Raw genomic sequence first — 791,358 nt, forward strand, 5'->3', positions numbered from 1 at the left:
CGGAGGGCGCCTTCTTCCTTGCCGATGACTACGAGCCGCTGACGGCCGGCGGTGTCCACTTCATCACCACGCGGCTTGGCGAGCGCGCCAGCGCGTTCCCCTGCACCCCGCACCGGTTCCGGCATACGTTCGCGGTGAACGCGATCCGCGCCGGGACGGGACTGCTTCAGCTCCAGCAGATGCTCGGACATACCGACCTGACGATGGTGCGGCGGTATGTGAAGCTCGCCGAGGGCGACATCGCCGAGGCAGCACAGAAGCACAGCCCGTTTGACCACATGCGACTCACGTTGTAGGGCGGAGTAGGTGCTTGTCCGGCCTCCAAGCACCTCCGTTCAGCGGCACGGCGTGTTCCGCTGCCGGTTTTTGTGTTTCTCGCTTGTGATGATGAATCGGGAGACATTCAACGGCTCGCGAGCTTACATGTGGATGATGACTGGGCACCAAACGCGCCACATAGGCCTTTCCCACTTTTGTCCCTCATGTGTGGTATGATTTTGGGAAACGGGACGGATGTCCGTCGGCGGGAGTGCGGAGCACATCAGTGGAGCGGATTGAAAGGGGGACGTGTTGAACCTTGCGCCGAACATGTACCTACCGGCACAGGCGGAAAGCAAGCTCGAGCCCCTCGGGTTGACCGTGTCCGTACTCACTGAGTCGGCCCTCGAAGGGCTTCACGCAGCGCTAAGCTGCACAGATAATCATCCGAGGAATGCCCACGGGTTCTACCAGTGGGCGGAGACCGTACGGGCGCTCCGTGACCGCTTGTTGCCCCTGGGGTGGACTCGCCGGGACGAACAGGGCTTCCCCCTCGTGGTCAGCCCGTCGGGGGAGACGTCTCTCGCCGTCGCCAAAGGGGATGAGGGCACCGGCCTGCAACATCGAGTGCCCCAGACGACGTCGAAGAAAGGACCGAAGACCAGGAAGTTGGTGCAACGCAATGTGGTGCAGCTCCAGCTCTTTGCTGAGGAGTCCGTTGATCACTTCGACGAAGGGAGCCTCAAGCATCTAGGCTGGCTGCTCCTGGTTCATCGGGACTTTCACTGTCAGGAACTTCGTTTAGAGCTTTCCCTTCCGGAGGGCCTGAACGCAGACGGCCGGGTCAGCGAATGGAGAGAGCGCATCATCTTGCCCGCCGTCAGCTTCGACGGTGAGATCGGACCGCTGGACCTTGCGGAGATTCCAGCTGCACCAGAGGTGGAGGTGCCGATTGTACGCCGTACGTCGGGGGGCGGAGTATAACCCCACGAGGTTGACTCTTGCTCGCAAGCGACGCGGCCTCAGTATCAGCGCGCTGGCGGAACGGGTAGGTCTCAGTCGACGCAGCATCTTTAACTACGAACGAGGGCGATCCGTTCCCGGCGATCACACCTTGGCGACCATCGCACAGACGCTGGGCTTTCCGATCACGTTCTTCTTCGGTAACGACATTGAGGAGCTGTCGCCCGATGCCGTGAGTTTTCGGGCTATGTCCAAAATGACTGCTGCTCAGCGCGATATGGCGCTGGCCGAGGGGGCGCTCGCACTCCTCATCGACTCGTGGATCGACGAGCGCTTCGAACTGCCACCAGTGGATCTTCCTGACCTGAGTCATGAGACTGATCCCGAGACCGCGGCGATCGCGCTACGTCGGTACTGGGGTTGTGGGGAGTGGCCCATACGAAACATGGTCCATCTCCTTGAGTCGAAAGGAGTGAGGGTTTTTTCCCTGTCCGTTCAGTCAAGAGAAGTAGATGCATTCTCGATGTGGAAAGACTCTACACCCTACGTTTTCCTGAATACGCAGAAATCGGCCGAGAGGAGCCGCTTCGATGCCGCCCATGAACTGGGGCATCTGGTCCTCCACCAGCACGCCATCGGGAGAGGACGTTCCTTAGAGCAAGAGGCAAACGCCTTCGCGTCAGCCTTCCTGATGCCTCGAGCCAGCGTGCTGGCCTATGCCAGACGGACTTACACCGTAGCTACGTTGATCCAGCTTAAGAAGATCTGGGGCGTATCCGTAACGGCCCTCGCTCATCGTCTGCACGCGTTAGGTCTCTTGAGTGACTGGCAGTACCGCCGACTGTGGATGGACATCGCAGCGAAGCGGTACAACGTGAAGGAACCAGATCCTGCTCCGCGAGAGACTTCACAGGTATTCGAGAAGGTCTTCCGGGCTCTGGGTGAAGAGGGTATCACCAAGGCTCACGTCGCCGCAGACCTCGGTATTCCAGAAGAGGAGCTAGATCAGCTCGTCTTCGGGCTTGTGTTCACACAGGTTGGTGGTATGGCCCGCGTAATAGACTCAGGTACACGATCGAACAAGCATCATCTACGTGTGGTGAAGTAAGCAGACGGCCGGCCCCTTGGGCCAGCCGCTTCATCACGAACGGAAGGGGATACGCGGCACCGAGCGTCAGTCCGCTCGACTACGTGCGGTTCATGTTGTAGGAGCACCAGACCGGGTGGACAGCGCTGTCGCCAGGCAATAGACATGCAACGGGGAAACTCCGGTGCCGCGCCAGTGAACGAACTACGATGCGGTTCTACGAAGGATCGCGACCGATGGGTCACAGCGGCTCGGCGCTCGCGACGGCCCAGACCACGACCGTGGCGGTCAAGGCAACGAGCAGTGCCTCTCTGCCAAAGCAGAAGCCGATCAGCACCAGGGCGACCACGCCCGCGGGGATAGAGCTCCGTCGACTCACCTGCGGTACACTCCTTACGCGAGACCTCCCACGCGACGGTGCATGCTCTCCGCCGGAGGTCCGCCAATCCGTACAGCGGCCGCGGTCCGTTTGCACTGGCGCGGCCGCTGTCTCCATAGTACTCGCGAACGCGCCTGCGGGAAGCATCACATCCGCTTACAAGCGCTTCGTGGTTAGAGACTAGGTGGGATATCGCGTCGTTGGGGGAAGTTAGAGACGTGCGTCGTTACACTGAAGGGATAACGTTCTAGGACCTCGACCTCAGATCGCAGCCCCCCGCCGAATCCTCTGGGAGCGCGGAAAGAGACACCCCCGGCGTGATTGATCACACCGCTGAGTGTGATCGCTCACATCATCGGCGAACGCGCCGACGTGTTCCCCCGCAATCCCCTCCACTTCCGACATACTTCTGCATCCTGCGCTGGTGGAACGGCGTGGACACGCTGGGGCGCATCGGATTCGAGATTCTCGCGGGGTTCGTCCTCGTCGCCATCTTCGGCCGGTGGATCGTACCCTACGACCCCTACGCGATTGATGTTATGAACCAGTTCCAGGGGCCGTCCTGGGATCACCCGCTCGGCACGGATCGCTACGGGAGAGATCTCCTCAGCCGCGTCCTCTACGGCACGAGGATCTCGCTCTTCATCGCGCTGGTCTCGTTCGGGGTCGCGTTGGCTATCGGCGCGTCACTGGGCATCATCGCCGGCTACGCGGGTCGGACCACCGACCTTGCCTTGAGCCGGGTGATGGACATCCTTCTTGGCTTTCCGTCGCTGCTGCTCGCGATCGCCATCGCTGGTACCCTCGGCCCGGGGATTCGGAACGGGATCATCGCGATCACCGTCGTGTACATCCCCTTCTTCTTCCGGGTCGCCCGGGCGCCCGTACTAAGTGAGAAGGAGCGCGACTACGTCGAGGCAGCCCGAAGCCTGGGTGCCGCAGGTCCGCGCATCCTCGTGCGACACGTCGTGCCGAATGTCGTCGGGCCAATCATCGTGCAGGCGACGGTTACCCTGGCCTTCGCGCTGCTGACCGAAGCATCGCTCTCGTTCCTGGGGCTCGGTGCGCAGCCGCCGGACCCGGCCTGGGGAGCGATCCTCAACGAGGGCCGGCCGTTCGTCGAGCGCGCCCCGTGGATCTCGATCTTTCCCGGACTGGCAATCATGCTGGCCGTCTTCGGCTTCAATCTTGTAGGCGACGGGATCAGAGACGCGCTCGCTCCCCGGCATCGTGGCATGCGGTCCGGCCCCAGAGCGTGATGCGGGCGCGGCATGAGCGAGGAGCCTCACAGCGCACCTCCGGGTCGTCAGTTAGCTTCGGCCACGTCGACGGACGGGTAGAGGGTCAAGACTCTGCCATGACGTGCCGATCACGTTTGACCGGGACGTCCCGCGCTCTACAGGCCAGGTATCGGCCTGTTCATCGTTCACATCCGCGCGCCGCCGTTGATACCGAGCACCTGCCCGGTCATGAACTCTGACTCGTCCGAGGCGAGGTACACGGCGAGCCAGGCGATATCCTCGGGCTGGCCGATGCGCGGCCAGAGGACGGCCTTTCGGGATTGCTCTTGACCGCGGGCGCGCGACATCTCGGTGTCGATTAGACCCGGCGCGATCGCGTTGACGTTGATCCGATGCTGGGCGACCTCCTTCGCCAGCGACTTGGTCAGTCCGATGACGCCCGCCTTCGCCGCCGCGTACGGAATGCTGCCGGCCGTCCCCTCGACGCCGGTGATGGACGAGATATTGATGATGCTCCCTCGCCCTTGCTCGATCATCAAGGGAACGACGGCCTGGCAGCACAGGAAGACGCTCGTGAGGTCGACCTCGATCATCCGGTGCCACTCATCGAGCGACAGCTCCAGGAGTGTCTTGCCGATGCCACCGATGCCTGCGTTGTTCACCAGCACGTCGACGCCGCCGAAGGCCTCGCGCGCCTGCGCGACCAACTCGCGCACGGCGACTGGGTCCGACACGTCTGCCGTGACAGTTCGATACTGCTGGGGGTCGGGATCGAGCGCGGCGACCGCTTCTTCGAGCAGTGACGCGTTGATGTCGTTCAAGACCACCCGCGCACCTTCGCGAAGGAAGGCCGCCGCGATCGCTCGACCAATCCCGCGGCCCGCCCCCGTTACGATCGCCCGCTTGTTTGCTAACCTTGCTGTCACGTTGGCTCCTCACTCCTCTAGCAGGCCGGCCTGACATCACGCCTGCGCTTCTCCCGCCACGGTGCGCAGCGGGCTGCCTCGGCTAATCGCCGGTGGGCCGCAGGTGCGCTCGCCCGGCGCTGCTGCCACCATCAACGACCAGGGTAGTGCCAGTCACGAAGTCAGCCAGCGGGGATGCCAGCATCACCACCGCGTTGGCGATGTCCCGCGGCTCCCCCGGGCGTCCTCTGAGGATGGCGCTCTTGATCGCGGTCTTGTAGTGCTCGCTCAGATGCGCCCCGCCACACCGAAAGAAACGGGGATTTCGGGACGCAGGAGCACCGCAGCGGCGGCGAACGGCGGTCCGGGTATCGGCTGCGCTACTCTCCGTGGCGCGGACTGCGGACGCGATCACGCAGTGCCGGCGTCGCCGCGGTGCTGCCGCTGGAGCCGCACCTGTGCCCAGAAGAGATCCAGCAGCGTGTCGTGAGGCCCCGCCGGTCAACGTGGTCCGCAAGGTTGAAGCTGGCGAGCACGCTGGCCGGCCGCGCGGTGAGGAGCACCACCCGGGTGCCGATCCGCAGCGCCTCGTCGATGCGGTGGGTGACCAAGAGGATTGTCTTGCGGGTCTCCTTCCCGATCCCGACCAGCTCGTCCAGCGTGATTTGGCGGTTCTCCGGGTCGAGTGCACTGAAGGGCTCGTCCATCAGCAGGATCTCTGGCTCGACCGCCAGAACCCGCGCGATCGCGGCGCACTGCTGCATCCCACCGGAGAGGCGCGTCGGGTAGTAGTGCTCAAAGCCGGTGACCCCCACGAGTTGCAGCTAGCGCGCTGCAGTCTGCCGGGCCGCGGCGCGCGGCACGCCGCGCGCTGAGGCCGAGCACCACGTAGTCGAGGAGGGACTTCCACGGCAAGAGCCGGGGCTCCTGGAACACCACGCTGATGTAGTGGTCGTGGTTGCTGGAGAGCTCGACGGCCTGCCCGTTGAAGCGGATGTGTCTCTGGCTCGGGCTCTCGATCCCGGCGAGGACGCGCAGCAGCGTCGTCTTCCCGCAGCCGTTCGGGCCGAGCAGACAAACCAGCCCGGACTGCTGCACGGCGAGGGTCAGGTCCTGGATCACCGGGATCTGGTACGCCTTCGAGAGGTTCTGGATCTCGAGGGCGTTCGTTGTCGGCCGGGTGATGTCGATCGATGACCGTGGGGTAGCCACGGCTCTCCCCTCTCGTCGTGTGTCTCGGCTGCGGCTCCCCGGTACTCCAAGTGCGGCTTAACTCCCCCCGCACGCGGCCAGGAGGGTGCCGAGACCAGGGGAGGCCATGAGCGTCAGGAAGCTACGGCGCGAGATCATTGCGACTCCTTCCCCCTCGCACCGTCACCGAGAACGCCCGCACGTTGAAGTTCGAAACCGCAAGCTTCGAGAAAGAGTAGGGGAGCCGGGGGCGGCCACCGCCCCGGTGCTCCATCTTGCGTTGAACGTGGAGCGGGTGGACTCTACTTCGGCGTGGTCCAGGTCACGCCCTTGTCGGCGAGGTACTGGCGCAGGCCGTGGAGGTCGAGGGACAGCTCCCCGGCCATGATCTTGCCGCGCGTGACCTCTTCACGGGCAGTGCGAGCCGCGGCGGCTTCGGCGACCTGCGCGGCCGTCTCCCGCGGGACGACGACCACCCCATCGTCGTCGGCGACGACGATGTCACCGGGCCGGATGTGCACGCCGCAGCAGACCACGGGGACATTCACCCAGCCCGGCGTGGCCTTGACCGTGCCGGCCGCGGAGATGGCCGTCGACCAGATGGGGAGATCGAGCCGCCGCAGGTCTGCTACGTCGCGCACGCCGCCCTCGATGATGATTCCGGCGACACCCCGCACCTTGGCCTGCCGCGCCAGGAGTTCGCCGACCATGCCGCAGGTGGTCGGAGCGGTCGTCGTGATGACCAGCACGTCGCCCGGCTGGCAGACGTCGAGCGCCGCGTGGATCATCAGGTTGTCGCCGACGTGGTTCAGCGACGTGACCGGCGGCCCGCAGATCGACCAGCCCTCCTTGATCGGGCGCATGGCAACGTCGAGCAGGCCCTGCCGCCCCATCGCCTCGTGCACGGTGGCGACGCCGTGCCCGGCGAGTGCCTGGACCGCCGCCGGATCCGGCCGTTCGATCGTCGGGATGACACACGGTTTCATCGTTGCTCCACCTCCACGTTCCGCTACAGTCCGCCCACGAGCGCGGCAGGCGCGTCGCTCGCCCTGCCCGACCGGACGGTGAGTTCGCTGGACAGATCACGCATCGACATCGGCCAGTCGGGACAATACCGCCCGGCCCGGGGCGCAGTCAAATGCGCCGATGGTCTGGCTGGTGCGCGCCCGCTTGCCCGGGGCCGTCGAGGTCGCGTAGACTGCCCACACGACGTAGGTGAAGCGATGCAGGGGCAGCCGGATGCCGGTGGCACCGGTCGAGCACGGCATGGCCCCGGGTCTGGAAAGGAACGGTGAGCAGATGGCTGGATCCATGGCGGTCGTCAGCGCCCACGCGGCGGACTTCGTCTGGCGAGCCGGCGGCACCATCGCCAAGTACGTGCGGCACGGCTGGGACGTCAACGTGGTCATCATGTCGCTCGGGGTGCGGGGCGAGTCGGCCAGCCTCTGGCGCACCGAGGGCCAGACGTACGAAGAGGTCGCACGGATTCGCCGCGAGGAAGCGACGCGCGCCGCGGAGGTGCTCGGCTGCCGTCTCCACTTCTTCGACCTGGTCGACTACCCGATGGAGATCACCCCGGAGGTCATGGACCGCCTGGTCCGCTTCTTCCGCGAGGTCCGGCCCTCGATCATCCTCACCCACGGGCACAAGGACCCGTTCAACCCGGACCACCCGGTGGTGCACAAGGCGACGGTCGAAGCCCGGCTGCTGGCCGGAGCCGCCGGGGTCATGCCGGAGATCCCGCCGATCGCCCCGCCGCGCCTGTTCGGCTTCGAGCCACACCAGACCGAGATGAGCGAGTTCAAGCCGGAGATCCTGGTCGACATCACCGCCGACTTCGAGACCAAGCTCAAGGCCATGCAGTGCGTCCCAACCCAGACCTACCTCATCGAGTTCCACCGGCAACTCGCAGAGGCACGGGGCTACCACGCACGCCGCAACGGCCAGAGCCGCGACGTCAAGTACGCCGAGGCCTTCCAGAGCTACGTCCCCATCGTCACCGACATGCTTCCGTAGAACACGTTCGCCGACACCCAGCCGGCCCCGGTTGTTGCACCGGGGCCGGGCTGGAGCCCAGTCTACGCCTGAAGAACCCGCGCGAGCAGGCGTGCCGCCGCGCCGCGGGAAAGCTCATCATGGCAGAACTAGTTGCGGAACGAGCGCAGGCACTCGTAGCAACTGGTCTCCGCGCCACACGAGCACTCGCGAACGACCTCCAACGCCTCGACCAGCACCGGCCTCAGCGCCCGCCCGATCCGCCGCACATGCCCCGCCCCACCCGGCACGTCGTCGATATGCTGCGACGAGACCTGTGCTACATCGCGAGACAAAGCGCGTCGGGGGAGGCTCCGTATTGACCAGATACGCCGGCTCGGCTATCACCGGAGCGCGTCATCCGGCGAGCAGCAGGAAAAAGGAGTGGCGGCATGGTGAACCGTGTGCGGTATGAGAAGCGCACCTGGCCGGAGATCCAGGAGTTCGTGCGGCGGGACGCGGTGGTGGTGATCCCCACGGCGGCGGTGGAGGAGCACGGGCACCACCTGCCGCTCGACACCGATGTCCTGATCGCCTCACACATCGCGACCCAGGCGGCGTTGCGGGCGTCCCACCCTTGCCTGGTGATGCCCACCATCTGGATCGGCTACGAGGGCCACCACATGGACTTCCCGGGCACGATCGACGCCGACTGGGACCTGTTCATCCGCTACGGGCTGACGGTCACGCGCAGCCTGGCGCACCACGGGTTCCGCCGCATGATCGTGCTCAACGGGCACGGTAGCAACCGACCGCTGATCGAGGTTATCGCCCGGCAGACCGTCATCGAGCGACCCGACACGCTCTGCGCCGCCATTAGCTGGTGGGAGCTGAGCGATGCCCAGCGCGTCTTCAATGAGATGCGGGAGTCGGAGGTCACCAGCCACGCCTGCGAGCTGGAGACGTCGGCCTACCTCGCCATCGAGCCGGAATCGGTCCAGATGGACAAAGCGGTGCGCGACATGCACTACGACATGTCAACCCACGTCTGGAGCGACCTGATGGGCCGCAAACCGGACCCGGCGTTCAAGAACCCGGTGAAGATGATGGAAATTTGGAGCACGATGTCCGAAACCGGGACGCGCGGCGACCTGACGACGGCGACCGCCGAGAAGGGCCGTCTCGTGCTCGAGGCCGCCATCGCCGAGTTCGCCGCGCTCATCGACGAGCTCGGGTCCCGCCCGATCAAGGAGCCGCGGGATCACCACGAGCGCTAGGATGCCAGGTGAGCGTGCCTCCTCATGGCCGTACCCGGACGCGGGCGGCGAGGAAGTCGAGGAGGACGCGGAGTACGGCGAGGATGGGGACGGCGAAGATGGCACCGCGCAGGCCGTCGATCTCGCTGGCGGCGATGACGGAGAGCAGCACGATGATCGGGTGCACGCGGACCGCCTGCCCCTGGATCCGGGGCGTCAGCAGGTTACTCTCGACCTGCTGGATGGCGATGTAGAGCACGATGACCAGCACCCCGGTGGTCGGCGACTGGTAGAAGCCGAGCAATACCGCGGGGATGGCTCCGAGGAAGGCGCCGAGATAGGGGATGATCGCAGTGAGCGACACCCAGGCGCCGAGCAGCAGCGGGTAGGGGACCCCGAGGATCCAGAGCGCGATCCCGGAGAGTGCCCCCTGCACCAGCAGAGAGATGGTCAGGCCCCCAAGGTAGCGGGACAGAGAGGAGCCGAATTCGTCCCACAGCACCATGGCGTCGCGGCGGTAGTGCGACGGGGTCAGGCGCAGGTAGGCGGCCTTGACCCGCCGGCTGTCGATCACGAGGTAGATCGCGACGAAGATGATCCCGAACGTCTTCACGCCGAGGTCGAACACGCTGCTGGCCGCTCCGAGGATGTTGGCCAGGAGGCTCTCGGCAACCTGCGTGGCGCGTTCCAGCGCGCCCTGGCGCACGTCCTCGATCACGGCCTGGGTGTCGGGCGACACCAACCCTCGCTCCTGCAGCGCCACGATCACGTCGACCAGGAGCCGGTCGCCCGCGTCAGCCAGATCCGGGATCGAGTCGATCAGGCCGCTGAGCTGTTCGATCAGGATCGGGACGAGGATGAGCAGCACCAGGACCAGGGTCGCCACGAGCGACAGCATGGTCAGCAAGATGGCGACGGCTCGCGGCATCAGCCGCTCGAGGAGGCGCGTGGGGAACGAGAGGATGAGCGCCAGCAATGCGCCGCCCAGGCTGATGGTGAGGATGGTCGGCGCCGCCCGGACGAGCAGGACAAGGCCGACCATCAGAGACAGGATCAGGATGTTGCGAGTCCGCGGGGAGATGAAGATCGGCGTTGGCCGCATGGCGGCTTCCGGCCGCGCCGCGTGCTCCGGTTCCTGTGCCGCGACCCGTTCGTCGCCTGACCGCTGATCGTCATCCATCCTGTCGCCGCACCCTCACCTGGATAACCCATTCGGTTCGCCCGAGAAGGATACCCGGTGTTGCCGCTGCAGGCGACGGGCGCCGGGAGCCGAATGGCGCGGCGGAATGGCGCAGGGCGCCGCATGGGCTTGGTGTGCCGTCGAGCTGGCGGTCCGCAGCCTCACGCCTCGGGCTGCAGTCCCCAGACACGCGCAAGCTGCTCCACTGCCCGCAGCCGGTCTGCCTGGTTCGGCAGGAAGGTGGTCACCATGATCTCGTCGGCCTGGGACTCCTCCGCCAGCTCGCGCATCCGCCCGGCTACCGTCTCCGCATCACCGAAGATGACGTTCTGCAGCAGCGGCTGCGCCCGCTGGAGGTCGAGGGGCGACAGTTCGATACGCTGGGCTTCCTCAAAGGTCGGCATCCGTGAAGGGCGCCCCGCGGCAAGCGCAGCCATCCCGATCTCGACGATCTTGAGCAGTTCGCGGGCATGCTCGTTGGTCTCCCCGACCACCACGCCGACGGCCAGGATGGCATGCGGAGACTGCCGATACTCGGAGGGCTGGAAGCGCTCACGGTACATGCGCATGGCCGGGATCGCAGCGCCGAAGTTGATGTGCGCGGCGAAGGAGTAGGCCAGGCCGACCTCCGCGGCGAGCTGCGCGCTGAAGGCGCTCGACCCCAGGAGCCAGATGGGCGGCAGGCGCACGTCCGCCGGGGTGACCTCGATAGCGCGGAAAGGATGGTCCTCGGGGAAGCTCCGGCCGTCGAACGCCAGCAACTCGGCCAGGAGTTGGGGATATTGGTCGACCCGCAGCGCCTCCTCGGAACGGCGCAGCGCGAAGGCGGTCAGGGTGTCCGTGCCGGGTGCACGACCGAGGCCGAGGTCGATGCGTCCCGGATGCAGCGCCTCCAGGAGACGGAAGGCCTCTGCGACCCGGAGTGGGGCGTGGTTCGGCAGCATCACCCCGCCCGCACCGACGCGGATCGTGCGGGTATGGGCCGCCACGTGGGCGATCATGATCTCGGGCGAGCCGCTGGCGAGGCCAATCGTGTTGTGGTGCTCGGCGAACCAGTAGCGCGTGTAACCCAGTCGCTCGGCGACCTGCGCCAGTTCCACGGCGTTGCGCAACGCCGTCGCGGAGGTCGAGCCAGATTCGATCTGACAGAGATCAAGAAAAGACAGCGGTAGTGACATCGGGAATCCCTTGCTATGCGGGCGATGGCCGTCCGCGCGGCGCTGTCGCTCCTGAGTCTATCGCCCGCGCACGGGTCCGCCAACGCGCCTGGCCACCGCGAATCGAGAACCGAATCTATGCAGAAATGTATTGCTGCCAGTTCGCCTGGGTGCTATCGGTACCCAACGAACAGGACGACAGGATAGAGCTGGCTCGCTTCATGCGGTAATCCGGTCACCACCGGATCGGAGCCGGTTCAGCGAATCCGAAGGAGGCAGCGATGGTTGAGCGCCCCGACCTTCCTGAGGTCGAAGAGCAGATGGAGATGGCGTCCGCCGCAGCGGCGAGCGCGCTGGTTGATCCCGCCGCCGTGGAGTTGCTGGACGACGAGGACATCCACGACGAGGAGCTGGAGGAGCTGCTGATCCAGGAGATCACGATCGACGGGATGTGCGGCGTCTACTGAGGGTGCTGGCATGAGACGGACGGACCGGATCACGCTCGCGCCGACGGCCGCGCTCCGTCCTGAGCCCTTCGGCGCACTCGTCTACACCTACCACGAACGCCAACTCTTCTTCATCGAGCCGCGGCTGCTGCCGTTCCTGCAATCGGAAGGAACCGAGAGCGTCGGCGAGATCGCCGACCGCCTCGTCGCCGAGGGGAAGCTCGGGGCAGACGCCGTGCCGCGCATGCTGCTCCTGCTCGAGGGGCTGCGCCGCAAAGGAGTCATCGATGTCGTATGAGCTGCTCCGTCGCGGGCTGAGCGCGCCGATCTGCCTGACCTGGGAGATCACCTACGCCTGCAATCTCCAGTGCGTCCACTGCCTTTCCTCCTCCGGCCGGCGCGCGCCGGACGAGCTGACGACGGAGGAGGCGAAGCGGCTCATCGACGAGTGGGCGGAGATGAAGGTCTTCTACATCAACGTCGGAGGCGGGGAGCCCATGACGCGCCCCGACTTCTTCGAGTTGATGGAGTACGCGATCTCCCGCCGCATCGGGGTGAAGTTCAGCACCAACGGCACGCTCATTGACGACGCCGCGGCGGACTGGATCGCCCGCACCGACTACCTCGATGTGCAGATCAGTCTCGACGGGGTGACCGCCGAGATCAACGACCCGATCCGGGGCGAAGGGTCATACGCGCGGGCACGCCGAGCGATGGACCTCCTCGCCGCGCGCGGCTTCCCGTTCAAGATCAACACGGTGGTGACCCGGCGCAGCTTCGCGGACCTCGACGCGATGTACGACCTCGCCCAGCACTACGGCGCGCAACTCCGCGTGACCCGCCTGCGCCCCTCCGGCCGCGGCCGCGAGGTGTGGCACGCGCTGCGCTTGACTCGCGACCAGAGCCGCGCGCTTTATGACTGGCTCAAGGCGCACCCGGACGTGCTCACCGGCGACTCGTTCTTCCACCTCTCAGCGCTGGGCCAGCCGCTGGACGGCCTGAACATGTGCGGCGCCGGTCGGATTGTCTGCTGCGTCGACCCGCGCGGGGATGTCTACGCCTGCCCCTTCGCGCTGTCGGAGGAGTTCAAGGCGGGCAACGTGCGCGAGCGCTCCTTCGCCGAGATCTGGCGTGAGGCGCCGCTGTTCGCGCATCTGCGCGAGTGGGAGGTCGGCGGCACCTGCCAGCAGTGTGGCGCCTACGGGCGCTGCCACGGCGGCTGCATGGCGGTGAAGTACTTCACCGGCACGCCGCTGGACGATCCGGACCCCGAGTGCGTCTTCGCTCCCGAGACCGGGCCGACCGACATCGTCCTGCCGCTGACGCTCCAGCCACGCCCGATCCGCGTCCCGCGCGCCGCCCGCGCGGCTGCCGGCGACTAACTGCGGCAGTCAACCCTCGGAGACTATCCAGAAGCGCCGTATACCATGTTCGGGTGGGCGCTGGAACAGATGTCAACCTGAGCGGAGCCGTCCGCCGTGGTGCGGCGGGCAGCGGCTCCATCCGAGTCGAAGGATCTCCCGCTGCTGACCAGATCCGACGTGAGATCCTTCGACTTCGCCGTCGGCGGCTCTCGCCGCCGACGGCTCCGCCCCGGATGACATGACCACGAGGGATAACGCCGACATACCCACGCGGAGGACGGAACAGGCGGTGAGCACGGAGGAACGGCCAGGCGGCTCAGCGGAGGCACCAACCGCTCGCGATGCAGCCGCGGCGGTGCTGCGATGCCGGCTCGCGCCGGGAGTGCGCCTGGTCGAGCGCGCCAGCGGGTCGTGGGTCGCCCTGTCCGACCCGCTCCGGGTCTGGCGCGTCCGGCCGGCGGCCCTGCGGCTGCTGGCCGAGTGCCAGGCCGGGCAGACGGTGGCAGCCGCGGCAGCCGCGGCCGGACTGCGTCCCGCGACAGCGCTGCGCCTGCTCGAGCGGCTGGCCGAGCAGGGCGCGGTGTACTTCGAACCGCTCGGCGTGGACCCACCGACCGTCTCCGTGGTGATCCCGGTCCGGAACCGCCCGAAGGCGATCCTTGCATGCCTCGACGCGCTCGACCCGCTGGTCTATCCGCGCGACCGGCTCGAAGTGATCGTCGTCGACGACGCCTCAACCGACGAGACGCCGGACATCGTCGCGCGCTGGACAGGCAGCATCACCGTGCGGCTGATCCGGCTCCCCTCAAGGCAGGGGGCCTCAGCCTGCCGCAACCAGGGCGCCGCGGCGGCGCGAGGGGAGGTGCTGGCGTTCACCGACAGCGACTGCCTCCCCGCTCCCGGCTGGCTGCGCGATCTGACACCCGAGCTGGCCATCCCGGGCGTGGTAGCGGCCGGAGGCGCGGTGCTCCCGATCGCCGAGGACGGCTGGCTCCAACGCTACGAGGCAGTGCGCTCGCCGCTCTGGCAGGGTCCGGCGCGGGCAGTCGTTCGGCCGCGTGCCCCGGTGTCGTACCTGGCGACCTGCAACCTGCTGGTGCGGCGAGAGTGCTTCGAGGCGGCCGGTGGCTTCGCTGCCATCGAAACCGGGGAGGATGTCGATCTGATCTGGCGGCTGTGTGCCACGGGCGGGCGCGTGCACTATCGTCCCGACGGCGTGGTCCGGCACGACCATCGGGACCGGCTCTGGCCGTTCCTGCGGCGCCGCGCGGCTTACGCGGCGTCGGAAGCGGAACTGCTGCGACGACACCCAAACAACGTGCGCTACCTTGTGGTGCCGCTGACACTCACGGCCGGGCTGGCCGGAGCGCTAGCTGCGGCCGCGAGTAGAAGGGCGCGGCTGGCGCCGCTCGGAGTCGTGCCTCCTCTGGTTGACCTGGCACTCGCGGTTCGGCGGACCCGCCGGGAGGGCGTGCCGCTGGCGCCGGCGTCGGTCGCGCGGGCTGTGGTACGGGGCTACGGTGCGGCGCTCTACTGGGGCTCGGTGAACCTGAACCGCTACTACGCGATCCCGGCGCTGGCGCTTAGCCTCGCGGCAGGGCGCCGTGCTCCCGGACGCGGGCTGCGAGCGACCGTCGGGCTCGCGCTGATCGGCACGGCGGTGGCGGATTGGGTGAGGCTCCGGCCACGGCTCTCGCTGCCGCGCTTTGCCGCGGCGCATATGCTCGATGCCCTCGCCTACAACGTGGGGGTGCTGGTCGGTTGCGCGCGGCATCGCACGCTCGCGCCGCTGCGGCTTCAGATCGTCCCCAGTCGATCATCGGGCCACATGCCCCAGGAGCACAGCAGCCCGAAGGAATCACCCTCGCCCGGAAAAGCGGGGACGACGACTACGCCGCCAGGCAGGCGTTGATGGCGGCCGGAATGCCGCTGAGATCGGAGACGACGGCGCAGCGTCCGTCGCCGATGGCCGCAAGGCGCTGGCAGGCAGCGATCGACTCCGCACTCCGGCCGGTGGCCACGACGTGGAGCACCGGGAACGCAGCCGCGATCCGGGCGGCCGGCGGCCCGGCGGTCTGCACGCCGTCGCTGAAGAGGAGCCCAATCCGCTCCTGGGTATCGGCCCGCTCCAGTTCGTCCAGCCCCGCCTGCAGGCCGAGTCCGAGGTCGGTCAATCCTCGTCCGCCGAGCGAGAGGACCCGGTCGAGCAGGAGGTCGAGCGGGACGGACTCGTCGAGCCGCTTGAGGACGGCCGCATCGCGCCAGAAGGCGATGACCGCGAAGGGGTCCGAGGCAACTCGAACGGCGACGGCAGCCAACGCCAGGGCGGCCTGGAAGATCGCGGCGCCCTTCATCGAGCCGGAGATGTCGAGCATCAGGGCGTAGGCCCGGCGCCGTCGCCGCCGCTCGAGGACGAACAGGTCCTCGTCGGCCGGTCGCGGCGTGGTGAGCAGCCGCTCCAGCGATCGTTCCAGATCCAGATCTCCCGCCTCACCCCGATAGGGGACGCTGGTGAGCCGGCCACGGGTGCCGCGCCCGCCGATGTCGCGCCGAGCCTGCCGCACGATGACCTCGCGGGCCAGACGGCGGGCAAGGGACCGCAGGTCGGCGCGGTCGGCGAGATCGACCAGCTCGGCCAGCACGTCCAGCGGCTCCACCTCCGCGTCGGCCAGCGCCGCCTCCAGCACACCGCGGTCAACCGGATCGCGGAGCCGGTCCGCCAGGTGTGGGTGCCGCGCGGCGAACCCGTAGAAGGTTCGCTGGCCGGCGCGGCGGCGCGTCGCGGCCTGCTGGGCCTCATCCCCCAGGTAGACCCGACCCGGCTGCGTGCCGGAAGCCCTCGGGCTGCCGTCTGCCCGATCCGGCGCCACGGCACCGAGCCTGTCGGGGTCCACCTGGGTACCCTCGGGCCCGACGCCCTCATCGTGATCGGCGGCATCGGGCGCACCGGGCGGTGGGTCGGGGGTCTCCGCTAACGCCGCCAGAACCACCTCCGCGACGACATCGTCAGCGTCCCGCCGCGCCGACTCCCGCACCGCGACCTTGATCGCCAGCGCCGCCTGCGCCGCCGCCACTAGAGACCGCCGCGCCTCCGGGTCGTGGCCGGCGGCAGCGAGGCTGACACGCCGCAGTTCGGCCAGGCGCTCGCCGATCAGCACGAAGTCGATCGCACCGCGGACCGAGGCGCCCATCCGCAGGTCGGGGTGCTGGCGGGTTCGCCGGACGACCTCCACGGCGAACGCCACCAGCCACGGATCGCGACTGCCGGTGCGGCGGGCCACGATCTCCCGCTCCTCGGCGGCAGTCTGGTAGTCGAGCCGGACGCGGCAGAGCCGGTCGGCCACCGCACCGCTGAGCCGGCCGGTCCCGATGTTGTCGAACGGGTTCATGGCCGCTATGACCCGGAAGCCGGGGGCGGCCTGGACGGTTCCGACGCGCGGGATGGTGATCTCCCGCTCGGCCATGGCCGCCAGCAGGGTGTTCAGCGTGTCCTCCGGCACGCGGTTGAACTCCTCAATATAGAGGAAGCCACCGTCGCGCATCGCCAGGGGCAGCGGGCCGTGGACAAAGGTGTCGGCGGTGAAGTCGTCCTGGAGGACGCGCGAGGGAGCATGGTGGCCGACCAGCTTGGCGGGCGTCAGGTCGGCATTCCCCTCGACGAAGTGGAGCGGGATCTGGTCGGCCGCCGTGATCGCGCGGAGGATGGTCGACTTGCTGGTGCCTGGCGGGCCCTCCAGCAAGAGGTCGCGCCCAGCGGCCAGTGCGGCGAGGATGAGCTGCAGCTCATCCTCGCGCCCGACGATCTCCTGCGCGATCCTGGCATACAGCCGCTGGATGTCCATGGGGATGCCGATCACTCGACGCAGATCCAGTCGTCGCCCGCTCCACCCACACCGGCCCAGCTCGCACGGAGCCATGCAGAATGCCATGCCCCCGCGGTGATGGCGCTTGACCCAGTACCGTGCTACACCGCCGCTGTCGCCGCCACCCGTTCGCCGTCATCCTGAGCAGAGCCGGTCGGCGCGCCCGCGCCGGGCAGCGAAGCGAAGGATCTCTCCGGTGCGTGGCCGATCCGACGCGAGATCCTTCGCTGCGCCCAGGATGACAGGGACAAGACAACGGTGACCGTTCCATGTCCCACGGTATGGCGTCAAACGCCATAGCCGCGGCACGCTGCGAGCACAGCACACCAATCCGCGGACGGAGCGCTCCGGTTGTCCAGCGCCACCGGTCCGGTGGACCGATGGCGCGCGCCTACTGGTAGCGGATCACGCCACGGATATTGCGACCTTCGAGCATGTCCTGGTACCCCTCGTTGATCTGGTCGAGGGTATAGGTCTTGGTAATCAACTCATCCACCTTGAGCGTGCCGGTGCGGTAAAGCTCAAGGTAGCGCGGCAGGTCGGCCCGTGGGTTCGAGTTCCCGTACAGGCTACCGACGATCTCCTTCTGCATCAGAACCAGATCGAGCGGCGGGACGTCCATGCGGTCCACCCCCACCGGCGCCAGGCCGACGACGACGGTTCGCCCGGCCTTGCGCGTGGCCTTGTATGCCATGCCGATGTGCTCCGGCTGGACCACGTCGATCGTCACGATCGTCTTGTCGGCGCCGATGCCGTTGGTCAACTCCAGGATGCGGGCGACGGGATCTTCCCGGCTGTTGTTGATGGTGTGGGTCGCCCCCATTTCCTCGGCCATCTCCAGCTTGAAGTCGACCAGGTCGACCGCGATGACCTTGGCCGCGCCCTTGACCGCCGCGCCTTGCACCGCGTTGATGCCGACGCCGCCGATGCCGAAGATGGCCACCGTCTCACCCGGCTGGACATCGGCCCGGTTGATAGCAGCGCCGAAGCCGGTGGGCACGCCACAGCCGACCAGGCACACCTTGTCGAGCGGCAGATCCTTGGAGATCGGCACCACCGAGGCCACGGGACAGACGGTCCACTCGCTGAAGGTCGAGATCAGGCACATCTGGCCCAGCCCCTGGCCGTCCTTGTTCCGCATGCGATAGGTGCCGTCCAGTTGCTGACCCTGGAGGATCCCCGCGCCGAGGTCGCAGAGCATCGTCAGGCCGGAGGAGCACCAGCGGCAGCGGCCGCAACTCGGGATGAAGGTGAGGATCACGTGGTCGCCGGGTTTGACGGCGGTCACGCCCGGCCCGACCTTCTCGACCACCCCCGCTCCCTCATGCCCGGCGACGATGGGGTAGTTCACCGGGAGATCGCCGGTGACGAGGTGCCAGTCGGAGTGGCAGAGGCCGGAGGCCACAAGGTGGACCAACACCTCGCCCTCCTTGGGATCGTCGAGCTCGATCTCCTCAATCTGGAACGGCTGGTTAGTGCCGTACAGGACGGCCGCGCGAGTCTTCATGGCAGCCTCCCTCGCCTCCGACCCCATCTCCCGTAGGGGATGGTGGTCCCACTATCACGCTGATCGGTATGAGGGCAGTGTAGGAAGAACCTGGAAAAGCGTCAAGCCGCGTCCATCACGCGAAGCAGGCCAGCAGAAACCACACTCGGCGTCCTACGGACGCCGGCTTGGTGCCGTGGAAAAGCCGGCATCTCGCCGGTCCCCTCGTCCACGAGTGTGAGGAACGCGAGGCGGCAAGATGCCGGCGCTCATTGAGAGGTCGTGCGCAGTCAGCCGGTCAGGACGGCTCGGGCGCGATCCCGGCACGCTGGGCACGCTGCCGCGCCTGCTCGGGCGACAGGCCCCGGGTGAAATCCGGCGGGATGTACAACACGTCGGGGTCCAGGTCACGGACCGAAGCCCGCCCGATGCCGATGAGCGTCGTGTCGATCCCGTTGCGCAGGATGTCGAGGACGTTGCGCACCCCGGCCTCGCCGTTGGCCGCCAACCCCCAGAGGTAAGCACGCCCGATCATGACCGCCCGCGCACCCAGCGCGAGCGCCTTGACCACGTCGCTGCCGCGCCGGATCCCGCCGTCGAGCAGCACCTCGATCTGGTCGCCGACGGCCTCCACGATGGCAGGCAGCGCGCGGATCGACGCGGGCGTGCCGTCGAGAGTGTTGCCCCCATGGTTGGAGACGGAGATGGCATCAGCGCCGATCTCGACTGCGCGCCGGGCATCCTCGGGGAGCATGACGCCCTTGATGATGAACGGCCCGTCCCACTGCTTGCGCAGCCAAGCGATGTCCTCCCAGGTCGGGAGCGGCGTCTGCATCCAGGTCGCGTAGGCACCGAAGAAGGTAGGCGCGGGCTTTCCGGGCAGGGCGAGGTTCGGGACCGTCAGGTCCGGTAGCCCGCCGCGGCGGAGGAAGGACAGGGTCCAGCGCGGGTGGGTGATGCCCTGCGGGGCGTACCGCAGCAGCGCCTCCAGGTTGAGCCTCTCCGGAATCCACGGGCTCCCCCAGTCGCGCCGCGTGTCGAACGACCAGTCGAGCGTCACGATCAGACCCTTGGCGCCGGCCCGCTTGGCTCGGTCGAGGTAGTGGAGCATGTCGTCGCGGCTGCCCAGCCAGTAGATCTGGAAGAAGGTCCGCGGGTTGGCCGCCACGACCTCCTCGATCGGCTTGCTGGCAAACGAACTGAGGCCCATGATCGTGCCGGCCGCCGCCGACGCGCGTGCCACGGCCACCTCGGCGTCCGGGTGCACCGCCTGGACGCCGGTGGGCGAGATGATCACCGGGAAGGAGATCTCCTCGCCGAGCACGGTCGTGGTGAGGTCCCGCGTATTGGGGCGATCGGCCAGTTGCGGGCGAAGCCCCAACTCGGCGAAGGCAGTTACGTTATCGTTGAGCGTGATGCCCTGCTCGGAGCCGGCGATCAGCGCGTAGTAGACGGATCGCGGCAGGCGCTTTTTCGCGCGGCGCTGCGCCTCCGCGACGGACTCGAACCAACCACCCGTACTAGCCATGGCTCCCTACCTCCACTACCGGCGCGCCCGCCCTGCCGGTCACGCCGACAGGCAGTAGCTGACAGCAGCCGGGATGTCCTCCATGCGCTCGATGAAGACGCATCGGCCCCGCCCGCGAGCCGCCAGCTCCTGGCAGGCGCGGACGCGGCTGTCTTCGAGCGAGGTGCCGATCACATGGAGCCGCGGGTACTTCGCTGCCAGCGGCAGTGGGTCGTCGCCGAGATTGTGCATGCCGTCGGTGAAGATGATGCCGATCTTCTCCTGGGTCGCCGTCCGCTCCAGCTCACGCAGGCCGACTTCCAGCCCCAGCCGCAGGTTGGTCAGCCCGCGCGCGCGAACCGACAGGATCTCATCGACCAGCCGGGCCAGGGGCTTCTCCTGCGTGGCGCCCTTGAGCACGGCCGCGTCGCGCCAGAAAAGTGCCACGGCGTAGTCATCGTCCCGGATGTTGCGCGCCAGCGACGCGGCCGCCAGCGCGGCGTTCATCAACTTGGTGCCGCGCATCGAGCCGCTGACGTCGAGCAGGAGCACGTAGGTGCGCCGGGCGCGGACCCGCTCCAGCACCCAGAAGTCGTCGTACTCCGGGTACGGCTTGCCGGCGATTTCCTCGATGGTGCGGTCGAGGTCGAGGTCGTCGGAATTGAAGCGGTAGCGGACGGGCCGCAGCTTCCCCTTGCCGGCGTTGGTGGTCGGGTCGTGCCGCGCCAGCTTGATGACGATCTTGAGCGCCAACCGCCGGGTGAGATCTCGCAGGTCGTCGTCCGGCGCCTCCGGCCAGAGGTCCCCGAGCAGCGCGAGCGCCGCCCCCTCGTCCTGCTGGTACAGCTCACGGAAGGCCTCGTCGTCGAACTGGCCGTCCTCCCGCAGCACCAGCCGAGCGCCGGGATGATCGCGCAGGATATCGGCACGCGAGCGGGGGCTGCGCGCCCCGCGCTCGGCGGTGAGCATCGCGATCTCGTCCGGCCGGTAGATGCGCGGCGGCTGCTCGACCTTCCCCGCCTTGGGGAGGGAGTCCGGCTCGGGCGCCGGGCGCAGCGGGAGGACGATCGGCCCCGGACGCCGCGGCGGGCGTCGCTTGCGGCCGGTGGGCGCGACGATCGGGTTGTCGATCTCCAGGACATGCTTGCCCCGGGCGGCCTGCGGGATGAAGTAGAAGACGTTTTCCCACAGTTCCCGCACGATCGCCTCCGGCGTCCGCTCGGCCGTCTCGGCCAGCAGCATGCGGCCGGAAAGCGCCAGCAGCGCGGCGTCGAGCACGAGGTCCTTGGCCGCATTATCAGCATGCGTGAGATCCACCCCGCGGAGCGGCGCCAGGCGTTCGGCGACCAGCACCAGGTCGATCGCGCCGCGCACGGACGAGCCCATGCGGACCTCCGGGTGCGTGCGCGTGGCGCGGGTGAGGGCGACGGCGCCGTTGATGAGCCAGTCGTTGCCGCTCCCGGTCCGCAGGCGCACGACGGCCCGCTCTTCCTCCTCGCTCTGGTAGCCGATGGCGAGACGGCAGAGCCGGTCGTAGATCGACTGGCTGACTCGCAGGGTGCCCACGTTGTCGAAGGGATTCATTGCGGCGATGAGCCGGAACCCGGGCGCCGCCCGGACGAGGCCGTAGCGCGGCACGACGAAGCTGCGTTCGGCCAGCGGGCTCAGCAGGGTGTTCAGGGTGTCCTCCGGCACCCGGTTGAACTCCTCGATGTAGAGGAGCGCACCCCGCAGCATGGCCTCGGTGAGCGGACCGGGAACGAAGTCGTCCGGCCGGTACCCGTGCGCCAGCACCGCCGCCGGGTTGTGGAACCCGACGAGCTTGGCGGGCGTCAGATCGGCATTCCCCTCGACCATGATGAACGGCGCGCCGGAGGCGCGGGCGATGGCGCGCAGCAGGGTCGACTTGCTCGTGCCCGGTGGTCCTTCGAGGAGCAGATCGCGCCCCGCGTTGAGCGCCGCGACGATCTGCTCCAGCTCTCGCTGCCGTCCGACCACGTCCGCGCGCACCAACTCGCGGACCTCTTCGAACGCGACGCGCCCGTTGTCCTCACGGGGCCGTTGCACGCCTGTCACTCCCCGTCCTTGCTCCCACCGACCGCCTCCGGGACGATGCCGGCGACGATCTCGCGGATCACGTCCTCCGGCGTCCGCTCGGTCGTCTCGTGCAGGCTGATCTTGCTGGAGAGCGCCAGCGACGCGGCCTCCAGCAGCACGTCTTCAAACCTGGCGCCATCGCCGTTGAGCGGCGTTCCGCGGATCTCCGCCAACTGGTGGGCCACCAGCACCAGATCGATCGCGCCGCGGACGGAGGATCCAAGCCGCGCCTCCGGGTGTTCGCGGGTTGCGCGGGTGATCGCCACGGCGGCCTCGATCAGGCGGGTCGCATCGCTGCCGGTGCGCAGGGCGACGATCTGCCGCTCCTCCTCCTCGCTCTGATAGCCCATCGCGAGGCGGCAGAGCCGGTCGTAGATCGAGATGCTGATCCGCGCCGTGCCCACGTTGTCGAAGGGGTTCATCGCGGCCACGATCCGGAAGGTGGGGAGCGCCCGCAGCGTGCCGACGCGCGGGATGGTGATCTCCCGCTCCGCCATGGCGGTCAGCAGGGTGTTGAGCGTATCCTCCGGCACCCGGTTGAATTCCTCGATGTAGAGGAACCCGCCGCGCTGCATGGCGTCGGGGAGTGGCCCGGGCACGAAGTCCTCCGGCCGGTAGCCGTGGCGCACCACCTGGGCCGGGTTGTGGTAGCCGATCAGCTTGGCCGGCGTCAGATCGGCATTGCCCTCCACCAGCACCAGCGGGATATCGTAGTGGCGGGTGATCGTCCGCAGGATCGTGGACTTCCCGATCCCGGGCGGGCCTTCGAGCAGGAGGTCCCGCCCGGCGCTGATCGCGGCCAGGATGCTGGTGATCTCGCGCTCGCGGCCGACGACCTCCTCGCGCACCGCCTGATAGATCGCCTGCACCGTCGCTGTCATGCTCGGGCTTCCCCCGTTCATCGTCGGCGGACGGGACTCGCGCGGGGCACACCCGTGCGAGTCCCGTCCGCGCTACTGGATCGTGAAGCCGGCATCGACCGGCAGTGTGACGCCGGTGACGTAGCGGGCGTCATCCGATACCAGCCACAGGATGGCGTTGCTGATATCGACCGGCTCCAGCATCTCGACCGGCAGGAGGTTGGAAATCGCCGACGGGTTGTCCGCCAGCAACTGCGCCATGGCCTCGTTGACCACCATCGGGGTGTTGACGCCGGTCGGATGCACGGTGTTGACACGGATGTTGTGCGGCGCCAGCTCGATCGCCAGCGTACGCATCAACCCTACCACACCGTGCTTCGCCGCGACATAATGTCCGGTCCCGGCAAAGCCTTTCAGACCTGCGGTCGAGGACGTGATGACGATGCTCCCGCCGCGACCACCGGCGATCATGTGGGGGATGACCGCCTTGCAGCTCTGCCACACTCCGGTCAGATTGGTGTCGATCATGTCCCGCCACTGTTCGTCGGTCAGCTCCCAGGAGCCGCCGCTGGCGAAGCCCGCGATTCCGGCATTGGCGAGCAGGATGTCGATGCGGCCGAACTCGCTCATCGCGCGGTCGGCGACAGCCTGCATCTGGGCGCCATCCCGCACATCGGCCTGCACTGCCACACAGCGCCGGTCGAGGTCTTCGACCAGGCGGACCGTCTCCTCCATGTCCGCCGGGGTGGCCATCGGGTAGGGGACCGTGTCGATCTGCGCCGCGATGTCGCAGATGACGATGTCAGCGCCCTCGCGCGCCAGGGTTACGGCGTGCGAGCGCCCCTGTCCGCGGGCTCCACCAGTGATAACGGCGACTTTCCCGTCGAGTCTACCCATCGTGCGCCTCCCTTCAGCGCGGCACGTCGATCACGCAGCGTTGCTGGCGTTCATGCCCGCGGCCACCTCCACGGCAGTGCCGGTGATGTAGCGGGCGTCGTCCGAAATCAGGAAAAGGATTGCGTTGGAGATGTCCTCCGGCTCAACCCAGGGGATCGGCAGGACGTTCAGGCTGGAGAAGGCAGCCAATGCATCGTCGGCGGTCGGGTTTTCAAGGTCCGGACGGAACAGCTTGTAGGTCGCGTCGTTGTGGATCATGGGGGTATTGACCGTGGTCGGGCAGACGGCGTTGACCGTGATCCCGTACTGGGCCACCTCCATCGCCACCGACTTGACCAGCCCGATCACGCCCCACTTGGCGGCGACGTAGTGGGCAATGTTCGGCATCCCCACACGCCCAGCCATGGAGGCGGTCGCCACGATGCGCCCGGAGCGCCGCTCGATCATGTGCGGCAGCACAGCGCGGATCGAGTTGAACACCCCCGTGAGGTTGGTGTCGATCATGTCCCGCCACTGCTCGTCGGTCATGTCCACCACCGTGCTGGTGGAGGAGATCCCGGCGTTGGCGAGCAGGATGTCGACCTTGCCAAACTCGGAGAGCACCCGGTCGACAACCGCCTGCATCTGGGCACCGTCGCGCACGTCGGCCTGCACTGCCACACAGCGCCGGTCCAGATCCTCGACCAGGCGGACCGTCTCCTCCATGTCCGCCGGGGTGGCCATCGGGTAGGGGACCGTGTCGATCTGCGCCGCGATGTCGCAGATGACGATGTCAGCGCCCTCGCGCGCCAGGGTTACGGCGTGCGAGCGCCCTTGCCCGCGCGCCCCGCCGGTGATGACCGCGACTTTGCCATCGAGTTTGCCCATGACTGCACTCCTTACTTCAAGCTGGCACCGGCATCGACCGGGAGAGAGATGCCGGTGACGTAGCGCGACGCATCCGACGCCAACCAGAGGACGGCGGCGCTGATATCGTCCGGCTCCAGCCAGGGGACACCGAGCAGGTTCAGCGTCCGGAAGATCGGCGCGACATCCTCCCGCGTCGGATGCTCCAGGTCAGGTCGGAAGAGCCGGTACGTGGCCTCGTTCTGGATCATCCCGGTATCGACCGAGGTGGGGTGCACGGCATTAACCCGGATGCGGTACGGCGCCAGCTCCACCGCAAGCGCACGCGCCAGCCCGACGATCCCGTGCTTGGCCGCGACATAGTGCGCCATGTGCGCGTAGGGCCGGAGACCGGCGGTGGAACTGACGAGGATCAGCGAGCCGCCTGCGCCGCGCTCGATCATGCTCGGGATGACCGCCCGGCAGGTGATCCACGCGCCCTTCAGGTTCGTATCGACCACGGCGTCCCACTCGGCCTCGGTCAGCTCCCAGGCCCGGGCGTAGCTCCCGGCCCCCGCATTCGCGACGACGATGTCGATGTGGCCGAACGCCTCCAGGCCGGCGGCGATCGCGGCTTCCATCTGACGCGTGTCGCGCACATCCGCCACCTGGGTCAGGCAGCGCCGCCCATGCGACTCGACGAGCGCGGCCGTCTCACGCAGGTCATCCGGCGAGGCCAGGGGCCATGGCACCTCGGGGATCGACGCACAGCGATCCACCGCGATGATGTCGGCCCCCGCCGCGGCCAGGCGGGCCGCATGGGCCCGCCCCTGCCCGCGGGCAGCGCCGGTGATGAGAGCGACCTTGCCGTCGAGCGTGCCCATCGTCGCTCGATCCGCTAGACCACGTTGCTCGCGTTCTGGCCGGCGGCCACCGGCATGGCGTTACCGGTGATGTAGCGAGCGTCGTCCGAGACGAGGAACAGGATCGCGTTGGAGATGTCCTGCGGCTCGACCCACGGGATCGGGAGCGCATTAAGCGCCGCGAACGCCTTGGCCGCATCCTCCCTGGTCGGATTCTCCATATCCGGCAGGAAGAGCCGGTAGGCATGCTCGTTCTGGATCATGTCGGTGTCGACGCCCGTCGGGCAGACGGCGTTGACGGTGATCCCGTACTGGGCCACCTCCATCGCCACCGACTTGACCAGTCCGATGACGCCCCACTTGGCCGCGACGTAGTGCCCGATGTTCGGGAACCCCGCGCGCCCGGCCATGGAGGAGGTCGCCACGATGCGCCCGGAGCGCCGCTCGATCATGTGCGGCAGCACGGCGCGGATCGAGTTGAACACCCCCGTGAGGTTGGTGTCGATCATGTCGGCCCACATCTGGTCCGACATCTCGGCGATGGTGCCGAAGGAGAAGATGCCGGCGTTGGCCAGCAGGATGTCGATCTTGCCGAACTCGGAGAGCGCTCGGTCGACGACCGCTTTCATCTGAGCACCGTCGCGCACATCGGCCTGCACCGCCACGCAGCGACGGTCAAGATCCTCGACCAGGCTTACTGTCTCGTCGAGCTGCGCCTTCGTGCCCATGGGGTAGGGGACCGTGTCGATCTGGGCAGCGATGTCGCAGATCACGATGTCAGCCCCCTCACGCGCCAGGGTCAGAGCATGGGAGCGACCCTGCCCGCGGGCCCCGCCGGTGATCAACGCAACCCGTCCGTCAAGCTTGCCCATGGGATCCCTCCTGGTCGCTTAGCTGCCGTGACACATACGCCTCATTCGCCCCGTACAACGGCTGCCGGGGCAGTCATCGTGGGTGAGACCAGCGGCACCTCCTTTCCCGAGGTCGGGGGCACCCCCTCACCTCACCGCACGGTGTAGCCGCCATCGATCACCAAGGTCGCGCCAGTCACGTAGCGCGACTCATCCGAAGCCAGGTAGACCACCAGGTGGCCGATGTCCTCCGGCTCACCGATCGGCAACAGCGTCTCCTCCTCAAAGCGGCGGAGCGTTTCGTCCGCGATGGGAGCGGTCATCGGCGTTCGCACCAGCCCTGGGCAAATGGCGTTGCAGCGAATGCCGTCGCGTGCGTAGCCGGCGGCGATCGAGCGGGTCAGCGCCAAGACACCGCCCTTAGAGGCGGTGTAGGCATCGAGATCGGGCTCAGCGACGAGCGCGGCGATTGAGGCGTTGTTGATGATCGAGCCCCCGCCATTCGCGGTCATCGCCGGTATCGCGTACTTGCAGCAGAGGAACGTGCCCTTGAGGTTGACCGCCAGGACCGCATCCCAGACCGCCTCGTCGATCTCCGTCACGCGGTTGTCCCGGCCGACGAGGGCAACAGCGGCGTTGTTGAAGAGGACGTCGACGCGCCCGAACCGCTCCACCGTAGCCCGCACCATGGCTTCGACATCTGCCGCGCGGGAGACGTCGGTGCGGATACCGAGCGCTTCCCCGTCCGCGGCGCTGATCTCCTGGGCGACGGCATGGGCTGCGGTCTCGTTGTAGTCCGCGATCACGATCTTCGCGCCCTCGCGCGCCAGCGCGAGCGCGGCCGCGCGGCCGATCCCGGACCCACCGCCGGTCACGATCGCGACCTTGCCCGTTACGCGCCCGCCAGCCATGGCTCCCTCCCTGTTGACCGCTCCTGGGCTACTTCACCAGCCAGCCTCCATCGACCGCCAGACAGTGCCCGGTGATGTGCCGCGCGGAGTCGCTCACCAGCCAGAGCAGGGCCTCGGTGATCTCGCGCGGTTCCAGAACCTCCTCGAAGAGCTGATGGTGGAGAAAGACTCGGTGGATATCGGCGGGGGTCACGCCGAGTTCCTCGGCCAGCCCGTCGAGCATCGGCGAGGCGACCGCGCCCGGCAGGATGGCGTTGACCGTCACCCCGTACGGTGCCAGCTCAACGGCCATGGATCGGGTCAACCCGATGACCCCGTGTTTCGCAGCGCTGTAGTGGGCGAAGTGCGCCAGCCCCCGCGCGCCTGCCGTCGAGGAGATATTGACGATCCGGCCGCCCGGTCGCTTCAGCAGGTGCGGCGCCGCGTACTTGCTGACCAGCCAGACACTCTTCAAGTCGGTGTCGACAACGGCGTCCCATTGCTCCTCGGTCAGCTCCCAGAACGGACCGCTCCCGGCGATGGCGGCGTTGTTGACGACGATATCGAGCCGCCCGAAGGTCGCTACCGTCTCGGCCACCGCCGCCGCCACCTCGTCCGCCGACCGGACATCGGCGACCAGTCCCAGGGCAGGCCGGTCCAGGTCTTCGACCGCGGCAACGACCGCGTCAAGCTCGGCGCGCGTGCCTAACGGGTAGGTGGGAACCTCCAGATCGCGGCAGATATCCAGCGCGGCGATGGCGGCTCCCGCACGCGCCAAGGCGAGGCAGTGCTCGCGCCCCTGCCCCCGTGCCGCGCCTGTCACCAGGGCGACCTTGCCCTCGAGGTTCGGCGTAACCACCGGTACCCTCCGGCACTCTGCGGCATCCGCCGCCATCCCCCGGCGACGCAACTGCGTCTGATCCGTTTCGACGCGCCTCTGGAACTAACAAGAAATCGCTGCTACAGTATCGATAGCACTCATGACATGGAGCCGCAAATCGATTTTGTGGAGATCTCGCGTCGTTTGCGGTCAGAGAGAACCAGGAGGGAGCCGATGGCACGACGAGGCCGGCGACTCCTGACCGTAGGGGAAGCGTGCCAGTACCTCGGGGTCAGCCGCATGACGTTGCTGGCGGCCGAAGAGTCGGGGCTGCTGGCGCCGTCGCGGACACCGGGCGGGCATCGCCGCTACGACCCGGCGGAGCTCGACCGATTTCTGAACCGGGGACGCCCGTCGCCCGCCAGCGTCACAGTCGCCGATGGTCCGCCATCCAGGCAGAACGGACCGGTGCCGGTCACCGGGTCGTCACGCCTGCTCCTGCGCGAGGCAATCCGCCGGTTGACCCTCCTGCTCCGAGCGGACGCCGCCGGACTCTACCTCCTGGACGAGCGGCAGGAACTGGGGTGGTGCACCTCGTTCGGCATCCCCCAGTGGCGCACCGCGCAACTCGCCCAGAGCGCGCCGCCCCGGGCGGTGGTCCGCGCGCTGATGAAGCGTCAGTGCGAGCTATTCGAGTCGAGTTCTGAACGGTTCCCGCTGCCCACCGCTCGCGGCAGCGGGGCAGCCGTCCCGCTGGAGACCGGGGACGAGCCGCTGGGGGTGGTTGTGGTCACCGTGGGCCAGGACCGGCAACTGCTCCCGAGCGAGATCGAGATCATTGAGACCGCCGCCTTCTACATCGGCGTGCTGGTCCGTCAGCAGCGGCGCCTCGAGACCCTGGAGACCCGGCTCGCGTCGATCCACGACCTCACAGCCGGCACACACCCACCGGGAGTTCACGGCACGGTGTGAGCTCCCGGCGGGAGACGCCGGGTTCTGCGCAATTGCGTTGTCCTGCACCTGGATCGGCCCGGTCCTGACGCGCCGGTCAGGCCCACCGGCCGCGCTCCGCACTCAGTTGCTTCGCTCCTGCAAGACCAGGATGCCGATAGCGATGAGAAACGTCAGCGCCACGCCCACGATCGGGTCGATCACGCCCGCCGCTCCCCCTTCTCACGTCGAGTCCGGCCCACACACGACCTGACCGGCAGCGGGATGCTCCCCATTACCGAGCCATCGCCCGCCATGTCGGTCATCATTGATGGTAGTCCATCTCACCTGTCCAAATCGAGGCCCCAACCGCGCCAGGAGCCATCGACTGCGGCGCACATAGTGACGCCACGCCTGCACGGCGCAGCGGCAGGTGGCGGCGAGGCTTCCCGCGCTGTGGTTTGGGTCCGGGGGTTATTGGAGGTTGGCGAATTGCATGGGTGTCCGCAGTCGGCACGTGCCCGGGGGTTCACCCCCGGGCTGACAACGGAAGCCGGCTAGAGCCGGCTGGGGTGGCGATCGGCCGGGTCGTGGGTGGTGCGAGGATCCCCGCGCCGCAGCCCGTGCCCGGGGCTAAAGCCGCCGGGCTGATATGGGGTAAGCCCACTGAAGGGGCTGCGATGGCCACGCCTGGGCGGAGCCGGTCTGGCCTCCCATCGGATACAGCGTCCCCAGCCCCTTCAGTGGGCTTCGCCTCCTAGCCCGGCGGCTTGAGCCCCGGGCACAGGCCGAGACGCTGGACACCGTATCACCGGGATCTGAGCCTTCATCTCCCCAGCCGGCTTATGGTCTTTCACAACTGAATCGGACTATCGCTCCGTCGACCGCTGCGAGGTGCGACAGGACACAACCCACGCACGATTCTAAGCGCTCCGCAGGCATCGATGTGCCTAGGCGAGTATGGTCCGAGTTAGTTTGGAAACATCATCAGCCGGCTTTCCTTGTCAGCCCGGCGGCTTGAGCCCCGGGCACGCGACGAATGGCGGGCCCCCAACGCCGGCATGTGAACGCTTTTCCCCCGGCCGCTCTAGCTGACCATTTTCGGGATGATAGCCGACCGAGTCCCGGGCAGGGTGCCTGTCAATCGAGCTGGTACAACTCGCGCGCGTTGCCGGAGAGGATGAGCCCGGCGGCCTCCTGCGCCTCGGCTTCGGAGAGCATGTTGTCGGTCACAAGATCGGACAGGACCTGCCCGAGCGCCTGCTTGCCCAGCTTGGCGCTGGTGTAGTTGATTTCGGGCAGTGCGTAGCCGTCCGACCCGTAGACCACCTTGGAGATGGGGGCCATCTCCAGCACCTCGCTCAAGATGCGGCGTGCGGCGTGCCCGGCGAAGGGGATCCCCTCGCTGACGTCGCAGTAGACCCGCGGCAGCACGTTGGCCATGTAGGCCGCCTCGCCGTGGTAGGGGTAGCCGGTGTGCACCAGCAGCACCCGGCAGGCGCGGTAGGCCGGGAAACGCAGCAGCTCCATCAGGTAGGCCGGCCGGCAGTAGACGAGGTTGACTTCGAAGTCGCCCATACCGGTGTGAATCTGCATCGGCACGTCGTACTCGATGCACAGCTCCAGGGCCCGGCAGAGCAGGTGGTCCCGTAGCTTCTTCATGCTGCCGCCCCCCAGCCCCCGGCGGATAGCGTCCAGCGCCTGGTAGCCCTGGTCGGGGGTGCGGCTCAGGGGCGAGATATCCAGCCCGGTACGGTAGGCGATGATCGACTTGACCCCTTTGTAGCCCTTGTGCTGCAGCGCGTCGGCAATCGTGTCGTCGTAACGCTGGCGGAACTCCGCCCATGGCAGGTCCATCGCCAGCAGATCGACGATTAGCGGCTCGATCCGGAAGATGGGCACGACCTCGACCGGCAGCTCGGCCCGCACCGCTTCGATGTCGAGCATGGGCAGCGGGAAGCCGAAGTCGGCCACCAGCGTGGTGAGCCCGGCCTCGGCGTAGAGCCGGCGCACGTAGCTGGTGTAGTCCTCCTCCACGGCGCGGTTACGGTGGGCCAGGACCGTGTCGAGGTCGGGGGCGCAGCCGAAGAACGCCGCCAGGTCACGCAGCATACGCCGGAAGTAGAGCGTGTAGCGCTTGACACGTTGCAGCTCGGCATGCACCGCATCGGTGACCGCGACGCCGCCCTCCTCCAGGTACTGGCGCGAACCGCCACCGAAGGCGGTCAGGTCGGTGAACTGCTCGGCGTCTACCGGCCCCCGGTTCAGGAAGGGGTGGCAGTGGACGTCGACCACGGGGAGCTGTGTTAGATCCAACATGTCTACACGACCTCCAGATAGGTGTCTCGCTCCCACGGGTGGACGTGGACGTCGTACTGCGCCAGCTCGTGACGCTTGACCAGCAGGAAGTGACGCAGCGCCTCCTCGCCCACCGCGCCCGCGACCACCTCGTCCGCCTCCAGCGCCGCGAGCCCCTCCTCCAGCGAGCGGGGCAGAAAGCCGAGGTTCAAGCGCTCGATCTGCTGCAGCGTCAGGTGCCCGACGTCGCCATCGAACGGCTCGCCGGGGTCGATCTGATTGCGGATGCCGTCGAGCCCGGCGGCGAGCAGCCCGGCCAGGAACAGGTAGGGCTGGCAGGAGTTATCGCCGGAGCGGTACTCGATGTGCCGCCGCGTGCCGACGCCCGGGATGCGAATCACCGCCGAGCGGTTCCCGTAGCCCCAGTAGGGGTTGGCCGGGGCCCAGGAGCCGGGCTGCAGCCGCTTGTAGCTGTTGACAGTCGGGGAGCCGAGCCCGGTCAGAGCCGGGGCATGCCGCAGCAGCCCACCCATGAACCGGCGGCCCAGGTCGGAGAGCGAGGTATTGTCCGCGCTGGAGGGGGTCAGGTCCGTCTCCCCGGCGGCATCCCACAGGCTCAGGTGGACGTGGAGGCTGGAGCCGGCCCAGTCGGAATAGATCTTGGGCATGAACGACGCCACGTAGCCGTTGGAACGCGCCGCGTCGCGGATCACGTCTTTGAGCGTCAGGTAGTCGTCGACCGCCTTGATCGGCGGGCCGTGGTAGGTCGAGACCTCGTACTGCCCCGGCCCGTACTCCTTGCCGAACTGGGGGATCCGCAGCCCCATCAGCTCCAGGTCGTGCATGATCCGCTGGACCAGGTTGATCTCGGCCGCCAGCCCGTCCCGCGTCATCATGCGCGTGGGGTTCACCGGGTGGTACTCGCCATCCGGCCCTTTGTTCAGCAGGTAGAACTCCGGCTCGAAGGCGCACTGGACGCTGAACCCGGCCTGGGCCAGTTCGGCAACGGCCTTGTCCAGCCGTGTCCGCGGACAGCCCTCCCACACCGAGCCGTCGGTGGCCCGCATCCAGGCGTACATCCGCGCTGTCTTCGGGGCGACCGGCACCACGGCGTAGCTGCGCGGGTCCGGCACGGCCAGGAAGTCGCCGGTGTTGGCCAGCAGGGTGGCGCGCGGCGGCTGGTGGTCTCCGATGTCCATGTTGAGGTTGGCCAGCGCGAAGACCACGCCCTCGGTGAGCGCCGTCTCGAACGACGCGCGCGGCACCGTCTTGGCCATGCCCCGCCCGCTGTAGTCGTGGTACACCACCCAGAGGTGCTCGATCCCGTCCTGCTGCAGGCGCTCGAGCATGGCTGGAACGTCGGTCGTCGCTTCGGTGCTCACACCAGCCTCCCTCCGCGGTCGCCGATCGCCTGGATCAGCCGGGCGAGCAGCGCCGTGCGCGGCACAATGCTGCTGAGCAGGATGTACTCGTCCGGGCCGTGGTCCAGGCCGCCGATCGGTCCCAGCCCATCCAACCCCGGCGTGCCCTGGTGGCCCGCGAAGCTGATGTCCGACCCGCCGCCGGTGGCCGCCCCGCGCAGCGGGAATCCCAACTCCCTGGCGATGGCGATGGCCAGTTCTTCCAGGGCCGCCACCCCCGGCGTCCGCTCCATCGCCGGGCAGTCCGAGCCCGGCTCAAGCGCCATGGTCATAGTGACGCCGGGAACCCACTCCGTGTCGACCAGCGCCCGCAGCCGCCCGGCCAGGGCGTCGAGGTCGGCCGTGCTCCAGGCTCGCAGATCGAAGCGGACCGAGGCCCGGTCGACCACCACGCTCGGGTTGCCGCCGCCCCGGATCTCTCCGGGGTTGACGGTCAGGCCCCGCGCCAGGTCGTTCAACCCATCCGCCTGGACGATCAGGTGCGCCAGCGCGAGGACGGCACTGCGCCCCTTCTCAGGCTCGACCCCGGCGTGGGACGACTTGCCCCGCGCCTCGACCGTGTACCAGCGCACTGCCTTGCGCGCGGTCACGATGTCGCCGTTCTCCCGCGCCGCCTCCAGCGTCAGGATCGCGTCGTGCCTGGGCCCCTCCGCCATCAGCAGCGGGATCGAGTGCCGCTCGGCGATCTCTTCATCGGAGACGACGACGTAGCTGAGGGTGCCTACGTTGTCCCACCCCACGTGGTCAAGTGCCGCCACCGCGTACAGCCCGGTCAACAGCCCGGCCTTCATGTCGCAGGTGCCCGGCCCGAGGATCCGGTCGCCATCGATCGTCATCGGCCGCTCGGCGGTCGTGCCGCGGGGAAAGACGGTGTCGGCGTGGCCCAGCAGCATGATCCGGGCGCTTCCCTGGCCGTGGCGGCGGGCGACCAGGTCGTCCCCATGCCGCTCCTGCCGGTGGCGAGTCACAGTGAAGCCCAGCGACGCCAGCCGGTGCGCGAGCCAGTCATTGACCGCATCGACCCCCGCCTTGTCGTAGCTACCGGAGTCCTGATTGACGAGTAACTCCAGGTCGCGCAGGTAGTCCGGGAGGTGCTCGTGCAGGTAGGCGACGATCGGATCGCTCACCCCGGCCTCCTACCAGCCCGCAAAGCGGGCGACGGCCGCATCGCTGACCCGACCGGCCAGCACGTCGGCGAACGCCTGGTCGAGCAGCGCGACCCCCTCGTCAATCTCCTCCCGGCTGAGGATGAGCGGGGGTGTGATCTCCAGCACGTTCGACCAGTTGCCGGCGTAGTAGAGGATCAGGCCCAGTTCCCAGGCCCGGTAGACGATCTTGGCCGCGGCCGGCTGGTTCGGCGCCTTGCTGGCCCGGTCGGTAACCAGCTCGACCCCCTGGATCATGCCCAGGCCGCGGATGTCGCCAACGATGTCGTGCCGCCCGAGGGTCTCGACCAGCCGCTGGTGGAGGTACGCGCCGTTGGCGGCTGCCTGCGCGACGATCCCCTCACGCTCGATCACCTCCAGCGTGGCGAGCCCCGCGGCGCAGCACGTGGCGTTGCCCGACACCGTGAAGAGCGCCACCCCGGTACCGGCATCCAGAATCTCCTGCCGCCCGACGATGGCGCTGAGCGGCAGCCCACCACCCAGCGACTTGCCGAGCAGCACCAGATCGGCCGCGATGCCCCCGTGCTCGTAGGAGAACATCGTGCCGGTCCGCCCCAGCCCGACCTTGATGTCGTCGACCACCAGCAGGATGCCGTGGCGGTCGCACAGGGCGCGCAGCTTCGGCAGGAAGTCCGGCGGCGGGACGATGTCGCCCCCGTCGCTCTGCACCGTCTCGACGAAGATTGCACCGACATCGCCCGGCGGGCAGATCGTGGCGAAGAGATAGTCCTCCAGGAACCCGAGGCACTGGTCCGTCACCCGGCTGGCATCCCCGCCGAACGGATTGCGGTAGGGGTTCGGGTAGGGCACCTTGGTGACGTGGGCGCCGCCGACCACGTCGGCGAAGGCAGTGTGCCCCGAGAGCGCCATGGTGGCGTCGGTGGTGCCATGCCAGCTCCCGACGAACGAGATCAGGCGCGGCTTGCCGGTTGCCAGCCGGATCAGGCGCTGCGCCGCCTCGCTGGCATCCGACCCCGACAGGCCGAACCAGGCCTTCTTCGGGAAGTCGCCCGGCACAAGCCCCACGAGCTTCTCCGCCAGATCGAGCGCCGGCTGGTTGATGGCGGAGACCAGCCCAGCGAACATCGTCTTCTCGAGCTGAGCCGCGACCGCGCGGCGCACGTGCGGGTTGCTGTAGCCCAGGTGCGCCAGCGACCAGCTCGCGCCGAAGTCGAGGTAGGCGCGGCCCTCGATATCGTAGATGCGGGAGCCCTCGGCGCGGTCGATCACCAGCGGGTTGTAGCGGATCTTGATCGCGTCCGCGATCAGCCGCGCGTCGCGCTCGAACGCCGCCTGCACCGCGGTGCCGATCGCCTGCGGTTCCATGGTCATCCCTCACCACCCGGCACGTTCGGGCGTCGGCTCGACGGCGGCGGGGCGGTCGAGCTTCGGTCCGAACGGCCAGCGAATCTCCCTGCCCCGCGTCAGGCCGGACGGGCGCAGGATCAGCACCGCGATCATCGCCAGGGCGATGACAATCTCGGTGAAGCCGACAAGCTGGAACGGGATCACCTGGCCCAGCGCCGTCTGCGCCGCCCGCTGGAGGTTGAGCCAGTTCTCGACACTGCGCAGCGCCTCGGAGGTCAGGGAGACGGCCACGGCGCCGATGACCGCGCCGCTCACGCTGCCGCTCCCCCCGATGATGAGCATCGCCACGATGAGGAAGGTCTGGCGCAGGTAGAAGGAGTTGGGTGAGAAGGTAGTGATGAAGTGCGCCCACAAGCCCCCGGCCACGGCAGCGACGAAGACGCTGAAGACCCAGGCGACCCAGCGCACCCAGGCGCTGCTGATGCCGATGCTCCAGGCGGCCGCCTCGTCGTCGCGTGCCGCGCGCAGCTTCAGGCCGAGCGGCATCTCGCGGAACAGGAACGCCAGCGCCACGAAGAGAAGCATCCAGCCTGTGGCCGTCCAGAGACCCGTGTACTGGGGGATGCCGAAGACGGTGCGCGAGCCGCGGGTCAGTGCGTCCCACTGCAGCGCGACGCTGTGGACGATGATCAGCCAGGCAAACGAAGCGATAGTAAAGGAAGCATCACGCAGGCGGAGTAACGGCACTCCCAGCACCGCGCCCACCGCCGCGGCGACCAGCCCGGCGGCGATCAGCGCCGGGATGAAGGGCAGGTGCACCTGGTGCAGGAACCAGCTCTCGGGCATGTCGGGCAGCGTCAGCCGCTTCTCCTGCGAGCTCAGCGAGAACCAGATCGAGCCGTAGGCGCCAATGGCCATGAAGGCCACGTGGGCGAACGACATCAGGCCGGAGTTCCCGGTGAAGATCTGCAGCGCCACGACCAGGATCACGTTGATGAACATCACGGTGACGACGCGCTGGAACACGCGCCCGGCGAGGAGGTCTGTACCGGCCGCGATGGCGAGCAGCCCAACGACGAGCACGATGAGCGGAAATGCGCGTTCAACCCAGCGCGGTACGTGCAGCGCCCTGGCGTTCACCGGGCCTCCCTCGCGTAGGTGCCGCCGATCAGCCCCTGGGGCCGGATCAGGAGCAACACGATCACGATGCTGAAGGTAACGGCCTGCCGGTAGTCGAGCAGGCTCTGGGGCAGGACCGACTGCAGGCCGACCGTGAGGAAGCCCAGAAGGTAGCCGCCGAGGACCGCCCCCTTCAAACTCTCCATCCCGCCCACGACCGAGGCGATGAAGGCGATCAGGACCGGCTGGAGCCCGACCGCCGGCTCGACCAGCGAGGAGCGCCCCACCCAGAAGAGCGACACGATGCCGGCCATGAAGCCACTGATTGCAAAGGCCACGGCGATCACCCCGTTGGCGCGCACCCCGAGGAGCCGCGCCATGGTGAAGTCGTCCGCCGATGCGCGCAGCGCCATGCCCATGATCGTGCGGCGCAGAAAGACCGTGAGCACGCCGAGCAGGATCAGGCTGACCGCCAGGCTGATGAGATCGACCGCCTTGACCCGGAAGCCGCCGATGGTCAGGGTCTGCACGAAGAAGCCCGGCAGGCGGACGGCCTGCGGCCGGGGCGACACGGTCAGCAAGGCGATGTTCTGCAGCAGGGCGCTGATGGCGAACGAGGTGATGAGCATCGTGGTCGGGGAGGCATTGCGCACCGGGCGGAACCCGACCCGCTCCATCAGCACACTCGCCAGCACCGCCATCGCGACGCTCAGCGCCGCCACGAAGATCCAGGGCCAGACGGTCTTCCCCAGGATCAGCAGGGAGTAGCCACCGACCATCACCAGCTCGCCGTAGGCGAAGTTGATGAGCCGCAGGATGCCGTAGACGATGACGAGCCCGAGCGCCATCAGGGCATACAGCCCCCCGAGGGAGAGCGACGAGACGACGAACTGGACGATGTCATTCAACGTACACGCTCCTGTGCCGATCGCCGGCGCTAACCCGGCCCGGACTCGGGGCCGCGACCGTCGTGGCGCCCCAGGTAGGCACTCTCGATATCCGCGTGCTCGCGCAAGGTGCGAGGCGGTCCGGCGAACTCCACCCGGCCGGCGTTGAGCAAGTAGGCTCGATCCACCAGCGCCAGCGTCTTCTCCACGTTCTGCTCCACCAGGAGGATCGTCGTGCCGAGGTCGCGGAGTTCGCCGATGAGGGCAAAGACATCGTCGACCAGCTTGGGCGACAGCCCGAGCGACGGCTCATCGAGCATCATGAGCGCCGGACGTGCCATCAGCGCCCGCGCGATCGCCAGCATCTGCTGCTGCCCACCGGACAGGGTCCCGGCCGGTCGCCGCAGGCGCTCGCCCAGGATCGGGAAGAAGGCACACCAGCGCTCCATGTCGCGCTGGATCTCGGCCCGATCCTTCCGCACCGCCGCCCCCAGACGCAGGTTCTCCTCGACGGTCAAGCCGGGAAAGATCCGGCGTCCCTCAGGGACGAGGGCGATGCCCCGGCGCACGATTGCCTCGGGCGGCTGGCCCAGCAGCGACACGTCGCGGAAGCGGATCGCCCCCCGCCATGGGCGGACGATCCCGGCGACACTGCCCAGCGTGGTGCTCTTCCCGGCACCGTTCACGCCGATGAGGCCGACGATCTCCCCCTCGTCGACGTGCAGGGAAATGCCGTTGAGCGCATTGATCGCCCCATAGCGGACGTGGAGGTCCTCTACCGCCAGCATCTCAACCCGCCTCAGCCGAGGCGCCAAGGTACGCCTCGATGACCGCCGGCTCGCGGCGGACCTCGTCGGGCGTTCCCTCGGCAATCGTGCGCCCGTAGTTCAGCACGTGGATGCGGTCGCACAGCCGCATGATCAGACGCATGTCGTGGTCGACGATCAGGATGCCGCAGCCCAGGTCCCGGCGGATGGTCGAGAGCGTCGCCAGGAGCGTCTCGACCTCCGGCTCGGTAAGCCCGGCGCCCGGCTCGTCCAGGAGCAGGAACTCCGGCGCGGTCGCCAGCGCGCGAGCGATTTCGACGCGGCGCTCCTCGCCCTGCGGCAGCGCCGCGGCCGGCCAGGGCGCCAGGTGCGCGATGCCGACCCGCTCCAGGGCCTCCCAGGCACGCGCCGTCGCCTCCCGCCGCGGGATGCGGCCGGAGCTCAGGGCCGCGACCTCGACGTTCTCCAGCACGCTGAACTCGTGGAAGAGCCGCACCACCTGGAAGGTGCGGGCAAGCCCGACCCGAGCGATCCGGTGCGGCGCCCACCCGGTGATGTTGGTCCCATTGACCCAGACCTCCCCAGCCGTGATGTGCAGCATCCCGGTGAGGACGTTGATCAGCGTCGTCTTGCCGGAGCCGTTTGGCCCGATAAGCCCCAGGATCTCGCCGCGGTTGAAGGTCAGGCTGACGCCGTCGACCGCGCGCAGCGCGGCGAAGGTCTTGACCACCCCGATTGCGACCAACGATCCGGTCGCCCCGCGACCATCGGCTGGCGACGTCATGGGAACCCGCTCTCTAGCCGACCATGCCGCCCGGCCTCGCCATCACCGACGACGGCGGAGCCGGGCGACGCCGGGCCGCCTCGCCGCTACATCGGCGGGACGTACTCGGGCTTGATCTTCTTGACGAAGGTCGGCTCGCCGTTCTTGACCTCGAGGATGAAGGCCTCCTTGTCGGGGGCGTGACCGGATGCGGCATCGGACCACGTCAGGCTGCCGCTCAGGAGGTCGAAGGTCACTCCCTCCATCGCCTGGACGAGGGCCGGACCGTCGGTGGTCCCTGCACGCTCGATCGACTCCGCGATGATGTTGACCGTATCCCAGCCCATCACCGCGAAGGCCGTCTCCGGCGGTCCCCCGTACTCGGCCTCGTAGAGTTCGAGGAACTCGTCCATCGCCGGCCCGACACCGGGCCCCACGAAGCTGTGCGTCGAGATGAAGATGTTGTTGCCCGCGTCCGGACCGACCGCGGGGTAGAACTCGACCGTGTCCATGGCGTCGCCGCCCATGAGCGGCGTGTCGAAGCCGGCCGCGCGCAGCTCGCGCACCATCATGGCGTAGTCCGGCATGTTGGTAGAGAGCAGGATCACCTGCGGCGGCTCCGGCAGACCCTGGAGACGCTGGATCTGGGCGTCGATCTGCATGTCGCCCTGGAGATAGGTGTCCTCATTAACGATGGTGCACCCCATCTCCTCGAACGCGTCGACGAAGTACTCGCCCAGCGACTGGGTGTACTCCGTCGTGGTGTCAACGATCGTGGCGCCGGTCGTCCAGCCCATGTCCACGCACGCGAACTGGGCTGCCGCCGCCGACATCGTCTGGTTCCACATCGAGACGGTGAACTGCATGTCCCCGAGCGCCTCCGAGCCGTAGAGCGGGGACGACGCGCAGGTGGATAGACCGACGATCCCGGCGTCCTGCGCGGCGCGGCCGACGGGCGCACCGAAGTCGAAGTCGCAGGGAGCAATCAAGACCTCGGCGCCCTGCTCGATCAACTGGATCGCCGCGTTGCCGACCGTCGCCTGATCAGTCTTCCCATCCAGCTCAATCAACTGCAGCGGCCGGCCCAGCACGCCGCCCGCCTCGTTGATCTGCTTGACCGCGAGCCGGGCGCCCATCAGGGGCGGGGTGTCGTAGGCGGCCATCCAGCCGGTCAGGTGCACGGCCGCGCCGATGATGATCGGATCCTCGCCGCCGGCACCCGGCGACGCCGGGGCGGTTGCCGCCCCGGATCCTGCCCCGCCCGCCGGCTCGGTCGGCGTGACGGGTGCACCCTCTGTTCCGCCGCACGCGACCAGGACCAGGGCAAGGAGGCTGAAGAAGGTCAGTAGGCGCAAAGGCATGCGTGGCGTCACGGTATCGCTCCCCCCCATTGGACGGTGGGTACACCACAGAACCGGAACGCACGGCTGCCAGCCAACCCGGCCAGGCTCGTCCCGCGTGGGGGCACCCTTGGCGCCAGCCGCACGGCAGGCCGCGTCCTCCTTCGGTGGTCGTGAGCACCTCCTCCCACCGGCCCGGCGCCGCCAGCCTCACGCGCAGGCAGCGCACGGCGCGGCATGGGTCATGATGGAGCGGAACGCGCCGCATCGTGTGTCCACGAAACCACGGACCAGGGCTTGATGCCGGCCGTGGAGCGCAGCATTCCTGCACTGCTATCACGCCATATCATCATAGCTGGGGGCGAGATCGGGACACATTACAGACCCGTGTCCCTCTCATGATTCCGCAAACCGCAGTTCACGTGGAGGCTCTGCAAGCGACTATAGGGGCGGGCAGGGGCGGTGTCAAGACATAATGTTTCACACTCGCCACACAGCGGGTTCACGCCACCGCAGTGCGTTGAGGAGGATATCCCGCTGTGGTGGAGCTCGCACCTGGCTACCGACGTCCGTGCGGGGAACGGGGTGGTGCGAGGGTTCTCGCGCCGTGGTCTGGGCCCGGGGTGGGTAGTGCGAAGGTTCCCGTACCGCGGCATGTGCCCGGGACTAAAGCCGCCCGGCTGCCAAGGAAAGCCGGCTAAAGCCGGCTGGGATATGGGATAGATGAAGGCCGACATCCTGGCGTGGAGGGCCCGGCATGTGCCCGGGGATAAATCCCCGGGCGCTAACCAGTTCGCGGACGCGGTATTATGCGGGTGAACCTTTTCCCCGCGGCCCGCTTCTGCGGGCTTTCGTTGTCAGCCCGGCGGCTTCGGCCACGGGCATGGGTCGTCCGCACACGCCCTTTCAGTGGGGATGCGGGCGAGCCACAGAAGCCCTGGACGGTAGCCATTGCGTGAGGCGGAACGGGCAGCGCCGCACCGTCGCGAGCGGGTTTCGGAGGATCGTGCAGACCGAATGGGGGACAGGCCATGACCGTTGCGGTGGATATTCGGGTGCCTATGGGGTTGCCGCTCCCGGCCTTGATCGACTTCATCCGCGGCTGTGAGGAGGCCGGTTTCCACGGGGTGGGCCTCCATGACCACCACCACATCGGCCGCGATTGCTATGTGGTGCTGGGTATCGCCGCGGCCAGCACGTCGCGGCTGTCGCTCTACCCGGTCACGTCCAACACGGTCACCCGGCATCCGCTGGTGCTCGCGGCGCTGGCCAACTCGCTGGCGGAGGTCGCCCCCGGGCGTACCTGCATTACCCTCGGCCCCGGCTTCCTCTCGGTCGAGGCCGCCGGGGAGTCGCGCGCGGCGATCGACGACCTGCGCCGGGCCGTGCGCGCCATCCGGACGCTGCTTGCCGGGGAGACGACTGAGTTCAAGGGCGTGCCGGTGCGCCTGCGGAACCACCCGGGAGGGACCCTGCCCGTACTGCTGACCGCCTCCGGGCCGCGCCTGCTGGAACTCGCCGGGGAGGTCGCCGACGGCGCGGTGATGCTGGTGGGGCTCGACCCGCAGATGGTGGCCGCCGCCCGGCGCCACCTGGCAGCCGGAGCTGAGCGCGCCGGGCGCGACCCGAAGGAACTTCTGGAGGTCTTCATCACCCCGATCGCGGTCGGCGACCGGGCGGTGGTGTGTCAGTGGCCGCGGCAGTGGTTCCGTCCCGGGCAGCCGTGGCTCGCGTACCCGAGCCGCTCGAACCTCCACTGGCTGCGGTACGCCGGGGTCGACCTGTCGCCGGGACACGACCCGATGTCCATTTCCGAGGCGCAGGCCGAGGAGATCTGTGATCGGCTCGGGCTCTTCGGCCCGGCCGAGTACTGCGCCGAGCGGCTGCTGCGGGCGCGGGAAGAGGCCGGGGTCGAGCGCGTCTTCCTCTTCCCGGCCCACACCGCCGCGACGAGCTACGAGCTGCCCTGGGCCGAGGTGGAAGCGTTCCGCCGCGTGATCGGCCCCCGCCTGCGCGCCTGAGGGGGCGGTCCGTCGGCGGCACTGGCTGGCACGTCAGCCTCCGAACTCGAACCAAAGTCCCGGCTGGCGCCCTTTCCGCCTGGACTGTCGCCGTGTTACTGTTCCCGCAGCGCGCGTGGCACCGCTTCGGCGAGTAGTTCGCATGAGCAACGTCTCCGAGCGCACCAGGACGGTACACCAAGACGAATTGCCGCTCTCGCTCTTCATCGGCGACGTGACCATTGAGGTGCCGACCCCTGCCGGCATCACCAGCTTCGCTGTTGAGGTCGAAGAGCGGCTCACCGATCGAGGCAGGATCGTCGTCCGTATATCCGGCAGCGATGCGGACGACCTTACCCGCCTCACCGGTGCCACCGTGACCGCCGTCGTGTCTCGCACGCTGGCTGCACCGCTTGTCGCAACCGCCGTCGTCGATCGCGTGCTGCCCGGCGACCCCGTGCGTGTCGTCCTCCGACGCACCACACCCTGGCGGCCGAGGCAGCGCCGCGAGGCCGTGCGCCTTGACATCGTGATTCGGCCGCAATCCGTCGCTCGCATCACGCCGGACGGCGAGGAGCCCATCGATGCGCGGATCATCGATCTCAGCGCGACGGGCGTGCGACTCGAATCGGCTACCAGCCTCGATCGAGGCGAACGCCTGCACCTTGTCTTCTCCCTCCCCACCACGCCGACGCCCTTCGACACCGTCGTCGAGGTGATGCACTGCCAGGAGCGCCCCGACGGGCTCCAGCGCCCCTGGCAACTCGGCTGCCGATTCGTCGATCTCGACAAGCGGGTGAGCGAGGCGATCTTCCGCTTTATCTTCGAGGAGCAGCGCCGCCGGCTCCGGCGACGTCGCGACCACTAGGCCGGGCCCGCTCGACGACGGGGCAGACCCGGCATGCCGATCACCCCTTACCGGTAGCGAAGAGGTGGAACAAGCCACCGGGCTGCGTGTCGCCGGCCTTGACAGTCCTCGCTATCACCTGTAAGGCTATCCTGACACATGGCGGAGTCATTTGTCCCCTATGCGACGAGCGGGAAAGGGCTCCGGGTCGGCTGACCACATGGACGAGCGCGACCGCGACGAGCGGGAGGAGAGGGCAGCGTGAACGCCCCGGCACCGGGCGCATCATCCACCAGACAACGCCTCATGGCGGCACGCCGGCTGGGGGCGAAGCGCCGCATCGTCCCGCCGCTCCAGGTCGTGGTCACGCTCGGCGCCGCGGCCCTCTTTGGGCTGGCGTACCTGCTCTCAGACGAGTTCCGCGCCGAGGTTGGGGCGATCGCCGCCATCCTGGGGCGAGGCGATGCGGAGGGGCTGCGGCACTACATTCTCTCCTACGGCCTGTGGGCACCCGTTGCCTCCCTCGCCCTGATGGTCGTCCAGGCGCTGGTGGCGCCGGTACCGTCGTCGCTGGTGTCGTTCGCCAACGGGCTGGCCTTCGGCGTCGGCTGGGGCTGGGCGCTGAGCGTTGCTGGACATACGCTGGCGGCCGGCGTGTGCTTCTGGCTGATGCGGGCGCTCGGCCGGGGGCCCATCGAGGCTGTCGTGGGCCGCGGCTGGCTGGAGTCGGCCGACCGCTGGTTCGCCCGCTGGGGAACCGCCGCCATCCTGATCACGCGGCTGGTGCCCGGCGTCGCCTTCGACGCCGTCTCCTTCGCCGCCGGGCTGACCGGGATCCGGTTCGACCGGTTCCTGGCCGCGACGGCGATCGGGGTGGCCCCGCAGACCTTGCTCTACGCCTATCTGGGACACGCCGCTGTCCAGTTCATCTGGATCCCGCTGGCGATCACCGGGCTGGTCGTGGGCGGGTGTGCCCTGGCCGCCTGGTGGAAGCGAACGCGGCCCTGAAGGGCGACGCCGGCCCCACCGAAACGGTGAGGCCGGCGCCGGTCAAGGCCGGAAACCGATCGCGGGTCAGCGGACGGCGCGGGCCGCAGCGGCGACCAGGGCGACGGTCTGGTCGACAATTGCCTTGCGGTACTCTTCGAACACCGGGTCGGTGATCGCCGCCGAGTCCTCCGGGTAGATCAGCGATGCGATGTGCAGGTGGCCGCCGGGGAGGTCATGCCGGCCGAGCGCCAGCCGCAGGCGGTTCGAGCGGTACATGCTCTCGTTGGAGAGGTAATTGCCGCCACCGCCGGCGCAGGCGGCGTCGCCCGGCTGCGGACCGTCCGGGCGGGTGATGCAGGAGCCGACACCGGGGTTGCTCGGGTCCGGCCAGACGCGCACGCGCGTGTTGAGGAAGACGGGCCAGGGGCCAGTGCCGGCGTCGATCATGGCCTGATAGGGCAGCGTTGTCTCGATGAACCAGGTCGGCTCCGGGGTCTGCGGCCAGTTCGCGGCCAGCGGGATCATGCCCTGGCTGCTGACGTCGTTGTTGTCCAGGCTGCCGCCGCGCCAGTTGCCGGCCCACTGCTCGATGGCCATCTGGCGCGCCCCGCCCTGGCTGATCGTCATCATCAGATCGACCTGCCGTGGCCCCTCCATGAGGTGAGGGCCGAAGGCGTCCTCGACGATGCCCTCCTCGAAGGCACCCCACAGCACCGGGAAGATCACCGCCTGGACAAAGGCCGGGCCGCTGTCGGTCTTGATGAGCAGGCCGTCGAGCTGCAGCGCGCTGGCGCCGGAGGGGTTGGAGCGGCGCGGCTCCTGGTTCAGGGTGTAGGGATCGAAGCCGCTGACAAGTACGCGCTTGACCCCCGCGCCGGCCGGAAAGTCGACCGAGGTGATGCCTCGCGAGGTGTACTCGAGCAACTTGATCAACTCAGCACGCGCCTCGTCGCTGAGCGGGAAGGGCGGCGCCCACTGCCGCAGTGCCCGGGTCATGCTCAGGCGCGCCCAGTAGAGCGGCCGGTCGTCGTAGCGGTCGAGGTCGCCGTGGGCGGGGCCGCGCCCCTGAGCGCGGTCGACCGCCGCCCGCCACAGCGCCGTACCCTGCGTGCGGATCATGTTCTCGGCCTGCTGCAGGTTCGGCGCCCGGCAGAGGCTGGTGATGAACTGGTCCACGAAGCGATCGAACCCACTGCGGGCAAGGATCTGCTGCGAGGCGGGCTCCGTCCCGCCCTCCGGAATCGCCTCCAGGCGCGTCTCTTCAACCGTCACGGGCAAGCTCTCGTCGAAACACTGGGCTGCTACCGGCCCCGAAGGGGCAGCGACCGCAGTCGCCGCGAGGGAGAGTACCAGACTCATGACAATGAGGATAGTCCACACGGTCGCGCGGAATCGGGAATGCGCCATTGATCTCCCCTTCCCTCATCGTTGAAAACACGGTCGATCGGGGACGACGGCTACGCCGTGCCCGTAGGGGAATCCGTCCCTCCTTTCGCAATGGTCGCTGTGAGACGACACGCCGATCAGACCCTGCTGGCCTCAGAGGGCATGAGTTGGAAGCGTGTGAAGACAGCATAGGGGTTGACGGGATACCGTACAAGATCCTGGCTATTTGCCCAACCCAAATTACCTAGGAAGGCATAGCCTGAAGGTCCTGGCGACGGACCGGTGAGGCGGGGAAGCACTGCCGGGCCGGTGCGGCACCGCGTTGTTCGCGTCTTGACGGCTTTCGCGGCGCGGTGCTATTCTGGGACAGACCTAACAATTGACTGATACCTGCGCGTTCGGCACGCCTACTGTTTCCGTCACTCATCCAACCCTTGTGGTCCACGCTGCCGCGCCGCGTGGAGGGCTTCCGAGCCCCATCCGACCGTTTCCGGCGTGACCGGGTGCGCGGGTGGATCAGGTAGAGGAGCTCCAGCGTGGCATCATCGACGCAGTCGCTCGCGACACCCAGCGAGGCCCGGAAGGCGATCCGCTCCGGTCAGATGCGGGGCCATACGTCCGGGATCGCGCCGGGCTACGCGCAGGCAAATCTCGTGGTCCTGCCACGCGACCTCGCCTACGACTTCCTCGTTTTCTGCCATCGCAACCCCAAGCCGTGCCCGCTGCTCGACGTGACCGACCCCGGCTCCCCTGAGCCGGCCCGCGTCGCCCCCGGGGCCGACCTGCGAACCGATCTCCCGCGCTACCGGGTTTACCGGCACGGGGAGCTGGTCGAGGAACGAGACGACCTGCTCGACCTGTGGCGTGACGATCTCGTGGCCTTTCTCTTGGGCTGCTCATTCACCTTCGACGGCCTGCTGGTCGAGGCCGGGGTGCCGGTGCGGCACCTGGGCTGCGGCAGCAACGTGCCGATGTACCGGACGACCCAGGAGTGCATCCCGGCCGGGCCGTTCGCCGGGCCGCTCGTCGTCTCGATGCGGCCGATCCCGCCTGAGCACGTGGTACGCGCGGTGCAGGTGACCTCACGCTTCCCGTCGGTGCACGGCGCGCCGGTGCATATCGGTGACCCGGCGGTGCTCGGCATCACCGATCTGGCGCACCCGGACTGGGGAGACCCGCCGGTCATCGAGCCGGGCGACGTCCCCGTCTTCTGGGCGTGTGGGGTGACCCCGCAGGCAGTGGCGATGAACGCCCGGCCGGAACTGATGATCACCCACGCGCCCGGGCACATGTTCATCACCGACGTTCCCGTCGCGTCACTGGCGGTGCTCTAAGGCCAACACTACCAGGAGAAGATCCCGAGCGGTTCGATCGGTCCGGAAGACGATCTAGAGCGAGGAGGGACGATGGACCACGAGCGTGCAGCACAGGGGATCGGGGGTAAGGCGCTCGACGGGCGGCTCTCGCGGCGGCGACTGCTGCGCCTGCTTGCCGCCGGTGCGGCCGTGCCGGCTATGAGCCTGCTGGCGGCCTGCGGTGAGGCTTCGGTGAGCGACGACGGTGGCGGCGGCGGGAGCCAGCCGGCTCCGACTGCAACCACAGCCGACTCCGGCGCCTCTTCGAGTGGCAGCCCGGCTGCCTCGCCGAGCACTCAGGGCGGCACCACTCCGTCTGGCCCAATCCGCATCGGCGTGATCCTCCCGCTCAGCGGCGTGGCTGCCAGCGTCGGAGCCGATGAGAAGGCCGCGGTGGAACTCGCGGTGAAAATCGTCAACGAGGAGACACCCGATCTCCCCCTGCCGCTGGCAGCAACGGCCGGGCTGCCCAACCTGGGCGGAGCCACGGTCGAACTGGTCTTCGCCGACAGCCAGGGCAAGGCTGAGGTCGGCCAGTCGGAGGCCGAGCGGCTGATCAACCAGGAGAACGTTGTCGCCCTCTTCGGCTGCTACCAGAGCGCCGTCACCAAGACGGCCAGCGCCGTCGCCGAGCGGGCCGGCATCCCCTTCATGAACGGCGAATCGTCCTCCCCGGCGCTGACCGAGAGCGGCTACCAGTGGTTCTTCCGCACCTCGCCCCACGACGGCGATTTCTCCAAGGCCATCATGGCGTTCATCCGGGCCATGGCCGACGAGAAGGGTGCCGACGTCAGCACGGTGTCGCTGCTGTACGAGGACACCGACTTCGGCGTGAACAGCGCCAAGGCCCTCACCGACGAGGCCGAGGCACACGGGCTCCAGATCGTCGGTGAGGTGAAGTACAAGGCCAACACCACCGCGCTCACCAGTGAGGTGCAGGCCCTGCGCTCGCAGGGCGCCGACGTGCTGTGTCCGGCCTCCTACACAAACGACGCGATCCTCACCATCGAGACAGCGAGGCAGCAGGGGTACCTCCCGAAGATGATCGTGGCTCAGGACGCAGGCTACTCCGACCCGGCCTTCATCGAGGGAGTCGGCGCTGCCTTCGCCGAGGGCATCGCCACCCGCTCGGCCTTCTCGATCGATATCACCGAGATCAAGCCGGCCGCGGCCAAAGTCAACGAAATGTACCGGGAGATCGCGGGCAAGGACATGCACGACGTGCCGGCACGCGGCTTCACCGCCATGATGGTGCTGCTCGATGCGATCAACCGGGCCGGATCGACCGAGCCGGATGCGATCCGCGAGGCACTGGAGGCGACCGACCTGGGGCCGGACGACACGATCATGCCCTGGCAGGGGGTCCGGTTCGACGAGACGCACCAGAACATCCTGGGGGGCGGCATCATCGTGCAGATTCAGAACGGCGAGTACCGCACCGTGTATCCCTTCGACGTCGCCACGGTAGAACCGAGCTACCCCCTGCAGCCGTGGGATCAGCGCGGCGCATAGCAGCTTAGAGGCACGCCGGGGCGGGGTCTCCCGCCCCGGCCGATCCAACGGTTCCCAGCGGCGGAAGGACTCGAGTGGATACGACGCTTCTCCTGCAAGCGCTCACCAACGGCCTGCTGATCGGGATGGTCTACGCGCTCATCTCGGTCGGCCTGACGCTGATCTTCGGACTGATGGAGATCGTGAACTTCGCCCACGGCGAGTTCCTGATGCTGGCCATGTACGCGGCGTTCTGGGCCAGCGTGCTCCTCAGCCTCGACCCGATGGTCTCGCTCCCGCTGACCGTCGGCGGGTTGGGCCTGCTGGGGTTGGCGACCTACCGGGGCATCATTGCCCACATCCTGCACGCCCCGATGCTGGCGCAGATCTTCGCCACCTTCGGCCTGGGCCTGTTCCTGCGCGGCCTGGCGCAGTACCTCTGGACGCCCAACTTCCGCACCATCGAGCGGCCCTGGCTCGGCCAGATCTCGGGCGGCACGGTCAACATCGGCGGGGTATTCCTCGGCGTGCCACAGATCGCCGCCGCGATCCTGGCCGGGGTGGCATTCGTCGCGCTCTATCTGTTCATCACCCGGACGCGCGTGGGCCTGGCGCTCCAGGCCGTGGCGGAGGACAAGTCGACCGCCGGCCTGATGGGGATCGACAGCAACCGGATGTTCGCCCTCGGCTGGGTGCTGGGTGGCGCCTGCGTCGGGGTGGCCGGCGCCGTGCTCGCGAGCTTCTACCCGATCACCCCGACGGTCGGGATCCTCTTCGCCCTGATGGCCTACATCGTGGTGGCACTCGGCGGATTCGGCAGCGTCCCCGGAGCGTTGGTCGCAGGGCTGCTGGTTGGCCTGGTGCAGGAGGCGAGTCCGATCCTCTTCGGCGTACCGACCACGTACAAGTATGCGGTCGTCTTCGCGCTCTACCTGGTCGTCGTCCTGATCCGACCGCAGGGTCTGTTCGGCCGCTTCTGAGTCACGGGGAGGACGCAGGCATTCATGACCACCGCTACGGCCCGCCCGCTCAGGGCCATCCCACGCTCCTGGATCGCACTCGGCCTGCTCGCGCTCGCGCTGCTGGCCCTGCCGCTCGTGCTGCGCAGCGACTCGCGCCTGAACATCGCGATCCTGGTTCTGGTCTACGCGGCCCTGGCGCAGGCGTGGAACATCCTGGGCGGGTTCGCCGGGCAGATCTCCCTCGGCAACGCGGCCTTCTTCGGGATCGGCGCCTACACCTCGACGGTGCTGCTGTCGCGCTGGGAGGTCACGCCCTGGCTGGGCATGCTGGCCGGCGCGCTCGTGGCGGCCATCTTCGCCGTCATCATCGGCTACCCGGTGTTCCGCCTGGGCGGCCACTACTTCGCCATCGCCACCATCGCCCTGGCGGAGATCGTCTTGACCGTCTTCAACGACTGGGAGTGGGTCGGCGGCGCCACCGGGATGCTCATCCCCTTCGCGCGGGACATCGAGACCGGGCGCCCCACCAACTCGCTCTACTACCTCCAGTTCAACCTGGGGAAGGCGCCCTACTTCTACATCGCTCTGGCCCTGGTCGTCCTGGTCACGGTCGTGACGGTCATCATCGACCGCTCCAAACTCGGGTATTACCTGCGGGCGATCAAGAACGACCAGGACGCGGCGCGCGCGCTCGGCGTCCACGTCCTGCGCTACAAGCTCATCGCCATCGCCATCTCAGCCGCATTCAGCGCCGTGGTCGGCACCTTCTACGCCCAGTATCTCCTCTACATCGACCCGGAGACGACGATGCGCCTCGAGCTGTCGGTGCTCATCGCGCTGGTGGCCATCCTGGGCGGGGTCGGCACGGTCGCCGGGCCGCTCGTAGGCGCGGCGGTGCTCATCCCGGCCGCGGAGTTGACCCGGCAGCAACTCGGCGGCAGCGGCAACGCCATCGACCTCATCATGTATGGCGCCCTGATCGTCCTGATCTCGATCTTTCAGCCGAACGGCCTGATGGGTCTGGTGCGACGGCTGCGGCACCGCGGTGGCCCGCGCCCGACGGCGCCCCCCTCCGAAGTGCAGGCGCTTGCGCGGGAGGAGGCACCGCTGCTCGGCGGCTACGAGGAGGAGCGGGGCTGATGGCACTGCTGGAGATCGATGCCGTCACCAAGCGCTTCGGCGGCCTGCTCGCGAACCATGAGGTCACCTTCCAGGTCGATCGCGGCGAGATCGTCGGGCTGATCGGCCCCAACGGCGCCGGGAAGACCACGCTCTTCAACTGCATCTCCGGCTTCTTTCCGCCGACCAGCGGGACCGTGCGCTTCGACGGGACCGACGTGACCGGTTGGCCCGCCGAGCGCCTGGTGCACCGGGGAATGGTGCGAACCTTCCAGGTCGTGCGCACCTTCCCGGACCTGACCGTCCGCGAGAACGTCATGATCGGCGCCTTCGCGCGGACCAACAGTGCGTCCGCCGCCCGGAAGATCGCCGATGAGGTGCTGGAGTTCACTGGTCTCGCGCCACGCGCGGATGTCCTGGGGGCGAATCTCCCCATCGCGCAGAAGAAGCGGGTGGAGCTGGCCCGCGCGCTGGCGACCGGGCCCCAGCTCCTCATGCTCGACGAGGTGATGGCCGGGCTGACGCCGGCCGAACGCGTGCAGGCGATCGAGCTGATCCGCGCCATCCGAGAGCGGGGGATCACCGTGCTGCTGGTCGAGCACGTGATGGAGGTCGTCATGCCGATCTCCGACCGGGTGGTGGTGCTCGACTCGGGCAAGAAGATCGCCGAAGGACCGCCACAGGAGATCGCCGAGAATCCGGAAGTGATCGCGGCCTACCTCGGAGAGAAGTACCGGCCGCGCCAGGAGGAGGCAGGGGAGGGCTAATGCTCCTCGAGGTGCGCCACCTCGCCGCGTCGTACGACGGTGTGCCCGCGCTCCACGATGTGAGCTTCACCGTGGGCGAGGGTGAGGTCGTGACGATCATCGGCTCAAACGGCGCAGGCAAAACGACAACTATCCGCACCATCTCCGGCCAGCTCCGCCCCGACCGGGGCGAGATCCTCTTCCGCGGCACACGCATCGACGGGCTCCCCGCCCACCGGATCGCCGAGATGGGCATCGCCCACGTGCCGGAGGGACGCCGGCTGTTCAACCGGCTCACCGTGCTGCAGAATCTCCTGGTCGGCTCATTCACCCGCCGCGCCCGCGCCACGGAGGACGCGATGCTGGAGCGGGTATTCACGCTGTTCCCCCGGCTCAAGGAGCGGGCGAACCAGCGCGCAGGTACCCTCTCCGGCGGGGAACAGCAGATGCTCGCCATCGGGCGAGGCCTGATGCTGCAGCCGGTGATCCTGATGCTGGACGAGCCGTCGCTGGGGCTGGCGCCGATGCTGGTGGATGAGATCTTCAACACGATCCGCCAGATCGCCCGGGAGGGCATGACGATTTTGCTCGTCGAGCAGAACGTCCGCGAGTCGCTGGAGCTCTCGGACCGTGCCTACGTCCTCCAGACCGGGACGACCGTCGCGGAGGGGACCGGGGCCGAGTTGCTCGAATCCGAGATGGTACGCCGTGCCTACCTCGGACTCTAGTTGCCTCCCGATCCGCCCAGGAGTCCCGGATGCAAGGACAGGCTGGGGTCATGGGGCCCGGGAGCACGAGTCGCTGCGTTTGCCAGCATCATGCGCCGTCACCGCTCCGTCGGGCCGATGTCATCCTGAGCGGAGCCGGCCGCCGCGGGGCGGCGGGCAGCGCAGCGAAGGATCTTTCCGCTGAATGGTGGATCTGACGCGAGAACCTTCGACTCTGAGGGAGCCGCCGGGCCGGCTCTCACCGCCCCGGCTCCGCTCAGGATGACACGAAGTGGGGAGGGGTAAGGCCGCGTAGGCCGCACCACGGTGGTCGGAGCACTCGAGGAGTAGGGAATGGACCGGAGACTGCGTGTCGGTATCGATATCGGGGGAACCTTCACCGACCTGATCGTGGTCGATGACCGAACCGGCACCTTCTGGGTCGCGAAGACCTTGACCACCCCCGACGACCCGGCTGTCGGCGTGCGCCGCGCCCTGATCCAGGGACTGGAACTCGCCGGGTCGCCGGCCGAGCAGATCCAGGCCGTCATCCACGGCACGACGCTGGTCACCAACGCCATCATCGAGCGCAAGGGGGACAAGACCGCGCTGGTGACCACCAAGGGCTTCCGCGACGCCATCGAGATCGCCCGCGAGCACCGCTTCGACATGTACGACATCTTCATCGAGCGGCCGAAGCCGATCGCGCCCCGGCGTCTGCGCTTCGAGATCGACGAGCGGCTCCTGGCCGACGGCACCGTCTACCGCCCGGTTGACCCGGCCGAGGTCGAGGCGCTGGCCGAGCGCCTGCGGCGCGAAGGGGTCGAGGCGGTCGCGATCTGCTTCCTGCACAGCTACCGCAACCCGGAGCACGAGCGGCAGGTCGCCGCCATCCTGGCCGAGCGCCTGCCCGGCGTCCGCATCTCCCTCTCCTCTGAGGTGGTGGGCGAGATCCGGGAGTACGAGCGCACCTCGACCACGCTGGCCAACGTCTACGTGCAACGCATCGTCGAGGGTTACCTGGACCGCCTCCAGCGCAGCTTGACAGAACTTGGCTCACGGGCACGGCTGCTGATCATGCTCTCTTCGGGCGGCATCTGCACGGTCGAGACGGCCCGCCGCTTCCCGGTGCGGCTGATCGAGTCGGGCCCGGCGGCCGGGGCGCTCGCGGCGGCTTATACCGGACGTCTGGTGGGCACGCCGAACCTGTTGGCCTTCGACATGGGCGGCACGACCGCCAAGGTCTGCCTGATCGACAACGGCCGGCCTATGATCACGACCGAGTTCGAGGTCGATCGGGTCTACCGCTTCAAGAAGGGGAGCGGCCTGCCGATCAAGGCCTCGTCGATCGAGATGATCGAGATCGGCGCGGGCGGCGGGTCGATCGCCCACATCGACCAGTTCGGCCTTATCAAGGTCGGACCGGACAGCGCCGGCTCGCAGCCCGGCCCCGCCTGCTACGGCCTGGGCGGCACCCGCCCGACCGTCACCGACGCCGACCTGGTGCTCGGCTACCTCGACCCGGACTTCTTCCTCGGCGGCGAGATGCACATCAGCCGTGAGGCGGCCGAGGAGGCGATCGAGCGCGAGATCGCCCGGCCGCTCGGAATGTCGGTCATCGAGGCGGCCTGGTCGATCCACCAACTGGTGAACGAGAACATGGCGAGCGCCGCCCGCATCCACGCGGTCGAGCACGGCAAGGACGTGCGTGCTTACCCACTGTTCGCCTCCGGCGGCGCCGGGCCGGTGCACGCCTACCGGGTGGCCGAGATCCTGGGTGTCCGGCAGATCCTCTGCCCCTTCGCCGCGGGCGTCGGCTCCACGATCGGCTTCCTGGCGGCGCCGCTGGCCTTCGACTTTGTGCGCAGCGCCTACGCCCGGCTCGACCAGGTGGACTGGGACACGATCAACGCGCTGTACGCCGAGATGGAGGGCGAGGGCCGTACGCTGCTGGCCGCGTCGGGCGTCCCGGAGGATCAGGTGACCGTGACCCGCACGGCCGACATGCGCCTGCTCGGCCAGGCGCACGAGATCAGCGTGCCGATCCCCCTCGGTGTGCTTGGCCCGCAGAGCGAGGCGGAGGTGCTGCGCGCCTTCGAGACTGTCTACCGCGACCTCTACAAGCGCGCGCGGCCCGGCGTGCCGATCGAGATCATGAGCTGGCGGGTGCTGGTGTCCGGCCCGGAGCCCGAGCTGCGTCTGCGCCGGCAGGAGCAATCGGGCGGCGCACGCCAGAAGGGCGAGCGGCCGGTCTACTTCCCCGAGCTTGGCGGTTTCCACCCGACGCCGATCTACGACCGCTATCAACTCCGGCCCGGTGACTGCTTCGACGGCCCGGCCGTCGTCGAGGAGCGCGAGTCGACCGTCGTTGTCGGCCCTCGCGGCCACGCCACGGTCGATGAGCACCTGAACCTGGTGATCCGGTTGGAGTGAGCGGCCCTCACCCCCTGACCCCCTCTCCCAACTTTGGGAGAGGGGGCCTGAGACGACGAGACACTCCCCTCTCCCAGGGTTGGGAGAGGGGCCGGGGGTGAGGGCAGATAACGAATGAGGTTCCCATGGCGCACGCATCGATCGACCCGCTGACGCTCGAAGTCTTCTGGAGCCGGCTGATCGCCGTGGTCAATGAGCAGGCGACTTCGCTGATCTGGAGCGCCTTCAGCCCCTCGGTCGCCGAGGCCGGGGATATCTCCGCCTGCGCGTTCGACAGCCGCGGCTACATGATCGCCCAGGCGGTGACCGGGACGCCCGGCCACATCAACTCGATGGCCCGCTGCATCCAGCACTTCCTCGACGCCTACCCGCTGGAGACGCTGGAGCCGGGTGACGTCCTGATCACCAACGACCCCTGGAAGACCTCGGGCCACCTGCACGACGTCACCATCGTCACGCCCATCTTCCGCAACGGCCAGGTCGTCGCCTTCTTCGGCAACATCTGCCACCTGGCCGACATCGGCGGGCGTCCCTTCTCGGCCGACGCGCGAGAGCTCTTCGAGGAGGGGCTGTTCATCCCGATGACGAAGCTCTTCATGGCCGGCGAGCCCAACGAGGAGCTGCTCAAGATCATCCGCGCCAACGTCCGCGAGCCCGAGGCGGTCGTCGGCGACCTCTACGCCATGACCGCGGCCAACGATGTCGGTGGCGAGCGCCTGCTGGAGTTCATGGACGAGTTCGGCATGGAGCGCATCGAGCCGCTGGCCGACGAGGTCATCAACCGCTCGGAGCGCGCCATGCGCGACGCTATCGCGCGCATCCCGGACGGGGTCTACCGCCACCAGGTCACGATGGACGGCTATGACCAGCCGGTCACGCTGGCGGTCGCGATTTCGGTGCGCGGGAGCGAGATGTTCATCGACTACACCGGCACCTCGCCCGAGAGCGAGTACGGCATCAACGTGGTGATGAACTACACCGAGGCCTACACCACCTTCGGCATTAAGTGCGCCCTGGTGCCGGACGTGCCGAACAACGAGGGGAGCTTCCGCCCGGTCCACATCACCGCACCGGAGGGGAGCATCCTGAACTGCCGGCCACCTGCACCCGTGGCAGGACGCCACATCATCGGGCAATGGCTCCCCGGAGTCGTGCACGGCGCACTGGCTCAGGCGATGCCCGACCGAGTGCTGGCCGAAGGCTCGCTAAACCTGTGGAGCACCCAGTTCACCGGCGTCGACCGCGACGACCGCCCCTTCACCATGCTCTTCTTCAACTCGGGCGGCATGGGTGCTCGTCCGAATAAGGACGGACTCTCCAGCACCGCCTTCCCCTCCGGGGTGATGGGTACGCCGGCCGAGATCGTCGAGGCGCGCTCGCCCCTGATGATGGTCCGCCGCGAGTTCCGCACCGACTCCGGCGGCCCCGGCACCTACCGCGGCGGGCTGGGTCACTGGCTGGTGATCCGGGGCGTCAATGCGGGCAAGCCCTACCGCTTCTCACCCTTCTTCGACCGGACCAACAACCCGGCACGCGGCTACCAGGGCGGCAAGAACGGCGCACCCGGCGTCTACGAACTCAGCGACGGTCGGCGGCCGAACCCCAAGGCGACGATCTGGGTCGATCCCGACACCGACATCATCATGGGCCTCCCCGGCGGCGGGGGCTACGGCGACCCGCTAGACCGCGACCCGCAGGCCGTCCGCGACGACGTGCTCGACGAACTCGTCTCCCCCGAGCGCGCCCGCGAGGACTACGGCGTCGTCCTGACACCCGACCTCGAGATCGACTGGGAAGCCACCGACCGCCTCCGCTCCGAGCGGCGTGCGGGGTGAGGGCGATTCCCCCTCTCCCCTTGTGGGAGAGGGGGCTGGGGGTGAGGGGTAACCCCACCACCTCACCCTGTCCACCCGTACGCCCGACGGGCTGTTTCCTCGGTGATGTAACCGTTCTTGAGATCCCAGGCGACCTTCTCGCGGGGACGACGGCGGGGATCGCCGTAGCCGCCACCGCCGGGAGTGATGAGGCTGACCGTCTCCCCGGCCTTGACCAGGACGTTGGTTGCCTTGGAGTAGATCTCCCGCTCCTGGCCGTTGGGGCTGATGATGCGGAAGAGCCCTTTGCCGCCAGGGCCACCGCCGAAGAGGCCCCAGGGTGCGTGCTTGTGGCGCTCGTCGAGGAACGACATCACCACGTCGGTGTGCACCGTCATGTCGCGGCGACCCGAGCAGCCGCCGCGGAACTCGCCCACCCCGCCGGAGTCGGGGACCAGCTCGTAGCGCTGGATGGTGACCGGCAGCTCCAGCTCGATCATCTCCACCGGGATGTTGAGGAAGTTCGACGTGTTGGCAGCGCAGCAGTCGACGCCGTCCACCCCGAGGCGGCCGCCCATCCCGCCGCCCAGCACCTCGTAGAAGGCGAAGTGGCGCCCGCGCCGTTCGCTGTAGCCGCCCATGGTGTACGACGGGGTACAGCCGTAGCAGGCGGCCATCACCTGTTCCGGGCAGAGCTGGCTCAGCGCGCCGAAGAGGACGTCGGTGATGCGGTGGCAGATCACGTTGCGCGCCTGGCAGGCCGCGGGCAGCGTGGCGTTGACCAGCGAGCCCTCCGGCGCCACGATCTCGATCGGCCGGTAGCAGCCGTCGTTGATTGGGATGTCCGGCCCGGCGATCGCCTTGATCACGTAGTAGACGGCCGAGGTGGTGGGGCCGATCGGGGAGTTGGCCGCGCCCATCTGCTGCGGATCGGTGCCGGTGAAGTCGACAGTGATCCGGTCGCCCTGCTTGGTGACCGTCACCCGGATGCGGCACTCGTGCATCACTACCCCGGTGTCGTCGATCACGTCCTCGAAGGTCGCCTCGCCGTCGGGGATGCGCTCGCGCAGCCCGCGGCGCATGCGCTGCTCCGAGTAGTCGATCAACCCCTCCATCCCGGCCTCGACGGTTTCCAGGCCGTAGCGGTCGATCAGCTCCAGGATGCGGCACTCCGCGGTGCGGTTGGCAGCGATCTGCCCACGCAGGTCGCCGTAGGTCTTCTCCGGCTCGCGAACGTTGCGCAGGATCATCTTGAGGATGTTCTGGTCCATCTCCCCGCGTCGCATGATCTTGAGCGGGGGGATGCAGATGCCTTCCTGGTAGTTGTCGGTCACGTCGTTGCCGATGCTACCGGGCGAGCGGCCGCCGACATCCACCCAGTGGGCCAGACTGGCAGCGAAGGCCACGACGCGGCCCTCGACGAAGATCGGCATGAAGGTGATGACGTCCTGCAGGTGGTTCCCGCCGCGGTACGGGTCGTTGCCGATCAAGAGGTCTCCCGGCTCCAGCTCCGCGATCGGGTATTCCTGGAGCCAGTCGGTCAGGGCCAGCGGCAGCGAGTTCAGGTGCATCGGGATGTTCGCCGCCTGGGCGACCATCCGCGCCTGACCGTCGAACAGGCAGCAGGAGAAATCCATCGCCTCACGGACGATCGAAGAGTAGGCCGTGCGGCGCAGCGACACCGCCATCTCTTCGGCCGCGGCATGGAGGTTGGATCCCAGGATCTCCAGCGTCACCGGGTCGATCTGCCGCGCGGCGGCTCCGGACCGGGACCGGCCGGGTGACTCGGACGTGTGCCTCGCCATGACTGCCTCCCTCGCTGCTACGCTCCGACGGCAATGACGATATTCCCCAGGTCGTCGACCTCGGCACGCTGGCCGGGCAGGAGCACGGTCGTTGCGCCCGGCTCCTCGATGATGGCCGGGCCGGTCAGGACCACGCCGGCGTCCAGTTGGTCGCGGTCGAGCACCGGCGTCAGGACCGGGTCGCCGCTGCCGTCGAACCAGGCGGGGCGCTCGCCGATCCGGGCCGCGGCGCCGTCGCTGTCGGTCCGCTCCAGCCGGGGGAAAGCCGGCTTTGCGGTCGGCACCGTGGCGATGGCGCGGAAGTTCACCAGCTCGACCGGCTCCCCCGGCGCGCTGTGGCCGTAGCGCTCGGCGTGCGCCGCGTGGAACGCCTCCTCCAGCGCTCCCACGTCGGACGGTGCCAGCAGGCCGACCGGCACCGTCACATTCACCTCGTACGCCTGACCGACGTAGCGGGCGTCCACCGAGCGGCGGAACACGACCTGGCCGGGGTCGAAGCCATCGGCGACGAACTGCTCGGTCAACTGCGCTTCCAGGTCCACGTAGACCTGCCGGATGCCGTCGAGCGCCTCGGGTCGCAGCGGCGTAAGCTGGGTCCGCACCGCATCCCGGCTGAGGTCGGCCACCAGCAAGCCGAACGCCGAGAAGTTCCCCGGGTTCCGCGGCACAATCACGCGCGGGATGTCTAACTCTGCAGCCAGGGCCGCGGCGTGGACCGGCCCGGCGCCGCCGAAGGCCAGCAGGGCGAAGCGGCGGGGATCGAGCCCGCGCTCGACCGAGACGAGGCGGATCGCGCGCAGCATGTTGGCGTTGGCGATCCGGAAGATGCCATGCGCCGTCTCCAGTCGGGAGAGCCCAAGCTCGGCCGCCAGCCGGTCGACGGCCGCTTCAGCGGCCGCGCGGTCGAGCCGCATCCGTCCGCCCAGGAAGGCGTCCGTGCCGAGATAGCCAAGCACCAGGTTGGCGTCGGTAACCGTCGGCTGGGTGCCGCCGCGGCCGTAGCAAGCCGGGCCGGGATCGGCGCCCGCGCTCTGGGGCCCGACTTTGAGCCGGCCGCCCTCGTCGGCCCAGGCGATCGACCCGCCCCCGGCGCCGATCGTCGTGATGTCGAGCATCGCCGCGCGGATGACTTCCCCGGCCAGTTCGCTCTCGCTCGCCAGCGTCGGCTTGCCCTGGCGCAGCAGGGCGACGTCGGTGGAGGTGCCGCCCATGTCGAGCGTGATCAGGTCCGACACCCCGATCTCACGCCCCAGGGCCTCGGCGCCGATGACGCCTGCCGCCGGGCCGGAGAGGATCGTCGTGATCGGTCGGCTGCGCGCCGCCCGGCCGGTCTGCGCGGCCCCGCCGGAGTGCATGACGTGGAGCGCGGCCGAAACGCCCGTCTCCGCCAACCGGCGCTCCAGGTCGGTCAGGTAGCGCTCGATGATCGGGGCTACAAAGGCGTTGACGATGGTGGTGGAGGTGCGCTCGTACTCCCGGTACTCCGGGTTGACCTCGTGCGAGAGCGAGATCGATACACCGGGCAGCACCTCGCGGATGATGGCCGCGGCCTGCCGCTCGTGCTCCGGGTTCAGGTAGGAGTGAAGGAAGCAGACGGCGACCGACTCCACCCCCTCCTCGCCGAGCGCCGCGGCCGCGTCACGCACGCCGTCCGCGTCGAGCGACACGACCGCGACTCCGTCGACGTTGACACGCTCGCGCACCTCCTTGCGCAGGTAGCGCGGGACGAGCGGTGTCGGCTTGGTCCAGAAGATGTTGTAGAGGTCCTCGAAGGAGCGGTTCAGCCGGCGAATCTCATAGACATCGCGGAAGCCCTCGGTTGTGATGAGGCCGGTGCGGGCGCCCTTCCCTTCGAGCAGGGCGTTAGTGGCGACGGTCGTCCCATGGGCCAGGAACGCGACGTCCCCGGGCGAGGCGCCTAACTCCTCCAGCGCGGCCCGCACCCCGGCGATGAACGCCTCGGCCGGGTTCTGCGGGGTGCTCGGCACCTTGAGCGCGACGATCCTGCCGTCTGCCTCGCGGAACGCGATCACGTCGGTGAAGGTGCCGCCTGTGTCGATGCCAATGTGGACCCGCATTCAACCCTCCAACCTTCCCCGCAGGCCGGCACGCCAACGCCTCGCGGCACCGGCCGCGTCTCTTCGCGCCATCCGGGGAGCAGCGCAGGGCACATGGGATGGCGGGGCCGCGGATGATGCGACAGACGGCAGCGCCCCGGCCTAGGGCTCGCCCTACACGCGCACTTCCACGGCGATACTCGACACCCGCATTGTCGCACAGGATCGGGTTTTGGAAAGGGAAGACGATCAGTTTTCCCCACACTCAGCGAGGAAGGCATCGACAGCGGCTGCCGTCGGGAGCGACGGCTGGGCACCGGACGTGAGCGTCGCCAGAGCGCCCGCGGCGGCCGCCCGGCGCAGGGCCTCGGGCGCAGCCAGCCCGCTGCCCACGCCGACGGAGAAGGTGCCGACAAATGCGTCACCCGCACCGACGGCATCCCGCGAGGCGACCGGGAATGCCGGCTGGGGTACCACACCATCCGGCCCGGCCAGCACGGCGCCGCGCGCACCGAGCGTGACGATGACCTGCCGCGCCCCATACTCCCGGAGCCGTGCGGCGGCCACCTCAGCGCTCTCCCAATCGGTCGGCAAGACGCCGGTGAGGATCTCGGCCTCGGTCTCGTTCAAGATCAGGTACTCGCAGCACGCGAGAAGGTCGTCCGGGAGCGGCTGGGCGGGAGCTGTGTTGAGCACGACCCGCACCCCGGCCTCGGCAGCCAGCGCCGCTGCGTGCGCCACGACCTCCAGCGGCACCTCTAACTGCAGCAGGAGCACATCGGCGCCGGTGATCCGTTCAGCCGCAGCATCGACATCGTCCACCGTCACGGCAGCGTTCGCCCCCGGAGCCACAATGATGGTGTTCTGCCCGCTCGGATCCACCGCGATGAGCGCGACGCCCGTCGGCTCCTCAGGTGCGACCCGCAGGTGGGCGATGTCGATGCCCTCGGCCTCCAGCCCCGCGCGCAGGGTATCGCCGAACGCGTCCGCCCCGACCCGGCCCACAAAGCTGACCTGCCCGCCTGCGCGCGCGGCGGCCACTGCCTGGTTCGCACCCTTGCCGCCCGGGTGGGTGGCGAAGGGTCCGCCCAGCACCGTCTGCCCCGGCACCGGCAGCACCGGCGTCGCCACGACCAGGTCCATATTGACACTGCCCACGACGCAGATGCGCGGCCCGGCCATCCCCGCCTCCCGTCATCTCTCGCCTGCTCCCACGGGCATCAGGATAACACGGCTAGAGGAGCGCGGCCCGCACCCCCAGCCCCTCTCCCAACGTTGGGAGAGGGGAGCTACGTAAGGGGCCGTACGAGGACGCCCGCGGGGCTACGGCGGTGGTCTGTGCCCGGGGGTAAACCCCCGGGCACCCACCACGCCGCGGAGGATCTCCTACCGCCTAGCCAGGACGCTCACGACGACAGGCGATCGCCTCGCCGACGGCGGGGCGACACTTCACGGCATCCCTGCTACCGGAAGATCGCCTGCGGCAGGAAGGCGGACACCAGCCAGTTGGGAGCGTTCACCACCTCGCTGATGCGGAGGTCGACGGCCACGCTCGCCAGCATGTAGGCGTCCTCTCGGCTCAGCCCAGCCGTCTGCTGCAAGTGCTCGATCTGGTAGCGGATCGCCTTGCGCGCCGCCTCCCTGAGGTCGGACGCGAAGCCGGTGGTGACGAAGTAGCCCTTGGCGTCGGCCTCCGGCGTCGGCGGGCCGGGCAGGATGTAGCGCGGCTCGGCGATGGACTGATTGCGGTGGAGCTGGAAGCGCAGCGTGGCGGTCATCGCCGCCTCGATGGCGGTGCCGCACACCTCGCCGTCCCCCTGCGCCGCGTGCGTGTCGCCGACCGAAAAGAGCGCGCCCTCGACCCACACCGGGAGGAACAGGCGAGCGCCACGCGTCAGGTGCCGGATGTCCATGTTCCCACCGTTCTGGCGTGGGGGCACGATCGTGTGGAGGCCCGGCTCCGGCAGGGCGACGCCGATCGTGCCGGGGAACGGCTTGATCGGGATCTCGATCCCGGGCGCGAACTCCGCCTTGCCCTCGGAGAGATCCCAGATCTTCAGGACCGGCTCGGGGAACTCGTCGGCCAGGAGCCCGAAGCCGGGGATGATCGCGGTCCAGCCCCACTCGGCGCGGCCAAAGTCGAGGATCTCCACCTCTAGCACGTCGCCGGGTCGCGCCCCCTTGATGAAGATCGGGCCGGTGACCGGGTTGACGCGGGCGAAGTCGATCGCCGCGACGTCAGCGGCGGTGGAGTTACGGTTCAGTTGCCCGCCAGAGGCGTCGATGATCTCGAACTCGACGGTGCTGCCCGGCTCGACCTCCATCACCGGGTCGATCGAGTTATCCCAGCCGAAGTGGTGGTGCGCCGCGTGGATCGTGTGTTGATGCCCGGTCACTGCCGTGCTCCCTTCTCGTTCTCCAACCGGCCGTACCACGACAGAACTCGTGGATCGAGCATCGCCTGGGCGACATCGATGATGATACTGCTCATGACCATCAGGAAAACGGTGAATGGAACGGCGCCCAGGATCAGCCGACGCAGTACATACGCCACGCGACGGCAGTCAGGTCCCGTCGTGCCCGGCATCGTTCCTGTCTTGGCCACGCACGGTGACAGGATCGGGGCAGGGTGATACATAGGCGAGGAATCACCGGAACATCAGGTGGGTCAAGCGACAGTGTAGGGAGGGGATGCCGTGGCAGAGCAGGCAAGGGGCAGACTCGCGGGCAAGGTGGCCATCATCACGGGCGCCGGGTCGGGGATCGGGCGTGCCATGGCGCTCCTGTTCGCCCGTGAGGGCGCGACGGTCGTTGCGGCGGGCCGCACCCCGGCGTCGATCGAGGAAACCGTGGCGATGATCCGGGCCGAGACTGGGGGGGAGGCGCTCGCCGTCGCGGCCGACGTCGCCATCCCGGCCGATGTCGAGCGGATGGTGCGGGAGACGGTGGCGCGCTTCGGGCGCATCGACATCCTGTGCAACAACGCGGGGATCGGCAGCAGCAAGGACGTGGTCGCGGTCGAGCCGGACGAGTGGGACCGGGTCTTCGCCGTCAACGTGCGCGGTGTCTACCTGGGCTGCAAGTACGCGCTGCCGCACATGCTGGCCCAGGGCGGCGGGTCGATCATCAACACGGCGTCCGTGCTCGCCCTGGTCGGTGCTCCGGAGCGGGCGGCCTACTGCGCCAGCAAGGGGGCCGTGGTGGCGCTCACCCGGCAAATCGCGGTGGAGTACGCGGACCGGGGAATCCGCTGCAACTGCCTCTGCCCGACGACCGTCGACACGCCGTGGGTGGACCGGTTGCTGGCCGATGCCCCAGACCCGGTGGCGCGACGGCGGGCGCTGGAGGAGCGGCAGCCGATGGGTCGGCTCGCCACGGCTGAGGACGTGGCCGCCGCCGCGCTCTACCTCGCGTCGGACGATGCGGCGTTCGTCACCGGAACCGCGATGGTCATCGACGGTGGACTCTCCGCCCGCTAGCGCGCGAGCACAGGACACGGTGGCAGCGGGCCTGCATAGCGATTGGCACGAAGATGCGAAACCGATCGATCGCCTGTACCGGCCGCCGTGAGACCCTAGGCGGGACACCGTACGGCGCCGGCAATGGAGGGGATCACCGTGGTCCGCTGGCTGCACCACCGTCAGTTGACAACCGAGGGCGTCGTGGAGTGGTACGAGAATCTGGATTGCGGCCGCAGCCGCCGGCCGCGCCCGCAGTGGATCGCGCTCGGCGAGGAGTCGGTGACGAACCTGGCGCACTGCGCGCGGCTGGAGTTCCGCGGCGACTGGCTGAAGGACGACCCCGCGCGCCCGTTCGCGGTCCGTATCCACTATGATATGCAGGGCGAGCGAATTCAGACGTTCGATGGACCGAGCGTGCGCCGGCTCTACGGCCGGTTGCGCGAGTGGATCGTACCGGATCGACAGGCTCGCTGACCGCGCCCGCCCCCAGGGCCGGGCCACGACCGACGCGCCGGTGCGCCGGCGAGCACGAAGGGAAGACGCTGATGTCCGATACGGGATCTGCACGGCTGGATGCCACTGCCAACCACGTCGCGCTACGCGTGCGCGACCTCGACGCGGCGCTGCGATTCTACCGGGATCTGATCGGCCTGCCGGTCACCCGCACGGGGAAGACACCCGGCAACGAGGACTCGGTCTGGCTCCCAGGACTCCAGTTGATCCATGACCCGAACCTCTCTGCGGAGGCAGGCGGCCGGCTGGACCACCTGGCGCTCGGCGTCACGAATATCGAGGAAGTCTGCCAGCGGCTCGACGCCGCGGGGTGCGAAGTGGATACCCCCTTGCAGCACCGCACGGCTGAGCAGGTCGGCCGCCCGCTGACGATGGCGTTCTACCGCGACCCGGAGGGCAACCGCGTCGAACTGCTGCGCTACGACGACTAGGCCGGGCCGATCTCGTGCTCGGGGAAGGGCGACGGGGCACGCCAACGCGCGTCGCTACGCCGTCCACCACACGGGGCGGACCCGCCACGTCCGGCTGAGAGGGATTCATCCCAGGGGAGGGACGCAGGATGGTCGAGACGCCGACTGCCGTCGACCTGCGGCACAAGAGCCGCACGATCGTTGAAGGGCGCGACCGTGCCGGAGCGCGCGCCATGCTGCGGGCCACCGGTCTGACCGACGAGGACTTCCGCAAGCCGGTCATCGGCGTGGCGCACTCCTGGATCGAGACGATGCCCTGCAACCTCGGGTTGCGGCGCCTGGCGCAGCACGTCAAGCGCGGTATCCGCGACGCGGGCGGGGTGCCGATGGAGGTCAACACCGTCGCGATCAGCGACGGCGTGACGATGGGTACCCAGGGGATGAAGGCCTCGCTGATCAGCCGCGAGGTGATCGCCGACTCGATCGAGCTGGTCGGCCGGGGGCACATGTTCGATGCCATCGTCATCCTGGCGGCCTGCGACAAGACCCTGCCCGGCTCGGCCATGGCACTGATCCGGCTCGATATCCCGGGCTTCATCCTCTACGGCGGCACGATCGCCCCCGGACACTTCCAGGGCCGCGACGTAACGATCCAGGACGTCTACGAGGCGATCGGCGCCAACGCGGCCGGGAAGATGAGCGACGCCGACCTGCTCGAGCTGGAGCGGGTCGCCTGCCCGGGCGAGGGCGCCTGCGGCGGGCAGTACACCGCCAACACGATGGCCATGGCGATCGAGGCGCTGGGGCTCTCCCCGGTCGGATTCGGCTCCTGGCCGCAGGCCGACCCGGGCAAGAACGAGATCGCCTACCAGGCGGGGCGCCTGGTGGTCGAGCAACTCGAGCGAGGTCTGAAGCCCAGCGATATCCTGACCCGCGAGGCCTTCCTCAACGGCATCGCCCTGGCGGCCGGCACCGGCGGGTCGACCAACATCGTGCTCCACTTCCTGGCCATGGCGCGCGAGGCCGGCATCCCGCTCAGCATCGACGACTTCAACCCGGTGAGCGAGCGGACGCCGGTCATCGCCGACCTCAAGCCCTCCGGCAAGTACACGGCGGTCGATGTGCACCGGGCGGGCGGCACGCAGCTCATCATCAAGCGCCTAATCGAGGGCGGCTACATGGACGGCAGCCAGCTCACGCCGAGCGGGCGCACACTGGCCGAGGAAGTGGCGGACGCGACCGAGACGCCCGGCCAGCAGGTGATCCTGACGCCGGAAACCGCCAAGCAGCCCACCGGCGGGCTGGTGATCCTGAAGGGGAACCTTGCGCCCGAGGGTGCGGTGATCAAGGTAGCCGGAACCGAGCGCACCCGGCACGAGGGACCGGCGCGCGTCTTCGACTGCGAAGAGGACGCGATGGCGGCCGTCACCAGCCAGCAGATCCGACCGGGCGACGTGGTGGTCATTCGCTACGAGGGGCCGCGCGGCGGGCCGGGCATGCGCGAGATGCTCGGCGTGACCGCGGCGCTCGTAGGTGAGGGGCTGGGCGAGTCGGTCGCGCTGCTGACCGACGGACGCTTCAGCGGTGCCACGCGCGGCTTCATGGTCGGCCACGTCGCCCCAGAAGCGGCGGTCGGCGGGCCCATCGCCGCGCTTCGAGACGGAGATATCATCACCATCGACATCGCGGCGCGCACGCTCGACGTCACGCTGACCGACGAGGAGATCGCTGCTCGCATGGCCGAGTGGACGCCACCCCCGCCGCCGTCGGGGACCGGCGTTTTCGCCAAATACGCCGCGCTCGTCTCCTCAGCCTCCGAGGGCGCGATCATGCAGCCGCGCTGGTGAGAGACGTCACGCGTCATACGTCATACGTCATGCGTCACCCGTGTTGCGTGTTGCGTGTTCCGTAGTTCTCCCCTCTCCCCTGGTGGGATAGGGGTCAGGGGTGAGGGCCACTTTCAGTCGATGCGGTGTTAGGCGCCCGAGAGGCGCAGGGTGGCGCCGAGGAGGACGTTGACGCCGGCCTCGATATCCTCCGGGGTCGAGTACTCCTTCTCGGCGTGGCTCAGCCCGCCCTGGCTACGCACGAAGATCATCCCCGCCGGGCTCACGTCGGCCACGTACTTGGCATCGTGCCCGGCGCCCGACCAGAGCCGCTTGTTCGGCAGCCCGAGCGCGTCGATCGCCTCCTGCACCGCCTGCACTACCTCCGGCGCGAAGGGAGTCGCCTCGCTGGTCCAGAAGCGGTCGACCGTCGCCTCCACCTTGCCGGCCTCGGCGATCTCGGCCACCTGCTGGCGGAAGCGCTCGACCATCGCCTCCAGCGTCGCCGGGTCCGGATGCCGCAGGTCGACGCTGAAGACCACCCGGCCGGGGATGGTGTTGATGGTGTTCGGTTCGACTCGCACCCGGCCAACGGTGCCGACGGCCACGTCATCCTGCCCCCGGGCGAGTCGGTCGACGGCGTCGATGATGCGCGCAGCGGCCACCAGCGGGTCGCGGCGCAGGCGCATCGGCGACGGCCCGGCATGGTCGGACTGGCCGGTGACCGTCACCTCCATCCAGGTGATACCGACGATCCCCTCGACCGCACCGACGGGCACGCCCGCGTCCTCCAACACCGGTCCTTGCTCGATGTGGAGTTCCAGATAGGCCGCAGCGCGACCGGGGCGATTGGCCTCCTCGCCCAGGTAGCCGATGCGGCGCAGTTCGTCCTCGAAGCGCAGCCCGTCCGCGTCCTTACGGTCGTAGGCGTACTCGCGGGTGAAGCGTCCCGTGACCACGCCGGAGGCGAGCATGGCCGGCTCGAAACGGACGCCTTCCTCGTTGGTCCAGTTGATGACCTCGATCGGGTGACGGGTGACGATGCCGTGGTCGTTGAGCGTGCGCACCACCTCGAGAGCGCCAAGCACACCCAGCACCCCGTCGAAGCGGCCGCCCAGGCGCACACTGTCGCAGTGCGAACCGAGCTGGACGGGTGGGAGATCCTCACGCCCGTTGCGGCGGCCGACCATGTTGCCCAGGTCGTCGACGCGCACGCTCAACCCGGCCTCGGTCATCCACTGCCGGAGCAACTCACGCCCGGCACGATCCTCATCGCTCAGAGCCAGTCGCGTCACGCCACCACCCGGCGTCGCGCCGATCTCGGCCATGCGCTGCAAGCTCGCGTGCAGCCGATCACCCTGGATGCGGATATCACTCCAGTCCATCCGATCCCTCCCGCTCTCAGCGCGGCCGCTACTCCGGCCGCTCCGCCGACTCCGAGGCTGCTCCCTCGGGCCGCGCCTCACCATGACCCTTGGCGCCGTCGGCGCCGTTCGGCGTGATCATCGACCCGGCGACGATCTCGGCGATGTCCAGCACCTTGAACGACTCCTCGGCACCGACCCCGTGAATGCCGTCCTCGAACATTGTCATGCAGAAGGGGCAGGCCGCCGCCAGCAGCTCGGCCCCGGTGTCCATCGCCTCCCGCACGCGCGCCTGGTTGATGCGCGTGCCGCGCGTCTCCTCCATGAAGAGCCGGCCACCGCCCCCGCCGCAGCAGAAGGACGTGTTGCGGTTGCGCCGCATCTCGCGCAGCTCCAGCCCGGGCAGCGCGGCCAGGGCCTCGCGCGGGGCGTCGTACTCGCCGTTGTAGCGACCCAGGTAGCAGGGATCGTGGTAGGTGACCGCGCCGCGGGCCAGCGCCGAGTTCGGGTCGAGCGTGATCCGCCCCTCGGCGATGAGCTGGTTGATGAGCTGGCTGTGGTGGATCACCTCGTAGTTCCCACCGATCTGCGGAAACTCGTTCTTGATCGCGTTGAAGCAGTGCGGGCAGGCCGTCACCACCTTCTTGACGTTGTAGGTGTTGAGCGTCTCGACCGCCTGCATCGCCATCATCTGGGCCAGGTACTCGTTGCCGATGCGCCGCGCCGGGTCGCCGGTGCAGCTCTCCTCCTTGCCCAGGATGGCGAACTTGATCCCCGCCGCCTGGAGGATGCGCGCCAGGGCGACCGTCGTCCGCTGGTTGCGCGAGTCGAAGGAGCCGAGGCAGCCGACCCAGAAGAGGATCTCGACCTCCTCACCACGTGCCGCCACCTCGGCCATCTCCAGCACCGGCTGGTCGAGCCGTTTGGTCCAGGCGGCGCGCTGGTTGGGCGGGAACTGGTACGGGCTGCCGAGCCGCTCCAGGTTGGTGAAGACCGAAGTGACCTCTTCCGGGAACTCCCCCTGCTCCAGCACCAGGTGGCGGCGCATGCCGACGATGAGCGGCACGTGCTCGATGTAGACCGGACACTGCGCCATGCAGGCGCCGCAGGTGGTGCAGTCCCACAGCTCCGCCGGCGAGACGACGTCCGGGATCAGCGCCCGATCCGGCCCGGCGCCCCAGCGGTAGCGCGCGCTGTTCTCCCCCTGGCCCAGCTCGCCGGAGAAGATCCCACCCCGGTCGGCCATGTATCCGGCCAGCTCCAGCACGACGTCGCGCGGGCGCAGTGGCTTGCCGGTGTTGAAGGTGGGGCAGTACTCCAGGCAGCGGCCGCAGTGCATGCAGGCATCGACGTTGAGCAGTTGCGCCCAGGTGAAGTCCTCCAGCTTGCCGGCACCGAAGACCTCGGCCTCCTCGATGTTCTCAATCGGATCTAGCGCCCCGACCGGCTTGAGACGGCGGAAGAGGACGTTGGCGAAGCTGGTGAAGGGGTGGATCATCTTGCTGTAGGCGACATACGACAGGAAGACGAAGTTGGTCAGGAAGTGGATGTACCAGTTCGCCACGTGGACGGCGCGCAGCCAGCTCTCCGGCAGGGCGCTGAGGGTCAGCGCCATCGGGTAGGAGACGAACGACCAGGGGCCCCAGGGATCCTCGGTGACCGCCATGCGCAGCGCCTGGACGGCGAACCCCTGGACGCCGAGCACGACGAGGAAGGCGAGGATCACCACGTCGTCGCCGGTCGTCTCCAGCGTCGCCAGGCGTAGCACGTAGCGCCGGTAGAGCGCGGCCAGCGACCCGAGGATCAGCAGCAGCCCGGCCAGATTCATTACGGCCTTGTAGGCGAGGTAGAAGTCGCCCCGGTAGAAGCTCACCCCGAAGAGCGGCACGGTGACGTCGGCCTCGATCATGACGATGACGGTGCCGATGAAGAGGGTGACGAAGCCGACGAAGATCGCCAGGTGCATCAGCCCGCCGAAGCGGTTGCGGCGGCGCACGATCCGGCCGTGGAGGACGGTCATCAGGATCGCATGCCAGAGGCGGCGGCCGAGCTGGTCGAAGCGGTTCTCCGCCTGCCCCTGGCGCCACATGCGCACCCGCCGCGCCAGCCCGTAGGCCAGGAAGACGAAGGGGATCGCCATCAGCGTGTAGAGGAGGATCGGCCCCAGCGCGGTGATGTTCCACAGGATCTCGCGGGTCGGGATCATGCAGCCTCCTCTCCCGCCTCAGCGGGGGAGCCCGGCATGACCGGGCGCGCGGCACGCCGGATCGCACGCACCGCCAGCACGAAGCACCCGACCGACGCGATGAGCATCAGCAGCGCGATCAGCCCGCCCAGCAGCGCCATGCCGGCACGCCCCTCGCCCATCGCCGCCGGAAGCGCGACCAGCGCCGAGGCAAACGCCACCACGACCGGCGCCACCGACACCAGCGCGGCGATCATGCCGAGCGCCACGCGCCGATCCCGCAGCCAGCTCAGCCACTCCACACGCCGCGGCTGATCCAACCCGGCGAGGATCCCAAGCCCGATCCCGCCCAGGCTGATGAGCCCGGCACCGAAGACGCGCACCTCATGGACCCCACCCAGCTCGCTGAGGAGGATCAGCGCGATGCCGAGCAACACCGCGGCAGCCGAGGCGATCCGATAGCGTCCTCTCTGCATGGCGTCGTCCTTCGTCCTGCGTGGAGGCGGCCCTCACCCCCGGTCCCTCTCCCAATCCTGGGAGAGGGGAGTATCTCGTCGTCGTGTTCCCCCTCTCCCAACGTTGGGAGAGGGGTCAGGGGGTGAGGGCCATGCGTCACCACTACCGCCCCGCCAGCCGCTCGGTCAGCTTGGGCACGATGGTCAGCACATCGCCCACCACCCCGAGATCGGCAATCTCGAAGATGGCCGCGTCCGGATCCTGGTTGATCGCGATGACGTGCTTGCTCCCCTTCATCCCCGCCAGGTGCTGGATCGCCCCGGAGATACCACAGGCAATGTAGAGGTTCGGCTTGACCGTCTTGCCCGTCTGCCCAATCTGATAGCTGTAGGGCACCCAACCGGCATCCACCACCGCACGGCTGGCCCCCACGGCCCCGCCGAGCTGCCGGGCCAGCTCCTCCAGCAAGCGGAAGTTCTCCGCCTTGCCCAGCCCACGGCCGCCGGCCACGATCACTTCGGCCTCTTCCAGGTTCGGCCCCTCGGCCACCTGCGGCACCGTCTCGACCACTCTCACCCGGCACGACGCCGGGTCCAGCGCCGTCGCCACCGGCCGCACCTCGGCCTGCCCGCCCACCGGCTCGACCGGGTACGCCTTCGGCCGCACCTGCACCAGGTACGGCGCCGACCCCTCCAGGGTCACGCTCGCTTGATACGCACCGGCGTAGGGGACCGTCGCCGTCAGCCGCTCGCCCTCGAAGCGCACGCTGGTCGCGTTGGCGATCACCCCGGCCCCCAGCCGCCCGGCCAGACGCGCGAGCACATCGCGCGCGGTGAAGGTGCTGGGGAAGAGGAGCAGGTCGGGCGCCTCGGCCGCGATCAGCGCCGCCAGCGCTGCCACCTGCGGCTCAACGGCGTACTGCGTGTAGATGGCGTCGTCCCCATGGTAGACCACGGCCGCGCCATGCGCCCCCAGCGTGGCGATGACCTCCGCGCCGGCCGGTGCCAGCAGCACCGCGGCGGCCTCCCCCAACCCGCGTGCCGCGGTCAACAACTCGAGCGAGGGGCGCTGCGGGGCGCCATCCGTCAGCTCGGTCCAGACCCAGACCCGTCGTGTGGCCATCACGCCCTCCTACACCACCTGAATGCGCTCGAGGAACGCCACGATCGCCTCGACGCTGCTGCCCGCGCCGTCGTCGGTCACCATCTGCCCCTGCTTTTCCTCGCGGACCTCCTCGACCGCCAGGACACGCTCGGCAGCGCCCGCGGCGCCGACAGTCCCGGCCTCCAGCCCCAAGGCGGCCAGGTCCCGCTCGTCAATCGGCTTGCGCTTGGCGGCCATGACGCCCTTGAAGGAGGGGTAGCGCGGCTCGGCGATGCTGGCGGTGACGGTGAGCAGCGCCGGGAGCTGCGCCTGCAGCACCTGCGTGGCGCCCTCGATGTCGCGATGTACGGTGATCGTCTGACCCTCGACCGCGACCTGCCGGGCGAAGGTGAGCTGGGGTAGATCCAGAAACTCCGCGAGCATGCCGGGCACCATCCCGGTGTAAGCATCGGTGGCCTCGATGGCGCAGATCACCAAATCCGGCTGCTCGTCCCGGATCACCGCGGCCAGGGCGCGGGCCGTGGCTCGGGCATCCGACCCGGCCAGCGCCTCGTCGGTGATGAGGATGGCGCGGTCAGCCCCCATCGCCATGGCGCGCCGCAGCGCATCGGCTGCAGTTGGCGGGCCCATACTGATCACCACGACCTCACCGCCGTGCTCCTCCACCAGGCGCAGCGCCGTCTCGACCCCGTACTCATCGGCCGGGTCGAGGATCGACTGATCCGGGTTGCGCACCAGGCGGTGGGTGGCCGGATCCACCTGCATCGGCAGGTTCGGGTCCGGCACCTGCTTGACCGTCACACAGATCTTCATAGCTTTCGGCGGGTCCTTCCATATCTACCCGTACCCCCGCACCACGGGCGGTGGCCCAGGAGCTCACCAGCATGCCGCATCCGTGGGGGCCATAGTATGAAAGTGGACCGCGTGTTTCAACCGGGTCCCCTTGGGCAGTCAGGAAGCGGGCTAGCTCGCACGACCCAGCCCCCGGCCTCGATCAGGTACACTACGAGGGCTGCAGCGGCAGCGCGTTGGGTCCGCGTGTGGGGACAAGACGGGAGACGATGAAGACAGCACTGATCACCGGCATCACCGGGCAGGACGGGTCCTACCTCGCCGAGTTCCTCCTCGAAAAGGGCTATCGCGTCGTCGGCATGCAGCGGCGCACCAGCACCGAAACCGTCGGGCGCATCGCCCACTTGATGGACAAGATCGAGCTGGTCCAGGGCGACCTGCTCGACCAGCTCTCGCTGATCGACCTGATCCAGCGCTACCAGCCGGACGAGGTGTACAACCTGGCCGCGCAGTCGTTCGTGCCGACCTCCTGGCAGCAGCCGGTCCTGACCGGCGAGTTCACCGCTCTCGGCGTTACCCGGATGCTGGAGGCGATCCGGCTGGTGAAGCCCGATGCTCGCTTCTACCAGGCTAGCTCGTCGGAGATGTTCGGCAAGGTCCGCGAGGTGCCGCAGCGCGAGACGACCCCGTTCTACCCTCGCTCCCCCTATGGCGTGAGCAAGGTCTACGGGCACTGGATCACCGTGAACTACCGCGAGAGCTATAACCTCTTCGCCTGTTCAGGGATCCTCTTCAACCACGAGAGCCCCCGCCGCGGCCTGGAGTTCGTCACTCGCAAGGTGACCCACGGCGTCGCGCGGATCAAGCTGGGGCTCGCCAAGGAGCTGCGCCTGGGCAACCTTGACGCCCAGCGCGACTGGGGGTACGCGCCCGACTACGTCCGCGCCATGTGGCTCATGCTCCAGCAAGACGAGCCGGACGACTTTGTCGTCGCCACCGGGAAGACCCACACCGTCCGCCGGCTCTGCGAACTCGCCTTCGACGTCGTGGGGCTGAACTGGGAGGACTACGTCGTCGTCGATCCCAAGTTCCTCCGGCCGGCTGAAGTCGACCTCCTGGTCGGCGACGCTACCCGCGCCCGCACCATCCTCGGCTGGGAGCCGACCGTCAGCTTCGAGGAGATGGTGGAGATCATGGTCGACGCCGATCTCCGCATGCTCCGCGGCGACAGCGCCCCCGCCGGGATGATCGGCCCGATGCCCGTCCGCTGAACCGGAGACCGGCCGGCACCCGCCCGCTCCACCTTCGGAGCGCCGGCATCGCGCCCGAACCGGCACAGAGCACACCATACCAGCGCCGAATCACAACAGGCCCCGGCACGATGCCGGGGCCTGCGGGGTGTCATACCAGGTACGGGCGATGACCCATTTCCGTGTCATCCTTCGACACCGCTGGTCGGGCAGGGCCGAAGGATGACATAAGTTCAGGCGTCTCTCCGGAGTCGCAATCACTCCAGCAGCGCGTAGGCCGGGACAGTCAGGAAGTCGGTGAACGACTCGCTCAGGACCAACGAATCCAGGATCTCAGCCGCGTCGGCATAGCGTTGCGTGTCGCGCCCGCCAAGCTTCGCCAGTTCCTCATCCCGGATACGCTCGTAGCGTTCGGCGGTGAACTGCCCGCCACCGGCAGTGCGGGCACCGTGGTGGAGCCACTGCCAGAGCTGCGCTCGCGAGATCTCGGCCGTGGCTGCGTCCTCCATCAGGTTGAAGATCGCCGCGGCGCCAACGCCCTGCAGCCAGGAGTTGATGTACTGTAGCGCCACGCTCACATTGTTGCGGATGCCCTCCTCGGTGATCGTGCCACCCGGCACCTGGAATGCGAGCAGGTCCGCTGCCGTCACCTGCACATCCTCTCGCAGCCGGTCCTTCTGGTGGGGCCGATCGCCGAGAACCCGGTCGAACTCCGCCTGCGCCACCGGCACCAGGTCGGGGTGGGCCACCCAGGTGCCGTCAAACCCGTCGCCCGCCTCGCGCTCCTTGTCCTCCCGCACCTTGGCCAGCGCCACCTCGTTCACCTTCGGGTCGCGCCGGCTCGGGATGAACGCCGCCATGCCGCCAATGGCGTGGGCGCCGCGGCGGTGGCAGGTCCGCACCAGCAACTCGGTGTAGGTACGCATGAACGGCACCGTCATCGTCACCTGCGCCCGATCGGGGAGGATCGCGTCGGGTCGGTCGCGGAACGTCTTGATCACGCTGAAGATGTAGTCCCACCGCCCCGCGTTCAACCCAGATGCGTGCTCGCGGAGTTCGTAGAGGATCTCGTCCATCTCGAACGCGGCCCAGATCGTCTCGACCAGCACCGTCGCCCGGATCGTGCCCTGCGGAATAACGAGTGCGTCCTGCGCCGAGCGAAAGACGTCGTTCCAGAGGCGCGCCTCGAGATGACCCTGCAGCTTCGGCAGGTAGAAGTACGGCCCGCTCCCTCGCGCGATCAATTCGGCTGCGTTGTGGAAGAAGTAGAGGCCGAAATCGAACAGGCTGGCCGACACCGGCTGTCCGTCCACCTCGACATGCCGCTCCACCAGGTGCCAGCCGCGCGGCCGCACCACCAGCGTCGCCGTCTCGTCCCGCAGCTCATAGCGCCGCCCGTCGGGGTTTTCGAACGAAATCGTGCGCCGCACCGCGTCCCGCAGGTTGCGCTGCCCCTCCACGATGTTGGCCCAGGTCGGCGAGTTTGCGTCCTCGAAGTCGGCCATGAAGACCTTGGCGCCGGAGTTGAGCGCGTTGATGATCATCTTGCGGTCGACCGGCCCGGTAATCTCCACCCGCCGGTCGTTCAGGTCGGCCGGCGCAGGGGCGACGGACCACTCCCCCTCGCGCACGTCGCGCGTCTCCGGCAGGAAATCGAGCGTGCCCCCGGCCAGGATCTTCGCCTGTCGCTCCTGCCGCAGGCGCAGCAACTCCTCCCGCCGCGGGTTGAACTCCCTATGCAGCCGCTCGACAAAGGCCAGTGCCTCCGGCGTGAGGATCTCCGCGTACTCGCTCGTCATCGGCCCCACGACACGGATCCCGTTCGCCATCATGAGCCTCCCTCCGACGACGCTGAAACGACACCTCACGATGAGCCGAACACCGGGGGCGGCCGCGCTCCGCGCTCAGTCCATCGCGGTGAAGGTAATGTCCTGGGCGCCCTCCCAGACCACCAGCCGGCCGAGCTCCGGAAGCCGCTCCCGTCCCTCGACGATGGTCAGGAAGTGATTCCCCGCCAGTTGCCCCAGCTTGCTGGCAAAGCAGGTAGGACCGTAGGGTACCAGAATTTCCGTCTCGCTGTAGCCACCGGGGTAGAAGAGAATCTCGCCCGGAGCCGGATAGCTCGTCGCGTTCTCGAACCCGACGCCGAGCTGGAAGTCCCCGAGCGGCACCCAGGCCGACTCACCGCTCCACCGGGCCTGGATCAACTTGCTCTGGAACGGCAGCAGTTCTCGGAAGGCCGCGCACGTCTTCGGCGCGGCCTCCTCCTCCCACTGGGCCACAAACTCTAACGAACCGACCGTGATCCGGACGCGCCCCATCCTTCCATCCCCTCGCATTAACGGATCGGCGCCCGGTGCGCCAGCTCCCGGCTGCCACACCCCTCGCACGATCCAGACATCGACCTCTCAGGTCGCACCATCGTAGAGCCATGTCTGCCACGGGTCAAACGGTGAGGGAGCGACTGGAGTTCGCTCGGAGGTCATGGCTCCGGGGCGGGGCCGTGCACTCACGCACGTCCCACAGGTCGCCGCCTAAGCCATCCAGCAGTGGGGAGTCGGCGGACGTAGGCACCACCACCGCGAGCGCCTCGGTCGCCCGCGTCATCGCGACGTAAGCAGTGCGTCGCCACCGGTCGATGAGTTCCTGCCGCTCCTCAGGAACCTCCACATTCCTAAGCCCTGGCACGGCCCAGGTCATGCTGGTGACGGCAACGATGGGGAACTCTTGGCCCTTCGCGTTGGACCATGTCATGACTGGTACTTCCGACCGCGCGAAGTTGATCGAATCACCGCGCCTGACGAAGCGCGCGTCTAGACCAAGTCGGAGAAGCTCATCAGTAACGATCTCTGCTTCCCGATTGGTCGGAACGAGGACCGCGCAATCTTGTCGCTGAGCTCCAATGGTGTCCATCGCTTCTTCCAGCCACTCCACCAGAGCAGGGTATATGAGCTGAGGACTGCGGACTCGCAGTAGGGCCGGGAGGCGTTCTGTGCGCTGACGCCGGTGGCTCTCGATAAGGGTGCCGTCCGGTACACCGGCGCCACCGTGCTGGAGGTAGGCTGCCGCAGCGCGGTGGATACCCGGAGTTCCACGGTGCCCTCGCCGCAGCGTCCAGCCCTTGACCGATGAGGATAAGGTGGAGAGCACTTGTTGCCAGCGCATTCCACCCCAGTAGATCGACTGACCGGTATCGCCGACCAGCAGAACCCACTCCGGGGACCGGCACAAACTGAGAACCACCTGGAGACTCAAGGGATTCAGGTCCTGCACCTCGTCCACGAGCACAGCATCATACGCCTCGGGGGCCAGCCCCTCGCGCGCTGCCTGGAGTGCCTTCCGCCGTGCCAGTGCCCAGGTAGTTCGGCCTTCTTCAGCGAGCAAGCGATAAAACGTTTCACGGAGGCGCCAAACTGCCGCACGCTGCACCTGGGTCAGCCCGATCCCCCGGCCTTTTCGATCCGCGGTGAGGAACTTCTCCAATGACTCGATCCCCTGGTTCTCGATAATCACCTCGATCTCTTGCAAGAGATAGGCATTGCTCAGCTTAGCCAAGGCGCGGGCCTCCCGGCGCAGTTGCGCCGCCTCGGGCGATAGGAGTTGGGCGAACGCCTCCTGCCGAGCCCGCTCGAACAGCGTGCCCAACCACTCATCATCGGCGATCTGGAGATCGGGCTCTTGACAGCGAGCGAGTTTGATGACCAGTGAGTCGACGGTGCTCACTCTGACCCGGCCAGCATCTGGACCAAGCACGATCCGCAACTGATCCTCGGCCACTTTCGCCAGCGAGCGCGTGTAGGTCACGTAGAGGAGCCTGGGGAAGCGGATGCCACGTGCCCGCGCCGACTCGAGGAATGCCCTCGTCGCATACAGTGCGACCGTCGTCTTGCCGCTACCCGGACCACCGCGCACCACGAACGGTCCAGGACCGTTAGCGATCGCCTGGACGATCTCCTGCTGCTGCGGGTCCAGCCGCAAGCGCCATTGGAGCGGTGCCTGACCACGCTCCCACTCGATGAGGTCAAGTTCGCAGAGATCATCGATGATGTACGCGGGCGCATCGAGCGCAGCGTCCAGGCTCGGTGCGGAGTCATCGATCTCCTCATCTTCTTCATCTTCCGGCCAGAGTGCATCGATGACTGCTTCGATCACCTCCGGCGGCACCGTTGCGCCCAGCAGTTGTCCTTCCGTTCGACACTCGAGCAGGATCGCGCGCTGGTTAGGATCAGTGATCCCGATCCGGTCGAGAAGATCCGGTGTGATCGGGGGGGAGAGAAGGTCATCCGCATCGTCGGCAAGCGCATCATGGGGGCGTTCCGGCAACGGGGGCATATCGCCGGGATGTTGTTCCGGATGCGAGTCACCAGGCTCGGTACCCGACGTGACGTCGACGGCGTGGTGGATCGACTCCGCCCACACCGTATCGGAATGCGGCCCGATCACGCTGGCGAGTAGCAACTCCGAGCCATCGATCAGCCGGTAGGGCGCCTCAGCGTCAACCGGGAGCTCTCCTCGGTACACGTCGCGTCGGTGCCCGACCGTCAGCACCGTGACATCGTACCCTTCCCAGCGGTAGAGAACGCGATACGGATGCACTTTCAAGCGATACACGTCTTGATAGCCTTGATAACGAACCTTGGCCCTGCCGTCGGGCCGCGGATCAAGGCGTAGCTCTTCTATCCGTCGCAAGATGCGCTTCTTGTGATCCGGCGGTAGCTCTGCCAACTCGTAGAGAAACTGGGTTGTCAGCGAGAGAGTAGACGCCACACTCGCCATCGCCCACCTCCCGGGCGATCGGTCCGCGCCGAATTGCGAGCGTATTGCTCACTGCGCAATCGAAGTATCCAATCCCCCTGCGCATGATGTCAATGTAGTTGAATGGGCGTACGTACATGCGTGACAAGATGATAAACTGCGTGGATAAGATACCAATACGTCAGGGTTCCAGTAACGAAAGCCGCGCCTGCCAGGGTCGACAGGCGCGGCTTAAGCCGTTCGACGCGTGCTCAGACCTACGCCGGCGGCAGATCCAAATACACCGTCTTCGTCTGGGTGAAGAACTCCATGGCGGCGCGGCCTTGCTCGCGCGAGTAGGAGCTGGACCCCTTCATGCCGCCGAACGGCACGTGCGGCTCGGCCCCGGCGGTCTCAGAGTTCACATGCACGATGCCCGCCTCGACCGAGCGGATAAAGTGGAACGCCTTGCGGATGTCGCGCGTGATGATCGAGGCGCTCAGCCCGAAGTCGACACCGTTGGCGATCTCGATGGCCTCGTCCAGCGATCGGGCACGGATCACGCCGACCACCGGGCCGAAGATCTCCTCCTGGGCGATGCGCATGGTGGGTTCGACGTCGGCAAAGACCGTGGGCGCAACGAAGAAACCATGCTTGTGCTCAGGCCCGGTCAGCGGCTCACCGCCGGTCAGGAGCTTCGCCCCCTCCTGCTTGCCAATCTCGATGTAGCGCAGCACCGACTCCCGCCGCTCCTCGGAGACCAGCGGACCCATGTACGTCGCCGGGTCGATCCCGGGACCGACCGTGATCGACTTGGCGCGTTCCACCAGCGCCTCGGTGAACTCCTTCAGCAGCGGCTCGGCTACGATCACCCGGCTGGTGGCGGTGCACTTCTGCCCGGTCGAGCGCATGGCGCCGGAGGTGACGATCTCGACCGCCTGCGCCAGGTCGGCGTCCTCGGCGATGACCACCGGGTTCTTCCCGCCCAGTTCGAGCTGCACCTTGGCGCCGCGGGCGCTCGCGATCTGGTACAGGTGCCGACCAACAGCGTTGGAGCCGGTGAAGGTAATCGCGTTCACCTTCGGGTGACGGGCGAGGGCCTCACCGACCACCTGGCCTGGGCCGTGCACCAGGTTGAGCACGCCGGGTGGCAGCCCCGCCTCGGCGAAGACCTCGGTGATCAGGTGGGCCGTGAGCGGTGTCAACTCGGCCGGCTTGAACACCGCCGTGTTGCCGTAAGCCAGGCAGGGGGCCAGCTTCCAGATCGGGATCGCCACCGGGAAGTTCCAGGGGGTAATGACCCCGACGACGCCCACCGGGACCCGCTCAGTGTAGAGGAACGTGTCGGGGTTCGCACTGGCGTAGTTCTCCCCGATTGGCCGCAGCGGCTCCCCGGCGTAGAAGCGGAGGATCTGCACGCCGCGCAGTACCTCGCCCACGCCCTCGCCGATGGTCTTCCCCTCCTCGCGGGTCAGCACCTCGCCGATCTCCTGGGCGCGCCGCTCCAGGATCTCCGCCGCTTTGGTCAGGATGGCGCTGCGCTGGGGACCGGAGGTCCGCCGCCAGCCGGGCAACGCCTCCGCGGCCGCCTCGACGGCCCGCGCGACGTCCTCCTCGCTGGAGCGTGGGAACTCACCCAGCACCTCGCGGGTATCGGCCGGATTCTGGTTCGGCCGGAGTTCCGCCCCGCTGGGCATCACCCACTCACCGCCGATATAATTTCGATAGCGGGTCTCGCTCACCTGCGCGCTCATGCTCGTGTCTCCTTCGCTGCACCGGGGAACGCATCCCGGCCGCTCGCGGCCGGACGTGCCATGCTTGCCTCCGCGCTACCGATAGCATAGGGCACGATGCCGGGCAAGCAGCCTGCCCGGTGCGGTCGCCCGACGCTTCGCGCCCGACCCGCCTGGGGGAGGGGTGGGCTTGAAACCCACCCCATGCGAGCGCGGACAACCTGACAGAACATTCGGCGCGCACACCGGCCAGGCAGGGGAGGGCACCGGGTGGCAACCCCTAGGACCGGAGCTGTGCCGGGTCGAGCTTCGCCACGCGGTCGAAGACCAGCGCACTGGCGACGATGCCGTTCAGGAAGCACTCGACCGTGATGTTCTCGTTCGGCGAGTGGTTGTTCTCGTCGTAGTTCGCGTAGGTGGCCCAGATCACCGGCAGCCCCAGCGTCTCGGCGAAGAGATAGCTCGGGGCGGATGCGCCCAGCACCGGCTTGACCACCGGCTCAACCCCGTAGGCATCCGCGATCGCTGCCACGATGGCCTGCGACACCGGCAACTCCGGCGACGTCTTCTGCGGCGCGGAGCGGGAGAGGAGGCGGACCTCGACGTCAGGGGCATAGCGGCGCACGTGCCGGGCGACCTTGGCGAAGATGTCGTCGGGGTCCTGATCGGCGACCAGCCGCGCCTCCAGGCGTACCACGGCCTCCGACGGCAGCACGCCCTTGACGCCCGGGCCGGTGTAGCCGCACGCCATACCGCTGATCGTCAGGGTCGGCTGGAACATCAACTGCTCGTACCACGACAGGTCGGGCGGACCGGCGAAGGCGCTGATGCCCAGATCCCGCTTCACCTCCTCGGGATCGAACGGAATGCGCTCCAGCAGCTCCCGCTCGTAGGGGGTCGGAGGCACCACGCGGTCATAGAATCCCTCGATCGCCACCCGCTCGTCGGGGAGGCGCATCGTGTGCAGCAGCTCGACCAGCGTCCAGGCCGGGTTGGGCACCGGCCCGCCGAACTCGCCCGAGTGCAGGTCGCGATTGGCCCCGCGGGCGACGAGTTCGATGCCGACCACGCCTCGCACGCCGAAAAAGACCACCGGTCGCCCCGAGGGGTGCATCGGCCCGTCGGCCGCGTAGAACGCGTCCGCGCGGAGCAAGTCGGCATGCTCCCGCAGGAACGCCGGCAAGCTGGGGCTGAGGCTCTCTTCCTCGCCCTCGAAGATGAACTTGAGGTTGACCTTCGGCATCAGCCCCAGGTCCGCGAGGAGCTTGACCGCCAGCACGTGGGTGAGCAACTGGCCTTTGTTGTCGCCCGTGCCCCGGGCGTAGATCCGGCCGTCGCGGATCTCCGGCTCGAACGGCGGTGAGATCCAGGCCTCGTACGGCTCCGGCGGCTGCACATCGTAGTGCCCGTAGACCAGCAGGGTGTTGGTAGCTCCCTCGACCGGATACTCGCCGTAGACCACCGGATGGCCGGCAGTGGGGATCACCCGCGCCGCGATGCCGTGCTCCTCCATAATGTCGCGCAGCACCTCGGCACACTCGGCCACTCCCAGACCCTGGGCGCTGACCGACGGCTGCCGGAGCAGCCGGAAGAGCGTCTCGATCAGTGCCGGCTTGTGCGCCTCGATGCTCGCGCGGACTTGCTCGCTAAGTGACATAACATTCCCTCCGCCTCACCAGTCCCGGTGCGCCGCCCGTTCTCGGCGCCCCCGCCACGGTACCCGGCCATCCCGGCTTCGGCAAGCCGTTGCGTTGGGTTGGACGGCAGCCATAATTCTGTGTAAACGTGTCTGGCTGCCCGTGACGAAAGGAGCGCTTCGTGAGCGGGGCGCCGTACCCCGGCATCGGGCCTACCCGCACCATGTACGCAGCACTGCACGGAGAGCTGGAGCTGCACCCGTGGTGGGATCCGGCCACGGCGTCCGAAGACGCCTACAGCCTGTTCTACAAGCGCTCCAGTGCGATGGGCTGGCTCGAGAATCCCGGCTTCTGGGGCATGAACGACGCCGCGTTCGAACTCGACTCCGAGTCTCAGCCGCCACGCGTCGCCTGGTTCCAAGTTGGGTTGACAGAACCGATCCCCAAGGACCGTCCGTTGCCGGTGCACCCGTTCCTCGTCTGCATTGATGACGTCATTGGGCGCATCGGCACCCTGCGTCTTGAAGCGGTCCGCATCCTGCTGCCCGAATGGAGCTTCTCAGCGCCGTCATCTGGTATCCCGTCAGTGTCGGGCCTCGAGCCCGACTGGTTCGCGGACGGCGACCCGCGGCAGCGCTCAGCGATCCGGGTCACGCTCGACGGCGGCGAGGATCCATCCATCCAAGCGGCGGCGCCCGAGATGCTCCAGCGGATCCAATCGTCCTATCAAGACGTCTACCGCTGCGACTCGTTCTCCCTGGCCGAGGACGACGCCGTGTTGCTGCCCAACACACCCGTCGGCCTGTGGCGCGAGACGGAGCAGCATCTGGTCACGTTCTACGGCACGCTCGCTGAGTGGTCGCTCGACGCCCTCGGCTGGCTAGCCGCCTTCCTGGCCCATATCGCCTTTGTCCACGGCGTTAGCAGACCCCTCATGCTCACGGCAGCCCGCGAAGGGGAATGAAAGGCATCGGAGCAGCCCCGGAGTCCTTGCGGATAAGGAAGGTTATCCGCAATAATGTCCTTCCCCTCATGTCGGGCAGGACCGGTGCGATGTCTGGCGAAAGGATCCCCAGTGCCGCGGCTGGCGCCCGGGGCTGAAGCCGCCGGGCCGACACCCAGGCGAAACGGTGCCGACCATCCCGTTGGTGCCCGGGGGTGAACCCCCGGGCTGACTTGACTAGGGTAAGCCCACTAAAGGGGCTGTGATACTCAACATCCCGGCGTATCCGATTCAGCCTCCCATCGGGCACGGCGTCCTCAGCCCCTTCAGTGGGCTTCGCCGTGTCAGCCCAGGGGTTTACCCCCGGGCACGCGCCGCGCCGCTGGAACCCTCACACCACCCGCCGTAAAAGCCGACGGCAACAGCCAATAGTCCAAACCCGGCTCGCCACCACCACAGCCCGCATCAGCCCCCGGCTCGTGCCCGCCCCGGACATCCGCCTACGCCGCCGATGCACTTCAATCCATTCCTGCCCTGCCCTCTTCATCCGGCTAACCCCTTTATGTCTACCTCGATAGCCAGCTCACCCCAGACACCCCTACCCCCGCAACCGCTGCTCACACAGCAGCAGCGCCAGTACGCTCTGGCCGTCGGCGATGCGGCCGGTGCGGGCCAGGTGCAGGGCCTCCCCTACCGGCACGGGCAGGATCTCGATCCGCTCCGTTTGGAGAGCTCCGCCGGATCGTCGCCCCGGTACTGCGTAGTCGGTCGTGAACGCGGCGCTCTCTGCGGATCGAAGCCCAGCGGTCATCTGCTAGTGCTAGAATGAAACCTATCCACATACCGTACCCTTAGCGTCGCTGTAGCTATCGTGCTAGGAGGACGACATGGCATCCAGCGCGAATGGCACGCCCAGTATTACGTATCGCACCCCTGGGCGATCGGCGTCCCCGCTGCTGGGCGACTTCCCATGGTCTACGACGCCGCCACGTCGACGATCGCCGAGGGCAAAGTGCGCCAGGCCCAGGCGAAGGGGCTGCCCCTACCGCCTGGGTGTATTCTCGATCGGCATGGCGCGCCAAGCGATGTGCCCGGTGATCTGTACGACGGTGGGATGCTCCTGCCGCTGGGTGGATCCGTCGCGGGACACAAGGGATATGGATTTGCGCTAGCAGCGGCGCTCCTCGGCGGTTTGGCGATGAGCGCGGACGGTGCACAAGACCCCGATGCCCCTGCCAATCCGAACATCAGTGGTGTGTTGGTGCTTGTGCTTGATCCGGCGGCCTTTGGCAACACTGCACATTTCGCGGAACGGGCGGGAGCCGTCCTCGATGCCGCCACGCGGGTGACACCGGTCCCCGGCGTCGAACGCGTCCTCATCCCGGGTGAGCCTGAGGCACAGGCCCGGAGCGAGCGTCATCGGACCGGGATCCCGGTCCCGGAGCTCGTCTGGCGGGAACTAGAGCAGCTAGCAGCTCAGTTCGCGGTGGAGCTGCCGGAACACCGCGTGGAGTGACGTCCGTCGCCCCGTCACGAGCGCCTCATCGGCCTTCCGCTCCTCAGGCTCCGTCGGCTACGATGCGGGTGGCTTCGGTGGGGGTCATCGTGTGCATCGTATCGGAAAGGACGATTTGTGAGCGAGACACTCGGGGAGCGCCGGCTATCGGGCGACGTAGTCGACCCACTTCCACCAGGGCTCTACCCGGCGCGGATTCCGCTTGACGGGCGCTACGCACGGGTCGAGCCATTGCATCCGATCGACCACGCTCAGGAGTTGTGGGACGCGTCGCACGACGGACCGAAGGACGTGACCGATCGGATCTGGGATTACCTGCCGTATGGCCCGTTTCCCAGCTTCGACACGTTCCGTGCCTGGCTACGAACCTGCTCGGCAACGGCCGATCCGACCTTCTTCGCGATTCGCGACGGGCGGACCGGCAAAGCCGCGGGGATGGCCAGCTATCTGAACATTCGCCCCAGCGACGGGGTCATCGAGATCGGCCACATCTGGCTGGCACCCTCGCTACAGCGGAGCCGGGAGGCGACCGAGGCACTCTACCTCTTGATCCGCCATGCGATCGACGATCTCGGCTATCGCCGGGTGGAGTGGAAATGTAACGCGCTCAATGAGCCGTCACGCCGGGCAGCCGTCCGACTCGGCTTCGCCTATGAAGGGACCTTCTATCGGCACGTGATCGTCAAGGGGCGGAACCGTGACACCGCCTGGTTCTCGATCCTCGCCGAGGAGTGGTCCCCGATCCGGGCGAACTTCGAGGCCTGGCTGGCACCGGAGAATTTTGATGCGGACGGCCGGCAGATCCAGTCGCTCGGCGCCATGAACCGGGCACTGCGCGAGGGCCACCCCCGCTAAGGGCTGCCGAGTCCCCTTCAATTACGTTATGTCCGCTACCGTCGGGTGGGATAGCCCTGCCATCCCGGATGAGCTGCTACAGCGTCACACCGGCGTGGTCGCTGCCACGCCGATGGCATACCTCGCGGATTAGTCGAGGTAGCCTCGCTGCCGCAGCCGCTCTTCACACAGCAGCAGCGCCAGCGCGCTCTGGCCGTCGGCGATGCGGCCGGTGCGGGCCAGGTGCAGGGCCTCCCCTACCGGCACGGGCAGGATCTCGATCCGCTCCGTCGCCTCGTGCCGTGGCGTATGGCCGAGCTCCACTCCGAGTGCCAGGAACACGTGGCATTCCTGAGCGCTGTGCGTCACGCTCGGGTGGAACGAGCCGATCCGCTCGATCGTGGCACAGGTGCCACCGACCTCCTCCAGGAGTTCCTCTCGCGCCAGGTCCGCCAGCGGCACCCCCGGCCGGTCGTGCGTCCCTCCCGCCGGAACCTCCAGGCACCAGGCGTCCACCGGGTAGCGGTATTGGCGAATCAGCACCACCCGCCTGTCTCCCGTGACCGGCACCACGAACACGCCCGGCGGCTGGTCCAGGTACGTGTAGGTGATCTGCTCATCGCCGATGGCGATGTCATCCTGGCGCAGGCGAATCCACGGCGTCGTAAAGGGCCGGCGCGTCGCCACCGTCCGCCAGCCCAGCCCCCGCGCTACCGGCTTGTCGGTCGTCTCAGTCATAGCCCGTTTCGTCAACCGTCATGCGTCACCCGTACTGCGTATTGCGTACTGCGTCGTACGTGTTGCGTGTTCCGTGTTCGGTCCTACTCCCCTCTCCCACAAGGGGAGAGGGGCCGGGGGTGAGGGGGACGTATGACGCATGACGCATGACGTGTGACGCATCTCGCCTCACACCCTCACCCTTGCACCACGTACTCGCCGTCCTTCAGGAACACCTCGCCGTCGACCGTCACCTGCCCGCCCTGGCGCAGGTCACAGATCAGGTCCCAGTGGATCGCGCTCTGGTTGCGCGAGCCGCTGTCAGGGTACCCCGCGCCGAGCGCCATGTGGATCGTCCCGCCGATCTTCTCGTCGAAGAGGATGTTGCGGGTGAAGCGGTCGATCGCCCGGTTGGTGCCGAAGGCGAACTCGCCCAGGTAGCGCGCCCCCTCATCGGTGTTGAGCATCGCTTCGAGGAAGTCCTGGTTCTTCGCCGCGGTGGCCTTGACCACCCGGCCACGCTCGAACCAGAGGCGCACGTCCTCCACCTCGCGCCCTTGCACGATCGTGGCGTGGGTGAAGCGGATGTGCCCCTCCACCGAGTCCTCGACCGGTCCGACGAAGATCTCGCCGCTCGGGAAGTTGCGGTGGCCGTCGGAGTTGATCCAGGTCCGGCCGGAGATGCGCAGCCGCAGGTCGGTGTCCGGGCCGACGACATGGACCTCGTGCCGCGGCGTGAGCCAGTCGATCAGCCGCTGCTGGTATGCTGCCAGGTCGCGCCAGCGGGCCACCGGGTCTGGGTCGTCGAGGAACCCGGCGCGGACGACAAACTCCGTGTAGTCCCGGAGTGACATGTCGGCTTCCTGAGCCAGGGCGGCGGTCGGGAAGAGCGTCCCGCACCATTTCAGTTCCCCCTGAGCGGCACGCTCCAGGTGGCGCTCGCGGAGGCTGGCGCGGGCACGGGAGAAGACCTGTTGCCGCGCCGGGTCGATCCCCGCCAGCATCCGCGTGTTCTCCGGCGCGATCACCGAGAGCCGGGCGTCGGCCTCGAGGCTGGCGAATGCCTCCAGTGGCGAGATCGCCTGGAGCTGCGCATCGTTCCCCTCCCGCAGCAGGATCTCCTGTGCCTCGGGCAGATGGACGTCGAGGATGGGGAACGCCCCGAGCCGCAGCGCGTGCTGGTAGGCAGCCAGGAGCAGCGGCGCCGCCAGCGGGCTCCCGATCATGACCACGCGCTCCTCCGGCTGCAACTCCAGTGAGTACTCGGTCAGCACGCGCGCCAGGCGCTCGATTCGAGTCCCGTCCACCGGTACCCCCTTCCGTGGTCCCGTCGGCTCACCGCCCCCATTCACGCAGATCGCGGCCCGGCCCGCAACCGCGTCAGGTTCGCAACCCACGGCGGCAGGCATCGTTCGGTATCTCGGGTGACGCAAGAATAGGGCGCCGCACGCTGCGCCGCGTGCCCCGGATTGTCTATAATCCGCTGGACCCCGCCGCCAACCGAAGTCTGCTACCCAGCCGCGGGTCCGAAACCGGGGAGGTTACCGCACTGAGCCATCGTCTGTACCGCTCTGTGCTCGCCTGGCTCGTGGTCGCGCTCACGATCACGGCCTGCGGCGGGTTCGGGCGGCTCACGTCCACGTCCGAAGACCCGACCGCGTCGCCCGCCGTTGAGGTCGGGGATGCGCTGTCGGTAGAGGCCGCCGTCGCCGCGCTGGAGACGGATCGGGATCGGCTCGCCAACGGGCTGGTCGATCTGGTGGCGTATGTCAACGCCGCGCCGGGCAGCGCCGGGGTCGTCGCCGCGCAGGCCGGCTGCCCGGTCGCGCCGGAGGGGCTGGCCGTGCTGACCGACCGGCCGTTCCCGCGCGAGTTCTCCGTCGCCGGGGTAATGCTCCCCAACGAGGTGCCGGCCGCCATTCCTGCGCTGCGGTTGGTGGTCCCCTACTCGCTCGGCATCATCGATATCCCGTCGCGCGCTCGGCTGCGTGGGCACTTCTTCGATCCCGACTATGCCGGATGCCCCGGCGCCGATCGGTTGTTCGTCCTCGACGAGCTGGTGGAGCCGGTCACCGGTGTTCGGGTGATGCCCGTGGCGGAGTTGCCGGAGACGACCGACTGGCCTGAGTGGTCCGACGCCGGGCTGGGCCTCGGCATCCGGTACCCGGACGGGTGGACTGTTGAAGAGGCCCGGAACCAGGGGGCGATCGTCGAGGTGCGCTTCCAACCACCCAGCGCCGATGCGACCATGCGGCTGGCAGTGACGCCCGGGCAGACCGATGCCGGCATCGACGGGCCGCTGCCGGACGTGCTTCGCGGCGCACGGCACGCGCCCGCCCTCCTCGGCCCGGCGCGTGCCCGGCTCGTCGATGTCGTCGGACCGGCCAGGCCTGAAGGCAATGTCCGGGAGGTGCGCCTCGTCGCCAACTATCGGGGCAACACCGTCGTCGTCGCCGCCCACTTCACCGACGGCGCCGCGCTCAACCCGGCCTTGCTCACCGTCTTCTCGGCGATGGCCGCGAGCGTGCGTTTCGCGGAGCCGGTCGACCTCGCCGACCCGCTGGACCCCACGCTGACCGCGCGCGACGAGTTGGGTCCGGGGCCGTTCATCGGGGAAGCCACGGCCGCGGAGCGTGCCGTGATCGTGAGCGGGCTGCACGATGCGGTCGTCACCAACACGACGCTGGTGCCGGAGCGTGAAGCGCGCCTGGCCGTTCCCGGCTCGTGCCGGGAGTTCCCGGGGCAGCCGGAGGGTGTCTGGCTGGTGACGATCGAGGGCACGCACCCGAGCGGCCAGGCAGCACGCCTGCTCGTCTACCTCGACGCGGGCAGCGGGGAGCGGCTCTGTCAGACGGACGCCCCAGCCTCCTCGAACGACTAGACAGGGTCTTGACTCTGACGTAACGTCACCCTGTACCCTCCTTTGCGGAAAGGAGGCGAGCTTGGGTCACCATCTGGTTCGCACCGGTGAGCTCGCACGCATGACCTCCGTGTCGGTCCGCACGTTGCGGTTCTACGACAAGGTGGGTCTGCTCTCGCCCTCGGTACGGACCCCATCGGGGTACCGGCTCTATAGCGAGACGGATCTCGTGCGGCTGCAGCAGATCCTGGCGTTGAAGTATCTGGGCTTCTCGCTCGAGGAGATCAAGGCGTTCCTGGGCGCATCGCCCAGGAGCCTGCGCGAGGCCCTGGCGCAGCAGGGCGCCATGCTGCGTGAGCGGCGCGCGCACCTCGATACCATCATCAAGGCCATCGATCGGCTGCTGGAGGAGGACCGGTGCGAGTGGGAATCGTTAGTAGAAGTGATCCAGGCAATGCAGATGAGCCAGAACAAAGAGTGGCCGAAGAAGTACTTCACCGATGAGCAGCTCCGGGCCATGCAGGAGCTGAGCAAGAAGTCCTACTCGGAGGAGGCGCTCCAGCGTCTCCAGGCCCGTGGACCATGGACCGAGGAGGACCAGCGCCGCATCGACGAGCGCTACAACGCCCTCTACGCCGGCGTGCGGCGCCTCGTTGCCGAAGGCGGCGATCCCGGCAGCGATGAGGCGCAGGCCCTGGCCCGGGAGTCGATCGCCCTGATCGAGGAGTTCACGGGTGGCGATCCCGAGATCGCTGCGGGACTACAGCGGTGGTGGGAGACCTACCACAGCCTGCCGGCGGATCAGCGCCCCTTCGCGGACCCGCTGACCCCCGAGGAGCAGGAGTTCCTGGAGCGCGCCAAGGCGATCTACCGGGAGCGCCAGCAGGGCTAGTCCCTGCTGATCCCCGGCTCAGGGCATAAAGAAACCGCCTGGGACAGTGTCCCAGGCGGTTTCGTATTGTGGTAGCGGGGGCGGGATTCGAACCCGCGACCTTTGGGTTATGAGCCCAACGAGCTGCCACTGCTCCACCCCGCGCTGCAGGAAGTGGACGAACGAGATCCCGCGGTGCGGCCCCCGGCTGCGGAGGTCGGGCGTGCGCGCAGCGGCCTCGCCTCCCACGCGGTCGCCCGCGCAGTACTCTCCGGCGCTGGCGCCGGGCACGACCCGGTTCGGGATGGGACGGGGTGGAATCGGCGCCGCTCTCGGCCACGCGCACACCCGACCCCCCCAGCCACGACCGCTCACCGCGCGGTCCCGTTCTCGGTCCAAGCACCTGCTCGGCGATGCCCTCTGGGTCATGCCGGTGTCCACCCGCGGCGGACCACGAACCCAGAGCGGGATCCACCCTCGACCATGAGCACGGCTTCGCTCCGGTCCGTTACCGGCCGTCCACGTGCCGCCTCGCAACCGGGTGGTCTACCCGGGGTCTTACCCCCTTCCGGGGTGAGAAGGCTCATCTTGGGGCGGGCTTCCCACTTAGATGCTGTCAGCGGTTATCCCTGCCGCACGTGGCTACCCAGCAATGCCGGTTGCCCGACAACTGGCACACCAGCGGTGCGTCCAGCCCGGTCCTCTCGTACTAGGGCCAGCCCCCCGCAACCTTCTGACGCCCACGGCGGATAGAGACCGAACTGTCTCACGACGTTCTGAACCCAGCTCGCGTACCGCTTTCATGGGCGAACAGCCCAACCCTTGGGACCTCCTCCGGCCCCAGGATGCGACGAGCCGACATCGAGGTGCCAAACCGTGCCGTCGATGTGAACTCTTGGGCACGATCAGCCTGTTATCCCCGGGGTAGCTTTTATCCGTTAAGCCACGGCCCTACCACACGGTACCGTGGGATCACTACGTCCGCCTTTCGGCCCTGCTCGGCGGGTCAGCCTCGCAGTCAAGCACCCTTGCTGCCGTTGCACGCTCCGGCCGATTGCCATCCGGCCTGAGGGTACCTTTGAACGCCTCCGTTACCCTTTAGGAGGCGACCGCCCCAGTCAAACTCCCCACCAGCCACGGTCCCCCGCCCGGCTCACGGGTCGGGGTGAGTGCGTCGACCAGACCAGAGTGGTATTTCACCGTCGGCTCCCCCGAACCTGGCGGCCCGGGTTCTCCGCCTCCCACCTATCCTACACAAGCCTGGCCCACACACAATGGCAAGCTGGAGTAAAGCTCCACGGGGTCTTTTTGTCCTGCCGTGGGTCACCCGCATCTGCACGGGTCCTGCAATTTCACCGGGTCCCTCGTTGAGACAGCGCCCAGGTCGTTATGCCTTTCGTGCGGGTCGGAACTTACCCGACAAGGAATTTCGCTACCTTAGGACCGTTATAGTTACGGCCGCCGTTTACCGGGGCTTCCGTTCGGGGCTCGCACCCCTCCCGTTAACCTTCCGGCACTGGGCAGGCATCAGCCCCTATACGTCGGCTTTCGCCTTCGCAGAGACCTGTGTTTTTGGTAAACAGTCGCCTGGGCCGGTTCCCTGCGGCCCCCTCAGGCTCCGGACCGCGCAGGTCCTTCACCCTACACGGGGCGCCCCTTCTCCCGAAGTTACGGGGCCAGTTTGCCGAGTTCCTTAACGAGGGTTCTCCCGTCCACCTCGGTATGCTCTACCTGCCGACCTGTGTCGGTTTGCGGTACGGGCACGGTGCCACTGGCTAGAGGCTTTTCTCGGCAGTTCGGGCTCAACCCACTCGACGCACAACGCGCCTGACCATCACGCCTCAGGTCTAGCCCGGGGGATTTGCCTCCCAGGCCACCCTACACGCTTGGACGCGGGTTTCCCCACGCTGGGCCTACCCCCCTGCGTCCCCCCTTCGCTCATCACGTGACACCGTGGTACGGGAATGTTGACCCGTTGTCCATCGCCTACGGCTCTCGCCCTCGGCTTAGGCCCGACTCACCCGCAGCTGACAAGCATGGCTGCGGAACCCTGCGGCATTCGGTGGGGCGGATTCGCACCGCCCTCGCGCTACTCATACCGGCATTCTCACTCGTCGCCGCTCCAGCAGACCTCCCGGCCTACCTTCACCGCCGACGACGACGCTCCCCTACCGTCCGTCCACACGACGAACCCGCGGCTTCGGTGGTGGGCTTAGCCCCGGTGGATTGTCGGCGCCCGGGCACACTCGACCAGTGAGCTGTTACGCACTCTTTCAAGGATGGCTGCTTCTAAGCCAACCTCCTGGTTGTCTCCGCGCCCGCACTTCCTTGCCCACTGAGCCCACACTTGGGGACCTTAGCCGGCGGTCTGGGCTGTTCCCCTCTCGACGACGAAGCTTAGCCCCCGCCGTCTCACTCCCGCGAGTTCGCGCCACCGGCATTCGGAGTTTGGTTCGGGTTGGTAGGCGGTGAGCCCCCGCGCCGATCCAGTGCTCTACCTCCGATGGCCACCTCGCGAGGCTGGCCCAAAAACCATTTCGGGGAGAACCAGCTATCTCCCGGTTCGCTTGGCATGTCACCCCTACCCACAGCTCATCCGCGCCTTTTGCAACAGACGTCGGTGCGGCCCTCCACGCGCTCTTACCCGCGCTTCAGCCTGGCCATGGGTAGCTCACCGGGTTTCGGGTCGACCGCCCGCGACTCTCCGCGCCCTCTTCAGACTCGCTTTCGCTCCGGCTCCGGGTGTCCCTCCCTTAGCCTGGCCACGAACGGTCACTCGCCGGTTCATTCTCCAATAGGCACGCCATCAGGGAGCTCACGCCCCCCTCTGACCGTCTGGAGGCACACGGTTTCAGGCTCTCTTTCACTCCCCTCACCGGGGTGCTTTTCACCTGTCCCTCACGGTACTCGTCCACTATCGGTCGCGTGGGGTATTTAGCCTTGGGTGGTGGGCCACCCCGCTTCCCACGGGATTCCACGTGCCCCGCGGTACTCACGCACCCGGGCGGAGCCAGCCCCCCGTCGCCTACCGGGCTCTCACCGTCTCCGGCCGCCCCTTCCAGCAGCGTTCGGCTAAGGGACTGGTTGCTCACTCCGTGGCGGGTCTGCCGCCCCGCCCCCCGGGCCGTCCTACCCCCGACCAGCATCGGCGGCAGCCTGTACCACCGGCCGGGTTTGGGCTCCTCCCGGTTCGCTCGCCGCTACTACGGGAATGCTCTCTGCTCCTCGGGGTACTGAGATGTTTCAGTTCCCCCGGTACCCCCCCGCCGCCTATGCGTTCAGCGACGGGTGTCCCGGCATCACCCGGGACGGGTTGCCCCATTCGGACACCCTCGGATCACTGCCTGCCCGCGGCTCCCCGAGGCGTTTCGCCGCCTGGCCACGTCCTTCATCGGCCCCACGCGCCGAGGCATCCACCATGTGCCCTACTCGTGGATCTCCCCTCTGCATCCGCTCCATGCCCGCCACTCCCGGCGGACACCAGCACGACGCAAAGGCCATCAACCCACGCAGATGCTCGGACCTCTCCACTCCCTTGTTAAGGTGCCACGAACCGATGCGACTGCATCGGTCGCGACTGCTGGCGAGGCGCACCTCGCCAACTGAAGTGTAGTTCGTACGAGTCGAGCGACTCCGTCAGGTTAACGACCGGGCATCCGTCGTGCGGCTTGTCCAGGGGGTTGTCTGCCCTCCGCCGCAACTCCGCGGCCTCCACAGGCAGGGCCCTTCCTGCGCCACCACGCCGGTCGGGTGCGCTCTACGCCCACCCGGCGCCCCGGCCGGTTGACCTGGGATGGACGAGCCTGCGCTCGCCCCACTCCCTAGAAAGGAGGTGATCCAGCCGCAGCTTCCGCTACGGCTACCTTGTTACGACTTCGTCCCAATCACCAGCCCCACCCTCGACGGCTGCCTCCCGTATCGGGTTGGCCCACCGGCTTCAGGTGTTGCCGGCTTTCGTGACGTGACGGGCGGTGTGTACAAGGCCCGGGAACATATTCACCGCAGTATGGCTGACCTGCGGTTACTAGCAACTCCGCCTTCATGGGGGCGAGTTGCAGCCCCCAATCCGAACTGAGACCGGGTTTGAGGGATTGGCTCCGCGTTGCCGCTTGGCCGCCCGCTGTCCCGGCCATTGTAGCGTGTGTGTCGCCCAGGGCGTCAGGGCCATGCGGACTTGACGTCATCCCCCCCTTCCTCCGGGTTGTGCCCGGCAGTCTGGCTAGACACCACCGTAACTAGCCACGAGGGTTGCGCTCGTTGCGGGACTTAACCCAACATCTCACGACACGAGCTGACGACAGCCATGCAGCACCTGTCTCCCGGCTCCCCGAAGGGCACCCCCCGGTTTCCCAGGGGTTCCGGGGATGTCAAGCCCTGGTAAGGTTCTGCGCGTTGCGTCGAATTAAACCACACGCTCCGCTGCTTGTGCGGGCCCCCGTCAATTCCTTTGAGTTTTAGCCTTGCGGCCGTACTCCCCAGGCGGTGGACTTACTGCGTTAGCGCCGGCACGGAAGGGGTCAACACCTCCCACACCTAGTCCACAGCGTTTACTGCGCGGACTACCGGGGTATCTAATCCCGTTCGCTCCCCGCGCCTTCGCGCCTCAGCGTCAGGTCAGGGCCAGCTGGCCGCCTTCGCCACCGGTGTTCCTCCCGATCTCTACGCATTTCACCGCTACACCGGGAATTCCACCAGCCTCTCCCTGCCTCTAGCCACCCCGTCTCGCACGACCCTCCCCGGTTGAGCCGGGGGCTTTCACGTGCGACGCGGGCAGCCGCCTACGCGCCCTTTACGCCCAGTAACTCCGGACAACGCTCGCACCCTACGTCTTACCGCGGCTGCTGGCACGTAGTTAGCCGGTGCTTCTTCCGGGGGTACCGTCACTGCCTTCGTCCCCCCGAAAAGGAGTTTACACCCCGAAGGGCGTCATCCTCCACGCGGCGTCGCTCCGTCAGGCTTGCGCCCATTGCGGAAAATTCCTTGCTGCTGCCTCCCGTAGGAGTCGGGGCCGTGTCTCAGTCCCCGTGTGGCTGATCGTCCTCTCAGACCAGCTACCCGTCATCGCCACGGTAGGCCATTACCCCACCGTCTAGCTGATAGGCCGCAGGCCCCTCCCGGCACGGCTTCCGCCTTTGCTCGATCAGGTCACCCCCAACCGAGCCCATGGGGTATTAGCCACGGTTTCCCGCGGTTATCCCCCGCGCCGGGGCAGGTTACCCACGTGTTCCTCACCCGTCCGCCACGGTCGACCGCCAAAGCGGCTCCCGTACGACTTGCATGCATTAGGCACGCCGCCAGCGTTGTTCCTGAGCCAGGATCAAACTCTCCATCAAGATACGATCCCCATCATGGGGTTTCGTTTCCTTGATTCGCGATACCGGGGAGCACTCCGCCGCCTCGCAGCGACGGCCTCCATCGGAATCGCCGGAGTGCTCGCTGTACGAACTACACTTCAGTTGTCAAGGTGCATGCGGGCGTGAAAAACCCGCCGGCTGGCGGGCGGCACAGGATCCTCGCGCTGGTCGCGTCTCGGCTCCCTTTACGTGCCACACCTCCCGCACTCGCCTGATGAGTCTCCGGGCCGCGTTACCGCGTCCACCCAGAGCCTATGTATTATACTCATCGGAGTTGCCCTCGTCAAGGGCATTGCTCCTCCGGGGCTTGTGCCCCGCCGGCCTCGCGGCCGGGCTGGCTGCCCGCCAGCACGGGGAATATTACTCAGCCACTCCCGCAGCGTCAAGGGTGATCCACCACGATTTCCTGCCCAACCCCACCATCCCACCCGAACCACAGCCCCACGTACGAACGCACGGCACGACGATGCACGAGCACGCCGGCGCCGGCTACGCATCGCGGTAGAACCGCAGGTGGCGGATGCGCTCGGAGAAGATGTCGAAGCCCGACACATCGCCGCGGCCATCTCGGACGAAGACGATGTCGAAGAAGGCCCCGGCATTGAAGGCGTCATCCACGGTCGGATCGAGCACGAGATCCTCCATCCGCCGCCGCACGACCAGCCGCCCGTCGCGCACAACGAGGGTGTACCGGACGCGCAGGTCCGGAAAGACGTAGCTGCCCGCGTACGCAGCCAACGCCTCGACCGGAGGGGTGGTCGGTTCCACGACAGCGAAGACGGCCTCCCGGCCGTCCGCGGTGACCTCGCTGTAGCGCAGCACCCCATCTGGTCCCGGGCCGATGCGCGCTTCGCGGGGCGGCTGTCCGACGCGGAAGCGACCGCCGCCAAGCGGCGTCAGGTCGAGCTGCTCACCGAAGGCGCTACTGATGCGGAGCTGACCGTCTTCGAGGGTTATCGATCGGGTCAGCCCCGTGCGGACGTCGCGGTAGAGCCCGACCTCACGAAGTCGAGCAGTCCCTGACTGGTGTTACCCGCTTGCCGAGGTGCGACGAACAGGAAACGCCGCCCGGTGATCCCGGGCGGCGGTGTGGGAAGACGCGGCGGTAGCTACACCGCTCAGGTCTGCTCGGCTTCGGCAGCAGCGAGCTGATCGCGAAGCTGCTCGCGGAGTTGCTCGCGCAGCGCCGACTTGAGGAACTTGCCGGTCGAGGTGCGCGGGATCTCGGTGCCGAAGACGATGTAGTCCGGGAGCCACCACTTCGGGAACTGGTCAGCCAGGTGGGCCCGCAGTTCCTCCTCGGTCGCGGTCTGGCCCTCCTTGAGGACCACCACGGCCGCGGGCCGCTCCAGCCACTTCGGGTGCGGCACGGCCACGACAGCCGCCTCGGCCACAGCAGGGTGGGCCATCAGCGCGTTCTCCAGCGCCACCGAGCTAATCCACTCCCCGCCCGACTTGATCACGTCTTTCACCCGGTCGGTGATCTGGACGTAGCCCAGCGGGTCGATGGTCACGATGTCGCCGGTGCGGAACCAGCCGTCCTCGGTGAACTGGGTATCGCCCTCCGGATCGTTGTAGTAGGCGCGAGCGACCCACGGGCCACGGATCTCCAGCTCGCCCATGGTCTTTCCATCCCAGGGAACGAGGCCATGCTCCCCACGGGCGCGGATCTCGATCAGCGGCAGCGGACGGCCCTGCTTGGTCAGGTAGTAGTACTGCTCGTCCATCGGCGCGTCGAGTGCCTGGCTGGGAACGTAGGCCAGCGTCCCGACCGGGGTGGTTTCGGTCATGCCCCAGCCGTGGACGACGTGCAGGTTATGCCGTTCCCGGAAGCCGCGGATCATCCCCTCCGGCGCCGCCTGCCCACCGATGAGCATGGCCCGCATGCTGGAGAGGTCGTAGGCGCCGGGATTGCTGTCGAGCAACTGCAGCAGGCCCAACCAGATGGTCGGTACCCCGGCAGTGACCGTCACGCGCTCGGCCTGGAAGAGCTCAGCCAGGCTAACCGGGTCGAGGTGCGGACCGGGGAAGACCTGCTTGGCGCCGACCATGGTGCAGGTGAAGGGCAGGCCCCAGGCGTTGACATGGAACATCGGCACCACCGGCGTGACCACGTCCGTCTCGCGCAGGCTGATCGCGTCGGGGAAGAGGCAGCCGAAACAGTGCATCACGATTGCGCGGTGGGAGTAGACCACCCCCTTTGGCCGCCCCGTGGTGCCGGAGGTGTAGCACATGGCCGCTGCCTGGTTTTCGTCCAGGTTGGGCTCGCGGTACTCGCTCGGATCGGCCGATGCCAGCAGCTGCTCGTAGCCGATCGTCCCCTCATGCTCATTACCCTCGTTGGAGATGACGACAACGTGCTCGACGTTGAGCTGCGGGCGGATCTTCTGGAACAGCGGGAGCAGCGACTCGTCCACCAGGATGACGCGGTCCTCGGCGTGGTTGGCGACGTAGATCAAGTCCTGCGGGGGTAGCCGGAGGTTGAGGGTATGGAGCACGCCACCGAAGGCCGGGATGCCGAAGTACGCTTCGAGGTGCTGGTAGTGGTTCCAGGCCAGAGTGGCGACCCGATCACCCGGCTGGATGCCGAGCCGCTGCAGCGCCACCGCGAGTTGCTTGGCGCGCCGGATCATGTCGGCGTAGGTGTAGCGGTGGTAGCTCTTATCCGGCAGCCGGGAGACGATCTCCTTATCGCCGTACAGCGCTTCGGCCCGGCGCATGATGGCGGGCAGGACCAGAGGGTAGTTCATCATCAAGCCGTCCACGGTCATCCCTCCTTCTCAAGACCTACCCACGGGGACGAACTCGGGCGCTGCGCTTAGCCCGCGCGCGACGCCGCCGGCTGCGGGTAGCCGCCGGCCGCCAGAACGGCCGCTGCGACCTCACGCTGTACGCCGATGCGGTCGAACGGCTCTCGACGGGTTAGCCGCCGGGCGACCGACAGATACATGCTCAGGTCGTCTCCCTCGGCCACGCGCGGAAGCACGCCCGTCGCGGCTAGCAGCGCTTTGCCCAGCATCGCGTCGAGGTACAGGCGGGCCATGTCGCCCCAGAGAGGCAGCCCGGTCTTCCGGGCGCGAGCCACGCCCGACTCGGCGGCATAGGTGTCGATCAACAGGTCTCCGATGGTGAGCAGCACCTCCTGTTCCTCCTCGATCGCCGTGCCGAACTTCTGAACGGCCAGCCCGGCGATCATCAGCGCCAGCTTTTTGAGATTCGCGACCTGCGCCTCCTCTCGGGCCCACGGACCCTCCGGATCGTCGAAGTCCGGCTCCAGCAATTCCTCCTGGAGCCTTCCCGCCGCCTCCATCAGGGGCAGCTCACCCTTGAGCGCGCGGCGGAAGAGCATCTCGGGGATCAGCAGGCGGTTGATCTCGTTGGTCCCCTCGAAGATGCGCTGCACGCGCGAATCGCGGTAGGCACGCTCGATCGGAAAGTCCTGGAGGAAGCCGTAGCCGCCGTGAATCTGCACGCCCTCGTCGACGGCGTAGTCCATCGTCTCGGTGCCGAGCACCTTCAGGATCGAGCACTCGACGGCGTACTCCTGGATGCCGGCTAGGATGGCGTCGGTGCCGGTCTTGCCGGCGATGGCCTCGTCGATCAGGCCGACGGTGCGGTAGACGGCGCTCTCGGTGACGTAGGTGCGAGTGGCCATCTCGGCCAGCTTCTGCTGAATCGCGCCGAAGGAGGCGATCGGGCGACCGAACTGGCGGCGCTCCTTGGCGTAGGTGGCGGAGAGGGCCAGGGCGTGCTTGGCGGCGCCGACCCCACCCGCACCCAGCTTGTAGCGGCCGAAGTTCAGGATGTTGAAGGCGATGCGGTGCCCCTTGCCGATCTCCCCCAGGACGTTCTCCACCGGGACCTGAGCGTTCTCCAAGATCAACTGGCGGGTAGAGGAGGCCTTGATGCCCATCTTCTTCTCTTCGGGGCCGAGGCTGACGCCGGGGAAGTCGCGCTCGACCAGGAAGGCGGTGAAGTGCTCGCCGTCGACCTTGGCAAAGACGGTGAAGAGGTTGGCGAAGCCGGAGTTGGAGATGAACTGCTTGGTCCCGTTGAGCAGGTAGTGGCGGCCGTCCGCGGAGAGGGTGGCACGGGTCCGGGCACCGAGCGCGTCGGAGCCGGAGCCCGGCTCGCTCAGGGCGTAGGCGGCGATCCACTCACCGCTGGCCAGCTTGGGCAGATACTTCTTCTTCTGCTCCTCCGTGCCCCAGTAGACCAGCGGCAGGGTGCCGATGCCGGTGTGGGCACCGTAGGTCACGGCGAAACCGCCGGTCGGGGCCATCTCCTCGGTGATAACGGCGCCGACGACCTTGGGAAGATCGAGCCCGCCGTACTCCTCCGGAATCTCCGCCCCCAGCGGTCCCAGCTCGCCCAGCTTCTGAATCAGCGGGACGTTCAGCTCCAGTTCACCCTGATCCATGCGGTCGAGCACCGGGAGGACGTCGCGCTCGACGAACGTGCGGGTGATCTCGGCCAGGGTCTTGATGGTGTCGTCGAAGTCTTCCGGGCAATAGATCTCCTGCGGGCTCTCCAGTAGCCATCCGCCGCCGCGCCGCCACAGTGCCGTGTTTTCTGCCATGGCCATGCTCCCTCGTCATACGTCATGCGTCATGCGTCATGCGTCATCCTCCCCTCTCCCCTTGTGGGAGAGGGGCCGGGGGTGAGGGGGACGCATGACGTATGACGTATGACGCACTACCCATACACCTCGAACAACCCGGCGGCGCCCATACCGCCGCCGATGCACATGGTGACCATGCCGATGCCGCCACCCCGGCGGCGCAGTTCGTGGATCAGGCTGGTCGTCAGCTTGGCGCCGGTGGCGCCCAGCGGGTGCCCGAGGGCAATCGCCCCGCCGTTGACGTTCACGATGTCGGTGGGCAGATCCACCTCCTTGATGACCGCCAGCACCTGCGCCGCGAACGCCTCGTTGAACTCGATCAACTGGACGTCCTCGAGGCGCATCCCGGCCCGCGCCAGCACCTTCGGGATCGCCTTGGCCGGCGCGACGCCCATGATGTCGGGGTCGACGCCGGCGAGGGCAAACGTGATGAACCGCGCCAGCGGCTGGATGCCCAGCTCTTCGGCCCGCTCGCGCGCCATGAGGAGCACCGCAGCCGAGCCGTCGGAGTACGGGCTGGCGTTGCCGGCGGTGACGGTCCCACCCACTTTGAAGGCGGGGCGGAGCTTGGCCAGCTTCTCCAGCGAGGTGTCCGGGCGCACCGTCTCGTCGCGGCTGAACTCACAGGTTTCGACCGTCTTCTTGCGGCCGTTCCAGTGATAGCGCTCGACCGGGATCGGCACGATCTCCTCGGAGAAGCAACCGGCCTCCCAGGCCGCCGCGGCGCGCCGGTGGCTCCGCAGCGCCCACTCGTCCTGCTCCTCCCGACTGATCCCCCAGCGGGCGGCGACCCGCTCCGCGGTGAAGCCCATGCCGATGTAGGCCTCGTATAGCTCCGGGTGGATACGAGTGTGGTAGCCGGACATCGGCACCTGGCTCATCATCTCCACCCCGCCGGCCAGCACCACGTCGGCCATCCCGGTCATGATGGCCTGCGCTCCCATGGCGATCGTCTGGAGCCCGGAGGAGCAGAAGCGGTTGATCGTGGCCCCCGGCACGTCGACCGGGAAGCCGGCCCGCAGCAGGGCGTTCCGAGCGACGTTGAGGCCCTGCGACGCTTCGGGCATGGCGCAGCCCCAGAGCACGTCGTCGATGATGGCCGGGTCAACTCCAACCCGCTCGACGGCGGCCCGCATCACGGTCGCCGACAGGTCCACCGGGTGCACGTGGGCGAGCGACCCGTCTGCCTTGCCCCGGCCGATGGGGCTGCGCACCGCGCTGACGATGACTGCCTCGCGCATGATTCCTCCTTGATGTGGTCGACACGCGCGCTGGCGCCCGCACGCGGGCGGCATCAGTTGCGCAGCGGTTTGCCGGTCTTCAGCATGTGGGCGATGCGCTCCTGGGTCTTGCGCGTCCCCAGGAGCTTCAGGAACGCCTCGCGCTCGAGGTCCAGGATGTCCTGCTCGGTCACCTCCCGCGGCGGCCCGTCGCCGCCGCAGAGGACGTAGGCCAGGGCGTTGCCGATCTCGACATCGTGGTCGCTGATCTGCCCGGCCTCACGCATCGACCAGACGGCGTAGCGCAGATTCCCCAGCCCCTCCCGGCCCAGGGCGCGAATCGTCCCCGGCACGGGCGGCACGTAGTCGGGCGCGAGCGCCAGCACCGCGGCCTTGGCGTCCGCGATCAGCCGGTCGCGGTTCATCGTGATCCGGTCGCCCGGCCGGAGGAAGCCCATGCGGCGCGCTTCCAGCGCGCTGGTGCTGGTCTGTGCCATGCCGATCAGCATGAACGCGCGGCGCACCGCCTCGAACGGATCGGCCTCGACGTAGGGGGCCAGCTCCTGCGTAAAGCGGAAGAGCAGCTCCTTCGTGCCACCCCCGGCCGGAATCAGGCCCACCCCGACCTCGACGAGCCCGGTGTACAACTCGGCCGCGGCCTGGACATGGTCAGCGTGGAGCAGGAATTCGGCCCCGCCGCCAAGCGTCAGCCCGTGGGCCGCCACGACGACCGGGAAGGGTGCCGCGCGCAGGCTCATCGTCGCCCGCTGGAACTGGCGCACCGCGAGCTCCAGCTCGTCCCAGCCTCCCTCTCGGGCCAGCATCAGGATCAGCCCGAGGTTGGCCCCGGCCGAGAAGGCACGGGGATCCTCGTTGCCGATCACCAGCCCGGCGTAGCCCTCCTGCTCGACCAGCTTTATCCCGGCGTTGAGCATCCGCAGGATGCCCTCGCCGATGGCGTTCATCTTGGTGTGGAACTCGAGCAGCACCACGCCGTCGCCCAGGTCGATCAGCGAGGCGTCCTTCGAGGACTTCAGGACCTTCCCGGCGTCCTTCAACCCGCTCAGCGCGATCGTGCCCGAAATGCCCGGCACCGGCTGGTAGGTGCCGGAGAAGTCGAGGTAGTGGAGGGTGCCGTCCTCGCGACTGTAGAAGCCGCGTTCGCCCGCTTTCTGGAGCAGTTCCGGCTCGGACAACCCAAGCTCGGCGAAGCCGGCCCGCAGCGCCTCCGCGCCGATCATGTCCATCTGGCGGAACGGCCCGGCATCCCAGCCGAAGCCCCACTCCAGCGCCCGGTCCACCGCGACCAGGTCGTAGGCGACCTCGGGAGCGCGCTCCAGGGTGTAGTGAGCCGTGGTGAAGAAGAGCGTCCGCATGAAGTCGCCGTACTTGTCGGGCAGGGCCAGCACGCCGCGCAGCCGCTCCGGCAGCGGCAGATCCTTGATCTGCCCGATCGCCGGCAGGCGGAACTCCGCCCGCGGGTGGTACTCCCCGGTCTTCCAATCGAGAGTGAAGATGTCGCGTCCCTCGCGCCGGTAGAAGCCGATGCCGGACTTCTCCCCGAGCCGACCCTGCTCAACCAGCGCCTCCACCCAGCCGGGCAGCGAGAAGTCCTCGCCGGTCGCTTCACTGAGCTCGATCGCGACGTGGCGCAGCACATCGAGGCCCGAAAGGTCGGCAGTGCGGAAGGTCGCCGACCGGGGGCGGCCGATCAGCGGTCCGGTCAGGGCATCCACCTCGTCGATGGTGAGGTCAAACCGCTCCATCAGCCGGATCGCCTGGAGCAAGCCGTAGACGCCGATCCGGTTGCCGATGAAGCCGGGAACGTCACGGGCGAGGACCGTTCCCTTCCCCAGGATGCGGGAACCGAACGACTCGATTGCAGCCAGCACCTCAGGGTCCGTCTCGGACGTGGGGATCAGCTCCAGCAGGTGCAGGTAGCGCGGTGGGTTGAAGAAGTGGGTGCCGAGGAAGCGCCGCCGGAAGCGCTCGCTCCGCCCCTCCAGGAGCTGGTGCATCGGGATGCCGGATGTGTTGGAGGTGACGATGGTCGTCTCGGGCAGGACCTGCTCCAGCCGGGCATAGAGCGCTCGCTTCGGCTCGACCTGCTCGATGATCGCCTCGACCACCCAGTCGCAGCTCGCCAGCCGCTCCAGATGGTCCTCGGTGTTGCCGATCTCGATCAGCCGAGCGCGGTCCGGGTCCATGAAGGCCGCCGGGCGCGCCGCGAGCTGGCGTTCTAGCCCGCGCCTGGCCGGGCCGTCGCGGTCATCGTCGCCCGGGAGGTCGAGCAGCACGACCGGCACGCCGGCCGATGCCGCGAGCGCCGCGATGGCGCCGCCCATAGTGCCCGCGCCGACCACGCCCAACTTCCGTATGCGCATGGGGTCCCTCCCTGCTGGGTACGGAGGGGCAGCACGGGCGACGCGGCCCGTGCCGCCGACGTCGTCCCCGCTCTCGTGCGCGAAAGCTCCTCCCCACTCGGTGCCCTGAGCATAGCATGTTTCGCGGGGCGGGCGCGATAGCGTGTCGTCGGGAGACAAGCACCGGGCTGCGGGCCTGACCACCGCTCCTGGATCCGCCAGGATGACTGGACGCAGGTCGGGGCAGGATGGTGTCTACACGCCCCAGAGGACCCCGGTCGGGATTGCGATGACCGCTCGATGTCGAGCGGCCACCGCGGATAAGGCCAAGCGCAGACTCTACCGGAAGCTGTCATCCTGAACGAAGCGAGGGATCTCTCGTTGGAGTAGCCGCACATCCGACAGATCCTTCGCTCCGCTCAGGGTGACAGGATTGGCGAGGTGGACCACTTCCCATTGTGGACGGCACCAGCTTCGCCCAAGCCTGCCGGGGTGCGGAGTCGCCCCGACGCTCACGTCCGAGCACGGAGAGGCATCCTGGAGTGGGATTTGATATCGTGCTCCCGAACCAGCATCGGGCACGACGACAGCCAGGAGTCCCAGCCATGGACAGGAAGGACAGGCCATGCGCACACGCGTGACGGACATCTTCGGCATCCGGTATCCGATCGTGCAGGGCGGGCTGGCGCACCTGGCGTTCGCCGGACTGTGCGCGGCCGTGTCCAATGCCGGCGGACTGGGGCAGATCAGCGCGGCGACCATCCCCGGCGGACCGGACGGACTGCGGGCGGAGATCCGCAAGGTGCGCGAGTTGACCGACCGGCCGTTCGCGGTCAACATCGCCATCAGCGCCCATCGCGACTCGATGTCACTGGTGGAAGCGGCGCTGGCGGAGGATGTCCGCATCATGAGCTTCACCGCCGGCAACCCGGAACCGTACCTGCGCCGCCTGGAGGGGACCGGCGTCAAGACGCTGGTGCTCGTCGCCAGCGTGCGTCAGGCGCAGAAGGTGGAGCAACTAGGCGGCACGGCGGTGATCGCCGTCGGCTACGAAGGCGGCGGCCACCTCGGTCGGGACGATGTCGGCACGATGGTGCTGGTGCCCCGCATCCTAGAGTCGGTGTCGATCCCGGTGCTGGCCAGCGGCGGCATCGGCGACGGCCGCGGGCTGGCAGCGGCGCTGGCGATGGGGGCGGACGGCATCGAGATGGGCACCCGCTTCGTCGCCACTGCCGAGTGCATCGCCCACCCCAACTACAAGCAGGCACTGGTCGACGCGCGCGAGACCGACACCCTCATCATCGAGCGCTCGCTCGGCACCCCCGGACGCGTGCTGGCCGGGCCCGCGGCCGAGCGCATCCTGTCGCTGGAGCAGGAAGGCGCGCGGGACGAACTCATCCGCGCCATCTCCGGCGCCGAGAATCGACGCGCGGCGATCGATGGTGACATGGAAGGCGGGTGGGTCTGGGCCGGCCAGGTAGCCGGGCTGATCCACGACATTCCCACTGTACAGGAATTGCTTGACCGCATGGTTGCCGACGCCGCGCGACGCCTGCGCGCTGCGGCTGCTTCCTGCGCCGCCGTCTGACTTGACACTAAACGCTAGCGCAACTATCCTAGGGCAAGATCAATGACGGTTTTCTGATGCTCTTGATACTGCTCTTGTTCACCAGCGCGACGATGTAAGCGAGCCTTACCCATTACTGACGTGTACCGACACCGAGGAGGCTGGTGATCGTCGAGGCCCATTCATCCTGGTGATGCATCGGTGGCGCATGCCCAGGTCGGCTGCGCCTCGTGGCCCGGCGCCCAGTGATGGGGTGCCCGTGGAAAGGAGGTCCGGCTGACGGAGGACCTCACCGGGCGCGGTTTCCACTCATGTCGCGACTTGGTGGGGTGCCCATGAGTTGAGTGCGACGTTCATAGCTACCGTTCGGGGATGGTAGCGCGGAGTGTTCCGGTAGTGCGGAACCACGTTTCCCGTTGATCTGGTGGACGGACACATGCCCAACTCATCCCACGGCGCAGTGGGCTCGGGGGAGTCGCGTGGGGGACGCGACATCCCGGGCTAGAGCTGGGCATGGTAGAGGAGGAGATCTCATGGAAACAAAATCCCCGCAGCGTTTCTCCCTGGACGAAACACTCCAGGTGGGTGTCAGCCGGCGCACGCTCTTGCGCCGGGCGGCAGCACTCGGTGTGAGCATGCCGGTGGTCGGCGGGCTCCTGGCTGCCTGTGGCGGCGGCGATGACGAGGCCACCACCGCACCGCAGGCCACCCAGGCCGGTGGGGGCGGCGCGACCCCAGGTGCTACCGAAGCTCCCTCGGGTGACAGCACCCCAGCAACGACCCCGTCCAGCGAGGCCGGCGCCTTCGAGTACGAGGAGCCGCAGAACAAGGGCGGGCAGATCATTGAGGGCACCTTTGCTGACGCCAAGACGGTCAACCCGGTGCTCGTTAGCGACACCTCCTCCGGCCGCATCGCCGATCTGATCTTCAACGGGGTTATGACTCCCGACGTCGAGACAACCGAGCCGAAGGGCGAGCTGGCCGAGTCGTGGGAGATCTCGGACGACGGCCTCACTTATACCTTCACGCTCCGCAGTGGCGTCACCTTCCACGACGGCGAACCGCTCACCGCTGAGGACGTCAAGTTCACCTACGACCTGCTGATGAACCCGGCTTCCAACTCGCCGCGCACCGCCGAGCTGACCGAGCGGATCGAATCGATCGAAGTGACCGACGAGTCGACGGTCGTCTTCACGCTGAAGAACCCGACCGCGCCGTTCCTGGTCAGCAACATGGTCTACGGCATCGTGCCGCAGCACATCCTCCAGGATGTCGACCCGGCCCAGTTGGCGCAGCACGAGTTCTCCGTCGGCACCAAGGGCGTCACCATCGGGAGCGGTCCCTTCCAGTTCGAGGAATGGGTCAAGGACGACCACTTGACGCTGGTCAAGTACCCCGGCTACTGGGAGGGTGAGCCGAACATCGACCGCTACATCTATAAGGTCGTCCCCGACCAGACGGTCGCGGTGCAGCAGCTCAAGACCGGTGAGATCGACTTCGGGCCGATCAACGAGGCCAGCTACGAGGAGATGAAGGCCCAGGAGAACGTCAAGGTCTTCGAGTACGACACCTTCAGCTTCACCTTCTACGCCTACCAGCTCGACCCGGAGAAAACGACCCTCTTCCAGGACAAGCGGGTCCGCCAGGCCCTCTTCTACGCGCTCGACCGCGAGGCGATGATCGAGGCGATCCGCTTCGGCCTCGGCGAGGTTGCGCACGGCACCATGCCCTTGATCTCCTGGGCCTACAACCCGGACGGGCTTGAGATCAAGTACGAGTACGATCCGGAGAAGGCCAAGCAGCTCCTGGACGAGGCCGGCTGGGTGCCCGGTCCAGACGGCATCCGCGAGAAGGACGGCCAGCGCCTCGCCTTCAGCGTCTACACCAACGCCGGCAACCAGGTCCGCGAGCAGTACATCACCGTCTTCCAGCAGGCGTGGAAGGAAATCGGGGTCGAGTGCACCCCGAAGACCGAGGAGTGGAACGCATTCCTCGACCGGATCACCGGCAGCAAGGACTTCGAGATGTTCCTGGTCGGCTTCCAGTGGGACGTCGACCCGGATCAGACCACCATGTGGGCCACCGAGGCCTACGAGGGCGGGTTCAACATGAACAAGTACTCGAACCCGCAGGTCGATGAGCTCCTGAAGCAGGGTCTGCTCACGACCGACCAGGAGGAGCGCAAGCGCATCTACACCGAGATGCAGAACATCCTGCAAGATGAGCTGCCGAGCGCGGTGCTCGACTTCCCGAAGGCGATCGCCGGCGTGAACAAGCGGGTCCACAACCTGTGGCCCAACGCCGTCGATACGACCTTCAACGCGCACCAGTGGTGGGTTGACGCATAGGCACGGCTGTGTCCCGGGCGCAGCGGCGCGCCCGGGGTGCCCGTCGCCGGGAGGGCGTCTCCCCGAGTCAGCCTCGGGGAGACGCGCCCACCCCAAACCGGCGTGCGGGCTCCGCCACGAGTTGGGGAGAGCGTCATGGGACAATACGTCGTGCGCCGGGTGCTCCAGATCGTCCCGCTGGTGCTCGGCATCACGATCATCACCTTTGCGCTGGCAAACCTGGTACCCGGGAGCCCAATCTCCGACCTCGAGTTCAACCCGCAGGTGCGGCCCGAGGACCGGGAGCGCATCGCCAAGGCACTCGGCCTCGATCAGCCCTTGCACGTCCGTTATATCCAGTGGCTCTCGCACGTGGCGCGCGGTGATCTCGGCCTGTCGCTGATCACCTACCAGCCGGTCATGAAGACCATCATGGAGAAGCTGCCGAACACGCTGCTTCTCACGGTGACGGCACTGATTCTGTCGCTGCTTATCGCCATCCCGATCGGGGTCTACGGCGCCGTCAGGCGCAACTCTGCCTTCGACCAGGTGACAACCGTGGGGGCGGTGGCCGGCTTCGCCATGCCCACCTTCTGGCTGGGGCTGATGGTGATCCTCATCCTGGTGCGCATGAAGGGCGCAGGATTGCCCACCCTGCCCACCGGCGGGGTCTGCGAGCTGGGGAACTGCACCGTTCTCAGCCGCATCCAGCACCTCATCGCACCCGCCTTCGTCCTCGCATTCGTTCAGACCGCGAGTTGGACCCGCTACATCCGTTCCCAAATGATCGAAGTCCTGCGACAGGACTACATGCGCACCGCCGAGGCCAAGGGGCTCCGTGAGGTCGTCGTCGTCTTCCGACACGGCCTGCGCAACGCGATCTTGCCGCTGGTCACGCTGCTGGCGCTGGATCTCCCGACCCTCTTCAGCGGCTCGGTGATCGTCGAGCAAATCTTCACCTGGAACGGATTGGGTCGGCTGATCCTCGACTCGGTCAATAAGCGCGACTACACTGTCGTCATGGGCGTCACCCTGTTCGTGTCGGTCCTCACGGTGGTTGCGAACCTTCTGGCAGATATTGTGTACGGCGTGCTTGACCCACGCATTCGTTACGATTGACGCAAGACCGGTGGCCGGGCCCGCCGCCGTGCCCGGCCGATACGTTGTCGTGAGAGAGCTTTGGAGTTGAGCGATGGCAGAGGTTCGACCCGAAGGCTTCGCGGAGCGACGCCCAGCGGCTCCGGCCACCAGCCGGGTGGCGGATGATCTCAGCCGCGTCGGCCGTACCAAGCCCCGCAGCAACGCACAACAGGCATGGGCGCGCTTCCGGCGAAACCGCCTGGCCATGGCCTCAATCGTCGTGGTCCTGCTGGTGTTCGCCTTCGGGTTCGGCGCACCGCTTATCTCCCGCTACGTCACGCACGTCGGCTACGACACGCAGTCGCTGCTCGACAAGTTCAAGAAGCCGGGCGAAGACGGCTATATCCTCGGCACGGACAACCTGGGCCGGGACGTCCTCACCCGCCTCGCCTACGGCGCCCGCATGTCGATGATGGTCGCCATTCTGGCCGTCGCCAGCGCGCTCCTCCTCGGCGGCACGCTCGGGTCGCTGGCCGGCTACTACGGTCGGTGGATCGACTCAGTCATCATGCGCTTCGTCGACATCATGCTCTCGATCCCCTCGCTCTTCCTTCTCATCTTCATCAACACGCTCTTCACCGTCGGTGCCACCGCCCTCGCGTTTGTCATCGCCTCAGTGAGCTGGATGGGTCTCGCCCGGCTGATCCGCGGCGAGATTATGTCCATCAAGCGCCGCGACTACGTCGAAGCGGCGCGCGTGCTCGGCGCTCCAGACAGCCGGATCATCACCCGGCACATCCTGCCGAACGTGACGCCGATCGTCATCGTCTGGGCAACGCTGGCCCTGCCGGCCTTCATCCTGGTCGAAGCTGCCCTCAGCTTCCTCGGCCTCGGCGTGCAGGTGCCCGTCCCGAGCCTGGGCAATATGCTCAGCGACGCCATCACCTACATCTCCCACTCCTGGTCGCTGATCTTCATCCCCGGCTTCGTCATCTACATCACGGTGCTGGCGATCAACCTGTTCGGCAACGGCCTGCGCGACGCGCTCGACCCGCGCCTGGGCGAGAACTAGCGCATCCCCTACGCGCCGCCGGCCGCGGTACCGGACTCGTATGCCCTGCTGACCAGGGCAGGAAAGGTGGATGCGCATGTTCCGCAATCCCCAGGTGAACTTCTACGTCCGCGATGTCGAAGCAGCAGCGCGGTTCTACACCGAACTGTTCGGCTTCACCGAAACCTTTCGCACCCCCGCGACCGGCGCCCCGGAGCACGTCGAGCTCCGCCTGGACGGCTTCATCCTCGGCCTGGCCTCGATCGAATCGGCGCGGCGCGCGCACGACATCCCGGCGGACTCCGGCCCGCCACGGGCAGAGGTTTGCCTGTGGACCGACGACATCGACCGCACCTACACAAACCTCCTCACCAGGGGCGCCCGGCCGGTGAGCCCGCCGCACGACTTCCTCAACGGCCGCCTGCGCGCGGCCTGGGTCGCCGACCCGGACGACAACCCCATCCAGATCGTCGCCGAGCGCACTCCCGCGGCGCAGGAACAGTAGCCACCTCCTGCGCCCGCGGCAGCAACCCCGGCTGCGTCACCCGCCTTATCCCGCCGCCTCGACGCGGCTCCATTCGCGCTGCCCTGCGGCGGCGTGACCAGCAGCGCGGACGTCGGACATAGTTTCGCCCGACTCCAAGAGATGCGCGCATTGCCGCGCGCCTCCGGCACATCGTCCACCGAGACGCGCGATTGACAGGCCACGCCCCGCGCGCATAGGATGGAGACACGAAACGCACGACAGGTCATCCTTCCACCAGGCTCGCCCACGGGGCGGCGCGGCACCGGCCTTGATGCCGGGTGCCGGACTCGGGTCTACCCAGCACCGGGCAGCGGAGCGGTTTCCTGTCGATGCGACGACCTCCGGCAGCCACACGGGAGGGAGAGCCCATGTCCGTACTGATCAAAGGCGGGCGCATCATCACCGCCAGCGACGACTACGTCGGCGACATTTACATCGAGGATGAGCGCATCTCGCTCATCGGCCAGTCGCTCGACATGCCTGCGGACACGGTGATCGATGCAAGCGGGAAGTACGTCTTGCCCGGCTGCATCGACCCGCACACCCACATCGAGTTCCCCTTCGGCGGGACCACTACCTGCGACACCTGGACCTCGGCGACGGTCGCGGCGGCCTTCGGCGGCACGACGACCCTGGTCGACTTCTGCTGCCAGGTGCCGGGCCACTCACTCTTCAGCGCGCTGGAGGACTGGCACCGCAAGATGAGCGAGCGCAAGCCGGTGATCGACGTAGGCTTCCACATGGCGATCACCGACCTGTCCGACCCCGCACGCATGGAGGAACTGAAGCGAGTCGTACAGGACGAGGGCGTAACCAGCTACAAGCTCTTCATGGCCTACAAGGGCTCGGTCATGGTCGACGACACGACCCTCTTCAAGGTGATGCAGCAGGCACACGAGACCGGTGCCCTGGTCATGGTGCACGCCGAGAACGGCGACGTCATCGACGTCCTGGTACGCCAGGCGCTGGCGGCGGGACACACGAGCACCATCTGGCATGCCCGCACGCGCCCGCCGATCACCGAGGGAGAGGCGACGAACCGGGCCATCCAGCTCGCCCACCTGGCCGACGCGCCGCTCTACGTGGTCCACGTCTCCTGCAAGGAAGCGATCGACCCGGTTGCCGAGGCGCGGGCCAAGGGCTGGAAGGTCTGGGCTGAGACCTGCCCGCAGTACCTCTTCTTCGACGAGAGCGTGCTCGACCAGCCCAACTTCGAAGGCGGCAAGTGGATCTACACCCCGCCGCCGCGACCCAAGGAGCACCAGGAGCACCTGTGGCAAGCGCTGTCGACCGGCATCCTCTCGGTCGTCTCAACCGATCACTGCCCGTTCAACTTCAACGGCCAGAAGACGCTCGGCCGGGACGACTTCTCCAAGATCCCGAACGGCGGGCCGGGCATCGAGAATCGGCTGCACCTGATGCACGAGTTCGGCGTGCGGCAGGGCCGCTTCTCGATGAACCGCCTGGTGGAACTGCTGGCGACCAACCCGGCGAAGCTCTTCGGGCTCTACCCGAAGAAGGGCACCATCGCCGTCGGCTCCGACGCTGACCTCGTCGTCTTCGACCCGAACAAGCAACTGACCATCTCCGCCGCCACGCACCACTCGCTGATCGACTACAACCTGTACGAGGGCTACCAAGTGACCGGAGCGCCGGAGATCGTGATGGTGCGCGGCCGGACGATCGTCCAGGGTGATGAGCTGGTCGCGGGGCCGGGCGCGGGGACGTTCATCAAGCGAGCCCGCTTCGGCGAGGAGCTGACCGGCGCGACGGGAGGGGTAGCGGTATGACGCACGACGCGCAGACCCACCAGATCTACCAGCGAGCCGGCTTCGGCCAGGCAGTTCCCCGCGGACAGAACCCGGCAGTGCTCGTGGTCGATTTCTCCTGCGGCTTCACCGACCCTGCCTGCTCGCTCGGCTCGGACCTGACGGCAGAGGTCGAGGCAACCCGGCGACTCCTCGACGCCGCGCGGGCCAAGGGCTTCCTGGCGGTTTTCACCACCATCGGCTTCGAGCCGGGATTGACCGACGGCGCACTCTGGATCAAGAAAGCCCCCTCGCTGGCTGAACTCCAGCTCGGCGGGCGCTGGGTCGAGATCGACCCACGCCTGGCGCGCCGGGAGAGCGAGCCGGTGATCCTTAAGAAGGGGGCATCCGCTTTCTTCGGCACCAACCTGGCGTCGATCCTGATCGCCCAGGGCGTCGACACCGTGATCCTGTGCGGCGCGACGACCAGCGGCTGCATCCGCGCCACGGCGATCGACCTGCTGCAGTACGGGTTCCCAACCCTCGTGCCCCGCGAGTGCGTAGGCGACCGTGCCCCCGGACCGCACGAGGCGAACCTGTTCGACATCAACCAGAAGTACGCCGACGTCGTCTCGGTCGACGAAGCCATCGCGTACATCGAGTCCCTCCCCGCCCGCACCGCAGCCATGGCGCACTGAGCGGGGACGACGGGCCGCCAAACGATTTGGAGTGCGGCGGCCCGAGACGCCGCTTTGGTATGGCCGCTGGGTAGTGACACACGCCCGCGGCCGAATGATGCGAGGGGCGTCGCGGTACGGTCAGTGCCCAGGGATGAGTTGTGCGAGGATCCCCGCGCGGTGGTCTGTGCCCGGGGGTAAACCCCCGGGCTCACAACGACAGCCCGCTTTAGCGGGCTGAGGACGATGGTGAAGAAAACCGGTGTGGTGACAAGACCACGGCCCCCGGCACGTGCCCGGGGCTAGAGCGCCGGGCTGAATAATGGGTAAGCCCACTGAAGGGGCTGAAATGGCGAGATACAGGCGTATCCGGTTACGTCTCCCGCCGGACCCAGCGTCCCCTGCCCCTTCAGTGGGCTTCGCCGTGTTAGCCCGGGGGTTTACCCCCGGGCACTTACCGACCGGCGGACACCGTTTGATGCGGATCTGAGTCCGCCTGCTCCCCAGCCGGCTTTAGCCGGCTTTCCTTGTGAGCCCGGCGGCTTTAGCGCCGGGCACGCGCCACGACCCGAAGACCCTCACACCTCCCCCCTGGGCCGTGCCCAGCCCGCCACCCACGAGCATCCTGCATGCTACACTGCGTGGCAGAAGTGCCATGGGAACATCGGAGCCGTCCGGCAAGGGAGGCGCGGGTGGTTGGCGAACTGCCATTCATGAAGCTCAGCGGGGCGGGAAACGACTTCATCGTGCTGGCCGAGGAGGACGCAGCCGACCTTGATCTCAGTTGGCTAGCCCGCCGGCTCTGTACCCGTGCGCTGTCGCTCGGCGCCGACGGGATTATCGTCGTCGGCGCCGAGCGGTCCGACGCGGCGCGCATCCGCTTCTACAACCCGGATGGCTCTCTCGCCGAGATGTGCGGCAACGGCAGCCGCTGCGCCGCGCGCTACGCCGTAGAGCGAGGGCTTGTGCAGGGCCCCGAATTCCACCTGCTCACCGACTCCGGGGATCTGCCGGTCATGGCCCGCCCTGACGGGCGGTTTGAGGTGGTCATGCCGGAACCGGAGCAGGTCCGCTTCGATGCCATGACGGTCGAGGCGGGTGAGGAGCAATGGCCGCTCCACGCACTGTGGGTCGGCGTGCCCCACGCGGTCGTGTTCGTGCCGGACGTTGAGCGCCACTCTGACGAACACCTCACCGCGCTCGGACGGGCGCTGCGATACGACGACAAGCATTTCCCGGCCGGGACGAACGTCAACTTCGTCGAGGTGGCGCCAGATCGGCCGATCCGGCAGCGGACCTATGAGCGCGGCGTCGAGGCGTTGACCAAGGCCTGCGGCACCGGCGCCACCGCGACCGCGTTCGTCGTCCACACGCTGCTGGATCGCCCCTGGCCGGTGGACCTGGTGGTCGATGGCGGACGCCTGACGGTCGACCAGCGCGACGGTCGTCTGTGGCTGATCGGAGACGCGCGCATCATCGCACGGGGTACGCTGAGCCCCGAAGCGCTGGCCTGGTAGCGCACGGCGCCGGAACGGGAAACACGATGGCCGAGGACGCACTCCCACACTACTTCACCGTCGAGGAAGCCCGGGCACTGGTTCCCCGGCTGCGCGGGATCCTGACCGCGATCCAGGCCGAGAAGCAACAACTCGATCAAGAGGTGGTCGCCCTGCAACAGCTCACCCCAGCTATGCGCAGCAACGGGCATGGAGCCGAGGCCAACCGGCGCGAGGAACGGATCGCGGAGTTGGTCGCCGCGCTCCAGGAGAAGGTGCAGCAACTCATGGAGCAGGGCATCGAGGTGAAGGACCTGAACATGGGACTGGTGGACTTCCCGAGCCTGCGCGGCGGGCGGGTGGTCTACCTCTGCTGGCGCGTGGACGAGCCGACCGTTGCCTTCTGGCACGAGACAGACGCGGGCTACGCCGGCCGGCAGCCGTTGGAGGAGTAACCGGTCGGCGCCGGGCAGGGGGACAGGTCGAGCATGGAGAGTCACAGCGGGGTCGGGCGCCTGCTCGCCCCGGACGGGACCGAAATCGCAGCGGTGCGCTACACGTACGAGATCGACCGCCGCAATCGCGTCTGGCGCGGCACGGCCACGCGTTTGGACGGTGAGGGCGCGCTGGCGCAGCCGGCCGGGCCCGCCACGCTGGAGATCGAGGACGGCTCCCAGGCACCCGTCCACTACTTCCAGCGCCACACCCCAGAAGGCACCACCATCGTCTTCACCGGCCGCGGCGCCCCGCCCGGGGAGTAGCCAGCCGACCCCCTCCCGCCCTCGGGATTCGTTTGCATCCCTCCATGGTTATCCCCTATAGAAGAGCCCCGCCTGGCACGGCGTGACAACGGCGCTGAGCCAGTGACGGGTACCGCATGATCGGGCATGCCGCGCCAGCGACGTCAGGCCAACAGGGCGCCGCCGGGTGGCATCGATCCGGCGACAGGAAGGGGCGCAACGACGCGCCCACGCCTCGCTGCAGAGAGGGGACGCCGAACCGATGGAATGGCTTCGACCGGGTGAGCGCCAGGCACCCCGCATCGTGATCCTGGGCGGCGGCTTCGCCGGCGTCTACACCGCATTTGAGTTGCAGAAGCGCTTGCGCCGCACGCCGGCCGAGATCGCGATCGTCAACCGCGAGAACTTCTTCGTCTTCTACCCCCTCATCCCCGAGATCGTCTCCGGGGCGATCGAGACCGAGCACATTCTGAACCCGATCCGACTGCTGGTTCCCCGCGCAACGCTGTACGTCGGCGAGATCACCGGCATCGATCTGGCGGAGCAGCGGGTGGATATCCGCCACGGCCTTTACCGCCACCGGCAACAGCCGCGCTCGCTGTACTACGACCATCTGGTGCTGGCGCTGGGCGGCGTGCCCAACGTGGGGCTCGTCCCCGGTCTGGGTGAGTACGCCTTCGACGTGCAGCGGCTGAGCCACGCCTTCGCCCTGCGGAACCACCTGATCGACATCCTGGAGCAGGGGGACATCGAAACCGATCCGGTGGCCAAGGCCCGGCTGCTCACGGTGGTGGTCGTCGGCGGTGGCGCCAACGGGGTGGAGGTGGTGGCCGAAGTCACCGACCTGCTCTACGACGCCGCCAAGCACTACCGACACCTCAGCACGGACGACTTCCGGATCGTCCTGGTCCATGGCGGTGACCGCCTGATCCCCGATCTGCCGGAGAACCTGGGCCGGTTCGCTGAGCAGCAGTTGCGCTCCCGCGGCGTCGAGGTGATCCTCGGAAGGCGCGTCGCGTCGGTCGAGCCGACCGCGGTGCGGCTCGACGACGGCACGGTGATCGAGACGGAGACGGTGGTCGGCTCGGTCGGCGTCATGCCGAACCCCCTGGTGCGCGACCTGCCGCTACCGAAGGACGAGCGGGGTCGCCTGATCGTAGACGAGTACATGGCCGTCGAGGGCCAGGACAACGTCTGGGCACTCGGGGACAACGCGCGGGTACCGGACCCGACCACCGGGCAGCCCTACCCACAGACTGCGCAGCACGCGATCCGCGAGGCGCGAGTCCTGGCGCACAACGTGGCCGCACGGCTGCGTGGCCGGTCGCCCAAGCCGATCGCCTACCGCACGCTGGGGCAGATGGTGGCGCTGGGCCACCGCTCGGCGGTGGTAAACCTGCGGGGCTGGACCTTCTCCGGGTTCCCGGCCTGGTGGTTGTTCCGAACCTACTATCTGTCGCAGTTGCCGCGCTGGGAGAAGCGACTGCGGGTGACGCTCGACTGGACGCTCGACCTGCTGTTCCCGCCGACGCTCGTGCAACTCAAGGTCGGCCAGCCGGCCCCGATGGCCGATCGGCCCGCCCGCGAGGCAGTGCGCGCGGGCGACGGGGAGGGATAACGAAGGGGAACCGCCGAGCGCCCGCGGGCAGGTTTCACCGAGTATGACCGTCTAGGGAAGTGCCCGACGGGAGAATCTAGCTCATCCGGAATAGCACAACGCCGCCCCTCCCCGAGCCTGCGGGGAGGGGCGGTAGATGACGCATCCGTGAGGGCGCGGCTAGCGGGTGAAGCCCCAGACGATGTAGATGAGGGAGAGCACCAGGGACACCACCCCGGCGGCATAGCCGATCTTCTCCAGCCAGGGGTAGCCCTGCTCACGCACCAGCCGGGTGCCCGCGATGCTCCAGAACGCACCGAAGAGCCCCATAATCCCCAGCTCGATCATCAGGTAGCCCTGGGCCACCGCTCGCTCCTCTCGTCCGCCGTCCCCTGCCGGGGGTCACTCGCTGTCGCGCGTCGTCAGTTCACAAATTCACACTCAGAGGGGCGCGGCCATGGGCCGCGCTACACTGGCACCATAGCATGAACGAGCCGATCCGGCTACCCCGCCGGTCGACGTATCGAGGAGATGATACGGCAAGACGGCGCCGGATGGTAGCCGGGCGCGGCTCCTGCGAGCGCTTCCGTGTAGACTGACGGCGGCCGGGGCGCTGGCTCCGCGGCCCGACCGGCGGATGGGTAGCGATGCGAGGAGGTCGAGGCTCATGGCGCAGATGACGCGCGACGCGGTTCCCGAGAGCGAGCGGTGGGATCTGACACACCTGTTCCCGAGCGCCGAGGCGTGGGAAGCCGAGCGCCAGGCCGTCCAGGCGGCGCTGCCGGACATCGAGGCCTTTCGGGGCACGCTCGGCCAGAGCCCGCAGCAGTTGCTGGCGGCACTCTCTCTGGCGGACCAGATCGACGAGCGACTGGAGCGCCTGTTCGCCTACGCGATGCTGGAGCGGGACGAGGATACCCGCAACACGGCCGCGATCCAGCGCTACGAGCAGGTGATGGCGCTCGTGGTCGCCGCCGGGCGGGCGACGGCCTGGATCCAGCCCGAGTTGCTGACCCTCACCGACGAGCAACTCCGCGGCTTCCTCGACGCCGAGCCGGGCCTTGAGCCGTTCCGGCGGCTGATCGAGCGCACCATCCGCCAGCGTCCGCACGTGCGCAGCGCCGAGGTCGAAGAGGTCCTCGCCGAGACGGCGGAGATGGCGCAGACCGCCTCAAACGTCTTCACCTTCTTCGACAACGCCGACATCCGCTTCGGGACGGTCATCGACAGCGACGGCACCGAGATCGAGCTGACCAAAGCGCGCTACCTGCGCCTGCTCGAAAGCCGTGACCGCCGGGTCCGCCGCGACGCCTACGAGACGCTGCACGCACCCTACCACGCCCACCGGAACACACTCGGGGCGCTGCTGACCGCGAGCAACCAGCGCGACGCCTTCTTCGCCCGCGTGCGCCGTTACAACAGCGCGCTCGAAGCGGCACTGAAGCCGGAAAACATCCCGCTCGAGGTCTACACCAACTTGATCGACACGGTGCACCGCTACCTCCCGCTGCTCCACCGCTACGTGTCGCTGCGCAAGCGGGTCCTGGGCCTGGACGAGGTCCACATGTACGACCTCTACGTGCCCCTGGTGGAGATGCCGAAGCGGACCTTCGACTACCAGGAGGCGACCGACACCGTCGTGGCCGCCTTCGCGCCGCTCGGCGAGCGGTACGTCAATGCGGTGAGCGAGGGGCTGCGCTCCCGCTGGATCGACGTGCACGAGACACCGGGCAAGCGCTCCGGCGGGTACAACCTCGGGGTCTACGGGGTTCACCCCTACGTGCTACTCAACTGGGGCGGCACACTCAACGACGTCTTCACCCTGGCCCACGAGCTGGGCCACGCGATGCACTCGCACTTCTCGGCAGAGAACCAGCCGCACCCCACGTCGTCCTACACCATCTTCGTCGCCGAGGTGGCCTCCACCTTCAATGAGGCGCTCCTGAGGGCATACCTGCTCGAGCGCAGCACCGACCCGCGAGAGCGGGCCTACCTGGTGAACGACGCGCTGGAGGGGATTCGCACCACCATCTTCCGGCAGACGATGTTCGCCGAGTTCGAGCTGCTGACGCACCAAGTGGTCGAGGCGAATGAGGGGCTGACGCCGGAGCGGATGATGAACGAGTACACCCGCCTGGCGACGATGTACCACGGCCCCGACTTCGCGGCCGACGACCAGTTAGCAGTCGAGTGGTCGCGCGTGCCGCACTTCTACCGCGCGTTCTATGTCTACCAGTACGCCACGGGGCTGATCGCGGCCATGGCGCTCGCCTCAGCGGTGCTGTCCGGAGACGAGCAGGCGCGCGACCGGTACCTGGCCTTCCTGGCTGCCGGGTCGTCGAAGGACTCGCTCGATCTGCTGCGCGACGCCGGGGTCGACCTGACGACGGCGGCGCCCTACGACGCAGCCTTCGCGACGATGGAGGAATACCTCAACACGCTGGAGGAAGCGCTGAGCGAGACGCAGGCGTAGTGCGTACTGCGTAGTGCGTATCGATAGGAAGCGCGGCGGATCAGAGCTGGTCGCCGGCCAGTGGAAAGCGTAGGCCCAGGTCGCGGGCGAGACCGGCGCGGCCGGCCGGAGTCAACTCGACGAGGCGCTCGCCGGGGACGGGCACGATCCAGCCGCGCTCAATCAACCGGGCCAACAGTGCCGGCCCAAGAGCGCCGGCCAGGTGCGGCCGGCGCTCGGTCCAGTCCAGGCACCGACGAGCGAAGGAGCGACGCGCCCGGCGCGCTGCCACGAGGTCCACGCCGAAGTCCGCGAACCAGGCCTCCCCGGCGGGCGTGACCTGATGCTCCGCGCCGTGCTCCAGCAGCAGTCCTCGTTCGATCATCGCGCTCCGGATCGCCACCGCGGGGCGGCCGGCGAGGTGGTCGTAACAGGTGCGGGCAAAGCGCAGCCCCTCGACCTCCTCGAACTCCGACGCATCGCGATCCTCGGCTGGCTGCGGAAAGGCACCAAGCGTCTCGATCACGCGCGCGACCTCCGGGCCTGCCAGGCGGTAATAGCGGTGGCGGCCTTGGACCTCCACCGCGAGCAGCCCCCCATCCACGAGCCGTGCCAGATGGGCGCTGGCCGTCGACGGCGCGATGTCGGCCCGCGCCGCCAGCTCCGTGGCCGTCAGTGCACGGCCACCCATCAACTCCGCCAGCATCACCGCGCGGGCGGGTTCGGCAAACAGAGCACCGAGCTGTGCGAGACGCGAATGCGTAGCCATGCCGCCAGTATACCCACGCGTCGGCGCCGATACTTCGGTTCAGACCGAAGCATCTCCGCGGGATGAGGAGTACAGTCTAGGGAAGCAATGCAAGCGCCCGCCGCGGTGGCCGGTGCCCGACGGCGAGCCTGGCTCATAACACGTGATGACGAAGGCTCCTCGCGGTCGGCACGTGCCAGGGGGTAACCCCCCGGGCTGACAACGAGAAGCCGGCTGAAGCCGGCTGGGGACGAGGGCTCACCCCTCGATGCTACGGTGTCCACCATCACGGTGCGTGCCCGCATAGTCGGAACCGTATCGCCAGGGTCGGCGCCCTGCCACGTCCCAGCCCGCTTTAGCGGACTTTCGTTGTGAGCCCGGCGCCTTTAACGCTTGGTGTGAGTTAGCCGGGGCATGCTGTGCCCTCTTGACACAGGAAGGTGCCCACTTCCATACGGGAGATAGCTCGTATCCGTCTCCCACGAAAGGAGCACCCGATGGATGTGGACACCTTCCTGATTACAGTCTATGTCCTGGTCGACACCTTCTGCCAGACCCACCTGCCCCCGGAGCCCCACCGCCCCGGCCCCGCGCCGGCCCTGAGCCGCAGCGAGGTCTTGACCCTGGCCATCTTCGGGCAGTGGATGAGGTTCTCCAGTGAGCAGGACTTCTACCGCTACGCCGAGCGCCACCTGCGCCCCTACTTCCCGACCCTGCCCCACCGCAGCCAATACAACCGGCTGCTGCGGCGGCATCAGGTCGCCCTGGCCCAGTTCGCCCTCTACCTGGCAGACCAACTTGGCCGGGGGCCAGTGGCGGTGGATGTGCTCGATGTGGCGCCGGCTCCGGTGCGCAACGCCAAGCGCCGCGGGCGGGGCTGGCTGGCCGGCGAGGCCAACATCGGCTTCAGCTTGCGCCTGGGCTGGTTTGCCGGCTTCCGCGTGCTGACCGCCGTCAGCCTGGAGGGGGCGATCACCGGCTGGGGCGTGGCCCCGGCCAGCACCAATGAGCGGTCCCTCGCCGAGACCCTGATTGCCTGTCGGGCCCACCCCGATCCCCGCCTGCCCAGTGTCGGCACGCCGGTGGCGACCTATCTGGCGGATAGTGGCTTTGCCGGCGAGGACTACGAGGCGCACCTGGCGGCCACCTACGGGGTGACGCTGGTGGCCACCCCGCAGCGAGGCAGTCGGCGGCGCTGGCCCAAGGCGGTCCGCCGCTGGGCGGCCCGGCATCGCCAGATCGTGGAGACGGTCATCGGGCGGCTGCTGCACACCTTCGGGCTGGAGCGCGAGCGGCCGCACACGCTGGCGGGCTTCCAGGCGCGGCTGGCGGCCCGGGTGGCGCTGCACAATCTCTGCTGCTGGCTAAATCGGCAGCGGGGACGGCCGCTGCTGGCGGTGGCGAACCTGATCACCTGGTAGCCACGGCGCCCTAACTCACACCAAGCGTTTTAGCCCCGGGCCCTGACCACGGTGCGAGAACGGTCGCGCCACCCGTCCCGGGCCCAGACCACGGCACCGGGAACCCTCACACCACCCGTCCCGGGGGCGGATGGGCGGGTCCAATGGCGCGGGGCTCTCCGTCCCGTGGATGGTCCGTCGCACGCCGGCTGGGCCGGAAGGAGGTCAAGCATGTTCGTCGTGCTCTTCGAGGTGTGGCCCAAGCCGGAGCGCTGGGACGAGTACCTGGAGATCGCCCGGCTGCTGCGGCCGGAGCTGGAGCAGATCGAGGGCTTCATCGACAACGAGCGGTTCCGGCGCATCGGGGACGAGAGCGGGCTCCTCTCCCTCTCGACCTGGCGCGACGAGAAGGCGTTGATCCGCTGGCGGACCAACGCGCTGCACTACACGCGCGGCCAGGTGCCCGGGCGATTCGAGATCTTCGCCGACTACCGCTTGCGTGTCGGGGAGGTGATTGCCGACACGCACCCGCCCGCCGGGCTCGAACCCCGGCCGACGCGCCTCGATCTCACGGAGGTCGGCGTGGCCAAGGTCGTCACGATCACCGAGACGCTGTCCCCCGCGCCCGACGCCGCAACGACTTCCCCACCGCCGCCGGCGATGGGCGACCCCGTCGAACAAGCACGGTTCGAGAGCATCTACCAGCCCGGGAAGCACCTGCTCCTCATGTCCTGGCGGAATACTCCCCCGGAGACACCGGCGCTGCCGGAGGGCGTCCGTTACCGGCAGGTGCGTGTCATCCGCGAGTACGGGATGCGCGACCGCCGCGAGGCTCCGCAGTACTTCCCTCCGGTGGACTGAGCCTGTCGATCCGGCAGACATGGTGGAGGAGGTATGCCCCTGACGTAACAGGCACTTGATATGATTGCCTTGAAGCGTAGTCTGACCATATGATCGGGAACGTTCGCGCAATTTCGCCCCTGCCTGACCGGCATCGGGTGCGGGGTGCAGCCAGCGCCCAGCTTCGACCCCGACCATGAGATCTGGGCGGAGAACGCGCACCCCTTCGCCAGTAAGATCGCCTTCGCCGTCGGCACCTCGGGCAGCACCTTCAGCGACTACGGGATGACCTGGGACAACTCCGGCAAGAACGGGCACTACGCCCCGATCTCATGGTCGGGGTAGCCGTCCGCCCTAGCCCGAGGCCCGAAGCCCACCGCGGCGAGCGGCGGCGCGATCCTGATCCTCGCCGGGCTGTACCAGCTCTCCCCGCTCAAGCGTGCCTGCCTGGCCAAATGCCGCACCCCGCTGGCGTTCATTCTCCCCTCGTGGCGCGACGGCGCCCGAGGCGCATTCCGGATGGCAATTGAACACGGGAGCTACTGTCTCGGGTGCTGCTGGCTGTTGTTCGTGATCCTCTTCCCGCTCGGGATCATGAAGGTGGCGGTGATGGCGCTCGTCACGGTGCTGATCTTCGCCGAAAAGGCGCTGCCGATCGGACCGCGACTGGCGCAGGTCGCGGCCGTCGCCCTCATCGCCTACGGCGCCCTGGTGCTCGTCATGCCGGAGTTGCTGCCGACCGCCATGCCGGCCGGGATACCGGCCGCGATGTAGCGCCCCCTGAGTAGACCTCTCCCGCTCAAACGGCCCCTACCGGGGGGTTGTGCCCGGCTTGACGCCGACATGCAGGGCGACGGTCCGCATCATCAGGTACTGGTAGCGGACCGTCGCCAACCCGGCGCGCGTCATGATCGCGGCCAGTTCCTCGGCCGGAGGAAAGGCGCTGACGGAGGTGGGCAGGTAGCGGTAGGCATCGCGGTCGCCGCTGATGAGCCCGCCGATCAGGGGAACGAGGCGATCGAAGTACCAGCGGAAGAGGGTGCGCAGCACCGGCACGCGGAGCGGGGTCATCTCCAGGACCACCAACCGGCCGCCCGGCCGGAGCACGCGGGCCATCTCGACGACGGCGGCCTCGTAGTCGGGCATGTTCCGCAGGCCGAAGGCAACGGTGCAGGCGTCGAACGCGCCGTCCGGGAACGGGAGTGCCATCGCGTCAGCCTGGAGCAGACGAATCGACGCGCCGCGCCCGCGGATCTTGTCCGCGGCCAGTTCGAGCATCCCGCGGGAGAAGTCGGCGCCGACGACATGCGGGGCGCCCTGGCGCGCCAGCTCCAGTGCCAGGTCGGCGGTGCCGGTCGCCACGTCGAGCACCTGCCGGGCACCCCCGGCGACCGCCTCGCGGGCGGCCAGGCGCCGCCAGGCGACATCGCGCCCGAGGCTCATGAGCCGGTTCATCAAGTCGTAGCGCCGGACGATGCGATCGAACATCGCCCGGACCTCGGGCGGCTGCCGCAGCGCCCCACGTGCTCCGCGCCGTGGCGTCTCGGTTTCGGTCCCGGTCACGCCTCGCCTCCCCCTCATGCCTGCGCAGGTCCAGCACCGCGCGCCCGAACTGTGGCACGGAGACGATCCCCGCGGCAAGGCTTTCCGTCCAAGCAGTGGTCGCGACACGCTTTGGCGGGCGTGAGTCCGCCGCTCAGGCTGGGGCGTGATACCGAATGCAGGTGATTGCTTGTATTCGTGATGCTCCTATGTCAAGGGTTGGGGCTGGCGAGGTACGGCTGTCATCCTGAGCGGAACGAGGGATCTCATGTGGTGATGCTGAGCACCGGGGGCACGACCAACCGTTCGGTATCGGGGTGAGCCGGTCGATCGAGAGCTCGCGCGATATGTCGCCTGAAAGCGCCGAAGCGCGCCGCCGCTCTGGTTCACCACCGACCACACTGCCAAACTCAGCCACCGGCGGCGCGGTCCAGCTCGCGGGACGTCAGCGACGGTGCTGTGTACGCCTACGTCCGAGCGCGTTACCAGTAGCGCCGGCCGGCAGGAACCCGGGTTCCCGAGGACCCGTTCAGACCCGGCTCCCGGCCCCTGGTCACCGCCATCGCTCACGGGATATGTATCGTTGTAGCGGCCGGGACGAGCATCACCTCTCGGCCAGCCAGCTCCCCCGCGACGGTTCGCCCGCCTTCGGCACTACACCGCCATGGCGGCCTCGCGGCGCTCGGCTCGCTGCGCGGCCAGCGCGAGGGCGTGGTCCACGATGCGGCCCGGGATGTTCACGCCCGTGGTGTGGATGCTGTTGCGGAACTCCATCGTGGCGTTGACCTCGTTCACCAGGAGCCCACGGTCCGGGTCCTCGAACAGGTCGATCGCCAGCACCCCGCCGCCGACCGCGCGGGCGACTGCGCTGCACAGCTCGGCGATCTCCGGCGTGACCACGCAGTTGCTCGCCTCGGCACCCCGCGCGGTGTTGGTGATCCAGTGCCCGGAGCGGCGGTAGATGGCGCAGATCGTCTCGTCGCCGACGACGAAGGCGCGGATGTCCCGCCCCGGCTTGCGCACGTACTCCTGGATGTAGAAGGTGCCGTGGTGGAACGCCCCGAGAGACTCCTTGTGCTCCAGCAACGCCTCGGCCGCGGCACGGTTGTTGACCCTGGCCAGGAGCCGTCCCCAGGAGCCGACGGGCGGCTTGAGCACAACCGGGTAGCCCAGCGACTCGATCGCCTCCAACGCTGCCTCGGGCGTGTAGGCGACCAGCAGGCGCGGCTGCGGCAGCCCGGCGCAGGCGATCGCGGCCGAGGTGCGCAGCTTGTCGTTGCAGAGCGCCACTACCTCAGACCGGTTGAGCGTCGGGATGCCCCACCCTTCGGCGATCGCCAGGGTGTGCAGGGTCCGCTGCTGGCTGACGCTGCGCCCGATCACGACATCGTAGTCCCAGGGCTGGCCGGTGAGGTCGACCACAGCACGACGATCGTCGATACGGGCGACTTCGATGCCGCGGCGCGCGAACTCGGCGAAAAGCAGTCGCTCCTCAGCCCGCAGCGGGCCGTGGACGACCGCGACGCGTGGCGCCTGCGGCGCGTTGGGGATCGGTGAAGACATCGGTCCGTTCTCCTCTTCGGTCAGGTTCCGCTCCAAAGACGACAGACACGGGCAGCGCCGACGGTTTGCACCGCAGCGAGCGCCGGGCCTGTTTGGCTTTGGAGCCGGCGAGAACGGACCATGGTTTGAGGGCGTCCGAGGAGGACCCGGCGCGGCGCGCCGGCAGGAGAGCCACGGTGTTCCGGACGATGTTGTCCATGTGATCGCGCATCTCTGCCTCTCTCGGACGGGCCGGGACGCTCCCGGCATGGTACGAATACGAACTCGATCGACGGCGACACCGGCGAGGCGCGGGGAAACAAAAAACCGCCGCCCCGGCTGGGGACGAGCGGTGTCCGACTCGTGGTACCACCCCACTTCGCCGTGCCCTCGCGGGTCACGGCCTCAACCCGTGCCGATACCTCGACACGGCCGGTTCGCTAACGGGAACCGCTCCCGTCGCCGCCTACTAGGAGGGGCAGCGCCCGCTCCGTTGGGGGCGAGGCTCCGAGGGCTTCTTCGCCGGCATTCCCGATCCCGCTTCTCAGCGCCCGCGGTTCTCTGTCTCGTTCCTGCCGGTTACTCGTCCTCATCAACGCCGGTGCGCGCTCAGTTGTCCGCGGCAGACGGTAGCACAGGGGGCAGCGAGAATCAAGGGTGCTTCATGCGACCGCCATGCGTACGCTTCGTGGGTTGCTTGCTCTCACCGCCCGCAAGCTCTCGCGCCCCTACGAGGACCGACACCCCGCATCCTCACACAGCACTACAACCGGTGCGTGCACGGATGACCTCAGCGATCTCCAGAGCGATCTCATCTATGGTGTGCGCAGAGGAGGGAGTGCGCCGGGAAGAACACGGACACTTGAACGCACAGTACCGCGGAGGCCGTTCAGATCGACGGTAACGTACCAACGCCCCGACCGAGGGATCTGAAGGAGAACAGGCGAGCGCGTCACCAGACCACCAATGTACCGATGCCGTTGATGAGCCCGGTACCGACTGAAGTTGAGCGAGTCGAGAAGCCTGACATTTGCTGCACTGCCAGACAGGGTGACTTCGACGATCTCTCCTCGAGATCGGTGCCCGAGGTCGTAGTAGTTGAACCGCATAGACGCCAACCCCTTTCACGCCAGTCAACGTACGTACAGCTTACCAGAATGATACCACAACATGTAGTGTTATCAAGGATATGGGACAGCCATATCTTGTGACTCATAGTCACATCACCCAAACGACCAGGGTTGCTCTGAACATCATGTCCCACAGGTGCTGCAACAGCGGGATCGGCCCCGTCGCACTAGGGCAGCACGAAGAATGCTTCGTGGATCACGGGTTGCCTCTTGCTATGGGAGCTGTGCAGGGCTATCAGGGAGCGGTGCGATCTATGCAGTGCGCGAAACCACACGAAGAGGCGATCCCGGGCGGTCCCGTGAAGACCGCCCGGGATAACGCCCGCCTAGAAGCTGACCAGTGGGCTGCCGGTCAACTGTGAGACGGCGAAGTTGATGAAGAAGAAGCCGAAGAAGAGGACGTTGAGCATCAGGATCACGTAGGACCACCAGCGCATGCGGGCGGGGCCGGGCAGCTTGCTGTTCAGGTACATCAGCAAGAACGGGTAGATGAGCGCCCCCAGGTTCGCCATGTTGGCCGAGATCAGCACCAGCCCGACCGGCAGTGCCACGAAGAGGATGATGCCGATCACGACCGCCAGCACCGCCATGTACGGGTAGTAGAAGCGGCGCGGGTCGCCCGCAAGGAACTGGCGGAACCGCTCGCTGGTGCCGTAGAGTCCGTCGGCCACGTTGCGCACCAGGCCCTCGTAGATGCCGATCTGGGTGCTGAACAGGACGAAGAAGCCCATCAGCAGCGCCCAGTAGTAGAAGAATGAGCCGTAGTGGCGCGAGAGGACGTCGGCCGCGTAGGTCGGCATCGTCTCGCGGGTCGGCGCGGCCTCACCGGGCAGCCCGGCCAGGTGCGACACCAGCAACGTAGTTAGGAAGATGCCGATGAGCGCCCCGCCGAAGAAGACCACCCACTGGTCGAGCATCAGCAGGCGGAACCAGCGCTTCCAGCGCCGCTCGTTCTCCGGCGTGTCGGGGAAGGTCTTCCCGACTGGGGCGATTTCTTCCTGCCGGCCGCCGATCAGGCCGGAGATGAACCCGACCCGGTAGCCCATGCCGTAGCCGTGGTCGCGGTAGTAGTTCATCGCGTACCAGTTGAGGCCGGACGAGAGCGCGGTGTAGCCGACGATCCCGCCGATGACGGTCGCATCGACGCCGGACGGCGGTAGGGCGGGCGTGACCAGCCCCCGCAGGGCCGCGGCCCAGGTCGAGAAGGGCACGACAATCAGGTCCACGATGAGCAGGGTCACGACGATGAAGCCGACGATGACCCAGTTGACCAGCTCGAGCGTGCGGGCGATCTTGCGCCCAACGAGGGTGATCGCCAGCACCAGGAGCATCAGCCCGAAGGCCAGGAAGCGGGCGGTCGTGCGCTCGCTCGGGGTATCGACCAGATCGCCGGTGAAGAGCACATAGAGGCTCTCGCCTGCCCCGGCAGCCCAGCCGCCCCAGATGTTGGCCATGTAGAGGATCGCCAGTGAGATCGCCACCCAGAATATGGCGCCCGGAGCCACGCGCGCGAACCCCAGGATCGGCACCTCACCGGTGGCCATGATGTAGCGGCTGACCTCCATGTTGTAGAACGTCTGCAGGACAGCCGAGATCAGGATGATCCAACCAATGCCGACGAAACCGTAGGACGCCACGCCGAGGGGAGCCAGCAGCCACTCGCCACTACCGATCGAGATGCCGAGCGCGATCAGGCTCGGGCCGATGACATGGGTGATGGCCTGCTTCGGGCCGATGTGCGGAACTTTGAAGACCTCTTCCGGTTCAGGCAGGTCGTCAACGTCAAGCGGTGGCCTGGTATGGCCCAACGGATACCCCTTTGGGGAGGCAATGCTTGCCTCTTCGGCAATCGTCATACGCCACCTCCGGGTGATGTCAGAGCCATCAATCGAACGTCCCGGGAGTAGTCACATCCTGAGAACCGGGGTCAGAGGGATTGCCCCACGGCACACCGCAAGGGCACGGGGGAGGCCGACTGCGGTACGGCACCACCGCGTGAGCCACCGCAGGATCGGTCGCACGGGGTTGCCAGGGCACACGAAACTGGCGACCCCGAACCAGACGCGTCGTGGTCTCCACCATCGGCGCCACCGAACCCACTCATCGACAGGTGCGTAGCTGAATCCACTCTAGCACGCGCTCATGAACACCGCAACTCTGTGCATCCTGTCACATACGCGACGTACACGAATCTAACCGCGTGAACTGTCAGGTCCGGGGTCGCGCCGTTGCTACGGTTGGATAGGGTCGTAGACCACCTCGGTGACCGTGAGGTCGATGTAGGAGAAGTCCCCGTCCGGCAGCATCCAACTCGCTCGAGCCCGGACGGGGAGCATCAGGCCGCCGCGCTCGCCGTACTCCAGGGCCTCGGCCGACCAGGTCGTCAACTCCTGCCCCCCGTCGACGCTGCGGTAGCGTTGGGCGACGAAGCGGGTGAAGCGGCCCTCGTCGTCGAAGTGCATGGTCCCGCTGACGCGCTGACCGTGGTCGGTGAGCGTCACCCGGACCGACTGCGCATCCAGCGACTCGAAGGCGATCTGCTCCCCGAGGAACCCGGTGGGGAGCCAGATCAACTCGCTCAAGTAGCGCATGAGCGCGCCCTGGTCCATCTCCGGCCCGCCGGCATCGGCCACGGTGACGACCCCACCGGCCTTGATCAGCATGTGCCCCACGCCGTCCAGATACATGTCCCGGCCACGCGCGACAGGGAGCGGGCCAAGCCGCACGGTGCCGTCCCAGACGAACCCGGGTGGGCGCACCGAGAAATACTGCTGTGCGGTGAGGGGCATCCAGGGCTGGCCGGGGCTGAGCCGCATCCGTCCAGTCTGCTTCAGATGGACCGTGCCGGCCATCGGCTTGCCGACGATGCCGCTGTACGCGAGATAGCGCCGCACCGGCTCAGGGAGATCGCTCAGCATGGTGTCGGTGACCACCCCCGCCGGGACGGGCTCCGCGCGAGTCAGCAGCGCCGTGACGTCGCGGCGGACCATGCGCGTCATTCCGCGCTGGCCGAGCGTCACTGAGGCCGAACCAACAGCCAGCCCCACCACGACGGCGCCGGTTATCCATCTCAGGAGTGTTTTCATGGCGCGATCCTCCGCTCCGTCCTGGCAAATTCCTCCGGCGCCTCCCGACTGCGGCGCGACCGTGCGACCTGCCCCGCGCTCAGCCCGCACTGCCCGCGAGTAGGGGCAGCTCGGTGGCGATCTCCCGGGCCCAGGCACGGATCGCGTCCCAGTCCCGAAAATCGCCCTCCGGTGCCTTGACCATCCTCACGATGAGCCGCTCGCCGATGCCCAGTCCACGCATGTCCAGCTTGCCGGCAAAGATGCGGTGCCCGCGGGCCTGGGTCGCCTGGATCAGGTCGTCCAGGCCGGCAGGGTCGCCCGTCGGCTTCGGATCGTCGTGGCCCAGCGGCCCGCTGCAGAAGAGCCAGACCGGGATGGCCGCCAGCCGTGCGCGGTGTCGGGTGACGAACTGCCGGGCCTCAGGCAGCCACTTTCCCATGTAGACGGCACTGCCGAGGACTACCGCATCGTACGATTCCAGGCTGTCGACATCCTCCGCGGCACGCAGGTCGACGACGTCACCGGCGGCCCGCACCTCAGCGGCAATCACCTCGGCGATCTCGTACGTGCTGCCGTGCCGGCTCGCGACGGCGATCAAGACGCGCATGGTGGAACCTCCTGCCCCGTCGGCGCGCGGGCGATGGATTTGCCCGCCGCGCCGCGGCTGCCGTGCGCTCAAGACACGGGCCGCGCCCGGTGCGCGCCGGTCACGATGAGGTACAGCAGGGCACACTCCAGTACGATCTGGACACCCTTCGACACCAGCCCGCCAGCGGAGAAGAGCACCGCCGGCCGGTCCAGGTAGCTCGTGAGGAAGATGAGGATCACGATCGCGTTGATCACAGCGCCGACCACCCAGAGCCAGCGGCGCCGGATCAGGATCAGCAGCCCACCCAGCACGTAGCCGCCCGCGGCTGCGAAGATGATCCCGGCCGGGCGCTCGGACGCGGCAAGGTCGCCGACAGTCAGCACCTCCAGGCCGATCAGCACGTAGCACAGGGCAGCCACTAGAGCCATCCCCGCGGCAAGCCACAGAGCACGGTCGGCAGTCCCGGCCCGAGCGGCCCGCCCCTGTCGAAGAGCAACCATCGTGGACCTCCCAGTCCCAGCCGCACTCGCACGCGGCCCGTACAGGTCGAGCGTATCTGGAGGCGCATGACAGATGTGCGTGGGAAGCCACCCGGAAATTGCAGGGTTGCAACAGGGAGATGGCGGCACTTTACGCGGCAGGGCGCGAGCGTGGTCGCCAGTACCGGGGGACGGCCGCGGCCCGCTCCGACGCCCGAGCCTCCCGGGTTGTCATATGGCGCCGGTTGGAAGAACGCGACGGGAGCGGTGGCCTCGCCTCCGCTGCCGGTACCCCGCGCTGCGGTATCATGCGCGTAGTCTGGTCAAGCGCCCCGGGGGCGCGAGCCGCACGAGGAAACGGGGTGTTCCATGCCGGCACGCAGTAAGGAGTTCCAGCGGCGCCTGGACGCCGCTGTCCGCGATCCGAATCTCGCCGTCGCCCTGCGGCGCTCTCTCTCGACCTTCCGCGACCGCCGGGCTGGAGCCTTCGCCCCGCTCGACTTCCCCGCCATGCAGGCCGACCTGCGACGGCGCAAGGAGGACGCGATCGCGCGGCTGCCGGAGCTGATCGAGCAGTTCACCCGCGAGGCGGAGGCGGTCGGCGCGGTCGTCCACCTGGCCAAGACGCCGGAGGACGCCTGCCGCATCATCGCCGACATCGCGACCGAGCGCGGCGTGAAGCTGGCGGTCAAGAGCAAGTCGATGGCGACCGAGGAGATCCGCCTCAACCCGGCGCTGGAGGCGCGCGGTATCCGGGTCGTCGAGACGGACCTGGGCGAGTGGATCGTGCAACTGGCGGGCGACCACCCCTCCCACCTGATCGCCCCAGCGATCCACATCACGCGCGAGCAGGTCGCTGAACTCTTCTCGAAGGAGACGGGACAGGAAGTCTCGCCGGAGGTGCAGGCGCTGGTCGGTGTCGCACGGCAGCGACTGCGGCAGGCCTTCATCGACGCCGACATGGGCATCACCGGCGCCAACGCGGCCATCGCCGAAACCGGAACCATCGCCATCGTCACCAATGAGGGGAACGACCGGCTGGTCGCCACCCTCCCCCCGGTGCACGTCGCGGTCCTCGGGGTGGAGAAGATCGTGCCGACCATCGACGACGTGGCCGCCATGCTGAAGCTGCTGCCGCGCTCGGGCACGGCGCAGAAGATCACCAGTTATGTCTCCTTCATCACCGGCCCGAGCCGAACGGCGGACATCGAGCTGGTGACGGCCATGGGCGTGCACGGGCCGAAGGAGGTCCATATCGTCCTGCTGGACAACGGGCGGCTGGCGGCGCGCGAAGACCCGGAGCTGGTCGACACGCTCTACTGCATCCGGTGCGGCGCGTGCTCGAACGTCTGCCCGCCCTACCAGGTCGTGGGCGGTCACCTCTTCGGCCACATCTATACCGGGCCGATCGGCTTGCCGCTGACCGCGCTGCACCACGGCTTGGACGCCGCGGCCGACCCGCAGAGCCTCTGTGTCTCCTGCAATGCCTGCGAGCTGGTCTGCCCGGCGGGTATCCCGATCCCCCGGCTGATCCTGGAGGTGCGCAGCCGCGTCACGGAGTCAATGGGACTGCCCACGCCGAAGGAGCAGGTGATGGCGCGCTGGCAGCACCCCAAGCGGGGTGACCGTTGGGCGCGGGCAGCCGCGCGCGGGGCGGCGCTGGTGGCACGGGACGGCTATATCGAGCGCATCCCCTTCCAGGGGGAACTGACGCGGGACCGCCACCTGGTCGCCCCGGCACGCAAGCCGCTGCGCGACCGCGTCCGCCACCTGGCCGGGAACCGTGCACGTCAGCAACCGGCCCCGGAGCCCCGCTTTGCCGGCAGTCAGGCGGCCGGGCTGACGGTCGCCTATTTCCCGGGCTGCATGGTCGACCGGCTCATGCCGGAGATGGGCGAGGCCACCATCCAGGTGCTGGAAGCCTGCGGCTGCCGCGTCATCTTCCCGCCCGATCAGCACTGCTGCGGCCTGGTCGCGCTCAACATGGGCGACCGCCCGCGCGGGCGGGTCATGGCCGAGCAGACGGTTCGGGTGCTGGAGGAGGTCGAGGCCGACTGGATCGTGACCAACTCGACGAGCTGCTACGCAGCGATGGCGCAGGACTACCAGCACCTGTTCCGCGACGACCCGGAATGGCGAGAGCGGGCGGCACGACAGGCGGAGCGGCTGATCGACCTGACGACCTTCCTCGACCGTGTCGCACGGCTCGGCCCGCAGCAATGGACGGAGCCGGGACCGCGCGTCACCTACCACGATGCCTGCCAGTCGTACAACGCACTGGGCATCCGCGAGGCGCCGCGGCGGATCATCACCGAGGTGCTGGGTCTGGAGCTGGTCGAGATGCCCGAATCGAGCGTCTGCTGCGGGTTCGGCGGCTCTTTCTCGGTGGACTACCCGCAGGTGTCATCCGCCATCCTTGGGCGAAAGCTCGATAACGCGCTCTCGACCGACGCGCCGGTGGTCGTGGCCGACAACCCCGGCTGCCTGATGCAGATCCGTGGTGGCCTGCACGCCCGCCGCAGCCCGGTCCGCGCCCTGCACCTGGCGGAGTTGATCGCGGAGCGGCTGGGGATGTGATGCCCGTCCCGTGCCGGGCCTGCGGAGTGTTGCGAGTTCGACAGCCGTCCGCGTTTACGGACGCGGACGGCTGTCAGTACAATGACCTAGCATGGTAGCCTGGCGAGCGCGATCCGTCGCCGGTATGCTCCGCACGCCGGTGACCTGACTGCCTGCCAGGTGGAGGGAGGGGCGCGGCGTGGAGCCCGCCGCGTGGGACACTCAGCAAAGGAGAACGGGCCGCCATGGCGAGCAACGGCGATAGCCAGACAAAGTACCTGCTCTCGGAAGCGGAGATGCCGACTGCCTGGTACAACCTGCAGGCGGACCTGCCGAACCCGGCGCCGCCGCTGCACCCGGGCACGGGCCAGCCGATCGGGCCGGCTGATCTGGCGCCGCTCTTCCCGATGGCGCTGATCGAGCAGGAGGTCAGCACCGAGCGCTGGATCGAGATCCCGGAGGAGGTCCAGGCGGTTTATCGGCTCTGGCGGCCGACCCCGCTCTACCGGGCGCGCCGGCTGGAGAAGGCGCTCGGGACCCCCGCGCGGATCTTCTACAAGTACGAAGGCACGAGCCCGGCCGGGAGTCACAAGCCCAACACCGCCGTGGCCCAGGCGTACTACAACAAGCAAGAGGGCATCAAGCGGCTGACCACGGAGACCGGGGCCGGGCAGTGGGGCAGCGCGCTGGCGATGGCCTGCGCCTTCTTCGGCCTTGAGCTGAAGGTCTACATGGTCAAGGTCAGCTACGAGCAGAAGCCCTACCGCCGGGCGCTGATGGAAGCCTGGGGCGCCACCTGTGTCCCCAGCCCGAGCACCGACACCGAGTCGGGCCGGCGCATCCTCGCGGCCGATCCCAACTCGCGGGGGAGCCTGGGGATCGCGATCAGCGAGGCGGTGGAGGACGCCGCTTCCCGGGATGACACCCACTACTCGCTCGGCAGCGTGCTCAACCACGTGCTGCTGCACCAGACGGTGATCGGCCAGGAGGCGCAGAAGCAGCTCGCCATGGCCGACGCCGAGCCGGACATCATCATCGGCTGCGCCGGTGGCGGCTCGAACTTCGCCGGGCTGAGCTTCCCCTTCGTGCGCGAGAAGCTGCTGGGGAAGGAGATCCGGATCGTGGCGGTCGAGCCGGCCGCCTGCCCGACGCTGACCCGCGGCGTCTACGCCTACGACTTCGGCGACACCGGGCAGATGACGCCCCTGCTGAAGATGCACACGCTCGGCCACAGCTTCATGCCGGCAGCGATCCACGCCGGTGGGCTCCGCTACCACGGCATGGCGCCGTTGGTGAGCCTGCTCTACGAGCAGGGGTTGATCGAGGCGGTGGCCCTGCCGCAGACGAAGGTGTTCGAGGCGGCGGTGCAGTTCGCGCGGACCGAGGGGCTGGTCCCGGCGCCGGAGTCGGCCCACGCGGTGCGTGCGGCGATCGACGAGGCGCTGCGCTGCAAGGAGACCGGCGAGGCCAAGACGATCCTGTTCGGCCTGAGCGGCCACGGGAACTTCGACATGGCGGCCTACGAGGCCTATTTCGCGGGTCAACTGATGGACTACGCCCACCCCCAGGAGGAGATCGAAGCCGCGCTGGCCGGTCTGCCCGCGGTGGGGAACTAGTCCGCAAACTCCCCAGATACGAGCACTCGCGCCGGCTGACCGCCGTGTGGCGGTCAGCCGGCCGCACCCTGATCCCACGCCCATTCCGCCCTCCAACGACTAGTTCCTGTTCATTACGTAGCCACTAGACGTACTACTCAGACGACATGCCGTCGGTACGACAACCTGCTCAGCTACTAGACATTCCCGGAGCACCAAGCCGATTCGGCAATGATTGTCTTGACAGCGCAGCACAGCACTGCCTACAATCTCCGCGTCTGGCACAGGGCATCGTGACGCACACCACCGGGCCAAGGTCGGTACAGGTTAGTCCTTAAGCAGCGAGAAACGCAGCACAGCGGAGAACGCGGCGGTGACAACCGGGCATTCTGGCGGCGGTGCGTGGTTGCCCAACGCGCAGGCAGAGGAGGAGTCGGCCCCGGGGGCCAACGGGGGGTTTCCGGGCGTCCGGCGGGCGTCTGAGGAGGAGATGTGATGCAGAAGGGCTCCGAGGAACTTCGTCAGTTGTTGGCCGATGCACTGGCCGGGAAACAGAGCCGGCGCGAGATCCTGCGCCGGGCCGCGGCGATGGGGATCAGCGCTCCCGTCTTCGGCGCGCTCCTGGCTGCTTGCGGCGGTGGTGACGATACGTCGGATTCGGGCGGCTCCGGTGGCGGCAGCCAGACCACGCCGTCGACCGGGGGTGACACCACGCCGACGGCGTCGAGCGGTGACGGTGGCAGCTCGGGCGGCGATGGCGACATCCCCGAGGAAGTCGTCATCATGCAGGGCGTGGACGCCAACACGCTCGATCCGCTCCTGCGCAACGCCACGCCTGAGTTCAACATCAACGTCCACGTCTTCGACATGTTCACCAAGCGGAATCCGCAGACCCTGGAGGTCGAGCCGCACATCGTCACCGAGTGGAAGACGATCGACGACCTGACCTGGGAATTCAAGCTCGTCGAGGGCGCGACGTTCCACAACGGCGACCCGGTCAACGCCGACGCCGCGATCTACTCCTTCGAGCGCTGCGCCAAGGGCAAGATCGGGGAGCAGCCGGTCGTGCAGACCATTACCCGCCTCATCGGCTACGAGTCGGCCGAGAAGATCGACGACTACACCTTCCGGGTCAAGACCTCGAAGCCGGCGGCGATCTTCCCCGACCTGCTGACCTCCTTCGAGATCATCCCGCCGAGCGTGTACACCGACGCCGATGCGGACACCATCGCCAAGGTGCAGCGCGAGCCGGTCGGCTCCGGCCCGTACAAGCTGGTCGAGTGGGTCAAGGACGACCACATCACGCTGGAAGCCTACGAGAACTACTGGGGCCCGAAGCCCAAGGTCAAGCGGGTCATCTTCCGCCCGGTGCCCGAACTGTCGTCCCGGGTGGTGGCCCTGCAGAACGGCGAGGCCAACATCATCGTCAACGTGGCGCCCGATCTGGTGCCGCAGTTGGACGCGGGCGAGAACACTCGGGTGTCCCAGGTCACCGGCGGCCGCATCATCTTCATCGGTATCCGCTGCGACAAGCCGCCGTTTGACGATAAGCGCGTCCGCCAGGCGCTGAACTACGCGGTCGACTTCGACTCGATCCGAACCGCGCTCCTCAACGGCGCCGGCGAGCGGGCGGCGACGATCGTGAACCCGCCGCACCAGCACCCGGACCTCAAGCCCTACCCGTACGACCCGGAGCGGGCCCGCGCGCTCCTGCAGGAGGCTGGCGTCCCCGAGGGCTTCGAGGTGACGATGGACGCCCCGAACGGCCGCTACATCAAGGATGCGGAGATGGCCCAGGCCATCGCGCAGAACTTCCAGGATATCGGCCTGAATGTCAACCTCCGGGTCCTGGAGTGGTCGGTCTACGCCGGAGAGTTGCTGCCGTCGGGCAACCCCGACCCGCTCTTCTTCCTGGGTCTGGGCGCTCCGTTCAGCGGCGAGCAGGAGATCTTCTACGTCCACCCGGATTACTCGCTGAACTTCACCTACTGGCAGCATGACGAGTTCGTTGCCAAGTTCGCCGAGTTGAGCCAGACGATCGATTCGGACAAGCGGCAGCAACTCATGAACGAGCTGCAGGAGATCATTTACGACGAGTGCCCGTGGGTGCCGCTCTGGCACCAGGTGGACTTCTACGGGGTGACGAAGACCTTCCCGTGGGAGGCCCGGCCGGACGAGCGGATCTTCGTCGGCGACGTGGGCATCTAGCCAGCCTTCGGCGGAGAGTCCCGTGCCGCCGCACCGGCTTCGGCCGGTCTGGCGGCGCGGGCCATTCCAGGCTGCGACCGGGGTGTCGCACGATACGGGAAGTGAATCCCCATGGGACGTTTTATCATCCGACGTCTCCTCCAATCGATTCTCGTCGTCTTCGGCGTCACCTTGCTGGTCTTCGTGGTGCTGTTCAAGACCGGCGACCCGGTAATCCTGCTGGTGAGCCCCGACGCGACCAAGGAGGAGATCGAACAGGTCCGACGCGAACTGGGCTTCGACCGGCCCTGGTACGTGCAGTACGCCGACTTCATGACCGACGCGCTGCGGGGCGATTTCGGCATCTCGCTGCGCCAGAAGCAGCCGGTGTTCAAGCTCGTCGTGGAGCGCATCCCGGCAACACTCGAGCTTGCCATCGCAGCGTTCATCATCTCCATCGTTGTGGCGGTCCCGGTCGGCATCATCTCCGCCACCCAGCGCAACTCGATCTGGGACAACCTGAGCATGGGCTTCGCCCTCCTGGGCCAGTCGCTGCCGGTCTTCTTCCTCGGGGTGATGCTCATCTTCATCTTCGCCGGTCAACTCAAGGTGTTACCCAGCTACGGCCGTGGCGACGGAACGCTGGTGGGTGAACTCCGCCACCTGATCCTGCCCGCCGTGACGCTGGCGACCTTTACGCTGGCCCGCACCGCGCGACTGGTACGCTCCAGCCTGCTGGAGGTACTGGGCCTCGAATACGTCAAGACCGCGCGCGCCAAGGGATTGGCCGAGCGGGTCGTCATCCTGCGCCACGCATTGCAGAACGCGATGATCCCGGTCGTCACCGTGCTGGGCCTTGAGCTCGGCACGCTGCTGGGCGGCGCGGTGATCACCGAGACGGTATTCGCCTGGCCGGGAGTCGGCCGACTGGTCATCAACGCGATCCAACAGCGCGACTTCCCGGTGGTGGTCGGCGCGGTGACGCTGGTGGCCGTCATGTTTGTCGTGATCAACCTGGTGGTCGACGTGCTCTACGGCGTGATCGACCCACGGGTGCGCTACTCGTAGCGCGACCGCACGAGGCGGGGCGCTTGGGACTGGCAGCCCAAGGGACATGAGGGGTTTACGGGATGGCTAAGAGCGACGACGCAGTGGTCCAGGCCGGAAGCCGCGCGAGCGGCGGGGCGCTGACCGAGTTCGGGGCGGCACGGCCGACCCGGCGGCGAATGCCGCGTGCACTGCGCAGCCTGCTCCAGAACCGGCTAGCCGTCTTCGGCGCCCTGATGCTAGTGCTCGTCGTCATCGCGGCGATCGCGGCGCCGGTGCTCAGCGACCTGGACCCGCGCCGGGGCGAGATCCTGGCCAGCAAGAAGCCGCCGGCCTGGAGCAGCGGCGGTAGTTCGGAGTACCTGCTCGGCACCGACGCGCTCGGCCGCGACATCTACACCCGCATCCTCTACGGAGCACGCATCTCACTGGTCGTCGGTATCGTCGCGGTGCTGATCGCCGGAGCGATCGGCGTGACGCTGGGCCTGATTTCCGGCTACTACGGGGGCCGAATCGACGACATCATCATGCGCATCGCCGAGATCCAGCTCGCGGTGCCGTTCATCCTGTTCGCCATCGCCATCCTGGCGGTGTTAGGCCAGGGCCTGGACAAGATCATCATCACCCTCGGCGTGACCGGCTGGGTTACCTACGGCCGCGTCGTGCGCGGGCAGGTGTTGTCCTGGAAGCAAGCCGAGTTCGTCGAGGCGGCCCGCGCCATCGGCGCGCGCGACCTGGCGATCATGGTCAAGCACATCCTGCCCAACACCTTCGCCTCGATCATCGTCATCGCCAGCTTCGCCGTCGCCAGCACGATCCTGGCCGAGGCCTCCCTGTCGTTCCTCGGCCTCGGCGTGCCGCCGGATGTACCCACCTGGGGCGGGATGGTCGCCGCCGGGCGCGATTACATCCTCTCCGGCCAGTGGTGGATGTACACCTTCCCCGGCATCGCCATCATGCTGACGGTCCTGGGGATCAACACCGTCGGCGACTGGCTGCGCGACTACCTCGACCCACGGCTCAACGTCTAGCCGCCGTGGTCCTGCTCCGGGGCCATAGAGCCTAACCATTGAAATGAGGCGTATGCGGTCAGCCCGGGGGGTTATCCCCCGGGCTGATTACGCCAGGCGGTTGGGCGCGCGGCGCGGAAACGCCGGACGGCCACTCCGGATGCCGTCCGATGTCCGGGACGGTGATGTACGGATTTCGCGCCGTGGCACGTGCCCGGGGATGAACCCCCGGGCCGCGACGACGGGGCGAGAATCCCCACCAACCACGTCGGCGCCCTGCCTCCAAACATCCGCCGCACCCGTGGCGACCACCTTGCTGTCATCCCGGTGGCCGTGCTGGTCCGGGTGCGGTAGCGCGTTGCGCGGCGCGAGGGACGGCGTCGCGCACGGAGCCGGCGCGGGATCCACCATTTGGCGCACCGCACCTGACCGGTCGAGCCGGTCTGGACCTGATCCGAGGAACAGGTTGACACGCGGACACAAGCTGCTAGTATACGTACAGAACGCCTGTTCTGACCGTGGTGGTTGAGCAGCATCGTGCGGCCACACGCCCCACGCCACCGCACGACTGCCGACCGCACTAGCGCGCCGTGTTTGGAGCGACCTGCATGATGAACACGCACGCGGACGAGCGGGTGCGCACCATAGTCGACAACGTCTACCGCTCGGACGGGCGGCGCGTCTTCGCCACCCTCATCCGCCTGCTTGGCGACTTCGACCTCGCGGAAGATGCGCTACACGAAGCCTTCGCAGCGGCCGTGGAGCAGTGGCCGAGAGACGGCCTGCCGGCCAACCCCCGGGCCTGGCTGGTCTCCACCGGCCGGTTCAAAGCCATCGACGCCATGCGCCGCCGTGCCCGCTTCGACGCGTCACTGGCGGCCCTCGCTGAGCGTCTGGAGACGGTCGGCCGCGACCCCAGCGACTGGGACGACGACAACATCGAGGACGACCGGCTGCGACTGATCTTCACCTGCTGCCACCCCGCCCTGTCGCCCGAGGCGCAGGTAGCACTGACGCTGCGGGAGGTATGCGGGCTCACCACCGAGGAGATCGCGCACGCCTTCCTCACCACCCCCTCAACGCTCGCCCAGCGGATCGTGCGCGCCAAGCGGAAGATCCGCGACGCGCGCATCCCATATGTCGTGCCCTCGCGGGAAGAGCTGCCGGAGCGGCTCGATGCCGTCCTCCGCGTCATCTACCTGGTGTTCAACGAGGGGTACTCCGCCTCGTCGGGCCAGTCGCTCACCCGCGCCGACCTCTCGGGGGAGGCGATCCGCCTGGGGCGGCTGGTGTTCGAGCTCCTGCCGGAGCCGGAGGTGGCCGGTCTGCTCGCGCTGATGCTGCTGCAGGAGTCACGGCGCGCGGCACGGACCACGCCGACCGGCGACCTGATCCTGTTGGAAGACCAGGACCGCTCGCTCTGGAACCAGGAGCAGATCGCAGAGGGATTGGCGCTGGTAGATCGGGCGCTCGCGTCGCGCCGCTTCGGGCCGTACACCATTCAGGCCGCCATCGCCGCCGTCCACGCCCGCGCAGCCACACCCGACGCGACCGACTGGAACCAGATCGTCGGGTGGTATGACCTGCTGGCGCAGTTCGAGCCCTCGCCGGTCGTCGAGCTGAACCGAGCGGTGGCGGTGGCGATGCGAGACGGGCCGGAGGCAGGGCTGGCATTGATCGACGCCATCCTCGAGCGGGGCGACCTGACCGGTTACCATCTGGCCTACTCGGCACGCGCAGACCTGTGCCGCCGCCTGGGCCGGACAGCGGACGCCCGTGCCGCCTACGAGCAGGCCCTGGCCCTCACCCAGCAGGAACCCGAGCGGCGATTCCTGGAGCGGAGGCTACGCGAACTAGCCGGCTGAGACGGCACACGCGGGACTCGGCCGATTCCATCCGATCGGAGTCGATTTCGGCATCTGCCGAACGACGAGAGCGTGGGACGAGCCAGGCGCGGCGCTTGGAAACCGCCCCGGGAGCCTGGCCGGCATGCGGAAAGGGAGTCTGATGATTGCGTACGTTCATTCGGCCACCATCATCGTCAGCGATCAGGAAAAGGCGCTCGACTTCTACGTCAACACGCTCGGCTTCGAGAAGGTGTTCGACAATCAGCTCGACCCCAACATGCGCTTTGTCACGGTGGTCCCGCCGGGAGCGCAGACGCAGGTCGCGCTCGGGCTACCGTCCTGGTATGAGGATGGCCGCAAACCGGGTGGCTACACCGGTATCTCCCTGATCACCCGCGATATCGACGAGGCATACAAGACGCTGACCGAGCGCGGCGTGACCTTCACGAAGCCGCCTGAGATGATGCCCTGGGGACAGCGGGCGACCTGGTTCTCCGACCCCGACGGCAACCAATTCTTCCTGGTCGAGGAGTAGAGACCACGACAACGCCGGCCGGGGACTGGAGCGATTATCCGGTTCCCGGACTGTGAGGCATGCGATCCACGAGCGTAGACGGCGCACGGCGGTCAGCAAGATCAAGGCGATAGACGCCGCGTTTCTCATGTGACCGGCCCAGGCGGTCCGGGTGGTCCAGGCGCTGGCCCTGCTCGTGATCGGGAACTCGGACATTACCCGACCGGAGCACATGGCCGAGTTGTTCCGCCTGCTCGACGGCGTCTCCGGCGACAATGAGACACTGCCGACGGCCCACCTCGCAATCCTGCCCGGCACCTTACACATCTCGCCCATCTACCAGGTCGAGTGGCTCGCCTCGATGACCAACGCCTTCCTGGACGCGCCGATGCCCGAGAACGGACACAGGCGGTTCACGCCGGACCGAGGAGGCACAGCCTAACCATCGGGCATCGAGCTCCGCCCTCGAGGCTTGACCCCTTGACACTAGCACGATTGTTCTATACTGTACGTACAGGCGCCACCTGTCGAATCGGGTCCGGCTCGTTCGACTACGGTATGGGAGCAACAGCCGTGGTCAGTGGTATCGAGCGCTCAGGAAGGAGCCTTGGATGAGCGGAGTCCGTGTCCTTGTTGGGACACGCAAGGGAGCTTTCATTCTCACCGCGGACGGCAAACGTGATCGGTGGCAGGTTACCGGTCCCCTCTTTGGGGGCTGGGAGGTCTACCACATCAAAGGCTCACCCGCCGATCCGAACCGGATCTACGCCGCGCCGTCGCTGAGCTGGTTCGGCCAGCAGATCCAGCGCTCCGACGACGGCGGCGAGACGTGGGAGCCGGTCGGCAACGAGTTCGTCTACGACGGGGAGACCGGGACACACCAGTGGTACGACGGCACCCAGCATCCCTGGGAGTTCTCGCGGGTCTGGCACCTGGAGCCGTCGCTGACTGACCCCGACACGGTCTATGCCGGCGTGGAGGACGCCGCTCTGTTCCGCTCCACCGACGGCGGCCGGACCTGGCAGGAATTCCCCGGCCTGCGCTGCCACGATACCGGCCATCTCTGGCAACCCGGCGCCGGCGGCCTGTGCCTCCACACCATCCTGCTCGATCCCAGCAACCCCGAGCGTATTCTCGTGGCGATTTCGTCGGCGGGGGCCTTCCGGACCGACGACGGCGGCGGGACGTGGAAGCCGATCAACCGCGGCCTGCGCTCTGACTACATCCCCGATCCGGATGCCGAGGTCGGCCACTGCGTCCACCGGATTGCGATGCACCCGTCGCGGCCGAACGTGCTCTTCATGCAGAAGCACTGGGATGTGATGCGTAGCGACGATGCGGGCGAGTCGTGGCACGAAGTGAGCGGGAACCTCCCGAGCGACTTCGGCTTCCCGATCGAGGTCCACGCGCACGAGCCGGAGACGATCTACGTCGTCCCGATCACGAGCGACCATCAGCACTACCCGCCCGAGGGGAAGCTGCGGGTCTACCGAAGCCGCACCGGCGGGCATGAGTGGGAGCCCCTGACGAAGGGCCTGCCGCAGCAGAACTGCTACGTCAACGTGCTGCGCGATGCGATGGCCGTGGACCAGCTCGACCCCTGCGGCGTCTACTTCGGGACCACCGGCGGGCAGGTCTACGTGTCGGCCGACTCCGGCGACACCTGGATGCCGATCGTCGAGAACCTGCCGGCGGTCGTTTCGGTGGAAGTGCAGACCCTGCCATGATCCGTGTGGTGCTCCCGCCCCACTTGCAGATCCTGGCGCGGACGGGCCGCGAGGTGACGGTCGAGGTCGAGGGGCCGGTGACGCAGCGTGCGGTCCTCGACGCCCTGGAAGCCGCCTACCCGGTCCTGCGCGGCGCTATCCGCGACCACGTTACCAAGCGCCGCCGGCCCCTGGTGCGGTTCTTCGCGTGTGAGCAGGACCTGTCACACGACGATCCGGATGCGCCGCTCCCCGAGGCGGTGGCGTGCGGCGACGAGCCGTTCAGAATCGTCGGTGCCATCGCCGGCGGTTAGAGAAAGAAACGAGGGAGACCCGTGCGATACATGCTCCTCATCTACGGCAACGAGCAGGCGCTCAGCGACGACGAGCGGCAGGCCTGCTATCAGGAATCCACGGAGCTGGCACACCAGCTCGCGCGAGAAGGGCACTTCATCGCGACCGCGCCGCTGCATCCGACGTCCACGGCGACCAGCGTGCGCATCCGCGACGGCAAGCGGCTGGTGACCGACGGCCCGTTCGCCGAGACACACGAGCAACTGGGCGGCTTCTTCATGATCGAGGCCAACGACCTCGATGAGGCCATCGCCATCGCGGCGCGGATTCCGGGCGCGCGCTGGGGCACGGTCGAGATCCGACCCGTCATCGAGCTCCCCGGCCTGCCGGAGGAGAAGCGCTCGGCCGATCTCGACGCGCAGCCGACGCTGTAACCCATCGTCCTCGTGCCAGCACCACGAAAGGAGCTTCATCATGGCACATGGTGCGCGCGGCACAGGCGGAGACATTACGAGCGGGTACGCCCCCGTGAACGGCCTGCAGATGTACTACGAGATCCACGGCGCCGGGCAGCCGCTGGTCGTGCTGCACGGCGCCTACATGACGATCGAGCTCATGGGGGAGTACATCCCCGCGTTCGCGAGGACACGGCAGGTCATCGCGGTCGAACTCCAGGGGCACGGGCACACGGCGGACATCGACCGGCCGATCACGTACGAGTCCCTGGCGGACGACACGGCCGCGCTGCTGCGGTTTCTCGGGATCGACCAGGCCGATGTCTTCGGCTACAGCATGGGAGGCACCGCGGCCCTGCAGGTGGCGATCCGGCATCCGGCGCTGGTGCGCAAGCTGGTGTCCGTCTCGGGGTCCTTCAATACTGGCGGTCTCTACCACGAGGAGCTTGAAACCATCGAGCAGATGACGCCCGACTGGTTGGAGAGTACGCCCATGCGCGCGGCTTACGACCGCTCGTCGCCCCACCCGGAGGACTTCCCCACGCTGATGGCGAAGCTGAAGCAGTTGGATCTCACGCCGCAGGACTGGCCCGCCGAGGAGATCCAGGCGATCACCGCACCGACTATGATCGTCATCGGCGACTCCGACGGAACCCGTCCCGAGCACGCCGTGGAGATGTTCCGGCTACGGGGCGGCGGCGTGTTTGGCGACATCACCGGGCTCCCAGCAGCCCAACTCGTCGTCCTCCCCGGCACGATGCACCTGGGCATCCTCGACCGCGTCGGCTGGTTGGTGCCGATGGTCGAGGAGTTCCTCGACGCGCCCATGCCGGAGCAGGCGTGATCGACCAGGGGTCCGGCGCGCCCGGTGTCGATTTCGGACGTCCCCGAACGACTACCGAGCAAGGTGGCCCCTTCGCGCCACGGCCGGTAGAGGCGGCACCACGCCGAAGGCCGTGGCGGGCACGAGGGGACACGGCAGGCACCCGGGCGGACGCAGAGCCGCCCGGTGCGACGAGGATGCATGGTACGCCCACACGAGGGAGGATCACCATGGCGAGTCGCGGACCAGCGGCTGACCTGATGGTCGTGATCGACGACGCGCATCGGACCCCGGCGGCGTGGGAGGACACCCGCAGCACGCTGGAGGCGGCGCAGTGGTTCTGGCTGGCGACCGTGCGGCCGGACGGCCGACCGCACCTGGTACCCCTGCTCGCGATCTGGATGGACGATGCCCTGTACTTCGCCGCCAGCCCCAACTCGCGCAAGGGCCGGAACCTCGCCGACGATCCCCACTGCACCATCGCGACGCGGGAGCACGGCGTCGACCTCGTGATCGAAGGCGAAGCGGTGCGGGTGACGGACGAGGCTCGCCTCCACCGGCTCGCCGATGCATATGCGGACAAGTACGGATGGCAGGTCGAGGTGCGGGATGGCGCGCTCTACGGCGACGGGGCTCCCACTGCCGGCCCACCCCCGTACGCGGTCTACGCACTCACGCCGGCGACGGCCTTTGGGTTCCCGGCGGGCCAGCAGTTCCCGCCGACCCGATGGCGCTTCGCCAGCGGGAGCGACTAGCACGGGATCGCCTTACGAAGGGAGCACCCGATGGGACGCGTGTTTGCATCGATGTCCACGTCGATCGACGGCTACATCACCGGCCCGAACGATCGCCTCGAGATGCCCCTCGGAGAAGGCGGCGATCGGCTCCACGAGTGGCTCTACGATCTGGAAAGCTGGCGCAAGCCCCACGGCCTCGAAGGTGGGGAGGTCACCACAGACGGCGATCTGCTTGACGAGGCCATCCAGCGCACCGGCGCCGTGGTGATGGGCCGGCGCATGTTCGACTTCGCCGAGGGACCGTGGGGCGAAAACCCGCCCTTCCACGTGCCGGTCTTCGTGGTAACCCACCGCACGCGAGAGCCGCTGGTCAAAGAAGGCGGCACGACGTTCACCTTCGTTACCGACGGGATCGAGCCCGCCCTGGACCAGGCCCGCGCCGCCGCGGGCGACAAGGACGTGTCGATCGGCGGCGGAGCCAGCGTCATCCAGCAGTACCTGCGGGCCGGGCTCCTCGACGAGATCCACGTCACCCTGGTGCCGGTGCTGCTGGGGGGCGGGAAGCGGCTGTTCGACCATCTCGACGAGACGCCCATCGAGCTGGAGCGGACGCAGGTAGTCGCGTCGTCCGGCGTCACCCACCTCCAGTTCACCGTTGTGCGATGAGGGATATGCCGCCCCGGTCGCCCGCGCGGCGCCGGGGCGGATCGCTGTCACGAGAACTGTGTCGAGACACGAGGGAACCGAACGAATTGAGCGCGAAGACCGTGGCCCAGAAGCTCCTCATCAAGCCGGGGGCGACCGTCTGGTCGTCGCGCTCCGATCGGCTCCGGCTCATCGAGCCGCTGCCCGAGGGGGTGCGCACGGTGGGCGGGCTGGATGAGGCGACGACGGCGCTGATCTTCGCCGACGACGAAGCCTCGGTGCGGGCCATCCTCGCGGCGCACCAGGACCACCTGGCCAGCCCCGCGCACCTCTGTGTGGCCTTCCCCAAGGCGAACCGGACCGACATCAACCGCGACACGCTGTGGCCGATCCTGGCCGAAAACGGACTGCGCCCGATCACGCAGGTGGCGGTCGACGACGTCTGGTCGGCGCTCCGCTTCCGCCTGGGCAAGGAGGGCGAGGCGCAGTTCACAGGAGGGAACAAGTCCTGATGCACGCAGACGAGACGGCGGTCGACCTGCCGACCACGCTGGCCCAGCCGGCCCGACGCGCACTTCTGGGCGCCGGCTACACCCGGCTCGAGGATCTCACCCGGGTCACCGAGGACCAGCTTCTGCAACTCCATGGGATAGGCCCCAAGGCGCTGGCACAGCTCCGCGAGGCGCTGGCCGCCCGGGGCCTCGCATTCGCCGCCGATACCGACGACTAGCCGGTGGGGCCTCTTAATGAAGTTTGACGAATTGTCTTGGTACCCCGGAGCCGCCCCTGTCGCTCGTTCGCTGTCATCCTTCGCTGCGCCGGGGCCGGCTGGCCGCCGCCCCCGCTCCGCTCAGGATGACCGCAGGAGAGTCGCGGGCTGCTGGCGGGTTTACGGGGTTAGTTCGACAAAGGTCATAGACAGGCCCCACCGGCATCGCTGCCCGCACATGACGGAAGGAGCAACCAGTGACGCGTGTTCCCGCGCGGATCACCGCGGCGGTTGACCTGCTCCGGATCCACCCAGGTGACACCATCCTGGAGATCGGCTGCGGCAACGGAACGGCCGCTGCTCTGATCTGCGAGCGACTGGGCGACGGCCGGCTGGTCGCCATCGATCGGTCGGAGACACAGATCCGCCGGGCACGCGAGCGCAACCGTGCGCACCTCGCATCCGGCACCTTGACGCTGCATGTCATGGCGCTGGAGAGCGCCATCCTCCCCGAGGCGCCGTTCGACACCATCTTCGCCATCAACGTCAACTGCTTCTGGCTGCGCGCCGACGAACCGCTAGCCGCGGTCCGGCGTCTGCTCAAGCCCGACGGTATGTTTTATGTCTTCTATGAGCACCCAACAGCGGCCAAGATGCGCGACGTGGCGGCGGTCCTTCGGACCAACCTCGTCCGCGCGGGTCTGACGATCCGCGACGAGACGGCGACCGGCCCGGTCTACGCGCTGGCGAGCACCCTCACCGCCCACGAGTGCACTGATATGGCGGCCATCCCCGAAGCAACCCGCGAGCCGGATTTCCCGCGATCGGTCGCCCAACATGTCGATTTCAGCGCCCTCCGTTCGACCAATAGATGGAGGCAACGAGAGACGGCCCTGTGCCGCAGGTAGGGCCCCGCCAGTGTGGGGCGGGGCTACGAGAGAGGAATGGCAATGCGGTTCATGATCCTGGTTCGGGCCAACGATGAGACCGAAGGGGGAGTCCTCCCGACGGAAGAGGACATCGCCGCGATGACGAAGTTCAACGAGGCGATGGTGGATGCGGGCATCCTGCTGGCGGGAGAGGGACTCCACCCCAGCTCCAACAGTGCGCGCGTCCGGTTCTCCCGGGGGGAGACGACCGTCATCGACGGCCCCTTCCCGACCAAGGAGGTGATCGCAGGCTTCTGGATCATCCAGGTCGGGTCGAAGGAAGAGGCCATCGAGTGGGCCAAGCGCTGCCCCGCCCGGCCCGACGAGGAGATCGAGCTGGAGATCCGGCAGATCTACGACGCAGACGACTTCGGTGAGGCGCTCACGCCCGAGCTGCGCGCGGCCGAGGAGCGTATGATCCAGCGCATCGCTGAGCAGCACGGCTGATTCCCGGCGCCCATCAGCACCAAGTTTGCACCGGGTGACCAGCGACAGGCGGACGACCTCCGAGCAATTTACCCCGCCTGTCGCGGAACCCGGACAGAAACCGGTCAGTAGTGCGAGTCGTCGTGTTGGAGTCATGAAGGGAGAGGCCCATGAAGTTCACTCCGTACCTCAACTTCAACGGCACCTGCGCCGAGGCATTCCGGTTCTACGCCGAACTGCTCGGCGGTGAGATCGTCGAGTCCACGACCTTCGGGGAGACGCCGGCTGCGGCGCACGTCCCCGCCGACTTCCAGGACCGCGTCATGCACGCCGTGCTGGCGGTGGGCGATCAAACCATCTTCGGGTCCGACGCACCATCGGCGAACTACGCCAAGCCGCAGGGCGCCTACGTGGCACTCCAGGTCGATAGCCCGGCTGAGGCCGAACGGATCTATCAGGCACTGGCCGAGGGCGGCACGGTGGAGATGCCGCTCGCGGAGACCTTCTGGGCGGCCCGCTTCGGCATGCTGGTCGATCGCTACGGCACGCCCTGGATGATCAATTGCCCACCGCAACAGTAACGCTTCGGAGTCGAACGGTTCCGGCCGGCGTCGTCGCACGATTCGAACGCTCCGGCCGGAACCATGCAACGCATTGACGTGGGATCCGCGACGATGCGGCGAGAGGATCGCGACGATGCGACGCCTGATCATGTGGAACCTGGTCACCCTCGACGGCTACTTCGAAGGGCCGGAGAGCTGGTCGATCGACTGGCACGACGTCGCCTGGGGCGATGAGCTGGAACAGTTCTCGCTGGAACAACTGGCATCGGCGGACCTCATACTGTTCGGCCGCGTGACCTACGAGGGTATGGCCGCCTACTGGTCCAATGCCGAGGGCGCGGTGGCCGAGCAGATGAACAGCATCCCCAAAGTCGTCTTCTCGCGAACGCTCGAACAGGCCACCTGGAACAATACGCGACTGGTAAAGGACGAGGCTGAAAAAGAGGTCGCCCTCCTGAAGGAGCAGCCGGGCAAGGATATCCTCCTCTTTGGGAGCGCCAACCTGGCCTCGACGCTGATGCGGCACGGCCTGATCGATGAGTACCGCCTCGGCGTTGCGCCAATCGTGCTCGGCGGCGGAAACCCGCTCTTCAAGCCCAGCCCCGACCGGATGCAGATGACGCTCATTGAGGCCCGCCCCTTCTCGACCGGATGTGTCCTGCTGCGCTACCAGCCCGCGGCGACAGCCTAAGGGCACGGCCCCGGAAACAGCTTGCCCACACGCAGCCCCGCATGAACGGAGAGCGCGATGCGCACCGTGGTCTACGGGATGATGGTGACGATCGACGGCTTCATCGAGGGGCCGAACCACCAGCTCGATTGGCCCATCATCGACGACGAGCTGCACGAGTACGTCAACGAGCAGCAACGGTCCAAGGACACCTACGTGTTGGGGCGGCGGCTCTACGAAATGATGGAGGCGTTCTGGCCGACGGCGGACCAGGATCCCTCCGCTCCGCCGTACATCGTCGAGTTCGCCCGGATCTGGCGGGACACACCCAAGGTCGTCTTTTCCAAGACTCTCGATCAGGTCGGGCCGAACGCCCGGCTGGTCCGCGACGACGTCGTCGACGAGGTGGCACGGCTGAAGCAGCAGCCCGGCAAGGACATCGACGTCGGCGGCGCCTCGATCGCGGCATCCCTCATGCGGCACGACCTGATCGATGAGTACCACCTCTTCATCCACCCAGTCGTGCTGGGCGGCGGGACGCCCATGTTCCCGGCGCTCAGCGACCAGCGCCTGTTGCGGCTGATCGACATGCGCACGTTCCGATCCGGAGTCGTGTTCCTCCGCTACCAACCGGCTGATGCCGAGCACGTGAGGTAGCGGTCCATCTGATGAGGAGCCGGGCCGATGCAGACGGTACCTTCCAGCGACGGGACACCCATCGCGTTCGAGCGGTCGGGCAGTGGCCCGCCGGTCGTGCTGGTCGGCGGCGCACTGTCCACGCGCGCGGGCGGCGCCCCGTTGGCGGAGAGACTGGCGCCGCATTTCACCGTGATCTGCTACGACCGTCGCGGGCGCGGCGACAGCGGCGACACACCACCGTACGCGGTCGAGCGGGAGATCGAGGACCTCGCCGCGATCATCGACGCCGCCGGCGGCGCCGCGTTCGTGTTCGGCATGTCCTCCGGCGCGGGACTCTCCCTGCTAGCGGCGGCAAGCGGCCTCCCGATCACCAGGCTCGCTGTGTTCGAGCCACCGTACGCCGTGGACGATAGCCGGCCGCCGGTGCCGCCGGACTACCAGACACGGCTCGATGCGCTGCTGGCGGAGGGTCGCCGCGGCGACGCGGTCACATACTTCATGACCGAGGGAGTGGGCGTCCCGCCCGATCTCGTCGCGCAGATGCAACAGGCCCCGATGTGGCCGGGTATGGAGGCAGTCGCCCACACCCTGCCCTACGACCACGCCGTCATGGGAGACAATACGATCCCGACCGCTCGGTTCGCCTCGATCTCGATTCCGACGCTGGTGATGGATGGCGGCGCGAGTCCAGCCTGGATACGGCACACAGCCCAAGAACTCGCCGACACCATCCCGAACGCGCGGTACGTCACCCTGGAGAACCAGACGCACACTGTCGCACCGGACGCCATCGCCCCGGTGCTGGTGGAGTTCTTCACTCGCTGAGGTGGCCGGTCCACGGCGCGGCGAGCGGTGGAGAGGGACAGCCTATGGAGACCGGAGGACTGTCCGCGGCACGACGTGGGCGCATTCACGAGGTCATGGCACGGCATGTCGAACGCGGCGAGATCCTTCGCTCCGCTCAGGATGACAGTGGAGCGTCATGCGAGCGCGCCTACCCGCAAATGACATGTGTGCAACCGCCCACAACACCGACTGGAGGCAGCCCGGCATGTGCCGCAATATCACGAGGCTCTTCAACGTCGACCCACCGGTGACCGACGCCGAGATCCACGCCGCGTCGCTCCAGTTCGTCCGGAAGATCAGCGGATACAGAAAGCCCTCCAAGGAGAACGAAGCCGCCTTTGCCGCGGCGGTTGAGGAGATCGCGGCGGCCGCGCGCCGGCTTCTGGACTCGCTCGAAACGAGCCGCCCTCCCAGGAGCCGGCTGGAGATCGCGGAGCGCGCCGCGGCTCGCACTGGTCGCGACCGCTAACGCGCCGTCGGGTCGTACGGGACACCACGGGCGTCGCGACGGACGAAGGGGTCCTGGACCTCGGGGGCGACGAGCGGGCCGTACCGGTGCGGTCGCCGGAAGGCGTTGCCCCAGACCTCGCGCTGTCGCCAGGCCCGCAGGCGGTCCAGGTCGAACGGCGCCAGGTAGATCCCCTGGGCCTCCCCCGCCTCGACGATGAGCGTGTCGCGGAAGCGCTCCTCCTCGTCTAAGGCGATCGGGTCGAACGCCACCGAGTGGCCGTTCTGCTGGGGCGCGGCGTAGTTGGCCATCGCCACCCCGACCATGTTCTCGAAGGCGCGGGCGCGGAACTGCCCGATCCGGTTCGGCTCCAGCGGGCAGGCATTGGGCGTCAGGATGATCTCGGCGCCGTTGAGCATGAGCAGCCGCGCGCTCTCGGGGACTCCCGGTCGAAGCAGATCATGGCACCGACCCGCACCGGCCCGGCGGCGGTGTCGAGCGTGCAGACCGGGAAATCGTCACCGGGGGTCAGGGCGGCCTCCAGCCCGAAGTCACAGGTGTGGACCTTGGCGTAGGTCAGCACGATCTCGCCGTGGCGGTCGATGAGGGATACGGTGTTGCGCGGGGCGCCGGGCCACCGCTCCAGGTAGGTCAAAGCGATGGCCATGTCGAGCTCACGGGCGAGTTCCCGGAAGTGGACGACAAACGCGTCGTCGGGGCCGATCGCCTGCGCCTGCCACGCCGCGCGGGCCCGCGCCTGCTCCGGCGTCTCAGCCCCGACCTGATGGTAGTTCACGGCGCAACCCGGGTAGGGCGTGTAGCCGATGTTCCACATCTCGGGAAAGAGCGCGATGTCGGCGCCCATGGCGCGGGCGCGGCGGCAGAAGGCGTCGCCCTTGCGCAGGTTCGCGTCCTGGTCGGTACCGGAGGCGACCATCTGGAGCAGGGCGACGGTCAGAACAGGCATGGCCGCCTCCTCCGGGTCAGACGTCTGGTTAGAGCGTGATCACCTGGTCCGGCGGGTTGCCGGAGAGCGCGGCATAGAGGTCGGGGAAGCAACCGACCTGGACTCCCTCGACGGTGCCGCTCGGCCGGCAATCACCCGGCACGCCCTCGGCCAGTCCCCGCTCCAGCGCGCACTGGTCGCAGAGCATGAGCAGGATGTTCTGCTCCTTCGCGACCTTCGCCAGGCGCTCGCCGAGCGGGTCACCCTTGCGCAGGAGATAGGTGTTGTCGTCGAAGAAGAACATGCCGACGACGTCGGCGCCGTGCCGCCCCTCCTCCAACTGGGGCAGGATCATCTTGCCCAGCTTGTAGCTGGCGGTGTGGCCGGAGGTGCTGAAGACATAGGCAACCTTCATGGACCATCGCCCCCATCACTCGGTCTGCCGCGCTCCACGAGCGCGGGACCATCTCCGGCGGAATCCGTGCCGCCGGTTAGACGCGGGGCCAGGAGCCCCTGCCGCTATCGTACCGCAGGCGTGGCAAACAAGCGGCGCCAGCCGCCGCGCTTCGGGGAAAAGACCAGCGCCAGCAGGAAGAAGGCACTGGCGACCAGCACGATCGTCCCGCCCGAGGGAACATTCAGGTAATACGACAGATAAAACCCGATCAGCGCCGAGAGGGCGCCGAACCCAGCGCCGAGCGCCATCATGCGGCCGAAGCGGTTGGTCAGGAGGTAGGCGGTCGCGCTCGGGGTAACGAGCATCGCCACCACCAGGACGACCCCGACCGCCTGCACCGAGACGACGACCGTCACCGCCAGGAGCACGAGCAGCAACATCTGCAGCAGCCCGCCGGGCAACCCCGCGGCCTCGGCGACCACCGGGTCGAAGCTGACGAAGAGCAACTCCTTGAAGAGGGCGAGCACGACCAGCAGCACCAGCGCACCGAGCAGCGCGATCGCCACGAGGTCGGCCGCCTGCACGCCGAGGATGTCGCCGAACAGGTAGCTGAAGAGATCGACGGTGTAGGTCTGGATCCCGACGCTGGCGAGGACGATGCCCAGGGCGAAGACCCCGCTGAAGAGAATACCGATCGACGTGTCCGTGCTGATCCCTGCCCGGCGGCTGACAGCGCCGATGCCGAGCGCGGCCAGCACCGCGGCGACCAGCGCGCCCAGGTAGAAGGCGAAGCCGCCGATGAAGGCCACGACGATACCGGTGAAGGCGATGTGGGCCAGCGCATCGCCGATGAAGGCGAAGCCCTTCAGCACCACGAAGGTGCCGATCACGGCGCAGATGATGCCGATCAGGATGCCCGCGACGAGCCCCCGCTGGAGGAAGCCGTAGCTCAGCGGCTCGAGCAGCAGGTCAAGCAGTCCCATGATGGTCGGGGTCCTCCACCACGAAGGTCCGCTCGCCCACCCGCAGGAGGAGCAGGTGCGAGCGGAACGTCTCGTTCAACAACTCCTGGGTCAGAACCTCCTCGGGCGGTCCGTAGGCGACGACGCGCTGGTTGAGGAGGAGCACCTGATCGAAGCGCTGGGCCACACAGCTCAGGTCGTGCGAGGCGACCATCGCGGTAATCCCGCGCTGGCACAGCCGCTCCAGCAGCTCGAAGATCTGGTGCTGAGTAACGGCGTCCACGCCGCTGACCGGCTCGTCCAGGAGGAGGATGCTCGGCTCCTGCGCCAGGGCGCGGGCGAGGAAGACGCGTTGACGCTGCCCGCCCGACAGCTCGCCGATCTGCCGGTCGCGGTACTCCTGCATCCCGACCGCTTCGAGGGCCTCGGTCGCGATCTCGTGGTCGCGCGCGCGTGGCCGCCGGAGGAACCCGAGCCGCGGCGTGCGGCCCATCAAGACCACGTCGTGGACCGTGACCGGGAAGGACCAATCGACTGTCTCGGCCTGCGGCACGTAGGCGATGCGCGGGCCGGGCCGGCGCGGCGACCCCTCGATCAAGACGGTGCCGGACCATGGCCGGAGCAGCCCCAGGATCGCCTTGAACAGGGTCGACTTGCCGCCACCGTTCGGGCCGATGACACCCACCAACGAGCCGCGCTCGACCGTGAGCGTGACATCCTGCAGCACGGGGTTCTCACGGTAGCCCGTCGTCAGGTTCCGTACAACGATCGGGGCGGACGTGGCCGGCTCCGCCACGCCGTTGGCGATGGTCGATTGCACCGGCTGCCCCTTCAACGTAGCCCCTCCACGACGTGCTCGATATTGGTGCGCATCAGCTCCAGGTAGCCCCCACCCTCGGGTGGCGTCTCGCTGTAGAGCACCTGGGTGGTGATGCCCGCCTCCTGCGCGAGACGCTCGGCCAGTCTCGGGTTGAACTGCGGCTCGACGAAGAGCACCGGCACCTCCTGTGCCCGGATCTCATCCACGAGCCGCGCCAGATCGCGGGGCGATGGCTCCCGGCCCGGACTCGGCACGACCACCCCGACCAGCTCCAGCCCGTAGTGCGCCGCGAAGTACGGGAACGCGTCATGGTAGGTCACCAGCGTGCGCCGCTCGGGCGGAATGGTCGCGATCTGCTCCTGCGCCCACGCGTCGAACGCCTCGATCTCCGCGACGTAGCTATCGGCGTTCGTTCGGTAGTGATCAGCCCCGCCCGGGTCGTGCTCACTCAGCCGCTGCTCGATCTGACGCACGTAGGCGATGGCATACGTCGGGTCGAGCCACAGGTGTGGGTTCCCCTCCGGGTGCTCGTGGTCGTGGTCCTCTTCCTCGATCGTCGTCAAACCCTGTGCCAGCTCATAGACGGGGACCTGCTGGCCGCCGGCCGACTCGATCAGCCCGCGCAGCCACTCCTCCAGCCCGGCGCCGTTGATGAAGACCAGATCGGCATCGGCCACGGCCTTCGCGTCGGCCGGGGTCGGCTGATAGGTGTGCGGGTCAGCGCCCGGGGGCACGAGCGCGGTTACGTCGACCCGCTCACCCCCAACGGCCTCCACCATCGAGATGAAGACCGGCAGGCTGACGACGACACGGAGCGCGGCGTCCTCCCCGGCCGCACTCGACCGGTTCTCGGTCCGCCCGGGGCCGCAGGCAACGAGGAGGAGCGCGGCGAACAGCGCCACAACCACGGGCCACCTACCCCGGCGGTCAATCCACCGCATCCGCTCCATCCCGATTTCCGCTCTTCCTGCCCACCATGCGACCCGGTCGCCGCGCCGCTATTGATACTCGGTATCAATAGTACAAGGGATGTCAAGGACGCAGCGGGCCAAGCCGACCAGCCCGCGCCTCAGTCAGCGGCGTCTCGGCTCTGGCAATCGGCGCACACGCCGAAGAACTCCAGCCAGTGCCCCTCGATGCGGAACCGGGTGCGATCGGCCAGCTCGTCGGCGAGGGCAGCGACGTTGCAGCCCTGGAACTCGACGACCGTGCCGCAGGTGGAACAGACGAGGTGATGCCGGTGTCCTGGCTCGCGGAGGACGTACCCGTGGCTACCATCGGGGCGATGGACGCGACCGAGCAGGCGCAGGCCGACCAGCAGGTCGAGCGTGCGGAACACCGTGGCCCGCCCGGTGCTCGAACCCGCGGCGCGCAGTTCGTCGTAGACCTCGTCCGCGGAGAAGGGCATCTCGCGGGCGCAGATCGCCTCCACCACCTCGCGCCGCGGGCCGGTGATGCGCAGGCCAACGTCGCGTAGGCTCTCAAGAACGTGTGCCGCGTCCACCGTCGGTACTACCTCCATCCGCCCCCATTATACGGTGGGTGGAAAGAGATGCAGGCAGCGGACCGTCACGCGTCATGCGTCATCCGTGTTGCGTGTTGCGTGTTCCGTCTTTCTCCCCTTCCCCTTGTGGGCTCCGTCCGAGAGGGGCCAGGGGTAAGGGGGACGCATGACGAGTGACGCATGACAAGTGACGCATCCCCGCACGGCGCCGGCCACGAAGCGACCGGCTCAGATAACCCCCTCGATCGCCGCCGCGTCCGCGACGCTCAGCGCGCGGCCGGCCTGGAGCACCAACGTGTTCCCCGACGGATCCTGCACGACGACACGGTCGCCGGCCTGCCGGTGGGCGATCCCGGCCGCATCGATGCGCGCGACGACAGCCTGAAGCGCCTCGCGGCTAGGGAGGTCAACCGTGAAGTAGCGCAGGCGCACGAACTCATCCGGCGCCGGGCCGGCGCCGCGAGAGTGCCAGACGTTCATGCCGATGTGGTGGTGATAGCCGCCAGCCGACACGAAGAGCGCCATCGGCATGTGAGCCACGATGTCGAAGCCGAGGACGCCGTGGTAGAAGTCGGCCGACTGCCGGATGTCGCTCACCTGCAGGTGCATATGCCCCAGGCGGGTGCCCTCGGGCAGTCCCGACCACGGCCGCCCCTCCTCTTCGGCATCGCGCAGCAGCCCGCGAATATCGACCGGCAGGGTCGCCATCTGGACCTGGCCGTTCGACCACTGCCACTCCTCGCGCGGCCGGTCGCGGTACATCTCGATCCCATGCCCGTCCGGGTCTTCGAGGTAAAGCGCCTCGCTGACCAGATGATCCCCCTGGCCGGGCAAGGGGAAGCCCAGTTCAAGCCAGTTGCGCAGCCAGCGCCCCAGGTCGGCACGCGTCGGCAAGAGAATGGCGAAGTGGTAGAGGCCGGTGTAGCTGCGCGCGCCGCGGGGCCACGGCTCGGCACCCGGCTGCTCCCGCAGCAGCAGGATCGGCCGCCCCGCCACGCCGAGCGTCGCGGCACCATCGGATCGCTCGAGCACCGCCAGGCCGATCGCTGCCGTGTAGAACGTGAGCGAGCGCTCGAGATCGGCCACGGTGAGCGCGAGCAGGCCGACCTCCGTCCCGGGGTCGATCGTCGCGGTGGGATGATCGGGCGCGGTGGACGTCATGGTGTATCTCCTAGACGAAGCACGTAGCAGCCAGAGCCGGAACGCAACGGCGTGCTGAGAGTCTCGCACAACACGGGCCGGACCGCGCTCGGCGGTCCGGCACCACTCCCTAACACACACGGCTCCCGCCGCATTCCATACAAATCAGACAAATCGCGCACCGCGCACACCGCTCTGGCACCCGGCTTGCGTCCCGGCGGCCGAAAGCACCGGCGCTTCACCACGCGAAAGGAGATACCCGATGGAGCGGACCCACCTCGACCTGGGCAAACCGGTCGTCGCCGCCGACGGCAAGCGAGTCGGCACCGTCGACCGGCTGGTTCTCGACGCCAACTCCAAGGAGCTCCGGCAGTTCATCGTCCGCCAGGGCACACTCCTGACCAAGGACCGCATCATCGACCGCCCGGTGATCGACCGGATCGACCCGGACGGGACGGTTCACCTGAACGTGTCGTCCGAGATGGTCGATCAGTTCCCCGAGTTCTACGAGGCGAACTTCATCATCCCCCAGGAGGAGGACCTGACCTGGCTTCCACATGCCTGGGTGAGTGGGCAGCCGATCGAGGGGGCGATCCTCTACCCTGCCGGTGGCTCCTTCGGGCAAGGGTACGATCCGCACGCCGGGGTGATCGAGGCCGCCCCGCTCGACCCGCCGGTGGTCGAGACGGAGTCGAACCTGAGCACCGACACGGTGCTGATCGACGAGGGCACCAGCGTGGTGGACCGCAACGGGGACAAGATCGGCACGGTCGACGAGATCGTCTATGATGAGGACGGCAACGTCGTCGGCTTCGTGGTCAAGGCCGGGTTCATCTTCCACCACGACGTCCGGATCCCGGCCGACTGGGTTGAGTCGGTCACGACCGATAGCGTACAACTGACCGTGACCGCCGAGGAGGCGGAGCAGGCCGGCACGCACGAGTAGGAGGGATGCCGGGTGACGGTCCGGTCCGGCCGCCGGCGCGGCCAGCTCGCCGCGGACGCCCAGTCGGCGCCCAAGGCAGCATCCACCCCGAGGGCCGCACCTGACTCAACGCCCGCGCCGTCCCCGGTGTGGAGTGCGCTGACGCTACTGCCCAACCCGTTGCCGGAGATCGCCCTGGCCAACGTGGACACGAGTGTCCGCTTCCTGGGCCGGGAGATCAGCCTGCCCGTGCTCCTGCTCGCGTCGCAACCCAGCGAGGAGCTCGGGAAGTTGGCAGCGCTGGCCCAGTCGCGCAGGCTGCCGCTGAGCATCGGCGACGTTAGCGCGCTCGCGACCGATCCGGCGCTGCCCGCGTCGCTGCAGGGGCTACGCCTCCGCGCCCCCGACGCCATCCTCCTGGGCGAGATCCCCGCCACCGCGCTGGTGCCGCAGCCGGATCAAGCCGCCCACGACTTGGACCGCCTGGCAGAAGCGCCCCACCAGGCGGGGCTCAGCGGCCTGATCGTCCGGCTCGACTTCGACCAGGCCGTCCTCGCGGGCAATTCCACACCGGACGCCACCGGCGCGCTGGACGCGATCGCAGCACTGATCCGCCGGCTGCGCCTGCCGGTGCTCGTACGCTGTGCCTCAGGGCTCGCGCGCCACACAGCCCGCGGGCTGGTCGAGCGCGGCGTGGCGGGCCTGCTCGTGGCGGGCACCGGCCCCATCCCGACGGCCGCCGGTGGCGGCACCCCGGCCCCGGAGCAGCCCCAACCCCGCTCACTTGCCACGGTCTTCGCCGGGTGGGGCATCCCCACCGTCGCAGCGATCCGCATGCTCCGCTCCGTCGGCGCACCGGTCATCAGCGACGGAGCGGTCGAGACCGGCCTGGACGCAGCGAAGGCAATCGCGCTCGGCGCCGACCTCATCGCCCTGACCCCACCGGTGGACTCCAGCCTCTCCGGCGAGGACGCCCTGGCCGCCTGGCTGGACACCTTCACCGCCGAGATTCGAGCCGCGATGTTCCTGGCCGGCGCCCTCCGCATCGGCGGCCTCCGCCAGATCCCCTTCGTCGCCACCGGCGAAACCCGCGAGTGGCTCGAAGCCGCCGAATCCCTCTGGCGAACGGACGTGGGGGACTAGGCGTACCGCACGTCGCGCCCCCGAAGAAGGCACCCGGGGCCAAGGCCGCCGGACTTACGACGAAAGCCGGCTTTGGAGTGCGGCGGCCCGAGCCGCCGCTTTGGTATCGCGCGGCGTGATACCGCGCGCCCGCAGACGGATGATGCGTGCGGCGCCGCGGCGTAGTGGCACCCGTAGACTGGTAACGCAAGGGTTCCCACGCCGCGGGTAGGGCCCGGGGATTTACCCCCGGGCACGCTCCACGACCGCGCCATCTCACCACGGAACACGCAACACGCAACCGCCCCCTACGTCCCGCAGTGGCTGCCGTGCCCGTTGGGGTTGACGAGGTGCTGCGGCGGGACGTCGAGCGCCGGGTTGGCGTCGAAGAAGCCGAAGGGCTGGAGCAGGAAGCCGACGTACTGCACCGGCATCACCGGCCAGTCCTCCAGCCGCACCACGTGGTGCGAGCCGAGCGTGTACCAGACTACGACGTCGGTGTCGACGATTGGACGGTTCTGCGCCGTCCACGCCGGCAGGCCCGCACCGCCGGGGTGCTGGTTCGGATAGTCGCCCGCGGCGTACTTCTCCTCCGGCCGGTAGGGCGTGACCCAGACGTGCTTGGTCATGAATCCGGCCCGCTGCATCACGCTCGCCGTCGGGTGGGCCATGGGCAGCACGTTCCCGTGGGGCATCAGCCGATAGGCCACCGGCTCACCCACCTTGTTGAGCGAGTTGTGGTTCACGATCTTCCAGTAACGGGCCGACAGTGGATCGACCACCCGGTGGCCGTCCCCCTCGCGCTCCAACAGGACGGCGTGGGAGCGGAAGGCGTTGCCGTGCGGGTTGTCCGGCCCGAGTGGCTCGGGCGCGGAGTGGACCTCATAGACCGCGTTGACCGGACCGTCGACGTCGAAGTCGAGCCGGTAGTTGAAGAAGTGCTGGTGGATCGGGCCGTAGAGACCGTCGGGCGAGAGGAGCTGGCCGTAGGGCGACTTCTGGCCCGGCGGCAGCGCGGCGGTCGAGACCAAACCGGTCAGCTTCACCTCGTGCTGGATCGTGCCGTCCTGGTAGAAGTACCAGAAGAAGCCGTACTCGTAGTTGCCGACGGTGGCAATCCAGGAGATGACCAGCCGGCGGGAGCGTCGTACCTCGGCCGTCTCCAGCCGGAAGTCGTAGTGCTTCCAGAGGATGCCGTAGTCCTCCTCGTGGAGGCAGATCGCGTTCTTGATCACGACCGGGTTTCCGTCGGTGTCGGAGAGGACGGCGTCGAAGTAGCGGATCTCGCCCAGGCAGTCGCAGCCGAGCTCCAGCGAGTTGGCCAGCGCACCGATGTTGTACTCCCCGGCATCGAAGGCGTTCTTGCGCCACTGAGTCGGGGACGGATCGCCGTAGGGCACCACCATCTCGGACAGCGAGGCGCGATAGAGGATCGGCCGGACGCGGCCCTTGTCCTCGTAGCCGACGGTGTGCAGCACCAGGCCCTCACGCGCGGTGAAGCCGACGCGGAAGCGCCAGCGCTGCCAGCGCACCTCATGGCCGTCGATCACGAAGCTCGGCCCCTGCGCCTGGTGGATCTCCAGCGGCTTGAGGTCGGTCCGCAGCGGGCCGATGGCCTCCGGGCGGTACTCGCCGGGCGTCTTGGGGACGGGGATGACGCCGTAGTCCTCAACCCGCACGACCTGGTTGGCGTTCAGGTCGAACACGACCACGACGTTGTCGACCGGGTGGGCGTACCCGTTACCCTCTGGGTCGGGTCGCACCCAGACCAGCGCACGCAGCAGCCGCTGGCCGCGCTCCGACTCGTCGCCGTAGTAGCCGGCCGACCAGGGCTCGACCATGACCAGGTCGAGGTCGGTGATGCCGCGCTTGCGCATCGCTTCCTGGAAGTCCGGATGCTGCTTGACGACCGACTCGCAGGCGAGGAACTCATCGAAGATGATCGGCGGCTGAACATCCGGGACATGCTTCCAGGAGCGGACCTCGCCCGCGGTGATCGACACAACCGCCTCATAGGTGGCACGCTCGGCCTTATCGAGCACCACGATGAACGCCTCGCGGTCGATCGGGTCGCCCGGCTTGAAGGACTGGACGACGTCCTTGGACGGCTCGTGGAGCGTGATCGAGACGATCCGCGCGCTGTCGGTGAGCCCGCGCTGCTCGCGCACGATCTTGCCGGCGGCCGCGATCTCCTCCGGGCCAAGGGGATCCAGCGGATGGCTGACCTGAGAGCGGACCGAAACTGCCATGACGCAGACCTCCTCCCGTTGGTCTCGACGTCGCGCACGCCTCGCTGCCGGCCAACGGCGATCGCGCGGGCGTGGCGCAGGGTAGCCGACCGCCGGCGAGGCACGGAACGGGCGCCTCACCATCGGTCATACCTGCGGAAACCGGTGCTTGCGAGCACTGTACGGAGGGGCGCACAAGATGTCAAGCGAGCATGAGGGGGCGTGCCGCGTGCTTGGCGCCCGGGTGCAACGGATTCATTCGCCTCGCCACTCCCGGGCACGCCCATGCCCCAGTCGGCCGGCGAACGAGTTGCCGAGCACCACGCTCACGCTGGCCGCCATCGCCACCATGGCCCAGACCGGCGCGACGAGGCCGGTGATGGCGGCGATGACCCCGATGCCGTTGAAGGCGAGCGCCAGCCCGACGTTCGTGACGGTCAACTGGTAGCTGCGGCGCGCCAGCTCGCGCGCCTCCACGAGCGTCTCCAGACGCTCGCTTACGAGCACCACGTCGGCGGCCTCCAGGGTGACGTCGGTGCCGGCACCGATGGCGATGCCCACGTCCGCCTGCATCAGCGCGGGCGCATCGTTGATCCCGTCGCCCACCATCGCGACCCGCTGGCCCTGCGCCTGTAGCCGGCGGATCTCGGCTGCCTTGTCGCCGGGGAGCACCTCGGCCAGCACCTCGTCGATGCCCGCGGCCGCGGCGACCGCGCGCGCGGCGTGCCAGTTGTCCCCAGTGAGCAGGACCGGTTTCATGCCCAGCCGGCGGAGCCGCTCCACGGTCGCCCGCGCGTCGGGCTTCGCCCGATCGGCCAGGGCCAGCACGCCGGCGGCGCGGCCATCGACCGCGACCAGGACGGCGGTCTGCCCGCGGGCGTGGACCTGCTCGACGAGCGATGCAAGCGGGGCGAGGTTCACGTTCTCCTCGGCCAGGAAGCGCTCGGTTCCAACCAGGAGCCGGTGCCCCGCCACGGTGGCGGCGACGCCGCGCCCGGGCCAGGCGGCAAACTCGGTCGGCGTCTCGAGCGTGAGCCCTCGGGCGTGGGCCTCGGCCACGATCGCCCGGGCAAGCGGATGCTCGGAGAGCGTCTCGGCGCTCGCCGCCAGGTGTAGGAGCCGGTCGGTGGCCGCGAGTGGGCTGAGGCACGCGACGAGCTGGGGTTTGCCCTCGGTGAGCGTGCCGGTCTTATCGAAGACGATGGTGCGCACGCTGCGGAAGACGTGGAAGGCCTCGCCGGAGCGCATGAGAATGCCGCGTTCGGCGGCTTCGCCACTCGCCCGGATGATGGCCAGCGGCGTGGACATCCCCAGAGCGCAGGGGTAGCCCATGATGAGCACGCTCAGGGCTGCGAAGCCGCCGCGGAGCAGGTCGGGCGCGCCGGCGAGCAGCCAGGCGCCGACGGTCCAGATGAGCAAGCCGGCGGCGCTGGCGGCGAAGACGGCCGGCACGTAGACCACGAGCACCTGGTCGACGAGCCGCAGGATGCCGGGCTTGAGCGCCCGCGCCTCGGCGACCTGCCGGGCGACGGTCTGCAGGAAGCTCTCGGCACCGACGCGGCTGACCCGGATGATAAGGCTCCCCGCCTGGTTGAGCGAGCCGCCGATCACCTCGCTGCCGGGCAGCTTATCCACCGGGATGGGCTCGCCGGTCACGAGGCTCTCATCGACCGCCGAGGCGCCGTCGAGGACGACCCCATCCGCCGGGATGCGCTCGCCGGGGCGCACGCGCACGCGGTCGCCGACGGCAAGCTGGGCGACCGGGACGACCTCCTCACGGCCGTCCGCGGTGAGCCGGTGCGCGGTCTCCGGAGTGAGGGCCAGGAGACGACGCACCGACTGGGAGGCGCGGACGTGGACAAGCACGGATGCATAGCCGCCGATCAGATGGAAGGCCAGCACGAACACCGTGGCGCCGAAGAAGCCACCGGCGGGGACGGCCGGCACGACGAGACCGACGAGCCCACCGAGCAGCCCACCGAGCGCCGACGCCGTGACGAGCACGTCCTGATTCAGGATGCCGCGGCGGATCGACTGCCAGCCGTTGCGGACGATGATGAAGCGGGCCGGGCCGCCAGCGGTGAAGAGGGCGAGCGCCCCCATCGCCAGGGTCCGCTCGAGACTCGGGCCAAGCCAGACGGTGGTGAGCATCACGGCGGAGGCGGCGACCAGCAGGCCGATCGAGAGGACCGCCTTACGCCGGGCGACGGCCAGATCCCGCTCCTCCTCGGCGAAGCGCTCGGCCTGGTCTGGCTCCCGCACGGTGTAGCCGATGTCCTCCAGCGCCTCGGTGATGATCTCCGGGGTCACGCGCGCCGGGTCGTATTCGACCAGCGCCTCCTCATGGGCGATCGAGACCTGCACCGACTGCACGCCGTCCAGGCGTCCGATCGCGCGGCGGATGGACTCCGTGCAGAGGGAGCAGTGCATGCCGCCGACGCTCAGCAGCAGCTTCTGCTGCGCGGCACCCGGCGTGCCCCGCTCGACGTGCCCCCGACCGCCCGGCCGGGCCGGTGCGCGCGCGCTCATGCACCCCCCTCCCGCCGGGGCGGTCTCGAAGCCCGCCCGGGCCAGCCTCGCCCGGATCTGCTCGACCGAGACCTGCTCCGGGTCGAAGGCCACGCGGACCTGCTGTGTTTCCTGGCTGGCCTGGACGCTCGCGACGCCGGGCAGGCGCCGCAGGGCGTTGCCGATCCGCTGCTCGCACCCGGCGCAGTGGATCGGGGTTCGACCGCTGATGGCGAGGTGGATCGTCTGGGTCATCGCGTGATGCTCCTCCCGCGGAGACGGTGGGCCGGCGTCGCCGACCGGTCTCGCACTGCCATGGCGCGAGGGTACACCTTCCAGTCGACTGGAAGGTCAAGGGCCCGGCGCTCGCCTCCTCCTCAAGCGAGACGAGCGCCGGCGGGGGTCAGGCCGGTTGCTGACGGTCGAGGGCGGGCGGGCGCTCCCGACGCCGGGGACGTGCGGGCCGCGGCGCGGCGGTCAGGGGTGGTGTCTGGTCGCGCTGCGCCGGCTCATGGCGCTCGATGATGCCGCAGACGCAACTGTCGGTGGACATCGCGCCGGCCGCAGTATCGCGGAGTGTCAAGAGCTCCGCCCGGAATTCGGCCAGCGCCCGGAGCTGCTCGTCCACGGCGGCGAGCTTCCGGTCGAGCAGGGTGAGGACATGCTCACACGGCCGCCGCCCATCGCCGCGGACGGCGAGCACCTCACGGATCTCCTCGAGGGTGAGGCCGACCGCCCGCGCCTTGAGGATGAAGCGCAGGCGCTCTCGATCCGTGTCGCTGTACAGGCGGTAGCCCGCCGGCGTGCGGCGCGGAGCCGGGAGGAGCCCAATGGCTTCGTAGTAGCGCAGCGTCTTGGGATTGAGGCCGAGTTCGGCGGCCAGCTCGCCGATGCGCATCTTCCTGCCACCCTCCCCATCGGGCACTACCGGCCCATTCTACCCGACCAGATCGTCACGCAGCTCTGGCCCTCGATGTGCAAGGGCAGCGACGCGAGCCGGCCCTCGCCGGTTGACAACGGGTAGGGCGAGGCCTAATCTCCAACGGCGCGGCGCCACGGCGCCGGTGGCGCCGTCAGGATGGTCGAGCAGTGCGAGGCGAGCTCAGGCGTGAGCGATCCCGGACAACCCCGGTCAGGGACTCCACCCCGCTACACGCGCCGGCCCGGCGACCGGGTCGTGCGGCGCGCGGTGCTCCGGCCCGAAGCCGTCACGCTCGCCGCGCCCAAGGCGCGGCGCCGTCCCCGCCCGCCTGCGCTCGTTCCGGTGCTCGGCTTCGCCGGGGTGATCCTCGTCGGCGCGATCCTGCTCTCCCTCCCCATTGCCACCACGAGCGGCCGCTCGACACCCTTCATCGACGCCCTCTTCACCGCGACCTCGGCAGTCTCGGTGACGGGACTGGTGGTGGTCGACACCGGCACCCACTGGAACGCCTTCGGTCAGGCGGTCGTGCTCGCGCTCATCCAGATCGGCGGCCTCGGCTTCATGGCAACATCTACCCTGCTCCTGATGCTGGTGGGACGGCGCGCCACGCTGCGGGATCGCATGGCGCTGGGCCTGACGATGGGGACACCAGAACCGGGCGGAGCGATGCGGTTGTTGCGCCGTATCGCTCTGATGACCCTGATCATCGAATCCGTCGGGGTACTGCTGCTGTTTCTGCGCTTCACCCAAGAAATGCCGCCCGGGCGTGCCCTGTGGTGGGGGCTGTTCCACGGGATCTCGGCCTTCAACCAGGCAGGGTTCGACATCGTCGGCGGCTTCCAGAGCATGATCCCCTTCCAGCGCGACCCGTGGATTCTCCTGACCATGGCCGTGCTGATCACCCTCGGCGGAATCGGCTATACGCCGCTGGCCGACGTGCTCCGCTGCCGCACCTGGCGACGCCTGACCGTCGACACCAAGCTCGTCCTGAGCACCACGGCCGCGCTGCTGGCCGTCGGTATGGTCGGCTACCTGATCATGGAGTGGAACAACCCGGCGACGCTGGGCCACCTCCCCTGGGGGGATCGGCTGCTCAACGGGTACTTCCAGAGCGTCACGCCGCGCACGGCCGGCTTCAACGCCATCCCGATCGGCGAGATGCGGGACCAGAGCCTGGTGTTCACCATCGCCCTGATGTTCATCGGCGGGGCGTCCGGCTCGACCGCGGGCGGGGTCAAGGTCCAGACCTTCAGCCTCCTCTTCTTCGCCATCCTCGCCGCCATCAGCGGCCGGGAGTCGGTGGTCGCCTTCGGGCGCGAAATCCCGCCCCGGCAGATCTACCAGGCGCTCGCGGTCGTCCTCCTCGCCATCGCGGTGGTCTTCTTGGTCGCTCTGGGGCTGACGGTGTTCGAGCCCTTCGATGCCATCGATGTCGCCTTCGAGACGGTCTCCGGCTTCGGCACGGTGGGCCTCTCGACCGGGATCACTCCCCAGCTCGGCCCCGGCTCGCGACTGTTCCTGATCGCGATAATGTTCACCGGTCGCCTCGGACCGCTGACGCTGGCGCTGGCACTGGCGGCGCGGCCGACCCGGCGCGGCATCGGCTATGCGCGTGAGAACGTGAAGATCGGCTGAGAGGGGTGCCGTGGGACGACAAGTCTTGGTGATCGGGGTCGGTCGATTTGGTAGCGCGGTGGCGCGGGAGTTGGAGCGGCTCGGACACGAGGTGCTCGCGATCGATCGCGACGCGCGGGCGATCGAAGACATCGCGGACGACGTGACGCATGCGATCATCGCCGACGCGACCGACAAGGATGTCCTCAGGAAACTCGGCGCGCAGGACTTCGACGTCGCCGTGGTCGCCATCGGCACCGACGAGCGCTCCAGCATCCTGGCAACCACGTTGCTCAACCGGCTGGGGATCAAGCGGGTCGTCGCCAAGGCCCAGAATCCACTCCACGGCGAGATCCTGAAGATGGTCGGCGCCGACCGGGTCGTCTACCCCGAGTCGGAGACAGGCACCCGTTTGGCCCACAGCCTGACCATGCCACTCTCGGTCAGCGACTACTTCGACGTCGGCCCGGGCTACGGCCTGGCGAAACTCTCCGTCGCCTCCTTCGCCGGCAAGACCCTGGACGAGCTGCAGCTACGCAGCCGCTACGGCGTCACCCCCCTCTTCCTGCGCCGCGGCGACAAGGTCATCGTCAACCCCCACGGCAGCGAGCGGCTCACCGCCGAGGACGAACTCACCGTCGCCGGGAAAGACGAGCAGTTGGAGAAGCTGTTCTTGTAGCGTGCCGCGTGTTCCGTGTTGCGTATTCCGTGTTCCGTGACGGAGCGGCGCGGGCTTGGCGGGTCGCAATCAGCATAGTTACGGCGGCGCATTCCCGGGGTTGATTGCATCTGACAATCCGCGACGGGGCTACGGCGGTGGCACGTGCCCAGGGTTCGGGGTTGATGGCGTGGGGATCCCGCACCGTGGTATGTGCCCGGGCCTAAAGGCGCCGGGCTCACACGATAAGCCGGCTAAAGCCGGCTGGAAACGGTGGCGAGGGAAACGGGTGTGGTGAGAGGAACATCGGCGTCGGCGCGTGCCCGGGGGTAAACCCCCGGGCTGAGTAATGGGTAAGCCCACTGAAGGGGCTGTGATGGCGACATCCAGGCGTCTCCGGTTCGGCCGCGGGCTGGACACCGCATCCCCAGCCCCTTTAGTGGGCTTCGCCTTCTCAGCCCGGTGGCTTTAGCCCCGGGCACATGTCGGGCGGCGAGACCCGACGCCGAGATGTGAGTCCCGGTCCCCCAGCCCGCTTCAGCGGGCTTCGCGTTGTGAGCCCGGGGGTTTACCCCCGGGCCCATACCACAGTCCGGAGATCTCCACACCACCAATCCCACTCCTACAGCCCCTATGCAACACGAGGCCAGGCCCCGTCGCACCGCGGGAGTGGTCTGTTACGATAACAGGTACGCCCGGTGTTGCCGGGCGCGAGGGGTGTTACGCGGCCGGAGGAGGGACGGATGAAGATCGCACGCTTCGTTGAGGCTGGGCAGCCCCGGCTTGGCATCGTCGAGGACGGGGTCGTGTATCGCGCGGAGGGGAACCTCTTCGACCCCGGTGCATTGCGGCGGGGGGACGCGGTGGGGCCGCTGGAAGAACTAGAGCTGCTGACCCCGGTCCAGCCAGGGAAGATCGTCGCCGTGGGACTCAACTACGCGCTCCACGTGACGGAGAACGATCCGACCCGCCAGGTGCCGGATGAGCCGGTCCTCTTCATGAAGCCGACCAGCGCGCTCCTGCCTCACGGCGGGGTGATTCTCCTGCCGCCGGGCGACCGGATCGACTACGAAGCGGAGCTGTGCATTGTCATCGGCCGCCGCGCCAGCCGCGTGCCGGAGTCGCAGGCGCTCGACTACGTGCTGGGCTACACGTGTGGCAACGACGTCAGCCACCGGGACTATCAGCGCAAAGACGGCCAGTGGGTGCGCGCCAAGGGATTCGACACCTTCTGCCCGCTCGGCCCGGTGATCGCCACCGACCTCGACCCGAACGACCTCGCCATCCAGTCCCGGCTGAACGGCGAGGTGCGTCAGAACAGCCGCACCAGCAACATGATCTTCTCGCCCGCCTTCCTGGTCAGCTTCATCTCCAACGTTATGACGCTGGAGCCGGGCGACGTCATCATGACCGGAACCCCCGAAGGGGTCGGGCCGATGAAGCCGGGCGACACGATCGAGGTCGAGATCGAGGGCATCGGTACGCTGCGCAACACTACCCGCGCCCGGGACTAGTGCGGCGGCAGGCTGTGCGCAGGCCGAGCGTGGAACCGGGCGACGCTGGGGAGGGCGGACGCGCACGATGACCGACCGGTGGGACGGAGTCCTGGACGTGCTGGCACAGGCAGGGGCGCTCAAGCGGCTGGTCCGCCAGGGCTGGGTCGACCGCGGCGTCGAGGAGCCGGAGTCGGTCGCCGACCACAGCTACCGGGTGGCACTGCTGGTCCTTCTCCTCGCTGCGGACGATCCCGCGATCAACCTGACCCGAGCGCTGACGCTGGCGCTGGTCCACGACTTGCCGGAGGCCATCGCCGGGGACGCGACCCCGTTCGACCACGCTCTGGCCTCGCCCGACGCCGCGCCGGAGGAGATCTTCCGTCAGCCTCCCGTCTACTCAGAGGAGGCAGACCGGGCCAAGCGCGCAGCGGAGGAGGCGGCTATCCGGCAGATGACGGAGCGGCTGCCGCCGCGGCTGGCGGATCTCATCGTGGGCGCCTGGGAAGAATACGAAGCAGGCGCGACGCCCGAGGCCCGGCTGGTGCGCCAGGCAGACAAGCTGGAGACCTGGCTCCAGGCGCTTGAGTACCGTGCCGTCCAACCCGACCTGATCATCGAGTCGTTCCGGATCGGCACGCAGGAGGCGGTCACCGACCCGCGGCTGCGCGATCTCCTGGCAGCCATCCAGGCGCGGTTCTCGCACGAGTGACCGACCTCGCATCGAACACCCAGAGGGGAGGGGATCGTTACGGACACCGACACAGGCACCGAGACCCGAGACCAGCGAGAACGATCGGAGAAGACTCGGGAGCGGGCACGGAAGCAGCGCCGCCTGAGTGCGATCACTGGATTCGCCACCCGGCTAACGCTGGGTCGCACCACCCCGCTTCGGGGAGCTGGCGCGCTCGCCGTCCCCGTGTACCGCAACTTCTGGCTGGCCAGCATCGTCTCCAACATCGGCAGTTGGATGCAGTACGTGGCCCAGGGCTGGCTGATCCTGGAGCTGACCAACTCGGCCTTCTACCTCGGGTTGGTCGGCTTGATGCGAGCCGTCCCCGCGCTGTCGATCACTCTGTTCGGCGGGGTGCTGGCAGACCGGCTGGACCGCCGCCAGGTGCTTCTGGTCACACAAGCGGCCGCGGGAATTCTGGCACTGACCCTCGGCCTCCTCGACGCCTTCGGGGCCGTGGCCATCTGGCACATCCTCCTCATCGCCTTCCTCAGCGCCGTGGTCATGGCGATCGACAACCCGACGCGGCAGGCGCTGGTGCCGGATCTGGTCGGCAAGGAGAACATCGCCAGTGCGGTGGGGCTCAACTCGGCTGCCTGGAACGGGGCGGCGGTGGTCGGCCCGGCGCTCGCCGGCCTGCTCGTTGCAGCCATCGGCACGGCAGGGGCCTTCCTGCTCAACGGCGTGAGTTACCTGGCGGTCCTCGCGGTGGTGTACCGCATGCCGGCGCAGCCGCCGAAAGGCGACATGCGCGAGTCGATCCTGCAGAACCTCGTCGCCGGGCTGCGCTATATCCGGAGCGACCGTCGCATCTGGGGTCTGATGCTGGCGATCGGCGTGCCGACCTTCTTCGGCCGGCCGTACCTGCAGTTCATGCCCGTCTTCGCCCAGGATGTCCTACGGGTCGGCGCGGGCGGCTACGGCGCCCTGATGGCCGTCAACGGGATCGGCGCACTGATCGGCGCCATCGCCGTCGCCCCACTTGGGGGGACGAGGCGCAAGGGGTCGCTGCTGCTCGTGGTCACCGCGCTGTTCGGCGCCAGCCTGCTCCTGTTCACCGGCTCTCGGTGGCTGGTCACGTCGATCCCACTGCTGATGGTGATCGGTGCGACGCAGACGCTCAACATGGGCCTGACCAACACGCTGCTGCAGCTCACCGTGCCGGGCGACATGCGCGGCCGGGTGATGTCGGCCTACACGCTGATCCCGATGGGCCTCATGCCGCTGGGGCAGATGGTGACCGGGAGCGTCGGGGCGCGCATCACGGTGCCCCTGGCCGTCGCCATCGGCGCCGGGGTGGTCCTCGCCTTCTCTGTCGCCGCCAGCCGCCTCCTGCCGGCCGTGCGCAAGATGCCGTAGCGCACTAGTCGCCGGTCAGTTGGGCGAAATAGGCACGCACGCGCTCCAGATCCCAGCCGGCGCCCAGCGCGAACATCAGCGCGAGCCGCGCCTTCGGGCCGGAGAGGTCACCGCCCGAGATCACACCCAGCGCCTCGAGCGACTTACCGCCGCCTCGGCCGCCGTAGGTGAACGTCACCCGGCCGCCGGGGCAGCGGGAGACGACCACCACCGGGATGCCGGCTGCGAGCAAGTCGGCGATCGCGTCCTCCCACGGCTCGTACACGTTGCCGGTCCCCGAGGCCTCGACGACCACCCCGCGGGCCTGCCCCTGCAGCGCGGCACGCAGCAGCAGGTCTTCCATCCCAGCGGCCATCTTGATCAGGTAGACACCCGGGACAGGATCGACCAGCGGCAGCGGAGGCGGCGCCTGCGTCGGCTGCCGGCGCAGCCAGACGCCGCGGTCGTCGACGATCCCGAGCGGGCCGAGCCCGGGTGAGATGAAGGTGTCGAGCGCCGTGGTGTGGCTCTTGGTCACGTCGCGCGCCGCGTGGATCTCATTGTTCAAGACCACGACGGTGCCGAGCTGCCGCGCCGCCGGGTCGGCCGCGACCCGGACCGCTGCTACGAGGTTGCGCGGCCCGTCGAACCCCGGTTCGCTGGCATTCAGCATGGCGCCGGTGAAGACCACCGGCCCCTCCGAACCGAGCAGGAGACTGAGGGCGAAGGCCGACTCCTCCATCGTGTCGGTCCCGTGCGTGATCACGACGCCCGCCGTCTCCGGCTCGGCCAGCAGGTCACGAACCGTGCGCGCCAGCGCGGCCATCCGCGCGGGAGTCATGTTCCAACTGCCGACCAGGGAGAACTCGGTCACGCGGATCTCGGCGATCTCGGACAACACCGGAACCTGAGCCACCAGCTCGTCTGCCTTCACCACCGGCACAGCCGCGCCGCTCGCCGGGTCAATGCGGCTGGCGATCGTCCCTCCCGTGGTCACAATCTGGACAACCGGCATACTCGCTCCTGTCGATCTTCACTCCGTGTGCACGTCGCCGCGCGGACCTACCGCATCGGATTACTCCTCGCCAGCCTCCGCGCGCCCGCCCAACCGGCGGAACTGGCCGATCACCGTCGGAATGAAGAGCGCGGCCACGATCACAAAGGTGATCAGGATCGTCAGTGTCCCGAGCGCGTAGAGGTCCGGCTCGATGATCTGCACCGTCAGCATCGCCCAGAGTTGCAGCGGCAAGGTGTTGTCGGACGTCACCAGAACGCTGCGCTCGAATTCGTTCAGGGACAGGGTGAAGCCGAAGAGCGCGGCACTCAAGATTCCCGGCCAGATGATCGGCAGCACGACCTCGAAGAAGGTTCGGGACTCGCTGGCGCCGAGGTCGCGGGCCGACTCCTCCACGCGCGGGTCGAAGCGGTTGAGTACGGCAATCATCACCAGGAACGCGAAGGGCAGCGCCCACACCACATGCACTCCGAGGAGCGCCAGGTGGCCGGGCTGGAAGTTGAGGATGCGCCACCACAGGCTCATGCCGAGGCCGAGCAGGATGCCCGGCGTCATGAGGGCGAGCAGCACCATGGGGAGGAGCGCCGACGATCCTGGGAGTCGCCTCCGGTAGGCGAAGGCGATAACCACGCTGAAGACGGCGGCGATCACACCGGTCTCAACCGCCACCAGCAAGGAGCGCAGGATGGCCTCCTGTAGTTCGGAGGCGCGCACCTGGAACAATCGCGTCCACCAGTGGAACCCGAAGCCGCGCATGGGGAAGGTCATTCCCCCCTGCGGCCCCTGGAGGGAGAGGACCGCCATCACCAGGATCGGCCCGTAGAGGAACAGGAGGATGATAACGAAGTAGAGACCGAGGAACCGGTCGAACCAGCGGCCGCGCGCGCGCATCACAGGTCCTCCCCGATTGCCCCCCAGCGCAGGAGCAGCACGACGCCCAGAACCGTCACCAGGACGAGGATGCTGGCCGCCGCAGCCGCCTGGGGAAACTGCATGTATGTCACGAAGTTCTGGATCGACAGCCCGACGGAGGTAGAAGCGCCACCACCGATCAGCCGGACGGTCGCGAAGTCGCCCATGCTGAGGACGAAGACGAAGACGGCGCCGATCACGATGCCGGGCCGGGCCAGCGGCAGGAGGATCTCCCACAGGATGTTCCACCAGCGAGCGCCCATATCGCTTGCCGCCTCCAGCACCGCCGGCTCAATGGTCGACAGCGAGAAGAAGATCGGCGAGATCATGAAGAGCAAGTACAACTGGGCCATAGCCACCCGGACGGCGAAGTTGGAGAAGAGCAGGAAGTCGAGCGGCGCGGAGATGATGCCGAGCGAAAGCAGCGCCGAGTTGAGGACTCCCTCGCGCCCCATCATGGGGATCCAAGCGACTGCACGGATAAGGAAGCTGGTGAAAAAGGGAGCCAGTGCGATGATAAAGAGCGCGAAGCGGGATCGCAGGTTTGGCACGACGAGCGCAAGGTAGTAGGCGACCCAGAACCCGGCGAGGAAGGTCACGACGGTCGTGATGAGCGCGCTTAGCACGGTATTGACGAGTGTGCTGAAGAACGGACCGGACGTTAGCAGGAGCCGGTAGTTGTCGAGGGTGAACGACTGCTCGAAGCCGGACAGAGTCGGCTGGAAGAAGCTGACGACGAGCACCACCAGCACCGGCACGAACAGGAACACGAGCAGCCACAGCAGAGGCAGGCTCAACAGCAGTGCCCACGACAGATTGGCGGTCAGTCGCCGTCGGCCGAGCGCCGGCACCGGCGCGGCCTCAGGCAGTGAGTAGCTGGACATCAGCATCATCCCAATACAACACCAAGTCGGTTTCGTCCTCCCGGATGTGCTGCCAACTCGTGTCGCTCTCCGGGAGCTTGGCGATCAGCGACAGGCCGCTCGCGGTCTGGCAGTGCAGCTTGACGATGTCACCCAGGTACTCGATGAAGGTGGCCCGCGCCGCCACGCAATTGGGTGGAAGATCCATGGCGGCGGTCGCTTCCGGGCGCACGCGCACCGTGGCCGCCCGGATCGAAGCGTGGACGGGCTGATCGACCGTCAAGGGGTGCGGTACGCCACTGGTCCGCAGCCGCAGGCCATCACACACGACCTCGACAACGTCGCCATCTATGCTGAGAACACGCCCGGCCAGGATGTTGTTGTCCCCCATGAAGCTGGCGGTGAACAGGTTGCTGGGGCGGCGGTACACGTCCTGCGGCGAGCCGACCTGCTTGATCTGCCCGTTCTCCATGACCACGATCTGGTCGGCGATCGCCAACGCCTCTTCCTGGTTGTGCGTCACGTGAATGAAGGAGATCCGCAAGCGGCGCTGGAGCGTGCGGAGCTCGACCCGCATCCGGAGCTGGAGGAGCCGGTCCAGGTCTCCCAGTGGCTCGTCGAGCAGGAGCACCGTCGGCTGGGTAACCAGGGCACGCGCCAGCGCGACGCGCTGCTGCTGCCCTCCGGAGAGTTGCTTCGGGAACCGATCGCGCAGGTTGGAGAGGTCCATGAATTCCAGGGCCTCGGAAACCCGCTGCTCTCGCTCCGCCGGGGGAAGGCCTCGCATCTTCAAGCCGAACTCGACGTTCTCCGCCACCGTCTTATGCGGAAAGAGAGCGTAGTGCTGGAAGACGGTCGAGATGTCGCGCTGGGCAGCAGGGACGTCGTTGAGCCGCACTCCGTCGAGCAGGATATCGCCTGCGTCGGCCATCTCGTGGCCACCGATCATCCGCAGGAGGGTCGTCTTGCCGCAGCCGGATGGGCCGAGCAGGACGACGTAGCTGCCACCGGGAATTGTCAGATCGATGTGATCGACGGCCGTGGTCGCGCCGAAGCGCTTCGTGACGCCGCGGAGTACCACCGTCCCCCGCTGGCCGCCGGCCGCCACTCCCTCCTCCGAGGGACGCTCATCCTGAGCCAGGATCGCCACTGTTCCGTGCTCCTCACGCTCGCACGAGTTGCGCACCTAGGCTGGGAACCGCAGCCGGTGCGCCAGGTTCCCCCAGCGCACCGGCCAGCGCAGGTCCTACGAAGCCAGGAACTCGTTCCACTTGGTCACGAGGTACTGGTGCTCGTCCATGACCGAGTTCCACACGGCAATGTTGGATACCCGCGTCACGAGATCGCCACCGTCGCGAACCGAGCCCGCCTTGGCGACGACAGAGCCAAAGGGATCCAGGAGATCCTCGGCGGCCGGCTTGCCGTCGTACCAATAGTCCCAGTCAGCCTGGGAGAGGTGACGTTTCACATTCTCCGGGATGCAGAAGTAGTAGCCCTGCCGGGCAACGACTGCGCCAGCCCAGCCGTTGAGCCACCAGTTGAGGTACTCATAGCAAGCGTCGAGGACCTTGTCCGACGCGTTCTTGTTGAGCATCATCCCACCGTACCAGCCGCGATAGCCCTCCTTCGGGCTGGCGTAGACGACCGGTACGTCGCGCACCTGGAGCGCGGTCACGGCCGGCGACCACATGCTCTCAACGACCACTTCACCGCTGGCCATGAGGTTGACCGACTCGTCGAACGAGTTCCAGAAAGCACGGAACTGACCCGCCCGCTTCTGCTCGATCAAGATCTCCATGATTGTGTCGATCTCCTCGCGGGTCATGTTGCCGATGTTCTGGAAGGTGGCTAACCCAGCGGCCTGTGCGCCGAGGGCGAGGTCCATCAACCCGGTCGAGGGGTCACTGTAGAGCCCGATCTTCCCCTTGTACTTCGGATTGAATAGGATCGCCCAGGAATCGACGTCCTCTTCGTCGACCAGATCACTGCGGTAGCCGAACGAGTCGACATTGAAGGTCAGTGGGAGCATGGAGATCTGCTCGGTCGGGATGGAGCCGAGCGTGTTGTCGGGCTGAACGTAGAGGATGCGGTACGGCGCGTCGCCATCCCCCTCCTTGGCTTCCGGCGTCAGCTTCCCTTCTTTCGGCATCGGTGAGATCTTGTCCCACTCCTGGATGCGGTTGATATCGATGGGAGCGGCATTGCCGGATCCCCAGACGATCTTCACCGAGTTGAACCACTGGTCGTAGAGATCCCACGACTGGGGCTGGGTCGCTGCCTTCTGCTGCGCGGCAGGGCCATCGTTTACGTCGTATTCGAGCTTGATCCCGAGATCCTTCTCGGCCTGCTCGCGGATGGGCTCCAGCAGCGTCACCCCGGTGCCCACCACGCGGAGGGTGACGCCGGTGATGACAGCCGGGGCCGGAGAGCCCGAGGCTGTGGTCGGCTGGGCACCGCCCCCACCCGATCCGGTTTGGGTAGGCTGGCTCGCCTCAGACGAACCGCACGCGGCGAGGAGCGAGGCCCCGAGCGCTCCAGCGGTTAACTGTAGGAACGATCGACGCGAGAACCCCCGTTGCTTCATGTTCTTTCTCCTCAGCCCTGGTATCATCGAATCCGAGGACAACAGGCCTTAGTCTCACCGCGTGCGTGTCGCTACATCGTCGCTCCTTCCCGCGAGCTACGCAGACTGCGCCGCATTCTGGAAGGCGTGCAAGGATTCCTCGATCAGATCGATATCAAGGTCGCGCGTGATGACGACGATGCGGCTACGCCGGTCGTCGTCGGGCCACTCCCGCAGGTGGCGCGGCGCGTGGATGACGTGCTGCACGCCTTCAAGCACCAGCGGCCCACCCTCGCCGCCCACGTTCAGGAAGCCCTTCATCCGCAGGATGCGGCTGCCGTGGCGATGGAGCAGCATGGTGAGCCAGACGCCGAACATATGCCAGTCCAGGGGACGGTCGATCACGATGCAGCGGGACGCGACGGCGCCCATTCCATGAGCGACAACCGGCGCCGGTTCCGGTCCCGTGCCGTCAGCGCTGACCGCTTCCAGCGCCCCAAGCCCGGCCACGCCGGCAGCCAGCAACCGGTCGAAGTCGGTGCGACCGAACGCGCTGTCGAGCACCATCGCGCTCGGGTTGATCGCCGCCAGCGTGGCCCGCAGCTCGTCGACGACCTCCTCCTCGACGAGGTCCAGCTTCGTCAGGATGACCGCGTCGGCCGCGGCGATCTGGCGCACTGCTTCCCCGTAAGTTGCGAGATTCGTCTGTCCGCTGACCGCGTCGAGCGTGACCGCCAGGCGCTCGACCCGGAAGTGGTTGCGCACGACCGGGTCGGACACGATCGTGTGCACAATCGGCACCGGATCGGCCAGGCCGGTCGTCTCGATCACGACGCGGTCGAAGCGCGGGATGGCACCGCGGTCGCGCTTGCTCAGAAGCTCTCGCAGCGCGTGCGCGAGATCGCTACGCATGCTGCAGCAGATACAGCCGTGGTCGAGCAGGACCGTGCGCTCATCGGTCTTGCGGATCAGGTGGTGATCGATGCCAACCTCCCCAAACTCGTTGACGATGATCGCCACCTCTCCCGCCAGCGGGTGGCGCAGGAAACGACGGAGCAGGGTCGTCTTGCCACTCCCGAGGAAGCCGGAGACGATGAGGACCGGGATCCGGTTCTCGACACTCACAGGCGACAGGCCTCTCCAGGCTTACGCACCGCGCCGCAGGGCAGCCAGCAGGTTGGGATCGAGGGGGTCGAGCGGGGCCCCAAGCATGTCCTCGGCGGCCTCCCACACCTGGGCCAGGTCCGGCACGACGGCCGAATTCCCCTTCCGGTCGCGCACGATGTAGCTGCTCCCCTCCCAGTCCTGAAGGGTGATGCCCCAGGCCCGCAGCGCCGTGCTCGCCATGCGCGCCCGGCGCGCCCGATCCCGCAGCCGCTGCCCGCGCCGCGCCATGTGGACCTCCATGACGACGGTGCCATCAGGCTGATCCGGAATCTCGTCGGCACCGACTTCGGACCAGTGATCTTCGGTCCAGAGCACTCCACACAGGACACACACGTCGGGCCACTCCGTTCAACCGGGCGTGGCCGCCGGGTCCGCGTGCCCGGCGGCCACGCTCCTAATCTCTTTGGGATAAGGCAGTACGAACCTCGTGGTCTGCGACAGGGACGCTGCCCGACACCTGTGGAGTGGGCGAATGCCCGAGTCCCGTCCCACGTCGGGCGCGCCCCCGTGCGGACGACACGCTAGTCAGCGACCCACTCCTCGATGACGCTCTCCGGCCGGGCGCTGCCGGTGCGCGGGTAGCGCTGGGCGAAGTCGTCGGCGATCTCCTCGAAGGTCACCCAGCGGACTCCCGGATGCTGGTTGATGTAGGAGATCAGCCGCTCGTGCATCAGCAACACCTGCGGCCGGCCGCTGACGTCCGGGTGGATCGTCATGGCGAAGACGGCGTAGTCGTACTCCCGGTACACCCAGTCGAACTGGTCCCGCCACAGTTGCTCGATGTTGCGCGGGTTTTCGAACCCGTAGCTGTTGGGAGACTTCTTGACGAACATCATGGGCGGGAGATCGTCAAGGTACCAGTTGGCCGGGATCTCGATCAGGTCGGTCTCCTCGCCGCGCACCAGCGGCTTCATCCACGCCTCGGCCGGCTGGGAGTAGTCGATCTTGGTCCAGGAGTCCCCAACCCGGGCGTAGAACGGGTGGAAGTCGTTGTCCATGCGGCTGTGGTCGTACTTAATGCCGTGCTTCAAAAGGAGGCCGACCGTCGCCGGGCTCAACTCCCACCAGGGAGCCACGTAGCCGACCGGTCGCCGCCCGGAGAACTGCTCGATCAACTCGATACAGCGGACCAGGACCGCCTCTTCCTGCTCCGGCGTCATGGCGATCGGGTTCTCATGCGAGTAGCCGTGGAGGCCGATCTCGTGTCCCGCGTCCGCCACCATCTTCATCTGCTTGGGGAACGTCTCGATCGAGTGGCCAGGGATGAACCAGGTGGTCCGGATACCGTACTTGTGGAACAGCTTCAACAACCGGGGGCTACCGATCTCACCAGCGAACAGACCGCGCGTGATGTCGCAGGGTGAGTCCTCGCCGCCATAGGAGCCGAGCCAGCCGGCAACTGCATCCACGTCAACGCCGTAGGCGCAGAGGATCTCCTTCGCCACTGGAACCTCCTCGAACTACGTCACGTTCCGAGACACCAATACCCGCGCATCTGTGCACAATTGACAGAGACGCGGACCTATCCTGAGATTTGCGAGTATCTGCATCGTAGCATAGGCCCACACAAACGTCAACGCAGTCCTGGCTCCGTTTCCGCACCTCCGTCGTGAGAGGCGGCACCGATCCCAGTCACACAATGCCCGGTATTACCTCCATCCGCCATTCTTGGCGAACCCGGCGGCATCCCCTCTGTGTCCCTCCTTCCCATCGCGCTCGCCACGGATTGCACACAACCGCCATCCCCGAGCCCATCTCGCACGCTTCTCGGCCCGGATACAGCGCGCAAGCATCGCGCCTTCTGGTTGCCCTTGCCGGAAATCCGGTACAGAATGGAAGCATCATCGGGCAACAATCCACGGACTGGAGACGCACACGCACCACCCCTCCCCTCGCTACCGGCAACCCGGCCGACGACGGACGACGAAGGAGGTTCGCATGGACGGCCTGATGATGGACTTCCCGCTGATCCTCCCAACCATCCTGCGCCGCGCCGAGACGATCTTCGGGGACAGAGAGATCGTCAGCCGGCAGCCGGACCGCAGCCTCCACCGCTACACCTACGCCGATATGGCCCGGCGCGCGCGGCGGCTGGCTGCGGCGCTGACCGCACTCGGCCTGCGCCCCGGCGACCGGGTCGGCACCTTCTGCTGGAACCACCACCAGCACCTGGAGGCCTACTTCGGCATCCCGCTTTTCGGCGGTGTGCTCCACACCCTCAACCTCCGGCTACACCCCGACGACGTGGCTGCCATCATCACCCACGCCGAGGACCGCGCCATCCTGGTTGACGCCGTCCTGCTGCCGATCTTCGAGAAGATCTGGCCGAAGGTGGCCGTGGAGCACCTGATCGTCATCGGCGACGGCCCGCTGCCCGAGGGCGCGATCGCGTACGAGAACCTGCTGGCGTCAGCCGACCCGGAGGGGTTCGTCCCGCCGGAGATCCGCGAGCAGCAGGCCGCGGCGATGTGTTACTCCTCGGGCACGACCGGCCGGGCCAAGGGGGTGCTCTACTCCCACCGCGCCATCGTGCTCCACTCGCTGGTCAGCGCCACCGCCGACGCGGTCGGACTGCGCGAGGCGGACGCGGTCATGCCGGTCGTGCCGATGTTCCATGTCAATGCCTGGGGCCTGCCCTTCACCGGAACCCTGGTCGGAGCCAAGCAAGTGCTGCCCGGCCCCTTCCTCAACCCGCCCAGCTTGATCGACCTGATCGAACGCGAGCGGGTGACCATCACCGCCGGGGTGCCCACCGTCTGGCTCGGGGTGCTGCAGCACCTCGACCAGAATCCAGGCGCACACGACGTCTCCAGCCTGGCCCGCATGATCGTCGGCGGACAGGCAGCGCCGGAGGGGATGATCCGTGCCTACCAGGAGCGACACGGGATCGACGTGGTCCACGCCTGGGGCATGACCGAGATGAGCCCGCTGGGGACCATCACCTACGTACCGAGCAGCCGCCGCGATGCGCCGGCCGAGGAGCAGTACCGCTACCGCGCCAAACAGGGCCGGCCGCTCCCGCTGGTGGAGATCCGCGCCCGTGGCCCCGAGGGGCTGGTGCCTTGGGACGGGAAGACCATGGGCGAGCTGGAGGTACGCGGCCCGGCAGTCGCCCGCGCCTACTACAACAACCCGGAGGGCGACACCCAGTTCACCAACGACGGCTGGTTCCGCACCGGCGACATCGTGACCATCGACCCGCTGGGCTACATCGAGATCACCGACCGAACCAAAGACGTAATCAAGTCGGGCGGGGAATGGATCAGCTCCATCGCGCTGGAGAACGCGCTGATGGCCCACCCGGCCGTGGCCGAGGCGGCGGTGATCGCAGCAGCCCATCCGAAATGGCTGGAGCGGCCGGTAGCAGTGGTCGTGCTCAAGGAAGGGCACACCGCCACTGAGACGGAGTTGCTGGCCCACCTCGCACCGCACTTCGCCAAGTGGTGGCTGCCGGACGCCGTCCTGTTCGTCGACGAGATCCCACGCACCTCGACCGGCAAGTTCCTCAAGTCCGCCCTGCGCGAGCAGTACCGCGACGTGCTGCGAGCATCGGCCATACCCCCCGCGCCCGAGCACGCCGCCTCAGTCGAGACGAGCGAGGGGTGAGGTCCATCGCCCGGCGAAGCGGGCCGGCGGAACGATTTGGCGTGCGGCGGCCTGAGCCGCGGCTTTGGTAGCGCGCGGCATGATGCTGCGCTACGGTTGGTTTCGTACCGTCATCGGGACGCGAGATGGGTGACGCGAGGGGTGTCGCGCGGTGGCACGTGCCCGGGGGTAAACCCCCGGGCTCACAATGAAAGCCCGCTAAAGCGGGCTGGGGACATGGGGGCTCACATCCGGATGATAGGGTGTTCACCACCCGTCGCGTGCCCGGGGGTAGACTCCCGGGCTGAGAACGCGAAGCCCACTGAAGGGGCTAGAGACGCGGTCCCCGGTGGAAGACCGGACCGGATACGCCTGATGGTAGCCATCACAGCCCCTTCAGTGGGCTTACCCATCTATTTAGCCCGGCGGCTTTAGCCCCGGGCACGAACCGGGCGGCGGGAACCTTATCACCTGGGGGTCGATCCCGCTCTGCTCCAGTCGGCTTTAGCTGGCTTTCCGTTGTCAGCCCGGGGGTTTACCCCCGGGCCCCAACCACGCGCCTACGGCTCCTCTGTGCCCGGAGTTGCTGGGCCGGAGCGCACAATCCCGGCCTCCCGCAGGCGCTCAATCTCGTCGTCGGAGATGCCGATTTCGCGGAGGATCTCGTCGGTGTGCTCGGCGAAGAGCGGCGGCACCCGGTGCAGCCCCGCCGGCGTCTCACTGAACTTGACCGGAACCCCCAGCAGCCGCACCGTCCCCATCGTCGGGTGCGCGCGCTCGACCACCATCTCCCGGTGCCGCACCTGCGGGTGCTCCAGCGCCTGGTCAACCCGGTAGATCGGCCCGCAGGGGATCCCCGCCTCGTTGAAGATGCGCTCCCACTCGTCCGCGGTCCGCGCCTGCAGCTTCTCGCTGATCAGGTCCGCCAGCAGCAGGCGGTTCTCGTGGCGCGCCCCATTGGTGGCAAAGCGCGGATCGGTCAGCCACTCCTCGGTGCCGAGGATCTCGCACAGCTTCCGCCAGCGCTTCTCCCCGGTCGCTCCCAGCGTGAGGTAGCCGTCCTTGGCCCGGAAGACCCCGTACGGCGCGTTGATCGGGTGGTGGTTCCCGGCCGGCGGCGGGGTGCCGGCGCCATTGAGGTAACGCACCGCCTGGAACGACATCAGCCCGACCATGCACTCCAGCAGCGAGGTCTGGATGTGCTGACCGCGACCGGTGCGCTCCCGCGCCTGGAGCGCCGCCAGGACGCCGTAGGCGCCGAAGAGGCCGGTCACCAGGTCGGCGATGGGGATACCCACGCGCACCGGCTCGCCCCCCTCGAAGCCGGTGACGCTCATCAGCCCCGAGACGCCCTGGATGATCTGGTCCAGACCGGGGCGGTCGGCGTAGGGGCCGTCGGCCCCGAAGCCGGAGATCGAGCAGTAGATGATGCGCGGGTTGAGCGCCGAGACGCGCGCGTAGCCGATGTTGAGGGCGTCCATCACCCCCGGGCGGAAGTTCTCGATGACCACGTCGGCCTCCGCCGCCAGGCGGCGGAAGATCTCCTGCCCCTCCGGACGCTTGATGTCCAGCGCAAGCGAGCGCTTGTTGCGGTTGGCTGAGAGGAAGAAGGCGCTCTCGCCGTGGAAGAACGGTGGTCCCGAGGCCCGGCCGTCCTCGCCGCGATCCGGGTTCTCGATCTTGATCACATCGGCACCGAGGTCGCCGAGCCACATGGCGCAGGTCGGCCCCGCCTGGTGCCGCCCCAGGTCCAGTACACGCACCCCCGCCAGCGGCATCGGCTGAGATCGTTCCTGCTCCGGCACGTCAAACTCCTTCCACAGCCACCGTCACGCCCGAAATTGGCCTGGTGTGTTCCCGAGCCCCCGGCCCCGCATAGTCTATACCTGCCGGCGCCGCGTCACGTGCCCGAGGTTGCTTTGCTCGGTACAGACTCGCGTCGAGTCCGCCGGGGGCACGCGACGCTGCGTAGCACGAGAGGGCAACCGTCGATAACAGTCAGGTGTGGGGAAAACCTGGAGAACCGACAGAATCGGGCGTACCACGCGTCAGCCCACCCATGATGGAAACATTCGCTTCACTACTTGCGCATCGCTCACTTTACCAGCGACCAGAGACAGGCGTCAATACCGAGGATACGGTGACGCAACCTCAATCTTGGTGGTGGTCACGCCTCTCAGAGAAGCAAGGCCGCCGTGATCCCCGACCGATGGATACAGGCCGGACTTGACGCCCGCCAATGATTCCTCTACAGTGACAACAAGCGCGAGACAAATAACGGTGTACGAGCTATCACGCTATACCGAACATGTGTTAGCGGCAGCTACTAGCTTGCGCTGTCGCTGCTTGCTCAGTTCCCGTGAGTCGGCCGGGGTACCGACGAAGCGCGGACCGCCGGAGGTGTCAGCGGTGGGACACCGATTGGGGGATGCGGAGATGGAGCGTGATCGTAAACCGAGCGGGGGCGGCTGGAGGTTGCTGGTTGCCGTAACCCTGATAGCGTCGATAACGCTGGCGGCATGCGGCACGGCCGCCGGACAGGCCCGTGGCATTCCGGACGACTACCCCGACAAGGCCATCGAGCTTGTCGTCCCATACGCCCCAGGCGGCGGCTCGGACAACATGGCCCGGACCATCACAGCGATTCTCCAACGCGAGGGGATCTTCACCAAGACCATCAACGTGGTGAACCGCGAGGGAGGCAGCGGCACCGTCGGTCAGACGTACGTCGCCGGTAAGAAGGGCGACAACTACACGATCATGACGATGACCTCCGGCATCATCACCAACGAGTTCGTGCTCGATACGGACATCACCTACCGAGATTTCACCCCGATCGCGAGGCTGGCGCTCGACCAACTGCTCATCATCGTCCGGGCCGACTCACCCTTCCAGACGATCGAGGATCTGATCAATGCCGCGAAGGAGACGCCGGATGGCGTGAGTTGGGGTGGCACGGGCCTCGGCGGAGAGGACAGTCTGCTGCTGGCGCAGATCGAGAAGGAAGCCGACGTCCAGCTCAACTACATCAGCTTCGACAGCGGCGGCGAGGTCCAGGCGGCGTTGCTCGGCGGTCATATCGATGTCGCCTCGGCCAACCCCAACGAGGTGCTCGGGCAGATCGAGGCCGGTGAAATCCGCGCCCTGGCGGTCGCCGGCCCCGAACGGCTTGGCCAGCTTCCTGACGTACCGACCCTGAAGGAGAAGGGCATCAACGCGATCTACGAGCAGACGCGCGGGATCCTCGGGCCACCGGACATGGACCCTGCAGCGGTCGAGTTCTGGGCGGAGATCTTCCGCCAGCTCTCCGAATCGGAGGCCTGGCAGACCGAATTCATCGAGGCCAACATGCTGCGCTCCGGGTATCTGGGGCCTGAGGACTACCGGAAGGCGATGGACGAAGAGTCCGCAACCGTCAAGGAACTCATCGAGGAGATGGGTCTCGGATCGAATTAGGGGTAGCTCATGCGGCTGGCGGAATACATCGCAGCGATCGCGGTGGCGGCGCTGGGGATCGCTGCCATCGGCCTCGCGCGCCAACTGCCGTATCGCGCCGAATTCGGCGTCGGCCCCGGATTCTTCCCGCTGTGGCTGGGCGTGGTGCTGGTCATCCTCTCGGCGGTCCTGGTTCGGAGCATCTGGCAAGCGGACCGGCAGCCGGCGACCCCAAGTGAGCCGGCAACCGACGAGCCGGCCCCGAACCAGATCATCCCGGCAGCCGAGGCCCGCAAGCCGTGGCTGATCTTCCTGGTCAGCACGGCCGCGGTCGTGTTGCTCTTCTCCTACCTCGGGATGGTCATCTCCATGGGGTTGTTCATGCTGGTTACGGTGCGTTGGGTGGCCGGCCGGTCATGGCGCGCGAGTCTCGCGTACGCCGTCCTATCCCCGATCGCGTTCTACATTGCCTTCGGCGTCTTGCTCTCAGTGCCGCTCCCAGTGGGGCCGTTCGGATTCTAAGGACAGAGAGTAGGGCGGCGTGATTGATCTGCTCCAGAATCTGCTCCACGGCTTCGCGGTCGCGCTCACACCCACAAATCTGCTCTTCGCGCTGATCGGTGTGTTCGCCGGGACAGTCATCGGCGCCCTGCCCGGCATCGGCACCGTCGTCGGCGTGTCACTGCTGCTGCCGCTCACGTTCGGCATGGATCCGACCAGCGCCATCATCATGCTGGCCGGCATCTACTACGGCGCCCAGTACGGCGGCACGATCAGCTCCGTGCTGGCCAACATCCCCGGCGAGTCGGCAACCGTCGTGACGACCCTGGACGGGTATCAGATGGCACGCCAGGGCCGGGCGGCGAAGGCCTTGGGCATCGCGACCATCGGATCGTTCATCGCCGGGACATTCGGCGTGGTGATGGTGACCCTCCTCAGCCCGGTCCTGACCCGCGTCGCCCTCCAGTTCGGCCCTCCCGAGTACTTCGCCCTGATCCTGCTCGGCTTCACCGCGATCTCCGCCATCAGTGGCCGCTCGCCCGTCAAGGGACTGATCTCGGTGACCGCCGGGCTGCTCCTGGCCACCGTCGGCCTGGATGTCATGTCGGGTCGGCCACGCTTCACCTTTGGGCAGGACTGGATGCTCGACGGCTTCAGCTTCCTGGTCGTGGCCATCGGGCTCTTCGGCCTCGGTGAGATCCTCGAAGGGATGATGAAGCCGGGCGGGCACCCGGTGGTGCAGGCGCCGCCAAGCTGGCGCGATGCGCTGCCGTCGGCCGCCGACTGGGTCCGCTCGCGCTGGGCGATCGTGCGCGGCACCGTCGTCGGGTTCATCGTCGGCATTCTGCCAGGCGCCGGGTCGACGCTGGCGTCGTTCATTGCCTACAGCGTGGAGCGCAAGGCTTCGAAGCACGGCCACGAGTTCGGCAAGGGGGCCATCGAGGGCGTCGCCGCGCCCGAGTCCGCCAACAACGCCGCCTCGGCCGCCGCGATGATCCCGCTGCTCACCCTGGGCATCCCCGGATCAGGGACAACGGCGGTGCTGCTCGGCGGATTCCTCCTCTGGGGCCTTCGGCCCGGACCCCTCCTGTTCACCGAGCACCCGGACTTCGCCTGGGGCCTGATTGCCAGCATGTACATCGGCAACGTCATGCTGGTCCTGCTCAACATGTTCGCCATCCCGCTCTTCGCCAGTGCGCTTCGGGTGTCGTACCCGATTCAGGCATCCTTCATCGTGATGTTCGCCGTGGTCGGTGCCTACTCACTGGGGAACAACCCGATCGACGTGCTCTTCATGGGGATCTTCGGCCTGCTTGGGTTTATCATGAAGCGGCTCGACTTCCCGGCGGCCGGATTGATCCTGGGGTTGGTCCTCGGCCCGCTGGCAGAGCAGAACCTGCGTCGGTCACTCACGCTCTCGCACGGCGATTGGTCGATCTTTTTCACCCGCCCCATCTCCGGCGCGCTGATGGTCCTGGCCATCACGGCGCTGCTGTGGCCGGTCATACGCAGCCAGATCATCGAGCGCTGGCGCGGAGGAGTCGAGCCTGAGCCAGAGCCCGAGGCCGGACTCACCGACGGCGATTAGATCCGGCACAGGCTGACGACGTTCAGCGGTCCTTTGGATTGAGTAAGGGGGGCAGGTCGTTGTCGGGACCATTCGCGGGAGTGAGAGTCCTGGACCTTTCACGCATCCTCAGCGGACCCTACTGCACCATGGTGCTCGCCGACTTCGGCGCGGAGGTCATCAAGGTCGAGCGCCCCGGCGCCGGCGATGACACGCGACACTGGGGACCACCCTTCGTCGGGGGCGAAAGCGGCTACTTCCTCAGCATCAACCGCAACAAGAAGAGCATCACCGTCGACATGAGCACGCCGGAGGGGCGAGAGATCATCTACCGCCTCGCCCGCACCGCCGACGTGGCCATCGAGAACTTTCGGCCGGGCACGGCCGATCGCCTGGGCATCGGCTACGAGCGGCTGCGCCAGGAGAACCCCAGCATCATCTACTGCTCCATCTCCGGCTTCGGTCAGACCGGCCCCTACCGGGACCGGCCCGGCTACGATGCCCTGGCGCAGGCCATGAGCGGCATGATGGCGATCACCGGAGAGCCGGACGGCCCGCCGATGAAGCACGGGATGTCGATCGCTGACATCGGCGCCGGCATGTGGGCGGTCTTCGCGATCGCTGCGGCGCTTTACCACCGCGAGCGAACGGGAGAAGGCCAGGCCATCGACGTCTCGCTGCTCGACGCGCAGCTCTCCTGGCTGACCTACGCGGCCGGCAACTACTTCGCCTCCGGGAAAAACCCCGGTCGCTACGGCTCCGCCCATCCCAACATCGTCCCCTACCAGCCGTTCGCCACGGCCGACGGCTACATCATGCTGGCGGTCGGCAACGACCGGCTCTGGCAGCAGTTCTGCCAGGCGGCTGGCCGGCCTGAGCTTGCGGACCAGCCCGGTTTCCGGACGAACGCCGAGCGCGTGACGAATCGCGCGGACGTCGTCGCCACCGTCGGCGCGATCATGGCGCAGCGAACGACCGCGGAGTGGATGGAGCTGCTGGAGCGCGCCGGGGTGCCAGCCGGGCCGATCAACACCGTCGAGCAGATCCTGCATGACCCACACGTGCTCGCCCGAGAGATGGTCGTCACCCTCCAGCATCCGACCGCCGGTGAGGTCAAGACCGTGGGGATCCCGGCCAAGCTGTCGGACACGCCCGGAACGGTTCGCTCGGCGCCGCCGCTGCTCGGCCAGCACACGGACGAGGTCCTCGCGGAACTCGGCTACGACGCCGCCGCGATTGCCGACCTGCGCGAGCGCGGCATTGTCTAGCCACTGGGCCATGGCCGACTCGGGGAAGGAACGCGTCACTTCGCGGTCCCACCGGGAACACCGCGATAGCCACGAGCCGGGTCAAAGGAGAGGACAGGGAGCGATAGACGATGACGACCGACCCCGCAAACGAGATCCTGTTCGAGGTGGATGGCCCGGTCGCCACCATCACGTTCAACCGGCCCGAGGCCATGAACGCGATGACGTGGAACATGTACGACCGGCTGATCGAGTACTGCGACATGATCGACGAGGACGACCGTATCCGCGTCGTCCACCTCAAGGGCGCGGGCGACCGCGCCTTCGTCGCGGGCACCGATATCAGCCAGTTCCGCACCTTCGACGACCCGGAGGACGCCATTCAGTACGAAGTCCAGACCGACGAAGTCGGGAACCGGCTGGAGCGGGTCCGCAAGCCCGTCATTGCAGTGCTGCGCGGCTACTGTGTCGGCGGGGGCGCGGGGCTGGCGTTGGCTGCCGACTTCCGCTACGCCACGCCGGACCTGCGTTTCGGCATTCCGATCGCGCGCACCATCGGCAACTGCCTCTCGATGCGAAGCTACAGCCGGCTCGTGTCGTACGTCGGGCCGATCAAGGCCAAAGAGATGCTCATGCTTGCCCGGCTGCTGAACGCGGAGGAGGCGCTGCAGCTCGGCGTCGTGACCGAGGTGGTCCCGGCCGAGCAGTTGGAGACCCGAGTGGCCGAGGTGACCGAGCGGCTGCTCTCGCTCGCCCCCCGGACGCTGAGCGCGACCAAAGAGGGCATCCGCCGCATCGTCGAGCAGCAGGCGCTCGACACCCACGAAGGCGAAGACCTGATTATCTCGTGCTACATGAGCGAGGATTTCCGCAACGCAGTCCAGGCGTTCGTCGAGCGGCGCAAACCGGTCTGGACTGGGCGGTAGCGCGAAAGGAGCAGCGACCCTATGCCCGTTCGCCCCTTCCGCGGTAAGCACCCCGAGATCGATCCCAGTGCCTACGTTGCCGACGGCGCCCAGATCATCGGTGATGTCGCACTCGGCCCGCACGCGAGCATCTGGTTCAACGCGGTGCTCCGCGGCGACGCCGACCGGATCGAGATCGGGGCCGGGAGCAACATCCAGGACGGTGTGATCGTCCATGCCGACCCTGGCTTCCCCTGCCGGGTGGGGCGCGACGTGGTGGTCGGCCACGGTGCGATCCTCCACGGCTGCGAGATCGGTGACGAGTGCCTGATCGGGATGGGGGCGATCATCCTCAACGGCGCCCGGCTCGGGCCCGGCTGCGTCGTCGCGGCCGGAGCGCTGGTGCCGGAGGGGAAGGAGTTCCCGCCCCGCTCGCTACTGATGGGCGTACCGGCGACGGTCAAGCGCAGCGTCAGCGACGAGGACCTGGCCGCCACCCGAGCCGGTGCCGCCCACTATCGGGAACGCGCCACCCTCTACCGGGCGGAGTCGGGGGACACCGAGGGCCGGGGATGAATGCCGACACCTTGCGCATATCGCAACGTTCATGACGCGTGACGCCTCATCCTTGCTATGGCAGGAAATGTGCGCTAGGATAGCAATATCAGCCTCTCAAGAATAACGGCGGACAGGCGCACATCCCGCCTGGACCAAGGAGGCGTTACGATGTCGGAACGTCCCTGGCTAGCGCACTATCCGCCCGGCGTCCCGGCGACGCTGGAGTATCCCGAGGTCACGCTGGACCAGTTCATCGAGCAGTCGGTGGCCAAGCACGCCGATCTGACCGCGCTGCGCTTCGCCACGATCTCGATGACCTACCGTGAGCTGTGGGGCCGGGTGCTGCGCTGCGCCGCGGCCCTGGCGGAGCTGGGCATCGGCAAGGGGGATCGCGTCGCGCTCATGCTGCCGAACTGCCCCCAGTACGTCATCGCCTACTTCGGCACGCTGCGGGCAGGCGGGATCGTCGTGCAGGTCAGCCCGCTCAGCACCCCGCGCGAGCTGGTGCACCACCTCAGCACGTCGGGCGCGGAGACGATCGTCGTAGCCGATATGCTCTACCCGATGGTGCAGGCGGTGCTGCCCCAGGTGAACCTCAGGAACGTGCTGGTGACCCGGCTGCGGGGTGAGGTGACCCCGGGGCCGGAGGCCCGCGCCTTCGAGGAAGTGCTGATGTCCACGACCGGCGCGCCGCCGGATGTGCAGGTAACGCCCGATGACGTCGCGGTGCTCCAGTACACCGGCGGCACCACCGGCATCGCCAAGGGCGCCATGCTGACACACCGCAATCTGGTAGTGAACGTACTGCAGTCGGCCGCCCCCAACCCTGACTTTCCCAGCGGCGCCGACCTGCGGGTGCTGACGGTCCTGCCACTCTTCCACGTCTACGGCATGACGGTCTGCATGAACCTGGGGCTGGCCCGCGGCGGGGAGTTGATCCTGCTCCCGCGCTTCGAACCGGCCGAGGTGCTGGAAACGATCAAGGCGACCCAGCCGACCTCGTTCCCCGGCGTCCCGACGATGTACGTCGCGATCAACAGCGTCCCCAACGCCGAGGAGTACGGCGTCGGCTCGATCCGCTTCTGCAACTCGGGTGGGGCGCCGATGCCGCTCGAGGTGATGGAGGCCTTCGAGCAGCGCTTCGGCGCCACGATTATCGAGGGCTACGGGCTGTCCGAAACCTCCCCGGTCACGCACGTCAACCCGGCGACCGGGCTGCGCAAGCCGGGGACGATCGGCATCCCGGTGCCGGACACCGACGCCGAGATCGTCGATATCGACACCGGCACCCGCGTCCTCCCGCCCGGCGAGCCGGGCGAGCTGCGCATCCGCGGGCCGCAGGTGATGGCGGGCTACTGGGGCATGCCGGAGGAAACGGCGGACGCCATGCGCGACGGCTGGTTCTACACCGGCGACATCGCCACCATGGACGAGGACGGCTACTTCACCATCGTCGACCGCAAGAAGGACATGATTCTGGCGAGCGGCTTGAACGTCTACCCGCGCGAGGTCGAGGAGGTCCTCTACGAGCACCCGGCGGTGCTGGAGGCCGGCGTCATCGGCGTGCCCGACCCCTACCGGGGCGAGTCGGTGAAGGCCTACGTAGTCCTGAAGCCGGGGGCGAGCGCGACGGCGGAGGAGCTGGAAGCGTACTGCCGCGAGCATCTCTCCGCCTACAAGGTGCCGCATGCGTTCGAGTTCCGCGACACGCTGCCCAAGAGCGGGGTCGGCAAGGTGCTGCGCCGCGTGCTGGTTGAGGAGGAGCGCCAGCGCACGCCGGAGGAGACCGCCACAAGCGAGTAGCAACTCCAGACGGACGTAATGCACCGACACACCCGGCGTCGTCACCTGTCCGGTGGGTCAGGTGACAGCACCGGGTGTGTACGTATAATGCGAACAGATGAGCGATCCCCGGCAGGTTCGCACGGCCTCACCGCCGAGAGGAGAAAGCATGGCCCCGAGGATACGGGTCACGAGCCTTTTGGTTGACGACCAGGAGAAGGCCCACGCCTTCTACACCGAGAAGCTCGGCTTCATCACCAAGCAGGACCTCAAGATGGAGCAGGGCTGGTGGCTGACCGTCGCCTCGCCCGACGCGCCGGACGAGGTTGAGCTCTCGCTTGAGCCCAACAACAACCCCACCCTCGCGGGCGCGGCACAGGCGTACCAGCGAGCGCTGTTCGAGAACGGCATTCCGGCCACCGCCTTCGCCGTGGATGACATCCATGCGGAGGTCGAGCAGATGAAGGCGCGGGGCGTGCAGTTCACGATGGATCCGACCCCGATGGGGCCGGTCATCGTGGCGATGCTGGACGACACCTGCGGGAACCTGATCCAGCTCTTCCAGGTCACCGCGCAGCAGTAGCCCACGCCGCGCGCACCAGCGGACGCGCACCAGCATGGTACAGTTGAGACGCCGGGGCCACCGTGCCCTGGCGTTGGTTCGTCTGAGCAAGGACTTGCCGCTTGTGCGCGACATGGCACCTGCACGTTGGCTCCGCCGCGCTCACCGCCTCCGGCACCCGTTCCTCGCCCTCCTCGTCTTCACGCTCGCCACTCTGATCGCGCCCGCGGCCCTCGCCCACGGCGAACTGGACGTGGCGCGCAGCACACCGGGGCCGGGGTCGATCAATGGCGTGCCGCCGGAGGCGGTCGAGCTGTGGTTCACCGAGCCGCTGGAGGAAGCGCGCTCCTCGATCGAGGTCTACGACGCCGACCGCCAGCGGGTCGACAACGGCGATGTGCAGGTCGACCCGGCCGATCCCCAGCACATGCGCGTCACCCTGCCGCGCCTCCCCGACGGCACCTACACCGTCGCCTGGCGCTCAGCGTCGCTCGTCGACGGCCACGTGCTGCAGGGGACCTTCGAGTTCCGCGTCGGGCAGGCCCGGCTGCCGGCCGGAGCGGCGGCGACGGACGGGGAGCGCCCCGCCCCACAGGCGGTCGCGCTGCGCTGGCTCACGCTACTGGGACTCGCGGTGGCCGCCGGGTGGTGGCTGCTCGGCCTCCTCGGCGCGCGGCTCACCGCTCGTTCCCGCCGGCTGGCGCTGACGGGCGCGGCCGCGGCGCTCCTGGCCGACCTGGCGCTGGTCCCGATGACGGCCTACCTGCCGCCCGGCGATCTGCCGCGCCAGTCACTCGGCCAGGCTTTCGGCATCATGCCCACGCCGTGGCTGGCTCGCGTCGGGCTCGACGTGGCCGTCGTGGCGCTGCTCGGCCTGCTGGCGTTGCCCACCCTGCGGCGACGTTGGCGACCATTGCTCGCGCTGGGCGCCCTGCTGACGGCTGCCGCGGTGCTGACGCTCACCCTCACCAGTCACTCAGCAGCGCGCGAGTCCTACCGGCCGCTCGCGATCGCACTCAACGCCGCGCACCTGGAATCGATCGTCTTCTGGATCGGCGGGGTCGTACACCTGGCGGCCACCCCGCGCCTCTGGCGCGAGCAGAGCAGCCCGGCGCTCCGCCGCTTCTCCCGGCTGGCGCTGGTACTGGCACCGGTCGCCTTCCTCGCCGGTGCGGCGAACGCGGGCGTGCTCCTGCCGCTGAGTCGCCCGCCGTGGACCAGCCCCTACGGCCGGGTACTCCTCCTGAAGACCGGCATCGCGCTTGGGATCCTGGTGCTCGCCTGGTTCAACCGGCGACAGATCCAGACCGGTCTGCAGCGGCTGGTGGCGCTGCTCCGCTCGCTGCGGGGAGAGGCCGTGCTCGGCATGGGCGCGCTGCTCGCGGCAGCGGTGCTGGCCCTCACGGCCCCTCCGGCACCTGCCCAGATCGAGCCGCTCCACCTGCGGTTCGACCTCGACGACGAGCGCTATGCCCACCTGTTCATGTCGCACCCGGACACCGGGAACCGGGATCTGACGATCTGGCTCAGCGGCCCGGACGGTACCCCGCTCCCCGACGTCCAGCGCGCCTACGTCACGCTCCGCATGTTGGAGCGTCCGATCGATCCACCGCGGCTGCGCGCCGAGCGCCAGGAGGACGATCGCTGGCTAGTCCCCCGCGCGCCGTTCAGCGTGAAGGGCTGGTGGATGGCCGAGGTGGAGTTCGCCGGAGACGCCCCCGAACCGGAAGTGGCGACCTTCGTCTTCCTCCTCCCGGACCCGATCTTCATCGGTCCTGAACAGCGGGAGGAGAACGACCCGGCCGCCGAGGAGCTCTACCAGGCCGCGATCGACCGCCTGTCCCGGCTCACTTCGATGTCCAGCTTCGAGCGGCTGACGGACGGCTCCGGAAACAGCGTCACCACGGAGTTCGCCTTCGCCGCGCCGAACCGCCTCCGCTACGCCACAGCCGTCGGCGGGGAGTCGATCGCGATCGGGGACACGCAGTACTACCGCGACGGCAACGGAACCTGGACGGCGCAGCCACGAGCGCGCCCGGTCCGCTTCCCGCTGGCCCAGGTGAACTACTACACCAACCCGCAAGGGCTCACCCTCGGCCGGGAGATGGAGATCGACGGCGAAATCTGCCGGCTGGTGAGCTTCTACGCTCCCGCCGACAACACCCGCGGCGAGGTCTGGTACCTCTGGTGGGTAGGCACAGAAACGCACCACATCCGCCAGGAGGCGATGGTCGCCAACCACCACTACATGATCACCACCTATTCCGACTTCGACGCCCCGGTAACGATCGACGCGCCCGAGGTAGCGAGCCGGTGAGGCGTGGGGATTAGTGCGTAGTGCGTGTTCCGTGTTGCGTGATCCGTCATCAGCACGCGGAGTGGAGGCATAACGGAACACGCAGCACGGAACACGCAACACGCACTACTCAACACGTCACCGCCGCAGCAGGCGCATGCCGTTGGCGATGACGAGGAGCGAGGCGCCGACGTCGGCGAAGACGGCTTCCCAAAGGGTCGCAACGCCGCCGACCGCCAGCACGAGGAAGACCGCCTTGATGGCCAGCGCCAGCGTGATGTTCTGGAGGATCACCCGCTTGGCGGCGCGGGAGAGACGCATCGTGTCGGCGATCTTGCCCAGGTCGTCCCCCATCAGGGCGATGTCTGCCGTCTCCAGCGCGGCGTCGGTGCCAGCCGCACCCATCGCGATCCCGACCGTGGCCCGCGCCAGGGCCGGGGCGTCGTTGATGCCGTCGCCGACCATGCCGACCGCGCCGTAGCGCGAGAGCAGGTTCTCGACGGCGCGCACCTTCTGGTCCGGGAGCAGCTCCGCCTCGACTCCGTCAACCCCCAGTTGGCGCGCGATCCCGTCGGCCACGGCCTGCCGGTCACCGGTCAGCATGATCGTCTCGCGGATGCCTGCGTCCTTGATAGCGCGGATCGCGGCGGGCGCTTCCGGCCGCGGCGCGTCGGCCAGAGCGATGATGCCGGCCAGTCGCCCATCGACCCCAACCAGCACCGCCGTCTGCCCCGCCTCCTCCAGGCTCGCCAGGCGCTCCTCGACCTCCGGCGGCACCTCGCCGCCCAGCACCAGATCGCGCGAGCCGACGCGGACCGTTGTTCCGTCAACTCGCGCCTCGATTCCCCGCGCCGTGTGAGCGGTGACGTCGTGGACGGCCAGCCCGTCCGTCTCGATGCCCCGCGCCACAGCAGCCCGGCGGATGGCCGCGCCCAGCGGGTGCTCGGAGTAGCGCTCGGCGGCAGCGGCGACGCGGAGCAGGTCGGCCTCGTCGGCTCCGTCGAGCGGGATCACCGCGGTGACCTCGGGCTGGCCGACCGTGAGCGTGCCCGTCTTGTCGAAGGCCAGTGCCCGCAGCGACCCGGCAGCCTCCAGGTAGGCACCGCCCTTGATCAGGACGCCGCGCCGGGCAGCGGCGGCGATCGCCGACACGATGGTGACCGGTGTCGAGATGACGAGCGCACAGGGGCAGGCGACCACCAGCAGGACCAGCGCGCGGTAGAGCCACTCGGACCACCCGCCATCGAACAGGACGGGCGGGACCACCGCAAGCGCCGCGGCCAGCGCCACGACGGCGGGCGTGTAGTAGCTGGCAAAGACATCGATGAAGCGCTGGGTCGGCGCCCGCTGGGCCTGCGCGTCCTCCACCATGCGGATGATCCGGGCGATGGTCGAGTCGCCCGCGCGCCGCGTCACGCGCACGTCGAGCACCCCGGCGCCGTTGATGGTCCCGGCGAAGAGGTCGTCGCCCGGGGCCTTCCCGACCGGCACGCTCTCGCCCGTGATCGGCGCCTGGTCCACGGTCGACTCGCCGGCGAGGACCACGCCGTCTACCGGCACCCGCTCGCCCGGCCGCACAATGACCACCTCGCCGGGCGCGATCTCGTCGACCCGCACCCGCTGCTCGACGCCGTCCCGGCGCACCACGGCCTCAGCCGGGGTGAGCCGCATAAGGGAACGGATCGAACGGCGCGCACGGTCCATGGTGTAGCCCTCGAGTGCCTCGCCGAGGGAGAAGAGGACGACGACGGTGGCCGCTTCGAGCCACTCGCCGATGAAGGCCGCGCCGATGACCGCAATTGTCATCAGGGCGTTGATGTCGAGCCGGTGGGTGGCCCGCGCCGTCGCGACGGCCTTCCGCGCGATCGGCAGCCCGGCCACCAAAGCCGCCAGGGCGTAGAGGAGGGTCGACGCGAGCGACGGGGCACCGAGCAGCGCAAGCGCGGCGCCGGTGATGGTCGCCACAGCCCCGACGGCCAGCGGCAGATGCTCTTTCGCCAGCCAGGAGGGACGCTCCGGACGCGCCGCCGCAGGGTCGCCGCTCGTCACCCCGACGCGGTAGCCGAGGTCGGACACCCGCTTGGCGATAGCCTCCCGGCCGACCCGGTTCGCGTCATACTCGACGGCCATTCGTGCGCCGGCGAAGTTGATCGATACCCATTCGACGCCCGGCAAGCGGCTGATTCCGCGCTCGAGTGTCCGGGCGCAGTCGGCGCAGTCCATCCCCTCGATGGGGACGACCTCGTGGACGTAGCGTGCATTAAGCCGCTGGCCCTCACGGCGAGCCAGTGCCTCGATCGTGGCCAGCGGGATCAGGTCCGGATCGTAGTGCAGGATCACCCGGCCGCGCTGACCGGCGACGTGCACACCGTCGATCCCCTTGGTCGACTGGAGAACGGTGTACACCCGGTCGAGACACTGGTCGCAGGCGGCCGGCTCGGGCGGGAGCAGTTGGGACAGGTCGAGGCGCTGCGTCACGATCACCGCGCATCCTCCTCCCGGTGCCGCACGTGGTCGAGCGCCTGTGCCACGAGGGTCACGACGTGCTCGTCATCAAGGGCGTAATAGACTAGGCGCCCCTCCCGCCGCGAGCGCACCAGCCCGAGGTCGCGCAGCGCGCGCAGTTGGTGCGACACGGCCGACTGAGACAGCCCGATGGCGGCCGCGAGGTCCCCAACGCAGAGCTCCTGCACCTGGAGGGCGGCGATGATCCGGAAGCGGGTCGGGTCACCGAGAGCGGCGAACAGGGCAGTTGTCTGGTCGAGCGTTGCCGCGTCCGGCAGGTGTTGCCGGGCACGACGCACCGCGTCAACGTGCACGATTTGGCCGGCCGCCGGGGCCGGCTCCAGCTCCCGTAGCTGCTCATTGCGCCGTGGTCGTGCCATCTACCCTGTCCCCCAGCGTCCGCTCTCCGCAATCACATGAATAACTACACATATACTGGGGCGAGTGTAGCACACAGGCGCGGCGGAGGCAAGAGGGGGTTGGCCCTCACCCCCAACCCCCTCTCCCAAGGTTGGGAGAGGGGGCGTGTCTCATCATCGCGTTCCCCCTCTCCCCTTGTGGAAGAGGGGGTAAGGGGGTGAGGGGTATGCGCCTACACCCCGATCGCCGTGGCCGGGGTGAAGGGGAAGACGCCGCCATGCAGCTCGCCCGTCTCCTGGTCGATGAGAATGCCGTTCGGCCGGGCGAAGAAGCTTGCCGAGATCGTCTCATCGCGCGGCACGATCTGGTGGCCGCGCTCGGCCAGGGCGGCGCGCACCTCCTCCGGGAACCGGGTCGAGATCTCAAGCGCCGGCCCCTCAGTATGCAGGCGCGGCGCGGAGATCGCCGCCTGCATGCCGAGCCCGTAGTCGATCAGGTTCACCAGCACCTGGTAGATCGCCGACATGACCCGCCGGCCACCGGGGGAGCCGAGCGCGGCGAACGGCTTCCCGTCGCGCAGCACCACGACCGGCGTCGCGGCCGACATGACCCGCTTGCCCGGCCCGATCGAGGCGACCGCGCCCGGCTCCGGGTCGAACCAGGTGACCGCGTTGTTGAGCAGGATGCCGGTCCCCTCGATGACCACCCCGGAGCCGAAGATGCCGCCGAGCGTCGAGGTGAGCGCCACCATATTGCGGTCGCGGTCGATGACGGTGATGTGCGTCGTGTTCCCCTCGCCGGGCGCGCCGCTGCGCTCGACCGGGGACTTCCCGCCGCTGGGATCGAACGGCCAGGGGTCGCCGGGACCTTCCTCCGGCGTCGCCCGAGACGGGTCGATCGTGGCGCGGCGCACCGCTGCGTACTCCGGCGAGACGACGCCCTGGAGCGGCACCGGCATGAGTGCCGGGTCACCCAGGTGGCGCAGCCGGTCGACCATCGCTCGGCGCAGCGCCTCCGCGATCAGGTGCAGCGCGTCCGGCGTCTGGAACCCGGCTCCAGCCAGGTCGAACCCTTCGACGATCTTCAGCGCCTCAACGACGGTGGGGAACCCGCTGGACTCGAGCGCGCCGGCGATCTGGAAGCCGCGGTAGCTCGCGAGGTGCGGCGAGCGCTCGTAGGTGCGGTGTGCCGCGAGGTCCTCCTCGGTGATCAGACCACCGTTGCGCTTCATCTCCTCCGCGATCATCCGGGCGATCTCACCCCGGTAGATCACGTCGACGCCCTGTTCGGCGATGATGCTGAGCGTGCGGGCCAGGTCGGGCTGCACCAGACGGTCGCCCGGGCCGGAGATCGGCGGGGCTGGCGGCGCACCTGACGGCTTCAGATAGACGCGGCGTGTGGACGGGAAGCGCTGGAGCAGGTCCCAGTTCGCCGCGATCGACATGGCGATGTAGTGGTTGACCTCGAAGCCGTCGGCAGCCAGGCGGATGGCAGGCTGCACGACCTCGCGCCAGGGCAGGCGCCCGAAGCGCCGATGCGCCTCACCGACGAGGGCCGGCATGCCGGGCACCCCGGGCGCGAGCCACCCGGTGTTGTTGGCGTCGTCCTTGACCGCACGCCAGTTGTACATCCCGGCCCGCTGGTCGCCCGGCAGGAGTTCGAACATCTCCGGCCGAATCGCCGCCGGGAGGACGGTGCTGCCGTCGAGGCAGGTGATCTCACCGGTAGCACCGTCGCGGTACACCAGGAACGCGATGCCGCCCAGGCCGCTCATGTGCGGCTCGACGACCCCGATGGCGAAGGCCGTCGCCACCGCCGCGTCGATGGCGTTCCCGCCGCGGGCAAGTATTTCCGCGCCCGCCTCGGCCGCCAGCGGTTGCATCGCCGCGACCATCCCGTCGCGCGCAACCGCCTCGGTCTTGTCGATAATCCACTCGCTCCGTCGGCTCCGATTCGCCGCTGCACCCATCGCCACGCCCCTTTCATCACTGGTCATCACGGCACGCCTGCAGCGCCGTTTACTCTAACCGATCATGGAAGTGATGGAATGCATTTGAGGGCGGTGGATGCATACACCGTGGTCGGGACTCGGGCTCATTGATGTGAGGATCGCCGCGCCGAGGTAGGGGCCCAGACGGATGGTACAACGGTTCCCGCACCGTGGTCGGTGCCCGGGGGTTCACCCCCGGGCACCGACCTGGACGCTAGACACCGTACTAGCAGGGGTTGCCCCGGGCCCACACCAACCACGGCACGCGCGATCCTGCGGCGGGCATGACCCCGCCGTCAGGCTAGGGCAAGTCCGCGACGGAGTCGACGATCCGGGTAGGCTGGTAGGGGAACTTGGAGACCATCTCGCGCGTGGTCACGCCGGTGAGCACCAGCACCGTCTCCAGGCCGCTCTCGATCCCGATCAGGATGTCAGTGTCCATCCGATCGCCGATCATGATCGTATTCTCGGAGTGCTCCCCGAGGCGGCGCAGCGCCGTGCGGATCATCAATGGGTTCGGCTTGCCGATGAAGTACGGCACCGCGCCGATGGCGCGCTCGATCAACGCCGCGACCGCGCCGGTGGCCGGGACGATCCCCTCCTCGCTTGGTCCGGAGGGATCGGGGTTGGTGGCGATGAAGCGGGCGCCGCCCTGGATCAGCCGGATGGCACGGGTGATCCGTTCGAAGCTGTAGTCCTGGGTTTCACCCAACACGACGTAGTCGGGGGAACGGTCAGTGAAGGTATAGCCGATGTCTTCCAGCGCTTCGTAGAGCCCGTCTTCCCCAACGACATAGGCGGTGCCCCGGGGGTGTTGGCTGTTGAGGAACTGCGCGGTAGCCAGGGCCGAGGTGTGGATACGCTCCTCAGGGATCTCCAATCCCATGCGCCGGAGGCGGTGGGCCAGGATGGCTGGCGGGTACATCGAATTGTTGGTCATCACGAGGAACGGTCGTCCATCGGCGATGAGCCGCTCGATGAACTCGGGCGCCCCGGGGATAACCGTCCGGCCGCGCACCAGCACCCCGTCCATGTCGGTCAGAACGGCCTTCCGATCTTGCGCCATACGCCCTCCCGCCTCTCCCGGTGCGTACTGATCCCTCACAAAAGTGTAGCCGAATCCGAGCAACGGGCTTGCGCAGCGCCGGGCGCGATCCAGCTATGCCGGGTAACCGAAATGTAATTCTTTCTGTGGCCACATCGGTTGAAAATGGAAAGATGAGCAGGGAATCATAGGTGCAATACAGTCATGCGATGAAGGACGTGGCGATGCAGTTCGTCCTCCTTGACCCGAATCCGGACTCGGCTGCAGAGGTGCGATACGTACTGAGCGAAGCGGGGCACGACGTGGCGCTGGCGACAACCATCGACGAAGCGTGCCGGGCGGCGGTGCTCACCTCCCCCGACGCCGTGTTGGTCAGCACCACGGCCACGCAGATCGACGTGCGCCTGCTGCGCGACAAGCTCCAGCAACTGAACTATACCGGCCCAATCCTCAGGATCGAGCCGGGCATGGAGTAGGTTCTGCGGGAACGGGGTGGGGACGTGATGCTTGATGCGTCACGCGTCATACGTCATACGTCATGCGTCATCCGTCAGTCGCCGACTTCCACAGAGCACGCCCCTCTCCAGACACTGGGAGAGGGGCGTTGTCGTATCGAAATCCAATGAAGATGGGGAGAGCGGCGGCCGCGCCAGACCCGCGTGACAACACTGAGGATCCTTGACGGATGACGGGTGACGGATGACGTATGACGCCCCTACCGTTGGATGCGCTCGTAGATCAACTCCTGGGTACGGGCGGCGACCTCCTCAGGGTCGACCGGGATGCGGGCCACACCGGTCTCGACAGCGGCGCGGGCCACGGCCGCGGCGACAGCGGCGGGCACGTGCAGGTCCAGCGCACCAGGGATGACGAAGTCGCGACTCAACTCCTTGGGCGAGACCAGGTCCGCGATGGCGCGGGCGGCCGCCAGCTTCATCGCGTCGTTGATGTCGGTCGCGCGGGCGTCGAGCGCGCCGCGGAAGACACCGGGGAAGGCCAGCGAGTTGTTGACCTGGTTCGGGTAGTCGGAGCGCCCGGTCGCCACCACGAACGCCCCGGCCTCCTTGGCCTCGTCCGGCAGGATCTCCGGCTCCGGGTTGGCCAGGGCGAAGATGATCGGGTCCGGTGCCATGCTGCGGATCATCTCCTGCGTCAGCGCTCCGGCGACGGAGACGCCGATGAAGACGTCCGCCCCGACGAGCGCTTCGGTGAGCGTGCCGGTGATCTGCTCCTTGTTGGTCAGGCGGGCCAGTTCCTCCTTGACCCGGTTCAGATCCTGCCGCCCGCGATGGACGATGCCCCGCCGGTCGCAGAGGATGATGTCACCCACGCCGACGGTCAGCAGGAGGCGCGCGACCGCGACGCCCGCCGACCCGGCACCGTTGATGACGATCTTGACCTCTTCGAGCGGGGTACCACGCAGCGTGCAGGCATTGAGCAGCGCCGCCAGCACGATGATCGCCGTGCCGTGCTGGTCGTCGTGGAAGACCGGCAGATCGAGCCGCTCCTTGAGAGCCGCCTCGATCTCGAAGCAGCGCGGCGCGGAGATGTCCTCCAGGTTGATCCCGCCGAACGACGGCGCGATGGCGGTGACGATGTCGACGATGGCCTGCGGATCGCGCTCGGCCACGCAGATCGGGAAAGCCTCGACACCCGCCAGCGACTGGAACAGGACCGCCTTGCCCTCCATGACCGGGAGCGCGGCCTGCGGGCCGATGTCGCCCAAGCCCAGTACGGCGCTGCCGTCGGTCACGATCGCGACCAGGTTCTCCTTGACCGTCAGGTCGTAGACGACGCCGGGGTTGTCCTGCACCTCGGCGACCGGCGCCAGCGCGGCCGGGGGGACATACAGGAGCTTGAGGATGTGGTGATCCTTGATCGGGATCTTGCTCCGGATCTCCAGCACGCCGTTGTACCGCCGTCGTAGGTCGATCGCCTGCTCGCGGAGGGTACGCGGGCGCGGGGCCGAAGAAGGGGCCGCGGGCCGGGTCCGGGCGGTGGGCATGCCTTCGTAGACGTAGCGCAAGGTATTCTCAGCTACCTCTTCCGGCTCGACATCGTGGACGGCCTCGCCGGTCTCCTTCGCCGCACGCACCACAGCGGCAGCCAGCGTCGGCGCCACGCGGAAGTCAAAGATGCGGGGCACGATGTTGTCGGCGTGCAACTCATCGTCAGGCACGAGCCCGGCCAGCGCCTCGGCGGCATAGACCAGCGTCCGCAGCCGGATGTTGCGGGCGCCCGAGTCGAGCAACCCCCGGAACACGCCCGGGAAGACGAGCGAGATGTCCATCATGTTGGGGTGGTCGGAGCGACCGGTGCCGACCACGGCGGCCCCGGCGGCCTTGGCCTCCTGGGGCGAGATCTCCGGCGTCGGCAGCGCCATCGCGAAGACGATCGGGTCTCGCGCCATCTCGGCGATCATCTCCGGGGTGACGGCATCGCCGGTGGAGACCCCAATGAAGACATCGGCGCCACGCAGCATCTCGGCCAGGCTGCCGCGCCGGTGCTCCGGGTTCGACTCCTTGGCGACGTAGGCCTTGGCCCAGTTCATCCGGTAGGGCCGGTAGGGGTAGATGGCCCCCGCCCGGTCGCACACGACGAGGTCGCGCACGCCGACGCGGTGGAGCAGGCGGGCGATGCCGATGCCGGCCACGCCCGCCCCGCCGATGACCACCCGAATCTCATTCAGTTGCTTGCCAACCACCTTGAGCGCGTTCATCAGCGCCCCGAGCACGAGGATGGCGCTGCCGTGGTGCTGGTTGCTGAAGACCGGGATGTTGCTGCCCTTCTCCAGGTGGTCGGCGATGGTGAAGCTGTGCGGCGCGCTGATGTGGTCCAGGCAGATCGCGCCGAAGGTGGGCGTGAGGGCCAGGATGGTCTCGACGACTGACAACGGGTCCCGCTGGTCGAGGCAGATCGGGAAGGCGTCGATCCCGGCGAAGGTCTTGAAGAGGACGCTCTTGGCTTCCAGCAGCGGCAGCGCGGCCTCGGGCAACCCGGCAGCCAGACCGAAGAGATCCGACCCGTCAGTGACGATGGCCACGGTGTTGCCGCGCGAGGTCAACTCGAAGGAGCTGAGGGGGTCCTCGCTGATGACACGGCACGCCTCGGCCACGCCAGGGGTGTACACCAGGCTCAATACCGCGCGGTCGCGAATAGGTACTTTACTGGAAACCCCGATCAGTCCGCTGTGGCGGCGCCGATAGTTGAGCGCCTCGTCCTGTTGCTCAATGAGATACACGTGACCTGCCCAACATCGCTACGCGGGGTGTCGCCCGGCCAATGAAACGCCCGGCAGATTTTACATGGCGGCCACAGCCTGCACAATCAGGTTTCAGGCGCCGGATCGCACGTCGTCCAGGACTCGCGCAACACCCGCCGCAGTAACTTGCCACCCGCGTTACGCGGTAGCGGTTCGTGAGTAAATCGCATTCGCGACGGGATCTTATAGCCTGCCAGCCGCCCCCGACAGAAGGCGCGGAGGTCCTCGGCCGACAGTTCCGCTCCCGCTTCCAACCGTACCACGGCCGCCACGGTCTGGCCCCACTCGGGGTCGGGTAGGCCGAACACGCCCGCCTCCCGCACCGCGGGATGAGCCAACAGCACCGCCTCCACCTCGGACGGGTAGACGTTCTCCCCGCCGGTGACGATCAGGTCGTCGCGGCGATCGAGCACGTAGAGATAACCGTCTTCATCCAGGTAACCGGCATCGCCGGTGTGCAGCCAGCCGTCCACGATCGCCCGTGCCGTCGCCTCCGGCCGCCCATGGTAGCCGGCGGTCACGATCGGCCCGCGGACCAGGATCTCGCCGGCCTCGCCCGGCGCCGCCGGTCGCCCGTCCTTTTCGATGCGAACCTCGTTGGGGTAGAGCGGCTTGCCGGCCGAGCCGATCCGGCGAAGCGCGTCCTCTGGCGCCAGCGTCGCCACCTGCGACGCCGTCTCGGTCAGACCATAGGTCTGCATCACCGGAATGCCGCGCGCGGCGCACATCTCCAGCAGCGGCCGCGGGGCAGGCCCGCCGCCAAGCAGCAGGCAGCGCAGCCAGGGGGGATACGGCTTTTCGCCCCGTGCCGCGAGCATGCGCCACACCATCGTCGCCACGACCGAGGCGATCGTCACCCGCTCCTCGTCGATGGCGCGGTTGACCGCCTCGGCGTCGAACGTCTCATGGAGGACGACCGTCATGCCGTAGATCGCGCCACGGGTCAGGATCGACAGTCCGCCGACGTGGAACAGAGGCAGGCAGGCCAGCCAGCGGTCGTCGGCGTGCAGGCCCAGGTTGAGCGCTGAGCCGACGGCGCTCCACCAGAAGTTTCCGTAGGTGAGCAGCGCCCCCTTGGGCCGGCCGGTCGTGCCGGAGGTGTAGACGATGCTGTGGATCTCCTCCGGAGCGTGTCGATCGACCAGCGCCACGTCCGCCTCCGGGACTGTCTCCAGCGCGACGGCCCCCGGCGGCGCGTCCGGCACCGCGCCGACCGTCGCGAGCCGCGGCACCGGCACCGCCGCCGCCACACCTGCGGTGTGCGTGTCGCACACCAACAGCCGGGCGCCGGAGTCGGCCACCTGCCAGGCGACCTCGCCGGCCGTGAGCCGAATGTTGATCGGCACCAGCACCGCGCCGAGGCGGCCCAGGGCGTGGACGATCTCCACGACGGCCGGCCCGTTCCGCAGCAGGGTCGCGACCCGGTCCCCGGCGCCGACGCCGAGCGCCGCCAGCCGCCGGGCCATAGCGTCCACCCGCGCGTCCAGTTCCGCGAATGTCCAGGACTCCCCACCGGCCATCAGCGCCACCCGCTCCGGCGTGCTCCGGGCGCGGGACGCGAGCCAGTCGGGGAGGGGGTGGGTGGGTAGGAGTTGGGTCATAACGTAGTTCCGAGCTCCGTATTTCGTGTTCCGTGTTCCGTGTTTCGTGTTCCGTGTTTCGTGTTCCGTTAGAGATCATCCGCGTCGTACGGGGCTCGGTCCTCGTGGACGGCTCGTCCACGCTGGGCTGGGATGATCACGAGCAAGGAGCGGATTATCTGGGACATCAAGTCGACTCGGTGATGGATCACGTCGTGGTCAAGGACATGCCTGGCCTTGTAATACCAGTCTCGACTCTCTCGAGCGGAGCCTAGCGAATACTCGTAAAACCGAACACGGTCCCTGTCGGATCCGCGGCTGTACCCTTCAGCGATGTTCGCGCTGATCGACCCCAGGGATCGGTAGAGTTGCGTCGACAAGGCGAGCGTACGGCGGTCGCGCGTCAGTGCTGTCACGTCGCTCCAGCCGATATCCGCCGCGTACAGGCTGAGCCGATAAACCTCCATCCGCCATAGCGGATCAGCCACAATCGCCCGCGGCACCGATCGTTGCCATTCCTCAAATGGTACCGTGCCCACCTGCCTGCGATCGCCCACCCGTCGTACCTCCGTGCGCTCTACGGTGTCATCATCCCCGTGTTGCCTCTATGGCATGGCTAAGGGGTGCCGTGAGGTAGCCCACGCTTCTTTCACTCGGATTATCCCGCGTTCCGCCACACGCAACACGGAACACGCAACACGGAACTCGAATCACACCTCCACTCCCAATCCACCTCCGGCCGGGAGTGCCATCCTCCCCTGGTGAACCTCGAGCGGGCTGGCGAGAAGGTCGCTGGTGAGGAGGGAGCCGGTGGCCAGACCGCAGGCGGGGATGGGATCGGGCAGAGTGGCGGCCACGTGCAGGGCGAGCGCGGTGCCGACCCCGGCGTCGATGGTGCTGGTCACGATCGCACGCAGCCCGGCATCGGTCGCCTCCTCGATGATGTCCCGCGCCGCTCGGGGACCGCCCGCCACCATCGGCTTGACCACGACAGCATCGACCGCGTCGGCCTGGAGCAGCGCCCGCACAGCATCGAGTGTGGTGGCCGACTCATCGGCCGCGATCGGTACATCGACCGCCCGTCGTACCCGCGCGAGCCCGGCCACGTCACCCGGCGGGACGGGCTGCTCCACCAGATCCAGGTTGTAGGCGGCGAGTCGCCGCAGCAGGGCGATAGCCTCGTCGGGCGTCCAGGCGCCGTTGGCGTCAAGGCGTAGCGCGACGTCGGGGCCAACCGCCGAACGTACCGCCGCCACCCGCTCCACCTCGGCCGAGGGCGACCCGACGATACCGACCTTGAGCTTGACCGTGCGGAACCCGGCCTCGACGGCCTGCTTCGCGGCCGCGGCCGCGTCCTCCAGGCCGGGGACGCCGACGGTCGCGTTGACCGGCACCTCCGCCGCGTGGTTCGGCGCCAGCAGGGCCGCGAGGGGCACGCCCCGCGCGCGGCCGAGCACGTCGAGCGCGGCCGTCTCCAGCGCGCAGCGGACCGCGGCCACGCCGGGCCGATCGAGCGGCAGGGCAGCGCAGCGGTCGAGCAGTGCCTCCAGCGTTGCGCCGGTGAGCGCCGGTGTGAGGGCCTCCAGCAGGGCCGCCGCATCGGCAGCAGTGCCGCCACCGAACTCCGTCAGCGGCGCAGCCTCGCCCAGACCCTCGACCCCGGCATCCGTCGCCAGCCGGAGGATCAGGCCCTCGCGCGCTGTCGCACGGCCGTGCGCCGTGGCGAACCCGGCGGCGAAGGGGATGCGGTAGGGTGTGATCTCAAGCCGGGTGACCCTCACAGCAGCAGGCCCAGAGCAAGCAATGCGCCGAAGAGCAGGTGGAGCTGGCTCGTGCGCTTGAGTATCGGGTTCAGGGCGGTGCCGGTCGCGCCGCCGAGCGTGGTCCGGACCAGTGCAATACCCAACGGCAGCGAGAGCCACGACAGCAGCACCCAGGCGCTGGCGGCGCCGGTCAACCACAACAGCAGCGGGACGAGATAAGCGACAAAGGCGAAGAGGGCGTACTGGACCCGGCTCGCGCGGGCGCCGATCCGCACCGCCAGGGTGCGCTTCCCGGCGGCACGGTCGGTGTCGATGTCCCGCAGGTTGTTGATGACCAGGATGTTCGTCACCAGCAGCCCGACCGGCACCGAGACGGCGAGCGAGAGCGCGTCGACGGTGCCGGACTGGAGGTAGGCACTGCCGGTGACGGCGATCACGCCGAAGAAGATGAAGACGAAGAGGTCGCCCAGCCCGTGGTAGCCGAACGGCCAGGGGCCGCCGGTGTATGCCCACCCGCAGAGGATCGACAGCAGACCGATCACCAGGATCGGCCAGCCACCGACCATGACCAGGTAGAGGCCGACCAGGGCGGCAGCGCCGAAGGTCAGGATCGTCGCCCGCTTCATCTGCTCGGGCGTCACCAGCCCGCGCTGCGTGACCCGCACCGGGCCCAGCCGCTGAGCGGTGTCGGCGCCCCTGTGGAAGTCGGACAGGTCGTTGGCGTAATTGGTACCGATCTGGATCAGCACGGCGGCCACCAGCGCGGCCAGGAACGGGAGCGGGCGGAAGGCGCCGGCGGCCACCCCGGCCGCAGTTCCGACCAGCACCGGCGCGATCGCGGCCGGCAGCGTCGGCAACCGCGCGGCCATCACCCACACCTTGATCCGACTCGGCGGTGTCAGCGTCCCGCTCTGCTGCATCTGTGATCGGCCCTCACTCCTCAGCCCTCATTGCTCCCAGGGGCAGTCTCCCCTCCCCCCTTCCCTCCTCTCGGACGGAGCCCACGAGGGGAGAGGGGGAGAAGACAGGCCGGGCAAGGCTCCATGCGATGCCCGCGTGCCCGATCGCGCCGCCCTCACCCGCGTCAATCCTACGGAAAGCGTGGGAACTTGGAGAAGTCGGGCTTGCGCTTCTCGATGAAGGCGTCGCGTCCCTCCTTGGCCTCATCGGTCAGGTAGTAGAGCAGCGTCGCGTCGCCCGCGAGCTGCTGCAGTCCCGCCAGGCCGTCGGTGTCGGCGTTGAACGCCGCTTTGAGGAAGCGGATCGCCGTCGGGCTCTTCTCCAGGATCTCGCGCGCCCACTGCACCGCCTCCTCCTCCAGCCGCTCCAGCGGGACGACGGTGTTCACCAGGCCCATCTCGAGCGCTTCCTGGGCGGTGTACTGACGGCAGAGGTACCAGATCTCGCGCGCCTTCTTGTGCCCGACGACCCGGGCGAGATAGGTCGCACCATACCCGGCGTCGAAGCTGCCGACCTTGGGGCCGGTCTGGCCGAAGATTGCGTTGTCCGCGGCGATGGTCAGGTCGCAGAGCAGGTGGAGCACGTGGCCGCCGCCGATCGCATAGCCGGCCACGACCGCGATCACCGGCTTGGGCAGGAGCCGGATCTGCCGCTGGACATCGAGGATGTTGAGCCGCGGAATCCCCTGGTCATCGACGTAGCCACCATCGCCCCGGACCTTCTGATCACCGCCGGAGCAGAACGCCTTGTCCCCCTCGCCGGTCAGGAGCACCACCCCGATCGTCGGGTCCTCCCGCGCGTGGTGGAACGCATCGGACATCTCGAACACCGTCAGCGGCCGGAACGCGTTGCGGACCTCCGGCCGGTTGATGGTGATCTTGGCGATCCCCTCCCCCTCGGCCCGCTCGTAACGGATATCGGTGTACTGCTTGATCGGTACCCAGGTGACTCCGCTCATTGGACCTCCTCCCTCATGCGTCATGCGTCATACGTCATCCGTCCCCTCACCCCGGCTCCCTCTCGGACAGAGCCCACCAGGAGAGAGGAGAGCACGTCGTCACGATGTTCCCCCTCTCCCAACGTTGGGAGAGAGGGTCAGGGGGTGAGGGCCGCTCTCGCGGCTCACTTCCCCCGCTCCCACTCGTCAGCCAGGAGGGCATAGATCAACGTGTCGCGCAGCGCGCCGGACGGCGTAATGGCCTCGCTGCGCAGGCGGGCCTCCAGCCGGTACCCGGCGCGCTCGGCAACCCGGGCGCTGCGGGCATTGTTCGCGTCGCAGCGGATCTCGACTCGCCGCGCGCCGAGGGTTTCGAAGGCGAAGCGGGTGATGCCGCGCACCGCTTCGGTTACGTACCCCTGCCCCTCGTACCGGGTCCGCACCCAGTAGCCGATCTCCATCTTGGGCACCCGCCAGTCGATGCGGTGCAGGCCGCTGCTGCCCACGAAGGCGCCGGTCGTCTTCTCGTACAGATGCAACCGGAGCTCAGTGCGGGTCAGGAAGTCGGCCCGCGCCTGGCGGATGTTCGCTTCAGTGTCGTCCACGCTCGGCACCGGGTGGACCCACTCCATCCAGGGACGCAGCCGGTCGAGCGACTCCAGGATCGCGGCGTTCACCTCCGCGCCGTCGCCCGGCAACGGCGCCCGGATCAGCAGCCGCTCCGTCTCGAACTGCTCCGGAAAATCGCGCAGGATGGGTGGGATCATGAGATGCCTTCGCTTCCATCCACGGTAGGTTCGACCCGGACCAAACGCCTCCCCCGGCTCATCGCTCCAGGGAGAGACTCGCCAGCGGCAACTCCACCGCCTCGAGGCGCGACAGATCAGCGACCTGGCTGGCATGGTCGATATCGATGCCAACGAGCCGGCCCTCCGCGTCGAAGTCCAGCACAACGCCGGGCGCGACCTCGCGCGACTCTGCGCTGGGCCGCTCGGCCAGATCGATGTAGAGCGAGTCGGTCTCGGGGTAGTAATGGAACTTCACGGCTGGACCTCCTTGAAACCGCGATCGGGGAAGGCATTGTGCACGGTCTCGCCGTCCTCGAGCGTCACCACACGCAGATACTTCTAGAGCTCGGGCACCCAGATCCAATATCGAACTCGTCCGTCACCCTGCACCTCGCGGTGCGCCGGATTGCGCAGCGCCTCCTCACACCACTCACGCCGGATATAGGGCCGCTTCCGCAAGACCTGCTCTTCAAAATACCGCGTCGTCTTCACGTCCGAGCCGGTCGCTCCCTCTTCTCCACCAGGAACCCCAGCACCGCCTCGACAAACGCCTCAGGCTGCTCCAGGTGCGGGGCATGCCCGGCGTCGGGGATGATCCTGACCGTCGCCTGCGGCATGGCGCCCGCCATGGCGCGACTGATCTCCACGTATTTTCCGTCAAGCTCCCCGGCGATGAGCAACACCGGCACAGCGATCTCACCCAGGCGGTCGTGCACCGGCGCCATGGCCCCGGCGCCCATGCCGCGCAGGCTATTGGCGAGGCCGCGTGGGGTGTGGCTGAGACGCTGCGCTCGCAGGCGCGCCCGCGTCGCCTCCGGCAGCCGCTGCTGGCTGGCGAAGAGGGGCAATCGCTCCCAGGCATCGACGAAGGCTTGCAGCCCCTCACGCTCGATCCGGTCGGCCAGGGCCGCATCGCTTGCCACGCGGGCCGCGCGCTCATCCGGGTCGGCGATGCCCGGCGACGCACCCTCCAGCACCAGCGCGCTCACCCGCTCGGGCGCGGCCAGCGCCAGGTGCAGCGCCGTCCGCCCACCCATCGAATAGCCGAGCACGGCAGCGCGGTCGATGTCGAGCGCGTCGAGCAGCGCGACGAGATCCGCCACGCAGCGATCCATGGCGTACCGGGCCGGGTCGGCGGGCACGTCGGAACGGCCGTGCCCGATCAGGTCGGGCGCGACCGTGTGGAAGTGCGCCTGCAAGGCGGGCAGCAGCGGCTCCCACGTGGCCGCGCTGCCGGTGAAGCCGTGGAGCAGTAGCAGCGGGGGACCGTCGCCCCCGCGCTCGACGTGGAGACGGACGCCGTTGACCGCGATCAGGCCCACGCCGGCACCTCACCCGCCAGCGCGGCCGACACCGCGCGCCACATCTCGCGGTGGAGCGCCACGTTCCGCTCCCGGTCGGTCGGCACCTCGACGATGCTCAGACCCGACGCCGCGACGCCTTGCGCAACGGCCTCCCGGAAGGCGTCCCAGGTCGCGATCCGGGTGTACGCCGCACCGTAGAGGTCGGCCACGGGGCGGAAATCGAGGCCATGGGGCGTGCCGAAGAGCGCCTCGAAGTGCTCCGGATAGGCGGCCTGGGGCAGGAAGGAGAAGATCCCACCGCCGTCGTTGTTGAACAGGACGATGGTCGCGCTCAGGTCGTGCAGCTTCGCGGCCAGCAGGCCGTTCATGTCGTGGTAGAAGGAGATGTCGCCGATCGCCAGCACCAGCGGTCCGTCGCTGGCGGCCGCGGCGCCGAGCGCGCTGGAGATCACGCCGTCGATGCCGTTGGCGCCCCGGTTTGCCAGGAAACGGATCGCCCGCTGGCTCCGAGGGAAGAAGGTATCGAGGTCCCGCACCGGCATGCTGTTCCCGGCGAACAGGGTGCTCCCCTCCGGCAGCAGCGCGGCAAGTTCGGCGAAGACCTTACCCTCGAACAATTCGTCCATTCCGGCCAGCCGCTGCGCGATCGCGCCGCGAGCGGCGCGGTCGGCCTGCTGCCAGGTGGTGAGCCAGGTGGGTCGGCCCTCACCCCCCGACCCCCTCTCCCAATGCTGGGAGAGGGGGAGATCCGTAAGCGCGGAGCAGAGGTGGGTGGGCGAGGCGTGGACGACCTCGGCAGCGAGGAGTGCGGGATCCTCCCAGCCGTCGCCACCGTCGACCACGATGTGCCGCGCGGCCGGGTGGCGCTGCAGGTAGAGCAGCACCGGCTTGGATGTCGGCATGGCGCCGAAGCGCAGCACCAGATCGGGCGCCAGGCGCTCGACGAGCGCCGGGTCGCGCAGGAACGCATCGTAGGCGTCGAGCACGACATCGTCCACGTGCGGCCCACAGCGCACGTGCGATAGCGGGTCGGCCAACACCGGGAAGCCGAGCGCGCGAGCAAGCCCAACCACCGCCGGACCGAGGTCCGGGTCTGTCTGCGGCCCGCAGACGATCAATCCCCGCCGGGCGGCGGCCAGCTCCTTCGCCAGAGCCTGCACCGTCGCCGGGTCGGGCACGCGCGGGGCACGCGAGACCGTGATACCCGTCGCCACGCCCTCGGCGGGCGCATCCTCCTCCGGTGACAGCGGCATGAGCGGCTCGCGGAAGGGGAAGTTGAGGTGCACCGGGCCGGCCGGGTCAGCGAGCGCGGTGGCGGCGGCGCGTGCGGCGAGCATACGGGCGTATCGCAGCATGCCGGGCGTCGCCTCCGGCGGGGCCGCATCAACGAACCACTTCACGTTGCTGCCGAAGAGATGAATCTGATCGATGGCCTGCGGCGCGCCGACATCGCGCAGCTCGTGCGGGCGGTCGGCCGTCAGCAACAGCAGCGGCACCCGGGCATAGCGGGCCTCGACCACAGCGGGGAGGAAGTTCGCCGCCGCCGTTCCGGAAGAGCAAACGACCGCGACCGGCTCGCGCCGCGCCTTGGCCATGCCGAGCGCGAAGAAGGCGGCCGAGCGCTCGTCCAGGTGCAGCCAGAGGCGGATGTCCGGATGGCGCGCCAGCATCACCGCCAGCGGCGTGGAGCGGGAGCCGGGCGCGAAGACCACGTGGCGCACCCCCGCCCGGGCGAGCTCGTCCACGAAGGCACCGACGTAGGTGAACAAGACCTGCTCGTGCGTCACTCGGTCTCTGCCCCCTCGATCCCCAGCGCCGCGAGCATCGGCCGCAGCTTCACCGACGACTCGGCATACTCCCGCTCCGGGTCGGAGTCGCCCATGATGCCGCAGCCGGCGAACAGCGACGCCTCGGCCCCCTCGACCAGCGCCGAGCGCAGGGCCACGGCGAACTCACCCTGACCGGAAGCATCCATCCAGCCCACCGGCGCGGCGTACCAGCCGCGATCCAGTCCCTCGTGCTCCCGGATGTAGCGCAGCGCCTCCGCGCGGGGCGTCCCGCCCACCGCCGGGGTCGGGTGCAGGCGCGCGACCAGGTCCATCAGCGTCGCTCCGTCGCGCAGCCGTGCGGTGACCGGGGTGTAGAGGTGGTGCACGTTCCGGACGGAAAGGATCTCCGGCTCGTCCGGGGTCTCGACCTCGACGCACGGACCGTCGAGCGCCGTGCGGATCGCCCGGACGACGACCGCATGCTCGGCGCGGTCCTTGGCACTGGCGAGCAGCGCAGCGGCCAGCTCCCGGTCCTCCTCCGGGGTCGCCCCGCGCGGGATCGACCCGGCCAGGCTGGCGACACGGACTGTCCGGCCGTCCAGCCGCACCAGGCGCTCGGGCGTGGCGCCCAGGAAAACCCGCTCGCCCCGGGCCACGGCGAAGACGTAGCAGCTTGGATAGGCATCGCGCAGCCGCCGGAGCGCCGCCTCGACATCGAACGGCTCCTCAGCCTCGACCCGCACCTCCCGCGCGAGCACCACCTTCTCCAGATCGCCACGGCGAACCGCCGCTGCAGCCTGGGCGACGGCGGTGAGGAAACGGGGGACGGCCCTCACCCCCTGCCCCCCTCTCCCAACGTTGGGAGAGGGGGAATCCGGCGCCGACTGCGTGCTGGGCATTCCGTCGTGCTCAATGCTCCCCTCTCCCAAGGTTGGGAGAGGGGTCGGGGGTGAGGGGTGCCGATCCCCCACCACCACATTCACACGCCGCCAGCACTCGCCGCCCTGCAGAGTGAGCGTCTGGCGCGGGAGGATGAGGCGAGCGTCAGGGAAGCCGCACCAGCGGGGAGTGGATGGGCGCTCGGGATCGAAGGCGAAGCCGCCGATGACGGTCGGGCCGGGCCCGTCGCCAACGATCAGCGCCCCATCGAGGAGCGCGCGCCAGGCCGCGTCCGCCGCCGCGAAGCGCTCCGGACCGGTCGGCTCGATGACATGGGCGGCGCCGACCCCGACCAGGGCGAAGTCCGCGTCAGGTTGGAGCCAGAGGCAGCGGTCACTCGCCGTGGCCGCCTGAGCGAAGACATCGATCGGATCCTCCGCAGCGACCCGCTCGCTCCAGCTCACCAGGACCGGCGCGCCGCGCTCGGCGGCCAACCGGCGGGCCCGCGCCAGGAGCGGCGCCAGCACCTGCTCCGTGTCGATCCGCTCTGTCACATCGAGGGCCACGACACGTCTCCTTCAGGCCCCTCGGACGGCATGCCGACACTGCGGCGGAGCAGCGCTCTGAGGGTCGGGTAGTACGACTCCAGCGGGGGTGGGTCTGGGTCGAGCAGCCAGTCGGTGACGACCTCGTTGATGGCACCGAACCAGACCAGCCCCGCAACCCGTGTGTCGACCGGCGCGATGTCGCCGCGGCGGATCCCCTCGTCCAGGTGGCGAGCGATCAGGCCGGCGAACTCTCGGTGGATCTCCAGCATCTTGGTGTTGAACTCGCGCCCGGCCCCGAGCGCGTCGACGAGGAAGAGCCGGGCCAGCGAGCGGTGCCCGCTGAAGGTGTCGAGGACCACGCGCAGCGCGGCATCCATCTTCGCCAGCGAGTCCGTCTCGGCGGCGATGGCCGCTTCGGCGCGGGTCATCAGGAGCGCCGCCATGCGGTCGAGCAGCGAGAGGAAGATGGCCTGCTTGTTCGGGAAGTGGAAGTAGACCCCGCCCTTGGAGGTGCCGGACGCCGCGGCGATCTCGTCCATAGCGGCATCCCGGTAACCCCGCCGGGCGAATATGGCGAGCGCGGCCTCCAGGATGCGCTCGCGCCGGACCTCGCTGCGCGCCTGCTCTCGCGTCACACCCCGCTCCCCTCACCCGCGGCTCTCGGCGACAAAACCGACCGACGAGTCGGTCGGTTTTTCATCATAGCAGGGAGTGGGGGTGGGGGGAAGGGGGGAGGCGAGCGCGTCATGCGTCACACGTCATACGTCACTCGTCATGCGTCATGCGTGTTGCGTGTTCCGTGTTGCGTACGTCGTATTGCGTAGTCCGTGCTCGGTGTCCGTGGGCGATAAGGCAGCGGTGGTCCACGAAACACGGAACACGCAATACGCAACACGCATCACGTCTCACCCCCACACGATCCGCTCCAGCGTCCCATCGGGGTGGTACGACGCCACGCCGAGACGCGGGGGCTCGCGGCCGGCGGGGTCTCGCGTCAGGCCGTCGATGAGAAGGGGCAGCACCTGGGCCGTGTTGTCGATGACGTCGAGCCCGGCGATCTCGTCAGCCGTGACCCAGGCGAGATCGCCCTCATCGCTGGTGGGGAGCACCGGCTCGGCGAGGGTACCGGTGAAGTAGAGAAGGAGCGTCAGCGGTGCGCCGGGGCGGGCCTGGACGAGCACCCGCCGCAGGGTCAGGCCGGCGATCTGCTCCGGCGCGATGCCCGTCTCCTCCTGGACCTCCCGGAGCGCGGCGGCGTGCAGATCGGCAAGCTCCTCCGGCTCGACGCGCCCGCCGAGCCCGGTCCAGCGGCCGGGCGCGAAGCGCTTGGTGGCGGCGCGCCGGAGCAGCAGGTAGCGCCCACCGTACGCGAGCAGCACCATCGAGTAGACTTCAAGCGCAGGTGGCCGCGCGCGGTCCGCGGCGTCGTTCCCGGTTACCATGCTCGCGCCCCCTCACAGTCCATCGCCAGCTCCAGGCCCGCGTTGTTGACAAGCGTACAATATGTACGTACACTCGGGCTACGCAGCGACGGCCCCCCGTCCCGGCCGTGACCGGGTACCTCCAAGGTGGTGAGCACATGGCAGCACCGGCAGATCGGCAGCAGGCGTTCGAGACCCCGTTCCCGTTTCGGTCGACACCGCCGACCGTCCGGCTCATCGGGCAAGAGTCGGCGCACGACCCGTTCGCCCTCACCGTCGCCGCCGCCTGGACCTGCTACGGCGCGCGCCCGGCGCGGGTTGAGAACGTGCTCAAGCTGATGGACCCGTCGCTGGATGAGCCGGGCGACGAGGTGCGCCCGGCACGGCGTGAGCGTGCCCAGCGGCTTTACCCTGACCTCTTCGCGGCCGGCCACCACACCACCTTCCAGCACGCGAACTTCGTCTTCGTGCTCGACGGCGTCTCCCGGCTCGCGATCTGGTCCTTCTTCCACAGCCACCCGCACTACAACTCCGAGCAAGTCTCGCAGCGCTACCGCGAGGTCAGCGGCAAGACGATGGTGACGCCCGACCTGCCCGAGCCGCTGCTGGAGATCTACACGGCTGCCATCGAGCGGGCGCTGGAGGGCTACCGGCGGCTGGTCGACCTGCTGACACCCGACCTTACCGCCCGCTACGCCCGCGTCTTCCCCGCGCGCGCCAAGGCGCGGGATCCGGAGATGGCGGAGCGGGTCCACCGCGACGTGCAGCGTAAGGCGCAGGAAGTTGCCCGCTACGTGCTGCCGCTGGCGACCCCGGCACACCTCTACCATACCGTCAACGGGCTGACGCTGCTGCGCTACTACGTGCTGGCCAACCAGCTCGATGTCCCGGGCGAGGTCCGCTACATCGTGAATCGGATGGTCGAGGAGGTCTTGAAGGTCGATCCCAACTTCCTCGGCGCCCCCGGCCACCCGCTCGACCTGCGCCTGATCGCGACCGAGGACACCCCGGAGTACCAGGCGCTGGCCAACCTGCGGGCAAACCTCGACCAGACCGGCAACGAGGAATTCTTCCGCGAGTTCGACGCCGAGCTGGGCAACTACCACTCAAAGCTCGTCGCCTACAACCCGAACGCCGAGCGCCTGCTGGCCAACGCCGTCCGCACCGTGCTCGGCCGCAGCCGCGACGAGCTCTCCGACGCCGAGGCGATTGCGCTCGTGCTCGACCCGGCGCGCAACCACTACCACGGGCACTCGCTCTTCCTGGCGATGCACTCCAAGCTGATGCAGACGATGAACCACGTCCCCTTCACCTTCCAAAAGCGCATCAGCGGCGCCGAGGAAGCGCAGAACCAGCGGCACCGCGGCACGCTCTCCTCCAGCCCGGTGCTCTCAGCCCACCTGCGCCAGGAGCCGGACGTGATCGTGCCGTACGACGTGGCGCGGGTGCCGGAGGCGCTGGAGGAGTACCACGCCACGGTGCGCGCCCTCTGGGACGCCAAGAACCGGCTGCTCGACGCGGGCGTCCCGGTCGAGCAGGTGCTCTACCTACTGCCCAACAGCCACCACGTCCGCTTCTACGAGACGGGCACGCTGCTCACCTACTTCTGGAAGTGGGTCAAGCGGCTCTGCTACGACGCGCAGCGGGAGATCTTCGAGACGGCCCGGCAGGAGACAGAGCAGGTCAAGCAGGTGCTCCCCGAGATCGGCCGCTACGTCGCCCGGCCGCCCTGCATGCTGCGCCACGAGGCGGGCACCCGCCCCTTCTGCCCCGAGGGCGAGCGCTACTGCGGCATCCCCGTCTGGCGCAACTACGACTTCGCCCGCATCGCCGAGCGGCGGATCCTGTAGGCGTCGTGTGTGTTCCGTGATGCGTGTTGCGTGTCACGCGTGTTCCGTGATGCCTGTCGCGTGACCTTCTGGTGAGGCACAAGCGGTGTAATCGACCGGGGTCGAGCGCTTCCTCGCTCGACCCCGGTTTCATGCTCCAGCGCGGTGACCAATCCCCTGCACGCCGCCGTGTGTCACACAATGCTGGACGACCACGCCATTATGTCATCCTGAGCGAAGCGAAGGATCTCGCGTCAGAACCACCACCCAGTGGGGAGATCCTTCGACTCGGACGGAGTCGCCAGGCCCGGCTGATCGCCGCTCCCGGCTCCGCTCAGGATGACACGGCCTCAAACCAAGACTGCCACCACGGGTGCCCGGCGCTCGCTCGTCGGCGAGGGCCGCACTCCGGGACTGTTGTGGAGTCGATACTGTCAGAGATACAGCGGGGCTAGAACAGTGTGGATCGCCTGCGTATTGTGCGCCGGACTCGTCGTGGCGACCTCGTCACCCGCGATGCCGGCCGGAGGTGCTGTCGAGGTAGTCGATCACCTTCTGGTAATCGGCGGTGTCGATCATGCCGCTCTCGTGGTAGTACGTGATCATCATGCGCAGCCCGAGGATGGGCATGACCCGATAGCCGTGCTCGTGCAGCCGGGCGACGCCGCCCTGCTCCCGATCGATCAGGACGATCGCGTCGCGGACGATCAAGCCGGCCTTCTCCAGGGTCCGAGCGGTGGTGAGGATGCTGGTACCGCCGGTCATCAGGTCGTCGATCACCAGGACGGTCTGCCCCGGCACGACCCTCCCTTCGATCTCCGGGTGCGAGCCGTCGGGGCGCACATAGAGCAGCGGGGTATCGCTGACGAGCGCGTAGGCGGTAGCGATGTGCAGGCCGCCCATCGGCACGCCAGCCACCGCGCCGAAACTGGCCAGGCGGGGCTTGCGCCGGACCTGATCGGCCTGGATCTCCTGATGGATTAGCCGCGCGATTTGGCGCAGGACCGCGGGGTCGCTGATGAGCACGCGCGGGTTGATGTAGATCGGCGACCGGCCGGCGGTCGGTCCGAGGTCGAAGTCGCCAAACTGCACACCACCAAGGGCATAGAGCGCCTGGGCCAGATCGAGCTTGGATTCGGACCCGAAGAACACGCTGTCGTCGTCCTCCCGACGTGCGGCACGGCCGATCGGCACGATAGTGGGGAGACGATACCATAATCCCACACTGGTTGCGTACTGTTTCCTATCCCTCCACACACGCGCCCGGCCGGTGATAATGCCCGCCCGGCACGCACCGCCGCGCTCCTCACCACCGGCACCACCTACACCGTCGTGACTGCCGTCCCCAAGGCGATGCGGATCCCTCCCCACCCCGCGCACGAACTCGCCCCGGGCGCTATGATGAGCGTCGGGACAAACGGGGTTTAACGCCGCGGCGAGGGAGGGGGGAGATGGACTACCGGGAGGCGATCGCCTACATCATCGAGCGCTCCGGCTACGACCGGGGCTTCGTAGCCAACCCCTTCGACGCCGAGACGGTCGGCCTCCAACGCACCAAGTGGTTACTGGAAGCGCTCGGCAACCCCGAGGAGCGCTTCACCGCCGTGCACATCGCAGGCACCAAGGGGAAGGGCTCGACCGGGGCCTGCGTCGCCGCCATCCTGCGCGCCGCGGGAAAACGCACCGGCCTCTACTCCTCACCCCACCTCCACACCTTCCGCGAGCGGGTCCAGATCGACGGCGAGCCGATCACGCCTGAGGACTTCGCCGCCCTGACCGCCGAGCTTGCCGCGGTCAACAGCCGCCTGGCCGAGGCGCGGCCCGACTGGGGCGAGGCCACCGCCTTCGAGGTCTCCACCGCGCTCGCCTTCCTCGCCTTCGCTCGGGCTGGTGTTGAGGTCGGCGTGGTCGAGGTCGGACTCGGCGGGCGACTCGACGCCACCAACGTCGTCACCCCGGCCGTCGCCGTCATCACCCCGATCAGCTACGACCACACCGCCATCCTGGGCGACACCCTCGACGCGATCGCGACCGAGAAGGGGGGCATCATCAAGCCGGGCCGCCCGGTCGTCCTCGGCCCACAGCCGCCCGAAGCCCTGGCCACCCTGGAGCGGATCGCCGCCGAGCGCGGCAGCCCGGTCTACCGGGCCGGTCGCGACTGGCATGCGACCGGCACCGACACCGGCTTCGACCTGACCGGCCCGTGGGGGACCATCCGCGACCTGCGCGTCGCGCTGCGCGGGCGACACCAGGTGGAGAACGCAGCCACGGCCGTCGCCGCCTGCTGGCTACTGCGCGAGCAGGGCATCGACATCCCGGAGGACGCCATCCGCGCCGGGCTGGCAGCGGTCCACTGGCCCGGCCGCCTGGAAGTCGTGCGTGAGCAGCCCCTGGTCGTGGTCGACGGCGCGCACAACGTCGACGCCGCCGCCCGCCTCGCCGAGGCGCTGGTCGACACCTTCGGACAGCGCCGCCGCACGCTCGTCCTCGGCATTGCCCGGGACAAAGACATCCCGGCGATGCTGGAGATCCTCGCCCCGCTGGCGGACCGGATCATCGCCACTGCCTCCCACCACCCCCGGGCCGCCGATCCGGCCCAGGTCGCAGCCGCCGCCCGGGCGGCCGGCGGCGCCGGGCTCGCCGTCGAGGAGGCTCCCGACATCGCCACCGGGCTACACCGCGCACTGGATGCCGCCGCGCCGGAAGACCTGATCTGCGTCACCGGCTCCCTCTACGCCGTTTCCGAGGCCCGCGAGGCCCTCGGCCTCGCCCAGGCCGACGACTTCGAGCGCGAGCTGCTGTTCCGGTGAGGAGACGAATACCGCGAATCTCCAGACCGCTGGTGTGAAGAACCCCGCACGTGGCGCGTGCCCGGGGGTAAACCCCCGGGCTGACTAATAGAAGCCGGCTGAAGCCGGCTTTGGAGTGCGGCGGCAAAGCCGCCGCTTTGGTATGGCGCGGCGTGATGCCAGGCGCCCGCAGACGGATGGTGCGCGGGGCGCCGCGGCGTGGTTGGCACCCGTAGATGGGTGGCGCGAAGGTTCCTGCGCCGTGGTCCGGGCCGGGGGGTAATGCCGCCGGGCTGACAGGGGAAGCCCGGGGGTTTACCCCCGGGCACATGCCAGCGGACGGGGCCGGCACTGCTCCGTTCGGCGCCCACGCTCCGGATCGTGTCCTATGCCCGAAGCCTGCAAGATTCCGGCGCTCCCACGTCATTCCGCTTCCACCCCACCCAACCGTTGACGAGGCGGCACGGACTGGCCTATCCTCTGCAGCAGCGTGCGGTCATGACCGTCGATCGAGGAGGAAAGACCGTTGGAGAGTCCTGAACGCGCCTATGGCCGGGCCGCCGTCGCCTTGGTCGTCCTGTTGATGCTGAACTTCGTAGCGCTGTTCGGCCTCATGGCTCTCGGCCTCTCGCAGGGCTTCAAGATCACCTGGTAACGCGCCCCGCACTTTCCCCACAGGTGAGTACAGAACATACCCCGCCCGCCCGGCATTTTCGGGCGGGCATTGTCTGCTGATCTGGTTCACCGTTCCCTACTCCCATCTGCGTGACGCGTATCCGGCGACGGGCCGCCCCTTCCCGAAGGCGGGAGAGAGGTGCATACGTTCGCAGGACTTGACGCTCACGATCCATTGCGCATCCGGTCAACAGACCCTACACTCGTCGTGTAGAATGAACCGGCGGCGGTGGTCTTTCGCGGGAGGTGGAGCGTACGGTGAGTCAGCAGACGGTCGCGACACGGCAGGAGCCGGGAACCGAGGGGTTCCTCGACCGGTTCTTTCATCTCAAGGAGTTCGGGACAACCGTCCCGACGGAGGTGATGGCGGGCCTGACCACGTTCATGGTCATGGCCTATATCCTTTTCGTAAACCCGATCATCCTGGGCAATCCTGATCTTCCCGATCAATTCCCGATCCGTGCCACCGCGACCGCGACGGCGCTGGTGGCGGGCGTGATGACGATCATCATGGGCCTGGCGACGAACCGCGCCTACGCCATCGCGCCGGGGATGGGGCTCAACGCCATCGTTGCCTTCCAGCTCGTCGGCTCGATGGGGCTGACCATGCCCCAGGCAATGGGCGTGATCGTGGCCGAGGGTCTCGTCATCACGGCGCTGGTGCTGCTCGGCATCCGGCAGGCCGTGTTCAACGCCATCCCAACCGAGTTGAAGAAGGCTATCTCGGTCGGTATCGGGCTTTTCATCCTGTTCATCGGGCTGGTCAACGGCGGGATCGTCGTCGCCGACCCGGCGACCCTGGTGGCGCTGGGTGACCTGCGCGGGGCGCCGGTTTTCGTCACCGCCTTCGGTCTGGCCCTCACCATCGCGCTCATGGCGCGCAACGTCAGGGGCGCAATCCTGTGGGGCATCCTGGGCAGCACGGTGGCGGCGATCATTGCCAAGGCGGTCACCGGGACCGACGCGTTTGCGCCCGGCGTGGCTGAGTTGCCGAGCCAGTGGATCGCGACGCCCGACTTCGGCACGATCGGTCAGTTCTCCTTCGGCTTCATCGCCGAACTGGGCGTGCTCACCGCCATCCTGGTGGTCTTCGCGCTCATGCTCTCCGACTTCTTCGACACCATGGGCACCCTGATTGGGGTCGGCAGCCAGGCGGGCTACCTGAACGAGAAGGGTGAGCTGCCCCAGGCGCAGCGGGCGCTGGTCGTCGACTCGCTCGCGGCGGTCGCGGGCGGCGCGGCAGGGACCTCCTCCGCCACGACCTACATCGAGTCAGCGGCCGGGGTCGGCGTCGGTGGGCGCACGGGGCTGGTGGCAGTGGTCACCGGCATCCTCTTCCTGCTGGCGATGCCGCTGGCGCCGCTGGTCGAGGTCGTCCCGAGCCAGGCGACGGCGCCGGCGCTGATCATCGTCGGCTGGATGATGATGTCGGTGCTGAGCGAGCGCGAGACGCGCACGCAGGACGGCCGGACGATCGTCGGCCGGGCCATCGACTTCGCGAACCTCGAGGAGGGACTGCCGGTCGTCGCGACGATGGTGATGATGCCGCTGACCTACAACATCACCAACGGCATCGGCGCCGGCTTCATCACCTGGACGCTGATCAAGATCTTCAAGGGGAAGTTCCGCGAGGTGCACCCGGCGATGCACATCGCCAGCCTCGCCTTCCTCGTGTACTTCCTCCGCAGCTACCTCGGCGTTGAGGTCTAGCCAAACGCGGAGGCACGCCACACGCGCACGACGGGCGGCGGGGACGGGTTCTCCGCCGCCTGATCATTCCCGAGGCCGGCGCGCCAGGACATGGTGCGCCCCCGCACCGCCCCAGACCCCAGGAAGGACGGGTAGCCGACCATGGACCACGCCGACCACGTCCGCCTGCTGCGCGACGGGGTACCCACAGAGCCAGGGGTCTGGGCCGACCTCGGCTCCGGTACTGGCGCCTTCACCCTGGCGCTGGCCGACCTGCTCGGCCCCGGCGCGACGATCTACTCCGTCGACCGCGACGCCGACGCACTCCGCCGGCAGGAGCGCGCGATGCAGGCCCGCTTCCCGACCACGACGTTGCACCTCCTCGTGGCCGACTTCACCCGCCCGCTCCCGTTGCCGCAGCTCGACGGCATCGTCATGGCCAACTCGCTCCACTTCGTACGGGACAAGGAGCCGGTGCTGCGCCTGATCCGCGGCTACCTCCGACCCGGCGGACGCCTGCTCCTGGTCGAGTACGACACCGACCACGGCAACCGCTGGGTCCCCTACCCCCTCAGCTACGACACCTGGGAATTCCTCGCCGCCCGCGCCGGCTTCACCGCCACGCGCCTCCTCGCCGTCCACCCCAGCCGCTACTTCCACCGCATCTACTCCGCCGCCAGCGAGCGGGGGGAGGACAGCGCACGCCCCTCGTAGGAGCGGATTCGAGGCCCCGGCCCTGCCGCGCCTGCGCGGACGCCCGGGCCGTGGCATGGGCCAGCACGTGTGGTGGGAGGGTTTTCGCGCGGTGGCGTTTGCCCGGGGGTAAACCTCCGGGCTGACAACGAAAAGCCCGCTAAAGCGGGCTGAGGCGGACCAGGGCTTACACCGTGGCGTTGGGTGCCCGCCGTCCGGTCGGTGCCCGGGGATAAATCCCCGGGCTGACACGGCGAAGCCCACTGAAGGGGCTGGGGACGCAGCGCCCGGCGGGGTGCCGGATCGGATCCGTCTGGATATAGCCATCACAGCCCCTTTAGTGGGCTTACCCTGTATTCAGCCCGGCGGCTTGAGCCCCGGGCACGAACCGGGCGGCGGGACACCATGCAAGGGTGTGAGGACTGTCCCACCCCAGCCGGCTTCAGCCGGCTTTACTTGTCAGCCCGGTGGCTTCAGTCCCGGGCACAGACCGCGGTGTTGGACCCCTCCCCACCACCCCACCCCACACACCGACCTGCAATCACGCTTGCACCATGCCACCTTCTTCGCTATGATCGTTGCAGCATCAGACCGGATATACGGCGGGGGAGCGCGGCCCTGCCCGCGCGGGTGCGCCCAGTCCCGCGCGGGGAAGCGCGGAAGGAAGAGGGGGCTTCGGGACCGATGAGTACCCAACGGCAGATGCGCCTCATGTCGCCCACCGGGCATCTCGGCTTCACGCCGATCGAGCGCGGCAGCTTCGAGATCGGCCTCAGGCACGAGCCGGACGCCATCGTGGCCGACTCCGGGAGCTGCGACATCGGCCCCTACCCGCTCGGCTCGGACCAGGCCCACAGCCCGCGCGAGTGGCAGATGCACGACATCGAGCTGATCGTCCGCGGCGCCCGCGAGCTGGGGATCCCGGCCATCATCGGCTCGGCCTCCGACACCGGTACCGATCGGGGTGTGGATGACTACGTGGCGATGGTGCAGGAGGTGGTCGAGCGGGAGCGGCTCGGCCCGGTGCGCGTCGCCGCGATCTACTCCGAGATCGACCGCGAGTTTCTGCGCGGGCTGATCCGCGACGGGGTGGAGATCGCCGGGTTGAACGGCCGGCCGCCCCTGGACGAGGCGACGCTAGACCGCACCGACCGGATCGTGGGGGTGATGGGCGCCGAGCCAATCATCGACGCGCTGGATGCCGGGGCGGAGATCATCATCACCGGCCGGGCGTCGGACAGCGCCATCTTCGCGGCGCCTGCCCTGCGCGCGGGCTACCCGAAGGCGCTCGCCTACTGCCTGGGTAAACTCCTGGAGTGTGCTTCCTTCTGTGCCGAGCCCTACATGGGCAAGGAGACCGTCATCGGCACGATCACCGATGAGGACCTGGTGCTGGAGCCGATGCACCCGGGCCAGCGCTGCACGCCCGCGTCGGTCGCCGGGCACGCCATGTACGAGCGGATCGACCCGTTCACCGAAACGGTCGCGGCCGGGTCGCTCGACCTGCGGGAGATCCGGTATGAGGCAATCGACGAGCGGCGGACGCGCGTCACCGGCCCGCGGTTCATCGAGGCTCCGCGCCCGACGATCAAGCTGGAGGGTGCGGGCAAGGTCGGCGAGCGGGCGCTGGCGATCATGGGCATCCGCGACCCGATCACCCTCTCCTATCTGGACGAAGTGATCGCCTTCGCGCGGAAGAAGGTGGAGGAACGCTTCGGCCCGCCCGGCCAGCCCGGGGGCTACGAGCTCTTCTATCATGTCTTCGGCCGCAACGGCGTGATGGGCTACCTGGAGCCGACACCGGAGGTCGTCGGGCACGAGGTGGCCGTGGTTGTCGAAGCCGTGGCCCCGACCCGGGCGATGGCCGACGAGATCGCGGCGATGGGTTCACGCAACATGTTCTACGCCCGACTGCCGGTCGTGAAGGGCACCGCGGGCGGGGCGTCCTTCTTCTCCGATGAGGTGCTGGCGGCTCGGCCGGGCTACCAGTGGACGGTCGCCCACGTGCTGCCGGTCAACGACCCGCGTGAACTCTTCCGCACGCGACTGCTGACGGTGGGAGGGTAGGAGATCCGATGGCAGGAGAGACCGGCACCACGATGAAGCTGCGGGACATGGCGACGACGATCCGGAGCAAGAATGCCGGGGTCGACCACGTCACCTTCGACATCATCTTCCGGGAGCCGCGCTACTACGAGGCGGCGAAGCGGAGCGAGGCACTTACCCCGCAGCGCATCGCCGAGCTCTACCACATCCCGGTTGAGGACGTGGTCAGCTTCGCGGCCTTCGACCCGGCGCAGGCGATCAAGTTCACCATCCGGCGGCGACGCCCAGCCGGCAGTCCCGGCGAGCCCGATGCCTTCGGCTCGCAGATGTACCCGCCGCTCTTCGGCATCGAGATCGCGGTGAACGACGCCGATTGATCCACGGCCACAGCGTGGCTTCAGGAACGTCACCCCCAACAACCCACAAGCGGGAGGGAGCGCGCTCCCTCCCGCTTGTCGTATCGGACAATGCCGCGCCCGCGCTACTCCGCGACGACCGGGATTGTCTGGTAGGGGCTGGCGCACGGCAGGCCGTGGGCAATTTCCAGAAGGCGGTCTGCCGGGCGGAAGATGGTACAGGAGATCGTCTCTGAGGCGCGCTCCGGGGTGCGGTGGACGCAGATGGAGCCGACCGGGCCGTCGTGCCGCGCCATGAGAGCCCGCGCAAAGGCGGGATCGACCTGCCCGGCGGCCTCGGCGAGCGCGGTTTGGACGGCGGCATAGCGGCGGCGGGAGTGGTCGGCGGCGTCGGGCCAGGCCTCGATGTAGGCGTCCGCCAGCGCGGGAGAGACGAAGTGGTTGGTGGCCACCACGGCATCGCCCGCGCGACGCACGATGGCGCGCGTATGGTAGCCGCACTCGACGGTGGCGAGCGTGCCGTGAGCGTCGGCCAGGACGAGGTTGCCCGTGCCCTGCATCGGGACCGAGGCGAGGTACGCCAGCGCCGAGTCGACCGTCTCGTGTTCCTCCAGCACGTGGAGCATCAGGCTGTAGCGTGGCAGCCCGGGCCCCAGGTCGCGCGAGGGGACATGCGTGTCAGCGATCGCCAGACCGGCCGCGTTCATGCCGGAGCTGTAGACGCCGGGCGCGCCGGCGCTCGTCACCGCGCACCAGGGGATCCCCCGCTCGGGCCGGACGCGCAGGACGATCTGAAGTGACAGGTGATCGAGCCGGTAGTCGCGGTTCTTCACCAGGAGCGGGGTACCGTCCCGGGTCGCGGCGCCGCTGGCCGCCCAGGTAGTGCAGCCCTCCTCGGGGCCGGGGTGTCCGGCTCGGGCGAGATTGTGCAGGTAGGAGGCGGTCGCCGCGCCGAAGAGGACGTCCGGGTCGATGTCCATGCCTTCGGCCAGCCCGGCGATCTGCTCCAGCGTGGCCGGAGAGTGGCGCTCGAGAGCCGCGCGCAGTTCGGCGAGGCGCGCTCGGCGTGCCTCCGCCGGGAGCGGCACTTCAGCCTGGTGGCGTTCGGCGGCGGCGCGGATCATCGGCGCGAGCGACTGGACAGCCTGCCCGTGCTGGCGGCCGATCTCCCGGTGACTCCCGGCGACGTCGACGACGCGGATGGCGGCGCTCGCCGTGGCAGGCTCGCTCATCGGTTCCCTCCCGTGGTCGCCTCGGACGCGAAGAGGTGACAGGCGACGCCGTGGCCGTTCCGCTCCACCCAGCGCGGCACCTCGGTCTCGCAGATGCGGCCGATCTTGTAGGGGCAGCGGGTGTGGAAGCGGCAGCCGGACGGCGGGTTGGTCGGATCCGGCAAGTCGCCACGGAGGACGATTCGCTCGCGCGGTCGGCGCTCCAGTCGCGGGATGGCTGAGAGGAGCGCGCGGGTGTAGGGGTGCTGCGGATTCGCGTAGAGCTCGTCGGTGGGCGCCTGCTCGACGATCTTGCCGAGATACATCACCGCCACCCGGTCGCTGACGTGACGGACGACCGCCAGGTTGTGAGCCACAAAGAGGTACGAGAGCCCGTACTCCTCCTGCAGCTCCTCCAAGAGGTTCAGGATCTGCGCCTGAATCGACACGTCGAGCGAGGAAACTGGCTCGTCGGCGACGATGAAGCGCGGGCGGACGGCCAGGCTGCGGGCAATGCCGATGCGCTGCCGCTGGCCGCCGCTGAACTGGTGCGGGTAGGCGTCGAGGTGGCGCTCATTCAACCCCACCCGCCGCAACAGCGCCACGCTCTCGGCTTCCTGGGCGTAGTAGTCGCGCACACCCCGGCGCGCGAGCGGCACGGCCAGGATCTGGCGCACCGTCTTCCGCGGGTTGAGTGAGGCGTACGGGTTCTGGAAGACGATCTGCGCCTCCTGGCGGAAACGGGCCAGCCGCTCGCCGCTAGCGTTGTCGATGCGCTCTCCGTCGAAGTAGATCTCGCCGCTGGTCGGCTCATGCAGGCGCAGGAGGAGCCGACCCAGCGTCGTCTTGCCGCAGCCACTCTCGCCGACCAGGCCGAGTGTCTCTCCTCGACGGACCGCCAGATCGACCCCGGCGACCGCCTGAAGGACCGTCTCCTTCTCACGAGCGATGAGGCGAGCGACGATGCCGGGACGAGACACGAAGTGCTTAACAACGCCGCGCGCCTCGACCAGCGTGCGGTCGTGTGTTGCCGTCATGCTTCTCCCTCCCGCCGGTCGGCATCGAGCAGCAGGCAGCGCGCGTAGTGGCCGGGGCCGACCTCGACCCGGGGCGGCACCTGTGCCGTGCAGGCCGGGATCGCCCGGTGGCAGCGGGGCGCGAATGGGCAGGCGTTCTCCGGCAGCGCGGCGAGGTCCGGCACTTCACCCGGGATCGGCTCAAGTGGGGTACGCTCGCCTTCGAGCCGGGGGATCGAGCGCAGCAGCCCCTCGGTATAGGGGTGCCGCGGCCGGAAGAGCACCTCCTCGGTGGCACCGCTCTCGACGATGCGGCCAGCATACATAACCGCAATCCGGTCGCAGAACTCCGCCGCCACGGCGAGGTCGTGCGTGACCAGAATGATGCTCGTGCCGTGGTCGCGGTTGATCTGGCGCATCAGGTCCAGGATCTGCGCCTGGATGGTGACGTCGAGCGCGGTGGTCGGCTCGTCGGCCAGCAGGATGCGCGGTCGGCACGAGAGCGCGATGGCGATCAGCGCGCGCTGCTGCATGCCGCCGCTGAACTGATGGGGATAGTCGCGGTAGCGCAGCTCCGGCGCCGGGATGCCGACCTCGTGCATGACCCGCACGACCTCCTCGCGCTCAGCGCACAGTCGCTGGCGGTCGATCAGGTCGTGCGGCCAGCGGCGCTTGCGGTCGGGGTCGAGCCGGCCGTGGATACGCAGCGCCTCGCGGATCTGCTCCCCGACGGGGAACACCGGATTCAGCGTCGTCATCGGGTCCTGGAAGATCATGGCGATGTCGCCGCCGCGCAGCGCGCGCATGGCGCCCATCGGGAGGTCAAGCAGATTCTGACCACGGTAGCGGATCGCGCCCCGAGCAATGCGTCCCTGGCGCGGGATGAGCCGGAGGATCGACAGCAGGGTCATGCTCTTGCCGCTGCCGGACTCTCCGACGATGCCGAGGATCTCGCCCTCGTGGAGGCGGAGACTCACGCCGTCCACCGCGCGCACCGTGCCGCGCCGGGTCGCGAACTGGACCGCGAGGTCGTCGATCTCCAGGAGGGGTGTGCCGCTGGTCGGCGCCTGCCGGGTCGTCTGCATCGGGAATCTGCCTACCTCCCCGTGGCCCTATTGGGCCTTCAACCGTGGGTCGAGGATATCGCGCAGCCCCTCGCCCAGAAGGTTGATGCTCAGGACCAGGATCAAGATGGCCAGGCCTGGGAACGTTGCGACCCACCAGGCATCGAGCATATAGTCGCGCCCCTCGGCCACCATCGAGCCCCAGGCCGGGGTCGGCGGCTGGATGCCCAGCCCGAGGAAGGAGAGGGACGCCTCGGCGATGATGAAGGTGCCCATGCGGAGCGTGCCGACGACGATGACCGGGTTCATCACGTTCGGCAGCGTCTCGCGCAGGAGGATCGCCCAGCCGGGCTGGCCGAGGGCGCGGGCGGCCTCGACGTATTCCTTCGTCTTCTCCGCCAGCATCTCCCCGCGCACCAGGCGGAAGAACTCGACCCAGGACTTGAAGGTCAGCGCGAGGATGATGATCCAGAAGCCGGGTCCGAGGATCGTCATTACGCCGATGGCGAAGATGAGCATCGGGAAGGCGAGCAGGAAGTCGGCAATCCGGCTGACGACCGCGTCCAGCGGGCCACGGTAGTAGGCCGCGACCGCGCCGAGCAGCACCCCGACCACGGCCGAGAAGAGGGTCGTGAGTACGCCGATCGCGATCGAGACCCGCGCGCCGTAGATGATCCGGCTGAGGAGATCGCGCCCAACCGGGTCGCCGCCCAGGATGTACCCATCGCCGCCGAACCCGGCCGGCGCCGCCAGCCGCTGGGAGAGCTGGCTCTCGTCGATGCCGTGCGGCGCGATGGCGGGTGCGAAGATCGCGGCCAGGATGTAGATCAGGACGATCACGCCGCCGAGCAGCGCCGTCGGGTGGTGGAACAGCTCAACGGCAATGCCAGCCAGGCCACGCCCGGCGAGACGCAGACGGACCAGGGCCCGGCTCCGCAGGGCGGCAAATCGCCCCGGCGGCTTCGAGTACGTCGTCTCAGTGATCGTCGGCTGCGCCTTGCTGATCGGTCCACTCCCTCCCCGGACTAGAGCGCGATCTTCGGGTTCAGGTAGGTGTAGGCGATATCGACGGCCAGGTTGGCGAGCGCGAAGGTGCAGGCGTAGATGATGACGACCCCCTGCACCAGCGGGTAGTCCCGGGCGAAGATGGCGTCCACCACCAGACGGCCGATGCCCGGCCAGGAGAAAACGGTCTCGACGATCATGTTGCCGCCGAGCAGGGTGCCGACCTCCAGGCCGAGGATGGTCACGGTCGGGATCAGGGCATTGCGCAGCGCATGCTTCCCGACGACCACCAGCTCATGCAGCCCCTTGGCCCGCGCGAGGCGCACGTAGTCCTGGCTGAGCGCCTCCAGCATGCTGGAGCGAACGACCCGCGCCAGAAGCGCGGCCATGACCGCGCCGAGCGTCACCGAGGGGAGGACCAGATGCTTGAGGCTGTCGACGAGGGCCTTCCCGTCGCGCGTCAGGATGCTGTCGAGCACGTAGAGGCCGGTGACGTGTTCCGGCTCCAGACCGATCGTCGCCCGGCCGCCGACCGGGAGCCACTTCAGGTGCACGGCGAAGAGCATGATGAGCACGATCCCGAGCCAGAACCCGGGCATCGAGATGCCGACGAAGGCCCCGGCCATGCTCAGGCGGTCAACCGGCGAGTTGCGCCAGTAGGCGGAGAGGGTTCCGATCGGGAGCGCCACCGCCAGCGCGAAGAGAAGCGCGCCGAGGGCGAGCTCGATCGTCGCCGGGAAGCGGTCCATGATCAGGCCGGTGACCGGCTTGCGCTGCACGATCGACGTGCCGAGGTCCCCCTGCAGGACGCCGGAGAGATATGAACTGAGCTGGACATGGAGCGGCTGATCGAGCCGGTACTGTGCCTTGAGCAGGTCGATTTGCTCCTGGGAGACGTTGCCCTCCTGGCCCATGATGAGGTCGACCGGGTCCCCCGGCAGGTAGCGCATGAAGAAGAACACGAACACGGCGATGGCCAGCATCAACACGCCGGTCGCGATAAGTCGCTCCACGATCCGCGCCGCGCGCAACGCGTTCCGTCCTCTCCGCTACGCTGTGATCGCCGTGTTCCCAGGCGTGCGGGCGTCGCACGGAGCCTCGCCCGTCGCGCGTCCCCTCACCACGGGATGGACGGGCAGGGCGCCCGCACTCCCGTACTCCCGAAACTCTACCCCGGTAGGGGCAGGGCTTGTCACCCGCCCCTACCGGAGGATCAACGCGGCCGGGCATGCCGGCCACGGGCGCGCCCTAGCTCGCCAGCCACGTGTCGGCGAGCAGTTCGCGGCCGTCCGGACCGGGCTCCCAGTTCTGCAGCGCCGCGGACCCGGCCTCGACCTCGTTGGGCACCCAGAGGAAGACCCAGGGGGCATCCTCATACAGAATCTGCTGCACCCGCTTGTAGATCTCGGCCGCCTCTTCCTTGCTAGCCACAGCGCCCCGCTCCAGCAACTCGTCCAGCTCCGGGTTGCTGTACTGCGAGTAGTTGCCGCGGCCGCCGGTCATGAGCGTCGGGTTGATCAGGTCGACCGGGTGCCGGAAGGAGTTGCCCCACGAGCCGAGCAGCATCTGCCGCTCACCCTTGAGCGTCGCCTCCTGCAGCACCGGCCACTCCCAGATGCGGACGCTGGCGTCCAACCCAAGCTGGCGGTATTGCTGCACGATGATCTCAGCCACCGCCCGGTCCGGCTCCTGGGCGTCGAGCACGAACTGGAAGTTCGTCCCGACCCCAGCCTCTTCGAGCAACTGCTTGGCCTTGTCCGGGTCGTAGGGGTAGGGCTGCAGCGAGTCATCGTAGAACTGGCTGAAGGGCGGCACCGCGCCGGTCATGCGCACCGCCTCGCCGCCGAGCACCTCATCGATGATCGACTGGACATCCAGCCCATAGTTCATCGCCTGGCGCACCAGCTTGTTGTCGAACGGCGGCCGCGTCACATTCATGGCGAGCCAGGTGGTCCGCGTGCCTTCGTACGACTTCACTACGATGTTCGGGTCGGTGCGGAGCGACCGCGCACTGTCCACATTCAGGTTCTGGACGATGTGTACGTCGCCGGCCTTGAGCGAGGCGAGGCGCGACGACAACTCCGGAATCACCCGGAAGACCACACCGTCGGCCTTGGCCGGGCCGACCGGGGGCATGTCCGGCGAACCGCCGTAGTAATCGTCGTAGCGCTCCAGCACGATCCGGTCGCTGACGTCGCCTTCGACGAACTTGAACGGCCCGGCGCCGATCGGCTTGGCCGCCAGCCCCTCGCCGCCGACCTCCTCGACGTAGGCCTTCGGCACGATCTGGTTGTGGACCAGGCCCGCCAGCAGGATCGCCTCGGGCACCGCGCTCTCCAACACGATGCGCACGGTCTGGTCATCCGGCGCCGTGATCTCGGCGATCGGTGGGAGCAGGCTCTTGCGCGGCGAGGTTTCGCCGTCCATCATGCCGTCCATCGCCACGCGCTCCAGGGAGAAGCGCACGTCCTCGGCCGTGAGCGGGTCGCCGTTGTGGAACGTCACGCCCGAGCGGATCTTGAACTCCCACGTGGTGTCATCGATCTGCTCCCAGGACTCGGCGATCTCCGGGACGATCTCGCCGTCCTGCCGGCGGGTGACCAGGCCGTCGAACATGGCGCGGAGGACCGTCTCCGTCACCCGGTCCCGGTGGTTCGCCGGGTCAAGCGACTGGAGCGGCGCGGTGATCGCCACGGTGATGACCCCACCGCCCTCACCGGCCGGCTCAGGTGTCTCATCGGCCGCCGGGGTGCCGTCGCTCGCCTGGGTCGGGGTCGAGTCGGCCGCCCCCTGCTGCCCACTACCGCCCGAAGGCGTGGGCGTCGAGTCCCCACCGCCGCATGCCGCCAGCAGTGCGGACAAGGAGAGCCCGGCCGCGGAACCCGCGGCGAGACGAAGCAGGGCCCGGCGGCTCAGGTCCGTCCGGTACAGGCGATCCATGTTTCCCGTCACATTGGGATTCTCATTATCGGCCATCCACCATCTCCTCTCCTCCGGCGGCCGTACACGGCTCACCCGTTCTGCTCCGCTCCGTCCACCATCCCTTGCTCTCGGTAGAGGCGATCGACCTCGCGCAGCACGGCCAGAGCGCGCTCTGGCTCCCGGACCGCGATCTCGGCCAGCAAGAGGTTGACGACCGCTATGAGGCCAACCGGCGACAAGCTGTGCCCGACCCCGCGCGTGGCGGCGACCAGGACGTGGTCGGCGATGCGCGCCGGAGGCGATACGCTGCTGTCGGTCAGGGCCATCGTCGGCACCCCACGCTCGGCCGCGCCGGCCAGGGCCGCAACGGTGTCCCGCAGGTAGCGCCAGACGCTGACGCCGATCATGAGGTCGGTGGGTCGTAGATTGGCGAGGGTGATGGTCAAGGTGGAGCCGCCCTCGGTCAGCACGGTGGTGCGGATGCCCAGGCTGTTCAACCCGTGCCCCAGGAAGACGGCCACGGCGGCCGAGAAGCCCATGCCGACGACGATCACGTGGTCCGCGCGGCAGATCGCCTCCACCGCGGCCTCGATCGCCTCCGGCTGGGTCTGATTCAGCGTCTGGTTCAGGTTCTCGATGTCATTGGTGAAGACCTGCACCGGCAACTGCTGCCGGTCCATGGGCTGCTGCCGCTGCTGTTCGATACGCTGGACGAAGGTCAGGCGCTCCGGGATGCGGCCGCGGATCACCCCTTGCAACTCCGCGTAGCCGCTGAACCCGAGAGACTGCGCCAGGCGGACCACCGTGGCCGCGTCGACATCGACCGCCTTGCCCAGCTCGGCAGCGGACGCGAAAGCCGTGAAGGCCTCGTTGTCGGCGATGAAGCGCGCCACCTGCCGCTGTTTGGGGCTGAGCTGGTCGTAGCGCTCGGCAATCCGCCGCTGTAGCTCAGAAGGTACCATCGTTCCTCCAGCGCACACGTGGCGCCCACGGTTATGCAGCCTAGGTCTCAGCTTGACCTCAATCTAGCACAGACCCCGCCCTCGTGCAATACATGTCGCAGAAACCGCGCTCGTCGCTATGAGCGTTGCACGACGCGCCATCCCCGGCACACCGATGTCTTGCCGAATGTCGTGACCGCCTGCCCGACTCCCAGTCACTGTTGAAGTCCTCCTTGTTGCGCCGCTCGATAAGCAGAAACCCGCAAGGTGCCGGTACCCCGTGTGGCGTTTACAGCCCGGCGTCGCACGTGCGATAACGGCGCGGAGCCCGGTGGGGTGGCCGGGGCTGGTGGTAGTGCCGGGAGATCGAGCGGAGGAGCGCGCCGTGGCAGAACTGAGCCGTCTTGTGGTGGGGATTGATCTGGAGCCTGCCTATGTCGAGCGCATCCGCGAGGCGTTTCCGGACCTGGAGGTGGTCGTCTGCACCGAGCCGGCGGAGCTCCCGGCAGCGCTGGCAGGGGCACAGGGGCTAGTGACGTGGCGGGTTCCGCCGGAGGCGCTGGCTGCGGCGACGGCGCTGCGCTGGGTGCACTTCGCGGGCGCCGGGGTGGATGGCGTGCTGTCGCCCGCCTTGGTGGAGCGGAACCTGGTGGTGACCAACAACAGCGGGGTTGCCGCGCCGAACATCGCCGAGCACCTGCTGGCGATGATGCTGGCGTTCGCCAGGGGGCTGCCGGAGTTGATGCGCTATCAGGTGCGGCATGAGTGGCATCACCCGTCGCGGCGGTTCGAACTGGGCGGGCAGACGCTCGGGGTGGTTGGTCTCGGCGACATCGGCGCGGAGCTAGCGTGGCGCGCGGCAGCGCTGGGGATGCGGGTCATCGGGCTGCGCCGCCGGCCGGGGGAGCCGCCGCGGGGCGTCGAGCGGGTTTATCCCCCGGAGGCGCTGCACGAGCTGCTGGGCGAGTCGGACCACGTCGCCATCTGCCTGCCGCTGACACCGCGCACGCGTCACCTGTTCGGCCCGGCCGAGTTTCGCGCCATGCACCGGGATGCGTACCTCTATAACATCGGCCGCGGCGCGATCGTCGACCAGGAGGCGCTGATCGCCGCGCTGCAGGCGGGGGAGATCGCCGGGGCCGGCCTGGATGTGACCGACCCGGAGCCGCTGCCGCCCGATTCGCCCCTGTGGGATATGCCGAACGTGCTCATCACGAACCACACCTCGGGCGGCACGCCGCGCTACTGGGAGCGCGGCATCGAGGTGCTGCTGGACAACATCGGCCGGTTCCGGCGGGATGAGCCGCTGCGCAACGTGGTGGACCAGCGGGAAGGGTACTGACACGCGGCGCGGCCGGGTCAGGTACGATCGGGTCGGCTCGGAAAGCGTGTCGACGGGGCGGCGGCGACGCCGGGAGAGGCGCACGACCCGGCGGACGCCTTGGCCACGGTGGCGACATGTTCCACTACCTGCGCGCTGCCCTGCACTGGCGGCTTGTGCGCGCCGCGCTCTTCGCACTCCGGGGCGGTGCGAGCACGGTCGGATTTCTCGGCCGTGCCCCTGTCGGCCGCGCTGGCCGGGTTGCTGGTCGGGCTCATCGCCGGCTCCTGGTGGGCCCTGGCGCTGGGCTTGCCGGCCGCAGGCGGTGCCCGGCGTAGTGCGGGGGATCGAGGCTGGCCGCTTCCGGTGTCGGCATTGCCACCGGCTGGCCTACGCGAGCACGCGCGCCGACGCGGTGGATCGGCCCCGGCGCCGGGTGCAGCGGATCCGGATGAGGCTGGGGGGAACCGCCAACCTGCAGGCGCCCTTCCCCAGCAAGCCGCCGCGTATGCACCGGCGCACCTACTGGCGCCGGTACGACGAAGCGGCCGCGGCCGAAGCCGCCTACACCGCGGCCCTGCTGACCGTGCTCGAGCAGACCAGCGCCCGGATCGAGCGGGCGGCCGATCAGCCGCTCGAGTAACCCCATGCAATGCAATAATGAAGATTTGCGGCATGACCCAGCCAGGCTGATAGACATGCGCTGGGTTTTGTACTATGCTGTACTCACCGTCGTGCGGTGAGCCCACGCGAATTAAGAGCGCAAAGAGTCTGATAGCCAAGATTCAAGAGCCATCAAGAGCGTCAAGACACCCGCTTATGGTCGACTAGCTTCGCCCTGCTGTTCGCGTCGGGGGACCGTATCAGCTACGTGCTTCGGAAGGGGGGGATGGCTGTGCGACGAAGACGAATGCGAATGCTGGCGGTGGCGAGTGTGGTGATGCTCCTGCTCGTCGGTATGACTGGCCCCGCTCAGGCGGCGGACCCGGTTACGGTCGAAGAAGGCACCTCAGCGGCAGACACAACCCCCGTTGTTCCCCCAGGTGGGCACTTTGCTCCCTATGACCAATGGACAGTCTCTCCAGCCTGGACATCAGAGGTAATCACGGCCGGTGGTTGTCAGTATGCACAGGGTATTGATAACCCGCACATATCGGAAACCCGTGATGCCGTTTCCATCCACGGCTGGTGGGAGTATGTGGGTGGCACATGCCCGAGTAAGGCCAGGGTACAGGTGTTCTTGCAGGCCTATGCCTGTTATAGTTTCGTCTGCGATTGGGTCACGCTTACTGTCGGCCAGGGTGAATTCTATTCAGGGCCTGGCTCCGGCCGTTGGGCGAACGCAAGGTGGATCTGCAGCAACCAAGTGCAGTTCGTCGGGTGGCGCGGCTTCGTCGATGTCGATCTCATCGATCGGCCTGATCCGCCAGGAGTCTTTTTCTCTCCCATCATTAACCTTCGTTGCTATCCTTGATGCCGTACTGTTCGGCTGTTACAGCGGAACGTGAGGTTAGGTTGTGATCGAACGTTCAGGTTGGTCCCCGTATGACCCGAGGCTCGACCCAGACGCCGGAAATCCGGCCCACCAGGGTCGATCCGGGCGGGTGGTCCGCATGGGCGCTATCTGCGACTTTGCGACCGGGGCTCCAGATCCGGGACCGTCGCAGAGCTTCTCAATCCGGGAGTTCCTCGAGCTGGAGGATGGACGACTTGTCGTCACACGGGAGCTTGGCTTCAGCCTCAGTTCAGTCCGGGAGCTCGTGGAGCTAGAGGATGGGCGGCGGGTGGTCCTGGAGAATGCGGCCCCTATCCGCACTGGATTGACCCCAGACAAGATCCGACAGAACGCGCTGAACCTTGCCCTCGCTGATGACGACCTGCCCCAGGATGAGCACCCGTGGGAGTGGTTGGCCAGACGGGCGAGGGAGCAGGGTATTGACGTGACCGCGGACGAGTTGGGGGCGCTCCAATACGAGGTCTTTCTGACCAAACGATTACGCGAGTGGCTGGAGACGCCCTGAGACGGCCGAACTTCAGGCGCATGAGTGTCGATCGGTCACGCAGATCGGTCGCCTCTTCGCGACGCTGGCCCGGTGGTGATGGTGCCGCTCCGCGATCCGGCGATCAGTCTGCTCCATAGCGCCAGCGTGCGGGCCGTTGCCACCTTGCGGCGGCTCAGCCGCCATCCCACCGATATCCTCTCCTGATACCTATGTTGGCCCGTGGGCTGTGCTGCCCCTTTTCGTGCGCTACAGCCCCACAACGGCCGCGGCATTGTCGCGGAAGAGGCTCCCATCGCGGATGTAGCGCCGCACCATGCGCTCGCTGGTGTGCCTGGTCTGGCGCATGATGGCCCGCTCCGAGGCGCCGACGGCGGCCGCGCTGATGGCCAGGCCGGCCAGCAGGCGGTGGCCGGCGTAGTGCCGGGGATCGAGGCCGGCCGCTTCCGCCGCGCGCTTGACCACCAGGGCCACGGCCTGATCCGACAGGCGAACGGCCCCCACGCGCCCATGCCGATCGACCGGCCGGAAGAGCGGGCCGCTGGTGAGGCACGGCGCGCACCGGGCAGGTGTCGGGCTGCGCGCCGTAGGGGATCCCCACCGGCCGGCCCTGCCCCTCCTGGTCCGTCTTCGAGCGCCGCAGCCTCACCACCAGGCCGACGCCGGTGAAGGTGAGGTCGGCGACGTCGAGGCCGACCAGCTCGGAGCGGCGGAAGGCGCCGGCGAAGCCGAGCAACAGGAGCGCCCGATCGCGGAGGCCTCCGAGCGTGTCGGGCAGCGCCCCCACCATGGCGCGCACCGTCTCAGTCAGCGCCGGCGCCTTGCCGGCCGCGGCGGGCGCTCGCGCCGCAGCTACGGGGAGGCGACGCCAGCGGTGACGAGCTGGCCGTGGATGGCGCCGAGCAAGACGTCGAGGTCGAAGGGCTTCTCCAGCATCCCGTCCGCGGGCAGCAGGGCCGGGTCGAGGTGGAAGGTCGCGGCGGCCGACATGGCGATGATGCGGATGTCCCCGGTCGCCGGGTCGCTCTTGAGCAGGCGCGTGGCCGCGGCGCCGTCGAGCACAGGGAGCTGCAGGTCCATCAGCACGAGATCGGGGTGCGCCTCCTGGGCCAGGGTCACCCCGGTCTGACCATCGCCGGCGACGAGCATGTCATGGCCGGCCGCGCGCAGGGTCTCGACGAGGAACGACTGGATGGCCGGGTCGTCCTCCACGATCAGGATCCGCGCCACAACCTCCTCCTGCACACGCCATGACCGGCAGGGTCGGGCGGCACCGCGTGCGGCACGCGCGATGCCGGGCCCCACCGCTGAAGAAACGCGCGGGGTCCTGCCATGGTTGCAGCCGAGCGTGACGTCTCGGTGCTCCGAGACGACTGGTATACTGTGCCTCCCGCCTTCTGCCTGAACGAACCCTCATCGACGCGGCCGGCGAGGTGAGGGGGTGCTGTCAGCCACGCGCGATCAAATGAGGCGTACGACGCATGACGATCGACCGGGGCCGTCTAGCCTGCAGCCGTCGAGGGGGCACACCGATGCCGACCCGCCCGCTCACCTTTGCCGAGCACCTGGCCGACCTGCGGCGGCGCATCCGGTCGGGCGACTATGCGGCGGCAACCGGGCGCCTCCGCGGCTACTACAGCCGGGTCTACCTCATCGAGCAGGCGCCCCCGGAGCCGTCTTACGTCGTCTTCGCAGGGCCGTTCGACACGCTGGCCTACACCGTCCACCTCACCCCGGAAGCCGCCCGCGCCACCTTCGCGCGCGAGCGCGACCGGTACATCCGCTGGCTCGAGAGCCGCGTCGGGGGGTAAGGAGCGTTTCGCGTACTGCGTAGTGCGTATTGCGTAATCCGTAGGCAGGGGAGGGCGTGGGGCGGCACGCCCTGCTACCGCTCCCTTGAGATACAGCCGGTCGGACTCGCGAGCACCCCTACTCAATACGGAATACGCAATACGAAACACGCAACACGGCTCACGCGATCCGCAGCGTTCCCTCCAGCACCGGCACGGTCCCGCCGCCGACCTCGATCTCCTCTCCGCCGTCCGGCCGGGACCGAACCGTGATGTGGACGAAACTCTGGCGGCCGATCTTCGTCCCCTGCTCGCTGACAATGCGCACCTCGTCGGAGGAAGCGACCAGTCCGTGACGCACCAGATAGGCGCCGAGCGGTCCGCTCGCGGAGCCGGTCGCCGGGTCCTCGGCGATGCCGATGCCGTGCGCGGCAATCATGCGGGAGTAGACACGGTTGGGACCCGCCGCCGGGTTGGGCGCGAAGACGAACGTGCCGACCAGCTCCTCATCGCCAAACCAGGCGCTCAAGGCCGGAAGATCGACCACGACGCGATCGACCGTCGCCGGGTCCCGCAGCGGGATGTAGAGGAACGGCACACCGGTGGAGCCGACGCAGACCGGGACGTCCGGCAAGAGGTCCGCCTCGTCCAGGCCCAGGGCCGCGGCGAGTTGCGCCCGGCCCTCACGCGGTGGGCCGAAGGTCGCGGCCGGGTGGCGCATCCAGATGAACGTGGGGGCGTTCGGATCTCCCTCCAGCCGCACCGGCACCGGCCCGACCCTTTCCTCCAGCGCAAACTCGGTCGCACCGGCCGGCACGCGCCCGGACGTAGCCAGGACGTAGGCAGTACCGACCGTCGGGTGCCCGGCGAAGGGCAACTCGCGCCCCGGCGTGAAGATCCGCACGCGCGCGACGCAGTCGTCGCGCTCCGGCGGTAGGACGAAGGTCGTCTCGGACAGGTTCATCTCTCGGGCGATCGCCTGCATCTCGGCATCGCTCAGGCCGGTGCCGTCCAGAAAGACGGCCAGCGGGTTCCCACCGAACTGGCGGTCGGTGAAGACATCCACCTGGACGAAGGAATACGTGCGCGTCGCTCCCGCACTCATCGCTCACCCTCCCCGCGACCCACGGAGCCATGGTCCAGACCCACACATACACCCGCCTGCATACCACGCGCCCGCGCTCCTGTCACCCCGAACGCCCAACGCGGCACGGGCAGCGTCGGCGGGGTGGAAGAAGCCATCTCCCTCCGGCCCGCTCTCGGACGGAGGCCACCAGGGGAGAGGGGGGATAGCGCTATCCCGCCGCGGCGAGGTGGCGGAGGATGCGTTGGTCGCGGTCGAGGAAGCGGCCGAGGCCCTCGGCCAGGATGGTGTCAAGACGGGCATGGTCGAAGACGACCTCGGGCACGCGCCCGTAGCGCTCGATCGTCAGCACGGCGAAGGCCGGGCTCTGGATCAGGGCGCGCTCGCCGTAGCGGCGGCGGAACTCGTCGAGCGGCATGCGCCCGACCGCGGCCATCTCGCGCAGCAGCCGGGTCTGCTCGGCGGCCGTCGGACCCAGGTCCGCGGCGTTCGCGGGGGCGACCTGCGCCCAGCACTCCCGCAGTAACCCGGTCAACACGTGCCGACGCCGGGTCGCCTCCCGGTTGTCCGGCTCGCTCACCGTCATCGCCTGGGCCAGGCGCTCCTCCCAGCGCTCCGGCTGCCAGGGGAGGTCTGGCGCCAAATGGACGAGCCAGCGATCGGTCGGGACCGGGCGGTCGTTGATGAGGTAGATGGCGCTCAGGAGGTGGCGCAGCGCGAGGTTCAGCACGTGGTGCGCGGCCGGCGCGTCACCGCGGTACAGCCAGGCCGGGACGATCCGGTCCAGGATCTCCTCGGCGGCGCGCAGCTCGTCGAGCAGGTGACGGCGCCGCTCGATCTCGGGCGCGCCCGCCTTCTCCCGAAAGAGCTCGGCCAGCAGACCCTCCGGGTCGTAGAGAATCTCGGCCGCGGCGATCTGCCAGCGCTCGGCCGGTCCCCAGGGGCGCGCCATCTCCTCGGCGTAGTCGCGGTAGGTCAGGTCGAGCCGGAGGCCGTGGTAGAGCGACTCTCCCTCCGGCAGCGGGGCGGCCCCGAGCAGCCAGGTCTGGAGCGTCCGGTGGCGAAGGTAGACAGCGAGGTCGATGTCGCTGTAGCGGTCGGCCTGCCCCAGGGTCAGCCCTCCGGCGAGCGCCACCCCGACGACGCCCTCGAGCACCGCGAAGCGCCGGGCGAGTTCCCGCGCCCGCTCCAGGTACTCCGGTGCCAGATTGGGAGCCTGAGATCGCGCTTCGTTCTGCTCGTCCGGCACCGCGCTGCCCTCCTCGCCGATCGCCCGCCGCCGCGTCAATCCTACTCGACGGCCAGACGCCGGTGGGGCGATTCGGGCAGCACGGCGATGGGTCACGAACCGGTGGCGCGGTCGCGCTGCTGGTGTACGCGGGCCAGCTCGTCGGGCTGGTAGCCGCGGGTGGGTCGCAGGTGCCTGGGATTGGCCGGCTCGACGTGGACGGTCACATCGGTCGGCTCCCCCAACGCCTGCTCGACCCGTGCCGCCACGTCGCTGGCGATGTCGTGGGCCTCATCGACCCGGAGTGTGGGGTCCACCTGGATGTGCATATCCACCCAGATGAGCCCCTCGCCGCCGCGGCTCCGGATGTTGTGGACGCCCTCGACGCCGGGGACGGCACGTGCGGCACGCGCGATCTCGGGCGCCGGCACCGGCGCGACGTCGCTCAGCGAGAGCGCGGCATCACGGATGATCGTCCACGCCCCCCAGGCAATCACCAGGGCGATGAGGAGCGCGATGACGAGGTCGGCCTCGGGCAGGCCGAGCCGGATGGCGACCAGGCCGCCGATGACGGAGAGGGTGACGAAGACATCGGTTGCCGTGTGGCGCGCGTCGGCCAGCAGGATCGAGCTGCGCAGGCGGTGGCCGGCGCGCCGCTCCCAGGCAGCCACGAACAGATTGATCACGAGCGTGCCGAGCATGACGGCGAAGCTGAGGGCGGTGACGGTCGGCGCCGCGCCGGTCTGCCAGCGATGCCAGGCGCTCTGCAGGATCTCCTGCAGCGCCAGGAGCATGAACAGTGCGATCGCCAGCGACGTGAGCGTCTCAAACCGGCGGTGGCCGTAGGGGTGGTTCGGGTCCGGCGGACGCGAGGCGACGGCGATCGCGACCAGGCCGACGACGTTGGAGGCGCCGTCCATGAGCGAGTTGACGCCGTCTGCGGTCATGGCGAGGCTGCCGGTGAGCAGGCCGTAGCCCAGCTTGGCGCCGCCGACGAGCACGTTGAGCGCCAGCACGCCCAGCAGGGTGCGCTGGATGGCGCGCGTGCGCCCGCCGTGCCCGTGCTCGGGCAGCGGGGTGAGTGTGGTCGCTCGCTCTCGGTGCTCGTCCCGCGGCATTGATCCCTCGTCCATCGTCCTGCGGCGGGACGCGGTGTCCCGCCCCATCCCATGAACTGTAGCGCGGTACATACCACTTAGTCACGGAGCAAATCGCAGATTTGCCGCGGCAATACCTGACGTTGGCGGCATGTTCCACGCGACGTGTCGCGCAGACGGCGTGATTTCCCGAACCGACCCGTGCCGCGGCATTGATATGGAACTGATATGCCGGCCGCAAATGCGCGACACGGCATGCACGGCACCAGGTCTAGACTGCAAACGAGGGCAGACCGGCATGGCGCCCGGGCAGTCCGCAGTCGAGCAGAGAGGAACGGCATGGAAAAGCCAGGAACGGACCTCGAGCGGGCGTTGCGTACCTATCTGATCGGCGCGGTCATCGTCTGGGTCGGCCTGATCGCCGCCACGGCGATTCTGCTCCGTGGCAGCGATGAGTTCCCGATCATGCTGACGATCCTGGGCGGCGGCGCGGTCTGGTTCGTGGTGATCGTTCCGACCATGCTTCGCTCACGCTGAGGAGCACGCGATGTCCCGGCAGTGGGAGTTCTGCGCGCTCACGTCGCACGCGGCGATCGTGGACGACGAACACGACGAGCCGCACACCGCGGCTGGCCCCTTCCTCTACGAGCCGGCGGCGCCAGGCGTGGCGCCGCCCGCCGGCTCGCTCCCCGTTGCGCGTCGTCACTGGCGTGCCGCGCGAGCGGTGCGGGTCGGGACCAATGAATCGGCGAGATAGTGGCGGGTACATAGAAAGGATGTGCCACCATGGTTGAGCGCTGGAGACCACGCGCTGAGATCGAGCGCATGTTCGAGGAGATGGATCGCCTGCTGCCCATGCCGTTCCGGTGGGGGCGCACGCTGCCGAGGATGTTCACCATGCGCCACGGCGTCGACCTCTACGAAACCCCCGACCAACTGGTCATCAAGGCGCTGGTGCCTGGCGCTACCCCGGACGACATCGATATCTCGCTCGACCACCAGACCCTCACGATCCGGGCGCGCTACGGCTACACGCTGCCGGAGGACGAGGCGGAAGCGGTCACCTGGCACTTCCAGGAGATCGACAGCGGCCAGTTCACCGAGACGGTGACCTTGCCGGTGCCGGTCGAGCCGGAGCAGGTCACGGCGACGCTGCAGGACGGGATCCTCACCGTCACCCTGCGGAAGACCGCCGAAACCCGCGCCCGCCGCATCCCGGTCCGCACGACCGGTGCAGACTCCGATGGCGCTTCAGGAGCGTAAGCTCCCGACCGCCGGGGAACACGCCTGTGGCGCTAGATCAGGCCGAAGCCATAGGCGTCAAGGATCGCGGCAAGCAGTGACCGGTTAGCCGGGTCCGCAAGTCCCGGGAGGCGCGTCGCCTGCAGGAAGGGCGCGGCTCGGTCGAAGATGGCCGCGCAGGCTCGGGACGGGTCGTGGCGCGAGCGATAGAGGATGCCGTCCGGTTGTGACGGATGGGCCCAGAGCGCTCGCGCCCAGACCTGAGCAATCACGTAATCCCCGGAGCAGAGGCGTCCATCGGCACCGAGGCGCGCCAGACCTGGACCGGTTAGGTCAACCAGCCGTAACGGCTGCGACGCGTCGACCCGGGCAAGTTCACGTTCGGCGAGCGCGGCGAGCGTCACCACGCCCGCCGCGTTCGGCCCCTTGCCGAAGGTTTCGATGAAGGCGCAGTGAGGGTCCTCCCCCACATACAGCACCCCATAATTACCCTCCGGGTCGTCGAAGCGGAACACGGCGGATCGTCCGAAATGGAGCGGGTCGCGGCAGGCCCGGTGGAGCCGAAACCAGGGGCCAGTGGCGGTGACGATCGGGAGCTCCCGGCTGGGGAGATCGGGCGGTGGCAGCGGATGGGGACCGGGCGCTGGCTTACGCGGCACCCTGCTCACCATAGACCTCGGCCGCGCGCCGGACTGCCGCCACGTCGCCACGGCGCAGGACGGCGAGCGGCGTCTCCCCCTGCAGCCGCACATCCGGAGTAAGGAAGAAGGCGACCTGCATCCAGGGGTCGTGCTCGCGCAGAGCGTGCAGTACCTCCTCCAGACCCGGGAGGAGCGCGCCGCGCTCTGGAACGAATTGCCACGCCGGATAAGCATATCCACGGCGACCGGTCGCAAGGCCGATCAGCCGCCCTGCCTTGCGGCGCTTGTCCACCGCCTGCCGGGTGATACCGAGGATATCGGCGACCTCAGTCGAGGACAGGGTACCGCCCTCGGCGGCAAGCAGCCGGGCACGCGCACGCAAGCCGCGCAGCCGCGCCCCCACGAGCGGGTCGTCCTCTCGCAGCACGGCCAGCGCCGCCGGTGCGTCCAGCGCGTCCAGCAGCACCTCGTAGTCCGACCGCGCCCCGGCGGCGTCCCCGAGAGTGGTGTCGTCCAGCGCCTCCGTGAGCCGCGCCAAAGCGTTGAGCGCGCGGGCGACGAAGGCACCTTCGGCAGGCGAGTCGACCTGCTGGAGCAGGCGCAGGACAGCGGCGACGACGCTCGGCGCCGCTCCGTGGGCGGCGGTGGTGAGCTGATGGATGGCAGTAGCGGTCATGTCGCGCCTCCGGTTCACGTAGTTGTTACACCTAGAGTATAGCAACTTCGTCAACCGAGGGCCACTGTGAACCGGTGAGTCACTTCCAGTGGTCGAGGTCTTGACGCGTGCCTCCCAGCACCGAATCATGTACGTGCACCAAGGGAGGGGCGCCACATGACGGGAAAGACAAGGGCGGCGGTGATCGTGCGTCCGGCTGAGTTGCGCGACGCAGCGGCCATCGCCGAGATCTACAACCAGGGCATCCGCGGCCGGATGGCGACCTTCGAGACGGAGGAACGCACTGCCGAAGAGCGCGCTCGCTGGCTTGCCGCGCACGACAAGCATCACCCGGTGCTCGTCGCCGTCGACCCGGAGACCGACCAGGTGGCCGGGTGGATCTCGGCCGATCACTACCGGTCGCGGTGGTGCTACCGGGGTGTTGCCGAGTTCTCGGTCTACGTCCATGAGGACTACCGGGGGCGCGGCGTCGGTGCGGCGCTAATGGAGGCGTTCCTCCCTGCGTGCGAGCAGGCGGGACTCTGGAAGCTGCTCTCACGCATCTTCCCGGAGAACAAGGCCAGCCGCGCACTCTGCGCCCGCTTCGGCTTCCGTGAGGTGGGCATCTACGAGAAGCACGCCCAACTCGACGGCGTCTGGAAGGACGTTGTCATCGTCGAGCGCCTGCTGCCGGGGACAATCGCCAACCCGCCGGTGGATTGGTAAGCGGGAAACGGGCGCCGGGTTGCGTGTTCCGTGTTGCGTGTTGCGTGTTCCGTGAGCATCATCCCGCCAGGTCGTCCTACCGCCGTCGCACACGCCGTGAGTGCCGGACGCGGACGCCCGAGTAGCTCACCGTGCTGCAAAGGGAAATGGGGAACCGAGCAGCGTCGGGCCGATTCTCTCCACGATCCCTTTCGCGCCCCCTCATAGCGTTGACGAAATACCGTGGCACACCGGAACTGTCCCCGTGGCACTCGCGATGTCATCCTGAGCGGAGCCGGCCGGCGCGGAGCGCCGGGCGGCGGAGCGAAGGATCTCGCGTCGGATCGGCCCCGCATCAGAGATCCTTCGCTGCGCCGGGGACGGCTGACCACCGCCCCCGGCTCCGCTCAGGATGACACGCGGGGAGTCGGGGACTGCTGGTGGGGATGCCGGGTTAATCCCTCCGGGGCGTTCACGCTAGACAGCACGAGCCGGGACCGCCATCTGCCAGCAGAGGCTGCCTTGAGGCAGTTCGACCAGCCGCACACGCTCCGGCTCCGGGCGCTCCGGGCCCGGCAGGCGAAAGCCGGCCACCTCGATGCTCTCAGCGCTGGCAATGAACGTCAGCCGCGTCGCGCCCGGCGCGACCGCGGGGTTGAACGCCGTCCGCATCCGCTGCGTCGCCCACCACAGGGTCCGACCGGCCTCTCCCTCGTAACGCTGCAGCAGATAACGATGACCGAGATCGTCGACCAACTGGTCGAAGCCGGGCCAGCGCGGCAGCACGTGATGGAGATCCCCCGCTCCCGGGCGCCGACGGGCGCGGATCCGCGTCCGCACCGTGATCAGCGTTCCGCCCTTGCCAAAAGCAACCTCGTCGACGGTGACGCGTAGCCCGTGCTCCATCCGGATCACCGCTCGCGGGAACGTGACCTGCACCACCGGCCCGATCTGGAGCGAGTGGAGCGGCGGCCGCGCCTGCTCCATCAGGCGGTGCAGCGCCATCGCCGCGCCCTGCGACGCGCGCTCCTCGCGGAGCCAGGCCAGCGCGTCCACGTCCTCCGGCAACGCGAGCAGATCGGCGAGCAGCGGGCTGGCGCCGCGCGCCCTGGCGTCAGCGGGCTCCGGTGTTCCACGAAGCCGGCGCACGCGCCGGAGCGTCGCACGCAGGGCGTCAGGCGCGGCCAGTCCATGCTCCGGAATCGCGTCGAAGAGATCGGACTCCTCGGGCAGGTCGACGAGCTGGCCCAGCAACGCTCGCTCGCCCGCCTTGGGCATGTCGAAGCCGTACCATCGCGCCCGGCGCACGCCAACGACCCGACCTCTCAGCTCTTCGAGCGCGGCGTGCAGCGCAATCCGCGCGCACAGCGGGCCACGATTCGCCGCCAGCCAGGCGACGGGATCCTGCCCCGCGGGAAGCTGAATCAGGTCGGCGAGGAGCTGGCGCTCCTCGACCGACCCCGGCTCCAGCAGGTGGGTGCCCGGCGGCAGGTGCCGCAACGTTTCCAGCCGCTGGAGGTCTCGCCGAATGTCGTCGTCGGGATCAAACATCGTCGGCTCCTTGTCCCCCAGGCCCCGGACACACGCCGCGGCCAGGAAATCGTCGTGTCGTCCGTCGGGTACAACATCGCACGCGCGAGACCACCCACCGGACGAACCGTGCTGCTCATCGTCGCTCCGACGTCACCCGTCCAGGCCCACGCTCCCCTGCGACAACGTCACTCTTATGTGAATCGTTCGCCCCTATGCGAAACCCTCTCCCCGCTTCGTCAAAAGGCACGACTCCTCTTTCCGTCTGAGTGACCCGCCTGCAGAGCAGTGGAGATCGAGGAGACGCTCGCCCAACTCGACGGTGCCTGGCGGGACGTGGTGATGGTCGAGCGCCTGCTGCCTGGGACGATTGCGAATCCGCCGGAGGGCTGGTACGAGGAAGTTTCGGGCTTCAGGGGGCTGGAGCGTGATGCTGCCGCAACTCGCGAAAAGCAAAATAGTTCGCGATCACGCCCCGGAGCGGCTCCTGGTTCGCGATCGCCTTTTGCCGCAGCCGCTTGATGCTCGGCTCGACCTGGGTCAGGTCGAGACTGGTGACCAGATAGAGTAGCTGGGCGATCACCTCCACGGGTTGCTCGCCCTCAGCGAGGATCTGGCCCGCCGCCTGAACAAATGCCTCACGGTCCTCACCGGCTGTCCGGTGATAAAGATCCAAGACCGCATCCAGGCCATACCAATCCAACCGGCTATTGGCGACACCGCGCAGGTCGTCCGTCTCGCCGCGGAGCCGATTGAGGATGGCGTGGTAGTAGTCTGTCACGGCGGTCCTCCTCTATGGCCTCGGCTCAAGGCCGATCAGAGAGGTAAATGATACCATCGCGGTCCGTTGCCATCGACGTCGACGTAAACGACTTCCATCGTTTCGTCGAGCGGGAGGTTCCCAACCAAACACCACTCTCGCGCACCGCCGCCCGTCAGTCCCTGCCGCGCGCCCAAGGGCGGTACCGGCGTGTAGACCTCGCCGTCGGCCGGGATGGTGAAGCGCACGATCGCGCAGCCGTACAAGCTGCATGCCTGGTGAGCTCTCGTCGGAAGCCCCATCCTTCGCGCGAAGTCTGCCGGCCCATGCACTCCTTCGAGCGACTCGCGGTCCGTGAAGAAGACGAACTGAGCGCCGGGTGGCGCCAGCGGCGGTGGCGATGCGGAGATTCCCGCCGCGCGAGCCGAGACGAACAGCCGCCAGGGCCAATGCAGCAGCGTCCACCATGTGGACCCGGCGATGATCCGGTAGCCCTCGGTGGGTGGCTGGCTCGGTTGGAGGCTGCGCCACTGCCCCGGCGAGCCTCCGAAAGGGCAACCTCGATTAACCACCAGGCTTCCCTGCGCCAGACATTGCGTAAACCGGTCGCTCCTATCCTACAGCGCAGTCGTTCTTCGTCAAGAGGCACGACTTCCGTATCCGACCGGATGACCGCATCACACGTCGGCGACCGCGCCCGCCCCCCTGGACCGACGGCATGCAGGCTGCTAGCGTACGGGCCGGTACACGGTAGAATTAGCTGTGGCAAATTTAGTGACTAGGCTCGATGAATGGATGCGGTGAGAAGCCCAAGGACGGCGAGGTGGTGGGAGAACGACGGGTGATCCCCGCGGCAGGGCGGGAGGAGCAGCAGGGCGCCCCCGGACGGCTGGGCCGGATCCGGCGGGTGCTCCCCTTCCTCGGGCCGGCGTTCGTGGCGAGCGTCGCCTATATCGATCCGGGCAACTTCGCCACCAACATCCAGGGCGGCGCCCGCTTCGGTTACCTCCTGCTCTGGGTCATCCTGATGAGCAACCTGATGGCCATGCTCATTCAGTCGCTCTCGGCGAAGCTGGGCATCGCCACCGGGCGCAACCTGGCCGAGGTCTGCCGCGATCACTTCCCCCGCCCGCTGGTGTACGGCATGTGGGTGGTCGCGGAGATGGTCGCGATGGCGACCGACCTGGCCGAGTTCCTGGGCGCGGCGATCGGGTTCAACCTGCTCTTCCACATCCCGCTCCTGCCGGCCGGCATCCTGACCGGCGTGGTCACCTTCGTGATCCTGGCGCTCGAACGCTTCGGCGCGCGGCCCCTGGAGGCCGTGATCGCCGCCTTCGTCGGCGTGATCGCCGTGAGCTATGTCATCGAGACCGCGTTGGCAAGCCCCGATTGGGGCACGCTGGGTCGACACGCCTTGGTGCCGCAGCTCGAGGGCGAAGAGAGCCTCCTCCTGGCAGTGGGCATCCTGGGCGCCACGGTCATGCCGCACGTCATCTTCCTCCACTCCTCACTCACCCAGAGCCGGATCCGGCCGAAGGACGTCGCCCAGGCGCGGCGCATCTACCACTTCGAGATCCTGGACGTGGTCATCGCGATGGGGCTCGCCGGCCTGGTGAACATGGCGATGTTGATCATGGCGGCCGCCACGTTCCACGCCGAGGGGCTGATCGAGATCGCCTCGATTGAAGAGGCCTATCGCACGCTGACACCGCTGCTCGGCCCGCTGGCGAGCACCGTCTTCGCCATCTCGCTGCTCGCCGCCGGGCTTTCCTCCTCGACCGTCGGCACCATGGCCGGGCAGGTCATCATGCAGGGCTTCCTGAACTGGCACATCCCGGTCTGGCTGCGCCGTGCCATCACCATGGCGCCGGCGCTGGTTGTCATCGCGCTCGGGCTCGACCCAACGCGAACGCTGGTCATCAGCCAGGTGATCCTCAGCTTCGGTATCCCCTTTGCGCTTATTCCGCTGGTACTCTTCACCCGCGACCGGAGGATTATGGGCGACCTCGTGAACCAAACCTGGACGACCCGGGTGGCCTGGCTGGTCGCTTCGGTGATCGTAGGCTTGAACGTGTTCCTGCTCGTCGCCACGTTCCAGGGAGGGATCCTGTGACCAAGCGGCTCCGACACTTCCTGGTGCCGCTCGACGGCTCGCGGCTGGCCGAGGTCGTCCTGCCGACGGCCTACGACCTCGCCGCCGCCTGCGACGCCCGGATCACGCTCCTCCACATCATCGAGCATGACGCGCCAGCCACGGTTCACGGGGAACCGCACCTGGACAACGTCGAGACGGCCGACGCCTACCTGGCGGCCGTCGCCCACCGAGAGCAGAGAACCGGCGTCCCGACGACCACGCATGTCCACACCAACCCGGCGCACGATGTCGCCCGCGCTATCGGGGAGCACGCCGAGGAACTGGGCGTCGACCTGATCGTGCTGGCGACCCACGGCCGGGGCGGGCTGCGCGGTCTCCTCTTCGGGCGGATCGCGCAGCAGGTCCTGCACCACACGGCCACACCGGTCCTGCTGATCCGGCCGGTCGAGGGGGAAGCCGCGCCCACCCTGCGCCGTGGCCCCATCGTCGTCCCGCTCGACGGCACACCGGCGGCTGAGGCGGCCCTACCCCTCGCGCAGGCGCTGGCTGCCGCGACCGGCACCCATCTCCACCTGGTGCGCGTCGTCCCGACGGTCCAGACACTCACCACGGGGCGCGACCCGGCAGCGACGTTCACGCCGATCGCCACGGCGGCCCTGCTCGATCTGGAGGAGACGGCCGCGCGCGACTACCTGGCGGAGGTCGCGGACCGCGGCACGGGCGGGGTCCCGACGACGACCGAGGTGCGACGCGGCGAGGTGGCGGCCGAACTTGCGGCGGCCGTGACCGACAGTGAGGCCGGCCTCGTGGTCATGGCCACGCACGGCCGCGCCGGGATTTCCGGCCACCTGGCCGGCAGCGTGGCCACGCGCCTGCTCTCCCGGCTCGACCGGCCACTGGTCTTGACGGGAGCGGACGGGCGCTAGCGGCGCGTTCGGCAACGGAGCACGACCGGCAGCAAGGCACTCTCCAAAGGCGTAGACTTGGCATGGCGGCGGGTGTCGGGTCCGCCGCCGATGCTGAGCCTGCTGAAGGAGCACCGTATGAGCGATCTGCCGCAAGCCGGGGAACGCCGTCCCATCTGGATGCCGCCACTGGTGGGCGCCGCGGTCCTCTTCTGTCTCTTCCTGCTGGCGACCGCCGTGCGGAACAGCCCGATCGCCAGCAGCGGGCGGGGCGTGATGATCGTCCTCTCGACCGCCGCAGCCGCGGCCGTCACTCTCTACGGTCTCAAGATGGTGGTCGACGCACGCATCCGCGGCATCGCCAGCGCCGCCGCCGGAGCGGTCATGGTCGCCATGGGCGTCTACACCCTCCTCCACGTGCTGCGCTGACAGGGCAGGAGAGCGCGCACGCAGGATCGACGGCACGCGGAAGACGCGGCACACGGCTCACTCGTCCAGCGCGCCCCAGCTCGTGAGCCGGTCAGGGGCAAGGGCGATGATGGGTGCCGCCTCCAGCGCCATGGCGCGGTACTGCGCGTAGCGCTCACGCAGCAGGGCGACCGCGGTCGCGTGTCCCTCCGCGCCCGGCGGGAGTATCCAGGCGCGTCCGCGCGCGTGCACCCAGCCCAGGCGGGACCAGTCCTCGTCGTAGCGGTCAATGATCAGCGCGGCGCGGCCAGTGGCCTCCACATTCCGGACCCGGCGGAGCGGTCGGTCACGCCGTTTCGGCTTCTCGTCGATCGGCGTGTAGAAGTACTCCCCGTCGTAGGCGTAGCAGACGGGCACAACCGACGGCGCGCCCCGCGCGTCCACCGTCGCCAGATGGCCGACTCGCTGCCGATCGATGAAGGCGCGCTCCCGCACGCTCGCCCGTGCCACCGTCACCATCCCCTCCTCTCACCATTCGGCACCTTGACCTCGCCCTGCCCTTCATCGTAAAAACACGATGCAAGGAGGGCGAGCCGTGAAGCCGATTGAGCTGCCATCGAAGACGGATGAACGCCTTGTCGCCATGCTGCGGGCCGTAGCCAACCCGGTGCGATATCGTATCTTGCAGATCCTGGCCGACCGCGGCGAGTGCCAGTGCGGCCCGCTCGGCGCGGATCTCCCGATTGCCCAATCTACGCTGTCGCAGCACCTGAAAGTCCTGCGCGAGGCCGGCCTGATCAAGGGGACGGTTTCCGGGCCAGCCGTGTGCTACTGCCGCGACGAAGAAGCCATCGACTGGCTCAAGCGCGCAATCCAGTCGCTCTGACCCCGCAAGACCGCCGCCTGCTCACACCACCCGCGCCGTGATTTGGGCGCATAGCATGTGGTATGAGGATCCCCGCTCCGTGGCGCGTGCCCGGGGGTAAACCCCCGGGCTGACAACGAAAAGCCGGCTGAAGCCGGCTGGGGTGGGACATGCGGCACACCCCGGCATTGGGTCCCGCCGCTCGGCACGTGCCCGGGGCTAAAGCCGCCGGGCTGATATTTTGGAAAGCCCACTGAAGGGGCTGTGAGACCTACATGCAGGCGAACGCAATCCGGCCTCCCACCGGGCACTGCGTCCCCAGCCCCTTCAGTGGGCTTCGCATTGTCAGCCCGGGGGTTGACCCCCGGGCACCAACCGGATGGTGGGCACCGTATCACCGAGGGCTGAACCCTCTTCCCCCAGCCGGCTTCAGCCGGCTTTCGTTGTGAGCCCGGCGGCTCTAGCCCCGGGCACGCGCCACCCGCGCAGACCCTTCGCACGCGGAACCAGCGTACGGCGCTCTCGTGTCGGGAACGGTTATTGCTCTCTCGATAGCGACCGCGAAGGCGCATCAGCGCTCGCCTAGGCGACCGACGGGCGCTGCAGGAGCGGAACGGTGATGAGCAGTGAGCCGGTCGAGCAGGCGCGGGAGCATGGGTGGATAGACGAGGCGGCGTCCTTCGGCCGCGCCTTCGCCGGTGCCTACCTCTTCGGCATCCCGCTGCTGTTCACGATGGAGATGTGGTGGATCGGCACGTATGCCGATCTCTGGAAGCTCATCGTCTTCCTGGCACTCACCTTCCTCGCGAACGTGGTCCTGACCTACCTGGCGGGGTTCAAGCCCAGGCGCGAGACGAGTCTGATCGCGTCGATCGATGAGTCGGTCGACACCCTCGCCGTCGGGGTAGTGGCATCAGTCATCGTCCTGCTCGTGCTCAACCGGATCGCTCCGGGCGACCCGCTGGACAGTATCCTCGGCAAGGTCATCATCCAGGCTATCCCCTTGAGCATCGGCGCTTCGCTCGCCAACGCCGTGTTCGACCGGCACGAGGGTCGCACCGGTGAGCAGCCGTCTGCAGCGGAGTCGCATCCCTGGCGAGATGCGCTCAACGACCTCGGGGCAACGATCATCGGCGGGGTCTTCATCGGTTTCTCCATCGCGCCGACGGACGAGATCCAGCTCCTCGCGGCGAGCCTGGACATCTACCACGAGGTCGCGCTGGTGGCACTGACACTGGTCATCGGCTACATCATCGTCTTCACCAGCGGCTTCGACCCCGAGTCCGCAGGGCCGCGGCCGACTGGCCCGTTCCAGCACCCCATCACAGAGACCGTTGTCTCATACGTCGTCTCGCTGTCGGTGGCGTTCTGGGCGCTCTATCTCCTGGACCGCGTTGATTTTGGGGACCCATTCCCCAGCATCCTGTCACAGGTGCTGGTGCTGGGCCTGCCGACGATGGTCGGCGGCGCAGCCGGGAGGCTCGCGGTATGAGGGTCACGGAGCAGCGCGAGGACACTGAGCACCAGCAGAAGGAGCCGGGTCCGGCCCGGACGACGGTCGAGTGGATTACCCTCGGGATCAGCGTGCTGATCGTCGCCGCCGTAATCGGGCTCATCATCTACGCCTACGTCACCCAGGGTTCGACGCCCCCGATCATCGATGCGAGCGCGCCGGTGGACCGGGTCCGGCAGGTGCAGGACCGCTACTACCTGCCGGTCGAAGTGCGGAACAGTGGCGGACAGACGGCCAAAGACGTGCGCGTCGCGATCTCGCTGACCACCCCCGACGGCAAGACCGAGACCGCGGAGGTGCTGATCGACTTCCTCGCCGGGGAAGAGACAGCGCACGCCACCGCGGTGTTCACACGCGACCCACGCCAGGGCACGGTTGCGGTGGGAGTCATCAGCTACCTCGCGCCATGACCGGCTGATGGCTCTTGGCAGCCGGTTGCGCCGGTACATCGCCTCACATAAACTATCCGGAATACCCTGGTGTAGGCACGTGGTTGTGCCTGCCAGCCTCACGCGCGAGCGAGCGGGACGCTGCGCCGAGCCGCGGCGCGGTGACCACCGGATCGAACCCAGCGACGCCGCCAGCGGCCGGGAGCCGGTATGGCGGCTGGTGAGCAGGGAAAGGATCCCACCCATGTCGTCCCTCTCCCCGTTGTCCCCGCGTACGCGCGCGATCCTCGATATCCTGGGACCGTTTCTCAGTTCGATCAGGGATTCGACGTACGCCCGCCGACAGCACGAGCCGGGGATCCTCGACTTCATGCTTGGTGATCCCCACGAGCCGCCGCTGCCGGGCATCACCGAGGCGATCCAGCGCTGGAGCGTCCCGCAGGACAACCACTGGTTCGCCTACAAGCTAAGCGAGCCGCAGGCCCAGGCGGCGGTCGCGGCGGCCCTCCGCCAGCGCCGGGGCATCCCGTTCGCCGCCGAGGACATCCTGATGACCACGGGCGCGTTCGGCGCGCTGGCCAACTCGCTCCTGGCGCTGGCCGGCGAGGACGACGAGGTGGTTTTCATCTCCCCGCCCTGGTTCTTCTACGAGGCGATGATCGCGGCCGCGGGCGCCACGCCGGTGCGGGTTGCGGTGCAGCCCGGCACCTTCGATCTCGACCTGGAGGCCATCAGCGCCGCCATCACGCCGCAGACCCGGGTGGTGCTTGTCAACTCACCGCACAACCCCACCGGCAAGATCTACCCACCCGAGACGCTGGAGCGGCTGGCGAAGCTGCTCCGCGAGGCATCCGAACGGCACGGCCGGCCGATCTACCTGATTTCGGACGAGTCATACAGCCGCATCGTCTACGACGGGCGGACCTACCACAGCCCCGCGGCGTACTACCCGTACACCGTCCTGATCTACACCCTCGGCAAGACGCTGCTGGCCCCCAGCCAGCGACTGGGCTACATTGCCCTCCCGCCGGACATGCCGGAGCGGGAGCAGGTGCATCTGGCGATCATGATGCGCCAGGTCGTGGGTGGCTACGGCTTCCCGAACGCGGTGATGCAGTACGCCGTTGGGGATCTGGAGGAGCTCTCGATCGACATCGACCACCTGCAGCGCAAGCGGGACCGCGTGGTGGCGGCGCTGCGGGAGATGGGCTACGAGGTCCACACGCCGGAGGGCACGTTCTACCTGCTGCCCCGCTCGCCCTGGGCGGACGACCTGGCCTTCACCGAGCTGCTCGCCACCCACGGCATCTTCGTGCTGCCGGGGGCGAGCATCGAGGTGCCGGGCTACTTCCGCGTCTCGCTCACTGCGAGCGACGACATGATCGACCGGGCACTGCCGGGATTAGCCGCCGCGATCGCCCACGCCCGGACCCACGCGCCCGCGGCGGCCGGCGGCTGAGCACGCGGCGCCCGGCACGCCGCTTGACAGGCGCGGCCCCGGCGGCGGATCATGCCGGTCCAGCCGAAAGGAGGCCGCGATGAACCAGCGCCAGCCGATGTCCGGTGCCGGCCGGCCGCTTCGGGTCGGGCTGCTGCTCCCGACTGGCGAGGGGCTGATGGCCGGCGAGACGCCCCATTGGCCCGATCTGCTCGCCATGGCCCGGCGGGCCGAGGAACTGGGCTACGACTCCCTCTGGGTGCCGGACCACTTCCTGATGCGTTTTCCGGGACGCACCCGCCCGCCCCGCGGCACCTGGGACTGCTGGACCCTGCTCGCGGCACTGGCGGCGACGACCGAGCGCATCGAGATCGGCTCGCTCGTCAGCAGCACCACCTTCCGCAACCCGGCGCTGCTGGCCTGGATCGCCAACACGGTCGACGACGTGAGCGGTGGCCGGCTGATCCTCGGTGTGGGCGCCGGAGACGCCCCGCTGGAACACGAGGCATTGGGGGTCCCCTACGACCGCCGGGCCAGCCGCTTCGAGGAAGCGATCCAGATCATCACCAGCCTCCTCCGCGACGGCACCAGCACCTTCGATGGGACCTTCTACCAGACGCGGGATGCGGAACTTCGCCCGCGCGGGCCACGGCCCAGCGGCCCGCCGATCATGATCGGCACCGGCACCCGCGGCCCGCGCATGCTGCGCCTTGCCGCGCGCTACGGGGATATGTGGAATGCCTGGCTCGCCTTCGGCCGCAGCCAGCCCGACGCCATCCCGCCCCTACGCGAGGCGGTCGACGCCGCCTGCCGCGACGTCGGGCGGGACCCGGCGACGCTCGCCCGCAGCGTGGCCGTCCAGGTGGACTATCTCGGCCGCGAGGAGTACCCCGAAGGGCTCGCCCCGCTGACCGGCTCGCCCGAGGACCTCGCCGAGCAGTTCCGCGCCTTCGCCCACGAGGGAATCAACCACATCCAGGTCGTCCTCCGTCCCACCACCCTCGAGACCATCGAGCGCCTCGCGCCCGTGCTGGAGCTGCTGGATCGGGGGTGAGGGGCACTGCACGCGGAAAGCGTCACCGATGACGTCGGTGGGACCACCTGAACGGAACAGGCTCGTCGTATAATGCGGTCACGGATGAACTGTTCAGCAAACCGGTAAAGAAGTCAAAACCCCGGGGCTCTAATTTCACTAGCCCTGTGGAGGACTAGGAGAGGAACTCCCGGGGCACGGCACGCTCATTATGATGCTATTGTGCTGCCGAATGCAAGTACATGCTGCCTGATGCTGCCTGATGAGTGACCGCTCCACGGACTACTACCACCTGCTCACCAGATGTCTGTCGCAGGAGCGCTTAGACGCCTACGCTCGGCGTCTCCCTACACAACCCGCCGATGAGCTTGAGATTCTGGCGCACTATCTTTGGAACATATCGCTGAGCCAGGCCTTGTATCCGGCTCTTCAGGCATTTGAGATCGCGCTGCGGAACAACATCCACGCAGTGATGACGGCAGCCTACAACACCCCCACCTGGTTCAAAGGGAAGCCGGCCGGTCCTACCCTGGAGCCACACCATCGCCGGCTGATTGTCGATGCCGAAGCGAAGCTCAGGAAACGCCGTAAGGGCAATCCAAAATCGCCGACGCCAGGAGAAATCATCGCCGAACTCAACCTCGGATTCTGGGTCGGTCTCTTCAACAAGGAGTACGATCCCAGTGTTCATTCCATCTGGCGTGGCAACCGAATCACGAGCGTCTTCCCGTTTATCCCGCCAGACGAGTCATTTACTAAGCACAACCGTCGGATCTACCGGACACGTCACGCGATCTCCCAGATCCTTGGACGCATTCATCGGCTGCGGAACCGCGTCTCCCACCACGAACCGATCTGGTACTGGAAAGCTCCGCCCGAGATTCACAGCCTCGATGACCAACACAGAGAACTCCTCGAGGTGATCGGCTGGATGAATCCTGCGCTTTTCGCGACGTTGCTTCTGCTGGATGAGTTCCCGACGATCTTTGAGGCAGGGCCAGGCGCATTCCGTGAGAAGCTGAGAGACCTCGTCGATCACATAGAACTGCCGCTTCCGTAAGGCGCACGAGAGTGCCAGCGGCACCGGCCGGAGGGTGTGCACGATGAACGTAGACGCGAGCGACGCGCAGGCACAGCTGTTCCAGCTCCTAGACGAGGTTGAGCGGGGCGCTACGATCACCATTACCCGGCACGGATCTCCGGTGGCTCTACTCCTACCTGCGACGGACGTCGATCGACGCCGCGTCGAGGAGACCATCGAGGCGCTGAAGGAGTTCCGCCGGGGTAAGAGGCTTGGGCCTGTGACCCTCCGGGAGCTGATCGACGACGGCCGCCGCACCTGACGGCTCTGCCACCCATCCCCACCCCAACGCCCCTTGACGGCGCAGCAAGGTTGGCGCATGGTGAGGCCGGGCACGGATAGTGGGGCCTGTGCCCAAGGAGGGGAATGCAGGATGTTCGACGAGCGAGCGGAGCTGCTGCAGGTCTACCGGAGCACGCCCGACACGCTGCGGGCACTGCTGCGCGGCCTGCCGGACGAGGTGGTCCGTGCCGGTGGCGAGGGCGAGGACGCCTGGTCGATCGTGGAGGTGGTCTGCCACCTGCGCGACGCCGAGGCGCGCGTGATCGAGCGGGTACGGCTGATGCGCGATGAGGAGCGCCCCTGGCTCGCCGCGTACGACCAGGAGGAGGTCGCGCGGGCCGGCCGCTACCGTGACCAGTCGCTGACACAGGCACTCGACGAGTTCCACCGGCTGCGCGGGGAGCAGATCGCCATGCTGGAAGCACTGACGCCGGAACAGTGGCAGCGCACCGGGGTCCACGCCGAGGTGGGCGAGATCACCATCCAGCAACTGGTGGCGCACATGGCGGCGCACGATGCAATCCACCTCGCGCAGATCGCCCGCTGCATCATCCGCCACGTGATGAACGGGGGGCAGCCGATCCCGACTCCGTGAGGAGCCGGCGCCGCATCCTGCTCTCGACGGAAATTCTGATAGCATTGCAGCGAGGGAGCCCACTCTTGATGCCGGTCCGCGCGGGCCGGCACGCCCTGGGCTCGCATCGGCTCCAGCCAATCGATTCCCGCGCGGCCTGGGGCAGACGAGGGGGGCCTGGCGCGTGGTGAAGCCGTCAGCATCACAATGGCTCAGCGACGTCGCGAGCGTCGAAAAGGGATTCGCCGCGCTGCTCGAGTCGGCGCCGGACGCGATCGTGATCGTCGACCAGGACGGGCGGATCGTACTGGCGAACTCCCAAACCGAGCACCTCTTCGGCTACACACGGGAGGAGTTGCTCGGCCAGCCGGTCGAGATGTTGCTGCCCGAGCGCTTCCGGGAAGCACACCGGGCGCACCGGGCCGCCTACGTTAAGGCCCCGCGCACACGCCCGATGGGGATCGGACTGGAACTCTTCGGCCGGCGGCGTGACGGGAGCGAGTTCCCCACCGAGATCAGCCTCAGCCCCGTCGAAACCCCGCAGGGCATGCTGGTAACCAGCATCATCCGCGACGTCACCGACCGCAAGGTCGCGGAAGCCGAGCGTGCCCGCCTCCTGCTGAGCGAGCAGGCCGCGCGGGCAGAGGCCGAGCGCACCGCGGAGCGCTTCCGGCGCCTGCAGGCGGTCACCGACACCGCGCTGGCGCACCTGTCGCTCGATGCCCTGCTCGAAGCATCGCTCGACCGCGTCCGCGAGGCGCTGGACGTCGAGACAGTCACCATCCTGCTCCTGGACGCTGAGCGCGGGGCGCTGCGGCCGTCAGCGACGCGCGGCCTGGATCCGGACAGCCTTGGCGAGGTCGAAGTACCTCTCGGCTCCGGCTTCGCCGGCCGCGTGGCGGCCGAGCGCCGCACGCTGATCTTCGACAACCCCGCAGATGTTGGCCGGGTGCACCCGAATCTGCGCGTGCAGGGGGTGCAGGCGCTGCTGGGCGCACCCATGTTCGTCGAGGGGGATGTGATCGGCGTGGTGCAGGTCGGCACCACGCGACCGCGGGAGTTCACCGACGACGACGCCGAGTTACTGCAGCGCGTCGCCGACCGGCTCGCGCTGGCGATCGGTCGTGCCCGGGCGTACGAGGCCGAGCGCGCGGCCCGTGCCGCGACCGAGGCTGCCGAGCAGCGTGCGGCATTCCTGGCGCGCGCGAGTCAGATCCTCGCCAGTTCGCTCGACTACGAGACGACCCTGGCCAGCCTCGCCCGGCTCACTGTCCCGTCTCTGGCCGATTGGTGCACGATCGACGTGGTTGAAGAGGACGGTCGCGTGGCGCGGGTCGCGACGGCGCACGCCGATCCGGAGAAGGAACCCCTGCTGCGCACGATGATCCGCCGCTTCCCGACCGACCTCCCGGCCACAATGCCGCTGCGGCGAGCGTTGGAGACCGGGCAACCGCAGCTCGTGCCGGACCTCCCGGAAGAGCACCTCCCCCAGGTCACGCGTGCTGAAACGCTCGACGTTGTCCGCCGGGTGGGGGCGCGCTCGTTCATCGTCGCGCCGCTGGTTGCACGCGAGCGGTGCCTGGGCGCCATCACGCTGATCTACAGCGACTCCGGCCGGCGCTACGGGCCGGCGGATCTCGCGCTGGTGGAGGATCTGGCGCGCCGCGCCGCACTCGCAGTCGACAACGCGCGCCTGTACTACGAGGCGCAGCGGTCGCGAGAGCAGGTCGAGCGCCAGGCTGCGCGGCTGAACCTGCTGGCCGGGGCCGCGCGCCTCGTTGCCGAGGCGAGCCTGGATCTCCGAGCGATCCTGGAGACAGTCAGCCAGCGCGTCGCCGTGATCCTCGATGGCGCCTGCGTCATCGGGCTCCTCTCACCCGACGACGCACGGCTCGACCCGATGGCCTTCCACCATGGCGACCCCGCCACGCTGGAGGCACTGCAGACCATGCCGCCGGTCCCGCTCGAGGACGGCGAGGGGTTCATCGCGTCGGTCATGCGCAGCGGGGAGCCGCTGCTGCGCGCTACGATCGCGCCGGAGGAGGCCCAGGCAGGTCTGATGCCGGGTCAGGAGGCCTTCGTCGCACAGTTCCCCATCCACAGCCTGCTGATCGCGCCGCTCTCGGTCCGTGGGCGGAGCATCGGTGCCCTCATCGTCTGGCGCGACCGGCCAGACCATCCGTATACCGAGGAGGACCTGAGCTTCCTGCAGGACCTCGCCGACCGCGCCGCGCTGGCGGTGGACAATGCGATGCTCTACCGCGCCGCACAGGAGGCGGTGCTGGCGCGCGAGGAGTTCCTCTCGGTCGCCTCTCACGAGTTGAAGACGCCGTTGACGACGGTGAAGGGCTGGGTGTACCTGCTGGCCGACGAGGTGCGCCGCGAGGATCCCGACCGGGAGGCGATACGGGAATTCACTGACGAGCTCCAGAGCCAGATCGACCGCTTCGAAGGACTGATCGCCGATCTCCTCGATGCCTCCCGCATCCAGCAGGGGCGGATCGACCTGCGCCCGGAGCCAGTGGCCCTCAACGATCTGGCGCGGCGCGTCCTGGCGCGCTTTGAGCACGCGCCCGAGCGGACGCCACGCCACACGCTGACGCTGGAGGCTCCCGAGCCGATAGCCGGCATCTGGGACCCGGACCGGCTCGAGCAGGTGCTGGTCAACCTGATCTCCAACGCCCTCAAGTACTCGCCGGACGGCGGCGATGTCCGCGTCCGGCTGCGGCGCGACGGGGATGTGGTCGAGTTGACGGTGAGTGACGAGGGCATCGGGATCGCCCCGGCGGACCAGAAACGCCTGTTCCAGCCCTTCAGCCGCACGGAGGCGGCCCGCCAGCGCGCCAGCGGGACCGGGTTAGGGCTCTACATCACTCAGCGGATCGTGCGGGAGCACGGAGGGACGATCGACCTCTTCAGCGAACCGGGCAAGGGGACGACCGTCACGGTGCGGCTGCCGGTCATACTACCCGGCTGGACGCCAGAGACCGCATAGCCCGCGCAACCCGTCCCGTCAGGGGTTCGCCAGCTCCCCGGCGCCGGGATCGACCCCTTCGGCACGCGCCCTCCCCTGGGCGGTCACCTCAAAGAGACGCGCACCGCTGGGCGTCTTCGTTAGCTCCAGCGAGCCGTCTGCCGCCAGTGCGTCCAGGTCTGCCATATCGGCCGCGGTGATCGGCTCGATGCCCGGCCGGTAGATCACCACCCCGGCCAGCCCGACGCGGACCGCGGTGAACCGCTCCCACGGACCAGCCGGCGCGCTGCGCGAGGCCTCTACCAGGCGTTCCAGCAGCGCACGCCGCCGCTCTGCAACGACCAAGTTCGTGTTGTTATGCTGACCGTTTCTCGTGTCCAGAGTCATGGCGTACGCTACCCACATCTGTCCGCTTGCCCGAGCTGCACTCCCAACGGGGAGGCCTGCTCCCCACAGCTAAAGAATAGCCCGCTCATGCTCGCAGGCGTCTAACACAGGGTTGAAGCGGCGTAGCAAGGTCATTACAAGATGCGGACGGCGCGCGGGCAGGTAGACAGGCACCGGCTATGCTGGTCGACGGGGTCCACCGGCACCGCGCCCTGCGGAGGGCGCCCGTGGGAGTGGCAGGACTACCCGGTTCAGTTCAACCGCGAGCGGCGCTCACGTTCAAGGGTCTGCTGCTCGGTGACCCAGCGATGGAGCCCGTCTTCGCTGTCACCATACGGGGCGCCGGCCGCGTAGTAGCGATCCCGGAGGAGCGCATCGGCCTGGGCAGCCACGCGGAAGATGGCCTGGACGATCAGACGGGCGGTCGCGATCTCCGCCTCCGGGGCGGCCTGATCGAGCACGCGCAGGCAGCGACGGGCAAGGTTGTTGCCCTGCCGCACCTGCTCGGAGAGCCAGCGGCGCACGACAGCCACGTCCTCCGGTGTCTCAATCCCCATGGCCGCTACCTCCTCCCAGGGAGTGGCTCCCGAACGACCGACCCGCGATTAGCCCCGTCACATCCCGTGCCGGGAATGATCCGTCGCGCCCTACGACGAACCATTCCCGACCCGTCAAAGACTCGTCAGGACGACCCGTCGGTGCCGTCGAAGTGGTAGAAGCCGTGAGGCTCGATTCCCAGTGCCCGGTTCAACCGCGCCCGGTAGTTCTCCCAAGCACAGATCGCCGAGATTTCAACGATCTCGGGCGCGTCGAAGTGCTCCTGTAACTGGCAGAAGAGGTCGTCGTCGATGGTGGGAGGTGTCGCCGTCACTGCCTCGGCGAACGCGAGCGCGACCTGCTCCGCCGCGGTCAGGTCGGGGCACCCTCGCCAGTTGCCCGCGCGCACAGCCCCGATGACGTCCGCCGGGACGCCGGCCTTGCTGCCACCGGCAGCGTGCAGTTCCTGTCACAACGGGCAGCCGACGATGGCTGCGACACGGAGGTTGAGCAACGCGTTGAGGCGAGGGCTGGTGCGCATGCCACGGCTCAACTCCCGGCTCATGGCCGCAGCGGCGAGCGCGACGTTCGGCGCGTGGGCTGTCTGCCGGAGCGAGTTGAGCACGGTGCCATAGATGCGTACCTGAGCATCAGCCAGGGCACGTAATGAGGACGGAATCTCAGCATCGGGCACGTCGGGAAGTCGAGCCATACATCTCCCTCCTTTGAACAACACCTGTCGAAACCCTCACGAACTCGGCTATCGTAGCACACGGTCACCCACGAACCCTTGGCCCGCAGTGGACAATGATGCGAAGATACGGCATCCAACCTCCCAGCTCCGATCGCTCCGGCCAAGGCCGCTCGCGGGCTCCGTGGCCGGGGGAACGGGGAGGGAAGCTATCGACGCACAGCAGCGCAGATCCGACGCGCAGTGAAAGGAGATCGTCGGTGCCCGACCGATCCACCGGGCTGGTCTTCTGCGAGCGGTACCTGCAGCACAACACCAACCCCTACCGGCTCTGGCGCTCCGGCAACCCGCTGCCCTTCGTCGAGCAGGTCGACCACCCCTCGAACCCGCGCCTGGCGCAGCGCACCAAGCACCTGCTCGACCTGGCCGGACTGAGCCGGCGGATGGTGCGGATCGAGCCTTACCCCGCCACCGAGGAGGACGTCACCGCCTACCACACGCCGGCCTACGTGCAGCGCGTGCGGGAGATCTGCGCCGCAGGCGGCGGAGACACCGGCGAGGGAGCACCGGCCGCGCCGGACTCGTACGAGATCGCGCTCCTCGCCGCGGGCGGTGTGATGGCCGCTGTGGACGCGGTGATGACCGGCCAAGTCCGCCAGTGCCTGGCGCTGGTGCGGCCGCCCGGCCACCACGCGATGGCCGATCGGGGCATGGGCTTCTGCATCTTCGGCAACGTGGCGATCGCCGCGCACCACGCCCGGCGCCGCCACGGGGTCGAGCGCATCCTCATCGTCGACTGGGATGTCCACCACGGGAACGGGACGCAGGATGCCTTCTATGCCGACCCCGGCGTGCTCTTCGTCTCCATACACCAGGACGGGCTCTACCCACCCGGCTGGGGCGCGGTGGAGGACACGGGGACCGGCCCCGGCGCCGGCTACACGGTGAACATTCCCCTCCCGCCCGGGTCGGGCGACGCCGCCTACCTCGCGGCCTTCACGCGGGTCATCGCCCCCATCGCCGCGCGCTTCCGTCCGGAACTGGTCATCGTCTCTGCCGGGCAGGACGCCAGCGCCAGCGATCCACTGGGGCGGATGTGTCTCTCAACCGAAGCCTACCGCCGCATGACGGCCGTCATGCGCGACATCGCCGCGTCGTCCGCCGACGGCCGGCTGGTGGTCGCCCTGGAAGGCGGGTACAGCGAGATCTATGCGCCCTACTGCACCCTCGCGATCGCCGAGGAGCTGCTGGGCGAACGCACCGGCATCGAGGAACCGCTGAACCCCGAGCGCGTCGCCGCCTGGCGCACCTCGCGCGAGGTCTCCCATGACCAGGAGCAGGTTATCGAGCGCGTGATCGCCGTCCACCGCGAGCGCTGGGGGCTGTAGGCCGCGGCGGCGGTCCTCAGGAGCGCAGGCGTCGTACGCAGGCTCGCCCGGCCTCTTGGGAACGGCCCTTACCCTCGACCCCTCTCCCAACGTTGGGAGAGGGGAGCGGAAAGAATACGGCAGCGGCATGGGCCCGGGGTGACCCCCCGGGCTCACAACGGAAAGCCGGCTAACGCCGGCTACGGCGGACCTCGGCTCACGCCGAGGCGATACGGTCGCCACCGCTCGGCCCGTGCCCGGGGGTAACCCCCCGGGCTGAAAAAATCGAAGCCCACTGAAGGGGCTGGGGACGCGGCACCCGGCGGGGTGCAGACGTGGATTCGCCTGCATGTGGGTACCGAAGCCCCTTCAGTGGGCTTTCCCAATCTTCAGCCCGGTGGCTTTAGCCCCGGGCACGCGCTGCGGTGCGAGATCATTCACGCCACTCAACCAAGGCCCCAACCAAGGCGCGGATATGCGCTCATACCAAAGCGGCGGCTCAGGCCAGCGCACTCCAAAGCCGGCTTTAGCCGGCTTTTCCTTGTCAGCCCGGGGGTTCACCCCCGGGCACGTGCCCACCGGCGGAGCCCCGATCAACTCGAAGAATCCCCCCAACGCGGGCAGGGGCGACCGCGTACACCCGCCCAGGTCGGTCAATCGCGATTACCCCCAGGACCATCCCCATCGGGCAGGATCTCACGCACGGTGCGGAGTAGGGTGTCGGTGTCGCAGGGGCGGGGGAGTGCGGCGCGGGCGCCGAGGGACTGGGCATGCCCTTGGGAGCCGGGGTCATCGTGGGCCATCAGGGCGATCACCGGCAGGTCGGGATATCGCTGGATCGCGTCCACGACGCGGAACGCGGTCAACAAAGGCAGGTCCACGTCGATCACCATCAGGTCGGGCGCGGTCGTCTCCAGCGTCTCCCGCACCTCCAGCCCGTCCCGCGCCTCGCGAACGTGCCAGCCGTCCCGCTCCAGCGCCTGGACCATCGCCCGGCGCCCGCCGATCGAGTCATCCGCGACCAGCACGACGGGGGCACGGCGGAGGACGCTGGTCGGCGGCCCTCCGCGCGCAGGCACGCGCGCGGCGTCGAGGACCTGCGCCAGATCGAGGATCTGCGCGACCTCACCCGACGGCATCGCGGTCGTCGCGACGACGCCGGGGGCGACCGGTCCCTGGCCCTGCAGCCCCTGCGGCCGGATCATCACGGCCTGCGGTTCGAAGAGGGCATCAACTCGCACCAGCCAGCGTTGGCCCGCGTGGTGGACCTGAATGAACCGCCCGCCCGGCGCCGCCGCGTGTTCGGACGAGCGCACGCCCAGCAGCGCGCCGAGATCCACCACCGGTAGCGTGTCGCCGTCCCACTGGGCAACGTACCCGCCCCCGTCCACGGCGATCACCTCCGGTGAGGGATCGCAGGCCGACGCATCGACGAAGGGCACCACGTAGCGCGTGCCGGCGACCGCCACAACCGGGGCCTCGGTCAGGGACGGGAGCAGCGGGACGCGGATGGTGAAGGTAGTGCCACGACCGACCTCGGACTCTACCGTGATCGTCCCCCGGATCTCCGAGACGGCGATGCCGGCGGTGTCGATCCCGGAGCGACGGGGCGGTCCGCCGTCGGCTGACGGCTTCATGCCAAAACCCGGCATGAACAGGAGTTGCAGCGCCCGCTCCCGGGTTAGCCCATCGGGAGGAACGGGGAAGCCGGAGCGTGCCGCCTGGCGGGCGATCTCCTGGTCGTCGATCCCCGCGCCGTCGTCGCAGATCTGGATCACCACCTGGCTGCCGTCTCGCTCGGCCCGCACGCGCACGGTGCCCTCCTCGGGCTTGCCGCGGGCGCGGCGGACATCGGGTGGCTCGATCCCGTGCTGCGCCGCGTTGCGGACGAGCGGCAGGAGCGCGGCCCCGACGCCTTCGAGCAGTGTCGCGTCGATCTCGGTCGAGCCGCCGTCGACGATGAAGCGCACGAGCGTGCCGGCCGCGCGGGCGGTACCGAGCGCGGCGCGCTCCAGGCGCGGCACCAGCGCGGAGAAGGGCACCAAGCGCAGCGCCCGCAAGCCGTCGTCCAGCTCGCCCAGCGCGTGAACCTGCCGCCGCCAACCGGCATCGAACTCGCCCCGCAGGTGATCGAGGTCGTCGATGGCGCGCGAGAGGTCGGCGACGAGCGCGACCAGCTCCGCCGCCAGGTCGGCCGCGTCTGCGGGACGCTCGGCCAGCATTCGCGCCACATCGCGGATACGATCGCGCCCGGCGCGCAGGTCCTGGGTCGCGACGGCGAGGCGGTAGGACCGGTACTCGTGCCCACCGGTGCGGACGGCCAACTCGCTCGCCTGCGCCACCAGTCGCTCGACCGCCTCGACATCCGAGCGGAGGGTTCGGCGCGCAGCGCGGAGCGCGGGCTGCTCGGTGTTGGCCTGCAGGATGACCTGCTCCAGGGCATCGGAGAGCGCATGGGCCTCGCGCAGCAGCGCGGCGCGGTCGTTGCCGTCGGCGCTGTCGAGCAAGGCGACCATCCGGGCGGCGTGCTCGCTGATCCAGCGCAGCCCGGCCGCCGCGGCGGCACCGCGCAGCGCGAGGAGCGTCCGCTCCAGCCTGCGGGAGGCAATGGGGGAGCCGGGGTCGCGCTCGAGCGCGAGGACGACCTCGGCCAGGCGCGGCAGCAGTGCGGCCGCGTCTTCGGCGAAGAGCGCCGTGGCGTCGCCCACCGGGCGGGTAAGCAACGGCTCCGGGTCAGGGGCGGATGCCGGCGGGCTATCGTCAAGCAGGTGCAGCGTCTCGCCCAGGCCGTCGGGAGGCGCCGTCAGCAGGTGGTCTTTGGTACCCACCGCAGCGGCCAGGGCGGCGTGGTCCGGCTCCGGCCAGTACTCCTCCAGGGGCTCGCTCGCCCGCCGCACCTGGATCAGCAGGTTGGACGCCTGCTCGACCAGCGCATCGACAGCCCGGGCGACCCGCGCCGGGTCGTCGAGCGCCTCCAGGATCATCGGGATGATCTGCTGCCCGGCAATGGCGAGCTCGACCCCGTCCGGGGTAAGCGACTGCTCGGTAGTGCGGAAGCCCTCAAGCACGCGACAGACTGCGCTCATGACCCGCTCGATCTGCTCCACGCCCATGCGGGTCGCCACGTCCCCCAGTGCACCGGCCGCGGCGAGCAGCTCATCGAGCGCCTCACGGCGCCCGGCGACGGTGATCTCCCGCACACACGCGGCGTAGGCATCCAGGCGCACGTAGATCTCCTGGAGGTCCGCCAACGGGAGGACCAAGCGGCGGGCGGGGGGGTTAGGCATCGCGGGCCGCGGCGCGGTGGCCAGCACCTTCGCCAGGAACTCTCGATCGCTGAGGTCAACTTCGATGAACTGCTGCAGCTCGCCGCGGGGCATAGCACGCAGCATCGCGCGGGCGTGCTCGAGGAGCGGTGCCGGGTCCTCGTCCATCAGCAGGGCGTGGACGATCCGGGTCAGGTCGGCTGCGGCGGCAGAGGCGTAGTGCCCCAGGTTCAGGGCCGGATCCGCTCCCTCGGCCCCGGCGATCTCCAGGGCCTCCCCGACGATGACCGCGGCCGCGGCCAGGACCTCGACGCCGGCCTCCTCCGCGATCTCACGCACCGTGGCCAGGGCACGCTGCGCCGCGGCGATCCGGCCACGGTCCGGTTCACGCCGGAGCGTCTCCACCGCCGCACTGCGGACCGTATCCAGATGCGGCTGAACCCGGAGCGCGACCTGCTTACTGGTCTGGACGTCCGACGACACCACGACGGACTCCTTAGCGGACATGGCCTCCCTGCACGGGGTCGCTCGCGGGCTGCGGCGCCGCGAGCAGTACGTGGTGTAAGATGCGCCAGCATCCCATAGGTAAGATAGCCGATCGTCCCGGAACACCCTTGGGCTGTTAGTCCTGATCTCCCGGGTTAGTTAGTAAGGTACGGGGGCCATCCGTACCTTCTCGGGATCCCCTGGATGCCTCCTCTCCATTTCCAGGAGGCTCGAGGGACCGGATTTCCGACCGGGACGTGGATTCCTGCATCATTGAAATCGTGGCGCACAGCGAGGGTCAGCAGTTCGTCATCGCGGCACGGCACGATAGGATTGCCAGGGATCGCGGCTGGTATCGCCCTCGCCCTCAGGTCCGCGGGCGCGAGGGTCGTCGAGGCAGCCCCTCCCGAGCGGCTTGGGCGGACCGGGGCCGCTCGGCGTGAAGCCGCGATCGCTCCTGCCAGCCAGGGGTGAGACGAGCCACCACCAGCGGACGGGGGATACTGATGCGACCGCTGCCACCATACCTGGCCGGGCAGATCACCGACGCGATCCTGGACGTCAGCATCGAAGTGGCCGAGCAACTCGGCTACCGCAGCGGGGACAGCGACGGCGTGCCGATCCCCACCGAAGCGGACATCGTCCGGGCCTTGCGCCAGCCGGTGCGTGCCGCCCTGATCCTTGCCCGCCTGGCGGAGATCCTCGGCGTCCAGGCCCCACCCGAGGTGCTCCGCGCATGCTATGACACCTGGGATGTCACCGTCCAAAATGAGGCGTCCGGCGAACCGAATCCGTGACAGGCCCGCCGCATCCGACATCGAGCAGCGAGCGAGAGCGGTGGATGCGCGTGACACCGTGAGCGGGTCTCCGGCGCCTCCAGGCCCAAACCCCGGACCGCCGGAGACCCGCTTATCCCTCACCTGCACCCGTCTCCGACCACTCGCGGTCGGTACGAGATCCCTACGCGCAGGTCAGGTCAACTTGCCGATCTGATCGGAGATATCGGTAGGGCTGTTGTAGCGCTGATCGGGTAAGCGCCGGAGCGCATCCAGCACCTCGCTGCCGGCTCCGGCATCGCGCGCCCGGTCCAACAGCGTGCTCTTGTCGATCGGGTAGTTGATCCCGCCCAGCAACTTCTGCAGCTCGATGGGATTCACCATACCGTGTCCGTGCTCCTGGCCGTGCTCGTGCTCGTGCATCGCACTGCCTCTCCATGAACGGACTGCCCGGCCTGCGGCCCTCGCTGCAGGCATGACCCCACCCCGCAAACGGGGTGCCGGGCTACGGCTCTACGCGCCGGCCCGCCACTAGCCGGGCGAGGATCAGGACCGCCGCGGCGACGGCGAGGAGCAGCACGGAGAGCGCGAGCGCCGCATCGAGATCCCGCTCCATCGCGCTCATGATGGCCAGCGGCATGGTCTGGGTACGGCCGGTGAAGTTCCCGGCGAACATCAAGGTCGCACCAAACTCGGAGAGCGCCCGCGCCCAGCAGAGCACCAGTCCCGAGGCGACGCCGGGGAGCGCGAGCGGGAGGGTGACCCGGCGCAGGGTGTGCCAGGTGCTCGCGCCGTCGATCGCGGCGGCCTCCTCGATCTCAACCGGCACCGCCTGGAACCCGGCCCTCGCGCCGCGCACGTAGAACGGTACCGACACGAAGACCTGGGCCAGCACCACCGCCGCGGTGGTGAAGGGAAGCTCGATGCCGACGGCACCCAGGGCGTCCCCCAGCAGCCCGCGCCGGCCGAACGCCATCAGCAGCGCCACGCCCGCCACCACCGGCGGCAGCACCAGCGGCAGGTCGATGACGACCTCGACGAGCCGCTTGCCCCGGAACCTCCGCCGCGCCAGCAGGTAGGCCAGCGGGGTTCCGGCCACCACCGCGACCGCGATGGTGATAGCCGTCGTGACCACGCTCAGCCGCAGCGCCCGCACCACGAGCGGCTGGCCGGCCGCAGCCCAGACCCCCGGCTCGCCCAGCGCACGCCACACCAGGGCGACGAGCGGAACGGCCAGGAAGAGAACCAGCAGCAGCGCCGCACCACCCAGCGGCGAGAGACCCGGGCGCCGAGCCCGACCGCGCTCCCGCTCGGGCTTTGCTTCGACCGCGCCGGCAAGTGCTGTCCAATCGCTCACTGGTCACCGCCGCTCGATGCCGGGAGGAAGCCGTGGCGTGCGAGGGTATCCTGCCCGGCGGGTGAGAGGACCGCGTCGATGAAAGCCTGGGCGCCCGTCGGGTTACCGGCGTTCTGAACGATCGCGATCGGGTAGCGAGCAACCACGTTGACCTCCGCCGGAATGTCGAGGACCGTCACCTCCGCGCGCACGGTCGGCGTCACGTCGGATGCATAGACAATCCCGGCGTCGGCCTCACCGAGCTGCACCTTGGCGACCACCTGCCTGACATTCGTCTCGTTCGAGACGACGTTGGCCAGCGCCTGATCCGTGAAATCGCTGCCGAACGCCGGGTCCTGCCCCATCGCCGCCAGCACCTGCCGCGCGTAGCGCCCGGCCGGGACCGTCTCGTCGGCCAGCACAAGCTTCAGCCCCGGCCGCGCCAGATCACGCACTTCCTGCACACCGGCCGGGTTGTCCGCAGGCAGGATGACCACCAACTGATTCTGGGCAAAGATGAGCGGCTCCCCCGCGATCGAACCGTCCTCCCGCGCGCCCTCCATCGTCACCTCGTCGGCCGAGGCGAAGACGTCCGCCCGGGCGCCTTCGGCGAGCTGCGCGCGCAGGGCCTGGGAGCCGGCGAAGTTGAACACGATCCGCAGCCCCGAGTTGTCTGCCTCCAACTGCGCGCCGATCTCCTGGAACGCGTCGGTCAGCGAAGCCGCGGCGAACACCGTGACCTCGCCGGTCGGCGCGCCGGCAGCCTCCGGTGTGGCCGACACCATGGCCCCGCCGGTCGGCTCAGTGATCGCCTCCTGCTCGGCGCCTCCGGCTGTCGCCCCACAGCCGGCGAGGACGAGACCGAACGCCAGGAACGCCACGACCGCCACCAGCGCCATCGAGCGGGGATGCCATCCTTCACGGCGCGCTGTGATCCGGTGCTGCTCCAGCATCGTCACGCGCCCAACTCCGCCACGATGGATCCGGCACGCGAGCTGTCGTAGCCGCCGAGCGCCTCCACCTCGGCGCGGTAGCCAGGATGAACCGCGATCTCTAGCAGCGCCTGCACCGCCGGAGCATCGAGGTAGTCGGTGGGGATCACCAGGTCGTAGCGCTCCTCCTGGAGCGGGAGGAAATCGAGCCCGAGCACCCGTGCGGCGGCAGCGATACCGGGGCCGGCATCGGCCGCACCGCTGCCGACCGCCTCGGCCACGGCCAAATGGGTCGGCAGCTCGCGCGCATACCCCCGCACCTGCTCCGGCACCACCCCGGCGGCGCGGAGCGCGGCGTCGAGCATGGCCCGGCTGCCGGAGCCGGGTTCGCGGTTGACGATGGTGATGTCGGGCCGCGCCAGGTCGGCAGGACCGGCGATGCCGCGGGGGTTACCGCGGGCCACGATCAGCCCCTGCTGCCACTCGGTCAGCGTCACGACGTGCAGGCGCCGGCCTGCCAGCTCGCGCCGCACAAAGGGGAGGTTGTACTCGCCCGTCTCCGGATCGCGCAGGTGGGTTCCGGCCGCGTGCGCCTCCCCCCGCGCCAGCCCGCGCAGCGCGGCGAGGCTCCCTGCATGCGTCCAGAGCAGCCGCAGGCTGGGGTAGCGCCGCGACAGGTGCGCCGAAAGCAGCGACAGCGCCGGGTCGCAGCCGAGCACGACCACGGTGTGTTCGACCACCTCAGGGTCGACCAGCAGATCAACCATCGCACCGCGGCCGCCCGGCGCTGCCTCCACCAGCAACCCGTCAGCCGGGGTGAGCGGACCACTGGCACCGGCGAGCGGCCGGGCCAGCAGCCGCCCACCGACGCGCGCCACCTGCACCCGCCGGTCGCCTGCCGAGACGTCGCCCACCAGGTCGGCCCGCACCCGCGGCGGGACATCCGGCAGGCGAAACAGCTCCTCAACCGGACATCCGAGCGCCCGCGCCAGACGCAGGGCCACCGCGGTGTTGGGCAGGTAGCGCCCCGCCTCGATGGCGCTGACCGCCTGCCGGGTCAGCCCTGCCCGCTCCGCCAGCGCCTGCTGGCTGAGCCCGGCGGCGATCCGGCGCTCCCGCACCTGGCTCTCGACTCTCTCGACGGCGACGCGACGCCCCACAGCAGCCTCCTTCGCCCCGAAGGTAACGGATAGAAGACACCATGTCAAGAATCCGTGACAACGAACCGGTAGACATGGGTCGGCGCGATGGTGCCGGAGTTATGTCACAAGTGCCAGGGGTCTTCCCGAATTGGGTTTCGAGCCCAGGTGTTCGCGTGCTCGCGCGGTGGTCGGTGCACAGCGCGGGTGGCACGAGGATCCCCGCGCCGCGGTATTGGCCCGGGGCTGAAGCCGCCGGGCTGACAACGAAAGCCGGCTCAAGCCGGCTAGGGTACAGAACTCACACCCCGGGAGTGGGTCCTGCCGCCTGCTAGGTGCCCGGGGCTAAAGCCACCGGGCTGACACGGCGAAGCCCACTGAAGGGGCTGAGGACGCTGGGTCCGGTGGGAGGCCGAACCGCGTACGCCTGGATGTCGCCATCGTAGCCCCTTCAGTGGGCTTACCCATTATTCAGCCCGGCGGCTTTAGCCCCGGGCACGCGCCGAGTGGTGAGACACAACGCCGGGCGGTGAGCCATGCCTCGTCCCAGCCGGCTTCAGCCGGCTTTTGTTGTCAGCCCGGCGGCGGCTTTAGCCCCGGGCACGCGCCGAGTGGTGAGACACAACGCCGGGCGGTGAGCCATGCCTCGTCCCAGCCGGCTAGAGCCGGCTTTCCTGGTCAGCCCGGCCGCTGTAGCCCCGGGCACGCGCCAGCCGCGCATCCCCAAACAAGTCGTCAAACGCCATTACTCCCGGCCACGCAGCACGATGCGGGAGCCCTCACACCACCCGCCCCGAGCATATTCGGGCGACCGCCGTCGCACCCCGACACCGTACCCCCCGCCAACGCACGCCGGTCAGCAGGCGGCGGACGGGTCCTCCACCAGCCCCAGCAGGTCGAGGACGGCGACGGGGCGGCCGCCGCGGAGGTAGACGCGCGGGATGCGGGCGGCGAGGGCGCTGACGATCTCGTAGTTGATGGTCCCGGCCAGGGCAGCGGCCTGGTCGGCGGTCATGGCACCGTCCCGGCCGTCGCTCAGCAGCACGGCCTCGTCCCCCTCGGCGACGTCCGGTGCGGCTTCGACCTCGATCACCGTCTGATCCATGCAGATGCGACCACGGATCGGGCAGACGGCACCGCCGACGACGGCCCAGCCCTGGTTGGAGAGCAGGCGCACCAGCCCGTCGGCGTAGCCGATCGGGAGGTTGGCGCAGCGGATGGGTCGCTCAGCGATATAGCTCCAGCCGTAGGAGATGCCCTCGCCGGGCGGGACGGTGAAGACCTGCCCGACGCGGGTCACGAGCCGCAGCACTGGGCGGATCGGCGCCGGGAGGGGAAGCTCCCGGCTTGGGTTCAGCCCGTAGAGGATGAGGCCGGCGCGGACCGCGATCGTGGCACGGGGAGCCGGGATCTCGACGACCCCTCGCAGGATGGCGGCGCTGTTGGCCATGTGCACCAGGGGCGGCTGCAGGCCCGCCGCGGCCAGGGCCTGGACCGCCGCGGCAAAGCGCCGGGTCTGCTCCTGCAGCACGCGGTCGTCGGCGGCGTCCGCGGTGGCGAAGTGGGTGAAGACCCCCTCGACCCGGACCCGCGGCTCCCGCGCCAGCGCGCGTGCCAGCTCGACCACGCCCTCCGGCTCGACCCCGAAGCGGTGCATACCGGTGTCGACCTTGAGGTGCACCGGGAGCGGCGGTAGGTCGTCGCCGAGGGCGTCGAGCAGCCGGTTCAGACCGGTGGCCGAGCCGACGGCCAGGGCGATCCCGCTCTCGGCCGCCTGGCGCGCCAGCGCGGGGTTGGCCGGACTGAGGACGAGGATGGGAGCGACCACCCCCGCCGCGCGCAAGAGCAGCGCCTCCTCGATACGGGCGACCGCCAGCCGGGAGGCCCCGGCTGCCAACGCGGCGCGGCCGCAGGGCACGAGGCCGTGGCCGTAGGCGTTGGCCTTGATCACCGCGATCACCTCGGCGCCTTCCGGGAGTTGACTGCGTACGTACGCGATATTTCCGGCGAAGGCATCGAGGTCGATCAGCGCGTGGGCGCCGCCCTGGGCGGCGGCCAGCCGCGCGGCGAAGGGCTCGATCACGTCCGGCAGCTCCTCTCTTCTCATCTCAGCGTCTGCCGAGAGCAAACACTGCGTACGTACGCATGTACGGACATTAACGGCGGGCGGGCAATAAGCACCACCGCGTCTTCCGTCCGATCCGTCCTACACGACCGGCCAGAGCAAGCCCCGGCCCAGGCCGGCCGTAAGCGAGAGCCACAGCAACACCCCGGCACCGCCGGCCACCAGAACCAGCAGCAGCCAGTCGACCGGCCGCATCGCCAGGTCGTGCAGCGTCGTGCGCGGGACCGGCGCGCCAAAGGCCCGCGCTTCCAGGGTCCACCCGAGCTGCTCGCTCAGGCGCAGTACCGTCACCAGCGCCGCGATCAGGATCGGGATCATCGCCCGCGCCCGGCGCAGCGCGCCCCCGATCAACACCAGCCCTCGCGCCTGCTGCGCGTCGGACACGGTCTGGAACACCCCGGCAAAGGTGGGGATGAAGCGGAGCCCGATCGTCAGCGCCATGCCGAGGCCGAACGGCAGGCCAAGGCGGACGAAGCCCCGCACGATCTGCCGCTGGTCGGTGGTGCTCAGCCAGAGGACGAAGACGAACGAGAGGGCGGCGATGCGCAGCGCAGCGGCAACTCCCCCCAGCAGCGCACGTCCGGTGATGCGCAGCGGGCCGGCCTCGAGCAGCACCGGCGTCCCGCCCCGGTTGAAGAGCGGCCAGAGCAGCACGATCAGCAGCAGGAAGGGCGCGAGCGTGCGCCAGACCCGCGCCAGCCGCGCTCCGGGCACTCCGGCGCTCATGAGCGCCAGGTGGATCAACCCCAGCGCCACCACGAACAGCGCCAGGTTGGACCAGACCAGCAGCAGCGCCAGCGCGCCGACCACGAACGCCATCTTGACCCGGGCATCCACCCGGTGCAGCCAGGAGTCGCCGGGGACGTACAGGTCGAAGCCCGCCGCGCTCATGGCTCACGCCCTTCAAACGTCCGCCCGCCGGCCGGACACGCCGCCCCGCCGGATGCACGGCGCAGGAACGCCTCGCAGAAGGACTCGACGGTGAGCGCCGGGAGCATCCCGGTGTCCGCGAGGTCCAGCGACAGGCGCGTCACCGGCGCCGGACGCAGTCCGGCCGCGGCCAGGCGCTCGGCGTCGGCCAGGATCGCCTCGGGCGGCCCGTCGGCCACCACCCGGCCGTCCCACATCACCACGACCCGCCGCGCGTGTGTTGCGGCCAGGCGCAGGTCATGGGTGATCAGGAGCACGGTGGTACCCTCCGCCACCAGCGCCTCCAGCGTCGCCATCAGCTCCGCGGTGTCCCGCCGGTCCAGCCCGCCGGTCGGCTCATCGAGGACCAGCAGGCGCGGGCGCGTGGCGTAGACCGCGGCCAGCGCCACGCGCCGCCGCGCGGCGCGGCCCAGCAGCATCGGGTGGCGATCGCGCAGGTCGGTCAGGCCGAAGCGCGCGAGCGCCTCGTCCACCCGCTCGGCCAGGTCCGCGCCGCGCGCCCCCAGATTCCGCGGCCCGGAGGCGACCTCGGCAGCGACAGTCGGCTGGAAGATCTGGTGGTCGGGATTCTGGAAGACGTAGCCGACGACGCGGGCCAGCTCCCCGGGCGGGTGCTGCCGCGTGTCGCGCCCGGCCACCAGCACCCGCCCGGCGTCGGGTCGCAGCAGCCCGTTGAGGTGCTTGGCCAGCGTCGTCTTCCCTGATCCGTTGACCCCAAGCAGCGCGACGAACTCCCCGGGCGCCAGAGTCAGATCCACCCCCCGCAGCGCCGGGACTGATCCGCCGTACCGGTAGTGCACCCCCTCGACCACGACCAGCGGCTCCGGTGCAGCAGCGTCGTGTTCGCTGGCAGTCAGAACGGGCTCACCTGCTGCTCCGCGTCGGTCGGCGGCGTTGAGGGATTCGTCTCCAGGCACCGGGTTATCACCCACGAACGGCTCCGCCCGCTCCTGGCTCCGCTCGGGATGACCAGGCTTGCGCAGCCGTGCCCGCAGGGCCGGGGCGGCCTCCTCCGGAGTCAGCGCCGCCAGGTCCGCGCCGAGCGCGGCACTCAGCCGGGCCGTGACCTCGGCCACCTGCGGCGCGAAGACCCCGAGCGCGGCGAGATGATCCACCCGGGTGAAGATCTCCCGCGTCGTGCCGGAGAGCACAATCCGCCCGGCGTCGAGCACCACGACGCGGTCGGACAGCCGCGCCAGCAACTCGGCGTCCTGCTCCACCAGCACCACCGTCAGGTCCGCGCCGCGCTCCCGGCGCAGGGCCGCGATCGCCGCGGCAACCTCCTCCTTACCGGTCGGATCGAGCTGAGCAGTCGGCTCGTCGAGGACCAACACCTGGGGTCGCATCGCCAGCACCGCGGCGATCGCCACCCGCTGTTTCTGCCCGCCGGAGAGCTGCGCCGCCGGCCGGCGGCGCGCGCTGGCCATCCCGACGGCCTCCAGCGCCCAGGCGACCCGGGCCGCGATCTCCTCCCGTGGCACCCCCAGGTTCTCGGGGCCGAAGGCGACCTCGTCCTCCACCGTCAACCCGACCAGGTTGCTCTCCGGGTCCTGGAAGACCATCCCGACCCGCGTCGCCAGCCGCGGCACCGGAACCTCCTTGGTGCTCCAGCCGCCGACGCGTACCTCACCCCGCACCGTGCCCCCGGTGGCGTGCGGCACCAGGCCGTTCAGCGCCAGGCAGAGCGTGCTCTTGCCGCTCCCGGCCGTGCCGGTCACGCCCAGGCATTCCCCGGCTGCGATGTCGAGCGTGATCCCGTCGAGCGCCGTCACCGGCGCCCCGCCCGGCTCGGCCGGGGGATAGCGATAGGTGAAGTCGCGGATCTCGATTATGTACGGCCCGTCGGCCACCGGATACCTCCCCGGGCGCCGCGGCGCCCTCCGCTGGGAGTGTACGCCAGCCGGCTGTTTCCAGCACCCGGCAGGCTTGGGCACGGACCCACGAGGGGTCCCTTATCCCCATCGCGCGACCGTTTCCGTAACAGATCGCACCGTGGCGCGTATGAGATAATAGGGAAAGGGGCCAGGCGCGGTGCCGCGGCCGAAAGGGTCAAGGGGAGGAAAGGGAAGAGGACACGGTTGTCGATCGTGAGGGGGACGAGGCGCCTACGCGCCTGGCTGCTGGCGCTCGTGCTTGTGAGCGTGCTCGCCGTGCCCGGCTCACCCGGCGCCCAGGCGGCGTCAGAGTTCGGCCCGCGGGCCGCCTACTTCCCGGAGACAGGCTTCTGGGTGAGCGACCCGTTCCTGCGCTTCTGGGAGCAGAACGGCGGGCTGCCGACCTTCGGCTACCCGATCAGCCGCGTCTTCTATCAGGACGGCCTGCTGCGGCAGTACTTCGAGCGCGCCGTCTTCGAACGCCACGACCACCTGGCCGGCTCCGGGTACGAGGTGCTCGTGACCCGGCTCGGCGCCCTGGCGACGCTCGACCGCCGGGATGAGCCGCCCTTCCAGCCGGTCAACGCCGCGAACGACCACCACTGCCGCGTCTTCCCCGCCACCGGCCACCGGCTCTGCGGCGGTTTCCGCATCTACTGGGAAACACGCGGGGGTCTGGCGGCCTTCGGCTACCCGATTAGCGAGGAGTTCATCGAGAACGGGCGCACTGTGCAGTACTTCGAGCGCGCCCGCTTCGAGTGGCACCCGGAGAACCCCTGGCCCCACGACGTACTGCTGGGCCACCTCGGCCGACAGGCGCTCGCGGCCCGGCCGGTCCCGCCCCTGGCGGTCACCCCGGAGGGACCAGGAGGGCCGGGCGCGCCCATCGGCCCGCAACCGCTCTACAACCACCCAGTCGGCTGCGCCTTCAACGTCTTCTGGTGGGGCGACGAACCGAACCACGTCACCAATGAGACCTACCTCGATCTCGTCCGCGACGCCGGCTGCGACTGGGTGCGGGTCCAGGGTCAGTGGGGCCTGATGGAGCCGGAGCCGGGCTACTACATCTTTCACCCGCTCGACCGTTTCGTCGACGCGGCGCGGGAGCGCGGGCTGCACGTGCTGGTCACGGTGAACGCGCCACCGGCCTGGGCACTCGACATCCCGCCCGGCACTCCCGCCAATCCGGTCTCGTTCGGGCGCTTCATGGAGGTCCTCGTCGCCCACTTCCGCGGCCGCGTCGACGCCTGGCAGATCTGGAACGAGCCCAACATCGCCCCCGAGGCCGGAGGACTGATCCGCCCGGCCGGGTACCTGGAATTGCTGCGTGAAGGGAGTCAGGCGGTCAGGCGGCAGGACCCGGACGCGCTGGTGGTACTGGCCGGGATGGCGCCGAGCAGCCTCCGCGAGCCGAACGTGATCTGGGACGACCTCGCCTACACCGAGGAGCTGCTCGCGCTGAACGGCGGGGAGGCAGGCCGCTACATCGACGTGATCGGCATCCACGCCTACGGCGCGGGCAACCCACCCGACAACTACTGGCCGGGCAACCCGGCCAATACGCCCGCCTGGAACAACGCGCCGGAGTTCTATTTCCGCCGCGCCGAGGCGCTGCACACCGCCGTCGTGAACGCCGGGCTGGGTCACCTGCCGATCTGGATCACGGAGTTCGGCTGGGGCACCGCCACCGACTGGCCCTCGTGGGGCTTCGGCAACTGGGTCAGCGAGGAGGACCAGGCACGGTACCTCGTGCGGGCCTACGAGATCGCACGCACCGAGTGGCCCTGGGTCGAGCGGATGTTCATCTGGAACCTGAACTTCGGCGCCTTCAACGGCGACGGTCACCCCTTCACCGCCTACGCCCTCCTCTACCCGGACGGCACCCCCCGCCCGGCCTACGAGGCGATCAAGGCGATGCCGAAGGAGTGAGGGCGAGGGGATTGAACCTTTCCCTGTCTGGTGTCAAGGATCTTGTGCAGCGGCGCGTACCCGGGCGGGTGAAGGGAGGATCCCCGCGCTGTGGTTTGGGCCCGGGGGGTAAACCCCCGGGCTCACAATGAAAAGCCGGCTAAAGCCGGCTGGGGCGGGCAGGCCCCAGACACCGGCGTTGGGCACCCACCAGCCGGTTAGAGCCCGGGGGTAAACCTCCGGGCTGACACAGCGAAGTCCACTGAAGGGACTAGGACTCGGTGCCCGCGAGCCTGCCGGCTTGAATGCGCCTGCATGTTGCCATCACAGCCCCTTCAGTGGGCTTTCCCCTATTCAGCCCGGGGGTAAACCCCCGGGCACGTGCCGCAGTACGGGAACCTTTGCACCACCCGTCCCAGGCACAGACCACCGCCGGAGACCCACCGCATCCGTCGAGGGCCATAACCCCCAGCACTTACCAGACGGCACACACCACCGCCCGGCTCCCCTACGCCCGACCGGCGGCCTGGCGGCTGCGGCGGGCGAGGGCGTCGATGGTGACGGCCAGCAGCAGGACGCCGCCGGTGATCATGAACTTGATCGCGGCGGAGAGGGCCAGCAGGTCCATGCCGTTGGAGATGGCCCCGATCACCAGCGCGCCGAGCAGCGCGGACCAGACGGTGCCCCGCCCGCCGAAGAGGCTCGTGCCGCCGATGACGGCCGCTGCGATGCTGTTCAGCAGCACGTCGCCGGAGCCGGAAGCCTGGTTGACGGCGTAGAGGCGGGAGGCGGCCAAGATGCCGCCGCAAGCCGCCAGCGTCGAGCCGAGCATGAAGACGGTGATCCGGACTCGATCGACGTTGATGCCTGCCCGCCGCGCCGCCTCGGCGTTGCCGCCGACGGCGTAGATATGGCGGCCGAAGCGTGTCCGCCGCGTGATCAGGTCGAAGACCACCACGAAGATCAGGAAGATCAGCACACCCGAGGGGACGCCCGCGATCTGCACCCGGGGGTTGGGGCTGCGGTCCACGCTCATGAGGGCAACCGCCGCGAGCACGCCGAGGGAAACGACCGCGATGCGCAGGGCCACGCCACCCACCGCCGGCACTGGGAGTCCGGCCCGCAGCCGCTCGCGGCGGCTCCAGAGGGCTGTCCCGGCATAGATCAGGACGAAGGCGATGCCGGCAGCCCAGCCGAGCCAGAGCGGCAGGAGGCGATTGGCGATCCCGGTGATGAACGGGTCGTTCAGGTTGATCGTCCCGGTCGACCCGAGCACGCGCAGCAGCGCCCCCTGCCAGCCGAGCAAGCCGGCCAGGGTCACGATGAAGGACGGCACCCCCAGCTTGAAGCTCCAGGCGCCCTGGAGGAAGCCGATGGCCGTCCCGACCAGGATGGCGGCGGCCACGGCTGCCAGCGCGGGCCACCCCTGCTTGACCGACAGCACCGCCATCACCCCGGCGGCGAGGCCGCTGACCGCGCCGACCGAGAGGTCGATCTCGCCGAGCAGGAGCACCAGCGTCACGCCGACCGCGATGGTGCCAACGGCGGCGATCTGGATCATGAGGTTGGTCAGGTTGAGCGCCGTCAGGAAGTTGCGGTTGGCAATCTGGAAGATGACAGCGATGACGGCGAGCCCGAGGAGGACCGGTAGGGCGCCGATGTTGCTTCGGGTTGCGCGCTCCCCGGCCACTCGCAGCCAGCCGCGGAGCCCGGGCGCGGCCGCCGGGGCATGGGACTCCTCCGCCGCGGGCCTGGTGCCGGTACTCATGGCGTCGCCTCCCCGTCCGGCCCCGCGACCACCCCATCAGGGGGCAGCGGCCCGTTGCCCTGCTGTCCGATCCCGGCACCGGTGATCGCGGCCACCACCTGCTCGGGGGTCACGTCGCGCCGGGCAAAGGTGGCGACCCGGCGACCCAGACGCAGCACGATGATGCGGTCGGCGACCTCGAAGACGTCGGCCAGGTTGTGGCTGACGACGACCACGCCCAGCCCGCGGTCGCGCAGGCGCCGGATCAGGTTGAGCACCTGCCGCGTCTGGGCGACGCCCAGCGCGGCCGTCGGCTCGTCGAGGACCACCACCGCCGAGTTCCACATCACCGCCCGGGCGATGGCGACCGACTGGCGCTGCCCCCCGGAGAGGGTCGCCACCGGGCTGCGGACCGAAGGGATGCGTACATTCAGGCTGGCCAGGACCTCAACGGCGCGGCGCTCCATCTCCACCTCGTCGAGCGGCCGGATGACCGGCGGCACGAGCGAGTCAACCCGCTCCCGGCCCAGGAAGAGGTTGGCGACGACGTCGAGGTTGTCGCAGAGGGCCAGGTCCTGATAGACCGTCTCGATCCCCAGCCGCGTCGCGTCGCCGGGGTGGGTCACCGCGACCGCCTCCCCGGCGAAGTGGTAGTCCCCGGCGTCGGCCCGATGGGTTCCGGCGATGACCTTGATGAGGGTCGATTTCCCGGCGCCGTTATCGCCGACCAGGGCGACGACTTCGCCCGGGTAGACCTCGAAGTCGACCTCATGCAGGGCCTGCACCGCGCCGAAGCGCTTCGAGATCCCGCGGAGTTCGAGGATCGGTGTCACGGCAGTGGTCATCGACAGGATCCGTCATGCGTCATGCGTCACCCGTACTGCGTAATGCGTACCGCGTAGTGCTCCCCCCTCCGAGAGTTGGGAGAGAGGCGGGGATGAGGGTCATCCCCTACGCAAGACGCAGTACGCAATACGCAGCCCTCGTCACTCCAGCCCTGCCTCGGCGCAGGCGTCGGCGTACTCCGGGGTGCAGATCTCGTCGACGGTCCAGAAGTCGTCCGCGACCACGGTGTCCGCGATGTTGTCCTGGGTTACGGCGACCGGCGTGAGCAGGATCGCGGGGACATCGGTCGCGCCGTTGTTGGCCGTCTGGCCGCCGGTGACGCTCTCCGGGACGTCCTGCCCGGTCAGCAGCGCGAAGGCCAGTTCGGCGGCGATCTCCGCCTCCGGCTGGATCGCCTTGTAGACGGTCATGTACTGCTCGCCGATCAGGATGCGCTGGATGCCGGCCAGCTCGGCGTCCTGGCCGGTGACGGGCGGCAACGGGCTGATCCCGGCAGCCTTCATCGCCGCGATCGCGCCGCTGGCGGTTCCGTCGTTGGCGGCGTAGACGCCGTCGACCTGGTTACCGAGCGCGGTCAGCGCCTGCTGCATCTCGTTCTGCGCCTGGTCCGGGCTCCAGTCGGGGGTGTCGTACTCCATGGCGATGGTCAACTCGCCCGCGTCCACCAGCGGGTCGAAGACGCTGTGCGCGCCCTCCTTGAACTCGCCGGCGTTGTTGTCGGTCGGGGAGCCGTTGATCATGACGATCTGGGGATCGTCCACCCCCTCCAGCGCGTCAACCAGCGTCTGGGCCTGCAGCCGGCCAACCTCCACGTTGTCGAAGGAGATGTAGTAGCTGACGCCCTCCGAGTTGAGGATCGCTCGGTCATAGGCGATGACCGGCACACCCTGGGCCTGTGCCTGCTCGGCGATCGCAGCCGCGGCGGCGGAGTCGACCGGGTCGAGCACGAGCACCTGCGCACCGTTAGTCAACGCAGCCTCAGCCTGCTGTTGCTGCGTCGCGGCGTCCTGGTTGGCGTTGTTGTAGATGATCTGGCAATTCGGGCAGAGTTCCTGGAAGTACGCCTCGAAGAACGGCCGGTCGGCGCTCTCGTAGCGAGCCGTCTTGGTCTCGGGCAGGAGGAGCGCGATCGTGCCGTCCTCAGTGTCGGACGGCGTGGCCCAACCCGTCAGATCCTGGACACCGCCGGTACCGCCGGTCGGAGTCCCACCCGGCGTCCCGACGGGGCTGGCAGCGGGGCTGGCGGCGGGGCTCGCGGCGGGACTGCCGGTCGGGCTGGCGGCGGGTGAGCCGCTGGGCATCGCGGCGGTCGCGGTCGTCACCACCCCGCCGGCGGTGGGGCTGACCTCCTCCGCCGCCCCCCCGCCGCAAGCCGCGACGACGAGCGCGGTGATAACCAGGAGGACCAGCACGACGAAGCGATTTGGCGCGGGCTGGAGGTGCATGGCCTGACCTCTCTCCCCATCGGCCTCGCGGCCGCGGCACAGCGGCGCATGCACCAGGAGGCGCATCGCGCCAGCATCACAACATGCAGCGGCGATGCCGGCGCAAATTGCATTCCTTCGGCGTGAATAGTTACGCAAACGCGCGGTGCGTCGGGAAATCTCAGCGCACCCCGCGAGGACTACTCCGGCTCTTCGCGCCAGGTACGCCGGGCAGTCCAGGTGGCGATCGGCGGGTAGGCCTGGCGCACGGCTAGCACCAGGGGGATGGCGACGACCGCACCGGTGACGGCCTGCAGGGTGTTGAAGCCGGCATCGGTCACGGCCACGCCGAGCCCGACGCGGACCACGGCCAGGTCGTACAGGAAGTAGCCGCCGACGATGATGGCGCCCCCGGCGATCACCGCCAAGATCATGCGCGGCACCCCCGCGCGCCAGCCGATCATGCCCGCGACGAGCCCCTGAAGACCGTGGATGACGAAGGTACCCGGCGCGTAGCTCGGGTACGACAGGAGATCCGACAGCGTCGGGCCGAGTGCCCCGGCGAGCAGGCCGACGATGGGGCCGAAGACAAACGACGCGAAGTAGATCGCGATATCGCCGAAGTGGATGTAGCCGCCGGGGATCGGGATCTTCACACTGAACGTGGCGACGAAGACGACGGCGATCATCACACCGATGATCGCAACGAGCCGTGCACTCAATTCAAAGCGCGGTCGATCGCGGGTTGGCTCCATCAGGTCCCCTCCAGGCTGCTGCCCCCATATCCCCCCCTCGCGAGGGGCACCTCCGAAGACCCATCTTGGCGCACTGCCCAAAGAGTGCAAGGGCCAATTGGCACCATCCAATTGGCCGCCGTGCATCGTACGAGCCGCCACGCGATGAGCCAGCGACACCCGTCCTCCCGTTCCTGTCCTTCCGAGCAGAGCCCGAGGCACAGCAACGGCGCCGGAGGTGTTCTCCGGCGCCGTCGTGTGTCCGTATTCATGACGGGCGAGGGTGGTTATTGCCGCTTCTCTTCGTCGTCGCCCAGGTCGCTCAGGCGGTCGCGGGCCTCGCCCATTTTCTCACGGGCCTTGCCCTTGATCTCCTCGCCCTTGCCTTCAGCCTCGGTCTGGGTATCATCGGTCATGTCGCCCCAGGCCTGCTTGGCTTTCCCCTTGAGCTCTTCGCCCTTGCCCTTCAACTGGTCGCGGTCGTCACTCATGGCACGTACTCCTTTGCGGTTTTCGCCATATCCGCCGCGCCGTGGTGGGACGGGCAGACACCAATGCGTGGGGCCCCACGACCGCAATGGCGCAAGCAACGTGCCGCGAGGGACGGCCGGCGACCTAGAGTCCGTTCGCCTTGATGTAAACGAGGCCGAACAGGAGCGCCACGAAGCCGACCGCGCAGAGGACGCCAAGAAGCACCTGGAGCCACGATGCAGCAGCCTGGCTCTCCATCTCCGGCTGATCACCCTGCTGGTCCTGCTGGTCCCATTCGGCCATCATGTCCCCCTCTCAATCACACCGTAGGGGCCAGGCACTAGGAACGCGACTCGTAGAGCTGGCGGGTCAGCAGGGCCTGGCCCAGGTGCTCACGGCTGTGCTCGACGGCATGGAGCAGCCACCAGATCCCGGGGTGGCGGCGATTCAACCGGTCCCCCGCCGGCTGGCGGATCGCCGAGAGGTCCTCAGCGGTCACGCGATCGAGCAGCTCGGCGGTGCGGGCACTGGACTCGTCGATGAGGCGCAGCAGCGTCGTGGCGTCGGGCGCCTCGGCGCGGAACTCGGCCTCCCGGTCACGCTGAACCGCCTCACCGACGGCCGTGGCGATCAGAAACTCTTCGGCCCCAAGCGAATGCGTCACCAGCACCGCGAGCGAGTTCATCTCCGGGCCGGGGCTCCAGTTGAGTGCCTCGGCGCTCAATCCATCGAGCACCTGCCGCCAGGCGTCGTGCTGCTCGGCGAGCACCTGCTTGAAGCCATCGCGCAGGCTCTGGATCGCGGTGTCCATGGGCGGTCTCCTCTCTGCTCCCGGCACATCTGCGGGCGGCGTAGTCGGCTAGCGGTCGTCGGTTCCCGCGCGCAGCGCCCGGTAGCTCTCGTACCGATCGTAATCGATCGCACCGGCCTCCACAGCGGCCAGCACGGCGCAGCCCGGCTCGGTCAGATGGGTGCAGTCGGCATAGTAGCACTGGTCGAGGTAAGGGCGAAACTCCGGGAAGTAGTGATCGAGGCGCTCGAAGTCGATGCCCCAGAAGCCGAGCTGGCGGATGCCGGGAGTGTCGGCAATATAGGTCTCGTCGTCGAGGAGGATCAGGGTTGTGGCAGTGGTCGTGTGCCGCCCCTTTCCGGTCACGGCGCTGATTTCCCCCACGCGCAGGTCTAACTCAGGGTGCAGCGCGTTGATGAGGCTCGACTTGCCCACACCGGAGGGGCCGGAGAGCGCCGAGACCTTACCGTGCAAGATGGCGCGCAGCTCGTCGATCCCGACGCCGGTGGTGGCGCTCGTCTCGATAACCGGGTAGCCGGCCGCGCGGTAGGGATCGAAGATGCGACGCAGCTCCCCGGACGGGTCGAGGTCGATCTTGTTGACACAGACCGCCGCCGCCAGCCCGCGCGCCTCGGCGATGATGAGGAAGCGGTCGAGCATACGCGGGTGCGGCTCGGGCTCGGCCACGGCAAACACGGCGACTAACTGATCCGGGTTGGCCAGGATGACCTGTTCGACGTCCTCGGTGCCGCGAGCGCGCCGCGAGAGGGTCCGCAACCGCGGCGCGACCGCTTCGATCACCCCCTCACCCGGTCCGGTCAGCGTGATCTCGACCCGATCCCCAACCGCCACCGGGTCGGTCTTGCGGCGCGCACGCTTGAGCACACCGCGGACGGTGCAGCGCACGATACCCTCGGGTGTGCGGACATCGTAGTACTGGCCGTAGCCGCGGATGACGATGTTTGGCGGTCGGGGATTCGCGTCTTGCTCGAGCGGTGTCTGGGCGATCGGATCCGCCTCCATAGGCTCCAACGCGACCGATACGGCCTACCGGCGGCCGTCCGCGGCCCCGGCGTGCCCGGACATCGCTGCCAGTCTAGCACGGTATATCGGGATGGCTCCATCTCGCGGATCTCGCGCCACGAAGCGTTGCGACCATCCAGGTGATGGTCGATGGCTGGCCGATCGAGCCGCACGATGTAGCAGTCGAGCCAGACTGGATTGCACAGGACGGATCGTCCGGTATGCATTGTCCGGTGTAATTGACCGTGTCAGCCGAGACATAGCCGCCGGCAGGTTGGTCGACATCGGGCTGACCAATAGTGATTACCGGTCCGCCCCCCGTACCACGCTTGCACCAACGAGATCGCCGCGCTATACTGACGCTAGGATAATCTCCTGTCAAAGGTTCCGCCTTGATGACAAGAGCCCAGTGGGCTCTCCCGTAAGGGTAGTCAAGGCGGTCACTCTTAATTGGGGGGCTTGGGACGTCCCGACGCGTGTCTCTCCAATTCCTGGAGCGCATTCAACTCGACGCGCACCGCGGACCTGATCCGATCGAAGCTGCGTTCATCTCCCTTCTCCCGCTTCCGGTACACAGCCCAGTTCGCGTAATCAGCGACCTGCAAGCCCCACCACGCTTTCGAATCGTGATGAAGAACACGGTATCGGGTCTCTGCAGGCAACATGGCAGCAAGTGCCAGCTTGATGCCCTTCTCAACCGCACGGCGCTTTCGTTTCACAGGAATGCGATCCGTAATGACGATGACCTCGGCCACGGTCGGCCAATCGACCTGACTCAGCGTCCACCTGAGTAAGCAGCCGAGCATCCACGGATACAGGTGCTCAACTTGTTGGAGCTCCACGGGTACCGCCGCCTTCTCGGCGATTACACAGTCGATGTGCAGTGCGTCCAGAGCGCCGACGATTACGTCGAATACCCGGTTCCGGATGGACTGTGCGTCCTCACTGGCATGAAAGTACTCCAGTTCGATGCCGCGCTCGACCAGGTCACACCGCAACTCATCCAATGCAGCGGCGAACGGGAACGGTCGGTAAAGAGCGACGCTCGCTACCGCGAAGTGCCTTGTCCCGGTCGCACCGAAATCGAAGTTCCCAGCCTCATCGAGGAAGACGTAGAGGCATTGCCGACGCCCAGCACCCGCCACGGACGCCACCCCCACCGAAACCGGTACCGTACCTTCCACCCCAACAAGCGATTATGCGTCGAAGCCTGTCGTGATTCTCGCATGCTCTCCCACTGATGGAAAAGCGATAATTGCCAATCCTCCTATAGATCGCAGCTCACTCTCCCGTTCGGATCGACTCTATCCCCCACCCCCATCGCCTTCCCCGTCGCGCGCGGGTAGAATGCCGGGGCGTGAGTGAACGAACACCTCCGATCAAGGACGATCGCCTGCCCCGGCTCGGCTTCTCCGCCGGGATGCTGCTGCTCCTGGCGGCGGCCGGGGCGCTGCGGGTGGTCTGGCTCGGCGATCTGCCGCCGGGGCTGCCCGGTGCCGCGGCCGAGCACGGGTTGCTGGCGCGGGCGCTGGTGGAGAGCGGCATCCCGGGGGCGCTGCGTGACGCGGACGCGGCCTCGGTTCCGCTCGCTGCGCTCATCGCCATGGCTGGTCGCCTCACCGGATTCGACGTGGCGACGCCGGCGCTGGGCGCGGCGCTGGCCGGAACGGCGACGGTAGGCTTCACGGCGCTCTGGCTGCGGCGGGCCGTCGGCCCGGTAGGGGGACTGGCCGGGGGCGCGCTGCTCGCGGGCAGCTTCTGGTCGCTCCTCTTCGGCCGGTTGGGATTGAGCCCGGCCGTGGGCGCCGCGGGGCTGGCGGCGCTGCTCTGGCTGGTGCTCGAAGCGATCCGCCGGCCGCTCCGCCTCGCTCTCCCCTGGTACGTGCTGGCCGGGCTGGCCGCGGCGGTCGCGTTCGCCGCAGACCCGGTGCTGCGGGTCGTGCCGGCGCTGCTCCTCGTCGCGCTGGGCGCGGCCCTGTGGCGGGCACGAAGGAGCGAGAGCGACAGGGCTGTGGCATGGGGACTCGCGATCTCGCTCCTGGTTGCCACCCTGGCTGCACTGCCGGTCGTCGCTGGCGGGGGCGGTGCGGCGGGACGCCTCGGCTTCTGGTCACCCACGCCCGGCCTTCCGGGCGACACCGTCTCCGGTATCACCGAAACTATCCACGGCTATGGGAGCGCGCTCTCTCGGATCATCTGGCCCGGTGCGCCGGACACGGCGTTGAACCTGCCGGACGCGCCGCTGTTCGACCTATGGCTAGTGCCCTGGGTGCTGGTGGGAAGCGTAGTCGCGGTGCGCCGGGTCCGGCGGCCGCTGGCGACCGTCGGCCTCGTCTGGGGAGCGCTGCTGCTCCTCCCGGCCGCGCTGGTCGACCCCGACCACCCCGGGCGGCTGCTCCCGGCGCTGCCGCTGCTCACCCTCCTGCCGGTGCTCGGTATGCGGGTCGCCGTCGAGCGCGCCCACGGGCGGTGGCGACGCGTGGTGATGACCGGCGCGGCAGTCGCCACCATCGCGGCGACGGTGATCACCGGGGCGTGGCGGTACTTCGCGGGCTGGGCCGCGGACCCGGCCACGGGATGGGCCCTGGACGCCGGGGTGGTCGCCTCGCTGGCGGCGATCCGGGACCTGCCCCCCGACGGGATGGTGGTCTACAGCACATACGGCCGCGACGCGGTCGTGCGCTACCTGTCCGGCGACGCGCCACGGGTGGACGTCGACGGGCGGCATCTGCTGCTCCTACCCGGCGATCCTGCGACCGGGGTGCGGCGCGGGTGGCTGGTCGTGCCGGCGGCCACACCGGTTGATCCCCACCTGATGGAGATCTTCGCGGAGATCCCGCCGGTAGAGGTTGCCCACGCCCCCGACGGCGCCGAGCTGTACCGCGTCTACCGCATCGACGAGCGCCTGGGCCAGCACATCCCGCTCAGCGTGCCGACGATCCCCTGGGGAGACGGTATCGTCTTTCAGGGATTTCGGCTGACGCCGTTGGAGGGCGGCCGGGTGACGCTGGTGTTCGCCTGGGCATTGCCGGCGGGCAGCGCAGCCCACACGGCAGCGGTGCAGCTGGCGGGCGAGTCGATCAGCGAGGCGCGGCTGGCGCTGCCGGCCACGGCGCCGGACCAGCCGATGATCGCCCTGGCGATGGCAACGCTCGACATCCCGGGCACGTCCGAGCCGCTGGACCTCCGGCTGGCCCTGCTCGACGCCGACGGCCGGCCGAACGCGGTTCCCGGCGCGGATGCCGATGGCTTCCTCCTCCTGGAGCGATACCGGTTCGAGCCCTAGTCCGCGCTCATCCGGTAGGGACCAACGGTCGCCGGTCACGCCTAGAAGCGTCCGCCCGCACCACCGCCTCCGGAGGACGCGCTGTCGCTCGAGGAGGACGAGGACGACGACCGCTTGGAGGCACGGTGGTAGTCGTGCCAGTAGTGATAGAAGTACCAGTCGTCGCTGCGGCTGCCAGAAGGCCGCCTCGTCATCTCGAACCAGATCGGTTGCCAGCCGGCGGCGCTCGCCTCGCGGATACGCTTATCCAGCTTATCAATGACGCCGAACGCGACCGCGTAGGGGAACGCCTCGTCCAGGTCAAGCTCGGCGGTGCGATCGTACGCAGCCGCGACGATGCCCTCCATATAGCCACGCCACGGGACAGCCATGCTCTGGCCGAGCGCCGTGGTATCAGGCACACGCGCGGACAGCAACATGGCCCCCAGTACCCCCAGTACCCCCAGGGCGATCAGGACCGCGCCAAAGGGTGTGCCGGAGCCATTCGCGATGGACTCGGCGGCGACCACGCCAAGCAAAACGGGAACGGCCACCATGATGGCGAGGCGCACCGGGCGGCGCCCCTTCCCCTCGCGGTCGAAGAGGCCATTTGCTTCCAACTGGGCCTGGAGCTCGGCGCGCGCCCGTCCCCAGAACCTCCACAGCTCCCCCAGCGCCTCGCCTGAGATCGCACCGGTCTTCTGGCTCATGAGTTCGAGACTCGTCCAGAGGGCACGCTCGTAGGGCGCCCGAACGAGGCTCGGGTCAACCAGGCGGATCTGCATGCCTCCCTTGTCGGCCGGTTCAAAGACGAGCGCACCGCGCTGGGCGAGATCGATCAGGGTCGCTTCCAGTTGGTACGGGGTAACCCTACCCGCCACGAGGGCTCCGGCAATGGCCGGTGGGGTGTCATCCGGCTTCCTGGTCGTGGGCACGACCGGACTACGGGTGATCGAGCGCGCCTGGTAGGTGGCCAGGCCGGTGAGGACCATGAAGATGCTCACCGCGGCCGAGGCAATATTGGCAATGCTGAACCGCCCGGCGGTAACCGTACGGGCGAGCCACTTGTGCACCGGCTGCCTCGGCGGGCCGTTGGTCAGCGAGTGGGCGATCGCGTCGAGCCCAGCCCCGATCCCCTCAGCCGTCTGGTTCTCCCGGAGCAGCGGGATCATCTCCTCATCGATGATGCGCTGCAGCTCCGACTCCGGTAGGTTTCCTCCGTCGAAGTGCTTCTCCCCGGCGTAGATAAACACCTGACCACGACGGAGATTTCCGGGCCTGAGGTTGAAGAACATCACGACGCCGTCATGGGCACCGGGGGCTGACTGCACATCCCAGGCATCCATCAGGGCGCGGGCATCGGCCTCGGTCTCACTCTGGGAAGCGTCACGAGCCTGAAGGTAGACGACGATCGGAGCACCCGCGGCTTCGACTGCCGCGGCGCGTGCCTCCAGGTCGGCGATCTCCTCAGGCGTGAGCAGGTCAGTGGTGTCGTAGACGTGTTGCCCGGGGACCGGCTCGCCGTACTCGGCCGCCGCCGACTGCGCGGTCGCAGCGGTCAGCAGGAGCGCGACGAGGAATCCTGCAGCCAGCGTGAGGCGCCAGGAGGAGCAGGAAGATCGGATGAGCGCTAGCATACATGCCCCCTTGTTCCCGACGGCCGATACGGTCGATTGTCAAGAACCGTTCACGGGAGTATAGCGAGGAGCTGGGAAACGAATATCCCCCTACGATCGTAGGGGGATGTTGGTACGCTCGCGCTCTGGTGGTCTACCGCTGAGGAGCACCGGTTCCCAGCGCCGGGCTCGCCTGCCCACCCGTCGACTGAATGACGGGGCGCTCGGACGGCAGCGGCAGCGTGCGGTAGCACATGTAGCTCAGCGCCCCGAACAGGAGCGTCGCCAGCCCGGCGTGGCTGATCGTGCTGTAGACGTGCAACTTGCTCAGCACCACAAGCCCGCCGCTGAGCGACTGGAGCAGCATCAGCCCCAGCGCGATAACCGCGGACCAGTAGAGATCGGGCCGCGCCCGGCGCACGCGCCAGGTCCAGACGACGAGCGCGCCGATCAGGAGCGTGCCGGCCACTGCCGCCAGCCGGTGGGCGAACATGATGCCGACCGGTCCGCTGAGCCCGGGCCACACCTGGCCGTTGCAGAGCGGCCAGTCAATGCAGGCGAGACCGGAGTTGGTGTGACGGACGTAGGCCCCAACGTAGACGAGCAGGTAGGTGTAGCCCAGCGTGCCCCAGATCAACCAGCGCAGCCCCGACGGGACCGGCCGGTTCCGCATCGCCTCGAACCCACCCACCTCGTAGAGGAAGGCGGCGAGGAGCATGACGCTGGCGAACGCCGTCAGCGAGACCCCGAAGTGGAGCGCCATCGTGGCGGGCTGCTGCCCGAAGACGGCCGCCCAGGCCCCCAGAATCGACTGCAGTACCAGGAAGCCGATCATCAGGGGCACCAGAACGCGCACCTCGCTCCGCCGCTTCCAGCCGCGCCAGGCGCCGATCGCCAGCGCGACGATGAGCAACCCCTCCACCCCGGTCACCGCCCGGTGGGAGTACTCGATGATCGACTCCAGGGTGAACTGAGGGAGGACCCGCCCATGGCAGAGCGGCCAGGAACGCCCACAGCCGGCTCCCGACCCGGTACTGGTCACCGTGGCGCCGGCGATCAGGACGAGGAACATCCCGACCGTCGCCGCGACCGCCAACCGGCGGAGAGCCCGGGGACGTTTGACACGATCTCGCATCGTCGCCGCCTACCTGTCCTGCACATCGTTCAAGCCGGGCGCGCGGTCTCCCTGCCCCGAGCCGCGCGCGGCACACGGAGCAGCGACGCCGTCGTCAGCGCCGCCCGACGTTACGTCATGGCCAAGCATACACCGGAGCATCGGCCCGAGCGCGTCAAAATTCCGAAACAACTGCACACAGACTGACGGCAGCAGCCGGTCCCGCGCCGTGGGCCTTCCGGGAAAACCACCCCGGCGGGTAGGACGAAACCACCCGCAGGGCTGGGCCGACCCTCGGGCCGTGACAGCATCCTGCTCAGACGTGGCCCAGCCGGCTCGCCGGGCCACCCACATCGCCCCAGCGGCCCGCAGCGAGGAGGACATGTCATGACGCATACACCGGGCGCCCTCTCCAACCCGCCGGATCACCCACCTGCGGCCTACCCCGCCGCGCGAGCGGACCGGCCGCGGAAGCCCGACCTGGCCGCGATCGACTTTTCCCGACAGCCGTTCGTGCTCGCCTGGGAGTTGACGCGCGCCTGTAATCTGGCCTGCATCCACTGTCGCGCGGATGCCCAACTCCGGCGTCACCCGGGGGAGTTGACCACGGAGGAGGCGTTTCGGCTGATCGACGACATCGCCCGGTTCGATCTCCCGCCCATTCTGATCCTGACCGGCGGCGACCCGCTGCGCCGGCCCGACGTGATCGACCTCATCGCCCACGCCACCGGGCACGGCATCCCCGTCACGCTCACGCCGGCGGGCACGCCCCTGGCCAGCTACAACCGACTCGCCGCGGCGAAGGAGGCTGGCGTGGCGCGGATCGCGGTGAGCTTCGACGGGGCCACCCCCGAGACCCACGATGCCTTCCGGCGTGTGCCGGGCTCCTTCGGCTGGACGCTACAGATCGTCCGCCACGCGCACGACCTCGGTCTGCCGGTCCAGATCCACACCACGCTCTGCCGCCAGACACTCGGGGAGTTGCCCCGCCTGGCTGACCTCGCCGACGAACTGGGCGCGGTCGTCTGGGCGGTCTTCTGCCTGGTGCCGGTCGGCCGAGGCGAGATCCTGGAACCACTCAGCCCGGCCGAGTACGAGGAGGTCTTCAACTGGCTGATCGACCGGAGCCAGACCGCCCGCTGGAACCTGAAGCTGACGGAGGGGTATCACCTCCGGCGCGTGCTCGCGCAGCGAGGGATGGGACCGGTGTCGGGCCTCGGCTTCCGGGAGAGCAACGGCATCGGGCGAGCGCCCAAGGCGGTCAACGCGGGAAATGGTTTCTGCTTCGTGTCGCACCTCGGCGAGGTTTGGCCGAGCGGCTTCCTCCCACTGGCCACCGGCAACGTCCGAACAAGCTCGATCGTCGATCTGTACCGTAACCACCCCATCTTCCGGGCCCTGCGCGATCCCGCGCGGCTCAAGGGGAAGTGCGGCGCCTGCCGCTTCAAACTGATCTGTGGCGGCTCCCGCTCCCGCGCCTTCGCCGCGACCGGCGACTATCTCGCCTCGGACCCGGCCTGCGCATACCAGCCGGGAGTGCCGGCTCCCTTGGGCACCTAGCCGGCCGCGTGTCTGGTGACTGATGGGCTGCCAAAAATGCACCGCGCAGACGGCTACCGCGCCGGCCCGGTGTTTCCTCCCGCCCACTCTCTCCTAGACAGCCGGCCGGAAGCCGGATCACGGACGCATATGACGTTTGGCGAATCGGCTAATCGCCTGTCCGCGGTCGGCAGGGGTCTGGGGGTGATGGCGGTTGTCGAATACGAAGGGGCTCCGGCGGTGGCACGTGCCCGGGGGTGATGGGATTCGACGCATTGAAAGGGTTGTCCGCCGTCGGCGTGTGCCCGGGGGTAATGAAGTTTGACGAGTTTGGCGAGTGTACGTGGTCGGCCCGGGGCTGAAGCCGCCGGGCTGACAACGAAAGCCGGCTGACGATATTGAGCCGGGAGATCGGTGATTGTCCGCAGCGCGCCGCAACCGGCTCGTAGGCCAATTTGGAGTGCGGCGGCCAAAGCCGCCGCTTTGGTGTGGCGCGGGACGGTGGCGTGTGACCTGAGACGGGTGATGCGATGGTTTCCGCGCCGTATCCTGAGTCCAGGAACGATGAAGCGGGATCCTGCGCCGTACGTGTCCGAGACGAGTGGTGCGACCGTTCTCGCAGCGAGATCAGCGCCCGGGGTTAAAGCCACCGGGCTGATATTTTGGAAAGCCCACTGAAGGGGCTGCGGTGCCTCCATACAGGCGGATTCAATCCAGCATCCTGCCTGGCACAGCTTTTCCAGCCCCTTCAGTGGGCTTCGCCTTGTCAGCCCAGGGGTTTGCCCCCGGGCACCCACCGACCGGTGGACACTGTTCCACCGGGGTGTCAACGCTCTTCCCCCCGCCGGCTTCAGCCGGCTTTCGTTGTCAGCCCGGCGGCTTCAGCCCCGGGGCACGTGCCGACCGCGTACACCCCTGTAATTCGTCAAACTCCATTAGCCCTTGGCAGGTACCACGGTGCGGGGATCCTTGCACGGACTCCTCCGGAACTTGACCGCGACACAGGGAAGCTTCACACCGCCCACCCCGGACCCACGCCACAGCGCGAGAGCCTCCTACCACCTCACCCGACCGCACCACATTCCGGACACATGCCACGGCGCGGGAACCGTCGCACCGCCCATCCCCGGATGCACCACCGCCAGAGACCCACCTGATAGTCAGACTCCATGAGCTGGCTGGGAACGATCGGCGCAGATACCGAGACCATCCGGCGCATTCACTTGCGACGGGCACAGGCAACCCGGGTCAACGGGCCTAAAGGATCACACCGGTCACAGGGGTCGCCGTGCTGGCGCACGGCCTCACTCCCGCGCGAGACCGACGAGGCGGAGGAAGGCGGTGATCTTGTCGATGTCCCAGTCCGTCATGTCGACGGTCACGGAGAGCGTGACGCCTGGGCGGGACGGGAGGCCGTCGGTGGGCAGGGTGATGGAACCTGCGCCCGGCGACGTCGGGACAGCGGCGGCCGGGGCCGGCTCGGCAGTCTCCGGGCTCTGCTGGCGCAGGGAGGCCAACCGCGCGGCGACATCGGGAGCAAGGTCGAGCCGGGTCGGCTGGCCACGCACGCCGCGGCGGTACGTGCCGAGGCCGGCCTCATCGGCGAGGCGGAAGAAGAAGGTACGGGCCTCTTCGACACGGTTCCGGGGCTGGCCGAGCCGCATGTCAACCTGCCAGACACGCTCGACCCACGGGGCATCGAGAACAGTCAACTCTTCGGCGACGGCGCGCTCCAGCGGGATGGCGTAGGGCGGGTAGCTGAGCATAGCGCGAGCGAGTTCGTCACGGCGCTCACTCTCGCTGCTGGCGTAGGCCAGGCGCTCGCCCTGCGGTGTCAGGCGCACATCGCCGACCTCGTCCCGCGTGACGAGCCCCAACTGCTCGGCCGCGTTGAGGGTCTCGCGGAGCGACTCCCCGGCACCCATGCGTGCCTCAAGCGTCGCTCGATCGACCCCCTTCCCCTTGGCGTAGTCGAGCAGGGTACCCATGGCTCGCCAGTCGGTCCGGTAGGGGAGCATCACCTCGGCCATCATCACTCCTCGGGACGCCGCGCCAGTATCGCCACACGTTCAGTGTGGCACACGCCCAGGCAATCCGTCAAGCAATAATCGTCAAGCACATACCGCATCCATCGCTTTGCCCAGCGGATCTCGTATGCTTTTCACACTCGCTTGAAGATAGATTCTCTGCACGCCCATGCTTGCCGTAAGCCACATGCGCTTGATTGTTCAAGTACACTTCTGAAACCGACCGGTCTCAGTGTCACGGAGCAATGCCGGCCGTCGGAGCCTGCTGATGGCTCACGTCGAGTTGATAGGATCTCGGGCCGTGGCGCGTGCCCGGGGGTTCACCTCGGGCTCTAACCGGACGGCAGGCACCCTATCACCTGAGTGCACGCCCTGCTCCGCCACAGCTAGCTTTAGCCGGCTTCGCCTTGTCAGCCCGGCGACTCTAGCACCGGGCATCTGCCACCTCCGACGCAGCCCCGATCACTTCGTCAACTTCATCATCCCCGGGCACAGACCGTCAGCGCAGACCCCGGCCACATCACCATACCCAGCCAACCGACTTCGCCTTATCGGTCCACGACACGCCAGCCTCCATCGGCGAACGTTGCCACCAGCCCGGCAAGAAGCACCGGACACATGCCCCCCGACACCGAACCGAATCACCAACCCAGGCTTGACCACGACCACTCGATCGTGTTAGTGGTTTGCCAAGCAGCAACGTGCCAATACACTTGCAGAATCTCACGCCGCCTGTAATCACGTATCGCCCGATTCCTATTGAGGTATCACGTGGGATATGTTAGAGTACGGGTGGTGGGAAGGGCCAGTGGGGTGCCCCGGTGATCGGCCGTGGCGCGGGGCGCTCTCAATGGGAGGTGGGTCCGGTGCCGGACGAGGGACCGAAGGCCGCCGAGCAGGCAACGCCTCCCGCTGCCGCACAGCGCAGCGGAGAGGATGCCCGCCGTCGTGGCTGGTTCTGGCACTGGAACACCATCATCACGCAGTACGCCCCCCTGATCGGCCTCAAGGGCGTCGGGCTCCTCAACTCCTACACCGTCTGGACCGACCGCCGGGAAGAATCCCCCCACCGCGGCTACGCCTTCCCGAGCCAGCAGGCGGAAGCCGACTTCTACGGCGAGGACCGCGCCGAACTGATCACCATCAACAAGATCCTGGTCGCGCTCGACCTGATCGAGATCCGCAAGGAGATGGTGCTGCGCGTGGACGAGCGCGGCCGTCGCTGGCGTGTGCCCCACAACCTCTACCGGGTCAAGGACCATCCCGAGGGGTATGTGCTCGGGGTCGACGACGTCCTCCGCGTGGTCGAGCTGGCGGCGCGCGACCGCGCGGTCTACCGGTACATCCGCCGCATCTTCTCCAGCCGCTTTGCCCCGATCGACCGCGACAACGTCTGGCACCAGATCCTCCCCGTCGTGCGCCAGACGGAGATCTGGCAGCGCCTGGCCGAACGCGCCGAGCGCGAGGAGGCCCGCAACTCCGCCCGCACCCGAGCCGGCCATGCCAGCCGGTCACGCGCGGCCGGAAAGGAGGAACCCGCAGAACCGACGACGACCGACCCAGCACCACCAACAACCAATGTTGAACCCACCAACACTGGTTCACAGCCCGCTGTTGACGAGAGCAACAGTGGTTCTGACGCGGATGTTGCCGCGAGCAACAATGCTTCGGCCGCTCCGGAGGCTGGCAATGCTGCTCAGACCAACGAAGGTCCGGAAGAGATTGTTGATGAGAGCAACACTACGTATAACCAAGATCTTTCCACTACTACGACCACCACTGGCACGCCTGGGACGATGGCTGATACCGCGGGAGGCGACGATGACGACGTATTGCAGCGCCCGGCGGGCGCGGGTCCGATACTGGAGCCGACAGCTGCGGTGGTCGCCTGCTTCGAAGCTGCCAACGGGCGGACCGCCACCCCGCTCGAGCGCGAACTTCTGGCAGAGCTTGAAGTGGCATTCGACGCTGCTGCTCGCCGAGCAGGCGCGAGCGGCAGCGCATGGGTCGAAGCCGCGATTCGGGAGGCGGTCAGCAGCGGATCCCGGTTCGTCGCGCCCAAGCGGATCCGGGAGATCCTCAGCCGCTGGGCCCGCGAAGGCGAAGCCGTTCGGCCGGGCGCTGCGACGGCGCCGCCGCTAGGCGTGGCGCCGGACGCGCCGGACTTCCCCCTCCCGCATGGCCCAGGCAGCCGGCGGACGTGGGAGTTCGTCCTCCGCCTCCTCGCGCAGGTGATCGACCGGGCCGAGATGGAACGGCTCTTCGCCGGGTCGGCCATCGTGGGCTACCGGGCCGGGACGGTCACGGTCGCGGTCGCTTCCGAGGCCATCGCCGCGCGGCTGGGGGCGGAGTACTACGACCTCGTAGCACGCAAGCTGAGCGAGGCGATGCGCCGCCCGGTGCGGGTGCAATTCACGGCACCGGACACGGGGGATGCCGCGGCTCCGGAGGATGAAGAGCCTGCGCCGGCGGCTCCTGAGCCTGCACCGCCACCTCCAGCGCGCCCCACGCCACCGGCCGCACCCGCGACGCTGCCACGTTTCGTCCTCCCGGGTGGACTGACGAACTTCCAGGTCTGGGAGGCGGCTCAGGACGACCTGGCACGGGAACTTAGCCAGGCCAACTTCGAGTCCTGGGTGCGCCCCGCCGCGCTGCTCGGCATGGACGATGACGGCACACTCGTGATCGGCGCTCCCAGCGCATTCGCCTGTCGCCGTCTGGAGGTGCTGCTACCCCAGATCTGCGCCGCACTCGGCCGCATCCTCGGCGCGCCGGTGCAGGCTCGCGCGGTCGTCACCCGCGAATGGCTCCGACAACACCAAGCTCCCGGGTCAGGGGAAGCGGAGGGAAGAGGCAGGGGATGAGGAACACTCCTCATCCCCTTGCCCCCTCTCCCAACGCTCGGAACGAGTGAGGTTCGCCGCGGCGTGGGTCGGGTCGGCCCGCGCGGAGCCACACGGGACGCGAGCGGTGGGCATCGCGCTTATGTCATTCCGGCAGGCGTCACCGTGGCACGACGGTGGACCGCGGAGCGGATGACCCTATCCCTCGGGCCTGCGCTGAGGCAGCCCGGGGGACGAGGTGGTATCGCATGGTGGCGTGTGTCGGGAGGCGATGGCGTCTCTCGGATGCGATGGATCATCGCCCGTGGCATATGGCGAGGATGGATGGTGCAAGGATCTCAGCACTGTGGCAATGTGCCCGGGATGTGGTGCGGACGGGCGAGGTGGTAGGAGGCTCTGGCGCTGTGGCACGTGCCCTGGGGGTGTTGAAGTTTGACGAATTACCGTGCTACACCGGAGCCGCCCCCATCGACGGGTTGCTGTCATCCTGAGCGGAGTCGGGGGCGGTGAGAGCCGTCCCCGGTGACTCCGTCCGAGGCAAAGGATCGCTGCACTGGGGGTGGCTCCGAGGAGAGATACTTCGCGTCGCTCAGGAGACATGCCTTTACCCGATTTTCTGGTCATGGGTAGTCCGCTGGCCGCGTGAGCGGACACGAAAGGCAGTTTGCTGCGCGTGCAGCTCTAGCCCCTTCAGTGGGCTTTCCCGATTCAGCCCGGCGGCTTCAGCCCCGGGCAAACGTCACGGTGTGAGAACCTTCCCGCCGTCCATCTCCGGGCACACGCCACGGCACCGGGACCCTTCCCACCACCCCATCCTCGGCACGAGCCACCACGGAATATCCAACGCATCCGCCAGATCCCGTCACCCCGAGGCCCCCGGCACCGCCGGACACCCATCGCAGCGGCGCGTCACGGTCTTCGTGCGTCACGCTTATAGATGAGGAAGCCGGAGCCGCCGCAGCGCGGCGGGGGATCTGCTACGGTGCGGTGGGAGCGCCGGCGGGGTGCTCCGGCATGGGTGCCACGGGGAGGCTGAGCGCGATGGAGCGGGAGATGACGGTCGTGGATCTGGCGGAGCTGGCGGCGTCCGGTGGATCGGGCGCGATCTTCGCGCGGGAGACGGCGGATCTAGACCTGAACCTGGTGCGCTTCGCGCCGGGGTCGGGCGTTGGAGAGCATGTCAACCGCGAGGTGGATGTGGCGGTGATCGTGCTCGACGGCGAGGGTGTGCTGACGGTTGACGGGGCGGAGCACCCGCTGCGGGCCGGGAGGGCGACGATCATCCCGAAGGGGGTGCGCCGGGCGATCCGGGCGACCGGCGACGTGCCGCTGGTCTACGTCACGGTTCACCGCCGACGGCGGCGCCTCTGGCCGAGCACGCCCGATCGTCAGGCCTGAGCGGTCCCCGAGGTCCGGCCGAGCGCGGCGAGCAACGCGTCTGGTCGCCCGGCGAATGCCCGGCGCCGCTCGGGGTTCCGTGCAGCTTCTTCCAATAGCTCGGTCAGGGTGGCATTGACGGGGGTCGGGATGCCGAGCCGAGCGCCCAGGTCTGCGACCGCGCCGTTGAGCCAGCGCACCTCGGTCGTGCCCAGGCCGCGCTCGATGTCGAGCCATAGTGAAGGCCGCTTCTCGCCGCGGCCGCGTGCGGCGCGTGCGGCGATCAGGCGGCGCGCCAGCGGGGCGGGCAGGCGCATCGCATGGGCGAGGAGCGGCACGTTGAAGCCTGGCAGCGGGATCGGGCGGATGCCGGCGCCGAGCATCACCGCGAGCGCCTCGATGAAGGCGGCGCGCTCGACCGCGAAGAGGCGTGGGTCGGCATAGATCGCCGCGGGCGGGAGCGCCAGGAGAGCCGAGGTGGCGTTCGCCATGATGTTGAGCAGGAGCTTCGACCACGTGAGGTCCTGGTAGCGCGGCACGACACCGGCCGGGAGCCCCGTGGCGGTGAGGGCCGCGGCCAACTGGTCGAGCGGCACACCGCCCCGCACCGGGGCCAGCATGACCCCGCCGGTCGTCTCCTGCCGCACCGTTGCCGGACTGTCCCGCATGACCGAGGCGGTGATGGTGCCCGACGCGAGGCGCGGCATGTCCGGTTCCGCGAGCAGGGTCTCGACGGTGCCGACCCCGTTCTGGAGTGCCACGATCGCGGCGCCGGAAGCCGCGAGGCGGCGCAGGTCCGGCAGTGCGGCGGCCACGGCGTAGGCCTTCACGGTGAGGAGGACGAGGGCGGGCGGAGCCGAAATCGCGTCGATGCTTGTCACGGCAGGGATGCGGATGCGGCGCGTGCTCGACGGCTGGACGATGGTGAGTCCCTGCTCGTTGACGGCCTCGGCCACCGCGGGGCGGCCGAGCAGGGTGACGGGAGCGTCGGCCGCGGCCAGCACCCCGCCGAGAAGGCAGCCGACGGCGCCTGCGCCGTAGATCAGGGTTGGAGGAAGCGACGCGACCGGCTCAGTCGGCATGCCCGCCAAAGGTGGTGGAGATCTTCAACTCGGTGCCGCCGAGGAGGCGCAGGATGTTGGCCCGGTGGCGGTAGATCGCCAGCGCCAGCACGGCCAGGGCGAAGATCCAGTAGGCATCCGCGTAGCCCATGAGTGCCAGTACCGGCGGGAGAGACGCGATCATCAGCAGCGAGGCGAGCGAGGCGTAGCGGCTGGCGACGATCGCCACGGCCCAGACGCCGATCGCAATCAGCGCCGGGATCGGGGCGAGCCCGAGGACGACGCCCAGCGAGGTGGCGACGCCTTTGCCGCCGCGACCGCGCAGGAAGATCGACCAGTTGTGCCCGGCGATCGCGGCAAGACCCACCATGAACAGCGCGATGAGCGGCAGGTCGAGCGCGCTGCCCGCGAGCACAGGCAACAGGCCCTTGAGCGCGTCGGCCAGCAGGGTGAGCGCAGCAGGGCCGCGTCCGGCGGCGCGGAAGACGTTGGCGGTGCCGATGTTGCCGCTGCCGTGCAGCCGCACATCGATACCGCGCACCAGTCGGGTGATCAGCAGCCCGAACGGGATCGAGCCGGCAAGGTAGGCGCCTGCGATGAGCAGCAGCGCCACAGACCAGGATTCCATCGCCTGCGTCGGCATCCTCTCGCTATCACACGGATCGTACTCGGCCGTTGCATCCCGCCGGGTGCCGGCGGAAGCGATGGAGGAGTGGCGACCGGCGTTCACAGAAGGGCACGGTTGGACGGGTACACGGGCCCGACCAAGAGAATAACACCACCAGGGCTAAAGATACGAGGCCGGCAGCCGCCTCACGACGCCACGGCGGGCTCGCGCGGGCGGAAGCGCTCGGTGTACGCCCGGTAGTCGGCGACCTCGCGCTGCACTCGCGCGTCGTCCCAGCCCAGGTAGTCGCGCGCGATTTCCCCGGCGGTTTCGATCTCGTCGCGCCCCACATCGGGGTCCCACCCGACCATCGCCCGGCGCATGAACACATCGATGAGCGTCTGCGCCAGCTCCCACCGGACGGCGTAAGGGATCTCGGCGCCGATGGCGAGGGAGTTGGGACCGAGCGGAGCGAGCAGCCGAGCATCATCCCCGGCGAGCCGTCGCACCGTCGGGGCGAAGGTGCCGTAGATGCGGAGCAGGCGCTTGGCGACCGGCTCGTCCAACCCGGAGGTGGCGACGAAGTTGGCAGCGAACGCCTCCCAGTCGCGGGTGTTGCCGCCCGGCAGCGGGATGCGCCCGGTGCGGCAGGGCGGAGCGGGCCGGTTGAGTTTCTCGAACACGAGATCGACGGTTTCCTCGGCGAGGCTGCGATAGGTCGTGATCTTGCCGCCGATGATCGAGATCAGCCCGCCGAGTTGGGGCTCGTGCCGAGCGTGGTCGTAGATGATGTGGCTGCGGGTGATGCTGCCGGGTGAACCTTCTTCTTTATAAGGAAGGGGGCGCACTCCGGCGTAGGCGTAGAGGACGTCGTCCCGCGTCAGCCCGGCGCTCGGCAGCACCCGGTTCGTCTCGCTGATGAGGTAGTCGATCTCGTCCTCGGTGGGGAAGACACGGTCCAGGTCGTCGTTGTAGCGGGTGTCGGTCGTGCCGATGAGGTAGCGGCCGTTCCAGGGAACGATGAAGTAGGGCCGTCCATCGGCGCGGGCCTCGACGTACAGGGCCTCCGTCGGCGCACCCGGGAAGGGGTCGACCACGATGTGGGTCCCCTTGGTGCCGCCGATCATGCGCGGGGCTCCGATCCCGCGGAGGACCTCATCGACCCAGGGACCGGCGGCGTTGACGACCAGGCGGCCACGCGCCTCGTGCTCACCGCCGTTGAGCATGTCGGTGAAGTGGACGCCCACGACCTGGTCGTTCTCGATCAGGAGCCGGTCCACCTTGGCGTAGGTCAGGACGACCGCGCCGTGGTCGCGCGCCGAGAGCGCGTTCTCCACGGTCAGCCGCTCCGGGTAGGGCACCTGTGCATCGTAATAGAAGGCAGCGCCGACCAGGCCGTCCGGGTCGAGGCCCGGCTCCCGGCGCAGGGTGGCCTCGCGGTCGAGCATCTGGTGCCGCGGGAGGCTCTTGTCGTAGGAGAGCACGTCGTAAGCGATCATCCCGAGGCGGATCATGCCAGGACCGCGCTTCATGTCGCCGTAGATCGGGATGAGGAACCCGAGCGGCCGGACCAGGTGCGGGGCGATGTGGAGCAGGATCTCCCGCTCGCGCAGGGACTCACGCACCAGCCCGAACTCGTAGTACTCCAGGTAGCGCAGCCCGCCATGGATCAGCCGGGTGGAGGAGTCGGTCGTGCCGCTGCCGATGTCCTCCTTCTCGATCAGGAGGACGGAGAGGCCACGCATCGCCGCGTCACGCGCGATCCCGGCGCCGTTCACCCCGGCCCCGACTACGATCAGGTCGAAGGTGCGCCGGCCGATCTCGTCGGGAATTCTCCTGGGGGTCTCTGCTCCAGCCATGACCGCCCTCCTGCTTCGCTGCGGCATCTGCGGCACCAGCCTGTGGCTCGTTATGTTGATTATAAGACCGGTCGCCACGCAGCGCACGTCGCGGCCGCGGCGATCCGCTCGCATTGGAAGCCGCCGATCCCATCGGCAAGTCGAATGCCAGCGTGCCGGCAGGCACGTGCGATGCCCAGTCCGCACCCCGCCAACCGGCGCGGTCGAAACATCCTGATGTCATGTCTATTACTGAGGCAGCACAGGGGTTGTCCTGACAACGTTGACACGTGTCACGGTCCGGCGTAGGATCGTGGGTCGTGATGGACCTGCCTCCAGCCCGTCCGGCCGGGATGGTCGGGGGCGTTTCATCTATATCGCGAGGGCGTATGGCAGCAGCAGTGAGCACGACGGTACGAACCCCGCAGGGCGCGCACGCAGCGGTCCTGCACCGCCGCGACGTGCGCACCGCCTGGTCCTTCGTTTACGGCTTCTTCTCCAACGGTACCCCCTTCGACGCCCCGAACCGCAGCGAACCCTGTTGTCTCTGCTCAAAGAGCTGATCTCGCGCTCGTCGTAGCACCAGGCTACGACGAGGCCCGTGCTCTCCCCCGCCGGGGAGCGGCGCGTGGTAGCGCATTCCGTGGTGCGTGGCGAGCGCAGTCGCGTGGACGTGTGTGCGGGACGGTCGACCGTCCTGTGGTGATGTCTTGCCGGTGGGACTGGTCAGGAGGAGAGATCAATGAGTCGTCGTCCGTTGCGATGGGTATCGGCGCTGTTCGTGATCGCGCTCCTCGTGGCGGGCTGCGGCTCGCCGGGGGACGCGGCCGACAGCGATGAAATCAAGATCGCCGTGGTTGGGCCGATGACCGGGGACGCGGCGCAGTACGGTGAGGACTTCACCCGCGGCGCGCAGTTGGCCGCGGAGCAGATCAATGCCGCCGACGGCGTGGATGGCAAGCAGATCACGATCGTCACCTTCGACGATCGGAACGACACCACCGAGGCGGCCAGCGTGGCCCAGAAGATCGCGACCGATTCGAGCATCGTCGCGAGCATGGGCCACTTCACCAGCAGCACCGTCTACGCGGCCATGCCGATCTACAAGTCGAACCAGTTGCCGCTGGTGGTGATCTCCGCGTCCGACCCCGGGATCACGGAGCAGGGCAACGAGTGGGTCTTCCGGGTTAGCCCGACCAACAACCTCGGGGCGGAGGCAATGGCCGACCTCATCGTCAACGAACTGGGGCTGAAGAAGATCGCGATCTTCTACCTCAACACCGACTTCGGGAAGACCGAGCGCGAGTTCTTCACCGCGCGCGTTCAGGCCAACGGCGGCGAGATCGTGCTGGATGAGCCCTACCAGCCGGACGCCAAGGACTTCAGCAGCAGCATCATCAAGCTGAAGAATGCCGGGGCGGACGCGGTCTACCTGAGCAGCTACTACAATGACGCGGTGCTCCTGATCCGGCAGGCGAAGGACGCCGGGGTGGAGATCCGCTGGTTCACCTCGGCCGCGGTGCTCTCGCCCCAGTTCACCGAGATCGGCGGCGAGGCCGTCGAAGGGGTCATCACCAACCGGGTCAGCCAGGGCGATAGCTGGGATGCGGTCGCCGAGGCGTACCGGGCCAAGTACAACGACGATCCGTCGCCCTTCGTGATCTACGCCTACAGCGCGGTGCAGGCCGTCGCCGAGGCCGCGCGGAGCGAGGGGACGAGCCGCGAGGCAATCCGCGACGGGCTGGCCAAGATCCAGGGTCTGGAGACGGCGCTTGGGCCGCTGACCTTCGATGAGAACCGCCAGGCGGTGTACGAGTCGTTCGACTACCTCGAAGTGCGGGACGGGCAGTTCCAGCTATGGCAGCCGTGACGCTCCCGGTTCTGATCGATCAACTGGTCAGCGGGCTGGCGATCGGCGGCGTGTATGCGCTCGTGGCGCTCGGCTTTGCCCTCATCTTCGGCGTGCTGCGGGCAGCCCAGTTCGCCCACGGTGAGGTCTACATGGTGGTGGCCTTTCTGGTCCTGGCCGTGCTCCCGTGGTTCCCCGCGCTCGGCGCGCTGCAGTTCCTGCTGGTGATCGTGGCTGCGGCAGTCTTCGGCGCGATCGCCGGCATGCTCATCGAGCGCGGGGTGTTCCGCCCGCTGGCCGACGCGCCGCACATCGCGCCGATCATCAGCACGATCGGCCTCATGATCCTGCTGCAGAACCTGGTGGCGTACCTCAAGGGGTCGGAGCTACACCGCTTCGCGCTGGCCTGGCCGCAGGGCAACGTCCCGGTCGGCCCGGCCAGCGTCCCCGTGCTGAAGCTCGTCATCTTCGGCACAGCGCTGGTCATCCCGGCGCTGCTGCAGGTGGCGTTGGCCCGCACCCAGCTTGGCCGTGCGATCCGCGCGACCGCGATCGACGCCGAGACGGCGCGCCTGATGGGGGTCAACACCGCGCGCACGAGCCTGGTGGCCTTCGCCATCGGGTCGGCCCTGGCCGGCATCGCGGGTGTGCTGGTGGGGGCGCTCTACGGGGTGGTCTACTCGACCATGGGCGTGACCGCGCTGGTGAAGGGCTACGCGGCCACCATCATCGGCGGCGTGGGCAACCTGGTCGGAGCGGTGGCGGGCGGCCTCTTGCTCGGCATCTTCGAGGTCTTCGTGGCCAGCTATGTCTCGCCGCGCTGGACCGACGCCATCGTCTACACCCTCTTGATCGTCCTGCTCGCGCTGCGTCCGCAGGGGCTTGTCGGCCGCGCCATCCCGGAGAAGCTGTAGCATGCGGAGTGGGAACTACCGAACCCAGCACGCGCTTACCGCCGCTGTGATCGCCATGGCGGTCATCGCGCCGCTGGTGATCGCCGATGCCTACATCCACCGGCTGATGGCGACGGTCGTGCTCGCGGCGGTGCTGGCCGTGAGCATGAACCTGGTCCTCGGGTACGGCGGGCTCCTCGCGCTGGGCCACGCGGGCTTCTACGGGATCGGCGCCTACACCGCCGCGCTCCTGAGTCTGCATCTGGGGGCGCCGTTCCTGGTGACTGCGCTGGCCGCGGCCGCCGCCGCGGCGCTGGTCGCCTGGCTGGTCGCCCGGCCGATCCTGCACCTGCGCGGGCACTACTTCGCGATGGCTATGCTCGCGATCGGGGAGATCGTGGTCCAGGTCGCGTACAACTGGGACAGCGTCACCCGCGGCGCGAGCGGCCTGCCCGGGATCTCGCAACCTGACCTCATCGTCTGGACGGCCGTCACCCACCGCGACAACTACTATCTCGCCCTGGTCCTCCTGCTAGTGGCCATGCTGGCCGTGCGGCGCTTCGTCGCCTCGCCGCTTGGTCTTGGGCTGATCGCGGCGCGGGACGACGACCAGGGTGCCGCGAGCGTCGGGATCGGCGTCGCGCAGACGCGTACGCTGGCGCTCGCCCTGGCGGCGGGGATCGCCGGGGTGGCCGGGGCGCTCTATGCCCACTACATCACCTTCGTCAGCGTCGAGCCGTTCCAGCTCGAGCAGACGATCGCCCTGCTGGCGATGGTCGCGGTCGGCGGCATGGGGACGACCTGGGGGCCGGTCGTCGGGGCAGCGCTGCTGACGCTGCTGCCGGAGGTGCTGCGCGACTTCGCCGAGTTGCGCATGGTCATCTACGGCGCGCTGCTCATGCTGGTGGTCTGGCTGCGTCCCCAGGGGTTGCTGGGCCGGGGTCCTTCCCGCTGGGGGCTGAAGCTTCCTGGGCGAACCCGGCCGGAGCCGTCCGCGGCCTCCGACGCACCGGCGCTGGCGAGCGTCGTCGCCGCTCCCGCGGGCAGCCCGGCACTGGACGGTGTGGCAACCGAGGTCGCGACAGCCACTGACGTCGCACCCGCCCGCGCGGCACCCACGGTGCTCACCGTGCCGGAGCCGGCCCCGACCGGGGAGTCGCTGCTGCGGGTCGAACACCTGACCAAGGACTTCGCCGGGCTCCGCGCCGTCTCCGATGTCTCGCTGGAGGTGGCTCCTGGCGAGATCGTGGGCCTGATCGGCCCCAACGGGGCGGGCAAGAGCACCATCATCAATCTCATCTCCGGTGCGCACCGGCCGACCAGTGGGCGCATCTGGTTCAACGGCCAGGACATCACCAACAGCGAGACGAGCCGGGTGGCTCGCGCCGGGCTGGTGCGGACCTTCCAGCACATCCGCCTCTTCCGTAGCCTCACGGTCCGCCAGAACGTGGAGGCGGCGTACCAGGTGCGCCTTGGGCTGTCGCTCCTCTCGGTGATGACGCGTTCGCGCCGCTACCGCGAGGCGATGGAGGAGATGCGGGTGGCCGTTGATGAGGCCCTGGCGCTCTTCGGGCTGGAGGGCGTGCAGCATCAGTTGGCCGGGACGCTCTCGTACGGCGACCAGCGGCGCGTCGAGATCGTGCGCGCGCTGGTGACGCAGCCGCGCCTGCTCCTGCTCGACGAGCCGGCCGCCGGGATGAATGAGGCCGAGTCGGCCGAGCTGGCGCAGTTCCTCCGCGAGATCCGGCAGCGCCACAGCCTGTCGATCATCCTGGTCGAGCACCACCTGGACGTCGTCATGGAGGTCTGTGATCGGCTCATCGTGCTCGATCACGGCACTGTCATTGCATCGGGGCGCCCCGACGAGGTCGTGCGCCACCCGGAGGTGCTCCGTGCCTACCTGGGAGGGAGCGCATGAGCCAGTCAGCACCACTGCTGGCCGTGACCGACCTGACCGTGACCTACGGCGGCATCCGAGCGGTCGACCGCATCTCCTTCACGCTCCAAGAAGGAGAGCTGGTGGCCCTGATCGGAGCGAACGGGGCCGGGAAAAGCAGCACGCTGCGTGCGATCGCCGGCATCGTCCCCATCGCTGAGGGTGACGTGCGGCTGGCCGGGGAGTCGCTGCGCACCGTGCCGGCACACGAGATCCCCCGGCGCGGCCTGGTGCTCGTCCCGGAGGGCCGGCGCGTCTTCGGCGAATTGAGCGTCCTCGACAACCTGTACCTGGGTGGCTACACCCGCTCCCCCGAGGAGCGCGCGGCGGGGCTGGAGCGGGTCTTCGCCCTCTTCCCCCGGCTCAAGGAGCGGGTGAACCAGGCGGCGGGAACTCTCTCCGGCGGCGAGCAGCAGATGCTGGCGATCGGGCGGGCGCTCATGGCCAACCCGCGGGTCTTACTGCTCGACGAGCCGAGCCTCGGTCTGGCGCCGGTGGTGGTCGAGCAGGTCTTCGATCTCCTGCGGCGGCTGCACGCCGAGGGGGTGAGCATGCTGCTCGTGGAGCAGAACGCCCGGATGGCGCTGGCGGTGGCGGACCGGGCCTACGTGCTCCAGACCGGCCGGATCGTCATGTCCGGAGCGGCCGCGGAACTGGCGGCCAGTGACGAAGTGCGCGCCCGGTACCTGGGCGCGGGGCGGCTCTCGACCGTTCCGCGGGACGCCCCGGCGCCGGAGCCGGAGGAAGCACGCTGAAGCGCCGCGGTGCGGCGGGTCCCGGCGCGGAGCCGGGTCGGTCGATGGAAGGAGTCAGTTGTGGTTCGTTTTGGTCTCACGTTGCCGAATCGCGGTGTGATCACCGGTGTGACGACGGTCGATGAGATGGTGCGCCTGGCCCAGAAGGCCGATGCCGCGCCGGTGTGGGACTCGGTCTGGGTCGGGGACTCGATCTTCGCCAAGCCCCGGCTCGATGCGATCGTGCTCCTGGGTGCGCTGGCGGCCAAGACGGAGCGGGTCAAGCTCGGTCCGGCCTGCATGGCGAGTATGCCGCTGCGCCACCCGCTGCTGATGGCGTACCAGTGGGCAAGCCTCGACTTCCTGTCTGGCGGGCGCACGATCATGGTGGCCTGCCAGGGGCAGGCCGGGCCGGCCGGTGGGAACTTCTATGAAGAGTTCGCCGCCTTCGACATCGCGCCGGAGACGCGGATGCGGCGCATGGAAGAGGCGATCGAGATCCTGCGGCTGACGAGCAGCCAGGAGAACGCCAGCTACGAGGGCGAGTACTTCCGGTTCGAGAACGTCACCGTCCTCCCCCGCCCGGTGCAGCAGCCGATCCCGATCTGGGTCACGGCCAACCCGCCGATGGACAAGCCGAAGATGCGCGAGCGGGCGCTGCGGCGCGTCGCGCGGCTGGGTGACGGCTGGATGACGACCCTGAACACGCCGGAGACCTTCGGCGAGAACCTGGAGACGATTCGCGCCTACGCCCGCGAGGAGGGGCGTGAACTCGGCCCCGACTTCGAGGCCTGCCTCTACTACAACATCAACGTCAACGAGGACCGCGAAGCCGCGCTCGCTGACAGCAAGCGCTTCCTCGACGCCTACTACACGACCGACTACGATCGCGCGACCCTTGAGCAGTGGGTCGCTCACGGCTCGCCGGAGGAGTGCATCGAGCAGCTCCGCCGCTTCATCGACAGGGGTGCGACGACGATCACGCTGCGGCTCACCGGCGCCGATCAGGAGCGGCAGTTCCAACGCGTCACCGAGGAAGTGCTGCCGGCGCTCATCTAGCCGGTGCGGTCCGGCACGGCGGGACGCCGCGCCGGTGGGAAGGAGACAGCGGCGATGATCTCACGCTTCGACCATGTAATTGTCGGGGTGCGCGACCTGGAGGCGGCCAGCGAGCGCTACCGCGCGCTCGGCTTCGAGGTCAACCCCGGTGGGCGCCACACCGGCCTCGGTACGGCCAACGCCATCATCCGCTTCGGCGTCGACTACATCGAGTTGCTCACCATCGCCGACCCGGAGGAGGCCGAGCGTGCCGGTGGCAGCAGCAAGGTGCTGCTCGACCTGCTCCAGGATCGGCCCGGTGCGCTGGCCGGCTACGCCCTGGCGACCGCGGACATCGAGGAGGATGCCGAGCGGCTGAAGCAGGGCGGGCTTGCGGCCGTTGGCCCCTTCGCCATGGAGCGGCTGCGGCCCGACGGGCGGCTCCTCTCATGGCGCCTGCTCGTGCCGGAGGGGGTGAGCTGGCGCCGACCGTGGCCCTTCCTGATCCAGTGGGACCAGTCGGATGAGCAGCGGCTCTCCTGGGAACAGCCCGGTTCCCACCCGAACGGCGCGACCACCGTGCTCGGCGTGTCGGTCGTGGTCGCCAGCCTGGAGGACGCCGTCGAGCTGTACCGTGACAAGCTGGGTCTGGAACCGAGCGTGGAGGGCGATCGCGCGACGATCGCCGTCGGCGGCTTCCAGATCACACTGCTCCCCGCGTCCGCGGACGCTGCGGCGGCGCAGACGCTGTCCGAGATCGGCGAGGGGCCGGTCGCGGCGGTGATCGGCGTACAGGACCTGGCGCGGACGGAGTCCGTGCTGACCGAGGCCGGTGTGGCCTGGCAGCGCGAGGAGGACGGCGCGATCCGGGTCGACCCGGACCAGGCGGTCGGTGCCCGGCTCGTGTTCCGAGAGGTCGCATCCTCCTGAGGTAGAAGCGTTCCTGGAGGCCAGGAGCGCCGGCGAGCACGCCGGCGCTCCTTGAAAGGCCCCGGCCCCAGGTGGGCCGGGGCCGACTGCGTTAGCGCCCCTCGCGCGGCCTCGGCGCCAGCGCGGGCAGGGCAGCCTCGCGGATCTGGGCGTTGAGCGCGGTCACGTCGTGCTCGACGATCTCCGCCAGACGCTTGAGATGCTGGTCGATCGCCGCGGTCAGCTCCTCGTACGTCTCAACGGATTGCCGGGTCGGCGCGGCGTCGGCGCTGTCGACGATGGCCGCGAGCGCGGCGAGCTTGTTGTTGAGCTTCACCGGGAAGTTGAGCGGGTCCTCGATCTCCTTGGCCTTGACCTGGATCAACTCCTCCTCGATCTCGGTCAATGCCGTGATGAGCGATTCCGCGGCCGAGGCGATCGCGTCGCCCTCGGCGCTCTCCTTCGCCCGCTGCTGCCACTCCCGGGCCTGGCTCCGCAGGTCACGGATCTGCATGATGGCGTCGTGCGTCTCGGAGAGCTTGTCCCGGATCTTCAGCAGCAGGTCGAACTGCGCCTGCAGGTCCTCCTGGCTCACGGTGACCCGCGGGTCCACCTTCACCTCGAACGGCTGGGTGTAGCTCTGCCCATTGACGGTGAGGCGCACCTGGTACTGGCCCGGCAGCGCCAGCGGTCCGCGCAGGCTGCCGGCCCAGAGGATGGCCGGGGGATCGGTGTCGCGCGCATCGAGGTAGCGCAGATCCCAGACGAACCGGTTCGTACCGGCCTCCTTCGGGACCCGCGGCTCCTTCTTCTTCGGCTTGTGCCCTTTGGCCTCCGATTCGTCCCCTTTCGGCTCGGAACCCTTCTCCTCGCTGGTGAAGGTGCGGATCTCGTTGCCGTCCGCATCGAGGAAGGTCAGCGTGACCTCCCCCTCCGGCTTCTCCTTGAGCCAGTAGGTGACGACCACGCCGCCGGGCGGGTTCGCCCCGGCGTTGAGGAACTCCTCCCGCTTGCCCTCACGGCGCTGGATGACCTGCGCCGGCCCGGTCGAGAGGTACTCGCGCCCGGTCACGCCCGGCTCCAGGAAGTTCCGGAGGCCGCCGCGGTAGCGGATCGCCGGTCGCGGCGCGAAGAGGTGTGCCTCCTGCTCCGCGATCTCGGCCCGCATCTGGCGCAGTGGAGACAGGTCGTCGAGCACCCAGAACGAGCGGCCGTGCGTGGCGGCGATGAGGTCGCTCCCCTTCACCGCGAGGTCGTGGATCGGCACGACGGGCAGGCTCTTCCCGTTTCCAGGCTTGCCGTCGCCCCGGAGCGACTGCCAGTACCCGCCGTCGTCGAAGGAGACGTAGAGCCCGCTCTCAGTGCCGCAGTAGAGGAGCCCCGGTCGCTCGGTATCCTCGCGGATCACCCGCGTGAAGTCGTCCTCGGGGATGCCGTCGGTGATCCGGGTCCAGGTCTGGCCGTAGTCGCGGGTCTTATAAAGGTAGGGGGTGCGATCGTCTAGCTTGTAGCGTGTCGCGGCGACGTAGGCCACGGCCGGGTCGTGGGGCGAGGGCTCGATGATCGAGATCAGCGCCCACTCCGGCAGGTCGGGCGGCGTCACGTTCTCCCAGGTCTGCCCGCCGTCGCGCGAGACGTGGATCAGTCCGTCGTCCGAGCCGGCCCAGAGGAGACCCGGCTGCAGCGGCGACTCGGCGAAGGCGAAGATGGTGCCGTAGTACTCGACGCTGGTGTTGTCCCGCGTGATCGGCCCGCCGGAGGGACCCATCTTGCTCGTGTCGTTGCGGGTCAGGTCCGGGCTGATCGTCTCCCAGCTCGACCCCTCATCCGTGCTGCGGTGGACGTGGTTGGAGCAGACATAGAGCACGTTCGGGTCGTGCGGGGAGATGACGATCGGGAAGGTCCACTGGAAGCGGTACTTGAGGTCCTTCGCGGCCCAGCCCATGTGGTTCTCCGGCCAGACCATGATGTTGCGCTTCTGCCCGGTGCGGTGGTCGTAGCGAGTCAGGTGCCCACCGTAGCTGCCGGCGTAGACGATGTTCGGGTCGTCCGGCCGCACGGCGATGTAGCCGGATTCTCCGCCGCCGACCGGGTACCACTCGCCGTTGGTGATCGCGCCGCTGTCGGAGCGGCTGGGGCCGGAGAGGGTCGTGTTGTCCTGCTGTGCGCCGTAGACCCGGTACGGCTCACGGGTGTCGGTGGTCACATGGTAGAACTGCGCGGTCGGCTGGTTATAGATGCTCGACCAGCTCACGCCCCCGTTGTAGCTGACGCAGGCGCCGCCGTCGTTGCCGTTGATCATCCGCTGCGGGTTCTTCGGGTCGATCCAGAGGTCGTGGTTGTCGCCGTGCGGGGTCGGGATGCCGTGGAAGGTGTGGCCGCCGTCGGTGGACCGGAGCATGGCGAGGTTCAAGACGTAGACCGTCTCGGGATCGACCGGGTCGGCGAAGACGTGCATGTAGTACCAGGGGCGCTGCCGCAGGCTGGGGCTCTCGCTGAGGCGCTGCCAGGTCTGCCCGTAGTCGTCAGAGCGGAAGAGCGCCCCGTCCTCGGCCTCGACCAGCGCCCAGACGCGGCCGGGCTTCGCACCCGAGGCCGCCACGCCGATCTTGCCGATCATCCCTTTGGGCAGCCCCTCGTTGCGCGTGATCTCCTCCCAGGTGTCCCCGCCGTCGGTCGAGCGGAACAGCCCGCACTCCGGCCCGCCGCTCACCAGCGAGTAGGGAGTGCGATGGGCCTCCCAGATGCTCGCGTAGAGGATGCGCGGGTTATTCGGGTCCATCGAGAGATCGACCGCCCCGGCCCGCTCGCTGCGGTAGAGCACCTTCTCCCAGGTCTTCCCACCGTTGGTGGAGCGGAAAACGCCACGCTCCTCGTTCGGCCCGAAGACGTGACCGAGTGCGGCGACGTAGACGATGTCCGGGTTCTGCGGGTGGATGCGGATGCGGCCGATGGCGCGGGTGTCGGCCAGGCCGAGATGCTGCCAGGTGCGCCCGCCGTCGGTCGACTTGTAGACGCCGTCCCCCTCGACGACATTGCCGCGGATGGTTGTCTCCCCGGTGCCCACGTAGATCACATTGGGGTCGGACTCGGCGACCGCGATCGCGCCGATAGCGGCGGAGGTGAAGTAGCCGTCGGAGACGTTCTCCCAGGTCAGCCCGCCATCGACCGTCTTCCAGACACCCCCGGCGCAGGCACCAAAGTAGAACACGCGCGGGTCGACCGGATCGCCCGCTACGGCCACGACCCGGCCGCCGCGGAACGGGCCGATCAGACGCCAGGACACCGCCTTGAGCAGAGCCGGATCGACCCCGCCCCGCGTTCCTTGCGTCGCTGCGCGCTCGACCGCCATACCATCCTCCTCCAGATTCTGAACCGGTCCCTACCGCGGGCATAGTACACCGCCCCGCGCCGCGGCGCGAGCGGTGGTGGTGCTCTCTGGCACGCGGCGGCGCGGGGGCAGGGTGGTGGGGCGGTCGCGGTCTGACGGAGTGGTGGAAGGGTCTAGCGTGCTAGTACGTGCCCGGGGCTGAAGCCGCCGGGCTCACCATGAAAGCCGGCTAAAGCCGGCTGGGACTAAGCCGGGCTAACCCCCGGGTGATAGGTGCCCGCCGCCCGGTTAGTGCCCGGGGGTAAACCCCCGGGCTAGGAAGCGAAGTCCACTGAAGGGACTTAGGGCGCTGAGCCCGGTGGGTGGCCGAATCGGATTCGCCTGAATGTTGCCATCACAGCCCCTTCAGTGGGCTTTCCATCTTCAGCCCGGGGGGTTACCCCCGGGCACCGACCACGACGTCGTGATCCTTACGCCACCAAACCCGCGATCCGACGCCAGCGCGGAACCAACCGCGGCGCGGCGCCTCCATGCCACCGATCCCGTGTCCCGACGCCGTCGCGGCCACCCCCGGCGCACGGCTGATGCCGCGCGGTACCAAAGCGGCGGCGAGAGCCGCCGCACTCCAAGACTGGTCGCCAGCCGGCTTTAGCCGGCTTTCGTTGTCAGCCGGGGGGTTCACCCCCGGGCACGTGCTTCAGTCGCTCAGCCCGCCGATGATGCGGCGTTGGGCTTCCTGTTCGGCGTCGGCGATGCGGAGGCTACGCACGATCTCTTTGGCCCGGGGGATGCTGGTGGCGGTCATGCTGAGTTCGCGAATGCCCAGCCCGAGCAGCAGAGGGATTGCCTCCGGGTCGCCTGCCATCTCGCCGCAGACGGCGACCGACTTCCCGATGCCAGTGGCGGCTGAGGCGGCCTGAGCGATCATCCGCACGACCGAGACGTCGAGCGGGTCGTAGCGGCGGGCGAGGTCGGCGTTGGTCCGATCCACCGCCAGGGTGTACTGCACCAGATCGTTGGTGCCGATGCTGAAGAAGTCCACCTCGCGGATGAGCACATCGGCGGCGACTGCGGCAGCGGGTGTCTCGACCATGATGCCGATCGGCAGGTCGTCGGCGTAGGGGATGCCCTCGGCGTTCAGCTCGTCCTTGACTTCCTCGACGATCTGCCGGGCTTCGAAGATGTCCTGCACGGTGGCGACCATCGGGAACATCATGTGGACGTTGCCGTGGGCGGCGGCGCGCAGGATCGCGCGGAGCTGGGTGCGGAACAGGTCCGGGTAGCGCAGGGAGAGACGCAGCCCGCGGGTGCCGAGGAAGGGGTTCGCTTCCGGTTCGAGTTGCACCCCGGGCACCGGCTTGTCGCCGCCGACGTCGAGCGTGCGGATGACGACCGGGCGGTGCGCCATCACCTCGACGACGTGGTGATAGGCCTGGTATTGCTCCTCCTCGCTCGGCGGCTCGGGCCGGTCGAGGAAGAGGAATTCGGTGCGGAAGAGGCCGACGCCCTCCGCGCCGTGGGTCAGGGCGATCTCAGCCTCCCGTGGCGTGCCGATATTGGCGAGCAGCGTGATGCGGACGCGGTCAAGCGTGTCGGCCGGAAGGGCGTGCAGCGAGCGCAGCCGGGCACGCTCCTGTCGCGCGACATCGAGGCGGGCCTGGTAGCCGGGGAGCGTGTCGGTGTCGGGTGAGAGGATGAGTTCGCCCCAGTCGCCGTCGACGATAGCGCCCTCGCCCTCCTGCGCCTGGGCCAGCAAACCGGCAACCCCGACGATGGCGGGCATCTCCAGCGCCCGGGCGAGGATGGCGACATGCGCGGTGCGGCTGCCCCGCTCGGTGACGAGCGCCACGACGCGGTCGGGGTCGAAGAGCGCGGTGTCGGAGGGGAGCAACTCCTCGGCGACGATGATGGTGTTCTCCGGGAACTCTGGTGGGCGGGCGGGCTCGTCTCCTGCCAGCGCACGGAGGAGCTGGGTGGCGATGTCCTGGATGTCGGCCACGCGGGCGCGCAGGTACTCGTCATCCATCTGGGCGAACTGCTCGCGCAGCGCGGCTGCCGTCTCCTCGACGGCGCGCGAGGGCGGCTGTCGCTCTTCCCGGATGCGGCGCTCGATCTCGCCGGTGAAGGCGGGGTCTTCGAGCATGAGGAGGTGCGCGTCGAAGATGGCAGCTTCCTGCGCCCCGGCGGTTACGGCGGCCCGCGTGCGCGCCGCGTCGATGCGCTCGCGAACCCGCGCGACGGCGTCGTGCAGCCGTGCGATCTCGGCGTCAATCTCCTCCGGCTTGAGGGTGGTCGCCGTCACTGTGGCGCGGGCAGGAACGTAGCGGACGATGTGCCCCACCGCGACCCCAGGTGCCGCCGGGGTCCCGCGCAGTCTCCGTTCGGCCATGACTCCGCCTTTCGTGGTCACCGCGTCGCCGCCCGCACCGGAGCTGCTCGCAGGTGGTGTTCCAGCCGCTGCCTGTACCCGCCCGGGCTACTCGCGGAAGTTGGTTTCGACCAGGTCCCGGAGCGCGGCGATGGCGGCCTCCTCGTCCGGCCCTTCGGCCCGGATCAGGATTTCATGGCCGTGTTCGACCCCGAGCGTCATCAGGCTGAGGATGCTCTTGGCGTCGGCTTCCCGCTCCGGGTCGCGGGTCAGGTTGCGCACACGCACCGCGGCCTGAAAGCCGGCCGCGGTGCGGACGAAGAGCGCGGCCGGCCGGGCGTGCAGGCCGACCGGGTTGGTGATGGTCAGGCGTGCCTCGGTCATCGCTTCACCTTGGTCATCTGTCGGGCGTCGAGCGCCGTTTGGGCGACCTCATCCAGGGAGCGCCCGATCGAGGCCTCAACGGCTGCGACCACCGCACCCTCGACCAGGGGCGCGTCGCTCAGCACGACACGCCCTTGCAGTCTGTCGCCCAGCATCTCGACTGCCATCTCGGTGCTCAGCACCGCCGACCCGAGGTCCATCAGGACGAGCACACCGTCCGGGCTGTCGGCCGCAGCGATGGCCCGCGCGATGGCTTCGGCGTCGGTGCCCAGGGCACCGCCGGCGACGCCGCCCGCCGCCTCGATGGTGACGCTGCCACCCGTCATCTGCAGCGCCACCTCGCGCACACCCTCGGCGAGCCGCTGGCTGTGCGCGACGATGACCAGACCGACCGGCATAGATCCTCCTCACCCACTCACCCACGGACAGCCCTTTGACGCCGACTCTGGCGCCCACCAGGGGCGGGTTCGAAACCCGCCCCTGGCAGACATCGGGCACCCGTGCTGCTCCGAGCGAGGCCAAACCCCGCCCCTGCTGATCCCGACCGGGTGCGCGCCGTGCTACTCGCGAACCTCCCAGTCGCGGGCGCGCTCGACGGCGCGCTTCCAACCTGTGTAGAGTCGCTCGCGCTCTTCCTCGCTCATTTGCGGCTCGAAGCGACGATTGAGTTGCCAGTTCTGGGCGATGTCCTGCTCGTCCTTCCAGAAGCCGACGGCCAGACCGGCGAGGTAGGCCGCGCCGAGCGCCGTCGTCTCCGCCACCTCGGGCCGCTCCACCGCCTTGCCGATGATGTCGGCCTGGAACTGCATCAGGAAGTCGTTGGCGACCATGCCGCCGTCCACGCGCAGTTCCTTGAACTCGATGCCGGTGTCGGTCTGCATCGCCTCCAGCACGTCACGGGTCTGGTAGGCGACCGACTCCAGCGCGGCGCGAGCGATCTCCGCACGGCCCGCGCCGCGGGTCAGCCCGACGATAGCGCCGCGGGCGTAGGCGTCCCAATAGGGGGCGCCGAGGCCGACGAAGGCGGGGACGAAGTAGACACCGTTGTTCGAGCCGATCTGGGTGGCCAGCACCTCCGACTCGGCCGCGTTGCTGATGATCTGGAGCGAGTCGCGCAGCCACTGGACGGCCGCCCCGGTGATGAAGATCGAGCCTTCAAGGGCGTAGATGACTTTGTCGTCGACACCCCAGGCGATGGTGGTGAGCAGGCCGCTCTTCGAGGGCTGGGGCTTGTCGCCGATGTTCATCAGCATGAAGCTGCCGGTGCCGTAGGTCTGCTTGGCCATGCCGACCTGATAGCAGGCCTGACCGAAGGTGGCGGCCTGCTGGTCGCCGGCATCCCCGGCGATCGGGATCGCGCGGCCGAAGATGCTCGGATCGGTCTCGCCGTAGACGGCGCTCGACGGGCGCACCTCGGGCAGCAACGCCCGGGGGATGCCGAACTCCTTGAGGATGTCGTCATCCCAGTCGAGCGTGTGGATGTTGAACAGGAGCGTGCGCGAGGCGTTCGAGTAATCGGTGACGTGGACCTTCCCGCCGGTCAGCTTCCAGATCAGGTAGGTGTCCACCGTACCGAAGGCGAGTTCCCCGCGCTCGGCGCGCGCGCGGAGGTCGTAGACGTTGTCGAGGAGCCACTTGACCTTGGTACCGGAGAAGTAGGGGTCGATGACCAGTCCGGTCTTGTCGCGGATCTGCTCCTCCCAGCCGGCAGCCTTGAGCTGATCGCAGATGGCAGCGGTGCGCCGGTCCTGCCAGACGATGGCGTTGTGCACCGGGTTGCCGGTGTCACGCTCCCAGATCAGCGTCGTTTCGCGCTGGTTGGTGATGCCGATGGCGACCACGTCCTCGAGCGCCACACGACCGCTCTCCAGCACATGCTTGGCGACGGCGACCTGCGAGTTCCAGATGTCCTCCGGGCTATGCTCGACCCAACCTGGCTGTGGGTAGATCTGAGGAAATTCCTGGTTCCGCGCGAGGATCGGGCGGCCGTCATGGCCGAACAGAATAGCGCGTGAGCTGGTTGTCCCCTGGTCCAGTGCCAATACCGCCTGTGCCACGGTCGGGCTCCTTTCGTCAGCCGTCATACGTCATGCGTCGGTACGCGGTGCGTGTTGCGTGTTCCGTATCCCGGCTTGCGTCTGGCTCCCCGCTCCCCACTTTGGGAGAGGGGTTGGGGGTGAGGGCCATAGCGTGCGAAACACGCAACGTGTATGGTCCATGACGCATGACGTGCCACGCACTACCCGCTGTTCTCGCGAACAACATCCGCGATCGCCTGCACGATCAGGTAGGACGAGGTCGCACCGGGGTCCTGATGGCCGATGCTGCGCTCTCCGAGGTAGCTGGCCCGTCCCTTGGTGGCCAGCATCGGGATCGTTGCCTCCATCCCGGTCCGGGCCGCCGCCGCGGCGTGGTCGAGCGCGGTGGGCAGATCGAGGCCCTGCTCGACCGCGGCGCGTAGGGCGTCGACAGCCGGGGTGAGCGCATCAACCATCGTCTTCTCACCAGGACTGGCTTTACCCCGCGCCTTGATCCCCTCAAGCGCCGCATCGAACGCGGCCAGCACGTCGCGCTCGTCGATGTCGTTCTTCCCGTCGAGCGCGGTGGCGGCGCGGAGGAAGGCGGTGCCGTAGAGTGGTCCCGCGGCGCCGCCCACGGTCGAGATGAGCGTGGTGGCGGTGGTCTTGAGCAGCGCCGCTGGGGGCTGCCCGGCCATCGCTTCCACCTTCGGCAGGACGGCGTTGAAGCCACGGGCCATGTTGGTTCCGTGGTCGCCGTCGCCGATCGCCGAGTCCAGGCGGGTCAACTCCTCGGCGTTCTCTCGCATCACTTCCGTGATGCGGCGCAGGATCTCCAGAGTGATCGCGTCACTGTTCCCCACGGTGCATCCTCTGTTCGAGCTCCGTGCTGCGTGCTTCGTCCCTGTCACCCCGGCTCCCGCGGCGAGAGCCCCCGAGGGGAGAGCAGAGCGAGACGGATCACGGACCACGAAACACGCAACACGCCAGGCGCCCCTACACGCCCCACCGCAGCGCGGGGGTGTGGACGGGCGCGTCCCACAGGTCGATGAGTTGGTCGTCGAGCCGCAGCAGGGTGATCGACACGCCTGCCATCTCGAGCGAGGTGATGTAGTCCCCCACGAGGGACCGAGCGATGGTGATGCCGCGGTCGCTCAGGATTCGGTGTAGCTGGCGGAAGACGATGTACAGCTCCATGAGCGGGGTACCGCCCATGCCGTTGACGAAGGCCAACACCTGATCGCCCCGGCGGAACGGCAGGTCCTCCAGGATCGGCGTGACCAGCATCTCGGTGATTTCATCGGCCGAGGCGAGGGGGAGGCGCTGCCGGCCAGGCTCGCCGTGGATGCCAATGCCGATCTCCATCTCGTTCTCGCCTAGCTCGAAGGTCGGCTTCCCGGCGGTGGGCACGGTGCAGGACGTCAGCGCCATGCCCATGCTGCGCACGTTCTCGTTGACCTTACGGCAGACGGCTTCGACCTCGTCGAGGCTCGCCTTGCGCTCGGCGAGCGCGCCGGTGATCTTCTCGGCCAGGACGGTCCCGCCGACACCGCGGCGCCCTGCGGTGTAGAGCGAGTCCTGCACGGCTACGTCATCGTTGATGATGACGCTGCGGACCTCGATGCCCTCGGCCTGAGCCAGCTCGGCAGCCAGCTCGAAGTTCATGACGTCGCCGGTGTAGTTCTTCACGATGTGCAGCACGCCTGCGCCGCCGTTGACCGCCTTGGTGGCCTCCAGCATCTGATCGGGCACCGGCGAGGTGAAGACTGCTCCCGGGCAGGCGGCGTCGAGCATTCCCATGCCGACGAAGCCGCCGTGGAGTGGTTCGTGGCCGCTGCCGCCACCCGATATGACTCCGACCTTGCCCTCGATCGGCGCATCCTTGCGGATGATGACCTGGAGTTCCGGGTCCACCCGCAGGAGATCGGGATGGGCCGCTGCCATCCCTTCGAGTTCCTCACGGACCACATCCTCCGGGCGGTTGATGAGCTTCTTCATGCAGAACTCCTTCGCTGCGGTCGACGCCGGAGGAGCACCGGCCGGTGGCCGGTCGGTCACCGGCCGGTGCAGCTCATGCGATGTCGGTTAGTCGGCCGGTGCGGCGCGGCCGCGCTCCTCGGGGCGCTCTTCCTCAGGGCGCTCCTCGACGGCCCGGCCCTCGACCTCCAGGTCGGGCGCCGGTTGCACGCCGCGGGCCTTGAGCACGTCGTGGATGAACACGTCGTAGATGAAGGCGCCGATCACGCCGCCGACGATCGGCCCGACGATCGGCACCCACCAGTAGGAGTTGATGCCGGGGAACGCCCATTGGCCCCAGCCGGCCAGGTAGGCAAACAGCCGCGGCCCGAAGTCGCGGGCCGGGTTGATGGCGTACCCGGCGTTGGCGCCGTAGGACATACCGATCGCCGCGACGATCAGGCCGACGATGAACGGCCCGAGGTTCGACCGCGGCGCGAGGTTGAGGGTGTCCACCACAGCCAGGATCAGGAGCACCAGCAGCGCGGTGCCGATCACCTGGTCGATGAATGGACCGATCAGGCTGTCACCGAAGTACGGTGCCGGGAAGGTGGCAAAGATGCTGAAGGTCGTGTTGCCGCCCTCGCCGTCGCGGACGATGCCGGATGCGCTCTCAAAGGCGCCGATCGCGTCGCGGTAGTTCACGAACACGAGCGCGGCAGCGACGAAGGCACCGAGGATCTGGGCGATGATGTAGCCGGGCACTTTCGACCAGGGGAAACCCCGCTTGACGGCGAAGGCGATCGTCACCGCCGGGTTGATGTGAGCGCCGGTGATGCCACCCGCCACATACACCCCGAAGGTCACCGCCAGGGCCCATCCCCAGGTGATCAGAAGCCAGTCGCCAGAAGCGAGGAAGATCGTTGTCGGCTCGGCGGCCCGTCCCGAGGAGTTCAGGGCAGCCACAGCCATTGCAACTACACCATCACCGAACATGATCAGGATGAACGTGCCGAGGAACTCCGCGAGCAACTCACCCCAGATGGTGGCACGCCATCCGGTCTTGCCCAGGGTCGTCGGACTGGCCATCGAGTGCTCCTTCCTCCACCCGCCGGGAGGCGGGGGCGATCAACCCCGGTAGAAGGACACCGAACTGTACGAGTGGAACTGATGTGTCGTGGAGGATCCTCACGCGGTGCGCCGCGTGGGGACGGCCATCCCCGCCCCTCCTCTCACTCGCCGTGAAGGCATGGTTGCCAGTCGTCGACGTGATTGCACCCAGGCCACTCGTCGCCAGGTACTATCAACCGATCCGGCCCGAGGCTGATCGTCTTCCCCTGGCTCCCCCTGTCCTAGGGATCGCCGGATCAGCGCAGTGAACCGGATCGGTTGAGGGTCCGTGACGACCCGGGTGTGGCCGGGACGCCAATCCGCTCGGGAATGGCTCGCCATGCCCACAGCCCTATTACCAGTAGCAGCGCTCCCATAACCAGGAACGTCGCTCGGATACTGATTGCTGCCGCAAGACTCGCACCACCGAGCGGACCGACGAAGCCGCCGAGGGAGGTCGCCGCCGCGGTGAAGCCGTAGATGGCGCCGCGCCGCTCTGGCGGGGTCAGGTGGGCGACGATGGCGTTGGCCGTGGGTAGGGCGCCCCCGACTGCAAGCCCGAAGACGGCCTGCAGGAGGATCAACTGCCCGACCGACTGCACCCCTGCCTGCGGCAGGTAGAGCAGTCCGGACAGCACGATGCTGACCAGCAGGATGGGCCGGGTGCCGAAGCGGTCACCCGCGCGCCCGAGCAGCACCGACGCCAGGGCGCTGGTCAGGCCCATCACCCCCATCGTGATCCCAGCGAGGGAGGCGACGCCGCTGGCGCGGTTGGCGAGCTGCTCGACGTACAGAGGCATAATCGGCTGGATGGCGCTGCTGGCCGCGCGCAGGCCGAACAGCACCAGGATCATGGCGAGCATCGCGGGGGCGACGAGCAATGCTCGCATTGACACGCGCTCGGAGGCATCCTCGTCGCGCGGGACGGGTCGCTCGAAGTTCTCCTGCACCAGGACGAGGACCAGGACGCCCGAGATGAACAAGAGCGAGCCGGCCAGCACGAAAGTGGGGCGGTACCCGATCGTGTCACCCAGGACGCCGCCCAGCAGCGGGCCGACCGACGAGCCGGAGAAGATGGCCATCTGCATCAGGCCAAGGCTGTAGCCCAGGCGCTCCTTCGGCACGGTCGTGGCGACCAGCGCGGTGGACGCGGTGACGGTGCCGGTCAACCCCCCTTCGACGAAGCGCAGCGCCAGCAGGTGCCACGGACTGGTGGCGAGGGCCATCAGCCCAATGGTGCAAGAGCCGACGAACATGGCGCGGAGCACCATCGGCTTGCGGCCGTAGCGGTCGGCCACGAAGCCCCAGAGCGGGGCAGTCACGGCCATAATGGCGGCCCCGCCCCCGTTGATCAGTCCCGACCAGAGGGCCTGCTGCTCCATCGATTCGGCACCAAGGTCGCCGAGGAAAAGAGGAAGGAAGGGAGTGCGCAGGCTGAATCCGATGATGGTCAGCGTCTGTGCCAACCACAGCGCATAAAGCGTTCGTTGCCACGAGGTCATGCGAGCGTGTCCCCCACCGGTCCGGCATGCCGGATTCTAGAGTCTACGGGACCCACCGCTCACGGGCAATGGCTCAGGACATCGGCTTTTCGCCGGTTCTTCGCGCTGGTGGTGGAGAGGGTGCAGGCGAGCCTGCGGCGACTTGGTTCTGGCCGGGGTGGTGCGATAGCATTGCGGCTTTCGGGTTCGAGGAGTGACCGAAGCGAACTGCGAAGGAGAACGACGCCGCGTGGAACTCACACAGCAACTCGTTATCACCGGCACGAGCATCCTGGTCGCCGCGGCGGTGGTGCAGGTGCTGGCGCTCCGCACCCCGATCCCGTCGATCTTGCTCTACCTGGGCATCGGCATCCTGCTGGGGCCGAGTGTCTTCGGTCTGCTGGCGACCAATCACCTGGGTGACACCCTGACCGCGGTCGTCCAGCTCGCGGTCGCTATCATCGTGTTCGAGGGCGCCTTCTCGCTCGAGGGCTACTACCTGCGTCAGGTCCAGGCGCCGGTCCGCAACCTGGTGACCCTGGGCGTGCTGGTCACACTCGTCGGGGGCGCCCTGGTGGCACGCGGCGTCGCCGGCTTGAGCTGGCCGCTGGCCATCCAGTACGCCGCGCTGGTGTCGGTGACGGGGCCGACCGTGATCACGCCGCTGCTGCAGCGGGTGCGGGTGCGCGGCCGTGTGCGGGCCACACTGGCCGGCGAGGGCGTGATCGTCGACCCGATCGGCGCGGTTATCGCGCTGGTGGTCTTCAATATCATCCGGGCGTCGGACCTCGACCTGGGGGCCGCAGCCATCCACGCGGGGACGCGCCTGCTGATCGGGGCGGCCTGGGGTGCCGTCGGCGGCGTGCTGCTCCTGCTAGTGCTGCGGCGACTGGGCGAGGAGCCGAGCCGGGTGGCGCGGATCATGGCCATCGCCGGGGCCGCGGCGATCTATACGGCCATCGAGTCGGTGATGCCGGAGACGGGGCTGGCGGCCGTCGTGGTCGCCGGGCTGCTCCTCGGGAACGCCGAGTTCCCCCACCGGGAGGAAGTCCATGAGTTCAAGGGCGACATCACCATGATCGTCATCGCCACCGTGTACCTGCTGCTGGCCGCGACGCTGGATCCGTCGGACCTGGGCGAACTCGGCTGGCGTGGCCCGGTGGCGGTGCTGCTGATGATGGTGCTGGTGCGCCCGGCGGGGGTCGTCCTCAGTACCCTGCGCTCGGCGCTCTCCTGGCGCGAGCGTGCCTTTGTGGCGGCCATTGGGCCGCGGGGGGTGGTGGCGGCCTCGCTGGCCACCCTGGTGGCCCTGAACCTGGATGCGGCGGGCGTAGCGGGCGCTCCGGCGCTGCTCGGCCTCGTCTTCCTGACGATCGTCATCACCATCGCCGTGCAGGCGAGCTACGCGGGCTGGTTGGCTCAGCGATTGGGGGTCATACCGATGGACGTGCTCATCATCGGAGGCGGCAAGGTCGGGCGGATGCTGGCGAAGGAGCTCCTCGACGCCGGGGAGGACATCACGGTGATCGAGCAGGACCCCGACGTGGCCGAACGGGCCCGGCAGCTCGGCGCTCATGTCGTCCTGGGCGACGGAACCGATGCCGAGGTTCTGAAGCGCGCCGGGATCACCCACGCCAAGGCGGTCGTGGCCACCACCGGGTCGGACAAGGACAACCTGCTCGCGTTGCAGATCGCCCGGACGCGCTTCGGCCGGCAGAAGCTGGTCTCGCGCGTCAACGACCCGGAGGCGGTGGAGAGCTTCAAGGCGGCCGGCATCCAGGTGCTGAACCCGGCGCGGGCCACGGCGATGATCCTGGCCAACCTGGTGCGCCGCCCCACGCTCTTCCGGCTCCTCAGCGAAGTCCAAGCCCAGGGCGCCGACGTAATAGAAGTGGTGGTGGGGAGCGATGGAGTCGTCGGACGCCCGTTGCGCGAGGTGCCGTTGCCGCGCGACGTGCTCATCCTCCTCGTCCGCCGCAACGGGCGGCAGGTCATCCCGCACGGGGATACTGTGCTGCAGCCGGGCGACGCGGTGACCCTGGTCGGCGGTCGCGGCTCGACGAGCGAGGCGGCTCGCCTCCTCGAGGGCTCCTGACTCCGGAAGGTTGCATTCCCGTAACTTTTCGGTGCTCATGTGATGTCAGGCGCCCGACACATTCGTTTAATCGCGTGACACCGGTCGAGCCCCGGTTGCGAAGCTGGGGGTGTTCAACTTCGGGGAATGCCGCCAGCACGCGGAGAACGGCGCCCATTGGGCGTCGTGCCGGGGGCGAAATATCCGGGGGTAGACCAACCGGGCTCGCCGATGCCTGACCAGATGGACGTCTCAGGGTGGAGGGCATCAATGCGCATCGTAGTTATCGATCCGGACCAGACGGCTACCCGTCTCGTCGGATTCATCCTCGGTGAGGCCGGGCACACCGTGGTTCAGGCAACGACGGCGGCCGCGGGGCTCCACGCGGTGTTCGAGCGGGAGACCGACGCGGTGCTGTTGGAGGCGGAGCTGCCGGACCTGGACGGCTGGGAGCTGTGCAAGGAGCTGCGAGGGCGGCGCTACACCGGGCCGCTGATCTTCGTCAGCGAGCAGGGCAGCACCCGGGCCAAGGTGCGCGCCTTCGAGCACGGCGCCGATGACTTCATCGTCGAGCCCTACGACCCGGCCGAGTTGGTGGCGCGGGTGGGGGCGGTGGCGCGCCGTTGCCAGCGGGCGGACTACCAGGCGATGGGCACGGTGCTGAAGGTGGGGGACGTCGAGCTGGCGATTGGGGAGTTGACGGTGCGAGTGGCCGGGCGGGAGCCGGTGCTGCTGACGCCGACGGAGATGCGGCTGTTGGAGTGTCTGATGCGCAACAGTCAGATCACCATCAGCCGGGAGACGTTGATCGAGCGGACGTGGGGGTACGACTTTGTGGGGGAGAGCAACCGGGTGGATGTGTACATCAGCCGGTTGCGCAAGAAGCTGGAGCGGGACCCGGCGGCGCCGGAGTACCTGCACACGGTGCGGGGCGTGGGCTACGTCTTCCGCCCCGCGCCACGACGCGCCAACGTCGTTGCCCTGCCGTCAAGCGTCGGCGTCAACGGCCACGTGGAGGACTTCATCCAGTCAATCGGCTGACGGCCGCCTGCCGGCAGCTCAGGACGCGGAGCCGGTCCGACCTATCGGCGGCACAACCAGTTGCCCGGCGACACCGGTTCGGCCATAATCGGTCCGGGTGAGGTGGTGCCCCGGCAGGGTCGGCTTTGCCTGCCGCGCCGGGGCTGTGGGACTGGTTGAGGAGGATCGTTCTTGATTAAGAAGATTTGGGTGCCGGCGGTCATCCTTCCGGTGATCATCTGCGCCTTCATCTTCCTGATGATCGTCGGGATCGGTGAGTCCCTGCTCTTTACGTCGATCGAGATTTCGGGTGAGGCGGCCGTCGCGCTGGGCGTGTCGCTCCTGACGATCATCGCTGGGGTGTCGTGGTTCGTGGCCCGGCGGGTCGACGAGTAGCTCCGGAGGGGGCGCCCGCATGACGGCCCTCCGCGGCAAGGTCGCGCTGATTACCGGCGCTGGCAGTGGCGTCGGTCGCGCGACCGCCCTGCGGCTGGCGCGGGAGGGCGTAGGCGTCGGCTTGCTCGGCCGGCGTCCTGAGCCGTTGCAGGAAACCGCGACCGCGGTGCGCCGCATCGGCGGGCAAGCGGTCGTGCTCCCGGCCGACGCAGCGGACGAGGTGGCCGTGGGCACCGCGGTGGCACAGCTCGCGGGCGATCTCGGCGGTATCGACGCCCTGGTCTACAGCGCCGGGGTCGGCCTCTACGGGCCGGTCGAGCACTACTCGCTCACCGACTGGCAGCAGACATTCGCCACCAACGTCACGGGCCTCTTCCTCTGTGCCCGAGCCGTGCTGCCGTTCCTCCGGCGGCGTGGCGGCGGCCACATCATCGCCATCTCCTCCGGCGCCGGGCGCCGCGGCTACGCCAATCTGGCCGCTTACTCCGCCTCGAAGTTCGCCGTCATCGGCTTCATGGAATCCCTGGCCGAGGAGGTCGGGCCGGACGGGATCAAGTGCAGCACGATCCTGCCCGGCAGCATCCTCACCGACTTCGGCCCGAGCACGCGCGCCGAGAAGCGCGCGAGCGGGAAGAAGTACCTCGACCCCGAGGACGTGGCCGACGCGATCCACTACCTCCTGACCCAACCCGACCACGCCTGGGCTCAGCAGATCAACCTCTGGCCGTTCTGACCCCGAGCGCACTCCGTGCGTGGACAAACCACATGCGGGCGAATGCGCATGGCTTCGGAGTGCGGCGACCTGAGCCGCCGCGTTGGTATGGCGCGGCATCAGCCGCGCTGGGAACTGAAGGGGCTGGGGACGCGGCGCCGGGCGGGGTGCCGAATCGGCTCTGCCTGTGTGTGGCCATCGCAGCCCCTTCAGTGGGCTTTCCCGCTATTCAGCCCGGGGATAAACCCCCGGGCCCTCACCGATCGGCGGACACTTATCATCTGGGTCTGAGTCCTGCTGCGCCCCAGCCCGCTTTAGCGGGCTTCGCCTTGTCAGCCCGGGGGTTTACCCCCGGGCACGTGCTATCAGACCGGCGTTCAGCCCCGGGCACATGCCGACTTCTGAAAACAGAAACCCCCGGCGGGGATCCCCGCCGGGGGTGAACTGTTCGGCTGGAACGCTACGCCGCGTTGGCAAGCTGGATCAGGTCCGAATTGCGCAGCTTGGCCAGCGCCTCCTTCTCGATCTGGCGTACCCGCTCGCGGCTGATGCCGTAGTACTCGGCAATCTCCGCCAGCGTCTGCGGCTGCTGGCCGCCGAGGCCGAACCGCAGCGTCAGGACGCCCCGCTCGCGCTCGCTCAGGCTCTCGAGGCTGCGGCGGATCTGATCGCGGATCGCGCTGGTGACCGCCTGGTCCACCACCTCGTCGCTGGCGGGATCAGGCAGCAAGTCGCCGATGGTGCTCTCTCCATCCTCGCCAATCGGCTTATCGAGGGACGAGGTCCGCGGGATCGCCGACCGGGCCTGCTCGATGCGCTCGACGTCGAGGTCGAGGGCCTGGGCCAACTCCTGGTCGGTGGCGGGCCGACCATGCAACTGCTCGAGCTGCGCCTCCGTCCGGCGCACCTTCGAAATCAGGTCATGCATATGCACCGGGACGCGAATGGTCCGGCTCTGGTTCGCCACGGCGCGGCCGATCGCCTGCCGGATCCAGAAGGTCGCGTAGGTGCTGAAGCGATAGCCCAGCTCCGGGTCGTACCGCTCAACCGCGGTCATCAGACCGATATTGCCCTCCTGAATCAGATCGATCAGGGGCAGCCCACTGGTCCGATACTTCTTGGCGATCGACACGACCAGGCGCAGGTTATGTCGGATCAGCTTCTCCCGAGCCGCCTTGGCACGCTCGATAATCTGATGCAGCTCCTCCGAGTCCTCACCGGCCTCGAGCCGCTTGCGCGCCTCAAGCCCGGCGCGAACCGCCCGGGAATACTCGATCTCTTCACGGTGCGTTAGGAGCTGGTGCCCACCGACGTCGCGAAAGTAGCGATAGACAGCGTCGCTGGTGGCCTGGTCGATGAGGTCCGCCGACTCATCGACGACGTCCCGAACCTCGGCCTCTTCCGCCAGCCGCTCCAGTTCGTAGGTGTCCTGGATCGCTCGCTCCGTCATGTGACTCCTTGATTCTGACACTTCACACATCCGCTCCGCGCTTTCGGACCAGACCTGCCGCCCGGTCCGAAAACCTAGATAGTTTAGCACACACCCGTTGCTATGTCAAGAACGTACAACGCCCCAAACGGATGCGGGGGACGCATCCGGTGCCAGAGCCGGTGCGGCTACGTGTTGTTGGTGGAGGAGTCGCGGAGCGACATGACTACTTGGAGATGATGCCCTCCAGTGTGTTGGCGAGATCCTCTCCACGGTCGGCGACATCCTCCAGGCGGTGGTAGAGCTCTTCCCAGCGGATCTCCTTGATGACCGAGGGGATATCGTGGACGTCGGCGTAGAGTTCGGCCAGCGCGTCGCTGAGCGCGTCGTCGGCTTCGTCCTCCAGGCGGTTGATCTCGACGATGTAGGTCATAATCTCGCGCCGATGATTGTCCTGCGCGAGCAGGTTCATCGCCGCGGCGATCGCCGTGCCCTGCTCCGCGATGATGCGCCCGAAGAGCCGCGCGCGCTCGGTGGGGCGGTCGATCTTGTAGAGCACGAGCCGACCGGCGGCGGCGGTGATGTAGTCGATGAAGTCGTCCAGCGCCGCAGCCAGCTCGCGGATGTCTTCGCGGTCGAACGGGGTCAGGAACGTGGTGTCGAGCGCCGTGAGGACGCGATGGGTGATCTCGTCGCCGCGATGCTCCAGATCCTCCAGCCGGCGCACCCGATCCGGGACGTCGGTGAAATCATCGAGGATATCGCTCAGGCCCTGCGCAACCTCACGCGCGTTCTCGGCCCCCTCTTGGAAGTACTGGAAGAACCGTGTGTCTCGCGGGAGGAGTCGCACCATCCGGTCCCGCCCTCACCCTCTCTCGCTCCTACCCCGGCTGGGGTGCGGCCTGTCTTTCAGAAGTCTACCGCACATTGGTGGCCGTGCCTCGCCGATGGCCACCCGGGCCGAAGACTTGCGACTACATCGGGCACGACTCTGCGCGAACCGAAAGCGGCGCTGCGACATGATGAGCAATTGACACCTGGACACTCTCGGACTATGCTCGGAACGAGCGACGCGACAACCGAATAGGGCGCTCGGCCAAGCCGCGCCCGCGCGGACAGGAGGTGTCGTCATGTGGAAACCGGAGCCGGCACTCCCCGACTTGCATTTCCTCCTCGACAGAGCGGGTCTGACGCGGGAGGCGCTGCTGGCACAGTACCGCCAAATGTGCCTGATCCGCGACTTCGAGGAGTTGATCGCCGAGCGCTACGCCATCGGCAAGACGCCGAACTTCAACATGGCAGCGGGGCCGATCCGCGGCGAGATGCACCTGGCCGTGGGACAGGAGGCGGTCGCGGTCGGCGTCTGCTCGTTGCTCACGGATGCCGATGCGGTCGTGAGCACACACCGGCCGCACCACCACGCGCTGGCCAAGGGCATCGACCCCGGCCGCCTTGCGGCCGAGATCTTCGGCAAGAACACCGGGTTGTGCCGCGGCAAGGGCGGCCACATGCACCTGTTCGACGCCGAGAAGAACTTCTCTTGCAGCGGCATCGTCGGCGCGTCCTACCCACAGGCTGCGGGGGCGGCCTTCAGCTTCCGTGCCCAGGGGCAGCCGAACGTCGCGGTCGCCTTCTCCGGCGAGGGCGCGGCCAACCACGGCACCTTCAGCGAGACGCTGACAGCCGCGGCACTCTGGCAGTTGCCGCTCGTGATCGTGATCGAGGACAACCTCTACGCCGACTCGACGCCGAAGTGGGCCGCGCTGGCAAGCACGCACCAGTCCCACCGAGCGCAGGCGTACAACGTCCCGGCCTACCTGGTCGACGGCATGGACGTCATCGACGTCTACGCCGCAGCGAAGCGCGCCATCGAGCGGGCGCGGGCGGGCCACGGCCCCACGGTGATCGAGGCGGTCTGCTACCGCTACCGGGGTCACTTCGAGGGGGACGGCGAGGACTACCGCACCCGTGAGGAGGTCGAACTCTGGCGCACGCTCGACCCGATCGAGCGGCTGGGTAAGCGCCTAATCCGGCTGGGTTGGGCCGACGACGCGACGCTGGCGGAACTGCGCGAGGAGGCAGCGCGTGATGCGGCGCAGGCGATTGCCTTCGCCGAGGAGAGCCCGCTGCCCGAGCAGCGTGAGGCGCTGATGGGGGTGTTCGCATGAGCGCACGAACGATGAAAGGCATCGCCTTCGCCATCGCGGAGGCGATCGACCAGGAGATGTCCGGCAACCCCAAGGTCGTCGTGATGGGCGAGGACGTTACCTACTGGGGCGCCGTCTTCGGCTTCACCATGGGCCTGCACCAGAAGTACGGCCGCGAGCGGGTGATCGACACTCCGATCACCGAGCAGACATTCATGGGCATGGCGGTCGGCGCCGCCGCAACCGGGATGCACCCGGTGGTGTCGCTGATGTTCGTTGACTTCCTCGGCGCCGGCTTCGACCAGATGTACAACCACATGGCGAAGAACCACTACATGTCGGGGGGCCAGTTCGCCATGCCGGTGACGGTCCTCACCGCCATCGGCGGCGGCTACGGCGACGCCGCGCAGCACTCGCAGGTCCTCTACGGCCTCTTTGCCCACGTCCCCGGCTTCAAGGTCGTCGTGCCGTCGACCGCCTACGACGCGAAGGGGCTGACGCTGACCGCGCTGCGCGACAACAACCCGGTGGTGATCTTTGGCCACAAGCTCCTGACCGGGCTGCCGTTCCTCCCGTTCGAGGGCGAGGAGGAGACGGTGCCGGAGGAGCCGTACACCATCCCCTTCGGGCAGGCGGCCGTCCGCCGTGAGGGGAGCGACCTGACCATCGTGGCGGCGGGCGTCATGGTCCCGCGCAGCCTCCGTGCGGCCGAGCGCCTGGCTCAGGACGGCATCGACGCTGAGGTGATCGACGTGCGCACCCTGGTGCCACTCGACACCGACACCCTGGTCGCCTCGGCGCGCAAGACCGGCCGGGTCCTCATCGTGGACGAGGATTACCAGAGCTACGGCATGACCGGGGAGCTGGCCTTCCGCATCCAGGCCGCGGCCTTCGACGCGCTCAAGGCGCCGATCCACCGGCTGGCGGTGCCGGACGTGCCGATTCCCTTCTCCGAGCCGCTGGAGTCGGCGGTGATCCCCGGCGTCGACCGCATCGTGGAAGAGGCTCGGGCGCTGGCCGGGGCACAGGTCACGGCGGATTGACCCGCGACGGGTGATGTGAGGGATCCCGCGCGGTGGTTGGGGTCCGGGGGTTCACCCCCGGGCTCACAATGAAAGCCGGCTAGAGCGGGCTGAAGGAAAATGGGCTAACACCCCGGTGTTGAGCGCCGACCGGGCGGTTAGTGCCCGGGGGTAAACCCCCGGGCTGACACGGCGAAGTCCACTGAAGGGACTAGGGACGCTGGGCCTGTCCGGAGGCTGGATCGGGTCAGCCCGGGTGTACGAGATGGAAGCCCCTTCAGTGGGCTTACCCATTATTCAGCCCGGGGGTTTACCCCCGGGCACGGACCACGCTGCGGAGATCCTCTCACCACCCGGTCGGTTCATGACCCCCAGCCCGCTTTAGCGGGCTTCGCATTGTGAGCCCGGGGGTTCACCCCCGGGAACGTGCCGGCCGCGTTCCCCCGACAAAGGCACCTCGTGCCCTCAATCCCCGGGCACGGACCACGGCGCGGAACCCCTCACCACACCGGACGCGTTCATCACCCGTTCCCACTGCCTATGCGCCTGTGTGACCCGCGTGGTACCCTGCGTGTGGAGACACGCGTTGATCAACGAGGAGCGATCGCCCCGGACGGTGCGGGGCGGGCGATGACGGAGGCTGGCGATGGAGAGCGCGGCACGAGTGGCGGATCGGCCGGATGAGGCGACGCTCAACGCGATCCGGGTTACGGTCGACCGGCTGCGGGCCGCGGTGGAGCAGGTCATCGTCGGCAAAAGGGCGGTGATCGACCGGCTGTTGGTGGCGATCCTCGCCGAGGGGCACGTGCTGATCGAAGACGTGCCGGGGATCGGCAAGACAAAGCTCGCGCGCTCGCTCAGCCTAGCCCTTGGTGGCACCTTCCACCGCATCCAGTTCACACCGGACCTGCTCCCATCCGACGTCTCCGGCTCGCTCGTCTTCGACCAGCGCAGCGCGACGTTCACCTTCCACCCCGGGCCGGTCTTCGCCAACGTCGTCCTTGCCGATGAGATCAACCGCGCCGGGCCACGCACGCAATCGGCACTCCTCGAGGCGATGGAGGAGCGGCAGGTGACGGTCGAGCGGCAGACCTACCCACTGCCCCGCCCCTTCCTCGTCGTCGCCACGCAGAACCCGGTTGAACTCGAGGGAACCTTCCCGCTGCCGGAGGCGCAGCTCGACCGCTTCTTCCTCAGCACGGCCGTCGGCTACCCGGAGCGCGAGGACGAGCGGGACATGCTGCGGCGCTTCCGGGTGCATGACCCGCTGGCCGAGGTGCAGGCGGTGACCAGCCCGGAAGAGATCACGGCGATGATCGGCACCGTGCGCCGGGTGTACATCGGCGCGGCCGTGGAAGACTACGTGCTGGACATCGTGCGCCTCACCCGTTCCCACGATGAGATCGAGCTGGGCGCCAGCCCGCGGGCGGCGCTGGCGCTGGCCCGCGCGGCGCAGGCGACCGCGGCAATGAACGGGCGCGGCTTCGTCATCCCGGACGACGTGCGGGCGATGGCGTTGCCGGTGCTGGCGCACCGGATCATCCCGGCCGCGCGCGTCGAACTCCAGGGCCGCACCAAAGAGGCGATCCTCAGCGACCTGATCGCCCAGGTCCCCGTGCCGGTCGAGGAGGAGACCGAGGCGTGACGCGTCATACGTGATGCGTCATCCGTCATCCGACTTTGTGCATGCTGACCCGAGACAAGAGGACAACACCGATGACAGAGCACGGAACGCGGAACACGCAATAGGCAGCACTCGTCACGATTGACGCATGACGCATGACGGATGACGCATGACGCCTGACGACGGGTCTCGCCCCGATACCGGCTGGAAGGATCCAGAGCGCATCCGCTATCTACTCGGCGGGGCGGTGGCGCTGTTCCTGGTGGCGGCGCTACTGCGCCAGCCGCTGCTGGCACTGCTGGCAATGGCGGTGGCGCTGGCCATCGGTGTGGCGCTTCTCTGGCAGCGGTACGGTCTGCGACACGTGCGCTACACCCGTTCCTTCTCCCGCTCCCGCGCCTTCCCCGGCGAGGAGGTGCTGCTGGAGATCACCGTCGAGAATGCCAAGCTCTTGCCGCTGCCTTGGCTGGAGGTAGAAGACCAGTTCCCCCAGGGGCTGGAGTTCCCCGGTCTGTCGCTGGAGCCGTCGCCCACGCCCAAGATCGATATCTTCCGCACGTTCTTCGCTGCGCGACCCTACGAGCGCGTCCGCCGCCGCTACCGGGTCGTCTGCGAGCGGCGGGGTTACTATCGCTTCGGCCCGGTGGATCTCAGCACTGGCGACGTCTTCGGTTTCGCCACCTGCCGCGGGTCGCTGGAGGTGGTCGATGCTCTCATCGTCTACCCGCGCGTGCTCCCTGTGACCGCGTTCGGCCTGCCGGCCAAGCAGCCGTTCGGCGACGAAAAGCCGGTCAAGCCGCTGCTGGAAGACCCGCTGCGCGTGGCCGGGGTGCGCCCCTACGTGCTGGGCGATCACCCCCGCCGGGTCCACTGGCGCGCCAGCGCCCGGACGGGCACGCTGCAGTCCAAACAGTACGAGCCGAGCGCGTTGCCGACGCTGGCGATCTTCCTCGACGTCAACACGTTCGAGCATTTCTGGCAGGGGATCGACCCGGAGGCGCTGGAGCTGGCGATCTCGGCCGCGGCCTCGCTCGCCGCGCATGGGCTGGAGGAGCGGCGCCAGGTCGGGCTCTACGTCAACGCCCCGCTGGTTGGTGGGCAGCGCTCAGTCCGCCTGGCGCCCAGCCGGCACCCGGCGCAGTTGGGGAAGATCCTGGAGGCGCTGGCGCTGCTGATCCCCTATACCGGCTTCCGCGTCGAGACGCTGCTTGCGAACGAGGCGCGGCGACTGCCCTGGGGTGCGACGGTCGTGGTCATCACCGGCTACGTTACCCCGGCGCTGGAGGAGACGCTGGCGCGGCTCTACCGCGCGGGGCACGCGGTGGCTCTGCTCGCGTTCGGTGAGCGGGCGCCCGATCTCCCTGCGCGCCCCGGCTTCACGGTCCACCGCTTCGGTCCGGAGGTATCGCTTGAGCGCATGGCTGCGTTCCGCCTGGGTTGATCTGCTGCTGTCGGTGCTGGTCGCGGCGGTCGAGGTCGCGGCCATCGCGCCGTGGCTGCACCTCCTGGCCGGCATGCTCGGGCACCCGGGCGCGACGGTCCCCGCGCCGCTCGGGATCGCCCTGGCCGGGCTGGTGGCCTTCTGGTCGGCGCGCGGCTTCCTCAGCAGCGGCTGGGACATCGCCGCCGCGCGGCTGCTGAGCCTCGGCCTCTGGCTGGCGCTGGTAATCGTTTGGCTGGGCCTGGCCGGTGCCGGCCTCGCGGCGCCCCTGACGCTGATCGACGGCCTCGTGAGCCGCGACGGTGCGGTCTACGCGCTCCTCGCTGTCGCCGGGCTGGCCTGGTGGCGCGGCATCGCCCTCGGCGTGCACCCCGACCCCTTCCCGCCCGGATCCGCGCGGGGCCTACTCGAACGCGGCATCGCCCTGCTGGTCGTCGCGTTGATCGTGGCGGCCGCGACCGGCGGCGAGGCTGGGCGGAACGCGTTCGCATCCGCTGCCACGGCGGTGCCGGTGGTGCTGATCGGTGGACTCGTTGCGGTAGCGGCGGCGCAGGAGCGGGTGGTGCGGGCGCGCGTCCGTGAGGGCGGCGCAGGCTGGATCGGGGCCGGCGCGGCGCTGGCGGTCGGCATCGTCCTCCTGGCGCTGCTGCTCGCGGGTGTGGCCGGGCCGGACGTCTGGCGCCAGGTGCTGCGGCCGCTCCTCCTCGTGTTCGAGGCGCTCGCGACCGGGCTGATTTGGGTCATGACCGCGGTCGCCTACCTTTTCTTCCTGGCGCTGACGCCGCTGATCTGGCTCGTCCGCGCCCTGGTCGGGGAGCGCGAACAGCCGCAGGAGGGGCAGTCCCCCGGCCCGCCGCCGCTGCCGGAGTTCCAGGAGCAGGCGCGGAACGCGCTGCCCCCGTTCATCGGCACGGCGCTGGAGATCCTGCTGATCGCAGGTGCTCTCGCCGCCGGGGTCTGGCTGGTGCTGCGCACGCTCCGCCGCTTCCGGCCCGAGCGGACCGACCAGGCGCTGGACGAGGTGCGGGAGAGCGTCTGGTCACGGGAGCTGGCGCTGGCGCAGCTCCGCGGCTGGCTGCGGGGGCTGGGCGCAGCGCGCGGCGGGCGCCGCAACGGTCACTACGACCTCGACGCACCCCCGACCAGCGTGCGCGAGGCCTATCGTCACCTGCTGGTCCTCGCCGCCCGCGCCGGCCTCCCCCGCCGGCCCACCGAGTCCCCCGGCGACTACGCCGCCCGCGCCGCCGAGGCGTGGCCGTCGGCCGGCGAGCCGCTCGCCGACCTCACTCAGCGCTACCAGATCGCCCGCTACGCCGACCACGAAACCCCCGCCGACCTCACCCACGCCCGCGCCGCCTGGGAGGCGCTGCGGGAGAGGGTGGAGCGGGGTGAGCGTGACGGCTCGTAGGCTACGGGCGCAGAAAATCCCCCTTGCGGACGCTCTCAATGGTGAGGCCGAGCAGCTCAGCTGCCTCCACGAGCCCTGTGTCGTCGGGGTGGATCGTCTCCGTGGGACACGGGTGGTGGACCATGCGTGTGTCGAAGATCGCCCAGCATTCCCAGTCCGGGTTGAGGCGGGAGGGATAGCGAATCCCGGCATAGAGCGGGTTACCCGCCTCGTCTACCTGCTCGTAGATGTACCGTGCGCAGTCCTGAGTGAAGCGCCGCTGTCTGCTCGTGATCGTGCTGAGATCGATGTCGTCGATTCCCAGTTCGGCCGCACGCTTTGCCAAAGCTGTGCGTAGGTGCGTCATCGTCTGGGGTGCGGCAAGGTCGACGAACCGCAGTGAGGGATCGAGGTATGTCACGCCGACGCGGCGTCTCAGACGCCAGTCGCTCGGAACCAAACCTCGTCGGGGGTCCTCAGGATCCACTACTCCCCGCAGTGTCTCCACAAGCGGTTCATCATCAACAACATCATCGACATCGGCGAGTTGCGCGATAAGCTCCAGCGACGGACGCATCCGGGCAATCGTCTCGCCGAAGGCAGCCGCTCGTTGTGTTGCGCAGTAGATGGTACGGAAGCGCTCTGACTCGGGAATCCCAACCAGGGCGCCGGGATCGTCGGATCGGTTCCCGAATGTCCCGTCGTCGTCTGCATATTCCCATGGCGGTGGCGCGAACGGGTCGGCGCCGCGCGCAACCCGGTAAACGGGGGTGTCGGGCGGCGGGACCGCAACGAGTTGGCTAACCACCGACCACAAATGCCCGCGCCGCGGCCAGGGCCTCGCGGAGTTGTCCCTCGCGGATGACCTCGGCTGGAGAGCGATCGTCGAGCTGGGGGTTGAGCCCGATAAACCAGGCCTTGACGGTCTGCGGCGAGTCGTGGAGCAGTAAGAGCTGGGCGATCTCGTAGGCCGTCCGGAGGCGCTGCTCGGTCTCGTGCTCGCGGATCTCCGTGACTTCACCGTTCGCCCAGCGGGAAACGGTCTTCCCGTCCTTGACCCCCGCGATGAAGGCCGTCAGCCGGCGTGAAAGTACCTCCTGAAGTAGCCCGGCAACCTCAGTTAGTGGAGCCGCGACGGCCTGTCGATGAACCTGCGTGATCGGGTCACTTGCGGTGTTGATGGCTGTCATGACCGCTTCCTGTCTCTGCTATGCCTCTCCTATGCCCCGCCAATGCCCTCTCTATGCCCCAACTATACCTCATGGGTACCGCACGTCAAGTGCCGCTGGTTGCCCCTGGTTCCGGTCACATCCGCACGACGACCCGGCCGCGGACCTGGCCGTGCAGGATGGCGGAGAGGGTGGCCGGGAGGTCGGTGAAGGGGATCTCCTGGGTGATCGGGTCGAGCAGGCCGGCGGGTTTCCAATCCGTGGCGAGGTGCTGCCAGATCTCGCGGCGTAGATCCATCGGGCACTCGACGGTGTCGACCCCGGCCAGTGTCACGCCGCGCAGGATGAAGGGGAAGACGGTCGTCGTCACCGCCGCGCCGCCGGCGACACCGCAGAGAGCCACTGTGCCGCCGTACCGGGTCGTGCGCAGCAGGTAGGCGGTGGTCGCCCCGCCGACCGGGTCCACGGCGCCGGCCCAGCGCTGGCTCTCCAGCGGGCGCGTGCTCTCGGCCGACGTCTCCTCCCGCGGCAGGATCTCCTGGGCGCCGAGGCTCCGGAGGTAGTCGTGCTCGGTCGCCTTGCCGGTGCTGGCGGCGACGTGGTAGCCGAGCTGGGCCAGGATGGAGACGGCGATCGAGCCGACGCCACCGGTGGCGCCGGTGACCAGCACCGGCCCCTGCTCCGGCGTGACGCCGTGCTCGCGCAGGCGGTGCACCGAGAGCGCGGCGGCCAGCCCGGCGGTGCCCAGAGCCATCGCCTCTTTCGTCGTCAGGCCCTCCGGGAGCGGGAGGACCCACTGGGCGGGGATACGCGCGTACTCGCTGTAGCCGCCGAAGTGTGAGACGCCGATCTCGTAGCTGGTGGCCAGCACCTCATCGCCGGGCTGGAAGCGAGGATCCTGCGACTCCACCACTGTGCCGGCCAGGTCGATCCCCGGCACCATCGGGTAGCGGCGCACGACGCGCCCGGTCGGGATCACCGCGAGTCCGTCCTTGTAGTTCACGCTGGAGTAGGCCACGCGGATGGTCACCTCGCCCGGCGGCAGGTCGTCCGGGCGCAGCGTGCGGAAGTCGACGGAGACGTCGTCCCCGTCCTTCTCGACGTACAGGGCGCGAAACTCGTTCGGGATCGCGGTCATTTCAGTTTCCTTTCCCTGCTCGGGAGTGCCGGCATTCCTGGCGGGGTGCGACGGGAGCCGGGAAGGACGCCGGCGCTCCTGGGTTCGTCACGGCCCGATGGTCAGCCGGGCGACGACGGGGCGATGGTCGGAGGCACGGCTGTCCAGGATCTCGATGTCGCGCAGCTCGATGCCGGTGGTCGCGAGGATGTAGTCGATCCGGCGGTGGTCCTCCGAGGTCCACGCCTCCGGCCCGAGCACCTCTCCGAGGTCGACGAACCCGGCCTCTGCCAGCGCCTGGAGCACCTCGCTGTCCGGTTCGGCGTTCAGGTCGCCCAACAAGAGGGCCGGTGTCCGCCCGCCCCAGAAGTCGATCAGCTCCGTCACCTGGGTCATGCGCACCTGGCCTGCCTCTGTCGGGTCATCGAGGTGGGTGCCGAAGACCCAGAGGTCGCCGCGCTCGGTTGCCAGCCGTACGCCGATGACGCCGCGCTTGAGATTCTGCGTGGTCGTGTACTGGCGGTGGGCGACTTCCAGGATCGGGGCGCGGGTCAGGATCGCGTTGCCCCAGATCCCGTCGTCGGCGTTTGTGCCGAAGACGTAGGGCATCCCGAGCCGGTGGCTGAACCAGCGCAGTTCGTCCACCCCGCTGGAGACGAGCCAGCCGCGGCTGACCTCCTGGAGCACGACGACATCGGGGTGGACCTCTTCGATCGTGCGGGCGAGTGCGTCCAGCGCGAAGTAGTTGTCGATGGAGAATCCGTTCTGGATGTTGTAGGTGATGACGGTGATGTCGGGGCCGAGCGGCGGACCGGCGGTCACGTCCTCGGTGCCGAGCCAGGACCAGCCGCAGGCGAGCGTGAGCAGGCCGGCGATGCCAAGCGTCACGCTCGGCACTGCCGACACGCGGGCCGGTGGGCGATGCGCGCGCGGCGCCGCAGCGGCAATCGCTCCCGCCGCGAGCAGCAGGACGGCGGGCCAGATCAGGCCCGGCCGGCCGGAGAAGGTGTAGTAGGCGAAGATGATCCCGACCTGCAGCAGCATCCCGCCGGTGAAGGCCGCGGTGTCGGCCCGGAGGCTCGCCCGCTCGCGCGGCGTGGGCGCGAGGAGCGCCAGCGTCACCAGCGGGAGGCTTGCCGCGCCGGTGGTCACGAGCCCGGCCCCGACCAGCGCCCACCCCTCGGCGTTCCATGCCAGCCAGAAACCGACCGCGACGACGATCGCCAGCACGGCCGCGCTGCTCAGGCGTGACCGGCGCTCACTCTGGCTCGCGACGACGCCGCTCACGACCAGCCCAACGATCGCCCCGAGCGCGAGGGTGGCGCCGGCGCCGGGAAGGTCCAGATCGAGCCGCGTCTCGGCTACCCCGAGGTTGCCGATCTGCAGGTGGAACAGGGCCAGCGCCGGGCCGATGGCTAGCAGCGGGAGCGCCGCGCCGGGCGTCGGTGTGTCAGACGCCGCCCGTGCCACGGCGACCGCGCTCCAGAGCAGCGTAAGTAGCAGGACCACCGTGACCACGTGGGCGCCGGGGCCGGGCAGCCAGGGGAGATCGACCGTGCCCCTCGCGATGCGGATGCCGAGGTCGAGCGCCAGACCGGCGGGCAGGCCGAACGCGACGGCGCGACGGTCAAGGGTGATGAGGCTCAGCGTGAGCCAGCCCCAGGCGATGATCGTGGCGGCACCGAGCACGAGCCGGGGGACCGGTGCGTCCCAGAACTGGAGGAGCAGCCGCGCCAGGGCCAGCGCCCCGGCTGTGCCGAGAAGCGCCTGCCGTGCTCCGACCACACGGATCAGCGGGCCGCCGAGCCCGACGCTGAGGAAGACCCCCACCGCCACGGCGGCCAGGGTTCCCCGGTTGGCCTGGTCGATCACGAAGACCATGTAGGAGACGAAGACCCGCATCGCCCCGACCATGACCGTGGTCGCCAGCGCTGCCAGCACCACACCCGCAAGGAGCGAGCGCTCCGGGCTCGGCGCTGAGCTCCGGAGCGACCGGGGAGTCAACGTCGCGGTCATTCCAGCTCCTTCGTGATGCGAGAGGGTGGCCCTCGCCTCCGTCCCCGCTCCCAGCTCTGGGAGAGGGACGCAACCATGTTATCCCGGCACGAGCCGCAGGCGGTGCGGTGGAGGGATCCGTTTCCCTTCACCCCTCCTGCACCTCGCAGACGGAGCGATTCCACTCCGATGTCGCACCATTCCGCTTCGGTCGGAATGACGTGATGCATTGTAGCGCGGGTGGCGACAAATCGGGTGTTCGCATCCGTCAGCGGAGGACGCTGACCCACCAGCGTGGGCTGTGCACCGGCACCCACTCGCCGCTGCGGTACTCGTAGGTGGCTTCGTGGCGGTCGAGGAGCGGCCCGGCGTCGATGGCGTCCTCGATCGTTCGGAGCGCGGCGTCGAGCAGGTCCGCCTCGCTGGGCGGCGTGCCGTCGAGCGTGTCGAGCAGCGAGTACATGAAGGCGAAGACGGCCACGCCGCCGCTTGGAGGTCGCACCAGGAACGAGGCGATCTTGCCGAGCAGGACCGGCGTGAACTCGAACCCCGGCTTGCGGCGCCAGATCGCGTGTCCGCGGTGGTCGGCGACGTGCTCATGGGTCGGCAGCACCATGGACTCCTCTCCGGTGAACCAGGCCCCCTCGGAACGATCATCCCGCGGGGTGGCCCGAAGTCGCTGGCGATCTCATGTGATACCATCGATGGTGGCAGGTTCGCCGCTCGTGGTGTTGTCGTTTCGCCACGGCGTTTTCGAAAGTATCTCATTGGTGATCGCGCTGCCGGAGCGCCTGCAAGCTCGCCTCTCGACACCCGCCGGAGGTCAGCGGTACTGGGAAGTCGATGCACTCCGTGGTGTCGCCATCCTCATGATGGTGCTCTACCACTGCCTCTACGACCTGGCCGAGTTCGGCGGGCACGACATTCGCGTCCGCTCCGGATTCTGGGACGGCTTCGCGGACGCGACGGCGTTCCTCTTCATCTTCCTCGCCGGTGTGTCGCTCAGCATCAGCTACGCGCGCATGCGCGGCTGCCAGCCGAGCCCGGTATCGAGCGGCTTTCCGAAGTTCGCGCGGCGTGGCGCCCGGATCTTCGCCTATGGCCTGCTGGTCAGCGTCGCAACCTGGGTGGTCGATCCGGAGCACTACGTGCGCTTCGGCGTGCTCCACCTGATCGGCGCGTCGATCATCCTGGCGTACCCGCTGCTCGGGCGCGCGGTTCCTGCCGCCGTGCTCGGGCTGGTGCTGGTGGCGGCCGGGGTCGCGCTGGAGGTCGTGCGCTACCCGCTCGGCTACCCGTGGCTGCTCTGGGTCGGCTTCCGGCCGGACCACCTGCCCGTGTTCGACTACCGGCCGCTGCTCCCCTGGTTCGGCGTGGTCCTGCTCGGGGTCGCGCTCGGCCAGTGGCTCTATCCCCAGGCCCGCCGGGTCGTCGAACTCCCCGACCTCTCCAGGTTCGCCCCGATCACGTTCCTGGGGCTCCTTGGCCGCCGGTCACTGGCGATCTACCTGGTGCACCAACCGCTCTTGCTCGGCGTGCTTGCCCTGCTCGGCGCCATCGAGCTGTAGCGCCCGGTGTGCCCTACGCCGCGCTGGCGGCCATCTGACGGCACGATTCGGCGCAGCGGCGGCAGACCTCGGCGCAGGCCTGCATCCGCTCGTCGCCGGTGAATCGCTCGCAGTCGGCAGCGCAGGCGTCGCACACCTCGGCACACACGGCGCAGACGCGCCCTTCGAGGGCCGAGTCGCGCAGCATGAACGCCGCCGCGGTCCGGCAGATATCCACGCAGTCGAGCATCAGCCGGATGTGCTCGGCTTTGGCGTGCTCACCACCGTGCTCCAGGCAGTAGCTGATCGTTGTCAGGCACGTGTCGTGGCACTCATTGACCACCGCGATCGCGTCGGCCATCTGGTCGTCCATGCCGTGCCGGCTGGTGTGGTGTGCCATGGTCGGCTCCTTTGGTGGTGCGTCCGGTGCGCGCGGTGGCACGCAAGGGGTATGCCCCTTGCCGCGGCCGGTCCGAGCGGCGACGATAAACCGCGGCGGCCCGGCCGCCCCGCGAGCGAGCGTAAGGAGGGACCATGTTCACCGGCATCGATCACATCGTGATCCTGGTGCAGCGGCTCGACGACGCGATCCGCACCTACCAGGGGCTGGGCTTCAACGTCTACCCGGGCGGGGAGCACCCCGGCGGCACCCACAACGCCCTGGTGATCTTCCAAGACGGCGCCTACCTGGAACTCATCGCTTTCCAGCGGCCCGACTGCCCCCACGATCACCGCTGGTACCGCTTCCTCTCGACCGGCGGCGGGATAGTCGACTTCGCCGTCGGAGTGGACGATGTCGCGGCGACCGTCGAGCGGGCCCGGGCGGCAGGGCTCGACTACCGCGGCCCGGTTCCCGGTGCGCGCCGCCGGCTGGACGGCGTCGAGGTCGCCTGGCGGCTCGGCGTTACGGCCGAGGACTTCACCGGCGAGATGCCGTTCGTGATCGACGACGTCACCCCGCGCGAGGTGCGCGTGCCGACCGGTGACGTCGCGGTCCACCCCCTCGGCGTCGTCGGGCTCCGCTCGGTCGTCGTCGCCGTGCGCGACCTGGGAGAGGCGGCCGAGCGCTACGGCGCGCTCCTCGGCGTAACCCCGCCCGCTGCCGTGGCCGACGACGCGCTCATGGCCCAGACCGTCACCTTCGACATCGGCCCCCACCAGATCGTGCTTGCCTACCCCTCCGACCCCGGCAGCCCGCTGGTCCGGCGCATCCAGCGCCAGGGCGACGGCCCCTGGCAGATCGTCCTCACCGCCGAAGGCCGCGACACCCCGCTGGTGATCGAGCCGGCCGAGGCCGAGGGGGCGCGGCTGGTGATCGAGCCGGCGTAGGGGGCCCTCACCCCCGACCCCGCTCCCAATCCTGGGAGAGGGGCACGCATGACGCATCACGCAACACGGAATACGCTCTACACCGGACGGATGACAGATCACGTCTTCACGCTGATCCAGAACCGTGGTCAGTGTCGCATCAGACAAGACTGCGCTATGATGACCTTACAGAGATGAAGGGCTGATAGCCCAGATAATGTCGAGCATGACATCCTGTGGGATCCCGTACCGCGTGGTGTCTGGACCGGGGGGCGAATGGGGAGCGGGACTGCTGAGCGCGTGCAGCGCTATCTGCGACGGCTGGGGGACCTCGACGACGTCCGTGAGCTCTTCTCAGAGTTGAACTACGAGCCGGTAGCCGCGGCGCCCCTCTCTCGCCGCGATTGGCCTGACGAGGTGCAGCGGGATCTGGCGGACGACCCCTGCATCATCGCCCGCCACGGCGAGTTCCAGATCATCTACTCCCGGCTCGCCTCGCCCCAGCTCCGGCGCGGAACCGAGCGTGCCGTCGTCGATCGCCTGCTCCCCCAGTTCCGCTACGCGCTCTTCGTCTTCTCCGACTTCGACGCCTCCGACTGGCGCTTCATCAATGTCAAGTACGACGACCGCACGCGGCGTCGCGTCCTGCGCCGCTACACGATCGGTCCCGACGAGCGCTTCGGCAATCGGCTCCGCACCATCAGTGAGCGGCTGGCTCTGGTCGCGCTTGAGGACGACGAGTTGCCGCGCCTGGCCCAGGCGCCGCTGGAGATCCAGCGCCGCTACGACGAGGCGTTCGACGTCGAGGCGGTCACCAGGGAGTTCTACCGGGAGTATCGCCGCGTCTTCGAGGCGGTCGAGGGCAGCATCGGCGGGTTCGGTTCCGAACAGGAGCGGCGGCGCCTCTTCACCCAGCGCCTCTTCAACCGGCTGATGTTCATCGCCTTTATTCAGAAGAAGGGGTGGCTGCGGCTCGACGGGCAGCACGGTAACGAATACCTGTCGGCGCTGTGGACGACCTACCGGGCCGCGCGCGACCGGGGCGACGCGGCCAACTTCTACGAGGAGCGCCTGAAGCTGCTCTTCGCCCAGCTCAACACGCCGCACGGCCACGACGGCCGGCACGCCAACCGGGGCAGCGTCGTTCAACAGTGGATCGGCGATGTGCCGTACCTCAACGGTGGCCTCTTCCACCAGGACGACGACGACATGCGGTCAGACATCGTCGTGCCGGACGAGAGCATCCACCTCATCCTGCGGGATCTCTTCGACCGCTTCAACTTCACGATCACCGAGAGCACGCCGCTCGACGTCGAGGTCGCGGTTGACCCCGAGATGCTCGGCAAGGTCTTCGAGGAGCTGGTCACCGGGCGGCACGAGTCGGGCAGCTACTACACGCCCAAGCCGATCGTCGCCTTTATGTGCCGCGAGGCGCTGAAGGGTTACCTCGGCTCGATCCTGCCGGCCGAGCCGGCGGCCGCGATCGAGCGGTTCGTGGAGGAGCACGACCCGGGCGGGCTGCGCGACCCGGAGGCGGTGCTCGACGCGCTGCGGCGGGTGCGCGTCTGCGATCCGGCGGTCGGTAGCGGGGCCTACCTACTGGGCATGCTGCACGAGCTGCTGGACCTGCGCCAGTCGCTGTTCCAGGCGCAGCGTCTCGACCCGATCTCGACCTACCAGCGGAAGCTGGAGATCCTCCGGAACAACCTGTACGGGGTGGACCTGGACCCGTTCGCGGTCAACATCGCCCAGCTGCGGCTCTGGCTGTCGCTGGCGGTCGAGTTCGAGGGATCAGAGCCGCAGCCGTTGCCGAACCTCGACTTCAAGATCGAGCAGGGCGACAGCATCCTCGGCGCGGCGCCGCCGTCGCTGGAGCACGACCCGATGCGGTTGAGGCTGATCGAGGTCCTCGCGGGTCTCAAGGCTGATTACCTGACGGCCGACTCGAGCCAGAAGCGGCGGCTGGCACCAGAGATCGAGAAGACTGAGGCGCAGATCGCGACCCTCACCCCGCATGCTGCTACCGGCAACGGGTTCAATTGGGCTGTCAAGTTCGCCGAGGTCTTCGTCGACGGCGGGTTCGACGTCATCCTGGCCAACCCGCCCTATGTCCGGCAGGAGTTGATCCGGGACATCAAACCGGCGCTCAAGCGGGTGTACGGCCCGCTCTACTCCGGCACGGCCGACCTCTACGTCTACTTCTACTACCGCGCGCTCCAACTCCTGCGACCGCGGGGCATGCTCGCCTTCATCAGCAGCAACAAGTGGTTCCGGGCTAACTACGGCAAGAAGCTCCGTGCCCACATCGCCGAGGCGGCGGCGGTGCGCAGCATCACCGACTTCGGGGACCTGCCGGTCTTCGAGTCGGCCACGGCATACCCGATGATCTTCGTCGCCGAGAAGGGCGGGGTGCCGGGGACGACGCACTACACCGAGGTGCCGTCGCTCGACCCGCCGTACCCCGACGTGCGGGCGGTGATCCACGAGTACGGGCAGGCCCTCCCGGAGGGCGCGCTGGCCGGGGAGGACTGGACGCTGGCCGACGCCGCGACCGCGAAGCGCATCCAGGTGATGACCGCTGGAGGCACGACCCTGGGCGAGTACGTGCGGGGGCAGATCTATCGTGGCGTTGTGACCGGCTACAACAAGGCGTTCGTGATCGACGGGCGGAAGCGGGCGGAGTTGATCGCCGCCGACCCGAAGAGCGCGGAGATCATCAAGCCGCTCGTCGTCGGCCGGGACATCGCCCGGTGGCGGGTCAACTATCAGGATCGGTGGTTGATCGTCACCGAGATCGGCGTCGATATCGCGCGCTATCCGGCCATCTTCGCGCACCTCAGCCAATGGCAGCCGCAGCTAGAGAAGCGGTGGGATAAGGGGAATCATTGGTGGGAGCTCCGCGCCTGCGCCTACTACAATGCGTTTGAGGCGCCGAAGATCGTGTTCCCTGACATTGCCAAGGAACCCCGGTTTGCGATTGACACGTCGAGGTCATTCACTGGCGACACTACGGCGCTTATTCCAACGGAAGACCTGTACCTGTTGGGCGTGCTCAACTCCCAAGTTGCGCTCCACTTGATGGATCAGATCAGTCCGACGATCCGGGGCGGGTTCTATCGATACAAACCGCAGTACGTGCGACAGATCCCCATCGCTCATCCGTCGCCGTCGGACCGCACAGCTATTGAAGGTTTGGTCGAGAAGATCCTTGCTCAGCCGCAGGGAGCGGAGATATCCGAGCTAGAAGCCGAGATCGATGCCCGCGTCGCGCGGCTGTACGGTCTACCGAGTGGGAGGTGAGGAGTGGTCACGCACGCGCACACCAACGTCTCCGCCGCCTTCGATATCCTGCTCGAAGCCATGGATGAGGAGATCGCGGGCATCAACCGGGCGGTCACGGAGGCGCTGGGGCACGGCGACTATGCCCGGGCGAGGGAGCTCGTCGGCCTGGCGGAGCGGAAGGTAGGGATGCGCGAGCAGCTCTTGGCCTTCCGTGGGGAATGGGAAGGCGTGCCGGCCGCGCGTGTCGAGACGAATGGGCGGTCGACGCGCGCTCCGCGACGCAATCTTGGGCGCGTTGGCCCAGGGCTCCGAACTCGTGAGGAGGCGTTCTACCTCCCTATTCTGCAGACTCTGGATGAGATGGGTGGTGTGGCGCGAGCGTCTGAGGCGCTGGAGCGCGTCAAGGAGCGCATGGAGCACGTGCTGAAGCCTGCGGACCTGGACCCTCTTCCGTCCGACCCGAACATGCCACGATGGCGCAACAGCGCACTCTGGGCGCGGCATTACATGGCCAAAGAGGGGCTGGTGAAGTCTGACACTCCCCACGGCATTTGGGAGATCAGCGAGCAGGGGCGCGAGTATCTCCGGCGGGCACGAGAGCAAGGGCAGGGGGCGTGACGGCGCACGACATCATCGACAACCGGCACGAGCGGCTGGTCGACCACATCCTCGCTATCCTGCCGCAGGCCGCGCGCGCAAGGTTCGCCGTCGGCTACTTCTTCCTGTCCGGCCTGGAGGCGCTCGGTGCCAGCCTCGACGCGATCGGGGAGCTGCGCCTGCTGATCGGCAACACCTCGAACCGGGAGACGATCGAGCAGCTCAGCGAGGCGTACCGCCGCCTGGATCTGGTCCAGGAGCGGGCCGAGGAGATGCGCCTGGCCCGCCGGGCCGACCACCGGGCGCGCGCCCGCGAGACGGCGGACAACCTGCGCCAGACGATCGGCGTGATGGATCAGACCGACGCCGGGGAGGAGCTGGTTCACACGCTCATCCGCATGGTCGAGGAGCAGCGGCTGAAGGTCCGTGTCTACACCCGCGGCCGGCTCCATGCCAAGGCGTACATCTTCGACTGGACCAACCCGACTCCCGGCAACCGGGGTATCGCCATCGTCGGCTCCAGCAACCTCACCCTCGCCGGGATCCAGGACAACACCGAGCTGAATGTTCTGGTCCATGACAACGGCAACCCGCTTGACCCTAGCCAGGGGAACCATGCGAAGCTCGTCGCCTGGTTCGAGGAGCTGTGGGAAGAGGCGCAGGACTTCGACGAGCTTTTGATGACCGAGCTGCGCCAGTCGTGGGCCGGCCGGCTGGCGACGCCCTACGACGTCTACATGAAGACCCTCTACACCCTGGTCCGCGACCGGCTGGAGGGGGAGGAGCAGCGGACGCTGCTCGGGGAGGACGAGATCACCCGCTCGCTGGCCGACTTCCAGGAGGTCGCGGTGCGGCAGGCGATCCGTATGATCCGGGAGTACGGCGGGTGCTTCGTGGCCGACGTGGTGGGTCTGGGCAAGAGCTTCGTCGGTGCGGCGATCGTGAAGTACTTCGAGCGGGCCGAGGGCCGGCGGGCGCTGATCATCTGCCCCAAGGCGCTCAAAGAGATGTGGGACGAGTACAACGAGCGGTTTCACCTCAATGCGCACGTGGTCCCGATGAGCATGCTCCTGGAGGGGGATCGCGGCGTGGACCTGCTCCACGACGTGCAGTACCGCGAGCGGGACTTTGTGCTGATCGATGAGAGTCACAACTTCCGCCACAGCGACACGCAGCGGTACCGCGTGCTCCAGTCGTTTATCGCGGCAGACCCGGAGCGGCGTGTCTGCCTGCTGACCGCGACGCCACGCAATAGCCGTGCGCTGGATGTCTACCACCAGATCAAGCTCTTCCACCACGACGAGGTGCCGCGCATGCCGATCGACGCGCCGACCCTGCGCGCGTTCTTCAATCGGATCGGCGATGGCCCGGGGGCGGACGGTACGAACACAGCGCGCTTGCAAGACCTGCTGCGGCATATCCTGATCCGGCGCACCCGCCGAAGCGTGCTGCGTTGGTACGGCTACGCCGACGACACCGGACAGCCGCTCAGCGCGTTGAGCGAGTCTGAGGCCGCGGCGTACCTCGACGGCCGTGATGGTCGCCGGGCCTACATCCAGGTTGCCGGCCGGCGCCAGTATTTCCCTCGCCGCGAGCTGGAGACGCTGCGGTACAGCATCGAAGACACGTACAACGGTCTCTACGAGACGATCCGTGGTTATCTAGGCCGGCCAGGGCGCGGGCGGGAAGTTGCGATCGCGGAGCGTGCCGAGGCACCCGCCGAGCTGACCTACGCCCGCTACGGGCTCTACAACTACGTGCGCCCGGAGAAGCGCGACCAGGCTCCCTACACCGACTTGCAGCGGGCCGGGCGGAATCTGCGCGGCTTGATCCGGACGATGCTCTTCAAGCGGTTTGAGTCGAGCGTCGCGGCGTTCCGGCAGACGCTGGAGCGCATGGTGCAGACGCAGACGGCCTTCCTGGCCGCGCTCGACGCCGGGATCGTACCGGCCGGCGAGCCGGCCGAGCGCCTGCTGGGCCGGGCGGATGCCATCGGCGACGATCTGGTCGACGCGCTGGCCGCGGTCTCACGGAGCTACCGGGCGGAGGACTTCGATGTCGAGCGGCTCCGGCGGCACATTGAGGCCGATGTGCGCCTCCTGCGCACCATGCTCGACCTCGTCGCGCCGATCAGGCCCGAGCGGGACGACAAGCTGCGGGTGCTCCGGCGGCGGCTGGAGACCGCCCCGATCGCCGGGAAGAAGTGCCTGATCTTCACCCAGTACGCCGACACGGCGGTCTACCTCTACGAGAACCTGAACCGCGGCGGCGCGCGGGCCGACATCGAGGTGATCTATGGCGACGACAAGAGCAAGTCCCGCATCGTCGCCCGCTTCGCGCCACGGGCCAACCCCCATCTGCAGCAGCGCGAGGGGGAGCCGGAGATCCAGATCCTGATCGCGACCGACGTGCTGGCCGAGGGGCTCAACATGCAGGACTGCGACGTGGTCATCAACTACGACCTGCACTGGAACCCGGTGCGGCTGATCCAGCGCTTCGGCCGGATCGACCGGATCGGCTCCGAGCACGCCGTCATCTGGGGGTGCAACTTCCTGCCGGAGCGAGGGATCGAGCGCAACCTGCGGCTGACCGAGGTGCTGCGGAACCGTATTCAGGAGATCCACGAGACGATCGGGGAGGACGCCGCGATTCTCGACCGGTCCGAACAGATCAACCCCGAGGCGATGTACGCCATCTACGAGGGGAACACCAGCGCGCTCTCACGCTATGAGGACGACCCCGAGGAGGCATCGTACGTCGACCTCAATGAGGCGGAGGAGATGTTCCGGCGCCTGCGTCAGGACGATCCCGACGAGTTCCGACGTATCGCCGACCTGCGTGACGGCATCCGGGCGGGTATGCCGTCGCAGGAGAAAGGGTGCTTCGTCTTTTGCCAGGCCGGGTCTTTCCAGCAGTTGGTCCTCGTCGACGAAGCGGGCAACGAGATCACCCGCGACATCGGTCGCGTGCTTGCCGCCATCCGCGCCACCCCGGAGACTCCCGGTCTCTCCAGGCTCCCGTCGGGACACAACGATCGGGTGATGGCGGTGAAACGCCGCTTCGAGCAGGACGTGCGCTACCGACGGACGCAGCAGGAGCACACCGGGTCCCGCTCGGTCGCCCAGGACTGGGTGTTGCGGCAGCTCCGGGAACTTTATGCCGAGACCAGTGACGAAGGGCTGCGGGAAAAGATCAACATGCTGGAGCGAGCCTTCAGCATCTCACCGACGGCGGCAGTACGCCGGGAGCTCGGCACCCTACGGCGCGACGGTATTGCCGGCCTTCGGCTTATCGACAATCTCATCACGATCTACCACCGCCACCGCCTGCAGGACCGCCTCGAACAGTCTCAACGCCCCGACGGCGTGCCTGACATCCCGCACGTCGTCTGCAGTATGGCGCTGGCGTGAGGCATGTTGCGCATCAGAAGCACCGGAACTTGCTGGCTCACGTTCCCCAGGGGCATGGACGTCCCCCCTCTCCCACAAGGGGAGAGGGGCCGGGGGTGAGGGGTAACCCCACCTCACGCCGCCACGACCAGCGCCGTGAGGTACATGATCGCGATGCCGGCGGTGACGCCGGTGAGGGAGGTCCAGTCGAGGAGCGGGGCGCGGCGGTCGGCGCCGGTGAGGAGCCGGGCGACCTCGACGACGACCTGCGCGATGGCGCCGATGCCGATGGCCAGGAAGAGCGTGGCCCAGAGGGGACTGAACGCGAACCCGCCGATCCAGACCCCGGCGATGGCCGGCCCGCCGGCCAGGAGCGCCAGCCGCGCGAAGTGGGTCAGGCGCGGGCGTTCGCGCAGGATCGGCGCGGCGATGCCGACGCCCTCGGTGACGTTGTGGAGCGTGAAGCCGGCGATCAGGAAGACGCCCAGCGCGACCTCGCCCAGCGCGAAGGCCGCGCCGATGGCCAGCCCCTCGCCGAGGTTGTGCAGCCCGATGCCGAGCGCGATGCGGTAGGCGACATCCAGCCCGCGCCGCGGCGCGCCTTCCGGACGGCGCGCCAGGGTCATCAGCAGCAGGAAGGTGAGCAGCGCCACCACCGGGACGAGGAGCGGCCCGCTCAGTGCCCCGGGCACCCGCGCCGCCGTTTCCTGCGCCTCTTCGAACATGTCGATCGCCAGGAAGAGCAGCAGCCCCACCGTGAGTGCCAGCAGGAAGCGCATCCCGCGCCGGCCGAGCTGGCGCAGGGCGGGGTACCAGAGGAGCCCGATCGCCACCGGCACCACGCCGACGTAGAACCCGATCAACCCCAGCCGCACGAAGGTGCTCGCCTGCGGCGCGGGCGACTGCACCGCGACCGGTACCTCGGCCTCGAAGCGCACCCCGTTGCGCGACAGGAGGGTGATGGTGTGCGCCTCGCCCTCGACCCACGGATAGGGGATCGCGATGGTGGCCGCGTCGAGCCGGCCGAGCGTCTGGGATGGCTCCATGGTGAAGGCCCAGTAGGCGTCGTCCACCAGCACCTGGGCGATGGTGACCGGGTCGGGGCCGTCGTTGACCACCTCGAGCTGGATCATCCCCGGCGCGGGCAGGGTGACCCGCTGGATGCTGAGGGCCTCGATCGGCGGCACATCACGCCGGGTCAGCCCACCGCCGGTAGCGATGATCGCCGCGAGCACCGCCGCCAGCAGCACCAACGGCACCAGCGCGAGCACGACCCGTCGCGCGCTCCACCGCGACTCGGCCCGCTGCTCCACCCGCTCCGCGCGTGCCATGGTGCTGTCCCTTCGAGCGCGTCATGCGTCATACGTCATACGTCATACGTCATGCGTCAGCCGTACTGCGTATTGCGTGTTCCGTTGTTCTCCCCTCTCCCCGGGTGGGCTCCGTCCGAGAGGGGCCTGGGGTGAGGGGGACGTATGACGGATGACGCATGACGCTACCTCACCTCAAACAAGCTGCTCCAGCCCAGCTCGGCGAACTCCGACTGGTGGGCGTGGAACATGTACAGGCCCGGCTCGTGCTCCTGGTACGAGAACTCCAGGATCCCGCGCTGCGCCTGGCACTGCATGACCGTGTCGATCCGGCGCAGCGTCGGCTCCAGGGTGGTGCCGTGGTCGTAGTAGTCGAAGAAGTTCGCGTGCAGGTGCAGCGAGTTGACCGGGTCGAACTCCGTGATGTTGATCAGGTAGACCCGGATCGGCCGGGTCCGGTCCACCGGGATCGGGTGCTTCATATAGTGGAAGGCCACGGTGTTGACGGCGTAGACCTCGTTCTCGCCGTCGAAGTCGGTGTCGAAGGCGTTCATCACCATCACGAACTCCTGCCACGCGGCCGACTCGGGGTAGTCGGGGTGGCGGGCGCGTGCGGCCTCACCGTGGCGCGCCGGGTCGGGGTTGATGATGAAGGCGCCGTAGAGCCCCTTCGCGATGTGCTTCTTCAGCGGCATGCTGTGGCAGTGGTAAAGGTGGCAGCCGAACGGCTCCGCCCGGAACTCGTAGGTGAACGCCTCGCCGGGCTCGATATCGCCGCGGCCGATCCCCGGCACCCCATCCATGGCGGCGGTGTGGATGCCGTGGAAGTGGATCGTGTGCGGGTGGCTCCCGGCGTTGACGAAGTTGACGCGGACGAGGTCTCCCTCGTTGCAGCGCAGGGTCGGGCCGGGCACCTGACCGTTGTAGGTCCAGGCCGGGAAGAAAACCCCCGGCGCGATCTCGATCTCCTTGTCGAAGGCGGTCAGGGTGAACTCCCGCACGGTCTGTCCATCCGCGCCCACGCTGACGGTGCCGTAGTCGAACGCGGTAAGGAAGGCCGACGGGTCGTAGCCCATCGCGGCGGTGTCGACATCCCCCACCGTCATCGCCGGGCCGTGCGGGGTCGCCGCGTGGTTGTCGGTGTGGCTCTCAGCGTGGGACGTGTGGTCGTGATCGCGGCCGGGCGAGCGCGTGCCGAGCCAGCCAAGCCCGCCGACCGCCGCGCTCAGCGAGCCGGCCCGTAGGAACTGTCGTCGTGAGAGCCACCGCTCGCCCATACCCTCGCTCCATTATGTCGCCTTCCCAGCATGAACTGTGCCGTGGATAATTTCAAGTGTAGCTATGGCTAAATTTCGGGAGGTGTGGGGGGTGAGGGCCGTCTTCGGTATCCGACAACCCTGATCGCTGCATCGAACTTGACATCTCTTACAGTCTGCTGCATCGTGGGGCCGGACGGTGAGACGCGGAGGTGCGCGATGGTAGCAGCGGTCGTGATCACGGCAACGCCGGAGCTGGAAGCGACTGAGCCGCGCATCCACGACGCGCTGCGGCGTTTTCAGGAGCGCCTGAACGCGCTCCAGCCGTCCGAAATGGAGGCGGTCATCGAGGCTGCCACGCGCGCTCTGAGCCAGTCCGAGGAGCCGGTGCCCCCGATCGTCGACGCGCTCAGCGGCGGGCGGCGTCCCACCGCGGCCGAGCGTGTCGAGGCGGAGATCGATGTTCTGATGCGGTCGTTTGCTCGCCGTCGGGAACTGCTGGCTGGCGCGCTGACCGCGTCGCAGGTCGCGCGGTTGCTCGGCACTTCGCGCCAGACACCGCATGACCGACTCGCCGCCGGCACGTTGCTCGCCGTCATGGATCAAGGCGCCTGGCGCTTCCCGGCCTGGCAGTTCGACCCCGAGGGTGACAACGGGGTCGTCCCCGGGCTGCCCGAGGTGATCCGCGCGCTGCGCGTCTCCCCCATCGCCAAGATGAGCTGGCTCACGCGCCCCAACCCGATGCTCGACGGCGATACCCCGCTGGCCCGCCTCAAGGCCGGGCAGGTCGAGCAGGTCGTTGCCCTGGCGCGCGCGGTGGGTGCCGACTGAGGTGGTGCGGGTCGCTCTCCCACCGCCCAACCGGCCCATCGCCCCCTGTTTCCACGAGATCCCTGCCGGGGCGCGGCTCGTCCGCATCTTCGACCCGACGCGCCGGAACCAGACGGCGCTGACCTTTCGGTCGTACGGTCCCCTCAAGCGCTTCGACCATCACCGCGGCCGGGAGCCGGACCGCGCCGCTTCCTGGGAGGGCGTGGCGGACATTCACCTGTTCCTCAGCGCCACCTCGGTCGCTAGTCCGTAGCAGAACGGCTGGTTGATGCTTTGCTTGATCGAGTACGTCTCCCTAGCCAGCCAAGATGTCCAGACACCCAATCCTCAGTCTCCAGCCATCGACAGTGCCTCGTTCTATGCTTCGCTGTACACGTCGACTGCGGACTCGCAGATTTTGGCCCACGCATCTAACCGATCCTCGACCCAGCGCTCAAGGTCACCACTAGTCGGAACCCGGAAGGACGCAATACGTGCGGGAGTTAACTTTCGACCGTAGTTGAAGCGCCAGCGTTCCAACCGGATCGCCGCTGCCGCCACCACAAGTCCGGCCAAGGGTACGTCTACGTCAGGTTTCGGAAGGAGAACTAGACAGTCATCGTTTACCGCACAGGGCTCGGTTTGAACGAACGCCTCACCGATGCTACCGGTCTGAGCGACGGTGATGAAGGGCGGTTCAATCAACGGACGGAAGGTGAGCCAGCCGTAACAACCGTTGTACTCCTCTGTGGGCGAAATGATTAGAGAGTCACCAGGAGGGATCCCTTCTCGACTGTGAAGTTCCTTCATTCCGTAGTAGATATCGAACATGCCGCCGATCGTTCCAGGTTCGGCTGGGAGGTTCGACGCATTGGACCGTTTCGCGTCACTCAACAGGTTTCGGTATGGATGGACATCGATTTCTCCGTTGGCGATGGCCTTCCGTTGGGTTGCTACTTCTCTCGCATAGCGGATGTAGAATGATGTCCATCGACGGAGTAGTTCGTCGATACTAGTCCGAAGTTCATCTTCGTCAGGCGGTGCCGACGGAATGTATGCCCCCGGCGCCCACTCGTCTCCTGGCTGTATCGCGGCGACACCGGAGAACCCTGGGATCACTCTCTTGTTGACGATCGCGTCCACGGTATCTGGTACCTGATTGCGGCCGTCACTCCGAGGAACTCGGATCCCTTTCTTCAGTGTAAGCCCGTCGTAATGAAGTCTCACAAAGGCGGTTTCGCGCCTCGCATCATGTGGAATCCCTTTCTCAAGCAAGACGACGGTAGTGGTTGCAGAGGCATACGGTTGGAACAGTTCGTCTGGAAGTTGGACTACGCCCAGCAGAGTGTTGTGGGTCAGAATTTGCTTTCTCCAGCCGGCGTTCTCCTTTTTCACGGTTAGGCTGGTCGGAAGTATGACGGCTATCCTGCCTCGCAGTCTTAGCGCTTCGAGCGCCCGCTCCACAAAGCGTTCGGGAGGCACATCCGTCTTCTTGTGAGGAAATGGTGGGTTCATGAGAGCTATATCACATGCGTTTACGGGATAGTCTGTTGCTGTGAAGCAGTCCTCCTTACGGATTCCCGTCTTCCCGTCACCGCGCAACAACATGTTGGCCACCGCCAACGCGGCCGTGACAGGTTCAGATTCGTAGCCAATAAGCTTCTCGCGGACAAGCTCTATAGCATCCTCATACCGTAAGCTCGACTGGTCGTACGCTCGCTGCATTGCCGCGATCAAGAATCCGCCGGTGCCACAGGCTGGATCAATGACCACGTCAGAGGGAGTCGACTCGCACAAGTCCGCCATCATTCGTGCAATGTGGCGCGGTGTAAAATATTGACCAATAGTGTTGCCGCCGGTGTAGCGGAAGAACGTCTCATACAGCTGTCCCAAGTAGTCATGCGCAAAGGAGGAAGTTGCAACATTGAGCTTTTCAAGTGTCGACAGAACACGCCACGCGGACGCAGCAAGCTTTGCGTTAGCCTCATCGACGTGCAGACTGCGCGCAAGCTCCGGTTTGCCCGCGTCCTTGAATGCTTCCTCGCAGGCCGCGTTGATGTCACGGAGCACGTAGCGAGGATCTCTCCGCAGGTTCCCTTTCGTGTGCCAAAGTGCGAGCATCATGGCACCCACGTAGGCGGGACGGAACTCGTCCTTGATGTTAGCTTCGCGCAGGATCCTGTTGATGAGGTCTGCACGCTCTGCAAGCACTTCTGGGTCAGGAATGACGGGAGCGAGATCCATCAGTGTCGGCGATGACAGAAGCGAATCAACGTCCGCGGGCGTTGGAATCCACGAAATTGGATTGTTTTCGTACTTGACAGGCTTCCATTCGCCGAGGTGAAACTTGAGCACTCCTACGCGAATAGTGGTGTTCTCTTGGCCAGAAACCCCGACAGCGAGTACAGGATGGCCCGCCTCTAAGCACGCGGCGCCGTAGATTTCTGATGCTTCGTGCAGGGCTTGTGGTAAGGCGTCTTCCTTCGCTTTGGTTTCTATGACCATCACTGGGCGCACTGTTGGTCCTGAGGTAACCACTAGGAAGTCCGGGAAGGCATCGCCCTTCCCGGTCTTGCTTCGACCCCTAAAGATGTCTGCCAACTCTGGGAAAGACTTGTATTCGTTCTGGCGGATCACGCGGCCTCTTGGAGGGCGGCTAGTAGGCCACCCTTGAATCTCAAGGAGATCCTCCGCAACAGCTTCTGTTCTCACTTCCGAGAGATGGCTGTTCATCCGCCATGGACCTTTCACTGTAAGTCCCAGAGACTCGATCTTCTACGTTGTTACCCTAGACCGTATAATACCGGCGTCTCCGAGAAGTGGGCCAGTGGACGACGTAAACGGGCGGCTGGCAATCCGGCCGCGATCGTGAGGGATCATCGTCTAGACGGTCGGCGAACAGGATAGGTTCCGAGGACGAGACGTCGATCGGGGTGGCTCGGGCAGGGCCTTAGTACCACGATGACGGATGCGAATCCAGGGTGTCAGGATGCCCGTTAACTGCCTACGGGCTGGGTGGGACACGATTTCCGGCCAACCGGGGATCGCTACGCCGCCCCTACCCCACCAACGCCTCCTGGGCCACGCGCATGCCTTCGCCGGTCAGGGTCAGCGCCTGGCCGTGGCGGTGGATGAGGCCGCGGCGTTCGGCGCGGTGGATGACCTGGGCGGCGAAGTCGGGATCCCAGCGGAGGTGCTCCTGGAGGTGGTCGACGCGGCTCTCGGTGGCGGCGTCGGGCGTGTCGCGGTGGTTGAAGAGGTGGATGGCGAGCATGGTCTGGGCGAACTCCCAGCGCTGCGCAGCCCGGCGGCGGGCGGCGGCGATCACGCCCCGCTGGGGGGCGAAGAGGCAGGCGGCGCCGAAGAGGAGCCCGGCCACCGTGGCCATCGACCCGGCGATTGAGGCGTCGAGCCAGTGGGCCAGCCAGTAGCCGCCGATGGCTGCCACCGCGCCGGTGAGCGCGCCGAGGCCGAGCATGACCGGCAGCCGATCGGTCAGGAGGTAGGCGGTCGCCGGGGGCGCGATCATCAGCGCCACGACCAGGATTGAGCCGACCGCCTCGAAGGCCCCGACGGCGGTGACCGACACCAGCGACATCAAAATGTAGTGGACCACGGCCGGGGTGAAGCCGAGCGCGGCTGCCAGCCCGGCGTCGAAGGTGACGAGCTTCAGTTCCTTGTAGAGCAGGCCGATGACGACGACGTTCAGCGCCAGGATGCCGCCCATCAGGTAGAGCGCGCGGGGGCCGAGATCCCAGCCGGCCACGATGAACCGGTCGAAGGGGGCGAAGGCCAGTTCGCCGAGGAGGACGGCGTCGGTGTCGAGGTGGACGTTGCCGGCGTAGCGGGCGATCAGCAGCACCGCGGCGCTGAAGAGCACCGGGAAGACCAGGCCGATCGCGGCGTCCTCCCGCACCCGGCCGGTGCGGTTCAGCAGTTCGACCAGGCTCACGGTCACGACGCCGGTCAGGGTGGCGCCGACGATCAGGAGCGGGGACGCCAGGTCCTCGGTGATGAAGAAGGCGAGGACGATGCCGATCAGGATGGCGTGGCTGATGGCGTCGCTCATGAGCGCCATGCGGCGCAGCACCAGGAACGTGCCGGGCAGGGCGCAGGCCGCCGCGACGACGACGGCGATGAGCTGGATCTCGATCTGGGGCGCGCTCACGGGATCACCTCCCCCTCCACCTGCAGGCGCCGCCGGTTACGCCGCTGGCGCAGCGCGTTCCACACGATGCCCCGGTTGGGTGCGAAGCAGAGGGAGATCAGCACCAGGGCGCTGGCGCAGAGGACGATGAGCGGGCCGGTCGGAAGCCGGGCAGCGGTGCTGCTGATGACCGCGCCGCTGACGCCCGCCAGCGCGCCGAAGCCCCCGGCGAGGGCGATCATCAGCCCCAGCCGGTCGGTCCACTGGCGCGCCGCGGCGGCCGGGGCGACCACCAGCGCGCTCATCAGCACCACGCCGACCATCTGCAGGCCGACCACGATGGCGATGACCAGCAGGGTGGTCAGGAGGACGTCGAGCGCGCGGATCGGGAAGCCCAGGGTGCGGCCGAACTCCGGGTCGAAGCTCAGGAGCTTCAGCTCCTTCCAGAAGAGGAGCATGAGGAGCAGGGCCACCCCGCCGAGCGCGGCCATGGTGACGACGTCCTGGGCCAGGATCGTCGCGGCCTGGCCGAAGAGGAACTTGTCGAGGCCCGCCTGGGTCGCGTCCTCCCGCTTCTGGATAAAGGTCAGCAGCACCAGGCCGATGCCGAAGAAGACCGAGAGGATGATGCCGAGGGCGCTGTCGAACTTGACGCGGGTGGTGCGCACGACGCCCATGACGAGCAGGGTGCCGAGCCATCCGGCCACGGCGGCGCCGAGGACGAGCACCAGCGGCGCCTTGCTCCCGGTCAGGAGGAAGGCGAGGGCGATGCCGGGGAGCGCGGCGTGGGAGATGGCGTCGCCCAGGAGGCTCTGCCGCCGGAGCACGGCGTAGGAGCCGAGGGTGCCGCTGACGATGCCGAGGATGGCGGCGCCGAGCGCGACGGTGCGCAGGGTGTAGTCGAACAGCAGGTCGTGGAGCAGGTCCGGCATGGGGGCGCTACTCCTCCCCGCCTGCCACGGCCGCGACGGTGCCGTCCTGGCCGGGCTGGCCCAGGAAGGCGATGTGGCCGCCGTAGGTGCGCCGCAGCAGCTCGGGGGTGAAGACCTCCTCGACCGGACCGCTGGCGATCTTGCGCACGTTGAGCAGCGTCACCCAGTCGAAGTACTCGGGCACGGTCTGGAGGTCGTGGTGCACGACGACGACCGTCTTGCCGGCCGAGCGCAGGTCGCGCAGCAGCCCGACGATGGTCCGCTCGGTAGTGGCGTCGACGCCCTGGAAGGGCTCGTCCATCAGGTAGATGGCGGCGTCCTGCACCAGGGCGCGGGCCAGGAAGACGCGCTGCTGCTGGCCGCCGGAGAGCTGGCTGATCTGCCGGCCGGCGAAGTCGCGCATGCCCACCTGCTCCAGGGCGTCGAGCGCGGCCTGCCGCTCTCGCTGGCCCGGGCGGCGGATCCAGCCGAGCGCGCCGTAGCGGCCCATCATCACGACGTCGAGAACGCTGGTCGGGAAGTCCCAGTCGACGCTGCCGCGTTGGGGCACGTAGGCGACCCGGCGGCGCACCTCCGCCAGCGGCTTGCCCTCGATGCGCACCTGCCCGGCGACGACCGGCACCAGCCCGAGGATGGCCTTGATCAGCGTCGTCTTGCCGGCGCCGTTCGGTCCGACGATCGCCATCAGCACGCCGCCAGGGACATCGAGGTCCACATCCCAGAGGACGGCGCGGTCCTGGTAGGCGACGGTCAGGTCGCGGACGGTGATCGGGTGCGCGGTGGCGGTGGTGGTTGCGAGCATCGATCTGGGTCCTTTCCGTCGTGGATCAGGCGTCATGCGTCATACGTCACCCGTGTTGCGCGATGCGTGTTCCGTGTTCCGTGTTTCGTTGTTCTCCCCTCTCCCCTGGTGGGCTCCGTCCGAGAGGGGCCGGGGGTGAGGGGACGCGGGACGGAACACGCAACACGGAGCACGGAATACGCAATACGCATGACGCCTACTCCCCCTCCAGCGCCGCGACGATGGTGTCGATGTTGTGGCGGACCATGCCGATGTAGGTGCCGGCCGGTGTGCCGGGGCTGCCCATCGCGTCGGAGTAGAGCTGCCCGCCGACCGCGACCTCGAAGCCGCGGGCGCGGACCGCCGCCTGCACCGCCTCGATGGCACGCGGTGAGACGGAGGACTCGACGAACATGGCCCGGATGCGGCGTTCGACGATGAAGTCCGCCAGCTCCTGGACGTCGGCGGTGCCGGCCTCGGTGGCGGTGCTGATACCCTGCAGGCCGCGGACTTCGAACCCGTAGGCGCGGCCGAAGTAGTTGAAGGCATCGTGCGCGGTGATCAAGACCCGCTGCTGCGGCGGGATGCGCTCGGCCTGGGCCGTGACGTAGGCGTGCAGATCGGCCAGTTCCGCCAGGTAGCGGTCGGCGTTGGCGCGGTAGAGGTCGGCGCTGCCGGGGTCGAGGTCGATCAGCGCGTCGCGCACAGCCTCGACCGTGTACATCCAGAGGGAGACATCGAACCAGACGTGGGGGTCGAAGGCCCCGGCGAAGGCCGGTGGAGCGAGGAGCAGGTCGCGCGGGATGCCGTCGGTCACCGCGACGGTTCGGGTGCGGCCCTGCATCCGCTCGAACACCTCGGCCATCTTGGCCTCCAGGTGCAGGCCGTTGTAGAAGACGATGTCGGCCTCGGCCAGGCGGATCACGTCCCCCTCGCTGGCCTTATAGAGGTGCGGGTCCACTCCGGGACCCATCAGCCCGACGACCGTGACCCGCTCGCCGCCGACCTGCTCGACCACGTCGGCGATCATGCCGATGGTGGCGACGGCGCGCACCTGCCGCCCCTCCACGTCCACCTGCGCGGCTCCGCTGGCCACGCGGCCGCACCCGCTGAGGAGGAGGGCAGCGATCAGAGCCAGTGCCAGCCAGCGGCGATGCGTCATCCGGTCTCGTTGCCTCCCTGGTTCGGCGCCGGGTACGTCGCGGCGCCCCCTGTTTCACACGATCACCAGTCTAATTTAGTCATAAGCCCTTGTCAATATTAGACACAGCTAAATTCGGCGGTCGGCGGCCCGGCCGGTGCCCCGGCTCCGGCGCTGTGCGAGAATGCCGGCTGGGCGCGAATGGCGCTGTGAGCAGTCAGCCACAGCATGTGCACTATTGCTCCGCGCATCCTGTCATGCTGAGCGAAGCGAAGGATCTCCTATTGGAGCGACCGACCCAACCGAGATCCGTCACTCTGCTCGGGACGACAGGATGCGGGGCGACATGCTGAGCGTGAGGCAAAGGAGAGGATCACCATGGCGGAGATCAAGCGGCTGGCGGACCTGCACTGGCCCGACGTCCGGGCGCTCCTGGATTCCGGGACGCGCACGGTGGTGACGGCGGCCGGGTCGATGGAGCAGCATGGCCCGCAGTTGCCGTTTCAGACCGACACGCTGCTCGGCACCGTCCTGGCCGAGGCGGTGGCGGAACGGCTGGGCAACGTGCTGGTCGGCCCGACCATCCCGTTCGGCGTCTCGGAGCACCACATGGCCTTCCCCGGCACGATCACGCTCGACACGGCCACTTTCAAGGCGGTGGTGCGGCACTACGTGGCGAGCCTGGCGCACCATGGGTTCACGACCGTCATCGTGATCCCGAGCCACGGCGGCAACTTTGCCCCGCTGCGGGAGCTGGAGGAGGAGACCGGCGGGCAAATCGGCGGCGCGCGCTACCTGCCCTACACCGACCTGATGGCGTTCATGAAGCCCATGGAGGAGATTGCGGCGCAGGACGGCATCACGCCGCAGGTGGCGGGCGCGCACGCGGGTGAGGCCGAGACCTCGATGGTGTTGGCAGCCCGGCCGGACCTGGTGGACATGAGCCAGGCGGCCGAGGGCTTCGTCGGCACGTTCGATGCAGGCGCCGCCCAACTGATCTTCGAGCGCGGGATGACCGCCTTGACCGCGAACGGCATCCTGGGCGATGCCCGCCCGGCCGATGCTGCCCGCGGCGAGCGCTACATCGCCGCCCTGGCTGACATGCTGGCGGCCTACTTCCGCGAGCGGATGTAGGACGTATTGCGTGTTGCGTATTGCGTGGTGCGTGTTCCGTGTTGCGTTGCACGTGGCTAGGCAAATGCTCCTCGCTCCTGGCAGCACCGGGACGGAGTCGCCAGAGGGCGAGCGACCACTACGCAGTACGCACCACGAAACACGCTACACGCATCACGCATCACGCATCACGCCGGGTGTCGGTCGGCCGGGCGGCCGGGGTCTACCCAGCCGTGCTGGATGGCGAAGAGCACGGCTTGGAGCCGGTCGCGCACGTGGAGCTTGTGGAACAGGCGGCTCATGTGGTTCTTGACCGTCTGCTCGGAGATGAAGAGCGCCTCGGCGATCTCCCGGTTCGACAGCCCCCGCACCATGCAGTCGAGGATCTCGACCTCTCGCGTGGAGAGCGGGAGGGCCGCCGCGTCCCGGGCCGGCGCAGCCCGTGGCTGAGCGCAGACCCGGTCAAGCGTCGCCAGCAGTTCCTTGTTGGTGCTCCTCTTGGTGATGTAGGCGTCCGCGCCGGCCGTGCGCGCGGCGCGGACGTTCCCCTCGTCGGCGCTCCTGGCGAGCATGACAACCCGCGGCGCGTTGCGGCGCCGCTTCAGCACGGTCGTGAGTTGCACGCCGGTGACACCCGGCAGATGGAGGTCGAGCAGCACCAGCCGGACCTGGTGCTGCTCGATCTGTGCCAGTGCCTCGTACGCGCTTGATGCTTCCCCGACGACGGTATATGCGCCACTCTCTTCAAGGAGGCGGCGCAGCCCGCGGCGGTAGAGCGCATGATCGTCGACAAGGAGCACGCGTCGCCGGCTCGGAGATGTACGTCGGTCCATAGTGCGATCCCCTCCCTTCCCGTCGTGGCAGCGCATCGTTCCCAGCGCTGGCGACCTCGGGTTGCTGGATCTCGCACGGTCATGCAACGACGTGATCCGGATTCGCAAGAGAGCGTATCAGTTGTTGCCGTTCCGGTATATCACCGAGAACTGCATTGTGGATGAGAGAATGTTCATCTGGACGGTGTGCGGGAACCGGCGCGCGTGCGCGGCGCAGCGGCCGATCCCGGCGGGCTGCGAGATCGCGCTATGCACCCCCGCGTCATGCCCGTCCGGCCGGGGATTCCGGCGCCGATCCGGGCCCCCGCACGTTGACGCGGTATCTGCCGGGGGGTACAGTTGCCGCGGATCGCCGAATATCGACGCGGCGCAGCCGGCCGGGTTGCCCGCGGGTGCCGGGAGACGGATGTATGTCAGTCGTTGTTCGCGACGGGATCAAGGATCGAGCGGGACTTGAGCGCAAGCTCGCCATCGACACTTACAACGTCGACCCGACCCGCGCCCACATCCGCATCATCGACCCCGACGTCTGCCTCCAGTGCGAGCGCCAGCAGTGCGTCAACTGTTGCCCGGCGGCATGCTACACCCCTCAGCCGGACGGGCGGGTCCTGTTCTCCTACGAGGGCTGCGTCGAGTGCGGCACCTGCCGGATCGTCTGCTACGAGTTCGACAACATCGAGTGGACCTACCCCCGCGGCGGCTTCGGCATCCAGTACCGGTACGGGTGATACCCCGCCATTCCCAGCGCATCGGCAAGCGGCGGCCGAGGCCGCCGTTTTTCGTGCCGGACGGGGCGCGGGGAGGGGCCGCGCGCGGCACGTGCCCGGGGCTGAAGCCGCCGGGCTCACAACGAAAGCCGGCTGAAGCCGGCTGGGGACATCGGACTCAGATCCCGGAGATGTGGTGTCCGCCGGTCGGTGACTGCCCGGGGGTTCACCCCCGGTCTGACACGGCGACGTCCACTGAAGGGACTGAAGAAGCTGAATCCGGTGGGTGGCCGGATCGGGTCCGCCGACATGTAGGTATCACAACCCCTTCAGTGGGCTTACCCTGTATTCAGCCCGGCTGCTTTAGCCCCGGGCACATGCCGGGCGGCGGCACCCAACGCCGGGATGTGAACGCAGTTATCCTAGCCGGCTTTAGCCGGCTTTTCTTGTGAGCCCGGAGGGTTCCCCCGGGCCCCGACCACGGCGCGGATTCCTCCTACCACGCTGCGGACCGCGATAGCCCTAGGTCCTCACCGCGGTGCCGAATCCTCTTACCACCCCGCCCCGGGCACGCGCCACCGCCGTAGTCTCGGCCGCCGCGCCCTGCCCGGTCCGCCCCGGCGCGGGGTGGGTGGTAGACTAGGAGAGCGAAGGCTGGGCTGTGAAGCGGCCCGGCATCGGTCGCCAGCCGGGAAGGACGCCCCCTGTGTATTGGACCCGCAAGCATGTCTTGATCTGTACCGCGCAGCACTGCAACCAGAAGGGTGCGCAGGCGGTCGCCGGTCGGCTCCGCATTGAGCTCAAGCGTAAGGGGCTCGATGTCGACGTCCTGGCCAACACCTGCGACTCGATCGACATCTGCGACATCGGGCCCAATATCGTCGTCTATCCCGACCGGATCATCTACCACGGGGTCAAGACGTCGGACATTCCGGAGCTGGTCGAGTCGCTCCGCCCCGGCGGCAAGCCGGTGGAGCGTCTCCTGCTGAAGCCCTACGAGGGGGAGGAGCAGGCCCGCCGCGAGATCTACGAGGCGGCGGTGCGGGCCGAGCCGATCTCTCCCGAGGACTTCCTGGCGCTGGCACAGGCGCACGGCTGGGACGAGTCCTGGGTCAACGAGCAGGCGCGGCGCGGGTTCATCGCTCGCAAGCAGATCGATGACCGGCCGGTGATCATGGTCACCAGCAAGGCGCGGCAGCGCTACGGGATCGTGGGGGAACCGTCCGAGGAGGCCGCCGGGACCTGAGGACGCGGCACGAGGAAACAGGTGTGATGGGAGAACCCAAGGAGGTCATCCGGAACCCCGAGCCGGATGATGTCCCGTCCGAGCCGGGGGGCGCCCCGTCCCCCGCTTCCACCGAGTCGACCTCGTCCTCCGAGCCGAGTAAGCCTCGCTTCGCTCACCCCGCCGAGGCGGAGTTCGCCGCCTTCCTGGACTTCTACCGCATTCGCTGGGAGTACGAGCCCAAGGCCTTCCCCCTGCGCTGGCGGGACGGCCGGGTGGCCGAGATGTTCCGCCCCGACTTCTACCTGCCCGAGCAGGATCTTTACGTCGAGTTGACCACGATGCGGCAGAGCCTGGTCACGCGGAAGAACCGCAAGGTGCGGCGGCTGCGCCAGCTCTACCCGAACATCAACATCGTGCTCCTCTACCGCAAGGACTTCCACGAGCTGCTCTCCCGCTTCGGGTACGGCTCGGTGCACATCACGTCGCTGCGGCCCGATCAGATCGAGCGGGTGCTGCTGAGCGCCGCCGAGATCCAGGGGCGGGTCGCGGAGCTGGGCCAGCAGATCTCGGCCGACTACGCCGGGGAGTCGATCCTGCTGGTGGGCGTGCTCAAGGGGATCACCTTCTTCCTGGCTGATCTGTCTCGCGCGATCACTCGGCCGCTGGCTATCGACTACCTCCAACTGGCACACACCGGCGAGGGGGTCCATATCACCAAAGATCTTGACCTGGACGTGCGCGGGCAGCACGTGCTCCTGGTTGAGGACATCGTGAACACCGGGGTGTCGGTCGACTTCGTGCTGCGCACCTTGCGGGAGCGCGAGCCCGCCAGCCTGCGGGTCTGCACCCTGCTCGACAAGGCCGAGCGGCGTCTGGTGCCGGTGCCGGTGGACTACGTGGGCTTCACCATCCCCAACGAGTTCGTGGTCGGCTACGGGCTCGACTACCGCGAGCTCTACCGCAACCTCCCCTTCCTCTGTGTGCTCAAGCGCGAGGTGTACGAAGAGGCTTTGCCGGGGGAGTGAGGAGTCCTACGTCATCCGTCATCCGCCCCCTCACCCCCGACCCCTCTCGGACGGAGCCCATCAGGGGAGAGGGGAGTAGGACGGAACACGGAACACGCAACCCGCATCATCGTATCAGCACCATCAACAGCACCTGGGCGAGGACGATCTTGGCGACGGTGGCGATGGGGTAAACCGCCGCGTAGCCGACGTTCGGCAGTTCATTGTCGGTCTGCTCCAGCGCGAAGCCGAGGACGGCCGGCTGGGTGTGGATGCCGGCCACCATCCCGATCAGCACCCCCATTGGGATGCGGAGCAGCCGGTAGCCGACCCAGAGGGCGAGGAATGCCGTCGTCGTGGTGACAACGACACCGGCTGCGAAGAGCAAGAGGCCGCTCCGCTCGACGATGGTGGTGACGAAGGGGTGGCCGGCGCGGGTGCCGACTCCCGCCAGGAAGAAGATCAGCCCCATCTGGCGGATCGTCAGGTTCGCCGAGTAGGGCAGGCTCCAGACGAGCGGCCCGGTCCGTTCCAGTGACCCGAGCACCAGCGCCACGATCAAGGGGCCGCCGGCCAGCCCGAGCGTGAAACTGAGGCCGCCGGGCAACGGGATCGGCACCAGTCCCAGCAGCAGCCCCAGCGCCAGTCCCAGGCCGAAGGTGAGGATGTCGATCTCGCTGAGGGCGCGGTAGGAGTCGCCCAGGAAGCGGCTGACCGCGTCCATGTTCGACCGCGCGGTGACGACGCGCACGCGGTCGCCCGGCTCCAGCACCGTGTCGCCGCTGGGCAGGAAGTCGACGTCGCCGCGCCGGACGCGCGTGATCACGGCGCCGAACTGCTGCGGGAGGTTGAGGTCGCGGAGCCGGTGGCCGACGACCTTGGGGTTGGAGACGAAGATGCGGCGGAAGTCGAGCTCGTGGCGTGCGAGGTCGAGTTGCTCATTGCTCGTCTCGCCCAGGGCGGCGGTGACCCGCTCCAATTCCTCCTCGGTGCCGACGGCGGTGATGAGGTCGCCGGGCGCGAGGAGGGTGTCGGCCGTGACCAGGCGGGTTTCCTGTCCATGCCGGTAGCGCCCGAACACCACGTCCCAGCCGTGGCGTTGGACCAGGGTCGCGATCGGGACATCAGTCGCCTCCGGCCGGGTGACGCGGATGGTGCGGTTGGTTAGGCGGCTCTCGACTGCGGGGAGGTCCGGCATGGCCCGCGCCTCGGTCGCGTAGTCGATGCGCCAGAGGCGGCGGACCAGCAGGATCGCCAGGATCACCCCGACGACGCCCATCGGGTAGGTGACCGAGTAGGCGACCACCGGCTCGGCGAGGATCTGATCGATCGGGCCGGGGGGCGGGTTGAGCCGCAGATAGTCGAGCACCGCGGCCAGTGCCGGGGTGTTGGTGACGCTCCCGGCGAAGAGGCCGGCCGTGTGCGCCGCGCTGAGATCGAGGAGCACGTAGGCTCCGGTCGAGAGGACGGCGGCGAAGGCGAGCACGCCGGCCGCGAAGAGATTGTCCCGGGGGCCTCTGCGACGGAGGGCACTGAAGAAGCCGCGACCGCTGCTCAGGCCGATGGTGTAGACGAAGAGCACGAGGCCGAGGTTGTAGATGATCTCCGGGAGCTGGAGGTCGGGGTCGAGCGCCCCGACGGCGAGCCCCGCGAACAAGACCGCCGCCACGCCGAGACTCACCCCGGCGACCGTGATGCGCCCGATCGGGTAGCCGATCGCCGCGACCACGAACAAGAGCAGCAGCGGATTGTCGCGCAAGAGATCGATCATCGGTCCCCCAATGCTTGAAGTGCCGCGCCGTGTCTTGCCGGGCGGTCAGTGCTGACCAGATACCGGCATGGCGCGTGCCGGGGGTGTGATGCGTTATGCGTCATGCGTCATGCGTGATACGTGTTCCGTGCTGCGTGTTGCGTGTTCCTCCCCTTTCCCCTGGTGGGCTCCGTCCGAGAGGGGCCGGGGGTGAGGGGGACGCACGACGAATGACGCATGACGCACCACGCACCCCTGTCACACCGCGCCGCCCTGTCTCGTCTCCTGGGTGAAGGTCGGACACGACACGGACAGGAGAGACCGATGACGAAGGAGCGGACGCAGGAGGTCGTGATCCTGGGCGGGGGCTATGCCGGGCTGATGGCGGCCGTTCGGCTGGCGAATCGCCGAGTGCCGTCGCGGGTCACGCTGGTGGATGCGAAGGCGGAGTTCCCGGAGCGCATCCGGCTGCACCAGGTCGCGGCCGGTCAGCAGCTCCGGCGACGGTCGATCCCCGAGCTGCTGCGCGGCACCGGGGTGGAGTTCATGCAGGGGCGGGCGAGCGAGCTCGACCCGGAGGCCCAACTCGTCGCCGTGCAGACGCGCGATGGCCAGCGGACGTTGCGCTACGACTGGCTCCTCTACGCGCTCGGCAGCCAGGTGGATCTGTCCCCCATCCCAGGGCTGCACCAGCACACGCTGGCGCTCGACGATCGCTCCACCGCCAAGGATCTGGCGGCCCGGCTCGAGCGGCTGGGCGACGGGCGGGTTCTGATCGTCGGTGGCGGATTGACCGGCATCGAGGCTGCGGTCGAGCTGGCCGAGCGGTTCCCGCGCCTCGCAATCGAACTGGTGACGGCCGGTGCGCTCGGTGAGGATCTGTCCCCGGCGGGGGCGGCACACATCCGGCGGGTGTTTGAGCGGCACGGGATTGCGCTGCGCGAGCACGCGCGGATTGAGGAGATCCAGGAGGGCGTCGCTCGCCTCGCGGGCGGCGAGCGCATCCCGTTCGACATCTGCCTGTGGGCCGGTGGGTTCCGTGCGCCGGGCCTGGCGGCGCGGGCCGGGTTGCCGACCAACGAGCGGGGGCAGGTCATCGTCGATCGGACGCTGCAGGTACCTGGGCATCCGGAGATCCTGGTCGCCGGGGACGCCGCGCTGGCGCCCGGACCAGGCGGCAAGCCGCTGCGGATGTCCTGCGCCGCCGGGCAGCCGATGGGCGCGCACGCCGGTGACACGCTGGCCCGGCTGATCCGTGGGCAGGAGCCCGAGCCGTTCCGCTTCAGCTACATCCTCCGCTGCATCAGCCTCGGCCGGCACGATGGGCTGATCCAGTTTGTCGCATCCGACGACACGCCGCGTGATCGGGTGCTGACGGGTCGGGCCGCGGCGGTGGTGAAAGAGGCGATCTGCCGCTATACACTCACGAGCGTCGAGGCGGAGCGACGCCTGCGCCTCCCGCTTTACTGGTGGCTGCGGCCGACGGAAACCGCGAGCTACGCGCTGCCGGCCGGCGCGCGGACGGGAGTGACGACTGATGTGTAATCCGGGCGAGCCGGAGCGCCGCGAGGACACGGCCGCGGAGCGGCTGGACGCCTTCACGGCGCACCGGCCGCTCCTCTTCTCTATCGCCTACCGGATGCTCGGCAGCGTCATGGATGCCGAGGACATGATCCAGGAGGCGTTCCTGCGCTGGCTGCGTGCCCCGGCCGGCGAGGTCGCCTCGCCGAAGGCGTACCTGACGACGACCATCACCCGGCTCTGCATCGATCACCTGCGCTCGGCCCGCGTGCGCCGCGAGCAGTACGTCGGCCCCTGGCTGCCCGAGCCGCTGCTGACCGCGTCGTATCCGGACATCGCGGAGACCGCCGCGCAGCGGGAGTCGATCTCCCTGGCCTTCCTCGTCATGCTGGAGCGGCTGGAGCCGGTAGAGCGGGCTGTCTTCCTGCTGCGAGAGGTCTTCGACTACGACTACGCTGAGATCGCGCCGATCGTTGACAAGACCCCGACCAACTGCCGGCAGATCGTGCGCCGGGCACGGGAGCGAATCGCGGACGAGCGCCGCCGGGTCGAGGTGCCGCCGGAGCGCCAGGAGGCGTTGATCGACGCGTTCTTGGGCGCCTGCGCCAACGGCGACCTGCCGGGGCTGCTCACGCTGCTGGCCGACGACATCACGATGTGGACCGACGGCGGGCCGCATGCCCGCGCCGCGCGCCGGCCGATCGTGGGTGCGGACCGCGTGGCGCGCTTCAGCATCGGCGTCACGCCGCGCATCCCGCCGGGTACCACGGCACACCACGTCGAGATCAACGGCCAGCCCGGCGTGGTGCTCTACGCCGGTGGAGAGCCGCACACCGCCTTCGTGGTCGACCTGGTCGGAGATCGGATCCACCGGATCTGGATGGTGCTCAACCCCGACAAACTGCGCCACCTGCCACGAGGCACGGCCCTCGCCTCCTAGCCAGCGCCGGAGAACGAATCCCTCCACGCCGCCGGGCGGTGCCCACGTGCCGCCCGGCTTGGGTCGGGAGGACGCACGGGGTGCTGCTCGTGGCGCATGCAGCGAGCGGCGGCAGGTGGGATGACCGGATCTCGGCGGAAGCCAGTTCTTACTATGGTAGGATGTGCTCGCGGTTCGTCGCGTCGCGACGGGCTACGTACGGGCGATGGCGGTCAGGAGGACACGCGGGAATGCAGGTTCAGCGGACGCCGATGCGCTGCCCGATCTGCGATCGGGAACTGGTGGACGTGCGCATTCGGAATATCGGCACAGTCACAGCCAACCTCCTCTGGCAGATGCACGCCGGCCGGTGCACGGAGCACGGCTGGTTCCAGGCTGAGGTCATTAGCAAACCGCCCCGCGAGATCTTCCCGGTCAACCGCCCCGGCGGCGTCGTCCGCCGTGTGGAAGTCGACGGCCGGGAGTACTTCTCCTTCCCCACCGTCTGGAACGCCATGGATCCCCGCCAGGATGTGGATCCCTTCGACCCGCGCTACTGGGAAGTGGATTGGGACCGAATCCGCGGCGCATCAATCGGCGTCACCCGCGGGTAGGACGTCATGCGTCCCCCTCACCCCCGGCCCCTCTCGGACGGAGCCCCACCAGGGGAGAGGGGAGAAAAACGAAACACGGAACACGCAACACGCATCACGGATGACGCATGACGCAGATCTGAGGAGGAACCACCCCGTGCCGGAACTGCCCGAGGTCGAAGCCGCGCGGCGCGGCATTGCCGAGCAACTGCTCGGGCGCGTGCTGGTCGGCTATGAGTTGACGCGCCCGGCACTGGTCGTCCCCGCCCCGGGGCTGACGCTCGACGCGCTGGTCGGATCCCGGTTGGAGTGCGTCGAGCGTCACGGCAAGTATCTCTTCCTCAGCTTCGAGCCGGCGGTGCTGGTCATCCACTTGAAGCTTGCCGGGCAGCTCGTCGCCCGCGGAAGCGGTATCCCAGGCTTTGCCGCCGGCCATCCCGTGCCCGCCTACGACGCGCCGCTGCCCCACAAGTCCACCCACCTGCGGTTCGACTTCGACGGTGACGCACACCTCTACCTGACCGACATTCGCCACTTCGCCCGAGTCTGGCTCCTGCCCCACGACGACCTGCCTGCCTTCCGAGAGGGCCTGCACTTGGGTCCCGACGTGCTCGACCCTGCGTTCACCGTGGAGACGCTGCGTCAGGGGCTGGCCCGGCGGACCGTCGGCCGACTGAAGCCCACGTTGCTCGACCAGAGCCTCGTCGCCGGGCTCGGCAACATCTACGTCGACGAGAGCCTGTGGCAGGCCAAACTCCATCCGGAGCGCACCGCCGCCTCGTTGACAGACGCCGAGATCGAGCGACTCTACGAGGGCATCCACACCACCATGGAACTTGCCTTGCCGACCGGCGGCGCGCGCATCCTCAACAGCAAGGCGCAGACGGAGGTCGGCGAGTTCCCCTTCGTCCACGGACGCGAGGGGCTGCCCTGCCCCCGCTGCGGCACGGCGATTATCAAAATCCGCGTCAACAACCGAGGCACCTACCTCTGCCCCCAGTGCCAGCCGGCGCCCTGAGGTTCCGCCCCTCACCGAAAGCCCGCGAGAGCAGGTTTGGGACATGGTACCCACGCCCAAGTGGTACGGTGTCCATCAGCCGGTTCGTGCCCGGGGGTAAACCCCCGGGCTCACAACGAAAGCCGGCTTCAGCCGGCTTTGGAGTGCGGCGGACAACGCCGCCGCTTTGGTATGGCGCGGCATCATGCCGCGCCAGGGTTGGTGTCGTACCGTCGTCCGGATGCTAGATCGGTGGCGTGGAGATCCCTGTGTCGTGGTGTGTGCCCGGGGGTTTACCCCCGGGCTGAATATGAAAAGCCCACTGAAGGGGCTCTCTTGTCCACCCGCGGGCTGACCCGATCGGCCACCAACGGGGCGCCGCGTCCCCAGCCCCTTCAGTGGGCTTCGCATTCGTAGCCCGGCGGCTTTAGCCCCGGGCCTAGAGCACGGCGCGAGGATCCTCGCATCACCCATCCGCGGGCACGCGTCACCATCTCGCGCCATAACGACGCGGCAGCCAGCGCCGCTGCACCCCAAATCGAGGTCCAGCCCGCTTCAGCGGGCTTTCCTTGTCAGCCCGGGGGTTTACCCGCGGGCACCTACCACGGCACGGCGACCCTCGCACCACCGTTCCCGGGCTTGGGAGTAGCTGTCAGGGGCCGCTCTCGTTGAGGGCTTGCCTGCGCAGGGGAGACTGTGGTACTCGTGCCGAGCGTTGAACGTATGGGCGCCCAACGTGGGTGCTTGCCATACCCGCGCAATCGTGCGACGCTACGGTCGCCACCGGCGCACTGCGCCGGGATCGTGCTCGCCCAGACCGGGCTGCCTCGGGGGACGATCACCACGCAAGGAGGGATGTGAGCCGATGCCCGACCAGGAAATCATCAACGGGTTGATCGCGACCTACCGGGAATTGAACCACCGGGTGCGCGGCGATGCGAAGGACTTGTCCGGCGACGCGCACGAGGCGCTGGTCAGCACGCTGCGCCGCTTGCGGGACCGCGAACTCCGCGCCTCGCAGGCAATCAAGCGTATCCTGGTGGGAGACGCAGTCGACGAGGATGACGAGGCCCCGCTCACGGAGACCGAGTTCGCGGAGTCGATGAGCAACTCTCCCAACGTGTTGCTGTCGCAGTTCGGCACGGCGCGAGAGGCGACCCTGGCGATGGTGCGCGACCTGCCGGATGAAGAGTGGAACAAGGTCGTGCAGACGCCGCGCGGGCAGATGTCCCTGCGGGACTACCTCAAGACGCTGGTCGATCGAGATCGCCAGAAGCTGGAGGAGATCGACGGCCTGCTCAAGGCCCGCGCCTGACCACTCCCGCGCCATCGCCCTGCGCAGCGCGCAGCTATGGCGGCTGCGGTATGATAGAAGCACCCCGCGCCGCGGGATGCCGACCAGCACGGCACCCCGCGCGGGGGCTGCTATGTACCGGTGACGCCGGGCCTCGCCCGGGCAGCGAGGGAGTGACAGACAACCCCGATGACGCGCTATGTGAAACTCGCAGTCACCACGCTCCTTACCGGTTATCTTCTCGTTGTCCTCGGCGGGGCAGTGCGAGTCGCTGGAGCGGAATCCGGTTGTGGACCCGGCTGGGTTGGCTGCGACGGTTCGCTCGCCCCGATCCTCTCGTTCCCCATCGCGTTTGACTATTTCCACCGCGCCTTCGCGGTCGTGGTGACGCTGCTCAGTGTCGGCCTGGTGGTCCTGGCCTGGCGTGAGTCGCGCTCGCGCGGGCTGCTGCTTGGCCTGTCGGGGGCGGCGCTCGGGCTGGTCCTGATCCAGGGCGTGCTCGGGATGTTCACCGCGCAACCGGCGGCCGGCGCTGCGGTTGGGACCGCGCACCTGGCGCTGGCGGAGATCTTCCTGGCGGTGGTGGCGCTGGCCGCGCTGATCGCGTCAGCCGGGTGGCTCGTGCCGGCCGATTGGCGAACTGCCGGCCGTCGCACCAGCGCAGGCTGGCTGGCGATCGCGGCGTCCGTGGGGGCCTTTGCCCTGCTCGCAACCGGCGCCTACACCGCGCTGAGCGGCAGCGGCACCGCCTGTACCGGCTGGCCGCTGTGCGGCGACCGCGTCGTTCCCACTGGCTGGACACCGGTCGATATCCACCTCACGCACCGCTGGGTCGCGGCGATCACGACGACGCTGATCCTGGCGCTGGCGATCCACGTGCGGCGGGTCCGGTCGGACTCCCCGGCCCTGGTGGGCCTTTCGACCGGTGGCGCGGTGTTGATGGTCGCCCAGGTCTTCGTCGGGGCAGCCAATGTCTGGGTGGAACTGAACCCGGTGATCACGACGGCGCACCTCGCGGTGGCGACCATCGTCTGGGGGGTCGTCGTCTCCGTGGCCGCGTTGGACCGGATGCTCCCGGTAGCGGAGCGCGCGCCGGCGGCGCAGCCGGCTCGCCGGGTCTGGCGCGACTACTTCGTCTTGACCAAGCCCGGGGTTATGGCGCTGCTGCTGACCACCACCCTTGGCGCCATGCTCTTCGCCAAGGCCGGGCTGCCGCCGCTGCGCATCCTCATCTGGACGCTGATCGGCGGGGCGCTCGCCTCGGGCGGGGCGGCGGCGATCAACCACTACCTTGACCGCGACATCGACCGCATCATGACGCGGACCCGCAACCGGCCGGTCGCAGGCGGCCGGGTGACGCCGGTGCAGGCGCTGATCTTCGGCGTGACCCTCAGCGTGCTGTCGGTCTACCTGATGGCGGTCTTCGTCAACCCGCTGGCCGCGATCCTCTCGCTGGCCGGGAATCTCTTCTACGTCATCGTCTACACCATGTGGCTCAAGCGGGCGACGCCGCAGAACATCGTGATCGGCGGCGCGGCGGGCGCGATCCCGCCCCTGGTCGGTTGGGCGGCCGTCACCGGCAACGTTGGTCTGCCGGCGATCATCATGTTCATCATCGTGTTTGCCTGGACGCCGCCGCACTTCTGGGCGCTGGCGCTGTTCCGCTCCAAGACACGCGACTACGCTGCGGCGGGGGTGCCGATGTACCCGGCCGTCTACGGCGATGCGAAGACACGGCAGCAGATCTTCATTTATACGCTGTTGCTGGTGATCACCAGCCTGCTGCTCGTCTTCCCGCTGGGGGCGAACGGGCTGCTCTACTTCGCGGTCGCTGCGGTTCTGGGTGGGCTGTTCGTCCACAAGGCGGTGCAGTTGCTCCGCCGCCCGGCGCAGCAGCCCCTGCTGGCGCGCTCGCTCTTCATGTACTCCAACTACTACCTGGCGCTCCTCTTCCTCGCTATGGTCGTGGACCGGTTGGTCCTGGCCTAGCGGCTACGGGGAGCGTCAGGGGCGCTCCGCAGGTGTGGTGAGGACCGCCGCCGGGTGGCGCGTGCCCTGGGATGAGTGGTGTGAGGATCCCGCCGCCCGGCATGTGCCCGGGGCTCAAGCCGCCGCTTTGGAATCGCGCGGCCGCAGCCGCGCCGGGGTTGGTTTCGCGCTGGCGGCGGGACACGGGCGTGTTGGCGCGGGGATCCCCGCGCCGCGGTACATGCCTCGGGATGGGTGGTGTGAGGATCCCGCCACACGGCGCGTGCCCGGGGCTCAAGCCGCCGGGCTGAATAGTTGGGTCAGCCCACTGAACGGGCTGTGATGGCGACATCCCGGCGTATGTTGTTTGGCCGCCTGCTGGGCGCGGCGTCCCCAGCCCCTTCAGTGGGCTTTGTATTGTCAGCCCGGCGGCTTGAGCCCCGGGCACATGCCGGGCGGCGGGGTCCATCCTGCCGAGGCGCTGGCTCTGCGTTGCCCCAGCCGGCTTCAGCCGGCTTTTGTTGTGAGCCCGGCCGCTTTAGCGCCGGGTCCCGACCGCCGCGCCGGACCCGGCTGGCACGCAGCGGACGGAGGCCGTTCCACGACCACCTGCCCGCTGTCGTGACTCGTGCGAGGCGTTACAACAGCCCGGGCGGCGCCGCGCGCCGCCCGGGAGTGAGGTGCTAGGCAAGTTCCGCGTTGAGGCGGATCTCGACGTTGTTCCGCAGCGCGTTGGAAACCGGGCAGTTCTGCTCGCCCTCTTGCGCGATCTGCTTGAAGGTCGCGTCGTCGAGGCCCGGGACCCGGCCGCGTACCGTCAGTTCCACCGTGGTGATCTTCGGGGGGTCGAAGGTGCAGACGGCGGTGACCTCCAGCTGCTCGGGCGTGTGCCCGTGCTCCGCCAGGGTGTTGCTCAGCGCCATGGCGTAGCAGGCGGCGTGGGCGCCGGCGATCAGTTCTTCGGGGCTCGTCTTGCCGTCCGGCTGCTCGGTGCGCGCGGCCCAGGTGACCGGCTGCTGCGAGATGACCCCGCTCCCGAGGGACACGGTCCCGCTCCCCTGGAACAGGTTCCCCTGCCAGACGACTTCAGCGCGGCGCTCCGCGGCCATGTGGCCCTCCCTTCTCCTGAGTCCGGCATGGATGAGTCTGAATGTCGACGTCGCCATTATCGGCGCGTGGTGCAGTCGTCGCAAGTTGGGAGCCGGGGCGGGCCTCGGGAGGCTCAGCCGACGACGACGCGGTTGCGCCCGCGGCGTTTGGCGGTGTAGAGGAGGTCGTCAATGCGGCTGAGCAGCGAGGCGAAGTCGGGCGTCGTCGGGTCGGCTGCAGCGACGCCGAGGCTGATCGTCACCGACACCGGACCGGTGCTGGTCGCGATTGGCTCCGCGGCGATGCTGTTCCGCAGCCGCTCGGCGATCTGGTACGCGCTGATCAGGTCGGTCTCCGGCAGGATGATGACGAACTCTTCCCCACCGTAACGCCCGAGCACATCGACCTCACGCAGGCCGCTGCGGAGCCGGTCGGCCACCGCGCGGAGGACCTCGTCGCCCACGGCGTGGCCGTGGGCGTCGTTGACGCGCTTGAACTCGTCGATATCGAGGATAATCGCCGCGAGGGGGCGATTGAAACGCTGCGCCCGGCTCAATTCGCGCTCGGCGGTGGTGAGGAGGTGACGGCGGTTGTAGGTCCCGGTCAGGTCGTCGGTGACGGCGAGCCGCTGGACCTCGGCGAAGAGGCGTGCGTTCTCGATGGCGACCCCCGCCTGACCGGCGAAGGTGAAGGCGATACCCGCCTCGCGTTCGCCGAAGGCGCCGGAGATCTGGCTGGTCAAGACTACCACTCCGGCGACCCGGCTCTCGGAGATCAGGGGGACACCCAGCCAGGCGCGCAGGTCGGGCATGCCGCCCCGATGGGCGCAGCGCGGGTCGTCCCGCGTGTCGGCGATGACCAGCGGTTGTCCGGTCGCCACCACCTCGGCCAGCAGGATGTCGTTCGCCAGTGGGATGACGAGGCCGGGCGCCTCGTCGGGACGGGTCGTGCCGCGGACCATGGCCAGTTCCAGCCGGTCGGCATGGTGCAGCACCACGGCGGCCGTGTCGTAAGGAACGACCGCGGCGAGGCTGGTCAGCAGGCGGTCGAGGACCTGGGTGAGGTCGAGCGTGGCGGTGAGGGTGCCGGTCAGGTCCCGCAGGCGCTCGGCCAACAGGCGCTGCTGTCGCTCCGATTCGAACTGCGCCTCGATCTGGGCGAGGCGGGCCGTCTCGAGGGCGATGGCGATGGAGCCGGCAATGGCGCGCAGGATGTCGAGGTCGGCGGGGGTGAAGACGCCGCGCGCCAGGCGGTTGTCGAGGTAGAGCACACCGAAGGTCCGCTCGCGCAGGGTCAGCGGCGCGGCAATGATGCTCCGCAGGTCGTAGGCGACGATGCTCTCCGAGCCGAGCACCGGCCCGTCGCTGCTCGCGCTGACGATCATCGGCTGGCCGGTCGCGCGAACCGTTTCGACTACCGTCCGGCTGAAGTCACGCGGCTCGGTAACCGGATTCCCGGAAGCGTCGCGCCCGGCGACGAGCCTCAGGTCCGGGCCATCGATGCGGAAGAGGAAGGCGCGCTCCGCGCCCAGGATGCGGACCGCTTCGTCGAGCGCGGCGCGGGACTGCTGCTCCGGGTCCAGCGCCGTCGCGGTGGCCAGGCTGACCTGGAGCAGGGCGTCGAGGTGCTGCTGGAGACGCCGGGAGCTCGGCTCGACGGCGGGCTCGAGCGCCGGCTCGCGGGCGGTGGCGGCCGGGAAATCGGCCCGGACGCGTGCGGCGCGGTGCACCCAGCCGTGCTCGGTCGCCAGCGCGTGAGCGTAGCGTGCTGCCCGCTCGGCTCCCGGCTGGTTCCCCAGCGCGGCCAGCACCAGGGCCCGCTGACGCGTGGCCTCGAACAGGACCCACGGCGCGTCGATCTCGGTCGCCAGCCGGTCGGCGCGGTCGAGCAGTTCGAGCGCGGCGTGGTGGCGTCCCTCCAACCGCGCGCGGGCGGCGGCCAGCACCCAGGTGTGCGCGCGCAGCGTCGGGTGATCGGCGATCCGCTCCAGGAACTCGATGGCCTCGTTGAGCCGCCGCAGGGCGGCAGCGCGCCGGTTGGCCGGGGCGCGCTCGACCTGGAGCAGGCGCGCGTGGCCCTGGAAGACGAAGAAGCGGCGGAAGTGGGGCAGCCCGCGGCCCGACCGGAAATCCAGTTCCTCGCCGCGCGCGATGACCTCTTCGATCTCCGCGTCGCTGCCGCCGCGCTCCACCAGGGCGAGCAGCCGGTGGCTGAGGTAGATCTCCCAGGCGAAGCGGTCGCGCGGGTGATCGTTGACGAGGGCTTCGGCCCGCCGGGCGTACTCGCGCGCCAGGGCGGCCTCCCCGAGCACTTCCAGGACCGCCAGGGCGTAGGCGTCCATGTACCGCTGGACCCGGTGCGCGCCGCCCTGGTTGGTGATCCGCCCGCCGGTCCGGGCGATCGCCTCCTCGATCCAGCGGCGGGCCTCGCGGATGTAACCGCGGAGCACCAGGTTCCAGATCAGGTCGCCGCTGCCGTTCAGGTACTCGGCGGGTGCCAGCCAGTCGGCGTGCTGTTCGAGGCAGCGGGTCGCCAGCGTCTCGGCCTCACGCGGGCGTCCGGCGATGTGGTGGGCGATTGCCTCGTAGAGGAGGGCATAGGCGAGCATGGGCCGGTCGTCGCGGGCGTGCGCGAGGTCGATCGCCTTGCGGAAGTAGCTCTGCATAGCCTCCACGCGCCGCATCGTGGCCAACAGCATCCCGTAGTCCACGTTGGCCTGGATCAACTCGCGGGAGGGCCCGAGTGCCCGTGCTGCACCGAGGGACAGGAGCAGGTTCTGGAGCACCGTGCTCTGCGGACGGCCCTCGAGCATCGCCGCTTCGATTGCCAGGTGATAGAGCGCGACCAGGACGCGCAGGCGTGCCGGGTCGCCGGGCGGCGGTGGTATGGCACCGCCGAGCCGGTCGTCGAGCACGAACCCGGCCCAGGCGCCGATCGCTCGTGCCATTCGCCCGGCGCGGGCCTCGAGCGTCTCGCCGATCTCGGCGAAGGCCGCCTCAATCTCCTGCGCCGCTCGCTCGATCTCGAGTTCCCAAATCTGGATGCGGGCCAGTCGGGCGCGGAGCTGCGCACGCCCGGTGGCGTCCGTGCAGAGCTTCAAGGCAGATTCGAGGTGGGCGGTCGCTTCGTCGACCCGCCCGGTGCGGCTGCAAACATCGCCCAGAGCGCGGTCGAGGCGCTCATCCGGCGGCAGCCCGGCATCGCGAGCGATGCGGCGGGCGGTGTCGAGGAAGTCGTAGGCCTCGTTGTAGGCGAAGTGCTCGAGCGCACGAATCCCGGCGGCGAGGTTGGCTTCGTAGGCCGGGACCGGGCTGCGCAACGGGTCACCCTCGGCATAGTGCCGGGCGAGGCGGTAGATCCCCGTCTCCGTGACTCCGGCTTGGGCCAGCGTCTCAGCGGCGCGCTGGTGTAGCGAGCGGCGCTCGGCGTCGGCAAGGCGCGCGAGCAGCGCCTCGCGTACCCGGTCGTGGGTGAAGCGGTACGTATCGCCCTCGTCGTGCTCCACCACGTGCGCGGCCAAGGCGGCGTCGAGTGCGGCGATCGCCTCTGGTGGCGTTAGCTGGGCCATCGCCTCGGCCTCGCCCAGGCGGAAGGAGGTGCCGAGGACGGCGGCCGCATCGAGGAGGGCTCGGGTAGCCGGGCTGAGCCCGTCGATCCGCTCGCTCAGGAGGCGTGCGATGTCGGCCGGTAGCGAGAGGCTGGCGAGCCGCGCGCGGTCGACCAGCCAGGTCCCCCACGACGGCCGGAGAACCCCGGTCTCGAGCATGGCCCGCACGTACTCTTCGACGGCGTACGGGAGGCCGCCGCTCAGGGTCACGACGCGCTCCACCACGTCGGCTTCCACCTGGTGGTCGCCGAGGTGGGCGGCGATCAACTCCGCGACAGCGCGCTCGTCGAGCGGGCTCAGCCGTATCCGGGCTACTCTCGATGCGCCGAATCCAGACGCGGCCTTACTGGTTTCACCCTGCATCCCCTCACGAGCCGTGAGCACGACCAGCAGGGGCGCGTGCTCGACTCGGTCGGTGAGCCGACGAAGCACCTGCCGGCTGGCCTTGTCGAGCCAATGGATGTCCTCGACGATCATCACGGCGTGGCCACTCCCCTGTGCCAGATCGCGCAGGAAGGTGGCGAGCGCGGCCGAGAAGTGGTCTTCGACCGGCTCCGAGGAACCCTCCGGCTCGACGCCGAGCAGTGCTGCCAGCACCGGGGAGAGCCCGGCGACCACGCGGGCCGCGGGCCGCGCGGCCTCTTTCAGCCGTACTTCGGCTGCCATGCGCCGGTCGGGTGGCAGGCGACGCAGTGAGCGGACGTGCTCCTCGATCGCTTCGCGCAGCGGCGCGAACGGCACCGGGTTCGCCTCGGTGCACCGCCCGCGCAGCACCAGCGCACCGCCGGCCGCGGCAAGGTGCTGGAGTTCCGCGACGAGGCGGGTCTTCCCGCTGCCCGCCACCCCGGTGATCAGGACGGCCGAGCCGGTACCCTCGGCCGCCGCGGTCAGCAGGCGGCGCAGGCGATCCAATTCCCGATCTCGCCCGATGAGCGGGACGAGCGGTTGGGCGTGGTGATCCTCGGTCCCGAGCGGGGCCTCGGCTCCGGCGGCCAGCGCGGCATTGAGCGCGGGCAGCGCCGCCAGGTCGGCCAGCAGCCCGGCTGCGCTCTGGTAGCGGTCGTCCGGGTCCTTGGCGAGGAGCTTGGCAATCACGGCGGCCAGCGCAGGGGAGACCGCGGGATTCCGCTCGCGGACGTCCGGCGCGGGCCGGGCGGCATGCTGGTAGGCCAGATCCGCGGCGTCGGTGCTGACGAACGGGGGGGCACCGGTGGCGCACTCGAACAGGAGGACGCCGAGCGCGTAGAGATCGCTGCGCGCATCGACCGGGCGTTTGAGGAGACCGGTCTGCTCCGGAGCTGCGTAGCGCAGCGTCCCGGCGATCTCGTCCCCCACCGCGGTGGGCGAAGGCACGGCCAGCCCCAGATCGACCAGCATCACCCGGCCGGTGCCGTCGAGGACGACGTTGCTCGGCTTCACATCGCGGTGGACCAACCCGAAGCGGTGCAGTTCGCCGAGGGCGCCGGCCAGGGCGGTGCCGATCTCGACGACGCGCGACTCGGACAGTGGACCGTGGGCGAGAAGGTCGGCCAGTGTCCCATTTGCCGCGCGTTCGAGTACCAGGTAGGGGAAACTATCGACCTCCCCGACCTCCAGCACCGTGGGTAAGGCCGGGTGCCGGATGCGCGCCAACGCCGCGGCCTCCCGACGGAAACGCATCAGCGTGTCATCCGTGGAGCCGGGGGCCATCCGCGGCATCTTCACGGCGTATAGCTGCTCGTCGCGGCGGGCAGTGTAGACGACCGCATGGGCACCACGGCCGATCTCCGCCACGATCTCCAGCCCAGGGATAGACGGGTACGGTCCCTCCACCTTGCTGTCCATCCGTCTAATCCCCGCCACGCTACCGACAGACAACGATGGCGGAGAGGGGACGAGCCTTGGGGCTGGTGCCAAGGCTGGTGGTAGTACGGTCCCCAGTATAGCCTCCGCGTCCCTCGACGACTTGAGCCCTTAGGCCCAGTTCCAAGGGCCGAAAAGTACTATTGTTGATCTCGTTTCAATCTGATTCGCTGTGCCGATGCTCCCCGGTGAGACACATCACTCGGCAGGCGGCGGCGAACACCTCCTCGACGGTGGCCGACGCGATCGCGCCGCGGCTGTCAAGGACGGCGTGGGGACCGCTGGTGGGCGGCCCCCAGCGAGCTGGGTCGGTGTCGCCGAAGATCGTGACCGAGGGGGTGTCGAGGGCGTAGGCGATATGCGCCGGGCCGGAGTCACCGGTGAGCAGGAGGGCGCAACGCGCCAGGACCGCCCCCAGGACCGGCAGGGAGGTGCGTCCGGCCAGGTCTATCACCGGGCCACCGGCTTCCCGCGCGATCGTGACGGCGGCCTGTTGCGTCTCGTCATTGCCGACGACGACCAGTGTGCCACCACAGCGTGCCCGGAGGGCACTGCCCGCGGCAGCAAAGCGCGCGGCCGGCCAGCGGCGGGCAGCGTCGCGGGCGCCGGGGTGGAGCGCGATCCAGGGCGGGCGGCTGTCCGCCAGGAGCACCGCCGCTGCAGCGTGGTCGGCCGGTGTCAGCGAGAACTCGACCTGCCGCCCGCGGTCGGGTGCGCCGAGGAAGCGGGGCAGGGCCAGCACCCGGTCAATCTCGTGGCCGCGGTCGGGCAGGGGCAGCGCCGCGTCCAACCGGCTCGGCCCGTCGCCCGGCCGCACGAACCCGGCGGTGTGGCGGGCGCCGAGCAGCAGGGTGAAGGGGTTGGCGTAGACGCCGGAGCCGTGCATCTGGAGCGCAAGGTCGAATGCATCGCCCTGCATCCGCCGGAAGAATGCTGTGGCCGTGCGTGCGTCGAAGAACTGCTCGGCAATGCCGGGGAAGCCGGGGAAGGGGACGAAGCGGTCGACGTGCGGCGAGCGTTCGGCGAGATCCCGGTTGAAGGGAAGGCCGATCACCGTGAACTCGGCTGCGGGGAGCGCTGCGCGCAGGGCACGCAGCGCAGGGGTGGCGCAGAGGAAGTCGCCGATGCGCGAGGCGCGCACGACCACCACCCGGCGAGGTGGCTCCGGCAGGCGAGCGAGCAGGCCGGGCGCGAAGGGGTCAAGCACCGCCTCGTGCTCCCTCTCCTGTGAGCGGTGCGTAGCGCGCGACCATCTCGGGGAGCAGATCCAGCGCGTGGCCGTCGACCGTCCCGGCGGCGTTCAGCACCGTGCTCGGCACCTCGGAGGAGTAGGTGCCGGAGGGAAGGATGCAGCAGCCGCCCCAGCGTCGCATGAGGAGGTTCTGCACCAGCACCTCCTCCCCCGAGTGATAGCGCGGAAGGCGCCGCCAGAAGTCGAAACCGCCGACGGCCTGCAGCTTGGCCCGGTCGTAGAGGATGCAGGCGGCGACCCACGCCACCTTGTAGCGTCGGATGACACCGGGCGGCAGTCCCTGCGCTGCGTGGTAGACGTTGGCGGCGCGGTGGAGGTTCCAGCGCTCCCAGGCCGGGGTTCCGGGATCGACCACCTCCGGCCGGACCGGGCCGTCCCACCACTCGACGATCTGCTGCGCGGGCCGCACGTCGTCGCGGTGCGACAGGCCGGCGGGGAAGGCGCCGACGAAGCCGCAGCTCTCGGCCCGCAGCGTGGTCAGCAGGTGCTCCACGACCCACGGCTCCATGAAGACATCGTCGTCCAGGTAGAGGACGGCATCCGCGCTGGCCAGATGGAGCAGGAAGTCGCGCTGTTCGGCGACACCGTGCACCTGGGGCCGGTGGTGGTACTCCCTCTCCCCGCCGCGCGCCGCCACGACCCGCAGCAGGGACTGGATGACCGGCGACTCAATCGCGGGCCGATCGCTCTGGTCGGCGACAACGACGCGGAGGTCGCTCAGGGTCTGGGCCGCCACACCCGCGAGTGTCATCGCCAGCGACTCGTGCCGGTTCCGGGTTGGGATCAGGACGTCGACGGTTGCCATGTCGTCCGGCCCCTCACCGCTTGCGTGCCACGATCAGGCGGCCGCCGCCCGGCTCGGGAGCCGAGAGGTCGAGCCGGGCACCCCACTCGGCCAGCCGCGCGAATCCGCCGGGCGGGATGCGTCGCCAGACGCGGCCGAGCGCCCGTTGTCCGCCGATCCGCACTTGCTGCGCGACTTCGAGTGCGTCCCACGCCGTGACCAGTCCGGACCGCAGGTATGACCGGGTCGACTCGATCTCCAGCCCGGCGGCCTCCAAATGCGCCGCCCAGCGTTCGACCGGCCAGAGGTTGCGGTGGGCCAGGGCCCGGTTGCGGCGCGCGGCGTAGCCCGCCAGCGGCAGGAGCAGCCAGCGGCTGAAGGCCTCGGTCGGCGCGGTGAAGATGAGGCACCCGCCAGGGCGCAGCACCCGCGCGACGGCGGCCAGCAGGGCGTCGACGTCCGCGACGTGCTCTAACACCGAGTTGCTGATCACGGTCGCGAACGCCTCGGCGGGGAGGCCGGCCGTCTCCAACGGGCGCGCGATCAAGTGGTGGTAGATGCCCAACCGGGCGGCGCGGGCCAGCGCCGTCCCGTCCGGGTCGACACCCACCTCGACCGGGCGGAGCACCAGCGAGGTGACCAGCCCGTCGCCGCAACCGAGGTCGAGCACCGGACGGTGGTAGCCCTGCTCCCGCAGCGCGGCGACCTCGGCCGCGCGCCAGAGTCCGAGCGACGGACCCTGCTGCTCCAGAAGCACCCGGAACGTCGGCGCCGGGAGGTGGAGCGGGTAGCGAGCGGCACGGCCTTCGACGGCCGGGTCAGGCGCCATCTCGCGCCTCAGACGGATGACCGGTAGCTGCATGGGCGTTTCCTCACTCCAGGATCGACGGCGCCGGACGGAGCCTCGCCGATCCACGTCATTCGCCGCACCGGAGGACGAGAGGCGGCGAGATGCGGGCGCTCCCGTGAACCGCCGGTCGAGCGCGTGCCATCAGAAGATCCCGTTGTACACCGCGCAGGAGCGGCAGATCTCCGGCGGGTCGTCGGAGTCGAGCCGGGCGCGGAAGTCGGTGAACTCATCGCTGTCCCAGACGGTGGTGACGCCCTGCTCGGCGGCGTTGCCGAAGTTGATCCGGTCGGGGGTCGCCACCATGCAGCAGGGCATGGTGTAGCCCTCGTAGCTGAAGTAGGCGCCGGTCCAGGGCCAGGAGCAGCGCTTGCGGCCGGGCGTGCCCGGCGGGTGGGCACGCGGCTCGGCGCGGGGCAGCCGCAGGTCCAGCCCCAGGTCTGCCGCGACTTCGCGTGCCTCGGCGAAAGCGGCGGCCACGCGCGCCGGGTCCTCGTGCAGCAGCGTCTGCTCGTCGACGAAGGTGCGCATCGGCCGGTAGTGCTCTGGGAGGCTCGACTCCCCGAAGTCGTGGCAGAGGTGCTGGACGAACAGCCCCTCGGCACCCCAGCCGTGCGCCAGCCGCACCAGGTCCGGCAGCTCGTGCAGGTTCTGGCGCATGACGACGCCGACGATCCGCAGACCGGGCAGCGTCGCACCCAGCCGAGCGCGGGTCTCCAGCAGCAGCTCAACGTTGCGCACTACCCGCTCGAAGCGAGCCCGGACCCGGATGCGCTCGTAAGTCTCGGCGCTGGCGCCGTCGATCGAGACGTGGAGGCAGTCGAGCCCGCTGGCGACGCACTGCTCGGCGCGCCGCGCGTTGAGGATCGTCAGGTTGCTGTTGGTCGTGACCCGCGCGCCGCGCCCCGCCGCGTAGGCCACCATGTCGAAGAAGCGGGGGTGCATCATTGGCTCGCCCAGCCCCTGGAGGTGGAGCGTCTGCAAGTCGGGGAAGGAATCGACGATCCGGGTGAAGGTGTCGAACTCCATGAAGGCGAGCGGCCCCCAGGGCGGGCCGTCGCGTCGGAACTGGATCGGGCACATCTGGCAGCGGAGATTGCACTGCCCGACCGGTTCGATCTGCACATAGCTGGGAAGTGGCATCGAACTGTCCTCACTAGGGACGTACTAGAGGAAGAGCACGCGGAACTTCACCGCCCCGCGCAGGCGCCAGAAGACCGACAGCGGCGGGATCAGTGCCGAGGTGACCGCCATCTCGGCGATGTGGCCCGGCGCGTGGGAGGTCCCGCGCAGGCGCATGGCGCAGAAGCGTACCGTGAGCGCCAGCCAGCCAGCCGCGGCGCCCGCCGCGAGCCGGCGGTGCCCGGTCGTCCCCGCCGCGCCGGCCGCCAGCAGGGCGCCGACCGCCCCGTAGTAGTGCCAGGGCGGGGCCGGTTGGATCCGCTCGCGGTAGAGGCGCGCGTGCTTCTTGTAGAGGAGCGCGTTGTACATGCTCTTGCGCTGCTGACGGAGGCTGACGCCCCAGTGGGCGGGACGGACCGGGTGCACGGCCACCGCGTCCTCGGCGTGGGTCAGCCGTGCGCCGCGGGAGAGCAGCGTGAAAAAGAGGTCGGTGTCCTCGCGCCAGGCCAGGCGAAAGCGCTCATCCAGACCCCCGGCGGCGGCCAGTGCCTCCCGGCGGAAAAAGCAGCTCGCGGTCACGAACTCCGACCCGGCGAGTTGGGCCGCGTTCCACTCGTAGTCGGTCGGGTCTTTCGGCAGGGGCACCAGAACCCGGCCGGAGACCGCGGCGACGCCGTCGACGAACCCGGCCAGCCCGGCGCGCAGCCAGCCGGGGACCGGCTCGCAGTCGTCGTCGGTGAAGGCGATGATCGGGGCATGGGCGGCGTGCCACCCGGCGTTCCGCGCGGCGGCCGGGCCATGCCCGCAGCAGACCGGCACGTAGTGCACCGGCATCGGGCCGCGAGCGGCCCACTCCTGCACCAGCCGGCGCGTCTCCCTGCAACCCGCGTCGTCGGTGACGATCACCTCGTACGCCTCGGGCGGGAGGTCCTGCGCCGCCAGCGCCGCGAGGCAGCGGTCGAGGAGACGCGGGCGTCGGTAGGTCGGCACGACGACGGAGGCGCGCAGCGTCGGTGCCGTCATCGCTCCGGCTTTTCCAGCAGGAACGGGCCGATCGCCAGCGCGTCGAGCGGCGAAGCCCAGAAGCACTCGAAGGCGTCGCGCGGCGTGCAGACGATCGGCTCGCCCCGCGTGTTGAACGAGGTGTTGACCAGCACCGGTACGCCCGTGCGCGCCTGGAAGGCCCGTAGCAGGTCGTAGTAGCGCGGGTGCTGCGCTCGCACGATGGTCTGGATGCGGGCCGTGCCGTCCACGTGCCGCACCGCCGGGATGCGGTTCGCCTGTTCCGGACGCACCTCATGGACGAAAAGCATGAAGGGGGACTCCGCGGCGTCGCGGAACCAGGTGGCCGCTTCCTCCGCAAGCACCACCGGTGCGACCGGCCGGAAATCCTCCCGATCCTTGATCGCGTTCAGCCGGGTCTGCATCTCGGGGTCGAGCGGCGAGGCCAGGATCGAGCGAGCACCCAGCGCGCGCGGGCCGAACTCCATCCGCCCCTGGAACCAGCCGACGATCTTGCCGTCCGCCAGGAGGTCCGCCACCTCACCGGCGACATCGTCCATCCGGCGGTACGGTAGCTTTGCTCCATCCAGGAAGGCCGCGATCTCGTCGTCGCCGAACTCGGGGCCGAGGAAGGCGTGCTCCATCCGCCATGATCGCTCGACCGCGCCCCGCTCTCGGGCGTCGACCCAGAGCGCGGCGCCGAGCGCCGTCCCGGCGTCCCCCGCCGCCGGTTGTACCCAGATGTGGCGGAAGGGCCCGTCATCACGCAGGCGGGCGTTCAGGACGCAGTTGAGCGCCACGCCCCCGGCCAGGCAGAGGTCGTCGGCGCCGGTGGCCTCGTGCAGCCACCGGGCGAGCGCCAGCACTGTCTCCTCCAGCACCACCTGGAGCGAGCGGGCCAGGTCGCAGTGGCGCTGCTCCAGCGGCTCGCCGCGGCGCCGGGCCGGGCCAAACCACTCCTCCAGGCAGAGCGGCTCGACGGTGTAGCCGCCGTCCCCCTGGAGGCGCACGGCATCGTGGAATCGGTCTAGATAGCGCGGCTCGCCGAAGGAGGCCAGCGCCATCACCTTATATTCGTCCGCGGAGTGGAGGAAGCCGAGGTGCTCCGTGACCTTCTCGTAGAGGAGCCCGAGCGAGTGGGGGAAGTCCACCTGCCCGATGCGCTCCAGGTGGGTCCCCTCGCCGACGGCGTACGTGGTCGTAGCGCGCTCGCCGCGGCCGTCGAGCGTCATGACCGCGGCGCGTGGGAAGGGCGACGGGAAGAAGGCGCTGACCGCGTGGGCCAGGTGGTGCTCGACCCAGTGCCAGCGGAACGGCCCGTTGCGCGCGGCGCCGTGGAAGCGTGCCCGCAGGTGGTGGGGCACACCACCGGCGAGGTGCCGCGGGGCGTTGACGATGTGCGCCAGGAAGAGCGGATCCCAGGCGGCCTCCCACTCCTCCGGCAGCGGGTGGGCCGACGGCTCCAGCGGCAGGGTAATCGTCGCGGCACCCCGGTGTCGCCCCAACAAGAGCGCCGGGTCGAACGAGTAGGCGACGTGGTCTACCTCGGCCTGGTCGATCCCGGCTTGGCGCAGGCAGTAGTCGATGGCGTGGAAGGGCAGTTCCCAGGTGGAGAACGGGACCGGACGCTTGCCGTGCTTGATCCGGGTGAAGCGCTCCTCCTCCGCGGCGGCAACCACCCGGCCGTCCGCGACCAGGCTGGCAGCCGAGTCGTGGTAGACGGCGTTGATGCCGAGCGTGTACATCGCGCGTCCCTCCGAGCCCCCGGGCCGCTCATCCGCACGTTGCGCGCCGCGCTTCTCTGAAGACAAATCCCCGTCACATCGCGCAGGCCAACACGAGGAGCGCCACCATCGCCCCCGGCGCAGCGAAGGATCGCTCCCCTCGCCCAACATGGGGTTCGACGAATTATGCGAGCGTACGCGCTCGGCCCGTGCCCGGGGCTAAAACGCTTGGTGTGAGTTAGCCGGGGCATGCTGTGCCCTCTTGACACAGGAAGGTGCCCACTTCCATACGGGAGATAGCTCGTATCCGTCTCCCACGAAAGGAGCACCCGATGGATGTGGACACCTTCCTGATTACAGTCTATGTCCTGGTCGACACCTTCTGCCAGACCCACCTGCCCCCGGAGCCCCACCGCCCCGGCCCCGCGCCGGCCCTGAGCCGCAGCGAGGTCTTGACCCTGGCCATCTTCGGGCAGTGGATGAGGTTCTCCAGTGAGCAGGACTTCTACCGCTACGCCGAGCGCCACCTGCGCCCCTACTTCCCGACCCTGCCCCACCGCAGCCAATACAACCGGCTGCTGCGGCGGCATCAGGTCGCCCTGGCCCAGTTCGCCCTCTACCTGGCAGACCAACTTGGCCGGGGGCCAGTGGCGGTGGATGTGCTCGATGTGGCGCCGGCTCCGGTGCGCAACGCCAAGCGCCGCGGGCGGGGCTGGCTGGCGGGCGAGGCCAACATCGGCTTCAGCTTGCGCCTGGGCTGGTTTGCCGGCTTCCGCGTGCTGACCGCCGTCAGCCTGGAGGGGGCGATCACCGGCTGGGGCGTGGCCCCGGCCAGCACCAATGAGCGGTCCCTCGCCGAGACCCTGATTGCCTGTCGGGCCCACCCCGATCCCCGCCTGCCCAGTGTCGGCACGCCGGTGGCGACCTATCTGGCCGACAGTGGCTTTGCCGGCGAGGACTACAAGGCGCACCTGGCGGCCACCTATGGCGTGACGCTGGTGGCCACCCCGCAGCGGGGCAGTCGGCGGCGCTGGCCCAAGGCGGTCCGCCGCTGGGTGGCCCGCCATCGCCAGATCGTGGAGACGGTCGTTGGACGACTGCTGCACACCTTCGGGCTGGCACGCGAGCGCCCGCACACCCTGGCGGGCTTCCAGGCGCGACTGGCGGCCAAGGTGGCGCTGCACAACCTCTGTTGCTGGCTGAATCGGCAGCAGGGGCGGCCGCTGCTGGCCGTGGCGAACCTGATCACCTGGTAGCCACGGCGCCCTAACTCACACCAAGCGTTAAAGCCGCCGGGCTGAATTCGGGTAAGCCCACCGAAGGGGCTGCGATGGCCACACCCCGGCGGAGCCGATCCGGCATCTCACGTGACGCCCAATCCCTAGCCCCTTCAGTGGGCTTTTCGTTGTCAGCCCGGTGGCTTTAGCCCCGGACACGCGCCAGGATGCGGGATCCTTCGTACCACCCATCGCGCGTCCCGATGTCGGCGCGCAACCGGCCCCGGCGCGGCTGGGGCCGCGCCGTACCAAAGCGGCGGCTGGGGCCGCCGCACTCCAGAGCCGGCTTCAGCCGGCTTTCCTTGTCAGCCCGGGGCTCAAGCCCCGGGCACGCGCCACGACGCGGGGATCCTCACGCCACCCAGCCCGGACACGGTCGGCAGCCGCGCGAGCCGGCGGAGGCGGGCTGGAGACGGCGCGGCCGGAATGCCAGCGTATGCGGTTCGTTCTCGCCGTAACCAAAGAGCCGCCCCCTGGAAGGCTCCAGGGGGCGGCTCCGGTGTGACGGGTCAGCGGAAACCGACCGGCGGTCGGTTCCCTCCAGTCAGTCGCGCGACGGTGCTGCGTCTACCAGTAAACGTAGATCCACGACGATTGCCGTTCCTGACCACGGATCGTTGCCTTGGCGACGATGACATCGGTGCCTGATGGGATCATGCTGCTGAAGGAGCAGTACGCCAAGCCATTCATGCTGGTCGTGGTGGTGACGGTCTTGCCCGCGTTCGTGCCTTGGATAACCTCGCAGGTCACCGGGAGGTCCGGTATCAGTTGGTAGTAGCCGTCGCGGACGATGAAGGCGACGCTGACGGAGTTCGAATACTTGCTCGGCTGCCCGCTTAGGTTGATGCTCGATTGACCCGGCAACCAGGTCACGGTCGCCGTCGCGGTCTCGTCGGTGCCGTCGCCGTCGACGTCACCCGTCACGGTGACGGTGTCGACGTAGTTGTCGTACGTGGCGTTGTCGTAGTTCTTGACGCTACAGGTTGTGCTGCCGTTCGCGCCGGTCGTGGCGTTGACCGACTGGCCGGTGTTCGGGCCGGCTGTGATCTGGCATTTCACGGGGACACCGCTGACGGGGCCGCCGTACGCGTCGATAGCCGTCACCGTCATGTTGAACCAGAATGTATACGCCAGCGACGACGACGTCGGCGACACCGTCAGCCTCGCTACGCCGGAGGGTTGCCAGGTGACGGTCACCGTGGTGGTCTCACCGGTGCCGTCGCCGTCGACATCGGCCGTGACAGTGATGGTGTCCGTGTCATTGTTGGCCGCGGCCTTGGCATCGGTGATGGCGCAGGTCGTCTGGCCGTCCGCTCCGATCGTTGCACCGGTCGACTGGCCGCTGTTCGGGCCGCTCGTCACCGCACAGGTGACGGCGACGCCGTTGGCCGGACCACCGTAGCCGTCCACCGCCGTGATGGTCAGCGTGACCGACTGGCGGGCCGTCGGCGTCGTGGTCGACGGGGTCGCGGTCAGGATCGTCGGGCCGGAGGGCTGCCAGATCAGCGTCACCGTGGTCGTCTCGGTCAGGTCCCGGACGCCATTGCCGTTGAAGTCGGCCCAGACGGTGACGGTGTCCTCGTGGTTGCTGCCGGAGGCGGCGGTGTCGGTGATGGCGCAGCTCGCCCGGCCGTTCTGGTCGGTCGTGGTTCGGATGGCCGGCGCGCCCGCGTTCGGACCGGCGCTGACCTTGCACTCCAGCGGGAAACCGGCGATCGGGCCGAAGGCGTTGAGAGCGGTGACGTGTAGTGTGTAGGTGCCGCGCGCCGTCGGCGTGGCCGACGTGGCGTCGACCGACAAGCCGGCCTGGAAGCGGGTGAAGTCGGTCCGGACGAGGTTGTAGACCGCCGAGCCGTCACCGGCTACCTCGTAGTTGACATTGTTCGAGACGCCGACCAGCGTGCCCCCGCCCAGCACGCCGACCACGGCCGCGCCCCGGAACCCAGCCGGCATCTCGCCCAGGCCGAGCGTGTAGACCGTCGCCCCGGCGCCTGCCGGCAGATTCAGATTCAGCGGCGCCTCCCGGTCATCCGCACCGGTTGTCGGCGCCACTGGCACCCCGGCCGCGTCGACGAACTGGACGCTCGCCGTCACGGCCATGCCGCTCGGGTTGAACAGGTTGATGCCCGAGGTATCGTATGACCACCAGGCTGGCCAGGCGGTGCTTCACTGGCGTGTCTCCTTTCGTAACGGGCCCCTTTCCGACATCGGCCCAGGAACACCATCCGCCTGTTCGAGGGCTGGTCGGGTGGGTTGCACGTCAGGAGCACACGCCACTCGAACGAGCTTTGCCGAAACTCCATGACGTGCGATTCGGCACGTGGTTGCGTCATTATGTCCCGAAGCGGCATCGTCTCGCCCGAGGACGGGCGCTCGCAAACGCACATGAGGTAGGATGGGGCCGGGTTCGGCAAAGCAGCGGGAGGTGCAGCATCGGCGAGGAGCTGACCATCATCATCGCCGGGGTGTTCAGCGTCCTGGTCGTCGTGGCGACCGTCGCGATCATCGGCCGGGTCTTGCCGGGGCACTGGCGTGCCCGCCGCTGGTCGCTGGTCGTCATCGATGTCATGCTCATCATCGGCTCGCTGCTGATTGCCTCCCGGCCGGTGATCGGTGCCGTGCGACTGGTCATCTGATCGACCACTCTCTCCGCGGGCTCGGGATGTGGGAGAGCCCCGGATTTCGTCGTGAATTCGGGGTTTCTTACCCGAAGGCGTGCATCATGTATCGCGGGAGTGGCGCGTTCGGAAGCCGATCGGCCGACTAATGCCCCCCAACCTACTTGACATCTTTCTTTCCAGTCTGTAATCTGGGGCCCGGTCACGGCTGGACCCGGTGCCGAAGGGGACATCGGCCGGGGTGGCGAGCCGACCAGTCCGGTCCGCGGCGACGCCACCAGCGTGGCCAACGCGCTCCCCCAGAGCGCGCGTCGTGGAGAACTCTAACACGACATCGGCACGGTGCGCCGGTTGGGGGACCGGCTGTGCCGCTGTCGCGGTGCGGTGAGAGGAGCGGTCGCGGCATCGAGCGAGTCGCTCATCGAGCGGCTCTGGCGTTGCCGGCCACCGCGTCAAGGGAAGGGAAGGGTGTCGGCTGGGATCGGCAGACGAGCGTTCTGTGGCTGCCCACCTGACCGCTCCTCCCACACGCACCCCCTCTCTCCACCTCTGGCCCGGGCGATCCACCCACGCGCCGGAGGGCTCCGGACCTACCACCCACCGTCGATCTCAGCGAAGATAGCCCTCGGCCGCAGTGGCACTGCCTCGCGGCGATTACCGGATGTACGTCTTGGGTGCTCTGCGCGCCCGATGCGAATGGGAGAGCTGAATGTCCGAGACGACCACGCCCGCCCCTGAGCTCGACGGGGTGGTGGAAGCCGCGATGACCCGCTGGGGGGTGCCCGGCCTGACGCTGGGGATCCTGCGCGACGGGGAGGCCGAGACCCGCGCCTACGGCGTCGCCAGCCTGGAGAGCGGCTACCCCCTACGGCCGGACAGCCTGTTCCAGATCGGGTCGATCTCGAAGGTCTACACCGCGACGCTGGTCATGACCTTCGTCGAGGAGGGCGTGCTCGATCTCGACACGCCGGTGTGGACGTACCTGCCGGACCTCGTGCTGGCCGACGCCGCGGCGCGCGATGCGATCACCGTGCGCCACCTGCTGGCCCACACCAGCGGGCTGGAAGGCGACCGCTTCACCGACTATGGCATGGGGGACGACGCCCTGACGCGTGCCATCGCCGAGTTCCACACCCTGCGGCAGATCACCCCGCCCGGCGAGACCTGGGCCTACTGCAACAGCGGCTTCTACCTCACCGGCGCGATTATCGAGCGACTGACCGGGAAGCCGTTCGAGGCGGTCATGCGGGAACGGGTCTTTGAGCCGCTGGGCCTGACGCGCTCCTTCTTCTTCGCACACGAGGCGATCACCTATCCGGTGGCGGTCGGCCACTCGCCGGTGCAGCCGGGCGAGCCGGCCCACGAGGTGGCACGCCGCTACCCGCTGCCGCGCTGCGTCAACGCCGCCGGCGGCATCATCTCCGACGTCGGCGACCTGCTCCGTTTTGCCGCGTTCCACCTGGGCGACGGCACCGTGGACGGGAAGCGGGTGCTCTCCCCCGAATCGCTGGCAGCGATGCGCGAGCCGCAGGCGGAGGCCGGGAGCTTCGCCGAGGCCTACGGGCTGGCCTGGGCGCTGCACGCTTACGACGGCGGGTGGGTCATCGGGCACGGCGGCACGACCGGCGGGTTCCAGGCCCAGCTCCGTCTCGTGCCCGGGCGCGGCTTCGCCGTGGCGGTCCTGACCAACAGCTCGCAGGGCGCGGCGGCGTACAGCGAGATCATCGACTGGGTGCTGGAGCACGAGTGCGGCCTGCGGCCGGTTCGGCCGGAGCCGGTGAGCCTGTCCGCGGATGAGCTGGCCTGGTTCGCCGGGCGCTACCATCGCCCTGACGTCGACATCACGATTTCGGTCGACGGGGACCGGCTGCGCGCCGACGTGGTGACCCGCAGCCAGCTCACCGGCAAGGAGACGACGCTGCCCCCGCTGACGCTCATCCCGATCGGCGAGCGGCGTTTCCTGATCGCCGACACCCACGTGCGCGGGGAGACGGTCGAGTTCCTGGAGGGCCCCGACGGCGCCCCCCGCTTCCTCCGCTTCCACGGCCGCCTGGCGGACTGGCAGGGGCGGTAGCGCCTGGGCTAGACGACTCGCAGCAGTATCGCAACGAGTGCCGCCGTCGGTGTCAAACCGACGGCGGCATTGTCACGTCTGACATTCCCCCTCTCCCCTTGTGGGAGAGGGGGTCAGGGGGTGAGGGGTTCTTCCCCCTACTCCGCCTTCGCTATCGCCGCGCGGATGCGCGGGGCGGTCATCGGGAGGTCGGTGACGCGGGCGCCGGTCGCGTCGGCGATGGCGTTGGCGATGGCCGCCGCGGTCGGGATGACCGGCGGCTCGCCGACACCCTTGGCGCCGAACGGCCCGGCCGAGGACGGTACCTCCACCAGCTTCACCTCGATCGGTGGCACCTGCGGGGCGGCCGGCAGGCTGTAGTCCATCAGCGTCGGGTTCAGAGGCTGGCCGTTGTCGTCGTAGATCAGGCCCTCGTGCAGCGCCCAGCCGATGCCCTGGGCCACACCGCCGTGGATCTGCCCTTCCACGAGCGCCGGGTTCAACGCCCGCCCGACGTCCTGCGCCGCGACGATCCCCAGCAGCGTGACCTCACCAGTCGCCGGGTCCACCCGGACATGGGCGATCTGAGCGGAGAAGCCGGGTGCGCGCGCCGTCACGGCCGACTTGCCGACGCCGTAGACCGGCTCGTACTTGCCGCCGAACGTCATGCTCAGGCGCGCGATCTCGCCGATGGCGATCGAGCGGTCGGGCACACCCTTGACCTGGACCTTGCCGTCCACTATCTCCAGGTCTTCCGGCGCCGCCTCCAGCTCGGCCGCGGCGATGGCGAACACCTGCCGCCGTGCCTCCTCCGCTGCGGCGCGCACCGCCAGTCCCACCGTGTAGGTGATCTTGCTGCCGCCGCTCATGCCCGCGTACGGGGCGCCGTCGGTGTTGTCGGTCACGACCTTCACCCGGTCCACCGGGACGCCGAAGGTCTCGGCGGCGATCATCGCCATCGTCGTGTTGGTGCCGGTTATGTCGACCGACCCCAGGGACACGGTCAGGCTGCCGTCGGTGTTGACCCGGACGTTGGCTGCGCAGGGCTCGATCCCGCCGGGCCAGCCGCCGATCGCGATGCCGAAGCCCTCGTTCGGACCGGCGGTGCGCTGCTGCCAGTGGTCGCGCACTGCCTCGAGCACCTCACGCAACCCCATCTCCGGCCAGGGCACGTCGTTGGGCTGCGGGTCGCCCGGGGCAGAGACGTTGCGCAGCCGGAACTCCAGCGGATCCCAGCCGAGCGCGCGGGCCGCCTCGTCCACCGCCTGCTCGATCGCGAAGGTTCCCTGCGGCGCGCCGGGGGCGCGATAGGCACCTACACCCGGTTTGTTGGTCAGTACCTCGTAGCCGATCAGGTCGAGGTTGGCGCAGCGGTAGTAACCGCCCAGGATCAGCAGCGCCACAACGGCCGGTGCACCGGGGTAGACCCCCGAGTCGAAGATGACGTGACCCTGGATGGCGGTGATGGTCCCGTCTTTCTTGGCCCCGAGCTTCACGTCGATCACCGCGCCAGGGGCGGGGGTCGCCAGCAGGAACTCCTCCATGCGGGAGAGGACCAGCTTGACCGGGCGGCCGGTGCGCAGCGCCAGGGCGCCAACCAGGGGCTCCAGGAGAACCGTCTTGCCGCCGAAGCCGCCACCGACCTCCATCGGCACGATCGTCACCTGGTTCTGCGCCAGGCCCAGCGTGTCGGCGGTGACGGTGCGCGCGTAGAACTGGCCCTGGGTCGCGGTGTAGATCGTGAGGTTGCCCAGCGGGTCGGGTACCGCCAGCGTCGCATGCGGCTCGATGTAGCCCTGGTGCACCGAGGGTGTGGTGAAGCTGCGCTCGACGACGACGTCCGCCTCGGCAAAGCCCTGCTCGACATCGCCCCGGCTGAAACGGACGGCGCTGATGACGTTGTCCGGCAGGCGGTTGACGTCGACCTCTTCACCGCCCTGGACCGTGGCATGCATCTGCGCCTCGGCCCACTCCCCCTCCTGCGCCTTGGGGCGGATTACCGGGGCGTCCGGCTGCATCGCGGCGCGCGGATCGATCACGACACCGAGCGGTTCGTAGTCGACCTGGACCAGCGCCGCGGCCTCCTCCGCAGCCGCCTCACTCTCGGCGATCACCACCGCGACCGGCTGACCGTAGTAGATCACCTTGTCGCGGGCGAGCATGGCCCGCGCCCTCTCCGATGGCTCAGGTCCGTCCGGCAACAGGTCCGCACCCGTGACGACGTCCACCACGCCGGGGACCGCCCGCGCGGCGCTGGTGTCGATACCGGTGATGCGGGCGTGCGCCTGGGTGGCGGTCGTGAGCCGGGCGATGAGGGTTCCCGGCGGGGTCAGGTCGGCGGTGTAGCGGGTCTGGCCGCGCACCTTCTGTGGTGAGTCGATACGTGGGATTGATTTCCCGATCAGCGTAGTCGCGGTCATTCTGCCTCCCTCGGCTATTCGTGCCGGTCTCGCGTCCGGAATCTTGGTCCTTAGCTGGCTCAGCGTCAAGGTAGGTCCGAGATCGCAGGGTCAGCCGACTCAGGGCGAGCGGTACCTCCCGCTCTTGTCGTGTGTACGGACAATGCGTACGATCAGCAGGCGGGTTGGCTCGGCGGTGAGAGAGGACGGCCGGCGTGCACCGGGGATCGTGGAACGGAGTACAGCGGCGAGCGGTGCAAACGCTCGTGATCATCCTGGCTGCCGCCGTGCTCGGTGCCTGCGGCGGATCCGGGCCGTCCGCCACGATGGGACCGGGCGCGGCGAGTGGGACCCCTGCAGAGGCGTCGCCGGTCATCTTATCCCTGCCACCCACCGCGACCCCGACGCTCGCCGCCACGCCCACGGCAACGCCGCCTACCACCTCGCTGCGCGATGTCGACTGGCGTGCGGTTCTGACCGGTGACCCTGCGCTCGAATTCGGCGCTGCCCCGTCGGGCTTCCCCGCCGAGCTGGGCGACCTCTACCTTCCGGATGGACCGGGCGGGGTCTACGGCTTCCCAGCACTGGATGAAATCCTCTACGGCGACCTCGACGGCGACGGGCAGGAGGACGCCGTCATCCCGTTCCACTCCGGCGGCACGGCGGGCGCGATCGGTGTCCTCGTCTACCGCGCGACGCCGGACGGGCCGCGACTTGCGGCGGCCCAGCCGTCGTACAAGATGGACATCCGCCTCGACGGCGGCGAACTGGTCCTGCGCACCGCGGCCTATGCCGGTTGGGAACCGAACTGCTGCCCGAGCGCCTGGGTCGAAACCCGCTACCGGCTCGAGGGTGACGCGCTCGTGCCGACCGCGGAGCAGGTCGGGCCGGTCCAGGGGAGCGAGCTGCTCACCGTCGAGCACTTCTACGGGCTGCTCGATGCGGGCGACTACGAGGCGGCGTACGCCTTCCTCTCACCGAACTTCCAGGCGGCGAACCCCTACGACGCCTGGGTCTCGGGCTACGCGAACACCGAGCGCGTCATCGCCTACGTGGCGCAGAGCGAGCCGGGTCGCGTCACGGTGAACCTGGAGGTGCACGAGCGCGACCCTGCCGGGGACACTCGCGTGCGCTACTTCAGCGGCACCTGGTACCTGATCTTCGACTCCGAGCGCCGGCAATGGCTGCTCGACCGGGCGGAGATCCGAGAGGTGGCGTGAGCGTCAAGTCCTGCGCGTGGCGGTCCGCGGGTCCCATGACCTCGCCGGGAGCTATCCAGCCCAGGAGCGCGGGCGTCGTCGTTCAGCGCAATTCGCCGCTGGCACGTGCCCGGGGGTTTACCCCCGGGCCCCGACCACCGCGCGGCGTCCCTCGCACCACCTATTTCAGGCACCTACCTGGGCGTTGGATACCGTGTCAGCCGGGGGTATTGGAGTGTTGGTTCCTTTCCGCTACTACCTGTACTACCTGCGGTCAGCGGTGAAGCCCGCCGTCTCATCCAGCTCCGGCAGCAGCACGACGCTCTCCTGCTCGTTCGGGTCGGTGCGGGCGATGACGGCGATGCACGGCTCGGTCTGACTGCGGTTGGCCGGCAAGTGCGGGACGCCTGCCGGGATGTAGACGAAGTCGCCCGGGCCGGTGACGACGTGCTCGCGGAGTCCTTCTCCGTACCACATCTCCGCCTCGCCGCTGAGCACGTAGATGGCCGTTTCGTGTCGCTCGTGCAGATGCGCCCTGGCTCGGCCGCCGGGCGGGATGGTCAGCAGGTGCATGCAGAGCCCGGTCGCGCCCGCGCTCTGAGCCGAAATACCCTCGAAGTAGGAGAGGCCCTGCTTCCCCTCGTAGCTGTGGCTGCCGCGAACGACGGTGCAGGTGGGCTGGGCTGGCTCAGGCATGGGCGTCCTCCTCGCTCGTTCCCGGTCATGTGTTCAGCGCATCGTAGCACCGCGCCGGTTCGGCTCCAAGACGGGCCGCGGGGTATACTGGCGGATTGGCCGGCGAACGGGCCGTCAGGACGCCCACGCCGAGCCGATCGAGCGATGGCACAGGGTGCGAGAGGAGGTACACCCAGAACATGGATGCGGCGACGCTTCGCCCTGGACGGGTGAGGTCGGCGGAGAGCGAGCGGCAGTGGTCCTGGTTGGTGGTTGGGGCCATCGCCCTGATGCTGACCTACTTCGCCATCACCAACCACGTCGATCTAGCCCCTTGGAACAACCTCGAGGCGGCCGGGCCGCAACTGGCGAGCACTCTCTCGGGCGTAATCCCCTTCAGCATCATCGCCCTGGGGTTCGCGCTGCGGATCCCCCTGCTGATGCTCGTCGGCACGGTCTACAGCTATGTCTGGCTCCTGCTGCAGATCCGGCAGTGGTGGATCCCGTACCTCTTCGGCTCGACGCCGCTGCACCGCGCGTTCGACTGGTACACCGCCCACGGCTACGATCAGACGGTCCGCTTCCTGCCCGTCATTGAAGGACGGCCCGTGCCCGACGCGCAGCACGTCGTCCTCGAGCTGCTGTCGCTGCTGGTTGTGATCGTGACGACGGTGGCGTACGTCCGGTTGCGCCGGGAGCGCTACTCCTAAGAGCCCTCTAGAGTGGAGATTCAGTCGGATCATGACGAACGGCGAAACCAGCCGTGCCAGGGGTGATCTCGCGTGGTTCATTTGCCTCACCATCGGCATCACCTGGCTCAGCTACCTTCCGATCATCGTCGCGGTGCGGCGCGACGAGACGGTCGATCATAATTCACCGGTGGCCCTGCTCGGCCTCCTGGCGGTGCTGGCGCCGGCGCTGACGGCGTGTGCTCTGGCCGCCGTGCGCGGCGGGCGGCGCGAGTTGCGCACCCTGCTGGGGATGGCGGGGCGGTGGCGCTTCCCCCTGCGGTGGTACCTCGTGGTCCTGGTCGTCCCGTTCGCCGTGCTCTTGACCGGCGTGGCCGTGGACTCCCTGGTGTCGGGCGTGCCGCCGGAAGCGTGGATCCTCGCGCCATCGGCCCAGACGCTCGCGACCTTCTGGATCGCACCGCTCGGTGAGGACCTCGGCTGGCGCGGCTACGCGCTTTCCCGGGCGCTCACCCGGTGGAGCCCGGTCGCCACGAGCCTGATCCTCGGCCCGATCTGGGCGCTGTGGCACCTGCCGATGGCCTTGGTCCCCGGCACCGCGCAGGCCGATCAGTCCTTCCTGCTCTTCACCGTGCAGGTCACGGGCGCGACCATGCTCTTCACCCGGGTGTTCATCGCCACGCGCGGGAGCGTGCTGGCGATGATCCTGATGCATGCCGCGGCCAACCTGTCGTTCAACGTCGTCCCCGTGTTCGCGCATGAGGGTGGCAACGCCACGCGCACCGCGCTCATCTCCGTGCTGTACCTCGTCGCCGGCGTGGTAGCCCTGCTCACTCTGCCCCGCCGGGCCGAGCGTGTGCAGCCGGAGAAGGCCTCCGTCCCTGCCGACTGATCCGGCTGATCCCTCTACGGCGACGGCATAACCCCAGCGGCCGCGGGTGCGCACCCACGGCCGCTGGCCGTACAACGCTCGGCATCGCTGTGGATCGACATGCAGCGCCCACCGGCAGGGATCGAACCGCGCCGGGACGGTGCGGTAGGCCATTGCCTCCTCATCGACTCGCAGCCGAACCAGGAGAAGCCGCGCACCATCCACCACAACCCTGTGGTCTCGTTGTCGTTAACTCACCTTGGCGCTGTGAGACTACTTGACCTTCTGAGCCTTTTCCTCTACGATCTCACTGTTTATGCTTTGGAGAGCGGTTCGTTTGGTCCGGTGACCGGTCACAGCGAGCCCGCCGCGGTGGGGTGTACGCGAGAGAGGGGGCGAGTGTGACGCGGGGATCGGTGCTCGGTCGCCTGGTGCGATCGGGACGGGTGGTGGTGCTGCTCGTCGTCGGCCTGCTGGTGGGGCTGTTCAGCGGGGTGGCGCTGGCCAACCAGGACGCCCAGGTGATCTACGGCTGTAAAACCGGGTTGGCCGGGTTGCTGCGCATCGTGGACAACCCGAAAAAGTGCTGGTGGTTCGAGACTCCCATTTCCTGGAACCAGATGGGGCCACAGGGGCCACAGGGGCCAGCGGGACCGGCGGGACCCAAGGGCGAGAAAGGCGATCCGGGTCCACAGGGGCCTGCGGGCCCGCAGGGGCCACAGGGACCGAAAGGTGAGAAGGGCGATTCAGGTCTGGATAACATCACGATCTACACGCCGACCCCAGTGACCATTGAGAATGGGCAGAGTGGGTCCTGGGAGTTCACCTGTCAGGTTCCCAGTAATCGCGTCTTGGGTGGAGGGTATGAAATTCAGCCTGGCGGACCTGGGGTGGAAGTGCGGGCGAGCCGACCGATTCAATCCTTAGTCCAAGTGTGGCGGGTGATCGTTACTAACAATTCCGGAACAAACCAGGAATTGACCGTCTCGATGATCTGTGCGCAATAAGGCACACCGGTCATCCCATCGGTGATCCACTGGCCGCTGGCGATGTCTCGTCTCCAGCGGCTTCCTTGTCTCCATCCGCGGGGCGGTCGCCAGCACCGTTCGGACGGTGCGCCGGCTGGGGGCGTGGTGGCGCGCCGGCACGGCCTCCGCGTTCGGGGGGGGTCGCGTCTCAGCGGTGGGAGTGCGGCACGCCGGGGCCACGACCGCGAGTCGGCCCTCCATGTCCAGGGTCCGGCGCGCAGTGGGGAGAACGGCTGAGGCCAGGGCTGAGTGTCGCGCTTCCGAGCAGATAGACTGGGAGGGACGGTCGCTGTTGGACGTAAGCAGGTATGAGTGAGGAGTGGGAGGGGCATCGCGATGCTCGATACCACCACGGAGTGGGGACGGCTGGTCGAGCGGCGGCTGCGTGAGGAGGAGGTCATCTGGCTGACGACCGTCCGGCGCGATGGGCAGCCGCAGCCGATCCCCGTCTGGTTCCTGTGGGACGGCGAGACGATCCTCATCTACTCGCGGCCGGATCAGCAGAAGGTGCGCAACATCCGCCACAACCCAAAGGTGTCGCTGCACTTCAACACCGACGAGTACGGCGACAGCGTGGTGCGGATCGACGGCGTGGCGGAGATTGTGCCGGACGCGCCGCCCGTTACCGAGGTGCCGGAGATGATCGAGAAGTACCGGGACGGGATCCGGCGCATCGGCTCCGACCCTGAGTCGTTCGCCCGCGACTACTCGGTCGCCATCCGCGTCGTACCGCAGCGGTTCTACGGCTGGTAGCCTCATGCAGCGCCGGACAAGGTCGTCGGCAGGCTGGATCGCGGACGCTGACCGCCTGCGGTCCGTCGGGCGACGAGCGGGGTGGGCCGGCGCTCACGGGGGCAGCCCGCCGGATGAGCACTTCGCCATCTCGGAAACGGCCGCTCTATCCTGTGCTCGTTGGGTTCCTGCGCCTTGGACTCTGTGGGGGAGATGAGTCATGAGCATTCCCGGCGCGCGTGATTGGCGCGAGATGACGGCATGGATGGCCGAGCTGCTGAAGCGGCGGACCGGTGACGACGTGGAGACGTGGAATGCCCGCGTGCGCGAATCCGGCGCGCACGACGAGGCGAGCCTGCGGGCGTGGCTCACCGAGCAGGGCGTAACCGGCTACGCGCAAACACTCCTGGTGATGGAGCGGTTCGGCTATCCTGACTTCTTCCTTGCCACGGCGGATGACCTGATTGCCGCGCATTACGCCGACCGACCCGCGCTTCGGCCGATCCTGGACGCCGTGCTCGTGCGGGCGGGGCAGCTTGGCGAGGTGAAGGTTCAGGCGCGCAAGACGTTTGTGGCTCTGGTCACGCCGCGCCGGACCTTCGCGGTGGTGCAACCCACGACCAGGCGGCGGGTGGATCTCGGGCTGCGACTCGCGGACCCGCCACTTGGCGGGCGCCTCCGCGCTGCCTCGAGCATGGGCAACGGCGCCATGACGGCGCGGATCGGCCTCGAATCGGTGGAGGAGGTCGACGACGAGGTCGACGAGTGGCTGCGGCGCGCCTACGAAGAAAACACCTGATCCGACGATCGCGCCGGAGAATGACGCGCGTTCGTCCGCGGCGCCGGCGACAGGACGAAGACTGTCGTGCCGTGACGGCCCCGACCAGCGCCCCCTATGGGGAGCCTCTGAGTGCGTACTTGGGCTTGACACGGCCGTCCGGGTTCCGGATAATGGCTGCATCGATAATCCGCGCGGTGCTATTTGAGTCGCTGCGCAGTTCGTCGTAGGACGTGTCCCTCGCCTAGGAGCATCGTCCGCGCGTTTCGCGCAATTCCCAGGAAGGCGATCGTGGTCATCCCCCTGCTCCATGTGGCCAGTGGCGCGAACCCGGACGAGTGGTATCTGGCCTGGCATGCCGATCCGCTCCTCACCTTGCTGCTCGGCGGCTCCGCGGCCGGGTACCTGCTCGCCTACCGGGCGGCCGCCCTGGCCGGCCGGCGGGTGCCGCCCCGTTGGCAGGTCCTCGCCTACCTTGGTGGGCTGGTGAGTCTGGCGGTGGCGCTCATGGGCCCGCCGGACCACTTCAACGGCGTGCTCTTCTCGGTCCACATGGTCCAGCACCTGATCCTCATGCTGGTCGCCGCGCCGTTGCTGGTGTTGGGCCGGCCGGTGCAGGTTCTCCTGCGAGGCCTGCGCCCCCACCACAGCCGCGCGCTGATGGGGATCACCGCCCGGCACCCCGGGCTGCGCGGGCTGCTCGGTATGGTCGTCCACCCGATGACCGTGTTCCTCCTCTATAATGGGAGCTTCCTGTTTTGGCACCTCCCGGGGCCCTATCAGGCCGCCGTGCGCGACGAGCTCATCCACGATCTGGAGCATGTCGCCTTCTTCGGCACGGCGCTCCTCTTCTGGTGGGTGCTGATCGATCCGGTCCCGCGGCACTATCGCCTGTCCACGACCGCGGCCGCGCTGCTGCTGTTCGCGACCTGGATGGCCGGGGACCTTATCTGCGCCACGATTACCCTGTCGCGCAACCTCATTTATCCGGTCTACGCCGAGACGGAGCCGCCCTGGGGCCTGACCCCGCTCGGCGACCAGCGGCTTGGGGGCGCGATCATGTGGGCCAGCGCGGGACTCTACTACGCGGTGGTCCTGATCGGTCTCCTCGCCGCGCCGTACCTCCGAACGCGCCCGGCGAACCACGCCGGCCAGCACGCCTGATCGGTCCGCGCCCAGCGACCTGGCGCGGCATCGGATCCCACCCCAGCGGGTGGGGCGAAACCATCCCGACGGGTAGGACACAGCCGGTGGCGTTGTTGCTACCGTAGCGCAAACCCGGCAGCGTAGCGCGAGCCAGCGTCCCAACGATCGTTCCCTGGTCATCCGCGGCAGCGGTTCATATCGCCGGTTGCGGCTCGATGAGCGTACCGGAAGGGGCATGACGTATGGCACACGACGATCCATCGCAGACTCCGAGTCGGGAGCGACCCCCCTGGCCGCAGGTGCTTCTCGATGACCTGTTCTTGCTCCTGCTCGCCGGGCTGGTGGTGCCGACGTTGACCTACATCGTGTGGGGGCTGATCAGCCTGGCCAACGTGCCGCTCTTCGGGGAGTAGCGACAGGGCTGGGCGGCTCGCCCGCGCGAAGGGGGAAAGGGGGTGTACATGGCTGGCAGGTTCAGCCCGCTGGCGAAGCCCCAGGGGACGTGGTGGAGCCCGCTGGGCCGCGACGAGCGGCTCTGGGTGGCGATCGCTGCCATCTGGGGCCTGGGCATGTTCCTGATGATCGCGTTCATCTGGCCGGCGATCGGCAACGAGCAGAACGAGATTCAGAGCTATCGGATCGATCCCGCCGAGTTTCACCGCCTGACCATGGAGTTCACCGAGGCGCACCAGATCGGGGAGATGGATGGTGTGCCGGTGGTTGCTCCGCCGCCAGGCAGCGACATCTACCTGGAGGGGCAGCAGTTCGCCTGGCGGCCGGTGGTGCAGCTCAAGCGCGGCGAGCAGTACCGGTTCCTGATCTCCTCGCGCGATGTGCAGCACGGCTTCTCGCTGGTGATGGAGCGCCACAGCGTCAACTTCCAGGTCTTGCCGGGGTTCGTCACCGCGATCCGCCTGACGCCCGAGCAGGTGGGCGAGTTCGCTGTCGTCTGTAACGAGTTCTGTGGCGCGGGTCACCACCTTATGACCGGCCGGATCATCGTGACCGACTAGGGCGCGGAGGAAAGGGGCAACACGATGCAGACGGCAATATCAGGCCTGGCGCGCCGCTGTGGGGTCACCGGTCTCGTGATCGACCGGTCGGCCGAGCGGCTGATTAAGTTCCACGCGGTGACCGCGGTCCTCTTCCTGGCGCTCGGCGGCATACTGGCGCTGCTGATCGCGCTGACCCGTTGGCAGGTGGTCCATCTCCTGCCGGCCAAGCAGTTCTACGCCTTCCTCTCCGCGCACGGCATGGTCATGCTGATCTTCTGGATCCTCTTCTTCGAGATGGCCGGCCTCGTCTTCGGCAGCACGGTGCTGCTGAGTGCGCGGATGGTGGTACCTCGGCTCGGCTGGGTGGCCTACGCCATGATGCTGGGTGGCGCGGTGGTCGCCACCGGGCTGATGCTGACCGACCGGGCGACGGTGATGTTTACCTCCTACCCACCGCTTCAGGCTCCGCCTCTCTACTACGCGTCGGTCCTGGTCTTCGCGGTGGGGGCAATCCTGGGGGTAGTTCACTTCTTCATCAACGTCCTCGCCGCGCGGATGCGGGGGGATGTCGGCTCACTGCCGCTCTTCACCTTCGCGCTGGCGGGGGCGGGGATCATCGCGCTCTGGAGCCTGATCTCCGGTGCCGCGGCGCTGCTGCCGGCCTTCCTCTGGTCGGCGGGTGTGATCGACTCGATCGACCCAGGCGTCTACCGGCTCCTCTACTGGGGGCTGGGGCACGGGGCGCAGCAGGTCAACCTGGCGGCGATGGTGGCGGTCTGGTACGGGCTCGCGAGCCTGATGACCGGCGGCCGCCCCCTCAACGAGGGCCTGAGTCGCTTCGCGATCGTCCTCTACATCTTCTTCATCAACATGGGGGCGATGCACCACCTGCTGGTCGACCCGGGCCTGACCCCGTGGCTGCGCAACATCAACACCAGCTACTTCATGTACCTCGCCGTACTCGGGAGCCTGATCCATGGCTTCAGCATTCCCGCCTCGGTCGAGCTGGGGATGCGGACACAGGGGCACCGACGGGGTCTGTTCGGCTGGCTGCGGCGGGCGCCCTGGGGGGAGCCGGGCTTCGCCGCGCTCGCGGTGAGCCTGTTCCTCTTCGGGGTCATGGGTGGCATCAGCGGGGTGATCATCGGCGGGCCGCAGGTGAACATGATCGTGCACAACACGCTGCTGTCGCCCGCGCACTTCCATATGACGGTGGTGGCGGGCACGACGATCGCCTTCATGGGGCTCGCCTACTACCTCGTGCCGCTGATCTTCCAGCGGCAACTCGTGCTGCGGGGCTGGGCCCGGTACCAGCCGTATCTCTATGGCGCGGGCATGGTCGTCTGGGGGATCGGGACCGGGCTGGCGGGGCACTGGGGCGTGCCGCGGCGGCACTGGGACATCACCTTCGATCGGGTCTCGACGCTCCCCACCCAGATCTTCCAGACGACCGAGGTGGATGTCTTCATGGCACTGCTGGGGATCGGCGCGGTGATTGCGGTGATCGGCGGCGCGATGTTCGTGACGATTATCGTCGCCACCGTCGCACTTGGGCAGCGCACCGCGACGCCAGACCTGGGGCGGGTTATGGCGAACGCGTTCTCGTCGGCGCCGGCCGTGGCCGGAGCCTCCGGTGAGGAGGGGGAGGCTCCGGCGCCCGCCCACGGCGCGTTCGAGGCGCCGGGCGCGCTGGTGCTGTCCCTGGCGTTCTTGACGCTGTTCGTGTTGCTGTACGGCTTCTCCTGGTTTGAGTTGAGCACCGTGCCCTGGCAGGTGCGCTAGATCCGGCCCGAGCGTGGGGCGTGGGAAAGAGCATGAGAGGTGGTCTAGCTCCGGTGTCCTCGACGATGGTCCCCCGACGCTTCGCCCGGCTGGCGATCGCCACCGCGGTCGCCGGCTATCTCCTGATCGTGGTCGGCGGCACGGTCCGCGTGACCGGTGCCGGAATGGGCTGCGGTCCCGACTGGCCGCTCTGCAATGGTCAGGTCATCCCGGAGTGGGATGTGCTGGCCTGGACTGAGTTCATCCACCGGGTGGTGGCGCTGGCGGTCATCCTGCTGACCGGGCTGCTCGCGGTGCAGGGCTGGCGGCTGCGGCGGATCAACCCCTGGTTCGCTCGCCTGCCGCTGGCTGCGGTCGGGCTGGTGCTGGTGCAGGCGTCGCTCGGCGCGATCACGGTGTTCACCCACCTGGACGCGCTGGTCGTCACGATCCACCTGGGGGTGGCACTCACGTATCTGGCGATCGGCCTGGGCCTCGCCCTGCTCGCGGTGGCGGTGAACGGCGAGCGTGGGGAGTCTCGCATCGGGCGCGGCGCGCGGCTCGGTGCCTGGGCACCCGCCGCTGCCGCCGGCGTCTTCGCGGTGATGCTGACCGGGGCGTACACCGCCAAGAGCGGCGCCAGCATCGCCTGCACCGAGTGGCCGCTCTGCGGCGGGGCGTGGGTGCCGACGGGCTGGACGCCGGTCGATGTCCACCTTACCCACCGGTGGACCGCGGTCGTGGCGGCCGTGCTGGTGGCGGTGGTGGGGCGGCACGCCCGGCGCTGGCGCGCGGACGCGCCGATGCTCGCGACGCTCGGCAGCACCGCCGACCTGTTGATGGTGGTGCAGATCCTGGTCGGGGCGGCCAATATCTGGCTCGACCTCGCACCAGTAGTGCGGATCGCCCACCTGGCGATTGCGGCGCTCATCTGGGCACTGCTGGTGCTGCTGGTGCTGCTGGATCGGCAACCGGCGCTGGCCGCCGCCCCGCTGCCGCGTTCGGCGCCCGCTCCATCCCGTGCCTGAGCGCGGACGCTAGCTCCGGTCTGGGCCGGGCGACTCGTCGCGGCGGGGACTGAGGGCGTTGAGCGTCTCGACCACCTCGTCACCGACGACCTGAGCGCCGTGGGGGACATCCCCCGGGATGACCGCGACCTCGCCGGGGCCGAACACCCGCCGGGTGCCGGCCACGTCGAACTCGATCCGCCCGCTGAGCACAGCGGTGACCTGCTCCTGCGGGTGGTGGTGCTGGGGGAAGACGCTGCCGGGCTGATAGACGTAGCGGACCAGCGTCTGCCGCTCGCCGTGGATTACCTGGCGGGTGATCCCGGGGTAGACCTCCTCGTCCGGGATGTCGTCCCAGGCCACCGCGCGCACGTCCGTCATCCTCCCGCTCCCTTCACTGCTCCCGGTCCCCCCACCCCCGACCCTCCTCCACAAGGGGAGAGGGGAGACGGTGGAATGACACCGCGGGCATGAGGCTTTCACGCTCGGAGCGCCGGAACCCTGCCGGCGCTCCTGGTCGGGCGTGTGTCCTGAAACTCAGGACAGGTGCTTCGAGGGTCAGCCAGGCACCCAGGGGGGCACGTCGTCGGTGCCGGACGTGATGTCCACCGGCTCGACGCCGAGCAGCTTGGCCACCTCGGCGCTCAGGTCGTCCATCGCCGGTTTCTGGAACCCCATCCCCTGCCAGACGATCTCGCCCTGCTGGTTGATGAGGAATACCGACGGCGTGGCCATGATGTCGTACGCGCGCGAGGTCGCGTAGTCGTCCTGATCGACCAGGAGCGGGAAGGTCACCCCGTAGCGGCGCGCGAACGAGCGCGTGACGTTCGGCGAGTCCTGCGCGATTCCCCAGACAGTGAGACGATCCTTGGGGTACTGCTGGTAGATCCGCTCCAGGAAGGGGAAGATCGTCTTGCTCGCCTGGCAAGACGACTTGTAGATGCTGATCAGGACCGGACCGGCCTTGAGAGCCTCGGCCAGGCTGTGCTCTCGCCCTTCAGCGGCGTCCTTGAGCGTGAACTCGGGCGCTCTGGCGCCGGTCTCCAGTGGCATCCCGCGCTCCTTTCCTGCCGCCGCGCCTCGGGCGCGGCGGACCAACCCGCTCCCCCTCACTCGCGCCCGTGCCGGGCACGGTCGCATCCCTCTGCTATGCAATCATACCCTATCCGCCCGTTAGAGCGGCGGCAAGCCAAGCCCGGTGACGTCGCGGACGCGCTCCATCTTCGCCGCGGCGATCTCCCGCGCCCGTGCGGCACCCTCGTGCAGGATCCGCACCACCTCGGCCGGCTGGGCGCTCAGCTCGTCCAGCCGCTGCTGGAGCGGCGCCAGGTGCTCGACGATGACCTCGGCGAGATCCTGCTTGAAGGTCCCGTAGCCCTTCCCCACGTAGCGCTCCTCCAGCTCGGGGATGGGGATGTCCGAGAAGAGGTGGTAGATGGTGAGCAGGTTGGAGATGGCGGGCTTCCCTTCCTCGTCGAACCGGATCTCGGTGCCGGAGTCGGTCACGGCGCGGCGGATCTTGCGCCGGATCACATCCGGGCTGTCGCGCAGTTCGATACGACTGTTGGGGTCCGGATCGCTCTTGCTCATCTTCTTGGTCGGGTCCTGGAGCGACATGATGCGGGCCCCGGCCTCTTTGATGTCGGCGTCGGGCACGACGAAGGTCTCGCCGAAGGTGTTGTTGAAGCGGATGGCCACGTCGCGCGTCAATTCGATGTGCTGCTTCTGGTCCTCACCCACCGGCACCAGCGCCGCGTCGTAGAGCAAGATGTCGGCTGCCTGGAGCACGGGGTAGAAGAGGATACCGGCGCCGACGCGCTCGCTCCCCTTCGACTTCTCCTTGAACTGCGTCATGCGGCGCAGCTCACCGTAGGTGGCCAGGGTGCCGAGAATCCACGCCAGCTCGGTGTGCTCGCGCACGTCGGACTGGATGAAGAGGATCGAGCGCGCGGGGTCGATCCCGGCAGCCAGGAGCACGCTGGCCAGCTCGAGATTGCGTGCCCGGAGGTCGGCCGGGTCGTAGGGGATGGTCATCGCGTGCAGGTCGACGATGCAGAAGACGTTGTCGTAGTCGTCCTGCTGGCGGACCCAGTTGCGGATCGCCCCCAGGTAGTTCCCGATGTGAATGCCGCCCGTGGGCTGGATGCCGGAGAAAACGCGCGGGCGCTGCTGCGGCGCGTCCGCGGTCTCCCGGCTAGCGGTGGTGGCCTGTTCGACCATGTGCTCTGCGCCTTTCCTTACGATAGGTTCGCCCGGAGCCGATCATCGCGGCCGGGCTCGAGAGTCGTTCCATATGCAAAAGACCTCCGCCCGCAAGGGACGGAGGTTGATGTATCCACTCCGCGGTGCCACCCTCGTTGGGCGCCGATCATGCGGGCGCCCCACTCGGTGAGCCTCCGGACCGGCATGCGCCGTCCGAGGCCCGGCTCCGTGGTAACGGTGGAGCTTCCGGCGCCGCCTACTGGCTGCGGCATCCCGCACGTTCGGGGCGCGGCTCGCGGAACCATTCCGCGCCGCCGCCGGGTCGGCGTTCCACCGGCTGCCGACTCTCTGGGCCGCGTGTCGGCGCGTACTCGCTCCGGTCGTCGCCATTCACGCTCTCGTGTTGTCGGCCAGAGCCTACCAGTCGCTGGGAAACGGTGTCAAGGCGAGGTTTTCCAACGGGTCGGCTATACTATGCGGTGCAGGAGTACGACGGGGTAGGGGTGGAACGGGCCCGGATTTCAGCGGGAGACGCATCCTGTTGCGACGATCCGGACGTATATTGAAATGCCACGCCTGGTGGCCGGGACGTGGCGGCTGCACAGGTCGGCATGGGCACTGACCTGCGGCAACTCCCCGACGACGAGCTCGTCCAGCGCATGCGCGAGGGTCAGGTCGAAGCGCTGGAAGTGCTCTATGATCGGTATGCGCGGGTCGTCTTCTCCTTCGCGGTACGGATCGTCGGGGATGGACTGCTGGCTGAGGAGGTGCTCCAGGAGGCGTTCATGCGCTCCTGGCAGCAGGCGGGCCGCTTCGAGATCGCCAGAGGGAGCTTTCCGAACTGGCTCTTGAGCATCACCCACAACCTCGCCATCGATGAGATCCGCAAGCGTCAACGCCGGCCCCAGCGCGCTGATCTGGTGGATATCGCCGACGTGCTGCGCAGCGAGGTCGATACGACGGCGGATGTGGAGGAGACCGCCGAGGCGTCGGAGCTGCGGGAGCGCATCCGCGCCGCAATGGCCACGCTGCCTCCCGCGCAGCAGCGGGTGATCGAACTGGCCTACTTCGAGGGCCTGACCCAGCGCGAGATCGCGGCGCTGCTCAACGAGCCGCTGGGCACGATCAAGACCCGCATGCGTCTGGGGATGCGGAAGCTCAAGGAAGTGCTGGGCCCGCAGGAGGAGCCGTAGGGCTGAGGACTGTTCAGGGTATGAGTGAGCACGAGGACCACCACGACGCGATAGCGGAGCTGATTCCGGCCTACGTGCTCGGTGCGTTGGAACCGGATGAGATCGAGGCGGTCGAGCTGCACCTCCTCGAGTGCCCGCGGTGCCGTGCGGAGGTCGACGAGCAGCGCCAGGTCACCGCGCTGCTGCCCTACCTGGCCGAGCCTCGGTCGGTGCCCGTGCGTGCCCGGCGCGAGCTGCTGGCGCGGATCGACGCTGCGCCGGTCCCGATCGCCACGCGGCGGCGCCTGCCCGGCCCGCTGGCGCGCCTCGGCTGGGTGGCGGCTGTCGCCGCAGTGCTGGTGGCTGCGGTGCTGGGGATCAACAGCCTGCGGATGCAGGAGCAGGTGAAGCAGAAGGATATGGAACTGACGGCGGCCCAGGAGAGCCAGCGCGCCGTGGCGCGCTTCGTCGGCTCACCACGGGGCTTCGTCACCGCGCTGGAGAGCACCGGCGTCGCCCCCGGCGCTGAGGGCGGTGTGATCCTCGACCCGACCCGCAATGCCGCCCTGCTGATGGTGGACGGGCTGCCGAAGCCGTCGCCGGGGCAGGCCTATGTCGTCTGGATGGTGCGCGGCAGCCAGCACTTCAACGTCGGTGTCCTCCCGGTCGGCAACGACGGCCGCGCGACCCTCTACATCTCCCCGCCCGACGCGCTGGCCAGCTACGACGGGATCGTCGTCACTGAGGAGTCCGGCCCGCTCGCCGCCAACCCCCGCGGCGTGCGCATGATGACCGCACGCGTCGGCCAGTAGTCTCCCCTCGCCGACCCTTCACTTCCGCGGCGACTGTCCCGTGCCCCAGATCATCGTCACCCTGTCGCGTGGCATCGTCAGGTATGTTGCGTCGTCCGCGACCCGGGCATAGACGAACGTACCGCCTTCAGCCCCATCAAAGCGCCCCAGAACAGGACGAAAATCCCTTGTGAAAGGGAGAATCCTCCCTTTACGTTGAGGCTACGCGGGTGCTTCGGTTGTCCGCGATCTAGTGATCGGAGTCAGCCGATGCACAGCCATCGGCCAGGGCGGCGATACACAGCAGGACAGGCGATCGTCGAGTTCGCGATCGCCGGTATCGTGTTCTTCCTGATCGTGTTCGGCACGGTTGACTTCGGTCGGGCGATCTTCATGTACTCGGAGTTGACCAACGCCGTCCGCGAAGGCGCACGCTACGCCCAGATACACCCGACCCAGACCGCGGGAATCAAGGACGTGGTCGTGAACAAGTCGCCGGGTCTCGGTATCCGCGCCGCGGATGTCACGGTCAGTTGTTCCCCGGCCGGGTGCCAGCCCGGCGGGACGGTACAGGTCACGGCCAGGATGCACTTCCAGGCGGTTACCCAGAGCCTGCTGGGCATCCGGCCGCTTACCCTCCAGGCATCGGCAGAGAACGTGATCGAGTGACGCCCACAGGACCCGCGGGCGAGAGAGGCTGATGATGCGCGTCTGGGCCAACAAGCACACAACGCCACGCTGGAGAACCCCAGGCCAGAGTCTGGTGGAGTTGGCCATTGCGCTGCCGCTCTTGCTGCTCCTGCTGCTCGGCACGATCGACCTGGGCCGGATGTTTGTTGACTACGTCCAGATGCGTAACGCAGCCTTTCGCGGGGTCCGCTACGGGATGACGGCTCCGGACGATACCAACGGGATACGACAGCGCGTGCACGCCCACGGTGTGCCGGCGGACACGGCGGTGACGGTCACCTGTCGCCCGGTGGCCTGTAGCCAGGTTCAACTGGGCCAGGACGACGCGACGATCACGGTTTCGGCAACCCGCACGTTCAGGCCGGTCACCACTAGTTTCCTTCAGAGCTTTTTCGGGCTCGGACCCGTGAACCTACGGGCTCAGGCGACGGCGAGGATAGCGACATGATGTGGGAAACGATGCGCCGTTGGTTGTGGCACGCCCGAGCGCGCGGGCAGGTACTCGTCCTCTTCGCCGTGGCGTTGGTGGGGATGATCGGGATGACAGGCCTCGCCATCGACCTCGGCTACACGTTCTCCCAGAAGCGGGCGATCCAGAACGCAGCCGACGCCGGCGCATTGGCCGGCGCGCAGTACCTGACCAAGTCGACCCCGGACACCCGTTACCCGGTCCGAAACGAGGTCGCCCAGGTCGTGGCCCAGAACGGCTTCGGCGGCGCAACACCCCAGTTGGTGTCGTGCCAGTACGTCGACGCGTCGGACAATCTCTTGGGGGACTGCAGCCAGGAGCCGCCGGACGAGGCGACGGGTGTGGAGGTTCGGGTCCGAGAGACCCACCGGACCTTCTTCATCCAGATCGTCCCCGGTGCGCCCGACACCGCCTCAACCGAGGCGATGGCGCGGGCACGGGTCTTCAAGGTGACCAATGCTCCAGGCGATGCGCCGTTTGTCGTCTGCGGGTACGATACCGAGCTGGCCGGTGGCGGGACGTTCTCGATCCTGAAGCCAGGAACGAACGAGATCGATCCGGCGGCGATCGGCAAGACGTTCCGGATTCACGCCCCGCAAGGCATCTCCCGCTGTGGGACGGGCAACGCGTTCAAGGGTCTCGTCGGGGACAACGACGAGGAAAACATCCCGATCCCCGGAATCTGGGAGGGCACCCCGGGTACGCGCGCCAGCATTCGCATCAAGGTGCCTGGCCTTCGGGGATGCCGGCCGGGCTCATCGGTCAACGACTGTATCCTGCTCCTGCCGATTGCGGACTCAGGAGAAGGCAACGGGTCGCACATCAAATTCCATGTGGTCGCCGTCGCGGCCTTCTGGATCCAGGAGTGCCACGCGAACTGTCATGAGGGCACGCTCATCGGGCCATACGTCATCGGCCCCGGTGACGGTTGGCTGCCCGACCCGGGCGATAGCTGGCAACTGGGCGACAACGGCCTGCTCATGATCCGGCTCGTCGCCTGATTCACCCGGCGCGATCTGAACACGGGCGCGACAGAAGCCCGGCGTGGATCTCAGTGCGGTTCACTGCCCCCGGACCGCCTGCATGAAGCGGTTCAGCTCGATTGCCGGCATCGTGAGGAACTGCACCGTCCCCCGGCTGCTGAGGGCGACCGAGACCTTGGCGATCGTCTCGTTGTCGGGTGCCTCGACGATGTTGACGAAGTCGTAGGGCCCGAGGACGGCCCACTGCTGCACCACCCGGGCGCCCATCGCCTCGACCTCGCGGTTGACCTCGGTGATCCGCTCCGGCCGCTCCTGGATCGTCTCCCGGCCGTCGTCAGTCAGGGTGCTGAGCATGATGTAGGTGGGCATGGCTACCCCTCCGCTGCAGGCGTGCGCCAACCGCACGACGCCCCACTCCCCGCAATTCCCGTGCAGACGCAGACCTTGACCGGTCGGACCCTGGCGCTGAAGATGGCGGGTGAACGGGAGCGGGCAATACCGCGCCGCGGGCGCGGCTGAGCGAGAGGAGTCGTGCCGGTGGATTCAATGCACATCGTGCGCTTCCGGGATGGGGAGCGCGCGGCCTACGGAGTTCTTGAGGACGGGGTGGTGCGTCGGGCGTCGGGCGATCCGTTCAGCGGGCTGACGCCGGGCACCGAGGTCGGCCCGCTGGAGCAGGTCACGCTGCTGCCGCCGGTTGCGCCGAGCAAGATCGTGGCGATCGGCCTGAATTATCTGGACCACATCACCCAGGACGCGCATGGGTTCGAGCAGCCGGAGAACCCGATCATTTTCCTGAAGCCGCCGAGCTCGCTGTTGGCGCACGGCGGCAACATCGTGCTGCCGCAGGGCACCGAGCGGGTGGAGAGCGAGGCGGAGCTGGCGGTGGTCATCGGGCGGCGGGCCCGCTACGTGCCGGCCGAGCGCGCCTACGACTACATCCTCGGCTTCACCTGCTCGAACGACGTGAGCGCCCGCGACTACCAGTTCAAAGACGGCCAGTGGGCGCGCGCCAAGAGCTTCGACACCTTCACCCCGATCGGCCCGGCCATCGCCACCGGCCTGCGCGCCGACGACCTGGCGATCGCCTGTCGGCTCAACGGCGAGGTGCGCCAGCAGTCGACCACCGCGCAGTTGCTCTTCGACGTGCCGTACCTCGTGGAGTTCATCAGCCGGGTCATGACCCTGGAGCCGGGCGACGTCATCATGACTGGCACCCCGGCCGGTCCGCCGCGCATGGCCCCGGGCGATGTCGTCGAGATCGAGATCGAAGGCGTCGGCGTGTTGCGCAACGGCGTGGTCGCGGAGGAGCTGCCGGGGTAGGGTGCCCCTTACCCCCGACCCCTCTCCCACAAGGGGAGAGGGGAGTGTCTCTTCGTCTCATTCCCCCTCTCCCAACTTTGGGAGAGGGGGGTAGGGGGTGAGGGCCGGCCTATGCCTCACTCCGTGCCGATGATGTCTTCGATGGAGCGGAGTCCTTCGCGGTCGAGGTAGGTGACGAGATCGCGGAGGATGCGGCCGGGAAGGGCGGGGCCGCCGTAGACGAAGGCGGTGTACATCTGGACCAGGCAGGCGCCGGCGCGCATCCGCTCGATGACATCGGCCGCGCTGCTGATGCCGCCGACACCGATGATCGAGAGCCGGTCGCCCGCGCGCCGGTGGACCTCACGGACGAGCGCGGTGGCGCGGGCGCGGAGCGGCGGGCCGCTCAGCCCGCCGGGGACGTCCGGCACCGGCCCCCGCAGCCCGCTCCGGTCGACGGTGGTGTTGCTGACGACGACACCGGCCGCGCCCCCCTCGATCGCCCCGGCGAGGACGTCGTCGAGCGCGGCGTCGTCGAGGTCGGGCGCGATCTTCACCAGCACCGGGTGGGGGCGGCGGCGGTGCAGCGTGGCGGCGCGGGTGTTCGCCTCACCGACGGCTCGGAGGATTTCCACCAGCGCCGTGCGCTGCTGCAGGTCGCGCAGGCCGGGGGTATTGGGCGAACTGACGTTGACCACGACGTAGTTCGCCACGTCCCAGAGCGCGTTCAGCACGTCCACGTAGTCCTTGGCGGCGCACTCGGGCGGCGTGTCGCGGTTCTTCCCGAGGTTGATACCGACGACACCGGGGAAGCGCCGGCCGACCAGCCGGGCACGGACGGCCGCCGCGCCCTCGCTGGGGAACCCCATGGCGTTGATGAGGGCCTGGTCCTGCGGCAGGCGCCAGAGGCGAGGCTGCGGATTGCCGGGCTGCGGGCGCGGGGTGACGGTGCCGACCTCGACCGCGCCGAACCCGAGCGCCAGCAGGGCACCGACCGCCTGGGCGTCCTTGTCCAGTCCGGCGGCGACGCCGAGCGGGTTGCGGAACGTCAGGCCGAAGCGCTCCACGCGGAGCCGCTCATCGGCGGGGCCGGCGAGCCGACCCAGGAGCGCTGCCCCACCCGGCATTCGGTCCGCATCGCGCAGCAGCCGGAGCGCCAGGTGGTGTGCGCGCTCCGGGTCCATGCGCTGCAGCAGTGCCGGGTAGAGGACCGCTCGGTACAGCCGCTCCATGCTGGTGGACTCCTTCGGCGTCATGCGTCATGCGTCATGCGTCATACGTCACGCGTGTTCCGTGTTGCGTGTTTCGTGTTCCGTGGTTCGTCATGGCGAGTCGGAGCCCAAGCTAACGGACCGCGCGACACGCAACACGGAACACGCATCACGCATCACGCACCAGTATGACGCATGACAGGTGACGTATGACGAATGACGTCTCGGATTCCCCTACCCCGTCTCACAGACCCAGGCGCGCGGCCCGCCGGGCCGCTCGGGGTGCCATCACTGGTTGCCGCTGGGGTAGGAGATCTCGTAGCCGGTACCGCGGCGGGGGATGGCGAGGGCGACGAGGCGCCGGGTGTCGTCCAGCTCGGCGCGCAGCGTCGCCTGCGCGGCGCGGACCTGCTCCCGGTCGATCCCCTCCTCCGGCACGCTCAGGGTGATGTAGGCGGAGTCGGGGTCCACGTCTACATACTCGGCGGCGACGGGGTCGTCCGTCCAGGGCTGGAGTGCAGCGGTCAAGTCGAGGCCGGGCGGCGGCACGATCTCGACACCAACCAGCCGGCCGCCCTCTCCGACGTCGACGTAGCCCGGCAAATCGACCGTCCGGCTGGTCTCCCCCGGCTCGCGGTCGAGTGAGAGGCGCAGGGAGTTGGTGGTCGGGTCGTAGCGGAGACGCATGGCGTGTCCTTATGTCCAGTGGCGAGGGGCGGGTCGCGCTAGCCGCGCGGCGCGGTCAGGCCGATGCGGGCGTCGGCGTCGTAGGCGGCGAGCCGGCTCCGGTTGCAGCGGACGCGGACGCGGGTGCCCGGCGCCAGGTCGACGTGCGACGGCTGGTTCGACAGGAGCTGGACGCCGCACGGGAGCTGCACCAGATAGGTGTACTCCGCGCCGTTGAAGGTGCGCGAGGTGATGACGGCGATGCCCTCGGAGTCCTCCTCAAGGCTGACGTCGCGCGGGCGGATCAGGAGTTCGACAAGTTGCGGCCCGGCCGGGTTCTCCAGCCCGAAGCGGCCGAGGTCCGACTCGGCCACGTCCCCGGCGACGCGGGCCGGGACAAACGTGCCCTGCCCGACGAAGCGGGCGACGGCGCGGGTCGCGGGGAAGTGGTAGACCACGTCCGGCGTGTCGATCTGCTCCACGCGCCCCTGGAGCATCACTGCCACACGGTCCGCCACGGTCATGGCTTCCTGCTGGTCGTGCGTCACCAGGATTGCGGTCGTCTCGGTCGCCTTGAGCAGGGCGCGCACCTCGGCGCGCATCTGGGTGCGCAACTCGGTGTCGAGGTTGGAGAAGGGCTCGTCGAGCAGCAACACGTGCGGGCGCGGCGCCAGGGCGCGGGCGATCGCCACGCGCTGCTGCTGGCCGCCCGAAAGCTGGTGCGGGTAACGGTGGGCGACGCCTTCAAGGCCGGTCAGCGCCAGCAGATCATCCACGCGCGAGCGGCGCTCGGCTGACGAGAGGTGCCCGAGGCCGAAGGCGATGTTGTCGGCCACGCTCAGGTGCGGGAAGAGGGCGTAGTCCTGGAAGACCATACCGACTCCGCGGCGCTCCGGGGGCACGAAGGTGCCGTTCCCGTCGGCGACGCAACGGCCGGCGATGGCGATGGCCCCGGTGTCGGGGCGCTCAAAGCCTGCGATGAGCCGGAGCGTGGTGGTCTTGCCGCACCCGCTGGGGCCGAGGAGCGCCACGATCTCGCCCGGCGCGATGGCGACACTCACCTCGCGGACGGCCGGCTCAGCGGCGCCCGGGAAACGCTTACTGACTTGTGTCAGCTCGATCGCCGCGTGCATTCCTCTCCCCCGCCTGTCTGCCGGTCACTGCTGGGCGACCGGTCTGGGTTCAGTCTACCATTCGGGAAGCGGCCTTCACTTCCAACCCCTCTCCCAAGATAAAAAAGGGGCGAGATCCGTCGTCGTATTCCCCCTCTCCCAACTTTGGGAGAAAGGGCCAGTGAGTGAGGGCCGACGCACGCACGTGCGAATCACCCATCGCTCTTGCCCTCGCGCCAGGCAGTGACGGCCATCGGGACGGCCGAGAGCAGGATCAACAGCAGGGCTGGCGCGGCGGCCCGAGCCCAGAAGCCCTCGGCGGTCGCGCTCCAGACCTGTGTCGCCAGGGTGTCGAACCCGGTCGGTCGGAGCAGCAACGTCGCCGGGAGTTCCTTCATCACGGTCAGGAAGATGAGCGCCCCGGCGCTCAGGATGCCGGGGTAAGCCAGCGGCGCCGTGACGCGCAGCCAGACGCGCGGCGGTGAGTGGCCGAGGCTGCGGGCAGCCTCCTCCACGCGCGGGCTGACCTGCATCAGCGCGGCTCGCAGGGTGGCGAGCGCCTGGGGCAGGAAGCGGATGATGTACGCCACGAGCAAGATGCCGAGCGTCTGGTAGAGCCAGGGCGCGTAGCGGGAGCCGAAGAAGACGAGCGCGAGCGCCACGACGATGCCCGGCAGGGCGTAGCCGAGATAGCTGAGCCGTTCGAGGACCCGGCTGAGCGGGCTCGAGTGGCGCACGGCCATGAGCGCGATCGGCGCCGCCGCCAGCACGGCGACCACGGCTGCGGCCAGCGAGACGGACACCGAGCTGAGCGCCGCGGACCAGACCAGCCACAGCGGCTCGCCGGCGCGCAACCCCCGGATCAACCAGTGGATGATCACGCCGATCGGGATCAGGAGCGTAACGCTGACGATCGCGGCACAGTAAGCCAGTGCCAGCGGTGTCCAGCGGCCCAGGCGCACGCGGGTCGGTGGGCGGCTGACGCCCACGGTGCTGCGGTGGTAGCGGGCACGGCCGCGGGCGCGCGCCTCCAGCGCCAGCACCACCCCGGTCATGGCGACGAGCACGAGTGACAGCCCTGCGGCCAGGGAGCGGTCAAAGGCGCCGCGGTATTGGTTGTAGATCGCGCGGGTAAAGACGTCGTAGCGCAGCAGTGAGACGGCGCCGAAGTCGCCCAGGACGTAGAGCGCGACGAGCAGCGAACCGGCCAGCAAGGCCGGGCGCAGGAGCGGCACGGTCACCCGCCGGAAGCTCTCCCACGGGCCGAGCCCCAGCGAACGGGCTGCCTCCTCCAGGGCCGGGTCAAGCCGGGCCATCGCCGAGCGGACTGCCAGGAGAACGTATGGGTAGCTCAGGAGCGTCAGCGTCAGCCAGGCGCCGAAGAAGCCGTAGATCTCCGGCAGCCGCTCGATGCCGAAGATGACCTCCAGCAGGCCCTGGAGTACCCCGCGTGGCCCGAGCGCGGCGATGAGGACATAGCCCCCAACGTAGCTCGGGATCACCAGCGGCAGTGCGGTGAGGACCGACCAGAGGCGCCGGCCCGGCAGATCGGTCCGCACCGTGAGCCAGGCCAGCGGCAGTGCTATCGCCGCCGAGGCGGCAGTCACAGCCGCTGAGAGGAGGAGCGAGTTGCGGATGAGCATCAGCGTCCGGTCGCGCCAGAGCAGATCGAACAGCTCGGGGCCGGCCTGGGCGGCGCGCAGGACGAGGTAGACCAGCGGGGCGACCATGAGCAGCGCCACGACGAGCGCCGGGAGCACCAGCAGCGGCGGGACGGGCGCGCCGTCCCAGAGGCGGCGGCTTGCCCGCGCCGGTTGGGTGCTCGGCGTCGCGGTCGGTTGCGGCATTGAGGCCCCGCTGGTCGTCATGGCTACAGCAGCCCCACGTCGCGCAGCATCTCGAGCGTTGCCTCCAGGTCGGCCAGATCCGACAGGTCGATGTCGGGTGTCTGGATCTCGCTCAGCGGGACGAGGTTCGGGTCGGTCGGCACGCCCGCGACCAGCGGGTACTCATGGGTCTCCTCGGCGAAGTAGGTCTGCGCCTCGGGGCTGAGCATGTAGCGGATGAAGGCGATGGCCTGCTCCTGGTTCTTGGCCGTGGTGAGAATCCCGGCACCGGCCACGTTGACCAGCGCGCCCGGGTCGCCGTTGCGATAGATGTAGTTCCGTGCCGGCAGATCCCCGCCCGCCTCGGCGAGCTGGCGCATGAGATAGTAGTGGTTGACGAACCCGGCGTCGATCTCTCCGTCGATGACGGCGCTGACGATCGCATTGTTGTTCTCGAACACCCGGGCGCCGTTGTCCCGAATCCCCTCCAGCCATGCGCGGGCCACGTCATCGCCGCGCAGCACGCGGATCGCCGTGACTGCGGCCTGGAAGGAGGCGTTGGTCGGCGCCCAGCCGAGCCGGTCCTTCCACACCGGGTCGGTGAAGTCGAGGATCGAGGGCGGGATGTCTGACTCGCTGAGACGCTCGGTGTTGTAGACCACGGCACGCGCCCGGCCGCTGATCCCGACCCAGAGACCGTCCGGGGAGCGGAAGCGCGCCTCCACCAGGTCCAGCACGTCCGCCGGGAGTTCGGCCAGAAGCCCCTCGCGGGCGACCGCGCCGAGCGCGCCGGCGTCCTGCGCGAAGAAGATGTCGGCAGGGCTGCTCTGCCCCTCCTCCAGGATGGCGGCGGCCATCTCGGCCGTGTCCCCGTAGCGCACCTTGACCTCAACGCCGGAGGCCGCGGCGAACTGGTCGACGATTGCCTGGATCAACTGCTCCGAGCGGCCGGAGTAGACGGTCAGCGAGCCGCCGACCGTGCCGGTGGCCGGCGCGCCGGCCGGAGTGCCAGCCGGGGTGCTCGCAGGCGTCGCGGCGGCTGACGTCGCCGTGGCTGCCGAACCGCCGCTACCGGTACCGGCCTGGCTGGTGGCGGTCGGCGCCGCGGTCGATGCTGGATTGTCTTCTCCACCGCAGGCAGCCAGCACCGGTGCAGCCAGCGACGCGCCGGCCAGACCGGCCAGCGCACGGATGATGTCGCGTCTACTCACTGAGCGGTTTGTGTTCACGTCCCCTCCGCGCCTTCGCGCCTATGCGCCCCTCGCGCGGGGCGCAGCACACAGTCTCACTTACAATGGGATGCGCAATCCCGACCTGCGCAGTCGGGATTTAGAGTACGAGGCGTGGTGTGGCCTTGTCAAGAGGGCACGGCTCACATAGGGCAGCCTAGGGTTTGGCACTGGGGCGCGGATCACGACCGCGATTCGGCGGTGGATACGTGGGCCGGCCGGCGGCGCGCGACGATACACGGGGTGATCGCGTCGGCGAGCGCATCGAACGCGTCGCGGATCGCGACGCCGGGCGTGCTCCCCTCGCCGGTGGCGGTCAGGTCGCGGTCCTCCAGCCGGAGGAGGAGGTGGACGGTGTAGTCCTCCCGATCGGGGCGGTGGGTAAGCGTGACGTCGATAAGCGGCGGATCCTGCAGCGCCCCGCGCAGGCGATGCGTGAGGAGGGCGGCCTCGCGTGCCAGGGTGGCGTGGAGGGCCGTCGTCAACAGGTCCGGGTTGTTGCTGTGGATCCGCATCGGGTCATCTCCAGGCGTTGTTGGCGGGCTTGTACCCCGGCGCCGGTGCCGGGCTAGATCCATCGTGCGGTAGCGGGCGCGGCAAAGGCATCGACACCGCACCCAGCGACGCGACAATGCCGTGCACGTTTGGCTGGTGTTACTCCGAGGTGGGCAGTGCAACGCGGTGGGTCTGCCGGACCCAGTGGGGGAATGCAGCCGCGACGGGGGCAGCGGGTGCTCCACCCGCGACGGTGAGCCTCAACCGCTCCTCGTTCGTTCTAGCCATGGGCGGGCACCGGCTCGCCTGGCACGCAGCGGACCGGTGCCCGCCAAACCTGGAACGGATCGGAATCGGAGGTTGTTCGTGCGCAGACCGAGGTCGCAACCCCGGATCGCGCGCATGCTCGCTCTCATCGTCATCCTCAGCGCGCTCCCCCTCGCACCGTCTCTTGCCGTTACCGCCGCCAGCATCCAACCGTCCGGCCTGGTCGCCTACCTGGACCGCGGCAACAACCTGTGGGTCAGCCAGGACAGCGGCGCAGGCGCAGTCCAGCTCACCACAGCGGGCGGCTACACGGGGTTTGTCTGGTCGCCCGACGGCACCCGCCTGGCCGCCGTCGGCCCGGTCAGCGGCGGCGCGGGCGTGTCGCTGGTCGGGACCGACCCGAGCTTCGGCGTGCGTGAGCTGCACACCGGTACCGCGCCCGCCTGGTCCCCGGATAGCCGCCGCGTCGCGATCATCGACGGGGGGACGGTCCACATCTACGACCGCGAGGGAGGCTACCAGCGCAGCGTCGGTGTCGGAGCCGACGCCATCCAGTGGTCGCCCGACGGCCGGCGCATCGGCTTCACCCGCTGGCTGAGCGACCCCTACGGCACCGGCTGCGCCATCCGCGACCTCGGCTGGATCGACGCTGACACCGGCGCGAGCCACGGCGTCGCCCGCACGTTCGGCAAGTTCGCGTGGGCCGGGGACGGCGCTCGGCTCCTCTACGTCTCCGCGGACGACGGCACCGTTCGCGCCTTCGACACCCGCTCCGGCTCCGGGCAGCGCCTCTCCTCTCGGTCGGCCAATCCCTGCGGTGGGCCCTTCTTCACCAGCAACGACGGCCGCACGCTCTTCTTCCTGGACTACGGCGCGGGTGGGCGCGACCTCGTCGCCGTCAACCTGTCGTCGCTCCAAGAGCGGGTCTACCGGAACCTGCCGATCGGCTACCCGGCGCGCACGCTGCCCGACAGCTACGTCTCGGTCGACCCGCTGGCGCGCTTCGCCTACGTGGTGCAGACGTATCCGACCACCATCACCCGGGTCGATCTCCAGTCCGGCGCGCTCCAGCAGATGCTCTTCAACGACTACCGCATGGTGCTCGGCTTCTCGCCCGACCGCGACCGGGTCGCCCTGCTCGCCACACCCTACGGTGAGCCGAGCGTGACCTACATCCGCGATCTGACCACCGGCGAGGAGACCGCCTTCACCAACGTTGGCTGGCTCGCCTGGCAGGGGACGCCGATCACCGCCTCCACCGTGGATGCCTGGACCCGCGTCTGGGATCGGGAGGACCGCCCGGTCGCGGCGCTCGCGGCACACCGCACCTGGATCTGGGGCCCGGCCCCCTTCGCCACCCGCCAGGAGCCCTATCTCGAGGCGCCCGGTGGCCGTCGCGCGGTGCAGTACTACGACAAGAGCCGTATGGAGGTGACGCATCCCGACGGCGATCAGAGCAGCCGCTGGTACGTCACCAACGGCCTGCTGGTCAAAGAGTTGATCACCGGCCAGATGCAGGTCGGTGACGCCAGCTTCGTCGAGCGCGGCCCGGCACATGTCCCGGTGGCGGGGGACCCGGACGACACGCTTGGTCCGACCTACGCCACGCTCCAGGGTGTGCTCTCGGCCCCGCCGACCCCGGCCGGCACCGAGATCCGCGCGAGCATCGACCGGCACGGCAATGTCGGCAGCGACGGGCCGGGTGGCGTCTTCGCCCAGGAGTACATCCCGGACACCAACCACACCATCGCCGACGTCTTCTGGGCCTACCTCAACTCGCGCGGACTGGTCTGGGACGGGGCGAACTTCGTCGACGGGAAGCTGTTCGAGCCGACCTTCTTCGCCACCGGCTTCCCGATCACCGAACCCTACTGGACCAAGGCCAAGGTCGGGGGCGAGGTGAAGGACGTTCTCGTGCAGTGCTTCGAGCGGCGCTGCCTGACCTACACGCCGTCCAACCCGGAGGGGTGGAAGGTCGAGATGGGCAACGTCGGCCGTCACTACTACGCCTGGCGTTACGGCGGCTGATGTACGAGCGGGCGGCGGTTGCTAGCCACCGCCCGGACCCATCCACTGGCACCGGCCGCGGCCACCGTGCGCGCCGGGGCCAGCGTAGAGGGCCCGGGGCTCAAACGCTTGGTGTGAGTTAGGGCGCCGTGGCTACCAGGTGATCAGGTTCGCCACCGCCAGCAGCGGCCGTTCCCGCTGCCGATTCAGCCAGCAGCAGAGATTGTGCAGCGCCACCCGGGCCGCCAGCCGCGCCTGGAAACCCGCCAGGGTGTGCGGCCGCTCGCGTGCCAGCCCGAAGGTGTGCAGCAGTCGTCCAACGACCGTCTCCACGATCTGGCGATGGCGGGCCGCCCAGCGGCGGACCGCCTTGGGCCAGCGCCGCCGACTGCCCCGCTGCGGGGTGGCCACCAGCGTCACCCCGTAGGTGGCCGCCAGGTGCGCCTCGTAGCCCTCACCTCCAAAGCCACTGTCGGCCAGGTAGATCCCGACCGGGCTGCCGACACTGGGCAGGCGGGGATCGGGGTGCGCGCGGGCAGCGATCAGGGTCTCGGCCAGGGGACGCTCGTTGGTGCTGGCCGGGGCCACGCCCCAGCCGGTGATCACCCCTTCCAGGCTGACCGCGGTCAGCACGCGGAAGCCGGCAAACCAGCCCAGGCGCAAGCTGAAGCCGATGTTGGCCTCACCGGCCAACCAGCCCCGCCCGCGGCGCTTGGCGTTGCGTACCGGGGCCGGGGCCACATCGAGGACGTCACAGGGGACCGGTCCCCGCCCCAGCTGCTCGGCCAGATACAGCGCGAACTGAGCCAGGGCGGCCTGGTGGCGGCGCAGCAGGCGGTTGTATTGGCTGCGGTGGGGCAGGGTCGGGAAATAAGGCCGCAGGTGCCGCTCGGCGTAGCGATAGAAGTCCTGCTCACTGGAGAACCTCATCCACTGCCCGAAGATGGCCAGGGTCAAGACCTCGCTGCGGCTCAGGGCGGGGGCGGGACCGGGGCGGCGGGGCTCCGGGGGCAGGTGGGTCTGGCAGAAGGTGTCGACCAGGACATAGACTGTAATCAGGAAGGTGTCCACATCCATCGGGTGCTCCTTTCGTGGGAGACGGATACGAGCTATCTCCCGTATGGAAGTGGGCACCTTCCTGTGTCAAGAGGGCACAGCATGCCCCGGCTAACTCACACCAAGCGTTCAAGGCCCCGGGCTCACAACAAAAGCCGGCTGAAGCCGGCTGGGGCAGCCCTGGGTTACATCCGGGTGACACGGTGTCTACCGGTCTGCGGGGTGCCTGGGGGTTTACCCCCGGGCTGAATACTGAATAGGGGTAAGCCCACTGAAGGGGCTGTGGCGGCGACATCCGGGTGTATCCGGTTCGGCCTCCCACCGGGCACCGAGTCCATAGCCCGCTTTAGCGGGCTTCGTATTGTCAGCCCGGGGGTTTACCCCCGGGCACGGACCAGGCGCGGGGCTCCTTGCACCACCCATCCCGGCACTGCTGACAAGATGCCGGGCGAGGCTCCGTCCGACGCCAGCGCGTCCTATCAGGTGCAGGGTGTTCCCGTGCGAACTTGCGTATTGAGAGGGGAAAGCCTCATACTAACCGATGCTATGACGTGCGTGTCGGTCGTCATTGTCAATCACAACACGGCGGACCTCCTCGCTCGGTGCCTGGAGCACCTGCGCGCCAGCGTGGTCGATCGCCCGCTCGACATCTGGGTGGTGGACAATGGTTCCCGCGACGACAGCGCGGCGCTGGTCCGGGAGCGGTTCCCCGATGTCCGCCTGATCGTGTCGCCGCGAAACCTGGGCTTCGCTGGGGGCAATAACCTGGCACTGCGCCAGATCCTGGCCGAGGCGCCGCCCGGTCCCGCCCGCAGGAACCACTACGTCCTCCTCCTCAACACCGACTGCTTCGTCGAGCCCGATACCATCGCGCGGACGGCCCAGTTCCTCGACCGGCAGCCCGACGTCGGGATTGTGGGCCCGAAGGTGCTGCTGCCCGACGGCCGCCTCGACCTCGCCTGCCGTCGCTCGTTCCCCACACCGGCGAGCGCCTTCTGGAAGCTGACCGGGCTGAGCCGGCGTTTCCCGAACTCGCCGCGCTTCGCCCGGTACAACCTCACCTACCTTGACCCCGACAAGACCTATGAGGTCGACTCGGTCATGGGCGCCTATATGATGGTGCGGCTCGCTGCGATCGACGACGCCGGGCTGCTCGACGAGCGCTTCTTCATGTATGGCGAGGATCTCGACTGGGCGTACCGTATCAAACAGCATGGATGGCGCGTTTTCTATTATGCGGACGCCCGCGTCCTGCACGTCAAAGGTGCGACAAGTTCGCGCCAGAGCTACCGGCTGATCGTTGAGTTCTACCGGGCGATGTATCTCTTCCACCGGAAGCATTACGCGCCCGGCACCTTCGTCCTGCTGAACTGGCTGGTTACTGCGGGGATTATCGTCCGGGGCGGCTACGCGCTGTTCCGCAACCTGCTCCGCCCGGCCGGCGCCAAGCGCGTGGCCTGACGACGGAGGGGATGGGAACCTCTGGGAGATCGGGAGTGACCAAGACGAGCCTGCCAGCCGGGATGTCGGCCACACCGGGCGCACGCGATCACGCCCTGACGCGGCGTGCCACGCTGGCCCGGCGTCGCTGGACCGAGACGCTCTTCCTCGGCACGCAGGTGGCGCTCGACGCCCTGCTGGTGGCGCTGGCCTGGTTCATCGCCTACCGAGTGCCGGTGGCGCTCCACCTGCTGCGCCTGCCGCGCGAGTTCTCGACGATGCAGGGGTTGATCGTCCTCGGCATCATCGTCGGGACGACCCTGCTGGTCTTCGCGATCGGCGGTCTGTACCGCCTCGGGCGCGGCGCATCCCGCGTGGACACGTTCTACAAGATCTGCACCCATCTCTCGCTCGCGGTGCTCCTTGCCATCGCCGCCAACGCGATCGTCCTGCATGAGAACGTTGTCCTCTCGCGGCGGGTCCTGGTGCTGGGCTGGCTCCTGGCCATCGCCATGGTCACCACCGGGCGCTTGCTCCACAGCTTCGTCGTCGGTCAGGTGCGCCTGCGCGGGGTCGCGGTCGACCGGCTGTTGATCGTCGGCACCGGGACGAACGCGCGCATCGTCCACGACAAGATCCGCAAGATGCCGGAGCTGGGCTACCACCTGGTCGGCTTCCTGGCGCACCCGAGCGAGGGCACGCCGCCGGACACGGTCAATGGGGTGCCGGTCTACGGCACGACCGGGCGGCTGGCCGAGGTGGTGCGCCGCCACCGGATCGACGAGTTGATCTTGGCGCTTGAGGGAACACCGCACGCCGAGGCGCTCGATCTGGTCTACCAGGTGATGGACCTGCCGGTGAACATCCGCGTCTACCCCGACCTGTTCCGGCTCATCACCAACGACGAACTCACCGTGAGCGACCTCGGCGGGCTGCCGATGGTCACCGTGCGCACCGCCGGCCTGCGCACCTGGAGCCGCATTGTCAAGCGTGCGGTCGACCTGGCCGTGAGCAGCGCCGTCCTCGTCTTCTGCTCCCCGCTCATGCTGCTGCTCGCCATCCTGATCAAGCTCGACTCTCCCGGCCCGGTCTTCTTCGTCCAGGAACGGGTGGGGCACGACGGGGTCCCGTTCAACCTGCTCAAGTTCCGCTCGATGCCGGTGGACGCCGAGAAGGAGACCGGACCGGTCTGGGCCACGCCCGACGACCCGCGCCCGACCCGGATCGGCCGCTTCATGCGGCGCTACTCGTTGGACGAGCTGCCGCAGTTCATCAACGTCTTCCTCGGTGAGATGAGCGTCGTCGGCCCGCGCCCGGAGCGACCCCACTTCGTCGAGCAGTTCCGCCAGACAATCCCCTACTACATGGCGCGCCACCGGGAGAAGTCAGGCATCACCGGCTGGGCTCAGGTCAACGGCCTGCGCGGCGACACCTCGATCCAGGAGCGGACCCAGTACGATCTGTACTACGTCGAGAACTGGTCGCTGCTCTTCGACATCAAGATCATGATCAAGACCCTCGCCCGCATCATCAACGACGAGAACGCGTACTAGCCGGCCGGGAAGGATGGGAAAGCCATGCGAGTGCTGGTGACCGGTGGCGGAGGATTCATCGGCAGCCATCTGGTCGATGCCCTCCTCGCCCGCGGCGATGAGCCTGTCGTGCTGGACGACTGGTCCGGGGGCAGCCGTGACAACCTGCCGCCCGGCGTCGAGACCCTGGACATGGATGTCGCCGACCCCCGCACTGTCTCCGCCATTGCCGCGCTCCGCCCCGACGGCATCATCCACGGTGCGGCGCAGGTGAGCGTTCCCCGCTCGATGGCCGACCCGGACCGCGACCGCGCGGTCAACGTCGTCGGCACGGCGCACGTGCTGGCGGGCGCGCGGGAGGCGGGCTCACCGCGGGTGGTCTTCCTCTCCACCGGCGGCGGCATCTACGGGGAGAGCGACGGCGCCGACGAGATGACCCTGCCCCAACCCAAGAGCTACTACAGCGCGCACAAGTACCTGGCCGAGCGATACCTGGAGTACTCCGGCCTCCCCTACGCCATCGCCCGGCTGGCCAACGTCTATGGCCCACGCCAGCGGTCGGACCTGGAGGGCGGCGTGGTGGCGATCTTCACCGAGCGCCTGAGCGCCGGCCAGCCGATCACGATCTACGGCAGCGGAGAGCAGTACCGCGACTTCGTCTACGTGGCCGATGTGGTCGATGCGGTGCTCACGATGCTCGACAGTTCGGTCGATGGCATGTGGAACGTCGCGACCGGGGAGGCGACAACCGTGAACGCGCTGCTGGCCGCCCTCCAGGAGCGGCTCGGCTCGGCCTCGGCCATCGTCCACGAACCGCCCCGACCGGGCGACGTCTTCGCCTCGCGCCTGAGCATCGACCGCATCAAGGCCGACCTCGGCTGGTCCCCCCGCTACGACCTCGCCGCCGGCCTCGATGCGATGTTGAAGTGATGCGTGATGCGTGTTGCGTGTTGCGTGTTCCGTATCACTCCCCTCTCCCCTGGTGGGCTCCGTCCGAGAGGGGGCGGGGGTGAGGGGGACGTATGACGCATCACGCACGACTCTCATCCCCCGGACCGGGTCAACCGATCGAGCGGCGGCAGCGCCTGCTCGATCTCGGCCCGTCGGGACTCGTACCAGGGCGGCAGCTTCAGGCTCGTGCCCAACTCCTCCACCGGCTCGTCGACGGTGAAGCCGGGCCCGTCGGTGGCGATTTCGAACAACACCCCGCCCGGCTCGCGGAAGTAGATCGACCGGAAGTACTGCCGGTCGCGCACCGGTGTCACGTGGAAACCGGCCTCTATGAGCCGCTCCCGCCAGGCGCTTTGCGTCGCGTCGTTGGGCGTGCGCCAGGCGATGTGGTGTACCGTGCCCGCGCCCTCTTCCCCGCGGGGTGCTGAGGGCGGGCTGGCGACATCGATCACCGCCCGACTCGGGCCCTCGCCTACTTCGAAGCGCAGCCGATCGTTCTCCTCCGACACCAGCCGGAATTCCATCAGGTCGGTGAGGAGTCTTGCCGTCGGCTCCAGCGTCGTCACCCAGATGGTCGCGCCGTGGAAGCCGCGGATGGCGTGCTCGGCCGGCACCGGCCCGCCTGCCCAGACGCGCTGTGCCGGGCCGTCGTCCCGCGTAATCAGCTCGTACTGCAGCCCGTCGTGGTCGGCGAAGGCGATTACCTCCTCGTCAAGCCGTGCCGCCGGGCGCTCGACGGTCACGCCGTGGCTGGTGAGCCGATCCACCCAGTAGCCGGTCGAACCCGAGGGGATGGCGAAGGCGGTCACCACTACCTGCCCAGTGCCTGGCGGGCGCCGGGAGAGGTGCGGCCAGGGGAAGATCGTCAGGATCGTGCCCGGTGTCCCCACCTCGTCGCCATAGTAGAAGTGGTACGTGCCCGGCACGTCGAAGTTGACCGTGACCTTGATCAGGCGCAGCCCGAGCACGTCGGTGTAGAAGTCCAGGTTCCGCTGGGGGTCGGAGGAGATCGATGTGATGTGGTGAATGCCGGGGATGGTGTCGGCCATGTCCGCTCGCTCCCTCCATACACTGCACGATGTTCGGGGTGTCATCGGAACTCCCCCGTATCATACGCGCAGCGCCGGGGCCACGGTATGCCCCGGCGCTACAGTCTTCGGGGAGGGATGGAGAGCGGGATGCGCCTAGGCGGCGCTGCGGGCGGGCGGTGCGTCAGCTTGCGGCGCACGGTGCGCGGGCGCGACCCGCAGTCGGTGCCCCTGGCCGCCGCGGAGGATCACCAGATCAAGGTCGCCTCCGGCCGGGGTGCGCGCCAGCGCCTCCAGCAGGTGCCGCGGGTGGCGCACCGGCTCCTCCGCGATCGCGACGATCACATCGCCTGGCAGCAGCCCGGCCGTCTCGGCCGGCCCGCCGCGCTCGACGGCGGTAATCATCAACCCAGCCGCGACGCCGACCCGGCGCCGCAGGGCAGGCGGGAGCACCACCGGCAGTGCCGTGATCCCCAGCCATGGGGTCGGCTCGCCGATGTGTTCGACGAAGTCGGCCACCACGTGGCTGGGCACCGCCAGCGCCACCCCCGGTGAGGCGACCATCGCGTTGATCCCGACCACCCGCCCGGCGGCGTCCACCATCGGCCCGCCGGAGTTCCCGGGTGCCAGCGCCAGATCGGCGCGGATCAACTCGCGCTCGTCATCGTCGGAGGGCAGCGCACTCACGATGCCGAGGGTCAGCGCGTGGCTGAGCCCCATTGGGTGCCCCATTGCCAGCACGATCTGGCCGGGACGCAGGGTGCGGGAGTCGCCCACCTCGGCGGGCGCCAACCCTTCGCGCGGGACGCGGAGCGCGGCCAGGTCGTTGAGCCGGTCCCGCCCGACGACCCGCGCCAGCACGACGTCCTGGCTCCCGAGCCGCACGCGCGCCCGCTCCCCCGGCACGACATGGTCGTTGGTGATGATCAGGCCGTCGTCCGACCAGATGACGCCCGCCCCGGCGCCGCCGCTTCCGTTCTCGATGGTGACGACACTCGGCCGCAGGCGCTCGGCGACGGCCGTCACCGCCGCCCCGAGCGGTGCCAGCCGCCCTTGTGTGCTCAAACCGGTCATGGACTTACTCCCTACCGCTCGCCGACCGTCACCGTGGTGTCGGCGATCGCGCCGCCGCGGACGACCCGCACCGGCTGCTGCGTGCCGGCGCTGCCCGGGCCGAGCAGTGCCTGGAGCGACTGCGGGTCGGTCGTCGGCTGCCCGCCGAAGGCGATCACGATATCGCCCAACAGCAGCCCACCCCGCTCGGCCGGGCTGTCCGGCTCCACGCCGACGATCAGCAGCCCCGACTCCTGCGTCAGACCCAACTGGGACCGCAGCGCCTGGGGCAGTGCCACCGGCTGCGTCGCGATGCCCAGGTAGCCGCGTGTGACCTTACCCTTCGACACCAGCGCCTCGACCACCCGCTCCACCATCGCGGCCGGCAGCGTCACCGACAGGCCGCGCGAGAGGAACGACGTGTTCATGCCGATCAGTCGGCCCTCGGTGTCGATCAGCGGCCCACCGGAGAAGCCGGGGTAGAGGGTGGCGTCGGAGCGGATCGCGTGGTCGATCGTGCCGCCGCGCCAGGTGCGCCACGGGCCGGACACCGCCCCGATCACGCCCAGGGTGGCCATCGGCTCACTCCCACGCGGTCGGCCCAGTGCCAGCACCAGATGGCCCAGGCGGGCCTCGACCGGCGAGATGGTTGCCGCCGTCAACCCGTCGGCATCCACCCGCAGCACCGCGATGTCGGTCCCGGGATCCCGGCCGACGATGCGCGCCGGCAGATCTCGGCCGTCCGGCAGGCCGACGGTGATATCGTCCTCCCGCTCGAGGACGTGGTCAGCCGTGACGATCAGCCCATCGGCGCGCCAGATGATGCCGGTGGCGCCTATCCGTCGCCGAGCATCGATCCGCACGATCGACCGCGCGCCGGCAGCGACCGCGTTGGCGAGACTGTCGGAGAGTTCGGTCAAGAGGTTCGTGCTCCCTGTGTTCCCAATGCTCATGAGGGGACTCCTTTCTACGCCCTAGCATAGGTGCGGGCGCGCCGGCGCGAATCCCCCGATCCGGCAGCGGCGTACCTACCCGAATGGGGAGGTAGGGCGACCGACCTCGTCATCTCGGCGGCAGAGGAGGAATCAGTCGCTCGGGTGAGGGCTGGGCTTGTCCCCGCCCGCGTAGCCGCTATCGCGCACCGGGCTGCCTCGATTCCCACCCATGCCACCGTTTATGTCATCCTGGGCGGAGCGAACGATCTCCAGGCTGCGGCGGTCGCTTCGACGAGAGATCCTTCGCTCCGCTCAGCATGACAGCGGGGGATTGCGATGAACGGTGGAGATGCGAGGCCGAGCCAGAGCGGGCATCCGGATTAGGTCGCACTCCCTCACAGCACGATCAATCCGGCCCGTGCGGCGCGGGCCAGGGCTTCGGCGCGGCTCGAAGCGCCGAGCTTGTCGAGGATCGAGCCGACGTGGAACTTGACCGTGTGCTCGCTGATCCCGAGCTCAAGAGCGATCGACTTGTTGGGCAAGCCCTGTGCGATGAGTTGGAGGATCTCGCGCTCTCGCGGCGTGAGTGGCTCGCCGGCGTCGGGGGATGCCCGCGGCGCTGCGTCGGTCGTCAGGAAGGGAACGGCACGCGGGTCCAGCACCGTGAGGCCCTGCCCGGCCGCCCGCAGTGCCGCTACGATCTCGTCCGGGTCGGCGTCACGGAGGAGCAGCCCGGCGACCCCGGCGCGCAGTGCCTCGGGCGCCAGTTCGGGCGTGTCGACCAGGAGGAGAACCGGCGGGGCCCCGCTCTCCCCGGCCAGCCGGGCCAGGTCGTCCAGCCACTCCTCTACATCGTCGCCTGGCGCAAGGAGGATCACATCCGGCGCGGCCGGCTCCATCTCAGCCACCGCGGTGGCCACGTCCTCCACCGTCGCGGCCACGGCAATCTCCGGCGTCTCAGCCAGGAGTGCCGCCAGTCCGGCACGAGTCATGGGATACGCTGCGGCGACGAGGACGCGAAGCATGGCCAGCCAATCTCTGGGCCGGACCGGAGCCAGGCACCGACCGGAACGCGGGTTTCTCCGTACGAATTATAGGGGCGCGCCAAAGGGGCACGCCGAGCGGACGGGAGGCGGGGCGATGAACCTCCGTGCGGTGATGCTCTGGGGCTTTGCCGGGACGACGGTGCTGACCACCATCCTGCGGGGCGCGGCAGCCATCGGGCGAACGCGGGTCGATCTCCCGCTCATCCTCGGGCTGATGGTGACACCCAACCGCGACCGTGCCAAGATCTACGGATTCCTGATGCACCTGGTGAACGGCTGGCTCTTCGCGCTCGTCTACGCCGCGACCTTCCAGTACTTCCAGCGCGCCACCTGGTGGCTCGGCGCGGCAATCGGCGCAGTGCACGCGCTCTTCGTGCTCGTCGTCGGCCTCCCGGCCCTACCGGGTCTCCACCCTCGCATGGCGAGCGACGCCCGCGGCCCCGAGCCGACGCTGGAGCTGGAGCCCCCCGGCTTCCTGGCGAGCAACTACGGCCACCAGACCGCGATCGTCACCTTCCTCGCCCACCTCGCTTTCGGTGCCATGCTCGGCACCTTCTATCGGCTCAGGCGGTAGGGATGCATGGCGACCAGGGAGCGCCGCAGACGGCGGATCCTTCGACGTGCCGCGTGACATCAGGCATAATGAGCTCGTACGGATGATGAGAAGACTACAGCCATCATCCCCGCGGTATCGCACATACGACCCGGGAGCGCCCAGTGGTGCACAGGGAGCGGCACGAATATATCAGCGTCTCAGAGGCGGCCGACTACCTGGCGGTCAGTGCCGCAGTCGTGCGCCGGTGGGTCAAGGCAGGGCGACTCCGGGGCCATCGCGTGGCGCGTCTTGGAATCCGTCTGCGCCGGGCGGAGGTTGTCGCCTTTGCCCGGGAACTGCGGGCGAAAGATGATACGGGGTTGCACACCGGTCCGAAAGACAGCGCCGAGATCTGGGCAGCGTACGATCCCGAAGCGGTCCGCGCGGCCCTGCAGCGGAGCGCCGGGACGCTTGTGGGCGTGGACCCCGACACGCTCATCCGCGATATCCATGAGGCTCGGACGCAGGGCGAGTCCGAGAGTCCCCGCTGATCGATGGCCTACCTCATAGACAGCGACTGGGTCATCGACCATCTTACCGGTATCCCCGATGCAAGCGAACTCCTGCTTCGTCTGGCCCCGGCGGGAATCGCCATCAGCATCATCACCTACATGGAGGTCTACCAGGGTGTGCTCATGAGCACCGATCAGGCGGCTGCCGAGTTGCGCTTTCGCGAACTGGTTGAGACCCTGCCGCTGCTGCCCCTCTCACCGGCGGTAGCGCGTCGTTGTGCGGCGGTCCGGGCAGACCTGCGCAGGCAAGGCAGGCGAGTCGGCGGCCGGGCGCTCGACCTCATCATCGCGGCAACGGCTCTTGAGTTCAACCTGACGCTCGTTACCCGCAATCTCCGCGACTATCGAGACATCCCTGGCCTTTCTCTCCTCGACCTCCCCACAACCCGGGAGTAGGCGCCGCGCTGGGGCTGCTGTTCGACCTCGTGGAGAGTCACGGCGGCGTTGATCAGGCCGATGTGGCTGAATGCCTGGGGGAAGTTGCCGAGTTGCTCCCCGCTCACCGGGTCAACCTCTTCGGCCAGCAGCCCAAGCGGGTTGGCCCGCGCAAGAAGACGCTGAAAGCGCTCGTGGGCCTCGTCGAGCCGCCCGGTGCGTGCCAGGGCTTCCACCAGCCAGAACGAGCAGATGAGGAAGGCACCCTCTTCGCCGGGCAGCCCATCCTCCCCCAGGTAGCGATGGACCAGATCGTCGCGCGTGAGGCGTCGCTCGATTGCCCGGACTGCTTCGGCAACGCGCGGGTCGCGCTGGTCGAGGAAGTCCACCAGTGGCACGACCAGGAGCGCGGCGTCCAGGTCCCCACTACCGTAGGTGCGGGTGAAGGCGCCGAGGCCGGGATCGTACCCGTGGCGGAGCACCCACGCCTGGATCTCGTCGGCCGTGCGCTCCAGGTGGGGCACGGAGATCGGCAGCCGCTCATGCTGGGCAATCTCAATCGCCGCCTGCAGCCCGACCCAGGCCATCACCTTCGAGTGGATGTGCTGGGCGCGGCCCGAGCGGACCTCCCAGATGCCGTCGTCCGGCTCATGCCAGCGGCGAGCGATGACCTCCGCCAGTCCCGCGATCAGGCGCCGCCCGTCGCGGTCGAACGAGCCGCCGACCCGATGGTAGATCCGGAGGGCATCGATGACCTCGCCGTAGACATCGAGCTGGAACTGCTCGGCCGCGGCGTTACCGACCCGTACCGGCCGTGAGCCGCGATAGCCCTCCAGGTAGTCCAGCGTGCGCTCCGGGATATCGGCTTCGCCGTACAGGGTGTAGAGGACTTGCAGCTCCGGGTGCGTGAGCCGGGTGACGTGGAGCAGCCACTCGGCGAACGCGTGGGCCTCCCGCTGGTAGTTGAGACTGAGCAGCGCGCGGATGGTGAAGGCCGCATCACGCAGCCAGCAGTAGCGGTAGTCCCAGTTGCGCACGCCCCCGATCTGCTCCGGGAGTGAGGTCGTCGGTGCGGCGATGATCGCGCCGGAGGGGGCGTACGTGAGGAGCTTGAGAACGAGCGCGCTGCGGCGCACTGCCGACTGGTAGGGCCCGGTATACCCGCATTGCCGGATCCACGCCTCCCAAAACTCCACGGTCAGCCGCTGCATCAGGTCGAGGCTGCCGAGGGTCGGCAACTCGGCCGGTGACTCGCTGGAGTAGGAAAGCACCAGGTCCACCCGCTGGCCCGGCACGAGGTCGAAGGACGCCGTGAGTGTGCCGGGGTCGATGTGCAGCGGGACGCCTGCGGTGACGTGCAGCGCCTGGTCGCGCCACTCGATGACGTAGCGGTCCGCGCGCGTCTGCCGCACCCGCGGCGTCAGGCGGCCGTAGTCCGGCCGCGGCCGCAGCAGCAACTGCATCGGCACGCGTCCCGAGATGCCCTCCACTCGGCGCACGATCTCGCGGAAGGGGATCGGATAGCGCCGCTTCTGCGCCTCCGTCAGCGCCGGCATGAAGTCCACCACCCGGGCTTCCCCGGCATCGGTGGTGAAGGTGGTCGCCAGCACGTTGGTTTCGCCTAGGTACGCCTGCCGGCCGTGGAAGGAGCAGCGCGGCTGGATCACGCACGACCCGCCGAGGCGCGTGTCGAGCAGCCGGGCGAAGATCGGGTCGCCATCGAAGCGCGGCAGGCACCACCAATCGATCGCGCCGGTATTGGCCACCAGCGCGATGCTGCGCCCGTCCCCGATCACGCCATAGTCAGCCAGTGGAAGGTATCCGGCCGGCGCTGGGTGGACTGCATCCGGCTCACTCGGCACGCTGCACCCTCGTCTCCTCGGTGCGCCTGGACGTTAACGCCACCACGCGAAAGCTGTTCCATCGCCGAGCTCATGGGTCCCACGGGGGGCGCACACGTCGCCGATCGCGCACCGTCCACGGAGGGTACGTGCGAGGCGCTGGAGAGGTTTTGCGCAGCTCTGGTGCGCGCTACTGCTCAATGAGCTGAGCCAGCGCGGGACTCGCCGGATCAATCCAGTGCAAGCGAAAGATGATCCGGCAGCGTGGTCAGGAGGGGAAGTGCCACAGCCTCCTTGCGAGCGAGCACGACTGCGTCAGCACGGGATCGCCACCGGGCACGAACTAGGTGAACACGGTCGTACCGATGATTGTCGCTCAGCGGTGTCGCGCGCGGTATCCAACTCCCGGCGCAGGTCCGCCGGATCGTCGGGGACCGGCATCGGCTCAGCCGCCAGGATCGCCTCAATCGCCGCGCGCCGGGCTTCGCTGTCCGTCGGCAAGCGATCGATCGCCTCGCGGATCACGGCCCCAATCGAGATACCGCGGCGCCGCGCTTCCCGCGCCACCTTCTCATAGCGTTCGTCGTCGAGTAGCACTTGAACTCGGTGGTCCAACATACACATACGATAGCCCATGTGTCAGTCAGGCGGCCAACGGTTGCCTTTCCCGCTACCTCTTGCGAGATCTTCGCCATGTGTCTAAGATGGGACGCACCAACCAAACTAAATGTTCAGTTCCCGGGGAAGGAGGCTTCCATGACGACCTCAGCACCCCCACCCACCATTATCGGTGAGCTGGGTAAGCAGGAGTTACTCCACGCCTATCGTGTCATGCGCACCATCCGCGAGTTCGAGGAGCGCCTGCACATCGAGTTTGCGACCGGCGAGATCCCTGGGTTCGTGCACCTCTACGCGGGTGAGGAGGCGATCGCCGCCGGGATCTGCGCCAACCTCCGCCCGGACGACTGGGTGGGCAGCACCCACCGTGGCCACGGCCACGCCATCGCCAAGGGCTGTGACGTCAAGGCGATGATGAAGGAGATCTACGGGAAGCGCGACGGGCTGTGCAAGGGCAAGGGCGGCTCGATGCATATCGCCGACTTTGACCAGGGCATGCTCGGCGCCAACGGCATCGTCGGCGGCGCGCCCCCGCTCATCTGCGGCGTGGGCCTGATGGCTCGGATCCGGGGTACCGACCAGGTCGGTGTCGCCTTTGTCGGCGACGGCGGATCAAACCAGGGCACCTTCCTGGAGAGCCTGAACCTGGCCGCCGTCTGGAACCTCCCGGTCCTCTTCGTCGTCGAGAACAACGGCTACGCCGAGTCCACGTCGAGCCGGTACCACCAGAAGGGTATCGATGTCGCCAAGCGCGCCGACGGCTTCGGCCTGCCCGGCGTGATCGTCGACGGCCACGATTTCTTCGCCGTCTATGAGGCGGCACGCGAGGCGGTCCGCCGCGCCCGCAGCGGCGGTGGTCCGACCCTGCTGGAGTGCAAGGTCAACCGCTACTACGGGCACTTCGAGGGCGACCAGCAGACCTACCGCGCGCCAAACGAGGTCGAGAACATCCGCCAGACGCGCGACTGCCTGATGCGCTTCGCCCAGCGCGTCACGTCCGCCGGGGTCATCGACCAGGCCGAGCTCGACGAGATCGACCGCGATGTCCGGGCGCTGATCGACGACGCGGTGCGTGAGGCCAAGGCCGCGCCCGACCCGGATGTGTCGGAACTCGTGACCGATGTCTACGTCGCCTACTAGCCGCGCGGCGGGCGTCATCGCTCCGGCTGCGGCGGGTGCAACCCCGTCCGGCGCCGGTGTGGTGGCGGCGCGGGAGGGTGGATGCCTCCCTCCCACCAGCAGACGGAGGTGAAGAAATGGCTCGACGGCTCACCTTCCAGCAGGCGATCAACGAGGCGCTCGCTCAGGAGATGCGGCGTGACCCAACCGTCGTCCTCCTGGGCGAGGATATCTCCGGCGGCGCCGGGTCCGACGGCCAGCAAGGCGACTCCTGGGGCGGCCCGCTCGGCGTCACCAAGGGGCTCTGGACCCAGTTCAACGACCGCGTGCTCGACACCCCGATCAGCGAGTCGGCCTTCATCGGCGCCGCGATCGGCGGGGCCATCAGCGGCATCCGGCCGGTGGCGGAGTTGATGTTCGTCGACTTCATGGGTGTCTGCTTCGACCAGATCTTCAACCAGGCCGCCAAGTTTCGCTACATGTTCGGCGGCAAGGCCAAGACGCCGGTCGTGATCCGCACCATGTACGGCGCGGGTATCCGCGCGGCGGCCCAGCACTCCCAGGCCCTCTACCCGATCTTCACCCATATCCCGGGGCTGAAGGTCGTCGTCCCGTCCAACCCGTACGACGCCAAGGGCCTGCTGATCCAGGCGATCCGCGACGACGACCCGGTCATCTTCTTCGAGCACAAGGTGCTCTACACCATGGAGGGGGATGTCCCCGAGGAGTCCTACACCATCCCCTTCGGCGAAGCCGCCTATGTGCGCGAGGGGGACGACGTGACCATCGTCGCGCTCGGCCGGATGGTCAGCATGGCCCAGCAGGCCGCCGAGACGCTGGCAGCCGAGGGCATCGAGTGCGAAATCGTTGACCCGCGCACGACCTCGCCGCTCGACACCGAGACGATCTACGAGAGCGTCGAGAAGACCGGCCGGCTCGTCGTCGTCGATGAGGCCTACCCGCGCTGCGGCTTCGCCAGCGATGTCGCGGCACTGGTGGCCCAGGACTGCTTCTCGGCGCTGACGGCCCCGATCCGCATGGTCACCGCGCCGCACGCGCCGGTCCCCTTCAGCCCGACGCTCGAGGATGCATTCGTCCCGAGCCCGGATCGCATCGCCGCGGCGGTGCGCGAGGTCGTCGGCAAGGGGGCGGAGGTTACGGCATGACCACGGAGACCCAGGTCATCAAGCTGACGATGCCCAAGTGGGGTCTATCGATGACCGAGGGGCGCCTCGTGAGCTGGCTGGTGGACGAGGGGAGCACCATCCGGCCGGGAGACGAGGTGGCCGAGGTCGAAACCGAGAAGATCAACGGTGTGGTCGAGGCGCCGGCTGGGGGCATCCTGCGCCGGCGCGTGGCTGAGCCCGGCCAGGTGATCCCGGTCGGTGGCATGCTCGGCATCATCGCCGACGAGGCGACCCCGGACGAAGCGATCCAGGAACTGATCGCCGAGTTCGAGGCCACCTTCGTCCCACCCGCCGAAGCGGGCGATACCGGGCCGGTGCCCGAGCAGGTGACCGTCGGCGACCGCACCATCCGCTACCTACGGCACGGTGAGGACGGCCCGGCCGTCATCCTGATCCACGGATTCGGTGGCGACCTGAACACCTGGCTCTTCAATCAGGAGGCGCTGGCCGGAGGCCGCACGGTCTACGCCCTCGACCTGCCGGGGCACGGCGGGTCGAGCAAGGACGTGGGTGACGGATCGCTCGACGTGCTGGCGGGCACCGTCGCCGGGTTCATGGACGCACTCGGGATCGAGCGCGCCCACCTGGCCGGCCACTCGATGGGTGGGGCGACGGCGATGGCTGTCGCCACGGCCCATCCGGAGCGCGTCGCCTCCCTGACCCTGATCGCCAGCGCCGGGCTCGGTCCCGAGATCAACGGGGACTTCATCGAGGGCTTCATCGCCGCCGGGTCGCGCCGGCAGATGACACCCGTGCTCACCATGCTCTTTGCGGACCAGTCGCTCGTCACCCGCCAGTTCGTGGAGGATACGCTGCGTTCAAAGCGGATCGACGGCGTGGACCAGGCCCTGCGAACGCTGGCCGACCGGCTCTTCCCCGGCGGGCGGCAGGCGACGGTACTGGCTCCGGCGCTGGCCGGCCTCGATGTCCCGGTGCTTGGCATCTGGGGTCGGGAGGACCAGATCCTCCCGGTCGACCACGCCAACGCACTGCCGTCCCACGCCCGGGTGGAGATCATCGAGGGTAAGGGCCACTCGGTCCAGATGGAGGCCGCGAGCGAGGTCACACGGCTGATTGACCGCTTCCTCGCTGAGGTGGATGCCTGACGCCATGCCTGTGACTGTTGGCGTCATCGCGAACCCTGCCTCGGGCCGGGACATCCGGCGCCTCGTGAGCGGCGCGTCGGTCTTCGACAACGCCGAGAAGGGGCGCATGATCTACCGCCTCCTCGTCGGGCTAGGCGCGGCCGGGGTCGAGCGCGTACTGCTCATGCCGGCCGGGGCGGGTGTGGGCGACAGCCTGGAGCGCAACCTCCGCGCACACCAGACCGACCCCACGCCGCCCCGCCTCCCGGAACTCGAGGTTCTCGACCTGCCGCTGCAGGACGGTCCGGAGGACAGCGCCGCGGCGACCGAGATGATGGTCGCCGCGGGTGCCTCTGCTATCGTGGTCCTCGGGGGCGACGGCACCCACCGGATCGTCGCCGGGCACTGCGGCGACACACCCCTCTGTGCCCTCTCCACCGGCACCAACAACGCGTTCCCCCAGGTGCGGGAGGCGACCATCGCCGGTCTGGCAACCGGCTTCTATGCCACCGGCCAGGTGCCGCCCGATCTCGCTCTGCGGCAGGAGACACTGCTCACGGTGCGGGTCGACGGGGCGAATCCGCGTGAGGAGCTGGCGCTGGTGGACGTCGCACTCAGCACCGACCCCTGGATCGGCTCCCGCGCGCTCTGGCGGGCCGAGACGATCTCCCAGATCATCGTTGCCTTTGCCCAGCCCGGTGCGGTCGGGCTCTCGGGCACCGCTGCCCTGGTCGATCCGCTGCCGCGCGGGACAGGGGAAGCGCTCTATCTCCGCCTGACCGATCCGGCAACGGCACCGCTCGTGATCCACGCCCCGCTCGCGCCCGGCCTTATCGCCCCGGTCGGGGTCATGGAGTGGCGCCGGATCGCTCCCGGCGAAGAGGTGTTCCTGGAAGGCTGTCTCGGTTGCCTGGCCCTCGACGGCGAGCGGGAGATCGAGCTGACCCCCGCCGACCGCGCCACCGTCCACCTCCGTCGCGACGGCCCCCGCACCATCGACATCGACGCCATCATGACCCACGCTGCCCACCACGGACTCCTCCGCGCTGTGGCCACGCGGCGGTAGCCGTACCGGGGCGGGGGCGGTTCTGGGAGTGGCCCTCACCCCCGACCCCTCTCCCAACGTTGGGAGAGGGGAGTGGCGGGCAGGAGGGTAAGGACGCCCACGCTTGTGGCTGTGGGAGGGCGGAGTGGTCGTGGTTGGGTGAGTGGCAGGAGGGGTTAGGGACGTGGTCGGTGCCCGGGACTAACGCCACCGGGCTCACAACGAAAGCCCGCTCAAGCGGGCTGGGGGTCATGAGCCGACCGGGTGATGGGAGGATCCAGCGCCGTGGTCTAGGCCCAGGGGTAAACCCCCGGGCTGAATATTGGGTAAGCCCACTAAAGGGGCTGTGATGCCGACTTGCAGGCATATTCTGTTTGGACTCCTACCGGGCCCAGCGCCCTCAGCCCCTTCAGTGGGCTTCGCGTTGTCAGCCCGGGGGGTTCACCCCCGGGCACGTGCCGACCGCGGGACTCTCACACCACCCTCTCCGGGCACGTGCCACGGCGGTGGATCCTCCGCACTACTCGCCTCCTGCACCGGACGCGCTGAATGCGTCCCTATGGGTCGGCCACGGATAGTGGCTACCCCTCACGCCCGGCGGCGGAGGCGGGGGTCGAGCAGGTCGCGGAGGCCGTCGCCCATGAGGTTGAGGCTGAGCACGGTCACGGTCAGGGCGATGCCGGGCAGGATCATCATCCAGGGTGCCTCGCGGATGAACGGTCGCGCCTCGCTTAGGATCGTGCCCCAGCTCGGGTAGATCGGTGGCGGTCCGACGCCGAGGAAGCTCAGCGTGGCCTCGCCCAGCACACCCTCGGCGAAGACGAAGGTGCCCTGCACGATGATCGGGGACCAGGAGCTGGGCAGGATGTGCCGGCCCAGCAGGCGCCAGTCACGCACCCCGATGGCGCGGGCCGCCTCGATGAAGGCCTGCTCGCGGACGCTCAGCACCACGCTGCGCACCAGCCGGGCGACCCGTGGGATGTAGACGACCCCCAGCGCGAGGATCACGTTGGCGATGCTCTGGCCGGTCGCGGCGACGATCCCGATCGCCAGGATGATGCCCGGGAAGGCCATGACTGCGTCCATCAGGCGCATCAGCGGCGCGTCCAGGCGGCGGTAGTACCCTGCCAGCAAGCCGAAGATGATCCCTCCGAGCAGCGCGGCGAGGCTCACGCCGAAGCCGACGCCGAGCGAGATGCGGGTGCCGTGCACCGTCCGGCTGAAGAGGTCGCGCCCGAAGTTGTCGGTGCCGAAGCGATGGGCCGCGCTCGGCCCGGCCAGCCGCTCGGCCGGGTTGAGCGCGGTCGGGTCCTGCCCCGCGATCTGGTTGGCGAAGATGGCGATGAGCACGATGAGCAGCACCAGCGTCGAGCCGAGCACGCCGCCGGGGTGTCGCCGCACGTAGTGGCCGACGCGCTTGCCGAATGACGGTTCCGGTCGGATCTGGTCCGCGAGCGCTCGCGGTCGTTCGACGACCGTCATCGTTGCCTCACTCTGCACACTCCCCCGATGCCCTGCGTGGCTCCCCTAGCTGTAGTGGATGCGCGGGTCCAGGAAGACATAGATCAGGTCCACGATCAGGTTGATGATGACGTAGAGAAGGGCAACGATCAGGACGATCCCCTGGATCAGGGGGAAGTCCCGCCGGTTGACGGCCCGGATCAGCAACTGCCCGGCGCCCGGGATGCCGAACACCTGCTCGGTCACCACCGCCCCGCTGATCAGGACGGCGAAGGTGAGGCCGATCACCGTCACCAGCGGGATGAAGGCGTTGCGGAGTGCATGGTGCAGGATGACCCGGCGCTCGCTCACTCCCTTGGCCCGCGCCGTCCGTACATAGTCCTCGTGCAGCACCTCGAGCATCATGGAGCGGGTCATCCGGGCAAGCAGTGCGCCCTGGGCCGCGCCGAGCGTCAGCGCCGGCATGATCAGGTAGCGCAGGCTCGTCCAGAGACCCTCTGAGAGGGGCTGATAGCCCTGGACCGGCAGCCAGCGCAGCTTGACGCCGAAGATGAAGATCAGATTGAGCCCGAGCCAGAAGGTCGGCATCGAGATGCCGACCATGGCCGCGAGCATCGCCCCGACGTCGATCGTCGAGCCGCGCCGGACTGCCGAGATCACGCCGAACGGGAGCCCGACGCAAATCGCCACGAGCGACGCGAGGAGCGTCAACAGCAGTGTCGGCTGCGCACGCTCGGCGATCGCCTCCGTGACCGGCTTGCCGAGGAAGATGCTCTCGCCCAGATCACCGCGCGCCAGATCCCGGAACCAGTTCAGCAACTGGATATGCACCGGGTCGTTGAGCCCCAGCGCCTCCCGCATCTCCTCGATCTGCTCGACCGTGGCGTCCGGGCCGAGGAGCACGGAGACCGGGTCACCTGGGGTCATGTGCAGCAGCAGGAAGGTCGTCACCGCTACCAGTAGCATGACCGGGATCGCGAGCAACAGGCGCCGGATGATGTAGCGCGTCATGGCTCCCGCTCAGCTCTGGTCTATTCCTCGAACCACGCGTTGAAGAAGTGCCAGTCGGTCGGGTTGTTGTAGCCCTTCAGGCGCGAGCGATAGCCGCGCAGCGTGGCGCCCTCGCAGACCTTGATCATGCACGCTTCCGACCACCACAGCTCCTGGAGCTCGGCGATGTACTCCAACTGCTTGGCGGGGTCGGTCTCCTCGATGATCAAGGTCATCAACTCGTCCTTACGGGAGTTCACCCACCAGCCCGGCCAGGTTTCCGGCAGGAAGACCTGGAGGATCGGGTGGTTGTAGCTCGGGTGGCCCGTGATGAAGATGTCCCAGGCGTCCTTCTGGCTGCGCTGGCTGACCAGGGTGGCCCAGTCCATCACCTGGAAGTCGATGACCGCCCCGGCCTTCTCCATCTGGTCCTTCAGGACAAGTCCCATGTTGTAGTTGTAGGAGTACTCCTTGGTGGCGATCCAGCGGATCGGCGTGCCGTCGTAGCCGGCGGCCTGGAGCATCTCCCGGGCCTTGTCGGGATCCTTCAGGTCGTAGTACTGCTTGCCGGCGTCGGTGTACCAGGCCGACTCGGGCGCGCTGATCTCCGGCCCCAGCCGCCAGAACCGCTCGTCCCCAAACCCGGCGCGCGCCACCGGCTCCATGTCGATCGCCGTCAGCAGCGCCATCCGCAGGTCGCGGTTGGACATCATGCTCTCTTCGGACTTGTTGAAGTGCGCGCCGTAGAAGTAGTAGGGCAGCGTGATCTGCAGCTCGACCGACGGCTCGGCCTCGAGAGCTTCGAAGTTGTCCTTGCTGAGGTCCTCGGCGAAGTCGAACTCGTCGGTGATCAGGCCGTCGGAACGCACCGCCTGCTCCGACACCGGGATGAAGCGGATCTCGTCGAAGTAGGCCGTCTTGCCGCCCGCAAAGTAGTTCGGCGGCTCGTCCCGCTTGGCGTAATCCTCGAAGCGCACCAGACTGATGTAGCGGTCCGGCAGGCGCTCCTTCACCATGTACGGCCCGGTCCCGATGAACTCGCCCATCTCGCTATCCGGCGCGGCATCGGCGATCGACTTGGGGATGATGATCGCGTCGGGCATCTGGAGGAACACGGGCGCGATGCCAGTCGGTGCGTTGAAGGCCAGGCGGACGGTGTAGTCGTCGACTTTGTCCAGCCCCTCGACACGCTCGAACAACGTCCTGCCGCGGCCTGACAGCTTGGCGTAGCGCTCCAGCGAGGCGATGACGTCGTCGGCCTTCATCTCCTCGCCGTTATGGAACTTCACCCCCTGGCGGAGGTTGAGGACGAAGACCTTGCCCTCCTCCTGGATGTCGGCGCTCTCCAGCAACAACGGCTGAGGAGAGAACTCGTTGTCTTGAGCCCAGAGGGTCTCAAAGACGTGGGCTGTTGTGTTCTGCGTGATGGTTGCGGTGGTGAAGGTTGGGTCGAACGCGGGTGGCTCGCCGATGATCGCGACCCGGAGCGTTCCGCCCGGTTTCCCTTCGCCTGCGGCCGGTGACTCGGTCGTGGCGGGCGTCTGCGCGGCGCCGCCGCCGGTGCTATCGCCGCCACCCCCCGGTTCCTCCTCGCCGCCACCACAGGCGGCCAGGAAGCGGGCGAGCGCTCCGGCGCCGAGTGCGGCGGCAGTGCCACGCATCAGCATGCGCCGGTCGACGGTCCGGTGCAGCATCTGGCGGAGTTTCTCACGTTCGGGATCATACTGGGGGGTCATGGCGCCTCCTCCTCGAACGACAACTCTCGGCCACACTCGATGAACGGGAACGACACGCTCGCCACCCTGCGTGGATGCCGGGATGGCATTGAAAAAGGCCCGCGGGGCTGCGAGCCTCGGTTACGCGGACTCGCGGCCACCGCTCGCGCCAAAATCCCTTTAGACGAAGGTATGGGGCGGACGCGCATCGCTCGCTGGCGACTGACGCCGAGTCCGCAAAGCTGGAACCTTTAGTTACCGAGTACGTGAAACTGGACCTTAGATAACATGGGCGATGAAGGTCTGTCAAGCGGTGGCGCTGCGCGCCGTCCAGACGAATGCCACTTGCCATGATGGGCTCGAGGTGTAGAATAGCGAGCACACGGGCGACTGTTCGACGCGCTCGCGGCAAGCCGCGGGTTGCTGGAGGACGCGATGCTGTACTCATCCGACCTCGCTGACCACCACACCCTGTGCTACGACCGCGCACGTCTGCCCGGCGCGCCGGCATCCCCTGCCCGCGCGCTGTCCGCCCCTAGCCCGATCCCTGCCCCGGACCCTACCGGCGGCCCTCAACCCGCTTCCCTCGGAGATCTTTGCTGAGTCGATCGTCACGGTTTCCGAGTGGGGCGGGTGCCGACGGGCACCCGCTTAGCGTTTGAGGGCCAGAAACCTACCCACGCACAACCGGTAGCTCAATAGCGGCGCCGCACGCGTGCGGCGCACGATGGAGGAGCCAGCAATGGAGGGTACGGTGCAGGACATCCTGCGCGACGCACGGATCGCATTCATCGGCTGCGGTGTGATGGCGGAGGCCATCATGGCGGTCTTGCTGCGCGGGGAGCTGGTCCACCCGCGGCAGATCACCGGCGGCGAGCCGATCCCATCCCGCCGCGAGGAACTCGCCGCGCGCTACGGGGTTCGCATCGTCAGCGACAACCGGGAAGCGGCCGCCGAGGCCGACCTTGTCATGCTCAGTATCAAGCCGCAGACGCTCGACGTGGTCATGCAGGAGCTCGCCGGTACGCTGCGGCCGGAACAGGTCGTGGTTTCGATCATCCCCGGCGCCACGATCGCCCACCTCAGCCAAGGGCTTGGGCACGCCGCAGTCGTGCGCTCGATGCCGAACACCCCGGCGCAGATCGGCAGCGGGGTCACCGCCTGGTACCCGGCACCGGCCGTCGATGAGCGGATTCAGGCGCTGGTCGAGGCTGTGCTCAGCGCCATGGGCCTGTCGGTGCGCGTCGACTCTGAGGACCAGATCGACATGGCGACGGCGCTGAGCGGCACCGGGCCAGCCTACGTCTTTCAAATGATGGAAGCACTGATCGATGCCGGGGTCCACCTCGGGCTGCACCGGCGCATCGCGGAGCAACTCGTCTACCAGACGATGCTCGGCTCGGTGCTCTTCGCTCGCGAGTCGGGCAAGCACCCGGCCGAACTCCGCAACATGGTGACGACGCCGGGCGGCACGACCGCGGCCGCGCACTACCAGATGGAGAAGGGCGGGTTGCGCACCGTCATCGCCCAGGCTGTCTGGGCGGCCTACAAGCGCGCAGAAGCCCTCGGCGCCGGTCGCAAGAACGGCGGCCCGGAGTTGCTGTAGGTGATCCGGCCCTCATCCCCGGCCCCTCTCCCAATGTTGGGAGAGGGGGGCAGGGGGTGAGGGCCATCCTCTACCCCGCCGCGAACTGCCGCGACAGGGCCCGGAGGTCGGTGTCGGGGTTGGCCAGCACGGCCGGGTCGACGGCGGCGCCGGCCGCGACGAGGCGGCGGGCAGAACGGTGCTCCTTCGGCCGGTTGAGCATCGCGGCCGCCACGATGCGCCCCTCGGCGAGATAGAAGGCCGTCACGCTGAAGGCCGCGGCGTCACCCCGCAGCACCACCTGATCCCAGGGGACGGGGTAGCCGTAGTATTGGAGCGTCGTGTCGTACTGATCGGTCCAGAAGGAAGGTACCGGCGCGTAGGGCTCGGGTTGCCCGGCCATGGCCCGGCCTGCCGCCGCGCCCTGCTCCCCGGCGTTGTCGAAGTGTTCCACCCGGATCCGACGACCCAGTGCCGGATGCCACCAGGTGGCCACGTCGCCCGCGGCGTACACCCCGGGCGCGCTGGTAGCGCAGTGCTCGTCGACCAGGATGCCGTCGTCGACCGCCAGCCCGGCCGCAGTGGCCAGATCGACCGCCGGCCGCACCCCCACGCCGAGCACGACCAGGTCGCAGTCGAGCCGTGTGCCGTCGTCGAGCACCGCCTCCTCGACCCGATCCCGGCCGCGCAGTTGAGCCACGCCCCGGCCCATCCGCAGATCCACTCCATGGGCACGGTGCAGGTCGGCATACACTGCCGCCAGCTCGGGCCCGAGGACGCGGCTCATCGGTGCAGGCAGCAGATCGAGCAGTATCACCTCTCGGCCGAGTGCGCGGGCGCTGGCGGCGACCTCGCTCCCGATGAACCCGGCGCCGATCACCAGAACCCGCTCGGCCTGTAGCAGGCCGGCCCGGAGGGCCTCGGCGTCGGCCAGCGAGCGCAGCACATGCACCCCCGGCAGGTCGATCCCCGGCAGTCGGGGGCGGATCGGGTTGGCTCCGGTTGTGATCAGCAGCCGGTCATACGACACCGATTCGCCGGAGTCGAGCACGACCCTGCGCGCGGCCGGGTCGAACGCCACGGCCGCGCGACCCAGCAGGAGGTCGATCTCCCGCTCGCGGTAGAACTCCTCCGGCTGGAAGACGATCGCCTGGGGTTCCTTCGTACCCTGGAGGATGCCCTTGGAGAGCGCTGGGCGGTCGTAGGGCCGCACCGGCTCGGCGCCGATCAAGAGCACCTGCCCGTCGAAGCCGGCCTGGCGCAGTGCGTCGGCGGCGAAGTGGCCGGCAACCCCGGCCCCGAGGAGGACGTACACAGGCCGGCGTGACATGGACTAGGCCTCTCCCCCTCCCCGCGGCGCGCGGGAGACGTAAACCTCCCCGTCCACGATCTTCACATCATAGACCGGCAGCGGCGTCACCGCGGGCAGGCTCGTGACGGCGCCGGTCCGGAGGTCGAACCCGGAGCCGTGAAGCGGGCAGTAGATCACGTGGTCCTCTATCTCGCCCTCGGACATCTCCGCGTACTCATGCGTGCAGATGCCGTCGCAGGCGAAGATCTCATCGCCCACCCGCGTCAGGATGCGCAGCTCCCCGTCCACCTCGAACTCGTAGATCTCTTCCTCCGCGACCTCTGCCGCGGGCATCACGCGTACGTAGTCGTCCGTCGGTCCTGCCATGCAGTTACTCCCCATCGTCTGGCGCGTGGACTCCGGCGGGGTGACCGAACGGCCCCGTCCGGGTATGGCTGGCATGTCGTGCGGAGGTCCGGCTACGGATTCGGCCGGTTCGGATTATCCTTGCTCCAGACCTTCCGGTGGCTGCCGTCGCAGAACGGCTTGGTCTGGGAGTGTCCGCAGCGGCAGAGCCAGACTTCCTCCCCCTCGTACGGGATCTCGTTCCCCTGGTGGTCTACCAGGAGAACCTTGCCCTGGACGTAGTACGACCCATTCCGGCTGACCATAATCCGAACCTCAGACACGCCCCCTCCTTCTCGCGAATCACGATGCACGCGATACCGCGTCCTGGCGCTCACGGTGCCCCCGGCAAGTGGCGGACAGGAACACCTCAGCGCCGGACCAAGACCATCATGGACTATAACACGCCAAAGTTTCGAAATGCCCCGGCCGTCGCCCAGGCCCGATGCTTCTACGTTCCCCACGCCGGCGCGGTTGGTTAGCCTGATGCGAGATACCACGCCGGCCCGTTCACTCCGCGGGACGGGGGCGGCGTAGCCGTCCAGGCGAAGGAACCCCCACAAAATGAGCCGCGCGGGCGCGGGGACACCCGGGCGGCTGGCCGCTTGGGGCAGCGGCGAACGGAAAAAAAGAACTACAGGGAAGGGCTTGTGTGTGCGACCCAGTCGCGCCTACACTGCCGGCCGTGTAGTCGGCCAGCCTCACAGCGCGTTCGGCGGGAATCAGGGACTCGCGGAGGGTTCCAGCAGAGGACCAGATCCCGACGCTATCTACTATAACGTGCTGGGATCGCAATGTGTTACATGCATCCCCGCACTCAGATCGATGATGGCACAAGACCGGTCACATCCGGTGGCCGGGAGGCCCTTCGCCGTGATCGGTCTTCTCCTTTGAGGCCTCGCCGACCGCCTTCCACAGGAAGTAGAGCCCGACCGCGAGCAGGATGCCGAGGGGGATCAGGAGGAGTGGCATCGTGACCTCCTTCGTCGCCGGTCGTTCGCCACTGTCGAGGTCCACACCGCGCGGACCCGGCGAGGGATGCAAGACCGGTACCCCGGCTGGTGGCCAGTGATGCGCGGCTTGACGGCCGTCGTCCACTCGCTCAGACTACGTTCTGCTTCCGCGACGCTCGTCGCCGTGCCCGCCGATACCACGACCGTCACGCAACGAGGAGAAGTGCAACACCGTGAAACTCGATTCACACCTATCTGAGAAGAAGGTGCTGGCGCAGCTACGCCGCCAGGCCGCCGAGACGTTCGGCCCGATGCGGACGTTTGAGATGGCCGAGGCCCTGGAGATCACCGCCGCGGCCCTGGCGCGCATCGCCGCCGCGCCGCTGGACCTGACCGACGACGCCCCTGATACCTCGGGCGTGGATGCGGGGGGAACGGCATGACGGCGCTCTACGACCTCACGGCCACCGAGATCGTCCGCCACGTGCGCGCGCGGGAGCTGTCGGCGGTTGACCTGGTGACCGCGCTTCTGGAGCGGATCGCTCGGCTGGAGCCGGAGATCGAAGCCTGGGCGACGCTGGGTGCCGACGAGGCCCTGGCCGAGGCTGCCGAACGCGATCGCGCCGCGGAGGCCGGCCAGATCGGGCCGCTGCACGGCGTGCCTATCGGTGTCAAGGACATCATCGACGTCGCGGGCATGCCGACCGTCGCCGGGTTCGCCCCGTACCGCGACCGGCGGGCGGACCAGGATGCCCATGTCGTCGCGCGGCTCCGTGCTGCCGGAGCGATTATTCTGGGCAAGGTGCACACGACGCAGTTCGCGCACGCCGACCCCGCGCCGACCAAGAATCCCTGGAACGCCGCGCGGACGCCGGGCGGGTCGAGTGCCGGGTCTGCTGCGGCTGTGGCTGCGCGCATGGTCCCGCTGGCGCTCGGCACGCAGACAGCGGGGTCGGTGGTGCGCCCGGCGGCGTACTGCGGCACGGTCGGCTTCAAGCCGAGCTACAACTGGGCCAGCCGTCAGGGCGTGATCCCCCTCGCCTGGTCGCTCGACCACGTCGGACTCCTGGCGCGCACGGTTGAGGATATTGCACTCGCCTACGACGCGATCGCGGGCACGCAGACCGACCTCGCGGCCCGACGCGACACCCCGCCGCGCCTGGTGCTGCTGACCGAGTTCCTGGAGCGTGCCGAGCCGGATGTGCGCGATCACCTGCTGGATGTGGCCGATCGCCTCCGCGCGGCCGGGGCGTCGGTGGAGGAGGGGGCGCTCCCGGTCGATCTCGACCTCTGGCTGGCGGTCCACCGGGTGATCATGCAGGCCGAGGTGGCTGCCGTGCACGCCGAGCAGTGCGCACGTCACCCGGACGACTACGGCAAGCTGCTGCGGCAGGAGATCGAGGTGGGCCAGCTCATCCCGGCCGCCTACCTGCTGACGGCAGCTCGGCTGCGACGCCGGATCGCTCGCGCGGTCGACACCGCGCTGGGCGAGGTGGACGGCTATCTCTTGCCGAGCGTCAGCAACGCCGCGCCGCGCCGCAACACCACCGGTGACCGCACGTTCCAGGCTCCGTGGTCGCTGGTCGGCACGCCGGCCATCACCCTGCCGACCGGCCTCAACAGCGACGGCCTGCCGCTCGGGACGCAGCTCGTTGCCCGCCGCGGGCAGGATGCCGCCCTGTTGGCGCTGGCTGCCTGGTGCGCTCAGGCGCTCGGTACGATCGCTCCGCCCGATCTGGAGCCGCCCGCGGAGGAACCTGAGCCGGAGGCAGTCGAGCAGCCCGCGGCGGAGGAAGCCCCCGTGGCCGACGCGTCCACTGAAGAGTCCGCACCGGCGGAGGAACCGGCACCAGAACCCGCGGCACCCAGGGAGGCCGCGTCCGACGCCGAACGGGAACCCGCCCCGGCTGATCCCGAGCCTGCCGCGGCACCGGAAGAAGAGACCGCAGCAGCCGAGGCGACGGCAACGGAACCTGCGGCCCCGGATGTGCCCGACCCAGGGGCTGCGAACGACGCGGACGAGGCAGAGGAGACGCCGGAGCGGCCCGCTGAGTCGTGACCCAACCGGTGACACACCGGCTGCCATCCACGATGGCATGAGGGACGAAGGAGAAGACGATGGCAGTGCTGACCCGCTCGGAGATCCTCCGGCATATCGAGGCCGGCACGATCGTGATCGACCCGTTCGATCCGGCCCAGGTCGGGCCGGCCTCGATCGACCTCCACCTGGATCGCCAGTTCCGCGTGTTCCGGCCGGCCCAGGAGATCTTCCACGTGACTGATGATGCCGACTACCGGGAGGTCACGAGCCTGATCGAGGTCGACGACTACTTCCTCCTCTTACCGGGCCAGGCGATCCATGGCGTTACCCAAGAGCGCATCACCCTGCCCCCGGACATCTGCGGCTGGATCCAGGGCCGGAGCCGGTTCGCCCGGATCGGCCTCATGGTCCACGTCACCGCGAACTTCATGCAGCCGGGGATCACCCGCGCCAAGCAGGTGCTGGAGATGAACAACGCCGGGCCGGTGCCGCTCGCCATCCACCCGGGCACTGCCATCTGCCAGATCATCCTTGAAGAGTGCGTCGGACAGGCGACCTACGCCGGCCGCTTCCAGGAGCAGGAACTGCCCTAGGGCGGCCGGGCGGTTATGACTGCTTTACCCCCAATCACGTGCGGGCAGGCGCTCGTGCCTCTCATGCCGAGCGATGTGGGTCATCCTGAGCGGCACATGTCATTCTGAGCGCAGCGAAGAATCTCGTGCAGGGGCGGCCGCACGCGCCGGAGATCCTTCGCTGCGCTCAGAATGACACGAACACGAGCGATCACCCGCAGTCGGTGTCTCGCTGCGCTGGGAGAGGGCGGATCGGGAACCCGCCGCGTCCCTGCGTCAGCGCACGATGGTGTGTGAGGAACCGGCGTCAGCGAGGCAGGCGGCGATGTCGTCGTCGCTGAGGACCGCGAGGTCGCCGCGGACGGTCATCTTCAGCGCTGCGAGGCGCACCCCGAGGCGCAGCCCCAGCGCGACGTCGCCGTCCAGGTAGCCGTGCAGGAAGCCGGCGGCGAAGGCGTCCCCGGCGCCGACCCGGTCGATCACGTCGACGGGGACAGCCGGCTCGCGGTAGATGGTCCCATCGCGCGTCAGTGCCAGCGCCCCGTCGGCTCCGGCCGTCAGCACCGTCACCGCCGGGTCGAAGCGCTCGGCCAAGCCGCGGGCGACCTCCTCGTCCGACCCGCTGAGGCCCCAGAGGGTGCCGGCGTCGTTCCGCCCGCAGAAGAGGATCGTTGCTTCACTGCACAGCGGCGCCAGCGTCTCGGCTGCTGCCTTCGGCGTCCAGAGCCGGGAGCGGTAGTTCACATCGATACTCACGGGGATGCCTGCCGCGGTGCCGGCCGTCAGCAGGCGCCGGGTGATCTCGGCGCACGATGGGCTCAGCGCGGGAGTGATCCCGGTGAGGTGGAGGAGGCGGCCGCGGGTGGCCAGCGCCGGGTCGATGTCCTCCGGGTTACAGACGGCGATGGCCGATCCGGCGCGGTCGTAGAGCACCTGGGTTGGGCGGGGTGCCGCACCGGTGTCGAGATAGTAGACACCGGCGCGGCCCTGATCGACCCAGTGGATGTGCGTGGTATCGACTCCGTGGCGGCGGAGTTCACCGGCGATGCGGGCACCGAAGGGGTTGCGCGGCAGGACGGATGCCCATGCGACCCGCCGCCCGAGACGGGCGAGCGCGACGGCGACGTTCGACTCAGCACCACCGATCCCGATTTCGACGGTGGTCGCCGTCTCCAACCGCTCGCCGGGTGCGGTGGAGAACCGGATCATGGTTTCGCCGAAGGTGACGACGTCGTAGCCCGCCAACCAACGCCCTCCCCGTCCCGTGGCCTCACCGGCGCGACCCACACGGTCAGCGGGTCGCTAGCGCTCGACGCCGATCGGCTCGCCGCGCTCGACCTTGGTGGTCAGGTCGGTTGCCCACTCGTGCTGCTGCTTCAGGACGCGCAGTGCGACGGAGGTCTCCGTACGCAGGGTGCCCGGGATCCGTGCGAGGCGGTCCGTCAGGAAGGCGAACATTTCATCCTGGCTGCGGAACGATGCCATCACCATGATGTCGTGCGCGCCCGCGGTAATCGCGCACCAGATCACTTCCGGCATCGCCGCGATGGTTTCTGCGGCCGAGCTGATCCGCTCGGGCTCCACCTGCACGCTGATGACAGCGGTCAGGGCGTAGCCCAGGTGGCTCGGGTCAACCGACGCGGTGATCTTGAGCACCCCGCTCTCGATCAAGCGCCGGACGCGGTACCGAACCGTCGCCTCGGGGACTCCCAGCCGCCGCGCGATCTCGCGGTTGCTTCGCCGGCCGTCGGCACGCAGCAGACGGATGATCTGGCGGTCGAGATCGTCGGGCTGAAGCTGGCGCACTCGGCGTGGTCCCTGTCCGTCGCTCATGTTTGGCTCCCCTCTCCTCGTTCGGGCGGCTTCCACTCCTCAACGCCCTCGCGCGATGCGCAAACTCACGGGACATGCGGTGCTGACACAGCACGCTGACCCGAGCCATGGCTCTCGCCGATTGGCACGGGCCGTCCCCAATCATAGCCGATTTCCACCACGTCGCCTGCCCCTTGTCACGGCAAAACGCAGCAGTCGGCGCAGCGGCTGATGCATTGGGCGTGCAGCTCGCGGCGCAGGGTCCGGACTCTCCGGTGTCCGGAGTTTGTCCATTCGCGCAACGATGTGAGGGGTTTGCGGCACCACGGATGCGGCACCCACCGGCCTGCTATGGGCGGACCAGACCGCGCTGAATCGCCTTGCTGACCGCTTCAGTGCGGCCGCTCACATCCAGCTTACGATAGATTGCGTTGGCATGGAACTTCACCGTGCGTTCGGTGATCGAAAGCTCGTAGGCGATCTCTTTGTTGCGCAGCCCGCGCGCCATGAGGGTGAGGACGTCCAGCTCCCGGGCCGTCAACTCTTCCTCGACCGGCTCCCCGCGGAGCAGGTCGCCCATCCGATTGAGCAGCTTCCCGGCGACCACCGGCTCCAACAGTGAGCCGCCCCGGTAGACCACCCGCACGGCTCGGAAGATATCCTCGCGCGGTGCGCCCTTGAGGAGGTAGCCGGAGGCCCCGGCCTGGACCGCCTGGAGGATGCGCTCGTCGGTGTCGTAAGCGGTCAGGACAACAACCCGTGCGTTGGGATCGATACGCTTGATCTCCTGGATGGCCTGCACGCCGTCGGTCCCCGGCATCGCCAGGTCCATCAGCACCACGTCGGGCTTCAGGTCGCGGTACTGTTGCACCGCCTGGTCACCATCACCCGCCTCGCCGACGACGGTGAGGTCTTCTTGTGCCTCCAGGATAGCCACCAGTCCCTCGCGGACGACTGGGTGGTCGTCGACGACGAGAATCCTGATCATCGTCCGTTTCCTCGCTCTAGTCTTTAGGATGTCTCGCGCGCCCGACCCTCCGCGGGGATCGTCACGACCAGGCGCGTCCCTTCCCCGGGGGCGCTCGACAGATCGAGCGTGCCGCGCAGCAGACGAGCGCGCTCTCGGATTGACATCAATCCGAAACCGCCCCCATTATCGCGCTCGATTGCCTCCTGCGCAAAGCCGACCCCGTCGTCCTCAACCGTGAGGGAGACTTGCCCCTCGCTCGCCGTCAGCGCCACGCGCACGTGGTTGGCGGTCGCGTGGCGACGGACGTTGTTCAACGCCTCCTCGGCAATGCGGTACAGCCCCATCTCGACCCGTGCCGACAGGCGCCCGACCAGGCCCTCGACCACGAAGTCCGCCTCGACGCCGGTATCGCCCGTGAACGTCAGGACGAGCCGCCGGAGCGCGTCCGGCAGCGACATCTGGTGCAGCCGCGCGGCGCGCAGATCGAGCACCGAGCGGCGCGCTTCCTCGAGATTCTGTCGCGTCAGCTCCAGCGCCCGTCGGACCTTATCGGCAGCTTGTTCCGGCTTATGTGGGAGGTAAGCGTCAGCGAGGTCAAGGTGGAGCGAGATGGCGGTCAACCCCTGGGCAAGCGTGTCGTGGATCTCCTGCGCGAGCCGCCCGCGCTCCTCGGCGATCGCGAGCCCATGCGACTGCGCGTAGAGCCGCGCGTTTTCGACCGCAAGCCCGGCCGAGTCGGCCACACCCCGGATCAACTGGATGCGATCGGGCGTGAAGCCGTCGCAGGGAGTCTCCGAGAAGACAAACGCCACGCCCAGGATGCGACCCTTGGCGGCCAGCGGCACGGCCAGCGCGCAGGCGCCGCCCAGGGCCGCGTGCAGCGCCGGGTCGTCGCCCACCATCTGCGGGACCTGGCAGCAGGAGAACGGCTCACGCTGTCCCAGAACCATGCGGACGGTCGGGCTGTCCGCCACGCGGACGACCGTGGTGCCGACGCGGGTCCGATCGAACGAGCTCCGCGGCCCGACGACGGTCGCCGCCGGGACGAGCGACTGCTCATCCTCGTCCAGCAGATAAATCGCGCAGTTCGGCACGCCGGCCGCCTCGGCGATCCCTTCGGCCAGCCGCTCCAGCACCTCGTCGAGGACCAGAGACGATCCAGCCGCGCGGGTGGTGGCCAGCATCAAGGCCAGCGCGCGGCTGCGTTCGTGTTCCTCACGGAACAGGCGGGCGTTCTCGAGGGCGACCGCCAGTTGGTCGGCGATAGTGCGCAGCGTCGTGAGATCGTGGGCATCGAAGGCGTCGACCCGAGTGCTCTGCAGGTCGAGCACCCCGAGCACCTCCCCCTCGCGGAGGATGGGCACCGCCGTCTCCGATCGGGTATTGGCTGTCTCGGGTGTGCTGACGTAGCGCGGGTCTTTTGAAACATCGGCGACGACGATGGCCTGTCCGGTCGCCGCGACCTCGGCAACGATGCCCGGCCCGCCGATTCGCAGGCGGAGGTTGCGGAGCCCCGGGGGGTTGGCCGGGTCGGAGTGGGCACGGAGCACCAGTTCACCGGTGTCGTCGTCGACCAGGAAGAGGTACACCAACGAGTAGCCCATGAGGTCGTGGATCAGGTCGACGGCGGTGGCGATGAGGGTATCCGGGTCGCGCACGGCGGCCAGGCGGCGTGCCAGTTGGTTGACGGCCTTGAGTTGCTCGGCGCGGCGCCGCTGCTCCAGCAGCAAGCGGCTGTTTTCCAACGCCACCGCCGTGTGCCGCGCGATACTCGCCAGGATCTCGACATCTTCCCAGTCGAACGGTAGCAGGGAGGAGAAGACCGAAATGACGCCGATGGTCTGCTCACCCTGGACCATCGGCGCTGCCATCCACGGGATCGGTTTGCCGGTGTCGTACTCCGGATTGGGGGTTACACCGTAGTCGGCGCAGGCCGCGACATAGTCGGGCACCGCCAGCGGTCGCTGCTGTTCTGCCACCACCCGGGCGAGTGCGTTCCGGGTCGGCTGTCCCTCCCGGTCGCGGCGGCGCTGGCCCCGCACGTAGAGCAGCTTGGGAGTGATGCACCCCGTCTCGGAGTTATAGAGGGCGATGCAGAAGTCGTCACCGTTGACGATGCGGGAGCAGGCGGCGTGGACCTGTTCCAAGAGGTCCTGAGGATTCTGCGTAGTGCTGACGGCCCGCGCGATGTCTCCCAGTGCGGTCAGGCGGGCGATACGCCGCTCGCGGACTGCCGTCATCACATCCACGACCCCGGCCCATTCCGCGTTGGATTTCTCCGGGGACTCGGGCGGGAAAACGCGCCCGAGGACATTGCGGGTGAACGTAGCCGCCGCGGGCACGATCTCCGACGAATCGAAGGGGAGACCAGGGATGTCCGCGAGGCTGCGGCGCAGGGTCTCGGTGAAGAGACTCAAGGCTACCCCCGCGTCGGCGCTCCGTGCCCGGCTGGCGCCCATCGCCTGCCAGCGTTCGGCCATAGAGGAGCAAGCCGGCTCCTCACCCATGAGGTAGCCGGCAAAGCTGACGATACAGGCGTCGAGCTGGCTGCGAATGGCTTGCCACGCGACGGGGTCTTGTACTGATGCTTCGAGGAGCGCCTCCCAGGTCGCGCGGATCCCCTCGCGATGGGACAGGATCGCTGACGCCGCGGCATGGGCGTGTGTAAAGAAGATGCTCTTGCGGGTAGTCATAGCCTTCACCGGTCGTTCAGTCTGAGCCGGCAGCTCCCCGATACGCAGCGCCAGCTCGTTACCATGTCAGTATCGACGAGCTGCAACGCTAATTCCATCGGACCACGGCACAGTCCGCTGCTGTCCAAATGGACAGGCCCGCCTCCGCGCTTATGCGCCCTTCCCTAGCAGCGCGGGCAACTCCGCCAGCGACCTGATCGTGGCATCCGGCTCAACGCCTAACGGGTCAAGCGGCGTGCCACCGCGGCTGACGTGACAAACACGCAGGCCGAATCGCTGCGCGCCGGCCACGTCGAAGCCGTTGGCCGAGCAGAAAAGCACGCGCGCGGCCGGCGTGCGCAGCCAGGCCGGAGCCAGGGCGTAGACTGCCGGATGCGGCTTGAAACGTCGTACCGTATCGGCACTGAGCACCGCCGAGAACGACGACTTCAGCCCGCTGTGCGTGAGCGCCGCATCGAGCATGGCCAGGCTGCCGTTGGACAGCACCGCCAGAGGTCGACCCTCCAGTGCCGCCAGTGCCGCCGGTACCTCCGGGAACGGCTCCAGCGCGAGCCAGGCGTCCAGCAACTGCGTGCGCCCGGCAGGATCCAGCGCCACACCGAGCGTCGCAAGTGCGTAGTCCAGTGCCGCCTCAGTGATGGCCCAGAAGTCCACATAGTCGTCAACCAGGGTGCGGACGAAGGAGTACTCCAACTGCTTGGCACGCCAGAGGCCGACCAGCCCCGCCGCTTCCGGCGCCACCTCGCGGCGCCGCGCCTCGATGCTGTCGACGTCGAGCAGGGTGCCGTAGACGTCGAACACGACCGCGTCGATGTCTGTCAGCGGCATCGTCTCTCCCCTCACGTCGGCACTGGTGTAGCATGGAGTGGTAGGGCGATCATAGCAGACGCGTGGCCCGGTGGTGTGTAACCGGTGCGTCCTTCCGGGCGTTCTACTAGTGCGGGCCGCGCAACCGGCAGCCCAGCCGATTCGACGTGCCCAAATGGTCCGGAGGAGTCCCGCACGAGGTGTTCAAACAGGTCGTCGCAGCCCTGATCGTCACCCTGATCGGCGTCAGCCTCCTTCCCGTGCGGCAGGCCGATAGCCCCACGTTGGCCAACCCCGCTTTCGAGGAAATCTGGTCAGCCCGATCGGCGTCGACCTCCGGCTTCGATCTTTGGGGAAGTGAGCCGCTGGCCTGGCGGATCGAGTCCTACGCCGATGCCCCGGGCGGTCGGCGCATCGTGCAGTACTTCGACCGGGGTCGCATGGAGCTGGGGTTACCGGACTCCGGGCGCGAAGAGCCGCAGGTGTACCAGGGCTTGCTGGCGCTGGAGTTGACCACTGGCCGCATCCACCTGGGAGACAGCCTGACGGCCTCGCGGACCCCGCCGAGCATCCCGATCGACAGCGGCTCCCCCGACGATCGGGTCCCGACCTACGCCGCGCTGAGCAACGTCGTCCAGGAGCGCGCCCCGTCGCGCCTGGGGAGGGACCTGCCCGTGGCCTGGATCGACAGCACCGGCCAGCCCGCACCGGGGTCGCCCGTTGTTCCGCTGCGGGGGGCTGAGTACATCGAGCAGACAGGCCACAACCTGCCGGACGTCACCGTCTCCTTCTTCGCCAGGCGTCCCTTCGGCACCATGGGCTGGATCGAGGCGATGGGCCTGCCGATCAGCGAGCCGTATTGGACGATCTACCGGCGCGACGGTACGCCGCTGCCGTCGTTGATCCAGGTCTTCGAGCGCCGGATCCTGGTGTACACCCCGGCGCTCCCGGCCGAACAGCGCTTCACCACTGCCAACACCGGTCGGCACTATTACCGCTGGCGCTACGAAACAGACCCACCCCGGCGCTGGCCCGACCCGCGCCCCGGCCGGGACGCGCCCGACATCCGCGTCCCCGACGGGTTCGCGGCCGGCGTCTACGCAAGCGATCTCGGCACCCCGGTGGGGCTGGCGCTCGGCCCGGCCGGCAACATCTGGGCGGTCACGGCCGAGGGCCGGGTTCTGCGCATCGACAGCGAGCGCGAGGACGGCAGCGCCGACCGTGTCACCGTGATCGCCGAGGACCTGCCGAACCCGCGCGGCATCGCGATCACCGGGACGACAATCTACGTCCCCGTTGACGGCGGGGTCGTCCGCATCGACGACAACGACCTGAATGGCGTCGCCGACCGCATGAGTTACGTGACCCGGAACCTCGACCCGGCGCCAGGGTCACGCGGCGCTCCGGTTATCGACGGACAGGGGCGCGTGTTCGTCGCCGGAACCCTGGTGCCCGGCGGCGACCAGCGCGTGGTGGCCCGGCTGAATGGCGACGGGGAGGTCCTTATCTCCGGCTCCGGCGTGAGCAACCCCGGTCCGCTCATCACCGCCCGCCAGCAGCTCCTGGTGGTGGATCGCCCGGCCGAGGGCGAGCAAGGGCTCTACCGCATGCCGACTAACGGGACTCGCAGCGCCAGTCAGGATCCCCTGGCCGCTGTGCTCAGCCGGCGGGTGGTCAAGTTCCCGGGCGACGTCACCGTCCACGCCGTGCTGCGCTTTGACAACGTGTTGTGGCCTCAGATCGACCCGGACACTCTTTTCGCCGCGATCAGCAGCGGCGAGAGCGGGAGCGTGGTCCGCACCATACCCGGCGATGTCGGCGCGCCACCCGACCTCGTGGAGTTCGCCACCGGCTTGTCTCAGCCCGTCGCGCTCGCCGTTGGCCTGGACGGCTCGCTCTTCGTCGCCGACGCCGGCCGCGGCGAGATCATCAAGATCGTCGTCCCTGCTCCGGAGGAGTAGCCGCAGTCCCCGGCGCGCCATCGAGGCGAGGGCACGGCAGGTTCCCGGAGCAATGGATACCGCGAAATCTCCCGGGTCTGCGGCCGTGGCACGTGCCCGGGGGTAAACCCCCGGGCACATGGCACGGCGCTGGATCCCTCGTGCCACCCATGCCGTGTCCCGACGCTGTCATGGAACCAACCCCGGCGCGCGGCTGGTGCCGCGCGATACCGAAGCGGCGACTCAGGCCGCCGCACTCCAAAATCCTGAGCCCGCTTTAGCGGGCTTTTCATTGTGAGCCCGGGGGTTCACCCCCGGGCACGTGCCACCGCGCGAGAACCGTCTCACCACCCGCCCGGACCGAAATCACGGCGCGGCACTTAGCGCAACCCTGCGGGCATCCCCATTGCCCGGACGCCATGCTCGCGTGTGTCCAGCCCAGTGCGCTATCGCCCTCGCACGCGGTGCCAGGCGGCGCGGAGGCGGTCGAGGGCGTGGAGCCGCCAGGCGAAGCGGAGCGTGACGGCCCAGGCGATCGCGATGTGGGCCAGGATCACGTAGTCGAGGAAGCCGAGCACTTCCAGGCCGTAGAACTCACGTGCCACCGGCCAGGCCAACACCCCGACGTAGACGCCGAGCAAACCCACGGCCAGGATGGCGGGGCGCCAGTCGCCGTTGAGGCTGGTCCCGCCGGTGAAGGCTTCGTTGGGGGGTTGGGCGAAGGGGATCAGGATCAGGCCGCAGAGGATGGTAATGGTGGTCAGCGCGCTGCGCGCGGTGATCACCTCGGCGCCGCGCGAGAGATAGAACATGTAGACCACGAAGGCGACCCAGGCGATCGAGAGAGCGGCCGGGAAGACGAAGTGACTCCCGGAGCGAACCAGCCGCCGGGGTGTGTTCCCGGGCCGGGCCCAGGCGGCCAGGGCGAACACGGGAATGCCGACGGTCAGCAGTGCCAGGATCGAGTTGTGCTTGGGCGTGATCGGGAACGCCGCCCCGGCGGCGGAGGTGCCGAAGATGATCAGGGCCACGTAGAGGGTCCGCACCAGGAAGAGGCGGATGATATCCCGCATGCCGCGGCGGATGCGCTGGCCTTCCAGGAACGCTTTCGGCAGCGCGGCAAAGGAATCGTTGAGCAACACGATGTCGGCGACGCTGCGGGTCACCTGGCTGCCGCTCCGCATGGCGATGGCGAGGTCCGCCCGTTTCAGCGCCAGCACATCGTTTACCCCGTCGCCGGTCATCGCCACGTAGTGGCCCTGGGCGCGCAGCGCGCTCACCAGCCGCTCCTTCTGGCGGGGAGTGATGCGCCCGAACACGGTCGTCTCCTGGGCGACCGGCATCAACGCTTGCTCGTCCAGGTCGCCCAGTGTGGTGCCGGAGACAGCCCGGATCCCCGCCGGGAAGCCCGCCTGGCGCGCCAGCGCGGCCACAGTGTCCGGGTTGTCGCCCGAGATGATCTTCAGCGTGATGCCCGCCTCGCGGAAGCGCTCGATCGTCTCGCGCGCCTCGGGGCGCAGCTCGTCTCGGAGCGCGATCAATCCCATTGGGATCAGTCCCGCTGGGAGCGATGGCTCGCTCTGTCCGTCCGGAAGCGGTGCCGGGTTGGGCCGGTAGGCGAAAAGGAGGACGCGCAGGCCGCGCTCGGTCCAGGCATCGACGCGCGGCTGGAGGCCGTCCGCCGAGCGCAGCGCCGGCTGGATCATCTCCGGCGCCCCGAGCACGTAGAACCCGCGTCCCTCCGCGTCGTCGAAGGCGAGCGCGCTCCACTTACGCGACGACGAGAACGGGATCTCCCCCACGACCTTGCGCTCCCGGCCCGGGCAGGCCGCGGCGATGGCCGCGATCGTCCGGTTGCCCGCGGTCGTGGCGGCGGCGTAGTCGCCCAGTACGGTGCGCAGGTGCTCCTCGTCGACCCCGATCGGCTCCAGCGAATCCAGGACCAGGGTGTTGGTCGTCAGCGTCCCGGTCTTGTCCAGGCAGAGCACGTCGATGTTGCTGGTCGATTCGACGGCGTTCATGCGCTGGATGAGCGCGCCGCTGCCCGCCATGCGCACAGCGGCCATGGCGTAGGTGACGGTGACCATGAAGACGAGTCCCTGGGGGACGAGGCTGACCAGCACGGCCGCCGCCTGGGTGATCTCGCGCAACCCGGGGTCGTCCGGCGACTCGTAGAAGGCGATCCCGACCTGGATCGAGAGCGCCGCCACCAGCACCAGCATCACCTGGAGCACCAGGCGGACCTCGCGCTGGAGCGGCGTGCGGACGTCGCGGTAGGCCCGGGCTTCGGCCGTGATTTGCTGCGCCATGCTCTCGGTGCCCACCTTCCGCGCGATAAAGATGCCGCTGCCGGTCATGCAGAATGATCCGGAGTGGACGGTGTCCCCAACCCGCTTGCGGATCAGGTCCGATTCCCCGGTCAGGAGCGACTCGTCGACGCTCAGGCCGTTCTCGTCGAGCACCTCGCCGTCGACGAGGATCTGGTCGCCCGGGTGGACCACGAGGATGTCGTCGAGCACGATGTCGTTGGGGTCGACGGTGCGCTCTTCCCCCTCGCGGATGACGGTCGCGGTCGGCCGCATCAGGAGCGCGATCGAGTCGAGCTTCCGCTTGGCCCGTGTCTCCTGAACGATGCCGACGACGACGTTGCCGATCACCAGGCTGACCGTCACCACCGCATCGCCGTAGAGGCCGAGCGCGGCCAGCGCGATACAGATCGCGAAGAGGGCGGTGTTGATAAAGGTGAAGGTGTTCTCGAAGATGATCCGCTTGTAGGTGCGGCTGGTCTCGAAGGGGACGGCGTTGGTCAGACCGCGAGCGCGGCGCTCGGCGACCTCGGCCTCGCTGAGGCCGAGCGGACGCCCAATCGGCGTGGCGCGCTGCTGGGTCACGGTCATCTTGCGCTGCACCCTCTGCTGATCATCTCGGGTTCGATGCCCGCACGATGATACCCAATCATCCTGGCGATCGACCCTGCGTCCGGTTGACCCCGCGCCAGCGGCCGTGCGCCTCCAGCACCAGCCCGGCCAGGATCGGCACCCAGAGGTCCCACAGCCGGTAGATCAGGGTTGCCGCCAACGCTGTGGCGAGCGGGATCTCCATCGCCTCCAACGCCAGCGTCATCGACACCTCCACCAGTCCGACGCCCTGGAAGAACGGGGCGATGACGTTGAACAGCATCTCGATCTGATAGGAGACGAGCGCCGCTACCACCGCGCCGGGTCTGCCGACCGCTCCGAGCGCGGCGTAGAGGATCGCGACGCCGACGACGTCGGTCGCAACCGAGAGCGCCAGCGGGCGTAGCAGCTCGCGCGCCCCGATGCGACGGGCGCGGGCCTCTTCGACGAAGCGGTTGAGCCCTCGTGGAACCCGCCGGATGAACCACCCCGGCGCCGGTGGACCGCGCAACACCAGAACCACCGCCGCCGTCAGGATCGCGAAGATGGCAACGCTCAGGAGCGCCGCTGTAACTATCCGCTGGCCCAACTCCTTCCCCCACCAGAGCGCCAGAAGGGCCGGGAGCAGCACGATGACGAAGGAGGCATACCCGACGAGGCTGGTCAGGCCGGTGGCCAGCAGTGCGATAGCGCCCGGCACGCGAGCGCCGGTGAGGTACCGGATGAACAGCACGGCCGTCGTCGGTCCGCTGAAGGGCACGACCGAGCCGACGGCATGGCTGCGAAGGTAGGCCCCGAGAACCGTGCGCAGCCCGATGTACTGTCCCAGTCGCGCCAGCACCGTCTGGTAGGTCTTGCCGATCAAGACCAGGTAGAGGATCTCCAACAGGCCCGCCGCCAGAACCCAGGGGAGGCGTGCACTGCCGAGCACCGTCCCGAGCTGCGCGATCTGCTCACGCTCGTGGACCGCGAAGGCGCCGATCAGCGCGCCGAGCAGCACGAGCCAGATGGCGGTTCCCCACCGGCGCACCGCGTCGCGTAGCCAGGCGCTCTGGACGCTCCGGCGCGGACCCGCCGCCAGCGAGCCGAGGCCCTCCTCATCCGTGCGCCCGACGGTGTCCCCCGGTTGCCCCTGGTGGAGAGCGGAGAGATCCCCGGCCGGTGTTGGGCTTTCCCCACGCGGGTGGCGGTCTCCCGGCATGGTGATGCTCCATGCGACAAGCCCCGCATCCTCGCGGGTCGGCGTCCGCTTCTTTACGTCTAGCCGGAATCGGGCCACGGGGGTGTGACGGCGCGCCGGACGGCGCGACAGTTCCGTGCCAGGACAGGGCCGCTGCACTCAATCCGCGGCGGCCCACACCTCGCACTGGCGCATCGTCGCTACGTCAAAGGGGATGAAGTGGATCAGGCGGAAGCGTGCATCGCGGATGAATCGCTCCGAGGCCAGCCGGAACGATAGGGTCCCGGCTCCTGGCACGGCCAGACGGACCGGCACCAGTGTCCGGGCCGCGCTCGCGGTCTGGGGCTCCCGCTCAACCAACTCCCAGTAGTGGCGGAAGCGGGGCAACTCCTGCAACTCGCGCATCATCTCGGCGTACCACGGCTCGCCCTGCATGAACTCCGTCTCAGCACGGGTGGCGCGGATGAGCGCGGGGAAGAAGGCATCCGGCTCGACAACGAGCCGTGCCAGCGGTGAGGTCGGGTCGAGCCACGCGGCCAGGATCGGACGGCGCGCCAACCCGCCGAGCTGGGGATCGCGCGGCGAGAGCCCGAAGAGGTGCGGGACGTAGCGGTTCCAGGCAAGCAACCGGGTCCGGCAGTCGAGGACATAGGCCGGGAAGGGGACACCGTGCAGCTCGTCGTGGGAGACGGCACAGGCCCAGGCGATGTCGTCCTCATCCGGCAGCGGCGTGGGGACGGTATAGCCGAAGCGCTCCATCACCTCGCGCCGCTCGCTGTACCGCGCACCGAGCGCCGCCAGGATGCGCTCCAGCGTGGCCCGCTCGGGCTGCGCGACGCGACCCGACTCGATCCGCTGGAGGTAGCCCGTCCCCAGCTCGGCCTCGGCCTCGACCCAGAGTTGTGTCTTCCCGGCCCGCTCGCGAAGTGCCCGAAGACGGCGTCCGCCCGGCGTCCCGGTTGCCCGCTGCACGTCCATGTGCCGGATGCCTCGCTCCACGCCCAATTCGACTTCGATCACGATGACCCGCCGCTATAGGGCGCCTAGTATAGCAAGTAACGGGTGGCTTCACGGATGGATGGCACCACCCCGAGCCGGGCCCGGATCCGGGCCATCATGGGGGTGCTGACCAGCAGGGAAGCATTGGAGCAGGCAATCGCAGAGCACGCCGGGCTGATCGACGAGCACGACCGCAGGATGTCACACGAGCCGGTGTGGACCGCCTTCGTACGTGGTTTCGTCGGCATGCTGCCCCTCTGGGTGGGGGCCATCCCAACCGGCATCGCCTATGCCGTCGCGGCGCGGAGCATCGGGCTCGCCCCGGGCGAGACTCAGCTCATGAGCCTGCTCGTCTTTTCGGCCGCGGCGCAGGTCAGTGCCGTGTCGCTGTTCGATGCGGGCACGCTGATCCTGGTGCTTGTCGGCACCGCGATCGCGTTCAACGCCCAACTGCCGCTGCTCGGGCTTGCGATCACCAGTCAGATCCGGATGGGCTGGCTTTCCCGCCTGGTGACCGCCTGGTTCCTGACCGACGGTGCCTTCGGGGTCGCGGCCGGGCAGGGGCGCCTGCGTTTGCCGATCCTGCTGGGTGCCGGGGTGAGCATGTACGTCGCCTGGAACACCGGGACCGCGCTCGGCATCCTGGCCGGGCAGGCCGTGCCGGACCCGCGCCGGGCCGGGCTCGACCTGCTCGTCCCGCTCGCCTTCCTGGCGGTGCTCATCCCGCTGCTGCGCGGGCGCGCGGCGCTGCTCGCCGCGCTGGTCGCGGCCGCCGCGATGCTGCTGCTGTCCTCGCTCGTCCCGAGCGGCGTGGCGGTGCTCGGCGCGGGCGGCCTCGGGAGCGCCGCGGGGGCGTGGTGGTCGCGGCGGACGGGAGGCCGGCCATGAGCAACCTGTGGTCCATCGTCGCCATGGCCGCCGGGGTGTACGCCCTGCGGCTGGGCGGGCTGCTGCTTCCGCAACGCGCCGTCCCGCCCGGCGTGCAGCAGGCGCTGCGATTCCTGCCGGTTGCCCTGCTGGGCGCGTTGGTCGTCGCGACGCTCTCTGGCCGGGGTTACGACCCCACGACCTGGGTGGCCGTCGCCGGTGCCGGACTGGTCGGCTGGGCAACGCGCCGGATGTGGGCCTGCATCCTCAGTGGGATGGCTATCTACTGGCTGCTGCGCCTCATCTGAGGCGGCAGCGGCCGCGCAGACGAGGAGGGCCGCGCGATGGTCGAGACGTTTGATCGAGAGGTGTCGCTGCATCACGACCTCCGCCCCGGCGACCTGGGCCGGGTGACCGAGCTACACGGCGTCCTCTACGCCGAGGAATTCGGGTTCGATCACACCTTCGAGTCCTACGTCGCCGAGGCGCTCGGTGAGTTCGGCCGCCTATACCGGCCGGGACAGGACCGGCTCTGGCTGGCGGAGCGGGATGGGCGTCTGGTCGGGTCGATCGGCATCGTCGGGCGCGAGGACGGCGCGGCGCAGCTCCGCTGGTTTCTGGTCCACCCTGACGCGCGCGGGCGGGGCCTCGGCAGACGGCTGCTCAACGAGTCGCTCGCCTTCTGCCGCGCGGCGGGCTACCGCTCGGTCTACCTCTGGACGGTGAACATCCTGACCGACGCTGCCCGGCTCTACACGTCCGTCGGTTTCCGGCTCACCGAGGAGACCCCGGTGCAGCCGACCTGGGGCGTCATGCTGGCCGAGCAGCGCTACGACCTGACCCTGGCGAAGTGATGCCAACGCAGGGGGCGCTGGGACCGGTACGTCCTCGTGCTCAGCCCTTGATGGTCACGACCGGCCGCAGCCGGGCGACCTTCGCGATGACCCCGGCCCCGGCCATGATGTCCACCACCTGCTCGACGTCCTTGTAGGCGCCGGGCGCCTCCTCGCTGATCGATGAGCGGCCGTGGGCGCGCACGGTGATGCCGCGCTCCTTCAACTGACGGATCACGCGGTCCGCCGGGTATTCCTTCTTCGCCTTGGTCCGCGACTTCGCCCGCCCGGCGCCGTGCAGCGCGCTGCCGAAGGTGTCGCGCATCCCCTTCTCGGTGCCGCGTAGGACGTAGCTGGCGGTGCCCATCGTGCCCCCGACCAGCACCGGCTGGCCGACCGAGCGGTAGCGCTCCGGGATCTCGGGGCGACCCGGCCCGAACGCACGTGTGGCGCCCTTGCGGTGCACGAGCAGGCGCTTCCGCCGGCCGTTCACCTCGTGTTCCTCGAACTTCACGGTGTTGTGCGCGATCTCGTAGACGGTGCGGATCGACTCGGGCGCGACGCCGAGCGCCTTGTTGAGCGCCTCCCGGATCAGGTGGGTCAGCACCTGGCGATTGGCGAAGGCCGTGTTGGCGCCGGCCATGACCGCTGCGTAGTACTGCCGTCCCTCCGGGCTCTCGACGGGCGCGCAAACCAGCTCGCGATCGCGGATCGGGATGTTGTACTTCCGGGCAGCCCGCTCCAGGAACGGCAGGTAGTCGGTGCCGATCTGGTGGCCGAGCGCGCGGCTGCCGGTGTGGAGCATGATGGTGACCTGCCCCACCGCGAGGCCGAAGGCGCGGGCGGCTTCCTCGTCGTAGATCTCATCAACGACCTGCACCTCGACGTAGTGGTTGCCCGAACCGAGCGTGCCGACCTGCCGCAGTTGCCGCTGCTTGGCCGTGCGGCTCACGGCGTCCGGGTCGGCACCGGACATCCGCCCCTGCTCCTCGACGTAGGTCAGATCGGCCGGGGTGCCGTAGCCGAGGTTAACGGCATAGTGCGCGCCCTCGCGCAGCACCCGGTCGATCTCCTTCTCGGTGAGCTTCAACTCCCCGGTGCTGCCGAGCCCGGCCGGGACGCCGTGGAAGAGGGCATCGGCCACCCGGTCCTCCTTGCCCTCCAGGTCGGCACGGGTCAGCTCGGTGGCGAGCAGGCGCACGCCGCAGTTGATGTCGAACCCGACTCCGGCGACGCTGATGACGCCCTCCTTGGGGTCGAACGCGCCGACGCCGCCGATCGGGAAGCCGTAGCCGGGGTGAACGTCGGCCATCGCCAGCGCCGCCTTCTGGATGCCGGGTAGGCTGGCGACGTTCACGAGCTGCTGCAGCGCGCTCCACTCCTGCGCCGCGGGGGCCGTCAGCTCCTCGATCAACTCCTCGTCGGCGTAGATCCGCGCCGGGACGCGCATCTCACCGTGAGCCGGGATCTCGTACACGTAGCGCTCGACGCGCGTGATCGGTACGCTTGTCCGCTGCTGTGCCATGGTGGATCCCTCCTCGCCCCTGTCGTGTCGTGGGATGTGCTGTGCAACCGATGGCGCGGGCTGGGGGACAGGGTGGTACGGGGGAAAGCCCGTCGGGGCCTGGGCCGGGGTCATCTCCGCCCCGGCGGGCCGTCCCATCGGTGTTCGTTGATCTCTAGTGTACCCGAAGCGGCACCCCCCGTCGCCCGCTGCCTCGGCAGCATCCCTTACGTGGAATGGTGGCCTGATTGGGGACAGCGGATCGGCGTTTGTCCGGGGTGGTGAGGTTTGTCGAGTGGTGCAGGGATTGCCGCACCGTGGCGCGTGCTCGGAGGTAAATCCCCGGACACGTGCCGGCCGCGTACGACCAACGGATTCGTCAAACTCCATTGCCCCCGGGCACTCACCGACCGCATACGCCCATCTGATTCATCAACCCCATTCGCGATGGCAAGAGCAGGTGGCCGACGATCTGCGGACCCCAACGTTGGCCGCTCCCCCTCGGCGCTCGGCTGGGGACGGCGCGGCCGGTCCAGAAGGGAGATCCGTCATGAAACTTGGCCTCCACATCAACCGCTTTCGCTGGGACGGAGGCCCGGAGCGCTTGGGACCGACGCTCGCCGCCATGGCGCACGCCGCCGAGGCGGCCGGGTTCGACACCATCGCCGTCGCGGACCATGTCTGGCAACACCCGATCCTCGGCGGCACCGAGGGGCCGTCGTTCGAGAGCTACTCGACGCTGGCGTTCCTGGCCGCGCACACCCAGCGGGTGAACCTCGTGGCGCTGGCGACGCCGGTCTCCTACCGCTATCCGGGCATGCTGGCCAAGACGGTGACCACGCTCGATGTCCTCTCGGAGGGTCGCGCATGGCTGGGGATCGGCACCGGCGATTACGAGGAGGAGGCGCGCGGCCTCGGCCTGCCATTCCCGCCGCAACGCCAGCGCTACGACATGCTGGAGGAGACGCTCCAGATCTGCCTGCGCATGTGGAGCGGGGAGTCTGGGGATCAGCAGCCCGACCAGGGAGAGCACTACCAGCTCGCCCGCCCTCGCAACCTGCCGCAAAGCCTCTCCCGGCCACACCCGCCGATCCTGATCGCGGGTGACGGCGAGCGGCGGACACTGCCCCTGGTCGCTCGCTACGCCGATGCGTGCAGTCTGCGCCCCACCCCGGAACTGCCGCGCAAGCTTGACGTTCTGCGCAGCTACTGCGAGGCAACGGGGCGGGATTACGATGCCATCGAAAAGACCAGCGTCTTCCTCTTCGATCCCGGCGAGGACGGAGCGAAGTCCGATGAGTTGATCGAGCGGCTGCGCTGGCTCGCCGGGATGGGAATCACGAAGGTCCTGGCCTGGGTCGAGGGCGCCGACCGCATCTCGCCGATCGAGGCGATGGGCCGCACCGTGATCCCGGCAGTCGCGGACCTCTAGCGGTCACGGGACGCGCCCGATCGTGAACGACGCCCTCGTTCTCGCACGGTTCAGGATGGGGACGCCCATTCGCCGTGCCTAGTCGTACGCCGGCTCGGGGGCACGCGTCGCGCCCTGTCCCCGGCCGGTCACGATAAGGTAGGTGCCGCGGATGAGCATCGGGAGAGCGAAGACGGCGATCATCGCGTAGCCCATCGCGGTGTACCCCTTGGCGATCAGGTCGATGATGCCGACCCGGGCCAGCACCAGTGCCAGCAGCAGGGCGACGACGGAGATGGCGCCGTTGGCCCGCCTGCTCAGCGGCTTGCGTCCGAGATCCACCAGGTTCTGGTTCACCCGCGCCAGCAACGCGTAGATCACGCCGGTCGCCGTCTCGATCAGCGTCCAGCCGACGACGATGCCGAACACCACCAGCATCCACCCGCCGTAGCTGCTCAGCATCTCCAGCCACGGCACCGAGGCGTCGAAGATCGCGTCGTCAGGGTAGAAGCCCATGAGCGCAAAGTAGGTCAGGAACCAGGGGAACGTCATCAGGACGCCGCCGAAGAGCGCCGCCACGACCGAGTCGCGCATGCTCGTCTGCCGGCGCACGGTAAAGAGCGCAGCGGGATAGACCACGAGGTTGTACCCCACGTAGATGATGCCGGTCCAGAGCACGATCCCCAGGCCGGCGTCGGGGTGGAGGGAGTGATCCCCGCTGCTCAGTGTAGTTCCGATCTGGTCCCAGTTCCGCGAGATAACGAGGAAGGCGAACGTGATGTAGCCCAGGTAGAGGAGGGCGGTGCCCGCCGTCTTGAAGCGTTCGATGAGTCCTTCGCCGTAGAAGTTAAGGATGCCGACGACGATGATGATCAGGACGACGCCGACCCAGTAGTTCAGGCCGAGCGTGCTGTTGAGGATCTCGCCGGTCGCCGCCGCCATGATCGCGATGACGAGGATCGCGAGCAGGACGTAGACGATGTCGTACAAAGGGTAGAACGGCCCGATCACGTGCTTGAGCAGGCTGCGATAGTCGAAGGCCTGGAAGCGGCGTGCCACTTCAAAGGTCAGGAAGGCCATGCCGGCGAACCCGGCGAAGATTGCCAAACCGGCCAGCCAGCCCAGCGCCCCGTACTTGGCGCCGAACTCAACGATCTCGCGACCCGTCGCATACCCGCCACCGATCAGAACGGACTGCAGGATGACGCCGGGCAAGATGTATCGGCCGAATCGACCTTCGAAGAATCCTCGCTCCTGCACCGAGGAACCTCCTTGCCGCGCTGTCACCAGGGTCCGGGTGGAATTTCCTTAAATTTAGATGGCCTCATCTTAGTCGATGGTCCTGGCCTCGACAAGGTCTCCGGCACGAGGTCCGCAGACGGCTACGGCTCGGTTGTGCGCTGTACCGGTGTGGCAATCGCTTGCGTATGATTGCTGCGCGAGTGCTTGGGTGAAGGGAGCGGCGGTGTCCCGCAATGTGGAGGCTGGGCCGGTGATCGAGCCGGTGCCATCTCCGCCGAATGCAATGCCCCGTGGACCACGGGTCCCGACGGGCCTGCTGGCGCTGGGCCTCGCGCTCTGGGCGCTGCTGATGGCTGCCTGGGTCTCGACCGCGGTATTCGACCGCCTGCCGCATGTCGAGGACGAGGTCGCCTTCCTCTTCCAGGCGCGCACGTTCGCTGCGGGACACGTGGTGGCACCCGCGCCGCCCGAGCCGTCCTCCTTCAGCATCCCCTTCGTCATCGTGCGTGATGGCATGTGGTTCGGGAAATACCCGCCCGGCTACCCACTGGTGCTGGCGCTGGGCGTGCTGATCGACCAGCCCTGGCTTTTCAACCCGATTGCCGGAGCGGTCGCGATCGTGCTGCTCTACCGGGCGGGGCGCACTCTCTACAGCCCGGGAACCGGGCTGCTGGCCGCGGCGCTGCTGGCGCTCTCCCCCTTCTTCCTGCTCCAGGCCGGGTCGTTCATGTCCCACGTCGCCGGGTTGATCTGGGCGCTGGCCCTGCTGCTGCTCTTCGCCCGGGCGCGATCCACCGGGGCGCTGCTGCCCGCCGTGGCGGCCGGTGCGGCCGTCGGGATGCTCTTCCTCTCTCGGCCGCTGACCGCCGTCGGGGTCGGGCTGCCGTTCGCGCTGCTGGCCGCGGTGGACTTCATCACCGGCGCCACCGGGCGGCGACGGGCGCTGGCGCTGGCTGCCGGGTTTCTCCCGTTCGTCGCGCTGCTGCTGGCCTACAACGCCTACACCACCGGGTCGCCCGTCCGCTTCGGCTACGAGCTCTGGTGGGAGTACGACCGCATCGGCTTTGGGCCGGATATCGGGCCTCGCGGCCACGACCTTGCGCGCGGCATCCTGAACACGCGCTACAACCTCGACGCCCTGCGGCACCTGCTCTACGGCTGGCCGGAGCGGCTGACGCTGCTCCCGGCCGGCATCGCGGTGGCGGTCGCCGCGTTGGCACTGCTCTGGCACGCCGCGCCGCTGCGCCGTTACGTCGCGCTCGTGCGACGATGGCCCCCGGCGCGGGGCAGCGCGCCCTGGGGCTGGGACCTGTTGCTCGCCGCGAGCGTAGTCTCGCTGGTCGTGGTGCATATCGCCTACTGGACGCCGGGGCAGATGTATGGCCCGCGCTACTACTTCGAGGCGACCGGCGCACTGGCGCTGCTGACCGCCCGTGGCCTGCTGCACCTTGCTGGCGCGCTCGCCTGGGCGCTGCGGCAGGCGCGGCTTCCGGCGCGATGGTCCCGCCCGCTCGCGGCAGGTGCCGTGCTCGTGCCGGTCGTGGTCCTCTCCGTCAGCGGGCTAGCCACAGACGGCGTCCGCGAGTTCCGCGCCTACCACGATTGGTACGACATCAACGGCGACGGGCTGCGGCGGGTGGAGGCGGCGCGGCTCGAACACGCACTCGTCTTCGTCGACGCGGGCTACTGGACGGCCTACGCTCCCTTCTTCGCCCAGAACAGCCCCGCGCTCGACGGGGATATCATCTACGCGCTCGACCGCGGTCCCGCCAGGAACCAGGCCCTGGCGGCCCACTTCCCGGATCGCGCCGTCTACCGCTATGCTGACGGCCAGGTGACAGCCGTAGGGCCGTGAGGGTTAGTGCGTCATACGTCATACGTCATCCGTCACCCGTAGTGCGTACTGCGTAGTTCTCCCCTGGTGGGAGAGGGGCCGGGGGTGAGGGGGACGCATGACGCATCATATATGACGCACTACGCCCTACGCACCAGCCCGTATTCACAGGGAGGGGTTCGCATGAGCGACATCTGCTTCATGACGGCGACCGAGATGGCCGAGCGCATCCGGCGCCGCGACCTGTCGGCGCGCGAGGTGATGGAAGCACACCTCGCGCAGATCAAGCGGGTCAATCCGGTCGTCAATGCGATCGTTACCCAGGTGCCGGAGGACGAGGCGCTGGCTCTCGCCGACGCCGCCGACGCTGCGCTGGCGCGGGGCGAGGACGTCGGTCCACTCCACGGGCTGCCGATCGTCCACAAGGATCTGGAGGAAACCAGGGGCCTGCGCACCACCTTCGGTTCCCCTATCTACCGCGACTACGTCCCCAACCACGACACGCTGCTGGTCGAACGGCTGAAGCGGGCCGGTGCGCTGACCATCGGCAAGACCAATGTGCCCGAGTTTGGCGCCGGGTCGCAGACCTTCAACCCCATCTTCGGTCCGACCCGCAACCCCTACGACACCACCAAGACCTGCGGCGGGAGCAGTGGCGGCGCAGCCGTGGCCCTCGCCTGCGGCATGATCCCGATCGCCGACGGGAGCGACACCGGCGGATCGCTGCGCAACCCGGGCAACTTCAACAACGTGGTCGGCTTCCGGCCGTCGGCGGGGCGAGTGCCGACCTGGCCGGCGGCGATGGGGTGGTCCATGCTCGGCGTCAAAGGACCGATGGCCCGCACCGTGGCCGACGTGGCACTGATGCTCTCCGCCATCGCCGGGCCGGACCCGCGCAGCCCCATCTCCCTGCCCGAGCCGGGCAGCTTCTTCGCGCGGCCACTGGAGCGCGACTTCCGCGGGGTGCGCATCGCCTGGTGCCCCGACCTGGGTGGCCTGCCGGTTGACCCGCGGGTGACCGCGGTGCTGGAGAGCCAACGGCAGACCTTCAGCGACCTGGGCTGCGTGGTCGAGGAGGCGACCCCCGACCTGTCGGATGCCGACGAAATCTTCCACGTGCTGCGGGCACTCAACTTCGCCGTCCGGCATGCCGAACACCTGGAGACACACCGGGACCTGATCAAGGACACGGTGATCTGGAACACCGAGGAAGGGCTGAAGCTGAGCGCCCTCGACGTGGGCCGGGCCGAGGTGAAGCGGACGGCGTTGTACCACCGGATGCGCGCCTTCTTCGAGAAGTACGAGTTCCTGATCTGCGTGGTGAACCAGGTGCCGCCGTTCGACGTCGAGCAGCCCTACCCGACCGAGATCAACGGCGTGCCGATGGAGAACTACATCGCCTGGATGAAGTCGGCCTACTACATCACCGTGACCGGCCACCCGGCCATCTCTGTGCCGTGCGGCTTCACGCCTGAAGGTCTCCCGGTTGGGGTCCAGATCGTCGGGCGTTACCACGACGATTTCGGCGTGCTCCAGTTGGCCCACGCCTTCGAGCAGGCGACCCAAGTCTGGCGCCGCCGCCCGCCGCTACTGGAGGAGCTCGCCTGAGGCCCTATTGGGCTTTCGCGGCTCCGTCCCAGAGTGCCTGGGACGGGTGGTGCGAGGGGCTGCACGCCGTGGTACGTGCCCGGGGCTCAAGCCCCGGGCTCACCACGAAAGCCGGCTAACGGAGTTTGACGAGTTCGTTGGATGTACGCGGTCGGCGCGTGCCCGGGGCTCAAGCCCCGGGCTGACAACGAAAGCCGGCTGAAGCCGGCTGGGGACGGGGCGGTCGGTATGTCGGGTTATTTCGTCAAAGACCATAAGCCGGCTGTGAAGTGCGGCGGCCTGAGCCGCCGCTTTGGTATCGCGCGGCGTCAGCCGCGCGCCGGGTGGGTGCCGCGCCGGGGTCGGGACACGGGATGGGTGGTGTGAAAGGTCCCGCACCGCGGCACGTGCCCGGGGCTAAAGCCGCCGGGCTGAATAGGGGTAAGCCCACTGAAGGGGCTGTGATGGCGACATCCAGGCGGAGCCGATCCGGCATCCGGCCGGTCCCCGCGTCCCCAGCCCCTTCAGTGGGCTTCGCTTTCTAGCCCGGGGGTTTACCCCCGGGCACGTGCCGAGCGGCGGGACCCAATGCCGGAATGTGAGTTCTGTCCCCTAGCCGGCTTCAGCCGGCTTCGCCTGGTCAGCCCGGCGGCGTTCGCCCCGGGCACGCGCCACGGTGTGGGATCCTTCACGCCACCCACCCCCGGGCACGGGCCGACCGCATACTCCCATATCATTCGTCAAACTCCATTACGCTGGGCACGCGCCGAGCGGCGAACGCCTTGAGCCCCGCTGGGCACGTGCCGTCGTTTCACCTGCTGGCGCCTAGCGTCCGATACGGACGGCCGCTGCGTACTCGTAGAGGGTCTGCAGACCGCGGCTGGTGAAGTTGCGGCTGCGCGCGGCGTCGGCCAGCGCGGCGCGCAGGTCGGCCGCCTCCTCGGGGGTCGTGCGGTTGCACGGCAGCGTCGGCCCTTCCCCGCGGACCAGAACCTCGTTGATCGTCCGGGTGCCGGGAGTAGGCCGCTTCCCGGTCGCTGCGCAGACGGGGCCATCGTAGATGCCCGGCGGGCGCGGGAACTCGGGCTGAATCGGCTGGCCGTCGGGCCCGGCCAGTGTCTCGGCGAAGCGTGGGTCGGTGTGGGCGGCGACCATGAAGTCGTGCCAGATGGGGGCGGCGCTCTGCACCCCGTCGATCCCGCGGGTCGGATGGTTGTCCGTGTTCCCCGCCCAGACGCCAACCACGAGGTCGGTGGTGTAGCCCATCGTCCAGCCGTCGCGTGAGTCCTCGGTGGTGCCGGTCTTGGCGGCGACGGGCCGGCCCAGCTCCGGGATCGTCAGGGGGCTGTTGGGGCTGAAGACCATGCTGCGGGCGTTGTTGTCGGTCAGGATGCTGGTGATCTGGTAGGCGTGCTCGGCTTTGACGACCTGCTCGCCCTGGTCGTACGCACTGGCTCGGTTGTGGCGGTAGAGTTCGTTGTCCTGGCCATCCCGAACCTCCAGCAGTGGCATGAACGGCACGTAGCGCCCGTTGTTGGCCAGCGTGGCGAAGGCATTGGTGTGCTCCAGCAGCGTCACCTCGCCGCCACCGAGCGTCACCGCGAGGCCGTAGACACTTGGGCCACGCCAGAGCCCGGTCCGGATGCCCATCCGGTGGGCGAGGTCGATCATCGTCTGCACGCCGACGAAGTCGAGTGCCTGCACTGCAGGAGTGTTGAGCGAGTTCGAGAGCGCGGTGCGGACGGAGACCGCACCGTAGCGCTGCCCGGTGTAGTTGACCGGCGCGTAGGCGTTGCCGGGCTGGCTGGGTAACGGCCAGCGCTTGTTGTAGTCGAAGATGATCGTCCCCGGGCTCCAGCCCTTCTCGAAGGCGGCTAGGTACGTGATCGGTTTGATCGAGGAGCCGGGCTGGCGCTCGCGCACCGCCACGTTGACCTGCCCGTCGATGGCGTCATTGTAGTAGTCGGCGCTCCCGACCATGGCCACGATCTCCCCGCTCCAGGGGAGCATGGCCACCAGTGCCCCGTTGTTGACGTCCCAGGGCGCCAGGCGCGCGATGTGCTCGGCCACGATCTGCTGGGCACGCTCCTGCAGGCCGAGGTCGAGCGTCGTTCGCACGGTCAGTCCGCCCTGGTAGAGCATGGCGGCACCGAATCGCTGCTCCAGGTAGGCGCGTATGAAGTTGACGAAGTGCGGCGCGTGGAAGACCTGGTGCGCGTTGGTGTCTACCTGGAGGTTGATCGGCTGGGCGTAGGCCTCCTCCGCCTCCTCCTCGGTGATCATCCCCTCTTTGACCATTTGGTCCAGCACGTAGCGCTGACGGGCCTTGGCCAGCTCGTAGTTCTGGACCGGGTCGTAGAGGCTGGGCGCCTGCGGCAGCCCGGCCAGCATCGCGGCCTCGGCCAGCGTCAGATCCCAGGGATGCTTGTTGAAGTAGGTCATGGAGGCAGCGTCGATGCCGTAGGCGCGGTTACCGTAGTAGACGTTGTTGAGATACATCTCCAGGATCTGCTCTTTGGTGTAGTGCTGGGTGAACCGGTAGGCGGTGACCGCCTCACGGACCTTGCGCATGTAGCTGCGCTCAAAGCCGATCTGCTCGGGGTAGATCAGGCGGACGAGTTGCTGGGTGATGGTTGAGGCGCCGGACGACGGTGCGCCCTGCAGGTTGAAGACGAAGCTGCGGGCGATAGCGGCGGGGTCGAAGCCGACATTGCTCCAGAAGGTAGCGTCCTCGGCGGCCACCGTGGCGTCAAAGATCCAGGCCCGGTGCGGCTTGTTGGGATCTTCCTGCTGCCGGGTGATGTGGTCCAGGATCTCCTGGTAGCCGACCGGTGTCCGCCAGCCGGTCTCCGGGTCGGACACCTCGTTGAGGAGGACCCAGTTGCGGTCGTAGATCTTGGTCGTGGCGAAGGGGAGGCCGTTGGCCTGCTCCACCGAGGGGAGGTTCTCCGTGATGTTCGCCCAGCCGACGAAGCCCGCAGCCGCGGCGGCGCCGAGCGCGCCACCCAGGAACAGAAGCGTCGCCAGCGACAGGATGGCGAGTCCCTGGAGGAGGGGGCCGTAGGACGACGAGCGCTGTCGCTGCCGGAATCCCCGCAGGTAGTGGGGCGGGAGCGGGCGCGGGCCGCGGCGGCCGAGCTGGGCGTAGAGCAGGCTGCGACGGCGGCGGAGGGGCCGTTGGCTGATGTGCCGCCCGTGGCCGTTGCCGGTCATGGTGGGTACCTTTCCAGGATGACGCTCGACCGGTGGGGCGGTAGGCCGGTCCTCGGCGATCCGATGGAGCCAGGCAGTGACGACGTGGCGGGCGGGAGTCCCGCACGGCGTGACCCTGCTCCTGCAGCAGCATCGGTGCCAACAGGCTGACCATTCGCTGTTCACTTCCCTTCTGAAAGCGAGATCAGGGGGCGCCGGTACCATTGGAACGCCTTGACGTCGCGGCCGGGGACTGCTAGGCTTCGGCACGCCGCTCGCGGCGTGGCTGGAGTTCGTTCCTCGGAGGTGCTGTCGCCCAATGCTCTACCGCATGCCCGGACGCGCCAGGTGCGCCGCGTAGAGAGCCATCCCGTTCGCGCGTTTGGGGCGCGCCGTGCGGCGCGCGTGTGTGTAGAGGAGCAGCACCGACATGTCTACCCCTGAGGTCAATAAGGTCGTCCTTGCCTACTCCGGTGGCCTCGACACCTCCGTGATTCTCGCCTGGATCAAAGAGCACTACGGCTGCGAAGTCATCGCGTTCACCGCCGACGTCGGCCAGGGCGACTCCTTTGAGGGCCTTGAGGCCAAGGCGCTCGCCAGTGGCGCCTCGAAGCTGTATGTCAGAGATCTCAAGGAAGAGTTCCTTACTAAGTACGCCTTCCCCACCCTGCGGGCCGGCGCGGTCTACGAGCGGAAGTACCTGCTCGGCACCAGCTTCGCCCGGCCGTTGATTGCCTCCCACCAGGTGGAGATCGCGCGGCTGGAGGGGGCCGATGCGGTTGCCCACGGCTGCACCGGCAAGGGGAACGATCAGGTCCGCTTCGAGCTGACCTTCCAGGCGCTGGCGCCGGATCTGAAGGTGATCGCTCCCTGGCGGCAGTGGGATCTCGGCGGCCGCGAGGAATTGCTGGAATACGCGGTGGCGCGCGGCATCCCGGTGTCGCAGTCGAAGACCAACATCTACAGCCGGGACCAGAACCTCTGGCACCTCAGCCATGAAGGGGGCGAGCTGGAGGACCCCTGGCAGGAGCCGAACGAGGCGATGTACCAGATCACGGTCAGCCCGGAGGAGGCGCCGGACAAGCCGGTCGAGATCGTCATTGGCTTCGAGCAGGGCTACCCGGTCAGCCTGGACGGCACGCCGATGGGGCCGGTCGAGTTGGTGACGACGCTGAACAAGATCGGCGGCGAGCACGGCGTGGGCCGGATCGACCTGGTGGAGAACCGGCTCGTCGGCATGAAGAGCCACGGCGTCTACGAGCAACCTGGGGCAGCGATCCTCTCCACGGCCCACAAGGAGCTGGAGTCGATCACGCTCGACCGTGAGACGCTGCACTACAAGGATCTCGTGGCGCAGAAGTACGCCGAGCTGGTCTACGACGGCCGCTGGTTCACGCCGCTGCGCGAGGCGCTGGATGCCTTCGTCGAGGTGACGCAGCAGCCGGTGACCGGCGAGGTGCGCCTGAAGCTGTACAAGGGGAATATCATCCCGACGGGTCGCAAGTCGCCCTACAGCCTGTACCACGAGGGCTTCGCCACCTTCGGGGCCGACGACGTGTATAATCAGGCGGACGCCAAGGGGTTCATTAACCTCTTCGGCCTGCCGATGAAGGTTGCGGCGCTGGCCAAGCAGAAGCGCGAGGGTGCCGACGGCAAGTAGCCGGCACGCAGCCCTGTCTGATTCCTGAACACATCCGCTCAACCGGGGGTGCTCTGCACCCCCTTTTTCATGCCCGGAATCGGCCGGCGTCGTGCCGTGCGGACTTGCCTCGTTGGTTAGAATGGTGCCGATGGACGCGACGACCACCGCGGCGACACCCGCCGCACAGCCGAGCGATGACGAGCAGTTGGCCGATCTCCAGCAGCGCCTGCTGGCCTGGTATCGTGCCCACCGGCGCGACCTCCCCTGGCGGCGGACGCGCGATCCGTACCGGGTGCTCGTCTCCGAGGTGATGCTGCAGCAGACGCAGGTCGAGCGCGTCATCCCCAAGTACCACGAATTCCTGGAGCGCTTCCCGACGATTGAGTCGCTGGCAGCCGCGCCGACGGCCGAGGTGATCCGCGTCTGGTCCGGGCTGGGCTACAACCGCCGGGCGGTGAATCTTCAGCGTGCGGCCCAGGCCGTGGTCGAGCGTCACGGCGGGGTGATGCCACGCGATGTGGACGAGCTGCTGGCGCTGCCGGGCATCGGGCGCTATACGGCCGGTGCGATCGCCTGCTTCGCCTACGAGCAGGACGTCGGTTTCGTGGACACCAACATCCGCCGGGTGCTGCACCGGCTCTTCTTCGGGCCGGAGGTGCCGACCCCACGCGCGACGGCGCGCGAGATCCAGGCGCTGGCCGACCGGGTGGTGCCCGCGGGCGAGGGGTACGACTGGAACCAGGGGCTGATGGAGTTCGGCGCGGTCCACTGCACCGCGCGCAAGCCGCTCTGTGTCGTCTGCCCCCTCCAGGCGCACTGTCGCGCCTACCCGGCAATCCAGACGGCGCTGGCGGAGGCGCCCGCGACCGCCCGCCGGGAGGAGCCGTTCACCGGGTCGTCGCGCTACTACCGGGGCCGGGTCATCGAGGCGCTGCGGGAGCTGCCGCCGGGCGAGGCGATCGACCTGGCAGCGCTCGGCCCTCGGGTGCGTGACGATTTCGGACCTGAGCACCTGGCCTGGTTGCGTGAGGTGGTAGCGGGGCTGGAGCGGGACGGGCTGGCCTGCGTCGCCGAGGAGCGGGCCGAGTACGACGCGTCCGACCCCGAGGCGGGTGACCCGGCGCGGGTGCGTGTGCGACTGCCGCACTAGCCGGCATTCGGCGCATCCGACGGCCGAGCTCCGCCGGAGCGCGACGGGCTGGAAGGAGCGCCGACCATGCGGGAACCACCGGACAACCTCACCGAGGACGCCCTTCGCGCCTGCCTGCGCGACCGGTACGGCCTGTCCGTCGCTGACCTGACCTTCCTCCCGCTGGGGTACGACTCATCGGCGTGGGTGTACCGCGCGCAGGCGACGGACGGCGCGACCTATTTCCTGAAAGTCCGCGTCAGCATCGAGAACGAGGCGGGCCTCGTGGTTCCTCGCTACCTGAGAGATCACGGGCTCGCGCATGTCGTCGCCCCGCTGCCGGCCACCGACGGGGCGCTCTGGACGGACGCGGGCGACTACGTGCTCATCCTGTACCCGTTCGTCGAGGGATCGGCTGCCTGGGGACGCGAGATGACGCCGCAGCAGTGGCGCGACTACGGCGCACTCATGCGACAGGTACACGACATCCCTGTCGCCCCCGACCTCGCGCGGGTGCTACGGCGCGATCGGTTCGTGCCCGATGGGGCCGCCGCGATCCGGCGCGTCGATGCCCACATCAGCACGCGCCACTTCGACGACCCTGCCGAGCAGCGACTGGCGCGCTTCTGGCAGGAGCGGCGGGGGGTGATCCGGATCCTGCTGGAGCGAGCGGAGGATCTCGGCCGCCGCCTCGCGGCGATCGCACCGCCCCTGGTGCTGTGCCACGCGGACATCCACACGGCGAACGTGCTGCTGGACACCGATGGACGGGTGTGGTTCGTGGACTGGGATGAAACGCTGCTGGCCCCGCGCGAGCGCGACCTGATGTTTGTGGTCGGGGGTATCAGCAGCACGCTGGTGAGTCCCCGCGAGGAGGCGTACTTCTTCGAGGGCTACGGGTCGATCAAGGTTGATCCCCTCGCCCTCGCCTACTACCGCTACTGCTGGGCGGTCGGGGACATCGGTGCCTTCGGCGAGCAGGTGTTCTTCCGGCCCGATCTGGGGCCGGACACCAGACGCGAGGGCGCAGAAATGCTCATGGGCCTGTTCGAAACGGGTGAAATCGTCGATATCGCGCTCGGGTCCGAGATTCCGGCGGGGTAGCGTGAGGGGCGTAGCCTGTATCTTCGCGTATCGATGAGAGGCAAACCATGCGACCCCGTGCCACTGAAGGGTAACCCAGTATTGCGATGATCCGGGATGAGGCACGGCGCCAGATCCTGAGCATGGCCGTTGATGATGCGTTCGGGCTTTGGGAACTGCGCTGGACGCTTGAGGCATGCTTCCCCGAAATACCGCGGCCGGCGCTGCTGAAGATTGTGCAGGAGGCGCTGTACGGGCTGGTCGCCGCGGGACTGGTGGCGGTGGAGATCGACGATCCCGCGGCGGGTTCCGTTCAGCAGACGGTCGATGAGGTAGCCAGGATCATCGCCGAGGAACGGTGGTGGGAGCCTCCTGCCGAACCTTCCGCGCCGAGGGTGGTGTTCTTTGCGACGCCTGCTGGGGAGCGCGCCTATCTTGGACGTGAGGCGACAGCATCCCCACGTGCTGCCTCCATTAGGGGTGGCGCCTAGCGGCGGGACATTATCGGCAGGCTGGTGGTTCCTTGGCCGCGTCTCGCTGCTGGCTTCTCTTGGCAAAGGGCCTGGAAAAAATGACCGGCGCCGGGGTGTCTCCGGCGCCGGCTTGATGTTCGGTGGTGGTTATTCCTAGTGGCCCTCGCCGTGACCGAATGGGGCGTCTGCCTTGCCGGTGGCGATCCAGACATTCATCTCCAGCCCGCTCGCGCGGTCGTTGCCGACCGAGGAGTAGAACACGACGGGGCTGGGGGTGTGGCCCGCAATGGTCCAGGTGATGGTCTCGCCGGGCTGGATGTCGGGTGACTGATGATGGATCCCGTTGTAGTTGACCGCCAGGTTGTGCACGCGGCTGCCGTTGTTGGTGATCTCGAAGGTGATCGGACCCATCGCGGCCGACAGGTTGTCAGGGGTGATGGCGTCGTCGGTGATGGTGATTGAGAAGGTGTTGCCGGGACCCGGCGTCACCCGCTCATCGGATGGCATCGTCTCCGGCCCACCAGCGCAGGCGGCCAGCGCGAGCGCGCTGAGCAACACCGCCACCACGAGCAGCACGCGTCGCGCTGCGGGGCGGCTCCCAATGACCACGGAGCGACTCCTTTCCTCTCCAACCCGGACACCGGTCCTCACAAGGCCGCCGCCACGCCCGTGGGGCCTGGCGCGGCCTGGGGTGGGCGGCGTCAGCGGGCGCCCGTACGTCGCGCGGCACGGGTCAGCCCGCGGGACTTCGATTGTACGGGAGATCCGCGGGGGACGCCACAGGCGGAGCCGGCCTATCCGGGTAATATGGAAAGCGGGGCGATGGTCACCATCGCCCCGCTTCCCTCCTCCTCACGTGCCCGGTGAGAGCTTCACTCTCACGACGCCTTAATCTACGTCCGCTGAGTTGAGATCGGTTTCATTTCCGGCGAGGAAGGTGCGCACGAGCGTCAGCAGCCGCTCGTACCAGCCGGGCTCCCGGGGGTCGAACCAGTGGACTCCCCGCATCCGGCGCAGCCAGGTGGTCTGGTGCCGGGCGTAGCGGTGGGTGTTGTAGCGGATCCGCTCGATCGCCTCCGGCAGCGTCGTCTCTCCCTGGAGATAGGCTACGATCTCGCCGTAGCCGATGGCGGACATCGCCGGGGCATCGGGCGGCACGCCGGCTTCAAGCAGGCCCCGGACCTCGTCCACCAGCCCGGCGGCGATCTGCTCATCCACCCGCCGATCGATACGCCGGTACAACTCCTCGCGCGGCAGCGTAAGCCCGACGATGAGGACGCGGTATGGGGGCGGCGACTTCCCTTCCAGCTCGGTCATCGGCCGCCCGGTGTGGTGGTAGATCTCCAGCGCGCGGATGACGCGCCGCACGTTCGTCGCCGGGATGCGCGCCGCGGCGGCGGGATCGACCGCGGCGAGGCGCTGGTGCAGGTGCTCCGGCCCCCGTTCTCGCGCCACCTGCTCCATCTCTTCCCGGAAGGCAGGGTCGGGCGGCACCTCGGGGATGCGCCAACCCTCCAGCACGGCGTTGATATACAGGGGTGTGCCCCCGGCCAGGATCGGCACGCGGCCTCTTGCGGTGATGTCGGCGATTGCCTGGTAGGCGTCGTGCTGATAGAGCGCCAGTGAGTAATCCTCGGTCGGGTCAACGACGTCGATCAGGTGGTGGGGCACACCGCGCATCTCAGCGACGGTCGGCTTGGCGGTGCCAATGTCCATGCCCCGGTAGAGGTAGCGCGAGTCGGCGGAGACGACCTCGCCGTCGATGTCGAGAGCCAGGCGGATCGCCGTCGCCGTCTTGCCGACGGCGGTCGGGCCGACGATGGCCACCAGCGGCGGCAGCGCCCGTGCTTGTCTCGTACTCGTGCGCGTTGCTACAATCATGCAACCCTCGTTCGGTGCGCGCCCGTCGGCGGGCGGGACTGGCCAACGGAGGAGACCAGTTTGCTCAGGTTGATGATCCAGGCGCTGAAGATCGCTGCAGTACTGGTCCTCGCGGCTGCCATCGTCATTACCGCCCAGCGGGCCCTCTCGCACTACATCAATGTCACCAGCGCCAGCGCCGCCAGCGAGCCGATCACCTTCGTCGTTCAAGAACAGGAGACGGTTGACAGCGTCGCCTCGCGCCTGAGCGAGGCCGGCCTCATCCGCTCGGCCACCTACTTCAAACTCAAGATGCGTCTCACCAATCAGGACTCCCAGCTCAAGGCCGGGCGCTTCGAGCTGCGCAAAGGCATGTCGGTCAACGAGATCATCGAGGAGTTGACGACCTCACGGGACGTGGAGGTCGTGCAAGTCCGCTTCCAAGAAGGATGGCGCGCCGAGGAGTATGCCGACAAGCTGCAGCAGGTCGGGTTGATCTCCACCCCCGAGCAGTTCCTGGACGCCATCGCGGGGGGTGACTGGGACTACGACTTCCTCCGGAGCCGCCCCGGCGGGGCGACGCTTGAAGGATACCTCTTCCCGGACACCTACCAGTTCCGGGCCGATGCCACGCCGGAGGACGTCATCAACACGTTGCTGCAGACGTTCGACACGAAGGTGCCGGCCGACTTGCGTGCCCGGGCGGAGGAGCTCGGATACAACTTCCATCAGATCATGGTCATCGCCTCGATCATCGAGCGCGAAGCGGCCGTGCCGGAGGAGCGACCCCTGATCTCGTCCGTCTACCACAACCGGCTGCGGGTGGGGATGCCGCTCCAGGCTGACCCCACGATCCAGTACGCCTTGGGTGCACCGGGCAACTGGTGGCCGACGGTGACGGACCCGAACAACGAAGCTCCCGAGAGCCCCTACAATACCTACACGCACCCGGACCTCCCGCCCGGGCCGATCTGCAACCCCAGCCTGGCATCGATTGAGGCGGCGCTGCAGCCGGCTGAAACCGACTACCTGTATTTCGTCGCCAAGGGGGACGGGAGCGGGGAGCATGCCTTCGCCACGACGCTGGAGGAGCACGAGGCGAACATCCAGCAGTACAGCCAGCAGTAGCGCCCCGGGCGCGGGGTGACCGATGCGGAGGCCCGCCCCGTGGCCCGTGGCTGTGCCTGGGCTGCGATCGGAGAGGAGTACGGGGTGACCCAGCGTGTCGGGTTGATCGGGTATCCGGTCGAGCATAGTCTCTCCCCCGCGATGCAGCAGGCGGCCTTCGACGCCCTCGGCATCGATGCACGCTACGAGCTCTGGCCGACGCCCGAGGAGGAGGTCGCCGAGCGGATCGACGGGTTGCGCCGTCCCGACTACCTGGGTGCCAATGTCACCCTCCCCCACAAGGGAGTCGCCTTCGACCTGGTCGATGAGATGACCGAGCGTGCGCGCATGGCGCGGGCGGTGAACACGATCGTCAACCGGGGTGGGCGGCTCTTCGGCGACAACACCGACATCCCCGGATTCCTGGCGCCGCTACACCAGCGCGGGATCGACCTGACGCAGACGCGCGCGGTCGTGCTCGGTGCGGGCGGCGCGGCCCGCGGCGTAGTGATCGCCCTGCTGTCGGCAGGATGCCGCCAGATCTCGGTCGGCAACCGCACGCCGGATCGCGCCCAGGCGATGGTCGCCATGCTCCACCCGCCCGTCCCGATCTGGTCGGGGCCGCTCGATGCCCTGGCCGAGTGGCTGGAGGGCGCCACGCTGCTGGTCAACGCCACCGCGGTCGGGTGGCACGGCGACGCCTTGCCGATCCCGGCGGCCATGCTGGAGCTGCTACCGAAGGACGCCCTGGTCTACGACCTGACCTACCGTGACACGCCGCTCCTCCTGGAGGCCCGGCGCCTCGGCCTGGACACCCAGGACGGATTGGAGATGCTGGTCCAGCAGGGGGTCGAGTCCTTCCGGCTCTGGACCGGCAAGGAGCCACCCGTGGACCTCATGCGCGCCGCCGCCCTCGCGGGGCGTGATGCGTGATGCGTCATACGTCATGCGTCATACGTCACCTGTGTTGCGTGGTGCTCCCCTCTCCCCTGGTGGGCTCCGTCCGAGAGGGGCCGGGGGTGAGGGGGACGGTTGACGCATGACGCATGACGCATCACGTACGACATCTCACTCCCCAACCGTGACTTTGCTCCCAGGTTGAATATCGCATGCTCCTGGTAGGCTGCTAGGAGGAAGCAGTCGACGGAGCGATGGCGATGGATCTGGGAAGCGTTGCGGCGATCGTGCTGGTAGGAGGCGGACTGGGCGCGCTGGCCGGGGCGCTGGTCCATGCGGTTGCCGTGCGGCTGCCGGCCGACCTCGACCCGCTGGGCGCTCCGGTCTGTACCGCGTGTGGCGCGTTGTTCGGTGCGGGCGGGCTGGTGCCGTTCCGGCGTCCGGCGTGTCCCCGCTGTGGAGTTCCCGCTCACTGGGCGAAGGTTGCGACCGAAGTGGCCGCGGCGGCGATCGTGATCGCGGCGCTCCTGCTCCGGGGCCTGACGTACTGGGGCGTGTCGGGCGCGATCTTCAGCCTGCTGCTCCTGGTGATCCTGCGGATCGACTGGCAGCATCACCTGATCTACACCGCGACCATTGTGCCGGGCCTGGCGGTGGCCCTGGTGGCCGCGGCACTCCACTCGCCCGGGATGCTCCTCTCGGCGGGGGTCGCAGCCGTCGGGGCAGGGCTCTTCTTCGCGCTCCTGTTCGGGCTGGCAATACTCCTATACCGGCAGCGCGCGCTTGGCTTCGGCGACATCCTGCTTGCGGTGCTGATCGGCGCCATGACCGGCGTCGGGCGGGTCGCCCCGGCGCTGTTCCTCGGCATGGTGCTGGCGGCGGCCGGCGGGTTGCTCCTGATGGCGCTCGGCCGCCGGGGCCGGCGCGACTACATCCCCTACGGCGCCTACCTCTGCGCGGGCACGATCGTGGTGCTACTCGTCCGCTGACGCGCTCGTGCCTCTCACCCGGGCCGCGTGGGACGGCCGCCCGGCGTCTGCGCGTGCCACCGCGTGGCGGATGGTCGCCAGCAGGTCATCCAGATCGAACGGCTTCTCGATCACCGCATCGGCGTGCAGCCCGCCGGGGTTGCCAGGGTGTGGCGTCGTCGTAGTGAGGATCACCGGCAGGCTCCGGGTCTCCGGACGGCCTCGGAGTTCATCGAGCAGGTGCCATCCGCTCGTGGCCTCCTCCAGCCACAGGCTGACGATCGCGGCAGCGGGCCGCGTCTGGCGGATGATCTCGGCAGCCCCTGCCCGCCGGGGCCAGCCGACCACGTCGTAACCCTCCTCGCGGAGGATCTCCTCCAGGAGGCACAGCAGGTCCTGGTCTCGTTCGATGACAGCAATGACTGGCCTCTGCACGGCTGCGCCCTCTCGATCCGTGCTGTCGGCTACTCCTGCCCAGTACAGGTGTACCCGGGGGCGCATCAAGGCGGCGCGTGACCGGACATAGAGCGGGATAACAGGACTGCGACAGATGCGCGATACGCCGTGTGTGAGGGGATATCGTCCTCTTTGCGCAATCTTCGCAGAATCGAGAGGCGCTGAGCGGCCTTGAACATCCTTTACCGCGGCTTGTGGGTGTCCGGTGGGGCGTCGTGGCGCGGAGGGATCGGCGGGAACAGTATGAGGCAGGCGTTGCGCCCCTCGGCGGTGTCGAGCGAGCAGCCCCGGAAGGCCGCGGGCAGGTGTTGCGGCGCCTCGGGTTGGAGCGTCACGTGGGCGATCCCGAACCGCTCGCGGAGGAGGGCCGACAGGTCGAGCAGGATCGCGTGCCAGTCCTGTTGCTCATCGACCTCGACGTGGGCGCTTAAGGAGACAAATCCCGAGGTGACCGTCCAGATGTGGAGATCGTGGACGTTCATGACGCCGTCGACGCCCATCATCGCCGCCCGCACCTCCTCGGCGTCGATGTGCCGCGGCGTGGTCTCGAGCAGCACGTCGAGCGAGTCGCGCAGCAGCCTAGCCGCGCTCCAGAGGATGAGCAGTCCGATGCCGGCTGAGAGGATCGGGTCGGCTAGGTACCAGCCGGTCGCCAGCATGATCAGCGCCGCGACGATGGCCCCGACCGAGCCGAGCAGGTCGCCGACCACATGGAGGAAGGCGCCACGGATGTTCAGGTTGTGCTCATGCCCGCCACCTCGGCTGAGCACCCAGGCCGACGCGGCGTTGGCCACCAGCCCGGCGACCGCGACCACGAGCATCGGTCCGCTATCGACCGTGGGCGGCGCGGTGAAGCGGCGCGCCGCCTCCCAGAAGATGAGGAGCGCGATCACGATCAACCCCGCGCCATTGACGACGGCTGCGAGGACCTCCGTCCGGTAGAGCCCGAAGGAGTGCTGCGGCGTCGCCGGGCGCCCCGCGAGCCAGGCAGCGAAGAGGGCGAGCGCCAGTGCAGCCACGTCGGTCGCCATGTGCCCCGCGTCCGCCAGGAGCGCCAGGGAGTTGGTGACCAGACCGCCCACAACCTCGACCACGAGGAAGATGGCGCTGATCGCCAACGCGATCACCAGCGGGCGGCGGTGCACCCGCTCCCGCGGCCGATCGATGGCGGCGTGCTCGTCGATCGCGTGGTCGTGCATCGCTCGGCCCTTCGGCTGGCAACTCCTGACCGGCGGGCGCTGCCGGCATTATTCAGGGATGCTGCACTCACTGTGCCCCGGGGACGGAGGGATACCTCAGGGGCGCGTCCATTATGTCATGCCAGCCGCGGCCCATCAGGAAGACAGGAACGGGCCGCCCGGCAAGCGGGTGCCGGGCGGCCACTGTGTGGAGGATCGGGATGGACGCGGGTCTAGCCGTCGAAGGTGTCGTCGTGGACGGACCAGGTGCCGCCGGGGTTCCAGTAGAGGTCGCCCGCAAACACCCAGATCTGGTCGAAATCCTCGATCCAGACCATCGTGCCGTAGTTGAAGCGCTGGTAGGCGCCGTGGCTTCCGCGCTCAGGCTCGACAGCCCACCCAAGGCGGTCGCGGACGCCCGGCACGTCACGCCAGACCTTGCCGAAGCCGCGCACGGGCTGATAGAGCCCCGCAGGTGGGGTCAGACGCGGGTCGGAGTCCGCCTGCCCTTCGTCCCAGGTGTCCGCGTAGCGGGCGAAGGTGCCGTCGTCGTAGAGGACGAGGATGGAGCGTTCCGGGTTGTAGACGTCATCGACGTCGACCCAGATCATCGTGCCGCGCTCGAAGCGTTGGTAAGCCGTGCGGATGCCCCGCTCTCCGGTCGTGTCATCCGGGCAGCCGAGCGTGTCGCGAACCTCCCGGTTGCTGCTCCAGAGCGTGCCGAAGCCGCGCACGGGTACCGTCGGGCAGGACACCTGCCAGCTCCCGTAGCGCCAGTGCTGGTAGTGCAGCCCGACGTTGCCCATCTCCACCTTGAACGGGTCGGGGTTCGACGGCGTGTAGGTCAGGCAGCGGCGCTCGAAGCACTGGACGAGGACGTCGGTCTCCTGGCCGTTGAGCAGTGTCTTGGTCCAGTACGGCTCGGTGAGCGGGTAACCGGTGACGAAGACCCAGTCGGCCGGCGCCACCAGCGGGGAGACGTGCCGGGTGAGGAAGTCGACGAAGACCTCGGGCAGGTTGTGGCCAACCGTCTCACCCTGCTCCCCGGTGTAGGTCACGTACGCGCCGTACCGCAGCCCGGCCGCGCGGCGGGACAGGTCGAACCCGGTGGTGCCGTCCCGGTCGACGGTGGCCGTGATGATCTCCCCGGTCCGATCGGGCGCGCTGCCCATCAGCCGGCCGAGGACCTGGTAGGTGGGTGTGTTCCAACTGAAGGGGTCACCGGCGACGGGAATGCTGGCCGGCAAGACCGTGGTGTAGATGTCAGGATCCTGGCCGACCTGGATCCGGCCGGTCATCATCTCGTAGACGAGGCGCCCGTTGGTGATGTACCAGGGGTCAGACGGATCGCCCGACGGATCGTTGATCTCCATCCGGCTCTTGTCGAAGTAGGCGACGAGGCGCCGGTTCTCCTTGAGCGGCGCGTAGGTGTACGGCTCGGTCGTGACCCGGTTGGCCTGTGGCCCCCAGAGCCAGGACCGGTCCGTCTCGCCGGCTGCCACTGGCCCGTCGGTGCGCTCCCAGAGCGCGACCATGGCCGGGCCCAGCTCCGCCTCGGCCGCCCCTACACCCGCGACGGGTACCACCAGCGAGGTGACCAGGACCACCAGCGCCAGCAGCGCTCTTCGCATGGATATCCCCTTGCACTCCAGTCCGTCCCGGCGACCGGACGGCACACGCTCCGGCCGCGCCCGCGCACCGGACCGCCTGGTGCGCGCTGGCAAGCTCAGTGTCGGAAGACAAGGTTCGGCGAAGGTTCCCTGAGGAGACGGGAACGCATGCCGGTTGGTGAGGGGCGGATCGGTAAGCAAATATGCTATGATGCTTAGCAAACGGGGTGGCAAGGAGGAAAGAGATGGCAACCCGAGTCAAGGTGAGTAGCAAGAATCAAATCGCTGTGCCTGCGGCGGTTCGCAAGCATTTGGGAATTCAGAGCGGCGACGAGTTGCTGGTCGAAATACGAGATGGCTATGTCATTCTCATACCTGAGCCGCGTGACTACAGCAAGCGCCTGCGGGGGCTGCATCGCGAGATCTGGCAGGATGTCGAGCCACAGGAGTACGTTCGGCGGGAGCGCGAGGCGTGGCAGGGCTAGATGCTGCGCTACAAGGCTATCGACGCATTGGAATAGATACGCCGATCTTCATCTACCATATCGAAGGTTCCACACGATACGCCGAGCTAGCCGCGACGTTACTCGACGGGGTGGCTGACGGCGTATTCGAAGGAATAACGTCAGTCCTGACCCTCATGGAACTGACCGTCAAGCCACTCCGCATGGGACGAGTGGAGGTCGCCGACGAGTACGACGTGCTCATCAGCAACTATCCACACCTTCATGTCGTCGCGATTGGCTATCGGGTGGCCCGCCTCGCAGCTCAGCTCCGCGCTCGCTTTCGCCTCCGTCCGGCCGATGCGCTCCAGATCGCCGCTGCCGTCGATCACGGCGCCGAAGCATTCGTCACCAACGACCGAGATCTCCGTCGTGTCAGCGTGATTCCAGTTCTGCTCCTCGAGGACTTCATCCCCGGATAACGGTGGCTCGCCACCATTCCGGGAACCCACCGGGAACCCTCGTTCGTCATAATAGCGGAGATCAGACACGCTCTGCGTCGTCTGACACGCGTGAGATCTTGACGGGAAGGGATCTCGGGGTTACGTGCGGATCCTCGTGGTTGATGATGACCCGCGCATCCGGGAGACACTGGCCGGACCGCTCGGGGCCGCGGGCTATGACGTCACGGCGGTGGGCGATGGCGCGGCGGCGCTGGCGGCTGTCGAGCGGGAGCGGCCGGACCTGATTATCCTCGACGTGGCGATGCCGGGCATGGACGGCTTCGCCGTCTGCCGCGAGTTGCGCGCCTACGAGGAGTTGAGCGGGCTGCCGCGCACGCCGGTGATCTTCCTGACGGTGCGGGATGACTTCGCCTCCGAAGAGACGGGGTTCCAGGCCGGGGCCGACGACTACGTCGCCAAGCCCTTCTCCATCCCGGCGCTGCTGGCGCGGGTGCGCCTGCGATTGCCGAACGCGCCGGTGCGCGTCATCGACGACTACCTGCGTCTCGACCTGACGACGCGCGACGTGGCGGTGCGGCGGGATGGCGTCTGGCAGCCGGTACGGCTTCAGCCACTGGAGTACGCCCTGCTGGAGCGGCTTTACCTCAACGCCGGGATCTGGATCTCGCGCTCCGACCTGCTGGAGCAGGTCTTCGACCGGGACGACGAGGACACCAAGGCCGTCGAGAAATACATCCACTTCCTCCGGCAGAAGCTGGAGCCCGATCCCAAGGCACCGGTCTACATCCAGAGCATGCGCAGCGTCGGCTACCGGTTCAAGCCGCTTGACCGTGCAGTCTGACGGATGGGCGCAGTGGACTGGCTGACCCGCTCCTGGGAGGTGACCGTGCGGCTTGACCCGCTCTGGACGGTCATCCTCCTCATCGGAGCGATCGCGGTGGTGTGCGGGCCGCCGCTCGCGGTCAACGCGCTCTGGGTGCTGCGCCTGCGCCGCGCCCGGCAGGCGACAGCTGCCTTCCACCGACTGGTCGATGCACTCCCCTGCGGCGTCGTGCTCGCCCAGCCCGACGGCCGGGTGGTGCTGCTAAATGGGCAGGCGGCCGACCTCTGGCCGGGGCTGGCGCCCGGGGCGCTGCTACCGGACGCCATGGCGCGGCCGCCCGGCTCTGAGGGCACGGTGACGAGCCGCCTGGTCGATGCACCTGGCGGGAAGCGCCTGGCGGTGCGGATCCATCCGCTGGCGACACGCCGCGGCTGGGAGACGCTGGTGGTGCTCGAAGATGCGACGCGACGGCAGGAGGAGGCTGACTTCGTGACCGCGCTGATCCGGCAGGTTTCGCATGAGTTGAAGACCCCGCTCTCGGTGATTCGGGGACATGCGTCGCGCTTCGCCGAGGCCGACGTGACCGACCCGGCCGAGGCGCGCCGCGCCTGGGCGGTGGTCGACGACGAGGCGACCCGGCTTACCGGGTTGATCGACCAGGCGATCCTCATGGCCCGGTTCGAGATGCCTAATCCGCCGATCGAGGCTCGGCCGCTGAACCTGCGCGCCGTCTGCGAGGAGGTGGTGCTCGACCTGGCGGAGCGGGCCGCGCGGGAGGGCAGTGAGGTTGACCTGGAGGCAGAGGACGGCGCGTACCACGTCCGGGGCGACCGGGGCGCGCTGCGGCAGATGCTGCTCAATCTGGTGGACAACGCACTGAAGTACGGCGGACCGGGCGTGCGGGTCGTTCTCGGGCTGCGACAAGATCCCGTCGCGGGCCGGGTGATCCTGACGGTGCGCGACTCCGGCCCCGGTATCGACGCGGTCGATCTGCCGCTCGTGTTCGAGCGCGGCTTCCGCGGTGGACAGGCGCGCGGCAGCCGGGTCGGGAGCGGGCTCGGGCTGGCGCTCGTGCGCTCGATCGTGACCTGGCACGGTGGAACCGTCGAGGCCGCGAGCGCGCCCGGTCAGGGGACAACCATCACCGTCCAGTTGCCCCGGCACGACGCCGGCGGCTCGACGGCCGCTCCGGGCGCGGCCGTTGCGGTGGGGGAGCGCGGGCAGTGACCCGGATCTGCAAGCTGCTGATTCTCCTCATGCTGCTCGGGTTTGCCTCCGCGTGCAGCGTGTCGGTCCGGCCAGTCGACGACGAGGCCACCCCGACCGCTACGGCGGGCACATCCGGGCGGGTCGGTTCGGTGCGCTCGACACCGGTGGCATCCGTCACCGTGACGCCCCAGCCGTCCGGGGACACGCCGGTCGCGACGGAAGTGTCCGAGACGCCGACGCCGACCACGGCCGGTGAGGTGCCGACTCTGCCGCCGCCACCCACCGCCCGACCGATGCCGACCATGCCTCCGAATCCCGCTCCGTCTCCGAGCCCGACTCCGACGGCCAGGCCGGAGCCGACCGCGCCTCCGCCGGTGACCCCCACCCCTGCCGGTCCGCTCGTCTGCGCTGAGCTGCCGGTGCGCGGCTTCGGCCTGGTCTGGCACGACCAGCCTGCCGTCGCGCGGCAGATCGGCTGCCCCGTCGAGCGGGAGGTCGGCGTCGCGGCACGGGTGCAGCCGTACATGCATGGGCTCATGGTCTGGCTCGACATCCCCCATTGGGCGCCTGGAGTGGACAGTGTCCCCTGGGTCATCACGTTGGCGGGCAACCACGCCGCCCGGCACCGCGTGCCGGACGTCGGTCAGGACTGGAACCCGGAGGCGGCTGCGCCGACCGGTGCGTTCGCCTGGGTCTGGGAGAACGTCTACACCGACCGCGAGCGGCTGGGCGAGGCGACCGCTGCGTACTGGGCAACCGACGCGGCGCTCCAGCGCTTCGAGCGCGGCACGATGCTGTGGCTGCGCGAACCCGGCAGTGGCGTGCCGACGATCTACGTCATCGAGGCCGACCTGGCTGTGAGCGCCTACGGGGTGTTCCAGTCGTTCGTCGACCGGAGCTTCAGCTAGTACTAGGCAAAATGTCCTCATTCGCTTGACCGATGGGCCAGTGGTTTCCGGGACCAGTGGCACTGTGCGGCGCCGTGGTGGGGATCTATTCTCGAAGCGTGGCCGAGTGCCCGCGGAGAGGAGAGACGACAATGCCCCAGACAGCGAGTCTTGTTCCGCGCTTCGGAGATCTCGACCTGGTCGGCACCGAGCACGCGATCGTCGCCAGCGTGGTCCATCAGCACTGGGGGCTGGTTGAGCCTGTGGCCAACTATGATCCGGAGACGGCCGAGTTGACGCTGCGACGGCTGCAGCACAACGAAGGGCGCGCCGGCGATCTTAAGGCGCTGGTCTTGCGGTACGTGCTGAGCCGACGCGCCGCGGGGCTGCCGGTCATCCCGCCCTCGCCAGCGTAGCGACGTCTCCCTGGGCGGGGCGGCTGCTCGCTCCCCGGCCGGTTTCATACGAACATCAGGTAACCTCCCAATCAACGGCGGCCCACGTGGCCGCCGTTGAATTTAGAGGTGGGCGCACGGTACCCCTCACCCCCGACCCCTGTCCCAACCTCGGGGGAGGGGAGGATCTCGGGTGACACATGACGGATGACGCATGACGCATGAGACATGACATTCCCCCTCTCCCAACGTTGGGAGAGGGGGTCAGGGGGTGAGGGCCGTCCTCACGCACTACGCACCACACCTCACGTGTGGATCTTGTGGCCCTCGCGCGCGTCGTAGGAGAGGATGAGGGGCTCGTCCTCGTCCTTGCGGGTCTCCAGCCAGATGCGGCGGTCCCAGAGACGGTAGATGTGCTCCATGGTCTTCTGGGCGTAGTGCAGGTCGAGCTTCTCGCCGTCCCAGACGTGTCGCAGGTAGAGCTCCGAGTTGCCGTTGTAGTCGCCGTCCTCGACCTGGATCACCGGGAAGCCGTGGTTGGTGAGCTGGGCGCAGAGTCGCTCGCGGACGGACTCCCACCTCTTGTCGACGATGACGAGTTCGTCCCCGACCCGCTGGTAGAGGTAGAGGTCGAGATCCTCCACCAGCTCCTCAGTCAGGTAGTTGCGGATCAGGGAGACATCGCTCTCGACCTCCCGAACCTCGAAGAGCTTGGCGCGACCGTCCTCGCCGGCCTCGTTGGCGCGGCGCTCGATGTCCTCCAGGATGCGGTAGCCGAGGTGATAGGGGTTGATCCGCCGCGGGGAGGGCTGGAGGATCGCCGCGTGGAGCTGGGCGAACTCCAGATACTCGTCGGTGCTCAGATCCAGCTCGCGCATGATCTGGGCGTGCCAGTAGGAGGCCCAGCCCTCGTTGATGATCTTGGTCTGGAGCTGGGGGTAGAAGTAGAGCATCTCGGTGCGCACGATCGAGACGACATCCCGCTCCCAGTCGTCCAGGCGCGGCGAATGGGTGAGGATGAAGAGCAGGAGGTCGCGCACCGGCTGGGCGGGCCGCAGGCGGGACGAGTCCTCGTCGGAGGGCTCGGGTTCCGGCTCTCCTCGCTCGTCGAGGCGGAAGAGGTCGTCGTAGGTGCTGGCGGGCCTCCGCGGCGCCTCCGGTTTGGCCGGCTGGACGTCCTCAGGGGTGATGTAGGGATCGATGTGCTCCTGGATGGACAGGGCGGCGTCGAGCAGCCGTTCCACCTCATCGGTGCCGTGCTCGAACTCGTAGCGGCGGATGCGGTCGGCGTTCAGGCTGACGGTGTCGACCATGCGTCGCGATGTCTTGGCGAAGTGGGCGTTGTTGGCGAAGAAGTCGCTGTGGGCCAGCACATGCGCCGCCACCAGCTTGTTCTGGAGCACGGTGTTCGTCTCGAGCAGGAAGGCGTAGCAGGGATTGGTGTTGATGACCAGCTCGTAGATCTTGCTGAGCCCGTAGTCGTACATCGTCTTCTGCATCTGGTACGCCTTACCGTGTGTCCAGTGCGAGAAGCGACCGGGCATGCCGTAGGAGCCGATCTCGTACATGACGGCGGCGGGCACGATCTCGAAGTGGGTCGGGAAGGGGCGCAACCCGAGCTCCTGCGCGACCTCCCAGATCTGCTCGATCCCCTCCTGCAGTTCCTGCATGTAGCGCTGGGTGGGTCCTGTCTGATGCATGGGCCTCTCGCTTCCTCAACCGCGCGTGCATCCAGGAGCGCCGGCGCGGCTCCGTCCGACGCCGGCGCTCCTGACCCGCGCGCCGCGCTACACCTCCTTGGCGGCGCGGCGCGCGGTGCCGGCTCCGACCTCGGGGCCGAAGAACCGGCGCAGGGCGGGGTAGACCTCGGACTTGTCGCCGATGGTCACCGTCACGAACTTTGGGCTGTCGAGCTGCTGGAACGTGTGCATCAGCGTGCTCTGGTAGGAGTACCGGCCCTGGCGGATCTCGCCGTAGCCGAACAGGTTGCACTGCTCCAGCAACTGGTCGGCCAACTGTCGGCAGAGCTCGTTGTCCGACGGCCAGTTGTCACCGTCGGAGAAGTGGAACGGGTAGATGTTCCAATTGGCCGGGTTGAACCGCTGCGCGATCAGATCGAGCGCGAGCTGGTAGGCGGAGCTGGCCTTGGTGCCGCCGCTCTCGCCGCGGGTGAAGAACTCTTCCTCGGTGACCTCCTTGGCCTCGGTGTGGTGGGCGATGAAGACGATCGCCACCTGGTCGTACTTGGTGCGGAGGAAGCGGACCATCCAGTAGTAGAAGGCGCGGCTGATGTACTTCTCGAAGGTGCCCATCGAGCCGGACACGTCCATCATGGCGATGACGACGGCGTTCGACTCGCGGCGGATGTCCCGCTCCCAGGTCTTGAAGCGGAGGTCGTCGTTCTTCAGCCCGCCGAAGCGCGGGTCGCCTCGCTTGGCGTTCCGCTTGATGTTCTCGCGGATGGTGCGCTTCTTGTCGAGGTTGGCGTACGGTCCGCTCTTGCGGATGTCGGTGAAGCGGACGACCTCGGACTCGAGCTCCTGGAGCCGCTTCTCCTCCAGGTTGGGCAGGAAGAGGTCTTCAAAGACCATGTCCGCCAGCTCGTCCATCGTCAGCTCGGCCTCGTAGTAGTCGATGCCCGGCTGGTCGCCGGCCTTGGGGCCGCGGCCCGGCCCCTGTCCCTGGCCGATGCGCTCGAGCACGTCGCCGACCTGGGAGTTGCCGTCCCCCTCGCCCACCTGCTGCTGGTCGTTGGGGTCGAAGCGGAATTTGTACTCCTCTAGGGTGCGGATCGGCACGCGCACGATCTTCTTGCCGTCGCTCGTGATGATCGACTGCTCGCTGACGATGTCGGCCAGGTTCTGGCGGATCGCCTCTTTGACCTTCTGCTTGTGGCGTGCCTGGTCGATCGCCCCCTTACGGTGGAGGGACCAGTCGTTCTGCGTCAGCGTCACCGTGAACATCGTGGGACCCCCTCGGCTACCGGTTGAGCAGCGCGCCGACGTACTTCAGCAGCTCGTTGGCGCAGACCGGGCAATAGCCCTGCTCCCGGATCAGCCGATCGACCACGTCGTTGATGCGGCGGAGCTGGTCGGCATCCGGAGTCTTGGTCGACGTGGTGATCTTGACCACGTCGCGCAGGTCGGCGAACAGCTTCTTCTCGATGGCCTCCTGCAGGCGCTCGTGCGACTTGTAGTCGAACGTCTGCCCGCGGCGGGCCAGCGACGAGATGCGGATCAGGATCTCCTCACGGAACTGGCGCTTGCCGTTCTCCGTGATGCCGATCTGCTCCTCGATCGAGCGCATGAGCCGCTCGTCCGGCTCCATCTCCTCCTCCGTGACGGGGTCGATCACCTTGGTCTTGTTGCAGTAGGCCTCGACGTTGTCGAGGTAGTTGTTGAGGAGGGTGCGAGCCGATTCCTCGAAGGAGTAGACGAATGCCTTCTGCACCTCGCGCTTGGCCACCTCGTCGTACTCGCGGCGGGCCTCAGCGATCAGGTTCAGCAGCCGTTCGTGCTCCTCACGGGAGATGCTCGTGTGCTGCTCCAGGCCGTCGCGCAGGCTGCGCAGGGCGTCGATCGCGTTGATGCAGGTGACACCGTCGCGCACCAGCGCCGCTGAGAGCCGGTTGATGACGTAGCGGGGCGAGATGCCCTCCATGCCCTCGCGGTCCGCTTCCTCTTGCAGCTCCCGCACATCCTTCTGGGTGAAGCCCTCGACCGCCTGGCCGTCATAGAGCTTGAGCTTCTTCATGAGGGTCATGCCGGCCTTCTTGCTCTCCTCCAGGCGGGAGAGAACGGCGAAGGTCGCGGCCGTCTCCAGTGTGCCGGGCGAGATGTGGATGTCGCGGATGGCGCTCTGCTTGAGCAGCTTCTGGTAGATGCGGACCTCGTCGGTCACGCGCAGGTTGTACGGGACCTTGACCAGGATGATGCGGTCCTGCAGTGCCTCGCTCTTCTTGTTGCCGACGAAGGCCAGGTATTCATGCTCGTTGGTGTGGGAGATGACCACCTCGTCGGCGTAGATCATCGAGAAGCGGCCGGTCTTGATGTTCTGCTCCTGCGACAGCGTCAGGAGCACGTAGAGGAAGCGCTCGTCGGTCTTGAGCATCTCGACGAACTCGACCAGCCCGCGGTTCGCGATGTTGAGCTCCCCGTCGAAGCGGTAGGCGCGCGGGTCGGACTCGGTGCCGACCTCGCCGATGGTGGAGAGGTCGATGCCGCCGACCAGCTCCGAGATGTCCTGGCTCTTGGGGTCCGACGGGGTGAAGGTACCGATGCCGATACGGTGCTTTTCGGAGAAAGCGACCCGCACCACCGGGACGTCCTCGTGGCGTCCGGAGAAGGGCTGGCCCGGCCGGCTCCACGGGTGGTTCTCGTTGCGCTCGGCGTTCTCCAGTTGGAAGCGGCACCAGGGGCAGAGCTCGCCCTCGATGTAGACACCGTAGTCGGTCATCAACTCGGTGCGGATCGACTCGGGCACGAGGTGCAGCGGCTCTTCGTGCATCGGGCAGCCCTTGATGGCGTACAGGGCGCCACGGTCGTTCCGGGTGTAGCGCTCCAGCCCCCGCTTGAGCATGGTCACGATCGTCGACTTTCCGCCGCCGACCGGCCCCATGAGCAGGAGGATGCGCTTGCGCACCTCGAGCCGCTGGGCGGCTGACCGGAAGTACTCGACGATCTGCTGGAGCGACTTCTCGATGCCGAAGATCTCGTCGTGGAAGAAGGCGTAGTCGATGGTGCCGTCATCCCGCTCGGTCACGCCCGCGTCCTGGATCATGTTGAAGATGCGAGCGTGCGCCAGTTGGGCGATGGTTGGGTTGGCAACCACCATGTCGAAGTAGTCGGCGAAGGTGCCCTCCCAACTGAGCTTCTGCTCTTCCGCGCGAAAGGATTCCAAGCGTTCGACCAGATTCATCGTCCGTACCTCAAATTATCCCGCCCGCGCAATAATCACGGGCCAAGCATGTCGGATGAGCGATTACGTGCGGGGCTTTCTCGGAAGAAGAGCGCCGGCCGGCCGCCGGCGGGGCCGGTGACGCGAGCCGCCCGGGGGCGAGCGCCCACCCGGGCTCTCCGAGAGTGATCGTCGAATGTCCCAGGAAGTTGGCGGTAGGAGGTTCGTGAGGATCAGGCCGCGCCTGCGGTCGTCACCGCACGGACCACATCCGCTCGGTGTCGGTTTGCCTCCGCGAGACGGTTCCGCCGCGTGCCCCGCGGGCATCGTGTCGCGTCGTGGACCGGTGCCACGGGCGGATGCGTCGCCTGCGAGACCGTGTCTGACGGCGCGCCGGTGCGCTGGGTACGATCCGCGTCATTGCGGTAGCGGCTCAGCGTCGAGCCGTACAGGGGCGCATCCATTCGCGCCGGATACGAGGCCACGCTGCCATCTTCGGTCCCGGATTATGGCCTCTACACCCTCCGGGTAACGCATAAAGCGTGCCGCTTCTTGGTGCGCTGCCGTTGCGTCAGGGCCCAGGCCTGGGCTGTGTGCTGGATACTCGCGAAGCGGCTCGCTGTATGTTGAGTTAACGTCCGTACACTCCCGGTGGATTCATGTTAATTGTGACAGAGCGGGGTTGACGTTTTCAAGGCAGGAGCGCGCCGGGATTACGCGGCGAGCGCGTCGTCGCGTGGGCGCACCACAAGTGCTACAGTGGGCGCGCAGATGCGGGATTGAGCGACGAGCAGGGGTTGTGTGGAAGGGATAGCCGCATGGGACGCTGGAAGGGCGGCGCGCAGTGCGCCGTGATGCTCACCTTCGATGTCGATGCCGAGACGCTGTGGCTGGCGGGCGATGCGACGCGGCTCAACCAGCCTGGCATGCTGTCGCAGGGCACGTACGGCGCGCGGGTGGCAGTGCCGCTGATCCTCGACCTCCTCGAGCGCGCGGGGATCCGCGCGACCTTCTTTGTGCCCGGTTGGACGGCGGAGACGCACGCCGACGTGATCCGCGCCGTCCACGAGCGAGGCCATGAGATCGGCCATCACGGCTACCTGCACGAGCAGCCGACCGCGCTGGCGCCGGAGGAGGAGGCGGAGGTCCTGGTGCGCGGGATCAACGCCCTGCAAGCCATCAGCGGAGAGGCACCGGTGGGCTATCGCTCTCCGGCCTGGGAGTTCTCGGCCCACACGCTCGACCTCTTGCAGCGCCACGGGTTCCGCTACTCCTCGAACCTGATGAGCGACTTCGTTCCCTGGGTTCACCCGGGGACGGACATCGTGGAGCTTCCGGTCCAGTGGTTGCTCGACGACGCGCCGTTCTTCCTCTTCGGGAGCGGGCGGACCCAGCGACCGATCCAGCCCGCGGCGGTAGCCTACCAGGCCTGGACCGAGGAGTTTGAGGGGATCTACCGCCACGGCGGGCTGTTCAACCTGACGATGCACCCCCAGTTGATCGGCCGTCCGGGGCGGCTGCTGATGCTGGAGCGGCTGATCGAGTTCATCCGCGGCCACGAGGGCGTCTGGTTCGCCACCGGGCGCGAGGTCGCGGAGTTCTGGCAGCGGGAGGGATAGGCCCTCACCCCCTGACCCCCTCTCCCAACCTTGGGAGAGGGGGAACGCGATGCCTCATGTGTGTGCCGGTTCCGTAACGACTGCTGGCTATCCCGGTCGGCTCCCCTCTCCCAACTTTGGGAGAGGGGCCGGGGATGAGGGCCGTCCCCCCTCTCCCACGAGGGGAGAGGGGGCGAGGGGGTGAGGGGCCAGCCCGTCACCCCAAACGCGACTTGAGCCAGGCGATGACAGCCTCGGAGTCCTTCCGCTCGGGCGGGATCGCGTCCCAGAGGGACTCGAAGTAGTCACGGACGCGGGTTACGACCTCGGGGCTAGTGAAGCGCAAAGCGACCCGGTTACTGCTGGCTTCCTGTGGATCACTGTCGGCCAGCGGGTAGATCAGGGCGCCATCGGTCCCCTTAACGAAGAAACCGAGCGGCGGCATCTCGTCCACGAGGCCGATCCGGAAGCGCGGGTTGCTCTGGAGCAGATCGATCGTGGCCTGGACATGCGCGCGCACGGTCTTGGGGGAGAAGGCGAAGCGCATGCCCCACTCACCGGTCGTCAGGTAGCGTTCGAGGCTGGCCAGCGGATAGATCGTGCGAGACTCGTGCTCCTGGAGCGTCGCGAAGATGGCCGACTGGGTCGATGAGGCCCACCATCGCAGGAGCCGGGGATCGGGGAACTCGACGCCGTAAAGGAGGCGGAAAACCCTGAAGTGATCCAGTCCTGGCGCTCCGGTGACGGTCGAGAGCCGGTGGGCGACGCAGATCCGATCGCCCGGGAGCTCCTCGAACTGGGTCCAGGTGCGAGCGAATTCGAGCGGAGTCAGGCCAACCTCGTCGATGGTGCTCAGAACCTCCGGGGCGGCCTCGGGCAGGCCGCGCATGGCGAGAGCCGCCTCGGCGGCACGCTGGCGCGATGCCACCTGCTCCTGTGGCTCGGTCAGCCGACGCAGCGCATCGAGCAGCGCGCCCCGCGCCTCGAGGCCGAGCCGGCCGAACTCGGCCCAGGTGTCCTCCGGGACGCCGACCCGGCGCAGGTAGCTGCTCAGGTCCCGATCAAGCTCCGTCGCCGTGCTCTCGAACGAAGTGAAATAGTTGATCTCGACCTCAAGCGCCTTCGCAAGGCGTGCGAGCGTGAGGTACGAGGGGACGTTCTGTCCCTGTTCCAGGCGCCAAACCTGGGAGCGCGAGACACCTGACTCGGCCGCCAACTGGGCCAGCGTCCAGCCGCGCCGCTCACGCAAGGCGCGCAGTGCCGGGCCGATCTGCTGGCGTGAACGCCGCAGGACGGCACCGCTCTGCTCCGCCGTGTTCATGGCATCTCCCCCTCATGGCAGGGCGCGGCGCCGCTCCGCCCGTTGACCGGCGGTGCACCACCAGCAGTTCGCGCCAGCCGCACCCCGTATTGACTTCACCGCCCAAACCGAGCCCTGACGCCGTTATGCTGGGCATTACGTATAACGAATAGCCCTTTGAGGGGATGCGTGTCTAGCAAAAATGGGCTAATTCGGGGGTGCCTCAGCATCCGTGACCAGTGGCCGGGACGGTCCGTCTGGCCGTCTCTGGTGAGTACCAACGGCTCAGGCGGCAGATACGTCCGGTTGTGGTTTCGATCCGCGGGTGCGATACTGCAGCTACCATGACACAAGTTGGAGAGTTGGTCCTGGCTCGGGTCTGGCATGCGCAGTGGCTGGCCGATCGGCTCCGCACGACCGACGGCCGGCCACTGCGCGTGGTCTATCGCGGCGTCTGGACGCACGGCGCCGGCCCGGACTTCACCGGCGCCCTGCTCGACCTGGACGGCACCCTGGTGCGCGGGGACGTCGAGGTGCACGTCCGCGCTGCGGGATGGTACGAGCACGGCCACCATCGCGACCCGGCGTACAACGGCGTCGTGCTCCACGCCGTGCTCGACCCCGACCCGGGCCGCCCGGCGCGCCGGCAGGACGGGGTGGTGGTGGCGACGCTCGCGCTGCGGCCGTACCTGCTCGGTCCCATCGAGCAGTTCAACCCGGGGCCGGCGTTGCGCCCACTGGGGGCGATCGGCTTCGCGCACTGCGCGCCGGCGGTGGCGGCGACCCGGCCCGATGCCCTGGTACGGGTCTGGGAGGCCGCGGGGGACGAACGGCTGGCCGGGAAGGTGGCGAGCATTTCCCAGGCGCTGAGCACGGCCCCGCCCGCTCAGGTCCTCTACGCGCGTCTGCTCGACGCCCTCGGCTACAGCCGGAACCGGGAGGGGATGGGTGCGGTCGCCGCGCGCCTGCCCTACGACCATCTGGAGGCCCGCCTGGTGGGGCGGTCACCCCGTGAGCGCTGGGAACGCGCGGCCGGGCTGCTGCTCGGCGTGGGTGGGTTTCTACCCCTCTCCCCGCGTGAGGCTGCCCTGGCCGACATCGATCCGGCCACGGCCGTGGCCATCGAGCGCCAGTGGCAGCGGCTCGGCGGGCCGTGGCACGACGCGCGCCTGCCGCCGACCGTCTGGACGCTGGCCCGGCAGCGGCCCGCGGCGCACCCGCTGCGGCGGCTGTTGGCGCTGGCGGTGCTCCTGGCGCGGCTGGATGCCGGGCTGGTGGGGGATCTCACGGACATGTGCCTCGATCCCGACCCACACCGGGCGCTGCGCCGCTGGCTGACCGACACCAACCCCTACCTCGGCGCGAGCCATGCCCACGAGATCATCGTCAACGTAGTTGTGCCGTTCTTGTTGGCCTATGGGGATCAGACGGGAGACGACCGCCTGTCTGCAGCGGCGGCCGACCTGTGGGACCGGCTGCCGGCCGGGGCCGGCAACGCGCTGGTGCGGAAGACGGTCGAACAGATCTGCGGGCCGCATCGGGTGCCGGTCCGCAGTGCCAGGGCCGAGCAGGGGCTCCTGCACCTTCAACGCACTGGTTGCGCCCCGATGCGCTGCTACGAGTGCCCCGTGGCGCACCTCGCCCTGGCCGAAGAGGGCTGAGCGACAGCCCGCGTGGCACCAGTACTCGCGCACTGACGGAGTGGGGCCTTGTGTCTGGGGGCTCTGGTTGCGCTGAGTGACTGGAGAACGGAGCGCCGGACGCCACGTCCGGCACGGGCTGGCGCCCGGCCTAGCGTCCGGCAGCAGCGGTGCGGGCAGGTTCCTCGTGATTGGGGGGGCGCGGAGCTGGACTTCTCCGGTGGGCAGAAGACGTAGCCCACCCCGCGGACTGTCCGCACGTAGATCGGCGACGACGGCTCGGGCTCGATCTTCTCGCGCAGCCTGCGGATGTAGACATCCACTCGATTGGACTCGTGCAGGAAATCGACGCCCCAGGTGCGCTCAATGAGCCGCTTGCGGCTGACCGGAGTGCCGCTGCTCTGCATCAAGTGCGCCAGGATCTGCATCTCGGTCGGCGTCAAGCGCACCGGCTCCCGATCGCCGACCTGGAACGTCAGGTCGCTCATCGAAAGCGTGGCATCCCCGACGCGGAGCTCTGTGCTGGCCTGCTGCCGGGCTTGGTGCTGTGCGCGACGGACCACAGCGCCGATGCGGGCAACGAGTTCGCCGGGATCGAAAGGCCGCTGCACAAAGTCGTCGGCGCCCCGGGCGAAAGCGCGCACCTTGTCCTGCGTCGTGCCGCCCTGCGTGACGAAGATGATCGGGCCGGTGTAGCCACGCTCGCGCAGCGTCTGGCAGAGGGCGATCCCGTCCATCTCGGGCAGGGCGAGATCGAGCAGCACGAGGTCTGTCTCGGCACTGAAAACCGCCCGGAGGGCGGCTGGGACGGAGTTCGCATGGATAATCTCTCGATGCCCGGCCTCGGCGAGCACGAAGGTCAGGAATTTGGCGTTCATGGCGTCCGCATCGACGATGACGATGCGCATGCGTGTCTCCCTCCCCCGGCCAGGGGTCCCGCCTGGTGCCCATCGCCTGGCGTGTGTTTGTGCCGCGTCCGTGATCCCGTCGGCCGCGGCGGTGGCGCTGCGTGCCTCCCCGGATGACGCTACCCTCGAAGGTTGCGTCGCGCGGAAGCGGTGCTCGTGCTGTGGGCGCCTCGGCGCGCTGTTGGTTGGTTTCGGGAGCGTCGCTCCGTTGCAAAATGTCTCGCGGTAGCGGCGCGCCCGTACACGTAGCCGCTATGCTCCGAACCGTTTCTCTTGTCACCATTACGTGACGAAACACTGTGGCAAGATCTATGCCCGCTTTGTATTGCGCAGCGTCGCGACGCTCATTTGCGCGTCGCGCCACAGCCGCGCGATGTGCCGATGCGGTGCTCTCCATGTCAGTCCGCCCGCTCGTCCAGCACCCGATGCGGATGTGAAAAGCGTGCTGCAACGGACCGGGATTGTGGGGTGTGCGGGATGAAGCATGGTGTTGAGGTACCGCGGACGGTGCGGGGCGCCGCCCGGCGGCGCCCCGCGGATCGGCTAGCCCTCGGGTGAGGGGCGCTCGGTGTTGGGGGTGGCCGATGCCGGAGACCAGCTCGGCGCGTCGCTGGCCGGGAACGACTCTTCCGACGCCTGCTCCACGGCATCGGCGAGCGCCCGGTCGTGGTCGCCCTCCCGAAACTCCTCGATCATCTTCCGGATGAAGGCCGGGAGGTCATTCGGGTTGCGGCTGGTGACGATACCCTGGTCGACGACGACCTCCTGGTCTACCCACTTCCCGCCGGCGTTGCGGATGTCCGTCTGCAGCGAGGGGTAGCTCGTCAGGGTACGGCCTTCGACGACGTCGGCCTCGACCAGCATCCACGGCCCGTGGCAGATCGATGCTACCGGCTTGCCCGAGCGAACCATCTGCCGGACGAACTGCACCGCCTTCTCGTTCATGCGCAGTGTGTCCGGGTTCATTACCCCGCCGGGCAGGAGCAGTGCCTGGAAGTCGTTGGGGTTGGCGTGGTCGATGGTGAGGTCGACGTCGAACTCCTCGCCCCAGTGGTCAAAGTCCCACGCCTTCACCTTGCCACTCTTGAGCGCCACGATCTTGACCTCGGCGCCGGCTTCCTGCAGCGCCTTCATCGGCTCGGTCAGCTCAACCTGCTCGACCCCGTCGGTCAAGAGCGCGGCCACCCTCTGTCCCTTGAGTTCCTGCTGCGCCATGGACGTCTCCTTCCCTGGTACGTTCTTCTCGATGCGCTCCGCCATGGGCAGCGCGCCCCTCACCATGCAGACCCCGTGCCATCCGGCGACAGCCCCGGCGCCAGCCGAGACGTCTGCTTCCGGCGGGTGGGCTATACTGGGGCGGTGGGAGCCAGAGGTCCGGACCGAATTGACGAGGGGGGAGCAGATGACGGATACGTGGTCGCAAAGGTGGTCTCGGCGCGGGAAACTCGCCGCGAGCGGGTCGGCGCCGTCGCGGGTGGCGCCACCGGGGATGATCTCGTTTGTGTACGGTGATCCCGATGTCCCGAGCTTGCCGCTCGAGGAGATGGCCCAGGCCGCGGAGTATCTGGCGGAGAACAACCGGCGCGACGCGCTCGCGTACCAGAACGCGATCCAGGGCGACGAGTTGAACGAGTCATTGGCTCAGAAGCTCGCCCGTGACCAGGGCATCCACGTCAGCCCTGAGCAGATCTTCGTCAGCCACGGGGCGAGCGCGGGTCTCTCCCTCCTGTGCGACATGGTGCTCGATCCGGGCGATGTGGTCCTGGCCGACGCGCCCGCCTGGATGGGGGCCACCAACATGTTCCGGCTGGCAGGCGCGGAGGTCATTGGCGTGCCGCTGGATGACGACGGCATCGACCCGGCCCGGGTTGAGGCGGTGCTGGACGATCTGGCGCGCCAGGGGCGCAAGCCGAAGTTTCTCTACACCATCCCGACCTTCCAGAATCCGGAAGGGGTGGAGCTGAGCCTGGAGCGCCGCCACGCGCTGGCCAAGCTGGCCGACGAGCGCGACCTGCTGATCGTCGAGGATGACGCGTACGTCGACCTGCGCTTCAGCGGCGAGCCGAAGCCGACGCTCTTCAGCCTGTCCCAGCGCGGCAACGTCCTCTTCTCCGGGACGCTGTCCAAGACCATCGCGGCCGGGCTGCGGCTCGGCTACCTGGTTGGTCCGGCTGACGTGATGGCAACGATGGCGCGCGGCGCGGTGGACACCCTTCGCAACACCTACACGGCGGCGCTGGCCGACTGGTATCTGCGCTCGGGCAAGCTGGAGGCGCACATCATCGAGCTGCGCCAGATCTACCGCGAGAAGTGCGAGCGGATGCTGGCCGCGCTCGAGCGGGAGATGCCGGAGGGCACGTCCTGGACGCGGCCCAACGGTGGCTTCTTCATCTGGCTCACGCTACCCGAGGGCGTGGACGCGGTCGACATGCTGCCGGCGGCGCGCGAGGCGGGTGTGGACTACATCCCGGGCACGGCCTTCTATAGCGACGGGAGCGGCCGCGGCAACCTGCGCCTCTCCTACAGCGGCGTCACGCTGGAGCAGATCGACGAGGGCATCGCGCGCCTGGCGAAGGTGACACGCGCAGCGCTCGCGAAGGCCGGGGCGCCCGCCGACTAACCCGGGCGATCACGGCAGCCGGCGGGGCCGTTTCGATGGCATCGCCACGGTGATGGGTCGGGGCGGGGCGATGCCCCGCCCGTCTGGCCACCGGCCGAAGACGGTTCACACCGGGTGGCACTGGCCCTGCAAGGCGCCGTCAGACGGGTACTGAGCGGGCGACAATGGCGCGAGGCCCGGGCGGGACGGAGCACACGGAGTGACGTTCAGGATCATCGGTCAGCCGGCCGAGCCCGCCATGTTCGATCTCCCCTGGACGGTGCCGCTGGCCGAATGGCCGCGGGACCGGCTGGTGCAGGTCGTACGCGGCATTTCGCGCCACGTCGTCCGGTTCATCTACGAGGGCGGGATCCTCTACGCGCTGAAGGAACTACCGGTCGAGGCAGCACAGCGTGAGTACCGGTTGCTCCGCCAGCTCGCCGCGCGCGACCTGCGCGTGGTCGAAGCGGTCGGTGTGGTGACCGATCGGACGCACCGGGACACCGGTGAGCCGCTCGGGGCCATCCTCATCACCCGGCACCTGGAGTACTCCCTCCCCTACCGGACGCTCTTTACCAGCCCCGGGATCTCGGACCTGCGCGGGAGCCTGTTGCAGGCGCTCGCCGAGCTGCTGGTCCAGCTCCACCTGGCGGGCTTCTTCTGGGGCGACTGCTCCCTGTCCAACACTCTCTTCCGCCGCGACGCCGGCACCCTGGCCGCCTACCTGGTCGACGCCGAGACGAGCGAGATCCACCCGACGATCTCCGACCGGATGCGGGAGTACGACCTGGAGATCGCCCAGGAGAACATCGCGGGCGAGTTGCTCGACCTGGAAGGGGCGTTTGGCCCGCTGCCCGGGATCGACCCGTTCGAGACGGCACGCGCGCTGCACGACACGTACAACAGCCTCTGGTCGGAGCTAATGCGGGAGGAGATCTTCCGGCCCGGCGAGCGCTACCGGTTGGAGGCGCGCCTGCGTCGCATCAACGAACTGGGTTTCGATGTCAAGGAACTCGAGCTGGTCACCACTCACGGCGGCACCAAGTTGCGCCTGCAAACCCACCTCGTAGAGCCGGGGCACCACCGGCGGCGCCTGATGATGCTCACGGGGCTCGACGTGCAGGAGAATCAGGCCCGCCGCCTGCTCAACGACATCATGAGCTACCGCGCGCGGCTGGAACAGATGACCGGGCGCCCGGTGCCCGAAGCGGCGGCGGCCTACCGCTGGCTGGACGAGGTCTTTAAGCCGACGGTGGAGGCGATCCCGCCCGACCTGCGTACCAAGCTGGAGCCGGCCGAGTTGTTCCATCAGATCCTGGAGCACCGCTGGTTCCTGTCCGAGTCCGCCAAGCGGGACGTCGGGATGGAGCGCGCCGTGCGGTCGTACGTCGAGAACGTGCTCCGCTTCGTGCCCGATGAGCGGACGGTGCTGAGCACACCCGAACTCGACCCGAGCGCGGTCGAAGGATGAGACGTATTGCCTGTTGCGTACTGCGTATTCCGTATTTTTCTTCTCAGGTCTTGGCTTCTCCCAGACGGATCTGGCGGGACACCGAGCACGCAACACGCAACACGCAACACGGAACGCGCAGTACGCAATACGGCGTACGCACTACTCCCAGAGGGCTAGCTGATGTCCGCGGCGCTTCGGCACCGCCAGTATCCGTTTCGCGGGGGCCGTGCCCGGCCGCCCCGCATCCTGATCGCCCGGCCTGATCATCTGGGCGACGTGCTCCTGACCCTGCCGGCCGCGAGCATGATCCGCCGTGCCATCCCGGGGGCGCATGTCGCCTTCCTCGTCCGTCCGGATGCAGCGGCGGTCCCGCGCCACTGCCCGGATGTGAGCGAGACACTGACTGCCCCGTACCCCTCACCCTCGGCCGACTTCGACCGCGAGGCGTGGCAGGGGCCGGCCGCGGTGGTTGCCCGCGTTGTGGCACGTGGGCGGTTCGACGTGGCCATCCTGGCCCGACCGGCCGACTCGTGGTCCGGCGCGATCCTGGTCGCAGCCGGGGTTCCCCACCGTATCGGGTATGCCGATCCCGCCACACTCCCCTACCTCACCGAGGCGGTCCCGCGCGTGGCTGGCCGGCACGCGGCGGAGGAGGCGGTTGCCCTGGCGATGCGGGCGCTGGCTGTGCTGGGTGTCCGGCAACCGACCGACCCAGCGCCGGTTGTGCCCCCTCGCTGGCGGGTGACGCCGAGCGACATCGCCGAGGCGGATCAGGCGCTGGCGCGTGTGGCCGAAGTCACCGGTGACGCGCCCATCGTCCTCCATCCCGGCGCCGGGTGGCGGCTGAAGCTCTGGCCGGCGGAACGCTGGGGTGCGCTGGCAGCGGCGATCCATGCCCGCTTCGGCGTGGCGCCACTGGTGACGGCGGGGCCTCAGGAGACCCTGCTGGCGGCCCGCGTCGTGGAGTGCGCAGGAGGGGCAGCGGTGCCGCTCCCGGCGCCGGTCTCGCTCGGCGGGCTGGCCGCGCTCTACCAGCGTGCCCGCGTTGTGGTCGCCACCGATAGCGGACCCCTCCACCTGGCGGCGGCGGTCGGCGCCCCGGTGGTCGGGCTCTACGGCCCGGCCGACCCTGCCGTCTCCGGGCCGCTGGCTCCGGCTTTTCGGGCACGGGTTGTGCGCGTTTCGCTGCCGTGCAGTCCTTGCGGGCTGGTGATCGACCCACCCTGCGGCGCGATCGAGCATCCCGCTTGCGTCACCGGCGTCGATGTCGGGTCGATGCTTGCCGCCGTGGCGGCCGTGCTCGGATAGCAGGGAAGCGAGTTCCTGTCCCGGTGCCCCGTACGTTCTGGGGAGACACAACGCGTGTGGTGGGCACAGAGTCACGGCGTGCAGCGTGGCAAGAGTGGCACTGCCGCAGCGGAACGTGATATGGTGCACAGGACGCGCCGGGCGTACCCGCCCGGCGAAGACAGGCCACAACCCGCCGGGGTTCTCACGTCCGAGTCACACGCTGCCTCGTCTCCTGACGGCACCGGCTTTGCTCGTGTACCGGGAGCCCTTGCGTGGGCCGGAGGAGGTGCATGCAGCACCCGCTAAGCTGGGCGTACATGACCACGCCCGCGGACCAGGCAGACGTCTGGGGTCCGTTCGCAATTGCTTATCTGGTGCTCTTCTCGCTTGGCTTCATTGGGTCGCTTGGTGTCGTCACCAACGCCGAAGCCCGGTTCGGACGCCCAATCCGGGTGAGCGACACCGTACGCCGCGCTTGCAGGGTCCTCCTACCCATCTTCGCAATCGGACTTCTCTTCTTCCTCTTCCGCGTCTTGCGTGTTTCTGCCTATAACCTCTCAATCCGACTCTGGCTCTACCTCAGCCTCGCGGCGGTCGTGGCGGTGGTGGCCTACTTTGCCTCCGCGTCGGTGCGAGCCAAAGTTCCGATCGGCCGGTTGTGGTCCCGTGGCACCGCGGACGGCATCGACCAGCACGCTCAGCGTGTCTACGCGCGCTTCGCCGTCGTGCTCTTTGCCAGCTACATGGCGGTGGCGGTGGCGCTGTACGTCTGGCGCGGCATCTTCTTCCACCCGGACCGCTGGGCGGTGCTGCTCTTCGTCACCGCGCTCCTGCTGGGTCAGTGGAAAGCGTTCCTCCGCGACTGGATCCCGGTCGTGTTCCTCATCTTCGGCTTCGAGTTCATGCGGGGCATGGCCTACGAGTTCATCCAGGAGCAGAACCGGACCGTCCACCTCGCGGAGCTCATCGCCGCGGACAAGGCCTTGTTCGGCGGTCACATTCCGGCCCTCTGGGTCCAGCAGCGGTTCTACGTGGAGGGCACGATCCACTGGTATGACGTGATGGCGGCGGTGGTGTATGCCCTGCACTTCGTCTTCCCGCTCCTCTTCGCCTTCCTGGTCTGGATCGGCTCCAAGGAGCACTTCTGCCACTTCACGCTCGCCTTCCTCCTGATGACCTATTCGGGGTTCGTGATCTACCTGCTCTACCCCGCCGCGCCGCCCTGGCTGGCCAACGAGTGGGGGGCGATCGAGGGGTTGGTGTTCCCCTTCAACCAGGTCTGGAACGCGCTCATCCCGCAGCCGCTCGACAACTTCGACGCGATCCAGATCTGGAACGGGGTGAGCGGCAACCCGGTGGCCGCCATGCCGTCGTTGCATGCAGCCTATCCCTGGATGACGATGCTCTTCGCGATCAAGTTCTTCCGGAAGTGGGGGCTGCTCTTCATTCCGTACAACATGGCCCTGTGGTTCAGCGTGCTCTACCTGGGTCACCACTGGGTCATCGACGTGCTCGCGGGCATCGCCCTGGCAACCCTGTCGTATGTGTTGATGGAGCTTGCCTGGCCGAAGATCCGGCGCCTCGCGACGCGCGCGACGCGCTCCCGCACCCCGGCGCGGGTCGAGGCCGTAGCCCCGCCGGTCCGCCTCGTCGAGCCCCGCCAGCGCGAGGAGTGGTAGGCCGGTGGCCGGGATGGGTGGTGTACGAGTCTCGGTACCGTGGCCTGTGCCCGGGGTTCACCCCCGGGCTCATACCACGACACGGAGACCCTCACACCACCCATCCTGGGCCCCTGCCGGGCGCGTTCATCCGTCAAAGCCGCATACCCACGCCAAGATGGAGGCTGGCCGCCACGGCCGCGGCTACCGAGGTTGGGCCGGGCGAGTGCGCCGGCGACGCCCATGCTTATGGTGCGTAGGATCAGCCGATCTCGGCGCCGATCTCGGCGAGGAAGTCGGCCAGGCGGTCGTACCAGGCGATCTGGTCGGCGAGGGTGAAGTGGGCGTTGGCCGGGCTGGGGTTAGGCACGACATAGAGGCGGGTTGGGCCAAGTGAGTGCGGCTGGGGACCGAGATTGCGCGGAACCTCGGTCAGCCCGAGGGCATCGCGGACGAACGCGCGGTAGCCCGTGAACCCGTGGAAGCAAGCGACGCGGGGCTGGTAATGCTCCAGGCGCTGGCGCAGTTTGGGTGCCCAGATGCGGTAATCGGCGCGGCTGAGTTCGGCTGCTCGGGCGCTGGGACGCTTCACCAGGTCGGTGAACCCGATGCCGAACGCGAGCAGCCGTGCGTCGTCGGTGGGTTCAAGCCGGTCGCGACCGAGCGCGGCGCGGATCGGCTCGCTTAGGCGGGATTGCGAGAGGGCGGGCCAGAAGCGGTTAGTGCGGCGGGCGAAATAGTGACCCTGCGCGGCAGAGTAGGTACTGGGGTTGATGCCGATGAACACCAACGGCATCTTTGGTGCGAGGTAGTCAGGCAGGACCGCGAAGTCGCTGTCTGTGTCCATCCGCTCCCCTCCGGTGCTCATCCACCATGCTGGAGGCAGTATAGCCCGTGCCGGTCGGATGGCCGGCCATCCACCGCGCGAGCCGCGGCGTAGCACCGTAGAGGGCGCGGTCGGGACCGCATGGCGTGCGCGACGGCCTTCACCCCCGCGGCCTGGCCTCCGGTTGGCAGGCCGGGCGCTCGTGGCGCTTTTTTGCCTCTTCCAGGCGGCGGACGGGCTATCGCGTTTCCTGGCCATGCCGCGTACGCTAGTCTCGTCGCTGCCGCTGGACGGAGGGTTGCCTGTTGGCGGCAACCGAGCACCTGGACGCGCCGCTCTGGGCGCGGCCCTCCGGGTGAGGGTGGTAAACCGTCAAGCTGATGGCGGCAAGACAGCGCGTCGCGGAAGCGGGGGTTTGGGAGAAAGGGGCGTCATGATCAAGCAAACCGTGGTTGCCGCTGTCATCGGGGTCACGATGCTGCTGTTGGTGAGCGGCGTAGCGAGTGCCCATGTGACCGTGTGGCCGCGGGAGGCAAACGCGGGCTCGTTCGAGAAGTACACCGTGCGGGTGCCGACCGAGAAGGACATCCCCACGGTGCAGGTGGAGTTGATCTTCCCTGAGGGCCTGCGGGTGAGCAGCTTCCAGCCGAAGCCGGGCTGGACCTATGAGGTCCAGCGGGATGCGGCCGGCAACATCACCGGCGTGATCTGGTCGGGTGGCTCGATTGGACCGGGCGAATTCGACGAGTTCGCCTTCGTTGCCGCCAACCCGGAGGAGCCCGGAGAACTTGTCTTCGTTGCGCATCAGACCTACGCCGACGGGAGCGTCGTCTCCTGGGAAGGCCCTCCCGGCTCCGAATACCCGGCCTCGGTGACGACGATCGTGGCGGGTGCCGCTGACATGAGCGGCCACGCGGACACGGTGCCGGTGGATGAGAGTGCCGGCGTGGACGATAGCGGCGCGACAACCGCCTCCGACTCCGGGAGTGGCCCGCTCGGCGACGCTGGTACCTTCTGGCTCGCGGTCGCAGCCCTGGGGGTGGGAGTCGTCGGTGTTGTCCTCTCTGTCACACGGCTCCGGCGATCCGCATGAGCGGCGACCGGTGAGCGAGCGCAACGAGAGAAGGCACCGCGCCGGATGGGTCGTGGGCGCGGTGCTGCTCGGGCTGCTCCTCTGCCTGTTCACGGTTCCCGGCACGCAGGCCCACGCGGTGCTGGTCCGGGCCGACCCGGCGCCCGGCTCGGTGGTCGGCTCGGCGCCCGGGATGGTGCGCATCTGGCTCTCCGAGCCGGTCCAGGCCCCGCCCGACGCCGTGGTTGTCACCGGCCCGGACGGGGCGCGGGTGGATGGCGGAGACGCGCGGGTCGCAGCGGACGATGCGACCCAACTGCAGGTAACCCTAACGGCGAACACCCCCGGCACCTACGAGGTCCGCTGGCGGGCCATCTCGGCCGACACGCACCCGGTGGGCGGGTCGTTCCAGTTCAGCGTCGGCGCGCCTTCCGGGGGTGTGGCCCCGGCCGGAGCGACCACGACCGTGGATACCAGCGGCAGGGCCTGGGCCGCGGTTGCGCGCTGGCTGCACCTGTTCGGCGTCGTCGTGGCGTTGGGGCCACTGGTGTTCAGGGTCGTCGTGCTCGGCCGGCTGCGCGACTCGGAGATCGATCTTCGGCTGTGGCGGGTCAGCCGGATCGGGGCCGGCATCGTGATCGTCGCCGCGCCGCTTCTGCTCCTGGCGCAGGCGGTCGGCGTCGGCGGGTCGCTCTCCGCGGGGCTGAGCGGCGAGGTGCTCCGCAGCCTGGTCCTGAGCAGCTACGGGGCGCGCTGGGCCGGACGCCTGGTCCTGGCCGTGCTGCTACTGATGCTCGCCTGGTCGGCCGTGCGGCGCGGGCGTTCGAAGCGGCTTGCTCGCTCCTGGGCGATCACGGCACTCGTGCTGGGTGCGGTGCTCCTGCTGCTGACCAGTCTGAACGGGCACGCGGCGGCCACGGAGCCGGTCTGGCTCTCGGTGCTGGCCGACTGGGTCCACCTGGGTGCCACGGTCGCCTGGTTCGGCGGGCTGGCAGCGGTCGTCGCCGCGGTGCGCCCGGCACTGGCCGCGCGGGCGGACGCGCAGCGGCTCGCGGTACTGGCGTGGGCCATGCCGCGCTTCTCGACGTTGGCCCTGGTCAGTGTGGAGCTGCTGATCCTCACCGGGCTCTACGCCACCTGGGCTCACGTGCCGAACCCGGCGGCGCTGGTTGACACCGGCTACGGCGTTGCGCTGCTGGTGAAGCTCGGGCTGATCGCCGTGACCCTCGGCTTCGCCGCCGTCAACCTGCTGGTGCTGCGGCCCCGGCTCCGCGCTGCGGCCGTGAGTAACCCACACCCGCCCAAGGGAGCCGATGCGGTCGCGCGGGATCTCACCCGGACAATCGGCGCCGAGGCGCTGCTCGGCGTGGCGATCCTGGCCGTTGTCGGGGTGCTGACCGCGCTCCCGCCCTCCCGTCAGGCGGCTGCACTCACCGCGGGTGGGACCACGCCCGACGCGGCCGCGCCGCAGGCATTCTCGCAGCCCGCCGTGACGCTGGCGCAGAACGCGGGCTCCACCCTCGTCACCCTCGCGATTGACCCGGCCATGCCGGGCGCCAATCAAGCCGTGGTCAGCCTCATGGATTCCTCCGGCAACGCCGTCACCGACGCGCGGGTTCGGCTCCGCGCCCGCCCGAGCGACGGGGACGGGGCAAGCTCGGTGACGCAGATGGAGGCCGAGAACGGGCGCTACCGGGGCACCGTCATCCTCACCCCGCCCGGTGCCTGGCACCTGGAGGTGCTCGTCACCCTGCCGGGTCAGCCGGAGGCGGCGGCTCCCTTCGACCTGACGGTGCCGGTGCCGGACGCCGGTGCGATCCTGAGCCTGGCCGACCAGGCGATGAACGGCCTGCGCTCGCTGCGCGAGCATAACGAACTGGGCAACGGTGGAGCGACCGTCGTCACCGAGTTCCGCTATGCCGCGCCGGACCGCATGCACAGCATCGTGCAGACGCCAACCGTCCACCGGGAGACGATCGCGATCGGGGATCGGCGCTTCGACCGGGAGGGCACCGGCCCGTGGCAGGAGAGCGCCTGGCCGGCCCGGGGCGGGTACCGCTGGCCCGCCTACGACTTCGCCACGGACGCGACGGAGGTGACCGTCCTCGGACGGGAAGAGATCGACGGGGTCGACTGCTTCGTGGTCGCGTTCCTCGATCCCGCGTCCGCCGCTCGCTTCCGCCTCTGGATCGGAACGACCGACTACCTGATCCGCCAGCAGGTCATGATGGCGCCCGGCCACTACATGACGAGCGTCTTCAGCGACTTCAACGCGCCGGTGACGATCGAGGAGCCAGAATAGTCATGCGTCATGCGTCATACGTCACCCGTGGTGCGCCCCTCTCCCACCAGGGGGGAGGGGCCGGGGGTGAGAGGGACGCATGACGTATGACGAACCACGAACCACGCAACACGCAATACGCAGTACGCTCCACCCTCCCCTACTCCGCCAGCGTCGGGAGGAACTGCGGCGGGCGGCGCACCTTGGTGGCCTGCTCGAAGGCGTAGGCCAGCCGGATCAGCGTCGGTTCGCTCCAAGCTGTCCCCATGAAGGTGATATTGACCGGTAGGCCGAACGCGAAGCCCATCGGCACGCTGATGAGCGGGTAGCCCGCGATCGCGGCCGGGGAAGAGCTGGCGCCCAGGAAGTGATCGCCGTTCACCAGGTCGGTGGTCCAGGCCGGGCTGCCGGTCGGGGCCACGATGGCGTCGAGCTGATGCGCCTGGAGCACGGCGTCGATCCCCTCCGTGCGGCCCAGCCGGTGGTTCGTCTCCAGCGCCTCGATGTACTCCGGGTCGGTCAGCTCACCCTTCTCCTGCGCCATCAGGAAGAGTTCCTGGCCGAACCATCGCAGCTCCTGCTCGGCGTTCTCCTCGTTGAAAGCGATCAGGTCGGCGAGCGTGCGGATATCCGGGTCGTTGCGGGCGGCCAGATAGGCGTTGAGATCGTGCTTGAAGTCGTAGAGCAGCACGGTCAACTCGGTCGGCCCGGTGGTGATCTCGTTGATGGTCGGGATGTCGGCCGGATCGATGATGGTCGCCCCGGCATCGCGCATGGCCTGGATCGCCTGCTCGAAGAGCCGGTCGGTCTCCTCGCTGTAGCCGGTGACACTCTGCCGGGCCACGCCGATGCGCGCTCCCTGAAGCCCGTTCGGGTCGAGGAACTGCGTGTAATCGGTGTAGGCGCGCCCCTCACTCGGGGCGGTGGCCGGGTCTTCGGGGTCGACGCCGACCATGGCTCCCAGGATCGCGGCGGCGTCGGCGACCACGCGGGCGTGTGGGCCGGGCGTGTCCTGATTGTGGGAGATCGGGATGATCCCGCTGCGGCTGAGGAGGCCGACCGTCGGCTTGATCCCGACCACGCCATTGGCCGTCGCCGGGCAGACGATCGAGCCGTCCGTCTCGGTGCCGATCGACCCGGCGGTGAGGTTCGCGGCGGTCGCGGCGCCGGAGCCGGAGGACGACCCGCACGGGTTGCGATCGAGAATGTACGGGTTCTTGCACTGCCCGCCCCGACCGCTCCACCCGCTGGAGGAACGGGTTGAGCGGAAGTTGGCCCACTCGCTCATGTTGGTCTTGCCCAGGATCACCGCCCCGGCATCGCGCAGGCGCTGGACGATGAACGCATCGCGGGCCGGCGTCGAGTTCATCAGCGCCAGCGACCCGGCGGTCGTGCGCATCCGATCGGCGGTGTCGATGTTGTCCTTGAGCAAGATCGGGATGCCGTGGAGCGGGCTCCGCGCGCCGCTGGTCCGGCGTTCCTCATCCAGCGCCTGCGCGATGTCGAGTGCGTCGGGGTTGATCTCCAGGATCGAGTTGAGCCGTGGGCCGTCCTGGTCGATTGCCTCGATACGCTCGATGTAGGCATTGACCAGCTCTACGGCGGTGAACTCCCCCTCCTCCATCGCCGCCTGCAGCTCGGCGATGGTGACCTCCTCCAGGTTCGCCAGATCCACATCCCCTCCCGTGCGTCGTTGCAGAGCGGCGGGCGGCACCGCCTGCGCCCAGCGTGCGAGTGTGGGCGCCATGGTAGCAAACATCACCAGCCCGATGAAGCTGCGCCGATTCATCGTCGCACGAACTGCTCGACGCGGCATGGGATGCCCCTTTCGCCTGCGCGTATCGGGTTGCAAGACGCCTGGATTTATGTTAACCGAGATCGGCGCGGATCGCCATTCTGGTGACGAGGCTCCAACTGCGGGGGTGGTGCGGGTCAGCGAACGCCTGGCTGGCCCAGCACGCGCCACAGGATGCCGAGGCCGGCGACGGCAAAGACGATCGCCATAACCAGCCCCGTCGGGTCGAACGGCCCGCCTCCGAGGACGACGCCGATGCCGAGGGTTCCGGCGGCCACGAGCGCCACGCCGAGCAGCACGGCGATGGCCCTCATCCAGCGTGACCGCGGCGGCCGGCGGATGACCTCACCGAGCAGACGGCCCTCCATGCGCGCGGCGTTGATCGGGTCGTAGGGGGAGCGGAGATATTCCTCCACGAAGGGATCGGTCCCGACGATGGCCTGCGACTCCTCCCGCTCGTCTGGGTCCAGGAACAGAGCGTCGTCGTCTTGGGCTGGGTCGTCCCCGGGCGGGCGGCGCACTGGGTGCTGGTGGTCGCTCATTGCCATCTCCATTGCTGCGGGACTGCCACCGGCAGGATATCACAGCGTCGGAACGGGAGGCGTGGTCCTGGAGCGCCGGAATCGTGCCGGCTCCAATCCGCGCGGGCGCGACCCTCCCCCCTGCCCCTCCCAACCCTTCGGCTTCGCTCAGGGCAGGCTCTTGGGAGAGGAGAGCTTACGTGCAGGGGACGGGCAAGACGCCCGCGCTCCTGGTCAGCACCTTCAGCGGCGTCGTCGGCGAGGGGCGGATCGCCGCCCCGGCGCGCGGTTTGATCGCCGGGCAGGGCGGCGGCCGCTGCGGCGCGCTTCCGCGCGGGAGCGCTCCAGCGCCGCGATCGCCTCGGGCACGCGCGTGGTCAGGGCCTCGTCGGAGAGGTCGTCCCCGACGTTCGCCAGCAGCCAGCGGGTGATCTCCCCGACACTGCGAGGGTCGAGCGGTCCCTGGTTGGCCGCGACTTCGAGCGCCACGCGGAGGATTAGCGCGTCGCTCCCCTCCCCCGCTGCGGCGCGTGCGCGGCCGACGAAGGCCCGCTGGGCCTCCGGGTCGCTCCTCTTCCCGTGCACGGCGAGCTGCGCACCGAGCAACCGCCAGAGGTCGGCGTGTCGACGCTGCCGCTGGCTCCGCTCGCCGCGCGAGGCGGCTGCGACCCGCGCCACCCGTTCCGGCGTCGGCGTGCCTCCGGACGTCTCGATCGCCTCAACGGCGGCGGCGACCTCGCGCGGTGACACCCGCCACCCGGCAGTGCGCCGCACCGCGTCCAGGAAGGCGCGGGACGACGGGTCGGCGTCCTCTGCCGCGGGCGACTGATCGGGCGGCACGGGTTGGCCGGATTCGGGCCGGTCCTGCTCGGGCTCCTGGCTCACTGATGCTCCTCTCGCACGTCTCCGGTGCTCCACCGCCGCGGGCCTCTGCCCGCGAACACGCGCACGGATCATACCCTGTGCCGTGGACTGATAGATGGTCACCACCTCGCGTCATCCCGATCGGAGCGATGTCCTCCGGGCTCGGCTTTCGAAGGTAGTTAGAGATGTGCCCCGCCGCGTTGGGAGAGAATGATTCGTTTCCTGTCAGTCTCCGATCCAGTGCTTCTCGGCTCGGTGTGCCGTTTCACGCTGGCGGAGTCCCAAGGGATGGACAGAAACTGAGCGAAACTCCCCTTCGCAAGCCGTTGACGACATTCGGACGACTGGTTTATGATGCAGCCACCAGCTTGCGAAATGCGCGTTGTGGGCGCCGTGCTGGCCGCTCCGGGTGAGTGTGCCGGCCCGAGCGAGACGCGGAACCCTGATCATTCGAGCCGATATCTCGCACTTCCCACCGAACGACATTGCCGCCGTTTCGCTTCGGTCCGTGCTCGCATGACGCAGAGCTATGCCTTGGGGTGTGGTTCAGACCTCGGAGAACAGCGAGATGGTCGTGACGGGAAGTGGTTCTCCGTCTACGGAGACTGCGCAGGCCGGCTTGGCCGGAGCTCGACTTCAACTGATTGACCTGACTAAGACCTATGGAGATGTCGTTGCGGCAGATCGAGTCACCCTGGATATCGCTCCGGGCGAGTTCATCACGCTGCTCGGTCCAAGCGGCTCCGGCAAGACGACGACGCTCATGATGATTGCCGGCTTCGTCACGCCGACCAGTGGCCAGATCCTCGTGAACGGTGACGACATCGCCTTCCGTGCGCCCCATAAGCGCAACATCGGAATGGTTTTCCAGAACTATGCCCTGTTCCCACACATGACGGTAGCCGAGAACATTGCCTTCCCGCTCAAGATGCGCAAGTGGTCACGGAATCGCATCCAGGAAGCGGTGGACGAGGTTCTCCGCCTAGTCCGTCTTTCGGGTTACGGTGAGCGCTACCCGCGTCAGCTGTCGGGTGGCCAGCAGCAGCGCGTCGCGTTGGCCCGCGCGCTGGTGTTTCGCCCCCCAGTCCTCCTGATGGATGAACCGCTTGGTGCGCTCGACAAGAAGCTGCGCGAAGAGATGCAGCTCGAGATCAAGCACATTCAGGAAGCAACCAATATCACCACGGTCTACGTGACCCACGACCAAGAGGAAGCGCTCACGATGTCCGACCGCATCGCGGTCATGCGCGATGGGCGAATTGAGCAGGTTGGGAGTCCGCGGGACTTGTACGAGCGCCCTGCCAGCGCCTTCGTCGCCGGCTTCCTTGGCGATTCGAACTTCCTGGAGGGGCGTGTGGATACAGTTGATGGCGCATCCGTACTCATCACCCGTGAGGGGTTCCGTGTGCGGCTCCCTTCCGGCGCGGAGCTGCAGCCCGGCGAGCAGATCGGCGTTGCGTTGCGGCCTGAGCGCATTCGAGTCGGTACGCCGGACGGGAAAGACACCGTTCTCCAGGGGATCCTCGACGAAGTGATCTACGTGGGTGACTCAAGCAAGCTTCGCGTCCGAGTCGCGGACGGATGCTACTTGGTGGCCAAGGAGCAGAACCAGGATGGCACCAGGCACTGGCGCCGTGGCGAGTCGGTGCACTTGGCTTGGAACTCCACGGATGTCGTCATCGTGAGTCGCAACAGCCAGCAGGTGAGCTAAGCCGACGTCACTTGGCCAACGGTTCATCGGAGAAGGGGAGCCTACCGGAGGATTGCCTGTCACCCTCCGGAAGGTCGAGGTGATTGGGGTTCGAGCGACGTTCGAGTGTGGAGCAAGGAGGAGGGACTATGGGGCTGAGTGATGAGGAACGCGCGTTACGCCTGATGAAGCTCCTCGATATGCGGAGTCAGATGCGTCGCCGGCAGTTCCTACGCTACATGATGGCCGCCACTGCAAGTGCGGTGGTTCTCGGCGCCTGTGGCGATGGCAGTGGCAGCGCGTCGTCGAACGGCGGGAGCGGTGACACCGCCTCCAGTGGATCCTCCGATGCGTCCGACGAGGTCCTGGTTAAGGAAGTCGCCGGTTACGACAACCCAGAGAAGTGGAAAGGGCGCAAGATCGTCGTCACCTCCTGGGGAGGTGCCTATCAAGATGCCCAGCGGAAGGCGATCTTCGAGCCGTTTATGCGGTTGACCGGCTGTGAGATTGCCGAAGACACCTCTGACAGCGGCAAGCTGAGGGCCCAGGTGGAAAGCGGCAACGTCGAGTGGGATGTCTATGACGCCGGCACGGAGGGGGTCCTGAACTACGGCAACCACGGACTGCTCGAGGAGATTGACTACGACATTGTCGATACGACGGATCTCTACGAAGACCTCCTCATGCCGTGGGGTGTCGGAGCCATCTACTATTCGACGGTGTTAGCCTACCGAACTGACAAGTACTCTGGTGACAATATCCCCCAAGGGTGGGCCGATTTCTGGGACACGGAAAAGTTCCCTGGTGCCCGGTCGCTCTACAACGATCCGACGACCACGCTGGAGTTTGCGCTCCTCGCTGACGGCGTCGATCCCGACCAACTCTACCCCCTGGACATGGACCGGGCTTTCAAGTCACTCGACCGCATCAAAGAGGCGGTGACCGTCTGGTGGGATGCTGGGGCTCAACCGGCGCAGCTCCTGACGGACGGGGAAGTTGACATGGCGTCTGCCTGGAATGGCCGGATCGACACGGTTCAGCAGCAGGGCGCCAAGGTCGCTATCCAGTGGAATCAGGGACTGCTGACGGCTGATTCCTGGGTGGTTCCCAAGGGATCCAAGAACAAGGATGTGGCGATGGATTTCATCAACTTCGCCACACGTCCGGAGACCACGGCCGCGCTGGCACGCCTTATCCCCTACGGCCCGGTGAACAAGAAGGCGTTTGACTATCTCGACGAAGAGCTGGCCAGGCGGCTTCCGAGCGAACCGGAACTCAAGCAGTCTCAGATCGTCACCAACTTCGAGTGGTGGGAGAAGAATCTGGACGAGGCGACCGAGCGATTCCAGAGCTGGATACTCGAATAGCCTTCGTCTCGCCCAGTCTACGTCCCGGCGAGAGCCCTCTTCCGGATCGCCCAAGCTGCGATCCGGTTGGCCTGATGGCAGTGGGGCAGCGTTGAGCTCGAGGCGGGGAGGGGCGAGGCAAGACGGTGTCCTGGTGAGCTGGCAGAGAGGATCCGTGACGTGAAACTGGCGGAGCGCGAGAGCATGGCAATGCCAACGGCGTCGGCCCTTGGGGATCGGCGCTTTGCGATCCAGCGCTGGCGCGTCCAGTTCGGCTACTTTCTGCTGCTCCTGCCGACCCTGATCGCCCTCCTCGCCCTCTTCGTCTATCCGATAGGCCGTCTGCTGGTCACGAGCTTCTTCGACCCGGATTTCACGTTGGAGCACTACCAACGCATCTTTTCGGTGCCGGTGTATCTGCGCGTGATGCAGACGACTCTTAGCATCGCCGCCCTCGTCACGGTCATCTGCCTGCTTTTGGCCTATCCGCTCGCCTATTTCCTGTCGACGCTGAGCGCCCGTGCGTCTCGCATCCTTATCATCTTCGTCCTGGTTCCGTTCTGGACCAGCATCCTCGTTCGGACGTACGCCTGGATGGTCCTGTTGCAGAAGCAAGGCGTTCTCAACCGCTGGTTGCTTGAGCTCGGTGTGATCCAGGAGCCACTCGCGCTCATGTACAACCGCGTGGGGGTTACCGTTGGGATGGTGCACGTCCTCCTCCCGTTCATGGTCCTCCCCCTCTTCGCGGTCATGCGCGGGATTGACCGCAGTCTGCTGCGCGCCGCTCAGAACCTCGGCGCCAGCCCGGTGCAGACATTCCTGCGAGTCTTCCTGCCGCTCAGTCTGCCTGGAGTTGGCGCTGGGGTCCTGTTGGTGTTTGTCCTGAGCCTGGGCTTTTACATCACACCCGCTCTCATGGGAGGTCGCAAAGACCTCATGATCGCTCAGCTCATCGAGCAGCAGATCCGAACGCAGCTCAACTGGCCCTTCGCCTCTGCGCTTGCACTGGTGCTCCTCGTGGTGACCATCGTGATCATGACCATCTATAACCGGCTCCTGGGCCTCGACAAGATGTTTGGGGGAGACGTTTCGTGAGCCTCGACGCGGACGCATTGAGGACCATCTCATCCAGCGGTGCGCAGTCGCACCGGCCACAACGGCGGGTCGATTGGTTCAAGATCGCGCTGACGGTCTTCAGCGCTGCTGTTCTGCTCTTTCTGGTCGCGCCGGTGCTTATCGTGATCCCCATGTCTTTCAGCGCCGCCCAGTACCTCACCTTCCCTCCCCCCGGGCTGTCGCTCCAGTGGTATGAGAACTTCTTCTCCCGCCAGGACTGGACGACGTCGGCACTGCGAAGCCTCCAGGTAGCGGTGGTCGTCATGGTTCTCGCAACGGTCCTGGGGGTAGCTGCGTCGCTGGCGTTGGTGAGGGGATCATTCCGTGGAAAGGAATTGATCAACTCGATTGTTGTCGCACCGATGGTCGTCCCCGGTATTATCGTGGCCATCGGGGTGTACCAGATTTTCGTTTCCATGCACCTCGTCCAGAGCTTCGTTGGCCTTGTCGTCGCCCACACGATTCTGGCAGTTCCTTATGTCATCGTGAATGTCAGCGCGACGCTCCGCGGGTTCGACGTGCGACTGGAGCATGCTGCGGCGAACCTCGGAGCTAACCGGTTACTTGTCCTTCGCTACGTGACCTTGCCTCTGATCGCTCCGGGTATCTTCGCGGGTGCACTCTTCGCCTTCATCATCTCGTTTGACGAGTTGATCGTGGCGCTCTTCATCGCTGGTACGACCAGTCGTACACTGCCGATGCGGATGTTTGAAGGTCTCCGGAGTGAGATCGACCCGACCATCGCCGCGGTCTCGTCGATGCTCATCGTCTTCTCCATTGTGGTGCTGCTCTCGTCCGAACTGCTGCGGCGACGTTCTCGCGGGTGACGGCGTCGTGACCGGCGCGTCTCCATGGGTCGCGGCGAGCGTCTTTACGAGAGTGATGGTGGTGGTGGTGCAGCCAAGCCAGGCGTTGTGGCCGTTCGCAATGACTCATTTGGGCGGGACGGGTGGAGCTGCGAACACACGAGGCGATGAACGGTGCTTGAGGGGCGAGGGATCGCGGATTCCTCATGAAGCGTCCGCGGGAACTGGACGATAGGGGCCCGGACTTGCCGGCCCCTGAGGGGCGCACATACGCCTACTCTAACGCGCTGAGTCGAGTGTAGGGTGCCGGTGGTGGCGAAAGCCATCCGCTTGGGGGAGAGAGCCTGGTGAAGAACTACGCGAGCTACAGCTTCTGGCTGGAGACGTGTGGCGACGATCTGACGCCGCGGGCGCCGCTCGACGGCTCGATCGACGTCGACGTGGCGATCCTGGGTGCCGGCTACACCGGCCTCTGGACTGCCTACTACCTGCTCCGGCGTCAGCCGTCGCTGCGTGTCGCGGTCGTCGAGGCCGAGATCGCAGGCTTCGGTGCCTCCGGCCGGAATGGCGGGTGGTGCAGCGCGGGCTTCCCGGTGACCGCCGGGGAGCTGGCCCGGCGCTATGGCCCGGAGCGAACGCGGGCGCTCCTGGCGGCGATGCGGGAGTCGGTCGACGAGGTCGGCCGGGTGGCGGAGGCCGAGGGCCTCGATATCGATTATGTCAAGGGTGGCACGCTGCGGGTGGCGCGGGGCCCGCACCAGGAGCCGATGCTAGACCAAGCGTTGGCGACGTACGAGCGGCTGGGTATCGCCGACCACTACACCCGCCTCGACGCGGCGCAGGTAGCCGAGCGGGTGCGGATCACCGATGTGCGGGGTGCGCTCTACTCCCCCGACTGCGCCGTGATCCATCCCGGCAAGCTGGTGCGCGGGCTGGCGCGGGTGGTCGAGCGGCTGGGCGGGACGATCTACGAGCAGACGCGGGTGACCGCCTTCGAGCCGCGTCAGGCGGGTGTGCCCGGCAGCCGGCCGCGGCTGATCACGGAGCGCGGCGATGTGCGCGCCGAGGTGGTGGTTCTGTGCGGGGAGGCCTACCTCTCACGGCTGCCCGGGCTGCGCCGCCAGTTGATCCCGGTCTATTCCCTGATCGTGCTGACCGAGCCGCTGAGCGATGCGCAATGGGCTGAGATCGGCTGGGAGAACCGCGAGACGATCGGCTCGCACCGCTTCAGTGTCGACTACCTCTCTCGGACGCGCGACGGGCGGATCGTCTTCGGCGGGCGCGGGGCGCCGTACCACTTCGGCTCGCGCATCGAGGATTCCTACGACCGCCACGAGCCGACGCACCAGATGCTGCGGCGGATGACGCTAGAGTGGTTCCCGATGCTGCGCGGGATCCGCTTTACCCACCACTGGGGCGGGCCGCTCGGCATGCCGCGTGACTGGATGCCGACGATGTCCTACGACCGCGCAACCGGCATCGCCACGGCCCGGGGGTACACCGGCCAGGGGGTGGCAACCTCCAACCTCTCCGGGCGGGTGCTGGCGGACCTGATCTGCGACACCCCGTCACCGCTGCGAGTGCTGCCGGTCATCGGGCACCGCTCGCCTGACTGGGAGCCGGAGCCGTTGCGCTGGCTCGGTGTGCGCTACGTGCAGCGAGGCTTCGCCCGCCTGGACGAGCAGGCCGAGCGCACCGGCCGTCCGCCGAGTGGCCGCTCTCTGGTCGAGCGATTGGGGCGGCACTGAGCGGGATGGGCGACCCGTGCACGGAGTTGGCTAGTACCCATTGCGGGTAACGCCTCGCTATTCCTGTCATCCTTCGGCGGAGCCGAAGGATCTCTGATAGGGACGCAGCCGCAGCGCGAGATCCTTCGCTTCGCTCAGGATGACAGGGTCTCAAGGCAGGTATTACACCACGCCCTCGGCGCGGAGCTGGGCGATTTGCTCGTCCGAGTAGCCCAGGCGCTCGCGGAGGACGAGGTCGGTGTGCTCGCCCAGCAGCGGCGGGTGTGAGCGCACCGTCGCGGGCGTCTCGGAGAAGATGTAGGGCGGCCCGGCCATCCGCAGCGTGCCAATCGTCGGGTGGGGCACCTCGACCACCATCTTCCGGTGCTGAATCTGCGGGTGGGCGAAGACCCGATCGACCGTGTTGATCGGCCCGCAGGGGATGCCGGCGGCGGAGAGTTCTTCCAGCCAGTCGTCGGCGTCGCGCGTGGCGAACGCCTCCTGCAGGATGGGGATGAGTTCGTCGCGGTTGGCGACACGGGCCGGGTTGGTGGCGAAGCGCTCGTCGGTCGCCAGATGCTCCAGTCCGAGGATGCGGCAGAGGATCTGGAACTGCCGGTCGTTCCCGACGCCGACGGTCATCCAGCGGTCGCGAGCCTTGAAGGTCTGGTAGGGCACCAGGTTGGCGTGGGCGTTGCCGTAGCGCTTCGGCAGCTCGCCGGTGACGAGATAGGCGCTGCCGACGTTAGCCAGCCAGGCAACGGCGGAGGCGAGGAGCGCCATGTCGATCTTCTGGCCCTTGCCGGTCTGGTCGCGGACGCGGAGGGCGGCGAGGATGGCGTTGCAGGCGAACATACCGGTGGTGATGTCGACGATGGCGATGCCGACCTTCATCGGCTCGCCGTCGGGCTCGCCGGTGACGCTCATGATGCCGCCCTCACCCTGGGCGATGACGTCGTACCCGGCGCGGTCGGCGTAGGGGCCGTCCTGGCCGTAGCCGGTGATCGAGCACCAGACCAGGCCCGGGTTGAGGGCGCTTAGTGCCTCGTAGCCCAGCCCCATGCGGTCGAGCGCGCCGACCTTGAAGTTCTCGACGACGACGTCGCTCTGCCGCGCCAGCTCGCGGATGATCTCCTTGCCGCGCTCGTCCTTGAGGTTGACGGTGATGCCCTTCTTGTTGCGGTTGCAGGCCATGTAGTAGGCACTCTCGCCGCCGACCCACGGCGGACCCCAGTGGCGGGTGTCGTCGCCCCTGCCCGGCTGCTCGACCTTGATCACCTCGGCTCCCAGGTCGCCCAGCATCATCGTGCAGTACGGCCCGGCGAGTACGCGCGACAGGTCCAGCACGCGGATACCATCGAGCGGATGGCGCATCTCCTCAAACCCTTTCCCCCAGGGCCCCGATTTGCGGTCTCTCGGGCGTAGCCTACCACACCCCGCCGGAGTGCGGGCGATGGCCCAGCGCCTGACTCGCCCCGCGCGGGGCGAGCCAGGGGCGGAATGGGCGCTAGACGGCGAAGCGGGTCATCATGGCGTTCAGCACGGCGCGCCAGATGGTAACCAACTGCACGCCATCCTCCGCGGTGAAGACGAAGCCGCGCTCGCCGTTCCGGGCGACGCCCGGGACGATGGTCGCGAGGTCCGCCTGCACCTGATGGTCGACATCGACCTCCACGCGGCACGGCCACCCCGGGTTGTACGGCTTGAGTTCCGGGATGCGCCGGACGGCCTCCGCGGCCCCTTCGCGGATCAGGTCGCGGGCCTTCGCGGGGTGCAGGTGAATGGCGGAGTTCGTGCCGATCCCGCGCTTCACGATGACGCCGACCACGCGCTCCCCGAGGAGCTCCTGGGTCTGACGCACGGTGTGGTCATCGCCGGTGACCATGATGACCGGGACGCCGAAGTGACCGGCGACGGCGGCGTTGATGCCGTACTCCCCGACCGAGACGCCGTTCAGGCGGACATCCCGGATGAAGCCTACGTAGGTGTGCGCGAGGACCCCGTTGGGGGTGCCGGCCTTGGCGTGGTAGCCGGTGTAGATGAGCCCGGCCACACCCGGCTCATCGACGCCCTGGGCCATGCTCAACGGCTTGTGCGCGCCGCTGATGAGGAGCGCCTCGCGGTGTAGCTCCTCCGGCAGCAGGTTGCGCATGCCGTCGTGCGATTCGTTGACGATGACCTGCTCGGCCCCGGCTTCCAGCGCGCCCTCGATGGCGGCGTTGACCTCCCGCGTCATGGTGAGGCGCGCCCAGCCATACTCCGCGGCGCTCGACCCGGCCGGGTTCGCCTGGTCGGGCGGCCGGACGTGGATGCCCTCCACCACCCCGGTCGTGCCTTCCATGTCCGCGGAGATCACGATCTTCATGACCTGTTATCCCTTCTGCGAGCACTCCCCTCCCCTACCGCGCTGGGCGCAGGAGATCCGCGAGCCCATCGCCGAGGAGGCTGAACCCTGTACCGACTACGAGGATGGCAAGCCCGGGGATCGTGGTGAGCTGCCAGGACCGCAGGAAGAAGTCGCGCCCCTCGGCGATCATCAGCCCCCACTCCGGGTTGGGCGGCTGGGTCCCCAGGCCGAGGAACGAGAGCGAGGCGGCCACCAGGATGTTGAGCACCATGTCGGCCATCGCGAAGACCACGACGGGCGTGATGACGTTGGGCACGATGTGCCGGAGGATGATGGCCCGGTCTGTCAGCCCCACGACGCGCGCCGCCTCGACGTACTCCAGACGCTTGACGACCAGGATCTCGCCGCGCACGATCCGGGCGTAGGCGATCCACCCGACGAGCCAGATGGCGACGAAGATGTTGTTCTGGCTGGGGCCGAGCATGGCGACGATCGCGATCACCAGCACCAGGAAGGGGAAGGCGATGGCGATGTCGACGATGCGCATGATGATGGTGTCCCACCACTTCCCGTAGAAGCCTGCGATCGCGCCCAGGATGCTGCCGACGACGACGGTGACGGAGGTGGCGAGGAAGGCGATCATCAGGTCGACCCGCCCGCCGTAGAGGATGCGGGTGAGAATGTCGCGCCCGAAGTTGTCCGTCCCCAGGGGATGGCGCAGGCTGGGGCCGGCGAAGGTCTCGGTGAGCACCGGTTCCGTCGGGTCATAGGGCGAGAGCATCGGGCCCACGATGATCGCGACCAGCACGACCCCGAGGATAGCCGCTCCCGCGATCAGGGATGGGCTGATCCGACGACGGGACCGCGGCGCCAGTTGCTCCGCCGCGCCGAGCCCGGCGCGGCCGACGACGTTCGTGGATGCGTTCACATCCCCTCCCCCCTGCTTAGTCCAGGCTCACGCGCGGATCGAGCGCCGCGTAGACGAGATCGGTGATGAGATTCACCAGGATGACCAGGACGGCGTAGACCAGGGTGATCCCCTGCACGACCGGGTAGTCGCGCCCGAAGATCGAGGTCAGCAGCAGTTGCCCCAAGCCCGGCAGTGCGAAGACCTGCTCGATGATCACGGTGCCCCCCATCAGGTAGCCGAGGTTGAGCCCGAGGATGGTCACCGTGGACATGGCCGAGTTGCGGAGCACGTGCCAGAAGAAGACCGCGCGGCTCGACAGCCCCTTGGCCCGGGCCGTCCGGACGTGATCTGCCGTCAGCGTGTCGATCAGGCTGCTGCGGAGGTTCCGTACCAGCACGGCCGAGATCGACAGTGCAATCGTCAGGGCCGGCAGGAAGAGGTGGCGGAGGTGGTCGAAGAACCCGTCACCGAAGCCTCCCGCCGGGAAGATGCGGTACCGGACGGTGAGGAGCAGCAGCAGGTTGATCCCGACCCAGAACGACGGCATGGCGAGTCCGACGAGCAAGAAGCCCCGCACGACCTGATCGGCCAGCCGGTCGCGGTGCAGGGCGGCCAGCGTCGCCAGCGGCACGGTGATGATGACGGCCAGCATGATGGTGCTGGTGGCAAGCATCAGCGTCGTCGGCAGGTGGTCGAGGATGAGGTCGAGCACGGGCTCGCGGTAGAAGATCGAGTCGCCCAGGCTGCCCGTGGCGAGGTTGCGCAGGAAGAACATGTACTGAACGAGGAGCGGCTCGTCGAGGCCGAGATTCCTCCGCAGTTGCGCCACATTCTCGGGCGTGGCGCGGGTCCCGAGCATGATCGCCGCCGGGTCGCCGGGCACCAGGTGGATCATGAAGAAGATGACCGCCGTGAGTCCGAAGACGACCGGGACCATCTGGATCAGACGGCGGAGTACGAATCTACTCATGCGGCGGAGCTCCCGTCTTGTCCCCCGATCGGTGGTGGTCCGGTGGGCCGGTGAGGGCCGCGGGGCGGCGCGCTATGGCGCGCCGCCCGCACGGGCCCACTGGGTCGGACCTCACTCCGACCGCCACACGTCCCACAGGCGGTAGTTCCCCGTCGGCAGGATACGGAAGCCGTGGATGTACTTCTGCACCGCGGTGCGTCCGGTCGGGTAGTAGAGCAGGATGACCGGCGCGTCCTCGGTGGTGAGTTCCTGGATCCGGTGGTACATCTCCTCGCGACGGGCCGGGTCGGTCTCCGCGGCTGCCTCGCGGGCGAGGCGATCGACCTCCTCGTTCTTGTACCCGGTCCAGACCGCCTTGGTGCCGCCGTCGCTCACCATGCCGAACGTGACCAGCTCGTCGGGGTCGATGATGTCGGTGGTGTAGTAGGACTTGGACCAGTCGTAGTTGAGCGCCCGGATGTCGTCGGTCGCGCTCCCCGGCTCGACCAGCCGGATGTTGATCGTGCCGCCGATCTCGGCGAGCTGTGACTGCACGAGCTGCGCGACCTGCTGCGCCACGGGGTCGCCGGAGGAGATGATCAACTCGGCGGTGAACCCGTCGGGGGCGCTGGAACTAGCCATCAGCTCCTTGGCCTTTTCCAAGTTGTAGGGATACCCCTCGACGTGGTCGGCGTGGTAGAGCATCTTCGGCAGCATCGTGTTGGCCATCTCGCCGTAGCCGAAGAGGACGGACTGGATGATGGCCTCCTTGTCGATGGCGTAGTTGATCGCCTGCCGCACCAACTTGTCGTCGAACGGCTTGCGCGTGTGGTTCATGCCGATGTAGTCGAACCGCGCGGCGCCGTCGGTCAGGATGGTGTAGTTCGGGTTCGCCTCGAGCGCCTCAAGCTGGCTGAACGGGACGTCGGTGGCGATGTCGAGCTCGCCCGCCTGGAACTTGAGCATGCGGGTGTTGGCGTCGGTCAGGACGAGGAACTCCAGCTCATCGAGGTAGGGCCGCTCCGGATCCCAGTAGTTCTCCCACTTCTTCAGCTTGATGCTGGTGTTCTTCTCCCAGGAGACGAACTGGAAGGGTCCAGACCCCACCGGGGAGTCGAAGAGGGCCGGTCCCCGCTCCTCGTGCAGCTTCTTCGGGATGATGGAGGAGGAGAACAGCGCCACGTCGGCCAGGAACGGCGCCCAGGTGTGGCTCATCTTGACCGTGACGGTCCGCTCGTCCGTGGCCTCGACGGTGTCCACCCCCTGGTAGATCCAGCCCCACTGGGAGTCCTCCTCCTGCACCGCGCGCAGCAGGGAGTAGACCGCGTCTTCGGCCGTGACCGGCGAGCCGTCGTGGAATGTCGCCTCGCGGAGGTTGAAGGTGTAGGTGAGGCCGTCGTCGCTGACCTCCCACGTCTCGGCCAGACCCGGCTCGACCGACTGGCCGTCGGGCGCGTTGCGGACGAGCTGGTCGTAGATGAGGACCATCGTCCAGATCGACATGTTGTCCGTGGGGATGATCGGGTCGAAGCTGGTGACATCCCGGTCGGCGAGGCTCATCGTCAGCTTGCCGCCGTACTTCGGCTCGCCCTCGCTCCCGCTGTCACCGGAGGTGCCGGGGGTGCCGGATGTGCCCTGCGTGGCGTCGGCCGACGAGCCGCCGTCGCCACTGCCGCCCTCGCTGTCCCCGCCACCACACGCGGCCAGCAGCGGCATCGCGGCGACGGTGGCGCCGAGCCCCAGCCCGGCCGCGAGCAACTGCCGTCGTGTGGTTCGTTTGCCTTCCATGTCCAGGCCCATGTCACTCATCTCCTCTCTCCGTGCGCCGTCGGTTCGGCGCTACCTGACCGGCGCACCGCGCCGGTGCGCCATCCATCGCTGCCCGGGCCAGCATGACCCGGGCAGTGCCTGGTTTCAGCACGAGGCCTGCCTGATCGCAGGGGCGGAGGCGGCGGTGGTTCCACCCCTCTGCCACCGGGCACGTCGGCCTGCACGCTCGTCGTTTCGCTCTACCCTGCGTCCCCGCCTGACCCGACCGACCCGCGTGCGATGGGCAGGTGGATCCGCGACGGGTACGCTGGCGAGTGGTGCACGGTGTTGTTCGCAATACGAGGATTCGTCGCCCACTTGATCGGCCCGAACCGGTTCATGTTCCGGGCGAACCAGGGGAAGTCGCTGCTGGTGATCGACACTCGGATGCGGTGGCCGGGGAGGAAGCAGTGGTGCGTGGGCCACAGCTCGACGGTGAAGCGGGTGGGCTCGCCCGGCGTGAGCGGCGTCGGCGACTCCAGCGAATCGCGGTACGAGGCGCGCAGGCAGCCCTGGGTCACCTTGATGGAGCGTCCATCCGGGTGGACGTCGGTGATCTTTACGTGCCAGTCGGTGTCGTCACAGTCGCTGGAGGCGAAGAGTTCCAGCCGCGGCCAGCCGGAGATGACCACTGGCTCCGTCAGGACCTCGCTGGTGTAGACGATGACGTCGTCCCGCGCTTCGACCGCGGTCTGATCGAGCGGCACCTCCTCCATCGGGTAGCGACGGACGTCCATCTGCGTCGGTGCCGGGTCTAGCGGGTCGTACCGGTAGGTCCGGTCCGGGTCGGCATCGGCGGGCGGGTCGGCCGTGAGGGAGCCTTCCGCGCCGTCGAAGCGGAGGTAAAGAGCCTCCTCGCGCTCGGCGAGCGGCCAGTGGTCCGCCTCAACCCAGACGTTGGTGCCGGGCTCGAACAGGCGGACGGGTGCCGTATCGAGGATGCCGTTGTCGATGCCCTTGAGCCAGTAGTCGAACCACTGGAGGTGCAACTGGTCCATGTCCAGCGCTGCGTCCGGGCCGAAGTCGATGTCGAGGTAGCGGGAGTTGGGATAGCGCGAACCGAGGTGGCTCCAGGGACCGACCACGAGGCGCTGGGTGTCGCGCGCGGGCGAGTAGCGCACCATATGTTCGTAGTGGTGGAAGGCGCCGAGGAGGTCTTCCAGGTCGTACCATCCGGTCACGTGGAGACACGGGACGTCGATGCTGGCATAGCGATCGTCGAAGCGGATGGCCTTCCAGAAGTCGTCGAGGGTGTCGTGGTCCATCATGTCGCGCCAGGTCTGGCCGGTGGGGTTGATGAATTCCCCGATTGCTTCCAGTGGCAGGCGCCGCAGCACTTCATCCCAGTCCGTGTGCGCGAGGCTGTACGACTCATTGATGCGCCGGCGCACCATGTGGACCCACCACCCGAAGTAGAGCTGGAAGACGCCGGAGGTGTAGGGGATCTCCTGCTGCCACCGCCCCGCGGCCGAGGTCGACACCATGCAGGTCAGATGCGGCGGGCGCTCAGACGCGGCCGCCCACTGGGTCCAGCCCATGTAGCTCAGGCCGGTGGTGCCGACCTTGCCGGTGCACCAGTCCTGCGCCGCGACCCACTCGATAATGTCGTAGCCGTCCCGCGGGTCGTTGACGAAGGCACGCCACTCGCCCTCCGACTTGCCGCGACCCCGGACGTCCACGACGACGAACGCGTACCCGTGCTGTTGGTAGAACCGGCCTTCCACCGGGAAGAAGGTCGGGTTGCTCTTGTCGTATGGCGTGATCTGGACGATGGCCGGAGCCGGGAGAGCAGATGCGTCCGGCAGATAAATGTCGGCCGCCAGTTCCACACCATCCCGCATCGGGATACCGACCTCAAAGACCGTCCCGGTATCCCCGGCGGCCGCGAGCCGTGCCTCGAACCGCTGGCGCGGTGTCATCTCGGACATGCTGCCCCCACACCCATCACCCGATGTCCCATTCCAAACCCGGCGCACTATATCAGATGATGCCGGAGATGTCCAAGCACTTCGTGTCACGCAGCCGATTATGGTCGCGATCGACCCTATGAAGGTAACGGACGCGCAAGGTACCGGGTGTTGCTGTACTCCGCAGGAATCGGCGGCCTGACATCCCCTTGGCCGCCGATTCCTGCGCTACGGTGAACGATAGCCGCCGTAGAGGGCATGGCCTGCGCGGAGCCAGAAGCAGTCGACGGCGGCGAAGCCGGCCTCGCGCAGCCAGACCAACTGGTCAAATAGCCTCGATGGCTTATCGACCTCAAGGTCGGGGTCGGCGAAGTGGTTCCAGCCGTTCTGGAAGAAGGCGTAGATCTCCGCTCCGTCGGGGAGATCGGCGGTCTGCTCCCGCACCACGGCGTCCCACGCGGCGGCGTAGGCGGCCTGGGCGATGGAGTTGACCGGCTCGACCAGATCCAGGATCAACAGTGCGCCGCCCGGCTCCAGGCGGTCGTAGAGGTCGCGGAACAGCCGCTGCTTGCCGGGGCCGTCGAGGTGGTGGATCGCCAGCGAGGAGACGAAGCAGCGGGCCGGGCCGGGGAGCGTGTCGAGCCAGTCGCGGGCGAACAGGTCGAAGTGGCGGAGGTCGACGCGACCGGCATAGGGTGCCAGCCGCCGGCGCGCTTCGTCCAGCATGCGGTGGGAGCCGTCGAGCGCCACGACTTGGCTGGCGGGGAAGCGCTCCAGGATCGCGGCGCTCAACCCACCGGCGCCGCAGGCGAGGTCGACCGCCAGGAACGGCTCGTCCGGCCGCACCGGGATCAGGGAGGTGAGCAGGGCGACGTGCTCGGCGCGTGAGGGGGTGATGGCGTCGCCGTAGCGGATGAACGTCGTCGAGTCGTCCTCCTGCCAGGCAGGTTGGCTGCCGGGCGAGGTCTGGGAGTCGGACATGAGCAGACCCTTTCGCGTTCGTCACTGCCGGGATGCCGGCCGTGTGTGCATACTACGTCCCGGATCACCTGCTCGTCGAGCAGCCGGGTGCCGTGGGAGCGCCCCGCGGCGGCACCGGCGCTGACTTCGAATGACGTGAATGGGAAGGGAACGGCATGAGTGAGTGGACGACACAGGTGTTGGAGTCGCTGGGCTACCTTGGGCTCTGGCTGGTGCTCGTCGTGGAGAATCTCTTCCCGCCGATCCCTTCCGAGCTGGTGCTCCCGCTGGCCGGGTTTTTCGTGGGGCGGGGGCAGATGAACCTCTGGTTTGCCGTCCTGGCGGCGACCGCCGGGTCGTACACCGGTGCACTCGTCCTCTACGCGCTGGGGCGGTGGGGCGGCCGCCCGTTGGTGCTGCGCTACGGCCACATTCTGCGGATCGACGAGGCGCTGCTGGGGCGGGCCGAGCACTGGTTCGGGAGCTGGGGTGACTGGGTCGTGCTCGGCGCGCGAGTGGTGCCGATCGCGCGGAGCGTCGTGTCGGTCCCCGCGGGGACGATGCGGATGCCGATCCTGCGCTTCAGCGTGCTCACGGTGATCGGCAGCAGCATCTGGAACCTGATCCTGATCGGCGCGGGGGTGCTGCTGGGTCGAAACTGGGAGCGGGTGAGCCACTGGGTCGAGACCTACTCCAACGTGGTGCTCGTCCTGCTGGTGCTGGCTGTGATCGGGGGCGGCGTGTACTGGCTCTACCGCTACCGGATGAAGCCGGGCGACTCGCGCCGCTGAGCGCTCCCACGGCGCGAGTTCGCCACAACCTGAGCCGCGTGCCCCCTTCCCTACCCCACCATCCCAACGAGGAGCAAACGATCGCCCGCTGCGGAGGTGCAGCGGGCTTGTCATCGAATGAACCTTGACGAATTACCGTGATCCACCGGAGCCGACCCCGGCTTCGCTCAGGATGACACGAGGCGGTCGCGGGCTGCTGGCGGGGATACCGGGCTAACTCGTCAACGTTCATGATTTACAAGTTATGTCGAACACGAGGTAAGACGCGCCTCCTTAGCGGCGCGGAGGTTCGCCGCTGTCCGGGCAGATGTCGCCGATGAGGATGAGGTCGTCGCCCGCGAGGAGGACCCGGCGGCGCTGAAGCGGCAGGGCGTCGGCCAGGCGGTCGATGCCCAGGTCGCCGACTGCCTCGATCCCGGCGCCCAGGATCTTGGGGGCGATGCAGACGGCCAGCCGGTCCACGACTCCAGCGCGGAGCGCAGCGGTGATCGTCCGCGCGCCGCCCTCGATCAGCAGCGTCCGGATACCCAACTCGCGAAGCTGATGGAAGGCGTCGGCGAGATCGACCCCTCCACCCGGGTGGCCTGTGGCGACGATCACGCGTGCACCGGTGTCGCGGATGCAGTCTAGGCGCTCCGGCGGGGCCTGCGCGGTGGTGACGACGAGCGTTTGGTCCGCCGCGCCGTCGCGCAGCACCGCGGCGTCCAGGGGCAGGCGCAGGCGCGAGTCGAGGATGACCCGCATCGGGCTGGGACCCGCGACCAGGCGGGTCGTGAGGCGCGGGTCGTCGGCCAGGACGGTGCCGATCCCGACGAGGATGGCGTCGTGCTCCGCGCGCAGGCAGTGGGCGAAGGTGAGCGAGTCGGGGCAACTTACCCAGCGGGAGTCGCCGCTCCGCGTGGCGATGCGCCCGTCGAGCGTCTGCGCGTAGGCGACGGTCGCCCAGGGGCGGTCTGACGGCGCCGCGCCCTCGGGCGGGCGGGCGAGTTCCCGCAGGACATCCTCGGTGGCAGCGTCCCCGAGCGCGGGCAGGCGCGGTGGCTCCACGCGATCCCTCCTTCAGCGGTGTGTCCGGTATTGCCACCGCACGTCGCAGGCCGCGCCTTGCCGGTTGGCACGCCGCTTGCCAACCTGCGGCGGCACTCACCCGCCGCGGCATCAGCCGCTCGCACGCACGAAGGAGGACGAGACGCTGCGCCTCGTGCTGGTCACTGCTGGCGATCCGCAGCGGCTGACCGGGGGCCATCTGTACCACCGGCGCATCGCTGAGACGGCGCCGCGCCACGGCGCCTGCGTGCGCTTCGCTGCGATCCCGGAACGGCCGCTCGGGCTGGCTGCGGCAGCGGGTGCGGTCACGCTCGCCCGCCTGCGGGCAGAACGGCCCGACGCGCTCCTGGTCGACAGCATCGCGACGGCCGCCCTGATGCTGCCGCTGCGCGCCCGGCACGTGGGCGTGCCGGTGATCGGGCTCCTCCACCAGCCGCCGGGCGGGGTGCGGCGCGACGGTGACGTGGGCCGTGGCGGCTTGCGCGCCCGCCTTGATCGGGCGTTCGCCGCGCGGGCCGACCGGGTGATCGTGCCGAGTGCGACGCTGGCGACCACGCTGCGGCAGACGGGCATCTCGGAGGACCGGTTGCACGTCGTCCCACCTGGGTACGACCTGCCGGAGCCGGGCGGCCCGGTGCCGGACCTACGCCGGGCCGGTGGACCGGCGATCCTCTGCGTGGCGAACTGGTTGCCGGCCAAGGGGATCGATCTGCTGCTGGAGGCGTTCGCGCGGCTACCGGACGAGCGTGCGACGCTGCACCTGGTCGGGGAGACGACGGCTGATCCAGCCTATGCCCGGCGGCTGAATGCCAGGCTGGCCACACCGGAGCTGCGGGAGCGGGTGGTGGTGCACGGGCCGCGCCCGCCGGAGGTCGTCGCCGCGTACCTCCGGGCATCCGACCTCTTCGTGCTGGCGAGCTGGTCGGAGTCGTACGGCATGGCGGTCGCAGAGGCGATGGCAGCCGGGCTACCGATCGTTGCGACGCGAGTCGGTCACCTCCCCTGCCTGGTGGTGGACGGCGTCACAGGGCTGCTCGTGCCGCCGGGGGACGCCGACGCGCTAGGCACGGCCATGGGACGTCTGGTGGCTGACGCGGGGCTCCGGCGCGCGATGGGGGTAGCCGCCGAGCGCCGCGCGGTGTCCTTCCCCCGCTGGGACGATACGGCAGCCGGAGTCATCGCCGTCGTGCGCGAGGCGATCGCGGGCGGGCACGGGTTGTGAGAGAGGAGCGCGGGATGGAGGCACGGGCCGTGTGGCTGACCGGGCCGCGGCAGGTCGAGATCCGAACGGAGCCCTTGCCGCCGGTCGGGCCGGACCACGTCCTCGTTCGCGCGCGCCTCTCGGCCATCAGTCACGGCACGGAGATGCTCGTCTATCGGGGCGAGGTACCGACTCACCTGCCGCTGGACCTGCCGACGCTGGCGGGCAGCTTCGCCTACCCCATCAAGTACGGCTACGCCAGCGTCGGAGAGATCGAGGAGGCCGGACCGGAGGTGGAGACACTCCGGCCGGGTGACCTGATCTTTGCCTTGCATCCGCACCAGGACCGTTACATCATCCCCGCGCGGCTGGCCGTGCCGCTACCTGCCGGTCTGGACCCGGCGGCAGGGGTCTTCGTGGCGAACCTGGAAACTGCGGTCAACGTGCTGCTCGACACACCGCTGCGCTTCGGGGAGACGGCTGTGGTGTTCGGGCAGGGCGTGGTCGGCCTGCTCATCACGATGCTCTTGCGCCGGGCGGGGGCGCGCGACATCATCGCCGTCGATCCGGTACCCGCGCGGCGGGAGCGCGCGCTGGCCGCCGGGGCGAGCGTGGCCCTCGCGCCGGACGACGACCTGCCGCGCCACGTCCGCGAGCGAACGGCCGGCCGGGGTGCGGATGTCGCCGTCGAGGCGAGCGGCGCGCCTGCTGCGCTGAGCCAGGCGTTGTCGGTCCTCACGGTGCAGGGCACGGTCGTGGTGGCGTCCTGGTACGGAACGAAGCCGGTTGCGCTGGATCTCGGTTCCGAGTTCCACCGGCGGCGACTGCGGATCGTCAGCTCGCAGGTGGGGACGATCGATCCGGCGCTTAGTCCGCGCTGGACGCACGAGCGGCGGCGCGACCTCGTGTGCGCGCTCCTGGAGGAGCTCCCGCTGGCCGACCTCATCACCCATCGGGTGCCGTTTACCCGCGCGGCCGAGGCCTACCGCCTGATCGACACGCGTCCGGCTGAGGTGCTGCAGGTAGTGCTGAAGTATGGGAAGTGAGTCGTCATGCGTGATGCGTGTTCCGTGTTCCGTATTGCGTGTTGGGACCCCCTCGCCCCCGGCCCCTCTCGGACGGAGCCCACCAGGGGAGAGGGGAGCAACATGAACCACATCGTACGGGTGACGCATGACGCATCATGCATGACGCTTGACCAACGAAAGGCGGCTCCATGTTCGCAATCGGGGTGGTGGCGCAGTTTGAGGCGGCGCACCGGCTGCGGGGTGACTTCGGCCCTGCGAGCCGGCTGCACGGGCACACCTACCGGGTAGAGGTCGAAGTCGCTGGGCCGCAGCTCAACGACGACGGCACGCTGTTCGACCTCGGGCTGCTGAAAGCCTGGGTCGACGAGGCCGTGGGTGAGTTGAACTACCAGAACCTGGACGTCCTCCCGGCGTTCGCCCAGCGCAACTCGACGGCCGAGGAGGTGGCCCGGTTCCTCCGTGAGACGCTTGCACCCCGGCTGCACGGGAAAGGGTTGCGGATGCTGACCGTCCGCGTGTGGGAGTCCCCGCAGGCGTACGCCGCCTGTCAGTGGGAGCTGCTGTGAGGCGGATGTTCCCCGCTCGACCACCCCGCCGTGTCGCGGGCGGTCGAGCGGGGACAGAGGCTAGAAGGCCAGAGCAGTCAGGATAAGCGCGTTCACGATGATATAGATGAGCCAGGCGATCACCGCGGTGCCGATCGCGCGGCCGGTGGTCAGCTCCATCGATTGCCGGATGGCGATGATCGTAGCGACCAGGACCCAGATGCCGACGGCAGCGGCGATCAGCCAGCCGAGGAGCGGGATCCAGGCGAGGACCAGGAGCAGACGCGGGGCCTGGGCGAACCCGAGGGTGCGCAGCACTTCGCCGTAGGTCGCCCGCGTCTGGGCAGTTGCCAGCAGACGGGTGCCGATGAGGTAGGCCAGACCCGCGTAGATGATCCAGCCCACCAGCGCCCCGATCAGGCCGGTCACGAAGCTGCTGGCACCATCAACGCCAAGGCTGCCGATCCCGGAGGCAATGGCGGCCAGAACCACGACGATAAGGGCCTGGGTATTGGCGTTGACGTCCCGTTCGACCGCCTCATAGGTCGCGACGTCGAGTCTGGCGGCGCCGACCACTCGCTGGCCGATCGAGCTCTGCAAGTTCTGCATTGGACCCCCTCACTTCGTCGCAGCGACACTCCAATCGACTTGTTGGTCCGGATTTCCCTCCATCATCTACGGCGATAGCGCCGATCGTCAAGCGGTTTTCAACGACTTAGCCGCTAGCGTTACGTCGAGGAACAGAAGGCATTCTTCCCGCATCGAGACTCAATGAGTCCGACTCGGTACAACCGCTCACGAGCGTCCACCCGGGTGGATTGCTCGGCGTGCGGGTGCTGTACTGTTCCGGCCAGTGCTCCCCTCTCCCGGGTCAGTCCTGACCCTGCGGCGGTGCGCTAGGCACCGGCGACGCTGGAGAGAAAATCGGCTGCGGCGGCGCTCCACTGCGGCAGGTGCGAGAACCCGACGTGGTTCGCCTGCCGCATGAAGTGCAGATGCTTCGGTCCGCCGGCGGCGCGGTACAGGTTCCACGCTTCCTGCGGCGGCACCACGAGGTCGCGTCCGGCGCCGACGACCAGCAGCGGCGCGCGCAGGCGCGGCGCTATGTCGATCAAGGACATCTTTTCGACGATGGCGTCGAGCTCTTCGTCGCGTGCGCCCGTGACGAGTGCGATCTCCTGCCGGACCACCGCGTTGAGATGACGGAAGTACGGGGGTGGATGGAACGGCGGAGTCAACGCAACCACCGCGAGAATGTCGGGCGTGGCCTGCGCGAGCCGTACGGCGACCGCTCCGCCGAGACTGGCTCCGAGGAGCGCGACGCGGCGCGGATCCAGCCTGGCGTGTTCTGCCGCGAACCGGATCAGCGCCTCACCGATGACCACCTGATCAGGATGGCCGCTCACGCGCTCTCGGACTTCGCCGCTGCCCGGCGTGTCGAGCGCGAGGGTTGCGAGGCCGCGACGGAGGAACGGGTCGGACCAATGCCCCGTCTCTTCCTTGACCGTGCTGGCGCCGTTGAGCAGGACCAGGAGTGGATAGGGGCCGCCGTCGCTAGTGGGCAGGCGCAAGTAGCCGGGCAGGCTGACGTCACGCCAGGGGATGTCGACCCGCATCGCGGGCGGGTCGAGTCGCGGTGCCGCTCGGCGGAAGAGCGCCGCCGCCCGGCGGTAGAGATGGTTGCGGCGGTCGAGGTCGTCGAGCTCAAAGACCTGGGCATAGTGAAAGCAGAGTGCGGCCGACGCCTCGCAGCGCGCTGCTTCGGTGTGGTCGCCGCGGCTGTGGGCGGCGCGCGCAGCGCTGAGATATTGGCGTGCCGTACGCACCCACGACAGGGACCAGCCGCGGAGCCCACGGGCGCGGCGCAGGGTGGCGTCGACCTGGCGCGCACCGATACCCCCGTAGATGAAGCGCAGGCGCGAGACAGGCGAGATGATCCCTGCGCTGGCTACGCGGAAGACGAGATCCATGGTGCGCGGCGTAATTCGGTTCGCAAGCCAGAAATGCGGCGTAATCACTGAGGTGTATCCAGTCGCTGTCATGCCTTCCCCTGTTTCAGGATAGCACGCGCGGCAAGGGGAGCGGGATGATGGGCCGTGTCCACCCGGGTGGACTGTTCGTCTTGGATGCCGTGCTGGCAGTGCTGCCATCAGTGTAGAGATACGCAACTCCAGGGCCGTGGCGCAGTCAGGGCGTGCGTCCACTCGGGCGGGCCAGGCAGCGACCGATGCGTCTTCAATGTCCACCGCTGGTGGCGCTGTGGGCAGGCCGCGGCATTGCTGGGTCCAGTAGAGGTTGCAGGGAACGGCAGGGGAGGGAGTAGGGGATTTCGGCTCGAGTAGGAGAACCCTTCCGCAGGCCGGGCCATTGAGCTCGTACGTATGCCGGGCAAACCCGGCCTTGAGGGTTGGCGTCGGAGGAGGGACGCTGTATACTGTGGCGCGGTATACCCCGTGGGGGTATCGAGTAGCCAGTGACTGGCAGCGGTAGCTGCCGTAAGGAGATGGGTGCATGGTGGAGCGCGTGTATCGCGTACCGGACGTAAGTTGTGCGCACTGCGTGAATGCCATCACGCAGGCACTGAGCCGCATCCCGGGCGTGGAGGCGGTCCAGGTCGACCTCGACACGAAGCTCGTGAAGGTGCAGGCCGGCGAGAGCGTCTCCGACGCGGATATCCGCGCTGGGATCGAAGAGGCCGGTTACGACATCGCGGCGTAGTCCGTGCCACGGAGGGGCGGCTCGATGGGGCAACGCCCTGTGGCCGCTTCCCTCCGGTCCCGCATACCACCCGCTGATCCTCCCACACAGGACAGGACAATCGAACCGAGCGATCCTGGACGATGCGGCAGCGCGCGCCGGATGCATGGTGATACAATGTTGTCACGATGTGACTGAAGCGCAGGCGTGCTTCTCTGCCCTGGACCGAGCAGGAGTCCAGCGATGCTCTCTGCCAGCGACGGCCGGTCGAGGTCGGATGGAACCGAGCGGGATCCGCTGACTGGAGCGCTCTCCCGCGCGTGGCTCGACGATGTTCTGGCGGAGCAGGTTGCGGCTGCCAGAGAAACTGGCCGGCCGCTTTCGGTGGCGGTCCTCGACCTGGACTACTTCAAGAGCGTCAACGATGCCTACGGCCACCGGCGGGGCGACCGCGTCCTCCGGGCGCTGGTGGAACGGCTACAGGCCAATATCCGGAGGACGGATCGGCTGTTCCGCATCGGTGGGGATGAGTTCGTCCTGGTGCTCCCCGGGACATCGGCGGCGCAGGCCTCGGCGATTGCCGCACGGCTCCTCGCGGAGGTGGAGACGATGCCCTTTGAAGGCGATCCACCGCTGACGCTCAGCCTCTCGCTTGGGATCGCCACGTTCCCCGATGATGCCGAGACGCCGAACGCACTGCTGGACATCGCGGACCGCCGCCGCTTCGCAGCGAAGCGAGCGGGGCGCGGCCGCGCGCTAACGCGCGAGGGGGTGGTGCTGCCGGCCAGCGCTCCCGGTACCCAGGGGGATGCCGCAACTGCCGGTCGAGCAGGCGAGGCAGATCTGATCGGCCGGCAAACCGAGGTCAGCGAGATCCTGGAGCGGCTCGGGCGCGCCCGGCTGCTGACGCTGACCGGCCCTGCCGGGGTTGGGAAGACCGGGCTGGCGCGGCACATCATGGAGCTGCTGCGCGGCGCGTTCGCCGACGGGGTCGTCTATCTGCCGTTGGCACACGTTGTCGAGCCGTCCATGGTGCCGGCGGTGCTCTCCGCGGCGCTGGGGTTTGGAGTGCCTACCGGACAGCGCAACCGGGAACCGCCGGCCGAGGTGCTGCGGGCGCGCGAGCAACTGGTCGTCATCGACCACTTCGACCGGCTACGGGACGCCGCGCCGCTGCTGACGGAACTGCTGGCCGTGGCGCCGGGGTTGAAGATCCTGGTGACGTGCCGTCGCCCGCTGCGTCTCTACGGCGAGCACGTCTACCCGGTGCCGCCGCTGGCAGTCGGGGACACCGAGACGGCGCCTGCTGTCGCCCTGTTCCTCGCGCGCGCGAGCGTGCGCTCCAGCTCGAATGCCCCGGTAGGGGAGGCTGTGGCGGCGCTCTGCGCCCGGCTCGGTGGGCTGCCACTGGCGATCGAGCTGGCGGCGGCGTGGACGGCACGCTACCCGGTCGAGGACCTGCTGGCATCGCTCCCGGGAGGCGGAGAGCCGGGGGAGGAGGTGAACCCCGGCGACGCGCTCCGCGATCTGCTCGACTGGAGCTACCGGGTGTTGACACCGGAGCAGCGACGGCGCTGGACTCGGCTGGCCGTCTTTGCCGGAGGCTGGTCGGTCGAGGCGGCCCGGGCGGTCGTCGAGGAGCCACCGGCAACGGCCCCGGAGGTAGAGGCCGCCCTGGACGCGCTGGCCGAGGTCGGTCTGATCCGTCCGGTGAGCGACGCGGCGAACCCGCCGCGGTTCACGATGCCCGGGGCGATCCGAGAAGCGGCGCTGGCCCGGCTGGAGGTGACAGGCGAGGCGGACGTGATCCACGCCCGGCACGCAGCCTGGTATCTGACGCTCGCCGAGACGGCTTTCGCGCATCACCGCGGAGCGGACCACAAGCGGTGGCTCGACCGGCTCGATGAGGAGTACGACAACCTGCGCGGCGCGCTCGGTCATGCGCTTGCGAAAGGTGACATAACGACTGCCGCGCGGCTCGGGGCGGTCCTGTGGCGGTTCTGGGAGCGTCGGGGATGGGCGGCCGAGGGCCGGGAATGGCTCGCATCGATCCTGGAACACCGGATGGCGCTCCCGCCGGAGATCGAAGCGGAGGTGCTGAACGGAGCCGGCGTGCTGGCCTGGTTCCAGGGGGATCTGGAGGAGGCGCGTGACCGGCTCGAAGCCAGCCTGGCGATTTCATCGAGGCTGGGCGACGCCGCGGCGATGGCGCGCGATCTCAACAATCTCGGACTGGTGCTCCGGCAGCAGGGGGACTATGCGGCTGCCGAGGCGCACTTTACCCGCTGCCTCGAAGTGCAGCGCTCGGCGGGAGATGCCTGGGGGCAGTCGATCACGCTCGGTAATCTCGCCGAGCTCGCGGTGCTGCAGGGCGACGGGCCCGCCGCGCGTCGGATGGCGGGGGAGTGTCTCGCCATTACCCGGGATGTCGACGATCAGCGGCTGCGTGCTCTGGCCCTCTGCACCACCGGCGTCGTCCTGCTCGACCAGGGCGAAACCGAAAGTGCGCGCACGGCGCTCGGCGAGTGCCTGGCGCTGGCTGAGAGCTTGGCCGACCCGCGGACGACCGCCCGCTGCCTGACCGGTCTCGGTGTGGTGGCGCTGATGCAGCGGCGGAGTGCTGCGGCAGCGGACCTGCTCGGCCGCGCGCTGGATCTGTGGTCACAGATCGGCGATCGCGCCGGTCTCCTGGAGTCACTCAGCGGCCTGGCGGGCGTGGCCGGGACCAGTGGCAACGTGCTGGATGCCGCCAGACTCTACGGGGCAGTTGACGCTATGCACCGGGGAGCCGGCGTGCACGAGCCGCTCCTGCTGCGCCGGGCGCTCGAGCGGGTCGAGGCTGGCATCAAGGTTCAGGTCTCCCCTGAGGCATGGTCCGCGTCCTGGGGTGAGGGGCAGGCCCTGACGCTGGAGCAAGCACTCGCGCTCGCGCGCGAGGTGGCGGGCAGGGAAGCGTCGGCTGACTGAGGCGCCGACCCGGTGCCTCGCGGACGTGCTATCCCCGGATATCCTGGCCCGGCTCGTCGTAGCCCGGGTCGCGTGGCCCTTCGGCCGGTTGGACCGGCGGGTGTCCCCGGTCCTCCTGGCCTTGGACGGAGTCCGGTGCGTGCGACTCCCCTTGCACTGGGCCGGGCCGACCGCTCCCGGAGCTGTGGGTCTTCGAGGAGGGGAAGACGCCGGCGTCTCGCGTCGGTGGCTCTTTTCGCTCGCGCTCCTCATCAGGCTGATGTTCGCTCATCTCGTGCTCCTTCCCGGTGCACCGCACTCAGCGGCGCGCTCTGATTCGGTCATGCTCGCCCGAGTGGCCGGCGACCGAGCAGGCGGCTGAATGCACCCAGGATCGCCGCCACGAACAGGGACGCCAGCGAGACGACGACTGCCACTACCGCGCCCCTCGAGGGCGCGGGCATCCGCGGTTCCTCCTGTGCCGGGCCGCTGGGCAATCCGACTTCCTCCGGTGACGTGCCCTCACGCTGCGCCAGCTCACGCGCCCGCACTCGCGCTGTCTTCGGGTCTTCTTGTCGCTCGAGGTGCGCAGCTTTGTCTCGGATGACCTTCGGGTCGTAACGCTTGTCGATGACGGCGTTCACCTCGCATCCGAGGAGGAGGACGATGCTCGACAGGTAGAGGAAGAAGAGCAGGACGACGAGCCCGCCGAGGATCCCATACGCGCTTCCCGGGTTGGAGAACCGCAGGTAGAGACTGAAGCCGAAGGTAGCGAGCAGCCACAGGAGCGTGGCGAACACGGCGCCGGGCGAGATCCAGCGGAATGTCTGCTCGATCGCAGGCCCCGCCCAGTACAGAATGGCCAGGGCCAGCATCATGAAGATGACAATGGCCGGCCAGCGGACGATGTTCCAGACCAGGGTGAACGCCTCGCCGAGACCCGCGAACTCCGCGATCCAAAGCCCGATCCGCTGCCCGAAGACGAACAGGACAAAGGCGCCGATGACAAGCACCGCGAGGCCGATCGTCAACCCGATGGCCAGCAGACGCTTCTTGATGAATCCCCGGGTGTCGTCGACATCGTAGGCGCGGTTGAACAGGGAGATCATCGTATTGAGCGCGCCCGAGGCGGACCAGATGGCCAGCAGGAAACCGAAGGACAACAGCCCGGCGCTGCTCTGCTCCTGGATGCCGCCGAGGATGATCTCGACCGTGTCGAACACCGAGGCCGGGAGCCCCTCCTCCGCGAGCGAGAGCAGTTGGCCGAAGACGTCCACCCCGGTGTACCGTGCGACCAGCCCCGACAGGGCTGCAAAGAAGATCAGGAGCGGAGGCAGGGAGAAGATGATCTGGTAGGCGGCCTGGGCCGCCATTCCGGTGACGTCGTCGTCCGAGAACTCCCGGACGACCTCCTTGCCCACCGCCTTGAAATCCACCTCCCGGAGCTGCATGTCGCTCACCTCCTCTCCGGCATTTCCAGGAGGGAGTGCAAGCGTCGTTCCAGGGCGGCAGTTGAGGCGTCAGGAGCGGCTGTCGTAGGCGATGACTGCGACCTCGCGGGCCAGTTCGATCACGGCCCCCTCGTCCTCGGCATCTTCGCTGAGGACGACCACGATGACCGGTCCGGCCGGAGCATAGATCACGCCGGCGTCGTGGACGATCCCGGGGAGGTTACCGGTCTTATGCGCCACCCGCGTGCCCGGGGGGAGCCGGACGGGCAGCCGGTCGGTGATGGTCTGTTGCGCCAGGAGATCGAGCATCTCCTGGCTTGCCTCGGGGCTGACGACCGCGCCGTCGAGGAGGAGCGCAAAGAGCCGGACCATGTCGGCCGGCGTCGTGACGTTGTAGGCCGTATCGGCATCGGCGAGCCGTGGTGTCGTCGGGATCGGACCGGGAGCCAGGGTGGCGAGCCGTGCCGTCGCGCGGGAGCGCCCGGCTTGGGGGCGCGCGGTTTCGCGGTCGATCTCCGCGTCCGACGGATCGGCCGGCTTATCAGTCGGGTTCGGCTCGGTAGCCGGCTCGTCGTCCGGCAGCATTGAACTCAGGTCGTGACCCGGGGGCGTGGACGACTCCGACTCGGGCGCTGCCTCCGCCGTCGGTTCCGGCTCCGGTGTCGAGGGCGAGACATAACCCGGCTGCCAGCGAATCTCGGTCTGCACCAGACCCAGACCTGCCATGGTCGCGTTGACTGCCTCGTTTCCGATCCGATCGAGGAGGGCGTGAGAGGCGACGTTGCTGCTGGCCGCGATCATGGCCCAGAGGAGGTCGTCGATCGGGACGGCCGTCCCGATGGCTTCGAAGCCGTAGACATCCGGACCCTCTTCGTAGTAGCCGGGCAGGAGGGTGATCGTCTCGTCGAAGGAGATCCAGCCGGCTTCCCGCTGCCGGTAGAGCTCGACCATGATCCCCAGCTTGTAGAGGCTTGCCGCTTCGAAGAGGCGATCCGGCTGGTACTCGTAGAGCCGCGTGCCGTCCGGCAGAGCGACCACGATGCCGATCTCGGCCGGGACCTCGGCCACCAGCGGGTCGATGCGCTCGGCCAGTGATCCGACCAAATGCGCCTGCGGCGATTCAGGCTGCGGGGTGGGCGTCGGGCTCGGTGTCGGCTGGGGGTCCTGACTCGGCTGCGGCGTCGGTGTCGGGGTTGGTTCACCGGCGGCCACGACGATCGACGGGATCCCGATCTCAGGTCTTGCTCCCCGGGTGGGAGTTTCCCGTGCGGAGATGGCGAGACCGCACACGGACAGGAGCAATGTGCCGACGAGCAGCAGGCGGAGGCGCCGCCTACGCGAATTAACCCGCCGCTGGTTATCGATTCGAGGCATCCGGTCGTGTTCCCCTCGCCGGACGGGGTAACGGCTTGCCGCTCCCACTCCGCGGTGCCGTTCCCTGGTATCCTAACATCCCGAAGCGGCGCGTTGCAGCGCGGTCGCTCCGGCCCCAGGACCGCGGGGAGGGTAGGGGATGGCCAGTCAGGCCGTCGAAATCATCCAGTATCGCAGTCTGCTCCGAAACCTGGTCGCCAAGGACCTCAAAGTTCGCTACAAGAACTCGGCGCTGGGGTTCGTCTGGTCGCTGCTCCATCCGCTGCTGCTGATGGTCGTCTTCACCTTCGTCTTCACGCAACTCCTCGACCAGGATACCCCGGCCTTCCCGGTCTTTGTCCTGACCGCGCTCCTCCCCTGGCACTGGACCTCGACCGCAGTGACAGCCGGAACCGCGTCGCTGGTGGACAACGCCCCGCTGATCAACAAGGTCTACTTCCCGCGCATCCTGCTGCCCGTCTCGGCGGTGCTCTCGACTGGCGCCAACTACGTGCTCGGCCTGCCCGCGCTGTTCCTGTTCATGGCGCTGTTCGACCGGGCGTTCACGCCATGGCTGGTGTTTGTGCCGATCCTGGTCTTGATCCAGGCGATCTTCCTCACTGCCGTGGTGTTGATCCTGGCGCCGCTGAACGTCTACTTCCGGGACACGACGGTGCTGGTCGACGTGGGGCTGACTGCCTGGTTCTTCATGACGCCGATCTTCTATTCGATCGAGTGGGTGGTCCCGCACCTGGCCGCCTGGATGTACCGCATCAACCCGATGGCCGCCATCGTCTCCGAGTACCGCGTCATCATGTACAGCGGCGGCGTGCCCGACCCGCTCTTCACCGGTCGGACCGGGGTGACCGCGCTCGTGTTGCTGGTGATCGGCTACCTGGTCTTCACCCGGCTCAACCGTAACCTCGGGGAGCACCTGTGATGTGGCGCATGGCTGGGCCCGGCGACCGAAGTGAGATCGCGGTTGAGCTGCGCAGCGTGTCGCGGCGCTTCCGCCTGCATCATGAGACCCGCACATCGTTCCAGGACTGGTTTGTCGGGCTGCTGCGGCCCCGGGGCAAGGGCGAGGAGTTCTGGGCGCTGCGCGACGTGAGCTTCACGCTGCGCCGGGGCGAGTCGCTTGGTGTGCTCGGGCGCAACGGTGCCGGCAAGAGCACGCTGCTCAAGCTCGTGACGCGCGTGCTCGAGCCCACCAGTGGCGAGATCATCGTCAACGGTCGTACCCACGCGATGCTGGAGCTGGGTGCCGGGTTCCATCCGGAGCTGTCCGGCCGGGACAACGTGTACCTCAACGGCAGCATCTACGGCTTCTCGCGCCGCCAGATGGCCGAGCGCTTCGATCGGATCGTCCAGTTCGCCGAGCTGGAGCGGTTCATCGACACGCCGGTCAAGCACTACTCGCTCGGCATGTTCATGCGGCTCGGCTTTTCGATCGCGGTGCATCTGGACCCCGACATTCTGGTGATCGACGAGGTGCTCTCGGTCGGCGACGCCGCCTTCCAGCGCAAGGGCTACCAGGCGCTACGCGACCTGAAAGCGCGGGGGACGACCATCCTCTTCGTCTCGCATTGGCCTGAGCTGGTGCGGGAGTTCTGCGACCGCGCCATCCTCCTGCAGGAGGGGCGGCTGATCGACAACGGTCCGGTGGACGCGGTCGCGGCGCACTACGAGCGGATGCTGCAGGAGCAACCGACCGATGCCGAGATCCTGCGGCTGCGGGCCGTCGACGAGGCCGGCACCGTGCTGGAAGCGGTGCCCTCGGGCAGCGATCTGCGCATCGAGGTGCTGCTCCGGGTGCCGCCCGGATCGGGCGAGGGCCTCTTGCTGGCGCTCGATCTCTACGACAGGGAGGGAACCCACCTCTTCGGCAGCACCGGCCGGCTGGCGGACATCGTGTCGTCCGCTTCCGAAGGCGACCCGGCGGCGCAGCGTGTGCAGGCGGTCATCAGGGGACTGCCGGTGGCGCCGACAACGCTCACCGTGGCGGCGACGTTGCAGCGTCCATCCGAGGCGGGGCTGGCGGCGGTCGACCGGCAGGAGACGGAGGTCGAGGTGGTTGCGCCCTGGTCGGCGCAGGAGCGTGGCCTGTTACGCCTGGAACACATCTGGGAGTCGGAGCCGGGCGCGACATCGCGCGGCGGGCGCGCTGTCCCGCGGGTCGAGATCGAGCGGTGACGGGCTGAAGGGCCGCCCGTGCGACGCGTCCGGCTCGTGCGGTCGCTTCCCGACCACGACCGAGACCTGATACCAGATTCGAGTCATCCCTGGTTTCGATGTCAGCCTGAGCGGAGCCGGCCGGCGCGGGCGCGCCGGCCGGCGGAAGCGAAGGATCTCAGGATGGAGTCGCCGCTTCCGCGCGAGACCCTTCGCCGCGCTCAGAATGACAGGGGCCAACCGTTGAGTCGATCGATGGACGTCGGTAGGCAACCCTCAACGGTGGGGTGCCGCGCTGCGCGCTAGCCACTGGGGTGGGCGCGCTCCAGGGGCCGAGGCTGCCGCGGGCGCACGCGTCCAGGGCAGCCATGCCCTGCAGATCATTCGACATAATGCGATCGATGCCCGGGATGAGCGATGTCACCCGACCGGCCGCCGGGGGCGGGCGATCGAGCGCAGCACCGCTTCGAACAGTGCCTCAGCCCGGTCGGAGCGCGGATCGTCGACGCCGGGTCCGTAGCCGGAGGTCAGGCTGAGGGCGATCCGCCGGTTGTCGTGGAACAGGTAGACCACGTCCACCCGGGCGCCCTCCTGGTTCAGGATCACGCGAACACCGGGCATGCCGCCGTACTCCACCGTGCCCCAGATCGTCGCGTCCCGGCGTTCGCCGAACTCCGCACGGGCGAAGCCCAGCGGGTCGCCGGGGTTGGCTGCCCCCTCGATCGACACCGAGAGGCGCAAAGGCACGTCCGGGTCGTTCGGCACGATCTCCGCGCGGTAGTCGCGTTCTCCGCCACTGGCCTGCGCGATCGACCACCCCTCGGGGTAGCGGAGGGTGAGCGCACCCGCTGCGTCGAGGACCGGCCAGCCGGCGCTCTCGTCGACCGCCGCGCGCTGCGCGGCGCGCCACTGCTCGAACCACTCGGCGAGGTAGGCCGCGGGCAGCGCGGCGCTCACCCGGCTGCCGTTCGAATCCACGGCGGGCACGACGATGCCGAGCACGGCACCCGCGGGGTCGGCCAGGGCACCCCCGGCGAAGCCCTCGACCAGCGGGATGTCGGTCTGTAGCGGGGTGGGCTCCGTTCCCGGCGTGGCCGTGGCCGCCCCGGGCGCGGTGACGTGGCCGCCAGCCTGGGCGAAGGCGCCGCGCGCCGCGTCGTAGCCGACTGCGACGACCGAGTCGCCGGCGGGCGGTGCGTCGCGGCGCAGGCGCACTGGTGCCAGCTCCGAGGCCGGGATCTTGAGCAGGGTGAGCCCGGTCGCGTCGTCGCGCGCGACCTGTACCGGGCGCAGCGCAGTACCGTCCGGGGTGACGATCTCGACCCCGTCGGTGCCGGTCACAGCCGTAGTCAGCAGGAAGCCGTCGGCGGTCACGACGATCGCCGCACCGAGCACGGCGCCATCGCGCGCTCGGCGCAGCATGAGGATCGACTCCTCCAGCGGCGCAGGCTCGGCTTCCCCGATCGGGGTCTCGGTGGCGGTCGGCACGGCGTGCGTCGGTGGGACGGTAGGCGCGGGTGTCGGGGGGTCGGTCTGGGTACCGAGGCAGCCGGCCAGGAGGAGGCCGATGAGCATGAGCAGGACCGCACGCGGCAAGCGCCGCGGCGGGCGTGATGGCTGATCGTAGCCGGTCGTCGTTACGTTCCCTTCCCCGTGGTTCCGCCGCGGGAGATCGGCCCCCTCTCCGCGGCGCGCCGGAAGTCTACGGTGCCTCAAAGTCACTCGCAACACCGAGCCATCCGTCCCACTCGAGGCCGGTGCTTTCGGATGTATGGACAAGACCTGCGTATCTGCCTGGGAAAACCAGCCTGTTTGGCAGGGTAGAATGTCCCACTCGGACCCCCTACTGATTTCTCTGTTCCCCGATCTGTGACTGCGGGTAGACTCGCTGTCAAGGGTCGTAACGGGCATCGCGGTCCCGTGGGCCGCCGACAGCGGGTCGAGGGAGCAGGCATGGCAGGGACGCGCATCCTCGTGATTGACGACGACCGGTCCTTCATCCACCACATGCAGACGGCTCTGCGTGGGCTCGGTGAAGTACGCGTGACCACCTGCGGGGTGGACGGGCTGCGGACGGTCGAGCACTGGGAGCCGGACGTCGTGATGTTGGATCTGCTGCTGCACGACGTGGACGGGTTCACGCTGCTGGAGCGGCTCACCGGACCGGATTGTCGCCACCGTCCGGCTGTCCTGTGCCTGACCGACGGGCTCGGCGCCGGGATGCGTCACATCCGCGGTACCTACTGGCCCGTCGGGACGGTCGTGCGGACGGCTCCCGCGCACCAACTCCGCAGGGCGGTGCTGCACGCCGCGTCCACGCGCCATCGGCACCTCGCCGCAGCCACAGCCTGACTCCGGCACAACCGCCCGACCCGGGCGGGCGTGCCAGGTGTATCGCAGCCTCACGGTTGACTCAGGACGTGACCAGCTCGACCGTCTCTAGCGTCCCGAGCTTGACGCCATTCGCGGTCATCTCCTCGATGGCGCGCTCCGAGTCGCCCTCCTGAACGTCTACCCCGCGGCTGGCATCAATCAGCAGCGTAACCTCCAGCCCCAGGCGGCGCGCATCGAGGGCGCTGGCGCGGACACAGTAGTCCGTGGCCAGCCCGCCGATGTAGAGGTGCGTCACCCCGTCCCGCTGCAGGCGGTCGGCGAGGGACTCGCCGTCGTCCGTCGTGCCGTGGAAGGCGGAGTAGGCGTCCTCCTCCGGATCGGTCCCCTTGGTGATGAGGACGGTCGATGGCGGAAGCTCGAGGTCGGGGTGGAACTCAGCGCCGCTCGTGCCCTGGACGCAGTGCGGGGGCCAGGGGCCGCCAAACTCCTGGAAGTGTGACGTCTCCTCCGGATGCCAGTCGCGTGAGGCGTAGATCGGAAGTCCGGCCTCAGCGAAGCGGCGCAGATACTCGTTGAGCACCGGGATGACGGCGTGCCCCTCCGGCACACCGAGCGCGCCGCCCGGCAGGAAGTCGTTCTGGACATCGACGACGAGCAGGGCAGCCTTCTTGTTGGCCATAGCTCTCCTCCTGTCCTGATCCGGGGTGCGGACGAGCGCAGGATGCCGGATCATGCGCCCAAAGTATAGCGCGGCGCGGAGGAGATCCGCGCCGCGACGGTGGAAGCGGGTTAGTGTGCCGGATCAGGGTGCGACCGAGCGGGCGTCCGCGGTGAGGCGCTCCCGGTAACGGGCGAGCGCGGCGGTGATCCGCGGGACGAAGATGTAGGCGGCCACGGTGAGCGTCGAGCCGGCGATGGCGTCGAGGATGTAGTGGTTGCCCGTGCCCACGACGGCGGTGATCATCAGCAGCGGGTAGAACGTGCCGAGCAGCCAGTGGGCGAGCTTGCGGCCCACCCGGATCACGCCGATGCCGCAGAAGAGCGCGAAGGCGACATGCAGGCTGGGCATGGCCGCGAACGGGTTGTAGAGCATCGCGACGCTCGGCTGGTCGTAGTTCACCTTTCCGTACAGCGCCAGGGTGTCGACGAACCCGTTGTAGGGGAAGAAGCGCGGCGGTGCCAGCGGGTAGAGCGCGTAGATCAGCAGCCCGATGCCCAGAATGCCCAGGAAGACGTTGCGGAACTCGCGGTAGCGCTCCGTGTGTCGCCAGAACAACCAGATGCCGAACAGCACCAGACCGGCCATGTGGGTGTAGGTGTACACCCAGTTCAAGAAGTGGACGATCCAGGGCTGCGCCAGCAGCCAGGCCTGGACGCCGATCTCGCGGAACAGGCCAAGCTTCCGCTCGAGGTGCATCACCTCGCGCGCGTTCTGGAATGCGTCGATTTCCTTCCCGGCCGCAAGCCCGCGCGTTGCGTAGTACAGCCCGAAGAGCACGGACAGGATTCCGAACTCGATGAGGCCATGACGGGCGCGCTCAATCACGGTGTTCCGGGTGACGAGCTGCTCTCGTGGCTCCACTCGCGACTCCTCTCGAGCCGCCGGACCGCGGTGTGATGTGGTGAAGGCGGTCCGGCACCCCGCTCGCACCCCTAAGCCTATCGCAGAGGGTATGGCTTGGCTACGGCCCTCCGGCCCGGGCCGCCCCTGTCCGGAAGGACGGGGTGACCATAGGGTGCGCTCGGCGCTGGCCGTGTGCAACTTTCATACCATAGGGGACGTTGAACACGCCACTTGCGTGCGTCTATTTCCCCGGCTTATACTCGCATAGTGTACGTACATATGGCCAGGCGGCGCCGATGCCGACCGGCCAACTGGGAGCGGGACGAATGACGAACGGGGCGGCTCCGACGATCGCTGACGCCATCGAGGACTTTTTCGAGAACCTGCGCCTGTCGCCACGGAGCAAGAAGACATACCGCACCGCGGTGACGAAGTTCACCGAGCATCTGAAGGAGCGGTTCGATCTGGACCCGGAAACGAGCCCGGTGACGGCGCTGAGCGAGGACCATGTCACCGACTTCGTCGCCGCCCTCATGCCGGACGACGTCCGATCGCCGGAGGAGGTGTCCCGCATGCGCACGGCGCAGACCAACCTGGCGGCCGTGCGGAAGCTGTACGCCTACCTCGTCTCGTACGATCTGCACCCGAACCTCTCGACGGAGAAGCTGCGCACGCGTGTGGCGGCGATGATGCCGCGCTTCACGCCGCCGCCGCCCGATGTCCAGACCAGCGACCTGGACCGCATCGTGGAGTATGTGCGCTCGCTCCCGCATGAGGTCGACCCCGACAAGGAGCTGCGCCGCCTCAAGCTGCGCGCGATGATCCTCTTCCTGTACCGCACCGGCGTGCGGGTGTCGGAGCTGTGCGGCCTGCGACGGCGGGACATCCAGCTCGCCGACGGCACCGCCAGCATCTACCGGGCCAAAGGGGGCAAGAGCCGCACCGTGCTCTTCGATAGCGAGACGGCCGAGGCGCTGGTGGCCTACTGGGCGGCGCGCGGCGATAGCGGCCGCGGTGTCGGAGCCTTCCCGGCCTTCAGCGGGCGGGACAAGGTGGGCGTCCCCGGGCGCGCCATCAGCCCGCGCACGGTTGAGCACATCGTGGCGCAGCTCTGCGTCGCGGCGGGGGTGGAGAACCCGATTACCCCGCACTCATTCCGCCACGGCCTGGCGACCGAGCTGGTACGCCGCCGGGTGCGTGAGTCGACTGTGCAGACCATCCTCGGACATGCCTCACCGACCACCACCCGCATCTACGTCCACAAGGTCGCGGCCGAGGTGGCCGAGGAGTACCAGGAAGCCTTCGGCCCGTACCGTCGCCCGCTCGGCGCGTAGCGGCACGTCCTGGTGTGCCCGCCATCAGTACCCCTACGGAGTGAGACAACCGACTAGGCACATCGTTGCTGATGGGGGATAGCCGTGCGGTAGGTGCGTACCGTACAGTGCGAGTAGAGACGGACGCGAGTGGGTCCCCGTATCTGCGGGTCCGACCCTTGACGAGAGTGCAGGCACGTGATGTCGTCGATGCCGTCCTCGCTCGACGTGCGGCACTGCCCCCGCGACCCGCTAACCGGGGCGCTCTCCCGGACATGCCTCGATGACGTCCTCCAGGCGACCCTCGACGCCGCGCAGCGTGAGCGGAGCCGGGTCACGCTCTGTCTCCTCGACGTGGATCACTTCAAGAATATCAACGATGCCTACGGCCACCGGCGCGGCGATGAGGCGTTGAGGGAGGTGGCCCACCGTATCCAGCGGGAGCTCCGTAGCAGCGATCTCATGGTCCGCTACGGTGGGGACGAATTCGTCCTGATCCTCCCGGATTCGACGCACGCCCAGGCCGTCGCGCTGGCGGAGCGACTGCTCGCGCGTGTGCAGGCGACGCCGTGCCCGGGCGTGCCACCGCTGCGCCTCTCGATCAGCGTGGGCGTCGCGACCTACCCCGACGACGCGGACACTGCAGAGGCGCTGATGGAGTGCGCCGACCAGCGGCATGCCCAGGCCAAGCGGCAGGGGCGCCGTCGCGTGGTCGCCGAGGACGTGGCCGTGGCGGACTCGGACAGGCTGCCGGAGCCGGCCCGCCTGATCGAGCGCGACACCCAGCTTGCGGCGATCCACACCTTCCTTTCGCGCCTTCGCCGGGCCGGGCGCGGGGCGCTGCTGATCGCCGGGGCGCCAGGGACGGGCCGTTCGCGCCTGCTGACCGCGGGGGTCGCGGCGGCGCTGCAGCAGGGGTACGCCATTCTTCCGCTCGACGGCCGGGAACCGGTGCCGCTCGCGCCGGGGCCTGGGCGCCTGAGTGTCCCGTGGCAGGAGCTCGTGTCCCTGCCCGCCGACGAGGCAGAGGCACGGCTGCGACGCCTTGCGGCGGAGGATGGATGTCATGGGCTCCTGATCGTCTTTGATGGCTGGGACGACCTTGATCCGGCCGCCCGCTCTTGGGTCAAGAGGCTGCTGGCCGGGGCGGGGCCCATGCCCGTCGGGGTGATGGCGACCGCCGGTGGTGCCGCCTCGGTTCCGACCGCGCCGTTCGTCGCCCGGGTGGTCGTGGATGCGCTCTCGCAGGAGGCGACACGCGTCTGGGTGCGCGGCACGCTGCTGTGGGATCCGCCAGCGGACTTCATCGTCTGGCTCCACCGCACCACGCAGGGCAGGCCCGCGGCGATCCGCGCCACGCTGGACCGGCTGGTCGAGCAGGGGGTGCTGCGCCGTGAGCCGGGCAACGGCTGGCGCCTCGCAGACGGCTACGCCGGGGCGATCCGCGATGGCGGGACGGGGCCGCTGGTGCAGCAGTATCCCCACAACCTCCCGGCGGCCCTGACCGAGTTTGTCGGCCGTACCGCCGAGGTGGCTCAGGCCCGGAGCCTCATCCTGGAGCACCGCCTGGTGACGCTCACCGGGCCCGGGGGCATCGGGAAGACGCGATTGGCGCTCGAGGTGGCGGCCGCGGTGCGCACGGACTTCCCCGACGGCGTCTGGTTCGTGCCATTGGCGCCGATCCAGGACACCCGGCTCGTCCCCGATACGATCCTCGCCGCGCTCGGCGAGCAGCAGCCCGCGGGCGAGACGGCGCTTGACTACCTGAAGGAAAAGCTCCAGGAGTCCCGCATGCTCCTGGTGCTGGACAACCTGGAGCAGCTCCCCGATGCGCCCGCGCTGGTCGCCGACCTGCTGGCGGCCTCGCGTCACCTGCGCGTGCTGGTTACCTCGCGGCACCGGCTCAACCTGCCGGAGGAGGTGGTGTTCGCCGTTCCCCCGCTCCCGGTCCCGCGGTCGGGCGACGGGTGGTCGGCTGCGAGGTTGACCGACTTCGCGGCCACCGCGCTGTTCGTGGCCCGCGCGCAGGCAGTGCGCCCCGACTTCCGGGTCACCGACGAGAATGCCGCCGACATCGCGGCACTCTGCGCGCGGCTGGACGGCCTTCCGCTGGCGATCGAGTTGGCCGCGGCGCGAGTGGACGAGTTCTCCCCGCGCGACCTGCTGGCCCAGATGGACCGGCGGCTGGCGATCCTGGACGACGGGCCGCGCGACCTCCCGGCCCGCCAGCGAACCCTCCGCGGCGCGATCGACTGGGGCTATCGCCTCCTGTCGCCCACAGAGCAGCGGTTCTTCCGGCAGTTCGCTGTCTTCGTCGGCGGCGCGACGTTGGAGGCGGTCTCCGCCGTCCTGGGCGGTGGGCTGGGCCACGGCCGGCCGGGGCAGCCGCCCCCGGCCGACGTGGTGCGCTCCCTCTACGACAAGAGCCTGCTTCTGGCGGCGGGAGGGCGGCGCATCGGGATGTTGGAGACGATCCGGGAATACGCGCTGGAGCTGCTCGCGGCAAGCGGTGAGGAAGCGGCCGTCCGCGACCGCCACGCGGCGTACATGTTGTATCTGGTGGAGAAGGCCCAGCCACACCTCCGGGGGCACGACCAGATGCGCTGGCGGAGCCGGCTGGAGGCGGAGCGCGACAATATCCGCGCGGCCATGGCGTGGCTGATCAAGCGGCGTGAGATGGAGCGCGCGGGCCGACTCGCCGCGGCTCTCTGGATCTACTGGGACAGCGTCGGGCGGACCGCCGAGCTGCACCGGTGGCTGACGGCGGTGATCCAGGAGCGCGAGCGGCTCTCGGACCCGGTGCTGGCTGCGGTGCTGCACTCGCTCGGCTCTATCAACTGGATGCTGGGGAACTCGGACGAAGCCGAGGACTGCTTCGAGTCCGCCTTACAGCTCTGGCGGCGGCTGGGCAACCGCGAGCGGGAAGCTGCGGCGCTCAATAACCTGGGCCTCGTGGCCGGGCGGCGGGGTGAGTACGACCGAGCCGAAGATTACTTCCGTGCCAGCCTTGCCATGACTCGCGAGACGGGTGACGCCTGGGCGGTCGCGATCACGCTCTCCAATCTGGGCTGGGCGGCCCTCGAACGCGGGGATATCGTCGAGGCGATCGACCGCCTGACGGAGGCGCTGGCGGCCCAGGAGGCGGCCGGTGACCGGAGCGGTCTTGCGCTGACGATGTCGAACCTGGGGGCGGCCACGCTGCAGCGTGGCGACTATGCGGCGGCGGCGCAGCACTTCGAGCAGAGCTGGGCACTGGCGCACGAGTCGCGGGACGAGCGCACGGCGGTGCTGACGCTGGCGCGCCGGGCTCTGCTGGCCTTGATTCAGGGGGATCTGGAGGCGAGCAGACGCGACTGCTTCGAGGCGCTCGCGCGCTGGCAGGAACTCGGCTACAAGGCGGAGATGGTCGAGGGACTTCAGGTTCTGGCCGGGGTGGCCGCAGCGCTGCGGAAGCCGGAGGTCGCTGCCCGCCTGCTCGGCGCCGTGGCCGCGATCCGTGCCGCCACGCGCTCCCCCGGAGCCGCCTCCGTGCACCCCGAGTTCCGCCGCCTGATCGAGTCTGCCCGCGCCAGCCTGTCCCCGACCGCCTGGCAGGCTGCCTGGCAGGCAGGCCAGACCGCATCCCTGCCCCAACTCCTCGACGACGTCCAGCGCGCGTTGGGGCAGGAGTGAGGCGTCATGCGTCAACCGTCAACCGTCAACCGTCATGCGTCCTGCTCCCCTCTCCCCTGGTGGGCTCCGTGCGAGAGGGGCTGGGGGTGAGGGGGACGGATGACGGATGACGGATGACGTGTTCTACTCCACCGCCAGGTCGTTGACGATCTCGCGGGCGGCGTGGAGCCACTGGTAGTCCGTGTCGTCGGGCACGGAGCAGCCGTTGGCCAGGATGAACTTGCGCCCGCCGGTCTGGCGGATGGCGTCCTGGGCCTCCTCACGAATCTTCTCCACCGGCCCGTTCGAGAGGGCGCCGAACTCGTGCCAGCCACCCATCAGGCACTTGCTGGTCTTGGTGCGGGCCTCGCGCAGGCTGGGGCCGGCGAGGCGGTCGCTCCAGCTCAGCACCTGGACCGGATAGTCGAGCACGTCGTCGAAGAACAGGTCGCGGTCGCCGTGCACGTGGAGCACGTTCAGCCAGCCGTCGATCGCGCCCTGGAGGGCGAGGAGGTCATACGGGCGTCCCACCTCGCGGTACAGCTCGCGGCTCATGATGGCGCTCGTGCAGCCCTGCAGCGCGAAGAAGACGCCGTCGGCACCGGCGTCAATGCAGTCCTGGATGTGGGCGCGCAGGTTCTGGGCGTAGGTCGCCAGCGCCTGGTGGACGAAGGTGGGGTGCTCCTGGAGGTGCCGCAGGAACAGGTCGCGCGATTCGGCGGCGTACATTGCCTCCGCCAGGGGGCTGAACACCGTCATGATGATCGGCACATCGAAGCCGACCATGTCGCGGAGTGCCCGGATGGCCATGGCGCGCTGGGTGAAGTAACGCGAGCGCTCCTGGTCGATCGGCTCGACCAGCAGCCAGTCATCCGGCTTGGTGATCGAGCGGCGTGGGAACGGGTAGGGGATATCCGGCATGATCTTGAGGATGTCGAGGTCGAAGGTGGCCTCGAAGAAGTTGAAGGTAGCCTCAGCCAGCCGGCGCCCGGACCCCTCGGGGCGGAAGTGGTGCCAGAAACAGACGGGGACGCGGTCAACCTCTTCGCCGTTGACGGCGGCCATGATGCGCTCGGTCTTGGTCATCTCCTCGACGAATGCCATAACCGCACTCCCTTTCCCTGGTCCGTGCTGGCGGCCGGCCAGCGCGGTGCGTAGCCGGTGTCATTGACGGCAGTGAGCGGGTCCCGCTTCTGTGCGGCCCGGCGCACGCCGCACCACGCGCCGCATCTTAGCATGGGCGCCGAAACCCCGCACCGCCTGTCCGCCCGGGTGGACGGCACAAAAGGGAACGCCCCGGTCGGGGGGCCGGGGCGTCGTCAGGGGGAGGGAAGGGCACGGATCGGGTCTCCGGGGGAAGAACCCTGTGCACTCACGTGCGCTTCACTACCTACAACGTCACGGGAGCCGAAATTGTTACCGCGGGTTTCAACTCGGTGTGCCGACGCGCGGGAGCAGTCGGGAGCGGCGGAGAATTCGAGCGGGAGCGCGCTGGTGTGACCCGTTTGGGGCGGGGCGTCAGTGTCCCTGTCCCAGGCGGATGCCGCGACCGGGGAGCGTAAGGGAGAGGAGCATCTCCCCATCAGGGTCGAGCACCGAGAGCGCGTCGTGGTCGGCGTTGCCCACCTCGTGGACGACGAGGTGCCCGGTTGGCGTCACCAGGACACCGGCCACGGGCTGACCGGCGAGCAGGTGACCGACGACCTGGAGCGAATCGGTGTCGATCACCAGCACGCCATCCCCGGGGTTGCTGCCGCTGCTCGCGGGGACGAGATAGAGCGAGCTTCCGTCGGGCGCGATCGTCACGCCCGGCTCGATCAAGACACCAGCCGCGGCCTGTGGCGCGACCCAGCCGAAGATCCAGTCGAAGAATCGATCAAACGTCGAGGGCGGGTCACCGGGATCCGGGGCCAGGTTCGCGGTGCGGAGCAGGTTGCCGTCGAGCAGGTCGATCTCGGCCACGTGGCGGGTCGCGGTGTTGACCGCGTAGAAGTGTCGGCCGTCGGGGGCAGCGACACCGTCGACGTACTGCGGCGCGTCCCCGGCGACCGCCGCCAGCGACACCTGGTGGACAACTGCCCCGGCGATCGGGTCCCAGATCACCAGCGCGGGCTGGCTGAGCGATCCGCGGGGCATGCAAAGGCTGTAGTGCAGCGGGTCTGCCCCGGGTATGGCGCCGGCCGGGCCAGGGTAGGGGAGGACACAGGCCGTCAGCGGGTCGTCCGGCGCGACGGTGCGGCGGTGCTGAGCCACCGTGTCGAGCGTGGCGGCGTCGAGGACGGTCAGGCGGTAGCCGCTCTGGCTGGCGGATCGTGCGGTGCGTTCGGCGAGGACGAGCCGGGTCCCGTCGGCGCTGACGTCGAGCCGGCCCCAGAACACATCGGCCACGACCGCACCGGTCAACTCTCGCTGGAGCAGGATCTCGCCGGTGCCGGCATCGGCGATCGCGACGCTGGCGAGCCAGCCCTGGCCGAGCTGGCGCGCCCAGTAGAGGTACAAATGCGAGCCGTCCGGTGCCACCGCCAGCGAGGTGGAAATGGCGGGCTCGTCGGCGCTGCCGACGTAGACCGACGCGCGGATGTCGCCAAGGTCCACGGCGTAGAGCGGCCGGCCGCTGAGACCGTCGCTCAGCTCCACGGTCAGGTGCCAGGTGCCGCCGTACTCGGGTGTGACCGGGCCGCGCGGGGTGAGCCGGGTAGTCGCCAGCCACCAGTGGTTGCCCGCGTGGAGGAGATCCTCGCCGCTCAGGGTCGCGAGGCTGCCGGTATCGGGGTCGAGCCGGTAGTAGGCCCCCCAGGAGTCGCCGGGCAGGAAGAGGGGAGCCTCGGTCGTAGCGGGTGGGGTGCCGAGCGTCGGCGCGACGACGACGAAGTGGCTGGTCGTCGCCGTGCGGCCGGCGTCGTTGGTCACCTCCAGGTCGATCCACCAGCGCCCCGCCTGGTTCAGGGCCAGGGAGACTTGATACCAGCCGGGGTCGTCGAGGGGGCGACCGACGGCGATGAGAACCGGGTCGGGCCGAGCGCCGGAGGTGGTTGCCGCTGGGCGCAGCGCCGCGACCGGACGCAACCCGGTGAGCGGCGTGCCCTCGTCGTCCACGACGCTGAAGCGGACGGTGGCGACATCGCCGACCGCCGGATTGGTCGGCTCGACGGTCATCCCGGCGAAGCGCCAGCCGGTCGCCTCCGGCGGGCCCGGCATTGGCTCGCTCGCCGAGACGACCGGAGCGGCGACCACCAGCAGCAGTACCGCCACTGCCAGTGCCCGCAACGTGTGAAGCCCGTGGAGCAGGCGCGCGACCATGCTCTCCCTCTCCGCGCCTCGAATCGGCCGGTCGCTCGTCTCCTCCTCAAACGGTCATTGGATTCAGCCGCCCGGCGCCGCCGCTCCGTCCCAGCGGCTGCGTGAGCGGGAAGGGGGCCGACCAGCGCCGGGGCCCTCCACCAGCCACCCCGGCGCCCGGCCTCTAGCCGAGCCGGTAGTCTCCCGTGTGCGCCTCCTCCAGGTAGCGTGCCACGAGTTGGATCGCTGCCTGGATGTCGTCCACGTTTGCCATCTCGTTCACGGTGTGGAGGTAGCGCGTCGGTGTCGAGATCGTGATCACCGGAACCCCGGCGCGGGCGCGCTGCATCGCCCCGGCGTCGGTGCCGCCGCGGCTCAGCACTTCGAGCTGGTACTTGATCCCGTGGCGCTCGGCCACATCGCGGAAGTGACGCACCAGCTTGTGATTCGGGATGTGGGACGAGTCGAATACCTTGATGGCCACCCCATCGCCGAGCCGGGTCACCTGCTCCTCCGGCTTGAACCCGGGGATATCACCGGCCAGCGTCACGTCGAGCGCCACGCCGATGTCCGGCTCCACGCCGAAGGCGGCCGTCTCCGCGCCGCGCAGGCCGACCTCCTCCTGGGTGGTCGCGACCGCGATAACCTCCGCCTCGTGGTCGCCGAGCGCTCGCAGCGCCTCGATCATGATGAAGACCGAGACGCGGTCGTCGAGTGCCTTGCTCATGACCGCGTTGCCGACGCGCTCCAGGGTCCGGTCGAGCGTCACCATGTCGCCGATATCGACCCGGGCGCGTACCTCCTCCGCCGGCAGGCCGAGGTCGACGTAGTAGTCGGTGATCTTGAACGGCTTGACCTCGTCGGGCTGGAGCACGTGGATCGGCTTGGAGTCGGGCTGGAGTGCGCCGCGGAGTGCATCGCCGTTCCTGGTGTGGACCAGCACCCGCTGCGCGGCCAGCATGCGTGCGTCGAATCCGCCCACGTTCTGGAGGCGAATGAAGCCCTTGTCGTCGATATGGCGGACCATGAACCCGATTTCGTCCATGTGTGCCGCCAGCATCACCCGTGGGCCGCCCCGGCCCTTCTTCGTGGCGATGACGTTGCCCAGCGCGTCGACCCGAATCTCGTCGACGAGCGGCTCGAGCTCGCGCACAACCACCTCGCGGACCTGCTCTTCGCGGCCCGGGATGCCGGGTGCCTCGCAGATACGCTTGAGCAGATCGACGTTGATCTCCATTGTCCCTCCCACCGCCAGCTCCGCTGGAAAAATCTCATGGACGCCATGATGCTAACAGCGCGACGATGCCACGTCAAAGGGACGCACCGCGCGAATGGTTCTCCCACACCGGGCCGACGATGCGGAAGACAGGGTGGCGCGGCGCCTCGGCGGCGAACGCCTCCAGGGAAGAATCCGGCGTGACATCGAAGAACGGGCGGACGATCGGGACCTCCTCCAGGTAGCGCTTCAGCACCGGCGCGCTCTCGGTCGGCCCCAGCACCTCGATGGTGACCGTCTCCAACTTACGCCCGCGGCTGAGCGTCACCTGGCCCGCCGCCCGCGCGTTGCGGACCCAGTTGACCGGGCCGTAGGGAGCAACCAGCCAGCGCTGACCGTTCTCCTCGACCAGACGCACCGGTGTCGAGTGCGGCCGTCCGGTGCGCCGACCGCGCACCGTCAATACGTAGGTGTCCCTGATGGGCACACCGACGGCCAGCATCGCCCGGACGAAGGCGTTGGCCAGCCGTCGTCCCAGGGTCATACGATAGGTCTGTGCCACCATCTACTCCTCGAATTTCCTCAGCTCGCCCGGCAAGACCGATTCCTCCAGAGACACCTATCGCACTGCGACAAGCAAACGGTGATGACGCGTGTGTCAGGATGGAGTGATCGTGCGGCCCATCCGTTGGGGGCGCTCGACGAAGGTATCACGGCGCCGCTCACTTGGCCATCGCCTCGTCGAGCCATCCCGCGCTCCTGTACCGCGCGAGGCGCATGACTCCGTCCCGGGAAACGGCTAGACTTGGCGCAGAATCCAGGAATTGGGCACGCGGCGAGGAGGAGGCATGCTCACGGCCGAGCAGGTGCGGCGACTGCGGGAGGACACGCCCGGCTGCCGGGAGGTGATCCACTTCAACAATGCCGGCGCGGCGTTGATGCCCCGCCCGGTGATCGATGCGACCATCGACCACCTCAAGCTCGAGAGCCGCATCGGCGGCTACGAAGCCGCGGATGCCGCAGAGGAGTTCATCGAAGGGGCGTACGACGCGGTCGCACGGCTGATCGGCGCCGAGCGCGACGAGATCGCCATCGTCGAGAACGCCACGCGTGCCTGGGATATGGCCTTCTATTCGATCCCGTTCAAGCCCGGCGACCGGATCCTCACCTCGATGTCCGAGTACGCCAGCAACGTCATCAGCTTTTTGCAGGTCGCCCGGCGCAGCGGAGTGACCGTCGAGGTCGTGCCGAACGATGAGCACGGGCAGATGTCGGTGGCGGCGCTGCGGGAGATGATGGACGACCGGGTCCGGCTGATCGCGGTCAGCCATATCCCGACCAATGGCGGGCTGATCCAGCCGGTGGCCGAGATCGGGAAAGTGGCACGCGAGGCGGGCGTTTTCTATCTGGTGGATGCGTGCCAGTCGGTCGGTCAAGTGCCGATCGACGTGCGGGCCATCGGCTGCGACATGCTGTCGGCGACCAGCCGGAAGTACCTGCGCGGTCCACGGGGCGTCGGCTTCCTCTACGTCCGCCGCGAGATCGTGGAGCAGATCGAGCCGGTCTTCCTGGACCTGCACGCGGCCACCTGGGTGGCACCCGATCGCTACGAGATCCGCGGCGACGCGCGTCGCTTCGAGAACTGGGAGTCGAACATCGCGGGCAAGATCGGGATGGGTGTCGCCGCTGCCTACGCCATGGCAGTCGGGGTCGAGGCGGGTTCCGCGCGTCTGCGATCGCTGGCTGAGATGTTGCGCCAACGGATCTGCGAGATCCCGGGCGGCGCGGTCCATGACCTCGGGGTCGAGCGCGGCGGGATCGTCAGCTTCACGCTGGATGGCGTGGACCCGGAGGCGATCAAGCAGCGGCTGGCGGCCGAGCGGATCAATGTCACTGTCTCGACCGTGGCCTCCACCCGCTACGACATGACGGCGCGAGGGCTGGAGCGCGTGGTGCGCGCGTCGCCCCACTACTACAACACCGAGGAGGAGGTGGACCGGCTGGTCGAGGTCGTCGCGTCGATGGCCTGAGCCTGGCCGGGCGGCTCGCGTGGCCCATCAGCGCGATGGTACGCGGGCCCGGGAGGGCGGAATGAGCGAGCTACGGGCGGGATCTACCCCGCTGTATCAACAACTGGCCGCCCGGCTGCGGCGGCAGATCGCCGAGGGGATCTACCGTCCAGGCGACCGCCTGCCGTCGGAAGCCGAGCTATGCGACCAGTTCGGCGTGAGCCGGATCACGGTGCGTGCCGCGCTCGACCAGCTGGTCGATGCCGGGCTGCTCCGGCGCCAGCGGGGGAAGGGGACATTCGTCACCGCGCCGCTAGTGGAACACGAGTTGATCCGCCTGACCGACTTTGTCGAGGACATGGCCGCGGCCGGGTTGCAGCCTGCGTCGCGGATCACCCACCTTGGGGAGGAGCCTGCTTCGGCCGAGGTGGCGCGGCATCTCGACCTCGCCCCGCAGACCCCGGTGGTTCGGCTCGATCGCCTGCGGCTCGCCGACTCCTCGCCGATCGCCTTCGACGTAACCTACCTGCCGCTGCGCTACGGGCGGCTGCTCGATCGCTCGGCGCTGGAGCGCGAAACGATCTACCACATCCTGGAGACCCAGTATCAGATCCCGGTGGTCTCCGGCACATTCGTCATCGAGGCCGGGAAGTCCACGGCGGAGCTGGCCGAGGCGTTGGAGGTGGAGCGGGGCGCGCCCTTGCTCATCATCCAGCGCATCTCCTACACCGAGGGGCGCGAGCCGATCTACTTCCAGCGGCGCTATTACCGCGCAGACCGGGTGCGCTACCGCGTGGAGCTTGACCGCGGCTACCCCGGCCAGCGATCCCGGCTGACCGAGTTCGTGCCCGTCTTCGATGGCGGGTGAGGAGCGTGATGCGTCATACGTCATACGTCATGCGTCCCCCTCACCCCGGCCCCTCTCCCCTGGTGGGAGAGGTGAGCATGACACGACATGCAGTACGCAATACGGGTGACGCATGACGTGTGACGCATGACGCATATGTCGAAGGAGCGCAGCGATGGACAACAAGCGGATCGGGTTCATCGGGGTCGGCGCAATGGGGCTGCCGATGGCGCTCCGCCTATGCCAGGCCGGCTACAACGTCGTCTTCACCAGCCGGCGAGATGAGGCCGTGCAGCGGCTCACCGCTGCGGGCGCGACCGCGGTCCCGACGCCGCTCCTGGTCGCCAGCCAGAGCGACGTGGTAATGAGCTGCCTGCCGGCGGACGATGACCTCTTCCAAGTCTTTCTCGGCCCGGACGGCGTGATTGAGAACATGCAGCCCGGCGGCACGATCATCGACTTCAGCACGACCTCCCCGATGATGATCCAGCGGGTCGCGGCGGAGGCGGCCCGGCGCCAGATCCGGGTGGTGGACGCCCCCGTCAGCGGCGGCGTCTACGGCGCGGAGCGGGGGACGCTGACGCTCATGGTCGGTGCCGACGGCGCGGTCCTGGAAGAGGTTCGGCCGCTCCTGGAGGTGCTGGGGAGCCAGATCTACCACGTGGGCGACATCGGGCTGGGCAAGGTCTTCAAGATCATCAACAACCTGCTGGCCGGGACCACGCTGGTACTCGTCGGGGAGGCGCTGTCGCTGGCGGCCAACGCGGGCGCGGACCTCTCCCTGCTCTATGAGGTGGTCAAGTCCAGCTCCGGGAACTCGGCGGCCTGGACGGATGCCGTGCCGACGCTGTTGCAGGCCGCGGCCGAGGGGGATCAGCCCGCGCCGTCCCCCGGTTTCCGGCTCGAGTTGATGCGGAAGGACCTGAAGCTGGCCGAGGCGCTGGGGGCCGATCTCGGAACGCCGCTGGCCCTGACCACGCTGGCGCTCCAGTTCTACACCGCTGCCTGCAGCCGGGGCATGGCCAAGGAGGACGCGAAGCAGGTCGGTCGCCTCGTCGCCCGCCTGGCAAACGCGGATCTCTCCCCGCGGGCGAGTGATGGAGCTTGACGAAATACCATGAAATGCCGGCGCCACCCCCATCGCCGGGTTGTGGTCATCCTGAGCGGAGCCGGGGGCGGCGGTAAGCCGCGCCCGGCGAAGCGAAGGATCCCCCCCGGTGCGTGGCCGATCTGACGCGAGATCCTTCGCTTCGCTCAGGATGACGTGAGTGCGGGAGCGGTTGACTGGCGGGTAGACGAAGTTAATCCGTCAACGTTCACCAGGAACCCTGCAGCTCACGCCCCAGGATGACGAACGGTGTTCCAGCGGGGGCGAAGCGCATGGGGCCGGCGATCGGTCGCCAGCCGAGCGCGGCGTAGAGGGCGAGGGCGGGCTCGTTGTCCTCCTGGGTTGAGAGGGCGGCGCGCGCTTCCGTCCGGCTGCGGAGGAGCCGCTCCAGCAGCCCGCGGGCGATGCCGCGCCTCCGATACTCCGGAAGCACCGCCAGTTCGACGAGGACGAAACAGTCATCGAGCCACCCGGCGGATTCGGGAGGCAGTTCAGGCTCGACACGGTCGTGCCACCACTGCCCGGGGCAGGTAGTGTGCCCGTAGGCCATCGCGACTGCGCGGCCGGTGCTCTCGCGGGCCAGCAAGCCGGCGAAGCCCGGGTACCCGGCGTGCCGGTTGAGCATGGCGACGACGTCCACGTAGCGGGTGTTCGGGTCCGGCCACACCGTGTGGTAGATGCGGGTCGCCTCAAGCAGCGCGAAGCTATGTCGCTCGATTACCTCGTGCGCGACAGCAATCCCCGTGTCGGTGCTGCTCACGTGGTGGTTCTCCTCCCCTGATCCAGTTCCCCGCCGCTGAGTATACGCTGACAGTGGCGCTACCGGCGCCCTGTGGTATCATCCGCCCGCTGCACGGGTTTCCGTGAGGAGCGACACACGATGGCCGAGACGTTGCCAGGCAAGCGCGAGGCAGCCTGGCTGACCGAGCAGAGCCACAAGTCGGGCACGACACCACTGTCCTGAGAGGTTGGCGCGCAAGGACAGTGGGAGTGGGCGCCGCATGGTAGACCCCTCCCGTCGTTGATAGGGGTTTTGTTGGCATGCTCGGAGTCGGATCGGCCGCGCCGCCGGAGACGGCGGCTCGCACCCTCCGTCGCTTCTACGCTTACCGGCTCACCTGGGAAGCCAAGTTCGAGAGCGCGATCTGGATTATCTACCTCCAGAGTCGCGGCTACAGCCTTGCCGAGATCGGATTGGCCGAGTCCGCGTTCCACCTGGCCCCGGTCCTGCTGGAGGTCCCGTCCGGCGCGTTGGCCGACCTGATCGGGCGTCGCTGGACGCTGATGATCAGCGGGCTGCTGATGGCGACCGGGGTGGCGCTCCTCTGGCTTGCGCCGTCGTTGCCGGTCGTGATGCTGGCGCTCTTCCTCTCCGGCGCTTCCTACAGCTTCGCCTCGGGCAGCGATCAGGCCTACCTCTACGACGCGCTCGGAGAAGACCCTGAGGGTCACGCCCGCTACACCGACATCCTCGGCCGGCTGCTCGGCGCGGCATATGTGGTCGGAGCGGCCGCCACCTGGCTGGGGGCAGCTCTCTCGGAGATCAGCTACGGGATCCCCTTCGCGCTCGTGATCGGGGCCGGACTGGGTGGTGCCTGGCTGGCCGCCGGGCTGGCGGAGGCGCCCCGGAAGCGGGGGACAGAAGGTGTGCGCCGGTCAGTCACCGCGCACGCCGGGGCGGCGCGCGCGGTGCTGGCGCGGCGTCCTGATGTGGCCGTGGTGCTGCTCCTGTCCGGCTTGTTCTGGACGGCAGCGACGGTGACACACCTCTACCTGCAGGCAGCCTTCACCGCCCGTGGGCTGTCCAACAGCAACATCGGCCTCGTCGTCGGCATCTCCCTGCTGCTCAACGCCGCGGGCGCGGCGCTCCTGGGGCGGGTGGCGCCACGCGGCCGCTTCGCCCGGCAATTCGCGGGTGTGGCCGCGGTTGCCGGGCTTGGGCTGGCCGGCACGGCAGCCGAGCACATCGTGCTGGCGATTGGTGCCTACCTCGTCGCGCAGATCGCCTACGGGCTGGGGGAGCCGCTGCTGATCGCCTGGTTCAACCGGCAGGTTCCGTCGGAGCAGCGGGCGACGATCCTGTCACTCGACTCGTGGATCTTCTCGGTGGTGATGATCGTCGTCTTCCCCGTCGCCGGGGCGATGGCCGAGCGGCTGGGGTGGGCCACGCTCTATCTCGCCTGCGGCGCCGTCACCCTGGCGCTCGGCGCCGCCGTCCTCGTCGCCGCTCGGCGGCACTCCCGGTCGGGTCGAGTGTGACGCAGATGAGCGCCGGGGGCGCGAAGCCTCCCGGCGCTCGTCCGTCCTTAGACGTATCGGTACGCAGGTGCCGCGGTTATGGTTGGCTCTGGCTCCCGGCCTCATCCTCCACCATGGCCGCCTCGACGGCGGCCGCGGCATCTACCAGCCCGGCACCGTAGGCGTCCTCATCAGGGATCGGGTCGCCACCCAGGTGGCAGTAGCCGGTGGGGCAGGACGGGCCGCCGATGTCGCCGGGCGAAGTGTCGCTCGGATCGAGCGGCGGGGTCTCGTTGCCCGAGATCGGTTGAGCGGTCTCCTTGACGATCTCGACCAGGCGGTCCGGGTCGCCGCGCAGGTCCGGATTCGCGCTGGCGACCAGGGCCAAGACGGCCGAGACGTGCGGGGTGGCCATCGATGTGCCCTGGATGGTCGTGTAGCACTGCCCCGCGGGGAACCCGCCGCCGATGAACAGGAAGCAGGGGATCTGCGCTGTGTAGAGCGCCCAGTTCGAGGTCGTCGAGAAGGTTTGCCAGGCCGTGTATTCGTCTTCGATGGTGTAGGGGAATCCGGGCGTGCCGCCGCGATCCCAGAGCGGCAGGTTGAACATCCGGGAGCCGCCAGGGGCGACGAGATCGATCCGCGGTCCGTAGTTGCTGTAGTAGGCAAGCTGATTCTCCTCACCGGCCCCGAACGGCTGGTGAGGGTCGTCCTCCGGCTTGCAGGTTGCGAGCGAACCTTCGGTCGTCCCCTCAGGACACTCATCCGACGGCTCATTGACCATATTCCCGGTCGAGCCGACGGTGACCACGCCAGGGATCCCACCCGGGATCTCGTACAGACCCTGGAGGTCGAGGAACCCGTCCAGGAGCGTGCCCGGGGTGGTCAGCATACCGCTGCTGAGCACCTGGCCACCGTCTCCGATCTCCACATGCTCGTTGCCGGCAGCGGCGACGATGACCGTTCCTTCGGAGCGGGCCAGCGCGACTGCGGAGGCGTACTGGCTGTAGATCAAGTCCTGCTCGGGGTCGCTGCGATCCAGGTAGCCGCCGAAGGAGAGGCTGACCACGTCGATGTCGTTGGAGGCGGCGTAGAGGAATGCTGAGAGGATCGTCGAATCATAGGCATAGCCGCACCATTGCGAGATCTTGAGGGAGACCAGCTTGACGTTGGGCGCGACGCCGTTGACGCCCTGCTCGTTGAGCACCGCGGCGATGTTGCCGCCGATCCACGACCCGTGCCCGTTCCAGTCGCCGTCGGCCGGCCCGCCGAACTGCGCGGCGAGAGCCTGGTCCGAGACGCCGAAGAACGTGTCGCAGATGGGCGGGTCCTCGGCCTCGGTGAAGTCGACCACCGAGTGGATGTTGTCCTCCAGATCGACATGGGTGGAGTCGAGGCCGGTGTCGGCCACGCCGACCAGGACCTCGGGCTCGCCGGACGTGGTCTCCCATGCGTCAGGAGCCTCGATGCGGTCGATGTTCCACATCAGGCCGGACAGGTCGAACGCCGGGTCGCCCGTGATCTCGCCGTTCTGTGCATCGTCGGTCAGGTCAATCTGGATCGGCTCAGCCGCCTGTGGGCTGCTGAACATGTCGGGCGCCAGCTCCGGCGGGACGATGCGCTGGATGCGGTCGGTGGCGACGCCGCTGACGCGGGGGTCGGCCTTCAACCGCTGCTTGACCTGCTCGGTCCCGTGAACCACGAGGAGGTTCAGCGGCGCGAGGTTCTGAACAACCGTGGCGCCCATCTCGGTGATCTGGGCCTGCATGAAACGCGCATCCCCGGTGCTCTTGAGCGCGACGAGGTACCGGCCGGGCATGCTGGTGCTCGGGTTCCCCGCTTGCTGAGCTGCGGCGAACCCGAGGCTGGTCATGGTGGAGAGCATCAGTGCGAGGATTACCAGGAGGCGAACGAGCCTCGTTCTCATCGTACTCCCTCGATTCTGGTCTACACGTCTGCCGGAATACGGTGAGCTCGGTCTCCAGTTCGAGTGGGCGGACACTCACCGGACCGATGCGGCGGTTCACCTCCTTTGCCGGTTGAGGTGGGCGGGAGTCGGCCCGCGAAAGATAGGGAACATAAGGATAGTAGGCTCAACCTAACGATCCTTAGATGACAGACGGGTGACGGACCGCTGACGAACCTGTCAGGGGGCCGCCGGCCGCTGCTCCCGTCCTGGCAGCCCGGCCGGCGGCGATGTGAACGGAGAGTGCGAAGCTCGCTTGCGTCGCACCGAGCGCCTGGCGATGCCGCGGGCGCAGCTCACCAGGTCGTCTGCGTGCTATTCAGCGCCGCGCCGCACTCGCACCGCGTGCTCTCGTCCCAGTCGCGCAGCGTAAACACGCGGCCGCACTCATCGCAGCGCACGTCGAGCTTGATCCGCTCCGGAGACCAGACGCTCAGCATCCCGCCGAGCGCGAAGTCCTTCTCGTAGAAATGGCGCATCGCACCGCGGTGGGTACCGCCGCGCACCAACTGCCGGGGCGCCTCGGTGTCTTCCCACGCGGTGATGGTGTACATCTCCTGACCAATGACGACGCCGATCCACCCCAGGAATCCCGGCATCTCCAGCATCTCGGCGGCGATGGCGCGGCTGTACTCGCGGATTTGCTCCCGCTCCTGATCCGAGCGCACGGTGATCTTCGTCACGCCGACCGCCCCCGGTTTGGTCTGCTTCCCGGTCTTGACCATGGTTGCGGTGCCGAAGGCAAACGGCCCTGCCTTGTAGGGCATGACCATCGCCTGGAGCCCGAGCTGTTCGACGAACGTGCGCCGGTCGAAGTACCCCTGCACTGAGCGCACCTTTTCGCCGTCGACGGTGATGAAATCCGCGCCCGGGAGGGCAATCGTCTGCCCGGTCGGCGGCGCCCCGGCGAATGGACCGGTGTTGGTGCCCCGCATGAGCCACTCGGCGGTGACCCTGCCGCCGTCCGTCGCGGCGACGTGCACCAGATCGAAGTGCAGATCGGGGAAGGCGGCGAACAGCGACCCGGCGTACGCGCCGATAGCCGGCCCGCTGAGCGTTCCCGCCGCCGGATCAGCGTAGGTGCCGCCTTCGGCGAACGTAGCCATGATGGCGTCCGGGTCGCGCCGGTTCCAGGCATCAAAGTACTGTCCTGCCACGTCGAGCGCGTGCATCTCCTCGATCCTTTCTGTACCTGAAGGACGACGGACCAGTGCGTGAGCGACGGATCGATCGCGGGTCCGAGGGTTAGCTTTCGTTCACGACGGTAGAGGTGCGGTCCGGCGCGGGCGGGGCCGTGAGGATTGTCCCCAGCCGTGCGAAGCGCTCGCCGACCGCGACTGGGACGCCGCCTCATCCGCTGGGGGCCCCCAGATGGCCACGATCATGCCCTCGCCGGTGTGGAGGTCGACCAGCACATACAGGCGCGGGAAGCCTCGCTCCTGGCGCAGCCCGGGGATGATCTCCTGATCCACGAAGCACCGCGTCTGATCGGCACGCGCCGAATTCGCCTGGAATCGGGCGAGTGATGCGCATATCCTGTGCCTCCTTTCGCTGACTGGCGCAATCCCTGGGCTCTACCGTGCGCTCACGCTCGATGTGTTGACGTAACAGCCGGTCATCGTGACCGCGCTGCCGGGAGCGGGTCGGCCGGCTCCGGCTCGTCCGCAACCACGGGGACGGGCCGAGCACCACCCCGGCGCCGCGCCGCGCGCCGGCGGCCGCGCTTCAGTTCCACCTCCAAGTCGTGGATGATGACCGTCGTGTCCACCTGGTAGTTGTTGCGCGGAGAGCGCACGAAGGTGCGTTCGATCATCGCCAGGTCGCGCGCGATGTCGCGCTCCATCTCCTCTTGGGAGGGGAGGGCGTACTCGCCGCTGAGGTAGGCGACGACCAGGCGGGCCTGCGCCTCGAACACCGGCACGAACGATGGTCCGATCGCCTGGAACGCACCGACGAAGCAGAGCGTGGGGTAGTCCGGCAGGAAGGCGCGCTTGTAGAGCCGGATCCAGTTCTCATCGGCCGCAAAGATCCGGCGGTCGAGGAACGGGAAGGTCGTGTGGTAGCCGGTGCAGTAGATGATGGCGTCGACGACCTCTTCGGTCCCATCGGCGAACGTCACCCGCTGGTCCTCGATCCGGGCCACGGCGGGCTTGACCATCAGGCGCCCATTGGCGATCCGGTCGTGGATCCCCTCGCAGATCGTCGGAATCGTCTCGCCGAAGCGGTGGTCGGGCTTGGGCAGGCCGTACCGGTCCGGAGGCCCGAGCAGCAGCCGGACGTAGAGCGAGACCATGGTATTGAGCAGCCGGGTGGGGGTGAACCGGTACACCCACCACGGGGGCGGGCTCAGCCACCTGTTGTAGGGCTTCCCCCGGATGAGGTGCGGCAGGATCCAGGCGCCGCGCCGCACCGAGAGGAGCGTGTGCTCGGCGGCGTGGCTGACATCGACCGCGATCTGGCTCCCGCTGTTGCCGAGCCCCACGACCATCACCCGCTTGCCGAGGAAGCGCTCGCGGTGCCGGTAGTCCTGCGAGTGCAGCGCCTCCCCGGTGAAGTCCCCGGCGTAGTCGGGGTAGCGCGGCTCGTGGTGGTGGCCGTTGGCGGCGACGACGGCGGCGTATCGGCGCGCCTCCCCGCCGTCGAGGGTGACGTCCCAGGTGCCGTCCGGGCGCGGCTCGACCCGCTCCACCCGGCGCCCGAGTTCGATGTGGTCGCGGAAGCCGAAGTGGTCGACATAGGCGTTCAAGTAGTCACAGACCTCGGCGCCGCTCGGAAAGTCGGCGTAGTGGTCCGGCATCGGGAAGTCATGGTAGGCGTAGGTGCCGCGCGGGCTGTTGGAGTTGAGCGTGCGCCAGGCACAGGTGATGCCCGGCCGCTCGGTGTAGGCCCAGATGCCGCCGACACTGTCCCGCTCGTCGATGCAGTCGAACGGGATCCCTGCCTGATGGAGGTACTTGGCCGTGGCCAGGCCGCTCACACCGGCCCCGATGACGCAGACCGGCAGCGTGCCGCGGGGAGCAAGGCGCTCCATCGTGACTGCTCCTTTCGTCGGATGTTCGTCCGTCACAGCGGATCGACTCTGAGGAGCAGGGTAGGGCCGCCCGTTGCTAAGTCACCAGACAAGAAACTGCCAAGTCGTTGCCAAGCGCAGCCGTGCTCGGTCTCCAGCCCGCCGCAAGCGGCTCGTGCGGCTGCGACCGCATCCGCGATGGGTGGTGCCAGGATCCTGCGCCGCGGCATGTGCCCGGGGGTAAACCCCCGGGCTGAGAAAGCAAAGCCCACTAAAGGGGCTGAGGACGCCGAGCCCGGCGGGAGGCCGAAGCGGATCTGCCTGCAGGTGCCATCACAGCCCCTTCAGTGGGCTTACCCAATATTCAGCCCGGGGGTTTACCCCCGGGCACGGGCCCGATAGTGGGCTCCTAACGCCGGCAGGTGATCGCTCTTCCCCCAGCCGGCTTGAGCCGGCTTTCATTGTCAGCCCGGGGGTTTACTCCCGGGCGCCTGCCACGGCACGGGAATCCTGCCACCGCCCATCGTAGGCACATGCCACTGCACGGGGATCGTTGTGCGGGTGATCGCGTGTTTCCGCGTCACCCTGAGCGCAGCGAAGGATCTCCGGCGCGTGAGCGTCCCAGCATGAGATCCTTTGCTGCGCTCAGGGTGACATGGCCCGCTCAGGACGACATGCCAGCGCGTCTATCCGCATTGGAATATCACTCGCGGCTGTCGCTCGCCCCGTAGAGTTCGCGCTGCCACAGGTAATCGACGATGCGGTCGACGCCGGTCGTCAGGTGGTAGCGGAAGGTGCTGAAGGGGAGGCCGAGGGCCTCGGCGGCCGCCTCCTGGGTTGCAGCCGGGACGATGTAGGTCCGTTGGACGGCGCGGTAGAGTCGCTCACCCCTCGGCAGGGCGCGGAGACGCTGCACGGCGTGGCGCATCAGTTCCTGAAGTGCCGCGACCGGGTCGTCCCCGCCGTGCTCGGCGACCAGCCGCGAGCGCAGCAGCGGGTTGTGCTCGAGCGCCTCCGGCTGGGTGTAGGCGCGGAGCGCCTGGCGGACCGCCTGCTCGAACTCGGGCTGCGACAGCACGATGAGCGGGGGTGGGGGCGCTGCCTCGACCTGCTCCACGGTCAGGTCGCTCGCCAGCTCGCGCTCTGCCATCAGGTCCAGCCAGGCCAGCGGCGGCTCGGCGCGCCAGTCGTGGGCGAAGACCTGATAGGTACGGTCTTCGACCGTGAAGTCGGCGACGGTCGCGCGCCGGAAGTTGATGTAGCTCATGACCGGGCGCCAGTACTCGGCGTCGGCAAAAATCACGAAGGTCCAGGCCAGGCCTGGCGTCGTCAGCCACTGGGTGGTCGTATGCATCACGACCATGTCGAATGTTCCGGACGCCAGTTGGTAGGTGTCGCGCGCCATCGCGAAGCGGTGTAGGAGCATCACCCGCCGGGGCGTGCCGGGCCGTAGCGCTGCGCGAAGTCCCAGGCCGCCCGGACGCCGGGATCGAGCGCCTGATCCTCCTCGGTGGTTTCCTGGAGGGCAAGACTGGCGACGAAGCCGAGCACGTCACCACCCGCGCCGCGGAAGACGGTGAAGGCGCCCGGCTGGCGCGCGAGCCAGTGCCGGGCGATCGCCGCCGCGTCCTCGCCCTCATGGCGCCGGACCATATCGAGGATGGCAGAGCTGTCGGCGGCAGTGGCCGGTTCGGCGTAGGCGGTGCCAAGCGCGGTCCACTGGACATAGGGCTGCATCAGCGGGCTGTGGCGGTGGAGGTAGAGGAGGTCGAAGAACGCGCGCTGCAGCTCGATGCCGCGCGCCTGCTGGAGCCGCCGGACGATGTACCCCCGCACCCGGCGGTGCAGTTCCCGGTAGTCGTCGGGGTTGCGCCAGCGCAGATCGGCGTCCAGCACGTCGCGCGCCAGGTCGTGTGGGTAGATCCCTTCGGGACCCTGCTCGATGAAGGAGAGCCCACGAAGCCAGGCGAAGATGTCGGACGGGTTCCCCTCGGTCAGCGCCTCGGCCAGCAGAGCCTCGGTCGTGACCCGCACGTGGGCGCAGATCTCGAGCGCCTGACGGTGGGCACGGGAGGGCGTCCCCTCGACGAAGCGCTCGAGGAGCACGCGCACGACGTCGGGGTCGTCGATGGGCCGGGTCGCGCCGGTCGTGTCGCCCTGGGCAAGCACATCCGCCACGAGCGAGAGGGCCAGCGGGTGGCCGTGGGTGAAGGCGAGCACGGCCGGGTCATGATGTTCCGGTACCGCGCGGGCGCGCAGGTAGGCGCGACTCTCGTCCGGGCGCAGGTTGCGCAGCGGCACGACGCGGACCAGTTCGCCCCAGCCCGGGTCGGCGCGCCAGGCCGGTGCGGGCGGGTTGCGCCCGGCGATGACCACGAGGACGTGCGCTGGGAGCTGCGGTAGGAACGTGTCGCGCAGCCAGGCGTCGAGCGGCGCCATGCGCTCATAGGTGTCGAGGAACAGGACGAACCGGGAGTGCCCATCGAGCGCGCCGGGCAGGGCGGTAGGGTCCGTGATCCCGGTCGCCAGCCCCAGCGCCAGGAGGAAGCCGGACGGCGACGGTTCGATGGCTCGCCCGTCAATCCGCGCGCTGGGGATGCCGTCCTCCGCGGCCAGTCGGGCGTAGGCGTCCAGCAGCGTCGTCTTACCGACGCCGCCCGGGCCGTACAGGAAGAGAAGCGCGAAAGGCGGCTCGGGCGCCGTGAGGGCCGCGCGGAACAACTCGATCTCGGACCGGCGCCCGACGAAGCGTTGCCCACGCGCAGCCGCCAGCCGCTCGGCGATGCGCGCGGCCTGCGCAGGCAACCTCGGATCGCGCTGTCCATCCATGAGATCCGCTCCTGGTTGCCGGCCATCGTAGCAGCAATCAGGAGTGCGGTCTACTGCTGCCCTCGAGCAGACGCGGCCACGGCACCACCCCGCCCGGGTGGCGCCGGGCAACCGGCGGCTCGGCGCTAGCCTGCCCGGGAGAGGGCCGGCTCCCGGCGTCCGCGTGTGGGCGGCGGACCTCCGTGCTCGTGCGTGGCGGCTTCGGGACGCAGGTCCAGCCGGCGCAGGGTCTGGGCGTTCAGCGCCACGATGATCGTCGAGGCGCTCATGAGCAGGGCGCCGACGGCGGGCGGCAGGACGATGCCCCACGGCGCCAGCACCCCGGCAGCCAGCGGGATGGCGACGATGTTGTACCCGGCGGCCCAGACCAGATTCTCGACCATCTTACGGTAGCTGGCCCGGGAGAGCTCCATGACGCTCACCACGCCGCGGGGGTCGTTCGAGGCCAGGATGACGCCGGCCGACTCGATAGCGACGTCGGTCCCGGCGCCGATCGCGATGCCCACATCGGCGCGAGCGAGCGCCGGGGCGTCGTTCACGCCGTCGCCGACCATCGCCACCCGCTCCCCGCGCTGCTGGAGCGTCGCAACCGCGTTGGCCTTGTCCTCCGGCAGGACTTCGGCGAAGACCTCATCGACGCCGAGTTCGGCCCCGACTGCCTCGGCCACCGGCCGCGCGTCGCCGGTGATCATCACCACGCGGATGCCGCGGGCGTGCAGCGCCTCGACGGCTTCGCGCGACTCGGGCCGGACCTCGTCCTCCAGTGCGAGCGCGCCGACGACCCGGCCGTCTCGGACGACGTGCAGCACCGCCGCGCCGCGCTCCTGCCAGGGCCGCACGCGCTCGGCAAGGGCATCCGGCACCTCCAAACCCCGCTCGCGCAGCAGGTTCGGGCCGCCCACGGCGACCTCGACGCCGTCGACCTGGGCCTCGACGCCGCGCCCGGCGATGGCGCGGAAGTCCTTCGCACGCGGGACGCTGACCCGCCGAGCCTCGGCGGCGGTGACGATGGCGCGGGCTAGCGGGTGCTCGCTGTCCGCCTCGACCGCGGCGGCCTCGGCCAGCAGCGCGTCGGCGTCGTCGTCGAGCGCGACGATACCGGTGACCGCGTGCTCGCCGCGGGTGAGTGTCCCGGTCTTGTCAAACAGCACCGTGGTGATCTCGCGCATGCGCTCCAGGGCCAGCCGGTCCCGGACCAGGATGCCCTGGCGTGCCGAGAGGGAGGTCGAGAGCGCGATCACCAGCGGGATCGCCAGGCCGAGCGCGTGGGGGCACGAGATCACGAGCACGGTCACCGTGCGGACCACCCCGGAGTCGATGTCCCCGAGTACGGTCCAGATGATGAAGGTGGCGAGGCCGGCCACGACCGCGACGTAGAACAGCAGCGCAGCGGCGCGGTCGGCCAGCGCCTGTGCCCGCGAGCGCGACTGCTGCGCCTCCGTCACCAGCCGCTCGATCCCGGCCAGGGCGGTATCGGCCCCGACCGCGTCGACGCGCACCCGCAGCGCCGAGCCCTGGGCAACGCTCCCGGCGACGACCGGGTCGCCGATCTCCTTCGGCACCGGGCGCGACTCGCCGGTCAGCATCGACTCGTCCAACTCGGCCCGGCCATCGACGATCGTGCCGTCGGCCGGGACCCGCGCTCCAGGGCGCACCAGGACGATGTCGCCGGGGCGGAGCGAATCGAGCGGCACCCGCTCGACCGTGCCGTCGACGACGCGCTCGGCCTCATCCGGTAGGAGCGCGGCCAGAGCCTGGAGCGCGCCCTGCGCCTGACCGAGTGCCCGCATCTCGAGCCAGTGGCCGAGGAGCATGACGTCGATCAGCAGCGCCAGCTCCCACCAGAACTCGAGGTTGAACCAGCCGAGCGTACTGGCGGCGCTGGCGACGAAGGCGACGACGATCGCCATGGAGATGAGGAGCATCATCCCCGGCTGGCGCGTCCGGATCTCATCCCAGCCACCCAGGATAAAGACCGCGCCGCCGTAGAAGAAGACGACCGTGCCCAGCACTGGCGGGATCAGGTCGCTGCCGGGGAAGACCGGCATGCTGAAGCCGAGCCAGTCCTGGAGCATCTCGCTGTAGAGCAGGATCGGGATGGTCAGGATCAGGTTGATCCAGAAGCGCCGTCGGAAGACGTCGGCGTGTCCCTCGTGCCCGGCGTGCCCGCCATGACCGGCATGGCCGCCATGGGCCGGGTGGTCGGCGTGGCCGCTGTGCTCGGCGTGGGCCTCGTGCGCGTCGTGCCCCGCGTGTCCGGCGTGCGTCGTGTGGGCCGCGTGCTCCAGCTCCCCGGCGCGTCCCTCAACCGAGGCCATGCGCTCCGCGTGGTCATGGTCCGCGTGATCCGTATGCTCCCGGTGCTCGGGGTGGCCCGCGTGGTCCACGTGCTCGGTGTGCTCCGTGTGTCCAGACTCCGGATGGGCCGCGTGGTTACCATGGCCGCGCCGGTGGTGCTCCGGATGCTGTGGCGTCGAACTCATCGTGGGGAACCCTTCTTGGAGGAGAACCGTATGGATGAGCGCCCAGTTTGCCGGGCGCCTGCCGCCGAGTGGGCGGCGGGTGGTGGCGCCATTATACCCCCAGGGGGTATATCGGTCAAGGGGCGTTTGTGTCGGCGTCGTGCGCCAGGCGCCCGTCACTCTCCGGCCGCGTCCGGGCGGTGCCCGTCAGGGGACATGCGAGATGCGTGATGCGTCATGCGTGATGCGTCACACGTCATGCGTCATACGTCATACGTCACCCGTGGTGCTCCCCTCTCCCCTGGTGGGAGAGGGGGCGGGGGGTGAGGGGGACGTATGACGCATCACGCATGACGTGTTTGTGACTGCCTACGACAGACTACACGTGGCCAGTGGGGGACTGGTGGGACCGGGGCTGCCGGTGGGTCCGGGCTCCTCGGTGATGCCCATCGCCTGGTAGTCGGCGATGGGGCGCGGGGCCTGCAGGCGCAGGACGGCACGGCCGGAGTCGTCGACGGTGAAGACCCCGGCGCTGGTGCGGGCCTCTCCCTCCCGGAGCCAGACCTGATAGACCCGGCCGTCCGGGGTCGGTGGGATCTCCGTCACGACCAGCAGCGCCTCGTGGTCGTCTTCCGAGACGTAGAGCGTGCCGTAGGCGTGGGTGGCGCCTTCTGAGACGAGCGGGATCGCGCGGGCGGCTCCGGTGAGTGCCGCGGCGGCCATCTGCTGTTCCTCGCGCAGTTCGGCCAGGTCGGAGCGAACGTGCGCGAGGTCGCGGGCGATCAGAGCGAGCGCGATGCCGAGCCCGACGATGAGCACTGCGGCGGCGGCCAGGGCGAAGCGCATCCAGCGCGGCGTATCCAGCCGGCTGACGGGTGCCGGTGTCGCAGCGGCTGGCGGGTCCTGCGGGGTCGGCGGTGAGCCGTCCGCGTCCGCGTCCAACCGGGCGAGGAGGCGGTCGCGCAGGTCGGTGGGCGGGTCGGCCACCGGTGCCAGCGTCGCGAGCGCGCCGATGGTGGCCTCGAGCCGCGCGCGCTCCCGTTGGCAGACCGGGCAGGTAGCAAGGTGCGCGGCCACGGCCTCGCAACCCTCGTCGTCGAGGGCGCCGAGGAGATAGGCTGGCAGGTCGTCGGCCACCTCGTCGTGGCTTAGGGCACGTCGGTCCATACCTCTGCTTCTTCCAGGATGTCGGCCAGGCGCCGTAGCGCCGTGCGCACCCGCGTCTTGATTGTACCCAGCGGCACATCCAGGTGAGCCGACATCTGGCTCTGCGTCATACCCCGGAAGTACGCGAGCTCGATCACCTCGCGCTGGGCCGGCGTTAGCTCCTCCAGCGCGGCCCGCATCCGGTCAGCGACCGTGTGCGTCCAGATCTGGTCGCCCGGCTCAGGGTCCGGGTCAACGATACGCTCCTCGAAGGGAGCGCCCCGGTCGTCGTCGTGGAACGTCTCGCGCGACCGGCGCCGGAGCAGGTCGATCGCCCGGTTGCGTGCCACCCGCAGGATCCAGGGACCAAAGGCACCGCGCTCGCTGATGTAGGTCTCCGGCCGCTGCCAGAGGGTGAGGAAGGCGTCCTGGACCACGTCCTCAGCCGCGCGCCGGTCGTGGAGGATATGGAGCGCGAGCGAGTAGACCGGCCGGGCGTAGCGATCGTAGAGCAGGGCGAGCGCGTCCTGGTCGCGCGCCCGGATGCGCTCGATCAACTCCTGGTCGCTCGGCGAAACCGACACGGCGCACCCCTGCTCTCTGATCGACGCTCGGCCGAGGCCCTGGGGGCGCCCGGGCCGCGATCGCGCTGTGGTGACGGGCAGATTATACGCCATACGCGTGCGCAAGCCGCCCCGTTACGGGGCATTCTGGGTACTCATTTCCCACAACGCCGCGCGTGTCCGATCCCTTCCGGGGTGGGGGACTCCTACGGACTTGGACTCGTTTGTCGGGTCTCCGGCGGTTGCGCGTGCCCGCGCCGGGTGGTGCGAGGGTGACCGGACCGTGTTCAGGGCCCGGGGGTAAACCCCGGGCTGACAAGGCGAAGCCGGCTAAAGCCGGCTGTGGATGGTTTCGCGCTCACATCCCGGCATTCGGTTCCACCGCTCGGTACGTGCCCGGGAGTAAACTCCCGGGCTGACAATACAAAGCCCACTGAAGGGGCTGGGAACGCTGAGTCTGACAGGATGGCCGAACCGGATACGCCTGGATGTCGCCATCACAGCCCCTTCAGTGGGCTTACCCAATATTCAGCCCGGGGGTTTACCCCCGGGCCCAAACCACGGCACCGGGGCCCTCTGATCACCCGACCGGCTCACTGCCCTCAGCCGGCTTTAACCGGCTTTCTTTGTCAGCCCGGGGGTTTACCCCCGGGCACATGCCGAGCGCATAACCCGACGAATGGGTCAACCTCCATCGCCTCCGAACACCTACCACCGCCGCGCATCCTCTTCAGTCGAGCGCCGCTCCTCTGGAAGCAATTACGGCATAGTCCCCAGCGTCACCTGCACCTGCGTCGGCTGGCTCCCTCGCACGACGGTCAACGTAATCGTGTCGCCCGGGCGGTGCGTGTTGATGATCTCCGCGAGCGACGACTCGGTGGTCAGCGGCTGGCCGTCGATCTCGGTGATCACGTCGCGGGGCTGCAAACCGGCCTCCTCGGCGGGGGAGCCCCCGACCACCTCGATCACCACCGCGCCGGAGGTTGCCCCCTCGATGCCGAGCTGGGCGGCGATCGCGGGCGTCAACTGGGTGTAGCGGATGCCGATGTAGGGATGGGTCACCTGACCGGTGGCGACGATCTCATCCGCGAGCGGCTTGACGGTCGAGATGGCGAGGGCGAAGCCGATGCCCTCCGCCTGGAGTCCCGACTGTGTCGTCCCTGCCACGAGGGTGTTGATGCCGATGACCTCGCCGGCCAGGTTCACCAGTGGCCCGCCGGAGTTGCCGGGGTTGATCGCCGCGTCGGTCTGGATCACGTTGAACAGGAAGGGGCCGGCCCTCCCGCCTTCACCGGGCTCCTGCACCGTCCGGTTGAGCGCGCTGACAACCCCGACGGTGACGGTCGGCCCGCCCGGTAGCGCCAGCGCGTTGCCGATAGCCACCACCCACTCGCCGACCTGGAGCTTGTTCGAGTCGCCCAGAGGAGCGGTGGGCAGGTCCTCGCCGTCGATCTTAAGCACGGCCAGATCGGTCTGCGGGTCGGTTCCGACAACGTCCGCCGGGAAGGAGCGGCCGTCGGGCAGGGAGACGCGCAGGCTTTCCGCCCCGGCGATGACGTGGTAGTTGGTCAGGATGTAGCCGTCCTGGTCATAGATGACTCCGGAGCCGACGCCGCCAGGGACGGTGAAGGGCTGGTTGAACAGGTCGAAGCGCGTCTGCTCGCTGGTCACCTGGACCACGGCCGGCTTGACCCGCTGGCTGACCGCGATCACGGCGCCGATGAAGTCGCCGCTCAGGGGCTGGGCCACCGCGACGTTGGGTGGCGCGGTCGGGTCGACGCTGCCGCTCTGCGTGGGTGGAGCGCTGCTGCTCGGGCTCCCGGTCGTCGCCGTCTGTGCCGCACCGGCGTCGCCGGTCCCGCCGTTGTCCCCGTTGCGGGTCACACTACAGGCTGGGGCGATGGCCAGCAGGAGCAAGAGCACCGCCATTCCCCAGTAGGTCGCCGTTCTCCGGGTCAGCATCATCCATTCCTCCTACTAGATTCGTTCCATCGTTGTGGCGTATCAGGTGCCGCCGTGGCGCGCACTGGCTCGGGCACCGAGCAGGCCACGGCGCGTGCGGCGTTTGTGCCAAGGTCATCGCACAGTGCCGGCCGCGACTGTCGGCGTCGGGACATGGACGCGGCGGGCCGGTTACGTATCCTCGCGCGGTGAACAGTGTCGCAGCGCTGGTGAGTGCGTGGGGTGACGCTGTCGATCTCTTACATTCTTCTCTCGCTTTCTTAAGGTAGTTCCCTTGTCTCGGGTTAGCGGCGGCGGTAGAATCGGTAGCCCGGCAATCTTCGTGGGATCCTTCCTTGCCGACCGGAACAACGACTCGTGGGTCCGCGCTCCCGGCCAGGGTAAGGAAGACGGGGGGCCGATGTGGATGCGCAGGGTGCGCGTGTGAACGGGGTGCGGCTGCGGGTGGAAGCCCTGGCGAACCGGGTTACTCCGCACCTCGCGGCGCTCGCACCGACCTTTGCTGCTCTCCCCTCCGATGAGCAGCGCCGGCAGGTTCTCGATTACCTCGACGGTCTTGACTGCGGAGCGCGCGGCCCGGCTCCAGCCGCGGTGGCGTCCCTGGTGGACGCGCTCGGCGGCGTGGAGGACGTAGGGCGGGTCATCACTAGCCTGCACACCATCGGTGATGTCCTGCAGGACGAGGCACGGGATATCGCGGCGCGCCGGAGGCGATCGCCGCCTGGACGCGTGAGGCGGTCGCGCAGGCGGCCCGCTACGCCGTCGACTCCGTATCCGAGGGATACCGCGCCGAGGTGGAGCGGCTGCGCCGTGGCGAGGAGCGGCTCATCAGCCTGCAGCGGGTCAGCGCGGCGATGTCCAGCGACCTCGACCTCGACCGGACCCTCACGGTCCTGGTCGACGAGGCGCGGCGGTTGATGCACGCCGACACCGCGGTGATCCGGCTCTATGACGAGGAGACGGACAGCCTCCGCCTCATCGCCGAGGCGGGCGACGAGCAAGGGGTGCTCCTCGGCGAGGTGGTTCCCCTCGATGGTTCGCTCTCCGGCTACTGTTTCCGCGGCTCCCGCCCGGTGGTCAGCTCCGACGTGCAGAGCGATCCGCGGCTCGGGCAGGAGATCAAGAAGGCCACTCGCTTCGGCTCGATGCTGGTCGTCCCCCTGCTCGTACGCGACCGACCGATCGGCGTGCTGCTGGTCGGTTCGTACGCGCGCGGTGCTTTCAGCGAGGAGGACCAGACGCTCCTCTGCCTGCTGGCCGACCAGGCTGCCAGCGCCATCGAGAACAGCCGCCTGTACCAGCAGGCGCAGGGGCAGATCGCGGAGCTGGCGATCCTCCAGCGCATCTCCAGCGTCATCTCGTCGAGCCTCGACCTGGACGACGTGTTCCAGGCGATCTACGACGAGATCCGCGGGGTGATGCCGACCGACGCGTTCATCATCGGGCTGACCCGCGAGGACGGCCTGCTCGACCTGGAGTTCATCGCCGACGGCGGGCAGCGCTACGCCCCGGTGCGGGCTTTCAAGTACAGCGAGGTCTTCCGCCGCGCGCTGGAGGAGCGGCAGCCGGTCATGGTCGGCGACGTGCTCGATGCGGAGGCGACGCCCATGCGCAGCGTGGGACACACGCGCACCAAGGTCCGCAGCGTCATCGCCGCGCCGCTAATCCAGGGCAACGAGGTCATCGGCCTGCTGAGCGCGCAGAGCTACGTGCCGCACCGTTACCGGGAGTGCGACGCGCGGCTGCTCATGACGATTGCGAACCACGCGGTCGTCGCCATCGAGAACGCGCGCCTCTACCGTCAGGCGCAGAGCCTGGCGATCGCCGAGGAGCGGAATCGGCTCGCGCGGGAGATCCACGATACGCTGGCTCAGGGGCTGATCGGCATCATCCTCTACCTGGAGCGGCTCGACCTCGAGATCCCGCAAGACGACCGGCGGTTCCGGCCGCTGGTGGAGCGGGCGCTGTCGCTGGCGCGCGGCAACCTGGAGGAGGCGCGCCGCTCGGTCCACGACCTCCGGGCGGCCCCGTTGGAGGGCCGGACGCTGGTGGAGGCACTGGCGCACCTCGCCGAGGACCTGCGCAAGGAGCGGCTGTTCGAAGTCGAGTTGTCCGTGCCCCGGGCACTCCCGCTGCTGGCCGCTCGGGTGGAGACGGCCCTGTTCCGCATGGTGCAGGAGGCGATCTCGAACGCGCGCAAGCACGCGGGCTGCAAGTCGCTCGCGATCCGGCTGTCGGTGGCGGGGGGCATGGTTACGCTCGAAGTCCACGACGACGGGCGCGGTTTCGAGGTCGAGCGAGTCTTGGGCGAGGCGCACCGTTTCGGCCTGTCCACGATGCGGGAGCGCATCACGCAGGTGGGTGGCGAGTTCACCGTCGAGAGCTGCCCCGGAGACGGCACGCTCGTCCGCGCCACCATCCCGCTTTCCCAGGCGACCCACTCCGAATCCGAGGCGGTGTAAGGGGGTGGTTACCCTTCACCCCCTGACCCCCTCTCCCTTTGTGGGAGAGGGGGAATGTGGTTTGGAGTGCGGCGGCCAGAGCCGCCGCTTTGGTACGCGGCGGTCGCAACCGCCGCTCCCCGCCGATACCTCCACACCGGGCGTTACGCCAACCGCGGCTCCGCTGTCGCGAGCGAGGTTGTGGTTCCGCTCAGCCGAGAGCGGTGGTTGTGAGCGCCGCACTCCCAAGCTCTGAGGCCGCATTGGGCGGCTCCACGGCGTGGGAGACTGCCGGGGAAACCGCTACGCGCCGGCCCGCTCCAGGTTGAGGGCGAGGAGGCGGGCGAGGATCTCGTCGTCGGAGAGATCGTCGGGCCAGCCGTAGGCGGCGAAGACAGCGCGGTCAAGCTCCCGATGCAGGTTATCGAGCCAGGTGGGGCGGGCGTTGTAGAGGTTCGTTAGCGTGCGCTGCTTCAGTTCGGCCTCACTGGCGCCCTCGGGATTCAGCCAGCGCTCGCGGTGCTCGTGCAGCGCCCGCGCCGCCGCCGCGATCGCCTCCCGCTGCTCCTCGGTCGGCCGTGGGAAGGGGAACGTCTCGAAGCAGGTGGTGGGCGTGTAGCGGGGCCGGTCCTCCAGCGAGGTGCCCATGCGTAGGGACCAGAGTTCGTGCGCGCGGGAGTGCAGTACGCCAAAGAAGTAGTCGTCGTCTCGGGCGAAGACGATGAGTTGGTGGTCAGGGAGCGTCGGGGCGCTGAGCCAGACGAACAGGCGATGCTTGGCAACCGTCGGCGTACCGATGAAGCGGGACAGACCGCGGAGTGCGTCGCGCATGTCGACGCGTGGGCGCTCGTGCAGCCACCACTCGTTCCGGGTCGAGCGGGACTTCTGACGCACCGGGTAGACGTGCTTCTTGACGTACTCGAAGGGCTGCTCGTAGAGTGCGGCCTGCTCCAGCGGCATATCGGGCCCGAAGTCGATGATCCACATGTCGCGCGGGCGACGGGTGATGTCCAGGCCGTTGACCCAGGGTACGATGACATCGCTGTTCGGCCGGCCGTTGGGATTGAGCGGTGCTGCGAGCATCTGTCGCGCGAGGTCTCCGGGGATGTCGAACGGGCCGCCCTTGGTGTCGCCCATGAAGGCGATGTTCAGATTCTCTGCCAGCGGCCGCGCAGTGGTGAGATCCAGCGCCCCGGTGAGATCAGGGTTGATGGCCGCCACCGGTACCCCGTCGAGCGTCCGCGTCTTCTCGGTGCCGTCGTCGAAGCCGACCATCGAGATGCGCACGGCCGCGCCATCGAGCACCCACGGCTCGTCGTCCCAGGCCATGAAGATGTCGCCGCTCTCCTTGATCCGCTCCAGCACGCGTCGGTTAGCACCCCCGCGGATCGAGTTGGTGGCGAGCAGGCCGGCCCGCTTGACTCGGCCCGCCGCGATCATCGCCCGCGCCTTCTCGAACCAGTAGCAGCAGAGGTCGGCCTCCCGCGGCACGCGGCCGTTGTAGACCGCGAACATGGCGTCCACGTACTCGTCGCCCAGCTCGGTGCGCAGGCGCTTCCCGCCCAGGAACGGCGGGTTGCCGATGATGAACTCGGCATCCGGCCACGCCGGCTCGCGCGGCTGGGCCGGGTCGGAGCGGTCGAGGATGGCGTCCATCAGCAGCACCGTGTCCATCGGCTCCAGCACCGGATCGCGGTTCACCTGGAAGCCGTTCATGGTCATCCACTGGATGTACCCGATCCAGACCACGATCTGCGCCAGCTCGTGGGCATAGGCGTTCGTCTCGATGCCGTGGAGCTGGCGCGGCGTCACCTGCGGCAGCAGCATCGACAGCCCCCGGTGCGCCGCGTAGGAGATGACCTCCTTCTCCAGGTTCTTCAACTGCTCCAGCGCGACGTACAGGAAGTTCCCCGAGCCGCAGGCCGGGTCGAGGATCGTCACCGAGGCCAGCCGCTCCTGGAAGGCGAGCAGCACGCTCGCCAGCTCCTTGCGGCGTCGCTCGCGCTGGCTCGGGCCCTTCGCCGCCCAGAACGCCTCGGCCAGCACGTCGGCCCGGGCCCGCACCGCCGCCCACTCCCGCCGCAGCGGCTCCATCACCACCGGCTCGACGACGCGCAGGATGTCGTCGCGGCTGGTGTAGTGCGCGCCGAGCTGCGCCCGCTTGGCCGGGTCCAGCCCCCGCTCGAACAGCGTGCCGAAGATCGCCGGCTCGATGCTGCCCCAGTCGAGCCGGGCGGCCTCGGCCAGCAGCCCGAGCTCCTCCCGGGTCAGCTCGATGGCGTCCGGGTCGGCGAAGAGATCGCCGTTGAAGCGGGCGATCTCCTCCACGCCGAAGATGCCGCCGTCGCGCATCGTCTCGAACAGGATCAGGATCTGGCGCGCGAAGGTGTCCGGCCGCTGGCGGGTGACGTCGAGCAGCCGGGTGAAGAGCCCCTTCGGCAGCAGGCCGATGTCCTCGGCGAAGAGGCAGAACAGCAGCCGGGTCAGGAAGCGCGCCACCCGCTCCGGCGCGAAGCCGCGGGCGGTCAGACTCCCGGCCAGGCTGGCGAACTTCGCGGCTGCCTCCTGGGTGACCGACTCGGTGGTGATCTCCGGCCGCAGCGCCTCCGGGTCGGTGAAGACCTTGCGCAGGATGCCGAGCACCTCCGGGTCGGCGAGGTCGGCGTTGGTGAAGCGGTAGACCTGCTTCTTGGTGCCGGTGAAGTTGGTGTGGATCTCGTAGCGCGCGATGTCGCAGACGACCAGCAGGGGCGGGTTCTCCAGGTCGGCGGCGTACAGCACCAGTTGCTTGTAGGCCGCGGCCAGGTCCTCCCCGGGGCTCTTGTACTCCCAGGCGAAGTGGCCGCGCATCCAGACGTCGGCCCAGCCGTCGCCCCCGCCGGCCTTGGTCACGCCCTTCTCGAAGGTGTACCAGGCCCCCTGCGCGTCGGCCTGCGCCGGGGTCGGCTGGCCGAGCAGGAGGCAGAGGTCGATGAAGTGCTGCTGCGCGGCAGCGCGCTCCTTGAGCGACGCATGGGCCCACTTGGCGATGAACTGCTGGGGCGTCATTCGCCCGGCAGGCTGGGCTATCGACATGGACGTGCTCCCTGCCCAAGACCCACAGGTTGTCGGCGGTGACATGGTACCAGATGGAAACGGTGTGGAGGATGGGTCAGCCGTACAAGGAGCGGCGGGGTCTGCGGCGCGTGTTCATTGGAGTGGCCGTCGGCGAGCGGGACGTGAGAAGGCGGCGGTTGCGACCGCCGCGTACCAAAGCGGCGGCTCTGGCCGCCGCACTCCAAGATGCGTTCCCCCTCTCCCAACGTTGGGAGAGGGGGTAGGGGGTGAGGGCCGACCTCCGGCCGTGTCCCGGTGGCACAGGGTACAATTCGCCGGGGGTTGGGATGCCGTCCGCGTGAACGGACCGATTGGGTGCGACGACCGCTGCGAACCCGCTCGCTGCTCCTCGGCAGCCTGCTGCTCCTGCTGAGCCTCGTGCTTGCGACCGCCACCGTCTGGGGATACGTCGAGGGTGGCGGACCGCTTGCCATCGCGACCGGCCGTCGGCCTGCGACGCCGACGGCGGACATCGCCACACCTACGCCGACGCCGGTGCTCCCGACGCCGACACCAACGCCGACCCCGCCGGTCGCGGCGATCCCGCCCGATCTACCGCTCTCTGCGCGGGCGGCGATCCTCGTCCAGGATGAGCCGGAACTGGTCCTCTTCGAACGCAACGCGGACGAGCCGCTGCCGCCTGCCAGCACCGCGAAGATCGTCACCGCGCTCACGGTCCTGCGCCATGCGGGGCTGGAGGAGGTGCTGACGGTCCAGGAGGAGGATCTGGTTGATCCGGTGGCCGAGTCCCACATGGGGTTGCAGGCCGGAGACACGGTGACCGTGCACGACCTGCTGGTCGGGTTGCTGCTGCCGTCGGGCAACGACGCGGCCAAGACGCTGAGCCGTGTGATCGGGGAGCGGCTACCGGGGGATCAGCCGCCGGTTGAGCGTTTCGCCGCCGCTATGAACGCGGTCGCGGCAGAGTTGGGCATGACGGGAAGCCACTTTGTGGACCCCAGCGGGGACGACGCCGAGGGGCAGGTCGTCACCGCGCGGGACATGGTGATCGCCGCCCGTGCGCTGCTGCGGGAGCCGGTCCTGGTGTCGATCGTGGCGATGCAGCGGGCGGAAGTGCGCATCGGCGGGCCGAAGGCCCGGGTGATTCGGCTGGAGAACACCAACCAGCTCCTCGCGCAGGACGGGGTCTTCGGGATCAAGACCGGGACGACCGACCAGGCCGGGCAGTGCCTGTTGGTCGCGTACCGGGCCCCGTCAGGCACCCAGATCGCGGTGATCCTCGGCAGCCAGGACCGCTACGGCGACGCGCGCGCCCTGCTCGGACTGCCCGAGCCACCGCCCCCGTCACCGACGCCGGAGCCGGCCGCCTGACCGAGCGCCTTCCGGTCCGCGCTGTCCCGCTCCGGCCGATCGGTTATGGTGACTTTCAGGCACATTCTTGTCTGTACACCCGCCCCTGGGTATAGTGGGCGCTATGGGAAGGGAAGATGGTGCCCCGCCGCGGGTGCACGGCGCGGCGATGCCCGAACCGCGGTTCGGCTGGCGACCGGATGGGGACCCGGCGCCACCAAACACACCAGGCTCCGATACCACACCGTCCGCGTGGCGATCCGCGGTCGATGGTGGGGTGCATCGCCCCTACCCGGACGATCTTTCCTCTGAGAACGGCCATGACGACCGGCTGGACCCGGAACTGGAGGCGTACCTCCGCCGGGTCGAGGCCAGCACTACCCGGCTGCCCGGGGCCGCGCCGGAGGTCGTCGAGTACCGCGCGATCGGGGCGGAGGCTACTGAAGCGCGGCCGGCGGCTGAGAACCGGCGGGCGCGCCGCGTGGTGCTGGGGGCGACCGGCTCGCGGGTGCTGGTGCACGCGCTGCTGCTGGCGGTCATCGTTGCCGTCGTGGCGGGGCGTGGCTACTGGGGTACCGACGGGCCGATCGTCCAGCCGGGCGGCATTGACACACTTGGCGACGTCCGTGCCTACACCGTCGCGCCCGCCGCCTCGGTGCGGTACGCCGGCACAGGGCTGAATACCCCGCCGCTCGCAACCCTCGCCTCCGGGGTGCTGAACGGCTACGTCTCCGAGTTCGCCAGTGCCGTGGCGCCCGATCAGTTGCAGATCGATACGGTGGTCGTGTCCGAGGGGCAGACGGCGGAGGATGTGGCCACGGAGACGGGCCTTGACGTCAGCACGATCCTCTGGGCGAACGGCCTGACGAACCCGGCCGAGCCGCTGCCGGAGGGGACGCAGATCCGTGTCCCGCCGGTGGACGGGATGCTCCACATCGTGCATGACGGCGACACGCTGGAGAGCATCGCCGCCCGCTACGGCGTCGAGGTGGAGGACATCACCGGCTACGAGCCGAACAACGTGGAGCACAACGCCGACCTGGTGCCCTACCGGATGTTGATGGTGCCGGGCGGCACGATGCCGACGCGCGATCAGGTGCTGACCTACATCGTCCGGCCGGGTGACACCCTCTGGACGATCGCCCAGCTCTTCGGGCTGCAGCCGAGCACCATCGTCTGGGCCAACAGCCTGCCGGACGGCGACCTGATCCTGCCGGGGCAGCCGCTGGCGATCCTGCCGACCGACGGGGTGATGGTCACCGTCCAGGAGGGGGACACCGTCGAGAGCCTGGCGGAACACTACGGAGTGGATCCGCAGGTGATCCGCGACTACCCGCTGAACGGCCTGGGCGCCGGCGGGCAGTTGCGAGTGGGGCAGCAGGTGATGATCCCGGGCGGTCAGCCACCGGCACCCCCGCCGCCACCCGAGCCGGAACCGGAACCGGAGCCGCCGGCGTCGAACCAGCCGGCCCCGGCACCGGCCGCTCCCGCCCCGAGCTACGGTGCGACCGGCAGCTTCATCTGGCCGGCGGCAGGGACCATCACGCAGTACTTCGGGCCGTCCGACTTCTGGATGGAGCCGGCCTATGCGGGCTACCCACACTTCCACCTGGGTCTCGACATCGCCAATGCCTTCGGCACGCCGATCGTCGCGGCCGACGCCGGGGTGGTGATCTTCGCCGGGTGGAACACTGGCGGGCTGGGCAACGCCGTGGCCATCGACCACGGGAACGGTCTTGTCACCTGGTACGGCCACATGAATGCGCGCCCGGCGGTCAGCGTAGGCCAGTGGGTTGCCCAGGGTGAGTACCTCGGCCCGATGGGCAGCACCGGCCTCTCGACCGGCTCTCACCTGCACTTCGTCGTCATCAAGAACGGCGTCTACGTCGACCCGCTGAACTACCTGCGGTGAGGGGTGGCGCGTTCTCCCCAGCGCTTACCCTGTCTCACACCACGTGGCGCGTGCCCGAGACTTCCGCCACGGCCTACATGTTCACCGTCCGGCATGGGCCCGGGGGTTTACCCCGGGCTTACAACGGAAGCCGGCTGGACGAATGGGGGCTCATATCCGGGGTGATAGGGTGCCCGCCGCCCGGTTCGTGCCCGGGGGTTTACCTCCGGGCCCTAACCACGGTGCTGGATGTGTCACGCCACCCGCCTCGGATCAGCCCACGCCGCTGGATCCTCTCATCACCATCCCGCGCGTGCCTGTGCACGCGGCGTGCAATACTGCCGTTTCATGGGCCCGTGCATCGCAGGGAGGTAGGGATCGATGGAGCGGCTCGCTGATGATATCGCACGTCTCTACGAACGCGCGATTGTCCGCACCGGCAAGGAACCAGAGTTCTTCGTGCTGGTCGCGTTCCTGGTCACCTTCATCATCGTGCGCATCATCACCCACGCCATCCACGACAGGAAGGGGCGGCTGCGCAACATCACCGTCGGGAACCTTCATATCCACTACCTGGTGTGGGGCATCCTCCTCCTGCTGATCACGGGCTACCTGGCGCTGGCGTTCGATGCGCCTCAGTGGCGGACGACGCTATCGGTGCTGTTCGGTGTCGGCGCGGCGCTGACGCTCGACGAGTTCGCGCTCTGGCTGCACCTCGAGGATGTCTACTGGGCCAAAGAGGGGCGTAGCTCAGTGGATGCCGTGGTCATCGCGGTGGCGATCCTGGCGATCTTCCTTCTAGGGCAGGATTTCTGGATCGGCAGCGGTCGCCTCGTCGTGCGGTTCTTCGGCGAGCTCTGACGGGAAGGGTAGCTCGGGCTTCGGGCTATACTGTGGCTGTGGCCAGGATGTTGAATCGCAACAGGAAGGGGCGACGCGACTGTGGGCACTGCGGCGAAGGAGCGGGGAGAGCGTACGGGCGCGGCGCGGCTCCGCCGGGCCGTGATCGCCCGCTTATCGCCTGCCCGGCGAGTCTACGCAATCGACCTCTTCTGGCGCGCCGCACGCAACTTCATCCGGCTGCAGGGGCAGATCTACGCTGCGGCTATCTCCTACTACGTCCTGTTCTCCTTCTTCCCCCTTCTGCTCTTGTCGGTCGCCGTCCTCGGGTGGTTCGTGCGCGACCCCGACATCAACGCGACGATCACTGATGCCGTGCTGGCGCAGATCCCGCCGGAGTTGGGGCTGCAAGAGCCGGTTGAGGGACTGCTCGACGACCTGGGCGCTCCAGGTGGGGGAGTGTTCGGCCTGATCGGGCTGGTCGGGTTAGCCTGGACGGCCAGCGGGGTCTTCGGTGCGCTCCGGCGCGTGCTGAACCGGGTGTTCGCCGTGCCGAGCAACCGGTCTTTCGTCCACGCGCGTGCGATTGACCTCCTCGCCATGATCTGCGTCCCGACGCTCCTGATCCTCTCGACGCTGCTGACGCTCGGGCTCCGACTCGTCCGCACCTTCGCCAGCGACTACTTCGACGGGCTGCTGATCCGTGTGGCGTGGGGTGTGGTGTTCCTCCTGGTGCCGCTGGCGACGTCGTTCGCGGTGTTCCTGCTCCTCTACCGGCTGGTGCCGAACCTGCGGCCGGAGTTTGCCGATCTGTGGGCCGGCGCGCTGTTCGCGGCGGTCGGGTTCGAGCTGGCGAAGGCGGGGTTTGGGTTCTACGTGACCGAGGTCGGCGACTTCCAAACGCTCTACGGCCCGCTGGGCGGCGCGGTGACCTTCCTCGTCTTCGTCTATCTGGTGGCGAACGTGGTCATCTTCGGCGGCGGCATCGTCGCCGAGCGGTGGCGGGACCGGGTCGGGCGTGACGGGGTGAGGCGAGAAGCGTGAAGGGGCGTATTGCGTACTGCGTATGGTGTCGGCCCGTGTCCGGCGTGGGGCGGGACAGGCGGGTAACCGCCCCTAGCGAGCGATGGCGATGAGGCGGAGACGGCGGTAGTCGGCGTACCAGGTGCCGTCGCGGTAGTGATCGGAGCGGAGGCGCTCCTCGACGGCGCGGATGACGGCGTCGCGTGCGTCGGCGGGGACGCCGGCGAGCAGGCGGTCGCCGAACATGGTGAGCCAGAGGCGCAACCCGTCGGCGCCGCCGTCCAGCGGCGTCGGCCGGTCGATGAGGGCCATCCAGATCGGTTCCAGGCCATGGCGCTCAAGCACCACCGCGTACTCGCCGATGCTCGGGAAGTACCACGGGGTTCGCACGGGAGTATGGCCGGCTGCCTCGACGGCGTCGGCCACGGCGTCCACGATGACCTTGACGTTTCCACGGCCGCCAAACTCGGCGACGAGCCGGCCACCTGGGCGGAGCGCGCGGCGAATGGAGGCCGCGGCGCCCTCGGCGTCGCTGATCCAATGGAGCACGGCGTTGGAGAAGACGGCGTCGAACGGGTGTTCGGGGGCGAGGTGGGCAGCGTCGCCGACCTCGAAGGGGAGGTCCGGGTAGTTCGCGCGGGCGTGTGCGATCATGGCCGGGTCGCGGTCGATGCTGGTAACATGCGCGCCGTGGTCGGCGATAGCGCGGGTCAGATGCCCGGTGCCGCAACCGAGGTCGAGGATCCGTTCGCCCGGCTGGGGAGCGAGCAGGTCGATCAGGTCGCTGCCGTACTCCCAGATGAAGGCGAAGTGCGCATCGTAGCCCCGGGCGTCCCAGGTCGGCTCGGGGTTGGTTTGCCGGGTCGTCACGTGTGGTCCTCCCTCGCTCCACGGGTCGATCGTCCGCGCGCAGTGTACCGCCATTCGGCGGTCCCGCGCGACCTTGCGCCGGGGTGGCGGAGCGCGCATAGTGCGGCCAGGATGCCGTGTCGTGATGCGTGGGGCACGCGGTGTGCCGCGCAGGAGCGGTGGGGAGCGACGAAAGGAGGCGGATGATGCGTTTGGGGTTCATCGGGCTCGGGAAGATGGGGAAGCCGATGACCCGCAACCTGCTGCGGGCCGGCTACGAGGTCACGATCCACAACCGGAGCCGCGCCGTCGTTGAGGAGTTGAGTGGGGAGGGGGCACGGCCGGCGACGTCGCCGCGGGAGGTCGCCGAAGCGGCCGACCTGGTGATCACCTGCCTGCCGACCCCAGCCACGGTCGAGGAGGTCTACCTCGGCGAGGACGGCTTGATCCCGGCGGCGCGGGAGGGACAGATCCTGGTCGACTGCTCGACCGTCGGCCCGGCATTGAGCCGGCAACTCTACGCCGCAGCGCAGGAGCGGGGTGCCGGATTCCTCGACGCCCCCGTCAGCGGCGGCCCGGCCGGAGCGGAGTCGGCGACGCTGACGATCATGGTGGGCGGCGACAAGGACGTGCTGGATCGGGCGATGCCGGTGCTCCAGGCGCTGGGGACAAACATCCACCACGTCGGCCCCTCCGGCTCCGGCACCGTGGTCAAGTTGGTCAACCAGTTGCTCGTCGGGATCAACATGGCTGCTGTGGCCGAGGCGGTCGTCTTCGGCGTGAAGGCGGGTGCCGACCCGCAGGCGCTGCTCGACGTGCTCCAGTCGAGCTTCGGCAGCAGCCGGATGCTGACGCGCGGGCTGCCCCTGATCATGGAGCGGCAGTTCGAAGGGGGCACGCCGATCAACCTGATTCTGAAAGACCTGGGCCTCATCCATGAGGTGGGGTCCGCGCTCGACGTGCGACTCATGCTCGGCGCGGTGGCGCAGGAGGCATTCAAGGAGGGCCGGGCGCTGGGCCTCGGTGACGAGGACATGGTGGCGCTGGTGAAGCCGCTCGAGCGGCTGGCCGGGGTGGAGGTGCGGCGAACCCAGTGACCGCTGGTCGGCGGTGGCCGTCGACCCTGGTGATCGGGCGCGCTGGTAGATACGAGGTGGTCAGCAATGGTGGGCGTGGAAGTGGCGATCATCCTGGTGCTGCTAGGGATCAACGCGGTCCTGGCAGCTTCGGAGATCGCCATTGTGTCGGCGCGCAAGACACGCTTGCGCGCCCTGGCGGACGACGGCAACGAGGCGGCCGCGCAAGTCCTCGCCTTGAATGAGAACCCCAGCGCGTTCCTCGCCACCATCCAGGTGGGGATCACCCTCGCCGGCTTCTTCTCGTCGGCCGTGGGCGCGGTCAGCCTGGTGCAGCTCCTGGGTTCCTGGCTGGCGGACAGCGGGGTGCCGTTCATCCAGAGCAACGCGGACGGGCTGGCGCTGGTCGTCGTCACCGCCGCGATCTCGTTCATCAGCATCATCTTCGGCGAGCTCGTCCCCAAGACGCTGGCTGTCCGACGGGCGGACACCCTGGCGCTCATCGTCGTGCGGCCGGTCCAATGGCTGGCGACGATGATGCGGCCGGTCGTGGCCCTGCTGACCGCCACGACCAACGTCATCCTGCGACTCCTCCGCGTGGAGAGCCGAGCCTCGCTCCCCGGCCTGACCGCCGACGAGTTACTCGCCATGCTGGAGACCGCAGAGGACGAGGGCCTCGTCGAGGCCGAGGAGGCCGAACTGATCGAGGAGGCGTTCCAGTTCGGCCAGACCACCGTCCGCAGCGTGATGGTCCCGCGGGTCGACGTGGTTGCACTGGAGGCATCGACCACGCTCGGTGAGGCGGTCGACCGCTTCTTCACGACCGGCTTCTCCCGCATCCCGGTCTACCAGGAGTCGCTGGATGCCATCGTCGGGATCCTCTACGTCAAGGACGTCTTCCGTATCCTCTGGACCGACCCCGATGCGGCGAAGCGGCGCTGTGGGGAGGTCGTGCGACCGGCGTACTTCGTGCCGGACGCCAAGCCGATCGACGAGCTGCTGCGCGAGCTGCGCGCCCGGCACACGCACATGGCGATCTGCGTCGACGAGTTCGGCGGCACGGCCGGCCTGGTCACCCTGGAAGACCTGATCGAAGAGTTGGTCGGTGAGATCACCGACGAGTTCGACCCGGGCTACGAGCCGTTCCGCGAGGTTGCCCCGGGGGTGCTGGAGGTCGACGGGCGCGTCTCGGTCGGGGACCTGCTCGACCGCCTCGAGCTCGAGCGGGAGGTGATCGGCCCGTTCGAGACGGAGTCGGTCGGCGGGTTGATCACCGACCGGCTGGGGCGCATCCCGGTCCAGGGGGACGCAGTCGTGACCGGGCCGCTGCGGCTCACTGTCCTCTCGATGACCGGACACCGCCCGGGCCGCGTGCGCGTCACCTTCACCGAAGAGCCGGAGGGGAACGGGCGGTAGGGGTGAGGAGCGCCCGATGCTGGTGGTGCGACGGTTCCCACACCGTGGCACGTGCCCGGGGGTTTACCCCCGGGCACCCACCCGGCGGGTGAGCTCCTAATACCCGCGTGTCATCCCTGTTCCCCGTACCCCCGCATCGCGGCGGGCTCCGCTTGCACCCGAACAGCCTGCGTGCGGGCATCAGATTCCCCCGAAGGTCGTGCCGTATCATGGTGACCATATCTCGTCACGCTGTGTGGTAGGCCGAGCCGCGCCGCATCGCACTCTCCGCCGTTCGGCGAGCTGCTACAATCCCACATCGTCCCCTTGAGGCAAAGGGAGCGCATTGATGCCGGGCTGGAGCTGAGGAGAAGGGAGCGGACCCGATGGGTCGGGCCGAACGGTCGGTCCTCATCATCGGCCTGGGAGTGCTCGGGCTTGTGGTCTTGGCCGTGGTAGCTGCACTGGCACTGGGCTCGACCGAGCCCACCCGGTTCCCCGAGGGCTCGCCCGAGGATGTCTTGCAGCGCTATCTGATTGCGGTCGAGGAGGGCCGGGCCGAGGAGGCGTACGACCACCTCTCCGCCCGGGCGCGGGAGGACATGAGCTTCCGCGATTTCTCCCGGTACGTGGCCACTGCCGGGCAGTACCCGTCCGAGCGGCGTGTGCGGATCGACCGGGCGGTGGGAGACGGCGACCGGGTGACGCTCTACCTGACGGTCGAGTTCTTCTACGGGTCAGGCATCGACTTCAACCGCTCGACATACGAGCGTCCGGTGCGCATGGTGCGGGAGGACGGCGTGTGGAAGGTCGACGAGCCGCTAACCGTGCTGTAACAGGCACGGTGCCCTGCATGGGCGGCGGTGCTCGGGCCGGGAACAGGTAGGGAGTGCCGAGGTGCAGATCGCACGGCGACTCTACATCTACTTCATCGCGGCCGTGTCGCTCGCGATGCTCGCCGTGGGCCTGATGAACCTGCTGCGCATCGGGCTGGCGCAGATCGCCATCGCGCTGGGGTGGTCGGAGGTGATCCTCGAACCCGGCGAGGCGATCCGCCGTCAGGTCAGCCTCTGGGCCGCGGTGTCGATCGTCGCGCTGCCGGTCTGGCTGCTCCACTGGTGGCTGGCCGAGCGAGCAGCTTTGCGGCCGGACGCGGAGGGAGAGGCCGAGCGCGGCTCGACCGTGCGCGCGCTCTACGTGAGCGCGGTGCTGGCTGGATCCTTCATCGCCTGGTTCTTCGCGGGAACCGCTCTCGTGCGGCGTCTGTTGGGGGAGGTGCTGGACGCGCCGGAGCCGACCGGTAGTCTCGCCGGCCCGCTGGCCCTCGTCTTGGTTTCCGCGAGCATCTGGGTCTACCATGCCGGGGTGCGACGGGGCGATGCTGCCGCGGTGGAGATGCGGGGCGCAGCCGCCTGGGCGCCGCGGCTCTACCGCTACGCGGCGGCCTTCATCGGAGCGCTCCAGCTCCTCTTTGAGCTGGGAACGCTCTTCCGGCTGATTATCGAGGTGCTGCTCCCGCAGGAGACGATCCTCCCGGCCGATACCTGGTGGCGCGGTCTCCTGGCCGCTGGAGTGGCGAGTGTGGTCGTGGGTCTGCTCGCCTGGGCCGGGCATTGGGGCGCCTCGCTGGAGTTACTTCGGCAGCCTGGGTGGCGCGGGCTGAGCGAGCGCGCGTCGGTCCTTCGGCGCGCGTACCTGTACGTGATGATCCTGGTCGGGGTGGTGGCGACGCTGGGCTTCACCGCGGTGTTCCTCAACGAGGCATTCGCGTGGGCCCTCGGGGTGGCACCGCGTCCGGCCGGTGACGCGCTCGCCCGGCGGCTGCTCGACCCGCTGGCGCGGGCGCTCCCCTTCGCCGCGGCCTGGGCCTACCACCGGCGGATTGTGCTGGCCGAGGCGGCCACGATGACCGAGGCGCCACTGCAGGCATCTGTGCGCCGCATCTACACGTACGGTGTTGCCTTCGTCGGGCTCGGCTTCGGCAGTGTCGGGCTGGCGTACCTTCTGGGGTTGCTTCTGGACGCGGTGCTCGGGGGTACCCGCGTCGTGACGGCCCCACCCGACTGGTGGCGGCGGCAGGTGGCGCTGTTCGTCGCCCTGACGCTGGTCGGCACCGGTGCCTGGCTCTGGCACTGGTATACGGCGGCGCGGCGGGTCTCAGCCGACCCGGCCGGTGAGCGCGGCGCAACAACGCGCCGTGTCTACCTCTTCGCCACGCTGGCGGCGTCGCTAGTCGCGGTGCTGGTGAGCCTCGCCGTCACGCTCTACCGGATCCTGACCGTGCTCCTCGGGGTAGGGTCCGCCCGGGGAGTGGTGTCCGACGTCAGCGCCGCGCTCGGTGTCTTCGTGGTGGCGGCGGCACTGCTCGCCTACCACGGCATGGTCCTTCGGGACGACCTGCGCGAGCGCCGGGCGGAGGCGGTCGGCGAAAAGGTTCTTCCCCTGCTGCTGACCGGACCGCCCGACGCGGACCTGGCGGGCGTTCTCGACAACCTGCGGGACCACCTGCCCGAGGGGTACACGTTGCGGCCCCGTATTGAGCGCGAGTAGCCGACACCGCTCGGCCGGCTACCGGTGCGGCTCCCTACGCGCGAACGCCTGGACCAGGTAATCGGCCTGGCGCCGGGCGCACCAACACCGGCCATCTCCAGATCACGGGATTACGCCGTGCGAATCACCTAGGGGGCATTCTCGATAGCGACTGGACGGTCTCAAGGCAGACGAAGCGCGGTGCTGTGCGCTGCGTAGCAGAGGCAGTGGCTCGCCCCCGCCCGGGTGCCGCCAACCCGGGCGGGGATTCTTACGACTTACCCGCCGCTACCAGGGCGCGAATCGGGGTTCCTCACTAACGTCGAGAGTAACAGCATCACCGTCGTACGACGACGCACGGCGCTGCTCGGGCCACCGGGCTGCGGCGGGCCCGGCTTGTCAGTAGGGCCACTCCGGGTCGTCGTGGCGGGGCTTGCCCTGCTCGTCATAGGAACCCGGCTCCTGGCCGGTGGAGTGGACGCCCATCCCCTGGCCCGAGCCGAAGCCGCCAGCCGTCTTCCTGGTCGTCGGGTCGAGCAGGTCGTCCGGGTCGCGCTCTGCGGCGGCGCGGCGCTCCCGCACCTGGGTGATCTCGTCGGCCTGCTGCCGGGTGATGCGCCCCTCGGCAACGAGCTGGTCCAGCTCGGCGTCCGACAGGGTCAGAAGCTGCTCTCGATCCATGATGCGTTCTCCTCTCCCGGGTGCCGTTGGGTTAGACCACCGGGAAGTCCATGCGGTCGATCTGGGTGGACGGCACATCGAGGATCAGCCGGTCCCCGAGGATGTCGTTGATCAGGTCGAAGGGGACATAGACGTCGAGCTTGCCGGGACGGTTAAGGATGAACCGGTCCCCCTCGACGGCGGCGACCTGGCCGATCGTCTCCCTGTCCGATCCCTCGACTGCCATGCCCGGTGTGGGCATGATCTCGCGGAACGGGGCGTAGAGGTCGGTCGTGGGCGGGCTCGAATTGGAGACCTCCCGGGCCTTGAGCATCAGCGTGACGACGCCGTTTGCCACCTCGCGCACGGCCGTGAAGGGCAACACACGCGGCGGCTCGAGGTCGCGCCGGATGAGGAACGCATCCTCTCCGACCCGCTCGACCCGGCCGACCGTCACGCGATCGGCGCCGACGACCTCCATGCCGGGCCTGATCTGCTCGCCGTTGATACTCATAGTTCCTCCCATCGGCCCTGCGTGCCGGGAGCGCCGCTTACTCCTGAGTGCGGCGCTTGCTCGACCCGCCTCCCATGCCCCCGCCGGTTGTGCCGCCAGCGGGGACGTTGGTCTGCCCCGGCGGGATCTTGTGGGCGGTGTGGCGCGGGTCGTGGCGGGGCGGGCGCTGTATGTCGCCGTGGCTGCGGTCCCGCCGCTCCCGGGTCAGCATCTCCCACGCGGCCTGAGGGTCGGTCCGCAGGAGATCTTTGGCCGACACGACAGGGTTCTCGTCGAGCTGAGGGTTCTCCTTAGGAGGGTCCTCAGGGTGCTGCCACGGATTCTTGATGTCATCCGACATCGGCGTCCTCCGATCCCTGCTCGATCGTCCCCTGCTTCATCTCGCGCAGCCGGGCTTCACGCTCAGCCAGTCCCTCTGACTGCGCACGCCGGATCTCCGGCTCGCGCTGGAGGTCTGCAAGGTACCGATCCACCTGATCGTAGAGGTCGTGGAAGGCGCGGCGGATTGCGTAGCCCAGCGTATCGGCGTGCCCGTCGGCCGCGATCTGCTGCGTCGGCCCACGGAACAGCAGCCGTGCCCGATAGCTGTTGGTCTTGTCGTGGTAGTGCAATGCCACGTCGAGCATCTTCAGGTCGTCGGCGGTGTTCGCGAACCGGCGCTCGAGCAGCCGCGCCTTCCGGCGGACCAGCGCCTGCGCCGTCTCCACATGGGCGGCGTTCCCATGGAACCGGTACTGCATCGTGGACCTCTTCTCGTGTGTCGGCGGGCGGGGGTTCCGCCTACCGTTCCCTCTCCGTAGACCGTAGGCGCGGCCCCGAGAGGTGCTGGGGGCGCCTCACCCTCATCCTGCCCGAGGAGTCGTGGAAAGTGCGCCCAATCCGGGCGAGGCGGCGTGACAACCTTGTGCCATGTGCGGTGGAACGCCCGTTGTTACGCAGTTGCAACGGTCCGCACGGCGGAAGCGTCGCCTCTGTTGCAAGTCGCCGCGTATCCTGCTCATAGCATCCAGGCGGCACGACGTGGCTCGACACGCTGCCGTGGCCCCGGAAGGCACCACCAACCATCGTCGCACCGTGGGTGCCACAACTGGATGCCCCGCAAACGTGCAGGCCCTTCCCTTCCCGAGCCGCGCCACGGGCGTCCCCACCCGTGGCGCGGCTTTTTGGTCGGTTCGACTGTGGGATTCAGGTGTGCAGGGGCAGCGTCAATCCCGGGAGAACCCCCCGCGCCAGACCTCGAGCAGGGCGGCGAGGGCGTGGAGGGCGGCAATGGTGAGCATGTCGGTGCGGTCGCGGCGGCCGGCGGTGAGCAGGCTGATGGCCCCGGCGTGGCGGGCCGTGCCGGGGGAACGGAGCAGGTCGTCGATGACCGGGCCGAGTTCCTCCCCGGCCCGCACGCGCTGCGCGACTTCCGCCGGGAGCGGGAAGCGCTCGCTGCCACCGAAGGCGCGGACGCCCACACGGTCGATTGCGGCGGCCCAGGCGACGACGTAGAGCTTCCCGCCCGGTCCCTCGACCACGCCCGACTCGATGCCCAGTCCGAGGTCCGCGTCGAGCGTCAGCCGCGCCTGCGCCGCCCTTCGGAGCGCGCCGCGGGCCGTCTCCTCGTCGCCCCGTGGCTGGGCCGGCACGCCCGACGGAACGTCCACCGCCTCCACCGTGGCGCGGAGGAAGTAGGCTGCAACCGCCCGCTCGACCGCCGCGTGCTTGGCGGGGTTGACCGACCCACCGGCGATCGTCACCGGTTCATCGGCGTGGAGACGCGGCCTGGGCTCGGACGTCATGCGCTCCTCCTTCGTGCGGCCTGTTAGGGACGAGGGACGGCGGCCCGCCTATGCGTGCTGTGCCGAGTGTAATGGAAGTTGGCGAGGGGCGGGTGGTGTGATGGTCCCCATGGCGTGACATGTGCCCGGGCGAGAGCCGCCGGGCTAGGAATCCAAGCCCACTGAAGGGGCTGGGGATGTGATGCCCGGCCGAAAGTTGAACCAGTAACGCCGTGATGGAGCCATCACAGTCCCTCTAGTGGACTTACTCACATTGAGCTCGGGGGTAATGAAGTTTGACGAATTACCGGGATACAAGAGAGCCGCCGGGTTGTTTTCATCCTGAGCGGAGTCGGGGCGGCGGCCAGCCGCACCCGGCGACTCCGTCCGAGCCGAAGGATCTCGCCGGTGCGTGGCCGATCCGACGCGAGATCCCTCGCTGCGCTCAGGATGACAGTCGCGCGGGAGCGGGTGGCTGGCGGTTACACCAAGCCAATTCGTCAAGCTTCATTACCCCGGGCACGAACCGGGCCTCGATGCGTACGTCGAGGCCACCTGCAGCCCGCATCGCTACGCCGTCTCGCGCCGGAGCGTCGGGTACCGAGGACGACCATCAGCACGGCGAAGCCGGCCAGCACTGCCAGGTTCACCCAGAGGGCGGCGAGGCCGTCGCCGCGGATCATGACGCCGCGCAGTGCCTCCGCGGCGTAGGTCAGGGGCAGCGCGTGCGCCAGCCACTGGAGCGGCTCGGGCAACGAGTCGATCGGCCATAAGATCCCAGAGAGCAGTGCCTGCGGGACGATCACGAGTGGGATGAACTGGACGACCTGCAACTCGGTGCGGGCGAAGGTCGAGAGGAAGATGCCGAGGTTCACCGCGCCGAGGGTCAGGAGCAGCGTGAAGAGAAACACGAGCCCCAGATTACCGACGTAGTGGATGCGTAGCGCGTAGACCGCGAAGAGGATGGTTACCGTCGCCTGGAGCGCGGCAAAGAGCGTGAAGCCCAGCATGTAGCCGAGCACGATCTCACCCCGGCCGAGCGGGGAGACGATCAGCCGCTCGATGCTCCCCTCGCTCCGCTCGCGCAGGAAGGAGACAGAGGTGAGCAGGAAGACGAAGAAGAAGACGAAGAAGCCGATGATGACCGGCGCCAGGTAGTCGAGTCGGTCGAACTCCGGTCCGCCGTGCAGGAAGCGGGGCGCGATCTGAATCGGCAGTCCGGCCGGGTTGACGGCGCGTACCACGGTCTCGGGCAGGGTGCGGGTGAGCGCTCCCATTACCGCGCTGGTCGTGCTGGGATCGGAGCCGTCGAGGGTGACGTCGATCTGCTGCGGCGGTCCACCCGGGCGGAGGCTAAGGTCCGCCGGGAGCGTCAGCACGGCATCGACCTCGCCACGGTCGAGCGCCGCTGTGGCCGCGGCGGCGTCCATCTCGCGCACGGTGAGCGAGTCGTCTTGCTGCAACCCGGTGACGATCTGGGCGGCGAGCGGGCTCTGGCCCTCGTTTACGATGGCCAGGCTTACCTGGCTCGCCCCATCGCCGCGGTAGATCCAGGCAAGGAGCGACAGCACCAGGACCGGCACGACGAACAGCAGGAAGAGGGTGCGCCGGTCGCGGCGGAACTGGTGGACGATGCGGGTTGCCAGGGCCAGGATGCGGCGCAGGTTCATCGGACGCCTCCTTCCAGCAGGCTCCCGGCGCCCGCCGCGAGGGCGAGGAAGGCGTCCTCGAGATTCGCCTGATCGGTGATCTGGCGCAACTCTGAGGGGCTGCCGGTGGCGAGCAAGCGTCCCTCGCGGAGGAAGGCGAGATGGTCGCAGCGGTCGGCCTCGTCCATGACGTGGCTGGAGACGATCAGGGTCCGGCCGGCGGCCGCCAGCCGGCGGAAGCGCTCCCAGAAGGCGCGGCGCAGCACCGGATCGAGCCCGACCGTGGGTTCGTCGAGGATGAGCAGGTCGGGCTCGTGGAGCAGGGCGCAGGCGAGGGACGCGCGCTGGCGCATGCCGCCGGAGAACGTATGCAGCGGGCTATCGAGCCGGTCGGCCAGTTCGACCTCGGCGGCGATGGTCTCGACGCGCTCGCGGAGGCGCCGGTCGTTCAGTCCGTAGAGGGTGCCGAAGAAGGTCAGGTTCTCGCGGAGCGAGAGATCAGGGTAGAGCGCCGCGGACTGCGTCATGTAGCCGATGCGGGCGGCGTTGGCGCGGCTCGGCTGCCGCCGGCCGAAGACGCGGACCTGCCCCGTGCTCGCCCGCAGCGCCCCGGCGATCAGGCGGATGAGGGTGGTCTTGCCGGAGCCGCTCGGCCCCAGGAGGCCGTAGATGACGCCGCTGGGAACGTCGAGCGTGACGTCGACAAGGGCGGTGATTGGGCCGAACCGCTTGCTGACGTTCTCGACCTCAACGATCGGTCCCATCGGGTCCTCCCTCCGTGCCATCGCTCGGGAGCAGCCCACGTGTGAACAGTCCGGCCAGAGTGGCCGCCATGTCGGCATCGTCGACTGCCTGGAGGTCGTCATGCCCGACCACGTGCTTGCGCACGGCGTAGCCGAGGACGCTGCCGAGGAAGGCCTGCGCCGCCAGCCAGGGGTCGACCGGCCGGATCCGCCCGGCGGCGATCTGGCGCTCGAAGTAGGCGGCTAGCCCGCCGACGGGATGGCGCGCGATCAGGTGCCCCAGGTGGCGGGCCACGTCGGGGAAGCGGATCGCCTCGGTCAGTCCCAGGCGCAGGATAGCGGCGTGCTCGGGTTGGCGGACCGCGCCGAGGAGACCGTTCGCCAGACGCTCCAGCACCTGCTCGACCGGCAGCGCGTCTGCCTCCTCCAACGCGTCCCGTAGGGCCTGGAGCGGGGCGAACTGGTCGAAGATCGCCTCGAAGAGGTCCTCCTTGCTGTCGTAGTACCAGTAGATCAGGCCGGCACTGATCCCGGCCTCTGCGGCGATGTCGCGGTTTGTGGCGCCGGTGAAGCCCTTCGTCGCGAAGACGCGGGCCGCGGCAAGCGCGATCTGGCGGCGGCGCTCCTCGAACTGCGGGCTGCGGGTGCGGTGCCGGCTGTCCCGTTGGTCGCGCGTCGACGTCATCAGCCCTGCTCCTTGCTTGACTGATCAATCAATCAAAGTAAAGCGCACAGCACTGAGCCGCGCACCTGTCCGACTGGACGCAGGTCCTAATCAAGCGATTGCGAGCACACGATCGTCCCAATCTGACGTATCATGGGCGCCGACGCTGTGGGGGAACATGGCGTTTACACCTCGTGTATCGCTTCGGTACCGGCGGGCACGGTGGGACGTGGTGTGGACGTGCCCGCCCGGAGAAGGGGAGGCGTGGGGAACGTGATGGAGAGACGGCGGCGGGCCAGGGGCGCGCTCGCGCTCCTGCTGGCAATGGTGATGGTGCTGACGGCAACAGGGGCGGGCGTCGGCGCGAGCCCGCCGGTCGCGGCAGAAGAGGCGGTGGGTGAGGTCCACACCTACGATCTGTCGCGGGAGGAAGAGTTGCTTGCCTGGCAGCCCGAGCCACCCGCCGACTACCAGAAGGTCTTCCCGCCGGACGAGCGGACGCACATCACCAACACCACGCAGAAGCCGTACTCGGCCGTGGCCCTGGTGGCGCTCTTCAACGACAAGGGCGAGTTCTACGCCTTCTGCAGCGGCACGTTCATCGCGGCGGATGTCGTGCTCACCGCGGCCCACTGCCTCTACGACAGCCAGGACGGCTGGGTCGCCAACGTGCTGATCCTCCCAGGCTACAACGCCGGCCAAGAGCCGTTCGGCCGCGCGCTGGCTTCCGCTGCCTGGGTGCCGCGGGGCTGGATCCAGAGTGGCGGGAACAGCCGGTATAACGACTACGGTCTCGTCAAGCTGCCGAACGACTCGCTGGGCAAGAAGACCGGCTGGTTCACGATCGGGGTGCTCTCGACCGAGTCGCTGAAGGACCCGAACTTCCAGCCACGGATGGCCGGCTACCCGGGCGACAAGCCGTTCGGCACGATGTGGCTCGGGGCGAAGGACGCCTTCACCGGGGTCGTCCGCGACCTGCTCTACTACGACATCGACACATTCGGCGGCCAGAGCGGCTCCGCCGTCTGGCGCGCGTCCGACGGAGTGATCGTCGGCGTGCACGTCCACGCGACCTCCCTCTGGAACGAAGCATCGCGCATCACCGACGACTTCCTATACCTGCTCCGGCTCGGCTGCCGGCAGATGGGCTGCTCCTTCGACGCGATCGTTGAGAAGGAGCCGGTGGATACCCCGCCGGATGAGGACACGCCGGACAACGAGGCGCCCGTAGCGGGTGTGCGGCCGGTGTTCAATGAGCTGACCCCGCCGCCCTTCTCGGTTGTGGCGCCGGGCACGGTCCGCGTCGGCGCCCGCGCATCGTCCGACAGCGCCGTCACGTCGCTCCAGCTCACTGTCAACGGTCAAACGTTCACCGCCCAGGGTGAGCAAGTGCAGGCTGACGTCTCGCTGGCCTCCGGCGTCTACACGGTGCAAGCCACCGCGGTCGATGCCGATGGGGATGCGTTCCGCGCCATGTGGGACATCGTCGTCGCGGCCGACCCACGCGAGGGGCAGTGGTTCACCGCCAACGGGACGCCCAAGGCCGAGCAGATCAACGCCACCATGCGCTCGTTGGTGGAGGCCTTCCGCTGGCACCTCTACGGTCAGTCGTGGGACGGCGCCCCGCATCCTGACCTGCCCAGCCATGCGGCCTTCGCCGGGACGGCCAACCCGCCGGGGCCCTGGGTGCAGGGCACGCAGTTCGACCGGGCGGCGACCGAGGCCACGCTGCGCAGCCTGGTGGAGGCGTTCCGCTGGCACTTCTGGGGCATCTCGTGGGATGGGGGGCCGCACTGCGACCTGCCGACGCATGTGAACTGTCAGGCGCCGCAGGGGCAGCAGGGGGTGAGCCCGTGGTTTGATGCGAACGGGGCGCCGATTCCGAGCGCGATCGAGGCGACGCTGCGGAGTCTGGTGGAAGCGTTCCGCTGGCACTTCTGGGAGTTCTCCTGGGACGGTGGCCACCATCCGGACCTCCCCACCCACGGGGCGTGAGGTGGCGGCGCGAGCCTGCACCAGGTTCGCCAACTAAGTCGCAGAGCAAGCGATGCGTCGACGTTGATACCCAACCTGGCATGTGCTGGGTTGGGTATCTTATCACTGATACTGCTACTAGTGCAGTACGGCGTTAAATGCATGAGTGGCAGAATTGGTGTAAGATGTCGACAAGCGTTTTCGGGCTCATCGGTGACAGTGAGGAGGAGAAGGAATGAGCGCGACGCAGCGGGGAGTCCCCCGCGCGGTAGTGGCGGTCCTTGTTTTCTTGATGGTGGTGGCTAGCTCCGTGCCGGCAGTCGCGAGTGACCCGGGAGCGGAAACGGATAGCCTCGAATGGCTCGGTACCGAGGGGGTGAAGCATCCGCCGGTCGGTCCCCCACCGCCGATGCCGGAGGAACCGTTTGGTTACGTGCACGAGCTCGGCCCGTTGCCGGCCGAACCACCATCGGGCGGTGGCTCCACGCCGCCGAACGACAAACAGGAACAGGGCGATTACCAGTATGTGTTCCCGCCTGATGAGCGGACGCGGGTAACACCCACCTACGACTTTCCAGCGTCCGCAGTGGTGTTCCTTGAACTCTATGATTCGCTAATGTTTGAGTTGGGTCAGTGTAGCGGCACCTTTATTGGTCCCGACGTCATCCTCACAGCGGCGCACTGTCTCTGGGATCCTATTTGGGGAGGATGGATCGGAAACGCGCGGGTCGTCCCAGGTAAGGACGGCTGGTCCGAGCCGCACGGCTATGAGTATGCAAGCTGGGCTTGGGTCCCATCCGGCTGGAGAAATAGTCTAGGTACGGATCCTGACTGGGATTGGGGTCTGCTCAAGCTGCCCACCCGAGCACTCGGAAATCGGGTGGGGTGGTTTCAAATCGGTGTCCTGTCTACCGCGTCCCTTCGGGACCCACAGTTTTACCCCACTATTGCCGGCTACCCGGCAGACAAGCCATATGGGACGATGTGGCTGTCTTTCAAGCAAGCGTTCCTCGGTGTTGAACCGTTCCTGCTCTATCACGACATCGATGTCTACGACGGGCAGAGTGGGGCAGCCGTCTGGCGACGAAGCGACGGCGTGATCGTCGGCGTCTTGATTGCTGAGGCTCCCGGACGATTCAACGTCGCGAGCCGTATTGACCGAGAATTCCTGGAACGTCTCCTAAACGCGTGCGGCCAGCTTGGATGCAGCATCTCTTACTTCGTCGAGTCGGCCGGCGGTAGCGGCGGTGGTGGCGGTGGCGGCAACGGCATCAAGCCCGTCTTCGACTCTCTCACGCCTGGGCCGTTTAGCGTCGTCGCTCCTGGACAGATCACCATTGGCGCGTCGGCTCACTCGGACAGCGCAGTCGTCTCGATGACCATGCTCATCGGCGACAGAGAGTTCAACAGTAACACGAACACCGTAAGTGCGCAGGTCGATCTCCCGCCTGGCGTGTACTCAGTCGCGGCGCAAGCGATTGATGCCGATGGGGATGCATTCCGGGCGATGTGGGACATCATCGTCTCAACGGACCCGGGTGAGGGGCAGTGGTTCACCGCCAACGGGACGCCCAAGGCCGAGCAGATCAACGCCACCATGCGCTCGTTGGTGGAGGCCTTCCGCTGGCACCTCTACGGTCAGTCGTGGGACGGCGCCCCGCATCCCGACCTGCCCAGCCATGCGTCCTTCGCCGGGACGGCCACCCCACCCGGCCCCTGGGTGCAGGGCACGCAGTTCGACCGGGCGGCGACCGAGGCGACGCTGCGCAGCCTGGTGGAGGCCTTCCGCTGGCACTTCTGGGGCATCTCGTGGGATGGGGGGCCGCACTGCGACCTGCCGACGCATGTGAACTGTCAGGCGCCGCAGGGGCAGCAGGGGGTGAGCCCGTGGTTTGATGCGAACGGGGCGCCGATTCCGGGTGCGATTGAGGCGACGCTGCGGAGTCTGGTGGAAGCGTTCCGCTGGCACTTCTGGGAGTTCTCCTGGGACGGTGGCCACCATCCGGACCTCCCCACCCACGGGGCATGATGGATCGATGACGGCCTGGGCCCGGGGGTGAAACCCCGGGCACCGACCGGACGGTGGGCACCCAACGCCAGGGTGTTGGTCCTGGTCCGCCTCAGCCCGCTTTAGCGGGCTTTCCTTGTCAGCCCGGGGTCTTACCCCCGGGCACATGCCGACCGCGCGAACCTATGCGAGTCGCCTAACTCTACGGGCGGGCCGGGGGCGGGGCGGCGGCCCGCCGTCCCTGGCGACTCCGTCTGAGCCAAAGGGTCTCCCCACGGCGCGGTGGATCCGACGTGAGATCCTTCGCTTCGCTCAGGATGACAGGCGCGCGGGAGCGGGCGACTGGCGGGTACAACAAGCTAATTCGTCAAGATCCATAATCTCCGGGCACGAGCCGATCGTGAACACCCACGCTCCGGATCGGCTGCCTGGGAGCGATACCGGGAGGCTCACGAGATCGAGCGCTCGTAACGCTTGGCAAAGCCCTGGGTGATGCGGTCGATGACGATGGCGAGGGCCACGATGGTGAGCCCGGCCTCGGCGCCGCGTCCGGGGTCGATGCGCTGGATCGCCATCAACACCTCGCTGCCGACGGTGGTCGTGCCGATCATGGAGGCGATTACGACCATTGCCAGCGCCATCATCGTCGTCTGGTTGACACCGGCCATGATCGTCGGTAGGGCCAGCGGGAGCTGGACGTCGAAGAGGATCTGCCGCGGCGTCGCGCCGTAGGCTTCGGCGGCCTCGATCGCTCCTTCGGTCACCGTGCGGATGCCCAGGCTCGTGAGTCGGATCATGGGGGGCATGGCGTAGATCACCGTGGCCATGACCGCCGGAACCTTCCCCAGGCCGAAGAACATCAGCGCCGGGACGAGGTAGACGAAGCTCGGCATGGTCTGCGCGCCGTCGAGCAGCGGCCGCATGATGGTCTCCGCGCGGTCGCTGCGCGCGGCCAGGATGCCGAGCGGCAGACCGATGGCCACGGAGATGACCACTGAGGTGACGATGATCGAGAGGGTGAGCATGGCCAGGTGCCAGTAGCCGAACGCACCGACCATGACCATCAGGGCGACGAGCATCACGGTCGTCAGCTTGCTCCGAGTGCTGAGGGCGCCCGCCACGGCGACGAGGACGAGCATCACCGGCCAGGGGATCGCGGTGAAGGCGGACTCGACACGCAGCAGGATCCAGAGGGTGGCGGTCGAGATGGCGTCGAAGACGTCACCGAAGGTCACGAGCAGCCACGAAACCAGCCTGTTGACCCAGTTCGCGAGGGGGATGTCGATCTGCTCAGGAAACTCGTTCCACATGCGTTGCTCCGTCCCGTGTGTTCGGCTGGCGTGCGTCGGGCGTCGATCCCTCGTCCGCTTCGATGTCGTCTGCCAGCGCCTTCAGGAGGGCGTTCTTGGTGATTTGCCCCACGAGCCGGCCCGCGTGATCGACCACGCCGAGCGGGTAGCGGGACTTGAGGGCCAGCGGGACGAGGTCGGGTAGCGGCGTGTCCTGCTCCGCCGTCACTGCCTGGCGGACCGCCGTCTCCCAGGCGCGCCGGTCGCCGTTACTGCTGATGCGCGACAGATCTTCGCTCGGGATCAGACCCCGCACCGTGCCGTTCCCGTTGATGACGAATGCACTGCGGGCGGATCGGGAATGCAGGTGCCGGCGCACGGCGTCGGTGTCGTCCGCGGCGCTGACGGTGGTGACATCGCGGTCCATGATCTGCGCCGCGGTCAGGAAGCGACTGGCCGAGGCGCCCTCGACGAAGCTGGCGACGTAGGCGTCCGCCGGGTTAGTGATCAGCTCGTCCGGCGTGGCGATCTGGATGATCTGGCCGTCGCGCATCACCGCGATGCGGTCGCCGAGCGTGAGGGCCTCGTCCAGGTCGTGGGTGACGAGGATCGTGGTGAGCCCCGCCTCCTCCTGCATCGCGGCGAACTCCCGGCGGAGTTGCTTGCGGATCAGCGGGTCGAGCCCACTGAAGGGCTCGTCCATCAGCAGGAGGTCGGGGTTGTGCGCCAGGGCGCGAGCCAGTCCCACCCGCTGCTGCATTCCGCCACTGAGCGCCCGTGGCCGGTAGTCTTCCCAGCCCTTGAGCCCAACGCGCTCGATCGCGGCCCGCGCGGCCTGCTCGCGCTCTTCCTTGGGGACCCCGCGCGTCTTCAGCCCGTAGGCGGCGTTCTCCAGCACGGTCTTGTGGGGGAGGAGTCCGTAGTGCTGAAAGACCATCGCGGTCTTGTGGCGCCGGACCTCGCGCAGCTCGGCGTCGGAGAGCTGCGTGATGTCCTGGCCGTCGATGAAGATCTGTCCGCTGGAGGGCTCGACCAGGCGGATCAGGCAGCGCACCAGGGTCGACTTGCCGCTGCCCGACAGGCCCATGATGACGAAGAACTCGCCGCGTCGGACCGTGAAGCTGGCGTCACGGACTCCGACGACGGCGCCGGTCTGCTCCTGAATCTCGGCCTTGGTCGCACCCTGGGCGATAAGTTGGAGGGTGCGGTCGCGATCACCGCCGAAGATCTTCGTTACCCGCCTGACGTCGAGGACGATGTCGTCGTGTTGCATGGGACTCTCCCCTCCATCGGTGCCGTGCGAACGCGGCCTGGACGGATGTCGTTGTGGAACGTGACGTGCCGGGAGGGGGCGAATTGACCGCCATCCCGTCCCGGCACTCCACCGCGCGCTTAGCTCGAGGCCAGTGCGTCCCGCACCTTGGCGGCGACGTCTTCAGGCACCCACTGGGTCCATTGCTCCTCGTACTCCTTCAGGAACCAGATGGCGGCTTCCTCAGGCTCCGCCTCGTTGTCGTGCATGTACAGGAGCGCGGCGCTCGTCTGGTCGAAGGTCGTCTCGTAGTTTTCGAGGAACTCCACTACGTCCGGTGCCTTCTCGGCGAACTCGGCATTGACGCCGATCCGCACCTGGACGTCGGGGTAGGCGCACGCCTCCTTGCCCTCGAGGATGTGCTCCCAGCACTCGTCGGAGTAGGGCGGCTCCTCGATCTTGGTCAGATCGAGCAGGCCGAAGATCCAGGTCGGGCCCCAGTAGTAGCCGAACCACGGCTCGCCCTTTTCGTACGCGGCCACGAGCGACGAGGCGAGCGCGGTTGCGGAGCCGGGCAGGAAGCGGTTGTAGTGCTCATCCAGGCCGTAGGCGGCGAACTTGGCAGCGTTGACCTGCTCGCACTCCCAGCCGGCGATGCAGTCGTAGAACCGACCCTTGCTCGGGTCCTCCGGATCCTGGAAGAGGTCCTTGTACTTCGGGAGGTCTTCGACCGACTTCAGGTCCGGAGCCATCGGCTCGATGCCGCGCTCGGGGTCACCCTCGATGACGTAGGTCGGCACGTAGAAACCCTGGACCGACTCGCCATAGTTGGTGCCAAGGTCAAGGATGGTGCCCTCTTCCACCGCCTCCAGGAACGGCGGGTTCTGATCGGCCCAGAACTCGGTCGCGACGTGGACGTCGCCCCGGATCATCCCCTGCGTCAGCGGGACGGTCTCGCCGGGAACGCTCGTCGTCTCGTAGCCGTAACCGTGTTCGAGAATGAACTGCGCCACCCGGTTGTGGAAGTAGGCGCTGTCCCAGCCGAAGTCGGCGAAGACGATCGGGCCGTCGAGGTCTGATGAGCCGGGAGCGGTGTCGGATGGAGCCGGGGTACTGCCGGGGTCGCCCGTGTTGCCGGATGCGGTCGTCGGTTCCGAGTCGCTGCTTCCGCCGCATGCGGCGAGCACGAGCGCGCCGATGAGGATGGCGATCGAGAGCAAACGCCGATGCCCTGTAAGCCCAGGCATGCAAAATCCCTTCCTACATTCGACTGTCGATGCGGGACCTGGCGCCCATGGCCGGCTGCCACCAGCGTCAGCGCGGCGCATGGAACAGCGGCCACCTAAGAAAGGGGATGCTCGGATGCCGAGGCGCAGACTTGGGGGACCCCAGCGTGGCTACGGACGGCAGCCCGAGCACATGTCAGAAGCATCCCAAGAGAGGCGGCCAACGGAGGCGCGGCGACTGTACATCGGCGGTCCCTGTCGCCGATGCACGTGGTATCGACCAGCAAGCCTCCTTGAGCCGTGAGAGACCCGCGGTGACACACCGGCCACGGCGATCGCGGCCGATGCGCCAATTCGTACAGAGCGTAGCAATCGATTCGCGGATGGTCAAGCGCCCTCTCCGTTGCACGGTGTCGAAGCTGCGCCGGGATGTATGCGCGGACTGACAACATATCGGCGAGGGTGCGCGAACGAATCGGCTGACCGCCCTGCGGATGTGGGGCGGCTCCCACGCCTGCTTGGTCGTTCCCGCTAGAATTGCCGGGGCGCCCGCCGGTGGTGGCGCAGGCAGTAGGCGAGAGAGGGTGGCGATGTTCCACGCCGAAAGGATGGCCGATTTCGCGCTCGGGTTGCGCTTCGACGACCTGCCGGACGCGGTGGTGGAGACCGCCGTGCGGGTCGTAGCCGATACCCTGGCGTGCGCGGTCGGAGCGATCGGCGAACCTGGCCCGGCGATCCTGCGACGCTATGCAATTGAGCGCGGCGGGCGGCCGGAGGCGACGCTGCTCGGCGGAGAGGAGCGCGTGGATCTGCCGCTAGCGGCGCTGGTGAATGGGGCGCTGGCACGAGACCTGGACGCGAACGACCTCTACGCCGCGCCGCCGGGCCGGGATGCGGGACACTTCTCCGACGCCATCCCGGCAGTGCTGGCGGCGGCGGAAGCGGCCGGTGCGAGCGGTCGGGAGCTGCTCACAGCGGTCGTAGTGGCCTATGAGATCCAGGCCGCGCTGTCCGAGGCGTATCGCTGGATGGACCGGGGGCTCCACTCGGTCAGCCAGGTGGCCTGGGCCGTGCCGGCCGCGGCCGGGCGGCTGCTCGGGTTGAGCCGCGAGCAGATCGTCTCGGCGATCGGGCTGGCCGGGACAACCGGCGGGCTGATCCTCCAGTCATGGCTCAAGCCGTCGCTGGCGATCCCGATGGTGAAGGGGGGTGCGCCTGGCTTCGCTGGGCAGGCGGGCCTGCAGGCGGCGCTGCTGGCGCGCGCCGGGTTCACTGCGCCGCCGGATGCGCTGGAGACCTTGTTCGACCGCCTGCCGTCCGACGCCGACCCGACGCCGTTCGAACGGCTGGCTCCCCCCTACGCCTTCACGACGCCGCGCACCATGCTGAAGCGGTATCCGGCGCAGATCTACACCCAGGCGGCGGTGCAGGCCGCGGTCGAGCTCCACCCAGAGGTCGGCAACGTCGACGATATCGCCGTGGCGACAGTGTACGGCCACCGCGGGGTAGCGGCCGGGGTGCAGGGCTCGGCGGCGGCGTACACGCCCGAGAGCCGGGCGACGGCCGACCACAGCACCCCCTTCGTCGTGGCTGTCGCGCTCCGGGACGGCGACCTCACCCCGGCGAGCTACCAGGGCGAGCCGTGGAAGGATCCGGCGCTGCGTGATCTGATGCAGCGGGTCGACCTCGTTATTGACCCGGCCTTCGAGCGGGCGCTGGTCGAGGAGGGGCGCTTCGGCTGCCGGCTGGTGGTGGAGATGCTCGACGGCCGGCGCCTGGAGGCGATGGTGGAGCAGCAGCGCGGTCACCCGGACAACCCGCTGTCTCGCGACGAGCTGCTGGCTAAGATGCGCGGCTTCACCGACCCGGTGCTCGGCGACGGTGCTGCCGAGCGGCTGCTGGCCGCGGCCGAGGCCTTGCCGCAGGCTACCGGGGTGGACGCACTCATCGCCGCCTGCCGCCCGGCGTAATCCCGGGGTGTGGGCGTGGGGAGAGAGGATCGCATGCGGGTACTCATCGCCGGCGGCGGCATCAGTGGGCTGGTCACGGCGCGTGCGCTGTGCCTGCGCGGGTTCGACGTGACCGTCTTCGAGCGTCTGCCGGAGCTGCGCCCCGCCGGGGCCGGGATCATGCTGGCGGCCAACGCGACGGCGGCACTGGGTGAACTGGGGCTGGTCGAGCCGATCGTGGCGGTCAGCAGCCCCCTCGTGTCGGTTGAGACCCGCTCCTGGCGCGGTGAACCCCTAACGTACATCCCAAGTGCGGAGATCGACCGCCGCCTCGGTGCGCCGAGCGTCGGTATCCATCGGGCGGACTTGTTGCGGGTGCTCTTCGATGCGCTCGATCCGGGCGTGGTTCGCTTCGGCGCCGAGATCACCGGCTTCGACCAGGACCGGGACGGGGTGACGGTGCACCTGGCCTCGGGCGAGTCGGAGCGCGGTGACCTGTTGATCGGCGCCGATGGGATCCACTCGGCGGTGCGCGCCCGGCTGCTCGCCGATGGGCCGCCCCGCTACGCGGGCTACACCGCCTGGCGTGGCGTCACGACCTGCGAGGCGGCGCCGCCGGGCGCGGCGATCGAGTTGCTGGGGCGGGGGGCTCGCTTCGGCATGGCGCCGGTCGGCGGCGGGCGTACCTACTGGTGGGCTACGGCCAACGAACCGGCCGGGGAGATCGACCCGCCTGTGGGGCGCAAGGCAGATCTGGAGCAGCGCTTCGACGGGTGGTGGGAGCCGGTCCAGGCGTTGCTCGCCTCCACGCCGGAGTCCGAGATCCTGCGCAACGACATCCTGGACCGCGAGCCGGTGGACCGCTGGGGCGTCGGGCGGGTGACGCTTCTCGGCGACGCAGCCCACCCGATGACGCCCAACCTGGGCCAGGGTGCGTGTCAGGCGATCGAGGACGCGGTCGCGCTGGCGGCCGCCCTGGAGGGGAGCAGGGACATCGTCGCGGCGCTGCGCGCCTATGAGACGGCTCGCCAATCGCGCACCGCGCGGATCACGCGCCTGGCCCGGCGCATGGGTCAGGTGTTCCAGTGGGAGCATCCCATCGCCTGCCGGCTGCGCGACACAGCACTGCGACTGACCCCGCCCACGCTGACGCGGCGTCAAGCCGAGGGGATGCTGCGCGGCGGGTGAGGGCCGCTCCCGCTACCCCGTGAACATCGTCCCGGCAAGGCCGAGGGCGGCGAGGATCTGGGCGAGGGCAACGAGCTTGTTGGTGCGCGGGCCGGTGCCGAGGATGCCGCGCCGCCCGAGGAGGCGAGCCACGCCGTCGAGCAGGGCCAGCGCGACGACGCCCGCCCCGACGGTGAGGCGAGCCAGTGTCCCGGTCGCCGCCTCGCCGCCAGTAAAGAGCAGTTGGCTCCCCGCGAGCAGAACGGTGACCACCACCGCGACGAGCAGCCAGTTGCGGAACGAGCGGCTCCACCAGCGGCGCCCGCTCCAGTCGCCGAGGGATTGATCGCGCACCTCTCGGATCGTCCCGGTCGCGATCAGCCCGAAGACGAAGCCGCCGACGTGTGCCAGGAAGGCGACGTCGGACCCCGGCGCGATCGGCAACACCGAGATGGCACCCTGGATCACCTGCAGGAGGAACCAGAAGCCGATGAGGATGGCCGCCGAGACGCGGCCCAGCGTGATGAACGGGCCGAACGCGAGGAGGGTCCGGACCATGGCTCGCGGGAAGAGGAGGAGATACGCGGCCAGTACTCCCGCGATGGCACCGCTCGCGCCGACAAGCGGTTGGATGGAATCGGGGAAGGCGACCGCGAAGACGATGTTGGCCACCACGCCGCTCGCCAGATAGAAGAGGGCGAAGGTGCCGTGTCCAAGCTGGTCCTCCACGTTGTCGCCGAACACCCAGAGGAAGAGCATGTTCCCCGCGATGTGGAGCAAGCCGCCGTGGAGAAAGAGTGACGTGACGAGCGTCACCAGGCCACGGCCGGCCCAGAACTCGTCAGGGATGAAGCCCCAGCGCTCGCCGAACGCCTGGACTTCCTCCGGCCCGAGTGAGACCTCCTGGGCGAAGACGGCGATGCAGACGGCGATGATGGCGAGGGTGACCGCGGGGAAACGGCGTGCGCTGGGTTGCGGTTCGTCGGCGTAGGGTAGCACCGATCTCCTCCAGAAGTTCCTCCGAGCCGCGGGCGGCGTCGGGTGCGGGTGGCACGTCCACGCGCCGCCGGAGCAAGGCGCGAGCCAGCAAGAGTACTACGTACTGCGTATTGCGCATTCCGTTGCTCTCCCTTCTCCCACCAGGGGAGAGGGGAGAATAGGACGGAACACGCAACACGCATCACGGATGACGCATCACGCGTCTCGCCGGGTGAACCGGTCGGAATGTTCGACGTCCGCGCCGCGTTCAAAACTGTCACCTGCCTGGTTCAGGCAAGGCATGTTAGGATCCCTGCGGCGGACTGAACGAGACGCCACGCGAAGAACCATTCAAGGGGTGGGAGCTCATGGGGAGAACCACGGTCCCCGGGCACGGCGATGCCGCGCGTGCCACGATGCCGGCTGGGACGTCGGTCTTACATTCGCTCCGCGCGTACCCGGGGTTTCGGATCCTCTTCGGCAGCACCCTCGGGACCAACTCCGCGTTCTGGATGTGGAACATCGCGGCCGGGTGGCTGGCGCTCGAGATGACCAACTCGCCGTTCTTCGTCGGCCTCACCGGGTTCCTCGGCGGCATCCCGACGCTCATCTTCTCCATCCCCGGCGGCGTGATCCTCGACCGCGTTGACCGGCGGCTCGTGCTGTTGCTGGCGCAGGGAATGGTGACGGTGGTCGCCTCCGTCGTGGCGCTGCTGTTGATGTTCGACCGGATGCTCCCCTGGCACCTGCTGATCGCGGCTTTCCTCAACGGCACCGCAATGGCGTTCGTCTTCCCGACGCGCAACGCGCTTGTGGCCAACCTGGTTCCGGCGCACGACCTGGCGAATGCGGTCGCCTTGAACGCTGCCGGGCAGAATGCCACGCGGGTGGTCGGCCCGGCGCTGGCCGGCCCGTTGATCGCCTCGCTCGGTGTCGTCGGGACATTCTTCGCCTGCACCGCGTCGCAGGTCGCGGCCTTCGTCATCACCTTGAAGTTGCCTTCCGCACGGCCGTCGCCGTCGGCGGTTCGGCGGACGCTTTGGGGCAGCCTGATCGAGGGCCTGTCGGTCATCTGGCGCAGCGAATACCTGACCGGGCTGATGATTCTCGCCGCGGTGCCGACGATGCTGGTGATGCCGTACTCGAACCTGCTGCCGGTCTTCGCCGAGCACGAGTTAGGGATCGGCGCCTCCGGCCTCGGCTTGCTTATGGCCGTCAACGGCGCGGGCGCGGTGCTCGCCTCGCTGCTTGTTGCGGGCTGGCGGCGGCTGACCGATCTCCCGGGGGTGCAGGTCTGGACGGCGGCCGGGTTTGCTACCGTCGTGCTGGCGTTCTCCTGGACGCCGTCGCCGCTGCTGGCGAGCGTGCTGACCTTCATGGCCGGCGCATTGAGCGCCATCTACCTGGCGGTCAACAACACCAAGATCCACCTCAGCGTTGACGACAGCGTGCGCGGCCGGGTCCTCGGGGTCTACCTGCTGACCTGGGGACTGCTGCCGGTGGGGACACTCCCGGCCGGGGCAATCGCGAACCGGTACGGCGCACCGGTCGCGATGACGGTCCTTACCCTCCTGGCGCTCGCGCTGATCCTGCTGACCACGTTGCGGTTCCGCGCGCTCCTCCGGGGTGAGCCGCCACGCGTCGAGGCGGCCCGACAGCGGGGATAGGATGAGGCGTGATGCGTGTTGCGTATTGCGTACTGCGTATTGCGTACTTCCCTAGCTCCCATCAGGAGAGTACGCAGTACGGATGACGCATAACGCATGACGACTGAAGCCCCTCCGCTGGCCATTTGGCCAGTGTGAGTGCCCCGGTCGGGTGCTATGCTTCCGTGGTTGCGAATGCCCTTCTGGCGCCCATCGATGCGCCTTCGGCCGGTGGAGTAGTCGATGAAGCTGCCCTGGGTGCTCCAACACCCTCCACTCCGCGTGATCCTTGTGTTGACCGCCATGGCCGGAGTCGCGGTCGGCCTGGTGATCCCGTTCCTGACACTCACGGCGCGGGATCGCGGGGTCTCCCTGGACGCGATCGGCGTCATGGCGTCCAGCTACCTGATCGCCCAGATGCTGCTCCAACTGCCGATGGGGGTCCTGTCGGACCGTATCGGCCGGAGGCTGCCGATCGCTCTCGGGCTGCTGGTGGAGGCGGGGGCGACGGTCGGCTATATCACGGCCGACAGCGCGCTATCCTTCATCACGCTGCGCGTCGTGCAGGGGGTCGGCCTGGCGATGCTCTACCCGGCGCTGCGGGCCCTGATCGTCGATGTCACCCCGAACGAACGGCGCGGGCAGGCGTACGCCGGGTTCGGGGCAGCCTACAGCGCCGGGCTGCTCTTTGCCCCCATGCTCGGCGGCATCGTGGCCGAAACGGTCGGGGTCAATGCACTCTTCCTGAGCGCCGCCGCTGTCGAGGTGCTGGTTGCGATCGGCGGGCTGGTGTTCCTGCAGGGTGACGCCGGTCCCCGCCCGGTCGTCGCGACCGGTGAGACGGAGCGCATCCCATTCCGGGCGCTGCTCGTCGCGCCGCTCATCGGGGCCTTCATTCTCTCCTTTGCCAGCCAGTTCCAGATCGGGCTCTTCTCCGGTATCTGGAGCATCTACCTGGCCGACATCGGAGCCAGCGATTTCGAGGTCGGGCTGTCGTTCAGCACCTTTTCGATCGCGTACCTGCTGATCGCTCCGGTCGGCGGACGGCTGGCGGATGCGGGCGCCCGTTGGCGGCGGCTGCTCGTCGCGAACCTGTTGATAAGCGGGATCATCATCATCTACGGCCTTGTCCCGTCGGTGCCCGTCATCCTCTTGCTGGGGCTGGTGGAGGGGGCCATCGCCACGGTGCAGCAGCCGTCGCTCGACGCCTACCTCGCCTCGGTGTCGGACCCGCGGATCCAGGGACGCGTCCAGGGGGCGTTCACCACCATGGGCATGACCGGCGCGGCCGTGAGCGCCTTCCTCGGCTCGGTCCTCTATGGGATCGCCCCGGTGATCCCGTTCCTGACCGGCGGCGTGGTCCTCGGTCTCCTGACGGTTGTCGCCGTGCTCCGCTTCATCCGCCCGACCGAGCTGAGTGGATACCGCCTGCAACCGGCGCCGGTCGCGGCCGTCGCCTCATCCGACACGGACGCGCGCTAAGGATGCGGTCCGCGCGTTCCCCGCGCTTCCCCGCGCTGATCGGTCACGCTTGCTGCCTCGCCCCGAGCATCACGTCACCAATTCTTGACTGATCGGTCCAATATCTGCTACCATAGCCGCATCGAGGCGGACCGGGAGGTGGTATGGCACGCACCAAGGAGTTCGATCCCGACGCGGCGCTGCAGGCGGCGATGGAGCTCTTCTGGGCGAAGGGATACGAGGCGACATCGGTCGCTGACCTTGTCGAGCACCTGGGGATCGGCCGCGGCAGCCTCTATGCCACGTTCGGCGACAAGCACCAGTTGTACCTGGCGGCACTCCGCCGGTATCAGGAGACGCAGCCCCCGGTCGTGGAGCTCCTATCGCAGCCGGGCCCGGTCTTGCCGGCGGTCCGCGCGCTGGTCGAACGCTATGCAGAAGAAGCGGCGTGCGACACGGAGCGTCGCGGCTGCATGCTGGTCAACGCCGTCACCGAGCGCCTGCCCGCCGACCGGCAGGTAGCGCGCGTGGTGGAGGCGGGCTGGGATACGCTGGAAACCGCGCTGACCGCGGCGTTGATCCGGGCCCGGGCGCAGGGCGAACTATCCCCCGACAAGGACCCGCGGGCGCTCGCCCGCTTCCTGCTCGTTGTCCTTCAGGGCATCCGCGTCGTCGGCAAGGGTGAGGCGTCGGCTTCCCGCGTGCGCGACGCGGCGGCGCAGGCTTTCGCGATCCTCACGTAAATCCGTTTCCCCGGACACCGAACCGGGGCCCAGTGCGTCGTTATATTGGAACGATCAGTCCAGAAAGGGAGGCCCGATGTCCAGCGCTGAGCCACTCCGGAGCGTCGCCACCATTGACCGGAATGACCGGGAGCGGAGCGGTCCGTGCCGGAGCGGGCCCGCGGGCCGTCCCGGTGCCGCGTTCGCCCTGCTGGCCGCCGTCCAAGTCGCCCTGATCCTGGCCATCACGGTCATCACCGTGCCGCTGCCTGCGATCCAGCGCGACTTCGACCTGACCCGCGGCGAGCTGGCGCTGCTGGGCGCGGCGTACGGCCTGTCGTTCAGCGGCTTGCTCCTGCTGGGCGGCCGGCTCGCGGACATCACCGGTCGGCGTCGCGTCTTGCGGGTCGGTGCTGGGCTGTTTGGGCTGGCCTCGGTAGCGGCCGGGCTCGCCCCCGTGTTTCCCGCGTTGCTGGCCGCCCGGTTCCTGCAGGGGATTGGCGCTGCGCTCGCCGCACCGTCGGCCCTCGCCCTCCTCAGCGACGTGTTTTCCGATGTGGATCGCCGTACCCGAGCGGTCGCAGCCTGGGGCAGCCTCTCAGCGGTCGGTGCCGTGTCCGGGGTGCTGTTGTCCGGCGTGGCGGCGACCTGGGTGCCGTGGCGCTGGATCATCGCGTTCCCCGCCTGGGTTGCCGCACTTGCCGCCTTCACTGTGCCGCGGCTGCTGCCGAGCCCACCTCCCGTTCGCGGGCGGCTCGACGTGCTCGGCGCGCTCCTGGCGACCGGCGGGCTGACGGCGCTGAGCTACGGACTCGTCACCACTCTCGATCAGCCCTGGTCGGCGCCGGGCGTGGTCGGCCCCCTCGCCGGCGGTGTCGGGTTGCTCGGCGCGTTCATCGTCGCGGAGGCACGGGCACCGGCGCCGTTGCTGCCGCTCTCGTTCTTCACGTCGGTCCCCAGGATCGTCGCGCTGGCGGCGATCCTGGTCGCCTCCGGCGGCATCAGCACGAGTCTCTTCATCCTCTCGCTCTACTTCCAGCAGGTGCACGGGCGCTCACCCCTGCAGACCAGCACCCTGCTCCTGCCGTACGGGCTGGTCGCCATCGCCGGGCCGGTTGCGGGTCGCCTGATCCCGCGCGTCGGTGCGCCGATGGTCACGGTAGCCGGGCTCCTGGTCGCTGCGAGCGGCCTGCTCCTCCTGAGCCGGATGGATGTCGCGGCGGCGTACAGGGCACCCACGCTCGTGGGGCTCCTCCTGCTCCCGGTCGGCATCGGCCTGACCTTCGCGGGCGCCACCGTCGGGGCGCTCGTGGGCATCCTCGACCATCAGGCGGGAGTGGCCGGCGGCATCGTCAACACCGCACTGGAGGCCGGCCCGACGATCGGCCTCGCGGCGCTGCTGTCGCTGGCCGGCGTCCAGACCGCCCACCTCAGCGAGCGCGGGCTTACCTCCGCTGCCGCCACCACTGGCGGATACGCCTTCGCCCTCATCGCCGCCGCGGTCGCGTTCACGCTCACAGCGGTCGCCACCGTCGCAGTGCACCGGGCCGCGCGGCATGCGAGCCGGGCCCGGTGCTCCGATCCCATAGGCTAGCGGTTCGATGCGATGCAAGAAGGAGGACACATTGCCGATGCACGACCCTCACGTCAGGCGCTTCGCTGGTCAGGTCGCGCTCGTCACCGGCGGCGGCTCCGGTATCGGCCGCGCCACCGCCCTGGCCTTCGCCCGCGAGGGAGCCACGGTGGTGGTTTCGGGACGCAACCCGGCTGCGCTCGCCGAGACTGCCCGCATGATCGACGAGGCAGAGGGACACGGCGACGCCGTCGTCGCCGATGTCACCCGCGGGCCGGACGTGGCACGACTGATCGAGACGATCGTGGAGCGGTACGGCCGGCTCCACATCGCCGTCAACAGTGCGGGCATCCTCGGTCCACTCGGCCCGGTCGCGACCCTCGACGAGGATGCCTGGACGGCTGTGCCGGCCACCAACCTGACCGGCGTGTGGCTGTCGATGAAGCATGAGATCGCCCACATGCGAGACTACGGAGGCGGCGTGATCATCAACATCGCCTCCAACGTCGGCGCCCACCTGCGGGTCCCCGGCATGGCTGCCTATGCCGCCACGAAGGCCGCCGTCAGTACGCTGACGCGTGCCGCGGCACGGGAGTACATCGGCGACGGCATCCGCATCAATGCCGTCAGTCCTGGCCCCGTGGCCGCGCCGATGTCGCGGCTCCCGGGCGAGACGGACCGCGAGCGCGACGAGCGGGTGGCGCAGCTCCTGCCGATCGGCCGGGTCGGGCAGCCCGACGAGATCGCTGCCGCGGTGCTGTGGTTGGCGTCGCCGGAGTCGAGTTTCGTTGTCGGGCAGGATCTGGTGATCGACGGCGGCGCGACCGCCTAACTGAACGCGCCGGTCTGGTCCCAGCAGCCGCTCCTCACCCTGCCTCGGCCTGGGCCGGTTGGCCTGCCTCCGCGGGGACGGGGGCGACCGCGAGGGCCAGGACCGGGAAGACCAGTGCTGAGATCAGCGCGGCGGTGATCAGGGCCGCGCTCGTGGCCGACACGATGAGGCCGAGCGTCTGCCCAAGCTGGGCGGCGACGACGATGAAGGAGAGCGACGTGGCCTGCAGCAGGCCGAGGCTCACCGCTTGACGGGTTCCGACCAGCCGCACATAGAGGAGCGCGGGTAACCCGCGTGCCAGCAGCAGTCCGCCGAGGAAGATCGGCACCCGGAGAAGCGCGACTGGTGTCTCCAGCAGCGCATCCAGGTCGAACTGCAGCCCAGTGGTGATCCAGAAGAAGGGGACGAAGATCCCGTAGCCGATGGCGTTGAGCTTGGTCCGTTCCCGCTCGTTCAGGATCGTCGCATCGCGGTCGACCTGCCGCACGATGGCGCCCGCCACGAAGGTACCAAGGATCCCGGAGAACCCGAGCCGGAGCGCCACCGCGCCGAGTATGGCCAGGAGCGCGAACATGGCGCGGATCCCGATCTGCGCGGACGTGTCCTGAAGCTTGCGGGTGAAGGGGCCAATGCGGTGCATGCGCCGGGCCTGGCCAAGCGTGGCGAAGACGGCCAGGGAGAAGACCGTGAAGAGCCCCAGCATTACGAGGTGGCTGGCCACCGCGGGCGTCGCGCTGGAGAAAAAGACCGACAGCAGCAGCACCGGCACGAACTCCCCGACCGATGCGGCCGCGAGCGCCAGTTGGCCGTACGGCGTTCGGTCGTACCCGGCATCCTTGATCATCGGGAGCACGATGCCGAGCGAGGTCGACGCCAGGATGATGGCGATCAGCGCGCCGTCCCGCACCACGCCGATGCCCTGGAGTCCCAGACCGAACAGGAGAGCGAGGGCCAGCGACGCGATGAAACCGCCACCGACCATGCGTGCAATCGGGCCGCGCAGGGTGGCGAGGTCGATTTCCAGCCCACCGAGGAAGAGGAGGATGCTTAGTCCCAGCAGGGAGAGGACGTAGATCGGCAGATCGACCTCGATCCAGCCGAGGACTGACGGGCCGAGGATGATCCCGGCCACGATCTCCAGCACGGCAGAGGGAAGGGGCAGGCGGCGCACGAAGTGGACAGCGAGCGGCACGATGACGGCGAGGGCAGCCACCTCGGCGATGCCGCTGAAGCCGATGTCGGGCAATGTGTCCGCGGCGAGCAGGAGCATGGCCGCTCCACCGGTCGCGCAGTTGTCCGTGCCGACGGAGAACCAGGACGACGCTCGCCGTCCTCGGTTGGACCTCCATCGTAGCATCTCGCATGCCCAGCCCGGCGCCGCGGAACCTGACCATACTGTTAGAGTGTCTCAGCGGTGGAGCCTGGGATGGAGTTTGACGCATTACCGTGCTACTCCGGAGCCGAGAACGCGGAATTGAACTATCCACGCATCGTTGCTCCTGTCTCACGCGGTCACTCAAGTGCCTGGCGCATCTCCTCGAACTCCTCGCGGGAGATCTCGCCGCGAGCAAAGCGCTCGCGCAGGATCTGGAGCGCCGGGTCGCGGGCGTCACCGCCGGGGGTGCGGTCGGGGCCACGCGTGGTGCCCAGCCGTAGCAACCATACGATCAGCAGGACGATGCCGACGATCGCGAGCACCCACAACGCCATCATGATGAGCCCCCACCAGGGCCAGACACCGAATCCATTCCAGTGCATCATCGCCGTGTCTCCGCTCGATCACGCCGGGTTGTCTGGGTTCACCCTGGACCGCTGACCGTCACATCGGCGCGGGAAGCGGCGTCGTGTTCGTCACAATGCCGTCACAGGTCTATGGCCGTCTGGCCGCGTGCCTGACAACGTTCGTCGTGAACCGGGATTGGGTGTCTCTTGGGTTGGGTGGCCCGTGGCCTCGGTGCCGCGCAGTCACGACACGCCGATGACGCCTCACCGTGGCGTGCCGACGCCTTACGCCCGGCGGGACAACTCGGTCGGGGCGGCTGTCTCGACCAGACGGCGGCGGGCGGGGAGCATCGTCAGGACCGCCAACGCGGAGATGCCCGCGAGCGCCCCGAAGACCGATGCGTAGTCGCCCGTCTGTGTGTAGAGGAACCCGGCAGCGACCGGAGCGGCGCCGCGCGCGGCGGTGAAGAAGAGCGCGACGATGCTGCTGATCGTGCCGTAGTGGGCGGAGCCGTAGTAGTCGGCGATCAGCGCGGCGCGGGCGGGGGTGATCGCCCCGAACCCGGCGCCGAACAGGATGACGAACAGGATGACGCCAGCCGTGCTCCGGGTCAGCAGCAGCACGACGATCGACACCGCCTGGAGCAGGAAGATCGACGCCGTGACGTGCCGGCGTTCCCAGCGGTCGCCGAGCGGTGTGAAGATCAACCGGCCGGGGAGCGCCAGCAGCCCGATCGCTCCCGCGACGGTGGCGGCAAACCCGGCTCCATGGCCGCGTGCGATCAGGTAGGGGATGAGGTGCACGGTCACAGCGGTGTTGGCGAACATGGTCAGGAAGAAGGAGGCGATGATCCACCAGAGGGTCGGATCGCGCAGTGCCTCGCGCGGGGTGATGCTCGGCTGGACGGGCGTCGGGCTTGCGACCGGGCCGACCGGTGCGCCGTCCGGCGCGAGCCCGAGGTCTGCCGGGTGCCGGCGCAGCAGGAGCGCGTGCGGGGCGATGGTGCCCACACCGAGGATGACGGCGAGGATCACCAGGGCCTCGCGCCAGCCATAGCGCCCGACAAGCCACGCCGCGAGCGGGATGTAGATGACGCTGGCGAACCCGGCGACGAAGGTGAGGATCGTCAGCGCCCGCGCCCGGCCGCGGACGAACCAGGTGGCGATGACGGCGAAGGCGGGTTCATAGAGCACCGCGGCCATGGCAAGCCCGATCCCGGCCCAGATCAGGTAGAAGGCGGTCACGCTCTCGACACGCGACCAGGCGAAGACCAGCATCGTGGCCGCGATTGACCCGACCGTCATCAGCAGCCGAGGGCCGTGCCGGTCGAGCCAGCGACCCACGGGCAGCGCGGCGATGCCGGAGAGGAGCAGCGCCAGCGAGAAGGCGCCGGTGATTTGTTCCGTGCTCCAGCCGAGATCCTGGCGTAGCGGTGTGATGAAGACGCTGAAGCCGTAGTAGAGCACGCCCCAGGAGGTGATCTCCGTGAACGACAGGGCCAGCACCAGGATCCAACCATAGTAGATACGACGCGGCCAGGAGATCATCCGCATCCCGTGCGCCCCTATCTATTCGGGCGCCCCGTCGTCTGACGAGTCAGCCATCCTGCGGTACACGCGCATGATAGCGCAGGGGTGCAGGAGTGTGCTGAGCAGTATTCAGGGTGCCTGTTGGTGGCCGGTGCCGTTCCGACGCGGCGGCGAAAGAGGCACATGCGCACCGTGGCGCGCTACACTGCCGGTGATGAAAGCCGGCCGGCGATGGGAGTTGAGGCGTGGAGAAGCGTCTGCGTGTCTTGTTCGTTTGCACCCACAACAGTGCCCGGTCGCAGATGGCTGAGGGGCTGCTGCGGGCGATGGCCGGGGTGCGGGTGGCCGCGTTCAGCGCGGGCACCGAGGCGACGCGTGTCCGCCCGCTGGCGATCGAGGCGATGGCCGAGTTGGGCATCGACATCTCCGGCCAGGAGTCGAAGACGCTGGATCGCTTCCTGGCTGAGCCGTTCGACTACGTGATCACGGTCTGCGACCAGGCTAACGAGGCGTGCCCCTTCTTCCCGGGCGCCGCGCGGCGCCTGCACTGGTCCTTCCCCGACCCCGCGGCCGCGACCGGGACCGACGCGGAGCGGCTGGCGGTCTACCGCGAGGTGCGGGACGCTATCCAGGAGCGGATCGCGCGGGAACTGCTGCCCCGGTTGGCGTAGGGTCCCTGGCGCGGTCACGGCGCTCGGCTGCTGCGATCCCGGTGGCGGTACCGCGCGGGTGCTGCGGTGTGCGACAATCGGGAGAGGTCGCGGCGGGGAATGCGGTTTCGGCCGGCGGAGACCGGCTGGACCGTATGCGACCCGACTGTGCGATGATGATGGCCCTGGATCACGACGTAGCGAACAGGGGAGGAGCATGGTAACTCTCGACGACGTTACCAGCGCGCGGCGAGTCCTCGCCGGCCGGATCCACCGGACGCCGCTGATCGGCAGCACGGAGATCGGGCGGCGTGTCGGTGCGCCGGTCTACTTCAAGCTGGAGAACCTGCAGAAGACCGGCTCGTTCAAGGTCCGCGGGGTGCTGAACAAGATCGCCGCGCTCGGGCCCGAGGAGCGGGCGCGCGGGCTTCTGGCCGCATCGGCCGGGAACCATGCGCAGGCGCTCGCCTGGGCCGCCACTGCCGAGGGCGTGGCGTCGACGGTCGTCATGCCCGCCGACGCGCCCCGGACCAAGGTGCAGGCAACGCAGCAGTACGGTGCCACGGTTGTCATCGAGCAGGACCGCATGAAGCTCTTCAGCCGTGCTGATGAGTTGACCAAGGAGCGCGGTCTGACGTTTGTCCCCCCATTCGACGATCCCCTCGTGATCGCGGGCCAGGGCACGGTCGGGCTGGAGATCCTGGAGGACCTGCCTGAGGTCGGCACCGTGGTCGTCCCGATCGGTGGGGGCGGCCTGATCGCCGGCGTCGCGGTGGCGATTAAGGGCCAGCGGCCCAACGCGAAGATCATCGGGGTCGAACCGGAGGGTGCACCGAAGATGTGGCGTGCGCGTCAGGCGGGCCACACGGTGAAGCTGGATCGGATCGACACCATCGCAGACGGGCTGGCGGCGCCGTTCGCGGGCGAGTTGACCTTCTCCCTGGTGCAACGCTACGTGGACGACCTGGTGCTGGTGTCGGACGATGAGATTCGCCAGGCGATGTTCCTCCTGCTGGAGCGATGCAAGGTGCTGGCCGAGCCGGCTGGGGCGGCGGCGCTGGCTGCGCTGCTGACCGGCAAGGCCTCGGTGGCGCCCGATGCGCCGGTCGTGGCGATCGTCAGCGGGGGTAACACCGACGTGGCGAGCCTGAGCACGCTGCTGCAGGGCGTCACGCCGGGCGAGTAGCGCCTGCGCCTGACGCCTGGAGCGGCGTTTGGGACAGGAGCTGGGCCATGCGGATCAAAGCAGCGGTGTTGTGGGAGCGGCGCACGCCGTTGCGGGTGGAGGATGTCGAGATCGCAGACCCGGCGCCGGGTGAGGCGCGGGTCAAGATCCTGGCGAGTGGCGTCTGCCACTCCGACCTGCACCACATCCGCCGGGAGACGGCGTTTGTGCCGCCGCTGGTGCTGGGGCACGAGGGTGCTGGCGTGGTCGAGTCGGTCGGCGAGGGCGTGACGCGCGTGCAGCCCGGCGACCGCGTCATCATCGCCTTCGGCCAGAAGTGCGGGACGTGCTACTTCTGCCTGCGCGGCGAGCACCACTTGTGCGCCGCGCCGGGGCCGAGCAACGTTCGGCTGCGACACGGAGACCAGGTGTTGACCCCGTTGCTGGCGGTCGGCAGCTTCGCCGAGTACGCCAACGTGGACGCCCGCAACCTGGTGAAGATCCCCGACGAGATGCCGATCGACCGCGCCGCGCTCATCGCCTGCGGGGTGACCACTGGCCTGGGGGCGGTGATCAAGACGGCGCGGGTGGAGCCCGGCTCGAACGTGGCGGTAATCGGCGTCGGCGGGGTCGGGTTGAACGTCGTGCAGGGTGCAGCGCTGGCCGGTGCGACGCGGGTCATCGCCATCGATCTCGTCGACCGCAAACTGGAGATGGCGCGCGAGTTCGGCGCGACCCACACGATCAATCCCAATCGGGAAGACCCGATCGAGGCGGTGCGGAGCCTGACCGGCGGCTGGGGCGTCGACTACGCCTTCGAGGTGATCGGGCACCCGGCCACGATCCGGCAGGCGTACGACATGACGCGCAAGGGCGGCAAGGCGGTGGTCGTCGGGCTGGCGGACGGGGCCGACGAGGTGTCGATCCCGGCCCAGGACCTCATGCGCTCCGGGAAGTCGCTGGTGGGCTGCTTCTACGGGTCGGTGTCGCCCTATCAGGACATCCCGCGCTACGTGGACCTGTATCTGAACCGGCGGATCAAGCTCGACGAACTGATCAGCCGCCGCTTCGCGCTCGACGAGATCAACGAGGCCATCCGCGCCCTCGACGCGGGCGAGGTCGCGCGCGGGGTGATCGTGTTCGAGTGAGAATCGCGCCTGCCGATGGCGCGCCGCATCGCGGCGGACTCATCGTACCGATCACCGCCATGTCATCCTGCGCGAAGCGCAGGATGACATAATGGTAGCTTCGTATCGGATGCCCGGGCGTACGCGCGCCACCTCGTGGGAATGGCCCTCACTCCCGGCCCCTCTCCCAATTTTTGGAGAGGGGTGTTTCGTGCAGGGCTGCGCGGGTCAGAGCAGATCGGTGAGGCCGAGGCGGGTGAGGTGTGCCTCGGGGATGCGGCCGTCGGCGTCCCAGCCGCGGACACGGTAGTAGGCGTCGATCAGGTGTGTCAGCCGCTCGTGGGTCAGGCCGGCCTCCCCGGTGAGGACCCGGTCGGGCAGGCGGTCGTCGGCGCGGGTCCACCCCTCGCGGATGTTGAAGAGCTTCTTCAGGTTGTTGATGCGCTCACCCGCCACGCGGAGGTCGTCGCCGGTAGTGGGCACGCCGGTGACCATCGTGTACAGCTCCGCCGCCTCGGCGTAGAGGTCGTCGAAGCAGTGGCGGAGGAACTTGCAGATGGTGAGCGAGTCGAGCACCGCGGCCTGGTCCTCGGCGGCAGCGGCGGCCTCGGCGCGGGCCTGCGCTTCGGCGTCGGGGTCAAGCCGGTCGGAGAAGTCGATGTCGTACGCGGATGAGCGGTTGTGGCATGCCCCGCGGGTGGCGACGGCCAGGCCGAGCGCTAGCGTCGGGAGCTTGCGCGGGTCGTAGCCGGGCATCTCCAGCCCCTTGACGTGCATGGCCCAGGCCTCAGACCCCTGACCGATGCGCTCGGCCGCGCGGCGCGATCCCTCAGCGAGCAGGTCGCCGATGCCCTGGCGCCGGCCGATCGCCTCGATGGTGCGGAGAAGCGAATCGGCGTCGCCGAAGCGGGGGAACTCGTGCTCGGGGTAGCCCAGATCCACACCGCGCTCGGCGCACTCCATGGCCCAGGCGACCGTGGCGCCGGTGGTGATGGCGTCCATGCCGAGGTCATCGCACAGCGCCGCGGCGCGGAGCACGGCGTTGGGGTCGTCGACGCCGCAGAGGGAGCCGAGCGCGAAGAGGGATTCATACTCAAGGCGGACCGTGCGCTCGGAGCCGCCGTCGCGGGTGCGGTAGTGGTGTTCGCAACCGATGGTGCAGGCCGCGCAGGCGTGCTTGTCAGTCCGGTGCTCCAGGAACAGGGTCTCCCCGCTGATCGCCTCGGCGCCTGCGAACTCACCCTGCTGGAAGTTCCGGGTCGGCAGCACCCCGATACGGTTGAAGAAGGCGAGGTTGGCGGCGGTGCCCAGTTCGCGGTACTTGGCGGTGCCGGGGCCGAGGCTGCGGGCGGCCAGGTCGCGCGCAGCCCGCGCCAGACCCGCCGGATCGGCCACGGTCGGCAGGCCACTGCCGCGCACCGCGATCGCTTTGAGACGCTTGCTGCCCATGACTGCGCCGCCGCCGGTCCTGCCCGCGAGGCGCCCGTCGTTGCTGATCGCGGCGTAGCGCACGCCGCGCTCACCCGCCTCGCCGATGGCCGCGACACGGAAGCCGCTGCCGAGCGCGGCACGGACCGACTCGGCCGTCTCGTCCGGCGTCCGTCCGAGCAGATCCATCGCGGGGCGGACCTCGACCCGGCCGTCGTCCACCACGAGCAGGGACCACCCGGTGGCCTTGCCGGTGATGACCAGGGCGTCGAATCCGGTGCGCTTCAAGGCGATGGCGAGGTAGCTGGAGGAGAGGCTGTCGCCGATCATGCCCGTCTGCGGCGACTTGGTGACGACGGCGACCTTGCTGGCGGTAGTGATACCGGTGCCGATGAAGGGGCTGGTGGCGAAGATCAGCGGGTTCTCGGGTGCCAGCGGGTCGACGCCGGGCGGCGCCCAACGGTAGAGGAGCAGACTGGCGAGCCCCACGCCGCCGATCACCCGGATCGACACCTCCTCCGGGATCGGGTGCTCGGCGACCGACCCGGTGTCAAGGTCGATGTGCAGGTACCGGCCGTGGACGCCGTGCATGGCATCAACCTCCCGCGACACTGGAGACGAGGAGGACCGACGACCCGGGCGCGACCGGGAAGGTCGGATCGCGGCTGAAGCGGTCGTTGACCACGAACATGTACCCCTCGGTCAGCCAGCCGGTCCGTGGGTCGATCACCCGCTCGGCCAGGGCCGGACAGGCGTCCAGCAGCGCGCGGCTCAACGCCCCCAGTGTTTCCCCGGCGACCGCGATCGTCTTCCTCCCCGCCAGCAGGCGAGGAACGCCGAAAAGTTCGACGTGGACCGTGGTTGCTGCCTGGTGCATCGGAATCCTCAGTTCTCCGCCACCCGACTTCTGGTGTGACCTGTGGCTCCGCGCATGTCTACTATGGGAACCGCCCCGGCGAGCAATCCCGATCATCCCGGGTGGGGTAGGCACTCCTGATCCGACGCTGCCCTGCTCGGCCTTGCACCCTCCACTCTAGCAGATCGGTGTGAGCCCTGCCGGTTCCTCGTCCCGCTGGCGGCACCGATGGAAATTGTGATGCGTATCACGGAATATGTTGACAGGATGTGCTATTATGGTGCACACGACGCAGATTCGATCGACCAGCACGGGTGCCGCTTCGCCATCGAGGAGGAGGACCATGCTGGAAGCACGGCTCTCTCGTCGGAACCTACTGCGTGTCATGGCAGGTGCGGCGGCGGGCACCGCAGTGGGTGGACTGGCTGGGCTGGGAGCTGACATCCGGCCGGCGGTCGTCCGAGCGCAGCAGTTGCGGATCCGGGAGGCCAAGGCCTACCCGAGCGTCTGCCCGTACTGCGCGGTCGGCTGTGACACCATCGTCCACGTCGTCGATGGGCAGATCGTCAACATCGAGGGCGACGTCAACAGCCCGATTAACCAGGGCAACCTCTGCCCCAAGGGAGCAGCGACCTTCCAGCTCCACGTCAACCCGAACCGCCTGACGAAGGTTCTCCATCGCAGGCCGGGTGCGACCTCCTGGGAAGAGATGGACCTCGAGGAGGCCATGGACCGGGTTGCCGAGTTGGTCAAGAAGACGCGAGACGAGACCTTCGTCGAGCGGCTACCGGACGGCAAGCTGGTCAACCACACGCTGGGCATCTTCTCGCTCGGCGGGGCCACGATGGACAACGAGTGGAACCACATCCACCAGAAGCTTTTGCGCGGTCTGGGTGTGGTTGCCATCGAGAACCAGGCGCGGATATGACACAGCTCGAGTGTCCCCGGTCTGGGGGTACGACTCGGGCGCGGCGCCGCCACCACGTTTCCGGGTAGCCTTGCCAACTCGGACTGCATCCTGATCGAGGGCTCCAACATGGCCGAGTGCCACCCGGTGGCTTTCCGCTGGGTCACGCAGGCCAAACTCAGGGGAGCCAAGGTCATCCACGCCGACCCGCGCTTCACCCGCACCACGGCGATGGCCGACATCCATGCGCCGATCCGCGCGGGGACCGACATCGCCTTCCTCGGCGGGCTGATCAACTACGTCATCAACAGTGAGCGTTGGAACACCGACCCGTTCTTCAAGGAGTACGTGGTCAACTACACCAACGCCGCGACCATCATCAACGACGACTTTAAGGACACCGAGGACGACGACGCTGCTGGCGTCTTCTCCGGCCTGATCGAGTACACCGGTGACCCGCTCAACGGCTTCGTCGCGCAGTACGACAACACGACCTGGCAGTACCGGCGCACGGCCGTTGGGGACCAGGGGCGCTCGGGCAGCACGGCCCAGTCCGGTGAGCAGGAAGTGGAATCCGGGCAACCGGACGCGGAGTCGCAGGAGGTGCCGTCTGGCCCGCCGTTTGACCCGCTCGTGCGTGCGCTCCTGCCGCCGCCGGCGGAGACCGACCCGACGCTGGAGCACCCGCGCTGCGTCTTCCAGATCCTGAAGCGGCACTTCAGCCGCTACACGCCGGAGATGGTTGCGGAGGTCACAGGCTGCCCGCCGGAGACATTCATCCAGGTGGCCGAGACGCTGCTGGAGAACTCGGGGGCCGACAAAACGACCGCGATCGTCTACGCTCTGGGCTGGACGCAGCACACCTACGGCCCGCAGATGATCGGTGCGGCGGCGATCCTGCAGCTCCTACTCGGCAACATCGGGCGGCCGGGTGGAGGGATCCTGGCCCTGCGCGGCCACGCCACGATCCAGGGCAGCACCGACATCCCGACGCTGTACCACAGCATCCACGGCTACATGCCGGCGCCCTCGGCGCTGAAGCAGCACGACACCCTGACCGATTACCTCAAGACCGAGACGCTGCCGACCGGGTACTGGGCCAACACGCCCAAGTTCATGGTCAGCTACCTCAAGTCGATGTACGGCGACGCCGCCACACCGGAGAACGACTTTGGCTACGACTGGCACCCGAAGATCAGTGGTGACCACTCGCACATGCCGATGATGGTCGCCATGATGGAGGGCAAGGTCAAAGGCATGTTCGCCATGGGCCAGAACCCGGCGGTCGGTGGCCAGAACGCTCGGCTGCAGCGGAAGGCCCTGGCGAAGCTGGAATGGCTGGTGGTCAAGGACAACTTCGAAACCGAGACCGCTGCTTTCTGGTACAACTCGCCGGAGGTCAAGAGCGGCGAGCTGCGGCCGGAGGACATTCAGACCGAGGTGTTCCTCTTCCCATCGGCCCAGGTCGGCGAGATGGACGGTAGCTTCACCAATACCCAGCGCCTGGTCAAGTGGCACCACCGTGCCGCCGATCCGCCGGGTGACTGCCGCTCCGACGTCTGGTTCACCTACCACCTGGGCAAGCGGCTCAAGGCCCTGTATGCCGATAGCGACCTGCCGCGTGACCAGGGTATCAAGAATCTCGTCTGGGACTACGAGCCGGACGAGCCGCCGGCGGACTCCCGGATCAAGGATGAGCCGGACGTCGAGAAGATCCTCAAGGAGATCAATGGCTACTACACGGAGACCGGCGAGCACCTGAAGAGCTTCGCCGATCTCAAGGACGACGGCTCGACCACCTGCGCCTCCTGGATCTACTGCGGCATCTTCCCGGAGCCGGGGCAGAACCGTGCCGCCAACCGGGAGCCGGACCCGCCGGGCACCGTCGGAGCCCACCTCAACTGGGGCTACGCCTGGCCGGCCAACCGCCGCATCCTCTACAACCGTGCCTCGGCCCGGCCCGACGGCCAGCCCTGGAGTGAGGCCAAGAAGTGGATCTGGTGGGACGAGGAGCAGGGGCAGTGGACCGGCTACGACGTGCCGGACTTCGCGGCGACGAAGGCGCCCGATACCCCGGCCGACCCGAACGGCATCGGGCTCGACGCCCACTCCGGCACGGACCCCTTCATCATGAAGGCGGATGGTAAGGGATGGCTCTTCGCCCCGACCGGCATGGTGGACGGCCCGCTCCCGACCCACTACGAGCCGGCCGAGTCGCCCGTGCGTAACCCGCTCTACCGGCAGCAGACCAATCCGGTGCTCAAGCGGTGGGACCGGGAGGACAACCGGATCATCGAGCCGGAGGATCCCGAGTTCCCGTATGTCCTCACCACTTACCGGCTCACCGAGCACCACCTGTCGGGTGTAATGAGCCGCTGGCTGCCGTGGTTGGCCGAGCTGCAGCCGGAGTTGTTCGTCGAGCTGAGTCCCGAGCTGGCCAGCGAGAAGGGCATCAACAACCTCGACTGGGTGCGTATCCGCACCCCGCGGGGCGAGATCCGCGCCAAGGCGCTGGTGACCCGCCGCATGCGGCCGATGCAGGTGGCTGGGAAGACGATCCACCACGTCGGCTTGCCGTGGCACTGGGGCTACCAGGGGATCGTGACCGGCGACGTGACGAATGATCTCTCGGCACTCGTCGGTGACCCGAACGTGTCGATCCACGAGGCCAAGGCGTTCGTCTGCAACGTGGAGAAGGCATGATGGCTGAGCCAATGGGATTCTTCACCGACACCACCGTCTGCATTGGCTGCAAGGCCTGCGAGGTCGCCTGCAAGGAGTGGAACCAGCTTCCCGCCGAGTCCGGAGGGGCCAACACCCTCAGCGGTGAGAGCTATGACAACACACGGCGGCTGAGTGGCACCACCTGGCGCCACGTCCGGTTCATCGAGCAGTTCAATGAGGACCGCTCGCAGGGCCGCTGGCTGATGATGAGCGACGTCTGCAAGCACTGTGTCCAGGCCGGCTGCCTCGAGGTCTGCCCGACCGGCGCGATTATCCGCACCGAGTTCGACACCGTGGTGATCCAGGCGGACGTCTGCAACGGGTGCCGGGCCTGCATCAGCGCCTGCCCGTTCGGGGTGATCGATATCAACCCGATCACCGGGACGGCGATGAAGTGCACGCTCTGCTACGACCGGATGCAGGCGGGGATGATCCCCGCTTGTGCCCAGGCCTGTCCGACCCAGTCGATCCAGTTCGGGCCGATCTCGGAACTGCGCCAGCGCGCTGAGGAGCGGGTGCGGCAGCTCCATGAAGCGGGGCAGACCGACGCCTACATCTACGGCGACGAGTCGATCCTCGGCGGGCTCAATTCCTTCTACCTCCTGGTGGACGAGCCCGAGGTCTACGGCCTGCCCTCCAATCCGCAGCTCCCGAGCCGCAACCTGGTACCGTCGGCTACCCTCTCGGCTGCCGGTGCGGCGGCCATGGGGCTGCTCGGGCTCGTGAGCCTGCGCAAGCGGCGCATGGACCGCCTGGCCGCGGAGCGCCGAGCCGAGCGCGAGGAGAGCGCGGAGCCGGTAGAGGGAGGGGAGGAAGGCGATGCCTGACACCTTCTTCACCCAGGCGCCGCACTGGCAGTGGTGGATCATCTTCTACTTCTTCATCGGCGGCATCGGCGGTGGCAGCTACGCGATCGCGGCCATGCTCCACCTGTTCGGCGAGCCGGAGGATCGGCCCATCTCTCGGCTGGGCTACTACATCGCCCTTCCGGCCATCATCATCAGCGGCATCCTGCTCACGCTCGACCTGACGCGGCCGGAGCGGTTCTGGCACATGCTGGTCCAGTCGAACACCTGGACTCCCGCCTTCAAGTACTGGTCGCCGATGTCGGTCGGCTCGTGGGGCATAACGTTCTTCGGCCTGTTCGCTTTCCTGTCAACTGTCGGGGCGCTGGCCGAGACCCGGCGCCTGCCATGGCGGGGGCTGGCTGCGCTAAACCAGGGGCTGCTCGGCAATGTCATCAACGTCCTCGGGGCGTTGTTCGGCTTCTTCGTCGCCGGGTATACCGGGGTGCTGCTCTCGGTGACGAACCGACCGCTCTGGGCGGATACCTGGCTGCTTGGTCTACTCTTCCTCGTGTCCGGCTTCTCCACGGCGGCTGCGCTACTCTACCTGGCCGGGCGGCGCCGGGCTCATCCGGAGAGCCTGCGCTGGCTGTCACAGATGGATACCTGGGCGTTGATCCTTGAACTCATCGTCCTTGCCCTGGTCGTCGTCTCGGTCGGCAGCGTGGTCGCTCGGGAAGTGCTGTTCAACATGTGGGGCGTGCTGCTCCTGGTCGGGGTCGTGCTCGTGGGCATCCTGATCCCGCTGTTGCTCCACTGGAGACCCCGGCTCCTCGGTCCTGCCAGCCCGGTCGGTGCCGCCGCGCTCGTCCTCGTCGGCGGCTTCATCCTCCGGGTCGTCATGTTGCTGTCGTCGGAGGCGGTGTAACATGGCGCGTCGGGCACTCAGGGTATGCGGTCGATACCTGCTGACGCTCGTCCTGGTCGCCTTCCTGCTCGCGGCCTGCGGGCCGGAGGCGAAGCGGACGCGGGCTGGTGGACCGGGTGCCGACATCGGCAACCGGAAGGAGACGGTGGAGCTGCACGGCGAGGTGCGAGGCGAACGGAGCATCTACGCTGACACACCGCTGAAGGTGCCGGGCCAGCAGGAGTGATCCACGCCGACGCGGCGGTGTCTCCGCCACCGCGGGTCGGCGGCGCACAGAATTCGACGGCGGCTTGCGAGACGGCGAGAAGTGAGGCCGGATGGCGGACAAGACGATAGTTGACGGGGCACTTGGGCAACTCGACGCCGTGGCGCGTGACTACCCGGAGTGGCGGCCTTGGCTGGCACTCTACGCTGACGCGCTCCGCGCCAGCCTCGAGCCGCTGTGGGAGAACGCCGTGCCGGAGCCGGCTCCCGACCGGCCGTCCGGAACGCCGCTCCTCCACGGCACGGTGGTATTGCTCGATCCCACCCCGGTGAGCGGCTGGCTTCAGCACCTCACGGAGCGGTTGGCTGAGGCCGGGACGCCGGACCTCGCGGAAGCGGCCGACCGCGTGGTGGGGCTTGATCCCCTCCGGCTCTTGCAGGCGGCAGTAGCGACCGACACTCAGGCCATCCAGCAGCTCGCGGCTGAGGTCGGGGTTCCGGATGAGCGGCTGGCTGCCATCGGCAACCTCGCCGCGCTTCCTTTCCTCCAGGCATGCGGTCGACGTCTCGGCGATGGGCTTCCCGTGCCCTGGGCACGCGGCTTCTGCCCGATCTGCGGTGCCTGGCCGGCGGCCGCTGAGCGGCGTGGGCTGGCCCGCGAGCGGCGCCTGCGCTGCGGTCGCTGCGGAGCCGATTGGGCCGCCATCGCCTTCTGGTGCCCCTACTGCGAGCATGGCCAGCACCGGGAGCTGGGTTCGCTCGTGCCCGAGGAGGACGGTGAGGCTCGCCAGGTGGACATCTGCCGCCGTTGCCAGGGCTACGTCAAGAGCATCGCCACGCTGCGCGGCTGGTCCCCTGCCGAGGTGCCGGTCATCGACCTCGCCACTGCTGATCTCGACGTGGCTGCCGTCGAGCAGGGCTACCGCCGCCCGGCGGGCGCCGGCTACCCGCTCCGACTCCAGTTGGTGGCAGTGTGAGCGAGGCAGGAGCACCGTCATCGTGAAGACACCGAACGAGGCCACGATCACGGAGCAACCGCGTCCGGCCGCGGTCTGCCGTCGCCTTCTGGCGGCTCTGGAGGCGACCGAGGGCCGGCGTCGTAAGCGGAAGCGCAACACAGCGCCCGACGCGCTCGGCCTGGCGATTAAGCGCGAGCTGTTCGAGGCGGTTATCGAGGCAGATCCCGACCCCGATGACTTCGAGGCGTGGCTGCTGGCCTACTGCCAGCGGTTCGGGCTGTCTTCGGGACCGGTGCGGGCGATGGCGCTGGACGTCCTCGACGAGTACCGCCTGGCGCTTGCGTCTGAGAACCTCTGGGGCTGGCTCGACCGCGGCGCCCCGTCGGACGACGCGCGCCAATGAGCCCGGAGAGTGCCTTGCGATAGGGGGTGGCGGGAGCGTGAGGAGAACGATAGCGTGACTGAGCAGGCACCGGTGGAGATCCGGGTCAAGTGCTGGGCCGAGCGGGATGGTGCGCTGGTGCTGAGCGACTGGCGAATCGAACTGCTGGCCGCAGTCGAGAAGCACGGCTCGCTCAGTGCCGCGGCGGAGGAATTTGCGGTAGCATACCGCGTGGCCTGGGGAAAGATCCGGGAGATGGAGGACGGCCTGGGCGTGAAGCTGCTCCACGGTCGGAGCGGCGGCGCCGGTGGCGGCGGCAGCGCCCTGACCCCGGCTGGGCGGGCCCTGGTGGAGCGCTACCAGCGCTTCCGCGCCGGCCTCGACGAGCTGGTTGCGCGGCGGTTCGCCGAGGTGCTGGGCGACCTCTCTTTTTTGAGCGAGCGTTATGATGTAAATAGCCGAACGGCTGGAAGTCAGGGAGAGTGAGCGGGATGCTGCGGCGCTGGTTGGTCGTCTTCCTGGTGGTCCTGCTGGCTGCCTGCGGATCCTCGAACGGCGCCGAGTCCACGGCAGGACAGGCCCAGACAACCGCTGAGCCTACTGCTGGTCAGACGGAGACCGCCGCCGAGGCGACTCCCGGTCAGGCGGAGGCGACCCCACAGCAGCTAGGGGGACGGCTGCGGCTGGCGACGACCACCTCGACAGAGGACTCAGGGCTGCTCGACGCGATCCTGCCTGACTTTGAGCAGCGTTACGGCGCAACGGTCGATGTCATCGCGGTCGGGACTGGGCAAGCGCTCAAGCTGGGTGAGAACGGCGATGCCGACGTTGTGCTCGTCCACGCCCGCGCCCAGGAGGACGCCTTCGTCGAGGCAGGCTACGGCTTGTACCGCCGTGATGTGATGCAGAACGACTTCATCATCGTGGGGCCGCCGGATGATCCGGCCGGCGTTCGCGAAGCTGCTGACGCTGCGGACGCATTCACCCGCATCGCCGAAGCCGAGGCGCTCTTCGTCTCCCGTGGGGACGAGTCGGGGACGCACACGCGCGAGCGCCAGATCTGGGAAAAGGCCGGAATCACGCCCGACCCGGCCAGCGGCTGGTACCAATCGCTCGGGCAGGGGATGGGCGAGACGCTAATCACGGCCAACGAGCAGCAGGCCTACACCCTGGCCGACCGCGGCACTTACCTGTCTATGCGCGACCGGCTGCCCGACCTCACCATCGTTTTCGGTGGTGAGACCGTCGCCGAGAACCCTGACCCCTCGCTGAGTAACCCTTACGGTGTGATTCCGGTGAACCCGGAACGGCACGACGGCATCCGCGCTGATCTGGCGGAGGCGTTCGTCGAGTGGATCACCTCACCGGAGGTGCAGGAGATGATCGCGAACTTCGGCCAGGACGAGTACGGACAGCCGCTCTTCTACCCACTGGCGACGCCGGAGGGGCAATCGTAGGATGGATGACATCCTCGGCGGACTCGTTGGGGCACTCCGTCTCCTCCTCAGCGGCGATCCGGACATCTGGAGTATCGTGCTGCTGACCCTGCGGGTATCCGGGATCGCGCTGCTGATCAGCGCGGTGATCGGCGTGCCGATCGGCGCGTGGCTGGCGTTCCGCTCGTTCCCCGGCCACCGCTTCGTAACGACGCTGATCTACACCGGGATGGGTATGCCGCCGGTCGTGGCCGGGCTGGCGGTCTACCTCCTGCTCTCCCGCTCGGGCCCGCTGGGGATGCTCGGCTGGCTGTTTACCCCGCGGGCGATGGTGACGGCGCAGGTGCTCATCAGCCTGCCGCTCGTCATCGGGCTCACGACGTCGGCGGTCGAGGGGGTGGTGCCCGAGTTGCGGCTGCAGCTCAAGGCCCTGGGGGCGACCGAGCGGCAGATCGTGCAGGCGATCCTCTGGGAAGCGCGGGCCGGGATGCTGGTCGCGCTCGTGGCCGGGTTCGGCAGCATCATCTCGGAGGTGGGCGCGGTCATGCTGGTCGGCGGGAACATCGAGCGCTCGACGCGGGTGCTGACGACTGCGGTCGTCCTCGAGACGCGCAAGGGCGCCTTCGACCAGGCGCTGGCGCTCGGTGTCATCCTGGTCGCCCTGACGTTCTTCCTGAACGCGCTGGCGCTGCGCCTGCGCGGCTACCTGGCACACGCGCGAGGATGAGCACGCTGTACGCACTGGAGCATGTCACCGTGCGCTACGGCGCGCGGACGGTGTTGTCGATCGACCACCTGGAGATCCCGGCCGGCGAGTTCCTGGCGGTCGTCGGCCCGAGCGGCGCGGGGAAGTCGACGTTGCTCCGGCTCCTGTGTTTCCTCGAACGACCGACGACCGGGACCGTGCGCTACGACGGCCGGACGTGGCCCGACGGCGCGCCGCTCGATGTCCGGCGCGAAGTAACGCTGGTGTTCCAACGGCCCCTGCTCCTCGACGGCACGGTCGAGCAGAACGTTGCCTACGGTTTGCGGCTGCGCGGCGAACCGGCCGATGAGCGCGTCGCCGCGACGCTGGAGCTACTCGGTCTGTCCCACCTCGCACGGGCGCGCGCCCGCACCCTCTCCGGCGGCGAACTGCAGCGGGTGGCGCTCGGCCGGGCGCTCGTCCTGCGGCCGCGGGTGCTGCTGCTGGACGAGCCGACCGCGAACCTCGATCCGCACAATGTCGCGCTGATCGAGGAGGCTATCGTTGCCTTGCACCGCGAGTACGGCACGACCGTCGTGATCGTCACCCACAACCTCCACCAGGCCCGGCGCCTCGCCCCCCGCACGGCCGTGCTGCTCGACGGCCACCTCGTGGAGGACGGCCCGACCGACGTCCTGCTCGAAGGCCGCGGCACCGACCCCCGCACCCGCGCGTTCGTGAGCGGGGAGATGGTGTACTGAGGGGTCGCTCCGTTCAGTTAGGTGCCCCGGGCACACCGATGGGGTAAACCCCGGGCATCAGCGACGGCGCAGACATCCTGAATCCACCTATGCCGGTTACCGGACGCGTATGCCGTCCCCGGCGGCTCATCCAAGGAGCGCGGCCACCATGTCTGGCGCCGCCTTCAGGCCGGAGCCGGTCAGAAGTACGACGACCTCTCCTTCCGGGATCGGGTGCCCGCGCCGGACCGCCTGGCGGAAGGCGGCTGCGCCGACGGCCGCGGTCGGCTCGACGTAGAGCCCCTGGCCCCAGAGTTCGCGCAGCGCCGCGACGATCTCCTCTTCCGGCACGGCCTCGGCCCAGCCGCCGGTCTCGCGGACGGCGGCGAGCATCTGGCGCGGCCGGGCCGGGGCGCCGATGCGCGTCCCCTCGGCGATGGTGTCGCCCGGAGTGATCGGCGTCACTTCGGTGCTGGCCTGGACGGCGGCGACGAGCGGAGCACAGGCGGCGGGTTGGGCGGCGACGAGCGCCGGGGCCGGGCCAGGAAGGGCCGTTGTAGCGCGCCAGGCGCCGATCAGGGCGCTCCCGCCTCCGGTCGGGATGAAGCAGGCGGCCGGGAGCTGTTGCCCCAACTGCTCCCAGACCTCCAGCAACCACGTCTTCACGCCCTCGACGAAGACGGGGTGCCAGTTGTGGCTGGCGTAGAAGGCGGACGGATCGTCCGCCGCGGCCTGTTGCGCGGCGGCGGCGACCGCCTCCCGGTTGCCCTCCACCGGGACGACGGTGGCGCCGTAGGCACGCGACTGGACCAGCTTGCCGGGAGAGGCGCTGGCGGGGGCGTAGACGGTGCAGGCGAGCCCGGCCGCGGCGCTGTAGCCGGCCATCGCCGCGGCAGCGTTGCCCGAGGAGTCGACGATGATCCGCTGGCGCCCGAGCCGCCGCAGGTGGGCGACCAGCACTGCCGCGCCCCGGTCCTTGAACGAGCCGGTCGGCAGCAGCCCGTCCAGCTTGAACAAGACCCTGCGGCCGAGCAGAGTGCCCGGCACCAGCGGTGTCATCCCCTCGCCGAGCGGGCGAGCCGCCTCCAGCGGCACCGGCAGGATCGCACGGTAGCGCCAGAGGCCGGGTGCGTCAGGGTCGATGGCTGCCGGGGCGAGCCGGTCCGGCCCGGTGATCCCGAAGGCTCCGCCGCAGGCCGGACAGCGCCACGCTGCGGTATCCAACGGCTCCTCGTGCCCGCACGCCTCACACACCATCCGCCAGTCGCTCATCCCTGCCTCCTCCTGGGTGTCGCGGTTGTTGGGGGTCATGATACTGGAGAGGGCAGCCCTCACCCCCTAGCCCCCTCTCCCGACTTGGGAGAGGGGCCGGGGGTGGGGCCGTCGCTTCACGCCCGCATCAGGCGCATGGCGTTGAGGATGACCAGGAGGACCGACGCCTGGTGGACGAACATGCCGCCCGCCATGTGGACCTCGCCGGCCAGGACGCCGGCAAGCAAACCGGCCACGGTGAGCAGGGCGATCGCGACGTTCTGCCGGATGTTGCGGAGCGTGGCGCGCGAGAGCCGGATCGCCTCGGGGATCTTGAGCAGGTCGTCGGCCATCAGGGCGATGTCCGCCGTCTCGATGGCTACGTCGGTGCCGGCCGCGCCCATCGCGATGCCGATGTCTGCCGCGGCCAGCGCGGGTGCGTCGTTGATCCCGTCGCCCACCATGGCGACCACCGCGCCCTCTCGGCGCATCTGCTTGACCCGCTCCAGCTTCTGCTCCGGCAGCAGCGATGCGTGGACCTCGTCGATCCCGACCTCGCGGGCGATCGCCTCGGCCGTCGGCCGGTCGTCGCCGGTGAGCATCGCGATCCGCTGGATGCCGGTCGCACGCAGCCGGCGGACCATCTCCGGCGCGGCGTCCCGGAGAGTATCGGCGATGCCGAGCACGCCAATGGTCTCCCCATCGCGCGCGACCAGCACTGCCGTCTTGCCTTCCGACGTGAGCCGGGCCAGGTGGTCGTGTGCCTCGGGCGGGACGGCAACGTCGAGGATCGCCATGAGATCGGGCGTGCCGACCGCGACCGTGTGTCCGTCGTGGGTCGCCCAGACACCCCGGCCGGGGTAGGTCTCGAACGCGTCGGGCTGCGGCACCGGGCCGAACGCGGCAGCGGCAGAGACGATCGGCCGGGCCAGCGGGTGCTCGGACCCCGCCTCGGCGATGGCGGCCCAGCGGAGGAGGCTTTCCTCGGCGTCAGCAGCGGCGATCGATGCGCCCGACCCCGCAGGGACGAGCGCGGGCCGGAGCGCGACGACATCGGTCAGGCGCGGCTTGCCCTCCGTCAGCGTGCCGGTCTTGTCGAGCGCCAGCGCCGAGATCTTACCGGCCGTCTCCAGGTGCTCGCCCCCCTTGATCAGGATGCCCCGCTGCGCTGCGCGGCCGATCCCGGCCACGATCGACACCGGTGTCGAAATGACCAGTGCGCCGGGGCAGCCGATGACCAGCAGCGTCAGCGCCAGTTCCACGTTGCGCGAGACGAGGTAGGCGACGGCGGCCAGGCCGATGATCGCCGGCGTGTACCAGCGGGCGAAGCGCTCGATGAATCGCTGGGTCGGCGCCTTTTCCTCCTGGGCCTCCTCGACCCGGTGGATGATCCGCGCCAGCGTCGTGTCGGCGCCGATGCCGGTCGCCCGGACCCAGAGCAGACCGTTCTGCGACACCGTCCCCGCGTAGACCGGGTCGCCTGCGGTCTTCTCGGCCGGTAGTGGCTCCCCGGTGATGGCGCTCTCGTCGACCGCTGCCCGGCCGTCGAGCACCTCGCCGTCCACCGGGATGCGCGCCCCCGGCTTGACCAGCACTGTCTCCCCGGGCACGACGTCGCCGGGGTCGACTTCGACCTCCTGTCCGTCGCGCAGTACCAGGGCAGTGGTCGGCGCCAGGTCGAGCAGGCGTCCCAACGCCTGCCGTGTCCGGCTCAGTGTGCGCGCCTCGAGATAGGCGCCGAGCATGAAGAGAAACGTGACCGCGGCCGCTTCCCAGTACTCGCCGATGACGATGGCCCCGGTAGCAGCGATCGTCACCAGCAACTCGATCGTGACCTGCCGCTGGCGAAGGCCGCGGGCGGCCCGGAGTGCGATGTCTCCACCGGCCACGACCGCCGCCGCGACCATCAGGGCGTGACCCGTCGTCTCCAATGCGGCCACCCGCCCGAGCATCAGCGACGCGACGATGAGCACGCCGCTGAGCACGGTGAGCACGAACCGGCGTGTGGCCGGGTTGGCAAGCCATGCGAATCGCTGCGTGATCATCTCCATCAGAATGCCGTTACCTTCGCCTCGTAGCCGGTGGCTCGAATCGCCTTGACCAGATCGTCACCGCTGACGCGCGTCGGGTCGTGGTGGACCTCGATCCGCCCCGTCGTGAAGTGGACCTTGGCCTTCTCCACCCCGTCGAGCGCGGTCAGCGCCTTCTCGATCTTGGCGACGCAGGACGGGCAGTTCAGCTCCTGGCTGCGCAGCAGCGTCTTCTTGGTGGCGTTCATTTGTCTGTCCTCCCGCGCGGGGGAATCAACTCCCCGCGCCGGTCTCTACCGTAGGGGAGACGGTCGGAAGGCTGAATGATCCGGATCAATTAGCCGCAGGGGATTGGGGGGAGTGGTCCGGTGGGGGCTCTGGGATTGAGAGCCGCCGGGTTGACACGACGAAGCCTCCTGCAGCGGGCTGGGGCGGGGCAGAACTTACAGACCTGCGTTGAGTGCCCACCGCTCGGTCCGTGCCCGGGGGTTTACCCCCGGGCACGCGCCCCGGCGCGGAGATCTTCACATCACCCACCCCAGACCAAGACAGCGGTTTGGGATGGTTCCACCACCCGGCACGATACTGGCACTCCTGGGGAACTATCGAACCGCGTGCGCTTCCGCGAACTTTGCCAGGCCGGCGGGGTCGGTGATGGCGACCCAGCGGCGGCCGCTTCGGATCAGTCCGGCGCGGCGGAATTCGCTCAGCACCCGCGAGGCGGTTTCGGTGGTGGTGCCGGTCATCTCGGCGAGGTCCTGTCGTGAGAGGGGCATCTGGATCAGCAGGCCGTGCTCGCTCTCCTCGCCCAGCCGGTCGGCCAGCTTGAGGAGTGTCGCCGCCAGCCGTGCTTCGACCGGGTGCGCGCTCAGGTGCTCGATCACCTCGTGCGCGTCGCGCAGGCGCTCGGCGACGATCTCCAGCGTCGCCAGGGCCACGGTCGGATAGGCGCGGAGAATTTCTGCGAACTGGTCGGCATCGACGCTGAGGAGGCAGCAGGCGGTCTGCGCCTCTGCGGTGTTGGGGTACTCGCGGTCGCCGAGGGTGGCGAGGCTGCCGAAGAAATCGCCCGGTGTGAGGATGTCGAGCAGGACGTTCTGCCCGGCCGGGGTGGGGCGAACCAGTTTCACCTTGCCGACGGCGACGACGTAGAGGCGCGTGGCGGGCTCCCCGGCGAGGTAGACCGTTTCTCCCGGCTGGTAGCCTCGCTCACTGAAGTGCAGGCTGATGCGGTCGATCTCGGCGGGAGGCAGCCCGGCGAAGAACGGGGTCTGGCGCAGGATCTGGCGCTGGAGGTCGAGTGTGCAGAGCTGCGGTTCGATCTCCTCCAGGTCGAGTGGGGTGCGGCGACGGTCGGCCACGGCGCGCCCTCCCTTCTGTACCTGAGGATACCACGCGTGTGATTGACACCGGTCGGAACCGGTCCGTAGCATGGCCGCGATTACCGGCCGAGGGAAAGGGAGGCGAAGTGGCTGAGACGAGACCGGAGATCGACGGGGAACGGTTGCTCGGGGACCTGGAGGCGTTGGCCCGTATCGGCGCGACGCCGCAGGGGGGTGTCAACCGCATCGCTTTCTCGCCGGCCGACCTGGAAGCGCGGCAGTGGGTGGAGGAGGCGATGCGCGCGGCCGGGATGGAGGTGCACCGCGACCCGGCCGGGAACACCATCGGTACCTATCCGGGGCGCGAGCCGGGTCTGGCGCCGATCGCGCTCGGTTCGCACACCGACACGGTGCCCAACGGCGGGCGGTACGACGGGGCGCTCGGGGTGATTGCGGCGCTGGCGAGCGTGCGGGCGCTGCACGCGGCGGGGCAGCGGCTGCGTCACCCGGTGGAGGTGATCAACTTCGTCGCCGAGGAGGCGACGATGGGCGGCGGCACCTTTGGCAGCCGGGCGATGGCGGGGCTGTTCGACCCGGCGTCGATCCACCATGAGGCGGTGGACGGCCGCCCAGTGGCCGAGCACCTGCGGTCGGCCGGGATCGACCCGGAGGCGGTCGCTACCGCAGCCCGGCCGGCGGGCAGCCTGGCGGCGTACGTGGAGCTCCACATCGAGCAGGGGGGTGTGCTCGATAAGGCCGGGGTGCCGGTCGGCGTCGTCGAGGGGATCGTCGGCATCCGGCGCTACACCGCGGTGTTCGAGGGGGAGGCGAACCACGCGGGCACGACGCCGATGGATGGGCGGCGCGACGCGCTCGTCATGGCCGCGCCCTTCGTGCTGGCGGTGCGGGAGATCGCCGTCGCCCACGGCATTGTGGGCACGGTCGGGACGCTGCGGGTCAGCCCCGGCGCATCCAACGTCATCCCCGGCCGGGTGGAGCTGACCGCGGAGATCCGCGGGCTGGACGAGGCGACGCTCGACGCAGCGGAGGCGGCGCTGCAGGCGCGGGCGGAGGCGGACGGCGCGGCCTTCGCGCGGATATCGGCCAAGGAGCCCGTCGTGTCCGACCCGGCGGTCGTGGCGGCGGTCGAGACGGCCTGCCGCGACCTTGGACTGGCCTACCGGCGCATGCCGAGCGGGGCGGGGCACGACGCGATGTGCATGGCGGCGATTACCCGCCAGGGGATGATCTTCGTGCCGAGCCGACGCGGGATCAGCCACTCGCCGGAGGAGTACACCGCGCCGGAGGACTGCGTGACCGGTGCGCGGGTGTTGCTCGGCACGCTGCTCGCGCTCGACGCCGCGCTCGACTCCACCGGGGAGGGCTAGCACAGCCGCGATCATCCATTGCGCCGCGCGCGGCGTAGTGCCGGTAAGGGCCGTTCGGGGGCGCGGCAAGGCGGAACAGTGCCGCGCCCCGCTCGAGACGGGGAGGGCCGGTGCTGCGGGGCTGGCTGGCTGAAACCGCGCGTCGCGCACCGCGCGGCGATGCGATCACGCGCGGCTGGGCGGTGGTGACCGGCGGCAGCGCCGGTCGCTTGCTTCTGGGCTTCGTCTCCAGTGTGCTGCTGGCCCGCGCGCTCGGCCCGGCCGGGCTCGGCGTCTTCAGCGTCCTCGGCGCCGTGACCCTGCTGGCCGGAGCGGTGGCCGACTTCGGGGTGAGCAACGCGGCTGTGCGCCGCATCGCTGCCGTCTGGCCGGCCGACCGACCGGCTGCCGTTGCAAGGGGTCAGGCCTTCTTCTGGGTCCGGATGGTGCTGGCGCTGGCGACGGCTGCCCTGGTGGGGCTGCTGGCCGCTGGGCCAATCGGGGCTTCGCTGCACCTGCCGCGCGACGCCACGCTCATCTGGCTGGCGGTGCTGGGTGTGCCGGCGACGGCGTTGAGCGGCGCGGTGACCGTGCTGCTCCAGGCCACGGGGCGCTTCGGGCGACTCTCGCTGGTGTTCCTCTTCAATGCCGGGTTGACGACACTGCTGGCAGCGGCGCTGTGGCTGCTCGGCTGGCTGACGGTGGGGACCGCGCTCGGCGTTCTGGGCATCGGCACCTCGCTGGCATCGTTCGTGGTGGCCCGGCGCCTCCTGGGACCGGGCTGGCCGCTGCGCCTCCCCGGGTGGGCGACGCTGTGGGTGGAAGCGCGGCACCTGCTCGGCTTCGGGGTGTGGCTCTGGCTGGCGAGCCTGTTCGGGCTCGCAGCGGCACGGCTCGACCTGCTACTGGTCAACCGCTGGGTCGACCCGACGGCCGTCGGCACGTATGCGCTGGCGACCAACCTGGCGAGCAAGGTGGAGATCGTCAACCACAGCCTGTACACCGTGTTGCTGCCGGTGGCGGCGACGCTGCGCGGGCGCCCGGCTGTCCGCCGCTACGTACGGGACAGCCTGCTGCGCGCTTCGGCCGCCGGGCTCGCGCTGGTACCGGCCGTGGCGCTGGCTCGTCCGGCGATCGTGCTCGTGTACGGCGCGGACTACGGCGGAGCGGCGCCCCTCCTTCAGGGACTGCTGATCGTGACGCTGCTCGAGATCGTCGCGACGCCGCTACTGCTCCTGACCATCACCGCCGACCGGCCGCGAGTGTTTGCCGGAGCCGAGGGGCTGCGCGCCGCCGTGCTCCTGGGTGTCGGAGCCTGGCTGATCCCGGTTTTCGGACCGGGCGGGGCTATCGCCGCCCGGTTGATCGCCCGGGCGGTGTCGGTGGCGGTGGCGCTCGCTCTGCTGGCGCGGCGTGGGTCGGCACTGGTGCCGGATAGCGCTGGCCCGGCGCCTATGCCCGGTCGTGGGGAGGGCACGGGCACCTAGGGGTCTGGTAGAGCTTCTCCAAGGCGGCAACGGTGTGCGCCATCGTGTAGCGCGACGCCACGGCCTCCAGGGCTGCGCGACGCATGGCGTGGCGTTGTGCCGGGTCGGCGAGCACGTCGCGCAGCGCGGCCGCCAGCGCGGCCGGGTGTCCCGGCGGCACCGTGCGCGCCGCCGGCCCAAGGTCGGGCAGCATCCCGACGGCGGTCCCCACGACCGGCAGTCCGCACGCGGCAGCTTCCAGCACCACCATCGCCTGGGCCTCGTAGCGCGATGACAGCACGAGCAGATCGGCCGCGCGGTAGAGCGCGGGCAGGCAGTCGTGCGCGACGGCACCGCGGAACGTGATCCGGTCCCCGATTCCGAGCCTGGCTCCCAGCGCGTCGAGGTCGCTCCGCAGCGGGCCTTCCCCAACGATGTCCAGGTGGAGGCCGGGGAAGGACCGCGTCAAGAGAGAGCAGGCGCGGAGCAGTGTCGCCTGATCCTTGACCGGCACCAGCGAGGCGACATGGAGCAGGCGGGGTCCGTCGCTCCGGCTCGGGGTCGCGGCCGGGGTGAAGAGCTCGGTGTCGACCCCGAGCGGCAGCAGCGTGGGCCTCCGGTGCGGGACGTGTCGCGCTGCGAGGTGCGCCAGCGTGGTCGACCCGGCGGTGACATGGGTCGCGCGTCGCAGTGCCACCCGGGCCAGCCAGCGGTTGAGCCGGCTCGCCTGACCACCGTACCCGATGTCCCGCAGGTGTACCAGTTCACCCCCGGCGAGTGAGACGACGGTCGGGATGCCCAGCCGGTGCCCGGCGGCGACGGCGACGAAGCCCGGCTCATCCGCCCAGAGGGCGTGCAGCACGTCGAACGGCTCGGTGTGGTGCGCTCGCACCACGGTGGCCATGGCGCGGCGCAACAGGGGCAGCCGCGCCGCACCGCGGGCGTTGCCGCCTCCAATGGGAAAGACCGCAGCCTGATCTACAACATACGGGCGAGCCGCGAAGGGGTAGCGCAGCGGGAAGACCCGCACGTCGTGCCGGGCCGCGAGGGCACGGACGAGCGTCAGCAGCACTGGGATCGCCCAGTCTCGATCGCTGGCACTGAATGCTGGAAGGATCAGCCCGATCTTCATCCATCCCCGCTCCCCTGCGTGTGGGGCGCGCCCCGACGTGGACGTCCGGGGTTCCGTCCATTGCCGGGATCGCGCCCCACCGGTATACGTGCGAGGCAGCGGGATGGACGGGGGGCGGGGACAGCTCAGGCGTGGTGCGCGGTGGGATCACTCGGGTGGTGGCGGGAACAGATCCAGACCGAAGCTGTCGGCATCCGGCCACTCCAGTTCCGGCCAGTCCTGTCCCTCGGGTGGGTAGCGCAGGGTGATCCGTACCTTGCCGTCGGGGCCCTCGACGTAGGGCCGGAAGATCAGCGGCTCCGGACCCTCCATCACCTCCAGTTCGTCCAGGAACCGGCTGGTGAAGCGGGCCAGACCGCCGAGCACGAGCGTGAATGCAACGGCCTCGCGCTCGTTCAACGGTCGCGCCTCAAGCGTCCCTGTGGTTACCCGGTGGAATGCCGGGATCATGAGTTGGTTGGCGAGCTTGAGCCTGCGCGCCTGGATCCACTCGACATAGGTGGGGTCGACCTCGTCGGGTGTCTCGTAGAAGCAGATGAGACTGTCACGGATGAGGTCCGCGGGATTGGAGCCGGGAACGGTGCCGGGCGGCAGCATGTCTCGGACCAGCTCGCGGACGGCCTCGGGTGGCAGGTCGTCCAACGGTGCGCCGAGCTGGCGCATGAAGGCGATGGCTTCATCCACCATGTCGTCGTCCGCCATCGCTGCCTGACCTGCGTTCATCATGGCCTCCAGGTCGTCCATGGCGAAGTAGCAGGCGACGCCCGTCATCACCCCGGCACCGCCGAGCACACTGGCGTAGACGCGCTCGACCCCCGGCGCGGGGCCGTACTCACCGAGGTCGATGGCGACAGGTGGGAAGTCGGGGAGGAGCTCCCAGGGGGCTTGCCGGGCGCAGCGCGCGGCGGCCTGATAGAGCGGGGGGAGGACGCGCTCCGCGATGTCCCACGTGAAGGGCTCCGGCGGTCCCTGGCTCAGGTCAGCGTCCATGGCGTCCGAGAGCGCGGCGTAGGCGTCCTCGAATCGGGGCAGATGCGCCGCCAGCTCCACCGGGACATCGGCTGGAGCGAGCAGGGACCGGGCAGCCGCTGCCAGCTCCGGATCGTCGACGACCACCTTCGCCGGGCGGCCGCGCTGCGGTGTGCGGCCGCTCAGGGGCTGGTTCGGGGAGTGCATCGCCTCCACCAGCACGTCCAGCGCCTGGCTGCGCCCGGCGTCGGTCGTCTCCTTCGGGCTGATCAACCGGCTCGCACGGACGTAGCCGGTTGCAGCATCGACCCAGATCGCGACGAACGGCTGCAGCGTCTCTCCGCCTTCGCGGAACCAGACGCCGAGTGGCCGGACGCCACCCTCGATGACCAGGCTCGGTTGACGGGCGAGTTGTGTCAGGCGCTTGATGGTGGCGGGCTGCTTGGACTGTGGCACTGGAGAGCCTCACTTCCTGATTCGGATGGCGGATGAGGGTGGCCCAAGGGGATACGCAACTGGCCGCGACGGAGCGGGGACGGCAGCGCGCCATTGCGCCGCATGTCCATCATGCGTGCGGAATCCGTGCCGCGCAACCCGAACGTGCAGGTGATCCGCGTGAGGAATCAGCTGGCGTAGAGGGACCAGGATCGCGGAACTGTGGGCCGCGCGGCCTTGTGGCGGTACATGCGCTGGTCGGCCACGGTGATCAGCTCGACCGGCCGGTCACCGTCGGCAGGGTACGCAGCCGCGCCGAGCGAGATCGACGGTAACGGCAGCGTCCGGCCGTTTGCCTCGAACGTGCCGGAGGCGATGGCCTCAATCAGACGGTCGCCGAAGCGCACGGCCTCGGCCTGGTCCATCCCGGGGAGGATGATGGCGAACTCATCGCCGCCGCAGCGTGCGACCGTGTCCTGGCGGCGGCACTCATGCCGCAGCGTCGCGGCGATCGCGCGCAGGGCGGCGTCGCCCGTGATGTGGCCGTGCGTGTCGTTGGTGGCCTTTAGCCCGTCGACGTCGATCATGATGACGGCCAGCGGTTCATCGTTCGCCTTCGCGGCGTTGAGCGCCTCCTCCAGCCGCTCGTAGAGCGTCCGGTGGTTCGCGACGCCGGTCAGGCTGTCGAGCATGGCACTGCGCTTGACCTGATCGTGCAGTTGCGCCACCTCGATGACCTGCGCCAGTTGCTGGGCGATGATCGTCAGGAGCGCCTCGTCGTTCTCGGTGAAGACGCCCACGCGGCGGCTCTCGAGGCTGATCACCCCGATGGTACGACCGTCAATCGCGAGCGGCACCGCCAGCGCCGAGCGCATCGGCGAAGTCGCCATGCTCATGGTACGAACGTCGTTGTGGGTATCGGCGACACGCGCCGGCGTCTGGTAGCGCGCCACCCAGCCGACCAGCCCCTGACCGGCAGGGACGCGGACCCCGGTGACGGCACCCGGTCCCGGCGTCTGTCCGAGGAGGTCGCCCGTCTCCGGATCGACCAGGTAGAGCTCCAGGTGGCCGACGCCGATCTCGCGTCGGAGGAGGTCGGTGACGTCGGTGATGAAGGCGCTGAGGTCGGTTACACCACCGATCATCTGAGCGACCTTGTAGACGATGTGCATTGCCCGGGCGTCGACCGCGGTGATGCGCCCGGCCATCGGGTCGCGGTTCGGCAGTACCACCGGGGAGACGTTCTGCTGGGGATGCTCCGGCCAGTCGCCCCGGTCGAGCGTCCGCAGGAAGGCGGCAACGACGCGCGGGTTGAACTGGGTGCCGCTGCAGCGCAGGATCTCAGCCCGTGCCGGTTCGCGCCCCGGAGCCTTGCGGTACGGCCGGTCGGTCGTCATGGTGTCGTAGGTGTCCGCGACGGCGATGATCGCTGCCCCGAGCGGGATGTCGTCGCCGCTCAACCCATCGGGGTACCCGCTGCCGTCGTACCACTCATGGTGGTGCCGCACGAGGGGCACCAGCGGCATCAGGGCGAGGTTGTCCGCAAGGATCTTCGCCCCAAGGGCCGCGTGCTCCATGATGAGTGCGCGCTCGTCGGGGTCGAGGCGCCCGGGCTTCTGCAGCACCAGGTCGGGCACGCCGATCTTGCCGATGTCGTGCAACAGGCCGGCCAGCTCGATCGTCTCGACCTCAAGCTGCGGCAGACCCAGCTCGACGGCGATGGCGCGGGCGTAGGCCGCCACGCGCTCCGAGTGGCCGCGCGTGTAGGAATCCTTGGCGTCGACCGTCGCCGCCAGCGTACGGATACCGGAGAGGTAGAGATCGCGCATGCGGCCGTAGAGCTGAGCGTTCTCGGTCGCGATGGCGAGCTGGTTGGCGACGGTGCTCAGCAGCGCCTGGTCCTCGCTGGTGTAGGGGAGATCCACCCGCTTCGGGCCCAACGTGAGCAACGCCACAGCCTGACCCTTGTTGATCAACGGGACGATCAAGGCTTCGTCGGCCGGATCCACGTCCAGGTTCTGCACCGGACCTTCCGCCTCCTGCACGGCCTCCACCACCGAGTGGTGCGGGCCGAGGGTCTGGTCTTCCGGGTCAGGCTCAATGCCGACCCAGGTCCAGAGGTGGTAGGAGCGCATTGCCGGGTCGTAGAGGTAGAGCCGGACGTGGGTGGCGCCCATCGTCTGGGAGATCAACTGCACAGTGGAGTCGGCCAGCTCATCCGGATCCAGGATGCCGTTCATGCGCTGGCTGAACTCCAGGAGTTGCTGTCGGTAGTCGTAGCTGCGGCGGTCGAAGAGCCGGTCAATCTGGCGCTGCACCGCGTGGCGCAGGCGATCGCCACCGAGGGCGAAGACGGCGCTCATGATCGCCACAGCGACGACGCTGCTGGCGCCGGTCTGGTCCTTGGCGAACAGGGTGGCCGCGAAGAGGAGCAGCGCGTAGGCGCCGGTGATGAGTGCCACCAGGGTCGAGTAGACCACCCCGCGCCGGATGTAGAGCCGCAAGTCCATGATCTGGTAGCGCAGGATGGCGTAAGCGAAGGAAGCGGGGAGCAAGATGAGTGCGTGGAGGGTCACCTCAGGCGACACGATGTCCCGGCCGAGTACCAGCCGAGGGATCAGACTCAACGTGAGGAACGGGGCAACGGCGATCACGCTCCCCAGCATGACGATTCGGAGTTGGACTCGCTCCCGTCCAGCCCTTGACTTCCACCAGCTATACAGAAAAGCGGTCGCTGCTATGGCGAGACAAGCGCCGTAGTACGCATAGAAAATCGGTTGCAGTTGGAAATAGACATTGGAATTCACCGCCGTCGTAGCGACGAACAGGGCCGATACCGGCAGAGATGAAATCGGAACCACACTCGGCGAAACGCTCCGTCCACCGACGAACACACGTCGGTTGACGGGGAAAACAAGCGAAAGGTAGGCGACGCTGCTCAGAGCTAACGGCAAGAAGATCCCATGGAGCACCAGCGCCGGCCGCCATTGCCAGTATCCGGCGACACTTACGATGATCTCAATGGCGCCGGCATAACAGACCAGGGCAAGCGCGAAGGGCGCTGTCCCTCGCCCGTAGAGGAAGGCTATCAACCCCAGGAGGACCGCACTCGCGCTGATAATGGCAAAGGAAACGCGGTTCGGTGCGCGCGTGGCCGCATCTGCGACAAACGGCTCCGTTCCTGCTGCAGGTTGGATCTCTACGCGCGACGACTGCTCGATGGCCAGCGCTTCGGATGGCTCCCCAGTCGTCAGCCCGGTCCCGTCAACCCCGATCACGCTGTCGCCGGGCTGGATGGGAAGTTCCGATGCGGGACTGATCGGAGAAACCCGTGTCACGCGCCATTCACTGGTGGTCGTGTCCCAGGCAACGGACAGACCAAGCCGGGGCGGCTCCGACGTGTTCCACATCACGAGGAACAGCACGATGAGGTACGCGGAGAGACAACCGCCCGCGATCCAAAGCCGGTGCCTGAGGTTGAAATTCACGATGGCTGTGCCCACCTTGTCGCGGCTCGGTGTCCACTTCACGGGTCAGCCTACCAGTTCTCGGAGCTCACTAATGCACTGCCCTCGTTGTGCGAGGCGCTCCAGTGCGTCCAGTGCCGCTTGTCGTTCAAGACCAATGACGACCTGGGTGAATGCGAGCGCGGCCTGCCCCTGATCCTCCCCGGTCAGTACGCCGGGAATGGTTCGAGCAGCATTGCTGCCATCCTGGAAGGCCCGAACCACTGTGCGCTTCTGCAGGCGGACGTCGCTCTTGGTAATCGTATCCAAAGCGTCCTGTGCGTCGTTAGCCAACTGCCCCATCGTGCCCAAATGGCGTCCAAACTCCGCATAGATATCCAGAAGTTCCGTGTTCTCGGTCCCGCACATGGCTCCGAGACGACAGGCGACTGCGCCAAGTTCGCCTGCTTTGCTCCTGGCAATCTCAAATGCCTTATTCACGTCGACCGAAGCGAGACCCTCACTAGCTAGATCCATGTGTTGGCCCGCCGCAGCTTTCAGCGCGTACTGGGAGAGCGTTCGACAGAAGTCCGGCACGCGATGCGCGGGGATCTCGGTGCCACCGAGCCTAGCCAGACACTCTTGGGCTAGCATCAAGAGCGCGCTAGCCACGTTGGCAGCCTGACCTAGACTGGAGGCCGTGACCACCGCCGAAGCGTCACCATCCTCGATCTCATCGAAGAGATCGGCCGCAGCAACAAAAAGCTCCACTGCTGCCGCTACTCGAGCGGTCGCGGCCTGTGCACCTCCCGCTGCCCGCGACGCTGCACATACCAACATTACCCAGCGCGGGGACGGTGCTCCCCCCAAAACCTTTCCGGGCTGGCGGAGCGGCAGGTAAAGCAGATCGCGGAACGAATCCGGCCCGGAGTTCTCATCAATGGCGGTCCGAATCTCTTGACCGACCAGTGAGAAAAGCTCCGGGCACATACGATCTCGTTTCTTAGAGCGCGTTCACTACAGGGGGGCTATGCCCACCACCCCAACGTCCCGATCGGGGCGGCGTTGAACTTGGGGCCGCTGGCGAGCTGCAGGCAGAGCTTGCTCAGCGCCGCATGCTCAGCAGCACCCAGGCGGTACTCGCTCAGCGCCGCCGCCGAATCCTCGATCGCACGGGCACGGAACTCTGCGTCGGTGAAAAGACGTCGCACGACAGTCTCAACGGTTCGTAGATCCACGGTAACCTCCCTTGAACCAAAGCGGATACGTTGCCCCTATTGTACCGTATCCAACCCAACTGTACGCAAGACTTTCCCAGCCTGCCTACTACCAAAAGGTCATCTCCGCGGCGGGGAGGATTGTCTGACCTGATCAATTGCCGCGCCGGCTGTGCGCTGCGGCGCATGTGGGCCGACATGCGTCACGGCTCATCGCTCACTCCCTGCCCCTCCCCCAGTCGCGAAACGTGGAGAAGGACGCGACGACCGATATGTACAACGCACCACGCATGCCGGAAGATGAGGTGTGTATGGCGCTTGAGGGGTGATGTGGGATTCAGAACCCCGCCGTCTCTGGGCGCTGGTAGGCGATCAGGCGCTGCAGCACCTGCAGTTCCCACGGGTGCCGGTACCACCGGAGGTGGTAGCGCCAGGCGCTGACGGCCCGCAGCAGCCAGCGCCAGCGGCGACGCAGCCGGGCATCGGTGATCGTGGGGTAGTAGGCGTTCAGCACGCGCTCGAAGTCATGCACCTGACGTCGCAGGGGGTCGTCGAGCCAGGGCATGTGCGCGCTGCGGCGCTGGGCGAACTCCTGCCACTCGGGACTGATCCATTCATCCAGCGTCTCGGGGAAGCGGAAGCCGCTCACCTTGGCTTGCTCGTACAGTTCTCCGGCCAGCGGCACCGGGGTGTACATGTAGAAGATGATCTCGGCGTCCGGGTTGACGCGCTTGACGGTGCGGATGAAGTCGAGCGTCTGGCGCACGTCCGCTTCCGGGTCGGGTGGGTTGCCGAGGACGAAGGAGAACTCGGGCACGATGCCGTAGCGGCGCATCTTCTCGGCGATGGCGAGGGTCTTCTCGGTCGAGGCGCTCTTGCCCTTGTTCATGCGCTGTAGCGTCTCATCGGATCCGGACTCGGCGCCGAGGAAGACCATGCGCAGGCCCGAGTCGCGCATGAGTTCCCAGGTGCAGTCGGAGTACTTCCACAGCGTGTCGATGCGCCCCTCGCCCCACCAGGCGATGCCGAGGCTCCGGATCCGCTCGGCGAACTCGGCGGTGCGCGCCTCGTGGACGAAGAAGTTGTTGTCGTAGAACTCGACGGCGTCGACGCCCCATTCCTCCACCAGCCGGCTGGCGACCGACGCGGTGCGCTCGGCCGACTGGGCGAACCAGCGGCCGTTCACCATATTGACCACCGCGCAGAAGTTGCAGAAGAAGGGGCAGCCGTAGCTGGAGTGGTGTGGCAGCGTGCGGCGGCCGAGGAAGGTGGGGCGGACGTAGCGCGCCATCTCCACGCGCTGGTAGGGATAGTCGGGGAGCCGGTCGGGGTGGGGGATCGGCGGCATCCCGGTCGTGACGATCTCCCCGCTCTCGGGGTGGCGATAGGCGAGGCCGGGAATCGTGGACGGATTGGTGCCGTCGTGGAGTGCGTCGAGGAGGGCGACGAAGGTCACCTCGCCGTGCCCGCGGACGACGTAGTCGACGAACTCGGCGCGCAGGCAGACCTCGTAGTGCTGGGTCGGGAAGTAGCCGCCCCAGACGATGGTCAGCCCCGGATGCCGGGCTTTGATCCGGCGGCAGAGGGGGACCGCGTGGCTGAGCTGCGGACCCGGCATGACCGTGACGCCGAGGACGCGCGCCCCGGTCTCGCGGATGGCGCGGTCCAGGGCGGCCTCCGGGTCGGGCTCGAGGTTGCCGTCGACGATCTGGTAGTCGTAGCGGCCCTCCAACAGAGCGCCGAGGGCCAGGAGAGACATCGGGAGCACCGGCTTGCGCCGGGCGTTGCTGGGAGGGTTGTAGAGGATCAGCATCGGTTCCCAGCCCTTACCCTGGACCCCTCTCGCCGTCTGGGGAGAGGGGAGACGATTGCGGTGCGGTAATCCGGTAAATCCGTAGCACCTCGTTGACGAGGTCCCGCTCGGCGATCACCTCGATCGCCAGACCCGCGCTGGCCGCGGCACGGAGGAAACCGGGTGCGTCGCCATCGGACGAGAGGATCACGAGGGCACTGGCCCCCGGTGCCAGGTGCGCCGCCAGCCCGGCGGCGAAGCGCTCGGCGACGTCCTCAGAGCGCCACGCTCGATCGGCGTCGTCGCGCGGCGTGCCCCGGTAGAAGGGCGGGTTGAACAGCACGAGGTCGAAACGCTCGCCCGCGACCGGGGCGAAGAGGTCACCCTGTCGCACCTCGACTCGGTCATTGACTCCGTTGGAGGCAGCGTTGATCTGGGCGCAGCGCACGGCGGCAGGGTTGATGTCGACGGCGACGACCCGCGCCGCGCGGCGGGCGGCGACGATCGCGCCCACGCCGGAGCCGGTGCCGAGGTCGAGCACGCTGCCGCCGAGTGGGACGAAGCTTTCCGCCACCTTGGCCAGGTACGCACCGGTGCGGAAGAGCACCGGGTTGAAGACGCCGGGCAGGACGACGATGTCGCGGCCCGCGACGCGCTCCAGGCGTGCGCGGTCGAAGCGGTCCCAGCCGAGGAGGCGTGCGCGCCAGCGTAGCCAGCGGCGCCAGAGCGCGCGGGTCGCGCGGCTGTGGCGGGCGACCGGCGGACCACCAGGCAACGGTTCGGCGCGCTCCCCGGTAATCACGAGGAACCGGGCCGGTTCGCGGCGGCCCCGGAGCCGGGCCTTCCAGTGTCGGAGCGCCCAGTGCCAGCCGTACCATGGCTCGTGGGTGCGCCAGCGGAGTCCGAGCGCGGCCGCGAGCGAGTCGAGCCGAGCGACGGTCAGGAACCCCTCGCTCGGTAGGCTGTTGGAGGGGAAGCCGAAGCGACGCTTGAAGTCGGCCTCCCGTTCCCGCAGCATCTGCTCGCCGCTGCGTGCATCCCGGTAGACCGGCGAGTCGAGGATAACGACCTGCCCGTCCGGCCCCAGCACGCGCAGCACCTCCGGCAGCGTCGTCGCGTAGTCCGGGGAGTAGTGGAGCGACGCGTTGAAGATGACGAGGTCGGCCTGGCCGTCGGCGAAGGGCAGGCGGTCGAACTCGGCCTGGACCGGCGTAAAGACCGCGTCGTAGTGGACATAAGCTCCGAGGCCGTCGCGCAGGTCGGTGAGGAGGTCCACGGCCACGACGGTATGCCCGCGGCGCGCCAGGCGGTAGCTGAGCCAGCAGTTGCCCGCGCCGAGGTCGAGGATGCGCAGCGGTCGGCGCCACCGGGTCTCCAGGGGCGGGAGGACGCGGTTGACGAGCGCCTGGTAGCTGACGGCGCGGATGCGCCAGTCGTCCACGAACCGGCCGGTCAGGTCGTGGAAGGGGAGGGCGCGGTAGAAGCTGGGGTCGTCGTCGCCGCGACCCTCCGCACGGCGCACGGCGGCGTACTCGGCCATGAACTGGGCGAAGCGCGCCTCGCGCTCGGGCAACAGGAAGCGCCAGATCCCGTCCTCGTTCGGGAAGCGGTCTCCCTCGACGAGGCAGCGAACGGCGTCGTCCCCGTCCGGTACCAGCGGCGCGCGGCAGCGGGGGCAGGCGAGGGTGAGGTCGCTGATCCGCGAGGCAGTCGTTGCTTGCTCGCCCGCAATCATGCTTGATCCTCCCGGTCCAGCCCCGTAGCCGCTGGAGCGCACCGCCGCTCCAGCACCATCAGGTAGTGGTCGGCGAGCCAGGGCCAGGGGAACCGGCCGGCGATGCGGCGCTCGAGGGCGGCCAGCCGGGTGAACGCGCGTGGCTGGCACTCCACCAGCCCGGCTAGATACGAGGGCGGGAGCAGGACGCCGATACCGACGGTGCGGACATGCCGGAAAGCGGGGGCAAACTCGGCGCGCAGCCGACGGGGCGTGGGATACCAGACACGCACGGAGGTCCCGCCGCCCGTGTGGGCCAGGGTGCCGTCCCGGCCTGCAGTCAGGCGCCGGACCGCGCGCCGCGGCTGGCCGCGCGCCATGTGCCAGCCGATCTCCCAGGGGCAGAGCGGCCCCATCAGCACCAAGACCAGCCGCCCACCCGGCCGGATCCAGGCGGCGAGGGTGGACGCGAGCCGTCGCCGGTCGGGCAGGCAGTTGAGCGCGCCGAACGACGAGAAGGAGCCGTCGATGCCGTCCGGCCCCCGCCAGGACGCGGGCAGCGACAGCGGGTGCTCACGTAGGTCGACCTGAGCGAGATGGACACGCTCGGCGACCCCGGCGTCCGCCGCCTTCTCGCGTGCCACGGCAATCATCCCGGCCGAGACATCGGTCGCGAGCACGTCGATACCGCGCTGAGCCAGGCGCACGGCGTCCTCGCCGGTGCCGCAGCCCAGGTCGAGGACGCGGTCGCCCGGGTGGAAGGCGGCGTCAAGGTGCTCCCAGACGGCGGCCCGCAGGAGACGCCCGAGCGTGCGGTGCGTGAAGACCGCGTCGTAGCTCGGGGCTGCGGCGTCGAAGGGTGCGGCGGGCGCAGCCATCACTGCCCTCGCTCTACCTCGTGCTGGGTTACCAGCATCCCCAGCCGGCCGATGCGTGCATTGACCATCGCCTTGGCGAGGCGCCGGTAATCGGGCTGCGCCTGCTGGCGCTCCCGGTGCGCCGCTACCTCGTTGACCATCCAGCGCGTGGCGAATTGGTAGAAGCGGCGCGAGTGGCGCCCGGCCACGGTGAAGTCCCGGTCGGACCCTTCGTCCCATGGCCTGAGCGGGATGATGCGGTCCTTGACCATCTCGTAGTACGGCGTGTTCTTGATCGGGTAGGCGACGGTCGTGAGGAACACGTCGGGGTTGGACGCCTTCAGGTGCTCGACCGTAGCCTCCAGGTCGGGCATCTCCTCCCCCTCGTAGCCGAGCATGATGAACATGCCTGCCTCGATGCCGTGGCGCTGGAGCAGATGCACCATCTCCCGCACCCGCTCGGCCTTGGTGCGCCGTCGCATGGCGTCGAGGATGCGCTGCGAGCCGGACTCGGCGCCGATCCAGATGCGGAAGGCGCCCATCTCCTTGAGGGTGCGGATGATCTCCTCGTTCAGCCGGTCCTCGCGCGAGATCGTCTCGAACGGGATGTTGATACCCCGGCGCTTGAGCTCGGCGGCGTAGCGGAAGAACCAGCCCTTGTGGATGGTGAAGACGTCGTCGGCGTACCAGACCATGTCGGGCTGGTAGGTCTCGATGATGTGTTCCAGCTCGTCGGCGACGTTCTCCGGAGAGCGGCGCCGGTGGCTGTAGCCGTAGACAGCGTGGCTGCACCAGGTACAGGTGTAGGGGCAGCCCCGGGCGGTGATGAGCGACACCGAGCCGAGCCCGTGGTGCTCACGCCAGGTGCGCACGTAGCGCGGGATGTCGATCGCCGCGCGGTCGGGGAAGGGGAGCTCGTCCAGTTTGGGAATGTATGGCCGCGGCTCGGTGCGGACCAGTTGGCCGTCCCCGTTGCGGTAGACGATGCCCTGGATGTGCTCCATACCGTTCGGCCCGTAGCGGGCCAGGTGCGGCAGCAACTCCTCGAGCGTCAGTTCGCCCTCGCCAATGACCACCACGTCGGCCCCGCGCGCGAGGTACTCCTCCGGGTAGTTGGCCGGCTCCGGCCCACCGGCGATGACCGTGGCGCCGACCGCCTTGGCCGCCTTCATCGTCTGGATGACCCGCGGGCGGGTCATCAGGTTGGCGTACACGCCGACGACGGGCGGCCGCTCCCGCTCCAGGTACGCGCGCTGCTCTTCGGGGCTGCTGAAGGTGGAGTCGAACACCTTCACGTCGAACCCGCGCGACTTCAGGTAGGCCGAGATGTAGAGGATGCCGAGGGTGGGGTAGGGCTTCATGACCTGCAACTCGTGCGGGTCCTGGAAGAGGAAATAGCCGTGGGTCAGCAGGATATCCATGGTGCCTGATGCCCTCCCTCTGGCGTCGTCGCGGCAGCCCCGGCGTTCTGACCGTCTCCCCTACGGCTGCCGCGGGAACACGTGGTCGGCGCTCCTGACGGGCCGCTCAGTCTCCTTCAGCCGGTGCCTGCGGCGTCGGGATGGCTGCCTCCTCGGGCGAGATGGTCGGTGGCAACGGCCCCACCCCCTGGTGCGGTACTTTCTCCAGCCGGTCGAGGCGGCGGCGCTCCAGCGGCAGCGTCGCGGCGTAGAAGGCCGCTGCGGCTGCCATGCGCAGATGGCGGCGACGGAGCTGGCCCGGCCGCTGCGCCAGCCCCCGGAGCACGCGCCAGTGCTTGCGCATCCGGAACTCCTTGTGCACCACGACGTGGAGTTGCCGGTAGAACTCAGTGGTGAACGGACCGCGGTAGAGCATGGCCAGGTCGTTGGAGTCGAGCCAGTTCTGCTTGACCCCGAGCTGATCCTTGACCCGCTCGTGGAACGGGGTCCCCGGCAGCGGGTAGGCGACCGAGACGCCGATGTCGTCCGGCTGGCAATCGCGCACCATCTGTAGGGTCAGCTCGATATCAGCGCGCGTCTCACCGGGGTAGCCGAACTGGAGGAAGAATCCGACCTGGATCCCCGCCGCGTGCAGGCGCCGGGCCACTTCCACGATCTGCTCGACCTTCGTCCCCTTCTCCATCGCGTCGAGGATGCGCTGCGAGCCGGACTCGGCTCCGACCCAGACGATCTGCGCACCCGCGCGCGCCAGCGCCTCGATCGTGTCGCCGCGGAGCAAGAGGTCCACCCGGTGCAGGCTCTTGAAGGGGGTGCGGACGCCGAGCCGCTCGACTTCGTCCGCGTAGCGCTGGAGCCAGCCCGGCTTGAGGCCCATGATGTCGTCGACGAACCAGATGTGGTCGGGCTGGTAGTTGTCGCGCAGCCACTTCAGCTCGGCTGCGACGTTCTCCGGGCTGCGGGCGTTGTAGCGCTGGCCCCAGATCGGCTTCGCGCACCAGTTGCAGTGGAAGGGGCAGCCGCGGGTGGTGACCATGTTCATCGAGAAATACCCGTGCCGCCGTAGCCAGATGTCGCGGTAGCGCGGCACATCGACCAGGTCCCACGCCGGGAACGGCAGCGCGTCGAGGTCGCGGATATCCGGGCGGCGTGGGGTGCGCTTGACCCCGTCGGGCTGTGTCGGATCGGGGTAGGCCAGCCCCAGGATCCCCTCCAGCGGCTGGTCGCTCCGGCCGGTCAGGTGGTCGAGCAGTTCGGCCAGCGTGTACTCCCCCTCGCCGAGCAGGACGAAGTCGGCCCCGGCTTGCAGGTAGCGCCCGGCATGGTCCGTGGCGTCGGACCCGGCGACAATCACGGTGCAGCCGCGCTCACGCGCGGCGCGGATCATAACGAACGCGGCCTCGCGCATGCGCAGCAGGCACATCTTGGAGAGGTAGTTGAAGTTGTCCTCGTAGAGGACGGCGAAGCGCGGGCGCTCCCGGTCGAGCGCCGCATCCCACTCCGCCTCCGACTCCGCGAGCATGGCGTCGAAGAGCGCCACGTCGTAGCCGCGGGATCGCAGGTAGCTCGCAGCGTAGAGGGTCCCGAGCGGTGGGTAGGGCTGCATCGCCTCCCACAGCTTGGGGTCGAACCGCAGGTAATAGGACTGACCCAGCAGCACCTCGCTCACGTTCCCCACCCCTCGTCGGCATCCAGCAGGTCGAGCGCGCGCAGCCGCTCGGCGTAGGCCGCCAGCGTGCGGTGCCCGTGACCGTCGAAGTGGCCCTTGCACCAGTCGGCCGAGAACGCCGCCTCCCCACCCGGCCCGTGCACCTGGCTCAACCGCCGGATCTTCCGCTCCCGCTCCCAGCGCTCCAGTCGCTCCCCAGCCGGCGAGCGCAACGGAGCTTCGGCCAGCGCGCGGGCGACTGGGTGGACCGGGACGTCGGTCGTCACCAGGGAGGGCGGCCCCTCGGCGTTGGGCAGGAAGCGCGCGGTCCAGTCGTTGAGCCGTCGCAGGCGCGTGTAGATCTCCAGTCCGCTGAGCGGCACCATCTGGGTCATCTCATGTGCCGTGTAGAGGTTCCGCTCCTGCAGCACCAGGGCGTGCTCGGAGAGGAGATAGTTGGGGCAGATGATGTCGCCCCCATGGCGGGCGAGGCGGACGATGCCGATGATGAGCGCGCGGCAGAGCCAGAGGCGCCCCGGCTCGGTGACGATCAGGTAGTCGATGTCCGCGCCGTCGTCGACGCTGTCCATCGCCAGCTCGCCGGTGATCCCGACCATGCGCACGAAGGGGAGCCGGGCGATGGCGCGCCCGTAACGCACGGCGCGCGGCCAGACGCGTGCGGCCAGCGCTGCTCGGCGACGGCGCGTCGCGACGATTCCCTCCCGACCCCGGAGCATGAAGTAGCCGTCGTAGGTGGCGATCGCCGCCGGACGGTTCGCCGGGTCACGCAGGAGCGCGTTCACCTCTGCGGGCGTTGCCGCCACGCCGACCAGATACCGGTGCACCTCGGCGGCGGTCAGCGGGTAGTCGAAGACATCGCCGTACGCCACCGCCCGCACGGTTGCGCGCGCCAGTGCGTCGCGATCGACGGTCGACGCAGGCGCGTCCGCGGGCTGTGGAGCCGCGTATGCTGTCTTCGGGATCGCCGCCATGCGCCTCTCCCGCCCCTACCCGATGAACCCGCATCGGTGTCAGTACGAGGAAGCGGGACGATTGGATTGTTTGGGGAGGGATAAATGCGCGGAAATGCCTGCGAAGCTGTCCTGATAGGGCTGCTAGGGCGCATGTCCATCTCAGGGGGTTCGGTCGCTACCCATCAAGTGTGGGCGCGTGTGCGTGCCTGGGTCTCGCCGGTATTCCGGCCGCCCTGTCTCCAACCCGCCACCATGGACTCGTGGGGCTGCGACCCCCTCCGAGACGAGTGGTACAAGGATCCCCGCGCCGAGCGGAGGAACGCGTGAGTGCTGTCCCCCAGCCGGCTGATGGAGTTTGACGAAAGACGGTGGTACATGGGCCGGTCACCGTCGTTCGATCGCTGTCATCCTGAGCAGAGTGGAGTGCGTCGTCCAGCCGTCCCAGGCGCAGCGAAGGGATCCTTCGCTGCGTGGCCGGTTCCACTCGCCTGCCGATGGGACCGAACTATGGGGGTGGGGCGTGTAAACCAACTGGCTCCGCTGGTGCTTCCCCGCGGTGGACCGCCTGAATGACATGGAGAACGCTCGGGCGCGGCGCGTCAGCAAGACAGCCGAGAGAGGTGGCAGTAGATGTCGCGGCGGTGCCCGATGAGGATGACGAGGATCAAGAGCCGCTCGTCCCTGACCTGATAGACGACACGGTAGTCTCCTACCCGAATGCGATACAGGTCGTCACCGCCAGTGATCTTCTCGCAGCCCTGCGGACGTGGATCGGTCGCGAGGTTATCGATACGCCGCGCGATCCGCGCCTGCATTGCCTTGGGCAGCGACGCAAGCTGCCGTACTGCCTGCGGTGTGAAGTCAATCGCGTACTGTGTGCGGAGCAGGCGCTAATCGTCGAGTCCGAGCTCAACCCGCAGGCGCTCCCAGGGGATCGTGCCGTCTCGTTCGGCTTCTTCCAGCGCGGCGCGCACGGCTTCCAAGTCGACCCGATCCTCCAATGCCTGGAGCAGTTCAGCATCCTCGATCGGGACGATGGCAGCGATCGCCTTCCCCCGACGTGTGAGCGTGATGCGCTCCTTTCCGTAGGCGGCGCGGTTGACGATCTCTGCGAACTCGTTGCGCGCTTCAACCGTTGTTACCGTCGTCATGGCTCGTCTCCCTGTCTGTCGGAACCGGCTCAAATGTACAGTACCGACATTGCGGCGTAAAGCTCCATGGGGAGTCCAATAGATCCTCCGGGGCTCTCGTTACACAGAAGTGTTGTCGTCGTCTTCGGGGAAGTCAGTGTGCAGAATGGCCAGCACAGCGTCCCTGAGTGCAGGCACGTCGCGTGTAGCGGTATGCCACACGATGGACCAGTCAACAGCGAAATAGGCGTGGACGACGATGTTCCGGAACCCAACGATGTCAGCCTAGGGCACGTGCGGATGCCGAGCCTGGAGGTCAGCCGGAAGTCGGGCAGCCGCTTCGCCGATAACCGTGAGCTTGTAGAGGACGGCACTGCGGAGCAGGTCGTCACTCGCGAAACGATCCTGGCTCGTTCCAGCGAGGAACCGGGCGATAGCCTCCGCCGCCTGCACGATATCCAACAAGTACAACCGCTCAGGCCGCGGCATAGACGACCTCAGCTTGGGCGAGCACTTCCTGGCGGATCGCCTCTTTCAGCCCGGCTTTCGGCACGACGTCGACCTGGCGGCCGACAAGGGCGCTGAGTTCCCGCTGGAGACGGCTCAGTTCGATCAGTCCGATCGGGGCACCGGGCGCGAATTCGACCAGCACGTCGAGATCGCTTTCCGCGCCGAAGTCATCGCGTAGGGCCGAGCCAAAGACGGCGAGTTCTCGCACGTGGTAGCGCTGGCAGATGTCTGCCAGGGCACCTGCTGGGACCGAGAGCGCAGGTCCAAGTCTCACGCGCTCTCCCTTGCTCCCTGCTGGCCTGTCCTGCTGCGTCACTTCAGGTGTCTCCCACGTTCGTGCCAATGTCGGGCGTCGTCCGCCCGCGGCGCGGATTGGCTCGATATCCGCATTGTACCGTCAGGTCGCGTCGCCCTACTCGGCTGCGGGGACTTCCTCGTCCAGGAGAACACCGCCGTTCAGCGTGGCGGGAGCGTCGTCAGTAACGAACTGGGCGCGGTAGAGGGAGGCGTAGAGCCCGTCGCGGGCGAGGAGTTCCTGGTGGGTGCCGCGCTCGACGATGCGCCCCTGATCGACCACCAGGATCTGGTCGGCCGCGAGCACGGTGCTCAGCCGGTGGGCGATGGCGATGGTGGTCCGCCCGCGCATGAGCGGCTGGAGAGCGGCCTGGATCAGCCGCTCCGAGTGGGTGTCGAGGGCCGATGTCGCCTCGTCCAGGATCAGGATGCGCGGGTTCTTCAGGATGACGCGAGCCAGCGCAAGGCGCTGCTTTTCCCCGCCAGAGAGCTTGTAGCCCCGCTCGCCGACGACTGTGTCGTAGCCGTCGGGGAGCTCCATGATCCGGTCGTGGATAGCCGCGGCACGCGCGGCTGCCTCGATCTCCTCCTGCGTCGCGTCCGGCTTGCCGTACAAGAGGTTCTCACGGACGGTGGCGTGGAAGAGATAGGTCTCCTGGGTGACGAAGCCGATGATCCGGCCCAGGCTCTCCAGCGTCACGTCGCGCACATCGTGCCCGTCGATCCGCACTGCGCCCGAGGTGACGTCGTAGAGCCGTGGGAGCAGGTAGGTGATGGTCGTCTTCCCGGCACCACTCGGCCCGACCAGCGCGACGAGCTGCCCCGGCTCGATGGTGAAGGTGACGTCATTCAGGGCCAGCGGCCGCTCGGTGGCGCCGTCGCTCCCGGGCGGGGCGGAGTCGTAGCGGAAGCTGACGTGGTCGTACTCGACGCGGCCGCGCACGCGGTCGGGATCGAGCGCCAGGGCGCCGGGCCGGTCGGTGATCTCGGGCTGGAGGTCCAGATACTCGAAGATGCGGTCGAACAGCGCCAGGGCCCCCTGCACGTCGACGTGGACGTTCAGGAGTTGCCCCAGCGGGAAGAAGAGCCGGCTCTGGAGTGTGGTGAAGGCCACGATGCTACCGATCGTCAGCTCCGTGTCGCCGCCGATGATGGACCGCCCGGCGACCCAGTAGACCAGCCCTGGGGTGATCGAGAAGAAGACGTTGATGACCATGAAGAACCAGCGGCCGATCATCTGCTGGCGGATCTGCAACCCGGCCAGCCGCTCGTTCTCGGTGGCAAACCGCTCGGTCGCCTCGCGTTGTCGCCCGAACGTCTTGGTGAGGAGCACGCCGGAGACGGAAAGCGTCTCCTGGGTGATCGCGGTCAGGTCGGCCAGGCTACGCTGGGTGGAGGTCGAGAGCTCACGCCGCAGCGCGCCGACCCGGCGGGTGACGACGAGGAAGATCGGGGCGAGCGCCAGTGACAGCAGCGTGAGCTGCACGTCGATGGCGGCCATGAGCACGATCGTGCTGCCCACGGTGGCAATGTTGCTGACAATCGTCGCGGCGGTGGAGGTGACCACCTGCTGGATGCCGCCGACGTCGTTGGCCAGGCGACTCTGGATCTCCCCGGTGCGGGTCGAGGTGAAGAAGCGCAGCGGCATGCGTTGCAGGTGGGCGTAGAGCGCGTTGCGCAGGTCGCGCATCACCCGCTGGCCGACCACGTTGCTCAGGTAGCTCTGCCCGACGCCGATCAGCCCGGAGATGATCGGCACGACGATCATCAGCCCGACGAAGAGGTTCAGGAGCGCCATGTCCCGTTGGGGGATGGCGGTGTCGATGATCAGCTTGAGCAGGTAGGGGTTGATCAGGCCAAGGCCGGAGGTGATCAGGATAGCGACCAGGACGAGGGCGATCTGCTGCCAGTAGGGCCGGAAGAAGGCGACCACCCGCCGGAAGGTGCCCGGCCGAGCTGTCTGCTCAGGTTTGTCAAACTGGCCCATCAATCGCCCACGGTGCATCGGCCCTCCTCTGTGCGCCTCCACGGCGCAGCAAGCCTACCACTGGGTCTCCGTGACGAAACCCGGTCGTTCGGGTAGGTGCAGCCCTGCCCGTCCGGATCGGGCAGCGGCGGAGACGTCACGTCCGTGCGGGGGCGGGGGCGCTCACCACGTTCTGGGGGTTGCCGTCGAGGAATGCGTTGATGTTCTCGATGGTCACGTCCATGATGCGGTGCACCGCCTCGGTGCTGTAGAACGCGATGTGCGGCGTGATGACTACGTTCTCTCGGCGGGCCAGGAGGTGCTGGCGTAGCACTGCCCGCAGCTTGTCCTCCACCGCCGGCTGGGTCAGGAGTTGCGACTCCTCCTGGATCAACTCTTCCCCCTCGAGCACGTCGAGCCCGGCGCCGGCGAGGATCCCCTCATCCAGCGCCCACATCAGCGACTCGGTGTCGACAAGGCCACCGCGGGCCGTGTTGATCAGCAGCGAGCCGCGCTTCATGCGGGCAAAGGTCTCACGGTTCATCAGGTGGTGCGTCGCCGGGAGGTAGGGGACGTGCAGGCTCGCGATGTCGGATACCTGGAGCAGCTCGTCCAGCGGGACGTAGCGGAAGCCAAGCACCTCGGGCAGGATGCGGCTTGGACGCAGGTCGTGGGCGACGACCTCCATGCCGAATCCCTTGGCGATCCGGATGACGTGGAGGCCGATACTGCCCGTGCCGATCACGCCGAGGGTCTTGCCCTTCAGGTCGAATCCCTCCAGACCCGCCAGCGAGAAGTCGCCGCGCTGGGTGCGGACGTAGGCGCGGTGGATGTTGCGCGATAGCGCCAGGATGAGCCCGAAGGTGTGCTCGGCGACGGTGTTCTCGCCATAGTAGGGGACGTTCGTCACGACGACGCCGCGCTCGGCGCAGGCTGCCAGGTCGATATGGTCGTAGCCGGTCGAGCGGGTGGCGATGAGGCGCAACCGGGGCAGGCGCTCCAGTGTTGGGCGGTCGAGCCGTGAGTGGATGAAGACGGACACGATCTCAGCCTCGGCCGCAAGGTGGGTGCTGTCCTCGTCCAGCGGCTCGCTGTGGAAGACCGGGGCCAGTGGCCCCAGCGCCTCGCCGAAGTACGCCTGCTCGCGCGAGTCCGTCTCGAAGAAGACTACGCGCCCCGCTGTACCGCCCGCCCGATCGCTCATACCGCCGCTCCCTCCGAGGCCCGTTCGCCACATCTGCTGCGGGGTGAGGCTGCAACCCGTGTGCCAGGCGGGAAGCGAGCGCCCGCACTCCGGTTGGGCGATGACCGGGGGTGCGGGCGCAGGCTCTCTCGGCGTTCTGGCAGAGTGCTCGGCGTCACGAGCGCTGATGCTTGAGGAGCACGCGCGGGATTTGCGCGATCAGGGCGCTGGCATCACCGCCCACGAACGATTGCGAGAGCTGATCCGAGAACCCCTGGGTCAGCGCCACGACGATCACCGGGCCGGATTCAAAGAAGATCACTCCCGCGTCGTGCCGCACCCCGGACAGCTCGCCGGTCTTGTGGGCGACGCGCATGTCGTCCGGGAGATAGAGCGGCAGGCGGTCGCGTACTTGCTGGCGCGCCATGATATCGAGCGCGAGGTCGCACGCCTCCGGCGTCAAGATCTGCCGGGTCGCTATCAGGCGGAGCAGGCGCGCGACGTCTGCCGGGGTAGTGAAGTTCTCGAGGCCGCGATCGCGCGCCTCATAGTCCATCATCTTCCGCTGTAGCTGCGTGCCCGTCAGCCCGAGCGACGCGATCGTACGGTTGATCGACTCCACGCCGAGCACGTCGATGCAGAGATTCGTCGCCGTGTTGTCGCTGACGATGATCATGAGCGTCAGCAGATCGAGCAGCGAGATCGACGTGACGCTGGTGAGTTCCTTGAGGATGCCGAAGCCACCGACCTTGGCGTCGTCCGGCACCGGCACCATCTGATCGAGACGGACTGTCCCTTCCTCTGCCTGACGGAGTCCCTCGACCAGGATGGGGATCTTGATGATGCTCGCGGCCAGGAACTGTGTCTCCGGCGACCACTCCAGCCGCTCGCCCGTCGTGAGGTCTTCGATCACGAGTCCGACGGTACCGGGCGCACGCCGGATCAGGTCGTCAAGCTCGGTCCGCGCTGCGGTCAGGTTCACCACCGGGGCCTCCCAGTTCAACCTAGATCAGGATCCACAAGAGGATCACGAACAGGACCAGGTTCGCGGCCAAGATCGCCCAGCCGTTGTACAGCATCGAGCGCAGGTCACGGGATCGCGCCAGACCCATCTGCCCGATCATGTCGGCGTTGGGGAACGGCCCGAACCAGTCGATCTGCGAGGCGCCGAGGAGGACCAGCACCCACGCGAGCGCCGGGATCCCAAGCGCCTCCGCGGTCGGCCCGAAGACTTCATTCATCAACACGACCTGGGCAACGGCGGCCCCGGCGACACCGAGCCACCCGATCAGGAGCGCGACCAGAGCGAAGCCGTAGCCGCCGATCTCAGCGAGGATCGGCTCCCCTGCGTCCAGCAGCGCCTCGTAGGCTTGCATCTGCCCGACCAGCTCGATCAGCGGGTTGAAGAGCCAGAAGAGCAGGAACAGCCAGACCAGGCCGGACGCTCCGCGATAGATCGCCTGCAGGATTCCCTCGAGGCTCATGCCTCCCGCCAGCCCGGTGGTGAACGAGGTGACCAGCATGACGAGGATCGCGAAGGACGCCCCGGCCTCGGCCCGGATACCGTAGGCGACCATGACGGCGAGGGTCAGGACAAAGGCGATGGTGCCGCGGCGGGCTTGCTCGCCCAACGACTTCTGCTCCGCCGTGGCGAGCGCCTCTTCATCGTAGGCCTGCGACCCCTCGGTCCGGCGTTGGATCCACCGCGCCATGAAGAATCCCACGACCCAGGTGGTGATCGCCATCGGGAGTCCCGCCGCGGCGAGGTACGGCACGTAGTTCACGCCGGCGGTTTCGGTGAGGGTGACCACGGGCGGGGTGAAGGGACCGATGAAGAGCCCCGGCGCGCCACCCGAGTGGAGCATGATCGCCAGCGCCGCGGGGGTGAACCCGACAGCCGCCGCAATCGGGATCACGATCGGCGCCAGGATCGCGTTGGCACCCGCGAGAGTGCCCAGCGCGCCGACGAGAATCGTCGACGTCAGCATGATGCCGAGCTGTACGCGCGTCCGCGTCCGCAGGCCGATCGTCTGGGTGATGAGGCGGACGAGGTACTCGGCAACTCCGGTCTCCCGCGTGACCTGCCCCAGCCCGCCGCCGAGGATGATGATCAGGCCGACGGTCACGATGAACGACCCGAGCGACTGTGCGAAGAGTCCGCTCAGGGCCAACGGACCGGTTCCGGTCATGATCACGGCGGCGATCAGCGCACCGAGCGTCGCCAGGACGATGTCGAGCCCCAGCAGGGCGAGGATCGCGTAGAGCACGATGGGGACGAGGCCCCACACGCTCGGTGGTTCGACCGCGAGGTTGATGACGATCGCGGCGATGATCCCGATCACGAACGCAACGATACCGACTGTCTGGGTGAGGCCGCGGGCCTTCTCGGGCTCGGACGCCGGCAGTTCACGAGCAGTCATCAGCCTCGCCTTCCACTCCATCCCGAAGCCACATCTCCGCGACGCGGCCGGGCTCTGTCATGTCCCGCAACCGAGCCGGGTGGCCGGCTACCACCTGCCGGCGCGTGCGCACCCCTAGCCCACTCCGCTGGGTCGACCGAACGTGCCCAGCGTTTCCCTACCGTACTGCACGGTTTCGTCTCAGGGAAGCAACTTGGATGACATTATGGTAGGCAGTGATGGAATCCCCCGCCCCATCCGTGGGGCGGGGGACGGCGGGAGAGTCGTCGCAATCACTCCTTGCCCTTGACCGGCCAGTCCTCCAGGCGCCACGCGGCATCCCAGAACATCCACTCGTACTTCGAGCAGGTCACGAAGTGGCGGCGGACTCGGGCGCGCCTGGCGTCGGAGAGGTCGGCCACCATCTCGTTGGCGATAGCGAGGACCTCGCGCACGGGGACGGCGAACTCCTCTGAGGCGTAGGTGTCGATCCAGCGCTGGTAGTCAGGGTTGGGCGAGCCGGCCTCCTCGAGCTGCTTGCCGACCTCCCAGTAGATCCAGTAGCAGGGCAGCAGCGCGCCGATGACCTCTTCGAACGGCTCGCGGTAGGCGACCCGCACGAGGTACGAGGTGTAGGCCAGGTTGGTGGGGGAGGGGGGCGTGTTGAAGACCTCTTCGGTCGTGATCCCCCAGTCCTTGAAGAGACCCTCGTGCAGCGAGCGCTCGACGACCAGCGTGTCGCGCGCGTGGCCTGCCAGCGTCTCGGCCCAGGCGTCCTTGGGCGCCTTGGCAGTGGCAGCGGCGATCGAGCGGGCGAAGTCCTGGAGGTAGAGGGCGTCCTGAATCACGTACTGGCGGAAAGCCGGTGCGGGCAGCGAGCCGTCGGTCAGCCCCTTAATAAAGGGGTGTTCGAGGATCTGCTGGTAGATCGGGGTGATGCTCTCCCACAGCTCGTCAGTGAACCGCGTGTCCATCAGGCGACTCCTTTCGCGATGGCCCGGGCGCGGGGATGGGGAGCCGTCGGTGGGACAGAGAACGGCGCTGCCCGCGTGGACAGCGCCGTTGAACGGTCTGGTCAGCAGCCGTCCCTTCGCTGGCATTACCCAGTTCAGGTTCAGCGGTCGGTGGCGGATCGGTGGCCACCCTCTCAGCCCGGGTCCCCGGGCTCCCGTCGCGCTGTGCCGCTTATTGATCTGTCGCGAACACCGTAGCAGGTGCCCGCGGCGGTGTCAAACCTAGTCGGCAGCGGTCTGCTGCGGCTTGAGCACTACCTTCGTGTAGCCCTCGACCCGCTTGTCGAACTTCTCGTAGGCCTCCGGCGCCTTCTCGAGCGGCACCCGGTGGCTGACGACGAAGCTCGGCTTGGCGCGGCCGGAGATGATCAGGTCGCGCAGGAAGACGTTGTACTGCTTCACGTTGGTCTGGCCGGTACCGAGCCGGATCCCCTTCTCGAACATTTTCCCGAAGGAGAGGAGCAACTGCCCCTGCTTGGCGGCCTGGTCGACGCCGCCCGGATCGGTCGGCACGTAGAGCCCTGGGATACCGATCCGCCCGGTTGGGTTCACCACCCGGATCAGGTCTTCGAGCACCTGGTTCGGCTGCTCCTGGCTTCCGGTCCCGTGAGAGAACGCCTGGTAGCCGACCGCGTCGATACCGCACATGACGCCGATCATGCTCTCTTCACCGGGGCGCATGGCGCCGGTGACGCCTGCGTTCTGCCGGCGCATGTCGAAGATCTGCTCCACCGGGTCGCCCTTGGAGAAGTCGATTGGGATCGCGCCGATCTCCTTCGCTTTCTGCAGGCGCTCCGGCACGCGGTCAACGACGTAGACCTCCGAAGCGCCGCGGAGGAGGGCGCTGTAGGCCGCCATCAGCCCCACCGGGCCGGCCCCGAAGACGGCGACGGTGCTGCCGGGACGAACGTCTGCCAGCTCTGTCCCGTGGTAGCCGGTGGGGAAGATGTCGGCCAGCATCATAAAGTCATCTTCCCACTGATCGCCCGGTTGACCTGGGAGCTTGAGGCAGTTGAAGTCGGCGAAGGGAACGCGCAGCAACTCGGCCTGCCCGCCCGGGTAGGGGCCCATGGCGACGTAGCCGTAGGCGCTGCCGGCGAAGCCGGGGTTCGCCGTCAGGCAGAAGCCGGTATAGCCCCGCACACAGTTGAAGCAGAAGCCGCAGGCGATGTTGAAGGGCATGACCACCCGGTCGCCCTTCTTGATCGACGCGACGCCGCTGCCGACCTCCTCCACGACGCCCATGTTCTCGTGGCCGAAGACGATGCCCGGTGAGGCGGCGGTGCGCCCCTCATACATATGGAGATCGCTGCCGCAGATGGCGCTGGACGTGATGCGGACGAGTACATCGGTGGGGGCTTCGATCTTGGGGTCGGGGACTTCCTCGACGGCGACCTGATTCGGGCCCTTGTAGACAACGGCCTTCATGGAACCACTCCTCTTCCCGCAGCGGCCGGCTCGTGCGGTCGACCGCCACTCGGTACGACGATGTCAGGTCGTTCGGAGTGCGGGCGCGGCCGCCCCGTTGTCCGGGTACAGCGTCGATGTCCGCCACTGGTGAGTGGGGGGCGGGGCGGCCGCGATGAGCGGTGTGGTCGCTGGCGCCTCCTTCCCGGTCGAGATGCGGGACGCCCACCGCGCGGGGTGGAGGACGCCACAGCGCGGCAGGTGTCGCATGCGTGACGTTGCGCGCCGTCTGTTTTCATGCTAGACGCTAACTATTCGCTTGTCAATGAGTTCTGTCTGGGGCCCGGTGGGAGCGTTGCGGGGTCTTGGGGTTGACGACTCGCGAGAGTGTGCGCGGGCGGCGTGTGCCCGGGGGTTTACCCCGGGCTGACAATGAAAGCCGGGTGAAGCCGGCTGGGACAGAGCAGTCCGCAAACCCAGATGATACGGTGTCTACCGGTCGGCCCGTGCCCGGGGGTTTACCCCCGGGCTGAGAAGGCGAAGCCCACTGAAGGGGCTGGGGACACTGCGCCCAGCGGGTGCCCGACCGGAGCAACGGGGTGGACAAGGGAGTCCCTTCAGTGGGCTTTCCCACACTCAGCCCGGGGATGTATCCCCGGGCACCGACTGGACGGTGGACACCAAACGCCAGGGTGGAAGCCCTGGTCCGCCTCAGCCCGCTTTAGCGGGCTTTCCTGGTCAGCCCGGGGGTTTCCCCCGGGCACCTGCCGACCGCGTACACCCATGCAATTCGCCAAGCTCCGTGAGCGGGCCGGGGACAGGGCGGCGGGCGTGCCGGATTCGTTCGTGGAAGACCGTCACTTCCGCCCTGATGCTACCGAGCGGACCCCGGCAGGGGAGCGAGATGGTGTCTGTTGCGGATAAGTTTCGCGTGAGGCTCCGCGGAGCAGCGCGGGGAGGGGCGCTTCCGCACGGCCGGATCTGGTTGCTTGACACCGGCATGGGTTACCAGTAGAGTCAGCGTCGAAAAAAGTTTTTCAACAATCGCCCAGGGGCGAGCGCGCATCTGTGGAGGAACGATGCCGGGGCGAGCGGGGACACCGCCCGCGGACGACTACGAACCAGCCGAGGTCATGGTTGTCGAGGAGCTCGATCAGCTCCGCATCCTCGCGAACCCGCTCCGGGCCGCGATCATCCAGGAGGTCATCCCGGCAGCGCGCACGGTCGCCGAGGTGGGTGAGGCGCTCGGCATCAGTCCTACCAAGCTCTACTACCACTTCCGCGAACTGGAGATGGCCGGGCTCATCCGGTCGATCCCGGTGCATGAGGGTCAGGCGCAGCAGCGCTACCGGGCTGTTGCGCGCTTCTACCAGTTGTCGTCCCGGCTCCTGAACGCAAACAGCGCTCCGGAGACTCAGAGCGCTACCGTAGAGTTCACCATCAGTGCAATCGATCACGTGGCGGCGCAATTGCGACGCGCGTTCAATGAGGGCAGTATTGCCCGAACGCCGGATGTGGTGACCGTGCAACGCCGCACGGCCCGCATGTCGGTGGCGGAGGCCCAGCAATTTGCCGACCGGCTGCGCAAACTGGCTAGCTCCTTCGAGAAGGCTGACCGGCCGGACGGCGAGATCACGGTCGAGCTGGGTCTCGCGTTGTTCCCGCGCCCGAGTCAGCCCGCGGTCAACGGCGACCAGGCGGTGCATCGCGCGCGGCGCTTCCCACGGCGTCAGCGTGGACGGAGTCCGCGTTCCAGAGGGTAGTTGGGTGTACCCGCGGGTATGAATGGTCGAGGAGGACGTACGAGAATGGGTGTTCAGGACCCGCGCGCGGGGGACGCGCAATCGGTTGATCTGCTGGGGAGCCAGTTGAGCCGGCGGCGACTGGTCCGCTTGCTCGCGGCCGCGCCCGTGGCGGCAGGAGTCACCTCGATCCTCGCCGCCTGCGGCGGGGGCGACTCCACCGATTCGAACGGTGGCGACTCCGGCAGCGATGGCGGGAGCGGCGGCACGTCGACCACCCCGTCCGGCACGGCCGACAGCGGGAGCGGCGGCTCCAGCGGCGAGCCGAAGCAGGGTGGGCGGCTGATCATCGGGCGCAGCGGCGACTCCGACAGCCTCGACCCCCAGCACACCATCGCCTCGATCTCCTGGCAGGTCTTCCAGCATATCTATGACCCGCTGATTGGCCGGAACCTGGATCTGGAGTACGAGGGTGTGCTGGCCGAGCGGTGGGAGGTCTCCGAGGACGGCAAGGAGATCACGTTCACCATCCGCAAGGGGATCAAATTCCACGACGGGACCGACCTGACGCCGGAGGCGGTTGCCTTCACCTTCACCCGCCTGATGGACCCGGCGACGAACGCGCCGGCGGCGTCCTGGATTTCGCCGCTGCAGAAGACGGAGGCGATCGACGACTCGACCGTCAAGATGACGCTCTCCGAGGCGTTCTCGCCGCTGCTCGGTAACATCAGCAGCGCCTACTTCGGCATCATCTCGCCGGCCGCCGTGGAGAAGTACGGCGAGGACTTCGGCCAGAACCCGGTCGGCACCGGTCCCTACAAATTCAAAGAGTGGATCGCCGGCGAGAGCATCACGCTGGAGCGGAACCCGGATTACCAGAACTTCCGCACCACGTCGGAGAACAAGGGCGCTCCGTACCTGGATGAGATCGTCTTCCGCAACATCCCCGAAGAGCAGACGCAGGTGGCCTCGATGGAGACGGGCGAGATCAACTGTCTCCTGTCGGTGCCGCCGCATCAGGTCAAGAACTTCCAGGACAACCCGGATCTCCAGGTCTACATCCCCGAGGCGAGTACCAGCATCGCTTTCATCGAGTTCCACATGATGGACCCCGGAGAGGAGTACGGCCAGGTCTACAAGCCGCCGTTCGACGACGTCCGGGTGCGCCAGGCGGTGGCGTACGCCATCAACGCCGACGAGATCATCGAGAGCGTCCTCGACGGGCTGGCAACGCGCAACTACGGCCCGATGCCGACCGGTAACTACGGCTACAACCCGGACATCAAGGAGTTCGGCTACGACTACGATCCGGAGAAGGCCAAGAGCCTGCTCGAGGAGGCGGGCTGGGTCGCGTCCGGCAATGGCCCGCGCCAGAAGGACGGCCAGCCGCTCGAAGTCCTGCTCTGGACCTGGAACGCGAGCACCCAGGAGCGCGTGGCGCAGGTGATCCAGAACCAGCTCAACCAGGTCGGGTTCGACGTCAAGCTGGAGACGATGGAAGTCGCGACCGTCCTGGCGCGGCTGGGCCAGCCGGACGATCCCTCCCACTTCGACCTGATGTCCTGGGGTTGGTCGGAGTCCGACCTGCTCTACATGATGACTGATACTGAGAGCGGGATCGGCTGGTATCGCCCGAAGGAGTACCGTGACCTGGTCGAGGAGGCCCGCCGGGTGAACGATCTGGAGGAGCGCGGCCGCCTCTACTTCGAGGCGATGAAGATCATGCTGCGCGACTGCGCCATGGTTCCGCTCTGGAGCCCGGTCAACGTGGTCGGCACCCGCGCCGAGGTCAAGGGCATGAAGCTCGACGGCCAGGGGTATCCGATCTACCACGATATCTACATCGAGTCCTAGTCCGACCAGGAAGCTCTGGTGGGGTCGGGGGACACCCCCGACCCTGCCGGGGACTGGGGGAGTGCGCTCATGCTCCGCTATATCGCCGTCCGCCTGATCTCAGCTATCCCTGTGGTCTTCGGCGTGACCCTGGCGGTCTTCTTCATGGTCCGGCTCGTCCCTGGTGACCCGGTGGACATCATGTTCGGCAACCAGGCCCGGCCGACCCCCGAGCAGCGGGCGGCGATGCGCAAGCAACTGGGTTTGGACCTGCCGATCCACAAGCAGTACGTCAAGTTCATCTCCGACGCGCTCCGGGGCGACCTCGGGCGCTCATTCCGCAGCAAGCGGCCGGTGATGCAGGAGATCCTGATCCGGTTGCCCAACACGCTCAAGCTGACCGCGGCCAGCCTCGCGGTCGCGGTGGTGATCGGGACGGTGACCGGCGTGCTGGCCGCCACCTTTAAGGGGTCCTGGATCGACAACGTCAGCATGGTCAGCGCCGTCCTGGGCGTCTCGATCCCCGGGTTCTGGCTGGGCCTGATGTTGATCCTCCTCTTCTCCGTGAGGCTCGGCTGGCTCCCGGTCTCCGGGACCGGCACCTGGAAGCACCTGGTCCTGCCGGCCTTCACCCTCGGCCTGCTCAGCTCGGCCATCCTTGCCCGGCTGACGCGCGCCAGCATGCTGGAGGCACTTTCGGGCGACTACGTCCGGACGGCCCGCGCCAAGGGGCTGCGTGAGTGGTGGGTCGTGATTCGTCACGCGCTGCGCAACGCCCTGATCCCGATCGTGACGATGCTCGGCCTCCAGATCGGCGGGCTCCTCTCCGGGGCCTTCATCATCGAGGCGGTCTTCGGCTACTCGGGCATCGGCCTGCTCGCGGTGGGCGCGCTGCAGACGCGCGACTTCCCCCTGATCCAGGGAATCGTGCTCATGGTGTCGCTGATCTACGTCGGGGTGAACCTCCTGGTGGACATCATCTATGCCGCGATCGATCCGCGCATCAGCTACTCATAGGCAGGGGGACATGAACGCAGACCGGCAAACCATGCAGCGGGTCGATGCCAAAGGTGCTTTGCCGCTCGGCGCCGGCGCCGCGCCTCGCTCCCAGCGCCAGATCGTGTGGCGGCGACTGCGCTCGAACCGCCTGGCCATGCTCGGCGGGGTCATCGTCGGGACGCTGATCCTGCTCGCCATCTTCGCTCCCGTCCTCGCGCGCTACGACCCGACCGAGATGCGGCTGTCGGACCAGTTCCTGCCGCCCAGCCTGGAGCACCCCTTCGGCACCGACGACTTCGGGCGGGACATCCTGACGCGCATCCTCTACGGCGCGCGCATCTCGCTGCGAGTCGGCCTGGTGGCGGTCGGGATCGCCGCGATCGTCGGGTCGATCATCGGCATGACAGCCGGTTACTTCGGCGGCTGGTTCGACATCATCAGCCAGCGCGTGATCGACGTCATGCTCGCCTTCCCGGATCTCCTCCTCGCGCTGGCGATCATCGCCGTGCTCGGCCCGAGCCTGACGAACGTCATGATCGCCGTCGGGATCGGCTCGGTACCGACCTATGCCCGGCTGATGCGCGGGCAGGTGCTCTCGCTGAAGCGCAAGGAGTACGTGGAGGCGGCGCGGGCTATCGGCGCGCCGACCCGGCGCATCCTGTTCGTCCACATCCTCCCGAACGCGCTCTCGCCGATGATCGTGCTCGCCTCGCTCGGCATCGCCAGCTCGATCCTTTCGGCTGCCGCGCTCAGCTTCATCGGCATGGGCGCCCAGCCGCCGACGCCCGAGTGGGGCGCGATGCTCAGCAACGGCCGCGAGTTCCTACGCGAAGAGTGGTGGATCGCCACCTTCCCCGGCCTCGCGATCGCCATCACCGTGCTGGGCTTCAATATCCTGGGGGACGGTCTGCGCGACGCGCTCGACCCGCAGTCCCGCGACTGACGCAGGTGCAGCGGAGGGAGTAGGGAACCAGAGCACTTCCGGGCCGTGACGGCCCATCGGTCGTGAGTGGACGCAGCCCTGCTGCCCTCGCCCGGCCACGGCGGGGGCCGGCAGGCCGGAAAGGTAATGCGACGCATGAGCAACGAACTGACGCGGCCAGGCACGCTCGACGAGGCCGTGCGCGATGCGATGACGCGCTGGTCGATCCCCGGCATCGCGGTGGGGATCTTCCGCGACGGCGCCGTCGAGACCCACGGCTACGGTGTGGCCAGCCTGGAGACTGGCTTCCCGGTGCGCCCGGACACCCTGTTCCAGATCGGGTCGATCTCTAAGGTCTACACCGCCACCCTGGCCATGCAGCTCGTCGAGGAGGGCAAGCTGTCACTCGACACGCCGGTGATCGAGTACCTGCCCGACCTGAAGCTGGCCGACGCCGATGCCCAGCGCACCATCACCATGCGCCACCTCCTGACCCACACCAGCGGGCTGGAGGGTGACCGCTTCGATGACTACGGCATCGGCGACGACGCCCTCGCCAAGGCGATCGCCGAGTTCCACACCCTGCGCCAGTGGACCGCCCCGGGCGAGCTCTGGTCCTACTGCAACAGCGGGTTCTACCTCGCCGGCCGCGTCATGGAGCAGATCCTGGGCCAGACCTTCGAGCAGGCGATGCGCGAGCGGGTCTTCGCGCCCCTGGGCATGGAGCACAGCTTCTTCTTCGCCCACGAGGCCATCGTCTACCCGGTCGCCGTCGGCCACACGCAGGTCACCCCGTCGAGCGCCGAGCACAAGGTTGCCCGGCTCTACCCGCTGCCGCGCTGCGTCAACGCCGCTGGCGGGATCATCGCCAACGTCGGCGACCTGCTCCGCTTTGCCGCCTTCCACATGAGCAACGGCACGGTCGGTGGGAAGCAGATCCTTTCGGCCGAGTCGATCGCGGCGATGCAGGAGCAGCAGGTCAAGGCAGGCAACTTCGCCGACGCCTACGGCATCGGCTGGGCGCTCGACACGGTCGACGGCGTCAAGATCGTCTCGCACGGCGGCTCGACCAACGGCTTCCAGGCGCAGCTCGCGCTGGTGCCCTCGCGCCGGTTCGCCATCGCCATCCTCACCAACGGTGACCGCGGCGCCGCGGCACACCGCGATATCCAGCGCTGGGCGCTCGAGCACGAACTCGGCCTGCGCTCCACCGACCCGGAGCCGATCACGCTCCCGGCCGAGGCGCTGGAGCGCGTCGTCGGAACCTACAAGCGGCCGCACAGCACCATCACGCTGTCGGTCGACGAGGGTCGGCTGAAGGCGGAGATCCAGATGAGCAGCCCGCTGACCGGCGAGACAGAGACCCTGCCGCCGCTCTTCATGTCACCCCTCAGCGAGCAGGAGTTCATCGTCACCGAGGGCGACTACCAGGGCATGCGAACCGACGTCATCTTCGGCGACGACGGCAAGCCGCGCTTCCTCCGCTTCAGCGGCCGCCTGGCGGAGTACGTCCAGGACTAAGCGGCCGGATCACGCGACAACCCCCCGATCCGTGGCTGGGACATCCCAGCCACGGATCCGTTTTCCGCGTCGTCTCGTGCTCGTAGTTCACCCCCACGCGTGTGGGGACAACGATACTGGTACCCGCGTAGTGGTCGTACAGATCGGTTCACCCCCACGCGTGTGGGGACAACGCACTGGAGGGGGAACTGTGATGACCGATCATCGGTTCACCCCCACGCGTGTGGGGACAACAGCGCCTCCCCACAGCGCGGGCACGCCTGGTACGGTTCACCCCCACGCGTGTGGGGACAACCAACTCCGATTGTCGGACGCTGGCGGCAACCCCGGTTCACCCCCACGCGTGTGGGGACAACGGCCGTGGGACGGCGTGCCGGGTAGATACATCCGGTTCACCCCCACGCGTGTGGGGACAACTCCGCAAGCGGGTTGATTATCGTACGCACCGACGGTTCACCCCCACGCGTGTGGGGACAACGCCAATCTGCTCTACACCGCCGCGCGCGCGGCCGGTTCACCCCCACGCGTGTGGGGACAACGCGATCGGAGGGCGCATGACCGAGCGCCGCAGCTGGTTCACCCCCACGCGTGTGGGGACAACGCCGCCTCAGCGATCCACCGAGCGCGCCGGGACGGTTCACCCCCACGCGTGTGGGGACAACGGTAGGCGCCCTCGCCCAGTTCGTCGAGCTGACGGTTCACCCCCACGCGTGTGGGGACAACCGGGCGATCGGTGAGCACACGATTTCGACATCCGGTTCACCCCCACGCGTGTGGGGACAACCTGCTCCTGTGGGGCGTTGCCCCTGCCTCAACCGGTTCACCCCCACGCGTGTGGGGACAACGCGGCACCCCCGTTCTGTGGGACGGGCGTGATCGGTTCACCCCCACGCGTGTGGGGACAACCATGCCGTCACCCCCTCATCCGCCAGATGCTTCCGGTTCACCCCCACGCGTGTGGGGACAACAACTGTCTGATTCGGGCTGCCTGCTCGTTGATCGGTTCACCCCCACGCGTGTGGGGACAACAGCTCGCTCAGACGCCGCACGAGTTCCAGCGTCGGTTCACCCCCACGCGTGTGGGGACAACTTGTGGACGCCGCGCGCCGATTCGTCCAGGCCCGGTTCACCCCCACGCGTGTGGGGACAACCCGTTCCCGGTTAGCCGTCGAAAGCACCCGCCCGGTTCACCCCCACGCGTGTGGGGACAACTCCAAGCGCGGGGAACAACTCCCCATCGTGGTCGGTTCACCCCCACGCGTGTGGGGACAACCACCGAGGGCATCCTCGGCCGGCTGAGCAACACGGTTCACCCCCACGCGTGTGGGGACAACAGTGCCCGGCTCCAGACCTGCGTCGAGCAACCCGGTTCACCCCCACGCGTGTGGGGACAACGCCAATCTGCTCTACACCGCCGCGCGCGCGGCCGGTTCACCCCCACGCGTGTGGGGACAACGCGATCGGAGGGCGCATGACCGAGCGCCGCAGCTGGTTCACCCCCACGCGTGTGGGGACAACGGCATCGCCCGTGCCGTTCGCGAACGCGTCGTCGGTTCACCCCCACGCGTGTGGGGACAACTAGAGAAACGGATGACCGCACTGCACATGGGTCGGTTCACCCCCACGCGTGTGGGGACAACATCTCGACCCGCTCATTGGCGCCCACGACCGGCGGTTCACCCCCACGCGTGTGGGGACAACGACGGGGCATGGCGTCGGGGGCGGGTTCCTGGACGGTTCACCCCCACGCGTGTGGGGACAACGGCTGCCTGCGGCCGCCGCCGGCGCGCGGCCTCGGTTCACCCCCACGCGTGTGGGGACAACCGCATCTGCGGCGTGTTCGGGGTGCCGCCGATCGGTTCACCCCCACGCGTGTGGGGACAACCCTTGCCTCGCTCGTCCATCGCACTCGCTACCCGGTTCACCCCCACGCGTGTGGGGACAACGTGCTTGCGCTCCATGAACGAGTCGGCGTCGGCGGTTCACCCCCACGCGTGTGGGGACAACGCCGACAAGAGCCTGGTTGCGTTCGGCCTCGGCGGTTCACCCCCACGCGTGTGGGGACAACGGTGACGGGTCGCACGCCTAGTTCAGCGGCCACGGTTCACCCCCACGCGTGTGGGGACAACGTCCGACCCTGACCTCCAGATCATCGCCGAGACGGTTCACCCCCACGCGTGTGGGGACAACGATCGACCTTTGCGGAGGTTTTGGTGGGCGACCGGTTCACCCCCACGCGTGTGGGGACAACCTTCTGTAGCTCTTGCTCACGGACTTCGAGGGCGGTTCACCCCCACGCGTGTGGGGACAACCCGCCACCAGATGGGCACGTTCTCGATCCGCTCGGTTCACCCCCACGCGTGTGGGGACAACACTTCCATTTTCCTCATTCTGACGGCACTCGGATCAATGTCAGGCCGTCGAAGTCTACCACCTCCCTGCCTAGATTTCCCCAGAATCGGACGACAAAGCCTTGCTCCGTGTTGCTGCTGTAGATCAGCATCCCGGCGCCGCCCTTCATGCTCGCGCACGCCTTCTCCCAGAGCTTGTCGCGTACCAACGCGGACATCGTCCCAACGAACACGCCCGCTTTCGGCTCCAGCATCCAGCGGGTCAACTCGCCACGCAGGCTGCGCGGTACCCGCTCCAGGATCATGACGACCACACGTTACTCCTCCTCTCCACCCTCGGGGGCATGGTTCACCCCGCCCGCGACTGCTCCGCTGGGGTCCCAAAGCCCGCCGGGGTAAGCGGCGTCCTCATCGAAGTCCGGTTCGTCGGCGCCGCCGTCTGCGTCGCTGATGTCCAGCACGTGCTCGATGTCTGTCGCGATGGTTCCCAACAGACGGTGCGCCACGAAGGCATCACGGCAAGCGCGCCGAACCCTTCCTTCCAGGTCATGCGTCCCTTCGGCGACGACGCGGAACGCCAGCGGGATCGTCACCGTTGCCTTGTACAGGTCGGCGATGTCGTACACGAACGACAGCATCTTGCCGGTGTGGATGAACCCGAGTCCTGGCGAGTAGCCAAGGGAGACGATCGCTGCGTGGCAGATGCCGTATAGACAACTGTTCGCGCACGAGAGGGCACGGTTGATGGGGTCGGTCGCTGACCAGTTCCGTCGCTGGAAGGAGCGCCCGCGCCAGGGGACGCCGGTCTCACGACTGGCGCGGGCGTAGGCATCGCGGACGCGTGCCCCTTCCATGCCCCGGATCTGCTGCAGCGTCAGATCGGGGGGCAAGGGCTCCGAGAAGCGCATCTGGTACATGCGGAAGACGACCCGCAGGCGCAGCGCCGGGTCGGCCCAGAGCCGCGCCTGCCGCATCAGGTTGCGGGCGGAGCGGGTCTCGCCCAGCCCCTGCGCGTAGAACCGAACCCCTTCCTCGCCCGTCCAGAGGACGAGGCAGCCGTTTTCGGCCAGCGTCCGGATCGCGGCGTGGCTGATGCTCGTCCCTGGCCCGAGCATCAGGATTCCGAGTGACGCACAGGGCACCGGGACCATGCCCACGGCATCGTGGATGGCGATCGCCTTCGCCTCCTGCTCGATCCTGGCGTGCTCGACGTACAGGTAGCTCCAGCTATCGCGTACCTTCGGCAAGATGTGCAGGTCCATCACGCACTCCTCGCGGGGGCGATCGAAAGGAGGCCGAAGCCGTAGGCCTTGGCGGAGCCGATGCCCTGGACCAGCGCGGCGCGGAAGCGGTCGGCGTCGACGATGCGCAGGAGCCCGTCGAACGTCACCGCTGCGAAGGTCATCCGCTCTCCGTCCGCGCGCCGGCCATAGACCTTGCTGCCCCGGACAGCGCGGACGTCAGGGACCGGCTCCGGCTTGTCCGCCTCCAGGCCGAAGATCGCCGCGGCGCGCTCCCAGCGGTACGCCTCGTGCTCCGTGGTGGCGCGCACGGAGAGCACCTCGAAGCCACACTGCTCGCCCTTGCGGCGGAGCCAGGCGAGCTGGTCCGCCTCGGTGCGGAGCTCCACCCGCTTGCCGAGTCGATTGCTGCGCCCGGGGTCGGTGTCCGGCTTGATGCGTTTGGTCGGGTTGGCGCGGAGACGGAAGGTGAGGACCATCCCGGCGTCGAGCGCGTCGTAGATCGGCCCGACCGGCTTGCAGTCGGGGTTGGGCACGCCGGCGGTGTTGAGCAGGTAGTCGGCGGGGAGCTGGCTCCAGGTCGGCTCGATCGCCGACTGGACGAGCAGCGTCGGCATGCCGGTGCGCGGGTGGGTCTCAAGCCGGTAGAGGATGCCGAGCCGGGCGCGGGCATCGCCCGGCGCGGCGAGGTTCGGGAAGCCGGACATCACGGAGCGGTGGAGCTGCTGGCAGTCCGCCAGGTCCCGCCGCACCTCCCGGCTACGCGGATTCAGAATCAGGCGCGAGAGGTACATGGGTCACCTCCCTCCGGTGGTGGTGGCGTCGCAATCCAGACAGTGCGGACGGCGCGGGTGCTGAAGCGGCGCTCGGCGAAGGAGATCGGCACGTCCATGCGGATGTCGGCCGCATCGTCACCTTCCGCGTCGAGCACGAGGCGCAGCCTGTCGGGTGCGTCCGCGCGGGGGTGTGGAAGCTGGTAACCGAGCCACGGGTAGGTGCGCAGGGCCGTCTCCAGTGGCTCCGGGCGCAGGCCCGGTCCCCAGGGCGGCGTGTCCGGCAGGCGGACCGGCGCAGCGGGGACGAACGACTTTCGGCCGAGGAAGAGCTGCCAGCGGGGCGCAGCCAGGGCGCGGTCGAGCAGGACCAGCAGCTCCTCGTCGCCCTCCAGGCCGACGAGGAAGTCGGCGTCGGCCAGGTAGAAGCGGCGGGAGATCTGGGGCCGGCGGGCAGTGCCGCTCGGATCGGGCACGCCGTAGCCTGCCTCCGCCCGGCGATGCCAGCCGCCGGCTGTGTGGAAATCGACGTGCATCGTTCCTTCGCGGTCGACCCGAACGCCCATGCGGAGGCGTGCCAGGTCGTCCACCGGGGCGGATCGCGGCCGGCCCAGCGCGGCGCAGAGGAGGCCGATCACGCCGCTCTTTGAGGGTTCCAGGCCGGTGTCGCGCCAGGAAAAGCGGCTTTGAGTGCCCCAGGCCTGCATGGGGCCGGTCAAGCGAAGCAGGAGGGTACTCATGCTGCCGCGCCCGTTTCGGCTTCGGCGAAGGCCGCTGTGACCACGGCGTCGACCAGCTCCTCGAAGGTGTCGACGTGCAGCTCCTCCAGCGGACCAAGTTCGCGCGGGTTGACGTTGACGCACCAGGTGCCGCGCAGCTCGCCGCCGTAGACCCGGACCAGATTGGACCAGTACGCTTCCAGCGCGTCCACCGAGCGCTCGATCAGGTCGCCGTCGTGCGCCGGCGCCACCGGGTTGACGAAGGCGTTGGCGAGAGACCAGAGACCGCGGTCGCGGACCACGGCCATCACGAACGACGGCGGGTTCTGGGCCGCCATGCTGTTCTGCTTGCCGGTTGGGATCGCGTGGATTGAGGCCCAGAGGAAGGCTTCGACGGTTGTCCGCGCCAGATCAACATCGCCGCCCAGGTTCTCGATCAGTTGATCCACGTCGATATTGCTGTACCGGTAGAAACAAGCGGAGTTGAATTCGACGGTGCCGAGCATGTCGGCGCCGGCGGTGTCGTCTGGCTTCAGATCATCCACGGCGGTGTAGAAGTCGAACTCGGTGGCGACCCGGTGGGTGGAGATGGCGTGCGCCACCTGGCTGGCCGCGTCGATGTTCTTCTCGGGAAGGTCGGCCAGCATCCGGCCGAACAGGGCGACGTCGGCGGAGCGGCCGTCGAGTGCGTCGAGGAGCGCCAGTTGAACCTGCTTCGGCAGGGCCGCCTTGTTCGCCTTCTTGGCTTTCTTGGCGTCGCGTTCGGAAGCCGCATCCGCGTTTGGCGCGACATCAACCAGGGTGTCCCAGTGCGCCAGGCAGACATCGGCCAGGGCGTTGATCTCCCGCTGACCCAGGAACAGCAGGTACTGCGTCTTCTTCTCGGTGTCCCCCTCCTTTGGTTTCTCAAAGCTGAGACCGATTCCCTGGATGGCGGCTTCGACCACCGCGGCGGCTGCGACGGCGTCCTTCCCGCTGGCGACCAGCCGCTCGACGAGAGCTCCGGCTATGCGCTTGGTGCGTCGTGCGCGGCTCTCCTCGGGCAGCAGATTTTCCTCGCCGAAGGTCATCCGGATCGCACGCTTGAGGGCCTGGCTCGAGATGCGCGCCCGGCGGTAGCCGCCGAACTGGCAGTCCTTCGGCGCACCGGTGTCGTCCCGGTTCAGGTTCGAGGGCGCGAAGTTCTGGATGATGTGCAGTTCAACGAACATGGTTACCGTCTCCTTCCTCACTCATGCAACTATGCAACCGACTGCGGTTGATCGGTGATCGTATCGCCGGCACCAGGGGCGCCTGCTTGGGCCGCGGACTGACCCCAGAAGGCGCGTGCCCACTCGCGTTGCACGGCGCGGGTATCCCAGTGCCAGCCCAGGATGTCGCTGAGCAATTGCGCCCAGTCTATGGGGATCTCGTGTGCCTTAAGCAGGCCGACCGCGGAGCGCAAGTGAGCCGGCAGGTCGTCGAGGTGGCAGTTGAGCAGCGCGACGAAGCGCTTTTCGATGCTCGGGCTACCGTCCGACGCCATCAGCCGGGCGAAGGACGCACCGAGGTTGCTGCGCCCCTCATCGTCACGTGGGTGCCAGCTATGCGGATGCAGCGCAAAGAGCCCAGCGACGAGGACGTAGGCGTTCTCCTCCCGCGGCGATGCCGTGCTTGGCAGCCACGGGAGGACGTAGGGGTAGAGGTCGGCGACCTCGCCGGGCTTCTTGCCCAGCCCGCGACGGAGCGCGGCCAGCGCGCCGCGGTCCTGGCGGTCGGCGAGTGCCTCCAGCGACGCGATGAAGCGCCGATGTCGGTCAAGCGGCCGGCTCATCGGTTTCCTCCTCTCGTGCCGGCAAATAGCCAGTGAGCATCTCCCGGAGCAGCCGGTTGAAGGCACGCTCGGCGCGGGCGGCCGCCTTCAGTGCCCGAGCGCTGGAGTCGAGGCTGTGGATCACGCCCCTGAAGGCGACTTGTGCTGTGCGCTGGATCTCACGGGTCCAGCGCGCGAGCGGGTCGCCGGCGATATCGCCGCCGAGGTCGCTTACTAGTTGGCTGAACGGCACCGCCAGCCTCGACCAAAAGACGGCGCTGGGTGCGAGCGACTTGGCGATGCTCCTCACCGTTGTCGGGCTAGGGGTGACAGCGTCGTCCGGCGCAGCCAGGGTCTGAGCGAAGACGCGCAACGGGCTGGGTAGCTTTCGGGTCTTGCCATCCGCGCCGGTAACCGTGACAACGTCGTTCACCAGGAGGGTGCTGACCCGCTCGGCCAGCCCCAGCGCCTCTTGAAGCAGCTCGTACCGTTCTCGGTCGTTCAGGAGCGGCGCGGGAAGTGGCAGGCGCTCGTGCCGCCAGAGTGTGACGTTGGCCTGGTCGGTCACCATGCCGTACAGGTCGAGGGCAAATCGAGCGCGGGATCCCAGCGGCCCTTCGGCGGCCAGACCGGCGACCCAGTCGAGCATCTTCGGCCGGGCCGACTGGCCGCTTACCGATTGGAACAATGCCAAGCTGTCGCGCCAGAGGGCGCGATCCTCCTGGAAGCCAATGGGGAACCAGGGTGGCACCCCGTCCCTGGGCTTGAGACTCTTGCGGAAGGCGACCATTGGCTCGTAGTCGGCTGGATTCCAGCCGTCGGGAAACTGCTCGCCCTTCATGATGACTGCATAGCGGACGACTGGGGCTGCGTTCCCGTCTGCAGACTCAGGAAGGAGCCGCACGCGCCGGCTCTGCCAGGTCAGCAGATCGACGTAGCCGCTCGGGCGGCGCTCCCGAGGCGTGGGGTGCTCGTCCCGCTCCCAGGCCGCGCTGTCGTCCGTGAAGTGGAAAGGAAGCCCATCGGCGCCGTTGTAGGCGTGGAGGTTGAGCATCAGCGTTTGGAACAGGTTGCGACCCTTGACGAGCGCGACCGCGCTGGTGGTCAGCGGGCCGGCCTTGGTGTACTTAGCGACGCTCGCTTCCTCACCGTGCCGACTCTGATAGGAGATCATGCCGCCGACGTCGAACGCCTGATACGCGACCAGGTATCGGGCGGCCTGGGCGGGTGACAGTGCAGGCGGATCGGTTGCCACGCTGTGGTCAAACAACGTGAGGTAGTTGCCAAGCATCATCCCGTGAACGATCCCCGCCACCGGCTTCGCGTAGGATGCGTCGACCGCGGGCGTTTGGTAGAAGGGGTACGTCGGATCGAATAGGTTGAAGCGATTCCGCCAGCGTTCGCAGTAGCGGTCGATCGGATCGGGATCCCAGGAACCGCGCTCCCACAACGCCGCCCACTCGTCGATGCTGGCCGGGCCGAAGACGCGGTGCAGGAACGCGAGCAGCAAGCGGTGCAGGCTGACCGTCACCAGTGGCGAGGGATCGACGATCTCGCGCAACTCGTGTGCGCGGACCAGGACGTCGCGCAGGCTTAGGTCTTCCCAAGCACCGTCCGCGGCCCGCATGCAGGGGATCCACGGGCAATCGAGCAGGTTGAAGCCATCCGTCATACGACCTCCTCTCACTCCACAACCAGTCCTAGTTCCGGATCGAGGCGCAGCGCGTACTTCCCGACCGAGGCACGACCCGAAGAATCAAGCAGGATGAGCCGCTGGTGCCGCAGCAGGGCGGACTCGCGCCAGGCGGTCGGTGGGTCGGTCGTGAGCAACTCCGGAACGACGCGCCGGTCGCTGAGCGTCACCGAGCGGGCCAGCAGGCGCCGGGTTAGATTCAGCGACGGTGGCTCCGAGAGATCGATCACCTCTCGGCCGGCGGGGTCGAGGGCCAAGCGCCCGTCGACGTCGAACAGGCACACGACCGAGACGGACGGCGGGGTGAGCCGCGTCAGGGCCTGGTGTGCCTGGTGGAAGTCGGGAGCGTCCTCGGCGCGGGCGTTAGCGGTCATCTGCCAGATGAAGCCGCCGGCTCCCGGCCGCTTGATCCAGCGGACGGCAGCCTCGGCCGCGTCCTTCTCGGCTAGCTCCTCATAACGCTGCCGTGTCTCCTCCCACGCCGCGCGGACGGTGGGGGGCTCGGTGGCCGGGCAGGGGCGGTCGTCGTAGACCGCCTCGATGAGATCCGGGATCTCGTCGGGGATTGCGATGGCGTCACGATCCCGCAGTACCAGCCACGAACGCAGCAGCGCGTGGGCGTCGTAGACCGCCGTCGTGCCGTGGTCGAAGACCGGCACGCCCTCGGTGATGTGCTCAGGTCGACAGATCCATAGGCGCGGCACTTCCAGGCCGCGCGGGCGGGCATCACGCCGGTGACGGTGGAGTCGACCGGCGCGCTGGAGGACGAGGTCGGCCGGGGCCAGATCGGTCACCATCAGATCGAAGTCGAGATCGAGGCTCTGCTCAACGATTTGCGTCGCGATAAGTACCGCTCGCTTCGGGCGCCTCACCTGGATCGTCCCTTCCTCGGTGGTGACGACACCGCCGGGCTTGCCGAAGCGCCGAAGAGCACGCTGCTCGCGGTGCTGGCGCTCATCGACGAGGAACCGTGCATGCAGGAGGTCCAGCTCCGGCTCGCCGTCGTCAGCGACGCCTTGGAAGTAGCGCTTGAGGGCCTGGTACACCGCCTGGGCGCGGCCGACTGTGTTGCAGACCACCACCGCGCAGCCGCCGGGTTCCAGGGCGGCCTCGAGCTGTTTGCCGAGGGGAAATGGCTCTTCGGGTGTCTCCGGGAGTCGGCCATCGACCCACCCGATCCCGACCGAGCGGGTCGTACGGGCCGAAGCCGGCACGTGCCGACTGTTGATGCCGTTCCGGGTCACCCAGGTGACGCGCGGGTACACGGCGGAGGGATCCGTGCGTGGCTCCAATGATGGTGTGTCTAACCCGGCGGCGTAGGCCCTGGCGAGTGTGGCGCGGCGGGCATCGGGGAGCGTGGCCGAAAGCAGGATCACCGGGCTGCCAAGGGCGGCGAGCCACTCCAGCAGCCGCTCGAGCAAGGTTGACATATACGTGTCGTAGGCATGCACCTCATCGATCACCACCGTCTTGCCGGCCAGGCCGAAGAGGCGTACGAAGACATGTCGCGTCTGGAGCACTGCCAGTAGCGCTTGGTCGATCGTTCCGACCCCGAAGGGGGAGAGGAGGCCGCGCTTGCGGTAGGTGAACCATTCGGCTGCGACCACTCCCGAGGCAATCTCGGGATCCTGATCGGCGTCGTCCTCGCGTGGGCTCAGCAGCGCGTCGGTGCGCTGGCGCAGGGCGGCAAATTCGGCGTTGAGTGCGGCGTGGCCGTGTAGTAGCTGGAGGTTGACCGTCTCCGTGTCGAAGCGCGGGATAAGGTAGTCGCGCACGCGTCCGAACATCTGGTTACTGGTGGCCTGTGTCGGCATGGCGACGTAGGTGCCCCGATTGCCGCCCACCGCGTTCATGTGATCGGCCAGGAAGAGTGCTGCCTCAGTCTTCCCTTCGCCCATCGGCGCCTCAACAATGACCAGCGAAGGGTGGGGGAGGTCTCGCGCCAGCTCAATGACAGCCTCTTGGAGCGCGTTCGGTGTGATGTGCGGGAACAGATCACTGAAGGCGCGAGGTTCGGCGCCGGCCCGGGATTTCAGCCAGGCGAGCCGCGCCATGGCCTGGGCCGCCTGCCCCTCGGCCTGTCGGTAGTAGTTCCTGAAATCGAGAGAAGAGGCGGCCGCGGCGTCGGCCGCGGCGAACGGGAAGATCAAATCGTCGGAACCGATCCAGTCAGCAACCGACACGAGTCCCGCTAGCGTCATCGCTGCCGGGTTGTCGATGCCGCGCGGTACCGCGTCACGCGGAACGCCGATATGCGAGGCCAACTCACGCACGAGTGCCGCCCGGGCCGTGTTCCAGGGCCCGCGGCCCACCGCGACGGTAGGCATGTCGCAAAGATCATGTGCCCGGGGGAAAATCCCGTGGTGGCCCCCGATGACGGTTCCGAGGCGCCGCGCCAGTTGGTTATCGAGTTGGAACTCAGCGACCAAGATCTCCGGGAGGGTAGCGGCAGTAACGCTCCCGTGCGGGGTCGCGCGTGGGTCGAGTGGCCGCTGCGGTAGGGGGAAACCGGCGTCGCGAAGGAGCGAGTGGGCAGCGGTCCATGTGAGCTGGAAGGCCGGAGACGCCTTCCCCAAGTCGTGGAGACCCGTTAGGAAGGCGATCCACGGGCCTGCGTCCGTTTCCGAAAGTCCGAATGCCGCCGCCAGATACCGCCGGACAGCCGGAGAGAGGACATCGTCCCACATAACCCGCGCCACTAGAGCCACGTCGAGCAGGTGGCAGAGCAGCGGGTGATATGCGGGATCGCCCGGGACCCGCGACCGTTTTGCCCACAGGAGATGGTTGTGCTGCTCTCCCATCTCAGTTCATCCTCCGTCCCACCGCCGACAGTCACCACTGGCTTGCCGATAAGCTGTAACACTACAACCGTAGCTGCCGCTCGGGAAGGCAGTCGTTCCCGTGCATCGACCTGTTCCCGCTGCTCGACCTGCAAAGGATGGGAAGATCATACCGTTCTGCAGGATTATGCACATGGCGCTCATATTCCGGGGAGGTTGTCAGGCTGTGGCCGTGGACAGTGCCCCGTCACCGATGCTTCGGATCGGTCATAATGGCTCCGCGTGGGCAGCGACTGGCGCGGAGTGATTGCAGGAGAGGGGGCATGAGATGGATCTGGGGCTGACCGGGAAGGTTGCGCTGGTGCCGGCGGCGAGCTCGGGATTGGGCCGGGCGGTGGCGCTGGCGCTTGCGCGCGAGGGGGCGCAGGTCGTCGTCAGTAGCCGCAATCAAGCGGCGGTCGATGAGGTGGCGGGGGAGATCCGCGCCGCGGGCGGAGATGCGCTGGCGGTGGCGGCCGACGTCACCAAGCCGGCCGATCTGGAGCGGCTGGTCCAGGCGGCGATTGATCGCTACGGCGGGATCGATGTGCTGATCACCAACGCCGGCGGGCCGCCGGCGGGGACGTTTGACAAGTTCAACGATGCTGACTGGCAGGCGGCATTTGAGCTGACGCTGATGAGCGCGGTGCGGCTGATCCGGCTGGCGCTCCCGTCGATGCGGGCGCGGGGCGGCGGTGTGATCATCGCCATGACCTCGTCTTCGATCAAGCAGCCGATCCCGAACCTGCTGCTGTCGAACGTGATGCGGGCTGGAGTCGCGGGGCTGGCCAAGACCCTGGCGGACGAGTTGGCGCCGGACGGCATCCGGGTCAACACCATCGTGCCGGGGCGCATCGCCACCCCGCGGGTGGCGCAACTCGATCGGGTCAACGCCGAGCGGCAGGGGGTCGACGTTGCAGTGATCGAGCAGCGGGAGACGTCGCGGATCCCCATGGGCCGCTACGGCACGCCTGAGGAGTTCGCCGATGCCGTCGCCTTCCTGGCGTCGGAGCGGGCCAGCTACATCACCGGGGCCACGCTCCAGGTGGACGGCGGGATGATCCGCTCACTCTGGTAGCTTTGGGTCTGGTTGGTGTCGGAAGTACGATCGTACTTGGTGCAATAGCCATTTGGATCTAGATAAGTCGTGGGTGCGTATGGTAGGAATTAAGTACGCGAGCGATGAGAGCCTAGTACCACGCTCGCGAGGGAAAACGAAACGTCGGAGACGTTGAGGCGCAGGCTGTAATCTGGGCACCTCGCCTGCGCCGAGTCTGAGGTGCAACCGGCCGACCCTTTGGGTGTCGAGCCGGTTTTTTGCGTTCAGGGAGGAACGTCACCGCGGGCGTCCGGAAGCGGGCGTAGACAACAGAAGACGAGCGTGAGCGCGGAGGCGATGACGCGCGGGCTGTAATTTGGGCACCTCGCCCGCGCCGAGCCTGGGGTGCAACCGGCCGGCTAAGACCCTGGCCGGTTTTTGTTTGGTCGCGCGTATGTCAGTTTCTGTTATCTACCCTATTTGGTTGATATCGCAACCTACCCGCGGTGAGAGCGACACGTCGAGGAGGGCGATCCCGAGCGGGATCTGGTGGCTGGAGCGGTGGGTCCCGTGGGCGCCCGGCAGGGAGGGTGATTGTGGAGCAGGTTCGTGCGCGTGGTACACGCGGGCTGGACCGGCTACGCCTGGCGGTGGCTGGGACCGCTGCCTGGGATACGCTGGTCGACCAGCCCTCCGACATCGAGGAAACGGTCGCCCTCATCGCGCCGTCGGCCGAGTGGGAGGCATTCCCGCGGAGCTACCGGATCGCTAAGCGGGTGCTCGACATCGTGATTGCCAGCCTCGGTCTGGTGCTGCTCGCGCCGCTGATGCTGGTGATCGCCGCGATGATCCGGCTGGACTCCCCGGGTCCGGCGATCTTTCGCCAGGAGCGTGTTGGGCAGGGTGGCCGGCGGTTCCAGATCCTGAAGTTCCGCACGATGGTCAACGGCTGTGACCTGCTGCGCGATGGGCCGCACAAGCGCCCCGACGACGCGCGGGTCACGCGGGTGGGCCGGCTGCTGCGCCGCACCAGCCTGGACGAGCTGCCGCAGCTCATCAACGTGCTGCGCGGCGAGATGAGCCTAGTCGGGCCACGGCCGGAGCTGCCGGAGATCGTCGAGGCCCACTACGAGCCGTGGCAGTACCGCCGCTTCCTGGTGCCGCAGGGCATCACCGGCTGGTGGCAGGTGACCGGGCGCGGGAAGAAGCTGATGTACGAGCACACCGAGGACGACCTCTACTACATCGAGAACCCTTCTTTCCGCTTTGACCTGCTGATCCTGGCCAAGACTGTCGTCGCCGTTCTGCGCCGGGAGGGAGCGTTCTGATGCAGCAGGTTCGTCACGAAGCGACCGCAGTCAAGATCGGGACCGGCTCGCAGGCCGTTGCGGGGGCGCCTCTCCCGCTCCCGGCCAACCGCAGCCGCCGCATCCTCGGGATGCGCGTCGATGCCACGTCGTACGACGCTGCGGCCGAGCAGGTCATCACCTGGGCCAAGGCTGGGGAGTCGCGCTACGTCTGTGTCTCCACCGTGCACATGGTCATGGAGGGGCACGACCGCGCCGAGTTCCAGCGGATCGTCAATGCGGCCGATCTGGTCACGCCGGACGGCATGCCGCTGGTGTGGGGGCTCAAGCTGCTGGGAATCCCCTCGGCCACCCGGGTGTACGGCCCGGACCTGACGCCGGTGGTGTGCGAGCATGCGGCGCGTGAGGGGGTGCCGGTCGGCTTTTACGGCGGCACGCCGGAGGTGCTGGACCGCATGATCGCCAACCTCACGGCGCGCTACCCGGGCCTGCAGGTCGTCTACCGCCATAGCCCGCCGTTCCGTCCCCTGACGGCCGAGGAGGAGGCGCGGGAGATCGAGGAGATTCGTGCCTCCGGCGCGCGCATCCTCTTCGTCGGCCTGGGGTGCCCCAAGCAGGAGCAGTGGATGGCGGCGCGGCGGGGCCGGATCGACGCGGTCATGCTGGGTGTCGGAGCCGCCTTCGACTTCCTCGCCGGCGCCAAGCGGCAGGCGCCGGACCTGATCCAGTCGCTGGGGCTGGAGTGGCTCTTCCGGCTGGCGACCGAGCCCCGGCGACTCTGGCGACGCTACCTCTACAACAATCCGCGGTTTGTGGTCTTGTTCGCGGCCCAGGTACTCAAGGGCCGGACTCAATGGGAGGCTCACTAATGGCAACGCGTGTTCTGGTCACCGGCGCTGGTGGTTTCATCGGTCATCATCTGGTCCGTTACCTGGTCGCCAAGGGGTATTGGGTTCGCGGTGTCGACATCAAGTACCCCGAGTTCGAGTCGTCGCTGGCGCACGACTTCCAACTGCTCGACCTGCGCCGGTTCGACAACTGCCTGATCGCCACCAGCGGCGTGGACGAGGTCTACCACCTGGCGGCCGACATGGGTGGCATCGGCTATATCACCGGGAACCACGCCAGTATCGCGCACAACGACATCCTGATCAACACCCACATGCTGGAGGCGAGCCGGATCAACGGGGTGCAGCGGTTCCTCTTCTCGTCCTCGGCCTGCGTCTACCCGGACTACCGGCAGGACGATCCCGACGTCACGCCGCTGCGTGAGGAGGACGCCTACCCGGCGGCGCCGGAGGAGGGCTACGGCTGGGAGAAGCTCTTCACCGAAAAGCTCTGCCAGTACTACGCCGAGGACTACGGCATGGAGACCCGCGTGGTGCGGTTCCACAACGTCTACGGTCCGCTCGGCACCTACGAGGGGGGCAAGGAGAAGGCCCCGGCGGCGCTCTGCCGCAAGATCGCCTTGGCCGAGGACGGCGACGAGATCGAGATCTGGGGCGATGGTGAGCAGACCCGCTCCTTCATGTACGTCGACGACTGCGTCGAGGGGATCTACCGGCTGATGCGGTCGGACTACCGCCACCCGCTGAATCTTGGGACTGACCGGCTAGTGACGATCAACGAACTGGTTGACATCATCGCCGATATCGCCGGGAAGCGGATCGTGAAGCGGCACGAGCTCACGAAGCCGCAGGGTGTCCGCGGGCGCAACAGTGACAACACCCGGCTGCGCCAGGTGCTCGGCTGGGAGCCGCAGATCTCGCTAGAGGAGGGCCTGGCGGTTACCTACCAGTGGATCGCCCGGCAGGTCGCCCCGACGCGGCACGGCCAGCGCCGGCTGGTGGCGGTGTAGGAGGGACACGGCGGTGATCGTACGACGACTGTTCGTCACTGGTGGGGCATTGGCGTTGAGCGGCTTGGTCCTGGCGGGGGCTCACGCCGCCCCCAATCTGGGTCGCAAGTGGTACGGTCGCCGCATGTTCCCGCTCATACGGCGGATCCCCATCCACGGTGCGGTGGCGCTTACGTTCGACGACGGACCCGGCGAAGCGCTGGATGACTTTCTCACAACCTTGGATCGGTACAACGCTCGGGCGACGTTCTTTGTCGTCGGTGAACAGGTGAAGGCGGCACCAGGCCGCGTCCGGGACATCATCGACGCGGGGCATGAGGTGGGCCTGCACTGTTACCACCACCGCAACTACCTCCACCGTCCACCGTGGGAGGCCGTCCAGGACCTGGATCGCGCGCAGGCGACGATCGAGGACGCCACGGGGCGACCCATCACGCTCTACCGCCCGCCACACGGCATGTTCAACCTCGCGACATTCATCGAATCCGGGCGTCGCGGCTGGCACCGTGTGTACTGGCAGCGCCAGGGGTGGGACTGGGAAGCCAGCGCGACTCCTGAGTCGATCGCGGCGGGGGTTGGGGTGCCCGATCCGGGAGACATCATCTTGCTCCACGACGACGATCGATACAGTGCCCCAGGCTCGTGGCGACGGACCCTCGCGGCGCTGCCGCGCATCTTGGAGACAGCGAAATCGGCGGGTATGGAGGTCTGTTCGGTTGGCGAACTGCTGGCCCGTGCAGGGGATTACGCTCCGCCACGGGCCAGCGCAGCTCGGGCGCAGCGGACCGATGACTCGTACCGAACCGGGCGAGTCTCGTGATGACGGCCAGGAGTGAAAGTGCTACTCGCATGAGAGCGTATGCCGCTGCGCTCACGTGGGCTTATCTATTTCCCGCCGATGCGGCGTTCCATAGCGACGACGATCGCTTGACCCCGGTGTTTCGTTCGCTCCTAGAGCAGCGAGAACCAAACGGGCGCGATGTCCAGATTGTCTGGGGCTCGTCCAGCGGTCGGCTTCCGCGCCTGGAGGACCGGTACGGACTCGTCGCGGTTAACTGCCGGGGGATCTCCGCGCGCGACTTGCAAGAGGCTGGATTCACCTATGTGAGACGCCTCGCGGTCGTTCCGAGCCTCGCGAAACCGCGTTGGTTTGTCCCGCTCGATTCACGGGCAGCGGCGTCGGCAGGCTTTCGTATCCATACCCCGACCAATCGGGTGGGACACGTTAAGTTCAACGCGGTCCGTGCCGCCGCTCGGCTTGGTCTTCCGGTGTGGTACCGCGACACGATCACCATTGCTCAGCGGGCCGTTCCTCCGATTGAGCAAACGATCCAATCCCTGTTCCCAGAGTCGGCCCTGCGGCTCACGCTCTCGACCGGGGATCTGGCATGGCCGGATACAGCCCGCGGCCTACGCGTGATGGCGGTGAACCTTGCTGGGGAGGTGCTGGCTTTCGGGAAGTTCGCTTCCTCGCGTATCACGCAGCAGTGGCTGGAGAATGAAGCGGCGGCGTTGAAGACGCTGACCGCGCGCTTCGGCGAGCGATGGTCCGGGCCGCGGTTGCTGAGCGCAGGTGAGGTCGATGGCACCTTCGCTCTCTTCCAGACGCCGGTGGAGGGGGCTTTGGTGGGTCCTGAGTTGTCCTCGGCGCACTGGCGCTTCTTGGCGAGCCTCCAAGACCACAATCGCAAACCGGTCAGCGAGACAGCGCTCGTCCGTACCTTGACCGAGCGCGTCGCCGATCTACCGCCCCTCGCATCGATCTTTGATTCGGCTATGGCGACGCTCGCTGGAGTGTCCTTGCCTGTCACGATCACGCACGGTGACTTCGCGCCGTGTAACGTGCGGCGGGTAGATGGGTCAATCTCGGCATTCGATTGGGAGAACGCCGTACTCGACGGTCTGCCGATGGTGGATGCGGTTACCTATCGCCTTGCTTCCATTCCTCGGAACCGTGACACGCCGGCAGAAGTATCGGTACGGCTGATCGACTCGGTCATGCGCGGCCACGGTGAACCGAATGGGTTGAGCCGCGACGTGATCCGAGCGCTCGCGGTCTTGGCTCTGCTCGCGAACATCTTTCGCAGCATTGATCTGGGGCGTAGCTTCAGCGATCCCGAGGTGACGTGGGTGACGCAGATTGCTCGCGAGCTTGCGATGGCCACCTCGCTATAAGCCGGTCCTGGCTCTCGACATTAGGTGAGGTGCAACGGCAGGATGACTAGCCTACGCGAACAAGCACTACGAGGTGGGGCGTATCTTGCCGTGCGGCAAGGGATCAGCCTGTTCATCAGCCTGGGTGGGGTCCTCCTGCTCACCCGACTCATCGGTCCTGCGAGCTACGGTCTCTATGCGGGCTCCCTCGGGATTGTGTCGGTCCTGACCCTGATCGGACGCCTCGGTATCAACGTATTCCTGATTCGTTGTCCGGAGCCGCCTGATCAGCACATGTATAACCAGGCCACCACCCTGTTGCTGCTCTCCGGGTTGGCCCTGGCTCTCGGGGGCGTAGCCCTCCCACCGCTTTTCGCGGGACGCTTGCTGAGTCCCGACTTTGTGCCGCCATTGCAGGTCATGGCGGCGGTTTCTCCGATCGCTCTCGTGACTATGCCTGCACTGGCCAAGCTTGAGCGTGACCTTAATTATCGCGCCGTGGCGCTCATCGAGCTTGCGGGGCAGATCGCGCACTACACCGTGTCCTTGCCCCTGGCAGCACTCGGCGCTGGCGTGTGGAGCCCGGTGGCAGGCCACGTGACATGGCAGGTTCTCCTCTTGGTATGGGTCTATCGCGCGTCGGGGCTGCGCCCACGTCCTACCTGGTCGAGAGTCCTTGTCGCCGAGATGCTCCGTTTCGGGGTGGGGCAAACGACGTCGGTAGGGGTGCGGAGACTCCGGGACCTGATCAATCCGCTCGTCGTTGGACACTTCTTCGGACCCGAGGGCGTCGGGTACGTCGCCCTCGCGATCCGATTCGGCGAAGTTCTCTCGTTTTTCCGAGAGGTTTCCGGGCGGGTATCAATTGCCGTTCTGGCAAAGGTTCAGGACGATTACTCCCGCCTTCGCCGCGGGGTGGAAGAGGCAATGACTATGCAGGTGCTGGCGGTCGGGCCCTTCCTCTGCGGGTTCTCACTTGTCGCCACTCCGTTGGTCCCACTCCTCTTTGGTGCGCGGTGGGAGCCAGCCCTGGAAGTCTACCCGTTCATCGCGCTGGGCATGCTCGTCAACACGGTGTTCAACGTGCAGGCATCCGCACTCTACGCGCTGGGACGAAATGGGGACGTGACCCTTTGTTATCTCGTCCACGTGGTCCTTTTCGTACTCGGGGCCTGGATCATGGTGCCACGCGTGGGGTTCATCGGGTATGGACTGAGTGAGGTGCTGGCGTTGGGCGGCTATGCTGTCTTGCACTTCCGTATCTCGCGCCTTTTCGCGTTCTCCTATCGGGAAGTTATGCCGTGGCTGGTCGCGATGATACCTCCGCTGTTTGCCCTGCACTTCGAGCCGGGTGCGCGCCTGCTGTTCTGGTTGCCCCTGATCGTGGTAGCTCTGCTGCCGCACCAGCGGCAGATGATCGCGCAGTACCTGGGGTACGTCCGCACCTGGAGACTGACGTGATGCTGCTTCCGCTCGTCCGTATCGTCAACAACAACTACAACGACGCACGATATCTTGGATGGGTTCTGGCCATCCTGGTGGCACCACGGCATGTCGCATGCTGGATTGGTGACTTAGGGCTCCTCGACAGCAAGTCCGTACGGTTCGGTACATTGCCGATCGCGACATTGTGGAGCATATGGGGAGCGGCGCGATGACGATGGCAGTCGATCACCGGTCTTCCGTCCCGCGTCCGAATCATAAAGGAGAGCAGAACGCGGCAGCGCGCACGGGTCCGGAGGTGGTCGCGCCGTTGGTGTCGATCATCATCGACAACTACAACTATGGCCACCTGATCGCGGAAGCGATCGACAGTGCCCTGGCGCAGACGTACCCGAACATCGAGGTGGTTGTGGTCGACGACGGCTCGACCGACAACTCGCGGGACGTCATCGCGCGGTACGGGGACCGGGTCGTGCCGGTGTTCAAGGAGAACGGCGGGCAGTGCTCCGCGTTCAACGCGGGCTTCGCCGCCTGCCGGGGCGACATCATCACGCTGCTGGACTCAGACGACGTGTGGGACCGGGACAAGGTCGCGCGCGTGGTCGACATTTTCCAGCGACACCCTGAGGTGGGCTGGGTCGGGCATAAGCTCACGATCACCGACGAGGTACTGAAGCCGCTGGGGTACACGTTCCCCGACCGGTTGGAGACAGGGCTGGTTCCCCCCGATCCGCACCTCCACCTGGAGCGGATGGTCAAGGTGGGCGTGTGCGGGTTATCGTTCCGCCGGAGCGCGGGCGAGCGCGCCTTCCCGATTCCCCACGAGGATGGGATCTGGCGGACCTGCGCGGACCTCTATCTCATGTCGATGTTCGCGATCGAGGGGATCTGGGGCTATACGCTGGACGAGTCCCTCGGTCTGTACCGGCAACACGCAGGGCAGGAGTTCGCGCAGCCTGACGCGATCGCCCGGCGGATCGAGCGGGATGCGACCATCTCGGAAGCGCTCGCGGAGATCTGGACGCAGCGCACCGGTCGGAGATTCTACTCTTCGACCGTCTACAAACACCGGCTCGTGGCAACGGCATTGACGGGCCATTCGATCTGGAGCGGGGAACGGTGGCGGTTGCTGGCGGACGGCATCCGATCTGTGGTCGATCTACTCCGTCCGCACCCGCGGCTTGCCGCACGCCAGGGGGCAGCGATCATGCTCGCTTTCGCCTTTCCGAATTGGTGGACGCGCCGGGTCTTCCGGCGGTTTGGAACGCAGCTTGTGCCGCGGACTGCGGCAACATCATGACGTGGCCCTCGGTTTATGGAGAGGGATACAGAGTTGGGTCACATGAGGGCCAGTGACGCGATCCACCGCTGGGTAGCGCCGATCATCCTGGCGGCCGCTGCTGTGCTGAGCCTCGTCGCGGCGCTCGTGGCGGCGGCTGTGCCGCTCCTGGCCGTCATGGCCCTTGCAGCCGCTTCGCTCGCGGTGCTGTTGATGCTCTCGCGGTCGCTGGTCCTGGCGATCCTCCTGATGAGCGGGCTGGTGGATCTGCTCACCCCGTTTCGCATCGGCCCCCTCTCGGCCATGGGAGTCACGACCATCCTGTATGCCATCGGGAGCTGGTTTGTCTGGCTGCTCCGCGCGGAGTTGCCTGCCCGCCTGCGGCGCGCTCTCCTTCCATTCGCGCTGTTCCTGTTCTGGGCGGGGGTCTCGATGGTGCTCTGGTACCGGCCGTCGGTGGAGGGTGTCCAGAACCTCCTGGTGATCGTGGCGTTCCTCGGGTTGATCGTCCTGACGGCCAACGAGACGCGGCGCTCCCCGGAGTTCATCGACACGCTGGGTAGAGTGATGACGGCGGCGACGGTGATTGCCGTCGTCCTTCAGGTGCTGAGCTACCACCTGGGTGTAATGCCGGCCGGCTTCGGAATCCAGGCGCGGAGTTTCGCCCTCTTCGCACTCGTCGCCCTCGCCTGGCAACTCGGCCGCTGGCGTTCGGGAGATCGCCGCGCCTTCTGGGCCGCTTTGGCGATAGTGGGCCTGATCGGTATCAGCCTGTCGCGCACGGCGTTCGTCGTTGGGGTCTTGCTCTTCCCTGCGTCCCATATGCGCCTGCAATCCGTCCGTGGCTGGTTCCAGGCTGGCGTGCTCGGCGTCGGAGCGGTCGGGCTGCTGTACACCATCGTGTCGCGCGTCGAACCGCTTCGCGCGCGCTTCTTCGAAGGCGATCTGTCGCTGAAGGTGGGCGGGATTGCCATCAACGCGATGGGGCGCACTGCCTTCTGGGAGATCACCCTGGCGTCATGGCGGAAGTCGCCTCTGATTGGCAATGGGTCGGGTTCGGCGCAGCCGCTGATCGAGGCGTACTTCCCGGGGTTGGGGCATCCGCACAACGACTACCTGCGTATCCTGCACGACTACGGCCTGATCGGCCTGGCCATCTGGCTCGTGGGATACCTTGTGCTCCTCTGGGTAACCTCGTCGGCGTGGAGCCGGTCCGACCCGCAGCGGGACGCGGCCGCCGGCGTTCATCTGGCCGCGTTCCTGGCGCTCGCGGCGGTGGCGGCGGCGATGGTCACGGACAACACGATGGTCTATGTCTTCGTCATGGCTCCGGCCGGTATCCTCGTCGGTGCCTCGTTCGGCGTAATGGAGCGCGATCAGCACAAGGACCCTGCTCCCACCGGATCGACGCTGGGTCCGCCCGGTCTTGAGGATGGCCCCGCCTCCGGAGTTGCCCCTGGGGCAGCCCCGCCTTCGCTGGTGACGAGGGAATCGTGCGCGTCCTAGCGGTCCACAACCGCTATCAGCAGGCTGGCGGCGAGGATGTGGTATTCGCCGCGGAGGTCGAGCTGCTGCGGAGCTACGGCCACACCGTCACCGAGCTCATCTTCGACAACCGGGAAATCCCCGAGCGGCCCGCGCCGCTCGATGCCGCTCGCCTCGCGCTCGGCACCGTCTGGTCCCGAAAGGGGGCAGCGCGGGTCCGCGCGATGATCCGGGAGCACCGGCCGGAGGTGGTCCACTTTCACAACATGTTCCCGCTAGTGTCACCGGCGGCCTACTACGCGGCGCGAGCCGAGCGCTTGGCAGTGGTGCAGACGCTCCACAACTACCGGCTGATCTGCCCGGGCTCGCTGCTCTACCGTGACGGCCGTGTCTGCCAGGACTGCGTCGGGCGAGTGGTGCCGTGGCCCGGTGTGCTCCACGGATGCTATCGCGGGTCACGGGCGCAGACGGCCCCCGTCGCAGCGATGGTAGGTGCCCATCGACTGGGTGGCACCTGGCGGAACCTCGTCGATCGCTACATTGTGCTCAGCCAGGTCGCGCGGGACCAGTTCGTTGCCGGCGGCTTGCCCGAGGACCGGATCGTGATCAAGCCGAACTTCGTGGAGTTGGACTTGGGGGAACGGTCCTCCCCGGGAGAGTATTACCTCTATGCCGGTCGGCTCGCGGCCGAAAAGGGCGTGGAGACGCTCCTGCGCGCCTGGACGGAGCACGGGCGGCGTGAGCCGCTCCACATCGTCGGCGACGGCCCGCTGGCGCCGCAGGTCGAAGCGGCAGCGCAGGCGTCGCCCAGCATTCGCTACCTGGGGCGGTTGGATCGGGCGGCGGTCCTCGAGCAGATGCGCCACGCGCGGGCTTTGATCTTCCCGTCGGTGTGGTACGAGGGCTTCCCGATGATTCTGGTCGAGGCTCTGGCGTCCGGTCTTCCAGTGATTGCGAGTCGGCTGGGGGCCGCCGCTGAGATCATCGAGGATGGGGTGACCGGGTTGCACTTCACGGTCGGCAGCGCTGCCGATCTCGCGGCGAAGGTGGACTGGGTATCCCAGCACACGGAGGCCACTGCGGAGATGGGGCGGGCGGCGCGCTGCACCTACGAGGCGAAATACACCGGCGCTCGGAACCACGACCAGTTGATGGCGATCTACCAGGCGGCGCTGGAGGAGTCCCGCCGCTCACATGCGTAGGCCAGCGGCCGGTCGCCGCTGGCCACGCTATGCGTTGTGATCCTAGCCCAGGTTGCCGTAGATCGTCGCCTGGGCCGGTGGTACCAGACTGATGGGGCCGCGCGTGTTCCCGCGCAGGTCGTTGTTGGCGATCACCACATTCCGCCAGGTGAAGTTGGTCGTCCCGTCGATGTAGTTCTGCACGCCGTATTGCTGGCGGCTCGCGGGCGACGAGGCGAAGCAGCGATTCTCAACGACCTGCAACCCGTCGATCACCGTGCCGTCTTGACCGCACACGATCGCGATTCCCTGGGAGTTGTCCCAGCAGGTATTGCCGCTGATGGTGTTGTTTGCGATCGGGCGGTAAGCCACGCCCCAGAGGAGGATGCCCGCTGCGCCGTAGTTGTTGATCTGGTTGCCGCTAACGACGTTGTGTGAGCCGCAGAAGGCGATGCCCTCATAGCCCAGGCCGGCGCCGGTGATGCGGTTGTTGAGCACCACCCCGTAGTCGACGTCATCCAGGCCGATGCCGACGCCGCTCGTCGTGATGAGGTTCCCCTCCACCGTCACGTACTCATGCCGAGCGTCAGGCTCCCCGCCGTGGCACTGCACGGGCGCGTTGCCGCTGGTCATGGAGGTGTTGATCTGCTCGAAGGTGCACGCCCGGATGGTCACGTTCCGGTTGACGTTCCCCGCCCCCGGGTGTTGCAGGCGGACGCCTGAGTAGCGGGTTCCGATGAAATGGCAGCCGCTGATCGTCACGTCGCTCACATGCCAGAGGCTGACGGCTGTCTCGGGGATGTCGCGCAGCCGGCACTCCCGGATCGTCACACCACCCGCGTCGACCAGTTCGATCGCTGGTCCGTACTTGCCGTGGGTGCCCATGCCCTGCAGGGTCAGCCCGGCAATCTCCACGCCCGAGGTGTTCTCAATGCCGACCATGCGGATCTCGGATCGGGCGAGCAGGATCGCCTGATCCATTCCCGCCCCGACGATCCGGACGGGGCGGCTGATGTAGAGTCCTCGTGAGATGAAGTAGGTACCCGCTGGGATCGAAACGACCGCATCGGGGATCGCGGCCGCTGCCTCGATCGCCCGCTGGATCGCGCGCGAGTCATCGGCGACGCCGTCGCCCTTGGCACCGTAGTCTCGAACGTTCACCACCGGGCCATCCTGCGCCGCTGCTGGCGGGGGTGCTGATTCCGGTGCCGGCGTCGGTGTCGGGGTTGGAGTCGGAGTCGGCGTTGCCTTCGTCTTGGATGGCTTCGGGGTAGGAGTGGGCTTCATCACCTTCGTCGGCGTTGGGGTCTTGCGGGGTTGCGGGGTCAATCTCAGGTTGCTGATGCTCAGGCGCTCGTTGGCGCCCACGGAGTCCGGTAAGACCGCCCAGGCCACGGCCGGCAGGCTCACTGCGCCGCCGACCACCAATTTTAGGAAATCGCGCCGCGTAGACCGCTCGGGTCCGTTTCTGTGATCCTTCATATTTCCGCTCCACTCCCAATCCCTGTGCCACCGATTTGGCGTCCCGGGAGGAGGGGGCGGAATACCGCACTCGGACCCGCTGCTGTCTTGAGTGCTGGCAGCCTGGCGGCCTCCGGGTGGAGGTCCATGGCTTTGCGCCCCCGCCTCGCGACGGGTTTGCCCTTTTCAGCTGTGCTCAGGTTAGGCGGTAGGTAGAATCGAGGGCAGGACCCAATGGGGCCAACGCGGACTTCCGATCTGGCTAGGCTCCGCGGTGCTTTTGGCCCTGGCCGCGCCGGTACCATGGTTAGTGGGGGCGCCAGGTGGGCGGTGCGATCATGGAGTGGAGCGGGAGTGGGGGTACACGTGACGACATCCGAAGAGCCGACGGCGCACGCCAGGCTGGTCGATCTCCACAGCCACGTGCTGCCGGGGGTGGACGACGGGGCCCGTGATGTGGATGAGGCGCTGCGGATGCTGCGCGTGGCGGAGGAGGACGGCATCGCGACCATCGCCGCCACGCCTCACGCCGACTCCGTGACCCCGCAGCAGATCCTGGACGGCGTGGCGGAGTTGAACCGGCTGGCAGCCGACGCCGGACTGCGTATCCGCGTCGTTCCGGGGAGTGAGGTGCGGATCGCGGCCGACCTGCCCGCTCGGGCGGCGGATGGGCGGCTGGTGACGCTCGCGGACACCCCGTACCTGTTGCTGGAGCTGTCGCTCTGGGGCGACTGGCCGCCCTTCCTGCTGGAGGCGATCTACTCCTGCCAGGTGGTCGGGCTCTGGCCGATCCTGGCGCATGCGGAGCGCTACCCGGCGGTGCAGCGAGATCCGGGCCGAGTGCTCCCGCTCGTCGAGCGCGGAGTGCTGGTGCAGGTGAACGCCGACTCGCTGTTCGGGCGCAACGGGCGGAAGGCGCAGTGGGCCGCAGAGGAGTTGATCCGCTCACGCGCGGCGCACCTGATCGCCAGCGATGCGCACCGGTCGGATTCACGCCCCCCACGCGTGCGGGCGGCGCTGGAACGCGCGGCGGCTGTCGCCGGGGAGGAATACGCGACCTGGATGGCGCAGGCGGCGGTGGATGTGCTGCGTGGCGCGCCGGTTACCCCGCCCCAGCCCGAGCCTCCGCGACGTCGTCGCCGGTTCCGCTGGCTCTTCCGATAGCCGCGAGGTGAGGGGAGTGGCCGGGCACTTGCGACCCATTTGGTGTGGACGGGCGTGGTCGCGCCCGGTGGCACACCCCACAGCAGCGGGTCTTGGAGGAGCCGATGGACACGCGCTTTGAGAACCGCACCGACGCGGGCCGGAGGCTGGCGACGCGGCTGGCGCACTATGCCGGACGGCCGGATGTCCTGGTGCTGGCGCTGCCGCGCGGGGGTGTTCCGGTCGGATACGAGGTGGCTCGCGCGCTCGGTGTGCCCCTGGATGTCCTGGTCGTGCGCAAGCTGGGTGTGCCGGGGCACGAGGAGTTGGCGATGGGCGCGATCGCCAGCGGCGGGACGCGGGTGCTCAATCGCCAGGTGATCGCCGACCTCGCCATCTCCCAGAGCGTCATCGACGTTGTTGCCGCGCGGGAGCACGCCGTGCTGCGGCAGCGGGAGCGTGCCTACCGCGGCGATCGGCCCCCGGCCGACGTGCGCGGGCGCACGGTGATCCTGGTCGACGACGGGCTGGCGACGGGGGCGACGATGCGTGCCGCGGTCGCGGCGCTCCGCCAGCGGGAGCCGGCTCGGATCGTCGTCGCGGTGCCGGTTGCCTCGTCGGAGACCTGCCGTGCCCTCGAGCCACACGTCGACGAGATCGTCTGCTACGCTACCCCCGACGTGTTCCACGCCGTGGGCCTCTGGTACGAGGACTTCACGCCGACGTCCGACGACGAAGTGCGCGACCTGCTCCGCGACGCCGCCAACTGGCAGGAGCCGCGCGCTGAGCACCCACCGGACGCCGACCCGGGCGCGTAGGAGCGCAACCACCTGCACGCGATACCTCGGCCACGCCCCCGTTCTTACCCAGTGGCCCGATCGTCCGCGCCGCTACCGACCCCGGTTTGCGGCCTCAATCCGGGTCTACCGGGGATTCCTCCAGAAGAAGCAACTTCAGCAGATCACGCCGGGTCACGATGCCGACTGGAACCCCATCCTGTACCACCGGGATGCGATGGATACCGTGCCGGCGCATCTGGTCCGCGATACTTCCGACCGAGTCCTCCGGCGCAGCCGTGACCACCGGCTGCGTCATGACGGCACTGGCGGTTAGCTTCCGTCCGGTTTCGAAGAGGTGCTCCACCTCCGGCGCAGGTATGGCGCGGGAGAGGATTTCCGACGCTTCGTAGATCCAGAACGGGATCGAGCCGCGCAGGAAATCGGACTCGGTGATGATCCCGACCAGGTGGCCGTTCTGGTCGACCACCGGCGCGCAGCCAATCTGGTGCTCCAGCATCGTCTTCGCTACCGCGTCGAGCGTGTCATCTTCGCGGACCGTCACCACCGGGCTGGTCAGGATGTCGCGGATGGGCACCTGCCGGATCGCCCGGGCTATGGCACGGCGACGGGCCTGCTCGGCCACCCGTTCCTCCTCCAGGCGGGCGAGGTCGTGCAACTCCGGTCGGACCAGCAGCACCGGCATGGGCGCCCGGTTCACCACCCGCTCGGCATCCGAGCCGAGCAACAGGCGCTCGGCGCCGCTGCGGCTGTGCGTGGCCATGGCAATGAGCCGGGCACCGCGCTCCTGGGCCGCCTCGATGATCTCGCTCGCGACGGACCCGAAGCGGACCTCCCAATCCACGGTCGCCGTCTCAGATGGCAACCGGCTGGCAACCTGCTGCAGATACTGGTTCAGGACGCGAGTGCTCGTGGCGTGGTCGGCCCCCGTGATGTAGTCGAGCACGTGCACCAGGTGGATGGTGAGATCCTCGTCACCGAGGACCGCCCGCACCGCGTCGAGTGCCATTTCGCCGAAGGCCGATCCGTCCAGGGGGACGACGACGGACGACGGCGTCCAGTCGTCCGGGACCGGCTCGCGCACCAGTAAGACGGGACATGGCGCGGACTGGAGCACGGCGCGCGTTGGGCCGCCGTGGAGAATCCGGAGCAGTGCCGGACGGCGTTCGGTTGCCATGACGAGCAGCGGGTCCGGCAGCCGATCGAGCAGGCTGAGCAATTCGTCGGACGGATCACCGACGCCGACCGCCGTGTCCACCGGCACGCGCGTGATCGTCGCTGCGACCTGCTCCAGGTACACCTGCCGTTCCTCGACGACTTGCTCAACCTCGCGCGCGACCGCTGGCGTCTCGGGTCGGGCCTCGAGATCCGGAGAGACCTCGACGAGCGAGAGGAGGAGCATGTTCGCTCCCACCCGTTCCGCCAGCGCCGTCGCGACCGGCAGCGCTCGCTCGGAGAGGCGATCTTCGTCGACGTCTGGCGGAAGCAGGGGTACGACGACCGTCTGGGTCATCATGTCATCCTTTCTCATTCAACCACCGTGCGGCAGCGATCGCATTCTCCTCGCCAACCGATCGCATCGCCGTTGTGGCGTTCGGCGGTGCGGACCCAGCATACCCGGTTCCCGGCCAGCGAGAACGCCGCGCGACGCGTGTTCTCCTGGACCGGCGACGGAGTTTGCGTCAGCGGCAGAGAGTGGTGAGGACGAGTGTCAGGTCGGCGGTGAGCGTGGTAGTGAACGGCGCCTGGCAACCCGGCGTTGCGACGGTGAGCTCGACCGGGATGATCCCCGGCTGGCGACGGATGAGGAGCTGGGGCGAGTCGGGCATAGTGAAGCGCATGGCGAACTGGGTGGTCTCGCCGGCAAGGATTTCCAGATCGTAGCTACCGCCGTTGGGGGCGTCGGGGTCCGGCTGCGGCTCATGACTGCTGTCGAGCCGGGAACTCCCCTCGGGCAGCGTCACTTCGACCCACCAGCGCTGATATCCCGCGTAGTAGAGATCGGCCGTCGGGTCGCCGGTGTGGACGAAGTCGGCGGCGAGGGTCACGACGCGTTGCCCATTGACGGGCGGCTCGATCGTCAGGGTCACGCGCGGGTGCACGGCGCGGCTGGCCTTGGTGGTGACGAGGCTGGCCGCATTCAGCGCCAGGGTGGGCACTCCCGGCTGTGGGAGCAGCCGCCCGCTCCAGCGATGCTCGTCCGCGATGGCTTGCAGCCGGGGGTTGACGGCGTAGACCTGGAGGTCGCGCTCGTCGGCGGCGGTGCGCATCGTCCGGATCAGGTCGAGCAGAAGCGCGCGGTCAGCCGTGGATAGCCGCTCGATGAGCACCCGGCCGACGAGGGCCAGAACCGCCTTGTGCGACGGGGCGGTCTCATCACCACCGTGCACGTACCGCTGCCGCTCGATTTCGTCATGAACGTTGTCGGCGTCGATCCGGCGTGGCTCACCGTCGACCTCCACAGTCACCGGGCCCGTGAGTGCCAGGATGTCGCTGACGACGTCGGGGGTGACCGCCACGACGCCCTTGATCGCGGGCCAGCCGGTGGCGGGGTACATCTCGACCATCTGCGCTGCGCCTTCGGCGAAATCGGTCACCCAGGTCGCATCCTGGATCGGCAGTTCTTCATGGCCGAAGTGGCGCGCGACCGGCAAGGGCGGCGTGACCGGCTCGGTCCGCCCGGCCTCATACGCGCGCTGGAGTTCGTAGACATCGTGGAACTCGTACGATGCGAGCTGGCCACGGTCGAACGTGACCAGCGCGACCGTGCCCGGGAATCCGCCGCTCAATCGCAGCTCGTTCGTGTTCTGGAAGAGGAACAGGTAGCGTGCCGGTTCCTCGGCCCCCAGCGCTGCCGCGAACACCGGCAGGTCGTCGTTCACGAGCCGCAGCGGGTCGATCGCGTCGAACGCGCGGTCGAGTGCAGGCAGGCGTGCGCGAGCCGACGCCGGTAGCGCCTCTTCGTCGATGTTGGCTCGGATGCGGCGCGCCTCCTCGACCTGGGCGATGATGACCTCCAGGTCCCCCTGGTGGCTCATCAGCATGTCGAGCCAGGTCGGGCCGGTCTCGTCTGGCGAACGGCTGATCCCGGTGGCATGGAAGGCGGCAAGTGTCTCCCGGCCGATAGCGGCGGCGGTGATCCCCGCGCTGGTCAGGTTGTCGACGATACGGATCAGGTCCTTGCCAGCGGCGTAGCGTGGCCCGATCACCGGGAGGCGTTCGACCAGCCCGGCGCCGACGGGCGGGGTGACGGCCGTGTCCAACCGGTTGAGGTCGTGCCGGAGCTGTGCCAGGCTGCCCTCAATCGTGAGGAGGTCGTCCTCCCGCATGCTGGACAGATCGGTGGCCTGCAGCGCCTCTAACGCTTCCACGCCGGCGCGAACGTCCCGGTAGGCGGCCAGCGCCGCGCGCGCCCGCAGGCCGGCCAGCCCGCCCAAGAGGAGGATGATGAGGAGCACGCCGCTGACGACGAAAGGCCAGCGGCGACGCCTGGCGGTGGTGGTCGGAGTGGGTGGGCGTAAGGCGACGAAGATCGGAGTCGCTGCCTGGCGGCCGGTCGGGTCGTCCACGTCGTGCATCAGCGCCTAGGTCTCGGAGTCGGCCGGCTTGGAGATCGTGGGCCGGAGCGACCGCCGGATGACCACACGGTCGCCGGCACCGTCCGCCCAGTGCGGGATGACCGAGGGGGATTCCCCACGGCGGGCGCCTCCCGCGTCGTCCTCCTGGCTGCGATAGTACGTGTAGTAGCCGCCGGATTTCTCCAGCGGGAAGCGGTTCAGGATGATCCCGAGCAGCGTCGAGCCCGACTGCTGGATCTGCTGCACGGCGTCGGCGATCTCGGCCGTGCGGACCCGCCCGGTTTCGGAGACGAGGATGACGCCGTTAGTCAACCGGCTCAGCACGAGCGCGTCAGACACCGCCAACGGTGGTGCGTCGAAGATGACGACATCGGCCTGCTCGGCCAGCCAGTCCAATACCTCGCGCATCCGGGGCGAACTGAGGAGGTCCAGCGGGTTCGGCGGCAGAGGGCCGGCCGGAAGGACGGTGAGGCCGGCGATGGTTGTCTGCCGCAGCGTTGGAGTGAGCTTGACGTCCCACTCGCTCAACAAGAGGTTGGACAAACCGCTGCGCGTGTTGAGCCCCGCAAAGTAACGGTGGACTTGCGGCCGGCGCAGGTCGGCATCCACGAGGATGACCCGCTGGCCGCCCTGGGCCAGGACTGCCGCCAGGTTCACCGCCGTGGTCGTCTTGCCGTCGCCGGGGCGTGGGCTCGTCACCACGAACGAGCGCAGGCTCTGGCCCACGGCAACGAACTGGAGGTTGGTTCGCGCGGTGCGGTAGGCTTCGCTCCCGACCGAGTCCGGGTGGGCGATGGCTTCGATGCTCTCGGGCGAGCGGAGCTCGGGGATGAGCCCCAACGCACCGCGCCCGGTGAGCCGCTGCACGTCCTCGCTGGTCTTGACCGTGTCGTCGAGGTAGCCCGCCACCAGCACGAGCCCGGCCGCGAGCACGATCCCGAGCGCGCCCGCCAGGGCGGTGTTCACGAGGATACGCGGCTTGACGAACTTCGTCGGCGGCACGGCCTGCTCGACGACCCGGATCTGGGTCGCGCTCTGCGCAGCGGCAAGCTCCATCCGCTGCTGGGCTTCCAGCAGGCTCGCGTAGAGCGCCTGGTCCTGGCTCAGTTGCGTCTGCAGCGTCCGCAGCTCGGTCTGGACGGCGGTGCCGCTGGCACCAGACTGCTGCAGCTCCGCGATCCGAGAGCTGGTGTCCTCGATGCGCTGCTGCACCTCCTCAATCTGGCGCCGCAGCTCATCCCGGCCGCTCCAGGTCGCGGCATCCTCCTGCGCGTGCGTCTCCTCGATGAAGACCTGAGCCAGGGTATTGGCGATCTGGGCGGCCTGCCTCGGATCGGGATCTTCGACGGCAATCTCGACGAGTTGGGTGCTCCCGATGCGGGTGACGCTGATGTTCTCAACCAGATCTTCCGGCGTGGTGTCGAGCGAGAGACGGTTGATGGTCTGCTCCAAAACGGGGCGGGCCGTGACGAGGCGACTGTAGGTGGCCGCGAGCTCCTGCGCGGCCTGGATGTCGCCCACGTTGAGGCTGCCGGTCGTCTCGCGCTGATCGATGAACAGGGTCGCCTCAGCGCGATAGATCGGGGTCAGCGCGCGGCTGACGCCATATGCGGCAGCGGCGGCGAGAAGTGGGCAGACGATGAACACCCACCACCAGCGCCGGATGAGTCCGAGGATCTCGATAAATGTCAAGTCGCGCATGTGTGGGTGCTCCCTGATACCGTGCCTCCTGGTCGCACATCCACGCCTGCAGTGGCGCAAGATGGCGCACTTGAGTCTACTATAGACCCTATAGTTACGACGAGGAGTCGGTCGAAAAGGAGTGACTTTTGTCCTGTTCGGTGCGCGATCAGGGGCGCGTGGGCTGGACGAGCAGCAGCACGGTACAATCCTCATGATCCGCGGGGATATCCGGCACATGCCGCGGACATCCGGGCATGGAGGAGTGGTCTCGGGTCTGACCCGACAAGGCAGACCCGTAACTGGCGAAGGGGTGGCGACGACGCAATGGATCTTCGTGAGCAGGTGGAGCTAGCGATTCGAAACTACGAGAATCTGCCGCCGCTGCCGCTGAGCGCGGACTTGCCGGAGGCGGAGCAGCACCTGGCGACGCCCGATCGGCTGGGTTTCGCGCTCGGCTGGGTGGTGGCCAACGTGATCGTCGGGGCGCGCTTCGCCGACTCGGCGATCGATGCGCTGCCGATCTACCACCCGGAGAATGGCTGGGATCGCTTCCTCCTCACGCGGCGGGTGAGTGCTCCGCCCTTCGCCAACGAGCCAGCGGACTCCTTCGGGATGATTCTCCTCAGCGGCGAGGATGCGCCGCGCATCACGCATGGTAGCGGCGACCTGCGCCTGGCTCTCGGTACCTTGCTGCGCGAGGACCCGGAGCGGGCGCAGGAAGAGATCATCGCGCTCTTCCCCCGGATGGGGTTGCCGGGCAATCTGGGCTACTCGTGGCCGCAGAAGCAGAAGCACTACCCGCGCCTGTACCAGGCCGTGACCGAGTTGATCCTGGAGTACCCCGGGCTGGTGGCGGCTCGTGAGATCTTCGTGGACGACCAGCCGGTCGATGGTGCCTATCACCCCCTCTACCTGCACGGCGTCGCGCTCAAGCCGAAGATGGTCTACGACTGGTGGCTGGTGCAGATGGGCGATCGGGCGGCTTTCATGCGCGTGCACGCGGGGCAGGCGATCTACGAGACCGATCGCGGCGGGTGGTCCACGGTGCGCAAGCAGTTGTCCGAAATGGAGACGGTGGACGACATCAAGCGGCGCATCTTGGCGTGGCTGCGGATCAAAGGGTCGCCGTCGCCCGACACGGTCGACTGATGGGTCACAGTGACGCGCCGGAATCGGCGGTTTCGCATGGCTATTGATTCGGTTCCGGCGCGAGATACGGCGAAACGAAGCCGAGAACACCCACCAAGGCGACCACCGATACGCAAAGCGGGGAAACTCTCGCAAGGTTCGCGCGAACCGCTGCGCGTCTGGCCTTGCCATAAGGCGGGAACCTGTTACACTCGTAGTGCGTGAGTCGCGCGGCCGTGGCGCCAGGCGGCCGGGCGCACTCGTTGGCGACAGTGGGCGTTTCGGGGGGTTGTGGCCGCTGTCGCCCGCACCGAACCCCGTTGCAGGGACGGGAGGAGCCGGTTAGCCGGCTCTTTCCTGTGTCTGGGCCTCGCGCACCGCGCTATGCCCCCGCGAGCATCGCTTCCAGCCGCTGTTCCGCTTCACGTGGCAGTTGCAACGGCTCATCCTCCGAGCCGCGGAGTTCGCCGTCTGCCGTATGCCCGCTCAGGACGACCGACCACTGGCCACCCGGCTCCTGGCGCCAGAGGGTGAACCCGGCGCCGAGCTGTGAGGTGAGCGGGACGAGTTCCAGGCGCTCCAACCCTTCAACAATCGCGACTGGGTGCCAGTCGTGCGCCTGCAGTGTGTCAACCATGTGCTTCGCTACGGTCATGGGCGCCACCTCTCCGTCGCCGAGTACCGGCGCTGCTCTCGTCGCGCCGGGGGTTAACCTTCTCCGGAGGGGTGCAAGCCCTGTGCCGGGGAGGGGAGGCACCGCTATGACGCAGATCGCCTCTGCCTCACCGCGTCGGACAGAGCGGAGCATAGTCGATGCGAAGCGACCTGGGTGAGGCTACCGTGCCGGGTCAGGATTCGTGCGGCGCGCTCGCGATCCGGGTCGGTAGGAGAATCCATGGCGGATGAGGCGGATACGCGGCCGGCAGCACGATCCCGGCTCCGACCGCGTCCAAACCGTCCCCGCCGTGGGCTGGGTGCCGGTATGCCTCAGCGCCGGTCCGTGGCTTCGCCCTGGTAGATGCCGTCGTACCCCTCGGCCGTGGCCGCTGCCAGTCGGTGGAACACCAGTTGGCCGATGCGGGCGCCGTGCTGCACCCGGAAGCCGTGCGGGTTGTAGACGACCAGGAGTGATTGGCCGCGTCCGGCATAGCCGGCGTCCCACACGGCGGTGTGCAGCGCCACGCCCGAGCGCAGCAGGGTGGAGCGGGGACGGAGGTAGGCCATGAGGTCGGCCGGGAGATTGACCGTCTCGGTGAAACGCACCAGGTAGGCGCCGGGTGAGAGGTAGAGCTGGCCATCGGGGCCGAAGGTCAGGTCTGTGCTGTCGGCCAGTCGCCGCCCGGCATTGTCCACGGTCAGCGTCCCCGGTCCGGTGAAATTGGCGACCGAGTCGAGCGTCAGGTCGATCCCGTTCGGCTGGACCTGCGCCTCACGGTCGCGCAGGCCCGTGACCAGTGGTGGCTCACCGTCGAGTAGTTCCAGCAGTTGTTCCCGGCTCAGGACCCCGGCGCTGAGGTTGTGGGGCATCGGCAAACTCCTCCGTGCGACCCGACATATGTACGTACACTACCTGTGCACCAGGCCGTCGTCAAGGCGTAGGCGGCTCTGGCGCCCAGTGTGCTATTCTCCCTCACCGAATACGCGCGCTGCGACGGGGGGACGGAGAGGGACTGGCGATGGTAGAGGGACGCTGGCTCCACTACGCGACACAGGAGGAGATCAAGGCTGGGCGCACGACGGACGTCTATTTCCTGCGCACCGTCGAGATCTTGAAAGCCGAGGGGCGGAACCCACATGTCCGCGCCGAGTTCGTCGCCAAGTCGCTGCCCGGCGGCATGTCGTGGGCCGTCCTGGCCGGGCTCGACGAGGTGGTGGGGCTGCTCGACGGCATCCCAGTGGACGTGCGGGCCATGCCCGAGGGAAGCATCTTCTACCCCTACGAGCCGGTGATGGAGATTTCCGGCCCGTACCTCTCCTTCGCGGTGCTGGAGACGGCGATCCTGGGGCTGATCTGCCAGTCGTCCGGGGTAGCGACCAAGGCCGCCCGGATCCGGCGGCTCGCCGGTGACAAGACGGTCGTCAGCTTCGGCGCCCGGCGTATCCACCCCGCGGTGAGCCTGGCCGTGGAGCGCGCCGCCTACATCGGCGGCTGCGACGGTGTCAGCGTCGTCGAGGCGGCGGAACTGCTCGGCCAGGACCCGACCGGCACGACGCCCCACGCGCTTATCCTCATCATGGGCGACACGGTGGACGCTATGCTCGCCTACGACCGCATCCTGCCTCCGGAGATCCCGCGCATCGCGCTGATCGACACCTTCCAGGACGAGAAATTCGAGGCGATCCGCGTCGCCGAGGCGCTCGGCGATCGCCTCTGGGGTGTGCGGTTGGACACCCCGGGCTCGCGACGGGGCAACTTCCTGCGCATCCTGGAGGAGGTGCGCTGGGAGTTGGACCTGCGCGGCTTCCAGCATGTCAAGCTGATCGTCAGCGGCGGGCTGGACGAGGACGAGGTGGTGCGCCTGCGCCACATCGTCGATGCCTTCGGCGTCGGCACGAGCATCAGCGGCGCCAAGACGATCGACTTCAGCATGGACATCGTCGAGATCGAAGGCGAGCCGATCGCCAAGCGGGGCAAGATGAGCGGCGCGAAAGAGGTCTGGCGCTGCCCGGCCACTGGCGCGGGCCGCGTCACGCGCCTTGGCGACCCGCCTCCGGCCGATCTCTGTCCCGACGGCGTCCAGCCCGAGCGGGCGCTCAAGCCGCTGCTGCGCGAGGGCACGCTGGTCGCCCCACTGCCGACGCCGAGCGAGATCCGCGACCACGTCATCAACCAGCTCAAGACCTGGCCGCTGGAGTAACGCGCGGCTGGCGTGAGCGGGCTACCTCGGTGGCGTGATGGCTCCCGCGCCACGGTGCGGATGCCCGGGGCTGAAGCCGCCGGGCTCACAAGGAAAGCCCGCTATAGCGGGCTGAGGCGTGGCGAGGCTCACGCTCGGGTGATACGGTGTCCGCCATCCAAATGAGTGCCCGGGGGTAAACCCCCCGGGCCCGGTCCACACCGTTGAGTTCCTTGCACCGCTCGGCTCGCGCCCGAAGCGGCGAGACATCACTCGGCCGCGGCGCGACTCGCTGATGCCGCGTTGGCGTGGGAGAGCCGACCGTCGGCGATGCGGATGACGCGGTCCACCAGGTCGAGCATGCGCTCGTCGTGGGTGACCATCACCGCGGCCTTGTTCCGCTCCTTCACCTCCCGGGCGAGCATCTCCACGACCTCGCGCCCGCGAACGGAGTCGAGACTCGAAGTCGGCTCGTCGGCCAGCAGGATGTCGGGGTCGTTCATCAGCGCGCGGGCGATTGCCACCCGCTGGCGTTCGCCGCCGGAGAGGGCTTCCGGGTAGTGATCGAGGCGGTGACCCAGCCCGAGTTCCCGCAGGAGATCGTCGGCGCGCGTTCGCGCAGCCGCGTCGATCCGCCCGGCCAGGCGCGCGACCAGCAGCAACTGATCGCGTGCCGTGAGGTAGGGGACGAGGTTCGATGTCTGGAGCACGAAGCCGATGTGCTCCAACCGGATGCGGGCGAGCGCGGCTGCGTTGAGGCCGGTGAGTTCCTGCCCTTTGAGCACAACCCGGCCTCGTGTCGGTTGCAGTAGCGCGCCGGCGATCGCCAGGAGCGTCGTCTTGCCCGAGCCGGACGGCCCCACGACCGCCACCAGCTCCCCGGCGGAGACGCTGAGCGAGACGCCATCCAGGGCGGTGACGGCGTACTCCCCTTGCCCGTAGATCTTGGTGACGTTGTCCAGCAACAAGGTGGTCATTGTCAGTCCACTCTCCCGATGGCGATGAGCGGGTCGATCTTGGCGATCCGACGGAGCGAGAGGAGCGTCCCGAGGAGGCCGACTCCCACCAGGACCACGGCGTAGGTCAGGATGAGCCGAGAGTCCAGGGAGAAGGGGATCTCGGGCGGGATCATCGCCGCCACGATGTAGGTCAACCCGGCAGCGGCAGCCACTCCGAGCAAAGTCAAGAGTATGACCTGGGCGATCAGGTCGCGGGCCAGGAAGCTGGTGGTGGCGCCGAGTGCCTTGAGCACGCCGAACTGGTTGGTCTTCTGCAGGGTCAGGATGTAGAAGAAGACAGCCAGCACGAAGGCGGCGATCACGAAGAGGAAGGCGAGTATCAGGGTGATGGTGCCCATCTCCTCGCGGTATCCGGGGAGGTTCTCCAGCGCCACCTGACGGGTGGCGACCTCGACGCCAGGCACGTCCTGCTCGACTCGCGCAGCGGTGGACTCATCCATCTGCACGGCCACGGCGCTGATCGGATCGACCACCGACCCGGCCGAGCCGGGCGCGGCAAACTTGAGTTCGCGCCAGGTCGGGATGTCCATGAAGATCACCGGCAGGTGGTTGTACGTCTGGCCGGTGGTGAAGCCAACCACGGTCAGCACCGTGCCTGACGGGCTGACGATCAACTGGTCGCCCAGCCGCACCCCATGGCGCTTGAAACTGTCGTTCACCACGACGCTCGCTGCCGGCTGGCCGGCGAACGTCTGGCCCTCGACGATCCGCGGCGCGAGGAAGCTGTTGGGATCGATTGCCAGGATGGTGGCGTCGATCTTCTCGTCCTCCTCGCCGCGCGTCACGGTGACCGTGAGGTGGCCAAGAGGCGCGGCGGCGGTGACGCCTGGCACAGCGCGCACCGCCTCCACCGCCTCTTCGGGTAGGATCGAGAGGTGGAGGAAGAAGCGCACGTCAGCCTGGAAGACGAGGTGGTCGGCTTCCATGTTCATCAGGCTGGCGCCGTTGTCGGTCGCAAGGCCGGTGGCCAACCCGGAGAGGAGGAAGACGAGCCACGCGATCAGCGCGATAATCGCGCCGATCAGGATGTAACGCAGGCGGGCGTGGCGGAACTCTCGCACGGCGAGAAACACGGGCGCGTCCCTTTCATTGACGCATCGCGTCCGGCGGCCTATAGTCAGGCGTGGATAGTCAAACCTGACTATTCACGGCTCGGAGTATAGCCGCCCTTCAGAGCGGATTCAACCGGGAAAAATGGGAACAGGCACTGGTACCGCTTTGGGGGGCGTGGGATGTCATGGACGAGCGTGAACTGCTGCTATTGGGGCTACTCAGCTTCCAGAGCCAGCACGGCTACCAGATCAACGAGTTCATCGAGCGAAACCTGTCGCGCGTCACGTCGATGAAGAAGGCGACTGCCTACGCCATCCTGGATCGGCTGGCCCGCGACGGCTATGCGAGCGTCCACACCGAGCAGGCGGGGAACCGGCCGCCACGCAAGGTGTATGCGCTCACCCCACGGGGCGAGGAGCGCTTCCGGGCACTGCTGCGGCGTAGCCTGGCCGACCCCGGGGAAGCGACGATTCCAGGCGACATCGGCTTGATGTTCCTCGATCAACTGCCGCGGCAGGAGGTCATTGAGGGGCTCCGCAAGCGGCTGGATCGCGTGGAGACGCAGATCGCCGAACTGGGGCAGGTTCCCCGGCACGAGCATGGGATCGGCGTCGATCTCGCCGTCGAGCACAAGCTGGTGTTGCTGCGGGCCGACCGTGACTGGCTGCGCGACGTCATCGCGCGGCTGGAGGCGAGCCCGGACTAGCCCACGTGGGGGCGCGACCGCGCCGGAGCGGGTGGTGTCGTCCCGCCCGGTCGCTCGCTGCGTTGACGCGAGCTGCGCCCGGCTGCGATTATCACCCCTGGTGAGCGGCGCGGCTCGCGAGCGCGCCGGGAACTGGGAGGAGCCAAGATGCCAGCCGATGAGGGAGCCGTCGAGTCGGTCCCGGGAGACCTCCGGGTGCGACAGCACCCGGTGCTGGGGGACCTGCCGCCTGCGGCGGAGGTCACCATCTTCGTGGACGATCGCCCGATTCCAGCACGGGCGGGTGAGCCCATTGCGGCGGCGTTGCTGGCGGCCGGGATCCGGGTCTGCCGCACGATGCCGAACCGGGGCAGGCCGCGTGGGCCGTTCTGTGGCGTCGGCCGCTGCACCGACTGCCTCATGACCGTGGATGGCGAGCCGAGCGTGCGCACCTGCGTCACGCCAGTGCGGGACGGCCAGCGGATCGTGACGCAGCGGGGACTTGGTGCCTGGGAGGAGGGCACGGCATGAAGCAGGCCGACGTCGTCGTGGTCGGTGGCGGGCCGGCGGGCTGTGCCGCAGCGCTCGCGGCGGCCGGAGCCGGCGCCCGGGTGGTGCTGGTCGACGAGCAGCCGGAACTCGGTGGGCACCTCTGTTGGCGAGTTGCCCCAATCCACGGGCTGGAAGCGGACCTCGACGGGCTGCCGGGGGTGCGCGTGGCCGCGGCGCTCGCCGAGCGGGTGGCTGCCGCCGGGGTCGAGGTCGCGCGCGGGTCCGTCGCCTGGGGGTTGTTCGAGGACAACGTCGTCGGCGTCGGCGAGGGGGAGAACGCGTATACCCTGCGCGCCGCGAGCGTCATCGTTGCCACCGGCTCAACCGACCGCGTGTTGCCCTTCCCGGGTTGGACGCTGCCCGGGGTGATGACCGCGCGGGCGGCGCAGCTTTTCCTCCACGTCCACCGTGTGCTGCCGGGCCGACGCGTCGTCGTCGTGGGCGACGGCCCGGAAGCGGATGAGGTGGCGAACGACATCGCCGTAGCGGGCGCGGAGGTCGTAGCCCGCGTGCCGGGCGCCGCCGGGCTCGAAGCGGGTGGCGACCGCGAGGTCGAGGCGGTGGAGGTCGACGGGCAGGTGTACGCGGCCGACACCATCGTGCTCGCCCTCGGCCGGCTTCCCGACCCGGAGCTGGCGCTTCAGGCGCGGGTCGAGACGGTCTTCGATGAGGCCGCGGGTGCGCATGTGCCGCGGCGCGACGAGCATCTGACCACGTCGCAGCCAGGGCTCTACGTCGTGGGCGAGGCGGCAGGGATCGTATCCGTCGCGGAGGCCATGGCGGAGGGACGACTCGCCGGGTTGGCGGCTGCCGGTGCACCCGCGGGCGATATCGCCGCGGCGCGGGAGGCCCTGGAAGGCCTCCGCACGGCCACGCCAGGGGACCGAGCGCTGCCGGTTATCACCACGGATGTCCCCGTCTGCCTGTGCCGCTGCGAGGAGGTCACGCTCGCGGCGGTGCGCCAGGCGATCGCCGAGGGCGCGACGACGCTGGACGACGTCAAGCGGCGCACGCGCGCGGGTATGGGCATCTGCCAGGGGATCTATTGCCTTCCCGCAGTTGCTGCGCTGCTGCGGGATGAGGCGGGGGTGCCGGCTGAGGAGATCGTCCCGATGACGGCTCGGCCGCCGGCCCGTGCCATCCCGTTGTCGGCCCTGACAATGCTGGAGGAATAGAGCTGCACACGCCCGCCGTGGCCGCGCTCGTGCGGAGTCCGTGGCGACATCGCCACCGCATCCGTGCTCGCGCCATGCCGGAAGGGAAGGCCCATGGACGACATCGGCTACCCGCTGCTGCTCCAGCCGCGGTACGACGAGAAACTCTGGGGCGGGCGTCGTCTGGAGACGGTGCTGGGCAAGACGCTGCCGACCGACGCGCCTGTCGGGGAGTCGCTGGAGAGCGGCGATAGCGCCACCGTGGCCAACGGGCCGTTGGCGGGGCAGACCCTGGGGGAACTCGCTGCCCGGTATCCGGCGGCGCTCCTCGGTCAGCGCGGTGAGCGTGCCAGCGAGCCGTTCCACGACTTCCCGCTGCTAGTCAAGTTCATCGATGCGACCGACATCCTGTCGCTGCAGGTGCACCCCGACGACGACGCGGCTGCGCCGCTGGGCAAGCGGGGCAAGACCGAGGCATGGCACATCATCCACGCCGACCCGGGCGCGACGCTCATCACGGGCCTCCACGCCGGGGTGACCGCGCAGCAAGTGCGGGAGGCCATTGCACAGGGGACCTTCGAGGACCTGATCCTGCGCGAGCCGGTGCGGTCGGGCGACACCCTGATCGTCCCGGCGGGCACGATGCACGCGATCGACGCCGGCATCCTGCTTTATGAGATCCAGGAGAACAGCGATATCACCTACCGGCTCTATGACTGGGGCCGGGTGGATAGCCAGGGCCGCCCGCGTGAGGTGCATGTCGACGATGCCCTGCGGGCGATGGTCCCCGGGCGTCGCGCGGTGAAGACCGTTCCGCTGGCCCGCGACGAACGGCGGTCGGTGCTGGCCGCCTGCCGCTACTTCACGCTGGAGCGCTGGTCAGTGCAGGGGGACTTGCCGGTCCCGGACACCGGGGGTGCCTCCTTCTGGCTGCTGAGCACCATCGCGGGCGAGTGCGCGGTGCGTGCGGGCGGGGAGACGGTGCCGCTGGCCGCCGGGCAGACGGTGCTCCTCCCCGCGTGCCTGAGCGGCGCGACGCTGACGGGTGAGGCGACCGTCCTCGCCGGTTGGATCGCGGACCTGGCGCATGACGTGGTTGGGCCGCTGCTCGACGCTGGACACGACCCGGAGCAGATCGGCCTCCTCGGCGGTGCGACGGGGGACCTGCTCGGCGCGCTGGCGCTGGCCCAGCGAGAGCGGGCCCGGCCGCGTGGGCGGTCATGATGCGCTACGGCGGGACGACCCGGCTGCGACCCCGCGAGGTGCTGGCCCGGGCGCGGGACTACTTCCAGGGTGAGGTGGGACTGGACCTCAGCGACGAGAGCCGGTTGCATATCCGCTTCGTCGGCGGGGGCGGCTGGGTCACCGTCACTGTCCGAGGCACGGGCCAGGGCACCGCGCTCACGATGGAGGTCAGTGAGTTCGACCGCGAGGCGCAGGACTTTCTTGCGTCGCTCCCGCCGCCGGCAAGCCGGTTGCGCCGCTTCTGGGGATCCTGGCGCCGGCGGGAGCGGTAGCCGGCCGCTACTTGGTCATCCGCCAGACCAGCATGAGGATCGCGGCCCAGACCACCACAATGCCCGGGAGCCCGGCAATGCCGCCGACAATGGCGGTAATGGGGATTGCCAGCACGAGGGTCCAGACGATCGCCCCGGTGTCATGCCCACGCTGGGCAGACATCTGGGCGAGCCGCCGCTCCAGCCGCTGGTCGATCCGCTGATCGATATGGCGGATGAACGCCTCCGCGACCTCGTCGCTGTAACTCGGCCCCAAATCGTGCAGCGTCTGCAAGTGGAGTTTCAGCTCTTGTGCCAGATCGTCATCGCCCGGCGGCAACGGCCGGCGGCCCTGGGTGACCATCGCGCGCCTTCTCCTCAGCACCACGCAGCCCGGCCGTGCCCCGGCCGGGCAACTGGCTCGTGTCGATTCTACACCGCTGGATTCGCGGCTAGCGACCCGCGCCCTACTCCCGTCGGCCGAGTGTGGCGCCGAGGACGATGCCGTAGGCGATGTGGCGGATGACCTGCTGGAGCAGCCCGCGCGGTGTGATGTAGCGGGGGAGGCGACCGGCGCGGATTGCCGGGTGGAAGCGGTCAGTCAGGAAGAGGATCGGCCCCAGGACGGTGTTCTCGGCCAGGGCGAACAGGAGCCCCTGGCGCCAGCCGGTGCCGGGCACGCGGTCGCGTACGCGGGTGAAGGCCAGGCCGAGCGCGATGCTGTTGGCGAAGTGCATCAGCGTGCCCAAGGTGCGCCATCGGACCTCTCCGCCGGGGACCATTCCCGCCAGGAGCCGCAGATCGTTGGTCGGTACACCCAGGGCGCGGATGTCCGCGGCCTGGGCGAGGAGGTAGGCCGCGCCGGCAGCGAGGCTCCCGGCGATGGCGCGCGCGATCGGCACCGGCTCCGGACGCTCGGGCCGGCGCATGTCAGCGCCGAGCCTCGGCGCTGGCCGGCTCGAAGATGGGTGGTAGGCGCCGCTTGTGCTCCGAGGTCGCGATCATCCGCTCGACCCGCGCCACGCGATCCGGCGGGAAGCCGGTCGTGTCGCCCCGCTCGATCGCGGCCAGGATCGCGTCCAACTCGTCGTAAGTGATCCCCATTTCCTGTTCGTCGGTCTGCCCCGCCCAGAGACCGGCGCTCGGCGGCTTGGTGATGATCGGCTCCGGCACGCCGATCTCGCGCGCCAGCGCCACCACCTGATGCTTGTACAGCCCGCCGATGGGGAGGATATCCACCCCGCCGTCACCATACTTGGTGAAGTAGCCGACCATCTCCTCCGACTTGTTTCCGGTGCCGATGACCAGCGCGTTGCGGGTGTTGGCGAGGTGATAGAGGGCGATCATGCGTAGCCGCGGCTTGATGTTGGCATCGGCCATCTCGCTGCCAGGGGGCAATGTCTCGCGGAGCACGTCGTAGGCCCGGCTGAGGTCGATGACGAGGGGCTCCAACCCGAACGCCGCGGCCGCGAGCTTCGCATGCTCCACGTCCTGCGGGTTGCTGTGGGCGGGCAGAATGGCGGCCGTGACCCGCTCGGGGCCGAGCGCACGGGTGGCGAGCCCGGCGACCACCGCGGAATCGATGCCGCCCGAGAGGCCGACGACCCCGCCTTGAACCCCAGCTTGCGCTACCTGCTCCTTGATCCAGGCTGCGATTTGATCCGCCAGGCTCATCGGTGGTTCCTCCCTGCTGCGGCGGCCGGGGCGCGGGCCGCTCCCTCCGGCCGCACAACGACCCCGGCGACATCGATAATGCGGCTCTCGGCGGGGTCCGTCAAGCGGATGCGTCGTGCGTCATGCGTCATCCGTGATGCGTGATGCGTGTTGCGTGTTGCGTGTTCCGTGTTTCGTCTTTCTCCCCTCTCCCCTGGTGAGCTCCGTCCGAGAGGGGTCGGGGGTGAGGGGAACGAGTGACGCATGACGCATGACGCATGACGCATCCCGGCATCCGGCTTGCGCGGCGGTGGCGGGCAGACGAGGACACAGGGCGTGGGAGGGACCATGGTGGAGATGCGTGCGCTTGGGGACAGCGGGCTCATGGTCACGCGGATGGGCCTGGGAATGGCGGCGCTGGGGCGCCCGGGCTACATCACCCTGGGTCATGCGGAGGATCTGGGCCGCCGCTACGACGTGGCCGCGATGGAGCTGCACGCACACGCGGTGCTCGACGTCGCCTGGGACGCTGGGCTGCGCTACTTCGACGCCGCGCGCAGCTACGGCCGCGGGGAGGAGTTCCTCGGCTCGTGGCTGCGGGCACGGGGCATCGACCCGGCGGCGTGCACGGTCGGGAGCAAGTGGGGTTACACCTACACCGCCGATTGGCGCGTCGACGCCGAGGTCCACGAGATCAAAGACCACACTCTTCCGACGCTGCAGCGGCAGTTTGCGGAGAGCCGGGAGCGGCTCGGCGACTACCTCGACCTCTACCAGATCCACAGCGCAACCGAGGACTCCGGGGTGCTCGACCGGCCGGAGGTCCTTGATGAGCTGGCCCGCTTGAAGGCGAGCGGTGCGGTCCGCGCCGTGGGCCTCACGCTCAGCGGGCCGGACTCAGCACGCACGCTGGAGCGCGCTTTCGCCATCGAGCGCGACGGTCGGCGTCTCTTCGACAGTGTGCAGGCGACATGGAACGTGCTTGAGTCATCGCTCGGTCCATTGCTGGCGCGCGTGCGGGAGGCGGGGATGGGGGTGATCGTCAAGGAGGCGTTGGCTAACGGACGGCTGACGCCGCGCAATACCGACCCGGCCTTCAGCGCCAGCCGGGCCGTGCTGGAGCGGGAGGCTGCGCGCCTCGGCTGCACGATCGACCAATTGGCGCTCGCCGCCGTGCTCGACCAGCCCTGGGTCGACTGCGTCCTCTCCGGTGCGGCGACGGTCGAGCACCTGCGCTCCAACGTCGCCGCTCTCGACGTGCATCTGGACGAGCCTGCCCGTGCCGCGCTCGCATCCCTCGCCGAGCCCCCTGAGCGCTACTGGGCAGCCCGCGCGGCGTTGCCGTGGCAGTGAGGGGACGCATCAGTAGTGAATGCTCACCGTGGACCCGATGTCCAGGAAGTCCCAGAGGAAGGCGGCGTCGTGCTCGAGCAGGCCGACGCAGCCGTTGCTGCCGAAGCCACCGAAGGCGGACGGGGGCGTCCAGTAGTTCTCATGCAGTGCATAGCCCCCTTCCTTGAAGTACTGCGTGTACTGGACCTCTTCGAGGTAGTAGTGCCCCGGTTCGTCCTCCGGGATGCCGACCGTCGTCGAGTCCATCGTCTCGTTGCGGACGCGCTGGAGTACCTCGAAGACCCCGGTCGGCGTCTTCCCGTCGCGCCCGGCGGTGATGATCGCGGCATAGACCGGCGTCTCGCCGTCGTAGGCCACGGCGTAGAACGTTGACAGATTCACGTCCAGCCAGTGACCGGAGAAGGTCTGCTCGGGTGGGGTAGGGATGAAGGGCGCGACCATCGCCGCGCTGACGTAGCGGTCCGGACCGATGCGGTACCAGGTGGGGTTGCCGTCGACGGGGTCGCCCGGCACTTCGTCGTACACGTGGACGGGGTGCCGGCCGAAGGCGGTCCCGACGATCGGTGCATCCAGTCGCGGCGCGGTGCGGATGTTCACTGCCTCAGCCGTGACCACGCCGACTCGCGCCCCGTCGGGGGTGCGGATGGCGACTTCCCACCGCAGGTCGCTCGTGTGGCCGCCAATCGCGGCCGGTTCGGGAGTGGGGGTCGGGGTCACGACCGGCATCGTCTCGGCCGGCTCCTCTGGTGCGGCCGCTGCGGCCGCCGGGTCGCGTGTCGTGGTGAAGTCGCCGCGGGCGATCGGACCGAGCGACGCCATGCTCAGGATGCCGGTGGTGCCGAGGGCGGCGACCAGCAGTGCCAGGCCGATCGTTCTGAGGGTGCGACGCATCGACGAACCTTTCCCACCCGTTCCCGCCGTGCGGCCGTGTCGGCGGCCGCCGTGTGTACGTTCACTAGTGATAACTGGGAAGCGGGCCATTTCGTTACGACGGCCGGGCGCGAGCTGGCCACACACATAGCGTCCCCGTCGCCCGGCGACAGGGACGTTCGTACACATTGTACATCTCTTGAGTCTGAGCAGCACGTGCCCGGCCGCGCTGGGGGCTTGATGCGCAGGCGCTTACCCCTCAGATTGGCGCGATTGGGGGCGTGCCAGTTGCTCGACCAGGCGGCTTGCGTAGCGATCCACGTGGTCTGGATAGGTGTACCCGAGGCGCCCACAGGTGTCCCGGGCGACCACGCGGAAGAGGTCCATGGTGCTCATGAGAGCGAGCCAGATCGCGCTCTCGTCGTAGCGGGCGAAGGCGCTGCGCAGGTGTGAGAGGGTTCGTGGATCGGCCCAGCGCTCCAGGAAGCGGCCTTCATGCCAGGTGTCCACGCGCGGGTCGCGCGCATGCATGTCCCACTCCAGCATTCGAAGCAGCAGGGTCTTCATGTAGCCGTCGCAGCAGCGTAGGGCGACCCAGAGTTCACCGCGTCGCAGCTTCCGGGCTGTCCAGACGGCGTGGTACCAGAAGTCCTGGATCAGCTCGTCCATCTCCTCCGGGCCGGGCAGGGACGGAGACGGAAGCGCATCGCGCTCCAGGTCGGTCAGCACGCGGCTCAGACGACCATGGCGGTCAATCAGGATCCGGTAGCCCCGAGCTACGACCGGTGCGATCGCGGCTCGCAGTGCCTGGTCGCCGTGTTTGGCGTCTAGCGCGTCGAGCCAGGTTGCCGGCAGGAGAGTGAAGTCGACGTCGAGCCCGCCCTCGAAGAGAACGCGGCGCTCCCGGCCGATGCCGAGCGCGGTCGGCTCGGTGAAAGTGATCCGCGGCGGCGCGATAGCCTCGAGCCACCCGGCGGACTCCAGGTAGGGGATTGGGTCGTCCACGAACAGAACCAGGTCGAGGTCCGACCAGGGGTCCGCCGGGTGGTCGGCACGCGCGTAGGAGCCGACCACGGCCAGTGCCTGGATGTCGGGTCGCGCGGCGGCCCAGCGGGCGATGGCGCCTTCGAGCGCGGGCATGGCGGATTGATCTGCGCGCATGGTTGCCCTTTCTGGTCGCCATATCGAGGCTGCCCGGGTATCGTAGCACGCCCGTGTGGCCCGCGCGGGCCGCCCATCCCGGCTAGTGGTGCGCCAGCTTCTGGTAGCGGTACTCCCCCCGAATGCGCGCCTGGAAATACTGGCCGTGCGAGGTTGCCGCGAGCAATTCCTGGTAGACCGGCTTCGGTACGTCGCGGTACTGGTAGACATCACCGCTCTTCACGAACTCGATCTCCAGGATCTGGCGGTCTGGATCGTACCCTACCGACCGGATCATGCTCGACTCGACTGCCTGCCGGTGCATCGCTCCCGCCTCTCCGGTACCGGAATCGTGCGGGCACGCTCCAGTGCCCGGTCAGCGGGGAATGCACGATGCTTGCCGGGGAGTGTGCGTCATTCGTCATGCGTGATGCGTCAACCGTCCCCCTCACCCCCGGCCCCGCCATGACTAAGCCCGCCAGGGGAGAGGGGAGCAATACGCAGTACGCACTTCGGGTGACGTATGACGTATGACGCATGACGTCTCACCTCCGCTGGTGCTCGGGTAGCACGGCCCAGACGTGCGGCGGGCGCTCGGGGAGGCGCGGGAGAACCTGCCCGTCGACCAGCGTCAGGGTGTTGACCAGCCGTTGGGTGCCGCGTCGCTCGTCCATCCCGACGTCGTGGAAGACAAAGTCCCCCTCCTCCAGGCGCCAGAGCGCGATGTCGGCCACGGATCCGACGCGAAGGGTGCCGAGGTCGGGGCGGCGGATCGCGGCGGCCGGGCGGGCGGTCGCGCGCTCGATCACCTCGGGCAGGCTCATGCCGAGGGCGAGGAACTTCGAGAGTGTGGTCGGCAGGTCGTACATGGGTCCCTGGACGGCGAGCTGGTGGATGTCGCTGGAGATGGTGTCGGGCAGGACTCCCTGCTCCAGCATCGCCTCGGCAACGGCGAAGCTGAAGGAGCCGGTGCCGTGGCCGATGTCGAGGATCAGGCCGCGCTCCTGAAGGTCCCGGATCACCGGCAGCACCCGGCCATCCTCTCCGAGGATGCGCATGTCGCCGCCGGTGAAGCAGTGGGTGAGGATATCGCCGGGGCGCAGGTAGGCGGCGACCTCGTCGATGGTCGGCGGGCCCCAGCTAACGTGGACCATGAGGGGCAGCCCGACCCGGTCGGCCAGCTCCCGCGCGCGTTCCAGCGGCCGGACGCCTACGCCACGCGTGGTATTCCGGTCGATGCGGGCCTTGATCCCCAGGATCAGGTCACGGTTGGCCTCGACGATCTTGGCGGCGAGATCCACATCCCAGTAGTCGGGGTTGGCGAATTCCCAGGTGGGGGCGATCAGACCGATCGACGACAGGTTGAGCAGGGCGAAGACGCGACAGCGGCTGGGCTCCGCGATGTAGCGGCGAAACCCGGGGAAGGAGTAGGCGCCGGCCGAGCCGACGTCGAGCCAGGTGGTGACGCCGCTGCGGGCTGCCACCGGGTCGGCCTCGATGCCCCAGTAGGTCGCGCCCCAATAGATGTGAGTGTGCAGGTCGACCAGGCCGGGTGTGACGATCTGCCCGGTGGCGTCGATAACGCGCTCTGCACGTGCGAGGTCGATCTCCGGCTCGATCGCCGCGACGCGGCCGTCACGGATGCCGAGGTCGAAGCGTCCCTGGATGCCCGCGCCGGGGTCGAGGACCTCACCACCTCGGATGACCAGGTCGAATCGTTCGCCTGCACCCTGCCCGCTCATTGCCTAGCCTCCTCCGTTCGCTCGACTGACGGTCCGCCGGCTGCAGGCTAGACGATTCGACCGGGGGCGGCAAGGGGCAAGGCGATGAGCGCCGGCATCGTGCCGGCGCTCCTGATAGATCCCGGCTCGGGCATCCCGCCCAGGCCGGGGTTGCGCGTCAATAGAGCGGGGTGTCGGGGCGGAACGCTTCGAGCCACTGCTTGACGGTGGCGAGGAAACGCGCCCCGGCCAGTCCGTCGAGGATGCGGTGGTCGAACGACATCGAGAGGTTCATCATCGGCCGGATGGCGATGGCGTCGTCGATCACCACCGGGCGTTTGACCACCGCCTCGGTGCTCAGGATGGCCGACTGCGGCTGGACGATGATCGGCGTCGAGAGGATGGTGCCGAAGGTGCCGGGGTTGTTCACCGTGAAGGTGCCGCCCTGCACGTCGTCCAGCGTGAGCTGCCCGCTCCGGGCGCGCGTTGCCAGGTCGCGGATGGCGCGCGCCAGCCCCACAATACTCTTCTCGTCGGCGTTCTTGATGACCGGGACGATCAGTCCGTCCTCCATGCCGACCGCGATACCGATATTGATCGCCTTGCGCAGGATGATGCGGTCCTCGTCCCAGACGGCATTCACGCGCGGGTGCTCGCACAGCGCGTGGACGACGGCCTTGACGACGAAGGGGAGGTAGGTCAGCTCGAAGCCCTCCTCCTGGCGGAATCGCTCCTGTGCCCGCGCGCGGGCCTCGACCACGCCCGACATGTCCACCTCCATCCAGAGGGTGACATGTGGGGCGGTGCGCTCGCTGCGCACCATGTGCGCGGCGATCTGCTTACGCATCGGCGTGACTGGAACGATCTGGTCGCCCTCCCAGATCGGGATCTCCGGCTTCTCAACCGGGAGCTCAACCACGGGACGCGCGGCGGAGGGTTCCGGCTGAGCGGCGACCTCGGCCGGCTTCGGCGGCGCGGCCGTCTCCTGGATCGCGGCCGCGGCGGCGTCGACGGCCGCCTCCTCGCGCTCCGGTGCTGCCGCAGCGGCGGGCTGCGCCTCACGCTCGGCGATGTAGCGCAGGATGTCCTGCTTGGTGACCCGGCCGCTCAGGCCGGTGCCGGGTACCTGGGCGATGTCGATCCCGTGCTCCTCGGCGATGCGCCGCACTGCGGGCGAGGAACGGGTACGGAGCAGCTCTTCGGCGCTCTCACGGCCGGTCCGCCTCGGGGCGTGCCCGCGTGCGGGACCGGCGGCCAGCGCACCGTTGATACGCTCCTGGGCTGCAGCACCGGTCTCAGGTTCCGCAGGAGCGTTGGACGCCTCGGTGCCCTCCTCCGCGATGACGCAGATCTCGGCGCCGACCGGGAGGGTGTCCCCCTCTGCCGCGCGGATCTCGGTCAGGATGCCGGTCACCGGCGAGGGAATCTCCGCGTTGACCTTGTCGGTCGTGATCTCAACCAGGGGGTCGTATTTCTCGACCCGGTCGCCCACCTGCTTCAGCCAGGTACCGATCGTGCCCTCGGTGACGCTCTCGCCGAGCTTGGGGAGCCGGACCACAGTGCCGTGACGGGTCGTGGACATAACGCGCGATCTCCTTCCCGGGCAAGGCTGGTGGCGTACCCCTCACCCCCTCTCCCACGAGGAGTGAGGGGGAACGGGTACGGGATGCGTGTTCCGTGTCCCGCGGCCTGTTACTCCTCGTCTCCTCCTCTCCCCTTGTGGGAGAGGGGGCCGGGGGGTGAGGGGTGGTCCCTCAGAATGCCGCGAGCTGCTCCAGCGCGGCGCCGATCTTCTCCGCGGTGGGCAGGTAGGCCTGCTCCAGAGGCGGGCTGAAGGGCATGGCCGGTACCTCCGGCCCGGCGACGCGCATGATCGGCCCATCGAGGTAGGGGAAGGCTTCCTCGGCGATGAGCGCCGCGACCTCCGCCCCGACTCCGCCGACCTTGTTGGCCTCGTGGACGATCAACACCTTGCCGGTCTTGGCCACCGACTCGAGGATCGTCTCCTCGTCCAGCGGGCGGAGCGTACGCAGGTCGATGACCTCGACACTGCTGCCGTCCTTCTCCTCGAGCGCTTTGGCCGCGGCCAGCGACTCGTGGAGCATCATCCCGTAGGAGATGATGGTGACGTCGGAGCCTTCCTTGACCACCTTCGCCTTGCCGATCGGCACGGTGTGCCCGTTCTCGGGCACCTCGTCGCGGATCAGGCGGTAGGCCTTCTTGTGCTCCAGGAAGAGGACCGGGTCCGGGTCATAGATGGCGCTGCGCAGCAACCCGGCGGCGTCTGCCGGGTTGACCGGTGCGACCACCTTGAGACCCGGCTCACGGGTGAAGGCCGACTCAAGGCTCTGCGAGTGGTAGAGCGCGCCGTGGACCCCGCCGCCGTAGGGCGTGCGGATCACGATCGGGCAGTCGAAGTCGCCCCCGGAGCGGTAGCGGATCTTGGCTGCCTCGTTCATGATCTGGTCCATTGCCGGGTGGATGAAGTCGAAGAACTGGATCTCGGCGACCGGCAACAGGCCGTGCAGGGCCGCGCCGATGGCGACCCCGACGATCGACGACTCGGCCAGCGGCGTGTCGATCACCCGCTCCTCTCCGAACTCATCGATCAGTCCGGCGGTGACCCGGAAGACGCCGCCCCGCTTGCCGACGTCCTCGCCCAGCACGATGATGCGGTCGTCGCCGCGCATCTCCTCGAACAGGGTGTCGCGGATCGCATCAATGAGGAGTTTCGTGGCCATCGCCTGCCTCCTTAGCTGCCGTAGACGTGGAGCATCAGCTCGGCCGGATCGGGATACGGCGCCTGCTCTGCGAAGTCGGTGGCGTCGTCGATCTGCGCCTTGATCCGGGCTCGAATTGCGGCGTCCTGCTCTTCGGTCAGGACGCCCTGCTCCATGAGGGCAGTGCGGAAGCGGACAATCGGGTCCTTGGCGCGTTCAGCCTTGAGTTCCTCGGGATCGCGGTAGGTGCGGTCGTCGTCGTCGCTGGAGTGAGCGGTCAGGCGCTGGACCTTGGCCTCGATCAGCGTCGGGCCGCCGCCCGCGCGGGCGCGGTCGACCGCCTCCTTGGCGACGGTGTAGACGGCAACCGGATCGCCGCCGTCCACGGTGACGCCCGGCATGCCGTAGCCCGCGGCGCGGTCGGCGACGTTCTCGATCGCCATCTGCTTGCGCTGCGGGACGGAGATCGCGTAACCGTTGTTCTCTACAAAAAAGACCACCGGAAGCCGGTGGATCGACGCGAAGTTGAGCGCCTCGTGGAAGTCGCCCTGACTCGTACCGCCCTCGCCGACGCAGGTCCAGGCGACCGTGTCCTCGCGACGGTACTTCGCCGCCAGGGCGATCCCGGTCGCGTGGAGGACCTGGGTCGCGACCGGGCTGGAGCCGGTGATGATGTTGTGTTTGCGGGAGCCGTAGTGCCCCGGCATCTGCCGGCCCGCACTGGTCGGGTCCTCCTTGCGGGCCAGCAGGCTCAACATCAGGTCACGCGGGGTCAAACCGAAGTAGAGGACCATGGCCAGATCCCGGTAGTAGGGGACCAGCACGTCCTTCCCCGGTTGGAGAGCGAAGGCTGCGCCAACCTGCGCCGCTTCGTGTCCCTGGCAGGAGATCACGAAGGGGGCCTGACCGGCGCGGTTGAGCAGCCACATGCGCTCGTCCAGCGACCGGGCCAGGACCATGTACTCGTACATGCGCACGAGATCCGATTCGGTGAGACCCTTGGGCGCCGTTGCCATGGTCTCAATACCTACGCCCCCGGAATCGAACTGCTTCATGACGCAGCCTCCTTCGGCTGGGGAGCCAGCGTTGGCTCCGGCGGTCAGATGTGGATAGCCATGCCGTCCACAGCGAGCGCCGCCTCACCCAGAACCTCGGAGATGGTTGGGTGCGGGTGCACGCTGAGGCCGATCTCCCATGGGGTGGCTTCCAGCAGCGAGGCTAGCGCCGCCTCGCCGATCAACTCGGTGGCGTGCCCACCGATGAGGTGCACGCCCAGGATCTCGTCGGTCTCGGCATCAGCGATCACCTTGGCGAAGCCGTCGACCTCGTCCTCGATGAGCGCCTTGCCGTTCGCGCGCAGCGGGAACTTGCCCACCTTAATGGTGCGCCCCTCTGCCTTGGCCTCCTCCTCGGTGAGGCCCACGCTGCCGATCTCGGGATGGCAGAAGGTGACGCTCGGCACCTTCTTGAGGTCGAGCGGCATCGGCTTCTTGCCCGCCAGCAGCTCCATGACGATGATCCCCTGATGCATCGCGGTGTGCGCCAGGAGCTGCTTGCCGATCACGTCGCCGATTGCGTAGACGCCGTCGACGCCGGTGAACCCGAAGTCGTCGGTGACGATGTAGCTGTCCTTAGTCTTGATGCCCAGCTCTTCCAGGCCGATATCCTCGATGTTCCCCTGGCGGCCGATCGCGACCAGGAGGGTGTCCGCCTCGATCCGCTCCTCCTTGCCGTCCCGCTTGACGCGGAGCTCGACACCACCTTCGGTGATGTTGAAGTCCTCGGCGGTCGGGCGGTAGTCGGGGATGATCTTGATGCCGGCCTTGGTGAACGAGCGGGTGAGCTGCTGCGAGACCTCCCGGTCCTCGTTGGGCACCACACGCCCGACCAGGGTCACCTCGCAGCCGAAGTCGCGGTAGATCGTGGCGAACTCGACACCCGTTGCGCCGCCGCCGCGGATGATGACCCGCTTCGGCAGATCGGGGGACCAGGTGGAGTGATCGCTGTTGATAACCCGCTTGCCGTCGAACTCGATGCCAGGGATCGCGCGCGGGCGGGAGCCGGTGTCGATAATGATTGCGTTGCCCTTGACCTCCTCGGTGCTGCCGTCCGCCTTGGTCACGATGACGGTACGGTTGTCCTTGAGGCGGCCGACGCCCTCATAGATATCGATCTTGTGCTTGCGGAAAAGGAACTGCAGGCCTTTGTAGTTCTGCTCAACGATGCGGCCGGAGCGCTCGATGGCCTTCGAGTAGTCGATCTCGATGCCGGTAGCGGTGACGCCGTACTGCGCACCGTCCCGCATCAGCCGCGCGACGGAGCCGCTCTTGAGCAGGGCCTTGGTTGGGATGCAGCCACGGTGCAGGCAGGTGCCGCCGACCTTGTCCTTCTCGACGACGGCGACTTTCAGTCCGAGCTGCGCGCCTCGGAATGCGGCCGCGTACCCGCCGGTCCCGCCGCCGAGCAGCACAACGTCGTATGACTCCCCTGGCATGCCTTCTCCCCTCTACTGCGCTGTAGCGCCGCACTCCCGGCGGGTTTACGGGGCGAGGCCGGCCCGCTGTCCGCACCCATGCACCCGAGACAACCGCAGGGTGCCTCGGAGCGGGCGGGGATGTTCTGCGGGGCTTTCGTCCACGGGAGGCGGTCGCACCTTCTATGCCAACCTTGGCAATCCGGCCCTCCTTGCCCCACTGAGGCTAGTATACAGTGCCCGTCTGAATTCGCGCCCCGTCGACTGTACGAATGGGATGCCTGCGAACGGCCGAACCCCGCGACGGCGGGCAATTCGACCCCCGATTTGGCATACTTAGGATCGACATAAGCGACGAGAACTGGGGCTGACGATGACCACGATGCCGGAAACAATTGTGCCGGTCGCAACCTGGCGGCGCCTGGCGGAGAAGGCGGCGCGGGAAGGGCTGCGCGCCTACCGGCTCAACGGCGACCGGCGCGCCTGGGCGGTCACGAGCCATAGCCAGACCGACACCGCCTACGAGGTGACGATCCTCGATGGCGATCTCCTCTGCTCCTGCCGCGGGAGCGCCTTCCGCTCCTACTGCAAGCACCGCGCGCTGGTGCTCGCGGAGCTGGGCCTGCTCGACGAGGCCGGGTCCGGTGTTGATGCCGAGGGGCGCCCGGTCGTGCCTGACCGGGTGATCGAGGCACTGTACGCGGCGTAGTCCGGGCTTGTCATTCACTCCGTGACAACTTGCTCCCAGTCCGGAGAACGAGGTCACTCCGTTCCTGACACGCGACACGGTGAGTAGCCGGCGGCCGGGGTAGGTCTGACACCTGCCCCGGCCGCATTCCATTTTTCCCGCTCCCGCGCTGAGTGCGGGACGTGGTGGTGAGGGAACGGCCCTCACCACCGGCGAGACTCGCGGGCCGCCTGTACCTTGGCGAGCGCGGGCTCCGGCGTCGTGTGGCGGATGACGTACTCGGCCGAGAAGATCCAGAGCAGCGCGACGAATGGAGTCAAGACAATCGCGGGCAGTTGGCTCGTGCCGGTCGGGAGGAAAGCCACGGTCGGGGCGACCCATAGCGCCGCCAGCATCCAGCCCATGACGCCACGGTCCCATACCCCGGAGGTGGGCTCTCGGTGGATCGCGCGCCACAGGAGCGCGATTGCCGGCAGGAGGAGCGAGCCGGTGTGGATCAGCGTGTGGTAGCTGAGCAGGCAGGTGGCGACCAGCATCAAGGCCGTTTCCGCCTCATCGGCCGGCGTGCCCCGCTCCGGTGTCGAGCGGCGCCAGACGGCGACGGTCACTCCCAGCAGCGTCAGCGAGATCCCGACGATGGCGACCTCCTGGACCAGTGCCGGGGCGCTGGGGAGCAGCCGGACGACGGTGCCCCGGACGTTGATCATCCCCGTGACGTTGGTCGCGATCGTACCGGCGGGCTGGCTCAGGTCGTGGCTGAGCTCGAGATAGTCGGCCACCCCGGCGCTGCCGAGGATTGCGAGCGACAGTCCGGCTGCCACCGCGCAGGCGATGGTTAGACCGATCAGCGCGCGCCAGCGCTGCTTGGTGGCCAGGTAAATGGCCGGCACGACAAGGAGCGGCGGCTTGATCGCCAGGATGCCGAGTGCGAGCCCAGCCGGGAGATCCTTGCCGCGCCGGCTGAGCACGACGTAGGCGACCACGCCCAGGAACAGCAGTCCCTCTGCCTGGCCGAGCCGCAGGGTGTAGAAAACGGGGAAGAAGCTGAACGTGACGAGCGGCAGCAGGCAGCCCAGGCGGAGGTTGAGCGCGCGGTCGAGCAGCCGCGCAGCGATGAAGAACGCTCCGGCGCTCAGGGCGACCCAGACGGCGAATGCCCCTGGCGCAGGCAACCACTGGAGCGGGAGGGCGAGAACTGCCAGGACCGGTGGGGCCACATACGGCTGGAGGATGCGGTCGGACCAGGAGACGCCCTGTGCGGCGATGATGGGGTATTGGGCGAGCCGCTGGGCCCACCAGTCGTAAAGGCGATGGCCGTCGCCATCAGCAATGATCTGAGCCGCGGTGTAGGTCGTCAGGAAGTCCATGCCGACATGGCCGAAGAGGCCGTCGACGAGCTGGCTGCCGAGCGCCATGATGAGCTGGACAACGAGCAGGAGCGCACAGCCGGCCACAATCGCGGTGTGGGCACCTCCGGTGCGGTCCACCCCCCTGCGGTCTTCGGAGGGGCGGACTGCTGGGGCCCGATGGGTCCTGGAAAGCAGGTCGTTCCTCCTTTCTGTACGCACGACACACGCCGGCCGCCCTGGCCGGCGAGCGCCCTGGAACTTCCACCAACCTGCGTGCCACCACTGCACCGGGCGCTTTACACGGCGCACGTTCTGCGATAAGGATGGGGAGGAGAACAGGGAGAATCACGGCGTGCGAGTAACGACCGCAGCACGCTTGCCCCTTCAACGTTGCGCGAAGGAGAGAGAGGACTGAGTCATGACCGCTCGAGGACTGGAAGGCGTCGTCGCAGGCACGACGCAGTTGAGCTCGATCATCGACGGGGTGCTGACCTACCGCGGCATCAACATTGATGATCTCGCGGAGCACGCCAGCTACGAGGAGGTTGTGCACCTGCTCTTCTTTGGCAGGCTCCCCACGCGCGCGGAGTTGGACGATCTGCGGCGGCAGCTCTCCGCCCTCCGCCCATTGCCCGAAGGATTGATGACGCTGCTCCGCACCGTGCCGCGGGACGCGGTCCCGATGGACACGCTGCGCACGGCTGTCTCGGCGCTCGGGTTCTATGAGGAACACCCCAACGACACCAGCCGCGAGGTGAGCGTCGAGAAGGCGCTCCGGCTGGTTGCGCAGGTGCCGACCATCGTGGCGGCGCTGGAGCGCCTGCGGCGCGGCCAGGAGCCGGTGCCGCCCCCGGAGGGGACCGACACCGCGCATGCCTTCCTCCTGATGCTCAAGGGCACCGCGCCCGACGAGGTCGAAGTCGACGCGATGAACAAGATCCTCGTGCTCCACGCCGACCATGAGTTCAACGCGTCAACCTTCGCCGCGCGGGTCACGGCCGCGACGCTGGCCGACATGCATGCGGCGGTCACGGCCGCCGTGGCGGCACTGAAGGGCCCACTCCATGGCGGGGCCAATGCCGCGGTGATGGCGGCGCTCCAGGAGATTGGCGACCTCGACGGGGTCGAGCCCTACGTTCTCGAGAAGCTGGCGCGCAAGGAGCGGATCATGGGCTTCGGCCACCGCGTCTACAAGCAGGGCGACCCGCGCGCCAAGTGGCTGCGCGAGATGTCGCGCCGGCTGGCCGAGCGATCGGGTGAGCCGAAGTGGTATGAGATGTCGGTCCGCATGGACGAGGTCATGCAGCGGGAAAAGGGGTTGTTCCCCAACGTGGACTTCTATGCGGCCACTGTGTACCACTATCTCGGTATCCCGAAGGATCTGATGACCCCCGTCTTCGCCACCAGCCGCATCTCCGGCTGGACGGCACACATCCTCGAGCAATATGGCGACAACCGGCTGATCCGCCCTCGGGCGGACTACACCGGGCCGACCAGCCAGGCCTGGGTGCCGATCGACCAGCGCGGATAGGCTCCTCTGGAGCGGCGGGGCCACGTCGCCCCGCCGCCACTGCGCGTGGGGCCGGCAGAATGCAGTGGTCTCCTGGCGGAACTGCTTCCGCCCGGCTGGAGTCGCTGCGTTCGGCATGGTGGCCACGCGGGCAGGGGTCGGCCCCGGCCCTACCCGCGTCACGACGTCGTGAAGCGAGCGCAGGCCCGCCGGAAACCCGGCGGGCCTGCCGTCCACTCACACCACGATGACGTCGACCGTCTGCACGACATTGTTGCCCATGCCCTGGTGGGTCCAGGGCGGCGTGAGCGGCTGCGTCTCGCCGTCGGCCGTGGTGGCTCGCACCGCCAGGGTGTGGCGCCCGGGGCGAGCATCCCAGTCGTAGCGCCAGCCACGCCAGGCGACGGGCGAAACCGCCGGGTCCAGCTCCGCCTCGGCCCAGGTGGCTCCCTGGTCGGTGCTGACCTCGACCCGTTCGATCGTGGCGCGCCCGGCCCAGGCGCGGCCCTGGAGGGCCACGCGCCCGGCCTTGACGACGCGAGTGCGGGTCGCGAAGTCGGGGATGCCTGGCGGGATCATCAGCGCGCGTGGCCGCATCCGCGTCACCGGTTCACCGGGATCATCGGCGCTCTGGGAGTAGCGGTAGCTCCCCACCATCTGGTAACCGGTGAACGGCTCCGCGAGGGCGCTGATGTCGGTCAGCCACTTGACGCTGGTCATGCCGTACCACCCGGGCACCACAAGGCGCAGCGGGAAGCCGTGCTGCGGCGGCAGTGGCTCGCCGTTCATCGCCCAGGCCAGCAGCACATCGTCCCGCATCGCCTCCTCGCGGGAGAGGCTGCGCTGGTACGCCTGCACCATGCCACCCTGGACGCCCCAGTCGAGCCCGGTGAAGACGATGTCCACGGCGCGGGTGTCCAGCCCGGCCTCCTCCAGCAGGCCGCGCAGGGGCGTGCCGGTCCACTCGACGGTGCTCACCCCCTCCACGAGCCAGGGCTGGCTCGTCGGGCGCGGCGTCAGCAACGCGCGCCCGTTCCCGGCACACTCCAGCGTGACGGCCACCGTGACCGACGGGCGGGCCTGGAGGTCCGCCAGGGTCAGGCGCAGCGGGTTCGCTACGAGCCCGCCGACCGTCAGGTGGAAGTCGTCGGGCGTGATGTTCGGGATGTCGAAGTGGATCACCAGGTAATGCAGGCCGGTCGGGGTGATCGGATACCGTAGGGCTTCGAGCGGCATCCCGCGGTTCCGGAGCGCCAGTTGCACCTCCTCGCGGTAGAAGCGCTCGTCGGGGCTGAGCCCGCTGCCGTCTCCGACTGTCGGGAGCCCCTCGATGGTGTCCCGGTCCACCGGACGGCCGGGCGGTGCGCTCGTCTGGGCCGGAATCGGCTCGCGCGGGTCGACCATGGCGTGCCTCCTTATCCGAATCCGAGCCCGTTGAATGTCCGATCGTCTTAGTCTACGACAGATTCAGCCTGTTGTGACCTCGTGCGGGGCCGACGTGGCTTGCGAATCCGTGAATTCCTGGGGCGTCCGACTGCGCGCGTAGCCGGGGCTGGGCGTGCGGAGGTATGCACCCGGCGTGGGCGCTCGCGCACGGAGTCTTGACGGTCTGGGTGTCTCCGGAGAGAGTGTGCACAGGTGTGTCGGACGCCCGTCGCGGCGGGGCGCGCTGCGGCGGCCGGTCCGGTTGCTGTGGCACGCGGATAGGGAGGTCTTATGGCGGATATCGATGTCCTGATCCGCAACGGGAAGGTGGTCGATGGATCCGGGAATCCCTGGTTCATCGGCGATGTGGCGATCTCAGGCGATCGCATCCTCGACATTACGCCGCCCGGCATGATCCCGGACGAGAAGGCGCGGGAGGTGGTCGATGCCACCGGCATGGTGGTCTGCCCCGGATTCATCGACATCCAGAGCCACTCGATCCTGCCGCTGATGGCCGACGGGCGCTGCCTCTCCAAGATCACCCAGGGCGTGACGACCGAGATCATGGGCGAGGCCTGGACGCCGGCACCGGCCGGCGGCCGCTTCACCGACCCGTTGGCGAACGCCTTCTTCCCGATGGATGTCGGTGACTGGGCCGAACGCGCACGTGGCTGGACCCGCTTCCGCCACTGGTTCGAGGCGCTCACCGAGCGCGGGGTCTCCCCGAACGTTGGCTCGTTCCTGGGCGGCGGCACGTTGTGGCAATACGCCAAGGGTATGGACATGGGTCCGGCCAGCGCCGACGAGCTGGAGACGATGCGCCGGGTAATGGCGGAGGTGATGGAGGACGGCGCCTTCGGCGTCTCCTTCGCGTTGATCTACCCGCCCGACACCTTCGCCAGCACCGACGAGATCGTGGAGGTCTGCAAGGTCGTCGCGCGCTACGGCGGCGTCTACATCACTCACATGCGGTCGGAGTCGACCGGGCTGCTCGACGGGCTGGAGGAGGCGCTGGAGATCGGCCGGCGCTCGGGCGCACCGGTGGAGATCTACCACCTCAAGGCGTCGGGCCGGGAGGCCTGGCACCTGATGCCGGCCACCATCGCGCGCATCGAGGCGGCGCGCGCCGAGGGCCTGGATGTGACGGCCGACATGTACCCCTACACCGCCAGTGGCACCGGCCTGTCGTCGGTGTTGCCGCCCTGGGCCGCGGCCGGCGGGAAGTTCTACGACAACCTGCGTGACCCGGAGATGCGGGCCAAGATCAAGGCCGAGGCGTTGAACCCGTCCGGTGGCTGGGAAGCACAGGTCGACATGGCGGGCGCGGACAACGTTATGCCCGTCGGCTTCGCCAAGCCGGAGAACCAGCAGTACGTCGGCAAGCGGCTCTCCGAGATCGCGGAGATGCGTGGCCAGGACTGGGTCGACGCGGCGATGGATCTGCTGGCCTCGGAAGGGCAGCGCATCTTCACCATCTATTTCAAGATGAGTGAGGACAACCTGCGGCTGCAGCTCAAGCAGCCGTGGATCAAGATCTCGACCGACGCCGGCGGGCTCGACCCCGCCTGGGCCACCGTCCAGGGGCCGACGCACCCACGCGCCTATGGCACCTACCCGCGCGTGCTGGGCAAGTACGTGCGTGAGGAGAAGGTCATCCCGCTGGAGGACGCGATCCGCAAGATGACCTCCTCGGTCGCGGATCGGCTCGGGCTGCGCGACCGCGGTCTGCTGCGGGCGGGCATGTTTGCCGACGTCGTCGTGTTCGACCCGGAGACGATCGGCGACCGGGCGACCTTCGAGGAGCCGCACCAGCTCTCGGTCGGCGTGCGCGACGTGTGGGTCAACGGCACCCGCGTGCTGCAGGACGGCGAGCACACCGGCGCGATGCCCGGACGCTTCGTCGCGCCGTGGCGGCGGGCGTAGCGCGCCGGTAACACGGATCAGCTAGGAAAACCCGCCGGTGCCGGGTCGCAGTGGCCACCCGGCACCGGCGGCATTCCGTACACTATCATCCATCAGGAGGCGCAGGACGCGCCCCTCAGGTTTGGTCTTCAGGACAGCAGGGACGCATGCCACATCGGTTTCCGGACCCGGCGAAGCGCCATGAGGAGCCGTTCGGCTGGTGGGGCTATCGCTCGGAGCCGCCCAGCCCGCTCTCGATCGTGGAGTTGATCGCACTGGGCAGCCTAGATGCGCGCACGGCCGCCTTCCTCTGGATGGCGATGGCGCGCCGGGCAACGGTGCTGGTGATCGGCGTGCCTCCCGAAGCCGGTAAAACGACTACGCTGACGGCGCTGCTCGCCTTCCTCTCTCCCGATGTGAGGCTCATCTATCTGCGGGGCTGGTACGAGCGCTTCGACTTCCTCGACTCGGCCGACCCTGCCCGGAGCTACCTGCTCTGCAACGAGATCAGCCCGCACCTGCCGACCTACCTCTGGGGGCCCGGCGTGCGGCGGCTGTTCGAAGCGGTGCGGGCGGGCTACGGGATGGGAGCCACGCTCCACGCCGCGAGCGCGGCCGATGCGTTCCAGACGCTGACCTCGTTCCCGCTGGAAGTCCCACCGGAGCTGCTGTGCGGCGTCGACCTGGTGCTGACGCTGGGCGTCGGGACGGGGCCGAGCGGGGAGACGCTGCGGCGCCTCATGCGCATCGAGGTCATCCACAACCGGGATGGTCAGCCGGAGCCGGAGACGATCGCCGAGCGCGATGTCCTCCGTGGGCCGCTGGACTCCCGGCCCGGCCGGCTCACCGGGGTGTTGGCGGCCCGATTCGGCTATGACGCCGAGGTCGCCATCGCTGAGATGGCGCGCCGCGAGCGGTTCCTGACCCGCCTCCAAGAGGACGGCGTGCTCGGCGTAGATGCTGTGCGCGACGCGATCCGGGAGTTTGCGGGCGACTGATCCGTCATGCGTCATGCGTCATCCGTCTCCCTCACCCCCGACCCCACTCGGACGGAGCCCACCAGGGGAGAGGGGAGAAAGACGAAACACGGAACACGCAACACCCATCACGGATGACGCATGACGTATCCCGCTCTTCCCCGCCTTTGACATCCTTGTCACCGGTAGTACCATTGAGTCGCCGCGACACGGCGACGTCGACATCTTTGGAGCGGCCCTTGCGATAGTCAGGGGCGTTCCGAGCCACCCCTCAGTACCCTACGAAGGAGCATGATCGCTATGACTAAGCCGCGGACCCTCGGCGAACTTCGGGAGAGCGGCTATCAGGTGCTCTCGGTCCGGGAGGAGATGCGTAAGAACCTGATCCAGAAGCTCCGCACCGGGGAGCCGATCTTCCCTGGTGTGATCGGGTACGATCACACCGTGATCCCGCAGGTTGAGAACGCCATCCTCTCCGGGCAGGACATCATCTTCCTCGGCGAGCGCGGGCAGGCCAAGACCCGGATGGCCCGCAGCCTCGTCAACCTCCTCGACGAGGAGGTCCCGGCAGTGGCCGGCAGCGAGATCCACGACAACCCGTTTGCGCCGATTAGCCGCTACGCCCGCGACCTGATCGCCGAGAAGGGGGACTACACCCCGATCGTCTGGATTCGCCGGGAGGAACGCTACGCGGAGAAGCTGGCGACGCCGGACACCACCATTGCCGACCTGATCGGCGAGGTGGACCCGATCAAGGTGGCCGAGGGGCGGTACCTCTCCGACGAGTTGACCATCCACTACGGGCTTATCCCGCGGACAAACCGGGGCATCTTCGCCATCAACGAGTTGCCAGATCTGGCCGAGCGCATCCAGGTAGGCCTGCTGAACATCCTTGAGGAGCGGGATGTCCAGATCCGCGGCTACCGGATCCGCCTGCCGCTCGACGTCTACATCGTGGCGAGCGCCAACCCGGAGGACTACACCAACCGCGGGCGCATCATCACGCCGCTCAAGGACCGCTACGGCTCGCAGATCCGGACGCACTACCCGGAGACGATCGATCTTGAGATCGAGATCATGGAGCAGGAGCGGCGGCAGTTCGACACCGACGGCATCGAGGTGATGGTGCCCGACTTCATGCGCGAGGTTGTGGCCGAGATCACGCACCTGGCCCGGCGCAGCCACGATGTGAGCCAGCGCTCCGGCGTCAGCGTGCGTATGTCGATCTCCAACTATGAAAACGTCATCAGCAACGCCATCAAGCGAGCGATCCGCCTGGGTGAGAAGCAGGCAGTGCCGCGCATCAGCGACCTGCACGCCGCGGTCGCCTCGACGACCGGCAAGATCGAGCTCGAGGCGCTCGGCGAGGTCCAGGAGGACCGCATCGTCGACAAGCTGATGCAGGGAGCGGTGCTGACCACGTTCAACCGCTACTTCTCCGTGCGCGACTTCGACGACCTGGTACTTGCCTTCGAGAACGGCCTGACCGTGGAGACCTCGGACATGATGCCGGCGATGAACTACGTGCACCAGGTCTCGCACATCGACGGGTTCCGCGAGGCGGCGGGCCGGCTCGGCGCCGCGGGCAACCCCAGCGCCATCGCGTCCGCCGTCGAGTTCGTGCTCGAAGGGCTGCATCTCAACCGCCGGCTGAACAAGGACACGGGTGGACGCACGGGTGTGCGCTACCGGGGATAGGTCATCATGAATGCTTACTCTTACGCACACCGCTATTCCCGCTGGGACGGCACGCAGCGGATTGATCCCTTCGACGCCGACCAGATCATGGACGCCATCTCCGACGACGTGCTGGCGGACGGCGACCTGACGCGCGCTCTCCAGCGGCTCTTCCGCTGGGGCACCGACCAGCGCGACGGCCAGGGGATGCGCGGGATGCGCGACCTGCTGGAGCGCATCCGCCAGATGCGCCAGCGGGAGATGAACCGGTACGACCTCGGCTCGGTGCTGGAGGACATCAACCGCCGGCTGGACGACGTGATCGAAACCGAGCGAGCCGGGATCGAGCGGCGCCTGGAGCAGGGTCGCCAGCGGCTGGAACGACAGTCCCAGGCCGGCGCGCAGCCGTCGCAGCAGGGCCAATCCGGAGATTCCGGCGCGACCGGGGAGCAGGGCCAGGCCGGTGAGTCGGGTGAGTCCGGCGAGGCCGGTGAGGACGGCGAGGGCTACGACGAGAACCTGCACCGGCTGCTGGAGCGCATGGCCGCCCGCAACCGGGAGGTGCTCGACTCGCTGCCGCCTGATCCCGCCGGGCGGATCAAGGCCCTGCAGGACTATGAGTTCATGGACCCGACCGCCCGGCAGAAGTTCCAGGAGCTGCTGGCGATGCTGCAGCAGCAGATGCTGCAGCAGACCTTCCAGGGGATGCAGCAGGCGATCCAGGAGATGACCCCGGAGGACATCGCCGACATGCGGCAGATGCTCCGCGAGCTGAACGAGATGCTCGAGGAGCGCGCCCGCGGCGGGGAGCCCGACTTCGAGCGCTTCATGCATAAGTACGGGCACTACTTCGGGCCGAACATCAACAGCCTGGACGAGCTGCTCGACCACCTGGCGCGCCAGATGGCCGCTATGCAGAGCCTGCTGGACTCGATGACGCCGGAGATGCGCGCCCAGTTGCAAGAGGCACTGGACGCCGTGCTCAGCGACCCGGGCATCCAGCAGGAGCTGGCCCAGCTCGGGGAGAACCTAGCCCAGCTTATGCCGAACAACCCGTACCACCGCGAGTTCTCCCTCAGCGGCGACGAGGAGTTGACGCTGGGTGAGGCCATGCGCCTGATGGAGCGCCTGCGGGAGATGGAGGAGGTCGAGGACCAGTTGCGCAGCGTGCGTGACTGGCGCGACCTGGAACACGTGGACCACGACAAGATTCGGGAGCTGCTGGGCGACGACCTGGCTCAGGACCTGGATCAGCTCCGGCAGCTCACCAAGCTGTTGGAGGACGCCGGGTACATCCAGCGCACGCGCCGCGGCTATGAGCTGACCCCGCGCGGTGTGCGGAAGATCGGGCAGAAGGCGCTGCAGGACATCTTCCAGCACCTGAAGAAGGACCGCTTCGGACAGCACCAGCTCGATCGCTCCGGGCGCGGCGGTGAGCGCACCGACGACACGAAGCCCTACGAGTTCGGCGACCCCTTCCTCCTCCACCTGCCCAAGACCGTCATGAATGCCGTCTACCGCGACGGCGCGGGCAGTCCGGTGCGCCTGCAGCCGGACGACTTTGAGGTGTTCCGTACCGAGCTGGTCACCCAGTCGTCGACCGTGCTGATGGTCGACATGAGCCGGTCGATGCTCTACAACGGCTGCTTCACCGCAGCCAAGAAAGTCGCGCTGGCGCTCGACAGCCTGATCCGTTCCCAGTTCCCGCGCGACAACCTCTATATCGTCGGGTTCTCCTACGTCGCGACCGAGCTGAAGCCGTCGATGCTCCCCGGGATCAGTTGGGACGAGTACAACTACGGCACCAACATGCAGCACGGCTTCATGCTGGCGCGGCAACTGCTCGGCCGGCACAAGGGCGGCAACAAGCAGATCATCGTGATCACCGACGGCGAGCCGACCGCGCACTTCGACGGCACGCAGGTGCGCTTCTCCTACCCGCCGACGTACCAGACGCTGCAGGAGACGCTCAAGGAGGTGGCGCGCTGCACCCGCGAGCAGATCGTGATCAACACCTTCATGCTGGAGCGCAGCCCATACATGGCGGGATTCGTCAGCGAAATGGCGAAGATCAACCGGGGACGCGCATTCTTCGCGACACCGGACCACCTGGGAGAGTATATTTTGGTCGACTATGTGGCGAATAAGCGCACGCGCGTCCGTGCGTAATCGTGGCCGAGCCGGGCGCGGAATGAGGAGCGAGGGCTGGAGAGCGTGGAAAACCGCGAGGGGCTCTATCGGTACGAGGATATCCTGCGCGTCATCGGCCGCTACATCGACATGAACAACATCCAGGACGTGATCCTCCTGCAGTCCGAGGACGGTATCCTCCTCCGCGGGTACCGCCCGGCGGCTGCTGGCCGGCATGGCCCGGCGCTCATCCAGTACCTCTTCACGCCTGCCGACCTGCAGGCGATTGATGAGGAGGCCCGGCAGCGTCGCGGCACCGGGTCGCCGTTGCTCGGCTAGCACCCGGCGCCGGCCGTCCGACAAGGAGCGAAATGGAGTATCTCCCGAGCCGCACGGAGCGGCGGATCAAACATGCCCTGATTGTCCTGACCGTCGTCGCCCTCATCCTCCTTGTCTTCCTCTACCTACGTCCCGATATCCGGCTCAGCATCGGTCATCGCCTCGGCATCGTGCCGGGTGCGGCGGCTGAGCAGATCGCCGGACCCGACGAAGCCCGGTTGATCGTCATCTCGACCCCTGGGCCCACCGAGTACACCGGCGATCGCTATCGCTACGAGGCGCGCTACGTGCTGCACAGCGGGAGTCCGCTCACCCTGACCGACCTCCGCGACGGCCGGACGATCCCGCTGCCGCTCCAAGGCACGACGGACGTGGCGGACATGCAGGTTCGGATCGCGGAGGACCGCTCGCGCCTGTTGCTCCAGTCCGACGCCGGCACGGCGATCGTCGACCTGACCAGCAGCGAGGTCACCCCGGTGGCGGAGGAGCCCCCGGGGACCTGGAGCGACGACGTCTACATCCGGGACGACCGCTGCTCCGGCGCCTCTCCGAACGACCAATGGACGCTGTGCCTGGCGTTCGGCCGGAGCAACTCACGCTTCGTCCTGGGCGACTGGGAACTGCGCATCCGCCCCTACGGTACCGGCGGCGACTGGACCCGGCTCTACCGCGGGCGAGGCCTGCTTCCCATCGTCGGCTTCTCGTCCGACGAACAGAACGTCTACGTCTACAACGAGCACGGCATCTGGCGCGTGCCGGTCGAGTAGCGTGGGCATCGCGTGTCCCACGCACGCTGTCATCCCCGGTGATTGACCTGGTTCATTCCGAGCACTAGACTGCGGCAGGGACCGTTAGGAGTCGAACCTGTGGGCATATGCCGGGGCGGACCGACACCCGCGTCGGTGCCCGTGGCTGGTGCGCCGATGCGACTGCCGGCTCACCCGCGGTCGTTGTCCGCCTCGTTCTGCCCCGCAGGTGACTGAAAGGAGGTCTCCTATGGCGGCTCCTTCCTTCCGCTTGCAGGAGGCGACGATCGACGACATCCACGCCGCCTTCCGCTCCGGCCAGCTCACCAGCCGCCAGCTCGTCGAGCTCTACCTCGCCCGGATCGACGCGCTGGACAAGCAGGGTCCCGAGATCAACGCCATCATCACGGTCAACCCCCATGCCCTCGATGAGGCCGACGCCGCAGACCGCGCCTTTCGCGAGCGCGGGGAATTCATCGGCCCGCTGCATGGCGTCCCGGTGCTGGTTAAGGACCAGCTTGAGACGCGCGGGCTCACGACGACGTTCGGCTCCGCGGCGCTGAAGGACTACGTGCCCGACTCCGATGCCACGATCGTGGCGCGGCTCCGCGCCGCCGGGGCGGTGATCCTCGCCAAGACGAACCTGCCCGACTTTGCCACCTCCTGGTTCGGGTTCTCCTCGTCGGGTGGTGAGACGAAGAATCCGTACGTGCTCGAGCGCGACCCGGGAGGCTCCAGTGCGGGTACCGGCGCCGGAGTGGCTGCGAACCTTGGGGCCGTCGGGATCGGCGAGGACACCGGCGGTTCGATCCGGGTGCCCGCATCCTTCGACAACCTCGTGGGACTCCGCGTCACGACCGGCCTGATCAGCCGCGCCGGCTGTTCGCCGCTGGTCGAGTTCCAGGACACCGCGGGTCCGATGACGCGCACCGTCCGGGATGCGGCGATCCTGCTCGACACCCTCGTCGGCTATGACCCCTCGGATCCCTATACCGTCGCGGCGCTCCATGAGCGCCGCCCGGCGAATGGCTATGCGGCGGACCTCACGCCGGATGCGCTGCGCGGCGCCAGGCTCGGCGTGCTGCGTGACGCGTTCGGTGCCGACGATGATCCGGACTCCGGACCGGTCAACCGGGTCATCGAGCAGGCGATCGCAGACCTGCGGCGGCTCGGCGCCGAGGTCATCGACCCGGTGCGCCTCCCCAACCTGCAGGAGTACATCGCTGAGACTTCGCTTTACCTCCACCGCTCGAAGTACGACCTCAACCGCTTCCTGGCGGCCCGGCCCACGGCGGCGATGCGCTCCGTGCGGGAGATCTACGAGGCGGGGCAGTACCACCCGCGACAGGACCTCTTCATCCAGATCGCGGAGGAGGCGCCGGAGGTGCCGGAGGACCGGGCGGACTACTTCCGCAAGCTGGCTCAGCGCGAGGTCTTCCGCCGCGAGCTGCTGAAGCTGATGGCCGATCACGAACTCGACGCCCTGATCTTCCCGGACGTCCAAGTGCTCCCGCCGCTCCGTGCCGATCTGCAGGCCGGTCGCTGGCCGGTGCTGAGCTTCCCGACCAACACCCTGATCGGCTCGCAGACCGACCTGCCCGGGATCTCGGTCCCGGCGGGCTTCAGCCCCGACGGCGCGCCGGTTGGGATTGAGTTCCTCGGCAAGCCGTACGACGAAGCGAACCTGCTGCGGTTCGCCTACGCCTTCGAGGAGGAAACCGGGCACCGCCGGCCGCCCGAGAGCGCGCCGCCACTGCCCGGGGAGCCGTAGCGCTTCGCGTCGTCCACCTGACCGCGCCTGCGCCTTGGCCCGCTGCCGGTGCGAGTGCCCGGCTTGCGGGCCGAGGCCCCCCGTGAAACGTATGTGCGGAGACGCAGGTCGCCGTTTTGACAACCTGCGCTCGGTGCGGTTATGATGATGGCCGGTGCCCGCCCGCGGCCGCGGGGTCATGAGGCCGCCGGAGCTTCCCCTTCCGGAAGGCCGATCCCGTCCAACGCCGCGGCACGCATGGGAACCAATCTCGTCTTGCTATCCCGGTAACCGGGAATCAGCGCCCGTCCTACGCCCTGCCGGTCTCATCGACGGCTCGGGATGATCATTGCCAGACTGGCGTGGCGCGCTGCCTGCGTAGAGAAGCAATCCGGCGTGCCTTAGGGGCCGCCTGCTGCCGGCAGGCGGGATGGTTGCTGTATCGCCGGGGACACTGGGATTTCGTGCGTATCAATCAATAGAAGGGCAGGTGCTCGATGGTGCAAGCACGTGTCGGTGTCATCGGCTACGGTGTCGTAGGTGCGGCGACTGCAGGGCTCTTCGACAACCCAGCGATCTATGACCCCCCGAAGGGGTATGAGGATCCAACGGTTCTGGCCGACTGCGATGTGATCTTTATGGCCGTCCCGGTGCCGACCGTGCTGGGGAAGAATGATCTGACCATCGTGCATGAGGTGCTGGAGACGATTACGCCCATCCTGCGCCCGGACCAGATCATCGCCATGCGCTCGACCGTCCTGCCGGGCACGGTGCGCGCGCTCCAGGAGCAGTACCCGGGCGTCCGGTTCGCGTCGAACCCCGAGTTCCTGCGCGCCCACCGCGCCTTCGATGACGCGCGCCACCCGTACCGCGTGGTGATCGGGGCGGACGAGCCGGGCATCGCCGAGCGGGTGGCTGATGTCTACCGGGCGGTGCTCGATCCGGACGTCGAGTTCGTCCTGACCGACACCCGCACGGCCGAGATGATCAAGTACGCCGCCAACACCTTCCTCGCGCTGAAGATCTCGTTCATGCACGAGGTGTGGGATGCCTGCCAGATCCTGGGCATCGACTACGCCGTGGTCAAGCGTGGCCTGGAGCTCGACCCGCGCATCGGCGACGGTGAGGCCAACGAGGAGTTGACCGTGCAGCCGGATCGTCTCGGGTTCGACGACGAGTGTCTGCCGAAGGATCTGGCGGCCTTCACCTCGTTCCTCCAGAACGAGCTCGGCCTGCCGGCCACGCTGTTCGACGCGACGGCGACCGTCAATGCTGGGATGCTGTCTCGGCGGCTCGTGGCTGGCTGATAACGTCCTGGGCGACGGGCGCCGGCACGGGCTGCCAGGCGCCCGGCACCGCGATCGGGTCGCGGTCGAGCAGCGACCGGTAGAAGGAAAGCGTCTCGGCCGCGATCTTGTCCCACCCCACTTCCTGGCGCAGCCGGCGCTCCAGGGCGTCCCCATCGGCCGGAGTCGTCTCCAGGGTCCGTAGGGCGCACTGGAGCGTCTCCGTCGTCAGCGGCTGCTCGTAGGTCATGACCCAGGGCAAGCCGAAGCGCTGCCGCAACTCCGCCATCGATCCGCGCTCGGGCACGAGCAGCGGGCGACGGAACGAGAGTGCCAGCAGGGCCGAGCCGGAGTTCAGGATCTCCGTGTAGGGCAGGACAACCAGATCGGCCGCGTTGAGGAAGACCTGAATCCGCTCGTCCGGGATCAGCGTCAGGTGCGTCTGCACCCGCGGGTCCAGCGCCGCGGCGGCCCGGACCTCAGCGGCAAGCTCGGGGTCGTTGGGCAGCCCGGCGACGACGAGACGCAGGTTGGGGTCCGGCAGCTCGCGAAAGCACGTGATGAGGTGCGGCACGTTCTTGTACCGGCGGACCTGCCCCACGAAGAGCAGTACCCGGTGTTCCGGCTCCAGGCCAAGCCTGGCGCGGGCCTCGGAGCGCCCGATCCGGTTGGGGTAGACGTCGATGTAGTGCCCGTGGGGAATCACGGCGAGTGGCAGATGCCGCAGCCGCGGGAAGCGCTTGCGGGCGGCCTCCGCACTGCTTGCGCTCAGGGCGATCGCACCGTCGATCTGGTCCACGACCCACTCACGCAGCCACTGCTCCACGCTGGGGTAGAGCCGCTCGTGAGAAGCCAGGTTGTGGATCGTCCAGACGAGCCGGATGCCCTTCCGCTTGGCGAGCCGTATCAGCGCGGCCAGGGTGGCGACCTTGGTCAGCATCTCCGCTCGCCGGGTGATGCGCAGGAACTTCTCGGGCCAATGCATGTGCCAGACGTCCCAGTGCTCCAGGACCAGCCGCCGTGGCGTGAATTCGACGACTTCGATGCGCGGGTCGTACGCGGTGAGGTGGGTCGACAGCAGCCAGTTGTACGGGTTGTACGGCCGGTTACGGTACGCAGGCCAGCCGAGCACTCGCAGCGAGACGTCGAGCACGCTTGACCTCCTTACGTGCTGTGTGTTGTGTTACATACCCGATGCACTCGCCGAGGGGCGCGTGACGCACATGGGCCACGCTGCGCGACCGCGGAAGGGGTAGATGGTCGCGATTCCCACCGTATCAAATAATCGGCGACCTGGCTAGTCGCACGCTACGGAAGGGTGTAGGTCCACTCCCGGGTGCCGTACTTGGTGCGGATCAGCTCGCTGGCCTCCGCCATCTCCTCCTCCGACACCTCGTCCTCCACCAATCCGCCGCAGCGCTGGGCGAAGGTTTCGATCATCCGCTCGACGATCACGTCGCGCGGCAGGTTGGTCTGCTGGCGTAGGGGGCCGACGCGCCGAGCGGCGCTGGTGATGCCCTTGTCGCTCAGCTTCTCCTTGCCGATGCGCAGGACCTCGAGCATGCGGTCGGAGTTGAGGTCGTAGGAGAGGGTGGCGTGGTGCAGCACCGCGCCGAAGCGGCGGGCCTGGGCAGCGCCGCCGATCTTGCCGCCACTCGACGTAATGTCGTTGATCGGCTCGTACCAGGCGTCGATCCCGAGCGAGCGGAGCGCCTCGATGACCCAGTCATCGAGGAAGGCGTACGACTCGACGAAGGACATACCGGCCACCAGCTCCTGCGGGGCGTAGATGGAGTAGGTGATGATGTTCTCGGGCTCGACGAACATGGCGCCGCCACCGGTGAGGCGGCGGGTGATCTGGATGCCGTAGCGGCGAGCGGCTTCCTCATCAACCTCGTTGCGCACCGACTGGAAGCGGCCGATCACGACCTCCGGCTCGATCCGTCCCCAGAAGCGGAGCGTGGGCTCACGCTCCCCGGCGCCGACGCGGCGGAGGAGCACCTCGTCGAGCGCATGGTTGACGACCGAGGCCACGGGCATCGGCCGGATCAGATGCCAGCGGTAGGCGGACCAGCGGGAGTGGACGCTCATGCCAGTGCCCTCCGGACGGCGCGCGCCACCGCCTCCGGGCTGAACCCGATCATGGCGACGTCGGGCGCGAGGGCGGCGCGGACACGCGCGGCGATGGCCTCCTCATCGAGGTCGGCGGGTATCCCCTCGATCGCGGCAGTGATGGCGGTGAGCGCCTCCGCCGGTTCGAGGAAGAAGTCGCCGCTGACCTGGACGTCGACGACGTGGCCGTCGCGCACCTCGCAGTCGACGACCACCAACTTGCCTCCGGGGGTCTTGTACTCTCCGTGCACGGCAGGGCTCCCGGTGGTGGCGCGACAGAATAATCCGGAGCACCGACGAGGACGGCGCCCCACATCCGAGTTATGCCAGACCCGCCCCGAAGGCGCAATGCCGCTACGTTCCGTGGTTCCCTGGAGCGACGTTGACCGTCTGCACGGCCGCACTTGCCAGCATCGCCTCGATCACGAACGTGCGGGCGGCGCGGATCTGCTCGGCCATGACCCGCTCAGCCCGCTCCCCATCTCGTGCTGTCAGCGCCTCCAGCAGATCGTAGTGCTCGTGGAACGCCTCCTCGTTCCGGTCGTGCAGCAGGTGACTCATGTGGTGGACCCGTTCCACCTTGTCGAGCAGGTCCCGCACCATGTCGGCGAGCATGCTGTTGCCCGACGCCTCGGCGATCGTGGCATGGAACTCGGTGTTCGCTGCGAGAAAGTCCGCCGCGCTCTCGCGGTTACCGATCTCGTAGCGTGCGCCGCACAGCTCCTCGAGCCGCCGGAGAAGATCGGCGTCGATCCGTGCCGCGGCCATCCGCGCCGCGGGCGGCTCGAGGAGCAGGCGCACATCGAAGAGCTCGTTGACGTGTTTGAGCGTGATCGGTGCGATCACGTGCCGGTTGCGCGATAGCCCGTGGATCAGCCGCTCCTGGTAGAGCCGCTTCAGGGCCGTCCTTACCGCCGCGCGCCCGACCCCGAATCGGGCACCAAGCTGCTCTTCGGTCACCTGCTGCCCCGGCTCGAGCTCGCAACGGATGATGCTGCGTTTGATTGCGTGATACGCCTCCTCAGCCAGCACACCACTCTCACGGGACGTTGAGCGGCGCCCTGGGCCGTTCACCGGTTGAGCCATCGTCCCTCCATGTCTCCAGGTTGCATAAATCTACACGGTTTCTCCGGCTTCGTGAAGGGTTCCCCCTGCAGAACAGTGGTGTGGTGCGATTGTGCGACGAGATCTTGGACGTCGCTATGTCGGCTGCTGGGCGACAAACGATCTAGATTAGGCGCCTACTATAGCGTACTTCGGCGCCAAAAACTATTGACAGAGGAGCCTGACTCTGCTAGGCTGCGCTCAGTTCGTCGATAACTCGTCCCGGAAGACCGTGTCAGGCTCTACCAAGCGTTCTTGCGCGTCGTCGGTGTGACTCTGCGAATCGGCCGTACTGCTGAATGTTGGACGGTCGGGTTTCTGCGTAAGGGGCACGCTGAGACGGCGCGGGAGACCTAGAGGGGATGACTCTGGGTGTCGAGGCCTACCCGGTGGCTACGGGCAGAGGGCGAGTCGGGCAGTGGAGGAGGTTAGGAGGAGTCGGGATGACGCAGTTCAGACGGCATCTGCAAGTACTCATGCTGTTAGCTGTCGCGGTCCTGGTGATCGCGTGTGGCGGGAGTGGGACAACACCGACGCAGAGCGCGAGCGGCGCGGAGACGACGCCCACCGAGTCGGCATCGGGCACACCAGAGGGTGGCGAAGAGCCGGTTCGGATCGCGATGTTCCTCGCCTCAGCCGCGAATGCCTACGCGCAGGCACAGCTCGAAGGCGCGCAGGAGGTCGCGGCTCAGATGAATGCGACGATCGACAGTTTCGATGGTCAGTTTGATTCCCAGCGCCAGTACACCCAACTCCAGGATGCGATTGCATCCGGGAAGTACGATGCTTTTGTGATCTCCCCCAATGACGGCAATGCTCTCCTTCCGGTCACAGAGGAAGCGGTCGCCGCGGGTATCGTGATCGGTTGCATCCTGGCCCCGTGCGGATCGAGCTTCGAAACGCTCGAACCGCAGGTAGAAGGTCAGGTCGTCTTCGCCGGCATCCCGTTCTTTGAGAACGGCGCGCAGATCGCTGAGCTTGTCGTGCAGGCGTGTGAGGGCAAGGATCCGTGCAAGGTTGCCTATATGCCCGGCGCGCCGGAGTTGCCGCTCGAGACGGCTCGTCTCCAGGGCTTCAATAGCGTCATCGAGCAGCATCCCCATATCCAGGTGATCCTGACCTCAGCAGGTGGCTACCTGGCGGAGTCCGCACTGCCCGTCGCACAGGATGTGCTGCGCGCGAACCCCGACATCGCTGTGTTCGCCTCGAGCGGTGACCAGATGATCAATGGTGTCGAGCAGGCGGTCAAGGACGCGGGCCTGGAGGGCAAGGTGGCGCTGGTCGGCAACGGCGGCACCAAGTCGGCGGTGCAGGCAGTGCGCGAAGGCCGCTGGTTCGGGACCGTGGCTGGGTACCCACGGTCTGAGGGGAAGCTCGCAACCGAGTACGTCATCCGGGCTGTCCGAGGTGAAGATGTCACGCCGCGTGGCTTCGGCTCCGAGGATCTGGGTGCCGGCATTGGGCCTCTTATTACGCAGGACAACGCCAACGACTTCGAGGCGGAGTGGGAAGGCTAGCGCGAGATGAGCGCGACGCGCCAGCCGCACGTCGAACTGGCGCATATCGGGAAGCGCTTCCAGGGCGCCCGGGCGCTGCACGACGTGTCGCTGACCATCGAGCTTGGCTCGATCCATGCCCTCGTAGGGGAGAACGGGGCAGGTAAGTCCACGCTCGGGAAAATCATCGCCGGTGTCATCCAGCCGGACGAAGGAAGCATGAAGCTGATGGGGCGACCGGTGACCTACCGGTCGCCCCGCGAAGCCCTGGCGGATGGGGTCACGGCCATCCAGCAGGAGATCGCCCTCGTGCCGCAGCGCACCGTCCTCGACAACGTCTTCCTCGGCATGGAAGAGGGATGGCGGGGCCTCGTCGACCGGCGCGCGATGTTGCGTCGGTTTGAGGAGCTGAACGAGAGTTCAGGGTTCGCCCTGGACCCAGATGCCCTGGTGTCCACGCTGAGCATCGCCGAGCAGCAGAAGGTCGAGATTATGCGGGCGCTGGCGCGGAACGCCCAGCTCATCGTGATGGATGAGCCCACCGCGCGGCTGTCGGCCGCTGAGGCGCGCAAACTGATGGACATCATCCGAGATCTGCGTGCCCGCGGGGTGACCATCGTCTACGTCTCGCACTTCCTCCAGGAAGTCCTGTCGATCGCAGACACGGTCACCGTGCTGCGCAACGGGGAACACGTGCAAACGACCCCGGCATCCGACCAGACACCGGATAGCCTCGTGACCGCGATGTTGGGGCGTCCGGCGTCCACGGCCTTCCCCGAGAAAGTGCTTCCGCCAGCCGATGCGCCGTGTGTCCTCTCGGTGCGCGGCTTGACCCGTGCCGGTGTCTTTGAGGACATCTCCTTCGATCTCCATGCTGGAGAGATCCTCGGGCTCACTGGTCTGGTCGGCAGCGGGCGGTCCGAGGTCGCTCGCGCGATATTCGGGGCCGATCGCTACGATGCCGGCACCATCGAGCTCGAAGGACGGCCCCTGCGGATCCGCTCCACCAGTGATGCGGTCAGTGCCGGTCTGGCGATGGTGCCGGAGAGCCGAAAAGATCAAGGGCTCCATATGCGGCTACCCATTCGCCACAACGTCACGCTGCCGCACCTCCCGAAGGTTAGCCGGGCCGGTGTTCTCGACCTTGTCCGGGAACGGACAGCGGTCCAAGGCCTCCTGGAACGGCTCGATGTGAAGCCAGCCCGGCCGGGATCGCTGGTGAGCCGGCTGTCGGGCGGGAACCAGCAGAAGGTTCTCTTCGCAAAGTGGCTCTTCGAGGAACCACGGGTGTTGCTGCTCGATGAGCCGACACGTGGCGTCGATGTCGGCGCCAAGCGGGCGATCTACGAGCTGGTGGCCTCGCTCGCCGCGAAGGGAATGGCGGTTCTCTTGATCTCGTCCGAGATTGAGGAAGTGCTCGGGCTCGCCCATCGTGTCCTGGTCATGCGACGTGGCCGCATCGCGGCGGAGTTTGACAGCGGGCAGATGGCAGAGGAGCCGATCCTCCGGGCCGCGTTTGGTTCGGCAGAGGCGAGCTCGACGCGAGAGGTGGCATAACGGCTATGCAGAGCACCGGGGAACAACTCGTTCGCCCGAAATCGCGCGTGCAGCGCGTCGGCGTCGAAGTCGTCCGCGACTACGGGGTAGTCGCGGCCTTCGCGCTGCTCTTTATCATCCTGAGCCTGGCGTCGCCGGCGTTCTTGTCGACGCGCAACTTGCTGAACATCCTGGATCAGTCCGCACCGGTGGCGATCATCGCCTGTGCCGGGACGCTCGTCATCATCGCCGGCGGCTTCGACCTGTCGGCCGGAGCGGTCTTCGCTCTCTCCGGCGTCATCGCCGCAAAGGTTGCGAACGCGGTCGATCCCGTCGTGGGCATGCTGGCGGCGCTCGTGGTCGCGACGCTCCTCGGGGTTTTCAATGGACTGCTAGTGGCCGGACTCCACATCAATCCGTTTGTCGCAACCTTCTCCTCCGCCATGATGATCCGGGGACTCGCGGTCGTCATCACCGGTGGATTCCTCGTGACGGTGACGGACCCGGCCTACACCGTGATTGGCCGAAACTCACTCTTTTCGGTCAAGTACTCGGTGTACATCTTGGCGGCGTTCGCTGCGGTCTGCTGGTTCCTGCTGGTACGTACCAAACTCGGTCGTCATATCTACGCAGTCGGCGGGAATCCTGAAGCAGCGCGGCTGTCCGGTATCCGGGTGGGGTGGATCCGTGTGCTCACCTTCGCGATCAGCGGCTTTGCAGCCGGACTGGCTGGCCTGATCGCCTCCTCCCGCGTCGCGACAGGTCAGGCGGATGCGGGCACCCTCATCGAGTTCACCGCCATCGCCGCTGTGGTGATCGGTGGGACGAGCATCATGGGTGGAGAAGGGACCATCTGGCGCACCGTGGTCGGCGTTCTCCTCCTGGCCCTCATCGGCAACGGGTTCAATATGCTGAGCGTCAACCCCTTCTATCAAGACATCGTCAAGGGCGCCATCATCGTGCTTGCGGTGGCGTTTGATGCGTGGTCGAAGCGGAGAGCGTAAGTCTCCCGTCTCGGTTCAAGGATGTCAGTCTGGGAAGGACATGCGTGTGTCGGAGCGGAAAGGGCCGGATCCGGTTACGACAGAGATCATCAGGAACTACTTCCTGTCAGCCGCGCAGGACATGAACGCGACGCTGATTCGGTCGTCGTATACCCCGGTGATCTACGAAGGATTGGACTGCGCGGTCGCCATCCTCGATGAGAATGCCGACGTTCTCGGCCAAGCAGCGGGGGTGCCGCTGTTCGTCGGCAACCTTGAGGTGTGTGTCAAGTTGACCACAGAGATGTACGGCCGGGACATCTATGAACCGGGCGACGTCTATTACATGAACGACCCGTACCTGCAGGGGACACACCTCAACGACGCCACGATCTTCAGTCCTATCTTCATCGACGACGAGCTTGTCGGCTTCGCCGCAACCCGGGCGCACTGGCTTGATGTCGGTGGCAAAGATCCTGGCGTCACGATGGACTCCACGGAGGTCTATCAGGAGGGCGTGCGCTGGCCACCGACGAAGATCTACTCTCGCTACCAGCCGCGAGAAGACATCATCGAGTTGCTCCGGCGAAATAGCCGGTTCAGCTACTCACTTATCGGTGACATGAACGCGCAGATCGCCGCCTGCCGCACCGGCGAAGAGCGCTTCAAGGCTGTCGTTGAACGCTTCGGGCTGGAGACAGTGCGGGCGGCGCGGGATGAGATCTTCCGCCAGTCGGCTGAGCTGGATCGTGAGGCGATTCGCGCCATTCCGGATGGGGTCTACGAGGCCGAGGGTTGTCTGGATAACGACGGAATCTCCGATGACCCGGTGCCGGTCAAGGTGCGAGTGACGATCGACGGCGACCGGATGCACGTGGATCTTTCGGGTTCGGCTCCCGCGACGCGGGGACCCATTAACTGCGGCTTCGCGCAGACCATCTCCGCGACGCGCATGGCGTATCGGTTGCTGATCCACCCCGATCGCCCCGTCGATGGCGGGACGTTCCCCACGCTGACCGTCTACGCGCCGGAGGGCTCGATCTTCAACGCGCAGGAACCGGCTGCGTGCCAGTGGTACTTCACTCCGCTCGGGCTGATGACCGACCTGTTCATCTCGGCGCTCGCCCCTGCCATCCCCGACAAGGTGGCTGCGGCTCACTATGGTGACTCGATGGTGGTGACCATTGCAGGGCGCGACCCACGCCGTGGCAACGCCCCCTTCCTGACGATCGAGCCGACCGCTGGTGGTTGGGGCGGCTACAAGGGTGGTGATGGCCAGGACGTCCTCATCAACAACGTCAACGGCGCCTTCCGTGACTTCCCGGTTGAGGTCTGGGAGACCAAGTACCCGATCCAGATCGGTTCATATCGCATCCGGCCTGATACGGGTGGTCCGGGCAAGTGGCGCGGTGGTTGTGGGGTATCGCGGGAATATCGCTTCGAGACGGACGCCCACGTCTATCTCTGGTTCGAGCGCTCCAAGACCCCTGCCTGGGGACTCTTCGGCGGCGGGACAGCCGTGGGGCCGGAGAACATTTTCATCGGTAGCCGGAACGAGCGTCGGCTCAAAGGGAACGCCCTGGCGGTCAAGGCGGGTGACGTGATGGTGCTCAACACCGGCGGTGGCGGTGGCTATGGCGACCCGCTCGAGCGTGACCCAGAGGCGGTGCGCGCGGACGTCATCAATGGGTACGTCACGCGCGAGGGTGCGGCCCGGGACTACGGCGTCGTCCTTACCGATACCCTCGAGATCGACGAGGAGGCGACAGCCCGTCGGCGCGCTGAGATGGCCCGCGCCCGTGACGCGGTGGAGGGCTAACGATGATCCGGCTGACGGTCCTGTACAACCTACCGCCGGAGACGGACGAAGAGGAATTCCTGGCGTGGCGCCTGGGCGAGCACCAGGAGAGCAATATGTCGATGCCTGGCGTCATCGCGTCGTCCTTCTACCGAATCTATGGGACGTGGACCGGGGATCCTCCGCCCTATCGCTTCATGACTACCGTGGACTGGCCTGATCGGGAGAGCTTCGGGCGCGGGTTCTTTGACCCACACGTGCAAGCCAAGCTCCGCGACGATGTCCAGCGCATCCGTGACGCGGTCTTCCTCATCTCCGAGGAATTGGCAAGCGGTTCCGTATCCGAGAGCAGGGAGTAGCGGCGTGAGTAGGTACAAGGTTTCGATTGATATCGGTGGTACGTTCACTGACCTGGTCGTCCACGACGAGGTCGGGGGACGGGCCTTCACGGGCAAGGTGCTCAGCACGCCGCACAATCCGGCGGAGGGTGTCATAACCGGGTTGACCACGGTGCTGGATGACCCACGTGAAATCGGCTTCCTGGTGCACGGTACCACGGTCGGCCTCAATGCGTTCCTCGAGCGGCGGGGGGCCCGTGTCCTGCTCATCACGACCGAAGGATTCAAGGACGTCTACACGATTGCTCGTGGTGACCGCAAAGAGCTTCGTGCGCTCCGTTATCGCAAGCCGACCCCGCTGGTGCCTCCGAGCGACATCCACACTGTTCGCGAGCGCATTCGCTGGGATGGGACGGTGCAGGAGCCGCTGCACACGGAGGATCTCGAGCCGATCATCGAAAAGATCCAAGCAGAGGGAATCCGAGCGGTTGCTATCTGCTTCCTGCACTCCTACGTCAACCCGGAGCACGAACTTGCCGTCCGGGAGATCTTGACCCAGCGCCTGCCGGGCGTTTCGGTCTCCCTCTCCCATGAAATCGCCCGGGAGTGGCGTGAGTACGAGCGAACGTCGACCGTCGTGCTGAATGCGTACATCGCGCCGCCGATTGAGAACTATCTGGAGAGCCTGGAGCGGCAGATCGCCGAGCGCGGGGTGCAGAGCCGCCTCTACGTGATGCAGTCGAACGGCGGGGTGATGACCTCGGCGGCGGCGCGGCAGACCCCGATCCAGACCCTCCTGTCCGGGCCAGTGGGCGGCACCATCGGTGGGAAGGCGTTGAGCGAGGCGCTGGGACGGCCGAACCTGCTCTGCGTCGACATGGGCGGTACCTCCTTTGACGTGAGTCTGATCGTCAATGGCGAGCTGTCGGTCTCGACGGAGACGGTGCTGGAGGGCCTGCCGGTACTGATGTCGATCGTCGACATTCACACGATCGGTGCCGGTGGTGGCTCCGTTGCCTGGCTGGAAGCCGGGGCTTTGCGCGTTGGCCCGCGGAGTGCCGGTGCGGATCCAGGGCCGGCGTGCTACGGCAAGGGCGGCACAGAGCCTACGGTTACGGATGCCAATCTCTTCCTCGGTCGGATCAACCCCGGGTACTTCCTCGGGGGTAACATGACGCTGGACTACGACGCCTCTGCCCGGGCGATCGGGCGGCTCGCGGATAGCCTCGGCATGACGAGCGAGGCGCTGGCGGAGGGGATTCTGGCGATCGTCAATGCCAAGATGGCCGACGCCATGCGCACCCTTACCGTCAAGCGGGGAATCGACCCCCGGGACTTTTCGGTACTGGCGTTCGGTGGGGCCGGTCCCATGCATGCCGCCGCGCTCGCCGACGAGCTGGAGATCAGCGAGGTGATCGTTCCCTGGGCTCCCGGAACCTTCTCGGCGTGGGGCATGCTCCACACCGACGTCAGGCACGATCTGGTCCGCACGTTCTACTCCGCGCTCGACAGCACATCGCCGGAACAGATTGACGACGTCTTCACCGAGTTGGAAGCGCAGGGGCGCGCGATTCTCGAAGAGGAGCATGTGCCCGAAGATCGCATGCGCTTCATCTACTCCGCGGACATGCGCTACGTCGGCCAGGAGTACTTTGTCAACATCCCCGTGGAGCGGGGGAACGGATTCTCACAGGCCGACATCGCGCGGATGACAGAGCTTTTCCACTCGACCTACCGCACGCGGTACGGTCATGCGACACCCGGCGCGCCGTTGGAGATCGTCAATCTACGTGTGGCCGCGCTCGGCTTGCTGGCAGGCCGCGTCCAGGGCTTCCAGCCCCAAGAGGAAACGGAGCTTGTACGCGAGACACGCAAGGTCATCTTCGATGGCGAGCCGGTTGATACGCTGATCCTCCGCCGTGATGTCCTGCCTATCGGGGCCACCTTTGAAGGCCCGGCTGTAGTGGAAGAGCAGACTGCGACGACGGTGGTGCCACCGAATTGGGCGGGTCACGTTGATCACCTCGGCAACCTCATCCTCCGGCGGAAGCGTCCGGCGGAGCGGTAGGCGAAGACGGCTCATAGCTCGTCTCCGGGGACAGATCGACGCAGTCCGAGTACGCTTTAGTCGTAAGCGCCTCGTCTTGGGCGCCTACCGTACAGGCGTGACGGACGAGGCAACGACTGCGTACTGGTACCTGGATGAGAGGATGTGGTCAAGCGATGCGCGGACCGTTTCAGAATGAGCCAGCATTGGATTTCTCCCTCCCGGAGAATCGCGCGGCGATGCGGGCGGCGCTGGAGCAGGTGAAGAGCCAGCTCGGGCAGCGCTATCCCATCGTCATCGGCGGTGAGCGGCGGGAGACGGGCGAGTGGATCCGCTCGGTCAACCCGGGTCACCCGGATCAGGTCGTGGGCCTGGTCGCCAAGGCACGGGCGGCCGACGTCGAGGATGCGGTGGCAGCGGCGGAGGCCGCGTACCAGGAGTGGCGGCGGATGCCGGCCAGCGGGCGCGCCAGCGTGCTGTTCCGCATGGCGGCGATCATCCGGCGGCGCAAGCTGGAGCTGGCGGCCTGGATGGTCTACGAGCTCGACAAGCCCTGGGATGAGGCCGAGGGCGAGGTCTGCGAGGCGATTGACTTCCTGGAGTGGTACGGGCGGCAGGCGCTGGAGCTGGCGCAGCCGGTCCAGTTGAGCCACATCCCGGAGGAGGCCGTTCAGCTCTACTGGGTGCCGCTGGGCGTCGGCGTGATCATCCCGCCGTGGAACTTCCCCTGCGCCATTCTGACCGGGATGACGATGGGCCCGGTCGCGGCGGGCAACACGGCGATCGTCAAGCCGGCCAGCAACACCCCGGTCATCGGCTACAAGATGTTCGAGATCATGGAGGAGGCCGGCGTCCCGGCGGGCGTGGTCAACTTCCTCCCGGGCAGTGGTGCCGAGGTGGGCGACGCGCTCGTCGACCACCCGCGGGTGCGCTTCGTCAACTTCACGGGCTCAAAGGACGTGGGCGTCCGCATCTACGAGCGGGCGGCCCGGGTGCAGCCGGGGCAGCGGTGGCTCAAGCGGGTCGCGGCCGAGATGGGCGGCAAGGACGCAATCATCGTCGATGCCGATGCTGACCTGGCCGACGCAGCGCAGGGCATCGTCGCGTCCGCCTTCGGCTTCTCCGGCCAGAAGTGCTCGGCCTGCTCGCGCGCTATCGTCCACGCCGACGTCTACGACGAGATCGTGGAGCGCGTCGTGGCGCTGACGCGGGAGACGGTCAAGGTCGGCTCCGGCGAGAGCGGCGAGGCAACCGTCTGCGCCGTGGTCGATGAGAAGCAGTACCGCACGATCCTGAACTACATCGAGATCGGCAAGCAGGAGGGGCGCCTGGTGCTCGGCGGTGAGCCGGCCGAGGGGCCGGGCTACTACATCCAGCCGACGATCTTCGCCGACGTCCCGGCCGATGCTCGCATCGCCTGCGAGGAGATCTTCGGCCCGGTGCTGGCGATCGTGAAGGCGAAGGACTTCGACGAGGCGCTGGCCATCGCGAACGCGAGCGAGTACGGCCTGACCGGGTCGGTCTACTCGCGGAACCGGGCCCACCTGGAGCGGGCACGGTTCGAGTTCGAGGTGGGCAACCTCTATCTAAACCGGAAGTGCACCGCGGCACTGCAAGGGGTGCATGGCTTCGGCGGGATGAAGCTGAGCGGGACGAACACCCGAGCGGGTGGTCCCGACTACCTGCAGCACTTCATGGAGTTGAAGTCGGTCGGCGAGCGGCTCTAGCTCGATAAAGCGAGAAAGGGTGGCGTTGTCGTGACGGCGCATGGATCGTCGACACTCGGGGAGAATCCCCTCGGCCAGGTTTCGGCCTCGGTGAACCTGGTGTTCCGCAAGGGCATCCTCATGGCCACGTCGAACCGGTGGGTGTCACGGTTCGTGCGCCGGTACGGTATGCGCTTGGGCGCGGGCCGCTTCGTCGCGGGCGAGACCTTCGACGAGGCGGTCCCCGTCCTGCGCCGGCTCAACGAGCAAGGGCTGCGGACCAACACGACCCTCCTCGGCGAGGGGGTGCGCGACGAGACCATGGCCCGCGGCGTGGCCGATACCTACTGCGACGTGCTCGATCGGATCGCCGCCGAGGGGCTCCAGACGAATATCGCGCTTAAGCTGACGCACCTGGGGCTCGATCTCGGGGAGGATATCGCGTACGAGAACGTGAAGCGGGTGGTCGCCCACGCCGCAACCGTGGGCAACTTCATCCGCATCGACATGGAGGAGTCGGCGCGCGTCGACGCCACGCTGGCGATCTACCGTCGCCTGCGGGCCGACGGGTTCGACAATGTCGGCACCGTCCTCCAGGCGATGCTCTACCGCACCGCGCGGGACCTCGAGGACCTGCTACCGCTGAAGCCCAACCTGAGGCTGGTCAAGGGGGCGTACCTGGAGTCGGCGGACGTCGCCTACCAGAAGAAGAGCGAGGTCGACCGGAACTACCTGTACCTCGCGGAGCGGATGCTCGACGAGTGCAGCTTCACCGCGATCGCCACGCACGACGAGCGCATCATCGCGCACGTGATCGACTACACCAAGCGCCACGGCATCGGGTCGGATCGCTTCGAGTTCCAGATGCTCTACGGGATCCGGCCGCAGTTGCAGCGTGACCTCGTGCGGCAGGGCTACCGGGTGCTGGTGGCGACGCCCTACGGCAGCGAGTGGTACTTCTACCTCATGCGCCGGCTGGCTGAACGTCCGGCGAACCTGCTGTTTGTGCTCCGCGGGCTGGCGCGGTAGATTGCCGAGGCGGCGAAGCGTTCTCAGCCTCATGTGACTAGCCACCCTCTAGACGCGAGCGTGTACAGGCGGGGCGGGATATCCCCCCGCCTGCGTGTATAGCCCTTGCTCGGGGTGCCGGGTGGGGACGAGAATGCCCCGTGCGGGGACGGTGTGCTGCGCGGTGCAGAGGCGCCCGTGCGCTGTGGCTGATCGACCAGGCCTGTGGGCTGGGAAGGACGTGATCCGATGCCTGGACTCCGTGGGGTGTACAACATCCTCTCGACACCGTTCCGCCCGGACGGGGCAATCGACGAGGCGAGCCTGCGGCGGCTGACCGAGGCCACCATCGGCATGGGGGTCGATGGAATCACCATCCTCGGGGTGGCTGGTGAGGCGCAGAAGCTGCTGCAGGAAGAACGCCGCCGGCTGATTGAGATCGTGATGGAGGTCACCGCCGGACGGGTACCGATCATCGTCGGCACCTCGCACGACGGGACCGAGGCGACGATCGCGGCCAGCCGCGAGGCCCAGGCGGCCGGTGCGGCCGGGGTGATGGTGGCGCCGCCCACCTTCCTGCAACCCGGTCCGGCCCTGACCCGGCACTACGAGCGCGTGGCCGCGGCGATCGACATTCCGATCGTGCTGCAGGACTTCCCGCCGGTCAACGGGGTCACCCTCTCGCCGCGGGCCATGGCCGACCTGGTGCGTGCCGTGCCGGCCATCACCACGATCAAGCTGGAGGACCCGCCGACGCCGCAGCGCACGGCCCAGACGCTGCAGCTGCTGGAAGGGCGGGCCACCATCGTGGGCGGGCTCGGGGGCATGTACATGCTGGATGAGCTGCGGCGCGGCGCCAGTGGGACGATGACCGGCTTCGCCTACCCGGAAATCCTGGTCCGGATCTGGCGCGCCTGGGAGTCGGGCGATCGCGCGGAGGCCGAGGCGACCTACTATCGCTACCTGCCGCTGCTGGTCTTCGAGGGACAGCCGAAGCTGGGCGTGGCAATCCGCAAGGAGATCCTGCGCCGCCGGGGGTTGATCGACTGCGCAGTGCTGCGAGAGCCGGGCCCGCGCCTCGACGACGGCATACGGGAGGATCTCGAGGCCACGCTGCGGGCGCTCGCGATCGACGACGTGTACCCGCCGCTCGGCTAGGGTCGGCGGACCGAAGAGGGGACAGATGGCCGGACGCCGGATAATCACCACCATCGATGCCCACGCGGGCGGGGAACCGCTGCGCGTGGTGACGGCGGGGCTGCCGCGGCTCAAGGGCGCGACGATGCTCGAGCGGCGGCGGGAGATGCGTGACCACCACGACGCGGTGCGGCGCATCTTGATGTGGGAGCCGCGCGGTCACGCCGACATGTACGGCGCTATCCTGACGCCACCGGTGACGCCCGAGGCCGACTACGGCGTACTCTTCATGCACAACGAGGGGTACTCCACCATGTGCGGCCACGGGATCATCGCCCTGACCACGGTGCTGCTGGAGACCGGCATGCACCCGGTGGCCGGCGAGGAGACGGTCATCCGCTACGACAGCCCGGCCGGGCTGATCACGGCGCGCGGGACCGTCGTTGATGGCCGAGTCCGGCAGGTGGCCTTCGAGAATGTTCCCTCCTTCGTCTACGCCCCGGCGGTCGAGGTCGAAACGCCATATGGGACATTCCCGGTGGCGGTGGTCTTCGGCGGCGCCTTCTACGCCCTGGTCGACGCCAGTGTGGCCGGGCTGGAGGTCCGGAAGGAGCAGGTACAGGACCTGATCGCCTTCGGCATGGCGGTCAAGCACGCGGTCGAGGCGCAGCTCGACGTGGTCCACCCGCTCGAGCCGGAACTGCGCGGGATCTACGGCACGATCATTTGTGGGCCGCCGGTTGACCCCGCGGCGCACGGGCGCAACGTGACGATCTTCGCGGACGGTGAGGTGGACCGTTCGCCCTGCGGCACCGGCACTGCGGCCCGCGTGGCGTGGCTCTACGCCAATGGCCAGCTCGGTCTGGGCGAGCCGTACGTGCATGAGAGCATCATCGGCAGCCACTACACGGCGCGGGTGCTGCGGGAGACCCAGGTCGGCGACATTGCCGCGGTGGTGCCGGAGATCGCGGGCCGCGGCTACCTCACCGGCTTCCATACCTTCGTGGTCGAGGAGGACGACCCGTTCGCCGGCTTCCTGGTGCGGTGAGGCGGCGTCGCCTGTCACACCACGCATGACGGACAGGAGGAACGCCCGATGTCGGCACCGTGCTTTGCGTTCGACCTGGTGACGTTCGATGTCGGGCGGACGCTGCTCACGTTCCGGCCGGACCTTGCGCGCGCCTACGCCGAGGTGCTGGCGGAGATTGGCTTGGAGGTCGATGAGGCCCGGCTTGAGGCCGCGCTGAGCGCCGAGTGGGATGCCGCTGCGCGGCGCCGGGCGGCGAGCGTGCCGCCGGACCACCGCGTCAGCGCCGCGGCCGGGGATGAGCGCCGCCGCACGTTCGTCACCAACGTGCTCCGCAACGCGGGCGTCCCCGATGCCGACCTGGAGCGCAGCGTGGCGGCGGTTCGGGACGCCTACGACACGCCCCGCATGTATCACGTCTACGACGACGCCATGCCCACCATCCGCGGGCTGTGGGACCGCGGGCTGAAGCTCGGGGTGATCGCCAATGCCCGGCCCACCATCTCCCGCGTGCTCCTCGCCCTGGGCTTCGGTGAGTACATCGGCTTCTGGGTCATCTCCGAGGTCGTCGGTGTGGAGAAGCCGCACCCGGCCATCTTCGAGCGGGCGCTGGCCCTCGGTGGGTCGGAGCCCAGCCGTGCGCTCCACGTCGGGGACGACTACGAGCGGGACTTCCTGGGCGCGCGGGCCGCTGGGATGGAGGCGGTCCTGCTCGACCGGGACGGTAGCGGGCCGGAGCGGGACGCCGAGGGGCGCCCGGTGCCGTCCATCCGGCGACTCGACGAGTTGCTCAACATGATCGGCTGAGCACGGTAAAACCCGGGGAAGCGAACGGGCCGGGATCGAGCACGCGGGAGTGCTCGCCCGGCCCGTTCGGGTGTGCTGAATTCCGCCCCGCGAGCGCTACCGGGGCGGGACGCCATGGTGAGCGATGTAGTCGCGGATGGCGAAGATGTTCTGCACGTAGCGGTTCGTCTCCTCGAGGACGCCGGTTCGTGCGACGCTGCCCGGACCCTGGTAGTACCCCGCCAGCGCCAATTCGAGCGAGCCGCCGAAGTGGTTGATGAGCCAGTGGAGGTAGGCGGTCCCGGCGAGCACGTTGTCTTCGACGCTGCCACGGATGTCGAGGGGGCGTCCAACCACGAACTGCGAAACCCAGGCACCGGTTTCGGGCAAGACCTGCATGACTCCGATGGCGCCGGATGAGCTGACGACGTGCTGCTGCCAGCCGCTCTCCTGCCAGGCGAGCGCCTGGACCAGGAGCGGGTCGAGCCCATATTCGTTCGCATAGCGCTCGATGAGCTGCCGCACGTCCTGCGTCGACCAGTTCGCCCCGGCCGCCCCGGTGGACAGGGGTACCGCACCACCCGGCAGGGTGAGCGTGTGTCCGGCGTAGATGCGGTTCGCGTCGGAGATCGCCGGGTTGGCCGCCAGGATCGCGTCCACGGTGAGGCCGCGGGCGACGGCGATGCTCCAGAGCGTGTCGCCCGGTTGGATCGTGTACGTCTCGGTCGGCGCGGGCTCGGAAGCTGCCGTGGGGGCTGCGGTCGGCTGGGCGGTGTCGTCATCAGCGGTGGGGATGATGAGCTGCTGCCCGGCATAGATCAGGTCGACGTTGGCGATGCCGTTGGCCTGGGCGATGGCGTCGATCGTCACGCCGTAGGCCGCTGCGATGCCCGTCAGCGTCTCCCCGACCATGATGGTGTGCCGCTGTGCCGCGCTGACCGGCAGACTTCCGAGAAGCGCGGTTGCGGCCATCGTCCCCGCGATTGCCGTCATCCGGCACCAGCGTGGAATCAACATATCTTCCCTCCCGACTCGTCCGGTTGCGTATTCGGGTTGCCGCACCGGCTTCCATACGGACACAGTGTACAGACACCACCAGTCCTTGTCAAAGTTTGTCAGTGAGGCACATTGACCCGCGGTCACACCGAGAAATGGACCTCGGAGGCGCCTGCGGGCGCTGAGTTGGACTCGACGGCGGGATCGGCATGACGACCGGTCAGTGATCGGCGCCCATGGACCTCGGACGTGCCCCGCATGGTGTTCTTGCCCGGTACTCCGGCATGTGCGGACTGGTACCGATGGCGTCGATGCGGTGCCGGGTCGGCACGGGCGGTGCCGGATGGGACGGATGTCCCGGTACGGCGCGGCACTGCCGTACCGCGTCGGGAGGTCGATCGGCTATCGCCAAGGTACGGTTTGCCCGAGGCGTTGGGAATGTCGTCACGTCGGGGTTCGGGACTGGTGCGTGATATGGTCGCGGCGGTCGTGGCGGGATACTGATGGTGAGCGAGATCCACCGGGGAAGGGAGGCGAGATGAAGCTGACGCTGGAGGTGCTGCTGGCGATCGCGCTGGCAGTGGGCGTCTGCAGCATCGTCCTTTCATCGGTACTGGACCGGCGCGGGCCGTACCTGCTGACGGTGTCCGGAGCGCGGAACGGGGTCCTGCTGGCGCGGGTGGTGCTCTGGTCGCTCGCGGTGCTGGCCGGCGTCGCGGCCTGGTTCGCCGTCTCCTGGGCGATGCCGAGCGTCGTCGCGGTCGCGCTCTTCTTCGCTCTGGAGGCGGGGCTGCTCGACATCTGCACCAACCGGGTCGAGTTCGTCTACAGCGTCGCCACGACTGATCACAGGTTCCGATAACAGAGCCAGGCCGACATCTCAGGCAATGCCACCCTGAGCGAAGCCGGGCAGGCGGAGGCGGAGAAGCATCACGCTGCCGGTGGTTCCAAGGAAGAATCCTTCGCTTCCGCCGCCCGCCACCCTGCGCCGGGCGGCTTAGCTCAGGATGACGCCGAAACGAGGCATCACCCGCGCTTCGTTTGACGCGGCGGTGCGGTGTGCGAGGCCGCACCGCCGGTGTCTTCAGAGGCGTCGCACCCCTGCGGCGCGCTAGTCCCTGGTGCCTCCCGGGCGTGCCTCGTCCTGCTGCCAGAACTCGTCCTCCAGGATGCTCATCAGAATCTGGTCGTGCCACACCCCGTCGCGGTACAGGTCCTCCCGGAGCACACCGTCCTCGCGGAAGCCGCAGGCGACGTAGGCGCGACGTGCCGCCTGGTTCTCCGCGACCACACAGAGCCACACTTTATGTAGTCCAAGTCCACCGTAGCTGGTAGGGGTGAAGGCGTGTCGCAGGACGACGCGCAGTGTCTCCCGGGCGTAGCCTTGCCCCCAAATGTCGCGCTCGCCGATCATCAGAGCCAGTTCAGCCTTGCGGTGCTCCGGGTCGATCCCGAAGAGGGTGACGAAGCCAATCCGGTGGCGCCGCTCATCGCGTATCACCCAGAGCAGGGCTCCCTCGCGCCGATTGCGTGCGAGCCATGCTCGCATCTCCGCGCGCGTTGGCACGACTTGTGTGATCCAATAGCGCGTAACGTCCGGGTCGGACCGCCAACGGCGCACGTCGTCGAGATCGGCCTCCCCCAGCGGGGTGAGCGTGATGCGGTCGCCCTGGAGGGAGGCTGGCTCAGGCGGGGTGCGCGCGACCATCGTGGGTACCTCCTGATTCGCTCCTCGCGGTAGGATCGGTTCGGGGGTGTCCCGTCGGCTGGGCCGCTTGGAGTGTATCCGGTCGGACCCGGCCCGAGCCGAGAACCGGAGGGAACAGCGGTATGCATGTGAACGGATGGAGCGCCGACGCGGCGCCGGAGCCGCTTGGGATCCAAATCGCGGCGGAGGCAGACCTGCCCACGCGGTTCGGGCGCTTCCGTGCCGTCGCGTTCAACGACGTGCACGATGAACGGGAGCACGCCGCCTTCGTGCGCGGTGACGTGCGCGGGGCAGAAGGGGTGCTGGTGCGGCTCCACTCCGAGTGTCTCACCGGGGACGCCATCGGCTCGCTGCGCTGCGACTGCCGGGACCAACTCGAAGCCGCGCTGCGGCTGCTCGGCCAGAGTGAGCGCGGCGTCCTCCTCTACCTGCGGCAGGAGGGGCGCGGCATCGGCCTGACCAACAAGATCCGAGCCTACGCGCTCCAGGACCGCGGCCTCGACACCGTAGACGCGAACCTGGCACTTGGCTTCCACGACGACGAGCGCGAGTACGGGGCGGCGGCGCGGATGCTGGCCGCGCTCGGGGTCCGCTCGATCCGGCTCTTGACGAACAACCCGGCGAAGATCGAGGATCTGGCGCGGCACGGGGTGCGGATCGTCGAGCGGGTGCCGCTCGTGATCCCGCCAAACGAGTACAACCGCTTCTACCTGGAGACCAAGGCGCGACGCTCCCACCATATGCTGGAGTGGGACGACGAAACCGCCCTGGAGCAGGACGACGTCCCGTTGATCGGTGAGGATAGCCACTAGGGGAGCACGTGCTCCCGGGGTGAGGACGGGAAGCGAGGGCGACATGGCGGGAAGCAGGCGGGGGTTCGGAATCGCCGCGGCGGTGCCGGCGGAGGTGACGCGGGCGGCAGCGGCCGAGGCCGAGTCGCTCGGCTACGATTCGTTCTGGGTGAACGACACGCCGCAAGGGGACGGGCTGGCCGCTCTGGCTGAGGCGGCGCAGGTGACGGAGACGATCGCGCTTGGCGTCGGGGTGATCGCCCTCTCGCGGCGGAGCCCGAGCAGCATCGCGGCGCAGGTCCTTGGTCAGTCGGGCGCGGCGGACGTTGAGGGTGACGCCGGGACCAGTCTCCCGCTTCATCGCCTGCTGCTCGGCGTTGGCAGCGGCGCGGGTGGCCCCGGAGCACTGGCGCGCGTGCGCGACGGCGTGCAGGCGCTGCGGGAGGCGCTCGACGCGACGATCTACATCTCCGCACTGGGCCCGAAGATGTGCCACCTGGCGGGGGAGGTGGCCGACGGTGTCCTCTTCAACTGGCTCACGCCGGAATATGCCCGGCGGTCGGTCGAGTGGGTCCAGGCCGGCGCGGCGAAAGCAGGCCGGCAGACCCCGGCACTGGCGGCCTACGTGCGCGTGGCGCTAGGCGACGATGCGGCGAGGCGCCTCACGGAGGAAGGCTCGCGGTACGCCCGCATCCCGGCTTACGCCGATCACTTCCGTCGCATGGGGGTTGCACCGGTTGACACCTGCATCGCTGCGTCGTCGGCCGAGGCCATCCAGGAAGCGCTGGCAGCGTGGGACGGCGTGCTCGACGAGGTGGTCGTCCGCGCCATCACGCCGCACGACACCGTGGAGGAGACACTGGCGCTGGTGCGGGCCGCGGCGCCGCTGCGGGCGAGGTAGGCAGGACCGAGACGCTGCGGGCTAGCTCTCCCCGCGCGCCTGTCGCAGGTGCGCGGCGTCGTGGTCGACGAGTCGTTCCACCAGATCCTCGACGCTTACCTCGCCCCACTCGTCGTGGATGCCGGTCCGCTCCCAGTCCTTCAGCGCGAGGTTCATCAGGAGCGAGAGCGTCTCCCCGCGCTCGTGGGCGAACTCGTCCAGCACCGCGTGCAGGTCCTTGGAAGCGTAGTCGTGCTCCCGCGCCGCGCGGTCAGGGTCGAAGCGGCGCAGGTAGGCACCCTCTCGGGCGAGAATCTCCTGGATCCGACCGCGGTAGAGTCGTTCGACGTCCACCAGGTGGGCGACGATCTCAGCCAGCCCCCAGTGTTCGTTGGAGCGAGGCGCCCCCTCGGCCTCCGGCGCCAGTGCGACCAACTGCTGCGGCGTCTCGGACAGCGCGTCGATGAGCTCGCGATAGACGTCCTGCATGTCGGAGGTCCTTCCGTCTGGGGGCGCGCCCCAGGCCTCAGCCCGCCGCGGCGTCGGTCAGGTGCCAGGTCACGCCGAACGGGTCACGGAAGACGAAGGAGTGCGGCCGGTCGTCCGTCACCGGGAACGACCGGATCAGCGCCTGGGCACGGATGGTCAGCAATGTGCCGGGTGAGACGCGCAGGCTCACGTGGTCCAGCCGCGGCTCGGTGAAGATCGCCCCGCGGCCCGCTTCCCGCAGCACCAGCGAGAGCGGTGGGTGGCTGAGGTACACCAGATCGACGTACACCCCCTGGCGCAGCCCCTCTTCCCAGTCGTAGTCGGACGGGAGCCGCACCCAGTTGCCGTTCTCGCGGTGGGCCCGCAGCACCACGTCCATCTGGAAGAAGTCCCGGTAGAACTCCTCAGCCTTCCGGATGTTGGCAACCCGGATCGCCAGATGGTCGATCGCCTCAATGACCAGCGAGCGCTCGGCCTGGCTCACCGGACCTTCCGGGGCGGGTGAGAGCGCATACGGCTGGAGGACCGCATCCGTCGTCTGCAGTGCCGACCCGGGCTCGCCCTGAACCCTGCTCGCCATCTCGTCGTGCTCTCCCTCGATCAATGCCTTGAGCCCGGCGGCATCGGTGTCCGCCAGGCGAAGCCGCTCGCCGCCGAAGAGTTCGAACCGGGCCTCGGCCGCCTCCGGCTGCTCCACTTGCCACTGGTAGATCGCGTCGATGATGTCGTGGGCGTGGGCGACGACGGTGATCTCGGCGCGCTCCTCGCCGGGCCGGCGGACGGCGATTGCCTCGGCGTAGGGGGTTCGCTCGACGACAGCCTGCGCCTCCTCGGCGAGCGCCTCCGGCACCTCCAGAATGAAGCGATAGGTCATCGTGTCGTCACTCCGCGCCACATTCCCCCGATCCTCGGGGCCAACCAGCCACGGACGGACAGCCGCCGGGCCGATCCGCCCGGCGGCATTGTAGCATCCCCCTTCGCGATCGGACGGCCGGGATCGCGTGACCGAATCAGCGGTACCAGCCTGATGTGCTGAGAACCTGATTGCCGAGGTGCCCAAGGAGGACCTCGTAGGGCGTCCCCTTGTTCTCCGGGTGCCACTCAAAGCGGGCGCGTTCGAAGTACTGCACCGTACGGCCGTTCTCAGTGATCTCGCCGCTGATCGGGTAGCCAAACATGGCGAGGCCGCCGTTCTTCTCCCAGTAGTCCTTGAAGCCGAACGAGATGTAGTGCCCGGTCTCCGGGAAGTAGCGGCGCCCCGGCTCTTCCTTCTCGGGGGGCGGCTCGGCCGGGAACTCGCGCCCGCGCGTCACGTAACGGCCGAGCAGACCGAACTGCACCTCGTAGGGCGTGCCGCGGAACTCGGGGAAGTACTCGAACCGAGCGCGCTCGAAGTACTGCACGGCGCGGCCTTGGACGTAGAAGACCTCGGTCTTCGGGAAGCCGAACATGGCCAGCCCGCCGTACTGCTCCCAGTAGCGGAGGAACGGGTCGCGCAGCGTGTGACCCGTCTCCGGGAAGTAGCGGACGCGCTCGCCGATGTCGGGCGGGGGCGGAACCGGCGCGGTCGGCGCGCGGTCAGGCCGGGCGAGCGACTGGTAGACGCTGAACGCAGGCTTCCTCGGCCAGGGCGTGGCGTCCGGGCCGTAGCGCTGCGAGGAGTCGCGCAGGCGGACGAGGCCCCAGTTCGCGTAGGTGCCGCCGCCGCCGAAGTCCTCGTACTTGAACCAGAAGACGCGCTCGACGTAGGGCGCCTGGTCGCGCAGCGTGGTGTAGACCGCGTACAGGTAGTCGGCCTGCTCCTGCTCGCTGGCGGTCGGGTCCATGATCCCGAAGCTGGTCCACTCGGGTGGCTCGGCGGGCCAGCCGATCTCCGTGACCCAGATCGGCGTGGTGTCGCCGTACGACTCCTGAAGGCTCCGCAGCTCCTCCATGTGGGCCAGCAGTTGTGTCGGATTGAGGTAGTAGGGGTGGATGGAGATACCGTCCCACGGGTAGCGGCCGTGCTCCTTGACGTAGCGCTTGACCGCGGGCGACTCGTAGACCTTGCGCATCCACTCGAAGTGCTCGTCGCGGCCGTTCTGGACGTCGTGGTCGTGGAGCAGGCTGCCGGCTATGAATTGCACACTCGGGTGAGCGGCCTTCTCGTTGGTGTAGATGTCGGTGACGATCTGCCCGTAGATATCGGGGTTCACCGCCTTCTCACGGCCGTTCGTCTCCCAGTGCAGGAGCTGGTTGGCGTTCGGCTCGTTCAGAATCTCGTACGCCTCGATGGCGTCGCCGTAGTGGTCCAGAATCTCGTGCACGCGCTGGACGTAGGTTCGGCTGTACAGGTTCCTGCCGTCGGAGTCGGGCTTATCGTTGATGTGCTTGAACTGATAGGTCTTGTCGAGATCGGCCACGATGCCGGTACCGAGGACGGCCAGCGTCTTCAGGCCGTAGCGCGGCGCACTGTCGAGGAAGTACCAGTCGTGCTTGGCCCAATCGATCCGACCGGGCCCGACCGGCTCGTCGTACTCGGCGTGGAACTCAACCCGGACCCAGCGCGCCCCCATCTCGGCCATACCGGCGTGAAGGTTGTCGAGGAATGTGCGGTTGACGTCGTTGGGGAACTTCTCCGGATTGGTGTTGTACTCGTACCAGGGATCGCGGCCGACGATACCGAAGAAGTCCTGCGGGTCAGACAGATCCCGTGCGGCGGCTGGTTCCGGAAGGCTCAACGGGAGGATCGAGACGACGAGGAGGATGAGGCAAACCCGGACACCGCGCGCAAGAGCGCGTGGCTTCACGATGCGAACCCTTCCCATTCCCATCCCAAAGTGCGACCCGATGGCGGGGATACCCGCCATTTCCCTAAACGCGCGGCACCCCGGAAGGTTCCGAGTGGGTGGTGTGCCGGGGAGCGTGCCGCGCGGCGGTAGGCGTGTCAAGACCGCCGCTGTTCACGGCCGTCGAGCCGGGCGAGGACGAAGCGCTCGATGGCCTCGGCGACGCCGTCTTCGTCGTGGCCTCGGACGACGACATCGGCACGGGCCTGGACGTGCTCCGGCGCGTTGCCCATCGCCACGCCCAACCCGGCCGCCTCCAGCAGCGGCAAGTCGTTGTCGCCGTCGCCGACGGCCACCACGTCCGCCAGCGTCAGTCCCAGGTCGGCCGCGAGCTTGGCCACCCCACTCGCCTTGCTCACACCCGGCATGTGGAGGTTGGCCGCCCAGAGGTTGGCCGGACCCCAGGGGCCGTGGTGGTAGGCCGGGATGCCGAGCTGGTTTGCCAGCTCCGTGGTCACCGGCCGAAGTCGCTCGTCGCTGCTGAAGAGGTCGACGGTCAGGACGTGCTGCTGCTCCGGGAGTGCCGACCAGGGGAGGCGGATCGTCTCCTGCACGCGCGGGCCGACGTAGCCCGCGACGGCTGCCTCCGACTCAGGCGGGAGATCGTCGGGCAGGATGATGCGCTCCCCGGCCTGCGGCCCCTGCAGCAGGACGGGCGGCAGACCGGCCTCGCGCGCCGCGGCGATGACCTTCTCCAGGACGTCCCGGGTGAAGGGGGTCTCGTGCAGCGGACGGTCTTCCTCGGTGCTCCAGACCAGGGCGCCGTTGTAGACCACCAGGGGCAGATAGATCCCCAGATCCTCGACGACCGGGCGAGTCGAGCGCACCCGCCGGCCGGTCGCCAGGGCGACCTCCACGCCGCGTGCCCGTGCCTCGGCGATCGCCTCCCGCACGGTGGGCGTGACGATGTCCGAGGGATCCAGCAGGGTTCCGTCGATATCCAGTACCAGTAGTCGCGCCATCCATTCCTCCCGCAGAGCCGACCAGCAGCCACCGTGAATCGTACACGCCCGGCGTCGGGGATGCCCGGCACGGGCCGGGAGTGGCGCGAACACCTATAATGCGAGCCGAATGCCACACGATCGAGAGGAGGCGCAGGGAATGGCGACGACGCAACCCGGTCCCGGAACTGCCGGGCCGGCAGTGACGCGGGTGGATGTCGGCGAGGCCGCGGAGGGGTACGTCGAGGCGCTGATCGCGCAGGGTGTGGAGTGCCTGTTCCTCAATCCCGGGACGGACACCTTCCCGATCCAGGAGGCACTGGCCAAGCTCGAGAGCCTGGGCCGCCCTGTCCCGCGCACGGTGCTGTGTCTCTTCGAGACGGTGGCCCTGGCCGCCGCCCACGGCTACTACGCTGCAACGGGGCGGCCGCAGGCGGTGCTGGTCCACGTCGATGTCGGCACCCAGAACCTGGGCGGCATGGTGCACAATGCGCAGCGCGGCCGCGCCGGGGTGGTCATCGCCGCGGGGCGTGCGCCGTACACCACGGACCCGGCCGTGCGCGGCAGTCGCGACAACTTCATCCACTGGCTCCAGGAGCAGTCGGACCAGGACGGGATCGTGCGCAACTACGTGAAGTGGGACTACGAGATGCGGCGCGCCGACCAGGTGGGTGAGGTGGTCGCGCGCGCCTTCCAGATCGCCGCCAGCGACCCGCCGGGGCCGGTCTACCTGACGCTGCCGCGCGAGCCGCTGATGGAGCGCGTCGGAGCGATCGACATCTACCAGCCGGAGCGCTTCCGCCCCGTGCACATCGGTGCGGGCGACCCGGAAGCGCTGCGCGAGGTGGTCCGGCTCCTGGTGGCCGCCGAGCGACCCGTCGTGCTGACCGGGACCACGGGACGGACGGAAGCGGGGTACCGGGGACTGGTGCGGCTGGCGGAGCTACTCGCGCTGCCGGTGGTGGACTGGCGCGAGCGGGTGAATTTCCCTGCCGACCACCCGCTCCACCAGGGCGATGACCCGGGCACGCTGCTGACCGAGGCGGACCTTGTCCTCGTCCTCGACCAGGACGTGCCCTACATCCCGACGCGCATCCAGCCCGCCCCGGGTGCGACTGTGGTGCAGATCGGCCTCGACCCGATCAAGGAGCGCGTCCCGCTCTGGACGTTCCCGGTGGATCTGCCGATCCGGGCCGACACCGGCCGCGCGCTCGACCTGATCGCCGACGAGGCGACGAACCTGCTGACGGCGTCCGACCGGGAGCGCATCGCGGCGCGGCAGGATGCCCTCGCCGCGCGCCACGAGCAGCTCCGGGAGGCGTGGCAGGAAGCAGCGAGAGCCGCACGGCAGCGGCCGATGGGAGTCGCCTGGGTGGGCCACTGCCTGGGGCAACTGCTTCAAGAAGCGCCGGACTGCCTGGTCGTCGACGAGATGGTGACCAGCAACCGCGCCGTCTGGCAGCAGGCCCCGGCGCGGCAGCCGGGCACCTGGTTCGGGAGCGGTGGCTCGGCGCTCGGCTGGGGCCTCGGGGCTGCGCTCGGGGTGAAGCTGGCGAATCCGGACCGGCCGGTGCTGTCGCTCGTGGGGGACGGCTGCTTCGTCTTCGGCGCACCGCTGGCGGCGCTCTGGGCCATGCAGACGCAGTCGGCGCCGGTCCTGATCGTGGTCCTGAACAACTCCTGCTACAACGCCACCAAGCGCCCGCTGGTTGCCAACTACCCGGAGGGCTACTCGGTGCGCGAGGATCGATTCGTCGGCATCGACCTGCTGCCGGCGCCTCGGTACGACAAGATGGCCGAGACGGTCGGTGGCTACGGGGAGCGGGTCGAAGACCCGGACGAGGTCCTGCCGGCGCTGCGGCGTGGCCTGGAGCGCGTGCGCGCGGGCCAGACGGTGGTGCTCGACATGGTTCTGGCGCATCCGTAGCGGGCGTCATCGTCATGCGTCATTCTCCCCTCTCCCCTGGTGGGAGAGGGGCCGGGGGTGAGGGGGACGCATGACGCATGACGCATCTCGCCTCACGGTGCCTGGTCGTGAGTCGCCACGCCAGAGGTGTCGGTCTTGGCGGGAGGTGTCGGCCGCGTGCGCGCCGCGCTGGTGAGGAACAGCAGCGCGGTGCCCGGCTCGACTGGGGTGTTGGGTGGCGGGGCCAGTGAGGGGGTGCCGTCCGGCTGCATGATCCCGGCGAGCACCGCACCGTGCTGCAGGGCGCGCCGGTAGAGCGCATCGAACCGCGCGGGAGTCCCCGTGTCAGGCAGGCGGACCGTCCGAAGGGTCGTCCGGTAGGGATCCAACAGCGCGGCCAGCACCGGCGTGATGTCGGTGCGCAGCAGTGTCCAGGCGAGCGTGCCCCCGACCATCTCGGCGGCACCGGGGAGGTTTGCTCCGCCCGCATCCTGTGCCAGAAGATCCGCATAGGTACTGGAGTAGGCGACGGCCAGCACCGGGACCGCGCCCTGGACGACCTGCTGGGTCGCCAGGTAGCTGAAGACGGCGGCCGCATCCGGCGCGCGTGGATGCTCCACCACGTCGCCGCTGACGATGATGGCGTCTGGCTTGGCGTCCCTGATCGCCTGGCGCAGCGTGCTGCCGTCGGTCGGGTCGCCGTCGAGATAGCGAATCGTCAGCCGGTCGCGTACCCAGCCGGGTACGCTCCGGGAACGCCGCGAATCCGGGGTCTGGCTCAACGACGTGACATGGAACCGCGCGGCCGGGGCGAGGGCGAGTTCCCGCAACAGTGCCACGATCCGGCTATTGAAGCCAACGACCAGAACCGTGCGGACCTCGAGGTCGGTCATCGAGGGGATCTCGCCCGCCCATGCCGGTGTATCGGTGGTGGGCACCTCCCGGAGCGCGTCGGCGGCAGCCGTGTCCGCGGCGAAGACAATGACCGCGTCATCAGGGCCGAGAACCGTGCTCGGGTCCGGCGCGAGCAGGGACTGCGGCGACCCGTCACGAGTCGTCATGACACCGAGAGGCACTGCCGCGGCAAGGTGACCGATCAGGTCGCGGAAGGGGATCCCGGTCAACCGGTCGTCCCGCACCAGATGCAGTCCCGCTCCCTCGCCGCTGACCAGCAAGTTGCGCACAGCCTTCCCCCAGGCGGGTGCAGTCAACTCCAGCGCGAGCATGCCGGTGATGATCCGATCGACGACCACGTCATTGAAGTGCGGTGGGAGGATCGTCTTCGCCGCGTCGGCGTGCTCCCCCGCGTAGAGCACGACGCTCACCAGCGGCGTCGTGTCGGGTGGAGTGCCGTCCCCCTGGTTGAGATACCCGGCGAGCGTCGCCGCAGCCTGCACGGCGTTGGCGTCAGCGGCGCCCAGGCTCGGGTCGATCGTCCCCGCGCCGCTGATCACGATGGCGTAGGCGTCCCGCGCCGCGGCGCGCTCGTAGCTTTCAGGCTGCAGAACATTCCCGAAGGTGATCTGCGTCGTCGTCGAGGGGATCGCCTGGTGCAGCAGATTTTGAAGCTGGGCGCGACGGTCGCGCAGGCTGTCCGGTGCCAGCACCACGATGCTGCGAAAGGGCGTCGGTTCCCCGCCCAGGAGATGTGGCTGGAGGTAGTCGAGCGTCTGGAGGATGTCGGGGGTGGTGTCGTCCCAGCCGACGAAGAGGAGGTGCTGGCGCACGTCCACCGGGAGGTCCGCGCTGGCCAGACGCTCGAGCGACCGTTCGACGACCTCAGTTGCCAGCGTGACGAGGATGCCGACCAGGATGATCAACCCGGCGGCCACCAGGGCGAGACCCACGAGGCGTTGAGCCCATCCCCTATCCTCATTTAGCGCGCCGGGATCGAACAGGTGGTCCATCGTCCACCAGAGCGCGTCATCATAGGAGGAAAAGGCGTCAAGGCTGAAGTACATCACCGTGTTGCCCGCGACTGTGACGATGACGATCCCGGCGAGCAGCAGGATGATCCTGCCCGCCAGGGTGGCCACCTGCCGCTGGAGCCAGACGCCGACCCGCTGGCGTCGCTTCTGCCGGTGCTTCGATGCTCTGCTCGACATGGCAGCCTCGCCCTGGGCGTGTGACGCGTCATGCGTCATGCGTCATGCGTCATGCGTCATGCGTCATGCGTTCTGCGTCGCGGGTCATTGGTCAGGCAGTGTTACTGTCGTCCCCGGCCTCACCCGTGGGCCAGGGCACGCGCTGCGTTCAGGGCCGCATCGGGGTCAGGCATCCCTCGGATCGGTGCGACATCCACGTATCGCACGACGCGGTCGCGATCGACGATGATGATCGCGCGGTGCGAAATGTTGCGGTAGCCGATGAACTCGTCGAGCGTGATCCCGAGGGCGGTCATCCCTTCGCGGTTGAAGTCGCTCAGCATCGGGAAGGTGAGTCCCAACTCCTTCGCCCATGCCGCGGCGGCGAAGTGCGTGTCGACGCTCAAGCCGTAGACCTCGACACCCGACCGACGAAACTCGTCGATCCTGTCCTGCAACGAGGACATCTCGTTGACTCAGCCACTGGAAAACGCGAAGTAGTAGTATGCCAGGACGGCCGGGCGGTCCTGGACCAGCTCCGAGAGCCGCACCTGCTTGCGGTCCGTGGTAATGACCGTGAAGTCCGGCGCGGTCTGGCCGACAGTGACGGTCATGCTTCACCCCTTCCGTACCGCCGGCTATAGGGGCAGGGTTCCTTTGTGTTTGCCCTGCATCGTCTGTGCCCGCTATTGTAGCCCACACCCGACCGGCTCCCAGGGATCGCGAGTCGTCGGCTCACGGGATTGTGAGGGGAACGCGACTGACTGCCGCGGGGTTGGTCACTCAGGAACGTGTTCGGGATGGTAGCATATGGGCTTGTGGGGTCGGGCGAGAGACTTGGGTTGAGGAGGAGGGGTCGTGCGTCTCTACAACTCGCTCACGCAGCGCAAGGAAGAGTTCACGCCGCTCAACGGCAAGACCGTTCGAATGTACGTCTGTGGCATCACGCCCTACGACACCACGCACATGGGCCATGCCATGACGTACCTGACCTTCGACGTCATCAACCGCTACTGCCAGCACCTCGGGTGGCGGGTGAAGTATGTCCAGAACGTCACCGACATCGACGACGATATCCTCCGTAAGGCGCGCGAGGTTGGTGAGCCCTGGGACCGCTTGGGAGACCGCTACATCCGGCAGTTCCAGGAGGACCTGAATAGCATCAACATCCTCCCACCCTCTGTCTACCCTCGGGCCAGCGAAGAGATCCCGACCATCATCGAGATGATCTCAACACTGGTCGAGCGCGGGATGGCCTACGTGCGCGACGGCAACGTCTACTTCCGGGTGGCCAGCGACCCCGACTACGGGCACCTCTGTCGATGCAGCACCGAAGAGATGATCGCCCTCTCGGCCGAGCGCGGCGCCGACCCCAACGACCCCCGCAAGGAGAACCCGCTCGACTTCATCCTCTGGCAGGCCCAGCAACCGGGTGAGCCTGCCTGGGACAGCCCCTGGGGTCCCGGGCGGCCCGGCTGGCACATCGAGTGCAGCGCGATGGCCTACCGCTACCTCGGCCCTCAAATCGACATCCACGGCGGCGGTGGCGACCTGATTTATCCCCACCATGAGAGCGAGATCGCCCAGACCGAGGCGTACACGCAGAAGGAGCCGTTCGCGCGCTTCTGGGTCCACGTGGCCATGGTCCGGTACCAGGGCGAGAAGATGAGCAAGTCGCTGGGGAACCTGGTGCTGGTGCGCGACGTGCTCCGTGACCACACGGCCGACGCGCTGCGGCTCTACCTCCTCAGCAACCACTACCGCGAGTCGTTCGAGTATCAGGACGACGGCCCGGCGCGCTTCGAGCCGCTGGCCGATCTGCTCCGCCGTGCCGTGCGCCTGCCGGGCGGGAGCGGCCCGGCGCTCGATGTTGCCGATACCCACCGTGCCTTCACGGACGCCATCGGCGACGACCTCGACACCCCGACCGGCATCCAGGTGCTGCGCGAGATGGGCGAGCAGGTCATCTCCGCCGCCGAGGCGGGCCGCGACGTGACCGAAGCCCGCGAACTGCTGCGCCAGGCCGCGGGCATCCTCGGCCTGCAGGGGACGCGGTAGGTCTGGTTCTGTTCCGTCCGCCGTGGGTGGACGGCGGGGAAGGCGGCTTCAGCCGGCTGGGGGACGCAGCAGGGCTGAGGCCCATATGCTACGGTGCCCGCCGGTCGGCATGGGCCCGGCGGCTCTAGCCCCGGGCACGCGCCGCGGTGCGGGATCTTACGCGCCACCAGCCTCCGGGATCACGGCATGGCGCGGCTAATGCCGCACCATACCAAAGCGGCGACTCAGGCCGCCGCACTCCATATTGATCCCCAGCCGGCAGCAGCCGGCTTACGTTGTGAGCCCGGCTGACTCCCGCCCCCTGTGGAGCGCGGTAGGCGCGCCGCTCCTGCCTGCGCGCCTCAGCTAGCGGACAGGTGAGCGATCACGCGCTCGGCGACCTGGTCGGTGGAGGCGGTGCCGCCGAGGTCGGGGGTAAGGGTCGTCCCTTCAGCAGTGGTGGCTTCGATGGCGCGCATGACCCGTGCGGCGGCGTCCGCCTCGCCCAGGTGCTCCAGCATCATCGCGCCGGCCCAGATGGCGCCGAGCGGGTTGGCCACACCCCGGCCGGCGATGTCGGGGGCGCTGCCGTGGATCGGCTCGAAGAGTGAGGGGAGCGCCGGATCGGCCGTGAGGTTGGCGCTGGGGGCCAGACCCAGGCTGCCCATCAGGGCGCCGCCCAGATCGGTCAGGATGTCGGCGAAGAGGTTGCTGGCGACCACCACGTCGAACCGTTCGGGCGCGCGGACCATCAGCGCCGCCGCGGCGTCGACCAGCAGCGACTGGACCTCGACGTCGGGGTAATCCGCGGCCACGGCCGCGACCACCTCGTCCCAGAAGACCATGCTGTACTGCTGCGCGTTGCTCTTGGTGACGCTGGTCAGGTGCCGCCGGCGGGTGCGCGCCAGCTCGAAGGCGTAGCGGACGACCCGCTCGACGTTGAAGCGCGAGAAGACGGCCGTTTGCAGCGCGACCTCGTACGGCGTGCCGACGTGGATGCGACCGCCGACCCCCGCGTACTCCCCTTCGGTGTTCTCGCGGACGAAGATCATGTCGATGTCGGCCGGGCCTTTGTCCCGCAGCGGGCCGGTGATGCCCGGCAGCAGGCGGATCGGGCGGACGTTGACGTGCATGTCCAGCGCCTTGCGGATGGGGAGCATCAGGCCCCAGAGGGTGACGTGGTCGGGGATGTGAGGCGGGTCGCCGACCGCGCCGAGGTAGATGGCGTCGAACCCCTTCAGCGTCTCGATTCCGTCGGCGGGCATCATCGCGCCGGTTTCGCGGTAGTAATCACTGCCCCAGGGGAGATCGGTCCAGACCAGCTCGGCTGATCCGGCAACGGCGGCTTCGAGGACGGCCTTGCCCGCCGGAATGACCTCCCGGCCGATCCCGTCCCCGGCGATGACGGCGATGCGGTAGCGCTGCACCTATCGTGTCCTTCCCGGTGTGCCCACATTCGAACGACGAGGGGATCGTACGAGGGATCCGCGGACCGGACAACTGGGAAAAGGGGATCACACACCGAGAGCCACGAGCCATCCGAACCCCAGGGCGACAGCCCCGGCGCCGATAACCTTGAAGAGGTGGTGCTCGACGCGCCCCGGAGCGCGGGTGTGGGTCAGGCGGGCGGCGCCGAGCGCGAGGAGCACTGCCCCGGCCGCGAGCAGCGCGGGCAGGGGCCGGTCGGTGAGCCAGAGCGCCGCGATCGCCACCTGCGTGGCGCCGAGCGCCGCCGCGCCCAGGCAGGCGGCGAGCGCGCGGTCCCGGCCGAGCCGGGCGACGAGGGTGCCGGCTCCGGCCGCTCGGTCGCTGGCGGCGTCGGGGAGCGACTGGGCCAGGTGGACGGCAAGGACCATGAGCGCCCCGAGCGGGTAGAGGAGGAGCAGGCGCGGGTCGAAGCGTGCCAGCGTGACCCAGGCACAGATCGGCAGTAGCGGCAACGCCACGAGGTACGGAACCCAGGACCAGCGGGTCGGCTTGAGCCAGAGGTCGTAGGCGAGCCCGGCGCCCGTTCCGAGGCCGACCAGCGCAAGGGGCAGCAACCCCAGCGGCGCGCCTGCCACCAGCATCAGCGCCAACCCCCCGGCCGTCACCCTGAGCGCGGCACGGGGGGAGATGAGGCCGGACGGGATCGGCTTGGCGCGGCCGGCGGCGGCGTCCAGCTCGCGGTCGCAGTACTCGTTCAGCGCACCGATCGCGATCTGCCCACCCAGGGCTGAGAGGAGAAGGAGGGCGAAGCGGACCGGTTCGGGGCGCCCCCTGGTGGCGAGCAGACCGAAGAGTGCGAGGGCGGCGATCACGAGCAGCACCGCCCACGGGTGCGGTAAGTCGCGGTATGCGCGCAGAGTCGCGGCGCGCCGCTGGGGAGCGGTGGGTCGATCCATGGCTACGGTCCCGCCCTGAAGAGCCGCCTGGCTGCATTCGCTACGGTACCACGATACCCCGGAGCCCGGTTGTCGCGGGAGGCAGAGCGCGGTTATACTCCGATTAGCACTCTCCACCGGAGAGTGCTAACGAAGGGACGTAACGAAGGAGGGCAGGCCGATGTCCACCAACCGGTGGGATCCGTGGCGCGACCTCGTCACCCTACGCGACGCCATGCACACGCTTCTGGAAGACGGCCTGACGCGACCCCGGCCAGGGTTCACCGCCACCACCGCCGACGTGCCGGTCGACGTCAAAGAGACCGACGACGCCTACGTGGTGCTGGCCGCGCTGCCGGGCGTGGAGCCGGCTGACGTCGAGATCTCGGTGCTGGGCGACACCCTGCGCATCAGCGGCGAGTTCAAGGATCGCGAGCCGGAGGGCACCCGCTGGCTCATGCGCGAGCGGCGCTTCGGTTCCTTCGCACGAACGATCGGGTTGCCGACGGCGGTCAATTCCGAGCGGGCCACTGCCCAGTTCTCCAACGGTATCCTCTCGATCCAGCTCCCCAAGGTCGATGCGGCGCGGCCGAAGACGATCCCGGTGCGCATGGCCGGCGCGGAGTAGCAACCTCGAACATCACCCACAACCCCCTTAGTGTTCCTGGCGCACGCGGCGAGGCGATCTGCCTCGCCGCTGTTCCTATCTGGCACAGGTGCGCTTGGCGGGCCACGGGTCCGTCCGGTAGGCTATGGGCCGCGAGATCGGCTACCACAGGGAGGGGGACACCTGTGCTGATCGCGCCCCTCGTCGCGTCCGCGATCGACGAGTCCGTTCAAGAAATGAGCGACCGTACCGACCGGTTCGTTGCGCTGTTGCTCGACCTGGGTACGCGCGCCATCGGTCCGGCGATCCAGATCCTGATGATCGTCGTGCTCAGCCTCGTGCTGCTGCGCCTGCTCCGCTCGGTCGTGCGCCGGACCGTCAGCCGGGTGATGGAGCGCGCCGACACGCCGCCGCGTGAGCTCGCCAGCAAAGCCAACACGCTGGCGAATGTGATCGAGTCGGCTGGGCGCATGCTGATCCTGATCGTGGCCGGCATGATGGTGCTGAGCAGGCTTGGGGTCAACATCGCGCCGCTGCTGGCGAGCGCCGGGATCGCGGGCATCGCGATCGGCCTGGGGGCGCAGAGCCTGATCAAGGATCTCATCGGCGGCTTCTTCATCCTTTTCGAGAACCAGTTCGGTGTCGGCGACGTGGTTCAGATCGGCGACGCCTCGGGTGTGGTCGAGCAGCTCAGCCTGCGCCGCACCGGTCTCCGCGCGATCGACGGCTCCTTCATCGTCGTGCCGAACGGTGACATCCGCACCGTGACCAACATGACCAAGGACTGGTCGCGCGCGGTCGTCGATGTGGCGGTACCGTACGACGCCGACCTGAACAAGGTCATCGAGATCCTGCAGGGGCTCGTCGCCGGGCTCGATCAAGACCCGGTCGTGGGGGACGCCGTGCTGGGGCCCGGGGAGATCACGGGCGTCGAGGCGCTCGAGTCCACCCAGGTCAAGTTGCGCCTCCTGGTCAAGACCAAGCCGATGGAGCAGTGGCGGGTCCAGCGGGAACTGCGCCGCCGCATCAAGGATGCCTTCACGGACGCCGGGATCGGCGCGCCCTACCCGCGCAGCGTCACCCTCTTTCGCCCGGTCGACGGAGACCTCGGCGAGCGTCTGCCGATCGGCGACTCCCCGCGTACCGTCGAGGGGGACAGTCTCACCGACAACGGACAACGTTAAGCGAGAACAGGGCTCCCGTGAGGGCGCCCTGTTCCCGCTGGGCAGGTGAAGCCTGGAGTGCAATCTAAGCGACCGCGAATAGCGGTCTAATGCGAATGTGCAAGTTGCGTGCCACCCATTCCTGCCGGATTGGCCCGAGCGTGGTCATACGCAGATATCCCGGTGCGTGCCGCGGACCGACGGAGGTTGACTAATGTGATGGGCCTCCGGCGGTGACAGATGCCGGGGGCGGGCGGTGAGGAGGTTCCGGCGCCGTGGTGCGTGCCCGGGGGTAAACCCCCGGGCTGACAACGGAAAGCCCGCTGAAGCGGGCCGTAACCAGGCGGTGTGAGACTCCGATGATGCGGTGCCCGCGGGTAAACCCCCGGCCCCAACCGGGTCTTGGACACTGTATCACCTGGTGATGAGACCCTGTTGCCGCAGCCGGCTTCAGCCGGCGTTCATGTGTGAGCCCGGGGGTTTACCCCCGGGCACCTACCACCGCCATAGACCCGTATACGCCAAACGCCAATACCTCCGCCTGATTCTTCTCCGCTGCCGGACAGCCCGGCATCCTGCCAACCGGATCATCAAAGTCCCCTTTGCCGGTTTGACGCACCTCCCGCCTATCGTTACCATGGATCTAAGCGATCCGTACAGCCAAAAGACCGAGCCACGCCGAGGGTAGTCCATGGCGCACCTCGAGTGACGCGCACATCCTCGACCTCACGCAGCGAAGGAGGCTCCTATGGCGTCAGCACCCAGCGTCGAACCCAATATGCGCGACTACGAGGAGACTCGCCGGACGTTCCGCTGGGACGTGCCCGAGTACTACAACTTCGCCGTCGATACCATCGGCATGTGGGCGGCCGATCCGGCGCGGCCGGGCATGGTGCACGTCGACCACGAGGGGCGTGAGCGGACGATCACCTTCGCCGAGTTCGCGCAACGTTCCGACCGCCTCGCGAGCGCGCTGCGGCAACATGGAATCGGGCCGGGGGACCGCGTGCTCGTCGTCCTGCCGCGCGTGCCGGAGTGGTGGGAGGCGATCCTGGGCATCATGAAGGTCGGGGCGATCTCCCTGCCTGGGACGACGCTCCTCCGCCCGCGCGACCTGGAGTACCGCATCAATGCCAGCGGCGCCAAGGGGATCATCACCGACCCGGAGGTGGCGGCGCGGGTGGACGAGGTCGCCGGATCCTGTCCGACGCTCACGGTGCCGATCGTCGTCGGCGGCGAGCGCGACGGGTGGATCAGCTACGACGCTGCGCTGGCTGAGGCGCCTGCGGATTTCGAGCCGGTCCGCACCCGGAGCGACGACCCCTGTATGCTCTACTTCACCTCAGGCACGACGGCGCACCCGAAGATGGTGCTCCACACACATGCCTCCTACCCGATCGGACACGTTGTCACCGGGCGGTTCTGGTTGGACCTGCGGCCCGGCGATCTCCACTGGAACCTGTCGGACAACGGCTGGGCCAAGGCCGCCTGGAGCAGCCTGTTCGGTCCCTGGTCGGTCGGAGCGACCCTCTTCATCCACGACGCGCGCGGCCGGTTCGATGCTGGGCAGACCCTGGCAACGCTGGAGCGTTACCCGATCACCTCCTTCTGCGCCGCACCGACGATCTACCGGATGCTGGTGCTGGAGGACCTCGCGAAATTCAAGCCGGCGGCCCTGCGGAGTTGCGTCGGGGCGGGAGAGCCGCTGAACCCGGAGGTGATTGAGACCTGGCGCGAGGCGACCGGCATGACCATCCGCGACGGCTATGGGCAGACCGAGAGCGCCGTGCTGGTGGCCAACTTCCCCTCGGTGCCGGTGCGGGTCGGTGCGATGGGCAAGCCCACGCCCGGATTCGAGGTGGCGATCATCGACGACGAGGGGAGGGAGCTGCCGCCGGGCGAGGAAGGGCATATCGGCGTCCGGATCAAGCCGGGGCGCCCAGTTGGTTTGTTCCATGGGTACTACGGCGATGAGGCGCTGACCAATGAAGTCTTCGCCGGAGAGTGGTACTACACCGGAGATCGCGCCCGGCGCGACGAGGACAGCTACTTCTGGTTCGTCGGGCGCGCCGACGACGTGATCCTGAGCGCGGGCTACCGCATCAGTCCGTTCGAGGTCGAGAGCGCGCTGCTCGAGCACCCGGCGGTGGCGGAGGCAGCTGTCGTCGGCAGCCCGGACCCAATCCGCGGTCAGATCGTCAAGGCATTCGTGGTGCTGGTCCCCGGTACCGAGACGTCGCCGACCCTGGCTCAGGAGATCCAGGACTTCACCCGGAAGGTCACCGCACCGTACAAGTATCCGCGGGAGATCGAGTTCGTGGCGGAACTCCCCAAGACGATCAGCGGCAAGATCCGCCGGGTCGAACTTCGCGAGCGCGAGGTCGCGCGTAAGGGCGGCGGGTCGTAGCGGATTGCGGTTGCAGGACACGTTAGCGCTCCGGCCTCACACCGGCGTCGCTCCTTTGACCCTCTTGCGGGACGTTTCGTCCTCTTGGTCCCTACGCTTGACAGACCCTCATGCGATGGTGCGCCGCGCGAGGATCGCGCGGCGCACCGACGTGTGTCTCAGTCGGGGAAGTCGACGATGTTGAGGTTGAGCGGGAACCGGCGGCGCTGCGGTTCCGGGGGATCCAGGCGACTCTCGACCCAGTTGCCGGTCAGATCGTCGCTGCCGGCGATGTCCCCCGCCTGCCCGGCCAACAGGAAGTTGCGGAAGATGTAAGGGAAGCCGTCCGATCCGAGCACTTCGGGTCCGGTCGTGACGTGCAGGTGCAGGTGAGGGGCGGCCGTATTGCCGGAGTTGCCGAGATTGGCGATCACCTGCCCCCGCCGCACGCGGTCGCCCGGCTGGACCCGGATCGTGCCGAGCTTGAGGTGGGCGTAGTTGACGAAGTAGCCGCCGCCGATGTCGAGCACGACGTGGTTGCCGTCGACGGTGCGGGTGGTGATCGTGGCCGGATCGGGCAGTTCGCCCGGCACCTGGTCAGGCAGCTCATCGAGCACGTCGACCACGATCCCGTCGGCCACGGCCAGGACATCGGAGCCGTAGCCGACATAGTTCTCGACGTCCGACGGGTCGCCGACAACCAACCGGCCCTCGCTGTCGAGCCGCATCCAGTCGATCGCAAAGCGCTGGGCGTCCCAGTAGCCGCCGTTGATCGTCTGGATCGAGCCGCGGTGCACGATCTCCGGATTGCAGCAGCCGTTGATGGCGACCCAGCCCGTGCCACGCAGCGGCGGCCCGAGCACCGGCAGCCGTCCCCCACGGAGACTGAAGCGGGCGGCGGTGTAGTTCAGCGGGGTGGGCTCGGTGGCGCCGGGGTTGCTGGCGGCGAGCAGTTCGAGGTGGTGCTCGACCGCCTCGGGCACGGCGTCGCGCCTCGGGAAGGCCAGCTCGATATAGAAGAAGCGCCCGCCGTTCGGCTCGATCGCCGCGTCGGTGGCCGGCTGTGGGGTGAGGGTGCGCAGGCGCTCGACCACGTCATCGCCTGCGTAGTCGGCGACGACGCGGTCCGGGTCGTCCGCGTCCAGCACCTGGATGCGCTGGATCGTCGCCGGGGCCAGCTTGCCGTTGGTCAGCAGCAGCTCGTACACGACGTGCCACTGACCGTCGCTCCCGAGGACGGGTATCGTGTCCGGACCAACGGTCGAGACCGTGACCGGGGTGAAGACGTCTTCGGCTGGGGTCGGAGCGTCACGCGAGTGCGACGCTGGGGACGGTGCATCCGCCAGGGCGCCGGGACCGATGTCGGCGAGGGCTGCGAGGACGACCGCGAGCGTGGCGAATAGGACCAGCCCGGCCATCCGTTTCATGGCCTCACCCCCTCTCGCTTCCACGAAACGTGGACGATCAGCTTCCCGATGCGCTCTCCCCGGATTCTGCGGACGTGGAGGCTGCCCGCCGCACTCACGGTGCCAGTGTGTGGAGGGTGCGCCCGGTCTGCGCGGTGCTGTCGCGCGGCACCTTCCACGACTGTCAGATTGGGCCCCTGCGACGGTGAGCAACGTGGCCCGCTGGATGGGGTGGCGTGCGACCGGCACCCGTCAACGCGCAACCCACGTAGCCGCCGCTGCTGTCGGGATTCTCAGGTGACCATGAACTGATCGTTTGAGGATATCTGTGGGTGGCAGGGTGTCGGTAGTGACCGGGCGCCCCGCTACGTGACTTGCTCCTGGAGAGCGGCGTGGGGTAGACGCGCTATACTGCGTGAGACTGGGCGGGTGTCGAGCCCGCCCTTGTGTGTCCCCGCCGGCCGGCACCGGCGGGGCAAGCTGTAAGCTGCTCCCCGCGAGGGACGATGAGGAGGAACATGATGTCGGAAGCCGTGTCCGCTGATCGCCCGTTGGCCGTGCCGACTCGGCAGCTTGAGACCGAGCGGGTGATTGTCACCGAGTGGCGGTTCGCGCCAGGCGCGCACACCGGCTGGCATACCCACCAGTACGACTACGTCGTGGTGCCGATCACGACCGGTCAGTTGCGGCTTGAAACGCCGAACGGGACGGTGACGGCAGACCTGGTTACCGGTCAGTCGTACAGCCGGGAGAAGGGCGTTGAGCACGACGTGATAAACGACAACCCCTTCGAGTTCGTCTTCATCGAGATCGAGCTCAAGCCCTAGGGCGACGGGGCAGGCGGATTGGCGAGCGACGCTCGCGAGATGGGTGGGGGATGCGCCCAATGCGGGGTGGTGGGGGAGCCCACACCGCCGTCCGTGACCGAGACGGGTGGTGCGCGGATCCTTGCACCGTGCTCACGGCCCGGGGCTGAAGCCGCCGGGCTGACCAACAAAGCCCGCTAAAGCCGGCTGAGAGGAATTGGGCCCGCGAAGAGGTGATGCGGAGCCAACCGTCCAGGTCGGTGCCCGGGGTCATGAACTTTGACGAACTACGAACTAATGTGGTGCACCCGCCAGCCACCCGGCGATGAGGGTGGCGCCGGTGGATCACGGTAGTAGGTCAAACTCCATGACCCCCCTATTCAGCCCGGCGGCTTTCGCCCCAGACCCTGACCGGTTGGCGGATACCTAACACCCGGGTGTAAGGACTGGTACCCAGCCGGCTCTAGCCGGCTTTCCTTGTCAGCCCGGGGGGTTACCCCCGGGCACCCACCACGGTGTGGGAACCTTCCCGTCACCCGCCCCGGGCACGGATGGCGACTTGTACTTGCGCCGCTATCTGGTCGTTGCACTCGGCATCGGCCGGGGACACGTTCAGCCGATGGACGGCCCCTCTCGGCCCACTCTTTAGGGCTGGCGCCGTACGTACA

General features: G+C 68.4%; 673 protein-coding genes, 1 tRNA gene, 3 rRNA genes, 7 pseudogenes, 1 CRISPR repeat array and 3 riboswitches (1 of these 688 only partly in view). Of the genes and pseudogenes, 326 read left to right on the forward strand and 358 right to left on the reverse strand.

Features of this window, described 5'->3' with window-relative positions; all coding sequences use genetic code 11:
• From STHE_RS14225 to STHE_RS14235, 3 genes are all read left to right on the forward strand, one after another.
• Positions 1–296, forward strand: partial view of a site-specific integrase gene (locus STHE_RS14225; protein ID WP_041400390.1) — the 3' portion only. Its footprint begins 40 nt before the window's first position; only the last 296 of its 336 coding nucleotides appear in the window; its start codon lies off the left edge, out of view; its stop codon occupies positions 294–296.
• A 274-nt stretch (positions 297–570) separates the two neighbouring features.
• Complete coding sequence (locus STHE_RS18195; protein ID WP_148220110.1) at positions 571–1,242, forward strand: hypothetical protein; 672 nt, start codon at positions 571–573, stop codon at positions 1,240–1,242.
• Positions 1,151–2,329 (forward strand): helix-turn-helix domain-containing protein, encoded by a 1,179-nt coding sequence (locus STHE_RS14235; RefSeq protein WP_281047878.1) that lies wholly within the window; start codon positions 1,151–1,153, stop codon positions 2,327–2,329. The genes STHE_RS18195 and STHE_RS14235 overlap by 92 nt, the downstream gene beginning before the upstream one ends.
• A gap of 220 nt (positions 2,330–2,549) precedes the next feature.
• Here STHE_RS14235 and STHE_RS19110 read toward each other — a convergent pair whose 3' ends face one another.
• Positions 2,550–2,687 (reverse strand): hypothetical protein, encoded by a 138-nt coding sequence (locus tag STHE_RS19110; RefSeq protein WP_012873291.1) that lies wholly within the window; start codon positions 2,685–2,687, stop codon positions 2,550–2,552.
• Between the two features lie 434 nt (positions 2,688–3,121).
• On the opposite strand from STHE_RS19110, the gene STHE_RS14240 reads away from it, so the two are divergent.
• A complete protein-coding gene (locus STHE_RS14240; protein WP_148220111.1) occupies positions 3,122–3,946 on the forward strand; it encodes an ABC transporter permease in 825 nt (274 codons plus the stop codon).
• Between the two features lie 167 nt (positions 3,947–4,113).
• Here the strand turns inward: STHE_RS14240 and STHE_RS14245 are convergent, their stop codons facing one another.
• The 6 genes from STHE_RS14245 to STHE_RS18855 all read right to left on the reverse strand — a co-directional run bounded on the left by STHE_RS14245 (position 4,114) and on the right by STHE_RS18855 (position 7,292).
• Positions 4,114–4,854: an SDR family NAD(P)-dependent oxidoreductase gene (locus STHE_RS14245; protein WP_012873293.1), complete on the reverse strand. Its 741-nt coding sequence runs from the start codon at positions 4,852–4,854 to the stop codon at positions 4,114–4,116.
• 82 nt (positions 4,855–4,936) lie between these two features.
• Positions 4,937–5,248, reverse strand: a complete 312-nt coding sequence (locus tag STHE_RS19470) for an SDR family oxidoreductase (RefSeq protein WP_245534923.1) — start codon at positions 5,246–5,248, stop codon at positions 4,937–4,939.
• The gene (locus STHE_RS19580) at positions 5,214–5,648 is read right to left on the reverse strand and encodes an ATP-binding cassette domain-containing protein (protein ID WP_052295385.1); all 435 of its coding nucleotides are present in this window, start codon (positions 5,646–5,648) and stop codon (positions 5,214–5,216) included. Before STHE_RS19580 ends, STHE_RS19470 begins: the two co-directional genes overlap by 35 nt.
• Positions 5,629–6,045, reverse strand: coding sequence for an ATP-binding cassette domain-containing protein (locus STHE_RS19585; RefSeq protein WP_052295386.1), 417 nt, complete (start codon positions 6,043–6,045; stop codon positions 5,629–5,631). Before STHE_RS19585 ends, STHE_RS19580 begins: the two co-directional genes overlap by 20 nt.
• A gap of 281 nt (positions 6,046–6,326) precedes the next feature.
• Positions 6,327–7,010, reverse strand: coding sequence for a 4-carboxy-4-hydroxy-2-oxoadipate aldolase/oxaloacetate decarboxylase (locus STHE_RS14255; protein WP_012873294.1), 684 nt, complete (start codon positions 7,008–7,010; stop codon positions 6,327–6,329).
• A gap of 96 nt (positions 7,011–7,106) precedes the next feature.
• Positions 7,107–7,292, reverse strand: coding sequence for a hypothetical protein (locus STHE_RS18855; RefSeq protein ID WP_148220112.1), 186 nt, complete (start codon positions 7,290–7,292; stop codon positions 7,107–7,109).
• A 31-nt stretch (positions 7,293–7,323) separates the two neighbouring features.
• On the opposite strand from STHE_RS18855, the gene STHE_RS14260 reads away from it, so the two are divergent.
• On the forward strand, positions 7,324–8,040 hold the full coding sequence (locus STHE_RS14260; protein WP_041400392.1) for a PIG-L deacetylase family protein: 717 nt from the start codon (positions 7,324–7,326) through the stop codon (positions 8,038–8,040).
• 128 nt (positions 8,041–8,168) lie between these two features.
• Here STHE_RS14260 and STHE_RS19680 read toward each other — a convergent pair whose 3' ends face one another.
• The gene (locus tag STHE_RS19680; protein ID WP_425376006.1) at positions 8,169–8,309 is read right to left on the reverse strand and encodes a DUF1998 domain-containing protein; all 141 of its coding nucleotides are present in this window, start codon (positions 8,307–8,309) and stop codon (positions 8,169–8,171) included.
• A 141-nt stretch (positions 8,310–8,450) separates the two neighbouring features.
• Between STHE_RS19680 and STHE_RS14270 the strand changes: the two genes are divergently transcribed.
• Positions 8,451–9,275 carry a creatininase family protein gene (locus STHE_RS14270; protein WP_012873296.1) on the forward strand — a complete coding sequence of 275 codons (825 nt, stop codon included), beginning with the start codon at positions 8,451–8,453 and terminating at the stop codon, positions 9,273–9,275.
• Between the two features lie 22 nt (positions 9,276–9,297).
• Here the strand turns inward: STHE_RS14270 and STHE_RS14275 are convergent, their stop codons facing one another.
• Both STHE_RS14275 and STHE_RS14280 read right to left on the reverse strand, forming a co-directional pair.
• Positions 9,298–10,434: an AI-2E family transporter gene (locus STHE_RS14275; protein WP_012873297.1), complete on the reverse strand. Its 1,137-nt coding sequence runs from the start codon at positions 10,432–10,434 to the stop codon at positions 9,298–9,300.
• A gap of 161 nt (positions 10,435–10,595) precedes the next feature.
• Positions 10,596–11,612, reverse strand: a complete 1,017-nt coding sequence (locus tag STHE_RS14280; RefSeq protein WP_012873298.1) for an LLM class flavin-dependent oxidoreductase — start codon at positions 11,610–11,612, stop codon at positions 10,596–10,598.
• A 260-nt stretch (positions 11,613–11,872) separates the two neighbouring features.
• Between STHE_RS14280 and mftA the strand changes: the two genes are divergently transcribed.
• The 4 genes from mftA (at position 11,873) to mftF (ending at position 15,313) form a co-directional block, all read left to right on the forward strand.
• Positions 11,873–12,058, forward strand: a complete 186-nt coding sequence (mftA, locus tag STHE_RS14285; RefSeq protein ID WP_012873299.1) for a mycofactocin precursor MftA — start codon at positions 11,873–11,875, stop codon at positions 12,056–12,058.
• A 10-nt stretch (positions 12,059–12,068) separates the two neighbouring features.
• Positions 12,069–12,335, forward strand: a complete 267-nt coding sequence (gene mftB, locus STHE_RS14290) for a mycofactocin biosynthesis chaperone MftB (RefSeq protein WP_012873300.1) — start codon at positions 12,069–12,071, stop codon at positions 12,333–12,335.
• A complete protein-coding gene (mftC, locus tag STHE_RS14295; protein WP_012873301.1) occupies positions 12,325–13,419 on the forward strand; it encodes a mycofactocin radical SAM maturase in 1,095 nt (364 codons plus the stop codon). The genes mftB and mftC overlap by 11 nt, the downstream gene beginning before the upstream one ends.
• Before the next feature lie 271 nt (positions 13,420–13,690).
• Positions 13,691–15,313: a mycofactocin biosynthesis glycosyltransferase MftF gene (gene mftF, locus STHE_RS14300; RefSeq protein WP_012873302.1), complete on the forward strand. Its 1,623-nt coding sequence runs from the start codon at positions 13,691–13,693 to the stop codon at positions 15,311–15,313.
• On the opposite strand, the gene STHE_RS14305 is transcribed toward mftF, so the two are convergent.
• The 12 genes and pseudogenes from STHE_RS14305 to STHE_RS14355 all read right to left on the reverse strand — a co-directional run bounded on the left by STHE_RS14305 (position 15,291) and on the right by STHE_RS14355 (position 28,399).
• Positions 15,291–17,258: an AAA family ATPase gene (locus STHE_RS14305; RefSeq protein ID WP_245534924.1), complete on the reverse strand. Its 1,968-nt coding sequence runs from the start codon at positions 17,256–17,258 to the stop codon at positions 15,291–15,293. The two genes, mftF and STHE_RS14305, sit on opposite strands and share 23 nt — an antisense overlap.
• 397 nt (positions 17,259–17,655) lie before the next feature.
• A complete protein-coding gene (locus tag STHE_RS14310; protein ID WP_012873304.1) occupies positions 17,656–18,771 on the reverse strand; it encodes an NDMA-dependent alcohol dehydrogenase in 1,116 nt (371 codons plus the stop codon).
• A gap of 277 nt (positions 18,772–19,048) precedes the next feature.
• On the reverse strand, positions 19,049–20,278 hold the full coding sequence (gene mftD, locus STHE_RS14315; protein ID WP_012873305.1) for a pre-mycofactocin synthase MftD: 1,230 nt from the start codon (positions 20,276–20,278) through the stop codon (positions 19,049–19,051).
• 39 nt (positions 20,279–20,317) lie between these two features.
• Positions 20,318–21,226 carry a vWA domain-containing protein gene (locus tag STHE_RS19685; RefSeq protein WP_425376009.1) on the reverse strand — a complete coding sequence of 303 codons (909 nt, stop codon included), beginning with the start codon at positions 21,224–21,226 and terminating at the stop codon, positions 20,318–20,320.
• A gap of 183 nt (positions 21,227–21,409) precedes the next feature.
• A pseudogene (locus tag STHE_RS19690) lies at positions 21,410–22,324 on the reverse strand (AAA family ATPase); the annotation flags it as partial.
• 5 nt (positions 22,325–22,329) lie between these two features.
• Complete coding sequence (locus STHE_RS14325) at positions 22,330–23,235, reverse strand: AAA family ATPase (protein WP_012873307.1); 906 nt, start codon at positions 23,233–23,235, stop codon at positions 22,330–22,332.
• A 72-nt stretch (positions 23,236–23,307) separates the two neighbouring features.
• Positions 23,308–24,111 (reverse strand): mycofactocin-coupled SDR family oxidoreductase, encoded by an 804-nt coding sequence (locus STHE_RS14330; RefSeq protein WP_012873308.1) that lies wholly within the window; start codon positions 24,109–24,111, stop codon positions 23,308–23,310.
• Positions 24,112–24,141: 30 nt separating this feature from the next.
• Positions 24,142–24,978 (reverse strand): mycofactocin-coupled SDR family oxidoreductase, encoded by an 837-nt coding sequence (locus STHE_RS14335; protein WP_012873309.1) that lies wholly within the window; start codon positions 24,976–24,978, stop codon positions 24,142–24,144.
• Positions 24,979–24,989: 11 nt separating this feature from the next.
• On the reverse strand, positions 24,990–25,820 hold the full coding sequence (locus STHE_RS14340; RefSeq protein WP_012873310.1) for a mycofactocin-coupled SDR family oxidoreductase: 831 nt from the start codon (positions 25,818–25,820) through the stop codon (positions 24,990–24,992).
• Positions 25,821–25,834: 14 nt separating this feature from the next.
• The gene (locus STHE_RS14345) at positions 25,835–26,671 is read right to left on the reverse strand and encodes a mycofactocin-coupled SDR family oxidoreductase (protein ID WP_012873311.1); all 837 of its coding nucleotides are present in this window, start codon (positions 26,669–26,671) and stop codon (positions 25,835–25,837) included.
• Between the two features lie 131 nt (positions 26,672–26,802).
• Positions 26,803–27,561, reverse strand: coding sequence for an SDR family NAD(P)-dependent oxidoreductase (locus STHE_RS14350; RefSeq protein ID WP_012873312.1), 759 nt, complete (start codon positions 27,559–27,561; stop codon positions 26,803–26,805).
• Positions 27,562–27,589: 28 nt separating this feature from the next.
• Positions 27,590–28,399, reverse strand: coding sequence for a mycofactocin-coupled SDR family oxidoreductase (locus STHE_RS14355; protein ID WP_012873313.1), 810 nt, complete (start codon positions 28,397–28,399; stop codon positions 27,590–27,592).
• Between the two features lie 195 nt (positions 28,400–28,594).
• Between STHE_RS14355 and STHE_RS19120 the strand changes: the two genes are divergently transcribed.
• A complete protein-coding gene (locus STHE_RS19120; RefSeq protein WP_012873314.1) occupies positions 28,595–29,332 on the forward strand; it encodes a helix-turn-helix domain-containing protein in 738 nt (245 codons plus the stop codon).
• 1,098 nt (positions 29,333–30,430) lie between these two features.
• On the opposite strand, the gene STHE_RS14365 is transcribed toward STHE_RS19120, so the two are convergent.
• From STHE_RS14365 to STHE_RS14405, 9 genes are all read right to left on the reverse strand, one after another.
• Entirely contained in the window at positions 30,431–31,609 is a 1,179-nt protein-coding gene (locus tag STHE_RS14365; protein ID WP_012873315.1) for an amidohydrolase family protein, read from the reverse strand.
• A gap of 2 nt (positions 31,610–31,611) precedes the next feature.
• Positions 31,612–32,970, reverse strand: coding sequence for a glutamine synthetase family protein (locus STHE_RS14370; RefSeq protein ID WP_012873316.1), 1,359 nt, complete (start codon positions 32,968–32,970; stop codon positions 31,612–31,614).
• The gene (locus STHE_RS14375; RefSeq protein ID WP_012873317.1) at positions 32,967–34,136 is read right to left on the reverse strand and encodes a M20 family metallopeptidase; all 1,170 of its coding nucleotides are present in this window, start codon (positions 34,134–34,136) and stop codon (positions 32,967–32,969) included. Before STHE_RS14375 ends, STHE_RS14370 begins: the two co-directional genes overlap by 4 nt.
• Positions 34,137–34,145: 9 nt before the next feature.
• Complete coding sequence (locus STHE_RS14380; RefSeq protein WP_148220113.1) at positions 34,146–35,507, reverse strand: aspartate aminotransferase family protein; 1,362 nt, start codon at positions 35,505–35,507, stop codon at positions 34,146–34,148.
• A gap of 3 nt (positions 35,508–35,510) precedes the next feature.
• Positions 35,511–36,623, reverse strand: coding sequence for a branched-chain amino acid ABC transporter permease (locus STHE_RS14385; RefSeq protein ID WP_012873319.1), 1,113 nt, complete (start codon positions 36,621–36,623; stop codon positions 35,511–35,513).
• On the reverse strand, positions 36,620–37,510 hold the full coding sequence (locus tag STHE_RS14390; RefSeq protein ID WP_012873320.1) for a branched-chain amino acid ABC transporter permease: 891 nt from the start codon (positions 37,508–37,510) through the stop codon (positions 36,620–36,622). Before STHE_RS14390 ends, STHE_RS14385 begins: the two co-directional genes overlap by 4 nt.
• Before the next feature lie 29 nt (positions 37,511–37,539).
• Positions 37,540–38,277 carry an ABC transporter ATP-binding protein gene (locus STHE_RS14395; protein WP_012873321.1) on the reverse strand — a complete coding sequence of 246 codons (738 nt, stop codon included), beginning with the start codon at positions 38,275–38,277 and terminating at the stop codon, positions 37,540–37,542.
• A 1-nt stretch (position 38,278) separates the two neighbouring features.
• Complete coding sequence (locus STHE_RS14400; RefSeq protein WP_012873322.1) at positions 38,279–39,040, reverse strand: ABC transporter ATP-binding protein; 762 nt, start codon at positions 39,038–39,040, stop codon at positions 38,279–38,281.
• An 86-nt stretch (positions 39,041–39,126) separates the two neighbouring features.
• Entirely contained in the window at positions 39,127–40,392 is a 1,266-nt protein-coding gene (locus STHE_RS14405; protein WP_012873323.1) for an ABC transporter substrate-binding protein, read from the reverse strand.
• A 998-nt stretch (positions 40,393–41,390) separates the two neighbouring features.
• On the opposite strand from STHE_RS14405, the gene STHE_RS18215 reads away from it, so the two are divergent.
• The 3 genes from STHE_RS18215 (at position 41,391) to STHE_RS14420 (ending at position 44,214) form a co-directional block, all read left to right on the forward strand.
• Positions 41,391–42,380 carry an LLM class flavin-dependent oxidoreductase gene (locus STHE_RS18215; protein ID WP_012873324.1) on the forward strand — a complete coding sequence of 330 codons (990 nt, stop codon included), beginning with the start codon at positions 41,391–41,393 and terminating at the stop codon, positions 42,378–42,380.
• Positions 42,381–42,522: 142 nt separating this feature from the next.
• Positions 42,523–43,227: a flagellar brake protein gene (locus STHE_RS14415; RefSeq protein ID WP_012873325.1), complete on the forward strand. Its 705-nt coding sequence runs from the start codon at positions 42,523–42,525 to the stop codon at positions 43,225–43,227.
• Positions 43,228–43,467: 240 nt separating this feature from the next.
• On the forward strand, positions 43,468–44,214 hold the full coding sequence (locus tag STHE_RS14420) for a TVP38/TMEM64 family protein (RefSeq protein ID WP_012873326.1): 747 nt from the start codon (positions 43,468–43,470) through the stop codon (positions 44,212–44,214).
• A gap of 66 nt (positions 44,215–44,280) precedes the next feature.
• On the opposite strand, the gene STHE_RS14425 is transcribed toward STHE_RS14420, so the two are convergent.
• A complete protein-coding gene (locus tag STHE_RS14425; protein ID WP_012873327.1) occupies positions 44,281–45,603 on the reverse strand; it encodes a hypothetical protein in 1,323 nt (440 codons plus the stop codon).
• Positions 45,604–46,118: 515 nt separating this feature from the next.
• Here STHE_RS14425 and STHE_RS14430 point away from each other — a divergent pair.
• The 8 genes from STHE_RS14430 to STHE_RS14465 all read left to right on the forward strand — a co-directional run bounded on the left by STHE_RS14430 (position 46,119) and on the right by STHE_RS14465 (position 56,230).
• Positions 46,119–46,916, forward strand: a complete 798-nt coding sequence (locus STHE_RS14430; protein ID WP_012873328.1) for a putative hydro-lyase — start codon at positions 46,119–46,121, stop codon at positions 46,914–46,916.
• A gap of 72 nt (positions 46,917–46,988) precedes the next feature.
• The gene (locus tag STHE_RS14435; RefSeq protein WP_012873329.1) at positions 46,989–48,449 is read left to right on the forward strand and encodes an ABC transporter substrate-binding protein; all 1,461 of its coding nucleotides are present in this window, start codon (positions 46,989–46,991) and stop codon (positions 48,447–48,449) included.
• Positions 48,450–48,523: 74 nt separating this feature from the next.
• Positions 48,524–49,408, forward strand: a complete 885-nt coding sequence (locus STHE_RS14440; RefSeq protein WP_012873330.1) for a branched-chain amino acid ABC transporter permease — start codon at positions 48,524–48,526, stop codon at positions 49,406–49,408.
• 24 nt (positions 49,409–49,432) lie between these two features.
• A complete protein-coding gene (locus STHE_RS14445; protein WP_012873331.1) occupies positions 49,433–50,530 on the forward strand; it encodes a branched-chain amino acid ABC transporter permease in 1,098 nt (365 codons plus the stop codon).
• The gene (locus tag STHE_RS14450; protein ID WP_041400687.1) at positions 50,527–51,276 is read left to right on the forward strand and encodes an ABC transporter ATP-binding protein; all 750 of its coding nucleotides are present in this window, start codon (positions 50,527–50,529) and stop codon (positions 51,274–51,276) included. The genes STHE_RS14445 and STHE_RS14450 overlap by 4 nt, the downstream gene beginning before the upstream one ends.
• Positions 51,276–51,983: an ABC transporter ATP-binding protein gene (locus tag STHE_RS14455; RefSeq protein ID WP_012873333.1), complete on the forward strand. Its 708-nt coding sequence runs from the start codon at positions 51,276–51,278 to the stop codon at positions 51,981–51,983. The genes STHE_RS14450 and STHE_RS14455 overlap by 1 nt, the downstream gene beginning before the upstream one ends.
• Before the next feature lie 333 nt (positions 51,984–52,316).
• Entirely contained in the window at positions 52,317–54,395 is a 2,079-nt protein-coding gene (locus STHE_RS14460) for a hydantoinase/oxoprolinase family protein (RefSeq protein WP_012873334.1), read from the forward strand.
• A 125-nt stretch (positions 54,396–54,520) separates the two neighbouring features.
• Positions 54,521–56,230: a hydantoinase B/oxoprolinase family protein gene (locus STHE_RS14465; protein WP_012873335.1), complete on the forward strand. Its 1,710-nt coding sequence runs from the start codon at positions 54,521–54,523 to the stop codon at positions 56,228–56,230.
• A 62-nt stretch (positions 56,231–56,292) separates the two neighbouring features.
• On the opposite strand, the gene STHE_RS14470 is transcribed toward STHE_RS14465, so the two are convergent.
• The 5 genes from STHE_RS14470 to STHE_RS18865 all read right to left on the reverse strand — a co-directional run bounded on the left by STHE_RS14470 (position 56,293) and on the right by STHE_RS18865 (position 62,658).
• Positions 56,293–58,014, reverse strand: coding sequence for a hydantoinase B/oxoprolinase family protein (locus STHE_RS14470; protein WP_012873336.1), 1,722 nt, complete (start codon positions 58,012–58,014; stop codon positions 56,293–56,295).
• Between the two features lie 17 nt (positions 58,015–58,031).
• A complete protein-coding gene (locus STHE_RS14475; protein ID WP_012873337.1) occupies positions 58,032–60,092 on the reverse strand; it encodes a hydantoinase/oxoprolinase family protein in 2,061 nt (686 codons plus the stop codon).
• Positions 60,093–60,320: 228 nt separating this feature from the next.
• A complete protein-coding gene (rbsK, locus tag STHE_RS14480) occupies positions 60,321–61,253 on the reverse strand; it encodes a ribokinase (RefSeq protein ID WP_012873338.1) in 933 nt (310 codons plus the stop codon).
• A gap of 281 nt (positions 61,254–61,534) precedes the next feature.
• Positions 61,535–62,467, reverse strand: a complete 933-nt coding sequence (locus STHE_RS14485; RefSeq protein ID WP_012873339.1) for an acetamidase/formamidase family protein — start codon at positions 62,465–62,467, stop codon at positions 61,535–61,537.
• A complete protein-coding gene (locus STHE_RS18865; RefSeq protein ID WP_148220114.1) occupies positions 62,464–62,658 on the reverse strand; it encodes a hypothetical protein in 195 nt (64 codons plus the stop codon). The genes STHE_RS14485 and STHE_RS18865 overlap by 4 nt, the downstream gene beginning before the upstream one ends.
• Before the next feature lie 109 nt (positions 62,659–62,767).
• On the opposite strand from STHE_RS18865, the gene STHE_RS14490 reads away from it, so the two are divergent.
• From STHE_RS14490 to ilvD, 4 genes are all read left to right on the forward strand, one after another.
• Positions 62,768–63,550, forward strand: a complete 783-nt coding sequence (locus STHE_RS14490) for an SDR family oxidoreductase (RefSeq protein WP_012873340.1) — start codon at positions 62,768–62,770, stop codon at positions 63,548–63,550.
• Positions 63,551–63,673: 123 nt separating this feature from the next.
• Positions 63,674–64,006, forward strand: a complete 333-nt coding sequence (locus STHE_RS14495; protein WP_041400398.1) for a hypothetical protein — start codon at positions 63,674–63,676, stop codon at positions 64,004–64,006.
• Between the two features lie 71 nt (positions 64,007–64,077).
• Positions 64,078–64,476 (forward strand): VOC family protein, encoded by a 399-nt coding sequence (locus tag STHE_RS14500; RefSeq protein WP_012873342.1) that lies wholly within the window; start codon positions 64,078–64,080, stop codon positions 64,474–64,476.
• A 128-nt stretch (positions 64,477–64,604) separates the two neighbouring features.
• Positions 64,605–66,302: a dihydroxy-acid dehydratase gene (gene ilvD / locus STHE_RS14505; RefSeq protein WP_012873343.1), complete on the forward strand. Its 1,698-nt coding sequence runs from the start codon at positions 64,605–64,607 to the stop codon at positions 66,300–66,302.
• 128 nt (positions 66,303–66,430) lie between these two features.
• Here ilvD and STHE_RS14510 read toward each other — a convergent pair whose 3' ends face one another.
• From STHE_RS14510 to STHE_RS14530, 5 genes are all read right to left on the reverse strand, one after another.
• Positions 66,431–67,666, reverse strand: a complete 1,236-nt coding sequence (locus STHE_RS14510) for a Zn-dependent hydrolase (protein WP_012873344.1) — start codon at positions 67,664–67,666, stop codon at positions 66,431–66,433.
• A 28-nt stretch (positions 67,667–67,694) separates the two neighbouring features.
• Entirely contained in the window at positions 67,695–69,851 is a 2,157-nt protein-coding gene (locus STHE_RS14515) for a heterodisulfide reductase-related iron-sulfur binding cluster (protein WP_012873345.1), read from the reverse strand.
• Complete coding sequence (locus tag STHE_RS14520) at positions 69,848–70,306, reverse strand: hypothetical protein (protein ID WP_012873346.1); 459 nt, start codon at positions 70,304–70,306, stop codon at positions 69,848–69,850. Before STHE_RS14520 ends, STHE_RS14515 begins: the two co-directional genes overlap by 4 nt.
• 142 nt (positions 70,307–70,448) lie before the next feature.
• A complete protein-coding gene (locus STHE_RS14525) occupies positions 70,449–71,408 on the reverse strand; it encodes an electron transfer flavoprotein subunit alpha/FixB family protein (protein ID WP_012873347.1) in 960 nt (319 codons plus the stop codon).
• Positions 71,409–71,417: 9 nt separating this feature from the next.
• A complete protein-coding gene (locus tag STHE_RS14530; RefSeq protein WP_012873348.1) occupies positions 71,418–72,203 on the reverse strand; it encodes an electron transfer flavoprotein subunit beta/FixA family protein in 786 nt (261 codons plus the stop codon).
• 248 nt (positions 72,204–72,451) lie between these two features.
• Between STHE_RS14530 and gmd the strand changes: the two genes are divergently transcribed.
• On the forward strand, positions 72,452–73,453 hold the full coding sequence (gene gmd / locus STHE_RS14535; RefSeq protein ID WP_012873349.1) for a GDP-mannose 4,6-dehydratase: 1,002 nt from the start codon (positions 72,452–72,454) through the stop codon (positions 73,451–73,453).
• Positions 73,454–73,689: 236 nt separating this feature from the next.
• Here the strand turns inward: gmd and aceB are convergent, their stop codons facing one another.
• The 5 genes from aceB to STHE_RS14560 all read right to left on the reverse strand — a co-directional run bounded on the left by aceB (position 73,690) and on the right by STHE_RS14560 (position 81,556).
• Complete coding sequence (gene aceB / locus STHE_RS14540) at positions 73,690–75,264, reverse strand: malate synthase A (protein ID WP_012873350.1); 1,575 nt, start codon at positions 75,262–75,264, stop codon at positions 73,690–73,692.
• A 72-nt stretch (positions 75,265–75,336) separates the two neighbouring features.
• Positions 75,337–75,753, reverse strand: coding sequence for a DUF3830 family protein (locus tag STHE_RS14545; protein WP_012873351.1), 417 nt, complete (start codon positions 75,751–75,753; stop codon positions 75,337–75,339).
• 124 nt (positions 75,754–75,877) lie between these two features.
• The gene (locus STHE_RS14550; protein ID WP_012873352.1) at positions 75,878–78,208 is read right to left on the reverse strand and encodes a UvrD-helicase domain-containing protein; all 2,331 of its coding nucleotides are present in this window, start codon (positions 78,206–78,208) and stop codon (positions 75,878–75,880) included.
• A gap of 236 nt (positions 78,209–78,444) precedes the next feature.
• Positions 78,445–79,920, reverse strand: a complete 1,476-nt coding sequence (locus STHE_RS14555) for an aldehyde dehydrogenase family protein (protein WP_012873353.1) — start codon at positions 79,918–79,920, stop codon at positions 78,445–78,447.
• 259 nt (positions 79,921–80,179) lie between these two features.
• Positions 80,180–81,556, reverse strand: a complete 1,377-nt coding sequence (locus tag STHE_RS14560; RefSeq protein WP_012873354.1) for a M20/M25/M40 family metallo-hydrolase — start codon at positions 81,554–81,556, stop codon at positions 80,180–80,182.
• Between the two features lie 161 nt (positions 81,557–81,717).
• On the opposite strand from STHE_RS14560, the gene STHE_RS14565 reads away from it, so the two are divergent.
• The gene (locus tag STHE_RS14565) at positions 81,718–82,500 is read left to right on the forward strand and encodes a hypothetical protein (RefSeq protein WP_012873355.1); all 783 of its coding nucleotides are present in this window, start codon (positions 81,718–81,720) and stop codon (positions 82,498–82,500) included.
• Positions 82,501–83,077: 577 nt separating this feature from the next.
• Here STHE_RS14565 and STHE_RS14570 read toward each other — a convergent pair.
• On the reverse strand, positions 83,078–83,290 hold the full coding sequence (locus STHE_RS14570; protein ID WP_041400400.1) for an NUDIX hydrolase: 213 nt from the start codon (positions 83,288–83,290) through the stop codon (positions 83,078–83,080).
• A gap of 60 nt (positions 83,291–83,350) precedes the next feature.
• On the opposite strand from STHE_RS14570, the gene STHE_RS18220 reads away from it, so the two are divergent.
• The gene (locus STHE_RS18220; RefSeq protein WP_169308213.1) at positions 83,351–83,995 is read left to right on the forward strand and encodes an Ldh family oxidoreductase; all 645 of its coding nucleotides are present in this window, start codon (positions 83,351–83,353) and stop codon (positions 83,993–83,995) included.
• 117 nt (positions 83,996–84,112) lie between these two features.
• Positions 84,113–84,850, forward strand: a complete 738-nt coding sequence (locus STHE_RS14585; RefSeq protein WP_012873357.1) for a GNAT family N-acetyltransferase — start codon at positions 84,113–84,115, stop codon at positions 84,848–84,850.
• A gap of 129 nt (positions 84,851–84,979) precedes the next feature.
• Here the strand turns inward: STHE_RS14585 and STHE_RS14590 are convergent, their stop codons facing one another.
• Together STHE_RS14590 and STHE_RS14595 are read right to left on the reverse strand one after the other, a co-directional pair.
• Positions 84,980–85,567 (reverse strand): NUDIX domain-containing protein, encoded by a 588-nt coding sequence (locus tag STHE_RS14590; protein ID WP_012873358.1) that lies wholly within the window; start codon positions 85,565–85,567, stop codon positions 84,980–84,982.
• A gap of 176 nt (positions 85,568–85,743) precedes the next feature.
• A complete protein-coding gene (locus STHE_RS14595; protein WP_012873359.1) occupies positions 85,744–86,853 on the reverse strand; it encodes an aminopeptidase in 1,110 nt (369 codons plus the stop codon).
• Positions 86,854–87,119: 266 nt separating this feature from the next.
• Between STHE_RS14595 and STHE_RS14600 the strand changes: the two genes are divergently transcribed.
• Positions 87,120–88,427, forward strand: coding sequence for a hypothetical protein (locus STHE_RS14600; protein ID WP_041400406.1), 1,308 nt, complete (start codon positions 87,120–87,122; stop codon positions 88,425–88,427).
• Positions 88,428–88,488: 61 nt separating this feature from the next.
• Entirely contained in the window at positions 88,489–89,298 is an 810-nt protein-coding gene (locus tag STHE_RS14605; protein WP_012873361.1) for a MerR family transcriptional regulator, read from the forward strand.
• Between the two features lie 69 nt (positions 89,299–89,367).
• On the opposite strand, the gene STHE_RS14610 is transcribed toward STHE_RS14605, so the two are convergent.
• The 9 genes from STHE_RS14610 to STHE_RS14650 all read right to left on the reverse strand — a co-directional run bounded on the left by STHE_RS14610 (position 89,368) and on the right by STHE_RS14650 (position 102,856).
• A tRNA-Met gene (locus STHE_RS14610) sits at positions 89,368–89,442 on the reverse strand.
• Between the two features lie 59 nt (positions 89,443–89,501).
• Positions 89,502–89,621: ribosomal RNA gene (rrf, locus tag STHE_RS14615) — 5S ribosomal RNA — on the reverse strand.
• 120 nt (positions 89,622–89,741) lie between these two features.
• Positions 89,742–92,717: ribosomal RNA gene (locus STHE_RS14620) — 23S ribosomal RNA — on the reverse strand.
• 385 nt (positions 92,718–93,102) lie between these two features.
• Positions 93,103–94,610, reverse strand: a 16S ribosomal RNA gene (locus tag STHE_RS14625).
• The 16S, 23S and 5S rRNA genes sit together here with 1 tRNA gene alongside, the layout of an rRNA operon.
• 510 nt (positions 94,611–95,120) lie before the next feature.
• Positions 95,121–95,453, reverse strand: coding sequence for a hypothetical protein (locus STHE_RS14630; protein ID WP_012873362.1), 333 nt, complete (start codon positions 95,451–95,453; stop codon positions 95,121–95,123).
• A gap of 296 nt (positions 95,454–95,749) precedes the next feature.
• Positions 95,750–97,402 (reverse strand): long-chain fatty acid--CoA ligase, encoded by a 1,653-nt coding sequence (locus STHE_RS14635; RefSeq protein WP_012873363.1) that lies wholly within the window; start codon positions 97,400–97,402, stop codon positions 95,750–95,752.
• A gap of 47 nt (positions 97,403–97,449) precedes the next feature.
• Positions 97,450–99,210, reverse strand: a complete 1,761-nt coding sequence (locus tag STHE_RS14640; RefSeq protein WP_012873364.1) for an acyl-CoA dehydrogenase family protein — start codon at positions 99,208–99,210, stop codon at positions 97,450–97,452.
• A gap of 116 nt (positions 99,211–99,326) precedes the next feature.
• On the reverse strand, positions 99,327–100,493 hold the full coding sequence (locus STHE_RS14645) for a thiolase family protein (RefSeq protein WP_012873365.1): 1,167 nt from the start codon (positions 100,491–100,493) through the stop codon (positions 99,327–99,329).
• Between the two features lie 53 nt (positions 100,494–100,546).
• Positions 100,547–102,856, reverse strand: coding sequence for a 3-hydroxyacyl-CoA dehydrogenase/enoyl-CoA hydratase family protein (locus STHE_RS14650; RefSeq protein WP_012873366.1), 2,310 nt, complete (start codon positions 102,854–102,856; stop codon positions 100,547–100,549).
• A gap of 604 nt (positions 102,857–103,460) precedes the next feature.
• On the opposite strand from STHE_RS14650, the gene STHE_RS14655 reads away from it, so the two are divergent.
• The 11 genes from STHE_RS14655 to STHE_RS14705 all read left to right on the forward strand — a co-directional run bounded on the left by STHE_RS14655 (position 103,461) and on the right by STHE_RS14705 (position 115,665).
• A complete protein-coding gene (locus STHE_RS14655; protein ID WP_012873367.1) occupies positions 103,461–104,423 on the forward strand; it encodes an NAD(P)H-dependent flavin oxidoreductase in 963 nt (320 codons plus the stop codon).
• 512 nt (positions 104,424–104,935) lie between these two features.
• Positions 104,936–106,750, forward strand: coding sequence for a peptide-binding protein (locus STHE_RS14660; protein WP_012873368.1), 1,815 nt, complete (start codon positions 104,936–104,938; stop codon positions 106,748–106,750).
• 135 nt (positions 106,751–106,885) lie between these two features.
• Positions 106,886–107,848, forward strand: coding sequence for an ABC transporter permease (locus tag STHE_RS14665; protein ID WP_012873369.1), 963 nt, complete (start codon positions 106,886–106,888; stop codon positions 107,846–107,848).
• Positions 107,849–107,921: 73 nt separating this feature from the next.
• A complete protein-coding gene (locus STHE_RS14670; RefSeq protein ID WP_012873370.1) occupies positions 107,922–108,881 on the forward strand; it encodes an ABC transporter permease in 960 nt (319 codons plus the stop codon).
• A gap of 76 nt (positions 108,882–108,957) precedes the next feature.
• A complete protein-coding gene (locus STHE_RS14675) occupies positions 108,958–109,365 on the forward strand; it encodes a VOC family protein (protein ID WP_148220116.1) in 408 nt (135 codons plus the stop codon).
• A gap of 389 nt (positions 109,366–109,754) precedes the next feature.
• Positions 109,755–111,176 carry a dihydropyrimidinase gene (gene hydA, locus STHE_RS14680; protein WP_012873372.1) on the forward strand — a complete coding sequence of 474 codons (1,422 nt, stop codon included), beginning with the start codon at positions 109,755–109,757 and terminating at the stop codon, positions 111,174–111,176.
• Positions 111,173–111,832: an isochorismatase family protein gene (locus STHE_RS14685; protein WP_012873373.1), complete on the forward strand. Its 660-nt coding sequence runs from the start codon at positions 111,173–111,175 to the stop codon at positions 111,830–111,832. The genes hydA and STHE_RS14685 overlap by 4 nt, the downstream gene beginning before the upstream one ends.
• 671 nt (positions 111,833–112,503) lie before the next feature.
• Entirely contained in the window at positions 112,504–113,328 is an 825-nt protein-coding gene (dapF, locus tag STHE_RS14690) for a diaminopimelate epimerase (RefSeq protein ID WP_012873374.1), read from the forward strand.
• A gap of 26 nt (positions 113,329–113,354) precedes the next feature.
• On the forward strand, positions 113,355–113,762 hold the full coding sequence (locus STHE_RS14695; protein WP_012873375.1) for a DUF2203 domain-containing protein: 408 nt from the start codon (positions 113,355–113,357) through the stop codon (positions 113,760–113,762).
• Between the two features lie 33 nt (positions 113,763–113,795).
• Complete coding sequence (locus STHE_RS14700) at positions 113,796–114,068, forward strand: hypothetical protein (protein ID WP_012873376.1); 273 nt, start codon at positions 113,796–113,798, stop codon at positions 114,066–114,068.
• A 241-nt stretch (positions 114,069–114,309) separates the two neighbouring features.
• Complete coding sequence (locus STHE_RS14705; RefSeq protein ID WP_012873377.1) at positions 114,310–115,665, forward strand: NAD(P)/FAD-dependent oxidoreductase; 1,356 nt, start codon at positions 114,310–114,312, stop codon at positions 115,663–115,665.
• Positions 115,666–115,824: 159 nt separating this feature from the next.
• On the opposite strand, the gene STHE_RS14710 is transcribed toward STHE_RS14705, so the two are convergent.
• Positions 115,825–116,010 (reverse strand): hypothetical protein, encoded by a 186-nt coding sequence (locus STHE_RS14710; protein ID WP_012873378.1) that lies wholly within the window; start codon positions 116,008–116,010, stop codon positions 115,825–115,827.
• 301 nt (positions 116,011–116,311) lie between these two features.
• Here STHE_RS14710 and pepF point away from each other — a divergent pair, with 301 nt between their 5' ends.
• On the forward strand, positions 116,312–118,117 hold the full coding sequence (pepF, locus tag STHE_RS14715; RefSeq protein WP_012873379.1) for an oligoendopeptidase F: 1,806 nt from the start codon (positions 116,312–116,314) through the stop codon (positions 118,115–118,117).
• 40 nt (positions 118,118–118,157) lie between these two features.
• Here pepF and STHE_RS14720 read toward each other — a convergent pair whose 3' ends face one another.
• Positions 118,158–118,865 (reverse strand): ArsR/SmtB family transcription factor, encoded by a 708-nt coding sequence (locus STHE_RS14720; protein ID WP_012873380.1) that lies wholly within the window; start codon positions 118,863–118,865, stop codon positions 118,158–118,160.
• Positions 118,866–119,341: 476 nt separating this feature from the next.
• Between STHE_RS14720 and STHE_RS14725 the strand changes: the two genes are divergently transcribed.
• The 4 genes and pseudogenes from STHE_RS14725 to STHE_RS18605 all read left to right on the forward strand — a co-directional run.
• Entirely contained in the window at positions 119,342–120,265 is a 924-nt protein-coding gene (locus STHE_RS14725; RefSeq protein WP_012870498.1) for an IS982 family transposase, read from the forward strand.
• 210 nt (positions 120,266–120,475) lie between these two features.
• Positions 120,476–121,105: an antibiotic biosynthesis monooxygenase family protein gene (locus tag STHE_RS14730; protein WP_012873381.1), complete on the forward strand. Its 630-nt coding sequence runs from the start codon at positions 120,476–120,478 to the stop codon at positions 121,103–121,105.
• 144 nt (positions 121,106–121,249) lie between these two features.
• Positions 121,250–121,429: a hypothetical protein gene (locus STHE_RS14735; protein ID WP_041400412.1), complete on the forward strand. Its 180-nt coding sequence runs from the start codon at positions 121,250–121,252 to the stop codon at positions 121,427–121,429.
• Positions 121,430–121,477: 48 nt separating this feature from the next.
• Positions 121,478–121,858 (forward strand): annotated as a pseudogene (locus STHE_RS18605) (DUF2182 domain-containing protein); the annotation flags it as partial.
• Positions 121,859–121,894: 36 nt separating this feature from the next.
• Here STHE_RS18605 and ubiE read toward each other — a convergent pair.
• The 7 genes and pseudogenes from ubiE to STHE_RS14770 form a co-directional block, all read right to left on the reverse strand.
• A complete protein-coding gene (ubiE, locus tag STHE_RS14745; protein WP_012873382.1) occupies positions 121,895–122,647 on the reverse strand; it encodes a bifunctional demethylmenaquinone methyltransferase/2-methoxy-6-polyprenyl-1,4-benzoquinol methylase UbiE in 753 nt (250 codons plus the stop codon).
• Positions 122,648–123,280: 633 nt separating this feature from the next.
• Positions 123,281–124,189, reverse strand: coding sequence for a lysine biosynthesis protein LysX (lysX, locus tag STHE_RS14750; RefSeq protein WP_012873383.1), 909 nt, complete (start codon positions 124,187–124,189; stop codon positions 123,281–123,283).
• 803 nt (positions 124,190–124,992) lie between these two features.
• Positions 124,993–125,277 (reverse strand): annotated as a pseudogene (locus STHE_RS19620) (DUF1883 domain-containing protein); the annotation flags it as partial.
• 347 nt (positions 125,278–125,624) lie between these two features.
• Positions 125,625–127,106: an Nramp family divalent metal transporter gene (locus STHE_RS14755; protein WP_217155954.1), complete on the reverse strand. Its 1,482-nt coding sequence runs from the start codon at positions 127,104–127,106 to the stop codon at positions 125,625–125,627.
• Positions 127,107–127,529: 423 nt separating this feature from the next.
• Complete coding sequence (locus STHE_RS14760; RefSeq protein WP_012873385.1) at positions 127,530–128,384, reverse strand: DUF6544 family protein; 855 nt, start codon at positions 128,382–128,384, stop codon at positions 127,530–127,532.
• Between the two features lie 79 nt (positions 128,385–128,463).
• On the reverse strand, positions 128,464–128,973 hold the full coding sequence (locus tag STHE_RS14765; RefSeq protein WP_012873386.1) for a flavodoxin domain-containing protein: 510 nt from the start codon (positions 128,971–128,973) through the stop codon (positions 128,464–128,466).
• Between the two features lie 68 nt (positions 128,974–129,041).
• Positions 129,042–129,455, reverse strand: a complete 414-nt coding sequence (locus tag STHE_RS14770; protein ID WP_012873387.1) for a hypothetical protein — start codon at positions 129,453–129,455, stop codon at positions 129,042–129,044.
• A 348-nt stretch (positions 129,456–129,803) separates the two neighbouring features.
• Here STHE_RS14770 and STHE_RS14775 point away from each other — a divergent pair, with 348 nt between their 5' ends.
• From STHE_RS14775 to STHE_RS14885, 23 genes are all read left to right on the forward strand, one after another.
• Entirely contained in the window at positions 129,804–132,011 is a 2,208-nt protein-coding gene (locus tag STHE_RS14775; protein ID WP_012873388.1) for an LUD domain-containing protein, read from the forward strand.
• Between the two features lie 224 nt (positions 132,012–132,235).
• Complete coding sequence (locus STHE_RS14780; protein ID WP_012873389.1) at positions 132,236–133,606, forward strand: TrpB-like pyridoxal phosphate-dependent enzyme; 1,371 nt, start codon at positions 132,236–132,238, stop codon at positions 133,604–133,606.
• Between the two features lie 474 nt (positions 133,607–134,080).
• Entirely contained in the window at positions 134,081–135,793 is a 1,713-nt protein-coding gene (locus STHE_RS14785; protein WP_012873391.1) for an ABC transporter substrate-binding protein, read from the forward strand.
• Positions 135,794–135,904: 111 nt separating this feature from the next.
• Entirely contained in the window at positions 135,905–136,840 is a 936-nt protein-coding gene (locus STHE_RS14790) for an ABC transporter permease (protein WP_012873392.1), read from the forward strand.
• 62 nt (positions 136,841–136,902) lie between these two features.
• Entirely contained in the window at positions 136,903–137,850 is a 948-nt protein-coding gene (locus STHE_RS14795; protein WP_012873393.1) for an ABC transporter permease, read from the forward strand.
• Between the two features lie 587 nt (positions 137,851–138,437).
• Positions 138,438–139,694, forward strand: a complete 1,257-nt coding sequence (locus STHE_RS14800; protein WP_012873394.1) for an RNA polymerase sigma factor — start codon at positions 138,438–138,440, stop codon at positions 139,692–139,694.
• A gap of 142 nt (positions 139,695–139,836) precedes the next feature.
• Positions 139,837–140,211 carry a VOC family protein gene (locus tag STHE_RS14805; RefSeq protein WP_041400416.1) on the forward strand — a complete coding sequence of 125 codons (375 nt, stop codon included), beginning with the start codon at positions 139,837–139,839 and terminating at the stop codon, positions 140,209–140,211.
• Between the two features lie 151 nt (positions 140,212–140,362).
• On the forward strand, positions 140,363–140,632 hold the full coding sequence (locus STHE_RS14810) for a hypothetical protein (protein ID WP_012873396.1): 270 nt from the start codon (positions 140,363–140,365) through the stop codon (positions 140,630–140,632).
• A 169-nt stretch (positions 140,633–140,801) separates the two neighbouring features.
• Positions 140,802–141,917, forward strand: a complete 1,116-nt coding sequence (locus STHE_RS14815) for a WD40/YVTN/BNR-like repeat-containing protein (RefSeq protein WP_012873397.1) — start codon at positions 140,802–140,804, stop codon at positions 141,915–141,917.
• Complete coding sequence (locus STHE_RS14820; protein ID WP_012873398.1) at positions 141,914–142,210, forward strand: MoaD/ThiS family protein; 297 nt, start codon at positions 141,914–141,916, stop codon at positions 142,208–142,210. Before STHE_RS14815 ends, STHE_RS14820 begins: the two co-directional genes overlap by 4 nt.
• A gap of 21 nt (positions 142,211–142,231) precedes the next feature.
• Positions 142,232–142,624 carry a YciI family protein gene (locus STHE_RS14825; protein WP_012873399.1) on the forward strand — a complete coding sequence of 131 codons (393 nt, stop codon included), beginning with the start codon at positions 142,232–142,234 and terminating at the stop codon, positions 142,622–142,624.
• A gap of 40 nt (positions 142,625–142,664) precedes the next feature.
• Positions 142,665–143,489, forward strand: coding sequence for an alpha/beta fold hydrolase (locus STHE_RS14830; protein WP_012873400.1), 825 nt, complete (start codon positions 142,665–142,667; stop codon positions 143,487–143,489).
• A 209-nt stretch (positions 143,490–143,698) separates the two neighbouring features.
• Positions 143,699–144,223: a pyridoxamine 5'-phosphate oxidase family protein gene (locus STHE_RS14835; protein ID WP_012873401.1), complete on the forward strand. Its 525-nt coding sequence runs from the start codon at positions 143,699–143,701 to the stop codon at positions 144,221–144,223.
• A gap of 30 nt (positions 144,224–144,253) precedes the next feature.
• A complete protein-coding gene (locus STHE_RS14840) occupies positions 144,254–144,871 on the forward strand; it encodes a dihydrofolate reductase family protein (RefSeq protein WP_012873402.1) in 618 nt (205 codons plus the stop codon).
• A gap of 86 nt (positions 144,872–144,957) precedes the next feature.
• On the forward strand, positions 144,958–145,362 hold the full coding sequence (locus STHE_RS14845) for a hypothetical protein (RefSeq protein WP_041400419.1): 405 nt from the start codon (positions 144,958–144,960) through the stop codon (positions 145,360–145,362).
• Positions 145,362–145,580, forward strand: coding sequence for a helix-hairpin-helix domain-containing protein (locus tag STHE_RS14850; RefSeq protein WP_012873404.1), 219 nt, complete (start codon positions 145,362–145,364; stop codon positions 145,578–145,580). The genes STHE_RS14845 and STHE_RS14850 overlap by 1 nt, the downstream gene beginning before the upstream one ends.
• Before the next feature lie 236 nt (positions 145,581–145,816).
• Complete coding sequence (locus tag STHE_RS18230) at positions 145,817–146,467, forward strand: class I SAM-dependent methyltransferase (RefSeq protein WP_012873405.1); 651 nt, start codon at positions 145,817–145,819, stop codon at positions 146,465–146,467.
• Positions 146,468–146,509: 42 nt separating this feature from the next.
• The gene (locus tag STHE_RS14860) at positions 146,510–146,935 is read left to right on the forward strand and encodes a YciI family protein (RefSeq protein ID WP_012873406.1); all 426 of its coding nucleotides are present in this window, start codon (positions 146,510–146,512) and stop codon (positions 146,933–146,935) included.
• 149 nt (positions 146,936–147,084) lie between these two features.
• Positions 147,085–147,495, forward strand: coding sequence for a VOC family protein (locus tag STHE_RS14865; protein ID WP_012873407.1), 411 nt, complete (start codon positions 147,085–147,087; stop codon positions 147,493–147,495).
• Between the two features lie 115 nt (positions 147,496–147,610).
• Complete coding sequence (locus STHE_RS14870) at positions 147,611–148,168, forward strand: dihydrofolate reductase family protein (protein ID WP_012873408.1); 558 nt, start codon at positions 147,611–147,613, stop codon at positions 148,166–148,168.
• 57 nt (positions 148,169–148,225) lie between these two features.
• Positions 148,226–148,804, forward strand: a complete 579-nt coding sequence (locus STHE_RS14875) for a dihydrofolate reductase family protein (protein WP_012873409.1) — start codon at positions 148,226–148,228, stop codon at positions 148,802–148,804.
• A 27-nt stretch (positions 148,805–148,831) separates the two neighbouring features.
• Complete coding sequence (locus tag STHE_RS14880; protein WP_012873410.1) at positions 148,832–149,611, forward strand: alpha/beta fold hydrolase; 780 nt, start codon at positions 148,832–148,834, stop codon at positions 149,609–149,611.
• Positions 149,612–149,837: 226 nt separating this feature from the next.
• Positions 149,838–150,101 carry a DUF2277 domain-containing protein gene (locus tag STHE_RS14885; protein ID WP_012873411.1) on the forward strand — a complete coding sequence of 88 codons (264 nt, stop codon included), beginning with the start codon at positions 149,838–149,840 and terminating at the stop codon, positions 150,099–150,101.
• Here STHE_RS14885 and STHE_RS19695 read toward each other — a convergent pair.
• The 7 genes and pseudogenes from STHE_RS19695 to STHE_RS14920 all read right to left on the reverse strand — a co-directional run bounded on the left by STHE_RS19695 (position 150,098) and on the right by STHE_RS14920 (position 155,870).
• Positions 150,098–151,047 (reverse strand): annotated as a pseudogene (locus tag STHE_RS19695) (carbon-nitrogen hydrolase family protein). The gene STHE_RS14885 and the pseudogene STHE_RS19695 overlap by 4 nt on opposite strands.
• A 28-nt stretch (positions 151,048–151,075) precedes the next feature.
• Positions 151,076–151,441 carry a SaoD/DsrE family protein gene (locus STHE_RS14895; RefSeq protein WP_012873412.1) on the reverse strand — a complete coding sequence of 122 codons (366 nt, stop codon included), beginning with the start codon at positions 151,439–151,441 and terminating at the stop codon, positions 151,076–151,078.
• Between the two features lie 104 nt (positions 151,442–151,545).
• The gene (locus STHE_RS14900; RefSeq protein ID WP_012873413.1) at positions 151,546–152,406 is read right to left on the reverse strand and encodes a metal ABC transporter permease; all 861 of its coding nucleotides are present in this window, start codon (positions 152,404–152,406) and stop codon (positions 151,546–151,548) included.
• Positions 152,393–153,205, reverse strand: a complete 813-nt coding sequence (locus STHE_RS14905) for a metal ABC transporter ATP-binding protein (RefSeq protein WP_148220118.1) — start codon at positions 153,203–153,205, stop codon at positions 152,393–152,395. The genes STHE_RS14900 and STHE_RS14905 overlap by 14 nt, the downstream gene beginning before the upstream one ends.
• A gap of 11 nt (positions 153,206–153,216) precedes the next feature.
• Positions 153,217–154,113, reverse strand: a complete 897-nt coding sequence (locus STHE_RS14910; protein WP_245534926.1) for a metal ABC transporter substrate-binding protein — start codon at positions 154,111–154,113, stop codon at positions 153,217–153,219.
• A 161-nt stretch (positions 154,114–154,274) separates the two neighbouring features.
• Positions 154,275–154,709, reverse strand: a complete 435-nt coding sequence (locus tag STHE_RS14915; protein WP_012873416.1) for a Fur family transcriptional regulator — start codon at positions 154,707–154,709, stop codon at positions 154,275–154,277.
• 228 nt (positions 154,710–154,937) lie between these two features.
• Positions 154,938–155,870 carry a VOC family protein gene (locus tag STHE_RS14920; RefSeq protein ID WP_012873417.1) on the reverse strand — a complete coding sequence of 311 codons (933 nt, stop codon included), beginning with the start codon at positions 155,868–155,870 and terminating at the stop codon, positions 154,938–154,940.
• A gap of 241 nt (positions 155,871–156,111) precedes the next feature.
• Here STHE_RS14920 and STHE_RS14925 point away from each other — a divergent pair, with 241 nt between their 5' ends.
• Both STHE_RS14925 and STHE_RS14930 read left to right on the forward strand, forming a co-directional pair.
• On the forward strand, positions 156,112–156,795 hold the full coding sequence (locus STHE_RS14925) for a PRC-barrel domain-containing protein (RefSeq protein WP_012873418.1): 684 nt from the start codon (positions 156,112–156,114) through the stop codon (positions 156,793–156,795).
• A gap of 12 nt (positions 156,796–156,807) precedes the next feature.
• Positions 156,808–157,917: an alpha-hydroxy-acid oxidizing protein gene (locus STHE_RS14930; protein ID WP_012873419.1), complete on the forward strand. Its 1,110-nt coding sequence runs from the start codon at positions 156,808–156,810 to the stop codon at positions 157,915–157,917.
• A 287-nt stretch (positions 157,918–158,204) separates the two neighbouring features.
• Here the strand turns inward: STHE_RS14930 and STHE_RS14935 are convergent, their stop codons facing one another.
• From STHE_RS14935 to STHE_RS14945, 3 genes are all read right to left on the reverse strand, one after another.
• Complete coding sequence (locus tag STHE_RS14935) at positions 158,205–160,145, reverse strand: primary-amine oxidase (protein ID WP_012873420.1); 1,941 nt, start codon at positions 160,143–160,145, stop codon at positions 158,205–158,207.
• Positions 160,146–160,379: 234 nt separating this feature from the next.
• Positions 160,380–162,887: a heavy metal translocating P-type ATPase gene (locus tag STHE_RS14940; protein ID WP_012873421.1), complete on the reverse strand. Its 2,508-nt coding sequence runs from the start codon at positions 162,885–162,887 to the stop codon at positions 160,380–160,382.
• 148 nt (positions 162,888–163,035) lie between these two features.
• Positions 163,036–163,530 carry a heavy metal-responsive transcriptional regulator gene (locus STHE_RS14945; RefSeq protein WP_012873422.1) on the reverse strand — a complete coding sequence of 165 codons (495 nt, stop codon included), beginning with the start codon at positions 163,528–163,530 and terminating at the stop codon, positions 163,036–163,038.
• 210 nt (positions 163,531–163,740) lie between these two features.
• Here STHE_RS14945 and STHE_RS14950 point away from each other — a divergent pair, with 210 nt between their 5' ends.
• The 5 genes from STHE_RS14950 (at position 163,741) to STHE_RS14970 (ending at position 169,411) form a co-directional block, all read left to right on the forward strand.
• Positions 163,741–165,189: a TrkH family potassium uptake protein gene (locus tag STHE_RS14950; protein WP_245534927.1), complete on the forward strand. Its 1,449-nt coding sequence runs from the start codon at positions 163,741–163,743 to the stop codon at positions 165,187–165,189.
• A 10-nt stretch (positions 165,190–165,199) separates the two neighbouring features.
• The gene (locus STHE_RS14955) at positions 165,200–165,847 is read left to right on the forward strand and encodes a potassium channel family protein (protein WP_012873424.1); all 648 of its coding nucleotides are present in this window, start codon (positions 165,200–165,202) and stop codon (positions 165,845–165,847) included.
• Between the two features lie 722 nt (positions 165,848–166,569).
• A complete protein-coding gene (locus STHE_RS14960; protein ID WP_012873425.1) occupies positions 166,570–167,340 on the forward strand; it encodes a fumarylacetoacetate hydrolase family protein in 771 nt (256 codons plus the stop codon).
• A gap of 67 nt (positions 167,341–167,407) precedes the next feature.
• Positions 167,408–168,031 carry an HD domain-containing protein gene (locus STHE_RS14965; RefSeq protein ID WP_012873426.1) on the forward strand — a complete coding sequence of 208 codons (624 nt, stop codon included), beginning with the start codon at positions 167,408–167,410 and terminating at the stop codon, positions 168,029–168,031.
• A gap of 207 nt (positions 168,032–168,238) precedes the next feature.
• Entirely contained in the window at positions 168,239–169,411 is a 1,173-nt protein-coding gene (locus tag STHE_RS14970) for an MFS transporter (protein WP_012873427.1), read from the forward strand.
• Between the two features lie 4 nt (positions 169,412–169,415).
• Here the strand turns inward: STHE_RS14970 and STHE_RS14975 are convergent, their stop codons facing one another.
• From STHE_RS14975 to STHE_RS15010, 8 genes are all read right to left on the reverse strand, one after another.
• Positions 169,416–170,405, reverse strand: coding sequence for an asparaginase (locus STHE_RS14975; RefSeq protein ID WP_012873428.1), 990 nt, complete (start codon positions 170,403–170,405; stop codon positions 169,416–169,418).
• 60 nt (positions 170,406–170,465) lie between these two features.
• Positions 170,466–171,296: an ABC transporter permease gene (locus STHE_RS14980; protein ID WP_012873429.1), complete on the reverse strand. Its 831-nt coding sequence runs from the start codon at positions 171,294–171,296 to the stop codon at positions 170,466–170,468.
• Complete coding sequence (locus tag STHE_RS14985; protein WP_012873430.1) at positions 171,296–172,201, reverse strand: ABC transporter permease; 906 nt, start codon at positions 172,199–172,201, stop codon at positions 171,296–171,298. The genes STHE_RS14980 and STHE_RS14985 overlap by 1 nt, the downstream gene beginning before the upstream one ends.
• Positions 172,179–173,330: an ABC transporter ATP-binding protein gene (locus STHE_RS14990; RefSeq protein WP_012873431.1), complete on the reverse strand. Its 1,152-nt coding sequence runs from the start codon at positions 173,328–173,330 to the stop codon at positions 172,179–172,181. Before STHE_RS14990 ends, STHE_RS14985 begins: the two co-directional genes overlap by 23 nt.
• 96 nt (positions 173,331–173,426) lie before the next feature.
• On the reverse strand, positions 173,427–174,764 hold the full coding sequence (locus STHE_RS14995; protein ID WP_012873432.1) for an ABC transporter substrate-binding protein: 1,338 nt from the start codon (positions 174,762–174,764) through the stop codon (positions 173,427–173,429).
• A 96-nt stretch (positions 174,765–174,860) separates the two neighbouring features.
• Positions 174,861–175,868, reverse strand: a complete 1,008-nt coding sequence (locus STHE_RS15000) for a CobW family GTP-binding protein (RefSeq protein ID WP_012873433.1) — start codon at positions 175,866–175,868, stop codon at positions 174,861–174,863.
• Between the two features lie 21 nt (positions 175,869–175,889).
• Complete coding sequence (locus STHE_RS15005) at positions 175,890–176,243, reverse strand: hypothetical protein (RefSeq protein WP_012873434.1); 354 nt, start codon at positions 176,241–176,243, stop codon at positions 175,890–175,892.
• A 188-nt stretch (positions 176,244–176,431) separates the two neighbouring features.
• Positions 176,432–177,355 (reverse strand): polysaccharide deacetylase family protein, encoded by a 924-nt coding sequence (locus STHE_RS15010; protein ID WP_012873435.1) that lies wholly within the window; start codon positions 177,353–177,355, stop codon positions 176,432–176,434.
• A 493-nt stretch (positions 177,356–177,848) separates the two neighbouring features.
• On the opposite strand from STHE_RS15010, the gene STHE_RS15015 reads away from it, so the two are divergent.
• Positions 177,849–179,516 carry a long-chain fatty acid--CoA ligase gene (locus tag STHE_RS15015; protein ID WP_012873436.1) on the forward strand — a complete coding sequence of 556 codons (1,668 nt, stop codon included), beginning with the start codon at positions 177,849–177,851 and terminating at the stop codon, positions 179,514–179,516.
• 539 nt (positions 179,517–180,055) lie between these two features.
• On the opposite strand, the gene STHE_RS15020 is transcribed toward STHE_RS15015, so the two are convergent.
• On the reverse strand, positions 180,056–181,300 hold the full coding sequence (locus tag STHE_RS15020; protein ID WP_012873437.1) for a CaiB/BaiF CoA transferase family protein: 1,245 nt from the start codon (positions 181,298–181,300) through the stop codon (positions 180,056–180,058).
• A 631-nt stretch (positions 181,301–181,931) separates the two neighbouring features.
• On the opposite strand from STHE_RS15020, the gene STHE_RS15025 reads away from it, so the two are divergent.
• The 9 genes from STHE_RS15025 (at position 181,932) to STHE_RS15065 (ending at position 192,369) form a co-directional block, all read left to right on the forward strand.
• Positions 181,932–182,951, forward strand: coding sequence for a Bug family tripartite tricarboxylate transporter substrate binding protein (locus tag STHE_RS15025; RefSeq protein WP_148220120.1), 1,020 nt, complete (start codon positions 181,932–181,934; stop codon positions 182,949–182,951).
• A 9-nt stretch (positions 182,952–182,960) separates the two neighbouring features.
• Positions 182,961–183,452, forward strand: coding sequence for a tripartite tricarboxylate transporter TctB family protein (locus STHE_RS15030; protein WP_012873439.1), 492 nt, complete (start codon positions 182,961–182,963; stop codon positions 183,450–183,452).
• 19 nt (positions 183,453–183,471) lie between these two features.
• A complete protein-coding gene (locus tag STHE_RS15035) occupies positions 183,472–185,019 on the forward strand; it encodes a tripartite tricarboxylate transporter permease (protein ID WP_012873440.1) in 1,548 nt (515 codons plus the stop codon).
• An 80-nt stretch (positions 185,020–185,099) separates the two neighbouring features.
• Positions 185,100–186,266: a CaiB/BaiF CoA transferase family protein gene (locus STHE_RS15040; protein WP_245534910.1), complete on the forward strand. Its 1,167-nt coding sequence runs from the start codon at positions 185,100–185,102 to the stop codon at positions 186,264–186,266.
• Positions 186,267–186,376: 110 nt separating this feature from the next.
• Positions 186,377–187,171, forward strand: a complete 795-nt coding sequence (locus STHE_RS15045) for an enoyl-CoA hydratase/isomerase family protein (RefSeq protein WP_012873442.1) — start codon at positions 186,377–186,379, stop codon at positions 187,169–187,171.
• Positions 187,172–187,192: 21 nt separating this feature from the next.
• A complete protein-coding gene (locus STHE_RS15050) occupies positions 187,193–187,726 on the forward strand; it encodes a gamma carbonic anhydrase family protein (RefSeq protein WP_012873443.1) in 534 nt (177 codons plus the stop codon).
• A 150-nt stretch (positions 187,727–187,876) separates the two neighbouring features.
• Entirely contained in the window at positions 187,877–189,511 is a 1,635-nt protein-coding gene (locus STHE_RS15055) for a long-chain-fatty-acid--CoA ligase (protein WP_012873444.1), read from the forward strand.
• A gap of 148 nt (positions 189,512–189,659) precedes the next feature.
• Positions 189,660–190,073, forward strand: coding sequence for a VOC family protein (locus tag STHE_RS15060; protein ID WP_012873445.1), 414 nt, complete (start codon positions 189,660–189,662; stop codon positions 190,071–190,073).
• Positions 190,074–190,107: 34 nt separating this feature from the next.
• Positions 190,108–192,369: a copper resistance CopC/CopD family protein gene (locus STHE_RS15065; RefSeq protein ID WP_012873446.1), complete on the forward strand. Its 2,262-nt coding sequence runs from the start codon at positions 190,108–190,110 to the stop codon at positions 192,367–192,369.
• Between the two features lie 117 nt (positions 192,370–192,486).
• Here the strand turns inward: STHE_RS15065 and STHE_RS15070 are convergent, their stop codons facing one another.
• The 4 genes from STHE_RS15070 to STHE_RS15085 all read right to left on the reverse strand — a co-directional run bounded on the left by STHE_RS15070 (position 192,487) and on the right by STHE_RS15085 (position 198,269).
• Entirely contained in the window at positions 192,487–194,832 is a 2,346-nt protein-coding gene (locus tag STHE_RS15070) for a heavy metal translocating P-type ATPase (RefSeq protein ID WP_012873447.1), read from the reverse strand.
• Positions 194,829–195,233 carry an ArsR/SmtB family transcription factor gene (locus STHE_RS15075; protein ID WP_012873448.1) on the reverse strand — a complete coding sequence of 135 codons (405 nt, stop codon included), beginning with the start codon at positions 195,231–195,233 and terminating at the stop codon, positions 194,829–194,831. Before STHE_RS15075 ends, STHE_RS15070 begins: the two co-directional genes overlap by 4 nt.
• 212 nt (positions 195,234–195,445) lie before the next feature.
• Entirely contained in the window at positions 195,446–197,182 is a 1,737-nt protein-coding gene (gene ggt, locus STHE_RS15080; protein WP_169308214.1) for a gamma-glutamyltransferase, read from the reverse strand.
• 322 nt (positions 197,183–197,504) lie between these two features.
• Positions 197,505–198,269 (reverse strand): HAD-IIA family hydrolase, encoded by a 765-nt coding sequence (locus STHE_RS15085; protein ID WP_012873450.1) that lies wholly within the window; start codon positions 198,267–198,269, stop codon positions 197,505–197,507.
• A 170-nt stretch (positions 198,270–198,439) separates the two neighbouring features.
• On the opposite strand from STHE_RS15085, the gene STHE_RS15090 reads away from it, so the two are divergent.
• Positions 198,440–198,724 carry a response regulator transcription factor gene (locus tag STHE_RS15090; RefSeq protein ID WP_012873451.1) on the forward strand — a complete coding sequence of 95 codons (285 nt, stop codon included), beginning with the start codon at positions 198,440–198,442 and terminating at the stop codon, positions 198,722–198,724.
• A gap of 239 nt (positions 198,725–198,963) precedes the next feature.
• Here STHE_RS15090 and STHE_RS19700 read toward each other — a convergent pair whose 3' ends face one another.
• The 15 genes and pseudogenes from STHE_RS19700 to STHE_RS15160 all read right to left on the reverse strand — a co-directional run bounded on the left by STHE_RS19700 (position 198,964) and on the right by STHE_RS15160 (position 213,480).
• A complete protein-coding gene (locus tag STHE_RS19700; RefSeq protein WP_052295433.1) occupies positions 198,964–200,253 on the reverse strand; it encodes an NAD(P)-dependent malic enzyme in 1,290 nt (429 codons plus the stop codon).
• Positions 200,254–200,343: 90 nt separating this feature from the next.
• Positions 200,344–201,489, reverse strand: a pseudogene (locus STHE_RS19705) (NAD(P)-dependent malic enzyme); the annotation flags it as partial.
• 86 nt (positions 201,490–201,575) lie between these two features.
• Entirely contained in the window at positions 201,576–203,111 is a 1,536-nt protein-coding gene (locus STHE_RS15100) for an o-succinylbenzoate--CoA ligase (protein WP_012873453.1), read from the reverse strand.
• Positions 203,112–203,179: 68 nt separating this feature from the next.
• On the reverse strand, positions 203,180–203,557 hold the full coding sequence (locus STHE_RS19710) for a four helix bundle protein (protein WP_083776226.1): 378 nt from the start codon (positions 203,555–203,557) through the stop codon (positions 203,180–203,182).
• Between the two features lie 243 nt (positions 203,558–203,800).
• A complete protein-coding gene (menC, locus tag STHE_RS15110) occupies positions 203,801–204,871 on the reverse strand; it encodes an o-succinylbenzoate synthase (protein ID WP_012873455.1) in 1,071 nt (356 codons plus the stop codon).
• Positions 204,868–205,773 (reverse strand): 1,4-dihydroxy-2-naphthoate polyprenyltransferase, encoded by a 906-nt coding sequence (locus STHE_RS15115; RefSeq protein WP_012873456.1) that lies wholly within the window; start codon positions 205,771–205,773, stop codon positions 204,868–204,870. The genes menC and STHE_RS15115 overlap by 4 nt, the downstream gene beginning before the upstream one ends.
• A 170-nt stretch (positions 205,774–205,943) precedes the next feature.
• Complete coding sequence (gene menB, locus STHE_RS15120) at positions 205,944–206,771, reverse strand: 1,4-dihydroxy-2-naphthoyl-CoA synthase (RefSeq protein WP_012873457.1); 828 nt, start codon at positions 206,769–206,771, stop codon at positions 205,944–205,946.
• A gap of 164 nt (positions 206,772–206,935) precedes the next feature.
• Positions 206,936–207,517 (reverse strand): GNAT family N-acetyltransferase, encoded by a 582-nt coding sequence (locus STHE_RS15125; RefSeq protein ID WP_012873458.1) that lies wholly within the window; start codon positions 207,515–207,517, stop codon positions 206,936–206,938.
• 58 nt (positions 207,518–207,575) lie between these two features.
• Entirely contained in the window at positions 207,576–207,794 is a 219-nt protein-coding gene (locus STHE_RS15130) for a DUF2283 domain-containing protein (protein WP_012873459.1), read from the reverse strand.
• A pseudogene (locus STHE_RS19715) lies at positions 207,791–208,030 on the reverse strand (hypothetical protein). The gene STHE_RS15130 and the pseudogene STHE_RS19715 overlap by 4 nt, the downstream one beginning before the upstream one ends.
• The gene (gene menH, locus STHE_RS15140) at positions 208,027–208,860 is read right to left on the reverse strand and encodes a 2-succinyl-6-hydroxy-2,4-cyclohexadiene-1-carboxylate synthase (RefSeq protein ID WP_012873460.1); all 834 of its coding nucleotides are present in this window, start codon (positions 208,858–208,860) and stop codon (positions 208,027–208,029) included. The pseudogene STHE_RS19715 and the gene menH overlap by 4 nt, the downstream one beginning before the upstream one ends.
• The gene (gene menD, locus STHE_RS15145) at positions 208,851–210,629 is read right to left on the reverse strand and encodes a 2-succinyl-5-enolpyruvyl-6-hydroxy-3-cyclohexene-1-carboxylic-acid synthase (protein WP_012873461.1); all 1,779 of its coding nucleotides are present in this window, start codon (positions 210,627–210,629) and stop codon (positions 208,851–208,853) included. The genes menH and menD overlap by 10 nt, the downstream gene beginning before the upstream one ends.
• Positions 210,626–212,056, reverse strand: coding sequence for an isochorismate synthase (locus STHE_RS15150; RefSeq protein ID WP_052295394.1), 1,431 nt, complete (start codon positions 212,054–212,056; stop codon positions 210,626–210,628). The genes menD and STHE_RS15150 overlap by 4 nt, the downstream gene beginning before the upstream one ends.
• Positions 212,041–212,673 (reverse strand): TetR/AcrR family transcriptional regulator, encoded by a 633-nt coding sequence (locus STHE_RS15155; protein WP_012873463.1) that lies wholly within the window; start codon positions 212,671–212,673, stop codon positions 212,041–212,043. The genes STHE_RS15150 and STHE_RS15155 overlap by 16 nt, the downstream gene beginning before the upstream one ends.
• 270 nt (positions 212,674–212,943) lie before the next feature.
• A complete protein-coding gene (locus tag STHE_RS15160; RefSeq protein WP_012873464.1) occupies positions 212,944–213,480 on the reverse strand; it encodes an NUDIX hydrolase in 537 nt (178 codons plus the stop codon).
• A gap of 137 nt (positions 213,481–213,617) precedes the next feature.
• Here STHE_RS15160 and STHE_RS15165 point away from each other — a divergent pair, with 137 nt between their 5' ends.
• On the forward strand, positions 213,618–215,309 hold the full coding sequence (locus STHE_RS15165) for an FAD-dependent thymidylate synthase (protein ID WP_012873465.1): 1,692 nt from the start codon (positions 213,618–213,620) through the stop codon (positions 215,307–215,309).
• A gap of 486 nt (positions 215,310–215,795) precedes the next feature.
• Here STHE_RS15165 and STHE_RS15170 read toward each other — a convergent pair whose 3' ends face one another.
• Positions 215,796–216,440, reverse strand: coding sequence for an orotate phosphoribosyltransferase (locus STHE_RS15170; RefSeq protein ID WP_012873466.1), 645 nt, complete (start codon positions 216,438–216,440; stop codon positions 215,796–215,798).
• 299 nt (positions 216,441–216,739) lie between these two features.
• Between STHE_RS15170 and STHE_RS15175 the strand changes: the two genes are divergently transcribed.
• From STHE_RS15175 to STHE_RS15195, 6 genes are all read left to right on the forward strand, one after another.
• A complete protein-coding gene (locus tag STHE_RS15175; RefSeq protein WP_012873467.1) occupies positions 216,740–218,098 on the forward strand; it encodes a bifunctional folylpolyglutamate synthase/dihydrofolate synthase in 1,359 nt (452 codons plus the stop codon).
• 505 nt (positions 218,099–218,603) lie between these two features.
• Positions 218,604–218,732: a hypothetical protein gene (locus STHE_RS19595; protein WP_012873468.1), complete on the forward strand. Its 129-nt coding sequence runs from the start codon at positions 218,604–218,606 to the stop codon at positions 218,730–218,732.
• A gap of 278 nt (positions 218,733–219,010) precedes the next feature.
• Positions 219,011–220,462: an NCS2 family permease gene (locus STHE_RS15180; RefSeq protein ID WP_012873469.1), complete on the forward strand. Its 1,452-nt coding sequence runs from the start codon at positions 219,011–219,013 to the stop codon at positions 220,460–220,462.
• A 141-nt stretch (positions 220,463–220,603) separates the two neighbouring features.
• Positions 220,604–221,155: a class I SAM-dependent methyltransferase gene (locus STHE_RS15185; protein ID WP_012873470.1), complete on the forward strand. Its 552-nt coding sequence runs from the start codon at positions 220,604–220,606 to the stop codon at positions 221,153–221,155.
• 663 nt (positions 221,156–221,818) lie between these two features.
• The gene (locus STHE_RS15190; protein ID WP_012873471.1) at positions 221,819–223,201 is read left to right on the forward strand and encodes an acyclic terpene utilization AtuA family protein; all 1,383 of its coding nucleotides are present in this window, start codon (positions 221,819–221,821) and stop codon (positions 223,199–223,201) included.
• Between the two features lie 8 nt (positions 223,202–223,209).
• Positions 223,210–223,557: a DUF4387 domain-containing protein gene (locus STHE_RS15195; protein WP_012873472.1), complete on the forward strand. Its 348-nt coding sequence runs from the start codon at positions 223,210–223,212 to the stop codon at positions 223,555–223,557.
• A gap of 104 nt (positions 223,558–223,661) precedes the next feature.
• Here the strand turns inward: STHE_RS15195 and STHE_RS15200 are convergent, their stop codons facing one another.
• The 7 genes from STHE_RS15200 to STHE_RS15230 form a co-directional block, all read right to left on the reverse strand.
• Complete coding sequence (locus tag STHE_RS15200) at positions 223,662–224,768, reverse strand: C45 family autoproteolytic acyltransferase/hydrolase (protein WP_012873473.1); 1,107 nt, start codon at positions 224,766–224,768, stop codon at positions 223,662–223,664.
• Complete coding sequence (locus STHE_RS15205) at positions 224,765–225,784, reverse strand: ABC transporter ATP-binding protein (protein ID WP_012873474.1); 1,020 nt, start codon at positions 225,782–225,784, stop codon at positions 224,765–224,767. Before STHE_RS15205 ends, STHE_RS15200 begins: the two co-directional genes overlap by 4 nt.
• Positions 225,781–226,848, reverse strand: a complete 1,068-nt coding sequence (locus STHE_RS15210; protein WP_012873475.1) for an ABC transporter ATP-binding protein — start codon at positions 226,846–226,848, stop codon at positions 225,781–225,783. The genes STHE_RS15205 and STHE_RS15210 overlap by 4 nt, the downstream gene beginning before the upstream one ends.
• Positions 226,849–226,875: 27 nt before the next feature.
• Positions 226,876–227,832 (reverse strand): ABC transporter permease, encoded by a 957-nt coding sequence (locus STHE_RS15215; RefSeq protein ID WP_425376007.1) that lies wholly within the window; start codon positions 227,830–227,832, stop codon positions 226,876–226,878.
• Between the two features lie 20 nt (positions 227,833–227,852).
• On the reverse strand, positions 227,853–228,863 hold the full coding sequence (locus tag STHE_RS15220) for an ABC transporter permease (protein WP_012873477.1): 1,011 nt from the start codon (positions 228,861–228,863) through the stop codon (positions 227,853–227,855).
• A 217-nt stretch (positions 228,864–229,080) separates the two neighbouring features.
• On the reverse strand, positions 229,081–230,808 hold the full coding sequence (locus STHE_RS15225) for an ABC transporter substrate-binding protein (protein ID WP_012873478.1): 1,728 nt from the start codon (positions 230,806–230,808) through the stop codon (positions 229,081–229,083).
• 35 nt (positions 230,809–230,843) lie between these two features.
• Positions 230,844–231,716 (reverse strand): MurR/RpiR family transcriptional regulator, encoded by an 873-nt coding sequence (locus STHE_RS15230; protein WP_012873479.1) that lies wholly within the window; start codon positions 231,714–231,716, stop codon positions 230,844–230,846.
• Positions 231,717–232,080: 364 nt separating this feature from the next.
• On the opposite strand from STHE_RS15230, the gene STHE_RS15235 reads away from it, so the two are divergent.
• The 3 genes from STHE_RS15235 (at position 232,081) to STHE_RS15245 (ending at position 235,037) form a co-directional block, all read left to right on the forward strand.
• Positions 232,081–233,037 (forward strand): D-2-hydroxyacid dehydrogenase, encoded by a 957-nt coding sequence (locus STHE_RS15235; protein WP_012873480.1) that lies wholly within the window; start codon positions 232,081–232,083, stop codon positions 233,035–233,037.
• Positions 233,038–233,467: 430 nt separating this feature from the next.
• On the forward strand, positions 233,468–233,659 hold the full coding sequence (locus STHE_RS18870) for a hypothetical protein (RefSeq protein ID WP_148220122.1): 192 nt from the start codon (positions 233,468–233,470) through the stop codon (positions 233,657–233,659).
• Positions 233,660–234,629: 970 nt separating this feature from the next.
• On the forward strand, positions 234,630–235,037 hold the full coding sequence (locus STHE_RS15245) for a hypothetical protein (protein WP_012873484.1): 408 nt from the start codon (positions 234,630–234,632) through the stop codon (positions 235,035–235,037).
• A gap of 228 nt (positions 235,038–235,265) precedes the next feature.
• On the opposite strand, the gene STHE_RS18235 is transcribed toward STHE_RS15245, so the two are convergent.
• Both STHE_RS18235 and STHE_RS15255 read right to left on the reverse strand, forming a co-directional pair.
• Positions 235,266–235,520, reverse strand: a complete 255-nt coding sequence (locus STHE_RS18235) for a site-specific integrase (RefSeq protein ID WP_052295395.1) — start codon at positions 235,518–235,520, stop codon at positions 235,266–235,268.
• Positions 235,521–235,868: 348 nt separating this feature from the next.
• Positions 235,869–236,246: a response regulator gene (locus STHE_RS15255; RefSeq protein WP_012873485.1), complete on the reverse strand. Its 378-nt coding sequence runs from the start codon at positions 236,244–236,246 to the stop codon at positions 235,869–235,871.
• Positions 236,247–236,548: 302 nt separating this feature from the next.
• Between STHE_RS15255 and STHE_RS15260 the strand changes: the two genes are divergently transcribed.
• On the forward strand, positions 236,549–236,827 hold the full coding sequence (locus STHE_RS15260) for a hypothetical protein (RefSeq protein WP_012873486.1): 279 nt from the start codon (positions 236,549–236,551) through the stop codon (positions 236,825–236,827).
• 160 nt (positions 236,828–236,987) lie between these two features.
• On the opposite strand, the gene STHE_RS15265 is transcribed toward STHE_RS15260, so the two are convergent.
• The 3 genes from STHE_RS15265 to STHE_RS15275 form a co-directional block, all read right to left on the reverse strand.
• Entirely contained in the window at positions 236,988–237,911 is a 924-nt protein-coding gene (locus STHE_RS15265; protein WP_012873487.1) for a PhzF family phenazine biosynthesis protein, read from the reverse strand.
• A 190-nt stretch (positions 237,912–238,101) separates the two neighbouring features.
• Positions 238,102–239,178 carry a nucleotidyltransferase domain-containing protein gene (locus STHE_RS15270; protein WP_041400439.1) on the reverse strand — a complete coding sequence of 359 codons (1,077 nt, stop codon included), beginning with the start codon at positions 239,176–239,178 and terminating at the stop codon, positions 238,102–238,104.
• A 53-nt stretch (positions 239,179–239,231) separates the two neighbouring features.
• Complete coding sequence (locus STHE_RS15275; RefSeq protein ID WP_012873489.1) at positions 239,232–240,236, reverse strand: cation diffusion facilitator family transporter; 1,005 nt, start codon at positions 240,234–240,236, stop codon at positions 239,232–239,234.
• A gap of 318 nt (positions 240,237–240,554) precedes the next feature.
• On the opposite strand from STHE_RS15275, the gene STHE_RS15280 reads away from it, so the two are divergent.
• Genes STHE_RS15280 through STHE_RS15290 form a run of 3 tightly spaced genes read left to right on the forward strand, consistent with a single transcriptional unit; the run spans position 240,555 to position 241,478 of the window.
• Entirely contained in the window at positions 240,555–240,752 is a 198-nt protein-coding gene (locus STHE_RS15280) for a hypothetical protein (protein WP_012873490.1), read from the forward strand.
• A 10-nt stretch (positions 240,753–240,762) separates the two neighbouring features.
• Complete coding sequence (locus STHE_RS15285) at positions 240,763–240,972, forward strand: hypothetical protein (RefSeq protein WP_012873491.1); 210 nt, start codon at positions 240,763–240,765, stop codon at positions 240,970–240,972.
• Positions 240,973–241,001: 29 nt separating this feature from the next.
• The gene (locus tag STHE_RS15290) at positions 241,002–241,478 is read left to right on the forward strand and encodes an Hsp20/alpha crystallin family protein (RefSeq protein ID WP_012873492.1); all 477 of its coding nucleotides are present in this window, start codon (positions 241,002–241,004) and stop codon (positions 241,476–241,478) included.
• A 32-nt stretch (positions 241,479–241,510) separates the two neighbouring features.
• Here STHE_RS15290 and STHE_RS15295 read toward each other — a convergent pair whose 3' ends face one another.
• Entirely contained in the window at positions 241,511–242,116 is a 606-nt protein-coding gene (locus STHE_RS15295) for an RES family NAD+ phosphorylase (RefSeq protein WP_217155925.1), read from the reverse strand.
• A complete protein-coding gene (locus STHE_RS15300) occupies positions 242,106–242,774 on the reverse strand; it encodes a hypothetical protein (RefSeq protein ID WP_012873494.1) in 669 nt (222 codons plus the stop codon). The genes STHE_RS15295 and STHE_RS15300 overlap by 11 nt, the downstream gene beginning before the upstream one ends.
• 156 nt (positions 242,775–242,930) lie before the next feature.
• Between STHE_RS15300 and STHE_RS15305 the strand changes: the two genes are divergently transcribed.
• Complete coding sequence (locus tag STHE_RS15305; protein WP_012873495.1) at positions 242,931–243,479, forward strand: arsinothricin resistance N-acetyltransferase ArsN1 family A; 549 nt, start codon at positions 242,931–242,933, stop codon at positions 243,477–243,479.
• 456 nt (positions 243,480–243,935) lie between these two features.
• Here STHE_RS15305 and STHE_RS15310 read toward each other — a convergent pair whose 3' ends face one another.
• The 3 genes from STHE_RS15310 to STHE_RS18880 all read right to left on the reverse strand — a co-directional run bounded on the left by STHE_RS15310 (position 243,936) and on the right by STHE_RS18880 (position 246,320).
• Positions 243,936–245,009, reverse strand: coding sequence for a hypothetical protein (locus STHE_RS15310; protein WP_012873496.1), 1,074 nt, complete (start codon positions 245,007–245,009; stop codon positions 243,936–243,938).
• A gap of 391 nt (positions 245,010–245,400) precedes the next feature.
• Positions 245,401–245,769, reverse strand: coding sequence for a hypothetical protein (locus tag STHE_RS19125; protein ID WP_012873497.1), 369 nt, complete (start codon positions 245,767–245,769; stop codon positions 245,401–245,403).
• Between the two features lie 35 nt (positions 245,770–245,804).
• Positions 245,805–246,320: a hypothetical protein gene (locus tag STHE_RS18880; RefSeq protein WP_148220124.1), complete on the reverse strand. Its 516-nt coding sequence runs from the start codon at positions 246,318–246,320 to the stop codon at positions 245,805–245,807.
• Positions 246,321–246,535: 215 nt separating this feature from the next.
• Here STHE_RS18880 and STHE_RS15325 point away from each other — a divergent pair, with 215 nt between their 5' ends.
• The 3 genes from STHE_RS15325 to STHE_RS15335 all read left to right on the forward strand — a co-directional run bounded on the left by STHE_RS15325 (position 246,536) and on the right by STHE_RS15335 (position 249,177).
• Complete coding sequence (locus STHE_RS15325; RefSeq protein ID WP_012873499.1) at positions 246,536–247,861, forward strand: Nramp family divalent metal transporter; 1,326 nt, start codon at positions 246,536–246,538, stop codon at positions 247,859–247,861.
• Positions 247,858–248,769, forward strand: a complete 912-nt coding sequence (locus STHE_RS15330) for a universal stress protein (RefSeq protein WP_012873500.1) — start codon at positions 247,858–247,860, stop codon at positions 248,767–248,769. Before STHE_RS15325 ends, STHE_RS15330 begins: the two co-directional genes overlap by 4 nt.
• 117 nt (positions 248,770–248,886) lie before the next feature.
• A complete protein-coding gene (locus tag STHE_RS15335) occupies positions 248,887–249,177 on the forward strand; it encodes a hypothetical protein (RefSeq protein WP_012873501.1) in 291 nt (96 codons plus the stop codon).
• Between the two features lie 57 nt (positions 249,178–249,234).
• Here the strand turns inward: STHE_RS15335 and STHE_RS15340 are convergent, their stop codons facing one another.
• Positions 249,235–249,672 carry a TIGR03668 family PPOX class F420-dependent oxidoreductase gene (locus STHE_RS15340; protein ID WP_012873502.1) on the reverse strand — a complete coding sequence of 146 codons (438 nt, stop codon included), beginning with the start codon at positions 249,670–249,672 and terminating at the stop codon, positions 249,235–249,237.
• 79 nt (positions 249,673–249,751) lie between these two features.
• Here STHE_RS15340 and STHE_RS15345 point away from each other — a divergent pair, with 79 nt between their 5' ends.
• From STHE_RS15345 to STHE_RS15385, 9 genes are all read left to right on the forward strand, one after another.
• Positions 249,752–250,042, forward strand: a complete 291-nt coding sequence (locus STHE_RS15345) for an ArsR/SmtB family transcription factor (RefSeq protein ID WP_217155928.1) — start codon at positions 249,752–249,754, stop codon at positions 250,040–250,042.
• Positions 250,043–250,640: 598 nt separating this feature from the next.
• Positions 250,641–251,513 carry a TIGR02587 family membrane protein gene (locus STHE_RS15350; protein WP_012873504.1) on the forward strand — a complete coding sequence of 291 codons (873 nt, stop codon included), beginning with the start codon at positions 250,641–250,643 and terminating at the stop codon, positions 251,511–251,513.
• On the forward strand, positions 251,510–251,944 hold the full coding sequence (locus tag STHE_RS15355; protein ID WP_012873505.1) for a TIGR02588 family protein: 435 nt from the start codon (positions 251,510–251,512) through the stop codon (positions 251,942–251,944). The genes STHE_RS15350 and STHE_RS15355 overlap by 4 nt, the downstream gene beginning before the upstream one ends.
• A gap of 223 nt (positions 251,945–252,167) precedes the next feature.
• Positions 252,168–253,382, forward strand: coding sequence for an aminotransferase class I/II-fold pyridoxal phosphate-dependent enzyme (locus STHE_RS15360; protein ID WP_012873506.1), 1,215 nt, complete (start codon positions 252,168–252,170; stop codon positions 253,380–253,382).
• Between the two features lie 79 nt (positions 253,383–253,461).
• Positions 253,462–254,415, forward strand: a complete 954-nt coding sequence (locus tag STHE_RS15365; protein ID WP_012873507.1) for an LLM class flavin-dependent oxidoreductase — start codon at positions 253,462–253,464, stop codon at positions 254,413–254,415.
• 241 nt (positions 254,416–254,656) lie between these two features.
• Complete coding sequence (locus STHE_RS15370) at positions 254,657–255,454, forward strand: Abi family protein (protein ID WP_012873508.1); 798 nt, start codon at positions 254,657–254,659, stop codon at positions 255,452–255,454.
• A 43-nt stretch (positions 255,455–255,497) separates the two neighbouring features.
• Positions 255,498–255,737, forward strand: coding sequence for a type II toxin-antitoxin system Phd/YefM family antitoxin (locus tag STHE_RS15375; RefSeq protein ID WP_012873509.1), 240 nt, complete (start codon positions 255,498–255,500; stop codon positions 255,735–255,737).
• A gap of 111 nt (positions 255,738–255,848) precedes the next feature.
• The gene (locus STHE_RS15380) at positions 255,849–256,352 is read left to right on the forward strand and encodes a DinB family protein (protein ID WP_012873510.1); all 504 of its coding nucleotides are present in this window, start codon (positions 255,849–255,851) and stop codon (positions 256,350–256,352) included.
• A gap of 163 nt (positions 256,353–256,515) precedes the next feature.
• Positions 256,516–259,326, forward strand: a complete 2,811-nt coding sequence (locus STHE_RS15385) for a GAF domain-containing protein (RefSeq protein ID WP_012873511.1) — start codon at positions 256,516–256,518, stop codon at positions 259,324–259,326.
• 18 nt (positions 259,327–259,344) lie between these two features.
• Here the strand turns inward: STHE_RS15385 and STHE_RS15390 are convergent, their stop codons facing one another.
• The 4 genes from STHE_RS15390 to STHE_RS15405 all read right to left on the reverse strand — a co-directional run bounded on the left by STHE_RS15390 (position 259,345) and on the right by STHE_RS15405 (position 260,941).
• Positions 259,345–259,650, reverse strand: coding sequence for a hypothetical protein (locus tag STHE_RS15390; RefSeq protein WP_148220125.1), 306 nt, complete (start codon positions 259,648–259,650; stop codon positions 259,345–259,347).
• A gap of 293 nt (positions 259,651–259,943) precedes the next feature.
• The gene (locus tag STHE_RS15395) at positions 259,944–260,249 is read right to left on the reverse strand and encodes a hypothetical protein (protein ID WP_012873513.1); all 306 of its coding nucleotides are present in this window, start codon (positions 260,247–260,249) and stop codon (positions 259,944–259,946) included.
• Positions 260,250–260,374: 125 nt separating this feature from the next.
• Complete coding sequence (locus STHE_RS15400) at positions 260,375–260,638, reverse strand: carboxymuconolactone decarboxylase family protein (RefSeq protein WP_052295396.1); 264 nt, start codon at positions 260,636–260,638, stop codon at positions 260,375–260,377.
• 60 nt (positions 260,639–260,698) lie between these two features.
• On the reverse strand, positions 260,699–260,941 hold the full coding sequence (locus STHE_RS15405; RefSeq protein WP_012873514.1) for a hypothetical protein: 243 nt from the start codon (positions 260,939–260,941) through the stop codon (positions 260,699–260,701).
• A gap of 239 nt (positions 260,942–261,180) precedes the next feature.
• Between STHE_RS15405 and STHE_RS15410 the strand changes: the two genes are divergently transcribed.
• On the forward strand, positions 261,181–262,308 hold the full coding sequence (locus STHE_RS15410) for a class II histone deacetylase (RefSeq protein WP_012873515.1): 1,128 nt from the start codon (positions 261,181–261,183) through the stop codon (positions 262,306–262,308).
• A gap of 632 nt (positions 262,309–262,940) precedes the next feature.
• On the opposite strand, the gene STHE_RS15415 is transcribed toward STHE_RS15410, so the two are convergent.
• Positions 262,941–266,039 carry a response regulator gene (locus STHE_RS15415; RefSeq protein WP_012873516.1) on the reverse strand — a complete coding sequence of 1,033 codons (3,099 nt, stop codon included), beginning with the start codon at positions 266,037–266,039 and terminating at the stop codon, positions 262,941–262,943.
• Positions 266,040–266,545: 506 nt separating this feature from the next.
• Here STHE_RS15415 and STHE_RS15420 point away from each other — a divergent pair.
• Complete coding sequence (locus tag STHE_RS15420) at positions 266,546–266,836, forward strand: hypothetical protein (RefSeq protein WP_012873517.1); 291 nt, start codon at positions 266,546–266,548, stop codon at positions 266,834–266,836.
• 174 nt (positions 266,837–267,010) lie between these two features.
• Here STHE_RS15420 and STHE_RS15425 read toward each other — a convergent pair whose 3' ends face one another.
• The 7 genes from STHE_RS15425 to STHE_RS15455 form a co-directional block, all read right to left on the reverse strand.
• On the reverse strand, positions 267,011–267,238 hold the full coding sequence (locus tag STHE_RS15425) for a DUF2795 domain-containing protein (protein ID WP_012873518.1): 228 nt from the start codon (positions 267,236–267,238) through the stop codon (positions 267,011–267,013).
• A gap of 82 nt (positions 267,239–267,320) precedes the next feature.
• Positions 267,321–268,172 (reverse strand): ABC transporter permease, encoded by an 852-nt coding sequence (locus STHE_RS15430; RefSeq protein WP_012873519.1) that lies wholly within the window; start codon positions 268,170–268,172, stop codon positions 267,321–267,323.
• Entirely contained in the window at positions 268,169–269,104 is a 936-nt protein-coding gene (gene modA, locus STHE_RS15435) for a molybdate ABC transporter substrate-binding protein (RefSeq protein WP_245534929.1), read from the reverse strand. Before modA ends, STHE_RS15430 begins: the two co-directional genes overlap by 4 nt.
• A 2-nt stretch (positions 269,105–269,106) precedes the next feature.
• The gene (locus STHE_RS15440; protein ID WP_012873521.1) at positions 269,107–270,243 is read right to left on the reverse strand and encodes a substrate-binding domain-containing protein; all 1,137 of its coding nucleotides are present in this window, start codon (positions 270,241–270,243) and stop codon (positions 269,107–269,109) included.
• An 835-nt stretch (positions 270,244–271,078) separates the two neighbouring features.
• Positions 271,079–272,329, reverse strand: a complete 1,251-nt coding sequence (gene alr, locus STHE_RS15445) for an alanine racemase (protein WP_148220127.1) — start codon at positions 272,327–272,329, stop codon at positions 271,079–271,081.
• A gap of 99 nt (positions 272,330–272,428) precedes the next feature.
• The gene (locus tag STHE_RS15450) at positions 272,429–273,238 is read right to left on the reverse strand and encodes an energy-coupling factor transporter transmembrane component T family protein (RefSeq protein ID WP_012873523.1); all 810 of its coding nucleotides are present in this window, start codon (positions 273,236–273,238) and stop codon (positions 272,429–272,431) included.
• Complete coding sequence (locus STHE_RS15455) at positions 273,235–275,127, reverse strand: ABC transporter ATP-binding protein (protein WP_012873524.1); 1,893 nt, start codon at positions 275,125–275,127, stop codon at positions 273,235–273,237. The genes STHE_RS15450 and STHE_RS15455 overlap by 4 nt, the downstream gene beginning before the upstream one ends.
• Before the next feature lie 237 nt (positions 275,128–275,364).
• Here STHE_RS15455 and STHE_RS15460 point away from each other — a divergent pair, with 237 nt between their 5' ends.
• Positions 275,365–277,080 carry a cellulase family glycosylhydrolase gene (locus tag STHE_RS15460; RefSeq protein ID WP_041400732.1) on the forward strand — a complete coding sequence of 572 codons (1,716 nt, stop codon included), beginning with the start codon at positions 275,365–275,367 and terminating at the stop codon, positions 277,078–277,080.
• Positions 277,081–277,567: 487 nt separating this feature from the next.
• Here the strand turns inward: STHE_RS15460 and STHE_RS15465 are convergent, their stop codons facing one another.
• The 9 genes from STHE_RS15465 to STHE_RS18240 all read right to left on the reverse strand — a co-directional run bounded on the left by STHE_RS15465 (position 277,568) and on the right by STHE_RS18240 (position 285,239).
• The gene (locus tag STHE_RS15465) at positions 277,568–278,827 is read right to left on the reverse strand and encodes a sugar ABC transporter permease (RefSeq protein WP_012873526.1); all 1,260 of its coding nucleotides are present in this window, start codon (positions 278,825–278,827) and stop codon (positions 277,568–277,570) included.
• Entirely contained in the window at positions 278,824–279,651 is an 828-nt protein-coding gene (locus STHE_RS15470) for an ATP-binding cassette domain-containing protein (protein WP_012873527.1), read from the reverse strand. Before STHE_RS15470 ends, STHE_RS15465 begins: the two co-directional genes overlap by 4 nt.
• A 141-nt stretch (positions 279,652–279,792) precedes the next feature.
• Positions 279,793–281,097, reverse strand: coding sequence for a sugar ABC transporter substrate-binding protein (locus STHE_RS15475; protein WP_012873528.1), 1,305 nt, complete (start codon positions 281,095–281,097; stop codon positions 279,793–279,795).
• Positions 281,098–281,276: 179 nt separating this feature from the next.
• Positions 281,277–281,831, reverse strand: a complete 555-nt coding sequence (locus tag STHE_RS15480; protein WP_012873529.1) for an ECF transporter S component — start codon at positions 281,829–281,831, stop codon at positions 281,277–281,279.
• A 266-nt stretch (positions 281,832–282,097) separates the two neighbouring features.
• Entirely contained in the window at positions 282,098–282,301 is a 204-nt protein-coding gene (locus STHE_RS15485) for a CsbD family protein (protein ID WP_012873530.1), read from the reverse strand.
• A gap of 124 nt (positions 282,302–282,425) precedes the next feature.
• Positions 282,426–282,584: a hypothetical protein gene (locus tag STHE_RS19130; protein WP_169308215.1), complete on the reverse strand. Its 159-nt coding sequence runs from the start codon at positions 282,582–282,584 to the stop codon at positions 282,426–282,428.
• Between the two features lie 37 nt (positions 282,585–282,621).
• Complete coding sequence (locus tag STHE_RS15490) at positions 282,622–283,092, reverse strand: DinB family protein (protein WP_012873532.1); 471 nt, start codon at positions 283,090–283,092, stop codon at positions 282,622–282,624.
• Between the two features lie 48 nt (positions 283,093–283,140).
• A complete protein-coding gene (gene rsgA, locus STHE_RS15495) occupies positions 283,141–284,094 on the reverse strand; it encodes a ribosome small subunit-dependent GTPase A (protein ID WP_012873533.1) in 954 nt (317 codons plus the stop codon).
• Positions 284,095–284,540: 446 nt separating this feature from the next.
• Complete coding sequence (locus tag STHE_RS18240) at positions 284,541–285,239, reverse strand: DUF3800 domain-containing protein (RefSeq protein ID WP_012873534.1); 699 nt, start codon at positions 285,237–285,239, stop codon at positions 284,541–284,543.
• A gap of 212 nt (positions 285,240–285,451) precedes the next feature.
• Here STHE_RS18240 and STHE_RS15505 point away from each other — a divergent pair, with 212 nt between their 5' ends.
• A complete protein-coding gene (locus STHE_RS15505; RefSeq protein WP_148220128.1) occupies positions 285,452–287,380 on the forward strand; it encodes a KOW domain-containing RNA-binding protein in 1,929 nt (642 codons plus the stop codon).
• Positions 287,381–287,421: 41 nt separating this feature from the next.
• Here STHE_RS15505 and STHE_RS15510 read toward each other — a convergent pair whose 3' ends face one another.
• Both STHE_RS15510 and STHE_RS15515 read right to left on the reverse strand, forming a co-directional pair.
• Positions 287,422–288,996 (reverse strand): DUF2207 family protein, encoded by a 1,575-nt coding sequence (locus tag STHE_RS15510; RefSeq protein ID WP_012873536.1) that lies wholly within the window; start codon positions 288,994–288,996, stop codon positions 287,422–287,424.
• Between the two features lie 133 nt (positions 288,997–289,129).
• Positions 289,130–290,110: a COX15/CtaA family protein gene (locus STHE_RS15515; RefSeq protein WP_012873537.1), complete on the reverse strand. Its 981-nt coding sequence runs from the start codon at positions 290,108–290,110 to the stop codon at positions 289,130–289,132.
• 366 nt (positions 290,111–290,476) lie between these two features.
• Between STHE_RS15515 and STHE_RS15520 the strand changes: the two genes are divergently transcribed.
• On the forward strand, positions 290,477–291,649 hold the full coding sequence (locus STHE_RS15520; RefSeq protein ID WP_012873538.1) for a TIGR04053 family radical SAM/SPASM domain-containing protein: 1,173 nt from the start codon (positions 290,477–290,479) through the stop codon (positions 291,647–291,649).
• A gap of 1,283 nt (positions 291,650–292,932) precedes the next feature.
• On the opposite strand, the gene STHE_RS15530 is transcribed toward STHE_RS15520, so the two are convergent.
• Positions 292,933–293,658, reverse strand: coding sequence for a hypothetical protein (locus STHE_RS15530; protein ID WP_012873539.1), 726 nt, complete (start codon positions 293,656–293,658; stop codon positions 292,933–292,935).
• An 863-nt stretch (positions 293,659–294,521) separates the two neighbouring features.
• Here STHE_RS15530 and STHE_RS15535 point away from each other — a divergent pair.
• Entirely contained in the window at positions 294,522–296,519 is a 1,998-nt protein-coding gene (locus tag STHE_RS15535; RefSeq protein ID WP_012873540.1) for a DnaA N-terminal domain-containing protein, read from the forward strand.
• 1,020 nt (positions 296,520–297,539) lie between these two features.
• A complete protein-coding gene (locus STHE_RS15540) occupies positions 297,540–297,896 on the forward strand; it encodes a cupin domain-containing protein (RefSeq protein ID WP_012873541.1) in 357 nt (118 codons plus the stop codon).
• On the opposite strand, the gene STHE_RS15545 is transcribed toward STHE_RS15540, so the two are convergent.
• The 3 genes from STHE_RS15545 to glpD all read right to left on the reverse strand — a co-directional run bounded on the left by STHE_RS15545 (position 297,887) and on the right by glpD (position 301,402).
• The gene (locus STHE_RS15545) at positions 297,887–298,957 is read right to left on the reverse strand and encodes a ketopantoate reductase family protein (RefSeq protein ID WP_012873542.1); all 1,071 of its coding nucleotides are present in this window, start codon (positions 298,955–298,957) and stop codon (positions 297,887–297,889) included. The two genes, STHE_RS15540 and STHE_RS15545, sit on opposite strands and share 10 nt — an antisense overlap.
• Complete coding sequence (gene plsY / locus STHE_RS15550; protein ID WP_012873543.1) at positions 298,947–299,564, reverse strand: glycerol-3-phosphate 1-O-acyltransferase PlsY; 618 nt, start codon at positions 299,562–299,564, stop codon at positions 298,947–298,949. The genes STHE_RS15545 and plsY overlap by 11 nt, the downstream gene beginning before the upstream one ends.
• Before the next feature lie 185 nt (positions 299,565–299,749).
• Positions 299,750–301,402: a glycerol-3-phosphate dehydrogenase gene (gene glpD / locus STHE_RS15555; RefSeq protein ID WP_012873544.1), complete on the reverse strand. Its 1,653-nt coding sequence runs from the start codon at positions 301,400–301,402 to the stop codon at positions 299,750–299,752.
• A 721-nt stretch (positions 301,403–302,123) separates the two neighbouring features.
• Between glpD and STHE_RS15560 the strand changes: the two genes are divergently transcribed.
• Genes STHE_RS15560 through STHE_RS18250 form a run of 6 tightly spaced genes read left to right on the forward strand, consistent with a single transcriptional unit; the run spans position 302,124 to position 308,761 of the window.
• Positions 302,124–303,251, forward strand: a complete 1,128-nt coding sequence (locus STHE_RS15560) for an ABC transporter substrate-binding protein (RefSeq protein WP_012873546.1) — start codon at positions 302,124–302,126, stop codon at positions 303,249–303,251.
• Positions 303,239–304,144, forward strand: coding sequence for a branched-chain amino acid ABC transporter permease (locus tag STHE_RS15565; protein WP_041400457.1), 906 nt, complete (start codon positions 303,239–303,241; stop codon positions 304,142–304,144). Before STHE_RS15560 ends, STHE_RS15565 begins: the two co-directional genes overlap by 13 nt.
• A gap of 1 nt (position 304,145) precedes the next feature.
• On the forward strand, positions 304,146–306,041 hold the full coding sequence (locus tag STHE_RS15570) for a branched-chain amino acid ABC transporter ATP-binding protein/permease (protein WP_012873548.1): 1,896 nt from the start codon (positions 304,146–304,148) through the stop codon (positions 306,039–306,041).
• The gene (locus STHE_RS15575) at positions 306,038–306,814 is read left to right on the forward strand and encodes an ABC transporter ATP-binding protein (protein ID WP_012873549.1); all 777 of its coding nucleotides are present in this window, start codon (positions 306,038–306,040) and stop codon (positions 306,812–306,814) included. Before STHE_RS15570 ends, STHE_RS15575 begins: the two co-directional genes overlap by 4 nt.
• Before the next feature lie 60 nt (positions 306,815–306,874).
• Positions 306,875–307,852 (forward strand): LLM class flavin-dependent oxidoreductase, encoded by a 978-nt coding sequence (locus tag STHE_RS18245; protein WP_012873550.1) that lies wholly within the window; start codon positions 306,875–306,877, stop codon positions 307,850–307,852.
• 54 nt (positions 307,853–307,906) lie between these two features.
• A complete protein-coding gene (locus tag STHE_RS18250; protein WP_012873551.1) occupies positions 307,907–308,761 on the forward strand; it encodes a VOC family protein in 855 nt (284 codons plus the stop codon).
• A 91-nt stretch (positions 308,762–308,852) separates the two neighbouring features.
• Here STHE_RS18250 and STHE_RS15590 read toward each other — a convergent pair whose 3' ends face one another.
• From STHE_RS15590 to STHE_RS15630, 9 genes are all read right to left on the reverse strand, one after another.
• Positions 308,853–312,092 carry a VPS10 domain-containing protein gene (locus STHE_RS15590; RefSeq protein WP_012873552.1) on the reverse strand — a complete coding sequence of 1,080 codons (3,240 nt, stop codon included), beginning with the start codon at positions 312,090–312,092 and terminating at the stop codon, positions 308,853–308,855.
• Between the two features lie 676 nt (positions 312,093–312,768).
• On the reverse strand, positions 312,769–314,460 hold the full coding sequence (gene ptsP, locus STHE_RS15595) for a phosphoenolpyruvate--protein phosphotransferase (RefSeq protein ID WP_012873553.1): 1,692 nt from the start codon (positions 314,458–314,460) through the stop codon (positions 312,769–312,771).
• An 87-nt stretch (positions 314,461–314,547) separates the two neighbouring features.
• Positions 314,548–314,823: an HPr family phosphocarrier protein gene (locus STHE_RS15600; protein ID WP_012873554.1), complete on the reverse strand. Its 276-nt coding sequence runs from the start codon at positions 314,821–314,823 to the stop codon at positions 314,548–314,550.
• Positions 314,820–315,221, reverse strand: a complete 402-nt coding sequence (gene dhaM / locus STHE_RS15605; protein ID WP_012873555.1) for a dihydroxyacetone kinase phosphoryl donor subunit DhaM — start codon at positions 315,219–315,221, stop codon at positions 314,820–314,822. The genes STHE_RS15600 and dhaM overlap by 4 nt, the downstream gene beginning before the upstream one ends.
• A gap of 162 nt (positions 315,222–315,383) precedes the next feature.
• Complete coding sequence (glpK, locus tag STHE_RS15610; protein WP_012873556.1) at positions 315,384–316,880, reverse strand: glycerol kinase GlpK; 1,497 nt, start codon at positions 316,878–316,880, stop codon at positions 315,384–315,386.
• A gap of 182 nt (positions 316,881–317,062) precedes the next feature.
• A complete protein-coding gene (gene dhaL, locus STHE_RS15615) occupies positions 317,063–317,704 on the reverse strand; it encodes a dihydroxyacetone kinase subunit DhaL (RefSeq protein WP_012873557.1) in 642 nt (213 codons plus the stop codon).
• A 133-nt stretch (positions 317,705–317,837) separates the two neighbouring features.
• A complete protein-coding gene (dhaK, locus tag STHE_RS15620) occupies positions 317,838–318,839 on the reverse strand; it encodes a dihydroxyacetone kinase subunit DhaK (protein WP_012873558.1) in 1,002 nt (333 codons plus the stop codon).
• An 87-nt stretch (positions 318,840–318,926) separates the two neighbouring features.
• Positions 318,927–319,886 carry an MIP/aquaporin family protein gene (locus STHE_RS15625; protein WP_012873559.1) on the reverse strand — a complete coding sequence of 320 codons (960 nt, stop codon included), beginning with the start codon at positions 319,884–319,886 and terminating at the stop codon, positions 318,927–318,929.
• A gap of 278 nt (positions 319,887–320,164) precedes the next feature.
• Complete coding sequence (locus STHE_RS15630; RefSeq protein ID WP_012873560.1) at positions 320,165–321,409, reverse strand: MFS transporter; 1,245 nt, start codon at positions 321,407–321,409, stop codon at positions 320,165–320,167.
• A 229-nt stretch (positions 321,410–321,638) separates the two neighbouring features.
• On the opposite strand from STHE_RS15630, the gene STHE_RS15635 reads away from it, so the two are divergent.
• From STHE_RS15635 to STHE_RS15650, 4 genes are all read left to right on the forward strand, one after another.
• Positions 321,639–323,483 carry a cation:proton antiporter domain-containing protein gene (locus tag STHE_RS15635; protein ID WP_012873561.1) on the forward strand — a complete coding sequence of 615 codons (1,845 nt, stop codon included), beginning with the start codon at positions 321,639–321,641 and terminating at the stop codon, positions 323,481–323,483.
• 249 nt (positions 323,484–323,732) lie between these two features.
• A complete protein-coding gene (locus STHE_RS15640) occupies positions 323,733–324,503 on the forward strand; it encodes a response regulator transcription factor (RefSeq protein WP_012873562.1) in 771 nt (256 codons plus the stop codon).
• 171 nt (positions 324,504–324,674) lie between these two features.
• Positions 324,675–324,878 carry a hypothetical protein gene (locus STHE_RS15645; protein WP_012873563.1) on the forward strand — a complete coding sequence of 68 codons (204 nt, stop codon included), beginning with the start codon at positions 324,675–324,677 and terminating at the stop codon, positions 324,876–324,878.
• 19 nt (positions 324,879–324,897) lie between these two features.
• On the forward strand, positions 324,898–325,611 hold the full coding sequence (locus tag STHE_RS15650; protein WP_012873564.1) for an SDR family oxidoreductase: 714 nt from the start codon (positions 324,898–324,900) through the stop codon (positions 325,609–325,611).
• A 439-nt stretch (positions 325,612–326,050) separates the two neighbouring features.
• Here the strand turns inward: STHE_RS15650 and STHE_RS15655 are convergent, their stop codons facing one another.
• Together STHE_RS15655 and STHE_RS15660 are read right to left on the reverse strand one after the other, a co-directional pair.
• Positions 326,051–327,040 carry a sigma-70 family RNA polymerase sigma factor gene (locus tag STHE_RS15655; protein ID WP_052295400.1) on the reverse strand — a complete coding sequence of 330 codons (990 nt, stop codon included), beginning with the start codon at positions 327,038–327,040 and terminating at the stop codon, positions 326,051–326,053.
• A gap of 205 nt (positions 327,041–327,245) precedes the next feature.
• Positions 327,246–327,872, reverse strand: a complete 627-nt coding sequence (locus STHE_RS15660) for a DUF47 domain-containing protein (RefSeq protein ID WP_012873566.1) — start codon at positions 327,870–327,872, stop codon at positions 327,246–327,248.
• A 277-nt stretch (positions 327,873–328,149) separates the two neighbouring features.
• Between STHE_RS15660 and STHE_RS15665 the strand changes: the two genes are divergently transcribed.
• The 5 genes from STHE_RS15665 to STHE_RS15685 all read left to right on the forward strand — a co-directional run bounded on the left by STHE_RS15665 (position 328,150) and on the right by STHE_RS15685 (position 334,661).
• A complete protein-coding gene (locus tag STHE_RS15665) occupies positions 328,150–329,187 on the forward strand; it encodes a thiamine pyrophosphate-dependent dehydrogenase E1 component subunit alpha (protein ID WP_012873567.1) in 1,038 nt (345 codons plus the stop codon).
• Positions 329,184–330,209, forward strand: a complete 1,026-nt coding sequence (locus tag STHE_RS15670) for an alpha-ketoacid dehydrogenase subunit beta (RefSeq protein WP_012873568.1) — start codon at positions 329,184–329,186, stop codon at positions 330,207–330,209. The genes STHE_RS15665 and STHE_RS15670 overlap by 4 nt, the downstream gene beginning before the upstream one ends.
• A gap of 625 nt (positions 330,210–330,834) precedes the next feature.
• Positions 330,835–331,833: an AAA family ATPase gene (locus tag STHE_RS15675; RefSeq protein ID WP_012873569.1), complete on the forward strand. Its 999-nt coding sequence runs from the start codon at positions 330,835–330,837 to the stop codon at positions 331,831–331,833.
• Between the two features lie 148 nt (positions 331,834–331,981).
• The gene (locus STHE_RS15680) at positions 331,982–333,253 is read left to right on the forward strand and encodes a DUF58 domain-containing protein (RefSeq protein WP_012873570.1); all 1,272 of its coding nucleotides are present in this window, start codon (positions 331,982–331,984) and stop codon (positions 333,251–333,253) included.
• Positions 333,222–334,661, forward strand: coding sequence for a DUF4129 domain-containing protein (locus tag STHE_RS15685; RefSeq protein ID WP_012873571.1), 1,440 nt, complete (start codon positions 333,222–333,224; stop codon positions 334,659–334,661). The genes STHE_RS15680 and STHE_RS15685 overlap by 32 nt, the downstream gene beginning before the upstream one ends.
• Before the next feature lies 1 nt (position 334,662).
• Here the strand turns inward: STHE_RS15685 and STHE_RS15690 are convergent, their stop codons facing one another.
• From STHE_RS15690 to STHE_RS15710, 5 genes are all read right to left on the reverse strand, one after another.
• Positions 334,663–335,217 (reverse strand): hypothetical protein, encoded by a 555-nt coding sequence (locus tag STHE_RS15690; RefSeq protein ID WP_342626144.1) that lies wholly within the window; start codon positions 335,215–335,217, stop codon positions 334,663–334,665.
• A gap of 223 nt (positions 335,218–335,440) precedes the next feature.
• Positions 335,441–335,830, reverse strand: a complete 390-nt coding sequence (locus STHE_RS15695; RefSeq protein ID WP_012873573.1) for a hypothetical protein — start codon at positions 335,828–335,830, stop codon at positions 335,441–335,443.
• 115 nt (positions 335,831–335,945) lie between these two features.
• Entirely contained in the window at positions 335,946–336,947 is a 1,002-nt protein-coding gene (locus STHE_RS15700; protein ID WP_012873574.1) for an NADPH:quinone oxidoreductase family protein, read from the reverse strand.
• Positions 336,948–337,034: 87 nt separating this feature from the next.
• Positions 337,035–338,942 (reverse strand): endonuclease/exonuclease/phosphatase family protein, encoded by a 1,908-nt coding sequence (locus STHE_RS15705; protein WP_012873575.1) that lies wholly within the window; start codon positions 338,940–338,942, stop codon positions 337,035–337,037.
• Positions 338,943–339,189: 247 nt separating this feature from the next.
• Entirely contained in the window at positions 339,190–339,537 is a 348-nt protein-coding gene (locus tag STHE_RS15710) for a hypothetical protein (protein WP_012873576.1), read from the reverse strand.
• A gap of 154 nt (positions 339,538–339,691) precedes the next feature.
• Between STHE_RS15710 and STHE_RS15715 the strand changes: the two genes are divergently transcribed.
• On the forward strand, positions 339,692–340,489 hold the full coding sequence (locus STHE_RS15715; RefSeq protein ID WP_245534911.1) for a heparan-alpha-glucosaminide N-acetyltransferase: 798 nt from the start codon (positions 339,692–339,694) through the stop codon (positions 340,487–340,489).
• A 13-nt stretch (positions 340,490–340,502) separates the two neighbouring features.
• Here the strand turns inward: STHE_RS15715 and STHE_RS15720 are convergent, their stop codons facing one another.
• Complete coding sequence (locus STHE_RS15720; RefSeq protein ID WP_012873578.1) at positions 340,503–340,868, reverse strand: four-helix bundle copper-binding protein; 366 nt, start codon at positions 340,866–340,868, stop codon at positions 340,503–340,505.
• A gap of 134 nt (positions 340,869–341,002) precedes the next feature.
• On the opposite strand from STHE_RS15720, the gene STHE_RS15725 reads away from it, so the two are divergent.
• From STHE_RS15725 to STHE_RS15740, 4 genes are all read left to right on the forward strand, one after another.
• Positions 341,003–341,797: a VOC family protein gene (locus STHE_RS15725; protein WP_012873579.1), complete on the forward strand. Its 795-nt coding sequence runs from the start codon at positions 341,003–341,005 to the stop codon at positions 341,795–341,797.
• A 255-nt stretch (positions 341,798–342,052) separates the two neighbouring features.
• The gene (locus STHE_RS15730) at positions 342,053–345,076 is read left to right on the forward strand and encodes an Eco57I restriction-modification methylase domain-containing protein (protein ID WP_012873580.1); all 3,024 of its coding nucleotides are present in this window, start codon (positions 342,053–342,055) and stop codon (positions 345,074–345,076) included.
• Between the two features lie 3 nt (positions 345,077–345,079).
• Positions 345,080–345,676, forward strand: coding sequence for a winged helix-turn-helix domain-containing protein (locus tag STHE_RS15735; RefSeq protein ID WP_012873581.1), 597 nt, complete (start codon positions 345,080–345,082; stop codon positions 345,674–345,676).
• On the forward strand, positions 345,673–349,065 hold the full coding sequence (locus tag STHE_RS15740; RefSeq protein WP_012873582.1) for a helicase-related protein: 3,393 nt from the start codon (positions 345,673–345,675) through the stop codon (positions 349,063–349,065). Before STHE_RS15735 ends, STHE_RS15740 begins: the two co-directional genes overlap by 4 nt.
• Before the next feature lie 113 nt (positions 349,066–349,178).
• Here the strand turns inward: STHE_RS15740 and STHE_RS15745 are convergent, their stop codons facing one another.
• Positions 349,179–350,375, reverse strand: coding sequence for a ZIP family metal transporter (locus STHE_RS15745; RefSeq protein WP_012873583.1), 1,197 nt, complete (start codon positions 350,373–350,375; stop codon positions 349,179–349,181).
• Positions 350,376–350,539: 164 nt separating this feature from the next.
• A complete protein-coding gene (locus STHE_RS15750) occupies positions 350,540–351,631 on the reverse strand; it encodes a multicopper oxidase domain-containing protein (RefSeq protein ID WP_012873584.1) in 1,092 nt (363 codons plus the stop codon).
• 198 nt (positions 351,632–351,829) lie between these two features.
• Between STHE_RS15750 and STHE_RS15755 the strand changes: the two genes are divergently transcribed.
• Together STHE_RS15755 and STHE_RS19155 are read left to right on the forward strand one after the other, a co-directional pair.
• The gene (locus tag STHE_RS15755; protein ID WP_012873585.1) at positions 351,830–352,441 is read left to right on the forward strand and encodes a MerR family transcriptional regulator; all 612 of its coding nucleotides are present in this window, start codon (positions 351,830–351,832) and stop codon (positions 352,439–352,441) included.
• Between the two features lies 1 nt (position 352,442).
• Positions 352,443–352,694 (forward strand): hypothetical protein, encoded by a 252-nt coding sequence (locus tag STHE_RS19155; protein ID WP_012873586.1) that lies wholly within the window; start codon positions 352,443–352,445, stop codon positions 352,692–352,694.
• Between the two features lie 104 nt (positions 352,695–352,798).
• On the opposite strand, the gene STHE_RS18620 is transcribed toward STHE_RS19155, so the two are convergent.
• The 5 genes from STHE_RS18620 to STHE_RS15780 form a co-directional block, all read right to left on the reverse strand.
• On the reverse strand, positions 352,799–355,153 hold the full coding sequence (locus STHE_RS18620; RefSeq protein ID WP_148220131.1) for an N-6 DNA methylase: 2,355 nt from the start codon (positions 355,151–355,153) through the stop codon (positions 352,799–352,801).
• A gap of 325 nt (positions 355,154–355,478) precedes the next feature.
• Complete coding sequence (locus STHE_RS15765) at positions 355,479–356,588, reverse strand: metal ABC transporter permease (protein ID WP_012873588.1); 1,110 nt, start codon at positions 356,586–356,588, stop codon at positions 355,479–355,481.
• Complete coding sequence (locus tag STHE_RS15770) at positions 356,585–357,499, reverse strand: metal ABC transporter permease (protein WP_012873589.1); 915 nt, start codon at positions 357,497–357,499, stop codon at positions 356,585–356,587. Before STHE_RS15770 ends, STHE_RS15765 begins: the two co-directional genes overlap by 4 nt.
• Positions 357,500–357,506: 7 nt before the next feature.
• Positions 357,507–358,301 (reverse strand): metal ABC transporter ATP-binding protein, encoded by a 795-nt coding sequence (locus STHE_RS15775; RefSeq protein WP_012873590.1) that lies wholly within the window; start codon positions 358,299–358,301, stop codon positions 357,507–357,509.
• A gap of 196 nt (positions 358,302–358,497) precedes the next feature.
• Positions 358,498–359,442, reverse strand: a complete 945-nt coding sequence (locus tag STHE_RS15780; protein ID WP_012873591.1) for a metal ABC transporter solute-binding protein, Zn/Mn family — start codon at positions 359,440–359,442, stop codon at positions 358,498–358,500.
• Positions 359,443–359,799: 357 nt separating this feature from the next.
• Between STHE_RS15780 and STHE_RS15785 the strand changes: the two genes are divergently transcribed.
• Positions 359,800–360,555 (forward strand): creatininase family protein, encoded by a 756-nt coding sequence (locus STHE_RS15785; protein ID WP_012873592.1) that lies wholly within the window; start codon positions 359,800–359,802, stop codon positions 360,553–360,555.
• A gap of 167 nt (positions 360,556–360,722) precedes the next feature.
• Here STHE_RS15785 and STHE_RS15790 read toward each other — a convergent pair whose 3' ends face one another.
• Entirely contained in the window at positions 360,723–361,367 is a 645-nt protein-coding gene (locus tag STHE_RS15790) for a response regulator transcription factor (protein ID WP_012873593.1), read from the reverse strand.
• 410 nt (positions 361,368–361,777) lie between these two features.
• On the opposite strand from STHE_RS15790, the gene STHE_RS15795 reads away from it, so the two are divergent.
• The 3 genes from STHE_RS15795 to hpt all read left to right on the forward strand — a co-directional run bounded on the left by STHE_RS15795 (position 361,778) and on the right by hpt (position 364,327).
• Positions 361,778–362,095: a ferredoxin family protein gene (locus tag STHE_RS15795; protein WP_012873594.1), complete on the forward strand. Its 318-nt coding sequence runs from the start codon at positions 361,778–361,780 to the stop codon at positions 362,093–362,095.
• A gap of 685 nt (positions 362,096–362,780) precedes the next feature.
• Positions 362,781–363,320: a (2Fe-2S) ferredoxin domain-containing protein gene (locus STHE_RS15800; RefSeq protein WP_012873595.1), complete on the forward strand. Its 540-nt coding sequence runs from the start codon at positions 362,781–362,783 to the stop codon at positions 363,318–363,320.
• A 26-nt stretch (positions 363,321–363,346) separates the two neighbouring features.
• Positions 363,347–364,327 (forward strand): hypoxanthine phosphoribosyltransferase, encoded by a 981-nt coding sequence (gene hpt, locus STHE_RS19625; RefSeq protein WP_012873596.1) that lies wholly within the window; start codon positions 363,347–363,349, stop codon positions 364,325–364,327.
• Between the two features lie 106 nt (positions 364,328–364,433).
• On the opposite strand, the gene STHE_RS15815 is transcribed toward hpt, so the two are convergent.
• Positions 364,434–366,077 carry an aspartate:alanine exchanger family transporter gene (locus STHE_RS15815; protein ID WP_012873597.1) on the reverse strand — a complete coding sequence of 548 codons (1,644 nt, stop codon included), beginning with the start codon at positions 366,075–366,077 and terminating at the stop codon, positions 364,434–364,436.
• Positions 366,078–366,380: 303 nt separating this feature from the next.
• Between STHE_RS15815 and STHE_RS15820 the strand changes: the two genes are divergently transcribed.
• The 6 genes from STHE_RS15820 (at position 366,381) to STHE_RS15845 (ending at position 373,369) form a co-directional block, all read left to right on the forward strand.
• Positions 366,381–367,601: an NAD(P)/FAD-dependent oxidoreductase gene (locus STHE_RS15820; RefSeq protein ID WP_012873598.1), complete on the forward strand. Its 1,221-nt coding sequence runs from the start codon at positions 366,381–366,383 to the stop codon at positions 367,599–367,601.
• Positions 367,594–368,517, forward strand: a complete 924-nt coding sequence (locus tag STHE_RS15825; protein WP_012873599.1) for an RNA polymerase sigma-70 factor — start codon at positions 367,594–367,596, stop codon at positions 368,515–368,517. The genes STHE_RS15820 and STHE_RS15825 overlap by 8 nt, the downstream gene beginning before the upstream one ends.
• Before the next feature lie 230 nt (positions 368,518–368,747).
• The gene (locus tag STHE_RS15830) at positions 368,748–369,110 is read left to right on the forward strand and encodes a hypothetical protein (protein WP_012873600.1); all 363 of its coding nucleotides are present in this window, start codon (positions 368,748–368,750) and stop codon (positions 369,108–369,110) included.
• Positions 369,111–369,246: 136 nt separating this feature from the next.
• Positions 369,247–370,107 carry a bifunctional DNA-formamidopyrimidine glycosylase/DNA-(apurinic or apyrimidinic site) lyase gene (gene mutM / locus STHE_RS15835; RefSeq protein WP_012873601.1) on the forward strand — a complete coding sequence of 287 codons (861 nt, stop codon included), beginning with the start codon at positions 369,247–369,249 and terminating at the stop codon, positions 370,105–370,107.
• Positions 370,108–370,951: 844 nt separating this feature from the next.
• A complete protein-coding gene (locus tag STHE_RS15840) occupies positions 370,952–371,401 on the forward strand; it encodes a hypothetical protein (protein WP_012873602.1) in 450 nt (149 codons plus the stop codon).
• A gap of 168 nt (positions 371,402–371,569) precedes the next feature.
• Positions 371,570–373,369 (forward strand): heme o synthase, encoded by a 1,800-nt coding sequence (locus tag STHE_RS15845; protein ID WP_012873603.1) that lies wholly within the window; start codon positions 371,570–371,572, stop codon positions 373,367–373,369.
• Positions 373,370–374,031: 662 nt separating this feature from the next.
• Here STHE_RS15845 and STHE_RS15850 read toward each other — a convergent pair.
• From STHE_RS15850 to STHE_RS15885, 8 genes are all read right to left on the reverse strand, one after another.
• The gene (locus tag STHE_RS15850; protein WP_012873604.1) at positions 374,032–374,457 is read right to left on the reverse strand and encodes an OsmC family protein; all 426 of its coding nucleotides are present in this window, start codon (positions 374,455–374,457) and stop codon (positions 374,032–374,034) included.
• Positions 374,458–374,570: 113 nt separating this feature from the next.
• A complete protein-coding gene (locus STHE_RS15855) occupies positions 374,571–379,868 on the reverse strand; it encodes a diguanylate cyclase (protein WP_012873605.1) in 5,298 nt (1,765 codons plus the stop codon).
• 175 nt (positions 379,869–380,043) lie between these two features.
• Entirely contained in the window at positions 380,044–381,093 is a 1,050-nt protein-coding gene (locus tag STHE_RS15860) for a glycosyltransferase family 9 protein (RefSeq protein WP_012873606.1), read from the reverse strand.
• On the reverse strand, positions 381,086–381,943 hold the full coding sequence (locus tag STHE_RS15865) for a glycosyltransferase family 2 protein (protein WP_012873607.1): 858 nt from the start codon (positions 381,941–381,943) through the stop codon (positions 381,086–381,088). The genes STHE_RS15860 and STHE_RS15865 overlap by 8 nt, the downstream gene beginning before the upstream one ends.
• A 13-nt stretch (positions 381,944–381,956) precedes the next feature.
• Positions 381,957–382,784 (reverse strand): class I SAM-dependent DNA methyltransferase, encoded by an 828-nt coding sequence (locus STHE_RS18255; protein WP_012873608.1) that lies wholly within the window; start codon positions 382,782–382,784, stop codon positions 381,957–381,959.
• Positions 382,785–382,913: 129 nt separating this feature from the next.
• Complete coding sequence (locus STHE_RS15875; RefSeq protein ID WP_012873609.1) at positions 382,914–383,912, reverse strand: radical SAM protein; 999 nt, start codon at positions 383,910–383,912, stop codon at positions 382,914–382,916.
• A 24-nt stretch (positions 383,913–383,936) separates the two neighbouring features.
• Positions 383,937–384,914, reverse strand: a complete 978-nt coding sequence (locus STHE_RS15880) for a glycosyltransferase family 2 protein (RefSeq protein ID WP_012873610.1) — start codon at positions 384,912–384,914, stop codon at positions 383,937–383,939.
• Entirely contained in the window at positions 384,911–386,638 is a 1,728-nt protein-coding gene (locus STHE_RS15885; protein WP_012873611.1) for a carbamoyltransferase family protein, read from the reverse strand. The genes STHE_RS15880 and STHE_RS15885 overlap by 4 nt, the downstream gene beginning before the upstream one ends.
• Before the next feature lie 311 nt (positions 386,639–386,949).
• Between STHE_RS15885 and STHE_RS15890 the strand changes: the two genes are divergently transcribed.
• Entirely contained in the window at positions 386,950–387,873 is a 924-nt protein-coding gene (locus STHE_RS15890; protein ID WP_012873612.1) for an IS982 family transposase, read from the forward strand.
• 588 nt (positions 387,874–388,461) lie between these two features.
• Here the strand turns inward: STHE_RS15890 and STHE_RS15895 are convergent.
• A complete protein-coding gene (locus tag STHE_RS15895) occupies positions 388,462–389,988 on the reverse strand; it encodes a hypothetical protein (RefSeq protein WP_148220132.1) in 1,527 nt (508 codons plus the stop codon).
• A 194-nt stretch (positions 389,989–390,182) separates the two neighbouring features.
• Between STHE_RS15895 and STHE_RS18890 the strand changes: the two genes are divergently transcribed.
• Positions 390,183–390,530 (forward strand): hypothetical protein, encoded by a 348-nt coding sequence (locus tag STHE_RS18890; protein WP_169308216.1) that lies wholly within the window; start codon positions 390,183–390,185, stop codon positions 390,528–390,530.
• 691 nt (positions 390,531–391,221) lie between these two features.
• The gene (locus STHE_RS15900) at positions 391,222–392,586 is read left to right on the forward strand and encodes a serine hydrolase domain-containing protein (protein WP_012873615.1); all 1,365 of its coding nucleotides are present in this window, start codon (positions 391,222–391,224) and stop codon (positions 392,584–392,586) included.
• 137 nt (positions 392,587–392,723) lie between these two features.
• On the opposite strand, the gene STHE_RS15905 is transcribed toward STHE_RS15900, so the two are convergent.
• On the reverse strand, positions 392,724–394,985 hold the full coding sequence (locus tag STHE_RS15905) for a xanthine dehydrogenase family protein molybdopterin-binding subunit (protein ID WP_012873616.1): 2,262 nt from the start codon (positions 394,983–394,985) through the stop codon (positions 392,724–392,726).
• Between the two features lie 233 nt (positions 394,986–395,218).
• Between STHE_RS15905 and STHE_RS15910 the strand changes: the two genes are divergently transcribed.
• Positions 395,219–396,184, forward strand: coding sequence for a hypothetical protein (locus tag STHE_RS15910; protein WP_041400468.1), 966 nt, complete (start codon positions 395,219–395,221; stop codon positions 396,182–396,184).
• 243 nt (positions 396,185–396,427) lie between these two features.
• On the opposite strand, the gene STHE_RS15915 is transcribed toward STHE_RS15910, so the two are convergent.
• Positions 396,428–396,859: a cupin domain-containing protein gene (locus STHE_RS15915; protein ID WP_012873618.1), complete on the reverse strand. Its 432-nt coding sequence runs from the start codon at positions 396,857–396,859 to the stop codon at positions 396,428–396,430.
• Positions 396,860–397,038: 179 nt separating this feature from the next.
• Between STHE_RS15915 and STHE_RS15920 the strand changes: the two genes are divergently transcribed.
• The 10 genes from STHE_RS15920 to STHE_RS15965 all read left to right on the forward strand — a co-directional run bounded on the left by STHE_RS15920 (position 397,039) and on the right by STHE_RS15965 (position 405,866).
• Positions 397,039–397,548, forward strand: coding sequence for a hypothetical protein (locus STHE_RS15920; protein ID WP_012873619.1), 510 nt, complete (start codon positions 397,039–397,041; stop codon positions 397,546–397,548).
• Positions 397,549–397,579: 31 nt separating this feature from the next.
• On the forward strand, positions 397,580–398,419 hold the full coding sequence (locus STHE_RS15925; protein WP_012873620.1) for a CPBP family intramembrane glutamic endopeptidase: 840 nt from the start codon (positions 397,580–397,582) through the stop codon (positions 398,417–398,419).
• A 380-nt stretch (positions 398,420–398,799) separates the two neighbouring features.
• Positions 398,800–399,405, forward strand: coding sequence for a collagen-like protein (locus STHE_RS19270; protein ID WP_012873621.1), 606 nt, complete (start codon positions 398,800–398,802; stop codon positions 399,403–399,405).
• Positions 399,406–399,762: 357 nt separating this feature from the next.
• On the forward strand, positions 399,763–400,179 hold the full coding sequence (locus tag STHE_RS15940) for a TIGR03667 family PPOX class F420-dependent oxidoreductase (protein ID WP_012873622.1): 417 nt from the start codon (positions 399,763–399,765) through the stop codon (positions 400,177–400,179).
• A gap of 199 nt (positions 400,180–400,378) precedes the next feature.
• A complete protein-coding gene (locus STHE_RS15945; RefSeq protein WP_012873623.1) occupies positions 400,379–400,957 on the forward strand; it encodes a DUF5655 domain-containing protein in 579 nt (192 codons plus the stop codon).
• A gap of 270 nt (positions 400,958–401,227) precedes the next feature.
• Positions 401,228–402,100, forward strand: coding sequence for a cytochrome c oxidase assembly protein (locus STHE_RS15950; RefSeq protein ID WP_012873624.1), 873 nt, complete (start codon positions 401,228–401,230; stop codon positions 402,098–402,100).
• 224 nt (positions 402,101–402,324) lie between these two features.
• Positions 402,325–402,495 carry a hypothetical protein gene (locus STHE_RS19135; protein WP_012873625.1) on the forward strand — a complete coding sequence of 57 codons (171 nt, stop codon included), beginning with the start codon at positions 402,325–402,327 and terminating at the stop codon, positions 402,493–402,495.
• A 48-nt stretch (positions 402,496–402,543) separates the two neighbouring features.
• Complete coding sequence (locus STHE_RS15955) at positions 402,544–403,095, forward strand: cupredoxin domain-containing protein (protein ID WP_012873626.1); 552 nt, start codon at positions 402,544–402,546, stop codon at positions 403,093–403,095.
• Positions 403,096–403,119: 24 nt separating this feature from the next.
• Positions 403,120–404,859 (forward strand): cbb3-type cytochrome c oxidase subunit I, encoded by a 1,740-nt coding sequence (locus tag STHE_RS15960; protein ID WP_012873627.1) that lies wholly within the window; start codon positions 403,120–403,122, stop codon positions 404,857–404,859.
• A 53-nt stretch (positions 404,860–404,912) separates the two neighbouring features.
• The gene (locus tag STHE_RS15965) at positions 404,913–405,866 is read left to right on the forward strand and encodes a COX15/CtaA family protein (protein WP_012873628.1); all 954 of its coding nucleotides are present in this window, start codon (positions 404,913–404,915) and stop codon (positions 405,864–405,866) included.
• 9 nt (positions 405,867–405,875) lie between these two features.
• Here STHE_RS15965 and STHE_RS15970 read toward each other — a convergent pair whose 3' ends face one another.
• From STHE_RS15970 to trpS, 3 genes are all read right to left on the reverse strand, one after another.
• On the reverse strand, positions 405,876–406,226 hold the full coding sequence (locus STHE_RS15970) for a cupin domain-containing protein (protein ID WP_012873629.1): 351 nt from the start codon (positions 406,224–406,226) through the stop codon (positions 405,876–405,878).
• Between the two features lie 177 nt (positions 406,227–406,403).
• Positions 406,404–406,898, reverse strand: a complete 495-nt coding sequence (locus STHE_RS15975; protein WP_148220135.1) for a peroxiredoxin family protein — start codon at positions 406,896–406,898, stop codon at positions 406,404–406,406.
• 120 nt (positions 406,899–407,018) lie between these two features.
• Entirely contained in the window at positions 407,019–408,065 is a 1,047-nt protein-coding gene (gene trpS / locus STHE_RS15980; RefSeq protein WP_012873631.1) for a tryptophan--tRNA ligase, read from the reverse strand.
• Between the two features lie 572 nt (positions 408,066–408,637).
• On the opposite strand from trpS, the gene STHE_RS15985 reads away from it, so the two are divergent.
• The 5 genes from STHE_RS15985 (at position 408,638) to STHE_RS16005 (ending at position 412,170) form a co-directional block, all read left to right on the forward strand.
• Positions 408,638–409,240 (forward strand): RNA polymerase sigma factor, encoded by a 603-nt coding sequence (locus STHE_RS15985; protein WP_245534912.1) that lies wholly within the window; start codon positions 408,638–408,640, stop codon positions 409,238–409,240.
• 20 nt (positions 409,241–409,260) lie between these two features.
• Entirely contained in the window at positions 409,261–410,031 is a 771-nt protein-coding gene (locus STHE_RS15990) for an anti-sigma factor (protein ID WP_012873633.1), read from the forward strand.
• 249 nt (positions 410,032–410,280) lie between these two features.
• The gene (locus STHE_RS15995) at positions 410,281–410,679 is read left to right on the forward strand and encodes a TadE/TadG family type IV pilus assembly protein (RefSeq protein ID WP_012873634.1); all 399 of its coding nucleotides are present in this window, start codon (positions 410,281–410,283) and stop codon (positions 410,677–410,679) included.
• A 31-nt stretch (positions 410,680–410,710) separates the two neighbouring features.
• The gene (locus tag STHE_RS18260) at positions 410,711–411,148 is read left to right on the forward strand and encodes a TadE/TadG family type IV pilus assembly protein (RefSeq protein ID WP_052295401.1); all 438 of its coding nucleotides are present in this window, start codon (positions 410,711–410,713) and stop codon (positions 411,146–411,148) included.
• A complete protein-coding gene (locus STHE_RS16005; protein ID WP_012873636.1) occupies positions 411,145–412,170 on the forward strand; it encodes a pilus assembly protein TadG-related protein in 1,026 nt (341 codons plus the stop codon). The genes STHE_RS18260 and STHE_RS16005 overlap by 4 nt, the downstream gene beginning before the upstream one ends.
• 60 nt (positions 412,171–412,230) lie before the next feature.
• Here STHE_RS16005 and STHE_RS16010 read toward each other — a convergent pair whose 3' ends face one another.
• A complete protein-coding gene (locus STHE_RS16010; RefSeq protein WP_012873637.1) occupies positions 412,231–412,521 on the reverse strand; it encodes a GYD domain-containing protein in 291 nt (96 codons plus the stop codon).
• Positions 412,522–412,698: 177 nt separating this feature from the next.
• Here STHE_RS16010 and STHE_RS16015 point away from each other — a divergent pair, with 177 nt between their 5' ends.
• The gene (locus STHE_RS16015) at positions 412,699–413,475 is read left to right on the forward strand and encodes a fumarylacetoacetate hydrolase family protein (RefSeq protein WP_041400477.1); all 777 of its coding nucleotides are present in this window, start codon (positions 412,699–412,701) and stop codon (positions 413,473–413,475) included.
• Between the two features lie 116 nt (positions 413,476–413,591).
• Here the strand turns inward: STHE_RS16015 and STHE_RS16020 are convergent, their stop codons facing one another.
• The 6 genes from STHE_RS16020 to STHE_RS16045 all read right to left on the reverse strand — a co-directional run bounded on the left by STHE_RS16020 (position 413,592) and on the right by STHE_RS16045 (position 420,013).
• Positions 413,592–414,686, reverse strand: a complete 1,095-nt coding sequence (locus tag STHE_RS16020; protein ID WP_012873639.1) for a quinone-dependent dihydroorotate dehydrogenase — start codon at positions 414,684–414,686, stop codon at positions 413,592–413,594.
• Between the two features lie 267 nt (positions 414,687–414,953).
• The gene (locus tag STHE_RS16025) at positions 414,954–415,352 is read right to left on the reverse strand and encodes a DUF2283 domain-containing protein (RefSeq protein ID WP_012873640.1); all 399 of its coding nucleotides are present in this window, start codon (positions 415,350–415,352) and stop codon (positions 414,954–414,956) included.
• Positions 415,353–415,390: 38 nt separating this feature from the next.
• Positions 415,391–416,464, reverse strand: coding sequence for an ABC transporter ATP-binding protein (locus tag STHE_RS16030; protein WP_012873641.1), 1,074 nt, complete (start codon positions 416,462–416,464; stop codon positions 415,391–415,393).
• Positions 416,465–416,655: 191 nt separating this feature from the next.
• Positions 416,656–418,290, reverse strand: coding sequence for an ABC transporter permease (locus STHE_RS16035; protein ID WP_217155930.1), 1,635 nt, complete (start codon positions 418,288–418,290; stop codon positions 416,656–416,658).
• A 23-nt stretch (positions 418,291–418,313) separates the two neighbouring features.
• Positions 418,314–419,480 carry an iron ABC transporter substrate-binding protein gene (locus tag STHE_RS16040; protein ID WP_148220136.1) on the reverse strand — a complete coding sequence of 389 codons (1,167 nt, stop codon included), beginning with the start codon at positions 419,478–419,480 and terminating at the stop codon, positions 418,314–418,316.
• A 200-nt stretch (positions 419,481–419,680) separates the two neighbouring features.
• Positions 419,681–420,013: a hypothetical protein gene (locus tag STHE_RS16045; RefSeq protein WP_012873644.1), complete on the reverse strand. Its 333-nt coding sequence runs from the start codon at positions 420,011–420,013 to the stop codon at positions 419,681–419,683.
• 382 nt (positions 420,014–420,395) lie between these two features.
• Between STHE_RS16045 and STHE_RS18265 the strand changes: the two genes are divergently transcribed.
• On the forward strand, positions 420,396–422,288 hold the full coding sequence (locus STHE_RS18265; RefSeq protein ID WP_012873645.1) for a TolB family protein: 1,893 nt from the start codon (positions 420,396–420,398) through the stop codon (positions 422,286–422,288).
• Between the two features lie 132 nt (positions 422,289–422,420).
• Here STHE_RS18265 and STHE_RS16055 read toward each other — a convergent pair whose 3' ends face one another.
• Complete coding sequence (locus STHE_RS16055) at positions 422,421–423,344, reverse strand: transposase (RefSeq protein WP_012873646.1); 924 nt, start codon at positions 423,342–423,344, stop codon at positions 422,421–422,423.
• 525 nt (positions 423,345–423,869) lie between these two features.
• On the opposite strand from STHE_RS16055, the gene STHE_RS16060 reads away from it, so the two are divergent.
• From STHE_RS16060 to STHE_RS16070, 3 genes are read left to right on the forward strand one after another with little or no spacing between them, the layout of a single operon-like run.
• Positions 423,870–424,784: a glycosyltransferase family 2 protein gene (locus tag STHE_RS16060; protein WP_012873647.1), complete on the forward strand. Its 915-nt coding sequence runs from the start codon at positions 423,870–423,872 to the stop codon at positions 424,782–424,784.
• 35 nt (positions 424,785–424,819) lie between these two features.
• A complete protein-coding gene (locus STHE_RS16065) occupies positions 424,820–426,316 on the forward strand; it encodes an undecaprenyl-phosphate glucose phosphotransferase (protein WP_012873648.1) in 1,497 nt (498 codons plus the stop codon).
• A gap of 24 nt (positions 426,317–426,340) precedes the next feature.
• Positions 426,341–427,225 (forward strand): NAD-dependent epimerase/dehydratase family protein, encoded by an 885-nt coding sequence (locus STHE_RS16070; RefSeq protein WP_012873649.1) that lies wholly within the window; start codon positions 426,341–426,343, stop codon positions 427,223–427,225.
• A gap of 113 nt (positions 427,226–427,338) precedes the next feature.
• Here STHE_RS16070 and STHE_RS16075 read toward each other — a convergent pair whose 3' ends face one another.
• The 4 genes from STHE_RS16075 to STHE_RS16090 form a co-directional block, all read right to left on the reverse strand.
• Positions 427,339–428,295, reverse strand: coding sequence for a ring-cleaving dioxygenase (locus STHE_RS16075; protein WP_012873650.1), 957 nt, complete (start codon positions 428,293–428,295; stop codon positions 427,339–427,341).
• Positions 428,296–428,430: 135 nt separating this feature from the next.
• A complete protein-coding gene (locus STHE_RS16080; RefSeq protein ID WP_012873651.1) occupies positions 428,431–429,348 on the reverse strand; it encodes a S1C family serine protease in 918 nt (305 codons plus the stop codon).
• A gap of 11 nt (positions 429,349–429,359) precedes the next feature.
• The gene (locus STHE_RS16085) at positions 429,360–430,280 is read right to left on the reverse strand and encodes a S1C family serine protease (protein ID WP_012873652.1); all 921 of its coding nucleotides are present in this window, start codon (positions 430,278–430,280) and stop codon (positions 429,360–429,362) included.
• Between the two features lie 377 nt (positions 430,281–430,657).
• Positions 430,658–431,287, reverse strand: coding sequence for a LuxR C-terminal-related transcriptional regulator (locus tag STHE_RS16090; RefSeq protein WP_012873653.1), 630 nt, complete (start codon positions 431,285–431,287; stop codon positions 430,658–430,660).
• A 115-nt stretch (positions 431,288–431,402) separates the two neighbouring features.
• Between STHE_RS16090 and STHE_RS16095 the strand changes: the two genes are divergently transcribed.
• From STHE_RS16095 to STHE_RS18270, 3 genes are all read left to right on the forward strand, one after another.
• Positions 431,403–431,882 carry a hypothetical protein gene (locus STHE_RS16095; protein WP_012873654.1) on the forward strand — a complete coding sequence of 160 codons (480 nt, stop codon included), beginning with the start codon at positions 431,403–431,405 and terminating at the stop codon, positions 431,880–431,882.
• A 143-nt stretch (positions 431,883–432,025) separates the two neighbouring features.
• Positions 432,026–432,394 (forward strand): helix-turn-helix domain-containing protein, encoded by a 369-nt coding sequence (locus tag STHE_RS16100; RefSeq protein ID WP_012873655.1) that lies wholly within the window; start codon positions 432,026–432,028, stop codon positions 432,392–432,394.
• Positions 432,395–432,397: 3 nt separating this feature from the next.
• Positions 432,398–432,811 carry a type II toxin-antitoxin system VapC family toxin gene (locus STHE_RS18270; protein ID WP_012873656.1) on the forward strand — a complete coding sequence of 138 codons (414 nt, stop codon included), beginning with the start codon at positions 432,398–432,400 and terminating at the stop codon, positions 432,809–432,811.
• Here STHE_RS18270 and STHE_RS16110 read toward each other — a convergent pair.
• The gene (locus STHE_RS16110; RefSeq protein WP_012873657.1) at positions 432,757–434,652 is read right to left on the reverse strand and encodes a glycoside hydrolase family 15 protein; all 1,896 of its coding nucleotides are present in this window, start codon (positions 434,650–434,652) and stop codon (positions 432,757–432,759) included. The genes STHE_RS18270 and STHE_RS16110 overlap by 55 nt on opposite strands.
• A 294-nt stretch (positions 434,653–434,946) precedes the next feature.
• Positions 434,947–435,228, reverse strand: a complete 282-nt coding sequence (locus STHE_RS16115; protein ID WP_217155931.1) for a ribbon-helix-helix protein, CopG family — start codon at positions 435,226–435,228, stop codon at positions 434,947–434,949.
• Positions 435,229–435,387: 159 nt separating this feature from the next.
• Between STHE_RS16115 and STHE_RS16120 the strand changes: the two genes are divergently transcribed.
• The 4 genes from STHE_RS16120 to STHE_RS16135 all read left to right on the forward strand — a co-directional run bounded on the left by STHE_RS16120 (position 435,388) and on the right by STHE_RS16135 (position 439,706).
• Complete coding sequence (locus tag STHE_RS16120; protein WP_012873659.1) at positions 435,388–436,389, forward strand: thiamine pyrophosphate-dependent dehydrogenase E1 component subunit alpha; 1,002 nt, start codon at positions 435,388–435,390, stop codon at positions 436,387–436,389.
• 116 nt (positions 436,390–436,505) lie between these two features.
• Positions 436,506–437,534, forward strand: a complete 1,029-nt coding sequence (locus STHE_RS16125; protein ID WP_012873660.1) for an alpha-ketoacid dehydrogenase subunit beta — start codon at positions 436,506–436,508, stop codon at positions 437,532–437,534.
• A complete protein-coding gene (locus STHE_RS16130) occupies positions 437,531–438,661 on the forward strand; it encodes an acetoin dehydrogenase dihydrolipoyllysine-residue acetyltransferase subunit (RefSeq protein WP_012873661.1) in 1,131 nt (376 codons plus the stop codon). Before STHE_RS16125 ends, STHE_RS16130 begins: the two co-directional genes overlap by 4 nt.
• A 4-nt stretch (positions 438,662–438,665) precedes the next feature.
• Positions 438,666–439,706, forward strand: coding sequence for an ATP-NAD kinase family protein (locus tag STHE_RS16135; protein ID WP_012873662.1), 1,041 nt, complete (start codon positions 438,666–438,668; stop codon positions 439,704–439,706).
• A 567-nt stretch (positions 439,707–440,273) separates the two neighbouring features.
• Here STHE_RS16135 and STHE_RS16140 read toward each other — a convergent pair.
• The 3 genes from STHE_RS16140 to STHE_RS16150 are packed head-to-tail and all read right to left on the reverse strand — an operon-like array spanning position 440,274 to position 443,872.
• Positions 440,274–441,167 carry an ABC transporter permease gene (locus STHE_RS16140; protein ID WP_012873663.1) on the reverse strand — a complete coding sequence of 298 codons (894 nt, stop codon included), beginning with the start codon at positions 441,165–441,167 and terminating at the stop codon, positions 440,274–440,276.
• A gap of 45 nt (positions 441,168–441,212) precedes the next feature.
• Positions 441,213–442,157, reverse strand: a complete 945-nt coding sequence (locus STHE_RS16145; RefSeq protein WP_012873664.1) for an ABC transporter permease — start codon at positions 442,155–442,157, stop codon at positions 441,213–441,215.
• Positions 442,158–442,177: 20 nt separating this feature from the next.
• Entirely contained in the window at positions 442,178–443,872 is a 1,695-nt protein-coding gene (locus tag STHE_RS16150; protein ID WP_012873665.1) for an ABC transporter substrate-binding protein, read from the reverse strand.
• Positions 443,873–444,593: 721 nt separating this feature from the next.
• On the opposite strand from STHE_RS16150, the gene proC reads away from it, so the two are divergent.
• Complete coding sequence (proC, locus tag STHE_RS16155) at positions 444,594–445,457, forward strand: pyrroline-5-carboxylate reductase (protein ID WP_012873666.1); 864 nt, start codon at positions 444,594–444,596, stop codon at positions 445,455–445,457.
• Between the two features lie 70 nt (positions 445,458–445,527).
• On the opposite strand, the gene STHE_RS16160 is transcribed toward proC, so the two are convergent.
• The 4 genes from STHE_RS16160 to STHE_RS19600 all read right to left on the reverse strand — a co-directional run bounded on the left by STHE_RS16160 (position 445,528) and on the right by STHE_RS19600 (position 448,104).
• Positions 445,528–446,766 carry an NAD(P)/FAD-dependent oxidoreductase gene (locus tag STHE_RS16160; RefSeq protein WP_012873667.1) on the reverse strand — a complete coding sequence of 413 codons (1,239 nt, stop codon included), beginning with the start codon at positions 446,764–446,766 and terminating at the stop codon, positions 445,528–445,530.
• A gap of 3 nt (positions 446,767–446,769) precedes the next feature.
• A complete protein-coding gene (locus STHE_RS16165) occupies positions 446,770–447,114 on the reverse strand; it encodes a non-heme iron oxygenase ferredoxin subunit (protein ID WP_012873668.1) in 345 nt (114 codons plus the stop codon).
• Positions 447,115–447,206: 92 nt separating this feature from the next.
• Positions 447,207–447,416 carry a CDGSH iron-sulfur domain-containing protein gene (locus STHE_RS16170; RefSeq protein WP_012873669.1) on the reverse strand — a complete coding sequence of 70 codons (210 nt, stop codon included), beginning with the start codon at positions 447,414–447,416 and terminating at the stop codon, positions 447,207–447,209.
• 559 nt (positions 447,417–447,975) lie between these two features.
• Positions 447,976–448,104, reverse strand: a complete 129-nt coding sequence (locus tag STHE_RS19600; protein ID WP_012873670.1) for a hypothetical protein — start codon at positions 448,102–448,104, stop codon at positions 447,976–447,978.
• Positions 448,105–448,318: 214 nt separating this feature from the next.
• Between STHE_RS19600 and STHE_RS16175 the strand changes: the two genes are divergently transcribed.
• Genes STHE_RS16175 through dcd form a run of 3 tightly spaced genes read left to right on the forward strand, consistent with a single transcriptional unit; the run spans position 448,319 to position 450,719 of the window.
• Positions 448,319–448,528 (forward strand): hypothetical protein, encoded by a 210-nt coding sequence (locus STHE_RS16175; RefSeq protein WP_012873671.1) that lies wholly within the window; start codon positions 448,319–448,321, stop codon positions 448,526–448,528.
• A complete protein-coding gene (locus STHE_RS16180; protein WP_012873672.1) occupies positions 448,525–450,144 on the forward strand; it encodes an amidase in 1,620 nt (539 codons plus the stop codon). Before STHE_RS16175 ends, STHE_RS16180 begins: the two co-directional genes overlap by 4 nt.
• A gap of 59 nt (positions 450,145–450,203) precedes the next feature.
• Positions 450,204–450,719 (forward strand): dCTP deaminase, encoded by a 516-nt coding sequence (gene dcd, locus STHE_RS16190; RefSeq protein WP_012873673.1) that lies wholly within the window; start codon positions 450,204–450,206, stop codon positions 450,717–450,719.
• Between the two features lie 255 nt (positions 450,720–450,974).
• Here dcd and STHE_RS16195 read toward each other — a convergent pair whose 3' ends face one another.
• The 5 genes from STHE_RS16195 to STHE_RS16215 all read right to left on the reverse strand — a co-directional run bounded on the left by STHE_RS16195 (position 450,975) and on the right by STHE_RS16215 (position 457,001).
• Entirely contained in the window at positions 450,975–451,943 is a 969-nt protein-coding gene (locus STHE_RS16195; RefSeq protein WP_012873674.1) for a sugar kinase, read from the reverse strand.
• 57 nt (positions 451,944–452,000) lie between these two features.
• Positions 452,001–452,531 (reverse strand): Lrp/AsnC family transcriptional regulator, encoded by a 531-nt coding sequence (locus tag STHE_RS16200; protein ID WP_012873675.1) that lies wholly within the window; start codon positions 452,529–452,531, stop codon positions 452,001–452,003.
• Between the two features lie 328 nt (positions 452,532–452,859).
• On the reverse strand, positions 452,860–453,498 hold the full coding sequence (locus tag STHE_RS16205) for a response regulator transcription factor (RefSeq protein WP_012873676.1): 639 nt from the start codon (positions 453,496–453,498) through the stop codon (positions 452,860–452,862).
• 23 nt (positions 453,499–453,521) lie between these two features.
• Positions 453,522–456,173, reverse strand: a complete 2,652-nt coding sequence (locus tag STHE_RS16210; RefSeq protein WP_012873677.1) for a GAF domain-containing sensor histidine kinase — start codon at positions 456,171–456,173, stop codon at positions 453,522–453,524.
• 150 nt (positions 456,174–456,323) lie between these two features.
• Positions 456,324–457,001: a haloacid dehalogenase type II gene (locus STHE_RS16215; RefSeq protein WP_012873678.1), complete on the reverse strand. Its 678-nt coding sequence runs from the start codon at positions 456,999–457,001 to the stop codon at positions 456,324–456,326.
• A 179-nt stretch (positions 457,002–457,180) separates the two neighbouring features.
• Here STHE_RS16215 and STHE_RS16220 point away from each other — a divergent pair, with 179 nt between their 5' ends.
• Positions 457,181–458,941, forward strand: coding sequence for a DUF7133 domain-containing protein (locus tag STHE_RS16220; protein WP_012873679.1), 1,761 nt, complete (start codon positions 457,181–457,183; stop codon positions 458,939–458,941).
• Between the two features lie 425 nt (positions 458,942–459,366).
• On the opposite strand, the gene STHE_RS16225 is transcribed toward STHE_RS16220, so the two are convergent.
• From STHE_RS16225 to STHE_RS16235, 3 genes are all read right to left on the reverse strand, one after another.
• Positions 459,367–461,817, reverse strand: coding sequence for an HAD-IC family P-type ATPase (locus tag STHE_RS16225; protein WP_012873680.1), 2,451 nt, complete (start codon positions 461,815–461,817; stop codon positions 459,367–459,369).
• Positions 461,818–461,875: 58 nt separating this feature from the next.
• Positions 461,876–463,018, reverse strand: a complete 1,143-nt coding sequence (locus STHE_RS16230; RefSeq protein WP_012873681.1) for a lysylphosphatidylglycerol synthase transmembrane domain-containing protein — start codon at positions 463,016–463,018, stop codon at positions 461,876–461,878.
• Positions 463,019–463,156: 138 nt separating this feature from the next.
• A complete protein-coding gene (locus STHE_RS16235) occupies positions 463,157–464,017 on the reverse strand; it encodes an MmyB family transcriptional regulator (RefSeq protein WP_148220138.1) in 861 nt (286 codons plus the stop codon).
• 54 nt (positions 464,018–464,071) lie between these two features.
• Here STHE_RS16235 and STHE_RS16240 point away from each other — a divergent pair, with 54 nt between their 5' ends.
• The 3 genes from STHE_RS16240 to STHE_RS16250 are packed head-to-tail and all read left to right on the forward strand — an operon-like array spanning position 464,072 to position 465,717.
• Positions 464,072–464,884 (forward strand): AzlC family ABC transporter permease, encoded by an 813-nt coding sequence (locus STHE_RS16240; RefSeq protein WP_012873683.1) that lies wholly within the window; start codon positions 464,072–464,074, stop codon positions 464,882–464,884.
• Complete coding sequence (locus STHE_RS16245) at positions 464,881–465,171, forward strand: AzlD domain-containing protein (RefSeq protein ID WP_012873684.1); 291 nt, start codon at positions 464,881–464,883, stop codon at positions 465,169–465,171. Before STHE_RS16240 ends, STHE_RS16245 begins: the two co-directional genes overlap by 4 nt.
• 36 nt (positions 465,172–465,207) lie before the next feature.
• The gene (locus STHE_RS16250; RefSeq protein WP_012873685.1) at positions 465,208–465,717 is read left to right on the forward strand and encodes a GNAT family N-acetyltransferase; all 510 of its coding nucleotides are present in this window, start codon (positions 465,208–465,210) and stop codon (positions 465,715–465,717) included.
• 40 nt (positions 465,718–465,757) lie between these two features.
• On the opposite strand, the gene STHE_RS16255 is transcribed toward STHE_RS16250, so the two are convergent.
• Positions 465,758–467,221: an RtcB family protein gene (locus STHE_RS16255; protein WP_012873686.1), complete on the reverse strand. Its 1,464-nt coding sequence runs from the start codon at positions 467,219–467,221 to the stop codon at positions 465,758–465,760.
• Between the two features lie 529 nt (positions 467,222–467,750).
• Here STHE_RS16255 and STHE_RS16260 point away from each other — a divergent pair.
• On the forward strand, positions 467,751–468,632 hold the full coding sequence (locus STHE_RS16260; protein WP_012873687.1) for an LLM class F420-dependent oxidoreductase: 882 nt from the start codon (positions 467,751–467,753) through the stop codon (positions 468,630–468,632).
• 78 nt (positions 468,633–468,710) lie between these two features.
• Here the strand turns inward: STHE_RS16260 and STHE_RS16265 are convergent, their stop codons facing one another.
• Positions 468,711–469,871: a YkvI family membrane protein gene (locus STHE_RS16265; RefSeq protein ID WP_012873688.1), complete on the reverse strand. Its 1,161-nt coding sequence runs from the start codon at positions 469,869–469,871 to the stop codon at positions 468,711–468,713.
• Between the two features lie 205 nt (positions 469,872–470,076).
• Here STHE_RS16265 and STHE_RS16270 point away from each other — a divergent pair, with 205 nt between their 5' ends.
• Together STHE_RS16270 and STHE_RS16275 are read left to right on the forward strand one after the other, a co-directional pair.
• The gene (locus STHE_RS16270) at positions 470,077–471,708 is read left to right on the forward strand and encodes a glycosyltransferase family 39 protein (protein ID WP_041400482.1); all 1,632 of its coding nucleotides are present in this window, start codon (positions 470,077–470,079) and stop codon (positions 471,706–471,708) included.
• 162 nt (positions 471,709–471,870) lie between these two features.
• The gene (locus tag STHE_RS16275) at positions 471,871–473,295 is read left to right on the forward strand and encodes an amidase (RefSeq protein WP_012873690.1); all 1,425 of its coding nucleotides are present in this window, start codon (positions 471,871–471,873) and stop codon (positions 473,293–473,295) included.
• Positions 473,296–474,099: 804 nt separating this feature from the next.
• On the opposite strand, the gene STHE_RS16280 is transcribed toward STHE_RS16275, so the two are convergent.
• Positions 474,100–476,487, reverse strand: a complete 2,388-nt coding sequence (locus tag STHE_RS16280; RefSeq protein ID WP_012873693.1) for a transglycosylase domain-containing protein — start codon at positions 476,485–476,487, stop codon at positions 474,100–474,102.
• A gap of 409 nt (positions 476,488–476,896) precedes the next feature.
• Between STHE_RS16280 and STHE_RS16285 the strand changes: the two genes are divergently transcribed.
• The 4 genes from STHE_RS16285 (at position 476,897) to STHE_RS16300 (ending at position 480,811) form a co-directional block, all read left to right on the forward strand.
• Positions 476,897–478,126, forward strand: a complete 1,230-nt coding sequence (locus tag STHE_RS16285; protein WP_012873694.1) for an argininosuccinate synthase — start codon at positions 476,897–476,899, stop codon at positions 478,124–478,126.
• Positions 478,127–478,247: 121 nt separating this feature from the next.
• Complete coding sequence (locus tag STHE_RS16290) at positions 478,248–479,258, forward strand: A/G-specific adenine glycosylase (RefSeq protein ID WP_012873695.1); 1,011 nt, start codon at positions 478,248–478,250, stop codon at positions 479,256–479,258.
• Positions 479,259–479,324: 66 nt separating this feature from the next.
• Positions 479,325–480,341 (forward strand): phosphotransferase enzyme family protein, encoded by a 1,017-nt coding sequence (locus STHE_RS18275; protein ID WP_012873696.1) that lies wholly within the window; start codon positions 479,325–479,327, stop codon positions 480,339–480,341.
• An 86-nt stretch (positions 480,342–480,427) separates the two neighbouring features.
• Positions 480,428–480,811, forward strand: a complete 384-nt coding sequence (locus STHE_RS16300; RefSeq protein ID WP_012873697.1) for a hypothetical protein — start codon at positions 480,428–480,430, stop codon at positions 480,809–480,811.
• A 135-nt stretch (positions 480,812–480,946) separates the two neighbouring features.
• On the opposite strand, the gene STHE_RS16305 is transcribed toward STHE_RS16300, so the two are convergent.
• Together STHE_RS16305 and miaA are read right to left on the reverse strand one after the other, a co-directional pair.
• Complete coding sequence (locus tag STHE_RS16305) at positions 480,947–481,402, reverse strand: cupredoxin domain-containing protein (protein ID WP_012873698.1); 456 nt, start codon at positions 481,400–481,402, stop codon at positions 480,947–480,949.
• A gap of 279 nt (positions 481,403–481,681) precedes the next feature.
• Complete coding sequence (gene miaA / locus STHE_RS16310; RefSeq protein ID WP_169308220.1) at positions 481,682–482,632, reverse strand: tRNA (adenosine(37)-N6)-dimethylallyltransferase MiaA; 951 nt, start codon at positions 482,630–482,632, stop codon at positions 481,682–481,684.
• A 102-nt stretch (positions 482,633–482,734) separates the two neighbouring features.
• On the opposite strand from miaA, the gene mltG reads away from it, so the two are divergent.
• The 3 genes from mltG (at position 482,735) to STHE_RS16325 (ending at position 485,646) form a co-directional block, all read left to right on the forward strand.
• Positions 482,735–483,781, forward strand: a complete 1,047-nt coding sequence (gene mltG, locus STHE_RS16315) for an endolytic transglycosylase MltG (protein WP_012873700.1) — start codon at positions 482,735–482,737, stop codon at positions 483,779–483,781.
• 84 nt (positions 483,782–483,865) lie between these two features.
• Positions 483,866–484,693 (forward strand): shikimate dehydrogenase, encoded by an 828-nt coding sequence (gene aroE, locus STHE_RS16320; RefSeq protein WP_052295403.1) that lies wholly within the window; start codon positions 483,866–483,868, stop codon positions 484,691–484,693.
• Positions 484,694–484,917: 224 nt separating this feature from the next.
• Positions 484,918–485,646: a prepilin peptidase gene (locus tag STHE_RS16325; RefSeq protein ID WP_012873702.1), complete on the forward strand. Its 729-nt coding sequence runs from the start codon at positions 484,918–484,920 to the stop codon at positions 485,644–485,646.
• On the opposite strand, the gene STHE_RS16330 is transcribed toward STHE_RS16325, so the two are convergent.
• The 3 genes from STHE_RS16330 to STHE_RS18280 form a co-directional block, all read right to left on the reverse strand.
• Positions 485,632–486,060, reverse strand: coding sequence for a response regulator (locus STHE_RS16330; protein ID WP_012873703.1), 429 nt, complete (start codon positions 486,058–486,060; stop codon positions 485,632–485,634). The two genes, STHE_RS16325 and STHE_RS16330, sit on opposite strands and share 15 nt — an antisense overlap.
• Before the next feature lie 203 nt (positions 486,061–486,263).
• Complete coding sequence (locus STHE_RS16335; protein ID WP_012873704.1) at positions 486,264–487,280, reverse strand: cation diffusion facilitator family transporter; 1,017 nt, start codon at positions 487,278–487,280, stop codon at positions 486,264–486,266.
• A gap of 212 nt (positions 487,281–487,492) precedes the next feature.
• The gene (locus STHE_RS18280; RefSeq protein WP_012873705.1) at positions 487,493–488,890 is read right to left on the reverse strand and encodes a hypothetical protein; all 1,398 of its coding nucleotides are present in this window, start codon (positions 488,888–488,890) and stop codon (positions 487,493–487,495) included.
• A 224-nt stretch (positions 488,891–489,114) separates the two neighbouring features.
• Between STHE_RS18280 and STHE_RS16345 the strand changes: the two genes are divergently transcribed.
• The 6 genes from STHE_RS16345 (at position 489,115) to STHE_RS16370 (ending at position 493,111) form a co-directional block, all read left to right on the forward strand.
• Positions 489,115–489,354 carry an AbrB/MazE/SpoVT family DNA-binding domain-containing protein gene (locus STHE_RS16345; protein WP_012873706.1) on the forward strand — a complete coding sequence of 80 codons (240 nt, stop codon included), beginning with the start codon at positions 489,115–489,117 and terminating at the stop codon, positions 489,352–489,354.
• On the forward strand, positions 489,342–489,794 hold the full coding sequence (locus STHE_RS18635; RefSeq protein ID WP_012873707.1) for a type II toxin-antitoxin system VapC family toxin: 453 nt from the start codon (positions 489,342–489,344) through the stop codon (positions 489,792–489,794). Before STHE_RS16345 ends, STHE_RS18635 begins: the two co-directional genes overlap by 13 nt.
• Positions 489,795–489,918: 124 nt before the next feature.
• Positions 489,919–490,617: a response regulator transcription factor gene (locus STHE_RS16355; protein WP_012873708.1), complete on the forward strand. Its 699-nt coding sequence runs from the start codon at positions 489,919–489,921 to the stop codon at positions 490,615–490,617.
• A gap of 12 nt (positions 490,618–490,629) precedes the next feature.
• A complete protein-coding gene (locus STHE_RS18290; protein WP_012873709.1) occupies positions 490,630–491,826 on the forward strand; it encodes a sensor histidine kinase in 1,197 nt (398 codons plus the stop codon).
• Positions 491,823–492,716 (forward strand): hypothetical protein, encoded by an 894-nt coding sequence (locus STHE_RS16365; protein WP_012873710.1) that lies wholly within the window; start codon positions 491,823–491,825, stop codon positions 492,714–492,716. Before STHE_RS18290 ends, STHE_RS16365 begins: the two co-directional genes overlap by 4 nt.
• A 131-nt stretch (positions 492,717–492,847) precedes the next feature.
• Positions 492,848–493,111 (forward strand): hypothetical protein, encoded by a 264-nt coding sequence (locus tag STHE_RS16370; protein WP_012873711.1) that lies wholly within the window; start codon positions 492,848–492,850, stop codon positions 493,109–493,111.
• A gap of 284 nt (positions 493,112–493,395) precedes the next feature.
• Here the strand turns inward: STHE_RS16370 and STHE_RS16375 are convergent, their stop codons facing one another.
• The 3 genes from STHE_RS16375 to STHE_RS16385 form a co-directional block, all read right to left on the reverse strand.
• Positions 493,396–494,790 carry a SpoVR family protein gene (locus tag STHE_RS16375; protein WP_012873713.1) on the reverse strand — a complete coding sequence of 465 codons (1,395 nt, stop codon included), beginning with the start codon at positions 494,788–494,790 and terminating at the stop codon, positions 493,396–493,398.
• A gap of 87 nt (positions 494,791–494,877) precedes the next feature.
• A complete protein-coding gene (yhbH, locus tag STHE_RS16380; protein WP_012873714.1) occupies positions 494,878–496,053 on the reverse strand; it encodes a sporulation protein YhbH in 1,176 nt (391 codons plus the stop codon).
• Between the two features lie 16 nt (positions 496,054–496,069).
• Positions 496,070–498,007, reverse strand: coding sequence for a PrkA family serine protein kinase (locus STHE_RS16385; protein WP_012873715.1), 1,938 nt, complete (start codon positions 498,005–498,007; stop codon positions 496,070–496,072).
• 797 nt (positions 498,008–498,804) lie between these two features.
• Here STHE_RS16385 and STHE_RS16390 point away from each other — a divergent pair.
• Positions 498,805–499,605, forward strand: coding sequence for a polysaccharide deacetylase family protein (locus tag STHE_RS16390; protein ID WP_012873716.1), 801 nt, complete (start codon positions 498,805–498,807; stop codon positions 499,603–499,605).
• 196 nt (positions 499,606–499,801) lie between these two features.
• On the opposite strand, the gene STHE_RS16395 is transcribed toward STHE_RS16390, so the two are convergent.
• Entirely contained in the window at positions 499,802–500,905 is a 1,104-nt protein-coding gene (locus STHE_RS16395; protein WP_012873717.1) for a helix-turn-helix domain-containing protein, read from the reverse strand.
• A 323-nt stretch (positions 500,906–501,228) separates the two neighbouring features.
• On the opposite strand from STHE_RS16395, the gene STHE_RS16400 reads away from it, so the two are divergent.
• Positions 501,229–502,545 (forward strand): DUF2851 family protein, encoded by a 1,317-nt coding sequence (locus STHE_RS16400; protein ID WP_012873718.1) that lies wholly within the window; start codon positions 501,229–501,231, stop codon positions 502,543–502,545.
• Here the strand turns inward: STHE_RS16400 and STHE_RS16405 are convergent.
• Both STHE_RS16405 and STHE_RS16410 read right to left on the reverse strand, forming a co-directional pair.
• Positions 502,500–503,432 (reverse strand): response regulator transcription factor, encoded by a 933-nt coding sequence (locus STHE_RS16405; protein WP_012873719.1) that lies wholly within the window; start codon positions 503,430–503,432, stop codon positions 502,500–502,502. The two genes, STHE_RS16400 and STHE_RS16405, sit on opposite strands and share 46 nt — an antisense overlap.
• 543 nt (positions 503,433–503,975) lie before the next feature.
• Entirely contained in the window at positions 503,976–504,647 is a 672-nt protein-coding gene (locus STHE_RS16410) for a type 1 glutamine amidotransferase domain-containing protein (protein ID WP_148220142.1), read from the reverse strand.
• Positions 504,648–504,921: 274 nt separating this feature from the next.
• Between STHE_RS16410 and STHE_RS16415 the strand changes: the two genes are divergently transcribed.
• From STHE_RS16415 to STHE_RS16430, 4 genes are all read left to right on the forward strand, one after another.
• Positions 504,922–506,052, forward strand: coding sequence for an aminotransferase-like domain-containing protein (locus STHE_RS16415; protein WP_245534913.1), 1,131 nt, complete (start codon positions 504,922–504,924; stop codon positions 506,050–506,052).
• A gap of 199 nt (positions 506,053–506,251) precedes the next feature.
• Positions 506,252–507,502 carry a DUF4032 domain-containing protein gene (locus STHE_RS16420; protein WP_012873722.1) on the forward strand — a complete coding sequence of 417 codons (1,251 nt, stop codon included), beginning with the start codon at positions 506,252–506,254 and terminating at the stop codon, positions 507,500–507,502.
• Positions 507,503–507,664: 162 nt separating this feature from the next.
• Positions 507,665–508,792: a glycosyltransferase family 9 protein gene (locus tag STHE_RS16425; RefSeq protein ID WP_012873723.1), complete on the forward strand. Its 1,128-nt coding sequence runs from the start codon at positions 507,665–507,667 to the stop codon at positions 508,790–508,792.
• Between the two features lie 272 nt (positions 508,793–509,064).
• Positions 509,065–510,453: a phosphatase PAP2 family protein gene (locus tag STHE_RS16430; RefSeq protein ID WP_012873724.1), complete on the forward strand. Its 1,389-nt coding sequence runs from the start codon at positions 509,065–509,067 to the stop codon at positions 510,451–510,453.
• Positions 510,454–510,694: 241 nt separating this feature from the next.
• Here STHE_RS16430 and STHE_RS16435 read toward each other — a convergent pair whose 3' ends face one another.
• On the reverse strand, positions 510,695–511,279 hold the full coding sequence (locus tag STHE_RS16435; RefSeq protein WP_012873725.1) for a mismatch-specific DNA-glycosylase: 585 nt from the start codon (positions 511,277–511,279) through the stop codon (positions 510,695–510,697).
• Between the two features lie 412 nt (positions 511,280–511,691).
• Here STHE_RS16435 and STHE_RS16445 point away from each other — a divergent pair, with 412 nt between their 5' ends.
• Both STHE_RS16445 and STHE_RS16450 read left to right on the forward strand, forming a co-directional pair.
• Positions 511,692–512,351, forward strand: coding sequence for a YcnI family copper-binding membrane protein (locus tag STHE_RS16445; protein ID WP_012873726.1), 660 nt, complete (start codon positions 511,692–511,694; stop codon positions 512,349–512,351).
• Positions 512,352–512,361: 10 nt separating this feature from the next.
• Positions 512,362–514,632 carry a copper resistance protein CopC gene (locus STHE_RS16450; protein WP_012873727.1) on the forward strand — a complete coding sequence of 757 codons (2,271 nt, stop codon included), beginning with the start codon at positions 512,362–512,364 and terminating at the stop codon, positions 514,630–514,632.
• A 139-nt stretch (positions 514,633–514,771) separates the two neighbouring features.
• Here the strand turns inward: STHE_RS16450 and STHE_RS16455 are convergent, their stop codons facing one another.
• The 3 genes from STHE_RS16455 to STHE_RS16465 all read right to left on the reverse strand — a co-directional run bounded on the left by STHE_RS16455 (position 514,772) and on the right by STHE_RS16465 (position 517,812).
• A complete protein-coding gene (locus tag STHE_RS16455) occupies positions 514,772–516,427 on the reverse strand; it encodes an amidase (RefSeq protein ID WP_217155932.1) in 1,656 nt (551 codons plus the stop codon).
• A 116-nt stretch (positions 516,428–516,543) separates the two neighbouring features.
• Positions 516,544–516,948 (reverse strand): hypothetical protein, encoded by a 405-nt coding sequence (locus STHE_RS16460; protein ID WP_012873729.1) that lies wholly within the window; start codon positions 516,946–516,948, stop codon positions 516,544–516,546.
• A gap of 222 nt (positions 516,949–517,170) precedes the next feature.
• Complete coding sequence (locus STHE_RS16465) at positions 517,171–517,812, reverse strand: hypothetical protein (RefSeq protein ID WP_012873730.1); 642 nt, start codon at positions 517,810–517,812, stop codon at positions 517,171–517,173.
• 547 nt (positions 517,813–518,359) lie between these two features.
• On the opposite strand from STHE_RS16465, the gene STHE_RS16470 reads away from it, so the two are divergent.
• From STHE_RS16470 to STHE_RS16490, 5 genes are all read left to right on the forward strand, one after another.
• A complete protein-coding gene (locus tag STHE_RS16470) occupies positions 518,360–519,502 on the forward strand; it encodes an ABC transporter ATP-binding protein (RefSeq protein WP_012873731.1) in 1,143 nt (380 codons plus the stop codon).
• A 128-nt stretch (positions 519,503–519,630) separates the two neighbouring features.
• Positions 519,631–520,848, forward strand: coding sequence for an ABC transporter substrate-binding protein (locus STHE_RS16475; RefSeq protein WP_012873732.1), 1,218 nt, complete (start codon positions 519,631–519,633; stop codon positions 520,846–520,848).
• A gap of 159 nt (positions 520,849–521,007) precedes the next feature.
• Positions 521,008–521,922: an ABC transporter permease gene (locus STHE_RS16480; protein WP_012873733.1), complete on the forward strand. Its 915-nt coding sequence runs from the start codon at positions 521,008–521,010 to the stop codon at positions 521,920–521,922.
• Positions 521,919–522,770: an ABC transporter permease gene (locus STHE_RS16485; RefSeq protein ID WP_012873734.1), complete on the forward strand. Its 852-nt coding sequence runs from the start codon at positions 521,919–521,921 to the stop codon at positions 522,768–522,770. Before STHE_RS16480 ends, STHE_RS16485 begins: the two co-directional genes overlap by 4 nt.
• A gap of 326 nt (positions 522,771–523,096) precedes the next feature.
• Positions 523,097–524,497, forward strand: coding sequence for an NAD(P)/FAD-dependent oxidoreductase (locus STHE_RS16490; protein ID WP_012873735.1), 1,401 nt, complete (start codon positions 523,097–523,099; stop codon positions 524,495–524,497).
• 162 nt (positions 524,498–524,659) lie between these two features.
• On the opposite strand, the gene STHE_RS16495 is transcribed toward STHE_RS16490, so the two are convergent.
• From STHE_RS16495 to STHE_RS16525, 7 genes are all read right to left on the reverse strand, one after another.
• Entirely contained in the window at positions 524,660–525,850 is a 1,191-nt protein-coding gene (locus tag STHE_RS16495; protein ID WP_012873736.1) for a CaiB/BaiF CoA transferase family protein, read from the reverse strand.
• A 133-nt stretch (positions 525,851–525,983) separates the two neighbouring features.
• Positions 525,984–526,841, reverse strand: coding sequence for a M55 family metallopeptidase (locus STHE_RS16500; protein WP_012873737.1), 858 nt, complete (start codon positions 526,839–526,841; stop codon positions 525,984–525,986).
• Between the two features lie 34 nt (positions 526,842–526,875).
• A complete protein-coding gene (locus STHE_RS16505; protein WP_012873738.1) occupies positions 526,876–527,751 on the reverse strand; it encodes an ABC transporter permease in 876 nt (291 codons plus the stop codon).
• 16 nt (positions 527,752–527,767) lie between these two features.
• Positions 527,768–528,703 carry an ABC transporter permease gene (locus STHE_RS16510; RefSeq protein ID WP_012873739.1) on the reverse strand — a complete coding sequence of 312 codons (936 nt, stop codon included), beginning with the start codon at positions 528,701–528,703 and terminating at the stop codon, positions 527,768–527,770.
• Between the two features lie 111 nt (positions 528,704–528,814).
• The gene (locus STHE_RS16515) at positions 528,815–530,482 is read right to left on the reverse strand and encodes an ABC transporter substrate-binding protein (protein WP_012873740.1); all 1,668 of its coding nucleotides are present in this window, start codon (positions 530,480–530,482) and stop codon (positions 528,815–528,817) included.
• A gap of 209 nt (positions 530,483–530,691) precedes the next feature.
• A complete protein-coding gene (locus STHE_RS16520) occupies positions 530,692–532,419 on the reverse strand; it encodes a CocE/NonD family hydrolase (RefSeq protein WP_012873741.1) in 1,728 nt (575 codons plus the stop codon).
• A gap of 207 nt (positions 532,420–532,626) precedes the next feature.
• A complete protein-coding gene (locus STHE_RS16525; RefSeq protein WP_012873742.1) occupies positions 532,627–533,379 on the reverse strand; it encodes a class I SAM-dependent methyltransferase in 753 nt (250 codons plus the stop codon).
• Positions 533,380–533,534: 155 nt separating this feature from the next.
• Between STHE_RS16525 and STHE_RS16530 the strand changes: the two genes are divergently transcribed.
• Positions 533,535–534,149 carry a DedA family protein gene (locus STHE_RS16530; protein ID WP_012873743.1) on the forward strand — a complete coding sequence of 205 codons (615 nt, stop codon included), beginning with the start codon at positions 533,535–533,537 and terminating at the stop codon, positions 534,147–534,149.
• 273 nt (positions 534,150–534,422) lie between these two features.
• On the opposite strand, the gene STHE_RS16535 is transcribed toward STHE_RS16530, so the two are convergent.
• Positions 534,423–535,196 carry a RibD family protein gene (locus STHE_RS16535; protein WP_012873744.1) on the reverse strand — a complete coding sequence of 258 codons (774 nt, stop codon included), beginning with the start codon at positions 535,194–535,196 and terminating at the stop codon, positions 534,423–534,425.
• A gap of 154 nt (positions 535,197–535,350) precedes the next feature.
• Here STHE_RS16535 and STHE_RS18295 point away from each other — a divergent pair, with 154 nt between their 5' ends.
• The 3 genes from STHE_RS18295 to STHE_RS16550 all read left to right on the forward strand — a co-directional run bounded on the left by STHE_RS18295 (position 535,351) and on the right by STHE_RS16550 (position 537,991).
• Complete coding sequence (locus tag STHE_RS18295) at positions 535,351–536,418, forward strand: glycosyltransferase family 4 protein (RefSeq protein ID WP_012873745.1); 1,068 nt, start codon at positions 535,351–535,353, stop codon at positions 536,416–536,418.
• A 14-nt stretch (positions 536,419–536,432) separates the two neighbouring features.
• Positions 536,433–537,443, forward strand: a complete 1,011-nt coding sequence (locus STHE_RS16545) for a zinc-binding dehydrogenase (protein ID WP_012873746.1) — start codon at positions 536,433–536,435, stop codon at positions 537,441–537,443.
• A 170-nt stretch (positions 537,444–537,613) separates the two neighbouring features.
• Positions 537,614–537,991, forward strand: coding sequence for a 6-pyruvoyl trahydropterin synthase family protein (locus STHE_RS16550; RefSeq protein ID WP_012873747.1), 378 nt, complete (start codon positions 537,614–537,616; stop codon positions 537,989–537,991).
• A 60-nt stretch (positions 537,992–538,051) separates the two neighbouring features.
• Here the strand turns inward: STHE_RS16550 and STHE_RS16555 are convergent, their stop codons facing one another.
• Positions 538,052–538,579, reverse strand: a complete 528-nt coding sequence (locus tag STHE_RS16555; RefSeq protein ID WP_012873748.1) for a YIP1 family protein — start codon at positions 538,577–538,579, stop codon at positions 538,052–538,054.
• A gap of 287 nt (positions 538,580–538,866) precedes the next feature.
• Positions 538,867–540,012, reverse strand: a complete 1,146-nt coding sequence (locus STHE_RS18640) for an alpha/beta hydrolase family protein (RefSeq protein WP_012873749.1) — start codon at positions 540,010–540,012, stop codon at positions 538,867–538,869.
• 469 nt (positions 540,013–540,481) lie between these two features.
• Between STHE_RS18640 and STHE_RS16565 the strand changes: the two genes are divergently transcribed.
• Entirely contained in the window at positions 540,482–540,688 is a 207-nt protein-coding gene (locus STHE_RS16565; RefSeq protein ID WP_012873750.1) for a heavy-metal-associated domain-containing protein, read from the forward strand.
• Between the two features lie 222 nt (positions 540,689–540,910).
• The gene (locus STHE_RS16570; protein WP_012873751.1) at positions 540,911–543,634 is read left to right on the forward strand and encodes an ATP-binding protein; all 2,724 of its coding nucleotides are present in this window, start codon (positions 540,911–540,913) and stop codon (positions 543,632–543,634) included.
• A gap of 28 nt (positions 543,635–543,662) precedes the next feature.
• Here STHE_RS16570 and STHE_RS18905 read toward each other — a convergent pair whose 3' ends face one another.
• The 3 genes from STHE_RS18905 to STHE_RS18305 all read right to left on the reverse strand — a co-directional run bounded on the left by STHE_RS18905 (position 543,663) and on the right by STHE_RS18305 (position 546,438).
• The gene (locus tag STHE_RS18905) at positions 543,663–543,905 is read right to left on the reverse strand and encodes a hypothetical protein (protein WP_012873752.1); all 243 of its coding nucleotides are present in this window, start codon (positions 543,903–543,905) and stop codon (positions 543,663–543,665) included.
• Between the two features lie 49 nt (positions 543,906–543,954).
• On the reverse strand, positions 543,955–545,064 hold the full coding sequence (locus STHE_RS16575; protein ID WP_012873753.1) for a YihY/virulence factor BrkB family protein: 1,110 nt from the start codon (positions 545,062–545,064) through the stop codon (positions 543,955–543,957).
• 69 nt (positions 545,065–545,133) lie between these two features.
• A complete protein-coding gene (locus STHE_RS18305; RefSeq protein ID WP_012873754.1) occupies positions 545,134–546,438 on the reverse strand; it encodes a serine hydrolase in 1,305 nt (434 codons plus the stop codon).
• 139 nt (positions 546,439–546,577) lie between these two features.
• On the opposite strand from STHE_RS18305, the gene STHE_RS16585 reads away from it, so the two are divergent.
• Together STHE_RS16585 and STHE_RS18310 are read left to right on the forward strand one after the other, a co-directional pair.
• On the forward strand, positions 546,578–547,357 hold the full coding sequence (locus STHE_RS16585; protein WP_012873755.1) for an ABC transporter permease: 780 nt from the start codon (positions 546,578–546,580) through the stop codon (positions 547,355–547,357).
• Positions 547,357–548,610 carry an ABC transporter ATP-binding protein gene (locus STHE_RS18310; protein ID WP_012873756.1) on the forward strand — a complete coding sequence of 418 codons (1,254 nt, stop codon included), beginning with the start codon at positions 547,357–547,359 and terminating at the stop codon, positions 548,608–548,610. Before STHE_RS16585 ends, STHE_RS18310 begins: the two co-directional genes overlap by 1 nt.
• Positions 548,611–549,009: 399 nt before the next feature.
• On the opposite strand, the gene STHE_RS16595 is transcribed toward STHE_RS18310, so the two are convergent.
• Complete coding sequence (locus STHE_RS16595; RefSeq protein WP_169308217.1) at positions 549,010–550,164, reverse strand: S1 family peptidase; 1,155 nt, start codon at positions 550,162–550,164, stop codon at positions 549,010–549,012.
• A 378-nt stretch (positions 550,165–550,542) separates the two neighbouring features.
• Here STHE_RS16595 and STHE_RS18315 point away from each other — a divergent pair, with 378 nt between their 5' ends.
• Positions 550,543–550,941 carry a response regulator transcription factor gene (locus tag STHE_RS18315; RefSeq protein WP_012873758.1) on the forward strand — a complete coding sequence of 133 codons (399 nt, stop codon included), beginning with the start codon at positions 550,543–550,545 and terminating at the stop codon, positions 550,939–550,941.
• A gap of 61 nt (positions 550,942–551,002) precedes the next feature.
• Here STHE_RS18315 and STHE_RS16605 read toward each other — a convergent pair whose 3' ends face one another.
• Positions 551,003–551,602, reverse strand: a complete 600-nt coding sequence (locus tag STHE_RS16605) for a nicotinamidase (RefSeq protein ID WP_012873759.1) — start codon at positions 551,600–551,602, stop codon at positions 551,003–551,005.
• A gap of 123 nt (positions 551,603–551,725) precedes the next feature.
• Positions 551,726–552,505 (reverse strand): phosphatase PAP2 family protein, encoded by a 780-nt coding sequence (locus STHE_RS16610; protein WP_012873760.1) that lies wholly within the window; start codon positions 552,503–552,505, stop codon positions 551,726–551,728.
• 308 nt (positions 552,506–552,813) lie between these two features.
• On the opposite strand from STHE_RS16610, the gene STHE_RS16615 reads away from it, so the two are divergent.
• Both STHE_RS16615 and STHE_RS16620 read left to right on the forward strand, forming a co-directional pair.
• Complete coding sequence (locus STHE_RS16615) at positions 552,814–553,821, forward strand: tyrosine-type recombinase/integrase (protein WP_012873761.1); 1,008 nt, start codon at positions 552,814–552,816, stop codon at positions 553,819–553,821.
• 180 nt (positions 553,822–554,001) lie between these two features.
• On the forward strand, positions 554,002–557,472 hold the full coding sequence (locus STHE_RS16620) for a diguanylate cyclase (RefSeq protein ID WP_012873762.1): 3,471 nt from the start codon (positions 554,002–554,004) through the stop codon (positions 557,470–557,472).
• 123 nt (positions 557,473–557,595) lie between these two features.
• Here the strand turns inward: STHE_RS16620 and STHE_RS16625 are convergent, their stop codons facing one another.
• From STHE_RS16625 to STHE_RS16640, 4 genes are all read right to left on the reverse strand, one after another.
• Complete coding sequence (locus STHE_RS16625) at positions 557,596–558,555, reverse strand: uroporphyrinogen decarboxylase family protein (RefSeq protein WP_012873763.1); 960 nt, start codon at positions 558,553–558,555, stop codon at positions 557,596–557,598.
• Between the two features lie 414 nt (positions 558,556–558,969).
• Positions 558,970–560,751 (reverse strand): YncE family protein, encoded by a 1,782-nt coding sequence (locus STHE_RS16630; protein ID WP_012873764.1) that lies wholly within the window; start codon positions 560,749–560,751, stop codon positions 558,970–558,972.
• A gap of 163 nt (positions 560,752–560,914) precedes the next feature.
• Entirely contained in the window at positions 560,915–561,967 is a 1,053-nt protein-coding gene (locus STHE_RS16635) for a M42 family metallopeptidase (RefSeq protein WP_012873765.1), read from the reverse strand.
• A 73-nt stretch (positions 561,968–562,040) separates the two neighbouring features.
• Positions 562,041–562,511 carry a nitroreductase family deazaflavin-dependent oxidoreductase gene (locus STHE_RS16640; protein WP_012873766.1) on the reverse strand — a complete coding sequence of 157 codons (471 nt, stop codon included), beginning with the start codon at positions 562,509–562,511 and terminating at the stop codon, positions 562,041–562,043.
• 283 nt (positions 562,512–562,794) lie between these two features.
• Here STHE_RS16640 and STHE_RS16645 point away from each other — a divergent pair, with 283 nt between their 5' ends.
• The 3 genes from STHE_RS16645 to STHE_RS16655 all read left to right on the forward strand — a co-directional run bounded on the left by STHE_RS16645 (position 562,795) and on the right by STHE_RS16655 (position 565,910).
• A complete protein-coding gene (locus STHE_RS16645; RefSeq protein WP_012873767.1) occupies positions 562,795–563,976 on the forward strand; it encodes an aminotransferase class V-fold PLP-dependent enzyme in 1,182 nt (393 codons plus the stop codon).
• Between the two features lie 61 nt (positions 563,977–564,037).
• A complete protein-coding gene (locus STHE_RS16650; RefSeq protein WP_012873768.1) occupies positions 564,038–564,823 on the forward strand; it encodes a GntR family transcriptional regulator in 786 nt (261 codons plus the stop codon).
• Positions 564,824–564,977: 154 nt separating this feature from the next.
• Positions 564,978–565,910 carry an NAD(P)-dependent oxidoreductase gene (locus STHE_RS16655; RefSeq protein WP_012873769.1) on the forward strand — a complete coding sequence of 311 codons (933 nt, stop codon included), beginning with the start codon at positions 564,978–564,980 and terminating at the stop codon, positions 565,908–565,910.
• A 208-nt stretch (positions 565,911–566,118) separates the two neighbouring features.
• Here STHE_RS16655 and STHE_RS18320 read toward each other — a convergent pair whose 3' ends face one another.
• Entirely contained in the window at positions 566,119–566,670 is a 552-nt protein-coding gene (locus tag STHE_RS18320; RefSeq protein WP_012873770.1) for a GNAT family N-acetyltransferase, read from the reverse strand.
• A gap of 281 nt (positions 566,671–566,951) precedes the next feature.
• Here STHE_RS18320 and STHE_RS16665 point away from each other — a divergent pair, with 281 nt between their 5' ends.
• Positions 566,952–568,169: an MFS transporter gene (locus STHE_RS16665; RefSeq protein ID WP_012873771.1), complete on the forward strand. Its 1,218-nt coding sequence runs from the start codon at positions 566,952–566,954 to the stop codon at positions 568,167–568,169.
• A gap of 76 nt (positions 568,170–568,245) precedes the next feature.
• Here the strand turns inward: STHE_RS16665 and STHE_RS16670 are convergent, their stop codons facing one another.
• The 9 genes from STHE_RS16670 to STHE_RS16705 all read right to left on the reverse strand — a co-directional run bounded on the left by STHE_RS16670 (position 568,246) and on the right by STHE_RS16705 (position 582,086).
• The gene (locus tag STHE_RS16670; protein ID WP_012873772.1) at positions 568,246–570,075 is read right to left on the reverse strand and encodes a S8 family serine peptidase; all 1,830 of its coding nucleotides are present in this window, start codon (positions 570,073–570,075) and stop codon (positions 568,246–568,248) included.
• A 335-nt stretch (positions 570,076–570,410) separates the two neighbouring features.
• On the reverse strand, positions 570,411–571,286 hold the full coding sequence (locus tag STHE_RS16675; protein WP_012873773.1) for a nuclear transport factor 2 family protein: 876 nt from the start codon (positions 571,284–571,286) through the stop codon (positions 570,411–570,413).
• A gap of 443 nt (positions 571,287–571,729) precedes the next feature.
• Entirely contained in the window at positions 571,730–573,145 is a 1,416-nt protein-coding gene (locus STHE_RS16680; RefSeq protein ID WP_012873774.1) for a flavin-containing monooxygenase, read from the reverse strand.
• A gap of 682 nt (positions 573,146–573,827) precedes the next feature.
• Positions 573,828–574,550 carry a hypothetical protein gene (locus STHE_RS19275; protein ID WP_012873775.1) on the reverse strand — a complete coding sequence of 241 codons (723 nt, stop codon included), beginning with the start codon at positions 574,548–574,550 and terminating at the stop codon, positions 573,828–573,830.
• On the reverse strand, positions 574,550–575,953 hold the full coding sequence (locus STHE_RS16685; protein ID WP_012873776.1) for an ATP-binding protein: 1,404 nt from the start codon (positions 575,951–575,953) through the stop codon (positions 574,550–574,552). Before STHE_RS16685 ends, STHE_RS19275 begins: the two co-directional genes overlap by 1 nt.
• Before the next feature lie 125 nt (positions 575,954–576,078).
• A complete protein-coding gene (locus tag STHE_RS16690) occupies positions 576,079–578,436 on the reverse strand; it encodes a heavy metal translocating P-type ATPase (RefSeq protein ID WP_012873777.1) in 2,358 nt (785 codons plus the stop codon).
• 348 nt (positions 578,437–578,784) lie between these two features.
• On the reverse strand, positions 578,785–579,582 hold the full coding sequence (locus STHE_RS18325) for an anti-sigma factor (protein WP_012873779.1): 798 nt from the start codon (positions 579,580–579,582) through the stop codon (positions 578,785–578,787).
• Complete coding sequence (locus tag STHE_RS16700; RefSeq protein ID WP_012873780.1) at positions 579,564–580,145, reverse strand: RNA polymerase sigma factor; 582 nt, start codon at positions 580,143–580,145, stop codon at positions 579,564–579,566. The genes STHE_RS18325 and STHE_RS16700 overlap by 19 nt, the downstream gene beginning before the upstream one ends.
• A gap of 738 nt (positions 580,146–580,883) precedes the next feature.
• Positions 580,884–582,086, reverse strand: coding sequence for a S1C family serine protease (locus STHE_RS16705; RefSeq protein ID WP_245534914.1), 1,203 nt, complete (start codon positions 582,084–582,086; stop codon positions 580,884–580,886).
• A gap of 794 nt (positions 582,087–582,880) precedes the next feature.
• On the opposite strand from STHE_RS16705, the gene STHE_RS19605 reads away from it, so the two are divergent.
• Positions 582,881–584,548, forward strand: coding sequence for a sensor histidine kinase (locus tag STHE_RS19605; RefSeq protein ID WP_012873782.1), 1,668 nt, complete (start codon positions 582,881–582,883; stop codon positions 584,546–584,548).
• Positions 584,549–584,830: 282 nt separating this feature from the next.
• Here the strand turns inward: STHE_RS19605 and STHE_RS16715 are convergent, their stop codons facing one another.
• A complete protein-coding gene (locus STHE_RS16715; RefSeq protein ID WP_217155933.1) occupies positions 584,831–587,602 on the reverse strand; it encodes a class I SAM-dependent DNA methyltransferase in 2,772 nt (923 codons plus the stop codon).
• Positions 587,603–587,938: 336 nt separating this feature from the next.
• On the opposite strand from STHE_RS16715, the gene STHE_RS16720 reads away from it, so the two are divergent.
• The 4 genes from STHE_RS16720 to STHE_RS16735 all read left to right on the forward strand — a co-directional run bounded on the left by STHE_RS16720 (position 587,939) and on the right by STHE_RS16735 (position 592,709).
• On the forward strand, positions 587,939–588,955 hold the full coding sequence (locus tag STHE_RS16720; RefSeq protein ID WP_012873785.1) for a D-alanyl-D-alanine carboxypeptidase family protein: 1,017 nt from the start codon (positions 587,939–587,941) through the stop codon (positions 588,953–588,955).
• 256 nt (positions 588,956–589,211) lie between these two features.
• Positions 589,212–590,846, forward strand: coding sequence for a LysM peptidoglycan-binding domain-containing protein (locus STHE_RS16725; RefSeq protein WP_012873786.1), 1,635 nt, complete (start codon positions 589,212–589,214; stop codon positions 590,844–590,846).
• 360 nt (positions 590,847–591,206) lie between these two features.
• Positions 591,207–591,686: a hypothetical protein gene (locus tag STHE_RS16730; protein ID WP_012873787.1), complete on the forward strand. Its 480-nt coding sequence runs from the start codon at positions 591,207–591,209 to the stop codon at positions 591,684–591,686.
• An 81-nt stretch (positions 591,687–591,767) separates the two neighbouring features.
• Positions 591,768–592,709, forward strand: coding sequence for a YihY/virulence factor BrkB family protein (locus STHE_RS16735; protein ID WP_012873788.1), 942 nt, complete (start codon positions 591,768–591,770; stop codon positions 592,707–592,709).
• A 72-nt stretch (positions 592,710–592,781) separates the two neighbouring features.
• Here STHE_RS16735 and STHE_RS16740 read toward each other — a convergent pair whose 3' ends face one another.
• Positions 592,782–593,558, reverse strand: a complete 777-nt coding sequence (locus STHE_RS16740) for a class I SAM-dependent methyltransferase (protein WP_012873789.1) — start codon at positions 593,556–593,558, stop codon at positions 592,782–592,784.
• Between the two features lie 182 nt (positions 593,559–593,740).
• Here STHE_RS16740 and STHE_RS16745 point away from each other — a divergent pair, with 182 nt between their 5' ends.
• The 4 genes from STHE_RS16745 (at position 593,741) to STHE_RS16760 (ending at position 598,558) form a co-directional block, all read left to right on the forward strand.
• On the forward strand, positions 593,741–594,634 hold the full coding sequence (locus tag STHE_RS16745; protein WP_052295408.1) for an NAD(P)-dependent oxidoreductase: 894 nt from the start codon (positions 593,741–593,743) through the stop codon (positions 594,632–594,634).
• Positions 594,635–594,700: 66 nt separating this feature from the next.
• Positions 594,701–596,029, forward strand: coding sequence for a hemolysin family protein (locus STHE_RS16750; protein ID WP_012873791.1), 1,329 nt, complete (start codon positions 594,701–594,703; stop codon positions 596,027–596,029).
• A gap of 365 nt (positions 596,030–596,394) precedes the next feature.
• Positions 596,395–596,844 (forward strand): Rv0361 family membrane protein, encoded by a 450-nt coding sequence (locus tag STHE_RS16755; RefSeq protein WP_012873792.1) that lies wholly within the window; start codon positions 596,395–596,397, stop codon positions 596,842–596,844.
• Between the two features lie 61 nt (positions 596,845–596,905).
• A complete protein-coding gene (locus STHE_RS16760; protein WP_012873793.1) occupies positions 596,906–598,558 on the forward strand; it encodes a DUF5671 domain-containing protein in 1,653 nt (550 codons plus the stop codon).
• A gap of 378 nt (positions 598,559–598,936) precedes the next feature.
• Here the strand turns inward: STHE_RS16760 and STHE_RS16765 are convergent, their stop codons facing one another.
• The 8 genes from STHE_RS16765 to STHE_RS16800 all read right to left on the reverse strand — a co-directional run bounded on the left by STHE_RS16765 (position 598,937) and on the right by STHE_RS16800 (position 604,551).
• A complete protein-coding gene (locus STHE_RS16765) occupies positions 598,937–599,218 on the reverse strand; it encodes a hypothetical protein (protein WP_012873794.1) in 282 nt (93 codons plus the stop codon).
• A 31-nt stretch (positions 599,219–599,249) separates the two neighbouring features.
• Complete coding sequence (locus tag STHE_RS16770; RefSeq protein ID WP_012873795.1) at positions 599,250–599,711, reverse strand: DUF2171 domain-containing protein; 462 nt, start codon at positions 599,709–599,711, stop codon at positions 599,250–599,252.
• A 37-nt stretch (positions 599,712–599,748) separates the two neighbouring features.
• Complete coding sequence (locus STHE_RS16775; RefSeq protein ID WP_012873796.1) at positions 599,749–600,051, reverse strand: hypothetical protein; 303 nt, start codon at positions 600,049–600,051, stop codon at positions 599,749–599,751.
• Complete coding sequence (locus STHE_RS16780) at positions 600,041–600,451, reverse strand: hypothetical protein (RefSeq protein ID WP_012873797.1); 411 nt, start codon at positions 600,449–600,451, stop codon at positions 600,041–600,043. Before STHE_RS16780 ends, STHE_RS16775 begins: the two co-directional genes overlap by 11 nt.
• A gap of 465 nt (positions 600,452–600,916) precedes the next feature.
• Entirely contained in the window at positions 600,917–601,495 is a 579-nt protein-coding gene (locus STHE_RS16785; RefSeq protein WP_012873798.1) for a DUF84 family protein, read from the reverse strand.
• Positions 601,496–601,974: 479 nt separating this feature from the next.
• A complete protein-coding gene (locus tag STHE_RS16790) occupies positions 601,975–603,144 on the reverse strand; it encodes an ABC transporter permease (protein WP_012873799.1) in 1,170 nt (389 codons plus the stop codon).
• Positions 603,141–603,887 (reverse strand): ABC transporter ATP-binding protein, encoded by a 747-nt coding sequence (locus STHE_RS16795; RefSeq protein WP_012873800.1) that lies wholly within the window; start codon positions 603,885–603,887, stop codon positions 603,141–603,143. Before STHE_RS16795 ends, STHE_RS16790 begins: the two co-directional genes overlap by 4 nt.
• Positions 603,871–604,551: a TetR/AcrR family transcriptional regulator gene (locus STHE_RS16800; RefSeq protein ID WP_012873801.1), complete on the reverse strand. Its 681-nt coding sequence runs from the start codon at positions 604,549–604,551 to the stop codon at positions 603,871–603,873. The genes STHE_RS16795 and STHE_RS16800 overlap by 17 nt, the downstream gene beginning before the upstream one ends.
• Positions 604,552–604,806: 255 nt before the next feature.
• Here STHE_RS16800 and STHE_RS18330 point away from each other — a divergent pair, with 255 nt between their 5' ends.
• Together STHE_RS18330 and STHE_RS18645 are read left to right on the forward strand one after the other, a co-directional pair.
• Positions 604,807–606,525: a trypsin-like serine peptidase gene (locus STHE_RS18330; protein WP_052295409.1), complete on the forward strand. Its 1,719-nt coding sequence runs from the start codon at positions 604,807–604,809 to the stop codon at positions 606,523–606,525.
• 214 nt (positions 606,526–606,739) lie between these two features.
• Positions 606,740–608,533 carry a trypsin-like serine peptidase gene (locus STHE_RS18645; protein WP_012873803.1) on the forward strand — a complete coding sequence of 598 codons (1,794 nt, stop codon included), beginning with the start codon at positions 606,740–606,742 and terminating at the stop codon, positions 608,531–608,533.
• A 428-nt stretch (positions 608,534–608,961) separates the two neighbouring features.
• On the opposite strand, the gene STHE_RS16815 is transcribed toward STHE_RS18645, so the two are convergent.
• From STHE_RS16815 to STHE_RS16825, 3 genes are all read right to left on the reverse strand, one after another.
• Complete coding sequence (locus STHE_RS16815) at positions 608,962–609,822, reverse strand: ABC transporter permease (RefSeq protein ID WP_012873804.1); 861 nt, start codon at positions 609,820–609,822, stop codon at positions 608,962–608,964.
• Positions 609,803–611,074, reverse strand: a complete 1,272-nt coding sequence (locus STHE_RS16820) for a quaternary amine ABC transporter ATP-binding protein (RefSeq protein ID WP_012873805.1) — start codon at positions 611,072–611,074, stop codon at positions 609,803–609,805. The genes STHE_RS16815 and STHE_RS16820 overlap by 20 nt, the downstream gene beginning before the upstream one ends.
• 119 nt (positions 611,075–611,193) lie before the next feature.
• A complete protein-coding gene (locus tag STHE_RS16825) occupies positions 611,194–612,300 on the reverse strand; it encodes an ABC transporter substrate-binding protein (RefSeq protein WP_012873806.1) in 1,107 nt (368 codons plus the stop codon).
• Between the two features lie 569 nt (positions 612,301–612,869).
• Here STHE_RS16825 and STHE_RS16830 point away from each other — a divergent pair.
• On the forward strand, positions 612,870–614,249 hold the full coding sequence (locus STHE_RS16830) for an MmgE/PrpD family protein (protein WP_012873807.1): 1,380 nt from the start codon (positions 612,870–612,872) through the stop codon (positions 614,247–614,249).
• A 33-nt stretch (positions 614,250–614,282) separates the two neighbouring features.
• Positions 614,283–615,416: an FAD-dependent monooxygenase gene (locus STHE_RS16835; RefSeq protein ID WP_012873808.1), complete on the forward strand. Its 1,134-nt coding sequence runs from the start codon at positions 614,283–614,285 to the stop codon at positions 615,414–615,416.
• 12 nt (positions 615,417–615,428) lie between these two features.
• On the opposite strand, the gene STHE_RS16840 is transcribed toward STHE_RS16835, so the two are convergent.
• Complete coding sequence (locus tag STHE_RS16840; protein WP_012873809.1) at positions 615,429–616,394, reverse strand: rhomboid family intramembrane serine protease; 966 nt, start codon at positions 616,392–616,394, stop codon at positions 615,429–615,431.
• A 347-nt stretch (positions 616,395–616,741) separates the two neighbouring features.
• On the opposite strand from STHE_RS16840, the gene STHE_RS16845 reads away from it, so the two are divergent.
• The 5 genes from STHE_RS16845 to STHE_RS16865 all read left to right on the forward strand — a co-directional run bounded on the left by STHE_RS16845 (position 616,742) and on the right by STHE_RS16865 (position 622,607).
• Positions 616,742–618,040: an MFS transporter gene (locus STHE_RS16845; RefSeq protein WP_012873810.1), complete on the forward strand. Its 1,299-nt coding sequence runs from the start codon at positions 616,742–616,744 to the stop codon at positions 618,038–618,040.
• Positions 618,041–618,262: 222 nt separating this feature from the next.
• Positions 618,263–619,501 carry an MFS transporter gene (locus tag STHE_RS16850; protein WP_012873811.1) on the forward strand — a complete coding sequence of 413 codons (1,239 nt, stop codon included), beginning with the start codon at positions 618,263–618,265 and terminating at the stop codon, positions 619,499–619,501.
• Positions 619,502–619,644: 143 nt separating this feature from the next.
• Positions 619,645–620,223: a TetR/AcrR family transcriptional regulator gene (locus STHE_RS16855; protein ID WP_012873812.1), complete on the forward strand. Its 579-nt coding sequence runs from the start codon at positions 619,645–619,647 to the stop codon at positions 620,221–620,223.
• A gap of 76 nt (positions 620,224–620,299) precedes the next feature.
• The gene (locus tag STHE_RS16860) at positions 620,300–621,796 is read left to right on the forward strand and encodes an MFS transporter (RefSeq protein ID WP_012873813.1); all 1,497 of its coding nucleotides are present in this window, start codon (positions 620,300–620,302) and stop codon (positions 621,794–621,796) included.
• Between the two features lie 37 nt (positions 621,797–621,833).
• The gene (locus STHE_RS16865; RefSeq protein ID WP_012873814.1) at positions 621,834–622,607 is read left to right on the forward strand and encodes an SDR family NAD(P)-dependent oxidoreductase; all 774 of its coding nucleotides are present in this window, start codon (positions 621,834–621,836) and stop codon (positions 622,605–622,607) included.
• Positions 622,608–622,641: 34 nt separating this feature from the next.
• Here the strand turns inward: STHE_RS16865 and STHE_RS16870 are convergent, their stop codons facing one another.
• The 3 genes from STHE_RS16870 to STHE_RS16880 all read right to left on the reverse strand — a co-directional run bounded on the left by STHE_RS16870 (position 622,642) and on the right by STHE_RS16880 (position 625,883).
• Positions 622,642–623,877, reverse strand: a complete 1,236-nt coding sequence (locus STHE_RS16870) for a cation:proton antiporter (protein WP_012873815.1) — start codon at positions 623,875–623,877, stop codon at positions 622,642–622,644.
• Between the two features lie 242 nt (positions 623,878–624,119).
• On the reverse strand, positions 624,120–624,368 hold the full coding sequence (locus STHE_RS16875) for an SHOCT domain-containing protein (RefSeq protein WP_012873816.1): 249 nt from the start codon (positions 624,366–624,368) through the stop codon (positions 624,120–624,122).
• A gap of 246 nt (positions 624,369–624,614) precedes the next feature.
• Complete coding sequence (locus STHE_RS16880) at positions 624,615–625,883, reverse strand: MFS transporter (protein ID WP_012873817.1); 1,269 nt, start codon at positions 625,881–625,883, stop codon at positions 624,615–624,617.
• Positions 625,884–626,104: 221 nt separating this feature from the next.
• Between STHE_RS16880 and STHE_RS16885 the strand changes: the two genes are divergently transcribed.
• From STHE_RS16885 to STHE_RS16895, 3 genes are all read left to right on the forward strand, one after another.
• Positions 626,105–626,530 (forward strand): arsenate reductase ArsC, encoded by a 426-nt coding sequence (locus STHE_RS16885; protein WP_012873818.1) that lies wholly within the window; start codon positions 626,105–626,107, stop codon positions 626,528–626,530.
• A 196-nt stretch (positions 626,531–626,726) separates the two neighbouring features.
• Positions 626,727–627,695, forward strand: a complete 969-nt coding sequence (locus STHE_RS16890; protein WP_012873819.1) for a threonine ammonia-lyase — start codon at positions 626,727–626,729, stop codon at positions 627,693–627,695.
• A 47-nt stretch (positions 627,696–627,742) separates the two neighbouring features.
• A complete protein-coding gene (locus STHE_RS16895; RefSeq protein WP_012873820.1) occupies positions 627,743–628,822 on the forward strand; it encodes a Zn-dependent alcohol dehydrogenase in 1,080 nt (359 codons plus the stop codon).
• Between the two features lie 207 nt (positions 628,823–629,029).
• Here the strand turns inward: STHE_RS16895 and STHE_RS16900 are convergent, their stop codons facing one another.
• Together STHE_RS16900 and STHE_RS16905 are read right to left on the reverse strand one after the other, a co-directional pair.
• Positions 629,030–630,820: an aldehyde ferredoxin oxidoreductase family protein gene (locus STHE_RS16900; RefSeq protein WP_012873821.1), complete on the reverse strand. Its 1,791-nt coding sequence runs from the start codon at positions 630,818–630,820 to the stop codon at positions 629,030–629,032.
• A gap of 4 nt (positions 630,821–630,824) precedes the next feature.
• Positions 630,825–631,106: a MoaD/ThiS family protein gene (locus STHE_RS16905; protein WP_012873822.1), complete on the reverse strand. Its 282-nt coding sequence runs from the start codon at positions 631,104–631,106 to the stop codon at positions 630,825–630,827.
• A gap of 322 nt (positions 631,107–631,428) precedes the next feature.
• Between STHE_RS16905 and fdh the strand changes: the two genes are divergently transcribed.
• From fdh to STHE_RS16960, 10 genes are all read left to right on the forward strand, one after another.
• Entirely contained in the window at positions 631,429–634,695 is a 3,267-nt protein-coding gene (fdh, locus tag STHE_RS16915; RefSeq protein ID WP_012873823.1) for a formate dehydrogenase, read from the forward strand.
• Positions 634,695–635,543: a 4Fe-4S dicluster domain-containing protein gene (locus STHE_RS16920; RefSeq protein WP_012873824.1), complete on the forward strand. Its 849-nt coding sequence runs from the start codon at positions 634,695–634,697 to the stop codon at positions 635,541–635,543. The genes fdh and STHE_RS16920 overlap by 1 nt, the downstream gene beginning before the upstream one ends.
• Positions 635,536–636,429 carry an NrfD/PsrC family molybdoenzyme membrane anchor subunit gene (gene nrfD, locus STHE_RS16925; protein ID WP_012873825.1) on the forward strand — a complete coding sequence of 298 codons (894 nt, stop codon included), beginning with the start codon at positions 635,536–635,538 and terminating at the stop codon, positions 636,427–636,429. Before STHE_RS16920 ends, nrfD begins: the two co-directional genes overlap by 8 nt.
• A 1-nt stretch (position 636,430) precedes the next feature.
• Positions 636,431–636,655: a hypothetical protein gene (locus tag STHE_RS16930; RefSeq protein WP_012873826.1), complete on the forward strand. Its 225-nt coding sequence runs from the start codon at positions 636,431–636,433 to the stop codon at positions 636,653–636,655.
• A gap of 91 nt (positions 636,656–636,746) precedes the next feature.
• Positions 636,747–637,610 (forward strand): formate dehydrogenase accessory protein FdhE, encoded by an 864-nt coding sequence (locus STHE_RS16935; RefSeq protein WP_012873827.1) that lies wholly within the window; start codon positions 636,747–636,749, stop codon positions 637,608–637,610.
• 22 nt (positions 637,611–637,632) lie between these two features.
• A complete protein-coding gene (locus STHE_RS16940) occupies positions 637,633–637,995 on the forward strand; it encodes a hypothetical protein (protein ID WP_012873828.1) in 363 nt (120 codons plus the stop codon).
• 54 nt (positions 637,996–638,049) lie between these two features.
• Positions 638,050–638,460, forward strand: a complete 411-nt coding sequence (locus tag STHE_RS16945) for a winged helix-turn-helix domain-containing protein (protein WP_012873829.1) — start codon at positions 638,050–638,052, stop codon at positions 638,458–638,460.
• A gap of 5 nt (positions 638,461–638,465) precedes the next feature.
• Positions 638,466–639,431, forward strand: a complete 966-nt coding sequence (locus STHE_RS16950; protein ID WP_012873830.1) for an ABC transporter substrate-binding protein — start codon at positions 638,466–638,468, stop codon at positions 639,429–639,431.
• Position 639,432: 1 nt separating this feature from the next.
• Positions 639,433–640,137: an ABC transporter permease gene (locus tag STHE_RS16955; protein WP_012873831.1), complete on the forward strand. Its 705-nt coding sequence runs from the start codon at positions 639,433–639,435 to the stop codon at positions 640,135–640,137.
• Positions 640,134–640,856 (forward strand): ABC transporter ATP-binding protein, encoded by a 723-nt coding sequence (locus tag STHE_RS16960; RefSeq protein ID WP_012873832.1) that lies wholly within the window; start codon positions 640,134–640,136, stop codon positions 640,854–640,856. The genes STHE_RS16955 and STHE_RS16960 overlap by 4 nt, the downstream gene beginning before the upstream one ends.
• Before the next feature lie 126 nt (positions 640,857–640,982).
• On the opposite strand, the gene STHE_RS16965 is transcribed toward STHE_RS16960, so the two are convergent.
• The 4 genes from STHE_RS16965 to STHE_RS16980 all read right to left on the reverse strand — a co-directional run bounded on the left by STHE_RS16965 (position 640,983) and on the right by STHE_RS16980 (position 645,477).
• Positions 640,983–642,107 carry a pyridoxal-phosphate dependent enzyme gene (locus STHE_RS16965; protein ID WP_217155938.1) on the reverse strand — a complete coding sequence of 375 codons (1,125 nt, stop codon included), beginning with the start codon at positions 642,105–642,107 and terminating at the stop codon, positions 640,983–640,985.
• Between the two features lie 116 nt (positions 642,108–642,223).
• Positions 642,224–644,131 (reverse strand): heavy metal translocating P-type ATPase, encoded by a 1,908-nt coding sequence (locus STHE_RS16970; protein ID WP_041400821.1) that lies wholly within the window; start codon positions 644,129–644,131, stop codon positions 642,224–642,226.
• A 5-nt stretch (positions 644,132–644,136) separates the two neighbouring features.
• Positions 644,137–644,364 carry a heavy-metal-associated domain-containing protein gene (locus STHE_RS16975; RefSeq protein WP_012873835.1) on the reverse strand — a complete coding sequence of 76 codons (228 nt, stop codon included), beginning with the start codon at positions 644,362–644,364 and terminating at the stop codon, positions 644,137–644,139.
• Between the two features lie 354 nt (positions 644,365–644,718).
• On the reverse strand, positions 644,719–645,477 hold the full coding sequence (locus STHE_RS16980) for a Crp/Fnr family transcriptional regulator (protein WP_012873836.1): 759 nt from the start codon (positions 645,475–645,477) through the stop codon (positions 644,719–644,721).
• Between the two features lie 107 nt (positions 645,478–645,584).
• Between STHE_RS16980 and STHE_RS16985 the strand changes: the two genes are divergently transcribed.
• Positions 645,585–646,826 carry a M20 family metallo-hydrolase gene (locus tag STHE_RS16985; RefSeq protein ID WP_012873837.1) on the forward strand — a complete coding sequence of 414 codons (1,242 nt, stop codon included), beginning with the start codon at positions 645,585–645,587 and terminating at the stop codon, positions 646,824–646,826.
• A gap of 110 nt (positions 646,827–646,936) precedes the next feature.
• Positions 646,937–648,292, forward strand: a complete 1,356-nt coding sequence (locus STHE_RS16990; RefSeq protein WP_012873838.1) for a lipopolysaccharide biosynthesis protein — start codon at positions 646,937–646,939, stop codon at positions 648,290–648,292.
• Here the strand turns inward: STHE_RS16990 and STHE_RS16995 are convergent.
• From STHE_RS16995 to STHE_RS17100, 21 genes and pseudogenes are all read right to left on the reverse strand, one after another.
• The gene (locus STHE_RS16995) at positions 648,258–649,403 is read right to left on the reverse strand and encodes a glycosyltransferase (RefSeq protein WP_012873839.1); all 1,146 of its coding nucleotides are present in this window, start codon (positions 649,401–649,403) and stop codon (positions 648,258–648,260) included. The genes STHE_RS16990 and STHE_RS16995 overlap by 35 nt on opposite strands.
• 147 nt (positions 649,404–649,550) lie before the next feature.
• Positions 649,551–650,828: a DUF6930 domain-containing protein gene (locus STHE_RS17000; protein WP_012873840.1), complete on the reverse strand. Its 1,278-nt coding sequence runs from the start codon at positions 650,826–650,828 to the stop codon at positions 649,551–649,553.
• A 167-nt stretch (positions 650,829–650,995) separates the two neighbouring features.
• On the reverse strand, positions 650,996–654,337 hold the full coding sequence (locus tag STHE_RS18335) for a diguanylate cyclase (RefSeq protein WP_012873841.1): 3,342 nt from the start codon (positions 654,335–654,337) through the stop codon (positions 650,996–650,998).
• A gap of 3 nt (positions 654,338–654,340) precedes the next feature.
• Complete coding sequence (locus STHE_RS17010) at positions 654,341–655,243, reverse strand: polyprenyl synthetase family protein (RefSeq protein WP_012873842.1); 903 nt, start codon at positions 655,241–655,243, stop codon at positions 654,341–654,343.
• 38 nt (positions 655,244–655,281) lie between these two features.
• Positions 655,282–655,491, reverse strand: coding sequence for a hypothetical protein (locus tag STHE_RS17015; RefSeq protein WP_012873843.1), 210 nt, complete (start codon positions 655,489–655,491; stop codon positions 655,282–655,284).
• A 316-nt stretch (positions 655,492–655,807) separates the two neighbouring features.
• Complete coding sequence (locus STHE_RS17020) at positions 655,808–657,283, reverse strand: B12-binding domain-containing radical SAM protein (protein ID WP_012873844.1); 1,476 nt, start codon at positions 657,281–657,283, stop codon at positions 655,808–655,810.
• A 13-nt stretch (positions 657,284–657,296) separates the two neighbouring features.
• Complete coding sequence (locus STHE_RS19285) at positions 657,297–658,997, reverse strand: methyltransferase domain-containing protein (RefSeq protein WP_012873845.1); 1,701 nt, start codon at positions 658,995–658,997, stop codon at positions 657,297–657,299.
• Positions 658,994–659,854 carry a class I SAM-dependent methyltransferase gene (locus STHE_RS18340; protein ID WP_012873846.1) on the reverse strand — a complete coding sequence of 287 codons (861 nt, stop codon included), beginning with the start codon at positions 659,852–659,854 and terminating at the stop codon, positions 658,994–658,996. The genes STHE_RS19285 and STHE_RS18340 overlap by 4 nt, the downstream gene beginning before the upstream one ends.
• On the reverse strand, positions 659,854–661,254 hold the full coding sequence (locus STHE_RS17040) for a B12-binding domain-containing radical SAM protein (RefSeq protein WP_012873847.1): 1,401 nt from the start codon (positions 661,252–661,254) through the stop codon (positions 659,854–659,856). The genes STHE_RS18340 and STHE_RS17040 overlap by 1 nt, the downstream gene beginning before the upstream one ends.
• A gap of 106 nt (positions 661,255–661,360) precedes the next feature.
• Complete coding sequence (locus STHE_RS17045) at positions 661,361–662,920, reverse strand: B12-binding domain-containing radical SAM protein (protein WP_012873848.1); 1,560 nt, start codon at positions 662,918–662,920, stop codon at positions 661,361–661,363.
• The gene (locus STHE_RS17050; RefSeq protein ID WP_012873849.1) at positions 662,917–663,891 is read right to left on the reverse strand and encodes a hypothetical protein; all 975 of its coding nucleotides are present in this window, start codon (positions 663,889–663,891) and stop codon (positions 662,917–662,919) included. Before STHE_RS17050 ends, STHE_RS17045 begins: the two co-directional genes overlap by 4 nt.
• 581 nt (positions 663,892–664,472) lie before the next feature.
• Complete coding sequence (locus STHE_RS17055; RefSeq protein WP_012873851.1) at positions 664,473–664,760, reverse strand: type II toxin-antitoxin system RelE family toxin; 288 nt, start codon at positions 664,758–664,760, stop codon at positions 664,473–664,475.
• A 3-nt stretch (positions 664,761–664,763) separates the two neighbouring features.
• Positions 664,764–665,024 (reverse strand): type II toxin-antitoxin system Phd/YefM family antitoxin, encoded by a 261-nt coding sequence (locus STHE_RS17060; protein ID WP_012873852.1) that lies wholly within the window; start codon positions 665,022–665,024, stop codon positions 664,764–664,766.
• Between the two features lie 99 nt (positions 665,025–665,123).
• Positions 665,124–665,492 (reverse strand): annotated as a pseudogene (locus tag STHE_RS19495) (HepT-like ribonuclease domain-containing protein).
• Positions 665,479–665,787, reverse strand: coding sequence for a nucleotidyltransferase family protein (locus STHE_RS17070; protein WP_041400509.1), 309 nt, complete (start codon positions 665,785–665,787; stop codon positions 665,479–665,481). The pseudogene STHE_RS19495 and the gene STHE_RS17070 overlap by 14 nt, the downstream one beginning before the upstream one ends.
• A 138-nt stretch (positions 665,788–665,925) precedes the next feature.
• Positions 665,926–667,812, reverse strand: a complete 1,887-nt coding sequence (locus tag STHE_RS17075; protein WP_012873854.1) for an ABC transporter ATP-binding protein — start codon at positions 667,810–667,812, stop codon at positions 665,926–665,928.
• Between the two features lie 118 nt (positions 667,813–667,930).
• Positions 667,931–668,977, reverse strand: a complete 1,047-nt coding sequence (locus tag STHE_RS17080) for a hydroxyacid dehydrogenase (protein WP_012873855.1) — start codon at positions 668,975–668,977, stop codon at positions 667,931–667,933.
• 154 nt (positions 668,978–669,131) lie between these two features.
• The gene (locus tag STHE_RS17085) at positions 669,132–669,941 is read right to left on the reverse strand and encodes a serine hydrolase (protein ID WP_012873856.1); all 810 of its coding nucleotides are present in this window, start codon (positions 669,939–669,941) and stop codon (positions 669,132–669,134) included.
• 19 nt (positions 669,942–669,960) lie between these two features.
• Positions 669,961–671,376: a transporter permease gene (locus STHE_RS17090; protein WP_041400829.1), complete on the reverse strand. Its 1,416-nt coding sequence runs from the start codon at positions 671,374–671,376 to the stop codon at positions 669,961–669,963.
• A gap of 272 nt (positions 671,377–671,648) precedes the next feature.
• On the reverse strand, positions 671,649–672,329 hold the full coding sequence (gene tenA / locus STHE_RS17095; RefSeq protein ID WP_012873858.1) for a thiaminase II: 681 nt from the start codon (positions 672,327–672,329) through the stop codon (positions 671,649–671,651).
• A 261-nt stretch (positions 672,330–672,590) separates the two neighbouring features.
• Positions 672,591–673,796 (reverse strand): glutathione-independent formaldehyde dehydrogenase, encoded by a 1,206-nt coding sequence (locus STHE_RS17100; RefSeq protein WP_012873859.1) that lies wholly within the window; start codon positions 673,794–673,796, stop codon positions 672,591–672,593.
• Between the two features lie 1,058 nt (positions 673,797–674,854).
• On the opposite strand from STHE_RS17100, the gene STHE_RS17105 reads away from it, so the two are divergent.
• The 5 genes from STHE_RS17105 to STHE_RS17125 all read left to right on the forward strand — a co-directional run bounded on the left by STHE_RS17105 (position 674,855) and on the right by STHE_RS17125 (position 680,792).
• Positions 674,855–675,538 carry a winged helix-turn-helix domain-containing protein gene (locus STHE_RS17105; protein ID WP_012873860.1) on the forward strand — a complete coding sequence of 228 codons (684 nt, stop codon included), beginning with the start codon at positions 674,855–674,857 and terminating at the stop codon, positions 675,536–675,538.
• A 45-nt stretch (positions 675,539–675,583) separates the two neighbouring features.
• Entirely contained in the window at positions 675,584–677,371 is a 1,788-nt protein-coding gene (locus tag STHE_RS17110; protein WP_012873861.1) for an ABC transporter substrate-binding protein, read from the forward strand.
• A gap of 69 nt (positions 677,372–677,440) precedes the next feature.
• The gene (gene nikB, locus STHE_RS17115; RefSeq protein WP_012873862.1) at positions 677,441–678,367 is read left to right on the forward strand and encodes a nickel ABC transporter permease; all 927 of its coding nucleotides are present in this window, start codon (positions 677,441–677,443) and stop codon (positions 678,365–678,367) included.
• A 10-nt stretch (positions 678,368–678,377) separates the two neighbouring features.
• Positions 678,378–679,292, forward strand: coding sequence for a nickel transporter permease (gene nikC, locus STHE_RS17120; RefSeq protein WP_012873863.1), 915 nt, complete (start codon positions 678,378–678,380; stop codon positions 679,290–679,292).
• 135 nt (positions 679,293–679,427) lie between these two features.
• Positions 679,428–680,792: a serine hydrolase gene (locus STHE_RS17125; protein ID WP_052295414.1), complete on the forward strand. Its 1,365-nt coding sequence runs from the start codon at positions 679,428–679,430 to the stop codon at positions 680,790–680,792.
• A gap of 83 nt (positions 680,793–680,875) precedes the next feature.
• Positions 680,876–683,165: direct repeats of the CRISPR family, unit length 29 nt; unit sequence CGGTTCACCCCCACGCGTGTGGGGACAAC.
• Positions 683,166–683,178: 13 nt separating this feature from the next.
• Here the strand turns inward: STHE_RS17125 and cas2e are convergent.
• Genes cas2e through STHE_RS17165 form a run of 8 tightly spaced genes read right to left on the reverse strand, consistent with a single transcriptional unit; the run spans position 683,179 to position 692,162 of the window.
• Positions 683,179–683,448 carry a type I-E CRISPR-associated endoribonuclease Cas2e gene (gene cas2e / locus STHE_RS17130; RefSeq protein ID WP_245534933.1) on the reverse strand — a complete coding sequence of 90 codons (270 nt, stop codon included), beginning with the start codon at positions 683,446–683,448 and terminating at the stop codon, positions 683,179–683,181.
• Positions 683,449–683,460: 12 nt separating this feature from the next.
• Positions 683,461–684,405 (reverse strand): type I-E CRISPR-associated endonuclease Cas1e, encoded by a 945-nt coding sequence (gene cas1e / locus STHE_RS17135; protein WP_012873866.1) that lies wholly within the window; start codon positions 684,403–684,405, stop codon positions 683,461–683,463.
• A complete protein-coding gene (gene cas6e, locus STHE_RS17140; RefSeq protein ID WP_012873867.1) occupies positions 684,405–685,178 on the reverse strand; it encodes a type I-E CRISPR-associated protein Cas6/Cse3/CasE in 774 nt (257 codons plus the stop codon). The genes cas1e and cas6e overlap by 1 nt, the downstream gene beginning before the upstream one ends.
• Positions 685,160–685,897, reverse strand: a complete 738-nt coding sequence (gene cas5e / locus STHE_RS17145; RefSeq protein ID WP_012873868.1) for a type I-E CRISPR-associated protein Cas5/CasD — start codon at positions 685,895–685,897, stop codon at positions 685,160–685,162. Before cas5e ends, cas6e begins: the two co-directional genes overlap by 19 nt.
• A complete protein-coding gene (cas7e, locus tag STHE_RS17150; RefSeq protein WP_012873869.1) occupies positions 685,894–687,087 on the reverse strand; it encodes a type I-E CRISPR-associated protein Cas7/Cse4/CasC in 1,194 nt (397 codons plus the stop codon). The genes cas5e and cas7e overlap by 4 nt, the downstream gene beginning before the upstream one ends.
• Positions 687,088–687,116: 29 nt before the next feature.
• Positions 687,117–687,689, reverse strand: a complete 573-nt coding sequence (gene casB / locus STHE_RS17155) for a type I-E CRISPR-associated protein Cse2/CasB (protein ID WP_012873870.1) — start codon at positions 687,687–687,689, stop codon at positions 687,117–687,119.
• A complete protein-coding gene (casA, locus tag STHE_RS17160; protein ID WP_012873871.1) occupies positions 687,673–689,340 on the reverse strand; it encodes a type I-E CRISPR-associated protein Cse1/CasA in 1,668 nt (555 codons plus the stop codon). The genes casB and casA overlap by 17 nt, the downstream gene beginning before the upstream one ends.
• 11 nt (positions 689,341–689,351) lie before the next feature.
• Entirely contained in the window at positions 689,352–692,162 is a 2,811-nt protein-coding gene (locus tag STHE_RS17165) for a CRISPR-associated helicase/endonuclease Cas3 (RefSeq protein WP_012873872.1), read from the reverse strand.
• Positions 692,163–692,469: 307 nt separating this feature from the next.
• On the opposite strand from STHE_RS17165, the gene STHE_RS17170 reads away from it, so the two are divergent.
• The 10 genes from STHE_RS17170 (at position 692,470) to STHE_RS17215 (ending at position 703,947) form a co-directional block, all read left to right on the forward strand.
• Positions 692,470–693,258, forward strand: coding sequence for an SDR family oxidoreductase (locus STHE_RS17170; protein WP_012873873.1), 789 nt, complete (start codon positions 692,470–692,472; stop codon positions 693,256–693,258).
• 137 nt (positions 693,259–693,395) lie between these two features.
• Positions 693,396–693,480: riboswitch (cyclic di-GMP riboswitch) on the forward strand.
• 81 nt (positions 693,481–693,561) lie between these two features.
• A riboswitch (cyclic di-GMP riboswitch) is annotated at positions 693,562–693,645 on the forward strand.
• Between the two features lie 170 nt (positions 693,646–693,815).
• The gene (locus STHE_RS17175; protein WP_012873874.1) at positions 693,816–694,547 is read left to right on the forward strand and encodes a sugar transferase; all 732 of its coding nucleotides are present in this window, start codon (positions 693,816–693,818) and stop codon (positions 694,545–694,547) included.
• Positions 694,547–695,395: a WecB/TagA/CpsF family glycosyltransferase gene (locus STHE_RS17180; RefSeq protein WP_012873875.1), complete on the forward strand. Its 849-nt coding sequence runs from the start codon at positions 694,547–694,549 to the stop codon at positions 695,393–695,395. Before STHE_RS17175 ends, STHE_RS17180 begins: the two co-directional genes overlap by 1 nt.
• Entirely contained in the window at positions 695,395–696,384 is a 990-nt protein-coding gene (locus tag STHE_RS17185; RefSeq protein WP_012873876.1) for an NAD-dependent epimerase/dehydratase family protein, read from the forward strand. Before STHE_RS17180 ends, STHE_RS17185 begins: the two co-directional genes overlap by 1 nt.
• Positions 696,385–696,397: 13 nt before the next feature.
• The gene (locus tag STHE_RS17190) at positions 696,398–697,204 is read left to right on the forward strand and encodes a polysaccharide deacetylase family protein (RefSeq protein WP_012873877.1); all 807 of its coding nucleotides are present in this window, start codon (positions 696,398–696,400) and stop codon (positions 697,202–697,204) included.
• Between the two features lie 29 nt (positions 697,205–697,233).
• Positions 697,234–698,559 (forward strand): protein kinase family protein, encoded by a 1,326-nt coding sequence (locus STHE_RS17195; protein WP_148220150.1) that lies wholly within the window; start codon positions 697,234–697,236, stop codon positions 698,557–698,559.
• A gap of 42 nt (positions 698,560–698,601) precedes the next feature.
• Positions 698,602–699,999 carry an oligosaccharide flippase family protein gene (locus STHE_RS17200; protein WP_012873879.1) on the forward strand — a complete coding sequence of 466 codons (1,398 nt, stop codon included), beginning with the start codon at positions 698,602–698,604 and terminating at the stop codon, positions 699,997–699,999.
• Positions 700,000–700,192: 193 nt separating this feature from the next.
• Entirely contained in the window at positions 700,193–701,281 is a 1,089-nt protein-coding gene (locus STHE_RS18350) for a glycosyltransferase family 2 protein (RefSeq protein WP_012873881.1), read from the forward strand.
• Positions 701,282–701,323: 42 nt separating this feature from the next.
• Positions 701,324–702,766: an O-antigen ligase family protein gene (locus tag STHE_RS17210; RefSeq protein WP_012873882.1), complete on the forward strand. Its 1,443-nt coding sequence runs from the start codon at positions 701,324–701,326 to the stop codon at positions 702,764–702,766.
• A complete protein-coding gene (locus STHE_RS17215) occupies positions 702,754–703,947 on the forward strand; it encodes a glycosyltransferase (RefSeq protein ID WP_012873883.1) in 1,194 nt (397 codons plus the stop codon). Before STHE_RS17210 ends, STHE_RS17215 begins: the two co-directional genes overlap by 13 nt.
• Before the next feature lie 42 nt (positions 703,948–703,989).
• On the opposite strand, the gene STHE_RS17220 is transcribed toward STHE_RS17215, so the two are convergent.
• On the reverse strand, positions 703,990–705,090 hold the full coding sequence (locus STHE_RS17220) for a right-handed parallel beta-helix repeat-containing protein (protein ID WP_041400513.1): 1,101 nt from the start codon (positions 705,088–705,090) through the stop codon (positions 703,990–703,992).
• A gap of 411 nt (positions 705,091–705,501) precedes the next feature.
• Positions 705,502–705,579, reverse strand: a riboswitch (cyclic di-GMP riboswitch).
• A 174-nt stretch (positions 705,580–705,753) separates the two neighbouring features.
• On the opposite strand from STHE_RS17220, the gene STHE_RS17230 reads away from it, so the two are divergent.
• Together STHE_RS17230 and STHE_RS17235 are read left to right on the forward strand one after the other, a co-directional pair.
• Positions 705,754–706,551, forward strand: coding sequence for a tyrosine-protein phosphatase (locus tag STHE_RS17230; RefSeq protein ID WP_148220151.1), 798 nt, complete (start codon positions 705,754–705,756; stop codon positions 706,549–706,551).
• A 104-nt stretch (positions 706,552–706,655) separates the two neighbouring features.
• Positions 706,656–707,348, forward strand: a complete 693-nt coding sequence (locus STHE_RS17235; RefSeq protein ID WP_012873886.1) for a phosphoribosyltransferase — start codon at positions 706,656–706,658, stop codon at positions 707,346–707,348.
• A 94-nt stretch (positions 707,349–707,442) separates the two neighbouring features.
• On the opposite strand, the gene STHE_RS18355 is transcribed toward STHE_RS17235, so the two are convergent.
• The 3 genes from STHE_RS18355 to STHE_RS17250 all read right to left on the reverse strand — a co-directional run bounded on the left by STHE_RS18355 (position 707,443) and on the right by STHE_RS17250 (position 712,606).
• The gene (locus tag STHE_RS18355) at positions 707,443–708,843 is read right to left on the reverse strand and encodes a CBS domain-containing protein (protein WP_217155941.1); all 1,401 of its coding nucleotides are present in this window, start codon (positions 708,841–708,843) and stop codon (positions 707,443–707,445) included.
• A gap of 166 nt (positions 708,844–709,009) precedes the next feature.
• Positions 709,010–710,905 carry a DUF4012 domain-containing protein gene (locus STHE_RS17245; protein ID WP_012873888.1) on the reverse strand — a complete coding sequence of 632 codons (1,896 nt, stop codon included), beginning with the start codon at positions 710,903–710,905 and terminating at the stop codon, positions 709,010–709,012.
• 6 nt (positions 710,906–710,911) lie between these two features.
• Entirely contained in the window at positions 710,912–712,606 is a 1,695-nt protein-coding gene (locus tag STHE_RS17250; RefSeq protein WP_012873889.1) for a tyrosine-protein kinase domain-containing protein, read from the reverse strand.
• A 306-nt stretch (positions 712,607–712,912) separates the two neighbouring features.
• Between STHE_RS17250 and STHE_RS17255 the strand changes: the two genes are divergently transcribed.
• Positions 712,913–713,737: a hypothetical protein gene (locus tag STHE_RS17255; protein ID WP_012873890.1), complete on the forward strand. Its 825-nt coding sequence runs from the start codon at positions 712,913–712,915 to the stop codon at positions 713,735–713,737.
• Between the two features lie 361 nt (positions 713,738–714,098).
• Here STHE_RS17255 and STHE_RS17260 read toward each other — a convergent pair whose 3' ends face one another.
• Positions 714,099–714,371, reverse strand: coding sequence for a hypothetical protein (locus STHE_RS17260; protein WP_012873891.1), 273 nt, complete (start codon positions 714,369–714,371; stop codon positions 714,099–714,101).
• A gap of 332 nt (positions 714,372–714,703) precedes the next feature.
• Positions 714,704–715,243 carry a deoxyuridine 5'-triphosphate nucleotidohydrolase gene (locus STHE_RS17265; RefSeq protein ID WP_012873892.1) on the reverse strand — a complete coding sequence of 180 codons (540 nt, stop codon included), beginning with the start codon at positions 715,241–715,243 and terminating at the stop codon, positions 714,704–714,706.
• A 149-nt stretch (positions 715,244–715,392) separates the two neighbouring features.
• Here STHE_RS17265 and STHE_RS17270 point away from each other — a divergent pair, with 149 nt between their 5' ends.
• Complete coding sequence (locus STHE_RS17270) at positions 715,393–716,574, forward strand: nicotinate phosphoribosyltransferase (RefSeq protein WP_012873893.1); 1,182 nt, start codon at positions 715,393–715,395, stop codon at positions 716,572–716,574.
• A gap of 248 nt (positions 716,575–716,822) precedes the next feature.
• Here the strand turns inward: STHE_RS17270 and STHE_RS17275 are convergent, their stop codons facing one another.
• Both STHE_RS17275 and STHE_RS17280 read right to left on the reverse strand, forming a co-directional pair.
• On the reverse strand, positions 716,823–717,530 hold the full coding sequence (locus tag STHE_RS17275) for an ABC transporter ATP-binding protein (RefSeq protein WP_012873894.1): 708 nt from the start codon (positions 717,528–717,530) through the stop codon (positions 716,823–716,825).
• Between the two features lie 2 nt (positions 717,531–717,532).
• Complete coding sequence (locus STHE_RS17280; RefSeq protein ID WP_012873895.1) at positions 717,533–718,645, reverse strand: ABC transporter permease; 1,113 nt, start codon at positions 718,643–718,645, stop codon at positions 717,533–717,535.
• A 164-nt stretch (positions 718,646–718,809) separates the two neighbouring features.
• On the opposite strand from STHE_RS17280, the gene STHE_RS17285 reads away from it, so the two are divergent.
• The 5 genes from STHE_RS17285 (at position 718,810) to STHE_RS17305 (ending at position 722,533) form a co-directional block, all read left to right on the forward strand.
• On the forward strand, positions 718,810–719,331 hold the full coding sequence (locus STHE_RS17285; protein WP_012873896.1) for a PadR family transcriptional regulator: 522 nt from the start codon (positions 718,810–718,812) through the stop codon (positions 719,329–719,331).
• Between the two features lie 147 nt (positions 719,332–719,478).
• Positions 719,479–719,841, forward strand: coding sequence for a (2Fe-2S)-binding protein (locus tag STHE_RS17290; RefSeq protein WP_012873897.1), 363 nt, complete (start codon positions 719,479–719,481; stop codon positions 719,839–719,841).
• Positions 719,838–721,037, forward strand: a complete 1,200-nt coding sequence (locus STHE_RS17295) for an FAD/NAD(P)-dependent oxidoreductase (RefSeq protein WP_012873898.1) — start codon at positions 719,838–719,840, stop codon at positions 721,035–721,037. Before STHE_RS17290 ends, STHE_RS17295 begins: the two co-directional genes overlap by 4 nt.
• 93 nt (positions 721,038–721,130) lie before the next feature.
• A complete protein-coding gene (locus STHE_RS17300; protein ID WP_012873899.1) occupies positions 721,131–722,240 on the forward strand; it encodes a type I phosphomannose isomerase catalytic subunit in 1,110 nt (369 codons plus the stop codon).
• Entirely contained in the window at positions 722,237–722,533 is a 297-nt protein-coding gene (locus STHE_RS17305; RefSeq protein WP_012873900.1) for a hypothetical protein, read from the forward strand. The genes STHE_RS17300 and STHE_RS17305 overlap by 4 nt, the downstream gene beginning before the upstream one ends.
• Positions 722,534–722,540: 7 nt before the next feature.
• Here STHE_RS17305 and STHE_RS17310 read toward each other — a convergent pair whose 3' ends face one another.
• The 3 genes from STHE_RS17310 to STHE_RS17320 form a co-directional block, all read right to left on the reverse strand.
• Complete coding sequence (locus tag STHE_RS17310) at positions 722,541–722,876, reverse strand: hypothetical protein (RefSeq protein ID WP_012873901.1); 336 nt, start codon at positions 722,874–722,876, stop codon at positions 722,541–722,543.
• 103 nt (positions 722,877–722,979) lie between these two features.
• Positions 722,980–723,441, reverse strand: a complete 462-nt coding sequence (locus STHE_RS17315; protein ID WP_012873902.1) for a hypothetical protein — start codon at positions 723,439–723,441, stop codon at positions 722,980–722,982.
• A 1-nt stretch (position 723,442) separates the two neighbouring features.
• The gene (locus STHE_RS17320; RefSeq protein ID WP_012873903.1) at positions 723,443–724,186 is read right to left on the reverse strand and encodes an NAD+ synthase; all 744 of its coding nucleotides are present in this window, start codon (positions 724,184–724,186) and stop codon (positions 723,443–723,445) included.
• Between the two features lie 327 nt (positions 724,187–724,513).
• Here STHE_RS17320 and STHE_RS17325 point away from each other — a divergent pair, with 327 nt between their 5' ends.
• A complete protein-coding gene (locus STHE_RS17325) occupies positions 724,514–725,518 on the forward strand; it encodes an aldo/keto reductase (RefSeq protein ID WP_012873904.1) in 1,005 nt (334 codons plus the stop codon).
• Between the two features lie 9 nt (positions 725,519–725,527).
• Here the strand turns inward: STHE_RS17325 and STHE_RS17330 are convergent, their stop codons facing one another.
• The 8 genes from STHE_RS17330 to lpdA all read right to left on the reverse strand — a co-directional run bounded on the left by STHE_RS17330 (position 725,528) and on the right by lpdA (position 734,463).
• Positions 725,528–726,409 (reverse strand): L,D-transpeptidase family protein, encoded by an 882-nt coding sequence (locus tag STHE_RS17330; protein WP_012873905.1) that lies wholly within the window; start codon positions 726,407–726,409, stop codon positions 725,528–725,530.
• 231 nt (positions 726,410–726,640) lie between these two features.
• Positions 726,641–727,549: an aminoglycoside 6-adenylyltransferase gene (locus STHE_RS17335; RefSeq protein ID WP_012873906.1), complete on the reverse strand. Its 909-nt coding sequence runs from the start codon at positions 727,547–727,549 to the stop codon at positions 726,641–726,643.
• Between the two features lie 82 nt (positions 727,550–727,631).
• Complete coding sequence (locus STHE_RS17340; RefSeq protein WP_012873907.1) at positions 727,632–727,853, reverse strand: KTSC domain-containing protein; 222 nt, start codon at positions 727,851–727,853, stop codon at positions 727,632–727,634.
• Between the two features lie 220 nt (positions 727,854–728,073).
• A complete protein-coding gene (locus STHE_RS17345; RefSeq protein WP_012873908.1) occupies positions 728,074–729,270 on the reverse strand; it encodes an amidohydrolase/deacetylase family metallohydrolase in 1,197 nt (398 codons plus the stop codon).
• A 157-nt stretch (positions 729,271–729,427) separates the two neighbouring features.
• Positions 729,428–730,831, reverse strand: a complete 1,404-nt coding sequence (locus STHE_RS17350; RefSeq protein WP_012873909.1) for a dihydrolipoamide acetyltransferase family protein — start codon at positions 730,829–730,831, stop codon at positions 729,428–729,430.
• A 172-nt stretch (positions 730,832–731,003) separates the two neighbouring features.
• Complete coding sequence (locus STHE_RS17355) at positions 731,004–731,990, reverse strand: alpha-ketoacid dehydrogenase subunit beta (protein ID WP_012873910.1); 987 nt, start codon at positions 731,988–731,990, stop codon at positions 731,004–731,006.
• A gap of 11 nt (positions 731,991–732,001) precedes the next feature.
• On the reverse strand, positions 732,002–733,024 hold the full coding sequence (locus STHE_RS17360) for a thiamine pyrophosphate-dependent dehydrogenase E1 component subunit alpha (protein ID WP_012873911.1): 1,023 nt from the start codon (positions 733,022–733,024) through the stop codon (positions 732,002–732,004).
• Positions 733,025–733,068: 44 nt separating this feature from the next.
• The gene (lpdA, locus tag STHE_RS17365; protein ID WP_012873912.1) at positions 733,069–734,463 is read right to left on the reverse strand and encodes a dihydrolipoyl dehydrogenase; all 1,395 of its coding nucleotides are present in this window, start codon (positions 734,461–734,463) and stop codon (positions 733,069–733,071) included.
• Positions 734,464–734,824: 361 nt separating this feature from the next.
• Here lpdA and STHE_RS17370 point away from each other — a divergent pair, with 361 nt between their 5' ends.
• Entirely contained in the window at positions 734,825–735,151 is a 327-nt protein-coding gene (locus STHE_RS17370; protein ID WP_148220156.1) for an SWIM zinc finger family protein, read from the forward strand.
• 182 nt (positions 735,152–735,333) lie between these two features.
• Here STHE_RS17370 and STHE_RS17375 read toward each other — a convergent pair whose 3' ends face one another.
• The gene (locus STHE_RS17375; RefSeq protein WP_012873914.1) at positions 735,334–736,617 is read right to left on the reverse strand and encodes a glycosyltransferase family 87 protein; all 1,284 of its coding nucleotides are present in this window, start codon (positions 736,615–736,617) and stop codon (positions 735,334–735,336) included.
• A 280-nt stretch (positions 736,618–736,897) separates the two neighbouring features.
• Between STHE_RS17375 and STHE_RS17380 the strand changes: the two genes are divergently transcribed.
• Positions 736,898–738,010 (forward strand): citrate/2-methylcitrate synthase, encoded by a 1,113-nt coding sequence (locus STHE_RS17380; protein ID WP_012873915.1) that lies wholly within the window; start codon positions 736,898–736,900, stop codon positions 738,008–738,010.
• Between the two features lie 216 nt (positions 738,011–738,226).
• On the opposite strand, the gene STHE_RS17385 is transcribed toward STHE_RS17380, so the two are convergent.
• On the reverse strand, positions 738,227–739,393 hold the full coding sequence (locus STHE_RS17385) for a sulfite oxidase (RefSeq protein WP_012873916.1): 1,167 nt from the start codon (positions 739,391–739,393) through the stop codon (positions 738,227–738,229).
• A 312-nt stretch (positions 739,394–739,705) separates the two neighbouring features.
• Here STHE_RS17385 and STHE_RS17390 point away from each other — a divergent pair, with 312 nt between their 5' ends.
• The 8 genes from STHE_RS17390 (at position 739,706) to STHE_RS18360 (ending at position 750,242) form a co-directional block, all read left to right on the forward strand.
• Positions 739,706–741,337 carry an N-acyl-D-amino-acid deacylase family protein gene (locus tag STHE_RS17390; protein WP_012873917.1) on the forward strand — a complete coding sequence of 544 codons (1,632 nt, stop codon included), beginning with the start codon at positions 739,706–739,708 and terminating at the stop codon, positions 741,335–741,337.
• A gap of 146 nt (positions 741,338–741,483) precedes the next feature.
• Positions 741,484–742,314, forward strand: coding sequence for a type IV secretion pathway VirB11-like protein involved in flagella biosynthesis (locus tag STHE_RS17395; protein ID WP_012873918.1), 831 nt, complete (start codon positions 741,484–741,486; stop codon positions 742,312–742,314).
• Positions 742,315–742,593: 279 nt separating this feature from the next.
• The gene (locus STHE_RS17400; protein WP_012873919.1) at positions 742,594–743,991 is read left to right on the forward strand and encodes a sigma 54-interacting transcriptional regulator; all 1,398 of its coding nucleotides are present in this window, start codon (positions 742,594–742,596) and stop codon (positions 743,989–743,991) included.
• Between the two features lie 6 nt (positions 743,992–743,997).
• Entirely contained in the window at positions 743,998–746,139 is a 2,142-nt protein-coding gene (locus tag STHE_RS17405) for a vWA domain-containing protein (RefSeq protein ID WP_012873920.1), read from the forward strand.
• Positions 746,140–746,184: 45 nt separating this feature from the next.
• Positions 746,185–746,439, forward strand: a complete 255-nt coding sequence (locus tag STHE_RS17410) for a hypothetical protein (RefSeq protein ID WP_012873921.1) — start codon at positions 746,185–746,187, stop codon at positions 746,437–746,439.
• Positions 746,440–746,471: 32 nt separating this feature from the next.
• A complete protein-coding gene (locus STHE_RS17415) occupies positions 746,472–747,206 on the forward strand; it encodes a hypothetical protein (protein ID WP_012873922.1) in 735 nt (244 codons plus the stop codon).
• A gap of 229 nt (positions 747,207–747,435) precedes the next feature.
• Positions 747,436–748,956, forward strand: coding sequence for an amidase (locus tag STHE_RS17420; protein ID WP_012873923.1), 1,521 nt, complete (start codon positions 747,436–747,438; stop codon positions 748,954–748,956).
• Positions 748,957–749,432: 476 nt separating this feature from the next.
• Positions 749,433–750,242, forward strand: a complete 810-nt coding sequence (locus tag STHE_RS18360) for a UDP-glucose/GDP-mannose dehydrogenase family protein (RefSeq protein WP_012873924.1) — start codon at positions 749,433–749,435, stop codon at positions 750,240–750,242.
• Here STHE_RS18360 and STHE_RS17430 read toward each other — a convergent pair.
• From STHE_RS17430 to STHE_RS17445, 4 genes are all read right to left on the reverse strand, one after another.
• A complete protein-coding gene (locus STHE_RS17430; RefSeq protein ID WP_012873925.1) occupies positions 750,202–751,374 on the reverse strand; it encodes a glycosyltransferase in 1,173 nt (390 codons plus the stop codon). The genes STHE_RS18360 and STHE_RS17430 overlap by 41 nt on opposite strands.
• Positions 751,375–751,529: 155 nt before the next feature.
• Positions 751,530–752,312, reverse strand: coding sequence for a lipoate--protein ligase family protein (locus STHE_RS17435; protein WP_012873926.1), 783 nt, complete (start codon positions 752,310–752,312; stop codon positions 751,530–751,532).
• The gene (gene lplB / locus STHE_RS17440) at positions 752,309–752,584 is read right to left on the reverse strand and encodes a lipoate-protein ligase small subunit (protein ID WP_012873927.1); all 276 of its coding nucleotides are present in this window, start codon (positions 752,582–752,584) and stop codon (positions 752,309–752,311) included. Before lplB ends, STHE_RS17435 begins: the two co-directional genes overlap by 4 nt.
• Positions 752,585–752,687: 103 nt before the next feature.
• Positions 752,688–753,419: a GntR family transcriptional regulator gene (locus STHE_RS17445; protein ID WP_012873928.1), complete on the reverse strand. Its 732-nt coding sequence runs from the start codon at positions 753,417–753,419 to the stop codon at positions 752,688–752,690.
• Between the two features lie 461 nt (positions 753,420–753,880).
• On the opposite strand from STHE_RS17445, the gene STHE_RS18365 reads away from it, so the two are divergent.
• From STHE_RS18365 to STHE_RS17500, 11 genes are all read left to right on the forward strand, one after another.
• A complete protein-coding gene (locus STHE_RS18365) occupies positions 753,881–754,954 on the forward strand; it encodes a sugar ABC transporter substrate-binding protein (protein WP_012873929.1) in 1,074 nt (357 codons plus the stop codon).
• A 6-nt stretch (positions 754,955–754,960) separates the two neighbouring features.
• A complete protein-coding gene (locus tag STHE_RS17455; RefSeq protein WP_012873930.1) occupies positions 754,961–756,490 on the forward strand; it encodes a sugar ABC transporter ATP-binding protein in 1,530 nt (509 codons plus the stop codon).
• Positions 756,491–756,495: 5 nt separating this feature from the next.
• Positions 756,496–757,473 carry an ABC transporter permease gene (locus STHE_RS17460; protein ID WP_012873931.1) on the forward strand — a complete coding sequence of 326 codons (978 nt, stop codon included), beginning with the start codon at positions 756,496–756,498 and terminating at the stop codon, positions 757,471–757,473.
• A 40-nt stretch (positions 757,474–757,513) separates the two neighbouring features.
• Positions 757,514–759,271 carry a hydantoinase B/oxoprolinase family protein gene (locus tag STHE_RS17465; protein ID WP_012873932.1) on the forward strand — a complete coding sequence of 586 codons (1,758 nt, stop codon included), beginning with the start codon at positions 757,514–757,516 and terminating at the stop codon, positions 759,269–759,271.
• 2 nt (positions 759,272–759,273) lie between these two features.
• Positions 759,274–759,609 carry a hypothetical protein gene (locus STHE_RS17470; RefSeq protein WP_012873933.1) on the forward strand — a complete coding sequence of 112 codons (336 nt, stop codon included), beginning with the start codon at positions 759,274–759,276 and terminating at the stop codon, positions 759,607–759,609.
• Positions 759,610–759,613: 4 nt separating this feature from the next.
• Positions 759,614–761,656 carry a hydantoinase/oxoprolinase family protein gene (locus tag STHE_RS17475; protein ID WP_012873934.1) on the forward strand — a complete coding sequence of 681 codons (2,043 nt, stop codon included), beginning with the start codon at positions 759,614–759,616 and terminating at the stop codon, positions 761,654–761,656.
• Between the two features lie 155 nt (positions 761,657–761,811).
• Positions 761,812–763,362 (forward strand): L-glutamate gamma-semialdehyde dehydrogenase, encoded by a 1,551-nt coding sequence (gene pruA, locus STHE_RS17480; RefSeq protein WP_012873935.1) that lies wholly within the window; start codon positions 761,812–761,814, stop codon positions 763,360–763,362.
• Between the two features lie 30 nt (positions 763,363–763,392).
• Positions 763,393–764,370, forward strand: a complete 978-nt coding sequence (locus tag STHE_RS17485; protein ID WP_012873936.1) for a proline dehydrogenase family protein — start codon at positions 763,393–763,395, stop codon at positions 764,368–764,370.
• A gap of 228 nt (positions 764,371–764,598) precedes the next feature.
• Positions 764,599–765,507, forward strand: a complete 909-nt coding sequence (locus STHE_RS17490) for a dihydrodipicolinate synthase family protein (protein WP_012873937.1) — start codon at positions 764,599–764,601, stop codon at positions 765,505–765,507.
• A 25-nt stretch (positions 765,508–765,532) separates the two neighbouring features.
• A complete protein-coding gene (locus STHE_RS17495; protein ID WP_012873938.1) occupies positions 765,533–766,534 on the forward strand; it encodes a proline racemase family protein in 1,002 nt (333 codons plus the stop codon).
• A gap of 48 nt (positions 766,535–766,582) precedes the next feature.
• On the forward strand, positions 766,583–767,320 hold the full coding sequence (locus STHE_RS17500; RefSeq protein WP_012873939.1) for an HAD-IA family hydrolase: 738 nt from the start codon (positions 766,583–766,585) through the stop codon (positions 767,318–767,320).
• A 96-nt stretch (positions 767,321–767,416) separates the two neighbouring features.
• On the opposite strand, the gene STHE_RS17505 is transcribed toward STHE_RS17500, so the two are convergent.
• Entirely contained in the window at positions 767,417–768,316 is a 900-nt protein-coding gene (locus STHE_RS17505) for a lytic transglycosylase (RefSeq protein ID WP_012873940.1), read from the reverse strand.
• Between the two features lie 517 nt (positions 768,317–768,833).
• On the opposite strand from STHE_RS17505, the gene STHE_RS17510 reads away from it, so the two are divergent.
• Entirely contained in the window at positions 768,834–769,157 is a 324-nt protein-coding gene (locus tag STHE_RS17510; RefSeq protein ID WP_012873941.1) for a hypothetical protein, read from the forward strand.
• Positions 769,158–769,406: 249 nt separating this feature from the next.
• Here STHE_RS17510 and STHE_RS17515 read toward each other — a convergent pair whose 3' ends face one another.
• The gene (locus STHE_RS17515) at positions 769,407–770,003 is read right to left on the reverse strand and encodes a GNAT family N-acetyltransferase (protein ID WP_012873942.1); all 597 of its coding nucleotides are present in this window, start codon (positions 770,001–770,003) and stop codon (positions 769,407–769,409) included.
• A gap of 122 nt (positions 770,004–770,125) precedes the next feature.
• Here STHE_RS17515 and ribA point away from each other — a divergent pair, with 122 nt between their 5' ends.
• Both ribA and STHE_RS17525 read left to right on the forward strand, forming a co-directional pair.
• Complete coding sequence (gene ribA / locus STHE_RS17520; RefSeq protein WP_012873943.1) at positions 770,126–770,815, forward strand: GTP cyclohydrolase II; 690 nt, start codon at positions 770,126–770,128, stop codon at positions 770,813–770,815.
• Between the two features lie 43 nt (positions 770,816–770,858).
• Entirely contained in the window at positions 770,859–771,695 is an 837-nt protein-coding gene (locus STHE_RS17525; protein WP_012873944.1) for an LLM class flavin-dependent oxidoreductase, read from the forward strand.
• 21 nt (positions 771,696–771,716) lie between these two features.
• Here the strand turns inward: STHE_RS17525 and STHE_RS17530 are convergent, their stop codons facing one another.
• The 4 genes from STHE_RS17530 to STHE_RS17545 all read right to left on the reverse strand — a co-directional run bounded on the left by STHE_RS17530 (position 771,717) and on the right by STHE_RS17545 (position 775,953).
• Positions 771,717–772,163: a DinB family protein gene (locus tag STHE_RS17530; RefSeq protein ID WP_012873945.1), complete on the reverse strand. Its 447-nt coding sequence runs from the start codon at positions 772,161–772,163 to the stop codon at positions 771,717–771,719.
• 37 nt (positions 772,164–772,200) lie between these two features.
• Positions 772,201–773,058 (reverse strand): VOC family protein, encoded by an 858-nt coding sequence (locus tag STHE_RS17535; RefSeq protein WP_041400524.1) that lies wholly within the window; start codon positions 773,056–773,058, stop codon positions 772,201–772,203.
• 115 nt (positions 773,059–773,173) lie between these two features.
• On the reverse strand, positions 773,174–774,952 hold the full coding sequence (locus tag STHE_RS17540; RefSeq protein WP_041400526.1) for a glycosyl hydrolase: 1,779 nt from the start codon (positions 774,950–774,952) through the stop codon (positions 773,174–773,176).
• Positions 774,953–775,089: 137 nt separating this feature from the next.
• Positions 775,090–775,953, reverse strand: coding sequence for an HAD family hydrolase (locus tag STHE_RS17545; RefSeq protein WP_012873948.1), 864 nt, complete (start codon positions 775,951–775,953; stop codon positions 775,090–775,092).
• 139 nt (positions 775,954–776,092) lie between these two features.
• Between STHE_RS17545 and STHE_RS17550 the strand changes: the two genes are divergently transcribed.
• Positions 776,093–777,859 (forward strand): thiamine pyrophosphate-requiring protein, encoded by a 1,767-nt coding sequence (locus STHE_RS17550; RefSeq protein WP_012873949.1) that lies wholly within the window; start codon positions 776,093–776,095, stop codon positions 777,857–777,859.
• 92 nt (positions 777,860–777,951) lie between these two features.
• Here STHE_RS17550 and STHE_RS17555 read toward each other — a convergent pair whose 3' ends face one another.
• The 3 genes from STHE_RS17555 to STHE_RS19630 form a co-directional block, all read right to left on the reverse strand.
• Complete coding sequence (locus STHE_RS17555) at positions 777,952–779,943, reverse strand: hypothetical protein (RefSeq protein ID WP_012873950.1); 1,992 nt, start codon at positions 779,941–779,943, stop codon at positions 777,952–777,954.
• A 119-nt stretch (positions 779,944–780,062) separates the two neighbouring features.
• Complete coding sequence (locus tag STHE_RS17560; protein WP_083776218.1) at positions 780,063–780,389, reverse strand: redoxin domain-containing protein; 327 nt, start codon at positions 780,387–780,389, stop codon at positions 780,063–780,065.
• A gap of 9 nt (positions 780,390–780,398) precedes the next feature.
• Positions 780,399–780,536 (reverse strand): thioredoxin domain-containing protein, encoded by a 138-nt coding sequence (locus tag STHE_RS19630; protein WP_083776219.1) that lies wholly within the window; start codon positions 780,534–780,536, stop codon positions 780,399–780,401.
• A gap of 244 nt (positions 780,537–780,780) precedes the next feature.
• Here STHE_RS19630 and cysS point away from each other — a divergent pair, with 244 nt between their 5' ends.
• Positions 780,781–781,980: a cysteine--tRNA ligase gene (gene cysS / locus STHE_RS17565; protein WP_012873952.1), complete on the forward strand. Its 1,200-nt coding sequence runs from the start codon at positions 780,781–780,783 to the stop codon at positions 781,978–781,980.
• A gap of 341 nt (positions 781,981–782,321) precedes the next feature.
• Here the strand turns inward: cysS and STHE_RS17570 are convergent, their stop codons facing one another.
• Both STHE_RS17570 and STHE_RS17575 read right to left on the reverse strand, forming a co-directional pair.
• The gene (locus STHE_RS17570; protein WP_012873953.1) at positions 782,322–783,386 is read right to left on the reverse strand and encodes a tartrate dehydrogenase; all 1,065 of its coding nucleotides are present in this window, start codon (positions 783,384–783,386) and stop codon (positions 782,322–782,324) included.
• A gap of 87 nt (positions 783,387–783,473) precedes the next feature.
• On the reverse strand, positions 783,474–784,343 hold the full coding sequence (locus STHE_RS17575) for a UbiA family prenyltransferase (RefSeq protein WP_012873954.1): 870 nt from the start codon (positions 784,341–784,343) through the stop codon (positions 783,474–783,476).
• A 160-nt stretch (positions 784,344–784,503) separates the two neighbouring features.
• Between STHE_RS17575 and STHE_RS17580 the strand changes: the two genes are divergently transcribed.
• The 3 genes from STHE_RS17580 to STHE_RS17590 all read left to right on the forward strand — a co-directional run bounded on the left by STHE_RS17580 (position 784,504) and on the right by STHE_RS17590 (position 788,499).
• Positions 784,504–784,950, forward strand: a complete 447-nt coding sequence (locus STHE_RS17580; protein WP_012873955.1) for an Hsp20/alpha crystallin family protein — start codon at positions 784,504–784,506, stop codon at positions 784,948–784,950.
• Between the two features lie 164 nt (positions 784,951–785,114).
• Positions 785,115–786,113 (forward strand): mechanosensitive ion channel family protein, encoded by a 999-nt coding sequence (locus STHE_RS17585; RefSeq protein ID WP_012873956.1) that lies wholly within the window; start codon positions 785,115–785,117, stop codon positions 786,111–786,113.
• Positions 786,114–786,840: 727 nt separating this feature from the next.
• The gene (locus STHE_RS17590) at positions 786,841–788,499 is read left to right on the forward strand and encodes an acetate--CoA ligase (RefSeq protein WP_012873957.1); all 1,659 of its coding nucleotides are present in this window, start codon (positions 786,841–786,843) and stop codon (positions 788,497–788,499) included.
• 158 nt (positions 788,500–788,657) lie between these two features.
• Here STHE_RS17590 and STHE_RS17595 read toward each other — a convergent pair whose 3' ends face one another.
• Positions 788,658–789,905: a M23 family metallopeptidase gene (locus STHE_RS17595; protein ID WP_012873958.1), complete on the reverse strand. Its 1,248-nt coding sequence runs from the start codon at positions 789,903–789,905 to the stop codon at positions 788,658–788,660.
• Positions 789,906–790,405: 500 nt separating this feature from the next.
• On the opposite strand from STHE_RS17595, the gene STHE_RS17600 reads away from it, so the two are divergent.
• On the forward strand, positions 790,406–790,711 hold the full coding sequence (locus STHE_RS17600; protein WP_012873959.1) for a cupin domain-containing protein: 306 nt from the start codon (positions 790,406–790,408) through the stop codon (positions 790,709–790,711).
• The last annotated feature ends 647 nt before the right edge of the window (positions 790,712–791,358 follow it).

The sequence above is a fragment of the Sphaerobacter thermophilus DSM 20745 genome (assembly GCF_000024985.1).
GTDB classification, from domain to species: domain Bacteria; phylum Chloroflexota; class Chloroflexia; order Thermomicrobiales; family Thermomicrobiaceae; genus Sphaerobacter; species Sphaerobacter thermophilus.

Excerpts from the sequence above, each read along its gene's own strand:
- STHE_RS15075 (WP_012873448.1), bottom strand. The coding sequence starts at position 195,233 with ATGGCACGACCACGGCGCAATGAGCAGCTACGGGAGCTGGAGCCGGCC.
- STHE_RS15420 (WP_012873517.1), top strand. The coding sequence starts at position 266,546 with ATGCGACCGCTGCCACCATACCTGGCCGGGCAGATCACCGACGCGATC.
- STHE_RS15745 (WP_012873583.1), bottom strand. The coding sequence starts at position 350,375 with ATGGCACGCGCGGAGCGGGTGGAGCAGCGGGCCGAGTCGCGGTGGAGC.
- STHE_RS16395 (WP_012873717.1), bottom strand. The coding sequence starts at position 500,905 with ATGAACACGGCGGAGCAGAGCGGTGCCGTCCTGCGGCGTTCACGCCAG.
- STHE_RS16125 (WP_012873660.1), top strand. The coding sequence starts at position 436,506 with ATGGCTCGACGGCTCACCTTCCAGCAGGCGATCAACGAGGCGCTCGCT.
- STHE_RS14475 (WP_012873337.1), bottom strand. The coding sequence starts at position 60,092 with ATGCGGGTCCACATTGGCATCGACACAGGCGGCACCTTCACCGACGTG.
- STHE_RS17290 (WP_012873897.1), top strand. The coding sequence starts at position 719,479 with ATGCCAGCCGATGAGGGAGCCGTCGAGTCGGTCCCGGGAGACCTCCGG.
- STHE_RS17395 (WP_012873918.1), top strand. The coding sequence starts at position 741,484 with ATGCCACATCGGTTTCCGGACCCGGCGAAGCGCCATGAGGAGCCGTTC.
- aceB (WP_012873350.1), bottom strand. The coding sequence starts at position 75,264 with ATGATGGCGAACGGGATCCGTGTCGTGGGGCCGATGACGAGCGAGTAC.
- STHE_RS15490 (WP_012873532.1), bottom strand. The coding sequence starts at position 283,092 with ATGGACACCGCGATCCAGAGCCTGCGCGATGGCTTCAAGCAGGTGCTC.
- STHE_RS16890 (WP_012873819.1), top strand. The coding sequence starts at position 626,727 with ATGGTAACTCTCGACGACGTTACCAGCGCGCGGCGAGTCCTCGCCGGC.
- ribA (WP_012873943.1), top strand. The coding sequence starts at position 770,126 with ATGCATGTGAACGGATGGAGCGCCGACGCGGCGCCGGAGCCGCTTGGG.
- STHE_RS14495 (WP_041400398.1), top strand. The coding sequence starts at position 63,674 with ATGGAGGGGATCACCGTGGTCCGCTGGCTGCACCACCGTCAGTTGACA.
- STHE_RS15355 (WP_012873505.1), top strand. The coding sequence starts at position 251,510 with ATGAGGGTCACGGAGCAGCGCGAGGACACTGAGCACCAGCAGAAGGAG.
- STHE_RS15425 (WP_012873518.1), bottom strand. The coding sequence starts at position 267,238 with ATGCACGAGCACGAGCACGGCCAGGAGCACGGACACGGTATGGTGAAT.
- STHE_RS16150 (WP_012873665.1), bottom strand. The coding sequence starts at position 443,872 with ATGACCCCCCAGTATGATCCCGAACGTGAGAAACTCCGCCAGATGCTG.
- STHE_RS16620 (WP_012873762.1), top strand. The coding sequence starts at position 554,002 with ATGTCGTCGATGCCGTCCTCGCTCGACGTGCGGCACTGCCCCCGCGAC.
- STHE_RS19285 (WP_012873845.1), bottom strand. The coding sequence starts at position 658,997 with ATGATTGCGGGCGAGCAAGCAACGACTGCCTCGCGGATCAGCGACCTC.
- hpt (WP_012873596.1), top strand. The coding sequence starts at position 363,347 with ATGGGAGAACCCAAGGAGGTCATCCGGAACCCCGAGCCGGATGATGTC.
- STHE_RS17590 (WP_012873957.1), top strand. The coding sequence starts at position 786,841 with ATGGCGTCAGCACCCAGCGTCGAACCCAATATGCGCGACTACGAGGAG.
- ggt (WP_169308214.1), bottom strand. The coding sequence starts at position 197,182 with ATGGGTGCAGCGGCGAATCGGAGCCGACGGAGCGAGTGGATTATCGAC.
- nikC (WP_012873863.1), top strand. The coding sequence starts at position 678,378 with ATGAACGCAGACCGGCAAACCATGCAGCGGGTCGATGCCAAAGGTGCT.
- STHE_RS17020 (WP_012873844.1), bottom strand. The coding sequence starts at position 657,283 with ATGCTGATCCTCTACAACCCTCCCAGCAACGCCCGGCGCAAGCCGGTG.
- casB (WP_012873870.1), bottom strand. The coding sequence starts at position 687,689 with ATGAGCCGGCCGCTTGACCGACATCGGCGCTTCATCGCGTCGCTGGAG.
- cas6e (WP_012873867.1), bottom strand. The coding sequence starts at position 685,178 with ATGTACCTCTCGCGCCTGATTCTGAATCCGCGTAGCCGGGAGGTGCGG.
- STHE_RS17360 (WP_012873911.1), bottom strand. The coding sequence starts at position 733,024 with ATGAAGCAGTTCGATTCCGGGGGCGTAGGTATTGAGACCATGGCAACG.
- STHE_RS19275 (WP_012873775.1), bottom strand. The coding sequence starts at position 574,550 with ATGCTCCTACACCGCTTCGCGATGGCGCGCGACACCTACCAACTGGCG.
- STHE_RS15625 (WP_012873559.1), bottom strand. The coding sequence starts at position 319,886 with ATGGCCAGTCCGACGACCCTGGGCAAGACCGGATGGCGTGCCACCATC.
- STHE_RS16750 (WP_012873791.1), top strand. The coding sequence starts at position 594,701 with ATGGTGGGCGTGGAAGTGGCGATCATCCTGGTGCTGCTAGGGATCAAC.
- STHE_RS14400 (WP_012873322.1), bottom strand. The coding sequence starts at position 39,040 with ATGACGTCGCCAGCCGATGGTCGCGGGGCGACCGGATCGTTGGTCGCA.
- STHE_RS14730 (WP_012873381.1), top strand. The coding sequence starts at position 120,476 with ATGTTCGTCGTGCTCTTCGAGGTGTGGCCCAAGCCGGAGCGCTGGGAC.
- STHE_RS18265 (WP_012873645.1), top strand. The coding sequence starts at position 420,396 with ATGCTCGCTCTCATCGTCATCCTCAGCGCGCTCCCCCTCGCACCGTCT.
- STHE_RS14900 (WP_012873413.1), bottom strand. The coding sequence starts at position 152,406 with ATGGGACTGCTTGACCTGCTGCTCGAGCCGCTGAGCTACGGCTTCCTC.
- STHE_RS15750 (WP_012873584.1), bottom strand. The coding sequence starts at position 351,631 with ATGGGCGAGCGGTGGCTCTCACGACGACAGTTCCTACGGGCCGGCTCG.
- STHE_RS16290 (WP_012873695.1), top strand. The coding sequence starts at position 478,248 with ATGGTGCCGATGGACGCGACGACCACCGCGGCGACACCCGCCGCACAG.
- STHE_RS14640 (WP_012873364.1), bottom strand. The coding sequence starts at position 99,210 with ATGGCAGAAAACACGGCACTGTGGCGGCGCGGCGGCGGATGGCTACTG.
- STHE_RS16675 (WP_012873773.1), bottom strand. The coding sequence starts at position 571,286 with ATGCACGCGCTCGACGTGGCAGGACAGTACTTTGATGCCTGGAACCGG.
- STHE_RS14555 (WP_012873353.1), bottom strand. The coding sequence starts at position 79,920 with ATGAGCGCGCAGGTGAGCGAGACCCGCTATCGAAATTATATCGGCGGT.
- STHE_RS17555 (WP_012873950.1), bottom strand. The coding sequence starts at position 779,943 with ATGTCGAGCAGAGCATCGAAGCACCGGCAGAAGCGACGCCAGCGGGTC.
- STHE_RS15560 (WP_012873546.1), top strand. The coding sequence starts at position 302,124 with ATGAGTCGTCGTCCGTTGCGATGGGTATCGGCGCTGTTCGTGATCGCG.
- STHE_RS15065 (WP_012873446.1), top strand. The coding sequence starts at position 190,108 with ATGGTACAGTTGAGACGCCGGGGCCACCGTGCCCTGGCGTTGGTTCGT.
- STHE_RS17310 (WP_012873901.1), bottom strand. The coding sequence starts at position 722,876 with ATGGTCACCCAGGGCCGCCGGCCGTTGCCGCCGGGCGATGACGATCTG.
- STHE_RS17325 (WP_012873904.1), top strand. The coding sequence starts at position 724,514 with ATGGTGGAGATGCGTGCGCTTGGGGACAGCGGGCTCATGGTCACGCGG.
- STHE_RS15190 (WP_012873471.1), top strand. The coding sequence starts at position 221,819 with ATGAGTACCCAACGGCAGATGCGCCTCATGTCGCCCACCGGGCATCTC.
- STHE_RS18350 (WP_012873881.1), top strand. The coding sequence starts at position 700,193 with ATGACGATGGCAGTCGATCACCGGTCTTCCGTCCCGCGTCCGAATCAT.
- STHE_RS19135 (WP_012873625.1), top strand. The coding sequence starts at position 402,325 with ATGGCACACGACGATCCATCGCAGACTCCGAGTCGGGAGCGACCCCCC.
- STHE_RS14365 (WP_012873315.1), bottom strand. The coding sequence starts at position 31,609 with ATGTTGGATCTAACACAGCTCCCCGTGGTCGACGTCCACTGCCACCCC.
- STHE_RS16785 (WP_012873798.1), bottom strand. The coding sequence starts at position 601,495 with ATGACGTCCGAGCCCAGGCCGCGTCTCCACGCCGATGAACCGGTGACG.
- STHE_RS15565 (WP_041400457.1), top strand. The coding sequence starts at position 303,239 with ATGGCAGCCGTGACGCTCCCGGTTCTGATCGATCAACTGGTCAGCGGG.
- STHE_RS16495 (WP_012873736.1), bottom strand. The coding sequence starts at position 525,850 with ATGCGCCATCCGCTCGATGGTATCCGCGTGCTGGACCTGTCGCGCGTA.
- STHE_RS15470 (WP_012873527.1), bottom strand. The coding sequence starts at position 279,651 with ATGACCACTGCCGTGACACCGATCCTCGAACTCCGCGGGATCTCGAAG.
- STHE_RS16285 (WP_012873694.1), top strand. The coding sequence starts at position 476,897 with ATGTCTACCCCTGAGGTCAATAAGGTCGTCCTTGCCTACTCCGGTGGC.
- STHE_RS14795 (WP_012873393.1), top strand. The coding sequence starts at position 136,903 with ATGGCTAAGAGCGACGACGCAGTGGTCCAGGCCGGAAGCCGCGCGAGC.
- STHE_RS16410 (WP_148220142.1), bottom strand. The coding sequence starts at position 504,647 with ATGGCGCAGCAGGAACTCAAGGGACAGAGGGTGGCCGCGCTCTTGACC.
- STHE_RS16025 (WP_012873640.1), bottom strand. The coding sequence starts at position 415,352 with ATGCGTCTCCGCTACGACCCGACCACCAACTCCCTGCGCCTCTCACTC.
- STHE_RS18305 (WP_012873754.1), bottom strand. The coding sequence starts at position 546,438 with ATGCCTCGAATCGATAACCAGCGGCGGGTTAATTCGCGTAGGCGGCGC.
- dhaM (WP_012873555.1), bottom strand. The coding sequence starts at position 315,221 with ATGCCGGTCGGTCTGGTCATCGTCGCGCACAGCCAGCGGCTCGCCGAG.
- STHE_RS14840 (WP_012873402.1), top strand. The coding sequence starts at position 144,254 with ATGGGACGCGTGTTTGCATCGATGTCCACGTCGATCGACGGCTACATC.
- STHE_RS16455 (WP_217155932.1), bottom strand. The coding sequence starts at position 516,427 with ATGCCGCGTCGAGCAGTTCGTGCGACGATGAATCGGCGCAGCTTCATC.
- STHE_RS17560 (WP_083776218.1), bottom strand. The coding sequence starts at position 780,389 with ATGTCCTCGTTGCAGGACAGGATCGACGAGTTTCGTCGGTCGGGTGTC.
- STHE_RS17195 (WP_148220150.1), top strand. The coding sequence starts at position 697,234 with ATGAGAGCGTATGCCGCTGCGCTCACGTGGGCTTATCTATTTCCCGCC.
- STHE_RS16960 (WP_012873832.1), top strand. The coding sequence starts at position 640,134 with ATGAGCACGCTGTACGCACTGGAGCATGTCACCGTGCGCTACGGCGCG.
- STHE_RS14470 (WP_012873336.1), bottom strand. The coding sequence starts at position 58,014 with ATGGCGAGGCACACGTCCGAGTCACCCGGCCGGTCCCGGTCCGGAGCC.
- STHE_RS16390 (WP_012873716.1), top strand. The coding sequence starts at position 498,805 with ATGGGACGCTGGAAGGGCGGCGCGCAGTGCGCCGTGATGCTCACCTTC.
- STHE_RS16730 (WP_012873787.1), top strand. The coding sequence starts at position 591,207 with ATGGAGCGGCTCGCTGATGATATCGCACGTCTCTACGAACGCGCGATT.
- STHE_RS17545 (WP_012873948.1), bottom strand. The coding sequence starts at position 775,953 with ATGGCGCGACTACTGGTACTGGATATCGACGGAACCCTGCTGGATCCC.
- STHE_RS14255 (WP_012873294.1), bottom strand. The coding sequence starts at position 7,010 with ATGAAACCGTGTGTCATCCCGACGATCGAACGGCCGGATCCGGCGGCG.
- STHE_RS15015 (WP_012873436.1), top strand. The coding sequence starts at position 177,849 with ATGGACGGCCTGATGATGGACTTCCCGCTGATCCTCCCAACCATCCTG.
- STHE_RS15925 (WP_012873620.1), top strand. The coding sequence starts at position 397,580 with ATGACGAACGGCGAAACCAGCCGTGCCAGGGGTGATCTCGCGTGGTTC.
- STHE_RS14700 (WP_012873376.1), top strand. The coding sequence starts at position 113,796 with ATGGAGAGTCACAGCGGGGTCGGGCGCCTGCTCGCCCCGGACGGGACC.
- STHE_RS16855 (WP_012873812.1), top strand. The coding sequence starts at position 619,645 with ATGGCACGCACCAAGGAGTTCGATCCCGACGCGGCGCTGCAGGCGGCG.
- STHE_RS16900 (WP_012873821.1), bottom strand. The coding sequence starts at position 630,820 with ATGCACGGCGTCCACGGCCGGTACCTGCACATCGACCTTGACACCGGG.
- cas5e (WP_012873868.1), bottom strand. The coding sequence starts at position 685,897 with ATGAGTACCCTCCTGCTTCGCTTGACCGGCCCCATGCAGGCCTGGGGC.
- STHE_RS18355 (WP_217155941.1), bottom strand. The coding sequence starts at position 708,843 with ATGATGACCCAGACGGTCGTCGTACCCCTGCTTCCGCCAGACGTCGAC.
- STHE_RS18255 (WP_012873608.1), bottom strand. The coding sequence starts at position 382,784 with ATGCAGCTACCGGTCATCCGTCTGAGGCGCGAGATGGCGCCTGACCCG.
- STHE_RS16515 (WP_012873740.1), bottom strand. The coding sequence starts at position 530,482 with ATGGGCCTGGACATGGAAGGCAAACGAACCACACGACGGCAGTTGCTC.
- STHE_RS14335 (WP_012873309.1), bottom strand. The coding sequence starts at position 24,978 with ATGGGCAAACTCGATGGCAAAGTCGCGGTCATCACCGGCGGGGCGCGC.
- STHE_RS16950 (WP_012873830.1), top strand. The coding sequence starts at position 638,466 with ATGCTGCGGCGCTGGTTGGTCGTCTTCCTGGTGGTCCTGCTGGCTGCC.
- STHE_RS15880 (WP_012873610.1), bottom strand. The coding sequence starts at position 384,914 with ATGACGGCACCGACGCTGCGCGCCTCCGTCGTCGTGCCGACCTACCGA.
- cas1e (WP_012873866.1), bottom strand. The coding sequence starts at position 684,405 with ATGGACCTGCACATCTTGCCGAAGGTACGCGATAGCTGGAGCTACCTG.
- STHE_RS14330 (WP_012873308.1), bottom strand. The coding sequence starts at position 24,111 with ATGGGTAGACTCGACGGGAAAGTCGCCGTTATCACTGGTGGAGCCCGC.
- STHE_RS17260 (WP_012873891.1), bottom strand. The coding sequence starts at position 714,371 with ATGACCGTAGCGAAGCACATGGTTGACACACTGCAGGCGCACGACTGG.
- STHE_RS14465 (WP_012873335.1), top strand. The coding sequence starts at position 54,521 with ATGGCGCACGCATCGATCGACCCGCTGACGCTCGAAGTCTTCTGGAGC.
- STHE_RS15290 (WP_012873492.1), top strand. The coding sequence starts at position 241,002 with ATGGTTGAGCGCTGGAGACCACGCGCTGAGATCGAGCGCATGTTCGAG.
- STHE_RS15720 (WP_012873578.1), bottom strand. The coding sequence starts at position 340,868 with ATGGCACACCACACCAGCCGGCACGGCATGGACGACCAGATGGCCGAC.
- STHE_RS17180 (WP_012873875.1), top strand. The coding sequence starts at position 694,547 with ATGCAGCAGGTTCGTCACGAAGCGACCGCAGTCAAGATCGGGACCGGC.
- STHE_RS15875 (WP_012873609.1), bottom strand. The coding sequence starts at position 383,912 with ATGCCACTTCCCAGCTATGTGCAGATCGAACCGGTCGGGCAGTGCAAT.
- STHE_RS17575 (WP_012873954.1), bottom strand. The coding sequence starts at position 784,343 with ATGGATCGACCCACCGCTCCCCAGCGGCGCGCCGCGACTCTGCGCGCA.
- STHE_RS16475 (WP_012873732.1), top strand. The coding sequence starts at position 519,631 with ATGGGGCTGAGTGATGAGGAACGCGCGTTACGCCTGATGAAGCTCCTC.
- STHE_RS16205 (WP_012873676.1), bottom strand. The coding sequence starts at position 453,498 with ATGATCAGGATTCTCGTCGTCGACGACCACCCAGTCGTCCGCGAGGGA.
- STHE_RS15480 (WP_012873529.1), bottom strand. The coding sequence starts at position 281,831 with ATGGAGCCAACCCGCGATCGACCGCGCTTTGAATTGAGTGCACGGCTC.
- STHE_RS17075 (WP_012873854.1), bottom strand. The coding sequence starts at position 667,812 with ATGCACCGTGGGCGATTGATGGGCCAGTTTGACAAACCTGAGCAGACA.
- STHE_RS15125 (WP_012873458.1), bottom strand. The coding sequence starts at position 207,517 with ATGATCCCACCCATCCTGCGCGATTTTCCGGAGCAGTTCGAGACGGAG.
- STHE_RS19600 (WP_012873670.1), bottom strand. The coding sequence starts at position 448,104 with ATGCCACTCCTCCTGATCCCCCTCGGCATCCTGCTCGCGGTCGGGCTC.
- STHE_RS14815 (WP_012873397.1), top strand. The coding sequence starts at position 140,802 with ATGAGCGGAGTCCGTGTCCTTGTTGGGACACGCAAGGGAGCTTTCATT.
- STHE_RS15970 (WP_012873629.1), bottom strand. The coding sequence starts at position 406,226 with ATGACGGACGTGCGCGCGGTGGCCTGGGACGACATCCCGGACGAGGAG.
- STHE_RS17500 (WP_012873939.1), top strand. The coding sequence starts at position 766,583 with ATGTCGGCACCGTGCTTTGCGTTCGACCTGGTGACGTTCGATGTCGGG.
- STHE_RS17505 (WP_012873940.1), bottom strand. The coding sequence starts at position 768,316 with ATGTTGATTCCACGCTGGTGCCGGATGACGGCAATCGCGGGGACGATG.
- STHE_RS14920 (WP_012873417.1), bottom strand. The coding sequence starts at position 155,870 with ATGACGTCCACCGCGCCCGATCATCCCACCGCGACGATCGACCCCGGG.
- STHE_RS14835 (WP_012873401.1), top strand. The coding sequence starts at position 143,699 with ATGGCGAGTCGCGGACCAGCGGCTGACCTGATGGTCGTGATCGACGAC.
- STHE_RS16995 (WP_012873839.1), bottom strand. The coding sequence starts at position 649,403 with ATGAAGATCGGGCTGATCCTTCCAGCATTCAGTGCCAGCGATCGAGAC.
- STHE_RS14850 (WP_012873404.1), top strand. The coding sequence starts at position 145,362 with ATGCACGCAGACGAGACGGCGGTCGACCTGCCGACCACGCTGGCCCAG.
- STHE_RS17090 (WP_041400829.1), bottom strand. The coding sequence starts at position 671,376 with ATGACTGCTCGTGAACTGCCGGCGTCCGAGCCCGAGAAGGCCCGCGGC.
- STHE_RS19120 (WP_012873314.1), top strand. The coding sequence starts at position 28,595 with ATGGCACGACGAGGCCGGCGACTCCTGACCGTAGGGGAAGCGTGCCAG.
- STHE_RS16690 (WP_012873777.1), bottom strand. The coding sequence starts at position 578,436 with ATGAGTTCGACGCCACAGCATCCGGAGCACCACCGGCGCGGCCATGGT.
- STHE_RS15725 (WP_012873579.1), top strand. The coding sequence starts at position 341,003 with ATGTTCACCGGCATCGATCACATCGTGATCCTGGTGCAGCGGCTCGAC.
- STHE_RS17600 (WP_012873959.1), top strand. The coding sequence starts at position 790,406 with ATGTCGGAAGCCGTGTCCGCTGATCGCCCGTTGGCCGTGCCGACTCGG.
- STHE_RS14775 (WP_012873388.1), top strand. The coding sequence starts at position 129,804 with ATGCCGGCACGCAGTAAGGAGTTCCAGCGGCGCCTGGACGCCGCTGTC.
- STHE_RS14765 (WP_012873386.1), bottom strand. The coding sequence starts at position 128,973 with ATGCGCGTCTTGATCGCCGTCGCGAGCCGGCACGGCAGCACGTACGAG.
- STHE_RS16830 (WP_012873807.1), top strand. The coding sequence starts at position 612,870 with ATGTTCCACGCCGAAAGGATGGCCGATTTCGCGCTCGGGTTGCGCTTC.
- STHE_RS15690 (WP_342626144.1), bottom strand. The coding sequence starts at position 335,217 with ATGCGTCCGTCGCTGGAGCTTATCGCGCAACTCGCCGATGTCGATGAT.
- STHE_RS16130 (WP_012873661.1), top strand. The coding sequence starts at position 437,531 with ATGACCACGGAGACCCAGGTCATCAAGCTGACGATGCCCAAGTGGGGT.
- STHE_RS14525 (WP_012873347.1), bottom strand. The coding sequence starts at position 71,408 with ATGGCCACACGACGGGTCTGGGTCTGGACCGAGCTGACGGATGGCGCC.
- STHE_RS18905 (WP_012873752.1), bottom strand. The coding sequence starts at position 543,905 with ATGAGCGAACATCAGCCTGATGAGGAGCGCGAGCGAAAAGAGCCACCG.
- STHE_RS16280 (WP_012873693.1), bottom strand. The coding sequence starts at position 476,487 with ATGACCGGCAACGGCCACGGGCGGCACATCAGCCAACGGCCCCTCCGC.
- STHE_RS15520 (WP_012873538.1), top strand. The coding sequence starts at position 290,477 with ATGACGCATACACCGGGCGCCCTCTCCAACCCGCCGGATCACCCACCT.
- STHE_RS17350 (WP_012873909.1), bottom strand. The coding sequence starts at position 730,831 with ATGTCCACGACCCGTCACGGCACTGTGGTCCGGCTCCCCAAGCTCGGC.
- STHE_RS15840 (WP_012873602.1), top strand. The coding sequence starts at position 370,952 with ATGCCCGACCAGGAAATCATCAACGGGTTGATCGCGACCTACCGGGAA.
- STHE_RS16240 (WP_012873683.1), top strand. The coding sequence starts at position 464,072 with ATGGATGGCACCACCCCGAGCCGGGCCCGGATCCGGGCCATCATGGGG.
- STHE_RS17495 (WP_012873938.1), top strand. The coding sequence starts at position 765,533 with ATGGCCGGACGCCGGATAATCACCACCATCGATGCCCACGCGGGCGGG.
- STHE_RS16165 (WP_012873668.1), bottom strand. The coding sequence starts at position 447,114 with ATGGCAGGACCGACGGACGACTACGTACGCGTGATGCCCGCGGCAGAG.
- STHE_RS15905 (WP_012873616.1), bottom strand. The coding sequence starts at position 394,985 with ATGACCGCGACTACGCTGATCGGGAAATCAATCCCACGTATCGACTCA.
- STHE_RS15450 (WP_012873523.1), bottom strand. The coding sequence starts at position 273,238 with ATGAGCGCGGCGGGCTTCGACCTGTACGTCCCCGGCGACTCCTGGCTG.
- STHE_RS15275 (WP_012873489.1), bottom strand. The coding sequence starts at position 240,236 with ATGCCGCGGGACGAGCACCGAGAGCGAGCGACCACACTCACCCCGCTG.
- STHE_RS17125 (WP_052295414.1), top strand. The coding sequence starts at position 679,428 with ATGAGCAACGAACTGACGCGGCCAGGCACGCTCGACGAGGCCGTGCGC.
- STHE_RS14780 (WP_012873389.1), top strand. The coding sequence starts at position 132,236 with ATGGCGAGCAACGGCGATAGCCAGACAAAGTACCTGCTCTCGGAAGCG.
- STHE_RS14325 (WP_012873307.1), bottom strand. The coding sequence starts at position 23,235 with ATGACAGCGACGGTGCAGGCGATCTATCAGGCGGTGCGCGAGGAGGTC.
- STHE_RS17470 (WP_012873933.1), top strand. The coding sequence starts at position 759,274 with ATGATCCGGCTGACGGTCCTGTACAACCTACCGCCGGAGACGGACGAA.
- STHE_RS16665 (WP_012873771.1), top strand. The coding sequence starts at position 566,952 with ATGCTCGGAGTCGGATCGGCCGCGCCGCCGGAGACGGCGGCTCGCACC.
- STHE_RS17390 (WP_012873917.1), top strand. The coding sequence starts at position 739,706 with ATGGCGGATATCGATGTCCTGATCCGCAACGGGAAGGTGGTCGATGGA.
- STHE_RS17200 (WP_012873879.1), top strand. The coding sequence starts at position 698,602 with ATGACTAGCCTACGCGAACAAGCACTACGAGGTGGGGCGTATCTTGCC.
- STHE_RS14885 (WP_012873411.1), top strand. The coding sequence starts at position 149,838 with ATGTGCCGCAATATCACGAGGCTCTTCAACGTCGACCCACCGGTGACC.
- STHE_RS15815 (WP_012873597.1), bottom strand. The coding sequence starts at position 366,077 with ATGATCGATCTCTTGCGCGACAATCCGCTGCTGCTCTTGTTCGTGGTC.
- STHE_RS14725 (WP_012870498.1), top strand. The coding sequence starts at position 119,342 with ATGGATGTGGACACCTTCCTGATTACAGTCTATGTCCTGGTCGACACC.
- STHE_RS15630 (WP_012873560.1), bottom strand. The coding sequence starts at position 321,409 with ATGACCTCGTGGCAACGAACGCTTTATGCGCTGTGGTTGGCACAGACG.
- STHE_RS15260 (WP_012873486.1), top strand. The coding sequence starts at position 236,549 with ATGCCGACCCGCCCGCTCACCTTTGCCGAGCACCTGGCCGACCTGCGG.
- STHE_RS15530 (WP_012873539.1), bottom strand. The coding sequence starts at position 293,658 with ATGGCCGAGGTGATGCTCCCCTACCGGACCGACTGGCGAGCCATGGGT.
- STHE_RS16815 (WP_012873804.1), bottom strand. The coding sequence starts at position 609,822 with ATGTGGAACGAGTTTCCTGAGCAGATCGACATCCCCCTCGCGAACTGG.
- STHE_RS14395 (WP_012873321.1), bottom strand. The coding sequence starts at position 38,277 with ATGCTGGCGGTAGAGGACCTCCACGTCCGCTATGGGGCGATCAATGCG.
- STHE_RS18340 (WP_012873846.1), bottom strand. The coding sequence starts at position 659,854 with ATGGCTGCGCCCGCCGCACCCTTCGACGCCGCAGCCCCGAGCTACGAC.
- STHE_RS16085 (WP_012873652.1), bottom strand. The coding sequence starts at position 430,280 with ATGAGCATTGGGAACACAGGGAGCACGAACCTCTTGACCGAACTCTCC.
- modA (WP_245534929.1), bottom strand. The coding sequence starts at position 269,104 with ATGCTGGAGCAGCACCGGATCACAGCGCGCCGTGAAGGATGGCATCCC.
- STHE_RS16070 (WP_012873649.1), top strand. The coding sequence starts at position 426,341 with ATGCGAGTGCTGGTGACCGGTGGCGGAGGATTCATCGGCAGCCATCTG.
- STHE_RS16970 (WP_041400821.1), bottom strand. The coding sequence starts at position 644,131 with ATGATCACGCAGCGATTCGCATGGCTTGCCAACCCGGCCACACGCCGG.
- STHE_RS14560 (WP_012873354.1), bottom strand. The coding sequence starts at position 81,556 with ATGTCACTTAGCGAGCAAGTCCGCGCGAGCATCGAGGCGCACAAGCCG.
- STHE_RS15405 (WP_012873514.1), bottom strand. The coding sequence starts at position 260,941 with ATGGCTCGACTTCCCGACGTGCCCGATGCTGAGATTCCGTCCTCATTA.
- STHE_RS15795 (WP_012873594.1), top strand. The coding sequence starts at position 361,778 with ATGTCAGTCGTTGTTCGCGACGGGATCAAGGATCGAGCGGGACTTGAG.
- STHE_RS15045 (WP_012873442.1), top strand. The coding sequence starts at position 186,377 with ATGACGACCGACCCCGCAAACGAGATCCTGTTCGAGGTGGATGGCCCG.
- STHE_RS16780 (WP_012873797.1), bottom strand. The coding sequence starts at position 600,451 with ATGCAGTACCGGTTCCATGGGAACGCCGCCCATGTGGAGACGGCGCAG.
- STHE_RS14935 (WP_012873420.1), bottom strand. The coding sequence starts at position 160,145 with ATGGCAGTTTCGGTCCGCTCTCAGGTCAGCCATCCGCTGGATCCCCTT.
- STHE_RS15210 (WP_012873475.1), bottom strand. The coding sequence starts at position 226,848 with ATGCAGACGACCCGGCAGGCGCCGACCAGCGGCACACCCCTCCTGGAG.
- hydA (WP_012873372.1), top strand. The coding sequence starts at position 109,755 with ATGTCCGTACTGATCAAAGGCGGGCGCATCATCACCGCCAGCGACGAC.
- STHE_RS15915 (WP_012873618.1), bottom strand. The coding sequence starts at position 396,859 with ATGCCTGAGCCAGCCCAGCCCACCTGCACCGTCGTTCGCGGCAGCCAC.
- STHE_RS19630 (WP_083776219.1), bottom strand. The coding sequence starts at position 780,536 with ATGACCGTCACTGTCGGCCAGACCGCGCCGGACTTCACGGTCATTACC.
- STHE_RS15085 (WP_012873450.1), bottom strand. The coding sequence starts at position 198,269 with ATGGCGCAAGATCGGAAGGCCGTTCTGACCGACATGGACGGGGTGCTG.
- STHE_RS16630 (WP_012873764.1), bottom strand. The coding sequence starts at position 560,751 with ATGGTCGCGCGCCTGCTCCACGGGCTTCACACGTTGCGGGCACTGGCA.
- STHE_RS17040 (WP_012873847.1), bottom strand. The coding sequence starts at position 661,254 with ATGGATATCCTGCTGACCCACGGCTATTTCCTCTTCCAGGACCCGCAC.
- STHE_RS17320 (WP_012873903.1), bottom strand. The coding sequence starts at position 724,186 with ATGAGCCTGGCGGATCAAATCGCAGCCTGGATCAAGGAGCAGGTAGCG.
- STHE_RS15280 (WP_012873490.1), top strand. The coding sequence starts at position 240,555 with ATGGAAAAGCCAGGAACGGACCTCGAGCGGGCGTTGCGTACCTATCTG.
- STHE_RS16755 (WP_012873792.1), top strand. The coding sequence starts at position 596,395 with ATGGGTCGGGCCGAACGGTCGGTCCTCATCATCGGCCTGGGAGTGCTC.
- STHE_RS15770 (WP_012873589.1), bottom strand. The coding sequence starts at position 357,499 with ATGCCGGACCTGCTCCACGACCTGCTGTTCGACTACACCCTGCGCACC.
- STHE_RS14350 (WP_012873312.1), bottom strand. The coding sequence starts at position 27,561 with ATGGCTGGCGGGCGCGTAACGGGCAAGGTCGCGATCGTGACCGGCGGT.
- STHE_RS14940 (WP_012873421.1), bottom strand. The coding sequence starts at position 162,887 with ATGACCCAGACGATCCACCTCGCCATCAGCGGTCGAACCCCGATCCAC.
- STHE_RS16570 (WP_012873751.1), top strand. The coding sequence starts at position 540,911 with ATGCTCTCTGCCAGCGACGGCCGGTCGAGGTCGGATGGAACCGAGCGG.
- ptsP (WP_012873553.1), bottom strand. The coding sequence starts at position 314,460 with ATGGCCGAACGGAGACTGCGCGGGACCCCGGCGGCACCTGGGGTCGCG.
- STHE_RS17300 (WP_012873899.1), top strand. The coding sequence starts at position 721,131 with ATGGACGACATCGGCTACCCGCTGCTGCTCCAGCCGCGGTACGACGAG.
- STHE_RS15775 (WP_012873590.1), bottom strand. The coding sequence starts at position 358,301 with ATGCTCGCAACCACCACCGCCACCGCGCACCCGATCACCGTCCGCGAC.
- STHE_RS18365 (WP_012873929.1), top strand. The coding sequence starts at position 753,881 with ATGACGCAGTTCAGACGGCATCTGCAAGTACTCATGCTGTTAGCTGTC.
- STHE_RS16415 (WP_245534913.1), top strand. The coding sequence starts at position 504,922 with ATGATCTCGTTTGTGTACGGTGATCCCGATGTCCCGAGCTTGCCGCTC.
- STHE_RS16575 (WP_012873753.1), bottom strand. The coding sequence starts at position 545,064 with ATGCAGCTCCGGGAGGTGGATTTCAAGGCGGTGGGCAAGGAGGTCGTC.
- STHE_RS18270 (WP_012873656.1), top strand. The coding sequence starts at position 432,398 with ATGGCCTACCTCATAGACAGCGACTGGGTCATCGACCATCTTACCGGT.
- STHE_RS15200 (WP_012873473.1), bottom strand. The coding sequence starts at position 224,768 with ATGAGCGAGCCTGCCACGGCGAGCGCCGCCATCCGCGTCGTCGACGTC.
- STHE_RS14415 (WP_012873325.1), top strand. The coding sequence starts at position 42,523 with ATGAGCAACGTCTCCGAGCGCACCAGGACGGTACACCAAGACGAATTG.
- STHE_RS14570 (WP_041400400.1), bottom strand. The coding sequence starts at position 83,290 with ATGACCGCTGGGCTTCGATCCGCAGAGAGCGCCGCGTTCACGACCGAC.
- STHE_RS15160 (WP_012873464.1), bottom strand. The coding sequence starts at position 213,480 with ATGGTAACCGGGAACGACGCCGCGGACCGCGCGCGGCCACCTGCGCTT.
- STHE_RS18280 (WP_012873705.1), bottom strand. The coding sequence starts at position 488,890 with ATGCGAAGAGCGCTGCTGGCGCTGGTGGTCCTGGTCACCTCGCTGGTG.
- STHE_RS15990 (WP_012873633.1), top strand. The coding sequence starts at position 409,261 with ATGAGTGAGCACGAGGACCACCACGACGCGATAGCGGAGCTGATTCCG.
- STHE_RS16875 (WP_012873816.1), bottom strand. The coding sequence starts at position 624,368 with ATGATGCACTGGAATGGATTCGGTGTCTGGCCCTGGTGGGGGCTCATC.
- STHE_RS16120 (WP_012873659.1), top strand. The coding sequence starts at position 435,388 with ATGACGACCTCAGCACCCCCACCCACCATTATCGGTGAGCTGGGTAAG.
- STHE_RS17105 (WP_012873860.1), top strand. The coding sequence starts at position 674,855 with ATGCCGGGGCGAGCGGGGACACCGCCCGCGGACGACTACGAACCAGCC.
- STHE_RS16530 (WP_012873743.1), top strand. The coding sequence starts at position 533,535 with ATGAGTGAGTGGACGACACAGGTGTTGGAGTCGCTGGGCTACCTTGGG.
- STHE_RS19710 (WP_083776226.1), bottom strand. The coding sequence starts at position 203,557 with ATGGAGGTTTATCGGCTCAGCCTGTACGCGGCGGATATCGGCTGGAGC.
- STHE_RS15230 (WP_012873479.1), bottom strand. The coding sequence starts at position 231,716 with ATGGTACCTTCTGAGCTACAGCGGCGGATTGCCGAGCGCTACGACCAG.
- STHE_RS15960 (WP_012873627.1), top strand. The coding sequence starts at position 403,120 with ATGCAGACGGCAATATCAGGCCTGGCGCGCCGCTGTGGGGTCACCGGT.
- STHE_RS18325 (WP_012873779.1), bottom strand. The coding sequence starts at position 579,582 with ATGGACCGACGTGCCCTAAGCCACGACGAGGTGGCCGACGACCTGCCA.
- STHE_RS16705 (WP_245534914.1), bottom strand. The coding sequence starts at position 582,086 with ATGCTGACCCGGAGAACGGCGACCTACTGGGGAATGGCGGTGCTCTTG.
- STHE_RS17295 (WP_012873898.1), top strand. The coding sequence starts at position 719,838 with ATGAAGCAGGCCGACGTCGTCGTGGTCGGTGGCGGGCCGGCGGGCTGT.
- STHE_RS16370 (WP_012873711.1), top strand. The coding sequence starts at position 492,848 with ATGCCCCAGACAGCGAGTCTTGTTCCGCGCTTCGGAGATCTCGACCTG.
- STHE_RS14860 (WP_012873406.1), top strand. The coding sequence starts at position 146,510 with ATGCGGTTCATGATCCTGGTTCGGGCCAACGATGAGACCGAAGGGGGA.
- STHE_RS17405 (WP_012873920.1), top strand. The coding sequence starts at position 743,998 with ATGAATGCTTACTCTTACGCACACCGCTATTCCCGCTGGGACGGCACG.
- STHE_RS16525 (WP_012873742.1), bottom strand. The coding sequence starts at position 533,379 with ATGTCCGACTCCCAGACCTCGCCCGGCAGCCAACCTGCCTGGCAGGAG.
- STHE_RS15205 (WP_012873474.1), bottom strand. The coding sequence starts at position 225,784 with ATGACGGCAACACACGACCGCACGCTGGTCGAGGCGCGCGGCGTTGTT.
- STHE_RS18315 (WP_012873758.1), top strand. The coding sequence starts at position 550,543 with ATGGCAGGGACGCGCATCCTCGTGATTGACGACGACCGGTCCTTCATC.
- STHE_RS14980 (WP_012873429.1), bottom strand. The coding sequence starts at position 171,296 with ATGCGCGCGCGCGGCCGCTGGTTCGACCGGTTCCTCGGTCTCTACTTC.
- STHE_RS15785 (WP_012873592.1), top strand. The coding sequence starts at position 359,800 with ATGGCGGAGATCAAGCGGCTGGCGGACCTGCACTGGCCCGACGTCCGG.
- STHE_RS16880 (WP_012873817.1), bottom strand. The coding sequence starts at position 625,883 with ATGCGGATGATCTCCTGGCCGCGTCGTATCTACTATGGTTGGATCCTG.
- plsY (WP_012873543.1), bottom strand. The coding sequence starts at position 299,564 with ATGGAATCCTGGTCTGTGGCGCTGCTGCTCATCGCAGGCGCCTACCTT.
- STHE_RS16460 (WP_012873729.1), bottom strand. The coding sequence starts at position 516,948 with ATGAGCGACCACCAGCACCCAGTGCGCCGCCCGCCCGGGGACGACCCA.
- STHE_RS15510 (WP_012873536.1), bottom strand. The coding sequence starts at position 288,996 with ATGCTAGCGCTCATCCGATCTTCCTGCTCCTCCTGGCGCCTCACGCTG.
- STHE_RS14975 (WP_012873428.1), bottom strand. The coding sequence starts at position 170,405 with ATGCCGGTTGTCCAGATTGTGACCACGGGAGGGACGATCGCCAGCCGC.
- STHE_RS16255 (WP_012873686.1), bottom strand. The coding sequence starts at position 467,221 with ATGGCACAGCAGCGGACAAGCGTACCGATCACGCGCGTCGAGCGCTAC.
- STHE_RS16845 (WP_012873810.1), top strand. The coding sequence starts at position 616,742 with ATGGGGAGAACCACGGTCCCCGGGCACGGCGATGCCGCGCGTGCCACG.
- STHE_RS15890 (WP_012873612.1), top strand. The coding sequence starts at position 386,950 with ATGGATGTGGACACCTTCCTGATTACAGTCTATGTCCTGGTCGACACC.
- STHE_RS15665 (WP_012873567.1), top strand. The coding sequence starts at position 328,150 with ATGTGGAAACCGGAGCCGGCACTCCCCGACTTGCATTTCCTCCTCGAC.
- STHE_RS15025 (WP_148220120.1), top strand. The coding sequence starts at position 181,932 with ATGGAGCGTGATCGTAAACCGAGCGGGGGCGGCTGGAGGTTGCTGGTT.
- STHE_RS15475 (WP_012873528.1), bottom strand. The coding sequence starts at position 281,097 with ATGCACCTCCAGCCCGCGCCAAATCGCTTCGTCGTGCTGGTCCTCCTG.
- STHE_RS15830 (WP_012873600.1), top strand. The coding sequence starts at position 368,748 with ATGCAGGTTCAGCGGACGCCGATGCGCTGCCCGATCTGCGATCGGGAA.
- tenA (WP_012873858.1), bottom strand. The coding sequence starts at position 672,329 with ATGGACACGCGGTTCACTGACGAGCTGTGGGAGAGCATCACCCCGATC.
- STHE_RS16180 (WP_012873672.1), top strand. The coding sequence starts at position 448,525 with ATGACGGCGCTCTACGACCTCACGGCCACCGAGATCGTCCGCCACGTG.
- STHE_RS16230 (WP_012873681.1), bottom strand. The coding sequence starts at position 463,018 with ATGCCGGGAGACCGCCACCCGCGTGGGGAAAGCCCAACACCGGCCGGG.
- STHE_RS16635 (WP_012873765.1), bottom strand. The coding sequence starts at position 561,967 with ATGGAGATCAACGTCGATCTGCTCAAGCGTATCTGCGAGGCACCCGGC.
- STHE_RS16015 (WP_041400477.1), top strand. The coding sequence starts at position 412,699 with ATGCACATCGTGCGCTTCCGGGATGGGGAGCGCGCGGCCTACGGAGTT.
- STHE_RS14500 (WP_012873342.1), top strand. The coding sequence starts at position 64,078 with ATGTCCGATACGGGATCTGCACGGCTGGATGCCACTGCCAACCACGTC.
- STHE_RS17335 (WP_012873906.1), bottom strand. The coding sequence starts at position 727,549 with ATGCGCGCAGATCAATCCGCCATGCCCGCGCTCGAAGGCGCCATCGCC.
- STHE_RS15325 (WP_012873499.1), top strand. The coding sequence starts at position 246,536 with ATGAATGGATGCGGTGAGAAGCCCAAGGACGGCGAGGTGGTGGGAGAA.
- STHE_RS15855 (WP_012873605.1), bottom strand. The coding sequence starts at position 379,868 with ATGGACAGCAAGGTGGAGGGACCGTACCCGTCTATCCCTGGGCTGGAG.
- STHE_RS14550 (WP_012873352.1), bottom strand. The coding sequence starts at position 78,208 with ATGGCGAGTGTGGCGTCTACTCTCTCGCTGACAACCCAGTTTCTCTAC.
- STHE_RS16145 (WP_012873664.1), bottom strand. The coding sequence starts at position 442,157 with ATGACGCGCTACATCATCCGGCGCCTGTTGCTCGCGATCCCGGTCATG.
- STHE_RS14960 (WP_012873425.1), top strand. The coding sequence starts at position 166,570 with ATGAAGATCGCACGCTTCGTTGAGGCTGGGCAGCCCCGGCTTGGCATC.
- STHE_RS15265 (WP_012873487.1), bottom strand. The coding sequence starts at position 237,911 with ATGAGTGCGGGAGCGACGCGCACGTATTCCTTCGTCCAGGTGGATGTC.
- STHE_RS17550 (WP_012873949.1), top strand. The coding sequence starts at position 776,093 with ATGGCGACGACGCAACCCGGTCCCGGAACTGCCGGGCCGGCAGTGACG.
- STHE_RS17275 (WP_012873894.1), bottom strand. The coding sequence starts at position 717,530 with ATGACCACCTTGTTGCTGGACAACGTCACCAAGATCTACGGGCAAGGG.
- STHE_RS16895 (WP_012873820.1), top strand. The coding sequence starts at position 627,743 with ATGCGGATCAAAGCAGCGGTGTTGTGGGAGCGGCGCACGCCGTTGCGG.
- dcd (WP_012873673.1), top strand. The coding sequence starts at position 450,204 with ATGGCAGTGCTGACCCGCTCGGAGATCCTCCGGCATATCGAGGCCGGC.
- STHE_RS16375 (WP_012873713.1), bottom strand. The coding sequence starts at position 494,790 with ATGCATCAGACAGGACCCACCCAGCGCTACATGCAGGAACTGCAGGAG.
- mftB (WP_012873300.1), top strand. The coding sequence starts at position 12,069 with ATGAGACGGACGGACCGGATCACGCTCGCGCCGACGGCCGCGCTCCGT.
- STHE_RS17170 (WP_012873873.1), top strand. The coding sequence starts at position 692,470 with ATGGATCTGGGGCTGACCGGGAAGGTTGCGCTGGTGCCGGCGGCGAGC.
- STHE_RS16140 (WP_012873663.1), bottom strand. The coding sequence starts at position 441,167 with ATGACGGTCGTCGAACGACCGCGAGCGCTCGCGGACCAGATCCGACCG.
- STHE_RS15380 (WP_012873510.1), top strand. The coding sequence starts at position 255,849 with ATGTTCGACGAGCGAGCGGAGCTGCTGCAGGTCTACCGGAGCACGCCC.
- STHE_RS15845 (WP_012873603.1), top strand. The coding sequence starts at position 371,570 with ATGACGCGCTATGTGAAACTCGCAGTCACCACGCTCCTTACCGGTTAT.
- STHE_RS14820 (WP_012873398.1), top strand. The coding sequence starts at position 141,914 with ATGATCCGTGTGGTGCTCCCGCCCCACTTGCAGATCCTGGCGCGGACG.
- STHE_RS18640 (WP_012873749.1), bottom strand. The coding sequence starts at position 540,012 with ATGACAGCGACTGGATACACCTCAGTGATTACGCCGCATTTCTGGCTT.
- STHE_RS16005 (WP_012873636.1), top strand. The coding sequence starts at position 411,145 with ATGATGTGGGAAACGATGCGCCGTTGGTTGTGGCACGCCCGAGCGCGC.
- STHE_RS15245 (WP_012873484.1), top strand. The coding sequence starts at position 234,630 with ATGGGCGCTATCTGCGACTTTGCGACCGGGGCTCCAGATCCGGGACCG.
- STHE_RS14520 (WP_012873346.1), bottom strand. The coding sequence starts at position 70,306 with ATGCAGAGAGGACGCTATCGGATCGCCTCGGCTGCCGCGGTGTTGCTC.
- STHE_RS16865 (WP_012873814.1), top strand. The coding sequence starts at position 621,834 with ATGCACGACCCTCACGTCAGGCGCTTCGCTGGTCAGGTCGCGCTCGTC.
- STHE_RS16860 (WP_012873813.1), top strand. The coding sequence starts at position 620,300 with ATGTCCAGCGCTGAGCCACTCCGGAGCGTCGCCACCATTGACCGGAAT.
- STHE_RS16425 (WP_012873723.1), top strand. The coding sequence starts at position 507,665 with ATGTCCGCGGCGCTTCGGCACCGCCAGTATCCGTTTCGCGGGGGCCGT.
- STHE_RS17380 (WP_012873915.1), top strand. The coding sequence starts at position 736,898 with ATGACCGCTCGAGGACTGGAAGGCGTCGTCGCAGGCACGACGCAGTTG.
- STHE_RS15955 (WP_012873626.1), top strand. The coding sequence starts at position 402,544 with ATGGCTGGCAGGTTCAGCCCGCTGGCGAAGCCCCAGGGGACGTGGTGG.
- STHE_RS15185 (WP_012873470.1), top strand. The coding sequence starts at position 220,604 with ATGGACCACGCCGACCACGTCCGCCTGCTGCGCGACGGGGTACCCACA.
- STHE_RS16770 (WP_012873795.1), bottom strand. The coding sequence starts at position 599,711 with ATGAGTATCAACGGCGAGCAGATCAGGCCCGGCATGGAGGTCGTCGGC.
- STHE_RS15310 (WP_012873496.1), bottom strand. The coding sequence starts at position 245,009 with ATGTTTGATCCCGACGACGACATTCGGCGAGACCTCCAGCGGCTGGAA.
- STHE_RS16605 (WP_012873759.1), bottom strand. The coding sequence starts at position 551,602 with ATGGCCAACAAGAAGGCTGCCCTGCTCGTCGTCGATGTCCAGAACGAC.
- STHE_RS17235 (WP_012873886.1), top strand. The coding sequence starts at position 706,656 with ATGGACACGCGCTTTGAGAACCGCACCGACGCGGGCCGGAGGCTGGCG.
- STHE_RS15975 (WP_148220135.1), bottom strand. The coding sequence starts at position 406,898 with ATGCCACTGGAGACCGGCGCCAGAGCGCCCGAGTTCACGCTCAAGGAC.
- STHE_RS16965 (WP_217155938.1), bottom strand. The coding sequence starts at position 642,107 with ATGAGCGACTGGCGGATGGTGTGTGAGGCGTGCGGGCACGAGGAGCCG.
- STHE_RS16765 (WP_012873794.1), bottom strand. The coding sequence starts at position 599,218 with ATGGATCGAGAGCAGCTTCTGACCCTGTCGGACGCCGAGCTGGACCAG.
- STHE_RS15710 (WP_012873576.1), bottom strand. The coding sequence starts at position 339,537 with ATGGTGCTGCCGACCCATGAGCACGTCGCCGACCACCGCGGACACGCG.
- STHE_RS14435 (WP_012873329.1), top strand. The coding sequence starts at position 46,989 with ATGGACCACGAGCGTGCAGCACAGGGGATCGGGGGTAAGGCGCTCGAC.
- STHE_RS14985 (WP_012873430.1), bottom strand. The coding sequence starts at position 172,201 with ATGTCCAGCTACTCACTGCCTGAGGCCGCGCCGGTGCCGGCGCTCGGC.
- STHE_RS15945 (WP_012873623.1), top strand. The coding sequence starts at position 400,379 with ATGAGCATTCCCGGCGCGCGTGATTGGCGCGAGATGACGGCATGGATG.
- STHE_RS16715 (WP_217155933.1), bottom strand. The coding sequence starts at position 587,602 with ATGTCGATAGCCCAGCCTGCCGGGCGAATGACGCCCCAGCAGTTCATC.
- STHE_RS17515 (WP_012873942.1), bottom strand. The coding sequence starts at position 770,003 with ATGGTCGCGCGCACCCCGCCTGAGCCAGCCTCCCTCCAGGGCGACCGC.
- nikB (WP_012873862.1), top strand. The coding sequence starts at position 677,441 with ATGCTCCGCTATATCGCCGTCCGCCTGATCTCAGCTATCCCTGTGGTC.
- STHE_RS15545 (WP_012873542.1), bottom strand. The coding sequence starts at position 298,957 with ATGCCGACTGAGCCGGTCGCGTCGCTTCCTCCAACCCTGATCTACGGC.
- STHE_RS16435 (WP_012873725.1), bottom strand. The coding sequence starts at position 511,279 with ATGGACACAGACAGCGACTTCGCGGTCCTGCCTGACTACCTCGCACCA.
- STHE_RS17285 (WP_012873896.1), top strand. The coding sequence starts at position 718,810 with ATGGACGAGCGTGAACTGCTGCTATTGGGGCTACTCAGCTTCCAGAGC.
- STHE_RS15115 (WP_012873456.1), bottom strand. The coding sequence starts at position 205,773 with ATGCAGCAGAGCGGGACGCTGACACCGCCGAGTCGGATCAAGGTGTGG.
- STHE_RS19685 (WP_425376009.1), bottom strand. The coding sequence starts at position 21,226 with ATGCTCACCGCCGAGCGCGGGGCGCGCAGCCCCCGCTCGCGTGCCGAT.
- STHE_RS14800 (WP_012873394.1), top strand. The coding sequence starts at position 138,438 with ATGATGAACACGCACGCGGACGAGCGGGTGCGCACCATAGTCGACAAC.
- STHE_RS16545 (WP_012873746.1), top strand. The coding sequence starts at position 536,433 with ATGGAGGCACGGGCCGTGTGGCTGACCGGGCCGCGGCAGGTCGAGATC.
- trpS (WP_012873631.1), bottom strand. The coding sequence starts at position 408,065 with ATGGTCGAACAGGCCACCACCGCTAGCCGGGAGACCGCGGACGCGCCG.
- STHE_RS17490 (WP_012873937.1), top strand. The coding sequence starts at position 764,599 with ATGCCTGGACTCCGTGGGGTGTACAACATCCTCTCGACACCGTTCCGC.
- rsgA (WP_012873533.1), bottom strand. The coding sequence starts at position 284,094 with ATGGAGGCGGATCCGATCGCCCAGACACCGCTCGAGCAAGACGCGAAT.
- STHE_RS16680 (WP_012873774.1), bottom strand. The coding sequence starts at position 573,145 with ATGGAGCGCCTTGCTCCCCGCGGCACGCTGCCGGTCTGCGTCATCGGG.
- STHE_RS14660 (WP_012873368.1), top strand. The coding sequence starts at position 104,936 with ATGGAAACAAAATCCCCGCAGCGTTTCTCCCTGGACGAAACACTCCAG.
- STHE_RS15465 (WP_012873526.1), bottom strand. The coding sequence starts at position 278,827 with ATGAGTACCGGCACCAGGCCCGCGGCGGAGGAGTCCCATGCCCCGGCG.
- STHE_RS15050 (WP_012873443.1), top strand. The coding sequence starts at position 187,193 with ATGCCCGTTCGCCCCTTCCGCGGTAAGCACCCCGAGATCGATCCCAGT.
- STHE_RS15395 (WP_012873513.1), bottom strand. The coding sequence starts at position 260,249 with ATGGGGATTGAGACACCGGAGGACGTGGCTGTCGTGCGCCGCTGGCTC.
- STHE_RS14875 (WP_012873409.1), top strand. The coding sequence starts at position 148,226 with ATGCGCACCGTGGTCTACGGGATGATGGTGACGATCGACGGCTTCATC.
- mftD (WP_012873305.1), bottom strand. The coding sequence starts at position 20,278 with ATGGCTAGTACGGGTGGTTGGTTCGAGTCCGTCGCGGAGGCGCAGCGC.
- STHE_RS18215 (WP_012873324.1), top strand. The coding sequence starts at position 41,391 with ATGACCGTTGCGGTGGATATTCGGGTGCCTATGGGGTTGCCGCTCCCG.
- STHE_RS15790 (WP_012873593.1), bottom strand. The coding sequence starts at position 361,367 with ATGGACCGACGTACATCTCCGAGCCGGCGACGCGTGCTCCTTGTCGAC.
- STHE_RS16075 (WP_012873650.1), bottom strand. The coding sequence starts at position 428,295 with ATGGCCGACACCATCCCCGGCATTCACCACATCACATCGATCTCCTCC.
- STHE_RS17445 (WP_012873928.1), bottom strand. The coding sequence starts at position 753,419 with ATGGCTCAACCGGTGAACGGCCCAGGGCGCCGCTCAACGTCCCGTGAG.
- STHE_RS15225 (WP_012873478.1), bottom strand. The coding sequence starts at position 230,808 with ATGGCCGATAATGAGAATCCCAATGTGACGGGAAACATGGATCGCCTG.
- STHE_RS14270 (WP_012873296.1), top strand. The coding sequence starts at position 8,451 with ATGGTGAACCGTGTGCGGTATGAGAAGCGCACCTGGCCGGAGATCCAG.
- STHE_RS16010 (WP_012873637.1), bottom strand. The coding sequence starts at position 412,521 with ATGCCCACCTACATCATGCTCAGCACCCTGACTGACGACGGCCGGGAG.
- STHE_RS15995 (WP_012873634.1), top strand. The coding sequence starts at position 410,281 with ATGCACAGCCATCGGCCAGGGCGGCGATACACAGCAGGACAGGCGATC.
- STHE_RS16615 (WP_012873761.1), top strand. The coding sequence starts at position 552,814 with ATGACGAACGGGGCGGCTCCGACGATCGCTGACGCCATCGAGGACTTT.
- STHE_RS16135 (WP_012873662.1), top strand. The coding sequence starts at position 438,666 with ATGCCTGTGACTGTTGGCGTCATCGCGAACCCTGCCTCGGGCCGGGAC.
- STHE_RS16650 (WP_012873768.1), top strand. The coding sequence starts at position 564,038 with ATGAGCGAGCTACGGGCGGGATCTACCCCGCTGTATCAACAACTGGCC.
- STHE_RS16775 (WP_012873796.1), bottom strand. The coding sequence starts at position 600,051 with ATGTCGGATGACATCAAGAATCCGTGGCAGCACCCTGAGGACCCTCCT.
- STHE_RS17455 (WP_012873930.1), top strand. The coding sequence starts at position 754,961 with ATGAGCGCGACGCGCCAGCCGCACGTCGAACTGGCGCATATCGGGAAG.
- STHE_RS15640 (WP_012873562.1), top strand. The coding sequence starts at position 323,733 with ATGCGCATCGTAGTTATCGATCCGGACCAGACGGCTACCCGTCTCGTC.
- STHE_RS17340 (WP_012873907.1), bottom strand. The coding sequence starts at position 727,853 with ATGCACCGGCAGGCAGTCGAGTCGAGCATGATCCGGTCGGTAGGGTAC.
- STHE_RS15195 (WP_012873472.1), top strand. The coding sequence starts at position 223,210 with ATGGCAGGAGAGACCGGCACCACGATGAAGCTGCGGGACATGGCGACG.
- STHE_RS17385 (WP_012873916.1), bottom strand. The coding sequence starts at position 739,393 with ATGGTCGACCCGCGCGAGCCGATTCCGGCCCAGACGAGCGCACCGCCC.
- STHE_RS14280 (WP_012873298.1), bottom strand. The coding sequence starts at position 11,612 with ATGTCACTACCGCTGTCTTTTCTTGATCTCTGTCAGATCGAATCTGGC.
- STHE_RS14545 (WP_012873351.1), bottom strand. The coding sequence starts at position 75,753 with ATGGGGCGCGTCCGGATCACGGTCGGTTCGTTAGAGTTTGTGGCCCAG.
- mftA (WP_012873299.1), top strand. The coding sequence starts at position 11,873 with ATGGTTGAGCGCCCCGACCTTCCTGAGGTCGAAGAGCAGATGGAGATG.
- STHE_RS17165 (WP_012873872.1), bottom strand. The coding sequence starts at position 692,162 with ATGGGAGAGCAGCACAACCATCTCCTGTGGGCAAAACGGTCGCGGGTC.
- STHE_RS17370 (WP_148220156.1), top strand. The coding sequence starts at position 734,825 with ATGCCGGAAACAATTGTGCCGGTCGCAACCTGGCGGCGCCTGGCGGAG.
- STHE_RS14445 (WP_012873331.1), top strand. The coding sequence starts at position 49,433 with ATGACCACCGCTACGGCCCGCCCGCTCAGGGCCATCCCACGCTCCTGG.
- STHE_RS14260 (WP_041400392.1), top strand. The coding sequence starts at position 7,324 with ATGGCTGGATCCATGGCGGTCGTCAGCGCCCACGCGGCGGACTTCGTC.
- STHE_RS14310 (WP_012873304.1), bottom strand. The coding sequence starts at position 18,771 with ATGAAGACTCGCGCGGCCGTCCTGTACGGCACTAACCAGCCGTTCCAG.
- STHE_RS18645 (WP_012873803.1), top strand. The coding sequence starts at position 606,740 with ATGAGCGCGACGCAGCGGGGAGTCCCCCGCGCGGTAGTGGCGGTCCTT.
- STHE_RS15350 (WP_012873504.1), top strand. The coding sequence starts at position 250,641 with ATGAGCAGTGAGCCGGTCGAGCAGGCGCGGGAGCATGGGTGGATAGAC.
- STHE_RS18330 (WP_052295409.1), top strand. The coding sequence starts at position 604,807 with ATGGAGAGACGGCGGCGGGCCAGGGGCGCGCTCGCGCTCCTGCTGGCA.
- STHE_RS16920 (WP_012873824.1), top strand. The coding sequence starts at position 634,695 with ATGGCTGAGCCAATGGGATTCTTCACCGACACCACCGTCTGCATTGGC.
- STHE_RS18360 (WP_012873924.1), top strand. The coding sequence starts at position 749,433 with ATGGTGCAAGCACGTGTCGGTGTCATCGGCTACGGTGTCGTAGGTGCG.
- cas7e (WP_012873869.1), bottom strand. The coding sequence starts at position 687,087 with ATGTTCGTTGAACTGCACATCATCCAGAACTTCGCGCCCTCGAACCTG.
- STHE_RS15375 (WP_012873509.1), top strand. The coding sequence starts at position 255,498 with ATGAACGTAGACGCGAGCGACGCGCAGGCACAGCTGTTCCAGCTCCTA.
- STHE_RS15165 (WP_012873465.1), top strand. The coding sequence starts at position 213,618 with ATGGCAGCACCGGCAGATCGGCAGCAGGCGTTCGAGACCCCGTTCCCG.
- dhaK (WP_012873558.1), bottom strand. The coding sequence starts at position 318,839 with ATGAAGAAGCTCATCAACCGCCCGGAGGATGTGGTCCGTGAGGAACTC.
- STHE_RS16555 (WP_012873748.1), bottom strand. The coding sequence starts at position 538,579 with ATGCAGAACTTGCAGAGCTCGATCGGCCAGCGAGTGGTCGGCGCCGCC.
- STHE_RS17265 (WP_012873892.1), bottom strand. The coding sequence starts at position 715,243 with ATGCCCCACAACCTCAGCGCCGGGGTCCTGAGCCGGGAACAACTGCTG.
- STHE_RS15060 (WP_012873445.1), top strand. The coding sequence starts at position 189,660 with ATGGCCCCGAGGATACGGGTCACGAGCCTTTTGGTTGACGACCAGGAG.
- STHE_RS16080 (WP_012873651.1), bottom strand. The coding sequence starts at position 429,348 with ATGACCGGTTTGAGCACACAAGGGCGGCTGGCACCGCTCGGGGCGGCG.
- STHE_RS14870 (WP_012873408.1), top strand. The coding sequence starts at position 147,611 with ATGCGACGCCTGATCATGTGGAACCTGGTCACCCTCGACGGCTACTTC.
- STHE_RS15300 (WP_012873494.1), bottom strand. The coding sequence starts at position 242,774 with ATGACCGCTACTGCCATCCATCAGCTCACCACCGCCGCCCACGGAGCG.
- STHE_RS15055 (WP_012873444.1), top strand. The coding sequence starts at position 187,877 with ATGTCGGAACGTCCCTGGCTAGCGCACTATCCGCCCGGCGTCCCGGCG.
- STHE_RS15885 (WP_012873611.1), bottom strand. The coding sequence starts at position 386,638 with ATGTACACGCTCGGCATCAACGCCGTCTACCACGACTCGGCTGCCAGC.
- STHE_RS18620 (WP_148220131.1), bottom strand. The coding sequence starts at position 355,153 with ATGAACAGCCATCTCTCGGAAGTGAGAACAGAAGCTGTTGCGGAGGAT.
- STHE_RS15825 (WP_012873599.1), top strand. The coding sequence starts at position 367,594 with ATGTGTAATCCGGGCGAGCCGGAGCGCCGCGAGGACACGGCCGCGGAG.
- STHE_RS16260 (WP_012873687.1), top strand. The coding sequence starts at position 467,751 with ATGAAACTTGGCCTCCACATCAACCGCTTTCGCTGGGACGGAGGCCCG.
- STHE_RS14510 (WP_012873344.1), bottom strand. The coding sequence starts at position 67,666 with ATGGACTGGAGTGATATCCGCATCCAGGGTGATCGGCTGCACGCGAGC.
- STHE_RS16905 (WP_012873822.1), bottom strand. The coding sequence starts at position 631,106 with ATGCACCAGGCAGCAACCACGGTCCACGTCGAACTTTTCGGCGTTCCT.
- STHE_RS17510 (WP_012873941.1), top strand. The coding sequence starts at position 768,834 with ATGAAGCTGACGCTGGAGGTGCTGCTGGCGATCGCGCTGGCAGTGGGC.
- STHE_RS14720 (WP_012873380.1), bottom strand. The coding sequence starts at position 118,865 with ATGGCTACGCATTCGCGTCTCGCACAGCTCGGTGCTCTGTTTGCCGAA.
- STHE_RS15705 (WP_012873575.1), bottom strand. The coding sequence starts at position 338,942 with ATGACCGCGACGTTGACTCCCCGGTCGCTCCGGAGCTCAGCGCCGAGC.
- STHE_RS16835 (WP_012873808.1), top strand. The coding sequence starts at position 614,283 with ATGCGGGTACTCATCGCCGGCGGCGGCATCAGTGGGCTGGTCACGGCG.
- STHE_RS18250 (WP_012873551.1), top strand. The coding sequence starts at position 307,907 with ATGATCTCACGCTTCGACCATGTAATTGTCGGGGTGCGCGACCTGGAG.
- STHE_RS16520 (WP_012873741.1), bottom strand. The coding sequence starts at position 532,419 with ATGTCCGAGATGACACCGCGCCAGCGGTTCGAGGCACGGCTCGCGGCC.
- STHE_RS14645 (WP_012873365.1), bottom strand. The coding sequence starts at position 100,493 with ATGCGCGAGGCAGTCATCGTCAGCGCGGTGCGCAGCCCCATCGGCCGG.
- STHE_RS16510 (WP_012873739.1), bottom strand. The coding sequence starts at position 528,703 with ATGAGTAGATTCGTACTCCGCCGTCTGATCCAGATGGTCCCGGTCGTC.
- STHE_RS17595 (WP_012873958.1), bottom strand. The coding sequence starts at position 789,905 with ATGAAACGGATGGCCGGGCTGGTCCTATTCGCCACGCTCGCGGTCGTC.
- STHE_RS15030 (WP_012873439.1), top strand. The coding sequence starts at position 182,961 with ATGCGGCTGGCGGAATACATCGCAGCGATCGCGGTGGCGGCGCTGGGG.
- STHE_RS15305 (WP_012873495.1), top strand. The coding sequence starts at position 242,931 with ATGACGGGAAAGACAAGGGCGGCGGTGATCGTGCGTCCGGCTGAGTTG.
- STHE_RS16325 (WP_012873702.1), top strand. The coding sequence starts at position 484,918 with ATGGATCTGGGAAGCGTTGCGGCGATCGTGCTGGTAGGAGGCGGACTG.
- STHE_RS16745 (WP_052295408.1), top strand. The coding sequence starts at position 593,741 with ATGATGCGTTTGGGGTTCATCGGGCTCGGGAAGATGGGGAAGCCGATG.
- STHE_RS16565 (WP_012873750.1), top strand. The coding sequence starts at position 540,482 with ATGGTGGAGCGCGTGTATCGCGTACCGGACGTAAGTTGTGCGCACTGC.
- STHE_RS17050 (WP_012873849.1), bottom strand. The coding sequence starts at position 663,891 with ATGGCGGCGATCCCGAAGACAGCATACGCGGCTCCACAGCCCGCGGAC.
- STHE_RS15590 (WP_012873552.1), bottom strand. The coding sequence starts at position 312,092 with ATGGCGGTCGAGCGCGCAGCGACGCAAGGAACGCGGGGCGGGGTCGAT.
- rbsK (WP_012873338.1), bottom strand. The coding sequence starts at position 61,253 with ATGGCCGGGCCGCGCATCTGCGTCGTGGGCAGTGTCAATATGGACCTG.
- STHE_RS18855 (WP_148220112.1), bottom strand. The coding sequence starts at position 7,292 with ATGCCGTGCTCGACCGGTGCCACCGGCATCCGGCTGCCCCTGCATCGC.
- STHE_RS14705 (WP_012873377.1), top strand. The coding sequence starts at position 114,310 with ATGGAATGGCTTCGACCGGGTGAGCGCCAGGCACCCCGCATCGTGATC.
- STHE_RS17010 (WP_012873842.1), bottom strand. The coding sequence starts at position 655,243 with ATGTGCCCGGAGCTTTTCTCACTGGTCGGTCAAGAGATTCGGACCGCC.
- STHE_RS16200 (WP_012873675.1), bottom strand. The coding sequence starts at position 452,531 with ATGAGCGACGGACAGGGACCACGCCGAGTGCGCCAGCTTCAGCCCGAC.
- STHE_RS16500 (WP_012873737.1), bottom strand. The coding sequence starts at position 526,841 with ATGAAGATCGTGATCTCCGCGGACATGGAAGGCACGACCGGGGTGGTG.
- STHE_RS14340 (WP_012873310.1), bottom strand. The coding sequence starts at position 25,820 with ATGGGCACGCTCGACGGCAAGGTCGCTCTCATCACCGGCGCTGCCCGC.
- STHE_RS17210 (WP_012873882.1), top strand. The coding sequence starts at position 701,324 with ATGAGGGCCAGTGACGCGATCCACCGCTGGGTAGCGCCGATCATCCTG.
- proC (WP_012873666.1), top strand. The coding sequence starts at position 444,594 with ATGGAGGGTACGGTGCAGGACATCCTGCGCGACGCACGGATCGCATTC.
- STHE_RS16020 (WP_012873639.1), bottom strand. The coding sequence starts at position 414,686 with ATGGAGCGGCTGTACCGAGCGGTCCTCTACCCGGCACTGCTGCAGCGC.
- STHE_RS17330 (WP_012873905.1), bottom strand. The coding sequence starts at position 726,409 with ATGCGTCGCACCCTCAGAACGATCGGCCTGGCACTGCTGGTCGCCGCC.
- STHE_RS16790 (WP_012873799.1), bottom strand. The coding sequence starts at position 603,144 with ATGAACCTGCGCCGCATCCTGGCCCTGGCAACCCGCATCGTCCACCAG.
- STHE_RS17250 (WP_012873889.1), bottom strand. The coding sequence starts at position 712,606 with ATGCGCGACTTGACATTTATCGAGATCCTCGGACTCATCCGGCGCTGG.
- alr (WP_148220127.1), bottom strand. The coding sequence starts at position 272,329 with ATGAGAAGAGAGGAGCTGCCGGACGTGATCGAGCCCTTCGCCGCGCGG.
- STHE_RS16595 (WP_169308217.1), bottom strand. The coding sequence starts at position 550,164 with ATGCTCATCGGCCTCCTCCTGGCCGGCTGCCTCGGTACCCAGACCGAC.
- STHE_RS14790 (WP_012873392.1), top strand. The coding sequence starts at position 135,905 with ATGGGACGTTTTATCATCCGACGTCTCCTCCAATCGATTCTCGTCGTC.
- STHE_RS15850 (WP_012873604.1), bottom strand. The coding sequence starts at position 374,457 with ATGGCCGCGGAGCGCCGCGCTGAAGTCGTCTGGCAGGGGAACCTGTTC.
- glpD (WP_012873544.1), bottom strand. The coding sequence starts at position 301,402 with ATGGCTGGAGCAGAGACCCCCAGGAGAATTCCCGACGAGATCGGCCGG.
- STHE_RS16250 (WP_012873685.1), top strand. The coding sequence starts at position 465,208 with ATGGTCGAGACGTTTGATCGAGAGGTGTCGCTGCATCACGACCTCCGC.
- STHE_RS16975 (WP_012873835.1), bottom strand. The coding sequence starts at position 644,364 with ATGAACGCCACCAAGAAGACGCTGCTGCGCAGCCAGGAGCTGAACTGC.
- STHE_RS16215 (WP_012873678.1), bottom strand. The coding sequence starts at position 457,001 with ATGCCGCTGACAGACATCGACGCGGTCGTGTTCGACGTCTACGGCACC.
- STHE_RS16210 (WP_012873677.1), bottom strand. The coding sequence starts at position 456,173 with ATGACTACCCGCAAGAGCATCTTCTTTACACACGCCCATGCCGCGGCG.
- STHE_RS18870 (WP_148220122.1), top strand. The coding sequence starts at position 233,468 with ATGAGGCTGGGGGGAACCGCCAACCTGCAGGCGCCCTTCCCCAGCAAG.
- STHE_RS15680 (WP_012873570.1), top strand. The coding sequence starts at position 331,982 with ATGACGCCTGACGACGGGTCTCGCCCCGATACCGGCTGGAAGGATCCA.
- STHE_RS15660 (WP_012873566.1), bottom strand. The coding sequence starts at position 327,872 with ATGGTGCGACTCCTCCCGCGAGACACACGGTTCTTCCAGTACTTCCAA.
- STHE_RS17345 (WP_012873908.1), bottom strand. The coding sequence starts at position 729,270 with ATGAGCGGGCAGGGTGCAGGCGAACGATTCGACCTGGTCATCCGAGGT.
- STHE_RS15485 (WP_012873530.1), bottom strand. The coding sequence starts at position 282,301 with ATGAGTGACGACCGCGACCAGTTGAAGGGCAAGGGCGAAGAGCTCAAG.
- STHE_RS16405 (WP_012873719.1), bottom strand. The coding sequence starts at position 503,432 with ATGCGCATCGTCATCGTCGATGCGGACGCCATGAACGCCAAATTCCTG.
- ilvD (WP_012873343.1), top strand. The coding sequence starts at position 64,605 with ATGGTCGAGACGCCGACTGCCGTCGACCTGCGGCACAAGAGCCGCACG.
- STHE_RS17530 (WP_012873945.1), bottom strand. The coding sequence starts at position 772,163 with ATGCAGGACGTCTATCGCGAGCTCATCGACGCGCTGTCCGAGACGCCG.
- STHE_RS15865 (WP_012873607.1), bottom strand. The coding sequence starts at position 381,943 with ATGGCAACCGTCGACGTCCTGATCCCAACCCGGAACCGGCACGAGTCG.
- STHE_RS16030 (WP_012873641.1), bottom strand. The coding sequence starts at position 416,464 with ATGCACGCGGCGATCGAGCTGACACAAGTCAGTAAGCGTTTCCCGGGC.
- pepF (WP_012873379.1), top strand. The coding sequence starts at position 116,312 with ATGGCGCAGATGACGCGCGACGCGGTTCCCGAGAGCGAGCGGTGGGAT.
- casA (WP_012873871.1), bottom strand. The coding sequence starts at position 689,340 with ATGACGGATGGCTTCAACCTGCTCGATTGCCCGTGGATCCCCTGCATG.
- STHE_RS16670 (WP_012873772.1), bottom strand. The coding sequence starts at position 570,075 with ATGAGAACGAGGCTCGTTCGCCTCCTGGTAATCCTCGCACTGATGCTC.
- STHE_RS16275 (WP_012873690.1), top strand. The coding sequence starts at position 471,871 with ATGAGCGACATCTGCTTCATGACGGCGACCGAGATGGCCGAGCGCATC.
- STHE_RS14945 (WP_012873422.1), bottom strand. The coding sequence starts at position 163,530 with ATGCGCATCGGCGAGCTGGCCGCCGAACTCGGCCTCAATCCCAAGACG.
- STHE_RS15920 (WP_012873619.1), top strand. The coding sequence starts at position 397,039 with ATGGATGCGGCGACGCTTCGCCCTGGACGGGTGAGGTCGGCGGAGAGC.
- STHE_RS16160 (WP_012873667.1), bottom strand. The coding sequence starts at position 446,766 with ATGTCACGCCGGCCTGTGTACGTCCTCCTCGGGGCCGGGGTTGCCGGC.
- STHE_RS15820 (WP_012873598.1), top strand. The coding sequence starts at position 366,381 with ATGACGAAGGAGCGGACGCAGGAGGTCGTGATCCTGGGCGGGGGCTAT.
- STHE_RS15700 (WP_012873574.1), bottom strand. The coding sequence starts at position 336,947 with ATGACCGCGATCCCGAACGAGTTTCGCGCCCTGTACGTCGAGAAGGAC.
- lpdA (WP_012873912.1), bottom strand. The coding sequence starts at position 734,463 with ATGCCAGGGGAGTCATACGACGTTGTGCTGCTCGGCGGCGGGACCGGC.
- STHE_RS16335 (WP_012873704.1), bottom strand. The coding sequence starts at position 487,280 with ATGCACGACCACGCGATCGACGAGCACGCCGCCATCGATCGGCCGCGG.
- cas2e (WP_245534933.1), bottom strand. The coding sequence starts at position 683,448 with ATGATCCTGGAGCGGGTACCGCGCAGCCTGCGTGGCGAGTTGACCCGC.
- STHE_RS16955 (WP_012873831.1), top strand. The coding sequence starts at position 639,433 with ATGGATGACATCCTCGGCGGACTCGTTGGGGCACTCCGTCTCCTCCTC.
- STHE_RS18865 (WP_148220114.1), bottom strand. The coding sequence starts at position 62,658 with ATGCCGGGCACGACGGGACCTGACTGCCGTCGCGTGGCGTATGTACTG.
- STHE_RS17305 (WP_012873900.1), top strand. The coding sequence starts at position 722,237 with ATGATGCGCTACGGCGGGACGACCCGGCTGCGACCCCGCGAGGTGCTG.
- STHE_RS14425 (WP_012873327.1), bottom strand. The coding sequence starts at position 45,603 with ATGGCGCATTCCCGATTCCGCGCGACCGTGTGGACTATCCTCATTGTC.
- STHE_RS15285 (WP_012873491.1), top strand. The coding sequence starts at position 240,763 with ATGTCCCGGCAGTGGGAGTTCTGCGCGCTCACGTCGCACGCGGCGATC.
- STHE_RS14460 (WP_012873334.1), top strand. The coding sequence starts at position 52,317 with ATGGACCGGAGACTGCGTGTCGGTATCGATATCGGGGGAACCTTCACC.
- STHE_RS14665 (WP_012873369.1), top strand. The coding sequence starts at position 106,886 with ATGGGACAATACGTCGTGCGCCGGGTGCTCCAGATCGTCCCGCTGGTG.
- STHE_RS14675 (WP_148220116.1), top strand. The coding sequence starts at position 108,958 with ATGTTCCGCAATCCCCAGGTGAACTTCTACGTCCGCGATGTCGAAGCA.
- STHE_RS16225 (WP_012873680.1), bottom strand. The coding sequence starts at position 461,817 with ATGACCGTGACCCAGCAGCGCGCCACGCCGATTGGGCGTCCGCTCGGC.
- STHE_RS17420 (WP_012873923.1), top strand. The coding sequence starts at position 747,436 with ATGGCGGCTCCTTCCTTCCGCTTGCAGGAGGCGACGATCGACGACATC.
- gmd (WP_012873349.1), top strand. The coding sequence starts at position 72,452 with ATGAAGACAGCACTGATCACCGGCATCACCGGGCAGGACGGGTCCTAC.
- STHE_RS16685 (WP_012873776.1), bottom strand. The coding sequence starts at position 575,953 with ATGGATGGACAGCGCGATCCGAGGTTGCCTGCGCAGGCCGCGCGCATC.
- STHE_RS14965 (WP_012873426.1), top strand. The coding sequence starts at position 167,408 with ATGACCGACCGGTGGGACGGAGTCCTGGACGTGCTGGCACAGGCAGGG.
- STHE_RS16585 (WP_012873755.1), top strand. The coding sequence starts at position 546,578 with ATGGCCAGTCAGGCCGTCGAAATCATCCAGTATCGCAGTCTGCTCCGA.
- pruA (WP_012873935.1), top strand. The coding sequence starts at position 761,812 with ATGCGCGGACCGTTTCAGAATGAGCCAGCATTGGATTTCTCCCTCCCG.
- STHE_RS17060 (WP_012873852.1), bottom strand. The coding sequence starts at position 665,024 with ATGACGACGGTAACAACGGTTGAAGCGCGCAACGAGTTCGCAGAGATC.
- STHE_RS15575 (WP_012873549.1), top strand. The coding sequence starts at position 306,038 with ATGAGCCAGTCAGCACCACTGCTGGCCGTGACCGACCTGACCGTGACC.
- STHE_RS16795 (WP_012873800.1), bottom strand. The coding sequence starts at position 603,887 with ATGGGACCGATCGTTGAGGTCGAGAACGTCAGCAAGCGGTTCGGCCCA.
- STHE_RS16935 (WP_012873827.1), top strand. The coding sequence starts at position 636,747 with ATGGCGGACAAGACGATAGTTGACGGGGCACTTGGGCAACTCGACGCC.
- STHE_RS16655 (WP_012873769.1), top strand. The coding sequence starts at position 564,978 with ATGGACAACAAGCGGATCGGGTTCATCGGGGTCGGCGCAATGGGGCTG.
- STHE_RS15370 (WP_012873508.1), top strand. The coding sequence starts at position 254,657 with ATGAGTGACCGCTCCACGGACTACTACCACCTGCTCACCAGATGTCTG.
- STHE_RS17415 (WP_012873922.1), top strand. The coding sequence starts at position 746,472 with ATGGAGTATCTCCCGAGCCGCACGGAGCGGCGGATCAAACATGCCCTG.
- STHE_RS16930 (WP_012873826.1), top strand. The coding sequence starts at position 636,431 with ATGGCGCGTCGGGCACTCAGGGTATGCGGTCGATACCTGCTGACGCTC.
- STHE_RS17355 (WP_012873910.1), bottom strand. The coding sequence starts at position 731,990 with ATGGCCACGAAACTCCTCATTGATGCGATCCGCGACACCCTGTTCGAG.
- STHE_RS17465 (WP_012873932.1), top strand. The coding sequence starts at position 757,514 with ATGCGTGTGTCGGAGCGGAAAGGGCCGGATCCGGTTACGACAGAGATC.
- STHE_RS16870 (WP_012873815.1), bottom strand. The coding sequence starts at position 623,877 with ATGCTCCTGCTCGCCGCGGACACATTGCCCGACATCGGCTTCAGCGGC.
- STHE_RS16800 (WP_012873801.1), bottom strand. The coding sequence starts at position 604,551 with ATGACGTCGACGCGCGACCAACGGGACAGCCGGCACCGCACCCGCAGC.
- STHE_RS16300 (WP_012873697.1), top strand. The coding sequence starts at position 480,428 with ATGATCCGGGATGAGGCACGGCGCCAGATCCTGAGCATGGCCGTTGAT.
- STHE_RS17270 (WP_012873893.1), top strand. The coding sequence starts at position 715,393 with ATGGTAGAGGGACGCTGGCTCCACTACGCGACACAGGAGGAGATCAAG.
- STHE_RS18275 (WP_012873696.1), top strand. The coding sequence starts at position 479,325 with ATGCGGGAACCACCGGACAACCTCACCGAGGACGCCCTTCGCGCCTGC.
- STHE_RS18260 (WP_052295401.1), top strand. The coding sequence starts at position 410,711 with ATGATGCGCGTCTGGGCCAACAAGCACACAACGCCACGCTGGAGAACC.
- STHE_RS14830 (WP_012873400.1), top strand. The coding sequence starts at position 142,665 with ATGGCACATGGTGCGCGCGGCACAGGCGGAGACATTACGAGCGGGTAC.
- STHE_RS17400 (WP_012873919.1), top strand. The coding sequence starts at position 742,594 with ATGACTAAGCCGCGGACCCTCGGCGAACTTCGGGAGAGCGGCTATCAG.
- STHE_RS15335 (WP_012873501.1), top strand. The coding sequence starts at position 248,887 with ATGAGCGATCTGCCGCAAGCCGGGGAACGCCGTCCCATCTGGATGCCG.
- mftC (WP_012873301.1), top strand. The coding sequence starts at position 12,325 with ATGTCGTATGAGCTGCTCCGTCGCGGGCTGAGCGCGCCGATCTGCCTG.
- STHE_RS15570 (WP_012873548.1), top strand. The coding sequence starts at position 304,146 with ATGCGGAGTGGGAACTACCGAACCCAGCACGCGCTTACCGCCGCTGTG.
- STHE_RS16400 (WP_012873718.1), top strand. The coding sequence starts at position 501,229 with ATGACACAAGTTGGAGAGTTGGTCCTGGCTCGGGTCTGGCATGCGCAG.
- STHE_RS15650 (WP_012873564.1), top strand. The coding sequence starts at position 324,898 with ATGACGGCCCTCCGCGGCAAGGTCGCGCTGATTACCGGCGCTGGCAGT.
- STHE_RS16090 (WP_012873653.1), bottom strand. The coding sequence starts at position 431,287 with ATGCTTCGCGTCCTCGTCGCCGCAGCGTATCCCATGACTCGTGCCGGA.
- STHE_RS14670 (WP_012873370.1), top strand. The coding sequence starts at position 107,922 with ATGGCAGAGGTTCGACCCGAAGGCTTCGCGGAGCGACGCCCAGCGGCT.
- STHE_RS17245 (WP_012873888.1), bottom strand. The coding sequence starts at position 710,905 with ATGCACGACGTGGACGACCCGACCGGCCGCCAGGCAGCGACTCCGATC.
- nrfD (WP_012873825.1), top strand. The coding sequence starts at position 635,536 with ATGCCTGACACCTTCTTCACCCAGGCGCCGCACTGGCAGTGGTGGATC.
- STHE_RS16035 (WP_217155930.1), bottom strand. The coding sequence starts at position 418,290 with ATGCCGCAACCGACCGCGACGCCGAGCACCCAACCGGCGCGGGCAAGC.
- STHE_RS17580 (WP_012873955.1), top strand. The coding sequence starts at position 784,504 with ATGTCCACCAACCGGTGGGATCCGTGGCGCGACCTCGTCACCCTACGC.
- STHE_RS16345 (WP_012873706.1), top strand. The coding sequence starts at position 489,115 with ATGGCAACCCGAGTCAAGGTGAGTAGCAAGAATCAAATCGCTGTGCCT.
- STHE_RS16385 (WP_012873715.1), bottom strand. The coding sequence starts at position 498,007 with ATGAATCTGGTCGAACGCTTGGAATCCTTTCGCGCGGAAGAGCAGAAG.
- lysX (WP_012873383.1), bottom strand. The coding sequence starts at position 124,189 with ATGTCTTCACCGATCCCCAACGCGCCGCAGGCGCCACGCGTCGCGGTC.
- STHE_RS14805 (WP_041400416.1), top strand. The coding sequence starts at position 139,837 with ATGATTGCGTACGTTCATTCGGCCACCATCATCGTCAGCGATCAGGAA.
- STHE_RS16095 (WP_012873654.1), top strand. The coding sequence starts at position 431,403 with ATGAACCTCCGTGCGGTGATGCTCTGGGGCTTTGCCGGGACGACGGTG.
- STHE_RS14455 (WP_012873333.1), top strand. The coding sequence starts at position 51,276 with ATGCTCCTCGAGGTGCGCCACCTCGCCGCGTCGTACGACGGTGTGCCC.
- STHE_RS16245 (WP_012873684.1), top strand. The coding sequence starts at position 464,881 with ATGAGCAACCTGTGGTCCATCGTCGCCATGGCCGCCGGGGTGTACGCC.
- STHE_RS16055 (WP_012873646.1), bottom strand. The coding sequence starts at position 423,344 with ATGGATGTGGACACCTTCCTGATTACAGTCTATGTCCTGGTCGACACC.
- STHE_RS16430 (WP_012873724.1), top strand. The coding sequence starts at position 509,065 with ATGCAGCACCCGCTAAGCTGGGCGTACATGACCACGCCCGCGGACCAG.
- STHE_RS14695 (WP_012873375.1), top strand. The coding sequence starts at position 113,355 with ATGGCCGAGGACGCACTCCCACACTACTTCACCGTCGAGGAAGCCCGG.
- STHE_RS19700 (WP_052295433.1), bottom strand. The coding sequence starts at position 200,253 with ATGCCCACCGCCCGGACCCGGCCCGCGGCCCCTTCTTCGGCCCCGCGC.
- STHE_RS17525 (WP_012873944.1), top strand. The coding sequence starts at position 770,859 with ATGGCGGGAAGCAGGCGGGGGTTCGGAATCGCCGCGGCGGTGCCGGCG.
- STHE_RS15100 (WP_012873453.1), bottom strand. The coding sequence starts at position 203,111 with ATGACCCAACTCCTACCCACCCACCCCCTCCCCGACTGGCTCGCGTCC.
- STHE_RS15600 (WP_012873554.1), bottom strand. The coding sequence starts at position 314,823 with ATGACCGAGGCACGCCTGACCATCACCAACCCGGTCGGCCTGCACGCC.
- STHE_RS15360 (WP_012873506.1), top strand. The coding sequence starts at position 252,168 with ATGTCGTCCCTCTCCCCGTTGTCCCCGCGTACGCGCGCGATCCTCGAT.
- STHE_RS14865 (WP_012873407.1), top strand. The coding sequence starts at position 147,085 with ATGAAGTTCACTCCGTACCTCAACTTCAACGGCACCTGCGCCGAGGCA.
- STHE_RS17080 (WP_012873855.1), bottom strand. The coding sequence starts at position 668,977 with ATGAGCGATCGGGCGGGCGGTACAGCGGGGCGCGTAGTCTTCTTCGAG.
- STHE_RS14650 (WP_012873366.1), bottom strand. The coding sequence starts at position 102,856 with ATGCGCATACGGAAGTTGGGCGTGGTCGGCGCGGGCACTATGGGCGGC.
- STHE_RS14880 (WP_012873410.1), top strand. The coding sequence starts at position 148,832 with ATGCAGACGGTACCTTCCAGCGACGGGACACCCATCGCGTTCGAGCGG.
- STHE_RS16825 (WP_012873806.1), bottom strand. The coding sequence starts at position 612,300 with ATGCCTGGGCTTACAGGGCATCGGCGTTTGCTCTCGATCGCCATCCTC.
- menB (WP_012873457.1), bottom strand. The coding sequence starts at position 206,771 with ATGAGCGGAGTCACCTGGGTACCGATCAAGCAGTACACCGATATCCGT.
- STHE_RS15780 (WP_012873591.1), bottom strand. The coding sequence starts at position 359,442 with ATGACGCATCGCCGCTGGCTGGCACTGGCTCTGATCGCTGCCCTCCTC.
- STHE_RS16445 (WP_012873726.1), top strand. The coding sequence starts at position 511,692 with ATGATCAAGCAAACCGTGGTTGCCGCTGTCATCGGGGTCACGATGCTG.
- STHE_RS17435 (WP_012873926.1), bottom strand. The coding sequence starts at position 752,312 with ATGAGCGTCCACTCCCGCTGGTCCGCCTACCGCTGGCATCTGATCCGG.
- STHE_RS14760 (WP_012873385.1), bottom strand. The coding sequence starts at position 128,384 with ATGAAAACACTCCTGAGATGGATAACCGGCGCCGTCGTGGTGGGGCTG.
- STHE_RS15675 (WP_012873569.1), top strand. The coding sequence starts at position 330,835 with ATGGAGAGCGCGGCACGAGTGGCGGATCGGCCGGATGAGGCGACGCTC.
- STHE_RS15540 (WP_012873541.1), top strand. The coding sequence starts at position 297,540 with ATGGAGCGGGAGATGACGGTCGTGGATCTGGCGGAGCTGGCGGCGTCC.
- STHE_RS17185 (WP_012873876.1), top strand. The coding sequence starts at position 695,395 with ATGGCAACGCGTGTTCTGGTCACCGGCGCTGGTGGTTTCATCGGTCAT.
- STHE_RS16045 (WP_012873644.1), bottom strand. The coding sequence starts at position 420,013 with ATGCGGATCCACAGCAACAACCCGGACCTGTTGACGACGGCCCTCCAC.
- STHE_RS15515 (WP_012873537.1), bottom strand. The coding sequence starts at position 290,110 with ATGCGAGATCGTGTCAAACGTCCCCGGGCTCTCCGCCGGTTGGCGGTC.
- STHE_RS14995 (WP_012873432.1), bottom strand. The coding sequence starts at position 174,764 with ATGAAGCAACGGGGGTTCTCGCGTCGATCGTTCCTACAGTTAACCGCT.
- STHE_RS14275 (WP_012873297.1), bottom strand. The coding sequence starts at position 10,434 with ATGGATGACGATCAGCGGTCAGGCGACGAACGGGTCGCGGCACAGGAA.
- STHE_RS17100 (WP_012873859.1), bottom strand. The coding sequence starts at position 673,796 with ATGAAGGCCGTTGTCTACAAGGGCCCGAATCAGGTCGCCGTCGAGGAA.
- STHE_RS14655 (WP_012873367.1), top strand. The coding sequence starts at position 103,461 with ATGCGCACACGCGTGACGGACATCTTCGGCATCCGGTATCCGATCGTG.
- STHE_RS16550 (WP_012873747.1), top strand. The coding sequence starts at position 537,614 with ATGTTCGCAATCGGGGTGGTGGCGCAGTTTGAGGCGGCGCACCGGCTG.
- STHE_RS15365 (WP_012873507.1), top strand. The coding sequence starts at position 253,462 with ATGAACCAGCGCCAGCCGATGTCCGGTGCCGGCCGGCCGCTTCGGGTC.
- STHE_RS14515 (WP_012873345.1), bottom strand. The coding sequence starts at position 69,851 with ATGATCCCGACCCGCGAGATCCTGTGGAACATCACCGCGCTGGGGCCG.
- STHE_RS19130 (WP_169308215.1), bottom strand. The coding sequence starts at position 282,584 with ATGGCCGAATGGGACCAGCAGGACCAGCAGGGTGATCAGCCGGAGATG.
- STHE_RS16060 (WP_012873647.1), top strand. The coding sequence starts at position 423,870 with ATGACGTGCGTGTCGGTCGTCATTGTCAATCACAACACGGCGGACCTC.
- STHE_RS15900 (WP_012873615.1), top strand. The coding sequence starts at position 391,222 with ATGTCCGAGACGACCACGCCCGCCCCTGAGCTCGACGGGGTGGTGGAA.
- STHE_RS14530 (WP_012873348.1), bottom strand. The coding sequence starts at position 72,203 with ATGAAGATCTGTGTGACGGTCAAGCAGGTGCCGGACCCGAACCTGCCG.
- STHE_RS14685 (WP_012873373.1), top strand. The coding sequence starts at position 111,173 with ATGACGCACGACGCGCAGACCCACCAGATCTACCAGCGAGCCGGCTTC.
- STHE_RS15655 (WP_052295400.1), bottom strand. The coding sequence starts at position 327,040 with ATGACGGAGCGAGCGATCCAGGACACCTACGAACTGGAGCGGCTGGCG.
- STHE_RS15755 (WP_012873585.1), top strand. The coding sequence starts at position 351,830 with ATGGTAGCAGCGGTCGTGATCACGGCAACGCCGGAGCTGGAAGCGACT.
- STHE_RS16640 (WP_012873766.1), bottom strand. The coding sequence starts at position 562,511 with ATGGTGGCACAGACCTATCGTATGACCCTGGGACGACGGCTGGCCAAC.
- STHE_RS18310 (WP_012873756.1), top strand. The coding sequence starts at position 547,357 with ATGTGGCGCATGGCTGGGCCCGGCGACCGAAGTGAGATCGCGGTTGAG.
- STHE_RS15670 (WP_012873568.1), top strand. The coding sequence starts at position 329,184 with ATGAGCGCACGAACGATGAAAGGCATCGCCTTCGCCATCGCGGAGGCG.
- STHE_RS14345 (WP_012873311.1), bottom strand. The coding sequence starts at position 26,671 with ATGGGCAAGCTTGACGGACGGGTTGCGTTGATCACCGGCGGGGCCCGC.
- STHE_RS16820 (WP_012873805.1), bottom strand. The coding sequence starts at position 611,074 with ATGCAACACGACGACATCGTCCTCGACGTCAGGCGGGTAACGAAGATC.
- STHE_RS16625 (WP_012873763.1), bottom strand. The coding sequence starts at position 558,555 with ATGGCATTCGTCGAGGAGATGACCAAGACCGAGCGCATCATGGCCGCC.
- STHE_RS14590 (WP_012873358.1), bottom strand. The coding sequence starts at position 85,567 with ATGACTGAGACGACCGACAAGCCGGTAGCGCGGGGGCTGGGCTGGCGG.
- STHE_RS16470 (WP_012873731.1), top strand. The coding sequence starts at position 518,360 with ATGGTCGTGACGGGAAGTGGTTCTCCGTCTACGGAGACTGCGCAGGCC.
- STHE_RS14380 (WP_148220113.1), bottom strand. The coding sequence starts at position 35,507 with ATGACCATGGAACCGCAGGCGATCGGCACCGCGGTGCAGGCGGCGTTC.
- STHE_RS16850 (WP_012873811.1), top strand. The coding sequence starts at position 618,263 with ATGAAGCTGCCCTGGGTGCTCCAACACCCTCCACTCCGCGTGATCCTT.
- STHE_RS14785 (WP_012873391.1), top strand. The coding sequence starts at position 134,081 with ATGCAGAAGGGCTCCGAGGAACTTCGTCAGTTGTTGGCCGATGCACTG.
- yhbH (WP_012873714.1), bottom strand. The coding sequence starts at position 496,053 with ATGTTCACGGTGACGCTGACGCAGAACGACTGGTCCCTCCACCGTAAG.
- STHE_RS15940 (WP_012873622.1), top strand. The coding sequence starts at position 399,763 with ATGCTCGATACCACCACGGAGTGGGGACGGCTGGTCGAGCGGCGGCTG.
- STHE_RS14925 (WP_012873418.1), top strand. The coding sequence starts at position 156,112 with ATGGAGCGGACCCACCTCGACCTGGGCAAACCGGTCGTCGCCGCCGAC.
- STHE_RS17315 (WP_012873902.1), bottom strand. The coding sequence starts at position 723,441 with ATGCGCCGGCCCGAGCGTCCGGAGCCGGTGCCGATCGCGCGCGCCATC.
- STHE_RS15730 (WP_012873580.1), top strand. The coding sequence starts at position 342,053 with ATGGGGAGCGGGACTGCTGAGCGCGTGCAGCGCTATCTGCGACGGCTG.
- STHE_RS14895 (WP_012873412.1), bottom strand. The coding sequence starts at position 151,441 with ATGAAGGTTGCCTATGTCTTCAGCACCTCCGGCCACACCGCCAGCTAC.
- STHE_RS17255 (WP_012873890.1), top strand. The coding sequence starts at position 712,913 with ATGGATCTTCGTGAGCAGGTGGAGCTAGCGATTCGAAACTACGAGAAT.
- STHE_RS15695 (WP_012873573.1), bottom strand. The coding sequence starts at position 335,830 with ATGACAGCCATCAACACCGCAAGTGACCCGATCACGCAGGTTCATCGA.
- STHE_RS17460 (WP_012873931.1), top strand. The coding sequence starts at position 756,496 with ATGCAGAGCACCGGGGAACAACTCGTTCGCCCGAAATCGCGCGTGCAG.
- STHE_RS14635 (WP_012873363.1), bottom strand. The coding sequence starts at position 97,402 with ATGACCGTGGACGGCTTGATGATGAACTACCCTCTGGTCCTGCCCGCC.
- STHE_RS17110 (WP_012873861.1), top strand. The coding sequence starts at position 675,584 with ATGGGTGTTCAGGACCCGCGCGCGGGGGACGCGCAATCGGTTGATCTG.
- STHE_RS16645 (WP_012873767.1), top strand. The coding sequence starts at position 562,795 with ATGCTCACGGCCGAGCAGGTGCGGCGACTGCGGGAGGACACGCCCGGC.
- STHE_RS14770 (WP_012873387.1), bottom strand. The coding sequence starts at position 129,455 with ATGGTTGCTCTTCGACAGGGGCGGGCCGCTCGGGCCGGGACTGCCGAC.
- STHE_RS15175 (WP_012873467.1), top strand. The coding sequence starts at position 216,740 with ATGGACTACCGGGAGGCGATCGCCTACATCATCGAGCGCTCCGGCTAC.